General features: G+C 36.3%; 852 protein-coding genes, 19 tRNA genes, 9 rRNA genes, 2 other RNA genes and 6 pseudogenes (1 of these 888 cut by a window edge). 538 read left to right on the top strand and 350 right to left on the bottom strand.

Translation table 11 applies throughout. The features are described 5' to 3' along the window. Nucleotides 1-28 precede the first annotated feature (28 nt). Genes ruvC through ppnP form a run of 3 tightly spaced genes read left to right on the top strand, consistent with a single transcriptional unit; the run spans nucleotide 29 to nucleotide 2,149 of the window. Nucleotides 29-511, top strand: a complete 483-nt coding sequence (ruvC, locus tag FJR03_RS11505) for a crossover junction endodeoxyribonuclease RuvC (RefSeq protein ID WP_193114820.1) — start codon at nucleotides 29-31, stop codon at nucleotides 509-511. Then, nucleotides 511-1,803, top strand: a complete 1,293-nt coding sequence (locus tag FJR03_RS11500; protein ID WP_193113639.1) for an APC family permease — start codon at nucleotides 511-513, stop codon at nucleotides 1,801-1,803. Before ruvC ends, FJR03_RS11500 begins: the two co-directional genes overlap by 1 nt. Before the next feature lie 31 nt (nucleotides 1,804-1,834). Continuing rightward, the gene (gene ppnP / locus FJR03_RS11495; RefSeq protein ID WP_193113638.1) at nucleotides 1,835-2,149 is read left to right on the top strand and encodes a pyrimidine/purine nucleoside phosphorylase; all 315 of its coding nucleotides are present in this window, start codon (nucleotides 1,835-1,837) and stop codon (nucleotides 2,147-2,149) included. On the opposite strand, the gene trxC is transcribed toward ppnP, so the two are convergent. The 5 genes from trxC to purB all read right to left on the bottom strand — a co-directional run bounded on the left by trxC (nucleotide 2,150) and on the right by purB (nucleotide 7,561). Continuing rightward, on the bottom strand, nucleotides 2,150-2,575 hold the full coding sequence (trxC, locus tag FJR03_RS11490) for a thioredoxin TrxC (RefSeq protein WP_193113637.1): 426 nt from the start codon (nucleotides 2,573-2,575) through the stop codon (nucleotides 2,150-2,152). An 11-nt stretch (nucleotides 2,576-2,586) separates the two neighbouring features. After that, nucleotides 2,587-2,970: a flagellar assembly protein FliW gene (fliW, locus tag FJR03_RS11485; RefSeq protein ID WP_193113636.1), complete on the bottom strand. Its 384-nt coding sequence runs from the start codon at nucleotides 2,968-2,970 to the stop codon at nucleotides 2,587-2,589. A gap of 9 nt (nucleotides 2,971-2,979) precedes the next feature. Beyond that, nucleotides 2,980-3,345, bottom strand: a complete 366-nt coding sequence (locus FJR03_RS11480) for a hypothetical protein (RefSeq protein ID WP_193113635.1) — start codon at nucleotides 3,343-3,345, stop codon at nucleotides 2,980-2,982. 1 nt (nucleotide 3,346) lies between these two features. Then, nucleotides 3,347-5,713, bottom strand: coding sequence for a ribonucleoside-diphosphate reductase subunit alpha (locus FJR03_RS11475; protein ID WP_193113634.1), 2,367 nt, complete (start codon nucleotides 5,711-5,713; stop codon nucleotides 3,347-3,349). Nucleotides 5,714-6,223: 510 nt separating this feature from the next. Next, nucleotides 6,224-7,561, bottom strand: coding sequence for an adenylosuccinate lyase (gene purB / locus FJR03_RS11470; RefSeq protein WP_193113633.1), 1,338 nt, complete (start codon nucleotides 7,559-7,561; stop codon nucleotides 6,224-6,226). A 65-nt stretch (nucleotides 7,562-7,626) separates the two neighbouring features. Here purB and FJR03_RS11465 point away from each other — a divergent pair, with 65 nt between their 5' ends. Further along, a complete protein-coding gene (locus FJR03_RS11465; protein ID WP_226962130.1) occupies nucleotides 7,627-8,556 on the top strand; it encodes an RluA family pseudouridine synthase in 930 nt (309 codons plus the stop codon). A gap of 355 nt (nucleotides 8,557-8,911) precedes the next feature. Here the strand turns inward: FJR03_RS11465 and FJR03_RS11460 are convergent, their stop codons facing one another. The 5 genes from FJR03_RS11460 to hisF all read right to left on the bottom strand — a co-directional run bounded on the left by FJR03_RS11460 (nucleotide 8,912) and on the right by hisF (nucleotide 12,303). Beyond that, the gene (locus tag FJR03_RS11460; RefSeq protein ID WP_226962129.1) at nucleotides 8,912-9,148 is read right to left on the bottom strand and encodes a hypothetical protein; all 237 of its coding nucleotides are present in this window, start codon (nucleotides 9,146-9,148) and stop codon (nucleotides 8,912-8,914) included. A gap of 155 nt (nucleotides 9,149-9,303) precedes the next feature. Next, a complete protein-coding gene (gene rlmN, locus FJR03_RS11455; protein ID WP_193113631.1) occupies nucleotides 9,304-10,377 on the bottom strand; it encodes a dual-specificity RNA methyltransferase RlmN in 1,074 nt (357 codons plus the stop codon). Further along, nucleotides 10,374-10,916 (bottom strand): phosphorylase family protein, encoded by a 543-nt coding sequence (locus tag FJR03_RS11450; protein WP_193113630.1) that lies wholly within the window; start codon nucleotides 10,914-10,916, stop codon nucleotides 10,374-10,376. The genes rlmN and FJR03_RS11450 overlap by 4 nt, the downstream gene beginning before the upstream one ends. Beyond that, nucleotides 10,913-11,542, bottom strand: a complete 630-nt coding sequence (locus FJR03_RS11445; RefSeq protein WP_226962128.1) for an NAD(P)H-dependent oxidoreductase — start codon at nucleotides 11,540-11,542, stop codon at nucleotides 10,913-10,915. Before FJR03_RS11445 ends, FJR03_RS11450 begins: the two co-directional genes overlap by 4 nt. Nucleotides 11,543-11,544: 2 nt before the next feature. Then, complete coding sequence (gene hisF / locus FJR03_RS11440) at nucleotides 11,545-12,303, bottom strand: imidazole glycerol phosphate synthase subunit HisF (protein ID WP_193113629.1); 759 nt, start codon at nucleotides 12,301-12,303, stop codon at nucleotides 11,545-11,547. A 232-nt stretch (nucleotides 12,304-12,535) separates the two neighbouring features. Here hisF and FJR03_RS11435 point away from each other — a divergent pair, with 232 nt between their 5' ends. The 3 genes from FJR03_RS11435 (at nucleotide 12,536) to FJR03_RS11425 (ending at nucleotide 15,883) form a co-directional block, all read left to right on the top strand. After that, nucleotides 12,536-13,006, top strand: coding sequence for a CZB domain-containing protein (locus FJR03_RS11435; RefSeq protein ID WP_193113628.1), 471 nt, complete (start codon nucleotides 12,536-12,538; stop codon nucleotides 13,004-13,006). Nucleotides 13,007-13,067: 61 nt separating this feature from the next. After that, on the top strand, nucleotides 13,068-13,847 hold the full coding sequence (gene rsmA / locus FJR03_RS11430) for a 16S rRNA (adenine(1518)-N(6)/adenine(1519)-N(6))-dimethyltransferase RsmA (protein WP_193113627.1): 780 nt from the start codon (nucleotides 13,068-13,070) through the stop codon (nucleotides 13,845-13,847). Between the two features lie 92 nt (nucleotides 13,848-13,939). Next, complete coding sequence (locus FJR03_RS11425; protein WP_193113626.1) at nucleotides 13,940-15,883, top strand: ribonuclease J; 1,944 nt, start codon at nucleotides 13,940-13,942, stop codon at nucleotides 15,881-15,883. 31 nt (nucleotides 15,884-15,914) lie between these two features. Here FJR03_RS11425 and FJR03_RS11420 read toward each other — a convergent pair whose 3' ends face one another. The 4 genes from FJR03_RS11420 to FJR03_RS11405 are packed head-to-tail and all read right to left on the bottom strand — an operon-like array spanning nucleotide 15,915 to nucleotide 18,584. Continuing rightward, nucleotides 15,915-16,358 (bottom strand): hypothetical protein, encoded by a 444-nt coding sequence (locus FJR03_RS11420; protein WP_193113625.1) that lies wholly within the window; start codon nucleotides 16,356-16,358, stop codon nucleotides 15,915-15,917. Beyond that, nucleotides 16,351-16,827: a hypothetical protein gene (locus tag FJR03_RS11415; protein WP_193113624.1), complete on the bottom strand. Its 477-nt coding sequence runs from the start codon at nucleotides 16,825-16,827 to the stop codon at nucleotides 16,351-16,353. The genes FJR03_RS11420 and FJR03_RS11415 overlap by 8 nt, the downstream gene beginning before the upstream one ends. Beyond that, the gene (locus FJR03_RS11410; RefSeq protein WP_193113623.1) at nucleotides 16,824-17,345 is read right to left on the bottom strand and encodes an FMN-binding protein; all 522 of its coding nucleotides are present in this window, start codon (nucleotides 17,343-17,345) and stop codon (nucleotides 16,824-16,826) included. Before FJR03_RS11410 ends, FJR03_RS11415 begins: the two co-directional genes overlap by 4 nt. Before the next feature lie 9 nt (nucleotides 17,346-17,354). Next, nucleotides 17,355-18,584 carry a coiled-coil domain-containing protein gene (locus FJR03_RS11405; RefSeq protein ID WP_193113622.1) on the bottom strand — a complete coding sequence of 410 codons (1,230 nt, stop codon included), beginning with the start codon at nucleotides 18,582-18,584 and terminating at the stop codon, nucleotides 17,355-17,357. Nucleotides 18,585-18,761: 177 nt separating this feature from the next. On the opposite strand from FJR03_RS11405, the gene folE reads away from it, so the two are divergent. Together folE and fliI are read left to right on the top strand one after the other, a co-directional pair. After that, nucleotides 18,762-19,346, top strand: a complete 585-nt coding sequence (gene folE, locus FJR03_RS11400) for a GTP cyclohydrolase I FolE (protein ID WP_193113621.1) — start codon at nucleotides 18,762-18,764, stop codon at nucleotides 19,344-19,346. A 3-nt stretch (nucleotides 19,347-19,349) separates the two neighbouring features. Further along, complete coding sequence (gene fliI / locus FJR03_RS11395; protein WP_193113620.1) at nucleotides 19,350-20,654, top strand: flagellar protein export ATPase FliI; 1,305 nt, start codon at nucleotides 19,350-19,352, stop codon at nucleotides 20,652-20,654. Here the strand turns inward: fliI and FJR03_RS11390 are convergent, their stop codons facing one another. Genes FJR03_RS11390 through pyrG form a run of 4 tightly spaced genes read right to left on the bottom strand, consistent with a single transcriptional unit; the run spans nucleotide 20,655 to nucleotide 27,419 of the window. Continuing rightward, nucleotides 20,655-22,793, bottom strand: a complete 2,139-nt coding sequence (locus tag FJR03_RS11390) for a WD40 repeat domain-containing protein (protein WP_193113619.1) — start codon at nucleotides 22,791-22,793, stop codon at nucleotides 20,655-20,657. Nucleotides 22,794-22,797: 4 nt separating this feature from the next. After that, the gene (locus tag FJR03_RS11385; protein WP_193113618.1) at nucleotides 22,798-24,207 is read right to left on the bottom strand and encodes an NAD(P)/FAD-dependent oxidoreductase; all 1,410 of its coding nucleotides are present in this window, start codon (nucleotides 24,205-24,207) and stop codon (nucleotides 22,798-22,800) included. Nucleotides 24,208-24,223: 16 nt separating this feature from the next. Continuing rightward, a complete protein-coding gene (gene recJ, locus FJR03_RS11380; protein ID WP_193113617.1) occupies nucleotides 24,224-25,822 on the bottom strand; it encodes a single-stranded-DNA-specific exonuclease RecJ in 1,599 nt (532 codons plus the stop codon). Next, the gene (gene pyrG, locus FJR03_RS11375; RefSeq protein WP_193113616.1) at nucleotides 25,800-27,419 is read right to left on the bottom strand and encodes a CTP synthase; all 1,620 of its coding nucleotides are present in this window, start codon (nucleotides 27,417-27,419) and stop codon (nucleotides 25,800-25,802) included. The genes recJ and pyrG overlap by 23 nt, the downstream gene beginning before the upstream one ends. 76 nt (nucleotides 27,420-27,495) lie before the next feature. On the opposite strand from pyrG, the gene FJR03_RS11370 reads away from it, so the two are divergent. Both FJR03_RS11370 and FJR03_RS11365 read left to right on the top strand, forming a co-directional pair. Next, nucleotides 27,496-29,127, top strand: coding sequence for a cation:proton antiporter domain-containing protein (locus tag FJR03_RS11370; RefSeq protein ID WP_193113615.1), 1,632 nt, complete (start codon nucleotides 27,496-27,498; stop codon nucleotides 29,125-29,127). Nucleotides 29,128-29,183: 56 nt separating this feature from the next. Next, a complete protein-coding gene (locus tag FJR03_RS11365; RefSeq protein ID WP_193113614.1) occupies nucleotides 29,184-29,996 on the top strand; it encodes a flagellin N-terminal helical domain-containing protein in 813 nt (270 codons plus the stop codon). 6 nt (nucleotides 29,997-30,002) lie between these two features. Here the strand turns inward: FJR03_RS11365 and pyrE are convergent, their stop codons facing one another. The 3 genes from pyrE to secG all read right to left on the bottom strand — a co-directional run bounded on the left by pyrE (nucleotide 30,003) and on the right by secG (nucleotide 31,611). After that, nucleotides 30,003-30,611, bottom strand: a complete 609-nt coding sequence (gene pyrE, locus FJR03_RS11360) for an orotate phosphoribosyltransferase (RefSeq protein WP_193113613.1) — start codon at nucleotides 30,609-30,611, stop codon at nucleotides 30,003-30,005. A gap of 115 nt (nucleotides 30,612-30,726) precedes the next feature. Beyond that, a complete protein-coding gene (gene frr, locus FJR03_RS11355; RefSeq protein ID WP_193113612.1) occupies nucleotides 30,727-31,284 on the bottom strand; it encodes a ribosome recycling factor in 558 nt (185 codons plus the stop codon). Nucleotides 31,285-31,296: 12 nt separating this feature from the next. Next, entirely contained in the window at nucleotides 31,297-31,611 is a 315-nt protein-coding gene (secG, locus tag FJR03_RS11350) for a preprotein translocase subunit SecG (protein ID WP_193113611.1), read from the bottom strand. Nucleotides 31,612-31,788: 177 nt separating this feature from the next. Between secG and glgP the strand changes: the two genes are divergently transcribed. From glgP to FJR03_RS11285, 13 genes are all read left to right on the top strand, one after another. Beyond that, nucleotides 31,789-33,453: an alpha-glucan family phosphorylase gene (gene glgP, locus FJR03_RS11345; RefSeq protein ID WP_193113610.1), complete on the top strand. Its 1,665-nt coding sequence runs from the start codon at nucleotides 31,789-31,791 to the stop codon at nucleotides 33,451-33,453. Continuing rightward, nucleotides 33,454-35,958 carry a sugar phosphate nucleotidyltransferase gene (locus FJR03_RS11340; RefSeq protein WP_193113609.1) on the top strand — a complete coding sequence of 835 codons (2,505 nt, stop codon included), beginning with the start codon at nucleotides 33,454-33,456 and terminating at the stop codon, nucleotides 35,956-35,958. Between the two features lie 9 nt (nucleotides 35,959-35,967). Further along, nucleotides 35,968-37,989 (top strand): glycoside hydrolase family 57 protein, encoded by a 2,022-nt coding sequence (locus FJR03_RS11335; protein WP_193113608.1) that lies wholly within the window; start codon nucleotides 35,968-35,970, stop codon nucleotides 37,987-37,989. An 8-nt stretch (nucleotides 37,990-37,997) separates the two neighbouring features. Beyond that, nucleotides 37,998-39,992 (top strand): alpha-amylase/4-alpha-glucanotransferase domain-containing protein, encoded by a 1,995-nt coding sequence (locus tag FJR03_RS11330; RefSeq protein WP_193113607.1) that lies wholly within the window; start codon nucleotides 37,998-38,000, stop codon nucleotides 39,990-39,992. Beyond that, nucleotides 39,985-41,007: a galactose-1-phosphate uridylyltransferase gene (gene galT / locus FJR03_RS11325; protein WP_193113606.1), complete on the top strand. Its 1,023-nt coding sequence runs from the start codon at nucleotides 39,985-39,987 to the stop codon at nucleotides 41,005-41,007. The genes FJR03_RS11330 and galT overlap by 8 nt, the downstream gene beginning before the upstream one ends. Further along, nucleotides 41,004-42,395, top strand: a complete 1,392-nt coding sequence (locus FJR03_RS11320) for a glycogen synthase (protein WP_193113605.1) — start codon at nucleotides 41,004-41,006, stop codon at nucleotides 42,393-42,395. The genes galT and FJR03_RS11320 overlap by 4 nt, the downstream gene beginning before the upstream one ends. Continuing rightward, nucleotides 42,392-43,231, top strand: coding sequence for an ROK family protein (locus FJR03_RS11315; RefSeq protein WP_193113604.1), 840 nt, complete (start codon nucleotides 42,392-42,394; stop codon nucleotides 43,229-43,231). The genes FJR03_RS11320 and FJR03_RS11315 overlap by 4 nt, the downstream gene beginning before the upstream one ends. A gap of 88 nt (nucleotides 43,232-43,319) precedes the next feature. Beyond that, a complete protein-coding gene (gene glgA, locus FJR03_RS11310; RefSeq protein ID WP_193113603.1) occupies nucleotides 43,320-44,798 on the top strand; it encodes a glycogen synthase GlgA in 1,479 nt (492 codons plus the stop codon). Further along, nucleotides 44,795-46,717, top strand: a complete 1,923-nt coding sequence (gene glgB / locus FJR03_RS11305) for a 1,4-alpha-glucan branching protein GlgB (protein WP_193113602.1) — start codon at nucleotides 44,795-44,797, stop codon at nucleotides 46,715-46,717. The genes glgA and glgB overlap by 4 nt, the downstream gene beginning before the upstream one ends. Nucleotides 46,718-46,778: 61 nt before the next feature. Then, a complete protein-coding gene (locus FJR03_RS11300) occupies nucleotides 46,779-47,726 on the top strand; it encodes a metal ABC transporter substrate-binding protein (protein WP_193113601.1) in 948 nt (315 codons plus the stop codon). Next, nucleotides 47,717-48,487, top strand: a complete 771-nt coding sequence (locus FJR03_RS11295; protein ID WP_347402108.1) for a metal ABC transporter ATP-binding protein — start codon at nucleotides 47,717-47,719, stop codon at nucleotides 48,485-48,487. Before FJR03_RS11300 ends, FJR03_RS11295 begins: the two co-directional genes overlap by 10 nt. A gap of 9 nt (nucleotides 48,488-48,496) precedes the next feature. Continuing rightward, on the top strand, nucleotides 48,497-49,294 hold the full coding sequence (locus tag FJR03_RS11290; protein ID WP_193113600.1) for a metal ABC transporter permease: 798 nt from the start codon (nucleotides 48,497-48,499) through the stop codon (nucleotides 49,292-49,294). Continuing rightward, the gene (locus FJR03_RS11285; RefSeq protein WP_193113599.1) at nucleotides 49,291-49,974 is read left to right on the top strand and encodes a methyltransferase domain-containing protein; all 684 of its coding nucleotides are present in this window, start codon (nucleotides 49,291-49,293) and stop codon (nucleotides 49,972-49,974) included. The genes FJR03_RS11290 and FJR03_RS11285 overlap by 4 nt, the downstream gene beginning before the upstream one ends. On the opposite strand, the gene FJR03_RS11280 is transcribed toward FJR03_RS11285, so the two are convergent. Both FJR03_RS11280 and FJR03_RS11275 read right to left on the bottom strand, forming a co-directional pair. Next, nucleotides 49,965-50,339, bottom strand: a complete 375-nt coding sequence (locus FJR03_RS11280) for a thiamine-phosphate pyrophosphorylase (RefSeq protein ID WP_193113598.1) — start codon at nucleotides 50,337-50,339, stop codon at nucleotides 49,965-49,967. The genes FJR03_RS11285 and FJR03_RS11280 overlap by 10 nt on opposite strands. Nucleotides 50,340-50,367: 28 nt before the next feature. Further along, a complete protein-coding gene (locus tag FJR03_RS11275; RefSeq protein WP_193113597.1) occupies nucleotides 50,368-51,069 on the bottom strand; it encodes a Bax inhibitor-1/YccA family protein in 702 nt (233 codons plus the stop codon). 447 nt (nucleotides 51,070-51,516) lie between these two features. On the opposite strand from FJR03_RS11275, the gene FJR03_RS11270 reads away from it, so the two are divergent. From FJR03_RS11270 to FJR03_RS11250, 5 genes are all read left to right on the top strand, one after another. Beyond that, nucleotides 51,517-53,034, top strand: a 16S ribosomal RNA gene (locus tag FJR03_RS11270). A gap of 129 nt (nucleotides 53,035-53,163) precedes the next feature. Beyond that, nucleotides 53,164-53,240 (top strand) — tRNA-Ile (locus tag FJR03_RS11265). 171 nt (nucleotides 53,241-53,411) lie between these two features. After that, a 23S ribosomal RNA gene (locus FJR03_RS11260) occupies nucleotides 53,412-56,298 on the top strand. Nucleotides 56,299-56,448: 150 nt separating this feature from the next. Beyond that, a 5S ribosomal RNA gene (gene rrf, locus FJR03_RS11255) occupies nucleotides 56,449-56,564 on the top strand. The 16S, 23S and 5S rRNA genes sit together here with 1 tRNA gene alongside, the layout of an rRNA operon. Before the next feature lie 471 nt (nucleotides 56,565-57,035). Next, nucleotides 57,036-58,262 carry an OmpP1/FadL family transporter gene (locus FJR03_RS11250; protein ID WP_193113596.1) on the top strand — a complete coding sequence of 409 codons (1,227 nt, stop codon included), beginning with the start codon at nucleotides 57,036-57,038 and terminating at the stop codon, nucleotides 58,260-58,262. Between the two features lie 236 nt (nucleotides 58,263-58,498). On the opposite strand, the gene purM is transcribed toward FJR03_RS11250, so the two are convergent. Together purM and FJR03_RS11240 are read right to left on the bottom strand one after the other, a co-directional pair. Then, nucleotides 58,499-59,497: a phosphoribosylformylglycinamidine cyclo-ligase gene (purM, locus tag FJR03_RS11245; protein ID WP_193113595.1), complete on the bottom strand. Its 999-nt coding sequence runs from the start codon at nucleotides 59,495-59,497 to the stop codon at nucleotides 58,499-58,501. A gap of 2 nt (nucleotides 59,498-59,499) precedes the next feature. Continuing rightward, the gene (locus tag FJR03_RS11240) at nucleotides 59,500-59,697 is read right to left on the bottom strand and encodes a YgaP family membrane protein (protein WP_193113594.1); all 198 of its coding nucleotides are present in this window, start codon (nucleotides 59,695-59,697) and stop codon (nucleotides 59,500-59,502) included. Nucleotides 59,698-59,884: 187 nt separating this feature from the next. Here FJR03_RS11240 and FJR03_RS11235 point away from each other — a divergent pair, with 187 nt between their 5' ends. The 3 genes from FJR03_RS11235 to dapF are packed head-to-tail and all read left to right on the top strand — an operon-like array spanning nucleotide 59,885 to nucleotide 61,808. Continuing rightward, the gene (locus FJR03_RS11235) at nucleotides 59,885-60,436 is read left to right on the top strand and encodes a spermine/spermidine synthase domain-containing protein (RefSeq protein ID WP_193113593.1); all 552 of its coding nucleotides are present in this window, start codon (nucleotides 59,885-59,887) and stop codon (nucleotides 60,434-60,436) included. Then, the gene (gene coaE / locus FJR03_RS11230) at nucleotides 60,436-61,035 is read left to right on the top strand and encodes a dephospho-CoA kinase (RefSeq protein WP_193113592.1); all 600 of its coding nucleotides are present in this window, start codon (nucleotides 60,436-60,438) and stop codon (nucleotides 61,033-61,035) included. Before FJR03_RS11235 ends, coaE begins: the two co-directional genes overlap by 1 nt. Before the next feature lie 11 nt (nucleotides 61,036-61,046). Continuing rightward, nucleotides 61,047-61,808 (top strand): diaminopimelate epimerase, encoded by a 762-nt coding sequence (dapF, locus tag FJR03_RS11225; RefSeq protein ID WP_193113591.1) that lies wholly within the window; start codon nucleotides 61,047-61,049, stop codon nucleotides 61,806-61,808. 27 nt (nucleotides 61,809-61,835) lie between these two features. On the opposite strand, the gene prfA is transcribed toward dapF, so the two are convergent. Together prfA and rpsT are read right to left on the bottom strand one after the other, a co-directional pair. Further along, on the bottom strand, nucleotides 61,836-62,903 hold the full coding sequence (prfA, locus tag FJR03_RS11220) for a peptide chain release factor 1 (protein WP_193113590.1): 1,068 nt from the start codon (nucleotides 62,901-62,903) through the stop codon (nucleotides 61,836-61,838). 12 nt (nucleotides 62,904-62,915) lie between these two features. Continuing rightward, nucleotides 62,916-63,176 (bottom strand): 30S ribosomal protein S20, encoded by a 261-nt coding sequence (gene rpsT, locus FJR03_RS11215; protein ID WP_193113589.1) that lies wholly within the window; start codon nucleotides 63,174-63,176, stop codon nucleotides 62,916-62,918. 197 nt (nucleotides 63,177-63,373) lie between these two features. On the opposite strand from rpsT, the gene glmM reads away from it, so the two are divergent. From glmM to def, 6 genes are all read left to right on the top strand, one after another. Then, the gene (gene glmM / locus FJR03_RS11210; protein WP_193113588.1) at nucleotides 63,374-64,714 is read left to right on the top strand and encodes a phosphoglucosamine mutase; all 1,341 of its coding nucleotides are present in this window, start codon (nucleotides 63,374-63,376) and stop codon (nucleotides 64,712-64,714) included. 10 nt (nucleotides 64,715-64,724) lie between these two features. Next, the gene (gene lspA, locus FJR03_RS11205; protein WP_430739137.1) at nucleotides 64,725-65,165 is read left to right on the top strand and encodes a signal peptidase II; all 441 of its coding nucleotides are present in this window, start codon (nucleotides 64,725-64,727) and stop codon (nucleotides 65,163-65,165) included. 63 nt (nucleotides 65,166-65,228) lie between these two features. Continuing rightward, the gene (gene tig / locus FJR03_RS11200; RefSeq protein WP_193113586.1) at nucleotides 65,229-66,527 is read left to right on the top strand and encodes a trigger factor; all 1,299 of its coding nucleotides are present in this window, start codon (nucleotides 65,229-65,231) and stop codon (nucleotides 66,525-66,527) included. Nucleotide 66,528: 1 nt separating this feature from the next. Next, entirely contained in the window at nucleotides 66,529-67,119 is a 591-nt protein-coding gene (gene clpP / locus FJR03_RS11195; protein WP_193113585.1) for an ATP-dependent Clp endopeptidase proteolytic subunit ClpP, read from the top strand. Between the two features lie 9 nt (nucleotides 67,120-67,128). Then, on the top strand, nucleotides 67,129-68,184 hold the full coding sequence (locus tag FJR03_RS11190) for a GGDEF domain-containing protein (protein ID WP_193113584.1): 1,056 nt from the start codon (nucleotides 67,129-67,131) through the stop codon (nucleotides 68,182-68,184). 7 nt (nucleotides 68,185-68,191) lie between these two features. Beyond that, nucleotides 68,192-68,713 carry a peptide deformylase gene (gene def, locus FJR03_RS11185; RefSeq protein WP_193113583.1) on the top strand — a complete coding sequence of 174 codons (522 nt, stop codon included), beginning with the start codon at nucleotides 68,192-68,194 and terminating at the stop codon, nucleotides 68,711-68,713. Between the two features lie 8 nt (nucleotides 68,714-68,721). Here def and FJR03_RS11180 read toward each other — a convergent pair whose 3' ends face one another. Further along, nucleotides 68,722-69,444 carry a 2OG-Fe(II) oxygenase gene (locus FJR03_RS11180; protein WP_193113582.1) on the bottom strand — a complete coding sequence of 241 codons (723 nt, stop codon included), beginning with the start codon at nucleotides 69,442-69,444 and terminating at the stop codon, nucleotides 68,722-68,724. Nucleotides 69,445-69,583: 139 nt separating this feature from the next. Between FJR03_RS11180 and FJR03_RS11175 the strand changes: the two genes are divergently transcribed. The 3 genes from FJR03_RS11175 to FJR03_RS11165 are packed head-to-tail and all read left to right on the top strand — an operon-like array spanning nucleotide 69,584 to nucleotide 72,168. Beyond that, nucleotides 69,584-71,092 carry a YifB family Mg chelatase-like AAA ATPase gene (locus tag FJR03_RS11175; RefSeq protein ID WP_193113581.1) on the top strand — a complete coding sequence of 503 codons (1,509 nt, stop codon included), beginning with the start codon at nucleotides 69,584-69,586 and terminating at the stop codon, nucleotides 71,090-71,092. A gap of 13 nt (nucleotides 71,093-71,105) precedes the next feature. Next, nucleotides 71,106-71,522, top strand: a complete 417-nt coding sequence (locus tag FJR03_RS11170) for a secondary thiamine-phosphate synthase enzyme YjbQ (protein ID WP_193113580.1) — start codon at nucleotides 71,106-71,108, stop codon at nucleotides 71,520-71,522. A 1-nt stretch (nucleotide 71,523) separates the two neighbouring features. Continuing rightward, nucleotides 71,524-72,168: an HAD family hydrolase gene (locus tag FJR03_RS11165; protein WP_193113579.1), complete on the top strand. Its 645-nt coding sequence runs from the start codon at nucleotides 71,524-71,526 to the stop codon at nucleotides 72,166-72,168. Nucleotides 72,169-72,172: 4 nt separating this feature from the next. On the opposite strand, the gene metH is transcribed toward FJR03_RS11165, so the two are convergent. After that, nucleotides 72,173-75,655 carry a methionine synthase gene (gene metH, locus FJR03_RS11160; protein WP_193113578.1) on the bottom strand — a complete coding sequence of 1,161 codons (3,483 nt, stop codon included), beginning with the start codon at nucleotides 75,653-75,655 and terminating at the stop codon, nucleotides 72,173-72,175. Nucleotides 75,656-75,813: 158 nt separating this feature from the next. Between metH and FJR03_RS11155 the strand changes: the two genes are divergently transcribed. The 11 genes from FJR03_RS11155 to aroC all read left to right on the top strand — a co-directional run bounded on the left by FJR03_RS11155 (nucleotide 75,814) and on the right by aroC (nucleotide 88,802). After that, a complete protein-coding gene (locus FJR03_RS11155) occupies nucleotides 75,814-76,872 on the top strand; it encodes a hypothetical protein (protein WP_193113577.1) in 1,059 nt (352 codons plus the stop codon). Between the two features lie 17 nt (nucleotides 76,873-76,889). Beyond that, nucleotides 76,890-78,071 carry a PorV/PorQ family protein gene (locus tag FJR03_RS11150; protein ID WP_193113576.1) on the top strand — a complete coding sequence of 394 codons (1,182 nt, stop codon included), beginning with the start codon at nucleotides 76,890-76,892 and terminating at the stop codon, nucleotides 78,069-78,071. 156 nt (nucleotides 78,072-78,227) lie between these two features. After that, nucleotides 78,228-78,863 (top strand): recombinase family protein, encoded by a 636-nt coding sequence (locus FJR03_RS11145; RefSeq protein ID WP_193113575.1) that lies wholly within the window; start codon nucleotides 78,228-78,230, stop codon nucleotides 78,861-78,863. A gap of 36 nt (nucleotides 78,864-78,899) precedes the next feature. Continuing rightward, entirely contained in the window at nucleotides 78,900-80,339 is a 1,440-nt protein-coding gene (gene ccoG / locus FJR03_RS11140) for a cytochrome c oxidase accessory protein CcoG (protein ID WP_193113574.1), read from the top strand. A gap of 58 nt (nucleotides 80,340-80,397) precedes the next feature. Beyond that, the gene (locus FJR03_RS11135) at nucleotides 80,398-83,928 is read left to right on the top strand and encodes a DUF748 domain-containing protein (RefSeq protein WP_193113573.1); all 3,531 of its coding nucleotides are present in this window, start codon (nucleotides 80,398-80,400) and stop codon (nucleotides 83,926-83,928) included. A 51-nt stretch (nucleotides 83,929-83,979) separates the two neighbouring features. Further along, on the top strand, nucleotides 83,980-85,047 hold the full coding sequence (locus FJR03_RS11130; protein WP_193113572.1) for a YeiH family protein: 1,068 nt from the start codon (nucleotides 83,980-83,982) through the stop codon (nucleotides 85,045-85,047). A gap of 76 nt (nucleotides 85,048-85,123) precedes the next feature. Beyond that, entirely contained in the window at nucleotides 85,124-85,588 is a 465-nt protein-coding gene (locus tag FJR03_RS11125; RefSeq protein WP_193113571.1) for a hypothetical protein, read from the top strand. Nucleotides 85,589-85,590: 2 nt separating this feature from the next. Then, on the top strand, nucleotides 85,591-86,637 hold the full coding sequence (locus FJR03_RS11120) for a tetratricopeptide repeat protein (RefSeq protein ID WP_193113570.1): 1,047 nt from the start codon (nucleotides 85,591-85,593) through the stop codon (nucleotides 86,635-86,637). Beyond that, nucleotides 86,612-87,037: a ribonuclease HI gene (gene rnhA / locus FJR03_RS11115; RefSeq protein ID WP_193113569.1), complete on the top strand. Its 426-nt coding sequence runs from the start codon at nucleotides 86,612-86,614 to the stop codon at nucleotides 87,035-87,037. Before FJR03_RS11120 ends, rnhA begins: the two co-directional genes overlap by 26 nt. Nucleotides 87,038-87,047: 10 nt before the next feature. Next, entirely contained in the window at nucleotides 87,048-87,728 is a 681-nt protein-coding gene (rnc, locus tag FJR03_RS11110; RefSeq protein ID WP_193113568.1) for a ribonuclease III, read from the top strand. Beyond that, entirely contained in the window at nucleotides 87,729-88,802 is a 1,074-nt protein-coding gene (aroC, locus tag FJR03_RS11105) for a chorismate synthase (RefSeq protein ID WP_193113567.1), read from the top strand. A 12-nt stretch (nucleotides 88,803-88,814) separates the two neighbouring features. Here the strand turns inward: aroC and FJR03_RS11100 are convergent, their stop codons facing one another. The 17 genes and pseudogenes from FJR03_RS11100 to FJR03_RS11025 form a co-directional block, all read right to left on the bottom strand. After that, nucleotides 88,815-89,564: a DUF4395 domain-containing protein gene (locus tag FJR03_RS11100; RefSeq protein ID WP_193113566.1), complete on the bottom strand. Its 750-nt coding sequence runs from the start codon at nucleotides 89,562-89,564 to the stop codon at nucleotides 88,815-88,817. A gap of 104 nt (nucleotides 89,565-89,668) precedes the next feature. Beyond that, on the bottom strand, nucleotides 89,669-90,100 hold the full coding sequence (locus FJR03_RS11095) for an MOSC domain-containing protein (protein WP_193113565.1): 432 nt from the start codon (nucleotides 90,098-90,100) through the stop codon (nucleotides 89,669-89,671). Then, nucleotides 90,097-90,624, bottom strand: coding sequence for a thioredoxin family protein (locus tag FJR03_RS11090; RefSeq protein ID WP_193113564.1), 528 nt, complete (start codon nucleotides 90,622-90,624; stop codon nucleotides 90,097-90,099). The genes FJR03_RS11095 and FJR03_RS11090 overlap by 4 nt, the downstream gene beginning before the upstream one ends. Nucleotides 90,625-90,704: 80 nt before the next feature. Continuing rightward, on the bottom strand, nucleotides 90,705-91,019 hold the full coding sequence (soxZ, locus tag FJR03_RS11085) for a thiosulfate oxidation carrier complex protein SoxZ (protein WP_193113563.1): 315 nt from the start codon (nucleotides 91,017-91,019) through the stop codon (nucleotides 90,705-90,707). 48 nt (nucleotides 91,020-91,067) lie between these two features. Further along, nucleotides 91,068-91,547 carry a thiosulfate oxidation carrier protein SoxY gene (locus tag FJR03_RS11080; RefSeq protein ID WP_193113562.1) on the bottom strand — a complete coding sequence of 160 codons (480 nt, stop codon included), beginning with the start codon at nucleotides 91,545-91,547 and terminating at the stop codon, nucleotides 91,068-91,070. A 21-nt stretch (nucleotides 91,548-91,568) separates the two neighbouring features. Continuing rightward, a complete protein-coding gene (locus FJR03_RS11075; protein ID WP_193113561.1) occupies nucleotides 91,569-92,693 on the bottom strand; it encodes a c-type cytochrome in 1,125 nt (374 codons plus the stop codon). Further along, entirely contained in the window at nucleotides 92,693-94,093 is a 1,401-nt protein-coding gene (soxC, locus tag FJR03_RS11070; RefSeq protein ID WP_193113560.1) for a sulfite dehydrogenase, read from the bottom strand. The genes FJR03_RS11075 and soxC overlap by 1 nt, the downstream gene beginning before the upstream one ends. Nucleotides 94,094-94,334: 241 nt before the next feature. Then, nucleotides 94,335-94,604 (bottom strand): hypothetical protein, encoded by a 270-nt coding sequence (locus FJR03_RS11065; RefSeq protein ID WP_193113559.1) that lies wholly within the window; start codon nucleotides 94,602-94,604, stop codon nucleotides 94,335-94,337. Further along, on the bottom strand, nucleotides 94,601-94,735 hold the full coding sequence (locus FJR03_RS11770) for a hypothetical protein (protein WP_255524248.1): 135 nt from the start codon (nucleotides 94,733-94,735) through the stop codon (nucleotides 94,601-94,603). Before FJR03_RS11770 ends, FJR03_RS11065 begins: the two co-directional genes overlap by 4 nt. A gap of 196 nt (nucleotides 94,736-94,931) precedes the next feature. After that, nucleotides 94,932-95,324, bottom strand: a pseudogene (locus FJR03_RS11060) (DUF2231 domain-containing protein); the annotation flags it as partial. Between the two features lie 86 nt (nucleotides 95,325-95,410). Continuing rightward, a complete protein-coding gene (locus FJR03_RS11055) occupies nucleotides 95,411-96,406 on the bottom strand; it encodes a DUF6781 family protein (RefSeq protein ID WP_193113557.1) in 996 nt (331 codons plus the stop codon). A gap of 9 nt (nucleotides 96,407-96,415) precedes the next feature. Then, the gene (locus tag FJR03_RS11050; protein ID WP_193113556.1) at nucleotides 96,416-96,691 is read right to left on the bottom strand and encodes an HP0495 family protein; all 276 of its coding nucleotides are present in this window, start codon (nucleotides 96,689-96,691) and stop codon (nucleotides 96,416-96,418) included. Beyond that, complete coding sequence (gene moaC / locus FJR03_RS11045; protein WP_193113555.1) at nucleotides 96,672-97,142, bottom strand: cyclic pyranopterin monophosphate synthase MoaC; 471 nt, start codon at nucleotides 97,140-97,142, stop codon at nucleotides 96,672-96,674. Before moaC ends, FJR03_RS11050 begins: the two co-directional genes overlap by 20 nt. A gap of 26 nt (nucleotides 97,143-97,168) precedes the next feature. Next, nucleotides 97,169-97,753, bottom strand: a complete 585-nt coding sequence (gene mobA, locus FJR03_RS11040; protein WP_193113554.1) for a molybdenum cofactor guanylyltransferase MobA — start codon at nucleotides 97,751-97,753, stop codon at nucleotides 97,169-97,171. After that, nucleotides 97,754-98,968, bottom strand: coding sequence for an OmpA family protein (locus FJR03_RS11035; protein ID WP_193113553.1), 1,215 nt, complete (start codon nucleotides 98,966-98,968; stop codon nucleotides 97,754-97,756). Nucleotides 98,969-99,050: 82 nt separating this feature from the next. Then, entirely contained in the window at nucleotides 99,051-100,310 is a 1,260-nt protein-coding gene (locus FJR03_RS11030; RefSeq protein ID WP_193113552.1) for a 3-isopropylmalate dehydratase large subunit, read from the bottom strand. A gap of 190 nt (nucleotides 100,311-100,500) precedes the next feature. Beyond that, nucleotides 100,501-101,007, bottom strand: coding sequence for a hypothetical protein (locus FJR03_RS11025; protein WP_193113551.1), 507 nt, complete (start codon nucleotides 101,005-101,007; stop codon nucleotides 100,501-100,503). 162 nt (nucleotides 101,008-101,169) lie between these two features. Between FJR03_RS11025 and FJR03_RS11020 the strand changes: the two genes are divergently transcribed. From FJR03_RS11020 to FJR03_RS11010, 3 genes are read left to right on the top strand one after another with little or no spacing between them, the layout of a single operon-like run. Continuing rightward, nucleotides 101,170-102,387 (top strand): NifS family cysteine desulfurase, encoded by a 1,218-nt coding sequence (locus tag FJR03_RS11020; protein ID WP_193113550.1) that lies wholly within the window; start codon nucleotides 101,170-101,172, stop codon nucleotides 102,385-102,387. Between the two features lie 32 nt (nucleotides 102,388-102,419). Continuing rightward, the gene (locus tag FJR03_RS11015) at nucleotides 102,420-103,400 is read left to right on the top strand and encodes an iron-sulfur cluster assembly scaffold protein (RefSeq protein WP_193113549.1); all 981 of its coding nucleotides are present in this window, start codon (nucleotides 102,420-102,422) and stop codon (nucleotides 103,398-103,400) included. A 55-nt stretch (nucleotides 103,401-103,455) separates the two neighbouring features. Beyond that, on the top strand, nucleotides 103,456-104,340 hold the full coding sequence (locus tag FJR03_RS11010) for an HpcH/HpaI aldolase/citrate lyase family protein (protein WP_193113548.1): 885 nt from the start codon (nucleotides 103,456-103,458) through the stop codon (nucleotides 104,338-104,340). Here the strand turns inward: FJR03_RS11010 and FJR03_RS11005 are convergent. Next, nucleotides 104,327-105,463: a sensor histidine kinase gene (locus FJR03_RS11005; RefSeq protein ID WP_193113547.1), complete on the bottom strand. Its 1,137-nt coding sequence runs from the start codon at nucleotides 105,461-105,463 to the stop codon at nucleotides 104,327-104,329. The genes FJR03_RS11010 and FJR03_RS11005 overlap by 14 nt on opposite strands. Further along, entirely contained in the window at nucleotides 105,456-106,109 is a 654-nt protein-coding gene (locus FJR03_RS11000) for a response regulator transcription factor (RefSeq protein ID WP_193113546.1), read from the bottom strand. The genes FJR03_RS11005 and FJR03_RS11000 overlap by 8 nt, the downstream gene beginning before the upstream one ends. 99 nt (nucleotides 106,110-106,208) lie before the next feature. Between FJR03_RS11000 and FJR03_RS10995 the strand changes: the two genes are divergently transcribed. The 3 genes from FJR03_RS10995 to FJR03_RS10985 all read left to right on the top strand — a co-directional run bounded on the left by FJR03_RS10995 (nucleotide 106,209) and on the right by FJR03_RS10985 (nucleotide 109,103). Then, nucleotides 106,209-107,441 (top strand): EAL and HDOD domain-containing protein, encoded by a 1,233-nt coding sequence (locus tag FJR03_RS10995; protein WP_193113545.1) that lies wholly within the window; start codon nucleotides 106,209-106,211, stop codon nucleotides 107,439-107,441. Further along, on the top strand, nucleotides 107,431-108,789 hold the full coding sequence (gene dbpA, locus FJR03_RS10990) for an ATP-dependent RNA helicase DbpA (RefSeq protein WP_193113544.1): 1,359 nt from the start codon (nucleotides 107,431-107,433) through the stop codon (nucleotides 108,787-108,789). The genes FJR03_RS10995 and dbpA overlap by 11 nt, the downstream gene beginning before the upstream one ends. Before the next feature lie 104 nt (nucleotides 108,790-108,893). Beyond that, nucleotides 108,894-109,103: a hypothetical protein gene (locus tag FJR03_RS10985; RefSeq protein WP_193113543.1), complete on the top strand. Its 210-nt coding sequence runs from the start codon at nucleotides 108,894-108,896 to the stop codon at nucleotides 109,101-109,103. A gap of 10 nt (nucleotides 109,104-109,113) precedes the next feature. Here FJR03_RS10985 and FJR03_RS10980 read toward each other — a convergent pair whose 3' ends face one another. The 4 genes from FJR03_RS10980 to FJR03_RS10965 form a co-directional block, all read right to left on the bottom strand. Continuing rightward, entirely contained in the window at nucleotides 109,114-109,893 is a 780-nt protein-coding gene (locus FJR03_RS10980) for a CheR family methyltransferase (protein ID WP_193113542.1), read from the bottom strand. Then, nucleotides 109,893-110,474: a CheB methylesterase domain-containing protein gene (locus tag FJR03_RS10975; protein ID WP_193113541.1), complete on the bottom strand. Its 582-nt coding sequence runs from the start codon at nucleotides 110,472-110,474 to the stop codon at nucleotides 109,893-109,895. Before FJR03_RS10975 ends, FJR03_RS10980 begins: the two co-directional genes overlap by 1 nt. Next, nucleotides 110,455-112,098 (bottom strand): methyl-accepting chemotaxis protein, encoded by a 1,644-nt coding sequence (locus tag FJR03_RS10970; RefSeq protein ID WP_193113540.1) that lies wholly within the window; start codon nucleotides 112,096-112,098, stop codon nucleotides 110,455-110,457. The genes FJR03_RS10975 and FJR03_RS10970 overlap by 20 nt, the downstream gene beginning before the upstream one ends. Nucleotides 112,099-112,178: 80 nt before the next feature. Then, complete coding sequence (locus tag FJR03_RS10965) at nucleotides 112,179-112,730, bottom strand: RBBP9/YdeN family alpha/beta hydrolase (RefSeq protein ID WP_193113539.1); 552 nt, start codon at nucleotides 112,728-112,730, stop codon at nucleotides 112,179-112,181. Nucleotides 112,731-112,811: 81 nt separating this feature from the next. Here FJR03_RS10965 and FJR03_RS10960 point away from each other — a divergent pair, with 81 nt between their 5' ends. The 17 genes from FJR03_RS10960 (at nucleotide 112,812) to FJR03_RS10880 (ending at nucleotide 128,278) form a co-directional block, all read left to right on the top strand. After that, the gene (locus tag FJR03_RS10960) at nucleotides 112,812-113,111 is read left to right on the top strand and encodes an HvfA family oxazolone/thioamide-modified RiPP metallophore (RefSeq protein WP_193113538.1); all 300 of its coding nucleotides are present in this window, start codon (nucleotides 112,812-112,814) and stop codon (nucleotides 113,109-113,111) included. 24 nt (nucleotides 113,112-113,135) lie between these two features. Continuing rightward, entirely contained in the window at nucleotides 113,136-113,576 is a 441-nt protein-coding gene (locus FJR03_RS10955; protein WP_193113537.1) for an HvfX family Cu-binding RiPP maturation protein, read from the top strand. Nucleotides 113,577-113,578: 2 nt separating this feature from the next. Continuing rightward, a complete protein-coding gene (locus FJR03_RS10950) occupies nucleotides 113,579-115,273 on the top strand; it encodes an FMN-binding glutamate synthase family protein (protein ID WP_193113536.1) in 1,695 nt (564 codons plus the stop codon). Between the two features lie 51 nt (nucleotides 115,274-115,324). After that, entirely contained in the window at nucleotides 115,325-115,813 is a 489-nt protein-coding gene (locus tag FJR03_RS10945; protein ID WP_193113535.1) for a gluconate 2-dehydrogenase subunit 3 family protein, read from the top strand. Further along, nucleotides 115,813-117,465, top strand: a complete 1,653-nt coding sequence (locus FJR03_RS10940) for a GMC family oxidoreductase (protein ID WP_226962126.1) — start codon at nucleotides 115,813-115,815, stop codon at nucleotides 117,463-117,465. The genes FJR03_RS10945 and FJR03_RS10940 overlap by 1 nt, the downstream gene beginning before the upstream one ends. Continuing rightward, complete coding sequence (locus FJR03_RS10935) at nucleotides 117,462-117,749, top strand: heavy-metal-associated domain-containing protein (protein WP_193113534.1); 288 nt, start codon at nucleotides 117,462-117,464, stop codon at nucleotides 117,747-117,749. Before FJR03_RS10940 ends, FJR03_RS10935 begins: the two co-directional genes overlap by 4 nt. Before the next feature lie 203 nt (nucleotides 117,750-117,952). Beyond that, a complete protein-coding gene (locus FJR03_RS10930) occupies nucleotides 117,953-118,351 on the top strand; it encodes a prepilin peptidase (protein WP_193113533.1) in 399 nt (132 codons plus the stop codon). Next, the gene (locus FJR03_RS10925) at nucleotides 118,348-118,629 is read left to right on the top strand and encodes a hypothetical protein (protein ID WP_193113532.1); all 282 of its coding nucleotides are present in this window, start codon (nucleotides 118,348-118,350) and stop codon (nucleotides 118,627-118,629) included. The genes FJR03_RS10930 and FJR03_RS10925 overlap by 4 nt, the downstream gene beginning before the upstream one ends. Before the next feature lie 14 nt (nucleotides 118,630-118,643). Then, complete coding sequence (locus FJR03_RS10920; RefSeq protein ID WP_193113531.1) at nucleotides 118,644-120,413, top strand: hypothetical protein; 1,770 nt, start codon at nucleotides 118,644-118,646, stop codon at nucleotides 120,411-120,413. A 2-nt stretch (nucleotides 120,414-120,415) separates the two neighbouring features. Continuing rightward, nucleotides 120,416-121,609, top strand: a complete 1,194-nt coding sequence (locus FJR03_RS10915; protein ID WP_193113530.1) for a CpaE/TadZ family protein — start codon at nucleotides 120,416-120,418, stop codon at nucleotides 121,607-121,609. After that, the gene (locus tag FJR03_RS10910; RefSeq protein ID WP_193113529.1) at nucleotides 121,600-123,168 is read left to right on the top strand and encodes a TadA family conjugal transfer-associated ATPase; all 1,569 of its coding nucleotides are present in this window, start codon (nucleotides 121,600-121,602) and stop codon (nucleotides 123,166-123,168) included. Before FJR03_RS10915 ends, FJR03_RS10910 begins: the two co-directional genes overlap by 10 nt. An 83-nt stretch (nucleotides 123,169-123,251) precedes the next feature. Then, the gene (locus tag FJR03_RS10905) at nucleotides 123,252-124,097 is read left to right on the top strand and encodes a type II secretion system F family protein (RefSeq protein WP_193113528.1); all 846 of its coding nucleotides are present in this window, start codon (nucleotides 123,252-123,254) and stop codon (nucleotides 124,095-124,097) included. Further along, nucleotides 124,094-124,933 (top strand): type II secretion system F family protein, encoded by an 840-nt coding sequence (locus FJR03_RS10900; RefSeq protein ID WP_193113527.1) that lies wholly within the window; start codon nucleotides 124,094-124,096, stop codon nucleotides 124,931-124,933. The genes FJR03_RS10905 and FJR03_RS10900 overlap by 4 nt, the downstream gene beginning before the upstream one ends. A 13-nt stretch (nucleotides 124,934-124,946) precedes the next feature. Continuing rightward, nucleotides 124,947-125,834 carry an SAF domain-containing protein gene (locus tag FJR03_RS10895; protein ID WP_193113526.1) on the top strand — a complete coding sequence of 296 codons (888 nt, stop codon included), beginning with the start codon at nucleotides 124,947-124,949 and terminating at the stop codon, nucleotides 125,832-125,834. Continuing rightward, nucleotides 125,806-126,258 carry a hypothetical protein gene (locus FJR03_RS10890; RefSeq protein ID WP_193113525.1) on the top strand — a complete coding sequence of 151 codons (453 nt, stop codon included), beginning with the start codon at nucleotides 125,806-125,808 and terminating at the stop codon, nucleotides 126,256-126,258. Before FJR03_RS10895 ends, FJR03_RS10890 begins: the two co-directional genes overlap by 29 nt. A 12-nt stretch (nucleotides 126,259-126,270) precedes the next feature. Beyond that, on the top strand, nucleotides 126,271-127,977 hold the full coding sequence (locus FJR03_RS10885) for a pilus assembly protein N-terminal domain-containing protein (protein ID WP_193113524.1): 1,707 nt from the start codon (nucleotides 126,271-126,273) through the stop codon (nucleotides 127,975-127,977). Between the two features lie 106 nt (nucleotides 127,978-128,083). Continuing rightward, a complete protein-coding gene (locus tag FJR03_RS10880) occupies nucleotides 128,084-128,278 on the top strand; it encodes a hypothetical protein (RefSeq protein WP_193113523.1) in 195 nt (64 codons plus the stop codon). Nucleotides 128,279-128,309: 31 nt separating this feature from the next. On the opposite strand, the gene gltX is transcribed toward FJR03_RS10880, so the two are convergent. Beyond that, a complete protein-coding gene (gltX, locus tag FJR03_RS10875) occupies nucleotides 128,310-129,695 on the bottom strand; it encodes a glutamate--tRNA ligase (RefSeq protein ID WP_193113522.1) in 1,386 nt (461 codons plus the stop codon). A gap of 93 nt (nucleotides 129,696-129,788) precedes the next feature. On the opposite strand from gltX, the gene FJR03_RS10870 reads away from it, so the two are divergent. Further along, on the top strand, nucleotides 129,789-130,631 hold the full coding sequence (locus FJR03_RS10870; RefSeq protein ID WP_193113521.1) for a peptidylprolyl isomerase: 843 nt from the start codon (nucleotides 129,789-129,791) through the stop codon (nucleotides 130,629-130,631). Continuing rightward, a complete protein-coding gene (locus FJR03_RS10865; RefSeq protein ID WP_193113520.1) occupies nucleotides 130,621-131,064 on the top strand; it encodes a deoxycytidylate deaminase in 444 nt (147 codons plus the stop codon). The genes FJR03_RS10870 and FJR03_RS10865 overlap by 11 nt, the downstream gene beginning before the upstream one ends. A 6-nt stretch (nucleotides 131,065-131,070) precedes the next feature. Here the strand turns inward: FJR03_RS10865 and FJR03_RS10860 are convergent, their stop codons facing one another. Next, on the bottom strand, nucleotides 131,071-132,024 hold the full coding sequence (locus FJR03_RS10860) for an NAD(P)-binding domain-containing protein (protein WP_193113519.1): 954 nt from the start codon (nucleotides 132,022-132,024) through the stop codon (nucleotides 131,071-131,073). A gap of 70 nt (nucleotides 132,025-132,094) precedes the next feature. After that, nucleotides 132,095-132,445, bottom strand: a complete 351-nt coding sequence (arsC, locus tag FJR03_RS10855; RefSeq protein WP_193113518.1) for an arsenate reductase (glutaredoxin) — start codon at nucleotides 132,443-132,445, stop codon at nucleotides 132,095-132,097. A gap of 91 nt (nucleotides 132,446-132,536) precedes the next feature. On the opposite strand from arsC, the gene FJR03_RS10850 reads away from it, so the two are divergent. Then, nucleotides 132,537-133,043 (top strand): GAF domain-containing protein, encoded by a 507-nt coding sequence (locus FJR03_RS10850; RefSeq protein WP_193113517.1) that lies wholly within the window; start codon nucleotides 132,537-132,539, stop codon nucleotides 133,041-133,043. Further along, entirely contained in the window at nucleotides 133,036-133,524 is a 489-nt protein-coding gene (locus FJR03_RS10845) for a GAF domain-containing protein (RefSeq protein ID WP_193113516.1), read from the top strand. The genes FJR03_RS10850 and FJR03_RS10845 overlap by 8 nt, the downstream gene beginning before the upstream one ends. Here the strand turns inward: FJR03_RS10845 and FJR03_RS10840 are convergent. Genes FJR03_RS10840 through FJR03_RS10810 form a run of 7 tightly spaced genes read right to left on the bottom strand, consistent with a single transcriptional unit; the run spans nucleotide 133,507 to nucleotide 140,796 of the window. Beyond that, complete coding sequence (locus FJR03_RS10840; RefSeq protein WP_193113515.1) at nucleotides 133,507-134,490, bottom strand: lytic murein transglycosylase; 984 nt, start codon at nucleotides 134,488-134,490, stop codon at nucleotides 133,507-133,509. The two genes, FJR03_RS10845 and FJR03_RS10840, sit on opposite strands and share 18 nt — an antisense overlap. Further along, nucleotides 134,465-135,136, bottom strand: coding sequence for an N-acetylmuramate alpha-1-phosphate uridylyltransferase MurU (murU, locus tag FJR03_RS10835; RefSeq protein WP_193113514.1), 672 nt, complete (start codon nucleotides 135,134-135,136; stop codon nucleotides 134,465-134,467). The genes FJR03_RS10840 and murU overlap by 26 nt, the downstream gene beginning before the upstream one ends. Further along, a complete protein-coding gene (locus FJR03_RS10830) occupies nucleotides 135,133-136,068 on the bottom strand; it encodes an aminoglycoside phosphotransferase family protein (RefSeq protein WP_193113513.1) in 936 nt (311 codons plus the stop codon). Before FJR03_RS10830 ends, murU begins: the two co-directional genes overlap by 4 nt. Beyond that, nucleotides 136,059-137,135, bottom strand: a complete 1,077-nt coding sequence (locus FJR03_RS10825; protein ID WP_193113512.1) for an anhydro-N-acetylmuramic acid kinase — start codon at nucleotides 137,133-137,135, stop codon at nucleotides 136,059-136,061. The genes FJR03_RS10830 and FJR03_RS10825 overlap by 10 nt, the downstream gene beginning before the upstream one ends. Then, a complete protein-coding gene (locus FJR03_RS10820) occupies nucleotides 137,128-138,600 on the bottom strand; it encodes a sodium:solute symporter (RefSeq protein ID WP_193113511.1) in 1,473 nt (490 codons plus the stop codon). The genes FJR03_RS10825 and FJR03_RS10820 overlap by 8 nt, the downstream gene beginning before the upstream one ends. Continuing rightward, complete coding sequence (locus tag FJR03_RS10815; RefSeq protein ID WP_226962125.1) at nucleotides 138,593-140,272, bottom strand: glycoside hydrolase family 3 N-terminal domain-containing protein; 1,680 nt, start codon at nucleotides 140,270-140,272, stop codon at nucleotides 138,593-138,595. The genes FJR03_RS10820 and FJR03_RS10815 overlap by 8 nt, the downstream gene beginning before the upstream one ends. Continuing rightward, a complete protein-coding gene (locus FJR03_RS10810) occupies nucleotides 140,269-140,796 on the bottom strand; it encodes a nucleoside phosphorylase-I family protein (RefSeq protein ID WP_193113510.1) in 528 nt (175 codons plus the stop codon). Before FJR03_RS10810 ends, FJR03_RS10815 begins: the two co-directional genes overlap by 4 nt. Before the next feature lie 60 nt (nucleotides 140,797-140,856). Here FJR03_RS10810 and ffs point away from each other — a divergent pair. The 3 genes and pseudogenes from ffs to FJR03_RS11910 all read left to right on the top strand — a co-directional run. Next, an RNA gene (gene ffs / locus FJR03_RS10805) (signal recognition particle sRNA small type) lies at nucleotides 140,857-140,954 on the top strand. 223 nt (nucleotides 140,955-141,177) lie between these two features. Then, nucleotides 141,178-141,696, top strand: coding sequence for a PAS domain-containing protein (locus tag FJR03_RS10800; protein WP_193113509.1), 519 nt, complete (start codon nucleotides 141,178-141,180; stop codon nucleotides 141,694-141,696). A gap of 608 nt (nucleotides 141,697-142,304) precedes the next feature. Then, a pseudogene (locus FJR03_RS11910) lies at nucleotides 142,305-142,985 on the top strand (methyl-accepting chemotaxis protein); the annotation flags it as partial. Nucleotides 142,986-142,992: 7 nt separating this feature from the next. Here FJR03_RS11910 and FJR03_RS10790 read toward each other — a convergent pair. Continuing rightward, nucleotides 142,993-143,220 (bottom strand): hypothetical protein, encoded by a 228-nt coding sequence (locus FJR03_RS10790; protein ID WP_193113507.1) that lies wholly within the window; start codon nucleotides 143,218-143,220, stop codon nucleotides 142,993-142,995. A gap of 84 nt (nucleotides 143,221-143,304) precedes the next feature. On the opposite strand from FJR03_RS10790, the gene rpmI reads away from it, so the two are divergent. The 11 genes from rpmI (at nucleotide 143,305) to FJR03_RS10735 (ending at nucleotide 153,779) form a co-directional block, all read left to right on the top strand. Further along, nucleotides 143,305-143,496 carry a 50S ribosomal protein L35 gene (gene rpmI / locus FJR03_RS10785; RefSeq protein WP_193113506.1) on the top strand — a complete coding sequence of 64 codons (192 nt, stop codon included), beginning with the start codon at nucleotides 143,305-143,307 and terminating at the stop codon, nucleotides 143,494-143,496. 106 nt (nucleotides 143,497-143,602) lie between these two features. After that, nucleotides 143,603-143,959 (top strand): 50S ribosomal protein L20, encoded by a 357-nt coding sequence (rplT, locus tag FJR03_RS10780; RefSeq protein WP_193113505.1) that lies wholly within the window; start codon nucleotides 143,603-143,605, stop codon nucleotides 143,957-143,959. Nucleotides 143,960-144,130: 171 nt separating this feature from the next. Continuing rightward, entirely contained in the window at nucleotides 144,131-145,003 is an 873-nt protein-coding gene (locus FJR03_RS10775) for a GGDEF domain-containing protein (RefSeq protein WP_193113504.1), read from the top strand. A 2-nt stretch (nucleotides 145,004-145,005) separates the two neighbouring features. Further along, nucleotides 145,006-145,929 carry an FAD:protein FMN transferase gene (locus FJR03_RS10770; protein WP_226962124.1) on the top strand — a complete coding sequence of 308 codons (924 nt, stop codon included), beginning with the start codon at nucleotides 145,006-145,008 and terminating at the stop codon, nucleotides 145,927-145,929. Nucleotides 145,930-146,167: 238 nt separating this feature from the next. After that, complete coding sequence (locus FJR03_RS10765; RefSeq protein WP_193113503.1) at nucleotides 146,168-147,547, top strand: imelysin family protein; 1,380 nt, start codon at nucleotides 146,168-146,170, stop codon at nucleotides 147,545-147,547. Between the two features lie 11 nt (nucleotides 147,548-147,558). After that, complete coding sequence (locus FJR03_RS10760) at nucleotides 147,559-148,917, top strand: di-heme oxidoredictase family protein (RefSeq protein WP_193113502.1); 1,359 nt, start codon at nucleotides 147,559-147,561, stop codon at nucleotides 148,915-148,917. Beyond that, entirely contained in the window at nucleotides 148,917-149,990 is a 1,074-nt protein-coding gene (locus FJR03_RS10755) for an imelysin family protein (protein ID WP_193113501.1), read from the top strand. Before FJR03_RS10760 ends, FJR03_RS10755 begins: the two co-directional genes overlap by 1 nt. 3 nt (nucleotides 149,991-149,993) lie before the next feature. Continuing rightward, nucleotides 149,994-150,890: a sterol desaturase family protein gene (locus tag FJR03_RS10750; protein WP_193113500.1), complete on the top strand. Its 897-nt coding sequence runs from the start codon at nucleotides 149,994-149,996 to the stop codon at nucleotides 150,888-150,890. Next, on the top strand, nucleotides 150,871-152,196 hold the full coding sequence (locus FJR03_RS10745) for a hypothetical protein (RefSeq protein ID WP_193113499.1): 1,326 nt from the start codon (nucleotides 150,871-150,873) through the stop codon (nucleotides 152,194-152,196). Before FJR03_RS10750 ends, FJR03_RS10745 begins: the two co-directional genes overlap by 20 nt. A 9-nt stretch (nucleotides 152,197-152,205) precedes the next feature. Next, nucleotides 152,206-153,441 (top strand): cytochrome-c peroxidase, encoded by a 1,236-nt coding sequence (locus tag FJR03_RS10740; protein ID WP_193113498.1) that lies wholly within the window; start codon nucleotides 152,206-152,208, stop codon nucleotides 153,439-153,441. 14 nt (nucleotides 153,442-153,455) lie between these two features. Further along, nucleotides 153,456-153,779, top strand: coding sequence for a transcriptional repressor (locus FJR03_RS10735; protein WP_193113497.1), 324 nt, complete (start codon nucleotides 153,456-153,458; stop codon nucleotides 153,777-153,779). Nucleotides 153,780-154,181: 402 nt separating this feature from the next. Here FJR03_RS10735 and FJR03_RS10730 read toward each other — a convergent pair whose 3' ends face one another. Next, complete coding sequence (locus tag FJR03_RS10730) at nucleotides 154,182-154,904, bottom strand: EAL domain-containing protein (RefSeq protein ID WP_193113496.1); 723 nt, start codon at nucleotides 154,902-154,904, stop codon at nucleotides 154,182-154,184. Between the two features lie 275 nt (nucleotides 154,905-155,179). On the opposite strand from FJR03_RS10730, the gene FJR03_RS10725 reads away from it, so the two are divergent. The 10 genes from FJR03_RS10725 (at nucleotide 155,180) to FJR03_RS10680 (ending at nucleotide 170,355) form a co-directional block, all read left to right on the top strand. Then, nucleotides 155,180-155,941 (top strand): outer membrane lipoprotein-sorting protein, encoded by a 762-nt coding sequence (locus tag FJR03_RS10725; protein WP_193113495.1) that lies wholly within the window; start codon nucleotides 155,180-155,182, stop codon nucleotides 155,939-155,941. 8 nt (nucleotides 155,942-155,949) lie between these two features. Beyond that, nucleotides 155,950-157,530 carry a hypothetical protein gene (locus FJR03_RS10720; protein ID WP_193113494.1) on the top strand — a complete coding sequence of 527 codons (1,581 nt, stop codon included), beginning with the start codon at nucleotides 155,950-155,952 and terminating at the stop codon, nucleotides 157,528-157,530. Further along, nucleotides 157,531-159,837 (top strand): efflux RND transporter permease subunit, encoded by a 2,307-nt coding sequence (locus FJR03_RS10715; protein ID WP_193113493.1) that lies wholly within the window; start codon nucleotides 157,531-157,533, stop codon nucleotides 159,835-159,837. Continuing rightward, nucleotides 159,834-161,999 (top strand): GNAT family N-acyltransferase, encoded by a 2,166-nt coding sequence (locus FJR03_RS10710; RefSeq protein ID WP_193113492.1) that lies wholly within the window; start codon nucleotides 159,834-159,836, stop codon nucleotides 161,997-161,999. Before FJR03_RS10715 ends, FJR03_RS10710 begins: the two co-directional genes overlap by 4 nt. 127 nt (nucleotides 162,000-162,126) lie before the next feature. After that, nucleotides 162,127-164,112 (top strand): DUF805 domain-containing protein, encoded by a 1,986-nt coding sequence (locus FJR03_RS10705; protein ID WP_193113491.1) that lies wholly within the window; start codon nucleotides 162,127-162,129, stop codon nucleotides 164,110-164,112. A 192-nt stretch (nucleotides 164,113-164,304) separates the two neighbouring features. Further along, nucleotides 164,305-165,489, top strand: a complete 1,185-nt coding sequence (locus tag FJR03_RS10700; protein ID WP_193113490.1) for a TolC family protein — start codon at nucleotides 164,305-164,307, stop codon at nucleotides 165,487-165,489. Further along, on the top strand, nucleotides 165,486-166,655 hold the full coding sequence (locus tag FJR03_RS10695) for an efflux RND transporter periplasmic adaptor subunit (protein WP_193113489.1): 1,170 nt from the start codon (nucleotides 165,486-165,488) through the stop codon (nucleotides 166,653-166,655). Before FJR03_RS10700 ends, FJR03_RS10695 begins: the two co-directional genes overlap by 4 nt. A gap of 2 nt (nucleotides 166,656-166,657) precedes the next feature. Continuing rightward, entirely contained in the window at nucleotides 166,658-167,380 is a 723-nt protein-coding gene (locus FJR03_RS10690) for an ABC transporter ATP-binding protein (RefSeq protein ID WP_283949391.1), read from the top strand. Continuing rightward, entirely contained in the window at nucleotides 167,370-168,584 is a 1,215-nt protein-coding gene (locus FJR03_RS10685) for an ABC transporter permease (RefSeq protein WP_193113487.1), read from the top strand. Before FJR03_RS10690 ends, FJR03_RS10685 begins: the two co-directional genes overlap by 11 nt. Before the next feature lies 1 nt (nucleotide 168,585). Further along, on the top strand, nucleotides 168,586-170,355 hold the full coding sequence (locus FJR03_RS10680) for an ABC transporter ATP-binding protein (RefSeq protein ID WP_193113486.1): 1,770 nt from the start codon (nucleotides 168,586-168,588) through the stop codon (nucleotides 170,353-170,355). Here FJR03_RS10680 and FJR03_RS10675 read toward each other — a convergent pair. After that, a complete protein-coding gene (locus FJR03_RS10675) occupies nucleotides 170,347-170,730 on the bottom strand; it encodes a bacteriohemerythrin (RefSeq protein WP_193113485.1) in 384 nt (127 codons plus the stop codon). The two genes, FJR03_RS10680 and FJR03_RS10675, sit on opposite strands and share 9 nt — an antisense overlap. A 96-nt stretch (nucleotides 170,731-170,826) precedes the next feature. Between FJR03_RS10675 and FJR03_RS10670 the strand changes: the two genes are divergently transcribed. The 3 genes from FJR03_RS10670 to FJR03_RS10660 are packed head-to-tail and all read left to right on the top strand — an operon-like array spanning nucleotide 170,827 to nucleotide 172,208. After that, on the top strand, nucleotides 170,827-171,069 hold the full coding sequence (locus tag FJR03_RS10670; RefSeq protein WP_193113484.1) for a hypothetical protein: 243 nt from the start codon (nucleotides 170,827-170,829) through the stop codon (nucleotides 171,067-171,069). Beyond that, a complete protein-coding gene (locus tag FJR03_RS10665) occupies nucleotides 171,069-171,380 on the top strand; it encodes a YqfO family protein (RefSeq protein WP_193113483.1) in 312 nt (103 codons plus the stop codon). The genes FJR03_RS10670 and FJR03_RS10665 overlap by 1 nt, the downstream gene beginning before the upstream one ends. A gap of 3 nt (nucleotides 171,381-171,383) precedes the next feature. Beyond that, nucleotides 171,384-172,208: a D-hexose-6-phosphate mutarotase gene (locus FJR03_RS10660; RefSeq protein ID WP_193113482.1), complete on the top strand. Its 825-nt coding sequence runs from the start codon at nucleotides 171,384-171,386 to the stop codon at nucleotides 172,206-172,208. On the opposite strand, the gene FJR03_RS10655 is transcribed toward FJR03_RS10660, so the two are convergent. Then, the gene (locus FJR03_RS10655) at nucleotides 172,189-173,694 is read right to left on the bottom strand and encodes a response regulator transcription factor (protein WP_193113481.1); all 1,506 of its coding nucleotides are present in this window, start codon (nucleotides 173,692-173,694) and stop codon (nucleotides 172,189-172,191) included. The two genes, FJR03_RS10660 and FJR03_RS10655, sit on opposite strands and share 20 nt — an antisense overlap. Before the next feature lie 129 nt (nucleotides 173,695-173,823). Between FJR03_RS10655 and FJR03_RS10650 the strand changes: the two genes are divergently transcribed. From FJR03_RS10650 to FJR03_RS10635, 4 genes are read left to right on the top strand one after another with little or no spacing between them, the layout of a single operon-like run. Next, on the top strand, nucleotides 173,824-175,608 hold the full coding sequence (locus FJR03_RS10650) for a CHASE domain-containing protein (RefSeq protein ID WP_193113480.1): 1,785 nt from the start codon (nucleotides 173,824-173,826) through the stop codon (nucleotides 175,606-175,608). A gap of 24 nt (nucleotides 175,609-175,632) precedes the next feature. Further along, nucleotides 175,633-175,857 carry a hypothetical protein gene (locus FJR03_RS10645; protein WP_193113479.1) on the top strand — a complete coding sequence of 75 codons (225 nt, stop codon included), beginning with the start codon at nucleotides 175,633-175,635 and terminating at the stop codon, nucleotides 175,855-175,857. 6 nt (nucleotides 175,858-175,863) lie between these two features. Next, the gene (locus tag FJR03_RS10640) at nucleotides 175,864-176,358 is read left to right on the top strand and encodes a SixA phosphatase family protein (RefSeq protein ID WP_193113478.1); all 495 of its coding nucleotides are present in this window, start codon (nucleotides 175,864-175,866) and stop codon (nucleotides 176,356-176,358) included. Further along, on the top strand, nucleotides 176,351-177,154 hold the full coding sequence (locus tag FJR03_RS10635) for a spherulation-specific family 4 protein (RefSeq protein WP_193113477.1): 804 nt from the start codon (nucleotides 176,351-176,353) through the stop codon (nucleotides 177,152-177,154). Before FJR03_RS10640 ends, FJR03_RS10635 begins: the two co-directional genes overlap by 8 nt. On the opposite strand, the gene FJR03_RS10630 is transcribed toward FJR03_RS10635, so the two are convergent. Then, nucleotides 177,151-178,356, bottom strand: coding sequence for a DUF2920 family protein (locus FJR03_RS10630; RefSeq protein ID WP_193113476.1), 1,206 nt, complete (start codon nucleotides 178,354-178,356; stop codon nucleotides 177,151-177,153). The genes FJR03_RS10635 and FJR03_RS10630 overlap by 4 nt on opposite strands. 114 nt (nucleotides 178,357-178,470) lie before the next feature. Here FJR03_RS10630 and FJR03_RS10625 point away from each other — a divergent pair, with 114 nt between their 5' ends. The 3 genes from FJR03_RS10625 to FJR03_RS10615 all read left to right on the top strand — a co-directional run bounded on the left by FJR03_RS10625 (nucleotide 178,471) and on the right by FJR03_RS10615 (nucleotide 179,996). Then, nucleotides 178,471-178,929 carry an FKBP-type peptidyl-prolyl cis-trans isomerase gene (locus FJR03_RS10625; protein ID WP_193113475.1) on the top strand — a complete coding sequence of 153 codons (459 nt, stop codon included), beginning with the start codon at nucleotides 178,471-178,473 and terminating at the stop codon, nucleotides 178,927-178,929. Then, a complete protein-coding gene (locus tag FJR03_RS10620) occupies nucleotides 178,898-179,761 on the top strand; it encodes a YitT family protein (protein ID WP_226962123.1) in 864 nt (287 codons plus the stop codon). The genes FJR03_RS10625 and FJR03_RS10620 overlap by 32 nt, the downstream gene beginning before the upstream one ends. A 94-nt stretch (nucleotides 179,762-179,855) precedes the next feature. Then, entirely contained in the window at nucleotides 179,856-179,996 is a 141-nt protein-coding gene (locus FJR03_RS10615) for a hypothetical protein (RefSeq protein WP_193113474.1), read from the top strand. Nucleotides 179,997-180,029: 33 nt separating this feature from the next. Here FJR03_RS10615 and FJR03_RS10610 read toward each other — a convergent pair whose 3' ends face one another. The 3 genes from FJR03_RS10610 to FJR03_RS10600 form a co-directional block, all read right to left on the bottom strand. Continuing rightward, nucleotides 180,030-181,007, bottom strand: coding sequence for a sensor domain-containing diguanylate cyclase (locus FJR03_RS10610; RefSeq protein WP_193113473.1), 978 nt, complete (start codon nucleotides 181,005-181,007; stop codon nucleotides 180,030-180,032). 227 nt (nucleotides 181,008-181,234) lie between these two features. After that, nucleotides 181,235-181,834, bottom strand: coding sequence for a YeeE/YedE thiosulfate transporter family protein (locus FJR03_RS10605; protein WP_193113472.1), 600 nt, complete (start codon nucleotides 181,832-181,834; stop codon nucleotides 181,235-181,237). Next, on the bottom strand, nucleotides 181,831-182,343 hold the full coding sequence (locus FJR03_RS10600; RefSeq protein ID WP_193113471.1) for a YeeE/YedE thiosulfate transporter family protein: 513 nt from the start codon (nucleotides 182,341-182,343) through the stop codon (nucleotides 181,831-181,833). Before FJR03_RS10600 ends, FJR03_RS10605 begins: the two co-directional genes overlap by 4 nt. A gap of 141 nt (nucleotides 182,344-182,484) precedes the next feature. On the opposite strand from FJR03_RS10600, the gene FJR03_RS10595 reads away from it, so the two are divergent. From FJR03_RS10595 to FJR03_RS10555, 9 genes are all read left to right on the top strand, one after another. Then, nucleotides 182,485-185,028 (top strand): cation-translocating P-type ATPase, encoded by a 2,544-nt coding sequence (locus tag FJR03_RS10595; protein WP_226962122.1) that lies wholly within the window; start codon nucleotides 182,485-182,487, stop codon nucleotides 185,026-185,028. A 302-nt stretch (nucleotides 185,029-185,330) separates the two neighbouring features. Further along, the gene (locus FJR03_RS10590; RefSeq protein ID WP_193113470.1) at nucleotides 185,331-185,858 is read left to right on the top strand and encodes a hypothetical protein; all 528 of its coding nucleotides are present in this window, start codon (nucleotides 185,331-185,333) and stop codon (nucleotides 185,856-185,858) included. Next, on the top strand, nucleotides 185,845-186,495 hold the full coding sequence (locus FJR03_RS10585; RefSeq protein ID WP_193113469.1) for a hypothetical protein: 651 nt from the start codon (nucleotides 185,845-185,847) through the stop codon (nucleotides 186,493-186,495). Before FJR03_RS10590 ends, FJR03_RS10585 begins: the two co-directional genes overlap by 14 nt. A 12-nt stretch (nucleotides 186,496-186,507) precedes the next feature. After that, the gene (locus tag FJR03_RS10580) at nucleotides 186,508-186,804 is read left to right on the top strand and encodes a hypothetical protein (RefSeq protein WP_193113468.1); all 297 of its coding nucleotides are present in this window, start codon (nucleotides 186,508-186,510) and stop codon (nucleotides 186,802-186,804) included. Nucleotides 186,805-186,823: 19 nt separating this feature from the next. Next, nucleotides 186,824-187,756, top strand: coding sequence for a hypothetical protein (locus FJR03_RS10575; protein WP_193113467.1), 933 nt, complete (start codon nucleotides 186,824-186,826; stop codon nucleotides 187,754-187,756). Nucleotides 187,757-187,856: 100 nt separating this feature from the next. Further along, nucleotides 187,857-188,585 carry a hypothetical protein gene (locus tag FJR03_RS10570; protein ID WP_193113466.1) on the top strand — a complete coding sequence of 243 codons (729 nt, stop codon included), beginning with the start codon at nucleotides 187,857-187,859 and terminating at the stop codon, nucleotides 188,583-188,585. 442 nt (nucleotides 188,586-189,027) lie between these two features. Further along, nucleotides 189,028-190,341: a hypothetical protein gene (locus tag FJR03_RS10565; RefSeq protein WP_226962121.1), complete on the top strand. Its 1,314-nt coding sequence runs from the start codon at nucleotides 189,028-189,030 to the stop codon at nucleotides 190,339-190,341. Nucleotides 190,342-190,351: 10 nt separating this feature from the next. Next, on the top strand, nucleotides 190,352-190,669 hold the full coding sequence (locus FJR03_RS10560; protein ID WP_193113465.1) for a helix-turn-helix transcriptional regulator: 318 nt from the start codon (nucleotides 190,352-190,354) through the stop codon (nucleotides 190,667-190,669). Continuing rightward, on the top strand, nucleotides 190,599-191,672 hold the full coding sequence (locus FJR03_RS10555) for a tyrosine-type recombinase/integrase (protein WP_193113464.1): 1,074 nt from the start codon (nucleotides 190,599-190,601) through the stop codon (nucleotides 191,670-191,672). Before FJR03_RS10560 ends, FJR03_RS10555 begins: the two co-directional genes overlap by 71 nt. Nucleotides 191,673-191,779: 107 nt before the next feature. On the opposite strand, the gene FJR03_RS10550 is transcribed toward FJR03_RS10555, so the two are convergent. From FJR03_RS10550 to FJR03_RS10530, 5 genes are all read right to left on the bottom strand, one after another. Continuing rightward, nucleotides 191,780-191,854: transfer RNA gene (locus FJR03_RS10550), tRNA-Asn, on the bottom strand. 20 nt (nucleotides 191,855-191,874) lie between these two features. Continuing rightward, nucleotides 191,875-191,963, bottom strand: a tRNA-Ser gene (locus FJR03_RS10545). A 29-nt stretch (nucleotides 191,964-191,992) separates the two neighbouring features. Beyond that, a tRNA-Cys gene (locus FJR03_RS10540) sits at nucleotides 191,993-192,066 on the bottom strand. 16 nt (nucleotides 192,067-192,082) lie between these two features. Next, nucleotides 192,083-192,169: transfer RNA gene (locus FJR03_RS10535), tRNA-Leu, on the bottom strand. Between the two features lie 33 nt (nucleotides 192,170-192,202). Further along, nucleotides 192,203-192,277: transfer RNA gene (locus tag FJR03_RS10530), tRNA-Gly, on the bottom strand. A gap of 144 nt (nucleotides 192,278-192,421) precedes the next feature. Here FJR03_RS10530 and ilvD point away from each other — a divergent pair. The 4 genes from ilvD to FJR03_RS10510 all read left to right on the top strand — a co-directional run bounded on the left by ilvD (nucleotide 192,422) and on the right by FJR03_RS10510 (nucleotide 198,697). Further along, complete coding sequence (ilvD, locus tag FJR03_RS10525) at nucleotides 192,422-194,110, top strand: dihydroxy-acid dehydratase (RefSeq protein ID WP_193113463.1); 1,689 nt, start codon at nucleotides 192,422-192,424, stop codon at nucleotides 194,108-194,110. Nucleotides 194,111-194,122: 12 nt separating this feature from the next. Then, complete coding sequence (gene thrS, locus FJR03_RS10520; RefSeq protein ID WP_193113462.1) at nucleotides 194,123-195,931, top strand: threonine--tRNA ligase; 1,809 nt, start codon at nucleotides 194,123-194,125, stop codon at nucleotides 195,929-195,931. A gap of 23 nt (nucleotides 195,932-195,954) precedes the next feature. Then, a complete protein-coding gene (gene infC / locus FJR03_RS10515; RefSeq protein ID WP_193114810.1) occupies nucleotides 195,955-196,449 on the top strand; it encodes a translation initiation factor IF-3 in 495 nt (164 codons plus the stop codon). Between the two features lie 118 nt (nucleotides 196,450-196,567). Then, nucleotides 196,568-198,697: a methyl-accepting chemotaxis protein gene (locus FJR03_RS10510; protein WP_193113461.1), complete on the top strand. Its 2,130-nt coding sequence runs from the start codon at nucleotides 196,568-196,570 to the stop codon at nucleotides 198,695-198,697. Nucleotides 198,698-198,727: 30 nt separating this feature from the next. On the opposite strand, the pseudogene FJR03_RS11905 reads toward FJR03_RS10510, so the two are convergent. Then, nucleotides 198,728-199,432 (bottom strand): annotated as a pseudogene (locus tag FJR03_RS11905) (methyl-accepting chemotaxis protein); the annotation flags it as partial. Between the two features lie 738 nt (nucleotides 199,433-200,170). Continuing rightward, a complete protein-coding gene (locus FJR03_RS10500) occupies nucleotides 200,171-201,499 on the bottom strand; it encodes an MFS transporter (protein WP_193113459.1) in 1,329 nt (442 codons plus the stop codon). 65 nt (nucleotides 201,500-201,564) lie between these two features. Between FJR03_RS10500 and rdgB the strand changes: the two genes are divergently transcribed. Next, entirely contained in the window at nucleotides 201,565-202,152 is a 588-nt protein-coding gene (gene rdgB, locus FJR03_RS10495) for an RdgB/HAM1 family non-canonical purine NTP pyrophosphatase (protein WP_193113458.1), read from the top strand. A gap of 122 nt (nucleotides 202,153-202,274) precedes the next feature. Here the strand turns inward: rdgB and FJR03_RS10490 are convergent, their stop codons facing one another. Next, nucleotides 202,275-203,042, bottom strand: a complete 768-nt coding sequence (locus tag FJR03_RS10490) for an undecaprenyl-diphosphate phosphatase (RefSeq protein WP_193113457.1) — start codon at nucleotides 203,040-203,042, stop codon at nucleotides 202,275-202,277. 96 nt (nucleotides 203,043-203,138) lie between these two features. Here FJR03_RS10490 and FJR03_RS10485 point away from each other — a divergent pair, with 96 nt between their 5' ends. The 16 genes from FJR03_RS10485 (at nucleotide 203,139) to FJR03_RS10410 (ending at nucleotide 219,260) form a co-directional block, all read left to right on the top strand. Next, nucleotides 203,139-204,251 (top strand): pyridoxal-phosphate-dependent aminotransferase family protein, encoded by a 1,113-nt coding sequence (locus FJR03_RS10485; protein ID WP_193113456.1) that lies wholly within the window; start codon nucleotides 203,139-203,141, stop codon nucleotides 204,249-204,251. Further along, nucleotides 204,251-205,105 carry an ATP phosphoribosyltransferase regulatory subunit gene (locus FJR03_RS10480; protein WP_193113455.1) on the top strand — a complete coding sequence of 285 codons (855 nt, stop codon included), beginning with the start codon at nucleotides 204,251-204,253 and terminating at the stop codon, nucleotides 205,103-205,105. The genes FJR03_RS10485 and FJR03_RS10480 overlap by 1 nt, the downstream gene beginning before the upstream one ends. Beyond that, complete coding sequence (locus FJR03_RS10475) at nucleotides 205,102-206,355, top strand: adenylosuccinate synthase (RefSeq protein ID WP_193114809.1); 1,254 nt, start codon at nucleotides 205,102-205,104, stop codon at nucleotides 206,353-206,355. Before FJR03_RS10480 ends, FJR03_RS10475 begins: the two co-directional genes overlap by 4 nt. Before the next feature lie 10 nt (nucleotides 206,356-206,365). Next, nucleotides 206,366-206,791: a flagellar export protein FliJ gene (locus FJR03_RS10470; RefSeq protein ID WP_193113454.1), complete on the top strand. Its 426-nt coding sequence runs from the start codon at nucleotides 206,366-206,368 to the stop codon at nucleotides 206,789-206,791. Further along, the gene (locus FJR03_RS10465; RefSeq protein ID WP_193113453.1) at nucleotides 206,791-207,300 is read left to right on the top strand and encodes a MotE family protein; all 510 of its coding nucleotides are present in this window, start codon (nucleotides 206,791-206,793) and stop codon (nucleotides 207,298-207,300) included. Before FJR03_RS10470 ends, FJR03_RS10465 begins: the two co-directional genes overlap by 1 nt. A gap of 62 nt (nucleotides 207,301-207,362) precedes the next feature. After that, nucleotides 207,363-207,914, top strand: a complete 552-nt coding sequence (locus FJR03_RS10460) for a DUF507 family protein (RefSeq protein WP_193113452.1) — start codon at nucleotides 207,363-207,365, stop codon at nucleotides 207,912-207,914. Nucleotides 207,915-207,917: 3 nt separating this feature from the next. Next, nucleotides 207,918-209,054: a glutamine-hydrolyzing carbamoyl-phosphate synthase small subunit gene (gene carA / locus FJR03_RS10455; protein ID WP_193113451.1), complete on the top strand. Its 1,137-nt coding sequence runs from the start codon at nucleotides 207,918-207,920 to the stop codon at nucleotides 209,052-209,054. A gap of 209 nt (nucleotides 209,055-209,263) precedes the next feature. Next, nucleotides 209,264-210,742, top strand: coding sequence for a cytochrome-c oxidase, cbb3-type subunit I (gene ccoN, locus FJR03_RS10450; protein WP_193113450.1), 1,479 nt, complete (start codon nucleotides 209,264-209,266; stop codon nucleotides 210,740-210,742). Between the two features lie 18 nt (nucleotides 210,743-210,760). After that, nucleotides 210,761-211,450, top strand: a complete 690-nt coding sequence (gene ccoO, locus FJR03_RS10445) for a cytochrome-c oxidase, cbb3-type subunit II (protein WP_193113449.1) — start codon at nucleotides 210,761-210,763, stop codon at nucleotides 211,448-211,450. Between the two features lie 10 nt (nucleotides 211,451-211,460). Beyond that, a complete protein-coding gene (locus tag FJR03_RS10440; RefSeq protein WP_193113448.1) occupies nucleotides 211,461-211,664 on the top strand; it encodes a cytochrome c oxidase, cbb3-type, CcoQ subunit in 204 nt (67 codons plus the stop codon). Nucleotides 211,665-211,673: 9 nt separating this feature from the next. Beyond that, complete coding sequence (locus tag FJR03_RS10435) at nucleotides 211,674-212,621, top strand: c-type cytochrome (protein ID WP_193113447.1); 948 nt, start codon at nucleotides 211,674-211,676, stop codon at nucleotides 212,619-212,621. Nucleotide 212,622: 1 nt separating this feature from the next. Continuing rightward, nucleotides 212,623-212,877: a DUF4006 family protein gene (locus tag FJR03_RS10430; protein ID WP_193113446.1), complete on the top strand. Its 255-nt coding sequence runs from the start codon at nucleotides 212,623-212,625 to the stop codon at nucleotides 212,875-212,877. 114 nt (nucleotides 212,878-212,991) lie between these two features. Further along, nucleotides 212,992-213,702, top strand: coding sequence for a 3-dehydroquinate dehydratase (locus FJR03_RS10425; protein ID WP_193113445.1), 711 nt, complete (start codon nucleotides 212,992-212,994; stop codon nucleotides 213,700-213,702). Further along, nucleotides 213,686-214,195: a FixH family protein gene (locus FJR03_RS10420; protein WP_193113444.1), complete on the top strand. Its 510-nt coding sequence runs from the start codon at nucleotides 213,686-213,688 to the stop codon at nucleotides 214,193-214,195. Before FJR03_RS10425 ends, FJR03_RS10420 begins: the two co-directional genes overlap by 17 nt. Nucleotides 214,196-214,197: 2 nt before the next feature. After that, entirely contained in the window at nucleotides 214,198-216,543 is a 2,346-nt protein-coding gene (locus FJR03_RS10415) for a PD-(D/E)XK nuclease family protein (RefSeq protein WP_193113443.1), read from the top strand. A 2-nt stretch (nucleotides 216,544-216,545) separates the two neighbouring features. Beyond that, nucleotides 216,546-219,260: a RecB-like helicase gene (locus FJR03_RS10410; RefSeq protein WP_193113442.1), complete on the top strand. Its 2,715-nt coding sequence runs from the start codon at nucleotides 216,546-216,548 to the stop codon at nucleotides 219,258-219,260. On the opposite strand, the gene FJR03_RS10405 is transcribed toward FJR03_RS10410, so the two are convergent. From FJR03_RS10405 to FJR03_RS10390, 4 genes are read right to left on the bottom strand one after another with little or no spacing between them, the layout of a single operon-like run. After that, nucleotides 219,257-220,108 carry an ABC transporter ATP-binding protein gene (locus FJR03_RS10405; protein ID WP_193113441.1) on the bottom strand — a complete coding sequence of 284 codons (852 nt, stop codon included), beginning with the start codon at nucleotides 220,106-220,108 and terminating at the stop codon, nucleotides 219,257-219,259. The genes FJR03_RS10410 and FJR03_RS10405 overlap by 4 nt on opposite strands. Continuing rightward, a complete protein-coding gene (gene modB / locus FJR03_RS10400; RefSeq protein WP_193113440.1) occupies nucleotides 220,108-220,800 on the bottom strand; it encodes a molybdate ABC transporter permease subunit in 693 nt (230 codons plus the stop codon). Before modB ends, FJR03_RS10405 begins: the two co-directional genes overlap by 1 nt. A 3-nt stretch (nucleotides 220,801-220,803) precedes the next feature. Beyond that, a complete protein-coding gene (locus FJR03_RS10395; protein ID WP_193113439.1) occupies nucleotides 220,804-221,199 on the bottom strand; it encodes a TOBE domain-containing protein in 396 nt (131 codons plus the stop codon). Between the two features lie 10 nt (nucleotides 221,200-221,209). Further along, nucleotides 221,210-222,664 (bottom strand): OprD family outer membrane porin, encoded by a 1,455-nt coding sequence (locus tag FJR03_RS10390; RefSeq protein WP_193113438.1) that lies wholly within the window; start codon nucleotides 222,662-222,664, stop codon nucleotides 221,210-221,212. Between the two features lie 251 nt (nucleotides 222,665-222,915). Between FJR03_RS10390 and rplM the strand changes: the two genes are divergently transcribed. The 18 genes from rplM (at nucleotide 222,916) to proB (ending at nucleotide 238,570) form a co-directional block, all read left to right on the top strand. Beyond that, the gene (gene rplM / locus FJR03_RS10385; protein ID WP_193113437.1) at nucleotides 222,916-223,338 is read left to right on the top strand and encodes a 50S ribosomal protein L13; all 423 of its coding nucleotides are present in this window, start codon (nucleotides 222,916-222,918) and stop codon (nucleotides 223,336-223,338) included. Nucleotides 223,339-223,349: 11 nt separating this feature from the next. Beyond that, a complete protein-coding gene (rpsI, locus tag FJR03_RS10380) occupies nucleotides 223,350-223,742 on the top strand; it encodes a 30S ribosomal protein S9 (RefSeq protein WP_193113436.1) in 393 nt (130 codons plus the stop codon). A gap of 102 nt (nucleotides 223,743-223,844) precedes the next feature. Continuing rightward, on the top strand, nucleotides 223,845-225,341 hold the full coding sequence (locus FJR03_RS10375; protein ID WP_193113435.1) for a peptide-binding protein: 1,497 nt from the start codon (nucleotides 223,845-223,847) through the stop codon (nucleotides 225,339-225,341). Between the two features lie 58 nt (nucleotides 225,342-225,399). Beyond that, nucleotides 225,400-226,770 carry an OprD family outer membrane porin gene (locus FJR03_RS10370; protein WP_193113434.1) on the top strand — a complete coding sequence of 457 codons (1,371 nt, stop codon included), beginning with the start codon at nucleotides 225,400-225,402 and terminating at the stop codon, nucleotides 226,768-226,770. After that, nucleotides 226,770-227,420, top strand: coding sequence for an HAD family hydrolase (locus tag FJR03_RS10365; RefSeq protein WP_193113433.1), 651 nt, complete (start codon nucleotides 226,770-226,772; stop codon nucleotides 227,418-227,420). Before FJR03_RS10370 ends, FJR03_RS10365 begins: the two co-directional genes overlap by 1 nt. Before the next feature lie 116 nt (nucleotides 227,421-227,536). After that, nucleotides 227,537-228,094 carry a pyruvate flavodoxin oxidoreductase subunit gamma gene (locus FJR03_RS10360; RefSeq protein ID WP_193113432.1) on the top strand — a complete coding sequence of 186 codons (558 nt, stop codon included), beginning with the start codon at nucleotides 227,537-227,539 and terminating at the stop codon, nucleotides 228,092-228,094. Between the two features lie 10 nt (nucleotides 228,095-228,104). Continuing rightward, the gene (locus FJR03_RS10355) at nucleotides 228,105-228,500 is read left to right on the top strand and encodes a 4Fe-4S dicluster-binding protein (RefSeq protein ID WP_193113431.1); all 396 of its coding nucleotides are present in this window, start codon (nucleotides 228,105-228,107) and stop codon (nucleotides 228,498-228,500) included. Beyond that, nucleotides 228,501-229,724 (top strand): 2-oxoacid:ferredoxin oxidoreductase subunit alpha, encoded by a 1,224-nt coding sequence (locus tag FJR03_RS10350; RefSeq protein WP_193113430.1) that lies wholly within the window; start codon nucleotides 228,501-228,503, stop codon nucleotides 229,722-229,724. Between the two features lie 9 nt (nucleotides 229,725-229,733). Further along, nucleotides 229,734-230,690: a thiamine pyrophosphate-dependent enzyme gene (locus FJR03_RS10345; RefSeq protein ID WP_193113429.1), complete on the top strand. Its 957-nt coding sequence runs from the start codon at nucleotides 229,734-229,736 to the stop codon at nucleotides 230,688-230,690. 199 nt (nucleotides 230,691-230,889) lie between these two features. Then, complete coding sequence (gene amrA / locus FJR03_RS10340; RefSeq protein ID WP_193113428.1) at nucleotides 230,890-231,462, top strand: AmmeMemoRadiSam system protein A; 573 nt, start codon at nucleotides 230,890-230,892, stop codon at nucleotides 231,460-231,462. After that, nucleotides 231,443-232,432, top strand: a complete 990-nt coding sequence (amrS, locus tag FJR03_RS10335) for an AmmeMemoRadiSam system radical SAM enzyme (protein WP_193113427.1) — start codon at nucleotides 231,443-231,445, stop codon at nucleotides 232,430-232,432. Before amrA ends, amrS begins: the two co-directional genes overlap by 20 nt. Then, a complete protein-coding gene (amrB, locus tag FJR03_RS10330; RefSeq protein ID WP_193113426.1) occupies nucleotides 232,429-233,214 on the top strand; it encodes an AmmeMemoRadiSam system protein B in 786 nt (261 codons plus the stop codon). The genes amrS and amrB overlap by 4 nt, the downstream gene beginning before the upstream one ends. A gap of 69 nt (nucleotides 233,215-233,283) precedes the next feature. Then, nucleotides 233,284-233,793 carry an S-ribosylhomocysteine lyase gene (luxS, locus tag FJR03_RS10325; protein ID WP_193113425.1) on the top strand — a complete coding sequence of 170 codons (510 nt, stop codon included), beginning with the start codon at nucleotides 233,284-233,286 and terminating at the stop codon, nucleotides 233,791-233,793. Continuing rightward, complete coding sequence (locus tag FJR03_RS10320; protein ID WP_193113424.1) at nucleotides 233,794-234,096, top strand: hypothetical protein; 303 nt, start codon at nucleotides 233,794-233,796, stop codon at nucleotides 234,094-234,096. A gap of 11 nt (nucleotides 234,097-234,107) precedes the next feature. Further along, nucleotides 234,108-234,599, top strand: coding sequence for a hypothetical protein (locus tag FJR03_RS10315; protein ID WP_226962120.1), 492 nt, complete (start codon nucleotides 234,108-234,110; stop codon nucleotides 234,597-234,599). Nucleotides 234,600-234,807: 208 nt separating this feature from the next. Beyond that, on the top strand, nucleotides 234,808-236,991 hold the full coding sequence (locus FJR03_RS10310) for a diguanylate cyclase (protein WP_193113423.1): 2,184 nt from the start codon (nucleotides 234,808-234,810) through the stop codon (nucleotides 236,989-236,991). Between the two features lie 76 nt (nucleotides 236,992-237,067). After that, the gene (locus FJR03_RS10305) at nucleotides 237,068-237,748 is read left to right on the top strand and encodes an outer membrane protein OmpK (protein WP_193113422.1); all 681 of its coding nucleotides are present in this window, start codon (nucleotides 237,068-237,070) and stop codon (nucleotides 237,746-237,748) included. Between the two features lie 60 nt (nucleotides 237,749-237,808). Beyond that, on the top strand, nucleotides 237,809-238,570 hold the full coding sequence (gene proB, locus FJR03_RS10300; RefSeq protein WP_193113421.1) for a glutamate 5-kinase: 762 nt from the start codon (nucleotides 237,809-237,811) through the stop codon (nucleotides 238,568-238,570). Between the two features lie 18 nt (nucleotides 238,571-238,588). On the opposite strand, the gene FJR03_RS10295 is transcribed toward proB, so the two are convergent. After that, on the bottom strand, nucleotides 238,589-239,062 hold the full coding sequence (locus FJR03_RS10295) for a hypothetical protein (protein WP_193113420.1): 474 nt from the start codon (nucleotides 239,060-239,062) through the stop codon (nucleotides 238,589-238,591). Nucleotides 239,063-239,183: 121 nt separating this feature from the next. Here FJR03_RS10295 and FJR03_RS10290 point away from each other — a divergent pair, with 121 nt between their 5' ends. Both FJR03_RS10290 and FJR03_RS10285 read left to right on the top strand, forming a co-directional pair. Then, on the top strand, nucleotides 239,184-239,936 hold the full coding sequence (locus tag FJR03_RS10290; protein WP_193113419.1) for a tRNA (5-methylaminomethyl-2-thiouridine)(34)-methyltransferase MnmD: 753 nt from the start codon (nucleotides 239,184-239,186) through the stop codon (nucleotides 239,934-239,936). Further along, nucleotides 239,937-240,839, top strand: coding sequence for a hypothetical protein (locus FJR03_RS10285; RefSeq protein ID WP_193113418.1), 903 nt, complete (start codon nucleotides 239,937-239,939; stop codon nucleotides 240,837-240,839). Here the strand turns inward: FJR03_RS10285 and recQ are convergent. The 4 genes from recQ to FJR03_RS10265 form a co-directional block, all read right to left on the bottom strand. Then, the gene (gene recQ / locus FJR03_RS10280) at nucleotides 240,836-242,608 is read right to left on the bottom strand and encodes a DNA helicase RecQ (RefSeq protein WP_193113417.1); all 1,773 of its coding nucleotides are present in this window, start codon (nucleotides 242,606-242,608) and stop codon (nucleotides 240,836-240,838) included. The genes FJR03_RS10285 and recQ overlap by 4 nt on opposite strands. Beyond that, nucleotides 242,609-243,226 carry a riboflavin synthase gene (ribE, locus tag FJR03_RS10275; RefSeq protein ID WP_193113416.1) on the bottom strand — a complete coding sequence of 206 codons (618 nt, stop codon included), beginning with the start codon at nucleotides 243,224-243,226 and terminating at the stop codon, nucleotides 242,609-242,611. Between the two features lie 132 nt (nucleotides 243,227-243,358). Beyond that, the gene (locus FJR03_RS10270) at nucleotides 243,359-244,045 is read right to left on the bottom strand and encodes a tetratricopeptide repeat protein (protein ID WP_193113415.1); all 687 of its coding nucleotides are present in this window, start codon (nucleotides 244,043-244,045) and stop codon (nucleotides 243,359-243,361) included. Beyond that, on the bottom strand, nucleotides 244,042-244,248 hold the full coding sequence (locus FJR03_RS10265; RefSeq protein WP_193113414.1) for a hypothetical protein: 207 nt from the start codon (nucleotides 244,246-244,248) through the stop codon (nucleotides 244,042-244,044). Before FJR03_RS10265 ends, FJR03_RS10270 begins: the two co-directional genes overlap by 4 nt. Before the next feature lie 153 nt (nucleotides 244,249-244,401). On the opposite strand from FJR03_RS10265, the gene mnmG reads away from it, so the two are divergent. From mnmG to FJR03_RS10250, 3 genes and pseudogenes are all read left to right on the top strand, one after another. After that, the gene (gene mnmG, locus FJR03_RS10260) at nucleotides 244,402-246,276 is read left to right on the top strand and encodes a tRNA uridine-5-carboxymethylaminomethyl(34) synthesis enzyme MnmG (protein WP_193113413.1); all 1,875 of its coding nucleotides are present in this window, start codon (nucleotides 244,402-244,404) and stop codon (nucleotides 246,274-246,276) included. Nucleotides 246,277-246,340: 64 nt separating this feature from the next. Further along, nucleotides 246,341-247,090 (top strand): annotated as a pseudogene (locus FJR03_RS10255) (RHS repeat-associated core domain-containing protein); the annotation flags it as partial. Then, a complete protein-coding gene (locus FJR03_RS10250) occupies nucleotides 247,087-247,536 on the top strand; it encodes a hypothetical protein (protein WP_193113411.1) in 450 nt (149 codons plus the stop codon). The pseudogene FJR03_RS10255 and the gene FJR03_RS10250, both read left to right, overlap by 4 nt. Nucleotides 247,537-247,827: 291 nt before the next feature. Here the strand turns inward: FJR03_RS10250 and FJR03_RS10245 are convergent, their stop codons facing one another. The 3 genes from FJR03_RS10245 to FJR03_RS10235 all read right to left on the bottom strand — a co-directional run bounded on the left by FJR03_RS10245 (nucleotide 247,828) and on the right by FJR03_RS10235 (nucleotide 250,709). After that, nucleotides 247,828-249,417: a methyl-accepting chemotaxis protein gene (locus tag FJR03_RS10245; RefSeq protein ID WP_193113410.1), complete on the bottom strand. Its 1,590-nt coding sequence runs from the start codon at nucleotides 249,415-249,417 to the stop codon at nucleotides 247,828-247,830. Nucleotides 249,418-249,489: 72 nt separating this feature from the next. Further along, nucleotides 249,490-249,990: an RNA 2',3'-cyclic phosphodiesterase gene (gene thpR / locus FJR03_RS10240; RefSeq protein WP_193113409.1), complete on the bottom strand. Its 501-nt coding sequence runs from the start codon at nucleotides 249,988-249,990 to the stop codon at nucleotides 249,490-249,492. Continuing rightward, nucleotides 249,987-250,709: a helix-turn-helix domain-containing protein gene (locus FJR03_RS10235; protein WP_193113408.1), complete on the bottom strand. Its 723-nt coding sequence runs from the start codon at nucleotides 250,707-250,709 to the stop codon at nucleotides 249,987-249,989. The genes thpR and FJR03_RS10235 overlap by 4 nt, the downstream gene beginning before the upstream one ends. Before the next feature lie 308 nt (nucleotides 250,710-251,017). Between FJR03_RS10235 and FJR03_RS10230 the strand changes: the two genes are divergently transcribed. The 4 genes from FJR03_RS10230 to FJR03_RS10215 all read left to right on the top strand — a co-directional run bounded on the left by FJR03_RS10230 (nucleotide 251,018) and on the right by FJR03_RS10215 (nucleotide 253,707). Next, entirely contained in the window at nucleotides 251,018-251,401 is a 384-nt protein-coding gene (locus tag FJR03_RS10230) for a PAS domain-containing protein (protein ID WP_193113407.1), read from the top strand. Between the two features lie 11 nt (nucleotides 251,402-251,412). Continuing rightward, on the top strand, nucleotides 251,413-252,528 hold the full coding sequence (locus tag FJR03_RS11815; RefSeq protein WP_193113406.1) for a methyl-accepting chemotaxis protein: 1,116 nt from the start codon (nucleotides 251,413-251,415) through the stop codon (nucleotides 252,526-252,528). Between the two features lie 36 nt (nucleotides 252,529-252,564). Continuing rightward, nucleotides 252,565-253,179 (top strand): fumarylacetoacetate hydrolase family protein, encoded by a 615-nt coding sequence (locus FJR03_RS10220; RefSeq protein WP_193113405.1) that lies wholly within the window; start codon nucleotides 252,565-252,567, stop codon nucleotides 253,177-253,179. A gap of 78 nt (nucleotides 253,180-253,257) precedes the next feature. Continuing rightward, entirely contained in the window at nucleotides 253,258-253,707 is a 450-nt protein-coding gene (locus FJR03_RS10215; protein WP_193113404.1) for a hypothetical protein, read from the top strand. Here FJR03_RS10215 and FJR03_RS10210 read toward each other — a convergent pair. Next, a complete protein-coding gene (locus FJR03_RS10210) occupies nucleotides 253,699-254,409 on the bottom strand; it encodes an SDR family NAD(P)-dependent oxidoreductase (protein WP_193113403.1) in 711 nt (236 codons plus the stop codon). The two genes, FJR03_RS10215 and FJR03_RS10210, sit on opposite strands and share 9 nt — an antisense overlap. 60 nt (nucleotides 254,410-254,469) lie before the next feature. Here FJR03_RS10210 and FJR03_RS10205 point away from each other — a divergent pair, with 60 nt between their 5' ends. Next, nucleotides 254,470-254,907: a MarR family winged helix-turn-helix transcriptional regulator gene (locus FJR03_RS10205; protein WP_193113402.1), complete on the top strand. Its 438-nt coding sequence runs from the start codon at nucleotides 254,470-254,472 to the stop codon at nucleotides 254,905-254,907. 7 nt (nucleotides 254,908-254,914) lie between these two features. On the opposite strand, the gene FJR03_RS10200 is transcribed toward FJR03_RS10205, so the two are convergent. Next, nucleotides 254,915-255,934, bottom strand: a complete 1,020-nt coding sequence (locus tag FJR03_RS10200; RefSeq protein WP_193113401.1) for an aldo/keto reductase — start codon at nucleotides 255,932-255,934, stop codon at nucleotides 254,915-254,917. 85 nt (nucleotides 255,935-256,019) lie between these two features. On the opposite strand from FJR03_RS10200, the gene FJR03_RS10195 reads away from it, so the two are divergent. From FJR03_RS10195 to FJR03_RS10185, 3 genes are all read left to right on the top strand, one after another. Then, entirely contained in the window at nucleotides 256,020-256,619 is a 600-nt protein-coding gene (locus FJR03_RS10195) for a hypothetical protein (RefSeq protein WP_193113400.1), read from the top strand. 90 nt (nucleotides 256,620-256,709) lie between these two features. Beyond that, on the top strand, nucleotides 256,710-257,519 hold the full coding sequence (locus tag FJR03_RS10190) for a GNAT family N-acetyltransferase (RefSeq protein ID WP_193113399.1): 810 nt from the start codon (nucleotides 256,710-256,712) through the stop codon (nucleotides 257,517-257,519). Continuing rightward, entirely contained in the window at nucleotides 257,512-258,159 is a 648-nt protein-coding gene (locus tag FJR03_RS10185; protein ID WP_193113398.1) for a uracil-DNA glycosylase family protein, read from the top strand. The genes FJR03_RS10190 and FJR03_RS10185 overlap by 8 nt, the downstream gene beginning before the upstream one ends. Here the strand turns inward: FJR03_RS10185 and FJR03_RS10180 are convergent. Further along, a complete protein-coding gene (locus tag FJR03_RS10180) occupies nucleotides 258,156-258,470 on the bottom strand; it encodes a DUF4282 domain-containing protein (protein ID WP_193113397.1) in 315 nt (104 codons plus the stop codon). The two genes, FJR03_RS10185 and FJR03_RS10180, sit on opposite strands and share 4 nt — an antisense overlap. 2 nt (nucleotides 258,471-258,472) lie before the next feature. Then, nucleotides 258,473-258,949 (bottom strand): hypothetical protein, encoded by a 477-nt coding sequence (locus FJR03_RS10175; RefSeq protein ID WP_193113396.1) that lies wholly within the window; start codon nucleotides 258,947-258,949, stop codon nucleotides 258,473-258,475. A gap of 115 nt (nucleotides 258,950-259,064) precedes the next feature. On the opposite strand from FJR03_RS10175, the gene FJR03_RS10170 reads away from it, so the two are divergent. Genes FJR03_RS10170 through FJR03_RS10150 form a run of 5 tightly spaced genes read left to right on the top strand, consistent with a single transcriptional unit; the run spans nucleotide 259,065 to nucleotide 262,093 of the window. After that, a complete protein-coding gene (locus FJR03_RS10170; protein ID WP_193113395.1) occupies nucleotides 259,065-259,802 on the top strand; it encodes a methyltransferase family protein in 738 nt (245 codons plus the stop codon). 34 nt (nucleotides 259,803-259,836) lie between these two features. Next, on the top strand, nucleotides 259,837-260,373 hold the full coding sequence (locus FJR03_RS10165) for a YbhB/YbcL family Raf kinase inhibitor-like protein (protein ID WP_193113394.1): 537 nt from the start codon (nucleotides 259,837-259,839) through the stop codon (nucleotides 260,371-260,373). 52 nt (nucleotides 260,374-260,425) lie between these two features. After that, nucleotides 260,426-260,713, top strand: a complete 288-nt coding sequence (locus FJR03_RS10160) for a helix-hairpin-helix domain-containing protein (RefSeq protein ID WP_193113393.1) — start codon at nucleotides 260,426-260,428, stop codon at nucleotides 260,711-260,713. Between the two features lie 58 nt (nucleotides 260,714-260,771). Beyond that, a complete protein-coding gene (locus FJR03_RS10155) occupies nucleotides 260,772-261,518 on the top strand; it encodes a TIGR01458 family HAD-type hydrolase (RefSeq protein WP_193113392.1) in 747 nt (248 codons plus the stop codon). Nucleotides 261,519-261,532: 14 nt separating this feature from the next. Beyond that, the gene (locus FJR03_RS10150) at nucleotides 261,533-262,093 is read left to right on the top strand and encodes a YqiA/YcfP family alpha/beta fold hydrolase (RefSeq protein ID WP_193113391.1); all 561 of its coding nucleotides are present in this window, start codon (nucleotides 261,533-261,535) and stop codon (nucleotides 262,091-262,093) included. 4 nt (nucleotides 262,094-262,097) lie between these two features. On the opposite strand, the gene FJR03_RS10145 is transcribed toward FJR03_RS10150, so the two are convergent. The 6 genes from FJR03_RS10145 to FJR03_RS10120 form a co-directional block, all read right to left on the bottom strand. After that, nucleotides 262,098-263,177, bottom strand: coding sequence for a M48 family metallopeptidase (locus tag FJR03_RS10145; protein ID WP_193113390.1), 1,080 nt, complete (start codon nucleotides 263,175-263,177; stop codon nucleotides 262,098-262,100). A 4-nt stretch (nucleotides 263,178-263,181) separates the two neighbouring features. Beyond that, entirely contained in the window at nucleotides 263,182-264,342 is a 1,161-nt protein-coding gene (locus FJR03_RS10140) for a YjgN family protein (protein ID WP_193113389.1), read from the bottom strand. Nucleotides 264,343-264,405: 63 nt separating this feature from the next. After that, nucleotides 264,406-265,461 carry a sensor histidine kinase gene (locus tag FJR03_RS10135; protein ID WP_193113388.1) on the bottom strand — a complete coding sequence of 352 codons (1,056 nt, stop codon included), beginning with the start codon at nucleotides 265,459-265,461 and terminating at the stop codon, nucleotides 264,406-264,408. Beyond that, complete coding sequence (locus FJR03_RS10130; RefSeq protein WP_193113387.1) at nucleotides 265,448-266,086, bottom strand: response regulator transcription factor; 639 nt, start codon at nucleotides 266,084-266,086, stop codon at nucleotides 265,448-265,450. The genes FJR03_RS10135 and FJR03_RS10130 overlap by 14 nt, the downstream gene beginning before the upstream one ends. Before the next feature lie 10 nt (nucleotides 266,087-266,096). Beyond that, nucleotides 266,097-266,918, bottom strand: a complete 822-nt coding sequence (locus FJR03_RS10125; protein ID WP_193113386.1) for a porin family protein — start codon at nucleotides 266,916-266,918, stop codon at nucleotides 266,097-266,099. A 54-nt stretch (nucleotides 266,919-266,972) separates the two neighbouring features. Continuing rightward, a complete protein-coding gene (locus tag FJR03_RS10120) occupies nucleotides 266,973-267,374 on the bottom strand; it encodes a hypothetical protein (RefSeq protein WP_193113385.1) in 402 nt (133 codons plus the stop codon). A 161-nt stretch (nucleotides 267,375-267,535) separates the two neighbouring features. Here FJR03_RS10120 and FJR03_RS10115 point away from each other — a divergent pair, with 161 nt between their 5' ends. From FJR03_RS10115 to FJR03_RS10025, 19 genes are all read left to right on the top strand, one after another. Next, nucleotides 267,536-268,420 (top strand): AraC family transcriptional regulator, encoded by an 885-nt coding sequence (locus tag FJR03_RS10115; protein WP_193113384.1) that lies wholly within the window; start codon nucleotides 267,536-267,538, stop codon nucleotides 268,418-268,420. Nucleotides 268,421-268,477: 57 nt separating this feature from the next. Further along, on the top strand, nucleotides 268,478-269,272 hold the full coding sequence (locus tag FJR03_RS10110; RefSeq protein ID WP_193113383.1) for a hypothetical protein: 795 nt from the start codon (nucleotides 268,478-268,480) through the stop codon (nucleotides 269,270-269,272). Nucleotides 269,273-269,334: 62 nt separating this feature from the next. Continuing rightward, a complete protein-coding gene (petA, locus tag FJR03_RS10105; protein WP_193113382.1) occupies nucleotides 269,335-269,859 on the top strand; it encodes a ubiquinol-cytochrome c reductase iron-sulfur subunit in 525 nt (174 codons plus the stop codon). Between the two features lie 14 nt (nucleotides 269,860-269,873). Then, nucleotides 269,874-271,088 carry a cytochrome b gene (locus tag FJR03_RS10100; RefSeq protein WP_193113381.1) on the top strand — a complete coding sequence of 405 codons (1,215 nt, stop codon included), beginning with the start codon at nucleotides 269,874-269,876 and terminating at the stop codon, nucleotides 271,086-271,088. Between the two features lie 9 nt (nucleotides 271,089-271,097). Next, nucleotides 271,098-272,042 (top strand): c-type cytochrome, encoded by a 945-nt coding sequence (locus FJR03_RS10095; protein ID WP_193113380.1) that lies wholly within the window; start codon nucleotides 271,098-271,100, stop codon nucleotides 272,040-272,042. A gap of 223 nt (nucleotides 272,043-272,265) precedes the next feature. Beyond that, complete coding sequence (locus FJR03_RS10090) at nucleotides 272,266-272,733, top strand: RDD family protein (protein ID WP_193113379.1); 468 nt, start codon at nucleotides 272,266-272,268, stop codon at nucleotides 272,731-272,733. A gap of 24 nt (nucleotides 272,734-272,757) precedes the next feature. Then, complete coding sequence (gene moaA, locus FJR03_RS10085) at nucleotides 272,758-273,723, top strand: GTP 3',8-cyclase MoaA (protein ID WP_193113378.1); 966 nt, start codon at nucleotides 272,758-272,760, stop codon at nucleotides 273,721-273,723. Further along, nucleotides 273,723-274,481 (top strand): 7-carboxy-7-deazaguanine synthase QueE, encoded by a 759-nt coding sequence (locus FJR03_RS10080; RefSeq protein ID WP_193113377.1) that lies wholly within the window; start codon nucleotides 273,723-273,725, stop codon nucleotides 274,479-274,481. Before moaA ends, FJR03_RS10080 begins: the two co-directional genes overlap by 1 nt. Before the next feature lie 101 nt (nucleotides 274,482-274,582). Beyond that, entirely contained in the window at nucleotides 274,583-275,164 is a 582-nt protein-coding gene (locus tag FJR03_RS10075; RefSeq protein WP_193113376.1) for a 6-pyruvoyl trahydropterin synthase family protein, read from the top strand. Then, a complete protein-coding gene (locus tag FJR03_RS10070) occupies nucleotides 275,164-275,580 on the top strand; it encodes a hypothetical protein (protein WP_193113375.1) in 417 nt (138 codons plus the stop codon). The genes FJR03_RS10075 and FJR03_RS10070 overlap by 1 nt, the downstream gene beginning before the upstream one ends. Then, nucleotides 275,577-276,248, top strand: coding sequence for a 16S rRNA (uracil(1498)-N(3))-methyltransferase (locus tag FJR03_RS10065; RefSeq protein WP_226962118.1), 672 nt, complete (start codon nucleotides 275,577-275,579; stop codon nucleotides 276,246-276,248). The genes FJR03_RS10070 and FJR03_RS10065 overlap by 4 nt, the downstream gene beginning before the upstream one ends. 106 nt (nucleotides 276,249-276,354) lie before the next feature. Next, complete coding sequence (gene rpmE, locus FJR03_RS10060) at nucleotides 276,355-276,555, top strand: 50S ribosomal protein L31 (RefSeq protein ID WP_193113373.1); 201 nt, start codon at nucleotides 276,355-276,357, stop codon at nucleotides 276,553-276,555. A 13-nt stretch (nucleotides 276,556-276,568) separates the two neighbouring features. Further along, entirely contained in the window at nucleotides 276,569-277,384 is an 816-nt protein-coding gene (gene rsmI, locus FJR03_RS10055; protein WP_193113372.1) for a 16S rRNA (cytidine(1402)-2'-O)-methyltransferase, read from the top strand. A gap of 62 nt (nucleotides 277,385-277,446) precedes the next feature. Beyond that, nucleotides 277,447-278,130, top strand: a complete 684-nt coding sequence (gene rlmB, locus FJR03_RS10050; RefSeq protein ID WP_193113371.1) for a 23S rRNA (guanosine(2251)-2'-O)-methyltransferase RlmB — start codon at nucleotides 277,447-277,449, stop codon at nucleotides 278,128-278,130. Next, nucleotides 278,123-278,914 carry a hypothetical protein gene (locus FJR03_RS10045; protein WP_193113370.1) on the top strand — a complete coding sequence of 264 codons (792 nt, stop codon included), beginning with the start codon at nucleotides 278,123-278,125 and terminating at the stop codon, nucleotides 278,912-278,914. Before rlmB ends, FJR03_RS10045 begins: the two co-directional genes overlap by 8 nt. Beyond that, the gene (locus tag FJR03_RS10040) at nucleotides 278,908-279,762 is read left to right on the top strand and encodes a hypothetical protein (protein ID WP_193113369.1); all 855 of its coding nucleotides are present in this window, start codon (nucleotides 278,908-278,910) and stop codon (nucleotides 279,760-279,762) included. The genes FJR03_RS10045 and FJR03_RS10040 overlap by 7 nt, the downstream gene beginning before the upstream one ends. A gap of 52 nt (nucleotides 279,763-279,814) precedes the next feature. Further along, the gene (locus tag FJR03_RS10035; RefSeq protein WP_193113368.1) at nucleotides 279,815-281,041 is read left to right on the top strand and encodes an LL-diaminopimelate aminotransferase; all 1,227 of its coding nucleotides are present in this window, start codon (nucleotides 279,815-279,817) and stop codon (nucleotides 281,039-281,041) included. After that, the gene (locus FJR03_RS10030; RefSeq protein ID WP_193113367.1) at nucleotides 281,038-282,300 is read left to right on the top strand and encodes a homoserine dehydrogenase; all 1,263 of its coding nucleotides are present in this window, start codon (nucleotides 281,038-281,040) and stop codon (nucleotides 282,298-282,300) included. The genes FJR03_RS10035 and FJR03_RS10030 overlap by 4 nt, the downstream gene beginning before the upstream one ends. A gap of 7 nt (nucleotides 282,301-282,307) precedes the next feature. Then, on the top strand, nucleotides 282,308-283,042 hold the full coding sequence (locus tag FJR03_RS10025) for an SDR family NAD(P)-dependent oxidoreductase (RefSeq protein WP_193113366.1): 735 nt from the start codon (nucleotides 282,308-282,310) through the stop codon (nucleotides 283,040-283,042). Here FJR03_RS10025 and FJR03_RS10020 read toward each other — a convergent pair whose 3' ends face one another. Continuing rightward, entirely contained in the window at nucleotides 283,043-283,510 is a 468-nt protein-coding gene (locus FJR03_RS10020) for a DsrE family protein (protein ID WP_193113365.1), read from the bottom strand. Between the two features lie 9 nt (nucleotides 283,511-283,519). Further along, on the bottom strand, nucleotides 283,520-284,434 hold the full coding sequence (locus FJR03_RS10015) for a DUF302 domain-containing protein (RefSeq protein ID WP_193113364.1): 915 nt from the start codon (nucleotides 284,432-284,434) through the stop codon (nucleotides 283,520-283,522). Nucleotides 284,435-284,711: 277 nt separating this feature from the next. Here FJR03_RS10015 and FJR03_RS10010 point away from each other — a divergent pair, with 277 nt between their 5' ends. Beyond that, nucleotides 284,712-285,575 carry a potassium channel family protein gene (locus tag FJR03_RS10010; protein WP_193113363.1) on the top strand — a complete coding sequence of 288 codons (864 nt, stop codon included), beginning with the start codon at nucleotides 284,712-284,714 and terminating at the stop codon, nucleotides 285,573-285,575. A 178-nt stretch (nucleotides 285,576-285,753) separates the two neighbouring features. On the opposite strand, the gene FJR03_RS10005 is transcribed toward FJR03_RS10010, so the two are convergent. From FJR03_RS10005 to FJR03_RS09950, 12 genes are all read right to left on the bottom strand, one after another. Continuing rightward, nucleotides 285,754-286,188: a DsrE family protein gene (locus FJR03_RS10005; protein ID WP_193113362.1), complete on the bottom strand. Its 435-nt coding sequence runs from the start codon at nucleotides 286,186-286,188 to the stop codon at nucleotides 285,754-285,756. Next, on the bottom strand, nucleotides 286,185-286,568 hold the full coding sequence (locus FJR03_RS10000) for a thioredoxin family protein (protein ID WP_226962117.1): 384 nt from the start codon (nucleotides 286,566-286,568) through the stop codon (nucleotides 286,185-286,187). The genes FJR03_RS10005 and FJR03_RS10000 overlap by 4 nt, the downstream gene beginning before the upstream one ends. After that, nucleotides 286,556-287,464 (bottom strand): MBL fold metallo-hydrolase, encoded by a 909-nt coding sequence (locus FJR03_RS09995; protein WP_193113361.1) that lies wholly within the window; start codon nucleotides 287,462-287,464, stop codon nucleotides 286,556-286,558. The genes FJR03_RS10000 and FJR03_RS09995 overlap by 13 nt, the downstream gene beginning before the upstream one ends. Nucleotides 287,465-287,476: 12 nt before the next feature. Beyond that, nucleotides 287,477-288,979: an OprD family outer membrane porin gene (locus FJR03_RS09990; RefSeq protein ID WP_226962116.1), complete on the bottom strand. Its 1,503-nt coding sequence runs from the start codon at nucleotides 288,977-288,979 to the stop codon at nucleotides 287,477-287,479. A gap of 69 nt (nucleotides 288,980-289,048) precedes the next feature. Then, nucleotides 289,049-290,812, bottom strand: coding sequence for a thiosulfohydrolase SoxB (soxB, locus tag FJR03_RS09985; protein ID WP_193113360.1), 1,764 nt, complete (start codon nucleotides 290,810-290,812; stop codon nucleotides 289,049-289,051). Between the two features lie 9 nt (nucleotides 290,813-290,821). After that, the gene (soxA, locus tag FJR03_RS09980; protein ID WP_193113359.1) at nucleotides 290,822-291,592 is read right to left on the bottom strand and encodes a sulfur oxidation c-type cytochrome SoxA; all 771 of its coding nucleotides are present in this window, start codon (nucleotides 291,590-291,592) and stop codon (nucleotides 290,822-290,824) included. A gap of 4 nt (nucleotides 291,593-291,596) precedes the next feature. Next, complete coding sequence (gene soxZ / locus FJR03_RS09975; RefSeq protein WP_193113358.1) at nucleotides 291,597-291,932, bottom strand: thiosulfate oxidation carrier complex protein SoxZ; 336 nt, start codon at nucleotides 291,930-291,932, stop codon at nucleotides 291,597-291,599. A 50-nt stretch (nucleotides 291,933-291,982) separates the two neighbouring features. After that, nucleotides 291,983-292,450: a thiosulfate oxidation carrier protein SoxY gene (gene soxY / locus FJR03_RS09970; protein ID WP_193113357.1), complete on the bottom strand. Its 468-nt coding sequence runs from the start codon at nucleotides 292,448-292,450 to the stop codon at nucleotides 291,983-291,985. Nucleotides 292,451-292,462: 12 nt separating this feature from the next. Next, on the bottom strand, nucleotides 292,463-292,990 hold the full coding sequence (gene soxX / locus FJR03_RS09965) for a sulfur oxidation c-type cytochrome SoxX (RefSeq protein WP_193113356.1): 528 nt from the start codon (nucleotides 292,988-292,990) through the stop codon (nucleotides 292,463-292,465). Nucleotides 292,991-293,053: 63 nt separating this feature from the next. Further along, nucleotides 293,054-294,217, bottom strand: a complete 1,164-nt coding sequence (locus FJR03_RS09960) for a sensor histidine kinase (RefSeq protein ID WP_193113355.1) — start codon at nucleotides 294,215-294,217, stop codon at nucleotides 293,054-293,056. Further along, nucleotides 294,207-294,860, bottom strand: a complete 654-nt coding sequence (locus FJR03_RS09955; RefSeq protein WP_193113354.1) for a response regulator transcription factor — start codon at nucleotides 294,858-294,860, stop codon at nucleotides 294,207-294,209. Before FJR03_RS09955 ends, FJR03_RS09960 begins: the two co-directional genes overlap by 11 nt. Beyond that, nucleotides 294,857-295,951, bottom strand: coding sequence for a cache domain-containing protein (locus tag FJR03_RS09950; protein ID WP_193113353.1), 1,095 nt, complete (start codon nucleotides 295,949-295,951; stop codon nucleotides 294,857-294,859). Before FJR03_RS09950 ends, FJR03_RS09955 begins: the two co-directional genes overlap by 4 nt. A 276-nt stretch (nucleotides 295,952-296,227) precedes the next feature. On the opposite strand from FJR03_RS09950, the gene FJR03_RS09945 reads away from it, so the two are divergent. After that, nucleotides 296,228-298,297 carry a molybdopterin oxidoreductase family protein gene (locus FJR03_RS09945; protein WP_193113352.1) on the top strand — a complete coding sequence of 690 codons (2,070 nt, stop codon included), beginning with the start codon at nucleotides 296,228-296,230 and terminating at the stop codon, nucleotides 298,295-298,297. A 3-nt stretch (nucleotides 298,298-298,300) separates the two neighbouring features. Here the strand turns inward: FJR03_RS09945 and FJR03_RS09940 are convergent, their stop codons facing one another. After that, the gene (locus FJR03_RS09940; RefSeq protein ID WP_193113351.1) at nucleotides 298,301-298,537 is read right to left on the bottom strand and encodes a hypothetical protein; all 237 of its coding nucleotides are present in this window, start codon (nucleotides 298,535-298,537) and stop codon (nucleotides 298,301-298,303) included. A gap of 141 nt (nucleotides 298,538-298,678) precedes the next feature. Here FJR03_RS09940 and FJR03_RS09935 point away from each other — a divergent pair, with 141 nt between their 5' ends. The 3 genes from FJR03_RS09935 to FJR03_RS09925 all read left to right on the top strand — a co-directional run bounded on the left by FJR03_RS09935 (nucleotide 298,679) and on the right by FJR03_RS09925 (nucleotide 300,924). Next, nucleotides 298,679-299,008: a YraN family protein gene (locus FJR03_RS09935; protein WP_193113350.1), complete on the top strand. Its 330-nt coding sequence runs from the start codon at nucleotides 298,679-298,681 to the stop codon at nucleotides 299,006-299,008. Nucleotides 299,009-299,062: 54 nt separating this feature from the next. Continuing rightward, entirely contained in the window at nucleotides 299,063-299,446 is a 384-nt protein-coding gene (locus FJR03_RS09930) for a cytochrome C (RefSeq protein WP_193113349.1), read from the top strand. A gap of 62 nt (nucleotides 299,447-299,508) precedes the next feature. Continuing rightward, complete coding sequence (locus tag FJR03_RS09925) at nucleotides 299,509-300,924, top strand: aldehyde dehydrogenase family protein (RefSeq protein ID WP_193113348.1); 1,416 nt, start codon at nucleotides 299,509-299,511, stop codon at nucleotides 300,922-300,924. Here FJR03_RS09925 and FJR03_RS09920 read toward each other — a convergent pair. Beyond that, a complete protein-coding gene (locus FJR03_RS09920) occupies nucleotides 300,921-302,729 on the bottom strand; it encodes a flagellar assembly protein A (protein WP_193113347.1) in 1,809 nt (602 codons plus the stop codon). The two genes, FJR03_RS09925 and FJR03_RS09920, sit on opposite strands and share 4 nt — an antisense overlap. Before the next feature lie 42 nt (nucleotides 302,730-302,771). Here FJR03_RS09920 and FJR03_RS09915 point away from each other — a divergent pair, with 42 nt between their 5' ends. The 14 genes from FJR03_RS09915 to FJR03_RS09850 are packed head-to-tail and all read left to right on the top strand — an operon-like array spanning nucleotide 302,772 to nucleotide 317,915. After that, the gene (locus FJR03_RS09915) at nucleotides 302,772-303,218 is read left to right on the top strand and encodes a 2-thiouracil desulfurase family protein (RefSeq protein ID WP_193113346.1); all 447 of its coding nucleotides are present in this window, start codon (nucleotides 302,772-302,774) and stop codon (nucleotides 303,216-303,218) included. 36 nt (nucleotides 303,219-303,254) lie between these two features. Continuing rightward, on the top strand, nucleotides 303,255-305,804 hold the full coding sequence (gene alaS, locus FJR03_RS09910) for an alanine--tRNA ligase (RefSeq protein WP_193114805.1): 2,550 nt from the start codon (nucleotides 303,255-303,257) through the stop codon (nucleotides 305,802-305,804). Further along, nucleotides 305,804-306,337 carry a hypothetical protein gene (locus FJR03_RS09905; RefSeq protein WP_193113345.1) on the top strand — a complete coding sequence of 178 codons (534 nt, stop codon included), beginning with the start codon at nucleotides 305,804-305,806 and terminating at the stop codon, nucleotides 306,335-306,337. The genes alaS and FJR03_RS09905 overlap by 1 nt, the downstream gene beginning before the upstream one ends. Next, nucleotides 306,327-306,875 (top strand): septum formation inhibitor Maf, encoded by a 549-nt coding sequence (gene maf / locus FJR03_RS09900; RefSeq protein ID WP_193113344.1) that lies wholly within the window; start codon nucleotides 306,327-306,329, stop codon nucleotides 306,873-306,875. Before FJR03_RS09905 ends, maf begins: the two co-directional genes overlap by 11 nt. Next, nucleotides 306,876-308,693 carry a sensor domain-containing diguanylate cyclase gene (locus FJR03_RS09895; protein ID WP_193113343.1) on the top strand — a complete coding sequence of 606 codons (1,818 nt, stop codon included), beginning with the start codon at nucleotides 306,876-306,878 and terminating at the stop codon, nucleotides 308,691-308,693. It abuts the gene before it with no gap. Beyond that, complete coding sequence (locus FJR03_RS09890) at nucleotides 308,690-309,796, top strand: aminotransferase class I/II-fold pyridoxal phosphate-dependent enzyme (protein ID WP_193113342.1); 1,107 nt, start codon at nucleotides 308,690-308,692, stop codon at nucleotides 309,794-309,796. The genes FJR03_RS09895 and FJR03_RS09890 overlap by 4 nt, the downstream gene beginning before the upstream one ends. Continuing rightward, nucleotides 309,786-310,475 carry an ATP-binding cassette domain-containing protein gene (locus FJR03_RS09885; RefSeq protein ID WP_193113341.1) on the top strand — a complete coding sequence of 230 codons (690 nt, stop codon included), beginning with the start codon at nucleotides 309,786-309,788 and terminating at the stop codon, nucleotides 310,473-310,475. Before FJR03_RS09890 ends, FJR03_RS09885 begins: the two co-directional genes overlap by 11 nt. Then, nucleotides 310,472-312,478: a penicillin-binding protein 1A gene (locus FJR03_RS09880; RefSeq protein ID WP_193113340.1), complete on the top strand. Its 2,007-nt coding sequence runs from the start codon at nucleotides 310,472-310,474 to the stop codon at nucleotides 312,476-312,478. Before FJR03_RS09885 ends, FJR03_RS09880 begins: the two co-directional genes overlap by 4 nt. Continuing rightward, the gene (locus FJR03_RS09875) at nucleotides 312,475-312,957 is read left to right on the top strand and encodes a hypothetical protein (protein WP_193113339.1); all 483 of its coding nucleotides are present in this window, start codon (nucleotides 312,475-312,477) and stop codon (nucleotides 312,955-312,957) included. The genes FJR03_RS09880 and FJR03_RS09875 overlap by 4 nt, the downstream gene beginning before the upstream one ends. 1 nt (nucleotide 312,958) lies before the next feature. Next, complete coding sequence (locus tag FJR03_RS09870) at nucleotides 312,959-313,684, top strand: outer membrane lipoprotein-sorting protein (RefSeq protein ID WP_193113338.1); 726 nt, start codon at nucleotides 312,959-312,961, stop codon at nucleotides 313,682-313,684. 18 nt (nucleotides 313,685-313,702) lie between these two features. After that, on the top strand, nucleotides 313,703-314,923 hold the full coding sequence (locus FJR03_RS09865) for an ABC transporter permease (RefSeq protein WP_193113337.1): 1,221 nt from the start codon (nucleotides 313,703-313,705) through the stop codon (nucleotides 314,921-314,923). After that, nucleotides 314,916-316,127: an ABC transporter permease gene (locus tag FJR03_RS09860; RefSeq protein WP_193113336.1), complete on the top strand. Its 1,212-nt coding sequence runs from the start codon at nucleotides 314,916-314,918 to the stop codon at nucleotides 316,125-316,127. The genes FJR03_RS09865 and FJR03_RS09860 overlap by 8 nt, the downstream gene beginning before the upstream one ends. Beyond that, nucleotides 316,124-316,795 carry an ABC transporter ATP-binding protein gene (locus FJR03_RS09855; RefSeq protein WP_193113335.1) on the top strand — a complete coding sequence of 224 codons (672 nt, stop codon included), beginning with the start codon at nucleotides 316,124-316,126 and terminating at the stop codon, nucleotides 316,793-316,795. Before FJR03_RS09860 ends, FJR03_RS09855 begins: the two co-directional genes overlap by 4 nt. Then, a complete protein-coding gene (locus tag FJR03_RS09850) occupies nucleotides 316,788-317,915 on the top strand; it encodes a hypothetical protein (RefSeq protein ID WP_193114804.1) in 1,128 nt (375 codons plus the stop codon). Before FJR03_RS09855 ends, FJR03_RS09850 begins: the two co-directional genes overlap by 8 nt. Before the next feature lie 34 nt (nucleotides 317,916-317,949). Here the strand turns inward: FJR03_RS09850 and leuA are convergent, their stop codons facing one another. Beyond that, nucleotides 317,950-319,611 (bottom strand): 2-isopropylmalate synthase, encoded by a 1,662-nt coding sequence (gene leuA / locus FJR03_RS09845; RefSeq protein ID WP_193113334.1) that lies wholly within the window; start codon nucleotides 319,609-319,611, stop codon nucleotides 317,950-317,952. Between the two features lie 222 nt (nucleotides 319,612-319,833). Between leuA and FJR03_RS09840 the strand changes: the two genes are divergently transcribed. Beyond that, a complete protein-coding gene (locus FJR03_RS09840) occupies nucleotides 319,834-320,175 on the top strand; it encodes a DUF4190 domain-containing protein (protein WP_193113333.1) in 342 nt (113 codons plus the stop codon). Nucleotides 320,176-320,184: 9 nt separating this feature from the next. Here the strand turns inward: FJR03_RS09840 and FJR03_RS09835 are convergent, their stop codons facing one another. From FJR03_RS09835 to pstS, 11 genes are all read right to left on the bottom strand, one after another. Next, nucleotides 320,185-321,153, bottom strand: coding sequence for a sensor histidine kinase (locus tag FJR03_RS09835; RefSeq protein ID WP_193113332.1), 969 nt, complete (start codon nucleotides 321,151-321,153; stop codon nucleotides 320,185-320,187). A gap of 95 nt (nucleotides 321,154-321,248) precedes the next feature. Further along, nucleotides 321,249-322,679 (bottom strand): type I glutamate--ammonia ligase, encoded by a 1,431-nt coding sequence (glnA, locus tag FJR03_RS09830; protein WP_193113331.1) that lies wholly within the window; start codon nucleotides 322,677-322,679, stop codon nucleotides 321,249-321,251. Nucleotides 322,680-322,785: 106 nt separating this feature from the next. Then, nucleotides 322,786-324,543, bottom strand: a complete 1,758-nt coding sequence (locus FJR03_RS09825; RefSeq protein WP_226962115.1) for a GGDEF domain-containing protein — start codon at nucleotides 324,541-324,543, stop codon at nucleotides 322,786-322,788. Beyond that, nucleotides 324,524-326,248 carry a bifunctional ornithine lipid synthase OlsF gene (gene olsF / locus FJR03_RS09820; RefSeq protein WP_193113330.1) on the bottom strand — a complete coding sequence of 575 codons (1,725 nt, stop codon included), beginning with the start codon at nucleotides 326,246-326,248 and terminating at the stop codon, nucleotides 324,524-324,526. The genes FJR03_RS09825 and olsF overlap by 20 nt, the downstream gene beginning before the upstream one ends. Further along, nucleotides 326,248-326,478, bottom strand: a complete 231-nt coding sequence (locus FJR03_RS09815) for a hypothetical protein (protein ID WP_193113329.1) — start codon at nucleotides 326,476-326,478, stop codon at nucleotides 326,248-326,250. The genes olsF and FJR03_RS09815 overlap by 1 nt, the downstream gene beginning before the upstream one ends. A gap of 69 nt (nucleotides 326,479-326,547) precedes the next feature. Then, a complete protein-coding gene (locus FJR03_RS09810; protein WP_193113328.1) occupies nucleotides 326,548-327,930 on the bottom strand; it encodes a sensor histidine kinase in 1,383 nt (460 codons plus the stop codon). Between the two features lie 14 nt (nucleotides 327,931-327,944). Continuing rightward, entirely contained in the window at nucleotides 327,945-328,610 is a 666-nt protein-coding gene (locus FJR03_RS09805) for a PhoU domain-containing protein (protein ID WP_193113327.1), read from the bottom strand. Between the two features lie 9 nt (nucleotides 328,611-328,619). Continuing rightward, complete coding sequence (gene pstB, locus FJR03_RS09800) at nucleotides 328,620-329,402, bottom strand: phosphate ABC transporter ATP-binding protein PstB (RefSeq protein WP_193113326.1); 783 nt, start codon at nucleotides 329,400-329,402, stop codon at nucleotides 328,620-328,622. Between the two features lie 11 nt (nucleotides 329,403-329,413). Then, entirely contained in the window at nucleotides 329,414-330,217 is an 804-nt protein-coding gene (pstA, locus tag FJR03_RS09795; RefSeq protein WP_193113325.1) for a phosphate ABC transporter permease PstA, read from the bottom strand. Further along, on the bottom strand, nucleotides 330,217-331,191 hold the full coding sequence (pstC, locus tag FJR03_RS09790) for a phosphate ABC transporter permease subunit PstC (RefSeq protein WP_193113324.1): 975 nt from the start codon (nucleotides 331,189-331,191) through the stop codon (nucleotides 330,217-330,219). Before pstC ends, pstA begins: the two co-directional genes overlap by 1 nt. Nucleotides 331,192-331,289: 98 nt before the next feature. Continuing rightward, the gene (gene pstS, locus FJR03_RS09785; protein ID WP_193113323.1) at nucleotides 331,290-332,294 is read right to left on the bottom strand and encodes a phosphate ABC transporter substrate-binding protein PstS; all 1,005 of its coding nucleotides are present in this window, start codon (nucleotides 332,292-332,294) and stop codon (nucleotides 331,290-331,292) included. Between the two features lie 154 nt (nucleotides 332,295-332,448). On the opposite strand from pstS, the gene FJR03_RS09780 reads away from it, so the two are divergent. Then, on the top strand, nucleotides 332,449-333,639 hold the full coding sequence (locus tag FJR03_RS09780; protein WP_193113322.1) for a putative porin: 1,191 nt from the start codon (nucleotides 332,449-332,451) through the stop codon (nucleotides 333,637-333,639). Nucleotides 333,640-333,725: 86 nt separating this feature from the next. On the opposite strand, the gene FJR03_RS09775 is transcribed toward FJR03_RS09780, so the two are convergent. The 9 genes from FJR03_RS09775 to FJR03_RS09735 all read right to left on the bottom strand — a co-directional run bounded on the left by FJR03_RS09775 (nucleotide 333,726) and on the right by FJR03_RS09735 (nucleotide 345,870). Then, entirely contained in the window at nucleotides 333,726-334,409 is a 684-nt protein-coding gene (locus FJR03_RS09775) for a response regulator transcription factor (RefSeq protein ID WP_226962114.1), read from the bottom strand. Between the two features lie 91 nt (nucleotides 334,410-334,500). Beyond that, entirely contained in the window at nucleotides 334,501-337,623 is a 3,123-nt protein-coding gene (locus FJR03_RS09770; protein WP_193113321.1) for a carboxypeptidase-like regulatory domain-containing protein, read from the bottom strand. 1 nt (nucleotide 337,624) lies between these two features. After that, a complete protein-coding gene (locus FJR03_RS09765; RefSeq protein ID WP_193113320.1) occupies nucleotides 337,625-338,890 on the bottom strand; it encodes a tetratricopeptide repeat protein in 1,266 nt (421 codons plus the stop codon). Between the two features lie 7 nt (nucleotides 338,891-338,897). Continuing rightward, nucleotides 338,898-339,533, bottom strand: coding sequence for an energy transducer TonB (locus tag FJR03_RS09760; protein ID WP_193113319.1), 636 nt, complete (start codon nucleotides 339,531-339,533; stop codon nucleotides 338,898-338,900). Between the two features lie 5 nt (nucleotides 339,534-339,538). Next, entirely contained in the window at nucleotides 339,539-339,946 is a 408-nt protein-coding gene (locus FJR03_RS09755; RefSeq protein WP_193113318.1) for an ExbD/TolR family protein, read from the bottom strand. Next, nucleotides 339,943-340,563 (bottom strand): MotA/TolQ/ExbB proton channel family protein, encoded by a 621-nt coding sequence (locus tag FJR03_RS09750; protein WP_193113317.1) that lies wholly within the window; start codon nucleotides 340,561-340,563, stop codon nucleotides 339,943-339,945. The genes FJR03_RS09755 and FJR03_RS09750 overlap by 4 nt, the downstream gene beginning before the upstream one ends. Continuing rightward, a complete protein-coding gene (locus FJR03_RS09745; RefSeq protein ID WP_193113316.1) occupies nucleotides 340,563-341,876 on the bottom strand; it encodes a MotA/TolQ/ExbB proton channel family protein in 1,314 nt (437 codons plus the stop codon). Before FJR03_RS09745 ends, FJR03_RS09750 begins: the two co-directional genes overlap by 1 nt. After that, nucleotides 341,876-342,652, bottom strand: coding sequence for a DUF3450 family protein (locus tag FJR03_RS09740; protein WP_193113315.1), 777 nt, complete (start codon nucleotides 342,650-342,652; stop codon nucleotides 341,876-341,878). The genes FJR03_RS09745 and FJR03_RS09740 overlap by 1 nt, the downstream gene beginning before the upstream one ends. A 140-nt stretch (nucleotides 342,653-342,792) precedes the next feature. Then, a complete protein-coding gene (locus tag FJR03_RS09735; protein WP_193113314.1) occupies nucleotides 342,793-345,870 on the bottom strand; it encodes a beta strand repeat-containing protein in 3,078 nt (1,025 codons plus the stop codon). Nucleotides 345,871-346,036: 166 nt separating this feature from the next. Here FJR03_RS09735 and FJR03_RS09730 point away from each other — a divergent pair, with 166 nt between their 5' ends. The 7 genes from FJR03_RS09730 (at nucleotide 346,037) to FJR03_RS09700 (ending at nucleotide 351,824) form a co-directional block, all read left to right on the top strand. Next, entirely contained in the window at nucleotides 346,037-346,957 is a 921-nt protein-coding gene (locus FJR03_RS09730; RefSeq protein WP_193113313.1) for a branched-chain amino acid transaminase, read from the top strand. Between the two features lie 153 nt (nucleotides 346,958-347,110). Further along, nucleotides 347,111-348,205: an SPFH domain-containing protein gene (locus tag FJR03_RS09725; RefSeq protein WP_193114801.1), complete on the top strand. Its 1,095-nt coding sequence runs from the start codon at nucleotides 347,111-347,113 to the stop codon at nucleotides 348,203-348,205. Nucleotides 348,206-348,207: 2 nt separating this feature from the next. Beyond that, nucleotides 348,208-348,891, top strand: a complete 684-nt coding sequence (hisIE, locus tag FJR03_RS09720) for a bifunctional phosphoribosyl-AMP cyclohydrolase/phosphoribosyl-ATP diphosphatase HisIE (protein WP_193113312.1) — start codon at nucleotides 348,208-348,210, stop codon at nucleotides 348,889-348,891. A 5-nt stretch (nucleotides 348,892-348,896) separates the two neighbouring features. Beyond that, entirely contained in the window at nucleotides 348,897-349,412 is a 516-nt protein-coding gene (locus FJR03_RS09715) for a DUF2393 domain-containing protein (RefSeq protein ID WP_193113311.1), read from the top strand. Continuing rightward, the gene (locus FJR03_RS09710) at nucleotides 349,409-349,957 is read left to right on the top strand and encodes a DUF2393 family protein (RefSeq protein ID WP_193113310.1); all 549 of its coding nucleotides are present in this window, start codon (nucleotides 349,409-349,411) and stop codon (nucleotides 349,955-349,957) included. Before FJR03_RS09715 ends, FJR03_RS09710 begins: the two co-directional genes overlap by 4 nt. Before the next feature lie 9 nt (nucleotides 349,958-349,966). Then, entirely contained in the window at nucleotides 349,967-350,614 is a 648-nt protein-coding gene (locus FJR03_RS09705) for a response regulator transcription factor (protein WP_193113309.1), read from the top strand. Further along, nucleotides 350,607-351,824 carry a HAMP domain-containing histidine kinase gene (locus FJR03_RS09700; RefSeq protein ID WP_193113308.1) on the top strand — a complete coding sequence of 406 codons (1,218 nt, stop codon included), beginning with the start codon at nucleotides 350,607-350,609 and terminating at the stop codon, nucleotides 351,822-351,824. The genes FJR03_RS09705 and FJR03_RS09700 overlap by 8 nt, the downstream gene beginning before the upstream one ends. A 9-nt stretch (nucleotides 351,825-351,833) precedes the next feature. On the opposite strand, the gene FJR03_RS09695 is transcribed toward FJR03_RS09700, so the two are convergent. The 3 genes from FJR03_RS09695 to purF all read right to left on the bottom strand — a co-directional run bounded on the left by FJR03_RS09695 (nucleotide 351,834) and on the right by purF (nucleotide 357,098). Next, on the bottom strand, nucleotides 351,834-354,587 hold the full coding sequence (locus FJR03_RS09695) for a multiheme c-type cytochrome (protein ID WP_193113307.1): 2,754 nt from the start codon (nucleotides 354,585-354,587) through the stop codon (nucleotides 351,834-351,836). Nucleotides 354,588-354,777: 190 nt separating this feature from the next. Continuing rightward, nucleotides 354,778-355,743 (bottom strand): tRNA modification radical SAM protein MnmL/YtqA, encoded by a 966-nt coding sequence (gene mnmL, locus FJR03_RS09690; RefSeq protein ID WP_193113306.1) that lies wholly within the window; start codon nucleotides 355,741-355,743, stop codon nucleotides 354,778-354,780. Further along, the gene (gene purF, locus FJR03_RS09685) at nucleotides 355,743-357,098 is read right to left on the bottom strand and encodes an amidophosphoribosyltransferase (RefSeq protein ID WP_193113305.1); all 1,356 of its coding nucleotides are present in this window, start codon (nucleotides 357,096-357,098) and stop codon (nucleotides 355,743-355,745) included. Before purF ends, mnmL begins: the two co-directional genes overlap by 1 nt. A gap of 171 nt (nucleotides 357,099-357,269) precedes the next feature. Here purF and FJR03_RS09680 point away from each other — a divergent pair, with 171 nt between their 5' ends. Beyond that, nucleotides 357,270-358,073, top strand: a complete 804-nt coding sequence (locus FJR03_RS09680) for a J domain-containing protein (protein ID WP_193113304.1) — start codon at nucleotides 357,270-357,272, stop codon at nucleotides 358,071-358,073. Here the strand turns inward: FJR03_RS09680 and FJR03_RS09675 are convergent. Both FJR03_RS09675 and FJR03_RS09670 read right to left on the bottom strand, forming a co-directional pair. Beyond that, nucleotides 358,066-358,944: a DUF234 domain-containing protein gene (locus FJR03_RS09675; RefSeq protein WP_226962113.1), complete on the bottom strand. Its 879-nt coding sequence runs from the start codon at nucleotides 358,942-358,944 to the stop codon at nucleotides 358,066-358,068. The two genes, FJR03_RS09680 and FJR03_RS09675, sit on opposite strands and share 8 nt — an antisense overlap. A gap of 83 nt (nucleotides 358,945-359,027) precedes the next feature. Next, entirely contained in the window at nucleotides 359,028-360,299 is a 1,272-nt protein-coding gene (locus FJR03_RS09670) for a Y-family DNA polymerase (protein ID WP_193113302.1), read from the bottom strand. 102 nt (nucleotides 360,300-360,401) lie between these two features. Here FJR03_RS09670 and FJR03_RS09665 point away from each other — a divergent pair, with 102 nt between their 5' ends. The 24 genes from FJR03_RS09665 (at nucleotide 360,402) to FJR03_RS09550 (ending at nucleotide 390,079) form a co-directional block, all read left to right on the top strand. Continuing rightward, complete coding sequence (locus FJR03_RS09665) at nucleotides 360,402-360,869, top strand: hypothetical protein (protein WP_193113301.1); 468 nt, start codon at nucleotides 360,402-360,404, stop codon at nucleotides 360,867-360,869. Next, nucleotides 360,869-361,753 (top strand): deoxyribonuclease IV, encoded by an 885-nt coding sequence (gene nfo, locus FJR03_RS09660; RefSeq protein ID WP_193113300.1) that lies wholly within the window; start codon nucleotides 360,869-360,871, stop codon nucleotides 361,751-361,753. The genes FJR03_RS09665 and nfo overlap by 1 nt, the downstream gene beginning before the upstream one ends. Before the next feature lie 51 nt (nucleotides 361,754-361,804). Continuing rightward, nucleotides 361,805-362,989 carry an OmpP1/FadL family transporter gene (locus tag FJR03_RS09655; RefSeq protein ID WP_193113299.1) on the top strand — a complete coding sequence of 395 codons (1,185 nt, stop codon included), beginning with the start codon at nucleotides 361,805-361,807 and terminating at the stop codon, nucleotides 362,987-362,989. 8 nt (nucleotides 362,990-362,997) lie between these two features. After that, the gene (locus tag FJR03_RS09650; RefSeq protein ID WP_193113298.1) at nucleotides 362,998-364,734 is read left to right on the top strand and encodes an ATP-binding protein; all 1,737 of its coding nucleotides are present in this window, start codon (nucleotides 362,998-363,000) and stop codon (nucleotides 364,732-364,734) included. 74 nt (nucleotides 364,735-364,808) lie between these two features. Next, nucleotides 364,809-365,429, top strand: coding sequence for a Crp/Fnr family transcriptional regulator (locus tag FJR03_RS09645; protein ID WP_193113297.1), 621 nt, complete (start codon nucleotides 364,809-364,811; stop codon nucleotides 365,427-365,429). A 71-nt stretch (nucleotides 365,430-365,500) separates the two neighbouring features. Then, nucleotides 365,501-367,885: an efflux RND transporter permease subunit gene (locus tag FJR03_RS09640; protein WP_193113296.1), complete on the top strand. Its 2,385-nt coding sequence runs from the start codon at nucleotides 365,501-365,503 to the stop codon at nucleotides 367,883-367,885. Continuing rightward, nucleotides 367,882-368,664, top strand: coding sequence for an outer membrane lipoprotein-sorting protein (locus FJR03_RS09635; protein ID WP_193113295.1), 783 nt, complete (start codon nucleotides 367,882-367,884; stop codon nucleotides 368,662-368,664). The genes FJR03_RS09640 and FJR03_RS09635 overlap by 4 nt, the downstream gene beginning before the upstream one ends. Continuing rightward, nucleotides 368,665-369,954, top strand: a complete 1,290-nt coding sequence (locus FJR03_RS09630) for a DUF1302 family protein (protein WP_193113294.1) — start codon at nucleotides 368,665-368,667, stop codon at nucleotides 369,952-369,954. Nucleotides 369,955-370,218: 264 nt separating this feature from the next. Further along, on the top strand, nucleotides 370,219-370,608 hold the full coding sequence (locus tag FJR03_RS09625; protein ID WP_193113293.1) for an NAD(P)H-quinone oxidoreductase subunit 3: 390 nt from the start codon (nucleotides 370,219-370,221) through the stop codon (nucleotides 370,606-370,608). Next, nucleotides 370,590-371,099: a NuoB/complex I 20 kDa subunit family protein gene (locus FJR03_RS09620; protein WP_193113292.1), complete on the top strand. Its 510-nt coding sequence runs from the start codon at nucleotides 370,590-370,592 to the stop codon at nucleotides 371,097-371,099. Before FJR03_RS09625 ends, FJR03_RS09620 begins: the two co-directional genes overlap by 19 nt. Then, complete coding sequence (locus tag FJR03_RS09615; protein WP_193113291.1) at nucleotides 371,099-371,905, top strand: NADH-quinone oxidoreductase subunit C; 807 nt, start codon at nucleotides 371,099-371,101, stop codon at nucleotides 371,903-371,905. The genes FJR03_RS09620 and FJR03_RS09615 overlap by 1 nt, the downstream gene beginning before the upstream one ends. A gap of 12 nt (nucleotides 371,906-371,917) precedes the next feature. Further along, complete coding sequence (gene nuoD, locus FJR03_RS09610; RefSeq protein WP_193113290.1) at nucleotides 371,918-373,159, top strand: NADH dehydrogenase (quinone) subunit D; 1,242 nt, start codon at nucleotides 371,918-371,920, stop codon at nucleotides 373,157-373,159. Then, nucleotides 373,159-373,386, top strand: a complete 228-nt coding sequence (locus FJR03_RS09605) for an NADH-ubiquinone oxidoreductase subunit E family protein (protein WP_193113289.1) — start codon at nucleotides 373,159-373,161, stop codon at nucleotides 373,384-373,386. The genes nuoD and FJR03_RS09605 overlap by 1 nt, the downstream gene beginning before the upstream one ends. 9 nt (nucleotides 373,387-373,395) lie before the next feature. After that, nucleotides 373,396-375,432: an FAD-dependent oxidoreductase gene (locus FJR03_RS09600; protein WP_193113288.1), complete on the top strand. Its 2,037-nt coding sequence runs from the start codon at nucleotides 373,396-373,398 to the stop codon at nucleotides 375,430-375,432. 9 nt (nucleotides 375,433-375,441) lie between these two features. Beyond that, nucleotides 375,442-377,685: an NADH-quinone oxidoreductase subunit G gene (locus FJR03_RS09595; protein WP_193113287.1), complete on the top strand. Its 2,244-nt coding sequence runs from the start codon at nucleotides 375,442-375,444 to the stop codon at nucleotides 377,683-377,685. Continuing rightward, on the top strand, nucleotides 377,682-380,180 hold the full coding sequence (locus FJR03_RS09590) for an NADH-quinone oxidoreductase subunit G (RefSeq protein ID WP_193113286.1): 2,499 nt from the start codon (nucleotides 377,682-377,684) through the stop codon (nucleotides 380,178-380,180). The genes FJR03_RS09595 and FJR03_RS09590 overlap by 4 nt, the downstream gene beginning before the upstream one ends. Before the next feature lie 3 nt (nucleotides 380,181-380,183). Beyond that, on the top strand, nucleotides 380,184-381,173 hold the full coding sequence (gene nuoH, locus FJR03_RS09585; protein WP_193113285.1) for an NADH-quinone oxidoreductase subunit NuoH: 990 nt from the start codon (nucleotides 380,184-380,186) through the stop codon (nucleotides 381,171-381,173). Nucleotides 381,174-381,184: 11 nt separating this feature from the next. Beyond that, entirely contained in the window at nucleotides 381,185-381,802 is a 618-nt protein-coding gene (gene nuoI / locus FJR03_RS09580; protein WP_193113284.1) for an NADH-quinone oxidoreductase subunit NuoI, read from the top strand. Nucleotides 381,803-381,814: 12 nt separating this feature from the next. Continuing rightward, on the top strand, nucleotides 381,815-382,384 hold the full coding sequence (locus FJR03_RS09575; protein WP_193113283.1) for an NADH-quinone oxidoreductase subunit J: 570 nt from the start codon (nucleotides 381,815-381,817) through the stop codon (nucleotides 382,382-382,384). Further along, nucleotides 382,381-382,689: an NADH-quinone oxidoreductase subunit NuoK gene (gene nuoK, locus FJR03_RS09570; protein ID WP_193113282.1), complete on the top strand. Its 309-nt coding sequence runs from the start codon at nucleotides 382,381-382,383 to the stop codon at nucleotides 382,687-382,689. The genes FJR03_RS09575 and nuoK overlap by 4 nt, the downstream gene beginning before the upstream one ends. A gap of 3 nt (nucleotides 382,690-382,692) precedes the next feature. Beyond that, nucleotides 382,693-384,615, top strand: a complete 1,923-nt coding sequence (gene nuoL / locus FJR03_RS09565) for an NADH-quinone oxidoreductase subunit L (protein WP_193113281.1) — start codon at nucleotides 382,693-382,695, stop codon at nucleotides 384,613-384,615. 1 nt (nucleotide 384,616) lies between these two features. Continuing rightward, nucleotides 384,617-386,179, top strand: a complete 1,563-nt coding sequence (locus FJR03_RS09560) for an NADH-quinone oxidoreductase subunit M (RefSeq protein WP_193113280.1) — start codon at nucleotides 384,617-384,619, stop codon at nucleotides 386,177-386,179. After that, a complete protein-coding gene (nuoN, locus tag FJR03_RS09555; RefSeq protein ID WP_193113279.1) occupies nucleotides 386,179-387,690 on the top strand; it encodes an NADH-quinone oxidoreductase subunit NuoN in 1,512 nt (503 codons plus the stop codon). The genes FJR03_RS09560 and nuoN overlap by 1 nt, the downstream gene beginning before the upstream one ends. A gap of 34 nt (nucleotides 387,691-387,724) precedes the next feature. Next, nucleotides 387,725-390,079: a tetratricopeptide repeat protein gene (locus FJR03_RS09550; protein WP_193113278.1), complete on the top strand. Its 2,355-nt coding sequence runs from the start codon at nucleotides 387,725-387,727 to the stop codon at nucleotides 390,077-390,079. Nucleotides 390,080-390,089: 10 nt separating this feature from the next. Here FJR03_RS09550 and dapB read toward each other — a convergent pair whose 3' ends face one another. From dapB to trxA, 4 genes are read right to left on the bottom strand one after another with little or no spacing between them, the layout of a single operon-like run. Next, entirely contained in the window at nucleotides 390,090-390,860 is a 771-nt protein-coding gene (gene dapB / locus FJR03_RS09545) for a 4-hydroxy-tetrahydrodipicolinate reductase (protein WP_193113277.1), read from the bottom strand. A gap of 48 nt (nucleotides 390,861-390,908) precedes the next feature. Continuing rightward, the gene (gene trxB, locus FJR03_RS09540) at nucleotides 390,909-391,847 is read right to left on the bottom strand and encodes a thioredoxin-disulfide reductase (protein WP_193114800.1); all 939 of its coding nucleotides are present in this window, start codon (nucleotides 391,845-391,847) and stop codon (nucleotides 390,909-390,911) included. A 14-nt stretch (nucleotides 391,848-391,861) separates the two neighbouring features. Further along, on the bottom strand, nucleotides 391,862-392,362 hold the full coding sequence (locus tag FJR03_RS09535; protein WP_193113276.1) for a hypothetical protein: 501 nt from the start codon (nucleotides 392,360-392,362) through the stop codon (nucleotides 391,862-391,864). 3 nt (nucleotides 392,363-392,365) lie between these two features. Continuing rightward, a complete protein-coding gene (trxA, locus tag FJR03_RS09530; RefSeq protein WP_193113275.1) occupies nucleotides 392,366-392,683 on the bottom strand; it encodes a thioredoxin in 318 nt (105 codons plus the stop codon). A gap of 247 nt (nucleotides 392,684-392,930) precedes the next feature. On the opposite strand from trxA, the gene FJR03_RS09525 reads away from it, so the two are divergent. After that, complete coding sequence (locus tag FJR03_RS09525) at nucleotides 392,931-393,374, top strand: globin domain-containing protein (RefSeq protein ID WP_193113274.1); 444 nt, start codon at nucleotides 392,931-392,933, stop codon at nucleotides 393,372-393,374. Here FJR03_RS09525 and FJR03_RS09520 read toward each other — a convergent pair. Next, nucleotides 393,371-394,150 (bottom strand): histidinol-phosphatase HisJ family protein, encoded by a 780-nt coding sequence (locus tag FJR03_RS09520; protein WP_193113273.1) that lies wholly within the window; start codon nucleotides 394,148-394,150, stop codon nucleotides 393,371-393,373. The genes FJR03_RS09525 and FJR03_RS09520 overlap by 4 nt on opposite strands. Before the next feature lie 71 nt (nucleotides 394,151-394,221). Between FJR03_RS09520 and FJR03_RS09515 the strand changes: the two genes are divergently transcribed. Continuing rightward, the gene (locus FJR03_RS09515) at nucleotides 394,222-394,902 is read left to right on the top strand and encodes a chemotaxis protein (protein ID WP_193113272.1); all 681 of its coding nucleotides are present in this window, start codon (nucleotides 394,222-394,224) and stop codon (nucleotides 394,900-394,902) included. Continuing rightward, nucleotides 394,899-396,191 (top strand): peptidase U32 family protein, encoded by a 1,293-nt coding sequence (locus FJR03_RS09510; RefSeq protein ID WP_193113271.1) that lies wholly within the window; start codon nucleotides 394,899-394,901, stop codon nucleotides 396,189-396,191. The genes FJR03_RS09515 and FJR03_RS09510 overlap by 4 nt, the downstream gene beginning before the upstream one ends. 7 nt (nucleotides 396,192-396,198) lie before the next feature. Here FJR03_RS09510 and FJR03_RS09505 read toward each other — a convergent pair whose 3' ends face one another. Next, on the bottom strand, nucleotides 396,199-398,427 hold the full coding sequence (locus FJR03_RS09505; protein ID WP_193113270.1) for a sensor domain-containing phosphodiesterase: 2,229 nt from the start codon (nucleotides 398,425-398,427) through the stop codon (nucleotides 396,199-396,201). 100 nt (nucleotides 398,428-398,527) lie between these two features. Here FJR03_RS09505 and purE point away from each other — a divergent pair, with 100 nt between their 5' ends. The 6 genes from purE to recG all read left to right on the top strand — a co-directional run bounded on the left by purE (nucleotide 398,528) and on the right by recG (nucleotide 403,998). Continuing rightward, nucleotides 398,528-399,025 (top strand): 5-(carboxyamino)imidazole ribonucleotide mutase, encoded by a 498-nt coding sequence (purE, locus tag FJR03_RS09500; RefSeq protein ID WP_193113269.1) that lies wholly within the window; start codon nucleotides 398,528-398,530, stop codon nucleotides 399,023-399,025. Nucleotides 399,026-399,047: 22 nt separating this feature from the next. Further along, nucleotides 399,048-399,521 carry a DUF3972 domain-containing protein gene (locus FJR03_RS09495; protein ID WP_193113268.1) on the top strand — a complete coding sequence of 158 codons (474 nt, stop codon included), beginning with the start codon at nucleotides 399,048-399,050 and terminating at the stop codon, nucleotides 399,519-399,521. Beyond that, on the top strand, nucleotides 399,521-400,378 hold the full coding sequence (locus FJR03_RS09490) for a damage-control phosphatase ARMT1 family protein (protein WP_193113267.1): 858 nt from the start codon (nucleotides 399,521-399,523) through the stop codon (nucleotides 400,376-400,378). The genes FJR03_RS09495 and FJR03_RS09490 overlap by 1 nt, the downstream gene beginning before the upstream one ends. A gap of 8 nt (nucleotides 400,379-400,386) precedes the next feature. Next, nucleotides 400,387-401,184: a hypothetical protein gene (locus FJR03_RS09485; protein WP_193113266.1), complete on the top strand. Its 798-nt coding sequence runs from the start codon at nucleotides 400,387-400,389 to the stop codon at nucleotides 401,182-401,184. Between the two features lie 63 nt (nucleotides 401,185-401,247). Beyond that, the gene (gene glyQ, locus FJR03_RS09480; RefSeq protein WP_193113265.1) at nucleotides 401,248-402,132 is read left to right on the top strand and encodes a glycine--tRNA ligase subunit alpha; all 885 of its coding nucleotides are present in this window, start codon (nucleotides 401,248-401,250) and stop codon (nucleotides 402,130-402,132) included. Between the two features lie 81 nt (nucleotides 402,133-402,213). Further along, nucleotides 402,214-403,998 (top strand): ATP-dependent DNA helicase RecG, encoded by a 1,785-nt coding sequence (recG, locus tag FJR03_RS09475; protein ID WP_193113264.1) that lies wholly within the window; start codon nucleotides 402,214-402,216, stop codon nucleotides 403,996-403,998. On the opposite strand, the gene hpf is transcribed toward recG, so the two are convergent. The 5 genes from hpf to FJR03_RS09450 are packed head-to-tail and all read right to left on the bottom strand — an operon-like array spanning nucleotide 403,990 to nucleotide 410,233. Then, nucleotides 403,990-404,523, bottom strand: coding sequence for a ribosome hibernation-promoting factor, HPF/YfiA family (gene hpf, locus FJR03_RS09470; RefSeq protein WP_193113263.1), 534 nt, complete (start codon nucleotides 404,521-404,523; stop codon nucleotides 403,990-403,992). The two genes, recG and hpf, sit on opposite strands and share 9 nt — an antisense overlap. 58 nt (nucleotides 404,524-404,581) lie before the next feature. Beyond that, nucleotides 404,582-405,049 carry a hypothetical protein gene (locus FJR03_RS09465; protein ID WP_193113262.1) on the bottom strand — a complete coding sequence of 156 codons (468 nt, stop codon included), beginning with the start codon at nucleotides 405,047-405,049 and terminating at the stop codon, nucleotides 404,582-404,584. Next, complete coding sequence (locus tag FJR03_RS09460) at nucleotides 405,025-405,930, bottom strand: type II secretion system protein (RefSeq protein WP_193113261.1); 906 nt, start codon at nucleotides 405,928-405,930, stop codon at nucleotides 405,025-405,027. The genes FJR03_RS09465 and FJR03_RS09460 overlap by 25 nt, the downstream gene beginning before the upstream one ends. Then, nucleotides 405,930-406,526 (bottom strand): type II secretion system protein, encoded by a 597-nt coding sequence (locus tag FJR03_RS09455; RefSeq protein WP_226962204.1) that lies wholly within the window; start codon nucleotides 406,524-406,526, stop codon nucleotides 405,930-405,932. Before FJR03_RS09455 ends, FJR03_RS09460 begins: the two co-directional genes overlap by 1 nt. Nucleotides 406,527-406,528: 2 nt before the next feature. After that, entirely contained in the window at nucleotides 406,529-410,233 is a 3,705-nt protein-coding gene (locus tag FJR03_RS09450) for an InlB B-repeat-containing protein (protein ID WP_193113259.1), read from the bottom strand. A gap of 167 nt (nucleotides 410,234-410,400) precedes the next feature. On the opposite strand from FJR03_RS09450, the gene FJR03_RS09445 reads away from it, so the two are divergent. Both FJR03_RS09445 and lon read left to right on the top strand, forming a co-directional pair. Beyond that, a complete protein-coding gene (locus tag FJR03_RS09445; RefSeq protein ID WP_193113258.1) occupies nucleotides 410,401-411,138 on the top strand; it encodes an outer membrane protein assembly factor BamD in 738 nt (245 codons plus the stop codon). A 12-nt stretch (nucleotides 411,139-411,150) separates the two neighbouring features. Next, complete coding sequence (lon, locus tag FJR03_RS09440; protein ID WP_193113257.1) at nucleotides 411,151-413,568, top strand: endopeptidase La; 2,418 nt, start codon at nucleotides 411,151-411,153, stop codon at nucleotides 413,566-413,568. Between the two features lie 22 nt (nucleotides 413,569-413,590). Here the strand turns inward: lon and FJR03_RS09435 are convergent, their stop codons facing one another. The 6 genes from FJR03_RS09435 to FJR03_RS09410 all read right to left on the bottom strand — a co-directional run bounded on the left by FJR03_RS09435 (nucleotide 413,591) and on the right by FJR03_RS09410 (nucleotide 421,507). After that, nucleotides 413,591-413,968, bottom strand: coding sequence for a response regulator (locus tag FJR03_RS09435; RefSeq protein ID WP_193113256.1), 378 nt, complete (start codon nucleotides 413,966-413,968; stop codon nucleotides 413,591-413,593). Between the two features lie 11 nt (nucleotides 413,969-413,979). Continuing rightward, nucleotides 413,980-417,111: a hybrid sensor histidine kinase/response regulator gene (locus tag FJR03_RS09430; RefSeq protein ID WP_193113255.1), complete on the bottom strand. Its 3,132-nt coding sequence runs from the start codon at nucleotides 417,109-417,111 to the stop codon at nucleotides 413,980-413,982. Between the two features lie 3 nt (nucleotides 417,112-417,114). Next, entirely contained in the window at nucleotides 417,115-418,773 is a 1,659-nt protein-coding gene (locus FJR03_RS09425; RefSeq protein ID WP_193113254.1) for an Hpt domain-containing protein, read from the bottom strand. Between the two features lie 2 nt (nucleotides 418,774-418,775). Continuing rightward, entirely contained in the window at nucleotides 418,776-419,198 is a 423-nt protein-coding gene (locus FJR03_RS09420; protein ID WP_193113253.1) for a PAS domain-containing protein, read from the bottom strand. 70 nt (nucleotides 419,199-419,268) lie between these two features. Then, the gene (gene uvrC / locus FJR03_RS09415; RefSeq protein ID WP_193113252.1) at nucleotides 419,269-421,068 is read right to left on the bottom strand and encodes an excinuclease ABC subunit UvrC; all 1,800 of its coding nucleotides are present in this window, start codon (nucleotides 421,066-421,068) and stop codon (nucleotides 419,269-419,271) included. After that, nucleotides 421,058-421,507: a hypothetical protein gene (locus FJR03_RS09410; protein WP_193113251.1), complete on the bottom strand. Its 450-nt coding sequence runs from the start codon at nucleotides 421,505-421,507 to the stop codon at nucleotides 421,058-421,060. The genes uvrC and FJR03_RS09410 overlap by 11 nt, the downstream gene beginning before the upstream one ends. A 21-nt stretch (nucleotides 421,508-421,528) precedes the next feature. Between FJR03_RS09410 and FJR03_RS11765 the strand changes: the two genes are divergently transcribed. The 13 genes and pseudogenes from FJR03_RS11765 to FJR03_RS09350 all read left to right on the top strand — a co-directional run bounded on the left by FJR03_RS11765 (nucleotide 421,529) and on the right by FJR03_RS09350 (nucleotide 437,752). Next, entirely contained in the window at nucleotides 421,529-421,657 is a 129-nt protein-coding gene (locus tag FJR03_RS11765) for a hypothetical protein (RefSeq protein WP_255524247.1), read from the top strand. Continuing rightward, nucleotides 421,658-423,109: an L-aspartate oxidase gene (gene nadB, locus FJR03_RS09405; protein WP_193113250.1), complete on the top strand. Its 1,452-nt coding sequence runs from the start codon at nucleotides 421,658-421,660 to the stop codon at nucleotides 423,107-423,109. It begins immediately after the preceding gene. Next, nucleotides 423,110-424,461: pseudogene (gene nhaD, locus FJR03_RS09400) on the top strand (sodium:proton antiporter NhaD). Between the two features lie 243 nt (nucleotides 424,462-424,704). Beyond that, nucleotides 424,705-426,255: a glutamine-hydrolyzing GMP synthase gene (guaA, locus tag FJR03_RS09395; RefSeq protein WP_193113249.1), complete on the top strand. Its 1,551-nt coding sequence runs from the start codon at nucleotides 424,705-424,707 to the stop codon at nucleotides 426,253-426,255. A 16-nt stretch (nucleotides 426,256-426,271) separates the two neighbouring features. After that, nucleotides 426,272-426,907, top strand: coding sequence for a uroporphyrinogen-III synthase (locus FJR03_RS09390; RefSeq protein ID WP_193113248.1), 636 nt, complete (start codon nucleotides 426,272-426,274; stop codon nucleotides 426,905-426,907). A gap of 320 nt (nucleotides 426,908-427,227) precedes the next feature. Next, nucleotides 427,228-428,493, top strand: a complete 1,266-nt coding sequence (purD, locus tag FJR03_RS09385; protein WP_193113247.1) for a phosphoribosylamine--glycine ligase — start codon at nucleotides 427,228-427,230, stop codon at nucleotides 428,491-428,493. Nucleotides 428,494-428,502: 9 nt separating this feature from the next. Then, nucleotides 428,503-428,952 (top strand): RDD family protein, encoded by a 450-nt coding sequence (locus FJR03_RS09380; protein WP_193113246.1) that lies wholly within the window; start codon nucleotides 428,503-428,505, stop codon nucleotides 428,950-428,952. Further along, nucleotides 428,945-431,122: an LPS-assembly protein LptD gene (locus FJR03_RS09375; RefSeq protein WP_193113245.1), complete on the top strand. Its 2,178-nt coding sequence runs from the start codon at nucleotides 428,945-428,947 to the stop codon at nucleotides 431,120-431,122. Before FJR03_RS09380 ends, FJR03_RS09375 begins: the two co-directional genes overlap by 8 nt. A 1-nt stretch (nucleotide 431,123) precedes the next feature. Next, nucleotides 431,124-431,780: a phosphoribosyltransferase gene (locus FJR03_RS09370; protein WP_193113244.1), complete on the top strand. Its 657-nt coding sequence runs from the start codon at nucleotides 431,124-431,126 to the stop codon at nucleotides 431,778-431,780. Nucleotides 431,781-431,990: 210 nt separating this feature from the next. Further along, a complete protein-coding gene (locus FJR03_RS09365; protein ID WP_193113243.1) occupies nucleotides 431,991-434,165 on the top strand; it encodes a polyribonucleotide nucleotidyltransferase in 2,175 nt (724 codons plus the stop codon). A gap of 331 nt (nucleotides 434,166-434,496) precedes the next feature. Continuing rightward, nucleotides 434,497-437,130 carry an HD domain-containing phosphohydrolase gene (locus FJR03_RS09360; protein ID WP_193113242.1) on the top strand — a complete coding sequence of 878 codons (2,634 nt, stop codon included), beginning with the start codon at nucleotides 434,497-434,499 and terminating at the stop codon, nucleotides 437,128-437,130. Nucleotides 437,131-437,284: 154 nt separating this feature from the next. Next, a complete protein-coding gene (locus FJR03_RS09355; protein WP_193113241.1) occupies nucleotides 437,285-437,599 on the top strand; it encodes a F0F1 ATP synthase subunit C in 315 nt (104 codons plus the stop codon). A 69-nt stretch (nucleotides 437,600-437,668) separates the two neighbouring features. Continuing rightward, nucleotides 437,669-437,752, top strand: a tRNA-Leu gene (locus tag FJR03_RS09350). 27 nt (nucleotides 437,753-437,779) lie between these two features. On the opposite strand, the gene FJR03_RS09345 is transcribed toward FJR03_RS09350, so the two are convergent. The 5 genes from FJR03_RS09345 to FJR03_RS09325 form a co-directional block, all read right to left on the bottom strand. Beyond that, nucleotides 437,780-438,334: an outer membrane protein gene (locus FJR03_RS09345; RefSeq protein WP_193113240.1), complete on the bottom strand. Its 555-nt coding sequence runs from the start codon at nucleotides 438,332-438,334 to the stop codon at nucleotides 437,780-437,782. A 72-nt stretch (nucleotides 438,335-438,406) separates the two neighbouring features. After that, nucleotides 438,407-438,793, bottom strand: coding sequence for a NifB/NifX family molybdenum-iron cluster-binding protein (locus FJR03_RS09340; protein ID WP_193113239.1), 387 nt, complete (start codon nucleotides 438,791-438,793; stop codon nucleotides 438,407-438,409). A 116-nt stretch (nucleotides 438,794-438,909) separates the two neighbouring features. Beyond that, nucleotides 438,910-440,043 carry a cytochrome d ubiquinol oxidase subunit II gene (gene cydB / locus FJR03_RS09335; RefSeq protein ID WP_193113238.1) on the bottom strand — a complete coding sequence of 378 codons (1,134 nt, stop codon included), beginning with the start codon at nucleotides 440,041-440,043 and terminating at the stop codon, nucleotides 438,910-438,912. Between the two features lies 1 nt (nucleotide 440,044). Continuing rightward, complete coding sequence (locus FJR03_RS09330; protein ID WP_193113237.1) at nucleotides 440,045-441,571, bottom strand: cytochrome ubiquinol oxidase subunit I; 1,527 nt, start codon at nucleotides 441,569-441,571, stop codon at nucleotides 440,045-440,047. 1 nt (nucleotide 441,572) lies between these two features. After that, nucleotides 441,573-441,782: a DUF4492 domain-containing protein gene (locus FJR03_RS09325; RefSeq protein ID WP_193113236.1), complete on the bottom strand. Its 210-nt coding sequence runs from the start codon at nucleotides 441,780-441,782 to the stop codon at nucleotides 441,573-441,575. A gap of 106 nt (nucleotides 441,783-441,888) precedes the next feature. Here FJR03_RS09325 and FJR03_RS09320 point away from each other — a divergent pair, with 106 nt between their 5' ends. From FJR03_RS09320 to FJR03_RS09300, 5 genes are all read left to right on the top strand, one after another. Beyond that, nucleotides 441,889-442,470, top strand: a complete 582-nt coding sequence (locus tag FJR03_RS09320; protein ID WP_193113235.1) for a DUF134 domain-containing protein — start codon at nucleotides 441,889-441,891, stop codon at nucleotides 442,468-442,470. Between the two features lie 138 nt (nucleotides 442,471-442,608). Then, entirely contained in the window at nucleotides 442,609-445,002 is a 2,394-nt protein-coding gene (locus tag FJR03_RS09315) for a bifunctional diguanylate cyclase/phosphodiesterase (RefSeq protein WP_193113234.1), read from the top strand. 55 nt (nucleotides 445,003-445,057) lie between these two features. Further along, nucleotides 445,058-445,639: a heme NO-binding domain-containing protein gene (locus FJR03_RS09310; protein ID WP_193113233.1), complete on the top strand. Its 582-nt coding sequence runs from the start codon at nucleotides 445,058-445,060 to the stop codon at nucleotides 445,637-445,639. Beyond that, nucleotides 445,632-446,747, top strand: a complete 1,116-nt coding sequence (locus FJR03_RS09305) for an HD domain-containing phosphohydrolase (protein WP_193113232.1) — start codon at nucleotides 445,632-445,634, stop codon at nucleotides 446,745-446,747. Before FJR03_RS09310 ends, FJR03_RS09305 begins: the two co-directional genes overlap by 8 nt. Nucleotide 446,748: 1 nt before the next feature. Beyond that, nucleotides 446,749-449,049, top strand: a complete 2,301-nt coding sequence (locus FJR03_RS09300; RefSeq protein ID WP_193113231.1) for a diguanylate cyclase — start codon at nucleotides 446,749-446,751, stop codon at nucleotides 449,047-449,049. A 59-nt stretch (nucleotides 449,050-449,108) separates the two neighbouring features. On the opposite strand, the gene FJR03_RS09295 is transcribed toward FJR03_RS09300, so the two are convergent. After that, a complete protein-coding gene (locus tag FJR03_RS09295; RefSeq protein WP_193113230.1) occupies nucleotides 449,109-449,366 on the bottom strand; it encodes a hypothetical protein in 258 nt (85 codons plus the stop codon). Between the two features lie 114 nt (nucleotides 449,367-449,480). Between FJR03_RS09295 and FJR03_RS09290 the strand changes: the two genes are divergently transcribed. The 4 genes from FJR03_RS09290 to FJR03_RS09275 are packed head-to-tail and all read left to right on the top strand — an operon-like array spanning nucleotide 449,481 to nucleotide 451,887. Further along, nucleotides 449,481-449,933, top strand: coding sequence for a low molecular weight protein-tyrosine-phosphatase (locus FJR03_RS09290; protein ID WP_193113229.1), 453 nt, complete (start codon nucleotides 449,481-449,483; stop codon nucleotides 449,931-449,933). Between the two features lie 4 nt (nucleotides 449,934-449,937). Further along, nucleotides 449,938-450,861 (top strand): cysteine synthase A, encoded by a 924-nt coding sequence (gene cysK / locus FJR03_RS09285; protein ID WP_193113228.1) that lies wholly within the window; start codon nucleotides 449,938-449,940, stop codon nucleotides 450,859-450,861. Next, the gene (locus FJR03_RS09280; protein ID WP_193113227.1) at nucleotides 450,854-451,432 is read left to right on the top strand and encodes an aminotransferase class IV family protein; all 579 of its coding nucleotides are present in this window, start codon (nucleotides 450,854-450,856) and stop codon (nucleotides 451,430-451,432) included. Before cysK ends, FJR03_RS09280 begins: the two co-directional genes overlap by 8 nt. A 35-nt stretch (nucleotides 451,433-451,467) precedes the next feature. Then, nucleotides 451,468-451,887, top strand: coding sequence for a hypothetical protein (locus FJR03_RS09275; protein ID WP_347402102.1), 420 nt, complete (start codon nucleotides 451,468-451,470; stop codon nucleotides 451,885-451,887). 118 nt (nucleotides 451,888-452,005) lie between these two features. Here the strand turns inward: FJR03_RS09275 and FJR03_RS09270 are convergent, their stop codons facing one another. Beyond that, nucleotides 452,006-452,908, bottom strand: coding sequence for a LysR family transcriptional regulator (locus FJR03_RS09270; protein WP_193113225.1), 903 nt, complete (start codon nucleotides 452,906-452,908; stop codon nucleotides 452,006-452,008). Between the two features lie 125 nt (nucleotides 452,909-453,033). Here FJR03_RS09270 and FJR03_RS09265 point away from each other — a divergent pair, with 125 nt between their 5' ends. The 25 genes from FJR03_RS09265 (at nucleotide 453,034) to FJR03_RS09145 (ending at nucleotide 473,940) form a co-directional block, all read left to right on the top strand. Continuing rightward, the gene (locus FJR03_RS09265) at nucleotides 453,034-455,082 is read left to right on the top strand and encodes an ATP-dependent helicase (protein WP_193113224.1); all 2,049 of its coding nucleotides are present in this window, start codon (nucleotides 453,034-453,036) and stop codon (nucleotides 455,080-455,082) included. Then, on the top strand, nucleotides 455,079-455,900 hold the full coding sequence (gene truB / locus FJR03_RS09260) for a tRNA pseudouridine(55) synthase TruB (protein WP_193113223.1): 822 nt from the start codon (nucleotides 455,079-455,081) through the stop codon (nucleotides 455,898-455,900). The genes FJR03_RS09265 and truB overlap by 4 nt, the downstream gene beginning before the upstream one ends. Continuing rightward, nucleotides 455,894-456,124 carry a carbon storage regulator CsrA gene (gene csrA, locus FJR03_RS09255; protein WP_193113222.1) on the top strand — a complete coding sequence of 77 codons (231 nt, stop codon included), beginning with the start codon at nucleotides 455,894-455,896 and terminating at the stop codon, nucleotides 456,122-456,124. The genes truB and csrA overlap by 7 nt, the downstream gene beginning before the upstream one ends. 2 nt (nucleotides 456,125-456,126) lie before the next feature. Next, nucleotides 456,127-456,933, top strand: a complete 807-nt coding sequence (locus FJR03_RS09250) for a 4-(cytidine 5'-diphospho)-2-C-methyl-D-erythritol kinase (protein WP_193113221.1) — start codon at nucleotides 456,127-456,129, stop codon at nucleotides 456,931-456,933. After that, nucleotides 456,933-457,385 carry an SsrA-binding protein SmpB gene (gene smpB / locus FJR03_RS09245; protein ID WP_193113220.1) on the top strand — a complete coding sequence of 151 codons (453 nt, stop codon included), beginning with the start codon at nucleotides 456,933-456,935 and terminating at the stop codon, nucleotides 457,383-457,385. The genes FJR03_RS09250 and smpB overlap by 1 nt, the downstream gene beginning before the upstream one ends. Then, complete coding sequence (gene pgp3, locus FJR03_RS09240; protein WP_193113219.1) at nucleotides 457,385-458,254, top strand: peptidoglycan metallopeptidase Pgp3; 870 nt, start codon at nucleotides 457,385-457,387, stop codon at nucleotides 458,252-458,254. The genes smpB and pgp3 overlap by 1 nt, the downstream gene beginning before the upstream one ends. Beyond that, nucleotides 458,251-458,814, top strand: coding sequence for a tetratricopeptide repeat protein (locus FJR03_RS09235; RefSeq protein ID WP_193113218.1), 564 nt, complete (start codon nucleotides 458,251-458,253; stop codon nucleotides 458,812-458,814). Before pgp3 ends, FJR03_RS09235 begins: the two co-directional genes overlap by 4 nt. Further along, nucleotides 458,811-459,533 (top strand): Nif3-like dinuclear metal center hexameric protein, encoded by a 723-nt coding sequence (locus FJR03_RS09230; RefSeq protein WP_193113217.1) that lies wholly within the window; start codon nucleotides 458,811-458,813, stop codon nucleotides 459,531-459,533. Before FJR03_RS09235 ends, FJR03_RS09230 begins: the two co-directional genes overlap by 4 nt. A gap of 48 nt (nucleotides 459,534-459,581) precedes the next feature. Beyond that, nucleotides 459,582-460,295: a zinc ribbon domain-containing protein gene (locus FJR03_RS09225; RefSeq protein ID WP_193113216.1), complete on the top strand. Its 714-nt coding sequence runs from the start codon at nucleotides 459,582-459,584 to the stop codon at nucleotides 460,293-460,295. Between the two features lie 3 nt (nucleotides 460,296-460,298). Further along, nucleotides 460,299-461,474: a lipid IV(A) 3-deoxy-D-manno-octulosonic acid transferase gene (waaA, locus tag FJR03_RS09220; RefSeq protein ID WP_193113215.1), complete on the top strand. Its 1,176-nt coding sequence runs from the start codon at nucleotides 460,299-460,301 to the stop codon at nucleotides 461,472-461,474. Continuing rightward, nucleotides 461,464-462,198 (top strand): RluA family pseudouridine synthase, encoded by a 735-nt coding sequence (locus tag FJR03_RS09215; RefSeq protein WP_193113214.1) that lies wholly within the window; start codon nucleotides 461,464-461,466, stop codon nucleotides 462,196-462,198. The genes waaA and FJR03_RS09215 overlap by 11 nt, the downstream gene beginning before the upstream one ends. Beyond that, nucleotides 462,191-463,153 (top strand): DUF429 domain-containing protein, encoded by a 963-nt coding sequence (locus FJR03_RS11845; protein WP_193113213.1) that lies wholly within the window; start codon nucleotides 462,191-462,193, stop codon nucleotides 463,151-463,153. The genes FJR03_RS09215 and FJR03_RS11845 overlap by 8 nt, the downstream gene beginning before the upstream one ends. Further along, nucleotides 463,128-463,580 carry a YaiI/YqxD family protein gene (locus FJR03_RS09205; RefSeq protein ID WP_193113212.1) on the top strand — a complete coding sequence of 151 codons (453 nt, stop codon included), beginning with the start codon at nucleotides 463,128-463,130 and terminating at the stop codon, nucleotides 463,578-463,580. The genes FJR03_RS11845 and FJR03_RS09205 overlap by 26 nt, the downstream gene beginning before the upstream one ends. Next, complete coding sequence (locus tag FJR03_RS09200) at nucleotides 463,577-464,089, top strand: YgjP-like metallopeptidase domain-containing protein (protein WP_193113211.1); 513 nt, start codon at nucleotides 463,577-463,579, stop codon at nucleotides 464,087-464,089. The genes FJR03_RS09205 and FJR03_RS09200 overlap by 4 nt, the downstream gene beginning before the upstream one ends. Before the next feature lie 149 nt (nucleotides 464,090-464,238). Beyond that, nucleotides 464,239-465,594 (top strand): signal recognition particle protein, encoded by a 1,356-nt coding sequence (ffh, locus tag FJR03_RS09195; RefSeq protein ID WP_193113210.1) that lies wholly within the window; start codon nucleotides 464,239-464,241, stop codon nucleotides 465,592-465,594. A 262-nt stretch (nucleotides 465,595-465,856) separates the two neighbouring features. Beyond that, nucleotides 465,857-466,084 carry a 30S ribosomal protein S16 gene (gene rpsP, locus FJR03_RS09190; protein WP_193113209.1) on the top strand — a complete coding sequence of 76 codons (228 nt, stop codon included), beginning with the start codon at nucleotides 465,857-465,859 and terminating at the stop codon, nucleotides 466,082-466,084. A 2-nt stretch (nucleotides 466,085-466,086) separates the two neighbouring features. After that, nucleotides 466,087-466,326 carry a KH domain-containing protein gene (locus FJR03_RS09185; RefSeq protein ID WP_193113208.1) on the top strand — a complete coding sequence of 80 codons (240 nt, stop codon included), beginning with the start codon at nucleotides 466,087-466,089 and terminating at the stop codon, nucleotides 466,324-466,326. Then, nucleotides 466,319-466,849 carry a ribosome maturation factor RimM gene (gene rimM, locus FJR03_RS09180; RefSeq protein WP_226962112.1) on the top strand — a complete coding sequence of 177 codons (531 nt, stop codon included), beginning with the start codon at nucleotides 466,319-466,321 and terminating at the stop codon, nucleotides 466,847-466,849. The genes FJR03_RS09185 and rimM overlap by 8 nt, the downstream gene beginning before the upstream one ends. Further along, nucleotides 466,849-467,553 carry a tRNA (guanosine(37)-N1)-methyltransferase TrmD gene (gene trmD / locus FJR03_RS09175; RefSeq protein WP_193113206.1) on the top strand — a complete coding sequence of 235 codons (705 nt, stop codon included), beginning with the start codon at nucleotides 466,849-466,851 and terminating at the stop codon, nucleotides 467,551-467,553. Before rimM ends, trmD begins: the two co-directional genes overlap by 1 nt. Beyond that, nucleotides 467,543-467,902 carry a 50S ribosomal protein L19 gene (gene rplS / locus FJR03_RS09170; RefSeq protein WP_193113205.1) on the top strand — a complete coding sequence of 120 codons (360 nt, stop codon included), beginning with the start codon at nucleotides 467,543-467,545 and terminating at the stop codon, nucleotides 467,900-467,902. The genes trmD and rplS overlap by 11 nt, the downstream gene beginning before the upstream one ends. Nucleotides 467,903-468,754: 852 nt before the next feature. Further along, a 16S ribosomal RNA gene (locus FJR03_RS09165) occupies nucleotides 468,755-470,273 on the top strand. 122 nt (nucleotides 470,274-470,395) lie between these two features. Continuing rightward, nucleotides 470,396-470,471, top strand: a tRNA-Ala gene (locus tag FJR03_RS09160). 163 nt (nucleotides 470,472-470,634) lie between these two features. Further along, nucleotides 470,635-473,521 (top strand): 23S ribosomal RNA (locus FJR03_RS09155). 150 nt (nucleotides 473,522-473,671) lie between these two features. Then, a 5S ribosomal RNA gene (gene rrf, locus FJR03_RS09150) occupies nucleotides 473,672-473,787 on the top strand. 76 nt (nucleotides 473,788-473,863) lie between these two features. Continuing rightward, nucleotides 473,864-473,940, top strand: a tRNA-Thr gene (locus tag FJR03_RS09145). A gap of 7 nt (nucleotides 473,941-473,947) precedes the next feature. Here FJR03_RS09145 and aat read toward each other — a convergent pair. Genes aat through FJR03_RS09125 form a run of 4 tightly spaced genes read right to left on the bottom strand, consistent with a single transcriptional unit; the run spans nucleotide 473,948 to nucleotide 478,355 of the window. Then, nucleotides 473,948-474,625 carry a leucyl/phenylalanyl-tRNA--protein transferase gene (gene aat, locus FJR03_RS09140; RefSeq protein WP_193113204.1) on the bottom strand — a complete coding sequence of 226 codons (678 nt, stop codon included), beginning with the start codon at nucleotides 474,623-474,625 and terminating at the stop codon, nucleotides 473,948-473,950. Further along, entirely contained in the window at nucleotides 474,609-476,810 is a 2,202-nt protein-coding gene (clpA, locus tag FJR03_RS09135) for an ATP-dependent Clp protease ATP-binding subunit ClpA (protein ID WP_193113203.1), read from the bottom strand. The genes aat and clpA overlap by 17 nt, the downstream gene beginning before the upstream one ends. A gap of 3 nt (nucleotides 476,811-476,813) precedes the next feature. After that, entirely contained in the window at nucleotides 476,814-477,113 is a 300-nt protein-coding gene (gene clpS, locus FJR03_RS09130; protein WP_193113202.1) for an ATP-dependent Clp protease adapter ClpS, read from the bottom strand. Between the two features lie 6 nt (nucleotides 477,114-477,119). Then, nucleotides 477,120-478,355 (bottom strand): aminotransferase class I/II-fold pyridoxal phosphate-dependent enzyme, encoded by a 1,236-nt coding sequence (locus FJR03_RS09125; protein ID WP_193113201.1) that lies wholly within the window; start codon nucleotides 478,353-478,355, stop codon nucleotides 477,120-477,122. A 124-nt stretch (nucleotides 478,356-478,479) separates the two neighbouring features. Here FJR03_RS09125 and FJR03_RS09120 point away from each other — a divergent pair, with 124 nt between their 5' ends. From FJR03_RS09120 to FJR03_RS09095, 6 genes are all read left to right on the top strand, one after another. Beyond that, a complete protein-coding gene (locus tag FJR03_RS09120) occupies nucleotides 478,480-478,707 on the top strand; it encodes a hypothetical protein (protein ID WP_193113200.1) in 228 nt (75 codons plus the stop codon). Nucleotides 478,708-478,713: 6 nt separating this feature from the next. Continuing rightward, nucleotides 478,714-478,932 carry a hypothetical protein gene (locus tag FJR03_RS09115; protein ID WP_193113199.1) on the top strand — a complete coding sequence of 73 codons (219 nt, stop codon included), beginning with the start codon at nucleotides 478,714-478,716 and terminating at the stop codon, nucleotides 478,930-478,932. Nucleotides 478,933-478,994: 62 nt separating this feature from the next. Next, nucleotides 478,995-479,071, top strand: a tRNA-Arg gene (locus tag FJR03_RS09110). 141 nt (nucleotides 479,072-479,212) lie between these two features. Next, nucleotides 479,213-479,602: a hypothetical protein gene (locus FJR03_RS09105; RefSeq protein ID WP_193113198.1), complete on the top strand. Its 390-nt coding sequence runs from the start codon at nucleotides 479,213-479,215 to the stop codon at nucleotides 479,600-479,602. Nucleotides 479,603-479,779: 177 nt separating this feature from the next. Beyond that, nucleotides 479,780-480,748 (top strand): YuxH family protein, encoded by a 969-nt coding sequence (locus tag FJR03_RS09100; protein ID WP_193113197.1) that lies wholly within the window; start codon nucleotides 479,780-479,782, stop codon nucleotides 480,746-480,748. Between the two features lie 49 nt (nucleotides 480,749-480,797). Then, nucleotides 480,798-481,691 carry an esterase-like activity of phytase family protein gene (locus FJR03_RS09095; protein WP_193113196.1) on the top strand — a complete coding sequence of 298 codons (894 nt, stop codon included), beginning with the start codon at nucleotides 480,798-480,800 and terminating at the stop codon, nucleotides 481,689-481,691. Between the two features lie 6 nt (nucleotides 481,692-481,697). On the opposite strand, the gene trpA is transcribed toward FJR03_RS09095, so the two are convergent. Together trpA and FJR03_RS09085 are read right to left on the bottom strand one after the other, a co-directional pair. Further along, nucleotides 481,698-482,438: a tryptophan synthase subunit alpha gene (gene trpA, locus FJR03_RS09090; RefSeq protein WP_193113195.1), complete on the bottom strand. Its 741-nt coding sequence runs from the start codon at nucleotides 482,436-482,438 to the stop codon at nucleotides 481,698-481,700. A 2-nt stretch (nucleotides 482,439-482,440) separates the two neighbouring features. Next, nucleotides 482,441-482,842, bottom strand: a complete 402-nt coding sequence (locus FJR03_RS09085) for an Hpt domain-containing protein (protein WP_193113194.1) — start codon at nucleotides 482,840-482,842, stop codon at nucleotides 482,441-482,443. A gap of 79 nt (nucleotides 482,843-482,921) precedes the next feature. On the opposite strand from FJR03_RS09085, the gene panB reads away from it, so the two are divergent. The 3 genes from panB to FJR03_RS09070 all read left to right on the top strand — a co-directional run bounded on the left by panB (nucleotide 482,922) and on the right by FJR03_RS09070 (nucleotide 485,898). Further along, nucleotides 482,922-483,713 (top strand): 3-methyl-2-oxobutanoate hydroxymethyltransferase, encoded by a 792-nt coding sequence (gene panB, locus FJR03_RS09080; protein ID WP_193113193.1) that lies wholly within the window; start codon nucleotides 482,922-482,924, stop codon nucleotides 483,711-483,713. An 18-nt stretch (nucleotides 483,714-483,731) separates the two neighbouring features. Then, nucleotides 483,732-484,745 (top strand): Holliday junction branch migration DNA helicase RuvB, encoded by a 1,014-nt coding sequence (gene ruvB / locus FJR03_RS09075; protein ID WP_193113192.1) that lies wholly within the window; start codon nucleotides 483,732-483,734, stop codon nucleotides 484,743-484,745. 91 nt (nucleotides 484,746-484,836) lie between these two features. Continuing rightward, nucleotides 484,837-485,898 (top strand): AI-2E family transporter, encoded by a 1,062-nt coding sequence (locus FJR03_RS09070; RefSeq protein ID WP_193113191.1) that lies wholly within the window; start codon nucleotides 484,837-484,839, stop codon nucleotides 485,896-485,898. On the opposite strand, the gene FJR03_RS09065 is transcribed toward FJR03_RS09070, so the two are convergent. Both FJR03_RS09065 and waaC read right to left on the bottom strand, forming a co-directional pair. Further along, nucleotides 485,895-486,791: a lipid A biosynthesis lauroyl acyltransferase gene (locus tag FJR03_RS09065; RefSeq protein ID WP_193113190.1), complete on the bottom strand. Its 897-nt coding sequence runs from the start codon at nucleotides 486,789-486,791 to the stop codon at nucleotides 485,895-485,897. The two genes, FJR03_RS09070 and FJR03_RS09065, sit on opposite strands and share 4 nt — an antisense overlap. Next, entirely contained in the window at nucleotides 486,779-487,780 is a 1,002-nt protein-coding gene (gene waaC / locus FJR03_RS09060; RefSeq protein ID WP_193113189.1) for a lipopolysaccharide heptosyltransferase I, read from the bottom strand. The genes FJR03_RS09065 and waaC overlap by 13 nt, the downstream gene beginning before the upstream one ends. An 82-nt stretch (nucleotides 487,781-487,862) precedes the next feature. On the opposite strand from waaC, the gene FJR03_RS09055 reads away from it, so the two are divergent. The 7 genes from FJR03_RS09055 (at nucleotide 487,863) to FJR03_RS09025 (ending at nucleotide 494,079) form a co-directional block, all read left to right on the top strand. Continuing rightward, a complete protein-coding gene (locus FJR03_RS09055; protein ID WP_193113188.1) occupies nucleotides 487,863-488,768 on the top strand; it encodes a PDC sensor domain-containing protein in 906 nt (301 codons plus the stop codon). Between the two features lie 7 nt (nucleotides 488,769-488,775). Beyond that, nucleotides 488,776-489,387, top strand: a complete 612-nt coding sequence (gene hisH, locus FJR03_RS09050) for an imidazole glycerol phosphate synthase subunit HisH (protein WP_193113187.1) — start codon at nucleotides 488,776-488,778, stop codon at nucleotides 489,385-489,387. Nucleotides 489,388-489,510: 123 nt separating this feature from the next. Continuing rightward, on the top strand, nucleotides 489,511-490,221 hold the full coding sequence (gene hisA / locus FJR03_RS09045; RefSeq protein ID WP_193113186.1) for a 1-(5-phosphoribosyl)-5-[(5-phosphoribosylamino)methylideneamino]imidazole-4-carboxamide isomerase: 711 nt from the start codon (nucleotides 489,511-489,513) through the stop codon (nucleotides 490,219-490,221). A 69-nt stretch (nucleotides 490,222-490,290) separates the two neighbouring features. After that, a complete protein-coding gene (locus tag FJR03_RS09040) occupies nucleotides 490,291-490,665 on the top strand; it encodes a chemotaxis response regulator CheY (RefSeq protein WP_193113185.1) in 375 nt (124 codons plus the stop codon). Beyond that, a complete protein-coding gene (locus FJR03_RS09035) occupies nucleotides 490,665-491,492 on the top strand; it encodes a 50S ribosomal protein L11 methyltransferase (protein ID WP_193113184.1) in 828 nt (275 codons plus the stop codon). The genes FJR03_RS09040 and FJR03_RS09035 overlap by 1 nt, the downstream gene beginning before the upstream one ends. Before the next feature lie 3 nt (nucleotides 491,493-491,495). After that, nucleotides 491,496-493,457: an ATP-dependent zinc metalloprotease FtsH gene (gene ftsH / locus FJR03_RS09030; RefSeq protein ID WP_193113183.1), complete on the top strand. Its 1,962-nt coding sequence runs from the start codon at nucleotides 491,496-491,498 to the stop codon at nucleotides 493,455-493,457. Continuing rightward, nucleotides 493,447-494,079 carry a phosphatidylserine decarboxylase gene (locus FJR03_RS09025; protein WP_193113182.1) on the top strand — a complete coding sequence of 211 codons (633 nt, stop codon included), beginning with the start codon at nucleotides 493,447-493,449 and terminating at the stop codon, nucleotides 494,077-494,079. The genes ftsH and FJR03_RS09025 overlap by 11 nt, the downstream gene beginning before the upstream one ends. Here FJR03_RS09025 and FJR03_RS09020 read toward each other — a convergent pair. The 3 genes from FJR03_RS09020 to FJR03_RS09010 all read right to left on the bottom strand — a co-directional run bounded on the left by FJR03_RS09020 (nucleotide 494,067) and on the right by FJR03_RS09010 (nucleotide 498,745). After that, a complete protein-coding gene (locus FJR03_RS09020) occupies nucleotides 494,067-496,403 on the bottom strand; it encodes a tetratricopeptide repeat protein (protein ID WP_193113181.1) in 2,337 nt (778 codons plus the stop codon). The two genes, FJR03_RS09025 and FJR03_RS09020, sit on opposite strands and share 13 nt — an antisense overlap. Before the next feature lie 155 nt (nucleotides 496,404-496,558). Beyond that, nucleotides 496,559-497,809, bottom strand: a complete 1,251-nt coding sequence (serS, locus tag FJR03_RS09015) for a serine--tRNA ligase (RefSeq protein WP_193113180.1) — start codon at nucleotides 497,807-497,809, stop codon at nucleotides 496,559-496,561. A 24-nt stretch (nucleotides 497,810-497,833) separates the two neighbouring features. After that, on the bottom strand, nucleotides 497,834-498,745 hold the full coding sequence (locus tag FJR03_RS09010) for a methylenetetrahydrofolate reductase (protein ID WP_193113179.1): 912 nt from the start codon (nucleotides 498,743-498,745) through the stop codon (nucleotides 497,834-497,836). Between the two features lie 21 nt (nucleotides 498,746-498,766). Between FJR03_RS09010 and serB the strand changes: the two genes are divergently transcribed. Then, nucleotides 498,767-499,423, top strand: coding sequence for a phosphoserine phosphatase SerB (gene serB / locus FJR03_RS09005; protein ID WP_226962201.1), 657 nt, complete (start codon nucleotides 498,767-498,769; stop codon nucleotides 499,421-499,423). After that, nucleotides 499,423-499,746 carry a hypothetical protein gene (locus tag FJR03_RS09000; protein ID WP_193113177.1) on the top strand — a complete coding sequence of 108 codons (324 nt, stop codon included), beginning with the start codon at nucleotides 499,423-499,425 and terminating at the stop codon, nucleotides 499,744-499,746. Before serB ends, FJR03_RS09000 begins: the two co-directional genes overlap by 1 nt. A 25-nt stretch (nucleotides 499,747-499,771) precedes the next feature. Here the strand turns inward: FJR03_RS09000 and FJR03_RS08995 are convergent, their stop codons facing one another. From FJR03_RS08995 to rpsF, 4 genes are all read right to left on the bottom strand, one after another. After that, nucleotides 499,772-501,481, bottom strand: coding sequence for an OmpA family protein (locus FJR03_RS08995; protein ID WP_193113176.1), 1,710 nt, complete (start codon nucleotides 501,479-501,481; stop codon nucleotides 499,772-499,774). Nucleotides 501,482-501,575: 94 nt separating this feature from the next. Continuing rightward, entirely contained in the window at nucleotides 501,576-501,839 is a 264-nt protein-coding gene (gene rpsR, locus FJR03_RS08990; RefSeq protein ID WP_193113175.1) for a 30S ribosomal protein S18, read from the bottom strand. A 27-nt stretch (nucleotides 501,840-501,866) separates the two neighbouring features. Next, nucleotides 501,867-502,469 carry a single-stranded DNA-binding protein gene (locus FJR03_RS08985; protein ID WP_193113174.1) on the bottom strand — a complete coding sequence of 201 codons (603 nt, stop codon included), beginning with the start codon at nucleotides 502,467-502,469 and terminating at the stop codon, nucleotides 501,867-501,869. 14 nt (nucleotides 502,470-502,483) lie between these two features. After that, on the bottom strand, nucleotides 502,484-502,870 hold the full coding sequence (gene rpsF / locus FJR03_RS08980; protein ID WP_193113173.1) for a 30S ribosomal protein S6: 387 nt from the start codon (nucleotides 502,868-502,870) through the stop codon (nucleotides 502,484-502,486). A 237-nt stretch (nucleotides 502,871-503,107) separates the two neighbouring features. Between rpsF and FJR03_RS08975 the strand changes: the two genes are divergently transcribed. The 5 genes from FJR03_RS08975 (at nucleotide 503,108) to FJR03_RS08955 (ending at nucleotide 508,794) form a co-directional block, all read left to right on the top strand. Then, nucleotides 503,108-504,109, top strand: a complete 1,002-nt coding sequence (locus FJR03_RS08975; RefSeq protein WP_193113172.1) for a divergent polysaccharide deacetylase family protein — start codon at nucleotides 503,108-503,110, stop codon at nucleotides 504,107-504,109. 2 nt (nucleotides 504,110-504,111) lie between these two features. Next, nucleotides 504,112-504,894: a DNA-processing protein DprA gene (locus FJR03_RS08970; RefSeq protein WP_193113171.1), complete on the top strand. Its 783-nt coding sequence runs from the start codon at nucleotides 504,112-504,114 to the stop codon at nucleotides 504,892-504,894. Nucleotides 504,895-504,981: 87 nt separating this feature from the next. Next, the gene (locus FJR03_RS08965; protein WP_193113170.1) at nucleotides 504,982-505,812 is read left to right on the top strand and encodes a PhnD/SsuA/transferrin family substrate-binding protein; all 831 of its coding nucleotides are present in this window, start codon (nucleotides 504,982-504,984) and stop codon (nucleotides 505,810-505,812) included. Next, nucleotides 505,809-508,109 (top strand): sensor domain-containing diguanylate cyclase, encoded by a 2,301-nt coding sequence (locus tag FJR03_RS08960; protein ID WP_193113169.1) that lies wholly within the window; start codon nucleotides 505,809-505,811, stop codon nucleotides 508,107-508,109. The genes FJR03_RS08965 and FJR03_RS08960 overlap by 4 nt, the downstream gene beginning before the upstream one ends. A gap of 121 nt (nucleotides 508,110-508,230) precedes the next feature. Further along, complete coding sequence (locus FJR03_RS08955; protein WP_193113168.1) at nucleotides 508,231-508,794, top strand: porin family protein; 564 nt, start codon at nucleotides 508,231-508,233, stop codon at nucleotides 508,792-508,794. Between the two features lie 117 nt (nucleotides 508,795-508,911). On the opposite strand, the gene FJR03_RS08950 is transcribed toward FJR03_RS08955, so the two are convergent. Together FJR03_RS08950 and FJR03_RS08945 are read right to left on the bottom strand one after the other, a co-directional pair. After that, nucleotides 508,912-511,173 carry a putative bifunctional diguanylate cyclase/phosphodiesterase gene (locus tag FJR03_RS08950; protein ID WP_193113167.1) on the bottom strand — a complete coding sequence of 754 codons (2,262 nt, stop codon included), beginning with the start codon at nucleotides 511,171-511,173 and terminating at the stop codon, nucleotides 508,912-508,914. 18 nt (nucleotides 511,174-511,191) lie between these two features. Continuing rightward, entirely contained in the window at nucleotides 511,192-513,345 is a 2,154-nt protein-coding gene (locus FJR03_RS08945) for a DctP family TRAP transporter solute-binding subunit (protein ID WP_193113166.1), read from the bottom strand. A gap of 87 nt (nucleotides 513,346-513,432) precedes the next feature. Between FJR03_RS08945 and uvrB the strand changes: the two genes are divergently transcribed. Both uvrB and FJR03_RS08935 read left to right on the top strand, forming a co-directional pair. After that, complete coding sequence (uvrB, locus tag FJR03_RS08940; protein ID WP_193113165.1) at nucleotides 513,433-515,415, top strand: excinuclease ABC subunit UvrB; 1,983 nt, start codon at nucleotides 513,433-513,435, stop codon at nucleotides 515,413-515,415. Between the two features lie 135 nt (nucleotides 515,416-515,550). Then, nucleotides 515,551-516,108, top strand: coding sequence for a DedA family protein (locus tag FJR03_RS08935; RefSeq protein ID WP_193113164.1), 558 nt, complete (start codon nucleotides 515,551-515,553; stop codon nucleotides 516,106-516,108). 20 nt (nucleotides 516,109-516,128) lie between these two features. Here the strand turns inward: FJR03_RS08935 and pckA are convergent, their stop codons facing one another. Continuing rightward, nucleotides 516,129-517,712, bottom strand: coding sequence for a phosphoenolpyruvate carboxykinase (ATP) (pckA, locus tag FJR03_RS08930; protein WP_193113163.1), 1,584 nt, complete (start codon nucleotides 517,710-517,712; stop codon nucleotides 516,129-516,131). A 208-nt stretch (nucleotides 517,713-517,920) separates the two neighbouring features. On the opposite strand from pckA, the gene FJR03_RS08925 reads away from it, so the two are divergent. Then, nucleotides 517,921-517,995 (top strand) — tRNA-Val (locus FJR03_RS08925). Nucleotides 517,996-518,037: 42 nt separating this feature from the next. Here FJR03_RS08925 and FJR03_RS08920 read toward each other — a convergent pair. After that, the gene (locus FJR03_RS08920; RefSeq protein ID WP_193113162.1) at nucleotides 518,038-519,402 is read right to left on the bottom strand and encodes a methyltransferase domain-containing protein; all 1,365 of its coding nucleotides are present in this window, start codon (nucleotides 519,400-519,402) and stop codon (nucleotides 518,038-518,040) included. A 174-nt stretch (nucleotides 519,403-519,576) separates the two neighbouring features. Here FJR03_RS08920 and FJR03_RS08915 point away from each other — a divergent pair, with 174 nt between their 5' ends. The 6 genes from FJR03_RS08915 to FJR03_RS08890 are packed head-to-tail and all read left to right on the top strand — an operon-like array spanning nucleotide 519,577 to nucleotide 528,358. Then, entirely contained in the window at nucleotides 519,577-520,167 is a 591-nt protein-coding gene (locus FJR03_RS08915; RefSeq protein WP_193113161.1) for a TetR/AcrR family transcriptional regulator, read from the top strand. An 11-nt stretch (nucleotides 520,168-520,178) separates the two neighbouring features. Further along, nucleotides 520,179-522,530: a TolC family protein gene (locus FJR03_RS08910; RefSeq protein WP_193113160.1), complete on the top strand. Its 2,352-nt coding sequence runs from the start codon at nucleotides 520,179-520,181 to the stop codon at nucleotides 522,528-522,530. Then, nucleotides 522,527-523,525, top strand: a complete 999-nt coding sequence (locus FJR03_RS08905) for an HlyD family secretion protein (protein WP_193113159.1) — start codon at nucleotides 522,527-522,529, stop codon at nucleotides 523,523-523,525. Before FJR03_RS08910 ends, FJR03_RS08905 begins: the two co-directional genes overlap by 4 nt. Next, nucleotides 523,522-526,242: a ribosome-associated ATPase/putative transporter RbbA gene (gene rbbA / locus FJR03_RS08900; RefSeq protein ID WP_193113158.1), complete on the top strand. Its 2,721-nt coding sequence runs from the start codon at nucleotides 523,522-523,524 to the stop codon at nucleotides 526,240-526,242. The genes FJR03_RS08905 and rbbA overlap by 4 nt, the downstream gene beginning before the upstream one ends. Next, entirely contained in the window at nucleotides 526,242-527,366 is a 1,125-nt protein-coding gene (locus tag FJR03_RS08895) for an ABC transporter permease (protein ID WP_193113157.1), read from the top strand. The genes rbbA and FJR03_RS08895 overlap by 1 nt, the downstream gene beginning before the upstream one ends. Before the next feature lie 38 nt (nucleotides 527,367-527,404). Further along, the gene (locus FJR03_RS08890) at nucleotides 527,405-528,358 is read left to right on the top strand and encodes a lipid A deacylase LpxR family protein (protein WP_193113156.1); all 954 of its coding nucleotides are present in this window, start codon (nucleotides 527,405-527,407) and stop codon (nucleotides 528,356-528,358) included. A 23-nt stretch (nucleotides 528,359-528,381) separates the two neighbouring features. On the opposite strand, the gene FJR03_RS08885 is transcribed toward FJR03_RS08890, so the two are convergent. Both FJR03_RS08885 and FJR03_RS08880 read right to left on the bottom strand, forming a co-directional pair. Further along, nucleotides 528,382-529,119: a DUF4395 domain-containing protein gene (locus FJR03_RS08885; protein WP_193113155.1), complete on the bottom strand. Its 738-nt coding sequence runs from the start codon at nucleotides 529,117-529,119 to the stop codon at nucleotides 528,382-528,384. Between the two features lie 23 nt (nucleotides 529,120-529,142). After that, on the bottom strand, nucleotides 529,143-530,342 hold the full coding sequence (locus FJR03_RS08880) for an OmpP1/FadL family transporter (protein ID WP_193113154.1): 1,200 nt from the start codon (nucleotides 530,340-530,342) through the stop codon (nucleotides 529,143-529,145). A 114-nt stretch (nucleotides 530,343-530,456) separates the two neighbouring features. On the opposite strand from FJR03_RS08880, the gene FJR03_RS08875 reads away from it, so the two are divergent. Beyond that, nucleotides 530,457-531,332: an AraC family transcriptional regulator gene (locus FJR03_RS08875; RefSeq protein ID WP_193113153.1), complete on the top strand. Its 876-nt coding sequence runs from the start codon at nucleotides 530,457-530,459 to the stop codon at nucleotides 531,330-531,332. Nucleotides 531,333-531,372: 40 nt separating this feature from the next. Here the strand turns inward: FJR03_RS08875 and FJR03_RS08870 are convergent, their stop codons facing one another. Further along, a complete protein-coding gene (locus tag FJR03_RS08870) occupies nucleotides 531,373-531,945 on the bottom strand; it encodes a cytochrome b/b6 domain-containing protein (protein WP_193113152.1) in 573 nt (190 codons plus the stop codon). 261 nt (nucleotides 531,946-532,206) lie between these two features. On the opposite strand from FJR03_RS08870, the gene FJR03_RS08865 reads away from it, so the two are divergent. Next, nucleotides 532,207-533,475 carry a sensor domain-containing diguanylate cyclase gene (locus FJR03_RS08865; RefSeq protein WP_193113151.1) on the top strand — a complete coding sequence of 423 codons (1,269 nt, stop codon included), beginning with the start codon at nucleotides 532,207-532,209 and terminating at the stop codon, nucleotides 533,473-533,475. Between the two features lies 1 nt (nucleotide 533,476). Here FJR03_RS08865 and FJR03_RS08860 read toward each other — a convergent pair whose 3' ends face one another. Next, on the bottom strand, nucleotides 533,477-534,157 hold the full coding sequence (locus FJR03_RS08860) for a c-type cytochrome (protein WP_193113150.1): 681 nt from the start codon (nucleotides 534,155-534,157) through the stop codon (nucleotides 533,477-533,479). A gap of 201 nt (nucleotides 534,158-534,358) precedes the next feature. Here FJR03_RS08860 and FJR03_RS08855 point away from each other — a divergent pair, with 201 nt between their 5' ends. Genes FJR03_RS08855 through FJR03_RS08845 form a run of 3 tightly spaced genes read left to right on the top strand, consistent with a single transcriptional unit; the run spans nucleotide 534,359 to nucleotide 535,870 of the window. Continuing rightward, entirely contained in the window at nucleotides 534,359-534,700 is a 342-nt protein-coding gene (locus tag FJR03_RS08855) for a DsrE family protein (RefSeq protein ID WP_193113149.1), read from the top strand. 28 nt (nucleotides 534,701-534,728) lie between these two features. Beyond that, nucleotides 534,729-535,649: an A/G-specific adenine glycosylase gene (locus FJR03_RS08850; protein WP_226962200.1), complete on the top strand. Its 921-nt coding sequence runs from the start codon at nucleotides 534,729-534,731 to the stop codon at nucleotides 535,647-535,649. Beyond that, nucleotides 535,646-535,870 (top strand): DUF2798 domain-containing protein, encoded by a 225-nt coding sequence (locus FJR03_RS08845; RefSeq protein WP_193113147.1) that lies wholly within the window; start codon nucleotides 535,646-535,648, stop codon nucleotides 535,868-535,870. Before FJR03_RS08850 ends, FJR03_RS08845 begins: the two co-directional genes overlap by 4 nt. A 4-nt stretch (nucleotides 535,871-535,874) precedes the next feature. Here FJR03_RS08845 and FJR03_RS08840 read toward each other — a convergent pair whose 3' ends face one another. The 5 genes from FJR03_RS08840 to FJR03_RS08820 form a co-directional block, all read right to left on the bottom strand. After that, entirely contained in the window at nucleotides 535,875-536,969 is a 1,095-nt protein-coding gene (locus FJR03_RS08840; protein WP_193113146.1) for an ABC transporter permease, read from the bottom strand. Beyond that, the gene (locus FJR03_RS08835; RefSeq protein ID WP_193113145.1) at nucleotides 536,966-538,057 is read right to left on the bottom strand and encodes an ABC transporter permease; all 1,092 of its coding nucleotides are present in this window, start codon (nucleotides 538,055-538,057) and stop codon (nucleotides 536,966-536,968) included. The genes FJR03_RS08840 and FJR03_RS08835 overlap by 4 nt, the downstream gene beginning before the upstream one ends. Next, entirely contained in the window at nucleotides 538,054-539,760 is a 1,707-nt protein-coding gene (locus FJR03_RS08830) for an ATP-binding cassette domain-containing protein (RefSeq protein WP_193113144.1), read from the bottom strand. The genes FJR03_RS08835 and FJR03_RS08830 overlap by 4 nt, the downstream gene beginning before the upstream one ends. A gap of 8 nt (nucleotides 539,761-539,768) precedes the next feature. Then, the gene (locus FJR03_RS08825) at nucleotides 539,769-540,737 is read right to left on the bottom strand and encodes an HlyD family secretion protein (RefSeq protein WP_193113143.1); all 969 of its coding nucleotides are present in this window, start codon (nucleotides 540,735-540,737) and stop codon (nucleotides 539,769-539,771) included. 76 nt (nucleotides 540,738-540,813) lie between these two features. Further along, nucleotides 540,814-541,101 (bottom strand): type II toxin-antitoxin system HicB family antitoxin, encoded by a 288-nt coding sequence (locus tag FJR03_RS08820; RefSeq protein ID WP_193113142.1) that lies wholly within the window; start codon nucleotides 541,099-541,101, stop codon nucleotides 540,814-540,816. 98 nt (nucleotides 541,102-541,199) lie between these two features. Here FJR03_RS08820 and FJR03_RS08815 point away from each other — a divergent pair, with 98 nt between their 5' ends. Next, entirely contained in the window at nucleotides 541,200-541,550 is a 351-nt protein-coding gene (locus FJR03_RS08815) for a DUF3147 family protein (RefSeq protein ID WP_193113141.1), read from the top strand. On the opposite strand, the gene FJR03_RS08810 is transcribed toward FJR03_RS08815, so the two are convergent. From FJR03_RS08810 to ssrA, 19 genes are all read right to left on the bottom strand, one after another. Further along, nucleotides 541,545-542,096 carry a protein-methionine-sulfoxide reductase heme-binding subunit MsrQ gene (locus FJR03_RS08810; RefSeq protein ID WP_226962111.1) on the bottom strand — a complete coding sequence of 184 codons (552 nt, stop codon included), beginning with the start codon at nucleotides 542,094-542,096 and terminating at the stop codon, nucleotides 541,545-541,547. The two genes, FJR03_RS08815 and FJR03_RS08810, sit on opposite strands and share 6 nt — an antisense overlap. Beyond that, nucleotides 542,093-543,049: a protein-methionine-sulfoxide reductase catalytic subunit MsrP gene (msrP, locus tag FJR03_RS08805; RefSeq protein WP_193113140.1), complete on the bottom strand. Its 957-nt coding sequence runs from the start codon at nucleotides 543,047-543,049 to the stop codon at nucleotides 542,093-542,095. Before msrP ends, FJR03_RS08810 begins: the two co-directional genes overlap by 4 nt. A 143-nt stretch (nucleotides 543,050-543,192) precedes the next feature. Next, on the bottom strand, nucleotides 543,193-544,041 hold the full coding sequence (locus tag FJR03_RS08800) for a TraB/GumN family protein (RefSeq protein ID WP_193113139.1): 849 nt from the start codon (nucleotides 544,039-544,041) through the stop codon (nucleotides 543,193-543,195). 227 nt (nucleotides 544,042-544,268) lie between these two features. Continuing rightward, nucleotides 544,269-544,511 carry a winged helix-turn-helix domain-containing protein gene (locus FJR03_RS08795; protein ID WP_193113138.1) on the bottom strand — a complete coding sequence of 81 codons (243 nt, stop codon included), beginning with the start codon at nucleotides 544,509-544,511 and terminating at the stop codon, nucleotides 544,269-544,271. 55 nt (nucleotides 544,512-544,566) lie between these two features. Further along, nucleotides 544,567-545,577, bottom strand: coding sequence for a DNA adenine methylase (locus FJR03_RS08790; RefSeq protein ID WP_193113137.1), 1,011 nt, complete (start codon nucleotides 545,575-545,577; stop codon nucleotides 544,567-544,569). Continuing rightward, nucleotides 545,574-545,792, bottom strand: coding sequence for a helix-turn-helix domain-containing protein (locus tag FJR03_RS08785; RefSeq protein WP_226962110.1), 219 nt, complete (start codon nucleotides 545,790-545,792; stop codon nucleotides 545,574-545,576). The genes FJR03_RS08790 and FJR03_RS08785 overlap by 4 nt, the downstream gene beginning before the upstream one ends. Nucleotides 545,793-545,850: 58 nt before the next feature. After that, a complete protein-coding gene (locus tag FJR03_RS08780; protein WP_193113136.1) occupies nucleotides 545,851-547,104 on the bottom strand; it encodes a hypothetical protein in 1,254 nt (417 codons plus the stop codon). Further along, a complete protein-coding gene (locus FJR03_RS08775; RefSeq protein WP_193113135.1) occupies nucleotides 547,101-547,724 on the bottom strand; it encodes a hypothetical protein in 624 nt (207 codons plus the stop codon). Before FJR03_RS08775 ends, FJR03_RS08780 begins: the two co-directional genes overlap by 4 nt. A 20-nt stretch (nucleotides 547,725-547,744) precedes the next feature. After that, nucleotides 547,745-548,878, bottom strand: a complete 1,134-nt coding sequence (locus FJR03_RS08770) for a PDDEXK family nuclease (RefSeq protein WP_226962109.1) — start codon at nucleotides 548,876-548,878, stop codon at nucleotides 547,745-547,747. Beyond that, nucleotides 548,875-549,678 carry a DNA methyltransferase gene (locus FJR03_RS08765; protein ID WP_193113134.1) on the bottom strand — a complete coding sequence of 268 codons (804 nt, stop codon included), beginning with the start codon at nucleotides 549,676-549,678 and terminating at the stop codon, nucleotides 548,875-548,877. The genes FJR03_RS08770 and FJR03_RS08765 overlap by 4 nt, the downstream gene beginning before the upstream one ends. A gap of 220 nt (nucleotides 549,679-549,898) precedes the next feature. Beyond that, nucleotides 549,899-550,201, bottom strand: coding sequence for a hypothetical protein (locus tag FJR03_RS08760; RefSeq protein WP_193113133.1), 303 nt, complete (start codon nucleotides 550,199-550,201; stop codon nucleotides 549,899-549,901). An 11-nt stretch (nucleotides 550,202-550,212) separates the two neighbouring features. Then, entirely contained in the window at nucleotides 550,213-550,605 is a 393-nt protein-coding gene (locus FJR03_RS08755) for a terminase small subunit (RefSeq protein WP_193113132.1), read from the bottom strand. A gap of 15 nt (nucleotides 550,606-550,620) precedes the next feature. Then, nucleotides 550,621-551,148, bottom strand: a complete 528-nt coding sequence (locus tag FJR03_RS08750) for a hypothetical protein (RefSeq protein WP_193113131.1) — start codon at nucleotides 551,146-551,148, stop codon at nucleotides 550,621-550,623. Nucleotides 551,149-551,201: 53 nt separating this feature from the next. Continuing rightward, a complete protein-coding gene (locus tag FJR03_RS08745) occupies nucleotides 551,202-551,552 on the bottom strand; it encodes a hypothetical protein (RefSeq protein WP_193113130.1) in 351 nt (116 codons plus the stop codon). 281 nt (nucleotides 551,553-551,833) lie between these two features. Beyond that, complete coding sequence (locus FJR03_RS08740; RefSeq protein ID WP_193113129.1) at nucleotides 551,834-552,589, bottom strand: hypothetical protein; 756 nt, start codon at nucleotides 552,587-552,589, stop codon at nucleotides 551,834-551,836. 221 nt (nucleotides 552,590-552,810) lie between these two features. Then, nucleotides 552,811-553,023, bottom strand: coding sequence for a helix-turn-helix transcriptional regulator (locus FJR03_RS08735; RefSeq protein ID WP_193113128.1), 213 nt, complete (start codon nucleotides 553,021-553,023; stop codon nucleotides 552,811-552,813). 121 nt (nucleotides 553,024-553,144) lie between these two features. Then, nucleotides 553,145-553,621 carry a hypothetical protein gene (locus FJR03_RS08730; RefSeq protein WP_193113127.1) on the bottom strand — a complete coding sequence of 159 codons (477 nt, stop codon included), beginning with the start codon at nucleotides 553,619-553,621 and terminating at the stop codon, nucleotides 553,145-553,147. Continuing rightward, nucleotides 553,614-554,855 carry a tyrosine-type recombinase/integrase gene (locus tag FJR03_RS08725; RefSeq protein WP_193113126.1) on the bottom strand — a complete coding sequence of 414 codons (1,242 nt, stop codon included), beginning with the start codon at nucleotides 554,853-554,855 and terminating at the stop codon, nucleotides 553,614-553,616. The genes FJR03_RS08730 and FJR03_RS08725 overlap by 8 nt, the downstream gene beginning before the upstream one ends. Before the next feature lie 170 nt (nucleotides 554,856-555,025). Continuing rightward, nucleotides 555,026-555,401, bottom strand: a transfer-messenger RNA (tmRNA) gene (gene ssrA / locus FJR03_RS08720). A 173-nt stretch (nucleotides 555,402-555,574) separates the two neighbouring features. On the opposite strand from ssrA, the gene FJR03_RS08715 reads away from it, so the two are divergent. Then, nucleotides 555,575-556,039 carry a cupin domain-containing protein gene (locus tag FJR03_RS08715; protein ID WP_193113125.1) on the top strand — a complete coding sequence of 155 codons (465 nt, stop codon included), beginning with the start codon at nucleotides 555,575-555,577 and terminating at the stop codon, nucleotides 556,037-556,039. A 37-nt stretch (nucleotides 556,040-556,076) separates the two neighbouring features. On the opposite strand, the gene FJR03_RS08710 is transcribed toward FJR03_RS08715, so the two are convergent. The 5 genes from FJR03_RS08710 to mraY all read right to left on the bottom strand — a co-directional run bounded on the left by FJR03_RS08710 (nucleotide 556,077) and on the right by mraY (nucleotide 558,506). After that, nucleotides 556,077-556,152, bottom strand: a tRNA-Phe gene (locus FJR03_RS08710). A 24-nt stretch (nucleotides 556,153-556,176) separates the two neighbouring features. Further along, nucleotides 556,177-556,252 (bottom strand) — tRNA-Phe (locus FJR03_RS08705). A gap of 45 nt (nucleotides 556,253-556,297) precedes the next feature. Continuing rightward, nucleotides 556,298-556,897, bottom strand: a complete 600-nt coding sequence (locus tag FJR03_RS08700; RefSeq protein ID WP_193113124.1) for a trimeric intracellular cation channel family protein — start codon at nucleotides 556,895-556,897, stop codon at nucleotides 556,298-556,300. Continuing rightward, on the bottom strand, nucleotides 556,885-557,448 hold the full coding sequence (gene purN / locus FJR03_RS08695) for a phosphoribosylglycinamide formyltransferase (protein WP_193113123.1): 564 nt from the start codon (nucleotides 557,446-557,448) through the stop codon (nucleotides 556,885-556,887). The genes FJR03_RS08700 and purN overlap by 13 nt, the downstream gene beginning before the upstream one ends. Beyond that, nucleotides 557,445-558,506, bottom strand: coding sequence for a phospho-N-acetylmuramoyl-pentapeptide-transferase (gene mraY, locus FJR03_RS08690; RefSeq protein WP_193113122.1), 1,062 nt, complete (start codon nucleotides 558,504-558,506; stop codon nucleotides 557,445-557,447). Before mraY ends, purN begins: the two co-directional genes overlap by 4 nt. A gap of 83 nt (nucleotides 558,507-558,589) precedes the next feature. On the opposite strand from mraY, the gene gpmI reads away from it, so the two are divergent. The 5 genes from gpmI to accA all read left to right on the top strand — a co-directional run bounded on the left by gpmI (nucleotide 558,590) and on the right by accA (nucleotide 563,500). Continuing rightward, nucleotides 558,590-560,065 carry a 2,3-bisphosphoglycerate-independent phosphoglycerate mutase gene (gene gpmI, locus FJR03_RS08685; protein ID WP_193113121.1) on the top strand — a complete coding sequence of 492 codons (1,476 nt, stop codon included), beginning with the start codon at nucleotides 558,590-558,592 and terminating at the stop codon, nucleotides 560,063-560,065. A 104-nt stretch (nucleotides 560,066-560,169) separates the two neighbouring features. Next, nucleotides 560,170-560,916: a 3-oxoacyl-ACP reductase FabG gene (fabG, locus tag FJR03_RS08680; protein ID WP_193113120.1), complete on the top strand. Its 747-nt coding sequence runs from the start codon at nucleotides 560,170-560,172 to the stop codon at nucleotides 560,914-560,916. A 63-nt stretch (nucleotides 560,917-560,979) separates the two neighbouring features. Next, a complete protein-coding gene (acpP, locus tag FJR03_RS08675) occupies nucleotides 560,980-561,210 on the top strand; it encodes an acyl carrier protein (protein WP_193113119.1) in 231 nt (76 codons plus the stop codon). 120 nt (nucleotides 561,211-561,330) lie between these two features. Beyond that, nucleotides 561,331-562,548 carry a beta-ketoacyl-ACP synthase II gene (locus tag FJR03_RS08670; protein WP_193113118.1) on the top strand — a complete coding sequence of 406 codons (1,218 nt, stop codon included), beginning with the start codon at nucleotides 561,331-561,333 and terminating at the stop codon, nucleotides 562,546-562,548. A 16-nt stretch (nucleotides 562,549-562,564) separates the two neighbouring features. Continuing rightward, a complete protein-coding gene (gene accA, locus FJR03_RS08665; RefSeq protein WP_193113117.1) occupies nucleotides 562,565-563,500 on the top strand; it encodes an acetyl-CoA carboxylase carboxyl transferase subunit alpha in 936 nt (311 codons plus the stop codon). Nucleotides 563,501-563,507: 7 nt separating this feature from the next. Here the strand turns inward: accA and FJR03_RS08660 are convergent, their stop codons facing one another. The 5 genes from FJR03_RS08660 to FJR03_RS08640 are packed head-to-tail and all read right to left on the bottom strand — an operon-like array spanning nucleotide 563,508 to nucleotide 567,779. Then, a complete protein-coding gene (locus tag FJR03_RS08660; RefSeq protein WP_193113116.1) occupies nucleotides 563,508-564,302 on the bottom strand; it encodes a 3'-5' exonuclease in 795 nt (264 codons plus the stop codon). Continuing rightward, entirely contained in the window at nucleotides 564,289-564,876 is a 588-nt protein-coding gene (locus FJR03_RS08655) for a phosphoribosylanthranilate isomerase (RefSeq protein WP_193114796.1), read from the bottom strand. The genes FJR03_RS08660 and FJR03_RS08655 overlap by 14 nt, the downstream gene beginning before the upstream one ends. Before the next feature lie 18 nt (nucleotides 564,877-564,894). Further along, nucleotides 564,895-565,536, bottom strand: coding sequence for a ribulose-phosphate 3-epimerase (rpe, locus tag FJR03_RS08650; protein WP_193114795.1), 642 nt, complete (start codon nucleotides 565,534-565,536; stop codon nucleotides 564,895-564,897). A 51-nt stretch (nucleotides 565,537-565,587) separates the two neighbouring features. Then, the gene (locus FJR03_RS08645) at nucleotides 565,588-566,982 is read right to left on the bottom strand and encodes a chemotaxis protein CheX (RefSeq protein ID WP_193113115.1); all 1,395 of its coding nucleotides are present in this window, start codon (nucleotides 566,980-566,982) and stop codon (nucleotides 565,588-565,590) included. Beyond that, nucleotides 566,982-567,779: an HDOD domain-containing protein gene (locus FJR03_RS08640; RefSeq protein WP_193113114.1), complete on the bottom strand. Its 798-nt coding sequence runs from the start codon at nucleotides 567,777-567,779 to the stop codon at nucleotides 566,982-566,984. Before FJR03_RS08640 ends, FJR03_RS08645 begins: the two co-directional genes overlap by 1 nt. Nucleotides 567,780-567,938: 159 nt before the next feature. Between FJR03_RS08640 and rpmB the strand changes: the two genes are divergently transcribed. Genes rpmB through argJ form a run of 3 tightly spaced genes read left to right on the top strand, consistent with a single transcriptional unit; the run spans nucleotide 567,939 to nucleotide 570,444 of the window. Then, entirely contained in the window at nucleotides 567,939-568,127 is a 189-nt protein-coding gene (gene rpmB, locus FJR03_RS08635; RefSeq protein ID WP_013326380.1) for a 50S ribosomal protein L28, read from the top strand. Between the two features lie 15 nt (nucleotides 568,128-568,142). Beyond that, the gene (locus tag FJR03_RS08630; protein WP_193113113.1) at nucleotides 568,143-569,273 is read left to right on the top strand and encodes a potassium channel family protein; all 1,131 of its coding nucleotides are present in this window, start codon (nucleotides 568,143-568,145) and stop codon (nucleotides 569,271-569,273) included. Further along, on the top strand, nucleotides 569,266-570,444 hold the full coding sequence (argJ, locus tag FJR03_RS08625) for a bifunctional glutamate N-acetyltransferase/amino-acid acetyltransferase ArgJ (protein WP_193113112.1): 1,179 nt from the start codon (nucleotides 569,266-569,268) through the stop codon (nucleotides 570,442-570,444). Before FJR03_RS08630 ends, argJ begins: the two co-directional genes overlap by 8 nt. Nucleotides 570,445-570,493: 49 nt before the next feature. Here argJ and FJR03_RS08620 read toward each other — a convergent pair whose 3' ends face one another. After that, nucleotides 570,494-570,637, bottom strand: a complete 144-nt coding sequence (locus FJR03_RS08620) for a hypothetical protein (protein ID WP_193113111.1) — start codon at nucleotides 570,635-570,637, stop codon at nucleotides 570,494-570,496. A gap of 168 nt (nucleotides 570,638-570,805) precedes the next feature. On the opposite strand from FJR03_RS08620, the gene FJR03_RS08615 reads away from it, so the two are divergent. The 4 genes from FJR03_RS08615 to FJR03_RS08600 are packed head-to-tail and all read left to right on the top strand — an operon-like array spanning nucleotide 570,806 to nucleotide 574,548. Next, nucleotides 570,806-571,942, top strand: coding sequence for a hypothetical protein (locus FJR03_RS08615; protein ID WP_193113110.1), 1,137 nt, complete (start codon nucleotides 570,806-570,808; stop codon nucleotides 571,940-571,942). 37 nt (nucleotides 571,943-571,979) lie between these two features. Then, entirely contained in the window at nucleotides 571,980-572,252 is a 273-nt protein-coding gene (locus tag FJR03_RS08610; protein WP_193113109.1) for a hypothetical protein, read from the top strand. A gap of 57 nt (nucleotides 572,253-572,309) precedes the next feature. Next, a complete protein-coding gene (locus FJR03_RS08605) occupies nucleotides 572,310-572,969 on the top strand; it encodes a carbonic anhydrase (protein WP_193113108.1) in 660 nt (219 codons plus the stop codon). Further along, the gene (locus FJR03_RS08600; protein ID WP_193113107.1) at nucleotides 572,956-574,548 is read left to right on the top strand and encodes a SulP family inorganic anion transporter; all 1,593 of its coding nucleotides are present in this window, start codon (nucleotides 572,956-572,958) and stop codon (nucleotides 574,546-574,548) included. The genes FJR03_RS08605 and FJR03_RS08600 overlap by 14 nt, the downstream gene beginning before the upstream one ends. On the opposite strand, the gene FJR03_RS08595 is transcribed toward FJR03_RS08600, so the two are convergent. Genes FJR03_RS08595 through FJR03_RS08585 form a run of 3 tightly spaced genes read right to left on the bottom strand, consistent with a single transcriptional unit; the run spans nucleotide 574,545 to nucleotide 578,465 of the window. Beyond that, nucleotides 574,545-575,078: a gamma carbonic anhydrase family protein gene (locus FJR03_RS08595; RefSeq protein WP_193113106.1), complete on the bottom strand. Its 534-nt coding sequence runs from the start codon at nucleotides 575,076-575,078 to the stop codon at nucleotides 574,545-574,547. The two genes, FJR03_RS08600 and FJR03_RS08595, sit on opposite strands and share 4 nt — an antisense overlap. 15 nt (nucleotides 575,079-575,093) lie before the next feature. Then, a complete protein-coding gene (locus FJR03_RS08590; protein WP_193113105.1) occupies nucleotides 575,094-577,187 on the bottom strand; it encodes an RNA degradosome polyphosphate kinase in 2,094 nt (697 codons plus the stop codon). A 54-nt stretch (nucleotides 577,188-577,241) separates the two neighbouring features. Then, a complete protein-coding gene (locus tag FJR03_RS08585; protein ID WP_193113104.1) occupies nucleotides 577,242-578,465 on the bottom strand; it encodes an apolipoprotein N-acyltransferase in 1,224 nt (407 codons plus the stop codon). A gap of 85 nt (nucleotides 578,466-578,550) precedes the next feature. Here FJR03_RS08585 and yajC point away from each other — a divergent pair, with 85 nt between their 5' ends. The 14 genes from yajC to FJR03_RS08515 are packed head-to-tail and all read left to right on the top strand — an operon-like array spanning nucleotide 578,551 to nucleotide 593,409. Continuing rightward, complete coding sequence (gene yajC, locus FJR03_RS08580) at nucleotides 578,551-578,817, top strand: preprotein translocase subunit YajC (protein ID WP_193113103.1); 267 nt, start codon at nucleotides 578,551-578,553, stop codon at nucleotides 578,815-578,817. Further along, nucleotides 578,807-580,375, top strand: coding sequence for a protein translocase subunit SecD (secD, locus tag FJR03_RS08575; protein ID WP_193113102.1), 1,569 nt, complete (start codon nucleotides 578,807-578,809; stop codon nucleotides 580,373-580,375). The genes yajC and secD overlap by 11 nt, the downstream gene beginning before the upstream one ends. Beyond that, nucleotides 580,375-581,346, top strand: a complete 972-nt coding sequence (gene secF, locus FJR03_RS08570) for a protein translocase subunit SecF (RefSeq protein ID WP_193113101.1) — start codon at nucleotides 580,375-580,377, stop codon at nucleotides 581,344-581,346. The genes secD and secF overlap by 1 nt, the downstream gene beginning before the upstream one ends. A gap of 17 nt (nucleotides 581,347-581,363) precedes the next feature. Further along, nucleotides 581,364-581,702: a DUF6394 family protein gene (locus tag FJR03_RS08565; protein WP_193113100.1), complete on the top strand. Its 339-nt coding sequence runs from the start codon at nucleotides 581,364-581,366 to the stop codon at nucleotides 581,700-581,702. An 11-nt stretch (nucleotides 581,703-581,713) separates the two neighbouring features. After that, nucleotides 581,714-584,167 carry a leucine--tRNA ligase gene (leuS, locus tag FJR03_RS08560; protein ID WP_193113099.1) on the top strand — a complete coding sequence of 818 codons (2,454 nt, stop codon included), beginning with the start codon at nucleotides 581,714-581,716 and terminating at the stop codon, nucleotides 584,165-584,167. A 4-nt stretch (nucleotides 584,168-584,171) separates the two neighbouring features. Further along, a complete protein-coding gene (locus FJR03_RS08555) occupies nucleotides 584,172-584,687 on the top strand; it encodes a hypothetical protein (RefSeq protein WP_193113098.1) in 516 nt (171 codons plus the stop codon). Nucleotides 584,688-584,696: 9 nt separating this feature from the next. Continuing rightward, nucleotides 584,697-586,241, top strand: a complete 1,545-nt coding sequence (locus FJR03_RS08550; RefSeq protein ID WP_193113097.1) for a GGDEF domain-containing protein — start codon at nucleotides 584,697-584,699, stop codon at nucleotides 586,239-586,241. Beyond that, nucleotides 586,241-587,386 (top strand): bifunctional folylpolyglutamate synthase/dihydrofolate synthase, encoded by a 1,146-nt coding sequence (locus FJR03_RS08545; RefSeq protein WP_347402100.1) that lies wholly within the window; start codon nucleotides 586,241-586,243, stop codon nucleotides 587,384-587,386. The genes FJR03_RS08550 and FJR03_RS08545 overlap by 1 nt, the downstream gene beginning before the upstream one ends. Further along, nucleotides 587,379-588,320: a M23 family metallopeptidase gene (locus FJR03_RS08540; RefSeq protein WP_193113096.1), complete on the top strand. Its 942-nt coding sequence runs from the start codon at nucleotides 587,379-587,381 to the stop codon at nucleotides 588,318-588,320. Before FJR03_RS08545 ends, FJR03_RS08540 begins: the two co-directional genes overlap by 8 nt. After that, the gene (locus FJR03_RS08535; RefSeq protein WP_193113095.1) at nucleotides 588,236-588,607 is read left to right on the top strand and encodes a bactofilin family protein; all 372 of its coding nucleotides are present in this window, start codon (nucleotides 588,236-588,238) and stop codon (nucleotides 588,605-588,607) included. The genes FJR03_RS08540 and FJR03_RS08535 overlap by 85 nt, the downstream gene beginning before the upstream one ends. Next, nucleotides 588,591-591,572 carry a transcription-repair coupling factor gene (mfd, locus tag FJR03_RS08530; RefSeq protein ID WP_193113094.1) on the top strand — a complete coding sequence of 994 codons (2,982 nt, stop codon included), beginning with the start codon at nucleotides 588,591-588,593 and terminating at the stop codon, nucleotides 591,570-591,572. The genes FJR03_RS08535 and mfd overlap by 17 nt, the downstream gene beginning before the upstream one ends. Nucleotides 591,573-591,574: 2 nt before the next feature. After that, nucleotides 591,575-592,384, top strand: coding sequence for a TIGR00282 family metallophosphoesterase (locus FJR03_RS08525; RefSeq protein WP_193113093.1), 810 nt, complete (start codon nucleotides 591,575-591,577; stop codon nucleotides 592,382-592,384). Nucleotides 592,385-592,393: 9 nt separating this feature from the next. Beyond that, complete coding sequence (locus FJR03_RS08520) at nucleotides 592,394-593,068, top strand: response regulator transcription factor (RefSeq protein ID WP_193113092.1); 675 nt, start codon at nucleotides 592,394-592,396, stop codon at nucleotides 593,066-593,068. Beyond that, on the top strand, nucleotides 593,062-593,409 hold the full coding sequence (locus FJR03_RS08515; RefSeq protein WP_193113091.1) for a hypothetical protein: 348 nt from the start codon (nucleotides 593,062-593,064) through the stop codon (nucleotides 593,407-593,409). Before FJR03_RS08520 ends, FJR03_RS08515 begins: the two co-directional genes overlap by 7 nt. On the opposite strand, the gene FJR03_RS08510 is transcribed toward FJR03_RS08515, so the two are convergent. The 19 genes from FJR03_RS08510 to FJR03_RS08420 all read right to left on the bottom strand — a co-directional run bounded on the left by FJR03_RS08510 (nucleotide 593,410) and on the right by FJR03_RS08420 (nucleotide 614,987). Next, complete coding sequence (locus FJR03_RS08510; protein ID WP_193113090.1) at nucleotides 593,410-595,251, bottom strand: DNA polymerase III subunit gamma/tau; 1,842 nt, start codon at nucleotides 595,249-595,251, stop codon at nucleotides 593,410-593,412. 68 nt (nucleotides 595,252-595,319) lie between these two features. Continuing rightward, entirely contained in the window at nucleotides 595,320-596,519 is a 1,200-nt protein-coding gene (gene murD / locus FJR03_RS08505; RefSeq protein ID WP_193113089.1) for a UDP-N-acetylmuramoyl-L-alanine--D-glutamate ligase, read from the bottom strand. Then, on the bottom strand, nucleotides 596,516-597,259 hold the full coding sequence (gene murI / locus FJR03_RS08500; RefSeq protein ID WP_193113088.1) for a glutamate racemase: 744 nt from the start codon (nucleotides 597,257-597,259) through the stop codon (nucleotides 596,516-596,518). The genes murD and murI overlap by 4 nt, the downstream gene beginning before the upstream one ends. An 11-nt stretch (nucleotides 597,260-597,270) precedes the next feature. Beyond that, nucleotides 597,271-598,617, bottom strand: a complete 1,347-nt coding sequence (rho, locus tag FJR03_RS08495; protein ID WP_193113087.1) for a transcription termination factor Rho — start codon at nucleotides 598,615-598,617, stop codon at nucleotides 597,271-597,273. A 106-nt stretch (nucleotides 598,618-598,723) separates the two neighbouring features. After that, on the bottom strand, nucleotides 598,724-599,824 hold the full coding sequence (locus FJR03_RS11810; protein WP_283949390.1) for a methyl-accepting chemotaxis protein: 1,101 nt from the start codon (nucleotides 599,822-599,824) through the stop codon (nucleotides 598,724-598,726). Between the two features lie 32 nt (nucleotides 599,825-599,856). After that, a complete protein-coding gene (locus FJR03_RS08485) occupies nucleotides 599,857-600,657 on the bottom strand; it encodes a class I SAM-dependent methyltransferase (RefSeq protein ID WP_193113086.1) in 801 nt (266 codons plus the stop codon). Nucleotides 600,658-600,674: 17 nt separating this feature from the next. Next, on the bottom strand, nucleotides 600,675-600,881 hold the full coding sequence (locus tag FJR03_RS08480) for a molybdopterin biosynthesis protein MoeB (protein ID WP_193113085.1): 207 nt from the start codon (nucleotides 600,879-600,881) through the stop codon (nucleotides 600,675-600,677). 2 nt (nucleotides 600,882-600,883) lie between these two features. Then, on the bottom strand, nucleotides 600,884-601,615 hold the full coding sequence (locus FJR03_RS08475) for a hypothetical protein (protein WP_193113084.1): 732 nt from the start codon (nucleotides 601,613-601,615) through the stop codon (nucleotides 600,884-600,886). Between the two features lie 11 nt (nucleotides 601,616-601,626). Then, complete coding sequence (locus tag FJR03_RS08470) at nucleotides 601,627-603,597, bottom strand: TonB-dependent receptor plug domain-containing protein (protein ID WP_193113083.1); 1,971 nt, start codon at nucleotides 603,595-603,597, stop codon at nucleotides 601,627-601,629. Nucleotides 603,598-603,609: 12 nt separating this feature from the next. Then, a complete protein-coding gene (locus FJR03_RS08465; RefSeq protein WP_193113082.1) occupies nucleotides 603,610-604,581 on the bottom strand; it encodes an LLM class flavin-dependent oxidoreductase in 972 nt (323 codons plus the stop codon). Next, a complete protein-coding gene (locus FJR03_RS08460) occupies nucleotides 604,578-605,183 on the bottom strand; it encodes a globin domain-containing protein (protein ID WP_193113081.1) in 606 nt (201 codons plus the stop codon). The genes FJR03_RS08465 and FJR03_RS08460 overlap by 4 nt, the downstream gene beginning before the upstream one ends. A 31-nt stretch (nucleotides 605,184-605,214) precedes the next feature. Further along, nucleotides 605,215-607,248, bottom strand: coding sequence for a TonB-dependent receptor plug domain-containing protein (locus tag FJR03_RS08455; protein WP_193113080.1), 2,034 nt, complete (start codon nucleotides 607,246-607,248; stop codon nucleotides 605,215-605,217). Between the two features lie 41 nt (nucleotides 607,249-607,289). Further along, a complete protein-coding gene (locus FJR03_RS08450; protein WP_193113079.1) occupies nucleotides 607,290-608,264 on the bottom strand; it encodes an ABC transporter substrate-binding protein in 975 nt (324 codons plus the stop codon). Beyond that, complete coding sequence (locus FJR03_RS08445) at nucleotides 608,264-609,052, bottom strand: ABC transporter ATP-binding protein (protein WP_193113078.1); 789 nt, start codon at nucleotides 609,050-609,052, stop codon at nucleotides 608,264-608,266. Before FJR03_RS08445 ends, FJR03_RS08450 begins: the two co-directional genes overlap by 1 nt. After that, entirely contained in the window at nucleotides 609,043-610,071 is a 1,029-nt protein-coding gene (locus FJR03_RS08440; RefSeq protein ID WP_193113077.1) for a FecCD family ABC transporter permease, read from the bottom strand. Before FJR03_RS08440 ends, FJR03_RS08445 begins: the two co-directional genes overlap by 10 nt. 8 nt (nucleotides 610,072-610,079) lie before the next feature. Next, complete coding sequence (locus FJR03_RS08435) at nucleotides 610,080-612,314, bottom strand: TonB-dependent receptor (RefSeq protein WP_193113076.1); 2,235 nt, start codon at nucleotides 612,312-612,314, stop codon at nucleotides 610,080-610,082. Further along, nucleotides 612,311-613,333, bottom strand: a complete 1,023-nt coding sequence (locus FJR03_RS08430; RefSeq protein ID WP_193113075.1) for an ABC transporter substrate-binding protein — start codon at nucleotides 613,331-613,333, stop codon at nucleotides 612,311-612,313. Before FJR03_RS08430 ends, FJR03_RS08435 begins: the two co-directional genes overlap by 4 nt. 11 nt (nucleotides 613,334-613,344) lie before the next feature. After that, nucleotides 613,345-613,956 (bottom strand): energy transducer TonB, encoded by a 612-nt coding sequence (locus FJR03_RS08425; RefSeq protein WP_193113074.1) that lies wholly within the window; start codon nucleotides 613,954-613,956, stop codon nucleotides 613,345-613,347. Between the two features lie 254 nt (nucleotides 613,957-614,210). Beyond that, entirely contained in the window at nucleotides 614,211-614,987 is a 777-nt protein-coding gene (locus FJR03_RS08420; RefSeq protein ID WP_193113073.1) for a TOBE domain-containing protein, read from the bottom strand. Nucleotides 614,988-615,049: 62 nt separating this feature from the next. On the opposite strand from FJR03_RS08420, the gene surE reads away from it, so the two are divergent. From surE to FJR03_RS08345, 15 genes are read left to right on the top strand one after another with little or no spacing between them, the layout of a single operon-like run. Beyond that, nucleotides 615,050-615,838: a 5'/3'-nucleotidase SurE gene (gene surE / locus FJR03_RS08415; RefSeq protein ID WP_193113072.1), complete on the top strand. Its 789-nt coding sequence runs from the start codon at nucleotides 615,050-615,052 to the stop codon at nucleotides 615,836-615,838. After that, nucleotides 615,831-616,472 (top strand): tRNA threonylcarbamoyladenosine dehydratase, encoded by a 642-nt coding sequence (locus tag FJR03_RS08410; RefSeq protein ID WP_193113071.1) that lies wholly within the window; start codon nucleotides 615,831-615,833, stop codon nucleotides 616,470-616,472. The genes surE and FJR03_RS08410 overlap by 8 nt, the downstream gene beginning before the upstream one ends. Further along, complete coding sequence (locus FJR03_RS08405; RefSeq protein ID WP_193113070.1) at nucleotides 616,472-616,852, top strand: hypothetical protein; 381 nt, start codon at nucleotides 616,472-616,474, stop codon at nucleotides 616,850-616,852. The genes FJR03_RS08410 and FJR03_RS08405 overlap by 1 nt, the downstream gene beginning before the upstream one ends. Then, nucleotides 616,836-617,084, top strand: coding sequence for a thiamine biosynthesis protein ThiF (locus FJR03_RS08400; protein ID WP_193113069.1), 249 nt, complete (start codon nucleotides 616,836-616,838; stop codon nucleotides 617,082-617,084). Before FJR03_RS08405 ends, FJR03_RS08400 begins: the two co-directional genes overlap by 17 nt. A gap of 56 nt (nucleotides 617,085-617,140) precedes the next feature. After that, the gene (gene greA / locus FJR03_RS08395; RefSeq protein ID WP_193113068.1) at nucleotides 617,141-617,638 is read left to right on the top strand and encodes a transcription elongation factor GreA; all 498 of its coding nucleotides are present in this window, start codon (nucleotides 617,141-617,143) and stop codon (nucleotides 617,636-617,638) included. Further along, nucleotides 617,625-618,629: an N-acetyl-gamma-glutamyl-phosphate reductase gene (argC, locus tag FJR03_RS08390; protein ID WP_193113067.1), complete on the top strand. Its 1,005-nt coding sequence runs from the start codon at nucleotides 617,625-617,627 to the stop codon at nucleotides 618,627-618,629. The genes greA and argC overlap by 14 nt, the downstream gene beginning before the upstream one ends. Continuing rightward, the gene (locus FJR03_RS08385) at nucleotides 618,619-619,356 is read left to right on the top strand and encodes a UDP-2,3-diacylglucosamine diphosphatase (RefSeq protein ID WP_193113066.1); all 738 of its coding nucleotides are present in this window, start codon (nucleotides 618,619-618,621) and stop codon (nucleotides 619,354-619,356) included. Before argC ends, FJR03_RS08385 begins: the two co-directional genes overlap by 11 nt. A gap of 3 nt (nucleotides 619,357-619,359) precedes the next feature. Beyond that, the gene (locus FJR03_RS08380; protein WP_193113065.1) at nucleotides 619,360-620,298 is read left to right on the top strand and encodes a chemotaxis protein CheV; all 939 of its coding nucleotides are present in this window, start codon (nucleotides 619,360-619,362) and stop codon (nucleotides 620,296-620,298) included. An 11-nt stretch (nucleotides 620,299-620,309) separates the two neighbouring features. Then, entirely contained in the window at nucleotides 620,310-622,727 is a 2,418-nt protein-coding gene (locus tag FJR03_RS08375; protein WP_193113064.1) for a hybrid sensor histidine kinase/response regulator, read from the top strand. Then, nucleotides 622,727-623,221 carry a chemotaxis protein CheW gene (locus tag FJR03_RS08370; RefSeq protein WP_193113063.1) on the top strand — a complete coding sequence of 165 codons (495 nt, stop codon included), beginning with the start codon at nucleotides 622,727-622,729 and terminating at the stop codon, nucleotides 623,219-623,221. Before FJR03_RS08375 ends, FJR03_RS08370 begins: the two co-directional genes overlap by 1 nt. Before the next feature lie 11 nt (nucleotides 623,222-623,232). Then, nucleotides 623,233-624,351 (top strand): ABC transporter permease, encoded by a 1,119-nt coding sequence (locus tag FJR03_RS08365; protein ID WP_193113062.1) that lies wholly within the window; start codon nucleotides 623,233-623,235, stop codon nucleotides 624,349-624,351. After that, a complete protein-coding gene (locus tag FJR03_RS08360) occupies nucleotides 624,351-625,085 on the top strand; it encodes an ABC transporter ATP-binding protein (protein WP_193113061.1) in 735 nt (244 codons plus the stop codon). Before FJR03_RS08365 ends, FJR03_RS08360 begins: the two co-directional genes overlap by 1 nt. After that, nucleotides 625,082-626,023 carry an MlaD family protein gene (locus tag FJR03_RS08355; protein WP_226962108.1) on the top strand — a complete coding sequence of 314 codons (942 nt, stop codon included), beginning with the start codon at nucleotides 625,082-625,084 and terminating at the stop codon, nucleotides 626,021-626,023. Before FJR03_RS08360 ends, FJR03_RS08355 begins: the two co-directional genes overlap by 4 nt. Before the next feature lies 1 nt (nucleotide 626,024). Beyond that, entirely contained in the window at nucleotides 626,025-626,618 is a 594-nt protein-coding gene (locus FJR03_RS08350) for an ABC-type transport auxiliary lipoprotein family protein (protein WP_193113060.1), read from the top strand. Further along, nucleotides 626,615-627,892: an aminopeptidase P N-terminal domain-containing protein gene (locus tag FJR03_RS08345; protein ID WP_193113059.1), complete on the top strand. Its 1,278-nt coding sequence runs from the start codon at nucleotides 626,615-626,617 to the stop codon at nucleotides 627,890-627,892. Before FJR03_RS08350 ends, FJR03_RS08345 begins: the two co-directional genes overlap by 4 nt. On the opposite strand, the gene FJR03_RS08340 is transcribed toward FJR03_RS08345, so the two are convergent. Then, entirely contained in the window at nucleotides 627,882-628,580 is a 699-nt protein-coding gene (locus FJR03_RS08340) for a DUF4386 domain-containing protein (protein WP_193113058.1), read from the bottom strand. The two genes, FJR03_RS08345 and FJR03_RS08340, sit on opposite strands and share 11 nt — an antisense overlap. A gap of 28 nt (nucleotides 628,581-628,608) precedes the next feature. Then, nucleotides 628,609-629,043 carry a hypothetical protein gene (locus FJR03_RS08335; RefSeq protein ID WP_193113057.1) on the bottom strand — a complete coding sequence of 145 codons (435 nt, stop codon included), beginning with the start codon at nucleotides 629,041-629,043 and terminating at the stop codon, nucleotides 628,609-628,611. An 87-nt stretch (nucleotides 629,044-629,130) separates the two neighbouring features. Here FJR03_RS08335 and FJR03_RS08330 point away from each other — a divergent pair, with 87 nt between their 5' ends. After that, complete coding sequence (locus tag FJR03_RS08330) at nucleotides 629,131-630,372, top strand: diguanylate cyclase (RefSeq protein WP_193113056.1); 1,242 nt, start codon at nucleotides 629,131-629,133, stop codon at nucleotides 630,370-630,372. Between the two features lie 2 nt (nucleotides 630,373-630,374). Beyond that, a complete protein-coding gene (locus FJR03_RS08325; protein WP_193113055.1) occupies nucleotides 630,375-632,054 on the top strand; it encodes a Na/Pi cotransporter family protein in 1,680 nt (559 codons plus the stop codon). Here FJR03_RS08325 and FJR03_RS08320 read toward each other — a convergent pair. The 4 genes from FJR03_RS08320 to FJR03_RS08305 are packed head-to-tail and all read right to left on the bottom strand — an operon-like array spanning nucleotide 632,051 to nucleotide 635,018. Next, nucleotides 632,051-632,392: a translation initiation factor gene (locus tag FJR03_RS08320; RefSeq protein WP_193113054.1), complete on the bottom strand. Its 342-nt coding sequence runs from the start codon at nucleotides 632,390-632,392 to the stop codon at nucleotides 632,051-632,053. The two genes, FJR03_RS08325 and FJR03_RS08320, sit on opposite strands and share 4 nt — an antisense overlap. Before the next feature lies 1 nt (nucleotide 632,393). Then, nucleotides 632,394-633,251 carry a DUF5718 family protein gene (locus FJR03_RS08315; protein ID WP_226962107.1) on the bottom strand — a complete coding sequence of 286 codons (858 nt, stop codon included), beginning with the start codon at nucleotides 633,249-633,251 and terminating at the stop codon, nucleotides 632,394-632,396. After that, nucleotides 633,251-634,855 carry an ABC-F family ATP-binding cassette domain-containing protein gene (locus FJR03_RS08310; protein ID WP_193113053.1) on the bottom strand — a complete coding sequence of 535 codons (1,605 nt, stop codon included), beginning with the start codon at nucleotides 634,853-634,855 and terminating at the stop codon, nucleotides 633,251-633,253. The genes FJR03_RS08315 and FJR03_RS08310 overlap by 1 nt, the downstream gene beginning before the upstream one ends. A gap of 25 nt (nucleotides 634,856-634,880) precedes the next feature. Beyond that, on the bottom strand, nucleotides 634,881-635,018 hold the full coding sequence (locus FJR03_RS08305; protein WP_193113052.1) for a lipoprotein: 138 nt from the start codon (nucleotides 635,016-635,018) through the stop codon (nucleotides 634,881-634,883). A 52-nt stretch (nucleotides 635,019-635,070) separates the two neighbouring features. Between FJR03_RS08305 and FJR03_RS08300 the strand changes: the two genes are divergently transcribed. Then, a complete protein-coding gene (locus FJR03_RS08300; protein WP_193113051.1) occupies nucleotides 635,071-635,487 on the top strand; it encodes a GNAT family N-acetyltransferase in 417 nt (138 codons plus the stop codon). Nucleotides 635,488-635,493: 6 nt separating this feature from the next. On the opposite strand, the gene FJR03_RS08295 is transcribed toward FJR03_RS08300, so the two are convergent. Next, nucleotides 635,494-635,928 carry a YchJ family protein gene (locus FJR03_RS08295; protein WP_193113050.1) on the bottom strand — a complete coding sequence of 145 codons (435 nt, stop codon included), beginning with the start codon at nucleotides 635,926-635,928 and terminating at the stop codon, nucleotides 635,494-635,496. 156 nt (nucleotides 635,929-636,084) lie between these two features. Between FJR03_RS08295 and pta the strand changes: the two genes are divergently transcribed. Then, nucleotides 636,085-638,178, top strand: coding sequence for a phosphate acetyltransferase (gene pta / locus FJR03_RS08290; protein WP_193113049.1), 2,094 nt, complete (start codon nucleotides 636,085-636,087; stop codon nucleotides 638,176-638,178). Beyond that, on the top strand, nucleotides 638,159-639,199 hold the full coding sequence (locus FJR03_RS08285; RefSeq protein ID WP_193113048.1) for an acetate kinase: 1,041 nt from the start codon (nucleotides 638,159-638,161) through the stop codon (nucleotides 639,197-639,199). Before pta ends, FJR03_RS08285 begins: the two co-directional genes overlap by 20 nt. A gap of 28 nt (nucleotides 639,200-639,227) precedes the next feature. Here FJR03_RS08285 and FJR03_RS08280 read toward each other — a convergent pair whose 3' ends face one another. The 3 genes from FJR03_RS08280 to FJR03_RS08270 form a co-directional block, all read right to left on the bottom strand. Then, entirely contained in the window at nucleotides 639,228-639,446 is a 219-nt protein-coding gene (locus FJR03_RS08280; RefSeq protein ID WP_193113047.1) for a cold-shock protein, read from the bottom strand. Between the two features lie 143 nt (nucleotides 639,447-639,589). After that, on the bottom strand, nucleotides 639,590-640,276 hold the full coding sequence (locus FJR03_RS08275) for a response regulator (RefSeq protein ID WP_193113046.1): 687 nt from the start codon (nucleotides 640,274-640,276) through the stop codon (nucleotides 639,590-639,592). A 2-nt stretch (nucleotides 640,277-640,278) separates the two neighbouring features. Then, nucleotides 640,279-642,099 (bottom strand): 7TM diverse intracellular signaling domain-containing protein, encoded by a 1,821-nt coding sequence (locus tag FJR03_RS08270; RefSeq protein ID WP_193113045.1) that lies wholly within the window; start codon nucleotides 642,097-642,099, stop codon nucleotides 640,279-640,281. A 105-nt stretch (nucleotides 642,100-642,204) separates the two neighbouring features. Here FJR03_RS08270 and FJR03_RS08265 point away from each other — a divergent pair, with 105 nt between their 5' ends. From FJR03_RS08265 to FJR03_RS08165, 21 genes are all read left to right on the top strand, one after another. Continuing rightward, nucleotides 642,205-646,473, top strand: a complete 4,269-nt coding sequence (locus tag FJR03_RS08265) for an Ig-like domain-containing protein (RefSeq protein ID WP_193113044.1) — start codon at nucleotides 642,205-642,207, stop codon at nucleotides 646,471-646,473. A 134-nt stretch (nucleotides 646,474-646,607) separates the two neighbouring features. Next, the gene (gspG, locus tag FJR03_RS08260; RefSeq protein ID WP_193113043.1) at nucleotides 646,608-646,997 is read left to right on the top strand and encodes a type II secretion system major pseudopilin GspG; all 390 of its coding nucleotides are present in this window, start codon (nucleotides 646,608-646,610) and stop codon (nucleotides 646,995-646,997) included. A gap of 3 nt (nucleotides 646,998-647,000) precedes the next feature. Next, entirely contained in the window at nucleotides 647,001-647,483 is a 483-nt protein-coding gene (locus tag FJR03_RS08255; RefSeq protein WP_193113042.1) for a prepilin-type N-terminal cleavage/methylation domain-containing protein, read from the top strand. After that, nucleotides 647,483-648,697, top strand: coding sequence for a type II secretion system F family protein (locus tag FJR03_RS08250; protein WP_193113041.1), 1,215 nt, complete (start codon nucleotides 647,483-647,485; stop codon nucleotides 648,695-648,697). Before FJR03_RS08255 ends, FJR03_RS08250 begins: the two co-directional genes overlap by 1 nt. Beyond that, nucleotides 648,698-649,624, top strand: coding sequence for a hypothetical protein (locus tag FJR03_RS08245; RefSeq protein ID WP_193113040.1), 927 nt, complete (start codon nucleotides 648,698-648,700; stop codon nucleotides 649,622-649,624). Further along, nucleotides 649,608-650,543: a hypothetical protein gene (locus FJR03_RS08240; RefSeq protein WP_193113039.1), complete on the top strand. Its 936-nt coding sequence runs from the start codon at nucleotides 649,608-649,610 to the stop codon at nucleotides 650,541-650,543. Before FJR03_RS08245 ends, FJR03_RS08240 begins: the two co-directional genes overlap by 17 nt. Next, complete coding sequence (locus FJR03_RS08235; protein ID WP_193113038.1) at nucleotides 650,540-650,947, top strand: hypothetical protein; 408 nt, start codon at nucleotides 650,540-650,542, stop codon at nucleotides 650,945-650,947. The genes FJR03_RS08240 and FJR03_RS08235 overlap by 4 nt, the downstream gene beginning before the upstream one ends. Then, on the top strand, nucleotides 650,941-651,474 hold the full coding sequence (locus FJR03_RS08230; protein ID WP_193113037.1) for a hypothetical protein: 534 nt from the start codon (nucleotides 650,941-650,943) through the stop codon (nucleotides 651,472-651,474). Before FJR03_RS08235 ends, FJR03_RS08230 begins: the two co-directional genes overlap by 7 nt. Beyond that, nucleotides 651,458-652,258, top strand: a complete 801-nt coding sequence (locus FJR03_RS08225; RefSeq protein WP_193113036.1) for a hypothetical protein — start codon at nucleotides 651,458-651,460, stop codon at nucleotides 652,256-652,258. Before FJR03_RS08230 ends, FJR03_RS08225 begins: the two co-directional genes overlap by 17 nt. Further along, nucleotides 652,245-654,083 carry a secretin N-terminal domain-containing protein gene (locus FJR03_RS08220; protein WP_193113035.1) on the top strand — a complete coding sequence of 613 codons (1,839 nt, stop codon included), beginning with the start codon at nucleotides 652,245-652,247 and terminating at the stop codon, nucleotides 654,081-654,083. The genes FJR03_RS08225 and FJR03_RS08220 overlap by 14 nt, the downstream gene beginning before the upstream one ends. Beyond that, nucleotides 654,070-655,590 carry a GspE/PulE family protein gene (locus FJR03_RS08215; RefSeq protein WP_193113034.1) on the top strand — a complete coding sequence of 507 codons (1,521 nt, stop codon included), beginning with the start codon at nucleotides 654,070-654,072 and terminating at the stop codon, nucleotides 655,588-655,590. The genes FJR03_RS08220 and FJR03_RS08215 overlap by 14 nt, the downstream gene beginning before the upstream one ends. Next, a complete protein-coding gene (locus FJR03_RS08210; RefSeq protein ID WP_193113033.1) occupies nucleotides 655,583-655,981 on the top strand; it encodes a type II secretion system protein in 399 nt (132 codons plus the stop codon). Before FJR03_RS08215 ends, FJR03_RS08210 begins: the two co-directional genes overlap by 8 nt. Then, nucleotides 655,978-656,481, top strand: a complete 504-nt coding sequence (locus FJR03_RS08205; protein WP_193113032.1) for a prepilin-type N-terminal cleavage/methylation domain-containing protein — start codon at nucleotides 655,978-655,980, stop codon at nucleotides 656,479-656,481. Before FJR03_RS08210 ends, FJR03_RS08205 begins: the two co-directional genes overlap by 4 nt. 38 nt (nucleotides 656,482-656,519) lie before the next feature. Then, on the top strand, nucleotides 656,520-657,878 hold the full coding sequence (locus tag FJR03_RS08200) for a phosphomannomutase/phosphoglucomutase (RefSeq protein WP_193113031.1): 1,359 nt from the start codon (nucleotides 656,520-656,522) through the stop codon (nucleotides 657,876-657,878). Nucleotides 657,879-657,950: 72 nt separating this feature from the next. Further along, nucleotides 657,951-658,289 carry a hypothetical protein gene (locus tag FJR03_RS08195; RefSeq protein WP_193113030.1) on the top strand — a complete coding sequence of 113 codons (339 nt, stop codon included), beginning with the start codon at nucleotides 657,951-657,953 and terminating at the stop codon, nucleotides 658,287-658,289. 46 nt (nucleotides 658,290-658,335) lie between these two features. Then, nucleotides 658,336-659,343, top strand: coding sequence for a dihydroorotase (pyrC, locus tag FJR03_RS08190; protein WP_193113029.1), 1,008 nt, complete (start codon nucleotides 658,336-658,338; stop codon nucleotides 659,341-659,343). Next, a complete protein-coding gene (locus tag FJR03_RS08185) occupies nucleotides 659,333-659,989 on the top strand; it encodes a response regulator transcription factor (RefSeq protein ID WP_193113028.1) in 657 nt (218 codons plus the stop codon). Before pyrC ends, FJR03_RS08185 begins: the two co-directional genes overlap by 11 nt. Then, nucleotides 659,979-660,800, top strand: a complete 822-nt coding sequence (locus FJR03_RS08180; RefSeq protein WP_193113027.1) for a sensor histidine kinase — start codon at nucleotides 659,979-659,981, stop codon at nucleotides 660,798-660,800. The genes FJR03_RS08185 and FJR03_RS08180 overlap by 11 nt, the downstream gene beginning before the upstream one ends. A gap of 15 nt (nucleotides 660,801-660,815) precedes the next feature. Beyond that, the gene (gene exbB, locus FJR03_RS08175; RefSeq protein ID WP_193113026.1) at nucleotides 660,816-661,268 is read left to right on the top strand and encodes a TonB-system energizer ExbB; all 453 of its coding nucleotides are present in this window, start codon (nucleotides 660,816-660,818) and stop codon (nucleotides 661,266-661,268) included. A 1-nt stretch (nucleotide 661,269) separates the two neighbouring features. Next, complete coding sequence (gene exbD, locus FJR03_RS08170) at nucleotides 661,270-661,665, top strand: TonB system transport protein ExbD (RefSeq protein WP_193113025.1); 396 nt, start codon at nucleotides 661,270-661,272, stop codon at nucleotides 661,663-661,665. 7 nt (nucleotides 661,666-661,672) lie between these two features. Next, the gene (locus tag FJR03_RS08165; RefSeq protein WP_193113024.1) at nucleotides 661,673-663,184 is read left to right on the top strand and encodes a hypothetical protein; all 1,512 of its coding nucleotides are present in this window, start codon (nucleotides 661,673-661,675) and stop codon (nucleotides 663,182-663,184) included. Here the strand turns inward: FJR03_RS08165 and FJR03_RS08160 are convergent. Genes FJR03_RS08160 through FJR03_RS08150 form a run of 3 tightly spaced genes read right to left on the bottom strand, consistent with a single transcriptional unit; the run spans nucleotide 663,159 to nucleotide 665,733 of the window. Then, a complete protein-coding gene (locus FJR03_RS08160) occupies nucleotides 663,159-663,410 on the bottom strand; it encodes a hypothetical protein (RefSeq protein ID WP_193113023.1) in 252 nt (83 codons plus the stop codon). The two genes, FJR03_RS08165 and FJR03_RS08160, sit on opposite strands and share 26 nt — an antisense overlap. Further along, on the bottom strand, nucleotides 663,407-663,958 hold the full coding sequence (locus FJR03_RS08155) for a YceI family protein (protein WP_193113022.1): 552 nt from the start codon (nucleotides 663,956-663,958) through the stop codon (nucleotides 663,407-663,409). The genes FJR03_RS08160 and FJR03_RS08155 overlap by 4 nt, the downstream gene beginning before the upstream one ends. A 47-nt stretch (nucleotides 663,959-664,005) precedes the next feature. After that, complete coding sequence (locus FJR03_RS08150) at nucleotides 664,006-665,733, bottom strand: sensor domain-containing diguanylate cyclase (protein ID WP_193113021.1); 1,728 nt, start codon at nucleotides 665,731-665,733, stop codon at nucleotides 664,006-664,008. Nucleotides 665,734-665,826: 93 nt separating this feature from the next. Between FJR03_RS08150 and FJR03_RS08145 the strand changes: the two genes are divergently transcribed. Continuing rightward, the gene (locus FJR03_RS08145) at nucleotides 665,827-667,116 is read left to right on the top strand and encodes a GGDEF domain-containing protein (RefSeq protein WP_193113020.1); all 1,290 of its coding nucleotides are present in this window, start codon (nucleotides 665,827-665,829) and stop codon (nucleotides 667,114-667,116) included. Between the two features lie 8 nt (nucleotides 667,117-667,124). Here the strand turns inward: FJR03_RS08145 and FJR03_RS08140 are convergent, their stop codons facing one another. From FJR03_RS08140 to groES, 4 genes are all read right to left on the bottom strand, one after another. After that, on the bottom strand, nucleotides 667,125-667,847 hold the full coding sequence (locus tag FJR03_RS08140) for a glutamine amidotransferase (RefSeq protein ID WP_193113019.1): 723 nt from the start codon (nucleotides 667,845-667,847) through the stop codon (nucleotides 667,125-667,127). Between the two features lie 81 nt (nucleotides 667,848-667,928). Next, the gene (locus tag FJR03_RS08135) at nucleotides 667,929-668,594 is read right to left on the bottom strand and encodes a nitroreductase (protein WP_193113018.1); all 666 of its coding nucleotides are present in this window, start codon (nucleotides 668,592-668,594) and stop codon (nucleotides 667,929-667,931) included. Nucleotides 668,595-668,745: 151 nt separating this feature from the next. Then, nucleotides 668,746-670,386: a chaperonin GroEL gene (gene groL, locus FJR03_RS08130; protein ID WP_193113017.1), complete on the bottom strand. Its 1,641-nt coding sequence runs from the start codon at nucleotides 670,384-670,386 to the stop codon at nucleotides 668,746-668,748. Nucleotides 670,387-670,421: 35 nt separating this feature from the next. Next, nucleotides 670,422-670,682 carry a co-chaperone GroES gene (gene groES, locus FJR03_RS08125; protein ID WP_193113016.1) on the bottom strand — a complete coding sequence of 87 codons (261 nt, stop codon included), beginning with the start codon at nucleotides 670,680-670,682 and terminating at the stop codon, nucleotides 670,422-670,424. A 231-nt stretch (nucleotides 670,683-670,913) separates the two neighbouring features. Between groES and FJR03_RS08120 the strand changes: the two genes are divergently transcribed. The 3 genes from FJR03_RS08120 to FJR03_RS08110 all read left to right on the top strand — a co-directional run bounded on the left by FJR03_RS08120 (nucleotide 670,914) and on the right by FJR03_RS08110 (nucleotide 672,075). Beyond that, a tRNA-Met gene (locus tag FJR03_RS08120) sits at nucleotides 670,914-670,990 on the top strand. 25 nt (nucleotides 670,991-671,015) lie between these two features. Continuing rightward, nucleotides 671,016-671,090, top strand: a tRNA-Asn gene (locus FJR03_RS08115). 172 nt (nucleotides 671,091-671,262) lie between these two features. Then, entirely contained in the window at nucleotides 671,263-672,075 is an 813-nt protein-coding gene (locus FJR03_RS08110) for a hypothetical protein (RefSeq protein WP_193113015.1), read from the top strand. On the opposite strand, the gene FJR03_RS08105 is transcribed toward FJR03_RS08110, so the two are convergent. Next, on the bottom strand, nucleotides 672,072-672,395 hold the full coding sequence (locus FJR03_RS08105; RefSeq protein WP_193113014.1) for a hypothetical protein: 324 nt from the start codon (nucleotides 672,393-672,395) through the stop codon (nucleotides 672,072-672,074). The genes FJR03_RS08110 and FJR03_RS08105 overlap by 4 nt on opposite strands. 162 nt (nucleotides 672,396-672,557) lie before the next feature. Between FJR03_RS08105 and FJR03_RS08100 the strand changes: the two genes are divergently transcribed. The 3 genes from FJR03_RS08100 to FJR03_RS08090 all read left to right on the top strand — a co-directional run bounded on the left by FJR03_RS08100 (nucleotide 672,558) and on the right by FJR03_RS08090 (nucleotide 674,365). Further along, entirely contained in the window at nucleotides 672,558-672,827 is a 270-nt protein-coding gene (locus FJR03_RS08100) for a hypothetical protein (protein ID WP_193113013.1), read from the top strand. Between the two features lie 62 nt (nucleotides 672,828-672,889). Continuing rightward, nucleotides 672,890-673,471: a hypothetical protein gene (locus FJR03_RS08095; RefSeq protein WP_193113012.1), complete on the top strand. Its 582-nt coding sequence runs from the start codon at nucleotides 672,890-672,892 to the stop codon at nucleotides 673,469-673,471. 21 nt (nucleotides 673,472-673,492) lie between these two features. Beyond that, the gene (locus FJR03_RS08090) at nucleotides 673,493-674,365 is read left to right on the top strand and encodes a PDC sensor domain-containing protein (RefSeq protein WP_226962106.1); all 873 of its coding nucleotides are present in this window, start codon (nucleotides 673,493-673,495) and stop codon (nucleotides 674,363-674,365) included. Nucleotides 674,366-674,384: 19 nt separating this feature from the next. Here FJR03_RS08090 and FJR03_RS08085 read toward each other — a convergent pair whose 3' ends face one another. Genes FJR03_RS08085 through gyrA form a run of 8 tightly spaced genes read right to left on the bottom strand, consistent with a single transcriptional unit; the run spans nucleotide 674,385 to nucleotide 682,581 of the window. Further along, nucleotides 674,385-675,275, bottom strand: coding sequence for a radical SAM protein (locus FJR03_RS08085; RefSeq protein ID WP_430739136.1), 891 nt, complete (start codon nucleotides 675,273-675,275; stop codon nucleotides 674,385-674,387). A gap of 37 nt (nucleotides 675,276-675,312) precedes the next feature. After that, nucleotides 675,313-676,347, bottom strand: coding sequence for a uroporphyrinogen decarboxylase (hemE, locus tag FJR03_RS08080; RefSeq protein WP_193113010.1), 1,035 nt, complete (start codon nucleotides 676,345-676,347; stop codon nucleotides 675,313-675,315). A 50-nt stretch (nucleotides 676,348-676,397) separates the two neighbouring features. Next, the gene (locus tag FJR03_RS08075; protein WP_193113009.1) at nucleotides 676,398-676,913 is read right to left on the bottom strand and encodes a YqhA family protein; all 516 of its coding nucleotides are present in this window, start codon (nucleotides 676,911-676,913) and stop codon (nucleotides 676,398-676,400) included. Nucleotides 676,914-676,915: 2 nt separating this feature from the next. Beyond that, the gene (locus FJR03_RS08070) at nucleotides 676,916-677,944 is read right to left on the bottom strand and encodes an aspartate-semialdehyde dehydrogenase (protein ID WP_193113008.1); all 1,029 of its coding nucleotides are present in this window, start codon (nucleotides 677,942-677,944) and stop codon (nucleotides 676,916-676,918) included. 8 nt (nucleotides 677,945-677,952) lie between these two features. Continuing rightward, nucleotides 677,953-679,095, bottom strand: a complete 1,143-nt coding sequence (locus tag FJR03_RS08065) for a sigma-54-dependent transcriptional regulator (RefSeq protein WP_193113007.1) — start codon at nucleotides 679,093-679,095, stop codon at nucleotides 677,953-677,955. Between the two features lie 20 nt (nucleotides 679,096-679,115). After that, a complete protein-coding gene (locus tag FJR03_RS08060) occupies nucleotides 679,116-679,523 on the bottom strand; it encodes a hypothetical protein (RefSeq protein ID WP_193113006.1) in 408 nt (135 codons plus the stop codon). Continuing rightward, nucleotides 679,472-680,035: an LPP20 family lipoprotein gene (locus FJR03_RS08055; RefSeq protein ID WP_193113005.1), complete on the bottom strand. Its 564-nt coding sequence runs from the start codon at nucleotides 680,033-680,035 to the stop codon at nucleotides 679,472-679,474. Before FJR03_RS08055 ends, FJR03_RS08060 begins: the two co-directional genes overlap by 52 nt. A 59-nt stretch (nucleotides 680,036-680,094) precedes the next feature. Then, a complete protein-coding gene (gene gyrA / locus FJR03_RS08050; protein ID WP_193113004.1) occupies nucleotides 680,095-682,581 on the bottom strand; it encodes a DNA gyrase subunit A in 2,487 nt (828 codons plus the stop codon). Nucleotides 682,582-682,779: 198 nt separating this feature from the next. Between gyrA and FJR03_RS08045 the strand changes: the two genes are divergently transcribed. The 4 genes from FJR03_RS08045 to FJR03_RS08030 all read left to right on the top strand — a co-directional run bounded on the left by FJR03_RS08045 (nucleotide 682,780) and on the right by FJR03_RS08030 (nucleotide 686,570). Next, nucleotides 682,780-684,084, top strand: coding sequence for an ammonium transporter (locus FJR03_RS08045; protein ID WP_193113003.1), 1,305 nt, complete (start codon nucleotides 682,780-682,782; stop codon nucleotides 684,082-684,084). A gap of 93 nt (nucleotides 684,085-684,177) precedes the next feature. Beyond that, complete coding sequence (locus FJR03_RS08040; RefSeq protein ID WP_193113002.1) at nucleotides 684,178-684,516, top strand: P-II family nitrogen regulator; 339 nt, start codon at nucleotides 684,178-684,180, stop codon at nucleotides 684,514-684,516. 124 nt (nucleotides 684,517-684,640) lie between these two features. Continuing rightward, nucleotides 684,641-685,816, top strand: coding sequence for an ammonium transporter (locus FJR03_RS08035; protein WP_193113001.1), 1,176 nt, complete (start codon nucleotides 684,641-684,643; stop codon nucleotides 685,814-685,816). Nucleotides 685,817-685,880: 64 nt separating this feature from the next. Beyond that, complete coding sequence (locus FJR03_RS08030) at nucleotides 685,881-686,570, top strand: energy transducer TonB (RefSeq protein ID WP_193113000.1); 690 nt, start codon at nucleotides 685,881-685,883, stop codon at nucleotides 686,568-686,570. 8 nt (nucleotides 686,571-686,578) lie between these two features. On the opposite strand, the gene FJR03_RS08025 is transcribed toward FJR03_RS08030, so the two are convergent. The 3 genes from FJR03_RS08025 to FJR03_RS08015 all read right to left on the bottom strand — a co-directional run bounded on the left by FJR03_RS08025 (nucleotide 686,579) and on the right by FJR03_RS08015 (nucleotide 686,859). Next, nucleotides 686,579-686,653 (bottom strand) — tRNA-Glu (locus tag FJR03_RS08025). Nucleotides 686,654-686,693: 40 nt separating this feature from the next. After that, nucleotides 686,694-686,768, bottom strand: a tRNA-Glu gene (locus FJR03_RS08020). Between the two features lie 15 nt (nucleotides 686,769-686,783). Then, nucleotides 686,784-686,859, bottom strand: a tRNA-Lys gene (locus FJR03_RS08015). Nucleotides 686,860-686,978: 119 nt separating this feature from the next. On the opposite strand from FJR03_RS08015, the gene FJR03_RS08010 reads away from it, so the two are divergent. The 11 genes from FJR03_RS08010 to FJR03_RS07960 are packed head-to-tail and all read left to right on the top strand — an operon-like array spanning nucleotide 686,979 to nucleotide 698,906. After that, nucleotides 686,979-687,908 (top strand): VWA domain-containing protein, encoded by a 930-nt coding sequence (locus tag FJR03_RS08010; RefSeq protein WP_193112999.1) that lies wholly within the window; start codon nucleotides 686,979-686,981, stop codon nucleotides 687,906-687,908. Next, nucleotides 687,905-689,350: a vWA domain-containing protein gene (locus FJR03_RS08005; RefSeq protein WP_193112998.1), complete on the top strand. Its 1,446-nt coding sequence runs from the start codon at nucleotides 687,905-687,907 to the stop codon at nucleotides 689,348-689,350. Before FJR03_RS08010 ends, FJR03_RS08005 begins: the two co-directional genes overlap by 4 nt. After that, the gene (locus tag FJR03_RS08000) at nucleotides 689,331-690,434 is read left to right on the top strand and encodes a BatD family protein (RefSeq protein WP_193112997.1); all 1,104 of its coding nucleotides are present in this window, start codon (nucleotides 689,331-689,333) and stop codon (nucleotides 690,432-690,434) included. The genes FJR03_RS08005 and FJR03_RS08000 overlap by 20 nt, the downstream gene beginning before the upstream one ends. Before the next feature lie 38 nt (nucleotides 690,435-690,472). Then, the gene (locus FJR03_RS07995; RefSeq protein WP_193112996.1) at nucleotides 690,473-691,471 is read left to right on the top strand and encodes a CsgG/HfaB family protein; all 999 of its coding nucleotides are present in this window, start codon (nucleotides 690,473-690,475) and stop codon (nucleotides 691,469-691,471) included. Continuing rightward, nucleotides 691,468-692,460 (top strand): LPP20 family lipoprotein, encoded by a 993-nt coding sequence (locus tag FJR03_RS07990; protein WP_193112995.1) that lies wholly within the window; start codon nucleotides 691,468-691,470, stop codon nucleotides 692,458-692,460. The genes FJR03_RS07995 and FJR03_RS07990 overlap by 4 nt, the downstream gene beginning before the upstream one ends. Nucleotides 692,461-692,520: 60 nt before the next feature. Beyond that, on the top strand, nucleotides 692,521-693,468 hold the full coding sequence (locus FJR03_RS07985) for an AAA family ATPase (protein WP_193112994.1): 948 nt from the start codon (nucleotides 692,521-692,523) through the stop codon (nucleotides 693,466-693,468). An 11-nt stretch (nucleotides 693,469-693,479) separates the two neighbouring features. Next, nucleotides 693,480-694,310: a DUF58 domain-containing protein gene (locus tag FJR03_RS07980; protein ID WP_226962105.1), complete on the top strand. Its 831-nt coding sequence runs from the start codon at nucleotides 693,480-693,482 to the stop codon at nucleotides 694,308-694,310. A gap of 2 nt (nucleotides 694,311-694,312) precedes the next feature. After that, nucleotides 694,313-694,723, top strand: coding sequence for a hypothetical protein (locus FJR03_RS07975; protein ID WP_193114789.1), 411 nt, complete (start codon nucleotides 694,313-694,315; stop codon nucleotides 694,721-694,723). Then, on the top strand, nucleotides 694,716-695,645 hold the full coding sequence (locus FJR03_RS07970; protein ID WP_193112993.1) for a vWA domain-containing protein: 930 nt from the start codon (nucleotides 694,716-694,718) through the stop codon (nucleotides 695,643-695,645). The genes FJR03_RS07975 and FJR03_RS07970 overlap by 8 nt, the downstream gene beginning before the upstream one ends. Next, a complete protein-coding gene (locus FJR03_RS07965) occupies nucleotides 695,645-697,483 on the top strand; it encodes a vWA domain-containing protein (RefSeq protein WP_193112992.1) in 1,839 nt (612 codons plus the stop codon). The genes FJR03_RS07970 and FJR03_RS07965 overlap by 1 nt, the downstream gene beginning before the upstream one ends. Next, nucleotides 697,467-698,906 carry a BatD family protein gene (locus FJR03_RS07960; RefSeq protein ID WP_193112991.1) on the top strand — a complete coding sequence of 480 codons (1,440 nt, stop codon included), beginning with the start codon at nucleotides 697,467-697,469 and terminating at the stop codon, nucleotides 698,904-698,906. The genes FJR03_RS07965 and FJR03_RS07960 overlap by 17 nt, the downstream gene beginning before the upstream one ends. Here FJR03_RS07960 and FJR03_RS07955 read toward each other — a convergent pair. Continuing rightward, nucleotides 698,899-699,729 (bottom strand): prephenate dehydrogenase, encoded by an 831-nt coding sequence (locus FJR03_RS07955; RefSeq protein ID WP_193112990.1) that lies wholly within the window; start codon nucleotides 699,727-699,729, stop codon nucleotides 698,899-698,901. The two genes, FJR03_RS07960 and FJR03_RS07955, sit on opposite strands and share 8 nt — an antisense overlap. Before the next feature lie 105 nt (nucleotides 699,730-699,834). Between FJR03_RS07955 and bamA the strand changes: the two genes are divergently transcribed. Beyond that, entirely contained in the window at nucleotides 699,835-702,093 is a 2,259-nt protein-coding gene (bamA, locus tag FJR03_RS07950; protein WP_193112989.1) for an outer membrane protein assembly factor BamA, read from the top strand. Here bamA and FJR03_RS07945 read toward each other — a convergent pair. From FJR03_RS07945 to plsY, 6 genes are all read right to left on the bottom strand, one after another. Beyond that, the gene (locus FJR03_RS07945; RefSeq protein ID WP_193112988.1) at nucleotides 702,090-703,556 is read right to left on the bottom strand and encodes a Ppx/GppA phosphatase family protein; all 1,467 of its coding nucleotides are present in this window, start codon (nucleotides 703,554-703,556) and stop codon (nucleotides 702,090-702,092) included. The two genes, bamA and FJR03_RS07945, sit on opposite strands and share 4 nt — an antisense overlap. Before the next feature lie 5 nt (nucleotides 703,557-703,561). Beyond that, nucleotides 703,562-703,813, bottom strand: a complete 252-nt coding sequence (locus FJR03_RS07940) for a YfhL family 4Fe-4S dicluster ferredoxin (RefSeq protein WP_193112987.1) — start codon at nucleotides 703,811-703,813, stop codon at nucleotides 703,562-703,564. Between the two features lie 82 nt (nucleotides 703,814-703,895). Beyond that, nucleotides 703,896-705,191 (bottom strand): sensor histidine kinase, encoded by a 1,296-nt coding sequence (locus FJR03_RS07935; RefSeq protein ID WP_193112986.1) that lies wholly within the window; start codon nucleotides 705,189-705,191, stop codon nucleotides 703,896-703,898. A 42-nt stretch (nucleotides 705,192-705,233) separates the two neighbouring features. Further along, nucleotides 705,234-705,908 (bottom strand): homeostatic response regulator transcription factor HsrA, encoded by a 675-nt coding sequence (hsrA, locus tag FJR03_RS07930; RefSeq protein ID WP_193112985.1) that lies wholly within the window; start codon nucleotides 705,906-705,908, stop codon nucleotides 705,234-705,236. Between the two features lie 102 nt (nucleotides 705,909-706,010). Beyond that, nucleotides 706,011-706,340: a dihydroneopterin aldolase gene (locus FJR03_RS07925; RefSeq protein ID WP_193112984.1), complete on the bottom strand. Its 330-nt coding sequence runs from the start codon at nucleotides 706,338-706,340 to the stop codon at nucleotides 706,011-706,013. A 1-nt stretch (nucleotide 706,341) separates the two neighbouring features. Next, nucleotides 706,342-706,956, bottom strand: a complete 615-nt coding sequence (gene plsY / locus FJR03_RS07920) for a glycerol-3-phosphate 1-O-acyltransferase PlsY (RefSeq protein WP_193112983.1) — start codon at nucleotides 706,954-706,956, stop codon at nucleotides 706,342-706,344. A 94-nt stretch (nucleotides 706,957-707,050) separates the two neighbouring features. Here plsY and nadA point away from each other — a divergent pair, with 94 nt between their 5' ends. Genes nadA through xseA form a run of 15 tightly spaced genes read left to right on the top strand, consistent with a single transcriptional unit; the run spans nucleotide 707,051 to nucleotide 720,892 of the window. Then, nucleotides 707,051-708,049 carry a quinolinate synthase NadA gene (gene nadA / locus FJR03_RS07915; protein ID WP_193112982.1) on the top strand — a complete coding sequence of 333 codons (999 nt, stop codon included), beginning with the start codon at nucleotides 707,051-707,053 and terminating at the stop codon, nucleotides 708,047-708,049. Beyond that, complete coding sequence (gene nadC, locus FJR03_RS07910) at nucleotides 708,046-708,861, top strand: carboxylating nicotinate-nucleotide diphosphorylase (protein ID WP_193112981.1); 816 nt, start codon at nucleotides 708,046-708,048, stop codon at nucleotides 708,859-708,861. The genes nadA and nadC overlap by 4 nt, the downstream gene beginning before the upstream one ends. A gap of 20 nt (nucleotides 708,862-708,881) precedes the next feature. Continuing rightward, entirely contained in the window at nucleotides 708,882-709,934 is a 1,053-nt protein-coding gene (gene flhB / locus FJR03_RS07905; RefSeq protein WP_193112980.1) for a flagellar biosynthesis protein FlhB, read from the top strand. 31 nt (nucleotides 709,935-709,965) lie between these two features. Then, the gene (locus tag FJR03_RS07900) at nucleotides 709,966-710,631 is read left to right on the top strand and encodes a hypothetical protein (RefSeq protein ID WP_193112979.1); all 666 of its coding nucleotides are present in this window, start codon (nucleotides 709,966-709,968) and stop codon (nucleotides 710,629-710,631) included. Then, a complete protein-coding gene (pgp6, locus tag FJR03_RS07895; RefSeq protein WP_488349768.1) occupies nucleotides 710,628-711,992 on the top strand; it encodes a peptidoglycan metallopeptidase Pgp6 in 1,365 nt (454 codons plus the stop codon). The genes FJR03_RS07900 and pgp6 overlap by 4 nt, the downstream gene beginning before the upstream one ends. An 8-nt stretch (nucleotides 711,993-712,000) precedes the next feature. Further along, a complete protein-coding gene (gene lpxC, locus FJR03_RS07890) occupies nucleotides 712,001-712,885 on the top strand; it encodes a UDP-3-O-acyl-N-acetylglucosamine deacetylase (protein WP_193112977.1) in 885 nt (294 codons plus the stop codon). After that, nucleotides 712,878-713,336, top strand: a complete 459-nt coding sequence (locus FJR03_RS07885; protein ID WP_193112976.1) for a hypothetical protein — start codon at nucleotides 712,878-712,880, stop codon at nucleotides 713,334-713,336. The genes lpxC and FJR03_RS07885 overlap by 8 nt, the downstream gene beginning before the upstream one ends. Nucleotides 713,337-713,349: 13 nt before the next feature. Then, nucleotides 713,350-714,231: a homoserine kinase gene (thrB, locus tag FJR03_RS07880; protein ID WP_193112975.1), complete on the top strand. Its 882-nt coding sequence runs from the start codon at nucleotides 713,350-713,352 to the stop codon at nucleotides 714,229-714,231. A gap of 60 nt (nucleotides 714,232-714,291) precedes the next feature. Then, on the top strand, nucleotides 714,292-714,516 hold the full coding sequence (locus FJR03_RS07875) for a hypothetical protein (RefSeq protein ID WP_226962104.1): 225 nt from the start codon (nucleotides 714,292-714,294) through the stop codon (nucleotides 714,514-714,516). Beyond that, nucleotides 714,509-717,076, top strand: coding sequence for a translation initiation factor IF-2 (infB, locus tag FJR03_RS07870; protein ID WP_193112974.1), 2,568 nt, complete (start codon nucleotides 714,509-714,511; stop codon nucleotides 717,074-717,076). Before FJR03_RS07875 ends, infB begins: the two co-directional genes overlap by 8 nt. 3 nt (nucleotides 717,077-717,079) lie before the next feature. After that, nucleotides 717,080-717,445, top strand: coding sequence for a 30S ribosome-binding factor RbfA (rbfA, locus tag FJR03_RS07865; RefSeq protein ID WP_193112973.1), 366 nt, complete (start codon nucleotides 717,080-717,082; stop codon nucleotides 717,443-717,445). Then, nucleotides 717,445-717,897 (top strand): LSm family protein, encoded by a 453-nt coding sequence (locus tag FJR03_RS07860; RefSeq protein ID WP_193112972.1) that lies wholly within the window; start codon nucleotides 717,445-717,447, stop codon nucleotides 717,895-717,897. The genes rbfA and FJR03_RS07860 overlap by 1 nt, the downstream gene beginning before the upstream one ends. Further along, entirely contained in the window at nucleotides 717,888-718,901 is a 1,014-nt protein-coding gene (gene ribD / locus FJR03_RS07855; RefSeq protein ID WP_193112971.1) for a bifunctional diaminohydroxyphosphoribosylaminopyrimidine deaminase/5-amino-6-(5-phosphoribosylamino)uracil reductase RibD, read from the top strand. The genes FJR03_RS07860 and ribD overlap by 10 nt, the downstream gene beginning before the upstream one ends. A gap of 20 nt (nucleotides 718,902-718,921) precedes the next feature. Beyond that, nucleotides 718,922-719,632 carry a bifunctional demethylmenaquinone methyltransferase/2-methoxy-6-polyprenyl-1,4-benzoquinol methylase UbiE gene (ubiE, locus tag FJR03_RS07850; protein WP_193112970.1) on the top strand — a complete coding sequence of 237 codons (711 nt, stop codon included), beginning with the start codon at nucleotides 718,922-718,924 and terminating at the stop codon, nucleotides 719,630-719,632. 9 nt (nucleotides 719,633-719,641) lie between these two features. Then, on the top strand, nucleotides 719,642-720,892 hold the full coding sequence (gene xseA, locus FJR03_RS07845) for an exodeoxyribonuclease VII large subunit (RefSeq protein ID WP_193112969.1): 1,251 nt from the start codon (nucleotides 719,642-719,644) through the stop codon (nucleotides 720,890-720,892). 12 nt (nucleotides 720,893-720,904) lie between these two features. Here the strand turns inward: xseA and sppA are convergent, their stop codons facing one another. Both sppA and mqnF read right to left on the bottom strand, forming a co-directional pair. Beyond that, nucleotides 720,905-721,774, bottom strand: a complete 870-nt coding sequence (gene sppA / locus FJR03_RS07840) for a signal peptide peptidase SppA (protein ID WP_193112968.1) — start codon at nucleotides 721,772-721,774, stop codon at nucleotides 720,905-720,907. Beyond that, nucleotides 721,774-722,997 carry an aminofutalosine deaminase family hydrolase gene (mqnF, locus tag FJR03_RS07835; protein WP_193112967.1) on the bottom strand — a complete coding sequence of 408 codons (1,224 nt, stop codon included), beginning with the start codon at nucleotides 722,995-722,997 and terminating at the stop codon, nucleotides 721,774-721,776. Before mqnF ends, sppA begins: the two co-directional genes overlap by 1 nt. Before the next feature lie 74 nt (nucleotides 722,998-723,071). On the opposite strand from mqnF, the gene FJR03_RS07830 reads away from it, so the two are divergent. The 15 genes and pseudogenes from FJR03_RS07830 (at nucleotide 723,072) to FJR03_RS07760 (ending at nucleotide 738,888) form a co-directional block, all read left to right on the top strand. Further along, entirely contained in the window at nucleotides 723,072-723,404 is a 333-nt protein-coding gene (locus FJR03_RS07830) for a hypothetical protein (RefSeq protein WP_226962103.1), read from the top strand. Between the two features lie 68 nt (nucleotides 723,405-723,472). Further along, complete coding sequence (aroQ, locus tag FJR03_RS07825) at nucleotides 723,473-723,952, top strand: type II 3-dehydroquinate dehydratase (RefSeq protein WP_193112966.1); 480 nt, start codon at nucleotides 723,473-723,475, stop codon at nucleotides 723,950-723,952. 3 nt (nucleotides 723,953-723,955) lie between these two features. Next, nucleotides 723,956-724,444, top strand: coding sequence for a 2-amino-4-hydroxy-6-hydroxymethyldihydropteridine diphosphokinase (gene folK, locus FJR03_RS07820; protein ID WP_193112965.1), 489 nt, complete (start codon nucleotides 723,956-723,958; stop codon nucleotides 724,442-724,444). After that, nucleotides 724,441-725,717: pseudogene (gene flhF, locus FJR03_RS07815) on the top strand (flagellar biosynthesis GTPase FlhF). The gene folK and the pseudogene flhF overlap by 4 nt, the downstream one beginning before the upstream one ends. Then, nucleotides 725,714-726,589 carry a MinD/ParA family protein gene (locus tag FJR03_RS07810; protein ID WP_283949389.1) on the top strand — a complete coding sequence of 292 codons (876 nt, stop codon included), beginning with the start codon at nucleotides 725,714-725,716 and terminating at the stop codon, nucleotides 726,587-726,589. The pseudogene flhF and the gene FJR03_RS07810 overlap by 4 nt, the downstream one beginning before the upstream one ends. Before the next feature lie 20 nt (nucleotides 726,590-726,609). Then, a complete protein-coding gene (locus FJR03_RS07805) occupies nucleotides 726,610-726,945 on the top strand; it encodes a hypothetical protein (protein ID WP_193112964.1) in 336 nt (111 codons plus the stop codon). Next, the gene (locus FJR03_RS07800) at nucleotides 726,942-727,628 is read left to right on the top strand and encodes an RNA polymerase sigma factor FliA (protein WP_193112963.1); all 687 of its coding nucleotides are present in this window, start codon (nucleotides 726,942-726,944) and stop codon (nucleotides 727,626-727,628) included. Before FJR03_RS07805 ends, FJR03_RS07800 begins: the two co-directional genes overlap by 4 nt. Nucleotide 727,629: 1 nt before the next feature. Then, entirely contained in the window at nucleotides 727,630-728,748 is a 1,119-nt protein-coding gene (gene fliM / locus FJR03_RS07795) for a flagellar motor switch protein FliM (protein WP_193112962.1), read from the top strand. Then, complete coding sequence (gene fliY, locus FJR03_RS07790; protein WP_193112961.1) at nucleotides 728,749-729,633, top strand: flagellar motor switch protein FliY; 885 nt, start codon at nucleotides 728,749-728,751, stop codon at nucleotides 729,631-729,633. A gap of 66 nt (nucleotides 729,634-729,699) precedes the next feature. After that, complete coding sequence (mnmA, locus tag FJR03_RS07785) at nucleotides 729,700-730,725, top strand: tRNA 2-thiouridine(34) synthase MnmA (protein ID WP_193112960.1); 1,026 nt, start codon at nucleotides 729,700-729,702, stop codon at nucleotides 730,723-730,725. Between the two features lie 287 nt (nucleotides 730,726-731,012). After that, a 16S ribosomal RNA gene (locus FJR03_RS07780) occupies nucleotides 731,013-732,531 on the top strand. 129 nt (nucleotides 732,532-732,660) lie between these two features. After that, nucleotides 732,661-732,737: transfer RNA gene (locus tag FJR03_RS07775), tRNA-Ile, on the top strand. Between the two features lie 171 nt (nucleotides 732,738-732,908). Further along, a 23S ribosomal RNA gene (locus FJR03_RS07770) occupies nucleotides 732,909-735,797 on the top strand. Nucleotides 735,798-735,947: 150 nt separating this feature from the next. Then, nucleotides 735,948-736,063, top strand: a 5S ribosomal RNA gene (gene rrf / locus FJR03_RS07765). A 227-nt stretch (nucleotides 736,064-736,290) separates the two neighbouring features. Further along, nucleotides 736,291-738,888: a chemotaxis protein CheW gene (locus FJR03_RS07760; protein ID WP_193112959.1), complete on the top strand. Its 2,598-nt coding sequence runs from the start codon at nucleotides 736,291-736,293 to the stop codon at nucleotides 738,886-738,888. 33 nt (nucleotides 738,889-738,921) lie between these two features. Here FJR03_RS07760 and FJR03_RS11755 read toward each other — a convergent pair whose 3' ends face one another. Further along, a complete protein-coding gene (locus tag FJR03_RS11755; protein WP_283949388.1) occupies nucleotides 738,922-740,970 on the bottom strand; it encodes a methyl-accepting chemotaxis protein in 2,049 nt (682 codons plus the stop codon). Between the two features lie 214 nt (nucleotides 740,971-741,184). Here FJR03_RS11755 and FJR03_RS07750 point away from each other — a divergent pair, with 214 nt between their 5' ends. Next, the gene (locus FJR03_RS07750; RefSeq protein WP_193112958.1) at nucleotides 741,185-744,229 is read left to right on the top strand and encodes a MutS-related protein; all 3,045 of its coding nucleotides are present in this window, start codon (nucleotides 741,185-741,187) and stop codon (nucleotides 744,227-744,229) included. A gap of 2 nt (nucleotides 744,230-744,231) precedes the next feature. Here FJR03_RS07750 and FJR03_RS07745 read toward each other — a convergent pair whose 3' ends face one another. Then, nucleotides 744,232-744,675 carry a GatB/YqeY domain-containing protein gene (locus FJR03_RS07745; protein ID WP_193112957.1) on the bottom strand — a complete coding sequence of 148 codons (444 nt, stop codon included), beginning with the start codon at nucleotides 744,673-744,675 and terminating at the stop codon, nucleotides 744,232-744,234. Between the two features lie 72 nt (nucleotides 744,676-744,747). Here FJR03_RS07745 and flgH point away from each other — a divergent pair, with 72 nt between their 5' ends. Genes flgH through FJR03_RS07725 form a run of 4 tightly spaced genes read left to right on the top strand, consistent with a single transcriptional unit; the run spans nucleotide 744,748 to nucleotide 749,429 of the window. Then, on the top strand, nucleotides 744,748-745,470 hold the full coding sequence (gene flgH / locus FJR03_RS07740) for a flagellar basal body L-ring protein FlgH (RefSeq protein WP_193112956.1): 723 nt from the start codon (nucleotides 744,748-744,750) through the stop codon (nucleotides 745,468-745,470). A 16-nt stretch (nucleotides 745,471-745,486) separates the two neighbouring features. Then, the gene (locus tag FJR03_RS07735; RefSeq protein ID WP_226962102.1) at nucleotides 745,487-746,863 is read left to right on the top strand and encodes a hypothetical protein; all 1,377 of its coding nucleotides are present in this window, start codon (nucleotides 745,487-745,489) and stop codon (nucleotides 746,861-746,863) included. A gap of 1 nt (nucleotide 746,864) precedes the next feature. Then, entirely contained in the window at nucleotides 746,865-748,163 is a 1,299-nt protein-coding gene (locus FJR03_RS07730; protein ID WP_193112955.1) for a PAS domain-containing sensor histidine kinase, read from the top strand. A 24-nt stretch (nucleotides 748,164-748,187) separates the two neighbouring features. Continuing rightward, complete coding sequence (locus FJR03_RS07725) at nucleotides 748,188-749,429, top strand: EAL domain-containing protein (RefSeq protein ID WP_193112954.1); 1,242 nt, start codon at nucleotides 748,188-748,190, stop codon at nucleotides 749,427-749,429. 10 nt (nucleotides 749,430-749,439) lie between these two features. Here FJR03_RS07725 and FJR03_RS07720 read toward each other — a convergent pair whose 3' ends face one another. Genes FJR03_RS07720 through FJR03_RS07710 form a run of 3 tightly spaced genes read right to left on the bottom strand, consistent with a single transcriptional unit; the run spans nucleotide 749,440 to nucleotide 755,556 of the window. Then, nucleotides 749,440-750,978 (bottom strand): SulP family inorganic anion transporter, encoded by a 1,539-nt coding sequence (locus FJR03_RS07720; protein ID WP_193112953.1) that lies wholly within the window; start codon nucleotides 750,976-750,978, stop codon nucleotides 749,440-749,442. Nucleotides 750,979-751,019: 41 nt separating this feature from the next. Further along, nucleotides 751,020-752,879: a diguanylate cyclase domain-containing protein gene (locus FJR03_RS07715; protein ID WP_193112952.1), complete on the bottom strand. Its 1,860-nt coding sequence runs from the start codon at nucleotides 752,877-752,879 to the stop codon at nucleotides 751,020-751,022. 52 nt (nucleotides 752,880-752,931) lie between these two features. Further along, nucleotides 752,932-755,556, bottom strand: a complete 2,625-nt coding sequence (locus FJR03_RS07710) for a valine--tRNA ligase (protein ID WP_193112951.1) — start codon at nucleotides 755,554-755,556, stop codon at nucleotides 752,932-752,934. A gap of 180 nt (nucleotides 755,557-755,736) precedes the next feature. On the opposite strand from FJR03_RS07710, the gene FJR03_RS07705 reads away from it, so the two are divergent. Then, nucleotides 755,737-756,879: a GGDEF domain-containing protein gene (locus FJR03_RS07705; protein ID WP_193112950.1), complete on the top strand. Its 1,143-nt coding sequence runs from the start codon at nucleotides 755,737-755,739 to the stop codon at nucleotides 756,877-756,879. A gap of 23 nt (nucleotides 756,880-756,902) precedes the next feature. Next, nucleotides 756,903-758,987 (top strand): ATP-dependent helicase, encoded by a 2,085-nt coding sequence (locus tag FJR03_RS07700; protein WP_193112949.1) that lies wholly within the window; start codon nucleotides 756,903-756,905, stop codon nucleotides 758,985-758,987. On the opposite strand, the gene FJR03_RS07695 is transcribed toward FJR03_RS07700, so the two are convergent. The 9 genes from FJR03_RS07695 to FJR03_RS07655 are packed head-to-tail and all read right to left on the bottom strand — an operon-like array spanning nucleotide 758,984 to nucleotide 767,981. Beyond that, nucleotides 758,984-759,778, bottom strand: coding sequence for an EI24 domain-containing protein (locus FJR03_RS07695; protein WP_193112948.1), 795 nt, complete (start codon nucleotides 759,776-759,778; stop codon nucleotides 758,984-758,986). The genes FJR03_RS07700 and FJR03_RS07695 overlap by 4 nt on opposite strands. Further along, nucleotides 759,771-760,733 (bottom strand): DUF3137 domain-containing protein, encoded by a 963-nt coding sequence (locus FJR03_RS07690; RefSeq protein WP_193112947.1) that lies wholly within the window; start codon nucleotides 760,731-760,733, stop codon nucleotides 759,771-759,773. Before FJR03_RS07690 ends, FJR03_RS07695 begins: the two co-directional genes overlap by 8 nt. Beyond that, nucleotides 760,734-761,291 carry a LemA family protein gene (locus FJR03_RS07685; RefSeq protein WP_193112946.1) on the bottom strand — a complete coding sequence of 186 codons (558 nt, stop codon included), beginning with the start codon at nucleotides 761,289-761,291 and terminating at the stop codon, nucleotides 760,734-760,736. Nucleotides 761,292-761,318: 27 nt separating this feature from the next. After that, nucleotides 761,319-762,506, bottom strand: a complete 1,188-nt coding sequence (locus tag FJR03_RS07680) for a BaiN/RdsA family NAD(P)/FAD-dependent oxidoreductase (protein WP_193112945.1) — start codon at nucleotides 762,504-762,506, stop codon at nucleotides 761,319-761,321. After that, on the bottom strand, nucleotides 762,507-764,708 hold the full coding sequence (locus tag FJR03_RS07675; protein ID WP_226962101.1) for an endonuclease MutS2: 2,202 nt from the start codon (nucleotides 764,706-764,708) through the stop codon (nucleotides 762,507-762,509). It abuts the gene before it with no gap. Then, complete coding sequence (locus FJR03_RS07670) at nucleotides 764,699-765,025, bottom strand: hypothetical protein (protein ID WP_193112944.1); 327 nt, start codon at nucleotides 765,023-765,025, stop codon at nucleotides 764,699-764,701. Before FJR03_RS07670 ends, FJR03_RS07675 begins: the two co-directional genes overlap by 10 nt. Further along, a complete protein-coding gene (gene murC, locus FJR03_RS07665) occupies nucleotides 765,026-766,342 on the bottom strand; it encodes a UDP-N-acetylmuramate--L-alanine ligase (RefSeq protein ID WP_193112943.1) in 1,317 nt (438 codons plus the stop codon). Nucleotides 766,343-766,360: 18 nt separating this feature from the next. Next, the gene (locus FJR03_RS07660; RefSeq protein ID WP_193112942.1) at nucleotides 766,361-766,849 is read right to left on the bottom strand and encodes a hypothetical protein; all 489 of its coding nucleotides are present in this window, start codon (nucleotides 766,847-766,849) and stop codon (nucleotides 766,361-766,363) included. Then, nucleotides 766,842-767,981 carry a succinyldiaminopimelate transaminase gene (locus tag FJR03_RS07655; protein ID WP_193112941.1) on the bottom strand — a complete coding sequence of 380 codons (1,140 nt, stop codon included), beginning with the start codon at nucleotides 767,979-767,981 and terminating at the stop codon, nucleotides 766,842-766,844. Before FJR03_RS07655 ends, FJR03_RS07660 begins: the two co-directional genes overlap by 8 nt. Nucleotides 767,982-768,027: 46 nt before the next feature. Here FJR03_RS07655 and FJR03_RS07650 point away from each other — a divergent pair, with 46 nt between their 5' ends. From FJR03_RS07650 to thiS, 3 genes are all read left to right on the top strand, one after another. After that, the gene (locus FJR03_RS07650) at nucleotides 768,028-768,888 is read left to right on the top strand and encodes a hypothetical protein (RefSeq protein ID WP_193112940.1); all 861 of its coding nucleotides are present in this window, start codon (nucleotides 768,028-768,030) and stop codon (nucleotides 768,886-768,888) included. Nucleotides 768,889-768,910: 22 nt separating this feature from the next. Beyond that, nucleotides 768,911-769,456, top strand: a complete 546-nt coding sequence (locus tag FJR03_RS11840) for a c-type cytochrome (RefSeq protein WP_347402099.1) — start codon at nucleotides 768,911-768,913, stop codon at nucleotides 769,454-769,456. Between the two features lie 71 nt (nucleotides 769,457-769,527). Then, complete coding sequence (gene thiS, locus FJR03_RS07640) at nucleotides 769,528-769,728, top strand: sulfur carrier protein ThiS (protein WP_193112939.1); 201 nt, start codon at nucleotides 769,528-769,530, stop codon at nucleotides 769,726-769,728. Here the strand turns inward: thiS and acpS are convergent. The 9 genes from acpS to FJR03_RS07595 all read right to left on the bottom strand — a co-directional run bounded on the left by acpS (nucleotide 769,696) and on the right by FJR03_RS07595 (nucleotide 776,109). Continuing rightward, nucleotides 769,696-770,073 carry a holo-ACP synthase gene (acpS, locus tag FJR03_RS07635; RefSeq protein WP_193112938.1) on the bottom strand — a complete coding sequence of 126 codons (378 nt, stop codon included), beginning with the start codon at nucleotides 770,071-770,073 and terminating at the stop codon, nucleotides 769,696-769,698. The two genes, thiS and acpS, sit on opposite strands and share 33 nt — an antisense overlap. A gap of 62 nt (nucleotides 770,074-770,135) precedes the next feature. After that, on the bottom strand, nucleotides 770,136-770,708 hold the full coding sequence (locus FJR03_RS07630; protein ID WP_193112937.1) for a PAS domain S-box protein: 573 nt from the start codon (nucleotides 770,706-770,708) through the stop codon (nucleotides 770,136-770,138). Nucleotides 770,709-770,794: 86 nt separating this feature from the next. After that, nucleotides 770,795-771,364, bottom strand: coding sequence for a PAS domain-containing protein (locus tag FJR03_RS07625; protein WP_193112936.1), 570 nt, complete (start codon nucleotides 771,362-771,364; stop codon nucleotides 770,795-770,797). A 263-nt stretch (nucleotides 771,365-771,627) separates the two neighbouring features. Next, nucleotides 771,628-772,170, bottom strand: coding sequence for a flagellar basal body-associated protein FliL (fliL, locus tag FJR03_RS07620; protein WP_193112935.1), 543 nt, complete (start codon nucleotides 772,168-772,170; stop codon nucleotides 771,628-771,630). A 70-nt stretch (nucleotides 772,171-772,240) separates the two neighbouring features. Beyond that, a complete protein-coding gene (locus FJR03_RS07615; protein WP_193112934.1) occupies nucleotides 772,241-772,879 on the bottom strand; it encodes a carbonic anhydrase in 639 nt (212 codons plus the stop codon). A gap of 20 nt (nucleotides 772,880-772,899) precedes the next feature. After that, complete coding sequence (locus FJR03_RS07610) at nucleotides 772,900-773,160, bottom strand: hypothetical protein (protein WP_193112933.1); 261 nt, start codon at nucleotides 773,158-773,160, stop codon at nucleotides 772,900-772,902. A 75-nt stretch (nucleotides 773,161-773,235) separates the two neighbouring features. After that, a complete protein-coding gene (gene radA / locus FJR03_RS07605; protein WP_193112932.1) occupies nucleotides 773,236-774,582 on the bottom strand; it encodes a DNA repair protein RadA in 1,347 nt (448 codons plus the stop codon). 90 nt (nucleotides 774,583-774,672) lie between these two features. Beyond that, nucleotides 774,673-775,554, bottom strand: coding sequence for a signal recognition particle-docking protein FtsY (gene ftsY, locus FJR03_RS07600; protein WP_193112931.1), 882 nt, complete (start codon nucleotides 775,552-775,554; stop codon nucleotides 774,673-774,675). After that, complete coding sequence (locus FJR03_RS07595) at nucleotides 775,555-776,109, bottom strand: TlpA family protein disulfide reductase (RefSeq protein ID WP_193112930.1); 555 nt, start codon at nucleotides 776,107-776,109, stop codon at nucleotides 775,555-775,557. A gap of 309 nt (nucleotides 776,110-776,418) precedes the next feature. Here FJR03_RS07595 and FJR03_RS07590 point away from each other — a divergent pair, with 309 nt between their 5' ends. Together FJR03_RS07590 and rny are read left to right on the top strand one after the other, a co-directional pair. Beyond that, complete coding sequence (locus FJR03_RS07590) at nucleotides 776,419-777,012, top strand: 5-formyltetrahydrofolate cyclo-ligase (RefSeq protein ID WP_226962100.1); 594 nt, start codon at nucleotides 776,419-776,421, stop codon at nucleotides 777,010-777,012. Nucleotides 777,013-777,014: 2 nt separating this feature from the next. Next, complete coding sequence (gene rny / locus FJR03_RS07585; RefSeq protein WP_193112929.1) at nucleotides 777,015-778,583, top strand: ribonuclease Y; 1,569 nt, start codon at nucleotides 777,015-777,017, stop codon at nucleotides 778,581-778,583. Nucleotides 778,584-778,598: 15 nt separating this feature from the next. Here the strand turns inward: rny and FJR03_RS07580 are convergent, their stop codons facing one another. Beyond that, entirely contained in the window at nucleotides 778,599-779,165 is a 567-nt protein-coding gene (locus FJR03_RS07580; protein WP_193112928.1) for a Tll0287-like domain-containing protein, read from the bottom strand. A 109-nt stretch (nucleotides 779,166-779,274) separates the two neighbouring features. Here FJR03_RS07580 and FJR03_RS07575 point away from each other — a divergent pair, with 109 nt between their 5' ends. The 3 genes from FJR03_RS07575 to FJR03_RS07565 all read left to right on the top strand — a co-directional run bounded on the left by FJR03_RS07575 (nucleotide 779,275) and on the right by FJR03_RS07565 (nucleotide 781,338). Next, on the top strand, nucleotides 779,275-779,976 hold the full coding sequence (locus FJR03_RS07575) for a F0F1 ATP synthase subunit A (protein WP_193112927.1): 702 nt from the start codon (nucleotides 779,275-779,277) through the stop codon (nucleotides 779,974-779,976). Nucleotides 779,977-779,987: 11 nt separating this feature from the next. Continuing rightward, on the top strand, nucleotides 779,988-780,245 hold the full coding sequence (locus tag FJR03_RS07570; RefSeq protein WP_193112926.1) for a hypothetical protein: 258 nt from the start codon (nucleotides 779,988-779,990) through the stop codon (nucleotides 780,243-780,245). A 400-nt stretch (nucleotides 780,246-780,645) separates the two neighbouring features. Next, entirely contained in the window at nucleotides 780,646-781,338 is a 693-nt protein-coding gene (locus FJR03_RS07565; protein WP_193112925.1) for a TorF family putative porin, read from the top strand. 145 nt (nucleotides 781,339-781,483) lie between these two features. Here the strand turns inward: FJR03_RS07565 and FJR03_RS07560 are convergent, their stop codons facing one another. After that, nucleotides 781,484-782,098, bottom strand: coding sequence for a protein-L-isoaspartate O-methyltransferase family protein (locus FJR03_RS07560; RefSeq protein ID WP_193112924.1), 615 nt, complete (start codon nucleotides 782,096-782,098; stop codon nucleotides 781,484-781,486). Nucleotides 782,099-782,221: 123 nt separating this feature from the next. On the opposite strand from FJR03_RS07560, the gene gatB reads away from it, so the two are divergent. The 15 genes from gatB (at nucleotide 782,222) to FJR03_RS07485 (ending at nucleotide 795,857) form a co-directional block, all read left to right on the top strand. Next, entirely contained in the window at nucleotides 782,222-783,649 is a 1,428-nt protein-coding gene (gene gatB / locus FJR03_RS07555) for an Asp-tRNA(Asn)/Glu-tRNA(Gln) amidotransferase subunit GatB (RefSeq protein ID WP_193112923.1), read from the top strand. Further along, a complete protein-coding gene (locus FJR03_RS07550) occupies nucleotides 783,649-785,232 on the top strand; it encodes an ion transporter (RefSeq protein ID WP_193112922.1) in 1,584 nt (527 codons plus the stop codon). The genes gatB and FJR03_RS07550 overlap by 1 nt, the downstream gene beginning before the upstream one ends. Beyond that, entirely contained in the window at nucleotides 785,222-785,923 is a 702-nt protein-coding gene (locus tag FJR03_RS07545) for an NAD-binding protein (protein WP_193112921.1), read from the top strand. The genes FJR03_RS07550 and FJR03_RS07545 overlap by 11 nt, the downstream gene beginning before the upstream one ends. Further along, nucleotides 785,911-786,801, top strand: a complete 891-nt coding sequence (locus tag FJR03_RS07540) for an NAD(P)H-dependent glycerol-3-phosphate dehydrogenase (protein ID WP_193112920.1) — start codon at nucleotides 785,911-785,913, stop codon at nucleotides 786,799-786,801. Before FJR03_RS07545 ends, FJR03_RS07540 begins: the two co-directional genes overlap by 13 nt. A 14-nt stretch (nucleotides 786,802-786,815) precedes the next feature. Further along, nucleotides 786,816-787,718 (top strand): cation diffusion facilitator family transporter, encoded by a 903-nt coding sequence (locus tag FJR03_RS07535; protein ID WP_193112919.1) that lies wholly within the window; start codon nucleotides 786,816-786,818, stop codon nucleotides 787,716-787,718. 62 nt (nucleotides 787,719-787,780) lie between these two features. Beyond that, a complete protein-coding gene (locus FJR03_RS07530) occupies nucleotides 787,781-789,142 on the top strand; it encodes an SLC13 family permease (protein WP_193112918.1) in 1,362 nt (453 codons plus the stop codon). Nucleotides 789,143-789,183: 41 nt separating this feature from the next. Then, nucleotides 789,184-789,477 (top strand): Dabb family protein, encoded by a 294-nt coding sequence (locus FJR03_RS07525; protein WP_193112917.1) that lies wholly within the window; start codon nucleotides 789,184-789,186, stop codon nucleotides 789,475-789,477. Nucleotides 789,478-789,595: 118 nt separating this feature from the next. Continuing rightward, nucleotides 789,596-789,799, top strand: coding sequence for a hypothetical protein (locus FJR03_RS07520; RefSeq protein WP_193112916.1), 204 nt, complete (start codon nucleotides 789,596-789,598; stop codon nucleotides 789,797-789,799). A 12-nt stretch (nucleotides 789,800-789,811) separates the two neighbouring features. Then, nucleotides 789,812-791,071, top strand: coding sequence for a M48 family metallopeptidase (locus tag FJR03_RS07515; RefSeq protein WP_193112915.1), 1,260 nt, complete (start codon nucleotides 789,812-789,814; stop codon nucleotides 791,069-791,071). Then, nucleotides 791,053-791,883, top strand: coding sequence for a peptide chain release factor N(5)-glutamine methyltransferase (gene prmC, locus FJR03_RS07510; RefSeq protein ID WP_193112914.1), 831 nt, complete (start codon nucleotides 791,053-791,055; stop codon nucleotides 791,881-791,883). Before FJR03_RS07515 ends, prmC begins: the two co-directional genes overlap by 19 nt. After that, a complete protein-coding gene (locus FJR03_RS07505; RefSeq protein ID WP_226962099.1) occupies nucleotides 791,880-792,362 on the top strand; it encodes a DUF4149 domain-containing protein in 483 nt (160 codons plus the stop codon). Before prmC ends, FJR03_RS07505 begins: the two co-directional genes overlap by 4 nt. 58 nt (nucleotides 792,363-792,420) lie before the next feature. After that, nucleotides 792,421-793,086 carry a nitrous oxide reductase accessory protein NosL gene (locus FJR03_RS07500; protein ID WP_193112913.1) on the top strand — a complete coding sequence of 222 codons (666 nt, stop codon included), beginning with the start codon at nucleotides 792,421-792,423 and terminating at the stop codon, nucleotides 793,084-793,086. Beyond that, entirely contained in the window at nucleotides 793,079-794,248 is a 1,170-nt protein-coding gene (locus FJR03_RS07495) for an ABC transporter permease (RefSeq protein ID WP_193112912.1), read from the top strand. Before FJR03_RS07500 ends, FJR03_RS07495 begins: the two co-directional genes overlap by 8 nt. Next, a complete protein-coding gene (locus tag FJR03_RS07490; protein ID WP_193112911.1) occupies nucleotides 794,245-794,901 on the top strand; it encodes an ABC transporter ATP-binding protein in 657 nt (218 codons plus the stop codon). The genes FJR03_RS07495 and FJR03_RS07490 overlap by 4 nt, the downstream gene beginning before the upstream one ends. Beyond that, nucleotides 794,898-795,857 carry a hypothetical protein gene (locus tag FJR03_RS07485; protein ID WP_193112910.1) on the top strand — a complete coding sequence of 320 codons (960 nt, stop codon included), beginning with the start codon at nucleotides 794,898-794,900 and terminating at the stop codon, nucleotides 795,855-795,857. The genes FJR03_RS07490 and FJR03_RS07485 overlap by 4 nt, the downstream gene beginning before the upstream one ends. Here FJR03_RS07485 and FJR03_RS07480 read toward each other — a convergent pair. From FJR03_RS07480 to FJR03_RS07465, 4 genes are read right to left on the bottom strand one after another with little or no spacing between them, the layout of a single operon-like run. Next, nucleotides 795,854-796,129 carry a J domain-containing protein gene (locus FJR03_RS07480; RefSeq protein WP_193112909.1) on the bottom strand — a complete coding sequence of 92 codons (276 nt, stop codon included), beginning with the start codon at nucleotides 796,127-796,129 and terminating at the stop codon, nucleotides 795,854-795,856. The genes FJR03_RS07485 and FJR03_RS07480 overlap by 4 nt on opposite strands. Before the next feature lie 30 nt (nucleotides 796,130-796,159). After that, entirely contained in the window at nucleotides 796,160-797,284 is a 1,125-nt protein-coding gene (gene ftsZ, locus FJR03_RS07475) for a cell division protein FtsZ (RefSeq protein WP_193112908.1), read from the bottom strand. Between the two features lie 12 nt (nucleotides 797,285-797,296). After that, complete coding sequence (gene ftsA, locus FJR03_RS07470) at nucleotides 797,297-798,655, bottom strand: cell division protein FtsA (RefSeq protein ID WP_193112907.1); 1,359 nt, start codon at nucleotides 798,653-798,655, stop codon at nucleotides 797,297-797,299. Between the two features lies 1 nt (nucleotide 798,656). Next, nucleotides 798,657-800,111 (bottom strand): peptidylprolyl isomerase, encoded by a 1,455-nt coding sequence (locus FJR03_RS07465; protein ID WP_226962098.1) that lies wholly within the window; start codon nucleotides 800,109-800,111, stop codon nucleotides 798,657-798,659. Nucleotides 800,112-800,249: 138 nt separating this feature from the next. On the opposite strand from FJR03_RS07465, the gene FJR03_RS07460 reads away from it, so the two are divergent. Then, nucleotides 800,250-801,545, top strand: coding sequence for an adenosylmethionine--8-amino-7-oxononanoate transaminase (locus FJR03_RS07460; RefSeq protein ID WP_193112905.1), 1,296 nt, complete (start codon nucleotides 800,250-800,252; stop codon nucleotides 801,543-801,545). Here the strand turns inward: FJR03_RS07460 and FJR03_RS07455 are convergent. Both FJR03_RS07455 and dnaJ read right to left on the bottom strand, forming a co-directional pair. After that, complete coding sequence (locus tag FJR03_RS07455) at nucleotides 801,542-802,135, bottom strand: class II aldolase and adducin N-terminal domain-containing protein (RefSeq protein WP_193112904.1); 594 nt, start codon at nucleotides 802,133-802,135, stop codon at nucleotides 801,542-801,544. The genes FJR03_RS07460 and FJR03_RS07455 overlap by 4 nt on opposite strands. A 53-nt stretch (nucleotides 802,136-802,188) precedes the next feature. Continuing rightward, on the bottom strand, nucleotides 802,189-803,313 hold the full coding sequence (gene dnaJ, locus FJR03_RS07450; protein ID WP_193112903.1) for a molecular chaperone DnaJ: 1,125 nt from the start codon (nucleotides 803,311-803,313) through the stop codon (nucleotides 802,189-802,191). Between the two features lie 185 nt (nucleotides 803,314-803,498). On the opposite strand from dnaJ, the gene mltA reads away from it, so the two are divergent. Genes mltA through FJR03_RS07435 form a run of 3 tightly spaced genes read left to right on the top strand, consistent with a single transcriptional unit; the run spans nucleotide 803,499 to nucleotide 805,966 of the window. After that, on the top strand, nucleotides 803,499-804,584 hold the full coding sequence (gene mltA, locus FJR03_RS07445; protein WP_193112902.1) for a murein transglycosylase A: 1,086 nt from the start codon (nucleotides 803,499-803,501) through the stop codon (nucleotides 804,582-804,584). After that, nucleotides 804,577-805,146 carry a recombination mediator RecR gene (gene recR, locus FJR03_RS07440; protein WP_193112901.1) on the top strand — a complete coding sequence of 190 codons (570 nt, stop codon included), beginning with the start codon at nucleotides 804,577-804,579 and terminating at the stop codon, nucleotides 805,144-805,146. The genes mltA and recR overlap by 8 nt, the downstream gene beginning before the upstream one ends. Before the next feature lies 1 nt (nucleotide 805,147). Beyond that, nucleotides 805,148-805,966, top strand: a complete 819-nt coding sequence (locus tag FJR03_RS07435) for a phospholipase A (protein ID WP_193112900.1) — start codon at nucleotides 805,148-805,150, stop codon at nucleotides 805,964-805,966. A gap of 1 nt (nucleotide 805,967) precedes the next feature. Here FJR03_RS07435 and FJR03_RS07430 read toward each other — a convergent pair whose 3' ends face one another. The 5 genes from FJR03_RS07430 to FJR03_RS07410 form a co-directional block, all read right to left on the bottom strand. Beyond that, nucleotides 805,968-806,759 carry a shikimate dehydrogenase gene (locus FJR03_RS07430; protein WP_193112899.1) on the bottom strand — a complete coding sequence of 264 codons (792 nt, stop codon included), beginning with the start codon at nucleotides 806,757-806,759 and terminating at the stop codon, nucleotides 805,968-805,970. Beyond that, nucleotides 806,759-808,168, bottom strand: coding sequence for an anthranilate synthase component I family protein (locus tag FJR03_RS07425; protein ID WP_193112898.1), 1,410 nt, complete (start codon nucleotides 808,166-808,168; stop codon nucleotides 806,759-806,761). The genes FJR03_RS07430 and FJR03_RS07425 overlap by 1 nt, the downstream gene beginning before the upstream one ends. 17 nt (nucleotides 808,169-808,185) lie before the next feature. After that, nucleotides 808,186-808,866: an SPOR domain-containing protein gene (locus FJR03_RS07420; RefSeq protein ID WP_193112897.1), complete on the bottom strand. Its 681-nt coding sequence runs from the start codon at nucleotides 808,864-808,866 to the stop codon at nucleotides 808,186-808,188. Between the two features lie 76 nt (nucleotides 808,867-808,942). Beyond that, nucleotides 808,943-809,485, bottom strand: a complete 543-nt coding sequence (locus tag FJR03_RS07415) for a DUF1882 domain-containing protein (RefSeq protein ID WP_193112896.1) — start codon at nucleotides 809,483-809,485, stop codon at nucleotides 808,943-808,945. A 13-nt stretch (nucleotides 809,486-809,498) separates the two neighbouring features. Beyond that, the gene (locus FJR03_RS07410; protein ID WP_193112895.1) at nucleotides 809,499-810,746 is read right to left on the bottom strand and encodes a serine hydroxymethyltransferase; all 1,248 of its coding nucleotides are present in this window, start codon (nucleotides 810,744-810,746) and stop codon (nucleotides 809,499-809,501) included. Nucleotides 810,747-810,896: 150 nt separating this feature from the next. On the opposite strand from FJR03_RS07410, the gene FJR03_RS07405 reads away from it, so the two are divergent. Then, nucleotides 810,897-811,466: a DUF302 domain-containing protein gene (locus tag FJR03_RS07405; RefSeq protein WP_193112894.1), complete on the top strand. Its 570-nt coding sequence runs from the start codon at nucleotides 810,897-810,899 to the stop codon at nucleotides 811,464-811,466. 70 nt (nucleotides 811,467-811,536) lie between these two features. Here FJR03_RS07405 and FJR03_RS07400 read toward each other — a convergent pair whose 3' ends face one another. The 6 genes from FJR03_RS07400 to FJR03_RS07375 form a co-directional block, all read right to left on the bottom strand. Further along, nucleotides 811,537-811,992: a hypothetical protein gene (locus FJR03_RS07400; protein ID WP_193112893.1), complete on the bottom strand. Its 456-nt coding sequence runs from the start codon at nucleotides 811,990-811,992 to the stop codon at nucleotides 811,537-811,539. After that, nucleotides 811,992-812,531 carry a DUF2202 domain-containing protein gene (locus FJR03_RS07395; protein ID WP_193112892.1) on the bottom strand — a complete coding sequence of 180 codons (540 nt, stop codon included), beginning with the start codon at nucleotides 812,529-812,531 and terminating at the stop codon, nucleotides 811,992-811,994. Before FJR03_RS07395 ends, FJR03_RS07400 begins: the two co-directional genes overlap by 1 nt. A 152-nt stretch (nucleotides 812,532-812,683) precedes the next feature. After that, entirely contained in the window at nucleotides 812,684-814,201 is a 1,518-nt protein-coding gene (gene lysS / locus FJR03_RS07390) for a lysine--tRNA ligase (RefSeq protein WP_193112891.1), read from the bottom strand. A 15-nt stretch (nucleotides 814,202-814,216) separates the two neighbouring features. Further along, on the bottom strand, nucleotides 814,217-814,705 hold the full coding sequence (locus FJR03_RS07385) for a Fur family transcriptional regulator (RefSeq protein ID WP_193112890.1): 489 nt from the start codon (nucleotides 814,703-814,705) through the stop codon (nucleotides 814,217-814,219). A 2-nt stretch (nucleotides 814,706-814,707) separates the two neighbouring features. Continuing rightward, entirely contained in the window at nucleotides 814,708-815,358 is a 651-nt protein-coding gene (locus FJR03_RS07380) for a CvpA family protein (RefSeq protein ID WP_193112889.1), read from the bottom strand. Between the two features lies 1 nt (nucleotide 815,359). Then, nucleotides 815,360-816,277 carry a GGDEF domain-containing protein gene (locus tag FJR03_RS07375; RefSeq protein ID WP_193112888.1) on the bottom strand — a complete coding sequence of 306 codons (918 nt, stop codon included), beginning with the start codon at nucleotides 816,275-816,277 and terminating at the stop codon, nucleotides 815,360-815,362. 156 nt (nucleotides 816,278-816,433) lie between these two features. Between FJR03_RS07375 and FJR03_RS07370 the strand changes: the two genes are divergently transcribed. Further along, entirely contained in the window at nucleotides 816,434-817,783 is a 1,350-nt protein-coding gene (locus tag FJR03_RS07370) for a class II 3-deoxy-7-phosphoheptulonate synthase (protein ID WP_193112887.1), read from the top strand. 21 nt (nucleotides 817,784-817,804) lie between these two features. On the opposite strand, the gene FJR03_RS07365 is transcribed toward FJR03_RS07370, so the two are convergent. Genes FJR03_RS07365 through FJR03_RS07350 form a run of 4 tightly spaced genes read right to left on the bottom strand, consistent with a single transcriptional unit; the run spans nucleotide 817,805 to nucleotide 822,371 of the window. Continuing rightward, on the bottom strand, nucleotides 817,805-819,220 hold the full coding sequence (locus tag FJR03_RS07365) for a DASS family sodium-coupled anion symporter (protein WP_193112886.1): 1,416 nt from the start codon (nucleotides 819,218-819,220) through the stop codon (nucleotides 817,805-817,807). Beyond that, nucleotides 819,207-821,162 (bottom strand): ribosomal protection-like ABC-F family protein, encoded by a 1,956-nt coding sequence (gene abc-f / locus FJR03_RS07360; protein WP_193112885.1) that lies wholly within the window; start codon nucleotides 821,160-821,162, stop codon nucleotides 819,207-819,209. Before abc-f ends, FJR03_RS07365 begins: the two co-directional genes overlap by 14 nt. Nucleotides 821,163-821,172: 10 nt before the next feature. Next, entirely contained in the window at nucleotides 821,173-822,057 is an 885-nt protein-coding gene (locus tag FJR03_RS07355) for a DUF808 domain-containing protein (protein WP_193112884.1), read from the bottom strand. Then, complete coding sequence (locus tag FJR03_RS07350) at nucleotides 822,054-822,371, bottom strand: hypothetical protein (RefSeq protein ID WP_193112883.1); 318 nt, start codon at nucleotides 822,369-822,371, stop codon at nucleotides 822,054-822,056. The genes FJR03_RS07355 and FJR03_RS07350 overlap by 4 nt, the downstream gene beginning before the upstream one ends. Before the next feature lie 139 nt (nucleotides 822,372-822,510). Here FJR03_RS07350 and htpG point away from each other — a divergent pair, with 139 nt between their 5' ends. Both htpG and FJR03_RS07340 read left to right on the top strand, forming a co-directional pair. Next, the gene (gene htpG, locus FJR03_RS07345) at nucleotides 822,511-824,403 is read left to right on the top strand and encodes a molecular chaperone HtpG (protein ID WP_193112882.1); all 1,893 of its coding nucleotides are present in this window, start codon (nucleotides 822,511-822,513) and stop codon (nucleotides 824,401-824,403) included. A 103-nt stretch (nucleotides 824,404-824,506) separates the two neighbouring features. Then, nucleotides 824,507-825,016 carry a hypothetical protein gene (locus FJR03_RS07340; RefSeq protein WP_226962097.1) on the top strand — a complete coding sequence of 170 codons (510 nt, stop codon included), beginning with the start codon at nucleotides 824,507-824,509 and terminating at the stop codon, nucleotides 825,014-825,016. A 3-nt stretch (nucleotides 825,017-825,019) separates the two neighbouring features. Here the strand turns inward: FJR03_RS07340 and FJR03_RS07335 are convergent, their stop codons facing one another. Further along, nucleotides 825,020-825,190, bottom strand: coding sequence for a hypothetical protein (locus FJR03_RS07335; RefSeq protein WP_193112880.1), 171 nt, complete (start codon nucleotides 825,188-825,190; stop codon nucleotides 825,020-825,022). Between the two features lie 19 nt (nucleotides 825,191-825,209). Here FJR03_RS07335 and FJR03_RS07330 point away from each other — a divergent pair, with 19 nt between their 5' ends. Next, the gene (locus tag FJR03_RS07330) at nucleotides 825,210-825,695 is read left to right on the top strand and encodes a hypothetical protein (RefSeq protein ID WP_193112879.1); all 486 of its coding nucleotides are present in this window, start codon (nucleotides 825,210-825,212) and stop codon (nucleotides 825,693-825,695) included. 11 nt (nucleotides 825,696-825,706) lie between these two features. Here FJR03_RS07330 and FJR03_RS07325 read toward each other — a convergent pair whose 3' ends face one another. Next, nucleotides 825,707-825,985: a hypothetical protein gene (locus FJR03_RS07325; protein ID WP_226962096.1), complete on the bottom strand. Its 279-nt coding sequence runs from the start codon at nucleotides 825,983-825,985 to the stop codon at nucleotides 825,707-825,709. Nucleotides 825,986-826,203: 218 nt separating this feature from the next. Between FJR03_RS07325 and FJR03_RS07320 the strand changes: the two genes are divergently transcribed. The 3 genes from FJR03_RS07320 to FJR03_RS07310 are packed head-to-tail and all read left to right on the top strand — an operon-like array spanning nucleotide 826,204 to nucleotide 829,578. Further along, a complete protein-coding gene (locus FJR03_RS07320; protein ID WP_193112877.1) occupies nucleotides 826,204-826,437 on the top strand; it encodes an OadG family protein in 234 nt (77 codons plus the stop codon). A gap of 8 nt (nucleotides 826,438-826,445) precedes the next feature. Beyond that, complete coding sequence (locus FJR03_RS07315) at nucleotides 826,446-828,245, top strand: biotin/lipoyl-containing protein (RefSeq protein ID WP_193112876.1); 1,800 nt, start codon at nucleotides 826,446-826,448, stop codon at nucleotides 828,243-828,245. A 4-nt stretch (nucleotides 828,246-828,249) separates the two neighbouring features. After that, a complete protein-coding gene (locus tag FJR03_RS07310; protein ID WP_193112875.1) occupies nucleotides 828,250-829,578 on the top strand; it encodes a sodium ion-translocating decarboxylase subunit beta in 1,329 nt (442 codons plus the stop codon). A gap of 64 nt (nucleotides 829,579-829,642) precedes the next feature. On the opposite strand, the gene FJR03_RS07305 is transcribed toward FJR03_RS07310, so the two are convergent. Continuing rightward, nucleotides 829,643-830,590, bottom strand: a complete 948-nt coding sequence (locus tag FJR03_RS07305) for a chemotaxis protein (RefSeq protein ID WP_193112874.1) — start codon at nucleotides 830,588-830,590, stop codon at nucleotides 829,643-829,645. A gap of 113 nt (nucleotides 830,591-830,703) precedes the next feature. Between FJR03_RS07305 and FJR03_RS07300 the strand changes: the two genes are divergently transcribed. From FJR03_RS07300 to cysQ, 6 genes are read left to right on the top strand one after another with little or no spacing between them, the layout of a single operon-like run. Next, entirely contained in the window at nucleotides 830,704-831,501 is a 798-nt protein-coding gene (locus FJR03_RS07300; RefSeq protein WP_193112873.1) for an HlyD family secretion protein, read from the top strand. 1 nt (nucleotide 831,502) lies between these two features. Continuing rightward, nucleotides 831,503-833,245, top strand: coding sequence for a molybdopterin-dependent oxidoreductase (locus tag FJR03_RS07295; RefSeq protein ID WP_193112872.1), 1,743 nt, complete (start codon nucleotides 831,503-831,505; stop codon nucleotides 833,243-833,245). 31 nt (nucleotides 833,246-833,276) lie between these two features. After that, complete coding sequence (locus FJR03_RS07290) at nucleotides 833,277-834,458, top strand: aspartate aminotransferase family protein (protein WP_193112871.1); 1,182 nt, start codon at nucleotides 833,277-833,279, stop codon at nucleotides 834,456-834,458. Beyond that, nucleotides 834,415-835,644, top strand: coding sequence for a TolC family protein (locus tag FJR03_RS07285; protein ID WP_193112870.1), 1,230 nt, complete (start codon nucleotides 834,415-834,417; stop codon nucleotides 835,642-835,644). Before FJR03_RS07290 ends, FJR03_RS07285 begins: the two co-directional genes overlap by 44 nt. Next, nucleotides 835,645-836,637 (top strand): SAM-dependent methyltransferase, encoded by a 993-nt coding sequence (locus FJR03_RS07280; RefSeq protein WP_193112869.1) that lies wholly within the window; start codon nucleotides 835,645-835,647, stop codon nucleotides 836,635-836,637. Next, a complete protein-coding gene (cysQ, locus tag FJR03_RS07275) occupies nucleotides 836,630-837,385 on the top strand; it encodes a 3'(2'),5'-bisphosphate nucleotidase CysQ (RefSeq protein ID WP_193112868.1) in 756 nt (251 codons plus the stop codon). The genes FJR03_RS07280 and cysQ overlap by 8 nt, the downstream gene beginning before the upstream one ends. 13 nt (nucleotides 837,386-837,398) lie before the next feature. On the opposite strand, the gene FJR03_RS07270 is transcribed toward cysQ, so the two are convergent. From FJR03_RS07270 to gatC, 4 genes are all read right to left on the bottom strand, one after another. Then, nucleotides 837,399-838,622, bottom strand: a complete 1,224-nt coding sequence (locus tag FJR03_RS07270) for an HD-GYP domain-containing protein (protein ID WP_193112867.1) — start codon at nucleotides 838,620-838,622, stop codon at nucleotides 837,399-837,401. A 104-nt stretch (nucleotides 838,623-838,726) separates the two neighbouring features. Further along, nucleotides 838,727-839,830: a type IV pilus twitching motility protein PilT gene (locus tag FJR03_RS07265; protein ID WP_193112866.1), complete on the bottom strand. Its 1,104-nt coding sequence runs from the start codon at nucleotides 839,828-839,830 to the stop codon at nucleotides 838,727-838,729. Next, complete coding sequence (locus FJR03_RS07260; protein WP_193112865.1) at nucleotides 839,827-840,168, bottom strand: arsenate reductase family protein; 342 nt, start codon at nucleotides 840,166-840,168, stop codon at nucleotides 839,827-839,829. Before FJR03_RS07260 ends, FJR03_RS07265 begins: the two co-directional genes overlap by 4 nt. Nucleotides 840,169-840,170: 2 nt before the next feature. Beyond that, nucleotides 840,171-840,461: an Asp-tRNA(Asn)/Glu-tRNA(Gln) amidotransferase subunit GatC gene (gene gatC, locus FJR03_RS07255; protein ID WP_193112864.1), complete on the bottom strand. Its 291-nt coding sequence runs from the start codon at nucleotides 840,459-840,461 to the stop codon at nucleotides 840,171-840,173. Nucleotides 840,462-840,589: 128 nt separating this feature from the next. Here gatC and FJR03_RS07250 point away from each other — a divergent pair, with 128 nt between their 5' ends. The 4 genes from FJR03_RS07250 to FJR03_RS07235 are packed head-to-tail and all read left to right on the top strand — an operon-like array spanning nucleotide 840,590 to nucleotide 844,138. Next, complete coding sequence (locus FJR03_RS07250) at nucleotides 840,590-841,186, top strand: hypothetical protein (protein WP_193112863.1); 597 nt, start codon at nucleotides 840,590-840,592, stop codon at nucleotides 841,184-841,186. A gap of 1 nt (nucleotide 841,187) precedes the next feature. Continuing rightward, a complete protein-coding gene (locus FJR03_RS07245; protein ID WP_193112862.1) occupies nucleotides 841,188-842,183 on the top strand; it encodes a hypothetical protein in 996 nt (331 codons plus the stop codon). Continuing rightward, nucleotides 842,184-843,011: a tyrosine-type recombinase/integrase gene (locus FJR03_RS07240; RefSeq protein ID WP_193112861.1), complete on the top strand. Its 828-nt coding sequence runs from the start codon at nucleotides 842,184-842,186 to the stop codon at nucleotides 843,009-843,011. Beyond that, nucleotides 843,008-844,138: an MFS transporter gene (locus FJR03_RS07235; RefSeq protein ID WP_193112860.1), complete on the top strand. Its 1,131-nt coding sequence runs from the start codon at nucleotides 843,008-843,010 to the stop codon at nucleotides 844,136-844,138. Before FJR03_RS07240 ends, FJR03_RS07235 begins: the two co-directional genes overlap by 4 nt. A gap of 49 nt (nucleotides 844,139-844,187) precedes the next feature. Here FJR03_RS07235 and FJR03_RS07230 read toward each other — a convergent pair whose 3' ends face one another. Continuing rightward, the gene (locus FJR03_RS07230; RefSeq protein ID WP_193112859.1) at nucleotides 844,188-845,462 is read right to left on the bottom strand and encodes a DEAD/DEAH box helicase; all 1,275 of its coding nucleotides are present in this window, start codon (nucleotides 845,460-845,462) and stop codon (nucleotides 844,188-844,190) included. A 127-nt stretch (nucleotides 845,463-845,589) separates the two neighbouring features. Between FJR03_RS07230 and FJR03_RS07225 the strand changes: the two genes are divergently transcribed. The 4 genes from FJR03_RS07225 to polA all read left to right on the top strand — a co-directional run bounded on the left by FJR03_RS07225 (nucleotide 845,590) and on the right by polA (nucleotide 850,420). Then, the gene (locus FJR03_RS07225; protein ID WP_193112858.1) at nucleotides 845,590-846,093 is read left to right on the top strand and encodes a hypothetical protein; all 504 of its coding nucleotides are present in this window, start codon (nucleotides 845,590-845,592) and stop codon (nucleotides 846,091-846,093) included. Continuing rightward, on the top strand, nucleotides 846,094-846,801 hold the full coding sequence (locus tag FJR03_RS07220) for a sulfite exporter TauE/SafE family protein (RefSeq protein WP_193112857.1): 708 nt from the start codon (nucleotides 846,094-846,096) through the stop codon (nucleotides 846,799-846,801). A gap of 70 nt (nucleotides 846,802-846,871) precedes the next feature. Next, nucleotides 846,872-847,696, top strand: a complete 825-nt coding sequence (locus tag FJR03_RS07215) for an HDOD domain-containing protein (protein ID WP_193112856.1) — start codon at nucleotides 846,872-846,874, stop codon at nucleotides 847,694-847,696. Between the two features lie 6 nt (nucleotides 847,697-847,702). Next, nucleotides 847,703-850,420, top strand: coding sequence for a DNA polymerase I (gene polA, locus FJR03_RS07210; RefSeq protein ID WP_193112855.1), 2,718 nt, complete (start codon nucleotides 847,703-847,705; stop codon nucleotides 850,418-850,420). A gap of 25 nt (nucleotides 850,421-850,445) precedes the next feature. Here polA and FJR03_RS07205 read toward each other — a convergent pair whose 3' ends face one another. The 3 genes from FJR03_RS07205 to fliK form a co-directional block, all read right to left on the bottom strand. Beyond that, a complete protein-coding gene (locus FJR03_RS07205) occupies nucleotides 850,446-852,614 on the bottom strand; it encodes a sensor domain-containing diguanylate cyclase (RefSeq protein WP_193112854.1) in 2,169 nt (722 codons plus the stop codon). A gap of 117 nt (nucleotides 852,615-852,731) precedes the next feature. After that, a complete protein-coding gene (locus FJR03_RS07200; RefSeq protein ID WP_193112853.1) occupies nucleotides 852,732-852,980 on the bottom strand; it encodes an EscU/YscU/HrcU family type III secretion system export apparatus switch protein in 249 nt (82 codons plus the stop codon). Beyond that, on the bottom strand, nucleotides 852,977-853,909 hold the full coding sequence (fliK, locus tag FJR03_RS07195; RefSeq protein WP_193112852.1) for a flagellar hook-length control protein FliK: 933 nt from the start codon (nucleotides 853,907-853,909) through the stop codon (nucleotides 852,977-852,979). The genes FJR03_RS07200 and fliK overlap by 4 nt, the downstream gene beginning before the upstream one ends. Before the next feature lie 70 nt (nucleotides 853,910-853,979). On the opposite strand from fliK, the gene FJR03_RS07190 reads away from it, so the two are divergent. Both FJR03_RS07190 and FJR03_RS07185 read left to right on the top strand, forming a co-directional pair. After that, nucleotides 853,980-854,408 carry a hypothetical protein gene (locus tag FJR03_RS07190; protein ID WP_193112851.1) on the top strand — a complete coding sequence of 143 codons (429 nt, stop codon included), beginning with the start codon at nucleotides 853,980-853,982 and terminating at the stop codon, nucleotides 854,406-854,408. Further along, nucleotides 854,409-854,960, top strand: coding sequence for a thiamine phosphate synthase (locus FJR03_RS07185; protein ID WP_193112850.1), 552 nt, complete (start codon nucleotides 854,409-854,411; stop codon nucleotides 854,958-854,960). Nucleotide 854,961: 1 nt separating this feature from the next. Here the strand turns inward: FJR03_RS07185 and FJR03_RS07180 are convergent, their stop codons facing one another. Next, nucleotides 854,962-855,411, bottom strand: a complete 450-nt coding sequence (locus FJR03_RS07180) for a rhodanese-like domain-containing protein (protein ID WP_193112849.1) — start codon at nucleotides 855,409-855,411, stop codon at nucleotides 854,962-854,964. Between the two features lie 119 nt (nucleotides 855,412-855,530). Between FJR03_RS07180 and FJR03_RS07175 the strand changes: the two genes are divergently transcribed. Continuing rightward, nucleotides 855,531-856,856: a cation:proton antiporter gene (locus FJR03_RS07175; RefSeq protein ID WP_193112848.1), complete on the top strand. Its 1,326-nt coding sequence runs from the start codon at nucleotides 855,531-855,533 to the stop codon at nucleotides 856,854-856,856. A gap of 1 nt (nucleotide 856,857) precedes the next feature. Here the strand turns inward: FJR03_RS07175 and FJR03_RS07170 are convergent, their stop codons facing one another. Beyond that, entirely contained in the window at nucleotides 856,858-858,099 is a 1,242-nt protein-coding gene (locus FJR03_RS07170; RefSeq protein ID WP_193112847.1) for a BaiN/RdsA family NAD(P)/FAD-dependent oxidoreductase, read from the bottom strand. A gap of 26 nt (nucleotides 858,100-858,125) precedes the next feature. Between FJR03_RS07170 and FJR03_RS07165 the strand changes: the two genes are divergently transcribed. From FJR03_RS07165 to FJR03_RS07140, 6 genes are all read left to right on the top strand, one after another. Next, a complete protein-coding gene (locus FJR03_RS07165; protein WP_193112846.1) occupies nucleotides 858,126-858,785 on the top strand; it encodes a tRNA-uridine aminocarboxypropyltransferase in 660 nt (219 codons plus the stop codon). 70 nt (nucleotides 858,786-858,855) lie between these two features. Beyond that, nucleotides 858,856-859,602 carry a carbonic anhydrase gene (locus tag FJR03_RS07160; protein WP_193112845.1) on the top strand — a complete coding sequence of 249 codons (747 nt, stop codon included), beginning with the start codon at nucleotides 858,856-858,858 and terminating at the stop codon, nucleotides 859,600-859,602. Nucleotides 859,603-859,756: 154 nt separating this feature from the next. Further along, nucleotides 859,757-861,952: a TonB-dependent receptor gene (locus FJR03_RS07155; protein ID WP_193112844.1), complete on the top strand. Its 2,196-nt coding sequence runs from the start codon at nucleotides 859,757-859,759 to the stop codon at nucleotides 861,950-861,952. A 20-nt stretch (nucleotides 861,953-861,972) separates the two neighbouring features. Then, complete coding sequence (locus tag FJR03_RS07150) at nucleotides 861,973-863,400, top strand: 4Fe-4S binding protein (protein ID WP_193112843.1); 1,428 nt, start codon at nucleotides 861,973-861,975, stop codon at nucleotides 863,398-863,400. Between the two features lie 13 nt (nucleotides 863,401-863,413). Further along, on the top strand, nucleotides 863,414-866,497 hold the full coding sequence (locus FJR03_RS07145; protein ID WP_193112842.1) for an efflux RND transporter permease subunit: 3,084 nt from the start codon (nucleotides 863,414-863,416) through the stop codon (nucleotides 866,495-866,497). Beyond that, entirely contained in the window at nucleotides 866,490-867,227 is a 738-nt protein-coding gene (locus FJR03_RS07140) for an energy transducer TonB (RefSeq protein ID WP_193112841.1), read from the top strand. Before FJR03_RS07145 ends, FJR03_RS07140 begins: the two co-directional genes overlap by 8 nt. A gap of 53 nt (nucleotides 867,228-867,280) precedes the next feature. On the opposite strand, the gene FJR03_RS07135 is transcribed toward FJR03_RS07140, so the two are convergent. The 3 genes from FJR03_RS07135 to pgsA are packed head-to-tail and all read right to left on the bottom strand — an operon-like array spanning nucleotide 867,281 to nucleotide 869,569. Further along, nucleotides 867,281-867,955 (bottom strand): YggS family pyridoxal phosphate-dependent enzyme, encoded by a 675-nt coding sequence (locus FJR03_RS07135; protein ID WP_193112840.1) that lies wholly within the window; start codon nucleotides 867,953-867,955, stop codon nucleotides 867,281-867,283. Nucleotides 867,956-867,965: 10 nt separating this feature from the next. Then, the gene (gene rseP, locus FJR03_RS07130; protein ID WP_193112839.1) at nucleotides 867,966-869,018 is read right to left on the bottom strand and encodes an RIP metalloprotease RseP; all 1,053 of its coding nucleotides are present in this window, start codon (nucleotides 869,016-869,018) and stop codon (nucleotides 867,966-867,968) included. Further along, nucleotides 869,018-869,569 carry a CDP-diacylglycerol--glycerol-3-phosphate 3-phosphatidyltransferase gene (gene pgsA, locus FJR03_RS07125; protein WP_193112838.1) on the bottom strand — a complete coding sequence of 184 codons (552 nt, stop codon included), beginning with the start codon at nucleotides 869,567-869,569 and terminating at the stop codon, nucleotides 869,018-869,020. Before pgsA ends, rseP begins: the two co-directional genes overlap by 1 nt. 80 nt (nucleotides 869,570-869,649) lie before the next feature. Between pgsA and FJR03_RS07120 the strand changes: the two genes are divergently transcribed. The 5 genes from FJR03_RS07120 to FJR03_RS07100 are packed head-to-tail and all read left to right on the top strand — an operon-like array spanning nucleotide 869,650 to nucleotide 873,650. Continuing rightward, nucleotides 869,650-870,276 carry a class I SAM-dependent methyltransferase gene (locus FJR03_RS07120; RefSeq protein WP_193112837.1) on the top strand — a complete coding sequence of 209 codons (627 nt, stop codon included), beginning with the start codon at nucleotides 869,650-869,652 and terminating at the stop codon, nucleotides 870,274-870,276. A 30-nt stretch (nucleotides 870,277-870,306) separates the two neighbouring features. After that, complete coding sequence (locus tag FJR03_RS07115) at nucleotides 870,307-870,579, top strand: hypothetical protein (RefSeq protein ID WP_193112836.1); 273 nt, start codon at nucleotides 870,307-870,309, stop codon at nucleotides 870,577-870,579. 51 nt (nucleotides 870,580-870,630) lie between these two features. Further along, nucleotides 870,631-872,010 carry a TonB-dependent receptor gene (locus tag FJR03_RS07110; RefSeq protein ID WP_193112835.1) on the top strand — a complete coding sequence of 460 codons (1,380 nt, stop codon included), beginning with the start codon at nucleotides 870,631-870,633 and terminating at the stop codon, nucleotides 872,008-872,010. Nucleotides 872,011-872,019: 9 nt separating this feature from the next. Then, nucleotides 872,020-872,901, top strand: a complete 882-nt coding sequence (locus FJR03_RS07105; RefSeq protein WP_193112834.1) for a metal ABC transporter substrate-binding protein — start codon at nucleotides 872,020-872,022, stop codon at nucleotides 872,899-872,901. Further along, nucleotides 872,892-873,650, top strand: coding sequence for a metal ABC transporter permease (locus FJR03_RS07100; RefSeq protein WP_193112833.1), 759 nt, complete (start codon nucleotides 872,892-872,894; stop codon nucleotides 873,648-873,650). Before FJR03_RS07105 ends, FJR03_RS07100 begins: the two co-directional genes overlap by 10 nt. 24 nt (nucleotides 873,651-873,674) lie before the next feature. Here FJR03_RS07100 and FJR03_RS07095 read toward each other — a convergent pair whose 3' ends face one another. The 4 genes from FJR03_RS07095 to FJR03_RS07080 form a co-directional block, all read right to left on the bottom strand. Then, entirely contained in the window at nucleotides 873,675-874,451 is a 777-nt protein-coding gene (locus tag FJR03_RS07095; protein ID WP_193112832.1) for an enoyl-ACP reductase, read from the bottom strand. Between the two features lie 2 nt (nucleotides 874,452-874,453). Beyond that, complete coding sequence (gene dapA, locus FJR03_RS07090; RefSeq protein ID WP_193112831.1) at nucleotides 874,454-875,347, bottom strand: 4-hydroxy-tetrahydrodipicolinate synthase; 894 nt, start codon at nucleotides 875,345-875,347, stop codon at nucleotides 874,454-874,456. A gap of 47 nt (nucleotides 875,348-875,394) precedes the next feature. Next, nucleotides 875,395-876,645, bottom strand: coding sequence for a M16 family metallopeptidase (locus FJR03_RS07085; protein WP_193114779.1), 1,251 nt, complete (start codon nucleotides 876,643-876,645; stop codon nucleotides 875,395-875,397). A 104-nt stretch (nucleotides 876,646-876,749) separates the two neighbouring features. Then, nucleotides 876,750-877,766 carry the 3' portion of a quinone-dependent dihydroorotate dehydrogenase gene (locus FJR03_RS07080; protein ID WP_193112830.1) on the bottom strand. The gene runs 42 nt beyond the window's last position, so only the last 1,017 of its 1,059 coding nucleotides appear in the window; the start codon falls outside the window, past its right edge — the gene reads right to left on this strand; its stop codon occupies nucleotides 876,750-876,752.

Genomic DNA, 877,766 nt, shown 5'->3' with positions numbered 1-877,766 from the left:
TTAGGGTATAATTCATTTTATGAACAAAATAAACATACTTGGCATAGATCCCGGGACAAGAAACATGGGATATGCGATAATTTCACTTGAAAATCATAAAATATCTTTAGTTGAAGCGGGACTTATCAAGATGAAAGCTGAAGATCTGCAGTTTCAGATCCCGCAAATGGTTGAAGGGGTTGAGCAGCTTTTTGCAAAGTACACGATCAATGAAGTTGCGATGGAGGATATCTTCTACGCACACAACCCTTCAACGACGATCAAGCTTGCACAGTTCCGCGGTGCTATTATGTTAAAGCTGCTTCAGGAGTTTGGACAGTTTCACGAATATACAGCCTTGCAGGTGAAAAAAGCACTTACAGGGAAAGGGAAGGCTTCAAAAGAGCAAGTATCTTTTATGGTAAAGCGTCTTTTAGGGATAAAAAAAGAGATCAAACCTCTTGATATCTCCGATGCAATGGCAGTTGCAATAACACATTCACAGAGGGTACGATTTAAAAAGGAAAAGTGATGAGGAGTATTGGACTAGCGGGTGCTGTTTCAATCGGAATCGGCGGTATGGTCGGCGGCGGTATTTTTGCTGTTTTGGGTGAAGCTGTTTCTCTAGCGCACAGTGCAACAATGTTGGCATTTTTATTTGCGGGTATAGTTGCTCTTCTTACAGCGTACTCTTATGCAAAACTTTCCGTTTATTTTCAAAGCGAGGGTGGGACGGTTAGTTTTATAGATAACTCCTTTGGACACAACCTGCTCTCAGGATCTACTAACCTGATGTTATGGTTTTCCTATCTTATTACCATCTCACTTTATGCCGTGGCCTTTGGATCATACGGAGAAACTTTTTTTTCACATCCAAGTGAATACTTACGACATATACTTATAAGCACGGCGATTATTCTTCCAGCCCTTATTAATCTTATCAGTGCCTCTTTTGTCAGCAAGTCGGAAACTATGATTGTAGGAATCAAGGTTGTGCTGTTAGTAGTTATTATTATCAGCGGGATCCCCTATATTGATACTTTACGTTTAGATATTACTCCAGAGCTTACTTCAGGTGCAAGTCTTATGGGGGTTGCAGTATCGGGAATGATCATATTTGTAGCGTATGAGGGGTTTGAATTGATCGCAAACGCTGCACAAGAGATCAAAGAACCAAATAAAAACCTGCCGCGGGCTTTTTTTATCTCGGTAATGTTAGTGATAGTGTTATATGTTTTAATAGCGATTATTAGTGTAGGAAATGTTCCTGAATCAAAGTTGTTGGAAGCTAAAGATTATGCACTTGCTATTGCTGCAAAACCGGCTCTTGGGCACGTTGGTTTTACCCTTGTAGCGATCGCTGCACTTTTAGCTACCTTTTCAGCGATCAATGCAACGATCTACGGCAATGCACGTTTGAGTTATATTGTCGCAATGGATGGTGAACTGCCAAAGTTTTTTACAAAAGAGAAAAACGAGATCCCTTTTATGGGAGTTATGGCTATATTGGGATTGAGTCTATTTCTTGCAAATACGATCGATCTAAGTGAAATAGCGATTATCGGAAGTGCAAGCTTTTTGTTGATATTTTTTATAGTTAATCTGAGTGCTTACAAAGTAAGAGATAAGATAGGTGCAAATAAGTATGTTTTATCAGCCTCTATTGTTTTAACATTTTTGGCCCTTTGTGTCCTGTTGTTTCACACATATCTCTCAAATGTACGATCATTGATAATTTTTATGGTTTTTATCGCCGTTTCTGTATTGTTTGAATATTTTTATGGAAAGTTTGTAAGGGGACATATTTTTCACCGAAAATATTAAAATTTTGATATCATTTTAAAAAAGGATTGATATGTCAAAATTTGAAAACGTAACATTAGTAAAAGAAGCTAATATCTATGATGGAGGAAAAGTATCAAGCAGAACAGTTGAGTTTGCTGACGGTACTAGAAAAACTCTTGGTGTTATGCTTCCAGGTGAATATACTTTCAATACTGCAGAAGCAGAGATTATGGAGATGATGAGTGGTGAATTAGAAGTTAAACTTCCAGGTGAAGATTGGAAAACGCTAAATACACCGGAAACTTTCAATGTTCCAGCAAATTCAGCATTTGATCTTAAGATCAAAACTGTAACAGACTACTGCTGCTCTTATATCGCAGAATAATTAGTCCGTATATTTATTTATCAGTTGCACAAGATTCTCTTTTGGGAGTGCACCTGATACCCTCTCTTTTTCTACACCGTTTTTAAACACTATGAGTGTAGGAATACTTCTGATCCCAAATCTAGCTCCCAGGTTTTGTTCATCTTCCGTATTTACTTTTGCAAATACCGCTTTAAGAGGAAAACTTTCAGCAGCTGCGCTAAAGTTTGGAGCCATCATTTTACACGGTCCACACCAAGGTGCCCAGAAGTCTACAATTATCGGAAGATCACTGTTTACGATCAGCTCATCAAAGTTTGTGTTAGTGAGATCAATTGGTTTTGTATCAAGGAGGGAGTTTTTACACTTCCCACAATTTGCTTTTTTATAAGAATCTTTCTTTGGAACATTGTTCACACTTAAACAGTGAGGACATACTACTTTCATAATACTCTCCTTTAGCTTTTAAATGATTCTATACTTTCTGCTATGTCATAGTTTGGATATTTTTTAGGATCTAATATAGCTTGTGCTAGATAGTTGTTATCGTGGTTAATAATAAGAGGTGCTAAAAAATTGATCGTTGATTTTTCAAGCGGTTTTTGAATGATCAAGATGTTATAAACACTAACTGTAGAGCTTTCAGTTATGTCTAAAAGCGCTTTTACATCTGCAGGTAGATCAAAGGCATACTCTCTAAGTAAGTTTGGTTTCACAAGTGTAAAAGATACATTTTCATCATTCACATCTACCATTGTTGAAAACAACTCGTCTATCTCTTTAATCTCTACGTTACGTAGATTATCGAAACCGTATAAAGTACCTGTGACTTGATAACTCATTTGTATCCTTTAAAATTGTCCCTCTTGATATTTAAGAGTATTGGAAATTAGATATAAAGATGAACTCTTTATGGTTGAAATATTATAGCACTCTCCAATACCAAATGCAAATTTATTCTCTTCGTAAATGATGCTTGCACCATTTTCCATATCTATAAAATTTAACTGATTATCTTCTACAAGATTTGCAGCTTCCACTTCACTAAATAGTAACTCAATCGTGATCCAGTCAAACGCTCTAGCTTTATCTTGCGTTGCTAGAACCACTTTGATCTCAAAAGGGTTTATTACCTCTACTGAACGTAACTCTGCCCCTTTAAAATTCTCAAATCTCTCTAGAAATTCTGTGAGTCCTGTTTGTGTTAGTGGTTTCATCTTATTGACACCCTACACATTCCATAGAACGGTCTTCAACATCGTTTTTCACTTCAGGTGATTGACTTCTTAGGTAGTATGTCGATTTTAGACCTAACTTCCATGCTAACATATAGATCTCGTTTAAGTATTTACCGCTTGCTTTATCTAGAGTGATAAAGATGTTAAGCGATTGCCCTTGATCGATCCATTTTTGTCTGATCGCAGCAGCTTTAATTAAAACTGTTTGATTCAGATCGTATGCCGGCGTATAGTAAGCCCAAGTCTCAGGTGAGAGTTTCGGTACAACTACAGGGATAAGTCCGCTTAAGTTCTCTTCAAACCATTTACGTTTAAATACAGGCTCAATTGCTTGTGTAGTACCTGTAAGAATCGAAATAGAACTTGTAGGTGCTACAGCCATTAGATAACCGTTTCTCATCCCTTGAGATTTAACTTTAGTTCTTAGCTCATCCCACTCATACGATGAAGCAAATAGTCCACCACGGTCAACTAAGTTGAGTACATCTGCATTTGCATGATCTTGAGGGAAGATCCCTTGAGACCATTTACTTCCTTCAAATTCCGGATATGAACCTTTTTCAACTGCAAGATCAGATGAAGCAGAGATAGCGTTATAACAAACAGCCTCCATAACTTCATCTACTTTATCGAAGTGTTGCTGGCTTCCCCACTCTATGCCGGCTTCTGCTAACATTTGTGCTTCACCCATAACACCAAGACCGATTGAGCGGCTTCTCATGTTAGTACGTTTTACTTTCTCAACAGGATAAAAGTTAAGATCGATAACGTTATCAAGAGCACGGATAGCAACCGGTACGATTCTATCGATATCCTCTTTTGTATGGATACGTGAAAGGTTGATTGATGCCAAGTTACAAACAGCTGTTGCACCGTCAACTTTCTCTTTTTCAACAACAAAGATCTCTTTACCGTTTAAAGTATCCAGAGCAGTTACTTTTTTCGCAGGTTTTTCTATGCCGCTGTCAACTTTGATGATCTCATCCTCTTCATAACTTTCATATGAACCATCTTCGTAGATAAACTTGATCTTATAGTGGTTTGGTTGAGTATTTTGGAAGATCTCCGTACAAAGGTTAGAACTTCTGATAATTCCGTAATGATCATTCGGATTAGCACGGTTAGCGTTATCTTTAAAACAAAGGAAAGGAGATCCTGTTTCAAAATAAGATGTAAGGATCTTTTTCCAAAGATCTTTTGCTTTTACTTTCTCTTTGATAATACTCTCATCACGCTCTAATTCCATATAACGTTTTTCAAACGCTTCACCGTGAAGCTCTGTTAACTCTCTTGTATCGTATGGGTCAAAGAGTGTCCAAATCGCATCTTCTTGTACACGTTTCATAAAGAGATCGTTTAACCAAAGTGCAGGGAAAAGGTCGTGAGCACGACGACGCTCTTCACCAGAGTTTTTCTTAAGATCTAAAAAGTCTCCTACATCTATATGCCAAGGTTCAAGGTAAACGGCTATAGCACCTTTTCTTGTTCCTAGCTGATCAACTGCAATAGCGATGTCATTTGTGATCTTTAAAAACGGAACCGTTCCCCCTGCTGCATTTTTATGTCCATCAATATATGAACCCATTGAACGAACTTGTGTCCAGTCCCAACCGATACCGCCACCAAATTTAGAAAGCATAGCCATCTCTTGGTAAGCATCAAAGATACCTTCAATATTATCCGGTGTTGATCCGATATAACAAGAGCTTAGTTGGTGTCTTGTAGTTCTGGCATTTGAAAGTGTAGGTGTAGCCATCATAACTTCAAATTTTGAGATCATGTCGTAAAACTTAATAGCCCACTCTTGACGATTTTCTTCACGTTGTGCTAAGAACATCGCAATTGCCATAAACATATGTTGAGGGAGTTCAATAGGACTAGAGTTTCTGTCTTTGATTAGATATCTATCGTAAAGAGTTTTTACACCAAGGTAGTTAAACTGGAGATCGCGTTCAGGTTTAATATGTTTCTCTAACTCTTCAAGATCATACATATCTCTTAAGCCCAGAAGGATACGACCCTCTTTCTCACCACGCTCAAAATATTTCTCTAGTGAACAGTATCCTGTAAAACCGTTTACTTCATGATATAAGTTATAAAGAAAAAGACGTGCCGCAACAAATGTCCAGTTTGGAGCATCGATGTCGATCTTATCTACGGCAGTTTTTATTAGTGTTTCTTGAATCTCTTTAGAAGTTACCCCATCACGGAAATGGAGTTGCGCATCAACCTCAAGCTCACTTTGACTAACCCCTGCTAATCCTTTCACGGCTGCTGAAGTATATTTTTGTATTTTTGTTACATCTAATGGTTCTGTTCTACCATTTCTTTTTATAACTGTTATCATAAAACTGTCCTACTTTTGATTGTGATTTTTTCGTAAATAATCGAAAAATTATTTACGAAAAAACTACTTTAAATAAAGTTGATTTTATCCACTGTAAACTTTAAAATAAATGAATTTTTGACTAAATTTAGACATATAATTTGAGGTAATATTTCAGATTATGTGTAACTTCTTTTTGATAAAAATTAGTGATTATTTTTTGTGTAATTGTAGCTGTGATATTGATAGTATTTTTAGGAAAGTTGTATATGTTTTGTGCAATTAGGAATTTAGAGCAAAGTTGTTATTGTGATTACATAAAGCGTTATTATTATAGTTTTGCGGGCTAAAATTTGAACTAAAAGAAAATTGACATTTAGATTACCAAAAATTCTTTTACTATAGTTCTACGGGTTACAGATTTTCGTAAGAAAATCCGTACTCCTGTGAACTATACGCTTTAAGTACTAAAAACTCATTTATTGTAGTTTTTCAGGCTAAATGTTTTAAAAAAACATTTGCTCTTACAAACTACGAGTTTTTAGCAAAAACCCTATTAAAGATAGCGTCTACGTTTTTAGTGTAGTAATCGTAGTTAAAACACTCACGAATTTGTTCTTCGCTTAGTTTACTTCTCAGTTCATCATCTGCTAAAAGATGGTTAAGGTATAAAGACTCACCTTTTTCATTAAGTGTAGGTTTACCTTGCTGAATCTCTTCCCAAACCTTCATAGCATTTCTTTGAACGATTTTGTAAGCGTCTTCACGGCTTACACCTTGTAGTGGAAGTTCAAGAAGTACACGTTGTGAGAAAACAAGTCCACCAGTTAGGTTTAGGTTTTTCATCATATTCTCAGGCATAACAGTTAGGTTAGCTATAACAGAGTTCATACGGTGAAGCATGAAATCACATGTAATGAATGCATCCGGTAACCAGAAACGCTCAGTTGAAGAGTGAGAGATATCTCTTTCGTGCCAAAGGGCTACATTTTCCATTGCAGGTGTAGCATATGCTCTGATCATACGTGCAAGACCTGTAATGTTTTCAGTAAGGATTGGATTACGTTTGTGAGGCATTGCAGATGAACCTTTTTGTCCTTTTGCAAAATACTCTTCCGCTTCATATACTTCTGTTCTTTGTAAGTGACGAACTTGAACAGCAAATTTCTCAACTGAAGAAGCTAACAATGCTAAAGCAGTTGCAAGTCTTGCATATCTGTCACGGTGAATAACTTGGTTTGAACAAGGCTCAGGTTTTAAACCTAACTCTTCCATTGCTAACTCTTCTAGCTCTAGCGGTGCGTGAGCAAAGTTACCCATAGCTCCAGAGATTTGACCAACAGAGATAACTTCCATAGTCTCTTCTAAGTTTTTAAGATGGCGTGCAACTTCATCGTACCATACTGCTAATGTAAGACCGAATGTAATAGGCTCACCGTGAATACCGTGAGAACGTCCAACCATTAAAGTAAATTTGTGTTCTTCAGCACGTTTTTTGATAGACTCCATTAACATCTTTACATCTTCAATGATAATAGTTAAAGAATCTCTCATTTGTAATGCTACACCAGTATCAACTGCATCTGAAGATGTCATACCGTAGTGGAACCATCTTGATTCATCACCAAGTGATTCTGAAACAGATGTATTAAACGCAATAAGGTCATGTTTTGTTACCGCTTCAATCTCTTCAATTCTCTCAACTGAGAATGTTGCATTTTTTACAATTTTATCTGCGTCTTCTTGAGGAATCTTACCAAGTTTTGCCCAAGCTTTTACAGCTGCTTTTTCAACTTCTAGCCATGCAGCATATCTTGCATGTTGAGTCCAATGTTTACTCATCTCTTCACGAGCATATCTTTCTACCATTATATAACCCTTGTTTTTATGTTATTATTCGCATAATTTAAGTACAAAATTGTACATTATATATAATGAAAAAGGGATTAAACTTGCCATTTGTGATCGATAAGTTTTTTATAGAGAAAAAGCAAAGATTGTTTTTATACATTATTAAAGAGTTGGGCTATACACAAAAAGAGGCTCAACGTTTGATCGCAAAAGGGAGAGTACTTCAAAACAGTGAAGTAATTACTAAAGCAGGACAAGAGGTTCAAGGTGAAATTGAGTTTATCCATTTCGAGCCAACCACAAAAGGATTAAAACCTACGTATATAGAAAAAGAGTTTGTCGTATTTGATAAACCAAGCGGAGTTCTTATCCATCCCCAAAATAGACATACGCCCTACTCTTTGATCGATGAACTAAAATACCAATACGGAAAAGATGCAAACATCACTCACCGTATCGATCAAGAAACAAGCGGCCTTGTACTTTGCGCTACAAACAAAACTAGCGAGAGAGATATTAAAATAATGTTTCAGGAAAGAGATATGCAAAAAACATATCTAGCAATGGTTCACGGTGAATTTAAAGATGAGTTAGTAGTAGAAGCTCCACTACTTAGAGCCGAGGATGAGTCAGCAATTGTAAGAATGGTTGTAAAAGTTGATGAAAGAGGTAAAGCTTCCAAAACATCATTTAAGCCTTTAAAGTATTTTCCTGAATTAGATATGACACTTGTAGAGTGTAAACCACATACAGGAAGACAACATCAAATACGTGTGCATTTGTTTCACGTGAAACATCCGATCGTAGGTGATCCAATTTACGGACAAAAAGAGGAAGATATAGTTCGCTTTTTAGATAAAGAACTTTCTCAAGAGGAAAGAATAAAATTAAGCGGTGCTTCTAGATTATTATTGCATGCAGATCAGTTGGAGTTTGAACTTTATAATAATGTGTATAAAATCAAAAGTGATGTTGATTTTGAAAAAGTTTCACTCCAATTATTATCTATGTGAATAACTTTTATACTAACTCCCCTATTTATACACATATTTTATGTGAAAAAAACCATTACTCCTCAAAAAGCCCAAAAAATAGGGCTTTAAGCTATCTTTTATTTAATCAATTAAGCTCATATTTATATAAAAAAACTCTTAAATTTTGAAAGAATTTAAAAATATTTGAAATGTGATATAAAATTTAATTCACATATTAGAACAATGTGTGAATAATACACACTTATAAATTTTTTTTATACTTTTTGCTTATTTTAAGTATGGAAAGTTGGAAAGTTAAAATAGATTTTTTTAAGATTAGTAGGGTATTATTACATTCATAGACGACCTCCCTGGTGTGTTGGTCGTCTCTTCTTTATACTTCGTTATATCTTTTGATAATTTTCTTCACGCGAGAACGTAAACTTTTTATTGCATCTGTACTTGTTTTTCCATCTGCTGTAAGGTTTTCAAATGCATCACCTAGTTGAGCTTTAGCAATCCAACCTATTTTTGCATGGTATTTAATACCAACAAAACGAACATCACCAAAATGTCCCTTACAAAGTTTGTATACCTCTTTGATTCTATCTGCATCTGTTTTCTGTGCCATCATTGTCTCCTTTTAGTTTAATCATCTTTTGTTGCAGCATATAAAAAGCCACCGACACCGACAGCAAAGACTATAACTACAACAACAACTTCAAATATATCAACTCCAGTAAAATCACCCATTATAGACCTTATAAATTATATTTTAAATGAAAATTATAACTCTTTTTCTGTTTTCTCTTTTAGTTGACCACAGGCTGCACTAATATCTATCCCTTTTGAGTCTCTAATTGTAGATAAAAGGCCGTGTTTTATGAGATACTCTTGAAAGTTATGCATATCTTCATAGCTAGGACGCTTATAAGGAGTTCCAGGATAAGGATTAAAGTAGATAAGGTTTACCTTCGCTTTTATCCCTGAAAGGAGTTTAACAAGCTTCTTAGCACTCTCTAAGTCATCATTTTTGTCTTTAATAACAAGATACTCAAACATAACACGTTTTCTTGTATCTATTGGAAAGCGTTTTACCGCTTCAATAATAGAGTTAATGTTATGCGCTTTGTTCATTGGAATAAGCTCTGTACGAAGCTCATCATCAACTGCATGAAGTGAGATTGCAATGTGAACACCTAGATCCATCTTTCCTAATGCATCTATTTTGTTACTCAGGCCACTTGTACTAACAGTTTGGCGTTTTCCTGAGATTGCTAATCCCTCTTCCTCTTTAAATATCTCTATCGCTTTTGCTAAGTTATCGAGGTTATCAAGAGGTTCACCCATACCCATATATACTATATTGATTTTACGGTTATGTTTGTGGTTATTATCGCGTTTAAGATTCACTACCTGAGCTATAATCTCTCCGGCTGTGAGATCTCTTGTAAAACCACCTTTTGCTGTTAGACAAAAAGTACACCCTACTTTACATCCAACTTGTGTAGAGACACATATAGTATATTTTGCTTCTTGGATAAGTTTGCCATCTTCGTAGATATCGTCTTTCATTTTCAGCCAAACAGCTTCTACTGTTTTGCCGTCCTGTAGTTCAAAAAGATATTTTATAGTCCCGTCACTAGATTCCTCTTTACGAATAATCTTCATAGGATTGATCACATATGTTTGTGAGAGCTCCTCTTTTAAGTTTTTAGGAATATTCTTCATCTCTTCAAAATTTTGGGCATACTGATGATATAACCACCCGTAGATCTGTTTAGCTCGAAATGAGGGTTTTACTTTTTGACTTAACTCTTTTAATGTAAAGTCATAGAGTGAAGGTTTTATGTTAGTCATCTTTTTGTTAGTTCCTTGATGCGTTTAGAAGTATGTTCTTCTAAAAGTTTTTTCGCTTTTTCATGGTTTTTTATAAAGTCGTTATGAGCATTTTCGTCAGTATAGTTTGTTACACAAAAAACACCGCCTGCAGGAATATTAAACTCTTTTGCTATTTGAAGTACAGAGAAAAACTCCATGTTTTCAATACCGATGCCGTATTTTAAAAATTTAGCAGTTTTCTCTTTACACGTACTAATGTAGTTTGAACTGTTTACGATAACATCTTTTACCTCTTGTGTGTTAGTTGAAACTACATTATCAAGTGGTGTATAGGCACAGTTATCTAAAAATGCCAGTTCAATATTTGCAGCGGTTTTACTCTCTACAATATCAAAGATCTCAGCATCTCCATAGCTTCCTGCAGTTCCTATAAAGAGTAAAAATTCAGGTTTATCAAACAAACAGAGTCTTGTAAGATTCATAGCCGTTTCGATAAGCCCTACTCCCATAGGTGTAGCAAAATCGAAAGTCTCGTTATTACCGGCGCATATTATCATTTAATATACTCGCAAATCTCTTCTAATGGAAGTCTGTGTTTTGTCGGCTGTTCATGTTCTCTGTATCCAAAGGCACATACTAAAGAGACTTCCTCTTCATCTGCATTAATCTTTAAAACTTTTTCAAGGTTCTCTTTCTCGAATCCTTCGATCGGGCATGAGTCTATTTTCAAAAGTGCAGCTGATGTGATTATAGAACTAAAGAGAATATAGGCTTGTCTTGTTCCCCATTCATAAATATCATCAGATTTAAGTGATTTGTGAAAGTTTGCATACACTTCCATATATTTGTCTTGTGCTTCTTGAGGTAATCCTCTCTCGGCAAATTTTGCTTTTGTCCACTCACTATATGGTTTAAGCTCTTTAGTTTTTGTTTTGAATACAACCAAGTGTGAACATGAGTCGATCTGGTTTTGGTTCCAGCAAAATGGTTTGAGCTCTTTTTTTAAATCATCGTTAGTAATAACTGTTAGTCTTACGCCCTCCATTCCAAAAGATGTTGGAGAGAGTCTTGCAGTTTCTAGAATAAAGTTAAAATCTTCATCTGTTATCTTTTTAGTATGATCAAATAGTTTACAAGCATGGCGAAAATTGTATGCCTCTAAAAGTGTCTCTTTAATATTCATTGTTACAACCTTACTGGAATGTTATTCTCATGTAAATAATGTTTGAGATCCATTATATCGATCTCTTTATAGTGGAAGATACTAGCAGCAAGTGCAGCATCTGCTCCTGCATTGAATGCATCTTTTATATGCTCCATAGTCCCTGCTCCGCCACTTGCAATAACAGGTACGTTTACAGCTTCAGAGATAGCTTGAGTAATGTTAAGCTCAAAACCCGCTTTTGTACCGTCAGCATCCATAGATGTAAGGAGAATCTCTCCACTTCCACGCTCTACAGCTTCTTTAGCCCATTCAATTGCATCGATTCCTGTATCTACTCTGCCCCCGTTTAGGTAAACATTATATCTGTCTCCAGTTTTTTTTACGTCTATTGCAGTAACTATACATTGACTACCAAATCTTTTTGCACCTTCATCGATCAGTTCAGGACGTTTGATAGCAGCTGAGTTTACACTTACTTTGTCACATCCTACATTTAAAAGTTTGTAGATGTCGTCAAGTTTACGGATCCCACCGCCGACAGTTAAAGGGATAAAGATCTCACGGGCTACCTCTGCTACAATATCCACGATTGTATCTCTGTTATCTGAAGAAGCTGTAATATCTAAAAATGTGATCTCATCAGCACCCTCTTCATTATAACGGCGAGCAACCTCTACAGGATCACCGGCATCTTTTAAACCTACAAAGTTTACACCTTTAACAACACGACCATCTTTTACATCCAGACAAGGGATAATTCTTTTAGCAAAATAATTCATATTGATATTATATCTTTTTTAGCTGTAAAGATGTTTACATTAAATGTCGAAATTATGCTCCTTAAAAACTTTCATGACATTTCTGTGTTTCACGTGAAACATTTGATAATAATAATATTTTTTCACAAAATATATAAACTTGTGATATTTTTTCTAAAATTTAGAAATCTTTAAATATAAAGTTAATATAATAAATTTTAATATTATAACAATATCTTCAGTAGGAAATATTATGAAAAAAGAAGAGGTGTTAGAACATTTAAGAGCTGCTAAATCTGCGCACATTAAATGGGTTCAAAAAGCAAAGCTATTAATTAATGGTGTTGATATACAAGAGAGTTCAATACCGGTTGATTCTACAGAGTGTAATTTTGGAAAATGGTTTTATAGTGACGGTCAGGTTTTAAACTCGTTATCGAACAACCCTTTGGAGTGTATGCAAGGGATAGAAAAACTACATTTTGAATTGCATGATCAATATTTGAAGATCTTTAATATATATTTTTCAAATGAGAAAAAAACAGGTTTTTTTGCTAAGCTTTTCGGCTTTACGAGAAAAAGTATATCTGATGCGGAACTACAGCTTTCTGAGACCTATTATAAGGAGTTAGAGGAGATCTCAAAAAAACTTTTAGATGAGATCAACAGACTTGAACGTCGTTTAATTGCTATTCCTGCAGAGAAGATTGAACAACTAGTGTAAAAAGGGGAATTTTATAACCTTATTACCTTACTATAAGGAATAATGTTATAAACTCTTACTTATGAATACACATAATGTTGTGGCTAAGAAGAAATTTGGACAGAATTTCCTGCAAGACCAAGAAGTTTTACGAAAAATCGTCGAAGCGATGCCCAAAAATGATAATAAAATTGTTGAAATTGGGCCTGGCTTAGGTGATTTAACTAAATTTTTAGTTGATGTCAAAAGTGTAGAAGCTTTTGAGGTAGATACCGATTTATGTAAACTGTTACAAAGTAAATTTGAAGAAGAGATCAATACCAAGCGACTCCATATAAATTGTGGAGATGTTTTAGAAGCTTGGCAGAGTGAGCTTATCAATGAGCCGTATGATTTAGTGGCAAACCTGCCCTATTATATAGCGACAAACATTATCCTCAAAGCCCTTGCAGATCCAATGTGTAAAAATATACTTGTAATGGTACAGCTTGAAGTAGCAGAAAAATTTTGTGCTAATGAAGGTGAAAAAGTTTTTGGTTCTTTGGGTGTAATAACTCAAAGTGTAGGAAATGCTAGAATCATAGTAAAAGTTCCCCCAACAGCTTTCGATCCTCAGCCTAAAGTTGATTCTGCCGTTTTTCTTATACAAAAACAAAGAGACAGATCAGATAAGGATTTCGAGGAACTGCTTAGAGTTGCATTTACGCAGCCTCGCAAAACTTTGATGAAAAATCTCTCTGCAAAATATGAAAAACAAAGACTTCAAGAGGCTTTTAACGACTTAGAGCTTTTATCGACTATCAGGCCTCATCAAGTTTCAACTAAGGACTATCACCAACTCTATAAAAAAATTAAAAATTAAAGAAAACACTGAAAACTTCTTTTTATTCGGGCTAAATTTTCAATAGTGAAAATTTGCTCCTCATAAAAGTTTTCAGCATGAAAGGAGTTTGGATGGCAGAAGAGAATCAAGAGGTAAAACAACAAAAACCTCAGACAGATCGTAAACCAAATAATAATAGAAGAAATAACAATAATCGTAGACAAAATACTTCTAATAAATCAGGTGATGAAAAAAATACAAAACCTTCATCAAATAACAATAGAAATAGAAACAGAGGTGGCTCAAGAGGGCGTAGAAACGCTACTGTTGTAGATGAAAACCTTAAATCTTTCGTAACAAAAAATCAAGAATCTCATAAACAAAGACTTAATCCTCACTATAAACTAGATCTTAACTCAAAAGCGAAAGTACGTATCACTCCGCTTGGTGGTTTAGGTGAAATCGGTGGAAATATTGCTGTTTTTGAGACTGAAAACGAAGCAATATTAATTGACGTAGGGATGAGTTTCCCTGATGAAGAGATGCACGGTGTAGATATCTTAATTCCTGATTTTTCATATCTTAAAGAGATTAAGCATAAGATCGTAGCGGTAATCATTACTCACGCTCACGAAGATCACATCGGTGCTATGCCGTATCTTTATAAAGAGATGCAATTCCCTATTTACGGGACACCGTTACCACTGGCAATGATTGGAAACAAATTTGATGAGCACCATTTAAAAGATTGCAGAAAATATTTTAACCCGATCGAAAAACGTCAAGTGTACAAAATTGGAAATGACTTTGAAATCGAGTGGATGCATATGACTCACTCTATCATTGACTCTTCGTCGTTAGCGATCACGACTGAAGCGGGGACTATTATCCACACGGGTGACTTTAAAATCGATCATACTCCGGTTGATGGATATCCGGCAGACTTACACCGTTTGGCACATTATGGAGACAAAGGTGTACTTTGTTTATTAAGTGACTCTACAAATTCACATAACCCGGTTCCAACACCATCAGAGCTGAGTGTTGCACCTGCATTAGATCGTGTGTTTTCAAAAGCTGAAGGAAGAGTACTTCTTTCAACGTTCAGTTCAAACATTCACCGTGTATATCAAGCTATCCAGTACGGTATCAAATATGGACGTAAAGTATGTGTTATCGGACGTAGTATGGAGAGAAATATAGAGATTGCAATGCAGTACGACTATATTCGTTTTCCTAAAAACATCTTCGTTGATGCGGAAGAGGTTTCTCGTATGAACGATAAAGATGTGTTAATTGTGACAACAGGTTCTCAGGGTGAGGCAAACTCAGCTCTGTTTAGAATGAGTATCGGTGAGCACAGACATATTAAGATCAAGCCTACTGACTTAATAGTTCTTTCTTCTCGTGCAATTCCAGGGAATGAGGGAAGTATCTCAAATATGATGAACTTTATTCAAAGATGTGGTGCAAAAGTTGCGATGGATAGAGATATTCACGTCTCCGGTCACGCTTCAATTGAAGAGCAAAAACTTATGCTTCGCCTTGTAAATCCTAAGTTCTTCTTACCTGTTCACGGTGAGTATAACCACGTTATGAAGCACAAAGAGACGGCTGTAATGTGTGGAGTTCCTGAAAGAAATATTCTTCTTATGACAGACGGTGAGCAGATTGAGGTTGCACCGAAATATATGAGAAAAGTAAAAACTGTTAAAACAGGTAAAACTTACATCGATAACCAAAACAATCTTCAGATTGAAGATGATATCGTAATCGATCGTCAAAAACTTGCTAACGAGGGTGTTGTAATGCTTGTTGTTGAAGTAAGCGAGCAAGACGGCAAAATGATTAACAAACCGAAAGTTACATCATTTGGTTTAGTAGCTGACAAAAAAGACAAAGCGTTTGCTAAAGAGATGGAAGATGTGATCGAACACTTCTTAATCAATATGAAGCCGGGGCTTACAAGCAACCATAAAGCTTTTGAAGCAGACTTGCGTCAAGCGGTACGTAAACATATCTATAGAAGAATGAAAAAGTATCCACTTATCGTTCCACATACATTTATCCACTAAAAATTTTATAAGTGCATTTTTATGCACTTATTTAATCCTCTAAAATACTCTTAAATAACCAAAAAAATATTAATGGAATCAATGCCATATAGAATACAAATGAGATAAGCTTGAGATAGCTGAAATATTCTGAAATATTGATGATCAAAAACGGTGAAAAAATTTCTAATGTTTGTGTAGTCAGTAAAATGTAGATTACTGAAAAAGTGTAGCGCTTTTTTTTATAAGATGTGAAGATCAAGAAGTGAATAAGTACAAAACTTAAAACACCAAAAGCAAATATATGAGGTAAAATAAGTTTGAGAATGCCTTCATTACTCTTTTGCAACAACAGTTCACCATCCCCCAGATAATAATGTGTAATACTAGTAGGATCAAAACCTATTTTATGTGCAAAAAGCATAAGTGCACTAACTAACAAAAGTAAAACAAAACAAGAAAAATAGAATATAGAGTATTTGTAAGCACTATGCAAAATAGAGCCTTTTAAGAGATAGTACAGAGATTAAAAGGGCTAGAGTGTGCCAAGACCAAAAAGCAAAAAGAAAACCGTAAATAAAAAAATTGTGATGGTAAAAATAGCTCAGAGGTAAAAAGATCAAAGATAATAATGCACTGATCATAAAACTATTGAGTAGCCATAAAAAAATTTTACGAGTAGCGAATAGACGGATAAAAATAGTACTTAGAAGAAAGACGACAAACATTGTAAAAAATATTTCCGTATGCCAAAACTCTAAAAATACTGCATAGTCAATCGGATCAAGATACTCTTCGGCATTGCCGTAAAGTGTGTTTTTTACGGCTTCAAAAAAGATCCCAAAACCAGAGTATTTAACAAAAAAGTCAGCTACTAAATAGAGAAGAAAAAAGGATAATAATAAGCCTAAAATAGGCTTCATTACTGGGTCTTCCCTAAGATCTTTTACAAGAGTAAATTTCACTTTTGAGCCTTTAAAACAAGGTTATATATCTGCATTGCAACGTTGGCACTTTCAGTAATACTTCTGGCACTAAGAGTAGCACCGGTAATTGTAGAGATATTTTTTGGAATGTTTAGGTGTTGCGTCGTATTTGTATTTGTAAACTGTTTTTTCCATGTATCGTTAGGCATATATTCTAAAGGTTCATTAAATGCGACAACTTCAATTGACTCTAGAACATCTTGTGCATTTATTGTATAGAGATATACACCGTTTTTTGAGCGGATCTTGTTGGAAAGTAAAATAGCATAAGCAATGTGCTCTGAACCTTTAGAGACTTTGTAAGTACGTACTATAGAGGAGTTGAGCTTTGTTTGTGCAGCTTTTTGAACTGCCTGTTTTTGTGCTCTTTTTAGAATAATATTTTTTTCTGTAATTGTTGTATCACTACCAAAATTACTTTTTAGTACCTCTTGTGGTGAGAGTAGCATCCCCGCACTAAGTTGTAGTGCGGATAAAAATAGGATGAGAAGTTTCATAACGATTCCTTAGAAGATAAATCCTAATGAGATGCTTGTTGTATCGCTGTCGCCGAAACCGCCTTTTTGCATAGCATGATCGAATTTTACTACAACTTGTTCATGTGGGAAGTAGTTAAGACCCACAGTTGTGATCTTTGTACTTTCATTACCTGTCCCGTCTGCAAGCTTATCTTGTGGAGATAACTGCTCATATTGTACAAAAAGGGGAAGCATATCGCTAGAGTTTGTTAATGAGAGTATATCAAAACTTGCATTTAGGTATCCTCCATAAGCACTTTCTACCGCCGTTGCATTAATATCCTCTGCATCTGAACGATCTACTTGAGAATATACCCCATATAGTCTAAATCCACTTTGTTTGTAGTCTAAATGAAGATCTGCGATCGTAGTTCTAGAACTTGTTTCATCACCCGAAGGGGCATTATATACAGAAGCTCCGACAAGTAAACCGTTTATACCTGTATAATCCATTCTTGCCACAAAACCAAGGTTCGGATCTGTTTGTTTAAAAGAACCGCCGCGTCCGTCACGTATCCAGCTTTTTCCATCCGCTTCTGTTTTTAGAGCACTGATTGCTGCAAGTTTGTATGAAAGGTTGTCTGTAATCTGTCCATAAACCATTACCCCGCTGTCATGCCATGTAGAAGGGATAATATATTTTTCACTCTGTGGTCTTTGTACGGTTGTAAAAAGTGTCGGTTCGTGTCTTTCATTGATAAGTCCCATTGGCACAAGCATATGACCGGCACGGATATTTGCATAGTCATTGATCAAGAAATCAAGATACATAAACTCTACTACTACGTAACCGCTATTTGTATTATCGTCTTCTGCACCACCGTGTTCAAACTCTAATTCAGCGTTTAAAATAATGTTATCTGAAAACCTGTATCCTACATAGGGAACAAATCTATATACATCTAGTAATGATTTTCCATCCTCTTTATTGTAAGCATAGAACATCTCTCCATACCCACCGATACTAAGAGGTGATTTTGAGTAATATACTTTAGATGCAGCACTTGCAAGTCCACTGTAAGATTGTGTAGTATCGACAACATTAAATCCTACACCTGTTTTAAGCGAACTTGTTTCATCGGCAAGTGTCTGAGTTATCTCTCTTAGTTCTTGGATCTCTGCTTTTAAAGCTTCGATATCCTGATTTGTATCTGCAAAAGTAGTTGTTGTTAGTAAAGAAAGAGCTACTAACGATAAAGCTTTTTTAGAAAGTTTCATTTTATTTCCTTATATGAATATGATATTTGTTATCATAATTGATGTTAGAATAATTACATTAATTATCTTAATAATATATTAATTCAATAATCATTATCATTATTGAAGATATCTTTTTAAGTTTGAATGGTGCAAATGTAGTATAATTACGAACATAAATATTTAAAGGTACAAGTTTTGTCAGACAACAAAAATACAGAATTTGAAAATGCAGTAAAAATGATGATGCAGCATGTTGGTGAAGATCCGACAAGAGAGGGGCTTTTAGATACTCCTAAACGTGTTAGAAAAGCGTATGAGTTTATCTATGGCGGATATAAAGAAGATCCGAAAGAGATCCTTTCAAAAGCACTTTTTACAAGTAGTAATGATGAGATGGTACTTGTAAAAGATATAGAGTTTTATTCTACATGTGAACACCATCTTTTGCCTATTATCGGGCGTGTTCATGTTGCATATATTCCTGATGGAAAAGTGGTCGGTCTTTCAAAGATCCCTCGTGTTGTAAATGTTTTTGCACGCCGTATGCAGATTCAAGAGCAGTTAACTGAACAGATCGCAGATGCTATTATGGATACTATTGAGCCAAAAGGTGTAGCTGTTGTTGTTCAGGCTCGTCATATGTGTATGGAGATGAGAGGGGTTGAGAAGATAAACTCTACAACTACATCTTCAGCACTTCGCGGTTTGTTTAAAAAAGATGACAAAACAAGAGCGGAATTTTTCTCACTTATAAATTCTCCAGCGGGAAGCAGATTTTAAGATATGGCCCTATCGTCACTAAGAGAGAAACTTGCCAAGAAAAACTACTCGGTAGCTTTTGGTGAGGTTGAAAAGATCAATGCAACCGTCATCATCGCCAAGGGTTTAAATGTAAGTATTAGTGATATGGTAAAAATCGTCTCCAATGAAACAGCTCAAGAGACCGTAGGTATGGTTACAGAAGTTGACGGTTCATTTTTTTATATTACGCCGTTTAGCTTCGTAGAGGGGTTTCGCTCTGGTGATCGTGTCTTTTTAGACTCTACAGGGCTAAATATTCCCGTAGGTGATGCACTTTTGGGACGCGTAGTTGATCCGTTTATGCGTCCGATTGACGGAAAAGGTCCTATAGAGAGTGCAAAGCTCTCTCCAATTATCAAAGCTCCAATCCCTGCGATGAAGCGTGGAATGATCGATGAAGTGTTTGGCGTAGGGGTTAAAAGTATTGACGGGCTATTAACGTGTGGAAAAGGGCAAAAGCTGGGGATCTTTGCGGGAAGCGGTGTAGGTAAATCAACTTTAATGGGGATGATTGTCCGCGGTGCGGATGCTCCGATCAAAGTGGTAGCCCTGATTGGTGAGCGTGGACGTGAGGTTCCCGAATTTATAGAAAAAAATCTCGGTGGGGATCTGACTAATACGGTGATCATTGTTGCAACAAGTGATGATTCTCCCCTTATGAGAAAGTATGGTGCGTTTGCAGCGATGAGTGTAGCTGAGCATTTTAAAGATAAAAACCAGGATGTGCTTTTTATTATGGACTCGGTAACACGTTTTGCAATGGCACAGCGTGAGATTGGACTAGCTCTTGGTGAGCCTCCAACCTCAAAAGGGTATCCGCCGTCATCATTGACACTTTTACCGCAACTTATGGAGCGTGCAGGAAAAGAGGAGGGCAAAGGGAGTATTACAGCTTTCTTTACTGTTTTAATTGAGGGTGATGATATGAGTGATCCAATCGCCGATCAGTCCCGTTCTATCTTAGACGGACACATAGTGCTCTCAAGGGAGATGACGGACTTTGGGATCTACCCGCCTGTGCACATTTTAAACTCTGCTTCACGTGTAATGAACGACATTATCAGCCAAGAGCATTTCAAGGCTGCTATGAAGTTTCGCCGTATGTATACCCTTTTAAAAGAGAATGAAACATTGATCCGTATCGGTGCTTATAATAAGGGGACTGATCCGGAACTCGATGAAGCTATTGATAAAAAAGAATCAATGCAGCGCTTTATAGCACAAGGTGCAATGTTCAAAGTGAGTTTTGAAGAGGCCGTAACCGAACTCACAGGGATTATGGGCTGATTATCTTTTATACTCTCCAATTATAACTTCCGAATTCAGCCACGCCTCTCGCTCTTTAAAAATATCGTCACTGTTTGTAAGAGCGAGTTTATTGTTAGAGAGCTTTTCGTAAGTATTCATCAGTGTTTTTATCTCGGTATCAAGTCCAAATATATCTATATATGAGTAGATGATAGCTTCTGTTTGTGTAAAGGTGCGTTTGGCAAGCAATATTTTTATTTTTGTTTGAAAACTAAGACGGATAATATCTCCCATTTTTGCAGCTCTTGTTTTAAGGGTTATAAGCTCTCCCAGATTTTCCTTGATCCCTTTGAGATCCCCTTTTAATGCCAAGTTTTCACATTTGTCCATCAGTTTTTGCCAATGTTTCTCGAGCATACCGGCCAGTTCGAGCTGATCGAGCTGCTTTGCTTTATCGATCGTTTCATAACAGCTAAGAAAGTCATTTTGTTCGTAATATTGTAAAAACTTCTTGGCATGACTAGCAAGTATATAGAGCTCTTTTAGGGGCTCTTTTATATCTTGAATATATTGGAGTTGTTGAATTTTCTCGATCGCTTTATCTACTTTTGAGCGAAAAATATCCTCTTTAATAGTTTGAAGCTGGAGTTGTAGCTCTTTTAAAAGCTCCTGGTATTGTCCCAGTTGTTTAAAGTTTTCATTCTTTTTGATTAGCAGGGCAATGTTTTGATAGTTTTTTGCCTGAATTGCTCGTAAAAAGTGGAGAAAATCTTTGTTTTGTTTTAGCAGAAGTTTCACAAGCGCTTTTTTAGAGTTTACACTTGCATAGATTGAGAGGGTATCGTGTGCAAGATCATCTCTGCCGAGTCTGATCTGTTTTTGAGCAAATGAAAATGCCTCTTTAAAACCACTCTCCATTGTTGTATAGGGATGAGTCTGTTTCAAAGCTGGATATTTTTCCACCATAGCGTAGGCTATATGGTATTTTTTCTCCAATACAAGCGTTTGAAACTTTTGATACTGTTCAAACGAATTAAAGATAAGGTTGAGATCATTTTTTTTACTCTCTATCTTTTTAAAAGGCTCAAGAAGCTCGATAGCTTCACGTTTTTTTGATGCTGTAAATGCATCGATCGCTTTTGTATAGAGCTGTTTGTAGATCTTTTCAAGTTGATCGTATTCAGGAGTAGTGTAGAGTATAGGGTTATTTTCTAATAACTTATAAGCATCTTCAAGATTATTATGTAAGATCAGCTCTCTAAGCATATGTGCTGTGGGAAGTGTAATCTTTTCAACATGGTTATTTTCTAAAACAACAAAAATAGTATTTTCAATAAGTTCTACAAATTTTAGATCAAGCTCAAATTTGAAAAGTTCATTGGAGATAACTTTTTGTTGAACAAGGTCAAGCAGGGAAATTTTATTTGATTCCCCGATAATTAAAGCATATTTCTCCCCTGTAATAGGGATAATCTGCGTAATATTGCCAATAGGAGAGTTGATGGTTTTTATACTTTTGTATTTGTTTAGATCGTGAAAGTAGATATTTCCATCAACACTCGCAGAGATTAAAAGTTCATCGGTAATAAACTTTAATACATTCACCCGTACACGTGCTGTTTGTATTGTTTGTTTGTGTGTTAGTGAATGAAGCTTAATGATTGTAATAGCCCCGCCGTATCCGCTGCATGCAATATATTTATCATTTGAGTCGATCGCACCTACATAGTTTTTTTCAACTACTTTTTTCCCTATGGTGTTGTTAAAAGGGAAAGAACAAAGTCTAGAAAGGCTTGATTTACCGTCATATCTATACTGTACTACACGGCCGTTTTTGGTCCCTGTAATAAGATAAGGGGAGTTTTGTATAAAATGAAGAGTTGTAATATCTCCGGCATAGCTGATGATCGTTTGTAAAACTTCTTTTGTCTTTGTATTGATGATATAGATAGTTTTACCATTTGCAATAGCGACAAGATTATCAGTTTTATGAAAACTGATAGCGGTTGTCTGTGTTGAGAGATATTCCGTCGTTATACTTCTTAGAGGCTTACATGTCAAACTAGAAAACGATTTTACAGTTTTATGTTGTAGTGCATATATAATTTCATCGTTATTTAGCGCACTAAATGCGATTATATTACTGCGCGTACGCAGACACTCCTCTTGTATGATCATCTACCTAGAATCTGCCTGTAAGCATAAGATATTTGTACATCGGTTTTAACATATACAGATCAAAAGCCCACCAGATCCATCTCGGCTTTTCAAAGTCAAGTGGAAATGTAGGAGCAGGCCCTTTGTAATTAAATTCAGCCATAATAATTTTACCGTACTGAGTTTTTAAAGGGCACACCGTATAGCCGTCAAATTTTGCCTTGAGATTTTCATTTTTCATAACCGAAATAAGATTTTCAACTAACACAGGGCCGTGGTGTCTTGCACTTCCACCTGTTTTTCCCATAGGGATCCCGCATACATCGCCGATTCCGAAGATATTTTTATAACGTTTGTGTTGGAGTGAGTATTGATCAACTTCCAGCCAGCCCATATTGTCAAGCAAATTTGAGTCTTTGAGTGAATCAACAGGACTCATAGGGGGTGTAATGTGAATAAAGTCATAATCTATTACAACTTCATCAGCTCTTGAAACTTTTTCATAGATCTCGAAATCTTCATCATATACCTCCTCTTCATAGGCATGGATAAAGGTTGCTTTTTTGTTTTTCACATCTATTGACTGTAAGTGGTGCTGAAATCTATTCTCTATTTTGTCATATCTCTTTTGTGTTTTGTGAAGCTCTTGATCTATCTTTGGAAGATGAAAGAGCGATTTTAATCCGGTTGCAAAGGTATACTCGGCACTAAGTCCCGCTTCTTTGAGGTAATCGGCGCTAAGATAAAGCATTTTTTGAGGCGCTCCGCCACATTTTATAGGGGAGCTTGGTTGTGTGTAAAGCACTTTTGGTTTTTTCGTTTTTGCAGCAGTTTTAAGATCGTTAAACCAATCCCAAGTGATTGTAGCACCCTGGGCAGTTCCGTATTCAAGATCATTAAGATAAACGCTAGATATCCCGTTAGTACCTATATCCTCTTTTTTTAATCCCTTGATCTCTTCATAGTTAGACTGAATCCCTGTGGCAACAATGAGATAGTCGTATCCTATTTTTTCTCCCGATCGCAAAGTTACACTGTTATTATCCGGATTAAATTTACTCACTTCATCTTTAATCCAGTTAACTTTATCTGTATCGATATAGTCGTTGTTATCTAAGAAAATATCTTCTATTTCCATCTCTCCAGAAGCAACAAAAACCTGAGCGGGTTGATAGATATGCACCTCGTTTGGAGCAATAATAGTGATATCAGGGTTTTTAATAGCACGCTGCAAGCGAGAAAGTGCCATAATAGCGCCACTTCCTCCACCTACAATCACTATTTTTCCTTCAACATCTTCTGAAGCTTCGAGCTGTGTAGTTGCACTGCTTGAGAGCAAAACAGAAGCTGCGACAGGGGAGAGACCGATAAGTTTTAGGGCATCACGACGGGAGAGTTTATTTGACATCTTTACACCTTGTACTGTTTTTTTCATTATACAGCGGCTACACTTAATAGATCTTTTTGAGTAATAGTTGTGTAGATACCCTTCCGTTAAACTCATTTTTTGCGATCGTATAGCTGCAAGAGATTCTTCGATCTGATGGCATTTTGTAAACAGTTCTAAAAGCGATAAGCTCTATTGTTTTTCTTTGGTGTGGGTATTGACGTACCTCTATTTTTGAATGCGATTTGTCGGCACCTAAAAGTTTGATGCTCACCACTTCTGCATCTTCAAGTAAAAACGATGGACGGGCATTCGCTTCACCGAAAGGTTCAAAAGTATCGAGTAATGTGAGGATCTCGTTATCGATCTCATCAGTTTCAAGTACTCCGCTAAGTGATTCTTTAGGGATAAAATCCTCTTTAGGAATTGATTCGGCACTTTTGTTTATTGCATCTCTAAAGAGCTCAATATTTTCACATTTTAGTCCTAATCCTGCCGCCATTTTATGCCCACCGAATTTAGTTAACAAGTGTTCATTTTTCTTGATAAGCTCGTAAATATTGACCTCGCCGACACTTCTGGCACTTCCTTTTGCATCTTCACCGTGCATGCTTAGTACTATGGCAGGTTTGGAGTATTTATCAACTAAACGTGAAGCAACAATCCCTACAACACCTTCATGCCAGCCCTCTCCGGCTACAACAATCACTTTGTCATTTTCATTCACCTGAGTAAAAGCAGTCTGTGTAGTTTGTGCTTCTGTTTCTTTTCTAAGTTCGTTGAGTTTTCCAAGAAGTTCAAACTGATGATAGGCTTTGTTTGTATCTTTAGCCGTATAAAATTCAAGTGCAATAGAGGCATCTTCAAGCCTTCCTGCAGAGTTTAGGCGAGGGGCTATCATAAACCCTATATCTTCAGAGTTGATTTGTGACTTGTTGAGAAAGTCTCGTATGATGATCGAAGCTGGACGCTGAGAATACATCATATACTTCAGTCCCTCTTTTACAAGAGTTCGGTTTATATCGATCAAAGGCATCACATCGGCAATAATGGCAATCGCCAGAATATCTAAGAACTGTTTCATATCGATCCCAAGACCTAGTTCTTTTTTCACAAGTGCAAGTACGAGCCATGCAACCTGAGCACCACAGATCTCTTTAAAAGGGTAGTTACACTCTTTGAGTTTCGGATCAACGATCGCATAAGCATCCGGTAGATTATCTGAGGGTGTATGGTGATCGGTGATGATAAGATCAATCCCTCTTTGCTTACAAATATCTGCCGCTTCAACGGCTGTAATACCGTTATCTACGGTAAGTACGAGATCCGCATCAATTCTCTCTAGAATTTTAGGACTTACCCCGTAACCATCGTTAAATCTGTTTGGAATAATAGCTTCAAGCGGGTAGGGGATCTGTCTGAAAAAATCGACCATAATGGCAGTAGAACTCACTCCGTCAACATCATAATCACCAACTAACACTATTTTTTGGTTTGTTAGTATCGCTTGGGCTATTCTTTTTGCGGCTTTTTCGCCGTTATGAAGCAGGGCAGGATTTGGAATATGTGAAAGTTTTTTATCGGCTCCGTCAAACCTGCTTGAGAGCAGGTTGTAGAGCGCTTTTTTTGTAAGAGGTTGCTTATTCAGATTTAAGTGCTGCATCAACAAACGCTAAAATTGAAGGGTTTGGTGTTTGAAGACGAGATGTGAATTCCGGATGGAATTGTACACCTAGGAACCATGGGTGATCTTTTACTTCAACAGCTTCGATCAGACCGTTTGATTCACCAGTTACGATCATACCTGCAGCTTCAAGCTGATCTCTGTATGTCGGATTTGCTTCATATCTATGGCGATGTCTCTCAAAAATTGTTTTGTCACCGTTATATGCTTCTCTTAGAAGTGAACCCTCTTTTGTATCACATGGGTATTCACCAAGGCGAAGTGTACCACCCATAGGTGATTGGTGTGTGCGAAGTTGTGTATCACCGCTTTGATCTAAGAAGTTATCGATTAGATAGATCATAGGATATGGAGTATTTTCATCAAACTCAACCGAGTTAGCTCCCTCTAAACCTAAAACGTTACGTGCATATTCAACTAATGTAAGTTGCATACCAAGACAGATTCCAAGGTATGGTACTTTGTTTACACGAGCGTATTCGATTGCCTGGATTTTACCTTCAACACCACGGCTACCGAAACCTCCTGCAACTAGAACACCGTCACAGTCAGCTAAAAGTGCTTCAGCACCTTTTTCTTCGATCTCTTCTGAATCAACCCAGCAGATCTCAACACGGCTGTCAAGATGTGCACCTGCATGGATAAGTGCTTCAGTAAGTGACTTGTACGACTCTTTAAGTGCAAGATACTTTCCAACAAAACCGATAACAACTTTCCCTTTTGGTTGAACAATCTTCTTAACAAGATTATCCCACTCTTCCATATCAGGTTCTAGCTCACCGAGATCTAACTCTTTTGCGATCGGTTTTAAAATGTTTTGTCTTAAAAAGCTCATTGGAACATCATAAATGGATGCCGCATCAAGCGCTTCAACAACACTGTCGTTACTTACATCACAACTCATAGCAAGTTTTTTCTTGAAAGTTTTCGGTAATGCATTTTCACATCTAGCAATTACCATCTGCGGTGTAATACCGATACGGCGAAGCTCTTGAACAGAGTGTTGTGTCGGTTTTGACTTTAATTCACCTGCAGCTTTAATGAATGGAATAAGTGTTACGTGAATAAAGAAAGTACCCGCTACTTCATCGTCATGTTTCATTTGGCGAATAGCTTCCATAAACGGTAAACCTTCAATATCACCAACTGTCCCACCAAGTTCTACTACAAGGATGTCATGCCCTTCACCTGCAGCTTTGATACGGTTAACGATCTCTCCAACGATATGTGGAATAACCTGAATAGTTTGCCCTAAGTATCCACCTGCACGTTCACGCTCAATTACGCTTGAGTATACTTGTCCTGTTGTGAAGTTTGAAGTTTTAAGATACGATGTATCTAAAAATCTTTCATAGTTTCCGATATCTAAGTCGGTTTCAGCTCCGTCTTTTGTTACAAAAACCTCTCCATGCTCTAACGGTGACATAGTACCAGGGTCAACATTGATATATGGATCTATTTTTAACATACCCACTTTTTTACCAGAGTGCTTTAAAAGTGTACCAATACTCGCTGCTGTGATCCCCTTACCAAGAGAACTTAAAACCCCACCGGTAACAAAAATGTATTTAGTCATCTAAAAATCTCCACATATTTATAAATATAAATGCGATTATATAATATAATCACTTATTAAATTATGAAAGTTTGCAATGGAAAACACACTTCTTTATATTATTATGGCTTTAGGGATATCTATTGTCGTTAATATATTTCTAAAAAAGATCGGAATATCACAGATCATAGGGTATATCATAACGGGTACGATCATCGTATACGCATTTGATTTAAGGGACGCAAGTCATTCACACGAATTGGAACTTGTTGGTGAATTTGGAATCGTATTTTTGATGTTTACGATTGGGCTAGAGATCTCTTTGGCGAAGATGAACAGCATGAGAAAAGAGATCTTCGGCAACGGTATTTTACAGGTTGGGATCACCTCGGCAGTTTTTTATGCGATAGGGCATTATCTATTTGAGCTTGATTCTGTATCATCACTGATGATCGCACTTGCATTTTCTCTCTCTTCAACCGCAGTTGTTTTGAGCTATTTAAAAAGTTCAAAAGAGATTCACAGACCTTACGGGCAAAAGGCAACGGGAATTTTGATTTTCCAAGATATTGCTGTAATCCCGATCTTAATTCTAATCGGTTTTTTAACTACTGAAGGGGATCAGAGTGTAGGGACAATTTTATGGCATACGTTTAGCAGTGCCGTAATTGTTGTGGGACTTTTATTTATTGTCGGAAAAAGAGTCGTATCATGGCTGTTGCATTTCTCGGCTTCTTCAGAACTTGACGAGCTTTTTATGGGAAGTGTACTTTTTATAGTTATCGGTGCATCGTTATTTGCTGCATTTATGGGCTTTACATATTCACTCGGTGCTTTTGTTGTGGGGATGATTATTGCTGAAACAAAGTATCACCATAAAGTTGAAGCTGATATTGCACCTTTTAAAGATCTTTTGCTTGGGACTTTCTTTATCACGGTTGGGATGAAGATCGACATCGAATTCTTCTTTGGACATGTGGGTACGATTGTTTTATTGTTTGCACTTGTTTTTATTTTGAAGAGTATCATCACTTTTGTTGTCGTAAAACTCTCTTCAAGCAGCTCTAAATCATTAAAAACCGCTCTTTCACTCTCACAAGTAGGTGAATTCTCTTTTGTAATTTTTGCACTTGCTACAAGCGGTGGATTGCTTGATGAGCAGCTATCAATGTTCTTGGTTTTAATCGTTATCTTCTCTATGATGATTACACCGTTTTTTATCTCTAAGATCAGTCCATTTGTAAACAGATTTATCAGGGAAAAAGTTGTACAAACAGATTTCTCTACAATTGCAGGAAAAGAGAATCATGTTATTGTTTGTGGATATGGTGTAGTGGGTAAGTTTGTTGCCGAAGAGCTTGAGAAAATCGGAGCAAGCTTTATTGTTATTGATAACTCTAACAAAAACGTTATTAAGGCTTTAAAGCATGGCAGAGAAGCTTATTTGGGGGATGCGTCTAAAACAAGTATATTAGATGCGATTAACATAGATAAGGCGGCTGCAATCATTATTACACTTGATAATGTAGAGAAAAAATATAATATTTGTGAAGCGGTACTGGCACACTCAAAAGATGCTAATGTTATTGTAAAAGTTACATCTCTGCAAGAACAGGCTAAGTTGGCAATGTTACCGATTACATCGATTGTTGATGGAAAAGTGGAAGTAGCACGTGTATTAGTTGAGAGAATGGTAAGTTGTCAATTAAAAAGTTTAAAACACTCTTAATAGTAAAGTGTTAGAATAGTAAAAGAAGGATATTATCTTCAAAGAAAGGATCTGTTATGGGTTTTAAAATAAATACAAATGTCTCGTCCTTATATACAAATCTTTCAACACAGAACAGTCAAAAAGCCTTAGATAGAACGTTAGCTATGTTGGCATCTGGGGATGCATTGGCAAATGCTGCAAATGATGCAGCAGGATTAGCTATCTCTGATGGACTCTCTGCACAGGTATCTGGGTATGGTCAAGCTATGATGAATATCAATGATGGGATTGGATTAGTACAAACTGCGGATGGTGCTGTACAAGGATTAAATGATAATTTAAATAGAATTAGAACATTGACTCTGCAAGCATCAAATGGAACATTAAATGACAGTGATAGGGCAATTATTCAAAAAGAGATAGATGGCGTTTTAAAATCTATGGATAGTATTGTTCAGGGAACATCATTCAATGGAAAAAATCTTTTAGACGGTTCAGAATCACTTACTTTACAGATAGGTGCTAATAGTGGTGAAACACAAAGGTTAAATATTCCAGATATGAGTACTGCAAATTTAGTTGGAAGCATCGATGTTACAACAGTTACAGGAAGATCGAATGCACTTGATAGCATTGATAGTGCTATGGAGCAGATCAATTCTACTCAGGCTACAATTGGAGCTTCTCAAAATCAACTTGAATCAACGTTTAGAAATATATCACAGTCACAGATTAATATAGCATCAGCAGAATCGCAGATAAGAGATGTTGATTTTGCGAAAGAGAGTATGAATTTTTCACAACAAAATATTATGACCCAAGCGGGTTCATTTGCTCAAGCGCAAGCGAATACATCACTTGCTAGTGTTATGCGCTTGCTCAAATAAAGAGGTTTAGTTGCCTCTTGAACCTGGTTTGATAGCTTCAGAACCATCTTTACATAATGGACAATCTTCAGGTGAATACATCTCAAAAGTAAAATCAGCTAATGCGAAAAATGGGATATCTTGTGGAAGTTTACAGTTTGGTTTTGTTTCAACATCACTGTTTTCTCTATGACAAAAACCACGGTTAGCTAGTGCTGCTACACCTACGATCTCACCGCCAAGCTCTTTTACAACAGCTGCAGCTTCCATAGCAGAACCACCAGTTGTGATGATATCTTCACACATAAGTACCTTTTCACCTTTACTTACTTCAAAACCGCGACGTATAGACATCTCACCGTTTACACGCTCAGCAAAGATATATCTTACATCCAAAGCCTGTGCTAAAGCATAACCGGCAATAAGACCGCCAAGAGCAGGTGCACACACAGTATCTATCTCTAAACCGCTTGCTTTGATTTGTTTTGCCAATTCAGTTGCTAAAAGTGTTGCAGTTTTAGGATCTTCTAAAACTTTTGCAGATTGTAAGTAGTATTGGGAATGATTTCCAGAACTAAGTTTGAAGTGCCCCTCTAAAAGAGCGTTTGCATCCATGTAGATTTTTTTGATATCCATTGATTGTTCCTTGAGTGTTAGTAAGGTTTTTATAAGAGCACCAAGGGTGCGAGGGCTCTCTACTGAAGAGAACCAAGCGTTAGCGTAGTAAAAGGAGTTATTTCCTTTTACGTGATTAAACTTTTAGTATTTCTGCTTCTTTATCTTTTAAAATATTGTCGATCTCTGCAATATATTTGTCTGTTAGTTTTTGAATATTGTCTTGAGCAGATTTAGAATCATCTTGTGTGATCTCTTTATCTTTTTCAAGTTTTTTTACTTTATCGTTAGCATCACGTCTGTCGTTTCTTACTGAAACTTTCGCTTTTTCACCCATACCTTTCATCTGTTTAACAGTCTCTTGTCTTTGATCAACTGTCATTGGAGGGAAGAAAAGTTTAATTTGGTCACCGTCATTGTTTGGGTTTACACCGATATTTGCAGCAGCAATTGCAGTTTCAATATCACCTAAAAGGTTTTTCTCCCAAGGGTTAACTACGATAGTAGTTGCATCAGTTGCGATCACTGAACCAACTTGATCAAGTGGAGTCGGAGTACCGTAATAGTCCACTTTTACATTATCTAAAACAGCAGTGTTTACTTTACCTGTTCTTAGTGTTTTAAACTCTTTTAGCATATGCTCTATGCTAGCTTTCATTTTTTGTTCACAAGTGTCAAAAATTTCGTTTACCATTATGTACCCTCCTTATTTTGTAGTGTTTGTTTCAACTTTTACTGCCGGTGCAGTTACCGCAGTGTTTTCAACTATCTCATCAACTACTGAAGACTCTGAAGCTTTTGAATACATGTAACCCAAAGCGATCGTGTTTACAACAAATAAAAAACCGATAAGAAAAGTTGTTTTTGCCAAGAAACTGTTTGGACCTTTTGCACCAAAAACAGACTCGTTTGAACCGCTATATGCACCAAGACCTATGCTTGAGCTTTTTTGTAATAAAACTGCAATAGTTAAGATAATCACTAAAACAATTTGTACGATAAGTAAAAGACTGGTTGTCATATCATATTTTCCTAAATAAAAAGTGGTGAATTATATCTAAAAAAAGCTGTATTATCAAATAACTCTTTTTTTACAGTTTATAAAAAACTAAGATTAGATACTATAAACTCATATAACACAATAAAAAACACTTTTTGTATTGTTATATAAACTTTTACAAAAGATAAAGGGCTTTGCATGAAACTGCATTCCTACGATATAAACAAGAACTATAAAACAAGTGTTGCTTACTTCTCTATGGAGTTCGCTGTTGACCAGGCTTTAAAAATCTATTCTGGAGGTCTCGGCTTTTTAGCCGGCTCTCATATGCGAAGTGCATATGACCTCAAACAAAATATCGTAGGGATAGGAATATTATGGAGTTTCGGCTACTACGATCAGGGAAGAAATGAAGACAGGACATTGAAACCCAATTATTTAAGAAAGTTCTACTACTTTTTAGAAGAGCTTGAACAAAAAGTTACTGTCCGAATAGAAAACAGTGATGTTGTTATAAAAGCCTTTTTACTCCATCCCGAAGTTTTCGGAACCGCACCTATCCTTTTACTCTCCACTGACATTGACGAAAACGATTACCTCTCAAGAACTATTACCCATAAACTTTACGACTCCAATGAACGAACACGTATAGCACAGGAGATTGTTCTAGGAATCGGGGGACTTAAGGTTCTTGAAGCTATGAACAGAAAGGTGGATGTCTACCATATGAACGAAGGGCACTCCCTTCCGCTTGTCTATGAGTTACATTCACGTTTAAAAGATACACAAAAAGTAAAAGAGCATGTAGTCTTTACAACCCATACTCCAGAAGCAGCAGGAAATGAAACACACAGGGTTGATTTTTTAGAAGAGATGGGGTTTTTCAGTTCACTGACAAAAGAGGAGGTAGCTTCACTTTGCAGTTGCCATAAAGAGAAACTTAACCTCACAGTAGAAGCTTTGAGAAATTCTAAACGTTCCAATGCCGTTTCAAAAATCCATAAAAAAGTTGCACAACATATGTGGAAAGAGGTTCCAGACAGCTGTGAAATTATCTCAATTACCAATGCCCAAAATAAAAAATACTGGACCGATAAGACGCTTATACGTGCCCTTGATGAGCATGAAGATTATGAACTCCAAGCGCGAAAAAAACACCTGAAAAAAATTCTTTTTGACGAAGTTGCCAACCAGTCAGGAAAGATGTTTGATCCCGATATATTTACGATTGTATGGGCAAGACGTTTTGCAGAATATAAAAGACCGGGGCTTTTAAAGTATGACCTTAGAAGATTTGAAAAGCTGCTTGCAAATACGCAAATGCCGGTTCAAATTATATGGGCGGGCAAACCTTACCCGACAGATAGCGGAGCTGTGAGTCTTTTTAATGATCTTATTTATATGAGTCACAGATATAAAAATATCGCCGTATTGATAGGGTATGAGCTCAGTCTTTCAAGACTCCTGAAACAGGGCAGTGATCTTTGGCTGAATACTCCGCGTATTACAAGAGAGGCAAGCGGTACAAGTGGAATGAGTGCCAGTATGAACGGCTCTATCCATTTTTCGATCGATGATGGATGGCATCCGGAATTTGCAAGGGATCGAAGAAATGCTTTTACTATCCCGCCAGTTGACCACCTTTTAGGTCACGATGAACAAGACAGGATAGATAACAAAAATATGATGGATATTTTAGAGCAAAAGATTCTCCCTACATACTATGAAAATCCAAAAAAATGGACAAAAATTATGAAAAATGCGATGACTGAAATCGATTTGGAATTTGATTCTACCAGAATGGCCAAAGAGTATTATGAATTGCTCTATGAATATAAAATAGAAGAGGGAGGGAAGGACTAGATGAAAGCTGTTGTGATGGCCGGAGGGTTTGGTACAAGGATTCAACCTTTGACAAACTCCAAACCAAAACCGATGCTGCCAATAATGAATAAACCGATGATGGAGCATACGATGATGATGCTCAAAGAGATCGGCATAACAGAATTTATCGTACTGCTCTATTTTAAACCTGAGATTATAAAAGACTACTTTAAAGACGGAAGTGACTTTGGGATCAAGATCACCTATGTACTTCCTGATGATGATTACGGAACGGCGGGAGCTGTTAAACTTGCTCAAGAGCATATAGGTGATGAAAACTTTATTGTAATCAGCGGCGATCTTGTTACAGATTTTGATTTTAAAAACCTTTTTGCTTTCCATAAAGAGAAAAACTCAAAACTCTCCATAGGCTTAACCTCTGTAGATAACCCTTTGCAATTTGGAGTGGTGATTGTCAATGAAGAGGGTGTAATTGAAAAGTTTTTGGAAAAACCGAGCTGGGGTGAGGTGTTTAGTGATACTATCAATACTGGAATCTATGTGATTGAACCGGAGATTTTGGAGTATATACCGAAAAACGAGAACTTCGATTTTGGAAAGGATCTATTTCCGTTATTGATGCAGCAAAAGGTTGATCTTATGGGATGTAACCTAAGTGGCTACTGGAGAGATGTTGGAAATCCGGAGAGTTATCGCGAAGTGTATGAAGATATTTTGGCTCACCATGTCGATTTTCTGCTTGACGGACACAAACAGCTATTTCCAGACGGTGTGTTGTATTCGGAAAAACCGTATAGTTTGGATCCATCCATCGAGATTACTGGGACGGTTGTTTTAGGTAAAAAAGTGACTCTTAACAACGGTGTCAAGCTCTATAACAGCGTAATATCAGATAATGTTGTGATCGATGCGGATTCTAAAATCAGGAACAGTGTGATCTGGGAAAATGTTTTTATAGGTAAAAAAACAAAACTCGATAACGCAGTAATTTGTAACAACAATACTATCGGCAAAAATGTCAGTGTAAAAGCGGGACTTATTTTGGCCGAGGGGTGTGAGATTGGAGAGTTAAGCTCTTTTGAACGTGATATTACGGTCTGGCCGGATAAAAAGATCGAGGCAGCTTCTATAGTGAGCCACAATATAGTGTTAGGAAGCAGATACAAAAACTCGATTTTTGAAAATGGAAGCGTAATCGGTACAAGTAACGTAGAGCTCTCTTGTGAGATGGCGACAAAACTTGCCGAAGCGTTTGCTTCGCAATTACCTGTGGGTTCAACGGTACTTGTGGGACGGGATGATGATAAAAATTCACGTATGCTTAAACGCGCTTTTTTAGGAGGATTGCTCTCAGCCGGTGTACATGTACATGATTTAAAAAGCATACCGCAGCCACTGCTGCGCTATACCTTGGCAAATAGTTCAAAATATGTAGGGGGTGCTCAGTTTAAACGCTGTATTAATGATCCTCGTAATTCCGAGATCACACTTTTTGACGAGCATGCTGTACGTATAAATACTTCAGCGGCAAAGGTGATAGAAAAGGCATTTTTTATCGAGAAGTTCAGACGCGTTGAACATGCGAGTATCGGTGAGATATTTGAGAGTAATTATTGTGAAGAGTGTTTAGATTATAAGAACAGTATTGAGAAGTGTTTAGATCAGGTGGGTATCCGACAAAGTAATCTGAGAATAGCCGTTGACCTTATGCATGGAAATTCCGCAAAAGTTTTTCCTACAATTTTAAATGAATTGGGAATAGAAAATATAGTTCTCAACTCCTACTATGATGAGCAAAAGCTTTCAAATTTCGTCGTAATGAAAAAACGCTCGACGGAGAATATTTCAAAAATTGTGCAAAGTTTAGGGCATGATATGGGGGTATTGATAGCTCCAAATGCTCAAATAATTACGTTAGTTACTGATCTGGGTGAGGTGTTAAACAAGATCAAGTCACTTCATTGTGTATTATATCTTCTAAGTATCACTACAAAACCGGATGAGAAAAAGAAAGTATTTTTACCCACTTGGGCACCCGATGTACTGGAGTTTGACAACTTAATTATAGAGAGGGGAAAATATACCGACTTTACGGTAGAACAGTTAAAGCGATACGATTTTATAGCTACGGTTGATGGAAACTATACCTTTAGTGAGTTTAACTATACTCGTGATGCTCTTTATTCAACATTAAAAATTCTTGAACTTCTTACTGTCAGCGGTTTAAAACTCTCCGAAGTAGCAAAAGAGATCGATTATTTTTATTACAAAACAACAAAAGTGGAGTGCCCTCAATCTTTAAAAGCGAAGATGATGAGAAAATTTTTAGAGAGTGCCAAAGGGAAAAAGTCTTCCCATTTAGACGGGGTGAAGATCTGGGAGAACGAGACAGACTGGATCCTTATGATTCCAAACCAATACGGAGAGTATTTAAATCTTTATATTCAGGCTAAAGATGATGTTGCCGGTGAGAATCTCTTTAAGCAGTATAAAGAAAAAATGGCGCAGTGGATCGCCCAATAGGACAGAGCAATGAAGTTGAGTTTTTTATGGCATATGCATCAGCCTGATTATACAGATGCAAGCGGTGTAATGCAGTTGCCTTGGGTATTTTTGCATGCTATAAAAGATTATTACGATATGCCTTGGATAGTAGAGGGTAAAGAGGGGCTTAAAGCAACTTTTAATATCACCCCTTCACTTATAAAACAGTTGCAGCTTTATGCAAACGATCTAAGCAAAAACGATAAGTTCTTAACTCTTTTACGAGACGACACGGCAAAACTGCAAGATGAAGAGAAGGCTTGGATCGTAAAAATATGTAAAAGCTCCAACTACGAGACAATGATTAAACCGTTTAAGCGATATAAAGAGCTTTTTGCTCAGTATGACTATAACCGTTGTGAACTGATAGAACTTGAGGTTTTGTTTATTTTGTCGTGGTGCGGGAATTATTTGCGTCAAAACAGCAGTGTTGTACAAGAGTTGTTAGAAAAAGAAAGAGACTATAACGAGTATGATAAAAAACATCTCTTAGATGAGTTACAAAATTTTATGAGAGGAATTTTTGACTATTTTAAAGAGCTGGCTGCCAAAGGTTCAATCAGCTTTTCTACAACACCGCTAAATCATCCTATCTTACCTTTACTTCTTGATATGAATAATGCTTTAGATGCCCATCCCATGACAAACATTCCAAAAAACCATATTTCTCTAGAGGAGGATGCTCGTTTACAGGTCCAAAGGGCACAAGAGATCTTTGAGGATGTTTTTGGTTTTAAACCAAGCGGTTTCTGGCCGGCTGAGGGGGCAGTAGATCAAAAAAGTGTAGCGCTTTATAACTCTCAAAGTGTAGGCTGGATCGCAACAGATGAGGCGATACTTTTTAAATCTTTAAACAAAACAGACAAAGAGCTGCTTTATTATCCTTATATATATAACGGGATGAGGATCTGTTTTAGGGATCACTATCTAAGTGATCTTATCGGTTTTACCTATCGTCATAAAAATGCCGAGAGCGCGGCCGTAGATTTTATTAAAGAGTTGCAAAAAATAGAGTCTAAAAACAGCGATCCGCTTGTCTGTGTTATTTTAGACGGGGAAAATGCTTGGGAGTTTTATAAAGCAAACGGATACGAATTCTTTCAAAGCCTCTATACAAAACTGCAATCTCTTTCATGGTGCCAAACCCTGACGATGGATGAGGTGTGTCAGCTTCCTGCGAAAAAACTTGAACATTTAGCTCCCGGAAGTTGGATACATGGCGAGTTTAATACCTGGGTAGGGGGTAGTGAAAAAACAAGAGGCTGGGAGCTTCTTTTTATGACAAAGCAGGATTATGAGCACCATAAAGAGCAGCTTGAGCCCAAGAAACAAGAGTTGATAACACAGCACTTTTTAGCAGCGGAGTGTTCAGATTGGTTTTGGTGGTACGGTGATGATCATTTTAGTGAGTTTGAAGAGGAGTTTGATGAACTATTTAGAAATCATTTGATTACTATTTATAACCTTTTAGAGATAGCACCCCCTGCAGATCTGTATATACCGATTACACAGCATAAAAGTACACAAAACTTTTGGTTACATCCAAAATCTGATATCTCCCCGATGATCAACGGCAAACGTGATTCATTCTTTGAATGGATAGGTTGCGGGGTAGTGGATGAAACAAAAGTGTTCTCTACAATGGATATGGCAAGGGGTCCGATAAATAAGATCTTTTACGGACAAGATAAAAAGAAACTTTACTTTTCTTTTGAAGCGGATATGGAAAGCTTATGTGAAAACGATAGTTTAGAAATTATTCTTGAACCGGGCAATATTCACGGAAAAATCACACTGCCCAACGAGACGATTGTTATTGATGAGGTGGAGATTTTCAGCGTGTGTGATGAGCTTTTAGAGATGAGTATTACAAAAGAGAATCTGGATTCAAACGAGATCCTAATCCGTTTTGAGATTGAAAAAGATGGAAAAGTGGTGCAGATATTACCGAGTTTTGGGGAGTTGAAAATTAATCTTTACGATGATTATTCCCACGAGTGGTTTGTATAGGTAAAAAGATGGAAAAAGTTACTTTACTTTTTGGCGTACATATGCACCAACCGGTAGATAATTTCAGCGAGTGTATAGCAGAGGCTGTAGCGAAAAGTTATAAACCTTTTTTTGACGTGATGATGCGTTATCCGGAGTTTAAATTCTCTTTGCATTGCAGCGGATGGCTCCTTAACGAGATTAGGAAAAAATACCCTGAACTTTTTAACGTGATGAAACTACTTACACAAAAAGGTTCCATCGAGTGGTTGACAGCGGGATACTATGAACCGGTACTCAGTGCTATTCCCTCAAACGATCGCATAGCACAAGTGAAAAAGTTAAACAGGTTTTTAAAAAAACATTTTGGAGTTCGTCCAAAAGGGCTTTGGCTCACTGAGCGAGTATGGGAGAGTACTTTGATTCCAGACCTTGTACAATGTGGAATTGAGTATGTAGTAGTGGATGACTACCACTTTTTAAGCAGCGGATTTCCGGCTAAGAAGCTTGACGGGTATTATACAACCGAAGAGGGTGGAGCTAAGTGTGCACTGTTTCCTATCTCCAAGCCGCTTCGCTACGATCTTCCTTTTTCTAACGTTGAAAAAGCGATAGAGAGTGTACTCGGATATAGAAACAGAGATGGTTCAGCTGCTGTTTTTTTCGATGATGCAGAGAAGTTTGGACTGTGGCCTAACACTTTTGAATGGGTGTACGAGCAGGGTTGGCTTGAGAAGTTTGTACGTTTAGTATTGGACGAACAGTTAATTGTAACGCAACACTATAAAGAGTATATGCAAGAGCATCACTCTTTGGGGATTGCTTATCTTAATAACACCTCTTACTTTGAGATGGGTGAGTGGAGTTTAAATAATGAGGATGCAAAAGAGTTGCATGCCCTGCAAAAGTATCTTGGTCAAGAGTATATGGAGAAAAAAGGGATAGCATTTGTAAAAGGGGGGATATGGAAAAACTTTTTTGTGAAATATCCCGAGAGCAATTATTTGCACAAACGGATGTTATGGCTTAGCAAACAAAGTGAGAGTTTCTCCAAGGTACAAAAAGAGGCTCTGTATAAACTTCAAACAAACGATGTCTTTTGGCATGGTGTATTCGGCGGGATCTACTTGCCGAACTTACGAGATAATGCCTACAGATATCTTTTAGAGATTGAAAGAGGATTTGAGCGTAAAGAGAAGGAGTTTTTAGATATCGATCAAGATGGATATGAAGAACTCAAAGTAAGAACAGATGAACTCTCTTTGGTATTCTCCTTAAAAGAGGGGGGAACCCTTATGGAGTTTGGCTCTTTTGAAACACTTTTTAACTGGCAAAACACTCTGATGAGAAAAGAGGAGAGTTACCATTTTCAGCCCGAACTTTTAGAAGAGACAAAAGAGCTTGAGTCGATCCACGATGGGATGGTTATGGATGAGCTGCTTAAAAAAGAGCTTGTGTTTGACTCTATCCCTAGGTACTCTTTTATCGATTGTTTTTCAAAAAAACCTTTCGTATTAGAGCATTTGAGAGAGGGCTCTCAAGAGATTAAAAGAGTGCAAAGTGCTGCTGAATGTAAGTTACAAAAGGGTAATATATTGTTTTTTACACAAGGGAGTGTTTTTGAGCATGCAAATGTGCAGATAGAAAAGAGATACAGAGTCAAAGATAAAGCACTTCATCTCGATCTGCAGCTCTTTAGTGAGTTAGAAGATCGGCTCTATTATGCTTTAGAGTTTAACCTTCATTTCGCTCATCTCTCGACACTTACACTTAACGGGGAAAAAATAGCTGAAGGGTTCAGTCAAAAAAATTGCAGGGAGATAGCATTGTATGATGATTTTACAAACAAATCAGTGCGTTTACAAAGTCAGCAGGAGTGTGATGTGCATGCATATATAGCAAGCAGTATTGCAAAAAGCGAAAGCGGATACGATAAAACACCCCAGCAACTAACACTTTTTTGTAGCTTCTCTATGGAACAAAAACTAGATTTACATATAAGCTTGGAGATATGCGATGTCTGAGATAAGACACGATAGAATTGCTAATCAGTATGTGATCATAGCTCCTGAAAGGCTTCGAAGACCAAATAGTGTAACAGCTTCAAAATCTCTTGAAACTCCACAAAGTAATTGCCCTTTTTGTGAAGGTAACGAGCATCTTACTCCCGCAGAGATCTTTGCATTGCGTAAAAACGAGCCAAATATGTCAGGTTGGAAGACTCGTGTTGTACCAAATCTCTATAAAGCGGTACAGATAGAAGCGAGTGAGAGCTCAAAGCGTGACGGAATGTTTGAGTCAGTTCCGGGACTTGGAGCCCATGAGATTGTTATAGATAATCCTTGCCACTCTTGTAATATGGAAGACCTAGATGAGAACGATGTGCAAAACTGGATAAAAACAATAGTAACGAGAATGGAAGACCTTCAAAAAGATAAGCGCTTGGTTTATATAAGTGTATTTAAAAATGTAGGCAAAGATGCGGGTGCTACGCAGCAGCATCCACATACTCAAATTATTGCTTTGCCGGTGATGCCAAAAGATGCGATCTATTTTTTGAGCAGAAATATGCTTTATTATCAAAGACACGGCAGAGGGATAGTTGAAGATATTTTGCATAATGAGATCTTGTTTAAAAAACGACTTATTACACAGACACAAAATTTTGTTGCTTTTTGTCCTTTTGCAAGCAGTTATCCTTTTGAGGTGATGATCTCTCCCGTGAACAATATCATCTCACTGCATAAAGCCACTAAAAAAGAGTTGGAGGAGCTGGGAGTTTTAGTAAAATCGATATTTGCAAAACTCTCAAAACAGCTGGGTTCTTTTGATTATAATTTGGCCTTTATGCAGGCACCTCTCAATCAAAACTTTGAAAACGAAAGCTATATGGCACTTTTAGAACAAAATTTCCGTTTTACTTTGCGAATAATTCCTAGGATCTATAATATAGGAGGCTTTGAGCTCTCAAGCGGTATGGCTATTAACTGTATGGAGCCAGAAGAGTGTGCAAGGCTACTGCGAGGGGAGGAGCTATGAGGGTATTATTTGCTGCGAGTGAGATGCTACCTTATGTGAAAACGGGGGGACTTGCAGATGTTGCAGATGCACTTCCAAGAGCACTGAAAAAATATACAGATATCTCTGTCGTGCTCCCTTTGTATGGTTTTTTAGAGCTGCAGAACCTAGAAAAAGTTGAGGATTTTGAACTTGAACTGGGCGGAATTTCGTATAGTATTGAAGTCTATTTTACTCTGCAAGAGGGGTTGGGTGTTTATTTTATAAAAGCGCCCCTTTTAAGTACTACGCAGCACCTTTATGGTTATAACGATATTGATTATGCAAACAACGATCTGCGTTTTGGGATCTTTAGTGCAAGCATTGTAGAGTTGGCTGTAAGACTAAAGATTGATCTTCTTCATCTCAATGACTGGCATACTGCTTTAGCAGCTCTTTTCATAGAGCAAAGATCATTAGCGATAAAAACCGTTTTTACTATCCATAATCTTGCTTATCAGGGAATATTTTCACAAGAGTCGTGTGAACGCCTTGGGATAGAGCCTAGTTACTTTAATATGGATGCTTTAGAATTTTATGGACAGCTCAACTCTATGAAAGGGGGGATCGCATACTCCGATGCCGTGACAACGGTCAGCCCCAGTTATGCACAAGAGATCCTCACCGGCGAATTTGGCTGTGGCTTGGATGGATTTTTAAGCTACCATAGTGATAAGTTAAGCGGTATATTAAACGGAATCAATACGGAAGTTTTTGACCCTGCAAGCGATCCTCATCTTCAAGAGTGTTACGACAGCACTACATTAGAGAACAAGTATAAAAACAAAGTTGCATTTTTAAAAACAACCAAACTTAAAGATCCGAGAAAAACTCTGTTTGTAGTACTCTCAAGATTAGTGGAGCAAAAAGGGATCGAACTTTTGATAAAAGTGCTTCCTGAGATGTTGGAAAAAAAGATCAATGTTTTTGTTCTCGGAGAGGGGAAAGAGCTTTATACTAACAAACTTAATGCTCTGTCTTCTAAGCACGCAAACCTTGAATTTCAAAACGTTTACGATGAGGTACTTTCCCATAAAGCATACGCTGCGGCAGATTTTTTTGTAATGCCCTCTTTGTTTGAGCCTTGCGGTTTAGCACAGATGATAGCTATGCGATACGGAGCTATCCCCATTGTCCATGCAACAGGTGGCTTAAAAGACAGTGTCCATGAAAAGAAAAATGGATGTGGCAGAGGAATTGTGTTTGAAAAGTTTACGAAAAAAGAGTTTTCCAAGGCGATAGAGCGGGCTTTTAAACTTAAAAAAGATACAGAGGCTTTTAGGGAGTCGGTGGTTTTTAATATGGAGTGCGATTTCTCTTTTGAGAGAGGCGCAAAGAGCTATATGAAGCTGTATGAGAGTTTGTTTTGAAGCTGTGTATAGATGCCGGAGGGACATATTTCCGTTACGCTCTTTATAATGGGGAGCAAGAGCTAGACACAGGGAGTGAAAAGTGCAACGGTATTGGTTTTATATCTTGGATCGAAAAGCTGCTGCAAAGATATAAAGTTGTAAAAACAATAGCCGTAGGGTATGCAGGACAGGTAAAAGATGGAATAATTCTTGGCGCTCCAAATATAGAAGTGACAGAGCCAAATATTAAAAACTATTTTCAAAGCAGATACGATGTGGAGTTTTTGATACAAAACGATCTCTCCTGTGCCGTTTTGGCAGAAGCAAAATATTTCCAGACAGAGGAGATCTGTGCACTCTATGTAGGGAGCGGTCTTGGACTGGGGGTTATTACTAACGGAAGTTTATTAGAGGGGTATAACGCGTTAGCTGGAGAGATTGGACATATCCCTTATAAAAAAGCCCCCTTTTTCTGCGGTTGCGGTAAAGACAACTGTATAGAGCTTTTTGCTTCGGGATCGGGGCTTAAAAAGTTTAAACGTTATTTGCAAATTGATGAAGCCCTTACACTTCAAGAACTTAGAGATTCTACACTTACAGAGCACAATGAGCTTTATAAAGAGTTTGAAGAGGCTCTTTTAGATGCAGTTGGAGTGGTGATAACTCTTTTTAATCCTGAAGTTTTAGTTTTAGGGGGAGGGATCGTTGCAGACGATGAAACTATTTTTGAAACGGTTTTAGCACGCTATAGAGAGTTTAGTATGCTACAAAGTACACAAGGGCTTCGTATTGTTAAAACAAAACTACAAAACGCAGTGCTGCAAGGTGCATCGCTTTTAAAGGAGTTAAAATGACTCCTTCTTGCCATAAGGCAGAGCTTTAGTGACTGAATATAATCTGGACTTTGTTCGGATTATATGAGATTTATTAGTAGGAGAATCTATGAAACGAAAACTAAAAATCCTTTTTGCCGCTTCAGAAGCGGTTCCTTTTGCAAAAACGGGCGGTTTGGCAGATGTAGCGGGGGCTCTTCCAAAAGCTATCGAGAAGCTTGGGCATGAGATCATCCTTGTACTGCCTAGATATTACAAGATCGATAAAGAAAATCTTACAAAATTAGAAACACCGCTTGGGGTACCGATGGGAAGTATAGGTGAGCTGTGGGCTGCAGTTTACACAACTACTTTGCCACAAAGTGGTGTGCAGGTTTATTTTATCGATCATGAAAACTATTTCGGTAGAGCCGGATTTTACGAGGAGGATAACCGCTCATACAAAGATAACGGTGAGCGTTTTGTTTTCTTTTCAAAAGCGGCATTGCAGTTGTGTAAGATGCTTCATTTTACTCCCGATATTATCCACGCTAACGATTGGCATACTGCACTGTTGCCTATTTTAGCCAAAACCCGTTTTGTACATGATTTTGCCCATGCCAAAACAGTGTTTACGATTCACAATATGCAGCATCAGGGTGTTTTTCACAAAGGGCTGATGGATCTTTTAGAGATTGGCTGGGAGCATTTCAATGCACATGAGTTTGAAAGTTTTAATCATCTCAATATGCTAAAAGGGGGTATAATGCATGCCGATGCAGTAACTACCGTCTCAAAACGTTATGCCAGAGAGATCCAGACAGCGGAGTTTGGTTTTGGACTAGATGGACATCTTTGGGCTCATAGAGAGAAAATTTTTGGGATTTTAAATGGTGTGGATTATGATGAATGGAATCCTTCAAAAGACACTTATATAGCGCAAACTTTCGACCGCGATCAGATGAAGGGAAAAAGAGCGTGTAAACGTGCAATCCAAAAGCACTTTAATTTAGAACAGCGTGATGATGTTCCACTTATAGGCTTTGTCGGCCGTTTTGCAGAACAAAAAGGGATAGGACTTATTTCAAGTGCTATTAACGGAATTTTGGACAATGATCTGCAGATCGTAATGCTTGGAACCGGTGAGAAGTGGGCGGAAGGTTTTTTCTCGGATGTTGCACACCATAGAGGTAATTTCGGTTTGCATGTCGGATACAGTGAAGCTCTTGCACATCAAATAGAAGCGGGATGTGATATGTTTTTAATGCCTTCTCTCTTTGAGCCTTGCGGGCTGAACCAGATCTACAGTTTGCGCTACGGTACTTTGCCGATAGTACGTGCAACGGGAGGGCTTGACGATACTATAGTGAATTTCGATGAACATCATCGCCACGGTAACGGTTTTAAGTTTTACGATGCCACTTCCGAAGCACTATACTATACTGTTTTATGGGCTATGAGTATATATTACAATGACAAAGAGGCCTTTTTAGATATGCAACGACGTGCTATGAGCGAACATTTTAGCTGGGATGATGCGGCAAAGGATTACGAAGCGGTCTATCGCTACATTTTAGACCCTGCAAATAATGAGAGACCAAAGCAATGAACTATGAATCTTTTTACGATGTAACTCTTTTTAGCGAGTTTGATATCTACCTTTTTAAAGAGGGTACACATACAAAACTCTATGAGCATCTAGGTGCACACCCTTATGTAAGAAACGGTCAAGAGGGTGTTTACTTTGCTGTGTGGGCACCGAGTGCAAAGGGAATTTCTTTAATAGCCGATTTTAATAATTTCAATAATCAAACCCATCCGTTAAAGATGCGCCAAGACGGTTCCGGGATCTGGGAAGTGTTTGTTAGTGATGTTAGTATTGAAACACTTTACAAATACTATGTAGATTCAGATAATGAACAGGTAAGTAAAGAAAAAGCAGATCCTTTTGCATTTTATGCCGAAGTTGCTCCGAAATCCGCATCAAAAGTTTGGAATCTTAATGTTTTTTCTTGGGATGATGATGCATGGATGAAAAAACGTAAAAAACACAACTCCCATAAAGCACCCATAAGTATCTATGAGATCCATCTGGGTTCATGGAGAAGAAAAGTTGAAGAGGACAACCGTTTTTTAAATTATACGGAAGCTGCGAATGAACTTGCACACTATATTAAAGAACTAGGTTTTACCCATGTGGAACTGCTGCCGATTACTGAATACCCTTTTGAAGGTTCATGGGGGTATCAGGTAACTGGTTATTTTGCACCCACTGCCAGATACGGTACACCTGAGCAGTTTAAAGAGTTTGTAAATATTATGCACAATCACGATATCGGAGTAATTTTAGACTGGGTCCCTTCCCACTTTGTAACTGACGGGCACGGGCTGATTACTTTTGACGGTACGTGTTTGTATGAACATCACGATCCAAGAAAAGGGTACCATCCGGAATGGGGAAGTGCGATTTTCAACTACGATCGAAATGAAGTACGCGCATTTCTGGTAAGTTCTGCAATGTTTTGGCTTGATAAATACCATCTTGACGGCATACGAGTCGATGCTGTCGCTTCTATGCTTTATCTTAACTATGCAAGAGAGGATGGGGAGTGGCTGCCAAATGAGGACGGCGGTAACATAAACAAGGGTGCCGTAGAGTTTTTACGCCATCTCAATATCAGTGCATACGCAGAGCATAAAGATATTATGATGTTTGCCGAGGAGTCTACAAACTATCCGATGGTAAGCGGTGCTGTGAGTGACGGGGGACTTGGGTTTGGATATAAATGGAATATGGGATGGATGCACGACATTCTCAAATATATGAAAAATGATCCAATTAACAGACAACATCACCATAAAAACCTCACTTTCAGTTTTGTCTATATGTATAACGAAAACTATGTTTTGCCTCTGAGTCACGATGAAGTTGTGCATATGAAAGGTTCTTTGATCAATAAGATGCCCGGAGAGTATCACAAAAAATTTGCAAATCTTCGAGCACTTTACAGTCTGATGTATGCGCATCCCGGGAAAAAACTTCTATTTATGGGTGGAGAGTTCGCCCAGTTTGCAGAGTGGAATTTCTCACAAAGTCTTGATTGGCATCTTTTAGAGAATGAAAATCATTCAGGGGTGAAAAAACTTATATATACGCTCAATACCCTTTATAAAAAAGAGCCCGCACTTTATAAAAACGATGTAGAGAGTAACGGTTTTGAATGGATCGATGAGAACGATTACAGGGCAAACGTTATTGCATTTATACGTAAGGGCAATATAAAAGAGAAACCGTTGATTATCGTATGTAATTTTTCCGATAAAGCACATATAGGATATATGCTGGGAATGCCAAAACGTGGAGAATATAAAGAGATCTTTAACTCTGAGGATAAATCTTTTGGAGGGAGTGGAAGCTTGAATAAAGATGTTTTAAAAACGACTCCAAAAAGTTATCATGGAAGAAAAAATATGATCAGCCTTAATTTAGCGCCGCTAAGCGTACTCTATTTACAAAAAATGTCGTAGAAATCTGACACGAAAAATAAAAGAGGGTATAATTGCATTATAATTTATATAAGGATGTAAAGTGAAAAATTTGAAGATAGTTTTAGCGCTACTTTCCCTCATAGTAGTTGTTCTAATCCTAACAACAGGCTCAAAGGAACAAAAGCTTTCTTCAAAACCGCTTGTGGCAACAAGTAACTTTGCTATCTATGACCTTACAAAAAATATCGGTGGTGATAAAATAGAGTTGATCAATATTTTACCTTTTGGGGTAGATCCGCATAGTTTTGAGCCTACTCCAAAGATTGTTGCCAAACTTGAAAAAAGTAAGCTTTTTCTTTATAGCGGTGATGTTTTGGAACCATGGACCCAGCATCTTGCCTCTGAGGTACATAAACTTGATATGAGTAAGTATGTTACTCTTAAAACTTTAGAAGATGATGAGGATGAGGAACACGGTGAAGATCATGAGGAGCATGAACATCATCACCACCATCATGGAGCATACGATCCCCATTATTGGCTTGATATTGAGAATATGAAACAACTTTCTCTTGTAGTAACTGAACAGCTTAGTAAGATAGACCCAAAAAACAAACATTTTTTTGAAAAAAATAAAGAGCAGTATATTCAGCAATTAGATCAACTTGACGGTTTATATAAACAACAATTACTTGAATGTAAGCTAGATACAATTATTGTGACTCATAATGCATTTTCTTATTTAGCTGAGAGATACGGCTTTAAAGTTGAATCTTTAACAGGGCTTTCAACAGAAGCACAGCCGAGTGCAGAGGATGTAAAACATTTACTTCAGGAAATAAAAGAGAAAAATATACAGATTATATTTTTTGAAAATTTTGCCAACAATAAAAATATTCAAACAATTGCTGATGATACGGGTATAAAGATCGATAGTTTACAACCGCTTGGGAATATAACGGGGGAAGAGATGACTCTTAAACTGGACTATATTGATATTATGAAGATAAATTTAGACAAAATTGCTGAGGCTATGCAGTGCCGTTAAAGTTTAAAGTTCCTATTTTTGATGTAAAAAATCTCTGTTTTGAGGTTATGGACCAAAAGATACTCAGTAATATCAGTTTTCATATTTTTAGCGGGGAATATATTGCTATTATAGGACCAAACGGTGGCGGAAAAACGACACTTATCCGTACATTGCTTGGGCTAGAAAAAGCAACATCCGGAACTATCAAGATATTTGGAAAAGAGCAAAAAAAATTTAAAGAGTGGTACAAGATCGGGTATGTGCCTCAACGTGCATCGCTGGTTGATCAAAATTTTCCTGCTACGGTTGAAGATATTGTAAAGATGGGAAGAGTTGCCAAGAGAAAACTTTTTTCAAGAACATCTTTAGAAGATATACAAGCGGTGGAAGATGCAATGGATAAGATGGATATTACACATCTAAAAGACAAGATGGTGGGTACTCTTTCAGGTGGTCAGCGTCAGCGTGTGATGATTGCACGTGCTTTGGCTTCTTCTCCAAAGATTTTAATTCTTGATGAACCAAATACAGGTGTAGATGTAAAGTCGCAACAAAGATTTTACGAGCTTTTACGTAAGTTAAATAAAGAGGATGGAATCACTATTTTGTTTATTACACACGACATCGGGGTGATCGCAGATGATATTGCAAGACTTTTTACGATCAACCAAAAAGCGACAATCTGCAATAACCCTAAAGAAGCGCTTTCTTGTGAAGAGATGAGTGAACTTTACGGGATCGATGCCCATCTGATTCATATGCATAAGCATGAGCATTAGGATATTAATATGTTAGAGATGTTTGATTATGATTTTATGCAGCGTGCTTTTATAGCAGGGATATTTATAGCTATTTTAGCCTCTATAGGTGGAACATTTGTAGTCCTTAAACGCTATTCACTTATTAGTGAGACTTTGGCTCATTCTGCTTTAGTCGGTGTTGCTGTAGGTTTGGTAGCAGGATATAATCCAATGTGGGTAGCGGTAGTAGTTGCTGTAATGTTTGCATGGCTTATAGAGTATCTTAGAAGTTCGTTTTCTTTGTATTCCGATGCAATACTCTCAATTATACTCTCAGGGGCTCTGGCGTTGTCTGTGATTATAGTTTCTGTCGGCGGTTCATTTAACAATTCTTTATTTTCCTATCTTTTTGGTTCGATTTTAGCGGTTACGACTGAAGACCTTTATACAATCCTTATCTTTGGGGCAATAGCACTGAGTTTCTTACTGCTGTTTGCAAAAGAGCTTTATTTTATAGCTTATGATGAAGAGGTAGCAAAAACAAGCGGACTAAAAGTAAAACTGTTAAACTTTTTACTTGTAAGTGTAGTTGCTATTATTATTGCCCTATCTATTCGGGTTGTGGGAAGTCTACTGATCGGTGCTTTGATGGTGATTCCTGCAGTATCGGCTTTACAATACAGAGTAGGATTTAAACAGACGCTTCTGCTTGCACTGTTTTTTGCGATCTTTAGTGTTGTGTTAGGTATGGTAGTCTCTTATCACTTCTCACTCCCTTCAGGTGCTACTATAGTACTGAGTATTATTTTACTCTTTGTTATCTCATTGGTGCTCAATAGAAAATGAGAATAGATTCAGAATTTTCAAAATATGCTGCCCATTATGGGAGCTATAATGTTATTCAAGAAAAAGTGGCTGTAAAACTGCTTTCCCATGTGAATAACAAGCCGAAAAATATTTTAGATCTGGGATGTGGTCACGGTGCCCTCGTAGAGAAGATAGATTGGGAATATAATCGTTTTGTAGGTGTTGATTTTGCAAAAGGGATGCTGGAATTGCATCCGAAATCCAAAATAATAGAGTGTATATATGGTGATTTTAATGATGATGGACTCTATAAAACACTAAAACAATACAATTTTGACTATGTACTATCCTCTTCAGCATTGCAATGGGCACAAGATCTAGAGAAGGTCTTTAGTAATATTAAAAGTTTGGATACGCAGATCTCTTTAGCTATCTTTACATCCGGAACTTTTGAAACACTTCATAAAACAGCATCATTAGAACCATTGCTGCTTTCAAAAGATGAAATATACACAATACAGAAAAAATATTTTGATGTGAATTTTGAAGTTGTAAATTATCGTCTTGAATTCGAAAATACAAGGGAGATGTTTCGATATATAAAAAAGAGTGGTGTCAGCGGCTCTAGAAATGCCCTCTCGTTTAAAGAAACGAAAAAGCTGATGGATGAGTACCCATTAAACTATTTAGAGTTTGAGGTGGCTTATATCTACTCTTGAGTTAGAAGGATCTCTTTTTCGAGATCGTATAACTCATAGCGAATATGTTTAAACTTTTCACTTTCACTAATACTTTCAAGCTTATATAACTCCTCTAACACCCTTGATGATTCCTGTGCACGCTTTAGATTAGCAATAATAATCCCTTCTAAATTATCACGTGTCTGTTCACTTGTAGTAGATGGACGTAGTACATCATTGATACTGTCACGATACTGAAGTAACTCTTTTGTATTATCAGTTACAGCCTGATGACGAAGCGATTTGAGTTTTGAAGAAAGTGTTTTATTATTCTCTTTGTAGCGAAGTATATCCTCAACAACACGGATACCCTCTTTAAGACGATTGAGGTTGGCATCTATCACCCGAAAAAGTTCGGGCGATAAATTGGTATTAGTCTTCACTTCCGAAGATACCAAATAGCTGCAGTAATGCAGTAAAGATATTTAAGAAGTCAAGATAAAGTGCAATAGCACCGTCAATTGGTGTTTCATATGCACCTTGCATAATGTTTTGAGTATCATAAATAACTAAGATACTAAACAGTATAACAACAGCTCCACTTAACATTACGTGAAGCATTGGGTTGCCTAAAAAGATATTTAAGATAGAAAAACCGATGATCACTAAAAGAGCAATCATTAAAGGTTTCCCGTACCCTGTAAAATCTTTTGTAGTTTTAACAGCATAGAAGCTCATTGCTCCAAATACAACAGAAGTCATAGCGAATGCATTACCAATAATTGTCGCACCGCCGTTAAGTCCTAAAGTGTGTGAAAGTAAAGGTGCTAACATAAGACCTGTCATAAAAACAAAGCCAAACATTACAACTAAATTGATACCTGGTTTATGTTTAACAAAATGTAAACCAATTAATAGACCAATTTCTAAAATGAAAAGAGGCCAAAACATTGCATGTATTGCACCAGCTAATGGGATACCAACATATGCACCAACAGCACCGGCCATCATAGATGCAGCAAATAGTTTATAAGTCTCTTTTACAAAAGATACTATCTGCGCTTCACTACGATGAGCACTTCCATAAGCGTAAGTATTATGCTCTCTAGCATAGTCACGATCGTAAAGTCCCATATTTATTCCTTTATATACGAAATATGAATTTAAAAAGAATTTTATAGCGAAAAGGTAAACAGGTAGCAACATAGATGTTAATATCTATACATTATAATATAAGATGGTATTTATAGATATTATTATTACTATTTTATATAGATTGAAATTCTAAAAGAAACAAATTTGCAAATTTATTTCCAATTCCCCAAATAGTTAAGCTTCTTCTAAGTATACTTCTCCTATAATTCCCGTCCACAAACGATGAGAGGCCATCGAAAGAGGGTCAGAGGTACTTCGAGTTGAAGCTACTGATTAACGTTTGAGATCATTGAAAACTAAGCAAGCGAGAGCTTGAGATAATAACTAATAATACAACAACCGTCTATTAACTTTTAATAGGTTAGTAGATAACTTTAAGATAAAGCCAATGATTTTTAAATCTTGGGCTAAAGATTAAACAATTCAATTATGGAGAGTTTGATCCTGGCTCAGAATGAACGCTGGCGGCGTGCTTAACACATGCAAGTCGAACGGTAACAGAGGAAGCTTGCTTCCTGCTGACGAGTGGCGCACGGGTGAGTAATATATAGGTAATGTGCCCCTTAGACCGGGATAGCCACTGGAAACGGTGATTAATACTGGATACTCCTTCTTTTCATAAGTTAAGAAGGGAAATGTTTTTTCGCTAAGGGATCGGCCTATATCCTATCAGCTAGTTGGTGAGGTAACGGCTCACCAAGGCAATGACGGGTAGCGGGTTTGAGAGGATGATCCGCCACACTGGTACTGAGACACGGACCAGACTCCTACGGGAGGCAGCAGTGAGGAATATTGCACAATGGGGGAAACCCTGATGCAGCAACGCCGCGTGGAGGATGACGCATTTCGGTGTGTAAACTCCTTTTATATGTCAAGAAAATGACGGTAGCATATGAATAAGCACCGGCTAACTCCGTGCCAGCAGCCGCGGTAATACGGAGGGTGCAAGCGTTATTCGGAATCACTGGGCGTAAAGGACGCGTAGGCGGGTTATCAAGTCAGGTGTGAAATCCTACAGCTTAACTGTAGAACTGCACTTGAAACTGGTAGCCTAGAGTATGGAAGGGGCAGATGGAATTAGTGGTGTAGGGGTAAAATCCGTAGATATCACTAGGAATACCGAAAGCGAAGGCGATCTGCTGGGACATTACTGACGCTAAGGCGTGAAAGCGTGGGGAGCAAACAGGATTAGATACCCTGGTAGTCCACGCCCTAAACGATGAACACTAGTCGTCGGGGTACTAGTTACTTCGGTGATGCACTTAACAGATTAAGTGTTCCGCCTGGGGAGTACGGTCGCAAGATTAAAACTCAAAGGAATAGACGGGGACCCGCACAAGTGGTGGAGCATGTGGTTTAATTCGAAGATACGCGAAGAACCTTACCTGGCCTTGACATTGATAGAACACACTAGAGATAGAGTGGTGCCCTTCGGGAGCTTGAAAACAGGTGCTGCACGGCTGTCGTCAGCTCGTGTCGTGAGATGTTGGGTTAAGTCCCGCAACGAGCGCAACCCTCGTCCTTAGTTGCCAGCAGTTCGGCTGGGCACTCTAAGGAGACTGCCTTCGCAAGGAGGAGGAAGGTGAGGACGACGTCAAGTCATCATGGCCCTTACGGCCAGGGCTACACACGTGCTACAATGGGGCGTACAGAGAGTTGCGATACCGCGAGGTGGAGCTAATCTCATAAAGCGTCTCTCAGTTCGGATTGTTCTCTGCAACTCGAGAGCATGAAGCTGGAATCACTAGTAATCGTAGATCAGCAATGCTACGGTGAATACGTTCCCGGGTCTTGTACTCACCGCCCGTCACACCATGGGAGTTGATTTCACCCGAAATCGGGAAGCTAACCTTCGGGAGGCTACCGCTTACGGTGGAATTAGCGACTGGGGTGAAGTCGTAACAAGGTAACCGTAGGAGAACCTGCGGTTGGATCACCTCCTTTCTAGAGTAAAGAGCAATCATTCGTTTGATTGGCTCACTAAAGAATCTCACGATTCAACAAAGTATTATTTCTTGTCTCTTCTTGCTTAGTTTTCAGTGATCTAAGTTCATTAGAATTACAAGTGTACAAGGGCCTATAGCTCAGCTGGTTAGAGTGCACCCCTGATAAGGGTGAGGTCCCAGGTTCAAGTCCTGGTAGGCCCACCATTTTTGTAAAAAATCAAATATAAGCTTTCAAATGAGAGTTTATATTTGGTTTTTAAACCAAAACGATCATTAAATTAACATTGTTAAAGTCAACAACTAAATAACTACAATTACAAGGACTACTGAGTTTAGTGTAGAGATACATTAAATAAGGTAGTGAAGCGAATTAGAATAAAAGATATTAAGGGCCATAGGTGGATGCCTAGGCTGGTAGAGGCGATGAAGGACGTACTAGGCTGCGAAAAGCCTCGGGGAGCTGCCAAGAAGCTTTGATCCGGGGATTTCCGAATGGGGCAACCCAGCATGGAGTGATTCATGTTACCCTACGGGGGGGCGAACTCAGGGAAGTGAAACATCTCAGTACCTGAAGGAAGAGAAATCAAACGAGATTCCGAAAGTAGCGGCGAGCGAAATTGGATTAGGGCGCTTAGTGATAGCATATTTGTTAGCCGAACACTCTGGAAAGTGTGAACATAGAGGGTGATATTCCCGTAAGCGAAAACATTTATGTGGTACTAGACTAAGGAACGAGTAGGTCGGGACACGTGTTATCTTGACTGAATATGGGGGGACCACCCTCCAACCCTAAATACTACTACCAGACCGATAGTGAACAAGTACCGTGAGGGAAAGGTGAAAAGGACTGCGGTGAGCAGAGTGAAATAGAACCTGAAACCTATGGCTTACAATCATTCGGAGCACTATTTTAATGTGTGACGGACTGCCTTTTGCATAATGAGCCTGCGAGTTGTGGTATCTGGCAAGGTTAATCGAACGAGAAGCCGTAGCGAAAGCGAGTCTTAATAGGGCGACATAGTCAGATGCTGCAGACCCGAAACTGAGTGATCTATCCATGAGCAGGTTGAAGCTGGTGTAAGAGCCAGTGGAGGACCGAACCCATTGACGTTGAAAAGTCACGGGATGACTTGTGGATAGGGGTGAAAGGCCAATCAAACTCAGTGATAGCTGGTTCTCTCCGAAATATATTTAGGTATAGCCTCGAGCATTAGCATGTAGGGGTAGAGCACTGACAGGGCTAGGGCTGCTTACCGCGGTACCAAACCCTATCAAACTCCGAATACTACATGTGTAACCTCGGGAGTCAGGCGTAGGGTGATAAAATCCTATGTCGAGAGGGGAACAACCCAGACTAACAGCTAAGGTCCCAAAGTTTTATCTAAGTGGAAAAGGATGTGGAGTTGCTGTGACAACCAGGAGGTTGGCTTAGAAGCAGCCATCCTTTAAAGAAAGCGTAACAGCTCACTGGTCTAGCGATTCTGCGCCGAAAATATAACGGGGCTAAGATAAACACCGAAGCTTTAGATTCATAGTTTACTATGAGTGGTAGGAGAGCGTTCCATTCAGCGTTGAAGGTATACCGGTAAGGAGTACTGGAGCGGATGGAAGTGAGCATGCAGGCATGAGTAGCGAGAAAAGAAGTGAGAATCTTCTTCGCCGAAAACCCAAGGTTTCCTACGCGATGCTCGTCATCGTAGGGTTAGTCGGGACCTAAGTCGAGTCCGAAAGGGGTAGACGATGGCAAATCGGTTAATATTCCGATACCGACATTATATCGTTTGAGTGATGGGGGGACGCATAGAGTTAGACGAGGTCACTGATGGAATAGTGGCTCGAAGGGTGTAGGATGATAAGTAGGCAAATCCGCTTATCACGAATCCGAGACCTGACAGGCTGAACAATCTCTTCGGAGAGCGTTTAGAATCGTCGATACTGTCGTGCCGAGAAAAGCCTCTAAACGAGATATAATGTTGCCCGTACCGTAAACCGACACAGGTGGGTGAGATGAGTATTCTAAGGCGCGTGGATGAACCCTTGTTAAGGAACTCTGCAAACTAGCACCGTATCTTCGGTATAAGGTGTGCCCTATTTGTTAAGAGATTTACTCTCTGAAGCATTGATGGGTCGCAGCAAAGAGTCCCTCCCGACTGTTTACCAAAAACACAGCACTCTGCTAACACGTAAGTGGATGTATAGGGTGTGACGCCTGCCCGGTGCTCGAAGGTTAAAAGGATGCGTTAGCTTTGCGAAGCGTTGAATTGAAGCCCGAGTAAACGGCGGCCGTAACTATAACGGTCCTAAGGTAGCGAAATTCCTTGTCGGTTAAATACCGACCTGCATGAATGGCGTAACGAGATGGGAGCTGTCTCAACAAGGGATCCAGTGAAATTGTAGTGGAGGTGAAAATTCCTCCTACCCGCGGAAAGACGGAAAGACCCCGTGCACCTTTACTATAGCTTGACACTGCTATTGGGATATTCATGTGCAGGATAGGTGGGAGCCATTGATTCATAGTCGCCAGATTATGATGAGGCATCCTTGAGATACCACCCTTGAATATTCTGATAGCTAACTCCGTACGGTTATCCCGTGCGAGGACAATGTCTGGTGGGTAGTTTGACTGGGGCGGTCGCCTCCTAAAAAGTAACGGAGGCTTACAAAGTTCGGTTCAGAAGGGTTGGAAATCCTTCGTAGAGTATAATGGCATAAACCGGACTGACTGTGAGACATACATGTCGAGCAGAGTCGAAAGACGGTCATAGTGATCCGGTGGTTCTGTGTGGAAGGGCCATCGCTCAAAGGATAAAAGGTACGCCGGGGATAACAGGCTGATCTCCCCAAGAGCTCACATCGACGGGGAGGTTTGGCACCTCGATGTCGGCTCATCGCATCCTGGGGCTGGAGCAGGTCCCAAGGGTATGGCTGTTCGCCATTTAAAGCGGTACGCGAGCTGGGTTCAGAACGTCGTGAGACAGTTCGGTCCCTATCTTCCGTGGGCGTAGGATTGTTGAGGAGAGCTGACCCTAGTACGAGAGGACCGGGTTGGACGAACCACTGGTGCACCAGTTGTCCTGCCAAGGGCATAGCTGGGTAGCTACGTTCGGATGTGATAACCGCTGAAAGCATCTAAGCGGGAAGCCAACTCCAAGATGAACAATCCCTGAAGTACGCTTGAAGACTACAAGCTTGATAGGCTGGATGTGTACGCGAAGTAATTCGTTTAGCTGACCAGTACTAATAGTACGTTTGTCTTTTTTCATTAAAAGCTTCACTACCTTATTTAGTGTATATCATTAAATGAAGTAATCCTTGAGTTGTTTAGTTGACTTTAACTTTTTTAATCTTCTTATCTATGATCTTAAAGGTCAACTGTAAGAGTATCAAACAATACTTTTACACTTGATCTTGTCTAGGTGGCTATAGAGAGAGGGAAACGCCTGGCCCCATTCCGAACCCAGAAGCTAAGCCTCTCATCGCTGATAATACTGCATCTTTCAGGTGTGGGAATGTAGGTCGCTGCCTAGTTCGGATCAATTATCCATTCTAATCTATCTTATCAATCCATTTTTTACTTAATCACTAACTATTTATATACTTACTTTTACCCTTTTACTTCTATTATTTTTGTCTCTTTGATTATTTTTATTATATTTTGGTCTATAATTAGGGTATATATATGTTTTTTGTGATAATAATGTTACAAAAATGCACATTATTAAAAAATTATCACAAATTTATATTATAAGTAACTGTTTTATTTTTTTGATAAATTCTATAAAATTGTTTAATATCTATCCTTTTTTACTACTAATAATAATATATCATTATACAAATCTATAATATTTCAAATATTTAGCTGTTTTAATAACTATTAATATAATATTTTTTTATACTTATATTCTTTCTATTAAGGTTGAGTTAAAATTTTATCACATATAATGACTGCAATCGAAACAAACTCTTGTTTCTATATTTAAAAGCTCTTAAGGGGAGAAAATGAAAAAAACAATCAAATTAGCAGTAGTAGCTGCTTTAGCTCTAGGTGCAACATCTGCATTCGCAACAAACGGTTCTGCTTTAATCGGTGTGGGAGCAAAAGCTCGTGGTATGGCTGGTACTGGTATAGGTATGACTCATGGTGCTGAATCAGCTCTAGTGAATCCTGCTTTAATTACTTCTGTTAAAGGTACTGAAGTTTCATTTGGTGGTACATTATTTATGCCAGATGTTAAAAATACAAATGATATGACAGGTCTTGGTGGTACGACTGCTACAAATACAAGTGCAGCTGATATGAATGTTATTCCTTCAGTTTCTATAGCATCAAAAGTTACAGATAACTTTTATATGGGTGTAGGTATTTGGGGTACTGCTGGTATGGGTACAGATTATCGTGATGCTGATGCTGCAACAGATACTCAATTACAAATGGTTACAAACCTTCAACTTATGCAATTTGGTCTTCCATTAGCATACAAAATGGATAGTTTTAGCGTAGCAGTTACTCCAATTTTACAATATGGTGCTTTAGATATTAACTATAATTTTGGTGGTAATACTGGAATGGGGATTGCCCAAGATTTAGCATTTGGTTATAATCTTGGTTTATCTTACGAAATGTCTGGTTTAACTGTTGGTGCTGTATATAAATCTCAAATCGATATGCAATACAAAGGGTTTGATGCTGTAGTTACTCCTTTTACAGGTGGTGCTGGATACACTAATGATAAATTGTCAACTCCTGCAGAGATTGGTATTGGTGCATCTTACGCAATGGGTGAACATACTGTAGCAATCGATTATAAACAAATCAAATGGTCATCATGTAAAGGTTATGAAGATTTTGAATGGGATGATCAAAATGTAATTGCAATTGGTTATGAATATGCTACAAATTCTTGGGCTTTAAGAGCTGGTTATAATTATGCATCTAGTCCAATTAGTGAACAAACTTATGCTGGTGCTAATTCAGCTAATTTAGCTGCAGGTGTTGTTAACACATTTAATCTTTTAGGTTTCCCTGCAATTGTTGAATCTCATTATGCAATCGGTGCTACATATAATGTAAGTGAAGTTACTTCTTTAGACTTAGGATTAACTTATGCTCCAGAAGTAACAAATACATACGAAAACTTTAATGCTGCATTTGGTGGTGGTGCTGGTGACATGACAGTTAAACATAGCCAAACTGGTGTAAGTGCACAAGTTAACTTCGCTTTCTAATATTAGCTAGCAAAAAGAAATTCTCCTTTCTTTATCTGTCACCCTTTTGGGTGACACTCTTTTCTCTTTTCAATTGAAAACAAAATCAATCATAATAAATAAAATAGTAATAAGAACTTAGATGAGATATAGTAGATATATTTTAGATCGATAAAAGTATTTGAATGGAATTAATAGTTAGAGTAGGAAAAGGAAATAGGGAGTTAGAAAAACCTTTTAAAAGGCTTTTCTATTGATTATACGAGTTTAGCTTCTCTTGGGCCCTCTTTGATCTCACCTACAAGGTAAGAACCAGGAGCTGTAGCTAAAACTTTATCAACGTTAGATTCTTCAACAACAAGTATCATACCTACACCCATATTGAATGCTCTAAACATCTCATTGCGTGCAACGTGCTCACTCATTAGCTCAAAGATTGGAAGAACTTTGACAGCGTCTTCTTTTACTTCTGCCATTAAGTTCTCAGGAAGTACACGTGGAAGGTTTTCTACGATTCCACCGCCTGTGATGTGTGCCATAGCAACGATCTCGTTTTTAAGCGCTTTAAATGTTTTTACATAGATGTTTGTCGGAGTTAAAAGAGTCTCGATTAACGGTTTACCATTGAAATCATCTTCAAATTTCATTCCCATTTTCTCAAACAGTACTTTTCTAGCTAAGCTGAATCCATTTGAGTGTAATCCTGAAGATGGAAGAGCGATAAGTTTATGTCCTGCTTTTACAAGACTTACTCTATCCATTTCAGACTTCTCAGCTACACCAACTGCAAAACCGGCTAGGTCATAATCGTCTTCAGAGTACATACCAGGCATTTCAGCAGTTTCACCACCGATTAATGCACATTCGCTTTGTTTACAACCCTCAGCAATACCTGCTACAACGTTTGTAGCGATTTCAACATCAAGTTTACCTGTAGCATAGTAATCTAGGAAAAATGAAGGTGTACCGAAATTACAGATAAGGTCATTTACACACATAGCAACTAAGTCAATACCTACAGTATTATGAATACCGCTGTCAATTGCTAATTTTAGCTTTGTACCTACACCGTCAGTCGCTGCAAGCATTACAGGCTCATTAAACCCTTTAGGTAGTTCAAATGCACCTGCAAATGAACCAATACCACCCATTACACCTTCAACTCTAGTAGCTTTTACTAATGGTTTAATATTCTCAACAAAGCTGTTTCCAGCATCTATATCTACACCTGCGTCTTTATAAGAAATTTGGCTCATAATTAATCCTGCTTATCTTGTGGTAAATCACATTTTTTTGTAACGATACAAAGGGGACAAAAGTTTGTAAGTCCAGCAAGTAATGGAATAACACCTAGGTAGAACCATGCATTATCTAAAATAACACCTGTAATAATCAGTGCAAGTCCAACAACTATACGAAACACTCTACAAAATTTTCTAACTTTGTTTAAGTCCATTTTATACCTTTAGCTTAAATATTTTGTAATTATATCAATATTAAGTAAAATTAATCCAAAAGTAGATAAAATCGCGGTGGGTTTAAAGGACTTATAATCTTAACTTAAAACGGGGACGAATCCTCCCTGCGGTCTGAGCCCCTTGTTTAAGCTAAGCTTATAAGTCTATTTTGAAGGAAAATATATAATGAATACAAAAGAATTTATTTACAACGAAATGATGGTACATGTACCATTATGTACACATAAAGATCCAAAGAAAGTACTGATTATTAGTGATAATGCAAGCGGTATGATTGGTGAAATCGAGAAACATGACGGGATTGATTGTGATGTAATCTCTGCAAATATTAATCTTTTAAGAGATGTTGCAGATAACGCTTACGATGTTGTTATCTCAGAACTTGATAGCGACGCTGCTGTTTTAGCACACTATAACCGTGTTTTAAACGAAGAGGGTTTACTTGTAACAAAACATCCGTCTTTAGATGATGTAGATGCTAACAAGCAAATGATGGAGATTTTAGGGAAATATGCAAAAATCATTATGCCATACAACTTAGGTAACTGTGAAACTGCATTACTTGCTTCAAAAGCGTACCATCCAACGGCAGACATTATCTTACATCGTGCAGATATGTTAGATAATTTAAATTATTATAATTCTGATGTTCATCCGGCAGCATTTGCTATGGGTAACTATATCCGTAAAGAATATTTAGGAATTATTAAAAACTAATGGCATTCGAATATGCCATTGCGTTAACTGGTGGTATTGCAACAGGTAAAAGCACTGTTGCTTCTTTGCTCGCTTTAAACGGCATGAGGGTTATTGATGCCGATACCATTTCACACAAGATACTTGATGCGTCATCCCAGTGGGTCAAAGAGACTTTCGGTGAAGAGTATGTTAAAGGTGTAAATAAAGTTGATCGTCCAAAGTTGGGTGCTTATATTTTTGCAACACCTGAGGCAAAACAAAAACTTGAAGAGTTTCTACATCCAAAGATCAAAGCTGAGATAGAAAAACAGAGTGAAAAACAGGATAGTTTTAAGTTCCCGTATCTGATCGATATTCCCCTCTTTTTTGAAAATAATAACTACGATATAAAAGATAGTGTCGTAGTATATACTCCGAGTGACTTACAACTAGAGCGTTTTATGAAACGTAATGGGTATAGTGAAGAGGAATCACGAAGAAGAATAGCTTCGCAACTTCCGATCGAAGAGAAGAAAAAACGTGCTACTTGGGTGATTGATAATTCAAAAGATCTTAAACATCTGCAAAACGAAGTGGAACTTTTTGTAGAGAAGATTAAAAAGATATACAATAAATAGGAGAGGAACCAATGCGTATAGCTAAATATAGTGCAAATGGAAACGATTTTGTAATCTTTCATGATGATTCTAAAAAAGAGCGTAATGAACTTGCTCGTGAGTTATGCCATCGTCAAGACGGGATTGGTGCTGATGGTTTGATCGTAGTAGTACCTCATGAAAAATATGATTTCGAATGGGAGTTTTACAACTCAGACGGAAGTCATGCAGATATGTGTGGAAACGGAAGCCGTGCATGTGCACACTATGCTTACAATAATGATTTAGCTCCACAAAAAATGAGTTTTTTAACAGGTGCAGGTGTAATCAATGCTGAAGTAAGCGATAATAGTCCAAAAGAGGGGATGGTTTTAAGTGAGCTTACACCTCCTGAGATTATTGATCAAGCAATAGAGTATAATGGAAAAACTTGGTGGCTGATTAATACAGGTGTACCCCACTTAATATGCCTGCAAGATGATGTAGAAGAGTTTGATATTGAAGAAGCTAGAGAGCTTAGATTTATTTATAATGCAAATGTAAATATTTGTAGTGTTACTGAAGATGGAAATTTAAATGTTCGTACATATGAACGCGGTGTTGAAGATGAAACTTTAGCTTGCGGTACAGGCATGTCTGCGTGTTTTTATAGAGCTTATTTGGAAGAAAAAGTACAAAACAACATTGAAGTGTATCCTACAAGTAAAGATACTTTATATCTTGGATATAATGGACAAACAATTACGTTTAAAGGTAGAGTTAAAAAGACGTTTGAAACGGATTGGGAAATTTAAATTCGTAAGAATGTGAAGAGCTGAGGCTTAAAGCCCAGCCGCTTCAACAATTTTAGCTTGAGTATCTGCGATTAGCGGATCGATAATCTCATCAAAAAGACCACCACCCATAATCTCATTTAATCTATAAAGCGTTAAGTTAATTCTATGATCACTTATACGGTTTTGAGGATAGTTGTATGTACGAATACGACCACTTCTGTCACCTGTCCCCACTTGTGCAGCACGCTCAGCTGCATTTTCAGATTGTTGTGCCTGCATCTCTAACTCATAAAGTCTAGACTTCAATACTTTCATAGCCTTTTCTTTATTTTTATGCTGAGATTTTTGGTCTTGGTTGGTTACTACTATACCACTTGGTAAGTGAGTGATACGTACAGCAGAGTCTGTAGTATTTACAGATTGACCACCACAACCACTTGAACGCATAACATCGATTTTAAGATCATTTTCATTGATCTGAATCTCAACATCATCAACTTCAGGCATAATTGCTACTGTAATTGCCGATGTATGTACACGACCCTGTGATTCTGTTGCCGGAACACGTTGAACACGGTGTGTTCCACCTTCATACTTCAATCTACTATAAACCTGCTCACCTTTAATAAGTGCAACAACCTCTTTGTATCCACCTGCTTCAGAAGCAGATGTATTCATTATCTCGATCTTCCAACCTTTAAGTTCGGCGTAACGAGTATATGCATCAAACATATCTCCAACAAAGATAGCAGCTTCATCACCACCGGCTCCGGCACGAAGCTCTATAATAATATTTCTATCATCATTTGGATCTTTTGGAAGCATAAGCATTTTGATCTCTTCTTCTAAAACAGGTACTTGAGGTTCTAACTCTTTGAGCTCCTCTTTAGCCATTTCAGCCATTTCAGGATCTGCCAGCATCTCTTTAGAATCTGCAATCTCTTGAACAAGTGCTTGATACTCTTTTGCTTTTTCTACGATTGGTAAAAGTGAAGATTGTTCTTTTGAAAGTTCTGTCATCTTTTTGATGTCAGAAGTGATATCAGGTGAACTTAGCAATTTGCTAAGTTCATCATAGCGATTGATAAACGGAGTAAGTTTATCTGCTAACATGTGGAGTTAGCCTTATATAGCGTTTACAGCTTTGTGTAGACGGCTTACTTTTCTAGCAGCAGTTTCTTTTTTAAGAATACCTTTGCTTACAAATTTGTGAATTTGTTGGTTAGCTACTTTTAATGCAGCAGCAGCTTCTTCTTTGTTCCCTGCATCGATTGCAGCACGAACATCTTTAACGATATTTTTAAGACGAGTTCTGTAGAAACGATTACGTTCAGCACGAACGATAGTTTGGCGAATTCTCTTAACTGATGACTTGTGATTTGCCATTTGTTTTATCCTTCTTGGGAATTTAAGTGCGAAATTTTACCTTAAAAATAATTAAAATTAAGTTAAGTGGTGTTAAAATATCTATCTTTACAGAAAACAGGGATTTTAAAATTGAAAAAATTATGTTTTTTAAACTTTGAAATCTAACAAACTAACAGATATAATGATAAAAAAGTATTAAAACTAGGATAAAAACGATGGAATTATTTGGAACGGATGGTGTACGTGGTGAGGCTGGCGGCTTTTTAAGTGCTCAGGTAGCGATGCGTGTTGCAATGGCAGCAGGTATCTACTTAAAAGAGAAATCGGTTACAAATAAGATCTTAGTTGGAAAAGATACACGTAAAAGCGGATATATGATCGAAAATGCGATCGTATGTGGATTAACAGCTATCGGATACGATGTTATCCAAATTGGTCCAATGCCGACACCTGCTATTGCCTTTATTACAGAGAATATGCGCTGTGATGCCGGAATTATGATCTCTGCTTCTCACAATTCATTTGAAGACAACGGTATTAAATTTTTTGATGCCCACGGAGATAAGTTTCCCTCTGAAGTAGAACAAAAAATTGAAGATATATATTTTAACGATGAAAAGATACAAGAAGCTCAGGTTACCGGAAAAGAGATAGGAAAAGCAAAAAGAATAGATGATGTCGTTGGTCGTTATATTGTTCAACTTAAAAACTCTTTTCCTGTAGAGTTGACATTGCAGGGGATGAGAATCGTTCTTGATGCTGCTAACGGTGCAGCATATAAAGTTGGGCCGACGGTACTTGAAGAATTAGGTGCTGAAGTTGTTGTATTACATAATGAACCAAACGGCTATAACATCAATGAAGATTGTGGAGCTTTACATACAAAAGATCTAAAATATAATGTAGTTAAATACAGAGCTGATCTTGGAATAGCTTTAGACGGTGATGCAGACAGACTTGTAATAGTTGATGAAGAGGGTGAAACAGTTGACGGTGATCAATTACTCGGTGCATTAGGACTTTTTTTACATGAAAAATCGTGTTTAAAAGGAGGAGGTATTGTTGCAACTGTTATGAGTAACGGTGCTTTGGATAATTTTATGCAGGAGCATGGCCTTAAACTATTACGCTCAAACGTTGGCGATAAAAATGTTTTAGAGATTATGAAAAAAGAGGGGATCAACTTCGGTGGCGAGCAAAGCGGTCATGTAATAATGAACGATTTTGCCAAGACGGGAGACGGTCTTGTTTCAGCACTTCAGGTACTTGCACTTATCCTTTCAAAAGGGAAAAAAGCATCAGAAGTGTTACGTCCGTTTGATCTTCATCCACAAAAACTTGTAAATCTGAATGTTAAAGAGAAAAAGCCTTTAGACCAGATCGAGGGATTAGAGAAGCTGTTAAAAGATTTAGAGGGTGAGAATATTCGTCATCTTATCAGATACAGCGGTACGGAAAATAAATTACGTCTCTTATTAGAGGCAAGTGATGCGAAATTAATGGAGAAAAGAATGGATGAACTTGCAGCATTCTTTCAAAAAGCGTTAAATGGATAAAAACTTGCAAATAAGATTATGGGCTATACTCCTTTTTAGTATTGCGGGAGTATTTATAGTTGACCAAAATATAAAAACTCTTTTTGTAGAAGGTTTTCGTTACTATACAGAGTGTATAGATTTTATTTTGGTATACAACAAAGGTGTAGCGTTTTCAATGTTTGCATCACTGGGTGAATATCTCAAATATATTCAGCTGGTTTTGGTACTAGGTGTTTTTGGATATATCATCTATCTCAAAAAACTATGTTACGCTTTTCCTACGGGAATTATTATCGGTGGAGCGCTCTCAAATATCTATGATCGTTTTATTCACGGCGGTGTAGTTGATATGGTTTATTGGCACTGCGGATTTGATTTTGCCGTATTTAACTTTGCGGATGTAGTGATAGATATAGGGGTCTTATGGCTCTTGATATTAAACCTTAAAACGCATTTGTGTAAAAATTAATCGTAATAAAAGTACATTTTTGGTATGATTGCCTAAAATTATATAATAGTGCAAAGGAAATTGATGGATATCAAATCAAACAAAATTAACGGTGCTAATGCTGAAATCACGGCAACTATCTCTACTGATGAGGTAAGTGCAAACGTTGAGAAAATAGCAAAGCAATTATCTAAAACTGCTAACGTTCAAGGTTTTAGAAAAGGGAAAGTACCTGTAGCAGTTATCAAACAACAGTATGGACAAAAACTTGTAGAAGATGCAGAGTCTGAGTCTTTACGTCAAGTACTTAACCAAGGTTTAGATGAGCTAGGTATTAAAAATGAAGAGCTTATCGGTGAGCCAACAATTTCAAAATTTGACAAGTCTGACGATAAAATCGAAGTAGCGATCAAAATTGCTACACGTCCAGCTATCGAACTTGGTGATGTTGACGCTTGTACACCTGATTTCAAAAAACCAGAAATCAAAGATAAAGACGTTACAGCTAGAATCAAAGAACTTGCAGAAGGTCAAGCACCTTTAGAGAGTGTAAAACGTAACCGTAAAATGAAAGAGGGTGATACTGCTGTTATCGATTTTGAAGGTTTCCTTGATGGTGAAGCTTTTGATGGCGGTGCTGCACAAGGTCACGAACTATTACTTGGTAGCGGTCAATTTATTCCAGGTTTTGAAGATCAACTTATCGGTGTTAAACGTGATGAAGAAGTTGAAATTAACGTAACTTTCCCAGAAAACTACGGTTCAGATAAACTTGCTGGTAAACCTGTAATGTTCAAAGTAAAAGTAAACGACATTAAAGTAAAAGGTGAAGTTGAAATTGATGATGAACTAGCAAAAAAATTCCTTCCGGGTGATGAAGAAGCTAATTTAGAAAAACTGACTTCAGAAGTTAAAAAAGCTATGGAGCAAGAAGAGTTAGGAAAACTTTACAATGAAGAGTTAAAACCGAAACTTTTAGAAAAACTTGTTGATTCTTTAAACTTCGATCTTCCTGATTTCGTTGTTGAGCAAGAGATCGATATGGCTGTAAACAAAAAAGCTAGAGAGATGAGCGAAGATGAGATCAATGAACTTCGTGAAAATGCTGATAAATTAAAAGAGTTACGTGAAACTTTCCGTGATGAAGCTGCAAGAAGTGTAAAAGCTACATTTATTATCGATGCTTTAGCACAAGATATGGGTGTTTCTGTAAATGAGCAAGAGTTAATGCAAACTATCTACTTCGAAGCTATGCAAATGGGTCAAGATCCACAAAAAGTATATGAGCAATATAAAGAAGCTGGATACCTACCTGCAGTACAAATGTCAATGGTAGAAGATAGAGTTTTAACAACTTTATTAAATAAAAAAATAGAAGAGTAATATGAGCTACATACCATATGTAATAGAAAAAACCGGTCGTGGAGAGAGAAGTTATGATATCTATTCACGTCTTTTAAAAGATAGAATCGTTATGTTAAGCGGTGAAGTAAACGATGCCGTTTCTTCAACAATTGTAGCGCAACTACTTTTTTTAGAGGCTGAAGATCCGGAAAAAGATATCTATTTTTATATCAATTCACCGGGTGGTGTTGTTACTGCTGGTATGGCTATATATGATACTATGAATTATATCCGCCCAAATGTAGTAACAATCTGTATAGGTCAAGCTGCATCAATGGGTGCTTTTTTACTTAGTTCTGGTGAAAAAGGGAAGCGTTATGCTCTTCCTCATGCTAGAATTATGATCCATCAACCTCTTGGCGGTGCTCAAGGTCAGGCTACTGATATTGAGATCCAAGCTAAAGAGATTTTACGTATGAAAAAAGAGTTAAATGAGATTTTAGCCAAAAATACAGGGCAAAAAATCACAACTGTTGAAAAAGATACTGATCGCGATAACTTTATGAGTGCCGAAGAAGCAAAAGAGTATGGTATGATCGATGAAGTATTGACTAAGAGTGAGAGAGAATAGGGGGATACTATGTCAGGCACACTGAGAAAAAGAGCTAGAAGAAATCTAGACGAACCTGAAGAAGCTAAAACTGAGGAGATGCCTACAGTAGAACCTTTCGATATTGATAATCCGTCAAGTGATGTTGAGATCTATGCAAAAGAGGTCTTAGCATCATTAATTGCGGATAATCTGCCACCGACACCAAATAACTTTTCACTCTATTTCGACAGACTTTTAGAAGATAAAAGTGAAAATCTCAGACGTCAGATACATTCTATGTTAGAACTAGAAGAGAGTAATGATGATGAAAACACTATCGCTTTAGAACAAAATCTGAAGCAGGGATTTTTATCTATTAAAAGTATTCTTGGAGTGACTGCCAATTTATACAAAAATATGGCTCTTATGAATAAGATACTTGAGAAAAGAAAAGATGAACTTTCAGCTAGCCCTGATGCCAAAGAAGCACTTAGTGTAATAGGTGTATTAGAGGGTGATGTTTCAAAGCTTAACTCTATTCTAAAAACTCAAAGTTCTAAGATGAAAGATATCTACGATGAGACGGCAACAATTGTTAAAACCGTAGAGAATGAAACTATTTTTGATAACAAGTTTGGTGTGTACAATAAACGTTATCTATTAACTAAAATAGAGCAAGAGATTAGTCTGATTTCAGAGTTTAAACATAAAAGTTCTCTGATGATGATTGAACTAGACGGTACTTTGAAAAAAAGTGTTAAAAATGAGAAAGCAATTGTCCTTATGACTAGAACGATTGCAAGATTATTATTAAAAACTTCTAGACGTAGTGATATTGTTTCTCATTACGGCGGCGGAGTATTCTCTATGCTTTTAAAACATACAGACCTAGATAATGCAAAACGTGCAGCTATCCGTTTAAGTGAACTGGTATCTAATTCCAACTTCTTCTTAGCGGATCGTGAGATTCAGTTGAAAATATCTATAGGTATTACAAATATAGATAGCAACTACTCTGTTGAAGAGATTGTTGTTTCGGCGTTAGACGGAATACAAAAAGCATATGAAGATAAAAAGACTGACTACGCTGTCTCTTTAAGATAGGGAAAAAATGAATTTAACTATTGTTGAATATCCAGATAAAAGACTACGTGAAAAATCGAAAGAGGTTAACTCTTTTGATGAAACACTTCATAAACTTTTAGATGCAATGTATCCTATGATGATCGAAACAAACGGGATAGGATTAGCTGCTATTCAAGTTGCACATCCTGTTCGAGTATTGATTTTGAATATTCCTGATGAAGAGGGAAATCAGCCGGATGAAAACCTTATCGAGATTATCAATCCGGTAGTGATCGAAAAAGATGGTGAAACTACTTATCAAGAGGGGTGTTTAAGCGTTCCTCAGTTTTATGAAGATGTAAAACGTCATGAAACGATAAAGATTAACTATCAAGACCGCCACGGCAATACTCAATCATTAGAGGCTGACGGACTTTTAGCAATTGCTATTCAGCATGAGATGGATCACTTAGAGGGGATACTCTTTATAGATAAACTCTCATACTCCAGACGTAAAAAGTTTGAAAAAGAGTATAAAAAAATACAAAAAGAGCGTAAAGGGAAATAGTTTCTCTTTTAGTTCAAAATGGCATTATGCCATTGAACAAGCGTAAGTCTATATCCTGCTTCCACCTCTTTTACTTCATGTGAAAAGTATGGATTACTTGGAAATATAATAATATCTCCGGCATCTGCTTTAAATTCTATCGTTTTACCATCTTTATTTTTTAAAAAATTAAATATTAGTTCACCACCTTTAAAAGAGTGTTTATTATCGGGATTATCACTATAAGATGTCGCAAACAAAACAGTTGTCATTTTACGTTCAGGTGCTACGGGATGGTAAGCTATAATGTTTTTATTTTCATCGATAATAGCATTTGAATCATCAGCATGTTGCACATAAAAGCCCCCTTTTTTATACTCTAAAGCTTGTATCTCAGTAGAGAGAGTGATGGCGATGTTAAAATACTCCTCTATTTGTGACTGATACTCTTGAAATCTTGTATGGTAAAGTTCATTTAGATATTCACTGATAGCATAGATTTTTGTATCACGATACTTTTTGACAACTTTTGCCTCAACTACACCCAAAATAACTTCAGACTTTACTTTCGCAGTTTCAGCATCATCATCATGGTAAATATCATCTACAAAAAGAGGCAGTTCGTGAGGTTTGAGAAAGTTTTTTATTACTAAAAACGGTAATGGCTTATAAGGACTAGGAAGAAATGCAGTTGGAATATCCAGCTCAAATATATGTTTATCTAAAAAGATATTTTCACTAATTTGGATCAATTAAACCCTCTATGTATAAAGTTACGCATATTACACCTTTTTTTACAACAAAGCAATAGTAAAATATTTCATTTTGCAATAAAACTAAAAAGGGTGGTATGAAGTTGTTAAGATAGTTGAAATTTTCAAAGGTTTTGAGATGAAAAAGATATCTTGCGCAACGTTAGAGGGAATAGAGGCTAGAGTTGTTGATGTTGAGTGTACACTTACAAAAGGACTTCCCTCTTTTTCAATTGTAGGACTTGCTTCCACTGCAATAACAGAGGCAAAAGAGCGAATAAAGTCCGCACTTTTAAGTAACGAGTATAAGTTTCCCCCAAAGAGGATAACCTTTTTACTAGCCCCCTCGGAGATGAATAAATCGGGTAGTCATTTTGATCTCTCAATGGCACTATTAATTCTTCTAAATGATGCAGAGGAAGATTTTCATGACTGGTTTGTATTTGGGGAGCTTGGACTTGACGGGAGCGTAAAGGAAAATATTCAACTCTATCCCCTCATACTCTCTCTGGCAAATCAAAATCTGATTCAAAAAGCTATAGTCCCTAAAGAGGCTTTAGATAAACTCCAAAAAATTCCTAACGTTACTTTTTTTGGAGTAGAGAGTTTAAATGAAGCGGTGGCACTTTTAAAAGAGCAGGAGAATCTTACATTTGAGAATCAAAGCAATGAGCTTCCCTATCCAAACTTTGAGATAGACAAAGAGAAGTTTTACTATATAAAAGAGTATAAAGAGGATTTTTATGACGTAAAAGGGCAGGAGGTAGCAAAACGTGCTTCGATCATTGCAGCGGCAGGGTTTCACAATATCATTTTAGAGGGGAGCCCTGGATGCGGGAAAAGTATGATTGCAAACCGGCTTAGATATATATTGCCGGCTCTCAAAAATTCCGAAATCTTGGAAATTGCAAAACTTGATGTACTTGAGGGTGATGAACCAACATTCAAACCCCATAGAGGTTTTAAAAATCCTCATCACTCATCCACATCGGCAAGCATCTTTGGGGGAGGGAGTCATAAGGCGAAGATAGGTGAAGTTGGCCTTGCACATAATGGAATTCTTTTCTTTGATGAACTACCCCATTTTTCGAAAAATGTTTTAGAGTCCTTACGGGAACCGATGCAAGATGGGAAGATAAGAATATCACGCGTAAATTCAAAAGTGAACTATCCGGCAAACTTTTTATTTGTTGGGGCTATGAATCCTTGTCCATGTGGTAATCTGCTAGATGCTAAAAAAGAGTGTCGTTGTAATGAGTTAGATATTCAAAGGTATAAAAACCGTTTGAGTGATCCTTTCTTAGATCGTGTAGATATAAATGTAGTTATGCAAAATGTGGCAGCTAATGATCAACCTTCGTACAGTTCAAAAGAGATGCATAAAATGGTTTTGGAGGCACAGATTTTTGCAAAACAAAGGGGTCAAAAAAGTTTTAACGGAAAGATGAGCGATGAAGAGATCGAGCAGTTTTGCAAGATGGAGGAGGAGGTAAAGCCTATCTTAGATATGGCTATAAATCGTTTTAGTCTCAGTTTTAGAAGTATTAAAAAGATACAGAAAGTTGCACGAACAATTGCAGACTTGGAACAATCAACTTTAATAACAAAAGAGCACATGTTAGAGGCTTTGAGTTATAGGAGAAGATAGAGTATAATTTTGGATGTCTATTTTTCAAAAAACAATAAAAATTTCACCAAAACCAAGAGGGTTTCACCTGATCACAAAAGAGATAGAAGATACTCTTTCTTCATTTCCCGATGCAAGTCAAGGGATATTACATATATTTTTAAAACACACATCCGCTTCACTTAGTATCAATGAAAATGCAGATCCGTCTGTAAGAGAGGATATGGAGGCATTTTTCTGTGATACGGTTGATGATAAATCGTACTATATTCATACGTATGAGGGTGCGGATGATATACCTGCGCATATAAAAAGTTCTCTGCTAGGAAATTCACTCAATATTCCTATTACAGATGGCAAGATGAACCTGGGAATTTGGCAGGGAGTTTATTTGGGTGAGCATAGAGATCATGGAGGAGGTCGAACTTTGGTTCTGACAATGCAATATTAAGATGAAAAAATATATATTATTTGATAATGACGGTGTTTTAATAGAAACAGAAATGTGGTACTTTGAAGCAAGTAAGAGAGCTTTAAAAGAGTTCTTTGATCTCGAACTTACTTTTGAGCGCTATATGGAGATTATGGCCAAAGGACAGCGTGCTTGGGTTATAGCTGAAGAGATAGGGATAAGTGAAGATGAGATCGTAAAGGCCCGGGAAAAAAGAGATGAGTATTATCAAGAGCATATAAAAACAAAAGAGATAGCTATAGAGGGAGTTTTAGATACTCTTAAAGAGCTGAGCAAAAACTATAGAATGGGAATTGTTACCACTTCAAGAAGAGTGGATTTCGAGCTTGCTCATAGTGGACGGGGGATAACAGAGTTTATGGATTTTGTTTTATGTGTAGAGGATTATCCGCGAGCAAAACCACATCCCGATCCATATCTAAAAGGGATGGAACTCTTCGGTGCGACAAAAGAGGAGTGTATCATTGTTGAGGATTCAAAACGTGGGCTCTCTTCAGCTGTAAACGCTTCTATCGAGTGTGTTATAGTGCACAATGAGTTTACTAGAACACACGATTTTTCAGATGCTAGCTACAAAATTAACAAGTTCTCTGAGTTGCAGGAACTTTTAAATTCTATAGCCTAAGAGGCTATATATTGTAATAAGTCGCATTAGGGTGATATACAACTAATGCACTTGTTGATTGTTCAGGGTGGATCTGGAATGTCTCACTGAGCTCTATTCCGAACTCTTCAGGTTTGAGTAGATTAAATAGTGGACGGTTAAGTTCCAGATCAGGACATGCAGGATAGCCGAATGAATAACGTGAGCCTTGATATTTGTTCATTTGAACATCAGCAAGTGTAGCACCTTCATTCTCCGCAATGTTTAGATCGAGTCTAATCTGTTTGTGTGCGATTTCAGCTAATGCTTCTGCAAGCTCAACGCCAAGTCCGTGAACCTGATAATACTCTGTATAATCACCGCGATCGTAGATCTCTTTCTCAATAGCACTTAGTTTTGCTCCTGCACTTACACAAGTCATAGCAATTACATCGTGACGATCTGAATGGAAAAAGTCACTAAGGGCACGGTGTGGTTGTTTACTTTGACGAGGGAAAGTGAGTATCTCTTCAGCACGTCCCATTACATGCTCAAGCGGTTCACGATTGATCTGATCTTCGCTGTTGTATCCTTCTGATTCATCAAAGATAAGCAGAGAGTTGTCATCGCTTCTACATGGCCAGTAACCGTAAAGGATAGTCGGCTCAAACAGTTTCTCATCCAGGAATCTTTGTTTGAGTTTTTCATACGCAGGCCATACAACTTCCTCAAGCTGTTTCTCATACGCCTCTTTGCTCATTCCCTTGGCGTTATAACCCCATCTTTGTTTGAAAAGTATTTTATGGTTGATCCATTCAAAAGCCATCTCAACTTGTTGTTGCGTAAGTTTGATCTCGCGTCTTCCCCAAAACGGTGGTGTCGGTACAGTTACATTTCGATCAGGCATTTTGAGTTCAGCAAATGGAGGAATCACTACCTCTTTTTTCTCTTTGTGTTCTATCTCAGGAGCATCAGGGTGTAAGTTTGTGTCAAAGTTTCCAGCTTCAATACGGCTCATTGCCGTTACACCGTCAAATGCATCTTTACAGTAGAAGATCGGCCCGTCATAGATAGGACGGCAGAAATCATCGATAAAGCTACGAGTCAGTGCTGCTCCACCTAAAAGGATAGGGATCTTAATGCCGCGGCGTTGCAACTCTTCAAGATTCTCTTTCATCACTTGTGTAGATTTTACAAGTAGACCACTCATACCAAGAGCTGAAATATGTCCCGCTTCCATCTCTTTGATAAACTCTTCAAGTTCCACTTTAATACCAAGATTTTTCACTTTATAACCGTTGTTCGAGAGGATGATATCTACAAGGTTTTTACCAACATCGTGAACATCCCCTTTTACCGTTCCGAGTGCTAAAGTTGTATCTACACTCTTTTCAACTTTTGGCAAGTAAGGGTTGAGGTGATCAACAGTCTTTTTCATAGTCTCAGCTGATTGAAGTACAAACGGAAGCTGCATCTGACCCGAACCGAATAGTTCACCGACTACTTTCATAGCATCGATGAGAATCTCATTTACGATCACTTCTGGCTTAATCTTATGGCGAGCCTCTTCCACAAGAGGGATCATACGCTCTTTATCGCCGTCCATTAGAAGTTTTTTGATCTTCTCTTCATCACTCATAGCAAGATATTCTGCATCTTCAGCTTCAGAATCAACCGCTTCTTTAGTACTAAAGTGTTCTATGAACTTAAAGAGCGGTTCCTCTCCGCGGTTAAAGATAAGGTTGTCACAAATTTCTTGATCTTCAGCAGAGATTTTGTTGATCGGGATAATGTGTTTTACATTAATAATTACCGATGTAAGTCCCGCTTCTATACAGTGGTGTAAAAACATCGAGTTGAGATATGGTCTCGCATCTTTATCTAGTCCGAACGAGATGTTTGAAAGCCCGAGTGTTGTTCCAACTTCAGGGTGACGTTTTTGAAATTCTCGAATAGCTTCGATCGTATTAATACCTGCATCAACGTATTCCTCATCACCACTACCAAGTGTAAATGTAAGAAGGTCAAATACCAGATCTTCAGGATTGATGCCATGCTTCTGAGTTGCTAGTTGATAGATACGCTCAGCAACTTCAAGTTTACGCTCAGTAGTTTTTGCCATACCAACTTCATCAATTACAAGACATACTAATGACGCTCCAAATTTTTTCGCCAAAGAACATACAGCATCAAACTTCTCGATCCCATCTTCAAGGTTTACAGAGTTGATGATAGGTTTTCCACCAATGTTTTTTAGTGCAATCTCTAATGCAGGTAATTGTGTTGAATCGGGCATTAGTGGGATAGAGATCTTTTGTGAATAAAGACCCATAACTTCGTTCATATCTTTTGTTTCATCACGTCCGGCAAAACCGACTGAAACATCAAGTAGATGAGCTCCGGCACGAACCTGTTGTTGACCAACACTTAGTGTTCCCTCATAATCCTCATCTAAAAGAAGTTCACGGAACGCTTTTGAACCTGTAGCATTACTACGCTCACCGATAAGCAGCGGAGCTGGGTCTTGTTTGATAGCAACCGTGTTAAACAGAGATGCCAAAGATGTCGGTTGTTTTCCTGTTGGAGCTTTTGGTTGTATCTCACTTACACGATCTACAAGTGCACGGATATGCTGTGGAGTAGTACCACAACATCCACCTAAAAAGCTTACACCGTCATACTGTAAAAAGTTTTCCTGTTTATCTGCAAATTCGTCAGGTCCCATTGGGTAGTATGTGTAGCCTCCACGGTTTTGCGGTAGACCTGCATTAGCGTGCACACTAATAGGTTTACCCCAAAGTTCACTTAAAGTTTTTACATGCTTTTCAACCTGATCAGGCCCAGTTCCACAGTTAAAACCGAGTGAGATGATATCAAAAGGCTCTAAGATGGCTGCAATTGTACTTGCATCAGTACCTATAAGCATAGTACCGCTAAGCTCGATCGTAACTGAGACCATAATAGGGACCTCTACGTCACGTTGTCTGCACGCCTCTTGACAGGCGTGAAGTGCCGCTTTGATCTGAAGAGGATCTTGAGCAGTTTCTAGTAAAAAGATATCTGCTCCACCATCGATAAGTCCTAAACAAAATTCAGTATAACCTGCATACATCTCATCATAAGTGATATGCCCGAGTGATGGTAGTTTTGTTCCCGGACCAATTGAACCTAAACAAAATCTCGGTTGTTCAGGTGTCGAGAACTCTTCACATTTTGCTTTTACAAGTGCAGCTCCTGCCTTTGTGAGCTCATAAGCACGATCGGAGATACCGTATTCATCTAAAACCCATGCGAAAGAGCCAAAAGTGTTCGTAGTAATTAGGTCAGCTCCGGCTGTAAGGTAAGCGTTAAAAATATCGTTCATCACTTCAGGTGCAGTAACGTTTAAAAGTTCGTTACACCCTTCATTGCCTTCCCAAGCCTCTTGTGGGATTTGCTCGTCACGTTGTTGGAGTTGTGTACCCATTGCCCCGTCAATAATTAATGGGCGTTTTTTGATTGTTTCTAAGATGTATTGTTTTGTTGTCATATCTGCTGTATCTTCTATGAAATATTTTTTCTTATTCTATCTAAAAGGAACATAAAGATCTCTTTGCCAACTTATTGTCTGATATTTTTAAGAAATAGCTTGTAATCAAAATGTATTCAAAAATGATATAATCTGCGAAAATTTTTATAGGAGATTCTATGTATAAACAGATTATTTCTGCGTCAGTACTAACAGCTTCTTTACTATTTTCCGGTTGTGGAAATGATGAAACAAGTTGTCGTATAGATGTACAACAGGCTATTGACGAGGGTGATTTTACTACAGCTATAACTAAATTAGAGGGGGAGTGCTCGACTACTTTTAGTGATAGTGACAAATATTTTTATTTAGCATCTGCATATATGGGGCAATCAGGATTTGGTGTAAGTGATGCTGTGAGTATGGTTGTTACAGCAAGTGATAGTACAGGGGATACATTTTCAGCTTTTATGCAAAGTGTTAATGACAATAAAAGTGTAAATGCTTTACCGTTATTAGATAAATCTGCAGGCTATTTTCTTATGTCAATCGATCCAAACGCAACTATAGCAGATTGTACGAATGTTGTTCTAGATAGAACACAACGTGAAGAGAATGCATGTCTATATGTTGGTTTCAATCAAGCGATCACTACTGCTACAAGTGTGACATACTTGACAACTGATGTAGATAGCCTTGTAGCATCTATAGATGGTACTGGTACAACACCGGATGATATGAAGGCAAGTTTAGATGCTATTGCTTGGGCTACAAGTAGTGTACTTCCAAATGGTTCAACTATTACTCCAAGTGATGTAAATATCAGCGGTACAGTTTATAAACATTTAGAGGTTCTTCAAAACGGTAAAACTTTCTATCGTTTAGCAAGCAGTATATCTCCCGATGCTACAAACGGTTCTACAGTTGTAACTAGCGGGTATTGCGATGTAAACGGAAGTACAACTCCATGTGAGGGTATTGAAGATGTAGATGGTTCTATTTATGATGCAAATCTATCTTTAGCTTGTTATGCATGTCCGGTTGATTTTGGTGACGGTGATACAAAAGATATGACACAACTGTTAGTAGATGCACTAAACGGTGGTACAGATGCAATTTCAAGTGTAATAGATGATGCAGATATCCAACAAAGTATCGATGAATTTAAAACAGATATGAATGTTAGTGCAGATGCAAATGTAACAATTCAAGATATTTTAGACTACCTAAACCAGTAAATTTTGGAGAATAGAGAATGAAAAAAATAATATCACTAGCTTTACTAACAGCTGCAACAGGTGTATATGCAGATATCTCAACACAAGAGTTTTTATATAAAGACCCAAGAATTGTAGGTGCAGGTTCTGCAAATACTGCAGTGGGTGGGTACTCTACGGCAGTTTTTTACAATCCGGCAGGTTTAATCAACATCAAAAAAAGTCACGGTGTTGAGGTAGAACTTTTAGGTCTAACGGCTTCTGCTTCAAGCGGTATAAAAGATTTTATAGATGATCTCGATGAAGCGAATACAGATCAAGAGGTACTCGATGTAGCAAAGAAGTACTCTGGAGATGCATTTCATGCCAACGTATCTAACTACAGTTCTGTTTCATACCATACAGAAGATGATTTAGCATTTAGTATAGGGCTTTTAGGTGCAGCTGATCTTAATCTAATTCCACATGCAAACAGTGGAGCAAACGGTGTTTTAGAGACACACTCAAGAGCATACGGCGGTGTTGTTTTAGGTGCGGCACAAAAGTTTGATGATGTTTTGCCTGGGAATCTTACTATAGGTGTAGGTGTTAAGTATATTACACAATACTCTTATGAAGCAGGATTAGATGCGGGTGAGATCTCATCACATAATGATGACCTTGAAACATATATACGAGATACTTATGAAGAGGAAAACTCAGGATTTGGTGTAGATATAGGTTTGTTATATGCTCCAAAAATAAGTGACGCTATTGACAGTTTAAATACTAGCATTGGTTTTAGTGTTATGAATATCGGTAACTTGGATTTTGATGCTTATGGTGCACAACCGATGACGTGTAATGCAGGTCTTGCAATTGCACCAGAAGTTCCATTTACTGATATGTTTAAACTTTCAGTTGACTATGTTGATATTTTCAATGCGCAACAAGCACGTGCAATTGATACTGTAGGCGGTGTTACAACATATAAAAATATCGATGCAAATTATGAATTGATGCAACATTTAAGAGCTGGTGCAACTATTGGACTTATCGATAACTCTTGGTTTATGATGACATTAAACGGAGGGCTTTATCAAGGTGCATACACGGCAGGTATAGATATGCAACTAGCAGTATTAAAACTGCAAGCAGCAACATACCAAGAGCAACTTGGTGCTACAATCGGTCAGTTAGAAGATCGCAGATACGTAGTAGGTCTTGGTATCGGTTGGTAATTAAGAGGGATTTCCCCTCTTAAACCCCTATTTTTCCCCTTCTCATCATCCTAAAAAAATAAAAATGACGAAAAAACATATATAATTATTGACTTTTTGCATCAGAAGCTGATATAATGACGATGAAAATCAAATTTATGTGGAGTTAATTCGCTAATGATACTTGCTTATATTAGACCGGAGAAAAACTTTGATGCTGTTCATGAGCAGTTGCAGCTTATAAATTCGTATGCTTTAACTAATGGTTTAGTTATTGACGATGAATTTATAGATTACACTTCTCAAAACAAGCGTTTGGATGAACGTCAAGAAGTGACACACTATTTCCAGTCCCAATCTGGCTCTACTTTACTTGTTAGTGATATTTGGGTTTTAACAACAAATATGGAAGATCTTATTCAGATGTTTTCATGTTTATTGCGTAACGACTTTAATGTTCACTTTATCAAGCAAAATGTTATAATGTCCAAAGAGAGTAGTGCGATGTTGGTACTTGGTCTTATGGATCACCTAAGACAAAAGCTTAAAGAGGAGTCAAAGCGTTCTATCGGTAGACCTAAAGGGAGTAAATCTAGTTCGAAGTTTGATGTTTACATAAATGAGATTGTTAAATATATACAAGATGGTAAAAGTGTAAGTGAAATAGCACGATTACTAGGGGTTAGCAGAAGCTCATTGAAAGATTACGTCGAATCACGTGAACTTAAACAAGTAGCTTTTGGTTCATTACTACCAAAAGCCCCGGAAAATGCAGAAGAACAAATTATAAATACAATCGTATGCCCAGAATAGCTGAGATTATACGAGATTAAATTTTAGGAGAATTGTATGAGTCAAGAAACAGAAAAAAAGGACTTTAAGATACCTTCACCATGGAGATATAAGCGTTATTACGTATTTCTTTTAGCAACAATAGTATCTTTAGTGATCCCTTGGATATCGGTAGATGGAAACCACTTATTTTTATTAAGCTTCGATAAGATGAAGTTACACCTTGCATTTATTCAGTTTGATATGCAAGAACTTTATTTAATGCCATTTTTACTAATGTTACTGTTTATCAGTATCTTTGGTATGACGGTTGTAGGTGGTCGTGTGTTTTGTGGATGGTTATGTCCGCAGACTATCTTTAGAGTTGTGTATCGTGACTTAATTGAGACAAAACTTTTAGGGCTTAGAAAACGTATTGCAAATAAACAGCAAGAGCCTGATATGTCTAAACCTGAGAATAAAGTGAAGAAGGTTATAGCTATTCTAATCTGGTCTGTTTTAGCACTTATTGCAGGTGCAGACTTTATGTGGTACTTTGTTCCGCCGGAAGATTTCTTTAACTATTTAAACAACCCTGCTGAACATGGTGTAATGATCGGTTTTGTCATCGGTGTAGCACTGTTCTTAATTTACGATATCGTATTTATGAAAGAGAACTTCTGTGTATATGTTTGTCCTTATTCTCGTGTACAATCAGTTTTATATGATGAGCATACGGTTATGGCACTTTATGATGAACACCGTGGTGGTCATATTTATGACGAAGAGGGAAATAAAGGTTTTACAAAACAAAAAGAGCTTCAAAAAGTTGAAGAGCATGCTGAGTGTACAACTTGTGAGAAGTGTGTAACTGTTTGTCCTACACATATCGATATCCGTAAAGGTCTGCAGTTAGAGTGTATCAACTGTCTAGAATGTGTAGATGCTTGTACGACTGTTATGGGTAAACTTGGTAAGCCGTCTCTTGTAACTTGGTCAAGTGATTATGAGATCGTAGATCGTAAAGGGAAAACTCAGTTCTTCCGTCCTAAAGTTTTAGCATACGGTGCGATCTTAATCGTTATTACTATTATTTTAGGTTTAATGAGTACTACAAAAGAGCATATGCTTTTAAATATCAATAAAGAGACTCAAGCATATAGTATTGCTAAAAAGCAGGATAAATATACTGTAGAAAACTCATATACATTCTTGGTACAAAATACTCAAAGAGAGAAAATGAAGTACTATTTTGATGTAGTGATGCCTGAGGGTTATAATGGTAAAATTGAGGTTGTAAGACCGTTAAAACCGTTTAATGTAACTCCGGATAAAATTAAGAAAAAAATCGTAATACTAAGAGCTGTAGGTGATCTTGGAAAAAGTGATGTTCAAGATACGATCATCCCTATTAAGATTCATGCTTATGCATTAGATAAAGATGGAAAACCAAGTCAAAAAATTTCTGTTTTCAGAAATTCAACTTTTATCTATCCTAGTAAAAACCAGTTAAAGTAATTCACTTTTAACATCAAATAAGCTATACTCCACATATATACGGTATGTGGAGTATACGATGAAAACAATCAAAAAATATCTTCTTTATAGTGCCCTTGTTTACGCTGTTATAGGCTTTTTAATCCTTCCGTTTGTTGTCAAATCCCAACTCCCAAAATTAATTGAACAAAATACACATACAAAAGCTTCTATAGACTTTGTCTACATTAATCCTTTTTTATTTAAGGCAAAAATTAACGGTCTTAAACTTTACGATCTAAAAGAGAAACCTCTTTTGACTATAGATTCACTCTTTGTCGATATTGATCTGTATTCTTTAATTTACGGTGCTTTTAATATTGCAAAATTAGAGATCAGCGAACCAAATATTTATATTGTAAACAATGCAGATAAAACGATTAATCTATTAAATATTATCAAGAGTACACAAAACGAGCCGACACAAGAGGTAAAAGAGGATACTAATAGCACTGCTCCTAGGATCATAATCAAAGAGCTTGATATAGATGATGCACAAATTCATTATGCTGATTTTACACGAAGTGAGCCTTTTTATTTCACGTTTGATCGAATAGACCTAGGTTTGAAAAATATAGATACGAATGACTTTCATAGCAGTAACGGTCTCTTTGCTTTTTATTCAAATTTGGGTGATGGTGCATTTTTAAGAATCAATACCAAAATTGACGGCTTCAAACCGTTAGCATTACACGGGCATATAGATTTCAAAGCGAACCAGCTCTATACGGAGTGGACTTATGTAAAAGATATGTTGAATTTTGAGGTGGCTGACGGAAAAGCATCATTCAATGCCGATTTTAGCGTTAACTTAGATAAATTAGATGAGACAAAAGTTGAGAATGTAAATCTTGCAATTAATAAGTTAAGAATAAAACCAAAAGATAAGTCAGAAGATATTATTAACCTGCAAAATTTTCAAGTGAGTAATGTTGATCTTTTACCGATGAAGCAACAGCTTCATATTGGAGGGGTCTCACTAAACTCTTTACATCTTAATGTAAATAGATTTAAAAACGGTGAGATAGATCTGCAAAAATATTTTGTTATTGAGTCGACAAATGAGCAAAACCAAACAAAAACTGAGTCAGAGCCATGGAGTGTAGTTGTCGATAATGTAGATTTAAAGAAAATCTCTACAACATTTAGAGATTATACTGTCGAGAAGAGTGTTACAAGTAAGGTAAGAGACCTAAATCTGAGTGCTAAAGATATTCACCTGAACTCTTCAAAGCCGTTTCCTTATCAATTTTCTACTTTAATAAACGAGAAAAGTTCATGTAATATCGGCGGTAAAATTATTCAACAACCACTTGATATCTCTTCACATATAGTGTGTAAAGATTTTGATGTTACCCATTACAACCCTTATATCGATCAAGCTGCACGTAGCTCATTGAAGCGATACAATATTGTACTCGATTCACTCCTTACAAGTTTGGATCTAAATCTTTTTGTTTACGATCAAAACGGAACTTTCAATCTGAAACTGGATGATTCCAAAGTTGCATTCAATGATTTTAAATTGAAAAAAAGAACTACTAAAGAGAGTCTATTAAAGTTTAATATTTTTACTTTTGAAGGAGTTGATTTTGATTTAGTAAAAGAGGATGTGGCAATTGGCAAAATCAACTTAGAGGGATTCAACCCTTATCTAAGAAGATATAAAAACGGAAAACTTAACATTGAAAACATTGTTGTCCCAAAACCTGCTCCAAAAACCGCAAAAAAAGAGAGTGGCAAAAGCAATTTTCATCTTAATGTTAAAGAGTTTAAAGTTGCTGATGGAAGAGTTGACTTTTATGACAGAATGTTGGAGCAAAGATCAAAACAAACTATCTCAAACATTAATATTTCCGTTTTTAATATTGACAGTAATAAAAACAGCTGGTTAAGATATAAAACCTCTATGAGAGTAAATAGAGGAGGGAGGGTATATGCAGATGGAAAACTGCGCCACACTCCTTTAAAACAATCTGGAAAATTTAATATTAGAAATATTTCGATCGCAGATATAAATCCTTATCTCAATGAATCTGCATATGTGAAAATTGAAGACGGAAAATTGGCGTTAAGCGGAAAAACAAGCTATGCAAAATCGAAAAAGAATCCTGACCTTAGTGTGAAAGGAAAACTGGCTGTTAGTTCCCTGTTTATTAATAATACATTAGATAATAATTTACTTTTTTCACTCAATAAACTTGATGTGAAAGATTTTACTTATGAACTCTCTCCTGACAGACTCTATGTGGATGAAGTTGATGTTAACTCTTTTTATGTGGATGCTTTTGTAGATGAAAATAAAACACTCAACTTTGCAAAACTAAGTAAAAAGGAAGATACAAACGAAACTAAAGAGACGAAAAAAGGTGAACCTTTAGATATAAAAATTGTTAAGGTGAACGTATCAAACGGAAGTGCTAAATTTGCAGATTTTTCTATACCTATCAAATTTCAAACAGATATTCATGATCTAAACGGCGTGATCTATGTACTCTCTTCTAAACCGGGGGAAACAAGTTATATAAATTTACTCGGCGAAGTAGATAAATACGGTTCTACTACACTTATCGGAAGTATAGATACGGCAACTCCAAAACTCTATACAGACCTTGATTTTAACTTTAAAAATTTAGAGTTGAACTCCTTAAGCGGTTACAGTGCGACATTTGCAGGATATAAGATCGATTCGGGGAAACTCTATCTTGATCTGGGGTATAAGATCCTGAACTCTGAACTTCAAGGGAAAAATAATTTAGTGATTAACAAGATTATACTCGGTGATGAGATCGAGGATGAAAACGTGACACATCTACCGCTTGGTTTTGTGATCGGGCTACTTGAGGATAACGAGGGGATAATTGATCTCAATTTACCAGTAGAGGGTAATGTTGACGCACCTGACTTTAAATATGGTACAGTTATCTGGAAAGCATTTACAAACCTTGTAACAAAGGCGGTGACGGCACCGTTTGCACTCCTTGGTTCTATGATGGGAATTGAAGGTGAAGAGTTGTCGTATATAGAGTTTGAAAATGGAAAAACAGTGATTACTCCTTCTCAAAGAGAGAAGCTGGACAATATCGTAAAAATGATGGAAAAACGTCCTAAAATTAACTTAGGGATCTCTGCAACTTACGATAAAGAAGCGGATCTCTTTGCGTTAAAAAGAGAAAAATTAATAGCGATCGTAGTTGAAGAAAGCGGTATAAAAAACATTAATGAAAGAGAAAATGCTTTAACAATTGATCTTTTAGAGGATATTTATGCAGATCTCCGTGATGATGACGGAGATGAAAAGCTGATGGAAAAACTTGAAAAAGAGTATAAGGGTGAAGAGCTCGAGAGAGTATATCAAAAAGAGTTGTTGGCATTGGATATTGAGATTCAGGAAGTGACTCAGGCAGAACTTGAAACACTTGCAAAAAATAGACAGCTTGTAATTGAAAACTATTTAATTAAAGAGAAACTTTTAAGCCCCCAAAGAGTGACAAATTTAGAGTTAAAACCGTTAGAAGATAGTGAAAACGGTGTTGTAAAAAATGCTTTAGAAATAAAAGTAAATGATTAGTATTAGTTGTTTTTGTTATAATTGCGCCTTAAAATAAAATAAGGGTAAATTATGGCTTTTTCAAAAGAAAATAGAAAAGGTACAATCTCTGGAATTATATTTGTTGCTATCTTCGCAGCGGCAGCAACTATGATTGCAGACATTGCTGCTGTAAAAGCTTTAGGTATATCTCCACTGGTAATCGGTATCGTTTTAGGTATATTCTATGCAAACACTTTACACAATCATGTTCCAAGTGCTTGGGGAACTGGTATAACATTCTCTGGGAAAAAAATTCTTCGTTTTGCGATCGTATTTTACGGTTTTAGAATTACATTCCAGGAGATTATGGATGTAGGTATGAGTGGTTTTATGGTATCACTAATCATGCTTGCAACGACTTTTATTCTTGGTTCGTACCTTGGATATAAAATCTTTAAAATGGATAAAGAAACATCAATGCTTACAGCTTCTGGTGCTTCTGTTTGTGGTGCTGCGGCAGTTCTTGCTACAGAGCCTGTACTTAAAGCTGAAGGACATAAAACGGCAGTTGCGGTTTCTATGGTTGTACTTTTCGGTACTATCTCAATGTTTTTGTATCCGGTATTATACGCGGCAGTTATTGAACCGGCAACTGGCTTTTTACATATGACTCCTCAAGAGTTCGGTATCTATGTTGGTGGTACTATCCATGAAGTTGCACAAGTTGTTGCGGTGCCTGCTTCTATCCAAGGAACTCCAACTGATATGGCAAACTCAGCGGTAATTGTAAAAATGACTCGTGTTATTATGATCGCACCAATGCTTATTCTTTTAGGAATCTACCTTTCAATGGAAGCAAAAAAATCTGGTTCTGCTGCAGGTGGTGTAAAACTTGTTATACCTTGGTTTGCTGTTTACTTTATCGGTATGGCAGGGTTTAACTCACTTCAGTTAGTACCGGCTGATGTTGTTAGTGTTATTAACGAGATCGATACATTCTTACTTACTATGGCAATGACTGCTTTAGGTATGGGGACAATTTTCTCTAAATTTAAAGGTTTAGGTTTAGCACCACTTTATACAGCGGGTGCAATGTTCCTATGGTTGGTAATCGGTGGTTTCATCGTTACTAAACTTGTAGTAGCAACATTTTCATAATAGTGAAAATCCCTTTTAATAAATCTATTTGATAAAAGAGTATATAATCTAATAAATAGATTTTAAAAGGGAATATATGTCAGCTTTACCAGATACGCTTAACTCTTTTTGGCTTTGGCGCGAAGTTTACGGTAAGCTCGGCATCTCTAATCCGGCATATAAGTACTGGAAAAATTCTGCAACTTTAAAACTTAACAATAAATATGTTTTTATTCAAAAAAATACACTTCCCGAAAAACATCAACATGTAGAAGAGATATTAACAGACCTTTCAGGGTACCTTCCTATTAAGTATGCATCAGATCAACTTCATGTAAATGAACACTTGTTCTTAACCGATAAAATGAAGCTTCATAAGGAATTTGAGTATAAATTTGTTGAAGATGTAAAGTTTGTAAATATCAAGAAATTTTTTAAAGAAAACGGTATTTTTGTTCCCAAAAATGCTCTTATTCAACTTGGACGTACAAAAGATCTGGAGATTACTCCCGAGTGTACTTTTTATAACCTCAAAAATGATTATGGGATTGTGGTGTATTAAGAATGGGTAGTTTTTTTATAGAGTTTCGTGATCCGCTTTTCTCTATTATTATTTTCTTTTCCATTGTTTTTGTTATCACGTTTATCTCTTACTGGTGGGGAAGATATAAACGAAAAGAGGATAACAAAGATATAGACCGCTTTTTAAAACAGTTTAAAACACTCCCTTCAAAAAATGAACTCAAAGTGTTGATCTCAAGCGGTGAGCTTTCTGAGAAATCGTGGCTTTTACTCGCAAACTCTTTTTATAAAAACGGTGATTATGAAAAAGCTATAGAGATCTATAATGAAATCCTGGAAGTAAATAAGGGTGCAAATACTAAAGAAACAATGTTTTTACTTGGTAAAACATATTTCAGGGCCGGTTTTCTAGAGCGTTCAAAACAGATCTTTTTAGAGATTTTAAAAAAATATCCCCGCACCCCCGAAGCGTTAAAGTATCTTTTACTTGTTTATGAACATATGAGAGATTATAAGTCGGCTATGGATGTGTTAGAACCATTAGATGAGTTAGAGGAGGATATCTCTTTAGATAGTGAATATCTCAATGCTCTTATGATTTTAAACAATGCAAAGATGGATGGTGAAACTAAAGCGCAAAAACTGCTAGAGATTTATAATCAAAATCACAATTTAATTTATATGATTTTTGAGTATCTGTTTCGTGTAAATCCTCAACTGGCTTGGGAAAATTTAGATCATTCAAAAGTTGATGTTTTAGTACCGGTATTATGGAATTTACGTAGTAAAGACCTTAATTTAGATATAATTTCAAAAAGTGGTTATTTAAGAGAACTTTATAGTGCACGGGGTGATATAAGTTTAGCAAAATCAAGTTCTATATTTGAATTTGATATACTTATTAAACTTGAAAAAAAAGCGAATGCAACACTTGGATTTGAATATGTCTGTTCAAGTTGTAAGGGGACGTATCCTTTTGCTTTTAATCGTTGCAGTGCTTGCCATGCAATAGATAGTGCAACTATAGAGATCTCGCTTAGCCGTGATTATATGAGGGAGTTTGGTGAAGAAAGTAACTCTTTTCAGTGATGGAAGTGCTTTAGGTAATCCTGGACCTGGTGGTTTTGGAGCAATTCTTCGTTATGGTGATAAAGAAAAAGAGATCGTAGGAAGCGAAGAACATACTACTAACAATAGAATGGAACTTCGAGGTGTTATAGAAGGCTTAAAAGCTCTAAAACAACCTTGTGATGTTGAAATCGTGAGTGATTCATCCTATGTGGTTAAAGGGATCAATGAATGGTTAGACAACTGGGTTAAACGGAACTTTAAAAAGGTAAAAAACCCTGATTTGTGGCAAGAGTATATTGAGGTTTCAAAGCCACATAAGATTAATGCTCATTGGGTTCGGGGACATGATGGGCATATAGAAAACGAGAGATGTGACAAACTAGCTCGTGATGCTGCCGAAGCAGTGAAAAATTTATAATGAGGATATTATGCACAAGAAAATAGATACGTTAGAGAAAAAGTTAGGGTATGAGTTTAAAGATAAAAATCTCATTATCGAAGCGCTGACACATAAAAGCTATAAACAGCCCTACGATAATGAGCGTTTAGAGTTTCTGGGTGATGCTGTACTTGATCTTGTGGTAGGGGAGTATCTTTTTAGAAAGTTTAGAAATTCTGATGAGGGAAAACTCTCAAAGATTCGTGCTTCACTTGTAAATGAAACAGGTTTTGATAAATTAGCCCGTGCTTTAAGACTGGGTGACTACATTCTTTTATCGAATGCAGAAGACAATAACGGCGGAAGAGAAAAGTCATCGCTTTTATCAAATGCTTTTGAAGCGATAATGGGTGCGATTTATCTTGAAGCAGGATTAGAAAAAGTGCAGGAGATCTCTATAAAATTGATTGAAGAGAATCATGAAGAGATCTCTTTAGATTCTCTTTTTAGAGATTTTAAAACAACTCTGCAAGAACTTACTCAAGCACGTTTTGGAATAACACCTGAGTATAAAGTACTAGCTTCTCGCGGACCTGATCATAAAAAAGAGTTTGAAGTTGGTGTATACATTGAAGATAAAGAGTATGCAAGAGCTATCGGAAAAAGCAAAAAGATAGCTCAGCAGGAAGCGGCAAAGCTGGCAGTAGAGATGTTAAAGAAGGAAAAATAATTGAATAGTTTTGGTCAAAAATTAAGATTTTCAACATTTGGTGAATCCCACGGGACGGCACTTGGATGTGTGCTTGATGGTGTACCTGCAGGTTTAGAGATCGATGAAGCATTTATACAAAATGAACTCGACCGCAGAAAGCCGGGAAAAAGTGAATTTGAAACGGCAAGAAAAGAGGCTGATAAGGTAGAGATACTCAGCGGTGTATTTGAAGGAAAAAGTACAGGTACGCCTATTGCAATGGTGATTTATAATACAAACCAAAAGTCAAAAGACTATTCAAATATTAAAGATGTGTTTCGCCCTGGACATGCAGATTTTACATACTTTCATAAATATGGACTAAGAGATTACCGCGGCGGCGGAAGAAGTTCTGCAAGAGAAACAGCTGCTCGTGTAGCTGCAGGTGCAATTGCAAAACTGATGCTTAAAGAGCTTGATGTTGAAGTGTTAAGTGGTATTAGTGAAGTTGCAGGGATAAAAGCTGAGAAATTTAATTATGCAGGTGTAAAGGATAGTATTATTTATGCACTTGATTCTGATGTAGAACAGGCACAAAAAGATGCAATTTTAGAAGCTAAGAAGAGACATGATTCTGTTGGCGGTGTTAGCCGTGTTGTTGTTAAAAATGCACCTATTGGATTAGGACAACCACTTTATTATAAATTAGATGGTGTTTTAGCTGATGCTATGATGGGTATAAACGCCGTAAAAGCTGTTGAGATAGGTGATGGGTGTTTGAGTGCTAAAACGCTAGGCTCGCAAAACAATGACCAAATACGTGCTAATGGATTTGAGTCAAATCACTCAGGTGGAATTCTTGGCGGGATCAGTAACGGTGATGATATTGTACTTAACGTGTACTTTAAACCAACACCGTCTATCTTTCAAGAACAACATACTATCACTACGACTAATGAGGAGGTAGACTTCTCTTTAAAAGGGCGTCATGATCCTTGTGTAGCTATTCGTGGAACTATTGTTTGTGAGGCTATGGCTGCTCTTGTAATTGCAGATATGGTACTTTTAAATATGGGTTCAAAGATGGACGGAGTTGTAAAGTATTATAAATAGGGATAAGAGGAATTATTCCTCTTCATCCTCATCATCTCCAAATTCCGCTGCCATCTCAGCTTCATAAGCTGCATCTTTTTGTGCTTGGAGCTGTGCATCTGTCAGTACTGCTTCATGGAGAAACTCTCCGAAGAATGTTTTAGGTTCAGTATATGCAAGGAAAAGATATATTCCTACCGTTAAACCAATAGCAGTCGCAGCTGCCACAATCTTTTGCATAAGATTAAACGTTTGTATAGGCTCTTTTTTACGAACCTCACATACTCCTCCTGGGCAATAGTGAGGATCCTCTTTTTTGATATATTTGTATAACATACATCCTAAACATATTGAAAAAGCACTTTCAAAAAACATTAAAGTTGCACATAGTACACAAATTAAAACTTTGTAAAAAGTAATATCCCAATTAAGCACAAACCAATAGATCATAGGAAATGAGATTAACCAGCCAATTGCCCATGCAAAACGCTTTTGTGCTGCACCTACATACTCTGGCTTTTGATTTTGTACAAAAAACCTTGCAAGTAGTAAAGATGGTGCATAATTCGGTTTTGTAATTCTAAGTAGAAATTCAAACCATAAAAATGCAATATATACTCTCGCTACAATGATGTGATTAAATCCTATACCGATAAAGATAACCATGATTCCCAGGGTACCAAGTATACCTGCTGCAGCTCTTGCTTCTCTTTCGTTAATAACTCTTACATCATATCCGGGAACTTCTTCCCCATACTTATTTAAAAAATTTGATAAGTTCAAAAATCTCCTTTTATTATTTCAATATGCAGTTTACAATGATTTCAATTGTGTTATTTTGAAGAAATGTAACATTTTTTTGATATAAATAAAATTAATTAATAGAGTTAGATTTCTACAGTATCACCAATCTTGATTGAGGATTTTCCGCTTATTACTTTTGCAAAGATACCACGATCATTTTTTAATATTTTTGGTAGTTTTGAACTTACTGTAGATAACCCTTTACATAAGGTACAGTTTTGTGTAATTTCTAAAATGGTATCACCTATTTTTAAAGTTTGACCGGGAACTAATGCATAAGGGTTTGTATCAATAAGGATATTTTCACCTAAAAGCCCATATTCTATCTCTACACCGTTCTCTTTAGCTAAGTTATAGCTGTCTATAGATGTAATTAGAATAGCTCGCATTAAATCTTTTTTATAAAATTTATCCTCTACTACACCATCATTATCAACTGTAATAGTTTCAGGAGTTAATCTTGTCTTTTGCTCATCATCAGATGTAACAAATAGTTTTAAAACTTTTCCACTCATAGTTTTTGTCTCTTATCTATTTGTTCACCGTTATTCTCTTCAACAAAACCAATTTTCTTTTTATACTCATCTATGCTCATTGTTTTAAATGCGCCTGTTTTCATATACTTTAATATTATAAGAAAATCTTTCTCTTCGATATAACCGATACTACCGTGATCAAGCTCACCTGAATTACTGAAAAACAATACAGAAGGGTAGAAGTTATAACCGATGTTTTCAGCAAATGCTTTTGCTGTTGTTTGTTCATGATCATATATAACAATATCTTCTTTATGTGAAACGTTAATTATAATAAAAGTGAAATTATCTTTGATATACTGATCTACATCATCATCATCAAGAGTAAACTCCTCAAGTCTTTCACAGTATGGACAACCTGTTTTATGAAGATATACAAGAGGGTTTTTCCCACTTTTTTTAGATGCAAGAACAGCTTTATCAATATCAATTATTTCTGCTGAGAGTTGAGTTACTGACAATATAAAAATATATAAAATACTTAGTAATGATTTTTTTAACATAAAATTAAACCTTGTGGAATTTGGAAGCTTTATTAGGGAAGAGAGTAGGTTTCCCCAAGAGGGGGAATTTTAGGATAAAATTATTTAATTTTACCTTTACCTTTAAGAGTGTTACCTTTACGATCAACAGCAACCATCTCAAGAGCGTCACCTTTAGCACCGATACCTTTAAGGTCGAATTTAAAGATAGGGTTTTTAGATAAGAACTGAGAAGTTGACATATCCATTACAGTTTCACCGTTGATTGTAGCAGAGATATGAGTAATGAAGTTAGCATTTTCTCTATCACCAGTTTTTTTCTCAGCCATGTTATATGTAGACATTTCGTGTTTAGCCATTGCTTTAACAGAAACTACACCGCCTTTTAATTTTGCTTTTACTTTAATTGCTGACATATTTATTCCTTATATTTTTTCTTTTTTAAATCAATATATGAAAAGGGATTAACCTTCACATCCACCAAGAGCAACATCTAGAGTTTGTTTAGCAGCATAAAGTTTACCGTCAGTACCTTCAGCTACGATAGTAATAGTACCAGATTTAGCCATTTTAATTTTGATTGAGTAGTTCATTGCATCATATTTAGATACAGTGTATACACATACAGCAGCTTCTGGGTTAGCATCTTGGAATACTGCTACAGTTTTAGCAGGAACAGATACTGAAAAATCAACTGGAATTGCACCACCGTTAGATGCAACAGCTTTTTTAGGGCTATCAGATGGAACTTTAGCAGCTGTTAATTTAACATTGCTCATAGTTAAATCTTTTTTACCATACATTGCCATGATAGCATCATCAACAGTGTGTGCAGTCCATACAGCTGGTTTTGATTTTCTGAAATCCTCAGCTCTTACGCTTGCAGGTACAACAGCTAAAGCTAATGCACCTAAAGTCATACTTAAAAATTGTCTTCTTTCCATAATCTTTCCTTTAATTGAGATTTATTTGCTTTGGTTAACTATATAGTCAACTACAAGTTTGAATTCTTTATCACTTAGTGATGAACCACCTTTAGCTGGCATACCAGCATCTGTACCGTTTAGACCATTTTTATAAACAGCATCCATACCTTTAGCTAGTAATGGAGCCCATGCACCTTTATCACCAGGAGCTGGAGCTGCACCAGTGTCATGACACATTGCACAAGCTTCTGTATAAGCAGTTTTTGCATCAAAAGAAGAACTTCCTTCTTCAGCTGGTAAATCTCTAACAGCTGACATTGGTGGATGGAAGTCACTGATACCAACAGTAATCTCAGCTACATGAACAGTCGGTTCTTGACAGTTAGTCATACAACGTTCACTTCTTTTTACTTTTACAGCACCAAAGTTATCTGGATTTGCATAGTAAGCACGTACATTTTCTGGACCTTGTGGACCATCGATTACAGGTTCATAAACGTCTTTAGCAGGCATTTTGATTTTTAAGAAGTTTTCACGATTTAAAACGTAATCTTCATCTACAGGTACACCGTCAATTTCCATCTCATTAACATTCAATACATATGCTACTAAAGCGTATACTTCATCGTCTGTTAAAGTGTCAGTTGCTGGGTGTGGCATTGCATCTTTAATGTACCACCACATTGTACTAGCTTGTGCCCAATAGCTTCCGAAGAATCTTGATGGACCATCAGTATCTGGTTTTAGTCTTTGACGAGTTAAAGTTTCGTACATTGCGTATGCATTACCTTTAGAAAGTGCTGGATAACCACCACCACCTGAACCAAAGTCACCGTGACACATTACACATTTTGCTTCGTAAACTTCTTCACCTTCTTCAACAGTACCTTCACCTTCTGGTAAACCTGTTCCATCTGGCATTACATCTGAATTCCAAGCATTGTACTCGTCTTCTGTTGGTACACGACCATTATTAATAGTCATGTCGTGAGCTGTAGTATTTACATGGTAAGGACCAGTTTTACCGTTTGCTATTGGATAGTATACACCACCATCCATACCATGTTTAACTGGTGCAGAAGTTTCCATACATCCAGAGAAACCAAATGATACTAATGCAGCTACAGAAGCTGATACTAATAACTTATTACTAATTTTTATCATTACGCTTCTCCTTTTTTCTCAATTACAACATTACCGTCTTTGTCACGAGTAAGTTCTGAACGGATTTGAACGTGAGTTACTGTTCCGTCTTTTTCAACTTTCCAAGTTTCAACAGCATTTCTGTGGTAAACCGCTTCAACACCAACTTTAGTCAGCTCTTGATCAATTGTTGGTTGGATATAACCAGCATCATCAGTAGCACGTGAAGTAAGTAATAGTTCTTCACCTTTTTTGTATTTATGCATATAGCTAAAACGTGTCCAACATTTAGGTAATACAAGACCTTTTAGTTCAGCTTCAACGTAGTTTTTACCACCGTCAAATGAGATATCAACACCAGTGATTGTACCCATACCTGACCATGCAAGACCTTCGATCTCTACAATATCACCATCTTTTAGGTTTGACCAGTCAATTTCTGGTGATGGAGAAGTTACAGTTGAGTTAACTTCATTTGCATAAGTGTGTTGCATAATATGACCGTTTGGTTTAAGAACAGTATATTTAGAAGTTTCTTCTTTACAGTACCATGGCTCACTAGCGAAGTCTAATCTTCTTAACCATTTAACACATAAGTTACCTTCCCAACCTGGAACAAGTAAACGAATTGGGTAACCTTGCTCTGGACGAAGAGCCTCACCATTTTGTCCCCAAACGATCATAGCATCGTCAAGAACTTTTTCCATAGGGATTGTTCTACCCATTTTAGATGAGTCGCCACCCTCTGCAAGCATCCATAAAGCTTCTGGTTTTACCCCAAGGTCTTTTAAGATATCTTTGATGTAAACACCAGTCCACTCAGCACAAGACATAAAACCTTTAGAGAATTGTAAAGAGTTATATTGTGGTCCTCTCCACTCTTGTCCACCATTAGCCGGACATTCGATGAAGTGTGTACGAGTTACACTTGGATATCTTTTTAATTCTTCCATAGTTAATACTAAAGGTTTTTCCACTAAACCTGTAATCATTAATCTATGCTCATTAGGATCGATGTGTGCAACACCACCGTGACAACGAGAGAAGAATAATCCATTTGGAGTAATAATTCCCATTGATTCTTGAATAGGTGTTACTGCAATTGAAGCTCTAAAGTTACCAGATGCTAGTAGCTTAGTATATCTTCTAGTTACATTGTGCTCATATTTTGAAGGCATTCCGTAAAGGTTTTTAGTAACAGGATCTCCCCATTTTGTAGCCCACTCTGGTGTTCCAAGAATAGCTTCTTCACCATTTCCACCAGCATGTTCATTCGCCATAGCATTAGACGATAGTAGCGAAGTACCAGCTATTGCAGTACCAGCCATAGCAGCTGTTTTTCTGAAAAAGTCTCTTCTGCCAATACTTTTTTCAGTACTGTTAGATAAATTATCTATGTTTTCTTGAGATTTTTTATCCACATTTTCTCCTTTGTTAAATTGTTTATTACATATTTTAAGTTAATAATGTACTCCGAATTTCGAACAGGTATTATGCCATTTTATACTTAATTATAAATTTTAGCAAAACTAATTATACTGCATTTGTGAAAATTATGTGATAATAGGGTGATTTTGTTGGAAATAGTGTTACAATATGAAACACTTTTTGTGTAAAAAAAAATTAATATAAGAATGAGTCATTTTTATTATAAGAATTATGTTATATTTTTATGATTCCTAGTATGACAAAAGTGTTTTTCTGTTTATTGTGATAAAAAGGGATACGAAAACCCTCATGTTCTACATCTTTTATGTTTTCATCATCGAAAAGTTTTGATTGTTTATACTTCTTATCTTTAGTAGGGATGTTTAACAATATAGTATCTAGATACATCTTAAACCCTTTTACGGAGTTAGGATCGTTTTGTATCATTTCTTCGAGAATCTCTTTCATCTGATCTTCAAAAACTTGCGTAACTAATATATTCATTTATTTATCTTTTCTGTAAGCCAAGCTGAGGACTCCTTCATGTATTGAAGGAGATCCTTTGTTGTTTGCTCACCGGCTTCATATTGTTTAAAAGCCTCTTTGATTTTCTCAATTTGAGCATTTGCATCCATGAGTTAGTTATTCCTCATCCTCAGATTCTTCATCATCTGATTTACAACCAATTTTTGCACAAGTTTCTTCAGAGATTGTAGTTATTTTTTCTTTTACTAAAGTAGTTACTTCTTCTACATCTTCAGCCATCTCTAGCTCGTCACTAGAAACAAATTTTTCAAGTTGAGTCATTTGGAATGGTTGACCGTGTTCATAAACGATTTCACCACCGTGCTTCCCTTGGATAAATGTTACAGCCATAACTACGACAGTTAAAATAACACCGAATGCTTGTAGGCCAAACTTACGTAGTTGGCAACCCGCTATCTGAATAAGAGCAACTATAGACATTGCGATTGCTAAATAAAGACCTAGCTCTTTATGTTCAAGTAGCTCATGTTTTCCTGCTTCGCTAAGAAAATTGAAAATTTTTGGACCAGCTTCACTTCCCGTATACCATACACCTACCATTGCGATAGCTGCAAATAGAGCTGTACGTGCTGAAATTTTTGACATAGTTTCTGATTTGCTTACTAGATATGCAAGACCGAAGACTGATGCAACTACTGGTAGTACCATAGCGAAATGTGCCGTTGCCGGGTGTAACATCATAATGAATTCCTTTATTATAAAATTATCACATTATATTGAAGTTTTTTGAAATTCAGCTTTATTCTAACATAAAAAATTGTAATTTAACTCTTCTTTTTATCAATTGCGTCTTTAGCTGTTTTTATGGCACTTCCAAGTGCAAATTTTGCAGTTTCAAATGCTTGTTTACCCATTCTTTTTGCTTCTTGCGCTTTTTGCGAATGTATAGCAGAATCAGCTTTTTTAACAGCAAGTTTTGCAAAGTTTGCAAATTTATTTTTCATCACTTCAGCTGTCTCTTTAGAAACTGTAAGCAGTTCTTCAAGGTCATATTTCATCTCTTTATTAATATCAAGAAGAATTTTGTGAACTACAGATGAGCTTTGTGAAGCCTGGTTTATTACAACTTGAGAGAAGATAGTATCTGTCTGATTAAGATCTTCCATAATAGTATCATAGTCTTCGATCAAGATATGTTTTGCTTCCATAGGCATATACGCTAAACGTTTTTTAAATCTATGGATTGATTTAATAAGACCTGAACGCATCCCTTTTGTTGTCGCACTTAAAATCTCTTGTGCTTTATTTGGTTCAGCTTCAGCGACATCTATTGCAATCGCAAGGATAGTTGAGAGGATCTTTCTGATACGGATAGTATTGAGTGAACCCTCTTTGATAGATTCAAAAGTGATTTCTTTAATTGTCTCGATCAAATACTCTTTAAAATCACTGTCACGCTCTTTTTCAAGAGCTGTAATAATGGCTGATTCTACTATTTCACTTAAAATTTCGTAGAGGTCAATTGATTGGAGTTTTACTTGATGGAGCTTAGTAAAAGCAGATGGAGAGTTTTGTAGTTTCTCTTCTATAGCATTGAAAACTTCATATTTCTTCTCTTGAATCTCTTCAGACTTTTTTTCTATAGAACGTTCAAGTTCCTCTTTCTTCTTTAAAAGGGTTTCGAGTTCGTTTTCAATATCGGAGATTTGGTTATTGATAATCTGAGTAGTAAGTGTTTCAATTTTTTGCGTATCAACACTCTCTAGATCAAGGCCTCCAAAAAAACTATCTACATCTTTTTGTAATTTACTATTTTCCATCATATACTCCTATAACACCATTTTTATATTTTGATGTTGTTTTAAAGCATCATATATAAATTGTCTATCATCTTCATTGTGTACTAACAAATCAAGATTCATACTTACATACTTTCCGGTTTTTGAGTTGTTTGAGTGAGTCAGTTTATGTTCTCTTTCAAGTAAAACATCCCTCACTGCTTGTTCAAGTGCAGCTTTTTCAGTTGCTATCACTTTATAACACCAAGAGCAAGGGTATGTAAGCTCTAGCTTTTCACCTTTTAGTCTATCGTTTAAAGTCTCCACTTTTTCCTCCTGATTTTGCTTCAAGTTGTACGTTACGGATGATCATCCCTTTATCGATCGCTTTTACCATATCGTAGATTGTTAAAAGTCCAACAGATGTCCCTGTCAAGGCTTCCATCTCAACACCCGTTTGTCCTTTGAGTTTTGCTGTAACTGTCAGTTTAAATCCAGGAAGCTCAGGTAACTCGTCTACATCACAGTTGATACCACTAAGGTTTAGAGGATGACACATTGGGATAAGGTCACTTGTTTTTTTAACACCCATAATTGAAGCGATCACTGCAGTTTGTAGAACCGGACCCTTTTTTGTCGTTTCATTTACGATGGCATCGTATGCCTCTTGACTCATCTCTATTATACCGCTTGCAACAGCTACGCGTGTCGTTTCGTCCTTGTCACTTACATCGACCATCTTTGGTCTTTGATTTTCATCTAAATGCGTTAAGTTCATATTTTAGTTCTTTACTTTTTTCACTATTATATCAAAGAGGTGTTAATAATTTCCAATCCTTTTTGATATTCCTCTTTATTGTTAAGGTTTAAAAATTTGTTTTGATCTGTAAAGTCGACAAGTTTTGTATTGGAATTTTTTAGTAGGTATCCGAGTTTATGGATATTGTTTTTCTCCATATCAATAAAAGCCTTGAGCAAAGAGCGGTGATAGATACCGCAAAGAGGCTGCATTTTACCCTCTAGTGTAGCGATTGTCGCATCATTTGTATCTTGGTCATGTTCAAGGAGGGTTTGGATGATTATCTCATCTATAAAAGGGGTGTCTACACTGATTGCAAAAAAACTCTCTGCATCTAATAGAGAAAAACTTGAGATAAAACCGGTAGTTGGTGCGAAGAGTTCTTGATGCTGATCTTCTATAAAATTTGCATCAAAATTAAACTTCTCTTTTGTTTTTGTAGAGATATAAACATTGCAAAAGAGTTTTGAGAGTTTATTATATAAGTATTGTGTTAGGGTAGGTGAAGGGCCAAATGGAAGAAGTGCTTTATCTTCTCCCATTCGTGAACTTTTACCGCCTGCAAAGATGACGCATGGAATAACAAACATTTAGTGTCTAGTCAGCTGTGCTTCGATTCTTCTGTTTTGCGAACGACCTTCAGCAGTTTTATTGTCGGCAACAGGTTTCTCTTCGCCCATTCCCTCTGAAGTTAATTGCTTAGGATCAACACCTTTTGCTATAAGTGCTTGCACTACTGCATTTGCTCTTTTTTCTGAGAGTTTTTTGTTATATGCAGCGGCACCGCGATCATCAGTATGTCCAACTATGTGTGCACTGTAGTTTGTGTATGTCGTTAAGAATTTTGCATATTGATCAAGAAGTGCAGATGAGGACTCTTTAATAGTTGAAGAGTTTGTTGCAAAATTGATGTTTAGTGTTACCTCTTTAGGACAACCTTCATCATTTACATCAGCGCCTAATGGTGTATTTGGACAAATATCTTTGGCATTTACAACACCGTCTTTATCAGTATCGATATCACACCCATTTTCGTCAACTTTTACACCTAGTTTTGTTTTTGGACATTGATCTTTTGAATCGACTATGCCATCATTATCACTGTCAACTTCACAGCCGTTTGTATCTACTGTAACATTGGCAGGAGATGCCGGACACTGATCTTTGGAGTTTAAAACACCGTCGTTGTCATCATCACCGTCAACTGGTTCAGGAGTGACAACTGGTTCTTCTTTCACAACTTCTTGTTTTGGTTCCTCTTTTGGTTGTGGCTGAGTTGAATCACCAAATGCAAAGGTTAAGCCAACCATAGCTATCAAGTTACTGTCAAAGTGACCTGCATTTTGGTTTGCATATTTTGCAAGATAAATAGCTTCTGCTTTTAAAGCTAAGTTTTCACTGAAGAAGTATTTCGCACCTGCACCTGCATCTAGAAAAAAGCCGTCTTGATTTGCTTCAGTTTCATTACCTACATTTTCAATACCGATACCTGCTTTTGCAAAGGGTACAAAGTTATTTATTGTATCAAAGGTATAAACACCGTTAAATGCACCACGAGTGATAGATGAGTCACCACTGGCTTCATATTTCGCTTTCGGTGAATAAAGAATAGAAAATTCAGGAGAGATTTTTGAGTTAGGTGAATTGAACTGTATTTCTAAGCCACCTAAAAAGTGTCCATTGTTTTTAATGTCAATGTTGCCCTCCGTCAGATCGTATCCGATCATTGGAGAGATTTCATATTGTTTTTGTTCTGCTAGCAGTACACTAGAAACTAAGGCTGAAAGTAATAGAAACTTCTTCATCTGAACCCCTTTAAATAAGTTTAATAACATAGTTAAACTCGATAGTATGATAAAGTTTAGTCTCATTTACCTTATAGTTTTATTATCTAGGATCTGTAATATATCCTGTGATCGCAGAAGCTGCTGCTACCGCAGAGTTTGCTAAATATACTTTTGAACTTCTAGAGCCCATACGCCCAACGAAGTTTCTATTTGTTGTAGAGATTGCAACTTCGCCGTCTCCTAGGATACCCATGTAACCACCAAGACATGCACCACAAGTTGGATTACTCACAACACCGCCTGCATCTACAATTATATCAATATATCCAAGTTTTGTAGCTTCACGTAAGATCTTTTGTGTACCAGGAGTAACGATAAGTCTTACATCTTCATGTACTTTTTTACCCTCTAAGATCTCAGCTGCAACTTTTAAATCTGCTAAACGACCATTTGTACATGAACCGATAAATGCTTGATCAACTTTGATTTTATCAGCTACCGCTTGAACAACAGAGTGACCGTTTGACGGTAAGAACGGGTATGCAATAACAGGATCAAGTTTATCAACTTCAATGTTAAGTTCCATACAATATGTTGCATCCGCATCGCTTTGGTGGATTTTCGGCGCGCGAGCTAAATCTTTGTCTGCTAAAAATTCTGCAGTGATCTCATCATGCGCAACGATACCACTTTTTGCACCAGCTTCGATAGCCATGTTACACATAGAGAATCTGTCATCCATGCTTAAGTGAGGAATAGTTGAACCAGTGAACTCTAAAGTTTTGTAAAGTGCACCGTCAACACCGATCATTCTGATGATCTCTAGGATGATATCTTTACCCGTAGTATATTGCCCAGGTTTTCCGCTTAGGTTTACTTTGATAGTTTCAGGAACTTTGAACCAGTTACCGCCTGTGATCATAGCAAATGCAAGGTCAGTTGAACCCATACCAGTTGAGAATGCTCCAAGAGCACCGTGTGTACAAGTGTGTGAATCGGCACCGATAATTACATCACCAGGAACTACAAGACCTTTTTCAGGTAAAAGTGCATGCTCGATTCCCATATCTTTTTCATCAAAAAAGTTTTTAAGTTTATGTTTTTTAGCGAAATCACGAGATATTCTTGCTTGGTTAGCTGAAGCGATATCTTTTGCAGGGATGAAGTGATCAAGTACGATTGAGAATCCATCAGGATTTGCTAGTTTTTCTGCACCGCTATCTTCAAAAGCTTTGATAGAGATAGGTGTAGTGATGTCATTTCCGATAACCATGTCGATTGGTGAGCGAACGATTTCGCCTGCGTATACCTCTTTACCAACATGTTCAGAAAATATTTTTTCAGTTATGGTTTGTCCCATAGTTTATTCCTTAATTTTATTGTATAAAATGAAGGAAACCTTGTATTTTATTTGACACGATATAAGGAAATAATTCCTTTATCTACGTTAACACTAGGTTTTCTTCAGCAGAAAGCTCATCGCATTAGTGCGATTTTGGTTTTGAAAATAATTTCGCGATTATAACATAAGAGGTTTAAACACAGATGATTTAGCTTTCATATTTAATAGCTTTTTTAGTAAACTCCGTTGAACAAAAAAAGATTGCTAAAAAGATAGGATTGAATTTTACGAGATCATTATCAAAATCTATCGTGTCAAAAACACCAAAACTAAAGCCACCACCATCTTTTGGATTTTGCGGTGTGACAACAAATTCGATTGGTTTGAGTGTCTTAATAAGGTTTATAACCTTTTTTTTCTTTTTTTGACTTGGTTCATCTAAAAGGTTAAATTCTCTGTTTTGTGATTCTCTATGTAAAACCAAGATCTTATCAAGCAGATCAAGTTTGTCTTTAAAAATCACTTTATTCCATTTAATTAGAGAGTTATTTGAAGCGATTTGCATTTTTGTACTGCTTAGTGGCAGTGCCTTATTTCTTATTGCTTCTATTAAAGAGAGTAGATAGTTTATACCCCCAACATTCTCGGCAGCCTTTTTCATAAAGATGCTGACTACTATTTTTGTATCATCATTGAGGTTATTAAAATTACACATGGCGAAATTATATGCTGTTTTAATTCTTAAGTCAAATCGGGTGTAAGTTTTACTTAAGCTATTCATAACCATAAAGCTATTATGATGTCAACACTAAAAGAGGACAAAAATTGTCTTATTTAAAAAGAATGAAAATCATTCTTAATATTAAGAGGTAAAATAATGCAAGTATATTTAGACAACAATGCTACTACAATGTGTGATCCAAAAGTTGTAGAAGCGATGTTACCATTCTTTTCTGAGCAGTATGGTAACCCAAACTCACTTCATAAATTTGGTTCATCTACGCATCCGGCACTAATGAATGCAATCAATCAAACATATAAAGCGATCAATGCAAGTGATAATGATGATATCGTATTTACATCATGTGCAACAGAATCAAATAACTGGGTTTTACAATCTGTATGGATTGATCACGTATTAAATGGTGATAAAAACCACATCGTAACGACTGAAGTTGAGCACCCGTCGATTCTTTCTACATGTAAATTTTTAGAGGAACAAGGTGTAAAAGTTACATATCTCCCGGTAAATGAAGAGGGTGTGGTTGAAGCACATACTGTAAAATCGTTCATTACTGACAAAACTGCTTTAGTTTCGGTTATGTGGGCATCAAACGAAACAGGTATGATCAACCCTATTAAAGAGATCGGTGAAATTTGTAAAGAGAAGGGTGTGTTATTTCATACAGACGGTGTACAGGCTGTTGGTAAGATTCCGGTTGATTTACAAGATGTACATGTAGACTTTTTATCGTTTTCTGCACATAAATTCCATGGACCAAAAGGGATTGGTGGATTATATATTAAAGATTCACAAGAGTTATCTCCGTTAATGCACGGTGGTGAACAAATGGGTGGACGCCGCTCAGGTACTTTAAATGTTCCGTATATCATCGGTATGGGAAAAGCTTTAGAGCTTGCTACTGAAAATATCGAAGAGACAATGGCTAAAATCCGTGCTAAACGTGATCGCTTGGAAGATGCACTTTTAGAGTTAAGCGATACATTTACAGTTGGTAATAGAGACAACCGTACACCAAACACTATCTTGATATCTATTAAAGGTGTTGAGGGTGAAGGTATGCTTTGGGATCTAAATAACGGTGAGATTGGAGCTTCAACTGGTTCTGCATGTGCATCGGAAGACCTAGAAGCAAATACTGTTATGCTGGCGATTGGAGCTGACAATGAACTTGCTCACACAGGTATCCGTTTATCTCTTTCAAGATTTACGACTGATGCTGAGGTTGATTATGTGATTTCACATTTCAAAAATGCAGTTGCAAGACTTAGAGGTATTTCAAGTTCATTTGCTAAACAAGCACCGACAAAAGGTGGAGAAGTTCAAGAGTGTGAACTTCATCATCACCATTAAAAATTATAAGAATTAAATAATAGGAGAAAATTATGGCTAAGGCTGATATGTTAGGCGAGTCTCTTTGGGACGCGTATTCAAATAAAGTAACGACATTAATGAACAATCCTCAACACCAAGGGGAGATCTTTGAAGCAGATGCAGAGTCACGCGGGAACAAACTTATTGTTGCTGACTTCGGTGCGGAATCTTGTGGTGATGCTGTACGTTTATACTGGGAGATCGATCCAGCGACTGATAAGATTATAGATTCTAAATTTAAATCTTTCGGTTGTGGTACTGCGATCGCTTCATCTGATGTAATGACTGAGCTTTGTATCGGTAAAACTGTACAAGAAGCTGTAAAAATTACAAATATCGATGTTGAGATGGCTCTTCGTGACGATCCGGAAACTCCGGCAGTTCCACCACAAAAGATGCACTGTTCGGTTATGGCTTACGATGTTATCAAAAAAGCTGCAGGACTTTATCTAGGTGTTGATGCAGAGAGTTTTGAAGAGGAGATCATTGTTTGTGAATGTGCACGTGTATCTCTAAATACTCTTAAAGAGGTTATCAAGCTAAACGACCTTAAAACTGTTGAAGAGATCACTGACTATACAAAAGCGGGTGGATTCTGTAAATCTTGTATTAAGCCTGGTGGACACGAAGCTATGGATTACTATTTAGTAGATATCTTAGCAGATACTCGTAAAGAGATGGATGAAGAAAAAATGAAAGCTGCTGCTGATGCTCAAGCTATGGGCGGCGGTAAATTTGAAGAGATGACATTAGTACAACAGATCAAAGCTGTTGATGCTATCATCGATGAGAATGTTCGTCAATTCCTAATTATGGACGGTGGAGATATGGAGATTATCGATATCAAAAAAGCTGATCCGTATATTGATATCTATATCCGTTACCTTGGTGCATGTAGCGGTTGTGCTTCAAGTGCTACTGGTACACTATATGCGATTGAAAGTACTCTTAAAGAGAAACTTTCAGATAAAATCCGCGTATTACCTATCTAATCTCACTTATACCATTTTACTTGACACTTTTTTAGTGTCATAGTAAAATGTTTTTATGAATCAAACAATCAACTATCTTAAACTTGGTGGGACGCTGTTTATCCCCGCTTCACACAAAAACCTTAATGAAATTCTTTATCATAATAAATATCCTGAATTAAAGTCATTAGTGGTTGATTTTGAAGATGGACTTGAGCAAGCAGAGCTTTCAAGTGCGTATAAAATAGTTAAGAGTCTACTTGATAAACGTCAAAGCAAATCTCTCTATCTTTTTCTACGTCCTAAAGATCAAAACCATCTAAAAGAGCTTTTGAAAATCTCTAGTATTGACACTGTTGATGGCTTTATATTGCCAAAGTTTTCACTAACAAATGCACAAGAGTATTTGGAACTGCTAGAGGGTACAAACTTTTACATAATGCCTAGTATAGAGGGAAAAGAGCTCTTTGATAGTGAAAAATTACAGTGTTTGAAAAAGCTATTGATAACAAACAAACAGAAGATTTTGTTAGTAAGATTCGGCCTTGAAGATATGTTGCGACAACTTGCGATGAGAAGAGGGTGTGATGAGTCTATATTTGATTTTAGTGTAACGAATGTTGTGCTTGGAAACTTCCTCTCTATTTTTAAAAGTGAAGGTTTTGCGATCAGCGGTGGAGTTTACCCTTGTTTTAAAGATGAAGAGGGTTTTAAAAAAGATGTTTTACGTGATCTAAAAGAGGGACTTTTCTCTAAAACCATTATTCACCCTAACCAAATAGCAGTTGTAAATGAACTCTATAAAGTAAATGAATCTGAATATAAAGAGGCTAGAGAGATGCAAGAGAGAACACAAGTAGTCTTTAATCAAAACGGAAAAATGGCAGAAAAACATACAATGCTCGGTTATTCTGAGCTAGTATTACAAAGAGCAGAGATATACGGTATTAAAAATAGATAGTTATTTTAGTCCCGATTCCAACTTTTGAATCGATCTCAATTTTGTAGTTATACTCTTGTGCAATTTGTTTGACAATACTAAGTCCTATCCCAAATCCTCCACCATAAGATGAAGCTCTTACATATCTTGTAAAAATAGTTTTTAATTTCTCTTTCTCAATACCAATTCCATTATCTTCTATAGACATATACTCAGGAGTCGTAGTAACGGTAATAGTCCCATTTTGGTGTGAATATTTGATTGCGTTTCCAAGTAGGTTACTGATAAGCATTTTTGCTTTAGTTGGTGCAATTGTAATTGGAACTGCTTGCAGGTTTGTTATGATTGAAAGGTGTTTTTTCTTACGAAGTTCTTTTACATACTCTATCTGCTCTTGAATAATATTCGAAAAGTTGATAGTCTCATCAGACTCTTTTGTATCAAAACTAACATAAGAAAGGGTTGCATAGATATCATGAAGTTGTTTAGTACTTATAGAGAGGTTATTTAGAATTTTTTCATCGTAAGTTTGTTTTTGTTTTAGTCGTGAGAGTGACATCATAAGCGCTGTAATAGGGGTATTAAGTTCATGTGTAGTGTCTTTTACAAACTCCTCTATCTCTTGCATCTTATCTTTAATAGGTTTTAAAAATATGTAGGAGAGAAATACTGCAATCATAATAATTAAAATTGCAGTAATGACAACTGCATAGGCTATTTTATTTTTTATTTTGGCAATATTTTTGAAATATTCATCACTTTGAACAATAATGTATTCAATCCCAAGATGCCCTCCTGATCTTTTTGAAACGAGTGTAAACATCATATCATTCATATAAAAATCTTTAGAAAAATCAACCTTTTGAATAAGCATACCGTCAATTACACCTTTTTCTTTATCTAGCAGAGCTACAGCTTCTTTGTCAAAATGTTTTAACTCAAACTTTTTATTGTTCATTGCAGCATGAATTATCTCTGAACTTACTACATCTGCAATATGGTTCATTCTGTAAAAGTTGGTACTCTTCTCCATAGCTACTTGAGATGTATAGAACCAGTATGCAGTGAGTGATAAAAAGATAAAAGAGCTGATAAGATAGAGTGCAAGAAATGAATAAAACGATTTTTTTGTAATCCTATTCATAGATATACCCTTCTGAACGAACAGTTTTTATCTTCTCTTTTCCGATAATGTTTCTAATGTCCCGAATATGCGATCGTAGTGTCGCTTCACTTGGTAAAGAATCATAGTCCCAGATATTTTGAATAAGTTCATTATTTGAAATAATGCGTGTTTTATTTTTTAAAAAATACTCAAGTATCAATGTATTCTTATGCCCTAGAGAGACAGTTTTATTGTCTGTTTCAATGGTTTTCATTTTTGGATTAAAAGTGATACCTGAAGAGAGTTCTATAAGCTCTTTTTGATCAAGATTGAAGATCCGTTTTAAATTTAAAATTCTTGCTTGTAGTTCGTCAAGTTCAAATGGTTTTTTTATATAGTCGTGTGCACCAGCTTCAAATGCTTGTGTAAGGTGTTCTGTATCTTTATATGCCGTGATGAAAATAGTGGGTGTTGTATAACTAAACTCCCGTAACTCTTGTAATAGTTTAAGACCGTTTTTCCCTACGACATTAATATCAAAGATAAATAAATCATAACTGTTTTTATCAAGTAGTGTATATACTTCATCTGAATGATAGGCATGGTTTATAGTGTAGAACTCACTTAGATAATCAACCAGAATATCTGCTAAAACAGGGTCATCTTCCATTACAAGTATATGCATTATTTTTGGTCCTCTAAGACCTATTTTAGCAGAACTAAAAAAATATAAAAAGGTATTTGTGCTATACTTATATTACGAAGAGTAAGGATGAATAAAATTATGGAACATGTATATTTAGCGAGACAAGTAATTTTAAGAGAAGATGCATCTTTATTTGCATACGAAGTGTTGTACAGGGACTCAAAAAAAAGAAGTGGAGTAACTGATGACAGATATGCCAGCTCTGCAGTTATCAGTAGCATCTTAAACCGTTTTGGGACAAAAGAGATTTTAAAAGGGAAGCGGGCTTTTATTAAGATAGATGAAAAGTTTTTACTCAGTGACCTGATTTTTACAATCCCTAATGAGTTTTTTATCTTTTCTTTATTTGATGATATTGAGATGGATGAAAGAATTGTTGAGAGAATGGAACAACTACACCATAAAGGTTATGCCCTTGGTATATCCGATACTGTTTTAAATATCCATACATTTGAAAAATACAATGTCGTGCACCATTGTATCTCCTACTTCAAACTCGACTTTTCACAAGAACTAGATAAAAATGCAGAGTCTATGATAGAGAACCTAAAAAGATCAAATATAGAAGTGATCGGTGCAAAAATAGATACTCAAGAGAAGTTTGAGTTAGCGAAAAAACTAGGATGTGACTATTTTCAGGGGTATTATTTTGCAAAACCGAAAATACTTGAAAATGAAAAATTTGAAGCATCACGTGCTAATGTCTTACACCTTTATAATCTGTTGATGCAGGAGACTAACATTGATGAGCTAACAAACGAGTTTGAAAAGAATCCTGAAATCTCTGTTCAGCTATTGCAGTTTATTAATTCGGGTGCATTCTTTTTTATGAAACCGATATCGAGCATTCACCATGTAATTACCTTGCTTGGACGTGTAAAGTTGGCACAATGGCTGATGCTTATGATCTATTCAAAATCTGTATCAAATAAAAATGAACATACCCCTTTAATGGAGATGATTCAAACAAGAGCCGTAATGATGGAGAAGGTATTAAAAATAATAAAACCTGATAGTGGTTCTAATATGCTGGGAGAGGCTTATTTTGTAGGTGTACTCTCTTTGATTAACGTAGTACTCGGAGGAGATTTAGAAGAGTTGTTGAAAAATCTACATATATCTCAAGAGGTAAGAGATGCAATTTTAGAGGGTAAAGGTCTTTTAGGTGATATCTTTCAATTGGTAAAAGATGTTGAAGCGTTTAATGTGGAGGGGATCATTATTTTTGAAACAAAATATCATTTAGACCCTCAAAGTATAAAAGTAGCGTTAGCAGACTGTATAGAAATTGAGAAAAAACTTGCAAAATAGGGAAAAATTTTCATCTGTAAATCTATCTAAAAAGATGGTGGAGAACTTACAAAAGCTCGGATATGAGTATATGACTGAGATCCAGGCACAAAGTATAGGTCCAATTCTTGAAAAACAGGATGTATTGGCTAAGGCAAAGACTGGAAGCGGTAAAACAGCTGCTTTTGGAATAGGTGTACTATCCCATATTGATGTAAAGCGTTTTCGCGTCCAGTCTTTAATCCTTTGTCCAACGAGGGAGCTTGCACAACAAGTTGCAAAAGAGCTTAGAAATCTTGCTAAGTTTCAACATAATATTAAAATTCTGACACTTATCGGTGGTGAATCTTTTGGAAAACAACTAGGTAGCCTGGCACATCACGCACACATTGTCGTAGGGACACCGGGAAGGGTGTTAAAACATCTAAATAAAGGGAGTTTATCTCTTGATGAGCTGAACAGTTTTGTCCTTGATGAGGCCGATCGAATGCTCGACATGGGGTTTATTGAAGAGATCGACGGAGTAGTTTCATATATCCCGCAAAAGGTACAAACACTTCTTTTCTCGGCAACATATGATGATGAGATTTTAGAGATCAGTAAAAAATATCAAGTAGATCCTCTCTCTATTACAACCGAAGAACAAGAGGTGAAAAATGAGATTGAAGAGGTATTTGTACAAACAGCTAACAAACAAAACACGCTTTTAAAAGTGTTAGCGCACTATAAACCAAAAAATGCCATCGTCTTTGTTAACACTAAAATAGAATCTGATGAACTAGCAGAATTTTTACAGGAGAATCATATTGATGCTCTCTCCTTGCACGGTGATCTTGAACAATATGACAGGATAGATACTCTTGTACAGTTTAGTAATCACTCTTGCCGTGTACTTATTGCTACAGATGTTGCTTCCAGAGGGCTTGATATTAAAGAGCTTGCTATGGTTGTTAATTATGATATGGCAAATACAAAAGAGATCTATACACATAGAATAGGACGAACGGCCAGAGCCGGAATGAAAGGCTTGGCTGTAAGTTTATGCAATGATACTGCAGAGCTTTTTGATGAAGATTCAAATGAGCTTTTAGAAGATCAAGATTTTCAAAGTGACGAAAACTTTACTATGTATGCAAAATACAAAACGCTTGTGATCGAAGGCGGGAAGAAAGATAAACTTCGTGCAGGTGATATTTTAGGTGCTTTAACAGCCGATAAATCTATTAGTGGAAGTGCTATTGGAAAGATAGATATATATGATAGACAGGCATATGTAGCCATTGAAACTAATTTGATAGACAAAGCATGTAAAAAATTAAATAATGACAAGATCAAGGCAAAAAAATTCTCAGTTTGGATCCTTGATTAACAACTGATAGAAGGGGAAAAGTAAAGTTTCGAAATAGATAAACTTGAAAAAACATTTTTAATAGTGCTATAATAGAAAAGATAGAAACTATTAAGGAGGATGTTATGCAAGTAAAACAATACCTTTTTCAATCCCCTTATTCTAGTCCTGTACAGTTTGGTAGAGTTGACCCTTCAACGAAAGACTCATCACAGGGAGATACAAAACTTTTAAACTCTACGAATGAAACAGCGAATAAGGCACAAGCTTTTCAGGCTACACAAACAAAAGAGGTTACCCCTACCGTGAGTGGAAAGTTAGACGTTTACGCGTAAAGATCAACTTTTAAAAAAGATCTGCATGTCCAAAGAAGATCTTTTTGCTTTGATCTTTTTGCATTGAGCGGAGCACTTCAACTGCTTTTTGTTTTGTATCTGCATCAAAATAGATCAGCATATTGCGTGAAAAAATATAGTCAAACTTTTCTAAACTTTTGAATCTTTCTTCAAAAATATTAAAAATATGAAACTCTACAAGTTGTTTGATGTCGCTTTTTAACTGGAAGCTCTCCCCCTCTTGTATAAAGTAACGTTGTTGCAGCTCTTCAGATAAATTTCTTACATTGCGTTCTCTGTAATTTGCCTTTTTTGCTCTGTCAATCGCATCAGAGTTAATATCTATTCCAATGATTTTAAATTTGTTGCTTGCTACTCCCGATTCTAAAAGTGCTATAGCAATTGAATAGCTTTCCTCTCCCGTAGCACATGGTGCACATAAGATTCTGACAGGATGACTCTCTTGTTTTATAAGGGAGACCAGTTCAGCTATCTGGTTAAACTCTCTATAGAAAAATGTTTCATTGGTAGTGAGTCGGTTAATAAGTTCCTGTTTAAGAACTTTATCCTGAGATATCTTGTTTAATAGCTCTTTATAGGAATATATATTGTTGTTTTGACAAAAACTTTTAGCTTTTGAGTTAAGAATAGAGATCTGCTTGTCAAAAGTAACACCGGTAAGTTCTTTAAAGTATTCTGCTACGATTGTAACATCAGAAAAATCTTCTTTATGCTCTTGATATACAGGTGTTTCAGTTTGTGTCTTTTTAGGAAATAACCAACTTAACATTATCTCTCTCCAAAAATTTGTATAGCCTCAATAATTTTATCAAGATCCAGGACATTTATATTTACAACAGACTCTTTCGCCCGAGCAGGAATCCCATAGACTATAGCTGTTTTTTCACTCTCAGCTATACACTTAACACCATGCTGGGCAAGGAGTTGACATCCCTGTACACCGTCATCTCCAATCCCTGTTAATAAAATAGGAAGAAGTTTATGTGTAGCGGTAATCTCACTTGCCGAACTGAAAAGATGATTGATTTCAGGGTTAAAGTGTGCCTTTTCTGAATGCACTACCTGGAACTTTAAACCGTTTGAATCTTTCAATATGCTTGAATTGTTTGTGGCTATATATATGCACCCTTGCATAAGTGTTTGTCCATCTTCACACAGCATAATCTTATGGTTTGTTTTGAGTGAAAGTCTTTTGACAAAACTTGGAAGAAACTCTTCACCCATATGTTGTGCAATGACAATACTAAAGGGTAGGGGTTCTTCCAAAGAGGATAGGATTTTTTCTATATGCGCAGGACCTCCAGTAGAGGCCCCTATTAGCACAATTTTATTATGTTCTAAAAACTTCAAGCTTACTGTTTAACTCTTCTGTCATTGAATTAAGATGTTCAGCAGCTGCTGCAATCTCTTCAACATTTCTTGCATTGGTACTTGAGATCTCATTAATAGAAGATACTTTCGTCGCAATAGCATCTACGCTTTTTCCTGTCGCTTCAAAATCAGATACTGTAGAATCTGTTGCTTGAACTGCCAGTTGTACAATCTCAACACTTTCATTGATCTTATCTTCAACTTCTGAAGCTGCAATTGCTAAGGCCTGAATCTCTTGAGAGTTCTCACTCATTTGCGTACTTGCATCTATAATAGACTGTACAATAACATTTATAGTAGCGTTGATCTCTACCAGTGATTTTTGTGTACGCTCTGCAAGTTGTCTAACTTCATCGGCAACTACTGCAAAACCACGTCCATGCTCCCCTGCACGAGCCGCTTCAATGGCAGCATTGAGTGCTAGCAGGTTTGTCTGATCTGCGATATCACTAATTACTTCAAGTACAGATTTTACTTGATTTGCATCGCTAGAGAGTGTGTTCATTCTATCTGAGAGTTCTATCTCTGTTTGTGCAGTTTGCTGTACTTTTGCATTCATAGATCTTACATCGTTGCTTGCAGATGTTAAGTTCTTATTTGCACGAATGATCTCTTTTTTACTCTCAACTGCATCGGAGATAGATAGTTGAATCTCATCACGGATTTTTTCAGCTGTATCGTTTGCCTCTTGTGTAACCGTTACAGATTTTTCAACATTGTTCCCTACTCCTAATGCAGTTGTTGAAAGCTCATGTGCAATCGAAGCATTTTCATTTGAAGAGCGCTTCGTATTATCTATAAGTGCATGAAGCTCTTTTGTGAAAGTATTGAATCCGGTTGCAATCTCATTTATCTCTTGCGGTGCATTCGTATCAACTTTAAGAGTAAGATCATGGTTCTGTGCAATTTGCAGCATCGCTGATTTAAACTTTTCCAACGGTTTTTTTAGTCCAACCATAATGATAAAATAAGCGATGGCTATACTGACAAGAATAGAAATAATTAGTATAGTACTCATTAATGTAGATGAATTCTCCAGTGCTGCTATTGATGATTCAGATAGCTTTTGTGTCCCCGCTAATCCTGCTTTATTCACTTTTTCAACAGAATCTAATGCAGCTAGAGCATACATAGTCGCTTTTTTATTAAGAGCTGAGATCTCTGCATTTTTATCGATCTCTAGTTCGCTATTTTCATTTTGTTTATATAGCTTTTCAAGTCCATCACTTACTTGTTGATAAGCAGCAAGTTTCGCCTCAACATCCGGCAGTTCTTTTTTAAGAGCTTTTAAACGAGGGTATTGCATAGCATGTGCTTTTAATGCTTCTATCTCTTTAAAAATTGTTTCAAAACTTCTGTCGAATTGTGCTTTGCTTGCAATATCCCCAGCACCTAATTTAATCATACTGATTCTTGCTTTTGCAAAATCTCTTTCTAGTAAACTTGCTAGTGCTACTTCCTGAATATAGGCATCATTCAGAACTTTTGAATTAGAAGTGGCATTTGCCATATTATTGATGGCAACGATACCCATCATAATCATAGCTGCTAAGATCAACGTGAAACCTAAACTTATTTGTTTACTCAGGCTTAGTGAAAACATTAATAATTCCCTTTTATTTTTAGATGTGAGATTTTACATTATCACTATTAAATCTTATTGAATAGTGATAGTGAAAGGTATTAGAACGTTTCTTTAATTTTTTCTTGAACGTCTTCTAAAATCCATTCCCATTTCCCAAAATTACTATGGGTATTAATATGTCCCGCATTATGAAGCACTATAGTTCTTACATCGAGCTCTTTTTGTAATGTTTCCGCTTCTTCTATTTTCATATAGGGGTCATTTGTAGAATAGATGAGTGTTGTATCTTCTGCATAAAGTTTGTTTGGAACGCTAACGGGAAAAAACTCTTGAAGCTCTTGAATTTCACAGTTTAAACTAGGGGGTGCAACGAGGTAGAGATGTTTTACCGTAGATGTAAGGCCTTGATTACATAAATGAAACCATAAAGTATTTGCTAAAGAGTGACAAATTACAATATCAGGCTTGAACTCTTTTATAGCTTGAAGTGCTTCTATTCTCCATTTTTCAAGTTTAGGTGCATCGAAATCGCTGAATTTTAAAAAGTTTACACATCCGTACTCTTTTGCTATTTCACTTGCCAACCAGCTTTGCCAGTGGGGAAAGTCACTTCCGCCCCATCCATGTAAAAGTAATACTTTTTTATACACATCAAACCTTTTATATAATCTACACAAATCCTACACACAAAAATTATACAATGTTTTTAACTTAATACAAAAGGATACAAAATGAAAAGAGTAGGATTAATGAGTTTAGTCGCTTCGGCAATGTTATTTGTAGCGTTTGGTGCTACTACATTAAGTGCGGAAAATGGCATGGGAAAATGTGGTAACGGTAACATGGAAAAAAGGGAAATGAAGCGTGACGGTAAATGCGGTAACAGTAATATGATGAAGCGTGATGGCAAATGTGGTAACGGTAACGGGATGATGGACAACAGAGAGATGAAGCGTGACGGCAAATGCGGTGCGAAGAAAAAAGAGTCTAAAAAAAGTATGAAATGCGGTGCAGGAAAATGTGGATCGTAACACCTGCACTTTGAGGAGTAGATTATGCTTATCAAAGATGTATACCTTGAATTTTCGAGACTTGCTGAATATCTCAAGTCTCTGTCATTATTGTTCGCAAGGTTGATACTTGCATACGGTTTTTATGAACCGGCTATGATGAAGTGGAGTGATATCTCGGCCGTTGCTGAATGGTTTGGTACTATTGGGATACCAATGCCCACATTAAATGCTTATATGGCAGCAACTACTGAGATAACAGGAGTTGTCTTGTTAACATTGGGACTCTTTACAAGAGCTATTTCGATACCGTTAATTGTTATTATGATCGTAGCTATCATTACAGTGCATCTGCCACATGGTTTTAGTGCAGGAGATAATGGTTTTGAGATTCCTCTTTATTATATGTTGTTTTTATTTATCTTTTTATCCCATGGAGGTGGAAAATTTTCATTGGATAACATGATTTTCGGAGATAAAAATTAATTATGGAAGCGTTATTAGAGTTTACTCATAAGATAGGAGCTGTTGAGTTTCCTATCTTGATGTTTTTATTAAAAGCATTTTTAGTGCTTTTTATAATAATATCTATTGTTTTATTTGTGTATGACAGATATATACAAAGGGAAGATCAACTATTGATTAACTATCCTCTTATAGGTAGGTTGCGTTATATTTTTTATGCTTTACGTGATCCAATGCGCCAATATTTCGGTGATGAAAAATTTTACGATTCATTCGATAAAGTGAAATGGGTTTACAATGCCGCAGAGGGGAAACCTGTTTATACATCATTTTCCCCTTCACAACCAATAAAAAACACAAAATTCGGGATAAAGAATGCAAATATTGTCTTGGATAGTGATGAGGTACAAAAAGATTTTAGTGTTACATTTGGCAGGGGATTGAAACACCCTTTTACAACGCGCTCAATTTTTGGTCGTAGTGCCATGAGTGACGGTGCTATCTCTCCGGAGGGGACACGAGCATTTGCAAAAGGGGCATACATCGGTGGATTTCCGATAAATACGGGAGAGGGAAGTTTAACATCCAACTTTTTGTATACCCATAAATTTACTAGAGAGTGCAAGTTTTTTGAAACATTTGAAGGGACTTTTTTTGCAAAATCTGTGTATATAGTGGTGAAATATATGATCAATCACGCTTTAGCGCAGAAAGTTTATAAACATCTAGTTGTTTATTCACAAGCACCGGATAGTTATCTTTTTGACAAAGAGGAACTTGTTTTTTACAGAGTAAACTGGAATGCTGAATTTGAAGCGTTTCCAAAAGAGGTCCCAGACGATATCCCCGATATTATTTTTCAAATGGGAAGCGGACTCTACGGCGTACGAGACCAAGATAAAAACTTTTCTAAACAAAGATATCAAAAAACAATGAGTTTCTGTCGTATGACAGAGATTAAAATAGCACAAGGAGCCAAACAAACGGGAGGTAAATTGCTTGCAACCAAAGTGAGCCCGGAAATTGCATATTATAGGGGTGTAGAGCCGTATAAAGATCTTTTTTCTCCGAATCAATTTCCCTTTGCCCACACAATAGAAGAGTTATTCACATTTATAGGATATTTAAAAAGTTTATCTAATAAACCGGTAGGGATTAAGATTGTAGTATCAAGTCAGGAAGATTTTGAAGTGTATGTGAAACTGATTCAGAAAAATATTGAGGATAAAACACAAAACTATCCAGACTTTATAACTATTGACGGTAAAGAGGGTGGTAGCGGAGCAGCACCTTTAGAGATGATGCTTAATGTAGGTATGGGGATTGTAGAAGCTTTAGAGTTGGCAGATAAAACTTTACATGAGTATGGAGTAAGAGAGCAAGTAAAGTTGATTGCCAGTGAAAAAGTTTTAACACCTGATGATGCAGTGATATTATTTGCTATGGGAGCTGATTATGTTGCAATAGCACGGGCATTTATGATGAGTGCAGGATGCATACGTGCAAGGGAATGTTCAGGTGCAAACGGCAGAGACTGTCCTGTTGGCTTAGCTACTCAGAACAAACGAAAAAGAGCATCATTTTTAGTAGAAAAAAAAGCACATAATATTGCAAATTATCATGCACAATTAGTGCACGGTGTACGTTCACTTTTAGCAATAATAGGGCTAAAAAATATAGAACATTTGGATAAAAGTCATTTGATGTTTAAAAGATAAAAGTAAGTAAAAGAGAATGTAATTATATAAAAAAGGTATATAATAATTGATATGAATAATTCAAGAAGAAAGTTTTTACAATACGGCTTTTTAAGCTCTTCGGTTTTTTTGTTTAACGGATGTACTCTTTTTGGCGTTACTACACCCTATGCAACGATTAAAGTACTCCAAAACGATCTTGTGCCACAGGCTGAAGAGTTAGAGATCCATGTGATCTCATATATGCATATTGTCTTCAAGCATAAAAGAATCGCAAAAAGCGATAAAGAGTTTTTAAAAAACGGTGTGAAATGGTTGAATGAAGAATCGATCAAATCTTATCACAAAGAGTATGTAAAACTTGCAAAACATCAACGTGAATCTTTATTGCAGAGCATTGCAAAAACTTCGTGGGGTGAAAGTTTTCTGTATGATATTATGAATTACACCTTTGAAGCGATGTTAGGTGACCCGATCTACGGCGGAAATAATAAACAAGCCGGTTGGAAATGGTTAGAGTTTCAAGGTGGCATCCCCCGTCCAAAAAAGGTGTATATCTGATGTATGATATTTGTATAGTCGGAAGTGGAGCCGGTGGTGCTCCGATCGCGTATGAGCTCTCACGTGCAGGGTATAAAGTTATTGTACTTGAAAAGGGTGAGTACTACAGTGAAAAAGATTTCAATAAAGATGAATTGGCCGTATCGAGACGGGAGATGTTTACACCGCCGCTAAGTGAACAAAAACATATCATTAATGAATATAAAGATGGGCAGTATAATCGTTATGACGGGGCTGAATATAACTGGAATTTTTGGAACGGTTCTTTGGTTGGAGGCTCTTCTAACTTAATGAGTGGTTATTTTCATAGACTCAAACCGCAAGATTTTAAACTGCTCTCAACTTATGGTGCAATAGAGGGTGCAAATATTGTCGACTGGCCCATATCGTATGAAGAGTTAGAGCCTTACTATGACAAAGTGGAAAAAGTTATAGGGGTGAGCGGTAGAGTGGTTGCACATAAGTTTCAAGAGCAGCGGACAACTCCGCAGTTTCCATTTCCAGATCTGAAAACAAACGGTGCCGTAAAATGGTTTGATCGTGCGTGTGATGCTTTAGGTTACACCTCTATCCCGACACCTCGCGCTATCCTTTCTCAAGATTCCTTAGAGCGCAACAGCTGTTACTATTCAAACTTTTGCGGAAGTTATGGATGTGCCAGCGGAGCAAAGGGGAGTGCAAGGGCTGCACTGCTGCAGAAATGTGATGCAAAGATAGTTACAGATGCTTTTGTGTATCGCTTGGAGAGTGATGGGAAGAGGGTGAATAAAGCGTACTATAAAACAAAACACAATATTACCCACGTGGTAAATGCGAAGATATTTGTATTGGCAGCTCAAGCGATCGAGACATCAAGATTGCTACTCAACTCAAAAGATAAGTACTTTCCACACGGTTTGGCCAATAACAATAACCAAGTTGGAAAAAATCTTATCTTCTCTGCCGGTGGGATGGGAAGCGGACGCTTTATTTTTGAAAAGCTTTCAAAACAACAGCAACAAGAGTTGATGGAGGTTGGAGTCTTTTTTAACAGAAGTCTGCAAGACTGGTATGAGTATAAAGAGGGTGAAAAGTTGTATAAAGGGGGGACGATCGACTTTTTATTTGAACATCAAAATATTATATCCCGTGTCAATCAAGAAGTGTATGATGACAAGGGTAATCTAATGTGGGGTGAGGCCTTGATGGAGAAAATCCATAAAAGACTCACAACCTCCCGTGTTTTGACATTTGAAGTTTTTAACGACTGGTTGCCTACCGACAGATGTTTTGTAGATGTTGATAAAGAGGAGAAAGATAAATACGGTATGCCCGTAGGTGTTATCAATCTTTATGGACATAAACAGGATATAGAAGTGGGTGAGTTTTTGGCAAAAAAAGCCCTCAACGTTTTAGAAAAGATGGGCGCCGTTGAGATAGAGTATAACATCTCAAGTGCTCCGCCGCCTAACTTAGTTGCCGGAGGATGTAGATTTGGAGATGACCCGAACACCTCGGTTCTTGATCGCAACTGTAAGGCCCATGAACTAGAAAATCTTTATGTAAGCGATGCGAGTTTTATGCCGACAGGGGGAAGCGTACCTTATACATGGACCATTTATGCAAACTCTTTTCGAGTGGCGGAGCAAATTAAAAAGGAGATGAAAAAATGAAACAAACGTTTCAAGTTGAAAATGTAAAGTGTGGTGGATGTGCAAACACACTCATAACAAAATTAAAAGAGGATTTCGGTGAAGTTGAGGTAAATCTTGATGTATTGCCAAGAGAGATAAGTTTAGATATTAAAGATGAAAATATTGAAACGTTAAGAACGGCATTAAAAAAGCTTGGATATCCAATGAGTGATGAAAAACTTAGTTTTATTGACAGTAATGCTACCAAAGCAAAAAGTTTTGTATCTTGTGCAGTCGGAAAGTTCGAATTAAAAAATAAATAAGTATTTATTATATATAATCGAATAGATAATTGATGAATAAAATAACAAAAAATTATCATTTTTTTTAATTTGTGTAAAATAACAAAAAAAGTTAGATAATAATACCTTATTTAAGTTGATTTCAATTTAAGTTAAGGTTCCCTCTCCTATAATCACATTTATATCACAAAATATTATAAAACTTTAATTTTAATTGGAGTCTCTTGCTATTAAGTTTTTTTATATTTATTGCAAGCATTGTCTCCTATATTGATTATAAAAAAAGATTGATACCGGATAAGATTATTATTCCTGCAATACTATTTATTGGTTTATTAAAGTGGAGTAATGAGACTCTGGTAATGACGGACTTCATAGCCGTAGGGTTAGTAGTTTTTATCTTTATAATACCGATACTCTTTGGTATGGTTTTTGGTGGTGGAGATATAAGGTTTGGTGCTTTTTGCGCACTATTTTTGGGCTTAGAACAAGTTGGTGTTTTTATAGCACTCTCAGGAGTGATACACCTATTAATTTTAGCTTTGTTACATAGAAAATCGTTTGCCTTTGCACCGGCAATGAGTTTGGCAGCACTTAGTGCATATATGATAGGGATTTTATGAGAAACGCTTCGGCAGCATTAGTACCATTGTTGATCGCTGTGATGGCTATATTTTGGTTTATAGCTTTTATGGGGGGTGCAAATGAAAACCTTCATGATGTAAATGATGCCACAAATTTACAGCATCTTCAAGAGAAACTTTTGATATCTGCTGTCCGTTATAGACATAAAGTTGAATCTGAAGCAAAAGAGCAGGGACTTACTTTAAGTGAAGATGAGATCAATCAAAAAGTTGATGCCTATATTGAATATATTATGGTTTCAAATAACATAGAATAAAGGGGAGAGTGAAGTTGAAAATAAAAGCGATAATATTGTCAATGATAGTTTTAGGTACAACTTTGTTAGCAGAGAAAACAGATACAACTGTGACATTTGGAAATGAAACTTATTTTGGGGAAGATAAGTATGGGAACAGTTTGTATGATCAAGAAGTTTCTATAAAAACAACAAATTTTAAAGTAAAACATTTTTGGACAAAATTCTCATGGAATGGTTCCGGTTCTGAAGAAACAAATTTTGATCTAATTGCTACTTCTGGAAAAGTACGTGTAAATGTAGAGAGTAGTTATGCATGTGAAGATGGGGGACTTGATTCTCAGGGGTGTTCGGGACAAAAACCTTTCTTGATCAATCAAGGTATTTTAAATAATCCCGATATGCAGTTAGACGGTATAGGTAACCCACTTCCAACAGGAGAATATAGAATCCCTTTTGATGCTGCTTTAAACTATAACTCAACAAATAATGATGCATTTTATGCACTAGATGTATTTAGAGATGGAAAATATTATAGTGAAGGTACTGCAGAAGATGCTGCAAGTGAAAAGCCAACAACATTTTTTGGATACCTTGTATCGATGTTTACCAGTTTTTTCTCAAAAGATATTAATACATATACGACAGGAAGTGAGTCTCCAGAGCAAAGAAACAGATATATAGCAAATATCACTTTTGGACATCAAAAAGAGTATCTTCTTGAAAAAGAGAGTGCTGTTTATACAAATGAAATAAATACAGCAGATAGTACAAAACGTGTTTCATTACTTGATTATAACTCTCAGATTATAGAAGAGACAACAGGATGTAACGGATTGTTTTTTAGTTACGATCCTGACTCTTTAACATGTAAAGGGATCAGCTTTTTTGGTCTTTCAATGTTTATGCCATTCATTAATAATGAGACAAACATCAAAGTAAAGTCTGATTCAGTTGTAGAAGATACGGAAACAACTCTCTTAACACTTGCAGGCAACTTGGATGGGCATAACTATCTTAGTGAGAAAACACAATTAGATGCTACTAGTGGAAAGACAACGGTAGTATCTGAACTTTTTAAACCAATTACATTTATGGCAAGTTCTATGTTCAGGTTTTTCTTTGGGGAAGAATCTAACAATATTACTGAAATGGTTTCAGCCGAATTTGATTTTATAAATCCGATGCCCCTTACATTTATAGAGACAAATGGTATAAAGGTAACAGATTTTAAACATTTTTCTTTACTAGGCCTAGAAAGTATTTACGGAACGGAAGTGGAATCATGTACTGTGCAGTCAAGTGGTAGTTTTTTTATCATGTCATGGCCGTCAGGCAAACAAACTTTTACAAAAGGTATAGAGACAAATACAGAGTTTGATATGGATGACGGTGGTTTTTTCAGTAGCTTTTTTGGCAGTAGTGGAAGTGATGCTTATTCGGAACTAAATGTAACGACAAAAACTGTTTGGTTTAGTACACATGACATTGTAAATGTATCTACAGACGATTGGCTTGACTGGTGTAAGCGTAATCAAGGGGAGCAGAAAAAAGGTCTTTTCGAGACTATTTTTAATGCCTTTACAAGTTTTACAAGCTTTTTACAAGGAACGAGTGAGGGTGGAGAGACATATGATGCACAACTAGACAACCTCTTAAGCGATGAAGGATACAGCGTATATGAGTATAAAGAAAAAGTGCATAAAGGCTTGATTTTACATCTTAAAGAGGTAGAAGGATTTTCTCCTGGCTCAGCAGGGACAACATCAACATATAAATTATTAGATATTAAAAGAGGCGAGTAAAGATGGTTATAGCATATGTTTCACCAAATCATGAGGAGTGTTGTTTTGATCTCCAGGATGAATATACAGAACTGCAAAACTTTCCAAATATTGAAGAATTTATAAGCTTCTATGCAGCTAATAGAAATCGTGATATTGTTTTACTATACAAAGTGGAAAATTTAGAAGATATCCAAGCTCTTGAGACTATGAACTTTTCAAACAATGTATATATGATTGTTATTGGGAAAGATGATGTTGCTTTCTCATTATTAGCCGGAAAACTAGGTGTAGATATTTATCTTAATTATGAACAGATAGATTCTGATGATATTATTCAATATATTACAAATTCCCAGAATGTAATTAAACAAAGAAAGGGGAACAGTAATGTTTCTGTCTTTACAGGTATCAATGGTGGTGTAGGAACAACAACGATTACTATGAATCTTGCAAAAACGATAGCAGATGAGCATTTAGATAAAAATGTATTGTTTTTGGATTTTACAGATACAAAAGCTATCTCAAATCTTTTTTTTGATGTTATTCAACCCTCTAAAACTATCATAGATATTGCTAGTACACAGAGTCTTGATGTAGATGAACTTTATAATCATGGTCTGATCAAATTGAGCAATAATCTTTTTTTTGTTCCTGGTATTCAAAAACATACAGATAAAGAGGAGTTTGGACGCACTGAAAATATTCAAGTATTTCTGAACTTTATTATGCAGATTAAAGAGCTTTTTGATTTTATTTTAATCGATGTAGGTGTGTTTAAAGACCAAGATTTGGAGATTGATATTCAAGAGTTGGCAGATGATATTTTTGTAATTACAGAGTTTAATATACCATCGATGTCAATACTTAAAACATATATAGATATTATTGACCGAAGCGGTTGGTATAACAAAGCGCATATTATTGCAAATCGTGCTGATGCTTATGGAAGTGTAACGCACGAAGAGGCTAAAAAGATTTTATCAAAAGGGTTAAAACATAACTTTGAGATAGCACATTCACTTCCTAATGATGCACTTCATTTAAGAGAGTGTTGGAATGAAGCAAAGTTAGTGTGTGACGTATATCCTGAAGCACCTTTTATGGAAGGGCTCAGAGTGATGATCAATAAATTTTTTATCTTTGATAGAGAAGTAACACAGATAGAAAAAGTGCATAACAAATCTATTTTTTCAAGGGTTAAAGAGTGGCTTTAAGAGAAAAAATAAGAGGCTTTTCAAACGCTTTAGAGAGTGATGTTGAAGCAAAAGTTCCAGAAGAAGATATAGTTGTTGATGACTTGTCATGTACAAGTTTTTGTTTTCCGCTTTTATATAGAGATGAACAATATTATGAGCTTGCTTGCCATATATATGATAGATTTATAGAGAAGTTAAATGTAAAAGCTGAACTTACAGAGAAAATGGTACGAGAAGTTGTTTTAAAGCATATCAGTGAGTTTAGTATCCCAAAAACATCTTTAAAGGGTGAGATTGCAGACTTTTTAATTGATAATCTTTTGTATTATGGACCAATTACAACAATCGCACGTTTAGCTGGTAATGGTTTAAATGATATTATTGTTAATACAAAAGACTATATAGATGTGATTTATGAAGGACAGACACTTACGACACCGTTTCGTTTTAGAAGTGAAGAGGATTTAAGGAAAATCATCTCCCGTATGCTCAATGAGTCAAATAGAAAAGTTGATGAATCCTCTCCTATTGCTTCAGCAAAACTTCCAGATGGTTCCCGTATAGAGATACAAATTCCACCAATTGCAGCAAATATTGATAAAGATGGTAATCCGGGTTCTTACGTAACTGTAAGAAAGTTTCGTGAAATCCCTTTATTGTTTGAGAGTTTGATAGATTCTCATATGATTGATCTTAAAATGGCATACTTTTTGATCAAAGCGGTTAAAGGGAAACTAAATATTGTAGTTTCGGGCGGGACATCAAGCGGTAAGACCACTTTTTTAAATGCAGTTACGCGTTTTATTGATGAGAGAGATCAGCTTTTAACTATTGAAGATACAAAAGAGATGAAGCCGCAGTTACCATGCCACTCTATCCGTTCTTTTGAAGCACGTCCCGAAAACGAAGAGGGTGCAGGTGCAGTTACTATTGAAACCCTTTTACGTACAGCACTCCGTTCAAGTCCAAGGAGAATCATTGTTGGAGAGTGTCGTGGACCAGAGATTGTAACAATGCTCAATGCAATGAATACTGGACATCCGGGTTCAATGACTACAATTCACGCAGATGATACTAAAGAAGCTATTGTAAGGATAGAGAATATGTTTCTTGAAGCTCGTCCTACGGCAAATATGAATTTTGTTCGTTCACAAATTATCTCTGCAGTTGATCTAATTGTTCAGATTGTCCGTTTCCCGGATGGAAGAAGACGTATAGTTAAAATATCAGAACCTGAGAAAAGGGTTGAAGATAACGGTGTTGTGTCAATGCTTGATGTATTTGAATTTTCTCGTGTGATTAACAATGATAATCCAATGGATTCTTCCGGAAACTTTAAAGTCGTTTCTGCTTCAACAAGAGCTGTAAATAAGATGCTGCAACATGGTGTAGTACTTGAAAATCGTATTTTTGATAATGATTTTGTTGTGACGAAAGAGATGATTATCAAAGAGTTAAAAGATTTTCATCCAAGTAGAATGTGTGGTTGGAAAACCAATTATATGAATGAGATTGTTCAAGCATCATTTGGTGGTACAAAAAATATTTTAGAAAGATGGCCAAACCTGCAATCATGAGTTACATAGAAATATTTGCTTTATTGGTTTTAAGTGCTAGCGGTACCATGTTACTGTATATCTTTTATACACAGTACCAAAGAATGATGCATTTAAATTATGTCAAAGATGTTGTTTTTTCTAAAGATTCTGAAGTTGAGGCTTTATTGAATGCAGCAAAAGAGAAAAATGATAAACAGTCATTATGGGCAAAATTACGTGCATACCTTTTTTTGGGTGGTATAAAAATATCTATAGAGTTATTTTTAATTTTTGTACTGATGTTTATAGTAATAGTAGATTTTTTACTTGTTTTATTTTTACAACATTGGTCAGGATTTATTATAGGTACACCAATCGCATTATTACTCACATATATGTTTCTTAAAATGGTTATAAGACGTAGAAAAAAAGAGTTTAACAGAGCTTTAGCTGTAGCTATTTCAGTTCTTGTAAAGATGATGAAAAACGGTATAGGTTTTGAGCAGGCGCTTTTTAAGTCAATTTCTGTTTCAAGTTCAAAGCTTTTAAAAGAGGTATTTCAAGATTTTTTTCAAGAAAAAAATACAGTAGGTGAAGTACAAGCTTTTGAAAATATGTATAAACATGTTGATTCAAAAGAGTTAAAGATCTTTGCACTTGCCATCAAAATTGGTAGAGAAAGTGGTGGTCAGTTCTCAAATACATTGGCTAAGGTTGAAGAGACGATAAGTTACAGAAAAAAGATGCAAGATAAAGTTGATGTTTTAACAAGGGAAGGGAACTTTGGTTCTTATGTAGTAGTGGGTATTGCAATTCTTTTATATTTTATATTAAACGGTAATTTTGATGGAAAAATTCATCAGTACTTTATGGAATCAGAATTTGGAAGATTTCAATTGCTAGGAATCATGATATGGGTCTTTTTAGGGATGCTTGCTAATAGTTTTATTACAAAGGTAGATAAATGATAGGGGGACTTGCATTAGCTTTGTTGTTTGTATCGATCCTGGTTATCGGCTTTGGAATTTTTTGGCTGATCAAGATCAGATATAAACACTATAAGCTTATAGAATATATTTTTCAGTTGGATAATGCAAATTCTGTAATGAATAAAGTGGAAAACAGTAAAAAGGCTGAATTTAAAGTAAAACTGACTCGTGCAGGACTTACAAGAAAAGAGTTTAATGAGATTTTAATAGCTTCAGTTTTAGCAGGGGCTTCAATTATTGCGCTCCCGTTTATTTTAGATATGGGACAACTATTTACTATTTTGCTTGTAATTATAGGTATGGGAATAATGGGTCTAGCTCCTTTTTTATATATAGATGAACAGATGAAAGCAAGAATCAAAAGAATCGATAACGATCTTGCTGTTTTTATTGATCTGCTAATTATTATCTTAGAAGGTGGTGGGGGACTTAATAATGCCATAGATAAGGTTACAAGTGATGCGACGGAAGTTTTAGGTAAGGATCTTATTGAGGAATCTAAAATCTTTAAATATGAGTTTATTACTTATGGAAATGAAGTAGCATGTAGAAACCTTGCTTCTAGAACAGGTTCTGAAGCGATAGCGTCAATTGCCGGTTTTATGCGTCTATCTGAAGAAACAGGTATCGGTGTAAAGTCAGTTTTTGAAAATCAGGCCGTTGAAATTAAACAAAATGAGATCTTAGGTATTGAAAAAAAAGCAGCAACGATGAATATAAACATCACATTTATTATGTTTCTATTTATTTTACCTGCAGTGATAGCAATGGTTGCATTTCCGATGGCTGCAGATGTGTTGATGCCGGGATTTTAATAAAAGGGGAATTATGAAAAATAAACAGATGAGAATGGTGGTACTAATTTTAATTGGTTTAGTACTTTTTACAACATCACTTGCTTTATTGATGTACTCAAAGCAGAGTGCACTTGAAAATCAAGTGAACAAAGTAAAGTTTGTTGAAATATTTGTTACAACAAGAGATATTCAAAAAGGGGAACTTTTAAGTGCAAATACTATTAAAAAAGCAAAGTTACCTCAAGAGTATCTTGTAGGGATGCCCTTAACGGCAAGTGAAATTATAGGAAGATATGCAGTTGTAGATATATTCAAAAATGAGCCGATCCGTGAGCAGAAAATAGCACTCGTCAAACCGCAAGAACAAAACAGTAGTGTAGTGATAAAAAGTAAAGTACAACAAGAGAAACCTGAGTTAAAAGATGAAGTATTTGATACTGTTTCAATTCCAATATCTGTTTTTAAAAATATAGATACATCACTTAGAAAAGGGGATAAGATAGATATTGTTTCTGTCGAAAATACTCAAAAGGGTCGTGAAATCGATTTTAAAACAAAATATATTGCTCTAAATATTACTATAGACTCTTTTGTAGCTAATGGAAAAATGACAAACAGTTATCTCTCATCATATGTGGAAGGTAAACCTGTATTTGCACAAAATATTATTTTAGAGATCTCTCCAAAAGATATAAAAAACTTTTTAATGCTTTACTATAAAACACAAGCACTTAACGGTAACCGAGTTTATAATACAAAAGGTAATAGTGGACACCTATGGATTGTAAAGTGTTCTAAAGTACAAGATGAAGATATCCAAAAGAAAAAAGAGAAGATGTTGGCAGATTATGTTGCTACAGTAAAGCAAAGAAGAGCTATAAAACGTTTAGATGAGGCAAGTATCTCTTATGAACAATAAACGTTTATTTAGAAACGGTAGTTTAGGATTACCGCAAATTATGGCGACACTTTTAGTTGTGTTGCCGACTTTAGCTTTTATTGTAGTAATTTTACTTGATTATTGGTCGGCTATGCAAGCAGATTATAAACTTAAATTGATTGCAAATCTTACATCTGATTTTTTGATATCAAGAGAAGATTTACGAGATTTTAGTGATAGTGCAGATTATGACAACTATTTAACTAGAGTCAATTCACTCTGTCCAAATCAAACAAATATAACTTTTCCTACACCAGTAAATGCTGCTAACAGTGGGGAGATAGATGTAACAGTGCAATACACATATACTGGAACATATTTAAAAAATAAAACTATAACAACGCAGATGAATACATATTCATATGTTGACCAAAATGGATCTGTAGTTATTACATGTGAATAAGGGGAAAATGGAATGAAGAAAATTTTAGCGTTAGTGTTTTTAGCGATAAGTATGCAACTTTACGCAAATGATTTGGTTGTATTTGATAATGAATATAATATAGTGCCATTGCATAAAACTATAAAAAAAGTAGTTGTCGGTAATAAAGATATGATTAATGTCTCTTTACTCAAAGGTGAAGGCTCTAGTAGATTTTTAAAGATATTTGGTAAAGAAACAGGGACAACATCTATACTGTTAGTTTATAGAGACGGCAGCATGCAAAATTATCATGTATATGTGAACAAAAACTTAGGGTACATACAAAAGATGGTTAACTTTATTGAACCTAGTTTGAGGCTTAATAAAGTAGGGGACGGCTCAACAGTAATGACTGGAACTTTTAAAGATCCTCACAATAAAAACAGAGTTTACAAGCTTCTTGAAAATGCAGGAGTCGATCTTAACACAACAATGGATCTGACAGAGACAAATAAAGTAAATAAAATGATTAGAACTAAGCTTTATTTGGTTGAGATTAACAATAAAAAAGCAAGAGATCTTGGTGGAGTGACAGGACTGGACTTTTTTAGTAAACATAGTGGATTATCTATAAATTCAGCAGCAAGCAATTGGGCAACTTTTAGTGGATGGCTTTTAGATGAGACTGGAAGATTTACTGCTTCAACTGGAACATCTGTAACAGGGATGTTGAACTTTTTGGAAGAGAAGGGGATAGGTAAAATTTTAGATGATACCGTGCTAATCTCAACCGAAGATAAAAATGCTTCGTTTCGTGTAGGTGGTGAAGTATATATACCTGTAGGGATGACGCAAAATGCAGGATATGCACCAACAATCAATGTAGCGGAAAGAGAATACGGTTTGACATTGGTATTAAATACAAAGTTTATGGAAAAAGATGGCTATATGTATATCGATGTAGACATTAAAGATAGTGAATTCGATACAAATAAAGAGCATGATGTACAGCTGGGGGACAATATATTCGTACCCTCCTTTGTAAGTAAAAACATTAAGACAAATGTTGTTGTTAAATCTGGACAAGTGATTGCACTTGGAGGACGACTCCATTCAGAGGATGTTGATCAAGAAGAGAAACTTCCACTTCTTGGAGATATTCCTGTAGTTGGAGACTTTTTTACCCATTCGGTAAAAAGTACTCAAGGGAATGATCTTCTTTTCTTCTTAGTCCCTGAAATAGTTGACGCAAACGAAAATGTAGATGACAGACGATACTATAGAGATTTTACAAACAATAGTACTAAACTGCACGATACACTTTTAGATATGGATAGCACTATAGAAGTTCAAAAAGAACCTTTGGCAGTTAAAAACGATACTGTTGTAATACAACAGCCTGTAATTGTAGAGGAGCAAAATACAACTATAAACGATGAGGTTATACCCGTAATTGAAGAGGAGGAAAAAGAAGCTGTTTCAGAGGATATTATTGAAGTTTCCGAAGAGGAGAATAAAAAAGTAGAGGAAACTGGTATATATGAAGTGAATATCGAAAACATTTATGTACGTGATAATCCCTCAACGACAGACTCTCAAAAAGTCTCAGTTTGGAAAGCGGGACATAAATTTAAAGTGGGCGATGAAAAGCTAATAGATGGGATTGAATGGTTAAAGATCGATGAAGATTGTTTGACAGAGTGTGAGAAGTTAGAAAATAGTTTATGGATCTCAAAAAAATACACAAATAAATTATAATAAAATATAATAATAAAACTAAGCAAATTCTATTTGTATATTATAATTTTTTGTGATACAATAATCACAATATTGTCATAATATTATCACAAAAAAAGGAGTAGACTTGAAAAAGATTTTCAAGCGTTTAAAGTCTCAAAAAGGGATGAGTGGAGTTTTAGTTGCATTACTTTTAGTTGTAGTGGGTGTTGGCTTAGTAGCAGGGTTAAATACATATTTAGATACTAGAAAAAGTGATATTCAAACAGCTGCAGATGCATCATTTACTAGTGCCGGTGTTACACCAACAGCTGTTCCATAAACAATTATAAGAGAGTTTTTACTCTCTTATTTTACAAAGAGTCTAAAAAGCTCTCTATCCTTTTTAAACTTTCCTCTTTTCCAATCACAGACATAATCACATCAAGACCAGGTCCACCCATTTTCCCAAGCATAGCTATACGTAATGGTTGCCCGATTTTACCAAAACCGATCTCCATCTCGTTTACTACAGCTTCTATTAGGTGATGATACTCTGTAGGCATGTGGATACCTTCAGCCGCGATAAGTTTAGCTTTGAAGTTCTCGATAATTGCAGAAGTATCTGCTTTTACAGCTTTTTTCATAGCTTTTTCATCGTAACTTGTAGGAGTCGCAATGATCTCTTTTGCTTGTTCACTTAACTCTTGAAGTGTTTTCGCACGCTCTTTAAGTGCATCGAGTAAGATCTCTTTTTTATCGTGAGATGTGAGTACGAGCTCGTAGTCATGTAACAGTTCTACAAGAGTTTCGTTACTCGTGTTTTTGATATAGTGAGAGTTTAGCCAGTCTAATTTTTCAGTATTGTAGATCGAAGCTGATTTATTGATATCTTTTGGATCAAAAAGCTCCATCATCTCTTCCATTGAGAAGATCTCCTGATCTCCATGACTCCATCCAAGACGTACTAAAAAGTTCAGCAGTGCTTCAGGAGTGTAACCCATCTCTTTGTAAGCCATAACATCGGTTGCACCGTCACGTTTAGAGAGTTTTTTCCCTTGTGAATTGTGTATCATAGGCACATGATAAAACTTCGGAATATCAAACCCAAGAGCCTCATACACTACGATCTGTTTTGGAGTATTTGAGAGGTGATCATCTCCGCGGATAACTTCGTTGATCCCCATTAAAGCATCATCAACAGCTACAACAAAGTTATATGTAGGGCTTCCATCAGATCTAGCAATAATGAAGTCATCTAAGATATCTTCCGCTTGAAAAGTGATATCCCCTTTTACACCGTCACGCACTATGATCTCACCTGTAATAGGAGCTTTAATACGGATAACCGGCTCAACACCCTCAGGAGGAGTCCCTTCAAAGTCACGGTATCTACCGTCATACTTTGCACGCTCTTTATTTGCCATTTGTGTTTCACGAAGCTCTTCTAGCTCCTCTTTAGTCATATAACACTTGTAGGCTTTTCCCTCTTCAAGGAGTTGCTCGATGTATTTTGCGTAGATATCGTCACGTTTACTTTGGTATGTTACCTCTCCATCAGCAACAAGCCCTAACCAGTTAAATGCTTTGAGGATCGCTTCCGTCGCTTCTTCAGAATTTCTAGCTTTATCTGTATCTTCAATACGTAAAACAAATTTTCCACCGTTTTTTCTTGCCCATAAGTAAGAAAAAAGTGCAGTTCTCAAACCACCAATGTGTAAGTATCCTGTAGGACTTGGAGCAAAACGAGTAACAACCATTTCTAAACCCTTTTATTTTTAAGTGCGTAATTTTAGGCTATTGTTGGTTAAAAATGGGTAAAATAACTCTCAATTTTAAATATATGGGTACTCATGAGAAAGATTTTATTTATTTTATTATTTGCAAGTTTTATAGAAGCGAAAGTATATGACGGTGTAGCGGTAGTTGTGAAAAATGAAGCTATCACTTTAGAAGATATAAAAAAAGAGATGAAAACTTCCCATACTGATGTAAAACAAGCGACAGATGTATTGATACGTCAAAAACTTGAAGCAGCTGAAATTGAGGAGAGAAAAATTGTAGTTTCTTCTTCAGAAGTGTATGATGATATTAAGCAGATGGCCTCAAGAAACAATATGAGCATCAGTGATTTTTATAATGCGGTAAGAGAAGCTAACGGACTAAGCTCTACAGAATTAAAAGAGAAGGTAAAACAAAAGCTTTTATCGCAAAAACTTTACAGTGCTATCGCTTATGCTTCAATGGATGAACCGAGCGATGAGGAGATCAATGAATATTATGAACTTCACAAAGAGGAATTTTCCCATCCTGCATCTTTTACGGTTGTGATCTATGATGCACAAAGTAAAGAGTTACTACAGGAAAAAGTTGATAATCCTATGTTTTACTCACCTGAGATTGCAACGAACGAACAGGTATTACCATATGAGAGAATTTCCCCTGAATTATCTTCGCTATTAAGCAGAACTCCTCTACACACTTTTACACCTGTTGTTCCAAACGGTAAAGGGGGCTTTATGAGTTTCTACATTAAGTCTGTAGAGTCTGCAAAAACAGCAGGAATCGCAAGTGTAAAGAACCAGATCATCAATGCAATTATGGCGGGGAAAAGGGAAGTTGTATTAAACGACTATTTCGCAAGGTTACGCGACAATGCGGATATTAACATCATTAGGATGCCTGATGATCAGTGATAAAAGTTTTATAAATATTGCAGTAGAGATAGCAAATGCTTCAAAGTGTGTTTCAAAACAAGTTGGAGCAGTGATCGTAAAAGACGGCAGAATCCTCAGCACGGGTTACAACGGTACACCTGCAGGATATATCAACTGTTGTGAACACTGGGAAAATGAATATACTTCTGATCATCATGAATGGAGTAAAACATACGAGATCCATGCTGAGATGAACGCAATTATCTGGGCAGCTAGAAAAGGGATCTCTATTGAAGGTGCAACTATCTATGTAACGCTTGAGCCTTGTAGTGAATGTAGTAAAAACCTTATCGCTTCAGGGATTAAAAGAATAGTGTATCTCAAACCGTATGAGCATACACACTCAGAAGTTATCTCTAAGTTTATACGGGATAACGGAGTGATTATAGAGAGATTAAAAGTAGAGCAGTAGCTATACTTAGCACTCTCTGTTTTGGATATGACAAGCGATTGCATATCCGTGGTTAAGCCCTAGTGCAATACTTCCTCCACTCTCTTGAGTGATGTCACCTGCAACAAAAAGACCCTCTATATTTGTTTCGTAATAATCATTGTGAACAGGTTTTCCATCCTCTTCTTGAATTCCTGAACTTGATAAAAAAGCACTTGGTGTTGTACCGCCGATAGCATAAATAACTCTGTCATATATATCTGTCGTTTCATCGCAGAAAAGCACTTTTACTTTACCGTTTTCATCTTCAAGTCCATCAATGTCGATGCCAAGGAGGGGATTGACCTCTTTGTGCATGATCGCATTTGAGATATCCCTTTGGTTTGTAGGGTTTGCACGTCTGAATGTCTCACGTCTATAGCAGATCGTAACATCGTTTTTAGCGCTTAGATCAACTGCATATTCAACAGCACTGTCTCCACCGCCAACTACCAAGATCTTTTCATTTTCACTACATTCATCTGTTGTATAGTTGATTTTTTTTCTGATACTTGGAGGAATTTTGTAAGATGGTTTGTTCGGTTTTCCCATACGTCCGATAGTTACCACTACATATTTTGCTTTGATACTGCTTCCGGCCATAAACACTTCAAAGTACCCATCCTCTTTTTTGATAGACTGTACCTCTACCTGAGTTTGGAGCTCAACCGAATGATTATCTAGGATCTCGTCAAAGAAATCTAAAGTAGATTCTTTAGTCCCGTCTATAAAGTAGATGTTTCCGTCAAGTTCAACTTTTTGCCCTTTCCATTCAACATCGACACGTTTGTTATCTTTGTAATATTTTCTGATTGTAGAGTTGTGTTTGATATCTTTTTCAAGTAAAACGATATCACGAATCCCTTGTAGGTAACTTTCAACAGCAGTCGCAATCCCAGCAGGCCCAGCTCCCACTATTGCTAAATTGTAGATTTTATCCATGCAACTCTCCTAGAAAAATTTTAGTTCTAGAAAAGTGTAGCATAATTATCGGTTAATCAAAACAATAGAATTATGAAAGAAGTTCAAGTGCTTTTTCAGGTGGTCTTGCGATCACTGCTTTGTCATTTTTTATCACAATAGGGCGTTCGATGAGCTTTGGATTTGCAACCATAGCATCGATCAGCTTCTCTTCATTGTTCTCGTCTTTTAGATCTAATTCTTTGTAGATATCCTCTTTTGTACGCATCATCTCTCTTGCAGAAACTCCTAACATAGAGAGTATGTTTTTAATCTCATCTTTTGTCGGTGTCTCTTCTAAATATTTTACAATCTCTTTTTCACATCCGTTTTCCTCTACAAGTGAAAGTGCTTGACGAGATTTTGAACATCGAGGATTGTGCCAAATTGTTATTTTCCCCATAATTATTCCTTTTTTTTATTGTAATTTTACACTATAATATTTATAGACTTCTAAATGGAAGTCTATAACAAAAGAAAGAGAGGCTTTTGCGATGAAGTACGTAACTAGATCACAAAAATTAGCTGAGTTTGCAAAAGAGCTGCTAGATAAAAAATCGTTAGAGCAAGGGCTTCCCCATATTGCAAAATATGTAAAAGAGGTAGTGGGGGCTGAGAGATGCTCTATTTTTATCTATAATGCCGCAAAAAATGAATTATGGACAACACTTGCTGATGGGATTGAGAAGATCAATATTCCATCAAACAAAGGGATTGTAGGCTATACGATCAAAGTGAAAAAACCTGTCATTACAAACGATGCTTATTCCCATCCTGAATTTTTAACTGAGATAGATGAACAAACAGGATATAAAACAAATAATATTGTAACAGCACCTATTTTTAATTCACAAAGGGATATTATCGGTGTACTGGAGCTGTTAAATAAAGCAGATGATTTTGATAATGATGATGTTCGTTTTATGATCTTTTTTGCACACTATGTAAGTGGTTTTATTGAGTTATTAAATACATACAAAGATGAGGAAGTTGATGAATAAGTTTAATGAAATAGCGGCATTTGGAAAAGAGTTAGTCAAAGTAGAAAATATTGAGGATAGTTTAGAACTAATTGCTAAAGAAGCTAAAGAGATTGTAAATGCTGATCGTTGTTCTATTTTTATAGTAGATGAATCTGAAAATATTTTATGGACAAAACTCAGTGATGGAATCGGAGGGCGTATTGTTCTCTCTTTAAATTCGGGGATTGTGGGTGATACTTATCTAAAAAAAGAGGCGCAACTTGTTAATAACCCTTATGAAGACCCTAGATTTTTACCCAATATCGATAAAAAGAGCGGTTATACAACTAAAAATATGATCACTATCCCTATCTTTAATTCAAAAAGGGAGATTATGGGGATCATGCAGCTGCTTAATAAAAGCCGTTTTGATTTCGATGAAAACGATTTGGAAGTACTTACATTTTTTGCAAACTATATAAGCGGTACTTTGGAGTTAGTTTTACTTTCTGAGAAGTAAGGCTGCATCGTGTGCAAGTCGGATTACACCGATTGCATAGTTCGATGAGTTGTTATAGCGCATAACTTTTTTCATATACCCTTTGAGGTAGTCGAGTTGCGGCTTATTCTTTGTGAAACATCTGTATGGTGCACCTGTCTTTGTGTTTTTCTCATATACAAACGAAGTGTTTTTATAATCAAACTCATACTGATACCACTCTTGTTCGATCGTTGGAATATCTCTCATCTTTTCCCAGTCGATCGGAGTATCAAATCCCGCTTTTTTATGTAAAAATTTTGCAACAGAAACGATAGCATCATCCATATTTGTGAGATCGGGGATAGTGTTTTTATATGACTGCGCATAGATAAAGCTGTTTGGCATAAACTGAGGGATCCCTACAGCCCCAGCATAAGAGCTTGGAAGATTACACTCTTCAGGTTGTATATTGTCTTTATAGCAATACTCTATAATCTTTGCCATATTTGTTTTCCCCATTTTCAGCAGCCATTTTTCACGGGGAGTTTTTGGATTTGGCAGACGTGTAACTATAGTATTAAAAACAATGAAGGCATCATGAGTGGGTTGAATTTTACCAAGCTTTGTCTCTTTAAGTAAAATGGCGGCAATTATCTCTTTGTTTACCCCGTACTTTGTCTCTGCATAGTGATATGCTTCTTGATGTTTTTTGAGGTTTTCAACCATCTTTGGGACATGAGATACAAGCACATTGTTTGCTTTTTTTTCGTTTTGTTTATGGTACTTAATGTATTTTGGTTTAAGATATTTCCAGCTAATCTCATCAAACTTTTGTGTTTTAAAATAAGAGAGGAGAAATCTGTTTGCATAATCGTAGCTTACCCCGTGTTTTACAACCTGTTTACAAACGTCGCTATGGTGCTCGTTTTGAAATGTACAGTTTGTATATTGCTTTGCAAAAAGCGTTGTTGCTGTAATGCTAAGAAGTAGTAGTAAGTATCTCATTTATCTCTTCCAACCTTTGGGGTGTCCCGATATCTTTAAATAGTCCCTTAAAAATCTCCCCACTTACTGCTTTTTGATCTATAAGTTGACGAAGCAGCGGTGCAAGCGGTGATTTTTCTAGCTTAACAGTATTAAATATCATAGGATTATAGTAAGCTATACCTGAAAATGTCCACAACTCACTTGAGTGGTTTACAACTAAAGAGTTCTCTAAGCCAAAATCCCCTTTTTCATTGTGTGGAGGGTTTGGTACTAAAACAAGATGGGCAAGTTTATTTTGCAGATCAAATGCAGGATCAAATTCATAGTCGCAAAACACGTCACCGTTTACCACCAAAAAAGGCTTATCTCCTAAAAAAGAGAGCGCTTTTTTGATCCCCCCTGCAGTTTCAAGTGCACCGCTTGTTTGCTCGTCAGAGTAGTAGAGTTTAACACCCCAACACTCTCCGTTACCTAAAGCTTCCGGTATTTGCTGCCCAAGATGGGCGATATTGATCACAATCTCTTTAAAACCGTTTTTTGCCAATTTCTCTATATGCCATACAATAAGCTCTTTGCCGCCCACTTTAAGTAAAGGTTTTGGCGTAGTATCGGTAAGGGGACGCATCCGTTCTCCACGTCCGGCTGCAAGTATCATTGCTTTCATGCAAAGCTCTTTAAAAAGGCAGCCAACTCTTTTGTCTCATCATATCTTGAAGCGGTCTCAAGCACATAAGAGAGGGTAAGTGGGATATCTTTTAAATAGCCCTCTTTATTGTCTCGAAGGTGCAAGCGTGAAAAGATCCCAAGCACTTTTATATGGCGTTGCAAGCCCATAAAATCAAACCATTTTAAAAACTCTTCATCTTCCACCTCAAGTCCGAGTCGATCGCGGAAATAGAGTACCAACTGCTCAACTTTTTCTCTCTCAAAAGAGATATAGCAATCTTTTAAAAGTGACACAAGATCGTAGGTGATAGCACCGCTCATCCCGTCTTGATAGTCGATAATGCCAAGTGAGCCGTCAGCTTTTACCATAATGTTACGAGAGTGAAAGTCACGATGTACAAAACTCTCTTGCGGTTGGGAGAGAACGATTTCTGAGATGCGTTCAAGTGCTTGTTTGAGCATCTGTTTGTTTTCTCTAGAGAGGTTAAGAGAGAGTTTTTTTTCCAGATACCACTCCTGCATCAGATCCATCTCAAAATGTAAAAACTCTTTATCATAAAGGGGAAGCTGCGTTGTATCTGCACCTTGCATCTTGATAATCTCATCGATCGCTTTTTTATAGAAGCTCTCAAAGTTTTCTTCATTTAACAGATCTAAAAGATTGGTATCTCCGAAATCTTCGAGTATAAGGTACCCATATTCCAAATCTTGGTGAAAAATTTTTGGGGCTTTGACATCTACATCTAAAAGTTTTTGGCTTACCAGTAAAAAAGGGTGAAGCGATTCTTTCTCAAGTGAGGCATCCATCAAGATATAACTCTCATCATCTTTAGTTAAACGGTAGTAGCTTCGAAAGCTAGCATCGGCTGAGGCTACTTCGAGTTTGAAATCTTTATATGGAGTGGTTTGTAAAAATTGTTCTATTTGCATGTTAAAACACCTAAAATGGAGTCTTTTTTCGCTCCTGTTATCTCTTTTAATTGTACCGTTTCTTTATTTATTCTCTTATAAGCGAGCCAGGCAAAGATCATCGCTTCTAAAAAATCACTGTCAATTCCATACTCGTTGGTAGTTTTAACAGCTATGTGGCTTAGTTGTGCAATGCGCTCGCAAAGATAGCTGTTTTTTGCACCACCGCCGCAAATGATAATCTCTTCAACACCTTTTAGATCTTGTACAATTGTTTGTGCAGTGAGTTCTGTAAGAGTAGCTTGGATATCGGCATCGCTGAGCTCTTGAAAATCTTGTAGTTGTTTTTTTAGCCATGTAGGATTAAAATATTCCCTGCCCGTGCTTTTTGGTGCTTTTTTCGCAAAATAGGGATCGTTTAACATCTGTGCTAAAAGTTCTACATTTACAGTGCCGCTTTTTGCAAAAGAGCCGTTTTGATCGTAGTTTTTCCCTTGAGTTGTGAAGATCCAGTGATCAAGAAGTACATTGCCGCATCCGGAATCCCAGCCGAGATAACGATCACCTAAGAGGGTGACGTTTGCCATCCCTCCGATATTTACAACGGCTATATTTTTATAGAGTCTGTCAAAAACAAATTGATGAAAAGCTGGGGCAAACGGAGCGCCTTGTCCGCCGTTAGCAACATCTTTTGATCGGAAGTCGTTTACGACATCTATGTTTGTTTGAGCCGCTACTACACTGGCAGAACCTAATTGCATCGAAAAAGGGTGTTTAGAGTTTGGTTCATGCCAAAGCGTTTGTCCGTGTAGACCAATCGCCGTCACTTCATTTGTATCTATTTGGTATTGCGTGATGAAAGCATTGATATTTGAGGCAAACATATCTCCCAGTTTTACATCGAGTTCACCAATCTTTTTGAGTGTAGTTTGCTCATCTATCATTTGGAGTACCTCTTGTTTGAGTGCACTGTGGTAAGGGTATTCATTTGCATGAAGCAGTGTGCAGCACGAGTTATCAATATCACACAGTACTATATCGATTCCATCCAGACTCGTACCACTCATTACCCCTATATATTTAGCCATTTTCAGCTCCTGTCATCATAATAAGAAAAGCGATAAGCGTTCCAACTGCTATCTGCCAGTCATACCCTATGGAAAATCCTAAAGCTGAAGTTTGCAGAAGCAGTACCGTTAAAAAACCGCCAAAAAGTGCAAAAGGGACAAGCTTTGCACTCCCCCTTTTTGTAAAGATAGCAGAAAAATAAACCCCTAAAAGTCCTGTATAAGCAAATGCCATTACACCTAACGCAAAAGCGATAAGTGAAACTTCGAGATAGCGTTGCCAAAAGTAGCTGATAACTGCCATTGAAAAGAGTGCAAGTGCAAAGAGTAATACTCCCGTTCTTGAAGCTTTTAAAAAGTGTCTCTCATCTGTAGAGGGCTCTTTTTTTAGTTTGTAGGGTTTGTAGATATCCTCAATAGCAACGGAACTCATAGCTCCTAAAACCGAGTTTGTCGATGAGAGTGCGGCGGCAATTGCACCAACCGTTATAAAGCCACGCAGACCTTCTGGCATCTCGTTTAAGATGTAGTACATAAAGATTGTGATCTTCTCATCACCGAAACTTTGCACTATCTCATTGTTTTGGTAGTGTAAAAAGAGCAGGGCACCGATCCCTAAAAACAGTAGCACGATAGGGATTGTAAAAAGGATCGAGAGGATAAGTGAGCGTTGTGCTTCTTTTGTATCTTTACACGAAAGTACCCTTTGACTCATATCTTGATCGAGTCCAAATGCTGCAATATTTAAAAGCAGCCATCCACCAAGGAGACCGTAGATGCTAAACTTTCCGTCTATAGAGGTCTCGATTATTTGTAGTTTTCCAAGTGACTGAAGTGTTGTATAGATATCTTCAACTTGCAAGGAAGTGTAGAGGTAGTAAAAAACGACAGCGCCGGCACTCACATAAACAACACTCTGGATAATGTCGCTGTAGATGACCGACTTCACTCCTCCGAAATAGGTGTATATAAGTGCTCCAAAAAGCAGTAGCGAGATAGCAAAAACCATATGTAAAAAGGAGATATCTAAAAACAGAATCATACTCACAGCAAGAGCGGCGATGTAGAGGCGTGCACCGCTGGCAAGTACCCGTCCGACTAAAAACATAACTCCCGCTTGTCGTTTTGAGTTTTCTCCGTAGCGTTTTTCCAAAAGTTCATAAACGGTAAGGGCTTTGATCGCATAAAATTTAGGAACAAACACATACGCTACAAACAACACCGCCAAAAGTGAGGAGATATAAAATCCTATAAGGGTAAAGTTGTTTTTATAGGCAAACTCCGGGACACCTAAAAAGGTTGCGGCTGATTGAGTAGTAGCTACGATCGAGATCGCAGCGGCTAATGCGGGAATTGAATTGGCTGAGGTGAAGTACTCTTTTGTTGAACTGATTTTTATTTTTGAGAAGAAGTACGAACTTAATGCCAGGATAACAAGATAGGTTGCAAATATAGCCCAGTCAAGTGAAGAAAAAGCACTATTCATAATGGGATTTCAGCCCTAAATCTTTTACGTTTGAGTGTACGTCGTTCATAAATTTATCGCCAGGATCAGCTTTTTTAGTTCTGTATCCTTTATCACGTTCGAGCCAAAGAGGTGTATCTTCAAACTCTCTATATTCATGATGACCGATAAGGTAGTCAATTGTAGGATATTTTGTTCTGAGGTAACGTACCAGTTCAATGTTTGCTTTTAACTGTGCAGGAGTAAGATCCTCTTTTTTGTTTCCTTCACCGCCCACATTCTCAACACCAATCGTTGTATAGTTAAGACCTATCACGTGTCTTGCCATATAGTTGTCGGGCATGAGTTGGTAGATAGTTCCGTTTCGATCAACTAAAAAGTGGGACGAGACATTTAAAAGCGAAGCGTTGGCAATATCTTTTCGATCTGTAAGCAACTCTTCTGGGTAAAGACGTTTAAAAGAATCTTCAAGACCCATTACAGCCGTCCAGTGCAGAACTATCATCTTTGGAGTTATTTTTATGTTCTCTACATCTTTATTGTAGTGTTGTTTAATATACTGTTTTGTCAGCTCAATTCGGTGAGGTGTAAAAACTATCGGTTTTTGAACGATTTTTTGTTTTGTATGAAGTGCTTCGATCCTGTTGTTGGCTTCAACAATACGCTTAAGAGGGATATGTTGTTCTTTTACCTCTGTAAAGATAGTCTCAATTATCTCCTCAGGAGTATTTGATCCTAACTGGTTTCCGAAGAGAACCATATCGACACCTGAGTTGATCGCAAGAGTCAGAGTCTCTTTTAAAGAGTAGTGCTCAGCAATAGCTTTCATCTGTAGATCATCACTAATTATTACACCACGAAAGCCGAGTTGTTCACGTAAAAGCTTTGTATTTACATTATGTGAAAGTGTTGCGGGGTAAGCGGGATCAAGATGTTTATTAAATACGTGTGCGGTCATAATAAGATCAATCTTGTTTTGAGCAATAAGCTGTTTATATGGTTCAAGCTCGATTTCACTCCAGGTATCGCTAATATCAACAAACCCTTTATGGGAATCCTCTAAAGATGAACCATGTCCCGGAAAATGTTTTAAAACACTTAAAACACCAGCTTTATTTTGCTCCTCTATCATGATAGAGGCATAGCACACCACCTCTTTGGGAGTTTTTCCGTATGAGCGCTCCAGTCCTGCTATCACTTTGTTATTTGGATTGAGTGAGAGATCAACTACCGGTGCAAAGTTGAGATCTATCCCATTTTCTTGGAGCATTTGTGCTTGTTTTTTATAAAAGATACGGCTTTCAGCTAAAGAGAGCGTTGCAACCTCTTTCGCTGAGGGTGCCTTGTAAAAACCTTGACTCTCTTTTAGGCGTGCAACTTTTCCACCCTCTTGATCAATAGAGATAAAAAGAGGTTGCGTAGCATTTTCTTGAAGTGTTTTTGTAAGTTCTTGAAGTTGTTTTGGATCAATGATATTTTTTGTTTTACTTGGCTCTTTGAGGTTTTTATCAAAAAGGATTACCCCACCCATCGGATAGTCTTTGAGGTCTTGGATGATTGTGGAATTTTGCTCGAGTCTGTCCCCTTCAAATCCAACAATAAGCATCCTTGCAATCAGTTGTTTTAATTGTGAATCGTTAATCTCCGCTTGAAGAGGTAAGAGAAAGAGTAAAAAAGTTAGTAGTAGTTTCAAAAGAGCTCCATATTTTCCAGTTGTTTAAAGATAAGCGATTTTACCATATCTTTATTAAGCGTGTGGGGTTCATAATGGTCGCTTACTACTTTGTAGAGCGCAAAATTTTTAATAGCAGGGTTGTGAATAACAGCATCGTAAAAGCCGTAACTCTCCATATCTACCGCTTCAAAACCTCCACCGTGTATCTCCTGATCGACACAGGTAAGGGTAATACCCTCATCAAAACTGTATGTTATCTCTTGATGAGTAATCGAGCCAACTTTTAAAAGTTCCCCTATATTATGGTTTTGATTCGCACCGCAAACACCGATATTTATATAGATGTCATCATCTGTAATGTCATAATAGTTGATAAGGGTTTGTGTGGCAAAGCGAGCATTCTCTATACCGATGTTACTTACAATTAGTTTCATCTGATCGTTAAAGAAAAGGGTGTAGTTTTTAAGTGTTGATTTTTTGAGTTTGTACTTGTCGACAAAAGCTTGTGCTTCACTTTTTAGCGCTGTAATTATATAAATCATGGTTTATTATACAAAAATTTTTTGTTGTTTACATTTTTTAGGGTATAATTCCGGCGCTCTTCTTTAGACCTGTGCAATGGGTTTACGAGACAATGTGTCAGGGTGGGAACACAGCAGCACACCTTGTACTCCTATGTGCCGCAGGGATCTGGGGAGGGGCACCTTCATTAAAAAACTTCCAAAATAACAACTTACTAATACAATCAACAAAACCTAAAAAGAGTAAATATAATTTTAGCCCTTCTATGTGCAGACTATTTATTTTTCTTATACTAAAAGTAACAATCTTAAACAATAAAACATCTTTTTTTAGAAATATTCTTATTATTTATTTCATTACAATATAATGAACAAATTTTGAGAAAATAAAGGTTTATATGTATGAAAAATGTAACTCCTACAAATCATGAACTTATTATGGATGAAGATGATTTTATTGTCTCTAAAACTGATCTAAAGGGACAAATTACCTATTGTAATGAGATCTTTATGCAGTTGTCAAAGCTTAGTGAAGCACAGTTGCTTGGGCAACCGCATAACATCATCAGGCACCCTGATATGCCCCGTTTAATTTTTAAGTTGTTATGGGAACGTGTACAAAATCAAAAAGAGATTTTTGCGTATGTAAAAAACCTTTCAGCAGATGGAAGTTACTACTGGGTGTATGCAAATGTAACGGCATCTGTAGATGAAAACCATAATATCATCGGATATTATTCAGTAAGAAGAAAGCCAAATGAGAAAAATCTTGGTGTTGTGATCGAGCTTTACAAAACTCTTTTGCAAGAGGAGCAAAGGGGTGGTATAGAAGCTTCTTCAGAGTATTTGACAAACCTTCTGAATGAACGCGGTGTTTCATATGATGAGTTTATTAATACAATTCAAAATGGGAGTCTCTAATGTTTGGTTCAGATCACAATACAATTAAAGTAGATAAACAACTATTTGAAAAACTTCTTAGCGTCGTTAAAGATGCAGCAAACGGTAGGTTGGACAGCAGGATAACGGGTATTGACAAATCAGATCCTCTTGGAGAAGCTGCATGGTCTATTAATAATATGCTTGATCAAACAGAAGCATTTATGAGGGAGACAAAAACTTCGATAGATGCTGCTAATGAAGGTTTAGAACATAGAAATGTAGACCCGCACGGTTTAAAAGGTGCTTTTAAACAAAATGCGCATTTAGTAGCTCAGGGAGTTGAAGGGGTAATACTCGGACACAATGCAAAGGTAAAAGGGGAACTTGGAACTCGTTTTAGTGAACTTGGAGGTGGAATGCAAGAGAGTCTTCACAAGATTCAAAATGCGATGGAGACGAGTTTACAAAATATTCGAAAAGTTGCTGACTCCTCACAGTTGATGGCTGATGAAGCTAAAGGAAGTTTAAATCTAATTGATGAGCTAAGTGTCAAAATTGAACATTTAGCTAACCTTATTATCAGCAGTACTGAAGCGATAGAAACCCTTTCAGCACAAACAAACGATATCACTTCCGTTTTAGACCTTATCAAAGATATTGCAGATCAGACAAATCTGCTTGCACTCAATGCTGCAATTGAAGCAGCCCGTGCAGGTGAACATGGACGCGGATTTGCGGTAGTTGCCGATGAAGTTAGAAAGTTGGCAGAGCGTACACAGCGTGCAACTGCCGAGATCTCAGTGACAACAAAATCACTGCAGCAGGAAGCGGATGGAATTAACGAGATCTCAAAAGAGATTGAAACTATCGCCGTTGAATCAAATGAGGGGATTCAAGAGCTGAAAACAACATTGGAAGATGTAAACAAAAATGCTGATAGTAATGCAAAAATTGCTTCTTTTATTAAAAGTTCTAACCGTGTAACAACAATTAAGATAAATCATATCGTGTATAAAAATGCTGCATATTCATCGGTGTTAAATGAGAAAATGAATGACCTCATGGAGAGTCAGCATGATAGTTGTAGTTTCTCTAAGTGGTACTATGGACGCGGTAAAGATGATTACTCACATACAAACTCTTACGCAAAACTTGAAGAGCCGCATATTAATATTCATAAGGATATTCTAAAAAATGTTGAATTTATCAAAAATCATTCAGTAATGAAACATAAAGATAAAGTTATTGAATATTTTGCCGAGATGGAAGAATCGAGTAATAAATTGTTTGCATTACTTGATAAAATGGTTGAGGAGAGATATGAGTAATTTTAAACTACTCCTCTCTGTATTTGGAAATGCCACACGGTTGGTTTGGTGTGGGTGGATTGTCTCGTAGATATTCCAAGTCTTCCAATGTCTGTGTTAAAACTTTTTTTTGTTGTAAAATAGGCAGCATAAGATTATCTTTTTCATTGAGGGGTATATCCCAATCCAGCAGTATTTTCTCTACCTCTTCATCAAGCTCTTTGAGCGCTTTTTTTATATGGTTAATTGAATTCATATACAAAGTATAACAAAAATTTAGAAAAAATTTGGTATAATTCGCGTTCCGAAATATAGCGGAAATTTTACAAAGGAGCCATCGATGCCAAAAATGAAATCGGTAAAAGGTGCTGTTAAGCGCTTTAAAGTTAAGAAAAATGGTCAAATTAAACGTGGTACTGCGTTTAGAAGCCACATCTTAACAAAACAAGATGCACAAACTCGTCGTGAGCAAAATACTCCTAAAGTAGTTGCTAAAGTTGACGAAAAAAACATTAAGGCTATGATTAACTAATTTTAGTTGATTTAACATATCTCCAACATAATGGTTGGGCAAGTCCACCAAAGTAGTGGCACCTTGACTGCATAAGTAGCTGGGTAAAGAAATATAAGGAAATAATATGCCAAGAGTAAAAACTGGTGTTGTTCGTAGAAGAAGACACAAAAAAATATTAAAATTAGCAAAAGGTTTCTATAGTGGTCGTCGTAAACACTTTAGAAAAGCTAAGGAACAATTAGAACGTTCAATGATGTATGCGTTCCGTGACCGTAAGCAAAAGAAACGTGAATTCCGTAAATTATGGATCATCCGTATCAATGCTGCATGTCGTTTAAACGGTATGAACTACTCAACTTTCATGAACGGGCTTAAAAAATCTGGCATCGAGCTTGACCGTAAAATTCTTGCTGATATGGCTATGAATGATGCTGCTGCTTTCACAAAAGTAGTAGAAGCTTCTAAAGCTGCACTAGCATAATCATACACTAAACCCACTTTTTGGGTTTAGTACTTTTTCCCTCTTATTTAAATTTTCCACTTTTTATTTTAATACGATTATTCTCTTTCCTTAAACTGTATTAATATTTTAATTTCTTATATAAAATATAGAAAAGTATGGGTTTTAAGCTATGAAATGTCATAATATTACATGATAAATAATTCAACATTTTTAACTACTATTGATATTATTCCAAACCCTTTGATAGTCACTAATGGGGAAAAAATTCTGCTTTCAAATAAAAGTTTTTTAGATTTCTTAGGCCTTGAATCATTAGAACAGCTTCAAACACTTTGTAAATGTGTCTGTCATCTTTTTATAGAATATGACGGCTTTTTTTCACTAAAAGATCTTAAAGATGGTGAGTTGTGGGTAGACTATATCTACAGACAGAAAGAGGGTGTAAAAGTATCTATGGTTAGCAACCAGGGTGAAGGAAAAGCTTTTGAAGTTTCTGTGGGAAAACTAGAAGAGTATGAAAAAACGTATGTAGTTATTTTTACAGATATCACTTCACTTGAGAGTGAAAGAAAGATTCTGGAAAAACTTGCTTATAAAGATCCCTTAACAGATATCTATAATAGACAGATATTTAACACTATGCTCAAACAGGCTTATACTGACAAGCATAAAAATGGGGAAAGACTTTCAATTATTTTATTAGATATTGATCATTTTAAACAGGTTAATGACAACTATGGTCATGATGTCGGAGACAAAGTACTTATCGAGTTTACAAAGCTTATAAACCAACACATCAGAAGCAGTGATATATTTGCACGATGGGGTGGGGAAGAGTTTATTATCCTTCTTCCAAAAGCGGATATCGATGCAGCTTATCGCAAGGCTGAAGAGCTGCGCCTGCTTGTTGAAAACTTTGAAGATCCGTATCTGCCGAAAATTACTATTAGTCTGGGGGTTTCGGAGATTTTGGATGGCGATAAAGAAAGAAGCTGTTTCAAAAGAGCCGATAAAGCTTTATATAAAGCTAAAGAGACACGAAATAAAGCGGTAAAACTTTAAAATTGAAACTACTTAGTCTGCTTCTTTTTCTCTTTTGTGTTGTTTTGTCTGCACAAACCCGTACACAAGTGCATATGGGTACACTGGTAAGTATCACTTTAGACGATCATGAAGAGCTGATTAATGAGGGTTTTAAGATTATCCGTGAAGTTGATTATGCACTCTCCTCTTACAAGCCTGAAGGGGATATTTATAAACTCAATCATCAGCATCTTGTAAAACTACACCCTTTCACTTATGAGGCCTTAAAACTCTCACAACAGTATTATCACTCTACCCACGGCTATTTCGATATAACAATAGGTTCGATCACAAAAGGCCTTTACCGTTTCGGAGAAAACAGAGAGTTCATCCCCCATCCACAACTATTAAAAAGTGCAAAAGTTGGATTTTCCGGTTTGAAATTTAATCGGGAGAGTGCACAGATAAATAAAGGGATAAAGATAGACCTCGGCGGTATGGGAAAAGGGTTCGGTGTCCAAAAGGCAACACAGTTTTTTATAAATAAGGGCGTGAAAAAAGCGATAGTGGCTGCAAGCGGTGATATCCGTTGCATCGGGAGTTGCAAAGTGGGTGTGCAGAATCCTTTTAGCGAGGAGCAACTATTTGAGATTGAAACAAAAAAGCCCGTTAGCGGGATTACGACAAGCGGGAACTACCGTCGCTATGTAGGTTCAAAAAAGAGTAACCACCTTATAAGTCCATATCTTCGTCAAAGTGAAAAAACTTTTGCCTCTATTACCTTGATCTCTGATCTTAGCAGCAGTGATCTTGATGCTTACGCAACAGCTGTATCGGTTATGCCTTATGCACTAGCAAAACAGTTTTTAGATGAAAAACCTCTGGGATATATCTTAATTACTACAGATAGAGATCTCTTCATTAGCAAAAACTTTGAAGAATATGCAACGATCATTAAACAATGATACTGCGTAGTTTTAAGAGTAACAAGATATAAAAACTCTACATCTATACTGTTCCCCTAAATGATATTTCCAATAAAATAACACCTACCAAGCTAAATTTATCTTCTATTTAAGCATATAAAACAGCAAAATTCCATTAATACTTAACTTTATATTAATAACGATTATCAATATAAAGATTGTGAAAGTTTGATTTTGATAGTATTTCGATAATCAATATCAATATCAAGGAAATAAGATGAAATTGGAGAAAAAAATTGTAGGGAGTTTAGCTCTTGTAAGTGCCTTATCTTTTGTTGGATGTGGCGGTGGAGGATCTGACTCTTCAGATACAGGTGCATCAGCAATAAGTGCGGCAGAGAAAAAAGAGGTACTGACAACATATGCAGATATTGCTCTCGCAAACTATACGGATGCTTTAAATGATGCGATCGCATTACAGAGTGCTATAGATACGTTCAAGGCAAGTCCGACGGAAGAAAATTTGGCTACTGCAAAAACAGCATGGCTTAGTGCTCGTGAATCATACGGAACAACAGAGATTTTCCGTCTATCAAACGGTCCGGTTGACGCAGAAGAGGGCTGGGTATTAACTCTTTACGGTGCACCAGAGGGGCAGATGAATGCATGGCCTCTGGATGAGAATATGATTGATTATACAACTGATGCGGACGGAAACGAAACAAGCGGAAATATTATCGATACGGCAGGAGTATTTACACCAAGCGGAAGTGAAGCAAGCTCTGTAGATGTAACAAACATTACAAAAGAGGCACTAGCTGCGTTAAATGAAAACGGTGGAGATGCAAACGTTGCAACCGGATACCATGCGATTGAGTTTTTACTTTGGGGACAAGACCAGGATTATAATTCTTTTGTAGACGACACGATCACAAACGGTGCTTTAGCAGCAGGTGAGCGTCCATTAACTGACTTTACATCAGCTGCAAATGCAGATCGTCGTCTTGATTATCTTGATGCAGCAAGTGATCTTTTAGTAGAGGACCTTAACAATACACTTGCTGCATGGGTAAGTTCTGAGACAAACTGTACAACAGGTGTAGGGTGTTACCGCGGGGCACTTTTAGGTGAGTTAAGCGGTGATGATGCAGCCAAAAATATAGCTGCCGATGATGCACTTAGAGATATTTTTGCAGGGATGGGTGTATTTATAAAATCTGAACTGGCAAACGAGCGTATGGCAGTTGCGGTGTATACACCGAGTGAAGAGGATGAACATTCATGTTTCTCAGATAATACACACAGAGATATTGCAACAAACTATCAAGGTTTTGTAAATGTATTAAAAGGGGTGTACAAAGGGAGTTCTCAAGGGACAAGCTTCTACTCGAAACTAAGTGCAGAAGATAAGTCAAGCATCGATCAGCTGATAGCTAGTATAGATACAAGAGTAGGGACTATCGACAGTGTTGCAAAAAGTGCTTACCACTTTGATTATCAGATCAAAAACGGTAACTCAAACCAAGATAATGTGAAATACGCACACTACGATATGCGTGATCTTGGGGATAAAATGGTGGATGTTGCAGGTAGATTCGGTATTACGTTAAGTGAAGATGACGTAACTGACTCTGAAGAGACAGACGTAACAAAATAAAGAATAGAACCATGCCGAGAGTGACAACCACCTTAACACTAACCGGATTTTTATTTGCAGCTTGTAGCAGCGACAGAGCAACACAAGATACAACTGCAATTTATACACAAGATAAAAGCAAGCATGTTTTTACTAAAGCGGTAAAACTCTCCCATGAGGATGAGGATTACCGTATCCTTGGAAAAAGTTTCTTTAAAATCCCGTGGGTGGAAGCACCCTCGGCAACTACGGCTCGTGACGGTTTAGGACCTCTGTTTTCAGCAAACACTTGTATACATTGCCATCCGCATAACGGTGCAGGGATAGCCCTTGATAAAGATGGAAATATTCACAGATCGTTAGTGATGCGTCTCTCGATTCCATCGGAAAAAAAGCTTAATAATGACTTGATGTTGAGAAACGGTTTTATTCCAGAACCCACTTATGGAGGGCAACTCAGTTTTAACGGAGTGAGCGATGTAAAGTATGAGGGAAGTGTAGCACTCTCTTATGTAGAGAGAAAAGGAGCTTTTGAAGACGGTGAGACCTATACACTCCATGAGCCTCATTATGAGCTAAAAAACTTGCAATACGGAGCAATACAGCAGGATGCTAACGTTGCACCGCACATCGCCCTTGCTCTTATCGGACTCGGTGCTATTGAAGATATTGCGGTCGAAGAGATCCTAAAAAATGAAGATATTGATGATAAAGATAAAGACGGGATCTCCGGCAAGGCTAACTGGGTATATAACCCTGAGACAAATACAACTGCACTTGGACGCTTTACATGGAAAGCAGCCTCGGCTACCGTAAAACACCAGAGTGCAAATGCAGCTCATAACGATATGGGGCTCTCAAACCCACTCTATCCAAGTGATAACTGCACGGATAAACAAGAGGAGTGTTTAAAAGCTCCAAAAGGGCGTGGAGGGTTTGACCTTCCGATGGAAAGGCTTGATGCGATCACTTACTATCTCAAAACACTTAAAATCCCTGCTCAGAGAAGAATCGGTGGTTTTGAAAAGGGCCAAGAGCTCTTTGATGAGCTTGGATGTGTGAAGTGTCATGTAGATAGTTTTACTACAGAAAAAGGGGTTGAGATTCACCCTTACAGCGATTTTTTACTCCATGATATGGGTGAGAGACTTGGTGATGGGCACACTATTTTTAAAGCCGAAGCAAATGAGTTCCGTACACCGCCACTTTGGGGGATTGGTTTATATGAAAAGGTCTCAGGTGAATTGAATCTTTTACACGACGGACGTGCAAAGAGTATCTCTGAGGCTATTTTATGGCATGGAGGTGAGGCACAGGCTCAAAAAGAGGCTTTTAGACAGCTAGATAAAAAACAAAGAGAGACTCTTTTAGAGTTTTTAAAAGGAATATAATGAAGTTACGATTGAAAATAATAAGTGTACTCGCATTGATATTGTTTTTCATCGGATGTAACGGTGATAATGCGTATGACGGTGAAAACGGGCTAAAGAGCGGAGAGTTCACTTCAGATATAGAGAGCTCACTGAGTTTTATATATGCACTTTTACAAGAAGATGCAAACCAGACATATACGCAAGCCCAAGAACTTGCAGTATTACTTGAGGATGTGAATAACTCTGTAGCAGATTTGCAAAATGCCCAAGAGAAGTTTCTTGAACTTGTAAGTAGTTATAAAAAAGTTGAAGCACTTTATGTAGCTGACGAGTATGAAAATATTATGCAAGACCCTCCCCGTTATTTAGAGTATTTTCACTCTATAACAAACAGTGAACTTGTGGCTGAACTTGATCTGATCTTATCAGGCAGTGATCCTATTGCCGATGCACTTGCCGTGAAAAACTTATATAGAAGTATAACGGCACTTGAATACATACTTTTTGGCGTTAATGAAGAACAAACTACGCTCTTGGCAAGTTTCGATGAAAGACGCACACAAGCAGCTATCATTATGGCACAAAATATTGCAGCTAATCTGCAAACTATCAATGAGTTTTATGAGCAAAACAGTGCATTTTTAGAAGATAGCGATAGCGCTATCAGTGTAGTTGTTAACCAGCTTGTAGATTCGGCATATAAAACAAAAGAGTGGCGTGTGGGTGACGGTGCCGGTTTTACTCTAAAGTATAAAGATAACCCCGATGCAGCAAGGCTCGAGTACTATAACAGCAGATACTCTCTAGAGGCAATAGACTCTATTTTAGCAGCACATCAGGAGCTTATGGACTCAGGGTTTAAGGAGCTTGCTATCATAGGGGGTGCAACGAGCGAAGCTGAGGCAATCGAGAGTAAGCTTGTTGAACTTCGCACTATATGTGCGGGTATAGAGGGCTCTTTGAGTGATAGTTTAACAGATGAGAAGGTCTATACCCTTTATGTTGATCTCAATGCATTGCAAAACAACTATACGGCACTTATCAATGCACTCAATTTTACACAAGACATTATTGAAGCAGACGGTGACTAAAAGATGGAGTATCTTGGAGTTGAGTACTTTTTTTCTGCCTCACAGAGAATCTATTGGCTTTACCTGTTAAGTGCTCTTTTGATCTCGGTTATCTATATACGTTTTAATCCCGAGATAAAAAGCTACTTTACAAAAGGGGTATTACTGCACCATTGTGCAAAACTTGACTACGGTTATTTTGTAGTTGTGAGTGCAATAAAAATAGGGTTGATTTTACCTTTCATACTCTCTTCAAAAGATATTTCACTCCAGACGGTGTTTCTTTTACAGGAGCAGTTTGGTTATATCCACTTCAGTGTTGAAAAACTCTGGGTAGTGATCGGATATACGCTGAGTGTTTTTCTTGTAAATGATTTTACACGTTACTGGCTTCACCGTTTTATGCATGAGTCCCCTTTGCTTTGGAAGTTTCACAGGGTGCATCACTCAGCCGAAGTGTTAAACCCGCTTACTTTTTACCGTGTCCATCCGGTGGAAAATATCCTTTTTGGACTGCGTTACGCTCTTGGTGTAGGGGCAGTTACGGGGATATTTATCTACTTTTTCGGTGCAAATATAGGTGTAGTGGAGATAGCAGGAATGAATGCGATCACATTTATTTTCGGGATGGCGGGGAGTAATTTGCGTCACTCTCACATTCCGCTTCGTTACGGAGTTTTAGAGAGAGTTGTGATCTCACCTTTTTTACATCAGCTGCATCATGCAAAAAAAAGTATGAACACAAACTATGGGAGTGTTTTGAGTATCTGGGATCAGATGTTTAAAACATATTACGTCACACAATCTACTTCGAAACTGGTTTTCGGCGCGGATGTAAAACATACAACGGTTTTAGAAGTTTTATATGAGCCGTTTGTATCAATTTTAAATGGAGAAAAATATGAAAAAAATATTGCTTAGTTTAGGTGTATGTAACGCCTTGGTATATGGAGCTACAAACGAAGAGTTAGCAAAAGAGTTAGAGTTATTAAAACAAGAGATCAAGCAGATAAAAAGTGAGCAGAGCGCTACAAATGAATCTATATTGAATGAGTTAAGTGCACTGAACTACAAAGATGTACAAGAGTATGAAAGTTTTAGTGCTATGGGTGGTGCGGCATCGAAAGTTTATTTTTCACAGGATGGTTTGAGTATAGGGGGATATGGAGAGTATAAATATACCAAGTACAACGATTTTAAAAACTATTCAAGTGATACGGCAAACGAAACCCGTAATAAAGGTGAGTTTAACATTGTTCGTTTTGTACCTTACATCGGTTACAAATTTAACGACTACATTATTATGAATACGGAGATAGAGTTTGAAGACGGAGGGGCTAGAAGCGACAATACTAAAAACTACAAGTATGCAATCGTAGAGTTCTCATACTTAGATTTTTTACTTGATCCGAGTTTCAACATTCGTGTAGGGCATATACTTACACCGATGGGGCTTACAAATCTGAACCATGAACCGACATCGTTTTTAACAGCGGATCGTCCGGTAGTTGAGACACTTATTATCCCTTCAACTTGGCATACAAACGGTGTACTTGCACATGGAACGATTGACAACTTTGAATATTATGCAGGTGTAGTTACATCTCCCGATGCAGGAAGTTTTACAGAAGGGACTTTTATACAGCAGGGACGTTTAGGAGCTCGTCAGTTTACGGATGATTTTTCATTTGTAACGCGTCTTTCTTATGATCTTAGCAGTGGAGTAAATATCGGAGGTTCATTTCTTTACGGAACTTCTGGTATTGCAGAGGAGACAAAGCCTGGGACTACGACAGGACACACGGGTGATGCGGATGTAACAATCACAATGGCTGAGATACATGCCTCTTATAAAAAGAACGGTTTTGATATTCAGGCCCTTGCAAGTTACGGAGCTTTAGGGGGAGATTACGAACAACTGCCAAATACGGGTATCTCAAACCGTGTAAACGGACAGTATATCACTTTAGGGTATGACATCTTTAATCTTTTTAAACTGCCGGGAGAGTTTTACCTTGTAGGTGAAATTGAGCGTCTTGATATGGATGCATCTTCAAAAACACAATATGTAGATAACAATCGCTTTTTCGAATATACGGGAGGCTTTGCTTACTATCCCGATCCGCGTGTAGTACTTAAAACAAACTATAAGGTGAGAGACTACGGAGTTGATGCAAAACTTGCCGATGAAAACTCTTTTGCTTTATCTTTAGGGTTTATTTTCTAAGGAAATATGATGAAGTATTCTGTAGTTTTATTAAGCGCGGCAACGTTTGTACTTAGCGGTTGCGGCGGGGGCGGCGGTGAGCAGATACCCGCTCAGCAAAGCATCACAAAAGAGGAGTTGGGCGCGCAACTCTTTTTTGATCAAAACCTCTCATTAAACCGCGGGACATCTTGTGCAACGTGTCACGATCCAGAGCATGGATTTGTAGATGCGCGTTTTGCAGAGGATGGTGTTGATCAAAGTATCTTTGTTCACGGAGCATTCTCCGTGGGTGATGACGGGCTAAGTCTTGGAGGGCGCAATGCCCCGACAGCTGCGTATGCACAGTTTTCTCCTGAGTTTTCACAGCAAAACGGTGTATATATCGGGGGACAGTTTCACGACGGTCGTGCAGCAACATTGAAAGTTCAGGCCGGGGGGCCGCCGCTTGACGGTGCGGAGATGATGATGAGCGATAAGAGTGCGGTAATCGATCGCATCAAGGAGAATACGCAATATTTAGAGGCGTTTGAAACACTGTACGGTGCAGATATTTTCGATGATGTGAATAGCTCTTATGAGGCGATGCGTGAGGCGATCGGGAAGTTTGAAAAAACGGAGCTGTTTGCACCGTTTGATTCCAAGTACGATCGCTTTTTGGAGTGTAAGGAAAACGGCGGACTTACAAGTGAGTGTTATGAAGCTGATAACTGGAGCGATGCCGAGATACTCGGGTACTCCCTTTTCTTCTCGGAGAACAATACAAACTGCGCTCTGTGTCATACACTGAACTCTCAAAGCGAAGCTTCCAAGCATGAGCTTTTTACCAACTATGAGTTTGAAAACATAGGCACGCCTAGAAATGTTACAGCGATGGAGAGACGTGCAGAGTTAGGACTTCAAGATGCAAATGCAACCTTTTTAGGACTTGGAGGAACTGTGAATGACCCTGCTCATTATGGAAAAACAAAGGTACCGACTCTTAGAAATGTGGCAATCACTGCACCATATATGAGTAACGGAGTATTTCAAAATTTGCGTACAGTACTGGAGTTTTACGATCATATGGCAGGACAGGGAGATCATCCGATAAATCCGGAAACATTTGAACCTTGGGATGCAAATGATTACAATGCAACGATCAACCATGAAAAGCTGAGCGATACAAAGGCATTAAGTGATGAGAAGATACGTGCTCTTGAAGCATTCTTAAGAACTCTGACAGATAAACGTTACGAGCATCTTTTAGAACCGTTGGCACCTTAAAAGGAGAAAAATAGATGTTATATATCAGTGCTAAAGGGCGAGCTAGTTTAACAAAATTTAGAACTTCTATCTATGACCATATCAAGAAAAACAGACTGCGCTACTCCGATCAACGTGAGCGTGTACTGAAAATTTTACATGCGCAAAGTTATCCGGTGAGTATAGAGTTTATCTCTAAAAAACTTAAAGAGGAGAGAGTAGGTGCAGGGTATGCAACAGTTTCAAGACACATAAAGTTTTTTGAAGAGCTTGATCTGCTTATTACGGTAAATAAAATACCTAAAGGGTATCTGCTGAAAAAAGATGTAGATTGTGATGAAGTTGAGGTGTTACAATAGATAAAGTGAGAAAAGATTTGCATACCTTGTATGAGAGGTATGCAAATAGCCTTGAATTTTTTGAATTTTATTAACTAAATTTTGACTATGTATTTTAGGAGAAATAGCCGCGTTTATAACTGATTTGGCATCTATTTGATGTTTCTGAGCAAAACAACCTTCATAAAAATAGATGCCATGACATAAAAATCTTCATGTATGTCACTCTTGTATTTATCATTAGTTTTTTAATATATATAACCTCCTTTTTTAAGTTGTTACAATAAAGTTTTATTTAGCAAGGTTTGCCACTAAGTTTTACAATGTTTTTTTTATTTTCTATTTCAAACATTTTCTTTCCTTATTGATAATTGATATCAAAATTGTAACGAAAGAAAGCTTAAATAGAATTGATATTCATTATCAATTAATATCTTGATGCCATTTTTTGATAAACTGATCTTGAAAATAGTACCCTTGAATCAGATCAACTCCCAGCTCTTTGGCGATCTCAAGATCCTCTTTTGTCTCTATCCCTTCGAGCAGACTCAAACGTTTTGAGCTTCTTACATAGTTTACAATCCCTTTGGCTACATCTATGTAGGCATAATCTTTTTTGATCTTATTGATCACGTCAAGATCAAGCTTGATAGTTTTTGCCCTGTGAAACAAAGAGGTAAAAAAGAGTGTGTTAGGTTTTAAAAAATCATCGTAGGCATAAGAGATGTTGTGTTGGTCCATCCAACCCATAAACTCCTCTATAAGAGGCAAATTGTGATCGTGCGAGTTCTCTATGATCTCCAGTTCTATATCTGCGTGTGTCGTAAAAAGGCGTACCCAGTACTCTACATGATCGTTGTTTAAAACTACGTGGGGATCAAGATTGAGAAATAGTCTGTATCCTTTGGGACGATTATCGAGTTGAAAACGTTTTAGTATCGATTCAAAATGGAAAAACGTTTCCGTATCGTCATGGATCGCATTAAAGAACTGATCGGGAGGTACATTTTTGTTTTCATGACGAAAACGGCTTAAAGCTTCATAGCCGTAAATCTCCATTGTATCAAGAGATATAATAGGCTCATAAGCAGCTCCGTAACTCTCATTTAAGATGATAGAAAGGGGGAGCGTGAGGTTTGTTTTCATAGGTAACTCCTTAGTATTTTGATAATTGATATCATAATACTAGCCCTTTATACCTTTAAAATATATTATAATGATAATTACTATCAAATATAAAAGAGTTATCAAGAGACGATATAAGAAACATTATTAGGGATTATAATATAAGAAAAAATAATGTCAAAAAGGAAACATATCACAAAGTTATCATAATTTTTTCTAATTTTTGATACTAATTAAGTTTCATACAATTTTCATGATGATACCATTGACTCACTTTTTAATAGGGGATGTTTTTTATGGTGAAAAAACTGATAGTTTTAGGTATGTTGTCGATTAATGTATTGGCTATAAGCAACTTGGATGTAGCTAAAAAGAGTGAAGCTGCAATGAGTGGATTTAAAGACTCATCTTCTGAGATGACTATGACTTTAATCAATGCAAGTGCTCAAAAGCGTGAGCGCAAAATGAAGATGATCGTACTTGAAAACGATTCGGGGGACAAGTCTTTGATGACTTTCCTTTCACCTGCCGATGTCAAAGGGACGAAGTTCTTAAACTATGAACACGTAAATAAAGATGACGATCAGTGGCTCTATCTCCCGGCTCTTAAACGTGTGAAGCGTATAGCATCCAAGAGTAAATCGGGCTCATTTATGGGGAGTGAATTTTCCTATGAGGACTTAAGCTCTTTTAGTATCGATAAGTTTATCTTTAAGGGGGACGCAAAGCTCGTTACACTTGATGGGAAAAAGATGTATGAGGTGCAGAGAAAACCTAAAAGTAAATACTCAGGCTATACAAAGCAGGTCTCATGGGTTGATCCAAAAACGTTTCTTATCAAAAAAGTTGACTATTACGATCGAAAGCATGAGCTTTTAAAAACTGCACTTTTTGAAAACTATAAAAAGATATCGGGTGTGTGGAGAGTCGGAAAAATGACTATGATCAACCACCAAAACGATAAAAAGACACTGTTAGTTTGGAAAAACGAGAAGATTAAAACAGGGCTCAAGCCAAGAGACTTTCATAAACGCGTTCTTAAGAACAATCGCCTATAAGAGTTTTTATGCGTATTTTAGTTCTATTTTTATTGATCATTACGGCTTTGGCTGCAAAAGATAAAGAGACTTGTTATTCGGTGCAGCTTCTGAGTTACGTACCGCAAAAAAGCTCTTATGAGTTTGAAGCAGATAAATATCCTAACAGTTGTAAACTGTTTGAATTTTCCCATGTCAATGCAGTGAGATGTGGCTGTTTTGAAAAATACGGCGAGGCGAAAAAAGAGCAAAAGGTTTTTCAAAAAAAGTTTAAACAGTCTATGGTTGTTACAACCTACAAGTACCGTTTTGCACCGAAGAGATCGATTGCTGCCGCTATAGAGAAACAAGAGACAGAGGCAGATCTTAACGCTACGAAAGAGGATGAAGCAGAAGAGTTCCCGGAACTTGAGCAGGGCTCATTTTTAGATGATATGACGTTTCAAGGGCATGTGAATTTAGCAGCGCAAACATATATCACAAGACCTTCAGGGAAACATGCAAATAACTATACCGCCTCGGCGGAACTTGAAGCGGCGTACAATAAAGAGAGTTTCAAGGCATTTATGAAACTGCGCGGACAACAAGATTATTATGATCTAAAAGCAAGTGAGGCACATAACGATAGAAGTTACCTTCGCGTAAAAGAGTTATACGCTGCATACGATTTTGAAAATTCACAACTTTTTTTCGGGAAAAATATCAGGTTCTGGGGTGCTTTGGAGGTCAAAAATATTACAGACGTCTTTAATCTTAGAGATTTCCGCTCCGATCCGACTGAAAATGACAAAATGGGTTCTTGGAATATGGCATATACATACTACAGCGACGATGCCGAGATTTCTGCGATCGTAAAGTTTTACGAAGAGAATAGAGCTATGCCTGCATATCCGTATGTATATTACCCTTTTACAAATCAGCTGATTACGTATGAGAGTGATCTGCAAACTACAAAATCTCAAAACAGCCCGAGTATCTACTTTAAATACTCAGGAAGCGGGGATGGTGAGTATGCACTAGATTATTCGATCATTTTTGAACACGGGTATGATTCTCAGCGTTTTTACAATGCTCCGGTTGCACCTGAGTACAAGGTGTATGAGAATGCTTACTATGTGAATAAGTTTATAACATATAACACTCTTGTGGTTGACTCTACTTTGTATAAACTTGAAGCGGTGTATGCGGATGTTTTGGATCAGGAGCTGATCTCTGATTATTATCATCTTGGACTAGGTGTTGAGCACACGTTCACGCAGGTTTATAAAGAGGCGGATCTGGGAGTTTTAGCGGAGTACTACAGATACGGTACCCTGCAGAGTGATACCTACACTGATATAGAACTTTTTGAAGTGTTTCAAAACGATCTTTTTATTGGTGCAAGATACAGTTTTAACGAAGGAAACGATGCAAGTATTGTAGGCGGAGCTATCTTTGACCTTGAGTATGACGAGCAGGTCTACTACATAAAATATGAGAGCAGAATCAACGATATTTTTAAACTCCATCTCGATTACCGTCAGAGTGAGCCATCAGATACTTACGAAACAGCTCTTAAACGTATGGGGAAACAAAAGCGTATGAGTGTGAAAGCGGGGTACTATTTTTAGATGAAGCGCTTTGTCGAAAATATTATCAGGTTCCGTTGGTGGATTGTTATTCTCATACCTCTTTTAACGATTATACTCGGCTATCAGCTTAAAAACGTACAGTTTGACGGTTCGTACCGCATCTGGTTTGGAAAAGACTCTGAAGCTCTGCAAAAGTTTGACAAGTTTCGCTCGGTTTTTGGAAACGATGACTCGATTGTAATTATTTTAGAAGATGAAAAGGGTATCTTTAACAAAAAGGCCTTGGCTTCTATTGAGAGACTGACACAGATGCTTTGGGAGACCCGTTTTATTGCCCGTGTAGATTCACTTACAAACTATCAGTATATCCATAAAGATCAAGAGTATCCAGACGAGATTGTGATCGAGAATTTTATTGAAGATCTCGATCTCCTGTCTTTGCAGCAGCTCCAAGAGAAAAAGGGTATAGCCCTTAAAGAGGATATGCTTCTTGGAAAACTGATAAACGGTGATGCTACGACAACAATGATTGTGGGGCGCCTGACACCTAAAGCAAGCCAGTATTTCGGTTCTTCAAAGATTATCTACGATTTAGTAAGCGGTTATGTAGAAGAGGAGAGTGAAAAAACAGGTTTTCATTTCCGTTTGGCAGGCGGTCCGCCGCTTAATGCCACTTTTAGTTCACTCGGCAAACACGATGCGACAACATATACCCCTTTAGCAATTCTTATTGCGATGATCCTTTTATGGGTTATATTTAAACGTATCTCAGGGGTACTTTTAAGTATAGCGGTTGTTGTTTTTACATTTGTGACAGTTCTCTCTATCCAGATACTGCTTGGGTTTAAACTTAATAACTTTACGGCAAATATGCCTATATTTATCATAGCAATCGGGATAGCCGATGCGATGCACCTTTACTGGATATATTTACTGGGGCGACGTCAAAAGCTAGATAATGAAGAGGCTATATTTTATACTCTAGAGAAAAACTTTTTACCAACTTTTTTAACATCAATCACAACTGCCATTGGTTTTGGCTCTTTGGCGATTTCAGAGATCGTACCCATAAAAACTTTAGGGATAGCGACTGCAAATGCCGCACTTTTAGCGTTTGTGATTACGATATTTTTTGTCCCTGCAGTTCTAGCTATCATTAACCCGAAAGTAAAAGTGAAAAAGGTTACAAAAAAAGAGAAAAAACTGGGAAGTTTTGCCCAAAACTATGCGAGATTTATCCGTAGATACGATCTGCAGATTTTAACAATTACTCTTTTTATATTTGTCCTTATAGGTGTGGGAATCTCCCAGCTGAGAGTTGATTCCAATACGATCAGATATTTACGTGACGATGTGGTTTTCAAACAAACGATCCATTTTATAGAGGAAAAACTTACAGGTCCTATGGCATATGAGATCGTGGTAGATTCTAAAAAGAAAGACGGGATCAAAGACCCCGTATTTATGAAAAAAGTTGAGCAGTTTTCAAATGAGTTTCAAAAAAGATATGCTGATGTAAGACATATCTCTTCACTGGTTGATGTGGTAAAGAAGTTTAATGATGTGATGCAGGGGAGTAAACAGATTCCAAACAATCAAAACCTGATCGCACAGTACCTACTTCTGTATTCACTCTCATTGCCGCAAGGGATGGAGATAAATGACAAGATGGATGTAGATGAACAGCGTCTGCGTGTGACCGCTTCTTTAAACGTAGTGGATACTTCGCTTGACTTGGAGATGATAAGATGGGCAGAGGAGTGGTGGAAAAACACACCATACTCTGCAGAGGTAAACGGGCAGACGGCGATGTTCGCACATATGCAGCATGATGTAACCGCTACGCTTGTGGAGTCTATTGTTTTAGCGATCGCGGTTGTCTCGTTTGTAATGCTGCTAATATTTAGAAATATCCGTATGATTCCGCTTTTTATCATCCCAAATGTCTTACCTATTGTACTTGTTATAGGAGTGATGGGCTGGCTTGGGATGAGCATAGATATTGGAGTGGCAATCTCAGGTGCCATTATCATCGGTGTGGCGGTAGATGATACTATCCATTTTCTTATAAAGTACAAAGAGGCCAGAGAAAAAGGGATGGATTTTCTAGGTGCACTTGCTTATACGATTGAGTTTGCCGGTTTGGCAATTGTGTTTACGACGATAGTGCTGAGTCTGGCATTTGCTATTTTTAGTCTTTCGCAGTTTATGCCAAATGTTAATTTTGGAATTATTACCGCCATTGCCCTTGTGATTGCAGTGGTAGTAGATCTTGTGATGCTGCCGGCAATTTTAAGCAGATATGATGGGAAAAAGAGAAGTTTTTTGTGTGAGGTGAAACAATGATAATGGATGTACAAAGATTGGTTGATGTAAACCTTTCAAAACAGATGAAAACGTTACCGAGTTGGGCGAGAAAATTAACTATAAGTAGTTTGCAAAAACTGTTTTGTGAGAAGCGTTTAAACGAGATAGACAGAGGCAAAGAGCATCTAAGGGGTCTTGATTTTACAGACAATCTTTTAGATGGGCTTGGGATCACCTATACTGCCAAGCCTCAAGAGTTGAAAAATATCCCTGCAACGGGTAGGCTTTTAGTGATTGCAAACCATCCTACAGGGATGCAGGATTCGTTTTCACTAGTACAGCTGATCGCAAATGCCAGAGAGAACAAAACGGTAAAACTGCTTATCAACTCTATGATGTACGAGATCTCAAAAGGGTTTGGCTGGGGGATTCCGGTTGACGTTACAGGGGGAATTACAAAAGGGAGTTTAAAAGCTATTCACGAAGCGCTAGAGAATGAGGAGGCCGTGATCATTTTTCCCGCGGGATATGTGAACCGTTTTTCATTTGTAAAAGGGCTTAAAGATGATGACTGGAAAGCAAGCTTTTTTAAAATCGCACAAAAAACAAAAACACCTATACTTCCAATCAAAATTAAAGGGAGAAACTCATTCCCTTTTTATCTTGCTTCACTTCTTTTGCCGAATAAAATATCGGCTCTGCTACTGATGAAAGAGTTTGTAAATGCTTCAAAACAAAAGCCGCTTTGTTTTACGATCGGAAAGGTGATCCCGCCTGAGTCGTTTGCAAATAAAGAGGTGACTGTAGATGAGTATGTAAAGATGTTTTATCAGCACCTCTATACACTGGAGAGTAATAAAGGGGATATCTTAAAAACAGAGATCACAATAGGGGCTCCGAAAAATAAAAAGATGCTCAAAGACGAGGTACAAAGAGCGGAGTATCTAGGAGATACTGCTGACGGCAAGTCTATTATTTTAGCAGATGCGAAAAATTCCCCATTTCTTTTACGTGAGCTTGGACGTGTGCGTGAGATCTCATTTCGTGCGATTGGCGGAGGAACGGGACTCTCACACGACAACGATCTCTACGATGAATACTACAAACATCTGATCCTTTGGGACAACGATGAGCTGGAGATTGTGGGTGCATATAGAATCGGTGAGTGTGAAGATATTATCAAAGACAAAGGTCGTGCCGGGCTTTACACATACAATCTTTGTACATTCAGTGAGGATTTTCAAGAGTATTGCGGCAATTCAGTAGAACTGGGACGCAGCTTTGTGCAGCCCAAATATTGGAGTACGAGAGCGTTAGATAATCTTTGGCAGGGAGTGGGCGCGTATCTCGCACACAATCCAAAGATAAAACATACTTACGGTACGGTAACGATCAATGCAGATACTCCAAAAAAAGCGGTAGCGGCACTTGTTTATTTTTACTCAAAACACTTTGCCTGTACAAGTCATATGATGGAGGCAAAAAATCCTTATGTGATGTCGGATGAGGATAAAGAGGAGTTTGACGAACTTTTTAAAGAACTCTCATATAAAGACGGGTTTACAGTGCTCAAAAAGTATCTTAAAGATCTCGGTACATCTGTCCCTACACTTTTTAAACAATATACGGAACTTTATGAAGAGGGGGCTGTACGCTTTTTTGATTTTAGTGTAAACGAAGGGCTTTTCGGTGTGGTTGAGGGGTTTATTATCGCAGATAATTCCCGTATGAAAAAAGAGAAAAGAAAGCGTTACATTGAGAACTATGAGAAGCTGAAAGTGACAGACCGTCTGACGGGTCTGTATAACAAAAGTTATTTTTATGAGAAGATGGAAATGGTAGTGAAGTATCAGAGAAAAACAGATACAAATTTTGCCTTTGTTATGTTGGAACTTTGCGGTGTGGAAGTGGATGATGCCACGGTTGTAAAAGTTGCAAAAACACTGCAAAAACTCTTAAGAGACGATGACCTTATTATTAAATGGGATAAGAAAAAGTATGCACTGGTTTTGAAAAATGTATCTAAAGATGATTTAGAGATAATCATAAGCAAGTTACAGTCATCGATTAAAACAGCGTCAAATTATGCTACGACATTTTATAAAGAGAAAGAGAATATTGAAGATACGGTTGTTCGTGTGGAACATGAGTTGTATAGCAAACAAGCCCTTAATGAAGGACTTATCGTTAAAGCTTCGTAGCCAGACGAAAAAAAAGTTAATAAAAGTAACATAATAATTTTTTATAAAAAGTTTTTCAATAATCAGGGGTAAGTCTATGGCTTTTTTTTGTAAATTATCATAATTTTATTTTATACATAGGGAAAATATGAAGGGAAACATATTATTTTACGATGCAGAGAAGCTGCAGGGGGTAATCAGCGGTGAGGATGGTAAGCGTTATACGTTTACAAAAGAGGATGTTAGCGGTGACGGAGCATTAAATCAGGGGCAAGAGGTAGACTTTTTAAGTGAAGACGGAGAGAGTGCACAAGATGTATATCTGCTAAATGCAACGACTCCAAAGGTAGAGAATGTTCATATCTCAAACGGTCCGGCTACTGAGTATGTGTTATGTAAACCGGGGGGACTTTTTTCAGCGAAAGGGTGTTATACACGTGCACAGTGGTGGAAAGTATTTGTATCACTAATCGCTCTAAGTATAGCATTGTGGATGATGGAGTACTTCTTTGTCATTAAAGGTATGGCGGATATGGCTACAAATGTGCTCAATGGAGATGCAGCTTCAGAGATCTCACGCCGTGTAGATAAGAAAATAGGTCTGGGGATGGTTATCTCAGTAATATTTACTATCTCATGGTTTGTAATGTTCTGGGTAAGTTTAGTAACTTCTATTAAACGTTTTCACGATGCAAATCTCTCTGGTTGGATGTGGTTGCTTAACTTCATCCCTTTTGTCGGTCCTATTATTGTGTTTATCATTAATGGTTTTGTAGGGACTAAACCGCTTGGTAACATGTATTGTGTAGCAAAAAATGCGCATGGTATGCCTATTGTAAAAGGTTCTCCTGAGGCAGAAGCTCTTGAAAACGTAGAGGCGCAGCAGACAGAGATGAAAGAGAAGATTAAGCAGGAAAAAGCAAATAAGCCTCCGATGTCGGCTAAGACAAAGAAAAAGATTGCAATAGGTGTAGGTGTGTTCTTAGCTGCAGCTATACCTGCTATCTATTTTGCATTTTTTATGCACTATACACATACGGTTACTGAATCAAACGGTGCAAAAACTTCTATAGAGTATAAAAGTTATGTTTCATATATGACCGACAAGGTTAAAGACGGTGCAATGCTGGAGTGGTATCCCGATGGCAAACCTAAGCTTGAAGCTCATTATAAAGATGACCTAAAAGACGGTGTTTTTAAGAGATGGACTCAAGAGGGTGTATTAATATCTGAAGAAAATTATAAACTAGATAGAAAAGATGGAGTTTTTAAATTCTTTGAGCGTAATGGGAAGCTTAATCATGAAGAGAACTATAAAAATGGGCAAAAAGACGGTGCCTTTAAATACTATAGCAGTTATACTGGAAAGCTTGTAAGAGAAGAAAACTATAAAGATGACAAAAGAGATGGTGTCTTTAAAAGCTGGAACTCTAAAGGAGAACTGGAAAATGAAGAGCATTATAAAAATGGTTTAAAAGACGGTATTTTCAAAAAGTACAGAAATGGCAAGTCTTATCGTGAAGAGAACTATAAAAATGGACAAAAAGATGGTGCATTTAAAGTTTGGAGTTATTATGACGGCTATTTAGAGCGTGAAGAGCATTATAAAAATGGGAAAAAAGACGGCGTTTTTAAAAGATATAACCGTGATGGTAGTGCATCTTCGGAGGAAAATTATAAAGATGGTAAAAGAGACGGTGCATTTAAAAGCTGGAGCAGTAAAGGTCTGCTGAGATACGAAAATAACTACTCTATGGGCAAGAAACACGGTGTACAAAAATCTTATGATTACTCTTCGGGACGACAAACTCGTGAAGAAAACTATAAAAACGGTGATAAAGACGGTGTATTTAAAAGCTGGAACTATAAAGGGGTATTAGTCCATGAAAAAAATTACTCTAACAATCAACCAGACGGTGTGCAAAAATATTATGATTCTTCTACCGGGAAATTAAAGAACTTAGAAACATATAGCTACGGCAAACGTAGTGGACTCTATCAACGTTGGTACCGTGGTAAAAAAGTAGAAGAGGGTAAATACTCTTACGGTAAAAAAGACGGCTACTGGAAATACTGGGATTCTAGAGGCAGACTTACAAAAAGATACTACAGTTTAGGAAGATTGATCCGCTAAATGAGTCATTCCGTCAATCTTTGACGGAGTACTCATAATCTCTATTTTAAAAATCAAACAAACATTTTTTAGCTGCTTATTTACATTTATACCCAAAAATATTGGTTACAATACTTTTAGATAAACAAAATAGATTTTTTTAAAAGTGAGAAACAAGTGGGGTATAAACCATTATTTTTAAACCTTTTTCTTTTGAGTATAAGCACTTTTGTAACTTTATCTCATGCCGAAGATGTAGCACTGACGGCGGATAAAAGTACGATATTAGAGCAAAAGAAAAAAAGCATAGAAGCGGGAGCAGAGGTACAGCGTTACGAATGGCTCTCACCTCTTAATCTCTCTGCATCGCATACACAGCAGTACTCAGATAAAACAAATACAAGAAGCGGACTCTCTCAACTCTCGGCTTCATTTTCACAAAACCTTTTTCGCTCGGGCGGGATCTACTATACGATCAAGTATGCTAATGACAAGTACAATTACGATGCCCTTTCACTAGAGCAACAACATAAAAATTACCAAAAAGAGATCATCCTATCGGCATTACGCATTAAAAAGTATGAACTCCAGCTAAAACAGAGTGAATATTTGGTTGAAAACAAAAAGATTACACTCTTTTTAAAACAGACACAGTACGAACTTGGCGATATCGACATCACCCTCTTAAACGATGCATTGATGGAGAAAAATACCGAACAGACAAACTACGTACTTTTGCAAGAGACACTTGCAAATGAGCAGTTGGAGTTGCAAAAATACACCGAAGCAGCGGTAGACTCAATCTCTCTGCCGACATTTTCATTGATCGATGAGGAAACCTACACCAAAAACAACTACAATATTGCCATGGCAAAACAACAAAACAGCGTCACTTACGACAGCTATAGAAAAGGGATGGCTGAGTATCTTCCCTCTTTGAAATTAAATGCTCAAGCAACCTACACAAGTTATGACAGCGGTGCCGTTGTTTTAAATCAAAACGGTACACTCTACAGTGCAGGCTTAGTGCTAAATATTCCGCTTGATTACAACACTTTTGCAGCAAAAGAGGAGATGTATACCTCTTTTTTAGAGCAAAAAGCACAAACAAACGATACCCAAAGAGAAGAGCTTTTGGAGTATAAAAAAACACTTCTGAGCATCAAGCGCTATCAAGATGTCAACAAAATTTTACAAGAGAACTTAGAACTCTATACGAAGTTGAAAAAGATTACGCAAAAAGCTTTTGAAACAGGGTATAAAACAGGATACGATGTGCAGATTTTAGAAAACTCTATCAACTCTGCAAAACTGGAGATAGAGATAAACAAAATAAATATACAACTCTCCCTTGCTACATTACATTTTGCACTAAGAGATACAAAGGAACAATTATGAAAGAGCAGTCATTAGAAGAGACTATAGGTGTGCATAAAACAAAAAAATCGCAATGGAAACGCTGGCTTATATGGTTAGGTTTAATAGTTGTTATTGGGGCAGTTGCAGGGATGAAGTTTATGCCTGAACAAAAACGCATCGAATACAAAACAGAAGCAGCAAAATCTAGAGATATTGTGATTACCGTTTCGGCAACGGGTAATCTGGAGCCTACTAATACAGTTGATGTGGGTATTGAGGTTTCAGGAACGATTACAGAAGTGTATGTTGACTTTAACGATCATGTAAAAAAAGGGGAGGTTCTAGCCAAAATCGATACTACTAAACTAGAATCAAAGGTGAGAAACTCAAAAGCGGCATTAGCGGTTGCAAAAGCAGATCTTGAAAACACAAAAGTTTCACTTCATAATGCAAAAGTGGAGTATGAGCGTGCACAATCATTATTTAAATCAACGGGAGGTAACTACCCTTCAAGCAAAGAGATGGATGCAACAAAAACTACCTATGATCTTGCAAGTGCAAGTTATACCGGGAAAAAAGCGCTGGTATTACAAGCTGAAGCAAACTTGCAGTCAAATGAAGATGATCTGCGTAAAGCGGTTGTACACTCACCGCTTGAGGGGATTATCTTGGATCGCAGCATAGATGTTGGACAAAGCGTTGTTGCCTCTATGCAGGTTCCGGTACTTTTTACGATCGCAGAAAATCTGGCAAAGATGGAGCTTTCTGTAAGTGTCGATGAAGCAGATATCGGCCAGGTACAAAAAGGGCAGAGCGTGACGTTTAGCGTTGATGCCTACCCGAAAAAAACTTTTAGCGGTACGATCACCAAAGTGCAGTTTAACTCGGAGATAGTTGACGGGGTTGTAACGTACAATGCGATTGTGGCGGTAAATAATGACAATCTGCTTTTACGACCGGGGATGACGGCAACTGCACAAATAAAAACGCAGGAGCTTAAACAGGTACTTACTATCCCTAATGCGGCACTAAGATATGCTCCAAAATCGGAAACTATGGAGAATACTAAGGGGGAGAGAGTTTGGAGTTTAGAAAACGGTAAACCTAAAGCACAAGATGTAGTGTTAGGGGAAAGTGACGGTGTCTATACAATTGTTAAAAGCGGATTGGCAAAAGATACACAAGTGATCATAGGTAGTAAATAGTTATGTCCGAGAAAAAAAATCCCCCATTGATTGAGTTTAGAAAAGTTAAAAAAGTGTACGGTAGCGGAGAAGCTACTGCATATGCACTCAAAGGGATTGACTTAGCGATTGAGAAAGGGGAGTTTGTAGCGATCATGGGACCGAGCGGTTCGGGAAAATCGACTATGATGAACATCATAGGTTCTTTAGATGTTCCAAGCAGCGGAGAGTATCTGTTTGAGGGTGCCGATGTCGGAAGTTTAGATAAAGACCAGCTCGCTCTTTTAAGACGCTATTATCTGGGATTTGTTTTTCAAGGGTTTAATCTTTTGGCAAAAACGACAGCTCTGGAAAATGTTGAACTCCCTCTGATCTATAAAGGGATCAAACCCCAAGAGCGTAAAAAGATGGCTTTAGAGGCGTTGGAGAAAGTGGGCATAGCTCAGGTATGGGAACATACTCCAGGAGAGCTCTCAGGTGGACAGCAACAGCGTGTGGCAATTGCAAGAGCGATAGTGACAAACCCTAAAATACTTTTAGCCGATGAGCCGACGGGGAACTTGGATACGGCAAGAAGTATAGAGATAATGGAGCTGTTGCAAAAGTTTAATAAAGAGCAGGGGATTACCGTTATCATGGTAACACATGAAGAGGATATGGCAAGTTTTGCACAGAGAATTATCCATTTTAAAGATGGTTTGATCGAAAACATAAAGTTAAATGGAAAGGGTAAAGATGTTCATTAATGCCTTATTGCTTGCCATAAAAGAGATCAGAAGAAATTTACTGCGCTCATTCCTAACGGTGCTTGGAATTGTGATCGGTGTTGCTTCGGTTATTGCCATGGTGATTTTAGGGGATGGGACAACTGCACATATTACACAAAACATCTCTAAACTCGGAAGCAATATGTTGACATTAACTCCGGGAGCTGAACGAAGAGGTCCGGCATCTGCAGGGATTACTACAAAACCTTTTAATATAGATGATATTGCCGTGCTCCAAAGGGAGACAACCTACATCAGTGCGGTTGCCCCTTCAACTGCTGCAAGTTTAACGGCCGTTTACGGAAATGAAAACCATACGACGGCGGTATACGGTACAAACAACGACTATTTTACGATCCGTGACTGGACCATAGATAAAGGGAGAACATTTACCGAGCAAGAACTTAGCAGTGGAAAAGCCGTGTGTGTAATAGGACATACGGTTCAAGAGGAGTTATTTGGACAGCAAAACCCGATCAATAAAAATATACGTTTGGAAAAATTCTCGTGTCAGGTGATAGGTACTTTGGAGTCTAAAGGGGCTGCGGGTATGCGTGGAATGGACCAAGACGACTTTATAGCGGTTCCGATCAGGATGTTCCAGCGCCGAATAAGCGGGAGCAGAGATATCAGTGCAATTTTGCTTTCGTTTAAAAAAGATGCAAATATAGAAGAAGCAAAAAAAGAGGTCACACTCATTACGCGTGAGATCAGACGTATCCGTAAAGGGATGGATGATGATTTTCATGTTCACGATATGCGTGACATCATAAAAACGATGACATCTACGACGAAAATGTTAACCTATCTGCTTGGCTCTGTTGCAGCTATTAGTTTACTCGTAGGCGGAATCGGGATTATGAATATTATGCTGGTCTCGGTTACCGAGCGTACCCGAGAGATTGGTATCCGTCTTGCAATAGGTGCGATGGAGCGAGAAGTATTGCTGCAGTTTTTGGTAGAATCAATTGTGCTTTCATCTTTGGGCGGACTGATAGGGATTATTATCGGTTTAGCAATTGCTCTTGGAGCGACAAACTATTTTGATATACCTTTTATTATCAATACAACGGTGATTATCGTTGCTTTTATATTTTCTATGTTTGTGGGGATATTTTTTGGATATTTCCCTGCAAAAAAAGCGGCAAAAATGAATCCTATAGATGCACTAAGGCATGAATAATATGGAGAAAGAACCAATATCTTTAAAGTATCTTTTTAAACTGGTTTTACAGAAAAAAAGAGCCCTTGTCTGGGGACAGATAATCACTTTTATAACGATACTTATAAGTGTCCCTATCCCTTTGATGCTCCCTGTTATGGTCGATGAGGTGCTCTTGGATAAACCGGCTCAGATAGTTTCGACAATCGATCAGCTTTTTGGAGCCGGAAATGCTTTTTATTACATAGCACTTGTAACTTTTGCGGTGGTATTTTTACGCTTTATCTATTTCATCTTTACGGTTGTGATCACAAAAATCTTTACCAAGATCGCAAAATATGTCACGTTTGAAGTGCGAAAAAAGGTGATCGAGCATCTAAAAATCACCTCTATGAACGAGTACGAAACGATTGGAAGCGGCGCAATTACCGCAAATCTCATCACCGATGTAAATACGTTAGATAGTTTCATTATGACAAGTGCCAGCCGTTTTGTCGCTTCGGTTTTGACAATGATAGCGGTGGGGATTGTGATGATAGCGATCGATCCTGTTCTTGGACTTTTGATACTCTTGATTCAGCCCTTGATTATGTTTATCTCCAAAAAGATGGTCAAACGTGTGGGTGTGCTCAAAAAAGAGGAGAACGAATCTATTGAGCGTTTTCAGGAGGATATCGGGGAATCTTTAGAGCTGTTTGGACAGATCAAAGCGAGTAACAAAGAGAACTACTTTTTTTCAAAAGCTATAACACAAGCAGAGGATATTCAGAAAACCTCCAATGAATACGGTTATAAAAGTGTAGCTTTTGAAAAACTTTCTTACACGATATTTCTAATCTTTTTTGAGCTTTTACGGGCAAGCGGACTTTTACTCGTGGCGTACAGTGATCTGAGCATCGGGATGATGTTTGCAATGTTTGGCTACATCTGGTTTATTATGACACCGGTGCAGGATATCCTTTCTATGCAGTACTCCTACTCCTCGGCTACAGCTGCTATCAAACGACTCAACCGAGTGCTTGGTTTAAAAACGGAAGCTAGCGGAGCAGAACAACTCTCTACAGAGAGACTTGATCTGAAACTCTCCCATGTGAACTTTTCTTACAACAAAGAAAAAAGGGTGCTTGAAGATATCTCTTTAGAGATCCCAAGCGGTGCAAAAGTAGCTTTTATCGGTGCGAGCGGGAGCGGAAAAACAACACTGGCTCAGATCATCTCGGGCTTTTATGAAAAAGAGAGCGGGAGTTATCAGTGTAACGGTGTAGAGATAGAAGATATTGACAAGCATTCACTTCGAGAGAAGATATTTTTAGTATTGCAGATGCCCATACTTTTTAATGCGACTTTGCGTTTTAACATTACGATGGGGGATGAGAGTATAAGCGATGAAGAGATAGCAAGAGCACTCGAGATCGCACAACTAAGCAAGATGTTGGAGGGGATGCCAAAAGGGCTTGAAACGATTGTAGGGCATCATGGTATTCGTCTCTCAGGCGGGCAGCGTCAGCGTCTAAGCATTGCCCGTATGATCATAGCCGATCCAAGTGTAGTGATCTTTGATGAATCCACTTCTGCACTTGACGTTCACACCGAAGCAAAACTTTACGCGACACTTACACCGCTTTTAAAAGATAAAACCGTTATTACGATCGCCCATCGTCTGAGTACCGTTAAAAATGCAGATATGATCTATGTCCTTGAAAACGGAAAAATCGTCCAGCAAGGGACTCATAAAGAGTTAGAAGAGGAGGAGGGACACTATATGGAGTTCTTAAAAAGGCAGTTACTGTAACTCTATATTCCTCTCTTTTAAAAACATTGCAAATTGGGAATCTATATTTATGACGTGGCGTTTAAACTTGTCATAGGCGTAGTCATTGATGTATGATTTTCCAAACATAGGCATTTTTTGCGCCTGTGCATAAAAGTATTCCATCTCGCCCAGCAGGTTTTTGTGCTCCTCTTTGTGTTCCGTTTTTGCGTAAAATTCATACTTATCCATCAGTTTCTCTTCAAAACTAAAATGCTCCCTGGTGTGTTCTATAAGCTCTGAAAACAAAGGTAAGAACTGCTTTGAAGTACAAGACTTTATAAGAGAGAGTATTTGTAAAAACTCATCGTGTTTTTCATCCATAGCCGGTATGTTTATATGTAGCTCGTCTTTCATTGCATTCTCTTTTTATTTTACGGAGTTGCAAGTATTATGCCGCCAAGAGATGGTAAAATATCGTAATGAAAATCTCAAACGGAGAGTTAGTAGAGAATGAAAGAGATAAAACTGAGTGTAGATGAACAAAATGTTGAAATCGTTATGACAATACTAAATAGTTTAAAAGCGGGGCTAATTGAGAAGATAGAGCTAGACGGTACGGTGACAAAAACAAGACCGACACAGTACCAGCCTAAACTAAAAGCGGTAGATGAAAAAGACTCGGGACCAAATGATAAAACCGGAAAATACGCTTCACCTGCGGCTTTTAAAGCAAGACTTAACAAGAGAAAATAATGTATAAACTCAACTTTTTCGTCCCCGAAGCTGATAAAGAGAGGGTAAAAGAGGCTCTTTTTGCACTAGGTGTCGGAAGATACGAGAACTATGAGTGTTGTTCGTGGGAGACTCTAGGACAGGGACAGTTTAAGCCTATAGAGCAGGCGAATCCTGCCATAGGTGAGCTTGATAAACTTGAAGTACTGCCTGAGTATAAAGTGGAGATGATCTGCAAAGATGAGCTGATAAAAGAGGCTGTAAAAACGCTCAAAGAGGTACACCTTTACGAAGAGGTAGCGTACGAAGTTTTTAAGATGGCGGAGTTTTAAAAGATGATAAAAAAGCTTCAAAACGGGTTTGAATATGTAGAGATAAGTAATAAAGCTGCAATTGCTAAAATAGCTTTGCAGGGTGCACATCTTTTTCACTATGAGCGCAGCAGTGAGATACCTTTACTGTGGCTGAGTGATGCAAGTAAATTTGAATTAGGAACTGCTATCCGCGGAGGGGTGCCGATCTGCTGGCCCTCTTTTGGAAATAACAATCCTAAACTTCCGCAACACGGGTTTGCCAGAACGGTAATGTGGCAACTAGGTGAGATTCAAGAGCTTGATGAAGATACTACACAACTTAGATTCTCTTTGGAAGATTCAAAAGAGAGTAGAGAGTTATGGGATTATAAATTTTTGGTAGAGCTTACGATCAGAGTTGGAAAAACACTTGAGATGGAGTTAAAAACTACAAACTGTGACAATGTTCCTTTTACAATCACTCAAGCGCTTCATACATATTTTAATGTATCGGCGATCGAAGATGTCACTATAGAAGGACTAGAGGGTAAAAAATACCTTGATGCACTTACTCTGCAACACCATACACAAGTGGATGAGATACGATTTTCTCAAGAGGTGGATCGTGTCTATCAGGGTGTGGAAGATACGATTATTTTAAAAGATGCCAACCGCGAGATAGAGCTTAAAAACAGCGGTTCTAAGAGTGTAGTTGTGTGGAATCCGTGGATCGACAAGTGTGCAAGAATGAGCGGTATGAAACCGGATGCCTATAAAGAGTTTGTATGTATAGAGAGTGCAAATGCGTATGAGGATAAGCGCGAGATCTTACCAAATAAGAGTCATACTATACACCTAAGTGTTTAAACTCACGTATAAGAGCCATTTGCCTGCTGGCAAGATAGTCTTTGAGTTGATGGAGATTGTGCTTAGTGAGCTCATACATTGTTATAAGATAATAGTTTTTCCCGTTTTCATCAATTCTGTAAACATTTGAATCTGTTGTTATGGAGATGAGTCTGCCGTTAAGGTTAAGGTTAAATGAGATTTTAAGTTCAGTCCCAACTACGAGCCCTGCAGGTAGAGCATCGATCGCAATTTTTACGGAGACTTCCGAAATATCTACAATTCTGGTTTTTCCTTCAAATTTGATGTTTTTATAAAAGATCGTACAGCTATGGTTCTCTTCAGGCTCTAGACGGATATACTGTCTATCTGCTACTTCTTGAAGCGCAAAACTCATCTTTCCTATAGTGACAGATTGGCTGTCCATATCAACCTGTTTGATATCACGGCAGATGACACTCTTTGGAAACACCTCAGAAGATATAGTCAGATATTTTGATAATTGTATGATTTTAAGTTGTGGATAGGGCATTTTAAGTACCACTTCATCATCTGTAATTTTTGCAATTACAGCAGAATTGACAATTGTAAGCCCTTTATAGAAGTTGTGAATTTTAAGTTCTGAAGAGTTGTTTTGAACTACACGCATTAAGGAGGTAATCGACTCTGTGTCTTTTGCAAGACTGTCTCTTCTTGTTGCATCACTGTCAAATAGAGACATAAGATTGAGTTCTGTGACATCATCAAAAGAGAGAACAAAATGCCCCTCCTTTTCAGGTACGGCCCTTGCCTTGAGTATAAGGTGGCGGCTTTCGTTTTCATGGTTTTTTATTTTTGTATGAAAAAGTTTTCCCGGATTTTCTTTAACTACATCGTACCATTTTTCTGTCGGCGTAGAGTATAAAAACTCTTTATGCTCTTGAAAAAGATCGCCAATATCCGGGTATTTCTTTTCAAAATCCTCAAGGTCCTCAACCCCGAAAAATTCAGAAAAGCGTTGGTTACAAAGTATGAACTCCTCATCATGCATCATTAAAACTATATTGTTTTGATAATTCAAAATAGTACTCAGCTGGTTAGCAAAAAGACATCTGTTTTCCTGATCGTGAATAGCTTTTAGTGCAGAGTAGATACCGTTAAGAAGCTCAGGAACTTTTGCAGGTTTTTGCAGGTAGCGAAACACTCCAAGATTGATAGCTAAATGAAGATACTCCTTCTCATCATAGGCTGATAAGATAATTACCTTACAGTCGGGATCTGCTGTCATCACTTTTTTTATTAATTTAAAGCCGTTGGTTTTAGGCATATTAATATCGGTTATAAGAATTTTAGGCTGATACTCCAAAAATTTTTTATAACCCTCTTCACCGTCTTCAGCCAGTATAATATTTTCGAAAACTCTTCCTAGCAGCTTTTCCATATTATGACGAAGTCCAGCATTGTCTTCAACATAAAGTAAACTTATATCACCGGTCAGTTTTTTTATTGCTAAAAGTTCTTCTTTCATGGAACAATCATACTTATTTTCTCTTCATAGAATTCTTAAACGGCTTCTATATTATAAATATTTGTTATATTTTTAGTATTATGGATTATTATGCTAGAATCTATATAGTTAATATTCAAGGTTATTTTCATGGTTCAATGTATAAAGTTCCTGTTTAGACTTCTAAATAAATATTTTACATATAGTGGTGTAAGTGTTTTTCTTGTTTTTTTACTCTCTTTAGCGTTATCTATAGTGATATGGCTTTATTCGAAAAGCTACTATGACAACCTTGCAGATGAGAGGTTTGAGAGAAGAATATCGGAGAGTTTAGAAAATCTGGAAGATAAGATCTATCTTTATGAAAATATACTGCACAGCGGAATAGGTTTTTTTCAGGGAAGTGATAACGTATCTGCTAAAGAGTGGCATGACTTTGTAGATGCATTGGCAATAAAAAAACGCAATTACGGTATGCAGGGTATCGGGTATGCAGTAATGCTGAAACCTTATGAAGTAGAAGCTATTGAGACAAAGATGCAAAAAGAGGGGATTGATTCATTTTCACTGAAACCAAAAGGGGAAAGGGAAATATATAGCGCTATTTTGTATCTTGAACCTTTGGATAAACGAAACAAAGAAGCTATAGGGTATGATATGTTTTCAGAACCGACTAGAAGAGCGGCGATGGAGATAGCAAGAGATACCGGATTGCCTGCAATCAGCAAAAAAGTAACATTGGTTCAAGAGATAGATTCCGATGTTCAGGCTGGTATGCTGATGTATCTTCCACTTTATAAAAAAGGGACGAAGCCAAAGACGGTAGAGGAGCGTAGAAAACTGCTTAAAGGTTTTGTCTATAGTCCATTTCGTATGAATGACCTTATAAGTACACTTGATGTGAAAAGATCCGCTTTAGAGATGAAAATTTACGATGGTGAAGAGATGACGGATCAGCACCTGTTATATGATTCATTTACTTCCTATGCTAAAAAAGCAAAGTATAGTACGGTGAAAAAGTTTCAAGTGAACAATCTTACATGGAATGTATATTTTGCAAGTACAAAAGAGTTTGATGATGCAACAACAAGTCCATATCCTCTGCTTATAACACTTGTGGGATTGATTGCAAACTTTTTATTATTATTAATCATCTTGGCACTTTTTAAGAGTTTAAAAAACTTAAAAACTCAAACGCAAAAAACAAAAGAGCAAACATCGTATATGCTGCATCAGTCAAGAATGGCACAGATGGGAGAGATGATCAATATGATTGCACACCAGTGGCGCCAACCGCTCTCTTCTATCTCCACTATTTCAGGGACATTGACCATAGATATAGAACTTGATAATTATGAGAAGAAGTTTTTTCTCGAACAGCTTCAGTCGATAGATAACTTATCGCAGCATCTCTCTTCAACGATCAATGATTTTAGAGATTTTTTTAAGGACAAAAAACAGAAGCAATTAGCTACGGCTCATCAGATTGTTGATGAAACACTGCAGATTATCGGGAGCTCTTTTGAGTCTAAAAACATCGAAGTGATAACTGAAGGGGATCACAATATTAGTATATATACTTATGTAAATGAGATTAAACAGGTATTATTAAACATACTTAAAAATGCGGAAGATGCTTTACTAGAGAAAAGAGATGGAGATTTTAAAATATGGATATTATGGTATCAGATAGGAGAGAATGTTACAATAAGTATTGAAGACAATGCTGGAGGGATTCCTGATAAAATAATGAAAAAGATATTTGAGCCTTACTTTAGTACAAAACATGATAATAACGGTACGGGACTCGGACTTTATATGTCAAAGACGATTGTTGAGGAACATTGTAACGGAACCCTCAGTGTGACCAATACAGAACGTGGGGCAAATTTTACAATAGAGATTCCTACGGCAACTGATGAAATTGATAATTAGAGATAAAAGAAGGAGAGTAATATTATGGCTTTTAGGGTAACTACACAAGGGGAACTGCATAATTTAGACATTGTAGCTGGACAACAGTATCAGATACGCTATATAAATAAAGACTACTACAATGGGGAAGAGACTATAGAGGAGGGAATGGGTACGGCTATAATAACCGATGGCAATATCTATTTTAGTGTTGTTGATCCTTACGGGATGGATAAACTCGTAATGCAGGTGCAAGTTATACAGAGGTAAAAAATTATGAAAACAGTTCTTTTGATTAGACATGCAAAATCAAGCTGGAAAGACCTGTTATTAGCTGATTTTGACAGACCCCTTAACAAAAGGGGAAAACGGGATGCGCCTGTGATGGCACGCTACCTAAAAACACAAAAGATTGCGATCGAGAAAATATTTTCCTCATCTGCTAAAAGAGCGAGAAAAACGGCTGAGATTTTTAGTGAAGAGTTGCAAAGCAAAGTTGTTTTTTGCGATCAACTTTATGCTACATCAAGTGAAGAGCTTTTAGCCTTTATCAACGAACAACTCAAACAATACGATTCAATTGCCATCGTTTCACACAATCCCGAACTTACAGAACTTAGTAACTACATCAGCGATCAATATATCGATAATATCCCGACATCGGCGTATGTTGTTTTAACGTGTAATGATGAGATACTGAAAAAGAAAAACTGTAAGCTTGTAGATTTTGTATATCCAAAGAGAAAAGATATAAGGATGCATGATGAATAGAGCTAGGATATTTCTCATTGGTGTTATGATGCTCTTCATATTAAGTGGTTGTAATACGGACAGTACAAGTGAAACAGAGGTTGGTGTAAAAAAGATGTTGGTTCCGTTATACTCCTACCCTTCATTAAATGATAGTTGGGAACGTTTAATAGCGCTGAAACAAAAGACAAACAATCTTGAAATAGTAGCCATAGTAAACCAGTCTAACGGAGATTTTACACAACCTAGTACAAGTTATATAAACGGGATCGATGCTTTACACAAAGCGGGGATACAGGTAGTTGGATATATATATACAGATTACACGCAGCGTCCTGTAGTTGAGGTGAAACAAAATATAGATGCATGGACAGAGTTCTATAAAACTTACGGGTTAGAAGGGTTCTTTTTTGATGAGGCATCACGTAATGAGGAGGATTTTGCATACTATCAAGAGATAACGCAGTATGCCGAGAGTAAAGGATTGCAATTTAATATCTTAAATCCAGGGACAAGTGTAGACCCTATCTATATGGAGGGAGATATCGCATCTGTGGTTCTTATTCGGGAGACTACATATGAAAAGGTTGTGTATAAAACAAATCTGAACCAACCCACTGAACATACAAAAAAAGCGATAGTGCTTTATAGTTCAGATGAAGAGAATATTGCACAAAAAGTATGTGCCTATGCACTTGAGCATGATTTTGATTATGTTTATGCAACAGACCATGGAACTACAGACGATCGATGGGCAGAACTGTCAAGCTATGTTGATGAGTTAGCTGTTTTAATCTCAAAAGGGTGTAGAGATTAAGAAGCGGATGTAATCCTTGCACTTATATTGTTCTCACTAAATCTAAACTCATAGGTATTGTTTTCTGATGTAGTATAAGAGATGATTGATTGATTACATAAATCAGTTTTACCGGAATTTATATTCTCTGTTAATAAAGAAGGCAGAGTGTTTCTCAAAATCTCTTTATTAGATGCCCCCATGGCGTGGTCGAGGTTTTTAATAAGTTTGCCGTCAATCTGATCTTCACTTTCAATTGTCATAAACGTATAGTGAGTACCATATTCTTTTAAATGGTTTACGTATTCTAGTTTATCATCATAAGGTGCTATATATTGGTCATATTTTGAATGGTACGATATGTATGATGTTTTTGAATTGTAAGTCTTTAACTGTTCATTTAGATGAGACTGGTTTGTTAAATCTCTTATCTCATAAGCAGAGTTTGAAAAGTGGTTTTTAGATTGAGGGTCTTTTGTCCAGTGTGTAAGTGTATAGGATGATAATATAAAGTTTGAATATTTAGTTTTTAGTTCCGATCTAGTGATATCGTGCTCTTTACCTACAATATACTTTAGAGGTGGTTTTACATAACAAGAGTTGTCAATGATAAAATCAAAAGTATTTGGAGCCAATTTGGCTAACAGGTTTGCAATATAGCCACCGTGAGAACTCCCCATAGCTATAATAGGTGAGTGTTCTATAAGCTCCCCATAGCCTGAAGATTTTAAATCATATAAAACTGTTAATATATCAATCGCTTGTAATATACCGAAGTTTTGGTACTCGTTTTTAGCTGGATAAAGTGTAGCAGTAATGATCTCTTCATTATCTTTTGGAAGTGAACGGTTCAGTGCTAAGAGAATAGATTTTACACTGAGATCGTTTTCATCTAAGACCACATTATATTTTTTGATAATATCAATAAGTCTTATTCCGTCTTTTTCGTCAAAACTGATAATTGCACCGTTTGTCGGTCTTGAAAAGATAGCATGGTATTCTACAAAAACTGAGAGTAGTCCATACTCTTCCGTAATATGTGTTAAAAGCTTTTTCTGATACTCCACACTTGCATCTTCACCAAACCCTGGAATAAGAAATATAATACCGTTATGCTTGTTGTCTGCTTTATAGGAGATATGGTAGGTTAATTTACTTTCTCTTTTTATATTTAGTTCAAAATCATCATGTCCTTCAATTTGAACTGTTTTGAATTCTACCATGTCACTCTCCCGGTTATTTTATTTGGTAATCATACTATGATTTTAGAGTATTCCGCAACTTCTTTGTGGTAAACTTTCAAAAATTGTCATGAAAATTTAAATAAAGAAGTTAATATGGAAAAAATTACGAAAAACACACTTGTATCTCTCTCGTTAAAGCTGGAAGATGAGAAAGGAAATCTCATAGATGAAAGCGATGAGCTGATGTATCTTCACGGCGGCTATAATCAAATATTTCCAAAACTTGAAGCTGAACTTGAAGGAAAAAAAGTGGGTGATACTTTTGAACTTCTACTTGCCCCTGCGGAAGCTTTCGGTGAATATGACGAATCTTTAGTTGCAAAAGAATCGCTTCAAGACCTTCCTGAAGATGTTACGGTTGGAATGGAGTTAGAGGGCGAAAATGAAGCGATCGCATGGGTTGTTGAGAGCATAGAGGATGAATATGCAGTACTTAATGCAAACCATGAATTAGCAGGAATCACTCTTAAAGCATCAGGTGAAATTTTAGAGATGGAACACCTTTCAGATGAGGGTGTAGATGAGATTCTCAAGATGGAACATGAACACTAATTTAAATAAAGAACTCAAACGCTACTTGATGATTTTAATCGGCGGGGTAGTACTCGCCGCGGGTGTAAGTTTTTTCCTTGTACCCAATAAAATCACTTCCGGAGGGACACCCGGAATGGCGATTTTAATAAACTATTTTACGGGTCTTTCTGTAGGGACAATTATGTTGGCTATCAATATCCCTATGGTTCTTATGAGTATGAAGTTTATAGGGCGCGGTTATGCCTTTAGAACCATTTTTGCCATTGTCGTTATAGCAATGGCGGCAGACCTTTTCATAGAGGAGTTAAAGTTCCCTGCTTTAACACAAGAACCTCTTTTAGGGGCGATATTCGGAGGATTGCTCATCGGTATTGGTCTCGGCTTTATAATCTCTTCGAGTGCTTCACCCGGTGGGCCTTCTATTATTGCGAGTTTTATTGCACGTAAGACACATTTTAAAGAGGGTGATCTCATCATTATGCTCGATGCTTTAATCGTGCTTGCTGCAGGATTTGTATTTCCGACACTGGACAGTATGCTTTGGAGTTTGTTAGGGGTGTACTTAACGAGTCGAGGACTCAATGTGATCATCTCCGGCCGACCTTCTAAAAAACTGATCCATATCTCTTCAAATAATGCCGAGGAGTTAAAAACACAGCTTGTACATAAACTAGGGCATGAGGGTGGAGTGGTTATTGAAGGCTCAACACTCCACAGCGGAAATGAAAGAGGGCTGCTAATGCTCATTGTCGATAACAGTAAAGTAAGAGCAGTTCATCAGATCGTTGAAGCTGCAGATCCTACGGGTGTAGTTGTTGTTATGGAAGCATCAGAATTGATGGGGATATAAAGAGAAAAATTTTCCTTTTTGACATCAGAATTTTTTATGCTTAAAATTCCTATTTTGGTGATATAATTTCTGTAAAAAATATACGAGGAAAAAGATGCCTAGAACAAGAAAGTGGTCTATTTGTGAGAACAACACTCAATGGGGTGTTGGACAAAAGAAAAACAAGCCTAAAAAAAGTAAATGGTCTGTTTGTGATCAAGGTAACAAATGGAGTATCGGCAAAAAGAAAGATTAATACTTTTAGAGTAATCTTTTTATAACAGAGTTTCTATGAAGAGACTCTGTTTCTTCCTAAATGTTTCGATTGATACATTTTTTCATCAATCCGTTTTAATAAGCTCTGCAGAGATTCCCCTTTATTGTACTGGGCAACTCCCAAACTAATTGTTATCTGTTTTACACCTTTGAAATGATGAGAAGCAACAGCGTCTTTTATCCTTTGGGCAACTTCTAGCGTATCGGATAGATTGGAGTATGGTAATAAAATAAGAAACTCTTCACCACCGTAACGTCCTATCTTGTCAATCTCTCGAATTCCCTGGCTTATAATTTTTGTAGTTTCTTTTAATACATAGTCCCCTATATCATGACCAAAATTATCGTTTACATCTTTAAAATGGTCATAGTCATACATAATGAGTGATAAAGGCTCCTCTTTACGTTTAATACGACGCATCTCCTCTTTAATCTGTTTCATGATAGAGTAGCGGTTGTAAACCCCTGTCAAAATATCTGTAGTTGCAAGTTTTTCAAACTCAAGTTGCTTTTGCTGAAGTTCTTTTTCTGCATTGATTCTATCGGTGATATCTTCCAGAATCCCCTCTATCCATAGTAGGTTGCCTGAACTGTCATGGACAGCATGGTCTGCTACTCTAATAAAGCGTTCTTTACCGGTGATAGGATGGATAAATGACATCATTGTAAGATCACTTTGTTGTTTGCCCGTATAATAGGCTTCGAGACTTTTTGCACCCACTTCTATGGAGTCGCCAGTCCACTCCAACATATTGTCAAAATTTTTTCCTAGAACATCTTGAGGGGGAACTCCGAGAATGTTTTCCATGTTTTTACTAAAATAGACAAAATTAAACTCTGCATCCATACGGTATGCAAAAAAGTTTTCCCCTAAATCTTCAACAATAGATTTATATTTCTCTTTCGCTTCAATAAGCTTTTGCTGCTGTTTACGAAATCTTAGATAGATAAAAATGATTAAAAAAACTAAAACCAGAATAATATAGAACATTTCTCTTCCCATTGTTATTAGAAAACATTATATCGAAAATAACCGGGAAGAGATGCTAATTATCCTACTTTGTGCATAGGGTGTTTGTAAGGAGAGGGATTGAGGGCTTTATAGAGTAAACCCCCTAGTGCTAAGAGAGCAACAACTATTATAATTATCTTTTTTAACATAAAAAAACTCCTTAAATATATCACTTAGAAGATTATAACAAATTGTTGCCTTATAAACTATTTGTTCTCTTTAAAATCTGCAGGGTCTTTGTACTCTATAGTTGGTAAAAAGTAAGCAGTTAATAAAAGGATAGCACTAAAAACAGGTACTATTACAAAAGAGTAGTCCGAGAAAAAGTCTATTACCTGAGGTGCTCCAAGATAAGGTCCCATAAACTCTTTTATATACGGATAAAGAAGTGTAAATACAGCTCCTCCCGTCATACCTCCGAGAACTCCTACAAAAGCATCGACTCTTCCCTCAGATACCGAAACAAAAAAAGCAGAGGGACATTTCCCCAGAATAACCAAACCGATTCCAAAAATAATGGCACCGACAATAAGTCCTGTCAGATAAATAGGTTTGATCGAGAAAGTGGCATAACCGTTTTGTACTAAAAAGTAAAACCCTATACTGGAAAGCGCTACAGTTGTCATTGCCATACGAGGAACTAAAGTATCTTCAAAGATCATAAATCCGGCCATTTTCTCAAACTTGTCAAGTCTTGAGTATAAAATAATGGCTCCGAAAATAAACCCTATAAAAAGCACAAGCCAAACAGAACCGTGGTTGTCGTTTGCAACTATATCAAACATCTCTATAACTCTGTCTATCATTTTTTACACACCTTTTTCTTATAAAAAAATCTTCCCGTTATTACACCGGTACCGAGTGCAAATATTGCAAAGATAATCCCGCTTATAGCTAACTGGCTCCCTCCTGAGAGTATATGTCCGGCATTACATCCCCCTGCAAGTCTAGCGCCGAAAACAAGTAAAAAACCTGCTATAAAGCTCCAGAACATACGTGACTTTACAGAAGAGTTTTTTCTCTCTTTCCATAGTGTCGGTATATAGCTGATATGAAATGTTTTTGTAATAAATATAGAGGTAAAAAGTCCTCCGAAAAATACACCGATCAGCATAACACCTTCCCAAGCTCCCGATTTTTCTATCTCGGCAGTATAGATGTAGCTATCTGCATCGAGTCCAAAAAGTACGCTTGAGAGGTAAGCCATACCCGTTGAAGCGCCTATAGGGCGATTGGCACCTATCTCTGAAAAACTAAAAAAGAACAGCAAACTCATAGCTATTCCGCCAATCCACCATGGTATCTGTCTAGGCATTGTAACTCCTAATATAGTTATTTTGTAAAGTGTAAAGTTTCACTTAACGTTTTTGAATTATATATGAATATGCTTAAGGCAGAATAAACAGGTTGATGAGAGAAAAATATGCTACACTGATATATATCTAATAAATTATAAATGCAGGAAGAGAGCATGATTATTCCAGAGCATCCTTATAGTGAAGCTGTTGAATTGTTGGCTAAGAAGATGGAAACATCAAAAAAAGGGCTCAGCCACTCGGCTGTTGAGAAAAATCTTTCTATCTATGGTTTCAATGAGATTAAAGAAAAAAAACATAATCTTTTTACACTTTTTCTAGCACAGTTTAAAAGTCCGTTAGTGTATGTACTGGTAGTTGCTACAATACTCTCTCTTTTTTTAGGAAAAATACACGAAGGATTGCTTATCCTTCTTATTATTCTAATCAATTCCTTGATAGGATTTTGGCAGGAGGTCAAAGCACTCTCATCGATCAAAGCGCTTCAAAAACTGACAGAAAATAAAACCCAGGTTAAACGTGATAGTGAAATATTTACTATTTCATCTTCACAGCTTGTACCCGGAGATGTAATCATCTTGACTGAAGGTGATATTGTACCTGCAGATATACGTCTTTTTAATACTAACGGACTGGTTATTGATGAATCGATACTTACAGGGGAGTCGGTACCTGTACAAAAAGATGCAAACCTAACATTACCCCAAGAAACACTTCCCTATGAACTCGACAATATGGCACTCTCCGGAACAACGGTTATCAAAGGTAAAGCAGAAGGTTTTGTCGTATTTACCGGACAACAAACCTATTTGGCATCTATTTCAAGCAAAGCTGAAGAGGAGCCTAGAGAAACACCATTGCATAAAGCACTGGAAGTTTTTATTAAAAAACACATGGTTGTTGTATCAATTATGATTCTTATCATTGCTACACTTTCTTTTTTTGAAGGTAGAGAGATTGTAGAAATTATTTATCTCATCATCGCTTTGCTGGTTGCTTCTGTACCGGAAGGTTTACCTATTGTTATTACTTTGGTTCTTACCATAGGGGCTATGGCGATGAGCATTAGAAAAGTGTATATACGTCATTTGCCCTCTGTTGAAACCTTAGGGAGCACGACGGTTATCGCTTCTGACAAGACGGGTACTATCACACAGGGAAAACTGGAAGTAAACGATGTCTTTTATCTTCATGAGACATTTTCACAAACTGTTTCCGCACTCGCCAATGAATCGGTAGAAGGGAAAGGGGATCCTGTGGATACTGCACTCGCTCTGTGGGTTGGTAAAGAGTATGAGAGTATTAGAGAAAAATACCCACGTATCAACCTCTATCCTTTTGATACCAAGTATAGATTGATGGCAAGTTCACATATGATTAAAAAAGAGCATAAGCTTTTTGTTAAAGGTGCTTTTGAATCACTTAAACAGTTTGCCACCAATGAGGATGATTTTAAAGTTCTTGAAAAAGAACACGATAAGTTGGCATCTAATGGTTTAAGAGTTATTGCACTCGGTATGGGGGAACATACAACAGATGATATCAATCAATGGGAAATTGAGATCGTAGGTCTAGTGGGCTTTTTGGATCCTCCAAAAGAGGGTGTTTTAGAGGCTGTGCAAACGGCACAAAAAGCCGGTATCAAACTGATGATGATCACAGGTGACAATGCTCTGACTGCTGCGGCTGTTGCAAAATCTGTCAACATCTACAAAGAGGGCGATCTGGTTGTTAGTGGAAAAGAACTCAACGAAATGGATGATGATACACTGGCAAAAACAGTGTCAAAGGTAACCGTTTGGGCGAGGGTGCTCCCTGAGCATAAATACCGTATCGTTAAGATGTTGCAAAAAAAGGGAGAGATAGTTGCCGTAACAGGAGATGGTGTAAATGATGTTCCTGCACTAAGAAGTGCCGATTTAGGGATAGCTATGGGAGAGGGAACTGATGCAGCAAAATCTACTGCAAATATGGTGCTGGCCGACAATAATCTCTCAGTAATTGTTGAGGCCATTAAAGAGGGACGTTCCATTGCAAACAATATCCGAAAAACGATTTATTTTTTACTTTCTACATCGTTGGATGAAGTGTTCCTTATCACTGCTGCTATTTTAATGTCGTTACCTTTACCACTCTATCCTATACAGATTTTGTGGATCAATCTCGTTGCCAACAGTGCTTTGGATAAAACATTTCCTTTCTTAAAAGATGAAGAGGATGTGATGAATAGGGTTCCAAATAAATTACATGAGCAGTTTTTAGATAAAGTCCAGCTTCTTCGTGTATTTTATGTTGTTTTGGTCATTAGTATTGGTTCTCTCTTTCTGTATGCCTGGATGTTAGAACACTCCACAAAAGAAAGTGCAATCTCTACACTTTTTACGGCCTTTGTCATTGCTACATGGATCAACGGTTTGCAATCTTTAAAAGAGCATGAACCGTTTTTAAAAAATATTAAAAAATCACTACAGATTAATCCATATATATTTTATGGCATAGGTATAGGGTTTGCACTGCAGCTGTTTGCAATCTATCTACTCTCAGATCTTTTTCATACGCTTCCATTAAATGAAGAATCTCTGACGATGATCGGATTATTGGCACTATGGATATTTAGCATGATCGAGATCCGGAAATGGGGTGAATATTTATGGTGCCAATTCAAGTTTAAAAGTGAAAAATGATCGTATATATTGGCACAAAAAGGAGATATTTAGCTACTTCACAGATGCTTGTTAAGTTTTAAAGTCTATATTTTAGGGATTCATAAAAGAAGTGGCTCCGGATACTGGAGGGCCTAAAATAAACTAAAAAGCCCTAAAATAGCCACTTTAAATTCTCTCTTCTATCAATAAAAGCTACCAAAAGACACTACTCTAGCTACCAAGTAGCTGAAAAATCTATTATTAGCCTACGATATAGAATTTTTTTGTACAATATTATTTAATCTTAATTATTTTTTTAATTTAAAAGGAAGTATTACTGAATGTTGCAAAATCATATCAATGAAGAGCGTATAAGGGAGATACTCAATTACCGTTTACTAAATGGGCCCAAAAATATAAAAAAACATCTTTATTCTCTGTTTGGAGGAGAACATCAAGTTTATTTTGTAAAAACTCAACACCTTTTAGGTGTATTTTTATTATCGCAAAAAGAATATGAAAGAATTGAAATCTACTCTCAACAAAACTTCATTCCTTTCCCAGCTTTATATACAACTATAAAAAGCAGACCTGCAATATTTAGATTAGAGAATACTCGTAATGCTTACATTAAGTCTAATCATCTGAAAAATTCAATCGGGCTGTCTATTGGTGAAGATTGTACAATTATTTTAGAGAATCATCATCAGTCTATTACAACTAAAGAGCTAGGCTTAGTTGAATATAATATTAATTTAGGCTTTATAATATCCTACGGTAAAGAAATTGACGATTATAATGCTTATGAATATCTTGATGAATTAATTGCATATACAATAAAAGTATGGAGAGAAAATGAGTTTAAGTAAATTAGCACAAGAGCTAAAGGACTTAATGGAAGAAAATCGACATAACGAAGTTGAAGCACGAGAATACTTACAATATGCAAAAGATTTATTTGCACATGAAACACCGAATGAATTTTATGATTTCGTGACAGAATATCCTACCACCAATGGTGATATAGATTTAATTGTTCCTTGCTCGCTAGAAGATGATGCTGGAAATGTACGAAGAGTTGTATATATCTGGGAAGTAAAGTCACCACAAACAGTAGTGTATATATTTGATAACAAAAATAGAGTAAAACCTTCAAAAGAGCTAACTAAGGCAGAAAACCAACTACTACATTATTGTGAAGAATGTAAACAAAATCAACAGTTTAGGACTGAGTTTTCAATTATTGATCCTGAAGATGTTAAGCTTGGTGGTATATTAATAGGACAGAAGGAAACACTTGTAAAGGATAGTCGTTACTCAAGTTTAGAACAAAAATCTCTCTTTAACAAAGCTAATGGTTATAGACAAAAACATTTTTATAGAGCTTCTGCAATTAAATTTTTAACTTGGGATAAGGTTCTAAACCAAATTAATAGTACGACAATTGAAGCAATAGATGTCGAGCCAATTAGTCCGATTAGTTTAAGTGATACAGAAGAACAATAAAGGCCTTTAGATATGAGTCATATTTTTGAAAATGTTACATTAAGCCTAAAAGATATAATTCATTATAGAAACATTGTAATAGATACCGTGGGTTCAAAATGGCTGAATAAAAAAATTCAACAAGAAAAACAAAAGAGAGAAAAAGACTCTAAGGAATCCTCTAATAGAAAACATATGTACTTATTTAGGAAAACTCCTCATCCATTAGTACAATGGGCTATTGAATTTGAAAAATGGAAAGAAGAATCTTTAAAAACAAAGAAGATAGTTCTTACAGAATCAATTTTAAAAATATTCATTACTTGGTAGTTCCTTAGAAAAAGTCAGAATGTTAAATGGCTTTGATAAAATTATTAATCGTCTTAAAATGCAAGAAGAATTCTACTCATCAGCATGGGAAGTTGAAGTAGCTTCTTTTTACCTCAATAAAGGTTATCAAGTAGAATTTATTGAAGAGGGTAAAGATAAATCTCCAGATTTGAAAATTACTACCGACGAGAATAAAACATTTTGGGCAGAATGTAAATGTAGAGATATATATACAGAACGTGATAAAAAAATAAATAAATTTTGGGATGATTTAGAGTCAGCCTTGTTAAGAAACTTAGGTCCAAATAAAATTAATGCTTTTATAATTATTAAATCTTTAAGAGACCCTGAGGCAAAAGAATTAGATACATTAAAAACATTTCTCTTTACCTGTATAAATAGTGCGTGTAAATCTATAAAAAAGATACATTCATTTATTGAACCTATAACAAAAAACTATGAAATAGCTATAACTATTTTATCTCAGCCTGATGAAGAAATTACATCATCTAGTTTAACTTTCAATCTTTCTGAAAAATTAGATCGCATGAAACATTCTTGTGATTTTCAAATAAATCAAAATAATAAACCAATTATAAAAAACCCTATATTTATTGGCTTCAAAAATGTAAAAGAATCTGACAAAGTCTCTGGCATAATAGACGGATTTAAAAAAGCTGTCAAACAATTACCAGAAGAAGGACCTGGTGTTGTTTGGATTAAAGTACCAGATAATGCATGGAATGATAATTTAGAAAAATCATTTTTAGAAGCTGAAGCACTTTTAAAATCAAAATTTACCAAAGGACAAAATACTAGAGTAAATGTTGTCCATTTATTGACTAGACTAATTCACAAGATTGAGAATGAAGAAAATAATGGTCTTTCCTACAAACCACTTGTACTTAGTGTAGAGAATAAGAATCCTAAAGTAAATTTTTTAGAGAATTAGTCATAACTACTAAGTTTGTGTATTCCTCCCAAAAACTAGACCGATTATAATTTAATTATCTTGCTAAAATAACTGTGAACTTTATAAAAAAGGAATAAACATGAAACAAAATTCTAGTCTTTTTAACTACACAAAAGAACTCGTTAAAAGCTTGGAATCATATAGTATAAATTATAAATATAAGTCAATTTATCCACTTTTTCAGCATCTAGTCTTACCATTCATCTTTATACTTAAAGAATATGGAAATATTTCCCAACCTTTTGGAAAATGGTTTATATATATTATGATTTTTATAATGATTATAGGAGTATTAATAAATCCTATTCTAGGGAATTTAATTGATCCAGGAATGTCCATAAATATTGCAATTTTTTTAGCCTTTTTTTTAGTTCTTTTTTCATTGCCTAGTACGTACTCACACTTTAATGTTCAAACGGATGGAATTAACTTTATTGTAAATAACTTGAAAGTCAATATACATGATATTAAGACAGCTGAATTAATTGAAAAAAATCTAGAGAAAATGTTTACAAAAGTTCAATCAAGGATTTCACTTTATCGATGGTTATTAGGTCTTTCTTGGACAATATATGTTTTTTTTATTAATAAAAGTTTCCAAATTTCTTTAAAATCTCAAGAGGTTAATATAGATGCTTTAGTACAAGAAATTATTAATACTTCTACTTCATTTTTACTTTTTTCATTATTCATAATATTTCTTATTCAAAGTTATAAAATGGCTTCAGAAACTCTATTTAAAACTATAGAATTTGGAATCATAGAATTCAAATATCAGTTATTAATTAAAGATAATGAAAATAAATAGTTGAAATATCTCCAATAAAGTTGACAATCAATTATTCTAAAATCTATTTTTAAAACCACGTCATGACCATTGCAAGTAAATTCTCTGAAAGCATCTTATTTTGGTACATACAGAGAAGTCACATGCAACTATTGTGCGACTATCTTAGTTTTTGACATACTTCCACCATCATTAATGAATTGAATAGAGTCCTTAGAACTCGTATTGTATTTGCAAATTAATATGCTTTTTCAAAGGGCCGTAGCTTTAGCGTAGGTCTACCAACGAGCATAAACATATAGATATCTACTAAAACATTCACACGAGGCGGTAGTTACGAGCAATTAGTAGCGGAGTTGTGGCTTTGCCACTTCGAGCGTAGATTGCGTTAACTACCTTTTTTGTTGGGGTGTCTAGTAACACCCCCTTCTAAACCTCAAAGAGGTTGTTAGGTAAGAAAAGATTGAAAGACGTAGAGACACAAGAGTTAGGTAGTACTCCTAAAACTATCAGCGGTATAGATACACTTTACTACTTCTATGAAACTAATGAACAGTATGATGATTTATACTTGGATATATTAGACCAGTACGAGGAAAGTAAAGCAAGATTTGAAAAAAGAGATTTAAAGTATGAGAACAAAGATATAAATGTACTCATCAATAAACAAACTTTTTTTTTCAATGGAAAGGCACAAGGTTTTTATTGGTTCACACACATTGATAGTTATTTCACTATAGGCTTCAAAGACTATAGAAAAAATCGAGGTTTAAATGATATCCAAGTCCAGTTAGATGCAAGAGGGATTTATTTTCTAGGTATCAAGTTTTTAATCCAATATATAGATGCTATCTTAGTTGATTATATTACAGGTCATAAACCAATTACTAGAGCCGATTTAAATATCTTTGTGCAAAGTGATTTATCATGGATAGATAAAACAATGTTTGTAACTCGTAAACGTAAATATGAAACACTTATCAAAGAGCGTGCAAATAAACATAAATTAGAGACTTTGTATATAGGCAAACGTCCTTTTCTATTAAGACTCTATGATAAACGAGCTGAACTTAAAAAGTCAAAGAAAAAAGATATGATGTATAACCACTTCATCACTTATGGATTTGATAGAACTAATGATATATATAACATAGAATTTGAGATGCATAGAGACTACCTAAAGACATTTAAGATAGATACTGTAGATGATTTACTCTCTGGTGCTGAAGCATTGTTCAAAGACTGTTTAAACGGTATCCGTATGGTTGATTTATCCTCTATTACAGATAACACTAAAGAGATGAAAAATAAACATAGAGCTAAGACTCATCCATTATGGGAACATCTTGAAAAAAGTTACACATTAAAAGAGTTCTACGAGATTCAAGCACCTATAGAGCGTATTAAAAGAAAGAGCTATAAATATACAATTGTTGAAGCGATTAAAGACACTATCGCAGTGGCTAGAAAGTTTCATATACATGGCGGTGTAATTGATGAGATGTTCTTCAAAGAGGTGCTAGATGAGTTTAAAAAGAATCATATCAACTCTATAAAAGATAAACAAGGTGTCAAACTCGTTTATGAAAATGTAACTACTCAAATAAATCCAAGAGATTTAGATGATTTAGAGTTGCAAAAATATATTCTCAAACTCAAAGAGGATTTAGATAGTCCAAGTGATTTAGATATACAAGTACTCATTAAAAAGTATGAGAACGCTTATATTGAATTAAGAACTCGTGGATTAGATAATCCTTGTGAGTATCCATTTTAAAGGATAGATGATGAATGTAGATTTTTCATTACTTGAACTGCTCCCCGAGATAAAGCAGTTATTAGTTAAATCCAGTTCACCCTACTTATCTAAAAAAGAGTTATGTGACTACCTAAAAGTAAGTCTTAGTTTTATCAAACAGAAGCTTTATAATGGAGAGTTTCAACTTGATAAACATTACTTTAAGATAGGAGAGTCTAAAATTCTATTTGATAGATTAGAGATAGATAAGTGGGTACGGGCGAAAGGAACCAGCGATGGCAAGCTTTTACGCCAAAAACAACAAACTCTATCTAAGTATATATCACAAAGAACAAAGGATTATTAAACCTACTGGTCTTGATGATAATGCTAAAAATCGAAAATTAGTGAAGAATGATTTACTTCCTAATGTGTTATTTCAAATACAAACTGGTCAAATTGATATATCTCCAAAAGGTGAAGTAAAGACGGTTAAAGATTATGCAGAACTCTTTTTAAAATCAAAGAGAGTTCTTGTAAAAGAATCTACTTATATCAGGTATGAATCTATAATCAATAATCAGATATTACCCACCTTTGGAAAAAGAGCAATTGATTCTATAAAACTATCAGAGATAAAAAGATGGTTTAATTATTGGATTGAAGAGAGAAGCAGTGCAACTGCAATCTATATAGCCAACACATTTAGTGCAATCTTTCAAGAAGCATTTTATGATGAAGCTATAGAGAAGAATCCATTCCAATATATTAAACGTCCTAAGAAAGTGCAAGGTGAAGCACAACCCTTTGAAAAGGAAGTGATGCTTCAAATAATACAAAGTGCTAGTGGTTGGTTTCAAAACTTCCTAGCACTCTCTTTTTTTACAGGTCTTAGAACTGGTGAAGCAGTAGCACTAAAGTGGAGTGATGTAGATTTTAACTCCCAAGAGCTAGAAGTGAAACGCTCACGCAGATATGGAAAAGATATAACTCCTAAAACTCAAAAGAGTGTAAGGACTGTTCCAATATTTGATGAACTGCTTCCTTATCTTGAATCTCAAAGGGAACTCACAAAAGATAGTGAAAGTGAGTATGTATTCCTAACTAGATTAGGCACACCTTTTAATGATGGCAATAGAATCAGAGATTTTCACTGGAAGAAACTACTTAAAGAATTGAAATTACCTTATCAAAGGTTATATGATACTAGAAGTACATTTGCAACAATGATGTTAAGCAGTGGTAAGTTTAGTATAAATCAAGTTGCTCAAATGATGGGACATACAAATATTGAAATGCTTATCCATAAGTACAATAAATTCATTCCATCAGAAGTTAAAAAAATAGATAAATCAATTGGGATTTTATAAAAAGTATTATTGAAAAAGGTAATACGAGAAAAATATTTTAGCTACCATATAGCTACCAAGGAAATTAAAGGCTCTGAAAGTTCGTATTTTAGGGGTTACTAAAGAAGTGGCTCCGGATACTGGATTCGAACCAGTGGCCAAGTGATTAACAGTCACCTACTCTACCGCTGAGCTAATCCGGAATGTAAAATTATTTGTTGAATGGTGGACCCTCTGGGATTCGAACCCAGGGAGGTATGACCCTCGCCGGTTTTCAAGACCGGTGCTTTCGACCAACTCAGCCAAAGATCCACGTATGTTTGAAAGATTATTATTAAAACTGGAGGTGCCACCCAGACTCGAACTGGGGATAGCAGCTTTGCAGGCTGCGGCCTTACCACTTGGCGATGGCACCAGCTCAATAACAACAATGGTGCCCGGGGCCGGACTCGAACCGGCACAGTATTGCTACCGGGGGATTTTAAGTCCCCTGCGTCTACCAATTTCGCCACCCGGGCATGTTGTGAGTGAATTCACAGTTTAACAATAAATGGAGCGGGAAACGAGGTTCGAACTCGCGACCCCAACCTTGGCAAGGTTGTGCTCTACCACTGAGCTATTCCCGCAATTTTTTTACGCACTATTTGTTAGTGGAGTGGAATTATATCTTCTTTTTTTTTGTTTGTAAAGGGTTTTTAGAAAAAAATTTAAAAAAAGTGAAAAAAGATGGTATAATCCCGTTTATACAAACTATATATATAGGGATTTTTATGAGAAGTGATACTATCAAAAAGGGGTTTGATAAAGCTCCACACCGTTCACTACTTCGTGCAACGGGTTTAAAAGATGAAGATTTCGATAAACCGTTTATCGGAGTTGCAAACAGTTTTATAGATATTATTCCAGGACACTTCTTCCTACAAGAGTATGGCCGTATCGTTAAAGAGGCTATACGTGAGGCTGGTGGTGTTCCTTTTGAATTTAACACCATCGGTGTTGACGACGGGATCGCAATGGGACACGATGGTATGTTATATTCATTACCGTCTCGTGAACTGATCGCAGATTCAATCGAAACAGTTATGAATGCTCATAAGTTAGATGCAATGATCTGTATTCCTAACTGTGACAAAATTGTTCCGGGTATGATCATGGGAGCACTTCGTGTAAACGTTCCGACAGTATTTGTTTCTGGTGGCCCTATGAAAGCTGGACACAAAAAAGACGGAACTCCGATCGACTTAGCAACAGCGTTTGAAGCAGTTGGAAAGTTCAATGACGGAAAAATGAGCGAAGAGGAACTTTACGAGATCGAGTGTGAAGCTTGTCCATCAGGTGGTAGTTGTTCAGGTATGTTTACTGCAAACTCTATGAACACATTATCTGAAGCTATGGGTATTGCACTTCCTGGTAACGGAACAATACTCGCGATGACTCCTGAGAGAATCGAACTTGTAAAACAAGCGGCTAAACGTGTTGTTGAGATGGCTAAAGCAAACGATCCGAAGTACAACCTTAGAAATGTACTGAATGAAAAAGCTATCCATAATGCATTTGTTGTAGATATGGCTATGGGTGGAAGTTCAAATACGGTTCTTCACCTTTTAGCGATTGCAAAAGAGGCTGAAGTTGAGTTTGATATCACTAAGATTAATGAGATCAGCCAAAAAGTAGCACACATTGCAAAAATTTCACCATCATTATCAACTGTACATATGGATGATATCAACAAAGCGGGTGGTGTAAATGCCGTTATGAAAGAGGTAAGTCGCCGTGGTGATGACCTTTTATTCCTTGATAACCCGACTGTAACTGGTGAAACTTTAGGTGAGAGAATTAAAGATGCGGAGATCAAAGATACTTCGATCATTCACACAAATGAAAACGCTTACTCTCAAGTTGGTGGTCTTTCAATTTTATTTGGTAACTTGGCAGAAGAGGGTGCGGTTGTAAAAACAGCAGGAATTGCACCAAGTATGCGTCAATTCAAAGGGAAAGCTATCTGTTTCAACTCTCAGCCTGAAGCTATTACGGGAATTATGTCTCATAAAGTAAAAGCTGGTGATGTTGTAGTTATCCGTTACGAAGGACCAAAAGGTGGACCAGGTATGCAAGAGATGCTGGCACCAACTTCACTTATTATGGGTATGGGACTTGGTGAGTCTGTTGCATTAATTACAGACGGAAGATTCTCTGGTGCTACTCGCGGTGCTTCAATCGGTCACGTTTCTCCGGAAGCTGCTGAAGGTGGTCTAATCGCTTTAATTGAAGATGGTGATGAGATCGAGATCGATGTGGATACTCATAAATTACAACTTAATGTAGATTATGAAGTGTTAGAGCAAAGAAGACTTCACTTCAAACCGTACAAAAATGAAGTAAAATCAAAATGGCTAAAAAGATATCAACTGTTAGTATCAAATGCAGCAAACGGTGCTGTTTTAAAAACTGAACTTTAGAAAGGGAAAAAATTGAACGCAATAGCAATAAAACACAATGACGAAATCATAGATTTGCAAACTGCTAAAGAGAAAGGTTTTGAGGGTGAGCAAATTCACCTTGATAACTCTGAAGACTCTTTAGAGGTACTTCGTCATTCAACAGCACACCTTATGGCTCAAGCTATCAAGTCACTTTATCCAGATGCTGAGTTTTACGTAGGTCCTGTTGTAAAAGAGGGATTTTACTACGACTTTAAAACATCTGAAGAGATTGGTGAAGGTGATCTAAAAAAGATTGAGAAACAGATGCTCTCTTTCGCAAAGAAAAAATTTGAGATCGAAAAGTATTCTATTACTAAAGAGGAAGCTCGTACAAAGTTCGCAGACGATCATCTAAAACAAGCAGTACTAGATATGATCCCAAGTGATGAAGTATCTATCTACAAACAAGGTGAATTCGAAGACCTTTGTCGTGGACCACACTTACCGAACATCGGTTTAATTAGAAACTTTAAACTGACAAAGATCTCTGGTGCTTACCTTGGGGGAGATTCTAAAAATGAGATGTTAACTCGTATCTACGGGATCGCATTTGCAGATAAAGAGTCTTTAAAAGCACACATGGATATGATCGCAGAAGCTGAAAAGCGTGATCACCGTAAAGTTGGTGGAGAGATGAAACTTTTCACATTCCGTGAGGAAGTTGGAGCAGGTTTTCCGATCTGGTTACCGGCTGGTGGACGTCTTCGTGCAAGACTAGAATCACTACTATTTAAAGCACACCGTAAACGTGGGTATGAGCCTGTTCGTGGTCCGGAGATGTTAAGAAGTGATCTATGGATGACATCTGGACACTACCAAAACTACGGTGAAAATATGTACTTTACAAACATCGACGAGATCGAGTTTGGTGTAAAACCTATGAACTGTGTAGGTCACATTAAAGTATATGAAGAAGATTTACACTCTTACCGTGATCTTCCACTGAAGTTTTTCGAGTACGGAGTAGTTCACCGTCACGAAATGACAGGTGCACTTCACGGGCTTTTCCGTGTACGTGAGTTCACTCAAGATGATGCACATATCTTCTGTACATCTGATCAGATTGAAGAGCAGATCATTGAAGTTGTTGACTTTGTTGATAAGATCATGTCAACTTTCGATTTTGATTATAAGATGATGATCTCAACAAAACCTGAAAAAGCTGTTGGTGACGATGCTGTTTGGGAAACTGCGGAAAATGCACTTAAAACTGCAATGGAGAAAAACTCTCTTCCATACTCTCTAGATGAGGGTGGTGGAGCTTTCTACGGTCCTAAGATCGATATTAAGATCACGGATGCTATCGGACGTGAGTGGCAATGTGGTACTGTTCAACTTGACTTTAACCTTCCTGCACGTTTTGAGCTGGAGTATAACGGTGAAGGAAATGAGAAGATCCAACCGGTTATGATCCACCGTGCAATCCTTGGTTCTTTTGAAAGATTTATCGGTATTTTAACTGAACATTATGCGGGTGAATTCCCAATGTTCATTGCTCCTACACAGGTTGCAATCGTTCCTGTAGCAGAGACGCATAAAGATTATGCTAAGGTTTTATCAGATAAACTTATTGATATAAATGCCGATAGTGAGATATATGGTAAGAATGATTCTTTAAACAAAAGAATCAGAACAGCGGAAAAAACGCGTGTACCTATGATCGTAGTTATCGGTGATGAAGAGATAGAAAACAAAACAGTTTCTATTCGTGATAGACGTACGAGAGAGCAGTACAGCTTGAGTGAGGAAGAGTTCCTTCAACTGATTCAAACTAAAATTAATGAGGTAAATTTTTGAGTAAAAAGACAGACCGTGTCATAATGAACGACGATATTCGCGTTCCTGAAGTAAGATGTAACTTAGATGGTGGAGAATCTTTAGGGATTATCTCTACAGATGAAGCAATGGATAAAGCAAATGAGTTAGGATTAGACTTAGTACTAATCGCTCCTCAGGCAAAACCACCGGTTGCTAAGATTATGGACTATGGTAAATTCAAATACCAAGAAGAGAAAAAACTGAAGGAACAACGTAAAAACCAAGTGAAAATCGTTGTTAAAGAGATCAAGCTTTCTGTAAAAATTGCCGAAAATGATGTTACTTATAAAGTAAAGCATGCTAGAGAATTTTTAGAAAAAGGGTATCACGTAAAATTTAGAGTATTTCTAAAAGGGCGTGAAATGGCTCACCCTGAAGCTGCTAAAGAGGTTCTTGAACAAGTGTGGCCAATGGTTGAAGATATAGCAACTATGGAAAAACCACCTAAGTTTGAAGGACGCTACTACAATATGTACGTAGTACCTAATAAAAAATAATATTTAGACTACAAAAGTAGGGGAAAACTCCTCTGCTTTCTTCCACTTTTTATTCTTATTTTACAAAATTGTTGTATCCTCTAATATTAACTACCATAATGTGTAAGGAGATTTAATTATGATTAATATAAAGTCATGGTCAATCAGTAAAAAGATACATATTCCACTTATTTTTTCTATGTTTGTCGGAACAATGATTATCATTGTAAATTTTTTTTATTCTATGGCAGATTTAGAAAAAGATGTGTACAGTAATGAATCAAAGGCATTAAGAACTCTTTTTGATGAGGCACTTGATACAAAAAAAGATATTGGAATTACCAATGCCATTAACATTTCTCAAAACTATAGTGTTGTTAAAGCTTTAGAAAACAATGATAGAACAATAGCAATACGAGGTTTAGAAGATTTTTCTAAAGAGTTTAAAAAAAATACAAACTATAAAAATATTAAAGTACATGTACATGATGCAAATTTACATAGTTTTTTACGTTCATGGAAGCCTGAAAAGTATGGTGATGATCTAAGTGGTTTTAGAGAGACTATAAAAAGTGTTAAAGCAAAAAAAGAGCCTCTTGTAGCTATAGAACTAGGGCGTGCAGGGCTTGTGCTACGTGGGTTATCTCCAATTATAAACGGTGAAAAATATTTAGGTTCTGTAGAGTTTATGCAGGGTTTAAATTCTATTGTACGTTCTGCAAAGAAAAATTATGGTTACGATATAGCAATCGTGATGAAAAATGAGTACCTTTCAGTTGCAAGCTCTTTAAAAAATGCAAAAAAAGTTGGAGACTATACACTCGCTGTAAATGAGAAAAATATTGATCCTGCATACCTTTTAGATCTGGAAAATGTTGATCTTACGGGAGATGAAGCATTTACAATTACTGAAAATTACTTTGTAATCTCAAAACCGATTCAGGATTTTTCCGGAAATACAGTCGCATACGCTTTGATTGGTGAGAATGTAGCAAATGTAAATAAGGTGATTTCACAGTCTAAAGATTCTTTATTGAGACAAGTCTATATTATTTTAGTTATTGATATTTTAATTTTACTCTTTTTAATAATGGTGATCAAAAGATCTGTTACAGACCCTATAAAGCATTTAGATGTTGTAGCGAGTGAATTGGCACAAGGTGATGCTGACTTTTCAAAACGTTTACCGGTAAACAGCAGTGATGAGCTTGGACATGCAAGTCAAAGTTTTAATGCTTTTATTGATAAAGTTGAGAAACTGGCAGAAGAAGCGCAAATGAAAGCACAAGAAGCTGATCATAAAGCGCAAGAGGTTATAGAAATTATGGATAAAAGTCAACTCAATGTTGATTTAGCTCACAAAATGATTAAAGGCTCTGTAGATAATTCAAACAATTTACGAACGAGCTTACAAAACAACATAGGTGCAATTAAAGAGGTAAATACTCTTAATGATGATAATTCGGAAGTTATCGCAGATGTGACATCAACAACTGATGAAGTTATAGATACGATTGCAAATATTACAGAGATGATTGGGCATACAAGGGAATCGTCTGAGCAGTTGACCACAAATGTTCAAGAGATTTCGGCTGTAACGGCTCTTATTAAAGATATTTCAGACCAAACAAACTTACTTGCACTTAATGCAGCAATTGAAGCTGCACGTGCAGGGGAACATGGTCGTGGTTTTGCAGTTGTAGCCGACGAGGTTAGAAAACTTGCAGAACGTACTCAAAAAGCAACGGCGGAGGTTGAAGTAAATATCAATATCCTTAAACAAAATTCTGTAACTATGGAAGAGAACAGTGAGAAGATTCAAGGGTATGCAGATTCGTCACAGGAAAAACTAGACCAGTTTAGAGATATCCTGGCAAAACTGATAGAGAATGCAAATACTATTAAAGATGAAAACAATATTGTTGAACAAGAGCTGCTGCTTAGTTCAATGAAACTTGATCATATCATTGTGAAAAATAACGGATATGACGCTATTTTTCAACGTAAACCTTCAGATTCTATAACAGATCACACTATGTGTAATTTAGGAAAATGGTATGGTAATGAGGGAAAAAATACATTTGGAAAAAATAAAAACTTTATTCAGATAGAGCAACCGCACCGTGCAATTCACGAAAATATTAAAGAGGTTATGAACCTACTTAAAGATAAAGATGTGGATAATGAAAAAGTTAAAAAGCTATTTGCAGAGATGGAAGGTGCTTCTTCTGAATTGTTTAAACTTCTAGATACGCTTCACAGAGGATAAACAGAGCCTACTAGCTCTGTTTGCATATTGTTATTGCTGAAGATTTTTATCGAGCATCTCTTCCATTAGCTTATATAGTTTCGCACTATTATCTTCTATATTTTTAAAGTTTTCAATAACTTCATCTTTATTTTCAAGTACTTTATTGTCAGGATATACATACGATATATTTTTATCAACCAAGCGGTGAATCTCTTTATGTGGGATATCGATAGCACGATATGAATCAGTGTGCCCAAATTTTTCTTGTGCAAATCCCTGATACCACTTACCAAGTGAACAAGATGTCGGTGAAGGAAACTCTGCTTTTCTTTCTCTTCTAAATACAGAAGAGTAAGCGTTTGATTTATATATAGTATGATCTATTTTAGCAAGAATAACATAAACCATGCTCTCCAAGTTAGATGCATATGTAGAGGCAGTTTTTGCATCATTTTTAAAGCCGTTAAGAATAGATGTAAAGTTATCGATAGTTTCACTTGATACTTTCGTTGTCTCTATCATAGAAGTTGAACCCTCTTGGAGGTCTGAAGCATCTTGTTGGAACGTTTGAATAGATATAGATATCTCACTTGTAGCTTTTTGTGTACGTTCAGCCAGTTGACGTACTTCATCAGCTACAACTGCAAATCCACGACCATGTTCACCTGCACGTGCAGCTTCAATCGCAGCATTAAGTGCAAGAAGGTTTGTTTGATCTGCAATATCTTTAATAAGGTCAACTATAGAGTTGATATCTGAAGTTTTTTGATTGAGTTCATCTATCTTTTGTGATGAATCATGAACACCTTGTATCAAGCTGTGAAGATTGTTACTTACATCATTTATAGCTACATTGCTCGCTTCAACAGAGTCTTCTGTAAGCTTACTTACTTCTACAATCTTGTCAAGACTTTGAAGTGATTTGGATAAGTCACCTTGAAGTAAAACCAACTCACCTACAACACCTTGACCTATATTTGAGATATGGGCATTGAGCTCTGAGTTCTCAATGTGAGTAGTATCGGCTTTCATATTTGCAATTGCTTGATTTGTAATATTGACATTTTCAAGAAATTGCCCTTTGAAGTTTTGTTCATCTATATGCGGATAAGATGCTTTTGAACTTGCTTGGGTAATAGATGCCGATACAGAAGTTACAAACAGGTTAAGTTGTTTAGAAAGGGAGTTGAATTTTTTACGTAACTCTTCAAGTTCCCCACCATCGTTATAATCTTCAATATTTTTGTTTAGTACCCCAGATTCAGTATCTGACATGGCACTACTGAAGAGTCTTATGTTTGACTGGACTTTTCTTATATTGATAAACATAAACCACGCTAGAGCAAAGTTTGCTATGTTGACAACGCGTAGTACATCAAAACCATAATGATAGATCTCTATTACCAGTGCAACGGTAAAAATTGCAAGAGAGATTATATTGGCATATTGAATTTTTGTTAACGATGAGACATTGGGCATCTTGATCCTTTTTTAGTTATTTGATATTTTTGCTTTTAAATCATCTTCACTTAGCTGTTCTTGGTGATACTTCACAACTACTACTTTTTCTGTTTCATTTATAAACCATTCAGCGATATGTTCACTCTCTAAACTTTCCAGTTTATCAAAGTCCACTTCATTTTCAGGTGTGATAAGGTGAGAATATTTAATAGGGTTTTTCATTTTAATCATAGTGAAAAGAAACCATACAAGACCGATAGCCCCAATTGTCATCCCTAGAGTCTCGCGAGAACTTACATCCAGGTAAAGTCCTGCAAACGTACCGCCGATAAATGTCATAAAATATGCAGCCGAGTTAGAGATACCAAGTGCTGCACCCTTTTGGTGTACTTTTGCAAATTTTGAGATCATTGACTGAACTAAAGGTTCCATCATATTAAATGCTATAAAGAACATAATAACAGCAGCTACAAAAACAGAGCTTGAAGTTGTAAGTCCCATCATTAAAAATGAAGCTGTAAAAAGAACGATACTTACCATAAAGATCTGTTTAGGAATATTTCTCTTTTCCCCAAAAACAGCAGCAGGCCCCATTGCTAAAATACCTGCGATCATTGCCGGAACATATACCATCCAAAGCTCACTCTTCTCCCAATTAAAACCATACTCAGGCTTTGTTAAAAATACAGGGATAATAACAAACGCAGCAGTCATTAGACCTTTTTGCATAGCATTGATAATGATCATACCAAGAAGGTTCGGATCTTTTATAATATCTGCTGTTTTTGCATCTTTGTGGTAGATGTGCTTGATCTTCGGAGGTGTCGGTACCTTTGTAAATAAGATTACGATCGAGATAACAGCTAAAACGGCAGTTATTAAAAAGATTGTGTCGATTCCGAAACTTGATGCAAGAACTGGTCCAAGAGCCATAGCAGCAGCAAAACTCATAGCGATAAATCCACCCATGATAGCCATGGCATGCCCGCGAGTTTTCTCCTCTACAAGGTCAGCAATCATCGCAGTAACAACAGCACCGATAGCACCTGCACCTTGTAAGAAACGTCCAAGCATAAGCATATAGATATCATCTGAATATGCACAGATAAGTGAACCGATTAAAAAGATAAGCAGACCAAAAAGAATAGTTGGCTTTCTTCCTATCTTGTCACTCATAGAACCAAACGGTACTTGAAAAATAGCCTGTGTTAAAGCGTAACCCCCAACAATAACACCAACTAAAAACGGAGTAGCACCTTCTAAATCAAGTGCATAAACAGAAAGTACGGGAAGTACTAAAAATAACCCTAGAAATCTTAAGAATAAGATTGATGAAAGCGGTAAGACTTTTTTAAACATTCTTGAAACCCTTTATAGTATAATTCTGCAATTATAGTTATTATTTATAAACGTAAGGAAAAGATTTGAAACTAGTATTGGCAACATCGAATAAAGGGAAAGTAAGAGAGATAAGAGAGTTATGTAAAGCTTACGAAGTTGTTCCTTATACAGATCTAATAGAGGCGTTTGAGATCGTTGAAGATGCAGATACGTTTAAAGACAATGCACTTATAAAAGCAAGAGCGGTATATGAGGCTTTAGGTGATGAAGATGTAGTTGTGATCGCAGATGACAGCGGCATTAGCGTAGATGTACTGGGCGGTGCCCCTGGTATCTACAGTGCGAGATATGCAGGTGAAAATGCAAGTGATAAAGAGAACCTTTATAAACTGATCGAGGATATTAAGGCAAAGGGTGTAACATCATCACCTGCTCACTATACGGCTGCGATTGCAATCGTGACGAAAAACAAAGAAAAAACCGTGCATGGCTGGATGTATGGAACTGCAATAACTGAAGCAATAGGTGACGGCGGTTTTGGATACGATCCTATGTTTATACCTGAAGGGTTTGATAAAACTTTGGGGCAGTTAGATGATGATATAAAAAAAGAGTTGTCTCATCGCTCTAAAGCATTAAGACTAGCGAGAGTAGTGTTGCAAACTTTATAAAAATCTGCAACCTACTTTTTGAAAAGATTTTTCTATTTTTTCTAATAATGAATGTAAACGAGCGTTACATTTTTTAAGTCTTTGCATAAGATCCTCCTATGTATATCAGAGAATCAGCAAAATTAGTTCCAAAGCAGTAAAACAACTCCAAAAATAATTCTATAGACTCCAAATGCTACGAAGGTAAAACGTTCTAAAAACTTTAAAAAGAGTTTGATTGTAAGATAAGCTACAAAAAAAGAAACTACAAACCCGACAGCCAAAACTTCCAGATTTTCCGATGAAAACTCATGATAGTGTTTAAGCAGATCATAAAAAGTTACTGCACTCATAACCGGAAATGCAAGCAAAAAACTAAACTCAGCCGAAGCTTTGCGGCTAAGACCTACAAGCAAAGCACCTATGATTGTAGAACCGGCACGGCTTGTTCCGGGAATAAGTGCAAATACCTGAGCTACTCCGATCCACATCGCTTTTTTAAGAGGTACTTTTTCCACATCTTCTATAAGGTTTGTCTCTTGAGGTATGTAAAATTTCTCAACTATTAAGAAGATAATACCGCCGATAATAAACATTGTTGCTACGACATTTACACTAAAGAGCTCTTTGATCTGGTGGGAAAAAAGAAATCCTACCGTTCCGATAGGGATAAATGCTAAAAACACTTTTGTCCAAAGATCTATTTTTTTAATTGTAAATTTTTCTTTATAGTTGAAAACAACTGCGAGAATTGCGGCAAATTGAATGATCACTTCGTATGCTTTTGTAACATTTGTCTGATCGATTCCAAGAAGGTCACTGGCAACTATAAGATGCCCTGTTGAGGAGATAGGTAAAAACTCCGTGAACCCCTCTATAATACCCATTATTATTGATTGAAATATATCCATGACCGTAATTCTATCATAGACTAATTATAATTTTAAACTTATTTGGATATAATTCGAGGTTTTATTTGTAAACACTCAAAATGTAGGAAAATATATATGTTACTTTTTACACCTGGACCGACTCCGGTACCACAAAATGTTAGAAATGCTATGGCTGAGGAGACAATCCATCACCGTACACCTGAGTTTGAAGCTATTTTTGAAAAAACTCGTAAACATCTTTTTAACTTATTTAAAACTGATGAGGTTGTAATGATCTCTTCAAGTGGTACAGGTGTTATGGAAGCTGCAGTTATCAACCTGTGTCATAACACTTTACTTAACGTAAACTCTGGAAAATTCGGTGAGCGTTTTGGAAAGATTGCCGTTGCTCACGGTTTAAAGCAAGTTGAGATTAAAAACGAATGGGATACACCTGTAAGTGTTGACGCTATCGTTGAAGCAATCAAGCAAAATCCTGATATTGATGCAATCGCAGTACAAATCAGTGAATCTGCAGGTGGTCTTCGTCATCCTGTTGAAGAATTAGCTGCTGCTGTGAAAGCTGTAAATCCAAACATTATGATTATTGCAGACGGTATTACTGCTGTAGGTGTTGAGCCGATTGACGTAACAAATATCGATGCTATTTTAGCGGGAAGCCAAAAAGCATTAATGCTTCCTCCTGGACTTGCTATTATTGGTCTTTCAAACGCTGCAATTGAGAAAATTGGAAGCGGTAAAGGATACTACCTAAATTTAGCAAGCGAGATTAAAAAACAACGTGAAAATACGACTGCTTATACAGCTGCTACAACTTTAATCATCGGTCTTTTAAAGATTTTAGAGATGATTGAAGAAGAGGGTGGTATTGAAGCACTTTATGAAAAAACTGCTGTTCGCGCTGAAGCTGTAAAAGCTGCAATGGAAGCACTTGGATTGCATGTATATCCAAAATCACCGGCGAAGTCTATGACTACGATCGATGATGAAAACGCAAACGAAATTAGAAATATTCTGAAAAAAGAGATGCAAGTAAATGTTGCGGGTGGACAAGATCACCTTAAAGGTAAAATCTTTAGAATTAACCAAATGGGGCTTATTAATGATTACGAGATGAGCTGGGTTGTTAATGCAGTAGAACTAGCACTTGACAAACTAGGTCGTCGTAAATACGATGGAACGGCAAACAAAATTTTTAACGAAGTAACATTTAAGCTAGGTAAGTAATGATTTTAGAACACGAGATACCAAACGGTTCAAAGCTTTATTTTGGTCAATCTGCAAAGATAAAACGTCATATCGAAAAAGTAGCGAGTGACATTTTAGATGCAAAAGAGTATGAAGAGATAGTTACACCTGTTTTTTCATATCATCAGCATCAGTCGATCGCAGATGAGAGAGAACTGATTCGTCTTAATGATGAAAAAAACAATGCACTTTCTCTTCGTGCCGATTCAACTATTGATGTTGTACGTATTATTGAGAAAAGACTTGGGAGCAATACGACTCAGAAGAAATGGTTTTACATTCAACCTGTATTTACATACCCTACAACTGAGCAGTATCAGGTGGGTGTTGAGTATATGGGTGAGAAAAATCTTGCTTCAGTACTCAATATTGCAACAGAGATTTTTGAAAAGCTGGAAGTAAAACCGCTTGTACAGATCTCAAATATGAAAATTGCCAAAATAATCAATGGAATGTTTGATGAACTATCTATAGATGACTTCAGACATATCAATATAGATAAGTTCTTATCGCTTGGTGTTGAGTGGTTAAATAAATTAGTGTACTTACAACATGTAGAGCAGATCGATGAAGTGATTGAAATCGTTCCTGAGCCAATTAAAGTGGAACTCGAAAAGATGAAAGCACTTTGTAAAGATATGCAATATGCACATACAGTGTTAGCACCGATGTACTATGCGAAAATGCTTTATTATGATGAACTGTTCTTTAGAGCAATCGTAAATAATGAAGTGTATGCTCGTGGTGGAAGATATAAAAATGAAGATCTGACTTCTGTAGGTTTTGCAATCTATACAGATACAATTTGTGAAGAATTAAGTAAAGGGAAATAATGAAAGCTGATGTTATTGTAGGAATACAATGGGGAGATGAAGGAAAAGGGAAGATAGTTGATAAACTTGCTCTTGAATACGATATGGTATGTAGAAGTCAAGGTGGTCATAATGCCGGTCATACTATCTGGGTTGACGGTGTAAAATATGCACTTCACCTTATTCCATCTGGTGTACTAAATCCGAAAGCTATTAATGTAGTTGGTAACGGTGTAGTACTTTCTCCTGAGTCTATTATCAAAGAGATGGAGCAATTTGAGAATTTGGAAGGGCGTCTGTTTATCTCTGATAAAGCACATCTGAACCTTTCATACCATGCTTTAATTGATCAAGCAAAAGAGCGTCTTAAAGGTGATAAAGCGATCGGTACTACTGGAAAAGGGATCGGGCCATCTTACTCTGACAAGATCAACCGCATCGGTCACCGTGTTGGTGAACTGCTTAACCCTGAAGCATTATGTACAAAAATTTTAGACTATTTTGAGCAAAATAAACCTATTTTCGATGTTATGGACGTTAAAGCTCCAGCTCGTGCAGAGCTTTTAGCTGAACTAAACGGTTTTAAAGAGAATTTAGCACCATTTATTACAGATACTACACAGATGGTATGGAAAGCACTTGATGAAGAGAATAAAAGAGTTCTATTAGAGGGTGCTCAAGGAACTATGCTTGACATTGATCACGGTACATATCCATATGTAACTTCAAGTTCAACTGTAAGTGCGGGTGCATGTACAGGTCTTGGGATCAATCCCAAAGATATCGGTAAAGTAACTGGTATCGTAAAAGCTTATTGTACACGTGTAGGAAACGGACCGTTCCCATCTGAAGATTTAGGTGATGATGGAAAACGTCTTGGTGAGCAAGGGCATGAGTTTGGAACAACAACAGGTCGTGCAAGACGTTGTGGTTGGTTTGATGCAGTTGCAACAAGATACGCTTCACGTTTAAACGGCTGTGATGAATTAGCACTTATGAAGCTTGATGTACTTGACGGTTTCGATGAAGTAAAAGTGTGTGTAGCATACGAATATAATGGAAAAGAGATCGACTATGTTCCTGGAGATCTTGAAAACGTAACACCAATCTATAAAACATTTACAGGCTGGAGTAACTCTGTAGGTGCTAGAAAATTTGAAGACCTGCCGGCTTCTGCTCAAGAGTATGTAAAAGTGATCGAAGAGGTTACAAAAACAAAAGTTGGTATAATATCGACATCACCGGAAAGAGATGATACAATAATCTTATAAGGAATTTGCTATGCGGACACGATACAGCTCTTTAGTTAGTGTGAAAAAAAACATTATGCAAAAGAGTGAACGTGTTCTTCAAGCAAAAAATGCTGCACTTCACAATGCCAAAGAAGCATTACAAAACTCTTTGGATGCACTTAACGAAATACAACCCCCTCAAAATGGAATTATTGCCGATTTTCTTTCAAATAGAGCACTTTTAGATTCAGGTCGTTCTGTAATTCATCACAATGAAGGATGGGTGGTTTTTGCCCAAAGAGAGGTAGAAGAGGCGAAAGAACAACTTAAACGTGATATGATAGAATATGAAAAATATCAATATCTGGAGCTTCAAGAGATAGAAGCTATCAAGAAAAAAGAGAAAATTAAAGAAGCTAAAGAGTTAGATGAGGTGGCGCTCATGACATTTATGAAAAAAGAAAGGTCAGCATAGTGAGATTTTTATTAGTTTTATCGATCTGTTATACATTTATTTTTGGACTTGAAACAAGTGACAGACTTTTTGAATGTACAGAGATATTTAAACAAAGAAAAAGTGAACTCCTTGTTGAACTAGAACGTATCGATGAACAAAAACAAGCTCTCCAATCTCTCAAAACGGCAACAGAAGCATTATTAAAAGAGAAAGAAACAAAACTGAATCAACAAGAAGAGGAAGTGAACAACAGACTTGATGAGATCAAAAAAAGAGAAGAAAACATAAAAACAATGCTCGATCGTAACGAGAAAGCATTAGCTGAATTAAAATCTATAAAACTGGGAAAAGTTTCCCAAACATTTGCAAAAATGAAACCTGCTGCTGCTGCAAATATCTTGTCAGATATGCAAAAGAGTGAAGCGGTAAAAATCCTGCAATCTTTAAAACCTCAAATTCTTGGAAAAATACTTAGTAAAATGGAAGCAAAAAAAGCTTCGGAATTAACACAACTTTTAGCCGAATAATCAAATTTTTACCTAACTTATTGTAAAATTTCTAAATTTATTAAAATAAGTAGGTCATTCATATGAAAATATCACTAAAAACTATCCCCCATATATCGAATAAAATAGCAATTGATCTAAATAGAAGTGGTGTTGTGACTATGACTAAAGGACTTGAAGCTGTAGCGAACGAAGCTCAAAAAGTGTTTGAAACAAATGTGAAACAAGAGATGGCACTTGAAGAGAAAGTGAATGAGATGATCGACGCTAACGAGGAAGAGATTGAGTTCATGTTAGCAGATGAGCGTCAACTCTTTTTCATGATCAAGAAAAAACTTGCACCTGAATTTGGTGTTATTTTAGATTATGATGAAAGATTTTCAGATATTTCACATAAGATTTTAGATGAACTTTATGAAGAGGATCTAATCCATTTTGATGTATCGGAAAATCGTATAAAAAATATAATTTACAACTCAATCACATCGTTTATTGCAGATACGTCAGAGATTCAAGATGCAGTAATGGATAAGATTCGTTCATATAAACGTAAATTTATCCCGGGGACTGATGAGTTTGAGATTTTATATGAAAAACTTTACAAAGAAGAACTTTTAAAAAGAGGTATGGAGTAAAAAATGGCAGAATTAAAAAAAGTATATATCTATCTTGAGAACGGAACATACCTTGAAGCAAAGAGTTTCGGTGCTTCAAAAACAGAAGTAGGTGAGATTGTATTCAATACTTCTATGACAGGATATCAAGAGATCATGTCTGACCCTTCATACGCAGGTCAGTTTGTGACATTTACAATGCCTGAGATTGGAAACGTTGGTGTTAACGATCAAGATATGGAAAGTTTAAAAGCTCATGCAAAAGGGATGTTAGTACGTAAGTATCAGCCAAGATATTCTAACTTCCGTGCTGAAGATTCTCTCTCAAATTTCTTAGAAAAACACAATGTTATGGGAATCTGTGATATCGATACAAGATATTTAACAAAAATGTTAAGAGCTGAGGGTGCAATGATGATGATTGCATCTACTGAAATTAGCGATAAAGATGAGCTGAAAAAAGTTTTAGAGAACTCTCCTCGTATCGAAGATGTAAACTATATTGAGCAGGTAAGTACAAAAGAAGCGTATCAACACACTACAAGTACTTATGCCGCTAGAGAGTTTAAATACGATGATGCACCGCAAGAGCAAGCAAAAATTGCTGTTATTGACTTCGGTGTAAAAAGAAACATTCTAAACGAGATTGTTTCAGCAGGTATCGGTGTTGAAGTTATCCCTAACGATTTTATAGCAGAAGATCTAATTGAAAAATATAACTCTAAACTTATTGACGGTGTGTTCTTATCAAACGGACCTGGAGATCCTCTAGTACTGAAAAAAGAGCAGGAACAAATCAAAAAACTGATTGCTGCTAAAGTTCCAATGTTTGGTATCTGTTTAGGGCATCAGCTTCTATCTATTTCACATGGATATGATACATTTAAGCTTAAGTTTGGTCACCATGGCGGTAACCATCCTGTGAAAAATGAAAAAACTGGTTTTGTTGAGATTACGGCACAGAACCATAATTACAATGTCCCTGATAACATTACTGAGATTGCAGAGGTTACACATACAAACCTTTTTGATGGAACTATTGAAGGTCTAAAATATAAAGATGAGCCAATCTTCTCTGTACAGCATCACCCGGAGTCTAGTCCTGGGCCAAAAGAGAGCCGTTACATCTTCTCAGAATTTCTTTCACTCATTAAAAGATAAGTTTTATTAAAAAAACTTATCTCCCCTCTAAAAATTAATTATAGCTTAATCATTTATAAAATTTCTAAAGTAAACAAAAAGTTAATAAATTGTTACAAAAATGTTAACTTTAAGATAATTTAAACATTTGTATTGTTAATATACATGTGTTAATTGGCTTAATTTTTTAAAATTAAGCTTAATTGCTTTGAATCTTAAGGAGGCTATATATGGAGAATCGTCCATTAGAGTACGACTATACGGTTGCAAAGATGTTTATGCTTACTACAGTTCTTTTAGGATTTGTAGGGATGCTCATCGGTGTAATTTTAGCATTTGAACTTGCTTTTCCTAGTATTAATACTATTTTAGGAAGTGGTTTAGCTGAATACACTAACTTTAGTCGTCTTCGTCCACTGCACACTGATGCAGTTATTTTCGGGTTTACATTAAGTGGTATTTTCGCTACTTGGTATTATGTTGGTCAACGTGTACTTAAAGTATCAATGGGAGAATCTAAATTCTTAATGGCTATTGGTAAACTACACTTTTGGTTATACCTATTAGTAGTTGTTGCTGTTGTAGTATCACTATTTGCTGGTGTAACAACTTCTAAAGAGTATGCTGAATTTGAATGGCCGATTGATATCGCTGTTGTTGTTGTATGGGTACTTTTCGGTATGAGTATTTTCGGTCTTATCGGTATTCGTCGTGAGAAGAGTTTATATATCTCTATCTGGTACTACATTGCTACTTTCTTAGGTATAGCTATGCTTTATCTATTTAACAACATGGAAGTTCCAACTTACTTTGCTTCTGGTGGTATCGGTGCTTGGTATCACTCTGTATCTATGTATGCTGGTACAAATGATGCGTTAGTACAATGGTGGTATGGACACAATGCAGTTGCATTCGGTTTCACAGTACCTATCGTTGCGATGATCTACTACTTCTTACCAAAAGAATCTGGTCAAGCGGTTTATTCTTATAAACTTTCTTTACTTTCTTTCTGGGGTTTAATGTTCGTATATTTATGGGCTGGTGGTCACCACTTATTATATTCAACAGTTCCAGACTGGATGCAAACTATGGGTTCAATTTTCTCAGTAGTTCTTATTCTTCCATCTTGGGGTTCTGCTATCAATATGCTTCTTACAATGAAGGGTGAGTGGCAACAAGTTGCAGCGTCTCCGTTAATTAAGTTTATGGTTCTTGGTTCTACATTCTATATGTTCTCAACTTTAGAAGGTCCGATTCAAGCGATTAAATCTGTTAATGCTATTGCACACTTTACTGACTGGATCGTTGGTCACGTTCATGATGGTGTTCTTGGATGGGTTGGATTTATGATTATGGCTGCGCTATATCATATGGCTCCACGTGTATTTAAACGTGAGATCTACTCTAAAAAGTTAATGGCTGCTCAATTCTGGATCCAAACTTTAGGTGTTGTTTTATACTTCACTTCTATGTGGATTGCAGGTATCACTCAAGGTATGATGTGGCGTGCTCACGATCAATTCGGTAACTTAGCTTACTCATTTATTGATACGGTAACTGTTTTACATCCATACTACACTATCCGTGGTGTTGGTGGTTTATTATACTTAATCGGTTTCGTAATGTTTGCTTATAACATCTACAAAACTATGTCTGCTCGTCAAGTTGAAGAGACTGAGCTTAAAAACGCTTCGCCTATGGGCGCTTAAGAGAGGGAGGATTATATTATGTTTCATTGGTTAGAAAAACACCCGTTCTTATTCTCTGTAGGTGTATTCGTTGTAATCGCTTTCGCTGGTTTGATCGAAATCGTTCCAAACTTTGCACAAGCATCTCGTCCTGTAGTTGGTACAGCTCCATATTCTACTTTAGAATTAGCTGGTCGCCACGTATACATTAAAAATAGTTGTAATGCTTGTCACTCACAACTTATTCGTCCGTTTAAAGCTGAGACTGACCGTTACGGTCACTACTCTTTAAGTGGTGAGTACGCATATGACCGTCCATTCCTTTGGGGTTCTAAAAGAACTGGTCCGGATTTAATGCGTGTTGGTAACTATAGAACAACTGACTGGCATGAACACCATATGAAAAACCCTGAAGAGGTTGTTCCTAAGTCAATCATGCCTGCATACCCATGGATGTTTGAAAATACTGTAGATATCGATACTGTTTATGCTGAGCAATTAACAGTTTCTAAAGTATTCTCTGTTCCTTATAACAAAGCAGTTCCAACTAAAGACGGTTCTGTAACTGTTAAAATGGGTAAAGATTTAGAAGATGCAAAAGCAATGGCTTTAGAAGAAGCAAAAATTGTTGCAGCTGATATGAAAGATCCAAGAGTTAAAGCAGCGGTTGAAGCTGGTGAGATTCCAGAGATCGTTGCATTAATTGCATATTTAAATAGTTTAAAATAAAGGGTTTGGTGTGGATATTACTGAAATTCAAGGTTATGCTTACTTTTTCTTTACAGTATTTTTAGTAGTAGGTCTGTATGGATATATATACCATCTCTACAAAAATAAAAAAGATGAGTCGGGTACTGATTACGAAGACTACAGTAATATGGCACTCAATGATGATATAGATGACACTCCAGTGAAATCTGTATCTGATAAAAAAGATAAATAGGAGAGATATATGAATAAGCTAACGCTTGGGGGAATTATCTTTGCTGCTCTTATGTTATTACTAACATACCTATCTGTTGGTGGTTCTAAGGGTGGATTAAATGATGATATCGTCAACATGCTTGCTGCTGCTGGTGCAGTTGCACTTGTAATAATTACAGTATTTGTTGTTATTAAGTATGTTCGCCAAATGCAAACTGATACTGCTACAGGTGAGCTAGCAGAAGAGTCTTGGGATGATATCGGTGAATACAAAAACCCAGTTCCAATGGGTTGGGCTATTATGTTCATGGGAACTATCATTTGGGGTATGTGGTATTTTGTAGCTGGTTATCCAGTAAACGCATACTCTCAAATCGGTGAGTACAATGAAGATGTAAAAGCACACCAAGATAAGTTTGAAAAGAAATATGCAGATATTAAAGGTAACGAACTTATCAAAATGGGTGAATCTGTATTTATTGCAGAATGTAAAGTTTGTCACGGTGTAGACGGTAAAGGTTTAGACGGTAAAGCTGCTAACCTACACGAAAGAATTTCTGCTGAAAATGTAAAACACGTAATTGAAAACGGTTCTGCATACGGATTACTAGGCGAAGGTTCTATGATGCCAAATCGTGATGGTCTATTTAACGCTAACACTAATGCAAACATTACTGATGCAGAGATTGAAGCTGTTTCAAACTATGTAGCTAACGGTATGCAAGGTGAAGGTGCTGACGTTTTTGCTGGTACTTGTGCAATGTGTCACGGTGCTGATGGTAAAGGTGTTGAATATATGGGACCAAACATCGCTGTATTTGATTCTGCTTTAGTTGTTAATGTTTTAGCTCATGGTAAAAAAGGTGCTATCGGTGCTATGCCATCATTTGCTAGATTAAATGAAAAACAAAGAGAAGCTGCAGCTGCTTACATTAGTGCAGGATTACCTGATACTGATGATTTAGAAGGAGAATAACATGAATGAAAATAGAAGTGTTTTCGCTCTTGACGGTGTAACTGGTATGTTGATTGCAACTGTACTACTTCTTAGCATTTTAGGTTTTTTAACTTACAATGCTATTGTTGTACAAAATGCAAACTCAAATAACTTTTACGAAATTAAAAATGAAACTGCAATTGGATCAGGTATCGGCTTCGGTACACAAGCTGATGGTACACCTCACGTAACATCAAAAGCTGAAGACCATGTCGTACCAGTTGAAGTTAAATAGGAAAAGGGGTAAAGAATGGAAAAAGTAATTTCATGGAGCCTTGTTGTAATGGCTGCGTACACACTTTATGCTGTTGTAACTCCTAACCATTTATATATTGGCTAGGAAGATTCATTGAGAATTTTAGCAAGAGGGCTTTTTGCCCTCGTCCTCACAATTTTATTTCAATCACAACTTTTTGCAGAATATTTATATAAAGATGAGATAGTTCATCGTGAACCATTTACAAAAGATATAGAACTTCTGGGATCTGAACTTTATGCAAAAACAGGTATTTCACTTAAGCTTGTAATGTTGAAAGAGCTACCTGATAATCAAGATATGTATAAGTATGAGCAAGAACTACTTGCGACATTTAAAGAACCTACAGTTTTACTGATGTTTTCGGAGATGGATGCACAGGTTGATATTCAAGTTAACGATAACACTTTATATAAGTATTTTCATAGAGATCAGGTACTTAGTCCTGTTTCATCTGCTGTACAGGCATTTTTAATTGCTGTAGTATATGCAGACAGCTGGGAAAGTTTTAATAAGCTGCGTAAAGACTATGGCGGGACTATTTTACCTCTTTTAGCGGGAAAAGCTAAAAATGAGCAGATCGTTGGGAAATATGCGGCATCTATGTACAATGGTTACTTAGATATTGCGCATCAGATCGCAACATCTAAAGAGGTGAAATTAGAAAATGACCCTGGTGATGCAAATCAAGAGACACTGTTCTGGGTAAAAGTGTTTTTCTACGGTTTTGTTTTGTATGGTATAGTTCTATATATTAGAAAAAAAATAGAATTAAGAAGGCTAAAAAATGAGCAAGCAGAGTAGCGGTAAAATCTGGCCGTATATATTAGGTGGCTCAATTACTCTAGTTTTCGGAATGTGTGTAGCAACTATTATGGTTACAAGTAAGGCAGACATTCAAGAAAGCAATGCATATATGAGCAAATATCAAGAAGCTGATGCAAGAGCAAATGAGTTTATCAACGCACAGATCAATTTTGATAAAAAATACAATATTGAATATATAACTGAAAGTATTGGTGTTGAAAAACCGCAAATAAAATATAAAATTACAGATAAAAGCGGTAATTTAATAGATAATGCGGAAATTATTATAGATATCTCTCGTCCGGAGACTGAAAAGTTCAATCAGCTTTTAGATGTTTTTACGGTAAAAGAGGGTGTATATACATTTGAAGGTGCTACATTTCCAAAAGTTGGTGTGTGGAACATCATTGCTCGTGTGCAAGTTGGAGATGATTATAGATTTTACAACTTAAAAGCAGATACTCGAATAAAAGAGGTATTTGAATTTTAACTATGGATAATAGTACCGTAGTTTTTTCTTCTTCTCGTGCTATTAGGCACGAGCAACTTAAAAACAAAAATCAAACACTTTTTCTCCCTGACTATATAACTATGAGTGAGTTTATCTCAAAGTTATGTGTCGTTTCGGGATATAAATATATTGACGATGACAGTCGTATATTATTACTTTTACAGGCTTCCGATTTTGAAGGATTCTCAAAACTCCAAATTGAGCGTAACTTTTTTACCTTTACAAAAAACAGTTCTTATATATTTAAATTTTTTGAGGAGCTCAGTGCAGAGCTATATGACATCAAAAAACTGCGTGATGCCGACTTGTATGCAGAGTATGAGGAGCATATCACTATCTTAGAAGAGCTTTATAGACGTTATGAGCTTTTGTGTGATGAGCAGAAAGTACTAGATAAGATCTTTTTACCGAAACTTTACAAGTTTAATGCTAGCTATTTAAAAGGTAAAAAGAGCATAACTATAAACCTTGACGGATACCTTACAAATTTTGAGCTTGAACTCTTGAAGCAGGTCGCATTATTAACAGAGTTAAAGATAAAGTTTTTCGCCAGCCCTTTCAATACCAAAATGCAAGAACAGTTTAGAGAGTTAGAGTTTGAACTTGAAGTAGGGTATGAATACCTTTTAAACCTCTCAAACAAAGAGATACTCTCACAAACTAAGATTGAAAAGATAGATGCAATCTCTTGCGAGAGTTTCAGTGAAGATATCTTACAGATCGCATTTATTCAAAAGAGGGTGTACGACTTTATACAAAAGGGATATGAAGCTGAGAAGATAGCTGTAATTCTTCCAAATGAATCAAAAGCGGAGCTGCTCAAAAGTTTCGATCGCAAAGGGAATTTCAACTTTGCAATGGGGACATCTTTTAGAAACTCTCAGATTTATACCCTCTTAGATGCAAATATAAAAGCGTTAGAGCAAGATTCACAAGAGAACATACATAGAAGTAAAAGATTCGGTAAAGAGCTCTCAGAGATAATTATAGAGATGTATGGGGCACGTGATAACTTTGCAGTGCTTGAAGAGTGTTTCTATAAGCTGCGTGAGTTTATAACAGATAAGACGGAACTAAAGATCTACGACAAAGAGCTTTACACCTTTTTAAAAGTACTCCCTTTTATGAAAAACATGGGCTCAAAGTCTATTTTGAACCTTTTTATGCAACGCCTTGGCAAAACAACTATAGATGACGTACGCGGTGGTAAGATAACCGTAATGGGTGTATTGGAAAGCCGTGGAGTTTCTTTTGATGCAGTTGTGATCGTTGACTTTAACGAGGGGAACGTTCCGAAAAAAAGTGACAAAGATATGTTCTTAAATACTAGCATCAGGGAAAAGGCATCACTTCCAACTATGTCTGATCGGGAAAACCTCCAGAAACATTACTATAATATGCTCCTTATCAACTCCAAAGAGGTTGCTATCTCTTATGTAAATGCAAGTGATACAAATCCGAGCCGCTTTTTAAAACAGTTAGGGATAAAAGAGAAGAAACATTACGATGAACATAGTTATGCACAGTTGCTTTTTAATAAACGTACAGCCCCTTTAATAGAGTCAAAACCATTTACCGTGCCATATAGTTTCCACGGGCAAAAACTCTCAAATACGAAGCTTAAAACATATCTGACGTGTAAGAAGAAGTTTTATCTAAACTATATGCTCAAACTCCAAGATCACAAGATTCCAAAAGATATCCCCGAAGAGTATGAGATCGGAGAACACGTTCACAGAGCATTATGCAATCTCTATACAAAAAAAGATCATTATTTAGATGTTCAGGAGTTGCAACGTGATCTTGAAAAAGAGCTCGATAACGTGTGTGAGGATAGTGAGTTTATTCGTTACCAGATCGCACTGCAAAAAAGGGTACTCCGAAAGTTTTGTGAAGTGGAGATAGAACGTTTTAAACAGGGGCAATATGTGTTTAAAACGGAAGAGCCACTTGAGCTTGAATATGACGGGCTTATCCTTAGCGGTGTGCTTGACAGAGTGGACCAGAGCGAAGAGGGTATGAGTGTACTTGACTATAAAACAGGTTCCTACACACTTTACAATAAAAACAACGTCACCGAAGCAACGGATTTCCAACTGGAGTTCTACTATCTTTTAGCAACAAAACTCGGACGTGTAAAACAGTGTGCCTTTTACGATCTCAAAGAGGGTAAAGTGGTGGATGAACTCTTTTTAGAGCAGAAGATTGCACTTTTACAGTCCCATATCCAAGACCTTTTACTTGTTGAAGATATAGAAGTCAAAGAGTGTGAAGATCCAAAAGCGTGTCAATATTGTGCTTATAAAATTTTGTGTGGTAGGGAGTAGGGATGAGTAATTTCATAAACAATCTAGCCTACGAAGCGAGTGCGGGAAGCGGTAAAACTTTTATGCTTGTCGTGCGTTACCTCTCTTTACTTTTCAAAGGGGCTGAGGCTTCTAAAATCTTGGCACTTACCTTTACAAACAAAGCGGCATCGGAGATGAGTGAGCGTATTGTTGAGACTCTCGAAGAGCTTGAAAACAGAGGTGAACTTGCAGAGATCGCAAAAGTTACCGGTTTTTCCAAAGAGTATCTTTTAGAGCATCGAACACAGATCTTAAAAGAGTTTTTAAGTGCAAATACCAAGATTATGACGATCGATAGTTTTTTCACTCACATACTTCGTAAGTTCTCTTTATACGCTTCATTGATGCCGGATTTTACAACAGCCTCTGCACAACATGAACACAAACTGATGAGCCGTTTTCTGTCTGAAGTAAGCGTTGCGAATAAAAGAAATGTCTTAATCGATCTAAGTCTTGAGTCGAAAAAAAGAGTGAGTGATATCTTTACCCTTTTAAACCAGTTTTATGAGAAAAAAGAGGAACTTTCAAACTTCTCTTATACAAAGAGCTTTGACAAAAGCTATGAGGCTAAAGCACTTGAAGCATTAGAAAATATTCAAAAGATCGTTGCGGGATGTAAAGGTGCTTCGGCTACTTTGCAAAAAGCGGTTAACGTGGATGGCTTTGAAGCACTAATTAGCACCACTTGGGTGTATCAGGAGACTTTAGAGTACTGGGTATTTAAAAAGTGTTATATCCCTGAAATGGATAGCAATCTGCAGGTGATCCAAGAGGCTATACAGGAGTATTTTCACCAGAGGGAGCAGAACTTCTTTTACGCTTTAAACGAGCTGGTAGAGCTCTATAAAAAATCGAAAAAAGCGCTCTATATAGATGACAGTGAACTAAGTTTTTCAGATGTAACGCTGTTAGTATATGAGATTTTACACCGTTTAGATGACAGCGAGTTTTTATACTTCAGACTTGATTCTACGATCACACATATGCTCCTTGATGAGTTTCAAGATACAAGTATCATTCAGTATGAGATCTTAAAACCGCTTATCAACGAGATCACATCGGGAACGGGTGTTTCAGAAGAGGGAAGTTTTTTCTTTGTAGGGGATGTAAAACAGTCTATCTACCGATTCCGCGGGGGAGTTTCAGCGCTCTTTGGGGAAGTGGCAAAACAAAACGCCACTCAGGTGGATAAACTTCGTACAAATTACCGTTCACAAAAAGAGGTTGTAGAGTTTGTTAACAACACTTTTATTAAGAAGATAAAAAACTATACCCCACAACTTGTACGCGATGAAGCTGTTGGCGGTTATGTCTCGATCAAAACTAACGATGAGGTTTTAGAAGAAGTTTTAGAACAGGTACAAAACCTTTTAGCACTCGGTGCTGATCGTGACGAGATCGCAATTCTTTGTGCAACCAACGGTGACGGGGAGGCGGTGAAAAACCTTCTTGACGGTAATGGGATAGATGTTGTAACCGAGACAACGACAAAGCTTATCAATCAACGCAGTGTGAAAGCTGTTTTGGAGTACTTGAAGTATCTTTATTTCGGAGAAGAGCTTTACAGACATAACTTTTTTACCCTGATATCACGAGAGCTTGAACCGATCGAGAGAGTTGATTTTAACAGAGTGAACCTCCTTGATGTTATTAAAAACGTTATAGACAGATATGAGCTCTTTGAAAACGATTTTCACCTGCTTCGTTTTATGTCTGCTGTGCAAAATTACCAAGATATAGAAGCGCTTCTGTTTGAGTATGAGCGTTTAGATGTCTCGGCAGCTGCAAGTGACATCAGCGGTGTAAGGGTGCTTACTATTCACAAGTCAAAAGGTTTGGAGTATGAGCACGTGATCGTGATGGACAGACTCAAAAAAGCACCACCATCTCGTGATAGCATCATCTACAAATATGATGGTATCAACTTACAGAGTATCTACCTGAGAATAAGCGGCAGAGACAAGATAGATCTTGATTATGCAGAAGCACTTGCGCGTGAGAAAGCTTTGATCGAAGAGGATAGTTTAAATGCCCTTTATGTTGCTTTTACAAGAGCGCGTGAAAACCTCTTTATCGTGAAAAAAACTAAAGATTCGCTCTTTGATCTTTTAGAGTTGCAAGATGGCTCTTTCGGTGAACTTCACTGTGAGGTAAAAGAGAAGAAGAAACAGGTGCAATACGGGGAGTTTCACTATAAAGATCTTTATTACGGTACACAGGCAGAGATTCTCGCGTTAGAAGAGGAAAAAGAGGAGGACCTGGCAAACATCAACTTCGGACTTGCCACGCACTATACACTTGAGATGATGGACTCTTTTGATGAGGTGGCAATTGAAGGCGCTTTAGATATGTGTGCGAATAAGTTTGGATTTGCTTTAGAAGAGGGTGAGTTTAGTGAGCTCGAAAGACGGGTTAACGCACTTGTACAAAATAGAGAATTTTTAGATCTTGTTGATGGAGTGCATTACAAAGAGAAAGGGATTAAGTATAAAAACAATCTCCGCTATATTGATCTCCTTGTGAAAAAAGAGGACTCGTGGGTAATCATCGACTACAAAACGGGTGAACAGTTTGAAGATGAGTACAAAAAACAGGTAAAAGGGTATATGAGAGCTGTGAGCGAGATCACCAACGAAAAAGTTGAAGGGTACCTGTGTTACCTCTTAGGTAACGGAATCAAGCTCAAAAAAGTCTAAGCTTTTATGATCGGTGTAAATGCTTTTGTACTTACGTTGATCGCTTGACCGATGGTGAGGTTTTTTATCTCCTCATCACTTACAACAACCTCTACAAGTTGTTGTCCGATCGAGATAATGGCAATGTTTATGACATCTACTTTTATGATGTCTAAAAGCTCCCCGTCAAATGAGAACTTTGCACTTCCTGTAGTTTTAAGGAGTATCTCTTTTGGTGAGCCGTCATTTATAACTTTCCCCTCATTTAAAACAATCACCCGTGATGAGAGTCGATAGATCTCACTTGGATCGTGACTTACCATAATGGTTGTGATATTGAACTCTTTATGAAGTGTCAGTATCTCGTTTTGCAGTTTTGTCCTCATAGCGGGATCAAGTGCCGAAAGGGGCTCATCAAGAAGTAGAATCTTCGGTCTGTTCATAAGAGAACGGCAAAGGGCCACGCGTTGTTTCTGTCCGCCGCTAAGCTTATGTGGAAGTCTGTTTTTAAGTTCGGTAAGTTCTGTGACTTCTAAAAGATGCTCTGCAAGGGTTTTGTCTTTGTTTACAAAGAGAAGGTTTTCCTCTACACTCATATTTTCAAAGAGGGCATAGTCTTGAAATACAAATCCAATCTCTCTTTGCTGCGGAGCAAGGTTGTTTTTACGATCGAGCCAGATTTTCTCATCTACTGAAATCTCACCGCTTGCTTGTTCAAGTCCTGCAAGGATTCTAAGCAGTGTAGTTTTTCCGCTTCCGCTTTTTCCGCTTAGGGCTACAAACTCACCCTGTTTAATGTGAAGTTTTACATCAAGGTTCATATCTCCTGACGCACCTTGAAGTTGTTTTGTTATATCTATATTTACCATTAATGAATACCGATCTTATTTTGATATCTGCGATTGAAAATGTAGACACTTAAAAGGACACAGAAACTAATAAACACCATAATAGCCGAATAGATATGCGCCATTGAATAGTCCATAATCTCTACCATCTCGTAGATAGCAACAGATGCAACTTTAGTCTCACCCGGAATACTTCCCCCAACCATTAGAACCACACCAAACTCCCCTACAGTATGTGCAAAAGTAACGATAACAGCAGTAAGTAGTGCCGGCTTGATATTTGGCAGAGCTACTCGTAAAAGGGTTACAGTTTTACTTTTTCCCGCTATATAGCTAGCTTCAATCATGTTTTTATTAAGAGATTCAAATCCCCCTTGAAGAGGTTGCACCATAAACGGCAGAGAGTAAAAAGCACTGGCAACCACTAAACCGGTAAAAGAGAAAACAAGTTTAATGTCGAAAACATCCTCAAAAAATGCACCGATAGGTGAATTGTGTGAGAGTGCTACAAGTATATAAAATCCCAGTACTGAAGGTGGCAGTACTATTGGTAAGGCAGTCAAACTCTCTAAAAAAGGTTTGAATTTTGAACGTGTTTGTGAAAGATACCAGGCAAAGGGTAAAGAGATTATAAACAGTACCAGTGTAGTAATAGCTGCAAGTTTAAAAGAGAGTATAAAAGGCTCTAGATCAAGCTCATATAATAGGTTCATATTTTATAGTACCGATGAGATAGATAAATCACTTTCGTTAATTAGTGCAATTATCTCATCTCCTTCTTGTAAATTCATCTGTTTTGCTTTGTGAGTTGTCATTAGTGTCTCAAACTGGTAGTCAAAAAAATCAAGTTTCACACTTGTTAAAATTTCTCCAAACTCAATAGATGAGATTTGAGACGGTAATTGATTTGAGATGCTTATCTCTTCTGTACACTCTTTTGTTAAAGTTACATTTGATGGTTTGACGCAGAGTTTTACATCTGCACCAACCTCCACTTCATCGCTTAACTCTAAAGAGATCATAGATAGATTGTGCCCTTGAAACGTTAGTTTAACAAGGTGTAAACTCTGTACCGATTGTATATCTATGATCGTTGCGATGAAGTCACTCATAACTGTTCCTTTAAAAAGTGTAGTTAAACTCTAATCTTGAGTCTATACTATCTGTTTGTGCATCAGCGTCTTGAATATATTGTTTATAACCAAAACGTACACGATATTGAAATTCAGGATAGTTTTCTAGGTTTTTGACATATCCCGCATAGTAATACATATAATCATCACTCGAAGTTTTTGCATGATCACCATTTACATAAAGTATAGATGTTTGGATGAAACCATCTTTATAAACACCTGTTTTATTATCACCTTTAACTAGCTCAATTCTATAACTTTTAGTATTTGCTGTCCAGTTATAGATCGCCATACTTCTTGTATATCCTGCAGTTGGGAATCCTCTCCATGGAGTTACTAGATCTGCTTTGTCTAAAATATTTGAATATCCCAGATTGATTTTATAATCGTCAAATTTTGTAACAACTTTTGCAGCAATCATTTGTGCATCTAAAGAGTTTGCGTCTTTATAGCCAGTTGGAGTTCCATCTAAAGCAGCACCACCAACTGCACCTGCTCCATTGTCAAACTGCTGGATATATCTTACACCGGGATTGATCGAAAAAGTTCCCATATCTATTTTATAGTTTAACTCACCCATCGCTTGAGATAAAAGTTCAGGTACTATATATCCTGCAAAATTTATTTGTAGATTTTCAATAGAGTTGTTTTGCGCATCGAGTACAATTAACGGAGCTGTAGTTGATTTTCCCGCATCTCTAAGTGCTGTATATGTTAAACCCTGATGCATACCAGAATCATCATTACCAGTATATTGGGGGCTTTGAGCACTTGATGCATTTGCATCACCATACATAAGTACTGAGTGAAAATTTTTATGATCTCTTAACTTTTGTTTTGTCAAGTATGCCAGTTTAACTTTTGTGTCTTGAAGATCTTTAGACTCTAGAACAATACCTTCAAAAGTATTTGGAATCATTTTCGTATCATTTGATTTTGTATAGAATGTTTCAACAATCTGGCGACCTAAAATCAGTTTTGTTTTTGAATATTTGTATGAGATATTTGCCTGTGCAAAAGTATAAAGAGATTTTGAACCTGTATTTACGTAGTCAAATCTGCTAAGCAAATCTTTTCTGCCTCCAAGATTACTCACAGTTTCTGCACTATCGTTAAAAAATGCATAAGTTCCATAAGAACCAATCGTAAAGTCAAAACCGTTATAGTTTGCACTTTTATAAACTAAACTTGCACCGACACCACTTACAAGAAAATCTTTATTTGGTTTAGAATCATCGTACCAAAAATAAAAGTTATTGTTTCTTAGTCTTCCGTAGAAATTTCCCTCTTTAAACATATCTTTAATACTGTTTACATCTTTTTGTTTCTCAAAATAAATCATTTGACCATTTGATTTAATCGCAGATTTTGGTGTCTCTGCTATAAGTGCAGGTGTACTTAAAAAACCACAAGCAATAGATAAAAAAGCATACTTTTTAAGCATAATATTACTTTCCTTTAATTTTATATAATATAATTGATTCTCGATTATACAAAAGTTCTACTGAAAAAAACATTATGTCTTTTAGTATATAACGATAGTTTTGTTCAGTTTATGGTAAAATTTCAAAACAAACTTTCACAACGAACTTATTAACAGTTCTTAAAATCTTATAATTAACTTAAATTAAGTAATTTATAAGTTTATAATTGTATACTTCCACCACTTAAAATATAAACTTGAAAGGTTCAAGAATGAAATTTACTAAAATTGCTTCTGCTGAACAGATCGATCAAAAATGGGTTTTGATTGATGCAGAGGGTAAAACATTCGGTCGTTTAATCAGTGAAGTGGCAACAACTCTTCGTGGTAAAAACAAACCATGTTATACTCCAAATATCGACTGTGGTGACTACGTAGTTATCATCAATGCTTCTAAAGTAAAATTTAACGGTTTAGGTAAAATCGCTAATAAAGAGTACCACTCTCACTCTGGTTACTTCGGTAGTACAAAAAGTGTTAAAATGACTGAGCTTTTAGAGAAAAACCCTGAGAAACTATACAAATTAGCTACTCGTGGTATGCTTCCTAAAACTAAGCTTGGTGCAAAAATGCTTAAAAAATTAAAAGTATATGCAGGTGACCAACATCCTCACACTGCACAAATTGCTAAGTAAGGACTCATATAATGGCAGAAAAAATTTATGCAACTGGTCGTCGTAAAAGCTCAATCGCTAAAGTTTGGTTAACTCCAGGTAGCGGTAAAATTACTGTAAATGGTCTTTCTTTAGACGCATTTTTAGGTGGTCTTGAAGCGAAAAAACTTCGTGTTAAACAACCACTAAACATTACTAAACAAGATGGTGCTGTAGATATCGTTGCTACTACTTTAGGTGGTGGTTTCGGTGGTCAAGCTGACGCTCTTCGCCACGGTATTTCTCGTGCATTAGTAAAATTTAACCCAGAGTTAAAAGCTATCCTTAAACCTGAAGGTATGATGACTCGTGATTCACGTGTTGTTGAACGTAAGAAACCAGGTAAAAGAAAAGCACGTCGTTCTCGTCAGTTCTCAAAACGTTAATCGTTTCTTCGAGAAAACTTTTCTTACAACTTATCCAGAGTTTTTCTCTGGATATTCTCTCTTTCTATTTTTCCTTTTAAATTTTTTGTATATAATGCCCCAATGAAATTTCTAATAATATTTATTTTTACATTCAATCTTATAGCATCAACATTGCATCTTGCAACTTCGGCAAACCCTTCAAGACTAAACCCTTTGCTTGCAACTGATTCCAGCTCGGGAGAGATCGCGGGATTTATCTTTAACGGTCTTTTAAAATATGACAAAGACAATAAAAATATCATCGGAGATTTGGCTCAAAACTACTACTTTAAAGATGATAAAACTTTAGTGTTTGAGTTGCGAAAAGGTGTAAAGTGGCATGATGGAGAAACCTTCAGTGCAAAAGATGTACTTTTTACGTACAAAACTCTGATATCGGACAAAATCTCTTCTCCTTACAGTTCTGGATTTCGCTTTGTAGATGATGTGAAAATTATTGATGACTATACGGTTGAAGTAAGTTATAAAAAACCTTATTTTAAAGCATTAGAGACTTGGATGATGGGGATTATCCCCGAACATATTTTAAAAAATGAAAAAAATATGATGAGTTCCAAGTTTAATACAAATCCGATTGGGACAGGGGCTTATAAACTTGAAAAATTAGAGTTCTCAAAAGATATCGAACTTACAGCATTTGACGAGTATTTTGAAGGGAGAGCAAAGATCGACAAAATTGCTTTTCATGTGATCGCAGATTCTATGACAAGTTTTCTGATGTTAAAATCTTCTAAGCTCGATCTCGGTTCACTTGAACCTATGGCGTATGAAAGACAGTTAAATAAAGAGTTTTTCAATAACTTCAATATTTATGAAAAAATTTCACTCTCATATACTTATCTCGGATTTAATTTACGAGAGGAAAAGTTTCAAAATCCGGATGTAAGAGAAGCTCTCTCTTTAGCAATAGATAGACAAGAGTTGGTAGATATTCTTTTTTTTAAACATGCTAAGGTTTGTACGGGACCGTTTTTACCGGGAAGTGCAGCTTTTAATCCGGATGTAAAAGCACCGAAGCAAGATATACAAAAAGCAAAGCATCTACTTAAAAAAGCAGGGTATGATGAAAACAACCCTTTTACTTTTGAGATAGTAACTTCAAACTCGAGTAAGATTAGACCATACGCGGCAGAGATTCTGCAACACCAATTAGCACAGGCAGGAGTTATCGTAAAGCTCAGAGTAATGGAGTGGCAGGCATTTTTAAATACAGTAGTATTCCCACATAAGTTTGATGCCGTACTTCTTGGCTGGGGACTCTCCCCTACACCTGATCCGTACATGTTCTGGCATAGTGATAACGATAAAACAGGTGGATTTAACCTTGTAGGATATAAAAATAAAAAGATAGATAAGATGATCGAAGAGTCACAGGCTATGGTTGACCGAAAAGCATTGGCAAAAGTGTGGCAAGAGATGTCCTCGATCATAACTAATGACAATCCCTATCTCTTTTTATATATTCCAAACTCAATAACTGCCGTCAATAAAGATATAAAAAATATTGAACCTGCCCTTAGCGGAATATGGCATAATTATATCCGATGGGAAAAATAAGAATTTTTTAATCATAATTTCACTAAAATCGCCGCTTTTGAATCATATAGGGGAAATAATGAATAAAAAATTACTAGGAAGTTTACTGGTTGCGGGGAGCTTATTAACTGCGAATGAAGTAAACAGTGTAGAGAAGATGTTTACAGAGGGGAATGTAAACGCAAACGTAAAATACTACTACATCCAAACAGATAAAGATACATCTACTTCAAGTACATCAGCCAATGCCAACTCACTTGGTGGGCAACTAACATATGAAACGGCACAGTTAAAAGGGTTTAGTGCCAAAGTTACATTTATGACAACGAATGGTTTTTTTCTTAATAATGATGTAACAAAAGTAGATACTTCTATTCTTGGGAAAGATAACGGTACATATTACAGTGATCCTAACAGAGCAGATGATTCTTTCTCAGTGCTTGGTGAAGCGTATATTAAATACACATACGACAATTTAGCATTCACATTTGGTAGAGAAGTGATGCACTCTCCACTGGTAGATGCTAAAGAGGTAAGAATGCTTCCATCTGCTGTTGAAGGTGCATTTGTAGATTATAAAGTGAATGATGAGATTGCCCTCGGCTTTTCTTACTTAGATAAATTTAAACAAAGAACGTCTGACAGATTTACAAAAATTATTGAGCATGCATTAGGTGCAGATACAGTGGCAGTCACAGGTTCTGATAACGGGAATGTTTATATGCTTGACGGTGTATTTAAAACAGATAAGTTTGAGGTAAGAGCATACGAGTATTATGCTACTGACTTTATGAATTCAATCTACTTAGATGCAAAAATTACGCAGAAGTTTGACAATGTTGCAACAACATTGGCTGCACAGTATATTAATCAGTTTAGTGTTGGAAGTGCCGATGATTTTTTTGCAGCAAATGAAACTTATTCAGATGGCAAAATAGCAGATGGAAAAATAAATGTAAATGCTTTTGCGATCAAAGCAACTGCGAAAATTGACGAGTCTGCATTTACACTTGCTTATTCAAATGTTTTAAGAGATGAAGGTTCTCACGATTCTTTAGTATTACCGTGGGACGGTACTCCGCTTTTTACAAACATGATCACGTCAAACGATCTTTTCCAGTCTATTTACGGTTCGGCTCTTAATGCAGACAGTGTATATATCGGTGGTTCACAAGGGGTTAAACTTGCATATGCACAAGGTTTTGACTTTACTGGCTATAAAGGATTTTCAACGACTCTTTCATTTTTAAATACTACAAATTCAAGAGCAGGATTTGATAAAGACCAAAGAGATTACAATGTAGTGCTTGGATATAAATACGACAAACATTTTTCTATAGCACTAAAAGGTATCTGGGTAGAAAATAACAGCGGTATCTTAAAAGACGGAAATATGAAAGAACAAATTAAACTGGCGCAATACAGAGTGATTGCAAACTACAAATTCTAATGATTATCCTTTTCGATTTAGACGGTACCCTAATAGACTCGACTGAGGCTATTTTAGAAGGGTTCCACCACTCATTTGACTCTCATAACCATCCCCATCCAAGCGACGAAGAGATAAAAATATTGATTGGACACCCTTTAGACGTAATGTTTAGTGATCTTGGTGTAGCACAGGAAAGGGTTTGGGATTTTGTTGACACTTACAAAGAACATTACAGAAAAATTTCAACACTAAAGACTGAACTTTTACCGCAGGCAAGAGAAGCTGTGGAGCTGGCAAGTCAGTTTGCAGAGCTCGGTATTGTTACTACAAAGACAGGAAAATATTCTCAAGTGCTGATGGAGCATTTCGGAATCATGGAAAAGTTTCAAGTTTTAATAGGGCGTGAACACGTTGAAAATCCAAAACCTCATGCAGAACCGATACAAAAAGCTTTAGAATCTTTCTCAAATATTCAACAAAAAAATATTTGGATGATAGGGGATACTGAACTAGATCTAATAAGTGCTCAAAACGCTTCGGTTAATTCAATAGGCGTTTTAAGCGGATATGGGGTAAAAAATACTCTAGAAAAACACACTAAAACCATTTTTAACAACGCGTATGAGGCGATTAAATACCTAAAGAGTGTAAAAGAAACACACAATTAACTTGTAAAGTAATCTATATTATATTATCAAGCTATATTTAAGTGCATCTTTTCTAAAATACTAACATCTAAAAGTATAGAGAAAATCACATTTCTCGAAAAGATTAAGGAGAATTTATGCTAGAAATCAGATGGCATAGTCGTGCTGGTCAAGGTGCCGTTACAGGTGCTAAAGGTTTAGCGGACGTAATTTCTACAACTGGTAAGCATGTACAAGCATTTGCATTCTATGGTTCAGCTAAGCGTGGTGCTGCAATGACTGCGTACAACCGTGTTGACGATGAGATGATTATGAATCATGAAAAATATATGGAACCTGATTATGTTTTCGTGATAGACCCAGCATTAGTTTACACATCTGATGTGACTATTAACCACAAAGATACAACAAAATATATTATTACAACTCACATGACTACAGAAGAGTTAAAAAAGTCTCAGCCAAAGCTAGCAGATAAAGAAGTTTATACTGTTGATTGTATTAAGATTGCACAAGAGACTATCGGTCGTCCTATTCCAAATACGCCGATGCTAGGTGCTTTCATGAAAATTTCTGGTATGTATGACATTGAATTCTTCAAAGAAAGTATGCAAAGAATTCTTGCAAAACTACCACAAAAAATTATCGATGCAAATATGGTCGCTATTCAGCGTGCATATGACGAAGTAAAGTAAGGAGCGTATAATGGCAAATACAGGTTGGAATGAATTTGAAATAGGAGCTATGTTACGTTCTTTTGACGGTGGTATTGATGATATCGCCGGAACATTACAAGAGGATCGTAATTATTCTCAAAACAACTCTTTCTCTGCATCTGTTGCAGACTGGAGAATTGAAAAACCGGTTTTCAACAAAGACTATTGTATCGATTGTCAATTTTGTTGGATCTACTGCCCGGATATCTCTATTATTTCTAGAGATAAAAAAATGGTTGGTGTAGATATGGACCACTGTAAAGGTTGTGGTATATGTGTTGAGGTTTGTCCAACAAACCCTAAATCACTTTTAATGTTCCCAGAGCACGCAGACGAAGAGACTGAGATTGCTAGATGGCCAGAGAAAGAAACTAAGGAGAAATAGATGGCATTTGATAAAATGGAATTAAGAGACATTGAAGTATGGGATGGAAACTTCGCTGCTGCTCAAGCAATGAGACAATGTCAAATCGATGTTGTTGCTGCGTATCCTATTACTCCTTCTACTCCAATTGTTGAAGGGTATGCAAAATTCTTAGCGGATAACTACGTTGAGGGTGAATTTGTTATGGTTGAATCTGAACATGCAGCTATGTCTGGATGTATCGGTGCTGCAGCTGCGGGTGGTCGTGTTGCTACTGCAACATCTTCTCAAGGTTTTGCACTAATGGTAGAGACTTTATACCAAGCGTCTGGTATGCGTTTACCAATCGTTTTAAATGTTGTTAACCGTGCACTTGCTGCTCCGCTTAACGTAAACGGTGACCACTCAGATATGTACCTTGGTCGTGATTCTGGTTGGATTCAATTTGATGCTTACTGCCCACAAGATGCTTATGATTTAAACTTCATTGCATTTAAAGTTGCAGAAGATCATGATGTAAGATTACCGGCTATGGTTCACCAAGACGGTTTCATGACTTCACATACTGCACAAGGTGTAAAAACTTTAACTGATGATCAAGGGTATAACTTTGTAGGTGACTTTAAACCTATGAATGATATGCTTGACTTTGAACATCCTGTAACACACGGTGTACAAACAGAGGAAGATTGGCACTTTGAGCATAAAGCTCGTCAACACAATGACCTTATGACTAAAGTACTTCCAAAAATTCAAACTGCATTTGATGAGTTTGAAAAATTAAGTGGTCGTAAATACAACATCGTTGAAGAGTACGATATGGCTGATGCTGATGTAGCAGTTGTATGTATGGGTACTTCAGTTGAGACTGCTCGTGAAGTTGCAACTGAGATGAGAGCAAAAGGTATCAAAGCTGGTGTTGTTGGTATCCGTGTTATTCGTCCATTCCCATTTGAGCAAATTAAAGCGGCACTTAAAGATGTGAAAGCTATTGCAGCGTTAGACCGTTCATCTCCAAATGGTGCTCCAGGTATGTTATTTAACGAAATTGCAGGTGCATTATTCAACACAGATACAAAAGCATTACTTTCTGGTTATGTATATGGTCTTGGTGGTCGTGACTTAACAAAAGCACATTTAACTGATCTATTTACTGAACTTCAGGCAAATGTTGATGCTGGTAAAGTTACAACTCCATTACAACAGTTTATCGGTGTTCGTGGACCGAAACTATCATTTTTATAGGACATTATCATGAGTGAAATGAAAAAAATTAAAAACTTAAAAGAGTTCTCAACTTCAGCGGATAGATTTGAAGGTGCTAACCTTCTTTGTCCTGGTTGTGCTCACTCTATCATCGTTCGTGAAGTTTTAAATGCTACAAACGATGACTTAGTACTTTCAGCTTCAACGGGATGTCTTGAAGTTTGTACGGCAGTTTACCCATATACTTCATGGGATGCTTCTTGGATCCATATCGGTTTTGAGAATGGTTCAACTGCAGTTGCTGGTGCTGAAGCTATGCATAAAGCACTTGCTCGTAAAGGTAGACTAAAACAACCTGATCGTAATCCTAAATTCGTATCTTTCGCGGGTGACGGTGCTTCTTACGATATCGGTTTCCAATGGATCTCTGGTTGTATGGAACGTGGTCATAACATCATGCACGTTGTTTTAGATAACGAAGTTTACGCAAATACAGGTGGTCAACGTTCATCATCTACACCAATTGGTTCAAGTTCTACGACAGCTCCAGCTGGACGCGTATCTTACGGTGAAAAACAAAACAAAAAAGATATGGTTTCAATCATGGCTTCTCATGGTATCCCATACTCTGCACAAGTTGCTCCAAATAAATGGAAAGACATGGTTAAGAAAATCCAACACGGTTTCGCAGTAGATGGACCGGTATTTATCAATGCTGTTTCACCTTGTACAACTGAGTGGAAATTCGATCCAAAAGATACTATGTACTTAAGTGATTTATCAACTGACTCATTAGTATTCCCACTATATGAGATCATTGACGGACATGAGTTAAACATCACTTACCGTCCTAAAAATGTTGTACCTGTTGAAGAGTACTTAGCGGCTCAAGGTCGTTTCAAACACCTTTTCAAAGATGAGTACAAACACCTTATCAAAGAGTGGCAAGATAGAGTAGATGCTAACTGGGCGTACTTAAACCGCCGTGAAGAAGCTCGCGTTTAATAGCGAAGCTTTAGCTTTCACGCATCTTGCACCAGATGAGAGAATGGCAGGCTATTAGCCTAGCCTTATCTCTCCTCAGGCACAATCTATATAAAATCTAAAACTTCTTAGGTTTTCTTCCAAAACTTTATAAAATTTTCTTTTTTTCAACTTTTGTATTATAATATAACAATAGCTCCGAATGTAATGGAGGATTTTTATGCTAGATACAATTTTATTGCGTATCGCCAAAAGTGCGATCATATCTCGTTTGGATCCCAGTTATAGCTTTGATGAAGAGGCTGTAGTTAGTGAGTATCCTTATTTAAAAAAAGATGGTGCCTGTTTTGTAACGCTCCATTACGATAAACAGCTGCGTGGATGTATAGGCTCGATCATAGCCCATCGTAGTCTTGTTGACGATATAATTCAAAATGCACTTTCAGCTGCTTTTAGCGATCCGAGATTTTCCCCTTTAAGAGCAAGTGAACTTGATGCATTAGATATAGAAGTCTCCGTTTTAACTCCCCCTGAAATTATTGAATACACTGATTATGATGATTTACTCTCAAAAATAGAACCCCATAAAGATGGTCTGATTCTTCAAGGTGGAGGTTATCAAGGAACATTTTTACCTCAGGTGTGGGATGATATTCCAAGAGTTGAACAGTTTTTAGAACATCTGTCATATAAAGCAGGTGGGAACCCTTCAATATACCAGCAACATCCGACAATGTATAGATATCACGTTGATGCAATAGAGGAGAGATACGATGCAATATTATCGTTATAAAGATGACCATTCAATCACCTGTGTTTTATGCAAACATTACTGTACGTTAAAAGAGAACAAAAACGGTATTTGTGGGATAAACTATAACATCAATGGTGAGCTTGTAAATGCTACATATGGACACCCTAGTGCATTGCATGTTGACCCAATAGAGAAAAAACCGCTATACCATTTTTTACCCGGAAGCAGATCTTTATCGCTTGGAACGGTCGGATGTAATTTCCGATGTCCGTTTTGTCAAAATTATGATATCTCTCAAACAACACAAATCAATGAAGCTGTAAATTACTCTCCCGAGGAGATAGTTGCACTTGCATTAGAGCATAATACAGAGAGTATAAGCTATACATACAACGAACCTACTATCTGGTACCCTTATGCAAAAGATATCGGTGTATTGGCAAAAGAAAAAGGTTTAAAAAACGTATTTGTTTCAAGTGGATATGAATCGCATGAAGTTTTGGAAGATATGAAGAGTTGGGTTGATGCTGCAAATATTGATCTTAAAAGTTTTTCACACGATTATTATAAAAAGGTACTAAAAACAAATCTAGATGGAGTTTTAGAGTCATTAGTTGAATTTGCTAAAAGTGATATATGGCTGGAGATCACCACTCTTTTAATTCCCGGTGTAAATGATAGTGAGGAAGAGATAAACAAGATGGCAGAGTTTATCTCTTCTAAATTAGGTACTGAAATCCCTTGGCATTTCAGCGCATTTCATCCTGATTATAAGATGTTAGATACACCAAGTACTCCGATCGAAACACTTGAAAAAGCAAGAGATATAGCATATAAGTATGGGATAAAGTATGTATATCTAGGTAATGTAATAACTGATGGTTCAACATATTGTCCGGCATGTGAAGCAAAAGTTGTGCAAAGAGATGGATATTTTGCAGAAATCGTGGGATTGAAAGACTCTAAATGTACAAGTTGTGGGGAAAAAATAGAGGGAGTTTGGCAATGAACAGAGAGATGAGTGTCAACGGCAGTTTTTATCCGGCAAGTGCAGATGATATCCAAAAATATTTTGAGTATTTTACCAAGGTCTACGATGATAATTATACTTTGCCAAATACCAAAACTCGTGCAGTAATAGTGCCGCATGCAGGATATGTATTTTCCGGATATACTGCAAATATAGCACACAGAATGCTGGAACATTCGGGGATAAAAAGATTTGTAGTAATTGGCCCGTCTCACAGAGTCGCTTTTCACGGTGTAAGTATCTGCCCGTATGAAAAGTATGATACGCCGTTTGGCAGTATAGAGAGTGATCAAGAGATCGTAAAAATGTTACAAGAACAGTTGCAACTCTCATTTTTCCCTCAGGCACATCATGAGCATTCAACAGAGGTACAGTTTCCGTTTTTAAAATATTATATACCGGACATTAAACTTGTTGAACTGGTTTATTCCAGTGCTTACTCCGATACTATTTCAGGGATTATAGATTTTCTTTTACAACAGCAAGATATAGGGATTATTATAAGTACGGATCTAAGTCATTTTTATACTCTTAAAGAGGCGAATACTCTTGATGAGATATGTGTAGAGGCTATAGAGAATCTAGATATTACAAAACTGCATCAAGGGTGTGAAGCGTGTGGTATGATAGGTGTAGAAGGGATGATCAAAAGTGCAAAAAAATCTGGTCTGCATGGACATATATTGGATTATAGAACAAGTGCGGAGATGAGTCATGACGAGCAAAGCGTAGTTGGATATGTTAGTGCTTATTTTGAATAATTAATTTCAAAGATCAGAAATATAAATCTAAAACTCGGTAGAATACAAAAAAAATTAGGAGACTACTATATGCCTTTACTTGACTCTTTTACAGTTGATCATACAATTATGCCTGCCCCTGCAGTTCGTCGTGCAAAAGGGATGAAAACACCAGCAGGAGATAAAATTACGGTTTTCGATCTTCGTTTTTATAAACCGAATGTTGATAAGATGGACGGAAAAGGGCTTCATACATTAGAGCACCTTTTTGCAGGTTTTATGCGTGATCATTTAAACTCTAAAAAAGTGGAGATTATCGATATCTCTCCAATGGGTTGTAGAACAGGTTTTTATATGTCTGTTATTGGGACTCCATCAGAGAAAAAAGTTGCAAAAGCATGGAGAGAGTCTATGGAAGATGTATTGAATGTTAAATCTGAAAAAGATATTCCGGAACTCAATGTTTATCAATGTGGTACTTATAAGATGCATTCACTTAAAAATGCAAAGAAAATTGCTGCTGATGTATTAAGCCATAAAATCGGTGTAATGGATAATGAGAAGTTAAAACTAAACCTTAAAAAAGTAGGGAAAAAGTAGATGTATGTTTTAGTTCCTATGGATAGTGAAGATGTTCAAGAAGCTTCACTTGTAAAAGTAGCAGATGCAAAAGTTTGGGCACAGATACTAATAGAAGAGGGTGAAGTAGTAGAGATACTTCACGCCGATGAATTCGATAAGTTTGAGAATCTTTCAGAAGCAGTTGTCCTAATAAATGATTTTGAGAACCCTATGCCGTTTTTAGAGTACAACATGATGCCTCTTGTTGCACATACTCAAAGAAGTATAGACGATATTGTTGAAGCTTATCTTTTCCGTGAACTTCACGATATGGCGGTTTAAAGGTTAGGTTGATGGAACTCGAACAGTTTCTAGAACTATTTAATCCGCTGCCGGGTAACTGCTATATGCAGGTTACCACAGAGCCTGATGAAACGACAAAGGCTCTCGCATCTCTTATGAAAAATGTAAACGGCGAACTACGTGTTGTTTACTATACGGAAGATCAAGAGTTGTTTGATAACTTGGATGTTGAAAAGAAGCAACAGGTAGATAGTTTTGCAAAACCTTTTCGAGCTTTGCCCCGTGATCACGATATGATAATCTTCAAAGATATTTTCAATCAACACTTACGACCCGAGCAGATACTTAAAACTGCCTATACAACCCTAGCAAATGCTGCACATATTATTATTATGGAGAAAAAAGGGACAATGGCTATCGAAGAGACTATAGAGTTACTTGATAAGTTTGAATTTCGTTCACCTAACTATATTGAAAACGTTGTTGAAGGGTATGACCTTGTAATGGCTAAGAAGCTTCATATGTGGGGTAATGGATTATAAAATTTTTTAATTTTATATATGATAGAATTGTTAGACATTAATACAAAGAGAATATATGAACTTCTTCAAGAACACCAAAAATTCTTACATCTTATTTTTTAAAATTTTGGGTTCAATTCTCACTATTTCACTCTTTATATATTCAATTTTTCTTTACAATTCCTATCTCTCAATAGTTCGCGAAACTGATAACCTTCTTGATACAGTTTTGCAACAAAAATCAAAAAACATTACAGCTATGCTTGAACACGTTGAGATGGACCTTGACTTTATGGTTGAGTACGTAGAGACTAAAATTAAAAATGATGATCCGCAATTACTTCAAAAAGTGGAGACCAATTTTTTCCTATTTGCAAAAAATCATTACCATTACCAACAGGTAAGATTCTTGGACCTCGATGGTAAAGAGTTGGTACGTGTTGATAGAATTAAAAACCAAATACTTAGAAAAAAAGACCTGCAAGATAAAAGTTCAAGATATTATTATTTAGAAGCAACAAAGTTAAAAAAGGATGAGATCTATGTTTCGCCACTAGATTTGAATATTGAATACGGTGAAATTGAAGTACCGTATCGTCCAATGCTTCGCTTTGCTGAACCTGTTTTTGTCAATGGTGTAAAAAAAGGGTATATTGTAGTTAACTACAGTGCACAAAAGTTTTTAGAAGAGATCTCAAAATCGGATAAACATATAAACAATATACTGCTCAATAAAGATGGTTATTATCTTGTAGGACTGGATAAAAACAAAGAATTTGGTTTTATGTTCAAGAGGAGTGAAGATAGATTCTCAAGCGAGTATCCAAGTAAATGGAATAAAATTTTAGAAGCTCAAGATAATGTAGTGGAGTTTGACAATAAATATGCGCATTACCTTCTATATGATCCTGTAAGTGTTATTAACCCTAATAGATCGATTGCAAGTGACAGGCAGTGGTATCTGATCGCATATCATACATATGAAGGGATATTCGATGAGTTATGTGAGGTATTTAAATTAAACCTTATTTTTTTAATACCAATCTTATTTATTGAAACTTTTATATCTTTTATTTTAATGCGATTAAAGATGAGGGATATAAAAGCACAAGAGTCTATTCTGACACATCAGGAAAAGATTGAAAACTTAGTGGATGAACAAAGAGATCTATTGTCATTGTTTGACATCGGTGACTCTACATTATTCAAATGGTGTAATAATGAGGCATGGAGTGTTGCCTATGTATCTAAAAATGTTGAAAAGATGCTTGAGTATACGAAAGAAGATTTCTCCAGTAATAGAGTAACTTATTTGGACTGTATTTATAAAGATGATTACAATAGGGTAGCCAAAGAAGTTGAAAATGCAGAACACGATAAGCTTGATTTCTTTACACACGAACCGTATCGTATAGTGACCAAATCTGGTGAGATTAAATGGGTTGTAGATTATACAGTGGTAAAAAAAGATGAGACAGGGAATATTGAGTACTTTATAGGGTATATATCTGATATTACGCAGATAGTCAATGCTCAGCAAGAGATGCAGCATAAACTTCAGGGTGTTATTGATACTCAAAACTCTATAGTAATATTAACTGACAGTAAAAAGCTTAAGTTTGCAAATAAAACATTTTTAGAGTTTTTCGGCTATGACAGTATGGAGGATTTCCTAAAAAAATATAATTGTATATGTGACAGATTTATAGAACAGGATAGCTTCTTCCACTTAGGTAAGGTGAAAGATGAGGATGAGGCAAACTGGATTGAAAGTCTCTTAAACCTTAGCGGACGTCAGAGAGTAGTGTCAATGTTGAATTACAGTGTCGAACCACATGCTTTTGCTGTTTCAATAAACAATTTCGGTGAGAATGAATATATTGTGAACTTCATCGATATTACCGATAGTATGGTAGAAAAACTTGAATTGAAAAAAGAAGCAAATATTGATGAATTGACACAGCTTTATAACAGAATCTATTTCAATAAAAATATAGAAAATATTTTACAAGTAAATAAAAAACATGAGTTTAAAACGGGGATAATCTTTTTCGATATAGATCACTTTAAAAATGTGAACGATACTTACGGTCATGATATCGGAGACGAAGTTTTGCAAACAGTTGCCAAGCTTGTAAAAAAACATACGCGCATGGATGACAAAGTTATAAGATGGGGTGGTGAGGAGTTTATAGTAGTAAGTGCTGTAGAACATGCAGACTCATTAGCTCAGATAGCAGAACATTTAAGAATTGCAGTTGAAGAAAATCATTTTAATAAAGTTGGTTCGATTACCTGTAGTTTCGGTTGTCAAATGTATGATGAGGGGAATGATATTTTAGAGACAATTAAAAAAGCTGATGAGAAACTATATTGTGCCAAAGAGAGTGGTAGAAATAAAGTAATCTTATAATCTTTTATTATCTTGTTTTTAGCAACTTATCTCTATAATGATTTATATTTAGAGATTCCTCTTTTAAGGTGCATAAATGAAAAAATTGATACTAGTTGTTCTTCTTTTCTCTTTTGAGCTTTTTGCTTTCTCCACATCAAACGTGCAGTTGATGTATGGAACTTTTAACGGTAACAGTTATGTATTTGATACGAAAAACGGCGGTAAAACTACAATCACCTTAGAGCATTTCAGTGCTTTTGAATATGGGGATGTTTATGCGTTTTTGGATTATTGTATTGCCGATGACAGATTTAAGTACCATGACGATAAAACAAACGAATATGGGGAATTGTCACCGAGACTAGATCTAGGAGCTCTTACATCTTCAGATCTAAGCTTTTTATTTGTAAAAAAAGTGTTTGCCGCATTTCAATACAATACCGATTTTCATGACTATAAAGCTTATCTATACGGTATAGGAACAGCTTTAGATGTTTACGGATTTGATTATTTCAATGCAAATCTCTACCAAAAAGATCAGGTACACGGCGATAATGTATATCAGGTGACGCTCTCATATCAGACAAAAAGTTTTTTTGAGCTTTTTTATATCAACGGTTTTACCGACTACACAGAGAAAAACCTGTTGAGTCAGAATCAATTCCTTCACCCTTTTGGCGATAATCTCTCAGGTGGTGTGGAGTGGCATTATTATACGCAAGATACAGATATTACATCAAATGTCTTTCAAGTGATGCTTAAGTACAAGTGGTAAACTTTACTTCACCCTAAGTTTGATATGTTATATTGAAGGAAATTTTGGAAAGGATTGTATTTGAAACGGATAGTATTTAAAGTTGGAAGTAGTGTTTTAACAAATAGGGATGAAGTAGCGAAAGAGAGGATGTTAAACCTTGTAGCTTTGATCGCAGAAGCGAGAAAAAATTATGAAGTTATTTTGGTTACTTCAGGTGCAGTTGCTTCTGGATACACAGCACTAAAGCTCGATAGAAAAAAAGCGGTTAGCAAAAGAGTCTTGGCATCGGTTGGTCAGCCTATACTTATGCACAGTTACAAGAACAAGTTTGATATTTTCAATGTAGATATTGCACAGATACTCTTAACAGAAGAGGATTTTGACTCTCGAGTACATACAAAAATTTTTCAAGATATTATAGACAGTGCATTATCTAATGGTATTTTACCGATCGTAAATGAAAACGATATCTCAACTATTCCAGACCAGCTTTTTGGAGATAATGACCAACTTTCAGCACACGTTGCACACTATACAAATTCAGATGCACTCATTATCCTTAGTGATATCCAAGGGTATTATGATGCAAATCCAAAAACGAATCCTGATGCAAAGATCTTAAAAGAAGTTAACCAGATTAAAGACTCGGAACTTGAACAAGAACACTCTCCAAACAATGAGTTTGCTACAGGAGGGATTGTAACAAAGTTAAAAGCTGCAAAATATATTATGGATAAAGGTCGTAGTATGTTTTTATGTAGTGGGTTTGATCTTAGTGCGGCAAGAGATTTTCTCTTTAATGAAGAGTATGAAAGTGGAACTCTATTTCAAAGGAAATAGAGTCGAGCACTTGATAAATTATTCTTGAGTAGCAGTTACAGTTGCTGGAGCAGGCTCAGCAGCAGATGTATTAACAGATGTTGAAACACCAGAAATAAGAATACTTTTCTTTACATTGCTGATATGTACCCAAAAACCGATTAAACCAACTAGAGCAATTACCCAAAGAACAGGAACGAAGATTGATGCGATAGTACCACCGTACCATATCCATCCCCAAACATTGCTATACATTTTGATCTCAGTAAACGATAAGTTTTTTTCAGCTACAAATGCTTGAAACTGCGTGTTTAACTTAAGAAGTGTAACCGGAATAGCAACTAAAGACCAAAATGGGATTAATTGCGTCCAAATCCATACCCCGCTTGTGTTATTCATAGGATTTGAAGTAGTCATTGCTTTCGCAAATGAACTTTGTGAAAGTAAGAATAAGATTGTTATAATCAGATTGATTACAAAGAAAATAGCCATTGCACCTAATAAAGCTTCCATATAGAGAACCCCTTTTTATGTTAAAATTACAAGTCTATATTATAAAAACTAATCTTATTGTTTTATTAATATTAAAGAACAATAGATAATAATTTTATTAATGGGTAGGAATAGGTAGGAAATGGATAAATTTAATGATGATAATCATCACCTTGTTTTAAGTGAAGATGGAAGTTATACCGCATATTCCAAGGAGTATGATGAACACTACCACTCCACTAAAGACGGAGCACTCAAAGAGAGTTTTAAAAAGCATATTATTCCCGCCTTTGAGCTTTTAAAAGAGAAAAAAGAGCTCCATATCTTAGATATCTGTTTCGGGCTTGGATTCAACACTTTGGTAACACTTTTATACCATCAACAAAACAATTTACAATCAAAACTTTTTATCTATTCTCCGGAGCTCGACAAAGAGCTTGTACACTCTTTAAAAAACTTTACCTATCCGGAAGAGTTTGAGCCTTTTAAAGAGATCATTTTAGCTTTAAGTGAAACCGGAAAGTATGAAGATGAAAACTATTCTATAGAGGTGTTTTTAGGAGATGCCCGAGAGTATGTGAAAAAGTTTGAAAACAGATTTGACATAGTATATCAAGATGCTTTTAGTCCATCGACAAATCCTATCCTTTGGACACAGGAGTATTTTGCCGATATTGCAAAAGCGATGAAGAAAGATGGTGTCTTAACTACCTATTCAATGGCTTTAAAAACACGTTTAGCTCTTTACAGAAACGGTTTTAATATCTATATAAACAGCGGTGAAGATTTTAGGGATGCTACACTTGCCTCTTTATCCGAGCTAAAAGGGTACGAAAAAGTGGATATGGAGCATAAAATCAAATGCAATCCGGATGTTGAACCTTTAAGAGACTAGATGAAATCTTTTTTAGCTTTTTTCTTACTTATTACTTTATCATTTAGTGCTGAGATAGAAGTACAAGATGTAAGTAAAGCTAATATCAATTCTATTTTGATCTTCTCTTCACAAGAGGGACTTAACTCGGGAATATACCACTTTAACAAAAAAGGGATCTCCTTGCACACTTATCATCTACCTTTAAAATACCATTTCCCTTCAAATACAAACTGGAACTACTTTATAAACGGGGACCTTAGTTTTAGTCGGGCATATGTGAGTGAACATGCCGTAGAACCTATCACAACAGAGATAGCTAAAGATACAAGTATAGAGACCTATATAGGCGGTATAGGCGGAGGTGTAAGATATACTTACACAGAGGGTTTGAGCAGCACTTTTGGTTTTGAAGTGTTATGGTCTCGTACAGGAGTAAAACTTGGTCAGATAGATGTCGAACAAACTGTAAAGAATCTGCTCGATAATAACTTCAATAACCATATAACGTATAAGTTTAAATCGACTCTAGATTATTACAGTGTTGTTAATGACTTTAAAATTTATGCAGATCTGCAGTATAGATTGTATGAGACGAAAACCGACTTCTCTTTTGACCAATTGAGTGACTTTAGAAGTGAGTCTTCAGTAATAAGCATCTCTACAGGTTTTGAAACGCCGAGGCTTGTTAATTTCGGTACAAATTACCTTACACTTGAGGGGCGTGTTCATGAACACTTTTTATTTGGTACGGTAGCAAATACTACGGCAGTAAACCGCTATACAAGTATGAGCAGTACCCTTTATTTGTATGTGCCGGAGCACCTAAAATATATTGAAAGGTTTTTTATAGAGGTGAGTTCTTCCCAATCTGAGGCCTTGGAAGCGTACAATATCGGTATTGGGTTTAGTGTGAATTTTTAGGAGTTGATTATATCTAAAAACTCTTCACCGTACTGGGTATATTTTTTAAGTCCGATTCCGTTTATCTCCAACATCTCCTCTTTATTTGTCGGCATCTCATTTGCCAGATGTTTTAAAGTTTTGTCACTGAAGATGAGATAAGCAGGAAGTTCAAGTTCATCGGCTAACTCTTTTCTTTTTTCTCGAAGTTTTTCAAACAATTCTCGATCGTAGTCAAACTCCTCTTCTATTTTCTTCGCTTTTTGTTTTTCAAGCACATTGAGTCGTGAGGCTTTAATAGTCACTAATTGGCGTGATTTGAGTACAGCTACTGCATCGTTTGTAAGTTTGAGCGCCTGAAACTCTCCAAGTGTAAGGATTCCAAGCTCTAAAAGGCGCTCCACGATCACAAACCACTCTTTTTTGCTGAGGTGTGAGCCGATGCCGTAAACCGAGAGTTTATCCGCTTTATTGGCTAAAAGCTTCTGCTCTGTTGAGCCGCGAAGCACATCGATGATGTAGTTCTTTCCAAATGTTTGTTCTGTTTTATAGATACAGCTAAGAAGCATTTGCGCTTCTTTTGTTATGTCACGGCTCTCATCATCATTCAAACAGTTTTCACATCGATCGCTGCACTCTTCAATCTTGTCTTCAAAGTAGGAAGCTAGTTGTTGGTGGAAACAAAGCTCGCTTGTTGCGTATTTGTAGATAGTATCTATCTTTTCGGCGAGATGTTCTTTATATCTCTCATCTGTTATCTCATCGAGGTAGCGTTTATGTTGCATAATGTCACCGGCATTAAACAGCAGTAATACTTCAGAGTTTTCACCGTCACGTCCCGCACGTCCAATCTCCTGATAGTAGTTCTCCAGAGATTTCGGCAGACTCATATGCACCACAAAGCGGATGTCGGCTTTATCGATTCCCATTCCAAATGCAATAGTTGCTACCATGATATTGACACGGTCGTTGACAAAGAGTTTAAAGTTCTGCTCTCGTATATGTTGCGGCAATCCTGCGTGGTATGGGAGAGTCTTGTATCCGGCCTGGTTGAGCTGGCTGCTTAGATCTTCCGCTTTTTTTCTGGAACTTACATAGATGATTCCCGATTCATTCTCATGGTTGAGAAGAAAGTTTTTCAGCTGAGCCTGTCCATTTGAGATTCGTCGCTGAGCCGAAATAAAAAGGTTTTTACGAAAGATCTTCCCTTTGAGCAGCAGCGGATTTTGGAGTTGCAGTTCTCTTAAAATATCCTCTGTTACATGGTTGGTTGAGGTAGCTGTAAAAGCCGCAATTGTAGTAGAGGGAAAGTTGTTTTTTAACTGTCCTAAAGAGCGGTAATCATCACGAAATTCATGCCCCCACTGCGAGATACAATGCGCTTCATCGATCACGAAAAAGTTGATGTTGATATTTCGCAGGATCTCTAAAGTGTGTGGATTATTCAGTCTCTCAGGTGAAAGATATAAAAACTTTAACTTATTGGCATAGAGATCGCGAATAGTCTCTTCAATCTCTTCAAAATTTTGAGCTGATGAAAACATAGCGGCAGGGATATCTTGTGCTTGAAGTGAAGCGACCTGATCTTGCATAAGTGCGATTAGCGGTGATATAACAATCGTTACACCGTTCATCATCATAGTCGGGAGCTGATAGACTAAACTTTTTCCCCCGCCTGTTGGAAGGATCATAAGGAGATCGCGACCATTTAGAATAGCATCTACGCCTTCCTCTTGCAGCTCTCTGAAGCTGTTATGCCCAAAGAACTCTTTTAAAACCTGTTGCTTCATCTAGTAAAGTGCAGTTATGGAATCAACCTTATCCCAAGTAAGATCGTGAGCTGAGGTTTGGTATTTCATGATGTGGGCTATATAGCGTGCAAACATATCGGTCTCAACATTTACACGTGAGCCTTTTTTATAGTTTTTAAAGAGTGTCTCTTTCATCGTATGTGGAATGATAGTCAGACGAAATGAATCAGCAAAAACTTCATTGATCGTAAGGCTTACACCATCGATCGTGATCGAGCCTTTTGGAACGATGTAGGGGATAAACTTTTTGTCGAGTTTGATGAAAACATCGTAAGAGTTACCGTTGTCTTTTACTTCAGAAACTTCTCCGATCGTATCGACATGCCCTTGAACAATATGCCCTTCAAAGCGATCACCCATCTGCATTGCAGGTTCTATATGTACTTCATTTTTGTAGTTCTCAATTGCCAGAAGTTTTTGGCTTTCCGGGCTTAGTTCTACACAAAAACCGTCATGAGAAGTTTCAATTACCGTTAAACAAGCCCCGTTGATTGCAATAGAATCTCCAAGTCCGGCTTTATGTTTTGCATGGATGCACAGCTTGCTTCCTACAAAACTTTTAACAGTTGCAACTTCTCGAATGAGTCCTGTGAACATGTGAACACCTTTTGATTTATTTTATTTATGGATTGTGTAAATAGTATTTCGGTGAGTTTTTTTGAAGGTTTTTTGCAAGGCTCAGACCAACGGGAGGATTCGTCCTTGCTAAAAATCTTCGGAAAAACGGTATTAAAAAACTATTTTACCATCCTCCTGCAGACCTTTGATGATCTCTTTGGCACGTTCATGCCCTTTGTAAGCAGCTTTACGACAATAATCAAGCGCTTTATCATGATCTTGTTCACAGCCGATCCCTTGATCGTAAAGCAGACCCAGATTATAAAGCCCTTGTGCTAAACCACCCTCAGCAGCGCGTGAGAAACAGATGAAACATCTTGCATCGTCTTGCATAACACCCTGACCGTCTTTATAAAGTGAACCAAGATTGTTAAATGCTTCAAGGTGTCCACGTTTTGCCGCTTCCTCATACCAAAAAGCCGCTTCTGAATAGTTCTGAACACATCCAAGACCACGCTCTAACATAAGTGCAGTTTCATACTGTGCTTGAGGAACTTCACGAATTGCCGCTTCCATAAAAAGTTCGTGTGCTTTAAACTGATCGTGCTCAACACCGCCTAAACCGTTGGCATACAAAATACCGAGATTAAAAAGTCCGTATGGTTGTTTTGCATCTGCTGCTTTTGTGTAGTACTCAAGTGCTTTAGTATCGTTTTGTTCACACCCTTGCCCCATTTGGTACATATACCCGAGTGAAGCTTGTGCGTTTGGATCGCCTTGTTCTGCTAAATCAGTATATAGTTTAAATGCTGTTTCGTAATCTTTTGCATTATAAGCGTTGTGTGCGTTTTGTATCATTTTTTTTCATTCTCTGTTCGTATATTTTGTCTAAAGGTTGTTTGATTCCCTTTAGCATTTGCTTTTGCTTTTCTAATTTTTTCTAGCAGGTTCTCTTTTGTTTCTAGTCTGTTGTCTCTTAGCTCAAACTCTGTCATACCGTCAATTTCGGCATCATATTCTAGAATTTCCGGTTTATAATCTTTAAATAAATCATCACTCATCTTAAAAACCCTAATTAGTTTAGTATTTATTATGCAAATGATACTTAAAAATGATAAAATTCCATTTAAAGTTTTTGGTTGGAGAAAACTTTTATCTAAATCATTTGATTATGAAACGCTTTAGATAGAAGTTCAACCGTTATGAGGTGAAAAATGGAATATGATGTAATCGTTGTCGGTGGTGGTCACGCAGGTATAGAAGCTGCATTTGCCGCTGCTCGTATGGGAAATAAAACTTTAATGGTTTCGATGTTAGCTGAAAATGTTGGAGCTACTTCGTGTAACCCTGCTGTTGGCGGGCTTGCAAAAGGACACTTGGTTCGTGAACTAGATGCTCTTGGTGGTGAGATGGGACTTATCACTGATGAAGCGGGTATTCAGTTTCGTATTTTAAACCAGACAAAGGGTCCTGCAGTTCGTGGTAGCCGTGCGCAGATCGATATGGATAGATACCGTGTAATCGCTAGAAACAAAGTACTTCACGAGCCAAACTTAGACCTTGTTCAAGAGACGGCTGAGTCTTTAATTATCGAAGATAACGAAGTTAAAGGTGTAGTGACTCAGCTTTTTAATGAGTACCGTGCGAAAAAAGTGATTATCACTTCGGGAACTTTCTTAAACGGTGTGATCCACATCGGTGAGACGAAACAGGTTGGCGGACGTTTTGGAGAAAATGCATCTGTTGGTTTAAGTGCATCGCTAAAAGAAGCGGGTCTTACTATGGACAGACTAAAAACGGGAACTTGTGCGAGAATCGACAGCTCAACGATCGACTTTTCGGTAATGGAAGAACAAGGCGGGGATGAACTTCCAAACCCTTTCTCTTTTAGAACAGATCGCGAAGAGTTTAGACGTACGAAAAAACAACTTCCATGTTTCATCGCTTATACAAATGAAGAGACACACAACATCATTGAGTCAAACTTCTACCGTGCACCGCTGTTTACAGGTCAGATCGAGGGTGTAGGTCCTAGATACTGTCCATCGATTGAAGATAAGATCAATCGTTTCCGTGATAAAGATCGTCACCACCTTTTCATAGAACCGCAAACTGCTGACAATACGGAAGTATATGTAAACGGTATGAGTACATCTCTTCCGCCTGATGTACAGCGTGACATGATCCACTCAGTTAAAGGGATGGAAAATGCGAAGATCGTACGTTACGGGTATGCAATCGAATACGACTTTGTTGATCCAAGAGAGTTAAAGCACTCGTTAGAGACGAAAAAGATCAAAGGTCTTTTCTTAGCGGGTCAGATCAATGGTACAACTGGATATGAAGAAGCAGCAGCTCAAGGGATGATGGCAGGTATCAATGCTGCACTATCTATTCAAGGAAAAGAACCTCTGGTACTTCGTCGTGATGAAGCATACATCGGTGTTTTAATTGATGACCTTGTAACTAAGGGTACTAAAGAACCGTACAGAATGTTTACGTCTCGTGCAGAGTACAGACTTCTTTTACGTGAAGAGAGTGCAGACACAAGACTCTCTCACTACGGGCATGAGTTAGGTCTTTTAGATGATGAAACATATGCAAAAGTACAAAAGAAAGATCAAGAGATCAAAGAGGGGTACAAGCTTTTAGAAGAGACTCGTTTTACTCCAAACAAAGAGTTTAATGCACTTCTAGACTCTATGGGTGAAGATCCGATTAAAGATGTATCAACGGCACAACAACTTGTAGCGCGTAAAAGCTTCGACATCGAAAAGATGATCAAAATCGTTCCTGAACTTGATAAGTATGACGAGTATATCAAAGAGGAGATCTTAGTAGAGGGGAAATATGCCCGCTATATCGAGAAACAGAGTGAAGAGATCGAGAAGATGAAAAAATATCTGAAGATTAAGATTCCTGAGAACTTTGACTTTACAAAAGTAAGCGGTTTAAGCAAAGAGATCCAGGAGAAACTTGCAACGTTCAATCCGCCTACACTTCAAGCTGCAATGAACATCAGTGGGATAACACCTGCGGCTATCGAAATACTTCACATCTACATTAAAATGGAAGCTAAAAAACAATAAAGTGGGAGAGTAGCCTACTCTCCTAAAATGTTTTAGGCTTTATCACATCTGAAAATACAACACACAAGGAACACTTACAAAAGTAGTAACTCCAACAAACACCATAGAGTATATACTCAACCCATTAGGTCAAAGAGTAGCTAAAAAAGTAGATGGCACCATAACAGAGAAATACCTTTGGGCAGATCTAACAACACTACTAGCAACATTAGATGCAAACAACAACATAATCCAAAGATATAACTATACAGATAGTAGAGTTCCAACATCAATGACTCAAGATGGAGAAACTTACTACTTACACTATGATCAAGTAGGAACCCTAAAAGCTATCTCAGATACAAACCATAACATAGTAAAAGAGATAACATACGACACTTATGGTAATATACTCCAAGACTCAAATCCAAGTTTAACAATACCATTTGGATTTGCAGGTGGATTACAAGACCCACACACAAACTTAGTACACTTCGGTTATAGAGAGTACGATCCACAAACTGGTAAATGGACTACTAAAGACCCGATAGACTTTAATGGTGGGGATAGTAATCTTTATGGGTATGTGTTAGGGGATACGGTTAATTTGGTTGATCCTGAGGGGTTAAGTATTTGGCCATGGGGTGATAACGATTCGAGTGGAAAAACTTGTGATACAAATACAACAAATGATAAAAAAACTTTTGAAGATTGTTATAATGAATTACAAGCAGCAAAAGCTAGATGTACACTTACAAATAATGGTTTAAATGGTTATATGTGTCACAAACAAGCAGAATTAAAATTTCAGAACTGTTCAAAAGGAAAATATTGAAAACTAAAATTTTATTAATAATTATTTTGTTACTTATAGGTCTTAATATTTATACAATTGTTTTGTATGAACAAGCACAAAAAGAGGTTGCTTGTTATACTCAAAAATACAAAAATGCATCCAATGGAGTGAAAAGTATGTTTCAAATGAGGGCTTTAACAAGTTTAGAAAATTTAATTTTACTTTTTGATAAACCAGAAAATTTAAAATTAATTTTACATGCAGATTCAAGTATTTATCTTGAAGCATTGGGCAATAAAGATTATTCTATTTATAAACCTATTGAACATAATAGTACAATTTGTAATTCTTGGACTAAAGAAACAAAAAAACAATATAAAGACACATACTTAGAAATTACACAACTCAAAGATTTTAATGCTAGTCATGAATCTATGTTAAAAGGACTAGATATAGTAAATAATATTTGTTTAGAAGAAAAATAAAGATTATTTTTTCACTCGTCCCCAACGTCCCCGTTGGGGATACATATAGATTAGTTGTTTCTCAAGCAGTTAGATAAGTAAATATTTACGCATTATCAATCTTTTTCAAACTATTATCGTTCTTTGTTTTACATATCTTTACAGAGAAGGTGAGACCTTTTATGGTATAACTCCTTATATTAGGCAATAAAATATAAAAAAATAATTATCAAACTTTATTGTATCTTACAATGGAAGCTAAAAAACAATAAAGTGGGAGAGTAGTTATTCTCCTCCTCTCCTAAAATGTTTTTAGGCTTTATCGCATCTGAAAAAGTCTAGTTTTTCCTCAAGAGTGATCGCATCATGGGAAAGGTTGTCTGATATGTCAGAAACTGTTTTGACCTCTGTACGATTATCTTTCGACATATCTGCCATTTGTGAAACTTTTTCTATGATATCTCTGATCTGTTTTGTCATCGCTTCTGTATTTTGAAGGCTTTGTTGACTTACATCTACATTGACTACAAGTGAATTCATTGCCGTATCTATACGTTTTTCAATCTCTTCGCTTCTTTGTGAAAGAGTTCCTATGTCTTTTGCGTTTGATACCATCATCTCCGAAGCATCTGAAATTGCTTGAATTACTATACTAATGGTTGCATTGATCTCGCTTAAACTTTTTTGTGTACGTTCTGCAAGTTTTCTTACCTCGTCTGCAACTACGGCAAATCCACGTCCGTGTTCACCGGCACGTGCTGCTTCGATCGCTGCATTGAGTGCCAGTAAATTTGTCTGATCTGCTATGTCAGAGATGATGGATAACACTTCGTTAATACTTTTTGCATCAGAAGTAAGCTGATCGAAATGGCTACTGAGTTGAGAGCTTAGTTCTGTTGAGACTTGAACATCTGTTGCTATATGTTCGGCAATTTCCCGTACACTTGTAAGTTCTTCTTGCGTCTCTTTAGATGTATTTAAAGAATCAACAGCAAGACGTATGGTCTCATCTAATGATGAAGCTATGTTGGATGCGGTTGTATTCGTATCGATTGCTAAAGTATCTGATTTATTGAGCTGTTCTGTAAGTGTGTGAGCTGCATTTTTTAGAGTGTTTGTAAGACCTACAGTCTCTTTTGTTATATGTTTTGTACCTGCAATCGTGTCTTGAATTTTTTCTATAAAACGGTTAAGGAAATTGCTTGCGATCCCTATCTCATCATATTTATTTTGAATCGGAAGACGTTTTGTAAGATCCCCTTCCCCATCGGCGAGATCGTGAGATACCTCACTGAGTCTGTCTATAGGCTTGAGAATAGTGATACCCGTAGAGTAGTTAATCGCGATCAAAATTCCTACGAGTATTGAACCAAGAATAGAGAACCATAGAAAGAAAGTGTTTTTTAGATCGTCGTAGTAGTCAGCTTTGTTAACACCTGGAATGACCCACATACCCCATTCGGGAAGATAGCGATACCCTACAATCTTCTCCTGACCTGTTGTTGCTGAGACATACTCAAAAATGCCCCCTTTTTTATCGTTTCTGATATGATCAACATAATCTTCACCTTTGAGTGATTTTCCCTCTTTTTTCGGATGTATTATAAGTTTCCCTTGTGCATCTATCATATACACGTAACCGCTTTTCCCAATACTAATGTTATGTATGGCATCTTTAAAGTTTTTGTGTTTATAGGCTTCGGAATCGAGTTGTGATATATGATGCACCATTTGCTCTAGCGAATCGGCTATAGTATTGATGTCATTTTTCATGATCGTTTTGATCGAACCCATAGCAATAAAATAAGCAACAGTGACACTTATAAAGATAGCTATGATGGAGGCAAAGAGATTGAAGATATATTTGCCTTTAATGGTTTTAAGAGACTTGATAAGAAACATTTGTACTTCCTTTTATGGGGTTTTTATATTAAGTATTTTTACATAAGAATGTTGCATTTAAGTTGCGGCCATTTAAAAACTTTGAAGCGAGGTATATACGGCACCGCCTGGATGGCGTATCTCACTTTGCATTAACTCGGGTGTTGTTGCAACGCTACCGAGTTCTTCATCTTTATAATTATCAATCATCTCTTTAAATCCCTTTATATCTGTAATACTTTTTATTCTCATAAGGGTGACATGAGGTATAAACTCTTTTGTCTGTGGCAGCGAGAACTCATTAGAGATAGCTTCGCTCAAACTAGTAAGTCCCTTCACTTCGCTTTTTATATATAATATTTTATTTTTTTCAAAATAGCCCAAACCTGATAACTGTAGCTCCGGCACAGGAGTAATTAACGATGGCAGCTTTTCAAGCAGTTCTTCCAGAGTGAATTTATCTCCAAAATAGTTGATCGTAATGTGAAGATTATCACCCGGTACCCATTTCCCTTTAATAAGCTTCGAGAAGTCGGATTGTATCTTTTCATAGTCATTAAGTTTTGCTTTTAAAGCTAAAAATAGAGGCTTCATTCAGATTCTTTTTTTAGTTTCAACATCAAGGTATGGAGTTCAGTTATATCTTTTTGAATCCCCAAAAAGTATTTGAGTTCTAAAGTGTGTTTATCGAAAATAGGGGATATTTGCACTTCATTATAGATCAGGTTGCCATTTTTATGATAGTTACGTAAAACGGCAACTACTTCCTGTTGATTTCTAAGAGCTTCTTTTATCTCATCTCGAGCACTTTGATCTCTGTCATCACCCTGTAAAAACCTACAGTTTTTTCCTATAACCTCTTCAGGAGAGTATCCAAACATACTCGCAAAAGCTTCATTTACGTAAATAATTGGATTATCGGGTTGGTTTGGATCAGTAATGGTAATACCGTTTTTCGCTTGATCGAGAATATCTAAAAGGTACTCTTGGAAATCGGGAGTCGGTTCCCGATACTTTTCCAAAGAGTAAAATCCCCCATAGTGATTGATTATATTAAGACAAGGTAGTTTATTTCTTAAATTACTAATAAGAGAACGGATAGTTTTATTTGTAAACTCTTTCGAATCATCTTTAAATACAAAGTCGAATATCTCTATATCTTTAAGAGGTTTGCCTCTATAGTAAATGAATAACTTTAAACAACGTGTTTTATTTTCAGATAGAGGTATTACTGCACGATCAAGGTAAACGACCTCCTCATGCGGATCCCAATAACAGTTTTGAGCAAGTTTTATAAAGTTTCTTTCTTTCATATAGTGATTGTAACACAAAAGTTTCCAAAAGTGTCCAAGAAGTGTCTATCACTTTTTTGTTATAGATAAAATAGTAACCAATACTACTCAAAATCCCTAAAATATAGGGGTTTTTGTTTAATCGTTTTTTATTGATAAATTCTTTGGAACAAATTTTTCAATAGATCCTTTATAATGCTCAAAATATTATTTTCTGTGTGCTAACTGAATATAACAATGAGTTTCTTTCTCTTGATCCGGATCAAGAATTTTCGAAGAAAAAATTGTTAATCTGTAAACTTTGACACAAAACAGGGTAAGGAGTATAAGTGGGTGAATATGTATTGAAGCGTGATGATTTTTTAGTTTCCCAGACAGATGAAAAAGGGATCATCTTATTTGCGAATGATGACTTTTGTAAGATAGCCGGGTACACAATTGATGAACTTATGGGTAAAAACCATAACATTGTTCGACATCCAGATATGCCAAAGGCTGCTTTTAAAGATCTATGGGCAACTGTAAAACGGGGAGAGGTGTGGACAGGTTATGTGAAAAACAGAACAAAAGAGGGCGGTTTCTACTGGGTTTTTGCGACTGTCTATCCAATGAAAGATCCCCTAACAAAAGAGGTACGTTATATGTCTTGTAGAAGAAAACCCTCAGAAGCAGAGATAGAAGCTGCCGAAAAACTTTATAAGACACTAAATTAAGGATTTCAAATATGAATAATATGCAAAAAAATATAGCAATCACAGTAATGTTTGTACTTACCTTAACCTCTTTGTTCCTTGTTGAGTCAAACATTATTCAAGCACTCTTAACAGTTGTAACTTTTCTTGTAGTTGTGGTGCTCTATTGGCGGAGAGGGAATGCTTCAAAAGATCTACTCGAAAGCAAACGTTTAGAGTTATTAGAGTTGATGGAGTTTAAAAGAAACCAGGTTGATATTAATGAAAATACAACGCATAAAGCGGAACAAAATTTCAATAAAATAATAAAAAGATATCAAAGTATGGTTCTTGACGATACAAGGGTTGCAGGAGAGATGGTTTTACTTGCCGATAAAGTTGCAAAAGGGCATTATTCATGCCGTATAGATGCAGATACGGATACGCCGTATGTACATGTACTTAGAAATAGTATGAATAATATGCTCGATGCTTCAGAGAAAAATTTAGATAACGCTATATATACACTAAAACAGTTTTCACAGGGGAGTTTTCAGGCTCGCAGTGAAGTAAATGTAGAAGCAAAAATGGCAGAGCTTTTAAACAATGTGAACTCTTTGGGGGAAGCTCTGGAGAGTATGCAGCAGAAAAATGAGGATTCTAACAAACAGATTATAGAATCGGCAAACACTTTAAACAGTACGATCGAAAACATTACAAATACAACTATAGTTGACTTTAAAAACATGATCCATGATATTGTAGAGAGAATTCATAATGTTTCTCAAAAAGAGAATGAGATGGTGGGTGCCCTGCAGGAACTCGTGCAAAACGCAAATGAAACAAAAGTGATTTTAGAGACTATAGGTGATATTGCAGAGCAGACAAATTTACTTGCATTAAACGCTGCAATTGAAGCTGCACGTGCAGGTGAACACGGTAGAGGTTTTGCGGTTGTTGCCGATGAGGTGAGAAAACTTGCAGAGCGTACACAAAAAAGTTTAGCCGAGACTACGGCAACTACAAATGTTCTTATTCAGTCAATTTCTGATAGTTCAGATTCTTTAAATAAAAACGCTGATGATGTGAACAGTATCTCTGATGATATTAACGGTGTTAGCAATAAAATGGATGAGATTATCGATATTTTGAATAAATTGAATGATTAAAAACAGAGAGTTTTCAAATTGTTGTAAAATAACTTTATGAAAACAATAAAATTTGAAAACAAAGAGATAACTCCAAGCAAGATAGTCTGCATAGGGCGTAATTATGTAGAGCATATTTATGAGCTTGGTAATGAGATTCCTGAGTCTATGGTGGTTTTTAACAAGCCCCATTCAGCCCTTTCAAAAGAGTTATATTATTTTAGTGAAGAGACCCGTTTTGAAGGTGAGATCTGTTTTTTGATCGAAAGTAAGCAAATTGCAGGGATTGGATTTGGACTTGACCTTACAAAGGCAGATATTCAAAACAAGATGAAAGAAAAAGGTTTGCCGTGGGAGCGTGCAAAAGCGTTTGACGGCTCGGCTGTTCTTGGGCATTTTGTAGAGTTTAGAGGAGACGTGAAACAGCTTCGTTTTGAACTTTTTATAAATAATGAACTGCGTCAGGAAGCAACATATGATCTGATGATTTACAAACCCGATGTAATGATCGAAGAGATTGAGAGCTTTATGTCTTTAGAGGATGGGGACGTAATCATGAGCGGGACTCCCAAAGGGGTTGGAAACTATAAAGTGGGCGACGTTTTTAAAGGTGTAGTTTATTATAAAAATGAGGTCTTGGTTGAGTCTTTTTGGAGAGTGAAAACTCTTTAAATTTATAAGGGCATTTATATTTCGTTATCTTTGATTCATTAAACTTGTTGGATACTTTTTGAAAAAGGATAACAAGCAATGAATAAAAAAATAATAATATTTACAGTACTACTAACAAATATCACTTTTGCTTACGCTCTTCCTGTAGAGGTTAGAGAAGTAAGTACAACTTCCGAGAGTAGAAAAAACTCTGAAACTTTAGCAAGTATGAGTGTGGAAGCACTTCATGCAAGAGGTTTGGAAAAAAATGCTGCACAACAGAAAGTTGTAAACTCTTTAAAACACGATGAAGTTCTAAGCCATAAAATGGCGCAAAATATACTCAAGCACTTTGATGAGATAGAGCATCATAATATTGTTTCATATATCTCTGATGCTGCTCTGTTTGGAAAGAGTGTAGATCTTAGCTCTTATGAAACGCTTATCTCCCTTGTCCAGAAAACTACAAAGGTAGTTTTAGAACAAGAGAGTTTAGAGAAGCTTGAAAAGATCTCTTTTGAAAATAAAGGACTTGTAAAACTATCCTAGATATTGAGCAAATTGCTGCTCAACACTTTTTGGATCGTGAGTAAGACCCTCTTTAATCATTTTGGCAAACTCATCAGGGTAGATCTCATCTTGATCTGCTGCAAGTGCCAAGATAATCTCCTGCGCGATAGACTCAGGTGATGCTTTTGGCATACCTTCATCCGGTGTCATCTTTGTATCTATCGGACCAGGCAATACTTCAAGTACTGTAACTTTTTTTGAGTTCATATGCGCTCTAAGTGCTTGTGTTAGTGAATGCAGAGCACTTTTAGAAGCAGAGTAGAATCCCATAAGAGGAAAGTTACATAGTGCTAAAATAGAAGTGATGTTTACAATAGCACCGTTCTCATTAATCTTGTCAGCTAAAAGCTGTGTTATTTTTAACGTTCCTTGTACATTGATCGTAAAGTCTGTATAACAATCTTCAAAAATTGTTTTGCCGCTGTTCACACCTGCATTGTTTATAAGCAGATCAAGCTTTTCAATAGATGCTAAGTTTGTCTCAAGCATAGTATGATCTGAAAGGTCTAGTTGAAGCAGTTCGATTTTGTCAGATAAGTTCTCTAAAACTTTAGCGTTTTGAAGATCTCTTACCCCACAATAGATCTTTTCTATGTTGTTATTGAGTAAAGCTTTTACAATAGCTAAACCCAATCCTCCGTTTGCACCTGTTACTAAGGCTGTTTTATTTGTTAAATTCATTTTATTTCTCTCTTTGATATTTCGTGTTAAGCTTCGAAAGTATAGAATAAAATATAAATTATGTCAACTAGGTTTACAATGTCTTTATGCTTTTTATCATTAGAAACAGGAAAAATTTTTAACAAAGTGATCATGCAAAGATTACAGGAAAAGGGGTTTGAGGGGCTGAGTGAGGCTCTTATCATCCTTTTCCCATATATCGATCAGGCGAAGAAGATCTCAAGTTCAGAACTCTCACGCCAAGTGGGTTACTCGAGACAGGCGATGCACAAAAATATTAAAAAGCTTGAGGAGCTTGGGTATATTACTCTGACATTAGAGAACCAAAAAGAGAAGATGATTGCTTTTACTCCTAAAAGTGAAGCATTGATGCAAGAGGCAAATGGTATCATTGAAGCGATTGAAAATGACTTGAGTGAACTGATAGGCAAAGAGGAACTCGAAGCCTATAAAAACAATCAGGCAAAAATCTATGCCAGATTGCATTCTTTGTTATAAAAAGAGATTACCCCATAGGGTAAAGAATCTCATTGTGTACCGCATCACACGCTGCAAGAATCTCATCGCTTAATACCACATCCATCGCATCTAGTGCAGGGTCTATCTGCTCAGGTGTCGTTGCACCGATGATCGTAGATGCTACAAAGTCAAATTGTTTCGACCATGCCGTTGCAAGAGTTACAGGGTGAATACCAAAGTCACTTGCAATTTTTAGATACTTTTGTGTTGAAGCAAGCGTCTTGTCATTTAAAAAACGGTTAGCCATAGTTCTGAGCCTTGCATTTGGAGACTTGACATAGTTTGCAAACCTTCCGTGAACATCCCCGCCTTGATTGTATTTTCCACTTAACACTCCTCCTGCAAGAGGTGAATACGGTAAAAGTGAGATCTGCTCTTTACGTGCAACGGTTGCAAGCTCATCCAAGAAACGGCGGTTTAAAAGTGAAAAGTTATTTTGGATCGACTGAAATCTTGCATACCCTTTGTGCTCAGAGGTCATAAGTGCTTTTGTCGTACCGTAAGCGGTATCGTTCGATGTTCCTATGTAGCGAACTTTTCCAGCTGTTACAAGACGATCAAATGCTTTTAGACTCTCTTCAATCGGCACAACAGTATCGGGCCAGTGCATTTGGTAAAGATCGATGTAATCTGTTCCGAGTCTTTTTAAACTTCCCTCGATTCCACGTTCAATATGAAAACTGTCAATTGCTGTGAGTCCGTGACGAACGGGCGGGGTATACCAGCCGTTCGCAGCCCCTGCAACCTTTGAGGCAAGTATAACGCTCTCACGCGGTTTAGTTTTGAGCCAGCGTCCGACAATCTCCTCTGTAAGACCTGCTAGTTTTGCATTTGGCGGGATAGGATAAAGTTCTGCAGTATCAAAAAAGTTTACGCCTCGATCATACGCTTTATCCATGATCTCAAAGGCTACTTTTTCATCGGGTGTTTGAGTACCGAAAGTCATGGTACCCATACATATAGGACTTACTCTTAGACCGCTTTTCCCAATATATCTATATTCCATTATTATTTTCCTTTGGATATTTTTTATTTTTTGATTATTATATCAAATATAGTACGTTAGAAACAGTTACTAAGAAAGGGCGTATATGCACATCAAATATATTGGACCAAAACCGTTGATCTCTCATACGGGGATCACTTTTGATAGAAACAAAGAGGATAAATTTGTATATTTAAATATTGCAGTACAGTTTATCAAAGCGATAGATCATGAATATTATGAGGATAGGAAATATATTTATAACATGAGCAGTCCCCGTTTATCTAACGATCAGCTTGAAGATGAGATCAAAAAATGTTGTAAAAATTATCAGCAGTTGGTAGATCATCAGGAACACTGTATTGAAGATGAGGTGCATGAGGAGCTTGAGCGTGCACGTGAAAACCTGACACTGAACTCTATTGAAAGGGAAGTGCTTGAAAACAATATCCGTATAATGCACGATTACCTTATACAACGCTCGATTAATAAGGCGGTATATTACTGTGTTATAGAGAGATTGGCGGAGCTTGTAAAAAAAGATAATCTTGACTATATCGTAGCTCCGATGTTTGAAACTTTTGTCCATGTATTGCACTCTGTAGAAGGGGTACTTGCTGAACAAAAATTTCCAATAGATACAAACTTGGAGATTTTCGAAGAGAACTCACAGCTGTTTGTTAAACTAGATATTATCAATCATTGATAAATATGAAAAAGTCTTTATTAACAAATGTGAATGACATTCTAGAAAGGATTGGGCTAGAATATTTCTCAAAAAGAAAAAAGGCTACCTATGAAACTTAAGAATGTTTATGAAACACAATTTTGTAAAGTAGAGTATCTTAAAGAGTATAATGGAGTGTTTTGTATTTGGCAAGGATTTTGTCAGGGAGATGAATATAAAAAACCTTTGGAGTTTGGACTAAAACTGCTTGAAGAGTATAGTGCAGATACCTGGATTACAGATACTGCAAAGGGGTTTGAAAATACTACAGAGGATACTACGTGGTTAATAGAGGAGTTTATTCCGAAAGTTCAGAAAACTACTTGTGAGCGAATAATCTTTTTGATCGATAAACAAAGCCCTTTACAAGATGAAATAAAAGCTCAAGAGAAGATTTTATCGCAATATTTTGAAGTACAACTGCTTAGTAAACTCTCAGAATACGAAAGAAGATGGAAGTATGAGATTGACGATGTAGATTTTCATGAGCTTTCATATCTGTATAAAATAGCACCGCTTGGTGAGAAAAAGCCTGATGATTTAAAAACTGTTTTTTCAAATAGCCGTTATAAATGTTTTTTGTATGAAAACGGTATGCTTATAGCAGTAGGCCGAGCACTTGCCGATGGAATTGATGCCTCATATATCTGTGATGTAGCAGTCGATCCTGAGTATCAAGGTAATGGACTTGGAAAAGCTGTGGTAAATAAACTGCTAAAATTGAGTCAAGGGCATAAGAAAATTATTTTATATGCTTATCCGGGGAAGGAACCTTTTTATACAAGACTTGGATTTGCCAAAATGAATACGGCAATGGCTATTTTTGAAAATCAAGCTCAGGCTGTGGAGTGCGGATTGGTGAGTAGAGCTGATGTATAAAAAGATGTCAAAAGTTTACAGAAAAAGTGAGCTCCACACATTCTGCCATGCTAAACACCCCTATGAGCCTTTTAACATTGCAGAGGCAAAAACGCTGATCGTGGGTAATACCCCTCCTGCTCGTTTTGCAAAAAAAGAGTTGCAAGAGGGTGATGTAGATTGGTACTATGGCAGTCGTTACAATGCCTTTTGGAATATACTACAGCAGAGTTGTGAATGTGAACAGCCGTTAAGCACAAAAGAAAAGAGACAAAACTTTTTTTTGGAAAATGAGATCGGGATTTTTGATACGATCGATGAGTGCAGCCGTGCAAAAGGGTGTGGGGCTAGTGACGGTGATCTTTATAACATTGTCCTAATCGATGTTTTAACATTGTTAAAACAGAATAAACACAAAACACTTCGACTTTTTTTCTCAGGCAGGTTTGTAGCCGAGCTTTTTCAAAAAGCGACAATGTCAAAGTTTGATCTGCGTTCAAGAGAGATGCAGCAGATTGAGCTAGACAATAAAATACTTGAACTCACCATACTCTACTCCCCTTCACCATCTTGGGCAAGAGGTTTGCCTGAGGTAATTAGAAAAGACCCGAAGAAAAATGAGATACGTCTAGATCAGTATAGGCATATTTGTAAATGTTAACCAGCGACATTGTAGAGTGCATCACGAATCTGCATATAGGCGATCAGAAACTCAAACAACATTCTCCAAAATAGTTCCATAAACAGAAATAAAATGGCAAAAACTAGCACGTATTTAGTTTTTTGAGTAGGAGTTAAAATATTCCAAAGTTTCTCTTTCCCTGTTTCATATATGAGTTGTATTATCTCAAATTTTTTTACAAACCAGCTTGTAAAATACCATATGCCAAAAGGGAGGGTTACTGCACCCATGTAGTAAAAAAAGATGAGTGCTTCGGTACTTATAAAGCTTTTAAATATTAAAAAGTCCATTTTTAGTTATCTTCATCGGGGCGGTAAGGACTTTCGTGTCTAGCAGCTTTAAAGCCGTAGTTTACAAAAGCATGGAGCGTTTCATCATGGCGTTTTATCAGTTCACAAATCTTCTCATCATCTGCAGTGAGTGTCACTTTGATCCCGTCATCAAGCATAGTAGAGTTCATTTGTATCTGCTCTCTGTGATCAAACAGCTCAATAAAGAGTGGGTCCCATGAACGAATAGCTCGATTGCTATCAAACCTTTTTTTCATCCCCATGGCATGCTCTTGGAGTATTTTTATGAGCTTCTCATCTTTAGAGGGGATTCGGGTAATTGTCTCGATCCCATTTTCTAGTTCTGTGGTTGTGCGCTCTATCTCTGTATGACGCTCTAAAAGTTCATGATAAAGTTTTTCGTCTGCTAAATGTGCAGCATCTCTACCGCCTCTGCCTCTTTGAAAAACTTTTGCTTTTTTAAATTTTGTAAAATCCACTGCCACTCCTTTTTACAAGCAATCATTGTAGTGCAAGAGTGATTAAAAGCCTATAAACTTGTTACACTTAGTGTGTTATTATTGTAAGTGAATAGTATATTTAAAAGGTGGTTGTTTGAAACGATATTTACTTTTTGGTTTTTCTATATTTAGCTATCTTTTTTCAATAGCAACCTTGTCTCTTTTGATCTTATGGGTCTATCCATGGGGTTTTCTTCCTCACTATATAGATATTGGTATTGATGCATCTGTATGGTATGCAGTAATGTTCGATGTCGGACTGTTGCTTTTGTTTGGATTGCAACATTCATTAATGGCGAGAGATTTTTTCAAAGAAAAGATTCTGGCAAAGTTTCCTCACTCTTTTCAAACATCACTTTATGGGGTGGCTTCGGCAATTTGTCTGTATTTACTCATCTATTTTTGGCACCCTATAGATACTTTGATCTGGGATTTTAACGATGGTTTTTTCTTTTGGTTTTTGACGGCTATTTATCTGTTTGGATGGTTTTTTGCTTTCATATCTACCTTTTTGATCGATCATTTTGAGCTTTTCGGACTCCATCAGGGGTATAGGGTTTTTAAATCTATTCCCGAACCAGAGAGCTGTTTTCAAACAAAGTTTTTTTATAAATATGTCCGCCATCCCGTACAGCTTGGAACACTCATAGGGCTTTGGGCAACTCCGAGCATGAGTTTCGGGCATCTTTTAATGAGTATCGGCTTTACTGTTTATGCCGTCATAGGGCTTTATCTAGAAGAGAAAAGTTTAGTGAAAACCTTTGGAAATGAGTATAGGGATTACCAGGAAAAGGTACCTTTTTTGATCCCGTTTACAAAACCTCATAGTTAAATTTGTATACAATAAATAAATATAAGGAGTTACGATGAAAAAAATTATCTTAATGCTACTAGTGAGTGTTTCTATGGCATTTGCAGAGGGATTTACACTTAATAGCGATGAGTTTAGCGGACAGTTGGGTAATGCACAGGTTTTTAACGGTTTTGGATGTACGGGAAAAAATATTTCCCCGTCACTAAATTGGGAAAATGCCCCTAAAGGGACAAAAAGTTTTGCGATCATGATGTATGACAAGGATGCTCCAACAGGCAGCGGATGGTGGCACTGGATCGTTGTGGACATCCCTAAAGATGTAACAACTTTAAAACAAAACAGCGGTAATGTAGCTTTAGATCTTATGCCAAAAGGTGCACTGCAAACAAAAACAGATTACGGTGTAAGCGGTTTTGGCGGTGCGTGTCCCCCTGTAGGTCACGGTTCTCATCAGTATGTAATTACGCTATATGCTTTAGATGTAGATACGCTGGGAGTTAAAGCAGATGCATCACCTGCGCTTGTGGGATATATGGTAAATGCACATACAATAGCAAAAGCTTCTGTTGTAGCGTATTTCAGCCGTTAAAATAAAAATGGAAGAGCTTATAGAGAAGTACTTATAATATTATGGAGTCGGCATGAACCCTGTAAAAGTCGTCAGAGAAGAAACAAAAAAATTAACCGATTTGCCCAATATCGGTGCTTCAATTGCCAAAGATCTTGAATTTATCGGTATAAAAACTCCAGACGATCTTAAAGGAAAAGACCCGAAGAAGCTATATGATCTTTTGTGTGAACAAAAAGCTTCCAGACAAGATCCGTGCGTACTCGATGTCTTTATGTCGATCACAGACTTTATGGAGGGTGCCGAGCCGAAAGTGTGGTGGGCATACACCGATAAGCGAAAAAAAAGATGGAAATTCTAAGATCCAACAACTTGTTAATATATTAGAATAAAAGATATTTCTCTATAAAAGGGAGAAGATGTTAGCAGAAAATATAAAAGCAGTTTTATGCGATATCGGCGGGGTATTATATGTCGGTAATGAGTCGATTGAGGGTGCCATTGAAGCCGTGAAAAGGATAAAACAGAACTATCCGATCCGCTTTCTTACAAATACTACACAAAAAACAGGTCCTCAGGTTGTAGAAAAACTGCGCGGACTTGGGTTTGAAATAGATACGGAAGATGTAATAACGGCACTCGATATGACGAAGATGTTTTTAGAAGAGCAAAAAAGTAATGCTGACTTTCTTCTTACCGACAACGTAACGGGATTTTTTGACTCACTGAAAAACTACGAGAAAAAATATGTAGTAGTCGGCGACGCCCAACACAACTTCAGCTATGAAAATCTAAACCATGCTTTTCGTACCCTGCTTAAAGGGGCAAAGCTTGTAGCGGTGGCAAACAATCGTTATTTTAAAGACAGTGACAATGAACTGAGTATGGATGCTGGGTGTTTTGTGAGTGCTTTGGAGTATGCCAGCGGGCAAAAAGCAGAGGTGTTAGGCAAGCCGTCGAAAGAGTTTTATGAACTTGCCTGCCAATCTTTAGGGGTAAATCCGTCTGAATGTATAATGATAGGCGATGACATCGAGGGTGATATACACGGTGCACAAAATGCGGGCTTGCAAGCGGCACTAGTAAAAACTGGAAAGTTTCATAAGTTAGATCTGCAAAAAGGTATAATTCCTGATCTGATTTTAGATTCGATAGCAAGTTTATAAAAGGATTGAGACGAATGATTTTGTATATTCACGGTTTTGGAAGTAGCGGGCAGGGCGGTAAGTCCAAATTGTTTCGGGAGTATTTTAAAACTCAAGGTGTAAAGTTCTTGGCACCTTCACTCTCGTTTATCCCGGAACTTGCCATCTCAACTTTAGAAGAGCTCATAGAGGTGTGCAAAGATGAAGAGATCACTTTAATGGGCTCATCACTCGGCGGCTACTATGCTATTTATCTGAGTGAAAAGTACAACCTCAAAGCAGTTCTTATTAACCCTTCGATTAAGCCGTATGTGACACTTAAAAAAGTGCTGGGTAACAATGCCAGCTTTTATAACGGCAACTGTTCGTTTAGCTGGGACGAAGAACAGGTTGAGAGTTTGAAAAAATTCAGCGTAGATGTGAACAACAAGGAGAACTATTTTCTTCTGGCAAGAAAAGGGGATGAGGTGTTGGACTATAAAGAGGCTGAACAAAAACTAAAAGGTGCAAAGATGATCATCGAAGATGGCGGTGATCACGGCTTTTTAGATATTGACAGACATTTTGAAACTATTTTGGAGTTTATAAAAGAGTAGAGGGTTACTTACACTCTGTAAGACCCTCTTTATAGCAGTCGCTGTAGCGTTTTGCTATCTCTATCCTCTCTTTTGTTTGTGGGTGTGTTGAGATATATTGGCTCAATTGATCCTCTTTAGTGTCTTTCATTCTTGATGTAAGATAGCAGTTCATTCTCTTCATAATGGTTGCAAAGGCGATAGGATCCATATGGTTTTTAAGCATCAGATCAAAAGCAAAGCGATCGGCATCGCTTTCATGCTCCCGTGAATATTGCAGATTTACAAGCATTGAACCAAGTCCCACTCCCATATCTGCAAAGCCGTTAAGATCACCCAATGCGACCATTACGCTCACAGAGATAAAAGTACCTTCGATCAGCATCTTGAGAGAATCTCTATGTACGATATGACCAACCTCATGGTAGATGATAGAATCAAGCTCCTCGTCACTGCTGCATAACTCGACAAATTTATCGGTAAGTATAATCTCGCCCGATGGTAGAGCCATCGCATTTGGAAGGGAAAGGTTTCTGTCTTGTAAAAGGCGGAAATTGAGATGGTAGTTGAAGTGCTCTTTTTCAGGCAGATTCGGTAGCAGTTTATCTCTGAAACGTTTACGGATATCTTTTTGTTGTGCTAAAGAGAGTTTTGAGGGTTTAAAAAGGTACTTATCAAGTGCATCCATTGTATGCTTGCTTAAAAGTTCATTTGTCTTTAGCGGCAGGGCGTAAGCTATTTTCTCGCTAAAGTAGGGAATCCCTTTATCTACAAACAGATAAATACTGACGATAAGAACTACAATGGAGATAAATACAGAATGAAGTTTTGATTCTAGTGAGTGTAAAAAGCGGTTTGCTTTTTTGTGTTTCGTAAAAAGGGTATCTATTAGATCGTGCTGATCGCAGGTAAATACAGAGTCGTCTTTAAGACTGATTCTTCTTGTTATATTTCCCAGTCTGTCATCGAGTTTTAACTCTTCAAGTAATCCGCTACAGTGTACCTTTTCATCTACAATAAGTGTGTAGTTTTTTACATCTGTTTGCAAGATAGCACCATGTTGTGCAGCGCTATCTTTTGCATACCAGTAACCCTTAAGTTGCATCGCTCTAGAAACCTAAGCCTACATCGACATCAAATGCATCACCTATCTGATCTCCGAGTGAAGATGTTTGTGTTTGGTTCTCTGAGATATATTTATCAAACCCTTTGGTAGTATCTACATAAGTGTTAGCAAGAACTATCTTTGCAACTCTTACTTTCGCCCAAGGCGCTCCAAATCCCAAAGTAAGAAGGATAAGAAAAAAGTTTGAAACAGTTACCCACATAAACGGTAAAGCTTTGAGTGTCGATGAAAAACCGATATTCTCATCAAGAAGCGTGTTTTTATAGATATATTCACGGTTTAGGGCAAATGAGTATGCCATTGTCGCAACCATTACAAGGATCATCCCTCCGTAAATGGCACCGATTAAAGCTACAATAATTCCAGAGTTTTGCGGGTCACCATTTTGTTGCATACTCGCAGAGATCTCCTGCATAGTCTCTGCACCTATAAATGTTGCACTGATGATACCGACAATTACAAAAAGTGCAATGGTAAGTGCAAGGCCTATACCCAAAGTTTTTGCACTGATTTTCATAAACTCTTTGAGCTCAATAGTAGTGGAAAATTTTCCTTGTCCGTAACTCGCGTTGTTTATGTAAAACTCCGAATTTCTTTTTTTCAAAAATGCGATCGCGTAGATCATAAAAAAGAAAACACCTACAAGCCCTATAAGCCCAATAGCTACATGAAGTGCAAACAATAAACCAACCGCAAACATTACAAAAATAAAACCTATATACATCCCCATAGGATAGAGTAAAAAGTTCAAATAAGCATCTGAAAAGTTCTTCTCAAAACTAAAACGTACATTTGAGAAGCTTGTCATTTTAAGATTGAACATCATACTTTTAACGATCACCCATGGGATTATGACAAACAGACCAAGAAGAAATAAAGCTGCAGCAGGTGGAAAAAATTCTGTAAAGATAACATAGATTATGAAAAGTACAAGTGCTATAAGATAGCTGAAAAAGAGTTGTTTTCCTACTGCATGGTATTCGAAATTACGATCTTCTAAAACAGAGTTTCCGTAGAAGTATCTGTTTCGTCTTACTTTTGCCCAAGGGTAGTAAAGCCCTAATGTAAGGACGATAAGTACAAGATTTACTATCCATATTTTGAAGTACTCAAAGCCGCTTCCTTGAAATTTTAAGGGTTTCATATTGCTCTCCTAAAACGTTTTTCATCTTTGAGTGTAGCATAAAAATATTTAATTTTGTTTTTATTAATTATTATTCACAAGCAGTTTTGTTAAATTGAGCCTGAATGTTGAGCCTTTATTGAGCTCACTCTCTATCTCGATCTCTATACCTAACTCTTGGGATAATTTATTGACAATATGTAGACCTATTCCTATCCCTCTTTCGTGCTCTTTATAAAATCTGTCAAAGATTTTATCGGGGTTTTTGATCCCTTTGCCTGTATCTTTGAAGATTAAAACTCCTTTTTCATAAGAAACAAATACCTCTCCGTTTTCTTTATTGTATTTCGCTGCATTTGAGAGGAGATTGTCTACTATTCTGACAAAAGAGTTCTTGTGGGTATTGAGCTGTTGGGGTGAGAGGGTGGTGTGAAAACGGATTGTCGTAAAATTGCTTTCAACCATTGCTACTCTCTCCTCTACAACCTCTTTTAAGTCAAAAACCTCTTTTTGGCTGGAGTGACTTTTAAGATAAGCGCGCAGATTTGCCTGAAGGTTTAAAATGTTTTGTACCGCATTCTCTATACGTGTAATCTTCTTTGACTCGCCAAACTCGCTTTTTAACATAGATGTATTGAGTCTGAGTGTTGAGAGGGGTGTATTAAAGTCATGGAGTATATCTTTAACAAACTCCTCTGTAAGTTTGAGAGCATCCCTTAGTGGTGCCAAGGTATAAAAAGCAAAGAGAAGAGAGAGTAACAGTACTATTATGACTACGAAGAAAAACTCCACTAAAAGTTTTTTTTCTAAAGTTTCAAGTTCTTTTTCATATTCACTTTTTTGCAGATAAATTTTCAGAGCATTTTTTTGTGATCCCGGGATGAGGAAGTAGGAGCTGAGCTTATCACCTTCTTTATGGAGTTTATAGAGCTGTTCCTCTTTGAGCGGTGCAAAATCAAACTGGTATTTTGTACATTGAAGATTGAAACTGCACACCTTCATCTCAGACAAAATAGTCTCATCAAGTGCGGTGATATCTTTTTTGTATTCAAAGAAAAAAAGTGTGCCAAGGAGGGTTGTGATTGAAAGAAAAAAGAGTAAAAAACTTCTAATAAGTGCTTTGAGTTCAACTTTTTTCAACTATGTATCCTACCCCGCGAATATTTTTTATAGCTAAGCCCGTCGTTTGTTTGAGTTTGTTTAACGCCACTCTTAAAGCCGTATCGGATGGATGTGTCAGCTGATCGAGTAGGATCGTTTTATCAAGTACTGAGCCTATGTTGTGCATAAAGAGATCACATAATCTCTCCTGAACCTCACCTAGTTGTACAATTGTATCATCTTTGTAAAGTGTTTTCGTATCGGGGAAAAATTTTAGGTTTTTGTAGGAGATAGCTTTAGTAGTTTGTGCAAGTTTTGCTTTGACTCTTATAAGCAGCTCTTCGGGGAAAAACGGCTTTTTCAGATAATCATCCGCTCCTATCTCAAAAGCTTTTGAGATAGAGTTTAGATCAATCATTGCACTGATAAATATAGTCGGTGTAGTATCGTCTGCATTGCGTAAACTTTCTAGCAATTCAAGTCCGTTCATATCTGGGACATTGATATCGAAGACATAGAGCTCATACTTGTTATCATAACTGGCATCGATCGCATCGTTGCCGTTATGAACAAGCTCAACACTGTATCCGTTCTCCTCAAGCAGTTCGGCAAGGGTAGATGCCAGTTCTCTGTCATCTTCAAGGAGCAGTATATTTTTTTTCATAATCTTTAGCCTAAAAAAAGTATCCCAGTTTTACAGCAAGATAGCTTTGACTAGCACTCTCACTAATCCCGTATGCATACGAAAAAGTTGAGAACCAGTTTTTGTCTATACTGTAGTATCCATAGAGTGATGCAGTTTTAATATCTTCTGCACCCACATAGATACTGTCACTTGTATTATATGCACCACTTAGGTATAACTTACTTGTAATATTATATCCAACACCGGCACTGTAACCGTTTGTATCTTGGTATTTTACATTGAGTGTACCGTCATTGTAATCATCATCGTTGATCATTGTATATGTATAGCCGCCAAAAAGATTATATTTATCGACCTTATAGCTGAAGTTAATACCTGCCGTGTAGTCTGTGTTGTTATTGTTTAATGATGTATCGTAAGTCGGCAGTATAACTCCGGCTGAGAATCGGATCGTAAGTGGAGATGTCGGTACTACCTGATATGCTGCACCTATAAACGAATCGTTCAATCCACTCTCGCTATAACCGTCAGCTTGTGTTGTAAATAAAGATGTCGAAGCTTGCAGTGAAAAGTTTTTATAGTAGTAATCTGCTTGAAAAGTAGTTGCAAGAGTGTCTGTTTTATTTATAGTAGTATAGTCTGAATTTGTGTAGCTGAGTCCAACTATAACATCATAGTGGTAATCGGGAATAACAGAGCTTTTTGTACAGCCGTTGATATCTACAAGATCTGTAAAAGGTGTATTTGGACATTTGTCTTTAGCATCATTTACCCCATCCATATCGGAATCAAGTGCATAGAGGCCACTTGTTAAAAATAATAATAGAGATAATGAGAATATTTTTTTCAATTTTGCTCCTTTTGAGTAGGTCGCCCAAAGGCGACTCTGTTTGGTTGCATAGACTTAACGGCCACTCATCATATTTGTAGGATTACTTGTTGGCGTCATGTTTTGAGGCATTTGTTGGCGGAACTGATTTCCAATACGGTTTTGATTCATGTTTTGAATTTTTAACATCTCCTGAGCTTGTTGCATCTGCATCTCTTGTTGTGCATCTGTTTGTTCTTCAGAGTTTGTACGCATTCTTTGTTGTAGTTGTGAGAGTGCTTCTTCTCTTTGTTCTTGATTCATGTTTGCAATACGTAACTTAAACTGGTTCATAAGTCTTACACGCTCTTGCTGGGGTGCTGTTTGAATCTCTGTAATTTGCTCATCAATCGTAGTAGTGTCATCTACTACAACATCTTCTGCGAAACTTAATGTTAAACCACCTAGCAAAGCTAGAGTTAATAGTGTCTTTTTCATCTGTGACTCCTTGTTTTGATGGTGGTAGTATGACACAGATATGTTAGCAAAGTGTTAGCAGATCCTCACTTTGTGTAACGAGTTTATCCTCTCGCATCATTTTGTTCTAAAATTATCTGTTTTTGTTCTCTTTGTTACTCTTTATTGTTAGAATAGTTCCCATGAAGAGAGAAACGCTTGAGCAGAAGATAAAAATTACCAACAATATAATGTTTTACATCTATACAAATATAGATACAGATATAAACATGGACGAACTTGCAAAAAATTATGGCATCAGCAAGTTCTATATGCATAAAATATTTAAAGAGGTGTTTGATCGAAACATTTATGAGACGATCAAGTCGATCCGTTTACAAAAAGCTTCGAACCTTCTTCTTACAAACAGATATTCGACAATATCTGAAGTGGCAAATGCATGTGGGTACTCTTCTCAAACCTCATTTATACGTGCATTTAAAGAGCGTTTTTCAATGACACCGAAAGTTTGGAGGAAGGGTGGTTATCTGGAATATTCAAATGAAATTGTCGATCACTCGCTAAAGATTAGAAACTCCGTAATCACTCTGGATAACTTTGATCACCTTGAACCTCAAATAGTAAAGATGCCGGAGATGCAGGCATACTATATACGTCATCGCGGATACAATGATGCGATCCGTCAGACCTGGCAGAAGATCCAGACATGGATATATACAAACCAGCTTGAAGAACATCAACAGATAAGTCTGTTTCACGACAACCCTTCTATTACACCCCTTGAAGATTGTCAGTATGTTGCTTGTGTAGTAGATAATGAAAATAAAGTACTGGAAAATAACAGATTACCGAAATTTACCATAGCAAGCGGTGTGTATGCAAAGTTTACTTTAGAGGGTGCTTGTGGGGACCTGCTACGTTTTATTCAGTGGCTCTATCTCGAATGGCTACCGAGAAACGAATATGAAACAACTACAAAACCCCCTTATGCAATCTATAGACAAAATAAGTATCTTACAGAAGATGGAAACTTTGACTTAGATTTTTACCTCTCTATAAAATATTAGATTAAACTTCAAAGTGTAATATTTCGTATCTATATATAATGGAAGCGAGATAGAAAAATGAAGACGTATTATTATGTGCATACGGGTCATAGAATAGGACTCGATAGATTCCGTAGAGCTGCTGCTGTGCTGAGTTGCCTAGATAAAGATATTACACTTTTATGCAGTGACTTTAGAATAGCACAGGAAGCAAGACACTTCGGAATCGATAAAGCTGTGGGAATCGATGTTGTCAGAAACATAGCCAATATCGCGCAAAAAGGTGACCAGCTAATACTAGACTCGGCAGAAGTTAATCCTATTATGCTTGAAGATATGAAAAATTTCTTTTCTAAACTCTATGTCATGGAGAATGATGAGATAGTTATTGCCGATAAATATTTCGAACAAAAAGAAAAATCGGTAAAAATCTCTTATTTTTTCGGAGATGACGATTATGAGAAAGATTTGATGAAACAGCTAAGTTTCGTTAAAGATCTAAATCCACATCTGCAACTTGGGTACTACTATTTCTTAGATTATGAAGATGAATTACAAGCAACTTTTGAAAACTGTTTTGAGTTTGAAGACTACGACGATATGATCATGCAAAGTGAGATCCTCATCACTGCTTCTCCACAAGCGGTGTTAGAGTCATTAGCTGCGGGTGGAAAGCCTGTTTATATACAAAGAGCCGATTACACGCAAGATTTTAATGAGAAGTTTCAAGAGCTAAATATACCAATCGTAATAGGGTATGATAAAAACAAGTTAAATGAGACGATTAATCACATAAATGAGATAAATTATGGTAAAATCGCTTCCGATTGCAACAAGTTTGCAGGTTTTCTAAAAGAAAACTTAATTTTATAAATAATTAAAACTTATTTGGTATATAATAAGATTTGAAAATTCACAAGAAAGTGAGCGAAAATATGAAAGATAGTAGCCGTAGAGGTTTTATGGGAAAAGCATTCGGTGCTGTTGCGGGAGTTGGCGCTGTTGCATCACTTTATGCAATGAAAAAAAGTTGGGATCCGCTTCCGAGTGTAAAAGCAGCCGGTTTTACAACACTTGATATGTCGGCATATAAAGAGAATGAGCTAGTAACTGAAAAATGGCGTGGGAAGCCTATTTTTGTTTTAAAATATACGGCAGATATGCTAGCAAAATTAACAGAGCAACAAAAAGCTCGTAGTATTATGATCAATGGAGAAGGGTACTTAGTAAACTTAGGTCTTTGTACACACCTTGGTTGTATCCCAAGTTACAATCCAGATGATAAATCTTTCCTTTGTGCATGTCACGGTGGTACGTATGATTATACAGGTGATGTTACAAAAGCTCCACCACCACGTGGTCTTGACATTCCTCCATTTAAAGTAGAAGGAAACACACTTGTACTTGGTGAAGAAGGACCAGAGTATAAAAATATGAAAGCCAATGGCGTAACGCTGTAATTTAAGGGGAGAAAATGGCACATTTTGAAAAAGCAAAAAGCCTACACGACTGGTTAAACCAACGTTTAGCAGTAGATGCTGTACGTCGTGTAATGGCTACGGAGTATTGGATTCCGAAAAATATTAACTTTTTATGGGCAATGGGGATGATCCTTGCAGTAACTTTCGGTTTACTGTTAGTATCTGGAATCTTCTTGCTTATGTATTATCAACCAAATGTTGCAACAGCATTTGATAGTGTTAACTACACTATTATGAAAGAGGTTGAGTTTGGCTGGTTATGGAGACACATTCACGGTGTAGCAGCGTCAGTAGTATTCCTTATTATATATATTCACATGTTTACAGGTATTTACTACGGTTCTTACAAGAAGGGTCGTGAGATGATCTGGATCTCTGGTATGTTATTGTTCGTAACTTTCTCAGCTGAGGCATTCTCTGGATATATGCTTCCATGGGGACAAATGTCTTACTGGGCTGGTATGGTTATTACTAACTTATTTGCCGGTGGTTCACTACATGCTGATGGTTTAGTTGAATGGATTCGTGGGGATTATGTACCTGCACAAGCGTTCTTAAACCGTTTCTTCATGTTACATGTACTTTTATTACCTTTAGCAATTTTAGCGCTTATCGGTTTACACTTTGCTGCACTTCGTATCCCTCACGTAAACAACCAAGACGGTGAAGAGATCGACTTTGAAGCTGAAGCTGCAAAATATAAAGCTGGTGATAAAGCTGGTTCAAAAGTTATCGCATTTGCTAACGACTTTATGTCTAAAGATATGATGGTAGTTGGAATCTATTTAGTATTCTTCTTTTACTTAGTATTCTACCATTATGGTTTTGCAATGGACCCTGTAAACTTTGACCCTGCTGACGGATTAAAAACTCCGGCACACATCTACCCAGAGTGGTATTTCTTATGGTCATATGAGATTTTACGTCCGTTCCCAACTGACCCTGGTCTAATTGCGTTTGGTTTTGCACAGGTTATTTTCTTCTTATTACCGTTCTTAGATAGAAGTCCAAATGCTGTTCCTGCAAGTCGTAGAGGATTGTTTAATGTTTGGTTCTGGGTAATGCTAGTAGATATGATCGTACTTACTGCAATGGGTAAACTACCGCCTGAGGGTATCTTTAGTACTATTGGTTTAGTTGCGGCAATCACATTTATTGTATTATGGATTTTACTACCGTTTATTACAAAAAAAGAGAAAGAGTTATAGGAGAATATGATGAAAGAACTTAAAATATTAGCAGTTGTAGTATTCTTTACTCTTGTAACTTACTACTTAGTTGAACCGTTCGCACACTCTCAAATGCATAAGCATATCGAGAGTGAAGGGTTTGCATATGAAGATTTAGCAGATGTAAACTTAACGGATGCAAACGTAACAAACGGGCAAGAGCTTGTAATGGGTGCAGGTGCATGTCTTGGATGTCACTCTATGGAAGTAGCTGGTATGCCGGCTCCTATGGATCCTGTAACTGCAGCTCAGAGTTATGGTGTAAATCCACCTGACTTATCAAATGCCGGTGCTGTATATGATGCGAAATTCCTTGCAGACTTAATTAAAAATCCTGCTCATGCTTTAATGGTTGAGCATAAATTTGATGCTGAAAAAGGGCAAATGCACCCAATGGTACCATTCTATGGAGCTGGTGGTGATTTAGATAAAGAAGTAGCTGATATGGTTGCATATTTACAATCTGTAGCAGTGAAAAAAGAGGAACTTACTTCTGAACAAGCATATGAGTTAGCTTGTGGTAGATGTCATGCTAACCACTATGCAGAGTGGACACAGCTTGGTAATAAACCTGCATTCAAAAAAGAGCAAGAAGAGTTAAAATACAAATCAGATGTACTTGATTATCAAGACAGCTTAAAAGCATACATGGGTAAATTACCACCTGATTTAAGTATCTATATCCGTTCTCGTGGTGCTCACTACATTGAAACATTTGTAGAGAACCCACAAAACTACTTAAAAGGTACTGCAATGCCACGCGTTGGTGTAAACGAACACGCTATGGAAAAAGTGATTGAGTATCTTGAAGATTCTGGTGATGCAAAACGTGCTGAGAGAGAAGAGGTTGGTAAAAATGTAATGATCTATATCATTATCTTTGCAATCTTTGCTATTCTTTGGAAAAAAGCTATCTGGAGAGACCTTCACTAATTTTAATAGCAAAATGAGCTAAGCTCATCTTGCTTCGCTTGAACCGCTCAGGTCACTAAAGATAGTCTGTAAAGTGAAGTAATTCACTTTACTTCGCTTGCGCCGCTGTGGCGACTAAAGCTTTGTCCCTATCGGTGCAAGAAACCTCCCTCTAATATAACTTCATTTTAAATTTTAAAATCGACTTTACATTCTACAAGTTAGCTTTTGCTATAATGCGCGCATGAGATTTAGAGATCTAAAAAAACAGAAAAAAAATCAGCAAAATAAACAAGAAAAAAAACAACTTCTTTATGCAAAATACTCAGATAAGGTAAAAGCATTAATCGTTGATATGTTTATGATCTATGCACCTATACTCTATTTTATAGCGTATGTTGTAATGGGTTCAAAAGAGGAGTTTCAAGCTTCTCAATTGGCACCTTTTATCGCTGTATCGATCTATGGTGTGATCTATGCAATACTTATTGCAAAGTTTGGTCAAACTCCGGGGAAAAAAGCATATTTGATTAAAGTTGTTGATGATAAAACACAAAAAAATATCTCTTTTTTTAGAGCTGTTTGTAGATTTATAATGTTTTTATTCTCTGCAACAATCCTTTTAGGATTATTAACTCCTTTTTATAGAAAAGATCGAAAAGCACTGCATGATATAGTGTGTGGTACAATCGAAATAGAAGTTAAGCAATAAATATATTATTTTAGGACAAATTAAATGCTAGTAGATAGCTATGACAGAGTAGTTGATTATATCCGTGTATCGGTTACTGAAAGATGTAATTTCAGATGTAACTACTGTATGCCGGAAAAACCCTTTTCATGGGTACCAAAAGAAAACCTTTTAACGTTTGAAGAGCTGTTTGAGTTCTTGCGTGTAGCGATAGATGAAGGTGTAAAAAAGATCCGTATCACAGGTGGTGAACCGCTTTTACGTGAGGATCTGGATAAATTTATCAAGATGATCTATGACTATAAACCTGACATAGACTTGGCGATGACAACCAATGCCTTTTTACTTAAAGGGGCTGCACAAAAACTAAAAGACGCAGGACTTAAACGTATCAATGTAAGTATTGATTCACTTAAACCTGAAGTGGCGCAAAAGATAGCACAAAAAGATGTACTGCAAAACGTACTTGACGGTGTTGATGAAGCGTTAAAAGTGGGGCTAAAAGTAAAAGTAAACATGGTGCCGATGAAAGGGATCAATTCTGATGAGATTTTAGATTTATTAGAGTATTGTAAAGATCGTAACATGACGATCCGTTTCATTGAGTATATGGAAAACAAACATGCCCAAGAAGATATTCAAGGTTTAAAATCTCCAGAACTGTTGAGTATTATCAAAGAAAAATACAGTTTTGAAGATGAAGGGTTTGACGGTCATTCACCATCACACTATTATAAACTTGAAGATGGGTATGAGTTTGGAATAATAGAACCGTATGAAGATGACTTTTGTAAAAAGTGTAACCGTATCCGTTTAACTGCTGAAGGGCATTTGATCCCTTGTCTTTATTTTGATGAAGCGATGAGCATTGCAGAGTTTGTAAAGCGTGGAGATATTAAAGGCGCTGCCCTTGTTCTTAAAGAGGTTGTAAAAAACAAACCTGAGAAAAACCGCTGGGGTGGTGAGGATGATGAAGTTTCAACTCGCGCATTTTATGAGACGGGTGGATAATGTTATACCTCGTTGAACATTTTTACTCCATCCAAGGGGAGGGTCGCTATCTTGGTACTCCGAGCCTTTTTTTCCGTTTTGGCGGATGCAACATGAAATGTGAAGGATTTGGATGCAGGGAAATTGCCGAAGATGGTGCAGAGGTTTTAGGGTGTGATACTGTTTACGCCGTAAACAAAGAACACTTCTCCCACGCTTGGATCGAGATAGATTCAGCACAGCAACTTTTAAACATATTTGATCTTTATGATTTGCCCACTGGTGTCGATGTAGTACTCACAGGTGGTGAGCCTTTGATCTATGCAAATGATGAAATATTTGTAGAGTTTTTGGAAAAAATGGTAGCAAACAATCATCGTATTACATTTGAAACAAATGGAACGATAGCGGTTGATTTTGAAAAATACCCGGTTTACAAAAAGTGTGTATTTGCACTCTCTGTCAAGTTGGAAAACTCTGCTGAACCACTCTCTAAAAGGGTGCGTGGCGGTGTTATTAACTCAATTGCTACAAATGCAAAAGATGCTTTTTTTAAGTTCTCTATCGATGAAGACTCGATCAATATGGCTTTAGATGATGAGATAGAACAAATAACTGAACATGCTCCTCAAACAGATGTGTATTGTATGCCTTTGGGTGGAAATAAAGCAGATGTAGAGAAAAATACTCTTGCCTTAATTGAGTACTGTAAAAATAAAGGTTATAATTTTAGTGATAGGCTGCACATCCGTATATGGGATGAAAATAAGGGTGTGTAGTTTTAACTGCTTTATCACTTTATTAAGAAGAGCAAATCCTCCCTTCGGTCTGAGTCCTCTTAATAAAGCGCTAAAGCATTGAATTTAGAAGGTGTAAAAGAATGATTATCCGTAAACTATTCAAATTTGAAAACGCACATATTGTTCGCGGATGTTCAAGTGTGAAATGCCGCTCTTCTGTTCACGGACACTCTTATAAGGTTGAAGTTTTATTTGAATCAAACTATCTGGACAATGGTCAGATGGTATATGATTTTGGTCTAATGAAACAAAACATAAAAGATCTTGTTGAGTCGTTTGATCATGCGATCACTTTATGGAGCGGTGATAATCCTGAGTATATAGCTGATATGAAAAAACACTCCGATCGTTGGGTGGAACTTCCTGTATCTCCTTCAGCTGAACAGTTTTCGCGTGTTATTTTTTTTCTTATAGATAAATTGTTTGGACTTACAAAAACAAAAAACGGTGAAAAAAAGGTGCAGCTTCACAGTGTAATCGTTCATGAAACAGATACAGGATATGCTCAAGCATTTCGAGAAGATGTATACAATCAACAAATGGGTATAATAGAACTAGAGAAAATTGCGTTTTCAGACGCAGTAGTTGAAAGTTTTAACGATACTGCTTTATTTGAAAAATTAAAAGATGGTGAAGAGTTTATAAATCCGGAGTCTGTATAATGGAACAAATGTACTCAATGGGGGTCAACCTCCACTCTATTGGAATTTTACTACTTATTTTTGCAATTGTTGTAAATATTGTACTTTTGTATCAAGCGGATGATTCTGCGAAATATAAACGTTTACGTTCAGTTTTTCTACTACCGTTTAATTCGATGCTCGTAGCTGCTGCAATCTTCACAGGTAGCATTATGATGGCTACGAAGCATCTCGATTTTACGTTAGAAAATATCCTTATGATTATTGTGGCTATTACCTTAATTGTTAAAGAGGTGAGACGTTCAAAAGCTTTAAAACACGTAGATGATGACGAGTTTATCGACTTTGTAGTTTATAAACAGTTTGCCTATAAAATCCTGTATTTTGAATTTTTCATCGTCGTTGCAATCTCAATATGGATGTGGTTTTTCTCATGATTTTTATATATGAAGAAAATGCAGGTAAAGAGCGTTTTACGATCAAGGGTGAGTTACACAAGTATCTTGTAAAAGTGCGTCGTCACAAAGAGGGTGATACGCTTGGATTTAGAAGAAAAGAGGCTCCAGAGATGCTTTACCTCTATAAAGTGGTTTCTGTCGATCCAAGATCGCTTGAAGTAGCATATCTCGGCGAAGAGATAAATGAGGTCAAGGCGAAAAAAGAGTTGCATATTGGCTGGTGTGTGATTGATTCTAAATCAGTTGAGAAGGTACTTCCAAGTTTAAATGAGATAGGGGTTGAGAAGATCACTTTTATCTACTGCAATCGAAGCCAAAAAAACTTCAAGGCTGATTTTAAACGTTATGAGCGAATCATAGAAGCTTCCAATCAACAGTGTGGCAGAAGTGATTTTATGGAGTTTGCAACGGCAAAAAACCTTCAAGAGTTTTTGAGTGAAAATCCCGATACGAAAGTGTTCGATTTTTGTGACAATGTTCTAGAGGATGATGCTGATATTTCAACGGTACTTATCGGCTGTGAAGGTGGTTTTTCTCCAGAGGAGCGTGAGTTCTTAAGCGGTTATGATGTGTTTAGACTCGACACCCCGCTGGTATTGCGTTCTGAGAGTGCAGCTCTTGCCGTAGCTTCAAAGATACTATTGTAATATTTTACATTTTTTGGTATAATCCCATTTCCAAAAATCCGCCCCCATACGGATTTAAAAAATATATCACTATTCGTACTTTGACGAATGGTAAAAGGCAAATTAGATGAAAAAAGATCTTCACCCGAATTTAGTAGACTGTACAGTTACTTGTGCTTGTGGTAACAGCTTTGTTACAAAATCTCAAAAAGATGAGATGAGAATTGATATCTGTAATGAATGTCACCCATTCTTCACAGGTTCTGAGCGTAACGTAGATACTGCTGGTCGTATCGAAAAATTCAACGCAAAATACAGCAAAAAATAATCAAGAAAATATTTTGCTTACACTTGTTCCAACTCCGATTGGGAACATTGGCGACATATCACTTAGAGCTATAGAAGCTTTAAGTGAAGCCGACATCCTTCTTTGTGAAGACACTCGCGTCACAAAAAAACTTATCCATATTTTAAAAGAGCGTTACAATACTCAGTTTGAAAAAACACAAGAGTTTATCTCTTTACATTCCCATAATGAACAATCTTTTGTTGAAAAGCTAGAAAAATCTTTTTTTGAGCAAAATGTTGTTTACGTAAGTGATGCCGGGATGCCAGGTATCAGCGATCCAGGACAGGTTCTTGTAGATTACTGTATAAAAAATGGTATTGAGTATGATATTTTACCGGGTGCAAATGCAGTTTTAACTGCTTTTGTAGCGAGCGGATTTGTTGAGACACAGATGCTTTTTTTAGGTTTCTTGGATCATAAAGGTGCATCACGTGAAGCAGGTTTAAATGAAGCACTGCACAACGGTTATACGACGATTTTATATGAATCACCCCACAGAATAGAAAAACTCTTAAAAGAGATCGCAAAAAGCGAACCAGCAAGAGAGCTTTTTATAGCCAAAGAGCTGAGTAAAAAGTTCCAAAAATATCTTCGCGGCACTGCTGATGAGATCCTAAAAACATTAGACGGGAATTTTAAAGGGGAATGGGTTGTCGTGATCAAAGCAGGAGAGAAACAAAACAGCTCTGCTATTACACAAAATGACATCCTTGCTCTAGACCTACCGAAAAAAGCACAGGCGAAGTTAATAGCCAAAATTACGGGTGAAAACACGAAAGCTTGCTATCAAAGATTGATGCAACTCTAACTTCTGACGCTAAAAGCCTTAAATATTAACATTAATTAAAAAAATTTTGCTAAAATGTCCCCATGTTAATTTATGCAAAGCAACCAATATACTATCTTATTGATAATTATCCACAAAAGATTAAAACACTTTATCTTGCACGTGAGCTTGATAAAAAAGAGTATTCACGACTTATGAAGATGGGATTCGAGATCAAAAGAATCCCGAATGAAGCTGCCGTAAAGATGAGCAAAAATGCAAACCATCAAGGCTTTTTGGCTGAAGTGGAAGATTATCAACTTCATGATTTTAAAACATTTCTTGATAAAGATTTTATTGTTGTTTTAGCAGGACTTACCGATATCGGTAATATAGGTTCAATTATACGCAGTGCCTATGCTCTTGGTGTTGATGCTATAGTTGCCTGTGGAGTAAAAAAACTTCCAATTGAACCAATATTAAGAACTAGTACGGGTGCATTAGTTGATATCCCTTTTGCAATTGAGCATAATATTCATAATGTACTTAACGATTTAAAAATGTCCGGTTTTAGCACTTATGGTGCAGATATGGGTGGAATTGACATTCGCGATGCCAAGATAACTAAAAAAAGAGTATTGGTTCTTGGCAGCGAAGGGGAAGGGCTCAGCGCTAGAGTCTCTTCAAAACTCGATAACGTTGTAAGTATTAAGATGTCACACGACTTTGATTCTTTAAATGTAAGTGTGGCAGGTGCTATTTTAATGGATAGGATGAGATATGAGTGAAGGTTTAGAAAAGTTACAAGCGATAGGTGCCCAAGCGATTTATGAAAAAACCCATATTCCCGTAGGACATGTTCAAGCTATATTACATGAGAGTTATGACGGCCTCAATAAGATCCAGTTTACAGGCTTTATATCAATATTAGAACGTGAATACAATCTTGATCTGAACTCTGTTAAACTAAAAGGGATAGCTTACTTTGACGGTGAAAAAGAGGTTCACGAAGATGAAAGTATCTTTGTTAAAGTGCAGCCTAAACGAAGTTATAAAGCACTCTATATTATTATCGCTGTTATAGTTTTTCTAGTATTTTTATTTACATTTTACGCTGATTCAAAAGAGGTAGCAGAACCTGTTGTTAATGAGAATGAAATTATCCAAAAAGTTAAAGAAAAAGTTGTCGATGAAGTAAACAATTCAGATGTACAAGAGAGTAACGAAAGTGTTGTTGAAACAAATACTACAGTAGTTGTAGAAGAAACAGTGCCGCAAGAAGAGGTTGTAGAAAAATCTTTTGTAATAAAGACACACAGAAAACTTTGGATAGGGTATATAGAACTAGATACAAACAAAAAACATCAAACAGTTTTTAAAAAAGAGTTTAACCTTGATCCAAATAGAGACTGGCTTATCACTCTGGGACACGGGTATGTAGACTTTGAAATTAACGGTCAAGAGTATACTTACAAATCTGAAAAAGGTCTCAAATTTGTTTATAAAGAGGGTGAATTTAAACCTATAACGCTTGAAGAATTCAAAAGATTTAACAGAGGATATGTATGGTAAAAAAATTTCTTTTAGTTCTTCTTTTTTTAGGGAGTTTATATGCCCAAGAGACAGAAGATACAAATGTTACTACACCTGCAGAGCTTTTAAGTGCAAAAATACAAGGATTTGTATCTGAAGAGACTTATAAACAAAATCTAGACTTTATCAATGCTGTATTTGATCCAAAAAGTGCATATTTTAAAAACGACAGGGTTGATTCGGTAAAAGTGATCCAGACATTACAAGATAACGGTTTGTTAAACCTGTTTTTCGATACACCTCAAGAGATAAGACTCAACTTTAGAACAAATGGTTCTCCAATCTTTTTTGTGAAAATTATCGGTGATACTTTAAGCTCTTTAGGCTACTACAAATATGTGACTATCGCTTCTACAAGAGATGCTTCTGAATTTATATGGAGTATCAATCTTACATCTGAGTATGCGACAGATCCATTACTATTACAAAAAGAGTTAAAGAAAAAACTGTGTGAAATTGTAGATATTCAAAGAGATAATGCAAAAGAGTGGTCTTATCTTATAGATATTTCACATGCAAAATTAAATGTAGAACAATTAGAAGACTCTAAACAATCTGTACGAAAACGTTCATTATATGAGCATTGGTTTGATGTTTCAAAGATAAAAACACTAGATGTACAAAGCAGTTCTAGAAACCATTGGTATCCTTATATAGCATACTATGACAGCTCTTTACACCTTTTAAAAGTGATCAAAAAAGAGACTATATACAAGGGACTTTATTTAGAGATTCCAAAAAATGCAACATATATGAAAATTTCAGATCTTTATACTTTAAAAAATATCAAAGATGAATTGATCTTTTACCCAAAAGGCTCAAGATAATTCTAAACAAATTTTGCTAAAATATCGTCAATATTTTTAGAGGGCAATTAAAATGTTTGACGAGTTTAAATTTAATAGAGTTGAGAGACTTCCTAAGTATGTGTTTGCTGAGGTAAACGAGATAAAAATGGCAGAGCGCCGTGCAGGAAAAGATGTAATTGACTTTTCTATGGGAAACCCTGACGGTGACACGCCTGAACACATCCGTGAAAAGCTGGTAGAATCAGCCCAAAAAACTAAAACACACGGATACTCTACATCAAAAGGTATTCCTAAACTACTTCAAGCTATTGCAGACTGGTATGAAAGAAGATACGACTGTAAACTTGACCCTGAGACTGAATGTGTAGCTACTATGGGTTCAAAAGAGGGATATGCTCACCTTACGTATGCGATTACAAATCCAGGTGATGTAGCAGTTGTTCCGGATCCTACATATCCAATCCATGAGTACTCTTTTATTTTAGCGGGTGGAAATGTTATTAAGTTCGGAATCGAATTTGACGAAAAATATCGTTTGGATGAGGATAAGTTTTTTGAGAACTTAGAAAAAGTTTTCAAAGAGAGTTCTCCAAAACCAAAATTTGTGCTTGTAAACTTCCCGCATAATCCATCTACTGCAACAGTTACACCGGAGTTTTATGAAAGACTTGTAGCTATGGCAAAAGAGAGAAGATTTTACGTAATCTCTGATATCGCATATGGAGATATCACTTTTGACGGTTATAAAACACCTTCAATTATGAGTGTACCTGGCGCAAAAGATGTAGCGGTTGAGTCTTTTACTTTAAGTAAATCGTATAACATGGCTGGATGGCGTGTAGGTTTCTTTGTTGGAAATAAAAAACTTATCGGTGCATTACAAAAAATTAAATCGTGGTTAGATTACGGTATGTTTACACCGATCCAAGTAGCTGCGACTGTAGCACTAAACGGTGAACAGCAGTGTGTAAGAGATATCACTGAAAAATACAACCACCGTCAAGAAGTACTTATAGAAGCGTTTGAGCGTGCAGGATGGCATATAGAGAAAAATGAAGCAAGTATGTTCTCTTGGGCAAAAATTCCTGATTGTGCTGCTCATTTAGGTTCTTTAGAATTTTCAAAACGTTTACTTGTTGAAGCGGGCGTAGCGGTAGCTCCAGGGATCGGTTTTGGAGAATACGGTGAAGGGTATGTGCGTATTGCACTTATTGAAAATGACAACCGTATTCGCCAGGCAGCAAAAAATATCAAAACATTTTTAAAACAGTTTGACGGATGTAAGGATAATAAGTGATTAAAGTTGGAATCATAGGTGTTGGAACAGTAGGGACTAGCGTTGCAAATATCTTAAAAGATAATGCAGATGTGATCTCTGCTCGTGCAGGGCGTGACATTGTTGTAAAAAGCGGTGTTGTTAAAAACCTTGCAAAAGATAGAGGTTTAGATATCACTTTAACAGATAATGTTGATGATATCTTGAATGACGACGAGATCGATGTAGTTGTTGAGCTAATGGGTGGGGTTGAAGAGCCGTTTGATGTTGTAAAACGTGCTCTTAAATCAGGCAAAGCGGTAGTAACTGCAAACAAAGCACTTTTAGCGTACCACAGATACGAACTTCAAGAGATAGCACAAGATTTACCTTTTGAATATGAAGCGAGTGTTGCGGGCGGTATTCCAATCATTAATGCACTTCGTGACGGTCTTTCAGCAAACCATATTGAGTCTATGATGGGTATCATGAACGGTACTTGTAACTATATGATGACTAAGATGACAAATGAGGGTGTTGACTATGATGCGATCCTTAAAGAGTCTCAAGATTTAGGATATGCTGAAGCTGATCCAAGTTTTGATGTAGGCGGATATGATGCTGCTCATAAACTGCTTATTCTTGCTTCTATTGCATACGGAATCGATGCAAAACCTGAAGATATTTTGATCGAGGGTATTGAGAACGTAACTCAGGATGATATCTCTTTTGCTAAAGAGTTTGGTTATGCGATCAAGCTTCTTGGAATTGCGAAGAAAACAGGAAGTGAAGTTGAATTACGTGTACATGCTTGTCTAATTAAAAAAGATGAAATGATCGCAAAAATCGACGGTGTTATGAATGGTATCTCTGTTGTTGGTGATAAAGTTGGCGAGACGCTTTACTACGGACCGGGAGCTGGCGGCGATGCTACGGCTTCAGCGGTAGTTGCAAATATCATCGATATCGCAAGAAGTGGAAAATCAACACCGATGCTTGGATTTGATCGTCCAATGGAGGGTGATACGTTAACTCTTAAACCTGTAGAGCAGATTGAGTCAAAATATTATCTTCGTATTAATGTTAGTGACAAGGCTGGTGTACTTGCTCGTGTTACGAAACTATTTGAAGACAACAATATCTCAATCGAGACTATTTTACAACGCCCTGCAGATAATATCTCTGCAAACCTGCTTATTTCAACACATGTTGCGGTTGAAAAAGATGTACAAAAGATGATCAAAGATCTTGAAGCACAAGAGTTTGTACATGCACAGCCTGTAATGATCAGGATAGTATAACTTCAAGATGAAAATCTTAATTACTGGTGCAAGTTCGGGTCTTGGTGCAGAACTTGCGTTTCAGTACGCTTCAAAAGAGAATGAGCTTATCCTCTTAGCTCGAAGAGAAGAGAAATTAAAAACCTTACAAGAAAAACTTATCCCTTTATGTAAAGATGTTCAAATTATAGTTGCTGATGTGACAAAGTTTGAAGAGTTGCAAGAGAAGTTAACAGTAATAGAATCTTTAGATATGGTTATTTTAAACGCGGGTATTTCACTTGGACATTCCCATACTCAGACACCTACAATAGAAGAGTTTAAAAAACTTTATGATGTAAATGTTTTAGCAAATCATGCTATCCTAGAAGTATTATTGCCTATTTTTACAAAACAGCAATCAGGCAAGATAGTATTTATCTCTTCGCTGGCATCTTTATTCTCTATGCCGAGTTCTAAGGTATATTCCTCATCAAAACGGGCTTTAAATGCTTATGCTGAAGGATTGCGCTATAAGTATGCTCCGATGGGGATAAAGGTGATTAATATTTTGCCTGGCTTTATAAAAAGTGAACTTACCGATAAAAATGATTTTCATATGCCGTTTTTACTTGAGACGAAAGAGGGTGTAGCAAGGATTAAAAAAGCAATCGATAAAAATAAAATCTTTTATGCTTTTCCGCTTAGATTTTATTTTCTTATTCGACTGCTGAATTTGCTGCCAAACTTTTTGACAGCTAAAATTGTGCAAAAACTGAGTTAGTTATTTTGCAACAGGAATATATGCATATCCCTCATTTTGTTTGTCGATTAGACCTATTGTAGAGTTTGGAACAATCTTTACAAATTTATAAAGATCTTCTTGTGCAATTTTATTATTTTTTCTTCCAACATCACACATATAGATCTCAACATTATATGTATCTACGAGAGAAGTAAGTCTTTTTTCATACTCTGGTTGTTTGGCTACAAGAGCTTCTTCTTTTTTGTAAGATGTATTTTGTAAATTTTTTACAAAAAGTTTGTAAGCATCTCCGTGGATTACGATAGCAACTTCAAGCTCTTCAAATCTATTTTCGAAATAGAGTTTATGGTGAGGGATTCCAGAGAGGATCTTCTTTTCAAAAACTTGAAGGTCCCCGCTTGTAAAATCGATCACAACTTTTTTTGTATCTGAAGCAGCAGATAAGAACGAAACGAAAGCAAAAAGTAAAACAATGATCTTTTTCATTTTTTCAACCTATTCTGTAATATCTTTCAAAATTTGTTCAAAATCTTGTTGTGCTTTCATAAGCTCTTGATGTGCAGCATCGTCTGTTACGTGTGCACTGCTTAACCAGTTGTAAACAGCAGGGAATCCCATAACAATTTTATCATCACCTTTTTTCTTGTACAACATTGTAGTACAAGGAGCAAACGCAGCAGCTTCGGGACGAGTTTTTGCAACTGTATAGATTACAGGAAGTTTACAAATAGAGTATGATTCGTAAAAATCAAACGGAGAATCTGCATTTTCATCTAAGACTCCAAGTTCATAATCAAGTGTTGCCGGAACGATAAAACCTTTTGGAGCAAAATTGCTCTCTAAAGACATCTTGATCTCCTCTTTTGCATCATCAAAGTCATCAGCATCGTCAAGTTCATACTCATAAGCACTTACAAGGTTTCTGCTCTCTTTAAGAGAATCTTCGCTCAAAGTTTGTTTTGCATTCGGCAATGCTTCTTTAATTGTTTTGATAGTTTTTGCTTCAAGAGTTTTTAAAAGCTCGTTATTTTCAATACCTATAATTTTTGCCTGTGCCTCTGATGTCAAGATACTTACATGTAATGTATCTTCACCGTTTGCCTGATAGATCCCAACACCCATTGGGATAAACACACCGGCATTTGCATTTATACGTAAAAGTTTATCTGCAAGTTTAGGCTCAACTACCGTCATAAGATTGAAAATCTTAAAGTCACTCTTTTGAAACTGTTTTTTAAACGGTCCCGTCATATCGTTGTTAAGAGTTACCGTAAAACCGTTCTTTACAAAGCTCTTCTCAATTACTTTAGGAGTCAGTGCTCCAGACTTATTATCTACACTAAAAAGGTGTAGATCCCCTTGTGCCATAAGTGCGATCGCACTTAGCAGTAAGACAACTATCTTTTTCATTGTTTATCCTTTTAATTGTTAGGGAAAGTGTAACGATTGAGTGTAAAATTAATGTAAAACTATAAACTCTTGTTTTTATTCCTAAACTCTTGAAAGTTTTAGAGAATTTAAACTTTTGATTTTTTGAACATTTTTGGAACACGGAAAGCTTTTAATTGCCAACTGTGTTCCAAATGTAAGAGATTTTTGATTTAATAAATTTCTAGTATATTGAAGACATTCCATTCTGCTTAGATTTTATTATATAATTTTGTTAATAATCAGAAGGTTTTTATTTATGAATTTTTATATTTCTCCAAGAAATACAGGTATTTTATATCTTGTATTGATTGTATTATTCAGTGTAATTTATTGGTGTTTTCCAAAGTTTTGGATAGAACCCTTATCCTTTATAGAAAGTTTATATTTTAGTATAGTTACTATTACAACTTTAGGTTATGGTGATATCACCCCTAAAACTGATATGGCTCGGGCTTTGACTGCATTAGAATCTTTAGCAGGAATTTTTATTATTGGTATTTTTCTGAATTCACTTGCACATGTTTATGCAGAAAAGCAAAATGAGTTACTTAAAAAACAGGAAAATGAGCAATGGAGACCTGCTAGATTACTCGTTGCAAGAAATTTATGTAGATTTCATCAAACATTGTTTAATGCATTACGTTATGTAGTTCAGCACGATTATAATGTTGATTTGAATGGACATGGCTTTCCAAAAAACTTTTCCCAACGTCAGGCAAATGCATGGGGTAAATCAGTGTTTATTAAACCTTTAGATAATGATTATGAAGAATTAAAAAAGTTAGTTGAATACAATAATGTTGCATTAGACTCAAATATACAACCAAAAGTTATTTCTTATATTGTAAATGCAAAGGATATTATTAATACCTGTAAGTTTGTAACAGATGCTTATAGTGATAATCAAAATGGACGATGGGTAGGGAGTTATAATTATTCAGGAACAGATGAAATGGAAAAAATTTACTTTGAAATGTTAGAGATGTTTCCAGAGATAACACAATTAGAAAAATCTAGTGTATCAATACTATCTTCTAAAGAACTTATGGAACTTGTGAAGTCTTCAAATGAAAATAGTGATTTTTTAGATCTTCGAATTATTAGTAATGAACAGTTTTAGACATGAAGCCTTTTCAGTTAAGATTGTGTTGACAATATCCTGATACTACATAATCAATGTATCAAAAATAGTAGGTTTTGGAACAAAACTATAAATCATGGAAAATCTTCACTGGGTTTACCAGTTTGAGGAAAGAGAGTAAGAGTTTAAATGATATCTTGATATCATTTAAAGCAGATTAAGGGACGATGTATATCCACCCCTCTTTTACACGTTCTGTTATTTCGACAATGCCCGCTGTTACAATCTCAACATCATCTATTAACTCCTCTTTTTTTATCTGTTTTGTTTTCATTGTGTTTTCACACGCTACAAACTCAACGTCGTATTGTTGTAGTGCATCGATACGTACAGCAATATCTTTCTCTTTTTTGAGTAAAGCTCTGAGTCCATGATAGTAAGCAACTATTCTCATATGTACTTTTTCCGGACCATAATATTTCAAAACATTGTTGGCAGAACTCAGTACATGATGAATGGTTTCATCATCCCCTCTGTTTATTGAAAAGATGATTTGTCTAGGTTCCATGATCGAAGGTGCCGGCTCTGCAAAGATTGTATCTGCATAACTAAACACATTTAATAATAGAAGAAGAAAAACAGTTCGTATCATTTGATCCCCTTTGTTAAATCTTTAAAGTCTTGTATATTCCAAGAACCTGGAATTTTTTTTATTATTTTACCTTGCCCATCCAAAAAAAAGAATGTAGGGGTAAAAGTTACTTCTTGATCGATGGGCATGGTATCTGTATCGAGATTAATTTTTACAGGTATAAATCTTTGTGTAAGCCATTTTGCCATCGCATCGTCTTGAAATACTTTTTTTTCCATATCAATGCAGTAGTGACAATCTGTTCTCATTACATCAAGCATAATAGGCTGATGTGTCTGTTTTTGGATCTTTAGTGCTTGGTTGTAGCTCACCCACTCCATAGCTTCTAATGAAGCACTAAGAAGTACTAAAGAGACAAAGAGTTTGTTTATTGTTCCCATTCTAAAGTCCTATATGCTGTTTCAACATTTTGTCTATGGAGCACGTCATACATTGCAATATCTTTGAATTTTTTCATCACAATAGCATTGATCGCATCATCAATTTCCATACCTTCATCAAGAGCATTTTCTAACTCCTCTTTGAGTGTTACGAGATACTCATATGTTATGTCTATGGAGTGTTTACTTACAAGTGAGCCGTGCCCACCTATAATATAAGTGTAATCTCCCTCTTTCATTTTTGAGAGCTCTTCGATCCAACGATTGATGTTACCGTCACGAAGTGAAGGCACTCTGTCGTTAAATACAAGGTCACCTGCAAAAAGAGCAGATTTGCTTGGGATGTAAACTAAAAGGTCACTACTTGAGTGAGCTTTGTCGTGTACACGGGAAAAAAGTACTTTTTGTTTGTTAATAGTAAGTGTTTGTTTATCATCTACAAAAAGATTTGGAAACTCCTGCGTAGTGTTTTCATATGCTTCTTTTGTTACACTTCTTTGCATTCTTGTTACTTCAACTTTTGCTTCGTTTTTAAACTGAGCTGAGCCGATAATATCAATTCCTAGTTTTTTATAGTAACCGTTTCCTAACCAATGGTCATCATGTGCATGTGTATTGATCACATAAGCAATAGGCTGATTCTTGATCTTTTTCATTACACTATATGCTTCTTTTGCATAGTTATATGTAGGTCCGCTGTCAATAACAAGGTAACTCTCACCCATGTCAACAAAACAAGAGTTTACCATGTTACCGTTGTTATCTTTGTTTATTGCCTGCGGTGCACCAAAAAAGCAGTAGATATCACTACTGACTTTTTGGGGTTGAATTTTATATTCAAAAGCAAGGAGTAGGGGGATGAAAAATAAATTTAGCACCACAAGCAATAATTTCATAATATATCCTTTTTAGAACAGGTAGTTTAACTCAAAACGGTATTCGTTGTAAGAGTCTTTATCAACACCATCTGATTGACGAGCATCTGCACTTACTAAACCAACACGCACTTTTGCTTGAAGTTCAGGAGTAAACTGCTCAATAAAATCCATATGGATGATATTGCTATCAGCTTGTACACCGGCAGCTTGTTTTGCTTCATCAAAGTTTTGCATTGCATAACGAACCATTGCACTAAAGCCCGGAACCATTTTCGCTTTACCGAAGTCATATTTTACTTCTGCAGCAGTTGTTTTAGTATTTGCATACCAGTTGTATTGTGCCATTGCACGAGTATATCCGCCAGTCGGGAATCCACGCCATGGAGCTACGATATCCGCTGCATCTTCAACAGCAGAGTAAGCGATTTGCGCTTTTAAAGCACCTTTTTTAAGTACTAAACGAGCCATAGCAAGTGAAGAGTCAAGTGTATATCTCTCTTTATATCCTAAGTTGTCCGCAGGTGTTTTATCAATTGCAAGGGTACCTTTTAGTGTAGCACCACCAACTTCTCCACCGCCGTTATCAAACTGCTTCATGTAACGTACACCCGGAGTTAAAGAGTAACCGCTACCTAGATCAACTTTATAGTTTAATTCACCAGTAAGTGAAGAAACAACACCCGGAACACTTCCGTATGTTACATCAACTTGTAAGTTTTCAACAGATTTATTTTGTAGGTCTACTACGATAAGATCGTGATTAGTATCTTCACCTGCAGCTAAAAAGTTTGCATGGCTTAAACCTTTATGTACAGCAGAGTCATCATTTCCGTTCCAGCTTGATTTTGCATCAGTAGCACTTCCCGTATCGAATGTAATTACATCATGTGCAGTTGTATGATCACGAAGTTTTTGTGTTAGGAAATAAGCACCGCGAACTCTTGTTTGTGGAAGATCTTTATTTGTCACTACTAGACCGTCAAATGTATTTGGAACCATTTTTGTATCATTTGATTTTGTTAAAAACGATTCAAAAATTTGACGACCAACTTTAACAGAAGTTTTAGATACATCATATTGTAAATACGCTTGTCCTAATACAGCCATTGAGTAATCATCACCAATAAATGCATTATGACGGCTGAATGTATCTTTACCTGCTTTGATTGTACCTAGATCATCATGAGCTGTGTGGATAAGGTTAGTTGAAAAGTACATACCGGCAGTAGCACTTAGACCTTCATAAGAAGCAGTTTTATAGATTAAACTACCACCTAGACCTGAAGCTTTATTATCCTTGTTAGAAGTCTCATCGTTTTTCCAATCCCAATAAAAAGAGTTTGAACGTAAACGACCGTAGAACACACCATCAGCTAAAGCATCAACAATGTTGTCAGCTTTTCCTGGAAGTACATTGTATACCTCCATCATGTTCCCTTTTAACTGACGTTTTGGTTTTGCATCATCCGCTGAAGCAGTTACAAACGCACCACAAGTTAATGCAGCAATTAAACTCATCTTTACAAATTTCATATTATAATCCCCTTGTTGTTTTTCTTTAAACACAAATGAAAGTGGCAGCTGCAACTGCCGCTTTCACACCTAGCCTCTAGAGCCTTTTGTAGGACATCCGCAGTTATAATCTACGAGTGTTACATTCCCCTCATTACTAACATCAACCACTTTTTGACGTTTTACATAATCTCTTACAACGTCGTATACAGGTCTGATCTTATCTTTACGTAAATTGGCTCCGGCATTTTGTAAGTTCCCTCCCCATGAAGAAACTACATAAGTTTTTTCCAGATCTATCGGTTTACCTCCTACTTTAAGATTAGAGATTCTTTGTCCCGCTTTATTTGCTACTGCAATACTGTAAGTAACACCGCCAAGACGACTCATATCTCCACCTTGTTGGTAAAGAGGATTCGCATTAAAAACATTATCTGCAATATCTTCTAGTAATGTAGCGATTTTTGAACCTTTTAACTCAAATGTATAAACATTTGGGTACGTGATACCACACATCTCGTAAACATTTTCCATTAAAATGTCATCACCCGCTAAAACAGTTGTTCCCCATCTGTAACCAGGTGTAAATGAGATGTCACATTTCATTTCATCCATGATCGCATCATTGATGAGTTGATCAAATGTTGAGAAGAAAGTATCTCTTTTATAAAGGATGTTTTTTGTCTGACCTAGAACTTCATTGAACTCTGCATCAAATGGTGCATATAGTTCATCAATTAGTTTTACACCCTCTGGATCAGCTGGTATCATATTTGATGCAATTGGTACAAGTTTATATTCATATCCATGAACTTTACCGTCTTTGGCATCAATATCTAAACGTCCTACATATTTCCCGTGGCTTCCTGCAATAACGATTACAGTACCGTCAATAGTGATCGGTTTTGGTGAAGGGTCATGTGTATGTCCACTTAAGATGAAGTCAATACCGTGAACTTTACGAGCTACCTCTTGATCAACGCTGAATCCGTCGTGTGAAAGTACAACTACACAATCAACTTTATGCTCGTCTCTTAATTCATCCACATACTCTTGAAGTGTGTCAAGTCTTAAACCGAAACTCCAGCCTTGTGTAAACTCTTTAGGGTTTGCAGTTGAAGTGAACGGGAACGACTGACCTATAATACCGATCTTAGCACCACCACGCTCTTCGATCGTATATGGTTCGAAAATTAGCTCTTCATACTCATCAGAGAACGGATCGTCTCCAATAATATTTTGAGAAACGAATTTCGCATCAAGTTGTTCGATCAGCTTTTTAACTTGCTCTTTACCGTAAGTAAATTCCCAGTGACCAACCATTACATCAACACCAAGATAGTTTTGTGCTTTTACGATCGCTTCACCATCAGTTTTTAGTGCAACACCAGTCCCTTGCCATGTATCACCCGAGTCTAAAAATAAAACATTTTCATTTCCACGCTCAGCACGTACACGATCAAGGTATGTTTTCATATGTGCAACACCACCCATTTTTCCAAACTTTTTAGCCAGTGCTTCAAAGTCGATATGAGTGTCAAAATATGCATCTAAAGAACTTGGTTCAAGTCCGTAATGATTTGCAAATGCTTCACCGCATAGAAACCCTGGAGTTCCCACAAGATTAGGAGCTGAGATCAAAGTTGACGGCTCTCTCCAGTAAAGCGGTTTTAAGTGGGCATGCAGGTCACACATATGTAAAAGTGTTACATTCCCTTTTGCTTTAAAATCATAGATATCTTTTAACGATATCTGATTAGGTGTTTTTAATGCTGAGGTTGTACAACCCGCAGCAACTGCACCAAGGCCAAAAATGGCTGCAATGTGCATAAAATCTCTTCTAGATATTTCCATTTTTTACCTCTATCTTTTTAAACCTGGAATAGCGATTTCACTATTCTTAGCTTTATCTGTAAGATATACTTCTAGTGCTACCATCTCTTTAGAACCAAGAGGGATAACTTTAAGAAGTGCATTATTCATACATCCTTGAAAACGGCGTTGAAGCGTTCTTAAAGATGATTTTGTCATTCTGTATGCAGGCCATGTAGCTGCTGCTGCATTTCCCGGGTAACCAAGTTCCGGTAATGGTTGCGTTCTTAAAACAGTACCGATCATGTCAGGAGAGTGACAGCTAAGACATGATAATCCTCTTCCACCTCTTGGAGTCTCAAACGTTTTCTTTCCAAGTGCATATGCCTCTTTCATTTGAGGGTTTGCATTTACGTCAATGTTAATCTTTTCACCGTTAGCAATAGACTTTACATATGCTAAGACAGAAAACATCTCTGCACTTTTAAGTGTATAAGGTTTTTTACCTTGATCGTGCATCATCGCTTGCACTACTTGATCAAGTCCAACAACCATGTCAAGTTTTTTAATATAACGAGGGAATCCTGCGATATATGATGGAAGATTATCTTCGCTTACACCAAGATATTTTGCAAGTGCAGCATCGCCGCCTAACTCTTCTATATAACTTTCACCGTCTGCAACCATAATGTCTGCAGGGTTGTTTTCTGACATCTCTGCATACATTGCGCGGTCTGCATCGCTCATTGCAAACTGTTCACCACCAAAAGATAATGAAGAGAGCATTGCAATACTAAGAGCTATTTTAATACCTGTTTTCATCTGATTATCCTTTTGGCTTAATCTTTTTGCTTGTTTCGTGAACTTCACCAGTGTTGTCTGTATATGTAATAGTAAGTTTACCTTTACCGTTAATTTTCATGTATGTTGTAAATACAGGATTAACTGAAAGTGATTCCCAAACTGTCATATTTGTGATCTCTTTACCGTTGTAAACAAATTTTACACTGTTAATATATTTAGCAGGGATGATCTCTTTTGTTTTTTTATCTTTTCCCATACCTGTATCCATTGGGTGCATTACCATGAAACTAACTTTAACTACTTCACCGTCTTTATATCTTTTCGGTTTAATTTTAATGAGTGATTTTCTTTCTGCCATTTTCTTTTCCTCTTTTTTTATCTTTTGAAATTATGTATATATGGTTAGAATCAACCACAACCACCGATAGTAACTTTTACATTTTGTGAAGCTATAAGAAACTCACCGTTACTAAGTTCTATTACAGCAACAACATCTTGAGTACCGCCTAGTTTGATACGAGTAGAGAACATTGCTTTTCCGTTTGCAGGTGTTAAGTTAACATCGATACAACGAGAATTTCCGTTTTTAGTATTTAAAATATGGATACTTTTTACATAGTCACTTTCAGTCATAGGAGACTCAACATTTACAGTTACAGGAACAACAGCTCCATTTTCCGCAATTTCAGGAACTTTTAGCGATACTTTACTTGATTTTGTCGGCGTTTTTCCACCTGTGATAGCATTAACCGCTGTTTCGTAACTCATTTTATTTGGACTTACAGGTTGTGCATCTGCTGCAAAACTCATTACCGGCATTACTGCCGCAACTGCTGTTACACTTCCTAATTTTTTAAAAAAATCTCTTCTTTGCATGTTTATTACCCTTTATTTTTTTTCTGCAACAATATATGAAGTAATGTCACATATTTCTTGTTCTGTGAATAACTTTGTTGTTAAGTTAATTGTCATATGAGTATTTGGATTATCAATTCTTGCATCAGCAATTTTCTGATAAACAAATTGTGCATCTCTTGCACCTGTATCCATAATGTACTCTTTGTACTTTGTTAAATCAGGACCAATATTGCCGGCACCTTTAGCTCCCTCAATGTTATGGCAAGCTACACAGTTTCCATACTGTTTTGGCGAACCGTCAGCATTTTTTTTACTGAGACCTTTTGGTGGTGTTTTTTTAGCTTTTTTTCCATTGAGATTATGGAAAATATACTCACCTCTAGCAATTGCATCTGCATCAGTAGTTATACAACCCTTAGGCATTGTGTAAGCTTTTGCAGGTGCGAGTAAATCATTTTGTATCATTTTACTTGCATCAGGATGTTCAATAACTTTGCTATAGTTTCCAGCAAAAAGTGAAGCTCCGACAAGTAATGAAGTGATTACTGCTTTATTCATTCTTGTTCCTCCTATATATTTTCGAGGACAAGTTTAACTAGCGAATGTAAAATGAATGTAAAATTATAAATTTTTATGTAAGTTAGATGGAAAGATGTATCTAAAAAGGCTTCCCTTCTTCGGTGTAGAGGTGATTTGAAGCTCTATGTTTTCTTCATTGATAATAGATTTTACTATGTTTAATCCTATTCCGAAACCGCCTTTATTGTTGTTTTCTCTATAGTATCTGCTGAATATTTTCTCAACTTTTTCTATGCCGACACCATGATCTTCAAATTCAAGAACAGGTTCCCCGTCTCTCATATAAAGTCGTATCTCAATAGTCGAGTTGTCATAAGAATACTTGATAGCATTGGAGATATTATTGTCGATGAGTCTTTGGAGTTGCTTGTCATTCAAATGAAGAGTTCCGCAATTCTCTAAATTAGAATTGATTTTTATATCTTTCATCGCAGCTACTTCTGAAAAGTATTCTATTCGCTCTTCTAAAAACTCTTTGATATTTATATCTTGTTTTTCATAGTAGAGCCGTTCATGTTTGATAAGATAGTCCATATCGTTATAAATATTTGAGAGTACTTTTGTTGCAGCTTTCATTCTGCGTAAGTATTTGTTTGGTTCATATTTTCTATTGTATAGATCGATATTGACGTTTATAATGGCAAGAGGGGTATTGATCTCATGCATAGAGTCTTTGATAAAGGTATCGAGTTGCTTATTGAGTCTTTGAAAAGGTTTTGCAAAAGTTTTTAAGAAAAATATACTTGAGATAAAAATCAAGATAACTATACTTGTAAGAATTAACAGTACTTTCTCATACACGGGTGCAAAAGAGATTGTATTATGCAAAACGAGATAATGCGCTCCAAAATATCTCTCTTTTGGAAGTTTTACGATCAGGTATGCTTCCTCATTGTTTAAATAGTAGCCCTTTTTAAAATAGGGTATCGGTTTTTTAATAAGGGTAAATATAGGCTGAAAGTTTTCACCGTATAAACCGGAATCGAAAGTTTTAAAGCGAGGATATTCAAAATAATCATCGGCTTGATCGTACTCCTGCATCGCTTGAATAACAAGTAAAGATTTCTTTTTCAGAGAAAGCTCATTCTGGATAGAATAGATGTTTTTCATGTATATAGTATAGTAAACAAGCGGGGCAAGTAAAATTACAGCTACAAGCGTTGTGTAGATGAGTGCGTATTTTGCCGAATATTTATTATCGTTCAATGATATATCCTAATCCACGTCTATTTTGCAAAATATCGAGTGGAAGTTTCTTTTTGAGGTTGTTTAGTTGTACCCTAATGGTTGCAGGTTCGACATACTCTCCCCATACTGCATCTTGAAACATCTGTGTAGAGACAACGGCATTTTTATTTTTGATTAGTACCTCAAGAAGATCTTTTTCCGTTTTACGTAAAACGATCTCTTCCCCTTTATATGTGAGTTTTGCCGTTTTTAAATTGTAGACGAGCTCAGGTCCTAACTCTATAATCGAGCTTTTATTTTGCAGGTAGGATGCTAAGGCTTGCTCAATGCGGAGTTCCAGCTCCTCTAGATCAAACGGTTTTCGAATATAGTCACAACAACCGCGTCTATAGCCCTCTTTTAAGTCGTCTATATCTGTCATCGATGTTAAGAAAATGGCCGGAATGTTGATATTTTCATCTTTTAGTTTTTTAAGGAGTTCAAATCCGTTGATCGAAGGGACATTGACATCTAAAAGTAATATGTCATAACTTTTATCGTATATAGCATAATAGGCATCATTCCCATCTGTAAAACCATCTACGTTATATCCAATATCACGTAAAAACTCCTCTATACTAATGCGAAGTGAATATTCATCTTCTAAAAGTAAAATGTTCATTTTATTTTCCCATCTATTTTTTTAATAGTTCTTCTGTTTAACATCATCTGTATCAATTCATCTTTGGAGTATTTGTCAAATTTATCATACGCTTCATCAAAGAAGATAGCCCTGTCTTCTCTGTCAATTACATCTTGAAGTTGCATAAGAGAGTTAGCAGAGTAATTTTGGTAACTGTTGTCTTGATAGTTTTCCTGTCTCACTACATCATATAAATTACTTCGGGTAATGTTAATGAGAAAGGAGATATCATCTTCAGGATTTCTAAAATATTCCAGATATTTCTCCGGTAAAACAAAAACAAAGCCCCCTATCGTTTGTCCGTTACCATCTTTCATATTTTCATAAAAGATGTAGCTGTTATCTTTATATACAACACCACTTAGTTTCAGCTCTTTAAAGTCGATTTTTTTGAGTGTTTGGATATGTGCATAATTATAGTTTCTATTGGAGAGAATATAATCTCCGATTGTCAAGTTTTCCATCATAAGTACGGCTGAATCTGCATGTTTGATATCTAGAAAAACATAGAGGTCTACACCGATACTGCTAAAAAAGTTTGTAATTTTTTTAAAAAAAGAGATAGCTTCTACATATCCTATAAACTCTTCATCTTTGTAGACGGGAACAGTTGCTTTAATTCCTAGACGTCGTCCAACCTCTATGGAAGTTCTGGGTGTATCATGGGTATCAAAATATTTTAAATCGGTTCTGTAATCACCAATAGGCATCCCTGCATATACATCATCCCATGAGCGTGCAAATATGTTTAAATCTTTTGTGATCACTTGCGCTCTGATTATAGAACCTGTGTTTTTTTGTATAGTGTGGGCAATATCGGAGATAATCTGGTATCCAAAATCTTCATCATCATTTTCAAGGCTGTCAATTAAAGTATGGTCTTTTGAAAGCATTAGTGCAACGCGTAAATCTTCCATCTTTTGTGTTTTTAATTGTGTCTGAAGAGTAAGACGCATCTGATCCATAATTTTATAGATCTTTTGCTCTTTTACTTCTTGTTTATAATAAAAGAAGATTGTAATTGTAATGAAAATGATTAGGGTAAAAAGTATTATAAAAATTTTTTGCATTTCATAATTGTATCACTAAACCTTATAAAAGTATAATAAAAAAGTGATATCCTTAGAAAATCATTATGTCAGATGTACTTTTATTTTTTTTAGATGTGGCTTTAAGTCAAAGGATTGTAAACTTTCCTTGCGAAATTGCCTCAAAATTTTAGCTTCGAAATATTATATCTTTATTTTACAGGACAAATCCTCCCTTGGATCACGAGCCTGCAAAACAAAGATATAATATTTCTACTGTGAAATAGACAAAATGCTTAAAAAGTTTTGGAGAGAATGATGGAAAACATTGAAACAATAGACAGCGTATGTACATACTGCGGTGTAGGGTGTGATATAGCAGCAAATGTAGATACAAAAGAGAATAAGATCGTAAAGATCTTCGCTCATCCTGACGGTGTGGTTTCTCAAGGGAAGCTGTGTATAAAAGGGAAGTACGGATATGACTTTGTGGATGCCGAAGACAGATTAAGAATTCCACGTATTCGTAAAAGCTTTTTAGAAAAAAATCCTTCGATCAAAGAGGCGGTTGCTGCTTCACTGACTGATTTAGACGATACTTGGTATGAGACAGACTTAGATAGTGCTACAACAGCTTGTGCTATGAAGTTAAAAGAGCTTCAAGAGACGTACGGAAGAAAATCTGTTGCATCTATCGGGGGTGCTAGAACTTCGTGTGAATCTTCATACCTTTTCCAAAAATTTACACGTCATACACTCAACTCTCCACACGTAGATAACTGTGCACGTGTATGTCACTCTCCGTCATTAAAAGGGATGCGTGCAACAATCGGTGAAGGTGCGGCGACGAATCCGTACAACGATATCTATAATGTTGAATTTATGGTTGTAATCGGTTCAAATACGACTGAAGCCCATCCTATTATCTCAAACCGTATTTTAGACGTAGCACGTGAGCACGACAACCTGGCTGTATTTGACGTGCGTGAAATTAAGCTGCACCGTTTTGCAAAATACAAGGCTATTATCCCACACGAAGCAAACTTGATGGTTTTAAATATGCTTGCATATACGATCATCGATGAGGATCTGTATGATGAGAGTTTTATTGCTGATCGTACAAAAGATTTCTTAGAGTTTAAAGAGAAAATTTTAAACGATCCATACGCAAAACCTGAGTTCTTTGAGCAGATCGAAGGGTATGAGCATATGGGTAAAATGATCCGTAAAGTGGCTCGTGAATATGCACTGAAAAAATCTATGATCTTCTGGGGTCTCGGAATCACTGAACACCTTGACGGCTCATACGCGGTAATGGCGATCACACACTTAGCACTTATGACGGGTAATGTGGGTAAAAGCGGTGCTGGTCTTATGCCTTTACGCGGACAAAACAATGTTCAGGGGACTTGTGATATGGGTATGCTTCCATATTACGATCCTGATTATCAAGAGCCAAAAGAGGTAGGTTTAATGACTCCTCAGCTTGTTGATGAGATGTTAGAGGGACGCCTGAAAGCTGTTTTAAACATCGGTGAGGATTTAACGCATATCCATCCAAATCTAAACAAGATAGATAAAGCGTTTAACGAATTGGAACTTCTTTTTGTTCAAGAGCTGTTTATGACAGATGTGGCAAATCGTGCAGACATTGTAGTGGGTGTAAAATCTGCATATGAGAAAACGGGTGTATATGTAAATGCTATGCGTCGTTTACACCTTTCACAACCGCTTGTAAAATCTGATCTTCCTGATGACTGGGAAGTTTTACAGATCCTTGATAACAAAATGGGCGGTTCTGCAAACTACGAAACTTCTCAAGATGTTTGGGATGAGGTGCGTGAAGTTGCGTACAGACGTTTTAGCGGAGCAGATTATCATAGACTTGAAAAACACCGTAAACGTGGACTACAATGGCCTGTTCATACAGAAGATACTCCGATCTTGCATCAACTAGATTTTAGAACACCAGACGGTTACGGATATTTCAAATACAAACAGTATGAACCGCGTAACATGGTAGAAGAGATACTGAGTAAAAAACTTAGCGGTTTTTATCTGACAACGGGAAGAACTTTAGCACACTATAACAATGCGGCACAAACAAAACGTTCTGAAAAATTAAATGACAGATATGATGAAGATATTTTACTTGTAAGTGAAGCAGATGCTGAACATTTTACGACAGAGAAAGTGATCCTAAAAAGTGAATTTGGTGAATCTACACCGCTTACTGTAAAGATTACCGACAAGATCAAACCAAATACGCTGTTTGTAACGTTCCATCATGCAAAATCAAAGATAAACAATCTCTTTGGTGATGCAAGAGATGAGCTGATACTCACAGCTGCATTTAAGTCGATCAAAGTCGATGTAATAAAGTGCTAAAAGTTATTTACCACTTTTAAAATGATAATGTTTCCAGTCAAGATGATTGGAAACATCTAACTTCTCCTCTTCAAACCATCCGGCAAAATTATTATCTGCACATACACCAACTTGATGGTGCAGTTTTTTAAAACTATTAACCTTCTCCTCTCTCGGTTCAAAATCACTTGTAGCATGGCAACGCATACAGTTGGCATCATCCATTAACTCTTGTGGATGTTCATCGCCATGAAGTTCCATACAAAACAGGATAAGATATAATAGAGTGTAGGATTTGAAGTAATTCATAACAATCCTCCATCTCAAATAATTTTAGTATAGATCCAATTTACAATGATTTGACTTAAGTTTTTAGATTAGATATGGGAGTTTCAACTTACTATGAGTAGAGAAAAAGGTAATCTGGCAGAGGATAAAGCAGCCGTTTTTCTGGAAGAAACAGGGTATGCAATAGTAGAGAGAAACTTTTACAGCCGTTTTGGTGAAATTGATATTATTGTGACAAAAGATCAGGTACTTCATTTTGTAGAAGTAAAAAGCGGGGACGACTATGAGAGTGCAATTGCCAACATCACTCCGACAAAACTCTCCCGTATTATAAAAACAGCAGATGTGTATATGAAAAAGCATGCTTTGGATTGTGATTACACTTTTGATGCACTTGTTGTAACGTCGGATGAAGTAGTATTAGTTGAAAATATAACTTTATAGAGTTTTAATTATTAAAGTAGTAACATTTAGAAAAGTTATTATTAAGGATATCGTATGAAAAAACTTATGTTGGCATTGGCTTTCACTTCTGTAGCAGCTTTTGCAGCTGACACCACTATTACTGCAACAATGCAATTGATGGATAGAGGTATGCAACAGGTACAAAGAGGGTTTATGTATAACTCAAAAAGTGAGATTTTAAAAGGTATAGATACTCTGAAAAATTCTGATGCTATATTTAAAACAGTTGATGTAACAACATTTATTCCTAATAACAAAAAGGTACGTGTTACACAAAATATTACAAACAATCTTAGCGAAGATCTAGAAGTACTAAGAAAAGCTATAGAAAACAACGAATTTACTACGGCAACTGAGAAATACGGAAAAGTTCTTAATGATTGTGTAGCTTGCCATACTGTAATTAGAGGCTGGTAAAAAGTTTTTCATTTAATTCAAAGATGGTATAATTTACCCATTATACTTTTACGGAGAATTAGATGGAAGCAAAGATATTTTTCGGCTCGCAAGCCGCTACGAAAGATACGTTTAATGAACGAAAATCACCATACAACGGTGAAGTGGTTTCTAAATCTCCGATATGTGATGCCGGAGATGCCACTAAAGCACTAGATATTGCTCAAGAAGCAGCAAAGGGTACAAAACTCTCAACCCTTTCTCAAAGATGTAACTGGCTTTTGGATGTTGTATCGAAACTCAAAGAGACAAAAGAAGATATTGCAAAAACGATTACAGATGAAGTTGGAAAACCTATAGCATTTGCTCGTGTAGAAGTGGATAGATGTATAGAAACGCTGACACTATCGGCTGAAACAATGCGTACAATGCACGGTGAGACAATCAATACAGATGCAATGCCAAGCGGAAAAAAGACACTCGCACTTTTTCGTCGTGAGCCAGCAGGTGTAGTTGTCGCAATTACACCTTTTAACTTTCCTCTTAACCTGGTAGCACATAAACTTGGACCTGCACTTGTTGCGGGAAATGCGGTAGTACTTAAACCTACACCTGAAGCACCCCTTACTGCATATAAGTTTGCAAAACTTTTTATTGAGAGTGAATATGCGATCAAAGATGCTTTAAGTGTTGTTTATGGCGATGCAGAGGTTGGAAGTGCACTTATCACTTCTGATATCCCACGTGTTATAAGTTTTACGGGAAGTGTACCTGTAGGAAATATTATCACTAAAAATGCAGGTATTAAAAAAGTAGGCCTTGAGCTTGGCGGAAATGCAGCGACGTTTATAGAAAAAACAGCTGATTTAAAACTTGCAGCCCAGCGTTGTGCACTCGGTGCATTTGTAAATTCAGGGCAGGTGTGTATCTCCTTACAGAGAATTTATGTAGATGATGCAGTGTATGATGAATTTGCAGCGCTGATGGCTGAGGAGACGAAAAAACTCAAAGTTGGCTCTCCATATGAGGATGAAACATTTATGGGACCGCTTATAGATGATGATGCTTGTGAGAGAGCAATGAATTGGGTAGAGTCTGCTATAGAAGAGGGAGCTCAACCTATGTTGCCTCCACATCGTGAAGGACGACTTTTTTATCCTTGTGTAATGACTGAAGTTCATGATGATATGGCGATAGTATGTGAAGAGGTGTTTGCTCCAATCGTATCACTTGTACGTGTGAACGGTTTTGATGATGCGCTTCCACGTATGAACAACTCTCCATACGGATTACAGTTCTCTGTATTTACTAACGATCTAAGCATTACAAACCGTGCTATTGATGAATTAGATGCAGGTGGAATAGTGATCAACGATATGCCGACACTTCGTTTTGATATTCAGCCGTACGGCGGTGTAAAACTAAGTGGTGTTGGACGTGAAGGTCCAAGATTTGCGATCGAAGAGATGACGGAGATAAAATCTATCGTGATCGCTTAAGGAGTAGTTTTTATTACCCTGTTATTTCGCTCATCAAGTTTGAGTGAAATAACTTCAACTTGCCCTTGCGGCATAAATACAAGTTCCTTCCCATCGTCAGGGTTTACAAATATTACTTTTATATGGCCGTCATAAAGTGACTTGGTTCTAATCTCAGCGTGAAGATCCTGTTCTAGTAATTTTTCAAGTTCGGCTTCCATCTGTTTTATGGACTCTTCTCTCTCTTTGAATTGCTCTTCTCTCTCTTTGAACTCTTGAGATTTCCTTTTATACTCTCGAACACGAATTAGATCTTGTTTTGTCGGTGCTTTACCAGTTGATTGTGCTACAAGTATACGTTTTTGAAACGTTTTTATTCTGTCTATCTCTTGGGCGTGTTCTGCAATCTCTTTATGTAAAGCATCAAAATCCTCTTGATACTTTTGCTGTTTGTCTTTAATAGCTTTAGTCAAATCCTCTTTCTCTTGATGATACGCCTGAACTTTATCGGGATTAATCATTAAAATGTTGTTTGAACCTCTGATACTTTTTATCTCTATCAGTTCGGAAGCTATGATTTTTGCATTGGAAACAAGTTCATCAATATATATTTTCGGGGCAGCCAGCTCTCCACCGACAACTTTTTTCACATGGATAGATTTGTGAGCCGTTATTTTTCCCGTTTCCAATATTTCGATTTCGGCATGACTGGCCGTAAGATCTCCTCTGTGGAGTTTGATATTGGCTTTGTTCTCAACTGTAAACGTTGCTCTTTTGTGTGTTTGTGCATCAATGTTTATGCTCTGGGCAGCTACATTTACGTTTGAACCTATACTCCCGTCGACATTGAGATCTTTTACATCAACTTTTAATCCCTCTCCGATTGCATCTTCATATGCTTCTTTATTGTGCTTTATCTCAACACTGATCTCATCTTTTAGATCTTTTGCATCCAGATGTCCCGTTGATTTATAGTCAGCCCCTTCAAGTTTTAGCGTTTTAGATATTTTCAGCGTTTTGTCGTCATATTCAACAAAACCGTCTTCGTTTGCATAAAACTCCATAAATTTATCATTTTCTTTGAGAATAACACTCTCATCCATCTCTGGTATATTGAAGTTCTGCGCTAGCTTTTCGGGGATATATTTACCCTCACAAGAGCGTCCGCCACTACCGTTTAGAGGTTTTTTATAACGGAGTACCAATTCCCCCTTTTTGACTCCGTCTATATAGTTTCTTTGCTCATCTTGTTGATATGATAAATAGATCTTTTGTACTTCTCCGTCATCACCGTCAGTCGGTTCAATCCCTCTTGCGACAACAAATTTTATATCTTTTGGCAGTTTTTTACCGTAAGGGAGAATCTTAATCAATTTTTGTAATTGTGTCTCTAGATCTTCTTCAAAAATATTTATTAAAAACCCTGTAGCAAGTTTTTTGTGCTGAATTTGTGCTAAAAGTTTTTCATAAAGTTTTTCATCTTTGTTAAAGATACTTCCCGCTTTTATAATTGCTATCACTTTTGTTTTTTGTTTATTTGCAGCAAGTGTTATCTTATAAGAATTTATATCTAGGTCAGAAGGGGATATTTTAATATCGTAGCGTTGATAAATCCTTGCATCTTTATCAAGTAAAATCTCTTCATCTATCTCGGCAGGATTTTCTATAAGGAGATCATCTTTAATATCTTTACGTCGAATAAGCGTTTCATACTTTTCAAGTGTAAAGTCAATATCTTTTATGCTAATATTTTTTTGTTGGGTATAGTTACTGAGAGTTTTCGGTATCGATACTGTCTTTTTAGTAAAAGGTGCAAAAGAAATCATTTCAAGATAATAGCGAAAAAAAACTGTAATTTAGGTGTGTATATGAGAAAAAAAGTGATTATATCGGCGTGTTTGTTGGGAGAATATTGCCGTTATGACGGAAAAACGAAAAAATATGCTGAGTTGTTGGAGTATTTTAAAGAGTATGAGATTATCCCTTTTTGTCCAGAAGCACCACTTTTTGGAACGCCGAGAGAGCGGATCAATGTGATGCTTATTGATGGAGAAAAAAGGATCATAACCGATGAGACCAACAAGGATGTGACACAACTTCTAAAAGATGAAATACTCTCGTTTATCGAGAAAAATCAAGAGGCTGATGCGATCGTTTTAAAATCAAAATCTCCCTCTTGCGGATACAAAACAACCCCTATTTTAGATCCAAAAAAAGAGATTCTAAAGTATGAAAACGGGATCGCTGCAGACTTATTTCAAAGCCATTATAAAGCCCTAAAAATCAAAGATGAGCTGAATTTTAGCGATTTTTAGATATAATCGCACAATTTTATAAGAAGAGATATATTGATGGATATTAGAGAAGAGTTTCTTAAGTTTTTTGAATCGAAACAACACGAAAGAGTAGCTTCTGGACCGCTGGTTCCAGATGATGCTACTTTGCTATTTAACAATGCCGGAATGGTCCCTTTTAAGTCTATCTTTACAGGGGAAGTTCCAGTACCACAAAACCCTCGTGCAACGTCATGTCAAACATGTATCCGTGCGGGTGGAAAACACAATGACTTGGAAAATGTTGGACACACTGCACGTCACCACACGTTTTTTGAGATGCTGGGGAATTTTAGTTTTGGTGATTATTTTAAAGAGGAAGTTATCGCTTACTCATGGGAATTTATTACTGAAGTTTTAGAACTGCCGATCGAGAAGTTATGGGTAACTGTTCACGAGAGCGATGATGAAGCGGAAGCTATTTGGCAAAAGTATGTAGCAAAAGATCGCATTATGCGTCTTGGCGATGCCGATAACTTTTGGCAGATGGGTGATACGGGACCGTGTGGACCGTGTAGTGAGATCTTTTACGATCAAGGTGAAGAACACTTCAATGGCCCTGAAGATTACATGGGCGGTGACGGTGACAGATTTTTAGAGATCTGGAACTTGGTATTTATGCAGTATGAGCGTTCAGCTGACGGTACTATGAACCCGCTTCCTAAACCGTCTATCGATACTGGTATGGGTCTAGAGCGTGTAGTTGCTATTAAAGAGGGGGCTCTGTCTAACTACGGTTCAAGTCTGTTTATGCCGATCATCCGTAAAGTTGAAGAGCTAATAGGCAAAGAGTATGAGTATGCAACTGGTGCTAGTTATCGTGTAATTGCTGATCACATCAGAACTACTGTGTTCTTACTTGCTCAAGGGACAAACTTTTCAAACGAAGGGCGCGGTTATGTACTTCGTCGTATCTTGCGCCGTGCTGTAAGACACGGATACCTTCTTGGTTTTAGAAAACCGTTTATGTACAAGATCGTAGATACATTGGTATCGATTATGAAGTCTCAGTATGAGTATCTTGGACAAAAAGCGGAAGTTATAAAAGAGCAGATCGAACTTGAAGAAGCAAGATTCTTTAAAACTATCGAAAGTGGAATTGCACTGTTTGAAAAAGAGCTTGAAACTACAAAAGATGTATTCTCAGGTGAGGTTGCATTTAAACTTTACGACACTTTCGGTTTCCCGTTAGACTTAACGGAAGATATGCTTCGTGAAAAAGGTCTCTCTTTAGATACTGAAAAATTTGAAGCACTTATGACTGAGCAAAAGCAACGTGCAAAAGCTGCTTGGAAAGGTAGCGGTGACGAAGCTGTTCACGGTGATTTTAAAGCATTACTTGAAGAGTTCGGTGAGAATGTTTTTGTAGGATATGACTTTACTGAACACTCGGGTGAAGTAAAAGCACTTTTAAATGATGAGTTTAAACGTGTAGATACTCTTAAAGCTGGTGAAAAAGGTTGGGTATATCTTGACATTACACCATTTTATGCTGAAAGCGGCGGACAGTGCGGTGACAGCGGTGAGCTTGAAGGGTTTGCAAAAGTACTAGATACGAAAAAATTCTTTGGTCTTAACCTGTCTCAAGTTGAAGTTACAAAAGAGTTAAGTGTAGGTAATGTTGTAGATGCACAGGTAGATATCTCAAGAAACGAGATCATAAAACACCACTCGGCAACTCACTTACTTCATGCAGTACTTTATGATGTACTTGGTGAGCATATCTCTCAAGCCGGTTCACTTAACGAAGCAAACCGTTTACGTTTTGACTTCTCACATCCAAAAGCTCTAAGTAGTGAAGAGTTAACTGAGATTGAACAACGTGTTAACGCACTTATCTCTCGTGCAATTGTAAGAAAAACAGAAGTTCTACCGATAGAAGAAGCACTAAAATCTGGTGCAAAAAGCCAGTTCGGTGAGAAATACGGTGATGAAGTAAGAGTTGTAAGTTTTGATAGTTCAAGTATCGAGTTCTGTGGTGGTGTTCACGTTGACAACACTGCAAACATTGGAAGCTTTATCATCACAAAAGAGAGCGGTGTAAGTGCGGGTGTTAGACGTATTGAAGCTGTGTGTGGAAAAGCTGCGTATGACTATTTCTGTGAGCAAAGAGCTCTTCTTAAACAAGTAGAAACTGAAGTAAAAAATCTTGACGTGATTGCAGGTATTAACAGACTTAAAGCAAATATCGATGAGCTAAAAGTTGAAGTAAAAGAGGCGTTAGAGTCTGCAAAAGTTGAGATCAAGGCAAATGAGATTAACGGTGTAGCGGTTGTAGTTGAAGAGCTTCCAAGCGGTGATATCAAAGAGAAAATTGATGAACTGAAAAACGAAAATGAAAAACTAGCTGCAATGCTTTTCCAAGTAAAAGGGGATAAAGTACTGATCGCTGCAGGTGTAAAAGGTTGCGATGCCAAAGCGGGTGACTGGATCAAAAAAATAGCACCGATTTTAGGCGGTGGCGGCGGCGGCCGTCCAGACTTTGCTCAAGCGGGTGGAAAAGATAAAACAAAACTTCCTGAAGCGAAAGAGGAATCTTTAGCATTTATTACAGAGGTATTAAGTTAATGAAAGATGGAATGATAGCACTCTTTGCAGAGTATAAGACAATTATTATTTTCTTGCACATTATAAGTGCTGTTGTATGGGTTGGCGGAATGATCGCTATGCGATATGCTGCACACAACTCTTTTATGGAGTTAGAGCCGGCTCAAAGACTACCGAGAGTTGCACATGCATTAAAAAGATTATTTGCAATCGTTTCTCCGTTTGTGTTTATCTTGATTATCACTGCCGTAATTATGGCGGTTGGTTTGGGTTTCCGCGCTGCAGCTGTTGATGCAAACGGAAATGTGATCGATGATTATGCAATGTATATCTATAACCTTGTTCATGTAAAAGAGGTTATCTGGATGGTAATGGGTGCAAACCTTCTAGCTATGATTTTAAGACGTAACAAAGCACAGAAACTTTTAGATGCAGGTGACACTGCCGGTGCAAAAAAAGCATTAGAGCTTATCGGAAAGTATATGGTTCCGTTAAATATTATCTTAGGAGTTATCGCTATATTCTTAGGAGTTACTCTTAGAAATGCGTATTAGACTTGCTTCTTCATCTCCTACTCGGGCCCTTTTACTGCAAAATGCAGGGATAGACTTTATCCAGGAGAGTGTAGAGTTTGATGAAGATAGCATAATCGCAACCTCTCCAAAAAACTTCGTATATCAGGCAACACTTGGAAAGTACGAAACTAATCTCAAGAGTTTTGGGATTGAAGAGTATCCACTCTTAGTTGCCGATACCGTTGTTACTTCACAAAACCAAATCCTTCGAAAAGCAAAATGTATAGATGATGCTCGTAATATTTTAATGACACAAAGCGGAAATATTACCAGTATTATCACTTGTATGATCTACCATTCACAAAAAGTAAAGATAGTAGATATCTCTCAAACCGATTATATCTTTGATGAGTTTGACCATGACGCTTTAGAAAGTTATTTACAAAGCGGTGAGTGGCGTGGAAAAGCGGGCGGATGTATGGTAGAAGGTTTTTGCAAATCTTACATTAAAGAGGTACGCGGCTATGAAAGTACTGCTATGGGGCTTAGTGTAGAAGTACTCAAGAGGTTTATGTAGATGAGCATTTTTAATAATCGTAAAATCTATATATTCTTAGCAAGTTTCATCTCTATTTTGATGGTAGCTTCTTATTACTATTTTGATTTTGTAAATGCAAAAAAATATGAGATGCAAGAGGAGAACTATAAGCACCAAGCTACAGATATGCATTCACGTGTAGCCCAGATGATTTTTGAGAAACAAAAAGCGACTATTGCAATTGCTTTAGTACTTTCTCAGGACCAACGCTTAATAGATGAGATAAAAAACAGAAGAGTTCATAGAAACTACTATAAAGCATTAGTAAAAAAACTAAAACAAGATACAGAGTATAAAAATATATGGATCAATATAATAGATAAAAATTTAAACTCCGTGTACAGAAGTTGGACGAATAAACGGGGAGATAGTGTAAAAAATGTAAGAACGGACCTCGCCGAAGTTATAAAAACAAAAAAAGTTCTTTATACAATCAGTTCGGGTAAGTTTGCCGTTGCAATTAAAGCGATGGTTCCGATAATGGAATCAAATCGTGTGATTGGGGTGTTGGAGCTGATATCGCATTTTAACTCTATAGAAAAAGGGCTTAAAAAATCTCAAATAGATTCTGTCGTTATGCTCAATAAAGAACATACGCAAAAATTACAGCATCCATTTACGGAAACTTTTTTGGAAGGGTATTATATTGCAAACTTTGATGTCCCGAAAGATAAGCTTGCATACTTGCAGCAAGAGGGGATAGAGAATTATTTTTCCACTGGATATAAGATCGAAAACGGTTATATAATTGTCTCATACCCTTTAACTGGTTTTAAGGGTGATACTCTCGGTTACTATATAATGTTTAAAAAGCTGACAGATATATCTACAGATAATGAAGAGTTTTTTATTTTTAAATGGGTAGCAGTAGGGTTTATTATTATCCTTATATTGGCAGGTATGGTGAATCTTGTACTGTTTTATCTTTTAGCACGCCAAAAATCGTATATAAAAAATATTATAGATTCTTCGACAAATATAGTAATCATAAACGATAAAGAGAAAATAATAGATGTGAATAAAACATTTTTTAAGTACTTTTCCAAAGAGAGTAGTATTGAAGAGTTTAAAGATAGACATGGATGTATCTGTGAACTTTTCGTACATGAAGATGGGTATATAACAAGATATATTGATGGTGAGTTATGGATAGATTACATTTTACATAATCCGGACAAACCAAATAAGGTAAAAATAATTTATGATAATCAGAGTTACTATTTTAGCGTGGGTGTAGCACTCGTCTCTGAAGAGAAAGGGTATTACAGTGCTATTTTCTCCGATGTTACAAATGAAGAGATGTATAAAAAAGAACTCGAAACATTAACCATTACAGATTCACTGACAAATATCGGAAACAGACGTTACTATAAAATAAAAATTGAAGAGACTATTACACTTGCAAAACGTTATAAGTTCCCGATAGCGGTTATTATGATAGATATAGATCATTTTAAACGCGTTAACGATAAACACGGTCACGGTGTGGGTGACAGTGTTTTAGTAGAGTATACTAAGTTAATATCTACTATGATTAGAGAGGCTGATATCTTTTGTAGAATGGGCGGTGAAGAATTTCTTATCATTGTTCCGTATGCAGATTTACAAAAAGGTGCTAAATTAGCTGAAAAAATAAGAAAAAAAGTAGCTGATCATAAAGTGGTTTTACCGATTACAATGAGTTTTGGTGTGACAGAATATATTCAAGGTGAAGATTCTGAACACCTTTTAAGTAGAGCCGATGAAGCACTGTATGAAGCAAAAGCAAACGGCAGAAATCAAGTAGTAACCAGATGAATTTTTACAGCAACGAGCTCAAAGCGTTAAAAAAATCGGGACGTTTTCGTACACGCGAAGTTTTAAACTATAAGATAAAAGATTTTGCTTCAAACGATTATCTTGGTCTGGCTCACAATAAGGAGTTGCACCGTAAAACTGTAGATGTATTAAATGACTTAGACGTACACAGTTCAAAAGCTTCTTTATTAGTAAACGGTTACCATCAGATACATAAAGATTTTGAGGATGAACTATGCCGCATTAACGGTTTTGAGGCAGGGGTTGTTTTAGGCAGCGGTTTTAATGCCAATATCGCTTTGATTGAGTCTTTAGTACGTAAGGGTGATAAACTTTTTATGGATGAGTTGTATCACGCCTCAGGTGTACTTGCTACAAATCTTGAGCATGTCGATGTGACTTTTTTTAAACACAACGACATGGATGAGTTGGAAACTCTACTCAAAAACTCAAAGGGTAAAAGAAACATTGTGGCAGTTGAGGGGATCTACTCTATGGACGGTGATCTTTGTCCTAAAGAGGTTTTTTCACTCTGTGATCAATATGAAGCTATTTTGATAGTAGACGAGGCACACAGCAGCGGTGTTGTAGGGAAAAAACTTATGGGTGTATATGATCTTTACAACATCGAGATCAAACCAAATCATATAAAGATGGGGACACTCGGCAAAGCATACGGAAGTTTCGGTGCCTATATCTTGTCCTCTGCTCATATTAACGAGTATCTTATAAACCGTGCAAAGCCTATTATCTATGCTACCTCTTTATCTTTGTACGATACATTGCTCGGACATAATGCGCTGAAATATATTATAGAAAACAAAGAGAGTTTAAAAGAGGAGATTGCAAAAAGACAAGCGATTGTAAAAAAAGAGCTGGGTTTAGAGATCGATGGATTAATTGCACCGATAGTGATCGGGGATAACCGTAAGGTGATTGAGATTAAAAACAAACTTTTTGAGCAGGGGTACAGCATAGGTGCTATTCGCCAGCCCACAGTTGCTAGTGCAATTTTAAGGGTGATTACACGTTTGGGTGAGAGTTGTGAAGACCTTACTAAAGTTGCCCAAATGATCAATCAAGAGGTGCATCTTGAAGATTAATCAGCTTGAGATAAAACACAAGGGTGATACTTTAGTAGATATTGCATTTGAGGTGAAGAGCTCTTTAGCCCTTGTGGGACAAAGCGGAAGCGGAAAAAGTTTAACACTCAAATCGCTTTTAGATATGCTGCCTGAGTCTATGGAGTTAAACATAAAAGTTGACAGTGCTATTAAACTCGGACGCAACGGGGATGTGAGTTTAGTTGTACAAAACCCTTTTACGGCTCTCTCTCCGCTGACAAAAATAAAAAAACAGTTTTTTGTCTCCAGAGAGAGAATTGAGCAGCTTTTTGAAGAGTTGGGACTGGAACTTGCACTGCTTGATAGATATCCTCCCGAACTTTCAGGTGGGCAACTTCAAAGGGTTGTAATAGCTATAGCGATAAGTCAAAAACCGAAGCTTTTACTCCTTGATGAACCGACAACTGCACTCGATCCGCAGACAAGAATCAATATTATTGAGCTTTTAAAAGAGCTACAAAAAAAAGAGGGTTTTAAGATGCTCTTTGTAACACACGACATAGCTTCGGCAGAGTCTCTTTGTGAGGATATCTGTGTGATCAAGTTGGGGAAGTTAGTTGAATGTGGTACAATGGCTAGTATAATTAACGATCCTCAAAATGAATATACAAAAACATTAATTGAAGCAAATTTTGCAAATAGGAAATATAGAGAATGATAAAAAAAATAATAATTACACTTTTTATTTTAGGATTATTATCACCATTTATGGTGTTTGGATACTTTTATATCAAGTTTGATTACGACGTTTCCGAATTAGTTGATTATAAACCTTCAGTAACTACACGTATTTACGATAAAGACGGTGAAAAAATAGCAAACATTTTTGATGAAAAACACCGTTATTATGCATCTTTCGATGAGATTCCACCTCGTGTAGTTGAGGCTTTGGTAGCGATAGAAGATACAACTTTTTTTGAACATCCCGGAATTAATATCGATGCAATTTTTCGTGCAGCACTTAAAGTGATCAAGGCGGGGCATGCCGTCGAGGGTGCAAGTACGATCACTCAGCAGCTGGTAAAAAATGTCCTTTTAACACGTGAGAAAAAACTCTCTCGTAAGATCAAAGAGGCTATCTATGCGATCAAGATAGAAAAGGTTCTGACAAAAGAGCAAATTTTAGAGCGCTATTTAAACGAGATCTATTACGGGCATGGATATTACGGAATTAAAACGGCAGCTGACGGTTATTTTCATAAAAAACTAAATGAGTTGACACTCAAAGAGGTAGCTATACTCGTAGGGCTTCCTAAAGCACCTTCGGCATATGCACCTACGAAAAACTATGAGATCTCTATGGGTCGTGCAAACAGAGTTATTAACAGAATGCATGTTCTTGGCTGGATCGATGATACTGCATATGAGAAAGCGTTAGCAGAAAACCCAAAAGTGTATGATGATACATTGACACAAAACAAAGCACCTTTTATTGTTGACGAGGTAGCTAGAAGAATGTATGCGATGGGGATTAAAGATTTTAAAACAGGCGGTTATGAGATCTATACTTCAATTGATCTGAAACTTCAAGAAGCAGCAAGAGAATCATTAAAATATGCCTATGATAGATTTTTAACAAGGGTTGAAAACTATAAAGAGAAAGAGGAAAAAAATATTAAAGCTCTTTTAGAGTACGATCCTGAGATTTTACTTGCAAAAGATATTAATATAAGTAAAGTAAACGGTGCTATTGTTTCAATAGAACCAAGCAGCGGAGATGTTTTAGCTATGGTTGGCTCGGTTGATTACAGAGTCTCTTCATACAACCGTGCAACACAAGGGAAACGTCAACCGGGTTCAGCATTTAAACCTTTTATCTATCAGGTTGCTATAAATCTCGGATACTCGGGAGCAACAGAGTTAGTTGATATTGCCAAAACGTATGACTATGAAAAAGATGGCGAAGAGATGAAGTGGCAGCCAAAAAACTATGAAAAAAATTATAAAGGGTTAATCCCACTTAGAGAAGCATTGATCCACTCAAGAAACCTTGCAACTATTAATCTTGTAAATGACATAGGTTTACCGCAGTTGATAAGAGAGTTAAAAAAGTTTAATATCAAACATCTTCCAAACGATCTATCTATTTCACTTGGGACAATGTCGGTATCACCGCTTGAACTTGCAAAATACTATACATCTTTTTCAAATTACGGGACACAGGTGCAAACACACCTAATCAGTTCTATCTATAAAGATGAAAAGAAGATCTATCAAAAAGAGGACCAAAGAGAAGAGATCTCACCTGCCTCGCAGGCGTTTATTATGACAACTATTTTACGTGACGTTGTAAAGCGTGGTACAGGTAGGGGTGCAAGAGTCAGAGGAATCGAATTGGCCGGAAAAACGGGGACAACAAACTCTAATGTTGATGGGTGGTTTGCTGGATATTCTCCAACTATTGAGACAATCGTATGGTTTGGAAATGATGATAATACACCTATGTACAGAAGAGAAACAGGGGGTAGGATAGCTGCTCCTGCGTTCTCACACTTTTATCGTGAAGTTTTAAAAATATATCCGCAAATTAAAAGAGAGTTTGATATTCCTGAAGGTGTTCGTGAAGTAACTATTGACGGTGAAAAAGAGTACTTCAGTGATATCTCAAAACCACCAAAAGCAGAAGTTCATTCTGATGCTACAGAGGAGTTATTATTTTGATAAGAGTTCTAGTTTTATTTTCATTATTGGCTACATTGGTAAGCGGGGATGTCTTTACAAAAGGAAAGACCAATCTGAACTTCTTAGTAGGTTCGGGAGATACCTATAACCGCAGCTACGGAATAGTAGGTGTGGGTGCGGAGTATTGTGTTGTAGATAATCTTGCCGTGGGTGTGAACTACAGAGCATGGCTTGGTGCAGAACCAACGTTTAATGAACTCTCTTTACGTACAGATTATTATATTTCACTCGATAGAAAGTTAAGACCGTACCTCGGAGCTTTTGTAAAAGAAACTTTTATAAACAGCTCAGTATACGATGATTTCACATCATACGGTTTTAGGGGAGGGTTAAGTGTTATAACAAGCAAAAACACTTACATCTCATTTGGATATACTGTAGAGTATTATGACACTTGTGAGCCTTCTGAACAGTGTTACAGAAAATATCCCGAGCTAACGGTAGGGCTCTCTTTTTAAGATGAAACATCTACTGTTTCTAAGCCTTTCGTTCTTTTTCTTGTTTGGCGACGAAGCAGCAGATATTGTTAAAAAACTCGATGAAAATCTTAGAGGAAGCACTATCTATATAGAGCTGACTATGAAGGTGGTTTCATCGGGACATGAAAGGGTGATCAAGTTAGAAAACTATTCGCAAGGAAGTGAAAAAAGTTTTGTAAAGATCACTTACCCGCCCCGCGATCGAGGGATCACTTTTTTAAGCTTAGATAATCAGATGTGGCAGTATGTCCCTAAAATCGAGAGGGTTATAAAAATACCACCCTCTATGATGCTGCAAAAGTGGATGGGGAGCGATATCAGTAATGACGATATCGTAAAACAAAGCTCCCTTGTTGAAGATTATAAGCCTAAGATCATCAACAAAAAAGAGAATATCGTGACCCTTCAACTTACTCCGAAAGAGGATGCAGCGGTTGTTTGGGGAAAGATAGACCTGCAGATCGATCTCAATACCTACACTTCCCAAAAAGATACCTACTACGATGAAGATGGCAAAATAGTCCGTTTTTTTATCTATAAAGATGTGAAAAAGTACGGCAAATATTACATCCCTTTGTATTGGCGCGTAGAGCCTTATGAGAAAAAGGGGCAATACACAGAGATTACGCTTCAAAAAGTAGAATATGATCTAGATATTCCGCACGAATATTTTCAGAAAAGTGCACTTAAGAGATTTTCTAGATAAAGAGAGTATACTGTTTCTATGTTCACTTTAGCACTTAAAAACATCTTCTATTATAAAGCTCGCTCAATCACTACCTTTATACTTACCTTTATCTCTACACTTCTTTTTATCGTCTATGTATCTATGATGGACGGTTCACACAACTCTATGCTTGAAAACTCACTCAAAATCTATACCTCGGCTATAGAGATCTATAAAAAAGGGTATCGTGACGAGGGTGGCTATGAGTATTATCTTGAAAATGTTGATACGTACAAAAACAAGATAAAAACAATAGAGGGGATTAAAAATATTGCCGCAAGATATGAGACGTACGGTCTGCTTTCCTATAAAGACAACTCGAGTGCCTCTTTGGTTGTTGGGATAGAACCTGAGGCTGAAGCAGATATCTCTACACTTAAAGAGGCTTTGCTCAAAGGGAGTTATCTAGAAGAAAATAGCGGAAAATGTGTCTATATGGGTGTCGATCTTGTGAAAAAGCTCTCTCTTGGTCTTGGAAATGAGTTCTCATTTATAGGTGGTGCGAGTGACGGCTCTTTTGCCGCAGATATCTTTGAGTTGTGCGGTGTGTTTAAAACAGGGATGAATGAGTTTGATGCAGGGGCATCGTTTATCTCTAAAAAATATCTCGATGATTTGATGTATTCGAAAAATAAGGCCTCATATATTGTAGTAAGCGTAAAAGATTTAGAGCAGGTTGATGTTATAAATCAAGAGATTACTGCACGCCTAAACAATGGGAACTTAGAATCGCTTACATGGAAAACATTGATGGATACGATGGTCGAGGCTATGGAGGTTGACTCAATCTTTGGATATATCTCTTTGGCACTTTTTATGGTGGTTATCTTCTTTGTAATTATGATCTACGGTTTTATCAATGTGAGTGCTAGAATAAAAGAGATAGGCGTTCTACGCTCAATAGGAGTCTCAAAAAAAGCGCTTTTTAAACTGCTAAGTTATGAGATAGTGATTCTTACTCTTGCGGCACTTGTTTTTGCCGTACCTATTGCAACATATATCACCTACTATTATTCACTCCATCCGATTGTGATCGAGGGGATTGCGGAGATGTATAAAGATTATGGGGTAGTATCGGATGAGATCCCTTTTAACTTTGATCTATTTACTGTTGCCTGGAATAGTGCTGTTATTTTTCTTTTAAACTATATCAGTATTTTTTACCCATATATCTATGTAAATCTTTTTACTCCGCTTGAAGCGAGCCGTCATGTATAAATTGCTTGCAAAACTTGCCTGGAAAAACTCTTTTTTACGACTTTCTCGTACATTCTTACTTATTATGATGATATCTGTGAGTATGAGTATGATGCTCTCGATCCAAGCCTTGTATGACGGGATGGCAGAGAATATGCTTGATAAAAATAGACGCTCATACAGCGGGGATGTGAGTATCTTCGCTAAAGGGTATCTGATCGACAAAGAGATCAAAGATATCATTAGTGATGCAGATACGATGACAAAGGATTTAAAAGGGAATCCCGCTGTTACTTCCGTGATAGGAAGGGTAAATGTTCAAGGGTTGTTATCTACTGCGAGGAAATCTTCATTTATTACATTGGTAGGGATTGATTTAGAGGATGAAAAACAGTTCGGTCAGTTTGAACAGTTTTTAAAAAGCGGAGAGCTGAGTGTTGAGAAAAACTCTGCAATTATCGGATTGGAACTTGCCAAAAAACTGAAAGTAAAAATTGGTTCAAAAGTTGTCTTCTCAACACAGGATATTCACGGTGAAATTATCTCAGTCGCTTACAAGATCAAAGCGATTGTACAAACTACAAATATAGCCCTTGATGCAAAAGGGATGTTTGTAGATAAAACAAGGCTGCAAAAACTGCTAGGACTCCAAAGCAATCAGGTCTCACAAATATCTGTAATGCTCTCCGATGAAAAAGTAACAAAGGAGATTCAAAACAGATACAGAGAGTATGATGTAAAAAGTTTTATGGAACTCCAGCCGATGATGCAACAGATGCAAGATATAATGTATATCTTTAATTCAATCACTTTTATGATTGTCATGAGTGTTGTTTTTGTAGGAATCTTCGGGGTAATGTATGTCTCTATACTCGATCGCATACGTGAGTTTGGGATTATGATGAGTGTTGGGTATCATTATAAATATGTACGTTTGCAGGTTATTCTTGAAGCGGTAATAGTTGGATTTTTAGGTTATGTTGTCGGTGCGGTTTTAGGATACGGGATGCTTCTGTATCTACAATACTACGGGCTTGATTTTACCTCTTTTTCAGATGCTTTGGAGATGTGGGGATATGAGTCTGTGATATACGGAACAATCAAGGTGAGCTATTTTACAACGACCTTTGTCGCTATTGTCTTGGCCTCGTTACTGAGTGTAGTGATACCACTAAGAAAATTGAAAAAGTTGAGTCTTGTAGATATCATAAAGGTTGAAAAATGATCAAAATTACAAATCTTCATAAGTACTTTTACAAAGGTGAGCCGCGAGAGGTACATGCCTTAAACGATGTTGAACTTGTAATTGAAGATGGAGAGTTTACCCTTTTAAATGGACCTTCCGGATGCGGAAAATCAACCTTGCTCAATCTGATAGGTGCCCTTGATGATCTAAGCGAAGGTGAGATCTATTTTGATGATGATGAGGTAAGCTCACTGGGCGAAGAAGACAAAACTACTCTAAGGTTGGAGCAAATCGGTTTTGTTTTTCAGGCGTATAATCTTATCCCGGTTCTCAATGTGAAAGAAAATATCGCTTTTATAATGCGTTTGCGAGGTTTTGAAGAGAGTTTTATAGAGAATCGTGTTACAGAGCTTGCAAAACTTTTAGATATCACAGACAAGCTTGAATACCTTCCAAATAATTTAAGCGGCGGGGAGCAGCAACGTGTAGCCGTTGCCCGTGCCGTGGCTACAAAGCCTAAGATAATTTTAGCGGATGAACCTACGGCAAATCTCGATTCTATAAACTCGAAAATTTTGATCGATATGATGAAAGAGTTAAATGAAAAAGAGGGGCTAACCATCATCTTTGCATCACACGACGAGATGGTAAAAGAGAATGTACGAAGAGTGATCAATATGTATGACGGAGAGATAGTTGATGGTTAAGGTTTTAGCTCTTGTTATCTTGCTTATACCCTATACACTTTTTGCAGAGCTTGAACTCAAAACGCAAAACACAAATATCACCCTGCTGCAAAACTACAATGACAAAAATCAAACAAAAGAGTACCTCTATAACTACGACAGATTGCGTTTTACTTTGGACTGGAAAGACAACGGCTATTTCTCTACCGTAATCGCAGACGGGATCAACTATTACGGCAACAAGTATGTAGAGTCTGAACTCTTTGAGTATCAAAAAACCCTTAGAAGCGATACCCCCTTTAAAACACAAACCTCTTTTATGGACTATAACGGCGGAAGTACCTATGCCAAAGTTTACAGAGCTTACGGCGGATATGAAGATGAGGTAAACAGAGTTGTAGTGGGATTGCAGAGTATCACTATGGGGGTAGGTCGCATCTGGAACCCTACCAATTTGTACAACCCTAAAAATATCTATGCACTTGAGAGTGATGAAACTTACGGTGTAGTAGGTGTATTATATACAAGGTATCTTGATGATACATCACATCTAAGCGCTATTGTTTCTCAAAATGAAGCGGATAAGTTTCGCTATGCTATGCGCTATCAGGGTTTTTTGGAAGTAGCTGATTTTGCACTCGATGCGATCTATAGTGATGAGACCAAAATGATAGGGTATGAGGTTGATGGAAGTTTAGAGAGTTCAGGGGTAGGGGTGCGCAGTGAGGGCGCTTACATCGAGAGTAACAATACAAGGTTTTTTCAAGGACTTGTTGGAGCTGATTACGGTTTTGAAGAGGGGCTTACTTTGGTTGTAGAAGCACTCTACAGCTCTAAAACGTTTACGGCTAAGGAGATATCTGAAAATTTAGATTCGGAGATATTGCCTAACTTGGTTTCATCCCCTTTATATGTAGCACTCTCACTCTCTTCCCCTCTAACTATCTATCTCGATGCATCTTTTATCTATATTGAGAGTTTTGGTGGTGAACAAAGTCGTTTTCTTTCACCGCAGCTTACTTATACGCTCAATGACTATAATAGTTTTACCTTAGGAGTTATGGTCAATGATGTTGAAAATAAGAAAAAGTATAACGGAGATTCGAGCACACTCTATTTTCGCTGGGATTTAGCGTTTTAAAAAAGAGATGCCTAAGAGGGTGACCTCTTAGGACTTAGTTTGAGTAAGTTCTATTTAGTGCACAGAAAAGTGCTTTAACTGTAGCGATTGTGATATCGTTATCTCTTCCAACTCCAAAACAAGAGAATTTTTCTGCTGTTTTGAGCTCTATATATGCTACAGCTTTTGCAGAGCTTTTATCTCCGCAAGAGTGCTCAGAGTAAGATTTTATACTAAACTCATTTTTGTACTCTTTCATAAGTGCATCTTTACAAGCATCGATTGGACCGTTGCCAGTACCTTCAGATGTGATCTCTTTGCCGTTGTACTCATATGTTAAAGTGCATGTTGCAACTTTATTTTTTGTAGTTGAGCTAAAATCGATAAACTTGATATGTTGATCAAGTTCAAAATACTCAGCTTTAAATACACCGTAGATCTCTTCACTAGTAAGCTCACGCCCCTCTACATCACTAAGCATTTGTACAGCACGTCCGATCTCCGGATGCATCGATTTTGGCAACTGGTAACCGTAGTTTTGTTCCAAGATATATGCAACACCACCTTTACCTGATTGTGAGTTGATACGGATGATCGACTCATACGTACGACCTACATCGGCAGGATCGATTGGCAAGTACGGAACTTCCCAGAAAGGCTGCTCTTTTGCCTGCTGATATGCAAGACCTTTGTTAATCGCATCTTGGTGTGAACCAGAGAATGCAGTATATACAAGGTCTCCTACATACGGATGTCTTGGGTGTGTCGGTAACTCTGTTACACGCTCTACTACCTCTACAACTTCATTTACATCTGAGAAGTCAAGACCGCTGTCAACACCTTGAGTTGTCATGTTTAGTGCAAGTGTGATGATATCCACGTTACCTGTACGCTCACCATTGCTTAACAACGTTCCCTCAACTCTGTCAGCTCCCGCTAAAAGTGCAAGTTCTGTTGCCGCGATAGATGTTCCTCTATCGTTGTGAGTATGTGTAGAGATAAGGATATGCTCACGATTATCTAAATGTCTGCTCATCCACTCTATTTGATCTGCATAGATGTTTGGTGTAGCCATCTCAACCGTTGCCGGTAAGTTGATGATTACAGGACGCTCTGCACTTATTCCCCAACGAGCAGTTACTGCATTTGAGATTTTTGCAGCAAACTCTAACTCAGTTCCTGTGAAACTCTCTGGAGAGTACTCTAAAAAGATTTTCCCGTCGTGCTGTGCTTCATATTTTTTTACTAAATCAACACCTTCAAGTGCTAGTTCAATGATCTCTTCTTGAGATTTACCGAAAACGATCTTTCTTTGTGCGATCGAAGTTGAGTTGTAAAGATGTACAGTCGCTTTTTTTACACCTTGTAATGCTTCAAAAGTTTTTGCTATAAGATGCTCTCTAGCTTGTACTAGCACTTGGATAGTTACATCGTCAGGGATCAAGTTGTCATCTACCAACTTGCGTAAAAAGTCAAATTCAACTTTCGATGCAGATGGAAAACCTACTTCGATCTCCTTAAATCCAAGTTTGAGTAAGAGTGTAAAAAGTTCAAGTTTTTTCTCCATGTTCATCGGGTTAATAAGCGCTTGATTACCGTCACGTAAATCTACACTACACCAGATTGGAGCTTTTGTAATAGTATTGTCAGGCCATTGTCTATTTGGCAAGTCTATTTTTGGATATGGCTGGTATTTGCCACTTGGAATATGTTTCATCAGAAACCCTTTTAACTTGAAATTTTTAATAAGACACTCTTACACACCTTATTAATTTTGGAATTATATCAAAATTATGGTTATAAAAAGTTTGTGTGAGCTGGGATAGTTTGTTTTAAACAAGTTGTTATAAGGTTTTAGAAGAAGGGGAATCTTTTTGATATTAAGAAGAGAATAATAGAAGAATAGTAAAATATATTAATTCGTATTAAAGGGAAAAAGATGGAACAAACAAATCAAAATGTAGTTGTAGTACAAACTTCCGGAATGGCTATTGCCAGTATGATTCTTGGAATAGTTGGATTATTCTTTTTCGGCTCTTTATTAGCGGTTATTTTTGGTCATATTGCAAGATCAAAAATCAAACATAGCAATGGTACGTTAAGTGGGGACGGTCTTGCACTTACAGGGCTAATTACAGGTTACATCGGATTAATCTTTACAATACTGATCTTACTTGCTGTTGCTCTTCCAAAATTTGCACAGGTAAAACATGAGGCTGAAATGGCTCAACAGTTACAAAAGAGTAAAAGTATGAGTTCTCCTTCTGAAAGTGAATATTAAAAGAGAAAATTATACATTATTTACATTTGGAATTTTCAGTTGAAAGATAGCACCGTCATTGCCATTCTTAACACTTAAAAGGCCACCTAGTTTTTGGGCTATTTGGGTACTCATATAAAGACCTATGCCGGTCCCTTTGCCCTCAGGTTTTGTAGTGATTTCAGGTTTGAAAATATCTTTGATGATGTGTTCTGGAATGCCACCTGCATTGTCGGAGATCTCTAAGTAGGTACACTGCTCGTCTTTCATAAAGTCTATAGCAATTTTACGGTTTTGGATCTCTCTTTCGTTGAAAGCATCTTTTGCATTGTTTACAATATTTAAAATAAGGTGTTTAAACTCATTTTCATTTCCGTAAATAAGTACTTCATGTTCTGGAACTATAGAGATCTCAATGTTGTTTTTTAAAAACTCATCTTTTACCAGAAGTGCTACACTCTGAGTTGAGCGTTTAAGTCCGAACGTTTCATTTTTCTCTTTTGTACGGAAGAAGTTTCTAAATTCACTGAGGGTTGTGATCATGTGATCTATCTGTACCTGCATATCTTCACGCATCTGTTTGATAGAATCAAGTGTAAGTTCTTCTGCTTCATAATCCATAACAAGAAGATCTCCCATCATTGAAAGGGCATTGAGAGGTTGTTTCCATTGATGGGCTACTGCATCCATCATCTCACCCATTGCAGCCATTTTTGCCTGTTGTTCAAATCTTTTTTGATTTTGTTTGCTTTTTTGTACTTCATCTTTAATGCGTTGTTCGAGATCTTTGTTGAGTTTATCAAGTTCATCTTGACGTGCATTGTAACGTTCTAAAAAGATTTCCAGTAAGATATCCAAGTCGGCACGGTGGGTGGAGTGAGCACTTTTTTTGACAGCTTCTAAAAGTTCTGTGGTATTTAAATGGGCGTACTCACCTTTAGGGTTCTTGCGTCGTTTTATAACAATGTCATTTTCTGGATTAAATGGATTGTTTTTCATACATAAATTATAACCAAATTTTATTTGAAATTAAAAGTAAAAAAGAGAAAAAGAAGAGGGTAAATTTACACCCAAGAGGTGTAAATTTTAAAGAACTAGCACTGGTAAGTTGTTTTGAACTCGTATGCTGTTGGACGACCTTCATCTGGCCATACTTGACGCTCGAATTGGTAGTGTTGGAAAGCGTCAATAAAGTCTTTAGTAAATACTGGTTTTAAGAAATCGTTATCAGCGATTAAACCTTCAAGTGCTTCACGTAAAGTGTGTGGCATTTGAACGATACCTTTTTCACGAATTTCATCTAAAGAAAGTTCGAATAAATCGATATCCATTGGACCAGTTGGGATAGTTTTGTTTTTGATACCGTCAAGACCAGCCATCATCATTGCAGCGAATGCAAGGTATGGACAAGCAGTTGAATCCGGGAATCTCATCTCGATACGAGTAGCTTTTTCACCTGCACCGTATGGGATACGACAAGCAGCTGAACGGTTTTGAGAAGAGTAAGTTAAGATACTTGGCGCTTCGAAACCTGGTAAAAGTCTTTTGTATGAGTTTGTTGAAGCATTTGTAAATGCAGCAACTGCAGCAGCATGTTTAAAGATACCACCAGCATAGTGTAAAGCCATTTCAGAAAGGTTACCGTACTCACCCTCTTTGTAGAATAAGTTTTTACCATCTTTCCATAGAGATTGGTGAACGTGCATACCGTTACCGTTGTCACCAAATAATGGTTTTGGCATGAATGTAGCAGTTTTACCGTTAAGGTGAGCGATCATTTTTACAACGTATTTATATTTTTGAACGTTGTCAGCTGCACCGATAATGTCAGAGAAAACAATACCGATTTCACCTTGACCTTGAGCAACTTCGTGGTGACCAAGAACAACTTCTAAACCAACTTGCTCTAGAACTTGCATCATTTCAGCACGAAGATCTACCATAGAGTCAGTTGGAGCTACCGGGAAGTAACCACCTTTAGTCCCTGGACGGTGACCAGTGTTGTACATATCTTCATAAGCAGTACCTGAGTTCCATTCACCCTCTTCAGTGTCAATTTTGTAACCAGCTTCATTGATATTGTCAACAAATTTAACATCATCAAAAATGAAGAATTCATTTTCCGGTCCGAAGTAAGCAGCATCAGCAATACCAAGCTCATCAGCGTGTTGTAATGCTTTTTTAGCGATTGAACGTGGACATTTTTCATATAATTGTCCTTTGTAGATGTCGTAAACATCACAAAATACGATGATAGTTGGATCAGCAGTAAACGGATCTAAGAAAGCAGTTGGTACATCTACTTTAAGAAGCATATCTGACTTGTTAATTGGCTGCCAAGCTTCAATTGATGAACCGTCAAACGGAAGACCGTTTTCTAATAATTCAGCACTTACTGCAGAATAGCGGTAAGAAATATGGTGCCATGCACCTTTAATGTCTGTAAATCTGAAGTCTACAAACTGAACATCGTTTTCTTCACAAAAAGTGAAAAATTCTTCTACACTGTTAACGAATTTTCCCATAAATTCTCTCCTAAATTTTTCTTTTGTTAGTATATCGAAATTTTTTTTCGAGTACTACTTTTTATTGATTAAAATTTAATCAATATGGTCTAAAAGGCTCATTTTCCTAGAGTAAAGAGCTTGCAACAATTTTTGTTTTATCACTTTTTGCAAGCTTTTTTTGCTTTGATAAGATGTTATTTATATGGTTGGAAAATTGAGATGTATCGACATTATTTACATACAAAAGAGATGCACTAACGGTTAATAATTCAAATTTTTTTTGCAATCCGTCTCTATCTGAAGCGATAATATATCCCCTCTCTCTATCCTCTTGCGAGTAAAATGTTTTTGCTTGATTTTCAAACTCTTCAATTAGGTTTCTTATCTGTTGGTATCCATCCGTTTCATCTTGGGATGAGACAAAAAAATCATCTCCTCCGATGTGACCTTTAAAGTATTCCTGAGGGAGATGTTTATGTAAAATATCTGCAAAAAGTTGGATAATGCGATCACCGTTTCTAAAGCCGTATTTATCGTTGTATGCCTTGAAGTTATCGAGATCGAAATAACAAAAAAGATACTTTTTATCGCATGAGATCGTTGCAATTGTTTTCTCGACAATTCTGTTTCCCGGCATTTTTGTCAGTGGATTTTGATCACGAGCGGCAATCAGGTTTTCTTCATGCATCAGTTTAATAATGTCGCTTGCAGATAAAAAACCAAGGTATTTTGCATTTTGTGTGATAATAATTCCGTTGGTATCCCCGTTTTTAGAGTAGAGCTCAATGATCGTTGAGATATCGCTTCTTACATCTGTTGAAGGGCATTTGGCAATGAAGTTTTTGAGTTTTGAGGTCTCTTTGTTTTCATTGAGTAAAAGGGACATTCCATAGGGTGAATAGAGATAATCTTTGATCTGTGATTCGTAAAATATACCAACCGGTTCATTGTTGTTATTTATAACCGGTACCATAGGAGTATTATTGTTCTCTTTGAAATAATCAACAACTTTATGCATAGAAGATTTAGACCTTAACGGCTCTATTTTATCAAGATATTTTAAAAGATTATTCCCTTTGCGTTTACGTTTATCCTCTTTAATTATGTCAATAACATGGTGATACTTTTTCTGTATCTCATTCACATCAACTGTCGGTTTTTGGACAAAATAACCTTGTACGAAATTGCACCCTATCTCTTTACAGGTAAGGTACTCTTCAGCTGTTTCAACACCCTCTGCAATTACTTTAATACCGAGCTCAATAGCAAGATGGGTAATGCTTTTTACCATCTGCTTTTTCTTTGTGTCTTTGTCGATATTTTGGAGAAAATATCTATCTATTTTTATAATATCCGGAGTAGAATCAAAAAGAAGCTTATATCCTGCATACCCAACTCCAAAGTCATCTATGGCTATACAGAAGTTTGCATTTTTATAATGCTGCAGTGTTCTTTCCATTCCTGATTTGTCAGATATCTCATGTCTCTCAGAGATCTCAAAACAGATAGTCTCCTGTTTTATATTGAGATCTTTTAAAATCTCGCTTGTGTTACCAGGTGCAAAGTTATGCATCTCAAAGAGTCTGTTGTCAAGATTGTAAAAAAGTTTCAAGTTTTCAAAGTTTTTTATTTTACTGAACTTTTTGAGTGCTTTTCGTCTGAGAGCCAAGTCAAAACCATAAAGAAGATTTTCTTTATATACCATATCGAAAACTTCAAAAATCGACTTACATCCGATATCTCTAAAATTTCTCAGTAGTGCTTCAACTGCGTATATCTTTCCTGTATGTATATTGACAATCGGTTGAAACGCTATGTCTAATAATTCTATTTTTTTCTTTAAATCATCAGGTAAATTGCATTCAGGACTCTTGTGTTGCAAAGTATCTTTCCTTTTGTTTTTTCTTTATTTTGTCTATAGATACAACAATAAAACTATCGATACAATCTGAGAAATCCGGGTCGATATTGTACGCACAAAATCTTATTCCGCCATCTTCACACAATTCACTGTATTGTTTATAAAGTGTAGGTACGCTTGCACCTATACTGCTAAGTGAATTTTTTAAAGCTTTGAAATTTTCTTTATACTCATCAGAGGAAAATTCAGATTTCAGTTTTTTAGTAAGATCTTTATCGCTTTTAAAATTGTAAGGGATTTTCGATGTTACTAAATGCTCTTTATCTCCAAAGTTTTTATCGTAAAAATAGAGGATCATATCTTTTGCGATCTTCGGTAAAGAGGCACTTAAAGTGACGGGACCATACATATAACGAATCTGCGGATTGTTTTTAAGGTATGCTCCGATTCCGTACCAAAGATAGTCTAATGCACGACTTCCCCAATATTTAGGCTGTACAAAACTTCTCCCCAACTCTATTGCATCGTCAAGGTAAGGATAAAAACTATCGTTGTAATTAAAAAGTGTAGAAGTATACAATGCATCAACTCCGAGTGTTTGTATAATATTTGAGCACTCTGCAATTCTATAGGCACCTACTATTTCGAGATCTTCATCATCCCATAAGATAATATGTTTGTAGTATCTGTCGTATTTGTCTATATCTCTTTTTTTGTTGATCCCTTCACCAACTTTTCTAAAAGAGATCTCTCGAAGGCGGCCGATTTCATTGATTACAATGGAGTTTTTATCTTCACTTGAGTAGAGATAGATAAACTTTCCGTCCTTCGTTTTTCCCAAAAGCTGTGAATTTTTTAATTCTTTTTTTATCGCTTTTGTATCTTCGGGATGGGCTATCGCTTTTTGTGTCTGAAAATAGTGTTTTTTAGATTTCAAACCATAAAGGTGTTTTTTGTAAAGATCGATAAGTTGAGATTGCTCGATCCCTTTTGGCATGATGTTTTCAGATGGGATTAACTCCCCTATAACCATCTCTATAGTGTTGTTCTTTTGTTTAAACATCTCGTTTGGCAGCAGAGCCGTTGAGAGTTTTTTGTTGAGCGTAGAGATGGAATAAAAAGTTTTTGAGTTTTTTCCGCCGATATAGATAGGTAAAATAGGGGAGTGAGATCTATGGGCAAATTTTAAAAACCCTTTTTTCCATTTTTTGTCTTTGATTCCCGTAGGTGTGGCACGGCTTACTTCGCCCGATGGGAAGATAATAATCACGCCCTCATTTTCAAGCGTTTCATACACTTTTGCAATAGATTCTTTTTTCTGTTTGGCTGTGAAGACATCAATGTTGATTAGGATCGGTTTAATGTTCTCAAAGATCTCTAGAAAATCGTTTGCGATCACTTTAATGTCTTTACGCACTTTAGAGACGAGTTTGATAAGTGAAAGCGCATCAAGTGCTCCTAAAGGGTGATTTGCAATGATTACGACTCTCCCACTTGAAGGGATGTTTTCTATCTCGTTATCGTTAACAAAAAATTTGAAGTTAAAGTATTCTAAAACTTCATCGATAAACTCGTAACTTCCAAGGTGAGTGTTTTTTTTCATAAATTTATTGATCTCATCTTGGTGGATAAGTGAATCTGCAAATTTTGTGACAGCCGATTTAAGCAGTTTTGAGTTTTTGAGTTTAGGGTATTTTTTGAGTATAGTTTGCTCTACGTCTAACATTAGGCAATCCTCTGGATAGATACATACCAGTCTTCGTTGAAGTATCTTACTTTGTCGATAAGTCTGATGTATATTTTGTCATCTGTAAGTTCTAAGTTTTTAATATATTCCTCTGGAACATCGAGCTCTTCAAAAAGATGCTCTTCAATAACACCGAGGCTAAGTTCCTCTTGGGCGTATCCTAAGTATTCGAGTTTGTCTGTTTTGATGCTAAACTCACGCATTTTCATTTTATTTCCTATAAATAAAGTATAGGAAGAATAATAAACTAGCTAGATTACATGGGGATTACGGAAAGATTACGAAAAGTAGATACTAAAAGTTGAACCTTCGTTCTCTTTACTTTTAATTTTCAGTTTAAAGTTATGGAGTTTGATAATTGTATCTACTAAAAATAGACCTAGTCCCAAAGAGTTGTTCCAAGTATTTTTATGGACACGATAAAATTTATCGGTAATGTTTTGAAGATCTTTTTCATTGATACCGATTCCTGTATCGATGAACTCAATATGTTGTTTGTCGAAATTGATTATAACTTCATCTTCTGAGTATTTGATACCGTTTTCTATAAGATTGGAGAAGACAATACTCAGCATTGTTTTATCTGCCGTGATCTCAATATCGCGAGCACCGTTAATAAGCACTTCGCGTCCTGAATAGTTGATCTTAATGTTTTCTGCACAATCTTCTACCAGCTCGTAAAGATTGAAAGTGCTTACCTTCAATGACTGCTGTTTTGAATCAAGTTTTAATGATAGGCGCAGGGTGTCGATCAGTTCACTTAGTTTTATACCGTTATTATGGATCTTTGTTAAAAATTTTTGTCTGATGTTTGGATTGATATCTTGATCTTCAAGAAGTGTTTGCGAGTAACCGTTTACTATGGCGATCGGATTTTTAAACTCATGCGATATTGCTGAGATGATATCATCTTTTTGTTTGTTAAGCTCTTTGAGCTTGTTTGTGTATTTTGACTTTTTCTTCTCTTGTTTTACAATGATTTGCGCTACTTTGGTCAGTAGGTTTGTAATAAGTGCAAACTCTTGAGAATACTCAGACTTGATAAATGTAGACTTCTGTTTTTTTGTCAGAGACTTTAAAAAAGAGATGATGTTGCTAACCTCTTTTTCAACCTGAGAATTGATTTTGTAGGTAATAAAAAATATAGCAAGAAAAAAGAGTGTGAGTACCGAGAAAATTTTTAAGCCTAGTTGGAACATCTTCTCTTCAATCCCTTCAAGTTCGAGTGCTAAACGTATGTATAAGATCTTCCCTTCGATAGTGTATTTCTTTACTACATAGATGAGATCAAGTTTTAGTGTTTCTGAGTGTCTTTTTTTGTATCCGTAACTGTTTTTATCCGCCTGAAGCACTTCATCACGGTAACGGTGGTTTTCCATCTTTGTTTTATCTTTATGCGATTCGGCAATAACTACACCATTTGCATCAATAATAGTTGTACGGATATGAAGTTGTTGTTTCACTTTTTGTGCAAGCAGATCGAGATTTGTATCGTTGTCGATCTGAAGCGCTATAAGTTCAATGTCTTGCAGAAGTGATTTTTTAGAGCCCTCGATATAAAAGTCGTACTCCCAAAAGTAGACAATCGTACCTACGATAAAAAAGAGAGCAAAAAAGAGTGCTAAAAATTTTCTAAGTACTATTTGATGAAATTTCAGCACTCTTTCTCCTTAGTTTATGAAGCTTGTAATTCGCCGCCTAGGTTTGCATAAAGCAATAAGCTTGCCATAGAGATAGCACGCCCTGCGACTTTTTCACTTTTTCTTAATGCTCTAAGCATTCTATGGTATTTTTCAAACTCACCACTTTGCATATCTGCTTTTTTAATGAGATTTTTCTCGATCATAGAGTAGAGATCATCAGTTTTGTTCTCTTCTATAAGAACCTCTTCATATCTTTCTCTTAGTTCATCGGCATCAACACAGTTGATCATACTTACGGCGATTTTTACCGCTCTAACTGTAGAGTTTTGCATAGGGATAGCATACTCGTTGATAGTCTCCTCACCTAAGTCGTCACATACATCGGTAAAACCTCTAATGAAGCTTCTTGTGTTTGCACATGCGCGAGAAAGCTCATTTGTGATTTTAAAGTAAGCTACAACTTGTCTTAAGTCTCTTGCCTCAGGTGTGTAAAGTGCCAAGATTTTAATGATCGAGTTATCGATATCGTTCATTTTTGAAGATATGTTTTTAATGTAAGAACGTGCCTCATTAAATTTATCTACATCACATGTAATTATAGCATCAACTATAACCTCGTTTGCTTTAACAAGATCGTTTCCAATATTTGTGAGTTTCTCTTGAACTTCACTTACACTTGTTCTAAAAGTTTGTAACATTTTCTCTCCTTATCCAAAACGACCAGTAATATAGTCTTCAGTTTGTTTTTCCGCAGGGTTTAAGAATATAGTCTCTGTTTTGTCATATTCTATCAAATCACCAAGATACATAAATGCAGTATAGTCACTAATACGGCTGGCTTGCTGCATGTTGTGTGTAACGATCGCAATACTTACTTCGTTTTTAAGCTCTACGATCAGCTCTTCGATTGCGCCTGTAGAGATTGGATCAAGTGCAGATGTCGGTTCGTCAAAAAGCAGTACTTCAGGTTTTACGGCAACCGCACGTGCAATACAAAGACGTTGCTGCTGACCTCCTGAGAGACCCATCGCAGATTTATCAAGTCTGTCGCTTACCTCTTTCCAGAGTGCTGAGCCTTTAAGAGCTACTTCCACACGATCTGCTAATTCAGTTTTATTTTTAATACCTGCAATTTTTAATCCGTAAGCTACGTTATCGAAGATACTCATAGGAAACGGTGTCGGTTTTTGAAAAATCATTCCAACTTGTTGGCGAAGTTTAATGAACTCGTTCTCTTTTTTGATATCTAGGATATTGTTGTACTTTCCTGTTTCAAGATCAAGCAGTTCAATTTTACCGTCATATCTGTTTCCAGGATAAAGATCGTGAATTCTGTTCATAGAACGAAGCAGTGTAGACTTTCCACAACCACTCGGTCCGATAAGTGCAGTAATCTTGTTTTTCTCGATCGGAAGGTTAATGTTTTTGAGTGATGGATGATCAACTCCAGGGTAAGTAAAAGAGAACTTTTTAATTTTCATAATTGACATAGAACGTATCCTTATTTTTTGTTTCTTGTGATATATCTACCACTTAAGTTAATGATTAAAACTAAAACCGTCAGTATAAACGAAGCTGCCCACGCAAGGTCGCGGCTAGACTCTTCAGGCTCATTTGCAAGGTCGTAAATACTTACCGTTAGAGACGGAAAACTCTCACTTAGATTCAGTGTGAAGTAGTTTGAAGTCTCCGATGTGAAAAGCAGCGGTGCTGTCTCACCGATAATACGTGCGAATGCAAGTAATATACCTGTCATGATACCTACTTTTGCCGCTTTTATTACAATGTCGATAATAACTTTGTATTTACTAGCACCAAGTGCAATTCCCGCTTCACGAAGTTCACGGGGTACCAGGCTGAGCATTGAGTCTGTTGTATTGATAACAACAGGTATCATCATAATTGCTAAAGCGATTGAACCTGCATATCCGCTTGTCCCACCAGTTGGTACAACAACTACTGCGTACACAAAAGCACCGATTACGATTGATGGTGCAGACATCATAATGTCACTTAGGTCACGGATAAACGAAGCGTATTTTCCACGCCCGTACTCCTGGATGTAAATACCTGCCGTCATCCCGATAGGGATACCGATGAGTGAAGCAAGGCCTGCAAGTATCAACTGCCCAATGATAAGGTTTCTTAGACCTCCCTCAACCAAGTCGTTTAGAAAGAGGCTAAAGTGAAATGAACTCAGACCTTTTAAGAAAAGAGTTGTCAAAATCCACGCTAAAAATGCAAGCCCGATCAATGCTGAGAGGATTGAGAGTGCTAAAAAGATTTTATTTAGAACTAGTCTCATTATTTAGCCTTTTTCAAAAAGTAAAATTTAGCCAGTGAGATTACACCGAAACTGATAACAAATAGGATAAGTGCTAAGTAAAAAAGAGCACTCTCACCTAAACCGCTTGCTTCACCAAAGTTGTTTGCCATTGCAACTGGAATCGAGATTGTAGGATCGTTGATAGCATCAGGAAGACTGAAGATCGAACCGATAAGAAATGCTACCGCCATTGTCTCACCAAGTGCACGACCGAGTGCCAAGATGATTGAACCGATGATTCCTACTTTTGAATAAGGGAAGATGATATCTTTAATCACTTCAAATTTTGTAGCTCCAAGAGCGTAAGCCGATTCTTTTAAAACATTCGGTGTCGTATTCATACTATCACGTGTGATCGCTGCCATAAACGGTAAAACCATAACTCCTAGAACAAGACCTGCCGTAAGGAGTGAAACCTGGTAACCACCCACTAGATCAGCTACGATCGGAGCAAAATAATAAAGTCCCCACATACCGAAAATGATAGATGGAATAGCAGCTAAAAGTTCAATAGCAATTCCCACTACGTGAGAGATGTTCTTAGGTGCTATTTCAGATAAGAATACTGCAATTCCCATCGCTATCGGAAGGGCAAAAGCTAGTGCTATGAGAGTCGATAAAAGTGTACCTACAATTGGGATAAGTCCACCGTAGATAGTTTTTGAATCTACTTCATCATCAAGCATCATATCATCTTCATCTATAAGCATCATGTCGTCTTCATCTTCGATCATTACATCATCTTCATCGATTATCTCGTCTGAAACCGTATCGTTTAGAGGTGCTTGATCTAAAACTACCTCTGTATTCCAGTCAGGATTGATAATAAATCCTAAACCAAACTCGTCGATAGCCGGTTTTGCAGCATTAAATAAAGTGATAAAGATCCCAATAAGTATGATAAGAACTAAAGAAGCACTACCAAGTGAGAGCTTTTGAAAAATTTTTTCCATTTAAGAACCCTAGAATAATTTACGCGAATTATATTGAAGCAATATTACAAGATGGTTACAAAGTGTTTTGAAGAGAAGGGGGGGGAGGGGCAAAGGTATTATTTAATACCTTTTTTTGCCCAGTAAGTATTGATTTTTTCTGTTAATGTTGCCGGTAATGGAACAAAACCTAAGCTTTTTGCGATCTCTTGACCATTTTCATATGACCAGTTATAAAATGCCGTAACTTTTTTGTTCATCTCAGGCTTTTCTGCAGGAACTAAGATGAAAGTTGCCGCTACCATCGGATAAGACTCAGCACCTGAAGGATCTGCGATCACCGCATAGAAATCTTTTGCAGGGTTTAGGTCTGCTTTTGCAGCTGCAATTTGGAAATATTTAAGTTCTGGTTTGATGTAGTTCCCAGCTTTGTTTTCTACAGTTGCCATTGTAATACCGTTGTTTTTAGCATCAGCATAGTCGATGTATCCAACTGAGAATGGAGTTTGTTTTAGAAGTGCAGCTACACCTGAGTTTGTTTTACCACCGATGTGTTGCTCACCAGGCCAGTTAAGTGACTTTTTAGCTCCAAAGTTTCTTCTCCACTCTTTAGAAACTTTTGAAAGGTAGTATGTAAAGTTATATGTAGTACCACTACCGTCTGCACGGTGTACGAAAGTTACTTTTTTATGTGGTAATTTAACACCTTTATTTGCAGATGCGATCACTTGATCATCCCAGTACGCAACTTTACCGCTAGCAATTGCTACGATTGCACTACGGCTAAGTTGTAGGTTTTTAACTCCAGGAAGATTGTAACCCATAGTGATTGCACCAACCACACCAGGGAACTGATAAAGTCTGTTTTGCTTTAAAACTTTTGGAGAAAGAGGCTTATCTGTTCCGGCAAAATCAACTGCACGTTCTTTTGCATCTTTGATCCCTTTAGATGAACCCTTTTTAATATAGTCTACTTTAATACCAGTATCCTTATTATATGCTTTTAACCATTTTTGGTATACACTGTACGGAAAAGATGCACCGCTTCCTTTAATGATTTCACTAGCACTTAAAGAACCTGCCAGAAGTGTTGTTGCAAGAGCAATTTTAGCTATTTTAGTCATCTTGAATAACCTTTTTATTTTGTTAAGATGCGGAAGTATAAAATAGTTAGGTTACAGAAGGATTACATAAAAAAGATATGTCTCCAGATTGTAATCATATTGTAATAAAGATGTAATAAACTTCGTTCAACAATTTAAAAAAGGAAGAAAACAAATGAAAAAAGTTGTTTTATCAAGCTTAGCTGCTTTAGCAATAGGTTCAGTTGCTGCAAATGCAACTCCAAATCCAGAGCTCGTATCAAAAAGTGTTTCTGAGGCTACAGGGATTGAACATGATATTCTTGAAAGAATTCATTTCAAAGGTGATTTAAGATTAAGATATGAAAGTAAAGAAACTTACTATAACGATGGAACAGAAAGTCTAAAATATCTTAATAGATATAGAATCAGATTAATATCAGCTGTTGATTTAACTGACAAACTTACATTTGAAGCTGGTATGAGAAGTGGATATGCAAATCCAACGTCTGGTAACCAAACATTTGAAACTGATAAAGCTTTAAGTGATTACATGTGGCAATCACTAAGATTTAATATCTTGGATGTAACATATAAAGATGGTGATCATACGGCAAAAATTGGAAGACACCCATATATGATCTATAGACCAATTAAATCACAGCTTATTTGGGATAATGATTTATCATTCAATGGTATAAGTTATAACTATGAGAATGATGCTCGTATCATTAACCTAGGTGCTAACCAACCAACGTATGCTGAAAGAGTGAATGCAAGAGATAATGTTAATCTATTCTTTGCACAATATGTAGAGAAAATGAAGGTAAACGATAATGCTAAATTAAATTTAGGTGCAGCTCTTTATTACTACGATGGTTTAAAAGGTAATACTGCTATGTATTATCCAGAAAAAGGTGGTAAACCAATGGGTAATACATTTGTAACAGATGGCTCTGGAGCTGATGTATATGAAAATGATTTCCATATTGTAGAAGGATTTGGAGAGCTTAAATTTAAAGATGTATTTGGTAAACCATTAGCTCTTGCTGCTGGAGTGGCATATAATGTTGCAGCTAGTAATAAAAATTTTGGGTATGATTTAGCTTTTCAAGTAGGTAAAGCAAAAAATATTCATGATTGGCAAGTGAAGTATTCTTATACTGATATTCAAGCAGATGCGGTACTTGGTGATCATAGTGACTCTGATAATTTCGGTGGTGGTTCTGCTGCTAAAGGACATGCAATTAGAGCAAAATATAAATTTGGTAAAAACACATACCTTGCTGGAACATTCTTTTACAATTACCTTTTTTCAGGTAAAACTCCTGGCAAACTAGGTGCAGATTATGAGCGTGTACAGTTAGACGCTATCATCAAATTCTAATACACAAATTTCAAAATTTCATTTCTCCTTTTTACAAGAAGCAAAGTTTAGAACTTTGCTTTATTGTAAATCAAAAAAATAATCTATTAATTTATCATATATCCAATACCGCGGATAGTTTTTATGTAGTTTTTCTCTCCAAGAGGATCAATCTTCTCTTTTAATCTTTTAATCGCAACATTAACGGTCTTTTTATTTGTAGACTCTGCATCGTTCCAAACATTTTTGAGTAAAAAATCTCTGTCTAATACTTTCCCACGATTGAGAATCATAAGTTTCAGTAGAGCAGTTTCGAGTTTTGTAAGGTTTACATCTACACCGTCTATAATTGCTTTTTGAATATTGAGATCAAGTTGTATATCTTTATACTCTATATTTTCAATATTCTCTTTTGTTTGTGGATTTTGACGTTTAAGAACGGCATTGATGCGAAGTTTTAATTCTTCTATATCAAAAGGTTTTACTACATAGTCATCCGCACCTTTGATAAATCCCTCTTTGATATCTTCTTGAGAGTTTTTTCCGCTTAAGAAGATTACAGGAGTATTGATGTTTTTATTACGTAACATCTCGACATAAAAACTTCCTTCAATATCGGGAAGTCCTCTATCCATTATAATCAAGTCGATTCTTTCTTCGTTTAAAACATCTCGAACATGTTTTGTATTTAACATACCGATAACATCATAACCGTCATTTAAGAGGTTGTACTCAAGGAGTTCAAGAATATCTTGATCATCATCAACAATAAGTATCTGTTTGTTCTTCAAACTAAGCCTTTAGAGTTTTCTAATTTATCTTTATTATATATCTCAATGGTTACAAAAATATTACGTTGTAATCATTGAGAATGCTTGTTTTTTAATACTTGTACGACAGAGCAAAGCTGTAAAATCTACCAACTTTAAAACGGTTAGTTACGTGTGATTTGTCACCTTGATACCAGATAGTTTCTTCATTAAGAAGATTTTTTAGTTTGAGTTTAGCACTTAAACCATACCCGAAGTTTTCTATCCAAACAAAGTCTAAAACAGCTGCAGGCTGTTCGTAATAGTCAGGGTACTTATCTGTTGCATCAACCATACCTACTTTTCTGATACGATCACCCATCTTATTGTAAGAGAGTGTAGCACTTCTACGTTTTGTGTCATAACCAAGTGCTACATTGAGTACAGTTGGCGATAAACCTTGCAGTTCTCTATGGTTGTTAGTATAGAGTTGCTCTTGATCTGCTGTTAAAGTAACATCAGATTTCGTGTATGAAAAGTTTCCAAAAAGATAAAAGTCTTTTAAAGATCTAGAGATAAGATCTAAACTTTTTCTCCCGTCAAATTCAATACCGTAAAGTACTGCATTATCAGCATTTGCATACCCGTATCTAGGTAAAGAAGATGAAGGTAACATTACATCTTCAATTGGGTTTTCAAGATACTTGTAAAATGTCCCGATACCGATGTTTTCCGTATCTGAAAAATAGTGACTGAATTTCAGATCGTAACTTGTAATATCAGTATTTACAAGATCAGGATTCCCCTCTACAGTCGCTACATCATAAGGGTGGAAGTATTGAGCTTCCGTAAACTCTCTTAAATCAGGCACGATATATGTTTGTGAATAAGCAAAGTTTAGTATATTTTGCTTATCAAAAGAGTATTTGATATTGGCACTTGGTAGTAGTTGTGCATATTCAAAAGTCTCAGCTTTTCTGTAAATAGGTGTAAATATATTTTCATCATTTGTATATGAGTATACAGTTTGTGAATAGTCTACACTTCTTGCACCGATTAGAATTTCAAGGTTCTTAAGAGGTTTTAGCATCACTTTACCGTAATATGCGATCTCTTCAACCTCTGCATCATACCAGTATGCCGGCTGGAAAGAGATATCTAGTCTAAATGTACCGTCATAGTTTCTGATTCTCTCATCATATATTGTATCGATATCAGCAGTTAGTGGATCTGTAAAATCAGATGTCAGTTTCTGCATTTGGAATTTGTTATATCTTGATTCACGAGTCTTAGAGTTTTGTGCAACTCCCACCTCAAGATATTCACCTTCGTTAAAGAGTTCAAACTCAGTATTGTTCTTTAGATAGTATGCAGTTTGTTTATCGTCAACCGTCATATTTAAAAAGATGTTCGGTGAATATCTGTCAAGATACGGCTCGTCGAATATTTGGAAAGCATTCCCTTTAAGGTATGCGTATTTATAATTTGAAGGCTGGTCAAGGAATGCTTGTGCTTTTTCTGCTCCAAAAGTAAACTTGTTCTCACTGTTGAAAACTTTGTAGTTTAGATGACCGTTAATCTGATCGGCATCAAGAGTTCTCTCTTCCCAGTTTAAATCGTATCTAATTTTCCAGTCATCATCAGAGTTTGCTATACCATCAGAAACCTTTGTAAGTTTTTCTGAGATCTTACTATAGAGTTTTGTATATTTTATACTAAATGCATCTGCATAGTCGTATTCTATATTTGCAATTAGTGCATTTGTAAAAGTATCCATTGAACGGTAAGTTATACCATATTGTCTCGGATCATCTTTTAGTGTATCTGTAGCCTGGTTGTACTCATATTTAAAGTACTCTTCATCTCTAGATGTATGTTTTTGTCCATACGCATAGTTTGCAAAAAATGATAAGTTGTGCTGATCGGCAATCTCTGCCGTGTATGCACCCTCAACTTCAAGTTTCCCACCGTAAGGAAGTTTGTCTTTAAAGGTACTAAAAAGTCTGTTTGTAATAGCTTTTTGGTATATCTCTTGATTTGCAGAATCAAAAGTTGGTATCCCTTCTCCAACTACAAGTTTTGAGTCGTTTAGAATTTGTGCCGGAATTTGTCTATATCCATCATCTTTACCCATCCAGTCAGTTGCACTTCCTTCGTAAGTTGTACGCTCTTTACCAGTGTAAGAGTTTGCTCTTACCTCTGTAGTAACTTTAAGGTAGTTCTCTTTAGGTTTACTTTTTGTACGAATATCTACATACCCACCACCAAAACTTGCAGGGATATCTGCCGTAGCACTTTTTTGTACTTTCATCGAACCGATTACGGCTGATGGGAAAATATCTAAAGGTACAGTTCTTCTTTGCGGATCCGGTGAAGGAAGTGGAAGTGAGTTCATCTCAACATTTGAATAACGTCCACCAAGACCTCTAACATAAACGTCTGTCCCATCAACTAAAGTAACACCCGTTACACGTTTAATAGCACCCGCTGCATCACTATCACCTTGTTTAGAGATTTGCTCTGCACCGATAATGTTTGTAACCGCAGCCGCTTCTTTCTCTTCAGCTAAGATGCTGGCAATACTTCCTTGTACCTGTGGTGCAAGTACAATAAACTCTTCTAACTCCATACTTGCCGGAGTCATAGAGACAGCTTTATGAATTGTTTGATCTTTTTTTACTACAAGATCAGTAAGTGTTAGAGATGAGTATTCAGAGTGGATCATTGAAACACTAACATTGCGATCAGCCGGGATCTGTAAGCTGAATTTTCCATCTTTATCAGTTTTGGCTTCTGCACTGCTTCCTTTAAGAAATACTCTTACGTTTGGAATCGGTTTTGATGTCTCTGAAGAGGTAATAACACCTTCAAGGGTACCGAATATTGTAGCTTTTTCAAGTTCTACGCTGTCTCCGATAGGTGAATCGATATCGATTTGTGCCAGAGATGCTTCCCCTGTAAAAGTTGCAATAACTTGAGTGTCTCTTGATTCTTTAATAGTGATTGAACGTCTAACATAACCAAGGCTCTTACCTTGTCCATCTTTAGCAAAGATCTCTATCTTGTGTTTGCCCGTATCTAAAATGATCTCGGCAACACCGTCTTCGTCTGTCAAGTGGTGATCCACACCATCCACTAGAACTTCGTTATTTTGCAGTGGTGTATCGTTAAAAAACACAAATATTGAAGCACTCCCTGTTGAGTCTGCAAATATTGTTGATACAAATAGGGTAAAGAATAAAATTATTTTTTTCATATTAGAGACACTCCAGCGTATTGTTTGTACATTTTTCTATGTTTTTTCTGATAACCGTTGCTTTTAAAAACAGTTCATTATCAGAGATATATTTAAGTTGCTCTTCAGAACTAAAATAATCCCCTACCATGTAGTAAGCATAAGCAAGCGTATATCTTATGTTCTCATCTTTGAGCATGTTATATCTCTCTAACGCACGTTTGAGACCGATTATTTTTCTATACTCTTCAGAGTTCAGATAGATCGCTATTTTTTGTTTTAGTTTTGCTTGTTTATTTGGATTTTGTGCATTAAGATATAAAGCATGCGTAGTATTTCCCGCACGTTTATTGATCTCTACGGCATCGTTGAGATATTTTTTATCATTGTATGCACTTTGATCAAAAAGGTGAGCACTTGCATGTTTGTAATCTTTTTTCAGATACATATGACCAAGTAATATAGTGATCTCCGAGTTCTTTGGAAACTTCATTTTTGCTTCTTCTAGAAAACGTATAGCTTGATCTATCTCATTTGCTCCAATCAACATCTGTGCAGTAGCTACATACTCTTTAGCTGATACACCGATCTTGTCCATATACTCTTTTGCAGTATCTATAGCCGCTTGGTAGAGTTTAAGCTCGGCAAAATAGTAGAATTTTTGTTTTAAAAGTTTGTACTCTTTTGGAAATTTTTTAAACCCTTTATTTAAACTTTCTACAGCTTTGTCATGCTCACTCAGTTTCCAATGACAGTCTGCTCTTAAAGTGTATAGTGATGGTTTATTACTTCCCTTTTCACCTGCATTATCAAGTGATTTGATAGTATTTTTATAATCTTTTAACTGGTAATACTCTTTTGCAAGATGCATATAAAGATCAGAAATGTTTTCTTTTCTAATCTTTTGTGGATCAAAACTTTTTTTCTTTTGCTCACCAGTATCGCTTGAGATCTCAAAAAGATACTTTTTTTGTGTATAGCTTTTAGGCTCTTTAAATGTTTTTACTTTTGTAGCTTCAATAGCTTGAGTAAACATTGTTACCGCCTGTTTATGCAGATTCTGTTTTGATGCAAGTACTCCGCTTACAGTGTAGAACTTTGCAGCATCAAATGTCGGTGCTTTTTTGTTAACGGCATCAAGCTCTTCTTGTGCTTTTTTAAATTTATCGTCATAGATCATTAGTGATGCTAAAGAGATATGATCAACATTGTCTTCAGTGTTTGCAGCTAAAGATGATGCAGACAACAATAAAACCAATGCTATGTTATAAACTTTTTTTCTCATCATAAAGATCCTATTTAAAACTAATTTTTTGTTTAACCCATATTTTTACAGGTTTGAGTTTGTATTTTGCCGGACTAAAGCGCCATCCGTTTACCGCATTTAAAGCAGCAGAATCAAAGACACCTGAAGGTTTAGAATCAAGAATCTTGGCAATCTCTACAGAACCGTCTTTTCCTACAAGGATATTGACAATAACATACCCTTTGATACCGTTTTGTAAAGCCTCACGAGGATACTCCAGCGGCGGACGTGAAACAACTTTCGGTTTTACATCAACAGTGTTTTCATTCATGATTGCATCATCATTGATATCTTTGAGTAACTCTGTTGCATCTGCAAAACTCTCTTGGTTTACGAACTCCGGTATATCCATAGAAACTCCGCCAAGCAGCGAGTTCATATTTGGTAGTGGAGCTTTAGGCTGAGCCTTTTTCGGTTTCGGTTTCGGTTTTGGCTTAGGTTTTGTCACCTGCTTTTGTGTTTTTGCAGCATGGATCTGTCTAAACTCTTTTTTTACTACCGGTTCTTTCTCTTTTACACTCTTGTTGAATGAAACAACTAATACGATCATTAGTGCTCCCCCAAGGAGCATAAAAAAGAATGCAGATGCAGAGTTACCTTTCGTTGAATAGAACTTTTTTGACATAATCTTTATTGTCCCATCTCTTTAGTCGTAGATACAGCTACATCTTTAGCGCCACTCATACGACACTCATCAACCACATCTATTAAGCTTTTTACAGGGATATCTGAATCAGTAATTACAAGTACAGATTTTTCTGTTGAAGTTCTCAGAAGATCTCTTAGTTTGCTTTGGATAGCCCATACTTTGATTGGCTGATTGTCAATAAATACTTCTCCTGAGTTATCGATATATACACGAATAACTTTTGTTGAAGCTAAACTTGCAGAAGCCGCTGAAGGACGGTTTAAATCAAGTTTCATATCTTTTACGAATGTTGTTGTAACCATAAAAAATATTAACAATATAAAAACCATATCGATCAATGGAGAAACGTCAACAGTATCTACATTTTGTTGTTTTTGTCTAAATCTCATTCTTTATCCTTTGTACTTATAATGTCTGCTATTTGTTCAAACTCCAAGATATATTTTTCCTCTTTTTTATCAAGAACTTTCCCTAGTAATAATCCAGGTACAGCGACAACAAGTCCAAGCTCAGTTGTAAAAAGAGCTTTTGAAATACCGCCAGCGATACTGTCCCCTTGAGAAAACATTGAACTTGATTGTAGGGCATCAAAAGTCTCTATCATCCCTACAACAGTTCCAAGCAGTCCGACAAGCGGTGCTAAAACAACGATAGTTTTCACTAAAGTTGAGTACTGTGATATCATTACACTATATGGAAAAAGTGCATCGTATATGAATTCTCTTGGCTTTGTTGTTCCTATTTGTTTTGCTTGTTCTGCAGCGTTTAATGCATCTGCAACGGCATAGTCCAAGATACCGACATATACTTTTTTATCACCTCTATCAAGGTGTTTTTGGATAAGTCTTCTGATATTCCCTTTAGTACCACGTTTAAGTGTTAAATATCTAAATCCTAATCCATACCATAGGGCTAAGTTTAGAAAAAACAAAACCCACATGATCACTCCACCGGCATTCATAAAGTGGATAAACTGATTCCAATAGAGTATAAGTTCCTGTAACATTATCTTGCTTTTTTATTCTCAAAAATGTTTACGATATGAAGTGCACTGTGTTCCATAGAATCTTTGATACTTTGTGCCCAACCGCTTACTAAGTTTCCAAGTAGAAGTAAAGGGATTGCTACTACTAGACCAAGCATTGTTGTAACAAGTGCTTCTGAGATACCGCCTGAAAGTAGTTTAGGATCACCAGTACCGTGTTCAGTAATGATGTCGAAAGTCGCAATCATACCTGTAACAGTTCCAAGTAAACCAAGTAACGGAGCTACAGCTGCAAGAACTAAAACAAAACTACCAAATTTGTCTATATTGCTGCTTTCGTTTAGAATATTCTCTGTAACGATATCTTCAATATGGTCTCTCTCTTTATTGATGTTTCTAAGTGTCGCTTTAATAACACGAGCAGTTGCACCTTTAAAGCTCTTAATAGCTTCTAAAGCACTTTGAGCATCAGATGTTTCAACTTTTTCCACTACAATTGATGTGATTTTTTTCACGTTTGAACCTGCATTGAAAAGAAGGATAACTCTTACAACGATAAGTAATAGACCTAAAACACCAAGAGCTAAAATGATGTATCCGATTGTTCCACCACCTTCGATAGTCTCTTCTAAAGTTTTCTCTTTTTTATACTCTACATCTTTGTCAAGGTTTTCATAGATAAAAACTTTTGTATTTTTTCTGATTTTGTTGTTGTTGTTGAAAGCTGCAGCATCTTCACTTGCATTTTCATTCCAGATTTTGTATTCACCGTTTCCTGCCGGAGCTAATGCACCAGCTACACTGTTTGTAATACCGTAAGCTGCAACATTACCAACTTTAATAATTGTTCCTTGTGTAGTTGTCCCGTCAGTCAGGTAAAATTTTCCCTCTGTTTTTTCTACAGAAGAGAGTTTGTTATAAAGTTTAGCAGTATCGTTAAATGCTTTTGTCATAACAGCTAATACATTTGCATCTTTAGAATCATCAACAGCTATGTTGTATTCGTTCAGTAAAGATTTCGCTTGTAAAACTACACTTGAAGAGATCTCTTTGTTTGATTTTTTATCTTCAAGCATTTGAGAAGATTTTTCTATCTGTTTATTAAGCTCATCAGAATTGTTTGAAAGTGATACAAGAGAGTTTTGAAGTTGATTCACTTTTGCTTTTGTCTTTGAAAGCTCTTTTTGCTGAGATGTTTGTTCACTCTTAAGTCTTTTTTGTAACTCATTTTTTTCTGCTTTTAAGAATGCATACTCTTTTTTGTAAGCATCAAGTAACTCATCAGCATGTAGCGTGTTTAATAATAGTAAAAATAGTAACGGTAAAAATTTCATTAGTTACTCCCTTGTAAAATAAAAGCGTTTGGTAATTCAAAGAACCCAGTTCTTATCTGTTTTTGTAGAGCATCAAATAGTGCAACAATTTTTTCTTTATCTTTTGGATCTGTAACAAGCTTGTATTCATATCCGTTATCTGTTTTGATCGCATATCCAAGTTCATCTGTAGGTGTTGAGAAAAAGAGTGCTACAGAACCGATTTTTGCAATTTTTGCTAGAGTATTTTTTCCTTTAAGAGTAATCTCTTGTTTGAATAACCCTATCTCTTTTGTAACTCTGATAGCATCATCGTAACTTGCCCAAACAAGAGCTAATGCTTTTTCAGCAGTGATTAGATTTTCATCTAAATCAGATTTGATTTTATGGAGTTCCGCTATTCTGTGGTCAACCATAAAAGGGATACCCTCTTTAATAGAACCTTCTAACAATGTTATAGCTTCTGTAATTAAAGGCTTAATCTCAGTATTTGTAGATGAAGTTTCTTTGATCTTAGTTCTGATCTCTTGTAACTTTCCTTTAGCCAGTTTAATAGATGTTTCTTTTCTATTGATTTGTGCTTCTGTATCTGTGATTTGCATCGATAGAGATTTCATCTCATCACTATATCTTTGTTTATTCTCTTTGATTTGAGTGTATAAACCTTCAACATCACCTCTTAGTTTTACGATCGAGTTTACTAACTCATCATGATCGGATGCCGCAGAGAGTGAAGATGAAACTATACTTAGCGATAGTAGCAATGAAGGCAAAACCTTTGTTTGATTTAGGAACATTTCTTCTCCATATGTTATGTAATTTTGCGAAAGTGTAACAGTAGAAGATTTTAATTTGGATACAGTTTGGTGACAGTTTGGTTACAAGAAAAAAGAAAGAAAGATATTAGGGGAGATAAAGATATCTCACCTAATTTAAATTATTGAGATTCAAACTTAGTTTTAATCTCAGCAGCAGAATCTCCAACAAACACTGGGTCAAGTGTTGTATAGATTGTAGTGTTTTGGAATGATGTGTTGTTTGCATCAAATACACCTGCAGAGTAGATAACTCCGTAACCATTAGCTACGTCAGTAGTGATAGTAACATTATTGAAGTGACCACCGATACCGTCATTTTTAAAGTAGATAGCACCCTCTTTAGCAGAGTTAGTTACATTGATGTTAAGACCATCGAAAGTAGCAGCAGTGTTACCAGACATTTCAATACCTGCATTACCAGTAGATTGGTTAATAGTTAAGTTAGTAACTGTACCGCTATAACCGTCATCGATATCGAATTGATCATCTGTACATTCAGAAACAGTTGAGTTAGAAACATTAACAGTACCACCCCAGATTTCGATACAGTCATCATCTGATTTGTTAACATTGATATGGTCAATTGTAGTACCAGAACCAACACCAACTAAAGAGAGACCGTTAAGTTCTTTGTTTTCTTCAATAGTGATACCAGAGTTTAAGATATCAACATAAGTTAAAGTACCAGAGTTATCAGCAGCTATACCAGTACCAGGTACAAATGTAGGATCAACTTCGTAAGGTTGTACTTGAGCATCCATAGCAGCATTACCGATAATTACTAAAGAACCCCATTGACCAACAGCAGCAGGTGCTCCATCATAAGCAGTCTCAGAAGTGAATACAATGTGCTTGTCTGCAGTACCTGCGGCTTCAATTTTAGAACCTTTATCAATTACTAACCAAGAAGATGCAGCACCAGTTCCAGCTTGACCGATTACAGTAGTGCCTGGCTCGATTGTAAGTGTAGCACCGTTGTTAACTACAACTTTACCAGCTAGTTTGTAAACATTATTAGCTGTCCAAGTTGTATCAGTTGTAATCTCTCCAGATACTGCAATTTTCGGTTTTACAGCAGTACTGTTGTTTGTACCGTTAGCGAATGCATCTTCAAGACCAGTGATAGTAGTATTGTTATCACCTGTAACTACAGTAGCTAATGAAGTATAGATAGTTGTGTTGTCAACTGAAGTATTTGCAGCATCAAATGCACCAGCAGAGTGGATAACACCGTAACCGTTATCTACATCGTATCTGATAGTAGTGTTGTTAAAGTGACCACCGATACCGTCATTTTTAAAGTAGATAGCACCCTCTTTAGCAGAGTTAGTTACATTGATGTTAAGACCATCGAAAGTAGCAGCAGTGTTACCAGACATTTCAATACCTGCATTACCAGTAGATTGGTTAATAGTTAAGTTAGTAACTGTACCGCTATAACCGTCATCGATATCGAATTGATCATCTGTACATTCAGAAACAGTTGAGTTAGAAACATTAACAGTACCACCCCAGATTTCGATACAGTCATCATCTGATTTGTTAACATTGATATGGTCAATTGTAGTACCAGAACCAACACCAACTAAAGAGAGACCGTTAAGTTCTTTGTTTTCTTCAATAGTGATACCAGAGTTTAAGATATCAACATAAGTTAAAGTACCAGAGTTATCAGCAGCTATACCAGTACCAGGTACAAATGTAGGATCAACTTCGTAAGGTTGTACTTGAGCATCCATAGCAGCATTACCGATGATCACTAAAGAACCCCATTGACCAACAGCAGCAGGTGCTCCGTCATAAGCAGTCTCAGAAGTGAATACAATGTGCTTGTCTGCAGTACCTGCGGCTTCAATTTTAGAACCTTTATCAATTACTAACCAAGAAGATGCAGCACCAGTTCCAGCTTGACCGATTACAGTAGTGCCTGGCTCGATTGTAAGTGTAGCACCGTTGTTAACTACAACTTTACCAGCTAGTTTGTAAACATTATTAGCTGTCCAAGTTGTATCAGTTGTAATCTCTCCAGATACTGCAATTTTCGGTTTTACAGCGATTGTGTTTGTTATTGCCGTAATTGTATTATTTGTACCGTTAGCGAATGCATCTTCAAGACCAGTGATAGTAGTATTGTTATCACCTGTAACTACAGTAGCTAATGAAGTATAGATAGTTGTGTTGTCAACTGAAGTATTTGCAGCATCAAATGCACCAGCAGAGTGGATAACACCGTAACCGTTATCTACATCGTATCTGATAGTAGTGTTGTTAAAGTGACCACCGATACCGTCATTTTTAAAGTAGATAGCACCCTCTTTAGCAGAGTTAGTTACATTGATGTTAAGACCATCGAAAGTAGCAGCAGTGTTACCAGACATTTCAATACCTGCATTACCAGTAGATTGGTTGATCGTTAAGTTAGTAACTGTACCGCTATAACCGTCATCGATATCGAATTGATCATCTGTACATTCAGAAACAGTTGCATTTGAAACATTAACAGTACCACCCCAGATTTCGATACAGTCATCATCTGATTTGTTAACATTGATATGGTCAATTGTAGTACCAGAACCAACACCAACTAAAGAGAGACCGTTAAGTTCTTTGTTTTCTTCAATAGTGATACCAGAGTTTAAGATATCAACATAAGTTAAAGTACCAGAGTTATCGTCAGCTACACCAGTACCAGGCACGAAAGATGTATCAACTTCGTAAGGTTGTACTTGAGCATCCATAGCAGCATTACCGATGATCACTAAAGAACCCCATTGACCAACAGCATCAGCACCACCATCATAAGCAGTCTCAGAAGTGAATACAATGTGATTATCAACTGTACCTGCAGCTTCAATTTTAGAACCTTTATCAATTATTAACCAAGAAGATGCAGCACCAGTTCCAGCTACACCGATAATAGTAGTACCAGGATCAATTGTAAGTGTAGCACCATTGTTAACTACAACTCTACCGTTTAGTCTATAAACATTATCAGCAGTCCAATGTGTATCTACTGAAATTTCTCCTGATACATCTACTTTAATAGAAGTAGTAGGAGTAGGATCTGTAACGATTGGATCTGTAACAGTTGGTGTTGTTGTAGGTGTAGTAGAACTTCCTCCACCACCACAAGCTGTAAAAGATACAAGTAGTGTAGCAGTAAGTACACTAGGGATGATTTTTTTCATAAGGCTCATAATTTTGTTTCTCCAGTAAAAAATTTGCATAATTATAAAATTTGAATATTACCTGAGAGTTTCGCACCGATTACAATATGGCAACAATTAAATAAGCAGATTAATAAAATATAAACACCTTTTTCGGTAAAATCATAACAATTATAATTTACTTGGAGATAATTAAATGGACGCAGCCAAATATATCTGGATGAATGGCGAATTTGTAGCATGGGATAATGCAAAAACACACGTACTTTCACACACACTTCACTATGGAAATGGTGTTATTGAGGGGACTAAGGCATACAAAACAGACAAAGGGTATGCTATTTTTCGTTTAAATGATCATACAAAAAGATTAAAAGAATCTGCAAAAATGACTTTAATGGATATTCCATATTCTGTTGAAGAGATGAATCAAGCGCAGATTGAACTACTTAGAAAAAATGAGTTTACAGGCGATAATGTTTACATCAGACCATTTGCTTTCTTAGGTTACGGTGTAATGGGTGTGTACCATAAAAATGCTCCTGTTGAGACTGTAATGGCAGCTTGGGAATGGGGTGCATATCTTGGTGAAGAGGGTTTAAGAAAAGGTATTAAACTTAAAATCGCTTCAATGACAAGACCTGGAAACACTTCAAATATGGGTAAAGCAAAAGCTACTGCAAACTATCTTAATTCACAAATGGCAAAATATGAAGCTATCGATTGTGGATATGATGAAGCACTTTTACTAGATGATCAAGGATATGTTGCAGAAGCAAGCGGCGCATCATTTTTTATGATTAAAGACGGCGAGATTGTTACACCGCCAAGTGACAATGCTTTAGCATCTATTACACAAAAAACTGTAATTGAAGTTGCACAAGATATGGGATATAAAGTAAGTCGTCGCCGTATCACTCGTGAAGAGGTATATATTGCAGATGAAGCATTCTTAACTGGAACTGCTGCAGAGATTACACCTGTTGCACAAGTAGATGCTAGAATTATAGGTTGTGGTTCTCGTGGAGAGATTACGGAGAAACTTCAAAGTACATATTTTGACATTGTTTTCGGACGTAATGCAAAATATGAGCATTATTTGACTTATATCGATTAAAAAGTTATAGCTCAAGAGCTAACTTTAGTGACCCAAGCGGTCTTAGCGTAGATGGCGGAATTATTTTCGACATCGCAATAATAGATGGAGGGTTTCCTTCATTTTATGGAATAAAATTAAGGAATAAATTTTATGAAAGAAGAGAGTATTAAAATGGCCTCGGATATGAACGATTATTTTAACAAGAAAAAAAGTGAAAGCAGTTTTCAAAAAAAATCATCAAATACAGGTGGTGGAAACAATGGACCAAAAGGTCCTCAAATGCCAAATATAGATTTTAATTTTGGCGGAGGAAAAGCTGGACTATTATACTTTATTATTGCTATCGTTATTGTTCTTGTTCTTGCAAAACCTTTTACAATTATTGAAGAGGGGCAAAGAGGGATCTTAAGTACAAACGGTAAGTATGAAGATCAAGCACTTTTACCAGGACTTCATTTCATCATCCCTGTTATTCAAAAAGTATATCTTGTAGATACTAAAGTACGTGTGATTAACTACGCTACTAAAGTTGAGATGAGTGCTAATAATTCAGGAATTTTAACAAAACCTGCGATTACAGTTCTTGATAAACGTGGTCTGCCTGTAAGCATTGAGTTAACTGTTCAGTATCGTCTAAACTCTCAACTAGCAGCACAAACAATCTCTAACTGGGGATTTAGCTGGGAAGACAAGATTATTAATCCCGTTGTTCGTGATGTTGTTCGTAATGTAGTTGGTAAATATGAAGCGGAACTTTTACCTAGAGAGAGAAATACAATCGCTCGTGCAATTGACGCAGGAATCAGAGAAAACATTGAAGGTTTAGAGAACTCACCTGCAATTTTACAGTCAGTACAACTTCGTGAAATTGTTTTACCTCAAAAAGTAAAAGATCAAATCGAGCGTGTACAAGTTGCTAAACAAGAAGTGGAACGTGCGCAACAAGAAGTAGAACGTGCAAAACAAGATGCATTAAAACGTGCTGCAGAAGCACAAGGTGTGGCTGAAAAAGCTCGTATTGAAGCACAAGGTAAAGCAGATGCTGTAACAATCGAAGCAAAAGCAAAAGCAAAAGCGAATGATTTAATTTCAAAATCATTAACAACAAAGCTTTTACAGCTTGAACAGATGAAAGTACAGGCAAAATTTAATGAAGCTCTTCAAACAAATAAAGATGCAAAAATATTCTTAACACCTGGTGGCTCAACTCCAAATATCTGGGTTGATATGAAAAACCCTCAAAAACGAACATCTGCGGCTCAGTAAAGATGGAAGAGATTTTAAACAGAGTAGATTGGGAGAAGCAAGATCTTCTTCCTGTTATTGTGCAAGAAGTTTCAACAAACGAAGTGCTTATGATGGCATATATGGATAAAGAAGCACTTGGTCTCTCTCTGGAGACAAACATTGCACATTACTATTCTAGAAGTAAGCAACGTATTTGGAAAAAGGGTGAGAGTAGCGGGCATATCCAAACTATCCACTCTTTTAATCTTGATTGTGACAACGATACTCTTTTAATAAAAGTTACACAAGAGGGTGTAGCGTGTCATACTGGAAGAAAATCTTGCTTTTTCACAGAGCTAAAAACTGGTGAGACTACAAGTGAAGTTGAAGTTGATACAACTGCAGCATACGGTGTAATTGATACTCTATATCATACGATTCAAGAGCGTAAAAATGCAGATCCAAGTGAATCTTGGACGGCAAAACTTTTACACAAAGGTGAAAATACAATTCTTAAAAAAGTTGTAGAGGAAGCCGGAGAGTATTGTTTTGCACATAAAGACAATGATGAAGAGGAGATGGTATATGAGGCGGCTGATCTGACATATCATATGTTAGTTGCACTTGCCAGTAAAAACATCTCACCTGACCGTATCAAGCAAGAGCTTGCCCGTAGATTTGGGATGAGCGGAATTGCCGAGAAAAATTCAAGGGACGATAAGTAGGTATAATGCAAGGAAGTAAGTTTAAGAGTTTCATTGATGGACTGATTACACAGGACTATATTCTCTTTGGAACTGTTTTACTCACCTTCTTACTTCTAATTATCCTAGCAATTATTTTACGAAACCGATTAAAAACTGCAGTGACTTTAGTTTTTTTAGCATTTTGTATTTTTATAATCGGTCCTACTTACGGATATATACAACTCCATAAATATCTTTTTAAAAATAAAGTCGAATTGATAAGTCAAAAAAAACTTAGTTTTGTAGAAGCAGTTGTTGTAAAAGGGAAAATTACAAATTTGTCCGAAAGAGACTTCTCTCAGTGTAAGATCGTTGCATCTGCATATAAAGTTAGTGGGAATAAATATAGAAATTATATCTATGAATTAAAGCCTTTTAAAAAAATGTCGATAACTAAAGATAATATTTCAAAAGGTGAGACACAAGAATTTAAAATGATTGTAGAGCCTTTTAGATACCAAAAAAATTATAATATTTCTTTAGAGGCTGATTGTAAATGACTGCATTTAACTACGTACACTATATAACTTTTTTTGTAATATTTATCCTTTTTGTAGTTGGAGTGTATAAATCTTTCCAACAAAAAAAAGCTTCTTTAAAAACTTCCATGCTATTTACTACAGTCCTTGTGAGTGTATTCTTAGCTGTTTTTAGTGTCTTTGTTGTTGATAAATATACAAAGTCGGCAAAACTCTATAAAGTAAAAAATAAACGTCTACTGAGTGTTGAAAAAATTGTTTATAGCGGTATTGTAAAAAATACCGGAAATTTCCCGATCAAAAAAGTTACAATAGAGATTAAGCTCGTAAATCAAGGGCATGCTACAGGGAATGTAAAAGGGGGCAACTTTTACAAATCTACAGGTTTTTTCGAATTTTTTAATGAAGGTCTTGGAATTGAGAAAGATAAACCTCAAACTATTATAAAAAGATTTGTAATTGCAAGAGATATGAAAGCCGGAAAGGCAGAATCTTTTAGAGTCTATTTTGACTATCCTCCATATTTTAGAAGCGCAGCAGACTATATCTCTATTGAAGCTCATTAGGATTTAACCATGCGAATTTTAATGTTAGAAGATGATCTCGTTCTAGCAAAACTGGTAAGTTCGTTTTTATTACTCCATTTTAGAGTAGATACTGTCCATACAATAGAGGAAGCTAAGGCATACATAGCACAGTTTAATTATGATGTTGTACTCCTTGATCGTAATATTAACGGTGTAGATATAGGTCTTGAACTTATAGAGACTATTAAAAAAAAGAGTGTAATGACGAGCATTATTGTGATTAGTGCTTATGATAGTATAGGCGATAAAATTAAAGGGTTGAATTTAGGGGCTGATGATTACCTTGACAAACCTTTTGACAATGATGAACTTCTCGCACGTATTCATGTACAGGGGAGAAAAAATCAACCACTACCTGAAGTTTGCATAGATGGCTTAACATGTAATACTGTTGAAAAAACATTACTTTATGAAGGGGAGACAATCTCGCTTTCAAAAAAAGAGAACAATCTTTTTTTCTATTTACTCCAAAAAAGAGGCTCTATAATCTCAAAAGATGAACTTCTAGATGCCCTTTATATCAACCCTCATGAAATATCTTCAAATACTCTTGACGTAACTATCCGAAATATCCGAAAGAAATTACCTATAGCTTTGATTAAAACAATTAAGACAAGGGGATATACTATTGAATAAATACTCTTTACAAACGATACTTTTAATTTATATGAGCGCAACGGTTATTTTAATAACACTGGTTTTAGGTTCATTTATCATTTCTGATCACAGACGTTCATTGGAACAAAATTTACTCTATAAAATGCATATAATCGCACATTACATAGTGGAGTCGAAACTCTATACAAAATCTTCTAAAAATTTTAAAACAGAGTATATTGCAACGGAAAAAAATTTTCATCCTGAGAGTTTTGATACATTGGAAGATCTAGAAGTCTCTTATGTTGATAATGTTCCTCAAAATTTGCCTTTATTAAGTCTTGTAGAGATACTTCCTAACAATAAATATGTAGTACTTATTGCAAATGAAGATGGGCTAAACAAAGAAGTTCATACATTGATACTACAGTTTGGAATAGGTTTGTTGTTTTTATTACTGTTTGCAATTACAATATTCCATTTATTGTTAAAAAAACTTCTCTATCCATTAAAGTGTTTGGTATCTTATTGTCATGCAGGTGCTCAAAAACGAGATAGTTTAGAGATATGTTCGGGGAGTTATGAACTCAATGCACTTAAAGATGCGATCTTAAATCTTCAGCAAAAAAATCAACTCTTATGTAAAGAGAAACAGGATATTTTTAAAGAGGCAGCTCATGAGATCAAAACACCTATATCTATTTTAAAAGCAAGGCTTGATCTGTTTTCAAAAAGCGATATGGATAAAGAGGAGTTTTTAGATGAGAGTAATAATGACATCAATACTATCAGTAATAAACTAAGAGAACTTATCTTTTTAAAAGCGATCGAGTGGGATATACAGCAAGAAAAAGAGTTTGTCCCGATGCAAAATCAATGTAGTATGATGCAGGAACTTTTTAAGCCCATCTTGGCAAAAAAAGAGCTTCATATGATCTCAAACCTTCAAGAAGATTTTTCACTCTATATTCACAAAGAAGCTATTGGAAGAGTAATGCAGGCTATATTTGAAAATATTTTTATGCATACGAAAAACGGAACAACAATCAACACCTATGTAGATGCTAAAAAACATCAACTAAAAATCGTCAATGAGATAGATAATAAAAGTGATGAATTACTTTTTAGTTCCCACATTGGAACAAAGCTTATTAAAAGACTTGCAGATAAGTTGGAGTATACATACGATGCGTATGAAAAAGATGGATTGTTTTATACGATAATCACTTTTGAAGGGCAGGAGAGGTAGTTACGGAGATTACTCCGTAACTGTATCGCTAAATACTTCTGTAACCAGAAGTTTTTTGCTATCGCTTAATGCTTGGTCTAACCAACCATCTGCACCTGTTAAGAATTTACCGTTCGCACCTTTTTGCATATAGTAAACTTTGTATGTCGTTGATATGCCTGCTTTTCCAGAGATATCATATGTAAGTGTATATGTCTCAGTTTCATTCGGGCTTAAACGAGTATCGTTTGCTACCATATTTGAATCAAATCCAGGACGTACAACAAACACACTATCTGTAGAAGTATTATTGTCTAAGTCATATTTCTTACCAGTTTCATGTCCATAGATACGTGTAAAGTTTGTAGTATCACTGCTGTCAATGATTGCTGCATTAAATACATCCCCGCTTGTAACTCCGTTAGAGATAGTTTGGTTTGTAAGTGTTGCATCAGTTCCTGTAATTGTAACTGTTTGTGCAGTGAATTTTTGACTTGAAACAGCACTACCGTTAAGGTCAGCTACTTTTCCAGGGAAATCTAAAGTATCACTACCGTTTAGATTTACAGATACAGAACTAGCAGCACTGCTGTGAAGTGTTTTACCTGTAAGTGTTGCAACACTGTTTGTAATATCTCCAAATGTTGATGTACCTGTAGCGCTTACAACCGGCAGCATAGTTCCATTTTCATCTGTAACAATGATACGGCTTAATGTTCTTCTCATTGGATGCGCACCAGGGAACATATGTGCAGTTTTATTTGTTATAGTTGCAGTAACTGTCAGTGTTGTACCATCATTTGATGTAGTTAAAGTTGCATCAAAACCGCTTTTAATTTTTGCTACGGCTGCTGCTTTATCCCCGCCTGTTTTACTTGCACCTAAGAATGCATGAGAGTTTAACCATCCGCTAGCAACCGGATTGTCGGTACCGAATCCTTCACTGTCATCAGCATAGAAGTGTGAAGTAAGTAATGTTTTGTCTGTAAAGAGTTTATCTGGACTTGCCCATTGGTGTAGTACTGTACCTTCAATACGTTCCATATGACATTTTTGACACTTAGGTGAACTCATCGTATCATCTACGTTGTTATCAGTTCCCGTTGTTACTGCATTCCATGTAGAACATAGTTCCATAAATTGTCCGGCACCATCTTCACCGCTTGGTACTGCTGCACCTGCACTTCTTTGGTGACATGAAAGACATAATGCTTTTCCATTATTTCCAAAGTGATTGTTTGTAGCATAATTAAAATCAGGATGAACTTGAGCAGTTCTATTTGTCTCATCAGTACTGTTTTCATTTCTAAGACCAGTTACACCAAACGGTCCGTAGAACGGTCCACCAGTATAATGTACTTTACCATCTGTACCATTTAGATCTTTACTAGCCATTGTGTAGCGTCCATCAGCAGATTTTCCTACATCATAATCATTAACATTTTTTGGAGTTGCTGCAGTATTTGAATACTTTTCAGGTCCCCAAAGTCTAAAGAATTTGTTCATATCAGGATCTGTTGCATCCACATTGTAGTTAAGAGTTGTTCCAGCAGCTGCCTTGATCCCTCCAACAGGTCCCACACGTATATCATTTTTTAATGTATAGCTGTCTGGGTCTTGAGTTAGTCCCATCATTCTTGGAGTTTCCATACTATGACAAAATGCACAGTTGATACCTTCACGGTTTGCCGCATGACCTATTTGGAATGTTGCTTTATAAACTTTATTTACAACACTGTTGGCTGCAATTACCGAAATTTGACCGCTAGGATCTGATGCTTCATGCTCTACTTTTAAAGCTGCAAGTTCAGTAGAACTAATATTTGTTGCATCTGCAATCTGAGTTAGTGTTACCTCTACATCTCCTGCATAATAAGCTGCTGGAGCATGACATTTAATACAAGTTTGTGCAGCACCTTTAAATACAGTTTCAGTGTACTCTTTAGTACCTGTTGGATTTGTATTGAGTTTAGCGATATGTGTACGTAAGAAGTCTTGGAATTTACTTTGGAAAATTGGGTCTGTCCAAGATTTTCCGTGCATTGAGCCTTTCCATGTATCGTAGAGTTCATTATGACAGTTTTGACATTTGTTATCTGCACTGTCAAATAATGTATGCCCGTAACCTGTACCTGTATGGTATTCTGCAGCTGCAGCACTCGATAAAGCTTCTCTCGTTTCACCTTTATAATCAGTATATAAAATTTTTGCATCTGGTTCTGCTGCTAATGTAGCTGCCAAATGGGTACGAGCTTCTTCTATTGTTTTGATCTGTGTCTGATTTAAATCGTTTGCCTGAAGTTTTGTTTGCAGTTCATTTGCACCTATTAAGTGTGTCGCATTTACTTCAAGTGAAGTGATGCTGTTTTCAGTTGCCCACTCTTGAACTGCTGTACGTGTTTGACTGGTAACAGATATACCGTTTGTCGGATCTCCATCTTCATCAATTGACTGAAGAAATGTAATAACAGCATCATCATTTTCAATAATCTTTTTACCGTTTGCAAGATTAGCTGAAGAGATGTTTCTAAGTGTAAGTTCACCTAATCGTAAAGTTACACTTTCACCCGTATTAAACTTAAATGAACCATCATTTCCCGTATAGCCTTGGTAACCACCGGAAGTATTGTAGTCCACTCCGACTACTGCCGAGTCTAAATAATACCCAGTTAAAGACGGTGTAGTACTAGTAGTGTTAGTCGTATCACCGTCTGAACCACAACCACTGAATCCACTTACAAGAAGTGTTGCAAGTGCTATAGAACCTAAAGTTGCATACTTCATATATTCCCCTTTTGTATTTTATAGAATAGAATCTAACAGGAATTAGTATATAAAATCAAAATGAAAAAATTATGAAAAAGTATTATTTTTTGTAATAGATTGAAAATTAGTAAAGGTTTTTTAGAATTAAAAAAAGTTATGTTTCTGTAAGTAACAGAAGAAAGATAAAGTATTAGTATTTTAAATATTACTAATACTTAAGTCCTATCTTTTTAAGGGCTGCATTTATGTGTCGAACTTGTTCGTTTTTATCACGGCACCACTCAGGTGCGATCAGCGAATTATCATCGATTCCTGCCGTAATTCTTTGAACATTAATGTTTGCAGGTTTCATCTCTATCGCTTTTATAAGTGTATCGAGGTAGAGTTCCTCTGTAATTGGTGTAAACTCTCCACGTCCATATTCATTTGCCAAAGCGGTTCTTTTTACAACATAAAGGGGATGATATTTTACAGAGTCAATTCCCCACTCATACGCTTGTTTCGCAGTCTCTAACATCATCTCCTGTGTCTCATCAGGAAGACCGAAGATTAAATGCCCGCATACATTTAATCCAGCTTTTTTAGACTTTAATATCCACTCTTTTACATTTGCACTGTCATGTCCGCGGTTGATGCGATCGAGTGTTTTATCGTAAATAGATTGAATACCGAACTCTATCCATATCTCTTTTTCACGTGCAAGTTCAGATAAATATTCTAAGGTCTCATCAGTAATAGAATCACTTCTTGTACCGATGCTAAGCCCCACTACATTAGGGAATGTAAGCGCTTTATCATAGAGTGCTTTGAGTGTTTCAAAAGGTGCATAAGTATTTGTAAAAGATTGAAAATATACTAAGAATTTTTCAGCACCGTACTCTTTTGCCTGTCTTGCAGAGATCGCTTGAAATTGTTGTTCAAGTTGCAGGAGTTGTTTCTCTAAGAAAGGGTTCTCTTTAGAATCGAGATTTAGATGAAACCCTTTGAGCTCTTGTACCTGATCGGTACTTGCACTAAAAGAGTCATTTTCACAAAAGGTACACCCACCTTTTGCTACTGTTCCATCTATATTTGGGCATGTAAAACCCGAGATGTTTATACCAACTTTATAAACTTTGCAGCCAAATTTATCTTTGAGATAGCTGCCAAATGTATAGATTTGTTTTAAAGACATTAAACGATGTAGTTACCCGTAAAACATGCTGTACAATATGTATCTTCTTTTGCATTTACACTACGAAGTAAAGCTGCTTCGTCAAGATATGCTAAAGAATCAGCTTCGATATATTTACAGATCTCTTCTACGCTCATATTTGCAGCAATCAGTTTGTCTTTATCCGGTGTATCAACACCGTAGAAACAAGGATCAGTTGTCGGTGGAGAAGAGATACGCATATGAACTTCGGCAGCACCTGCTTCTTTTAACATTCTTACGATTCTTCTTGAAGTTGTTCCACGCACAATTGAGTCATCGATAACGATAACTTTTTTACCTTTTATAACTTCAGGCATAGGTGAAAGTTTCATTTTTACTTTAAGATCACGCATCTCTTGAGTAGGTTCAATAAATGTACGACCGATGTAGTGGTTTCTCATAATACCCATTTCGTAAGGGATTCCACTCTCTTGAGCATATCCGATAGCTGCAGGTACACCACCGTCTGGAACAGGTATAACAACATCAGCCTCTACAGGCTCTATTCTTGCTAACTCTTTCCCCATATCTTTTCTTGTTTGGTAAACTGACTGACCAAATACACTTGAATCTGGACGAGCAAAATATACATACTCAAAGATACAGTGTTTAGGAGTTGGTTCGAAAACTTTAATACTTTGTGGAGCTTTCCCATCTTCAAATACTAAAAGTTCACCCGGTTCTACATCACGGATAAAAGTTGCACCTACAAGATCAAACGCACAAGTTTCACTTGCTACGATATATCCTCCGTTTGCAAGACGACCAAGGCTTAAAGGACGAAAACCGTGGCGATCACGCATTGCGAACATTTTTGTACGACTTAAAAATACAAGTGAAAATGCACCTTCGATTCTTTGTACCGCATCAATAATACGATCAAGAAGTTTTTCTTGTGAACTTTTTGCAATCAGGTGGATAAGGTTTTCAGTATCCATAAATGTTTGAAAAATTGCACCTTTTTCAATAAGCTGGTTTCTAACAGCTTCTGCATTTGTAAGGTTACCGTTGTGTACGATTGCCATCTCTCCAAGATCGTATCTTGCAAAAACAGGTTGCGCATCAAGGATAGAATCATCCCCGGCAGTTGAATATCTTGTGTGACCTATAGCACTTGTTCCTTTGAGAGTTTCTAAGTTCTTTTCGTTAAAAACTTTCATTACTAAACCACGGTCTTTGATGGTATGAACTTTAGTACCATCAGCTGAACTTATTCCAGCGGCTTCTTGACCACGGTGTTGAAGAGAATGGAGCGAGAAGTAAGCAAGTTTTGAAGCTTCTTCATGACCAAAGATCCCAACTACTGCACATTTTTCATTCATATTTTCGAGCAAGATAGAGTCCTTATATATATCTACTTAAATTAATGTCGTAATTATACTCAAAAAAACTATAAAGAAGATGAAAGTTCTCGTCGATACTTTCTTAATCGAAGAGAAGTTTAAGATACAAATTGGAACTGTTCTTGCTTTTTAATAGCTATCAAACAAAAGAGGTAGGAGAGAATGGATATAGTATTACGCAATAACCTTATTCTTATTACTACAGGGTTTGATACCCTAAATACATCCTGGATGAGGGAGTTCTTGAACCATCATACACGTGGTATGCTGTTTTTGCCAAAAGCGGTATTGGTATTTAGAAACGAATCTTTAAAAGAGATTCGGGAAGAGTTCTTACATAAACTCAGTGCCCATCATGCACAGGTACACGATTTTAATCATCAGTTTTTTCTCCGTTCTATGTTAAAGTTCGGTTCGCAGCCGATTAAGATTGAACTAGATAAAATGCAAGAGCCTGAGAATGTTAAAGTAAATCTTTACGCATACGATAAAAACACGGTTTTAATCTCTTTAGAAAAGCCGAATTCATGGGTAACTAACTATATGCGCTCACAACTTGAAGTGTATGTTGAACGGGGAACCGATGTATCTCTCGTTGTCGATGTCAGTGATTACAAGGCAAAATCGAGACTTGAACGTGCACTCAATAAACGACATATCTTACATTATCAGATCCAATATACCTTCGATAACAAGTTTATGTCAAAACTCTATAGTGATTTTGCAAGTTACAGTTTCGGTGACCTTGTTAAAGAGGATGAACTAGAGAGTAAAAAGCAGTTCTATACTATTTTAGAGTGTCCTGTAGGTGCAAGTCAGGATGCCTTGAAGAAAAGTTATAAAAAACTTACAAAAGTATACCATCCAGATAAGATCTTTCATGAAGAGCCCCATATGGTTGAACACTATACAAACAAATTCCAATTGCTTCAAGAAGCGTATGAAGCATTGAAAATCGTCAGCTAAAAAGGTGAGGTAGGGCACACTCTTTAGAGTTACTTTTTACAAGTGCTTTAAAATCATCACTTGTATAAAGCCCAAGTTCAGCTCCCTGCATAGCCTCAAGCTCCTTAGAAAATCCCCGTTTTGAAAACAGAACGATCTGGGTAGGTGTGAGATTTAATTTTTCACACTTGTCTCGAATTTTATGGAGTTCTTTTTTATTTACTTTATGGTTTGTCCATTTACATTCACCAACATAAATTCTGCCATTTTTTGTCACAGTTAAGATATCTATCTCAACATTTGCATCCCAGTAACTCCCGGAACTGATAATGTGAGCATCTCTTAGATTATAGTTAAGTAGAAGTTCTGAAAGTTCTTCATAAACTAAGCTTGTATAGGAGTTGTGTTTTTGTTCAAATTCATCGAGTACTTTGTCAAAGTTTCCCTCTTTTATTGCTCTGATATTGGGGCTTATAAAATAGAACCAAAAACGTACAAACGGATAGGTAAAAAAGACTTTGTGAGAGATTCTGTGCCTCGCATCTGCACGTTTGAGCTTGGCATTGGGTGAGTCTTCCCTTGGGTGTTTTTCACGGGAATATTCCATCTCAATCAACCCTTTCTCTTGGAGATAGTTGATTGCAGCACCGCCGTTACTGTTGTTAAGTCCTGCTCTGTTAAAAGCGGAAAAGATTCTACGATCACCAACTGCTAGAGAGCGAAGAAGTCTTTTATACTCTTTGTTTCCGAGCGTAAACTCTTCGATCCTTTCATGCAGTGATTCAAAGTTTTCTAAAACTAATGTGACGATAAGCTCTTTGAGATCTTTTGTTGTATCTATTTGCCAGTCCAGTCCTCCAAAAACTGAAAAGTAAGATATCTGTGTCTCCATATCATCAGGATAATTTTTAAAATAAAATGAGCGAAATTGCTCTAACAGCCTCAAATTTGTCATGGGATATTGTAGCATAAGTTTTACATTTCACTGCCCAATTTTATAGCATCGAGACCATATTTTTCTCGGAGTATTTGAGAATGTTTAGTGAGTTGTTCCATCTTCTGATCATCGTAAAAGCTTAGCAGTGAGAGCTCTTTTTTTGAGTGTTTTGTAAAACTTCCTGCTTGAATGCTCAGGCGAATCACTCGCAATCTTTTTTGGGTATCTGCTTCATTAAACAGCTCTACACAGATACGATCAAACTTTTTATCTGTAAACACTTCTGCCATGGAAAGGCTCGCACGAGTTTTTTTGTTAAGTTCATAGGCGATCGAGAGGTGAAACACGGTAGGGATAACATTTAGTTTCATAATAGCAAAACTGAGATGTCTTGCCAAGATATGGATTCGTCTTCGCAACTCCTCTCTATCAAACAACGGCTCGATCGTCCTTGAAATCCCGATCGATTTTCTCTCCCTTTTAGTTTGAATAGGGGCATCACTCTCTCCGTTGACGCGTCTGTAAAGCTCTTTTGCATAAGGTCCCCAGGATTCCAAGGTACCTCTTCTGGCACGTAACTCCCCAAGCGTGTGGATCTGCACTCCGTGGAGTTTTTCACGCATGCTTCTTCCTACCCCTGCAAAATCCTCTACCTTTATGGGGTTTACAAACTGATCAAAATCCCAAGGGTAGATCGTTTTTGAACCGAAAGGTTTTGCATAGGTAGTTGCGGTTTTTGCAATATATCTGGTTTTTGCAGCACCTATCGAGACGGGAAGTTTTATATCTTTTTTTATCTCATGACGCAGGTTGTCTATAAACTGGGGGATATCTTCATCTTCGATCCATCCATCGAGATCTCCGTAAAACTCATCAATACTTGCTTGCTCGATCAGCGGGATTTTGAGGTTGAGATACTCATGCAGTTTATTTGAAAGCTCCTGATACAAACTCATATTGGGTGCTTTGATGATCAGATGCGGACAGAGTTGCAGAGCATCTTCTATGCGCATTGCAGTTTTTACACCGTATGCCCGTGCTTCATAACTTGATGTTGTAAGTATGCCGCGAATCTTTCCGTCACTGTCACGAAAGCTGTCAAGATCGTCATCTTTCTCCTCATACGCTTTAAAAAATGTCGGGACAAAACTTCCGCTGTTGTCAAAGTTTACGGTTTGGTTTTTAGCACTTTGATCAAAGATTTTCGTATCACTGCGTCCACCGATTGCAACAGCTTTATGTTCAAGGGAGGGATCGATAGTTCGCAGAGCACTTACAAAAAAGCAATCTATATCTATATGTATTTTCATAGATAGGATTTTATGAAAAAAAAAGGGTAGTTTTTTGTTTTATGTCAATTTGCAAAAATTTTACTATAATTTGGAAAAATTTCTTTGGAAGTACACTATTTTATGAAATATCTACTTATATTTTTAGTTCTTTTTTTCAGTGCCTGTAGTGTGAAACAGCTTGAGAAAAGTTCTAAGATGGTTGTTTTTAAAACGAAAAATATCCGCTTCTCAGATCTTGGCTATATAGGTGAGGGAAAAGAGAGCGTAGAGATTGATCTTTATGTTGTGGGTAAAGCGTTTAAAAAGATCTCTATAGACGGTATGATATGTATTGAAGGGGAAGGGTGTATGAGAAAATCCTCTTTTAATGAGGAATATCTCTCATCATCATACCCGGACGATCTCCTAAAAAATGTTTTTTTAGGGAAGCCGATTTTTGAGCAAAAGAACTTGCTTAGAACAGATATAGGTTTTGTACAAATTATTCAGAGCAACGGTGTAGATATTGTATATAAAGTAGAACTAAATGAAATCTATTTCAAAGACAGAAAAAACAAAATACTTATAAGAATAAAGGATGTAAAGTAATGGCGAAATTTGTAGGGGCACACACAAGTGCAAGCGGCGGAGTTTACAATGCGATCACAAATGCACAGGAGATAGGGGCAAAAGCGTTTGCACTTTTTACGAAAAATCAAAAAAGATGGGACGCAAAACCTTTTGATGCTAAAACACTGGACAAGTGGTTTGAAACTTTAGAAGCTTCAGGAATACAGCCAAAACATATACTTCCTCACGATTCATATTTGATAAACCTCGGACACCCTGAAGAGGAGAAACTGCAAAAAAGCCGTACGGCATTTATCGATGAACTGCAGCGTTGTGAAATTCTTGGACTAGATCGTTTGAACTTCCACCCGGGAAGCCACCTTGTAAAACTTTCTGCAAAAGAGAAAAAAGACCCCCAGCGTGTAGCTGAAGTAGAGAATGAGTGTTTAGATGTGATCGCTGAATCTATCAACATTGCACTTGACAAAACAAGTGGAGTAAAAGCGGTGATCGAAAACACGGCAGGACAGGGGACAAATTTAGGATACAAGTTTGAACACTTAGCGCGCATTATCGATAAAGTTGAAGACAAGTCTCGTGTTGGTGTGTGTATTGATACTTGTCATATGTTTACAGCCGGGTACGACATTCGAACTCGCGAAGCGTACGATAAAACATGGGGTGATTTTGACAGGATAGTAGGAAGAGAGTATTTAAGCGGTATGCACATTAACGATTCTAAGCCGCCGCTTGGAAGCCGCGTTGACAGACACCACTCTTTAGGTCTTGGAGAGATCGGACTTGATGCTTTCAAATTTATAATGAATGATGAGAGAATGGATGACATTCCTCTTGTTCTTGAAACTATAGATGAATCTATTTGGAAAGACGAGATCGCACTTTTATACTCATTTGTTGATTAAGGTTAATTGCTGTACTATAAGTCAAAACAATACAAAAAGGACTATAGCTAGATGAGAAAAGCGGGATTATTATCAATTATTACGGCAACGGCGCTTATGGCAAGTGGGTATAAAATACCTGAAACTTCTTCAAATGCAGTAGCATTAGGGGCTGCAACTATTGCACATAACCATGAGAACGCTGATGCGTCATATTATAATCCTGCAAAGATGGTGTTTATGAAAGACACAAATCATCTTGAAGTCAATCTTATGTATATTGGATTGGACAAAATAAAGTATGAAGGTACAGTTAGTGGAGCCGGTCCATCGACTTGGAATTTAGAATCTGAAAAAGAGGATTTTTTAGTACCTTCTTTGCATTATGTTTCTCCAAAACTTGGTGATAACGGGGCAAGGATCGGTGTGAGCGTTGTTGTTCCCGGAGGACTCTCTAAAAGATGGCAGAGTGTCCCTGCAAATAATTTTGCAGAGGAGTTTAGTTTAGAGATCGTTGAGATTAATCCTACTGTAGCATTTCAGGTAACTGATAAGTTGGGATTTGCTTTTGGTTTTAGAGTTATAGATACCAAAGGTGTAGTTAACAATGCATATTATGATATGGAAGGTGATAGTACAGATTATGGATATAATCTTGCATTAGCTTATCAGCCTACATCAGATTTAGAGTTAGGTTTAACATATCGTTCAAATATAAATCTAAATGTTAACGGAACTACAACAAAAGTGCTTGCGGGTAATAATGGTGGTGTAGATGTGAGTGTGCCTTTGCCGGCAGCTTTGAGTGTTGCAGCTGCATATACATTGCCAAGTGATACAACAATTGAAGTTGTGTATGAAAAAACTTTCTGGTCTGCTTATAACTCTTTAGATTTTAGTTTTGAAGATCCTACTGCTAATATTGCCCTTGGAAATTCGATAGAAAAAGATTGGAAAGATACAAACGCTTTTCGTTTAGGCGTTACACAAGAGTTAACTGATTTAACTATAATGGCAGGTTTAGTAATAGACCAAACATCAGCTCCTGAAAGAACAGTAGGTTTTGAACTCCCAGGTACAGATACAAGGTCGGTAGCCTTAGGGGGAAGATATAAAATAAACGAAACTTTTGATTTTGGAGTTTCGGCACTTTATTCTGTGCATAAAAGCAGAACCGTACAAAATGACACCCTTGACGGTGAATTTACCGAGGGGAATGTTTTACTTGTTTCAGCAGGACTGGGATATAAATTTTAAGGATATTTTTGAAAATACTAGCAGACTTTTTAAATACACAAGATGTAGAAAAGAGTGGGATATATATACATCTCAAATGTAGTGTAGAGGAAGCAAAAATGCTTCGTTACATAGTAAAAAAATATGTTGAGGGGCAAGACGATGTTTTGGTTTTTCAACTTTTACAAGATCTCTACACACATACAAATTATGAATATTTGGACAACTTGCAGTCTGTCAAAAACTTACTGGAACTAGGATGGCTGCACCAACAAAGTTTTACTCCGATAAAGATCGCAGACGTTACACCTCTAGAGTTGTTAAACGGTGCAGTAGGTCTTACATCATCATTTTTTAAATTGCTACAAGACGGCTCGCTTGATCTTGACCTTCCGGAAGTAAAACCTTATGCTGATCACTTAGAATATCTACAGGATCAGTTTTTTAGAATCGAGTTGTATCAAAAGATGAGTGTGATCCGTCAAAATGTACATGAACACTCTGTAGGGATCGACAGGTTGCAAAATAAACTGCAGCTTTTAGAAAAAAGGATAGAGGAGAGGGTAGCTCAAACAGATGAAGAGCTGGTTCTTGACCGCTTTTTTAAACAAAAGAAGATGAATAACCATGAACAGGTTATTTTCATTGCTCTGCTTCGTGAAGAGTACAGCTCTACAGATATTTCACTTCGTGAGATGAATACACTTATTGATCTTATATCATTAGATGAGTATGAGCGTATTAAGAACCGTTCACTTTTAGAGGATGGGTCAAACCTGATTGAGAACAACATTATCGATTATGAAGAGATGCTCAATCCTTTCGGTGGAATTTCACGTGCATTCTACATTGTTGATGAGGTACTTCAAAGTATTATCCATCCGCAAAAAACGAAAAAAGTAACTCGTCTAAAGCTCAATGCTTTGATCGAAGAGCAGGATATTTTCGAGCTTGTTGAACCAGATACATCACTCGAAGATGTTGTATTAAATCTCAAAACAAGAGAAACTTTAGAGAACTTGATGAAACAGGTCGATAAAGAGGTTGTAGCCCGTTTAGTAAAATGGGGTATTAAAAATAAAAAGTCGGGAATAGATGCACGTATAATTTTCTACGGAGCGGCAGGAACCGGAAAAACTATGACAGCATACTCTTTGGCAAAATCGCTTAAACGTCAAGTGTTAGCGTTTGATTGTTCTAAGATCCTCTCTATGTATGTGGGTGAGAGTGAAAAAAATGTGCGTAAAATTTTCGATACTTTTTATGAGCTTACTGAAAAAACAAAAACAGAACCTATATTGCTTTTAAATGAAGCAGACCAGTTTTTAGGAGCACGTAGCAGCGGAAATATTACAGGTTCCGATCAGATGCATAATCAGATGCAAAATATCTTTTTAGAGCAGATCGAGAACTTTAGAGGGATGCTTATTGCAACGACAAACTTACTCGAAAATATAGATGTGGCATTCTCAAGAAGATTTAACTACAAGATCGAGTTTAAAAAGCCTGACTTTGAACAACGTATTGAGTTATGGGAGAAGATGCTACCGGCAGAAGCACCGTATGAAGAGGATTTTGATAAAACAAAACTTGCAGAGTATTCGTTAACGGGCGGACAGATCAATCTTATTATCAAAAATACGGCTTATAAAGTGGCGGTAAAAGATGAACCTATCTTTTTAATGCAAGACTTTATCTCTGAGATAGATCGTGAGAAAAGCGGTAGTTTTGACAGTGAAAAATCTATGGGCTTTTTAAACAAGTAACAATATATCAACATATGTTGATATATTTGTTTTTTTTAGATAAACTTTTATATCGTTAGGATGCGGGGTGTTGTTTGGAGAAAAAGTCGGAAGCTTCATTTGCAAAATATAAAGAGTTTATTCAAAGATATATCTCTGTAAATATTTTAGAGTGGAAGATATTTACTTCAAAACTTTCAATTAAAAAGTTTAAAAAAAATGAAACTATCCTCTATCAAGGGGATGTTTGTAAAGAGCTTTATTTCATCAATAGCGGATTGGTAAGGGCTTACATCTTAGATGAAAGCGGTAAAGACTTTACATGGACTATCTATTTTAATGACCAAAATTCCCATGTGACTAATCTGTTTGTTGTTGATTATCAAAGTTTTGTTGAACAAAAACCTGCAACTATTTACATAGAAGCTTTAGAAGATACGGAACTGGTTTGTGTCTCTTTCAAAGATGTGCAGTTTTTGTATAAAAACTTTAAGAAGTGGGAACGCTTTGGACGTATGATGTCTGAAGCTGCATACAGCTATCTGCACAAACAAACTATTGAGCGTCAGTGTAAAAGTGCCGATGAGAGATTTTTAGTGTTTGTACAAGAGTCACCACATCTTTTAGAAAAAGTTCCACAGTACCATATTGCTACTCTTCTTGGAATTACCCCGCAACATCTAAGCCGACTGAAAAAGAGAATTAACATAAGTTAATGATAAAAGTTTTGGAATTAAGTAAAATATTACAAAATAAAATAGTAGATTAAATTAGATAAGGAGAAAAAGTGCATCATAAACTAGAAAAGATGCTTGGAAAATTTGGAGAGTTTATAGGGAAACACCCTTTTATAGTGTTGTTATTCTCATTACTGGTTATAGCTTTTCCAATCTCAAATATTCCAAAGATCACGATGGATACATCAACAGAGGGGTTTTTACATAAAGAAGACCCGATGCTTATCAAATATGAAGCTTTTAAAGAGCAGTTTGGCAGGGATGAGAGAATATTAATTGCTATAGAAAACGAAAAAGTGTTTTCTGTAGAGTTTCTGACAAAACTTAAAAAACTTCATAAAGATCTCGAAGATAATGTCCCATACCTCGATGAAGTAACTTCGCTTGTAAATGTTAGAAATACAAGAGGTGAGGCTGATCAGCTGATCGTTGAAGACTTACTCGAAAACTTTCCCAAAACACAAGCTGATGCCGATAAAATAAAAACGATTGCTATGGCAAATGAATTCTATAAAGATCTGCTTTTGTCGCATGACGGAAAAATTACAACGATCATGATCGAAACAAAAGCATTTGTCTCTGATGAGAAAGAGAATATAGATGATATGTTCAGTGAATTTGATGAAGCCCCTGCACAAGATGTGGTAAAAACACCTTTAACAGATACACAAAATGCCGAGATCGTACGCAAAGTTAGAGATATTGTAGAGAAATATTCCGATGATGATTTTAAGATCTACTACGCTGGATCTGCTAGTGTAATGGATGCTCTGAAATCTATGATGAAAGAGGATATGCAGAAGTTTACACGTGTCACGATTTTAATCATTTTAGTATTTCTGTTTTTAATTTTCAGACGTGTAAGTGCAACATTTTATCCCCTTATTGTAATCATCTTATCACTTTTAACAACGGTTGGTTCGATGGCATATTTCGGTGTAGCATTTAAACTTCCTACTCAGATAGTCCCTTCGCTTTTAATTGCGGTAAGTGTCGGAGCTACGGTTCATGTACTCTCAATCTTTTTTGACAACTTTAATGCGACTAAAGATAAAAAGGGTGCAATCGCTTTTACGCTGGAGCACTCGGGTCTTGCTATTGCAATGACGGGTCTTACAACTGCTGTAGGGATTGCATCTTTTGCAGGAAGTGAAGTTGCCCCTATTGCCGATATGGGTAAATTTGCTTCACTAGGTGTACTTATATCGCTCTTTTTAACTCTTACGCTTTTACCGGCACTTTTAATGATTACGCCAATGAAGCCAAAAGAGATTAAAGAGAATCACTGGCTAGACAACGTAATGAGAAGGTTTGCATACTTTCCGACACACCATCCAAAATCTGTTGTAGTTGTCAGTTTGTCGTTAGTAATTCTCTCAATTGTTTTGGCTACAAATATAAAACTTTCACACTACCCTTTAGAGTGGTTTCCAAAAGATGATCCAAATTATGTTGGTACACACTATATTGATGACAACTTGAACGGTTCGCTGACAGTAGAAGTAGTAGTTGATACGAAAGAGCAAAACGGCTGGCAGAATCCGAAGAGACTGCAAACACTGGATAACCTGAATAAAGAGCTTGCAGAGTATGATGATGGCAAAACATATATAGGGAAAGTGGTTTCATTAGATACAATCGTAAAAGAGAGCAATAAAGCACTTCATGAAAACAATGAGTCATTTTATACGATTCCATCAGATCAAGCTTTACTCTCTCAAGAACTGCTGCTCTTTGAAAACAGTGGTAGTGATGATCTTGAAGATGTTGTGGATTCCCAGTTCTCTAAACTTAGAGTTACCGTGAAGGTACCTTGGGTTGATTCTATAGAGAGTGAAGATATGCTTGCTCATGTTCAGAAAAGATTTGAAGAGACTTTTAAAGAGGAAGAGGTTACGGTGACGGGAATTATCCCTATCTTGGTACATACCTTTACACAGGCGATCCGCTCATCTGTTGAGAGTTATATTATCGCTTTTACTTTGATTGCAATTCTTATGATGTTTATTATGGGTAATGTTCGTCTAGGTATTATCAGTATGATACCAAATTTATCACCTGTAATTGTAGGGCTTAGTTTAATGTACATCTACCATATCCCGCTTGATATGTTTACGCTTTTAATCGGTTCGATCGCAATTGGTCTTGCAGTGGATGATACAATTCACTTTATGCACAACTTCAAACGTTACTATCTTAGAAGCGGTGATGCTGTAGTTGCAGTTGAGAACACTTTTTTTACAACGGGTAAAGCGTTAGTGATCACTACAATAGTACTCTCTTTAGGGTTCTATGCGTATATGTTTGGAAATATGGAGAGTGTACAAAACTTTGGATTTTTAACGGGAAGTGTTATTATCTTAGCACTTATTGCCGACTTACTGTTGGCTCCGGCACTGATGGTTCTAATCGCAAAAAGAGGATGGATAAAATGATTAAAAAGATATGTTTAGTTACGTTATTGGGATTTGGCTCTCTAGCCATTGCAAATGAAGCAAGAGATATTGCACAAGGTGTTTATGATAGAGATGACGGAAAAACTATCATTCAAGATATGAAGATGATACTTATCGATAAAAATTCCAATCAAAGAATTCGTGAGATCAAAACATTTGGAAAAGATTTCGGCAAAGATGATTATAGAATTATGTTTTTTAAATCTCCTGCAGATGTAAAAGATACTGCATTTTTAACGTACGATTATGATGATGCAAGTAAAGATGACGATCAGTGGCTCTATCTTCCGGCACTTAAAAAGGTAAAAAGAATCCCTACGAGTGATAAAAGTTCAAGTTTTATGGGAAGTGATTTCTCATACTACGACATGACAAAAAGAAGCGTAGATGATTATACATACAAGATTCTAAAACATACAAAGGTTCGCGGACATGATACAACGATGCTTGAATCACTCCCTGTAAATGAGGATGTGATCGAAGAGTCAGGTTATGTGAAAACTATAGGCTTGGTAAGAGAAGATATAGATATGGTAGTTCGCTCGATCGGTTTTATGAAAAACGGGGACAGAAAATATCTTGATATTACAAAGATGCATAAACAAAATGGTGTCTGGGTAGTTGATGAGATGGTGATGACAACGAAGCAGGGAAAAGCCACTGTTCATAAAACAATTTTACAGTTTGAAAACATTCAAGTAAACAAACCGATCAATGATGATGTGTTTAGTACAAGAAGACTTGAAAAAGGGCTCTAGTTGTTAACCCGTTTATTCTTTGTATCTTTACTCGTAACTACATTGGCTGTAGCAGATGATGTTGATGCTTTTATGGATGGTTTTGATGAAGAACCTCTTAGTACGGTAGTACAGCCTCAAAAAGAGGAGGCTAAATTCTCCTTATCAAACTACGGCATTGAAGGAAAGTTCAAACAGGAGTTTGCCTACAGTTATCAGAATAATGCCCCTCACGACAGGTTTTCATCTCTACGAACCTCTTTGTTTCTCGAGTATAACCGAGACCTTTGGAAGAGCTTTAAATTTAAAATCAACGGAAATGGATTTTACGATCTTTCTTACAAAATGAAAGGTGAAGAGGAGTTTACAAAAGAGGAGCTAAATGCTCTGCAAAGTGAAGTGGAACTTTTTGATGCTTATATTCAAGGCTCAATCACCGATGACTTAGATATAAAACTTGGACGCCAAGTGATAGTATGGGGGAAAAGTGATACTATCCGTGTAGTTGATGTTTTAAATCCTCTTGACAACCGTCGTCCCGGTATGGTAGATATTGAAGACCTTCGTCTCAGCTCTGCGATGGCAAAGTTTGATTACTATTATAAGAACTGGGATATTGCACCGATTGTTATACTTGAACAGCGTGAAGATAAAAATCCCCCGTACGGAGGTGATTTTAATCCTTCACCAATCAAACAGCCACTACAGAAAAAGCCAAACGACGTAACGTATGCTTTAAATATCTCTGGAGAGTTTACAGGGTTTGATCTTGACTTTTACTACGCACATGTATATCCTAACTTTGAATTTTATCCAAGAACAGATGTTAATATTGAAAATAAGATAGATATGTACGGTGCTGCTATCGCCTATGTTTACGGAAGTTTACTCCTTAAAGGGGAAGCAGCATATATGCAAAATTATGAGTTTTTGCAAACCGGAGATGAAAAGTTTGATAGGCTTGATATGCTGCTTGGGTTTGAATACAACGGTATTGCAGACACTACACTCAGTCTCGATATCGCCAACAAACGCTTCGTTAATACAAATGAGTTTAAAAAAGATAACTATCAGGGCGCGTTTAGAGTTACAAGTGACTTTAAAAATGCGACAGTGCATCTTAACTATTTAGTAAGTGCTTTTGGAGATACTTTTAGTGACGGTGGCTATCAAAGAGCCTGGATAGTTTATGATGCTTCAGATAGTATCAAAACTACGTTTGGTGTAGTTGATTATCTTAAAGGAAATAGCTTTTTTGATGCCATAAGTGATAACGATATGCTTTTTTATGATATTTCATACAGTTTTTAGCAGGTTTTTCACAAAAGTATTACAAAATTACACATTATCTTTCCCCTTATTTTTTCCAGTGTTGCAAATAGTGACATTGGAAATTTCTTTTTTTCATAAAAACTTTTTTTAATACTCTTTTTGATATAGTGCAGTAACTGTTTTTTCTAACTCTAAAGAGCATTTTGTTTTTATAACATAGAGTGTTTTTAGAAGTTGGAAAACAAATATATAAACAAGAGTTACATTCTTAGGGGTAACTTCTTATTTAAAAAGGTAGGTTATATGGAGCATATTAGTACTGCAAATCCGTATTTTGGGGTATTTGTACTTTTTGTTATAACATTTGGTGCTTTTATTGCAACGACTACAATCGCAAGACTTGCGAGTCGTGCTTTAGCTGCTAAAGACACTGAAAAAATCAAACTTTCAGTTTATGAATGTGGACCTGAGGTAACGAAACAACCAAATAGAGTTTCACCTCAGTTTTATCTATTTGCACTTTTATTTTTACTATTTGATGTAGAGATAGTATTTATGTTTCCTTGGGCAGTAGATTTTAAAGTACTTGGATGGTTTGGATTTGCTGAGATGATTATGTTCATCCTATTATTAGCAATCGGTTTTGTATATGCATGGAAAAAAGGAGCGCTAGAATGGCACAACATAAAGTAAACTATACACAAGACGGTGGATTACCGGTAGCACTTACATCAATTGACAAAGTGGTAAACTGGGGTCGCTCGAACTCACTTTGGGCATTGACTTATGGTCTTGCTTGTTGTGGTATCGAGATGATGGCTTCTGGTGCATCTCGTTTTGACTTTGACCGTTACGGTACGATCTTCCGTGCATCTCCACGTCAGGCTGATGTTATGATCGTAGCAGGTACACTTACAAAAAAACACGCTGAGTTCATTAAACGTCTTTATGATCAAATGACAGAGCCTAGATGGGTTATCTCTATGGGTTCATGTGCAAATACAGGTGGTATGTTCAACACTTATGCAACTGTTCAAGGTTGTGACCGTATCATCCCTGTTGATCTATATCTTCCAGGTTGTGCGCCTCGTCCTGAAACACTTCAGTACGGTGTGATGTTATTACAACAAAAGATCCGTGAGCAAAAAGCGGGTAAAGCACAAAAAGCTAAAAGGTTAATGTAATGAGAGCATATACACCAAAAGATGATGTACAAGCAAAAGCATATTACACAGACAGATATTATGTAGCACCGCAGGTTCCTAAAACTCCTGTTGAAGATGATGCAGTATTTGCAGCTGATCTTGCAGCTATCAAAGCGAAGTTTGAAGTAAGTGATGCATATATTCAAGTTGAACAAATGGTTGTTTACATTCAGCCTCAAGATATTTACGGTGTACTTGAACTTATGAAAGACGAGTTAGAATATACTCAACTTTCAGAGTTAAGTGCGATCGATTGGTTAGCAAAAGACGGTACTTTTGAGATCTTCTACCAAATGCTTTCTATGACAAAACGTAAACGTATCCGTATCAAGTATTTCATTAAAGAGGGTCAAGCTGTTGATTCTGTTGAAAAACTTTTCCGTTCAGCTGACTGGTCTGAGCGTGAAATGTACGATATGTTCGGTATCGAAGCAAATGGACACCCATTTATGAAGCGTATCCTTATGCCTTATGACTGGCAAGGTTTCCCACTTCGTAAAACATACCCGCTTGAAGGTGATGAGTTCGCTGCATGGTATGAAGTTGATAAAATTTACGGAAAAGAAGCACGCGATATTATCGGGCCTGAAATTCGTGACACTGCAAGAATCGACAGATACGATTCTGAGCGTTTCGCACGTCTTGGTTTTGAAGTTCCAAAAGGTACTGAAATCACTGACGATATGGAAAGAACTGTTCAAAACTACCAAGAAGAGGGTGGTGTTTTCATGATCAAAAAATATACAAAAGAGTCATCAAAAGTTATTGATGATCCGCAAAGATAGGGTGGTATAAATATGGCACAAGTAAAAAACAGATTAACACCGTTTTTTGAAAATATTACATTTGACAGAGAAGATAATGAGCTTATCTTAAACTTCGGTCCACAGCACCCGTCTGCTCACGGACAGTTAAGACTTATGCTTCACCTTCAACAAGAGCAAATTACAAAAGCACATCCAGATGTTGGATACCTTCACCGTGGTATGGAGAAGATGGCTGAAAATATGATCTATAATGAGTTTATGCCTACTACTGACCGTATGGATTATATCGCTTCATCTTCAAACAACTATGGTTTTGCACTTGCAGTTGAAAAACTGGTTGGACTTGAAGTTCCACGTCGTGCAAAAGTAATTAGAATGATGCTTTTAGAGATCAACCGTCTTATGTCTCACCTTTTCTGGTTAGCGACAACGGCTCTTGATATCGGTGCGATGACTATCTTCTTATTTGCATTCCGTGAAAGAGAATACCTAATGGATATTATCGAAGGATACTGTGGTGCTCGTTTAACACACGCTGCTATTCGTATCGGTGGAGTTCCTTTAGATATCCAAGATGATTTCTTAAGCCAACTAAGAACTTTCTTAGACAAGCTTCCACAAAACATCAAAGATTACGAAGATCTATTAGATTCTAACCGTATCTGGAGAATGAGAATGGAAGATGTTGGTGTAATCTCAACAGAGATGGCACTTTCTTGGGGTTGTACAGGTCCAATGCTAAGAGCTTCTGGCGTAGCATGGGATATCCGTAAAGAGGAGCCGTATGAGCTTTACGATGAAGTAGAGTTTAACGTACCGTTCTCTGACAAAGGTGATAACTTCGCGCGTTATAGAATCTATATGGAAGAGATGAGAGAATCTGCGAAGATCCTTTATCAAACAATAGAGATGTATGAGAGATGTGTGAAAGAGGGACAAACTGAGTTAATGGCTCATGCGCCTAAATATATCTCAGCTCCTAAGCTGGATATCATGACTCAAAACTACTCTTTAATGCAACACTTTGTACTTGTAACACAAGGTATGAGACCACCTGTAGGTGAAGTATACATTCCAACTGAATCTCCAAAAGGTGAACTTGGATACTACATCAATTCTCAAGGTGGACCATACCCGTACAGACTTAAATTACGTGCGCCTTCATTCTGGCATACAGGAATTTTAACTGACCTTTTACCTGGTCACTATATTCCGGATGTTGTTTCAATTATTGGTACAACAAATATCGTATTTGGTGAGGTAGATAGATAATGAAAAGATATGATCTAAGACATTTAAAAGATAATTTTGAACCTCGTATGAAAGAGATTTTAGGTGAAACTCACAAGCCAAGTGAGACACTTATTTTTCTTTTTGAAATTGGCGACTTTACACCTGTACAAAGAAGTGCAGACTTAGTAAAAGAGTGTGGTTGGGAGTTATACAACTCACTAAAATTCAACGAAGTTGACTGGACTATCGTTGTTAAAAAAGATTAGGAATTTGTTTTGAGCAAAGTATATTTTTCTACTTGGAATGGTGAACTGGTAAATAATGTCGGTAAACCTCAAGAAGAGTGGGAAGAATCAGCTTATAACCTGCCGGCACAGTATGACGATCATAGATCTTCACGTGCATTCATCGGTTGGGACGGTGTTACACTTTTTGACGAAGATGTAGATGTTATCCGTCTTGCTATGGAGTATGCTGCGCAGTACCAAGAGTACTCTGAAGCATGTGGACGTTGTGCACCGGGACGTTGGGGTGGACGTATCTTATACGATCAACTTGACAAAATTGCTCGCGGTGAGGGTGAAGTAGCTGATTTAGACCACTTAAAAGAGATCGGAAAAAGTATGCAGATCACATCTAAATGTGAGATTGGTAAAACAGTTCCAAATCCAATTTTAGATCTGATGACACACTTTGAAGATACTTTCCTTGAGTGTATTAACGAGAAGAAGCCATCAAAACATTACAATGCAGATGCTAGTTATATCGCAAAAATCACAGCACCGTGTACAGACGCATGTCCTGCACACGTTGATATCCCTGGATATATCGAAGGTGTAAGAGATTTACGTTTTGATGATTCACTTGAAGCAACTCGTCAAACTATGCCATTAGCTCACACTTGTGGTCGTGTATGTCCACACCCTTGTGAGGATGCATGTCGTAGAACAAACCTTGATGAGCCTATCTCGATCATGGCACTTAAACGTCTTGGTGCTGATTATGAGACTGATCATGGTTATGATTTCTTCCACCCTATGGAGAAAAAAGCTCCTACAGGGAAGAAAATTGCAGTTATCGGTGCAGGACCGGCTGGTCTTACAACTGCTTACTATACAGCTGCTGAAGGTATTGAAGTTGATTGTTATGAAGAGCTTCCGGTTCTTGGTGGTGAGGTAACTGTTGGTGTACCTGAGTATCGTATGCCTTGGGATAAGTACCAAGAAGATATCGAATGTGTTCGTGATATGGGTGTAAACTTTATCACTAACCGTAAGATTACAGCTGATGATATGCGTCAATTCGAAAAAGATTACGATGCAGTTATGGTAGCAACGGGTACTCGTATCTCTAAAAAAGTTCGTTGTGATAACGAGCGTGAAGAGATTAAAGGTTACTGGGGAGCGATTGATTTCCTTGACTGGGTAAACCTTTATGAGAAGTTTGACATTAAAACACCAAAAGAGGTACAAGAGAAGCAGATGCTTCCAACTGATCACGTAGACCTTACTGGTAAAACAGTAGTGTGTGTAGGTGGTGGTTTTACATCTATGGACGTTGTACGTTGTTCAATCCGTGCAGGTGCGAAAAAAGTGTACATGGTTTATCGTCGTGATGAGAAAACTATTATCCGTAATACTACGTATGAAGAGTATCATGAAGCTGTTGAAGAGGGTGTAGAATTCCTATTCCACTCTGCGGTAAACAAAATTACAACTGATGAAAATGATGTTTTAACAGAGTTATTAGTTGATAAATTTGAATTAGTACCGGATCCTGACGGTGGTCGTCCTAACTTAGAAAAAATTGAGGGTGCATCATATACTATTGAAGCAGATTATTTAATCCCTGCGGTTTCTCAATCGGCTGATCTTGATCTTCTTCCTGAAGAGTGGGATATCGAGATGACATCATGGGCAACTATCAAAACAAACGGTAAAGACTATATGACATCACGTAAAGGTATTTTTGCTTCAGGTGACTGTGAGTATGGTCCAATGACTATCGTTAATGCAGTAGGGCAGGCTAAACGTGCAGCTTCTGTAATGTCTAGATATGTAGAAGATGGCGAAATCACTTTAACAGATGAAGAGATCATGGAAGATCACTTAATGAAGTTAAAAGTGTATGACAAAAATGAAAAAATCACAGGTTGGCTTCCGGGACTTCCTCGTGAACAAGCAGAAGTACTTGATGTTGATGTAAGAAAAGATAACAATAAAGAGGTAAATCTTGGATTTACTCAAGACCAGGCTTTAACTGAAGCTGAGCGTTGTATGCGTTGTTATTATATCGCTATGGTACAGGCATAAGGGGGCTGGATGAGTAAAACAATTAATTTTAAAATCGACGGTCAACTTGTAGAAGCGCAAAAAGGTGAGACTATTTTACAGGCAGCTCGCAAAGCAGGGATCTATATCCCTACTATGTGTTATATCTCTAAAACATCACCTTGTGCATCTTGCCGTATCTGTTCTGTAGAGGTTGAAGGGGTTGAGGGTTTCGTACTTTCATGTAATACTCCTCCAACTGAAGGTATTGAGGTAAAAACAAACTCTAAAGAGCTTGAGCAAGAGCGTGTAAACATCATGAAACTTTATGATGTAAACCACCCGTTAGAGTGTGGTGTATGTGATAAGTCAGGTGAGTGTGATCTGCAAAACATGACTTTAGAGTTTGGAGTTGATTCTCAAAGCTTCTCTGCACGTGAGCAACATAAGACTGTGAAAAACTGGGGACTTATCTCTTATGATCCGGCTTTATGTATCATGTGTGAAAAGTGTACACACGTTTGTAATGAGTCAATCGGTGATGATGCAATTGACGTTTATTTTGGTGGATACAGCTCAACTATTATCCCTAAAAACTCTGAAACATTAGACTGTACATATTGTGGTGAGTGTATTGCAGTTTGTCCGGTTGGGGCACTTGTAAGCACTGACTTTAAATACAAAGCAAATGCATGGGAACTTTCACGTGTACCATCAACTTGTGCACACTGTTCAGCAGGGTGTTCATTAGAGTATGAAGTAAAACACACTGGTCTAAACGGTGACGATGCTATCCATAGAGTAAAAAACAATTTTGAATTTACTTCATTATGTGGAGCTGGGCGTTTCGGATTTGATTTTAACAATGAACAAAAAAGTGATGAAGCTGCATTCAACAAGGCTGTAGAGGCTGTAAAAAGTGCAGGTGCTATCCGTTTTAGTTCTATGATTACAAATGAAGAGGCGTACATTTTACAAAAGTTAAAAGAGACACTTGGTCTAAAACTTTTCAATGAAGATGCAAAACAATATGCTGACTTTATGAAAGCATACAGCTCTGTAAGCGGTAAATTACACCACAGCGGTTCATTAGATGCTATTAAACAAGCTGAGGCTGTAATTGTACTTGGTTCAAGAATAGCAACTGATAATCCGGGTGTAAGATATGCACTAACAACTGCATCTCGTCACAACGGTGCAAAAATTGTATATGCACACCCGATCGAAGATGCATTATTACAAAACACAGTTACACAGTTTATGAAATATGAAGCGGGTTCTGAAGAGGGTGTACTTGCACTTATCGCTAATGAGCTTTTAGAAAATGTTGATGTTGATGAAGATACAAAAGCATTTTTAGATAATTTAGACCTTGGGAACCTGTCTGCAGAGAGCAATGTAGGTGACGATGAGCTGAAATTTATGAAAAAATCTTTTGCTCGTGCAAAAAATAACGTACTTGTAATCGGTAGTGATGTTTTAGCACATGAGCGTGCAGAGAATATTGCAAAATTAGCAGCAACTATTGAAAAATATACAAATTTCTCACTTGTAGTAGTTCCATCTGAAGTGAATACTACTGGTGTAAGCATGATCTGTGATTTAGATGCTGATGAGAACATTGCTAATGTAGTTGGTTATAACGAACAAGGTGACTTTATTATCTCATCTTTAGGCTCTGCTGATTTAGCAGTACCTGCACTTAACCAACAAGAAGGATCTGTTGTAAGTATTGACAATAGAGTATTACCTTTAAACGTTGCATTAGGTTTTGAAGGTTATACACTTAATGACATTGCAAACGCTTTAGGTTTAGAAGCGAAGAATACGATCGACTATACGAAAGAGTTAGCAAATATTACAGGCTTTAAAGCTGTAGAGTTTGATGACTTAGAAAACTTCCTAAGCCCGTTAGGTGACGACATAAGAGGTTACCTTTTAGATGAAGTTGAAGTTGAAGCAACAGCAAAACTGGAAGATGTAGAGGAGTTACCGGAGTATAACGGTACTATTATCTATAACGCTAATCCTGTTTTACAGTTTAACAACTATACAAACAAAACAACACAATTACCAAAAGATGATGCATTAAGAGGTTCACAACAGTTCGCAACAGCTGCAAGAATCTCTGATGGTGACAAAGTTACGATCACATTTGGTTCAAAAACATTAACAAGAACTTTTAAACTTGATAGTGAGTTAAAAGGAACTATTGCACTTAACCCTGTATTTGATACAGAAACAATGAGTGCATATAGATTCGCAAAATCCAAGATAGAAAGAGTGGTATCATGAGTAAAATCAGTATAAATATTGATGGTCGTGAGATTGAGACGCAAGAGGGTGAGTATATACTCAACGCTGCTCGTGCGAACGATATTTTTATACCGGCAATATGTTATCTAACGAGATGTTCTCCAACTCTAGCTTGTCGTATTTGTCTTGTTGAAGCTGATGGGAAACAAGTATATGCTTGTAACGCTAAAGCAAAAGATGGGATGAATATCACAACTACGACTGAAAACATTGAAAAAGAGCGCCGTGCAATTATGGAAGTTTACGATGTAAACCATCCATTACAGTGTGGTGTTTGTGATCAGTCGGGTGAGTGTGAACTGCAAAACTATACTTTAGAGATTGAAGTAGATTCTCAAAGCTATGCGATCAAAGATGTAGATAGAAGTGCTCATGACTGGGGACACTTACACTACGATCCGGGCTTATGTATCGTTTGTGAAAGATGTGTAACTGCATGTAAAGATATGATCGGTGACAACTCTTTAAAAACTATTGCTCGCGGTGCTGAAGGTATCGATGCAGAGTTTAAAGAGACAATGCCGAAAGATGCTTATGCAATGTGGAACAAGTTAAACAAATCGGTTATCGGTTTAACTAACGGTACTGATGAACTTGATTGTACATCTTGTGGTGAGTGTGCAGCTGTATGTCCTGTTGGAGCGCTCGTTGATACTCACTTTATGTACAAATCAAATGCATGGGAATTAAAACAAGTTCCTGCAACTTGTGGTCACTGTTCTGCGGGATGTCAGATCTCTTATGATGTAAAACACACAAGCTTACATGATGATACTGAAAAGATCTATCGTGTAATGAATGAGTGGAACTATGTATCTCTCTGTGGTGCAGGTCGTTATGGTTTTGATTATCAAAATGCAACTGCAACAAAAGATGAAGCAGCATTTGCAAAGACGATAGAAGCTTTCAAAAAAGCAGATACTATCAAGTTTACATCTACGATCACAAATGAAGAGGCATACCTGCTTCAATCTATGAAGGAAAAATTTGGTTACAAACTTGTTAATGATGAAGCAAAAGCGTTCCAAGCTTTCTTAAAAGATTACTCTGAAGTAAGTGGAACATCATTATATGGTGCTGATTTAAAAGTAACAATGGATTCAAACTTTATCGTTTCTGTTGGTTCAGCACTAAAAGCAGATAATCCAAATGCAAGATATGCACTCAATAACTCTTTAACTGTAAATAAAGGTGCGGGACTTTATTTCCACCCTGTTAAAGATCCTATTATTGAAGGTCTTGGTAAGTCTATTATGACGGTTGAACATGCTCCACTTCAAGAAGAGATTGCACTTTATTTAGTACTTGATCTATTTGGTGATAAAGCAGCAATGCCAAGCGATATTACTGAGTACTTAGCATCTTTCCATTCTGAAAAAACTATTACGGTTGAAGAGACAATTAAAGAAAAAGTTGTAGAGATCGTAAAAGAGATGAAAGTTAATGAAGAGACAGGTGAAGAGGAAGAAGTAGAAGTAGAAAAATCTAAGATGGTACCTAAGAAAGTTTCTAAAGAGGTTACTGTTGATGAAAACAAACTATTAGAACTTCTTGGTGCTGATGATAAATTTATGGAAAATTTAGAGAAAAACCTAAAGAAAAAAGAGACTTTTGCACTTATGGTTGGACCTGATCTTTATACGCATCCAAACTCTAGAAATCTAGCGAGACTTGTTGCACTTATTGAGAAATACTCTAAATTTGAAGTAACAATGATTCCTGCACTTACAAATAGTTTAGGTGTAAGCTTAATTTGTGAACTTGATGATACAGCCGGTTCTTATACTATCGGTTACAACGTAAAAGGTGACTACACACTTTCAGCTTTAGGTGACGGTGATCTAGATATGCCGGCTATGAATCAGCAAGAGGGTACATTAACATCTATCAATAAACGTGTTAACCCTACAAATGCAGCAGTATCATACAACGGTTATGAGTTAAATGATATCGCTAATGCACTTGAACTTAACTCTGAAAAAACTGTAGAGCATGTAATTAACTACACTGTAAAACTTCCTGTTGAAAAAGGGTTTAAAGCAGTTGAATTTGATACTCTTCCAAACCATTATGAAAATGACGGAACAGAGGTAAGAGGTTACGTGTTAGAAAATGTAGCAGTTACTCCAACTGGCGATGAAACTGTTGCTAAATTCAGCGAGGACAAGTTAGAAGGTAGTATAATTTACCTTGCTAATCCGGTAAGACAATTTAATGATTTTACTAACAAAGCTACTGAACTTGATGAAGTAAGCGGTGTATATATGTCTGAAGAGTTCTTATCTAATTCAGACTTTAATGAGGGTGATACAGTTAAAGTTAAAACTAATAAAGGGGAGCTTACAGCTGCTGTAGTTAGTGATAACAAAATCTCAGGTTCAATAGTAGTTCTTCCTACTTTTGATTCAAAATTAAATTCAGAGGCTTTATTTGACGGTTATCGTTTTAATTCAGCTTCGATAGAAAAGGTGTAGTGTATGGATAGCGCATATTTAATAGAAACGATAATTAAAGTTGTTGTAATTTTACTAGTGTTTTCAGCATTAGCTGGTATTGGTACATACTTCGAAAGAAAGATATTAGCATTTATGCAACGCCGTCTTGGACCTATGAATGTTGGTCCATACGGTCTATTGCAAGTTGCAGCGGATGGTATTAAACTTTTTACAAAAGAGGATATTATCCCAACTGGCGTTGTTGCAAAAATCTTTAAAATAGCTCCGGTAATTACAGCGGCTACTGCATTTATGGCTGCAGCTGCTATTCCATTTTTACCGTCTTTTACAATTGCTGGATATGAAGTTCATCCGATTGTTTCAGATATCAATATCGGTATCTTATACATCTTAGGTATTATGGCTGTTGGTCTATACGGACCGCTTCTTGGTGGTATGGCTTCAGCAAATAAGTTTTCACTTATCTCTGCTGCTCGTACGGCTGCTGTGTTTATCTCTTATGAGGTTGTAACAGGTTTATCTATTTTAGCTCCAATTATGATGGTTGGTTCACTTTCATTAATTGATTTTAATGAATACCAAGCAGGTGGAATTTCAGAGTGGATCGTTTGGTCACAGCCTGTAGCATTTGTACTTTTCTGGATTGCAGCTTTTGCTGAAACTGGTCGTACACCGTTCCACTTAATTGCAAATGATCACGAAATTATTGATGGTTTCGGTACTGAGTACTCTGGTATGAGATGGGGTCTTTTCTTCATCGGTGAATATGCAAATATGTTCTTTATCTCATTTGTTATCCCTCTTATCTTCTTAGGTGGATACGGTGACGGTAGTTTACTAGGAGCTCTTGGTTTACTTGCTAAAGTTGCATTCTTTTTCTTCTTCTTCCTGTGGACTAGAGCTGCATGGCCAGATGTAAGACCGGATCAACTTATGTGGTTATGTTGGAAAGTGCTTATGCCAATCGCAGTGATTAATGTTGTAATCACTGGTTTTGTGATGATGTTTTAAGGGGATATGGGATGAATATGGAACCATTTAATGATAGAAATGTAGCAGAAGGTGGCTACTATTTAGTAGATATTGAAGATTATCCCACAACTCCTTGGGGTAAGTTCAAGCGTGTAGCAAAAAGAACTTTTAAAGGGGAGCTTTTTGTAGGTCTTTGGGTTGTACTTCGTGAGATGTTCAAAGCTGACATTCACACTGTACAATATCCGGCTGAAAAGATGCCAATCGGTCCAAGATACCGTGCAGTTCATGAAATGAAGCGTCTTTGGGAAAGTGATGCTGAGAGATGTATCGGTTGTGGTCTTTGTGAAAAGATCTGTATCTCTAACTGTATCCGTATGGAGACAAGATACGATGAGAACCAAAGAAAAGAGGTTGGAGAGTATTCAATCAACTTAGGTCGTTGTATCTTCTGTGGTTATTGTGCAGAGGTTTGTCCTGAGCTTGCTATTACACACGGTGGTGAGTATGAGAATGCAAGTGACCAGAGAGAGCATTTCATCCTTTATGATGATATGTTAACACCGATAGACACTATGAAAGCGAAAGCTCAACAAGAGTTTGAAGGTTTCGGTGCTATTACACCACATGAAGATGAGCGTGTTAAGAAAACACCTCTAGCATATTAAGGAGTTTGGATTATGTTTGAAGCGGTAGCGTTTTACTTGTTTGCATTTTTAACAATTGCGATGTTCTTTATCACGGTAACGACATCTCAAGCGTTATATGCATTAACTGCATTAGCAGCGGGAATGATTTTTATATCGGCATTTTTCTTTATCCTTGGTGCTGATTTCTTAGGTGCGATACAAATTATCGTTTATACAGGTGCTGTAATGGCTCTTTACGCGTTTGGTATGATGTTCTTTGATACTACACGTGAAGTTAAAGAGAAGCAGGGGAATAAATATATCATCGTTGGTATGGCTACATTGGCAGCTATTTTAGTTGTTGCAATTTTTGCAGCTCCAATTGTGTCTGACAATATGATGGCTTTTGCTCCGGTACTTGATAATGTTGGAAATACACAACAAGTCGGTGTTGTATTATTTACAAAATATCTTATCCCGTTTGAAGTAGCTGCTGTAATGCTTTTAGTAGCTATGATTGCAGGTATTATCTTAGCTGGTAAGAAAATGGATCTTTCATTGACATTAATGGATGCTGATGAGATTCGTGAATATGAAGAAAATAAAAAGGTGCTTTCATGATGGAAATAGGTTTAAATCACTATCTTGTTCTATCTACAATTCTATTCGCTATTGGTTTAGTGGGTGTAATGAAAAGAAAGAACCTGTTACTACTGTTTTTCGCAACTGAGATTTTACTAAACTCTGTAAATATTGCTTTTGCTGCGATTTCACATTACTATGCTGACTTAACTGGTCAGATGTTTGCATTTTTTGTTATTGCTATTGCTGCTTCAGAAGTTGCAGTTGGTCTTGGTCTTTTAATTGTATGGCACAAACGTCATAACAATGTTGACTTAGAAACTATGGCAAGTATGAGGGGATAAAATATGGAAAAATATTTATACATTGCACTTTTTGCACCACTAGTAAGTTCTTTGTTCTCAGCGCTTTTTACAGCGACACCAAAGAAAACTTTTACTGGTATTGTAGGAAGTTTACTAATATTTACATCATTTGTAAGTAGTTCTATTCTTTTAGCTCACATACTTGGTGGTGGTGAGCCGGTACATGTAGAGATGATGACATGGATGGCTACGGGTGATCTTTACATTCCGTTTGGTTTTGTTGTAGATGAAGTATCTGTAACTATGATGATGGTTGTAACACTTGTTTCAACAATTGTACATATCTACTCTATCGGGTATATGGACCACGATGCAGGTTTTAACAGATTCTTCGCTTGGTTATCTGCTTTCGTATTCTCTATGATGGTTCTTGTAATGAGTGACAACTTCGCTGGTCTTTTCATCGGTTGGGAAGGTGTTGGTCTTTGTTCATGGGGACTAATCGGATTCTGGTACCACAAAGAGATCGCAACTTGGGCAGCAAACGAAGCGTTCATTATGAACCGTATCGCTGACCTTGGTATGTTAATCGGTATCTTCTTAGTATACTGGAACACAGGTACACTTCAATATAGCGAAGCGTTCGCTGCAATGGCTAACTTAGATACAGCTACACTTGTATGGATTGGTATCTTCTTATTTATCGGTGCTATGGGTAAATCAGCTCAGTTCCCATTACATACATGGCTTGCAGATGCAATGGAAGGTCCAACTCCTGTTTCGGCTCTTATCCACGCGGCAACAATGGTAACGGCTGGTGTATATTTAGTTATCCGTTCAAACGAGCTTTATGACTTAATTCCAAATGTTGGATTATTCATCGCTTCGCTTGGTGCATTTGTTGCAATTTTTGCAGCATCTATGGCACTTGTTAACCGTGATATGAAAAGAATTATTGCTTACTCTACACTTTCACAGTTAGGGTATATGTTCGCAGCAGCTGGTCTTGGTGCATACTGGGTAGCACTTTTCCACCTTATGGCTCACGCATTCTTTAAAGCACTATTATTCTTAGGTGCTGGTAATGTTATGCACGCAATGCACGACGAACTTGATCCGTTTAAAATGGGTGGACTTAAAAAGGTTATGAAGTGGACATTCATTATGATGACTCTTGCTTCAGTAGCGTTAGCTGGTATCTTCCCACTTGCTGGATTCTTCTCAAAAGATTTAATCTTAGAAGCGGCATTTGTTGAACACCATTACATTATCTATTCAGTGTTATTAATCACTGCAGGTTTAACAGCGTTCTATTCATTTAGACTAGTAGCTCTTATCTTCCACGGTGAAGAGCGCTACAAACTATTTGGTATTCACCCACATGAAGCATATAAATTTATGCTTGTTGCAATGAGTCCATTACTTTTATTAGCGATCATCGCAGGTTCATTAAAACTATCATATTTTGAGATGGTAACTGGTTTATTACCGGCAATTGAATACCATATTCACCATCCTGTAGTTTATTGGGTAATGACAATAGGTACACAAGTATTTGTTATTTTAGCGGTACTTTTTGCTTATAAAAAATATGCATCTTGGAAAACAGTTCCAGATGGTTCAAGTAAAATGGAACAAAGTTTTGTATACAAAGTGTTATACAACCAATACTATATTCCACATGCTTTTGAAAAATTTATAGTAGAGCCGTATAGAGAGATCTCAGAACTATTCTGGAAAAAAGTTGATCTTAAAATTGTTGATGCAACAGTTGACGGTATTGCTGGAATTCTTTATGGTACAGGTGAGAAAACTAGAGGTATGCAAAGTGGAAATCTTTCTACGATGTTAAAATGGATGGTAGGTGGTACTGTAGTACTACTATCTTTAGCTGTAGTTTTTGGATTAGCAGTTAGATATATTGATGAGATTAAAGCTATCTTATCAGGTTTAGGAGTAATGTAAGATGATAGATCATATTTTATCAATTTTAATTTTCTTTCCAGCATTAGCGGGTATTTTAGGGTTCATGATCCAAAAAGAGAGTATCCGTGCTTTTGGTGTGAGTGTTTCTATTGTAGAGTTTGCACTTTCACTATGGCTATGGTTTGCATTTGACGGCAATGTTTCTGGTATGCAATTTATGGAGCAGTTACCTTTAGTACCTGCATATGGTATTAACTATATTTTAGGTGTTGATGGTATCTCTTTATTTATTATCATCTTAGCTTCATTCTTTACAATGATTGGTATAGCATCACTTACTGATACTCCAAATGTTAAGAACATGATCATTACATTACTGTTCTTACAGATGACTATGATTGGTGTTTTCGCAGCTCTTGATGCAATCGTATTCTACGTGTTCTGGGAACTTTCACTTGTACCAATGGTATATATCATTGGTGCATGGGGTGGTCCACTTCGTGTTTACGCGTCAATTAAATTCTTCCTGTATACATTTGCAGGTTCACTTGTAATGCTTGTAGGTATGCTTTTCATGGCATTTTTCTACTACCAAGCTACTGGTGTATGGAGTTTTGCTCTACTTGACTGGTATAGACTTATCTTACCGGAAACATTCCAACTTTGGTTATTTGCAGCATTCTTTATCGGTTTTGCAATCAAGGTTCCAATGTTCCCATTCCATACATGGTTACCATATGCTCACGGTCAAGCACCGACTATCGGTTCTGTTATCCTTGCAGCTATTTTACTTAAGATGGGTACATATGCGTTTATCCGTTTTTCATTACCACTGTTCCCGGATGCATCAGCATTCTTTATGGTGCCAATAGCAATTATTGCTATCATCATGATTATCTATACAGCGATGGTTGCATATGCTCAAGAAGATATTAAACAAGTTGTTGCTTACTCTTCAATTTCACACATGGGTGTTATCATCCTTGGTACTTTTGCATTAAACGTTGAAGGTATCTCTGGTTCTATTTTCTTAATGATTGCACACGGTGTTGTTTCAGGTGCACTGTTCTTACTTGTTGGTGTTATCTATGACAGACGTCATACTAAGATGATGAGTGAGTTTGGTGGTTTAGCGAATGTTATGCCTAGATATGCAACTATCTTTGGAATCATGTTAATGGCTTCTGTTGGTATGCCACTTACTATCAACTTCGTTGGTGAGTTCTTAAGTTTACTTGGATTCTATCAACAATCACATATGTTGACACTACTTGCTGGTACTGCGATTATCGTTGGTGCTATCTATATGTTATCAGCATACAAAAAAATGTTCTTTGGTAATGAGATTAAAGAGGAGAATAAAAATCTTCCAGATGTAAATAAACGTGAACTTATTGCATTAATCCCATTATCTGTTATCACAATCTGGTTAGGTGTATATCCAAAACCTGTATTAGAGCCGATTGATAATTCTGTAAAAGCAATTGTTCAATTAATGCATAACAAATCACAAACTGATTTAGCAAAAGAGAGAATCCCTAATCTTGTTGAATCAAAAGAGATAGTTATTGCTGCAAAATCTTCTATTAAGGAGGTACATTAATGTTATCACCAATAAATATCCCTGTAGAGTCGTTAAACTTAATGACTCTAGCACCAATGTTAATACCTATCATTGGAGCACTATTAATTTTAGTTGTTGATCTATTTAAAGGTGGTCTTCATAAAAGTTTATATGTAGTACTTTCTTTATTATTCTTAGGAATGGATTTTATCGCACTTGTAGATTCAAGTGAGATCTTTACTCAAAGTGGTGTCACTATGGGTGTGTTTGATTTAATGCTTATCGATGGACTTGCGATACTTTCTCAGTTTATTATTGTTTTAGCGTCTATGCTGTTTATTCCATTAGCATTAACACACAAGCGTTTCCACGAGTTCTCATACCCCGAGTTCTTCGCATTGTTCCTGTTTATGATCGGTGGATTCCAGTTTATGGTTTCGTCTGATAATTTAATCCTTATCTTTGTAGGTTTAGAAACATCATCTTTAGCGCTTTATACAATGATCGCTATGCACAACCGTGACAAATCTTTTGAAGCGGCAGTTAAGTACTTTACTATGGGTGCCTTAGCAGCTGGTTTTTACAGTTTCGGTGCGATGGTATTTTATGCACTTACTGGTTCAGTTGAGATCAATAAAATTGCTTTAGTATTAGCAAACAACAACTATGCAGATATCGGTTACGTACTTGTAGCTGTAGTGTTTATGTTAGCTTCTTTTGGTTTCAAACTTTCACTTGTACCGTTTCATACATGGGCACCTGACGTTTATGAAGGTAGTTCTGCAGCAATGGCTGGATATATGTCAATCGTACCAAAAATTGCAGCATTTGTTGTAACAATGAGACTTTTTGAATTCCTAGTTCACAGTGATATCGTTTGGTTAGAAGTTATTCTTTACATCTTTGTTGTTGTAACAATGACTATCTCTAACCTTTGGGCACTTGTACAAACAGATGTGAAACGTATGCTTGCATACTCTTCAATCTCTCATGCTGGTTTTGTAATGGCAGCTATCCTAATCGGAACAACTCAAGCAAATACTGCATTGTTCTTATACTGGGTACTGTTCTCATTCGTAAACCTTGGTTCATTCTCAATGTTATGGATCTCAAGACAAAAACATCTACGTGAGCATCAGATGTCTGATCACTCATTTGATAAATTTGCGGGTATGATCAAAACTGCACCTATTAGTGCACTTATCATGGCACTGTTTATGTTAAGTTTAGCAGGTATTCCACCGTTTGCACTGTTCTGGGGTAAACTATATATGATCTCTTCTGCAGTAACAAGCGGATACACGATCTTAGCACTTATAATGGCTCTTAACTCTGCGATCGCAGGTTACTACTATTTAAAACTAATTGTATATATGTTCATGAAAGAACCAGTTATCGATAATGATGGTGGTCAGCTATATGTAGCAAATGCTACAAAACCGTTAAATACTATCATTGGTATAGCAGTACTAGGAACAATTTTTGCTTTCTTAGCTGTAAATCCGTTGTTAGAGTTTATTTCGGCTTTTGTATACAACAGTGGTTATTAATAGATAATAATTTCAATAAAAAAGGGGAAGAGATTTGTTTAAATGGATACTCTTAACCCTTATACCTATCTTCTCTTTTGCACTTGAGATCTCGATTGACAGTGCAAAAGACAACTTCATAAAATACTCTACTTTACATCTTAATGACCAAAGCAAATTTACTTGTAAAGCTTTACAAAATGAATTTGAGGAAACAAAAGAGATTGTGTGTGCATTTTCAAAAAGATCGTCTAAAGATGTCAAACATCTAGAAGATGAGTTTTTTAAAGTGAATACTTTTATACAAAACGGTACTTTTTTTCTCTCAATAAAACCAAAACATAAGATGAAGCTCTATGCAAATATATTTGATCTGACAGAAGAGAGTACACTTTTTACTGCAGAAGTTTCGTTAAGCAACAGCTGGATAGTGATAGGGTATAAAGAAAAATTTCCATTGGTAAAAAAAGATCAACGCTCAGATTTAGCTATTAATTTCCCTTTTTATATGGAGCAGGACAAATTGCCTTATGTAGGTAGTTTGGATATTAAAGGAAATCCTGTTTCGATCAAAAGAGTAGAGGATGTATCTGAATATATTAAAGTAAAAGAATATTTTGAACAAAAAGACTATGAAAGATGTTTAGATATTACAAATGATATACTCAAAAAATATCCAAATACACTTTTTAAAGCTGAACTGCTTTACTACAAAATTAAAATCTATGCAAAATTAAAAGATTATGACAATGTTATAGCAAATGCAAAAATCTTTTTACGTGAGTATTCGGCAGATGAAAATGTTGCCGAAGTGCTCTCATTAATTGCACATGGGTATTCGAAAATAGGGTTAAGTTCCGATTCCGATTATTTCTTTGATAGATTATTCAGTGAACATGCCGGAAATAAATATGCGCAATACGGATTTATCTATAAAGGGGAAGCGCTAGAGGAGTCAGGCGGTGCTTCACAAGCTGAAAAATTTTACAAAAGAGCTTTATATGAAACAAAAGATGTAGACGTAGCAGTAGATGCTGCATATCATCTTTCCAACTTAGTATTTCAAGAATCACCTAAAGAATCAAGTAAATATCTAGATAAGATCTTAAAAGTAAAACCAGAGTTTTTTAAAGAGGATTTAAAAGCTTCTCTTGAGCTTGTTAAAGAGTTATTTGAAGCAGGGGAATATCAGAGTGCTGCAGATATAGATTCTGCTTTATTTGATGCAATTAATCCTACTTATGATGAGTATGAAGAGGTGCTGGCTCATAAAGGGCTATATCTAGCACACACAACTGAAAAAAGAGCAGCATTAGATGCTCTTAACAGTTATATGAAGAAGTTCCCAGATGGTGATTATCTGCGTGAAGTTGAATTAGCAAAAGATCAACTTTTCTTTGATGTAGACGATATGAACAGCAGTGTAAAACTAGCTGAGTTTAATAAACTGATTGAAGAATACCAAAACGATTCGATTGGTTCAAAAGCATTGTATGAAAAAGCAAAACTATTAAACACTTTAGGCAAATATGCTCAGGTTCTAAACTTGAAATCAAAACTCTTAGCATTAGACCAAACAACATATACTGAAGTACCTTCTGTTATAGAAACAGCAGCTATCGGGGCGATGCAGGAGTCGTTAGAGAAGAAAAACTGTGAAGAGGTTCTTATAATATCTAGTGAACATAACGTTACACTCTCAAGCAAATGGGATGACAGTGTGTATGAGTGTGCTATGATAGGTGGCGATTATCAGTTAGCAAAAAAGATGACTGTTAAAAATATTGATACTAAAGATGCCAAAGAGAAAGAGAAATGGCTTTTTAGATATATTAAAGTAGATTTTGCCACAGGAAATTATCTCGATGTTCTCCAAGCTGCAAAAGATTTAACGGCACTTATAGAGCTTGATAATGATAAAAAATATTTAGAAGTGTATAGAATCCTTTTTGACACATATAATCGTTTAGAAAAACAAGATCAGATGATTGATGCGATCGTAAAAGTTGAAGAAGTTTTTAAAGATAGTTATAAGGATATAGACAGATATGCAAATATGGTTGCCGTAGGTGTTGCAAAAAAAGATGACAATATGGTTATTAAATACGGTAAAAAAATATATGATTTGCAAAAACGTACATCATCACATGCACAAACGCCTTATATAGAGTTTTCTCTATACCAGGCATACATGAATAAAGATAACTATGAAAATGCCTTAGAGGTAATTAAATCTTTAGATGATGTAAAACTCTCAACAAGCGATAGAGCACGTCAAAAATATTTACTGGGAAGTGTCTATAGTAAGTTATGGAAAGATAGTGAAGCTCAAAAAGCGTATGATGAGGCTATCGCCGCAGATAAGAACTCTGCTTGGGCGAAGTTAGCACAAAGTGCTAAAAATATTTAGAGTTAGATTTTTAGTTTAACTCTAAACAATCAGAAATAGAATAAAGTCCCGCTTCTTTATCTGCAAGCCATTTTCCTGCACGAATAGCACCTTTAGAGAAAGTGTTTCTACTTGTTGCAGTGTGGTTAAGTTCTATAAACTCACCGTCATTATAAAAACCTACAGTATGACGACCTACGATATCACCGCCGCGAAGTGCCATAACAGCGATTTCATCACTTGATCTTTCACCGATATTACCGTCACGTCCGCTTACACGTACTTTATCTATATCAAGGTTACGACCTGCAGCTGCTGATTCGCTAAGTGTTAGTGCAGTACCACTTGGTGCATCTTTTTTATGTCTGTGGTGCATCTCTACGATCTCGATATCAAACCCCTCTAAAGTTTTTGAAGCTTGATATACAAGTTTATTTAAGAGTGCTACACCCAGACTCATGTTTGTAGCGTATAAAACAGGCATAACTTCGCTCGCCTGTTTTAAAAGATTTAGTTGGTGTGTATTTAAACCAGTTGTACCAATAACAAGAGGTCTTGGTGTTTTTACAGCTTCTTCTAGTAAACTCTCACAAGCTTCCGGGAGTGAAAAGTCTATTACTATGTCACAACCGTTTAAAAACGTGTGCATATCAGATGTAACTAGAACAGAAGGGTCTATAGTAAAGTCTAAAGAGTTACGTACATATACGCTGCTTACACTCATCCCCTGAGTCGATTTTAAATCCTCGATTAAGAGTTTTCCTACACGACCGCTTGCCCCAAATACGCCAACTTTTATCATCTATTATCCTTTATCTTATGAAAAAACTTTTTGAAATAGTAGCATCTCTTAGTTTAAAAGTTCATCAACATAACTAATTGCACTTAGTGCTGCAACTGCACCGTCACCTGCTGCACTTACAACTTGTTTTGGAGCTTCAACACGCATGTCACCTGTTGCAAAAAGTCCAGGAACAGAAGTCTTCATGCTTAAGTTAACCATTACTTGTCCCTGCTCATTTACGTCACAAAGGAAACTTCCATCCTCTTGGATAAGTACTTGGTTATTTACATCGTTACCTACAAACGTAAATACACCCGGTACTTCAATCTCTCTTGTCTCTCCGTTAGTATTGATAACACGCACTCCTGTTACACCCATAGCATCACCGTAAACTTCATCAGGTGTAGAGTTTACTACAAGTTCGATGTTCTCAGTATTTTCTACACGTTTAACAGTGTTGGGTGCCGCACGGAAAGTATCACGTCTATGGATAAGATATACTTTTGCACATATTTTTGCCAGATAAAGTGCTTCTTCTAAAGCAGTATCACCACCACCGATAACAGCTACCTCTTTTCCTTTATAGAAAAAACCATCACAAGTTGCACATGTACTTACACCTTTACCGAAAAACTCATCTTCACCTTTAAAACCTGCACGTCTTGGAGAAGAACCAGTTCCTACGATAACAGAGTGTGCTTGATCGCTAGAGCCATCACCTTTGTGGATTGTAAAAACATCACCCTCTTTAGTAATACGAGTAACCTCTACCATGTCATGTTTTAGACCAAATTTTTGACATTGTTCAGGCCACGGCATCATAAGATCCATACCAGTAATTTCACCTGTAACACCAGGATAGTTTTCAATTTCAGAACTTTGGGTAATTTGCCCGCCAGGCATCCCTTTTTCATACATAGTTACGTTTTCTAATCCGCCGCGAGTTGTATAAAGTCCTGCTGTAAGACCTGCCGGTCCACCACCAACAATAGCACAATCAAGTATCATTTAAAATCCTTCTATAATGTTTTTATTTTGTTTGAAATCTCATCTAAATTATCGAGTTTGTGTATCATACTATCTTGTTTATAAAGAAAATCTTTTTGTTTCTTTATAAAAAAAATAGATGGTATTTCGTAAATATTAAAGCGCTGAATAAACTTTAAACTTGTTGCAGTTCCTGAATGTAAAAATGTTGTATTTTTGGTGTTTGGAGCAATATCGTTGTAATAATCTATGGCTATTACAGGGAGCTCAGTTTTTAAGTTTGAGAGCTTTTCTGTAGTATTTTTTTGTTTTGAAGAGTAAAAAATTACAAGATACTTATCCTCTTTAGGAATAAAGAGATCCTGCTTTTCGTAAAAGACCCAATCTTTGAAGTTTATAAATTTATATTCTGAAAATTTGTAGTTAAAATAAGCAAAGGCACCGGCTATCATAGCAGCACCGAAAAAAGAAGCCAGCAGTGTTGAGAGAGAAAAAAGAGATGTACCCTTTTTTCTTTCCCTTTTTTCTTGCATCTATTATAAAAGAGAGTTAAGTTTATCAGCGAACGCTTGTTTAGAAGCAGCACCAACCATTTGCTCAACCATCTCACCATCTTTGAAGAAAAGAATAGTTGGAATAGAACGAATACCGAATTTAACAGCAATGTCTTGCTCTTCATCAGTATTTACTTTACAAATTTTAGCTTTTCCGTCAAACTCTTCAGCTAATTCTTCGATGATTGGAGCAATCATACGACATGGACCACACCATGGAGCCCAAAAGTCTACTAATGTAACACCTTCTGCTACTGTTGATTCAAAATCTGCACCTGTTAATTCAATATATTTACCCATTCGGATTTCCTTTTTTACATTTATTGTATGTAAGTATTATACAAAGGGAAATATTAAAGCTAACTTTATATCTCCACAACATATTTCTTTTTAGAATTTTGTTAATAATATGGGCAAATAAAGGTACTTTTATGTGAGAAGATTTGTTATACAATAAGTAAATATTGTAAGTTTCTTGATTGAAATCAAGTAATAATAAATATAAATTTGTATAATTTATGCAATATCAACGAAAAAAGGGTAAATTGTGGATTTACAAATTACTGATGGAGAGATAGGTGTTAGACCACCTGTTGCAAAGCCCCATCCCGGTTTTTTACATGAAGTAGGTGAAGAGCGATTTAAGAAACTTGTATATGATCACTATGAAGCTATTAAAACAAGTGATATCGCATTTTTATTTCCAGTTTTTGATGATGAAGATTTTGAAGAGGCAAAAGAACACGCTTTCGCATTTCTAGTCGAAATCAGCGGTGGACCTGATTACTTCACACAAACAAGAGGTCAACATCAAATGGTTGGGCGTCATGCTCCGTTTCGTATAGATGAACATGCCAGAAAGTCATGGTTAGCACTCTATAAACCACTTTTAGAAGCATTGGTGGATGAGGGAATTACGCCTGAATATATAGAGTCTTTTTGGAATTATCTCGATATATTTTCGATGTGGTTAGTAAATACGAAGAGCTAAAATTTTAAAAATTTTCGCTCTCTGTTTTCATAATAGGCACACTCGTTATATCCAACGTCACGTGCAAGTTTAATAACTTGATCGTTATAAAGGTTCACTTGCTCAGGTTTATGGGCATCTGAACAAAATGTAATTGGGATCCCTAGTTTAAATGCTGCTTGAAGTAACTCTTTGGAGGGGTACGCTTCACCGATCGGTTTTCTATATCCCGCAACATTAATCTCCAAAGTCATATCAGCTTCTTTAATAGCAAGCAGTGCATTTTTTGCAATCTCTACAATATCTTTATTGGGCATAAATTTAAACACCTTTATAAGATCGAGATGTCCTACAATATCAAACAGTTTTGTTTTAGCCATTTTTTCAATTGCTAAAAAATATTTTTTCCAAATTTCATCAATATCTTCATGTTCGTATTGACCTATAAACTCAGGGTTGTCAAATCCCCATTCATCAATAAAATGAACAGAACCGATCAGGTAATCAACATCTGCATTTAGTACTCTTTTATCCATATGCCCTTCAAGGTAATCAACCTCATATCCAAGCAGAATCTTTATCTGATCTTTATATCTTTTTTTGGCATCTAAAACATCTGCTTCATAACAGCTCATCTCTTCAAAGCTCATACGATATTTAGGATCAAAATCCATTGGTGCATGATCGGCAAAACCAAACACTTTCGTGCCTGCTTTAACAGCTTCTAATATATACTCATCAATCTTCCCCTCTGCATGATTACATAGGGGTGTATGGTTGTGTAAATCAACGATCATGTGTGCCTTTTATTATTTATTTTATGTTATTATAGTGTTAATTAATAAATTATTCAATTTTGGAGATCTTGATGACTCAAGAAGAACTAGATGCATTGATGGGTGGCGATCTTGACCTAGATAGTGTTGAAGATGAAGAAGTGGCACAAAATGATGAAGTTGAACTAGAAAAAGATACTTCAAATGAACCAGAAATGGAAGGTAAAGTTCCACCAAAATGGGGACCTCCTGCAACTAATGAAAATAAGGTAGTGCATCAACTCGATGATGTTACAAAAGAGTCTGAAGAGAAAGCATCAGAGATCTTTGATATTATAGAAAATATTAGCAATGACCTTATGGATAAAGAAACTGAGCTTGGTAATATTGTAGAGATATTAGAATCAAATGTCACGCTTTTTACGACATTGAGTGAAAAGTTTCCGGATGTAAGTACATTTCAAACACAACTTGAAAAAAATGAGAATGCTTTAGCAGAAGCAGAATCTGTAGTAGAGATGTTACAAAATTCAGGTGATTCGATCATGAACGTAATGGATATTATGCAGTATCAAGATATTCATCGTCAAAAAATTGAACGTGTTATTAATGTGATGAGAACATTATCTCATTATATGAATTCACTATTTGAATCACAAGTAGAAGACACTGCCCGTGTCTCTTCCGCAAAACATATTGAGGGTGATGAAAACGATGAACTTGCTTCAACAGAAGATATAGAAGCATTATTAGAACAATTTGGACAGGCATGAATAAAGTAGAATTATTATCTCCGGCAGGTACGCTGGAAAAGTTAAAAATTGCTCTGGATTTTGGAGCAGATGCGGTATATGGAGGAGTAAGTCACTTCTCTTTACGTATTAGAAGCGGTAAAGAATTTAGTTATGAAGATTTTGAAGAGGGGATCAAGTATGCCCATGAGAGAGGAAAAAAAGTATATGCTACGATCAACGGTTTCCCTTTTAACTCTCAATTAAATCTCTTAAAAAAACATATTGAAAAAATAGCAGCGATGGGGCCTGATGCGATTATTGTAGCAACTCCAGGTGTTTTAAAATTAGCACATGAGATTGCACCGGATATGCCGTTGCACCTTTCAACACAAGCCAATGTAATGAATGTTCTAGATGCGAAAGTGTATGCGGATATGGGTGCTACTCGTATTATTACAGCTCGTGAAATCTCTTTAAAAGATTTAAAAGAGATCAAAAAAGAGCTGCCTGAGCTTGAACTTGAAGTGTTTGTTCACGGAAGTATGTGTTTTGCATACAGTGGAAGATGTCTGATCTCGACACTTCAAAGCGGGCGTGTTCCAAATCGTGGAAGTTGTGCAAATGACTGCCGTTTCCCTTATGAAATGTATGCAGCAAATCCTGAAACAGGAACTCTTTTTAAACTTGAAGAGGATGAGGGTATCGGTACATATATTATGAATTCAAAAGACCTGAATCTCGGTTCGCACATTAAAGAGATTCTTGACAGCGGTGTAGTTGACAGTGTAAAGATCGAAGGTCGTACAAAAACATCTTATTATGCGGCAGTTACAGCTAAAGCATATAGAATGGCTATTGATGATTATTATGAAGGGAAAGAGGATATTGCTAAGTATCAGTATGAGCTAGAATCTTTACAAAACCGCGGTTATACAGATGCTTATCTTATCTCTCGTCCGTTTGAGAAGCATGATACGCAAAGTTTAGATTTTACTATGCAGCTTGGTACTCATCAGGTAACAGGTGAATCTACGGAAGACGGCGAGTATTACATGTGTAAATATAAAACACTTCCGGGAGATGAACTTGAAGTTGTTATGCCATTAGGTGAAACAATAGAGTTTGTTGAAAACGAGTTTGGTAAAACATATGAAAAAGATGGACGTGTCTATATGAGTTTTGCAAAACTTCAGGCACAAAACGGAAAAATTTGGGAGAGTGTTCATAGCGGTAATATTAACCCTATAAAACTTCCTACAAAGTTCCCGCCGTTTACATTCTTTAGAATACCTTCACATCCTGATATGGGAACGTATCCGAAAAAGTAGAGAATCTCTACTTTTTACCTTTAAGGTATTTCTCTTCAAACTCATCAACTACAAGAGGTTTTGAATAGTAATATCCTTGAACTTCATCACAACCGTTTTCTTCTAAATATTTTAATTGTTCCTGAGTTTCAACACCCTCTGCAATTGTTTGTAGACCTAGACTGTTTGCCATATTGATAATAGCATTGACTATCGCTTTATCTTCAGGGTCTATAGTAATATCACGAACAAAAGACTGATCAATTTTAAGTTTATAGGCCTTGAATTTTTTAAGATAACTCAGGCTTGAATAACCTGTTCCAAAGTCATCTATAGAAATTTTAATACCTAGGCTGTGAAGCTGGTTTATAATATTGATCGCAGTTTCAGGATTACTCATAATAGCACTCTCTGTGAGTTCTATCTCCAAATAGTTTGCAGGAAGAGCGCTTTCATCTAAAAGTTGAATAATATTATGTTGTAAATTTGCTTGATTAAACTGTACAGCTGATAAATTTACTGATATACTAACATCATGAAGACCTTTTGTTTGCCAGTTTTTTAGCTGTTGCACAGCAGTTTTCATCACCCAGTCCCCTATTGACAAGATAAGACCGCTACTCTCTGCTATAGGGATAAACTCAGAAGGAGGTACACTACCAAATACCGGATGTTCCCATCTTAAAAGTGCTTCCATCCCAACCAGTTTATGTGTAGTTAATGAGATCTGCGGTTGATAAACAACATAGAGTTCATTATGTGCGATTGCATTATGTAGTGCATTTGTTAAAAGTAAATTTCTTTTAGTTTGCATCTGCATCTCTTGTGTAAAGAAAGAGTAGTTGTTTTTCCCATTATATTTTGTACGATACATAGCAGTATCTGCATTTTTATAAAGGGTTTCTTTATCGACACCGTCATTAGGATATATGGAGATACCCATAGAAACAGTAACTGTTAGTTCATTTTGTTCAATAGTAAAAGGCTGATAAACAGTAAAGAGTAATTTTTCTGCCATCTTTTGTGCCTGTTTTGCATCTGTAATCGGTAGAAGAATTATAAACTCGTCTCCACCGAGTCTTGCTATAGTATCCTCATCTCTTAAGAAACCAAGAACTCTTTTAGAAAACTCTATAAGGAGTTTATCTCCAACATTATGTCCGAGTGTATCATTGATATCTTTGAAGTTGTCAATATCTAAAAATATTAAAGCAAAGTTCCAGTGATTTTTTCTTGATAGAGCGATGTTGTATTCTATTTTAGATTCAAGTTTTGCTCTATTAGGAAGTCCCGTTAAGGCATCATAGTTTGCCATATATAAGACACGTTCTTCAGAGTGTTTTTGTTCCGTGATATCATCATACAGACCAATGATTCCCATCACTTCACCCTGTGCATCGAAAAGTGGAAGTTTTGAAGTTCGCAACCAGATTGTATCTCCGTTTGGAGTAGTTTGGGGTTCTTCAAAAAATAGTTTTGATTTTTTTGAGTTTATCACTTTAAGATCATCAGTATTATAGAGGTTTGCTTGATCTTTCCATGGCATTTGGTGATCGTTTTTTCCAATTATTTCATCAGAAGAACTCTTTCCTGCATCTTTTGCAAAAGCGGTATTACACCCTAAGTAAGTTAAGTTTTTGTCTTTCCAAAAAATTCTTGTCGGAAGAGAGTTTATAATTGAAGAGAGAAGTGTATAGGATTCTTTGAGTGCATTTTCTGCTTGTGATCTTGCTGCTTCACTTTCAAAAGCATTAAGAGCATGTGTAATATTAGATGTCATTTTTAAAAGAAGCTCTTGTGTCTTTTGATCAAAGGCATTAAGAGTATCGGAATAAAGATTAAGAGTTCCGATAAGCTTATGAGCTGTACCAATAGGGAGTGCAGCAGATGATTTCCAGTGAAACTTACGTGCTCTTGCATGCCAAGGGGTTGTATGGGGATCGTTTAGAAAATCTTGACACCAATAAGGTTCTTTTTGTTTATAGGCAATTCCACTTGGTCCATTTCCTAAAATATCATCCTCTATTTTTATAGATATATCTTTAATATATTGAGTGCCTACACCGCAGTATGATACTGGTTTAAGTTGAGAATTTTCATCAACTAATCCGATCCATGCCATACTGATATGATTGATTGTAAGAATATCTTGACAAATTTGGGAAAATAATTCAGATATATTTTTTACATTATTGATAGTGTCATTACATAGGGATAATGCACTGTATAGCTCGATAATCTGCTCTTTTTCTTCCATTGTTTATCTTTACCTTAATTTAAATCGTCGCTATTATATCAAACTCTATTAAAAAACAATTTGATATAATTTCGCTGTAAAAATAAGTAAGGATAAAAGTATGAAATTTGTTTCTATAGTTATAGGTTCAAAAAGTGATTATGAAGTAATGAAGTCGTGTTCTGACACATTAGAGGCTTTCGGTGTAAACTATGAGATGATTATTTCATCTGCTCACAGATCTCCTGAGAGAACTAAAGAGTATATAGTTGAAGCTGAGAAAAAAGGTGCACAAGTTTTTATTGCAGCAGCAGGTATGGCAGCACATTTAGCGGGTGTTTTATCTTCTAAAACAGTAAAACCTATTATCGGTGTACCTATGTCTGGATCTGCTTTAAGTGGGATCGATGCACTTTTATCTACTGTTCAGATGCCAGCTGGAATGCCAGTTGCTACTGTAGCTATAGGTAAAGCCGGAGCTATTAACTCGGCATATTTAGCAATGCAAATTTTAGCGCTAGATAATGAAGAGTTAGCTATCAAATTACAAGAAGATAGAATCGCAAAAGCAAAAAAAGTTGAGATGGATTCACAAGAGATAGAAACTATCATTAGCTAATTATAAAATGCGGGAGTAGACAATGCAGTGGATGCGTGATGAAGAGTATAGCAAACTAACAGGACTTGAGCTTAGTGCGATCGAGGATCTGATCGAGCGTGGAAAACTAAGTGTTAAAGTTGAAGATGGTGTGCGTTATATAGACCCGTCAAAAGGTGCCACTGATGTTGTCGTTCCTGCAAAACTACAGGAATTATCACAAAGAAATACCCATGAAATGGTAGTTCAACCGGAATTTGTTGAAAAAACTATAGGGACAATTATAAATCTTCATGAGAAAGTTCTTGATGCCAAAGATGAGACGATTGAGTCCATCAAAACGGAAAATGAATTTTTAAGAGAAGCGTTAGCTTCACTGCAAGAACTTTATGATGAAGATAGAAAAACTATCCATACACTTCAAGAACAACTCAAACTCTCTCAACAAGAGGTTGAGTTTATGAGAAGAAAATATAAACTGATGTGGAACAAAGCGATAGATGAGCATACTTCATAATGAAAATAGATGAGGCATGTGTCGGTTGTATAATCAACCAAAGTTTTAAAGTAGCTAATGCAATTAGAGCTAATCAAATACTTTCAAACCAACTTACTTCAACTGTTGAAAAGATGAGTGAAAACTTCTCTTTTGAACAAACCCCTCCAGAAATTGCAGCCGATGTATATGAAGAAATGGCACTAATTGCAAATAAGTATGATCTTTATGATGAGGTAAAAGAACACTCTACACAAAAAGCACTCTCTTTCATCCCCTTACTTAAAGAGAGACTCTCCCAAAGTGACAATAAACTTTTAACAGCTACAAAAATAGCAGTAGCGGGTAATGTTATTGACCTTGCTGCCGAGGTTGAATTTGATCTGCATGAAGAGCTGGAAAACATTTTTCACATAGATTTTGCCCATAACGATTTTGAATCATTTGCTGAGCAAGTGGAAAAAGCAGAAAATATAGTTGTTATAGGTGACAATGTGGGTGAACATATTTTTGATCATCTTTTTATCCAAACCCTTCAAGAACTTTATCCTAAAAAAGAGTTTTCATATATGGTACGTGGTAATCCTATCATAAATGATGTTACAATTAAAGAAGCTAAAGAGGCTGGATTTGATACACTATGTAACTTAGTAGACAGTGGTGTAAACACACCTGGATTTATGTATGAAAGAGCGAGTGAAGAAGCAAAAAAACTTTTTGACAATGCCGATCTTGTGATTAGCAAAGGGATGGGCAATTACGAATGTATGAGCCCAGCAAAAAGAGAAAATATCTGTTTCTTACTTAAAGTAAAATGTAATGTCGTAGCATCTTCTTTAGGCAAAGAGATAGGTGATATTATCTGTAAGTTGACATAAGGATTCTTATGAAAAATTTAGTTTTAAAAATGACAACGTTAGCGCTTTTGTCTGCAAATTTATATGCAGGAAATGGAACTTTTTCGATCTCGCTAGTTAATATGGAGCTGGATTATACTGAAACTGATGTTTATGGAAATTTTGCAGATAGTGAAAATTCAAACTCTATTTTAGGCTTTGAACTTGGATACGGTCTTGACCTATCATGCAGTAACTATGGATGTTCAAATTTAGAGTTTAATTTTTCTGGACTTACTGGTAATAGTAATTATGACGGTTTTAAAATTAAGACTGGAGAACCATATCAAGGGACAACTTTTAATATTTTATATGATTTTAGCGTTGATTATACAATGAAAAAAGAGTTTTCAGCTATAGATTTAATATATGGAGCGGGGGCAGGGTATCATGCATGGTATAGAGAGCTCTCAAGTATTCAAAACGAACTATATAGTTGGTTCTATATAACACCGATTGTAGGTGTTTCAAAAGAGCTTATAGATAATTTTAATATTGGAGTAATTGCAAAATATAAATATGGAATTGCTCCAACAATGATTGCGAATAGTATCAGTGATGAGTTTAAACTGGGAAGTGCCAATACATTTGAATTAAGTATCCCTGTAGAGTACAGTTATACTGATGAAGTAAACTTTTTTATAGAATACATCTATTCAAGACAGGTGATTAAGAGATCGAATTTTCTCAGTGGATACATAGATGGAGATTATTATGAAAATATTTATGAGCCTGATAGCAGAACAAATGATAAATATATAAAGATTGGCGCTTCGATCAAATACTAACTTTATAAATTAAAAAGCGACTCTATAGTATACTTTCGCAATTAATTTTGAGGTGATAAACGAATGATTACATTTAGCGAAATGTTATTAAAACTACAAGAATTTTGGATGAAAGAGGGTTGTAACATTGTTCAACCTTACGATATCCCTGCTGGGGCTGGAACTTTTCACCCTGCTACTTTTCTTCGATCACTAGATTCAACACCGTGGGCTACTGCATATGTAGCACCTTCACGTCGTCCGACTGACGGTAGATACGGCGAAAACCCAAATCGTCTTGGCTCATACTATCAGTTTCAAGCGATTATAAAACCATCACCGGATAATATCCAAGAGTTATACCTAAAATCGTTAGAGTACTTAGGTCTTGATGTATCTAAACATGATATCCGTTTTATTGAAGATAACTGGGAATCTCCGACACTTGGTGCATGGGGACTTGGATGGGAAGTTTGGTTAAACGGTATGGAAGTTACACAGTTTACTTACTTCCAACAAGTTGGTGGTATTGAGTGTAAACCGGTAACTGCAGAGATTACATACGGAACTGAGCGTCTTGCTATGTATCTTCAAGGTGTTGACACTGTTTTTGATATTGTATGGAATATCGATAAAGACGGTAACAAAACATATTATAAAGATGTACATAAAGAGAGTGAAGTAGAATTTTCGAAATATCACTTTGAAGTAGCAGATACTGCTATGCTTTTTGATGAGTTCAATGCAAAAAGTGCAGAGTGTCTAAGAACACTTGAAGCAGGACTTCCGTTACCTGCATATGATCTGTGTATGATGGCTTCACACGTATTTAACGTTCTTGATGCAAGAAAAGCTATCTCGCAAACTGAGAGACAAAACTACATCTTAAAAATTCGTGAACTTTCTCGTGGATGTGCGGAACTTTACAAAGCACAAGAAGAGGAAAGAAATAAAAGAGTAAACGGATAATATATTGCATTTTGCAATCTTTTGTCCTTTCTAATAAAACTTTTGATATAGTTTTTCCCATATAGCTAAAAAGAGACGGGGATGGAACTTTCAAAAGATCAAGAGGCCAAATTTAAAAAACTGGGTATCAACTCTTTATTGGAGTTGGCACTTAACGTTCCTCATTCTTACGAAGACTATCGTATAAACTCCACTTTAGACCCTGGCAAAGCACAAGTTATAGATGCTACGATCGAGTCTGTATATCGTGCACCAAATTCACTTCAAATCACTTTTTTTGCACATAACTTTGGACATAGTGTTCAAGGTGTGATGTTTAAGCCTAAACCGTATATGATGCATGCCTTCAGTGTTGGCAGCAGAGAGTTTTTTTACGGTCTTATAGATTGTAAAATGGGGCATTGCTCTATGAGTATGCCAAAGAAGATTACCCAGATTGGGAAGATTACTCCAAAATATAAAACAGCTTTGAGAAATGATGTAATGGGCCGGCTTGCAGCAGAACTGCTTACAAAAGAAAATCTACTCATAGAGGGGCTTAAAGAGAGTGTAATTGATGAAGTATTGCAACTTCACTTCCCCCTAGAACTGCCACAAAAAGAGTTAAGTGAACAAAGTGTACGTGCACTGAAATATCTGGAGCTTTTTATATACCTTGCACAACTAACAAAAAAAAGAAGATACTTTCAGACACAGATCTCTAAAGAGAGTGATTATAGACCCTGGGCACAAAAACTCCCTTTTGAACTTACACCTGAACAAGAAAATGCTATTAAAGATATTCAAAACGATTTCTCTAAAGATGTAGCTGCAAGACGTATGGTTGTCGGTGATGTTGGTAGTGGTAAAACAATGGTAATTCTTGCGAGTGCCTATATGATGATGCCTTATAAAAGCATTTTGATGGCACCCACTACGATACTTGCAAACCAACTTTATGAAGAGGCTCAGAAGTTTTTGGACATGAAGTGTGTACTTGTTACAAACAAGACGAAAAAGACGGATCTGAGTGAATATGACTTTATTATCGGTACGCATGCACTGCTCTATCGAGAGTTGCCCGAAGCGGGAGTTGTGATGGTAGATGAACAGCACCGTTTTGGTACTGCTCAGAGAAATATGTTGGAGAAGCTGGTGAGTTCAGGGGAGAAAAAGCCACACTATCTACAGTTTTCGGCAACACCAATTCCAAGAACGCAGGCGATGATCGAAGCGGCTCATATTGATGTGAGTTTGATCACTTCTACACCTTATAAAAAAGATATAGACTCTAAAGTAATCCACAAGAGTGACTTTAAAGATTTACTAGAACATATTAAAAATGAAATAGCGCAAAATAATCAAATACTGCTTGTATATCCATTGGTGGAGCAGAGTGAAGCTTTAGAGTATCAAAGTATAGATGAAGCTCGATCGTATTGGGAAAAAAACTTTGAGAATGTATATGTGACCCATGGAAAAGATAAAGAGAAAGAGCATGTTTTACTAGATTTCAGAGAGCGTGGTGATATTTTAATTGCTACAACGGTTGTAGAAGTGGGTATATCTTTACCAAGGCTAACTACTGTTGTCATTGTAGGTGCTGAGAGATTAGGGCTTTCAACACTACATCAATTACGTGGTCGTGTTAGTCGGACAGGTTTAAAAGGGTATTGTTATTTATATACAAACCAAAAAGAGTCTAAAAGGTTAGAGGAGTTTGTAAAAACTACAAATGGATTTGATATAGCAAATTTAGATTTACGTTATAGAAAAAGCGGGGATCTGTTAAAAGGGATAAATCAAAGCGGAAGCCAGTTTAAATATTTTGACTTCGCACTTGATGAGGATATTGTTTCTGAAGTGAAAAATGACCTATTAATATAGACCGAATTTACCGTCGTTTCTTTTGTAAAGAACACGAGTTTTATCTTCGTTGTCGATGAAGATATCAAACATTTTTCCAGACTCTTTTAGGTCATTTAAAACATCTTCAACTTCACGCGGTTTGTAAAGGTCAAGTTCTACAGGAACTATTTCATCTTCTAGTTCAGCTGCTACTTCTTTAACATCTACATCTTCAGATTTGATCTCGTTTAAACCAGTTTTATGGTGATCAACTTCTTTATCATGTAGGCGGCGAAGTGCTTTTTCTGCACGCTCTAAAGCGATGTCAATTGCAGCATGAAGGTCGCCGTCATTTTGACTAATAACAATAGTATGTTTTTGAGGAAGATTTAAAACAAATTCAACATTAAAGTGCTCTTTCCCTTTTTTATGTTGAGAACTTGCAACTGCGTTTGCAGAGATAATGTCCATATTATATTTTTTTAGAGCATCAATAGAGCTTCTCATATGATCTTTGATAGTGTCAGTAAGTTCTAAGCCTCTACCAGTTAAAGAGATATTCATACTATAATCCTTTTTTATTGAATTATAGCATTTATAAGTTTAGAAATAACCAATAATCTTAGAGTTTTTGGATAGTTCTTCTAAAGTATCTTATTGGTTCTGTAGTTAAGTTTTCATCACTTAGTGTAACGGTAATATCCATCATTACAGAACCGTTTTGTTCAGTAGTTGTAACTGGTGTCGTTTGAGTATAGATATTACATCCAGCAGGTCCGGAATTGTTGGTATATATATACTGCATAGTTACATTTGCATCATACTGAATTTCTGTGCTATTACCAAAGGTTACGTCATAGTTATTAGAACAGCCATATTTAGCAATGTCTAAAAGTGCAAGTTCTGCCGCACTTTTTGCATAGATAGATGCCTGCTCATACAGATAAATATCTGTCGTTGTTTTAGTAGTTTGCGAAATTAGTTTTAAAGACAAGGCTCCAATGGTACCAAGCGCAACCATAATGATAATTGCCATAATCATTGCCAGGCCGTTTCTATGTTTATTTAAAATATTGTTTTTTCTTTGCATATTGAGTATTCCTCTACGAGATCTGACTTTGTACACACTTGAATTTGTACAACAGAACCTAGTGCTCTAAATCTAAATGAACTAACATCTTCCATAAGTATTCTTGGAGTACCGTCAGTATATTTTTCACCTTCCCATGGCTGATAATCGTACCAAAGTGTGAGAGTACCTGTTTTATTTGTATCATCATAATTGTTTATACCAACTGCATAAGCAGTCCATGCAAGCTGATAGTTTTCATATACATCAATACCACTTAGGTTATTATCATCATTAGTATCTCCATTTCTTGGGATAAGTTCATAAATGTTCGTACCTGCTTTTATAGGGTGCATCGTATGGTTTTGGTCTGTAAATTTTATTGCAGGACGCTGCCAACCATAACCTGTAAGTACATTTGTATTTGAACCGGGAAAATATATAGCAGCATCTGTTAAATCAGAATTACCATCAGAAAGTGTATCTATTAAGGCATCTATGGCTGTTGTATTTGTTTCTGGAGTTATAAGCAGGGTTGCATTTGAGTCATCAAGGTCAATTATACCACTCCATAAAGGTTGTGTTTGCCCTCTGAAGCCTTCAATATCAGTTGCCACCCATTCAAGTATATTATAATCGTCACTATTAGCAGTAGACAATGAGGTAAAGTTAGTATCATCTGCACTTTGTCTTGCAATGATTGAGTCTTTAATTCTATATTGTAAACGTCCTCCAACTATTTCTACTGCATTTTGACTTTTTTCTTGAAGAGAACTGTTGACACTATTGTATATAAAGTTATTATATATTTGAGCAAGAAGCTCTATACCAAATTTTGCAAGTATACCCATCACTACGATGACAAATATTAGTTCTAACATTGTAAAAGCATTTTTTTTCATTAGAACATCCTTTTCTTATATGGTTCAACTTCACCGATATTTGCTATTTGTGATTTTAATCTAGTTACCACATTACCGTCAGGATCTGTAATAGTAACTGTAACAGTTTTGATATCATTATTTTGAGTAACGCTTAAAGCACTATTATAATTTGTTTTATATCCAGAAGCATCACTTGTTTGAGTGAAAGCAGTATGAGGTGTATGTACAAGGTCATTCAGATTATAAGCATCACCACCACTAGTATTGGCTGCAGTAGTAGTAAGATCATCTAAGCATCGTCTGTGAAACGGTTGATTGATATGACCGGGACGCAATTTTGTAGTAGTATTACAATCGTCACCAATATCTATAACTCTTGATAATGCACTAAAATTTGAATCTTGCATGGAGTTTTCATCCCAGTATACGCTTGTTGAACCCATTAACTCTGCAGAAGCTGCAAATATAGCTTCCTGTGCAAGGTTGTTTTCTACATTCTTTTCAGATACCTGCATAAAAGTAGGTAAGGATAAAACAACTATACTAATAATTACAATAGCAAAGATCAGTTCAATCATTGTAAAAGCAGATCTTTTTGTGATAGAGTGTGTCATTGTTACCAATTTATTCTCCTATTTGCTTTTTTTCCGGCTTCTACATTTGTCGTAGAATTAGTTTCATGCTCCCCACTCCAATCTCCGGCTTTATTGAATTCTGCTTGAAATTCATTCACAGTTGCATTTTCATCATCTGGATTGTAAATAAGCCAATTTGAAGTATTCATATCCATAGTTGTTTGATATGGATATCCGAAATAGGCGTCATAGCTTAAATCAACTTTACTTGGATTTGTTGTAGTGTTTAAGTTAGATGTAGTTACATGTGTATAGTCTTTTTCACTTACATTAGTGATGTTACCTTCGTTTGAGGTGTTATGTAGAGTATTTCGGTACCATCTTATATCGTCGGTATGTGAACTACTCGGTAAAGATGAGAGGTTACAGCCTATGTCATAACAATATATTTCATAAAAAAGATTTGCCGTATAAGGGCTGTCATCTGGGACTATATATCTTTGTTTTGCAGCATGGCTTCTTCCATAATAATGATGGATAACCTGACCTATTTCATTGGTGTCTTTATTTATATCTGTATATTTATTATTAATTAAATCTGCACTGAATAAATTTAGCGTGTTATTCATATCGAAACGGGTATAGTTAATATCTTCAGGGTTTACAGCACGGCTGATATTACGATCAAAGTTAAGATTGGTTCTAAGAGATAGTTGACCGTTTTGTGCTTTTCTCCAATATTCAGCTGGTATTGTCTCAATCGGAGTTCCTGTAAGATTACCTTCAGCTATGACAGAGTTATTTATATCAGGATAAGTATTATCAAAAGCCACGATAATAGCACCGGTTGCATTTAAATCGTGAATACGATATCTAAAAGGAAGTAAAGTAGAAGTTGTCGCACTTTTACCAATACCGAAAAGTGTATCTTGTGCATAACATGCAAAACCGCTGGCATTTATTTCACCTGTATAGTTTGATAGGTTACTATCATTGTAACCTTGAGCAGATATATTGGTATCTAGGTGAACAGATACACTTTCGTTGTTCTCAATATTTGCCATATAAACAAAATTTTTCCCTTGTGTATCTGTAAGACCGACAGATAAAATATTGTTTGTAACAGTGAATTTATAAGGGTGTGTAGTCATATTATAATCGTTATAAACTACATCAGTTTGAAGGTTTATATGATGAGAAGAGATAGTACAACCATTTAACGAAGGAGAACCTTGTACTTGGACGATAGAACTATTTAGTGTACAGTCAAAGTCAGGGTTAGCCTTAAAATGATCCCCTGTGTGATGAGCCTGAAATGATTCATTGCTGTCTACACTTGTCCAAGTAGTATCATTAAAGCCAAATGTATATCTACCAACTTGATTAATTGAAGCATTTAGATCTGCTGCACCATTTGAAAAATAAACAGGAGTAGTATGGTCTGAAGTATCGTTACAGAAAACTGTAGAGGCCGGATTCCACTCAAAAACTGCAGGTGCAGGATATGTCGTGTACCCTGGAGATGATTCATTGTCAATATGGTTTGTAGCATTTATCTCAAGATTGTAGTTATAACCGGCAGCAAGGCTAAGTTCAGGAGCTGATGCATCTATGGAACCTGAGTGACTTAGTGTTGTTATATCTGTTTGTAATGCAGGATTAGACTGGTTTTGATCTTTAAGGTGCATCATAAATGCTTCCGGTCTGATCGCAAAGTTGTCTCTTGAACATACGTAAGACTTACCATGTAAACACTCTAAACATGCTTGTAAATGTTTATAACTAATCCCTGTATTACCGGCATTACCACATGCAACGGCAACCCGGATTGTTGGTTGTAAATTATCAGAATTTCCAACAGGTGATAGTACTTCATCTACACACGTTCCGATATCTTGAACCACTTCTGGGAAGTTATTGATAACATACTTATTCCCAGCTTCTGTATATTGTAAAAGTTCATCATCAGCTGCACCATAATAACTTATACGGTATGCAGCATTTTTACTGGCAACTTTATAAAAATCTTCCGGAGTAAGGGTCTTTTCTTTATTAGGATTTTCATTTATTGCTTCTTCTAAAAGATCATAATTAACTAGGAGACTACTTATATTAGTATCGTAGTTGTTACCACCTCCAAATCTTATCCATATTCTATCTGTAAGTGAACGACCCTCTGTTTCATCTTGACAAGCAATATTGATATCTACTTCAGATGTATCTATGATCTCAACACCTACCATAGTGGCAACTTCAGATGCTTGTGTGAAGTCACTACCTAATGCATAAGAGGCAATGTTGAACTCTTCAAACCTTTTTGTTGTTTGTGTTGGAAGATTATAGTAGTTTTGAAAAGTAGCAAGATTTGATAAAACATTGAATCTCCCCCAAAATGGTGCATAAATAGTATCAAGACCTCCGCCACATTGTGCTATTTCATGTCCTAAACGGCCGGTTGTTCCAGAGATTGTGAGATTCATATCAAGTGCTTCGTCAATTGTATCTGTTGTTTGCGGTGTTAATAAAAACTGTGCAAAAAAGTATTGATTCACTTCCGTAGGTGTACTTTTATAAATGGTAGATGGTCCTGAATAACTGAGATCACTTGATGGATCTTGGATATTTAAAGACATTGAAGGAATAGTCGTATTGTAATCATCCGCTACGTTTTTAATATAAACAGTCACCGAAATGTTTTCATCTGTAGCAAAGTTACCCGATATGCTCGGAGGATTTGTTGTAGGTAAATTTGTATTGTCACCTTGTCTGTAATAGTAGCCGTAACAAGTACTAGGCCAGGCATTATCTGAAAGGACTGTTATTAATACATTTTCTTCTAGTGAATCTGTACCATTAGTTGCAGTATAGTAATAAAGATGTTCACCTACACTAATAGCATTGTATGTAAAACTACCATCTGCTTGGATGCCAGGTAGATTGGAATTAGTTGTGTCAATATAGATATTGGTTGAATTATTGTCGTTGGATAAAACATTAGCATGGAGTGTATCTCCTACTTCAACGATGTAGGAGTCATTAACTGTTTCTATATTGGGAACATAATCTATAATGATAGAGTATTCTTTATTGTTATTGATACTCTCTACCTCAAGTACTAAGCTATCTCCAGCATCCATGGTATATGGTCCCTTAGTAGTATCAGTATTAGCTGAAAGAGCGAAGGACTCACTGAAGGTGTCAATAGTTTGGTTAATATCTATAGCAGAATCTGACCAGTAATAAATTTGCACACTACCGCCAACATCGTGATTAGTGTATTGAAAGGCATAGCATCTATCATCTAATGGACCTTCCCCTATTATAGTTGGATTTGTCTCATCTATATAAATTGGGGTCGCACCATTAGCACAAGTTACAGGGGTAGGAGGTGTCGTGGAAGTGTTTGAATCCCATTTTGCATAAAGTGTTATCTCAGTTGTACCAAATGTAAATGTATCGCCAGGTTGATAGGTGATTCCTGAACCATTCGCAGTTGTATTCCAACCGCCAAACTCATAACCTGTTTTTGTTAATCCATTATCATCATAAACAGTTACGGTATTACCGTTATTATATGTAACAGTAGGAGGTACGGTTCCAGTTCCACCGTTAGCATCGTAAATAAGACTTTGGGCTGCGTAACTATTTGATGACAGAGCTAATAATAGGCTAAAGAGGAAAAAAACATTAGTTATAAAACTATGACTAGACTTCGTAATTCTATGAAAATGAGTATGATTATCCATCTTATTATCCTTTAATAGCTAGTACACTTGCTTAATTTTAAATTGTCTAACTTTATCACTTAAGTATAGCTTAAATAGTTTTAAAATAATATAATTCCCTATCTTTAAACACTATTATATATCTTTTGGATAAAATAACAATACTAATTATTAAATAGGAATATTTTATGCAAAATCGATTGAACCTTTTCTTTTTCTTTATAAGTACACTGCTGTTGTTTAGTGGATGTTCTAAAGATGTTGAGGAGTATAACAAGCCGGCTATTTACTGGTATGGTAAGATAATCAGTTCTATATCGGATGGAAATATAGATAAAGCGGATGATTATTATTCATCACTTCAAGGTGAACATATTGGTTCCCCTTTATTACCGGAAGCAACAATGATACTTGCAATTGCTCATATGTATGAGGAGGAGTATCTTTTAAGCGAACATTTTTTAGATGAGTATATAAAACGATATGCGAATGAAAATGAGAGAGAATTTGCAGAGTTTTTAAAGATAAAAGCGAAATATCTTTCATTGCCAAACCCAAGACGTGATCAGGTTCTTATTAACGATGCAATCAAAGCTGCTGAAGCGTTTAAGAGAAATTATCCTACTTCTGATTATTATGCATTGGTAGATTCAATGCTTACAAAACTGTATCTTTCAGAAGCTGCTTTAAATGAAACGATTGCTTCTTTATATGACAGGGTAGATAAATATAAGTCTGCACAGTACTATAGAGATATTAAACCTGAACCTTGGATCAATTGGGAAGAGATCGATAAAGCGAACAGCCCTTGGTATAGAGAGTGGTTTGAAGGTGATGGAACTGCAAGTTGGTACGGTTTTATGATACCTGAAACGCAAAGTGTTGTTTCAAGAAATTCTATACAAGACAATAATTCTACGAAATAAGGATGGTTAGATATGAAACTAAGTAATTACGGAGAATTTCCTGCTGATATTCCTGTTATCGCAGAGGATGATATTTTTTTATATCCATTTATGATATCTCCACTTTTTTTAAATGATGAAAAAAATATAAATGCTGCTACAAAAGCGATAGAAGATAACTCTTTAGTGATTGTTTGTCCAACAAAACCGGGACATGACGGGGAGAGAGAATACGCCTCTCTTTATGATGCGGGTGTAGTTGGTTCTATTATGAGAAAAGTTTCTTTGCCTGACGGGCGTGTAAAAGTACTTTTTCAAGGTTTAGCACGCGCTAAAATGTTGGAGAAGGTTTCAGATGAACCTTTAATAGCTCATGTTGATGTTATCCCATCTGTTGAGGTAAACAGCTTAAAAATAGATGCTATATTAGAGGTTGTTCGTGAAAAAGTACGTACACTTTCAGGGGTTAGTAACTATTTCCCACCGGATCTTCTGCGTACGATCGAAGAAAACCACGATCATAATCGTATAATCGATCTTATCTGTTCAACTGTAAAGTTAAAAAAAGAGCAGGCATATAAACTCTTTATAGAAACAGATACGGAGAAAAGATTTTTAGATTTAATTGATTATCTTATTGATGAGATTGAAGCAAATAAACTGCAAAAAGAGATCCGTTCTAAAGTACATACTCACATTGAAAAAGTAAACAAAGAGTACTTTTTAAAAGAGCAGTTAAAACAGATCCAAAAAGAGCTCGGAACCGATACTGCACGTGATGAAGAGATCGAAGAGTATCGTAAAAAGCTCGAATCGAAAAAATCAAAGATGTCGGAAGATGCTTATAAAGAGGTAAGTAAACAGCTTGAACGTTTTTCAAGAATGCATCCGGATTCTTCAGATGCATCTATGACGCAAACATATCTTGACTGGGTATTGGAGATCCCTTTTGGTTCTATAAGTAAGAAATCTTTAGATATTAACAAGGTTGAAGATCAGCTCAATAAAGATCACTACTCTTTAGAAAAACCGAAAGAGAGAATTGTTGAGTATTTTGCAGTAAAAGAGTTACTTGAACTGCGTGGTATAAAGCAGACAAAATCAGCAGGAGCTATTCTCTGTTTTTCAGGACCTCCGGGTGTAGGTAAAACTTCTTTGGCAAACTCTATCGCTTCAGCACTCAAGCGTCCACTCGTTCGTATCGCTTTAGGCGGTTTGGAAGATGTAAATGAACTTCGCGGACATAGACGTACATATGTGGGTGCTATGCCGGGACGTATTGTTCAAGGTTTAATTGATGCAAAGAAGATGAATCCTGTAATTGTACTTGATGAGATCGACAAAGTTACACGTAACGGTCGCGGTGATCCAACAGCGGCACTTTTAGAGATTTTAGATCCTGAACAAAACAGTGAGTTCCGTGATTATTATACAAACTTTAATATTGATCTTTCAAACGTAATTTTTATTGCAACGGCAAATGATGTTGGACGTATCCCGAAACCTCTTTTTGACAGAATGGAGTTTATTACGGTTAGTTCATATACACCTCAAGAGAAGTATGAGATCGCAAAAAGATATCTTATTCCGCAAGAGTTGAAAAAGCATGGACTCAAAAAATCTGAGCTAACTATTTCAAAACCTGCGTTAAAAGAGTTAATTCATAGTTATACACGTGAAGCTGGTGTACGTAACCTACGTCGTAGAGTTGCACAGATGAGTAGAAAAGCGGCTCTTATGATGCTCAAAAATAGTAAGCTCTCTAAGATCTCGGTAAGTGTTAAAAACTTGAATGAGTTCTTTGATAAAAGTGTATTTGAAATCGAAAAAACAGACAAGGTGCCTGTTATAGGTGTGGTAAACGGTTTAGCATGGACAGCTGTAGGTGGAGATGTTTTAAAAATAGAATCTATCCGTATTAAAGGGAAGGGGACCATGCAGCTAACTGGAAGTCTTGGTGATGTAATGAAAGAATCTGCACGTATAGCTTTTAGTGTAGTTAAAACATTAATAGATACAAGAAAACTTAAAATTTCTGCAGAGAATATCCCTGTAACGTTTAAGGAGAAAGAGGATGGAATTAAAATAGATCCGAGTGAAGTATATAAGCGCTATGACCTTCATGTCCATGTTCCAGATGGTGCTACTCCAAAAGACGGTCCAAGTGCAGGTATTGCTATGGTAAGTGTTATCGCTTCTATACTAAGTTCTGCAAAGATTCGTTCAGATGTTGCAATGACAGGTGAAGTTTCTTTAAACGGTGATGTTTTACCGATAGGTGGTTTAAGAGAAAAACTTATTGCTGCACATAAAGCAGATATGACAAAAGTATTAATACCACAAAAGAATTATGAAAGAGACCTTGATGAAATACCTCAAGAGGTTAAAGATGCTATGGAAATTATTGGGGTGAAAAGAATAGACGAGGTGTTAAAACAAGTTCTTGTATAGAACTTGTTTTATTATAAAAATACTAAACGATTACAGTCTCCATTTTGGCGAGTAATTCATCGTTTCTAATTGGCTTCATTAAAAATCCATTTGCTCCAGCTTCTAATGCTTCAGCTTTTTTAGTCTCATCCGTTGTTAATACAATGATAGGAAGTTGACGAAGAGAGTCATCAGCACGTACAACTTTAAGCATTTCAATTCCACCCATAATAGGCATGATAATATCTAATAAAATTAAGTCGATATCATTACGCCCTTTGAGCTCACCGATAGCATCTGAACCATTTTTAGCTTCAATTACCTCTTTTACATTTCCTGTTTTTAAAAGCATAGACTTTAATAATTTTAAGTTAATCATATCATCATCTACGGCAAGTACTACTAAATCTTTTTGTGTCATTATCTTTTCCTCTACATATATTTTTCTAATAAAGTTTTTAATTTATCTTTATTAACTGAATCTTCAAAAACAAGTACATCAGTATCTGTATGATCTTTTACTGCATTTTGGAAGAAAGTATCAGCTAAAATCACTTTATATTTATATGTATCTAGTTTTTCATTAAGCACATCCTCTGTATTAGCAGTATCATATTCAAATGAAAGATCTGTTAATATTTTTGCAAACAGTTTTGTATTGAACTTACTATAGTTTGCAATGAGTACGTCAGCATCATATGCCACAACCTCTTCAGGAGTAGTTGTCTCTTCGATCTCCGGAACTTCTTGAATCTCTTCAACTTCAGCTACTTCAACTACAGGCTCTTCTACAATAGGTTCTTCAACAGTTTCACTACTGTTTTCTTGAGCGTCTGTAATCTCTTCTTCATAAACAATATAATCAGCCAAGAAGTGATTCAGTAAAGTTACAATTTCTGCACGTACTAAAGGTTTTGTCGTATACTCATCTAATCCTGCTTCAAGGAATCTTTCACGATCTCCTTTAAGCGCATTAGCAGTTAAAGCCAAGATAGGGACATGAGGTTGGTTATAAACCTCTTCGTATTCTAAAATCTCTTTTGTTGCTTCCATACCATCTAGGAAAGGCATCTGAATATCCATAAAGATTAAATCGTAGTTTCCATCTTTACGTTTTTGGAATGCTTCAAGACCGTTTGATGCAATATCGATAGTTAAACCTAAATCTTCTAATGTTCTTTTAATCAGTTTTTGATTGATGATATTATCTTCCGCAACTAATACATTTGCATTGAATTTTGCAGATTCTGCATTATATTTTTTACGATTTACTTTTTTAGACTTTTTAGCACTAAAGTTTGAACTGCTAAAGTTTTCAAGTGTAAGTTTTAACTTAGTATTATTTAGAGGCTCATAGAGTGTTTTAAATATATCTAGCCCCATTGAGTCTATTTGTCTCATATAGTACGATTTAGTTAAGAGAATTAACTCTTCTGGCATAGAACTAAATGCATTTAAATCATTTTCATTCGTATAGTCATAGTCTACAAAAAGAAGATCGTAACTTACCTGTCTTTGTAATGTTTCAAGTTCGCCAAGGTCTTTAAACAGTGTATAGCTAACACCGTAAAAGTCAAGATATTCACGTAAGTATCTATCTTGAGTTTTTTGTTTATGTGCAGATTCAAGTACAAGAGCATTGATACTTGAGAAAGCACCTTTTGATGAGTCTTGTGTTGGTTCAACTTCTTCAAAATCAACTGTAAAGAAGAATGTAGTACCTTCACCAGGTTCACTATGAAGATCAAGCTGACCACCCATAAGTTCGATAAATCTTGATGAAATTGTAAGTCCAAGCCCAGTACCACCGTATTTACGTGTAATTGAAGTATCGGCTTGAGAGAACGCTTCAAAGATTCTTGCTTTTTGTTCACTAGTTACACCGATACCGCTATCTTGGATCTCAAATCTTATACGTGTGATCCCTTCTTGAGGCGCTTCAAGTTTTCTAATATCAACATTGATAGCACCTGAACTGCTTGTAAATTTAACGGCATTTGAAAGAAGGTTAATAATAACCTCTTTAATTTTAGTTGGATCCCCTTTGATTGGAGTTTCAAGATCAGGATCGATAAAACATCCAAGGTTGATATGTTTTTCACTTGCACGAACGGCATATACTTCAACAGCACTTTCAAACTCTTCAATAGGGTTGAAAACAATATCTTCGATCTCAAGTTTGTTAGATTCGATTTTAGATAAGTCAAGAATATTATTGATAATTTCAAGTAAATTTTCTGATGATTTTTCAATAATCTCAACGAACTCTTGTTGCTCCTCTTTAAGACCAGTATCTTTAAGAAGCTCTGTAAATCCAACAATACCGTTAAGCGGTGTACGGATCTCGTGAGACATATTTGCCAAGAACATAGATTTCGCTTCACTGGCTTCTTGCGCCATCTCTTTATCTAGTCTAGTCTGTTCAATAATTTTTTCAAGAAGGTTATATGCCTCTGTTGTACCTCTTGCAGTATCAAGATTGATACTTTCAGCATCATGTTCTGTTGCATCTTCCGCAACACGAATAAGAATCTCTTCAAGATTTTTGATGTTTTTAGCAATCTCATTTGAGAGTAAGTATCCTAAAATACCAAGAATAATAGAAACAAGCCAAACAGTGAGCGTAATTGTAAGAAATTGAAGAGCATCTGTTTTTACTTGAACAGCTCTATTATCCATTGCACTTAAAACTTTTTCTTGTGCTTGAGATAAAAGATTTGTTTTCTCAGAGAGCATTGCAAACCAGATACCTGGATTTGTTTCATATTCACCAGCTGCTGCAGAGATCATAACTGAAGCTCTTTCAGTATTAATATCATCAAAAAGTTCTAATGCATCTTCATCAACAAAAATTTCATCCAGTTCTTGGATAAGCTTTTCATCTCTTAATGTATCGTAATTGATAGCATCTGCTTTAGAAACAAGGTGAATCCATCTATTTACTTCCTCTTCATCTAACTCTGTAGAACGTGCAATTGCAAAAGAGATAAAGTCTCTTTCTGCTGCCGTAAACTCATTTGCTCTTACTAATGTAAGGTATTTGAATGAGTAATCATTGATTTGAGAGTCTAGCTGATCTTCAGTAATCTCTTCAAGTTGTTTGATTGCAATATTTTGTGCAGTACCATAAACTTTTTCATACACATCAGTAAAGTTCGTTTTTTGTTCATCAACCAAATGACGTGTTGCTACAATTTTTTTGATCGCATCTTCAAGTTCTTTTGACTCTTTTTTTAAGGCTAGAGAATGCTCTTTTTCAGCCTGTGTATTGATATGTTTGAAGTATAGTTTTGCTTGATCGTCAACTATTTTTCTTTGCTTGATAAGAGACTTTAATGTATTTGGAGAAGAGTTTCCAAGATACATTACAGTCATACCTCTTTCACGAGATATGTTGTTAACAAGGGTATTTAACTCTCTATTTGCAGAAAGCCTGTCTTGCAGTTGTTGCGCAGCTTTATAATTTTCATACGAATCATAAACGAAGTAACTCGTAATAGAAAATAGAATAATAATAGGCAGTAATGAAATTAATCTAAGTCTATTTTTAAGTCCTAGTTGCATCTGTTAATCCTCTGTAGAGATTTGTTGTAAAAGTTCTTCAACTTTAGTTAAGGCAATAGATATCTCATCTGTCGAATCAGAATCTAAAAGCTGTTGGAGTTCATTGGATAATTCTGAGAATCTAATATTGTCACTCATACTTTTAAGTTGGCGAAGCTGTCCTTTAGCAATGTCAAGATCTGAATTTTGTATGCCGTTTTTGATATTCGCTAAAATCTCTTTTGATTCACCGCTGAAATCATCAAGCAGTTCGTTAAAACTTTCACTATCTAGTCCTATCTCTTGCGCTATTGAATCTTTGTCAAAAGCTTTACTTGATATTGGTTCATCTAAAGACAATGGCTCATCAAGTTCAACTTCAAGTTTATCAGCATCGAGATCATTATCAAACTCGATCGGCATATCATCCTGAGCCACAAAATTGTCATCTGCTAGTTCAGGGATTTCAATCTGCTCCGGTACATCAGCATCTGCTATTGTTATCTCTTCATCAGCAATTGATATCTCCTCAGGTGTTTCAAAAGAGTCGTTAGGTTCATCTTTAAAATCAAGAATAAGCTCTTCATCCTCTACAGCAGGTTCATCTAGATTTATCTCCTCCCCTGCAAGTTTTGCGATAATAATATAGAAAATATCAAGGTTTCTTTTAATTATACTAAGGTCAGAAGTTGTATTTACCGTCGTTAAAACTTCAAGAGCATCTTCGATACGAAGGTTTGCTGCAACTCCTTTTAATTTATGAGAAAGAATTTTTACATTATCAATATCACCTTCGTCTAAAGCATTGTATAAATTAGGTTTAAACTCTTTTGCTTGATTAATAAAGTCTTCAATAAATTCTTCAATTAGGTCTAACGGTAATCCTAATTCATCAGATGCTATTTGTGGATTATAAACATAATCACTATGAATTGCTTTTTCAAGTTCTGGGTCTAACTCTTTATGTTTTGCTCTTTGAGTAGCAGCAGGTTGTTCAATAATCTCTGGAACTGTTTCCTCAACTAGCGATGGTTCAGGAGTTTCAATTATATCTTCAGGTGCAGGAGCTTCTTCTTTCGGTGCTAACTCAGGATGAAGGTCAAATGCTTCATCTACAACATCATCAACACTTAAGTCACCTACATCTAAAGGCTTATGATGTTCTTCATGAGCAGGTGTTGTCTCCTCGATAGCATGAGTATCATACTCATCTTCTAAAACCTCTTCAGTGACAGGAGTTTGAGGTTTTGTCGGTGTTGTAACAGTTTCAAAATGGATAGGCTCAATTTCAGCAGCTGCTGGAGATGGATGTTTTTCAAGTAGATCACCAGATACTGTACTTTTTTCTGTATCTGTAAGAACTCTTAGGTGATTAAGGTTAACAAGGTAACCTTTTTCGACAGGATTATCTGCAAGGTAACATGTAGCTATACTTACATCTGCTTTAAAAAGATTGCCTTTGGCATTGATAATAACCTTAGGTTGCTCAGTAGAGTCGGCACAGGCAATATAATCGATCCAGTGCACATGTTGGAAATTATGTACATATCCAGGTGTTTTTACAAAAAGATCAGCAAAGTCTGCAGCTTCAGACCTTAATTGTGCTAAGTCTTCAACTCCTAAGGTTTTTAAGTCTTTTTCATCGATTCCGATAAACTCTTTTTTATAATTATATATCAGCATTATTACCCCTTATTCTCTACTGCTTCTAACATTTTTTGATAAGCTTCTTCAGTATCCACTATATCTTTTCTTGATGCGGCGCGCCTTGCAGCGATATAACCGGTGATTTTATCATCGTTATCTTTTATAGGTAAGACTTCTGAATCTACCCAGTAGTATCTACCATCTTTTCTTAGGTTTTTTACAATACCGTTCCATGCTTGACCACCTTGAATCGTACTCCACATTTTTTCAAATGCAGCTGCGGGCATATCAGGGTGTCGAATGATGTTATGAGGCTGGCCTATAAGCTCTTCTACGCTATAACCAGAAACTTCACAAAATGCTTTGTTTGCATAAGTGATAATACCTTTTTCATCTGTTTGACTTACTATCACCAAGTCTTCAAACATGTACTCTTCATCAGTAGGAGTAACTTTTTCCATCTCTAAACCTTATAGTTAGCAAAAATTTTAGAATTGTCACAAATATATCATAAGGAAATAAAAATAAAACTTATTTATAAAGTAATTTGATGTTTTTTGCATCTTTTTTGTTCAAAATTGTCGTTAAATCCTCTACAGAAGCACTTTTTATATTTTCAAAAGTTCCGAAATGATTGAGCAATTTTTGGATTTTTGCGGCTGAAATCCCGTGTAAGCTTAAGAGTTTACTCTCTTGATCAAGTTTAAGTTTTGTTTTCTTGTGAAATGTGATCGCCGAGCGGTGTGCTTCATCTCTTAAGTTTTGAATCCATTGAAGTCTTTTATCAGATTCTTGCAGTCTAAAGGTTTCCTCTTTTGTATAGATAATATCTTTTGCTTTCCCTTTTGCACGGTGTGCTTTTGCATCAATTTTCTCTTTTGATATTGCGATCACATCAATATTTACACCGTTAGATTCTAAAATATCGAGTGCTAACTTTAAAAGTGTAGAACCACCATCGAGCACCCAAAGATCAGGTGCCGGATTTTTAGCAAAACTTTCAACTCTTCTTGTAAGTGTCTCTCTCATTTGAGCATATTCATCTTTTGCTTCGAGATGGTAAGTTCTGTACGATTTTTTATCAAATTTGCCGTTTTCATAGACAACCATAGCCCCAACTGTAGCCATGCCTGCCATATGAGAGTTGTCAAAAATCTCCACTCTGTTGGGGGTTCTCTCTAGGCTGCACAACTCTTGTACCTCTTGAAGAATTTTTTCGTTTTTACTGTTTTGTTTTTTGAGTAGCTCTTTTGCATTTAAAAGTGCTAGGGCAATAAGATCTTTTTTCTTCCCGCGTTGTGGAATTGAGATAGAGGCTTTTTTCTCAAAAACTTCACTAAGGTGTTCTTCGATCAACTCTTTGTCTTCAAACTCCATATTGAGAAGAATAGGAGCTACTATTGGGGGTTTTTCATCTTTATAAAAGTCTACTAAAGCTTGCGTGAAAATTTCATTTGCATCAAATCCTTCAGAAAGATTAATGTAGTCATGGGAAGAGGAGATTATTTTTCCGTTTCTCATAAAGATCTTTACAAGCACTGCACGTAGTTCAGTATGTTCTACAACGAAAATATCATAGTTGTCATTATTTGCAAAATCTATTTCGGAATTGATTTCCGATCGGGAGATTTTATCTATCGTATCTCGAAGTTCTGCCGCTTCTTCAAAACGAAGCTCTTCTGCATAAAATTCCATTTTCTCTTGCAGTTTTTTGATTAAAAGCTTTTTGTTTTTTATAAGCGAAACTGCAAGATCAACCTCTTCTTGGTAACGCTCTTTTGAAATTGGAAGTTCACAGGGGCCCAGACATTTGTCTATCTGGTAATAAAGACACAACTTTTTTGAACGTAGGCACCCCTTTTTTTGTACAAGTTTAGCGATATTATAGACTGAGTTTAAAATATCTCTGGCACCTACGGAATAGGGACCGAAGTAGGTGATATCTTTGGAGTTGATTATTTTTCTTGTTATATCGAGTCTAGGATATTTTTCAGAGTTGTCGAGATATATATATGGATATGTTTTATCATCGCGTAGAAGAATATTGTATTTTGGATGGAGCTGTTTGATCAAAGAGTTTTCCAAGATCAATGCATCATGCTCAGAATTTACCACTATATACTCTAGTGAAACCGTTTGATGCAACATCTTGGTGATTCTAACAGAGAGTGTCGAGTTAGGGCGTAGTTCTGGGGTAAAGTGCCAATAACTTTTTACCCTGTTTGCAAGGTTTTTTGCTTTTCCAACATATAAAAGTCTGCCATTTTTATCGAAATATTGGTAGATCCCGGGAGATGTTGGGAGTTGCTTGATCGTAGTTTTAAGATCCATTTTTCTCTTTTATGATGTCAAAAATAGATTTGACAAGTTTGTTTAGTCTTTCATCTTGTATATCTACTGAAATATCTCCGCTTGCTCTCTCCGGATATTGTGGTGCTGTTTCTTTTTGTAACGGTTTTGAAGGTTTAAAACTTGGTGTATGTGTTACGAAAGCTCTTATATCATTGATAGAAAGCTCCTTACACTCTTCCGGAGTAACAAACTTTAAAGCGCTTTTAATAGATTGTATATTATTATCAAACTCTTGTTTAGCCCCAGGATGGTTTAGCACAAAAAAAAGTGTTTGATTTTTTATGTAGGCAAATTTTACCATCTTTTGAAGTGGTAGATTAAAGAGCGACTGTATCTTTTTTATGCAATGAAAATGAGATAGTTTAGAAAACTGAGGTTGATTTTGAATAATTTTTATAATATCAGTAGCATTTTTCATGTGCTAATTATAACAAGCTTTTTGTTAAGTATGAGTGGATGTGGTTATAAAGCACCCCCATATTACGAAAAAGCAACTCCTCAAAGTGATGAGAATGTCGAATTCCACATGCAAGAGAAAAAATTTGATAATAATGAGAGTTGTAACTAAATGTATAAATATGATGTAATAATAGTTGGTGCGGGAGTTGCAGGACTTTATGCCGCTATGAAATTACCAGAAGATAAAAAAGTTTTAATTATTAATAAAAGGGAAACTTTTAAGTGTAACACTTTTTACGCACAAGGGGGGATTGCTTTAGCAAGGGATAAAGAGGATATCCCCTCTCATATACAAGATACGTTAGCAGCAGGTGATGGTCTTTGCGATGAAGAAGCGGTAAAAGTTTTAAGTGAACATTCGATCGAGGCAATTGATGACTTAGTCAATAACGGTTTTGAATTTGATAAAGATAATGAGGGACATATTCTCTACACTAAAGAGGCTGCGCACTCTTGTGAGAGAATTGTTCATGCAGGCGGTGATGCGACCGGAAGGTATCTGCATTTCTTTTTACTTTCACAAAACAAACATGCAATGCTCAGTGATGCGCGTGTAGTTGATCTTTTGATTAAAGAGAATAAATGTTACGGTGTAACGGTACTTGATCATAGAGAAACAAAAAATATCTATGCAGATAATGTAATTATTGCAAGTGGTGGAGTTGGTTCTCTTTATGAGTACCATACAAATGCACCGTGTATCAGTGCAGATATGCAAGGGCTTTGTGTTATGAAAGGGATAGCACTTGATAGAATGGAGATGTTACAGTTTCACCCAACGGTGTTTGTAAACTCTTCAAATGCTCAAAAGATGCTTCTAACAGAAGCTCTTCGTGGTGAGGGTGCGACTATTACCGACGAAAACGGAAAGCGTTTTTTATTTGAATATGATGAACGTGGAGAACTCGCATCTCGTGATATTGTTAGTAAATCTATCTATCTGTACAGAAAGAAAACGGGTCTGAATATTTATCTTAATTTTGATAACTTCAGTGAAGAGTATTTTGCTCACAGGTTCCCAAATATTTATAAAAATATGCGTGCTTTAGGATTTAAAGTTCCAGAGCAAAGAGTACCTATTTCACCGGCATTCCATTATGCAATCGGCGGTATAAAAACAGACTTAAAAGGCAGGGTTCCAAACATTGAAGGGCTTTATGCTATCGGAGAAGTAGCTTCAACAAGAGTTCATGGTGCAAACAGACTTGCATCAAACTCTTTACTTGAAGGTTTAGTCTTTGCAAAAATAGCGGTTGATGATATTTTAGAAAACGATAACTTTAGCGATCAGATCACAGAGTTTGCTATTGAAGATGAAGTGATGAGCTATAAAGATGATAAAGCGAAAAAGAATCAGCTTCGTAAGATTATGTGGGAAAATGTCTCAATAATTCGTACAAAGAGGGGCTTAACTGATGCTTTAGAGACAATTAATGCTCTTTTAAATGAAAAAATTGGTAAACTTTTACAATTTCGTTTACTGACGGCTCGGGAGATTGTACTCTCAGCGTTAAATAGAACAGAATCGATAGGTGTACACACCATACAAGAGGAGAATTAGATGGAAAACAGTTCGGTGGTTGAAACTACTGCAAACGCAGTTGCCCACGCGGCAACAGATGTGAACTTAGCTACAACATGGGTAGGTTGGTTAAGTTTAATAGTATTTGTCGTAGCATATTATTTTATTGCTGCAGAGGAAAAATTTGAGGTAAATAAAGCAAAACCTGCACTTTTTGCCGGTACATTTATGTTTATGTTAGTTGGGATCTATTTTGCGATCAATGGAATGGATCCAAGTGGTTTACATGATGAACTAGAGACTCTAATTTTAGAAATTGCAGAGATTTTCTTCTTCTTACTTGTTGCAATGACATTTATTGAGACTTTGATCGAACGCGGTGTATTCGATCTCATGAAATACAAGCTTGTTTCAAAAGGGTATACATACAAAAAACTATTTTGGTTAACTGGTCTTTTAGCATTCTTCATCTCTCCTGTTGCAGATAACTTAACAACTGCTCTTATCCTATCAACTGTACTTTTTACAATTGATAAGAAAAATCTTTCATTCCTTGTACCTGGTGCTATCAACATCGTTGTTGCGGCAAATGCAGGTGGTGCATGGTCTCCGTTTGGGGATATCACGACGCTAATGGCTTGGACTGCTGGAAAAGGTGAATTTATAGATTTCTTATACTTATTCCCGGCTTCTGTACTTGGTTGGGGTGTAACAGCATTTTTACTTTCTATGTCAGTTCCAGAGGGGCAACCTCCGTTTGATGCAACTACAGAGACAAAACCACAAGTTTTAGACGGTGGTCACGGTGTTGTTTATCTTGGTGTAGCTACTATTACAATCGCTGTTTTAGGACACCAGTTTTTCCATTTCCCAGCAATGTGGGGTATGATGTTTGGTTTGGCAATTCTTAAAATGTACTCAGTATTTCTTACAAAAAGAGGAAGACAAAGTTTTAATATTTTTTGTAAATATGCAAAAAGTAGAGAACGATACACTTCTTTTCTTCTTTGGTATTCTTTCAGCAGTTGGTGCTTTACATTTCTTAGGATTCTTACACTACATCCACGATCTTTATGAGATGGTTGGTGCAACAGCGGCAAATATTGGTGTTGGATTTATTTCAGCAATTGTAGATAACGTACCTGTTATGAGTGCTATCTTAAAATCATCTCCGACTATGGGACTTGACCAGTGGTTACTTGTGACACTTACAGCGTATCGGTGGTAGTTTAATCTCTTTTGGTTCTGCTGCAGGTGTTGGTGTAATGGGTAGACTACACGGAATTTATACATTCGGTGCACATATGAAACATGCTTGGACAATCTTAGTTGGTTATATTGTTTCAATGATTGTTTGGTATGTACAGTTTCAGGTTCTAGGACTTTATTAAGCCCCAAGCGTCAACGTAGGGAATGATTTTCTTTGAAAATAGTTCACCGTAGTTGACAATAGAGCTTGGGGTTCTCCTTGGACCTCAACTCTCTATTTTAAGTACCTCTTGCTCTGTTTTCAGCTCCAGTGAACTTTTTCTTTGAAAAAAATCCTTGCGCTGAAGCAAGAGGCATCACCAAATCAAATCTTAATCTTTTTTATAGTATCCTTTCACAATTAATTATCTCTTAAAGGCATTTAAATGACAAATGTTAGCATTATTGTATTGGATTTTGGTTCTCAATACACACAACTTATTGCTCGCCGTCTTCGTGAAGATCAAATCTATTGTGAAATTCTTCCTTATCATACAAAAGTAGAAGATATCAAAGCAAAAAATCCTAAAGGTGTTATCCTTTCAGGTGGTCCATCTTCAGTTTATAACAAAGATGCTTATGAAGTAGACCAAGGCGTATATGAAATGGGTATCCCGGTTCTTGGTATCTGTTACGGTATGCAAAGAATTGCAGTTGACTTTGGCGGAAGTGTTATCCGTTCTGATCACCATGAATATGGAAAAGCAGAATTAAATATTAACAACTATGAAACAAATGCTTCAAAACTTTTTGCTGATTGTGACAATGAACGTATTGTATGGATGTCTCACTCTGATAGAGTTGATGAAATTCCAGCTGGATTTGAAGTGATTGCAACTTCAGCAAACTCTCCATTTGCAGCGATTGCAAATGAAGAAAAAAATGTATATGCTATGCAGTTTCACCCAGAAGTTCAACACTCTGAAGAGGGTTATTTAATGCTTCGTAACTTCGCAAAGAAGATTTGTGGTGTTGATGAGAAGTGGAAAATGGAACACTTCTTAAAAGAGCAAATCAGAATCATCAAAGAAAAAGTTGGTGACGGTAAAGTTCTTTGTGGTCTTAGCGGTGGGGTTGATAGCTCTGTTGTTGCTGCAATGCTTTATGAAGCAATTGGTGACCAATTGATTCCTGTATTTGTTGACAATGGGCTTTTACGTAAAGGTGAGCGTGAACAAGTTGAGCAGATTTTCAAAGTAAACTTGAAAGCTCCTTTAGTTGTTGCAGATGCAGCTGATCTATTTTTAGGTCGCCTTGCCGGTATCTCTGACCCTGAGCAAAAACGTAAAATTATTGGACATACTTTCATCGAAGTATTTGAGCAAGAAGCAAAAAAGCATGATGGTATTAAATTCCTTGCACAAGGGACACTTTATCCGGATGTTATCGAATCTATCTCAGTAAACGGTCCATCTGAAGTTATTAAATCACACCACAATGTTGGTGGTCTTCCTGACTGGATGGATTTTGAACTGATCGAGCCTTTACGTGAACTTTTCAAAGATGAAGTTCGTAAAATCGGTTTAGAATTAGGTCTTCCAGAATCAATGATTAACCGTCATCCATTCCCTGGTCCAGGTCTTGCAATCCGTATTATGGGTGATGTTAACCAAGCTGATCTTGATCTTCTTCGTGAAGCTGACGTAATTATGCTAGATGAGTTAAAAGCTAGTGGGTATTACACAAGAACTTGGCAAGCATTTACAGTTTTACTAAACGTAAAATCTGTTGGTGTTATGGGTGATAACAGAACTTATGACAACACTGTATGTGTACGTGTAGTTGAAGCAGTTGACGGTATGACGGCAACTTTTGCACACCTGCCACATGATTTACTTGAAAGAATTTCAAGAAGAATTATCAACGAAGTTGATGGAATTAATAGAGTTGTATATGACATCTCTTCAAAACCACCAGCAACAATCGAGTGGGAGTAAGCCATAGGCTTCTCTCATGTCTAAAAACATCTATCTTTTTTCTACCTCTTCTTATTCGGATACTATACATATCAACTCTTTAGATACAACTTTTTTTAAACCTGAAATCGACTTTTCACAATACGACTATCTCATTGTAACCTCAAAGCAGATCGCAAAGGCATTGCAGCAGTATGATAAAGCATCATATATAGATATACCTGCTTTGTGTGTATCAGCACAGAGTGCAAAAAGTTTTGAGTCAATAGGTGGAAAAGTACTTCAAATAGGTGCAGGGTATGGTGATAACCTATCCAAGATTATTCAAACATATCCAAAAGAGAAAAGTTGGTTGTACCTTAGAGCAAAAGAGGTGGCATCAAGTTTTGTTGAAGAGACTAAATCTGAAGGATATATGATAGATGAAGCTATTGTATATGAAACAGCTTGTTCAAATGAGATTCAAAAATCAGAGCCAGAAAATGATGCTATTTTGATTTTTACATCTCCATCAAGCGTAAAGTGTTTTTTAGAAAATCATTCACTATATAAGACGCAAAAAATTATAGTTATCGGAAAAACTACAGCAAAAGCTTTACCTCCTCGAGTAGAGTTTATAATCTCCCAAGAGACGACGATTGCCTCTTGTGTAAAAATAGCAAAAAAACTCTAGTTTCAAAGAAAAATCAACTAATATCTAGTATAATATTATTAATAGTCTGGATGGCTCGTGCCAGCACATATATGAGGGTTCTACATATTCATATTGTGAACCTGGTAGATCTGTTGTGTGCCGGTGGTTTCGTTTGAGGTATGTTAACTCTGCCGAGAAATTGCCGCCTAAAACGGGTCTCCCTTCACACAATTTCGGCTTTCTAGAACCAAAGCCATTAGTGTGACGGCCATCTGGGCTACTATTGTAAGAAAAATATTTTGAAAAATATACTGAGTTCAAGAGAGTTGGATTTAGTATATTTTTTAGTGGAGATGTGAATGAAAATTTTGATTTTGGGTTCTGGTGGTCGTGAGTATTCTATAGGTTTGGCAATTGATAATGAAAATGCCGGACATGAACTGTTCTTCCAACCTGGTAACGGTGCAACGGATAAACTTGGTACAAACATTGATATCAAAGATTATCACGAGCTAGCTGCTTGGGCAAAAGAGAATGAAGTAGAATTGACAATTGTTGGACCTGAAGCTCCACTTGTTGACGGTGTTGTAGATATTTTTAAAGAAAACGGTTTAACTATTTTTGGACCTAGCAAAGAAGCTGCACAGCTAGAGGGTTCAAAAGTTTATATGAAAAACTTTTTAGCAAAATATAATATCCCTACTGCACGTTATATCGAAAGTGATTCGATCGAAGAACTTTACAAATTTACGGACACTTTAAGTACACCTATCGTTGTTAAAGCAGACGGTCTTTGTGGTGGAAAAGGTGTAATTATCGCTCAGTCTCATGATGAAGCTAAAAAGACTATCGGTGAGATGCTAAGTGGTAAAGCATTTGGTGATGCTGGTAAAAAAGTTATTGTTGAAGAGTTCTTAGATGGATATGAGCTTTCAATGTTTGCGGTATGTGACGGTGATGATTATATTTTACTTCCTGCTGCACAAGACCATAAGCGTGTCGGTGATGGTGATACTGGCCCAAATACAGGTGGAATGGGTGCATATGCTCCAACACCGCTTGTTGACGAAACTCTTTATCAAAAAGTAAAAGACAGAATTATTCGCCCGACACTTGATGGTATGAAAGCTGAAGGTGCTCCGTTTGAAGGTGTACTTTTCATCGGGATTATGGTTGTAAACGGTGAGCCGATTACACTAGAATTTAATGTACGTTTTGGAGATCCTGAGTGTGAGATCCTTATGCCTCTTATGACTTCAAGTGTGAGTGATATGTTCTATAAAGCTGCAACAAACCGTTTAGGTGAGATCGAAGTAAGTTTCTCTAAACAATATGCAGTAGGTATTGTAATGGCAAGTGAAAATTATCCGTATGGAAGCTCAACTCCGGCAGAGATTATTTTAGATGATGTACACCATGAAGATATTGAAAAATATACACATATCTCTTTTGCAGGTGTATCTAAAGAGGATGACAAACTTTATGCAACAGGTGGAAGAGTTTTACTTTGTATAGGTCTAGGTGATTCGATCAAAGAGGCACGTGACAGAGCATACCTAAGATGTGGTCAGGTACATTTTGCCGGGAAAAAATTTAGAACAGATATCGCATACCAAGCGTTATAGGAAACAGTCTTGAGTGAAGAGATAGAGAGTATATTACATCGTGAAGGTTTAACGTTAGCCGACACAAAAAAAAGAGCAATGGCTTTTTTCATAGATGAGATGTTACTCTCTTTTTTACTTATTATAGCGTTGTACGATAATTTTGCAGCAGCTACAACGATTGAAGAGTGGATCAATACGACAAATCAGTTCGTTTTAGAATTTATGATGATGAAGATAGTCTATCAGGCATTTTTCGTAATGCAATACGGTGCAACTATCGGTAAGCTTGTGATGAAAATTAAAGTGATAGAGATTAGAACACTTGATAATCCAAATGTTCTTAGCTCACTTAATCGTGCTATTTTCAGAGTGATTAGTGAGATGTTTTTGTACCTTGGATTTTTATGGGGTATGATGGATCCGGCACGCCAGACATGGCATGATAAAACTGCAAAAACTTTGGTTATAGATGCTTAAAACTTTCCTACTTCTTACACTTTTACTATCTTCGGTTTATGCTACATCGAAGGTTGAAGTGTATGCTTCACAGATGGATACAAACGGTTCTGTAGTATTTGCCGATAATGGTGTTACTGTTATATATCAAGACTATTTTTTAACGGCAAAAAGAGCGATATATAACAGAGATACTTCTGATTTGGAATTGTTTGATGATATTAAAGTAAACTATCAAGGGAATTATAAACTTCTTGGAGAATATGCAAGGCTTAACTTAGCAAAAAAACAAAAAGAGTTTAAGCCGTTTTATATGCTTGATACCTCTTCTGAAGTATGGATGAGTGGTAAAAGCGGTTATGCACAAGATTATGATATTGATGTAGAGAGTGGAATTGTAAGTGGGTGTAATCCAATAGATCCGCTTTGGAAAATGGCTTTTAGTTCATCAGATTATGATGCCAAGACTAAATGGCTGAACCTTTATAATGCAAGGTTCTATTTTTATGATATCCCTATATTTTATACCCCTTATTTTGGCTATTCTTTAGATACAACAAGACGAACAGGTTTATTAATGCCTTCTCTTGGACTCTCTTCAACAGAAGGGTTCTATTATGAACAACCTATATATATTGCAGAGCAGAATTGGTGGGACTTAGAACTAAAGCCGCAAATACGTACAAATAGAGGAAACGGGATCTATTCAAAATTTCGTTTTGTTGATTCTCCTGTCTCTAAAGGTTCGATCAATATAGGATATTTTAAAGAGTATGATTCTTATCTAAATTCAAGTCTTATTAGTTTAAAAAACAGTGAGCACTACGGTATTAATTTGATGTATGAAAATAGTGATGTACTTAACCAGTGGTTTGGTACAGATCTATCAGGTCAATCTGGACTTTACGTTGATACGAGTCATATGAATGATGTTGAGTATATAAATCTCTCTTCAAACAGTGCACAATCTCAGGTGACATCAAATCAGGTATTATCAAGAATCAATGCTTTTTATAACACGGATGATAACTATATTGCTACCTATTTTAAGTATTACCAAGATTTGGAACAAGAAACAAATGCAAATGTACTACAGCAGCTACCGACTCTGCATTACCATTATTATCTAGATACATTTTTAAAAGACCATCTTCTTTACTCTTTAGATGTACAAAGTAAAAATATCTATAGACAGATAGATACGAGTGTTGTGCAAACTGATGTTAATTTACCAATCACTTTACAAACAGATCTTTTTGATGAGTATTTGAATGTTGCATATAAAGCAAATCTTTATATGCAACATTCTGCATTTAGGGGCTCTACAAGTGTACTACCTAATTATGAATATCAAGATGGATACTTTTTAAGAAATTATCATACACTCAGTGTTTCTACGCAACTAACAAAAGCATTTGATGATTTTATACATGTTATGGGCTTTTCTGCCAGATATAACAGATTTGATCAAAGTGCTCAGACAGGGTATTATGATGAAGTTGCAGATTTTTGTTCTCTAGAGGAAAATCAAAATGATCCAAGATGTGAATTTTATAATATAAACGCAGTTGATGATGAAGCGTACTTGGATTTTACACAATATTTTTTCGATAGCTCAGCAAATGAATTTCTTTACCATAGACTTTCTCAAAAACTTTCATATGAAACAGGGAAAGATAAATTAGGTGAACTTGAGAATGAATTAGACTATAAATTGAGTAAGCATCTTTCTTTTTATAACAATATGTTTTATAATTACCAACAGCACCGTTTTACAAAGGTTTTTAATTCTATAACGTATAATAATTACGGACTGAAATTAGACTTGTCACATCTTTTTAAGTATGATATTGCAAAGGTAAATACTTCAGAGGATCCTTTTACAAAGTATTTAACATCATCGTTAGAGTATGATTATAATTCACATTACAGTTTTTCTGCAATATACAATTATGATATTGAACTCAAACAGATAAAAACTGCATCAGCAGGCTTTATGTATAAAAAGAGATGTTGGGATTTTGGTGTAAAATATAGTGAAAATGTTCGACCTATCCTAAATGCAAACGGTGATGCGTCTTCAATTAAAGACAGATATGTGTTTATTAGTGTAGTGTTAAAACCGTTTATGAAGCCGGACCCAAATAATGCCTTGATAGAGTACAAGTTAGAAGAGCAAGTGAGTAATTAAGATGAAACAGTATAAAGAGATATTACAAAACAGACAAGATGCCGCTAAAAAACTGACAGAAGTTATCCCTATGGATAAGCTCAAAGATGAACAATGGGAATTGATCGCAGTATCCCACGGTGGTTTGGAGTTAAGTACACATATTAAAGGAAGGCTAAAAAACAGAATTGATATTCTCTTTTTAGAACCTATTATGGCACCGAATAATCCTGAATGTGAAGTGGCACGTGTAAGTGAAACGGAAGAAATTGTAATTCAGGAAAATTTGATCGAGTCTTTTGAAATTAAACTTGATTATGTTTACGGTGAAGCACATAGAAAGCATGAAGAAGGTATACTTAGCAATATATATAAGTTTCGAAAAGGGCGCCCTTTTGCCTCAATGAAAGATAAGGTTGTTCTTCTCATTGATGAGGGAAGTGAAACCGGTACAAAGTTTATGACAGCTTTAAAGACGGTTTTAGCACAATCTCCAAAAGCAGTTTATATAGCTGTCCCTGTAATCCCAAGTGATGTACTTGAAACTTTGGAAGTTTTTGTAGATGATATATTTTTTCTTCATGACATTGATGACTATGTGGAAACGAGTCTTTATTATAAAAAATTAGACAAAATAGATGACGAAACTGTAGAAAAAATTTTAGAAGAAAATAAGTAGGGCTCTTTCATCACCTCTGATACTCATCAGAGGGCTAAAAAAAGTTAAAGTTGTGTAAAAAAAGTATTTTTATGCAAGGTTGATTTTTTTTAACCCTCCCTTCGGGTAAATTATACAAGAGTATATTTTAATATGTAAAGAAGATTTACCGTGATTATAAATTTGTATAATTTACTGAAGAATATTTAGAGGGTACAAAAAAGGTCTAAAATGAAATACGATGTAAACGTAGAGTTAAAAAACAAAATAGAAGAGTATAGTTTTAACGATGTAGCACGTCAAGCTAACGGTGCTGCTTGGTTAAAATCTGGAGATACTGTAATACTGGCAACAGTTGTTATTGAAGAGAATGAAACGGTAAGTGAAGACTTTTTACCACTTACAGTACAATATATAGAAAAAACGTATGCAGCGGGAAAAATCCCTGGAGGCTTTTTTAAACGTGAAGCAAAACCAAGTGATTTTGAAACACTTACTTCAAGAATTGTAGATAGAAGTTTACGCCCTCTATTTCCAAAAGGGTTTGGACATCCGACACAAATTACGATTATGGTATTTAGTGTAGATAAAGAGGCAGATCTACAAGTATTGGCACTTAATGCTGCATCAGCTGCTTTATATGTTTCAGATATCGATATCAATAGAAGTGTAAGTGCTGTTCGTGCTGCTAAAATTGATGGTGAATTAGTTTTAAATCCAACACTTTCACAGTTAAATAACTCAACGCTAGATCTTTACCTTTCAGGGACAAAAGAGGATCTTTTAATGATCGAGATGCGTTCAATCGGTAGTGAAAATGTAGAAGTTGAGCCTAGCATTGAGCCAATGCTTGATCCTATCAATGCAGGTATGGGCGGTGTTGTGATCGATACACACCTTTCAAATGCTCTTGCAGAAGATGAACTGATCGAGATCCTTGGTAAAACTCAAGAGGTTTTATTTGAGGCAAACAGTAAGTATGAAGAGAGTTTTGCATCATTTCAAAAAGAGGCGATGCCATTACAGTTAAATGTTAACCCGCTTAATGAAGAGATGGTAAGTTATGTAGAGCAAAACCATATGACGGACATTAAAGATGCTATGAATCAAATGGCAAAATCTGAACGTTCTTCAGCTCTTAGAAACTTAAGAAAATCTATTTTAGAAGCAAAAGAGGATTGGGATGAGTCAGAGTTAAAAGCTGCGATTGAAAATGTGAAAAAACTCCAAGTTCGTTCTCAAATTTTAAATGAGAAAGTACGTGCTGACGGAAGAGCTTTAAATGAAGTAAGACCAATTACGATCGATACAAACGTACTTCCGGCTGCACATTCATCTTGTCTGTTTACACGTGGACAAACACAGGCTCTTGTAGTACTTACTTTAGGTGGGCCAAAAGATGCGCAAATGTTTGAAACATTAACAGATGAAGGTACACAAAACGAAAACTTTATGGTGCATTATAACTTCCCAGGTTTCTCTGTTGGTGAAGCAAGCCCAATCATGGGAACAAAGCGTCGTGAACTTGGGCACGGTAACTTAGCTAAACGTGCTCTAGAGCCGATCGTAGATACTGATGGAAAGACTATCCGTTTAGTTTCTGAGATCCTGGAGTCAAACGGTTCAAGTTCAATGGCTACTGTATGTGGTGGATATATGGCACTTAAAGCTGCTGATATCGATACTTCAGATACTATTGCCGGAATTGCGATGGGTATGGTAAGTGAAGGTGACAAGTATGCTATTCTTTCAGATATTATGGGACTTGAAGATCACGACGGTGATATGGACTTTAAAGTAACGGGTTCAAAAGACGGAATCACTGCTATGCAGATGGATATAAAACTTGGTGGTATCTCACTGGAAGTTTTAAAAGAGGCACTTTACCAAGCAAAAGAGGGTCGTACTCACATTATCGACATTATGCTTGAAGCTCAAAGCAAAATCGAGTTTAATGACGGTGTACTTCCAACAACTGATTTCTTCCATATCGATCCTAGTTTTATCGGTGAGATTATTGGTCAGGCAGGAAAAACTATTCGTGAAATTATTGAGAAGTTTGAAGTTGCTATCGATATAGATAAAAAAGAGGGTAAAGTTAAAATTACAGGTACAAACAAAGCCGGTATTGAAGGTGCAAAAGAGCATATCAACTCTATCGTGTCAAAACCGAAAGTTGCAAAAATTAAGTACGAAGTTGGTGACAAATATGAAGGTACTGTAAAACGTATAGTTGATTTTGGTGCTTTTGTTGAGCTTCCAGATGGTACAGACGGGCTTCTTCATATCTCTAAAATCTCTAAAAACAGAGTAGAGAATGTAAGAGATGTATTAAATGAAGGTGACAAAGTAACGGTAGAGATTATTGAGTTTAAAGGTAATAAGATCTCTTTATCTATGGTATAACTTTTAAAACCTATATGGTTTAACTACTTTTACTCAAATATCTTTTTTAGTCCAACTTTTTGTTGGACTGATCTTTACTCAATTACACAACTATATATGGAATAATAGATGTATATTTTAATTGAGAAAGAATCTTCATGGCTTATAAAGACCTATTTATAGGCTGTATTTACTCAATTTACAACTTATTAGATATAGATTTAAAATTTAAAAAATAAGAATAGTGCATTGTTTTTAAGCTAAAAAAAAGAGAATGTGCTATGATTTGTATGATAAAATAATTAAATTTCAAAGATTCTGAATAAAAAGTTAAAATTAAAGCGGAGTTTTAATGAAGCAAATCAATTATGAATATACTAATAAAGATGATTTAGAACAGTTTGTTGTCAATAATATTCAAGTTAGTAATCAAAAGAAGATATTGATACAACTTTTCAGTTCAAATACACTTTATATGGAAGTTTTAAAAATAAAAAACGAACTTCAAACTTTATTAGAGGGTGCTTCTATCATTACTACTACAACGGCAGGTATAGTACATGATGGAAAAATCTCCGATAATAAAATAGTTTTATCATTTTCTATTTTTGAGAATTCGAGTATTAAAGCTACAGGTTATTATAACAGTAGTACTGAAGAGATTATCAATGATTTAAAAGTAAATTATCTCACAAATGACACGAAGTTACTAATTGCTTTTGCAAACACATTTAAAATTGATGCATCTGATATACTTCAAAGATTTGCCCAAGAGAATCCAAATTTAGTTGTTGTCGGCGGTAATGCAGGTGATGATTTTAAGTTCCATTCTAATTATATTAGCGCTAATGATAATGACGATAGTGATATAGTTTTTGCCATTATAGACTCTAAAGTACTTCAAGTAAAGGCAGATTACTTATTTAATTGGGAAACGATCGGTAAAGAGATGCTTGTAACAAAAGCAAACGGCCCGACAGTTTATGAACTCGATCATCTACCCGTCATTGATATTTTTGAGAGATATCTAGGTAAAACTGTTCGAGATAACTTACTCAAACACGGTTCTCAATTCCCATTAGTACTTAATATGGGAGACACTGAAGTAGCAAGAGCTCTTGTAGCTTTTAATTATGAAGAGGGAAGTATCACTTTTGCAGGTAATATTCCCGAAGGTCAACATGTTCGATTCGGTTTTGCAGACCTTGGTACGATAGAGCATAAAAACATTGAACATTTAAAGATACACAACGAGAAAGTGAATGAAGCGACTTTTGTTTATACCTGTGGTGCAAGACGTCAAATGCTTGGGAATTTTTTAAATAAAGAGATACAAACGCTTAACTCTATTGGAACTAGTTCAGGTTTTATAACATACGGTGAGTTTTTTCATAATAGCACTAGCTGCGATAACAATCTTTTAAATATTACTACTACATACGTTACCTTGAATGAAAATGTAGAGAAAGCTAATACCTTAGATATGAATATAACAGAGGAAGAGGTAAGTGATGAAGAGGTACGTTTATCTGCTTTAACAACTTTGATTAAAGAGACGAGTAAAGATCTTGATGAAAATATTCATTATTTGGAGCAATTTAAAAATGCAGTGGCATCTGCATCAATTTTCTCAACTACAGACAGCTCTGGAAAAATTACTGATGTAAATAAAAACTTTGAAAAGATTTCAGGGTATACACGCGATGAATTAGTTGGAAAAGCACATAATATTGTAAGGCATCCCGATACAGATTCTAAACTTTTCAAAAATATGTGGGAAACTATTCAGTCAGGAAAAATATGGAAGGGACTAGTTAAAAATAGAACGAAGCAGGGATCTGACTATTGGGTTGTTTCTGAAGTAGCACCTATTTACTATAAAGATGGAAGTTTTAGAGAATATATAGGTATTAGAAATGATGTAACTAAACTCGAAGCTGTAAAACAGATTTTACAAAATGAAGTATTGTCTTCAAGAGAAAATCTAGAAGAGAACCTTTATTACTTTAAACAATATGAAGATGCGATTAACTTATCAACTGCGGTATTAAGAACAGATGTAAATAATAATATTAAATATGTAAACGATAAGTTTCTTAAACTTAGTAAATATAATAGAGAAGAACTTGTTGGTAAAAACTGTGGAGATATTAGACATAAAAAACATCAGGATGAAGGTTTATGTGATCAGATACTCTATCGCTTGAAGAATAAAGAAACAGTAAAGGAAATTATTACAAATATCGCAAAAGATAAAAGTGAGTTTATAACTAAGACACTATTCTATCCTATTAAAAATAAAAGTGGTGAAATTGTAGAGTTTATTCAAGTGATGTTTGATGTCACTGATATCTATAGACTTAATGCTGAGATCGTAAGCACTCAAAAAGAGGTAGTGGAGAAGATGGGTGCTATTGGTGAAACCAGAAGTAAGGAAACGGGAGACCATGTTCAAAGGGTAGCTGAGTACTCTTATTTGTTAGCAAAATATTATGGTTTAAGTGAAGAGGAAGCTGTATTATTAAAACAAGCAAGTCCAATGCACGATATCGGAAAGGTTGGTATACCGGATAGCATCTTAAACAAGCCTGGTAAATTAACAGACGAAGAGTATGAGATAATGAAAACACATGCAGAGATAGGCTATGAGATGCTCAAACACTCTGAAAGAGATATTCTTAAAGCCTCTGCAATGGTAGCATATACACATCATGAAAAATGGAACGGAACAGGTTATCCGCAAGGCACAAAAGGGAGTGATATCCATATTTTCGGTCGTATCACTGCTGTTGCCGATGTATTTGATGCTTTAGGACATGACAGAGTTTATAAAAAAGCGTGGGAATTAGAAAAAATACTAGATCTTTTTAAAGAGGAGAAAGGGAAACATTTTGATCCCGATTTAATTGATCTCTTTTTTGAAAATTTAGACAGTTTTTTAGATGTGAAAAATAGATTTGATGCAAAGTTAGTAGCAGAAAAATAAAAATTTAGCAGTATAAGTTTTTATTTAGCACTTCTCTTGTAAAATTGCGCTATCAATTTCTAGTAGGGAAATCTAGGCATTTATGTTTAGGTTGCTTCATCTTATGATGAGGTTACGCTATCCGAACGGATTGTAAAACTTTTAAGGATATATTATGAAAAAAATTCTTTTTCTTTTAGTAGCATTTTCTGCTGCACTTTTAGCTAACGAGGGTGAAGTTGCTAACCAAACTCTTAAAGCTTACTCTATGATCGCTGCTGGTCTAGGTCTTGGTTTAGCTGCACTTGGTGGTGCTATCGGTATGGGTCACACTGCTGCTGCAACTATCGCTGGTACTGCACGTAACCCAGGTCTAGGTGCTAAACTTATGACTACAATGTTCATCGCTTTAGCAATGATCGAAGCGCAAGTTATTTATGCACTAGTTGTTGCATTAATCGCTCTTTACGCTAACCCATTTTTAGGTTAATCTTTAACGATTATCTAAAAGTACCTCTCAAAGCCTAACTCTTTTTGAGTTGGGCTTTTTTTCTTTAATGCGATCGTGGTGGAACGGTAGACACGCTATCTTGAGGGGGTAGTGCCCTAGGGTGTGAGGGTTCAAATCCCTCCGATCGCACCATTAAACTTCTACAATATTTATTTTAAATCAAAAATTGAAATTAAAACCTATAAACCAATTGCGAAAATTATCAACTTTAAAGTCGGCATCATACCCTGATTCACGATATGTTTCATTCATTGTAGATTTTATAAATCTATATCCCGCTTCAAGAGAAAAGTATGAGTTTATCTCATAATTAAGACCGGCCTGAACACCATACATTGCTCCATCTATATTAAAATCATAATTATCGAGATCATATCTTCCGTATCCAAGTATTACCCCTGCAAACGGTTTGAGTGGATTCTCTCCAATTAGATAATCGTATTCTAGACACAACATTCCAAACTTTGCATCTTCTGCATTGATATTATGATAAAGCACTGCCGCTCTGTGATTGTCGTTGAAATAGTGACCAATCTTTAATGTTTGTGAACCACCATCATCATTGCTCGATTCATTGATCCCGAGGCCTATTGATGTAGCTGTATATTTCGCTGTAGTATTTCCTATATCCAATCCAATGTAATTGTGTTCTGCAGCATTTGCATTGATGAAGAGGAGAGTAGAGAGGGTAGTGATTGTAATAAGCTTTTTCATATTGACTCCTTCAAAGACACTATAGAGTATATTATACACATATAATCTATAGTAATCGTCTAAAAAAGTTGTTTAATGATGGTGTGAATGATCATGAGAGTGATCGTGTTTACCCTCTTCAAGATATTGTGTCATGTTTGTGCTATCAACTTTTACAAGTTCTTCGTTTTGTAGATTAGAGAGTAAATCTTGCAGCAAGATTCTCTCATCACCACCGTAGAAACACTCTATATTTGCCTTTTGCAGAAGCATAAAAGGGTTTGCACCCATATGATGAAAGAGTATAGTATCTACACCTTTTGCAATCATATTATCAACTACTACACGACCGCTTTGCGTTTCGTTCTTTTCAATTGAGATATTGCCATCTCTATCTACATATGCAAACCATTTTGCTTTGCCAAAGAGCGGGCTTAGTGCCGGATTTTCATTGTTCGTTTTTACGGGAATTGCGATCATGACTCTTTCTCCTCAAATTTTAAAACATTTTTTACACTAAACTTCCAACCTAAATATATTACGATCGGCCAAAGACTCAGCCAACCCAATTCTGCTAAATATTCCATTATAGACTCCTAGTAGTTGTGAGCATCTGGTGCTTCAATCTCTTCTTTTGTAATTTTTACTCTGTCCATCGAATACCATGCATAAGCGATATACGCTAAAACAAACGGTACCATCAATGAAGCATAACTCATAGCCATCAGCGTGTAGTGACTCCCTGATGAATTAACAATTGTTAAACTGCTTTGCAGATCTGTTAGTGAAGGATAATACGCCGTATTGTTATAACCTACATTGAGTAAAACAGCTGTAACAGTAACAACTATTCCGACACCTGCAGTTCTGATACAACAAGTAAATCCGTACACAACGGCAACAAATACGGCGATCACAACCATAGCTACACCCACAATAAACATACCGAGAACTATAGGCATCTCAAGGAAGTTGTTCAGGTACTTGTATTGCTCCAATACAACAACTCCGTTAGGATCCACTGAGTAACCGTCTTTTAAAAGTAGCCAAGCAGTAAATCCTACGAAAAATACCAGGAAGATCGGCATATTGAACTTAATTGAACTCACCGCTCTCTCACGAATTGGCTGATGGTCAATGTTGTTTAAAAAGTAAAGTGCGCCTGAGATCTTTGTTAAAAATACTAAAGCAAAACCTAACAGATAGTTATAAGGGTTTGCAAGTGCTTCAAGACCTCTAAGAGGATTGTCCCAAAGAACAAAGTTATTGTCGTTTAGGTGAAACTCTGCACCGCTGAAAAATGTAGAGATCGCAACACCGAGCAAAAATACCCCAAGGCTCCCGTTTATTTTTAAAAAACTCTCATAAACTTTTTGTCCTAAAAAGTTGTTTGGCTTTGTTCTGTACTCATAGCTAACCGCCTGGATAATAAAACAAAACAAAATAGCCAGCCATACCCAGTATGCACCGCCGAAACTAGTTGAGTAAAAGAGCGGAAAAGCTGCAAAAAGAGCCCCTCCAAAAAGTACGAGGGTTGTAAATCCAAGTTCCCATTTACGGCCGATCGAGTTAATGAGCATCGTCTTTTCAGTTTCATTCTCCGAGAGTGTATCGATCAGAGTTTGTCCGCCCTGGACAAACATAATAAATACAAAAAGTCCACCAAGAAGCGAAACGATGAACCACCAGTATTGTTGTAATGTTAAAAGTTCTAAATCTCCAAAACCCATCTTAGTGTCCTCCATCCGGTCCGATTTTAATCTGTTTGAGCATAATTTTTATCTCAGCTACTAGCAGAAGTGTAAATAAAAATGCAAACATCCAAAAGCTTATCTGTATATTTGTTGTCGCTATTTGAGTTGCGGCAATATTTACAGGCATTAAATCCTGAATAGCCCATGGCTGACGACCAACTTCCGCTACAATCCATCCCGCTTCAGCCGCAATGTATCCAAGAGGGATAGAGAGTACTGCTGATTTTAAAATTAGTGTATATCGTGAGATATCCTTTTTAGTTGAGAGGTACAGAAGTACACTAAAGAGTACTAAGAACCAGCCGCCGAGAGAGACCATAATATGAAATGCGTAAAATGTAAGCCCAATCGGCGGTACTACATCTTCAGCTGTTTTAATATGCCCGTAACCGAAATATTTCATATCTTGATCAAGGATCTGTTTTGCTTCAAGTGCTTTTTGCTCATCGTTTGCTTTTTTTGCCTCTTTGTAATCTTCTAAAGCCGCAACCGCAATTTTACCTCGAACCATCTTCTCCTCTACGCTCATAATTCCGCGCTCTTTGTTCCCATATACAAGATCGTTTAGTCCCGGTACAAAGGCATCAATATCATGATATCCAAGTAGCGAAAGCGCATACGGAGCTTCAAGTTCAAAAATGTAAGGCTCTGCATCATTTGTTAAAGTTTTTTCAGGATTTAACATACCAACTGCAACGATTCCAGCTTCAGTTCTTCCCTCATACAACCCTTCCATAGCTGCAAGCTTTACAGGTTGGTGTTGGGCTACCTGGTGTGCAGACTCGTCACCGCTAAGTGTTAAAAAGAGAGATGTGATCAGGCCAAACGTAGCACCTATGATCATAGACCTTTTAGCAAAAAGTACATCTCTTTTTTTCAGAAGGTAGTATGCACTGATTCCTACAACAAAAAGGGCTGCGATAACATAACCGCTTCCGATCGTATGTAAAAATTTAGAGATCGCAACAGGTGAGAAAAGCACGTCCCAGAAGTTTGTCATCTCGTTTCTAACAGTGTCGGGATTAAAAGTCATCCCTACAGGGTATTGCATCCAGCCGTTTGCTACAAGAATCCAAAGAGCTGAGAGGTTTGAACCAATTGCTACAAGCCATGTTGAAAGGAGGTGAAATTTTTTACCCACTTTGTTCCAGCCGAAAAACATAACAGCAAAGAAAGTGGACTCCATAAAAAAGGCGAGTATCCCTTCAACTGCAAGAGGTGCACCAAAAATGTCACCGACAAACCAAGAGTAGTTTGCCCAGTTTGTACCAAATTCAAACTCCATGATAAGTCCCGTAGCTACACCTATAGCAAAGTTGATAGCAAAAAGTGTCATCCAAAACTGTGTGATTTTTTTCCATTCAGATGAGCCTGTTTTTACATATATAGTCTCCATAATGGCAACTATAAATCCAAGCCCAAGTGTAAGTGGAACAAATAAAAAGTGATAGATTGCAGTTAGAGCGAACTGAGCTCTAGACCAATCAACTAAATGTTCTTCCATCTTATTCTCCTATTAAGTTGTTATATACGAAATTAATTTTCGTATCTTCTGTTTTATACTCTGTATTTAACGATCTATCGTGAATAAAGTAGTTTAAAAACAGGAAAATCACAGCTAACTTCAAGAAGATTATCTTCCATAAAGTCTTCCCTGTTTTCATGTTTTTAAAGCCGTCCAGATAAAACATATAAATAGATTTTATATTATTCATAACTAATCCTTAATGAACATATGTCCAAATTATGCCATCATTATGAACATATGTCAAGAAAATTTAAATTAACATCTGCTAAGATTGTAATATTAAAGGGTAAATTATGGCAAGAACAAAGAGTAATCGCAATTTAAATTTTAAACCTCAGTATAAAAAATTTGTCCCCGAAGGTGTAAAGCCTGATGGAAAAGTCACTTTGCTGCATGAGGAGATCGAAGCAATATATCTGATGGATCTTATAGGATTGTATCAAGAGGAAGCTGCTAAAAAAATGGAGATCTCACGTCCGACATTTACAAGAATTTTAAAAAATGCTCGCTATAAACTCTCTTTGGGAATAGTAAGTGGATATAAAATAGAGATAGAGGATGATAAAGATGAGATAATTGTGGCTATCTGTATGGAGAATGAGGATAATTTTGAGAAGATCTCACCGATGGAGCAATACATCTTTGTCTATAAAATGACACAAGATAAGGTTTCTTTTATAAAAAAACTAGAGAATCCCGTATATAGTGATAAAAAGAAGTTGGCAATAGTTCTGCCGAAACTATTTTTAGAACACAACGTCAATCTTTTTGTAAGCTCACAAATAGGGGAGGGGTTGAAAAATTCTTTAATTTCAAAAGGGATTAAACCTATGATTGTAAAAAAGATGACCTCTTTAGAAACACTCTTACAATAATAATGGGTTTTAGAGACTATATTGTGATAATAATGTGATTTTATAGTAATATAATTAACGCTTTTTATGAATAACATTATATAATATCTATATAAAAATGGGAAGAAATTTTTATTAAACAGGGTAAGGAAACGAGTAATGCGCACGAAACTGAAAGATTATTTTTCTTTTATAAACAGCGATTTTTTCAATTTGGGACCGATGGTTTCATTTGTGTGGAAAAATGACAGCAACTGGACTATCGAAACTGTTTCCGGGAATATAAAAGAAAATTTTCATTACGATCCTCAAGAGTTCTTAGAGAGAAACCTTGTGTATGTAGAGTTAGTGCATAAAGATGATATAAAGCGTGTCAAAAATGAAGTAAAATCTGCTTGTAAAAATGGAAAGAACTCTTTTACTCATGAGCCTTACAGAATAAAAAATGGAGTGGGTGAGTATAGATGGGTTCAAGACACGACAACAATTTTCTATGATGAAGATGAGAATATTACCCACTTTATAGGCTATCTTATTGATATTACCGAGAGTGAAAAGAATCTTACCAGGGCGATTGAAAATGAGGAGAAACTTCAGGCAGCTCAAGCTTTGGCAAATCTTGGAAACTGGGACTATGATGTAGCTAACGATAAACTCTTTTGGTCAGATGAGGTATATAAACTTTTTGAATTAGATAAAGAGAGTACTACCCCTTCGTATGAGTTGTTTTTAAATGCGGTACATCCAGATGACCGTAAACTAGTTGATCAAGTGTATGCAAACTCCTTAGAGAAAAAAAAGAGATACCTTGTTCAACACAGACTATTGATGAAAGACAATAGGGTCAAGTATGTTGAAGAAACAGGGGAACATTATTATGATAAGGATGGCAATGCGACCAAGACTGTCGGTACAATTCAAGATATTACACATCAAAAAGAGGTTGAGATTGAGTTAGAAAAAACACTCTCCCTTTTTAGAAGTCATAAACTTGCTATGGATGAATCAAGTATCGTTAGTAAGTCGGATCGCACTGGAAATATTACCTATGTAAATGACAAATTTTGTAAAGTTACCGGATATACGAGAACTGAAGTATTGGGGCGTCCGCATAGTATTTTAAGACATCCCGATAATCCAAAATCACTTTTTCGCGATCTCTGGAAAACGATTGAAGCGAAAAAAGTGTGGAAACAAACGCTTAAAAATAAAGATAAATTCGGAGAAGATTATTGGGTAGATATTGTTATTTTGCCGATTTTGGATGAAGAGAATAATATCATTGAGTATATTGCGGTAAGACATGATGTTACAAAAATGATTGAGCAGCAAAAACAACTTGACGAGATGTTAAATACGGATCTTTTAACAGGTCTTGGAAGTAGATACAAACTTGTAAATGACATACATGAAAGTACACAAGGTGCTTTAGCTATTTTAAATATAGACAACTTCTCACAAATAAATGATTTTTACGGTCATGAAGTTGGAGATTATGTGATTAAGGAGTTTGGTCAGAAGATGGGTAGCTGCAAGTGTGACTTAGAGCTTCAAGTGTACCATCTTCAAGGTGATGAATATGTAATATTTCATCCGCAGATTGAAGCAAAAGTCTTTAACAATGCATTAATGGCTTTAAGAGAGGAGATCTCAAAAGTACAGATAGATATAGATGGGGAGTTAATTACTTTTAACTTCTCTATGTCAATCTCATATGAACCTAAAGAGAAACTTCTAACAACGGCAGATATGGCACTTAGAATTGCAAAAAGACACAATAAAGATATTGTGACGTATCATGACGATATCTCGCTAAACGATGAATATAAAAACAATATCAAATGGACAAAGAAAATAAAAGAGGCGATAGCAAACAATAATATTGTCCCTGTTTTTCAGCCAATTGTTAATAATGAAAACAGAGAATGGGAAAAGTATGAGTGTTTGGTAAGACTCAAAGATAACGGGCAGTTGATATCACCGTTTTTCTTTTTGGATATTGCTAAGAAGACAAAACACTACATAGAGATTACACAGATTATGATCGAGAAATCGTTTGAGGTTTTTAAGAAAAAAGATGTAGAGTTCTCACTTAATTTGACAATAGAAGATATCTTAAATGAGGAGATTAGAAACTTTATTTGTAAAATGTTAGAAACTTACGGTATCGGTGAACGTGTTGTTTTTGAAATCGTAGAATCGGAATCGATAGAAAACTTTGATGAGGTTTTAGAGTTTATCCATAATGTAAAAAAACATGGATGTAAAATAGCCATTGATGACTTTGGAACAGGATACAGTAACTTTGAATACCTGATGCGTTTAAAAACAGACTATATTAAAATAGACGGTTCGCTAATTAAAGATATTGATACCAATACAGATGCAGAGCTTGTAGTCTCTACTATTATAGATTTTGCTAAAAAAATGGAGATTAAGACAATTGCCGAGTTTGTTGAGAATGAAGAGATCCTTACAAAAGTAAAAGAGCTGGGAATTGATTATTCTCAAGGATATCACTGTAGTAAGCCATTAAGTACAATTCCTAAGTAGTTTTACAAGGGCATATTTGTATAATTTGAAAAAGATAAGATGATAATAAAAAAAGATGCGTGGAATAATATTTAGAACATATATAGACTTTATAAAAGATAAGTTTGGATACATAACGTTAGATGAGATTTTAAACGAAAAGGAATATCCAAATCATGGTGGTTTTTCTGCTGCTGCAAACTATAGCAGTAAGTGTCTTTTTTCACTTATTGACAGTTCCACAAGACTTTTTGACAACTCAAGAGAACAGGTTATAGAAGCATTTGGAGAGTATGCATTCGCTTATCTTTTAAATAGATTTAAACACTCCTACAAAGGGGCAAATACCCCTTTGCATCTCAATAACCCTTACGATTTTCTAGAAAAGTTGAACATAATCCATTTTAATGAACTTAAAAAGTTATATCCGGATGCTAAATTCCCTAAGTTTTTTATTGAACGAAAATCGGATGAAGAGATCATTATTGAATATGCCAGTCCTAGAAACCTTCCCGGTTTTGTATACGGTTTAATGCGCGGGTGTTTAAAATATTTTAACGATTCTTCAAGGTTAACGATGAAGCAGACAGACCGTTATAGAGTTATAAATAACACAGAGTGTCCCGTATATATCTTTGAGGTAAAAAACAATGCATAATCTCCCTAAGGAAGTTCTGCTTAGAATGTTGGAGCGTGAGCGTTTAGCGAGAGAGGAAACGGAACACATTTTAGAGCGTACTACACTGGAGTTATATCATACTAATCAACAACTTCAAAGCTATCTCAACGATAATGAACTTTTGCTCCGTCAATATAAAGATGCTGTTGATGTGGGGACGATTATCTCAAAAACAGATGAAAAAGGGATTATTGTTTATGTTAATGAACAGTTTTGTAAGATTAGCGGTTACACGAAAGAGGAGCTTTTAGGTAAACCTCATAAAATTGTAAGACATGAAGATATGCCTTCCCATCTATATAAAGAGATGTGGGATACGCTCAAGCAGAAAAAAACATGGCAGGGGATCTTAAAAAATAGAAAAAAAGATGGGCAGACTTACATTGTTCAAGCGACGATCAAGCCTATACTTGATTCTTATGACAATATAGTCGAATATATAGCAATCCGTCAAGATATTACGGAGATATATAATCTTCAAGACGAGATTATTGAAACGCAGCGTGAGATACTTGAGCGAATGGGGGAACTGGCTGAAAGCCGTTCACAAGAGACAGGTTACCATGTAAAGCGTGTTGCTGAATACTCTGCACTACTGGCAAAACTATATGGGCTTGAAGAGGAGGAGATAGAACTTCTTCGTATGGCCTCTCCAATGCATGATATAGGAAAAATTGCGATCTCCGATGCTATTTTACTCAAACCCGGCAAGTTAACTGAAGAAGAGTTCGATATAATGAAAACGCATGCAACAAAAGGGCATACACTTTTTATAAACTCTAAACGTGAACTTTTAAAAGCGGCAGCGATAGTTGCACATGAACACCATGAAAAGTATGACGGTAGCGGATATCCAAGAGGATTAAAAGGGGAAAATATCCATATCTACGGACGTATTACTGCTATAGCGGATGTATTTGATGCACTGGGTTCTGAGAGGGTATATAAAAAAGCGTGGGAAGATGATAAAATATTTCAACTTTTTAAAGATGAAAGGGGTAAGCAGTTTGACCCTAAGCTAGTAGATTTGTTTTTTGAACATTTAGAGCAGTTTTTAGCTATTAGAAACGAACTTCGAGAGAAATAAGATGAGAAAACTTGTACATATATTGATAGCGTTATTACTCTCTGTTAGTGTTGCTTCTGCGAAAGACTTTAAGAAAGTATCTCTGCAATTGCAATGGAAGTATCAGTTTCAATTTGCCGGTTATATTATAGCAAAAGAGAAAGGCTTTTATAAAAAAGCGGGGCTTGATGTAGAGCTCAAAGAATGGAAACCCGGAATCCATATGGAAGATGATGTGATTCAAAGTAAAAGTGAGTATGCTACTTGTCGAGCAACTTCATTAATAGATATCTCAAACGGTAAGAAGATTGTATACCTAGCATCAATGTTCCAATCAAGTCCTCTTGTATTATTAGCAAATAAAAGCTCCGATATAAAGAGTATCCAGGATTTTAAAAATAAAAGAATCATGGCAACAAAAGATATAGATATATCACTGTTTTCTATGATGTTTTCTCAAGGGATTATGCCTAAGGATGTAAAAGTGATACAACCATCGTTTAATCCCGAAGATCTTTTAAACGGTAAAACAGACCTTATAGCTGCTTATATCTCAAATGAGGTTTATGTTTTTAAATCTTTAGGGGGAAAACCGCTTATATTTAATCCAAAAGATTATGGCTTTGACTTTTACAGTGACCTTCTTATTACAAGTCAGGAGTATATAGAGGATAACCCTCAAGAAGTAAAGCGTTTTCGAGCTGCATCATTGCAAGGGTGGAAATATGCTTTTGAACATATAGATGAAACAGTAGATGTTATTTATAATAAATACAATTCTTTGCATAAGACAAAAGAAGCTTTACTTTATGAAGCGGAGGAGTTGAAAAAATTAGCTTATTATACAACAGATACACTAGGTACTATCGAGAAGCAGAAACTACAAAGAATTTATGATGTTTATAAACTTTTAGGATTAGTGAAAAAAGAGATAAATCTTCGTGGAGCACTATATAGTGATTATGCTTTAGATACAGAATTAACAACAAAAGAAAAAGAGTATTTAGCTAAGCATCAAGAGATCACTATGTGTATCGATCCTAATTGGATGCCTTTTGAACATTTCAATGAAGATGGAAAATATGAAGGGATGACGGCAGATTATTTTCAAGCATTTTCAAAAACGCTTGCAACAAACTTTAGAGTGATCCCGACGAATACTTGGACCCAATCGATTGAGTTTGCTAAAGAACGTAAATGTGATATCTTCTCTCTTGCTATGGAAACGCCAAAAAGAAAAGAGTATATGAACTTTACATCGCCGTATTTAGTGATACCTTTAGTTGTAGCAACAAAGTTGGAAGTACCTTTTGTAAGTGATATCAAAGATTTAGAAAAGAAAAAAATCGGTATATGTAAGGGTTACGCTTTTGCTGAACTTTTAAAGATTAAATATCCATCTTTGAATATAGTAGAAGTTGAAGATATTGATGACGGACTCAAACGGGTAAGTGATGGAGAACTGTTTGGTTATATAGGTACACTTGCAAGTATTGGTTACAAATTACAAAATAACTATATTGGTAAACTAAAAATTACCGGAAAAATTGAGGAATCTTGGACACTTGGTATAGGTGTACGTAATGACGATCCATTATTATTGAGTGTTTTACAAAAAGCTGTCAATAGCCTTTCTCAAGAAGAAAATAGAAATATTTTTAATAAATGGATCTCAATAAAGTATGATCAAGAAGTAGATTATAAGATCCTATGGAAAGTGATTGCATTTTTTAGTTTTATATTTGTAGTAGGATATCTTTTGTATAGAAAACAACAATGCTTAAAAGAGAGTCTACAAGAAGCAAATGACAAACTTGAAGCGGCATATGAAGAGTTACAGGAAATTGCGATTACAGATAAACTTACACAGCTTTATAACCGTACAAGACTCGACCAGGCACTTGAAGAGGAAAAAAACAGAGCTGATCGTTATGGGACACATTTCGGTGTTATGATTTTAGATATCGATCATTTTAAACAAATAAATGATACTTACGGACACCATGTAGGTGATAAGGTATTAGAAGAGTTGGCAGTTATCTTAAAAGAGAATTCAAGAGAGAGTGACGTAGTTGGACGATGGGGTGGTGAAGAGTTCTTAATTATCGTACCTGAACTAAACAGTGAGTCTTTAAAGCAGTTTGCACACAACTTAAAAGATAAGGTTGAACAACATCTCTTTGTAAAAAAATATAAACTCACTATCAGTATAGGATTGACGCGCTATCATGAAAATGAATCTATAGAGACTACACTTATAAGAGCAGATGAAGCTCTTTATATCTCTAAAAACAGTGGTAGAAACCTAGTTAGCAGTAAGTGATCTAATGAGATCATAGACACAGTTTTTAAAGGGCACTGTAAAGAGTGTTGAGAGCTTTCTTAGATCTCGTCGTTATTCCAGGCTTCGACTGCTTGCGGAAGGTTTTCAAAACCGTCCATCTTCCCTATAATAAACACTTCGTCAAACACATAACAAGTAACTCTCGTATTTGGTTCAAGTAAAAATACTGCATATTCCTCGTGCGATTTTGCATTAGTTGAGAGAACTCTCATTCCATCCACCGTATCACCAACTTCCACAATCGTATCGTATTCTACATCAACAAGTTTTTTACCGTCACTATAATATGTCGCCATTTAGACCTCTTTCATAACCTCTGAATTTTCTTCAGTAAACTATGCAAGCTTATACCCTGCATTAGATAACTGTCCACTTTTTTAGTATAATAATATCAAAAAATAGGTAATTGTATGAATTCAATTATATTTGTGTGTTTAGGAAATATTTGCCGTTCACCTTTAGCTGAAGGAATTGCTAGAAAAATAGCAGAGGAAAAGAACTTGAATATAAATATTGACTCTGCAGGAACAGGTGACTGGCACCTTGGTGAAGCACCTTGTGAAAACTCGGTAAAGGTGGCACGACAAAACGATGTAGATATCTCATCATACCGTGCAAGAAAAGTGACAAAAAGGGATTTTGAAGATTTTGATCTTGTTGTAGCACTCGATGATAGTAACTATAATGACTTACAAAAACTCGGAGCTAAAAATCTTGTAAAACTGGGAGAGTTTGGTTATGATGGCGCAGATGTGCCCGATCCATACTTTTTTAACGGTTTTGAAGGTTTTTTAGAAGTCTATAAGATGGTAGATATTTGTGTCAATAACATTTTTAAGATAAAATTTGAGGATAAGGACTAAGAAGATGAAAATAGCAAATAACATTACGGAACTGGTAGGAAATACTCCACTTGTAAGAATCAATACGGCATCAGAACTCTCAGGTGCTAACATTGTAGGTAAATGTGAGTTTATGAACCCTACAAGTTCTGTAAAAGATAGAATCGGAATGAATATGATTCGCCGTGGGATTGAAAGTGGTGTTATTAAAGATGATACTACGATTATAGAACCGACAAGTGGAAACACGGGGATCGCACTTGCAGCAAATTGTGCAGCATTAGGACTAAAATTAATTCTTACTATGCCTGATTCTATGAGTATAGAGCGTCGTAACCTTTTAAAAGCATTGGGAGCTGAACTTGTTTTAACGCCAGCTGCAAAAGGGATGAAAGGCTCAATTGCAAAAGCTGAAGAGTTAAAAGCCCTTACACACAACTCTATCATTTTACAACAGTTTCAAAACCCGACAAACCCTGAGATTCATACACTTACAACGGCTCGTGAAATTTTAGCCGATACTGACGGAGAGTTAGATGCATTTGTAGCGGGTGTCGGTACAGGTGGAACTATTACGGGGACTTCAAAAGTTTTAAAAGAGGAGGTACAAAATATAGCTATTTTTGCCGTAGAACCTGAAGCAAGTGCTATCCTTTCGGGCGAAGCACCATCTCCACACAAGATTCAAGGGATAGGTGCCGGTTTTGTACCTGATATCTTAGATACATCTGTATACGGTGAAGTGATAAAAGTAAGTAATGAAGATGCTCTTGAAACGGCTAGAATGCTTGCAAAAAAAGAGGGTCTTTTAGTTGGGATCTCAAGCGGTGCAAATGTATATGCGGCAATGCAAGTTGGTAAGCGTCCCGAATTCCAAGGAAAAACTATTGTAACTATTCTTTGTGATACGGGAGAGAGATACCTCTCAACAGAGCTTTTTAGTGAATAAACGATACCTTGAAACCATAAAGATTCTTGACCGAAAAGTTTATAATTTAGACTATCATCAAGCTCGAGTTGATCGAACAATAGGGGAGGGAAAACTAGATTTATACTCCCTTATTAAACCCGAAGAAAGCGGTTTATTACGATGCCGAATCCTTTACGATGAAGATAATGCCTCAGTCGAATATATCCCTTATACAAAACGTGAGATAAAAAAGCTCAAATTAGTTTTTGATGATACAATCGAGTATAGTAAAAAGTGTGAAGATAGAGAAGATATCAACAAATTGTTTGAGCAAAGAGAAGAGTGTGATGATATTTTGATTGTTAAAGATGGGCTTGTAACAGATACCTCTATTGCTAATATCGCTTTTTTTGACGGAGATATCTGGCTGACTCCAAAACTACCTTTACTCGAAGGTACCATGCGTGCGAAATTACTTGAAGAAAAAAAAATATTTGCTACATATATCTCATATAAAGATATTTTGAAATTTCAAAAAATAGCTCTCATGAATGCTATGATAGATTTTGATATAATTACGTCAGATAATTTAGAGGATATAATTTGTTAGATAACTTGATACAAGATAAAGATTTTACGAACTTGATGAAAAAAAATATACAAGAGTTGATTGTTCTATTTTTTGAAAAAGAGCAAAACTTTGGGATTCTATGTAAAATTGAAGATGTCAGTTTTAATCCTCCTCTACCTGAAGAGATTAGTGCTGAGTTCCGCCCCTTAACACTCTTTTTCCTTGCTGGATATACATTTGAGAGTGCAAGGATAGAAGAAAACTATCTGATGTTTGAAGCGGGTTTTGGAAGTGAAAACTTTGGAAGTGTTGTCAGTGTACCTCTGCTGAGTATTTTACAAATTATTATAGATGAAACACCGGTATTTATCAATCTTGCTATTGAAACGGAAAAAACTCAGGAAGTGAAAACTGAAGAGGTTGATGAAGAGGGATTAGAGAACTCAATGGCTACATTTTTATCGAATCCAGAAAATTCAAAATTTATAAAATAAATTTTAGAATTTTCTAGTAGTGGAAACTCCCATAACGAGCAAACTTTTGTAAAAAGTTTAGCCGGAATGGAAAAGAGTTTCACTCTGCGAACAGGTGAATTCTCTTAGAAAATTAAACTTATACTCTATGAAGAGATAAAAGATAGTTTACAACGTTGTCAACAAAGGCATCGTGTTTTCTCTCTTTTGAATACGCGATGTAAAACTCTCTTGTGATTTTATGATTTTTTAGACGCCCTTCAAAAAGAGTCCCTTTTTCAAGTTCATTTTTTATTACGTGTCTTGACATGATAGATACTATCGGTCTTTCTGCATTTTTATCAGCATTCATAATAGTCTCTTTAATAGCAGTAGGGCTTCCGAGAACTCCCAAAACATTGAAGTTATTACACTGAACACCCATCTCTTCAAATACTTCACTCGTAAGTCTTCTTGTATGAGATTCTTCGTTTCTACAGATCCAGTCAAACTCTAGAAGATCATCAGCACTTAGATGCTTTTTAATAGGTTGGTTTGAAAATACAACAAGTTCGTCTTCAACCCATTCTCTATAGATGATACCATCTTTAAATACAGGTGATTCGATCAATGCAACATCAATTTTTTTATCTTCAAGTTGCTCAATGATATTACAAGAGAGATCAACGTTCATAAATACTTCGTTATCAATTCTCTTTTTAATCTCACCAAGATAGTTTGGAAGGATGTAGTTACCGATTGCAAAAGATGCACCCATAACAAATGTAAACTCTTTGTTAATGATCTTTAAAAGATCTTTTTCAGAATTTTGAATAGCTTTTTCTAATCTTTGAGCAATTCTATAGAGATCTTCACCCTCTTTTGTTAGAATAATTCCATTCTTTTTTCTGTCAACAATTTTAGTATCTAAGTAGTCTTCAATAAATTTAATTTGTTGTGTAACGGCAGGTTGAGAGATACCTAGTTTAGCCGATGCTTTAGAAAAACTTTTCTCTTTGATAACCATTAAAAAAGTTTGTAATTTTGCAAAATCTCTTAACATAATAATTCCTATAAGTAATAATAATATTAAAATTATAACTCATTATTATAATTATTGCAATAGTTTTGTAATAATTTTAGCTTTTTTTGTTATAATATTTTTAATTTATAGTTATAGTGGATAAAATGGAAAAGATATTTGAACGATTAAACGAATCGCAAAGTGCTGCTGTTAAACAAACAGAAGGTCCTGTTCTGATTTTAGCAGGTGCAGGAAGCGGAAAAACTACGACAATTGTTTCACGTTTAGCGTATTTGATACAAGCTGTAGGTATTCCTGCATCAAATACACTTACACTGACATTTACAAACAAAGCTGCCCGTGAGATGAAAGAGCGTTCAATGGCAATGATACAAAATGCCGCATATCCACCACTACTTTGTACATTTCATAAATTCGGTCTATTATTTCTGAAGTTTAATATCCATCTTTTAGGCCGTCAAAACAATTTTGTGGTAATCGATACAGATGATAAAAAGCGTATCATTAAAAAAATAAATTCAGATATTCCTACTCCGCTTATAGCTTCTGAGATCTCAAGATATAAAAACTCTTTAATGACGTCGGATGATGCATACAAGCAAGCAGAACTATTTAACTACAAACAGATTGCAGAGGTTTATGGAGAGTATGAAAAATATCTCCATGAAAACAATCTTGTAGATTTTGATGACTTAATAGCACTGACATATAAACTTTTAGAGGAGAATAAAGAGTTGGCAGAAGCTACAAGTCAGAAGTATCAGTATATTATGATCGATGAGTATCAAGATACAAATGAACTGCAACTAAAACTTTTACAAAAACTTTGTATGACACATAATAATATCTGTGTAGTTGGAGATGATGACCAGTCGATCTACGGTTGGCGTGGTGCACATATTAGAAATATTATGGAGTTTGATGAAGATTTTGAAGGGACAAATGTTTTTAAACTTCAAGAGAACTACCGTTCACGTTCACCTATATTAAAAGTTGCAAATGCTCTTATAGAACATAACCGTTCACGTCTTGGCAAAGAGTTAATAGCAACTCGTGGAGAGGGGGAAGAGGTCTCAACTCTTAACTCTCAGGATGAAAATGAAGAAGCAAGAAAAGTTGCTGCTGCGATCCAGAAGCTTTTGGATGCAGGGGTAAAAGCAAATGAGATAGCTATCTTGTATCGTGTGAATGTACTTTCACGTTCGATCGAAGAAGGGCTGAACCGTGCACGTATAGCTTATAAAGTTGTCGGTGGTGTACGTTTTTATGATCGTGCTGAGATTAAAGACCTTATCTCATATATCCGTGTGATTACAAATCATCATGACGATTTCTCATTTAAGCGTATAGCAAATAAGCCAAAACGCGGTCTTGGAAAGGCGAGTTTAGATAAGATAGAACTCGCAGCACACCAAAAGGGAACTTCAATCTACGAGTATATTAAAACGGCTGAATTAGAAGAGCTTGTTGCACTTGTGAAGAAGAAAAATGCAAATACCCTCAAAGAGTTTATAACAAATCTTGAAAATGTAGCAGCAGTTGCTAAAAATGCTACTTACGAGTTTGTAGAGGTGCTAGAAGATACTTTTCATCTCAAAGATATTTATGCTGGAATGCCTGACGCTCAAGAACGCATACTCAATATGGATGAGTTCTATGCACTCTTTAGAGACTTTGTGAAAAACCACCCTGAGACCTCTTTAGACGAGTTCTTAAACGAGTTAACGCTTCAAAGCGATCAAGATGAAGTTGAAGGTGATTCAATCTATATGATGAGTATTCATGCTTCAAAAGGTCTGGAGTTTGAACATGTGTTTGTGATCGGTATGGAAGAGGGATTTTTACCGCTTGTAGGTGACGGAAGTGATTTAGAAGAGGAGCGTCGTTTAGGATATGTTGCTTTTACACGTGCAAAAGAGACACTGACACTCTCTCATGCAGGAAGCAGATTCTATAAGGGTCGAAGAAGCGACTTAGCGAAGAGTAGGTTTTTTAATGAAGCAGGACTTTGCGAGGGCTCACTGAAGGTAGAAAAGAATACGGCCTATAAAAAAGGTGATCTTGTTCGCCATAAGATCTTTGGAACAGGGCGTGTGCTTGGGGTAAGTAAATCTGGTCGTGAATTTAAACTCAACATCAATTTTGCAGGAAGCAAAAGGGAGATCCTTGCATCTTTCGTAGAGAAACTATGAATCGTTTATTTGTAGCGTATAAACCGGCGGGAATCGGTTCAAACCTTTTTCTCTCGAAACTCAAAAGAAAATATCAAGTAAAAAAAGCAGGCTTCTCCGGAACTTTAGATCCTTTTGCAAAAGGTGTATTGGTAATTGGTTTTGGTTCTCATACCAAACTGTTTCGTTTTTTAAACAAAACTCCAAAAACGTACCGTGCAACTCTTTGGCTGGGAGCAAAAAGTGATTCATTGGATACTGAGATGATCGAAGATGTTAAAATGTTAAAAGAGTTTCAACAAGAGGATATCTTGGCAGCCGTAAAATCGTTAGAGGGTGAGCTAGAATATGAGCCCCCTATCTTTAGTGCAAAAAAGATAGACGGACAGCGCGCGTATGATCTGGCACGTGCAGGTAAAGAGGTCGTTTTAAATAAAATACACTCAACAATTTATGAGATGAAACTGCTTCACTACTGCCATCCCTTTGTTACCTTTGAGGCTACGGTAAGTGAAGGGACTTATATCCGTTCACTCGGCCTTTTGATTGCAAAGAAGCTTGGGCTGGAAGCTGGAAGTTTGAGTGCGTTAGAAAGATTGTGCGAAGGGCAGTTTGTTTATGAGGATGAGAAAGCACTTGATATTAAAAGCTCACTCAATATACCTCAAAACTATTACCTTGGTGATCAAGAGAATGTGAAGTTTGGAAGAGTTCTTGCTTTAGATGATCTAAAGGTGCAGGAAGAGGGTACGTATTTCCTTGATAATGGAGATAATATCTCAATCATAACTATAGCAGATGGCGCAGTAACATATGAATTAGGGAGAATTGCATGTTAGTATTAGCAAGAAAAGTGGATGAATCGATCGTGATCGGAGACAATATAGTCGTAAAAGTTGTTGCTGTTGAAAACGGAGTGGTAAAACTCGGCATTGATGCTCCAAAAGATGTTGCAATACTAAGAGACGAATTAGCTCGTGAAGTAGCCCTTAGTAATAAAGCCGCTTTACATAAAAGTGATGAAGATGAACTCAAATCTTTAGGAAAACTCCTAGGAAAATAGAGATGAAAAAATATAAAGCGTATGCTAAAGTAAATATTTTTCTAAAAATTACAGGCAAAAGAGATAACTACCATGAGATCATCTCTCGCTTTATGCGTGTGGATAATCTTTATGATGAGCTCTCTTTTGTTTCAAAGTCAGAACTCGATGCAAAAATGAATGAGTTTAAGATTATAGGTGACTTTGATTGTGAAGTGTCACAAAATACGATCTATAAAGCATACGTAGCACTTAAAGAGTATACAAAATCAGCTTCGCTCGAAAAGCTGATGCAGACCCATGCTATTAAAGTAGAGAAAAATATCCCAGCTTTTGCAGGTTTAGGTGGTGGCAGCAGTGATGCCGCAACATACTTAAAGATGTGTAACGGTGTCTTAGACTTAGGTCTGAGTTTGAATGAGTTAGCAACTATAGGATTAAAGGTTGGTGCAGACGTGCCGTTTTTTATTTATGGATATGACAGTGCAAATGTAGGCGGTATCGGTGAGATTGTTGAGCCTTTTGAGGAGGAGTTACTCAAATTTGATGTGTATACTCCCGATGTAAAGATCTCTACACCTAAGGTATATACAGCTTATAGAGAAAATTTTTACGAACCAGTAGACGGGTTTCGTGCACAAGAGTTAAAAGAGTTAAACTCTAAAGATGTTTTAAAGAGCCTAAGTGCAACAGAGGCAAATGACCTGTTTGCTCCGGCACTTCAAGAGTACCCACAATTAAAAAAACATTATAGACAAGGCTATTTTTTCAGCGGTAGCGGAAGCAGCTTTTTTAAAGTACAAGAAGTAAATTCAGGAGAAGAAAAGTAATGGGCGAGACGATCGCAAAAAACAAAAAAGCGTATCATGACTATTTTATCGAGGAAAAGTTTGAAGCGGGACTTGTTCTATCGGGCAGTGAAGTAAAAGGTATTCGTGCCGGGCGAGTGAATTTAAAAGACAGCTTTATACGTTTTGTAAAAAATGAAGCGTTTTTATTTAATGCCCATATAGGAAGACTTGATACTACGCACCATTTTTACGGACATGAGGAGCGTGGAACTCGTAAGCTTCTGTTACATAAAAAAGAGTTGGCGAAACTCCAAAAAGCGATTGAGCGTGAAGGTTATACTATAGTGCCTTTGCAGCTTTACTTTAATGCTAAAAATATTGTTAAAATACAGATAGCACTTGCAAAAGGGAAACAGCTTCACGATAAGCGTCACGATCTTAAAGCCAAAGATCAAAAAAGAGATATCGCTCGTGCTATGAAGGATTATTAATGCGTATATTACTGCTTTTAACATTTGTTTTTATTAATCTGTTTGCTATCCAGGTACGTAGTATTGATAACGAGGTTGAAAACGGTAAGACGGCACTTATAACTTTTTCAAAGCAAGATGGAATCAAATATGAAAACATTACGTTTGGAAAGAAAAAGTTTCCTATTGTCAATTCACCTGTAGACAAAGAGTGTTGTTTTGCTCTTTTGCCTGTGAGTTACTATGAAAAGGCAGAGTCGAAAGAGTTTTATGTAAACTATCTTCAAGGGAAAGAGGAAGAATCAACCCTTCTTTTTCTAGATGTGAGAACGGGTATATATAAACATGAAGAGATTCATGTAGACAGCTCAAAAGTAAATCCAAAATCAAAACAGGTACAAGCAAGAATCTCCAAAGAGTACAATAAGGCAATGCAGATCTATAACACCGTGACACCGAAGCTTTATATTACGAAGCCTTTTGATATGCCTCTAGAGAGTAAAATAACATCGGATTTTGGAAAAGCGAGAGTTTATAACGGTTCACTCAAAGGGTATCACAGCGGAACAGATTTTCGTGCAAAAGTTGGCACACCTATTAAAGCAAGTAATGACGGTAAAGTTGCACTAGTAGCAAAAAGATTTTATTCAGGCGGTACTGTACTTATCGATCATGGTTATGGGATATACACTTGTTACTTTCATATGAGTAAGTTTGATGTGAAAGAGGGACAACTGGTACAAAAAGGGCAGGTGATAGGTTTAAGTGGGGAAAGTGGCAGAGTTACTGGGCCTCATCTTCACTTTTCAGCACGCATTAACGGTGTACAAGTAGATCCTCTGCAAATGATTTCACTACTCAATACACAAATTTTAAAGGATAACAATTGACTTTTTTTCAACTATTGATGCTCGGAGCTTCGGCATTTTTTGCATTTAAAATTTACGAACATATTCAAACACTTAAAGATATCGATGAAGATAGCGATCAAAGAGAAACAGACAGGATAGAATCTCTCCTTTCTCAAGGCGACCGTGAGATGCAAAACGGTGATTTTCAAAAAGCGCTTGCTATCTACAGCGAGGCTAATTACAAATTGCCGAACAATGCAGAGATACTATTTAAAATAGGGTACGCTTTAATGCAGCAAGAGAGAGTTGACGAGGCAATAGAGTATTATCAAGATACACTAAAATTAGATGATAACTCTCCTGCTATCCATCAGGCACTCGCTTCTGCATACAGAACACAAGGTAACTTTGAAAAAGCAAAATATCATCTTGATTCATCATTACTTATTAACGACAAAAATCCTATCACTTACTACAACTACGGAAACCTCCTTGTAGATATGGAAGAGTTTGAAGATGCAAAAGAGATGTATCAACAAGCGTTAGAGTTAGACAGTGATTTTAAAGAGGCAAGAGAGGAGCTGGAAAAGATATCATGAAAGTTTTAGAAATTTACGACTTTTTAAATGAACTCTCACCATTTGAACTTCAAGAATCTTGGGATAACTCAGGGCTTTTAGTAGGGGATTTCAATCACGACATAAAAACAGTAGCACTTAGCATAGACGTTGATGAAGCACTGATCGATTCACTCGAAGAAAACACTCTGCTTATTACCCATCATCCGATCATATTTGGAGGATTAAAACAGCTCGAATTTAGTAAATACCCTGCAAACCTAATCCAAAAGATGATCCAAAAGAACATCTCAAATATAGCGATGCATACAAACTTCGACCAGACTCATCTTAACGAATATGTGGCGACTGAAATTTTAGGATATGAGATCAAAGAAAAAGATGGCTTTGTAGCATATTTAGAAGTGAATGAAGATTTTGATACATTCGCGAAAAAAATATCTTCTGCGTTAGGATTGAAGTTTGCAAAATGTGTAAAATGTTCAGATGAGGTAAAAACGGCAGCTCTCACAACCGGTTCGGGATGTTCACTGATGAGAAGTTTACGTGCAGATTGTTTTTTAACAGGTGATGTCAAATATCATGATGCAATGGAAGCAAAAAGTATAAATTTATCTCTGATCGACATTGGACATTATGAAAGTGAACACTTTTTTGCAGAAATTTTAGCGAAACATTTGAAAAATTTAGGTTTAAAAGTTATAATTGCGTCATCAGAAAATCCATTTACATATATTTAAGTATGTTTTTAGAAAAAATGGTAGAAGTAAAACTCCTAAAGGACCCCAATGAATAAGCACCTTAAACAACTTATCGATCTTTCAATAGTGGACAAAGAGATCGATGCGTTTGAGCCTCAGATAGAAGAAGCTAACTATATGTACGATGCTGCACTTGCAAAAACTAGCAGTATCGAATCTGATATTGAAAACCTAACAAATGAAATTAAAGAGGAAGAAGTAAAAAAATCAAAAAATGAACTTCACCTCGCTGAACTTTCAGCAAAACTTGAAGAGAATGCTAAAAAAGCTGCTGAAGTAAAAACTGAACGTGAAATGAAATCACTCCAACTAGAAGAGGAGATTGCAAAAGAGCAAATCACTTTCGCAAATGAAGAAATTGAGCGTTTAGAAAAAATTATTGAACTTAAAAAAGAGCAGATCGAATCGTCTAAAGTAACTTTAGAAGAGTTAAATGCTTCTTTAGAGAGTGTAAAAGCTGAAGTTGATGAAAAGCTTGCAAAAATCAATGCTGATCGTCAAGAAGTTTTCAAGAAAAAAGAAAAACTACTTTCAGAGATAAACCAAAAAGGTTTAGCTTTCTATCAAAAAATTCGTCGTTGGGCAAAAAATACAACTGTAGTTCCTGTTGAAGAGCAAGCTTGTATGGGTTGTCATATGGTGATTGGAGATAAAGTATACTCTGACGTAATTCGTGGAGAAGATATCACTACATGTCCACACTGTGGTCGTATCCTTTACGTGAAAGCTAGCGAAGAGTAGGCTTTGCCGTTTACTCTTATTTACTACATCTTAGGTGTAGTGCTATATATTATAGCGCTACCACTTCTTTTTGTTTTAACATTTAAATACAAATACAAAGAATCTATTCCAGCCCGTTTTTTTCTTTTTAAAAATCCCCGTTTTAACTCAAATGATAAAATTTGGTTTCATGTATGTTCCCTTGGTGAGGCAAGAGCATTAAAACCTATTTTAAAAGAGTTGGATGAAGAGGTGTGTATCACTACGATTACACACACGGGTCAAGAGGAAGCTAAAAAATATAGGGCAGAGGTAAGATATTTACCTTATGAGATATTTTTACCGTTTTGGATAAAAAAACAAAAAGTTTTAGTGGTTTTAGAAGCTGAGTTTTGGTACCTGTTATTTGTAATTGCATTTAATAAGGGTGCAAAAATAATTCTTTTAAACGGAAGAATTTCAGATAAAAGTGTAAAAAGTTATCTACAGTTTGCTTGGTTTTATAAAAAGATGCTTTCACGCGTAGAGATTATCTATGCACAAAGCGAGGTAGATAAAAACAGATTTTTGGCTTTAGGTGCTAACAACATAGAAGTAATAGGCAATATAAAACTTGCAGGTGAGATAACGAGTACTAAAGAGTATACTAAACCGAAATGTGAAGTTATAGTAGGAGGAAGTACTCATCCTACAGAAGAGGAAAGCATACTAGAAGCATTTGTTGAGTATCGTAAAACAAATGAGGCAAAGCTTATTATTGTTCCTCGTCATCCTGAACGCTTTGATAGTGTATACAAACTGATGGAAGAGCAAGCACAAAAGCATGGTTTTTCTTTAGAGAGATTTTCTGAGACACAAAATTTTAGTAGTGATATGATCCTAGTCGATAAGATGGGGGAGTTAAATAACATCTATGCTGTAAGTGATATTGCCATTTTAGGTGGTGCATTTAGAACAGATGTAGGTGGACATAATCCTCTTGAACCGGCACATTTTGGGTGTAAAATCATTACCGGAAAACATTTTTTTCATCAAAAAGAGCTTTTTAAATATGTACATCATGTACAGTATGTAGAGAGTGATGAAATTTTAAAAGCACTTCAAAATGCAAGTGAGCTTCCCCCTTCAATGGTTGAAGAGAAGATAGATTTGCAAAAAGTTATAGACAAAATAAAGGAAATAAAAAACGATGGCAACTGAAAAAGCATATAAACTCGTAGCACAGCAAGAGGGGATCTCAAATTCTCAAGCCAAGTCAATGATTGATCGCGGACTTGTTTATGTTGGAAATAAAAAAGTTATGATTGCTCGTGGTGAGATTGATGTTAAAACAATTTTTCGTATAGAGAAAGTTGAAAAGCCGAAAATAATCTTTGAAAATGATGATATTGTGGTTGTTGATAAACCGGCTTATGTAAACTCTGATGAGTTAGAGCGTCAGTTTAAAGGAGCAAGACTGCTTCATAGACTTGACCGTGAAACAAGTGGTGTATTGATGCTTGTAAAAAATGAAGAGTTTCGTGAAAAAGCGATTAAAGAATTTGCACAAGACAAAGTATATAAAGAGTATATTGCTTGGTTAGAAGGAACTTTAGCTGAACCTGTAACAGTAGATAAACCGATTGTTACGCAAAAGAAAAACAATAAAGCATACTCAAACGTTTCAGGAAAAGGAAAACCTGCAATTACAGAGTTTTATCCTGAAGCGGTAAGTGCAAAAAAAACAAAAGCAAAAGTTATTATCCATCATGGACGTACACACCAGATCCGTGTCCATGCCAGATATATTGAACATCCAATTATCGGTGATGAGCAATACGGCGGTCGTCGTGCAAAAAGAGTAATGCTGCACGCTCATAAAGTGAAACTTCTTGGTATGGAGTTTGTATCTCCTGAACCTAAGGCTTTTATTCACTTTGAATAGTATCTATGTGGGGATAGACCTCGCCTGGGGAGAGAAAAATCTCTCCGGATTTTGTGTCGCAAAGCCTCAAGGAAAAAAACTTAAAATTATAGAGCTTAAGCTTCTAAAGTCAATTGATGAAATAATTCAAGCAATCTTACAATATAAAGATCATAAAATTTATGTTGGTGTAGATGCCCCACTCGTTGTTCCAAATGAAACCGGGAACCGAGAGATCGAAAAAAACTTTAATAAAGATTTTGCAAAGTACAAAATCTCAATGCTTCCTGCAAATAAAAAACTCCTTAGTAAATACTCTCCAAAAATTAGAAGCATAGAACTTTTTGAAAAGCTAAGCAAAGAGGGATTTCAAAGAGATTTCAAACACAATAAGGTTATCTTCGAAGTCTATACTCACTCTACCATAGCAATGTGTTTTCATAACCACGAAATACTTCCTTATAAAAGAAAAAAAGGGCGAAGCAGTGAGTTTATTAAAGAGCAGCTGAATATCTATAAAAAATACCTTTTCAAAGAGTTTCATAGCCATCCTCTTTTAAAACAAGATGTTGCAGAGTTAAAAGGGCAGAGCGTTAAAGACTATGAGGATATGCTGGATTCGCTCACTTGTAGTTATGCTATGTGGTATTGTCAGTACAATGATGCTAAGTTTTATCAAGTAGACAATGTCGATACATTTGTTACACCTATTAGTAAATGGAAAGTGTATATGTTAAGATGCAGTGATGACACTCTGTATACAGGTGTAGCAACCGATCTAGAGCGTAGGCTGCATGAGCACAACAATTCAGCCAAGGGTGCAAAATATACAAGGGTAAGACGACCTGTGGAGCTTGTTTACTATGAAAATTGTGACGACAGGGTAGATGCTACAAAACGGGAATATGCGATCAAGCAACTAAGCCGACAAGAAAAACTGGAGTTGATTGATGTTCAAAATATATGTAGACGGTGATGCTTTTCCAAATCTGCTGAAACCTATACTTTTAAAGCAGATCGAGCGTTTAAAGATTGAAACTATTGTTGTTGCAAATAAAAAGATAAATATAGGTAAGTCAAATCTTGTTGAGTATATGATCGTAGATGTAGGAGCAGATGAAGCTGACAATAAAATTGTAGAGATGTTAGAAGAAGGAGACTTGGTGATCACAGCAGATATTCCTTTAGCAGACAGAACAATCTCCAAAAATGCTCATGCAATAGATCATAGAGGGGAACTGTATAGTGTCGATAATATTAAGCAGTATCTAGCAATGAGAAATTTGATGGAGAAGATTCGTGAGAGTGGGGAAATAACAAAAGGGCCTAAGCCATTTTCCAGTAAAGATGCCGAACTTTTTGCAAACCAGATCAATGCCTTTTTAACGAAAGCTACAAAATGAAAAAACTAAAATATATAAACCATTATCCCCAAGCTATTCAACAGCAGGTACAAAAACTTATAGATGCAAACAAATTGGAGAGCTATTTAACGAGTAAGTACCCAATAGCTCATAGCTATAAAAACGATAAGGCCTTGTTTTCATATGTGCAAGAGATGAAAAACGAGTATATGAAAAAAACAGCTCCACTTTCTAAAGCAGTATATGATGGAAAAATCAATGTTATACATAATGCTTTGGGGACACACCATTTTATATCTCGTGTACAAGGCTCAAAACTCAAAGCAAAGAATGAGATACGTGTATCATCACTGTTTAAAAATGCACCCCAAGAGTTTTTACAAATGATAGTTGTTCATGAACTTGCTCATTTTAAAGAAAAAGAGCACAATAAGGCTTTTTACAAACTATGTGAACATATGTTTCAAGAGTACCATCAAGTGGAATTTGATCTAAGACTTTACCTTACACAAATAGATTTAAACGGGAAAATAACCTCTTGGAATTAATAAGCAAAGAAAAAGCACTCCTTTGCTATAATCCCCGAAAATTTTGTGAGAATTCTTGTTATATAATATCTGCAACGACAAATCCTCCCTCTGGTCTGAGCGTTACATATATCATATAACAAGAATTTTTTTATGTATGAAGGAATACAATGTTTGGTACTTTAACAGATAGTTTTACAAGCGCAATAAAAAAGATCCGTTTTCATGATGATGAAAAAGCATTATCTAAAGCATTAAACGAGCTGAAAAAAAGTTTACTAAAAGCGGATGTAAATCATAAAGTTGTAAAAGAGTTAATCACTAAAGTTGAATACCGTACAAAAGATAAAGGGATTGGAAAAGATCAGTTCCTTGAAGCACTTCGCGAGACGTTAACAGATCTTCTTGAAGTTGGCGGCAATAAAGGGTTTGTATTTGCACCGAATCCTCCGACAGTAATCTTAATGACTGGTTTACAGGGTTCTGGTAAAACAACAACTACCGGTAAACTTGCAAACTATCTTAAAAATAAAAAGAAAAAAGTTTTAATTGTTGCAGCTGACTTACAGCGTTTAGCAGCGGTTGAGCAGTTACGCCAGATCACAACACAGATCGAAGTTGAACTTTACGAAGATGAAGCGACTAAAAACCCTGTAGAAGTTGTAAAATCAGCATTAGAATATGCAAACTCTAAAATCTACGATGTAGTACTGATAGATACGGCTGGACGTTTAGCTATTGATGACGAGCTTATGGAAGAGCTTGAAAATGTTAAAAAAGTAGCTTCTCCTGATGAGATCTTTTACGTAGCAGATTCTTTAACTGGTCAAGATGCAGTAAGAACGGCAACTACATTTAAAGAGAAGATAGGTATTGACGGTGTTATCCTTTCAAAATACGACGGTGATTCTAAAGGTGGGGTAGCACTTGGACTTTCATCACAAGTAGAAGTACCTCTAAGATTTATCGGTCTTGGTGAGAAAATGGAAGACTTGGAAGTTTTCTTACCTGAACGTATTGTTAACCGTTTAATGGGTCTTGGAGATATTGAAGGACTTGCGGAGAAAACTGCAAATGTTATCGATGAGAAACAAGCAAAAAAATTAACGAAAAAGATCCAAAAAGGGAAGTTTAACTTCAATGACTTTTTAGAGCAGATGGAATCTATGAAAAAAATGGGTTCTATGAGTTCTATCATGGGGATGATTCCAGGTATGGGTGGAATGAGTAAAGCTATCAAAGATTTTGATTTTGATAACTCCTCTGAATTAAAAAATATAAAAGCAATGGTTAGTTCGATGACTCTTAAAGAGAGAGAAGACCCTGACCTGTTAAATAACTCAAGAAAACAAAGAATTGCTAACGGTTGTGGACTTACAGTTGTTGAAGTGAACCGTATGATAAAGCAATTTAAAAATGCCGGGAAAATGGCTAAGAAGTTTTCTGGTAAAAACGGTATGAAACAGCTCCAGTCTATGATGGGACAAATGGGTGGCCCCGGCGGTTTAGGCGGAATACCTAGATAATATAATACTGGAATTTGCTATTTATAAATTATTTGGCTATAATTCCAGTTCAAAAAATTTTCTTAAACAATACCTCTGTGATAAGAAAATTTGTAACCTATATACTGGTTAAATGTGTACATCCAACTATAGAGATGTTTAAGAGGGAAGATACTTATTTCTTTAGATATAAAGAACCTACAATAAAACTTCCCCTTTTAAATACTTTTATACTTGCACAGATTTAACCAGTAATAGGTAAAAATAAAACACAGGAAAACAAATGACAGTAATTAGACTTACTCGTATGGGAAGAAAGAAAAGACCATTTTACCGTATCGCGGTAACTGACAGCCGTAAACGTAGAGATGGTGGTTGGATCGAGTTAATTGGACACTACAATCCAATGAACGAAGAGAAAACTCTAGTAGTTGATAACGAAAGATTAGATTACTGGTTAAGCGTTGGTGCTAAAATGAGTGATCGCGTTAAAAAGATTACTGGTAGATAATCATGATAGCTGATTTTGTCGCACAATTTGCGAAACTTATAGCTTCACATCCTGAAAATGTAAGAGTTGAAGTAATTGAAGGCGACGAAGTAACAGAGATAGTTCTTTATGCAAACCAAGCAGATATCGGTAAACTTATCGGTAAAAGCGGAAAGATGATAGGGGCTATTAAAACTGTTATCTCTGGCTGTAAAGCTAAAGATGGTGTGAGTTACAGAATAAATGTCGAACCAATTGAATAAAAAACTACTACATATCGCAACTATAGGTAAAACTGTAGGTATTAAAGGTGATATGAAGTTACATATCCAAAGTGACTTTCCTGAACAGTTTGTATCAGGAGCAAGTTTTTTTATCAATAAGAATGACAAAATTGTTCTTAGTGACGTAAATTTAGAGAAGGGTCTTGTTAAGATTAACAATATTAGCAATCCCGAAGATGCAAAAAAGTTTACAAACGCAAAACTTTATACAACTTATGAAGATACTAGAAAAAATTGTCATCTTGAAGATGGTGAGTATTTTTGGTTTGATTTAGAAGATTGTAAAGTTTTCGAAGATGGAAAGCTTTTAGGTAAAGTGTACGAAGTACAGCGTCTAAATATTACAAACTATTTAGTAGTTGACACTGATGAGTCATTGGTAAAAGAGGGACGTTCAAAAAGGTTTTTAATCCCTTTTATAGAACCGTTTAAAAAAGATGTGGATATAGATAACAAAAAAATCACTGTAAGTGGTGGGATTGATATCTTAGAAGCTTCATAATGACTTTTACTTTTGTAACCCTTTTTTCAAATTTGATTGAGGGTTATTTCGGTGACTCAATTTTAAAAAGAGCGATCGAAAAGGGACTTTTAGATATTGAGTATCTAAACCCTAGAGATTACTCAAAAAATAAACATCTTAAAGTAGATGATACTGCAGTTGGTGGTGGAGCAGGGATGGTAATGAATCCTCAACCACTTTACGACTGTTTAGAGGATCTGCAAAAAAAAGATGAAGATGTTCATATTGTGTTTTTAACTCCGGTTGCAAAACCTTTTACGCAAAACGATGCGAAAAGACTTGCGAAAAAATCACATGTAGCGTTTGTGAGTGGACGCTATGAAGGGATTGACGAGAGGGTTATTGAGAAATACGCTGATGAAGTTTTTAGTATAGGTGATTACATACTGACCGGAGGTGAACTTGCCTCAATGGTTATATGTGATGCTACTGCTAGAAATGTTGAAGGCGTGCTTGGGAATAGTGAATCACTTGAAGTTGAAAGCTTTGAGACTGAATTACTAGAAGCACCAAGTTTCTCAAAACCGCAGACATATGAGCAAATAAGTGTTCCATCAGAATACTTAAAGGGAAATCATAGTAAAATTCGCTCACTAAAATTCGCCTTGTCTGAAGCTAAGACTAAATTTTTCAGACCTGAGCAGCTGTTAAAGCATAAAACAAGGAAATCTTATGAGAAATAAGTACATAGAAAACTTTGAAAAAGCACAAATCGCTGACAAAAACATTCCAGATTTTCGTGCTGGTGATACTGTTCGTCTAGCAGTAACTATTAAAGAGGGAGACAAAACTCGTGTTCAAAATTACGAGGGTGTTTGTATCGCAAGACGTGGTCAAGGTACAGGTGAAACTGTAACTGTACGTAAAATTGGTGCTAACGGTGTTGGTATTGAGAGAATTTTCCCAATCTACACTGATTCTATCAATGAAATCACAGTTATTCGTCGCGGTCGTGTTCGTCGTGCGAAACTTTTCTACTTACGTAACCTAGCTGGTAAAGCTGCACGTATTAAAGAGCTTAGAAGAAAATAATTCTTCTAAGTTCCCACTTCTTTTAATTTTTTAACCTACATTTTAAATCATCAAAATTCAAATCAACTTTATCTCTAGAATTTAACAAACTAATTTTTTAGAAAATAGTTTCCTTTATTTTATCTATACTAATATAGAAATATATAAATCATATGAAAAGTTTGTCTAATGTAATAAGAAAGACTATGAATTATTGATCTTCTTTTCTCATATATCTTTTGTACTCATTAATCTATATATAAGAATTATAATTATTGAACATATATATAGTTTGGTTTTAACATAGTAGAAAATCTATATTGAACTTACTTCAATTTTATATATACTAGTATTTATATAGTGATTATTTATATGAATCTATATAAATAAGTAAATTGTTTTAGAATTGAACAAATATAACACTTAATAAGTAAGTTGAAAAATTCATTTTCAGTTCATGAAAATAGTACTACAATATAAACTTCCAACATTTATTGTGACAGTGAATAGAAAATCACAATATTAATAATTGTTGAGAAATAGGGCTTTAAAAGAGTTGTTTCTGAGAAGAAAATTACTTTTTTTAGAAAAAAAACAAAAAGTGAAAAAGTTTTCCATATATTAAGAAAACTATAAGGAATATTCTCCTATAATTCCCGTCCACAAACGATGAGAGGCCATCGAAAGAGGGTCAGAGGTACTTCGAGTTGAAGCTACTGATTAACGTTTGAGATCATTGAAAACTAAGCAAGCGAGAGCTTGAGATAATAACTAATAATACAACAACCGTCTATTAACTTTTAATAGGTTAGTAGATAACTTTAAGATAAAGCCAATGATTTTTAAATCTTGGGCTAAAGATTAAACAATTCAATTATGGAGAGTTTGATCCTGGCTCAGAATGAACGCTGGCGGCGTGCTTAACACATGCAAGTCGAACGGTAACAGAGGAAGCTTGCTTCCTGCTGACGAGTGGCGCACGGGTGAGTAATATATAGGTAATGTGCCCCTTAGACCGGGATAGCCACTGGAAACGGTGATTAATACTGGATACTCCTTCTTTTCATAAGTTAAGAAGGGAAATGTTTTTTCGCTAAGGGATCGGCCTATATCCTATCAGCTAGTTGGTGAGGTAACGGCTCACCAAGGCAATGACGGGTAGCGGGTTTGAGAGGATGATCCGCCACACTGGTACTGAGACACGGACCAGACTCCTACGGGAGGCAGCAGTGAGGAATATTGCACAATGGGGGAAACCCTGATGCAGCAACGCCGCGTGGAGGATGACGCATTTCGGTGTGTAAACTCCTTTTATATGTCAAGAAAATGACGGTAGCATATGAATAAGCACCGGCTAACTCCGTGCCAGCAGCCGCGGTAATACGGAGGGTGCAAGCGTTATTCGGAATCACTGGGCGTAAAGGACGCGTAGGCGGGTTATCAAGTCAGGTGTGAAATCCTACAGCTTAACTGTAGAACTGCACTTGAAACTGGTAGCCTAGAGTATGGAAGGGGCAGATGGAATTAGTGGTGTAGGGGTAAAATCCGTAGATATCACTAGGAATACCGAAAGCGAAGGCGATCTGCTGGGACATTACTGACGCTAAGGCGTGAAAGCGTGGGGAGCAAACAGGATTAGATACCCTGGTAGTCCACGCCCTAAACGATGAACACTAGTCGTCGGGGTACTAGTTACTTCGGTGATGCACTTAACAGATTAAGTGTTCCGCCTGGGGAGTACGGTCGCAAGATTAAAACTCAAAGGAATAGACGGGGACCCGCACAAGTGGTGGAGCATGTGGTTTAATTCGAAGATACGCGAAGAACCTTACCTGGCCTTGACATTGATAGAACACACTAGAGATAGAGTGGTGCCCTTCGGGGAGCTTGAAAACAGGTGCTGCACGGCTGTCGTCAGCTCGTGTCGTGAGATGTTGGGTTAAGTCCCGCAACGAGCGCAACCCTCGTCCTTAGTTGCCAGCAGTTCGGCTGGGCACTCTAAGGAGACTGCCTTCGCAAGGAGGAGGAAGGTGAGGACGACGTCAAGTCATCATGGCCCTTACGGCCAGGGCTACACACGTGCTACAATGGGGCGTACAGAGAGTTGCGATACCGCGAGGTGGAGCTAATCTCATAAAGCGTCTCTCAGTTCGGATTGTTCTCTGCAACTCGAGAGCATGAAGCTGGAATCACTAGTAATCGTAGATCAGCAATGCTACGGTGAATACGTTCCCGGGTCTTGTACTCACCGCCCGTCACACCATGGGAGTTGATTTCACCCGAAATCGGGAAGCTAACCTTCGGGAGGCTACCGCTTACGGTGGAATTAGCGACTGGGGTGAAGTCGTAACAAGGTAACCGTAGGAGAACCTGCGGTTGGATCACCTCCTTTCTAGAGTAAAGCGATATGATTCGTTTCATAGTCGCAAATAAGTTCTCACGAACTAAAAAAGTATTATTTCTTGTCTCTTCTTGCTTAGTTTTCAGTGATCTGAGATCATTGATATTATTGATGGGGGGTTAGCTCAGCTGGGAGAGCGACTGCCTTGCACGCAGTAGGTCAGCGGTTCGATCCCGCTACTCTCCACCATTATTTACGTTTAATACAAGTTTTTATCTAAAGATTTGTATTAGACGTAAGTCTAAGTTCATTAAATTAACATTGTTAAAGTCAACAACTAAATAACTACAATTACAAGGACTACTGAGTTTAGTGTAGAGATACATTAAATAAGGTAGTGAAGCGAATTAGAATAAAAGATATTAAGGGCCATAGGTGGATGCCTAGGCTGGTAGAGGCGATGAAGGACGTACTAGGCTGCGAAAAGCCTCGGGGAGCTGCCAAGAAGCTTTGATCCGGGGATTTCCGAATGGGGCAACCCAGCATGGAGTGATTCATGTTACCCTACGGGGGGCGAACTCAGGGAAGTGAAACATCTCAGTACCTGAAGGAAGAGAAATCAAACGAGATTCCGAAAGTAGCGGCGAGCGAAATTGGATTAGGGCGCTTAGTGATAGCATATTTGTTAGCCGAACACTCTGGAAAGTGTGAACATAGAGGGTGATATTCCCGTAAGCGAAAACATTTATGTGGTACTAGACTAAGGAACGAGTAGGTCGGGACACGTGTTATCTTGACTGAATATGGGGGGACCACCCTCCAACCCTAAATACTACTACCAGACCGATAGTGAACAAGTACCGTGAGGGAAAGGTGAAAAGGACTGCGGTGAGCAGAGTGAAATAGAACCTGAAACCTATGGCTTACAATCATTCGGAGCACTATTTTAATGTGTGACGGACTGCCTTTTGCATAATGAGCCTGCGAGTTGTGGTATCTGGCAAGGTTAATCGAACGAGAAGCCGTAGCGAAAGCGAGTCTTAATAGGGCGACATAGTCAGATGCTGCAGACCCGAAACTGAGTGATCTATCCATGAGCAGGTTGAAGCTGGTGTAAGAGCCAGTGGAGGACCGAACCCATTGACGTTGAAAAGTCACGGGATGACTTGTGGATAGGGGTGAAAGGCCAATCAAACTCAGTGATAGCTGGTTCTCTCCGAAATATATTTAGGTATAGCCTCGAGCATTAGCATGTAGGGGTAGAGCACTGACAGGGCTAGGGCTGCTTACCGCGGTACCAAACCCTATCAAACTCCGAATACTACATGTGTAACCTCGGGAGTCAGGCGTAGGGTGATAAAATCCTATGTCGAGAGGGGAACAACCCAGACTAACAGCTAAGGTCCCAAAGTTTTATCTAAGTGGAAAAGGATGTGGAGTTGCTGTGACAACCAGGAGGTTGGCTTAGAAGCAGCCATCCTTTAAAGAAAGCGTAACAGCTCACTGGTCTAGCGATTCTGCGCCGAAAATATAACGGGGCTAAGATAAACACCGAAGCTTTAGATTCATAGTTTACTATGAGTGGTAGGAGAGCGTTCCATTCAGCGTTGAAGGTATACCGGTAAGGAGTACTGGAGCGGATGGAAGTGAGCATGCAGGCATGAGTAGCGAGAAAAGAAGTGAGAATCTTCTTCGCCGAAAACCCAAGGTTTCCTACGCGATGCTCGTCATCGTAGGGTTAGTCGGGACCTAAGTCGAGTCCGAAAGGGGTAGACGATGGCAAATCGGTTAATATTCCGATACCGACATTATATCGTTTGAGTGATGGGGGGACGCATAGAGTTAGACGAGGTCACTGATGGAATAGTGGCTCGAAGGGTGTAGGATGATAAGTAGGCAAATCCGCTTATCACGAATCCGAGACCTGACAGGCTGAACAATCTCTTCGGAGAGCGTTTAGAATCGTCGATACTGTCGTGCCGAGAAAAGCCTCTAAACGAGATATAATGTTGCCCGTACCGTAAACCGACACAGGTGGGTGAGATGAGTATTCTAAGGCGCGTGGATGAACCCTTGTTAAGGAACTCTGCAAACTAGCACCGTATCTTCGGTATAAGGTGTGCCCTATTTGTTAAGAGATTTACTCTCTGAAGCATTGATGGGTCGCAGCAAAGAGTCCCTCCCGACTGTTTACCAAAAACACAGCACTCTGCTAACACGTAAGTGGATGTATAGGGTGTGACGCCTGCCCGGTGCTCGAAGGTTAAAAGGATGCGTTAGCTTTGCGAAGCGTTGAATTGAAGCCCGAGTAAACGGCGGCCGTAACTATAACGGTCCTAAGGTAGCGAAATTCCTTGTCGGTTAAATACCGACCTGCATGAATGGCGTAACGAGATGGGAGCTGTCTCAACAAGGGATCCAGTGAAATTGTAGTGGAGGTGAAAATTCCTCCTACCCGCGGAAAGACGGAAAGACCCCGTGCACCTTTACTATAGCTTGACACTGCTATTGGGATATTCATGTGCAGGATAGGTGGGAGCCATTGATTCATAGTCGCCAGATTATGATGAGGCATCCTTGAGATACCACCCTTGAATATTCTGATAGCTAACTCCGTACGGTTATCCCGTGCGAGGACAATGTCTGGTGGGTAGTTTGACTGGGGCGGTCGCCTCCTAAAAAGTAACGGAGGCTTACAAAGTTCGGTTCAGAAGGGTTGGAAATCCTTCGTAGAGTATAATGGCATAAACCGGACTGACTGTGAGACATACATGTCGAGCAGAGTCGAAAGACGGTCATAGTGATCCGGTGGTTCTGTGTGGAAGGGCCATCGCTCAAAGGATAAAAGGTACGCCGGGGATAACAGGCTGATCTCCCCCAAGAGCTCACATCGACGGGGAGGTTTGGCACCTCGATGTCGGCTCATCGCATCCTGGGGCTGGAGCAGGTCCCAAGGGTATGGCTGTTCGCCATTTAAAGCGGTACGCGAGCTGGGTTCAGAACGTCGTGAGACAGTTCGGTCCCTATCTTCCGTGGGCGTAGGATTGTTGAGGAGAGCTGACCCTAGTACGAGAGGACCGGGTTGGACGAACCACTGGTGCACCAGTTGTCCTGCCAAGGGCATAGCTGGGTAGCTACGTTCGGATGTGATAACCGCTGAAAGCATCTAAGCGGGAAGCCAACTCCAAGATGAACAATCCCTGAAGTACGCTTGAAGACTACAAGCTTGATAGGCTGGATGTGTACGCGAAGTAATTCGTTTAGCTGACCAGTACTAATAGTACGTTTGTCTTTTTTCATTAAAAGCTTCACTACCTTATTTAGTGTATATCATTAAATGAAGTAATCCTTGAGTTGTTTAGTTGACTTTAACTTTTTTAATCTTCTTATCTATGATCTTAAAGGTCAACTGTAAGAGTATCAAACAATACTTTTACACTTGATCTTGTCTAGGTGGCTATAGAGAGAGGGAAACGCCTGGCCCCATTCCGAACCCAGAAGCTAAGCCTCTCATCGCTGATAATACTGCATCTTTCAGGTGTGGGAATGTAGGTCGCTGCCTAGTTAACAGATCAATTTTTCAATTCTATCATTCAATTGTTTATGAAAATTTTGCAATAGGATAGTAGTCTTCAAAAACTGCCGACATAGCTCAGTTGGCTAGAGCAGCTGATTTGTAATCAGCAGGCCCGGGGTTCAAATCCTCGTGTCGGCACCACTAAAATTTATTCTATTATTTCCCATTTATTATTTACATTTTCAAAAGCAGATTGTTCTAACCTATAAAGAAAATAATCTCTCGCAACCTCTTTAGCACCTAAACTTTTTAGATGATTTGTTGGAACTTGACAGTCTATAAAATCAAATTCCCATTTTTTTAGATGTTGAATAAGTGTAGCATACGCAGCTTTTGAAGCATCACTCATATGAGCGAACATAGATTCTCCGCAAAAGACTTTACCGACTACAACTCCGTATAATCCGCCGACTAACTCTCCGTTATAATAACTTTCAATAGAATGGGCAAATCCCATATGATGAAGTTCGGTATATGCTTCTACAACGTCATTATTGATCCAGGTACCCATCTGATCTCTTCTTGGAGTTGAAGCGCATTTAAGCATCACTTCACGAAAGTTAGAATCGAACTTATAGGTAAACTTTTTCATACTTTTTTTGAGTGACTTTGAAAGTTTAAAATCGTCAAGCTCCATCATAAGTCTAGGATCCGGTGACCACCATAAAATTGGATCGCCATGAGAGTACCAGGGAAATATACCGTTTTGGTAGGCACGAAGTAGTCTAGAAGGGTTTAGATCGCCACCCCAAGCCAAAATACCATCTTCATTGGTATCTCTTGGATTTGGGAATGTTAGAGAGAACTTATTAAGCTCCGGTATCATTTGTCTCTAATTCTCTAAAAGAAAGTTCTAAACTATCAGCACTAGATGTTACATCTACATAGCCACCATTTTTGAGTTTTCCAAAGAGTATCTCATTGCTGAGTTTATTTGTAATATTATCTTGAATATATCTTTTAAGCGGTCTTGCACCCATCTCTTTAGAATAAGCAGATTTTGCAATGAATTTTTTTCCATCATCATCAAGCGATACAACAATTTTTTTCTTTTTAAGTTCACTGTTTAAGTCATCTATAAATTTTTCAACAATTCCTTCAACAATCTCTTGTGAAAGCTGATTAAACTCTACTATGGCATCTAGTCTATTTCTAAACTCCGGAGCAAAGAAAGATTTTAACTCCTCATCTTTTGAGAGTGAATCATCTTTATTAAAGCCCATAACTGCTCTTGAGCTTGCAGTAATGTTTGAAGTCATAATAAGTACTACATTTTGGAAGTTTGCTTTATAGCCATTATTATCAGTCAATGTAGCACTATCCATTATTTGAAGTAAAATATTTACAAGATCGGGATGAGCTTTTTCTATCTCATCAAGTAACAGTACACAGTAAGGATGTTTTTTAATAGCTTCTGTAAGTAGTCCCCCTTGCTCATACCCTACATAACCGGGAGGTGCACCAACTAAACGTGAAAGTGCATGCTTCTCCATATATTCACTCATATCAAATTTTTCAAAGTGGATACCGAGTGTTTGGCTCAGAGCAAGTGCTAGTTCAGTTTTACCTACACCTGTAGGACCTGAAAATAAAAATGATGCTATAGGTTTATTTTCAGGTGTTAGTCCCGCTTTAGAGATTTTAATCGCTTGGGCTACAACATCAACTGCTTTATCCTGACCGATAACTCTCTGTTTGAGTTTATCTTCGAAATCTTCTAAAAGCTTGATATCGTCATTTGTAACCTGTCCGTTTGAAATACCAACTATTTTCGAGATAGTATTTTGTATATCTTTCGCGTTTACTTTTGCTTTATGAGACTTTTTAAGGTGGAATGACGCTGCTGTTTCATCGATGAGATCAATTGCCTTATCGGGTAAGAATCTGTCTGTAATGTATCTTTTTGAAAGATCTACAGCCGTTTTTAATGCTTTATTTGTGTATTCAACATTATGGTGTTGCTCATACTTCTTTTTTAGACCTTTTAAGATACGATAACTTATCTCAACTGATGGTTCATCAACATCAACTTTAGTAAATCTGCGGCTTAATGCTTTGTCTTTTTCAAAGCCGTTTCTATATTCTGCAAAAGTAGTAGCACCCATACATTTGATCTCACCTGAAGCCAGAGCAGGTTTGAGCTGATTTGCTGCGTCCATAGTACCGCTTGTACTACCTGCACCTATAAGTGTATGTATCTCATCGATAAAAAGGATCGCATTTGGTTTTGTTTTAAGTTCATCCATAACAGCCTTGAGACGTTTTTCAAAATCACCTCTGTATTTTGTTCCTGCAAGTAAAGCACCAAGATCGAGTGCATAAAGTTGTGAGCCTTTGAGAAGTTCCGGAACTGTGTCTGCTGCAATGTTTAGTGCGAGACCTTCAGCTATTGCAGTTTTACCGACACCGGGTTCACCTACTAAGATAGGATTGTTCTTTTTACGTCTACATAAGATCTGTGTAACGCGTCTAATCTCATCATCGCGACCGATAACTGGATCAATTTTTCCCTCTTTTGCTTTTTGGATGAGATTGATAGAGTATTTTTCTAATGCCGATTCTTTATCTTCCTGAATATCTTCTTTGATATCTGTATGGGAGATCATCTCTAAAATATCGAGTCTAGAGATTTGATAATGCTCTAACAGCATATATGCAAAACTGTTCTCCTCCTCGTATAAAGCAGCAATAAGATCACCTACATCGGCACTCATCTGTCCAGCTGATTGGATATGGCGTACCATTTTGTCGATCAAGCGTGAAAGGGCAACACTTTCATACGGCTCTTGATGTACATTTTCGGGAAGTCTTTCAATATTGTCTTTAATGTAATTTGCCAGAGCAGTTTTCATTTGAAGAACATCGCCACCACATGCTTCGATGATATAAGCCCCCTCCGATGAAGAAAGAAGAAGATAAAATACATGTTCAATTGTTAAGTACTCGTGGCGTGATTCTTTTGCGAACAGTATAGACTTTTGAAAGATATCGTTTAAAGTAGGGCTTATCATGGCTTACTCCTCTTCCATAGTAGCTTTTAAAGGAAAACCGTTGTCTTTAGCTTTAGTGACTACTTGCATCACTTTTGTCTCTGCAATTTCATGTGTGTAAACACCGCAAAGACCTCTCTCTTTTTTGTGTACCTCTAACATAATATCTTGTGCCTCTTCATAACTTTTACGAAAGATATTCATTAGCACGTCAATTACGAAATCCATAGTAGTATAGTCGTCATTTAAAAGATAAACTTTATATTTTTTAGGATACTTTAGTTTTAAATCGTGCGAAACTTCATGTATAGTATCTGTTGCCATTTTTACTTACCTTGCTGCGTTTAAAAAATCTTCAATAATATCTTGTGGATTTTCTAGTCCGATAGAGACACGAATAAGTCCATCAGTTATACCTAGAAATTCTCTCTCTTGCTCATTAAAATCACTATAGATTGTAGATGCCATATGAAGAGCAAGTGTTCTGCTGTCTCCGATATTTGCTGTTATAGTTGCAAGTTTTGTTCTATTGAGAAACTGGTATGCTTTTTCTTTTGAACCCATATCGATTGTTAGCAATGTTCCGCAACCGTTTGAAAAGTCACTTTTGTAACGTTCATGATGAGGATGAGACTCTAAACACGGATGGTTGATATCAAGTCCATTCTTGCTTAACTCTTTTGCAATAACCTCTACACTGTTGACAACTCTCGGCATTCTAAGAGCTAAAGTTTCCAGTCCTAACATTGTTTGGTACGATGCTTGTGCATTTGCACTCATGCCGAAATCTCTCAGTGCTCTTTTTTTAGCATTTGGTACAAGTGCCATTTTCCCGGCACCTTTAATAAATTTCGCCATAAAAGGGTATCTTTCAGATTTAAATTTGTCATCCCCTTCATTAATTGGACGAAAAACTGCACATCCGCCAAGTGCCGAGGCATTTCCCGAAATGATTTTTGTTGTTGAATATACGACAATGTCTGCACCCAGCTCTAACGGCTTAATACTAAGAGGGGTTATAGTGTTGTCAACAATTAGAGCGATACCCGCATCATTTGCGATCTGAGCGATCGCTTTGATATCCGGCAATCTCATATTCGGATTACCGACACTCTCTAAAAAGATAATTTTAGTATTTTGTGTAATTGCTGCTTTGATAGCATCAAGCTCATCTACATCGAAAAAGTTTGTTTTGATTCCAAACCTTGCAGTAGTCTCACTGAAAAATGAGTATGTTCCACCAAACAGACCGCCTACGCTGATAACTTCATCGCCGCTGGAGAGTAAGCTCATAACGCTTAAACTGATAGCACCCATTCCTGAACTTGTAGCAACTGCACCGACTCCGCCATCCATCATTGCCATTAATGACTCTAGTTTTGCACTTGTTGGGTTACCGACACGAGAATATAGAGGTTTTTTAACACTACCGTTAAATATACCTTCTGCTGTCTCACAATCACCGTATGCAAATGATGCTGAAGAAGTTATTGTTGGAGAGATAGCACCTTCTTTAGAACCTACCTCTTGAACAAACTGAGTACAATATTTTTCAAAGTTATCCATCTTAATTTATACCTAATTCTTAATTTGATAAATTATATCCAATTTGATATAAAAAATATCCTATTGTATTGAATTATGATAGAATTACAAGAATATAAACGAGAAATAAATTTTAGGATTGCAGATGGAAGAAAAAACTTCTTTAGATGTTTTAAGTGAGAAGGTTTCAGAGATTTTACAACAGTTATACGATTTAAAAGGTGAGAATGAAATTCTTAGAAATGAACTGGTAACTTTAAAGGCTGAAAAAGAGATCAAAGATCAAGAGATCGAAAAGTTAACAGAGTTAAATTTACAAAAAGATCAAGAGATAGAAGAGATCGTAAATAAAATTGAAAGCATATTGGACTAAATTTTAATGAGTAAAAAGTTAGGCTTGCATATTGGCGGAAGAAGATTTGACGTAGATGTTGATGATGATTTTGCCAAGTTTTTACAGTCACAGATGGAAAGAGATTTCAACTATGATGGGAATAATGATGCAAAGACAATGCTACAAGCTTATGTAAGACAAGCTTATGAACTTTACACACAAAATAAAAAAATAGATGAAATTATGGAGAAAATCAATAAATAGCCTTTTGTTTTAGAAAACTATAAGCTTAAGGTGCTATAATTTCACCCTCCTTAAACGGATGTGCGCTCGTAGCTCAGCTGGATAGAGCACCGGTTTGCGGTACCGGCGGTCAGGAGTTCGAATCTCTTCGGGCGCACCATTAACTTTCTTTAATAAACTTCAAAATATAATTAATAATCATTTTTCATTTTATCAACAATTAGCACACGCTTATAGTACAGTTACAAGCGGTCATCTGTTTGACCAAAATTTATATCACCGTAGAGAATAGGTTATAAATATGAGAATATTTACTTTACAGTCACCGGCAGGTGGTTTTTTAGATGAAGATTTACATCACTTTAACAAAAAGTTTGATGATTGGTGCGTTCAGTGCGAGACTTTAGAAGATGCTATGAAACTGGCAGAGACTCTTAAGAAAAGAGAAAGTGTCGAGGTCGTTGAAATTACACCATTGAGTTATCCGCAATATTTTTTCCCAACGCTTCAGGGAAATATCCATGCGACACGTGAAATAGGGGATAAGATTATTTGTATTGTTGAACCGTATATGGGTTCAAGTTTTCGCATAGCAGTTTGCGATCTAAAAACAAAGAAAGTAAGACTTACAAACACAAAATATAAAAGTGTTCTCAGTGTTGAAGGTGCATTTGCTAATTTTACTGAGTAAAATTATGTTATCAGGGGTTTAAACCTCCTTTGACACACCATTAATTTATATCAAAACAACTCACATATAAAAGTCAACTAATAACTTTCAAGACATGCCAACTATTTTTTTAGCACATTAAGTATTTTTATATGTTAAAATTTTCACAGATTATAAATATAGTAGGATCAAAGAATTATGAATCTTATAACTATAGGGCGTCAGCCAATGACTGACCATAATGGAAATATTCAGGCGTATGAATGGTTCTTTAGACAAAGTGAACAAAAAAATACGGCTGTAGCGACAAGTCATTTAATTATGACACTTATTAATCAAGCGGGTATGGAAGCTACAATGGAAGCAGATACTATTTTTTTAAATATAGATATCCGTTTTTTGGCTACAGGATTAGTTCAAACACTGCCGAAGCAGAAGTTTGTGTTTGACATCCCTTATTCTGTTGCTCTACGTCATCAAGATCTAGAGATGATCTCTTATTTGCATAAAGAGGGTTATAGATTCGCATTAGATAATATTACCATTGAAGATGGATGGCAGGAAAAAATACGATCTGTACTTTCTATGATTGAATTTTTAAAGATTGATATGTCAAATGTTACAACTTCTGAGTGTATACAACTTTCCCCTTATAAACATTCACATAAACTCATAGCACATAAACTTGAAAACGATAAACAACTGCAACTTGCAAAACAATTTGGTTTTGAATTGTGCCAAGGGTATTATATCTCTGAGCCTGAATTAAAAACATATGAAAGTCTTCCTATTTTAAAGCGTTCAATTTATGAATTATACAAACTAATTCAAGCAGATGTTTCAATAAATCAGTTAGCTGATTTTTTTAGAGACCATATTGATATAGCTTTAACACTTTTACAGTTCTTTTCGAATCTAAAAATTGAATATGAAAAGGAGATAACATCATTTTGTGATGTCTTAAATGCTATTGGAAGAAAACAGTTGAGGGACTGGAGTTTGATGTTGGTATACTCTAAAATCGGCATGGATGACTCTGAAGAGGTAGATAGTTATTATCAACGTTTAAAAGAAAAAAGAGCTCGTTTTGCAGTTGAATTGGAAGATGGGCCATGTGATGAAAAAGATTTTCTTGCTTTGATGAAAGTTTATATGGAAGTTATCTAATCAGATATATCTAAATATATACAAACTTCAAAAACGATATAATTACAATATGAAATTTTTAATTATTCTCTTTTTACTCTTAAGTAATTTATTTGCATATACAATCTGTCCAAATGGAGAACAAGAGTGTCAAATAGGAAAGATCCATATATTAGATACAAAAAAACTCTCTTCTTTCGATGATAAACTCAGTGAATTTTCAGCACTCGTTTTAAAAGAAAATACTCTTTACTGCTTGAGTGATAAAGGGAGACTGCTTCATTTTGACTTTTCAATAAAAGAGAAAAAGATTGCAAGGTTTAAATATAAACAGAGCTATTCATTAAAAGATAAAAAAGGTAAAAAACTCTCTAAAAACTTCCGAGATGCAGAGGGGATGGATATATACGGAAAAGGTGTAGCTATCTCTTTTGAGGGAAGAAACAGAGTTGAACTGTATGACCTTTATGGAAATCGTTATAAATCGATTAAGCTTAATAAAAAGCTACGAAAAAACGATAATTATGAGAGTACAAACAAAGGTTTAGAATCTGTAGCTTATAGTCCTTTATATGGAATTATTACTGCTCCAGAAGCACCTTTGAAAAAGAAAAAGAAACATAGAATTTATTCGAGAGATTTTACTTGGAAGTTTGATGCAGAAGGGTTTATCACTGATATCAAGTTTATAGATACTCACTATATTATAGTATTGATGCGGGATTTTAATATCTTTACGAGATCTAGAACTACACAGATCTTAAAACTTGATCTTTCAAGTTGTATAGATTCTACATGTAACGCGGAATCATTAGCAAAAATAAGTTCTCAAGATGGATGGAAAATAGATAATTTTGAGGGGATTGAAAAGGTGGATAAAGACACTTACCTTATGGTAAGTGACGATAATGACAGTTTATTTCAAAATACACTTTTAGTGTTGTTTGAAATAGTAAAAGGGTAAAGCTTTTTAACTGTTGATTTTATCTTTGATCTCTCTTGCAAGATCAGAACATCTGTGGATCTTTTCATTGAATGAAAGAGAGTCTTGAAGTAAGATATTGATAAATGCACTTCCGACAATTACACCATCAGCACCTTTTACTTTCTCTTTTGCCGTTTTTTCATTTACACCAAAACCTACATAAACAGGAGTTTGTGTAAACTCCTTAATCGTAGCTAAAAATGGTTGAAGATCTTCGCTTACACCCGAACCTGTGATCCCAGTATAGGCAACCATATAGATAAATTTTTGTGCATCGCTTACAACCTCTTTGATACGCTCAGGCGTATCTGTAGGGGCTACAAAACTGATATTTGCAAGGTTGTTTGCATCAAATAGATTTTTATATCTTAGTGCTTCTTCGTGAGGAAGATCGGGAATGATTAAACCGTTGACACCAAGCTCTTGTGCTTTTGGAAGAAGCAGATCCATATTTTGCTGATAAAAACTATTAAAATAACCCATCCATAAAGTATCCACCGCAGGTGCAACTGCACGTGAGATCTCAAGTAAGTCTTTAAATTTGAATCCGAGTGATAAGGCTTTATGGTTTGCCGCTTCAATCGCCGGTCCGTCTGCAACAGGATCTGAAAACGGAACACCTAATTCAAGTGTATCTACACCGTTTTCCCCTAATGCAAGTGCTAAATCAATCGTAAAGTTTTTTTCTGGATACCCAGAAGTTATATATGCTACTAAGTCTTTCAAAGTTATTTGTCCGTATCTGGAATTTTTAATAAAGAGAATTTTATTTTAGAGAGCTCATTATCGAGCTTGAGATCATCTTGCCATGCTGCAAACATATCACTTACTTCAAGAAGCCAGTTAATCGTTTCTTCATTTATAGGAGGTTCTTTTTCACGTAACTCTTCTAGCTCTGATTCGACAAATGCAGCAAGTTTTGACATAGGCTCAATTTTTAAATAGCTTGAAGCAGATTTGATATTGTGAAATACGCGAAAAAGTTCACTAATGCTTCTTTTGTACATATTTTCTTTGCCAAGGTCTATAACCATCACTTCCATACTATCGATCATCATAGAGTAGTGATCCAGAAACTCATCGACTATTTCAAAATCAAAATTGGCATCTAAATCACTTCTTATACCCATTAAATAATTCTCCTGTATTGTTCAAATTATAGCAATTTTTGGTTAAAATAGCATTATTAATGCCAAAAGGGTTTTTTCAATGGGTAAAAAATTAACTATATCTTCTATAAAAAAGCAAAAGGGTGTAAAACCGTTAGTGATGATCACTGCATATGATGCGCTTTTTGCGAAACTTTTTGAGAATAGTGCAGATATGATTTTAGTAGGTGATAGTTTAAATATGAGCTTTGCAGGCAAATCTGATACGATCAGTGCTACGCTTGATCAGATGATCTACCATACAAATGCAGTTTGTAACGGTGCAAAAGATACTTTTGTCGTATGTGATATGCCGTTTGGTACATATTTAAATAAAAAAGAAGCTCTTAAAAATGCTACAAAAGTATTTCAAAATACTCCAGCAGATTGTGTAAAGATCGAGGGTGGGAAAGATAAAGCCGAAGTTATTAAACACCTTACAACAAACGGGATCGCCGTATGTGGTCATATAGGGCTTTTACCTCAGTCTGTAAGAAGCGAGGGCGGTTACAAAGTTAAAGGCAAATCCGAAGAGGAAAAAGAGCAGCTTTTAAAAGATGCAAAAGCGGTTGAAAAAGCGGGTGCCTTTTGTATGGTGATCGAAGGGACTAAAGCTGATGTTGCCAAAGAGATTGCAGAGTCTGTTTCTATCCCGGTAATAGGTATTGGAGCAGGGGCTGATGTGGACGGACAGGTTCTTGTATTCTCAGATATGTTAGGTTTCTTTGAGGAATTCACTCCGAAATTTGTAAAAAAATATCTTGACGGTGCCACATTGGTAAAAGATGCTGTTGCTCAATATGCCGATGAGGTGGAGAAAAAAGAGTTTCCAAAAGAGGAACATACTTATTAATGAAGAAGAGTTGCTAAGATGGAACGTGTAGTAGAGATCGAGACATTTAATGCTGAAGAGGAAAGTTCTGAAGTAACCTTGCGTCCTGATGCATGGAGTGAATATATCGGCCAGGATCAGATCAAAAAAAATCTCGGTGTATTTATAGAAGCGAGTAAAAAACGTCAAGAAGCGCTTGACCATGTACTTTTTTTCGGCCCTCCCGGTTTAGGAAAAACAACACTTGCTCTTATAATTGCCAATGAGATGCAGAGCAACATCAAAGTTACGGCCGCACCTATGATCGAAAAAAGCGGTGATTTGGCTGCAATACTTACAAATCTGGAAGAGGGTGATATCTTATTTATTGATGAGATCCACAGACTCTCCCCTGCAGTTGAAGAGATACTTTACTCTTCTATGGAAGATTATCGCATTGATATTATCATAGGAAGCGGTCCTGCTGCACAAACGGTAAAGATTGATCTGCCTCGTTTTACTTTAATTGGTGCGACAACACGTGCGGGGATGCTTTCAAATCCACTACGTGATAGATTTGGAATGAACTTCCGTATGAATTTTTATACTCCGGAAGAATTGGCACAAATTGTTGCACAAGCTTCAAGAAAACTCGACAAAGAGATTGTCCATGAATCTGCATTAGAGATCGCAAAAAGAAGTCGTGGGACTCCGCGTATCGCCTTAAGACTACTACGTCGTGTAAGAGATTTTGCCGATGTTGCAGATGAAAGTATTATTACGTTTGATACAACTCAGTATGCACTGAATGAACTAGGGATCAATTCACACGGATTTGATGAGATGGATATAAAACTCTTAAATCTATTGGTTAGCTCAAAAGGAAAACCAATGGGGCTCAGTACAATTGCGGCAGCTCTTAGTGAAGATGAAGGGACTGTTGAAGATGTACTTGAACCCTACTTGATCGCAAACGGATACTTGGAGAGAACAGCAAAAGGAAGACGTGCTACTCGTGCAACTTTTGATGTTCTTAATATGGATTATGTAAATTCTGACGGGACTCTGTTTTGAAATACGAAAAAAGAATTCTTGCCGTAAGGCAAAGCTTTAGTGAGAGGAATTTTGCAAAGAATTCATTTCTTTGTAAAAGGAGAGAGATATAGTGAAACCACAATATTTTATAGCAATACTATTTGCAACGGCACTATACTGGATGTATCTGTTATATGCACCGTATCTGATGGCTATTACGATCGCTGCACTTTTAGCAATTTCAACATCCAATATTCAAAACTATCTGGAAAAACATCTTCACTCTAAGCTTGCAGCTTCTTTTGTTTCCAGTTTATTGCTTGCTGCGCTCTTTTTTGCACCTTTAGGGTATTTTTTAACAACTTTGACTCTGCAGTTAAATTCACTCGAAGCTGATACTATTAAGAGAGTAGAAATATATATATCAAATATGATTGACAACCCACCTAGCTATCTGCTTTTTTTTAAACCTTATTTTGCAGACAGTTTAAAAGATTTAGATGTAAATGCTTTAACGGCAGGAGCCATAAAGTTCGCAGGAAAAGTGGGTACAATCTCAGCAGGATTTTTGAAAAATGCTTTTTTAGTGATCGTATTTTACTTTTTTGCACAATATAACGGTTCAACGATTGTTTCATTTTTAAAACGTGTAGTACAGATGTCTTCAGAAGACGGGACTTTACTTTCACGTGAACTCTCGTCAGTTATGAGTGTTGTATTTTACTCGATCATTACTACGGCAATGTTCGAGGGTGCTTTATTTGGTTTAGCTATCTCTTATATAGGTTATAATGGTCTTTTATTTGGGATTATGTACGGTTTTGCATCACTTATCCCTGTAGTGGGCGGTATTCTAATGTGGTTACCGTTTATGTTATATGAATTCTCAATCGGAAACAGTACAAATGCTTGGTTTATAGCGATCTATTCAATTGTTATGATCTCAATTATTGCCGATACATTTATAAAACCTATCATCATTAAAGAGATCAATAAAAAGCTTTTAAACGATGATGATGCGAAGCTCAATGAATTGGTAATTTTCTTTGCAATTATCGCTGGACTGACAACATTCGGTTTTTGGGGAATGATACTCGGACCTGCAATTACTGCATTTTTCTTGACTATTTTAAAACTATTTGAGGCAAGAACTGCGGAGTGTGAACGAAAACAAATTGTCGTAGAGGACTAGTTTTTTTCGTATATCTCCGGATAATCCCCTTTAAATCTTCTATGAAGCCAGAACCAAAACTTCGGTTCTTTTGTAATTACGGAAGTGAGCCAGTCAGCTTGAAGTTGTGTGGCTTTTTGAATATCTGCAGCTTCATTATCTGTCTTTTCAACCGGGATCTCATCGTATAATGTAAGTGTGAAATTCTCTTCATCATCAGTATGAATAACTCCTGGGATCACAGCAGCATCAAATTTACGCGCTAAAAATGCTGGAGTTGAAGTTTGACGAATATCTTTTCCAAAAAACTTTACCATTACACCCTCTTTAGGGTTAATATTTGTATCTATTAATAAAGCGGGAGCATACCCTTTTTTAAGATATTTCACTAAAGGTCGAACCACGTTAGTTTTTTCTAAAGAGATATTTCCAAAATGATCGCGTGATTCTAAAAGCCACTCTTGGTATGTTTGATTTTTCATCTTTTTGTATACCGGTAAAATAGGGCTTATAAGTCCACCTATACTATTTCCTGCAAGCTCCCATGAAGAGTAGTGAGGTGTAATATAAACTATTGGTCTGTTCTCTTTTTTTGCTTTTTCTACAACTTCCAAATTCTCAATTTTTACGCGCTTTTTCAGTTCATCCAGACTCATGTGACGAATCTCCATAACATGTAAAAAGTTTAGGGCAAGATTTTTAAAAGCATACTTTGTTATAGATACTTTTTCTTCATCAGAGAGTTTATCTCCAAATATAAAGTCAAGGTTTTGAAAAGAGACCTCTCTGTATCTTTTTGAGAAAAGATATCCTAAAAAAGCTAAAGAGAAGAAAAACTTTTTTCTTATAAAATGGGGTAGAAGCATTAAAAGTTTTTCAAAAAGAAGAAACATGTAATAACCTAGCTTTTGCATAAAAGATCCTTTGCTGTTTGAACAATATCCTCATAAGGGATATCTTTAATGGAGAAATCATCTTTGTTAATTTTTAGAATATCTACTTCAGAAGATGACTTAATCCCTATATTCTTAGGAGTTTCATATATCATACGCTTTGTTGTCGGCCCTAGAAGTGTGATCGAGGGGATATTCTGCGCCCAAGCAATATGTGTTGGACCGGTATCGTTTCCAATTAGAAGATCAACATTTGAGATAAAAGAGATAAGCTCATCAAGCTGCATTTTTGGAGCGAGTGTTGCATGCTCGGTATGTTCACAAATCCACTCGGCTTCACTTTTTTCTTGTTCATTCCCCCAGATAATATAGACCTGTTCTTGTAAACTATCACATACTTTTGCAACAAGCTCTTTTGGATAGATTTTCGAAGGCCATGAAGCACCGATCACAAAAGCGATATTTTTTTTATCTTTCATCAGTGTGTAGTCGCTTGTGATAGGAAAAACAGCTTTTTTCTCTAAAAGCATAGTGTCTGTGATCGAAAAATCAAGTGCATCTGCTACAACAAAACAGTTTCTTTTTACAACATTATGCTCGTAAGGGATATCTGAAGTTGTTTTATAAAAAAGAGAGGCTAAAGATTCTCTAGTAGAGTATTTGTTAAAGCCGTGAGTTTTTTTTGAAACTATTCTTGCAACAACTGCAGACTTGATAAGGCCTTGCATATCTATAACAAGATCATACTCAGGGAGTGAGCGGAGTTTTGAGATTAATGCTTTGAGTTTTGAGAAGCTTTTTTCTTTTTTAATTTCTTTGATATTAACGGTGTGAACCATGTTAATCTCAGGATTATTTTTTAAAATAGGAGCAAAAACCTCTTCGGTAATCCAGTCAATCTCAACATCAGGATAAAATTGTTTAATAAATTGTAATACTACAGCACTGTTGACAATATCTCCAAGAGCAGAAAGTCTAACAATAGCTATTTTTTTTATTTCTTGTTTCATTAATGTAATTATAGCTAAAGTAATAAAGTTGTTAAGTTCAATTTGCTATAATAATTCCATAAATTTTAAGGAGTCGAACTTAATGGTACCTATAGATATTCAAAGGTTTTCCGAAAGTCGTACAAAAGCAAGAGCTTATTTTTGTTATCTTTTTTCAAAAAATATTCCAAATAGACTTCCATCAATCACACAAGAGATGATTATGCCTCGCCTGCTAAAGATTAAAGCAGAACTTGAAAAATGTGAGGGGGTATATCTACTTGATTCTAAAGGTGTACAGGTCTCTCCTTCATACACGGCAGATAAAACTATTGAGGATGATATAGGAAAAATTCGTGCGCATCGTGCATATTATTATCGTGCAGTAAGAGAAGAGAGATGTACAATTACCGACCCGTATCCATCACTTATTACAGGTGACCTGACGGTAACTGCTTCAGCACCTATTTTTTGTGAAAACGGTGATCTTAAGTATGTAGCATGTTTAGATATGCCTCTTGGCGAGGTATTAAATCTTGCACAACTCACAAAGTTTGATACAGGTTTTAGTAACTTTTTTAAATATGCATACGGGACGTTTTCATTTGCACTTTTAGCTGTTGCAATACTCCTGTTCTTAAAAGGGGTACAGAGTTTCTTTATACATGAGATCACACCTGCTAGTTTTGATATTAAGCATGTATTTGAGGCGACAATTTTACTTACACTTTCCCTGGCCATATTTGACCTCTCCAAAACCTTGATAGAAGAGGAGATACTCGGTCGGCATAAGGAGCATAATATCTCCGGACCGCATAAAACGATGGTACGGTTTTTAGGTTCAATCATCATTGCACTCTCTATTGAAGCATTGATGTTGGTATTTAAGTTTGCGATTACTGATCCGGATAAGTTGCAGTATGCGATGTTCATTGTCGGAGGAGTAGGCTTCTTACTTATGAGTTTGGCAGTGTATATAAAATTTACAAAATTAAAGATAGACGAATAGAGATTTAATGATAGCGATAGTTGATTATAATATGGGAAATCTGGCAAGTGTACAGAATGCATTTGCTAAGTTAGGAAAAGATACGGTTGTTGAGAGCGATCCTGCAAAGTTTAAAGATTACGATAAGTTGATTCTTCCGGGTGTAGGTGCATTTGGTGATGCTATGGAGCATCTTCGTGAGCGTAATATGATTGAACCGATTAAAGAATTTGCGGCAAGCGGGAAGCCTATGCTTGGTATTTGTTTAGGGATGCAGCTTCTTTTTGAAAGTAGTGAAGAGTTTGGTGCACATGAAGGACTTGGGCTTATCAAAGGGAAAGTAACAAGGTTTGACGAGTCAAAGTTTGAAGAAAAGCTCAAAGTTCCACATATGGGCTGGAACAGAATGTTCACAAAAGAGCATCCGTTGTTCAACGGACTTGACGATATGCATTACCTCTATTTCGTACATACATATCATGTGAATTGTGATGATGAAAACGACATAATCGGAAGAACAAACTACGGCTATGAATTTACATCTGCAGTGGCACACAATAACGTAATGGGAATTCAGCCACACCCAGAAAAAAGCCATACAAACGGCTTAAAAATATTAGAAAATTTTATCTCGCTATAGTTTTGTACGCTGTTGGAAGTGAATTCCACCAGCTACGTTAACACTGGGTTCTCTTCAGCAGAGGGCTCACGCCACTAGTGGCTTTTTAAATAATTAATATATGTAGAAGGAAAATAAACAAAGATGACTTTATATCCAGCGATAGACTTAAAAGACGGACAGGCGGTAAGACTTACAAAAGGGCTTATGGACAGCGCTAAAATATACTCAAATGAGCCATGGGAACTTGTAAAAAAGTTTGAAGAGATGGGTGCTGAATGGGTTCACCTGGTTGACCTTAACGGTGCGTTTGCGGGGGAGCCTAAAAATTTAGAGCAGATTAAAAAAATTCGTGCAAACTGTAATGTAAAACTGGAACTCGGCGGTGGAATTCGTGATGAAGCTACAATCCAAAATATGTTAGAGATTGGAATCGATAGAATCATTTTAGGTTCTATTGCGGTAAAAAATCCTCAATTTGTAAGAGATATGGCAGCAAAATATCCGATAGCTGTAGGTATTGATGCAATTGACGGTTATGTTGCAGTTGAAGGATGGGGTGAGGTTTCATCTATGAAAGCAACTGACTTGGCACGTGAATTTGCCAATGCGGGTGTTGAAGCTATTATTTGTACAGATGTTGGTAAAGACGGGACACTTAGCGGTGTAAATGTTGAGTTTACACTTGATATTGCTCGTGCAAGTGGAGTTAGTACAATTGCCAGCGGCGGTGTTAAAGATGAGGATGATATTAAGGCCCTTATAGATACTAAAGAAGTAGATGGAGTAATTATTGGAAAGGCATACTATGAGGGGACTTTAGACCTGCCTAAAATGTTTAAATTACTTGATTAATAGTAAAACAATAAAAATTTCGATATTATTACCGAAATTAATTTGCAAATTATATAAAAAGGATTTCGCTTGAAATTACTTGTTGTTGATGATAGCTCTACAATGCGTCGTATTATTAAAAATACTTTAGCTCGTTTAGGATACAAGGATGTACTAGAAGGTGCTGATGGTGTTGAGGGTTGGGAACAAATGGATTCAAACCCGGATATTGAGATGTTAATTACTGACTGGAATATGCCTGAGATGAATGGACTTGAACTTGTAAAAAAAGTTCGTGCAGATGCACGTTTTACAGATCTTCCGATCATTATGGTTACTACAGAAGGTGGTAAAGCAGAGGTTATTACAGCTTTAAAAGCGGGTGTTAATAACTATATTGTAAAACCGTTTACACCACAAGTTTTAAAAGAGAAGCTTGGTGCAGTTATGGGTATCGCTGATTAATGCAAGAGCATTATTATGAACTCACTGTAAAAGTTTCCTCTCATCATTCACTGTTTTCAGATTTTTTATCCGATACACTTCCTGTCGGTTTTGAAGAGACTGAAGATGGATTTATTATTAGAAGTGAAGATGATTTAGAAACTATCGCTTGGGGATTGGAACAGTTTCGTGAAGCACTACAAAAAGCTTTAGGTGTTACAATAGAGTTAGAGACTACACAAAAAAAGCTCCAAAACAATGATTGGGTTCAAATGTATAGAGACAGCATTGAACCACTAGCAATAGAAAAATTTTACATCCATCCTACATGGAGTGAAGACAATCCAGATTTAATAAATATTGTAATAGATCCTGCATTAGCATTTGGTACGGGACATCACCCGACAACAGCTTCAGTACTCAAAGCAATATCGAAATATGTAAAAGCTGATGATAGTGTTTTAGATGTGGGATGTGGTAGCGGTATACTCTCTTTAGCTGCAATGAAGCTGGGTGCAAGTGTAGATGCTTGTGATACTGATGGGGTATCTGTAAAAAACTCTCTGGAAAATGCACAACTGAATAATTTAACATTTGATAAAATCTGGGAAGGTTCGTGTACAAATTTAGAGAAGAAATATGATGTTGTTGTAGCAAACATAGTTGCAGATGTTTTAATATTCTTAGCAAATGATTTGAAAAAAGCTTTAAAAGATGATGGTATATTGATATTATCAGGTATATTAGATAAGTATGAGGATAAAGTTTTAAAATCGTATTCTGATTGTGAGATTGTAGACAAGATCTATCAAGATGAATGGGTGAGTTTAGTAGTAAAAAAGAGATAAATAATGGCAGACAAACAAGATAATAATAAAAACAATAACTTTTTTAATCAAAATCCCCTTATAACATTTGCAATATTTTCAGTTGCGGTGATTTTGATATTTAAAATGATGATAGGCGAAGATGGTGGTTCATCTTCAACACTAGGCGGTAGTGCGAAAGTAAAACAGGTAAGTTACTCTGAACTAAAAGCTCTAGTGGAAAATAAAGAATTAAGTAATGTTGAGATTGGACAAAGTTATATCCGTGCTAAATCAACTGACGGTGCTACACTATATACTACAAGAGTAATTCCTGAAGATAATGGACTTGTAGAGCTTTTAGATAAAAATAAGATAGAGTATACAGGTTTTAGCGAATCAAACTGGTTTACAGAGATGTTTGGATGGTTATTCCCATTTTTACTAATACTCGGTATCTGGATGTTTTTTGCTTCAAGAATGCAAAAGTCTATGGGTGGCGGTATGCTTGGGATGGGTGCCAACAAAAAGATGGTAAACTCTGAAAAACCTAGTACTAAGTTTGATGATGTAGCCGGTGTTCAAGAAGCAAAAGAGGAAGTTCAAGAGATAGTTGACTTCTTAAAATACCCGGGTCGTTATGTTGAGATCGGTGCTAAGATCCCTAAAGGGGTATTATTAGTTGGTTCTCCTGGTACGGGTAAGACACTATTAGCAAAAGCGGTAGCAGGTGAAGCTGAAGTGCCTTTTTTCTCAGTAAGCGGTTCTAGTTTTATTGAGATGTTTGTGGGTGTTGGTGCTGCACGTGTACGTGACCTGTTTGAACAAGCAAAAAAAGATGCACCTTCGATCATCTTTATCGATGAGATCGATGCTATCGGTAAGAGTCGTGCTGCCGGCGGTGTAATGGGTGGAAATGATGAACGTGAACAAACACTTAATCAACTTCTTGCTGAGATGGATGGATTTGGTACAGACACACCTGTAATTATTTTAGCTGCAACAAACAGACCTGAAATTTTAGATCAGGCACTTCTTCGTCCCGGACGTTTTGACAGACAAGTTCTTGTTGATAAACCTGACTTTGAAGGGCGTATTCAGATCCTAAAAGTACATGTTAAAGATGTAAAAATGGATGATGATGTTGATCTTGAAGAGGTTGCTCGTTTAACTGCAGGGTTAGCTGGTGCTGATTTGGCAAATGTAGTAAATGAAGCGGCACTTTTAGCTGGACGTAAAAGTCAAAAAACGGTAAAACAGCAAGACCTTTTTGAATCCGTTGAAAGAGCGTTAGCAGGTCTGGCAAAAAAATCACGCCGTATCAATCCAAAAGAGAAAAAAATAGTAGCGTACCATGAAAGTGGACATGCTCTTTTAGCTGAGACTACAGAGGGTGCGAAAAAAGTATCTAAGGTATCTATCGTACCTCGTGGACTTGCAGCTCTTGGATATACACTTAATAAGCCTGAAGAGGACAAGTTTATGATGCAACGTCATGAACTATGGGCAGAGGTTGATGTTCTTCTCGGTGGACGTGCAGCTGAACAAGTGTTCTTAGGTGAAATTTCAACAGGTGCTGGAAACGACTTAGAACGTGCAACTGACATTATTAAGTCTATGGTACAAACGTACGGTATGACTGAGATTGCTGGTCTTATGGTACTTGAAAAATCTCGTCAGTCATTCTTAGGGCCAACTGGACAAAGTGCTAGAGAATACAGTGACAAGATGGCTGAAGATATGGATACTTTCATTAAAGAATCTTTACAAGAGCGTTACGAAGCTGTAATTGCTCGTTTAGAAGAATATCGCGAAGCGATAGAAGATATGGTATCATTACTCTATAAGAAAGAGAACATCACAGGTGATGATGTTCGTCAAATAATTAAAGATTTTGAAGAAAGAGCAGGAATAGAGTCTAAACTTGTTGAAGAAGTTGAAGGGATAGAAGAGGAACTTAAAGAGGATGCTTCTATGAGTGACAAAGAGCAGAAAGATGAACAATAATCTCTTAATCATTGCAAAATATTCTTTTAGTTATGTGGGTTATTCTGCATTAGCTTTTATCATATTTTATATGTTTGGTTTTGAGTTTTTAGCAACATTCGCTTTTTTTGTAACTCTCTTTTTTGTATATATTTTTAGAAATCCGGAGAGAGAGTTACAAATCTTCGATAAAAGTAGTATTATTGCTCCGTGTGACGGTGTTGTAAGTGCTATAGAAGAGATAGAAAACGGTATATATAGATATAAAGTAGAGATTGAATCTACTTTTACAGATGTAGGACTTTTACGTGCGCCAATGAATGGAAAAGTTGAAAAACTTGCACTTATAAAAGGGACAAAATCTCCAAAGTCTTCTAAACTTTTTTCTGATCTTAACGAGTCTTTATCTCTTGAGATTGTAAATGATAAAGAAGAAAGTATAAAAGTGGTTCATAGCTTAAAACAATCACCTGTTCCTATCTTTTGTGACCTGCATGACGAGCAGGAGGTTATTAAGTCTATGAGATATGGTTTTGCTACAAACTGTGTAACAACTATTTATCTTCCTTCGAATGTTCGATTAAATCTAAACATTACTGACAGAGTAAAAGCATCTGAGAGTTTAATAGCTTACTTCTCTTGATGCTGTTTCTCAAACAATAACTTCTGCGTATCTATACCAAAGTCAAAATAGTTCGATCTATAGTTATTTGAATTTATCCCAGATAGTTGGATAATAGCAGCTTCATAGTTCCTCGCTTCGAGATATAGAAGTGCAAGGGCTAATCTACTTTCATAAAATGATCTATTTTTTATCTTTGCAAGCTCTAAAAGGGCAATAGCATTACTATGGTGCCCTGCAGCAGTCGATGCAACAGCCCCAAGATAGAGTGTATATGCATCTGTTACTTTTCTTTCATCAATAAGGTGGTTATATAAAGAGTACGACTCTTCAAACTGTTTATCATAGAGTGATGCGAGTGCAAGAGTATTTTCAATCTCTAACGTATAACTGTCTGAAGTAGCCAGTTTCTCTTTGAGTTGTTGACGAAGATAGTAGAGTTTACCTGTTAAAAGATTTGTTTGAATATAGAGATATCTTGTAATGTACGGACCGTAGTAAAGATCATTATAGTCAAAACTTTGATCTTTGAGATAACTGATAATCTCTTTCGCATATTTTACATCATCATAGTTATGGAAATGGGTATCCATATACATAATATGTGGGAGAATATCGTTTGGTAATAAAGATACAAGTTCTGATGTCGCAGCATTTGCAACATCATAGTTTTTAGTGTGTGTAGCAATGATCGCATTAAGTACAAGATATAAAGGTCTTTTTTTATCACTTACCTGAAACCAGTCAGCAGCTAAAAGATAGTTGTTCTCTGAGATAGCCAGAAGTGTTTTATAAAGTTCTTTCTCTTCACCGTCATTTTCCATATGGATAGAATCAGAAAGGATAGAACGGAGTTTTAGATATTTATTGTTAGTGAGTTGTGCTGTAAATACTGCATAAAGACCCGCTAAAAAGTTTTTTGAATCAAGATAGTATGAGCGTAAAAAATGTTCATGTGCTTTGTTTAGATTCCCCAGCTGAGCATATGTTAATCCCAGGTTATATTGAAGTATTGAGTGTTTTGGCTGGATAGTAACTAGTTTTTGAAAATCTTCATTTGCCTCACGGAGTTGTAGGTTCAATGCTTTTTTAATAGCAATGGTCATCCCTTTATTTACATTTGATGATGAGGAACTTTTTTTAAGATACTCTTGAGCCGATTTAATATTGTCTATAAAAGTGTTTGCATTCCCTTTACGGATATAGCTAATTGTTTGATCGGCATTAAACATTTTATAGGGTGAATAGTAAAATATTTTTTGATAATCGATGTTTTTTGATTTAAGAGTGACATTTCTATATGTTTTTTGAGCCTCTTTAGGATCAAAGAGTGACTCTTTTAAGTTTACTATAACGGGGTAGGGTTTTGTTATCTCATCCGGAAACTTGTCAGAAGCTTTTTTTAACGTTATAGTTGCTTTTTCGACTTGTCCCGCTTTTAGTAGTGTAAATGCCATTGCCAGTCTTGAGCGAAGTACCTCTTTTTCAGCTAAGAGAGATGCTTCAAAATGTTTCACTGCTAAATTAACATCACCGACTCTTGCATAAAGTAAGCCTAATGAGAAGTCATTAATATCATCTGTATTTATCTCGATAGCATCAATAGCATCATAGTTGTTTTCATAAAGTGCATTTATTTTTGCTTTTAGATTGTTCTGGATTATCGGATAAGTTTGTGTTGTACCATTATTTAAACTATTTAGTGCTGAAAGATAGTCACGTTTATAGTAGTTGATCAGAGTGTAATAGTATGAGTAAAGAGGTGAGTTGATTTCATACGGGAGATAAGCATATGCTAAATCAATATAGTATGAAAAACTCTCTTTGTCTTTGAGATATAAAGAACAAACAGCAGCATTAATAGCACTTACACACCTTTTCTCATCATTCTCTATTGCTTTTTGAAAGGTATCTAATGCAAGTTTATATTGTTTATCTTTGAGTTGTGCTACCCCTAAGTTATACATAGAGATTGCTTGGGAATATTGTGCAATTTTTTGATAAAGTGAAAGTGCTTTGAGTTTATCACCGTTTGAATAGAGATAGTTTGCTTTTGCAATCATTTTTTCGAGTTTACTAGGCTCAACTTTTATCTCTTGGGGAGTTTTGAGTTTTTCCTCTAATACTGATTGGCTTGTGAGTGTAGTTAACTCTTCATCAGAAGAACTAGAAAACATAATTACAGCTAAAATCAAAGTGATTAAAATAACTGCTATTGATATAAAGATTATAAGTTTTTTGTTTGAAGTATCATCGGTATCATCTTGAACTTCATGATCGGATGCATCTTTGATTGCATCCATATCCTCAATGATAATTATCTCTTCTTCTTGTTCGTTAGCCATAGGTACCTAGTTTTTGAAATTATAACACAACAAGCAATTTTAATACCATAGATATAAACAAATTTCTGATGGAATAAATTTTAATGAAGAGCAAATAAAATAAGGAAAGAGAGAGTAAGCAGAAATTCCTGCTTACTTATTCAAAGAATATATACTTACATCCCTAAGTAAGGGTGTAGAGCTTGAGGAATTTTGATACTTCCGTCTTCTTCTTGAAAGTTTTCCATAATAGCTACAAGTGTACGTCCAACTGCTAAAGAAGAACCGTTAAGCGTATGAACCATATCATTTTTCTTACCGTTTTTAAAACGGATTTTTGCACGACGTGCTTGGAACTCTCTTGTGTTTGAGATAGAAGAGATTTCACGGTAAGTATTTTGCCCAGGTAACCAAACTTCGATATCTGTAGTATGTGCAGCACCGAAACCAAGGTCACCTGTACATAAGTTTACCAGACGATGAGGCAATTCTAATGCCGTTAAAAGATCAGATGCACACGCTACCATCTCATCAAAAACTTTTTCACTCTCCTCAGGGTGTGTGATCGCAACAAGTTCAACTTTATGGAATTGGTGTTGACGAATCATACCGCGAGTATCACGACCTGCCGCTCCTGCTTCTTTTCTAAAACAAGATGTATAAGCTGTCATCTTTTTAGGAAGCTCTTGTTCCGTTAAGATCTCATCTTGGTAGAGGTTAGTAACAGGTACTTCAGCAGTCGGGATAAGGAAAAGCTCAGGGTCTTCTACTTTGTAAAGATCATCTTCAAACTTAGGAAGCTGACCAGTTCCCTCTAAAGCATCTCTGTTAACAAGTGCAGGTACACTTACTTCATCAAAGCCGCGTCCGCGGTTAAAGTCAAGCATAAAGTTGATAAGTGCACGCTCTAATCTTGCACCCATACCAAATTGAACACTAAAACGGCTAGTCGCCAGTTTTACACCACGCTCAAAGTCGATCCAGCCGTTTGTCTCAGCTAGTTCCCAGTGTTCTTTTGGCGTAAAAGTAAACTCACGAGGTGTAAGTACTTTTTTAAGTTCAACATTATCCTCTTCATCAGCACCGTCTGGTACATTGTCATCAGGCATATTAGGAATAGCCATAGCAAGAGACTCTAACTCCTCTTGTTTTACACGCTGTACTTCGATAGCTTCTGCAACTTTTACTTTATTCTCATCAACACGAGCTTTTAGTTCAGAGATATCTTTTCCTTCGCGTTTATATACACCAAACTCTTTACTCATAGCATTTTGTGCAGCTTGTAGCGCTTCAAAGTTTTTCTTAGCTTCTTTTAACTCTTCATTTTTTGCTTTTAATGTTTCTAAAAGTGCTTCATCAACACCTTTTCTTAATAGTTTTCTTTTTACTTCTTCAAAATCTTTTTGTAATAGTTTTAAATCAATCATTATATACCTTTATTTTCTTAGTTGTTATGTAAGCAATTCTTTTGCTATTTGAAATTGGTTTGCAGTCATCAAGTGGATTTTTGGATGAAGTTCCTGAAGATCGTCTACAAGCTTTTTACTCAAGTCAAAACCTACTTTATACTCCTCTTCTGAACCGCCTTTACTAGCTTTACGAAGTTTTTCGATCCAGCAGTCAGGTACGTTAATACCAGGAACGTGTGCTGAAAGAAACTGTGCAGTACGCAGTTTTGTAATAGGAAAAACTCCCATAATAAGTTCAGCACTTTTATTTTCAGAACAACACTCTTTATTGGCATCCTCTTTTAACTCTAAAAGCTGTTTTGCATTTTCAATATCATACACAGGCTGCGTTATGATTCCAATCGCACCGTGTTTGATCTTCTTTTGCATCTTTTTTTGTAGCGTTTTAGGATTTTTTGCATAAGAATTTACAACCGCAAACGGATAGATCGGTTGAGGCTCTATATTGAAAGGTTTTCCTGAGTAGTCCATTCCAGAGTTAAAAGCACTGATGATATCTAATAGTAACGTACTGTCACCCTCAAATACACCTTTTGTGTTTGGCTGATCTGAAATAGTTGCAGGATCACCAGTAAGTGCTAAGATAGCTCTAATATCAAACTCATTAGCACCTAAAAGGTCAGACTGTAATGCTATTTTATTACGATCACGCATACTCATAGTTGCTATTACAGGCTTGTTAAATCTCTCTTGAAGCAGTTTTGCACCAAAAAGAGCATTAAATTTAAGTTTTGCCAGAGGATTGTCCGTTGTAGAGAATCCATCTACGAGTTTATCTAAACCAAGCTCTTCAATTTTATCTATCGTCGGAGAAAACTGGGCATTATGTCCGGGTGTTGTCTCTAAAGTTAAATATTTGCCGTTTTTTAGTTTATCTGTCAGTTTTTCAAACAAAAAAAGTCCTATTTCGCTATAATTTCGAAATTATATAATAAACAGAGGAAATTTATGCTAAAACTTGCAGTATTTGACTTTGATTCTACCTTAATGGACGGTGAAACGATCGATTTTTTTGCCGATGAGTTAGGGATAGGTGAACAAGTAGCGCAAATTACAGAAGAAGCAATGAGCGGAAGACTCGACTTTTTCGAATCACTTCAACAACGGGTAGGGCTTTTAAAAGGGCTTGACTTCTCAGTTGTTGAAAAGATTGCACACAACTTGCCTTATATGCCCGGAGCAGTTGAGACAATCGCTGAACTGAAAAAAAGAGGGATGACTGTTGTATGTTTCTCAGGCGGTTTCAGAACGGCAACTAGTTATGCTAAAGATATCTTAGGGTACGATGCAGACTTCTCAAATGCCCTCCATGTAAAAGATGGTAAACTTACTGGACTTGTAGGTGGGGATATGATGTTTAACTTCTCAAAAGGTGATATGCTGGTACGCCTGCAAAACATCTTAGGTGTAAGTGAAGAAGAAACTCTAGTGTGTGGTGACGGAGCAAACGATTTAAGTATGTTCGCTCATGCAGGAACACGTGTAGCATTTTGTGGTAGAGAAATCTTAAAAAAAGAAGCCAACATCATCGTAGATGAAAAAGACTTAACAAAAATTTTGGAGCATATATAGTGTTAGAAAAAACAGTGTGGAGACAGTACCACCAAGAAAACAACTTTAGAGAAAAGTTAGCAGAATTTACAAGATTGGATATTATCGATTTAATCGACGACGATAAAGCACTTTATGCAGTGCTAAAATCGAAATTGACAAAAAAAGAATTAAAACTTTTTGCTATGGATACGGCAGGTATCAATGATGAAAATATTAAAGCGGAGTTTGAATATACAGATGACGACTTAGAAAAAGCAAAGTTCAAACTCTATAAAAAACTCAAGCAGGATAAAACAAGACTTGCTTTCCGTCAAAGTAATTTTGACGAATTTAGTGAATAATTTTAGACTCTTTTGAGTCTAAAATCTACTTTGTAATTACCTTAAAACTTACCCTTCTCGATAATTTTTTATCTTCAATATTATTAAAAATCTCTTTCTTAGAAGAACTAAAACCGCTTCCTACAATTATTTTACTTAGCCATTTTTGTGTACTTAGATCTTGTGAACGAAACAGTGTTGAAAAAACTGAATAAGCACGTTGCATTGAGAGCTTTTCATTTTTAAGATACCTATTTGTATAAGGTTCTTTTGCCCACTCACTTGAAGTATGTCCGTTGATCTGAAGTTGCTCTATAGACTCGTGGTGTTTCATAAGGAAAGGGATAAGTTTTTTTCCGAAAGAGACGAGGAATTTTTTCTGTGCAGATGTTAGCTTGTAAACACCTACTTGAAAAAATAAACTCTTATCAAGCAGCTCTATATTGAGATCTTGAGTTATGTGTATCTGTTTATTACGAATCTCTTGTGCATAAAGTTCACGAAGTTTAGTGTAAAGAGATTTGGAATTGAACTGTACTTTCGTAACTGTAGTATCTTTATTTAACTTTGTAATCCACATATTCGCTTCTTGTGAATTATTATCTGTATGGATACCAGCTGCTGCAACTTGAGAGTTGTTTAGAATTACGAGTGATGTAAACATATCATAATTATCTCCACCGTAATGCTCTTGTCTGAGCATTGCTAGGTTTGAGTCTAACAGCATTGCCAATGCATCTGTATTGAAGGCATCTTTAACATACCCTACACCCATGATACTCCCATCTGAAAACTCTTTTATATCATTAAGACCGCTTGGATATGTTGTAAATATTTTTTTATCAAGTAAGACATTTTTATAGAGATCAAACTTGATCAGGCGAATATGTTCTTGTTGGAGTGCATTGTACTCCACTAAAGAGACAAGGAAGTTGTTATCACGAAGTTTAAGTATTCTTTTTGGAGTGAGCAAATCATCAGATTTATATTGTTTGAGCCAAAGTTTATTTCCATTTTCGGTAATCCTCATTAACGTGGCATCTGTATGTTGGTTATAAGATGTAGTACTGACAACTACAAAACTGCCATCGGCTGCTTCTACGGCATCTATACCTTTATCATCATCTTTTGTACCGAATTTTTTGCTCCATTGCATATATCCGTTTTTTGAAAATCTTGTTAGAAATATATCACTTACTCCAAGGCCTGTTTCAAACATATTGTCGCTCGTATCCCTTGTCGTAAAAGATGAACCCACTGCCAATACTCCACCATCGCTTAAAAGCACTAACTTATTCATACGATCGTAGTTTTTTGTACCGAATATTTTTGTAAATACAACATTTGCTTTTGCATCGAGTCTTACAACGATTAGTTCACCGTCTAAAGTGTAGCCACCTACAAAATAGCCATCATCAGGTGTTTTAACAAGTGCTACAGCTTTATTAAATCGAGAGAGCTTTGCAATTTTTGAGAGTACAATGTTTGCTTGATCATCCACTTGAATAAGATGCATCTGCATTCCGTATTGGCCTGAAACACTGGCAAGGTATTCAAAGGGATCAGAGTATGTTTTAGATTGGCGTGTTGTTTGTTTATTTTGATTTGAAAAACCGATAGCAGAGATTGTTCTGTCGTAGTTTTGAGTAATATCTAAGAGTGCTGCATCAAATGGTTTATGAATAATAATAGAATAGTTTTTTTGTTGTGCAAACAGGGATATAAAAAGTAGGAAGGGTAAAAGGAAATGTCTCATATGCTCACTTTTTAAAAAAGTAAAAGCAAAAAATATTCCTAGTTGGAAGTTTGAGAGCTAAAAGACCTCAAAAATGAGGCCTTTTTTCATTTGACTATTTTAAATTTTCAAATGGGTTAGTTACAACTGCTTTACGAGTTACAGTGTATGGTACTAATGCAGCTGCACGAGCACGTTTGATCACAGTTGAGATCATGTCTTGGTGACGTTTACAGTTACCTGTTAAACGACGTGGCATGATTTTATATCTCTCTGAAAGAGAAAAACGTAAATTTGCTACATCTTTATAATCGATGAAGTCAACTTTTGCTTCACAATATTTACAATATCTTTTTTTGTATTTTCTTTTTTCTGACATGTTATTACCTTTTTTATCTATTTTTTTCTAAAATGGAATTTCATCTTCATCTATATCTATTTCAGGTATAGAGTTGCTACTAGGCATCTCTCTACTTTGTTGAGCCGCAGCTTGTTGTTGAGAGTAGCCTTGATTTTGTTGACCATAGTTTTGAGCAGGTTGTTGTTGCCCGTAACTTGGCTGTTGTTGCATCTGAGGTGCTTGGTATGATTGCGGTTGCCCTTGTGCAGGTGCTCCATAATCGTTACCACCAAAGTTCTGTCCCATATCTTGATTCATTCCAGGTGTACCTGTTGCAGGATTAGTACCTTTAGAATCAAGCATTTGCATAGACTCAACTATAACAGAATGTTTAGATCTTTTTTGTCCATTTTGGTCAACCCATTGTTCAAAGCTTAATCTTCCCTCCACTAGGATTTTACTCCCTTTACGAAGGTACTGGTTTGCGATCTCTCCGCTTCTTCCGAAGAAAGTAATATCTACAAAACATACTTCCTCTTTTCTTTCACCGTTACTTGTGAATTTACGAGTTGTAGCGATTGCAGATTTTGCAATTGAACTACCACCCTGAGAGTATCTAAGTTCGATATCGCGCGTTAAGTTTCCAACCAAGATTATTTTATTGAACATCAGTTTTCCTTAAATTATTCAGCAGCTTCTTCTGCAGCAGCTGGTGCTTCTTCTTTAGCAACTGGAGCTGTTTTTGCTTTTGCAACAAGTGCGTCCCATGCTTTAACTTCAGCATTTTTTTCGTACTTGATAGTAACGAAACGAAGGATTTCCTCGTTAATACGGAAACGTCTTTCAATTTCAGCAATTGCAGATGGTTCTACTGAATAGTAGATTACATGGTAATAACCACGTTCATTTTTAGCGATTGGGTAAGCAAGTTTTCTCATTCCCATTGCATCTGTAGCAGCGATTTCACCACCGTTTGAAGTGATTACTTCTTCGATAGCAGCGATGCTAGCTTGAATCTCTTCAGCAGTTAATGTAGGTTTTACGATTACTAGGTTTTCGTATTTTCTCATATCGTATGATCTCCTCTTGGTATTGCCTATCTCTAGGCTTTTGTTTCCCTTTCGGATCTAAATATAGTGTCAGTTAGTGACATTACAAAGAGAAAGGAACTCGGAATTATATCTAAGTTTTTCTTAAAGACAACATATACTATACAGATTAGTTTTATGTCAATTTGTCATGGTTTTTTATGATTTAATTTTTTTAGGATATAGTTTCAAAAAACAAGACAGATAAAGTTTATAAATATGGCAAGAAAAAGAAAAAAGAAAACATCAAACAGTTCAAAAGCACTTACTTACGTAGCTTGGTTTTTAGCTATCGTTGCGTTGATGCTGAGTTCTATGGTAGCCGGATATTATTTCGGTTTTAACGAAGGTAAAGAGGAGATCAACACTCTTGTTAAAAAAGAGCAGAAAAAGCAAAAAGAGTTACTCAAAAAACTTGAAAAAACAGCTAAAATTGAAAAACAGGATGTGACAAAAAGATTACAGGAAGTTTTGAAAAAAGAGTCCAAATCATACACATCGGCTTCACATGAAATAGAAGATACGACACTTGTGAATCCTCCAAAGAAAACACCTGAAAAAAGGGTAGTGACTACGAATAAACCTGAGTTGACGATTATAATTGATGATGTGAGTACAGCTTCTCAGGTACGTGCTATAAAATCGCTGAAAATACCGCTTACTATGTCTTTTTTACCACCGAGCTCGGCACGTCCAAACTCTGCAAAACTGGCTGAAAAAGAGAGTGGGTATATGGTGCACCTACCGATGGAAGCACAACATTTCTCTAAAGAGGAACCTTATACTTTACGTGTCCATGATTCACAACAAGAGATCTATAAAAGGGTACAAGATATAAAACACTTATTTCCAAAAGTTGAGTATATCAATAACCACACCGGAAGTAAGTTTACTTCAAATGAAGTCGCTATGAACAGACTCTTTTTTGCATTTCAAAAGTTAAATCTGCACTTTGTCGACAGTAGAACAACTGCAGAGACTCAGGCACCGAAAGTTTCAAAAAATTACGGGGTGAGATATGTAGCCCGAGATGTTTTTTTAGATCATCATATGGAAAAAGAGTATGTTAAAGAGCAGATCAAAAAAGCGGTAAAGTTTGCGAAAACGCATGGCAAAGCTATAGCAATCGGGCATCCGCATAAAAATACATTACAAGCTTTAGCTGAATCAAAAGCATTGCTTCAAAGTGTCCATTTAGTCAAAATCGGTGAAATCTACTAGTTATGATTAAAAGGATAGATTTTCAGATAGACAGCTTAAAAGCTATGAAAAAATATCCTGAAAATCTTTACTATAAAGGTAATGTTGAACTATTACAATCAAAAATGATATCGGTTGTAGGGAGCCGAAAACCGAACCAATATGCACGGAATCTTACACAGGAACTTTGTTCAAAATTAGCTTTAAGAGATATAAAAATAGTCAGTGGCGGAGCGATAGGGATAGATGCTATTGCACATAAAAGTGCAGGGGCTGCAAATACTATTATGGTGGCTGGAACGGGTTTAGATGTTAGATATCCTGCAGTAAATAAAAACTTGATTCAAGAGATAGAGAATAAAGGTTTAGTGTTAAGCCAGTTTGCAGAGGGTGAACCCTCCAGACGTTATACCTTCCCTTTAAGAAACGAATTGATTGTCGCACTCAGTGATATCTTAATCGTAGCATATGCAGACCTAAACAGCGGGACAATGAGAAGTGTAGAATATGCACTAAAAATGCAAAAAGAGGTCTATGTATTTCCCCATAGAATAGGGGAAAGTGCAGGGAGCTCCAAGTTGCTTCAAGAGGGGAATGCAAAACTAATTTACGATATAGATGAGTTTGCACAACAGTTTGGAACAATAGAAAAAAATGAAATTGATAAAGATGAGTTTTTATTGTTTTGTAAAACAAATCCAAGTTATGAAGAGGCTATGAAAAAAGATGCTTCAAAACTTTTTGAATATGAACTTCTTGGTAAAATAGAGGTAAAAGATTCAAAGGTTTATATTAAACATTTATAAAAATTAAGATAAATTTATTAGATTCAATTAAGATTCACTTATATATTTTTTAGTTACAATCAAATTATTTTGATAAAAGTAGGTAAAATGAGCCTTGTTAAAAGAGTAGTGCTTCTTATGATTGTATTGTCGACTTCACTTTTAGCAACTCAGAAAAGGGATATTAACTTTACCCCTTTACCTATGAAAAATGAGCAAAAAACTATTCAGGGTTTTGTACCTTTTATAGAGTACCTGCAACAACATACTTCACTGACAATAAATTTTAATTATCAGCATAACTATAGTGATATTTTAAAGGGCTTTATTGAGGGGAAAATAGATATCGCTTACCTTGGACCATTACCGTATGCAGTTTTAAAGTCAAAATATCCTGAAATTGAACCGCTTGTAACCTTTAAACAAAAAGATGGAAAAAGTTTTTACAGATGTGTACTCTCTAAGTTTAGTGAAGATCAAATAGATTTTGAGAAGAAAATAACAGTTGCACTGACACAACCGCTTTCAACCTGTGGTTACTATGCTACAAACAAATTACTGAAAGATAAACTTGGAATAGCATTGGAAAAACAATCGTATGCTTACACCATGTCCCATACTAATGCATTGTTAGGAGTTATGAGAGAAGAGTTTATGATTGCCGGTGCAACAGAAGATATAGCTAAACAGTATGAATCACTTGGTATGGAGATTATAGCAGAGAGTGAACTATTTCCTGGATTTGCAATAGTCGTAAACAAAAAAACACTTTCATCTGAGCAGATTGCAAAGATTAGAGAGATACTTTTAAATATTCCAAAAACAACTTATGAAAAATGGGACCCAAGTTTAAAGTACGGTGTAGTTCCTGCAGATGTAAATCTCTACAATAGTTTAAATATAGATTGCGATATACCGCAAGAGGGGAATATGGAATGATCAAAAAAATCACTTTCAGCTTGATCATTTTTATCATATTTGTATATTTTTTACTTGAATATTTAGAGAATAAGAAAAAAGTAGCAATAGCAGATTATAACCATCATGCCCTTCTAACGACAAAAGCTACATATAACGGTGTTATAAATACTTATGAAGTTGCAGGTCAAAAAGATTTTAACTTCCTTTTACATAATGACAGGGCTATGAGTCTGCTCCACAGTTTTAAAAACTCTAAAAGTGAAAAAGAAAGAAATCTTTTACGGGGGAAACTTTACAGAGCTTTATACAAGTCGTATGATGTAATGAAAAGTATGGATGTACGTCAGTTTCATTTACATACGATCGATGGAAAAAGTTTATTGCGTATGAATATGCCTTGTGAAAACGGCGACTCTATTATAGATTTAAGAAAGTCCATTCAAATTGTAAATCGTGAACATAAACAAGTGATAGGGTTTGAAGGGGGAAGACTCTTTTCAGGTTATAGATATGTCTTCCCTATAATTGATAAAGGTGAATATCTGGGAAGTGCTGAATTCTCAATCGCTTTTGAAGGGATAGAGGCAAAACTGAGCAAACTGTTGCCAAATTCTGTTTTTGCACTGATAGTAACAAAGCATGAGAGTTACGATAAAGTATTTCAATGGCATAGAGGATTGATCTCGGTATCGGATTTTGATAAAAACTATTATATAGAGAATCCCAAAGTGTCGGCTATTACAAAACGAAATTCAGAGAATAAACTTGTAACACGACTAACAGAATTAGTAAAAAAATCCCCACATTTTTATGAGCAATTACAACAACATAAAGATTTTTCCATATATATTGTAGAGAAGGGTAAAGGGTATGCTGTAAACTTTATAAGCTTTATAAATACAGATCAAAAACATGCCGGATATCTGATCTCGTTTAACTTACAAAACGAGATTCTAGATATACAAAAAGATTATTGTAGTTATAAACTGATGGCATTTGTAATAAGTGCAGTGGTGTTTATATTGCTATTTATAATCTTATATCAAATCGAAAAACTACGTAAAAACAGGTATAAACTCCAAGCAATAAACGACTCTTTCTATCATGCTCAAAAAATTGCTCATTTCGGTTCTTTGTCATACGATCATAAAAAACAAAAGTTTTATTTAACGGATGAAGTGTATAAGATCCTCGGTATTTCAGCTGATAGTTTTACCCCTTCATATAAAGCGTTTTTATCGTTAGTGCATCCTGATGATCGAAAAAAAGTACATCAAGCATATAGAAACTCTTTTGAAAATAAAACTATCTATGAGATAAATCATCGCATTTTACAAAAAGATGGATCTATCCGTTTTGTAGAAGAACATGGAAGTCATGAACTAGATAGTAATGGAGAGATAATTAAAACTTTTGGAAGTCTTTATGATATTACCGAACAGATAGCAGCGTATGAGAATCTAGAAAGGTTTATAGATCTGCAAAGTTCAATAGTTATTTTGACAGATGGCAAACAATTTAAGTTTGCAAATAAAAGTTTTTACCATTTTTTTGGATTTGAAGATCTCAAAGCATTTAAAGAACAATATGACTGTATTTGTGAACGTTTTATAGAACATGATGGTTTTTTCTCTTTAGAAGATGTCAAAGAGGATGAAGATCATTGGATAGAGAGTCTCTTAAACCTTTCAAAAAGACAAAGAATAGTTTCTATGTTAGACAGTACAGCAACTCCTCATGCTTTTAGTGTTTCAATAAATAAGTATAACAATGAAAATTATGTTGTGGAGTTTAATGATATCAGTGATTCTATGCTGGAAAAACTTCAGCTTGAAAGACAACTCAATCGTGATCAACTTACAAGTGCACATAATCGTGTTTATTTTGAAACGAATATAAAAAATATAATGAAATTAAATGAAGATAATAATGCAAACACTGGAATAGTATTTTTTGATATTGATCATTTTAAACAGATCAACGACACTTACGGACATGATGTGGGTGATGATGTTTTAATCGCTTTAGTTCAAGTTGTAAAAGAGCAAACGCGTAACTATGACCATCTTATACGCTGGGGTGGTGAAGAGTTTATTATAATAACACGAGTAGAGTCTAAAGAGAGTCTGCAACAAATGACGGAACATATCAGAGTAAAAATTCAAAATCATTATTTTAAAGATATCTCATCTCTTACATGTAGTTTTGGTCTGGCTATACATAAAGAGGGTGAAAATATTAAACAGACTATTACAAGGGCTGATGAAAAGCTTTATGAAGCAAAAGAAAATGGAAGAAATCAGGTCCGTATATAAACTTTTAGAACAATTATAAACTATAAAAATAACAAAAATAGATAACTTTTTAAACAAAAATAGTAAAGAGTTAAATTTTTAATTACTCTATAATCTCATTAAAATATAGAAGGATTATGGAATGGTTAAAAAAATACTGCTTGCTTCATCTGCATTTGCAATTTGTGCATCAACAATTATGGCAGAAGAGCATCATCATGCTAAATCAGGTGAATTTTATCTGGTAGCAAAAGCTTTATATACTACAGGTGAGACTCTAAAAGAGGGTACAGATGTCACACTTGAGGGGAAAGCAGGTCGTGGTATAGGTATCGATATCGGTTATACATTACCGTATCACTTTGCTATTGAATTAGATACATCATATAGTAGAAACAATGTAACTGAAGATGACGGTGTTGAAATTGTAGATGCAGTTGCCAAATATTGGACATATGCAGCAGATGTTACATATACATATCCTGTAACACATTCTATCGGTATTATGGGAAAAATCGGATACGAATTTGAACATGAAAAAATTGATGAGCTTGGTGTTAATCTAAACGATAACGGTATGGTATACGGTGGAGGTATCGAATACCACATTAATGAGCATTATGAAGCATTAGTAGAGTATGAAGGCAGTACTATCGATTCTGTTCGCGGGTCAAGTGTATATGCAGGGATTAAATATATTTTCTAATTTTGATATAAACGCGCCTATTGAGATATAAAATTTCAATAGGCAATCATTTAATGCTGATAGTACTTTGAACTATCTTTAGATGTTTGTCCAGTCTATTGATAGTTCAAAATAGTATCAGCTCTTTGTTAACTCTTTTGTCAGTGTTAAAACATCTAAAGGTTTATAATAGAAATAACCTTGTGCCTCGACACATCCGTTTTTCACTAAAAATTCTGCTTGCTCTTTTGTTTCCACACCCTCAGCAATAACTTCAAGATTTAAACTGTTAGCAATAGAGATAATCGCTCTTGTTAATTCCCTATCATCTTTATCAACAAGTGCATCCATAACAAAAGATTGATCAATCTTTAGCTTGTCTATCGGCAGTCTTTTAATATAAGAGAGAGAAGAGTGCCCTGTTCCAAAGTCGTCTATGGCAAGCCTTATCCCTATATCTTTAAGTTGTTGAAGCATAAAAATAGCTTGTTTAGGATTTTTCATAACCTGTGTTTCAGTTACTTCAAACATCAAGTTGTCAGTAGATATTTTTGCATTTTTGATAGTGGTTTTAACAAACTCTATAAAGTCTTCATGGTTGAGTTGTATCATTGAAAGGTTTATAGATAAAACACCTACATCGAGACCAAGATCGATCCATTTTTGAAATTGTTTCATAGCATCTTGCATAACTTGTCTGTCTATTTCTACAATAAGACCTGTATCTTCAGCTAACGGGATAAACTTTCCAGGAGGTACTAAACCTGTTTGTGGATGATTCCACCTTACTAATGCTTCCATCCCGATAATTTTGTTATCGTTAATATTTACCTGTGGTTGAAAATAAACCTCAAACTCTCTGTTTACGATCGCTTCTCTTAGTTGCGTTTCTAAAGTGATACGTTCATACGCTTTTTCCGTCATATCGTTTGTATAGAACTGATAGGTATTTCTCCCTCTGTCTTTTGCTTTATACATTGCTGCATCAGCATTTTTTAGCAACTCTTCGGGAGTTTTCCCATGTAAAGGATACATAGCTATACCGATACTACATGTAACATAAAATTGACGATGTGCGATAATAAACGGTTTTCTAAAGAGTTCCATAATCTTTTGCAGGATTTGTATAATGTCGTTTTCACTATGCAGCTCATTAAGCAGAACCGTAAACTCATCACCTCCCATACGTGCCACCGAATCGTTTCCTCTTAAAACACTCTCGATATATTCACCTACAATGATTAATAACTTATCGCCAAAATCATGCCCGAAAGAATCATTTATCTCTTTAAAGTGATCGAGATCGATAAAAAGCACTGCAAACTTTTCTTTGCTACGCAGTGTATTTTTGATACTTTGTTGGAGTCTGTCAAGAAATAGAAGTCTGTTGGGCAGGTCTGTTAATGCATCGTACTGTGCTTGATGTTGTAGGAGGATTGAACGCTCATCAAAAGCTTTTGCAAGCTCTTCAAGTTCATCATTAGTTCCAAGAGGACTGCATAAAACTTCACTTTTATTATCGGAGTTTTTTACTCTGTGAAATAGTGTAAGAATAGGATCTGTAATACCGTTTGCCAACATATTCGATAAAATCATCCCAATTGAGATAAACACTACACCAAGTAGTAAAAGTTTTAAAAATATATCTTGTAGAGGGGCCATATAGATTTTTTTAGGCAGGCCTATCTCTAGAATAACATTTAATTGCTCTAAATACGAACCGTTCTCTACAGTATGTAAAGATGAATGGTAAGTTATATCTTTGTAAAAATTTGATGAAAAAATATTTATATTATCATGAAAGAGTTTTATATAGATATCATCGTTATTTGTTAAGGCTCTTTGTGCAACATGACCCATTTTAAAGACAACTATGGCTGCCCCTTGAGTTGTGTTATAGTATTCGATCGGTGCAATGATAACGAGTTTATCATCACCTTTTTCAATATAGTAAGATACTTTGCCAAGTGCAAGAGCTGCCCGAAGTCTCGGAGACTGATTGTAAAGAGGTATATTTTTTTGCGTTTGAAAAATTGCTCTGCCGTCAAAGTCGACTATATTTAAATAGAGGACATCTTTACCCTCCATAAAGTTATCTACCAAAGGGGGAAGGTATGCTTTTCTTCCGTTTTTATCTATGAGAGAGTTTACTATTAGTTCATTCTTTGTTAAAAGAACAGTATTGTCAATTAGATAACCTATCCTTTGATCAAGCTTTCCGTAAACAGAGTGGGCTCTTGTTTTTAAAAGTGCATCCATTTGCGCACTCATGTGGGAGTTTACAATAAAGAGTACGAGTAATGTAATAGAAAAAAGAGCAAAAGCAATAAGAGCACTAATAAGTACTACCACTCTTACTTTGATACTTTTAAATGCTAACGACCTTAGTATAAAATCCATATCTAATAACTCTTTCTTTTATTTGTCTGTAATTGGTACAAGATGACCCTCTTTATTATATCTGGCCATATAGTAATCTCTACCGTCTAAAGCATCATGATCTTCTGTGCTAAATGCCGGCGTATAGTTTTTTATTACCCCTTGATAATTCGGTAAATTTTCAAGTGCGTTTTTTATTTTTGTTTTATCTAGTGAACCAGCTTTTTCAATAGCAAGTGCCAAAAGATAAACTACGTCATAAGCTTGGGCAACACCCGTTGATGATTTTATCTCTTTAGCTTTTTCTACTGAATATTTAGTTCTGTATCTATCTAAAAGATGTTTCCCTTTTACATTTAGTTTGTTATCAAAAGAGAAGGTCTGAAAAATGCTTAAATCTAACTCTTTTATAGTCTCTTCATTCTTTTTGAAAAAATCCCCACTGGTAATACCCCAATGTGAAATGATAGGTAAACTTTTTTTACGGTTTTTGACCCCCTCAAGTATTTTTGAAGCTTCAATAGGGTTCGCCACCATAATAACACAATCTGCATCTGAATTTACGATTTCAGTAATCTCTTTATCAAAACTGTTTTGTCCACGATTGAAAACAACTTCAGCAGCTTCTGTAATATTGCGCTTTTTAAAATATTGTTTCATCAGTTTTAAATTGTTTCGACCCCAGACAGAATTGACTACAATTATAGCAGGCTTATTATATTTTTTTAGTGTGTATTTTGCAAGAAAATTAGCCACAATATTATCATTTGCCGATACACGAAAAATATAATTGTCTTTGTAACCGTTGTTTACAAGTCCTGCCGTAGCGGCCCATGGGATCAAATAAGGTATTTTTAGTTTTTGTATAGTCTCGATCTCTGCTGAGATAACAGGGCCGTGAACACCTCCGATAATTGCCGCAAGGTGTTTATTTTCAGCAAACTCTTGAATATTTTGAACCCCTTTACTGGCAATAGCTCTATGGTCTTTGACAATAACTTCTAAGTGTCTTCCAAGCAGACCACCCTTTTTATTGATCTCCTCAACCGCTATCTCAGCACCGCGTTTTATAGCTAAGCCGGCAACTTTGGAGTCCGCAGATACATCAGTATCTATCCCTATTAAGATGTGGTTTTCATGATTTAGATGAGAACCATATTTATTGTAGAGAAGCTCTTTGGTTTTTGAGATGATATCTGAACCGATAATATCTTCAAACTCTTCAGCAATATGGGCTGTTTTTTTAGCAAATCTTTGACGTTCTTGAGCACTTATTTGATGGATTTGCACACCACTTTGTTCAATTATGTCTAAAAGTTTCGCTTCACGTCTTTGTGTCTCTTCTCTCTCCCAAGGAGTTACATCTTTTGCGCTCTCTAGAAGAATCATTTGAATATTTTGCGGGAGTTTGTTGAATGTTTTCTCACTAAAAGAGAGGACATATCCAAGATAAGCGTGCTCGCTTAAAGTAAGATCTGACTGTTCTTCATGAAATCCCATACTTACAATAGCTATTAAAGGATTTTCCTGCCCGTCTACAACTTTATCGTGGAGTGCTTGTTTTGTAGAGTGAAAGTCTATAGGAACAGGCTCGGCACCAAAGGATCTGAACTGTTCCATGATGATTCGGCTTTTCATAACACGAATTTTTTTATCTTTAAAATCCTCTACAGAGCGTAGGGGTTCATTTGCCGTGAAGTGTTTAAAACCGTTTTCCCAGAAAGCAACACCGATAAGACCGATAGGTTTTAGACGATTAAGAATCATCTGTCCGGGTTCACCGTCTAACATATCATAAACATCCTGGCGTGACGGAAAATAAAACGGAAGATCTGCATACTGCATAGAAGGTACCGCTACACTCATCTTTGCCGTAGGTGTTAAAATGATATCTATATCACCCTCTCTTGCCATCTCTACCATTTGATGGTCATTTCCTAATTGTTGAGAAGGGAATATATCGATAATTACATGAGAATTTGTCTTTTGTTTTACCTCTTGTGCAAATTTTACAGCAGCTTCATGCATAGCGCTGTCTACGGGAATATTATGTCCAAACTTTAGATGTATTACATCAGTTTTAGTGGAGTTTTCTATTGTAGTTGGTGCAGTATCTTTACCCAGCGGCATGAAAACCCATACCAGAAAAATAGTTGTTAGGAGTAAGATAAAAAGGATACTGAGTTTTTTCATTATTAATCACTTCATAAGATATAAAGGTAAATTATATACAAAAAGACTTAAAATATTTATTGTCCCCAATTAGTTATAATTCCACCTATGAAAAAAGAACCTAATTTTACAGTAGCATCACCATATCAACCAGCCGGAGATCAGCCTCAGGCGATCGAGAAGTTAGCTAATTCGATTTTAGCAGGGAACCAGTACCAAACACTAGTAGGTGTAACGGGAAGTGGAAAAACCCATACAATGGCTAGAATCATCGAAAAAGTAAAACGCCCGACGATCATTATGACCCATAATAAAACTTTGGCGGCACAGCTTTATTCTGAATTTCGTCAGTTTTTTCCAAACAATCATGTTGAGTATTTTGTATCTTACTACGATTATTATCAACCTGAAGCGTATATCCCCCGTCAAGATCTTTTTATTGAAAAAGATAGTGCGATCAATGATGAGCTTGAGCGTCTTCGTTTAAGTTCTACGGCAAATCTTCTTTCATATGATGATGTTATTGTAATTGCTTCAGTTTCTGCAAACTATGGTTTGGGAGATCCCGAAGAGTATATGACTATGGTACAAGCGATCGAAGTAGGGGATGAGATCAATCAAAAACAACTGTTGCTTCGTTTGGTAGAGATGGGTTACTCTCGTAACGACTCATACTTTGACAGCGGGCATATTCGTGTAAACGGTGAGTCTATTGACGTGTATCCTCCGTACTTTGAACAAGAAGCGATCCGCATTGAGTTTTTTGGAGATGAGATCGAAGCTATCTATACGTTTGACGTGATTGATAACAAAAAACTCGAAGAGCATAAAAGTTTTACGATCTATGCAACAAGCCAGTTCAGTGTTTCTCAAGACAAAATGGCGCTAGCTATTAAAAGAATTGAAGAGGAGCTTGATGAGAGGCTTGAATATTTTCAAAAAGAGGGAAAACTTGTTGAATACCAGCGTTTAAAACAACGTGTTGAGTTTGATCTTGAGATGCTTGAGACTACGGGTATGTGTAAAGGGATCGAGAACTATTCAAGACTTTTAACAAATAAAAAACCGGGTGAAGCACCTTTTACATTGCTAGATTATTTTGAGGTAAATCACAAAGATTATCTTGTGATCGTGGATGAATCACACGTTTCACTTCCTCAGTACAGAGGGATGTATGCAGGGGACAGGGCTAGAAAAGAGGTGCTAGTAGAGTATGGTTTTAGACTTCCTTCAGCACTAGATAACCGTCCTCTGAAACTTGACGAGTATATTCACAAAGCGCCGCACTATCTTTTTGTTTCAGCGACACCGAATGAGTATGAACTAGAGCGATCTGCTGTAAAAGCGGAACAGATTATTCGTCCGACTGGACTCTTAGATCCTATCGTTGAGGTAAAACCATCAGATAACCAGGTGGAAGATATTCACGATGAGATCAAAAAAATCATCGAAAAAGATGAGCGTATACTTGTTACGGTTCTTACGAAAAAGATGGCTGAAGCACTTACAAAATATCTTGCAGACCTTGGAATAAAGGTACAGTATATGCACTCGGATATAGATACGATCGAGCGTAACCAGATCATCCGATCATTGCGTCTTGGAGAGTTTGATGTACTAATAGGTATCAACTTGCTTCGTGAAGGTTTAGACCTGCCTGAAGTGAGTTTAGTAGCTATATTAGATGCAGATAAAGAGGGCTTTTTACGAAGCGAAACAGCATTAATTCAAACGATCGGGCGTGCAGCAAGAAATGAAAACGGAAGAGTTATCCTTTATGCCAACAAGGTCACGGGCTCAATGCAGCGCGCAATGGATACAACAGCATACAGACGTGAGATACAGGAGCAGTTTAACAAAGAGCATGGCATCACTCCAAAAACAACAAAAAGAACACTCGATGAAAACTTGAAGATTGAAGATGGCGGCGGATTGTATCAAAAACATAAAAAAATGGATAAAATGCCTGCTAGCGAGAAAAAAGCAGTGGTAAAAGAGTTGTCATTGAAAATGAAACAGGCTGCAAAAGAGTTAAACTTTGAAGAAGCTGCACGTCTTCGTGATGAGATCGCAAAAATAAAACAGCTGTAAGTCTTTATAGCGGCATAGAGTTATTTTATAAGAGGACAAATCCTCCCTATGGTCTGAGCCTCTTAGAAAACAACTCTATACTGAACTAGAATAATAGAAAACAGATTAAAAAATTAATAATAGGAATATTTACAAATGGAAGAAACATTTAGCTCTTTAGCTACATACGGATATATAGCACTATTTTTATACTCACTTGGCGGTGGTTTTGTAGGACTGATCGCTGCAGGAGTTCTTAGTTACATGGGAAAAATGGACTTAGCTACTTCAATGGCAGTTGCTTTTATGGGTAATATGCTTGGGGATGTACTTCTTTTTTGGCTGACTAGAAATCAAAAACATATGATGATGGAGGGGCTTAGAAAACATAGACGAAAGCTGGCACTTTCTCATATGATGATGAAGAAACACGGGGACTGGGTTATATTTATTCAAAAATATATCTATGGACTTAAAACGATTATTCCGATCGCAATTGCATTAACAAAGTATGACTTTAAAAAGTTTGCATTTCTTAACTTTTTTGCGGCAGCTATATGGGCACTTGTATTTGGACTTGCAAGTTACTTTTTTGGAGCACCGCTTAAAGCATTTGCACTCTATATATCTGAAAATAAATGGTTGGCACCGGTGATTGTTTTTACGATCGGGGGGTTAATTTGGATCTATTTAACAAAGGCTACTAAAAAGTAGTCTTTGTTATTAGAAGTGTTTTATTTTATTTTCGGTCCAGCTGCAGAGTAGTCGAATTCGCTGTCTTCAGTCTGATATTTGTGGAAGTTTTCTACGAACATATTTGCAAGAGTATTTCTTGTTTTATTGAACTCTTCCGTATCTTTCCAAGCATTTTTCGGATTTAATACGCTCGGTTTGATTTCACCTAAAGTTTTAGGAATATTTAAACCAAACACCTCAGTAGTTTCAAATTCACAGTTGTTGATTGAACCGTCTAAGATAGAGTTGATACATTCACGAGTATCTTTGATGCTCATACGTTTACCAGTACCGTATTTTCCACCAGTCCATCCAGTGTTAACAAGGTAAACATTTACACCGTGTTTATCGATTTTTTCACCTAAAAGTTTTGCATAAACTGTTGGGTGAAGTGGTAAGAAAGCTTCTCCGAAACATGCAGAGAATGTTGCTACCGGCTCAGTAATACCACGCTCAGTTCCTGCAACTTTTGCAGTATAACCACTTAAGAAGTAGTACATTGCTTGTTCACGAGTAAGTTTAGATACCGGAGGAAGTACACCAAATGCATCTGCAGTTAAGAAGATGATGTTTTTCGGGTGACCTGCCATAAGATCTTGTTTGTGATTTGGAATGTGTTCAATAGGGTAAGATACACGAGTATTTTCAGTTTTTGAACCGTCATCATAATCAACTTCACCATCATCATTTGTTACAACGTTTTCTAAAAGAGCGTCTTTTTTGATCGCGCTGTAGATTTCAGGTTCACTTTTTGGATCAAGGTTGATAACTTTCGCATAACATCCACCTTCGAAGTTAAATACCCCGTGATTGTCCCAACCATGCTCGTCATCACCGATAAGTGCGCGGTTTGGATCTGTTGAAAGTGTAGTTTTTCCTGTTCCTGAAAGTCCGAAGAATAGTGCAGTGTCACCATCTTTTCCAACATTCGCAGAACAGTGCATAGAAAGTTTACCCTCTAATGGTAACCAGTAGTTCATCATAGAGAAGATACCTTTTTTCATCTCTCCACCGTAGTATGTACCACCAATAATTGCTATGTTTCTTTCAACATCGAACATAACGAAAACTTCTGAGTTAAGTCCGTGTTCTTTCCATTTGTCATTTACTGTTTTACAAGCGTTAAGTACTGTAAAGTCAGATTTGAAAACTTCAAGTTCAGCAGAAGTTGGGCGGATAAACATGTTTTTTACAAAGTGAGATTGCCATGCGATTTCTGATACGAAACGTACAGAACGCTTAGAAGCTGGAGATGAGCCACAGAAAACATCTGTAACATATAAGTCTTTATTTGAAAGTTGTTCACAAGCAACTTCATAAAGCTCTTCAAAAATATCTTGAGATACGGGTTTATTTACATCGCCCCACGCGATATATTTGTTTGATGGATCGCGTTCGACAAAGTATTTATCCATTGGGCTACGTCCAGTGAAAATACCTGTGTCGACTGCGGTCGCACCTTGGTTGGTTGCTTCCACTTCATGATTGGCCAGCTCATGTTTATGAAGCTCGTCATAGCTTAAGTTGTGAAAGACTTGACCAATACTTTTTAGTCCTAAATCTTCTAATTCTTTAATGTCCATTTTTTACCTTCGGGGTATTTTAAAAAATTGATACCTGTATCTTAGTATCATCTAAGAGGTGAAATTATACAACTTCTATACCTAAATTAAAAGTAAAATGTTGAGAATATTCCAATATTTTACAAAATTCGCCCCGCTATAAAACTTTTTTTAACTATCCAAATTAATTTAAGATTTTTTGGATAAAATTCTATTCTCTTTTTTAAGTGGTCGCGTAACTCAGTGGTAGAGTGCTTCCTTGACATGGAAGTGGTCGTTGGTTCAAGTCCAATCGTGACCACCATTTATATCTTATCCTTATCCTAAAATAATTATATATTTTATTTTAAATATCTGACTTTATAAAGAATGCACAATATTTTTGTTCTGTATTTTTTGGTGTAATATGGATGAACTCTTCACTTTTAACCAAACTCAAACCTTTTGGCAGTTCATTTTTGATAATATCGCTGCTATATTGTGCTGTTTTTAAACCGGCACACTCTGTTTCTCCGTTTATTGCAAAAGTATTTATGATTGCAATACCGTCAGGCAGTAAACTTTCTTTTAAAGCTTCAAAATATTTTTTTCTGTCTGAAGGGTTTAGTAAAAAGTGAAACATAGCTCTATCGTGCCATACTTTAAACTTTTGTTTCGGTTTAAAGTTGAGAATATCTGAACAGTTAAAAGTAGGGATCTCTGCATTCTCACCAAGTCTTTTTTTGACAGTCTCCAATGGTTCTGCAGCCGCATCAAGTAAAGAGATGTTCTTATATGCCTCTGCGATCAAGTTATCAACAAGTAAAGAAGCTCCACAGCCAACATCTATAATAGGATCATCTTTAGATGCATATTGTTGAATCTGTTCAAGCGATCTGCTTGGGTGTGTTTGGTGCCATAGTACCTGTGTATAATCTCTTGTATTAAAAAAATTATTCCAGTAATCTTTTCGTACTTCATCTAGAGGTTTTTTGATGGCTCTGAAGAGGGCACCTTGTGTAGTCTCTGCTGTTGTGTAATGTGTTAAGCCCTTAAACTCAATATTTTCAAAACCGGCTTGCTTCATTATGTTTATAAGTTCATCTTTACGTAATGTTCCGGCGACACAGTTCGCCCAATCCTCTTGTTCTGAAGAGCAGCAGGCAGTTGCTTGTTCGGAACAACACTCACTTGAGCTTTTTGTGATATCGATCATATCTGCAAACATCAACCTTCCATTAGGTTTTAGTATTCTGTGAATCTCAGCAAAGACACTCTCTTTACAAGCCGTTAAATTAATCGCTCCATTTGAGATCACAACATCTATGCTGTTTTCTTCAAGACCGGTATCATCAAAGCTAGATTCTTTTACAATTACATTTGTAAGTCCGGCAAGTTCAGCGTGATATTTCGCTTTTTCAACCATCTTAGGAGTTATGTCTATGCCGATTGCCTGACCTTTATCTCCAACTTTTAATGCACTTACGAGTAAATCAACACCTGCACCGCATCCAAGATCAACAACACTCTCTCCTTCTTGAATCTCACCCAGAGAAAAAGGATTACCCACTGCGGCACAATACTCCCATACTTCAGAAGGAAGTTTCTCAATCCATTCTTGTTTATAACGATGAGCCTTGGCATTTTCAAGGCCTTTATCCCATCCAAAATCTTTTTGTGGATTATTTGCCAGTTCTGTATAGAGGGTAATTATTTGTGTTGTATCTGCCATTTAAGGGTACTCCATATATGATGCTAAAAATTTAAATAAGATCGCAATTATAGTATAAACCAGATATTTGTCTTCGAAAACTCTAAATATTTTTAATATTGTATTTAGAATGAATTAAGTTCATTTTATGAATTGCTGCACTACAATGAGTGGAATGTTCCAAAGGAAAATAGTATGAGTTTAAAAAAGAAAGTTCAAGAGCTCAAAAGAGACTTAATACTTGAAGAGGCATCAAAACTCTTCCAAAATGAGGGTTATGAAAATATGAAAGTAGCAGAGCTGGCCTCAAATGTCGGTGTGTCAGTTGGCTCTATCTACACAATTTTCGGTTCAAAAGAGAACCTTTACAACAACTATATATTGAATCAAATTGATTACTATCTTGAGATACTGGAGAATGAAATAAAAGATGTAAACGATCCGTATGAAAAACTTCAAATACTGACAAACATAAAATTTCAAGCATTTATGTCTCATAAAAATGTACTTCATCTAGGTGTAAATCATCCGCTGTTTTACATAAATACTTACAACATTACCGATGAAGATGATGTTATGATGCATGTATATAAATTTATTAGCGAAAATATAATGGAGCCTTTAAGAGAAAAAGTAAAAACTTCTAAAACTTCATTGGAAATGACCCTGTTGTATGATAGTATTAGTACTGCAATGGTGAAATACTGGGTTATTGTAAATGATGATTTGCTCCAAAAAAGCGATGAGCTGGTGGAGAGTTTTTTATTACTGGTTGAGAACAGATGAAAGGGAGAGTTATGGATAAGATGAAACTACTTTTATTAACAGTTTTCGCAACTATCAGCTTATGGGGTGCACCACAATCTGCAGAAGTAGATGTTGCTATTGTAATGGATGCACAAACTTCTCAGTATCAAAATATCAAAGATGAACTCTCAACAGAACTCAAAGTGATGACACAAAGTGAATTTAAAATTCATTTTTTAAACCCTTTAGTTATTGACTGGTCGACTTCTCAAGCTCATGCGGCATTAGAGAGATTACAAAACGATCCAAAGGTTGATATGATCATTACGATAGGTCTGGTCTCTGCAAATACTGCTTTTAAAAAAACAAAACTTAAAAAACCAACTTTTGCACCTTATCTATTACATTTCGAACAACAATCTCAAACTACTAAAGCAAATATGAACTATCTTGCTTTTGGAACCCCTTTTGATGTTGCACTTAATGACTTTTTAAATGTTGTAAGTTTTAAAAATATGACCCTTATCGTAGATGAAAAACTCTCATCTTCACTTCCTAATGCAATGGAGAGTTTGAAAAGATCTACTTTAAACAGAGGGATTAATTTCCATGTTGTTGTAAGCGGTTCTAAAAACCTGCTTGAACAAATACCTGCTGATACTCAGGCCGTTATGCTTACACCGCTTCCATCTTTAAGTAGTGGATCGAAACAAAAGCTAATAGACACTTTAGTGCAGAAACGTCTTCCAAGTTACTCTTTAGGAGATGACCTAAATGTTTATGACGGGGTTATGATGTCATCGGTATCGACTGAAAATACATCTAGAAGGATTAGACAGTTAGCACTAAATATTCAAGCCGTATTGCGAGGTGAAGAAGCGCAACAATTGCCTACAAAATTTGAAGACAAACACCAACTTCTGATCAATTTAAATACTACAAATAAAATTGGTGTCTATCCCTCTTTTGAACTTCTTAATAAAGCAAAAGTGATAGGGGATGGCGAAGTGATAGAAGGGAAGGCACTGAGTTTAAGCGATGTTGCCAAACTGGCAATAAAAAACAATCTTTATATTATTGCAGGAGAACTTGGAATAAAACAGGAAGATGAAAACATCAAAGAGGTTCGCTCCGTCTTACTCCCTCAAATTAGAGGTAGTCTCTCATATACACAGCAAAACAGTGATAATGTATATGTAAAAAACGGTTTTTATGCCGAGAAAAGTTCAATGGGTGCTATTAAAGTTCATCAGGTTCTTTTTTCAGAAAAAGCTTTGGCTGCTTTAGAGATACAAAAAAAAGTAAAAGCTGCCACTGTAGCACAGCAGCGTACATTAGAGATGGATGTTGTGGAACAAGCTACAACAATGTTTTTAAATATACTCATTGCACAGACACAATTGAAAGTAGAAAAAGAGAATCTAAAACTGACCAAGTCCAATCTAGAGATGGCACAAGCTCGTGTAGATGCAGGAACCTCTGATCTTTCCGATCTTTATCATTGGGAGAGTAGAATCGCTACTTCAAAACAGCGTGTACTTCAGGAAAAAGCGGGTGTAGAACAGGCGAAAGATGCACTTAATTTGATTTTAAACCGTCCTATAACACAGAGAATAAAAACTACGCCTGCTACATTAGAAGATCCGGCGTTACTTATCAGCAATAAAGAACTCCTCTCTTTGATCTCAAATGAAAATGAACTAAAGCGTATAAATGATTATATTGTTCAAGAGGGGTTAAAAAATGCATCGGAGTTGCAGATGTACAACGGGTACATAGCTGCTCAAAAGCGTAAGCTGACATCGGATCGTAGAACGTACTTCTCACCAGATGTTGAGTTTGTGGGAGAGGTATCGAGAGTTTTTGATGAACAACGTAACCCTGCATCAGGTTTTAGTTTGGAAGATCAAACCAATTGGAGTGCAAGTGTTGTCCTTTCACTCCCTTTATACGAGGGGAGTGCTAGAGGTGCCCGTTCATCACATTCTCAGCTTAAATTGCAGCAATTGCAACTCTCAAAAGAGCAAGAGGAAAACTCAATAGAGCAACAGATCCGTTACGATCTCCATACTATCCGCTCTAGTTATCCCTCTATCGAACTGACACAACAAGCAGCAAAAGCGGCCAAAAAAAGTTTTGAGCTTGTGCAAAACAACTATGCAAAAGGGACTCGTTCTATGACCGATCTGCTTGTAGCCCAAAATGAAACCCTTTTGGCTGATCAAAGATCTGCAAGTGCCATCTATAAGTTTCTAACAGATCTGATGAACTTGCAAAGAGATATGGGAAGGTTTGACTTTTTTATGGATGAATCTGAGCGTAAATCGTTTACAAAAGAGTTTTTCTCAACTTTAGAAAATTCACATAACCAATCACACAAAACATCAAAGGCAAAAGAATGAATAAAACTGTTTTAAAAAAGGTTCTCTTCGGAGTTTTAGTTGTTGGCGCTTTCATCATATATTACATGATGGAAAACTTAAATTCAAATCAGCTGAGTGATGCCTTTGCATCAGGAAACGGGCGCCTTGAGATGACGGAAGTTGATATAGCTACGAAGTATCCGGGACGGGTAAAAGATGTATTGGTGCAAGAGGGTGAGATAGTTTCAAAAGGTCAGTTAATGGCTAAACTTGATACCAAAGAGTTAGAGGCAAGGTTAAAACAAACAGAAGCGATGGTGCAGCAGGCTATTCAGCAAAAAGAGTATTCAAAAGCAATAGTAGCTCAACGCAAAAGCGAATTGTCTCTTGCACAAAAGAATTTAGAACGTTCAAAATCACTCTATGTAAATAAAAATATTTCTTTAGTACAGCTGCAACAAGATGAAACAAGACTCAAAAGTGCAAAAGCAGCTCTAGCAGCTGCAAAAGCTCAGGTTGTCAGTGCCGAGGCTTCAATAGAAGCGGCAAAGGCGCAAGTAGAGACTATAAAAGTCAATATTGAAGAGTGTAGTTTATATGCTCCGATCAACGCTAGGGTGTTATATAAACTAGTTGAACCGGGTGAGATTGTCGGCAGCGGTACAAAACTATATACTCTTTTAGATGTAACTGATACATTTATGACAATATTTCTACCTACTGCTGATGCAGGACGTGTGGCAATAGGGAGTGAAGCACGTATTATGATCGATGCATTGCCAAACAAGCCGATACCCGCTTTTGTATCTTTTGTTTCTCCTGAGGCACAGTTTACTCCAAAGGAGATTGAAACTGATAAGGAGCGTGCAAAACTTATGTTCCGCATAAAAGTAAAGGTTGATCCAAAAATTATAAAAGATGGTTTTAAAAGTGCCAAAAGCGGTCTTCCGGGTGTTGCTTATGTGCGTTTAGAGAGTTCAACGCCGTGGCCACTATATCTTGAAGTTACAGAGAATAATAAAACTGCTCCATGAAACCGGTTGTCCATATAGAAAACCTTTCTCATCACTATGGTAATACGATAGCGGTAGATAATGTAAGTTTAGATATACCCTCAGGATGTATGGTTGGTTTTATAGGCCCTGACGGTGTGGGTAAATCAAGTGTACTTGCATTGCTCTCAGGGGTTCGTAAACTGCAAAAAGGTTCTATCGAAGTACTTGATCATAATATTGATTTGCAAAATGACAGAAATGCTATAGGGCCACGCATTGCATTTATGCCTCAAGGTTTAGGCAAAAACCTTTATATGTCACTCTCAGTTGAAGAGAACATCGATTTTTTCGGCCGTCTGTTTGGTCAAAGCAAGGCTGAGAGAAAAGCAAGAATTACAGAACTATTAGCCAGTACGGGGCTGACTCCCTTTAGAGATCGTCCGGCAGGAAAATTATCTGGAGGGATGAAACAAAAACTGGGACTTTGTTGTGCCCTGATTCACGATCCAGAACTTTTAATACTTGATGAGCCGACAACGGGTGTAGACCCGCTCTCCAGACGTCAGTTTTGGGAGCTTGTTGAGAGAATTCGAAAAAGACGTGAAGGGATGAGTGTCATTATTGCAACGGCTTATATGGAAGAGGCTGAGCGCTTTGACTGGCTTGTTGCGATGGATGAGGGTAAAATTCTCTCTACGGGAACACCTAAAGAACTTCTCTTACAAACGAAAACTACCAATCTTGATGAAGCATTTATCGCTTTACTTCCTGAAGCAAAACGACAAGGGCATGAACTTTTACAAATTCCTCCACGCAGAGTTCAAGAAGATGAAACTAAAGCTATCGTTGCCAAAGGTTTGACTATGCGTTTTGGCGACTTTACTGCTGTTGATGATGTAAGTTTCTCTATTGAACGTGGTGAAATTTTTGGATTTTTAGGTTCAAACGGTTGTGGGAAAACAACAACTATGAAGATGTTAACGGGGTTATTAACCCCTTCTAGCGGAGAATCATGGCTATTTGAACAACCGACAGATGCTCAGGATATGGCTACGAGAAATCAAGTAGGCTATATGACGCAATCTTTTTCTCTTTATAGTGAGCTAACAGTAGTTCAGAACCTTATGCTCCATGCAAGATTGTTTCACATTCCAAAAGAGAAGATTAAAAAGCGTATTGATGAGATGATAGAGCGTTTTGATTTAGAGCATTACAAAGACTCTTTAACGGCTGATCTTCCTTTAGGAATCCGTCAGCGCCTCTCTTTAGCTGTAGCGGTTGTACACCATCCTAAAATGCTTATACTTGACGAACCGACTTCCGGAGTTGACCCGATATCTAGGGATCGTTTCTGGGAGCTGCTGATAGACCTCTCTCGTAATGACGGTGTAACTATATTTGTCTCAACTCACTTTATGAATGAGGGTGAGCGCTGTGACAGAATATCACTGATGCATGAGGGGCGTGTACTTGCAAGTGATACACCTGAAGCACTAACAAAACAACGAAATAAAGAAACACTTGAAGAAGCATTTATCGAGTATTTGGAAGAAGCAAGCGGAGTTAAGGGAGAAAAAGAGAGTGAAGCTGAAGTGGTAGAGTTTGAACAGTCAAAACAACCGAACCGTTTTTTTAGCCCGCTGCGTCTTTTTGGTTACAGCTATCGTGAAACACTAGAACTTTTGCGTGATCCGATACGCCTTATGTTCGCTTCATTAGGTACAATTTTACTTATGCTCACTTTGGGATATGGGATCACAATGGATGTAGAGGATCTGCGTTTTGCAGTGCTCGATCAAGATCGCACACCTCAAAGCCGTGACTATATTCAAAACCTTTCAGGATCCAGATATTTTCTCGAACAATCCCCTATCTATTCCCAAGATGAACTTGAACAGCGTATGCGAAGTGGAAAGATTGCCGTTGCCCTTGAGATACCGCCCGGTTTTGGGCGTAATTTGAAACAGGGACGAGATGTTGAGATCGGTGTATGGATCGATGGAGCTATGCCTTTTAGGGCAGAGACTATTAAAGGGTATATAAGCGGGATGCATTATAACTATATACTTTCATTAGCTCGTCAAACTCTAGGATATACTCCAAGCTTGTCTGCTGCAAATATCGAAATGCGTTACCGTTATAACCAAGACTTTAAAAGTATCTATGCAATGGTTCCGGCCGTTATTCCGATGTTACTGGTTTTTATACCTTCTATTTTAATGGCACTGAGTATTGTACGTGAAAAAGAGCTCGGCTCCATTACCAACTTCTATGCAACTCCTGTGACCCGCTTTGAGTTTTTACTCGGGAAGCAGCTTCCATATATCGTGATCAGTATGATAGGTTTTTTAGGACTGATTCTTTTTGCAATATTTCTTTTTGGAGTGCCGCTAAAAGGGAGCTTGACAACTCTTATTGTTGGAGCACTGCTTTTTGTTACCACTACAACGGGGATGGGACTGTTAATATCTGCTTTTGCCAGAACACAGATTGCAGCGATTGCCGGGACAGCCATACTTACACTTTTACCGACAATCAGTTTTTCAGGATTAAAAGACCCCGTGAGTTCCTTAGAAGGGGTAGGGGCTTTTATCGGGGAGATATTCCCGGCAACATTTTTTATTAATATCAGTCGGGGTGTTTTTAGTAAGGCCTTGGAGTTCAAAGATTTAACCCATGACTTGATGGGATTAACTGCAGCCGTGATCGTAATTACGCTGCTTAGTGCAATGGCACTGAAAAAACAGGAACAGTAATGAAAAAAAGGCTATTAAACATATGGTATTTAGGTCTCAAAGAGCTTCAAAGTCTTTGGCAGGATAAAGTTATGTTGTTTTTGATCATATATTCATTTTCTCTAGGTATTTACATAGGTGCAACCTCTGCAAGTTCAGAGTTAAACAAAGTGCCTATTGCCTTTGTAGATGAAGATCGTTCACCTCTTTCAGCCCGTCTAATGAAAGCTTTTCATGAACCTGAGTTTCTCCCTCCAGCTGTTATCGATGCGGACGAGATCGATAAAAATATGGATGAGGGGATTTATACTTTTGTTATAACTATCCCGCCATCTTTTGAAAAAGAGCTTTTACAGGGGAAACACCCGACTGTGCAAGTTAATATTGATGCGACACGGATGTCTCAGGCGGGAATCGGAGCCGGGTATATCCAACAGATGATCAATGATGAACTCAATATCTTTTTAAACGGTTATAAAACAAGTGCATCATTGCCGATCAACTTGGTAACGAGAATAAAGTTCAATCCTACACTCGATAGTCTGTGGTTTGGAAGTGTAATGAAACTAATTGAGCAGATCTCAATGCTCTCAATCATACTCTCAGGTGCGGCACTAATCCGTGAACGGGAACATGGAACACTCGAACACCTATTGGTTATGCCGCTTAGTGCTACAGAGATAATGCTCTCTAAAGTATGGTCTATGGGGCTGGTAGTTGTTATGTCATCAGCACTTTCTTTATTTCTACTCATTAAGGGGATATTGGCAGTTCCTATTATAGGTTCGGAGTGGCTGTTCTTATTTGGTGCATTGTTAATGCTTTTTGCTACTACCTCAATGGGGATCTTTATGGGGACTGTTGCTAGAACAATGCCGCAACTTGGACTTATTGTTATCTTAACAATCTTACCGCTGCAAGTACTCTCAGGAAGTGTTACCCCTTTTGACAGTATGCCTGAAGGGATTCAGGATGTGATGCTTTTAATGCCTACAAGTCATTTTGTAAGTATGGCTCAAGCTGTTTTATACCGAGGAGCAGGTATTGATGTTGTATGGCCTGAGCTTTTAGCTATTGTTGCTATCGGTATGCTATTTTTCCTTATCTCTTTGGCAATTTTTCGTAAAAGTTTAGCGAGCGAATAGTGATACAAAAGTTTTTATTTTTTAGTTTGATGATTTTCTTGCCGTTATATGGCGATAGTTTATATATTTTGCATGATAACGATTTACCTTTTAATTCAGACGATCATTATACAAGCGGTGTACAGATTGGTTGGATAAGTGAGGGCTATAGCGGTGAGTTAAACGATAGCTTTACTCAAAGCTACATACAATCTTTAAGCAGCATTGTAGAGCTTGTCGGTGTCTCTTTTTCTGAGCGTAAACGTGCAGGAAGTATTAGTGTACAAGGGATGATGATCACTCCAAATGATCTAGAAAGAACAGATGCCATATATGATGATGTACCTTATATGGGGACATTAAGCGGTGCTTTTTCACTTTTATCATGGGATAGTGATGATTTTGATGAATACCGTTTTACAATAGGCGTAGCAGGACCAAATTCAGGAGCCGAGCAATTACAAAAAACTGTTCACAAGATAACAGGTTCGATCGATCCAAAAGGGTGGGACAATCAAATCGGAACGAGAATTATTATGCAGCTGGAATACGTGCATGGGATCAAACAATATACAGGAAACTTTGGAGATTCAAAACGTTTTGAATGGTTCAATAGCTATTATGCCGATGTCGGGAGTTTTTATTGTGGAGCGGGAGTGGGCAGTTCAGTCCGATATGGAGAGAATATGCCCTTGAATTTTAAAAGTTCAAGCGGATTGTTAAGCAGTTCAAAAAGCGATATGGTTGAACTTGAGCATAAAAACAGTTCTTTGGGATGGGATGTTCATGGGGGAGTTCATTTGAATTTCGTAGGCTATCTTTATCTTTATGAAGAGAGTAAGCGACTCGGATACAGTTTTGACAGACCCAATATATTGCCGGTATTAAATGCAGGAGTAAGTGTTTATCTTAAAAATTTTACGGCATCGTTAGATTTTTTCCCGTCTAGATCGACTGTTGCCAATCCTACATCGACAAGTTTTGCCAGAATAAATTTATCCTGGCAGTTTTGAGTAAGAAAAAAGGGATGTTTTGACTAGAAATCATCCCCAAATTCTAACTCCATCTCTTTTTGATATGCTTCATCTTTCTCTTTTTGCAGTTGTGTCTCTGTTAAAACCGCTTCATGGAGAAATTCACCGAAGAATGTTTTAGATTCCGTATTGGCTAAAAACAGATATATCCCTATAGTAAGTCCTGCTAAAGTTACTATTGTCATCAATTGCTGCGTTGTATTGAAAGTTTGAATAGGCTCTTTTATACGCATTTCACAAACACCGCCGGGACAATATTTTGGATCTTCTTTTATAACGGCTTTGTAGATCATACAACCGACACATATAGAAAAAGCACTTTCCATAAATGTTAAGGCAAGACAAAGTACACAAATTAAAACTTTGTAAAAACTGATATCCCAGTTTAGAACAAACCAGTAGGCCATTGGAAAAGCCATAAACCAACCGAGTGTCCATGCAAAACGTTTTTGCATAGCACCTACATACTCAGGTTTTTGGTTTTGGACAACAACTCTTCCCAAGAGCAGAGAAGGGGAGTAGTTTGGATTGATAACCCTTGCTAAGAAATCAAACCACATAAATGCTAAATACACTTTTGCCACTATTATATGATTGAATCCGATTCCGACAAAGATAACGATCATCCCAAGCAGGAAAAGTATCCCTGCCGAGGCTCTTGCTTCTCTTTCGTTTACTACTCTTATATCGTATCCGGGGACTTTCTCCCCGTATTCCCATAAAAAACTTTTTAAATTCATAACATCTCCTTTTTAGATGAGATTTAAAATGTGAAATTGGCCTGAAGAGTTATACTTGATTGGCTGTGTTTTGAGCCTATTTCAAATGGACCGTTTGTATCTGCAGATGTGAAGTTTTCTTCAACTTCAGGTGCATAAACAAATGCGGCATCGAATGAAAATTTCTCATTGAAAGCATAAGTACCACCTACAGTGTAATGTTGTTCAATAGTTGCAGGGAATCCTAAAAGGTTGAACATATTTAATGCAGCCCCACCGTTTACCATCCAGTCTAGTTCATCAATAGGATTTTTTGCATAGTTATACCCTAAACGTACCTGCCAGTCTGTAGATGCATATTGATACCCAAGAACATAAACATTCTGATCTTCCCAACCAAAGTTTTCATACCCTTTAGCATCGCTCCAAAGGATACGTTTGTAATCAAATGCAACAGTATGGGCATTAAAGTTATAAGATATACCTGCGCCATATTCAGCAGGCTGTTCAAGTTGTTGCGGGATTCCCGTAACTCCAAATGAGTCAAAAGGAGCAGTTGCATTTGTCAGTTGATCGTTATAGTCCATCTCAATTGCCGATTTATATACCGCACCAAGAGTAAGACCTGATACACCTAAGTTAGCAAAATCGTAAGCTGCACCTACAGAGTAACCAAAAGCGATATCTTGAGCGAAACCTGCACCTACGTTTGAGCCGCTATTTTGATAGTTGATATCGAGTGCACCGTATTGCATAATTCCTGTCACACCCAGACTCAGACCGTTATATTTGTATGCTACGGGGATACCAAACTGCATTAACTGTAAGTTTGTTACCATCTGCATTGTAGTTCCTGTTGTATCGTTACGATAGTCAGTACCCATTCCGGCAGTCCCCCAAATACCTATTCCGATATAAAGGTTTTCATCAATTTTAGATGCTATAGATACTTCAGGAATTACATTTAGATCTGCATCGCTTTGTTGATATCCTGCTCCCGCATTATAAGAAACATCAGGCATAAAAACTGTTCCCCCAAAAGAGATTTCAGTTGATTTTATAGAAGTGATCATTGCCGGATTTGCCAGTCCAGACTCTGCTCCATGACTCATACCGATACCTATACCACCCATTCCTCGTGATTTTGCACCAAGACCGATGAGGTTGTCACCGTTTGTTGCGTATAGAGCAGTCGTTCCTAAAATTATTGTTGCCACTATTGATTGTTTTATTGCTTTATTCATCTATTCTCCTTATGAAATTAAAATTATTTTTTGAATAATAGTGTATAATTTAAAGAAAATGAATGGGTAATTCTCTATATTATTTGCCTATTTGTATCAATTTGAGGATTTTTTATGAAGGAAACACTGATTCAGGAGTTACTTGAAAAGTATCGATTTGAAAATAAACAGGGGTTTAAACGCACTTTTTTGGATGAGGTTAAATTATTTCAGATTAATCATCACGAACAGGGTAAACCGTTACTTTATAAAAGAGGAATCATTTTAATAGCAAGCGGGCAAAAGAGAGGCTATATAGATAACCAGCAAGTAACACTTGGAAGTGAACACTACGTTATCATTGCTGCGGTACAACCTTTTGAATGTGAAACCTTTGTATTTGACAGGGTAATTAAAGGGCTCTATATAGATCTTGATATGCAAAGACTACAAAGAATTACCGCTTTGCTTGATGAAATCCCAAAGAGTAAAACTAAGAAGATGCCTCAAAATGTAGTTACTGGTGATATGAATAGTGAGCTTGACTTAGCTTTTAACAGCTTGATGAAAAGCTTGCTTGATCCTCAAGATACAAGAGTATTGGGTGAGCATATTTTAGATGAAATTTACTACAGAATTATTCAAAGTGAGGCGGGACAACATTTAGTGGAGTTATGTAGTAAAAATACTCAGTTTTCCAGAATATCAAACATTGTAGATGATATACAAGATCGTCTTGAAGAAACCATTAGCATTGATGAATTAGCACGAAAAACAGGGATGAGTAAAGCCAATTTTCATAGAAAGTTCAAAGAGATTTTTAATGACTCTCCGATTCAATATATAAAAAAAGTCAAACTAAATAAAGCAAGACAGTACATTTTATTTGAAAAGATGAAAGTTGTCGATGCGGCATATAAAGTAGGGTATGAAAGTCCTGCTCAGTTTAGCCGTGAGTTTAAAAGTCAATTTGGATTTCCGCCATCTGAGCTGAAGAAAATTGTTTTATAAACACGGCTATATTAACTAGGAGATACAAAGAATATACTTTTTACGATTTCTCTCCGTTTATCATTGTAGAGACTAACCCTTTTTCATCACGAGTTTCTGCCACTATCACACCAGCAATATGTAAAGGAACAAAATAAAGGATTATGTTATAAACAAGTTCATGTATCTCTTTAATTGAACCTGCAAACTCTTTTGTAAGTTCCAACTCTTTATAAAAGTGAATTGCAAGACCGCTTATAGTCATAAAAAATAGTGTTACATAGACTATATAGTAAGATGTCTTAACAGCTTTTTTATGTGTAGTTAAAGAGTTAAAGCTCTCTTTTTCACTTTTGTCCATAAAATAGAGATAGATTCTATAGAGAACTAAAAATGCCAGAGCATATCCAAGTATGATATGCCACTCCCACATACCTGCACGTATCGCTTTTGCAAGTACTTTTGCCTGTTCTGCTGTTATCTCTACATTGATCTCTGCAAGTTTTGTCATTAAGATTTCAGAGTTTGTTCTCCAACTTAAAAAAGTTTTTCTTAACAAAACCGTACCTAATAAACCAAGAACTACGATAGCGTTTAACCAGTGCCAGATTCTAAATTGTAAAGTGTATTTCATAAGAACTCCTATTAATTTATTGTACCTAATTATTACCGATTTTTTTCAACATAATTAGTTGTTTTTATCAAATATATTATTTCTAAATATGATGATTAAAATAAAAATAGCTATAAAATTAAACAATTATGTGAACTTATTATATGCAATAGGTGTTATAATGGATATATTATTAGGTTTTAATGGATAGGTGAATATAATAAGGTATTAAAATATCTGTATTTATACTCTGATACACGTAAAAGATAAAGTGAAGAATAGATGGAACAGCTTACCTCATTATTGAATGTAGTGGATGAAAAATCTTTATATGAAGTTTTTGAAGCCTCTTTTGATTCTGTAGTAGTAACAGATGCTAATTGGGATAAGGGTATTCAAATTCTCTATGTAAATAAAACATTTTGTGAAGCAACAGGTTATACAAAAGAGGAAGTTCTTGGAAAAAATCCAAAAATGTTTCAAGGGCCGGAATCAAATTATGAAGTTTTACAAGAACTCAAAGAGAAGTTGAAAAAAGGGGAGAAGTTTGTAGGACAAACAGTCAACTACAAGAAAAACAGAGCCCCTTATTATGTAAAATGGTCCATAACTCCTTTAAAAAATAAAGAACAAGTAGTAGTAGGTTATGTCTCTTTTCAAAGAATTACAGATAAAAAGGGACTAGAACTAAAACACGAAAAACTTTTAAGCTCGATCGTAGATATCTCTAATAACCTGATTTTAGTAACTGATCTAGAAGGTTTTATAGTTTACATAAACAACTCTTTTAGTGAAAAGTTAGGATACAAAAAAGAGGAATTGATTGGAAGACACTCCAGAGTTTTAAAGTCTCATGAACAAGATAAAGATTTTTATGCAAAGATGTGGCATTCTATTTTGACTAAAGGTAGGTTTAGTGATGTATTTGTTAGTAGAAAAAAAGACGGTTCACTCTTTTATGATAAAAAAGATATCAGTACAATTGTTGATGATATGGGAAATCCTATCTATTACGTGAGTATCAGTCAAGATATTACTGAGCAGATGGAGAAAGAGAAACAGCTCCAAACTCAAGCTTTTAAAGACACACTGACAAAACTTTACAATAGAAGAAAGTATAATGATGTGATCGAAGAGAAACTTTCCGCTTATCATCACAACGGGGATATTTTCTCTTTAATCTTGATCGATATCGACCACTTTAAAAAGATTAACGATACACATGGACATGATGTTGGAGACGCTATCTTAAAAGATTTGGCGAAGTTTTTAAAAAGCAATATTCGAAGTGATGATCTTATATTTCGATGGGGTGGAGAAGAGTTTGTGATGATTGTTAATAAACCTAGTGGATCAGCTTTTTTACTTGCTGAAAAACTAAGGGCGGCAATCAGTGAAACACCACTTGCATATATGAAGATAACGGCTAGTTTCGGTGTCGCTGAGATCACTCACGATATGGATGCTCAAACCTTATTTAATTCGGCAGATAAAGCCTTGTATCTGGCAAAAGAGAGTGGTAGAAATCAGGTGAAAGTTCACAAAAAATAGATTACTTTTTTAATGAGCGATAGATAAACTTACTAAGATCTTGAAGCTCCTTATCGCTCAGGTTTGTATATGGAGGCATTTTATTGCCGCCGTTGCGTATAGCTGTTTTGAGCTTTTGTTCATCGTTTTTATATTTGTCTGCAATCTTTTTAAATGAGGGACCCATCAAATCTTTTTCAACTCTATGACACCCTAAACAGTTATTTTTGATGGCGATTTTTTCCCCTTGAGTCATCGCATTGTATTTTCTTAAAACACGTTGCTCTTTTTCAAGATTTTCCTGTGTGAAATGTTCAAACATATAAACGGCGATCGCTTCTAATTCATCTTCACTCACTAAACCTTTTTGTGAAGGCATAAGTCCGTAACTCTTTAGACTCTCTTTATCACAGAAAGCTTTTGAAATACTCGGATAGAGGGCATAATCTTTTACAAACTCAATAGCTTTTGGAACTCTTTGGCTTTCTACATTAATCTCTGTAAAGTTTCTTACATGAAAAACTACAGCCATCATCGGCGGTGCTTTCTCATCTTCAAAAGTTTTTGGCGGCAAGTCTATATTATGACAGCTGCTGCATTTCTCTTTTAAAAGTTTTTCACCGTCAAGATTTTTGCTTTGATGGTGTTCGTTGCAGGCGGTAAATGTAAGAAGAGTGCCTAAAAGTAAAAGTTTGAAGTACATCTATCTATCCTAAGTTGTTTTTAAATTATATCTTATGTTTATTATAAATACAATAAATAATATAATTCTATTATGAACTGGTTGTTTTTATCATAAAATAACCTATAGAAACACCTTGCAATATGGTGATTATACTCAATAGTTTCTTGTTATCAAGTATTATAATTTTTTGATATAATTTCGCCAATTGTGAGGAATATGATGAAAGATAAACTGCTTATCGTTATAAGTACCGACAATGTCGATACCATTATTAAATTTCCGTTACTCTATGGAAGTGTTTCTATGCCTAGAGAATACTGGAAGCATGTTCATGTTATGTTCTGGGGCGCATCTATTGTCCCTGCTAAAAATAATAGTTTTGTTCGCGAAAAAGTCTTAGAGATGCAAAAAGAGAATGTGGAGTTCAGTTCATGCATTTTGTGTACGGAAGAGTATGAAGGGATTGAGCTATTAGAAGAGATAGGGATCAAGGTTCGTCATACAGGTGAGTTTTTAACTGAAGCGTTGAAAAATAGCGAATGGGCAGTTTTAAATATCTAGTCTTTAAAGGATAGAAAGATTGCATAATGTGCAAAACAAACTCTTAGAATGGTATGAAAAAGAGGGCAGACACTCTTTACTCTGGAGAAATACCACAGATATATACCATATTTACCTCAGTGAGATAATGCTGCAACAGACTCAGGTAAACCGTGTTGAGCAGGAATACTATCCACGATTTTTAGAAAAATTTCCCACCCTTGAAAAACTGGCAGATTCACCGCTTGATGAGGTATTTGCTTGTTGGAGCGGGTTAGGATACTACTCTCGTGCAAGAAATCTGCACGCTACCGCTCAAACTGTCCAAAATTCTCTGCCGTCTGATCTCAAAGAGCTGCTTAAACTTCCCGGAATAGGAAAATACACCGCAAGTGCGATCTGTAGTTTCGGATATAAACAGAGTGTCCCTGTTGTGGATACAAATATCGCACGGGTGCTCAAACGATTTTTTGCACTTTTAGATGTAAAAGAGGCCGTGATCTGGGAAAAGGCAGAAGAACTCTTAAATCATCAAGCTCCACGTGAACATAACCTTGCACTCATGGACCTTGGTTCAATGGTCTGTCTGCCGAAAAATCCAAAGTGTGACGAGTGCCCGCTCTTTGATGAATGTGAAGGGAAAAATGAACCTGAACTCTATACCGAGACTAAGAAAAAAGAGTATGAATCATTAGAGCTGTTTTACGCTTTGTTGGTAAAAGATGGTAAGATCGCACTCAAACTTTCCCACGGTCCTATGTATAAAAATATGCTTGAACTCCCAAGTGTTGAACCGGTTGAAGAGAACTTGATCGGAGTATTTAAACACTCTTATACAAAATACCGTTTAAGTGTACATCTTTATACTACAGAAGATATACAAGATGAGGTTGAGTGGTTTGAGCTCGATAAAATAGAGAGTGCACCTATCTCGTCACTTACAAAAAAAGCATTAAGGTTTATAAAATGATTTCAGCAAAATATTTACAGTATGTACAAACATTTTTACTCTCAGGATTTATGAGTTTTATAATGTCGGGTGCTATTAGTTTTATCAATCTCGGATTGGTAGATAACTTCATCTCTATTTGGATAAATGCATGGCTTGTCGCTTATGCGATCGCTTTTCCTACAATTTTAGTGGTCTTTCCATTCGCTAGAAATTTAGCAATGAAAATAGCCTCAAAGTAAGCGCTTATCTTGAGCGTTTGCGAAAAAACATCATCGCAATTAACATAAAAACTATTCCAAGCCCAATCATAGGCAGTAACAGCGGAATCGTTTCCTCCCAAGAGATATCTTTCAAAAATACCCCTTTAATTAAAACCAGATAGTACTTAAGCGGAAAAAGTGCCGAAAATGATTGTAGCCATGAGGGCATATTCTCAACAGGTGTTGCAAATCCGGAGATCAAAAATGACGGTAGTAGTACTACAAATGAGCCGAGAATTGCTTGTTGTTGTGTATTTGAGATTGAAGATATAAGCAGTCCCACTCCCGACATAGAAAATAAAAACACAACTACACCGATATAAAGCATAGATAAAGAACCGACAAAAGGAACATCAAATATAAATACTGCAGCAAAGAGGATAAGTGTAGACTCCAAAGTACTTATAAAAAGAGCAGGGAGCAGTTTTCCAAGGAGAATCTCATGAGAGCGAAGCGGCGAGACTAACACCTGATCAAATGTTCCAAGTTCTCTTTCTCTCGCTATAGAAAGGGATGTTAGCAGCATTGCCACCACCATTGTAACAGAGCCGAAAAGGTTTGGAACAATCCACCAAAAGTTATTGAGATTCTGGTTGTATAAAAAGTGGCTTTGCAGTTTAATAGGAAGCTCTTTTTGTTGTAAACTCGTAGCGTAATTGTTGATGATGTTTGTAAGATACCCCTCTGCTATCTGCGCCGTATTTGAATGACGCCCGTCAAAAATGATTCCTATCTTTGCATCGGCAAAATGTAAATCTTTTCCAAATCCTTGGGGGATAATAATCGTAGCTAAAATCTTTTCTCGATCTATAAGCGTTTCAAACTCCTTTTTCGTCTCTACCCGTTTGAGTGTCTCTATATAAGAAGAGGCTTTTAGGTGTTGGATCAGCTGTAGACTTGCAGGTGTAGCGTCTTTATCCATTACAGCTAAATTAATATGTTTAACCTCTAAGGTTGCGGCAAAAGCAAATATGAAAACTTGAATAAGGGGCGGTACGATCACAACAACAAGACTTTTTTTATCATTCTTGATTGCTAAAAACTCTTTTTTTATTAGTGCAAGCAGTCGTCGAATCATTCCAACCCTTTTTTACTTTTTTTCATAACAATTATAAAGACAAATACCCCTACAAGCGTCATTGCAAAAATATCTTTGAGAAAAAGTGAGGGGATGTTCCCTACTAAAAAGATAGTCTGCAAAGACTCTACAAAGTAGCGTGCGGGAAAGATGTATGTAACTAGTTGCAGCCAGTAGGGCATATTTGCGATCTCAAATAAAAATCCTGAGAGTAAAAATGCGGGAAGAAAACCGATTATAAGTGAGACCTGTGCAGCTACAAACTGGTTTTTAGCGAGAGTTGAGATCAGCAGTCCGATGTTAAGAGAAGGGAAAAGGTAAAATGCCCCAAGTACAAAAAGGAGAAAGATATTCCCCTCAAACGGGACTTCATACCAATAGTAGGCTACTACAAAACAAAGCAACATGGAACCAAGTCCCAAAATGAAGTAAGGAAGGAGTTTACCAACGATAATCTCTGCCATAGAAACAGGTGTCGCCATCAACGCTTCCATAGTCCCGCGTTCCCACTCTCTTGCAATTACCAAAGCGGTAAGCAAAGTTCCGATAAGCGTCATAATAACTGCGATCGAGCCAGGAAGTAAAAAATAACGGCTAGAAGTTTCCGGATTAAACCAGTACCTTGGTTTGATCTCAATTGGGAGTTTTGCAACGATCCCCTCTTCAACAGACCAGTTTTGAATGATCCCAGAGGTGTATTTTTGGAGTAGTCCTGCAGTATTTGGATCGCTTGCATCTACAAGGAGTTGGAATTTGTACTCGTTGTTAAGCCCGAAATCTTCATCTATTATAAGCAGGCCTTTAAGATGATTTGTTTCAATCTCTTTAAGCAGTTTCTCTTCGTTATATGCAAAAGTGGTTTTAAAAAAAGGTGAGGCTGCAAACTTTTGAAGCAGGGTATGGGAGCTGAGTGTTGCACTTTTATTGATGATCCCAAAAGGGAGTTTTTTTGCATCGAGTGAAACAGCATACCCCATTAAAAACAAAAGGATCAAAGGGAGTATGAAAGCGATAAGTATCGCACTTGGATCGCGAATGATCTGAAAACTCTCTTTTACCAAAAGTGCGCTTAGTCTGCGGAGTTTCATACCACTTCCCTTGTCTCATACCTCTCGATCAGCTCTATAAAAGCCTCCTCCATTGTGGCATTTTCGGAGACTTGGTATTTGAGCTCATCGGGAGTTCCCACGGCGATAGCTTTGCCTTTATAGATAAGCATTATCCGATCGCAGTATTGCGCTTCATCCATAAAGTGGGTCGTGACCATAACGGAGATCCCTTTTTTTATGAGCCCGTTAATGTGTGTCCAAAACTCTTTACGTGTGATCGGATCGACACCACTTGTGGGTTCATCCAAAAATAATACAGAGGGTTCGTGCATCAAAGCACACGAGAGTGCCAGACGTTGTTTGAGTCCAAGGGGAAGCAGTTCCGTTTTTGTATTTAAGTGAGGTGTAAAATCAAAAGTCTCTACGATCGCATCTATCTTCTTTTTTCTCTCCGAGCGAGAAAGTCCGTAAACACCTGCAAAAAACTCTAAGTTGTCTTTGACGCTGAGTGTTTGGTAGAGAGAGAATTTTTGTGCCATATATCCTATCTGTTCCCTTGCATTTGTGTTTGTAAGGTAAAGATTTTCACCCATGACCGCAGCAGTGCCTTTTGTTGGTGTAAGCAAACCGCACAGCATCTTGAAAGTGGTTGATTTTCCCGCACCGTTTGGTCCTAAAAATCCAAAGATCTCCCCTGCACCGATAGAAAAGTCAATATCATCGGTGGCGGTAAAATCACCGAACTTTTTTGTTAGATTCTTTGCCTCGATCAGCTTCGCATCTGTTGATTGTTTTTGCTGCATCTGCCCGGCGAGTAAAGAGGTGGCGATCGTTTTTACACCCAGCATCTTTATAAATGCATCTTCAAAAGTCGGTTCTGTTATTTTTGCAGTTGCTTTTAGATCGGCTTGTTGGAGGTATGAATGCGGGAAAGGGGTGTCTGGCATAAGATTTACACGGATAGATTCCCCCACTAAAACAGCATCCATAACAGAAGGTGATTCTAAAAGTTTGGAGAGCAAAGAGCGTTTTTCAATACTTATATTTTCAACAAGATAGACCTCATTTTCGATCGGTTTTTTCATAAGCTCAGGTGTTCCGTGATAGAGCATAGAACCTTCACTGAGTAAAATGATCTCATCACACTGATCAGCTTCATCAAGATAAGATGTACTCCAAAGTACGGCGACTTCATCATCTAAAAGGGTTTGAACCAGTTTCCATAAAGCACGTCTTGAGATTGGATCGACCCCTACGCTCGGTTCATCTAAAAGAAGCAGTTTCGGTTTTTTGATGAGTGCACATGCAAGCCCGAGTTTTTGTTTCATTCCACCTGAGAGGTCACCTGCTTTTCTACTTCTAAAAGGCTTGAGTTCAGTAAACTCTAAAAGCTCTTCTATCCTCTCTTTTTGGGAAGGGATATCCTGCAGGTTTGCATAAAGACTGAGATTTTCATCAATGCTCAGCTCCTCATACAAACCAAAACGCTGAGGCATATAGCCGATATCTTCTAAGAAATCATCTTTTGCAGAGGGGAGAGAAGTGCCTAGAACCTCCAAAGAACCCTCGGAGAACTCTAAAAGTCCCGCTATTAGTCGTATGAGTGTTGATTTGCCTGCGCCGTCAGGTCCTACTACTCCGGTAATTTTTCCAGACTCTATGGAAAAACTGAGCTCTTTGAGTGCAGGAGTATCTTGAACTTGAAAAGTTTTAGAAAGATTTTGCGCAGTGACAAGTTTCATAGAGTCTCTTATAATCTTTTGATTGTTACAGGAAGGCCTTGTTTCAACTGAGCCGTAGGGTTTGTAATGATAACGCGAAATCTATAGACAAGATCGGGGCGTAACTGCGGTGTTTCGATATTTTTCGGGGTAAACTCGGCAATTGGTGAGATAAACCCAACATACCCCTCATAAGGTTCATCTCTTGCGTCACTGTATACCAGCATCTTTTGTCCCTGTTTGATCGCTCCAAGCTCTGCTTCACTAATGTAGGCACGTACCCAGTACTCATTTTGCAGCGCTATCTCTAAGATAGTTTGAGCTGCAACTATAACGGAGTTTGGTTCTACATATCGGCTAAGAACTGTACCGTCTGTTGGTGCGTAGATCGTTGACTCTTTGAGATTGTACTCTAGTGTCTTTTTTTGAAGTTTGAGTGCTGCTATCTTTTTCTCTTGGGCTAAAATATCCTCTTTTTGGTAGCCGTTTTGCAGCAGTTTGTATGAGCTTGCGGCTTTGTTATATGCAGCTTGTGCTTTTTCATAGGCTGTTTTTGTTTGAATATATGTCTGTTCAGCTGTTGTTTTTGTCTTATAGAGTTGTTTTTGACGTGTGTATGTGTCTTTTGCCCCGTCAAGAAGCGCTTTGGCTTCTTGCATAGCTGCTTTTGCCTGCGCGATGTCCTCTTTTCTATAGCCTGATTGGAGTTTATTTAGTATGCTTGTTTCACTCTCGATCTGGGCTTGGAGTTGTTCGATCGCATAGAGCAGGGGTGTCGTGTCAAGCGTTGCTAAAACATCCCCTTTAGAGAATTGTTCCCCTTCATCTTTTGGAACTGTTTTGATCGTACCTAAAAAGCGAAATGAGAGCTTCTGTGTACGGTTTTCGATGTTTCCGTAAAAAGTGGATTGTTGCTCCGAAGAGTCTGAATTGTTTTGATAAACATACAATCCAAATGCACTCAAAACAATTACCAGAAGTAGAACAATTTTCTTCATTGTAAGCCTTAAAATTTGTCTGTTTTTTATTATAGCACTTTAAAGAAACGGACAAAGAGGTTTGAAAAAAGTTCTATTATGATAAGAGCTTTGCACCGTATGAATTATAACCTTCATCCTCTACATCTACAATGTATTTTGAAGCGTTTAAAGGGAGCCCCAACTTGTTTAGAACTTCATCTGTAAAATACTCAAGTGTATTTGCTCTTGGAAGCTCCTCATCTTCAAGACATAACTCGACAGCATCTAGAACTGCTTCACATGCCTCTTCTTCTGTGTCGTCTGAAGCTATACATCCTGAAATGTCTGGAACAACAGCCGTAAATTCATCTTCGTCTTGAAAAACAAATGCAACATATTTCAAAATATTTCCTTTTTTATTTCGCATTATGCACATAAAATGCTTTGATCACAATAAGGTTGTGTATAATTCTTACAAGATAGAAAATAGAGAGAAAAATAATGACGTATTATATAGTTAAATTACTTATCACGACGGTGCTGATCGTACTTATATCTGAAATAGGAAAAAGATACTCTTTAGCGGGTGCATTACTAGCTGCCATACCTTTGGTCTCGATCCTCGCTATGATTTGGATGTATGTCGATACGGGAAGTTCAAGCAGTGCAGTAGAGTTTTCCCAAAGAATAGTATGGCTCATAGCACCATCTATGACCCTATTTATAGCATTTCCAATCCTTATAAAAAAAGGTGTTGGATTTCCTCTGAGTATGTTGATTGCAACTACACTAACGATAGCAGCGTATTACAGTGTGATTTATGTAGTTGGGAAGTTTGGGATTGAATTATAACTTTATCAGATTTGTTCTCTGAAGTATCTTCAATACTACTATAATCCCCATTATAAAAAGGTAACCAAATTGTTCAAGACTAAGTGCCTTTTGCGCCATAATAAAGTGTATAGTCACTAGTATGATGGCTATATATATCACTTTATGATATTTGTAAAACTTGGAAAATAGTTTTTTAAGTGATGTAATGGCCATAAAAAGTAATATGAAAAATGCACTCATACCCAGATATATAAAAGGCTTATCTAAAGTCTCTTGAATGGCAAACTCTAAATCAAGCTCCATATCCAATATTATAAAATTCAGCATATGCAGTAAAGCGTAAAAAAAACTAAAAAGTCCGACAGTTCGGCGATATTTGATAAAGTTGACAATCTTTTTAACTAAAGAGATAGTAGTTGTGGCATATAAAAGGGTGATAGCTGTTGCCCCTGTTACAGTATAGATATATTTAATCGGATCATCTACTTCTACTATGAAGAGCATATATAATAAAAAGAGCAGAGGGGATAAGAGCAGGGTTATTAAAACAGAGTGTTTATTCAAAACTCTTTCCTAAGGTCCATATCTTTATACAGATCAGCCACCTCTTTTTCATAGCCGTTAAACATAAGTGTATCTTGTTTGAAAAATTTACCTAAAAGGCGTTCACGTTTTTGTGACCAGCGAGGGTGGTCTACATCTGGATTGACATTGGCATAGAAGCCGTATTCATAAGGTGCAGCTTTGCGCCATGTATTTAAGGGCATAGTATCTGTAAAAGTGATCTTTACGATTGATTTTATACTTTTAAAACCGTATTTCCATGGTGTTATAAGTCTAATGGGTGCACCATTTTGGGGTGGTAGTGTATGCCCATAAAGCCCTACAGCTATAATAGCCAAAGGATTCATCGCCTCATCCATCCTCAGACCTTCAACATATGGGTAGTCAATCGATCCTAAGCCATATCTTTGACTAGGGAACTGTTTAGGATCATAAAGGGTTTCAAAGCGTATATATTTTGCATTTGAGAGGGGTTTTGCATATTTTATCAGTTCTGAGAGTTCAAAACCGATCCATGGGACTACCATAGACCAGCCTTCAACACATCTAAATCTATAGATTCGCTCCTCAAGAGCAAACTTTTTTAGCAGTTTCTCCATATCTAGAATAAATGGTTTTTCGACAAGTCCGTCAACAGATATCTGCCATGGTTCAGATCTAAAATTTTTGGCTTTTTCTTTAACTGCTTTTTTACTTGTGGTGAATTCATAGAAGTTATTGTAGGAGGTGATTTGCTCATAAGAGTTTGGAGTGAGATTGTTTTGGTTTAAATCTTTTGTGTAGTGCAGGTTTGGCAAGGGTGTAAACTCTTTGGCAGCAAGTTCCATCACCGCAGAAGTACTTACAGCAAGGGCAGCGCCTAGTTTTAAGAACTTTCTTCTGTCGTTAAAGAACTTTTCATCAGTAACAAAACTCTCTTTTAATTCCCAGCTTTTTCTTTTTATATAGTTCATGAAGTATCCTTTTTTGCACTATACACCTCATATGTTATGCTTTTTCTTTATAAGGTTTATTTATAAAGTGATGTTAAGAGCTAAAGCTTAGAAAAAATCAAGTTCTGTGTTTGTAATTGTAAATGCGTTGAGGTTGAAGGATATTAAAGTTTAGTAACTTTATACCCCTCTTTTTTTAAAGCTTGCAGTAATCCATCAGGACCTACTAAATGACCTGCACCAACTAAGATAAACTCTGTCTTTTCTGTTGTGAGGTAATGTTTGATCTGTGGAAGCCAAGCGATATTTCTTTTGACGATTAGGTCGTTGTAAAGTTGCCTAGACTGTTTTTTAAGATCTAAAATGAAAAAATCTGAGAGCTCTTTCTCTTTTCCATTTTTCCAAAACTGAACAATTTTTGTAAACATAGTATCGAGCTCTTTTATATCGCTTAGTGTCTGGAGTACAAAATCATCTTCGTCATCCCCGCCAATATTTGCGATCATACCTACTTGCTCTTCAAGTGTTTCAAAATATTCACTCTTTTTTTTATCTGCTACAGCTTTTTGATAATAGTAGCGGTCTACACCATCTTGGGTAGCTCCTAATTCCATATATCGCATTTGCATCAATGCCAAGGCGACCATAGAGGCTTTCATCTGTTGCATATTTTGAAGACTTATATTATTGTCTTGGCAATACTCTTCTAATCTTTTATAAGTTGTTTCTTGAAGATGTTGTTTGAGTGTCGAGCCATCGTTGTAAAGCATTGATTGCATCATAAACTCTTGAAAACTTGGATCTTCCAGTCTGTCTATTTGAGTTTCAAATACAAGAACTTCTGAGCGTTTATAAGCGCTTTCAAACTCTTTAGGGAGAGGAAAATCAGCAGGACGCAATAGATGTATAGTACCACCGAGGTATAGAGTAGAATCACCTTTTTGTACTTTCCAAACAAAAGAATCTGCAAATAAGGAAATAGTTATAAGGAATAAAATAGATATAACTCTCATTAGAAGCCTTTAAAAAATAAAAAATTGTATTTTTCTGTTGTATATTGTAATAATAGCGTGAAGATATGTTTTTATCAAGAAGTTGTTTAAAAAGGAGGTTTTGAAACATTGGTGGAGCTGTGCGGAATTAAATAATATCTATAACAGGTGTATAAGTATGTATTTATATTTATATACACACAATGTTACACACAAATAATAAAGTTTAATTGTCTAATAAAGGAAAATTAAATTTTTAAAGATTTTGGTAACCATTTTTTTCCTACTTGAATATACTCATCATTCCCAATTTTTTTTCTATAATTGAACATGCTATGTAAACTGTTCCAAGGAGTTTTTCCTGAATTATTTGTTTTCTTATCTAAACCAAGTTTAACAGCTATATCCCAAATTTCTTTCACACCGAGGGGCCTTTTTTCTTTTTTAAAGACATCAGCAATTAGATCCCAATTAGTATAACTACCTTTCATTGAATTCCTTTGATTATTAATTTTGTTCAATTATAGCATGTTAAACTTTTATAGTTTAAAGTTCTTTCTTAATTAGTACGTGTAAGTATTCAAAAGTACTATTAGCTTTATGATTTCTATTTTCCGTTTTATCAGCTTTAAATCGTTGATATTCTTTTTTAATCAATTTATACTCACCATAATTTTCCATTATCTCACGAGTCGTGTCTTCACTCATTAAACCCTCATTATTGTAACTAAGAAAAATATATTTAAAATTTGCATTTTTTATAAGTTCATTGAAACTTTCTGCTACATCTTTTTTACTACAATATTGAGAACGGAAGTATTCTCTCATTCCAGTTTTACCTTTTGGTGTAAAATTATCATACTTTGTTATTGTATTTAACAAGTGATAGTTTGCGCCGTATTGTCTTTGATTGTATGGAGGATCTAAATATAATATATCCCCTGAAATTTTTTGAATTAAAGTATTACTATCTTCTTTATGAACAACATGCTTATTTGAAGAAAGATCAAAGTTTGCACTTTCAAGTGCCAATTCTTTTAAGGCAGACTTTTTTAACTTTTTTAAAAAAGCTCCATATACCGATGCAGTATTTGCGACCTTATCAGCACTTTCAAGTAAAGAAGCTAATAAAAAATAATACATATTTTCATTTATTTTTTTATCAGTCTTCCACTTTTCTATTTGAAGTCGTATAGTATCTATTTTTTTACCATTATAATCACTAAAATACTGTCGTTCACTACCACTTCCCATACAATAGTTATTATATATAAACCCATCTTCAATAAGAGGCAAGTTATTTAACTGAATAATATATTCTTCTGCTTGCTCAAGAGTAGATGAATTTTGTATATAATTCCTATTTAATATATAACTATAATCTTCAATATCATTACTAATTACTTGTTTAACATCGTTTTTGAAAGTTCTTCCTACTATGCCTGTGCCAGCAAATAAATCACAAAAAACTTTTTGACTAAGATCGTCCCCAACAACATTTTTTACTTCTTCTTCTATCCAAGAAGATAATTTTAATTTAGATCCTATATAGTTCACTCTATGTTTTCCTTAGTATCTTTGATTATTGATAGAGGACTAACTTCAAAAAAATCAGACAGTTTTCTAACATTACTTTTTATTGGATCAAAATCATCGCTTAAAATATTAGATAATTGATTTTTAGACATTCCCAATAATTCAGCTAATTCAGATTGTGTTTTAATCTGTTTTTTTGCCATCAGTTCTTTAATTTTAAATTTATCAATATTCAAATTATACCTTTATTTAATTAGAAATACAAATATTTTATTAACTTTGTACAATTATTTTTTAAACCATTCTGAATCCAAGTTTGTTTCCTGATGAATACCCAGGCCATCCAAATTCAAATTTTGCGTTTTTAAAGAAACTTTTTTGGAATCTCATGGTTTTAGTGTTTATATCTACATTCACCTGTAATAATGCCACTTGCTTAGCTATACAGTTCAATGATTCTTTCAATTTAGGGTCGTTATTAAGAGTGTATTTTATAGCCTCTCCTAAAGGAGAAATCACTAATCTTTCTTGATCTTGTATATTGAATTTTGTAGGTTGAGAATATTCTTTCCACCAATCAGATAATAATTCTTTAAGTTCTTCAATAGTTTTGCTATTACTCCAATTTTTGATATATTCTAAGTCAATAAGTTCAATTGGTTTTTTTAGAATTGTAGCTAAATCTTCAATCATTTTCGTCTGTAAATATTGATGTATTATAACCATTTGTTCCTTTGCACTATTTTTATTTACGATTTGAATAATCTGATATATAGGCTCTTCAGATATTTTTTTTGAATGCTTTCTTGTTCTTCGGTTTAAAGCATCTATAAGATTTTGAAGAAGAACTTTACCACCTTTACCTGATTTAACAGAAATAGGATAGTTTATTGAAACTTTTTCAGCATAAAAATCTATCAATTTTTCATTTGAATTCTTTGGAAATATTACTTTACTAAAATTTGAATTTTTCATAATCCATATTGCAGCTAAAATCTCTCCAAAGTCTTTCGATATAACTTTTAAGTCTTCGGTTGTAAATGTTAAAATAGGATCAATTTTAATAATATCTTTTTTTTGAGAAGCAAGGTTTAAAAGTCTTATTAACTCTGTAGCGACACATTTATCATATTTTAATTGAACTTTTTTTGTTACATCAGCTATTAATTCATCTATTGTATATGTTTTAGCAGTAACGTTTAATTTATCTGGGCTTAAATCTTTTGTAGCGAATAACGTACTTCCTGTTTTGGAATTTTCAACTTCATTATTAACCCAATATAACTGAGTGTTTTTAGGGATAGAATCTATTTGAACTGTATTTTCCAAAATATAAGTTGGACTTTTTGATGAACAGCTATGATCTGATTCTTTTACCATTATGTTAAGTGGTTTAAAATATTTTTGGTAGTCTGTTAAACTGCCTGACAACTTAAATCTTATATGATAGCAATGGCGTCCACTATTAGTTTTAATTACACCTTGCATATCATTGTGTTTTGTAATATATGCTTTTAGTAATTGATTTTCTTTTGACTTTTCAATCATAATACTCCTTCATTTTGAATCCAAATAATATCTGACAAGACTTCTCCATTTCCAAAGTTGAAGACTTCTAAATTCTTTATATTGAAATCTTGAACATATTGTTCAATTGCTTGTTTTAATAGCGATATTTCTGCTTTCATTTTCCAGTGTTGATGATTTTTATCATATAGGACAATAAAAAGACGGTTTTCCAAGTGCTTTCGTCCTTGTTGGCTTTGATTGTCATATAGCCATTGAATCAATTCTCTTTTGTTGTTAAGTGCATATTCAATATCTTTATTAAAACCTTTTGGAAAAATTGATGTTTTATGATCAAAGGGAATATCATTTATTCTAAAATCAATAAGTTTGTCATATATATTTTTATTTGCTTCGACATTTTCATGTGAACAAAAAATATCTTCAACACCCATTGCACTCCAATAGTTATACCATCTGTTTAAAGCATAATTTCTAAGACCTTCACTAAGGTGTTGTGTTTTTTCTAAAAGTTTTGAAACACTGTAAGTTTTATAGATAAAATTTGTTTGTTGGTCCCAGCTATTATCTTGCTTTTTCCCCCAACTATAACCATAAGGTAGCCTATTCTTTAATTCTTTTTCTAATCTTTCTAAATCCATATTTATTTCACATCTTGTATTTAATATATAACTTCAACAAAGTTAATATTATTTGTAATAATGTCAAATTCAACATATCGGAGTTGTAAATTATTTCGTCGATTGAAAGTATTAAATTCAGCCACTAGATTTAAATAATTTTGACTTGTTTTATTAGAAATTTTTCTTGATATAATCATTGGTTCCAAATCTGAAGGTCTATTAGGTAAATAGTATTGTTGAATCCAATCGACATATCTTTGAAGTTGTGTCGTAATTGATAAGTAAGCTTCTGTGGATTTTAACTCTATTGGAATACAAACTCTATTTGTATTTCTTACTGTAGACAACATAATGTCAATTCTTTGCATTCCTACACCACAAGATACTTCATTCCCAATCCATTCAATTTGTTCATTAGAAAAAGGTGTTATATTTTCTAAGTTTTGTAGTATATAAGCTTGTAGATGTATTTCAAATTGTAGGTTTCTTGAATATTTATTTATAAGTCGTGGTAAAAGATTAATATTGCTTTGACGACCCGTATATCTGTTTTGTTGAGTACAGGATTCAATTTTCTGAGATTGAGTATTAAAAGTAAAGTAGTTCCCAGTTAATACATTTCTATTATTTTTATTGCGAATAAGTTGTTTTATCCTATCAAATTCATAAATAGTAATCATTGTATTTCCACGATTACCTTTCAGTTTTCTATAAATTAAACTCCAAAGCATTTGATTTGGAGATTGAATACTCGATATTTCATCCAGAGCTTCCCACTCTGTAACTCCATCAGCATATACATCATCAGCTTGAAGTAAAATTCTAAAAGTCAAAGATTTTTGTAATTCATTCTTTAAGAACTGTTGGGAGTCATTATTATCTATAAATCCTCTTCTCTCTATTACTTTAAAAATTCCATAAAATTTACCTTCATAGATTCCCATTTGATAATTCTGCTGTAGATAAAAAAGAACATAATCATTAACTCTAATTCTATTTATGTCAGCGATCATTCCAACTAAATTATTTTCACTTTGAGCATGTAAAGTTGTAGTGCTGACATTGTTAAAATCTATTACCTTGTTACCTGCTCCTGTCCCTGCAAACAGATATTCTAAGTGATACTTAAATGTATTGTAATCTACTATAAATACGTGCGCTGTTGCCATCATTTAACCTTTTTAAAAACAAAAATATATTCATGCTTAAAAATATAGTAATCACTGTTTAAAGCTCTATATCTCCAAATACCACCACTTCCTTGTTTGCCTCTATTACCTTCAATGTTTTTTACAATAGTTCCTTTTAGTTTTACATTAAAGTTTTTTTGTATCATATCCATACAGTAGAACCCAAGAGGAATTACTTCGCTATTTTTATAAACATCGCCAATTACAACTGCAAAATATCTGTCATTTTCTAAATATTGTAAAAAATTTGTACATATATTTTTAAATTTTTTTAGAAATAGTTCAACATCATCAATTTGCGATAAATCATTGTGATTGTCTGTAAATTTTACAATGTCCATATAGGGAGGATGCATTAAGACAAATTGAACTTTTTCACTTTGGTGAAACTGTTGAGATGCTAAGTTTATATGTTTTTCTATAAGTTTATTGTTCAGTGAATTTGCATTCTCAATGTAATAATCAGGATATGTCGTTAATCCATCTTTCATAGAACTATGAACATAGTCAATCATATTTTGATTTATATCAAATCCAATATATTTTCTATGAAGGCGTTCACATTCAAATAATGTAGTACCACTCCCCATAAAAGGTTCTAAAATAGTTTCTTTTTCTTTTGTATAGCGTCTAATTAATTCATTCGGTATCTGTGGTACAAAATTGCCATGGTAAATATTTTTATGTTTACCAGATTTATCTCTTTCATTAATTATCCAAAGACTGTCTGTATTAATGTCAATCTTTTTCCATTCTTTTAAATTTAGGTCATTATATTTCATTGTCCATATTTTAGCTGTTTTTTCCCATAATAAAAAGTCTATTTGAATGTTATTTTTATTGTTCAAATTGAAGTTCGATTAATTCCCATTCATCTTTTTTTACTTTTTTCACTTTACCTCTAAAGTTTCTCGTTTACTAGCCATATTACAATCTCTTATTTAATCATTTAACGATATTAAATCACATGTAAACATAGATATAAGTAAAATCAATGTTTGCTTACAGAGCCTCTTTAATATATTCTTGAACGCGTAATAAAGATGTACATGCTTGCATAACATTTTTGTCCATCATCTCATTAGTAGCTTGTAAGCCTCTTGTAATTAGCTCTAATGTAGCTAGAAATTCACTTAGATAAGTTGCATCATCGATAAGACAAGAATATTTGTCTTTTAGAGTTTCTAGTATCAAGTAAGCACCTGCAAACATGTCATTTTCATGTCGATCTGATGCAATGGATAAGTTATTGATAACATCATCAATTATTCCAAAAATCATTGGATCATGTGTCACTATTGTCATTTTTTCTCCTTTTAACCTATATCACCCTCTAGTTCAGGTGGTAATGTAACCGTAATTTTAATTGGCTTATCATCTTCTTCTGGAGTGATGAGCATGTTGGTAAGTCCTGAAGATTTAAAAATAATTTCCGATGCTCGAAGCTTTTCTTTATTATCCCCATTGATTAAGATATTTTCCAGCTCCTCTGTAGCTAGGACACTTAGCTTTTTAAATTTTTCAGAGAAGTAGTATTTTTCAGCTTCCTTTATAGCAGTTTTAATTTTAGAGTCATTTAACAAGCTATAAGATTTTTTTTCTGCAAAAATAGGACTGTATCCAGCTTGTAACGCTGATTTTTTGGCATTACGTGTGACTACATATACTTCTACAAAATCTTGTTGCATTTTCGTAAGTGCTTTATTCATAGTCCTACTCTTAACCTACTGATTCCCTAGTAATTTATGATAAATTTCTACTTTTTTATCAATAAGGCTTTGGAGTTCAGTGAGTTTAGTTTGTGTAATAAAAATATCCTCTTTAGGATTGTCTAGCTCACTTTGATTAAGTTTACGGGGAAATATGCTTCCATCAATGATTATGCTACCTGATGGTTCTAAATTATTTAGTTTTTCAATCATAGTATTCCCGTTAAGATGTTTATTCTGAATACTGATAGGAATATCCATATTATGTTCTTGAAGTAAAGCTTCTAATTGAGGTAGGAATTTAGTCCATTTATTCTTAGCAGTTTTATACGCTTTTAGAGATTTATTTACATTCTCTTGTTTTTGTTTCAAATGAGAGATTTGTCTTTCAAGTATAGATACTAAGTCTCTATACGCTTCGTAGAGTGTTTCAATATCTACTTTATTATATTTTTCTTGTATCTGCTGTCTAGTATTCGCTTCAATTGCTTCCATAGCATTCTGCGGTCTATGTTCAATATAACTATAATCTAGTTCGTACATTTTTGTCTCCTATGTCTTTTTAATTTGTAGATGAATATTGATTTTTAGTTTAGTTATTCATGCAGTACCTCCTGAATAGTTTTTAGCTCTATTATTACTTCTTCAAGCTCTAAAGAGAGCATTGGAATTGCTCTAAGTTCACAACTTTCATAGTAGATAGGTTCTAAATCCAAATAAATGATGGGTATTGCATATTCAAGGTCTTTTATGTCAATCGGTTCTAATTCTTCATTAATTACTCTTGTATTGTAATCTACTGGAATAAAGCTATCAATATTTCTCTTTTTAACTTTCAAAAAAAACCTCCTTTTTTGTTGTCTATTTTTGTCTATGCAAGCAACATAAAAACACTTTGAAACTTCGTGTTCACCGATTAATTCATTAGATTTGTTTTCAATAGACATTTTAGTCTCGATAGACAATCCAATAGACAATTTCATTTATTGATTTTCGTCTTTCTCTTTTATAGTCATCATCACTTCTACATCTTTCTTGCAGACATAGATTTTTCCCCCTGAGACTGGGCAAACTGACGACAACTTACGCTCTCTGACTAACTGTCTTATCCTCTCTTGGGATAAGTTGGTTATTCTGCTTGCAACATAAGTGTCTATAAAATCTTGATTCTTTATTGTTAACATGACTTAACTCCTAGCCTATATTTGTCCATGAAGCAATTTTTTGACTAAAACGTATCATTACTTGCCTTGATGTCTATTCGTTTGTTGTTAGCTAAGTTTGATACTGTTGATAAAAGATTGATAGGCTGTTGTTTTTTTTGAAGATGATAGTAATAGTCGTATGCTGTCTTCGCATCTTCAATGTTTAATAGATAGATATGATCTTTTCCGTTATGAAAATGTAGATGACGTTTTAATTTTCCATCTTTCTTGATGACTCTATCTATTTTTACTTCATCAAATAAAATTCCATCTGATCTAGTTGGATGACCGAGTACATCTTTTGGAGATTCTAGGACTGTAGTTCCATCAGGTATATGTTCTCGATTTCCTTTAAGTAACACTGTATCGCTTTTATATGATTTAGAGTCCCTAGGGGTTATTCTTTTTAGTTTTTTCTCTAAGGGTTTATTCTCATGTGTTTCATTTGGTGTTTCAAAAGGTGTTTCACTTACACTTGATTTGATACTTATTTTAGGGGATATAAGTGTTTCATTTAGTGTTTCATTTAGTGTTTCAGAATTCCATGAGTTTTTGAATTGTTCAGCCTCATACTTAAATTCTTGAAGTCTTCTGTGTACTTTAGATCTGCTTTCCCATCCCCATTTTGATTTATAACTATTGATTGAACGCACTTGCTCAGTTTGAAAGTCAGCCATAAAATCTACAAATGCATCACTATCAGAGTAGGGTTTTGTAAGAAATTTTCTAAAGGCTTTCATTGGTATTTTTGTATATTTATAACCATTTCGTTCACCCATGAAAGGACTCCCTTAAGACACATAGATTTATACTATTTTGCTGATATTTGAGTGAACCCTGAGGAAAAGGATTTTGAGGCTTAAATTGAGGTAGGGGAGTATGAAGCCGAATTATAGATGAAAATTCAGGGCTCAAGCAAATATCAGATTGAGTATAAAAATGTGTGTAACTATGGAAATAGATCATTTAGAACTCTTTGTATAAGTTTATTATTGTTCTTCTATTGTCCATCAAAGTTCTTTTTTAACTCTTGACCACTATCTAAAGAATCAATAAAGGCATCTAGCCATGACTCTTTCCATACTGCCATACGTGTGGATAATTTAATGGGACGGGGAAGTATGCCTTGTTCCATATAACGATAAATTACTGGTATACTCATATTTCCCAGCTTTTCTTGTACGTCTGGCAATCTTAATAGTCTGTCTGCCATGTTTAACTCCTTAGAACTATAGAGAACTATAGATATTTTTTATAAGGAAATTAAAGCAAAAAAAAGCTCTAATAGCTGAATTTATTTTCCATAAATTTAATGGAAAGATGAATTCTATGATCTATGCTTGTAGATTTTTTTTATGATAATCAGTCAATTCTATAATGATTTGTTTAGCTTTAGTTTTCGTATATCCAGCATTTATAAGTTCAGATAACCATTTATTTTTATTTTGTACATTATGTTTATTAAGAGAGATTGCTTTATAGTGAATTATGTCTTCTATTTTTTCCAATGCAAGCAGTATATCTTCATCGTAATAATTATTAAATTCTCTAAGTGTCTGGAGGGCATTTATATATGGAGTCTTGAATTGCTCCTTATCATGAATTACTCTATAGTTCCCGATAGCAATATGTGCTATATGGTTAGAAATCATGGATGAAACAAAAAATAGAGTAGACAATTTTTTACAATTTTTGTCTGTCATATATTCGTTTAGATATTCAGGAACATTATGAAATGTTAAAAATTCATCTAAACTCATATGGTCATAATCAGGTGAACCTTGAAAGTTATTGATATAATCCTTATCCATTTTTCACCTCCTCAAGATAGTCGCTCCACCACTGCATAAGTTCCTTACGATCTTGTAAGTATTCTGAACGGTTGTAAGCTTGAGAAACTGAGTTACCTACACTATGAGCTAATTGTTTTTCAATTACTTCATGTTTAAAAGTTCCTTGCTCATGTGCTATGGTTGAAAACATTGCACGGAAACTATGAGGTACAAATTCCTCTTTACTGTAGCCCATACGACGAAATGCACCAATTAAAGTGTTATCTGAAAGCGGGGCAGTTTTGTAACGATATGACGGAAAAACATATTGCTCTTGACCTGTAAATGTGTGTATCTCTTTAAGAAGCGTGAATACTTGATCTGATAGTGGAATTAAAAACTCTTCTTTGGTTTTCATCTTGGAAGCTGGAATACGCCATAAACGATCGTTAAAGTCGATTTCATTCCACTCAGCATGACGAATGTTTGATGAACGTAGGAAAACATGAGGCAATACTTGTAAAGCCATTTTTGTAGAGTAATCACCTTGATATGACTCAATAGCTAAAAGTAAACCTTTGATACCTTTACGATCTGTAATTGTTGGATAGTGTTTTTTTGTTTTAGCACCTATAAGTTCACCGATACTGATCGATGCTGTAGGAGAAAATTCGACATCATATTTTCTTCTAGCTATGATAGTTTTGTAGATCTTACTAATTGCATAAAAAAGTTTATATGCACTATCATGTGCTCCTCGTTCTTCTACCCGTTCCACAATATCCATAATCTGGTTTGGTGTGATTTCTGCTACTTCTAAACTACCAATAAAAGGGTAAACATCATTTTCAAAAGCTCTATAGGTACGTTTGTAATGTACTTCAGTAATCTCTCCTCTCTCAAAACGAGAGTTTAGAATTTCATTGGCAACAAATTCAAAAGAGTGTGTAGTTTTTCTTTCTATAGCTTCTTTAATAGCTTTCTTTTGATGTTTAACGTCCTTTCGTACTTGAGAAGGATCATTTCCCTCGGCTACAATAGTTCGAGCCTCAAGTGTCTTTCTACGTGCATCAGCTAAACTAACATCAGGATACTTTCCCATAGAAAGCATTTTTTGTTTTCCATCTATCCTATAACGAAAACGCCATAGCTTTGATCCATTGGGATGCACTTGTAAAGTTAAACCTTTACCATCTGAAATACTATAAGTAGCATTTTCAGGCTTTGCTGATTTGACCGCTTTATCATTAAGTTTATTTTCTGCTCTTATCATGTGTGTAACTCCAATTAAAAGAGAGTAGAATTTATTCTCTACACACAATAATACTCTCATTTTTCAGAGAAGTAAAGAGAAGTATAGATAACTATGGAAATTGAAAAATGTTTTAAGTATCGATATTTATGGGTTTTTTGAATGTTTTTTGAATATATGAGAATTTTTGTTGGTGGAGCTGTGCGGAATCGAACCGCAGTCCGAAACTCAGCTACTCCTAACGTCTACATGCTTAGAGAAGTTGTTTAATTTAATCCTGCTTCACACAACTTGCAAAGCTACACAAGACGAGCCTCGGAGGTTCTTCTTGAGCTGAGACAGACCCAAGATATATCTACATAAGGGTTATACTTCGAATCCTGCCTATCTAGAGTCAACAGGTGAAGCAGCCCGCCTCTTGCGAGGGGTTAAAAACTTAAGCTACTGCTAAAGCTGGGCGATAATTTGTATTGTTTGCGTTTATTCGCAGATGAGCCGCGTAACGGAAGTGCTCAGTCCGACATGCAGTTAAAAGCTACCAAATCCCGTCGAAACCAGGTCAGCCCCATAATTGTAGAACTATGTTTAGATAGTATTTTGAAATTATATCGAAAGTTTGTTAAATTGGTTTTATTAATTTTCATACACCTTAATCTTTTTTAGTATATCCCATAGTTAATTTTTGTTAAGTATATAGAGTTCTATAATGATCTCTTATGATTCCATTTAAAGGAGACAAGATGTTTAAGATAGATAACCTTATTGTAATTACTCTCATTACAATGGTATTTTCAACATTTAGTTTTGCTGAGGAGAACAGTGCAGTTGCTTTAGCATATAAACATGACAGTTCAGAGCTCCAATGGGGACCTTGTCCGGCATTTCTTGGAAAGGAGTGTAAAATTGCAGTCTTACAAGGCGACCCTGCAAAAAAGAATACAGATGTTTTCTTTAAAGTACCTGCGGAATATGATATACCGTATCATTGGCATACATCTGCAGAGCGTATGGTACTTGTATCTGGAACAATGACTGTGAAGTATGATAATCAAAATGAGGAAGTACTAACAACAGGAACATATGCTTATGGACCATCAAAACATCCACATCGTGCGTATTGTGAAAAAGGTGAGTCTTGTGTTTTATTTATCGCTTTTGAAGAACCTATTGACGCTTTTGAAATAATGAAGTCTACTCAAGATTAATTGGTGATAAAAAGTTGTAAAATAAAAGTTGAAAGGATGGTGGCCAATCTCGGAATCGAACCAAGGACACAGTGATTTTCAGTCACTTGCTCTACCGACTGAGCTAATTGGCCATTGTTGTAAAGACTTAAAAGAAGTGGTGGCCTGTCTCGGAATCGAACCAAGGACACAGTGATTTTCAGTCACTTGCTCTACCGACTGAGCTAACAGGCCGTCTTTTAAGGCTGAAAGTATATCTATTGTGTTCTGAAAGTTAGCTTATATTAGAGGGATTGACCACTTTTTATAAAAAGCAACCAGTCGAAGCGTTAAAAAGAGAAAAAATAGTGCAGTGGTTGTTACCAGATTTAGCAGTGAAAACATCTCTAAAAGATATACGCTAAGTGCTATAAGTATGGCGATCGTACCGTAAAAACCTGTTTTTAGCACAAAAGGGATCTCATTAATGATTACGTCCCTTGCGATCCCTCCGCCCACGGCAGTGATAAATGAAGTTGCGATCACGCCTGTAAGATTGAAATCTGCTTCCAAACCTATAATAGCTCCCGATATACTAAACGATACAAGCCCTATGGAATCACTCAGTATAAAGAGCGGTTTGTTCTCAATAGAGTTGCGTTTGTGGTATTGAAATATGATAAGTCCCAACATCACAAGCAAGATAGTGAGTGCCGGATAGGTATGGGTAAATGTAAAAGGGGGACGATCTACGATCACATCACGAATTACACCGCCGCCGAGGGCTGTTAAAAATGTTGAGATAAGTATGCCGAGAAGATCGAGCCTGTTTTTCACACCGACAAAAAAACCACTCATTGCAAAAGCGATAATACCGATATATTCACTTATCTCAAACATGTCTCTAAAGCTTCCACAATAGCTTGTTTTTCCAGCTCTTTAACACGAGCTTCTAATGAAATTGGAGTTTCATCTTTTGTTAAGAGAAGCTCTTTTTGGAGAATAATCTTCCCTTCATCATACTCTTCATTTACAAAATGAATACTCACGCCGCTTTTTGTTTCACTGTTTGCGATCACTGCTTCATGAACAAATCTTCCATACATCCCAGAACCACCGTATTTTGGTAAAAGGGAAGGGTGAGAGTTGATAATATTAAAATCTCTTGTCAGTGCAGATGATAGTTTTTTCATATACCCTGACAAGACGATCATATCGATCTCATTTTCAGAACAGAGATCGTAAATACTTTGATCAGGATCGTTTACTGTTTTTGCATTTATTAGATGGTTTTTAAGAGCTAGTTTTTGTGCTTTTTTTAAAACATTTGCATCTGTATTGTTTGAGATAACCAAAGAGATGGCTGCATCAAGTTTATTCTCTTGTATAGCCTCGTAGATCGGGTCTAAGTTACTCCCGTTGTGTGAGGCTAGTATGGCAATTTTTGTCATCTGATTTTAAGTGTAATTAGTGCAAGAATATTTGAGAGGATGGCTATGATCCAAAAACGAACAATGATCTTGTTTTCAGCCCAGTTTTTCATCTCGAAATGGTGGTGGATAGGTGCCATTAAAAAGACTCTTTTATTTCTGAGTTTATAGCTTCCAACCTGTAAGATAACAGAGAGTGTCTCGATAACGAAAATAGAACCGATAAGAAGCAGTAAAATCTCACTTTTTGAGATAACTGCAAGGTAGCCTAAAAATGCACCGATTGTAAGTGAACCGCTGTCCCCCATAAACACTTCTGCCGGATGGCAGTTGTACCATAAAAAGCCTGCAAGTGCACCTATAAGCGCACTTGCTACAATGCTTACTTCACCGACAGGGATGTTTGGAATTAAAAGATATTCACTGATTACTGCATTACCAGTTGCATAAAGGATAATAGCAAAAGAGCTTAGTGCCGCAATCGATGGAACGGTAGCAAGACCGTCAAGACCGTCAGTCAGATTAACCGCATTTGATGTTGCAACAATTACCAATACCCATAAAGCTAGTGCAAAAACACCCATATCAAAGAGGGGTGATTTAACAAAAGGCACATAAAAATCTGTATTAAATCCTGCGAAGAAACAGAGATATGCAGCGATAATTAAAGCAGAAGTTATTTGTAAAACAAGTTTTGTACGCGCTTTGAGTCCTGCCAAGTTCTCGCTTTTTTTGATCTTTGCAAAGTCATCCTGAAAACCTATAAGTGAGAAAAGCAGAAGTGTAAGGATAGCACCCAGAGCAAAAAGGTTCTCAAAGTTAATAGTTAAAAGCGATGCAAATACTGTAGCACCAATGAAAACAATACCACCCATTGTAGGTGTTTTGGCTTTTTCCTGATGTCGGTCCGGAGCCCACTCGTTGATTGGTTGAACACTAGATGTTTTCTGTGCCCATTTAATAAACTTAGGCATTAAAAAAAGAGTAAATAAAAGAGCGATAAAGAACGCTATACCTGCACGGATAGTGATATATCCGAGAATATTTATGTCTAAAAATTGGTGTAAATAATAAATCAATATTTGTCCTGTTTAAGCTTTGTTTGTAAAAATGAAAGGGTATTATAGTATAATACGTTAAATTTTTATAGCTAGGAATAAAATTGAGTAAAAAAGCAGTTTTAGTGATTACAGATGGGATTGGCTACTGTGCAAAAACAGAGAGTAATGCATTTTATCACGCAAATAAACCTACATATGACAAACTTTTTGAAAACACTCCCCACTCTTTAATCGATACGTTTGGGTTAAGTGTTGGTTTACCTGAAGGTCAGATGGGGAACTCTGAAGTTGGACATATGACTATCGGAAGCGGAAGAATTTTATACCAAGATTTGGTAAAGATCTCTTTGGCTTTAGAAGAACAAACTTTAGAGCACAACGAAGAGTTGGTAAATCTTCTTGGAACTTCTAACAGATTACATTTAATAGGGCTTATGAGTGACGGTGGTGTACACTCTCATATCGATCACTTTATGGGAATAGCAGATATTGCGGCTAAAGCAGGGAAAAAAGTATTTTTACACCTTATTACAGACGGTAGAGACGTATCTCCTACATCGGCAAATAAATATCTTAAAATCGTGAATGAACATCTGAACGATAATATCTCTATCGCAACTATCTCTGGACGTTTTTACTCAATGGACAGAGATAACAGATGGGAAAGAGTTAAGCGCGGATACGATGCAATCGTACATGCTGAACCGAAAACTTCAATGAACCCTGAAGCGTATGTTGGACACTCGTACTCATTAGGTGAAACAGATGAGTTTATGGAACCGACTGCTTTTGAAGGTTACGAAGGTATGGAAGAGGGTGATGCTGTTCTTACTATCAACTTTAGAAGTGATAGAATGCGTGAAATGGTAACTGCTCTTGCTTCAAATGAGTTTAGCGAATTTGAAAGAAAAGCTATCAATATTAATCTAGCTACGATTACAGAATATGATAAAAGTTTTACTTATCCTGTACTTTTCAAAAAAGAAGCACCGAAAAATACTTTGGCAGAAGTGATTAGTAACAATAACCTTCGTCAACTACATACGGCAGAAACAGAAAAATATGCACACGTGACATTTTTCCTAAACGGTGGAATCGATGAACCGTACGCAAACGAAACTCGTGTCTTAATTCCATCACCAAACGTAAAAACGTATGATATGAAACCTGAGATGAGCGCACGTGAAGTGGGTGAAGCAGTTCTCAAAGCAATGGATGAAGAGTACGACTTTATCGTAGTAAACTTTGCAAACGGTGACATGGTTGGACATACGGGAGATTTCGATGCTGCTGTTAAAGCTGTTGAAGCAGTTGATGCTGAACTTGGCAAAATCTTTACAAAAGCAAAAGATAAAGAGTATGCATTTGTACTGACATCTGATCATGGAAACTGTGAAGAGATGAAAGATGATGAAGGAAATATTCTTACAAACCACACAGTTGGAAAAGTTTGGTGTTTCGTTGAAGCAGAAGGTGTAAGTAAAGTTGAATCTGGCGGTTTAAATAACATCGCACCGACTGTTTTAAAACTGATGGAGCTTGAAGTTCCGGCAGAGATGGACCATTCACTAGTTTAAGCAACTAGTTGCGTGAGCTCACTGCTGAAGTGAACATAGCGTTGGCGTAGATGGCGGAATTACTTCCGACATCGTAAATTAAATGAAAAGGGAGAATAATTTTAATGAAATTTAGTGGAAAAAATGTATTAGTTACAGGTTCAAGTCGTGGAATCGGTGCTGAAGTTGCAAAAACTTTAGCAGGTTTCGGTTTAAAAGTATGGGTAAACTACAGAAGCGGCGCTGAAGCAGCTGATAAAGTAAAAGAAGAGATCGAAGCAGCAGGCGGTTCTGCAGCAGTTATCGGTTTTGACGTAAGTGATGAAGCTGCATTTACTGATGCTATTAAAACTATTATCGATAGCGACGGAGAACTTTCATACTTAGTAAACAATGCAGGTATTACAAACGATAAACTTGCACTTCGTATGAAAACAGAAGATTTTATGTCTGTAATCAATGCAAACCTAACATCTTGTTTTATCGGATGTCGTGAATTTTTCAAAGGGGCTAGAAAGAAAAAATTCGGTTCAGTTGTAAATATCGCTTCAATCGTGGGTGAAACTGGAAATGCAGGTCAAACAAACTACTCTGCAAGTAAAGGTGGAGTTATTGCTATGACAAAATCATTCGCATTAGAAGCTGCAACAAGCGGAATTAGATATAACACTGTTACTCCTGGTTTCATCTCAACTGAAATGACAGAAGTTTTAAGTGACGATGTAAAAGCAGCACTTAATGAAAAAATTCCAATGCAGAGAATGGGTGAAGCTAGAGAAATCGCTGAATCTGTGGCATTTTTACTATCTGATCACGCATCGTACATTACGGGTGAAACGCTGAAAGTTAACGGCGGAATGAATATGGCATAAATCTTTATCTAAGATATTTATGATATAATTACGAGATTTTAAAACTTAAATATAGGAGCTATAATGGCACTTTTAGATGATATTAAAGAAGTAGTAGTTGAACAACTAAGCGTAAGCGCTGATGAAGTTAAAGAGGACGCAAAATTCGTTGAAGATTTAGGTGCTGATAGCCTTGACGTTGTTGAACTAGTAATGGCTCTAGAAGAGAAATTCGATATCGAAATTCCAGATGATGAAGCTGAAAAAATTCAAACTGTTGCTGATGTAGTTGCTTACATTGAGAGCAAAAACTAAGAAAAATTAGTTTTTATTATAAAAGGGTTTGCCCCTTTTATAAAAATTTGAAGTATTTTTACCAATTAATTTTTATAGTTAGTTTATAAAAATATTTAATTTATATTACGGAGATATTTAATGAGAAGAGTGGTAGTAACTGGGTTAGGTATGATTAACTCTGTTGGAAATGACAAAGAGAGTTCATTTAAAGCAATTTGTGATGGTGCATGTGGTATTGACACTATTACTATTTTTGACCCGGAAAACTTTTCTGTAAAAATTGCAGGTGAAGTAAAAGATTTTGATCCATCAACTGTTATGCCTCCAAAAGAGGTGAAAAAAGCTGATAGATTTATTCACTTTGGTTTAAAAGCTGCTGCTGAAGCTATGGAAGATGCGGCATTCGGTGATGATATTGATAAAACAAGATTCGGTATTTCAGCTGGTAGTGGTATCGGTGGTCTTCCATCAATCGAGAAAAACTCTGTAATTTTAGAGACACGTGGTGCTAGAAGAATTTCTCCGTTCTTTATCCCTGGAGCACTTGTAAACATGCTTGGTGGATTCGTTTCTATTGAACACGGCGTTCAAGGTCCTAACCTTTCTTCTGTAACTGCTTGTGCAGCTGGTACTCACGCAGTAAGTGAAGCTTGTAAAACTATTATGTGTAACGGTGCTGACAGAATGTTAGTTGTTTCAGCTGAGTCTGCAATTACTGGTGTAGGTGTTGGTGGATTTGCTGCTATGAAAGCACTTTCAACTAGAAATGACGATCCAAAACATGCTTCTCGTCCGTTTGATGCCGGTCGTGACGGTTTCGTAATGGGTGAAGGTGCTGCTGCTCTTATTCTTGAAGAGTATGATATGGCAGTCGCTCGTGGTGCTAAAATTTATGGTGAGATTATCGGGTTTGGTGAAAGTGGAGATGCTAACCACATTACTACTCCAAGTCTTGATGGTCCGGCACGTGCTATGAAAGCAGCATACGAGATGGCTGGTCGTCCAAAAGTTGACTATGTAAATGCACACGGTACTTCAACACCGATCAACGATAAAAACGAAACTGCAGCTGTTAAAGAGCTTCTTGGCGGAAAAGAAAATTGTCCTCCAATGAGTTCAATTAAAGGGCAAATCGGTCACTGTTTAGGTGCTGCAGGTGGTATTGAAGCAGTTACATGTTTAATGGCTATGAGAGATGGTATTATCCCTCCAACTATTAACTATGAAACACCGGATGAAAACTGTGATTTAGATTACGTTACTGAAGGTGCAAGAAAAGCTGAACTAAATGTAGTTATGTCTAACTCTTTTGGATTTGGTGGAACGAACGGCGTTCTTATCTTCAAAAAGATATAAACGATAAGGAAATAATGTGGCAACATACTTAGACTTTGAACACAAAATCAAGTTCATTCAAGAGGATATCATCTCTGCACAAGTTCGTCATGACTATGCAGCAGTTGAAAAGTTACAGGCAAATCTAGAGAGTGAAGTTGAAAAAATTTATGGGAATCTTACTGATTTTCAAAAATTACAACTAGCTCGTCACCTAGATCGCCCATATGCACTTGATTATATTAATTTAATTGTAAGAGATAAGTATGAGATCCACGGGGATAGACACTTCCGTGATGACGCTGCAATTATCTGTTATATGGGGTACATCGGTGACGAAAAAGTTATGGTTATCGGTGAACAAAAAGGGCGTGGTACAAAAAACAAGTTAAAACGTAACTTTGGTATGCCACACCCTGAAGGGTATCGTAAAGCTTTACGTGCTGCAAAACTAGCTGAAAAATTCGGTATGCCTATCGTAATGCTAGTAGACACTCCGGGTGCATATCCAGGAATTGGAGCAGAAGAACGTAACCAGTCTGAAGCAATCGCTAGAAACCTTTTAGAATTTGCTGAATTAAAAGTACCTACTATCTCTATCGTAATCGGTGAAGGTGGTTCGGGTGGTGCTCTTGCAATTGGTGTTGCAGATAAATTTGCTATGATGCGTTACTCTGTATTTAGCGTTATCTCACCAGAGGGTTGTTCGGCAATTTTATGGAACGATCCTGCAAAAGTTGAAGCTGCAACAAATGCTATGAAAATTATTGCTGCAGACCTTAAAGAGCTTGATTTAATCGATGATATTATTAATGAACCTTTAATCGGTGCTCACCGTGAAAAAGAAGCGGCTGCAACAGCAATCGCTGATTATGTTCTAGAGTCTCTTAAAGATTTAAAATCTATGAGTGAAGAAGAGCGTATGGAAGCTCGTTACAATAAACTTGTAAAACCGGGTGCTTTCGCAGAGTAATTTAAAATTACTCCTCTTTTTTAGCCAAAGGGTCAAACTTCGGACGTTTGAGCCTTTTAGCTTCTTTCGAAAAATTTATCAAATCTTCCACATTTTTTATATTTTCATCCAGTTTCTCTAACGATAATAAAAATAGTCCGTATGTAGTGAGGACATCGCTCATAGCTCTATGGTGCTGTGCATTTGGATTGAGGTTAAGGGAATCATTTAAATATGAGAGAGCGTATCTATATGAAACGATTGTTCTTTCTGCAAGTGCTAGTGAGCAGAGTGAACGGTTCAGTAGTGGTGGCAGTCCTATCTTCTCCATACTCTTAGAGATAAACATATAATCAAACTTTACGTCATGTGCTACAAATATAGCATCACCTAAAAAGATACGAAACTCTTCTAAAACTTTGTGAAGTTGTGGAGCATCTTTTGTATCTTCTGCTTTTATCCCTGTGATTTCAGTGATTGCAGGGTTGATCTGCTCTACATATACCAAAGATTCAAACTTGTCTATGATTTTATTGTTTAGCACTTTTACAGCTGCTATTTCAATTATTTGATGTTTCTCAATTTTAGAACCGTTTGTCTCAATATCTACGATACAAAACTCCGCTTCCTCAATAGGTATGAAACGTGTGTCAAAGTAGAAATATCCTTCATGCTTTACAATGTTCAAACCTTGGAGTTTAAAAAGCTCTAGTGATGTATCTAGCTCATCGTTAAGTTGATCTTTTAATGTTTTAAGAGATAAACCTCTTGTTGAGAGTCTTGAGATACTTTTATCGTCAAGACAGATATTATGTCGTAGCATTTTTGATAAACTCTTTCACTTTATTTGGATCTTTTTTACCATGGCTAATTTCAACACCACTGCTAACATCTACCCCATAAAAACCGTACTTTTTGAGTGATGCTACATTGTCTGGATCAAGTCCTCCGGCAAGGATAATCTTAGAACAGTCAACTCCATCAAACCATTCTATATTAATTCTTTTTCCTGCGCCGCCATACGCTTCACAGTATGCATCAACAAGTCTGTATTCTTCAGAAAACTGAGATATATCCTCTTTATTTTTAGCTCGAACAACTTTAATATGAGGAATTTCTAACTGTGCACAAAAATCTTCATCTACTTCGAAATGAAGTTGGGCAAGTGTAGCGCCAACTTTTTTACAAGTATCATTTACTTCTTTTGGTGAAACATTTACAAAAAGTGCTACTTTTTCTACAAAAGGGGGAAGTTGCTTAATAATCTCTTGTGCCTGTGTGATTGTGAGATATCTTGGAGATTTTTCATAAAATACAAAACCAAGAGCATTCGCTCCGGCTTCGATCGCATTCATTGCATCTTCAACTGAAGTTATTCCACAGATTTTTGTACGCATTGCCATAATCGGAAACTTTTAAACTTGTAAACTCTTGATAGCTTCAGCTCTGTTTTCATGTTTAAACACATAGCTTCCTGCAACAACAACATCTACACCTGCATCTTTTAGTGTCTGTACATTTTTATCACTTACACCGCCGTCAACTTCGATCAGACAGTTAGGATTGATACGATCACGCATCTCTTTTAGACGTGCAGCTTTTGGAATAACAGTATCGATAAAGCTTTGTCCGCCAAATCCAGGGTTTACACTCATAAGTAAAACCATATCTAAGTCTTGTAATAAAAATTCGATAGATTCAGGTGGTGTATGAGGGTTTAAAACAATAGCAGGTTTAATCCCGTAACTTCTGATCTTTTGAATAAGTCTGTGAGGGTGTTTCTCCTCTTCGATATGAAAAGAGATATACTCAGGTTTTAAAGGAGCAAACAGCTCAACAAAAAAAGTATTGTTCTCTACCATTAAGTGAACATCAAGTGGTTTCGTCGCAGCTTTTGCAACAGCCTCTACAACAACAGGGCCGATTGTTAGGTTTGGAACAAAATGTCCATCCATTACATCAACGTGAACTAGGTCACAACCACCTTCACAAATCTCTTGCACGTCACGAGCGAGATTACCAAAATCGGCAGACAAAATACTTGGAGCTACTTGCATCATTATAAAATCCATATTAATAAGTTACGAAATTATAGATGAAAATAGCTTTTATCTTGTTAAGAAAAATAAAAACCTGTCATTACTAAAGGCGAGATCAACTTCTACGGCACTTCTTCCTTGTGTAATTTCTAGGAGTGAATCAATATCCGGATAGGTTCTAGGTAATGTAATATCTACACTGATATTCTCATCAGCAAGTAAAGTTTTAATCTTACCGCCTACAATATTTACAAGTTCTGCAAGTGTATCTAAGATAAGTTCTTTATCGTGGGTCTCTTCGCCGATAAGAAGCTCACAAGCTTTTTGTGCAATACTCAGAGGAAATACTAAGATTACCATTCCGTCTATATCTCCGTAAAATCCGATAGAACTTGCAACTTTACCCTGTTTCTCTTTGATAATAATTTTGTCAACTTTGGCATTTTTTTTCACTGCTTGCGCATTTGTCATCATCTCAATAGTTGCAACGGATGCATCAATGAAGTTTGGCAGTTCGCTAACTACTTGTTTAGTAAGGGCACGTTTATTTTTTGTAGCAGCTGCACTACTTGCACCCAGATCGTTTAATAACTCTTTGTTTTGTAAAATATCATCCATCTGATTAAAAAACATGATACCTGCATCTTCAAGTGTCTCTTTAAACTCTTTTGGAGTTTTATCAAAAGTCATTCCCACAAAACAGATAGTAGCATTAAACTCAGCTGCTGAAGAAGCGAGTTTAGAGAAAAAGTTTAGGGCATGAATATTCATACTGACAACTTTATAGGCATCAAATATAAAGAGTCTAAACCCAATTTGCAGAGAGTTATTATGGTAGGCTATATTAAAGGTAGTCCCGATCTCTGCATCTAAAAATGAACTTACCGTATAGATGATGGCATTACCGGTAACACGAGTTGCGACCTTTTGTCCCATCTGTCCGAGATATGTATTTTCAATAATAAGATCGTAAGAATCTTTTGCTTTAGATTTTTCATCAAACTCCTCTTGCGTTTGTGCAATTATCGGGTTATGCCCATTGTCGTGGAGTTCTATAGCCATAGCTGCACGTTGTGATTTATCGTCACTAAAAAGAAGTACATTCTTTTGTTGATTTCTAAAGCTAGAGGTCAATAGTTCGGCAATTTCTAGTGTTTGAAAGAGTGAAAAGTTTAGACCGTCGGAATAAAACTTCATTATCGCTTCATATTTTTTAGGATCATAGTCACAAAAACCTACCATACTTTGGTTTTCACTTCTTACTTTTTGAAACATTTTTACAAAAGCGTCTAAACCGTTTCTATTAAAAAAGATCACTTTTTTTAGCGATACTAAAACCATCTCTACATTTAATTTTAGTGTAGCCTCAATATCTTCTACACTCAGTAGAGAAGTTACTGCATTCCCGTCTAAAAAACCTTGGGGATGGAATACTCCTATCCCGTTTTTTACAACTGCTCTCATTATTGTACATCCATTAAAGTAATAAAGTCGGGATAGATATCTTCAACAAAGTCGATCTGAAAGTCGACGAAATCATTGAGTGTGGCTTCTATAAATTCCGGTTTAGATAAAGTGTAAAATAGAAGCAGATGCATCCATTTACCAAGTAGGTTGATCTGTTCATCTTCTGAAGGTTTAACTCCCGATGCACATTGGACAATATTTGAAGTAACTTCATCCATCTCCCATTTTTTTGCGATCTCTTCACAAATATCGAAAAGATCCATCTTACATAATCTCTCTAAAATAGTGTTGTAATCTATCGCGTTTGCACTTCTTAAAAGATTTACATCATCTAACTTTTCCCCAAAAAGTGCATCTGCAACGATAATACTTGCAGGAAGCAGAGTGATTGCAGATTCAATATCTTTATTTTCAATATTGAGGTGTTTTAAAATCTTTTGCCAGTTTGTAGTAAGTATTGCCTGGAGTTCGTAAAAAGTGTGTGAGTTGAGTTTAAAAAGTGACCATTTTGCAGGGCTGAGTAAACTTATCATATAGTTATATACAGCTTGTTGGGAACCTGATAGCCCTAAAATACCAAAGATTTGAGATATGTCTTTTACCTCTTGTCTAAAGCCATAGATAGGTTTGTTGACAATATTTTTGAGATAACTGCTCATTGCTGCATCTTGAGATGCTACTTTAGCCGCTTTGCTTAATTCCCCTTGATTAAGAATAGCTACCGTTTGTTTTAAAACCTGAGGAGACGGGGGGATCTTCTCTATGAAATTATCTATTTGTGTTTTAGTAATCAACTTATCTACTTTTTATTTTGTAATTGGCTTAATTCTAGCTATAATTACATAAAAGAATTATAAATCGCTATTAGAGCGTTAGAATTATTTCGCTTAAGTTGAAGTTTTGCTTTAATTTGGTATAATTCGCAACTTTAAATATCATTCAAGGATACTGAAATGGCAAGAAGATGTGCTATCAGCGGCAAAGGGCCGATGAGTGGAAACAATGTTTCTCACGCAAAAAACAGAACTAAGCGTCGTTTTTTATTAAACCTAAGAACAGTGCGTATCACATTAGAAGATGGTACAACGAAAAAGATTAAGATTTCTGCAAGAGAATTACGCACACTTAAGAAAAATTCGTAGTTTTAGGAATATAGTTTGAATCTTTTAGAAAGGATTCGTAAATTCCTAAATTGGGAGATTGCTCCCAAACCCGACTCAAAACTTCTTCCGGAAGTTTACCCTCACCTAAAAGCATTTCGTTTACCCCTAATTTTAACCGTAGTAGTGATGCTAATCGGAACTATAGGTTACGTACTTATAGATGATTTTCCAATCATTGATGCGATATATCAAACAGCTGTTACATTTACCACAGTAGGTTTTGGAGAGATCCGTCCTATATCTGATGCAGGTAGAATTTTTACGATCAATCTGATCATTGCAGGATTTGCAGTATTTTCAAGTGCGATCGGTATTTTAGTTTCAGAACTAAACAAGGGGCATATAGTAGCTATACTCAAGGAGCGAAGAATGTTGTATAAAATCGCAAGATTGAAGAAACATTTTGTTGTGTGTTACCATAACGATTATACGATCGAAGTAACCAAACAGTTACGTAAAAATCATATACCGTTTGTAGTAATAGACCCAAGACCTGAAATCCATGAATGGGCATTAGAGTATAAATATCCCCATTTCTTACAGGCTGAACCGCATGCAGAGTTGTCGATGTTAAAAGCGCATTTAGCTTCTGCTAAAGGTATGATCACACTATCTGATTCTATTGCGGATAATATTGCTCTAATTGCATCTGTAAGATTGTTTGAAAAAGAACACTTTTTACCTCGTCCATATTATGTTATCTCTGCAGCTGAATCTATGAGTGATGTAGAAAAGCTGAAAAAACTGGGTTCTGATACGGTTGTTAGTCCTACAAAATTGACAGCTCAAAGGGTCTCTGCAATGGCAGCAAGACCTGATATGGAGAACCTTTTAGAAGAGTTTCTTTATAAAACAGATAATCCAATTGATATGCAAGAGATCGAGGTACCGAAGTACTCATGGGCAGTTCTAAAAAAGCTTAAAGAGACACATATAAGACAGATCGCAAACACATCTGTTGTAGGTATTACGAAAAAAGACGGAAAGTTTGTCGCAATGCCAAAAGGTGATGTTTTAGTTACAAGTGAATGTAGACTTTTAGTAATTGGAACACAAGCAGGTATTCGAACAACAAGAGACATTTTAAGAAAAAGATTGAAGCCTAAGGAGCTGAAGTTTGTATAAATTAGAGAAAATAGAGGGCGGTGTTTGTGCCGCTAACGGTTTTTATGCAGATGGTATTAGTGCCGGTTTAAAAGCAAACAATGCTAAAGACATGGCATTTATTTATGCAGATACAATGTGTGAAATTGCATCAACTTTTACAACAAATAAGATGGCAGCTGCACCTATTAAACATTTTAAGTCAAAGGGTGACTTTAAAACAAACTTTGTACTTATTAACTCGAAAAATGCCAATGCTATGACAGGTGATGCCGGTGTTGATGATATTGAAGAGGTTCTTTCTCACTTACCTAGCAAAGCTGTAAATCCTGTAATGAGTTCAACGGGTGTTATCGGTGTAAGATTACCGAAAGAGAAGCTTATCAACGGTTTAGCTCAGTTTGACCTTACACAACAAAATCCGACAAGTGCTGCTCAAGCTATTATGACAACGGACAGCTTTAAAAAAGAGATTGCATTTCAAGTGACACTACGTGACGGTAGCTCGTTTAACATCGGTGCTATGGCAAAAGGGGCAGGGATGATCAACCCTGCAATGGCTACAATGTTGTGTTTTATCACGACTGATGCAGATGTTGCAAACGCTACAATGCAAAAGATACTTGATCGTGTAGTTATAACTACATTTAATGCTGCTTCAGTTGATGGTGATACATCTACAAACGATACTGTAATGCTCCTTTCTAACTCTAAAAGCGGTGCTTACGATGAGGAAGCATTTGAGGATGCACTGCATCAGATCATGGAGTTTATGGCAAAGCAGATGGTAAAAGATGGTGAGGGTGCTACAAAACTCGTAACCTATAAAGTAACGGGTGCAAAAGATGACCGTGAAGCTGAAGTGGTTGCAAAAGCGCTTTCAAATTCATTACTTGTAAAAACTGCGCTTTATGGGGAAGATCCAAACTGGGGGCGTATCGCTTCAACAGTCGGTGCAAGCGGAGCAGAAGCAAAAGAGGAAACATTGACAATCTCTTTTGACGATGTATGTGTATATGAAAAAGGGAAGCTTTATTTTGATGCCGAGATGGAAAAAGTTGCGGCAGCAGTGATGAAAAAAGATGAGTTCACAATCTCTTGCGATTTAGGTTTAGGTTCAGGCGAATTTACAGCATTCGGCTGTGATCTTGGATATGAATACGTTAAAATTAACGCAGATTACAGAACTTAATAATCGTTTATGAGTTGAGGAGTAGAGTTATTCCTCACTCACTAACGCCTTATTTCTTTTTAGACTTTTTTTCAGCTTTCTCTTTTTTCTTGTAATCTTTAATGTTCTTTTTTATATCTTGTTTCAGCTCTTTTTTGAGCAGGTTTTTCAATTCTTTTTTAAGGAATTTTTTCACTTTCTTTTTATCTATCATAACGTCCCCTTTGAGTAATGTTATATATATGATAGTTCAAGATAACTTAGGTAATTATAAAAGTCATAGTGAGGCAGAAGGATGATATAATATTAGTAACGATTATCATAATTGATATTTAAGGTTAAATGTGTAAAATTTCAACCATAAAGTAAAAAAGGTTTTTTAATGAAAAGTATAAAAAAAGTATTTATTGTTTTAGCTCTTTTTAGCGCTGTTACTCAATTGAGTGCCACAACAATATTTGCACGTCAATACAATACAAACTGTAACACTTGTCACGTTGCACTTCCACCAATGCTAAACAGTACAGGAAAAGAGTTTTTACGAAACGGTATGCGTTTTTCTCAAAGCGATACAACAACATTACAAAAAGTACTCAGTGATGAAGAGAGTGTAGTACCTGTTGGTATCTTTTTAGGTGTGATGAATAAAAATGGTGAGGTTACCCGTTCAACGCCAAAAGGGGAGATGAAAAAAGAGAATGAGGTGAATAATCCGATTATGACACTTCTTTCATCTGGTTCTTTGAGTAAAAATTTCTCCATGTTTGCAGGGGCTAGGTTTGCATATATTTACTCAACACCAACTGCGAATGAGAGAGAGTTAAAACTGATACGAGAGAAGATATATATACAGTACAATCAAACAAAAACACATCTGATGCGAGCAGGGGTATTACTACCGTATCCAGATTCTTCTGAGAATTCAGGTTTATCTGATATGCCTGATCTTTATATCTCTCCAATTGATAGAGGGAATCTAAAACCGATATACGGGGCTGAATACTCTTACATGAATAACAGTGGTTTTACTTTTTCAGTACTTGGAGGAGTTGTTGGAAAACTAAATAATGAAAACTCCCTTATGGGAAGTATAGAGTATGAATATGACCTGTTAAGCATCTCTGCCATTGTAAATAAGATTTGGGCAACACAAAGTGATTCTGAGATTGCAACATATTCACCGTCAGAGATTATACTTGGAGAGAGGCTCTCTGTTATGGTACCTCTTGAGCTTGATTTAGAATATGGATATGTAAATGTTACAGGGGTATATGAGAACAATGACAGAGTAGCTAATGAAGACTATTATGGTCTGGAAACTTCTATCAATGCACCTGTATTTGAAAATGGACAAGTACGATTAATATACACCGTTGATAACGAACAAGAAAAAGGGTACGCTTTGAAATATTCACATCTATTTTTTGAACATATCTTTTTGAATGCAAATTATGTAAAAGTAAAAGCTACTGCAAGTGAGTTTGAAACAGTTGGTGTTGGGCTTAGTCTGATATATTAGAATCTGTTTATTTACTATTTAGAGATAAAATTTCTCCATGAAATTTCTGCTTTTAGTCTTTGTTTTCATCACTTCTGTTACTTTTAGTTCTGTGGCATTTGCAGAAGATCCGAGTACACACATCACTACCTCTATAGAGGAGTGTGAACTCAGCGAAGAGATACAGATAAGTGATGACAGAGATGATCTGGCATGTGCAAAAATTGACTATAAAACTGTTTGTATACAGGATATATGTACAAATCATCCACAACTCGATCTTTATAAAGAGTTGCTCTCACCCCCTCATTTAAAACCGCCAATCGTTTAATATACCTCAATTTTAACCAATTTTATACTAGAAAAATACTAATTAAGGAATATTATAATGATCAAAAAAAGTGGATTATTAGACGGTAATGAGATCTTTGTGAACAGTTATTTTAAAAAACACTCTGAAGAGTTACTCGATCTTGTTAAAAATGGACAAAATCCCAAAGCTTTATTTATAGGATGTGCAGATTCTCGGGTTATACCAAACCTGATTACACAAACTGCACCAGGTGAACTTTTTGTACTGAGAAATGTAGGGAACTTTGTAGCACCCTATAAGCCCGATGAGGAGTTTCACTCAACAGCAACAGGGATAGAGTATGCTGTTAATGCTTTAAATGTTTCAGAAATAATTATCTGCGGACATACCCATTGCGGTGCTATCGCTTCGTTATACTCGGAACTTGACGACGACTCGTTTATTCATACAAAAAAATGGCTGACACTTGGAGAGAAACCAAAAGCACTTGCAAAACTCGCACTTGGAAAAGATGCTTCTAAAGAGGAGTTGCTGCGTTTGACTGAAAAACTCTCTGTGATTTCACAAATTGAAAACCTCTTAACTTATCCATATATCAAAGAGGGTGTTGCAAATGAAACTATCCATATTCATGGATGGATGTACGATATTCAAACAGGGGCTATTGAGTACTACGATCCAGATGAACATGCATTTAAATCACTTATAAAAGAGGGTGATAATGTTGCAGTTTAATCATTTTCGCGGTGACCTTTTTGGAGGATTGACTGCAGCTATTGTAGCACTGCCTCTTGCTCTAGCGTTTGGAGTGGGTTCAGGTATGGGGGCTATTGCAGGATTATACGGGGCAATAGCACTTGGAATATTTGCGGCACTTTTTGGCGGAACAAAAACACAGATCAGTGGACCGACAGGGCCTATGACGGTAGTTGCTGCAACGGTGATCGCTGCACAAATTGCCCATTTTGGAACATTGGAAGCAGCCCTTCCTTCAATTTTAGCAACCTTTATCCTTGCCGGATTATTGCAGATCTTTATGGGTGTTATCCGTATAGGGACCTATATTAAGTATATGCCATATCCTGTGATCTCAGGTTTTATGAGCGGTATCGGTGTGATCATAATTATTTTACAAATTTTTCCTTTTGCCGGACTCGAAGCTCCAAAAGGGATCATAGAAACGTTAAAATCTTTAGATCAGGTTTTTACAGGATTTAACCCTGCGGCTGTTTTTTTAGCACTTGGGACAATAGCTACGATCTACCTGTTTCCAAAGGTAACCAAAGCGGTGCCTTCAACGCTTGTAGCGCTGATACTTTTTACCCTTGTAGCTTATTTCTTAGAGTTGGATGTAGCGGTAATCGGTGAGATCCCAACGGGATTGCCTACACTTCATTTAGACTCCTTGGTACCGACAAACTGGCACGATCCGATGCTTATTGTTGTTTCAGCAATTACTTTGTCTGCTTTAGGTGCGATCGACTCTTTACTTACGTCTGTTGTTGCGGACAATATGACAAAAACGCAACACCAATCAAATAAAGAACTCATCGGACAGGGAATCGGTAACTCTATAGCCGGTCTTATAGGAGGACTTCCTGGTGCAGGTGCGACTATGCGTACGGTTGTAAATATCAATTCCGGAGGAAAAACAAAGCTCTCAGGATTTGTTCACGGTGTTATACTACTTCTGGTTTTAATAGGTGCAGGAGTGTATGCGAAAGTGATTCCACTTAGTGTTCTTGCCGGAATTTTGATCACTGTAGGGATAGGGATTATAGACTATAAAGGTTTAAAAGATATCCGCTATATTCCACGTTCTGATGCAGTTATTATGATTGTAGTGCTTCTTTTAACTGTTTTAGTAGATCTTTTACAAGCGGTTGCTGCAGGAATGGTAATGGCCTCATTGTGGTTTATGAAGCAGATGAGTGAAAATGCTCATGCAAACGCAAAAGGGAAATTGCATACTCCAAGTTGTGAGGAGATGGGTAAAAAAGTGTATATGCAACATTTTGAAGGGCCTATATTTTTCGGTTTTACATTTGGATTTAAAGAGATAGTTCGTGAGATGCCGGAGGTTGAAGCAGTTGTTTTTAATATGCTTGATGTCCCGTACATCGATCAAAGTGGACTTTATGTGATGGAGGAGACGATAATCTCTTTAAGACAAAAAGGGATAGATGTCTATTTCTTTGGGATGCAGACACAACCAAAAGATATGTTTGAAAAAGTAAAACTAATCCCTAACCTTGTCGAAAAAGAGAATCTTTATGACGATTTTACAGCGTTTAGCAAAGCTGTAAAGATTTAGTTGTATTCGTTCTTAAAAGAAACGTAACGTTTAGCCGATGCGTAAAGCTCGGCTACCTCTTCATCTGTAAGTTCACGTACAACTTTTGCAGGACTACCCATAATTAAGCTTCTTGGTGGAAATTTTTTCCCTTTAGTAACTAAGCTTCCTGCACCTACGATGCTCTCTTTTCCGATTACGGCATTATCAAGTATAGTTGCACTCATTCCGATGAGACATGCATCTTCGATTTTACAGCCGTGAAGCATTACGCGGTGCCCGATTGTTACATCGTTTCCTATGATAGTTGGACTTCCATCCCCCTTTTTATATCTGTCTTCACCTTTATGGTGTGTAACATGGATCATAGAACAGTCCTGAACACTTGTTCTGTCTCCGATTTTGATGTAGTGCACATCGCCTCTTATTACCGTTCCAAACCAGATAGAACAATCTTCACCTATCTCAACATCTCCGATCACATCAGCTGATGGTGCAGTCCATGTATTCTTACCAATTTTAGGTTCATAATCTTTAAATTTATGTATCATTTTCTTTTACTCTTTTTAACTTTCTATAAATAATCTCTCAACTAAATGTTGAATATTTGTGGATGATTCTTTTCTTGTCGCTTTCGTGATCTTGTTCACATACTCTTCTAGGAGTTTATGGCTGTTGATCGAGCGCTCATCCGCTTTTACTTTTGTATATGTCCCATCGCTTTGAAGCTCATGTGCCAGAACGTTATCTGAGCATTGGAGGTTTAAGATCTGAATGATTTTTTTCTTTGCATTTTCATCTTTAACAGCCGTTAAAAGCTCAATACGTCTTACAAGGTTTCTCGGCATCCAGTCAGCACTTGAGATATACACTTGCGATGCATCGTTTTTAAAGTAAAATGTACGTGCATGTTCAAGATATTTCCCAAGTATTGAGATAACTCTGATGTTTTCACTAACACCTTCAATCCCAGGTTTAAGACAACAGATCCCGCGAACAATAAGATCAACTTTTACACCCGCCTGACTCGCTTTGTAGAGTGCACGGATCACATCGTCATCAACGAGTGAATTGATCTTTGCGATAATACGTCCGTTTTCACCTTGACGCGTTTCATTGTGGATAAGTGAAAGGATCTTCGGCTTGATCTGTGATGGGGCCATATAGAGTTCGTTAAGCTTCCCTTTTTTACTAAAACCTGTTAGGAAGTGAAAAAAACGTGTCAGATCGTTTGTCACCACATCTTTACTTGTCATATAACTCATATCTGTATAGATTTTAGCAGTTGAAGGGTTGTAGTTTCCAGTCCCTAAGTGCGCGTACTGTTTTAGTCTGCCGTTAATTCTGCGAGTTACAAGAGCAGCTTTTGCGTGAACTTTTAAGCCCTTGATACCGTAGATAACATGTGCACCCGATTTCTCTAATGCTTTTGCCCAGATAAGGTTGTTCTCTTCATCGAAACGTGCTTTTAGCTCAACCATAACCGTTACCTGTTTACCGCTTTCACTCGCATCCATTAACGCTTTTACAATTGGCGAGTTTTGCCCTGAGCGGTAAAGTGTCATCTTGATCGATACTACATCAGGGTCTTTTGCAGCAGTTTGAATCAGTTTTACGATCGGCTCAAAACTCTCGTACGGATGGTACATAAAGATATCTTGTTTATCTAGTACACCGAAGATGTTTTCATTACCGTCTAAAGGCGGTAAGTTTTTCGGTTTAAACGACGGTGATAAGAGATGTGCGTAATCTTTATTGCCCACTATTTGCCACAGACTTGAGAGGTTCAGGTCTGTATGGAAAGTGTAGATATCGTCTTTATAGATATTTGCATGACGGTTAAAGAAGTTAATGATCTCGCTGTCTGCATTACTTCCAACCTCAAGACGAACCATCTCCCCTTTTCTACGAAGCTTCAGACCCTCTTCAAGGATCTCCATAAAATCGTCAGCTTCCTCCTCCTCGATCTCGATATCTGCATTTCTCGTTACACGAAACGATGCATATTTCATCAGTTTGTATCCAGGAAAAAGCTCATCGATATGTTGCTCAACAACACTCTCGATAGGTATATAGATACCGTTTCCAAGCTCTACGTATCTGTTTAAAACACGAGGTACACGTACAATCCCAAAACGCTCAATACTCAAGTTTTCGGTATCTTGAAGTTTTACGATCAAACCGAAACTGAGGTTGTTTAGGTGTGGGAAAGGGTGTGTCGCATCAACGGCAATAGGGATAATAACAGGATAGATATTTTCTTGAAAGTACTGATTTACTTTATGTTTATCCTGATTGTTAAGCTCATTATAGCTTTTTACACTGATCCCCTCATTTTCAAGCTTTTTAAAAATCTCGGTTCTACAGTGTTCTACAACCTGCTGTTCTTGGTGAAGATAGGTTCTTATCTCTCTTAGTTGTTGCAGGGGCGTGAGTCTGTCTGCACCTGAGACGATGATCCCCGCAGAGAAAAGTTTTTTCAGTCCCGCTACACGGATCATATAAAATTCATCTAAATTTGTTCCGTAGATAGCAAGAAATTTTAAACGCTCTAAAAGTGGTAAGCTATCGTCTTGTACCTGTTTGAGAACTCTTGTATTAAATTGTAACCACGAGAGTTCGCGGTTATTATAAAAATTTGGATTTTTTAAGTTTAACATACAATCTAGCCCTATTAAGTATAGTTTTTATGTATTATATCTTAACTTACATTTCTATTTTATTACACCGCTCCCTTTATAGTTGGCAGAGTGGTAAATCGTAACGCCGTATTTGCGTGCATAGTACTTCATAAGTAGGCGTTGGAGTGTCGGTTCAATTGAGGGTGCGAACCAGGCATTGTTACTTATCGCTACCATAAAGTCGAATTCCCCCTGGTAAAGGGCATCGCATGTGGCTTCGTAACAGATCGCATTTCTTATCTTAGTTTTGTTGATTGTAAAGTCGGTCGGTTGCTCAGCTGTTACAAAGTCGCTTGCCCCTTGGAAAAATGTGTCGTTTACAAACTCTTTCATAAAAGAGGGGAGTGGAATATACTCCCCAAAAGGTACAAGGACAATCTTTTTAGCTACCTGATATTCACCCTCTTTAAACATATAGGTTACATTGTAATGTTTTCCCTCTTCAACTAAAAGTGCCCCCGCTATGATGGTAATATCATATGATATTTTTTTGAGCTCTGAGAGGAGTTTTGGGCTTTTATTCATAAATAAGGGAAATACAGATTCCGGAAGCACTACAACTTCATACCCCTCATATTTTGCCTGAGTAATCTCTTTAAATATCATCTCCACGGTAGGGTAAAGATTTTTTTGTTGCCATTTATCCTCTTGTTTTACATCTGTTTGTACCAGTTTAATGCTCAGGGGGATATTCTTTTGCGGCGGGTAACCGAAATTTATAGCAAATACCAATAATACTAAAGGGTAGTATTTGTATTTAGGGTAATGTTTGTATGCATAAAGTGTAGAAGCCAGGGCGAGTAAAACAAAACCAAACTGGTATTTATATACGCCTATAAAGCTGTCTATAAAAAGGAGTTCTGGTTTAAACCAGTTCCAGTCAAACGGTTCGAGAAAACTAAGACCAAAGAGAAGCGCTGCGCGTATGAAAGGGTTGGTTGTAAAGTACATAGGTAAAAAGAGCAGCAGGTAAAGCACTCCAAATCCCAAAGTAACGATCGGAGTCATAAAACCTACACCCTGGTACTCGAAACTGTACCCGATCCAGTAAAACCAGAGTATCCCTATAGTAAAGCCGGCAACCAAGACGGAGCGTTTAGGAATATATAAAACACTCCCTATCGCAACTAAACCAAGGAAGGTGTTTAAAAGTTTATTTTCCAGTCCAAAATCGCTTAAGTAGATAAATGTACTGAAAAAAAGAGCACTCACTAAACCAAATAAAATATCTTTTGTTCTTTTTGTTATTTTGTTCATAGTGAAATTTTACACAATTTTACTAAGATATTAGTATTGTTTTTGTATAATCTCTCAATTTTATTTAAATAAGGAAGTTTAAGGTATGGAATTAATCTCTCAATTATTACCGTTTGTATTTCTAATCGCAATTATGTACTTTGTGATTATTCGTCCACAGCAAAAAGAAGTGAAAGCTAAAAAAGAGATGATCGAGTCATTGAAAAAAGGTGATAAAGTTATCACTAACGGTGGTTTTATCGTAGTTGTTCACAAAGTTGAAGAAAACTTTTTTAGTGTTGAGATGAATAAAGACACAGTGGTGAAAATCACAAAAGACTCTATTGCAAAGAAGTATGAGGATGAAGCTTAATTATCGTATCGTAATCTTCGCTTTAGCAATCACTTTCGGGGTAGTTTTTTCTATCCCGTCACTGCTTCAAACTGAAGGTGGTAAAAAAATTACACTAGGTCTTGATCTTCAAGGTGGTCTTCATATGCTTCTTGGCGTTAAAACAGAAGAAGCTACAAAATCTCGTATAAAATCTATAACAGCAAGTATTAAACATTTCTCTGAACGTAACGACATTTTAATTGATGGACTTACTTTTGATGAGGGTACTATAAAATTTGAAGTTTTAGATAGTGATGAGATCGCAAAGGTTCAAGAGTATCTTAAAGAGATAGATGGTGCAGTAGTATCTTTAAATAACCAGATTATTTCAGTAAGCCTATCTCCTGAAGAGATCGAAAAGACAAAAAAACTGGCTATCGATCAAGCTATTGAGACTATCAGAAACAGACTTGATCAGTTTGGTTTATCTGAACCGGTTGTTGCAAAACAGGGTGAAGAGAAGATCTTAGTTGAACTTGCAGGGATTAAAACACAAGAGGAAGAGCAACGTGCTCGTGAACTTATCTCTCGTGCTGCAAAGCTTGAACTTATGGCTGTTGATGAGGACAGAGCTGCTCGTGTTTACAATATGAGCGCTAGTGATGCGGCTGCTTACGGTGATGTGATCTTAGAAGATGCAAAAAATCCGGAAGTTAAATATCTCGTTCGTGAGATCCCTATCCTTGATGGTGGAATGCTGACAAACGCGAATGTAGGGTTTGACCAAAACAATCGTCCTGTAATCAACTTTAAGCTTAATGCTGAGGGTGCAGAGATCTTTGGTGACTTTACAGGTAAAAGCGTAGGGAAGCGTCTTGCAATCGTACTTGATGGAAAAGTGTACTCAGCTCCAAATATCAATGAGAGAATCGGTGGCGGTTCTGGACAGATTTCAGGAAACTATACGGTTCTTGAAGCAAAAGACTTAGCAATCGCTCTAAGAAGTGGTGCATTACTTGCCCCAATTTATCTAATGGAGAAACGTTCAGTTGGACCAAGCCTTGGAGCTGATTCTATTAAAGCTTCATTGATCGCACTTATCGGCGGTTTTGTTTTAGTAATTATCTTTATGGTGATCTACTACCGTGCGGCAGGCGTTATTGCAAACATTGCACTTATTGCAAACCTCTTTTTACTTTTAGCGGTAATGAGTCTATTTGGTGCGACATTGACACTTCCAGGTATGGCGGGTATTGTTTTAACTGTCGGTATGGCGGTTGATGCCAATGTTATTATCTCTGAGCGTATCCGTGAACTTATCCGTGAGGGTAAATCTATGCACAAAGCTATTGAAGACGGTTATGCAAATGCTATGAGTGCCATCTTAGATGCAAACATCACGACGCTTATCGCTTCGGTAGTTCTGTATGCATACGGAACGGGTGCTATTAAAGGTTTTGCGATCACTATGAGTATCGGTATTTTAGCTTCTATGCTAACTGCTATTTTGGGTACACATGGAATCTATCAGATGTTAGAGAGTAAAATGATGAAAAGCAAAAACTATAAGTTTTGGTTTGGGATTAAGGGGCAATAATGGAATTTTTTAAATATACAAGACCATTTAACTTTATGGGCAAATCAAAATTTGCTGCAGTTATCTCGATCGTATTGATTTTAGCTTCGTATGCATTACTTGCTACAAAAGGTTTAAACTACGGTGTTGATTTTGCCGGCGGTACAATTGTTCAAGTAAAATACGACACAACTGCACCGATTGACGAGATGCGTAAAAAGCTTGAAGGCAACGAAGTGTTTGCAAACGCTTCTATCACTGAATTTGGTTCACCTGATGAGGTTGTAATCCGTCTGAAAACTACAACAGGAAGTGTGACGACAGATATCGGTGATCTTACTCGTGAGGCTCTAAAAGGGACTGGAAACTATGAAGTACGCCGTGTAGATATCGTTGGCCCTAAAGTTGGTAATGAACTTAGAGAAAAAGGGATCATGGCGATGCTACTTGCTATTGCCGGGATCTTAATCTATGTAGCATTTAGATTTGAATGGCGTTTTGCGGTTGCTTCTATCTTCGCATTGATTCATGACGTTTCAATCGCTCTTGGAGCAGTAAGCCTTTCTGGAATTGATGTAAACCTTGATGTTTTAGCAGCATTGCTTACACTTCTTGGATACTCGCTTAACGACACAATTATCGTCTTTGACCGTATCCGTGAAGGGATTGAAACAAGTAAGAAAACAGTACTTGCTGAGATTATCAATGAGTCTGTTACAAGAACATTGGCACGTACGACACTAACGTCACTTACGACTTTCTTTGTTGTACTGACTCTATTCTTATTTGGCGGTGAGATTATTCACCCATTTGCATTTACCTTATTAGTAGGTATAATTGTAGGTACATACTCATCTATCTTTGTTGCTTCTCCGGTATTGATGTGGTTTGGCTTTAGCGTTCAAAACTATCATGAGAAGTTGGCACAAAAAGCAAAAAGAGAAGCTGAGAAAAACAGAATGCGCGAGCAATTCGAATCTGGTGTGATGTAAAAAAAAGGAGACTATAGATGGATTGGGGTAAAGTAGTATACGTATTTTTTTCGTTAATGAGTTTAACGTCAATTGCGGGGTTTTTATATGAGAACACTGCAGTTTCACTGTTTATTGCGGCAAGTTTAAACCTTGTTTCAACAATTTTAAAAATCGGAGTGAGAAACCTACTTTCTGCAGAGCTTCTTGCATCTTCATTAGTAGCTGATTTACACCTTATACCGGCGTTTATCTTTTTAGTAATTGTCGGTGATGACACGTGGGCTATTGCACTTGCAATCGGTGCACTTATCGCAAACGTATTTTCTATGGGACTTGTGTATATTGAGAGTTCCAAAACACACGAAGAATATTAGGAGAATTTTAATTGGAATACAACGCTAAAAGTATTGAGCAAAAATGGCAAAACTATTGGAGAGAGAACGATAGTTTCGAGCCGAGTGAAGATTTCACAAAAGAGAAAAAATATATCCTTTCAATGTTCCCGTTCCCAAGTGGACGTTTACATATGGGACATGTAAGAAACTACTCTATTAGTGATGCTTTTGCACGTTATCACAGACAGCAAGGGAAAAACGTTCTTCACCCAATCGGATTTGACAGTTTTGGTATGCCTGCTGAAAATGCAGCTATCAAAAATAATGCAAACCCTAAAACTTGGACATACGACAATATCGATTACATGAAAAATGAGTTTTATTCACTCGGTTTTTCATTTTCTAAAAAACGTGAACTTGCAACTTCAGATGAACTTTATACGAAGTTTGAGCAAGCGTTCATTATCGATATGTATGAAAAAGGTCTTCTTTACCGTGAAAAAGGGATGCTAAACTGGTGTCCTCACGATCAAACTGTTCTTGCAAACGAGCAGGTAGTTGATGGATGTTGTTGGAGATGTGACACACCGATCGTAAAAAAAGATATGAATCAGTACTATTTTAAGATCACGGCATACGCTGATGAACTTTTAGCTGATCTTAAAAAGCTTGAGGGTGGCTGGCCGAAACAAGTTCTTACAATGCAGGAGAACTGGATAGGAAAATCTAACGGACTTGCGTTTGATCTATTCTTTGATGATGAATCAAAAGCTAAGTTAAACGGTGAATTTGAGAGCTTTGATGTTTTTACTACAAGACCTGATACTATTTACGGTGTAAGCTATACGGCACTGGCACCTGAGCATAAAATTGTTTCATATATGATCGAGAACAAACTTTTAAGCGATGAGAAAATTGCTGCGATCGAAGAGATGATCAATGCTTCAAACATAGACAGACAAAAAGAGAAAGCTGGTCTTTCACTTGATCTAAACGTTGTACATCCTCTAACTGGAAAGAAAATTCCTGTATGGATCGCAAACTTTGTTTTAATGGATTATGGTTCAGGTGCGGTTATGGCAGTACCAGCTCACGATGATCGTGACTATGAGTTTGCTACAAAATACGGCTTAGAGATTAATGCTGTTATTAAACCTTTTGAAGGCGAGTTAGAGTTAGATAAAAAAGCTTACACTGAAGTTGGTGAACTTTTTAACTCTGCAGAGTTTGACGGGTTGAATTCAAAAGAGTCTCAGGCAAAAATCATTGAGCATTTTGAAGCAAAAAATATCGGTAAAAAGACAACAAATTACAAGTTAAAAGACTGGGGTGTTTCACGTCAGAGATACTGGGGTGCACCTATTCCATTCATTCACTGTGACGATTGTGGTTTGGTGATGGAAGATAAAGCTAACCTTCCTGTTGCACTTCCTGAAGATGTTGAGATCACGGGTGAGGGTAACCCACTAGAGAAGCATCCGACGTGGAAACATTGTAAATGTCCAAAATGTGGAAAAGATGCAGTTCGTGAAACAGATACAATGGATACTTTCGTTGAGTCTAGCTGGTATTTCTTACGTTTCTGTGCATCTGAGTTAAACTGGGAAAAAGAAGCATTCTCGGCAGATCAGATCAAGTACTGGATGGGAGTTGATCATTACATCGGTGGTATCGAACACGCAATTTTACACCTTTTATATGCAAGATTTTTTACGAAAGTTTTCCGTGATTTAGGATACTTAGAGTTTGATGAACCGTTTGACAGACTACTTACTCAAGGGATGGTGCTTAAAGATGGTGCAAAAATGTCAAAATCTAAAGGTAACACGGTAGATCCAGATGAGCTGATCGCAAAATATGGAGCTGATACTGCAAGACTTTTCATCCTTTTTGCAGCACCGCCGACTCAAGAGTTAGAGTGGAACGACAGCGGGGTAGAGGGTGCGTTTAGATTTATTAAACGTTTTTACGAGAGATCAACAAACGTAGTAGCAACTGATACTATCCCGTCAATCGATCATGCGAGCCTTTCTAAAGAGGAAAAATTCGCACGTAAAAAAGTGTACGAGGCATTAAAACGTTCGGAAGAAGTTTATAACGAAAGATACACTTTTAACACTATGATCGCAGGTGTTATGGAAGCTATGAATGCTTTAAATGCACAAGAAAATTCTGATGTTTGGACGGAAGCTTACTGGATCTTTACATCTATTTTAGAGCCTGTAATTCCTCACACTAGTTGGGAGATTTCAGAGAAGTTCTTTAACCTGAATAACCTAAACGTACAAACAGTACTTGAAGAGGTATTTGTTGAAGACAGCATTACACTCGGTGTATCTGTAAACGGTAAAAACCGTGGAGAGATCGAAGTGGCAAAAGATGCAAGCAAAGAAGATATGCTCTTAGCCGCAAAAGAGGTTGTTGCTAAATGGCTAGAAGGTAAAGAGATCGTAAAAGAGATCGTAGTACCTAATAAGCTGGTAAATATTGTAATTAAAGGCTAAGTGTTTGAAAAAGTATTTGCTCTATTTAAGTATATTGTCACTATTTGTTCTGGGCTTAAATAGTTGTGGATACAAACCTAGCTCAAAATTTTCCCGTAGTGTGACGGGTGAAAAAATCTCCACAAGTGTAGAGATCTCAATGGTTGATCCCGAAAATACTGTGGTTATTAAAGATGCAGTAGATGCTGCCGTTGTGTCAGTATTTCATGCATCTTTAGTTGACAGAAAGTATGCCGATTCACATTTAACTATTAGAATGTCTGCACCTACATATACTCCGGTACAGTACAACAGTGACGGTTATGTTATTGCTTACCGTGCAAAGGTAAAACTCTTTATTACGAGAGAGACACAAAACGAAAGAAAAAAATATACATCTTACGGTACATACGATTTTAGTGTAGAACCAAATGCTATCATTACCGATCAAGAAAGATTTAACGCTATTAAATTGAGTGCTTCTAAAGCTATTACAGGCTTTATCGCAAAAGTTTCCGCAGAGGGATCTCTTAAAAAATAGGGAGAAGTGATGACAATACAAACGATCATAAACAATACGATCAAACGTTTGAAAGATGAAGGGAAACTTTTAACTCCCGATCATTACACTGAGGCTTTTTGTAAAGAAGCGAAAAAAGCAAATATGAGTATTGAAGATTGTGCCCATCTTGCAAGATACAAAGAGATGCTCAATAAAGAGCTGCAAAAAGATCTTCAAAACTACCGTCTTAATACTATGAATGAGTTTGTAAGGTTTTTAATCTCTAAGATAAACAGAACAAACAAAACATTATGTGCAGACACTTTAGAAGCGCAAACTCACCTGAGTAAAAGAATTTTACAAGTTATTGAGGTTTTACATAATAAAGAAGCAAGTGAGCTCGCACATAAAACTATCGATATGATGGAAAATGCTCCAAAGCCTGAACAACTTGATAACTACAGACAACGTTGGGTGAATTTTATCACTACTTATGACGATACTTTTTTACAAAAACTCAAATATCTCGGAGAACTTGATACCACTGATCTTAGAAAGTCAATAGAGAGTTTAAGGGAGCTTGATGCGAGTGTTCAAAATAGTGACGTTGATTTTGAAAAAATCTCCAAACTTCTTGTAGCGTCATTTGTACCTTCCATCGCATCAAGTGTAAACGACACGATAGCAGGGCTTAGCAATAGAATTATCTCCAATCCTGCACTTTTGGAAAATAGTGATATCGCTTCTGAGATTAAATCTGCAATTGCTCTTAGAATTGCTCTGGATAAAGAGAGTGTTAAAGAGATGATCGAATCTATTGACGGGGTTTTAGATAAACTCTCTATCCGTTTAATCGATATGATTGAAAAATCGGACAACTCAAATAATGAGATCCAGACAATTAAAAAAGAGTTAGAGTCTTACAACGAAAAAACAATCACTAACTTTACATTGGCACATAAAAAACTTTTTACGATCGCTGTGGCTTTGGAGAAAAATACCGCTACACTCAGTAGTGAACTCAAATCACACAATAGAAGTGTTTTGGAGATGAGCCAAAAGATCAAAGAGCTTGAAGACGAGCTTGAAAACGTAAAAAAAGAATCGAAAGAGGATTTTTTAACAAAACTCTATAACAAAAGAGCTTTAGATGAGTTCTTGGAGCTTAAAGAGGGTGAGTTTAAAAGGTATATGAGAAACTTTAGCATTGTTATGTTTGACCTTGACCACTTTAAGCAGGTTAATGATAACTTTGGGCATGAAGCGGGTGATGCAGTGCTGGGAGCCTTTGGAAAGATACTGAAAAAAGAGTGCAGAAACGTAGATATCATTGGGCGTTACGGCGGTGAAGAGTTTATGGCTATTTTAGGCGATACAGATCTAGAAGGTAGTGTGATCTTTGCCAACAAGGTACGTGAACATGTCGCAAGATCGAAGTTTATGTACAAGGGTGAGCGTATTGAAGTAACTGTGAGTGCGGGTGCTGCAGAGAGAAAAGATTATGTCTCTTTAAAAGATACGATAAACGATGCAGATAAACTTTTATATCTTGCTAAGAAAAACGGAAGAGACAGAGTGGAGTCAAAACAATAGTGTTACAACAGTTTTTAGAATCAAAACCGCTATATTATACAGAGATAGACTATACGCGTATGCCACGTGCCTACAAGTCTATAAAAGAGCAGGTAAAAATCCCTAAAATTATCCATTTAATCGGAACTAACGGAAAAGGGACAACGGGGCGTTTTTTAGCTACGGCTTTACATAAAAGCGGTAAAAAAGTTCTCCATTATACATCGCCCCATATTTTAAAGTTTAACGAGCGTATTTGGATTGAGGGACAAGATATAAGTGACGAGTATTTAGATTCACTGCATATAAAGCTCCAAAAGCTTCTAGATAAAGAGTTTATAGATACTCTGAGCTATTTCGAATACACAACGTTCCTTGCTCTTTTAGCTGCATCAGATTGTGAATATCTGGTGCTTGAAGCGGGTCTTGGCGGTGAGCATGATGCAACATCAGTATTTCCAAATATTTTAACCCTTGTAACTCCGATCGATAAAGATCATGAAGCTTTTTTGGGAAATACAATAAACTCTATCGCTACAACTAAATTAAAAGCGGTACAAACGAAAGCTATTTTGGCTAAACAGAAACATACTGAGGTGTATGATGTCGCAAGGAAGCTCGCATGTGAGAACTGCTTTGAAGTGAAAAAAGTTGAAGATTATATAACCTCAGAAGATAAAGAGAAGATCGACTCCTTTGCCAAAGAGAATAACTTAGCAAGCTACTTGGTTGATAATCTCTCTTTAAGTATCGCTGCGTTAAAAGAGCTTGGAATCGAGTACAATGTAAATCACTTTAAAAACGGAAAGCTTTTTGGAAGACTCACACGCTTAGCAGATAATATTTTGGTTGACGTGGGGCATAATGCTTTAGCTGCAGAATCTATTGCAAAAAGTTTAAAAGGTTCAAAATATACTTTAGTGTATAATAGCTACAAAGATAAAGATTACAGAAATATTTTAGAGATTTTAAAACCGATAATTCAAGAGGTATTGCTCATTGATGTTGATGATCAAAGAATTGAAGAAAAAGAAAAAATAGAAGCTGTCTTAGAAACTTTTACAATCCCATATAAAAAATTTGAAACACTCGAGAGTGAACGTTCATATCTTGTATTTGGTTCATTTAGCGTAGTGGAGGCATTTTTAAAGGTGTATCGTGAATAAACATTTTACTATAACGATTCATGACGATAACGGTGTACGACAATTTAATCTTCATAAATTTGTAAAAAAAGCGCTCTATTATGCAGCGATTTTTTTACTGACATTGGCGATGATTGCAGTAGCTACAATCTTATATCTAAACAGTGCAGTTGACTCGATGCAGATGAAAAAAGATGGAATTGAAAAGGCATATAAAGAGTTAGAGGTGCAAAACTCTGAACTTTTATCGAGTATGCAAGAGACACAAAAGTCTTTACATGTAAAAAAGCAGGAGTTAGAAGAGCTCTCTGATTCACTTACAGAGATTGAGCAGATGATAGGGCTTAAACCTATTAATGAAGAGAGTTTAGAAGAGAGGGTAAGTTTGGCAAAACTTAGCTCTTCACAACGCTTAACACTGTTAAATCTTCTCCCTAGCGGTTCACCGATTGAATATAAAGGGATTACAAGTAAGTATGGCTATAGAATCCATCCAACTTTAAACAGAAAAGAGTTTCACAGGGGAACTGACCTAAAAGCACCAATGAATACAGCAATTTATGCAACTGCTGATGGAGTTGTAGAGTGGGCAGGTATGCATAAAAGCAGTGGCTATGGAAGGCTTATTATTCTTGAACATGTGTATGGATTTAAGTCTTACTTCGGACATTTAAATAAAATTGTGATAAAATCCGGTCAATTTGTAAAAAAAGGGCAATTAATCGGCTATACTGGCAACTCAGGTATGAGTAACGGTCCCCATTTACATTATGAGATTCGTTTTATACACAGGGTTTTAAATCCATACTATTTTATTAAATGGACACAACAAAACTACAACGAAATTTTTGATAAGGAGAAAAAAGTTCCATGGCAATCTTTAATAACAGCGACGTCCCGGATAACATATCAACCGATTCTAACACAACCATCATCACAACTGGCGCAAAAATAAAAGGGGAGTTAGAACTCTCTTGCAATCTATATATAGATGGTATTTTAGAAGGTAATATAAACTCAACAAAAGAAGTAAATGTTGGGAAAAACGGTCACATAAAAGGTGAAATAGTTACCGAAAGACTTGTTGTTCAAGGATTTGTTGAAGGCACTATTGATGCACAAAGAGTTGAGATTAAAGCTGCAGGACATGTAAGCGGTGAGATCAAGTCAAGTGAATTAGTGATTGAAGCTAAGGGAATTTTTGAAGGAAACTCGATCATAAAAAATGACGCAACTATATAACTATTTTAAAACTTCTAAGGGTGATTTAGAAGTTTTAGTCTGTGAAGACCTCAAAGAATCACATGAGTTAGAGAGTGTAGCAAAGTTCTTTAATCAAGATGTGTTAGTCTTCCCGGATTTTCGTGCCGCACGTGGTGATGATCTGCGTTCTTACAAAGAGGAGCTCCAAGAGCTTTTAAATAAGCTGCGACTCTATTACGGTGCGAAAAAAAAGCCTCTTGTTATCTCTCCGCTTAAAACTTTACTATTTGAACTTCCTAAAGCAGAGTATTTAGACTCTTTAAAACTTGAGTTCGGCGGTGAAATAGATCTGAATTCATTTAAAGAGACGATGCTGCATTGGGGCTATACCTTTGTAGATATGGTGCAGGTTGAAGGGGAGATCTCTCACCGTGGAGATATTCTCGATATATTCATCCCCTCTACAAGCAATCCTATCAGAATTTCTCTTTTTGATGTCGAAATTGAACAGATAAAAGAGTTTGATCTTGATACTCAGAGAACTACAGGGGAGGAGTTAGATTCTATAGAGGTTAGCAGTGCCTTTTTTGCCCTTGATGAACAAAAGTTCAATGAGCTAAACGAGAAGATTGAAAACAGCGAGTATGATGCGCTCTCTCGTGATATAGCTTCACTTGGTTTTTGGCATCTTGATGAGATGGCTGAGAACTTTTTAGAAAATAAAAAAGTGAAACTCTCACGTAACTTAGATGACCTGCTTAAAGATGCTTACGGTATTAACAATCCGACTATCTCCAGAGCATGTTTTGAGCTTGAGCTCTTAGAAGAAAACGATGATATAAAAGAACTTGTAGTTGCCGATGTGACACAACTGCTAAAAGTTCATAAAGAGAAAAAGATCACTATTATCGCGGCAAACAAAGCAACGATCAAACAAGCAGGGATTTACGATACAACAAACATAAATATTGTTGAAGCGCCTTATATATTAAATGTAATTACACCTGATGAGGTGGTAATATCTCTAAACAAACCTGATAAAAAGCGCCGTCGCCGTAAAAGCTCTATTTTACTTGATGACCTAAAAGCGGGTGATTATGTAGTTCATGAAGAGTACGGTGTAGGTATCTTTGAGAAGATCGAACAAGCAGAAATACTTGGCGGTGTAAAAGATTTTGTCGTAATCAAGTATGTGGGTGATGACAAGATCCTTTTACCTGTTGAGAACTTGGATTACATTGACCGCTACATTGCAAGCGGTGGGGGTGTTCCGGTACTCGATCGTCTTGGTAAAGGAAGTTTCGGAAAACTCAAAGAGAAAGTTCGTAAACGTCTTTTAGAGATTGCAGGTCAGATTGTAAATATTGCTGCAGCTCGTGCCCTTATTAAAGCACCGAAAATCTCAATAGATCAAAAAACCTTAAAAGAGTTTCAAGCACTCAGCGGATTTGAATATACAGATGATCAAACGCAGTCAATCAATGAGATTATCTCACAGATGTCAAGCGGAAAAATCATGGATAGACTTTTAAGCGGGGATGTAGGTTTTGGGAAAACGGAAGTCGCACTCAATACTATCTATGCTGCGTATAAGTCAGGATATCAATCGGCTTTTATTGTTCCGACTACACTACTTTCTTCACAGCACTTTAGAAGTTTGGATGAACGTTTTCATGATCTTGGAATCCGTTATGCAAAGCTTGACCGTTTTGTATCTACAAAAGATAAAAACAACATCATCAAAGCGCTTGCAAGCGGTGACCTTGACTGTGTAGTGGGTACACATGCACTTTTTGGTTTAGAGTTTAAAAGCCTAGGTGTGGTAATTGTAGATGAGGAACACAAGTTCGGTGTAAAACAAAAAGAGAAGATTAAAGAGCTGTACCATAATGTGCATATGCTCTCTATGTCTGCAACTCCAATTCCAAGATCGCTTAATCAGGCGCTGAGTTCGATCAAAACTATGTCTCAGCTCTTAACGCCTCCGAGTGAGCGTCAGGGTGTCCGTACCTTTGTTAAAGAGTATGACGAGAAGCTGATCAAAGAGGTAATACTTCGTGAGCTTCGCCGTGGTGGACAGGTGTTTTACGTTCATAACTCGATTGATCATATGCCGATCAAGATGGGTGAGATTAAAGCGATTTTACCTGACCTTCGTATATTGATGTTGCACTCAAAAATTTCGGCAGTTCAGACCGAAAAGGAACTACTGAAGTTTGAAGCGGGCGAGTACGATATGATGATCGCCACTTCAATTATTGAGAGTGGTATCCATATGCCTAGAGTAAATACGATCATTGTTGATGGTGCTGATCGTTTCGGTATAGCAGATCTGCACCAGCTTCGCGGACGTGTAGGGCGTGGGCATATTGAAGGGTTTGCTTACTTTATCGTAGAGAACAAAGAGAAGCTTACAGATGAGGCGAAAAAACGTCTCTTAGCACTAGAGTCTAACTCATTCCTAGGAAGCGGTTCAGTACTGGCTCACCACGATTTAGAGATTCGTGGGGGCGGAAACTTGGTTGGTGATGCACAAAGCGGACATATTAAAAATATCGGTTACTCTCTCTATCTTAGAATGTTGGAAGATGCTATTAAAGAACTGAGCAATACGGTTGACGATAAGAAAATGAAAGTGGATATCAAGCTTACAATCTCTGCGTATCTTTCAGAAGATATTGTTCAAGAAGACCGTCTTCGTCTTGATATCTACAGACGTCTGTCACAGTGTGAAGAGGCTGTTGAGATCTATGAGATCGAAGAGGAACTTATAGATAGATTCGGAGAGCTTGATATCCCAACGAAACAGTTTATAGAGATGATGGTTATCAAACTTTTAGCATTAGAGAAAAAGATAAAAACTATTATGAATTACGGGCAAAATATTACGTTTACATATCTAAACGATTCTAAAGAAACGATCAAATCTGATTCTAAAGATGATGACGACATAATTAAAGCGACACTCTTTTATTTAAGAAACAATAAACCAAAGGTATTATAAAAATGAAAATAGCATTTATCGGAGATATCATCGGACGCCCGGGGCGTGATATGATTCAAAAACACCTGCCGAAAATAAAAGAGGAGTACGGTGTTGATTTTGTTATAGCAAACTATGAAAATGCTTCTCACGGGTTTGGCCTAACGACTAAAAACTGTGGAGAGTTATTCTCTTTCGGTGTAGATGTTATGACGGGCGGAAACCATACTTGGGATAAAAAAGATATTCTTCCATTACTTGAAGAGGATAATCTGCTTCGTCCAGATAACTATCCTGAAGGTGTTGTAGGGACTGGATGTGGAGTGTATGATGTCAGTGGAGAGAAACTTGCAGTATTAAACATTATGGGTCACTATGGTATGCCGTATGTCGATAATGCATTTCGCTGTGCACAAAAAAGAGTTGAAGAGCTGCACGATAAAGGTATTAAAAATATCTTTGTAGATTTTCATGCCGAAGCTACAAGTGAAAAACGTGCCATGATGATGTTGCTTCAAGGCAAAGTAAGTGGTATAATTGGGACACATACACATGTAAGCAGTGATGATTTTCAGATCGCAAACAATACGGCATATTTGACGGATATGGGTCTGACAGGATGTCGTGACAATGTGATAGGAATGGATGCTAAACAACCTTTAAAGCAGTTTCTAACAGGTTTAAAAGGGCATTTTGATATACCGAAAAAGTGTAAAAAGATTTTACAAATTGCGATTATGGATCTTAATGACGGAAAGTGTATAGAGGCTTTCAAACTGAAAGTTTTTGATAATGGCAATGTGATCAAAACAGATGCGTGGATCGAAGAATAAAGGAAAGTAATGTCTGCAAATATTGTTATCGTTGAAGATGAAGAAGATTTATTAGAACTCTTAGAATACACTCTGCAAAAAGAGGGATATGAGACGATAGGCTTCTTAAATACAAAAACAGTTGCACAAATCCTTGAGGAAGAGGAGATCGATCTTCTGATCATGGATAGAAACCTTCCTGGAGTGGAGGGGAGTGAATTTGTTGAAGAACTTCGATATGACGGTATAGACGTGCCTGTAATCTTTTTAAGTGCAAAAGATAAAGATGAGGATGTTGAAGAGGGGTTTGTACGCGGAGGGGATGATTACCTGACAAAACCTTTCAATATGAAAGAGCTTCTTTTACGTGTAAAATCAATCCTCAAACGTACATCGAAAAAAGTATCGGAAGGGAAACTCTCATACAGAGATATGGTTCTTGATAAGAGTACTAGAGAGTTGAAGGTTGACGGGAAAAACGTTGAGGTTACAAAACTGGAGTTTGATCTTTTATGTGAGTTTATTACAAACAAAAACTCTGTACTTGATCGAGATTATCTTCTTGAAAACGTATGGCAGGATTCTCAAAACTATCAGTACAAAACGGTTAATGTTGCGATTAATAGACTTAAAGAGAAGATAGATCCGGATAAAACAAAAGATTACATCCAAACGGTTCGCGGAGTAGGTTACAAACTATGTTAAGTATCAAAAATAGAATCTATATGCACTTTTTTATTATCGTAAGTGCTATATTTATTATTATTGGACTTATTTTAAAATACACGCTTGTAGATACAGAGCTGCCGAAAGATTTTTGGTTCTCATACTTTGAACTTGTTTTTATTTTGTATGTGGTGAGTTACTATATACTTAAAAAGTTTGTCTTTAAACTCGATAAAGATATAAATGCACTTATCAAATATCTCGAAGAGTTAAACGACAAAAACTACGATGCTCATCTTGAGATTCACCACAATTTGGAGTTCTTAAAAATCTCACTCCTTTTAAAAAACCTTGTGAAAAGACTATATAAGAAGAAGTAGTTAAATCTTCGACTGAATAGTCACTTTCTTCGCTTCAAAAAGTTCTATTGCTTTTTGTACCATCGGCTCTTGCGTAATGTCCGTGCCGTTTACTTCATCTTGGCGTGAAGGCTCATCACAGTTTGTCACACAACTTGCACTTCCACCCATCTCTATATCTGCAGTTGTTGAACCGCTTTGCGGTGCTTCTTGGTATGCAGCCTCTTGCATCGGAGGTGGAGTTTGTATAGTTTGTTGTTGTGCTTCATTAGCCTGGAACTCTTGACGAGGAGCCTCTTGTGGTTCAGGAGCTTCTTGAACCTGTGGAGCAGGTTCTTCTTTAACTTCCTCTACCGGTTTGCTACAGGCTATCCCCTTGATTTGAGTTTCAAAACTAAACGTTTCACGCACAAGTTGTTTGATTACCGAGTAGCCGTGCTTGAGAAGTTTTTTACACTCTTCATTTGCACAACTTTCCCAAGTAAGTACATTGTCCTCGTAAGATATAAAGGTGATGTTCTTTTTAAAACATTCTCCAAGCTCGTAATTGCGATCGGCAATAGCAGCTACAAGTGTGTCAAACTGTTCTTGATGTGGATTTACCACGGCAGCAGGTGCTGGTTCCTCTACTATCTCTTCTTGTACGGTTTGCGGCTCTTGAATTTCTTGTTGCGGAGCTTGTGGTTCCTCTTGTATATGTTGTTGTACTTGCGGTTGCGGCTGTTCTACTTGAGTAGCCATTTCAGGTGTAGTGCTTTGCATTTTAATGCTTGCAAGTGAGATATTCTCTTTTGGAACCTCTTTTTCAAATGACTCGATCATCTGATCGATCTCTTGGATTTTTAACGCTTCGATCATTTTAAAGAAGATCATAGAAAGTACAAAAGAACCATCTGCATTAATGCTAAAGAGGTACTTTGATTCACTTAAAATTCTAAAAAATCTGTCAAGTACAAGTGTTGAGAAAAGAGCATCATGATTGTACATCTTCTCTTTTAGGTATGCGATCAGCTCATCAACAACCATCTCACTGTCATAATCTTCAAGAACTTTTGTAAGCTCTACAAGTTTTGCATAGTCTTTCGTAAAAACTGCATTGAAAAGCTGTGCGATAAATTGAGGATCAACAAGGCCGAGCATATCTGTAACTGTTGGGATATCTACATGGCTTTTAGAGTAGATGATAGCTTGATCAAGAAGTGTAAGAGTATCACGAAGTGAACCGCTTCCACTGCGGGCTAAAATCTCTAAAGCATCGTGCTCATAGGCAATACCTTCTAAGTTCAAGATATGTACAAGGTGTTCTGTAATCTTGTTTGTCGCAATGCTTTTAAAACGGAAGTGTTGCGTACGGCTTAAAATAGTTGCCGGAAGCTTTAGCGGGTCAGTTGTTGCCAAAATGAATTTTACATATTCTGGTGGCTCTTCAAGTGTTTTTAGAAGGGCGTTAAATGCCTCTTTTGTCAGCATATGCACTTCATCGATAATAAAAATTTTATAACGCGCTACGGCAGGGCGGTATTTTGTCTGCTCGATCAGATCACGGATATCATCGATCTTACGGCTTGAAGCCCCATCCATCTCAATGATGTCCATATGGCGGTTTTCAATAGCCATGGTACAGTTTTCACAGTTGCCGCAAGGGTGATGAGAAACTCCCTGCTCACAGATAAGTGCTTTTGCAAAGATACGTGCAGTTGAAGTTTTACCGCTTCCTCTTAGACCTGAGAAAAGGTATGCGTGTGAAAGGCGGTTTGAGTCGAGTGCGAGTGAGAGGGTTTGGGCAATCGTATCTTGCCCGATAAGCTCGTCAAAGTTCTTTGGACGATATTTTCTCGCTAATACTTCAGATGTTTCTTTCACACTTTTCTCCGCTTTTATAGATAGAGAGATTTTAGCATTTAAAGTGTTAAAAGAAGATTATTGAAGTGTTATAGTTTAGCGACGCTTTCTTTAAATAAATTTCCGCGGTGAGCATAAGATTGAAACTCATCTAAACTTGCTGCAGCAGGGGAAAGTAGGGCTACTTGGTCTTTTTGCAGTGCTTGATCTATAGCACTTACCGCATCTACCAAATCTCTACATTTATGCGATGGAATATTGTATTTTTGTGCAAGTGTCATAAGTTTATCTTTGTTTGAACCGATTGCATAAACTTTAAGATTTTTCCCCTGTAAAAATTCAAAAAGTTCACTAAGATCTACACCTTTGTCATCACCGCCTAAAATAAGGTGGATAAACTGATCTTCATAGCGTTTTACAGCTGCAATCGTAGCATCTAAGTTTGTCGCTTTTGTATCGTTTACCCAGAGGCGTTTATGGGCATCGTAAAATTCTTCCTGGCGATGTGGATCGAGCACAAACGAGTTGATCTTGTCATACTCTATACGATCAAAAAGCACTTTGTCAACCGCCATCGCCAAAAGAGCATCCATTAAGAATGCCCCTTTGAAGTTTACTCTCTCTTTATCAATGCCGAATTTCTCAGCCAGATCGGCTTCGTTTTTATATGTGATGATATTTGCCGCACTTGCGTACTCTTTATAAGCTTCCGGGATAATAGCCGTAGAGCCTTTCTTCATCATTTTTAGAGGCTTGAGTTTTGCATCTATGTACTCTTGCATGCTTCCGTGCCAAGAGAGATGATCAGGGCTAAGAGGTAGAAGTATGTAGATATTTGGTGTAGCTTCATTTGTGTAGTGCATAGTAAAAGAGCTAGTTTCAAGTATCCAGATCGGAGCTTTTGTATCAAGCGAGCCAAGCGGTGTACCGATGTTTCCGCCAGCTACACTTTTTTTGTCCTCTAAAAGATGCTGTGTCATCTGTGTAGTTGTTGTTTTACCGTTTGTTCCGCTGATCCAAATTTTTAGATTCATCACATCTTTGAAGTAGTCGTATTCGCTGATAAGATTTTTTGCACTCTTTATGAGCGGATGGTGCGGAGGCATTCCCGGTGAAGGGATCTCTAAGTCAGAAAAGTCGGGATTAAATTCGCTTGATGGGCGGATGAGACGTTTCTCCTCATCAAAGTAAGGTTCTTTTACATTATCATCATAAAAGATAGAGTTTTTTATTTGCAGCCCTAAGGGTTTTGTGGTTACACCGTAACCAAAGAGAGAGACTCTTTTCATAGTTCCAGCCATTTATTTGCAATTTTTCTAAGTGCTTCAGGATTTTCCGATGCAAAAAATTTGAGTGTCGGCTCAGGATATTTTTTGCTTAGATCAAATCTTTGATTTAAGTATTCTACGATCGCATCACCTGAGTGGATAAGTTTCGTATTTTCACCGAAATGGTTTTGCAGTTCCTCTGCGATAAGTGGAAAGTGTGTACAGCCGAGGATCAAAGCATCGGGAGATGATACATCTTTAAAATAGTGTTTCATTGTCTCGGCTAAAATAGTGCTGTTGTTTAGTTCCTCTTCAACGATAGGTACAAACAGAGGTGTTGCAAGTGAGTTGATGTTTGTATAGGAGAGGTTTGTTAAGCCGTTTTCATATGCTTTTGAGTTCACAGTCGCTTTTGTTCCTAAAACTAAAACATTTGCGTCTTTGTTTTCAAGTATGTTTGCACAAGCTAGTACGCCAGCTTCAACTACACCGATAACGGGACAAGATGCTGTTTCGTTCATCTCGTTTAAAGCATAAGCACTGACTGTATTACAAGCTACTACGATCATATCTAGATCGAAGTTTTTGAACATCTCAACCGCTTCGATTCCGTAGCGGATAATAGTGTTTTTATCTTTTGAACCGTAAGGGACACGAGCCGTATCGCCATAGTATACGATCTCTTCAAAAAGTTGGTGTTTAAGCAGCGATTTTACAACCGTTAGTCCACCAATACCACTGTCAAATACACCAACTTTCATACTCTTTGTCCTTACTTATCTGTATTCATACTCTCTAAAAACTCAGCATTTGTCTCTTTTTTACCCATAGTTGTGTAGATAAATTTAAGAGCTTCAACCTCATTATCTTGTTTATGAAGCATTTGGCGAAGGATAAATACTTTTTGTAAAGTATCTTTACCGATAAGAAGATCATCTTTACGAGTACCAGATTTAAGGATGTCGATTGCTGGGAAGATACGTCTGTCTGCAATTTTTCTATCAAGAACAACTTCACTATTACCAGTACCTTTGAACTCTTCGAAGATAACTTCATCCATACGGCTTCCAGTGTCAATCAGGGCTGTTGCAACGATCGTTAAACTTCCGCCGTTTTCGATGTTACGAGCAGCACCGAAGAATCTTTTTGGTTTATGTAAAGCATTTGCGTCTACACCACCAGAAAGTACTTTACCACTTGAAGGTGTAACAGTATTGTATGCACGAGCAAGACGAGTGATTGAGTCAAGGAGTATTACTACGTCACGACCAAGCTCAACGCGACGTTTAGCTTTTTCGATTACCATCTCTGCAACTTTAACATGGTTTTTTGCAGGCATATCGAAAGTTGAACTATATACTTCACCTTTAACGCTACGCTCCATATCAGTTACCTCTTCAGGTCTCTCATCAACTAGAAGTACCATTAGGTCAACTTCTGCATGGTTTGCAGTGATACCGTGAGCAATCTCTTTTAAAAGTTCCGTTTTACCTGAACGTGGAGGTGCAACGATAAGACTTCTTTGCCCTTTACCGATCGGAGCAAAAAGGTCCATCATACGACCTGTAAAACCTTTTTCTTTGTACTCAAGTTTTAATTGTTCTTGCGGGTAAAGAGGAGTTAAGTTGTCAAAAAGTGGACGTTTTTTAGATTCTTCCGGTGGAAGTGAGTTTACAGCTTCTATTTTAATAAGTGCGTAGTATCTTTCTTGATCTTTTGGAGGACGAACCTGACCAGTTACTACGTCTCCGTTTCTTAATGCAAAACGGCGGATTTGTGTGTTTGATACGTAAGCATCATTGATTGATTCGTTAAAAGATTTATCAATAGAACGGATGAAACCGTATCCATCTTGCATAATCTCGAGTATTCCACTAAAGAGGATATATCCCCCTTGAGCAGTTTGTGCTTTTAAGATCTCAAAAATAACATCCTGACGTTTAAGTTCATTTGGATGTTCAACACCAAGTTCCGTAGCGAGTGTTACTAAGTCTTCAATACTTTTAGTACGTAACTCTTCAACACTAGAACCGCTTACAGGAGTATGTGTTCTTTTTGAATTATTAGTTTTGTTATTTGTTTTTGTTTTACGGGGTTGTGATTGAGTGTTTTCGCTCATGAAAAGTCTACCTTGATTTTTTGGGATTGTTATGTGAGAAAGATTTAAGATAAGAAGCGTATCTTTTATTTAATGGTGTAATTTTACAATATTACAGCATCTAAAGTCAAGTTTTTAAGTTTGCGATGCCGTCAACGACACTTGAGATCTCTACTTTCGCTTCACTTAAAGTTTTTTGCGTACGCTCTGCGAGTTTTCTTACTTCATCAGCTACTACGGCAAATCCGCGTCCGTGCTCACCGGCACGTGCAGCTTCGATAGCGGCATTAAGAGCTAAGAGATTTGTCTGTTCTGCAATGTCGGCAATAGTATCTAAAATTGAATTGATATCTTGGCTCTGATGTTGCACGTTTATTAGTCTTTCATCAAATGCCGCATTTTCTTGATCTAAGTTTTCTTGTTGTGTTTTGTAGTTTTCAAGATCATAAACTATACTCTCTTTTTCTTCTTGAAGTGCTTGGAGTTGAGTATTCATCTCCTCTATCTGAGTTTCAAGTGTACTTTTTTCTTGAGAAAATTGTTGCTTTAGCTCTTCTAGTTTTTTGTTAAAAGAACTTTCCGCGGAATTGAGCTTACTTTTTTGGTTTTCCAGTTCAGAAATATATGAAGAGTTACTGTTTTGAAGTTCGTTAATACGTGCTTCAAGTTGTTGGTTCTCTTTTGCAAGCTCTTGTGCTAAAAGGTTCTCTTTTACTTGGACTTCTTTTGGGGCTTTGTTTTTTGAACTAAATACAAAGGCTGTGATAAAACCTATCATTAAAGAGATAATGGAAGCAATAACTGCATCGAGCCAAGAGTTCTCTTTTATCATTTTATCTTTGTAAACAATTTTCTCTTTATAAACCACTTTTTCATTTTGAGTGTTTTGGTCTTGAATAAGCTTCTTTGCATCTTCATTGATCTTTATATAAAGTTCTTTGATCTCGTTAAGTTTCGTGCTCTCTATTTTGTTTTCCAGGTTTGAAAGGTTGCTGAGTGTTTTGATGCGTATATCTTCTAACGAGTTAACTTTTGTCTCATCAACGCTGAGTGCCGAAGTGATCTTGTCGTGTGTTGAGAGGATGAGATAGTATAAAGAGACTTTCTCTTCTGTACTTAAACTCGGTGAAATGGCGTCTATTTTTGTATTGAGTGTTTTATAGTTCTCCTCAATCTCTGAAGAAAAAAGGCTTGCTGTAAATAAAAGTATAAATAGTATATTTTTCATACCTTATGATACAGCAAATTTTATACCAGTTTTTAGAGTTCCAGAGGGGTTGTCTTCCAGCTTATAAATGCCCATGAAAAAGGTTTGGGATGTTTTTGTTCTTTAGCGATAAAGTGCTCATAGTACTCTTTTGCTTTTTCCTCTTCAGCTTCCGTAAGAGAGCCGAAACTCCAACGGAGAGATTCGACAAAGCTCTCTTTTGTATAGCTTTTTATACTCCCTTTAGTTGCAATATAGTCGATCTTTGCAAGATACTGTTTTGTGTAAAGAATAAGGGGAATATACCAATAATCCGGTTTTTGCACAATCGGCTTTTGAATATAGTTGACAATATCCATATCAACATAGCTCCCGCCAACTTTATATGTCAGATAACATGCTTTTTTTGCAATATAGCTCATCTTAAAGAGAGCACTTTGCATATCACTCACCTCCATGCTTCGTGAAGCAACGGCAATATCGATGTCTGGTAAAAACGACCAGTCGTCATCCCATCCTATATGATAGGTAGAAATATTCTCTATTCCCTCTTTTTTTGCATATTTTTCAAGCTCTTCAAGCATAGATTTAGAAAAATCGATCGCTATGACGTGTTTTGCTTTTTTTGCCAGAGGAATAGCTAAAGTACCTGGGCCACATCCGATATCTAAGATCACATCATTTGGGTCTATCTCCATTTTCGAGATAAACTCGTCGACATACGCCGACTTTTGCATAGAGGGGGCTAACTCTTTTGACTTTTTATCCCATTCATTATGATCTTTTCCTTTAAAGATGGTGCTTTTTTTATGATTAACATACATCTGAGCAAAATCTATCGGTTCTAAAAACATTTTTTATCCTTTTAAATTTATATATTCTCTGCATTTTTTATGACACAGATAAAACTTTCACGTGTCCATTTTCTGTAGGTACAGTTGTAACACGACCTTGCTATATTGCTTGAGTGCTCATTCTCATCACTGTCGAGTAAAAAACTGTGACATCTCGTCGCCATTAGAAGAGCATTGCATTGATCATCTTTTCCATAAAGAAAGTTATTGTTACTATCAAACATTTTCAATACTCCAAAATCTGTTTTCTGCTGAGGGGTTTATAAAAGTTGTTCTCCTCTTCTAGAAGAAGCACACATTTGTGGTCTATACATACACCCTTTAAAAACTCTTTTGTATAAATAGGGTATGAGGGATTTACTTTTTTACCGTTGATAAGTAGAATCTCATCAAAATGTTCGAGAGCTTCAATGTCATCATAGGTAGAGAACTCCTGACCTATATCTATACGACCTTTCATAGCACCGTCGTTTCCTGATATTCTTAGCGCTACACCTGCCAGTGCTCCTACAACTCCTTGGTCATTCTCTTTGAGGGAGAGTAGGAATATTTTGTGTTTTTGGGCTGTTATATATGCTTGATGGGGTGTCATAAGAGTATTTTTTGTCTTGACACCGTACTCGATAAGATCCTCTTTGCTCACAATATCTTTATATTGACATATACAGAGTGCTGGAGCTGATGAAGGTGCTGATTGTTTTGTAAGGTGTGCTATAGCATATACTTTAAACTCTTCAAGCTCGACAGGGTTAAACTCAGCGCTAAAACACATAGAACTGTTGTGTGAAGTGTAGGGCACTCTATGATCTAGCAGGAGTTGATGCCTTGTAACAGGTGTGGTTTTAATATTTTTTGCATCAAGATGTGCTCGAAGCTCTTCACATATCTCACCTGTTGAGGTGAAATATGCTATCTCGTCTGTATCATCTATCGCGATATATGTTTGAGACCTTTGCATCGTAACAACTTTTAAAATTTATAATCCAACGATGCGAAATATTCGCGTCCGGCCATTGGGTATGCCATATCGTAGCGGATAAGTTCATCGGTTAAGTTTTTAACACCGATTTGCGCCTGTAGATTTTTTGTCGGTTGGTAGATAGCTTTAAGATCAAAAGTGAGCATATAAGGGTTGATAACGTACGATTTATCCAGTTTTTGCTCATATGCACCTTGTCTATATTTTGTGTTTGCATAGAGTGAGAAACCTTCAACAAGTTCTTTTTGAATAAATGCAAACACTTGATTTTCAGGAACATCGACAAGTTTCACATCTGCATCCGTTGTGTTTTTAATTTTGAGATATGTGTAGTTCCCTCCAACTTCCAGAGTGTCGTATTTATAACGAAGTTCAATCTCGGCACCGATATGATCAAACGTACCTATATTTTGGTTTTGATTTAAAGAGGTATTTTGATCCCATACGACACTTTGAATCGTGTCTTTTACCTTTGTATAAAAAGTGTTTACCTGAGCAAAATATTTATCCTCTTTTTTTGTATAGCTAAGTTCATAATGGATCGATTTCTCATCTTTTAGATCAGGGTTTGGTACTGCCGTTCCCAGTCTTCTTGAGTATCTGTCTTTCATAGAAGGCATATATGTTTTAGAAGCGGCACTCAGGCGTACTTTTGAAGTTTTGTCTATCTTATAAATGAGTGCCAGTTCCGGATTTAAACTACTTTGTGTCGTTTTTTCCAACATATCCTGATAGTCGGTATTTGTGTCATATATTTGATCACCGCTTCTTTGATCGTAACTTAACGCACCTAAAATTTGGAAGTTTGAATTGATATCGTAAGTGTCTTCAAGCCCTAAAGATATCGTATGATCGGCATATTTCTCTTCTAAAGTTTCAGAAGAGTCTGTTTTTGAAATATCGTAAGCTCTATGCACATCTTTTTTATAGTTTGCTGCAGCTGTGAAAATATTGTTGTCGTTTTGTACTACATACTCCAAACGTGCACCGTAACTGTAGTCGTCATATCTACTTTTCCACGCCCATTTCTGCGATAAAGTGGTAAAAGTATTGTCATCGTAAGAGTATAAAGAGTTTTCACTTGTATCGTAGTAGGCAAGGGCTTTTATGTAGCTTGTATCAAAGTTTTTCTGTCCAACTATAGAGATAGTCTCTTTGTTCCAGTAGGGCCAGTCCCAGTTTTTGTTTTTTGCAAAGTCCGTATCTGTTACAGGAGGCTGTTGCTTTTGTCCTTTTTGGTTTGCGTAAGTAATCGCTACTTCACTTTTATCATCTGCAATGTAGCCAACTTTTAAACTTACTTTTTTGTCTTCGTTTTCACTTCTTAAGCGATCCCCTGCAGGTTGTGTTGGTGTTGCTTCATACTCATCGCTTATTCGGAAATGATCTTGTTTAGAATAAGAGGCACTCAGCTGTGCATAAAAGTTTTGTTGTTTTGTTCCTACATTAACGTTCTCTATATGTCTGGCCATTTTCATTTGAGAATCAAAAACAATAGTCCCTTTCACATTCCCTTCAAGCTCCTTTGTCGGTTTTTTCGAAACGATGTTTACGACACCGCCCATAGTATTACCGCCGAAAACAACCGAAGAATACCCTTTAGAGATATCAATTTCACCGATATCACCCGTTAAAAAACGGCCGTAGTCAAAGTTCCCGTCATAAGGTACATAGACAGGGATACCATCTATGAAAACACCGATACGGCGAGAGTCAAAACCCCTGATGTAGAGTGTTGACTCTCCACGTCCACCTTGTATATCCTGATTAATACCGCTAACATTGTCAAGCGCTTCATTTACACTGAAAGAATCGTGCTTAGATATTGTATCTGAAGAGATTTTTTCCTCAAAAACATTCACATCGTCAATAGTGCTTTTTACACTTACCTGACCCAATTCAAAACTATCTGCCATCGCAATAGATGTTAATGCAGATAATAATAAAACCTTTTTTTTCATTTTTTCTCCTTTTTATTTAATATATGGTTGAATCTCTTTATGAAAGAGTTTTAAAGTTGTTCTTATTCGTCTTGCATCGACAGATGCAGGTTTTAAAACTAAATGTAAATTTTTTATCCTCCTCTTAATTTCTAAAATTTGAGCTTTACACTCATGTACATTACCGACAACGGCACAGCTCATAAATTTTTTTGCATCAAAAAACTGGTACCTTTGATCGAGCAGGGCAGTGTAATTTGCTTGATTGAAGCTGGGTTGTTCTTTAAAAGCATTCAAAGAGCGCATCGACTTTATAAAATGATCTGTTGCCACAACTGCATTTTCATACGCTTCAACTGAATTATGTGAGGTATAAAATACACGCATAAGTACCACTTCGGGCTCTAGACCTGAGAGTTGTTTATAGTATGCAACCGCTTCTTCACACTCTTCAATCGTCGCCCCTTGGGAGAACATAAGCCCATAGTTGTTTTTTGCTGCAAACTCTATGCTCTCTTTAGAGGAAAAAGTGGCGATATAAAACGGGATTTTTGATTGGATCGGTTTTGGGTAAAACTCCTCTTTTTTATAGAGTGTTTCATCAATCTCTTTAACATTGTTAAAGAGTCTTACTCGAAGTTCCTCGGAACTTGCCTGAAAGTTTTTAAGATCAAGTGCAAAACCCCCTTTTGCAAACCCTGCATTTACTCTCCCTGTACTTAAGTTATCTAGAGTAGATATCTCTTCTGCAAGTCTTAGCGGATGGTAAAACGGAGCTAAGAAAGCTGCACTTCCTATACGGATCTTAGAGGTCTTGGCAGCTACATATGTCATCATCAACGACGGATTTGGAATTACGCTAAAAGAGTTGAAATGGTGTTCGGCAAACCACACTTCATCAAATCCAAGAGATTCTGCATAAACGGCTAGTTCCACATCGTTTAAGATCGCTATGTGAGGATTTTTATGATAGTTTTCAGTAAGTAAAAAAACTCCCAGTTTCATACATTGACCTGTAGCAGTTCTGTTTTTACATCATGCCAGTGGTGGCGTTTGATCGCATTTGTATTTGTACGACGGTTTATCATACGGATTGAAAGGGGTTCGATCCAGTTCCAAAACTCCTCTAAATGCTCTTTTGGAAACTTTAGCTCTTTTAGTGTTTTTTTATACATCGCAAGCCAGATCTCTCTGTCGTTTTCATTGATGGGTATCTTAAAGTGGCGCTGTCTAAGATGAGGATCTCCATGTTGAGAAGTAAAGACTGCTCCACCTCCGAGTGCTTCGACAAAGAAGTCTACACTTCTATCTATCACTAGCTTTAACGCTTCTGGATGTTGAGGAAAAAGTGTTTTTATATTTGTTTTGAGCAGTAGATGGTGATGGTGTTCTACCATCTTTCTGATATACTCGGCACCTAATGTTTTAAAAATCTTATTTGAAGGAAAAGGTACGCTTGGGTATATGATGTCAATCATCGCATCTACAACACGTATCTCATCACCGCCGAAACGGGGCTGAGGTTTCTCTTTTATCTCATTATTTAGCTGCGTAAAGGAGATAACCCTCCCGCTATGACAGCTGTTTTGTTCTTCTGTTTTATTCATTGAAGTTTTCCTTTCCTTGGATTTTTTCGGTTTAAAATTTAAGAGTTACTTCTAACCCGAGTGTACGGCCTCGATCAAAGTAGTAACCTGTTGTATATTTTGTTGCGTAATGGTTGTTTGTAAGGTTACGTCCGTAGAGTTTTGCAGTAGTCGGTACTCCGTAATAATTAAACTCTTTTACAACATTGGCATCAAAACGTGTATAGTCACCTAAGTCTGCATTTGAGAGTCCCATAGGGCTTTTAGAACTTGTATAGTTACTTACCTGTTTCCCTGAAATATTAAAGAGGTAATCCTCCCATCTGTGTGAGAGCAGGGCAGTAAAAGTATCTTCAGGCACTACAACTCCCACTTCATCCGTTACACCTGCAAAATCTTGAGTCTCTTTAGAGAGGATTCTTGTCCATGAAAACTTGTAGTTGGTCGTCTTGGCAATTTTCCCTTTGAGTGTAAGTTCGAGCCCTTTTGTATGAGAATTTACCTGTTGGTAGTAGTAATACTCCTCTCCGTCAACAATGTATGTATTTGATGTGGCACGTTTTTCATTCTCTACTTTTGTGTCAAAATATGTAATGAGAGAGTTAAATGAGCGGGTAAACTTTGAATCGAGTGAGATCTCATAACGTGTTTGTTTTTCAGGATCGAGTTTGCTTCCGTCTTGCGTCTCTAATGTAAAGTCACCTGAAACCCCTTGGTCCCCGTAAAAGTAACGTGCACTTAAAGTTTGTGAATCTAAGATGTTATAAACGGCACCAACTGTGATGATTGACGCTGGTGCTAAATCTACACCGTTGTTTGCATCAGGATTAGCTAAAGCTTCCGATTTTGCCGCTGTAGAGTTTTTTATGTGTTTTTGATCCCATCTGTATCCTGCATCAACCACCAAGTCACCGTCAAATAAACTTTGTTCTACCGAAGCCGATGCACCTTTAATAGATGTATCGTATTTAACATACGGATTAAATAGATCAGAACCAAATCCGTCACTCTCAACATATTGTCCGCCAAACTGAAGTTTTGTATCTCCAAATGTAGCGTTGTGTCTTAAGCTGTATGATTGTGTTTTCTCTTCATAGTTACGTGTTGAAGCTGCAGGCAATACAAAGTTTTCATTATGCTCCAGCTGTTCATATTGTGTATGTGCAAGAGAAAAAAGTGTCACTTGTCCTTCGCTCCAAACCATACTCCCGTCAACTGAAAGAAGAGTCGTCTTGAGCGGATCGTAATACCATTTTGCATTATCGAGAGTACCGTCAAGTTTCACACCCCTTTGCATCTCTAAAGTACCTATATCTTTGTAGGCCATAAAGTTCAGGTTAAATTTTCCGTTACTGAGTCCACCGTTTACCATACCCGATGTACTCTCAGTCCCGTCAAACCAAGTCTCTTTACTTCTTCGATCGAAACGTGAAACCATCGCACCTATATATCCATTCCATGAATCACTGCTTCCAAAACGTGTCCCGGTGTACAGCGACTGGCCGTTTGCATAAGGCTGACTTACAGCTTTTTCAAAAAAAGCGCTTAAGATCCCCTCGGTCTTTTTAGGTTGTTTTGTACGGATAATGATATATCCGATATTTACACCCGAACCACTGTTAGAAGCACCGACATTTATAGATGGAGCGATTGAAAGAGCTGTAGCACTTCTTACAATTTGGATCTCCTCAATAGCGATGAGTGGAAATTTGTAAAGCATACGGCTAGCTGCGGGAGGAAGAATCGCCCCGTCTATAATATAGGTGATATTACTGCTACCGCGCATTTTTAGATCATATGGGCTACGGCGTCCATGATAACTTAGATCCATCCCCGTTGCTTTATTTAAAAGATCAATTACATCTTTTGGATTATAGGCTTCAATATCTTTTTGTGCAAGAACCTCTGTGCCTGCTTTTGTACTTTTTTGAATTTTGTATAAGTTTGTCGGACTCTCTAATTGAAGATCGCCTCTATGATCTGCATCAGAGTTTACATCGATTGTCTCTAGAATAGTTTCTGCAGCAGTAAGTGAAGTTGTTGTAAGTAACAATGCTGTTACAAGACTAAAATATGTTTTTTTCATTAAAATACCCCTTTGTATATTTGTTGATATAACGATTTGTTTTAAAAATTTGAACCTTTAAAAAAAAGTTTCATAAACTTTTTCTCTTCCTCTTTGAGTGAAATATCCAAAACATTCGGATAAAATGTATGAATAAGCCATCGAATCCCCATTAAACGCATGAATGACGGTGGACGAGTTATATAGTTAAAAGGTTTTGACGGTACGAGATATACCTCTTTGTTTTTTACAGCTTTGAGTGAAGCAAACCTTTTGTCTCTGTAGATATTTGTATAGAACTGCGGTTCCATAACTATAAAGAGATCAGGTTTGGATAAGAGTACTGTCTCTAAAGAGATCTGCTCCATCCCGTAGTTTGAACTCATTTTACAATCAAGGGCATTTTTTGACCCAGTATATAAAAAAGGTTCAAGGTGAAATGAGCCCGGGCACTCACTGCGAAGACCATCAATACTCTCGGCAAAGTAGAAAGTTTTTTGCTTTTGTTGTTGCAGCTTACTTTGGAGTGAGTCTATCAGTGATAGTGTTTGTTTTGTGTACTCGATCAGCTCTTTTGCTCTTTGTGTATTGCCGCTGAGTTCCCCATAGAGTTTGAACTGTCCTATAAGATCGGAGATTGTATTGTTTTTTATAAACAAAACGGGGATCCCCAAAACTTCAAGTTTTTTAAGGATCTTATCTGCTCCTGTCATTCCACCCCATACGATAATAACATCAGGTTTTGCAGCCGCTAAGAGTTCAAGGTTAGGAGATTTTCCCTGACCGAAGAACCCACCCACTACGGGTTTTGTATAGGCACTTCCAACATATGGTTTTTGCTCTTCGCTAAATGGAGTGTTCAGAGCTGCTAAAAGATCTGGATCAAATGCCAGAACACTCATAGAAAGGGGCGGTGAGGCTGCATAGATTTTAGTTATTTTATCGGGAACATTTACACTTCGTCCATAATGATCAACAATCACTTTGGCTTGCAGATGCAGTGATAAAAATATAGCTATCAGTAGTAAAAGTTTCATTATATACCTTTTGAGAAGCTCGGTACACACAACGGGTTGTTGTTATGGTGTACAATTTCTGCTTCTATATTGTAAAGATTATTGATCATCTCAGGTGTGATCACCTCTGTCGGTGAACCGCTAGAGAGAATCTTTCCATCTTTCATACTCACTACACGAGAAGAGACCATCATCGCATGATCAGGATAGTGGGTGGTTTTTAGGAATGTATACCCCTCTTGCGCGAGGCTGTTTATCATCTGTAGCAAACGGATTTGATTCCCGTAATCAAGACCAGAAACCGGTTCATCCATAATGAAAGTTTTTGCTTCCTGGGTCAGTGCACGGGCAAGTAGAACCATCTGTTTTTGCCCGCCGCTGAGCTGTCCAAAAGGTTTGTTTTGCAGATCCGCAATACCGATTTTCTCCAAGGCTATTTTTGCCATGGCAATATCATGTTTGCTAGGAGATGCAAATAGTCCCATTTTAAAAACTCTTCCCATAACTACCATATCGAGTACTGAATAGTTAAACGGGACATTATGATACTGAGGAATATACGCTATTTGCGATGCTATCTCATTTTGTTTATAAGATTTTATATCTTTGTCGTGTAGTAAGATCTCCCCTTGATCCTTTTTCAGCAGACCTAAAATAAGGCGTATAAGTGTACTTTTTCCACATCCGTTTTTCCCTAACAAAGAGACAACTTCACCTTGATGCAGTTCAAAATCAAGTCCGTGAAGCACTTTGTATTTCGGATAGGAAAAGTGGAGATTTTTTACTTCTATGATAGGTTTTAGTTCCATGCTGCCCTCGCATTCTTTAGTACAATAATAAAAATAGGTATACCGATAAGTGATGTAAGTATCCCGATGGGGATCTCAACACTCATTGCCAGACGGGAAACAGAGTCGGCCAGAAGCAAAAACAGCCCGCCAAATATAGCTGAGAGAGGAAGTAATAGAGCGTGTGAAGGACCAATCGCCATACGTATAATATGTGGGATGATAAGCCCTATCCAGCCGATAATTCCCGCCATAACAACACTAAGTGAACTAGCAAGTGTCGCGAGTACTATAGCTAATATCTTTATCATCTTTACATTCACACCCAGTGCTTTTGCTTCCTCGTCCCCAAGGCTTAAAATATCGAAATATTTCCCCATAAGTACCATAGAAAAGATACTGATAAGCATCGGAATTGCTACAAGCACTACTCCGTCGAGTTCAGCCATAGATAAACTCCCCATTAGCCAGTAAACAATAGCGGGCAGGGTAGAGTAAGGATCTGCAACATATTTGATAACTGATAAAAAAGCGGTAAAGAGTGAGCCGCTAATAACCCCGCCGAGAACCAGCATAATGCTTGATCGGGAGTTGTTGACCATAGAGCCTATCAGCACTGAGAAAGCCACAGCGATAAACCCGAAAGTAAAAGCAAGTATTTGAATAAAAAACCACTCCTCAGTGAGTAACATTCCAAGTGCTGCTCCAAAAGATGCCCCCGCTAACACACCTAAAATTCCCGGTGAAACAAGAGGGTTGACAAACATCGCCTGAAATACTGCTCCTGAGGTTGCCAATGATGCACCGATAAGGATTGCTAAAAGGATACGGGGAAGGCGAATCTCTAAAATAATATTGTCCAAAAGGGTAATAGTGTCCGCTTCAAGTGTAGTGTCCATGCCGAAAACCTTATAGTTTATATAGCTTTGGAAAGTACTAAGCTCAATTGGATATTGCCCCCATAACAGCAAGAGAGTTGCTGTTATAAGTAAAAGTGTCAGCCCTAAAAAAATAAACTTGCCGTTATGTACGTGTGTCATTTAAAGCCTTAGTATTTTAGATTTAAACTTGCATACATTCCAAAAGGTGCACCTGTCTGATATGTACTGCTAGTTGAGTCAGCTGCAAGTGCATTATCGGCTGCAATGATTGTCGAGATATATTTTTGGTTTGTTAAGTTTGTTGCCGTTAGTCTAAAAAGTGTATTTTTAGAGCCGAACATTTTTGGTGCTTTGTAGGCAACATCTAGATCAACGAGTGTAAAGGCATCGATTTTTTCAGTATTTGCCGCATCACCGTATCTGCTAGACGTGTATCTCACACTTGGTGTAAATGTCCAGTCTTTGAGAGTATAAGAGAGTGCTCCTTTCGCCATAAACTCAGGTGCATCAGGAAGCTGGTTCCCTTTAATATCTGTCGTCTCTGTCGCAGAAGCTTGGAAATCCTCTGTAAAGTAGTATCTGTTGTATGAAAGTGAAGCGATAAACTCTAAACTCTCTGTAATTACACCGTTAGCTGCAAACTCAGCACCATATCCGAGTGCTTTACCCACATTCGCTGGATAGTTTACTCCGTTTGCATAGATATTTGCCTGTTTATTGTTTACAAAAGATACAAACACACTAGGGTTTAGTGTAACTGCTCCTGTTTGTACACGAGCTCCAAGATCGATGTTGTCAGATGTTTCTAGTTCTAAGTCATCCCATAAAGACTGGAGTGTAATCCCTTGTACGACAAAAGCTGCTCTGTTACTTGCATATGTCGGGAAAAGATTCACATCAAATCCGTATGTTCTAGAGTAGTCTACATAGATTGTATCTGTAGAGCTAAGATCATATGAGAGATAAAGTGCAGGGATAAAAGTGTTAAATTTCTTTTCACCTACACTTGCCCATGAATCGAGTGTAGCTTGTGTAAGTGCAACATCATGATCCATACTTGTAGCACTTGTAGTACCGGTATAGCTATCGATTGAAGCAAGGGTAAATGTCTGGTATTGAAGCCCTACGCTGTAGTGAATCTTATCGAGATCACCGCTAAGTTCAACAAACGGTGCCTGAAGTGTATGGTATGAAGTATCAGCTAAGATACCATACCCTTTATATGAAAGATCCCCGTTGCCGTCTACAACATATTTTTTCTGATCTGTCGGAGGTCCGGGAGGAAGTTGTTTGTGGTACCAGTATCCTACTTTTGCATTTACGGCGTCACCGAAACTATGATCATACGATGCGATTGCACCATAAAGATCATGCTCCATCTGCCAGTTCATAACCATAGGTGTAGAGTTTTTTGTTTTACTGAACCAGTATTGTCCTTTGTCTGTTTTATAGTAAGGTTTTAAGACGATAGTATCATCTTTACCGGCTTTATATGTAAGATCTGCTACTACGGCAGTTGTATAAAACTCTTGTTTGTTCCAGTCATAATAGTTGTTTGATGCCGTAGTCGGTTTTGTAGTGGCAAAATCTTTTGAGAAATAAGTGTCTAGATCTTTTGCCTCGGCATAACTTAAACTTGCATAGTTATGGTGCTCGTCAATATTTCTAATCACATAAAGCTCTGATGAAAATCTCTCATTTGGTTTATAAGAGAGCCCCAACATCCCGTTAAACCTTTGTTGATCACCTTCCCCTTTAGTTTTGTCGTTTTTTAGAGCAGACACTGAACCAAATACACGCAGATCACCCATAGCCCCACTATCGAAACGTACAAAAGTTTTACTAAAGTTATTGCTCCCGAGTGATTGTGAAAGGTGAGCACCCGCTTTGTTTTTTGCTTTTAGGATATTGAGATCTATTTTTCCGATCAAAGATGAAAATCCTAAGTTTTTATTAACACTGAGGTACCCTTTATGCAGATCTACAGATGAGATGTTTTCAAGATCAACCATCTGTTTTCCCCCACCTGGATTACTTGAGATTGGAGTTCCGTTGATGAGATAAACTCCACCGGGACCTGTTTGACTTTTAGCACGGATACGGATCGGATCGTGATATGCTGGTTCGTTTGAACCTGTTTGATCAACAGGTGTAAAGTTTACAGATGGTGAAAACTGAATAACCGTGTAAGGGTTCATATTCGCTTGAGTTGAAAGTGTAGATAAACTTTTTTGTGTAAAGGTTTGTTTATTCTGTTTTGAACCTTGCTTTTCATCTGAAAGATAGAGGCCGTTTTCCTCCTCCTCTATGTTGGAATTAACAACAATTTTTTCAACACTTAGCGGTGTTGCATGTAAAGCGGTAATCGCGACAAGCGATAATAGTGGTAGTTTTAACTTCATTTTTGATTTTCTCCTAATATAGTCTGAATTTGTTTGTCTGTGATTTCTACTTGTAAAAACAGTTTGTAAAAATCTTTAATACGTTTGTTGAGGTCTATGTTATACACCCCTGGATGAAAAGTGTTCGCAAGCCACTCTATGCCGATAATTCTCATAAATGAGGGTGGACGATCTATCCAGTTAAAAGGTGTATTTGGTACTAGATAAACACGTTTGTTTTTAACTGCATCTAAGTTGTTAAAAAGTTCATTGTGAAACAGGTTTTTATAAACCATACGGTTTTGTGCGATGATCACTTCTGGATTATATTTGTAAAGTGTTTCGATATTGATCTGTTCGAGCCCTTTAAGGTTACTTTGTTTGCACTTGTGTACATTTTCACCTCCTGCAAAGTTCATCGCTTCTACATGAAATGACTTGTCACACTCTGTTTGTAATCCGTCATTACCTTCTGCATAGTAATATCTAGTGGTTTTGACCCCTTCTAGTTTGCTTTTGATCTCATCTATACTCTTTTGTGCATAAGTACTTAAGAGTTTTCCTCTTTTTTGTTCATCGATAGTATCAGCAGTTACTTTGATGGCACGGGGTATATCTTCGATCTCTCTAAAAGGGACCGTAAAAGTTGGGAACTTTGAACGTTTAATAGACTTTTGAACCGTTGCAACCATCATATCATCAGCCCAAACTAAAATAAGATCGGGACGGCTAATAAGAAGTGTTTCAAGGTTGATGCCAGCTCCTGTAGAGTGGAAAGTTCCAATGACAGGTAGAGATAAAAAATATGGGTCTAGATACTCTTTTGTCGCAAAGTTATTTGGGTTTTTTGCTTTAAAGTTAAGTCCTACCATTTTCTTTGGATTAAGTGCATAGATAAGGTAGTTCATAGGTGGTGAAGAACCAAATACTTTTGTAACCTTATCGGGTGTTTGTACTCGCTTATGATAAAAATCTTCTATAGTTTTTGCCTGTAGAGAGACAGCCAATAGAAATACCATCAGAGGTATAAAAAAATTCATTTAAATTTCCTTTATGAGTGTTGGAGTGAAAATGCAATAGGAATTTTCAAATCAACTTTTTGATTTATGTGAGGAAACTCTCCGTCTAGTGACGACACTGTATGAAGAGCTCTTTTATCCAATACAGAGCTATCGCTGCTTTGAACGAGTTGTAGGTTTGAGACTTCTCCGGTTGTGGAAAGAGAAAAGGAAACAACTACAACCCCTTCGAGGTGCAATCTCTTGGCAATTGCGGGGTATTTAAGAGCATTTTGGATTAAAGAACGGATAAGCGCTAACTCACTTTTCCCTATGTTTCTCTTGGCATGATCTTTCATAGGGCGTTTCTGTTCGGACAAAGGAGAATTCTGCGGTGTTAGTATTTTCCGCTCTTCAATCTTTTGCTCTGTATCGGGAATTTGAGGCGTAAACGCCTCAGCAGGAACAACAGCTTGTTTTGGTTGCTCCTGCTGAAGAGTTTTTTTCTCTATGGGTTTTGTAACAACTTTTTGAATCTTTTTAGGTTTTTGTTTTATTATCTTTTTCTGTATGGGAACACTTTTAGGCTTGGTTTTTACAATCTCCTTTTTAGGTTGTACTGTCTGATATGAAGATAAAGAAACAACTGTTGTACTCTCTTTCACACTCTCTTTTGGCTGAATAAGATGTACCGATGCCAGCTTTATAGTGAGTGCAAGCAGTAGTAGATGTAAAAATAACGATATAAAAAAAGCTTTCAGTTTTAAATATTTATTTTGTTGTATATTATATGATATAACGCTAGTTAAAGAGAGAGTACTCATATTTAAACTGTCCTTTTTTTGTTTTTTATCATTATGTTTTTTTAGATATAGCGAATTGTAGAGAAAGAAACCTTAAACTTTTATTTAGTGAAAAATTATGATCCTATGATTATATTTGAGTAGTCTATCAATGCATAAGCGTTTGCATTGAGTTGTAATTTCTCCGCTTCTGCGTTAGGAAGTAAAGAGATAAGGGAGTATTTTTCATTAATTTGTAAAGAGACTTCACTGTGTGTATCGTTACTGATGAGTGATTCAACTTTTCCTTCAATTATGTTTACATTAGCCTGAGCTTTCGGTTTGTTGGCAGTGATCTCAATATCGCTTGATTTTATAATTGCATATACTTCAGCGCCAACGCTTAGGTGCATATTATCGGCAGATTTGGCTGTAATAGAAGAGTGTAGCACTCCACCGCCGCTAATCTCCATAGAGATAATTGCATTGATTTTGTTTATAGTAATTTGTGTAATTGTTGAAAGGAGCTGATTTCTTGCACTTGTTGTTAAAAAGTGACGGTTTAAAATCTGTGCCAGATGTTCCGGATTATCTCCAGCTTCCGAGAATCTGTTGATAAATTGACGGTGAAGTTCATTGAGCTTTTTATAGGTATTGATTAGCTCATAGGCATAATCGGTGAGTTTTGTTCCACCGCCCCCTTTACCGCCGATAGTTCTGTTTATGATAGGATGGTCTGCAAGTTCATTCATAGAATTTATGCGTTCCCACGCAGCTTTGTAGCTCATTTTCATCTCTTTTGCAGCTGCATTAATAGAACCTGTTTGTGCGATTTTTTCTAAGAGTTCAATTCTTCCCGAACCTAAAAAACTTTTATCATCTTTTGTCAGCCAGAATCTTCCATCAATTTTCATATACACAAACCTTTTATCAATTATATTCGAGAATTTTACCATATTGTCTGTAAAATATGTTTATGAAAAAAAGAACTACAATATTAGTAACAAACGATGATGGATATGAAGCAAAAGGTTTGCTCGCGTTGGCGAGTACTTTAAAAACGCTAGAGGATGTAGAAGTGGTAGTGGTTGCTCCGGCAAATGAAAAGTCGGCGTGTGGGCATTCACTGACACTGGTAAGACCGTTACGTTTTATCTCTGTTGAGGATGATTTTTATAAACTTGATGATGGGACACCTACAGATTGTGTCTATCTTTCACTAAGCACGATGTTTGAAGAGAAGAAGCCCGATCTTGTGATAAGCGGTATCAACCGCGGCTCAAACATGGGTGAGGACATAACTTATTCTGGAACAGCTGCCGGAGCAATGGAGGGGGTACTTCACGGAATTCCTTCGATTGCTATTTCTCAGGTGATGGATTTTACGAATCCTGACGGTGATTTCTCTTTAGCACAAAAAACTATTAAAAGTCTAGTTGAAAAAATATTAGCAGGGAAATATCCTCTGCCTGATCGTGAATTTTTAAATATCAACATCCCGCCTGATGTTGATGAGGCTGAGATAAAGGTAACCTATGCAGGATACAGACATTATGAAAACGATTCCCACGTTCATAGAAACCCACGTGGAGAAGAGTACCATTGGTTAGGTTTGCATCCGCTTTCATTTTCACCTAGAAAAGGGGTGGACGTGATGAGTGACTTTGAAGCGATTGAGCAAGGGTATGTTTCAATTACACCTATTATGCTTGACCTTAGTGCTTATAAAAGTATGAATAGCTTACAAGAGTGGATCAATGGCTAGATATACAAGGACAAGGCTTCTTTTTGGAAACGATTTTGAGAGATTGCAAAATGGAAAAATCATTCTACTTGGTGTCGGAGGGGTAGGCAGTTTTTGTTTAGATTGTTTGTATAGAAACGGCATTACTGATATTACGATCGTAGATTTTGATACTTACGATCAAACAAACCAGAACCGTCAAATGTGGTCGGAACTCCACGAACATGAAATAAAAGTGGAAGCTCTTAAAGAGCATTATCCTGAGATTAAAATCATTCATAAAAGAATTGATGAGGAGTGGGTAAAGAACTTCAATTTTGATGAGTATGACTTAGTTTTGGATGCGATCGATGACACAAAAGCAAAACTCGCTCTTGCACAAAAGTGTTACAAGAAACTGATCTCTTCATTTGGAAGTGCGAAAAGGGTTGACCCTACAAAAGTACAGGTTGCAGATATCTGGAAAAGTTACGGAGATAAGTTCGGCTCAAAGATCCGTTATGAACTCCGAAAAAGAAAGTTCTCTAAAAAATATAAGGTGATCTTTTCATCTGAAGAAGCGCAGATAAAAGAGAAGGGCAGCTTTATGGGTGTAACTGCTACTTTTGGTCTTACGATGTGTGCAGAAGCTATTAAAATGTTAAGGAAAAAATAGTGTTTGATTTTATGGATAGTGATTGGTTTACTATAGGATTGGAGATAGTTTTTTTACTTTTGATCTCTTATGACGTGAAACGTTACAGAGAGACGAAAAAAGGGGAGTTCCTCGTTAACATCGTGATCACTATAGGTTTTGCAATCTGGACGCTGTATCCATACTACAACTCTTACTTTGGATGGGAGGATTCTCAAAAAGAGAAGATGTTGTCAGTGTGTGAGAATGATGCGAATAAAACAGTATGTATCTGTATAGATGAAAAAGTTTTTAAAGAGTACACACATCAAGATTATATGGCAGTTGACAAGAACTCTTCAGAGTATTTAGAGTTTATGAAAGAGGCTAAAGAGGATTGTATGGATGATGGATGGTTTTAATCTAGATTCTCCTCTTGTATGTGAAGGGATTATAGGTGATGGTTGCGGCGGCGGAAGGATCTTCTTTATAGAGGATCTAAAACTGCAAGTGTATGATCCTTTTACCAAAGAGAGCAGGGTACTTTTAAATGACCTAGAGTGTGTGAAGAGGATCAGTAAATCTGGCTGTATAATCACTATAGAAGAGCAAACAAAAACTATAGAGTTTGATCTCTCTACTTTAAAAAGTTAATTTTGCTATAATTATGGGAAGAATCAATAAAAGTATTATTTAGGAAAAGATAAGATATGAGTAATGTAGAACCTATGACAATTTTCGGCTATGAAAAATTACAAGCTGAAGTAAAAGATCTTAAAGAGGTAAAGCGCCCAGGTGTTGTAAAAGCGATCGAAGAAGCGCTAGAACACGGTGACCTAAAAGAAAATGCTGAGTATCATGCAGCAAAAGAGATGCAAAAAAATATCGATAACCGTTTAGCGGAACTGCAAGAGCTTTTAGGAAATGCACAGATCGTAGATCCTAGCGAGCTTGAACATGCGAAAGTGAGTTTCGGTTCAACTGTTATTATGACAAACTTAGATACTGACGAAGAGGTGACATATACTATCGTTGGCGGTGCTGAAAGCAACCCGGACATGGGGCTTATCTCATTTAATTCTCCGCTTGCTAAACAACTTCTTGGAAAAGAGGAGGGGGATGATGTAAAAGTTCGTCTTCCTGGCGGTGAAATGGAATTTGAGATCGATGAAGTAAAATATCAGGAGATTGTTTTTGACTCACATTAATGTAGGAGTGATCGGAGCAAGCGGCTATACAGGTTTAGAACTTGTAAAAATGCTTGTAAAACATCCAAATTTTAAACTTACATACCTTGCAAACTCTGAGGGTGAAACTACTGCAGATGAACTGCATCCTTCACTTAAAGGAGTATGTGACTTAGAGGTGCAAAAAGCAAGTGTTACTCAAGCAAGTAATGAATGTGAACTTGTATTTTTGGCGTTACCTCACAAAACGGCTATGGCGTATGTAAAACCGTTGATCGCAAACGGTGTTAAAGTGGTGGACCTTTCAGCGGATTATCGTCTCCCTTTATATACATATGAAGCGTTTTACACAGAACATACTGATGTTGCAAACTTAGAACACAGTGTATACGGACTTCCTGAGCTTTTCCGCCAAGAGCTAAAATCTGCAAAGCTAGTAGCAAATCCTGGATGTTTTCCGACGTCGGCAATTTTAGGGCTACTGCCTTTTATGAAGTATCGTGTAGAGCATACTCCGATTATTGTAGATGCAAAAACGGGTGTGAGCGGAGCAGGAAAAAAACTGAGTGAGACGACACACTTTGTCAATGTAAACGACAATCTATTTGCATATAATCCTTTAATGCATCGTCATGCACCGGAGATTGCAGATAAACTCGGTGTAGACTTTGAAGAGGTGAACTTTGTACCACATTTAGTGCCTCTTACTCGTGGTATGATCAGCTCTATTTACATTCAGGTAGAGGGTGATTTTGATGAAGAAGCAGTGTTAGAAGAGTACTATAAAGATGCTCCTCACGTGCGTATCTCAAAGGTGCCTACAACTATGAAAGATGTAGCTGGCACAAACTTCTGTGATATATATGCAAAAAGAAAAGGGAATATGCTCTTTATCTCTTCTGCAATTGACAACTTAATGCGTGGGGCTTCATCTCAGGCGATTGTTAATGCAAATATTATGATGGGTCTTGCTGAAGATGCGGGGATTCCAGATATAGCGTATGTCCCGTAACCTAGAGATCAAAGAGGGTGCATTTGTTATCTCAGATGCACACTACTCTGCTACACGTCCTGAGCTTTTAGAATTTATAAAGGCTATCCATTCCAAAGAACTCTCTCCAACGCAACTTATATTGATGGGTGATATTTTTGACGCTCTTTTTGGCTCAATTGAATATACCTATAAAGATAACACTGAGATGATTACACTCTTAAAAGAGATAGCTAATGAGATCGAGGTTATTTATCTTGAGGGGAACCACGATTTTAATCTTCAAGCGGTATTTGACAATATTAAAATCTATCCAATTCAAAAACAGCCCGTTTTAGCAGCCTGCCAAGATAAAAAAGTATATCTGGCGCATGGAGATTTCGATGCTCCGCTCGGATATCAGCTTTATACAGCTCTTATTAGAAACCGAGTAGTACTAAAAATACTAAAACCGATTGACAACTTTTTTAACCATTTTATTTTAAATTTTGTCGATCAACATTTGATGAAGAAAGATGATTGTAAAGAGCTAGGGTGGTTTGATGATTTTATAAGAAATCGTTTTAAAAACCGATTTGAATGTGACTACTTTATAGAGGGGCATTTTCATCAAAATAAAACGTTGCAACTTGACGGGTTTAGCTATGTTAATTTAGCCGCTTTTGCTTGCAATCAAAGATATTTTATTGTAAAATCTTTGCAAAATAATACAATATTGGAAGAGAAACAATTTTCCAAAGGGATTTAAAATATGGATGATAACTCCTTAAAAATAGGCTCTAATGAGATGGAGCTTGTTGACTTCCGTATCTTCAAAGAGGAAAACGGAGAGATTTATGAGGGTATATACGGGATTAATGTCTCTAAAGTTAGAGAGATTATCAAGGTACCTTCTTTAACAGAATTACCGGGAACACCAGAGTTTATCGAAGGAATCTTCGACCTTCGTGAAGTTGTAATACCTGTTGTAAATCTTGCGAAATGGATGGGTATCAAAGAACCGGAAAATATCCATCAAAGTTCAAGAGTAATTATTACAGAGTTCAATAATGTACTTATCGGCTTTATTGTGCACGATGCAAAAAGAATTAGAAGAATATCTTGGAGCAATATTGAACCGGCAACTTTTATAAGTTCGGCTAGCGGTTTAGACGGTAATAAGATTACTGGTGTTACAAAAATTGAAGATGACAACGTTCTACTTATTTTAGACTTAGAGAGTGTAGTACAAGAGCTGGGACTTTATGAACCTGACACTGAGATACAAGTAAAAAGTTTAGAGCACTTTAAGGGGATCGCTATGGTTCTTGATGACAGTGCAACAGCTAGAAAAATTGTTACAGATGCCTTAGAAAAAATGGGCTTTGACGTCATCGGTGCAGTTGACGGTGAAGAGGGACTTAATAAACTAGAAGAACTTTACAAAAACTACGGTGATAATTTAGAAGAACATTTAAAGATTATTATTTCAGATGTGGAGATGCCTAAAATGGACGGTTTCCACTTTGCTGCAAAAGCAAAAGAAGATGTTAGATTTAACCAAATCCCGATTGTATTTAACTCATCAATCAGTGATCACTTTAGTGAGAACAGAGGTCTGGATGCCGGAGGGGAAGCTTACTTAGTGAAGTTCCAAGCCGGAGAATTTTATGAACAAGTAGCACGCGTAGTACGTGCACATATGAAGTAGGAGTATAAAATATGGATGAATTTCAAGAGATACTGCAAGACTTTTTAGTCGAGTCGTTTGAACTTGTTGAAAAGTTAGATGAGGATTTGGTTGAGTTAGAATCTAATCCTGAAGACTTAGACCTTTTAAACGGAATTTTCCGTGTAGCACATACTGTTAAAGGTGCATCTTCTTTCTTAAATTTCGATATTTTGACACATCTTACTCACCATATGGAAGATGTTCTAAACAAAGCAAGACACGGCGAACTTGTAATTACTCCTGATATTATGGATGTTATTTTAGAGTCAGTTGATTTAATGAAACAACTGCTTGAGCAGATCCGTGATACAAGTGAAGACGGAGGAATTGATGTTTCTGCATGTGTTTCAAGACTTGATAAAGTAAGCGGCGGTACGGGAGAAGTAGAGACTCCTGTAGCAGAAGCTCCAGCACAAGAAGCACCTCAAGAGGTGGAAGAGGTTGAAGAGACAACATCAGACGATGACGAAGATGAGCTCGATTATGAAAATATGTCACCGGAAGAGGTTGAAGCTGAGATCGAGAGACTTTTAAATCAGCGTCAAGAAGAGGATAAGAAAAAACGTGAAGCAAAAATTGCTGCGGGTGAAAGTGTTCCTTCTCTAGAGCCGGATGCACAACCTGATGAAGAGTTTGCAGAGGAGCCAAAAGAGGAAACTCCTCCTCCGCCACCGCCTCCGACAGCTCCAACACCTCCAAAAGCAGCCGCTTCTAGCGGTGGAGATTCAGAACCAAAAGCAGCTGCACCTGCTAGAAAAGCACCTGCTGCAGTTGAGCAGACTATTCGTGTAGATGTTAAAAGACTTGACCACTTGATGAACCTTATCGGTGAACTTGTACTTGCGAAAAACAGACTTATTAAGATTAACGACGATGTTGAAGAGCGTTATGAAGGTGAAGAGTTCTTAGAGGAGCTTAACCAAGTTGTATCTATCGTATCTCTTGTAACAACTGACTTACAGATCGCTGTTATGAAAACACGTATGCTTCCTGTTGGAAAAGTGTTTAACAAGTTCCCGAGAATGATTCGTGACTTATCTCGTGAACTAAACAAAAAGATAGAACTTGTAATTTCTGGTGAAGATACAGAGCTTGATAAATCTATCGTTGAAGAGATAGGGGATCCATTAGTACACATTATCCGTAACTCTTGTGACCACGGTATTGAAGCACCTGCTGATCGTGTTGCAAAAGGGAAAGAGGAAACTGGTACGATTATGTTAAAAGCGTACAATGAAGGGAATCAGATCGTTATTCAAATTGATGATGACGGTAAAGGTCTCGATGCTGAAATGTTAAAAGCAAAATCGCTTGAAAAAGGGATCATAACAGAAAAAGAAGCTGAGACTATGAGCGATAAAGAGGCTTTTGGGCTTATCTTTAAACCTGGTTTCTCAACAGCTGCGCAGGTAACGAATGTATCGGGTCGTGGAGTTGGTATGGATGTTGTAAAAACAAACATCGAAAAACTCAACGGTATTATCGATATAGACAGCGAGATCGGAAAAGGGACTTCAATGAAGTTAAAGATCCCTTTAACACTTGCTATTATTCAAGCACTATTAGTTGGTGTTCAAGAAGAACATTATGCGATTCCACTAGCTTCGGTTTTAGAGACTGTTAGAATTTCGACTGATGAGATCTATACGGTTGAGGGTAAAAGCGTTATGAGACTTCGTGACGATGTTTTATCGCTTGTTCACATCGGTGATATTTTCGAAGTTGAGAGAATTTTAGACAGCAGCGAACACGCTTATGTTGTTGTTTTAGGACTTGGAACAAGTAAGCTTGGACTTATCGTAGATACTTTAGTAGGGCAAGAGGAGATCGTTATTAAATCTCTTGGAGAGTACCTCAAAGGTATTGACGGAATTGCTGGAGCTACAATTAGAGGTGACGGTGGCGTTACACTTATCGTTGATGTTGTAGCACTTATGGAGATGGCTAAAGATGTAAAGGCTACGGCTTTAACTGAAGCAGCTCAAGCGGGAAGTGCGGCAAATGAGAAAAACTCTGCAAGTGACTATACTGTTATGATTGTGGATGATTCAAAAACAGATAGAGCTATTATGAGAAAAGCATTAGAGCCGATGGGTATCACTCTTGTAGAAGCTGCTGATGGACAAGAAGCACTTAACATCTTAAAATCGGGTGATCATAACTTTGATGCTATGCTTGTTGATATCGAGATGCCTAGAATGGACGGATACTCTTTAGCAAGCGAGATCAAAAAGTACAATAGATATAAAAACTTACCACTGATCGCGGTAACATCACGTACTGGTAAATCTGATCGTATGCGCGGTGTTGAGTCTGGAATGGTTGAGTATATTACAAAACCTTACTCTTCTGACTACCTAGCAAGCGTAGTACAAAGAAACATTAACTTTAAATCGGAGTTCTTATAATGGCTGATAAACTAAAAGATATTCTAAATAAACAGTCTCAACAACAAGATAACGTTGTTGGGCAACTTGATGATGTTGTACAGTTGGTTGGCTTTATGATAGGTGATGAAGAGTACGCGGTGCCTATATTATCGATCCAAGAGATTATTAAGCCATTTACTTGGACGAGAGTTCCTCAAGTTCCTAAGTACGTACTGGGTGTATTTAATCTCCGCGGTGCGGTAATCCCTTTAATAGACCTACGTACAAAGTTTGGTCTTCCAGCTAAAAAGCATGGAGAAGATACACGTTTTATCGTAATGCGTTACGGTGATGATGTAGCAGGATTTGTAATTGACAGATTAACAATGGCAATACGCATTAAAAAAGAGAACATAGGACCGGCACCAGATACTATCAATGATGAAGAGACTATCATCGACGGTGTTGGAAAACAAGAAGATAAAATTATTACTCTTTTAAAAGTAAACAAGCTATTAGAGAGAGATTTTTAAAGTTACATTTGATGGAAACTTCTCTACAGGTTGAACTCCATGGCAGTAAGTTACTACTAAAGTTTTTAGGAGAACTTACTGTATATAACCTCTCTAACCTTGAAAAGAAAATAGATAGGTTGGACCTTTCAAAGTTTACTCAAGTAGATTTTGATCTACTCCATTTAGATTATATTGATAGTGCAGTAGCACTTTTTATCGATCAGATTCTGCAAAAATTAGAAAATCAAAATACCTCTTATCAGCTACAACTACAAAATGAGACAATACAAGCTACTTTAAACTTGGTGAAATCAAAACGCCTTGAGATAAAAAAAGAGTTCACCCCTAGAAAAACAACAGTTTATGAACGTCTCGGGAAACGAGGCTATCATTACTATACCTCTCTTTTAAATTTTGTAAGTTTTTTAGGAAAAGTGTTCGTATCATTTATGTTGTATCTGAAAAAACCTCATAAGATTCGCTATAAAGAGATATTTTTTGAGATCAATGAAAGCGGTGTAAAAGCAGTGATGATTATCGCACTGACAAGCTTTCTTGTCGGGCTTGTTGTTGCATATCAGGCGGCATACCAGCTAAAGATATATGGTGGAAATATATTTATAGTCGATATGCTGGGAATCTCTATTTTAAGAGAACTAGCCCCTTTAATTACGGCAATAGTTATAGCGGGACGTAGTGGATCGGCATACACGGCACAAATTGGTGCTATGAAGATAACTCAAGAGATCGATGCTATGAGAACTATGGGGTTTGAGCCTTTTGCATTTTTAGTTTTGCCCCGTATTATAGCTTTGAGTATAGCTATGCCGCTGCTTATTTTTGTTGCGGATATGATGGGGATGCTCGGCGGTGTGCTTGTTGCGAGTCTGGACCTTAAAATTACAATGGAACTTTTTTTAGAGAGGTTTCATGAAGTGATCGCTGCGAAACATTTTTTTGTCGGAATTTTTAAGGGACCATTCTTTGCCTTTTTAATAGCTTCAATTGCAATCTATAGAGGTCTGATCGTAAAAGATGATACGCAAAGTATAGGGTTTAATACTACAAAGAGTGTTGTAGAGGCGATTTTTGCAGTAATTGTATGTGATGCTATATTCTCTATAGCTTTTACAAATCTGGGGATATAATGAAGTTGATTGAAGTAAAAGATCTTACAACTGTTTTTGGTGAAAAGATTGTTCATTACGGTATCAACTTAAGTGTGAATGAGGGGGAGATCTACGGTATAGTAGGTCCCAGTGGATGCGGAAAGACAACCCTGCTGCGTGAGATAGTGATGTTACAGGAGTTTCATAACGGTTCTATTGAGGTTCTGGGTAAAAAGATAGAAAATCTCTCATCCAAAGAGATACTTGCACTAAAACGTCAGTGGGGTGTTTTGTTTCAATTCGGTGCGCTCTTCTCCTCTTTAACTGTAGCGGAAAATATAGCACTGCCTCTTGTTGAATATACATCGTTATCTAAAAAGATGATAGATGATATTGTACGTTTTAAGATAAGGCTTGTTGGCTTAAAGCCTGAAGACGGTGAACTTTATCCCTCGCAAATAAGCGGAGGAATGAGGAAAAAAGCTGGTCTTGCACGTGCACTCGCACTTGATCCGAAGCTGCTGTTTCTAGACGAGCCTACAAGTGGACTTGACCCGGTTTCGGCAAGGGAGTTTGACAATTTGATCTTGGATTTAAGAAAGATGTTAAACCTGACTATTGTAATGGTTTCTCACGATTTGCGTTCAATTTACGATACTTTAGATAAAATAGCTATAATTGATAATAAGAAAATTGCTTTTGAAGGTTCTCTTGATGAGATGGACTCTGTTGAGAACCAATTTGTAAAAACATTTTTTAAAGAGAAACTATGAACAATAAAGTAAACTATACACTTATTGGTTTTGTTGTCTTACTTGCTTTTATCACGTTGGCGAGTTTTTCGTACTGGATGCTAAAACCTTCCCATGAAGATGAGATAAAACGTTACGTGATCTATTTTAATGAATCGGTGTTTGGTTTGAATCTGGACGCCCCTGTAAAGTTTCGCGGCATTAGTGTCGGAAAAGTCTCCAATCTTCGAATTAATCCACATAACTCTGAACAGGTAGAGGTTCAGGTGGCTATTTTAAAAGATACTCCAATCAAAGACAATATAGTTGCAGTACTCACGGCACAAGGTATTACAGGGCTGACATATGTAAACTTGACTGTTGGTAATGAATATGAGAGAAAGATAGTGGAGATTGACGGTGATGATTACCATGTGATAGCTACAGCACCCTCAATTTTCCAAAACCTTCAAAAGTCATGGGGAAATGTATCGGAACATATGACGGCAACCTTGTTTCAAACAGAGAAACTTTTAAAAGATGAAAATCAAGAGAAGTTTATGAAACTGGTATCATCAACTACACGAACTATTGATAAAATAGGTGATGCGTTAGATGAAAAAACAATAGCCAATTTTCAAAGTGCTATGAAAAACTTGGATATAGCAATCCAGAAGATTGAAGGGCTTGCAGATCATACGGTTAAATGGGAAGACAATGTTTCTAAAGCATTATATTCTATCAAGCATAGCTATAACAAAATTGACGGTACGATGACAGAGTTTAAAAAGGCTCTTGCAAGCGGAGATTTTAATTTTAAAGAGATATCTTCAGAAGTTGTTCCAAATATGAACAATGCTTTACTGCAGTTACAAGAGACGATGATACAGTTAGATAACTCTTTAAAACAATATGATAGAAGTCCATCAGATATTATATTTAAACGTGAAGAGATAAAAAAAGCTCCGGGGGAGAGATAAAATGAGAATAGTTCTTTTAGCTATAACGGTTTTTTTACTGAGTGGATGTAGTGTAACATACCCTTCAATGACAGACTATAGAATCGATCCTGAAGTTGAACTTCCAGTAGATCAAAACAGATGTAAAAAACACTCTATAAAAATCTCACCCGTATTTTCAAATGTATCTTTAAGTTCTACAACTATGCGTTATAGTGTGGGGCGTTATAAAGAGTACTCATATACACAGTCAGCTTGGGCAGATACTCCAAATAGGGTTATTGCAAATAAACTTGTAAATGTCTTGGATGAAGCGGGATTATTTGACGGTGTGTATGGATATAAGTCTTCTAAAAAAGGTGACTTAGTTCTAGAGATGAGTATCAATGAGTTTATTCAGTCGTTTAATGCAGCTGAAGATAGCTCTGAAGCGAAGATAGATATCTCTTTTAATCTTGTAGAGAGAAAAAGCGGGAAGCTAATAGCTTCGAAGAGTTTTTATAAAGTTATGAAAACGAAAACGGCTGATGCCGAGGGTGGTGTGGAAGCACTCAATATTTTATTAGGAAAAGTTTTGGAAGATACAGTTGTTTGGTTAAGTGGAAGTGATAGATGATTCAAGAGAAAGAGTATAGAAAAAGAAGAGAAAGATTTGGAAAGAAACTAGAAAAAAATTCTTTGGCAATAGTGACATCGGCTGAACAAAAAGTGCGTTCAAACGATACGGAATTTCCATATAGACAAGATAGTAATTTTTATTATTTAACAGGTTTTAAAGAGGACAACAGTGTCTTGGTCTTTGTCAAAGAGCAAGAGGAGGCAAAAACCTATCTTTTTGTTATGAAAAAAGATCCGACTCTTGAACTTTGGACAGGAAAACGACTGGGAGCTAAAAAAGCTAAAGAGATTTTCAGTGTTGATGATGTGTTTGAGATAGATCAGCTTGATGGAAAACTCAAAGAGTTCGCAACTGCAAAAAATACTTTGTATTATGATTTTAAAATCGAAGCTGAGTGTATTAAAAAATATAAAAAACTCTCAAATACGATCAGAGATGTTAAAGATGCCGCAAAGATTGCAGAAGAGATGAGATTGATAAAGTCAGCAGCTGAAATTGGACTTATAAGAAAAGCACTCTCAATTACAAAGCAAGCACACCACAAAGCGATGAAGATGAGTAGCAGATGCTCTTTTGAGTATGAGCTTCAGGCGGAAATGGAATATATCTTCAAAAAAAATGGTGCCTACAGCGATGCATATACTTCGATCGTAGCTTCAGGGGATAATGCCAATACTCTGCACTATATAAATAATGACCAACCTTTAAACAAAGGTGATCTGATCTTAATAGATGCAGGGTGTGAATATGAGTACTATTCAAGTGATATAACTAGAACAATCCCTGTAAGCGGTAAGTTTACAAAACCGCAAAAAGAGTTGTATCAGATGGTCCTGGATGTTGAGAAAAAAATTATATCTATGATCAAGCCGACACTCCTTCGAAGCGAATTGCAAAATGAAGCTGAAAAAATGTTGTGTGAGGGGATGGTTAAACTCGGTATCTTAAAAGGGAGTGTGAAAAAGCTCCTCAAAGACAAAGCTCATAAAAAATATTTTCCACACGGAATAGGGCACTATATGGGACTTGATGTACACGATCAAAATCCATATAAAGATAAAAACAATAAAGAGATACCACTCAAAGCGGGAATGGTTTTAACGATAGAACCCGGCATATATTTGCCTAAAGAGGATACGAAAATTCCAAAAAAATATCGTGGAATAGGGATAAGAATAGAGGATGATATCTTAGTAACAAAAACGGGATATGAGAACCTCTCAAAAGATGTTAAAAAAGAGATCGAAGAGATAGAGACACTTAATCGTTAAGTGTCTGAAAATTTTTTTGGTATCTCTCGTTTAGAAAAAGGAGCCAAAGAGCAAAACTTGTCTCTGCGATGAAAGGGATTAAGTATGCTACTTCGATAAAAGAGAGGAACGCTGGAAATAAGAAGTGGATAAAACTGCCTGCTAGATATACAAGTGAAGCTAAAATAAGTCCATAGCCGAGTATCTTCGGCAAATTGAATGAACGCAGAATAAGAACTCCGATAATCCCATTTGATACCGAAAAAAATATCAAACCTAAATCATAACCGTATGAATGAATATCCAAAAAAAGCCTCATTAAATAAGTTGTCTGTGTTATTGGTAGTGCATTGTTAAGTACTATAACAGAGGCAAAATAGGAAAATAAGAGAGCAATAGTTACTATGATAGCATGTACAACTCTATACACTAAAGCATTTAAAGATAAGAGTTGATTTACGGGTTGAAACAGTTTATAGAAGATAACGGCTAATGCCACATCACTTAAGAGCATCACTAAGTCGAGTACAAAGCCTAAATGGTAGAGTGGTAAAGATGTTGTTATGTTTTTGAGAGTCGATACAGAACTTTCATAGTCGATTATAGGAGCTCTTACAAACAGCTCACTCGATATGCCACAGATAATTATTATAAGATATAAAACTCCAGCTATTTTTGAGAGTTTTATATAGTCTGTTGTTTGTGCCATGTGAACTCCAAGAACTAACTACAAGAGTTTATGAATTGTAAGAGTAACTCCATCCAGTTAGGTTTTTGATTTTTGCTTCGGCAAACTCATTTGAATCTGCTAAAAAGTCTATAACATGCATAGGTGTATGAGGCACACTTGCTCTGTCTTGTTGTTTAAACAGTGGCATTGGCATTGGTGTATCCTGTGCGTTCGATATTGCAAACCCTACTGCTGTTAACTGGCTCAATACTTCTGTCGGATTTGTGATCTTATAGTCACTGCAAAACTTATCTAATACAGGTTGTTTTACTTCATCCGGTAGTGCTTCGGGTGTATTTAAAAAGATTGTGAAATGAATAGGTGTAGCTCTGTATTTCTCAGGGGCAGGTGTCGCCATAATGATATACTCTACATTTTTTAAGTGTTCTTGAATCTCAAAAGTATCTAAATATTTATCTGCTCTTATTGATTTTGCTTCCATAGTTTTATCTTCTTATTTTTTGTAAATTATAATATTTAATGGCACAAAATATGCTTAATATTTAGCTCTAGATGATAAGGAGCCACAGTGAAATTTATAGAAGCTTTGAAACTTAAAAGCAAACTGTTTTTTCTTTTCGTTTTTATCACGATAGGACTAATATTTGTGGGAATCGTAGGTGCTAGTTATATTAGTGCCATGAAAAGAAATGTGGACTCTTTATATTTTGGTTCATTAGTCCCCGTTACTGAACTGCATGAGATTGTACAAACATATCACGGCGGAATATCAGCCCCTCTTCATAAAGTGAGCAGAGCAGAGATATCTCGCTCACAAACAATGCGAGAGCTTGAAAAATCATTAGAGCATATAGAGCAAAAATGGAAGAGCTATTCGCAACATTACAAACATACCGAAGAACTCGACTATATTGAATATGTAGATATGGAACTAAGAAGCGCTAACAGGGCCTTTAAAACAACATTGGAGTATTTAAAAAAAGGTGGAAAGCCGGAGAATATTGCACTAAACAGAGTTGAAGAAAAGGTATCTAACCTTCATTCAATAATTAAAAAACTTATCAATTACGAGATTGAAGTCGCTCAGTTTGAACGCAAAAAATTTCTTAACAAGTATGAAGATATAGCCTTTAATATCGGGCTTACTCTTGTTATTGTGATCTTAGCTGTACTGCTTATTACTATGTATGTTTTTAGAAGTATTCAAGAGGACCATACAAAACTTCACGCAATCGCAAAAAAGTTAAAACAGGTAAATAAAAAACTTGAAAATGCATCTTTTACCGATAGTTTGACAAACTTATACAACAGAAGATATTTTAATCATATCTATGAGCGTGAGCTCAAACGTGCAAAAAGACATAAGAACTACATTACATTTATGATGCTGGATATTGATTTTTTTAAACAGTATAATGATACATACGGACATGTTGAAGGAGATTATGCACTTAAAAGTGTCGCTAAGGTTTTAAAAGATACACTCAGACGTCCGAGTGATTATGTATTTCGTCTCGGCGGTGAAGAGTTTGGAGTCTTGTTTAGTGAGACAAATGAGTCTGACAGTGCAAATCTTGCAAGAAAATTATGTCAGGTAGTAAAACAGAGAGAAATAAAACATGAGCAATCTGATGCAGATGAATTTGTAACTATTTCTATCGGAGTAGTTTGTTGTATAGCAGATGAAGCTTTAGATGATGAGGTTTTGATCTCTCGTGCAGATGAGATGCTTTATAAGGCAAAAGAGAATGGGCGTGACGGATACCAGATCACGACAGATGTAAGTTTAATGAAAGTGGTTAGCGCGTAAAGATGTATGATATTATAGTAGCACTTAGCGGACTTGGAATGTTCCTTTTTGGTATGGGATATATGGAGTTAGCCCTCAAAGAGTTTGCGGGAATCAAATTTAAAAGATGGCTAAAACACTCTACCCAGACAAATATAAAAGCTATTTTTACGGGTGGTATTGCTACTGCACTTTTACAAAGTTCCTCTGTAGTCACACTGATGACACTCTCTTTTGTAAGTGCATCACTTATAAGTTTAGAGGGTGCGATAGGGATTATATTTGGTGCAAATATGGGGACAACAGCAACAGCTTGGCTGGTGGCAATTTTAGGGTTTAAAGTAAAGATAGAGGTGTTTGCCTTACCTATGATAGGAGTTGGCGGGATTGTCCTGATGTTTGCACGACATTATAAATTGATAGCAACTGCTAAAATCTTTGTCGGATTCGGACTCTTATTTATGGGTCTGGATATCTTAAAAACGGCTATTGAAGGATTTGCTGTAGGGATTGATCTTGCCTCATATAAAAGCTTCCCTCTTATTGCATTTTTAGCATTAGGAATGGTGATCACTGCACTTATTCAGTCCAGTTCGGCGGCAACGGCTATTATTTTGAGTGCTTTAAGTACCAACATCCTTACATTTGAGATGGCGGCAGCTATGGCAATAGGGACAAATATAGGGACAACGGCAACGGCAATACTCGGTGCTATCGGTGGTGTCTCCTTTAAAAAACGGGTAGCTGCAGCACATCTTCTTTTTAATATTATCACGGCTATTATCGCTTTTATATTTTTATCGCAACTCAGTTATTTTATCTTAGATATTCTCCAGTTTAAAAATGATCCTGTAACTGCACTCGCACTCTTTCATACGATCTTTAATGTGTTAGGGGTATTACTGTTAAGCCCTTTTATAGATAAAATAGCAAACTTTTTAAATAAGCTTTTTATTGTTCGACATGAGGTTGCAACAAAATATATTCATATGGTAGAGCCAAGTGTAGCAGAGAGTGCTTTGATCGCAACGAGAAATGAGATCGCACACCTTTTTATGAAATGTATTAAGTTCACATTCTTTCTTATTAATGTAAAACCGAGTGAGGTACTTAAAACTGATAAAACAGCTTATCAGATAATTAATGATGCGACGCAAGAGTATGACTATGATTACAATAGTAAATATGAAAAGCTTAAAATCATAGAGTTTGAAACAATAAAGTATCTTAATAAAATCAGTGAACTTGTACTTACTGAAAAACAAACAGGCGCTTTAGACACACTTTATAGCTCTTTAAGAGAGTCTGTATATGGTGCAAGAACCATAAAAGATATAAAGCATAATATTGACCAGTTTACACAAAGTGATGATCAAAAGACACTTTACTATTTTAATTTGATCAGAGAGAATCTGATTAAAGCGATTCAAAATGCCCTATTATTTGAAAATAAGGAGATATCACACGAAACTATTATGAGAAATCATGAGGAGATTCTCAAAGAGAATAAAAGTTTTGTCAATAAAGTTACAAGAAATTTTGAGAAAGAGGGGCTTGATGAAAAAATGGTTGTTGCTTTTCTAAACTCTAACCGTTCAGTTCTGCTCGCAATTAACTCATTTATTGATGCTGCAAAAGTTCTAGAACTTGTATTTGAGATTGAGGTGAAAGAGGAGGAGCAAACCGAGGCACAAGAGAGTTAGTGTTTTGGTTTAAAGTTATACCCCGCGTCTACTAAGAGGGGACGAAGTTTCTCTTTTAACTCCCCTTGAAACTCCATAAATCCATCTTTAAAAGCTCCGCCGCAGCCGAGCTTTTTCTTCAGTTTTTTAAGAAGTTCGGCAGATGCAGATTTATCCAGCTGGAATTCACCGACCAAAGTAACGACTTTTCCGCGGCGTTTCTCTTTAGAGAAAAAAAGTTGGTGTTTTTGAGGTTCCAGCACTCCCTTTTTAGAAGTGTTTTTCTTCTCTTGTACCTCAGACCAGCCATCATCGATATCTGCACCGATGAAAAGGTCTAACTTTTTTCCTCTTGACATTTTATTGTGTCACTTTTTCAGCTAACACGCTCATAATTGCAGGATCGTACTTGTTGTTTTTTACAGCTTCCACAACTTCTACAGCGGAGAGCTTAGTGTTGTTGTATACAACTACTACAACTTCATCCTCAGGTTTTAAAAATGTAGTCTCACCATACTCTGTATAACGCGTAGCACCGATACTCACAAGTAGTTTTGTAGGATTACCACAAGCATTGATGTACTCTTTGATAGGCTCTAATGGACCAAACTCTTTTTGTGTATTGATCTGGTTTTTGATCCAGTCAGTTAACTTTGAGTAAAAGTAGCTGTAGCCGTTTAGTTCTACATCTTCACCGTAAGCATGCACTTCACCATCACGTCTTAAAAAACTAGCAATTGAGAAGTTATCCATAATACCACCCTCGGCAAATTTATCAATTGCAAAAAGGTTATCGCTTACACCTTTAGAGTTAGCACCCCAGTTTTTTTTGTCACTTATCTTTGAAGCACCCGCTACACGGATAGAGCAGTCATTATATGCACCAAAGTGTGTAGGTGTGATCGATTTGATCGCATCACCCTCATATTCTAACTCACAAACAAGTCCAACCTCAGGTTCAGCTTGAACATTTACATCCTCTTTTGGAAGAGTAATTGTGTCACTTGATAGAGGGTATGTGTAGAGCATCTCTTTCGGTTTATAGTTTAAACTCTCAGATGCAGTTTTATCACAAGGAAGGTAGAAAGGAAACATCCCTTTTGGAGCTGCTTCATCTTCTGTGATTACATCTTTGAAGTCTTCGAGTTCACCTGCTTGTGCAAGGTGAAGAGCAAAGTTTCCGGCAATACCTAAACCTAAAAACTCTTTATACTCCATTATTTCTGAGCCTCTTTCATTGCAGCAAACTCTTCGTAAGTACCTTCAAAGTCAGTATATGTACCATCATCGTGAAGCTCGATAATACGAGTAGCAAATGCATCAAGTAACTCACGGTCATGAGATACACAGATAACGTTTCCGTTAAATTCGTGTAGTGCTTCACCAAGTGCTACGATCGCTTCAAGGTCAAGGTGGTTGGTAGGCTCATCGAGTAGTAAGAAGTTTCCACCCTCTAGCATCATTTTTGAAAGCATCATACGGTGTTTTTCCCCACCTGAGATAGATACTACAGATTTCTCTTGCTGTTCACCGTTAAAAAGCATACGTCCAAGACAGTTTCTGATCTCAGCGATGTCACGTTTTGGATCAAATGCACGTAACCAGTCGTAAAGTGTTCCGTCACCTTCAATGATATCTGCAGTATCTTGCGGGAAGTACGAGTTCTCAATTGTAGCACCCCATTGGATCTCACCGCTAGTACTTGGTTTCATCTCTTCCATTAGGATCTTCATAAGTGTAGTTTTACCCACACCGTTTCCACCGATAAGTGCGATTTTCTCACCTGGATTTACTTTAAAAGATACGTTTCTAAGTACTTCGTTGTCTCCGTAAGAGTGAGATACGTCGATTACGTTTAGTGCTTCATCACCCATTACACGTTTTGCTTTGAAAACGATAGAAGGGTCACGACGTGAAGATGGTTTAATATCCTCGATCTCAAGTTTCTCAAGTTGTTTTTGTCTTGATGTTGCTTGTTTTGCTTTTGAAGCATTTGCAGAGAAACGGCGAACGAAAGCTTCAAGCTGCTCTTTCTCTTTTTGTTTTTTTGCATTATCAAGTTCCATCTGTTTTGCTAAAACGTTTGCTGCAATGTACCAGTCATCATAGTTACCGGTAAATTCACGGATCTTTTGGAAGTCAACATCTAAGATATTCGTTACAACTGCATTTAAGAAGTGTCTATCGTGTGAAATTACAACCATAGTACCTTCGTGACGCTGAAGCTCATGCTCTAACCAGCTGATAGTCTCGATGTCAAGGTTATTCGTAGGCTCATCTAGGAATAAAACATCAGGTTTCGGGTATAAAACTTGTGCAAGAAGAACTTTGAATTTATCGGCATTATCAAGTGTAGACATAAGTTCGTTGTGCTGTTCAGCAGGGATACCAACATTTTCTAAGATTTTAGCGATATTTACATCGTATTCATACGTTGGATCTTCCTCTACACAGATAGTTTCTAACTCTGCAAGACGATTATTTACTGCATCGTCTTCAAAGTCACCCGTCATGTAGATCTCTTCTTTTTCTTTGATCGCATCGTAAAGTCTTTTGTTACCGTATAAAACAGCATCCATAATAGTGTAATCTTCAAATGCATACTGGTTTTGCCCAAGAACACCCACTTTATTTGATTTAGGGATGATCACTTCCCCTTCATACTCGTTGATTTGTCCAGATAAAATTTTTAGAAAAGTTGTTTTTCCGGCACCGTTAGCACCGATAAGTCCGTAACGTTTATTACGGTCCAGTTTTAGATTGATGTCTTGAAATAGAACTCTATTTCCGTATCTCATTGTAAGATTTTGTACAGTTACCATTATTTAATTGCCTATTCGTTGGAGTTTAGTTTGAATTGTCTTTTGAACCATTAAAAGCATTGCTAACATCGTTTGTAATACTATTTACACCTTCATTGAACTCTTTTGCCGAGCATCCGGATAAAAGAAAAAGTGTAAGGATAGAAAAAATGATATGTTTCATAGTTTGCCTTTAAATTTTTCGCAATTATATCAAAATAGTGTAAAATACCCCAATGCAAATACGTGAACTTACACTAAAAGAATTAGATACGGCATGGGAAGTTGTCGGCCAACTGCGAGTCTCCTTGGATTATAAAGAGTTTGAGGACTTAATCTATGAGATGCGTGATATTAATTATACGATGATCGGTATCTTTGAAAGAGATAAACTTATCACCTATGCAGGGGTGGCTGTAAGTACAAATCTATATCACAGACGTCATCTTTTTGTATATGAACTTGTAACCGACGAAGCGTTTCGATCGCAGGGTTACGGGGTGATGATGCTAGATTATCTAAAAGATTATGCAAAGATGGGTGCTTGTGAAAATCTTGTACTCTCCAGCGGAATAGAAAAGGAAGATGCACACCGTTTTTACGAGAAAAACGGTTTTTCGAAAAAAAGTTTTGTGTTTGTAAAACCTATTTAACTTTGTCTACGCGCAACACTTTTTATATTTTTTTCCGCTTCCGCACGGACAGTTTTCATTACGTTCCACTTTAGAGTTATAAAGCTCTCCGTCTTTATATTTCCAGATCCCGTCCTCTTGGATAAAGTTACTTTTTTCATGCAGTACTTGGATCCCATTTTGATCGCGGTAGTAAGCTTTAAACTCTACCGTTGTGGGTGTTACATCTAAAACATCAAGTTTTAACCACTCTACAGAGTTTGAAAACTCTTCGATCAAAGCGACATCTTCATTAAACTGGTTCTCTTTTACGGCAGAGTAAACAAGGTACTCACCATTTGCTTGAACATAGGCAGAGTAACGGCTTCTCATCAACTCTTCGGCAGTCGCAGGGATTTTTTGTTTTGTAATTATCGGCTCACAACATTCACTAAAATCTTTTTCATTTCCACATATACACATAAATTTTCCGTTTTTAGATAGAATTATACAATAATAGCGTTTTGAAAGAGCGTCTTTAAAGTAGTTTTCTTCGGGACAAATCCTCCCGTTGGTCTGAGCCCTACGAAAATTTCTTTAAAGACTTTCGTCAAACTAGTGAGCGCGTGGGAGAGCGGAATGCAAATAAAATCACTCTATATAGCTTCAAATGAAAAAAATGTAGGTTCCCTGTTTATCTCAATGGGTATGATGGAACTTTTAAAACGTAAGCTACATCGAGTAGCCTTTTTCAGACCTGTAATCTACGATCAAAACTGTGAAGACTATAACACTCAGTTTATACTTGAACGCTATAAACTAGATATGAAGTATGAGCAGTGTATCGGTTTTCCTATCTCATATGTGGAAGAGATGCTCTCGCAAAAAAAAGAGAAAGAGTTACTTAACCAACTGATTGAGAAGTTTAAAGAGTTAGAGAAAAGTTATGACTTTGTTCTTTGTGAGGGGATTAACAGAGATGCTTTAAGTGCTACGATAGCGTATGATCTTAATATGGAACTTGCTAAAAATTTCGGTTCAGGGTATATCAATATTATCGGGGCAAAAGATAAAGAGGTAAAAGATGTTTATGAAGACCTTTTAATTGAAAATGAGCATATAAGCTTAGCTTCTAACCATTTTGCAACTTTCATTAACCGAGTCTCTAAAGAGAAGTCACAGGAGTTAAAATCACTTTTACAAAAGAGTGACTATACCACTTTTATAGTTGAGGAGAACTCTGAACTCAGCCTCTCAACAATTGAGGACTTGATCGAAGGTTTGGATGCAAAAGAGGTGTTTGTATCAGAGCATGATTACAATAGAACTTTTAAAGAGGTGCGTGTTGCAGCACTCTCTTTAGATAATTTTTTAGAGCATATTCAAGAGGATGACCTCATTATCGTTCCTGCAGATCGTTCAGATATTATACTTGGGCTTCTAGGGGCACTTCATTCATCGGCATATCCAAATATCAGCGGGATAGTATTTCCATTTAATATGTCGATCCATCCAAATATAGAAAAACTGATTGACGGTTTGAAAAGTTTTAAGGTTCCTATTCTCTCAGTTGAAACAGATAGTTATAATACTGCGAAAAACATTATTAAGCTTCATCCGCGTGTACGGGTTAATTCAGAGCGTAAAATTGCTCTAGCGTTGGGTGAGTTTTATAAAAGCGTAGATGTTGAGCTGATCGAGGAGAAGATATCGCATAGTTTTAGTGATATTATGACACCGCAGATGTTTGAGTATAAACTTTTTGCAATGGCACGTGCAGATAAAAAAACAATAGTACTGCCGGAGAGTGAAGATGAAAGGGTACTACGTGCAGCTGAGATCATACTTCGCCGGGATGTTGCAGATATTATCTTGCTTGGAGATAAAGATGAGGTGCGACATAGATATTTAAGGCTTGGGCTTGACCTCTCAAAAGCACAGATTATCGATCATAGAGATTCTGAACTCTTGGATGGTTTTGTAGAAAAGTTTTATGAGATGAGAAAAGAAAAAGGGTTAACACTTCAAGCTTCAAGAGATGCGATGATCCATGCAAACTATTTTGCAACTATGATGGTTGAATGCGGGATCGCCGATGGGATGGTTAGCGGTGCAGTCCATTCAACAGCCGATACTATGCGACCGGCACTACAGATCATAAAAACAGCAAAAGAGATCTCTATCGTCTCTTCGGTTTTTTTGATGTGTTTTGAAACAAAAGTTTTAGTCTATGGTGATTGTGCGATCAACCAGGAACCAGACAGTAAAAATTTAGCCGACATCGCAATCGCTTCTGCAAAAACGGCAAAACTTTTCGATATTGAACCGAAAGTGGCAATGCTCTCATATTCAACGGGCAATAGCGGCTGGGGTGAAGATGTAGACAAAGTAAAAGAGGCTACAAAACTGGTAAAAGAGAAAGCCCCTGATCTGTTTGTAGAAGGGCCTATTCAATACGATGCCGCAATTAATAAAGATGTAGCACGAAAAAAACTTCCAAACTCGAAAGTAGCAGGGGAGGCGAGTGTGTTTATCTTCCCTGATCTAAATACCGGGAATAACACCTATAAAGCGGTGCAAAGAAGTAGCGGGGCGGTAGCTATTGGACCGATTATCCAAGGTCTTAAAAAGCCTGTAAATGATCTAAGCCGCGGGTGTTTGGTAGCTGATATAGTAAATACGATCGCAATAACGGCGATACAAGCGGGGCAAAATGAAAATAGCAGTTGTTAACTCTGGGAGTTCCTCTTTAAAGTTTAAACTCTTAAAATTTCCCCAAGGAACAGTTTTAGAGGAAAAACTTGTTGAGCATATAGGTGAAGAGCATTCAGATATAAAAGATCACCATCAGGCATTAGAGGCATTGGCGATCGACTTTAGTGAGATAGATGTAATCGGACACAGGGTTGTTCACGGCGGTGAGAAGTTTCATAGTACGGTTTTAATTGATAATGAAGTGATTAGAACGATCCGAGAGCTTATCCCTTTAGCACCTCTTCACAATCCTGCAAACTTGGAGGGGATAGAGGTGATGCAAAAGTTTGCTCCAAATATTCCTCAAGTAGCAGTGTTTGATACCGCATTTCACTCTAGTTTGCAAAAAGAGGCCTATATGTATGCACTGCCGTATGAGATGTATGAAAAAAATCATATCAGACGTTACGGCTTTCACGGTACTTCGCATAGTTATCTTTTAAAAGAGGCTGCAAAACTTTTAAACAAAGAACCTGAAAAGACAAGCCTTATCTCACTCCACCTAGGAAACGGTGAGAGTATTTGTGCTATTCAAAACGGTAAAAGTGTAGATATCTCTATGGGATTTACTCCACTAGAGGGTTTAATGATGGGGAGTCGCAGCGGTGATCTTGATGCGGAGATCGTATTATATATGCAAAAGTCTCTAAATTTGAGTGTTGAGGAAGTAGATACCATCTTAAATAAAAAGTCGGGACTGATTGGAGTTTGCGGGGAGAATGATATTCGGACAATTTTAGAGCGTAATGATGAGCGTGCAAAACTTGCGATTAAAATGATGGTGAGACGAATCCATAAGTATATAGGGGCTTATTTCATGTTGCTTGACACAGAGGTGGATGCTATTGTCTTTAGCGGCGGTATAGGTGAAAATTCTCAAGTGATACGGGATAAGATCTTAGATAAAGCAATATTGAAAAATTTAAAAAGTTTTGTAATAAAAACAGATGAAGAGCTTGAGATAGCTCGTGAATGTTATCAGATTGTAAAGAAGGTGTAGGGAAAAATTTCCCTACTTTGTATAAAGATTATACAGCTGTTACGTTCTCAGCTTGAGGACCTTTTTGTCCCTCACCGATTTCGAAAGTAACTTTTTGCCCCTCTTGAAGAGAAACTCTACCACCATTTGGATTGTTTACTTGACGGAAGTGTACAAATACATCACTACCACCATTGTCTTGTTGAATGAAACCATAACCTTTTTCCTCGTTGAACCATTTAACTGATCCGTTTACTAATTCTGCCATAAAGCAACCTTGTTTAAAAATTTCGTGTCAAAATATTGGAGAGTCTTTAGGTTGGTTCACACGGGTAGAGCAAAATCACACTAAAGATGAAATGTATCCTCATCTTTCACTTAAATATGCATTGTATCTAAAAAATTTAGAATTTATGATGAATTTTGCATAGAGAGTCGAATTCCATATGCTCGTTGTGTCTCAATGAAATCATATCCAAGCTGAGAACGGAGTCTGTAAACCAATGTTCTTAGAGAAGATTCACTAGGAGGATTGTCTTTATAAAGTTCATCTTCTATTATCTCAAATGGAATATATTCCCCTTTTGCTTCAATAAGTAGTTTTAAAAGTTGAAGTTTTTTCCCATTTATTTTTACCCGTTGACCATTATGGGTCAGTATATCGTGCTCTCGATCAAAAATATAGTTGTTTGGAAGTGTTAAAAGATTTTCTTTTGATGTTTGTAGAGGTTTTCTTTTTAAAGCCGCAAGTTTCAGTAAAGCAAAAAGCTCTCTTTCATTTAGAGGCTTTGCCAAATAGCCTAAAGGCTGAGTCTCTATCGCTTTATTGATAGTCTGATCATCTGTATAGGCTGTGAGGTAAATGACTGGAATTTTTTCGTTAAGTTGTTTATAGAAGTCAACACCGTCTATTTTATCATTGAGATGTATATCCATAATGAGCAGGTTAATTTCACTGTGTTGTTTTAATAGTGAAAAAGCATCTTCAAAATTTGTGGCATTATCAACAACATGAAACCCCGCTTCTTTGAGTTGGAGAGATAAGTTTAAAGCAAGAATACTTTCATCCTCGATGATAAGAATGTTTAAACCTTTCATATTTAACTTTCCTCTTTCCACTTAATTATTGTTTTTGTTCCGTTATCTACTTGTACATCTATTGTACCACGGAGTTGCTTTTGAGTTAATGTATCTACTATCGTCAATCCAAGTGACGGAGTTTTCTTTAGATCGTACCCTTTACCATTATCTTCTACAGACATGTAAATATAGTGATCTTTTTTGTAGGTACGTACAAGAATTGTCCCTTCATTGTTAAAAGCGTATTTAAAGGAGTTTGTAATAAGTTCATTTAAAATCAATCCGCAATAGATAGAGTCCTTTACTGGTATATTGTATTTAATGTCGTAAAGAATATTTACATGGAGTTTAAAATGTATCTTGATATTCTTGATAATGTTTTGAAAATATAGTTCTGTATTGATCATGGAATGATCATCTGATAAGTGCAAAAGTTCATAGAGTTTTGCAAAAGAGTTGATTCTATTACAAGTAACAGTAAGTTCATTTTTAGTACTTTTAACAGTTGTCTTATGGATCTGCAATTGTAAAAGTGAAATTACCATTGCAAGATTGTTTTTTACTCGGTGTTGCAACTCTTTATAGAGTAGGTCTTTTTCCTCCAAAGAGGTTTTGAGATCATGAGTCTGTTTCTCTACAAGTGTTTGAAGACGTTTTTGTTCATCTTGTTGCAACTCTATAAGTTTTTGGTTAAGGGTGTCTTTTTGAAGATGTAAACGTCTTATACGATAAGCAAGTGCTATTGAGAAGGTAAAGGCTTCTAGTGAAAAGGCAACTTCGTTTATATATCTGAAGTGTTCAAATATATTATAACCACCTAGAGACTGTATGACCGAGAAGATGAGAGAGATGATTACGAATGTCCACCCTATAAGGTAGATAGATGCTTCTTTTGTCCCATTTTTTAGAGCATAGAATCCTGACAATACCATTAAAAATCCTAACGGGAAAAAAATTAACATTACATTTAGATCAAATAAAAAATTATCAAAACTCAATAGAGCAATAATAGGAAGCCCATAGAGATAAGTTTTTAAAAATAGATGTGTCTTTTTAAATCTTTCTGTATGTAAAAATTCCATCGTAAAAAGGAGCATCGGTAAAACAAGTATAACAATGTAGCACATCGTCGCTTTTGTGACAAACTCTGAAATAGCATTGGAAAAAAGGTAGAGCTGAGCAACTCCGAGATAGATTGACTCAAAGAAAATTACTGCTGTGAGATATAGGATATAGTACAAGTAAACTATATCTCTGGTAAAGATGAAGAGCATAAGGTTGTAAAGCAAAAGAGTTACAATGATTGTAAAAAAAGTAATCATATAGAACTTCTGTGTATAGCTATGCTCTACAAAATCAGTTTTATTCCATAAAATAATTTTTGCTACAAATGTTGAAATTTTACAATGCCCCTTAATGAAGTATGTTTTCTCTTCAAAAGGTTGCAAGGTGATTTCAAAAGTAGGATTGAGAGAGTCTCTTGAATCCCTATGATGAAACATCCCATCTTTAATAGTTTTATCACCGTCAATAAACAGGAGATCTTCGGTTTCTGAATTAGCATATTCTATGATTTTTGTTAGTGGTTTATCTGTCTTGTTTTTGAGAGTAAACTTGATCCAAAGAGCAGTATCTGGAACTATACCAAGGTTAATTACCTTCTGATTATTTATTTGAAACTTTTTAGTTAGAACTTCTTCTTTTTCAAGACTGTTTGTATGATCGAGAAAAATAGAACTGTGTTCAAGTAATGAAACATTTGATGTTGTATCGTCTATATCATATGCACTAAGCGATAAACTAAAAAGAAGAATAATAAGTAGTTTTAATGTTACGTTCATAAGCAGATCTTAACATTTTTCAAAAAATAACAAAAATGTGACGATAAATGTGACATAGGGTTAGTATACTACACAATAGATTTTAATCTAAAAAAGGGAGAAATAATGAAACACTTTTTTCTAAAAACATCTATGATGTCTTTAGGTACGGCAGTTGTACTTGGGATGACTGGATGTAGTGGCGGAGGCAGTAGTGACAGTACTACTACACTCACTAGTATAAGTGGTGGAGCAGTTGATGGTTATCTTCAAGGAGCTACTGTTTTTGTAGATAGTACGGCTGATGGAGAACAAAATGCTACAGAACAAGCAACTATTACAGATACAAACGGTGACTTTACTTTAACAGGTACAATTACAAATGGTACTAAAATCTATGCATACGGTGGTATAGATAGAAGTACTGGGAAACCGTTTGAAGGGAGACTTTCTGCGATTTATCAAGGAAAAACACCTATCCTTTCACCTTTAAGTACATATGTTACTGCAATGGTTGCTAAGGGTGTGGATATTGATACAGCTAAAACAAAAGTAGCTGCAAACTTTGGTCTTTCAGCTGAAGATGTTGATAAGGATCCGATGACAGAACCTACAGTTTTCTTAGCTGCACAAAAAGTACAAAAGACAGTTGAAGTAGTTGCTGCTGCAACTGGTGAAAGTGACTTTAACAAGGCTTATGAAGATGTATTTGCTTCGCTTGCAAGCGTGACAGATGAAAATACAAGTAGTGGTGACTTTAATGCAACTGTTTTAGTACAGAAAGTGGCGACAGATAAAAGCGTTGCTATTGATACAAGTGTTGAAACATTTTTAGAAACATATGTCGCTAAAGTTGATGAGATAGCTGAGCAAAATGCTACAACAGATACACTTGACGGTATTGGTGATGTTTTAGACACTTATACAGAAGTAGTAGAATCAGCAATTGAAAATAATGACACTACGGCAATTGCAGACTATACAACGGTAATTGAAAACTTAGATGCAAACGATACTGTTACACAGATCGAAGATGGGACATATACAGACCCAATTGCAGATGCACTAGATGCAATACAAGATGCTTTTGATAACAATATCAGCTATTTAGGAGCTAATACAGCAAATAATAATATTATAGTAGATTTAAATCTTACAGATCCTGCTACATTAACAGATGTAAACCTTACTTGGTCATCAGACAATGCAGCTGTGGATGCTACAACAGGTGTTATAACAAGAACTGATACGATAGATGTAAATGTAGCTTTAAAAGCGACTGTTTCTAAAGTTGCAAGTGATGCAAACAGTACTGTAGTTACAAAAAATCAAACATATAACTTAGTGGTTAAAAGAAATGAGTATGCACCGGTTGCATTAGATTCAGTAGCTACTACTAATGAAGATAATGCAGTAGAAATACCATTAAGTTTTAGTGATCAAAATCAAGATATTTTAGCAGTTCAGATTACAACACAACCTAGTCATGGTGTTGCGATATATGCTAATGGAAGTATTACATATACTCCAGAGGTAAACTTTAACGGTACAGATAGTTTAGTATATACTGTAACAGATACTACAGGTCTTGCTGCCACTGCTAATGTAAATATCACTGTAAATGCAGTAAATGATGCTCCAACAGTTCTAAATGATACAGATAGCGTTACCACAGGTGCTTCTGTTACTATCGACGTATTGGCGAATGATACAGATGTAGATAGTGATACATTGAGTATAACTGCTGTTACTGTAGGAAATTATGGAACAGCTACAATTAATGGAGGAACTATAGATTATGTAGCAGGCTTAGTTGCAGGTACAGATACATTAACATATACAGTTAGTGACGGCAGTGTAGATGTTAATGGTACAGTTACTATTACTGTGTTAAGTACTCCAGTCGATCCAATTGATCCAGGTGACACGCCAACAGCTATTACTTTTACAGATGGTATGGAGTTCTCTAACTTTGATGTATGGGAGGATTATGATAAAACAGTTGTTGAGTTAAGAACTCACAGTTTAAATAGTGGTACATTTACTGAAAATGCTTATGAATTAAACACGACAACAGGTGTTTTTGAGGCTAGTACAAAAGCTAACAGTGATTATGTTCTAGGTGCAAACGGCTGGACAACAGAATCGTTTAAAACTTATACGCTTACTAACGGTGTGATTACATTTGAAAATGGTATGGCTGTACAAATTGCAGCAGAGTACGATCTGGCAAATCCAACAGCTGAAGGTGCTGCACTGATTTCTGAGATCAATGCTCAAGTTCCGGGTGAAGATAATGTGACATTTAATGCTGGTGCAAAAGCATATGTTTTAGCATTTAAACCTACAACTGATCTTTATGAATTATGGGATGCTCCAACAGTACAAGAACAAGATCCTGTAACATTTAACTGGTATTCAACGGATGTGACATTTACTACTTTATATGCTTATATGCAGTCTGTAAATTCACCGTCTGGTGTTTTTAATGAACTTACAGGAGAATTTACTGGTGTTGATTTTGAAAGAAATACAGCTTCAACACAATGTAATATGTTCCATAACTGTCCGGTAATTGATTCTACTGGAACAGAGTTCAGTAGTGTAGTTTCTGGAATGACAGGGAATTTAGTTGTTACAGATCATACAGTAATTGATGGACCTTATCCGCAAACAAAAGTTGGTACATGGGAAGCAAAAACTGTTAATGGTATGTTACTAATAACTTATAAACCTGATATTGGCAGTGAAAGTTATTTTGGTTGGGAAGATAACTTAATTGCTGTTGCGGACGGTGCTGTACGTAAAGGTCAGTATCAAGCAGCTGCAACAGAGTTTAAAATAGATACGGAACAAGCGGAATTTAATGATGTAGCAGTAAATGATATCAAAGCTGCTATTGCAACATTTATTGCAAATGGCGGTACTATTGATCCTACACCAACACAACTTACAGCAGTTGATGATTCTATAACTACTCAGCCCGATACACCTATTACATACAATGTACTGGCAAACGATTTTGGCGGTGAAGGAATTTTATCTATAACTAATGCGACAGACGGTCAAAACGGTACAGTTACATGGACGAGTGATAGTGTAGAGTACACTCCTAATGCGGGATATGAAGGGAGTGATAGCTTTACATACACTATAACTGACGGTTTCACAGAAGCTACAGCGACTGTAAATGTAAACATCTCAACAAATAATCCTCCGGTTGCAAATAATGCTGCATTTACAATGTTAGTAGGTGAGACTATTTCTGGAAATATTGGTGCAGTTGATCCTGAAGGTGCTACTGTTACATACAGTGTTTCTGCTATCAACGATCCAAGTCAAGTTTTTGGTCCAAACACAATACTCTCTTCTGATGGTAATTTTACGATCGAAACAGTACAAGAGGGGAATGCAACTATAACGGTAACAATGAGTGACGGTGATGTTAATTCAACAGTGACATACAGTGTTTTTGTAGAAGCTTCAATGAATAGTGACTCTCTTTATGGGATGAGTGAAGCATCTCAAAATTTAACTTCAACAGAGTTTGATACATATGCAGCGTCTCCGCAAACTTTCCCTGCAGATACTCCACTATATAGTTTTTGGGGAGTTAATACTGATGAAAACGGTACAGCTACACTTGAGTATGATTATTTAGAGTTTAAAACAGACGGTACATTTGTAAATCCTGATGGTAATGGTACTCATGATAGCCAATGGAATAGTACTATGACAGTTAGCATGGAAGGTACTCCTGTTGCAAAAGCTGTTGTAGTAAATGAGAATATGAGTGCAACTGAGATCGCAAGTGAGATCACAGAATTAGGTGAACTTGGTATTACTTTACCGACAGGTTCAGTTGTTTCTAAAGTAGCTGTACTTATGTTAAACGATGAGTACGATATTTGGGGACCGGTAGAAGCGTATGTAGATGGAGTAACTCCTGTAACTGCTTTAGCAGAGATGTTTGGCAATTATACAGCAGCGTATAATCGTGAAAACTATAAACGCCAATTGATGTTCGCTCAAGGTGAACAGTTTAGTGATGGAAATGGAACTATAGTGGAAGTTGATATGACAAGTGTCTATATGGGACTTAGTATGGAACCGACTGTTATTAATCCAAGTGCAGGAACTTGGACGGCAACAACGTATACAGATAATAATGGAACTACAGTTGATATGATCCTTATGACAGTTGATGATACTTTAGTTGGAGCTTATAATAAAAATCCAATTTTAGTAGCTCCAGGTATTGTACTTGAAGATGGTACAACTACATCACGTATATATCAAGGTAGTTATACTCCTGCAAATACTGGTTTTGTAGAGTATTACTTTAATGATACAGCTGCACAAGAGATAGTAAGTAATTTTAACGCTACTCACTAAATTCTTCTTTTATTTCGTATGCCCTAGCGGCATACGAAAACTTCCTAAAATCTTATAAATGATTGTAATTTTCATGTAATCTTCATGTAATTTTTATATAATAGTATTTCAAACAATATTTCAAAAGGTTTTTTATGAAAAGAAATGCGTTCTCTTTAATAGAACTGATGATCGTTATCGTAATCCTTGGACTGTTAGCGGCGATGGTTATGCCGAGTCTTACAGGTAAGGGTGAAGAAGCGAAACGTGACCTTGTATGTGTACAGATGAAAAGTATCTATAACGGTGCACTTGATATGTACAAGATTAAAAATAGTGTGTACCCTTCAACACAAGAGGGCTTAAAACTACTTACAAAAGACGATAAGTATTTTAAAGACGCTAAGATGCCTAAAGATTCTTGGGGGCAAGAGTTTATCTACATCAACAACGACGGTAAAGTAGAACTTATCTCTCTAGGTGCTGATAAAAAAGAGGGTGGTAAAGATGAAGCTGCCGACATTAAACTAAGTGAGTGTAAATAAGTTTTGAAAAAAGCTTTTTCACTTATTGAGTTAATGATAGTAATAGTTATCATCGGGGTTGTCTATACCCTTGTGATAACAAAACTTCATAGTGTAAATGAAGAGCAAGAGAAGCTGAGTTTAAAAAATCTGAAAAGTTATATGTATAAACAGATCAAAGACGGTAACTCTTCGAAGCTTGTCTGTGAGGATGATTGTTCTGTATGTACTCTTTATATAGATCAAGAGAAACGAGCAGAAATCGAAGAACTGATCGATGATTCTATAGAAGTTTATAGATATAGCTATTCAGAAGGTTTAGTACAACAAAGATTTAAAGGGTGTTTTGAGTTTGAAGTTGCCAGAGACGGCATTTCTGACCAGTATATAGTTGCCTTTAAAGATAAAGTATATGATTATAGTGAGTACTTTAAGGGTGTAAAAGTTTACGATACTTTGCAAGAGTGTGTAGATGAAAAAGAGCAGTTAATACAAGAAGTGAAGTGATGATTTTTAAATATAAAGGTATAGATAAAACGGGAAAAAATGTCACTGACAGAGTTGAAGCTGCAACTCTTGAAGAGGTGAAGGCAAAGCTCAAAGCGACGGGAATTATCTACAGCGATATAAAAGAGGATTCACTTCCGTTTTATGAGAAGTTTAAAATTAAAAAGCGTTATAAGATCTCCTCTAAAGAGTTGGCGCTTCTTGCTCGTGAACTCTCTATGTATATCCGTTCAGGTATGAGTATTGTCTCGGCTTTGAAAATTGTTCAAACACATTACGCTAAAAATAAAAAAATAAAGCTTTTTTTAACAACGGTAAATACACATCTAGATGAAGGGGAAAACTTCTACAGTGCCCTCTCTTCTCAGGATGTGGTAGAACTTCCGGAGTTTTTTGTAGAGTCTATCCGTGTAAGTGAAGACGGTGGAATTCTAGATGAGGTACTTATGGAACTGTCCCGCTTTTTAAAAGAGCAGGATAAAATAGCAAAAGAGATTAAAGGTGCTTTTGCTTATCCGTCGTTTATGATCATTATCTCTTTGGTGATGATCGCCTTTATGCTTACCTATGTAGTACCGCAAATTACGGGGATTTTTGAGAGTATGGACCAAGAACTTCCAACCCCTACAAAAGTAGTCATAGGGCTTGGAGATTTCTTTAGTGAAAATTTTCAAATGATTTTGGCATTGATTTTTATCTTTACGGCACTTTTTGTTACTCTAAAAAAGAAGATATACAGTTTTGCCTACTTTGTGGACAAACTTTTACTAAAAGTCCCCCTTTTTGGTACGATTATTTTAAAAAGTGAGCTTGCACGTTTCTCTTACATCGCTTCACTCTTGACACGTTCGGGTGTTGTTTTTGTTCAAACAATCAATATGAGTGCAAATATTTTGAGTAATAAAGTGATCAAAGAGTTGTTTATAGATGCAAGTAAAAAAGTGGTTGAGGGTAAACTGCTTTCCCATGCACTTTACAATGCGAACGTACAACTTGATGATGCTTTTGTACAGGCGATTGCTCTTGGTGAAGAGACATCAGAAATTGAGAGTGTTTTAACAAATGTCTCAGAGCTTTATTTTGAAGAGAACCGTGATAAGATCTCTCTTCTTTTAACGCTGCTTGAACCTGCTTTAATGCTTTTTGTAGGCGGAAGTATCGGTTTTATCGTAGCGGCGATGCTATTACCAATTTTTTCAATGAGTATTCAATAGATGCAGAAAAAAAGAGGGATAGCACTTCTTATTACGGTAATGTTTGTAATTATCATTACGGTGGCAGTGGGTTATACTTTAAAGCAGATCAATAACTCTTCAAAGTATGTGGAAAAAGAGAAAAGTCTCTATCAGGACCATATCTTTGTAGATGATGTTATATCCCTTTTAAACGGTTCTGAGCAATTGAAAAGTATAGTTGACAATAAATCTGCAGAGGAGTTGTATGTTTTCTTAGCGGGGATAGAGAGTGGTATACCGTTAAACAACAACGGTACCCACTTGATAGTCTATATTACAAGTGGACGTTCAACTTTTGCGATCAACTTTATGGATCGTATACAAGAAGAGTTTTTATATGAGTACCTTACTAGATACAATGTAAGAGGGGAATATATAGAACTTCTTAAAGATGTTATGAAAGAACCGAAAGAGGGGATTTATTACAATACTACTATTTTTGAGGAGGACCCGACACTCTTTCGAGGTTCTATTGCTTCTATGAAACATCTTAAAAAGATTAACAGGTTTTATAAAAGAGAGTATCAGGATGACTCAATTGATGCGATCAATTTTACAAACCTTTTTAATTTTTCGACAGACAGAAACACAACTACAGAGAGAAATGTAACTATAGATCTGAATTATGCTACATCTGAAGTGTGGGAGTTAATAACAGGAGCAACGCCTGAAAGAGCGAAATTTTTAAGCTCACAAGAGGTGGTATACAGTTCTAAAGAGGAGCTTTATAAAGGGTTGTCATTAGGTGAAGAGGAGAAAAACAGAATTAATAAATTTCCTACAGATACCTTTGTTCCGTATTTGTTTATAAAAATGGATATAATAAGAGAAAACATTACTTCACATATAAGTTTTGAATACGATATGAAAAATAAGAAAGGGTATAACTTTGTTTACGAAATTTAAAACAACCAGCAGTGTTGTTTTTTTAGATCCCCACAGTGAGAAAGCACCGGAGATTGCTGGTGGTACAAAAGTAGATATAGTCCTTTCTCCGTCACTTTACTGGGTGAAAAAACTAAGTCTACCCGTAAAATACGCCAGAGATGCTAAAAAACTGTTACCGTCACTTTTTGAGGATAATCTCCCAGAAGGAAACTACAGTTATGTAGTGTTTAAAGAGGGGGAAGAGTTTTTAGCATTTGCGTATGAAGATAAAAAGATCATTGAAGAGATAGGGAAGAAAAATATTTCTATCTCAAGCATTAACAATGTATATTTTGCACAAACGGAACTATTAGAATTATTGCCGTGTAAAATAAATGAAAAAGAGGTAATGGTTGTTGATAATGAGATAGTGTTTATAGCTCCGAGAGTTTGGAATGAAACGGCAGAAGAGCTTTCATTAGATTCTTTGAAACTCTCAAAAAAAACTATCAAACTACAACAGTTTTCACATATTATCGACAATAGCAGTTTGTATAAAGTAGCTGTATTAATTGGTATGTTTATTATCCTTTTAGGAATTGAAAACTTTATAACGATGCAAAAGATCGAGAGTGTAAACATACAAAAAGAGAAACTCTTTGAAGAGTATAAACTCTATCCCACTATGATGCAAAACCGTTCTGTGCTTCAGGAGTATGAAACAACTTTTGAAAAACAAACGAAACTGCGTGAGCTTATTGCAGAATTTTTAAAACTCAAACTTGAAAAAGAGCAGAAGATTACAGATATTGCATATAAAAATAAAATGTTAAGTGTAAAGATATCTGGCTTAGATACGGCTGCTAGTAAAAAAGTGCTGCAAAGTCTGCAAAGTTATAAAGCGGCTCTCAGCTCTTCATTTAAGGGGAAAACTTTTGAGATAAAGGTGAAACTATGAATCAAGTGAATCCTTTACATATCGGTGCACTCCTTTTAACTGTTTTACTCTTTTTATTTTTTAAATTAAGTACATTTAAAGAGGAACTTCTTGAGGCAAAACTGCAGTATCAAGAGAGCAAAAAAGTGGCTGTAAAGCTAAATGCTCTTGAAGATGTGTACGGCGATCAAAAGAAGATAAAAAGTTCAATTGAGAGGATCTTAAGACAGCCCTCACTAAAGTCTGCAAATATCATTAAAAAAGTAACAAAAGATTCGATCAAAATAAGTGCAAAAACTATGAATGCCGATGCCCTGAACTCTTTGATGGGAAAAGTGTTAAACGGTTCTTACAACATTTCACTGCTTGAGATTAAAAAACTGGGCGATGATACGGTAAGCTTGGAGATGGAGATAAAATGGTAAAAAAATTATCACTGTTTTTTGGATATTTTCTAGTGTTTGTTTTAGCATTGATCGCATTTACACCTAAACAAAGTGTGTACTATTTTCTAGAACAGGAACTTGGGGCATTTGATGTTGTAATCTCCGGGGAAAAAGTGCAAGATAAGTTTTTTACCTTGGAGATCGATAATGCGCATCTGTTTGCACAGGGGATTGAAACAGCAGAAATAGCAACAACAAAAATAACTTTACTCGGTGTGTATAACTCGATCGATGTAAGCGGAATCAATCTGGCTTCAATTGTAGAGAACTTTGCCCCTAAAAAGGTGGAAAAGCTTTCTGTAAACTACTCAATTATAAACCCGCTGAATGTGAGTATATCTGCAAACGGCGGATTTGGTGAACTTGAAGGGGAGTTTAGTATTTTAGAGCAAAGTTTATCTTTAGTGTTAAAACCATCAAAACTGATGCTTTCAAAATATCGTACCTCTTTACGAGAGTTTAAAAAAGATCAAAATGGGGAGTATAAATATGTTAAAGCTCTCTAATTCGAAACTTTTAAAGGTAGTTACAAAGCTTTTAGTGCTTGTTCTTCTTGCAAAACTCTTTAGTTTGGCTATTTGGTGGTATCTTCCAAGCAGCGGGATAGATAATGAGGAGAGCGGCTCATATACACAAAGCTATAAGAGAATAGACTTTAAAAACATGCTTGAGCGCTCAAAGGTTGTGGTTACACAAGAGCCTCAAAGTAGCGTTTCTACAAGTATTAGTACCATCGTTTTAAAAGGGCTTTACGGAAAAGGTAAAAAAGGTTTTGCGATCGTTGCTAAAAAAGCACAGAAGGATAAAACTTCAGTTATCTCTGTCGGAGAAGTGTATGCAGGGTATAGATTAAAAACTATCGGTACCTTTAGTGTTATCTTTGAGAAGATGGGTAAAGAGTATAGTGTGAGTCTCGATAGTGACAAAAAACTGCAACCAAAGGAGTTTGTAAAAAAAGAGAGTGCTGCAAATACAACTCATGAAGTGCAAAAAACAGATATTACCTACTATACGAAAAATCCAACTAAGTTGTGGAGTGATATTGCGATCAATGAAGTGTTTGAGGGTAAAAAGATTACCGGCTTTCGAGTAGATAAAGTAAAACCAAACTCAAAAATAGCCGAGTTGGGACTTCAAAAAGGTGACATAATGATTCGGGCAAACAATGTAGAACTTACCTCTTATAAGGCGGCAATGGACCTTTATAAGAAGATAGATAGCATAGATGTTTTAGAATTAACAGTACTTAGAAACAATCAAGAAAAGGAAATCATATATGAAATTCGTTAAAGTTTTTTTAATTACACTATTTTTAATTACTAGTTTAAATGCAAGAGAGAAGGTAAATGTTAACTTCTCCAATGTCAAAATTGATGATTTTATCGAATTGGTTTCAAAGATTACACATAAAAATATTCTTGTAACGCAACAAGTAAACGGGACAGTGAACTTTATAAGTTCAACACCTATTTATGATGATGAATTGATCGAGTTGCTGGTTGATGTTCTGGAGTCTAAAGGTTTTACACTTGTTCAAAAAGGTTCAAGATATGAAGTGATTCGTGCAACAGATGCAGCAAAAAGCAATGTACCCGTAATCGGAAAAAATAAAAAGCTTTACGGTGCAACTATGGTAACTCAGGCTATCGTGGTAAAAGGTGAAAATGTTGACGTAATAGCGGCAAAAGTAAGATACCTGATCTCAAAAACTGCCAAACTGATGACAATGAAAGAGACAAATACACTCTTAGTTACAGACTATCCGAAAAATATTGAAACAATCAAAAAAGTTATAAAAGATCTTAGTAGTAATGTTGAGAATATTGTAAAGATTATATATCTCAAAAATACAGAGGCAAAGAAACTCAACCTGAAACTTTCAGAGATCCAAAAATCGATTTTCAACCAACAAGTTGTTTCTGAACAGGTAACAATAGTCGTTGATGAAAATATCAATGGCTTGGTACTTGTCGGAGAGGCAAAAAATGTAAATAAACTTGCCGAGATTGTCGCTAAACTTGATATAGAGTCGAACATTAACAATACTGTAAAGATATTTCAGCTTAAAAACTCAGATGCACAGGCAGTTCTGAAAACGATTACAGATATTATCGCAAAACAAACTTTTAAAGACCCTGCAATGAAACCGAACGTTTCTGCAAGTGACGAGATTAACTCTATTGTTGTGATCGGAGATCCTTTGGTAATTAAAGGGATTCAGAAAATTATTGAAGAGCTTGATAAAGAGAAGTTTCAGGTCTATGTACAGGCAAAAATTGTAGAGATCAATAAAAATAAAAGTCAGGATATCGGTGTTAAGTACGGTTTTGCAGCGGGAGATATCTCATCTTCTGGATTATATGCTATGAGTGCAAACTTTGGTTCGGCTGATCTTACAAATACAGCTACTGGTGTTGTTGCAGATTCTCTAGGAACAACTATTGGAACACTTTCTCAATCTGCTTTAGCTCTTGGTGCAACATTAGACTTTTTACAACAAAACGGTGCTGGACAATCAATTTCTAATCCATCTATACTTTGTGTAAATAATAAAGAATCATCTATTTATGTAGGTAAAACAATCTCTATTTCGACAGGTTCTGTTACAACAAGTGCAGGAATTGGCGGTACTACAAGTAGTTATAAACGTGAAGATGTCGGTTTAACTTTAAAAATTAAACCTCGCGTCTCTTCAAACGATAAAGTGACACTTGATGTAGAAGCAGTTTTAGAAAATGTACTTGATGACGGACTTGATGCAAGCGGGCAAACTGTTCGTCAACCTGTTACTTCAAAACAAGAGGTGAAAACACAAGCAATTTTACGCCATGGTGAGAGTATTATTATTGGTGGACTTGTAAAAACTTATTCAGATAAAACAGTTACAAAGGTACCGCTTTTAGGAGATATTCCTCTAATAGGAAAACTTTTTACTTCAACATCTGATGCAGAAGAGGAAGATAACTTGGTTGTAATCCTGACACCTTATGTGATCGATAAAAGTGAAGAGCTATCTCAATTACAAAAAGATCTCGGTGTGCTTTCAAAAATTCAGGAGAAGTACAATCAAGATATATTTAAACAGATAGAAGAGAAAAACAATGCTAAACATTGAAGCGCTCCATAATCTGCACCTTGAACCTCTTGAAATTGAGGAGTTAGATACAAATTTATCTGTTAAAAACTATCTGCTTTTTAGTGAGTATGCAGAAGAAGTAGCTGCATTTACTTCAAAGCGTTATCTTGTTGAAGCAAGTAACTACTATACGAAGCTTGAACAAGAGTATCCGTTATATATGTTGGATGAGGATTCTTTTGACAGACTCTACAACCGCTTTTTAGAACTAAGAACTGATAAAGAGATCGAGACAATGAAAGGGGACAGACAAGAGGAGGTTGATGAGGAAGATGAACTCTCTTTAACAGACTTTTTAAGAACATCTACAGATATCTTAACAAGTGAAGAGTCAGCACCTATTATCAAGTTTGTAAACGCTCTGTTTTATCAGGCGGTAAAAAAACGTGCATCAGATATCCATATTGAGGTGCACGAAAACAAAGGTGAAGTGCGTTTCCGTATAGACGGGATGTTGACAAAAAATGCCGATCTCGACAAAAAGATAGTCAATCTCATTGTGAGTCGTATTAAAGTTATTTCAAACCTTGATATCTCTGAAAAAAGAATCCCTCAAGACGGTCGTACACAGATCAAGATTGCTGGGGAAGTTTTAGATATTCGTGTCTCTATTCTACCAACTTTTTACGGTGAACGTGTTGTTATGAGGCTTCTGATGCAAAGTTCGCAAATCCCGGACATTAGTGAGCTTGGATTTAACGACTCAATGATAAGTGATGTAAAAAAACTGCTTCGCTCATCACATGGAATTATCTTGGTAACGGGACCGACAGGGAGTGGTAAGACAACATCACTTCACTCATTCTTACGTGAAGTGGAAGAGCCGCATAAAAACCTTATAACAGTTGAAGATCCTGTCGAATATAAAAGTGATAATATCTCACAAATTCAAGTAAATGAGAAGGTTGGGCTTACATTTGCTTCGGCACTTCGATCTATTCTTCGTCAAGATCCTGATGTTATTATGATCGGGGAGATTCGTGATGAGGAGACTGCTACGATCGCAGTTCGTGCAGCACTCACGGGACACTTGGTTTTTTCAACTCTGCATACAAACTCGGCAGCAGCAACAATATCGAGACTTGCAGATATGAATATAGAACCGTTTTTAATCTCATCTTCACTTTTAGGGATCTTGGCACAGAGACTTGTGCGTGTACTTTGTCCTCATTGTAAAGAGGAAGATGAACTAGCTGAGAATTTTAGCGAGGATTATGACCTTCCTCGTGATGCGAAGATCTATAAATCTTGCGGATGTAAAGAGTGTAACTATACAGGTTATGCGGGGCGTCGCTCTATCGGTGAACTTTTAATCATGAACGACAATGTAAAAGATTTGCTCAAAACTACTACAGATGAACATACGATCAAAACGGCACTTGAAGCAGACGGGCTTAAAACGATCGCAAAACAGCTCCGCATGATGTTAATAAACGGTGAAACTTCACTTGATGAAGCTATTCGTATCGGTATAGGGCATGGCTAAACAACGCAGCGCTTTTACCTTGATTGAAGTGATGGTGGCAGTGATGATTGTCAGTGTCGTGATCGCTGCAATACTGCAAGTAAGGGGTGATGCAAACAACAAGCTCTTATGGCTGCAACAATCGATTAAAGAGACGCAATACAACTCTTTTTTACTCGGAACTTCTGAGAAATACGGTTTTGAAAAAAGCAGTATCTCACTCAAAGAGTTTGTAGATGATTTTGAGCTTGAGAGTGATCTCAGACGTGAACTAAAAGCTGTAAAAGTAAAAATTTCATACGATGAAATTGATGATTTTGAGACCCCTACAGGAAGTGTTTTAGAGATCGGAAAAACAAAGCTGGAGTCTAAAAACTTTTCAGCTTCAATGATACGGGTGAAGATCCAATGAGAAAAGCCTTTACACTTATTGAGTTAATGATCTCCATCGTAATACTCTCTATAATTATGGTGTTTTTATATAAAAGTTATGCCGAATTAAACGGGCAGAATAAAATCTATAAAGAAGCTACAGATAAAATTGAAAAAATAGAGAGTATTAAACAAACAATTTTTTTAGACCTTTCTATGAGTTTTCAAGAAACAATCGTGATTTTGCCGCAAGATAAGAAAATAGATATCCTCTTTTTTCAATCTTCGCACTCTATTCACGATCGTATCAATCCCTATATAGGATATATAGTTCAAGATAAAAAACTTTATAGAATAGAATCTTTACAGGTTTTAAAAGCATATCCGTTAGATAGTCGTATTGACTTCGATATTGATTATTTGGGTAAAGTTAATAATTTTAGAATTTATCCTAGTCAAAAAGAGGATAGTTTATACCTGGTAGATGTCTCTTTGAAAGATTTGGAGCGGATTTTAATGAAGATAAAATCTTTTTCTTAGTATTATAAATAAATAAAAATTAACTATTGGAGAGTGTTTTGAGCATCTATAGAGAGTACGATATACGCGGAATTTACGAAAAAGAACTGAATGAAAACAGTGTTACAAAAATCGGTTTTGCATTGGCTTCGAAAATCGATGGTGAATATGTAGCGGTAGGATATGATGCAAGAAGTCACTCGCCTATTTTATTTGAATACCTTGTAGCCGGTCTTAATGCCGGCGGCAAAAAAGTTTTAGATATGGGACTTGTTCCAACACCTGTAAACTATTTTACAAATTATCAGGAGTGGGATGGTGTTACACCTTCAGCTTCTGTAATGATAACAGGCTCACACAATCCAAGTGAATACAACGGATTTAAAATTACGATCGATAAAGCTCCGTTTTTTGGGGAAGATATCTATGCACTTGGGCGCGAATGTGAAGCGATGGGTGATGTTGCCAAAGCAGAGCGTCAAGTTGTAAAAATTGATGCAAAAAACAGATATATAGACTATATTGTAGAGCAGTTTAAACATCTTAAAGGGATGGATACCAAGATCGTTTACGACTGTGGAAACGGTGTAGCAGGTATTGTCCTTCCTGAGATTTTTGAGCGCCTGCAGTTAAATACAAAAGGATTGTATGTAGATCCGGATGGTACGTTCCCAAACCATCACCCAGACCCTTCTGTTGAGAAAAACCTAAATGATGTAAAAGCACTTTTAGAAAAAGAGGGTGATATCGCTTTTGCTTACGATGGTGATGCGGACAGAATTGCAGTACTGACTCATAAAAATAATATAAAAGGGGATATGATGGCCCTTTTATACTCAATGAAGATGGAGAACCCGACAGTAGTAGGTGAGGTAAAATGTTCACAGGTGATGTATGACGAGCTTGAGCGCCGTGGCGGAAAAACTGTTATGTACAAAACAGGACATTCAAACTTAAAAGTGAAGATGAAAGAGGTGAATGCCGACCTTGCATGTGAAGTGAGCGGACACGTGTTTTTCAAAAACAGATATTTCGGATATGACGATGCGATCTACGCAACGTTTAGAATGTTAGAACTGCTTCAAGATGGAATAGATTTAGATGCAGAGCTGGCAAAACTTCCTGAAGTGTATTCGACTGAAGAGATTAAAGTTGAGACAACAGAAGCAGAGAAGTTTAAAATTATGGACAAAATTAAAGAACTGCTGCAAAACCCTCCGGCATCTTTTCCAACTATCAAAGATATTATAGATGTTGACGGTGTAAGAATCAACTTTGAAAACGGTTGGGGACTTGTACGTGCATCCAATACAACACCGGTACTTGTTACACGTTTTGAATCTACTTCAAAAGCTGATGCTGCACTTTATGAAGCATCAATGAATGCTCTTATTAAAGAAGCAAAAGAGTTGTTATAATCAAATGGTATAATAAACATAATTTAAAACTATTTAGATAGAATATCTTTAAATAATTGAAGGATCTTCTAAATGGTTTATATAACACTCTTTTTACTCTTTTTCTATCTAAAAATAGCACGTGTACATACAAAACAGGAAAAAGTTACGCTGCTTTTCGTTTCACAACACACACTTATAGCACTTAGTGCCCTAGCTACACTTTATTATGGTTTTATAACAGAGCCTTGGTACTTTTTAATTCCTGCTATGTGGTTTTTCTTTATTATTGCAGCACTTATGGTTACGGCAATGATGGTGGGAATCTTTATAGATGGTATAGCTTTAGTTGGATTAAGTAGAATCTATAGATTTTTACCGTTATTAACATTGGTTATTGTAACACTTTCTACATCTTTATGGGTTGTTTAACAAGCGATTTGTTATAATCTCGTATATAAATAATTTAAGGATATCAATGAAAACTCATACACTTTTAATGCCGCTAGATATGCACCTCCATCTTCGTGATGGTGTAATGCTTGAAAACATCGCTCCACTTTCAGCATACAGTTTTAGTGGTGCTATCGTGATGCCAAACCTCGTTCCACCGGTTACTACGAAAGAGGATGTAATCGCTTATAAAGAGCGTATAATGGCTGCAGTTCCAAATGATTACTTTGAGCCTTATATGACACTTTTTTATCAAAACTATACAAGAGAGTTTTTAGAAGATGTAGCTGAGGAGATCACTGCGATAAAACTTTATCCGGCAGGTATCACTACAAACTCTGAAGGTGGTGTAAGTTCATTTGATATAGAGGAGATGAGAGAAACACTCGAAGCTATGAGTTCAATGGGTATCCCTTTATGTGTACACGGTGAAACTGACGGTTTTGTTATGGACCGTGAAGCTGAATTTATGTCTATTTATGAGCTTTTAGCACAAAACTTTCCTGATCTAAAAATAATTATGGAACACATCACGACAAAAGCTGCTGTTGAGATGTTAGATAAATATCCTAATCTTTATGCAACAATCACAGTACATCACCTTTTAATAACACTTGATGATGTAGTTGGCGGTATGATGCAGCCACACCTTTTCTGTAAACCGATCGCAAAACGCCCTGAAGATTTAGATGCACTTTTAAATGTAGCACTGGATGCACATCCAAAAGTTATGTTTGGAAGTGATTCAGCACCGCATCCACAACATAAAAAAGAATCTTGTGGTTGTGCAGCAGGTGTATTTACGGCACCAATAGCTCTACAACTGCTTTGTGAAATCTTCGATCAGTACGGAAAACTTGAGAATTTACAAGCTTTCGTAAGTGACAATGCACAAAGTATTTATGGAATTTGTCCGGAATTTAAAGAGGTTACTTTAGAGCAGAGACCATTTGTTATCCCTGAAACATATTCCGGTGTAGTACCGATGTATGCCGGTCAGGCTATCAACTGGGCTATTGAGAATGTCGAATAACATTTTACTTCTAGAAGATGATCCTCTTTTTGGGGAGACTCTTGTAGATATGCTTGAGGATGAGGATTTTAACGTTAGTTTATATCCAAACGGTCAAGCAGCTCTCGATGCTACATTTACAGAGAAGTTCGATCTGTATGTTTTAGATATAAACGTTCCTTTGATCGATGGTGTTACATTACTTAAAGAGCTTCGTGAAGCAGAGGATGAAACACCGGCTATTTTTGTAACATCTCATAAAGAGAAAGAGATGATGCAAAAAGGGTTTTTAAACGGCGGGGATGACTATATTGTAAAACCGTTTGACAATGATGAGTTGATCTTGCGCGTAAATGCATTGCTAAGACGATTTAAACAAAAAGAGAAAGTTTGTAAATGCGGTCTTTGTATAGACAATACACGAAAAGTGATCAGCTATAACTCAGAGGAGTTGGAACTTTCAAAACGGGAATTTGAAGTACTCTCATTGTTAATCAAACATGCTAACAGTGTGGTTTCAAAAGAGATGATACTTGATGAATTGTATAATCTGAGTCAAAGTGGTAGTGAAGGTGCAATCAGGGTTTATATTAACCGTATAAAACAGTTACTTCCTGAACATAACTTAGAAAATGTCAGGGGAATAGGGTACAAGCTTGTTTGTTAACTTAAGAATCAGTATTTTTGTATTTTATTTTTTAACCGTAATAGCTTTTTTAGCAATTTCGTACTATTTTTTAGATGTACTTGGTGTAAGTAACTTTTACATATACAGTATAGTTTTGCTGTGTATCATTATCTTGTCGGGGATCTTTATTTCCAAACTTGCCATTGACCCGCTAGCAGAATATGTAACAAACCTTCAAAATCTTTCAAAAGAAACATTGCATGAACTCAATCTCCCTATAAGTACGATCATGACAAATACACAAATGATAAAAAAAAATCTTGAAGATGAAAAAGCACTCAAAAGAATTGGAAGAATTGAATCTGCATGTGACATGTTAAAGCAAAGATATAATGAGCTTGATTATCTGATCAAGATGCAGTCAAAACAAAATGTTAAAGAGATGATAGAATTAAGTGACCTCGTACGAGAGCGTATCACATTTTTAGAAAGAATCTATCCAAATAAAAACTTTAATTTAAATCTAGAAAACCTCTCTATAGAGATAGATAGAGTAGGGCTTTCAAAGGTGATTGACAATTTAATTGATAATGGGGTAAAATACTCACAGAAATCACAAGATATAGATATAAATCTACAGAAAAAAACACTCACAATTCAAGATTACGGTATTGGGATGGATGAAGTTGAGTTACTTCAAATTTATGATAATTTTTATCAATCCAATAAACATATGCAAGGTTTTGGTATAGGGCTTTCAATGGTAAAGCGGTTTTGTGATGAAAATAAGATAGAATTGAGTGTAACATCAAAGCCGACTCAAGGTACAAAAGTATCTTTAGAATTTTAAAAATTTAGGAATATTATGGAAACAACAAACTTAATGGCTTATGCAGAACAAGCGATAGATTACGGAGTAATGGGTACTTTAATACTGATGAGTGTTGTAACTCTTTGGTTATTTATAGAAAGAATGATGTTTTATAAAACGGTAAGAGTTGAAGAGTATAAGCATAGAGATGAATTAGAGATGGATCTGACAAACAATATCAATGTAATTAGTGCTATCGGTGCAAATGCTCCGTATATCGGTCTTCTTGGAACGGTTCTTGGAATTATGCTAACATTTTACACATTGGGTGATGCCGGTGCAGTAGATGCAAAGAAAATCATGACAGGACTAGCACTCGCACTGAAAGCAACTGCTATGGGACTTATTGTAGCTATTCCTGCAATTGTGACATATACTATTGCTTTGAGAAAAGTTGAAAAGATTTTAACAAGATACGATATTGCCACAGAGCAACAAGAGGCGTAAGATGTCTAAGTGCAGAAAAACACAAAAGAGGTTTGATCAGATAAACGTTATTCCGTTTATCGATATCATGCTTGTACTGTTGGTGATGGTTTTAACAACCGCTACATTTATCAAACAAGGTATTATCCCTGTTAATCTTCCTGAAGCTTCTTCATCTGAGAAAAAAGAGGAGAAAAAAGAGGTTACGGTTTATGTTAATGCCAAGGGTGAGATGTTCTTTGAAAAAGAGAAGGTAGACCTTGCCACTTTAGAGCAAAAAATAGCAGCAATCTCAAAAGAGCAAACGGTAATTCTTAGAAGTGACAAAGAGTCTAGATTTCAAGATTTTGTGAGTGTAATGGACATTTTAAAGAAACTGGGTCACGAGCAGTTATATATAGTAACGAAAAACGACTAGAAGAGATATGTTGAAGTTATGTTATATTTATAATGAAGATATTTCATCAAAGCATTATAACTCTTTGTCGGAAAACTTCGAAATAATAAGTGTCGATCTAGATACAACTGAAGAGATCCCATCAACAGAGCTCTATATTCTTGACCTTAAACATATAACTAAAGAGTTGTCTCTGCTGCTTAAAAACTCTCTAGACAAAGAGTTGCACAAGCTGATCTATTTCAATGTACCACAAAAGTACACACTACTCCATTTTCAGCTTGCTTTGTTATTGCAATGTAAGTCTATAATAACGGAGAAGCAAGATACACAAAAAATTGTACATAGAGTAAAAGATGAATATTATGAGCATATTGCCAAGCAACATAATCAACCGCAAGAAGAGTGTGATCAGACATTAGAAACAAGACTTGGATTTATCGAGCTTCTTAAAGATAAGTTTCTCTCTAAGACTAAACAGCTTGGGCTGATAACAATAGCACTGAAAACTATTGATGAAACACAGCTTAAAGTAGTTATAAACGAGATAAATACCGTACTCAATACAAGTATACAATTAGCACAGTACAATGGTCATTTCTATCTTGCTTTACATGAAGGTCTGGAGTTTGACAACCTGCAGCAAAAAGCAAAAGAACTCAATATCCATCTTAATGAACTTGCATCTTTACACAACATCGTACTTTCACATGAGGTATATGCCATTGATCTTGACGGGATGGAGTTTGATTCTATTTTAGAGATGCTCATAGATCTTGAGAAAAATAAACTCTCTAATGACCTTAAACTAAACTCTCAAGTCTGTTTTATTGAAAATATGGCTGAACATCAAAGTGATGAGTATATTTTACGACAGATGCTCAATGCTATGAAGTTTAATAAAGTCGATATAAAGCTGCTCAATATCTATAAAGGGCTTGTGATTAACTCTAAAGCATCTGTTGTTAAAGTTGATGACAGGTTTATACAATTGGAATTGCAAAAACTGCAAATTGAAGCTACCTCTATACAAAAAATGACAACTATAGAGATACCGGGCTACTCACAAACTATAGAAGCTTCGTTGAAGCATATCAGTTTTCAAAAAGGGGTAGCTACGTTTGAACACTTTACACTTATGAAAACAGGTGTCAATGCACGTAAGCACGGCCGTGTAACATGTGAGAGAACAACAAACATTAATATATCGGCAGAGGGGACATCGCTTAAGGGTGTTATATTAGACCTCTCTTTAGTCTCTGTCGCTATAAAATTGCCATATACAAAGACGCTTGATAGATTATATGAAAAAGATGTTGTGCTGACATTTGAGTTGAGCCTGCAGAAAAATAAGATAGTAAATACTATTGTAAGAAAAGCATCGGTGCAAAGAATATTTGTAGACGAGCAGCAGAAAGCAGCAAAATTAATTTGCGACTTTCATGAGGACCATAACAATGAGCATCTCATCTCAGAGTATATTTTTCAAAGACAAAAAAGTATTGTAAAAGAGATTAAAATGCTTTCTCTAAAAGCTTAAACTTCGGTTTAAACTCCTCTTTTGTCTCCTCTTGTTGATCAGTGAGTGTTTCGCTTTGCGTAGCACTCTGATTGTAATCAAAAACTTTTTTTTCTATTGTTGTTTCTTCTATAAAAAGTTCACTGGCAATGAAGAATAAAACCATAATAACTACTATACTGACATAAAGCAGTATGTAGTTTTTTATGTGTCCGCTATCAAACGGATTTGTTTTAAAATCTATCATTTACAATTAGTGTTGATCGTAAACTCTAGATCAACATCTTGCCAAGTTTTTCCTTTGTGTAGCTCATAACATGCTTTTGTAATCGCTTCAAGTGATGGAAGCATTTTAAAATCGCCAAGATCAATTGTACCGTTTAATTTCATACTTTCAGTAGTTGAAGTTAAGCTCATAGGAACCACTTTTTTAGTGCCGTTCATAGAGATCTCTACATCTGCAGTTTTACCGTTTACCTTTAAAACTTTTGCATCAATAGCTTTTACCCCTTGAACATGGAAAAAGCTTTTAACAAGTTTAGCATCACGTCCCTCATTGTTAGAGTTTACATCTGCTGTCACGATATGAACATTACTAGATAGCAGTAGTTCGTTTTGCGAGCTTGATGGCTGAGAATTTAACGTGATATTGTCAAATGTCCCTTTAACACCAACTTTTGCAGGTGTCTTAAAAGCAGTCCACTGTAGAGTGTTAGAATCTGCATTGTATTTACAAGTAGCACTAAAGAGAGATGTTGATAATCCCAGTGCTAGAATTAGTAATGTTTTTTTCATAAATTTCTCCAAAATTTTTGGGGTATTGTAACATAACAACAATTGAATCATTCAAATGAAACTTGATTTTTCCCATTATTTTTTGATTTGTAAAGAAAAGTATCTGCACGTTTGTAGATCGAATCTTCAGTGTCATTTGGTTCAACTTCGGTTAAACCTATACTGACAGTGATTTGATGATCTTTAATAACTGAAAGTTTATTGGAAACCATAACTAAAAGGTTCTGTGCAAATTTTTCCGCTTTATCCAATCCCGTATTCTCTAGAAGTAGAATAAATTCCTCTCCACCAATTCTAAAAAAGTAGTCATTTTTTCGTATATTTCTTTGTATGAGCTTTGTTAACTCTATGAGGACAATATCTCCCATTCTGTGACCGTACGTATCGTTGATAGCTTTAAAGTCGTCTATATCAAAGATGATCATACTAAATGGTGTTTTGTACCGTTCGTAAAGAGAAAGAAGACCTACAATTTTCTCTCTATAGGCTCTGATATTTTTTGCTTTTGTTAAGTAGTCTGTTACAACTAGTCTCTCTAACTCTTTTTTTGCATCTTCAAGCTCTTGTGTACGCTCTTCAACTGCTAGTTTTAACTCCTCTTCATTTTTGTTTTTTTCTACTAAAAGTTCTGCTTGGATCTTGATCTTTTCTTGAGAAATAGTTCTGTATTTATTTGCAAGAATAAGAGTAAAAAAGATAATCTCTATAAAAGAACCCAGTACGAAAAGGTGACGATTTAAAAAGTTATACTCTAAAAAGGCGTTAAAAGTAAGGACCATAAGTGTCATCATCGCTGAATAGATAATAAGTGCGATCAGATAATATTTCGCTCCTACATATCCTCTTCTATAGGTTTGAATTGTAGCATAGAAAAGAGTAGCGAAGAAGAAGATCGAAAAGATATTAAATACTAAAGTAGTATAAGGTACATTATTCCAAATAAGCAGAGCAAACAATAAAAACAAGCCTATACAGAATTGAAAAAACTTATGGACAATTTGTAAGTGTTCTTTGAGCTGTAAGAATGTGTCTGAGAACATAATTAGCGTTACTAAAACAAATGTTCCGACAACATGTAGCCCTTCATTCCAGCCGTTAAACCCAAAAAGAAGATAAAAACCGCTCTGCATAGCACTAAAAATAATAAATACAAAGGTATAAGCTACATAGTAAAGATATACTCTCTCTTTAGTGAGAAAAAAGCTATAAAGATTCAGTATAAAGATACTGAGTAAACTAAATGCGAAGATAAGATAGATATCTAGGGCTTCAAAAGTTGATTCGCTAAAGTAATGTTCCTGAGAACATAGCTGAAACTCTCCAAGTTGCCCGGCAATAGTTTCCCCTTGAATATATATGGTTTGTGTAGTACCTGAAGGGATATGGAGTCTGAAGATAGGATAAACTGACTTAAAACTGCGCTGATTAAGCGGAATATCTAAACCGTTCTTATCTACATGCCATTTATTGTTTTTGTATTGATACAGGTTAAATGACTTCCATAAAACTTCACTAAAAGTTAAAAGGAACTCTTCTTGGCTAGAGTTGTTTTCAAGCACAATTTTAAACCAGGTTGTACCGTCTAAGTAACCAAATGTAAAATTGTTTGTTGTCTTTTTAAACTCTTTTTCCTGCAAGTCTGTGACTTCAAGAGTATTTGATTGATCGTAAAAATATTCGATCTCAAAATCTTTATAACAATCTTTCTCATTGATAAAAGAGATTTGTGCTGACAGTGAAATAAAGAAAAAAAATAATAGAATTAATACTCTCATAATGAACTATTATAACTAAAAATTATTTAAACTAAAACGTATAATATTTAATTAAAAAAACTTTTGATAAAGTAGTAAATATAAGGGAGATAAATGGGTAAATTTAAATTACTAAAAGAGTTAACAGTCTATATTGATGAGGCTTTTGAAGATTTTTACAACACCATGTTGCACGATGTAAGGCTGGGAGTTTTTTTTGAGAGTGATGAGCAGGTAATTACATTAATTGAAACACAAAAAAAGCATTTTTCAGCTTCTCTGAGTTTAGATATAGAGGTGTTAAAACAAAATTATATAAAGTTGGGGGAGTTTCACTACGATCTGCGCATTCCATATATAGATTTTATGAAAGGAACAGATATTTTAGAGGAACACTTTCTGTTAAATGCCCAAAAGTGTAAAAGTACCAAAAAGTTAATGGGTGAGATATTTGAGTATTTTAAAATAATGAAAGCTTTTACAGCTAAAGGCTACCTCAATAGAATGTTAAGTGAAGATAAGCGAGATTTAGAAACGTTTTTTGAACAGGTGATTGTAGATACAAACACATATCTTCCAAAGAAATTAATCTTAAGAAAAATTCAATGGCTCAAAGAACTACTTAACAGTATAGAACTAAATGAAGATTTCAATATAGAATCTAGAGACGGCTTTTTGATCAAGGAGTGGTTAGATGAGATGGAGTTTTTAACCCTAGAAAAAAGAACATTTTTTGAGGAGCTTGAACAACGTATTTATCTCAATACACAAAACCTTTTCTATTTTCTACATAGAGGAGAATACTTGGAGATCCTCCCACTCTATTCATCATTATTGAATGTGTATAAGTTAACGCTTATGATGAATAATGCTGTGACGATTGAATATGCCAACAAAGTGATCGAGGATATGCAGCTCGATTCATTAACGCAGCTTTTTAGAAAAGATATTTTTCAAGAGTTACTTAAAAAAGAGATAGCGTTAGTTCAAAGGGAAGAAAACTATAAAATTAGTATTGCATACATTGACCTAGATAACTTTAAAATGGTAAATGACTCTTTTGGGCACTATAGCGGTGACAAAGTTATTGAAAAGATGGGTGAGTCTATGAGAAACAATATACGTGCTTCTGATATGGGCTTTAGAATAGGTGGAGACGAATTCGCACTCATCTTGAAAAATGCTACAAAAGAGGAAGCGAAAAACGTCTGTGAAAAAATAAAAGCAGATTTCTCTTCTTACCAGTTCATATTTAACGATGAGGTCTCTTTTAGTGTAAGTGTAAGTGTAGGTATAAGTGAGTTCTCAACTCAAGAAAAAATAGAGATAGAAGATATTTTAAAAGATGTCGATACTAAACTTTATCTGGCAAAACATAAAGGGAAAAATCAAGTCTGTATTTAGATACTTTACTATTTTAAAGAATTTTGAGTAATTTTCTCGAAGTTCTTTAAAATCTTGCTACTAACATCACAACTACTTAAACCGTTTAATAATTTATCTATGTTGAAGCCTAATTTTTTTAGATCATCTTCTTGGTTGAGGATATACTCTTTCATAATATTGATATCAAATTCCGGGTGAAACTGTACGCCCCAGATATTTGTTTTAAATCTTACTATTTGATGGTTTTCTTTTTTATTTTTTGCTAACCTCTTTGCATTATAAGGAAGTTTTACTACCGTTTGATAGTGTGTTTCGTATGCGTAAAACTTTTTTGGAAGAGCTTTTAATATTGGGTCATGGTTATGTTTTTGAAGGGTATTTATTTTTACTACACCTATCTCTTTCCCGTTTTTGTTAAAATCGCTTTTTCCCCCTAATGCCTTTGCTATAAGTTGGTGTCCATAGCAAATACCTAAAAGAGGGATATCTCTTTTTGAGATTTTTTTTATGTATTGCTCAAGTTGTATACTCCAAGGGAGTTCATGTGTTACCATAGAGTGTGAACCGGTGATAATGAATCCTGTTGCACTCTTTAAATTTGGTAGTTTTTCATTCTTTAGAATGTTGATAGTTTTTATTCTGTTTTTTGACTTTTTTAAAAATCTTGATATCCATGAATCAAAATCATTGTATTTTTGTTTTGTTTGTGGAAAAGTCTCTCCCACTTTTAAAATGTATAGATATTTCATAAAAATATTATATTGAAACACAGAGTTTTAGATATCTCTTTTTTGTACCTTTTTTAACCAATGCTATGAATATTTTAGCTCTTATTCATAAAATGTTGTAAACTCTTCTAGCGGTATTCTCTCAGTTTTAAAACTGTTGACCGATGCATCTTTATCTTCATATCCTAAGGCAATTCCGCACAATAAAGTTTTATCTTTATCAATACCAAGCTCATCTCTTACAATTAAAGGAAATTCTGCCAGTGATGCCATTGGACAGCTTCCTAAGCCTAACTCTGTTGCTACCAGCATCACTGATTGTAAAAAGATACCATAATCTAAATATGAGCCTTTTTCTAAAACAGAATCAATGAAAAAGTAAAGAACCACAGGGGCTCCAAAAGCTTTGTAGTTTTTTCTCCACTGTTGAAGCTGTTTTTCTTTATCCTCTTTTTTGATACCTAATGTCTTATACAGTAGAAGCCCCATATCTTTACGTCTGCTTTTATAAGGTTCCCTCCACTCTAAAGGGTAGTATTGATAATCCATAACCTCTTTACGGTTGTTATCAAATGCTTCTAACATCTTGTTTTCTAGAGCAGTTTTCTTTTTCCCGCTTACTACGCAAACATTATAAGGTTGCATATTTACACCTGAAGGTGATAATTTGGCAGATTCTAAAATTTGAATAATTTTTTCTTTTTCGACATCTTTATTCAAAAATGCTCTAACAGATTTTCTTTGTTTTAATATCTCTATTACACTCAAAACATTGCCTTTAGTATTAGTTTATTAATTATATAAAATTGATGTAGCATAAAGATAGCATAAAACAGAGTTAGAAAAAAGGTGGGAAGAAAAAAACACCGTACCAAGGAAGGTACGGCAGATAGATAGGATTTGTAGTCTGTTAGGAGACTTACATCATCCCTGGCATACCCATTTGTGGAGGCATTCCGGCATTTACGTCAGGACCTGCTACTTCCTCTTTTGGGATTTCAAAGATAGCCGCTTCAGTTGTAAGAAGTAGTGAAGCTGCAGAAGTTGCGTTTGTAAGAGCTACACGTTCTACTTTTAGAGGGTCAATGATACCAGCTTCAAACATATCTACATATTCACCAGTTGCAGCATTGAAACCTAAGTTTTCGTTGTCTGAGTTCTCGATCGTATTTACTACAACACCTGCATCATAACCAGCATTGATAGAGATCTGTTTTACAGGAGCTTTTACAGCTCTTAAGATGATCTCTGCACCAATTTTTTGGTCACCTTCAAGATCAAGGCTTACTTTAGCAGCAGCACGCACAAGAGCCGCTCCACCACCGATAACGATACCTTCTTCAACAGCAGCTTTTGTAGCACTAAGTGCATCGTCAACTCTGTCTTTTTTCTCTTTCATCTCAGTCTCAGTTGCAGCACCAACTTTAATAACTGCTACACCGCCTGCAAGTTTCGCAAGACGCTCTTGAAGTTTCTCTTTGTCGTATTCACTTGTAGTGTTTTCAATAAGTGTTCTGATCTCTGTAATTCTAGCAGCTACTGCATCTTGAGCACCGGCACCGTTTACGATAACAGTGTTGTCTTTGTCAATTACTACACGAGCAGCTTGACCAAGCATATTGATATTTGTACCTTCAAGTGTAAGACCAGTCTCTTCAGAGATTACAGTACCGGCAGTTAATATAGCAATATCTTGAAGCATTGCTTTTCTTCTGTCACCGAATCCCGGAGCTTTTACAGCAGAGATATTAAGAACACCGCGAAGTTTGTTTACAACTAGAGTTGAAAGTGCTTCACCCTCTACATCTTCAGCGATGATAAGAAGTGGACGGTTTGTTTTTTGAACTTGCTCTAGTACCGGTAAAAGATCTTTTAACGATGTGATCTTGCTGTCAACTAGTAAGATCCAAGGGTTTTCAATCTCAGCTGTCATCTTCTCAGTGTTTGTGATGAAGTATGGAGAAAGGTAACCACGGTCAAACTGCATACCCTCAACAACATCTAACTCATCAACTATACCTTTAGCTTCCTCAACAGTGATAACACCGTCTTGACCAACTTTTTCCATAGCTTCTGCGATCATGTCACCGATCTCTTTGTCAGAGTTTGCAGAAATTGTAGCTACTTGTGCGATTTCGCTTTTATCTTTAATTGTTTTAGAGCTCTCTTTTAGTTTCTCTAAAATTGCTTCACACGCTTTGTCCATACCGCGTTTTACTTCAACAGGATTTGCACCGGCAGTAATGTTTCTAAGACCCTCTTTAAAAATAGAGTTTGCTAAAACTGTTGCAGTTGTAGTACCGTCACCCGCTTCATCGGCAGTATTGCTAGATACCTCTTTAACAAGTTGTGCACCCATATCTTCTAGTTTATCACTTAGTTCAATTTCACGAGCAACTGAAACACCGTCTTTAGTGATTACAGGACTTCCGTAAGATTTTTGAATAAGTACGTTACGACCACGTGGTCCCATAGTTACTTTAACTGCATCTGTTAGTTTTTCAACACCGCGAGCTAAAGCATTTCTTGCATTATCTGAAAAAATTATCTCTTTTGCCATTATGTATCCTTTATAGATTTATATAGTTATAAAAATTATGAAATTACACCTAGAACATCAGCAAGTTCTAGTACGATGTAGTCTTGCCCTTCAAGAGCGATTTGCGTACCTGAGTATTTACCGTATACTACTGTATCGCCAACATTTACATTTGTGATCTCTTCACTGATAGCGATCACTTCAGCACGATTTGGTTTCTCTTTTGCATTGTCGGGTATAATGATACCGCTAGCTGTAGTGTTTGATTCCTCAACACTCTTAACAAGAATTCTTTCACCTAGTGGTTTGAAGTTCATAATAACCTCCTGAATAATTTTTAAAATAATGTGTTTTATAAACGGTGAGAATATTACAAAAAAATTGTAAAAATGTCAATACACTCTTAGTCACTTTGACTAAAGTTTATTTAGTTTAAAAAAATAAATATACTTGGTTATTTTCAATAATAGCTAAAAATGTAAAAAAATTTGTTCGTTTTAGAAAACTCTAAGATGAAGTTGCATATAATTCCAGCCTCTTAAGAAGATGTCAAGGTAGCTCAGCTGGTTAGAGCGCTGGTCTCATAAGCCGGAGGTCGAGAGTTCAAGTCTCTCTCTTGACACCATTTTTCTTAAGAATCTTTCAAATATTCCGGATTAGCTCAGCGGTAGAGTAGGTGACTGTTAATCACTTGGCCACTGGTTCGAATCCAGTATCCGGAGCCACTTCTTTTAAAATCCCTAAAATACTTACTTTCAAACTTTATAAGCAGCTAATAGTGTCTGTTTTGTACCAATATTCCATTATGAATTATGTTAAATTCTTTTCTTCACAATAACTCCACAATTATTTTTTATACTCGTCCTAATCAAAAATAATGAATAAAAAGGAATGGGTATGAAAACTATAGTTTTAGTGAGTTTAGTCATTGTTTTCAGTTTTTTCAGCGGGTGTGGAAGCGGGGGAAGTACATCTACATTTTCAAAATATTCTCCGACTCAAATATTTGACAAAAAAGTATATACATTTTATATGTTCGCAGATTATAGTTCTGAACTAAATAAAAGCTATCTAAAATTCATCCCTTCTAGCAGCGGATATTATTCCATACATATAGGGACAGAAGATTTTCAAGATTTAGATATAGTACTCTTTAGTGATGAAGAGTTTACTCAGTTTATAACAGCAAAAGATTCAACATCATTGTATGGAGAGAGATTAAACTATAATCTAAAAGCAAATCAGACCTATTATATTATGATAGAAAACTATTCTAATATGTCAGATGTAACTTATTCTTTGTTGGTGACTCCCTCTATCGATAATGGTTTCTATACTAAAACTACACCTATGCAAATACAGTTAACAAGTTCTGATGAGTTTACTCTGTTAAGTTATATAGGATATGACTCACCCTTATATGCATATGATGCAGCTCAAGATAAACATTATATTCACGTATCATCACAAGTCTATGCTACGCTTTATCTGAAAACTTTTATTGCACAAAACGAGCAGGACTTGGATATTAAAGTGTTTTCAGACCCTAATTATTCTCAGCTAATTTATGAAAGCAGTGCAGCTAGTACTACACAAGAGAGCATGCAGATTGACTTTCAAGCCAATACAGAATATTTTATAGAGATACAAAATTTTACAAATGATAGTGAAAGCAGTTTTGTACTGAGTTTAGATAAATATGATTTTTAAACTGTTTCAATATCAACCAGTTCAACACGTTCACACTCTTTTTTGAATAGTTTTCTATTTCTAGCATCCTCTTCGGCTAAAATAAGCAGATCTGCAAAGTCGTTTTTCGATACTTCAAATGTGTGAATCGTTCTTTGCGTTTCTATTTTAATTGTAGCATCATTTTTTGCAAGTACATCAAGGTTCCTTCCACCTTTTACGTACTCCGATTTTATCACCTTAAGTACTTTCTCGTTTTGCAGAAGCTCACTCAGAGATACTTCTTTATAGATATCTGATTCACATAATACTTTGTAACTAACCACTATATTTCCGTCCATTATTTGATTTTACCTTTATACTTATTTTTAGTAGGGTAATTGTATGAAAAACAAAAATGATATTTTAATAATATTTCAAATAGCAATATTTTTGGCATTAAATACTCTTTTGAAATATCATGCTATAATTTTCAGATACAGCTTATAGGTAAGGGGATCAAAGTGATAGTAAAGAAAATGAAGCAGCTTATAAAGTATGCTATTGAGCTCGATATAGATTATCTAGAAACTTTTCTTGGATATGAAGGTGATAATGTTTTGAAGATCACTACAAGAAACAAAGAGACATTAGAAGCTATGGAAGAGTTTTTAAAAAATATCGATCTTGAATACAAAACAGACTTTGATATCTCTGCAGGTACGAGTGGCGGGCATGTAATATACATAGGTGTTGAGGACCCGAGTTTAATTAAATTGAAAAAAGACCATTAATATAGTTAAAAATTTACTGCTTAAAAAATAATCTATCTAAAGAACAAAAAAAAATCATTTCGGTGTATAATGCAGAAAATCTTAATAAAGGATTTAGCGTGAATACAAAAGAAAAGAACATGTGCAGACTTTATAAAGCGCGTACTGCACATTTAAAATGGGTAAATAGCGTTAAGTTGCTTGTATCAGGTGTTAGTGTAGATAAAAAACACTTAACACCACTCGCTCAAGATTCAGAGTTAGGGCAATGGTTTTATAATGAAGCAAAACAATTTGCACAGTTCAATAGTAAAAATGTTTTAGAAGAGATGGAAGAGTTATTAGATGAAATGTATAATATTTACGCAAAAATTTATTCTATCTATTTCGCAAAAGAACAAGGAAAATTAAAAGCTTTTTTAGGATTTAAATCAACTGCTAGTAAATATGAAGTGGAACTTGCTTCACGCTGTTATGAAGACCTTATTGAACTATCTGACCAATTTAAAAACAAATTTGGAGTTTTAGAGAGACAGCTATTAGCACTAGGAGATCCAAAACATGAAATGGTGCGTGTATTTGAACAAGAAGAGGAAGAACGTTTAAAACAAAGTGCACTAGAAGAAGAGGGTGATGATTATTATCATGGACCACGATCGCATTAAGACAAGAAAGGTATAAAGGTTATGATGCAAGAGTTTATGGAGACATACAATAATAATGTCAACGAAATAGAGAAGTTTTTATCTGAAACTATACATAATTTGGGAGAGTTATCCACAAGAGAAGAAAAAAGTTTTGATAACCTTTTTAAGGTTTTTCCATCTTTAGAGTTAGTGTATGTATGTGATAAAGACACATTATTACAGATATCAGATAATATTTACAGAGATAAAGTAAGCTCTTTACCAAAAGGTAGAGACAGAAGCTACTTAATGCAAAAAATAAAGTTTAACAATAGCGATATATCTATTAGTAAACCATACATCAGCAGTGCTACAGGAAAAACATGTGTTACAGTTGTAAAAGAGGAAGATAACAAAGTTTATTTTATGGACTTCACGGTAAGTGCTTTACTTGAAAGATTAGGGCTTATTGAGCTTCATAGAGAGTTCAACCTAATAAGTAAAGGTTTTTACTTTGTTACGGCAAATTTAATGATTTTGTTAGCTGTTTTTACGCTGGGATACAGTATTTATGAACTTGGACACTCACTATTTTTCAAAGAGGGTGGTATCTCAATTGAGTCTATTTTCAAACCTATTATTGCATTAACTTTGGGGCTTGCAATTTTTGACTTATCTAAAACTATTTTAGAACAAGAGGTTGTTTTTAAAAGTTACTCTAAAAACTCCAAACTAGAGTATAAGGTGTTTACAAAGTTCTCTATTACAATTATTATCGCCTTATTGATTGAAGCATTGATGGTTGTATTTAAAATAGCATTACATGATTATTCTCAAATGTTGTATGCCGTGTATCTTATCGGTGGAGTTTCGATACTTGTCTTATCGTTAGGATTATTTATATTCTTTACAAGAAAAGTATCAAGAGAGTAGAAAAGAGTCAACCTCTTTTCTATTTAATCTTTTTTCTATGAGAGTTTTCACTTGGTATAAAAAACTCTAAGTTATCGAGTTTTTTTACTAAAATCTGCTTTGTCTCTACAAGCTGAAGCAGTCTTTTTTTACTATCATCATCAAATAACAGCTCTATATCCTGCATTGTCAAAGGGCGTTTATCAAGCGTATTTAATATATCTTCATTGCTATAGTATGTATTATTTGCTTCTGCATGTATACGTGAAGCTATATGAATAGGCAGAGAAGAGTCAAAGAGTTGAGAAAGCTCATAAAGCTCTTTATAGCTAATGCCGCTTACAGGATAAGCAGGCGGTCTGTCAATAGTACCGAGATCGATTCTGGCAGCATTAACCAAAAGAAGTACTTCGTTGAGTTTTTCTACTTCTTCTTTTGTATCGTTTAAGCCGAGTACGAATAAAATTTCGATGAAGAGTTTCCCTTTATACTCTTTAGAAAACTGTTCTACTCTCGAGACAATATCTTCTACATTTATATCGTGATGCGGTCTGTCTATCTTTTTAAAGATTGCAGGTGTAACGGCATCCAAAGAGAGTTTTACTTGATCGAGCTTGAGTAATGACTCATATACTTTTTCATTGGTAAGCATTGCACTGTTTGTTAAAATAAGTGTCTGAGTACTACCTTTGATTTTATTAATCTCATCGATCAGTTTATCTAGGTGAGGGTAAAGTGTAGGCTCTCCATTCGCAGTTAAAGTAATGACATCTATCTTATCGTGCAAATGTTTTTTGAGTTCAGAGATAATCTCTTCTATGCTTATAGTTTCAGATTGATGATCTACAGTTGCCGCTGGGGCTAGTTCACAATATAAACAGTCAAAATTGCATTGCTTATGGGAAGGGGAGAGGTCTATGCCCAAACTCATGCCGAAACGGCGAGAGTTGATTGGACCGAAGATTATATTATTTTTTTCCACTGACTCTGTGACACTCATTGATGAAGTGCTTAGCATTCTCTACAGGAACATCAGGAAGGATACCATGTCCAAGATTGAAAATATGGCGTTTACCTTGCATAGTTTCTTGAATAACTTCTACACATTTTGTTGTTGCTTCTTTTGAATAAAGACGACACGGTTCCATATTTCCTTGAAGAACATACTTATCACCTAAACGTTCTTTTGCAAACTTCATTGGTGTTGACCAGTCCACACCAAATACATCAAAGTTACCATATACTTTGTCTAAGAATGCAGGAATACCTTTAGGGAAAAGAATAACTGGAATATGTGGATATTTCTCTTTTAAATATTCGGAGATTTCAACCATATATTTCCAAGAGAACTCATCGTACATACCAGGCTCAATTGCAGCTGCCCAGCTATCAAATACTTGAACAACATCAACGCCCGCTTCGATCTGTTTTTCCATATAGATTTTTACAACATCAGTAACTTTTCTAAGGATTTTATGTAATAGATCAGGGTTTGAATACATCATCTTTTTACAGATATTGTATGTTTTTGTCCCTTGACCTTCGATCATATACGTAGCAAGTGTCCAAGGAGCACCCGTAAAACCGATGAGGGCCTTGTCATCAGCTAATTTTTGCTTGATAAGTTCAATAGTTTCATAAACATAAGTAAGTTTAGATGCAGCTTCTTCTCCACCGATTAGTCTGTCTAAGTCAGCTTCAGATTTGATTGGATCAGAAAATTTAGGACCTTCACCTTTTACAAACGATAAATCCATCCCCATTTCGTCAGGGATAACAAGAATATCGCTAAATAAAATTGCAGCATCAACATCTAAGATATCAACCGGTTGTAGTGTAACTTCACATGCCATCTCAGGATTATGACAAAGGTTTAAGAAGTTTCCTGCTTTAGCTCTTACTTCCATATATTCCGGTAGATAACGACCCGCTTGTCTCATCATCCAAACAGGTGTATAAGGTGTTTCTTTTCCAAAACATGCATCTACAAATATCTTACTCATTTTTTTCCTTGTGTATAAATCAAATTCAATTTCTATTAGTATTTTTAATACTAATGATGATGCCCAACTTTACTTAAAAAGTATAAACCAACAGCAACAGCAGTGATAGAAAGGGCTAAATATAAAAGTTCTAGTGGTGATTGGTAACTTGCAAGACCAACTTTTTGGAAAAATCCAACTACTAAAACCATTACGATAACTTTTGAGATCTTATCTTTTAATTGATCAAGGGAGTGGATTGATAGAATCTTATTCTCTTCATCGTCACCTTCTCTTGCTACATCAATATCCGAGATAAACAGTTCATAAATACCAAAAGAAAATAGTAGCATCACAACACCGATCAGATAAAGATCAACTGCACCGATAATACCACCCACTACCAGTTCATGGAAATGTTCAGGGTGATGGTGGTTTACATATGTGTCTATAACGAGTTTAAGTGTCTCATAAATGTCAAATGAAGCAACAGCAAATAAAACAATTGCACCTAAAAGACCAAAAATAACGGCTAAAAGTACAATGAATCTTGAACCCCATAAACCGCTTTCAAATAACTTTTCCATAATTATGCCTCTTGCATCTCTATAAATTTTTGTGCAATTCTTACTGCATTTGTCGCAGCACCTACTCTTAAGTTGTCAGCAACAACAAACATATGTAACATATTGTTTGAATAGTTGTCTTCTCTGATACGTCCAACAAAAGTTTCATTACGGTCAATACAATCTTTTGGCATTGGATATACAGCAGCATTAGGATCATCTAAGATAACGATGTTTGGAGCTTTTGAAAGAATCTCTCTAGCTTCGGTAGCATTTACTTCAGAGTCAAAAGTAAGTGTTAATGCTTCAGAGTGACCACGAAGAACCGGTACACGAACACAAGTAGCACTTAATGCTATCTCTTTGTGCATAATCTTAGTTGTTTCGTTAACCATTTTCATCTCTTCTTTTGTATAACCGTTATCCATAAATTTATCAATTTGCGGGATTACGTTTAAAGCGATTTGTTGGTTAAATGCTTTATGCTCACTCTCGTCAAGTTTAAATGCAAAGAAGTCTTGCATCTGTTGAACTAACTCTTCCATAGCAGATTTTCCTGCACCGCTTGTCGCTTGGTAAGTTGATACATCCACACGAACAAGATCATACGCTTCATCAAGAGGTTTGAGTGCTTGAACCATTTGAATAGTTGAACAGTTAGGATTTGCAATGATCCCTGTTTCTTCCCATTTTGCAATATCTTCAGGATTTACTTCTGGAACAACTAAAGGAACTTTAGGATCCATTCTAAAATGAGATGTATTATCGATCACAACAGCACCAGCTTTAACAGCTGCAGGAGCAAATGCTTCGCTTACACTTCCTCCTGCACTAAAAATTGCGATCTCTATTTCTTCTTGTTCAAAGATCTCATTTGTTAACTCTTTAATTACAAGATCTTGACCATTAAACTCAACAGTTTTTCCTGCACTTCTACTACTCGCTAGTGGAACTAGTTTGTTTAGTGGAAAATCGATCTCCTCTAAGATTCTTAATACCTCTTCACCAACAGCACCGTTGGCACCAACTACCGCTAAATTGAATTTTCTCATAAAGTCTCCTACTTTCTTGTATCTAAATATAAATCTTCTTTTTGAATTTCATCTGTTTCACTAAGTATAACAGCTCTCTCTATTACAGAGATCAGCTCACGGATATTTCCTGGCCAATTATACTCTAACAACTCATTTTTTGCCTCTTTTGAAAATGTTTTATTTTCAAATCCATATTTATTACAGTTTTTTTCACATGTAATCTCTGCAATGCTAAGTATCTCATCTTTACGTTCTCGTAAAGGTGGAATATTTAGTGGAATCGTATTTAATCTATAATATAAATCTTCTCTAAACTCTCCAGCCTTGATTTTTTCATCTAGGTTTGCATTCGTTGCAGAAACTACTCGAATGTCTATTTTTATAGGTTTTGATGAACCAAGACGGCGTACCTCTTTCTCTTGTAGAGCACGAAGCAGTTTTGCTTGAACTCCGTAAGGCATCTCTCCAATCTCATCTAAAAACAGTGTCCCGCCGTTAGCAAGTTCAAATTGTCCCGCTTTTGCTTCAAAAGCATCGGTAAAAGCACCTTTTTCAAAACCAAATAATTCACTCTCTATGAGGTTTTCAGGAATTGCAGCCATATTGATCGCTACAAAAGGCTTTTTAGCTCTTTGTGAATTTTTATGCACATAAGAAGCAAATACCTCTTTTCCTACACCACTCTCACCTAGAAGTAAAATACTTGCATCTGTTTTACTCGCTTTATCGGCAAGTTTCAAAATATTTTTAAGTGCTTCTGAGTCTCCTAAAAAGTCACTTGTATCTTTTTTAGTTTTTTTCGAAGCAGTTTTTTTAACATTTTGAACTTTTTCTTCCCGTTTAATAGCTGCCACTAGAGTGTCTACATCAAATGGTTTAAGTAAAAAGTCTTTTACACCTAACTGAATAGATTCAATAGCACGAGATAAGGTTGCATTTCCGGTCATAATAATAACTTCAAATTTTCCGCCTAGTTCTTTTACAAATTCTATGCCATCCATTCCCGGCATATTGATATCTGTTATAACTAGATCAAAGCTATCATCTAAGCCTTTGAGTGCATCTTTGGCATTTTTAAAGGTTTTTATTTCAAACTCTTTAAATTCACCCATAGCAATCTCTAGCGATTTTCTCATATTGATATCATCTTCAACTATTGCTATCTTCACGAAAGGTCCTATTTTACGAGCTATTTTAAAGGCGTAATTTTAACAGAATTATCATTAAAATCGACTTTGAAACATGTTGTTTTTAGTGTAAGTACTGTTGTAGAAGAGTTTTGAAAGTTTATTGTTTTCTCATTATGCTCTACTTGTAAACCAAGTTTATGTAGATAGTTTACAAACTCTTGTCTGTTTTTTTCGATCACTGTTTTTAGTTTTTCTGAATTGTGGGGATCTAAAAAGATACTCTTTTGAGGTATACCTGTGCATTGTTGCATAGCGGGAGATATGTCAAGATGCTCATTATATAAAAGCGCATCTTTAACAACATATCTGTAAGAGATTAGGTATTCACCCGCATATAAGCTAAGTGAACTAAAGATTAATGCGCAAATTGAGAATAAGATAGAGCGATCTCCATCTCTACTTCGCATAGTCCCTCTTTAAAGTTTGTTTCAACGATATTTGCATTTTTAACCATTGCTTGAACAGATGTTCTTACAGTTGAACGTTTTACCATCATATTTTTAATCAAGTCTTGACCATCAACACGAACACCTTTTACTTTCTCAGCAATTAGTCTGTATGCATCAGCAACAGCTGCACGTTTCGCAAGTGCATAAGCTTGAGCAGGTGAAGCAGTATTTAAAGGTGCTACACCTTGTCCTACAACACTGATAATTAGTTCTTTATTAGCTTCTAAAACAGGCTCGTTATCTACAACTTCAGCAGTCTCTACTTCTTCTGTTTTTTCTTCAGGTTTAGTAACCTCTTGAACAGATGCAGATTGTTGCTCTACCGTAGGGTAGTTTACATTGATTACTGTTTCATTAGGTACAGTAATTACTTTTGTAGAGTCTTGAGCTTGAGATTTTGTCATAATCTCTGTTTCAGCTGCAAAAGCATTTAAACTAAGTAAAGTAAGTAATACTAAAGAGTATTTCATAAAATATCCTTATTGAAGAGACAGGCTCTTCAGAGTTATTGTAAGGGTTTAAGCAAGAACTATTCCAAGTCTAGTGTTGCTTCACCTTCAGTGTTTTCATCATCCTCTTCATCTTCTTCTTTTTTCGGACAACGAGAGATGCTTGCTACATCGTCACCTTTTACTATATATACACCAGAAGTGTTACGGCTTGATTTTGAAATTGTTTGCATATCTACACGGATCATTTTACCGGCTTTTGTAAGTGCCATCATATCCATGCTCTCATCAACCATTAAGATACCAACAACATTTTTACCTGTTTTTGCGGTCATTTTCATAGCGATTACACCTGAACCACCACGGTTTGTCAGACGATATTCACCAGCATCAGTACGTTTACCAATACCTTTTTCACTTACAATGAGTATCTCTTGTTCATCGCTTGAGATGATATTTGCATCAACAACTTCATCACCTGCATGTTTAAACTTGATACCTCTAACACCACGTGTACTTCTACCTTGTTCACGAGTTTTCTCAATTTCAAATTTAATACATTGTGCCATTTTTGTTACGATGAAAAGGTATTTAGTTTCTGGCTCAGCAATTTTAGCTGTGATTAGTGAATCATCATCATCAAGTACAATTGCTCTTACACCGTTACTTCTGATATTGCTAAATTCACTTAAGTTTGTACGTTTAACAACACCGTTTTGTGTAAAGAATACAAGTGATTTCTCTTCACTGAAATCAGTTGTTGGGATAATCGACTGTATTTTCTCATCTTGTACTAATTGAAGCAGGTTTACAACTGCCTTACCTTTTGCTGTACGTGTGCCTTCTGGGATTTTATAAACTTTTAACCAGTGAAGCTGTCCGCGATCTGTTACAAATAATAATGTATCGTGTGTGTTACATGTAAAGAATCGCTCAATAAAGTCATCTTCATATGTAGTTACAGCAGTTTTACCTTTACCGCCGCGTTTTTGTTTCTCGTAGTTCGCTAAAGGTACACGTTTAATGTAACCTCTGTGAGTAATAGTTACAACCATTGGCTCATTTGGAATTAAGTCTTCGATGTCGATATCGTCATAATCGTCTTCAACATCTGTTTTTCTTTTTCCAGAATATGTTTCTAAAATCTCATCAAACTCTTCATCGATAATACCGTGAAGTACTTCTTCACTTTTTAAGATAGACTCTAGGTATTCGATCAGTTTCATTAACTCTTGAAGTTCGTTCTCGATTTTTTCGATCTCTAAACCAGTTAAACGACCAAGTCTCATAGCAACGATACTTGCTGCTTGGATTTCAGAGAAGTCAAATTCGCTTACTAGGTTCTCTTTTGCAAGCTCTTCAGTTTTTGATGCACGGATAACACGAATAACATCATCAATGATATCGATCGCTTTTTTCAGACCCTCTAAGATGTGTGCACGAGCTTTTGCTTTTTCAAGATCAAAGATAGTACGACGGATAATAATTGTTTTACGGTGATTGATAAAGTGTTTTAAAATATCAATTAAACCAAAGATACGAGGCTCTTGATTTAATATAGATAGCATAATAATACCAAACGTTACTTGCATAGCTGTTTGTTTGAAAAGGTTGTTAAGAACAATTTCACTCATCGCATCTTTTTTAAGCTCAATTACAACACGCATACCGTCACGGTCTGACTCATCACGAATTTCACTTACACCGTCGATCAGCTTATCTTTTACCAGATTTGCAACATTTTCAATTAAACGTGCTTTATTTACTTGGTATGGAAGCTCATCAATAATAATGATCTCTTTTTTACCTTTTTGCTCAATATGTGTTTTTGCACGAATTTTGATACGTCCACGACCACTTTCATATGCTTCTATAATACCTTTTTTACCGAAAATGATACCACCCGTTGGAAAATCAGGTGCCGGGATATATTCCATAAGCTCAGTTAATGAAATATTTGGATTTGCTAAAACTGCTTTAAGTGCATTCATCACTTCAGTTGGGTTATGTGGAGGTATATTGGTAGCCATACCAACTGCGATACCGCTTGAACCATTAATTAATAGGTTTGGAACACGTGTAGGCATTACATCCGGTTCTTTTGTTGTAGCATCGTAGTTATCGATCATGTTTACAGTGTTTTTATCAAGATCTTTTAAAAGTTCTCCTGCATATTTTGTCATACGTGCTTCCGTATAACGCATTGCTGCTGCAGAGTCACCATCAACTGAACCGAAGTTTCCTTGTCCGTCGACAAGTTCCATTCTCATTGAGAAGTCTTGAGCCATACGAACAAGCGCATCGTAAACTGCTGTATCACCGTGCGGGTGGTACTGACCGATTACATCCCCGACGATACGTGCAGATTTTTTGTATTTTGAACCAAAAGATAGGTTTAGTTTATCCATAGCATATAGTATACGTCTATGAACCGGTTTTAAACCATCTCTAACATCTGGTAACGCACGACCGACGATAACACTCATTGAATAGTCAAGATAACTGTTTTGAAGTGTCTCTTCAATATTTATAGTCTGTATCTCTTCGTTATTTAGCAAATCACCCATATAACACCCTAATATAAAAATTAAATTTGGTAGATGATACCTAAAACTCTCTTAAGATAATGTTTAAACCATAAAAAAACTCGCTAATTTATATCATGTATATAGTAATGTTTTTGTTGATTAAAAATTAGGCAATTAGTTGAACACTAGATGAGAAGTTTATATTATAATTTGAGCAGATTATTCAAAAGGATTAACATGAAGAAATGGCTAGTAGCGATGTTGTTCGCATTACCGACTTTGGCGTTAGCGGAAGATGCGCCTACACTAGATACAGGTGATACAGCGTGGATGATGGTATCAGCTGCATTAGTATTACTAATGACGCCGGCAGGGTTGGCGCTTTTTTATGCAGGTATGACAAGAAGTAAGAATGTGCTTAATACTTATGCAATGGTATTAGGAGCATTTGCAGTTGCTTTTATCGCATGGATAGCAGCAGGTTATTCAATGGCATTCGGTGACGGTGGAAGCCTTCAAACATTTATCGGTGGATTTGGTAACGCATTCTTAAGCGGTATTAACTGGAATGACTTAAGTGGTACATATCCAACTTATGTATTTGTTGTATTCCAAGGTACTTTTGCAGCTATTACTGTAGCTATTGCTTCTGGTTCAGTTATTGAGAGAATCAAGTTTTCAACATGGATCGTATTTGTTGCAATCTGGACAATTGTAGTATATGCTCCAATTACACACATGGTATGGGGTGGAGACGGTGCCTTATTATTTGATGCAGGTGCATTAGATTTCGCAGGTGGTACAGTTGTACACATGAATGGTGGTTTAGCTGGTTTAGTATTAGCTTACCTAGTAGGTAAACGTAACGGTTATCCAAAAATTGCAATGAAACCAATGTCAGTAATGTTAACAGCACTAGGTGCAGCATTATTATGGTTTGGTTGGTATGGATTCAACGGTGGTTCTGCATTCGGTGCTAACGAAATCGCTGGTCTTGCTTACTTAACAACTACATTAGCTACTGCATTTGCTGCAATGGTATGGGTAGGATTAGAGTGGATGGTATTCAAAAAACCAACACTATTAGGTGCTGCTTCAGGTGTTGTAGCAGGTTTAGTTGCAATTACTCCAGCTGCTGGATTCGTTGATGTAACTGGTGCATTCATCGTAGGTGGTGTAGGTTCAGTTGTAGGTTTCTTCGGTGTAGCTGTACTTAAAAAGAAACTTGGTTATGATGATTCTTTAGATGCATTTGGTATCCACTTCTTAGCAGGTCTATGGGGTGCATTAGCAACAGGTTTATTAGCTCTAAACGACCAAGACTTACTATGGGATGGTCCACTAAAAGCTGCAGGTGACAGAATGGGTCAATTTATGGTTCAAGTTGAATCTGTAGTAGTAGTTGGTATCTTCACTTTAGTTGGTACTGTTATCGTTTACTATATCGCAGCTGCAATCACTGGTGGTGGTAGAGTTGATGATGAAACTGAACAACTTGGTCTTGATGAAGCTGTTCATGGCGAAAAAGTATTAAACATATAAAGTAGTTGATTTAAACCATAAAAGTGGTTACAATTTTAAAATCGAAATGAAGAGCTAAAAAGCTCTTCGAAGAAATGAATGGAGTTTTTAGATATGAAAAGAGTAGAAGCGGTTATCAAACCATTTAAGTTAGAAGATGTAAAGGATGCACTTGCAGAGATCGGCGTAACAGGTATGACTGTAAGTGAAGTAAAAGGTTACGGTCGTCAAAAAGGGCACTCTGAGCTTTACCGTGGTGCTGAGTATGTTGTAGATTTCTTACCAAAAATCAAAATGGATATGGTTGTATCTGACGAGATGGTTGATCAAACAGTAAGTACAATTGTAGAAGCTGCTCGTACTGGTAAAATCGGTGACGGTAAAATCTTCGTAAGCGATGTAGATAAAATTATCAGAATCCGTACAGGTGAAGAAGATAACGAAGCTATATAGTTATCTTTCATAAACCCCATTGCATATGCTTTTGCATATGCAAAAAACCTTCCGTTAAAAATTATTTAATTAAAAAAAAATCTTCTTTTTGTTACACTTACCCAATTATTTAAAAAGGGTATATATGTCAGAACTTGATCTAAAGTATGTTTTAGATACTTTCTTCGCACTTTTCTCAATGGTTTTAATCATTTTTATGGTTCCTGGATTCGCAATGCTTGAGGCTGGACTAGTTAGAACTAAAAATGTTTCTTCTGTACTTACTGTAAATACAATGATATATGCAGTAGCTTCATTAATGTTCCTTCTTATAGGTTATACGGTGGCATTTGGCTCATGGGAAAACACATCTATGAGTATATGGGCGGCATTTTTATTTCAAATGGCATTTGTTGGAAAAACAGTAAATATTATGAGCGGCGGTGTTAGTGAGAGAGTTCGTATCATTCCTCTTATGTTCTTTACGGTAGTGATGGGTGGTTTCATTTATCCGTTTATCGTAAATATCTCTTGGGGAGCTGATTTCCTTGCAGATACTATGTTTGATATCAATATGTACGATTTGGCAGGTTCTACTGTAATTCACTCAACAGGTGGCTGGGCATTATTAGCTGCTATTATGATTATGGGACCTCGTAAAGGAAGATATAAAGACGGGAAGATAAAAGTTATTCCTGCATCAAATATTCCGTTGGTTGTTCTTGGTGCATTACTGCTTTGGATCGGATGGTTTGGATTTAACGGTGGAAGTGTAGGTTCAATTTCAAGTGTTGAAAATGCTGATACTGTTGCAAAAACAATTATGAATACAAATACAGCAGGACTCGCAGGTGCGTTGATGGCCGGAATCCTTATGTATATCAGATATAGACTTTTAGATATTACAATGATTTTAAATGGTGCTCTTGGCGGACTTGTTGCAGTAACTGCAGGACCGGATCTTTATGATATGTATACACCTATTTTAATCGGTGCAATCGGCGGTGCATTAGTTGTATTTGCAGTTCCAATGTTTGATAGATTAAGACTTGATGATCCAGTTGGTGCACTTTCAGTTCACCTTGTAAATGGAATCTGGGGAACTTTGGCTGTTGGATTGTTTGTTGAAAAAATATCTTTCCTTGAGCAATTAAAAGGTGTTGCGGAAGTCGGTGTTATAGTTTTTGTTGTTTCATTTATAGTTTTATTTATTATCAATAAAATTGTCAGATTCAGAGCTGACGATGAGGCACAAATTGAAGGACTCGATGTTCAAGAAGTGGGTGTGGAAGCGTACCCTGAATTTAAACGTGCTATATAATTAAAAGTTCTTGCGATATTCTAACTCTTTTCTCATATCACTGTTGATACATATAGTATTGGCAGTGGTATTATTTTTCTCCTATAAAACTCTTACACAATCTCAACAAACAGAACATCCTTGTGCATGTTGTAGTACAAAAATCAATTTAAATACCGTAAAAGCAATTAAAAAAGTTGAAACACCTGTTGAAAAAAAAGAGGCAGCTCAAAAAACAGTTAAAAAGAAAGAGTCGAGAGAAGTAGAAAAAGTTGTTAAGAAAACAGAACAAAAGAGAGAAACAGAGGTTGTTAAAGAGATACTAGAGCCTAAGAAAGTAGAAGAGGCTGAAAAAACCGAAGAGGTTCAAAATAACCCGGTAGTTGCTCAACTAGATAAAAACATTACACAACCTACTCAGAGTGTTCAAGAAGAGCTTCCAGATACCCATTGTACAACAGAAGTTGTTGTAGAGAAAAAAGTGATAAATAAAGAGGATGATTATATCTCTTTACATCTGGATAAAATAGTCTCATTATTAAAAGAAAACCTATACTATCCTAGACGTGCTAGAAAACAAGGTTTGGAGGGGATAGTAAAGATAAAGTTTACACTTTCAACAACAGGAGATATTTCTAATATTGAAGTTTTAAATAGTGATTATGAGATACTCTCACGTGCCGCTAGAGAAACGATAGAAAGCTTAAATAAAAAACTGCCTAAACCTGATGAAGAACTGACGTTAACAATACCTATAGATTATGATTTAAAATAGTAAGAAGATGGTGACCCCACGGAGACTCGAACTCCGGTAACATGGATGAAAACCATGGATCCTAACCGCTAGACGATGGGGCCAAATGCCGTATATATTATAAATGATTAAAAGTAATTAAGATGGTGACCCCACGGAGACTCGAACTCCGGTAACATGGATGAAAACCATGGATCCTAACCGCTAGACGATGGGGCCAAAATGTTAAGTAAATGGTGTCCCGTGATGGATTCGAACCATCGGCCACATCATTAAAAGTGACGTGCTCTACCAGCTGAGCTAACGAGACATTTTGTTTCTCTCATTTAAGAGGCTGGAATTATAGACAAAATGAAATTATATGTCAAGGGTTTTTAGAAAAAAATATTAATTTTTTTAAAAAAGGTTGTTTTCGCTAAAATATCACCAATGAATTACTATGATTTTGAATATCCATATCTAATATTTTTATTGTTACCGATACTTTGGTGTTTATACAGATGTAAAGAGCATATAAAACAAAGATACTTTGTCCATCTGCACCTTTTAAGTTCAGGGAGAAGATATCTTAAAGTTGAGTCTATTTTAAAAGTGCTTATCTTTATCCTTTTGCTTATAACTTTAACCTCACCCATTCAGGTGGACAAAACAAATCCCAACAACAGATTTGGAAAAGATATTGTTTTGGCACTTGATGGAAGCGGTTCAATGAATGCAAGCGGCTTTTTAAAAGATGACGAAGCGTTCGATCAAGCGTTTAAAGACTCTTTGCATGTAAGCAGATTTGATTTGAGTAAGTATCTTGCTAAAGAGTTTATAAAAAAACGTCTTAACGATAATGTAGGGGTAGTGCTTTATGGAGATTTTGCTTTTATCGCTTCACCTATTACCTATGAGAAAAATGTTGTAGTAGAGATGTTAGAGTATCTCACACAAGGGATGGCAGGACAAAATACAGCTATAGGTGAAGCTATAGCTATAAGTGTTCGGGCCTTTAAACATTCAAAAGCAAAAAACAAAGTGATTATCCTTTTAAGTGACGGGGAGCATAATAGCGGAAGAGTCTCGCCAAAAGATGGGGTGGCGCTTGCGATAGAGCAAAATATAAAGATATATACTATAGCAATCGGAGAGGCTGATTCTGCTTTAATGAAACATATAGCACAGGAGAGCGGAGGGGAGTTCTTCTCGGCTAAAAATGCTACGGAACTCCAAACTATATATGAAGAGATCGATGCATTGGAATCGTCAAAAATCAAATCTAGCCAGTACAAGATAAAAAACTATCTTTATCAGAGTGTATTGCTGATCGCAATTGCTTTGCTTCTGTACTTGATATTTCGGGAGAGTAAACGATGAGTTTTTTAAGTCCTGAATATTTTTGGCTTTTACTGTTTCTTATTGCAGCTTTAGTAAAAAATGATTTAAAGTTTTCAAGTTTTAGAATGCTTAGTTATCTGCTCTCTTTTGTTTTACTGGTAATAGCATTGGCTCGTCCTGTAATAGAACAAAAACCTATTAAATCAGAAGAGTTGCTCAGTGATGTTGTTTTAGGAATTGATCTTTCATACTCTATGCACTCGGATGATATCAAGCCGACACGTCTGAAATTTGCAAAGCAACAATTGGAGCAACTAGTAAAAAGTGAGCAAAAAAGCCGTTTCGGAGTACTGGGATTTACCACTAATGCTATTATCCTTTCACCGCTAACTGGTGATAGCGAATTATTGTTACATCTTTTTAGCTCACTAGATGAGAATATGATCCTTACAAAAGGGAGCTCGATACTACCAGCATTAAAACTTGCAAGAAAGATCTCAAGTGCAAAAAAAGTGAGTGTCGTTCTCTTTAGTGACGGAGGGGATCAAAAAGATTTTACAAAAGAGATACAATTTGCCAAAGAGAACAATTTAATAGTAAATCTATTTATGAGTGCTACAAGTTTTGGAGGTACCCTTAAAACAAAGGATGGCTCATTGCTTCAAGATGAAAACGGAGAGATCGTAGTTAGTCGTGAAAACGGTGAAATAGAGGCCTTAAGCAGTGCAACGGGCGGTGTCTATACAAAAGAGCTCTCTGCTATCAAAGATGCGTTGAGTAATCAAAGAGATGAGAACATTATGCAGGAAAATACGATCGTACAAAACAGAGAGTTGTATTACTATTTTGTAGCAGTCGCTTTGATACTGTTTTTAGTGGGGAATACCACACTGAAAAAGTATATCCTTCCTCTTTTATTAGTTGTTGGTATTGAGATGCAAGCGAGTGTTTTAGATTTTGCAAAAAATGAAAACTATCTCGCCTTTTCTCGAGGAATAAGTAACTATCAAGCTGGAAAATATGAAGAGGCAATAGGGGATTTTTCACTGGTACGATCTAATAAAGCAGATATAAAAGCGATCGTGTACTACAATAAAGGAAATTGTTTTGTCCGTTTAAAACAGTTTTCTAAGGCGAGAGTGGAGTATTTGAAGTCTTTGGCATTGGAGTATTCAAGAGAAGCTGATGAAAATCTTCAGCATATTAAGGGTGTCCCTGATAATACCGAGATGAGTACGGGGATGCAAAAATCGAAAAAAAATAAAGAGCTTGCAAGTGAGAGAAAAAATTCGCAAAATGCTCAAAGCGGAGGTGCTTCAAATATGAAAATAGAAACCTCTTCAAGCGGTGCCGGAGGGGGAGGTAAAAAGATAAAGTCTTCCCTTGCAAAAATGGATTTGGGCACTTCCAAATCTAAACTGAGTTCAACACAATATGAATTGATCAATAAAAGGGGTGTTAGTGAAAAAAAACCTTGGTAGAGTACTTATACTCTTTTTTCTGTTAAGTGCTGTCTTGCAAGCAAGTACATATACGTGGAATTTGGAACTGAATAAAAAAAACGTTGTAACCAATGAAGCGGTTTATTTTAAGTATGAATGTGTGTTTAGCGATAAATCAGAGTTGTATGTGATAGAGTTTAATCCGGTAACAGAGAATGAACAATATGCGATCAAGCTTTTAAGCGAACAAGAAAATATCGTTGATAACCATAGGGTAAATAGTTTTGAATTTGTCTTGTATGTAAAAAAAGGTGGAAAGTTCTCCCTTAATCTTGAAGCTAAAATGAAAAAAACAAACAAGGACTCGATAGAAAACACTGTTCTAGGGCGTGACAATGCTGTTTACGAAGAGTATTCAATTAAAAAAGAACAACTACAAGCTATTGAGCTTAATGTGGAGGATGTCAACAAAACAATTGTAGGAAATTTCTCTTTGCAAACGAAACAAAGTGAGCAAAAATTAACAGCTTATGAGCCGTATCACTTAGAGATAATAGTTCAAGGAGAGGGTGACCTTTATAAAATAAAGCCGTACGAGTTTATGATAAAGGGTGTTAAAGTATTTACAGAGGAGCCTCAATTAGAGGTAAAGCTTACAAAAGAGGGGTACAAAGGCATATGGAGTCAGAAATTTGCTTTTGTATCCCAAAACGATTTTGTGATCCCAAAGGTTTCCCTTGAATACTTTGATATTAACGAACATAATGTGAAAATCTTAAATAGTGAGCAATTGGAGATCACAGTTAAAAAAGCTGCTTTTACTAAAAGTGAGCTTTTAGATGAAGTAGACGAGAAAAAGTTTTCTTTCAAGATAGAGTATCTTTATTATCTTTTAACCTTTATAGCAGGATTTTTAGTTGCAAAGATCAAGATTAAACGAGATAAAAAAGAGGGAAAAAAAGAATCTCATTTATGTGAAAAAATATCACAGATCAAAAGCTTAAAAGAGCTGAATGTCGTTTTAGTATTAGAAGATGAAAAGCGATATAAAGAGATAATTGAGAAGATAGAGACAAATCAATTCAAAGATGTCTCAGAAGTGAAAAAATTAATATGTGGTTAAACTATTTTTAACTAAAATGATTCAACAAAGGGGCTTATATGAAAAAAACATTATGGGGTGTTGCACTACTCGCAATATTTTTTAGTGGATGTGCACAAAAAGTGGGCATCTCTGCATTAGAACCTGCCGAAGTTGACAGAATTTCACAAACAAAAAAGGTAACGGTAACATATTTTGAAAACGACCGAGTAGGGTTGTCTGATAAAGTTGAAGCAAAACTAGCAGGTTTTAGACTTGATAGAAAAAAATATTTTACAATAGTAAGTCGAAAAGATTTTAACGATATTATTAGAGAACAAAAACTGCAAAACAGCGGTTTGGTAAATCCAAAAGATGCTGTAAAAATAGGAAATATTATTGGAGCACAGGCGATTATATCTGGTAGAGTAAGTACGCCGACACTTCAGGATAGCCGTTTTTATGAGAAACGTGTGAAATGTGCAGATTTAAAGTGTAAAGAGCTTGTTTATTATAATGTTCGATGTACAAAAAGGGTATCGAGTCTCTCGGCCGATATGAGAATCATTGATGTTACAAAAGGCGACATTATCTATGCAGATACATTAACAAGATCGATGACGAACAAACATTGTAGCGATGACTCCAGAGTATTACCTTCTAGAGAGATGTCTGGACAGTCATTGGCAAATGAGATAGCAAATTCGTTTACATATAAATTAACACCTCATTATAAACGTTTTAACGTGGTACTTTTAGAAGAACCGGATATTGAATATACTGATAGAGAAGAGAAACTTTTAGAGGTCTCTTTAGAGTATATTGAGCAAGGAAGAATGGATAAAGCAGAGCAGCTTTTGACACAACTTATAGACTCTACTAACCAGAAAAGTTATGTACCTTTTTATAACTTGGGAGTTATAAAAGAAGCACAGGGGAACTATAAAGAGGCAAAAGAGTATTACGGTTATGCAGACAATTTAATGATCGAACCTGTACAAGAGATCAACAAAGCAATTGTAAGAATAGATACTCTAATAGAAAAACGTAAACGAGGAATGGAGCAGATAAACAGATGAGAACTATCTTTTTTCTACCTCTTATTTTAGTTTTTATTCTTGGTGGGTGTGGTGCTACAAAAGAGCCTAAGATTGTTATAAAACAAGAGCTTCCTGGATGGTATCAAAATCCTCCTCTTTCAAACAGTGCAACCCTGTATGCAATCGGCGAAGGGAAAAATAAAGAAGAGGCAATAGCAAATGCTTTAAATTACATGGCTTCAACTTTGAGTATCTCGATCTCGTCAAGCTACAATGCAAAAACAACAGTAAGAGAAGGAAGTGTTAGTTCTCATGAAGGTGTGTACAAGTCAGATATATCTTCAGATGTTAAAAAGATAAGAATCAGTAACTATGAAGTGATTCAGGCAAAAAGTTTAGGCTTTAGAAAATACGCAGTGTTAATAAAGTCGGATAAACAAAAACTCTTTAGCAGTTTAAAACATGAGATAGACCAGAAAGTTGCACTTGTAAAGGCAAATGAAAAAAATCTGGATGATGATGCACTCGGTAAGTTCCTGTTTTACAAAAAGCTCAACAAAGAGTTAGAGAATTTACCACATACTTTAGTTGTGATGAAAGAGTTAAATAGCCGTTTTGATTCGGAAGTTTATCTGCAAACACTAAAGAGTGTAGATAAAAAATATAGATATTATCAGTCAAATATTAGTTTCTCGGTAGTATCAAATTTGGCAAATCTAAAAGCACCAATAGCAAAAGCATTAAGCAAACGAAATTTTAAAGTGAATGCTGCAAGTTCAAAGATGCACTACAAAATCTCTATAAACACTTCTGTGACAAAGGCAAATGCATATGGCTTTACTTTAGCCAGAGCAGAACTTCGTATAGTTACAAGCAACTATAAAGGTGCAAATGTAGCATCAAATGTGTTCCATTTAGTTGGGCAATCTTCACAAGGATATGATGTGGCAATCCAAGATTTAGTGAGACAATTGAATGATAAAATTCAAAAAGATGGTCTAGATAAAGTATTAAATATCAATATTTAGAAATTATTTACCTCAAACGATTATACTTACAGTACTTTATATAAATTAGGTAGGGTAGGTATGATAAGTAAGATTGAAGAAGTTAAAAAAGAGGTTGCAAAAGTTGTAGTCGGTCAAGAGAAGATGATCGACTCTCTTTTAATAGCACTTTTATGTGAGGGACATATCCTAATTGAAGGTGTACCCGGTCTTGCAAAGACAACAACTGTAAACGCACTCTCAAAAGCTCTAGGTTTAGACTTTAAACGTGCACAGTTTACCCCAGACTTATTACCGTCAGATATCTTGGGTGCTGAGATATACGATCCGCAAAACAATCAGTTTAAAATTAAAAAAGGTCCAATCTTTACAAACCTTTTACTAGCAGATGAGATCAACCGTGCTCCGGCAAAAGTACAGTCGGCTCTTTTAGAAGTGATGCAAGAGAAACAGGTGACAATCGGTGATACATCATTTAAACTAGATCTGCCGTTTTTTGTAATGGCTACACAAAACCCTGTTGAACAAGAGGGTGTGTATCAGCTTCCAGAAGCACAGTTAGACAGATTTATGCTAAAACTCATTGTTGGATACAACACAAAAGAGGAAGAACTGGAGATTGCAAGACGTATCTCGGCAGGAAATTTTGAGACTATTGAAGCTGTACTGAACAAAGATGATATTGGCGAGATCAAACAAGCTATTAAGAATATTCATGTAGACGAAGAGGTTGAGAAGTATATGATTGAGCTTATCTCTGCTACAAGAAATCCTGAAGAGTACGGACTTGAAGAGATCAAAGACTTTATCCAGTTTGGTGCCTCTCCTCGTGTGAGTATCGATATGTTTAAAGCTGTAAAAGCGATGGCATTTATGCGTGGGAAAGATTATGTAACACCTGTAGATGTAGCCTACATAGTAAAAGAGTTGATGAGACACCGTATCGTTTTAACATATGAAGCGGAAGCTGACGGTGTAACAACGGATGAAATTATCCAAAAAGTTCTTGAGATAGTTCCTATTCCATAAGGGGTCATACGTTGTCTAAACTACAAAAGATCTTAGTAAAAGCTCGACGTCAAGTTTTCTCTGAGATGGTCGGAAACAATCCCTCTATTTTTCAAGGGGAGGGGTATGATTTTATAGAGCTGCGAGAGTATATGGCCGGAGATGATATTCGTCATATAGACTGGAACATTACAGCCAAAATGCAGCGTCCCTATATCAAGATCTTTCGTGAGGAACGTGAGCTTAATGTTGTTGTGGCAACAATGCTCAATGGAAGTATTCACTTCGGTTCAAAGCGTTTTAAACAGGATGTTATTGCAGAACTCGTAGCACTTTTGAGCTTTTCCGTTATTAAGAATGGGGATCTTTTAACTAACTATAACTTTAGCGACAGACTGATCTCACATCTCAAACCGAGTAAAAAAGTGTTTCAGGTACAACGTACAGTTGAAGAGATCTTGGAGTTTGATCCTTTAAATCAAAAGGCGGATTATAATAATCTTGCAGAGACTCTATTTAAACGGATAAAAAGAAAGTCTTTGATTATTGTAATTGGAGATTTTTTTGAGATTCCCGATTTTCGAGTACTCGCTAAAAAACATGAGGTTGTAGCGATTATTGTACGCGATCATTTAGAGGAGAAACCACCTGAAATGGGATTTGCTTCTTTAGTTGATCCAGAAAGCGGAGCTGTGCTTGAAGGTGACTTCAATAAAGCAAGTGTCAATGAATATGCAAAAAAAGTACACGCTCATGACAGAAAGCTGTATGAGGCGCTTAGAAAACAACAAATTCGTTTTACAAAAATCTATACAGATGACAGTGTTGGTGTAGCACTTAGACGTGTTTTTGAGGGGAGATAGTGATGGATAAACTAGACAATACTTATGATATACCGCTTCACGATATAAAACCCCTGATCGAGGTTCAAGAGTACTCTTTGTACTATTTTATTGCCATTATTACAGTTGCTACGATTATTTTACTGGGGATACTTTACCTTCTTTACAGATATCTTCGAGACAGAAAAAAATACAATGAAAGAAAAGAACATTTTACAATCTTGGAAGCATTGGATTTTGAGCAAACAAAACAAGCGGCATATGACCTTACACACTATGGCGCAACATTTAAAGATGATACGCCAAGACACCTCAAACACTATGAACTTATGGTGGAGAAGTTAGAGCCTTATAAGTATAAAAAGAGTGTTGAACCTTTTGATGGTGAAACTTTACGGCAGATTGATGTTTATAAGGGGATGTTAGATGTTTGACGGCATCTATTTTGAATTTCCCAAGATCGCATTTGTGATCTTTTTTTACATAGCGTGTGAGACACTGTGTAAAATGAGATTACCCTCTATATATTTTCCCCATTCCGCACAGTTTGTAAAAAATTCCATAGCCAGTTCAAAACTTCTGTTTTTACTCAAATGGCTGGGGATTGTAATGATGGTGTTGGCTTTGATGTCACCTGTAAAGGACGAGCCCTATGAGTTAAAACCTAAAGAAGGGTACGAGATAGCACTTATTTTAGATGCTTCTGAGTCTATGGCTCAGCGTGGATTTGATATGTTAAACCCGGGTGCTAGCCGTTTTGATATTGTAAAAAATATTGTAAGTGATTTTATTCAAAAAAGGGAGAACGATAATATGGGGCTTGTGGTCTTTGGGCAGTACTCTTTTATCGCTTCACCGCTTACCTACGATAAAAATATTCTCTCCTCACTGGTTATGCAGCTTCATGAAGGGATTGCCGGAAAATATACGGCTCTTTATGAGGGGCTGGCACAAGGGGTACACCTTTTAAAAGAGAGTGGTTCCAAAACAAAAATAGCGATTCTTTTAACGGATGGATACTCAACGGCAGGGGTAGATAGGATCCCGTTAGACGTAGCACTCGATATGGCTAAAAAAGAGGGGATTAAAGTGTATCCGATCGGCGTAGGTGCACCAAATGAATATAACCGTGCAGTGCTTAGTAAAATTGCACAAGATACAGGTGGTGTGGCATATGGAGCCTCAAACGCTTCACAGCTCAAAGAGATCTATGAGAAGATCGATAAGCTGGAGAAGTCAGAGATAAAAAATGAGACTTTTACCTATAAACAGTACTACTACTTTTATCCTCTTTTTGTCGCACTTTTATCGTTAATGATGTATGTATATTTAAGAAATAAACGGGGAGGTATGTGATGAGCTTTTTACATCCGGAGTTTTTATACTATATGCTCCCACCCGTATTTATACTCTTTGCTCTTTTACTCACACAACGAGAGTCACAGGCAACTTTCTTCTCTGAACACGTGATGCAAAAACTGCGTGTGAGTGCAAATACATTGACATTAAGAGCCCGAAATGCACTCTTTTTTTTAATGGCTGTTTTTATGGTAATTGCATTGGCAGCTCCTGTAATAAAAGAGGGTGAGATAGAGATTCAGGCAAAAAGTGCAGATATTATTTTGGCTTTAGATATATCTGACTCTATGCTTGCTGAAGATCTCTACCCTAACAGATTAAAACTTGCAAAACACAAAGCATTGGAGTTGTTGAAATTAGCTCCTAATGAGCGTGTGAGTGTGATTGCATATGCGAAAAATTCCTATCTTGTCTCTCCGCTTAGCTTTGATCACAGTGCGGTCTCTTTTTTACTCGATAAGCTCGATACCGATTCAATAACAGAGAAGGGAACGAGTCTTCTTTCCATGCTGGAAGTTGTTAAAAACAATATAGAGAGCGATAAGAAAAAGTATCTGTTGGTTTTTAGTGACGGTGGTGACAAAGAGGATTTCTCAGAGGAGATAGAGTTTGCAAAAGAGAACAATATTGTTGTGTTTGTGATCGGTGTTGCAACACCTCAAGGTGCTCCTATTAGAGAGAAAAACGGGGGGTTTATTAAACAAAACGGTGATATTGTGATCTCAAAACTAAATAGTACTATCTCAGAACTGGCAGTTAAAACCGGAGGGGTATATATTCAGAGTGTGAACTCCGATCAAGATATTAAAAAGATGGTTAGCGAGATCGAGTCTATTGCAAAGAAAAAAGAGTTGAAATCGAAAAAGATTGAGAAGTATATACCGTTGTTTTACTATCCGTTAGGTTTGGCAATGATTATTTTTCTGATCGCAACATCTTCTATGAGTAAACGAAAACATGTTGAAGTGCCTGCAACTATCTTGTTAGCATTGACACTTTTTGGAAGTACAAACCTTAAAGCGGGAATACTCGATTTTAAAGATCTTAGCGATGCTAAAAGTGCGTATGAAAATAAAGAGTATAAAAAAGCCGAGGGACTTTATAAAAATTATGCGACAACTCATAAAGATGATGCAAGTTACTATAACAGTGCAAATGCCCTCTATAAACAAAAAGAGTACAAAAAGGCGATCGAGCAGTATAAAAAAGCACATTTTATAGATGATGATTCAGAAGCGAAAAAATATGGAAACATCGGGAACTCTTATGCAAAAATTGGGGATGAAAAAAGTTTACAAAGTGCGATAGATGCATATAAAAATTCTTTAAAACTAAAAGAAGATAAAGATATAGAAGAAAACCTTGAAGCGGTTAAAAAAGCTCTAGAGAAGAAAAAGCAACAGCAGCAAGATCAGAAGAATCAGGACCAAAAGCAAAACCAAGATCAAAACGATCAAAAAGAGGAGAAAAAGGATCCGGAGCAGCAGAAAAAAGAGCAAAACGATCAGCAACAAAATCAGGGTGACGGTAAAGAGAAACAGCAAAATAAAAAGCAAGATGAAAAACAAAAATCTCAGCAAGAAAAGCAGGAAGAGAACAAAAAAGAGAATGAGCAAAAGAAACAAAATGAGTCTAAAGAACAAAAACAGGAGAATAAAGAGGAAAAATTAGATCCTCAAAACTCCAGTGCCGCTCAAGCCCATAAGCAAGATATGATGAGTGATGCCGAAGAGAAAAAATGGCTTAAAGCCCTGAATAATAAACAGAAAACATTTTTATACCAACTAAATCAAGATCAAAAAATCCAAAGGAGTGAAGATGAAAAGCCTTGGTAAAATATCTATATTATTTTTATTTTTAGTAAGTAGTTTATACGGAGGTGTGAGTGCAAGTATCTCTCCGAGAGTTGCAACTATCGGTGATATGGTGACTTATTCTTTAAAAGTGGACGGTTCTGATGCTACGCAACCCTCTATCTATCAACTTTGCGGACATAACATTATCTCAAGCGGTTCGAGAACAAATATTGAAATGATAGGAACTGACTATAAAAAGACATATACATACGTATATCAGTTTATAGCACAGAAGAGCTGTACGATCGATCCTGTTGAGGTGGATCTTGATGGAAAAATAGTAAAATCAAACAGTGTAAAGCTCGAAGTGAGAAAACAAAGTGCACAAGTAGGGCAGGATTTCCTTTTAGAATATAATGTTTCTAAAATGGATCCCTATGTTGGGGAGAGTATTACACTGACGTTATTACTCAAACAAAAGCAGAGTGCTTCTCTGGTAGACAGTAAATTTTTACCATCAGACTTTAAAGGTTTGTGGAAAAAAAGTGAATCTAAACCAAGCAGAAGTGAGGATGGTGAGTATATACTCACAAAAGTGAAATATATTCTTACTCCTCAAAGAGAAGGGAACATTACGATCTCTGCTGCACAATTACGAGTTGCTTCAAGGGTAAACTCACAAGGATGGAGTCCGACGTTTATGCCACAGGTGCAATGGAAGAGTTATTTTTCTAATGAGATCACTTTAGATGTAAAACCTTTGCCACATGATGCAAAGCTAATAGGGGACTTTACTCTTAATGCAAGTGTAGATAAAACAAGTGTCAATCCAAATGAAGCTGTCAATGTAGTTGTAAAAGTAGAGGGAAGTGGAAACCTGGAGGATATCGAGAGCTTTAAACCTCATATAGACGGTGTGAATATTTTTGATGAAAAGAGTGAAATTCAAGATGATATTTTGACACAAAAATTGGTATTTGTAGGTGACCATGATTTTACGATCAAACCTTTTGAACTGACGTTTTTCGATACAAAAACAAAAGAACTTAAAACTATACAGACACAGCCTATAGATATTAAAGTCCACGGTTCGACACAAAAACCGCAACAGCCGCTCACTATTAAAAAAGATCAGCAGATAGAAGAAAAACCATTTTCTACACAAAATGAAGCTACAACAAAAACAGATTATCTCTCTGTCGCTCTGGCATTTATTTTCGGTGTCTTAGTAGGTATAATCGTTATGATCTTAAAAGTACAGAAGTTTTCAACAAATGAAAAGCAAAGGTTCTCTTTAAAAGATGAAAAACTACTTCTTGTAAAACTGTTACCGTATAAAGATGGTGACAAAGAGGTAAGAGAGATTGTAGAGATTTTAGAGAAAAACCTTTACTCTTCGGAAAAAGAGCAGGTTGATAAGGTGAAAATAAAAGAGATTGTAAAAAAATACGGTATCAGTTAAAGATATCGTATAGTTTATTCCCATCTGACATCTCTTTATGTACAGCATCCCATTCGTCATTTTCGATAGCTGTTTTCATATTTGAGAGTTCATTTTCAAAAAGTTCAATCGCTTCTAAAATATTTGTTTTGTTTTGTTTGAAGATATCTTCCCACATATTTGGAGAACTTTTTGCCAAACGGCTCATAGAACGAAATCCACCTGCAGCAAGTGCTAAAATATTGTGTTTATTTTCTTGTTTCATTACCGTATTTGCCAATGAATAAGAGATAGCATGCGGCATATGTGAGATAAAAGCAGCATGGCGATCATGTTCATGTGCTTTCATAAAGATTTTTTTCATATTGAGTGATTTAAAGATCTTTTTTGCTTGAATACATTGTAATTCACCGCTATCTTCTAAATTACAAAGAACTACTACTTTTTCCTCATAAAGACCTTCAATAGCAGCTTGCGGGCCAAAGTTTTCAGTTCCCGTCATTGGGTGTGCCGCTACAAAGTTTTTGCGTATCTCCTGTGGTACCGAAGTTACAATTTTCTCTTTTGTACTTCCAAGATCAATAATAGTTGTTGTCTCACTTACATCTTTAAGATTTTCAAGAGCAGCTATAACACCATTTACCGGAATAGCTAAGAAAATTACATCCGCTTTTTTTACCTGCTCAAATGAAACTATCTCATGTACTAAATTAAGTTCTAAAGCTGTAATTTGATGGTTCTCATTATGATCGTAACCAACAACACTCTCTACAAAGTCTAATTTTTGTAGACTTAAAGCTAAAGAACCACCCATTAAACCAAGGCCGATTATTGCAATATTCATATTTAAATTCTTTATCTTTCTATTTTTTGCCAAATTATACAGAATTTACTTAATATTAACCTCAAAAGGGGTAAAATCTACTCCAATTTTAAGTATGGAATTTTAATGAAAATATTTTTATCGGTTTTATTTTTAGTTTTTACATCTAGTTTGGCTGCTGAGGTTGTGAACTCTATCAAGTTTCATGGTATGGTACATATCTCTGAGAGTGTGGCACTTCGTATGTTAGATTTTGACAAGGGCGACGAGATAGATGTTGAGATGGTTGACAAGTCGATAAAAACTTTCTTCGATCAAGGTTACTTCAATGATGTATGGACAGAGTTTGAAGATGGTGAGTTGAATTATTATTTCAAAGAGAAAGCGATCATCTCTCAGGTTGAACTCAAAGGTTATAAAGAAAATGACGATGAGTTTAAAGACGGTGTAATCCAGCTAAAAAAAGGGACACTATATGATGAGAAGAAGATCGAAGCTGCTAAAAAACGTATAGTTGAAGCGATTGCGCAAGAGGGGAAAATTGACTCTGTTGTAGAAGTGGAAACAACTTATTTAGAAAACGGAAGTATCAAGATCACTTTTTTAGTAAATGAGGGTGAAGAGATCATTATTGATACTTTAAAGTATAGCGGTGTATATGGTTTAGACAGTGATGATTTTGATGAAGTTATTGCAAATAAAGAACACCAGTTCATGGGATGGTTCTGGGGTCGTAATGATGGAAAGATGTCTCTTCGCGATTTAGAGTACGATAACCTTAGAATACGTGACTATTATATGCAGCATGGTTATCTTGATTCAAAAGTTGATGAACCGTTTGTTAGAGTGAATTTTGACAGTTATAAAGCAGATATGTCTTACCAGATTGTTGAAGGTGAGCAGTATACAATTTCAAAAGTTTCTATCTATCAAGTAAAGCATGTTATTGAAGATGAGAAGATAGAAGAGCTCTTAGAGTTAAAAGCGGATGAAGTGTTTAACATTAAAACTTTTAGAGAAGATGCTGAGAAGATCAAAACACTTATTGCCGATCAATCATATGCTTTTGTTCAAGTTGTACCTGATTTGAGAAAAAACAAAGAGGATAATACTGTAGAGGTTGTATTTAAAATCAATCCGGGTGAAAAAGTAAAGATAAGAAACGTAACGATCTCTGGAAACTCAAGAACACTTGATCGTATAATCCGTCGTGAACTTTATCTTGGACCTGGAGATATGTACTCTTTAACAGATTTAAAAGATTCAAGAAATGCAATAGGACGACTGGGATACTTCGATAGTAATACGATCGAAGAAAAAAGAGTTGATAATCAAACTATGGACCTTGTTGTAAAAGTAAAAGAGGCTCCAACAGGTAATATTCAAGTTGGTGGTGGATATGGTTCTTACGGTGGACTTCTTGTAAGTGTTGGCGTAAGTGACAGAAATATTTGGGGAAGTGGTATCAATGTAGGTGTTAAAGCTGAAAAATCACAAACAAATAAAAATATTTCATTTAATATTTCAAATCCTAGACTTAATGATAGCGACTTTTCAGGAAACTTTTCAGTTTTTCACTCTTCTTATGATTACAATGATTACTCTGTAACAACAGATGGTGCTTCAGTTGGAATTGGGCATAGATTTTCTAGATATATCAGTGGATATTTAGGGTATGGATTCTCTAAAAACTCATATACGTTCTCATCTGACTTTAACACATCTCAATACCCAAGTTACTATTTTGAAGAGTATGCAAAATCGGGTGTAACTGTGAGTGTTAAATGGGATAATACAGATGATTATTACCTCCCTAGAACAGGTTTTGAACTTTCACAAAGTTTTGAGAAAACCGGTATAGGTTCAGATGCAAACTACTTAAAATCTAGAACGAACTTTTCTGCTTACAAAGGTTTAGACGAATGGGTAGGATTTGATGCAATTTTTAGATATAAGGCGAGATTTTATAATATCTTTGATACCGGGTATGTACCTTTAGCTGAGAAGTTTTATATGGGTGGTATCGGTAGTGTAAGGGGATATGAATCTTACTCACTCTCTCCAACAATAGCTGATGCTACTGGGACTGACGGTATAAGAAGAATTGGTGGTACACAAACTTTCTCAAACTCTTTAGAGGTGAGTTTCCCACTTGTACCAAAAGCTAAAATGCGTCTTGTTACATACATAGACTGGGGATTTATTAGTGAAAGTGTTACAGATACGACACTTTTAGATAACGATATCTCTCGTGCAGGTTACGGTGCAGGTATTGAATGGTTTAGCCCGGTTGGACCAATTCAGTTAATGTTTGCAAAAGCGATTAACCCGCAAGACGGTGATAAAACGCAAACATTCGAATTTACGATGGGACAAAGATTTTAAGAGTTAAATATAACTCTAAAATCTTTTAAACATTGTAGTTTTTCTACACTATCTTTTGCAAGATAAAGATTACTGCTACTTTTTACTTCTAAAACTCCATCATTAAACGAAAGCTCAAAGTCTATGTTTCTAGGTCTGTGACTCAGAAGAATAATACTCATAGAGAGAAGAAAGCTTAACGAGTTTACTGTCTCTTCATTTGGTAAAAGGATTTGATATTTATCAATGTGCGATTGTGCAGGAAGTTTGTTCTTTGCATATTTCATCAGTGTTGATATAAGTGTAATATCTTGATGTGTAAAGCCATACTCTAGCGCTGTCTGAGCGATGTAATAACTATGCTTATTTTGTGAATAAAAGTGAATATTACTTCCCGTAGGGTATAACTTTGCCGCAATAGAGAGTCTTTCTCTATAAACTTGATCTATATTAAAATAACTGTGCGTAAGATCAAATAGTTGTTTTGACAGTTTAGTAAGATTATTTGAAAACTCTTTATCACTAAGATGTGCATCAAGTATGTATCTTACAGAAGTGTTATAGTTGGCAGGAAATTGATGTTTCGATGAACGAAGCAGATCGGCTAAGTAAACACCTTCTCTAACACCTACACCACTTGTAATAATGTCTGTAATAGCAAACTTTTTCAGCAGCATCTTTAAGATAAGTGCTCCGGGCTTTATAACATCAAATCTGTTTGACTTTATAAAGAGTCCTTCTAGCTCTATGTCGTTAGCATTTAATATTTTATTGATGTACTCTTTAAAAACCGGTTGCTCATAGGCAAATGCATGAAGTTTATTAAGAGGGTATGCTTGTGATTTTTGAATAGCTGAAGAGATCGCTCTAAACGTTCCACCGATTCCAACTAAACCAGATATCTCTTTTGTCGGAATTTTATTTAGCTCTTTATTTATATACTCTTTTGCACCGTCAATATCATTTGTATCAAAGAATAACTCTTTAAGGCGTACAGTACCGAGTTTAAGTGATTGTGTATGAGAGACATTATGTGCATCTATAAAAGCGATCTCGGTAGAACCACCGCCTATATCTATGCTCATGGCATTATGTTGCTCGGGTAAAAGATTTGCACAGGCAATAGCTCCGAAATAAGCTTCTTTTTCACCCGAAATCACTTTAATATTAAGGCGCAGTTTTTGTCTGACTTTTTGGATAAAATCTTGTTTATTTGGAGCATCACGAAGTGCAGAAGTAGCTACACATAACACTTTCTTTGTTTTGAAAGAATCTGAGATTTTTAAAAAGTTTTCAAGTGCATCAAATGTTCTTTGCATTGGAGTCTCTTGCAATACTCCATCATGCTTGTAAGCATTTTCCGATATTCTAACTTTAGATTTCTCTTCGTGTAATAGGTGGAACGCAAAGCGTGAAGTTTTTTCATAGATAACCATTCTAACTGAGTTAGAACCGATATCTATCACGGAAACGCGCTTTGCCAAGTTGACTACTCTTCTAAGTCTAAGTTTTTATATTTGAATTTTAATTCAGCAATTGTTTCAACATTATCCGGGTCCGGAACAATACAATCAACAGGACATACAGAGATACATGCAGGTTCATCATAAACACCAACACACTCAGTACATCTGTCCGGATCGATGAAGTAGATTGGATCACCTTCTTCTATAGCCATTGTCGGACATTCTTCACGACAAGCATCACATGCAATACATTCATCATTAATTAATAATGCCATATTCAAAAACCTTATAGTATATTAGTTTGTTTTACGTGTCCGATTTATAACAAAATAAACCTTTAGTAAATTTGAAAGCGATCTATTTTTGAGGAATTATACAAGATAATTGAGAATTGAGTTGTAATGTAGCTTTTGTACCATCAACCCCGTCATCTCTGTTTTCTAGCTTGATTTTGGCACCTAAAGCATCGGCAGCACTTTTTGCTAAAAAGAGACCAAGTCCTACACCGCTTTTGTTCCCTTGTCTTTTAAACGGTGCAAAAAGATCAACGCTTTCATCAATTCCACACCCTTCATCAATAACTTCGATTAAAAGTCCGTAATCATCCTGAGAACTTCTTAAAATCACCTTTTTCTCTTGAGGTGTAAACTTTAGAGCATTTTGTAAAAAGTTTTGAATGATTTGGTTTAATAGACCAACCTGCAGTGTCGCCATAAATACATCTGGGGCAAAGTTTATTTCTAACCTTTTGCCTTCGTTTTCTGCTAGAAGTTGAAAATCATTTGCTTTTTGCTTGAGAAGTTCAATCACGTCTACCTCTTGAGGCTGATCAAGCTGTGCACCCTCCTGACGTCCGATATTTAAGATATTTGATACAATCACATTCATCTCGTCAATCGTTTTATTGGTAGTATTAATAGCCTCTATATACTCCTCGGCAGAGCGTTTTTTAATTAACGTTACCTGGTTTTTAAGCTTGATAACCGCAAGGGGAGTTTTTAACTCATGAGCAGTTCCTATAAAGAGTTCTTTTTGGTACTTTACAAAGTTTTGAATCCTTGCAATAAGGTGGTTGATCGTACCTGCAAGTGGGGCAAACTCTTGTGGAATCTCATCCATTTGAATAGGCTTCATAAGATGTTCATTCATATTGGCCAGATCTTGACTCAGTTTTTTAATAGGTGAAGCCAACATTTTTGAAAGAGCAATTGCATATAAGATAACAAGTAAAAAGCCTGCTATGTTGATGATGAAGATGTAATTCACAATCTTTTTAAGGAGCTTTTTTGTCGGAGATACATCTTTGACAAGTTTCAGGTAAACATTTTGTTTTGTATCAAAAGGGTAGATGAGTGTTAAATAAGTTTTATTACCTGAAGTTTTTTCGTATACATCGATCTGATCTGTAGGGGAGATGAGAGAGATAACCTCAATATTTAGAGATAAAAAGCTGTCTGGAAGTTCACCGAAATCATATACCGCTTTGTAGTTAGAGATATTTTGCGCATAATGGATAAGTTCGTCTCTTTTTTCATCATAGATAGATTTTTCAATATAAAAGTATAAAAGTGATGAAAATATTAATATGAGTGAGGCAGAGGAGATTAACAGTTGAACTAAGAAGTTCTTTCTTATACTCTGTTGTCGTGACATGTGTGATAATCCCCTAAGATTTTTAGGAGATTATACCATTATTTAGCTTACTTCTTTTGGAAAACAGAAACGGTATCCGCGGCGGCGAACAGTTTCTATTGTAGTAATGCTTAAAGGTTTATCCATCTTTTGACGGATTTGGTTGATAGCAACTTCAATTACATTTGGAGTTACAAGTTCCGGCTCTTCCCAGATAGCATCTAAAAGTTGCTCTTTAGATACGATTTGATCACGGTGACGAGCTAGGTGAGTAAGTACTTCAAAAGGTTTCCCTTTTAATTCAATCTCAGTCTCTTTGTAAGTGATCTTTTCCTCTTCAGGATTGATTGTTAAATCTTCGATTTCGATGATATTGCTTCCACCAAAACGAAGTCTTGCTTCTAAACGAGCAATTAATACTTCAAAATCAAACGGTTTTCTGATATAGTCATCAGCACCGGCACGAAGTGCTTCGATTTCACTTTCATTGTCATCTCTAGCAGAAAGTACAACAACAACTGTTTTTGGTGTGTTTGCTTTGATATCGCCAATGATATCTACAGAGTTACCATCCGGAAGCATCCAGTCCATAAGAACTAAATCGTAGTTACGGATGTCAAGGTAGTATTCACCATCTTTTAAAGTTTCAACAACATCACTTTGGTAACCAAACTCTTTTAGTCCCTCAGCAAGCATCTTATTTAATGTTACTTCATCTTCTATAATAAGAATACGCATTAATTATTTCCTATGAGTTAAATATTTGTGCGGAATAATAGCATAATTTTAGGTAACTTTAAAGTTTTTTTCAATTTTTTTTAATGAAAAGTGAAGTTTTATTTAAGATTTGAAATGAAATGAGTCTTCTACACTTACCACGCAATCGGGTAAAATAGAGGGTTTTGTGATTTTTAGCTTAAGGGTGTCGATAGTTGGAAAATTTTCTTGTAAATTTTTAGAAATTTTATCAATTGCATCTTCTAAAAGAAGAAATTTTTCATTTATCATAGTTTTTTTGATATTTGAAGCAACATCAGCGTAGTTAATAAACTCCTTTTGGAAGTCGTATTCCAGTTCGAGATTAACTATAACATCTTGAGGAGTTGCTCTTTCAAAATCTAAGATCCCTATGATACATTGGAATCTTAAATCTTCAACATAGATCTTCAACTTAGATCACCCGTTTCTCTTCACCTTTTACGAGGCGAACAATATTTGGAATGTGTTTATAAAACAGAATAAATACTATAAAAACAACAGGTGCATGTGCAATGTCGGGATGGATAAAGAAGCTTGCGATCAACATAGCTAAAACACCCGTTAAAGAAGATACAGATGAGATACGCACAGTTTTTGCCATAACTACCCATACAACAAGAGCTATAATCGTTTCAATAGGAAGCATAAACATCATTACACCCATTCCTGTTGCGATCCCTTTACCACCTTCAAGTCCCAAGTACGGTGAAAAACAGTGTCCGATTACGGCTAACACTGCGATAGCCCACATTGTTGCTTCACTCACTCCTGCAAAATATCCAACAGCAAGAACTGCTACCCCTTTAATTGCATCAAGCGCTAAAGTGGCAGCTCCGAGTTTTTTTGCCAGTGAAGGGTTTGTCTCTTTTACAACACGTAAAACATTTGTTGCTCCGATACTTTTACTCCCTGCTGATTTTACATCAACACCTGCAAAAGCTTTTGCTAAAAGTAAACCAAAAGGGATACCTCCAACTAAATATGCAGTAATATAAAACTGTACGTTTATGTTAAATAAGAAATCCATATATAACCTTAAATTTTTTAATGGGCGTATTTTACACTTATTATGCTAAATAAATTTTGATATAATTACAACACTATTAATTTGAGGATATTTTTTGAAATTAAGTAACGAAGAATTAAAACAAGAGATACAACGATTAAAGGACAAACTGAGTGTTACGGTTGTCGCACACTTTTATCAACGTGATGAAGTGTTCGAAATTGCCGACATTACAGGAGACTCACTTGAGCTTGCTATGAGAACTCAAGCTGACGATGCAGAGTTTGTACTCTTTTGTGGTGTTGGTTTTATGGGACAGAGTGTAAAAGTTTTAAGTCCTGAAAAACGTGTTGTAATGCCAAAGATAGCGTGTTGTGCAATGGCTAGAATGATCGATTCACTTTATTATGATGAATCTGTAAAGTTTTTAAACGATAACGGAATTGCAAGTGAAAATATCTTGCCAATTACATATATCAACTCTAACGCTGATGTTAAAGCAAAAGTTGGTGAGATGGGTGGTATGGTATGTACAAGCTCTAATGCTAAAAAGATTATTACTACTGCATTAAAAGAGGGTAAAAAGATCTTATTTGTTCCGGATCGTTGTTTAGGACAAAACATTGCAAACCAAATGGGACTAAAATCTATGGTTATTGGTCAAGGTGGTGATCCTAAAGAGGCAGATATTATCTGTTATGACGGTTTTTGTTCGGTACATCAGCTTTTCACGGTTGAAGATATAGAGTTTTATAGAAAAAAATACCCGGGAATTAAAATAGCTACACACCCAGAGTGTGATCCTGCTATTTGTGATGCGAGTGATTTTGTGGGTTCAACTTCACAACTTATCAAATATATCACTGAACTTCCTGAGGAACAAAAAGTGGCAGTGGGAACAGAGTTCAACATGGTAAACCGTTTACGTCCGAAAAATACATATATTTTAAGTTCAACGAAACCTGAGTGTCCTACAATGAACGAGACAACTTTAGAAGATGTTTACTTGACTCTGAAATCTATCGAAGACGGTGCACCTATCAATGAGATCGAAGTTGATGAATCGACTCAAAAATGGGCAAAAATTGCGTTAGAAAGAATGTTGGCATTATGATTAAAGAGTTTGTAAAAGCAGCACTTGCTGAAGATGTAGGGCGTGGTGATCTTTATGCTTTAGTTGAAGAGAGTGTACCTACAAAAGCGGATATCATTGCAAAATGTGACGGTGTTTTCGCAGGGGCTACATACATAAATGCTTTAGCTAAAGAGGAAAACCTTGAAGTTATTTGGGGTAAAAAAGATGGTGAAACATTTGTTAAGGGTGATGTGATTGCAATCATTAACGGTTCATCTCACGATGTTTTAAAAACAGAAAGAACACTACTTGATCTTGCGCTTCATGCAAGCTCTATTGCAACTCTTACAAGAAAATATGCAGATATTATTGCACCATACGGTGTAAAACTTTTAGATACTCGTAAAACTCGCCCGATGCTTCGTGTATTTGAGAAATATGCGACAAGATGCGGAGGGGCTACAAACCACAGAATGGGGCTTGATGACTCTTTAATGATTAAAGATACGCATTTAAAAACTATCGAGAATCTCTCAGAATATATTGCAAAAGCAAGAAAAGTGATCCCGTTTACTGCAAAGATTGAAGTGGAAGCTGAAACACTGGAGATCGCAAAAATGGCTTTTGAAGCACAAGCAGATATTGTAATGTGTGACAATATGACTCCCGAGCAGGTAAAAGAGGTTGTAGAGTATCGTGATGCAAATCATCCATACATTCTAATTGAAGCAAGTGGTAATATTTCACTTAAAACTATCGAATCTTATGCAAAAACTGGTGTTGATGCTATAAGTTCCGGTTCACTTATCCATCAGGCAAACTGGATAGACCTTTCTATGAAAATCTCTTAATAAAGCAGAAGTGGGTTTAGATGGCTGACGATCAAGAAAAGACTGAAGAACCCACCGCCAAGAAGATTGAGGATGCCCGAAAAGAGGGGAATGTTCCAAAATCTCAAGATGCTTCAGGTGTTATCACTTTATTTGTAGCTATCTTAGCTACATTGATGCTTTTCCCCTTTATCTCAAAACATATGATATTACTTTTTCAGTACTACTTTTCGCTAGTTGGTACACCTGTCGATAAATTATTTGTTATGGATATCGTATTGGTGACAATTCGGGAAGTGCTACTTATGATGATGCCTCTTGCTATTGCAGTTGCTATCGCGGGTATTATTGCAGCATTCGCACAATTCGGCTTTTTATTTACAACAAAAGCTATTGTTCCGGATCTTAAAAAGATAGACCCTATTAAGGGTACAAAGAATCTTTTTTCCCTTAAAAAACTGATAGAGGGAATCAAGATTACCTTTAAGTCTTTTACCACTTTGGGTGTGGGCTTTGTTTTTTTCTTTTACTTTATTTTAGAGTTGCCGACAGTTGCACTTTTTGGATTAGATCAGCAGCTTTATTGGCTAAAAGATAAGATGATAATTATCTCTCTTGTGATGCTTTTGATTATCTTTATTTTTGCTATCATCGATCTTATTATTGTCAGAAAACAATATTTTGACGGACTTAAAATGTCTAAGCAAGAGGTTAAGGATGAGATGAAGAATATGGAGGGGGATCCTCTTGTTAAGTCAAAAATAAGACAGATACAGATGGAAACAGCACGTCGTAGAATGATGGCGGAAGTTCCTCAAGCTGATGTGGTTATTACCAATCCGACACACTACGCAGTTGCTATCAAGTACGATCAGGAAAAATTCAGTGCACCGATAGTTGTTGCCAAAGGGGTAGACAATATTGCACAGCAGATCAAAAAAATTGCACGGGAAAATGATGTACATATTGTACAAAATCCACCGCTTGCTCGTAGTTTATATAGTGACGTGGAGATCGATAAACCGATTCCTGAAGCTCTATTTGCTGCTGTCGCAGAAGTTCTTGCATATGTTTACAAGATGAATAAAAGATAGGCTATAATTTCACTTAAAAAGTAGCAGACTCTTGATTGAACTTAGTAAGATAAAAGAAAGTAAACATATTGTTCTTATTAGTGATAATAAGTCATTTTCGTTGGCTAATGTACTTTACTCATACATACTTACTCTCCATAAGAAAGTATCTTTGGTAGTAGATGAAGAGCTTGATAGAAAGTTTGCTTTTTTACCATGGTTTGGTAAAGTACGAAAACAAGTACCCAGCTCTTGTGATCTTGAGATAAAAATCTCTTTAGATACATTAGGAGTTTATGAAGAGTTTCAGTCGGAATCGATTAAGATTAATGCCAAAATGGCAACCGCTTTTTATAGTTCACTTCTTATTGAAGATGAAATAAAGAGTGTTTTATGTGAATCTAAAAAGCTTTCGGTACTCAGTGAACTGATTGTACTTGGAGCAGACTGCCAATTATGTTACCGTTTTCTAAGAGAAAGCAGAAGTTTGGCACTTTTTAGAATGAGAGCCGAAATGTTTGCTAATTTTCTTTTAAAAGAAGATGGTACTTTAGCAGAGGTGTACATTGATGATGAGATACTTAAAAAAAGCGGTGCAAGTTTAGAGGATGCTTTTTTTATCTCTAAAGAGCTTTTAGAGATAGTACATGTAGATAGAGTTGTTCTGATTAAGCAGGATGAAAACAAAGTAATAAAAGAGATAAAGGGATACAATTGAGAAAAAAAAATAATTCGTCGTTCGTAACACTATTTTTAATGATGGCACTAATAGGTGGAGGTTTATATATTTACTTTTCATCTACATTTGAAAGAGTTGCACCTGAGGTTACTTTAAAAACTAACGGTTTTTGGAATTTAAAAGAGCCTTTAAACCTGACAATTAGTGATACTAGTGGAATTAAATCTTACAAAATCTCTATGAAAACTTCTAAAGGGATGAAACAGCTGCAATATGAACAACTGATCACTCCAATGAATTCGCTTGAACTCTCGATTGAACCTCCAAGAGGTATGTATGCTTTAAAAGATAAGCAAATAGAGATTATCGTAGAAGCAAACGATACTAGTAAGTGGAATATGTTAAACGGTAATACGGCATTAAAACTCTATAAACTTACTATCGACAAAAAAAGACCTAATGTTAGTATTATTAACAATTCATATAAGATCTCTCGTGGTGGTTCTGCACTTGTTATCTTTAGTGTAAAAGATGAGAATCTTGAAGATTTTTATGTACTTGGAAACAATAATAAAAAGTTTAAAGCACAACCTTTTTATAAAGAGGGTTACTACATAGCTCTTTTAGCATGGCCTGTAATAGACAGAGGCTTTAAAGCAACGGTAATAGCAAAAGACAGTGCAGGAAATGTAGCTAAGTCTTATGTACCATTATACCTCAAAGAGAAGACATATAAGGTTTCAAAAATTAATCTTTCAGACAAGTTTTTAAAAGGGAAAATTTACGATTTAGCTGAAGAGTTTGAAGAGACACAAGGTGTTGACGGTTCATTAGAGCAGTTTAAACTGATTAATGAGGATGTACGTGCTAAAAATGAGAAGTTAATCCATGAGATCACTTCTAAAGTTTCAGATGAGATGATTAGTGACTTTAAAATGAAAAAGATCTATCCTCTGAAAAATGGACAAGTTGTTGCTCATTTCGGTGATCACAGAAAATATTACTATGACAATGAGTTTGTAAGTGAAGCGTATCATATGGGACTTGATCTGGCAAGTTATGCAATGGCTCCTATTAAGACACAAAATGGTGGTGATGTAGTATTTACGGACTATAATGGATTATACGGAAATATGCCTATTATTTCACACGGCTTAGGACTTTATACTCTTTATGGACACTGTTCTAGTGTTGATGTAAGTATGGGTGAACATGTACCGGCAAACTCTAAAATTGCAAACACTGGTAAAAGCGGATATGCAATGGGTGATCACCTTCACTTCGGTGTATTGGTTCAAGGGATCGAAGTTCGTCCGCAGGAGTGGATGGATTCACAGTGGATAAAATTAAATATAAGTGATATAATTAAAGAATCTAAAAAAATTATAGATCAAAGATAGAGGCTGATATGTATCAAACAACTATAAAAAAGAGTGTTGAACTCGTAGGAATTGGACTGCACAAAGGTTCACCGGTTAAATTAAGACTAGAACCCTTAGAAGCAGAAAGTGGCATTGTCTTTTATCGAAGCGATGTAGATGTTTCAATTCCACTGGTACCTGAGAATGTTGTAGATACAAAGATGGCTACGGTTATAGGGAAAGATGGATATGTAATCTCTACAATTGAGCATCTTCTCTCAGCTGTGTATGCCTACGGTATTGATAACTTAAGAGTTGTTGTAGATGCCGATGAAGTACCGGTAATGGACGGAAGCAGTGCAAGTTACTGTATGCTTTTAGATGAAGCAGAAGTTGTTGAGCTTGATAAGCCTAAACGTATTATGAGAATCAAAAAAGAGATAGAAATAAAAGAGGGTGATAAGTATGTAAAACTCTCACCTGCAAAAGATCTCAGTTACGATTTCACGATCAAGTTTCCACATCCGGTAATTCAAGAACAAGCATATGTATTAAAGTTTACAAAACAATCATACAAAGAAGAGATTTCTCGTGCTAGAACTTTCGGATTTTTACATGAAGTACAATACCTTCGTTCAAAAGGTCTGGCACTTGGCGGTAGTTTGGAAAATGCTGTTGTACTAGATGAAAAAAAGATTCTAAATCCGGAAGGTCTGCGTTATGATGATGAGTTTGTACGTCATAAAATCTTAGATGCTATCGGAGATATGAGTTTAATAGGTATGAATTTTATAGGAAACTATGAAGCGTTTGCCGGAAGTCATGATCTTAACCACAAACTGACATTAGAGCTATTGAAAGACCCTGAAAACTATGAAGTTATTGAGCTTGTAGGTGAAGAGTTAAGAGAGTTAGAAAAAGCATATGCGTAAAAAAGTTGATGTTGTTTGTATCACTTTAACTTCACCGATAATGATTGGAATTTATGAAGAACAAAAACTGATCGAAGTGATCGAATCTGAGGAAAAAAGTTCAGATATTCTTCCTGAAATTTTTGAAGATATTTTACAAAAATATGATCTTAACGCACTGTTTTATGTTAACGGACCGGGAAGTTTTATGGCAATTAAAGTAGCATATATCTTCTTAAAATCGTTAAGTGTGTTAAAAGATATACCGCTGTTTGCAAGAGATGCTTTTTATTTTAATAATAATGAACCTATAAAAGCGATAGGAAAGCTATTTTTTGTTAAAATGCAAGATGATATAAAAACAGAAAAATTAGAAACAGTACCGGTGGCGAGTTTTAAACTCCCCGATCTACTCGAGTATAAAGATTTTAGTAAGGAAACAGCACCGCTATACAAAATAGCTGCCGTTTAATAGGGAAGTATTAGTGATAATTAGTGTACCAGCTACATCTGCAAATTTAGGACCGGGATTTGATTCTTTAGGTCTGGCAGTTGATTTAAGAAATAGAGTTGAATTTCATCCGTCAAAGTTTTTTAGTGTGAGTATCAAGGGTGAAGGTGAGAACAATGCAAGATTAAAAGGGAATAACCTTTTTGTAAGTATTTTTAATGAACATTACTCAAGATTGACAAAGAAAAAGCAAAACTTTAAGTTTACCTTTTATAACTCTATCCCTATGTCTAGAGGATTGGGAAGTTCGTCAGCAGTAATTGTAAGTGCTATTGCATCTGCACATGAAGCTGCAAACATTAGAGTTTCAAAGCGTCGTATTTTAAATCATGCACTTGTTTATGAACCACATCCGGATAACATTACACCTGCTGTAATGGGTGGTTTTAATGTTGCAACGATTGAGAAAAATAAAGTATTCTCTCAAAAGAAACATCTGCCGGATTACCTCAAAGCGGTAGTAGTTATTCCAAACAAGCAGATGAATACATCAAAATCTCGTACAATTCTGCCAAAATCATACTCTAAAGAGAATGCTGTTTATAACCTGTCTCATACTGCTTTAACAGTTGCTGCATTTTTCAATGAAGATTGGGAGATGTTAAAGCTTGCAGCTCAGGATAGATTCCATCAAAAAGCGAGAATGAAAACTTTACCGGAACTTTTCTCGGTACAAAAAGTTGCGTATGAAAGTGGTGCATTAATGAGTACATTATCTGGAAGTGGAAGTACGTTCTTCTCACTTGCATATGATGATGATGCAGCGATGATTGCAAACCGTTTAAAGCAAAAATTTCCGGAATTTGCAGTTAAAATTTTAGATTTTGATAATAGCGGTTTAATAATCGAAAGATAAACAGTAAAGATCAAGTATTATTTGGGTATAATGGCGAAAAATTTTTATAGACCAACGAGAATGTGTGTAGCTTGTAGAGATAAGCATACACAGGAAAATCTTTTAAGACTTAGATGTATTGATGGAGAATTATCTGCATTTAGCGGAGTTGGAAGAAGTTTTTATTTTTGTAAAGTTTGTCTAGATGATGAAAAAAAGATTGCCAAAGCGCTGATGCGACAGTGTCGTAGTGGTAAAAAAGATGAACTTATGAGTAAATTAAAGGAGATTGTCATTAATGAGTGAAAAAGTTAGAGTACACGAAATTGCTAAAGAATTGGGGATTACTTCTAAAGATGTTTTAGAAAAAGCCAATAAGATGGGAATAGATGTTAAATCTGCACAAAGTGTTGTAACAATGGAACAAGCAGAAGGTTTAGCAAACTATATCATGAATGGTGAACCATCGGAAGAACAAGCAAAACCTGAGAAAAAAACAAAAGCAAAAACAGAAGATAAAAAAGAATCAACTCCTAAAAAAGAAGAACCAAAAGCAAAAATTGACAACTCTACAACTTCAGAGGCTAAAGAAGAGCCTGCAAAAGCAGCAAAGTCAGAAGAGGTTAAAGAAGAAAAACCTTCGGAAAATAAAACAGCTGAAATTACTCCTAGAATCAAACCGGTTGTAAAAAAATCTGGTTTAAAAATCGTTAAAAAGAAAAAACAACCTAAAGAGGAAGTTTTTGAAGCACCGAAAAAGCAAGAGGCAGTTGTTTCTTCTTACGGAAAAATGAGTGAAGAAGCTCTTAAAGAGTTAGCACAAAAGAAGAAAAATAAAGAAAAGACAGCTCCTGTATCTAAAAAAGATCAAGGTACTAAGCTAGATATTTTCGGTGGATCTATGGCTGATGTTTCTATTGATATGGATGACCAAGTTGTTTTACTTGACCTGAATGCTACTGAAAGACAAGCTATTGAGCCTGAAGAGCCTAGAAAGCCAAAACAACCAAAACCAATCGGAAGAAATGCAAATAAAAAGCAAGCTCCAAGAACAAGAAAAGTTTCTCGTGATAAACGTAAAAAATATACAAAAGAGAAACCTAGCGAAGAGGTTGTAACACACGTAGAGATCCCTGAAGATATCCGTGTATACGAATTCGCAGAAAAATTAAAACGCCCAATGAGTGACATTATCAAAGTTCTTTTCGATCTTGGTATGATGATGACGAAAAATGACTTCTTAGGTGCTGATGAGATTGAGATATTATCTGAAGAATTCGGTGTTGAAGTTACTATTATCGATCCAAAAGATGAATTTAACTATGTTGAAGAAGCAGAGTCTCAAGAAGAAGAGGGTGAAGAACGTCCACCGATTATTACAATTATGGGACACGTTGACCACGGTAAAACATCACTTCTTGATGCAATTAGAAAAGCAAAAGTTACTGAAGATGAAGCTGGTGGAATTACACAGCATATCGGTGCATATACAATTAACCAACACGGTAGAGAAATTACGTTTATCGATACTCCGGGTCACGCAGCATTTAGCTCTATGCGTCAAAGAGGTACTGATATTACGGATATTATCATTATCGTAGTTGCAGCAGATGACGGTGTAAAACCACAAACTGAAGAGGTTATTAAAATTGCTAAAGATTCTGGTGCACCAATTATCGTAGCACTAAATAAGATGGATAAAGAAACAGCAAACCCTGACCTTGTAAAAGGGCAAATGGCTGAGCGTGGTATCTCTCCTGTTGATTGGGGTGGAGATATAGAATTTGTTCCACTTTCTGCAAAAACAGGTATGGGACTTGACGATCTTCTTGAAAATATCCTTTTAACAGCAGATATTTTAGAACTTAAAGCAAGTCCTGATGCAAATGCAAAAGCAGCGGTAGTTGAGTCTTCACTTGAAAAAGGTCGTGGTCCGGTTGCTACTGTAATTGTTCAAAATGGTACACTTAAAGTTGGTGACAATGTTGTATGTGGAAAAGCACATGGTCGTGTTAAAGCACTTATTAACGAAAACTCAAAACAGATTAAATCTGTTCCACCATCACATACTGCAGTTGTAGTAGGTCTTAATGAAGTACCTGCTGCAGGTGAGATTATGATGGCTATGAAAAACGATAAAGAAGCGAAAGAGTACGCTCAAAAACGTTATGAGTACGATAGACATAAAGAGTTAAGTAAATCTACGAAATCTACTTTAGAAGATATGACAAGCATGATCGCAGAGGGACGTCTTAAATCTCTTAAAGTTGTACTTAAAACAGATGTTCACGGTTCACTTGAAGCTATCAAATCTTCATTATCAGAACTTAGAAATGAAGAGGTTAAAATCGACATTATCTCTAGCGGTGTAGGTGGAATTACTGAAAATGACGTTGAACTAGTTGGAAACTCTGAAAATTGTGTACTTCTTGGATTTAACGTTCGTCCTACTGGTTCAGTTAAAGCGTTAGCGAAACAAAGAAATGTAGATATTAGAACATACTCTATTATCTATCAATTACTTGATGACATGACTGGAATGCTGACAGGTATGATGGCACCGAAATTTACTGAGGAAAATACAGGTCAAGCTGAAGTTCGTGACGTATTTAAATCACCTAAAGGTATGGTTGCAGGATGTGTAGTTGAAGACGGTAAACTGATTCGTGGTGGACTTGTTCGTGTTATCCGCGAAGGTGTTGTTGCATTTGAGGGTGAACTTGTAAGTCTTAGAAGATTCAAAGATGATGTTGAAGAGGTTGGTAACGGTTACGAGTGTGGTGTTATTATCTCTAACTACGAAGATGTACAAGTTGGCGATGTAATCGAAACATTCAAAAAAGTTGAGCAAAAAGTAAGCCTGTAAATAATGACTGAAGCACAGATCAAACTTAAACGTACGGAGTCGGTTCTTGAAGAACTGATCCCTGAAGCGCTTTCACAACTTAACGATGGACGTTTACATGAGTTGAGCGTAACAGCTGTGAAGTGTTCACGTGGTAGAAGTGATGCGAAAGTATATGTAGATCCTTCATATTTCAATGAAGAAGAAAAAAAAGTTTTACTAAAGCAACTTAAAAAAGCAAGACCCATTATTGAAGATTATTGTATGAAAGATCAGGGTTGGTTTAAATCTCCAAAACTTGCTTTTGAATTTGATGAACATCTTAAAAAAACACAAACAATCGAAGAGTTATTTAAAAAAATAGCAAAAGATACAAAAGAGGAAGAGTAATGAGCTTACAAAACGATATAGAATCTTTAGTAAAATCTGTTGGATTAGAGCTGTATGATACTTCAGTTGTATCTGAATTTGGTGAAACTATCTATAGAGTAGCTGTAATCTCTCCTGAATTTGAAGATGATAAAAGAAAAGGTGTAACGATGGATGAGTGTGTTGAACTAACACATCTTATCTCACCTCTTTTAGATGTTACACCACCGGTTTCAGGTGAGTACAGACTTGAAGTTGGTTCTCCTGGTTTAGAAAGAAAACTGACTACTTTAGACCATTTTACAAAATCAGTAAATGAAAACATTGCTTTTACGACAATGGAAAATGAAAAAATAAAAGCAAAACTCGTAAATGTTGATGGTTCTAAACTCATATTTGAAAATGAAGATGGAACTACAGAGATTGAGTTTAACGACATTAGAAAAGCTAAAACTTACTTTGAATGGAAATAGATCATAACTTTTATATGAACCTAGCCTTGCAAGAGGCTTGGAAATATCAAGTTCTTACCTATCCAAATCCTGCAGTAGGATGCTGTGTAGTTGGAAAACATGGTGAAATTTTAGCGGTTGAAGCTCATCATAAAGCAGGTGAGCCACACGCTGAAGTTAACGCGCTTCAAAAAGCCTACTATCAACTCACAAACAATTCAGAAATCTTAGAATTATTTACTTCACATGATATTCATACCTTTTTAATCAAAAACCATAATAATCTTTTTAACGAGTGTAGTGTCTATACAACTCTTGAACCATGCTCACATGTAGGTAAAACTCCCTCTTGTGCAAACTTACTAAGTAGCTTAGGTGTAAAAAAAGTATATGTCGGTGCAAATGACTTCAATGAAGAAGCTGCACAAGGCAATGAGATACTTCAAAACAATAACATTGAAGTTGAGACACAGGTTTTAGAAAAAGAGTGTAGTGATCTACTCTTACCGTTTAAAAACTACATTAAGGGTAGATTTGTATTTTTCAAATGGGCACAAAGACTAAACGGTACTTTCGATCAAGGCTCGATCTCTTCAGCAGAATCGAAAAAACAGGTGCATTTAATGCGAGATAAATGCGATCTTCTAATCATTGGCGGCAATACCGTAAGAATAGATAGACCGACACTTGATGCACGTTTGGTAAACGGTAAAGCACCTGATGTTTTAATAATTTCTCGAGAAAAAGAGTTTGATAAAAATATTCCTCTTTTTGGTATTGAAAACAGAAAAGTTTTTATAGCAGATAATTTTGATGTGATGAAACACTATAAAAATATTATGATAGAGGGTGGTGATATACTCTATGAATTAACAAAAGATTTTGTAGACCTTTATCTGTGTTATTTAGCACCTAAAATTGGTGGTGAGCGAGCATTTAAAAATATTGATGATGAGTTAGAGATTTTAAATGCAGATAAAGCGGGCGAAGATATAATTATGTGGATGAAAAAAGCTCAGAAATAGAGAGTAAGGAAAAATTTTAGATGGAAAAACAAGAAAAAATTGTTTCAATGTTTGATGATATTGCATCAACTTACGATACTGCTAATCGTGTGATGAGCATGGGGGTAGATATTGCTTGGAGAAAAAAAGCTTGTGATTTAGCGTATGGCTATCTTGGTAAAAAAGAGATTGACAGAATTATCGATGTTGCCTGTGGAACAGGTGATATGATGGGTCATTGGCAAAAACAAGCAACAAAAGCAGATATCAAGATCGATGAAATTGTAGGTGTTGATCCATCAAACGGTATGGTTGACGTAGCACGTAAAAAATTTCCTGATTTTCATTACCACATCTCTAAGGCGACAGAGATCCCTTTAGAAGATAATAAAGCAGATATTGTTAGTATCACTTACGGAATCCGTAACGTTGTCGAGCGTCAAGAAGCTTTTTATGAGTTTAACAGAGTTTTAAAGCAGGGTGGGCTTGTTGTAATTTTAGAGTTTATGAAACAAGAGAAAAAAACTTTAAAAGATAAAATTAGAGACTTTTACATGCATAAAATTTTACCTTACGTAGGCGGTGCGATCTCTAAGAATTTGGAAGCGTATACATACCTTCCTGATTCTATTGAGAATTTTGTAACAATCGATGGGATGCGTTCTGAGCTTGAAAAAGCTGGTTTTGAGATGCTTTATACACAAAGTTTCTCTATGGATATCTCTACACTCTTCATAGCGAGAAAAAAGTAGTTCTTTAGTATGCAAACATTATCTGTATCCGCACTTAATGAGCAGATAAAACACCTTTTAGAAACCAGTTTTGAAAGAGTTTTTGTTGAAGGGGAACTCTCACGTATCACTTTTCATAACTCAGGACATATTTACTTCACTTTAAAAGATAAAGATTCTGCTATCAGCTGTGTTATGTTTCGAGGCAACGCTACAAAACTGAAGTTTCGCCTTGAAGAGGGGCTAAATGTTTTAGTGGACGGAGCAATATCAGTATATAAACCGCGCGGTTCTTATCAGATAAACTGTTTTATGATTGAACCCTCCGGGCAGGGTGCGTTAGCATTAGCCTATGAGCAGTTAAAACAAAAGCTCTCTTCTCAGGGATATTTTGACCCACAAATAAAGAAACCACTTCCAAAGTTTCCATCTAAGATAGCACTTATCACATCTGCAACGGGTGCAGCCCTTCAAGATATGCTTCGTGTAGCAAATAAACGCTATAGAAATATTTCACTTGATATTTACGATGTACTTGTTCAGGGTGAGGGTGCGGCATTTGATATATCTAATGCAATTAAAAAAGCCGACTTAGTGAACTATGATGTAATAGTAGTTGGACGCGGGGGTGGAAGTATAGAAGATCTTTGGGCGTTTAATGAAGAGATCGTAGCAGATGCTATATTTCATGCAACTACACCAATTGTATCTGCAGTAGGGCATGAGATAGATTATCTTATCTCAGATTTTGTAGCTGATGTTCGTGCTGCAACGCCGAGTGCCGCTATGGAGATTATTTTACCCGATAACAATGAACTCTATCAATATATAGATTCGCTCTCAGATCAGTTCACCCATTCAATATCGCAAAAACTTTTTAATAAAACTCAGGAGCTGCAGCATCTGCAAAAATCGTTTGCGCAACATTCGGTGGATAGAAAACTTTTACAGCATAAAGAGAGTATTAAAACGTTGCAAGAGAGCTTTAATCAATCTATGAGTTATAAACTCCAAAAATTCTCATTAGAGCTTAAAAATCTTCAAGAGAGATATCCTCAAGCAATTGATAATCGCATAAACTCTTTTAAAGAACAGGTACGTAATCTAGAAAAGATGTTGGAATCAAATCATCCGAAACTAAAACGTAAAAAAGGGTTTGCTCAGATATCACAGGCACATAAAGTGATCGATCTTAACTCTTTAGAAATAGATGAAACGTTTGAAGCACAAAGTGATGAAGTAGTTATATCAGCGAAAGTTTTACAAAAAAGAGAAATTTAGGAAGAAAACCCCTTATTTTAGGGTAATCTCCGGAAAGTATGTATAGAGAGTTACTGCTGCTGAAGCTGAAAGTTTTTTCATAAGTTTTTCAAACTTATCCTCTTTATTCCAAATTGCCTCTTTTACACCGCTGAGTTTTACAAGCTCATCTTTTGCATCTATCTCAACACCCAGTGCGTCAATAAGTCCCACCTCTTTTGCCTGAGAAGCTGTAAAGATATGTGCATTGGCATATATGTCTCTTTTTTCTATTTTAAGCCCTCTGGCATCAGCTACATCTTTTGAAAACATATCGTAAGTATCTTGTATCACTTTATTGAGCTCATTTACTTCATAGTCTGTCCAAGGTCTGTCTGATGTCCCCACTTGCTTATATTTACCCGCTTTTACAACCTGTGATTTGATACCTATTTTATCCATCAGTTCGCTCATATCAGCACCCTGCATAATAACACCGATACTTCCTACCATACTCCCTGGATTTGAGATGATTTTATCAGCCCAGATACTTGCGTAATAACTCCCGCTTGCAATTGTCCCTTTTGCATAAACAACTACCGGTTTTTTAGCAGTCGCACGTTTTATAGCATAAGCGATCTCGATGGAAGGGGAAACTGCACCACCTGGTGAATCTACACAAAGTAATATACCTTTTATATTGTTGTTTTTTGCAGCTTCATCAATTTTTTCAACAACTTCGCTAGCATCAAATATAGGTCCTACAAGATTGATTTTTTGTAGATTGTTATTAAAAACTTGATTGTTTTCAGTCGGTGCAAACAGTAAAAACAGTATTAAAACAAAAACACTTGCTTTGAAGTGCTCTTGAATGAACTTAATCGGCATAGTTATCGGTAAAAAAACCTTTTTTAAAAATTCCATTATATCTCCCCTTTTTCAAGTTTACCGTTGATAAACACTTTAGATATGTTGTAATGGTGTAGTATAAGATGAACTGCTAGCTCCTCATTCAGTTCACTATCTAGATCAATTACAATCATATCGGCATTTTTCCCCTCTACAATTTCACCTGTATTTAGTCCTAGAGCATCTGCCGCATTTTTAGTTGCTGCAACTATTAATTGCTCGGCAAAATCATTCAAAGGTGCATTCGCATGGCTAAATAAAGAGATTTTCATCTCTTCAAAGAGGTCGAGTTTGTAGTTTGAGCTAAGACCGTCAGTTGCTATAACCCATGGAATTCCGTGCTCATTTAACTCTTTTATATTAAGTATACCGTTACCGAGTAATCTGTTTGAGATAGGGCAGTGGATAATTGTATGGTTTGCATCTTTTATAGTTTGTAGCTCTTGCTCATTTGATTTTACAACATGTGTAAGGAGTGTAGGTGTCTGGTTAAAATGTTCTAAGAACTCTTTTGAGTCACTTACATTATGCTCTTGTTTGAGAAACTTTTGAAAAAATTCACTGAAGTCGCCTTTACTTTCATCAAGCCAGTTACGTTCAGCTTCACTCTCCATGAAATGAGCTGTGAGTTTAAGGTCTTCATTTTTTACGATCTCTAATGCTTTTTTGATAAGAATAGGATGTACGGAATATGGGGAATGGATTGCAACTGCAGGGATGAAACCATCTCTTTTTACAGTTTTACTCGCATCGAGTCTGGCTAAAAAGTCACCAAAAAGAGCATCAGCCATAGCAGCTTGTGAACCGATTAGCTCATTGAAAAATACAACGTTTTGTTTTGCATTTGCACACGCTTCAAGATCCATAGCATGAGAACTGATTGCACCAAATGTAGTGATCCCCCGATCGAGCATTGCATCGATCGCTTTTTGCATACACTCTTGTCCACAGCCGTTGATCAATTCATCACGGTTCTCGATTACACTGTAAAGCCAGTTGATAAAATCACCGTAGCTTAACTGTGTTTTATTCGCTGAAAACTCTATATGTACGTGGCTGTTGATAAGTCCCGGCATAATTAAAGAATTTTTTGCAAGTTGTGTGACTTGAGCATCAGGGAATTTTGCTTTTAATTCTTCCAAAGGTGCTATTTTTTCAATTTTTTTATCATATGCTATTGAAAGGTTTTTAAGCAATTTATTAGGTGTTAAGATGTAATTTGGTGATATAATATTCATATTATTAGTACTTTGTATATAAATTTAAGTAGAATTATACACTTTTTATTAAACAACTACAAAAGGGAAACATTATGATTAAGTGCCATTTGAAGTATGAAAACCTTGAGGCTGAATTAACAGAATTGGAAGATGTTTTAAAAAATAGCCTGCAAAATGAAGTTTTAACTATTAAACAGCTAAATAAGGGTTCAGAGAAATATAATTACGTAAATGAAAACGTAAGAAATATAGAAGATGCTGAGTATGTGATATTCTCTACCTATATGAATGAAAACTATCATGAATCGGAGCAGTTCTTATTCTTAGATAAAAAAGGAAAAATTGTTGCTACGATCTCAGGACGTGAGATGGACCTTTACGATATGATCAAGGATTGCGAGAACTTAGTTGAAACTAAATTTTAATATGTTGTGATTTTTTTAATCTTTTTTTCGCTAGAATAAATCTTTAAATATAATAGTGAAGGTTAGAAATGAAAATAGTAGTTATTCAGGGTCCAAATCTAAATATGTTAGGTGTACGTGAACAGCAAATTTACGGGCCGATGAAACTAGAACAGATCCATGCTCAGATGAAAGATGTAGCAACACAAAACGGTGTTGAAATTGAATTTTTTCAAAGCAATTTAGAGGGTGAGATCGTAGATAAAATTCAAGAGTGTTACGGTGAAGCACACGGTATTATTATCAATGCTGCAGCATATACACATACATCGATCGCAATTCGTGATGCAATCTCAGCAGTGAATATCCCTACGATCGAGGTACACATCTCAAATATCCATAGACGTGAAGATTTCCGTCAAACAAACATGATAGCTCCTGTATGTGCATCATCTATCGTTGGTTTTGGCCCATTTGGTTACCACTTAGCAATGATGGGAATGTTACAAATTATGAATGAGATTAAAGCGGCACAAGCGGCACAACAACAAGCTCAGCAACAAGCATAATATATGTACTTAAAACGCAAGATAAATGAACAGTTACTCTCTTTTCATAGCTTGCGTTTTCCCTTGTTTAAAAAGATAAGGTCATCACACAGATATGAAGCTGTTGTAGGTATAGGCGGGAATGTAGGCGATGTAAAACGTAGGTTTGAACATCTTTATGTCGCATTTGGTAGAGATAAAAGAGTTGAACTCTTTAAAACTTCATTGATTTTAAAAAATCCTCCTTTCGGTTATGAGAATCAGGATGATTTTTTAAACGCAATAATGGTGTTTAAAACTTCGATGCAACCAAAAGAGTTTTTACGATATCTCTTACGAGTCGAGAAAAGATTTGGAAGAAAAAGAAGCTTTGCAAATGCTCCAAGGACGTTAGATTTGGATATAATTTTTTTTGACAATCGAAATATTAATACAAAAGATTTACAGATACCACATCCACATTGGTATAAAAGAGAGAGTGTAGTGATCCCATTGATAGGTGCAAAAATATGAAGATGCTTACATTTACTGGAAAATCACCATCAGAAGCCTTAAAAAGAGCAAAGATGGAGATCGGTGATGAAGGTATGCTTATAGAAACTAGAGAGCTTCGAAAAAAGGCTTTAGGGCGTGATGGACTATACGAGATCGTTATAGGGATCGATGACGATATGATCCCGTCGAGTTACAACAAACCTAAAAAGCCTTTAAGTTCTCAACAACCTTTAAAAGAGGAATCTAAAGATGTACTTTTTGATATCTCGAGTGCAGCTGAGCAGATTTCTAAAATATCGCAAGTAACAGATCCTTTTAGTGCTTATGAGAAAAAAGCAGATATTCAAGTACCTGTAGTTGAGCCTTTAGAGTTAAAAGAGATAAAGTCTGAGATCAATAAGCTTACCGATAAGGTAAAGATCATCCAAAATATGTTTTGGGATGAAAAATCACCAGACCTTTCAAACAGTATACCACCGGAATTTGCAGAAAATTTACCGTTTAGCAAGTCAAAGCGGGATGAATAAAGAGCATTTAGATATGTTGATGCAGGTAACTTTAGAGCATATGCCTTTAAAAATGAGAGAGAACTCTGCAACGGTAAAACGCTATTTTCAAACTATTTTACGTAAAATGGTTCCGATTCGAATGGAATCTATGCCTTCAATCGGAACTAAAAAAGTGATGATGCTAGTTGGGCCTACAGGGGTTGGTAAAACAACTTCGATCGCAAAACTGGCAGCAAGATACTCTTTTTTATTAGAGAAAAAATATAAAGTTGGTTTAGTTGTTTTTAGATACTTATAGAATAGGTGCAGTTGAACAACTGATGCAATATGCGAGAATGATGAAACTCGGTATTGAAACGGTTGTTGATCCTCCGGAGTTTTCTTCAGCATTGGATTCACTGAAATATTGTGATTGTATCTTGATCGATACTATGGGTTCTAGCCCTTATGATAAAGGGAAAATAGAGAAGATCTATGAGTGTTTAAATGCAAATAAGACAAATTATGAAGTTGATGTTGTACTTGTTATGCCGAGTAGTATTAAGTATGAAGACTTAAAAGTGACATATGATAATTTTTCATCACTCGGTGTCGATACACTTATGTTTACTAAACTGGATGAAACAAGAGGCTTTGGAAATATTTTTTCACTAGCATATGAAACAAAAAAACCTATCAGTTACTTTTCTGTTGGACAAGAGGTCCCTGAAGACCTTGTAACAGCTTCAAGTGACTTTTTAGTTGAGTGTTTATTACATGGATTCAATAGGAGTAAGGCATGATGGGACATCAAGCTGAGAAATTGGAAGAGTTAGTTTCATCAAACGCTGCTAAAAAATCTAAAAAGACACGTTTTATTGCCGTGACAAGTGGAAAGGGTGGGGTTGGTAAAAGTACGATCAGCTCAAATCTTGCATATACTTTGGCGCAAAAAGGTTTAAACGTTGGGATCTTTGATGCAGATATTGGTCTGGCAAACCTTGATGTAATGTTTAATGTGAAGATCAAAAAAAACATTTTACATGTATTAAAAGGTGAAGCGAGTGTATCTGATATTTTAATACCCATTACTCGAAATCTGATTTTAATTCCTGGTGAGAGTGGTGATGAGATCTTAAAGTATTCAGACAGTGCACTTTTTAAGCGCTTTATGGAAGAGGCACAAGTACTTGATAAACTTGATGTGATGATTATTGACACAGGTGCAGGGATAGGGGAACATATTCAGATGTTTTTGAATGCAGCTGATGATGTGATAGTAGTTACTGTCCCAGATCCTGCAGCAATTACGGATGCTTATGCAACGATTAAGACAATAGCAACACTCAGAGATGATGTTAATATGATTATGAATCAAGTGAAGAGCGAAAAAGAAGCAGTTGGAGTTTTTGAAAAGATCAAAAAGGTTGCCAGTGTAAACATCGGTGGGAATTTAAACTTGCAATTACTTGGAAAAATCAATAGTGATATAAAAGTTTCATCGGCGGTGAAACAAAGAGGATTATTCTCGGTATTGTATCCATCTTCGCAAGCCACGAAAGATATAGAGCTGATTGTTCAAAAGATTATTTCAAAGCTGGAACGAAATATGCTGGTTAAATCGACTGAAAGTGGTTTAAGTGGTCTTTTCAAGCGTTTAATGGATCACTTTTAAAAAAAAAGTGTGGAGTAGTGATGTTAGGTGAAAATTTTGTATATTTTTTTACTGTTCAAGGTTTTTTTGTAGGTATTATTTTTGGTATATTAAAATCTTTTGATGCAGCAGGATTATTAACATACACTTTTTTTATCACTATCTTTTTTTATCTGTTTTCACATGTTATAGTTGCACTCTATTATAAAACAATAAGTGTCAAAGCATATAACTTTCCAAAAGATGATCACGAAAAAGAGCTAGATATCTTTGTAAAAGAGATCAATAAGCGTGAAAAGCTTATCGATTCAGCATGTAGACTTACTGATTATGCAGTGAAAATGAATTCAGAAGATGTTACAGGGCAAAAACTATGATACAAAATGCTTATGCTCAAGATCTAAAACATAAAGAAGATGAACTGGCAATTCAATATTTGCCTGCTGTAAAAGCGATGGCGTTTCGACTCAAAGAGAGATTGCCAAGTTCAATAGACTTCTCCGATCTAGCAGCTATAGGTACTGAAGAGTTGATTAAACTTGCTCGTAGATACGATGATAGTTTAAACGATAATTTCTGGGGTTATGCAAAAAAAAGAGTATATGGAGCTATGCTTGATTATCTAAGAAGTTTAGATGTTTTAAGCCGCTCAAACAGAAAACTTGTAAAAGCGATTGACCATGCTACAGAAGAGTATAGACTTACACACGATGAAGAACCGACAGATGTAGAACTAGCTGCAATCTTAGATGAAGATGTAGAGAAAGTTCATGAAGCACGAGTAGCTTCCGATATTTATACTGTAATGCCACTTCATGATCAACTTCAGGTTGGTGATGAAGGTGCAGCACTTGCACAGATCGAAAAAGAGGAACTTATAGATGTGATCAAAAATGTACTCTCTAACTATAAAGAGAGAGAACAGATGATTATTCAGCTCTATTATTTTGAAGAGTTGACACTTAAAGAGATAAGTGAAATCTTAGATATAACAGAGTCAAGAATTTCTCAAATTCACAAATCTGTTTTACAAAAAATTAAAGAGAGTATAGGAGCGTAGTATGGCAGATATACTTTCCCAAGAAGAGATTGACGCACTATTAGACGTTGTAGAAGATGAAGGTGATGATGTCCTTGAATCGGGTGAAGAGAATTTAATCCCGCAAAGACAAGTTACACTTTATGACTTCAAGCGTCCAAACAGGGTTTCAAAAGAGCAGTTACGTGCATTTCGAGGTGTCCATGATAAAATGGCCAGAAGTTTGGCTTCGCAAATTTCATCTATTATGAGAAGTATTGTTGAGATACAACTTCACTCTGTTGATCAGATGACATATGGTGAGTTCTTAATGTCATTACCAAATCCTACGAGTTTTAATGTTTTCTCAATGAAGCCTTTAGAGGGAAGCGGTGTTATAGAGATAAATCCTTCGATCGCTTTTCCTATGCTAGACAGACTTTTAGGTGGAAAGGGTGAACCGTTTGATTCAACAAGAGAGTTTTCAGATATTGAACTCTCTTTATTTGAGACAATTTTACGTGTAATGATGGCTACACTCAAAGAAGCATGGGGACCAGTTATGGATGTTTATCCTACGATTGAGTCAAAAGAGTCAAGTCCAAATGTTGTTCAAATTGTTGCCCAAAATGAGATTGTTGTAATGGTGGTAATGGAGATCATTATCGGACATAGTTCAGGTATGATGAATATCTGTTATCCGGTTATCTCATTAGAACCTGTGTTACCTAAACTTGCTTCTCGTGATCTGATGCTTAATGAAACGAGCTCTAAAAAGTCAAGAAATACAGAATTAAAAGTACTCCTTGGTGGTGCAAAGGTTAATGTTGAAGCAAATCTGGGTAATGCTGATCTTACAATGAGTGAGATTTTAGACTTAAAAGTTGGAGATGTCTTAAGACTCTCAAGTCCTGCAGATGATGTGGTGACTGTTTCGGTAGATGGAAAAGACAGATTCCGCGGAGAGATAGGACTTCGAAGATTTAGAAAGTCTATTAATGTACTAGAAATTATCGAAACAGAAAAAGATGAGGTGAAATATGCACTTGAAAATCTTGAGAAACAAAGACACGATAAAATTTCAGGAGTAAGAGACATTATTCATGAAGATGAAGATGAATTTGAAACAATAGAAAATGATGAAAAGAATAAAGGGGAATAGATGAGTGACTTTATAAAACTATTTGAAAGTGAAACAGTTGGTACTATAGAAGCACTAGTTGGTGTAGCACCATCTATTGAATTAAAAGAGGAACAAGAGCTTAGTATAATTTCAAATATCGTACCACCGATTGTACTTGTAAAGTTAAAAATTAGTGGAGATGTTGATGCAGATGCTATGGTAGCACTTCCACCAAACTTAGCAGCATCACTTTCAGATATGATGATGGGTGAAGAGGCAAGTGATAGAGAAGATGTGACTGAAGATGATATGGATGCTGCAAAGGAGATAGTGTCTAATATTTTTGGTGCAATAGGTAATACACTTTCCGCACAAAAAGAGTTACCTGTATTATCTTTTAGTGTGGATAATATTGAGCTTATAGGTGAAACTGAAGAGGTAAGTCTTGAGCAATATAGCAAGATGTATGTCTATAAACTAAGTCTAGATTCCCTAAATTCATTATTGATGTTCATTATAGATGAAAAACTTAATTCAAAACTCTATGGTTCTGATGATGAGATCCCTTCTTTAGAATTAGATGAACCTGAAGCTGCACCTGTAAGTGTAACAACATCAACACCTTGTAATGAGAATAAAGTAAAACTATCTGAAGATGAAATAAACAACATAGGATTGATCTTAGATGTTAAATTACCGGTAAAAGTAAGAATCGGTAAAAAAAGAATGTTATTGAAAGATGTTTTAAATATGGATATAGGTTCTGTTATTGAACTTAACCAATTAGCAAATGACCCTTTAGAGATTTTAGTTGATAATCATGTAATTGCTGAGGGGGAAGTTGTTATTGTTGATGGTAACTTTGGTGTACAAATTACATCTATAGGTAGTAAGAAAGAAAGACTTAATAAGTTAAAAGAATAAACTCCCCATTATTTTAATTCGTTATAATTACAAAATTGTGACTATAAAGAGTTAAGGTATTAAATAATGAAAAAAGTTTTAGTTGGTATGAGTGGAGGTGTAGACTCTACTATTACAACACTGTTATTAAAAGAAGAGGGTTATGAAGTAGAAGGAGTTTATATGAAACTCCACTCAAAACCCGGTTATCATGAAATCCACTTGGCACGTGCTCAAAAAGCAGCAGACTTTGTGGGTGTTAAACTCCATGTCTTAGATCTCCAAGATACATTCAAAGAAAAAGTATTCCAACCATTTATAGATACATATGCTGATGGAAAAACTCCAAATCCATGTGCTTTATGTAATAGAAATCTTAAATTTGGTGCAATGGTTGATTTTGCTGATGAGATAGGAGCAGACTATGTTGCTACAGGTCATTACATAAAGACAGATGGTGAATATTTATATGCTGCTGATGATGATACAAAAGATCAAAGTTATTTTCTATTCTATATAAATAAAGATATTTTGCCAAGATTAAAATTTCCATTAGGGGAAAGAAAGAAAAGTGATATCAAAGAATTGGCTGCTTCTATTAAAGGTTTAGAGTCATTTGCATCACAGGCAGAATCAAGTGAAATATGTTTTGTTGAAACTACATATACAGATGTACTTAAAAACTACGTTCAAGTAGATCAGCCGGGTGAAGTTATAGATAAAGATGGAAATGTAGTGGGTGAGCATAAAGGCTATATGCATTATACTATAGGTAAGCGTAGAGGATTTACAGTAAACGGTGCTCATGAACCACACTTTGTAACTAAGATTATTCCTGAGAAAAATCAAATAGTAGTAGGAAAGCGTGAAGAACTTGCTTGTAATAAAGTAGTGTTAAATAATCTGAACTTTTTTAATGATGAAAAAGAGTTCAAATCAACTGTTAAATTAAGATATAGAACAAAAGCAGTAGATTGTGATGTAAAAATAGAAGATGAAAAAGCGTATGTAACACTGGAAGAGGGTGTATTTGGTGTTGCTGTGGGGCAGGCTGCAGTCTTTTATGAGGGTGATAAACTCATAGGTGGAGGATGGATTATAGAAGCAAATTAACAAATTTGCAAATTTATTTCCAATTCCCCAAATAGTTAAGCTTCTTCTAAGTATACTTCTCCTATAATTCCCGTCCACAAACGATGAGAGGCCATCGAAAGAGGGTCAGAAGTACTTCGAGTTGAAGCTACTGATTAACGTTTGAGATCATTGAAAACTAAGCAAGCGAGAGCTTGAGATAATAACTAATAATACAACAACCGTCTATTAACTTTTAATAGGTTAGTAGATAACTTTAAGATAAAGCCAATGATTTTTAAATCTTGGGCTAAAGATTAAACAATTCAATTATGGAGAGTTTGATCCTGGCTCAGAATGAACGCTGGCGGCGTGCTTAACACATGCAAGTCGAACGGTAACAGAGGAAGCTTGCTTCCTGCTGACGAGTGGCGCACGGGTGAGTAATATATAGGTAATGTGCCCCTTAGACCGGGATAGCCACTGGAAACGGTGATTAATACTGGATACTCCTTCTTTTCATAAGTTAAGAAGGGAAATGTTTTTTCGCTAAGGGATCGGCCTATATCCTATCAGCTAGTTGGTGAGGTAACGGCTCACCAAGGCAATGACGGGTAGCGGGTTTGAGAGGATGATCCGCCACACTGGTACTGAGACACGGACCAGACTCCTACGGGAGGCAGCAGTGAGGAATATTGCACAATGGGGGAAACCCTGATGCAGCAACGCCGCGTGGAGGATGACGCATTTCGGTGTGTAAACTCCTTTTATATGTCAAGAAAATGACGGTAGCATATGAATAAGCACCGGCTAACTCCGTGCCAGCAGCCGCGGTAATACGGAGGGTGCAAGCGTTATTCGGAATCACTGGGCGTAAAGGACGCGTAGGCGGGTTATCAAGTCAGGTGTGAAATCCTACAGCTTAACTGTAGAACTGCACTTGAAACTGGTAGCCTAGAGTATGGAAGGGGCAGATGGAATTAGTGGTGTAGGGGTAAAATCCGTAGATATCACTAGGAATACCGAAAGCGAAGGCGATCTGCTGGGACATTACTGACGCTAAGGCGTGAAAGCGTGGGGAGCAAACAGGATTAGATACCCTGGTAGTCCACGCCCTAAACGATGAACACTAGTCGTCGGGGTACTAGTTACTTCGGTGATGCACTTAACAGATTAAGTGTTCCGCCTGGGGAGTACGGTCGCAAGATTAAAACTCAAAGGAATAGACGGGGACCCGCACAAGTGGTGGAGCATGTGGTTTAATTCGAAGATACGCGAAGAACCTTACCTGGCCTTGACATTGATAGAACACACTAGAGATAGAGTGGTGCCCTTCGGGGAGCTTGAAAACAGGTGCTGCACGGCTGTCGTCAGCTCGTGTCGTGAGATGTTGGGTTAAGTCCCGCAACGAGCGCAACCCTCGTCCTTAGTTGCCAGCAGTTCGGCTGGGCACTCTAAGGAGACTGCCTTCGCAAGGAGGAGGAAGGTGAGGACGACGTCAAGTCATCATGGCCCTTACGGCCAGGGCTACACACGTGCTACAATGGGGCGTACAGAGAGTTGCGATACCGCGAGGTGGAGCTAATCTCATAAAGCGTCTCTCAGTTCGGATTGTTCTCTGCAACTCGAGAGCATGAAGCTGGAATCACTAGTAATCGTAGATCAGCAATGCTACGGTGAATACGTTCCCGGGTCTTGTACTCACCGCCCGTCACACCATGGGAGTTGATTTCACCCGAAATCGGGAAGCTAACCTTCGGGAGGCTACCGCTTACGGTGGAATTAGCGACTGGGGTGAAGTCGTAACAAGGTAACCGTAGGAGAACCTGCGGTTGGATCACCTCCTTTCTAGAGTAAAGAGCAATCATTCGTTTGATTGGCTCACTAAAGAATCTCACGATTCAACAAAGTATTATTTCTTGTCTCTTCTTGCTTAGTTTTCAGTGATCTAAGTTCATTAGAATTACAAGTGTACAAGGGCCTATAGCTCAGCTGGTTAGAGTGCACCCCTGATAAGGGTGAGGTCCCAGGTTCAAGTCCTGGTAGGCCCACCATTTTTGTAAAAAATCAAATATAAGCTTTCAAATGAGAGTTTATATTTGGTTTTTAAACCAAAACGATCATTAAATTAACATTGTTAAAGTCAACAACTAAATAACTACAATTACAAGGACTACTGAGTTTAGTGTAGAGATACATTAAATAAGGTAGTGAAGCGAATTAGAATAAAAGATATTAAGGGCCATAGGTGGATGCCTAGGCTGGTAGAGGCGATGAAGGACGTACTAGGCTGCGAAAAGCCTCGGGGAGCTGCCAAGAAGCTTTGATCCGGGGATTTCCGAATGGGGCAACCCAGCATGGAGTGATTCATGTTACCCTACGGGGGGCGAACTCAGGGAAGTGAAACATCTCAGTACCTGAAGGAAGAGAAATCAAACGAGATTCCGAAAGTAGCGGCGAGCGAAATTGGATTAGGGCGCTTAGTGATAGCATATTTGTTAGCCGAACACTCTGGAAAGTGTGAACATAGAGGGTGATATTCCCGTAAGCGAAAACATTTATGTGGTACTAGACTAAGGAACGAGTAGGTCGGGACACGTGTTATCTTGACTGAATATGGGGGGACCACCCTCCAACCCTAAATACTACTACCAGACCATAGATGTGAACAAGTACCGTGAGGGAAAGGTGAAAAGGACTGCGGTGAGCAGAGTGAAATAGAACCTGAAACCTATGGCTTACAATCATTCGGAGCACTATTTTAATGTGTGACGGACTGCCTTTTGCATAATGAGCCTGCGAGTTGTGGTATCTGGCAAGGTTAATCGAACGAGAAGCCGTAGCGAAAGCGAGTCTTAATAGGGCGACATAGTCAGATGCTGCAGACCCGAAACTGAGTGATCTATCCATGAGCAGGTTGAAGCTGGTGTAAGAGCCAGTGGAGGACCGAACCCATTGACGTTGAAAAGTCACGGGATGACTTGTGGATAGGGGTGAAAGGCCAATCAAACTCAGTGATAGCTGGTTCTCTCCGAAATATATTTAGGTATAGCCTCGAGCATTAGCATGTAGGGGTAGAGCACTGACAGGGCTAGGGCTGCTTACCGCGGTACCAAACCCTATCAAACTCCGAATACTACATGTGTAACCTCGGGAGTCAGGCGTAGGGTGATAAAATCCTATGTCGAGAGGGGAACAACCCAGACTAACAGCTAAGGTCCCAAAGTTTTATCTAAGTGGAAAAGGATGTGGAGTTGCTGTGACAACCAGGAGGTTGGCTTAGAAGCAGCCATCCTTTAAAGAAGGCGTAACAGCTCACTGGTCTAGCGATTCTGCGCCGAAAATATAACGGGGCTAAGATAAACACCGAAGCTTTAGATTCATAGTTTACTATGAGTGGTAGGAGAGCGTTCCATTCAGCGTTGAAGGTATACCGGTAAGGAGTACTGGAGCGGATGGAAGTGAGCATGCAGGCATGAGTAGCGAGAAAAGAAGTGAGAATCTTCTTCGCCGAAAACCCAAGGTTTCCTACGCGATGCTCGTCATCGTAGGGTTAGTCGGGACCTAAGTCGAGTCCGAAAGGGGTAGACGATGGCAAATCGGTTAATATTCCGATACCGACATTATATCGTTTGAGTGATGGGGGGACGCATAGAGTTAGACGAGGTCACTGATGGAATAGTGGCTCGAAGGGTGTAGGATGATAAGTAGGCAAATCCGCTTATCACGAATCCGAGACCTGACAGGCTGAACAATCTCTTCGGAGAGCGTTTAGAATCGTCGATACTGTCGTGCCGAGAAAAGCCTCTAAACGAGATATAATGTTGCCCGTACCGTAAACCGACACAGGTGGGTGAGATGAGTATTCTAAGGCGCGTGGATGAACCCTTGTTAAGGAACTCTGCAAACTAGCACCGTATCTTCGGTATAAGGTGTGCCCTATTTGTTAAGAGATTTACTCTCTGAAGCATTGATGGGTCGCAGCAAAGAGTCCCTCCCGACTGTTTACCAAAAACACAGCACTCTGCTAACACGTAAGTGGATGTATAGGGTGTGACGCCTGCCCGGTGCTCGAAGGTTAAAAGGATGCGTTAGCTTTGCGAAGCGTTGAATTGAAGCCCGAGTAAACGGCGGCCGTAACTATAACGGTCCTAAGGTAGCGAAATTCCTTGTCGGTTAAATACCGACCTGCATGAATGGCGTAACGAGATGGGAGCTGTCTCAACAAGGGATCCAGTGAAATTGTAGTGGAGGTGAAAATTCCTCCTACCCGCGGAAAGACGGAAAGACCCCGTGCACCTTTACTATAGCTTGACACTGCTATTGGGATATTCATGTGCAGGATAGGTGGGAGCCATTGATTCATAGTCGCCAGATTATGATGAGGCATCCTTGAGATACCACCCTTGAATATTCTGATAGCTAACTCCGTACGGTTATCCCGTGCGAGGACAATGTCTGGTGGGTAGTTTGACTGGGGCGGTCGCCTCCTAAAAAGTAACGGAGGCTTACAAAGTTCGGTTCAGAAGGGTTGGAAATCCTTCGTAGAGTATAATGGCATAAACCGGACTGACTGTGAGACATACATGTCGAGCAGAGTCGAAAGACGGTCATAGTGATCCGGTGGTTCTGTGTGGAAGGGCCATCGCTCAAAGGATAAAAGGTACGCCGGGGATAACAGGCTGATCTCCCCCAAGAGCTCACATCGACGGGGAGGTTTGGCACCTCGATGTCGGCTCATCGCATCCTGGGGCTGGAGCAGGTCCCAAGGGTATGGCTGTTCGCCATTTAAAGCGGTACGCGAGCTGGGTTCAGAACGTCGTGAGACAGTTCGGTCCCTATCTTCCGTGGGCGTAGGATTGTTGAGGAGAGCTGACCCTAGTACGAGAGGACCGGGTTGGACGAACCACTGGTGCACCAGTTGTCCTGCCAAGGGCATAGCTGGGTAGCTACGTTCGGATGTGATAACCGCTGAAAGCATCTAAGCGGGAAGCCAACTCCAAGATGAACAATCCCTGAAGTACGCTTGAAGACTACAAGCTTGATAGGCTGGATGTGTACGCGAAGTAATTCGTTTAGCTGACCAGTACTAATAGTACGTTTGTCTTTTTTCATTAAAAGCTTCACTACCTTATTTAGTGTATATCATTAAATGAAGTAATCCTTGAGTTGTTTAGTTGACTTTAACTTTTTTAATCTTCTTATCTATGATCTTAAAGGTCAACTGTAAGAGTATCAAACAATACTTTTACACTTGATCTTGTCTAGGTGGCTATAGAGAGAGGGAAACGCCTGGCCCCATTCCGAACCCAGAAGCTAAGCCTCTCATCGCTGATAATACTGCATCTTTCAGGTGTGGGAATGTAGGTCGCTGCCTAGTTAACAGATCAATTATCCAATCTAATCTATCTTCACCTTTTTTATTATTTACAACTTATCTACTTAATTTTACTATTTACTTTTTACCCTTTTACTACTATGGTTTTTAATCTAATTACTTACAATTTTGTCTTCTATATACAATTTTGTATAAAATTTAATCAAAATTATGCCTTTTAAGGTTTATTAATTGTATAGAATTTGATTACTTTTTTGAGGAATTATACGATGAAACAAGTAAGCTATAAATACAATAATATATCTAAAGATGTTCTACCATATATAAGACATATGGAACAGGTTGAAGATAATCGTGAAAGATTACACGAGCTAAGTAATCACTGGAATACACTTTCTCTACTAAGCCAGTTAGGTGATGCCGGCGTAAATATGAGTAGAATTAAAAATAATTTTACTGAACTTTCTTTCGAGCTAATTAATCATTTGGCTATTGAGTTATTAAATAAAAATATTGATGAGATGGACTTTAAAGCTCAAGTTGCTGTTGACATTATGATCAGAAATTTATTTGAGAGAACAGCAGATATCGGCTTTTTAGCTACAGATGATGATATACGAGCATTTCTTCTTAAAAATGATACAAAATACTCTACACATTACAATGATGATTTAGAGATCATCAAAGAGCGTTTCAAAGAGTATGTGAAAAAATATAGTGTCTATTTTGATATTGTTTTAATGAGTCCAAAAGGGGAGATATTAGCTAATCTTGATGATGAGTTAACACTTTCAAAATCAAAAGACTCAATTATTGATGAAGTATTAAATACCAGCGGTGAGTATGTAGAGACATTTAAATATCATGACTTTTTACCAAAAGAAAAAAAATCTCTTGTTTATTCTTACAAGGTGACCAAAAGTAATGAAGAGGGTTCTGAAATAATAGGTATTTTATCTTTATGTTTTAAATTTCAAGATGAGATGAAACAGATCTTTAGTAATTTAATTAATAAAGATAAAAAAGAGGCTATCTTATTACTTGACCATGAAGGTACTGTAATCGCTACAAGCGATAAATATCAGATTCCATTAGGTGCTGAGTTAGAGATCGTATTAAATGATAACTATAAGCTTATCTCATTCGGTGGCGTAGATTATATCTGTAAAAGCAATAAAACAACAGGATATCAAGGTTTCTTTGGTTTAGAGTGGTATGGACATGTAATGATTCCTATATCACATGCTTTTGCTCAAGAGGATGAAGAATCATTTGAAATTAGTGAAGAGTTATTGCTTTCAATTTTACAAAATGGTAAACAGTTTAGTGAAGCTTTGAAAAATATTCCAAAACAGGCTAATAGTATTCAAAAGAGTCTTAATCGAGCTATTTGGAATGGAACGATTAATCAAGGAAGTACAACTTCAAATAAACAGTTCTCTAAAGCTTTAATGTTAGAGATTCGTCAAACGGGGCAAGATACAAAATCTATTATTGGTTCATCTATTGCGAACCTTACGAAAACTATTATTCTTGGTGACAGTGTTTTTTATGCTGATCTTATTGTAGATATCATGGACAGAAACTTATATGAAAGAGCAAATGACTGTAGATGGTGGGCATTAACGTCTGATTTTCAAAAGATTTTAGCTAAAGATTCAATAGGTATGGATGATGTTCTTAGAATGAATGAGATCTTAGAGTATATAAATGACTTATATACTGTATACACAAATATATTTATTTATGATAAACATGGATATATTAAAGCAACTTCAAATCCTGATGAGCGTCATCTTCTAGGAAAACGTGTAAGTAAAAATTTTGTTACACAGACTTTAGGCTTGAGCGATTCTTCAAAATATGCTGTAAGTGATTTTGAAGCAAGTGAATATTATGACAATAAACATACATATATTTACAATGCAGCTATCAAGAATGAAGAGAATGTTGTTGGTGGTATAGGACTTGTATTTGATTCAGAAGTTCAATTTAAAAACATGATTCAAGAATCACTTCCGAAAAATGTAGACGGTACGACTAAAAATGGTGTTTTTGCAACGTTGGCTACAAAAAATATGCAGATAATTTCATCTACAAATGAAAAGCATCAAATCGGTCAGTATTTAGATATAGATAGTTCTTATTTTAATCTTCAATCGGGAGAGTCAACTAGTGAGATTATTATCTATGATGATAAATATTATGCTTTAGGTGTAAAATGTTCAAAAGGATATAGAGAGTATAAAAGTGTTCAAGATGATTATGTAAATGATGTATACTCATTCTTTTTCTCTTATATTTGTGACAAAAGTGAAGCTGTATATAAAAAAGATGATAACTTCTCTCCTAAGACGGATGTTGTATTCGAGAAGGGAAGTAAATCTATAGATATAGCAACATTTATGATCGCAAATCAATGGTTAGGGATCGATACAAAACATGTAGTTGAAACTGTAAGTGCTACAGAGTTAAAAACAACTATTAAAATAGATAAAGATCATCACTTTAAAGGGACGGTTATCTATAATGAAAAGGCTGTAATGGTTATTGATATTCAGAAATTCTTACAAGAAAAAGATGTTGAAGAGTATCAGGAGATTGTTATTATAAAATACGGAGAGCATGATACATATATGGGTATACTTGTAAACTCTTTAGGGATTATTGCAGAGGTTGCGGATGATAATGTAAATCAGTTACATAATGAAATTATAGGTGCGGGAACATTGATCGATAGTTTAGTATTTCCAAGCGGTGATAACCCAGGAAAAGATGTTCTATCTATCTTATCGTTAGATAAAATAATGACAGAGTTAATAAGTCCTGAATATAGTAAGCTTATACATAAACAGGTTATGCGTTAAAAGATGGGTTTAAAACCCATCTAAATAGTTTTCTTAAGTATGAAATCTTTCTAGTTTGTTGTGGAGTTCATCCGTCATTGCATTGAGATGTTCTGCAGCAGCTGCTATCTCCTCTACATTACGTGCGTTTTGAGCAGATATCTCATTGATCTGTGTAACACTGTTTACAATTGCTTCTACACTTTTACCTGTATGTTCGAAGTCATTTACTGTTTTATCACTTGCTTCAACGGCATGGTTTACAATAGATACACTCATATTGATTTTCTCTTCAACGTCTGATGCAACATTTGATAATGCTTGAATCTCATCAGAATTGATACTCATCTGTCCACTTACATCGTTAATTGATTGTACGATGATATTGATAGTCGCATTGATATCTGTAAGGGATTTTTGTGTACGCTCTGCCAGTTTACGAACTTCATCGGCAACTACTGCAAAACCACGACCGTGTTCACCTGCACGTGCAGCTTCAATAGCGGCATTTAATGCAAGTAAATTTGTTTGATCAGCTATGTCTGAGATAACTTCGAGTACAACTTTTACTTCATTAGCATCGTTTGAAAGTGTGCTCATTTTTTCTGCCAGTTCAATTTCTGTTTGTGCACTTTTTTGTACATTTGTTGTAAGGGTAATGATCTCATCACGTGCATCTTTCAAGTTGTCGTTTGCTTTGATAATATCTTGCTTACTCTCTTGAGCATCTGCGATAGAGAGTGTAATCTCATTTTGAATATCTGTAGCTTGTGTTGTTGCTTCGTTGATTACAGTAACAGATTTTTCAACATTTTCTCCAACACCGAGAGCTGTAGTTGAAAGTTCATGTGATATAGATGCATTTTCAGAAGAACCCTGTTTTGATGTTTCTATAAGATCACGTAATTCGTTTAAAAGATGGTTGAAACTTTTCCCCATTAATGAAAGTTCTTGAGGTGTATTTGTATCTACTTTGATTGTTAAGTCATGATTTTTACCTATTTGTAAAAGTACATCTTTAAAACGTTCTATCGGTCTAATAATACTAATATTGATCATAATAAAAGCGATGATTACAATGATAACAAGTACGGTCAGAGAAGAGATAATAATATTATTTCTTAGTCTATTTGGTGCTTCTAGTACTTCAGCTTCATCTATCTCAGATAAGATTGCCCATGAAAAATCTTGCCCTACATTAATAGATGTAAAAGAAGATAGTACAGGATTACCATTATAGTCTATGATAACTTTAGTATCTGTGTGTCCCGATAAAGCTGAATGAGAAGCTTCCGTATCTACAGAACCGATAGAAGGGTTTGCAAAAGATGCAATCAGTGTATGGTTTTTCGGATCTAAATAACTGTCACTACGCATAAGTTTATCAGCCCCTACAAGATAATCCTCTTGAGTTTTTCCATACCCTTGGCGATATTTCATAATTCTGTTGATTGATTTATCACTGATTTGAAATACTAAAACAGCCTCTATATTGTTATTTACATCCATAATTGGAGTAGCTAAGAACATCGCAGGTTCATTATTACTAGGGGCATATGGTTCCATATCTACGAATGTAGGACGTTTATTCTCTAGTGCAGCCATGTATGCTCTAGCCAGACCGCTTTCTTTTAGTTTCCCGTGAATAAGGTTTTCCCCAAAGTCTGCTTCTTTAGCAACTGTATACATAACATGACCGTGATCAGGACAGATGATAAATAGATCATAGTAATTATATGTTTTGATGTAATCAAGGAAGTATCGTTCAGATTCTTTAATAACTCTTTGTACGGCAGGATCTTGAACAGGAAATTTTTCTTTATCCTCTACGTCTAGCATTTCAGTTACAAATATTAAGTCATTTACCATATTATGAATCTCTTCAGAGCTTGCTAAGAGTGTAATGTCTTTGATTTTTCTGTCAAAAAACGTTTCTATTCTACTTTTTTTAATATCTCTTACCATTGTTAGCTGATCATAGCTCTTTTTCATAAGAGTTGATTTTGAATCGTTTACAGAAATATATGTTGTTATTAGTGCTAATGTAATGAGTGACGAGAGCACTAATAAAATAATTTGCATTTTAACTGACAAATTTTTCATATGTTTGAAGCCTTTTGTGAAATTTTTTCGGAGTATAATAGAATAACTCTTAAGGTTTATTTATCGTTGTTACCTTGTAACCTTTTCGTAATAATAATCGCAATTTTACTTTGGTAACATAGCAAACTATCAGTTTTCACTGTGTTTTCTATCAAAATTTATAGAAATTTCATTTATGGTATAATTTCCCAAAATTGTTGACAAAAAGAGATAAATGGACTCATCTAGCTTCGAACAGATACTTAATGACAAGAACAAACTTTTAACCCAAACTTATTTTGAACTTCAAGAGCTTTTTGAAGAAAAATATGGACGTGATACAGTCGTTTTTATGGAGATCGGTACCTTTTTTGAGGTGTATGAAGTTAACAACGATGAGATGCAGATCGGTAAAGCAAAAGAGATCGCAGAGCTCTTAAATATTCAACTTACAAAAAAGAATAAAAATATCGTCGAAAACTCTGAAAAGAATCCCCTCTTAGCAGGGGTTCCTGCTGTTAGTTTTGAGCGCTATCTTAACCGTTTAATTCAAGAGCAAAAGTATACTATTATTGTCGTAAAACAAAAGGGTAACCCACCTAAGATTAGCCGCTACATCTCACAAATAATCTCACCGGGGACCAACTTTGATCATATTGTCGATAATGACGATAACTACATCGTCTCAATTTTGGTAGATAAATATAAAGATATGTATAGCGTGGGATATGCTGCAATCGATGTGACAACGGGTAAGACATTCTTGTATGAAACACACTCAACAAGCGAAGACCCTTTTTATGCCCTTGATGAGATCTTTAACCTTTTAAATGTCTACAGAACAAGTGAAGTTGTTGTGACATTTTTAGAAGGTGTCGAGAGTCAAAAGCATGTTATGCAGTATCTCGAAATTCCTGAACATTACCATTACTCTGTAAACAATAAACGTCTTAAGGTTGAATACCAAAACGATCTATTTAAAGAGGTGTATCAGATCCAGTCACTTCTCTCTCCGATCGAGCATCTTGATCTTGAACGTAATCCTATAATTACAGAGTCTTTAGCGATTCTTATCGACTTTGTGATTGAGCATGACTACTACATAGTTCAAAAGATGTCTATGCCTCGCATAATTGATAATCGCCGTTTTATGTATCTTGGAAATAATGCTTTAGAGCAGATGGGGATCATCTCAAAAGATAAAAAAGAGTTCACACTTTTAAAGATGCTTGATCGAAGTTCAACTGCGATCGGTCGCCGTTTATTAAAAGAGAGACTTCTAAACCCTATTATGGAAAAAGAGGAGTTGGAACGCCGATACAATCTGATCGAGCGAGTAAGTTCCCATACACGTTTTTTAGATGAGATAATGCGCGGAGTATATGACCTTGAACGTCTTGCACGTCGTTTAAATCTCGGACGTTTACATCCATTTGAGATGAATCATATCTACGATTCTATGATCAGTGTCAAAGAGTTGATGCAGTATGTAAAAAGACATAAGATCCAAAAAACTCCGTTTCATGAGAGTGAAGTTGAAGAGTTTTTACGTGATATTACGAAGACTATCGATCTTGATGTTTCACGCCGTTTTACAAATGCAACGGTAGATGAGAACTTTTTAATGGAAGGGGTTGATGAGAGTATCGATACCCTTACAAAAGAGAACTCCGTCATGATGATTGCGTTTGATGACATTATGAAAAAGATTGAGGTCTTACTTGAAAATGCCAATGCAACCTCTTCAAGCAAGCTGGTGACTTTGGGACTCTTAGAGAAAGAGGGGTATTATATCTCGATCAGTAAAAACCGTTTTTCTCTGATCGAGAGCGAGTTTAAAAAAGATCCTGAATTCAGTAAGTTTGATATAAAAAAACTGACAAACAATGTCAAGATTACATCAAGTTTTACTGATGATCTTTCCGATCGAATTATGAAAAACCGCCGCAAGATCGTAGCACTTGTAAAAGAGAAATATGTACAGGTGCAAACGGTGTTTGAGAGACGTTATGCACTCCTGTTTGAGAGAGTGATTTCATATGTAGCTGATCTTGACGTTGGGGTGAGTTCATCTAAGATAGCAAGTGAGTATAACCACTCCCGTCCTATGATTGTAGATGTAAAAGATGATGAGAACTTTATGCAGATTATGCAGCTCCGTCATCCTCTCATTGAGATTCAAGAGCGCAGCGGATTGTATGTCCCAAATGATATAGTGATGGGAAATCGTGACTACATGGACTTGCCGCATCCAAAAACGGTGATGCTTGATGTAGAGGTGCATGATGGGCATGAGATCAACGGTGTACTTCTGTACGGGATTAACTCCAGTGGTAAAAGTTCACTTATGAAGAGTGTTGGTATTGCAGTACTTATGGCGCAAGCAGGATTCTTTGTAAGTGCTTCTGTTATGAAGTTCAGTATTTTTGATTCTATCTTTACACGTATCGTTTCAAAAGACAACCTTGCAAAAGGGCTTTCAACATTCGCAGTTGAGATGCTTGAGTTAAAAAACATATTTAACCGCGCAAGTGTCCGCTCAATCGTTCTTGGAGATGAGATCAGCCATGGAACAGAGACACTTTCAGGTGTTGCGATCGTAGCGAGTGCTATTAAGAAACTCGCTGATACACGATGTCTTTTTGTTTTTGCAACACACCTGCATCAACTCTCAACAATGCCGGAGATTACAAACATAAACAATGTAGTTGACTTGCATCTGAGTGTTGAATATGATGAAGAGAGTGATAAACTTCTTTTCAATCGTGTACTCCAAGCGGGAAGCGGAAGCAGTATCTATGGTCTGGAGTTTGCGAAATCACTTCATATGGACAAAGAGTTTTTGGATATGGCAAACAATATCAGAAAACGACTAGCAAACGATTTTGATGAGCTTGAACTTCTGGTGAAAAAGAAAAAGTCGAAGTACAACAAAGATCTTTACGTGACAAAATGTGTGATTTGTGGGGCAGTAGCTGATGATGTGCATCACATTACACATAAATCACTAGCGGATTCGGCAGGCTTTATTGGGCACTTTCACAAAGATCATAAACACAATTTGATTCCACTGTGTAAAGAGCACCATAATCAGATCCATGATGGAAAGATAAAAGTGGATGGTTTTGTAATGACTTCAAACGGTTTGGAACTGCAGTATGAAGAGCAACTTTCTAAGCCGAAACAGCAAAAGGTTGAAGAACCGGAAATTAATGAAAATGTTGAGGTGAAAGGGGAAGAAGAGGAGCAATCTTCAAAGATACTCCTCGATGATTGGTAGGATTAAGCTAAAAGAGTTTTAACACACTCGTTAATTCTTTTTCCGTCAGCTTTTCCTGCGAATTCTTTGCTTGCAGCTCCCATCACTTTACCCATATCTTTCATAGACTCTGCGCCTACGTTCGCGATGATTGCTTTTAGTGCAGTGCTTAACTCATCGTCAGTTAATTGTTTTGGTAAGTACGGCTCGTATACTGCGATCTCTTCAAGCTCTTTTTCCATTAAGTCTTCACGATCTGCTTCTTTGTATTGTGCAGCTGAGTCATTTCTGCTTTTGATCTGTTTTTGAATAATTTTTATAATATCATCATCACTTAACTCTTTTCTTTCATCAACTTCAATCTGTTTAAATGCTGATGTAAGGAGGCGAAGCGCATCTCTTTTTTTAACATCTTTTGCTTTCATCGCTTCTTTTAAATCTTGGTTTATTGTTTCTCTAAGTGACATAATTACTACCTTTTTTGTGGAACTAAATTTGCTAGAATTATAGCTAAATCAAAATAAGTTTGGAACATTTTTATGAAAAGAACAACTCTGACACTCTATATACTTTTTTCTGCACTCTTTTTTAGCGGTTGTACGGCGAATCTCACAGAGCCTGAAATCGATTTTGAACCACCGAAATATGTTGAGCAAATGCCGCCTAAAGAGGATAAACAGGACTTTATATCAACAGGTAGTATCTTCGGACAGGGGGAGAACCCACTTTTTTCAGATCATAAAGCGATGCATGTGAATGATATTGTCACAGTTGTAATTACTGAAACTGCACAAAGTTCATCTACAGGTTCAAAACAACTGAGTGAAACAGATTCTATGGCACTGGGTGGCGGAACATTTACACCGGGTGCAAATGCGAATGGGACAGTTACAGGTTTAGCTAACAGAGTAAATGGTTTGACAGATATCGGTTTTAGTGGAGGATCTACAAGTTCTTTCCAAGGACAAGGCTCTGCAACTAAAGATGCTAGCTTTACGACCACAGTTTCTGCTAGAATAGTAAAAGTATTAAGTAACGGCAACTATTTTATTAGTGGCAAACGTGAGATCTTGGTGGATGAACAAAAACAGATAATTCAAATCAGCGGTGTAATTCGTCCATACGATATAGATCAAACAAATACTATTAATTCAACTCAGATGAGTGATGCCAAGATTCTTTATAAAACAGAGGGGGATGTTGATCGTGCAGGTAACAGAGGATGGGGTTCTAAAATTATTCAATCGGTTTGGCCTTTTTAGTTTACTGGTAGTTTTTTTGCCGTTAGGCATATATGCTCAAAGTTTTGCAGACTTTAAACGTACTCAGGTGAGTTCGTTTGAGTCTTTCAAAGATGAAAAAGACAGTGAATTTAATAACTATCTAAAAGAGCAATGGCAAGAGTATGAAGCATTTGTATCTCCCAAACTCTACGAGAAACCAAAACCTAAAAATATAGAAGAGGTTCAAGAGGTTAAAACAAAAGAGATTGGCCCTAGAATAGATATTGTTATTGAAAAAGCCCCCGATATAAACATAACAAAAGTCACACCTCTTAAGCAGGTAAAAAAAGATCTTCAATTTGACTTTTTCGGTACACCACTTGGATTTAATATTGATCACAATATAAAAGATGCCCGCTTTTACCCGAAAAACCAAAACGGTATTATTAGTTTTTTCGGTGCTCTTGCTTCTAGCGATTACGATAATTTAATTCATAGTATTGAAAAGATATTTAATGAGATGCAACTGAACGACTGGGGTGTATATCAACTTATTACCAAACTTTCAAAACAGATCTATGCAAAGCCTGATGAAGAGAAATTGTTTCGATGGTTCTTATTAAATAAACTCTCTTATGATGTAAAAGTAGGCTTAGTAAGAAGTCATGTAGTACTGTTAGAAAATACTCAGCAGGTTGTTTATTCGACTCCTCGATATAAAATAGATGGTGTATATTATTATGCGGTTGACCATTATAACAACAAAGAGAGACTGGGGCGTTTGTATACGTACGATAAAAAGTACCCCGATGCAGACAAAAAATTTGATTTTAGTATGGGGAAAACTCCTAAGTTAGTAGAAAATATTCAAGATAAAAAATTATCTTTTAGAAATCAGGGAAATACAATAAGTTTGGATCTTAAAATCAATAAAAACCTTATCGATTTTATGGGGACTTATCCGCAAGTGGACTATGATGTTTATTTTAACGCAGCACTTGATGATGCACTTTATAATCAATTGGCAAAAGAGCTGAAAAAAGAAATCAACGGGAAAAAAGCCTCTTACGGACTAAACTTTGTATTGCGATTTGTTCAAAAATCGTTTCAATATCAACGTGATGATGAACAGTTTGGAAAAGATAAAGTGATGTTTGCCGAAGAGACACTTTTTTATGATCGCTCTGATTGTGAAGATAGAGCTATACTGTTTGCAAAACTAGTGAAAAAACTGTTTAACTACGGTGTAGTAGGTGTAAAATATAAAGATCACATGAGTACCGCTTTAGCAGTCCCTGTCAGTGGTGACAGTGTAAAAGTGGGTGCAAAAAGATATGTGGTTGCAGATCCTACTTACATTAATGCAAATATGGGAAAGAGTATGCCAAAATATAGAAATATTCAGCCGGAATCTTTTATAAGGCTCAAGTAGCATGAAAAAAAATATAAATAAAAGGGAACATGTGCACAATCAAATAAAAAAACATTCTACAGAGCTCTTGGAACTATTAACACTTCATTTACCCGATATGTTGTGGATTAAAGAGAAGAATGGAAAATATATCTATGCCAACAAAGCGATTTGTGACGGACTCTTAATGGCTGAAAGTACCGATGAGGTAGTTGGTAAAGATGATGTGTTTTTTGCACTCAGAGAGCGTGAAAAACATAAAGAGAATCCACAATGGCATACTTTTGGAGAACTCTGCTTTAATAGTGATGTAACAGTAATAGAGAACAATAAACCTATGCGTTTTGAAGAGTATGGGAATGTAAAAGGGAAGATGCTTTATCTTGAAGTTTTTAAAGCTCCTTTTTACGACAGACACGGAAATATTATAGGAACGGTCGGTGCTGGACGTGATATTACCGAGTTGAAAAATACGCAAAAAAGTCTTGAAGAAAACTTACAACTTTTAGAGCAGCAAAGAAAAGAGCTTGAGCTTTTTAATGAAAAGCTTGAAGAAAAAGTGAAGTACGAAGTAGAAAAGCAACAAAGTCAGGAAAAGATGATGCTGCACCAGTCACGTCAGGCTGCTATGGGTGAGATGCTTGAGTCCATTGCCCATCAATGGAGACAACCGCTAAACATTATGGGATTAGCAATTGCAAATATTGAAACACAGCTGGCCGTCAGCGATATAGATAAAGATGAACTCTCAAAAAAACTTGAAGCTATAGCCTACAACATCAGCTATCTATCGGATACTATAGATGATTTTAGAAACTTTTTAAATCCGGCGGCTGATGATTATGAGGTCTTCTTTACACCGAATAAAAGTATTCTTGAGATATTAAGAATTTTAGAAGCACAGTTAAAAAACTGTAAGATTAAAATAGAGACAAGTTTTACAGAAGAAGAGTTTTATTTTAAAGGTGTTGAAAATGAGTTTAAGCAGATTCTTTTTATCCTTATAAACAACTCTATAGATGCTATTAAAAAGTTAATAGCAGATAAAACAATAAATGAAGGTTTGATAACTATCGCTTTAGAAGATAAAGAGAATCATGGGATAGTTAAAGTAATGGACAATGGTGGCGGAGTCGATAAAGAGATACAAGAGAAGATCTTTGAACCTTACTTTACTACTAAACATAAATCTTCAGGAACGGGAATAGGGTTATATATAGCAAAAAATATTATAGAAACACGGATGCATGGAAATATCAACTTTTTCCCTGTAGAAGGTGGAAGTTGTTTCTCTATAGAGCTGCCGATTCATAAAGTTTAAAACATTTTTTGCTATGATACAGGGATGAAATTAGAACTTGAAAATAAACAGTGTGATTGCTATATAGATAAACTAACAGGGCTACAGAACAGGTTGGCTTTGTTGGAGTATATAAAAACAAGTAAAACATACACACTTTTTATTTTAGATATTGACAACTTTTCAAATATCAATAGTACATATGGGTATTTGATTGGTGATGAAGTTCTTGTAAATATAACAAACTATTTGAAAAAGTTAAAACCCTCATACGGTGAAATTTTTCGATTTGACGGTGACCAATTTGTTTTTTTAACAAACAAGACTTTACTGAAAATAGAGATGGAAGAGCTTGCACAATCTGTGATCTCATTTTTTAATGAGATCGAGGTGTATAACGATGAGCTTGTTTCTATAAAAGTGTTTTTTAGCATCGGTATCTATACCGGACACGGTTTTAATCTTTTAAACTATGCAAATCTGGCACTCAATGATGCCCGTAGATACAAAAAAAACTCATATAAACTTTTTGATATCACTTCGACATATATTAAAAGTCAACTGCAAAACATTGACTGGATAAGTAATGTACGCAAATATATAGAGGAGGAAAAGTTCGTTCTTTTTTTCCAGCCGATCTACGATCATAAGCTTAACAAAGTTACGAAATACGAGGCTCTTATTCGAATTGCATACGGTTCATCATTTATTACTCCCGATAACTTTTTGCATGCCTGTAAAGTTACAGGAATACTAGAACTTATTACACGTTTTGTAATCACTACATCTTTTAAAAAGTTTTCTCAAACAGACTATTCATTCTCTATCAATATTACATCAGACGATATTAATTTAGGGTATTTAGAAAAGTTGCTATTAAAACGTTGTGAAGAGTACAATATAGAGCCATCAAGAGTTATTTTAGAGATTCTAGAAGATATTAGCACTTTGACAGAGACGCATATGCTTGAACAAATCAATTCGCTAAGAGCAAAGGGATTTCAAATTGCACTGGATGACTTTGGTGTTGAAAACTCAAACTTTGCAAGGCTGGTTGATTTTAAACCGGACTATATTAAGATAGACGGTGTATTTATTAAAGATTTGGTCGAGGATGAAAAAAGTCAGATAGTTGTAAAAACCATTGTTGATTTTTGTAAGTTATGCGATATTGATATAGTAGCTGAATATGTTCACAGTGAAGCGGTAATGGAAAAAGTTAAAGAGTACGGAATTGAGTTTTCACAAGGTTATTTTATAGGAGAGCCAAAACAAGAGCTTTTATAAGACTCTTGAATTAGTAGTTGATCGCAACTTTGTATGTCGGATCATCCTCTTCATAAGTACAGTGAGGTCCTGCTTTTTTGAGGATCTTTTTACAGTCTGCACTCAGGTGTCTAAGAAGTAGATTTTTCCCTGCATCTTCATATTTTTTTACAATACTGTCAATAGCTTCAACCCCTGAAAAGTCAAGTACACGAGCATTTTTAAAGTCAATTACAACTTTTGGAGGATCTTGATCGATCGTAAAGTTGTCTGAAAATGTTGTAGCACTTCCGAAGAATAAAGGACCCTCTAAAGAGTAAACTTTTGTACCATCCTCTTCAACAGATGTTTTAGCCCAGATGCGAGCATGTTTCCATGCAAATACAAGTGCAGAGATAATAACACCGGCGATCACGGCTATTGCTAAATCTTCAACAACAGTAATAACAGTAACAGCCAGCATAACTAAAAGATCCTCTTTTGGCATATGTTTAAAGTGTGAGAAGCTTGACCACTCAAACGTCCCTATACTTACCATAAACATAATACCTACAAGTACACCAACCGGAATAACATTAAGCACATCTGTTAAAGAGATAACGAGAATTAAAAGACCAACTGCAGCAGTAAAAGATGAAAGACGACCAAGCCCTCCTGAAGTGTAGTTGATAATAGATTGTCCAATCATAGCACATCCGGCCATACCGCCGAAGAATCCACATGCCATATTCCCTGTTCCCAGTGCTATACACTCTTGGTTTCCACTACCGCGTTCACCACTCATCTCATCAAGAACCGCTAAAGTTAAAAGTGATTCGATTAGTCCTACTAGTGCCATAATGATCGCATAAGGGAGTACCATAATAATAGCATCTAGACTAAATAGAGTTTCGGGGATAATAAGATGAGGTAGTTGCCCTTGAAATTCTGAGAGGTTTGCAAGGCTACCGACTGTTAGAGTCTCGATTTGAGCAAAATATACTACAAGTGTCAGTGCTACAATCGCAATAAGTCCTGAGGGGATCGCTTTCGTGTATTTCGGCAAGATATACATGATAAGCATAGTTGTAAATACAATGGCATACATCGCCATCCCTTGACCCTCAAAAAACTTAAACTGTGCCATTGCGATAACGATCGCTAAGCCGTTTACAAAACCGTAAAGTGCAGGTTGAGGAACAAGACGAATAAACTTTCCTAACTTAAACACACCTACTAACACCTGGATAGCTCCTGCTAGTATAGTTGCTAAGAGAACATAGTTAAGCATCTGCATATAGAGCTCGTCTCCACTGAGTCCCAAACCTTTAAGCATAGAGTTTGTTTCTAAAACCAAGCCTATGATAACAACGGCAACACTTCCTGTTGCTCCAGAGATCATACCCGGTTTTCCACCAATAACTGCAGTGATTAAACCTAGGATAAACGCCGTATATAAACCAACGATTGGGCTAACTTCCGCGATAAAACTAAAAGCGATAGCTTCGGGGACAAGTGCTACGGCTACTACTAAACCTGAGAGGATGTCATTTTTGATGTTGTGTGATGTGTATTTTCTTATGTCGAACAAGTGCTTCCCTACAAAATTTGAAGTACGGAATTATAGCAAATTTACTCTTGAAAAATTACAAACCTGTTTTTACCGCTATTTTTTGCTTCATACATGGCAATATCTGCATCTTTAATGATCTGATCCTCATTATCTAGATCATCAATAGGGAAAAATCTAACCCCTACACTTAAACCTATATTTATACTGTTGCCCTCTATTATAATTTCATGATTGAGTTGCGTTAAAATTTTATTTGTTACTTTTGTTACAACAGCATTAACATCTTGATGACTACTGTCTATATCTAGTAAAACGATTGCAAATTCATCACCGCTTATTCTTGCAACAATATCGCACTCTCTTATATAGCTTTGGATTGAAGTAGCCACATGTTGTAATAGTTTGTCTCCTATATGATGACCAAATGTATCATTTACATATTTAAAGTTATCAAGGTCTAAAAATAAAAACGCATTTTTAAAGCCATGTCGTTTTGATCTGTTGATTTCCTCTCTCATTCTTTTAAGTAGATGTTTTCTGTTTATCAATTCTGTTAAAGAGTCATGGCTTGCCTGATAGAGTGCCTCTTGTTGCGCTTTTCGTAGTTCAGTAATATCGAATAGATGCCCGATATAGTTTTTAGTTTCACCCTTTTTGTTTCTTATAGAAGAGATAGACAAACGTTGCGTATAGATGGCACCGTCTTTTCTTTTGTTTAGAACTTCTCCACTCCACGAACCAGTTTTATCTAAACTCCCCCACATCGCTTTATATAAAGAAGCCGGATTTTTTCCCGATTTTAAAATACTTGTTTTCTCTCCAATCGCTTCTTCTGCAGAGTAGCCGGTAATACGTTCAAATCCTTTATTCACTTTTATGATTTTAGTATTTTTATCAGTTATAACTATCCCTTCATAAGCATCAAGTGCACGAGAAGAGAGTTCCAGATCTTCTGTATCCTCTTCATGTTTTTGGAACAGTTTATGAATAATATAAATAAAGTAGAATGCAGAGAAAATAGAGATAAACCAAAATATCATAGCAATATTGAGATTACGAAGAGTATCATCATAATTAGCATTCAGGTTCTTGGTAAAATGGTTTAAAATCTCTTTTGAAACTTGGTTGTAACTATCAATATTGTTTGTAGTGATTTCAAACCATTGTTGAGCATCCTCTTTAGTGAGTTGATGTTGTTGATAAAGTTTACGGAATCTTTGTAACTCTTTAATCTCTTGTTTATCGATAGATTTTTTATAGCGACCAAGAGAGGTGCTGTTTGCATATAAATGGAGGTTTTCTATCTTGTTAGTTTGGTCTTGTTGTAAGAATGGGAGTTTCTCTTTACATATTGGTTCTAGTTTCCCGGAGGTGAGATCATTGTATACACAGGCACGCTCCAGGCCGGCACTCTCTTTCAGAAGTTCCAAGTTTATTAAAAACAGAGCATCATATCGATTTTTATCGAATTTTGGTAAAAGATACTTTGTCATATTTATCATATGGTTATTGATATTGGTATAAAAATTAAGTACCTCTTCAAAGGAGATATTTTGTTGTAGAACTTTTTTTCTTGTTACATATATTTGATGGAGATCTAGGTTAAGGTGGTAGTTAAACTTTTCTAAGTCTGCTATTGCTTTATCACTCTCTTTATGGGTGATTATAAGAGTCTGTCGGAGTATCTTTGGATCTTTAGATTGAATAAAGCCGACGGAGAGACCTCTTTCTATCTGAAGGTTGTGTATAACATCTATAATTTTATGAACAAGGATAATATTTTGTTTTTGGTATTTTATAGCTTCAGTATTTGCATTTGAAAGATTTAAATAAAAGTATGTGAAATATACTATTGAGATAGCAGGAATTAGGAAAATAATGAAAATTTTAAATTTAAAAGTTCTAATATCTAGCATCATGCTAGATATTATATCACAAAAAAACAAAAACTCCCAAGATGTATTTTATCTGTTATTGAAGGGACTGTAACTGCTCTGTTACTTTTGCTTTTTTATCCTCAGCTTCTGCTAATGCCTGACGATTTTTTGCCAGTACATCTTCTGGTGCATTTGCTACGAAACGCTCGTTATTTAACATACCGTTTAATTTCCCGATCTCTTTATCAAGTTTTTCAGCTTGTTTTGTAAGTTTGTTAATGATCGGAGTGAGATCGATGCTGTCAGTCGGGATGAAAGTTTCACATTTGTCAGAGATATCGCTTACACCGTTTTCGATTTTTGCATCTGTAAATTCAACAGTTTCAACTTTTGCCAGTTTTGCAATGAACGGAAGCATCATCTCTTTATCTTCATCACTTACATTGTCAACTTTAACAAAAGCTTTTTCAATTTTTTGGTTTGCCATATCAACTAAAACTTTAGCACGACGGATAGATACAATCGCATCCATAATGATTCCAAAAGTCTCTTCCTCTTTACGCTGTTTTGTTTTGAACGGATACTTTTTGATCATAATTGAGTCAGAATCTTCTAAAGATGTACCGCTTAGTTCATGGTAAAGATGCTCAGTGATAAACGGCATAAATGGATGTAATAACTTCATTGCCTCTTTAAAGATAGCACCAAGTTCTACGATCGAAGATTTATCAGCTTTACTTAGCTCAATACCCCAGTCACAGAACTCATTCCAGATAAATCTATAAAGTGTAGTTGCCGCATCGTTGAACTTGTACTCATCTAACTGTGCACGAACCTCTTTAGTCGCAACATTAAGACGTGAAACCATATACTTACCAAGCGGAGTATCCATACAGAATCCTCCAAGGTCCGGGAATGTATCTACATTCATTTGTAAGAATTTCGTAGCGTTGTAAAGTTTGTTCGTGAAGTTACGGTTAAGTTCAAGTTTCTCTTCACTCATACGGATATCACGCCCTTGCGCAGCTGAAATAGCTAGTGTAAAACGTAAAATGTCAGCTGAGTATTTGTTTACCATATCAAGAGGATCAATTACGTTTCCTTTTGATTTTGACATTTTTTGACCGTGCTCATCACGAACAAGAGCATGAAGGTAGATATCTTTAAACGGCAGTTCACCCATAAAGTTTTCACCCATCATCATCATTCTAGCTACCCAGAAGAAAAGGATGTCAAAACCAGTGATAAGAAGTGCATTTGGATAGAACTCTTTTAAGTCGTCCGATTTGAATAGTTTATCCATCTCGGAATCACCGTTCCCCCAACCAAGTGTTGAGAAAGGCCATAAAGCAGAAGAGAACCAAGTGTCCAGAACATCCGGATCTTGAGTGATGTTTTTAGATGCACATTTTGGACAAGCCCCAGGTGCATCTTCTTGAGATGCAAACTCGTGATCACAATCATCACAGTAAAATACAGGAATCTGATGTCCCCACCAAAGTTGACGAGAGATACACCAGTCACGTAAATCACCCATCCAAGAGTTGTAAGAATTGATCCAGTGCGGCGGGAAGAATTTTGCTTCACCGTCGTTTGTCTTTTTAATAGACTCGGCAGCTACCTCTTTACGAACAAACCATTGTTTAGAGATATAAGGCTCAACTACGTTTTTACATCTGTAACAGTGACCCACTTGGTGTTTGTGATCTTCTACTTTGATGATAAAACCTTCCTCTTCAAGACGTTTTACGATCACATTACGAGATTCAAGACGCTCTAATCCTTGGAACTCTCCAGCGTACTCGTTTAAAATACCTTTTTCATCAAATACAGTAATGAACTCTAAGTCGTGACGCTTTCCAACTTCGTAGTCGTTTTGGTCATGAGCTGGTGTAACTTTTACCACACCAGTTCCAAACTCCATATCAACGTGATCATCAGCAATAATTGCAACTTCACGATCAAGTAATGGAAGTTTTACTTTTTTACCGATTAAATCTTTATAGCGCTCATCTTCAGGGTGAACCATTACCGCAGTATCCCCGAAATATGTCTCAGGACGAGTAGTTGCTACTTCAACAAAACCGCTGCCATCAGCAAACGGATATTTGATATGGTAAAACTTACCGTCGTGATCTTCGTATTCAACCTCGATATCAGAAAGGGCACCGTCGTGTGTACACCAGTTAACCATATAGTTACCGCGTACAATTAAACCTTGGTTGTATAGGTGAACGAAAGCCTCTTTTACAGATTTTTGAAGACCGTCATCCATAGTAAAACGCTCACGCTTCCATGCAGGAGATACACCCATTTTACGAAGCTGAGTCGTCATAATTCCGGCAGATTCCTCTTTCCATTTCCAAGCACGCTCTAAAAATGCTTCACGCCCGATCTCCTCTTTTGTAGTACCTTCAGCTAAAAGTTGTTTCTCTACAACGTTTTGCGTAGCGATTCCGGCATGGTCAGTTCCCGGCTGCCAAAGAGTTTTAAAACCATCCATACGTTTATAACGAGTGATGATATCTTGAAGTGTAAAAGTTAAAGCGTGACCGATATGAAGACGCCCCGTGACATTCGGAGGTGGCATCATGATAGCAAAGTTTTTGCCATCTTCTTGGATCTCTTTGTTCCCATCTATCTCAAAGTATCCGCGATCTTCCCACGTTTTGTAGTATTTGTTTTCAATCTCTTGAGGATTATACTTATTGTCTGACATCTTCTAACCTTAAAATTGTTTAATAAATTTCGCGATTATATCTAAAATGTGGTGAGGATTTGCTTATAGCTAGTAAATTGAATACTCTAAAATGAATAAACATTGAAAACAAAAAGCTCTAAAGTTGCTACACAGAGGAAAAATTGGCTATAATAGAACTAACTAAGGATATAAAAAATTATGATATTACAAAGTGGAAATTTATACAATCAAATATTATGTTCAAATATGAAATTTAGTGAATATTCATCTGATATGCGTAAGGTAGTATTGATCAATATTTTACTTATTATCAGTGGTACTATTCTTTTATTGTTTGCAATATATAACGTTTTTGTCCACAGTGATAACGCTCTGTTTATTATAGACTTTACAGCATTTTTAATTACCATATATATCTTTTACGATCTTCGTAAATCCCACAATGTACAAAGAGCTTCCAATATCACGACAAGTTCGATTTTCATAATGATGTTGGCAATTGTATATTTTGGAAAAGGGCATGACTTTACCTTGGTATGGACGGTATTTTTCCCTATGTTTGCGATCTTTATCAACGGTACAACAAAAGGGCTGGGGATTACGATACTGTTTTATGCACTTACTTTTTTGCTTACTTATCAGGGTATTGACAAATGGCAGGGTGGAATGTGGAATGAGGCAAGTTATGCACGTTTTGTAGTTGCCAGTGTAGGGATAAGTATCATTGTTTATTTTTTCGAAGTGAGTTTTGATAAAGCGTATAAAATGCTAGAAGAGATACGTAAAAAAGAGAAACAGTATATTCAAACACTTGAGCAGTGTTCTATCACAGATCCATTAACCAGAGTATACAACAGAAGACATCTTACAGTTCAGTTTGATAAGCTCTTTGAAAAAGCAAAAAAACACAACAGCTATTTTGCACTTTACATTTTTGATATAGATTACTTTAAACAGTACAATGATACATTTGGTCATATAGCGGGTGATAATGCTTTACAAAAAGTGACGCAAACATTAACAAAAGAGGTTTTTAAAAGAGATGTGGACCATCTTTTTAGACTCGGTGGAGAGGAGTTCTGCGGGTTGATTTTGGCAGATGAACCTCAGAAAGTAGAATATATTTTAGAAAAAGCGAGAACGACGATAGAGTCGTTGGGATTAGAACATCCGAAAAACCCTCACAAAGTATTAACAGCTTCATTTGGAGTATGTGTTATTCATGATTTTAAAGAGAAAGACTTTGATAAAATGTATAAAATTGCAGACGATACTCTATATGATGCAAAAGAGAAAGGGAGAAACTGCATAGTGGGAGCAGATAAAATTAGCACACTTTAAAAGTTAACGGGTATAATGCCGAAATGCCTTTATCTAGACTAAACGAACAGCAATATGAAGCTGCAACATCTCAACATTCCAAAAATCTTATTATCGCTTCAGCAGGGACGGGAAAAACCTCTACGATCGTAGGTCGAATCGCCCATCTTTTAAATAGTGGCGTAGAACCAAATGAGATTTTACTCCTTACTTTTACCAATAAAGCAGCAGCTGAGATGGTTAGCCGTGTTGCCGAATTTTTTGGAACCGGCGTTGCTTCAAAAATTGATGCAGGGACGTTTCATGCTGTGAGTTATAGATGGTTAAAGAAAAAAGATAAGCGTGTTGTTTTAAAACAGCAACGTGAATTAAAAACACTGTTTCGATCGGTGTTTGAAAAACGATCATTCGGGCATATAGATGCCGAAGTTCAGGCATACGGCGGAAACTATCTGTATGACCTTTACTCATTTTATCAAAATACGGAACTCTCTAACGATTTTGAAAAATGGATAAAAGAGAACTATCCTGAACATGAACTTTTTGCCATGATATATGCGGATGTTGTTGATGAATTTGAAAAACTCAAACGTGAGTACGGTTTTCTAAACTTTAACGATCTCCTTTTAGATTTTCGTGCAATGTGTAAAGATCATCATCTCGGATATAAAGAGGTTCTTGTTGATGAGTACCAAGATACGAATGCGCTTCAGGGGACTTTGATAGATGCAATGAATCCGCCCTCACTATTTTGTGTAGGGGATTACGATCAAAGTATCTATGCATTTAACGGAGCCGATATTACGATCATCGGTTCATTTACAAAAAAATATCCCGATGCAGTTGTCCATACGTTGACAAAAAATTACCGCTCAACCGTGCCAATTTTGTCTTTGGCAAATAAGGTGATCGAGCATAACGAGAGAATATACCCGAAGAAACTCGAAGTTACGCGAAGAGACGTAGATACAGCTCCAAAACTTTTGGCATACGATGAGTTGTTTGATCAGTATCACGGTGTAGCAGACATGATCTCCAAAACACAGACACCCCGTGAAGATATAGCGGTTATTTTTAGAAATAACTCTTCAGCTGATGGGATTGAGGTAGCGCTTCGTGAGCTTGATATCCCTTGTAAACGTAAAGGTGGGACAAGCTTTTTTGACTCTCGTGAGGTAAAAGCGGTACTTGACTTGTATACACTTCTTGTAAATGAGTCGGATATGATGGCTTTTATCCATATATTTGAATTTGCACGCGGGATCGGAAGTGCGATGGCAAAAGAGATCTATATAGCACTGAAAAACCTGGGGCAGGGGAGTATGTTTTACGGTCTCTATGCACCGGACGAGTCTATGAAAAATCCTTTTGAAAAAAGAAAACTCAACCACCAACTCGGACTTTTTGACGACTTCTTGGAACTAGGAGCTGTAGGTAAATATGCAAAGCTCGGTTTTGAAGCAAAGTTTATGAAAAATCCCGTGCTTAAGCACCCGAAACTCACAAAAGAATCGGCAACTTTTTTACATAACTTTTATCTGCTTTTCCGCGATCTAAAAGGGATAAAACAGCCAAAAACGATAGTTCGTAAAATAGCAGCTTCGGATTTTTTTAAATATATTGCCGATCTGCTCTCAACAAAACGTGCTACACTAAAAGACGGTAATATTGACGAGAAACAAAAACAGGAATCCCTTGTTAGAATAGAGAGAAAGATGAAACTGCTTCAGGAGCTCTCACATCCTTACAATGAACATGAGCGTTTTTTAAATGCAATGATCCTCGGTTCATCTGACCTTTCACAAGGGGAGGGGGTGAATCTCTTAAGTGTACACGCTTCAAAAGGGTTGGAATATAAAGAGGTGTATGTAGTTGACCTTATGGATGGACGTTTTCCAAATAGAAAACTGATGGTACGAGGCGGAAGTCTGGATGAGGAGAGACGTCTGTTTTATGTAGCGGTCACACGTGCAAAAGATGTCTTATATCTCAGTTATGCAAAATATGACAAGATTAAAAAGCAAAACTTCTTACCATCGCAGTTTGTATATGAAGCGGGACTGGTTCCTAAAGATGAAGGGTATCGTGAGATGGTGCAAAAAGAGATGGATAAAGAGGAGGAAGATTAGCGCTGTTGTGCTAATCTCATCTTTCTTACTTCTAAAAAGTAGCTGTGCCCCAGATAGATCACGTAAAATACCGTAGCAAAAAAGATCACAAACGGGATGAGTGAGACAAGATAGAGTATCAATGTTTTCAATCTTAATGTACCTCCGTGAAAAATCTTAATCTTAATCGCTTCCTCTTTTGTACATATATTTGACGATACATCATATATGATCATCTTGTGGAAAAAGTAATACAGTGGAAAATTAAACGCGATGATGTTGAGTACAGGAATAAAATATAAAGGGATACATACAACAAAAAGTATGATCATAATAACAGCCCACTTTATCGCTAAAAAAATCCCCTCTAAAAGATTAGAATGGCCAATCATTGCAATATCTTGGTAGTGTCTTTTGTGTAGCTCTTTTAAGATCATATGGGTCATAAAACCGATAACTATCAGTGCTACAAAAATAGAGAAATAGAGCATTAAAATAGAGCCGATAGTGTAAACTAGAAATGTAGCTATCCATGATGTGATTGCACTGCTCATTAAAAATTTTATAACAGCAGTATTTTCTAAAGTTGCCGTAAAACTATCTGTGTGCGGTACTCCATTTTGGACAGTTGTCTGGGTTGATTCTACATGCATAGTTGAATCAAGCTGATCAAGTCCGATCCCTGCTAGTACAAAAAATAAAATATATAAAATTAACATACTCAGTACAAAAGGAAGGATAGAGTATTTGATCATTTTTGAGGTAAAAAGATCCTTTATACTTAGCGTTAATATACCTGTTTCGTTATCCATGTTTACTCCAAAGTTTTTGATTTAGTTTTAACTCCTCTACGATCCCAATCGAGAGATGTAAAGTTTTAATATACTCCATTGCTATTTTATAGTCTAAAAGTGAATTAAATATAGAGGGCTCAAAGAGATCTTTATTATACTCAATTGCCATATAGATATTTCTTCCACGGAAAGAGACATAAACGGGATGACCCGAGTGTTTTCTGTAGTGCAGAATCTTCTCCATTAATGTATGAGTAAGTATATATCTTGCTTCAATCTGATCACTTCCATATACTACAAACTCTTTTTCAAATTCCGGAGAGTCCATCTTTACCAGATCTCCGCTTCTTGAAAAGTTGTTTGCTTGTAGGAAAGAACCTACAAGGTCACCGAAAGTACTTTGTGCCGTGTCAGGGAGTACGACTGTTTTGCCGTTAAAATTTTTGTGAAAATCACTGATAATGAACAAACCTTTAAAGATTGTCGAGTAAGAGCGTCTCCCTTTGGAATCACGATGCTCTTTTTCAGCATGAACATCGGAAAAGGTAAGATCAACGCCGTCTATCTTCCCTTTAACAAGATCATTCCCTGAGTAACGATCGGGAGAGGGAAATAAAAAGGAGCGATTAAAGTACTCCGAAGCGACATGAAGATCAGGGATGTAGCGAAAAGAGTTGTCAATCTCTTCAATAAGGGGTCTGATCACTTTCTCTTTAAAATGGTTCCGGTAATCTGAGATTAAAAATCTGTATACTATCCCTCCGAGTGCTACATAACCCACAAGAGAAAAAATGATAAACTCTATATTCATATACTCGAATAGGGAGAAAAAAAGCAGGGCGGCAATAAGGGTATAAATAACACCTATTGTAATGACACGCTTTTTTACTTTTTTGCGATCTTGTTCCAGATCTTTTAATGTAGGGTGGAGTTTTTTATAATAAAAGTCTGTTAATTCACTGACACTTTTCATCTATGAGTTAAACAGCTCTTTTACATTTACATTTTCTCTTTGAGTATCTGGAATCTCAAATACCTCTTTTCTTGTATAACTCATTGCACTTGCCATAAAGTTCGTCGGAATCATCTCAATAGCATTATTATAATCAGTTACTGCTTGGTTGTAAGCACGACGAGCTGCCGAGATCTGCTCTTCTACTTCATTTAAACTATGTTGGAGATGCATAACATTTGTATTTGCTTTTAATTCAGGATAGTTCTCAACCGCTACCATGATAGAACCGAGTGCCGAAGTAACTTTGGCATCAAGGTGGATCTTATTTTCATCCGAAATATTTGGTTTATTGGCTTCAGCGCGGAGTTTTGTGACTTCTTGGAGGATTGATTTTTCATGTTCCATATATTTGCCTACAGAGGCAACGAGGTTAGGGATGAGGTCATAACGTTTTTTGAGTTGTGTATCTATACTTGCAAAGATATTTTCAACTTGATTCTTCTTTGAAACGAGAGAGTTGTACATAAGTACTAAAATAATCCCTATAACTATCGCAATAATAACTGGAGTTGACATACCAAGTCCTTTAGAAGTTTTAAATTATTATATCTTATTTTTTATAATATGTTGCGAAGCTGTATAAGCACTACTCCATGCAAAGGCGAAGTTGTATCCGCCTCGACGCCCTACAACGTCTAGAACTTCCCCGATAAAGTAGATGTTATTCTCTTTTTTAGATTGGAATGTTTTTTCATCGATCTCTGAAGTATCAACTCCTCCACCGCTTACTTCGGCATGACGGAAACCGTGTGTATCACTCACTTCAAATTTCCAGTTTAGAATCTGGTTCGCGATTTTTTTAGAGAGTTTTGTGTCTAATGTAGTTGTTTGCGGCACAATGTGAAGAGATTCCAGTACACCGTTTACAATCTTTGTCGGTAACAACCCAAGCAAGATATCAAAGATGGTAAGCTCAGAATTTGTCTTTGCAACCTTTTGTATATGATTCGAGAGTTTTTGGGCATTAAAGTTTGGAAGCAAATTAACAGCAATATCTACAGCTTGGTAATTTAAAAGTGATTCACTTGCCATTTGTGAGATGTCGAGTATTGCAAAACCGGAAACCCCATAGTTTGTAAAAAGGATATCTCCGGCAATCGTATTCTCTTTCATACCGTTAATGTAAAGTGATACTTCTCCGTCTACTTTAGCTCCAGCCATCTTTTTTGCCAGGTTGGAGTTTAGTTCAAGTTGTACTAAAGAGGGGTAGGTTGGGATAATTTTATGTCCTAACTCCTCGGCAAATTTATATCCGTCACTACATCCCCCAAGATGTGATGCCGCCTCGCTTCCCGTTGCAACAACTACTGCATCATAATTCTCTTTTAGTTTTAAAAGTGAATCTATCTTTGTATCGGTAATTATCTTTACTCCGAGGTTTTGAGCTGTTTGAATAAATGTATTGGCAACTGATTTTGCTTCATTACTAAGGGGATATGCACGACCGTCTTCTAAAACATTTAGCAGCAGTCCAAGAGAGTTTACAGATTTCTCAAAATGCTCAAAGCCAAAGTTTTTTAGTGCATACTCGACAAATGTAGGGTTTTGGGAGAAAAAGTCTGTTGAATTTAGAGAATTGTTTGAGATGTTACAGCGACCGTTTCCAGAGACTAGAATCTTTTTTGCAGGTTTTGTGTTTTGCTCGTAGAGATCTACGGCAACACCGTTTTTTGCACACTCGATCGCACAAAAAAGTCCCGATGCTCCAGCCCCTATAATAGCAATTTTCATCTAAAGCGTTACTATCTTTGCTCCAAAGCCACCCATATGTGCAGGAGCATCCTCAAATTTTTTCACTCTTGGATGGTGTTTTAAAAACTCTTTTACGGCATGGGAAAGTTTCCCTGTCCCAATTCCGTGATAGACTATTACTTCATCCCAACCGTTTACAAGTGCATCGTTTAAAAACTTGTCTAACACTTCACACGCTTCATCCCCTCGCATACCGTGAAGATCGCACTTAAGACCCGCTTTTTTCTCTACATTTACACGTATATCGGTTTTTGGTTTTTGTTTTACGATCTTCGTAGGTTTTAAGTGTTTTGTTTTGACACGCACTTTCATACCGTTAATATCGATCGTAGCGTCATTTTTTCCTTTCATAGAGACAATTACACCGCTTTGTGAATGATATTTTACTTCATTACCCACTTTAAACTCTATATCACGAGGGATCTCAGCTTTTTGCTCATGAGGCAGCTTTTTATTTGCTTTATTCATCGCACGGTGAATCTCTTTTATATCTCCGCCGCGAGCCGCTTTTTTGGCTTCATTGATCGCCTCTTCATAGCTTTGTTTTAGGAGTGCTTCTTGTTTTTGAAGCTCAAGATTTAATGCTTCTCTTTGCTCTTTTAAAGCTCGCTCTTTTTTTTCGAGTTCGTTAAGCTTTTCATCGACCTGTTGATGTTTTTGCTTTAGTTCACGCTCCAGCTCAGAACCGCGCTCGATTAAAAGGGAGAGTTTCTCAGAGTTATCACCGTAAACTTTTTTTGCCTCATCAACTAAACGGTGAGCAATACCGTAACGACTTGCCGTCTCAAAAGCGTAACTTTTTCCTATAATACCTTGCATAAACTCGTATGTCGGTCTGCGTTGATCTTCATCATAAATAGCTGCAAGAAGCTCCACATCCTCACGGTCAGCCATAAGTGCTGCAAGACGTTTATGGTGGGTTGTTACTACAACTTTTTGGCCTTTTTTGATTAGATCATCAAGTATCACTTTAAACAGAGCTGCTGCTTCGTCACTATCTGTTCCAAGCTCGATCTCATCGATACCGATAAGAGCCTGTTTTTTTGTAAATATTTGTGAGAATTGCTGCATACGCCCGGCAAATGTAGAGATGTCGTTTTTCACGTTTTGCGGGTCATCTATAATCGCTTCTAGATCTTTAAAGTTTCCTATCTCACTCTTTGTCTCGTTGAGCTTCATCGGAATAATATATTTCGCCATAAATGCCGAAGCGAGTATAGATTTTAAAAGCATAGTTTTACCACCGGCATTTACCCCGGTAATCATCAGTATGTTTTTAGAGAAATCCACATTAATAGGTTTCGCGTGTTGCAGAGCCGGATGGATAAAATCTTTTAAAACAATGTTTTTATGGTTTTTGCTTTTGATGATCTGAAGATCTTTACTACGTGCAAATAAAACACGTGCTTGATAGTTGTCGAACTTTGAGAACTCTTTGTCAATATAGTTTATAAACGGTAAAAGTTCCGAGAGCTTTTGTGAGAACTCTTTTGCATAGGCGTAAAAAAGAGCTTCACGTTCTTGTTCTATATATCTTATCTTCTCTTTTGTTTTTAAGATAATATCAGGTGCTACATAGAAAAAACCACCCGTACTTCTTCCCACTACGGCACCTTTAAGTACATGATTAAAACCGCCGCGAACAAGTAAACACTCTTCATTGTTAATAAAGTGTACCTGTGTATCGACCAAGTATCCTGAAATTTTTGAACTACCCATCAAACGTTTGAGTGAAGCACTAATTTCGCCTTTATGTTCTTTGATTCTTTGGCCGAGTCCAAACAGGGTTTCGTCAAGATTTTCCTCAAAATTACCTTGAAAATCAAAATATTTTTCAACCTCTAAGAACTTCTCAGGGATCTCAATCTTCTCGATCCATTCTCCAATGATACAGTCCAGCTTTTTATTACGAAAGTAGCGAAAATAGCGTACAACTTTCACAAGTTCGAAAATCTGTTCAAAGTTCAGCACACCATGCTTTTTAAGATGGTTCTTAATCGAGAAAAAATCAATCACTTTAGGCGGGGCATTAAACTCTATTTTGTCAAGTGCTTTAATGTAGCGGTAATGGAGCTCTTGATCACCCTCTATATATAAAGAGTCTTCTCTTGAGAAGAAACTCCTAAACTGTGAAATGTGGGAGTCGAGGTCTAGCTGTGTAAGTATTTTGTCTATTTGCACTCAGAGGCACCGATAACTTGTAGATGGTATGGAGTGTTTTTCTTTCCGACAAAACTGTTTGTCCCGCTTAGATCAAAGTTTGTACTGTTTATCTCAATATTACCACATTGAATAGTTTGACCCTGTCTATACTTTTGTACTATTGCCAGAACTTTTTCTTGTTCATGTGCTACATAAGTGTTGTACATAATAGCACCGGAAATAAATACAGCAAATATCCCTGCTACTATAAGCTTTTGAGAACGTGTAAGTTCCGTAAAGTAGTGTAGTGATAAAAAAAGTAATCCTACAATTATTAAACCGAATATATACGCCACTTATGCAATCCCTCTTATCTGGTATGTAATATCACCCGCTCCAAAACCGATAATAAGACCGTTATCAAGAGTTTTAAGCTCCTCTTGACCTCTGACAATGGTGATTTTATTGTCTGCTCGTTGAAGTTTATCTGCAAGAGTTAGATTGTAATGTTTGAATTTTTCGGCAAAGTCGATATCGCGAGGTGTTTCACCGGCAGCCCACACAGGGAGGATAATAAGCTCCTCTGCACCTTCAAAACATTTAATGAATTCATCGAGATTATCGATCGTACGTGAGTATTTATGCGGTTGCCAAATAGCGGTAATTTTTTCAAATCCTTTAAGTTCAGCATACTCTTTTACAGACTGGAAAGTCGCTTTGATCTCTGTTGGATGATGTCCATAGTCATCAATGATTACGCTGTTGTTCTCTTTACCAACGATATCGAAACGTTTTTTGATCCCTTTAAAGTTTAATAGGTTTTGTCTGATAGTTTCAATATCCATAGATTCATTTGCAGCTAAAATAGCAAGTGCAGCATCAATAGCAATATGTTTTCCAAAGCCCCATACATCAAAACTTCCAAGATCTTTGAGTGTAAATCTTGTATGTGGTTCATCGTTGATTAAAACAAACTCTATTTTTGTAATATCTTCACTTGGATAGAGCCAAGTTGCATCGTTAAACTCATCTTTGAGTGTTGCAAGAAATGGGTCCTCAGCATTGAGCACTTTATGAGGAGCTTTTCTAATAAATGTTTTATATGAGTCGTAAAATCTATCGTAGTTATAGTCGTAATATTCCATATGCTCAGGTTCGGCATTGATTACGATTGAGCAGTAAGGATTTGAGTTTATAAAACTTCCGTCACTCTCATCTGCTTCAAAGATCATAAGATCGTTTGTTTCATCGTAACGAACGTTTGAACCAAATGCTTTTGATTCGGCACCGATGATAGCAGAACCCTCCATAATGGCTGTTAGTATTGCCGTAGTTGTACTTTTACCGTGTGCACCTGCTACAGAATATACTTTTTTGTCATCAAGGATTTTAAGGAGTGCTTCACGACGTGCTAAAACTTCAATCCCTTTTTCTTTTGCTGCAATTACTTCCGGATTGTCAGGGCGGATAATAGCTGAGTGGATAACTAAATCTTGATCATCTATAGCATCAGCGTTATGTGGAACACTTACAGTGATACCCATATCACGAAGTTTTTTTGTGATTACAGTATCTTTTATATCTGAACCACTAACCTCATGCCCTTTATAATGCATATATTGAGCAAGTCCAGAGATTCCTATACCGCCAATACCTATAAAATGTATCTTCATTTAGCTATCTCCTACTCTTTACGCATTATCGAGCAACTTTTGTGCCTCTTTTTGAAACTCGCTAATATAGAAAGTTCCCGAGCGTTGCGTTGATTCAATATCGGCAATTTTATCTAAAAAGTTATCTATGTTTAGGTTTTCATCTGCTGAAATTTGATGCAGTTTCATCGCTTTTGAAAACTTTTCATCATTTGTTAAACCGCTTAATACTTCAAATAGTGCCGAAGCATCTTTGTTTTTTCCGGCATGGTAATGCTCGATCGCATATTCATAAAGGGCACGAGCTGTTGCAAAGTCCTGAACTTCACTCATATCCATCTGTCTATGAGCCTCAAGCGTATTTGTAAGCTTCTCAAGTGCCAAGTCTAGAATATTCGCATAAAACCCTTGAAGTCCATCATCATTTAAAAGTTCATGAGCTTCTGATTCTAAAACATATAGTGAAGCGATATCACCGTTTTCTTGGGCTTTTAATACTTTCTCTTTTAACTTGTTCACTTTACTCACCTAAACACTCCTTGATTCTATTTAATGCATCTCTTGTTTTTTCTTCATTTTCAACTAAAGCAATTCTGACATATCCAACACCAGGGTTCTCTCCATTAAAGTTTTCACGTGCTAAAAACTCGCCCGGCAGAACTTTAACGTTGTACTTTTCAAACAGTTTTTTTGTAAACTCTAAGGCATTGTCAACTTTGAGCCAGATGTAAAAAGTTGCCTCAGGAATCTCAGTACCGAGTATCTCTTTTGCGATTACAAAATTATTTTTATAGATCTCTCTTGAAGCACTTACATGCTCCTCATCACTCCAAGCTGTCGCTGCAGCATATTGAAGTGGAAGAGGGGATGCACACCCTACATATGTACGGTACTTCATATACTCTTTTAGTATCTCTTTGTCACCCGCAATAAAACCGCTTCTAAGACCCGGTGCAGATGAGCGTTTTGAGATCGAATTGATAACAAGTACATTTTTAAAGCTGTCATTTCCTGCAAGCTTTGAAGCTTCAAGTATTGATGGAACTTTTTTATCTGTGTAGATCTCTGAATAACATTCATCATTCATCAAAACAAAATCATGTTTCAAAGCCAGTTTAACCCACTGCGCCATCTCTTCTACAGAGAGCATCGAATTTGTCGGGTTATTTGGAAAGTTCAAAATAACCAAGTCACAAGTTGCAAGTTTCTCTTCATCGATCTCCGGTTTGAAGTTATTATCCGCATTTAAGTTAAGATGGATAACTTTTGAGTTTGTAGCGATCGCAGCACCCTCATAGATCTGGTAAAAAGGGTTTGTATAGGCCATCACACTTTCACTCTTGTCTGAGAGTAAAAATTGAGGAAAGTTAAATAATACCTCACGTGTTCCAAAAGTAGGGATTAGTTCACTATTGTCTATCTCTACATCAAATCTAGATTTAACAAAGCCGCGGATTGCATCTCTTAAAACTTCTTCTCCACCTGTTTTTGGGTATTTTTTAAGAAGATATGCATTGTTTGCCAGAGACTCTTGGATAAATTCAGGAGTGTCAAATTGTGGCTCACCAATAGTGAGTACTGATGGTTCGTAATCTGCATTTGGTATAATGTTTTGTAGTAAATCGTTAAGTTTTTCAAATGGATATGGTTCAAAATTCATAGTGGAATTATATCTAAAAATTATTTACATATCGATAAGGATTACAGTGAAAATATTTATCTCTTTTATTATCATTTTTTTATTATTGGTCAGTGTAGGGATAGAGATAGACAAACAAGCTTTAGAGCTTCAAGATGAAGCATTTAAGCGTGCAATGATTACGTTTGGAATCGCAAAAAGCTTGAATGCTCTAATATCTTTCATTCAAGGAACGGAACTCTCTTTAACTCCAGCAGGACTTGGACTCACTTTAAGTGTAGGTGAGATTTTAGATCCTTTAAACGATATGGTGGAAAGATTTTCATGGGTGATGCTGCTTGCATCTATATCTTTGGGAATTCAAAAGTTTTTACTAATCATTAGCGGCAAACTTTTTTTACAAACAATCTTTATTTTGAGTGGAATAATTGCTTTAATAATGATTTGGTATAAACAACTTTATCAAAGCAGATTTTTTTCTTATAGTTTGAAGATATTTATATTGTTGCTGTTTTTCCGTTTTGGAGCGATTGCTTTTATATATCTGTCTCAGTTTACCTATACAACTATTTTGGAACAGGAATATACACAATCACTGCAAATTGTAGAAAATACGAAAACTGAGCTTGAAGAGTATCAACATAAAAGTACTAGTGAGGTACAGAAAAGCGATGAGAATTTTTTTAGTAGTTTGAAAAAAAGCTATAGCAGTTCCTTAGAGAGTATAAATGTCTCTAAACAATTAGAAGCAATAGAGGAGAGTTCAAATAAAGCTTTTAACAACATCGTAGTTTTAATTACTGTCTTTGTAGTTGAGTCTATTCTTCTACCGCTGTTATATTTATGGCTTGTAGTTCATAGTATAAAGTTTGTATTTAGAAGCGAGTTAAAGTTTGATACATTGAAAAATATGTATAATGAAATTTAATGAATTAAACAAAGGATTGAAAATGAAAATAGTTTTATCGGCAGTGTTGGCAATGTTCTTAGTAGCTTGTAGTGATGACAAGCCAGTGCAAGAGAGTACGCAAACAAGTGTAAAAGAGGAAACTAAAGTTGTAGAGGCACCAAAAGCTCCAGAGGTAAAAGAGACAACGGTTAAAGTTGAAGAGCCTAAAAAAGTGGAACCAAAGCCTGTAGAACCAAAACCGGAACCTGTAAAGGTTGAAGAGCCTAAAGTAGTTACAACAACAAAAACTGAAGTTTCAAAAGTGGTTGAAGAGACGAAAGTAGAAGTTGTAGCAGTTACTAAAAAGATAGACGGTGGGGCTTTATTTGGAAAATGTGTAGCATGTCACGGTCAAAACGGTGAAAAAGCGGCACTTGGAAAATCACAAATTATCAAAGGGTGGAGTAGCGCAAAAGTGATGGAAGCATTCCACGGTTATAAAGCAGGTACGTACGGTGGTGCTATGAAAGGTGTTATGAAATCACAAATAGCAAACTTCAGCGAAGAAGAACTAAAAGCATTGGCAGAGCATATCTCAAAACTCTAAAATAGTTTTGAGATTTGATAAAAGTTTCAATTTTAAAAGGTACAATTTCTAAAAAATTATGTGAGTGGTCAATGAAATTAATTATAAATGGAAATGAAAAAGAGTTTAGCAACAATAAAACACTTTTAGAGGTTTTAAAGGAGCTCTCTTTGGAAGATAAAGTTATGGCAGCTGCAGTAAATATGGAGATTGTTAAACAAGATGCATGGGATAAGTGCAGACTTAATGACGGTGATAAGTTAGAACTGCTTGATTTTGTCGGTGGTGGTTGAAACTTTTATTGAAACGGCTGCTATTGCATACTCTCCGTCATGTGTAATAGAGAGTGCTGCATCAACTATTTTAAATTGTTCTACAAGCTTCTTTGATAAAGAGAGTTTAGGAGCACCTTTTTCATCTTTATAAATTTTTATATCAAAAAAGGAGCACTCTGCTCCTATCCCCGTTCCTAAAGCTTTTGAAACTGCTTCTTTTGTAGCCCAAAAACCAGCTGCAGTCTTATAGTTTTTAACCAGTGCTTTTTCATCATCAGATAAAAATCGTGAAAGTGCTTTATCTCCAAATTTCTCGATCATCTGCTGCATACGTGAAGTATTAATTAAATCTATCCCTATCATTCAATACATCTTTATAATTTTTATCTGTATTTTACCCTATTTATAAAGAAGTTTTGAGGGAATTAATAAATAAACATTTTTTTCATACCGTGTAAAAACTTCATCACTACACCTTCATGATTGACAATCTCTTCCATATATTGATCGTATGTTTTTTTCTCTTTTTCTAAAAATTCACGAAGATATTGTTCAGACTCTTTTATCCCTTGAGTAGTTTCAATTTCAAGGAGTTTTTTATAGAGTGGAGTGACCACCTCTACAGCGTTATGCGGTGCTGCTTTTCTAATTGCAAGATATCCTTCTGCAGTTTTATGAATAGGATGGTGTTTTATTTCAAAAAGTGTAGTTACCCAGTAATATCTGCCGTCTTTTGATCTGTTTTTTACTACGGCTAAAATGTTTTGTTCTTTTTTTAGCCTTTCCCACATAAGTTTGAAGATGATTTTTGGCATATCTGGGTGGCGAATAATGTTATGTTCAGAACCAAGCAGTTCTTTTTCACTATATCCGCTAATCTCTTGAAAATAGGTGTTGCAATACCTAATATTTCCTTTGAGATCTGTACGGCTGAGAATGGGTTTCATCTCATCTAACTTGATCTCTTTTTCTTTTTCTATGTAATATTGTTCATACATATAACTCTCCATCATTCATTTAATTGGATAATTATACATCAATAAAAATAGTAAAAGTGATTAAAAAATATTCATAGATTGTTGGATTACGTAAACATTTTACTCATCCCCTCAAAAAATTTAGCAATAAAGCCTTTATAGTTAACAAGGTCTTTCATATAAGTATCGTAGTCTTTATTTTGTTCCCGTAAAAAATTATAGAGATAATCTTCTGAAGCACTAACTCCCTCATTATTTTCAATCTCAACAAGTTTTTGATATAAAGGTATGACGGCTTCAACTGCTTTTTTTGGTGCTGCTTTTCTAAGTGCTAAGTAACCTTCTGGTGCTTTAGTAAAAGGGTGGTATTTGGTTTCAAAAAGAGTAGTAACCCAATAATAGTCTCCGCTTTTTGAAAGATTTTTAACAACAGCGAGTATATCTTGTTGTTGTTTTAAGCGTTCCCACATAAGTTTGAATATCACTTTAGGCATATCCGGGTGACGAATAATGTTATGCGGAGCACCTATTAATTCATTTTCACTGTATCCACTTATCTCTTGGAAATATTTATTACAGTATTTTATTGTACCTTTAAGATCTGTACGACTGAGGATAGGTTTGATATCACTAAGCTTGATCTCTTTTGAATTTTGAAGATCTTGTTGTTTTTTCATCTCTTTTCTCCTTGTCTTATTGATAGCACTAATATTACTTTATGTAATATAACATTAAATTATTATAATAGTCGGTAAAATTAAGACTAAATACATCATTTTCTCCTTATTTAACAAAAATAACAAAAAAATGTGATAAGAATAGGTTTTAAATAAGATATTGATAGTTATTGTGATATTTATAGTGAAATAAAAAAGGTGGATAAAAAAAGCCCCAAAGTTATTGGGGCAAGAGAGTGGTAAAATATAAGATAAAAAAGGATTTACTGAATAACAAACTCAGTAAAATAGATCCCCTTAATTCTACCGTCTGAGATCATTGAGTTTAGTGTATCCATAATTTGCATAGAAAGTTTGTTCTTCCCTTTTTTTGATGATACTTCTTCAAGCGTTTTTGAAGATAGAATTCTAATGATTCTATCGCGAAGAACTGCTGATTTTGCATCAAGTTCTAAACTTAACTCTTCACCTTCAAGTTCTAAAGATATTGTTGTCTTTAAAAATCTTCTTCCTGAATCACTTTTTAGATTAACCGTAAATGTATCAAGAGGGTATAATATCCCTATTTCATTCAAAGATCTAGAATCTTCTTCCATATTGTAACCACTAGTTCTCTTAGTAGTTTGTTTGACTTTTTCTTGTTTTGCAGGAGTTGATGAGATAGCCTCTTCATCATCGCTACCTATAAATAAAAATGCAATTGCACCGAGTATGATAATTAGTACTAAAACGATGATGATAATAATCATCAACATATTACTCGATTTTTTCCCTTGAGATTCTTCCTCTTTTACTTCTTCAGCCACGCTTCATCCTTGAATTGATCTTTTTGTTGTTAGTATATCGAATTTTATGAAAAAAAATAAAATTTTACTCTTAAGAGAGTTCATTAAGCGGTAAAAATTCGTAAGTATCTGCATTATAGTACTCAATTTTACCTGTTTCGATATCGTAACACCATCCATGTATATGTAAATCCCCATCTTCAAATCTTTGTTTGACGGCAGGGTATGTGAGAATATTTTCTATCTGATTGATTACAGATAATTTCTCTGTAAGTCTTAGCAACTCTTCACGTGGTGCATTTACACCCAAACTTAGAATAGCTGCTTTTTTTGCACTTTCGCCAAGCTCTAACCATTTTTTAGTATGGATAAGTGAAGTGTCATCAGGAACCGGTTCGTACAGATGTTTACAAGCACCACAATGTGTATGCCCGCAAATAATAATCTCTTGTACTTTTAAAGCACTTACTGCATATTCAATCCCAGAAGCCGTTGCATGAAAATCTTCATCTTCTTTAAATGGAGGGACAAAGTTTCCTACGTTTCTAAGTACAAAAAGATCTCCTGGATTTGTTTGCAACATAAGATCGGGAATAACTCTAGAATCGGAACAGCCTATAAAAAGTGCTTTTGGTTTTTGCCCCTTAACAAGTTCTAATAATGACTCTTTATTTTTTTTAAAATAAGTACGAAATAGCTTGTTACCTTGGGCATATTGTTCAAGATTCATAATGAAACAGCTTTCTTAAATTAGTTACATTCTTTAATATCTAGTGAACAAAGAATATCTTCAAATATACCACCCGCTTCGCGACATACATCATCATGATATTCTACTACTAGTACTTCTTTACCGTTTGAAACTTTTGTTGTATACATCTCCGGTTTCATATTGTGTTTTTCAATAACACCGTTTAAACATTTAGTAACTTTTTGTTTCTCATCTTCAGACTCATAAGCTAATGATAATCTTGAAAATCTCTCTTCACTTCTAACTTCTGCATCGATCATATTGTTCTACCTTGAATTATAAGTTTAAAAATTATACATATATTATGCATAATATCTACTTTTTTATTGTTTAAATCAGTACCATTGTAACAATTTTGTTACTTCATCCACTATATATGTTTTCAATGCAGTTTTTTCCAGAGGTTTTTTAGGAATCAGTGCTTTTGTGATGTTTTGCATTTTTGCCTCTTTTAGTCTGTTATCCAGACCATATACCTCCCTAACATCACCGACTAGTGAAACTTCACCTATAAAAATAGTTTCTTTAGAGATAGCACGATCGCGAAAACTACTAATGATTGCTGCAAGTATTGCCAAGTCCGCTGCAGTCTCAGTAATTTTAATTCCTCCCGTAATATTGATAAAAACATCATAACCAGAAAGAGGCATCTCTAGTTTACGCTCCAGAAGGGCTAAGAGCATATTGAGCCTGTTATTGTCAAAACCGGTTGCCTGACGCTTAGAATTAGGGGTATGAGATTCTGAGACTAAAGCCTGAACTTCAAGTATAATAGGGCGGCTTCCTTCCATAATTACAGTGAGTGCAGAACCGGCTTGAGTAGAGTTTCTGTTAAAAAATCTCGATGCAATATCGGTAGCACTGATAAGTCCATCCCCTCGCATCTCAAAGACACCAATCTCACTTGTTGCACCAAAACGGTTTTTAAATCCTCTGAGTATTCTCAGCTCTTGAGAAGAATCACCCTCAAAATATAAAACAGTATCAACCATATGCTCAAGTACCCTTGGACCTGCGATCGAACCCTCTTTTGTGATATGACCAATGATAAAAGTAGCTATATCTTGCTCTTTTGCAATACGCATAAGTTCAAATGTGATCTGTCTTACTTGTGTAACACTTCCCGGAGCCGATGAGATATTTTCGGAATAGATAGTCTGGATCGAGTCAATAATGAGAAAGTCGTATTTTCTCTCTTGAAGTTCCACTAAGATCTGTTCAAGTCTTATCTCACTTAAAAGATATAACGTATCGTGGTTTGATTTAAGCCTGTTAGCTCTAATCTTAATCTGAGATGCCGATTCTTCCCCTGAAACATAAAGAACATTTTTACCTGTTGATGCAATATTAGAGCCAACTTTGAGGAGTAGCGTAGATTTACCGACACCTGGGCTTCCACCAATAAGTGTAAGACTGCCAGGTACGATTCCTCCACCTAAAACATTATCAAGCTCAACATCAAGTGAAGAGAAACGTGTGATCTCATCTTCAATGACGTTGTTGATACTAATAGCTTTTGCACTTTTTGCAGATGAGGACTTTGTTTGTTTGATCACCTCTTGTTGCTGCGGATTGAGTTCTATAAAACTATCCCAAGCTCCACAGTTAGTACATTTTCCCATCCATTTTGGTGTAGTCATACCACAATGTTGACACTCAAATAATGTTTTTGCTTTTGCCATGCTCAATTAGCCTTTTGTAAAGTTGTCTGTAATTGTATAAGAAAAAAGTGTGAAGGAGTGGAAATATGACAGAATGTCATATTCCTTTATTTATGCCTCTTCATCAATGAAGATAGCATCAAGTAAACCGTCGACAAATTCATATTTGTCAAACGGTGTAAGGTCATCCGGTTGTTCACCAGTTCCCACATATAAAATAGGAAGTTCAAGTGCATAAGCAATAGAGAAGATACTTCCCCCTTTAGCAGTTCCGTCAAGTTTAGTGATGATAATACCGTCAATACCGACCATCTCATTAAAAGCTTTTGCCTGATTGATCGCAGAGTTTCCTTGTGTACCGTCTATAATAAGGAGAGTTCTATGTGGAGCACCACTGTGTGCTTTATCACAGATTCTATTGATCTTTTTTAGTTCGTTCGCAAGGTTTGTTTGGGTATGCAATCTCCCCGCAGTATCGATGATAACATGATCATACCCTTTAGATTTTGCTGAATCGATTGTATCGTATGCAACAGCAGAAGGATCATGCCCTTGTTTTGATGAGATTATCGGAATATCTAATCTTTTTGCCCATAAAGTAAGTTGCTCAATTGCAGCAGCACGGAATGTATCTCCTGCACCCAGCATAACTTTTTTACCTTCATTCTTATATCTTTGAGCAAGTTTAGAGATTGTAGTTGTCTTTCCTGCACCGTTTACACCAACTATAAGTTCTACAAACGGAGCTGTATATTCAGGCTCTTTGTACTCAGTGTAAGCAAGTGTAGCTAAAAGTTTAGATCTGAGTATCTCACGAGTTATTTTTTCCTGATAGGTCTGCTCCATTATGATCTCTACAAGATCGTACTCTACATCCGCTTCAAGCAGGATATCTTCAATCTCATCTTTTGTAAATGTAATTTTCTTTTTCGGAGCAACAGATTTTATAGCCTCCGCTGTTTTATTAAGAGATTTTTTTATAAAGCCAAACATCTATTTTCCTAACGCTCTAAGAATATCACTTTCAATAAACTCCTCTTCAGTAGCCCCTTGATAGTAGTTAATTAGTTTGCCATCTTTATACATCGCCATAAGAGGGATACCGAAGTTTCTTCCAATATTGAGACTTGTCGCAACTGCATTGATAATGCGGCGGTTGTCACTTGAAGTTGAAAGTGCATATGTCGCATCATATTGTTTTCTAAAATCTAGTAGTTTTGTAGCGTTGATATCATCTTCAACAGATATTCCGATAATGTTTAGGTTGTCTTTGTACTTTTCTTGCAGTTTTGAAAGGTGAGAAGCTTCAGCTTGACAAGGTGGACACCAAGTTGCGAAGATATCCAGGATGATGATTTTCTCTTTTTGAGAATTTAAAACAAAACCTTCGTTAGCTTTTTTGATAACAAATTCTTGACCAGATATCTCTTTTAATACAAATTCATTTGTTGATAAAAGTGCATTGGCATCGTTTTCATCTTGTGAACTACAAGCAGTAAATAATAGTCCGACAATTAGAGATAATGAATAAATTGATTTTTTTAACATAAATTTTTGCCTCTATTTTGTAAAATAAGCGAAATTATATCTATAGACTTCTTTTATAACTATAAAAAGATATGAGAAGAGATAAAAAGAGGTAAGATTGTGCAAAATAAATTTTTCAGCCTAACCGAAGTTAAGGTGAAATAATTTTTTTGTGCAAGACTGCCTCTTTTTATTTTTCCCAAAGGGCAAAAAGATAAGCTTCTTTACTCTGCGTTAGATATTCTCAATCGTAGCTTCAGCTACGATTGAGAATATCTGCCTTGATTAAATTGTTTCTCTTTTTGCTCATACTTTATATAGTTGTAAAAGATGTCTGAAAGACTTTATATGACTCTTACAAAAGAAACTTTTAGAAAAAATTCTATTGAAAAAATTCAAAACCTCCATACCTATAATAAAGTGTATAGAGATGCATTGCTAGAACAAAAGCTGCTGAGATTACTAAAGAAATACAAACATAGAAATATCTTGGTTTATCATCCGTTACCATTTGAAGCAGATATAAGAAAAAGTATTACAAAAATGAGACGAAAATTGAATGTTTACGTGCCATTTATGGAAGGCGAAAGTTTTAAGATGGTACCATTTAGATTGCCGCTTAAGAAAAAAAAATTTGGAATTTTTGAAGCTGGCGATACAATAAGAAATATAAAAAAAATAGATATTGCAATTGTTCCAAGTATCGGTGTTGATGGAGATTTAAAAAGAATAGGCTTTGGCAAAGGGATGTATGATCGCTTCTTTGCGAAATTAAAGAAAAAACCATATACTATTTTTGTGCAGCCAGTGCTGTGTTATACAAGAGAGAGTATCTGTGATAGTTATGATGTTGAAGCAGATGTTTTGATCACCCCGACAGCGGAGATATTTAAAGGGCACATTGCAATAAAAAAAGGGAATTAAAGATGTTAAATGAGATACTACTAGGCGGTGGAACAGCCATCGTAAGTGGAGTTATCGGATTTTTCATCTCTAAAAAACTTACTAGTGCAAACTTTGAAGTATATACGGAGCAGGCTCGAGCGAAAGCAAATGCTATTGAGAATGAAGCGCAGACTTTATTGGAGCGTGCAAGACTCCGAGCTCGTGAAGTTGAATTAGATGCGCAAAAAGCATTTGATAGTGCAAAAGACAGAGCTCGTGCAGACTTTGCTCAAAGGGAAGAGCAAGTGCGTAAAATGGAGACTGATTTTAAGCACTATAAAAAAATTGAAGAACAAAAACTTCAAAATGAAACAAGACATATTAAAGCACAAAAAGTAAATTTAGAGAGAAATGAAAAATCTTTAGCTTCATTAAAAAAGAGATATGAAGAAAAAATAGATGATGCCCTCCATGCGATAGAACACTCTGCCGGGATGACGCAAGAGGAAGCACAAAAAGTACTACTAGATAATATAGAAGCAAAAGCAAGGGGTGAGATCTCCCATATAGTACGAAAGTATGAAAATAAAGCGAAAGAGGAAGCTCAAAGAAAAGCTAACTATATACTTGCTCAAGCTACAAGCCGTTTTGCAGGAGAGTTTGCTTCAGAGAGACTCACAAACTTAGTTCATTTAGACAATGATGAGCTAAAAGGGCGCATTATCGGTAAAGAGGGGCGAAACATTAAAGCGCTTGAGACTTTACTTGGTGTTGATATTATTATAGACGATACACCAAATGCGATCTTGGTAAGTAGTTTTAACCTTTATAGACGTGCAATAGCTACAAAAACTTTACAGCTGTTGATCGAAGACGGAAGAATTCAGCCTGCACGTATAGAAGAGATTTTTGAGAAAGTTTCAAATGAGTTTGAAGAGAGAATCTTAAATGAGGGTGAAGAGGTTGTAGCTGAACTGGATGTGGGTGTAATGCATCCGGATCTTATGAAACTTATCGGACGCTTGCGATACAGAGCTTCGTATGGACAAAATGCACTTGCCCATACACTGGAGGTTGCAAACTTAGCAGGTGTGATGGCTGCAGAGATGGGCGGTGATCCGCGTCTAGCAAAGCGTGCAGGTTTACTCCATGATATTGGAAAAGCTTTAACTCATGATCATGATGGGAACCATGTTGATCTCGGTGCAGAAGTGTGTAGAAGATACAATGAAGATGCAGTAGTTATTAATGCTATATATGCACACCATGATCAAGAGGAGATCAAATCGATCGAGTGTGGTGCCGTTTGTGCAGCTGATGCACTCTCAGCAGCGCGCCCTGGTGCGAGACGTGAAGTTTTAGAAAGTTTCTTAAAACGTGTAACAGAGATTGAAGATATCGCTTCAGCACATACCGGTGTAAAACAAGCATATGCAATTAATGCAGGTCGTGAAGTGAGAGTAATAGTAAATGCGACGCTTGTAAATGATGACGAGTCTATCTTAATTGCTAGAGAGATAGCATCTGAAATTGAAAGCAGGGTGCAGTATCCGGGTGAAATTAAAGTGAATGTTATTCGTGAGAGCAGGGCTGTAGAGTATGCAAAATAGCATACTCTTTTAAAACTATTTTTTTACCGTAGTAACAATAGCTCCTCTTAAATCCCCCATCTTATAATGGATAGCCTTATCTTCAGGATATCTGTTTGAGATCTCTGTTTTTAGTTTATTATCTTGTATATCACCGTGACATTTTAAACACACAGGGTTTGTAATTACTAATGGTTTATAAAATTTATATGTACCTTTTCCCACTTGTTTAATAATATGTTTTGGAAGACTTTTATCGCTTTTTTGTTCTTTTTGAAGTTCTTCTAAAACTTTTGCCTCATCATCAGTAGGCATATTCATAGGGTTTCTTGTTTTAAGGGTAATACGTCTTACGCTTACACCTTCTGGAAGTTTTTTATTTACATCCCCAGTTAAATTTTGAGCCTCTTGTGTACAGAAATCAAGTGCTTCGATTGCTCCACCGTGTTTCATATGCATTTTCATATTCTTTCCAAGTGTTTGTAAAAGTAGTTTTGTGCTGGATTCCCCTTTTTGAGTAACATCTTTCAGGGTAGCTGAATCGCTTGCAAATAGTGTAAAAGTACTTAGAGTTATTAATGTAAGTGAACTAATTAATTTCATTGTTTTCTCCATAAATTTAAAAATTGTCATACAAATTGTACCAAACTTATAATAATTTAATCCTAGTTTGAGTAAAATCGCATAATTATTTTAATCATGGAGTGTTTCGATGCCTGAATTATTTACATTCATAGGTTCTATATTTGGTGTTTCTCATCATGCTGACCCTGAGACTTATAAATTAGTAGTTTATACAGCTCACATGTTACTTTCTGCTGTAATTGCAATTGTTTTAGCAAAAGTAGCAATGTCAAATCTACAATTGGTACCAAAAGGTACTCAAAACGTTATGGAAGCGTACATCGGTGGTGTATTAAAAATGGGAACTGATGTTATGGGTAAGGAAAATGCTTCTCGTTACCTTCCTTTAGTAGCAACTATCGGTTTATTCGTTGGTATCGCTAACCTTATTGGTGTTATTCCAGGATTTGAAGCTCCGACAGCATTTTTAGAGATGCCTTTAACATTAGCGCTTGTTGTATTTGTATATTATAACTTTGAAGGTATCCGTCGTCAAGGTGTTATTAAATACTTCAAACACTTTTTAGGTCCTGTTTGGTGGTTATATTGGTTAATGTTCCCAATTGAGATCGTATCACACTTTTCTCGTTTAGTTTCACTTTCTTTCCGTCTTTTCGGTAACGTAAAAGGGGATGATATGTTCTTAATGGTAATCTTAATGCTTGCTCCTTGGTTACTTCCAATGATCCCATATGCATTATTAACTTTTATGGCATTCCTACAAGCATTCATCTTTATGATGCTTACATATGTATACCTTGGTGGTGCAGTAGCTACTGAGGAACACTAAAAACCTCCAAAATGCAAAAAGACGCTTTTGAAAGAATCATAAGCTTCTTGCTTGGAGCATCTTGGGGAATTATCCTCCTAGGTGCTCTTGCACTTTTTTCCCTCTTATTTAACTTCGGTTTTACAATAGCTTTTTTATTTACACTTCTTTATATAATAGTTTCTCTTTTCCTGGTTCTTGTTTTAGATGCATTACTTGTAAATAAACAACGATTGAAAGAAGCAAAAAAACAGACTGAACTTTTAGAAAAACTACTGGAAAAAAAGTAAAATTTTGTATTGATTAAAATTTAATCATAAAAGTGTTACATCAATTTTATTTTTATATTATAATTTTTCCATCCTAAGATTCAAGGATACAATGAAAAACTAGTAAGTTAAGTTAGCATTCTTAAATAAGAAGAGATGTAAGTTCTAATCCTTAACTCCCCTTATTACTAGTTTCTATATTTTTTAAACCTTTCCCCTCCTAAGACTAAGTCACCTTATGTTAATAGATATACATAAGGTGGCTAAGATTCCCCAACAAGCACTACAATTTTGTCATAAAATACAAAATTGTATTAACTATGCATAAAACACACCATTGATTAAAAATTAATCATTTTTTTGAATATAAAATGTAAAACTTCTTGTATCATACTGCATATCAAATGAAAAAGGATTACAAATGAAATTAATTAAGTTGAGTTTAGCAGCGGCATTAGCAGCAACTATGACAATGGCAAGTGATATTACTTCAGAGATAGGTGTAAGTGCAAATGTAGCAATGACAAGTAACTATATGTGGCGTGGTATGACACAAACTCATGATGCTCCAGCAATTCAAGGTGGGTTTGATTTAGATTATAAAGGTTTTTATGTAGGGACATGGGGTTCTAATGTTGCAGGTGGTGATCAAGGTTATTATGGTGATGCAAGTATGGAACTAGACCTTTATGCTGGTTATAGTTCTGAATTCGCTGGAATTGGTTATGATATAGGTTTCCTTCAATTCTGCTATCCAAGAAGTACAGATGAATCTGGATGGGGTGAGGCTTACTTAGGTCTTTCTTATGACATGGAAGTTGTATCTGTAGGTGCAAAATACAGCTATGCTATTGATACAATGGATAATGGATGGGATGACCAATATAACTTATTAGAGCTTTCTGCAAGTGTTCTATTACCTTACGATATGGCACTTGACGGAACATATGGGTTTTATGAAAATGTTGGTGATTATTATTATGTAGGTTTAACAAAATCTATTAAAAGTTATGACTTTACATTGGCATATACAGGTCTTACTGATAGTTCAGTTGGTTCAGTTGAAGTTTCCACAGAAGATAAAGCAACATTTACTATTGGTACTAGTTTCTAAGTTTAATTTTCAAAGATTCAAAGTAAATAAACACAAATTTCAATATATTCTCCCCCCCTTCTGTTCTATGCTCCTAAAGGGCATAGAACATTTCCCAAAACAAATTATGGTTTTGTGCCTATTTACATGAAATGTACAGAGTATCCTAACTATATATCAAAGGTACAAATACAAAGCCGTAGTGTTCAATTATCTTTAATGTGTCATCTTCTCTTTTCGTTATCTCAAAAATCGAATTTTTCACAGGTATAACAAGTTTTCCTCCCGGTTTTAACTGATCTGTCAGCTTAGCTGGAAACTTTTGGGCCGAAGCTGAAACTAAGATCCTGTCAAACTTTTTCCCCTCAATACCAAGCCTATCTGTCGCTTTTAAAATCGTTGCATTATTAAAATGGTATTTATCCAGATTGTTTGAGCCAAATTTTACAAGTTCATCAACTCTCTCTAGTCCCGTTACAGAACCCTCTGGACCTGCTATATGTGCAAGCATTGCCGTTGTCCAGCCTGAACCGCTTCCTATATCTAAAATTGAGTTGCCTTGTTTAGGAGACAACATCTCAAGCATCATGGCAACGGTTGTTGGCTGAGATATGGTTTGGGAGTTGCCTATGGAGAGAGGAAAGTCTTCATAGGTAGCATAAGAGTTATAATCTCTTACAAAATCAGATCTGTCTATATCTAGAAATGCCTTTATAATCTCAGGGGAGTGCAAGGCATTTGTATTAATCAGATGATTTACTAAATCTTTTTGTGAATCCATAATTATTATTATACTCAATAGTATAAGATTTTTAAAATCTGCTTGCACAAGCTCTTTTAGCAGATTTAAAAGATAATTTAGTTATTATAAAACACTTATAATTTTTTACTCCCAAGGAACATTATGTTTGAAGTCGTTATCGGACTAGAGGTCCATGTACAGTTAAACACTAAAACAAAACTTTTTTGCTCGTGCCCTACGAGTTTTAATCATAAACAAAATACAAATACTTGTCCAACATGTTTAGCTCTTCCTGGCGCTTTACCGGTACTTAACAAAGAAGTTTTACACAAATCTATTATGCTTGGAACTGCAGTTGATGCAACAATAAATAAAACTTCATATTTTGATAGAAAATCATACTTTTATCCCGATTCTCCGTCTGCTTATCAAATTACTCAATTATATACGCCTATAGTTGAACATGGAGAACTTACAATCGATTTTGAAGACGGTTCAAATAAAACTATCAGAATTAACCGTGCACATATTGAAGCGGATGCAGGGAAAAATATCCATGACGGTGATATCTCAAAAGTTGACTTGAACCGTGCTGGTACACCGCTTTTGGAGATCGTAAGTGAACCGGATATGAGAAGTGCTGAAGAAGCGGTACTTTACCTGAAAAAACTACACTCAATTTTACGTTACATCGATATCTCAGATGCAAATATGCAAGAGGGTTCTTTTAGATGTGACGTAAACGTTTCGATCCGTCCAAAGGGTGATCAAAAACTTTATACTCGTGTAGAGATTAAAAACATTAACTCGTTTAAATTTATCCAAAAAGCGATAGAAGTTGAAGTTGTACGTCAGATCGAAGCTTGGGAAGACGGTGTGTATGAAAATGAGATCGTTCAAGAAACTCGTCTGTTTGATCAGGTAAAATCGGAAACTCGTTCTATGCGTGGTAAAGAGGAAGCGGCTGACTACAGATACTTCCCTGAACCTGATCTTCTTAAATGTGAAGTAACAGATGCAATGATGGAGGAGTTTACGAAAATCCCTGAACTTCCAGATGCAAAAAAAGAGCGTTTTATGAATGAGTATAAAATTAGTGAATACAATGCTTCTGTTATTACATCTGAAATAGAGATGGCACATTTCTTTGAAACTATGATGGCGATAGATGGTGTAAGTGGAAAAACTGCAACTTCACTTTTAACAGTTGAATTACTAGCTCGTCTAAAAGGTGAATTTAATATCTCTAACTCACCTGTTAATGCAGATAAGCTTGGAATGATCGCAAAACGCATAGACGACCAAACTATCTCTGGTAAAGCTGCAAAAGAGGTACTTGATTACCTTATGGAAAATGATGAAGATGTTGATGCTGCGATTGAGAAGCTTGGACTCAAACAAGTAACAGACACTGGAGCTATTGAAGCTATCTGTGATGAGATTATCGGTGCAAACCAAGATAAAGTAGAACAGTATAAATCTGGAAAAGACAAACTTTTCGGTTTCTTTGTAGGACAGGTTATGAAAGCAAGTAAAGGGAGTGCAAATCCTCAAGCAGTAAATGAGATCTTAAAACAAAAGCTGAGTTAATGCAATACTTTAATCGTCTTTTAGTAAATTTTGCATATTTTTTAAACTCTTCTGATGCTTATCAGAGAAAAAGACGATTTTTTTATAATTTACTTGAAAATGATGATTACAAGTATAAAAAGTACTTTGATCTTTTTATGATGATACTTATCTTTTCAAGTGTATCTATCCTCATTTATGAAGTAAAAAGAGATATTCACGATTATTTGAATATCTTTAATTCCTACATAATATCGTTTATCTTTTTTGTAGAGTATGTATTGAGACTCTGGATCCACAGTAGTATCTCCAAGGTTATCATTAACCAGGATGAGTACAGCGATCTTTTAGGGCGTGATTTTAGTTTATTATATGTAGTCAACAAAGTTTTTAAAGATAAGATGGAATATGTTTTATCGCTAAAAGCTATTATAGACCTTTTAGCGATTATTCCATTTTTCCACGAGCTGAGATTACTTCGTATCTTTATCTTATTTAGAGTATTTAAACTTTTTAGATATGCGAAAAGTTTCAGTACATTTGCATCGGTTTTAGCAACAAAACGTTTTGAGTTTTTTACCTTGGCGATGTTTGCGGCTATCGTTATATTTGTCTCTTCTGTGCTTATCTATGTAATGGAAGCAAATAACCCTTCCTCTCCGATCGATACACTCTATGAAGCATTTTACTGGTCGATTGTGACCATATCTACCGTTGGATATGGAGATGTGGTTGCCGTCTCTCCGGAAGGGCAGTTTGTTGCAATTATAGTTATACTTTCAGGGATCTCTGTTTTAGCATTTACAACATCACTTTTTGTTTCTGCATTTACAGAAAAACTTGAAGATATTAAAGAGGCAAAAGTAATTCAAGACGTCTCTAAAGAGAATGAAACATACATTATATGCGGGTATGAAAGTATTGCCAAAGAGGTTGCGAAAAAGCTGATAAATTCAAAGTTTAATGTCTTGGTTTTAGATGAAGTGATAGAAAGGGTTGAAGATGCAAAAAGGGATGGGCTTCAGGCTTTAAACTACGATCCGGGACAGGTGGAGAGTTATAAAAAACTCAATATCAATCTCTCAACACAAGTTAAAGCGATTTTATGTTTAAAAGAGGATGATGTTGAAAATGTCTATACGGCATTAACGGTCCGCTCAATTGATAAAAATGTAAAAATTATGTCCCTTCTCATGAATAGTGCAAATAGAAGTAAACTAATCTTTTCAGGAGTAGATGAAATCTTACATGACAAAGAACTTGTAGGACTTGTAGCACGTGAATACGTAGGACAGCCGGTTGCTTTTGAAGCTATCCACGCAATTCGTGCAGAGGATTCAAACATTAAAATTGAAGAGATCACTATTACTCAAAGGATTGTGGAAAATATATCAAAAGTGGGTGAGCTTGAAAATGTCGATTTTAGAGTTGTACTTTTAGGTATTCATAAAAGAGAGACAAAACGGTTCTATTTTAATCCAATAGATGAGACATTGCTAGAAGTTGGGGATGTATTATTTGTAATAGGAAACTATATATTTATACGTGAGTTTACAAAACATCTGATGGTAAAATCATCAAAAAAGGCATTTGATGGAAAATAGCAGTGTATTAATTTTTGGAAACAATGAGTATGGGTTAGAAATTGCTAAAAATGTAGAACATAAGTACTCAAATATTACAATTTTCGGTCTTGATGAGAATGAGGGTGATACTAACGATTTTCAATTTGAAAGATTTGACCTAAGTGATCACTGGGACGAGTTGCGGCAAAAGCATGATATGGATAACTCTATTATATTTTGTGCTTTAAAAGATGAAGCTCAAAATATATTTTTAACGATATCTTTACGCTCAGCCTTTGCTGATACTACCATCATAGCTTTGGCAAAAAATAATGAAGACTCAAACAAACTCCATATGGCCGGGGCTACAAAAGTTATTCCAATTGTTGAGACTACGGCAAACATCATTACAGATATGTTAAAGAAACCGATCGTAACACAAGTGCTGCACGGGATACTTTATGAAGACAGTGATCTACGTCTTATTCAGGTCGAGGTGCATAATGCAGAGTGTTTCGGCGGAGAGTATCCTGCGGATATCAACTGGAGTCGCGATCACGGTGTTTTAGTGCTTTCAATTATCCATCAAGACGGGACGCATGAGTTTATATACTCTTCAAAAGCAAAACACAATGAGATTACAAACGGCGATATTTTTGTTGTTGTAGGGTATGAGCAAGATATTCAAGAATTTAAAAAATTTATAGGTGAAGAAAAATGCAAAAGATAGCAGTTATAGGAGCTGGAAAATGGGGAAGTGCTTTAGCATACGCACTTTCACAAAAAAATGAGGTTGTGATCACTTCAAGAACTAAAAGGGAACTGGAAAATTTTGTTACTCTTGAAGAAGCTTTGAGCTGTGAATATCTGATTATGGCTATTCCGGTACAGCAGATCTCAACATGGCTCAAAGAGCATTTTACTTTTAGTGGACAAAAAGTTTTAGTAGTAGCTAAAGGGATTGAAGCAAGTACGGGAAAGTTTTTAAATGAGATCTACAATGAGTATGTGCCACAGGAAAATATTGCATTTTTAACTGGACCTTCATTTGCAGCTGAAGTGATTCAAGCATTGCCGACTGCATTAGTGGTTAATAGTAAAAACAAAGAATTAGCGTTAGAGTTTGCAGATATGTTCCCTGATTTTATCAAAGGGTATACCTCTGATGATGTTATAGGTTCAGAGATCGCAGGAGCTTATAAAAATGTAATCGCTATTGCAGCGGGAATATGTGAAGGTTTAAAACTTGGTAATAATGCGGCCGCAGCACTTACATCTCGCGGACTTGTAGAAATTGCACGTTTTGGAAAACAATTCGGAGCACAGGCTGATACATTTATTGGCCTTAGCGGAGCAGGGGACCTGTTTTTGACGGCATCTTCAACTATGAGTAGAAACTTCCGTGTCGGACTTGGGCTAGCCGCAGGGAAATCTCAGGAAAAGATCTTAGAAGAGCTAGGTGAGGTAGCAGAAGGGATAGGGACTGCCTATGCACTTCACGATATTGCCATAAAACATGAGTTGTATCTCCCAATTGCAAAAGAGGTATATGAGATGCTGGAGGGAAAAAGTCCTCAGGAGTCGTTAAAAGATCTACTCTCTAAATAAGAGGTTTATATACTATGAGTCATGAACATCATCACGAAGTTAAAAATTACAATCTTGCTTTTGGAGTAGGGATAGCTCTTAATATTATTTTTGTGATTATAGAGGTCATCTATGGCATAGCTGCAGATTCACTTGCCTTAATTTCTGATGCGGGACATAACTTTAGTGATGTTCTTAGTCTACTCCTTGCCTGGGGTGCGAGTGTTTTAGCTACTAAATCTGCAACGTTTAACAGAACTTACGGATTTAGAAAAGTAACAATTTTTGCTTCATTAATTAGTGCACTTTTGCTCTTTTTTGCATTGGGTTCTATCGCTATTGAAGCTCTGCAAAGGTTTAGAGAACCGACATCGGTAGAGAGCTTGACTGTCATTGTTGTGGCATTAATCGGATTTTTTATAAACACAGCTACGGCACTTTTATTTTTAAAAGGTCAAGAGAGTGATTTAAATATTCGGGCGGCATTTTTACATATGGCAGCTGATGCAGCGGTATCTCTTGGAGTGGCTTTTGTCGGTATAGTGCTTATGTTTACAAACTGGAACTGGTTAGATCCGCTTGTGAGCTTAATTATTGTCAGTGTGATTTTAATAGGGACATGGGGTTTGTTGCGCGATTCTGTTTTCTATGCTTTGGATTTTGTTCCAAGAGATATCGATACTCAGGGGATTGAACAGTTCTTTTTAGAAAATGAGAGGGTAGAGTCTATACATGATCTTCATATATGGGCGTTAAGTACTACTGAGATAGCATTGACTGTTCATCTGGTTGTAAATGATGAGCATCTGGACAATAGCTTTTTACATGAATTGGACCAACAACTCCATGATCGTTTCAAAATTGAACATGCAACGATACAAATCGAATCATCTATAGACAAATCTTTGTGCGAGCCCAAAAGTAGATGTGAATTTTAAAAGTTTTGTATACAATTGTAAATTAAAATTTTGGACAAAAGTTTAAAAAAGAGGGATAATATTTGGAAGAGAGCAATAAAGTATTTCAAAAGGTTTTCATAGCCGGTTTAATCGGTGCTATTGTATATTTTTTTGGAACACAGTTTTTTACTTTACAACAAAGTTTTTTGATTGGAATCGTAGCTTTTTTAGTGACACTATGGACAAATGAAGCACTCCCTTTGGGTGTAGTTTCTCTGATGCCTATTATATTATTTCCGGCATTTGGAATCATCTCGACAAAAGAGACTACGATCAACTATGCACATCCTATCATCTACCTTTTTCTAGGTGGATTTTTACTGGCTATTGCGGTGGAAAAAACAAAGTTACATATACGTATAACTGATAAGATTTTAAATATTTTTCCAGCAACTCCACGGGCGATGATACTTTCCCTTGCACTTACTTCGGGACTTCTGAGTTCAATTTTATCCAACACGACTACTACTTTACTCCTAATAACTATAGCATTGTTTATTACTGACAATACGCAACTAAAATTGCGCTTTGCACTTGCTATTGCATATGGAGCAAACATAGGTGGAATTCTAACACCAATCGGGACACCTCCGAACTTAATATTACTTGGAATTATGGAGAGTCATAAGATGGAAGCTATCCCGTTTTTTCAGTGGATGGTGATGGTAGCTCCTTTATGTCTGGTTATGATAGTAGCTATGAGTTGGTTGCTAGGTCTTGGTTTAAAAGATGTGGAGATCTCCAGAGAAGCGGTAGTTGATAAGTTGACGGTCGATCAGAAAAAAGTGACATATGTTTTACTTGCTTTAATCACTTTACTTATTTTTAATGCACCTATAAAGCCGTACTGGGATGGTTTGGGACTGAGTGAAAGTGGAATATTACTCGGGTTTGGACTATTGATGTTTCTTCCTCCGTTTAATATTTTAGAGTGGCTAGAAGATCACAATAAAATCCCTTATGCGATCATTATGTTGTTTGGGGCAGGATTCTCAATTGCAAAGGCGTTTGTTGAAACAGGTTTAGCCGATGAGATAGCTACCTATCTTTTAGATATGACGGCATTGCCACCATTGATCTTACTTTTTAGTATCGCTTTTATGATTACATTTTCTACGGAGATTACATCAAATACTGCATTGATCTCTATTATGTTACCGGTGATATATTCGGTTTCAGAACAAGCGGGGATAAATACGACACTTTTTATGATGGTTGCGACTTTATGTGCATCGTACGCATTTATGCTTCCAATTGCCACTCCTCCAAATGCGATCGCAATGAGTAGCGGAGCTGTTCGTGTAAAAGATATGATTCGTTACGGAATTGTACTTAATTTACTTGGTATATTTTTTATTGTGATGATAGCAGAGTATTTTTGGAAAGGTGTTTTTTTTAATTAAAAACGTGATAGAATCCAAAAAAAATTTAGAAGGAAAAAAAGATGATCGTTCATATAGTTATGTTTAAATTCAAAGAGGAAAACAAGGCATTAAACCTTGCTAAAGTACAAAATAAATTAGAAAATTTAGAAGTTTTAATAGATGAATTAAAAAGTATGGAAGTTGGAATCAACTTTACAGAAGCAGATCGTGCAATGGATCTTTCACTTTACTCAACTTTTGAGAGTGTAGAAGACTTGCAAGCATATGCAGTGCACCCGGAGCATCTTAAAGTTGTAGAGTTTATAAAAGAGGTAACTTTAGAGTCTAAAGTAGTAGATTATATCTTAGAATAGGTCTGACGTAAAAATAAAATAAAAAAAAGACTTAAGACGTCGGTTTAGTTTGAAACAGTTTATCCTTTTTTTAAGTTTGTGTGTTACTATATCATAGAATTTAATAAAAGGAATTATTATGAACAATCCGTCAAGCGAACCGACATTAGAAACTATTAGTGATTATGACACTCTAAAGGGTGAAAAGAAAAAAATCGTATGGGCGGTAGTTATTGCCGGCCTTATCATAGGCTCTGCATATGTTATTGCATCAAAAATATTTACAAATGCTGAAGACAATATTCAAGTTGAGCAAAAAATAAAATCAATACCGGTTAAATAAGAAGGTAAATTAATGTTAACAATTATCATTGGGGTATATAGTCTGTATGTCCTCCTCTCAATATATACAAGTGTAATGCAGATAGGTTATGTAAACCTGGCAAAAAGAAAAGAGGCTGTACTATTATCTCCTAGTGAGTTCTTAAAAGCGGGAAATTATTCTGTTAAAAAAGAGAAGCTTTCTATTTTAAACACATTTCTTGAGTTTCTTCTATTTTTAGGCTGGATCTCTTTTGGTATACAGTTTTTAGAGGGTCAGTTTTATTTTTTCCAGGATGAAGCGATAAAAAACATAGCGATCGTAATGGGCTTTATCCTTATTAACTATATCGTTGCACTCCCTTTTAACTATTATGAAAAGTTTGTACTCGATCAAGAGTTTGGATTTAATAAATCAACAAAAGCACAATGGATTAAAGATACTGCGATCTCATTCGTTATGACACTTCTTTTAGGCTCTTTAGTTGTATGGGGTGTATATTTTATCCTTAGCAGTTTTGAGCTTTGGTGGCTATGGAGCTTTGTATTTATATTTGCCATAATTATTTTGGTAAATATGCTCTATCCGACATTCCGTGCAATGTTTTTTGATAAATTAACACCGCTTAAAGATGAAAAACTAGATGCCGAGATCAAGAGATTAATGGATGAAACAGGTTTTGTAAGTTCAGGTGTTTTTGTAAGTGATGCTTCAAAACGTGATGCCAGATTAAATGCCTATTTTGGCGGTTTTGGAAAAGCGAAAAGGGTAGTGCTTTTTGATACTCTTTTAGAAAAGCTTTCAACAAGAGAACTTTTAGCGGTACTTGGGCATGAACTTGGACATTTCGCACACGGTGACGTATATAAAAATATCGGTATGTTGGGAGTAATTCTCTTTGCAATGTTCGCTCTTTTTGGAAACCTTCCTGAGAGTTTATATTTGGAACTAGGTTTATCTCAACAGCCTTATGTCGTTATGATCCTTTTTATGTTGGTGATGCCTGTACTTGGATTTATTATGATGCCTGTGATGGGATTTATAAGTCGTAAATATGAATATGCAGCCGATGAGATGGGAAGTAAGCTTGGCGGAAACGGCGGTGAGATAGAACTGGCAAATGCGTTAGTGAAACTTGTAGCCGAAAATAAGAGTTTTCCGTTGTCGCATCCGATCTATATCTTTTTTCACTATACGCATCCGCCTGTGATTGAGAGATTAAAAGTACTCGGAATGGATATTAAAGGTGTTGATAAAAGTTCATTAGAGGGAAAATGCGAAGCAAATATATAGTCAAAGAACTCCTTAAAGATATAAGTGCTCAATTAGCAGATATTGAGCGCTCACAAAGAGAAGCACAGCTGCTTTTGATGTTTTATCTTGATAAAGATGAACTTTGGCTTATCACCAATCAAAACTCTGAAGTTGAGATCGGTGATGATTTTTTTACTTTGGTTGAACGCCGTGCTAAAAATGAACCTCTTGAATATATTACAAACAGGGTCAGTTTTTACTCTGAAGAGTTTTATGTAGATGAGGGAGCTTTGATCCCAAGACCTGAGACGGAACTTCTGATCGATGAAGTGAAAAACCGTGTACCAGCTGACTCTAATTTTCAATTTGTTGAGGTTGGAGTAGGGAGCGGTATCATCTCTATTATTCTGGCACTTCATTTTAAAAATGCAAAATTTATAGCGGTAGATATCTCCCCTAAAGCTTTGGAAGTTACGAAGAAGAATCTTGAAAAGTTTGGTCTGCAAGATAGAGTTGAATTACGTTTAGGTTCACTTCTTGATCATGTAGATGAAGAGATCGATTATCTTGTTTCAAATCCACCCTATATTGCCAATGATGCACCACTTGAATCAAACCTTTCATATGAGCCTCAAAATGCACTTTTCGGTGGTGAAATCGGCGATGAGATTATTCAAGAACTTCTTGATGAAGTCTTAAAACGAAAAATTAAGTTTTTTAGTTGTGAGATGGGTTATGATCAAAAAGATAAAATACAGAATTATTTGAAAAACAAATATTACATAAGTTTAGATTTTTATAAAGACCTCAGTGAATTTGACAGAGGTTTTACCTTAAGGGCAATACAATGATCAAAAGAAATATATTTTTAGATTTTAGTTATTTATTAGTTATAGCTGCAAGTTTCGGCGGCGTTTTAGCACTTGGTGCAATAGTGGCACCTGTAGTATTCCATACAGATACAATGCTGGTGGGGATATTTTTAGACAATTACAATGCGGGAATAATTATGGGTGAGATTTTTCGCAGATTCTCTTACTGGATCTACTTTTTAGCTGCTTATGTATTTGTTTATGAAGCACTAATGTATAAGCAGGGACAACGTGATAACATTGCACTTATCAGCTGCTTTTTAACTATTGCGACAGCATTAATGTTCTCAGCCGTATATTCACCGAAAATTTTAGCTATGCAGGCATTAGGCACTGAAGCGACACAAAGTGATACATTTCAAAACATCCATATAGCAAGTGAAATTGACTTTAAAATTTTAGCGGTTTCTCTACTGGTACTCTTTATCCGCCGTTTGATGTTGCTACGTATCTCTTAACAGATTTTTAACACTTTTTCGATAGAATCTTTTTACCTTAAATACAGAGGCTAAAAAGATGCTATTTCTTAAAATTTTTATTCTATTTTTACTCTCAACTACACTTTATTCATATCCAAACTATTCAACTGCGATCAAAGAGAAAAAGATCTATCCTATGGGGAAAAAGATCTATGCTTCAAGATGTCGGCAGATAGATGTAAACCACTATAGCTCTTACGAGTCTTTACTCAAAGATATAGATGAAAAATCTTTATGCAAAAAATTAAATCCGAAACATCTCGAAGCTCTCTCTTTATATCTCTGGGATCTGCAACGCAGTGACGTACAAGAGAAACATTACGGTAAATTAATTGTATCTCATGAAGATAAGTGCCCGGTTTGCGGAATGTTTTTATATAAGTATCCTACTTGGATCTCAAAGATTCAGTACAATAATAAATCGTACTTTTTCGATGGAATTAAAGATCTTTTCAAATACTACTTTGAACATCAAAAAAACATACAAGAGATTTTAGTACAGGATTATTACACACAAAAAACGCTAGAGGCAAGAGAATCTTATTTTGTAATTGGCAGTGATGTATATGGACCGATGGGGAATGAGTTTATCGCTTTTGAAACACTCAAATCTGCAGAGAAGTTTATGGTTGATCATAAGGGGAAGAAGATACTTAAATTTGATGAAATTACTGAAGATACGGTGTATGATTTAGATGATTAGTTTTAACTCCCAGCTCTTTGTGTATGCTCTACATACGCTTTTTCGTTTTTTTACCAAAAACCTTTTTATAGTTATTGTTTATACACTCCTTGTGATGTTGCTCTCCTCTTTGTTTTTGATACAAACAAGCATCAAACAACAGGTTGATAAAGTTACGGCCCAACATCCAGATATCGTACTGCAAAATCAAAAAGCGCAAAGATATACAACCATAGATGATACAAATCTCAATAAAATATATGAGATCTACGGTGTAAACGATGTACTGGCTCGCGTATACGGGGAGTATGAATATAAACAAGCTAACCTTAGTTTCAAGATAGTGGGCGTTGATATATTTGAAACACAAAAAGAGCCATATCTTGAAAAGTTACTCAAAGAAGATGAATTAAGAATAGGGGAGATGTTCCTCTCACAAGATTTAGCTAACCTTTTTGAAAAGAATTACTACAAAGATGAGTTTAATTTTTTACAACCCTCTTTAAAAGTTAAAAAGATGGTTATCGCTCAAAGCTTTAAGAGTGATGCTATAGATAAAAGATATCTGGCAGTGATGAATAAAGATGATGCTAAAGTGATCTTTGGATATAAAGCAAACGAATTTACAGATATTGCTATATATCTTTCAAACCAAAACGAACTCATAAACGTGATTGCACAACTGCAACAACTCTATCCAAATGCAAAAGTAGTTACAAAAGAGGATGAACAGACAAAAGTTGAGATGCTGTTTGATTATGACAGCGGGATATTTATCACTCTGTTTATCATCTCTATTTTTACCTTTTTTATGATCGTATATGACAAAACAAACAGTGTAAGCAGCAGTGAAAAAAGGGAGATCGGGATACTTAAAGCTTTAGGATGGAGAGTTGAAGATATTTTGCGTGTGAAGATATATGAAGCAAGCATTATCTCAATCTTCTCGTATATTTTTGGTGTGGTTTTGGCTTTTGCATATCTTTACTTTTTTGATGGCTACTACTTAAGAGATATCTTTTTAAATATAGCAGGGGTAGAGCAGATAGACTCTTTAGACTTAAGAGTAGATCTGCAACCTTTAGCTATCGTATTTTTCCTAAGTGTCCCTGTATATATTGCCGCAACTATTATTCCGTCGTGGAAGATAGCAACACAGGATGCTGATGAGGTGATGAGATGATCCAGTTAATTGATATTAATAAATCGTACAAAGATAAAATTGCTCTCAAAGATATAAACCTCTCATTTAAAGAGGGTGAGCTAATTGTTCTTAAAGGGGTAAGTGGCAGCGGTAAGACAACCATCCTCTCTTTAATCTCGGCACTTTTAAAACCGACAAGCGGTGAAGTAATAGTAGATGGAAAAAAGCTTGCCAAAATTGCGGACCATTTTGCAAGTGAATTTCGCCGTGACAATATAGGGTTTATTTTTCAGAGATACAATCTTATTCCAAATATGAGTGTGGCTGAAAATATTCTTCTTCCTCTGCGACCGTTAAACCTTTCAAAAAAGGAGTTGCAAACAAGGCTGGAGAGGTTGCTGGATATGTATAAACTCCAAGAGTATAAAGATAATTATTCCCAAAACCTCTCAGGCGGACAGCAGCAGCGTGTAGCGATTGCAAGAGCTATTGTAAACAACCCGAAAATAATTTTGGCGGATGAGCCTACATCAAATCTGGATAGAGAACTCTCTTTAGAGTTTATTGAGCAGATTAAGGCCCTTAAAAGTGAAAACAAAACAATTATTATCGCTACGCACGATCCGCTCTTTTTTGAACTTGATTTTGTCGATCGCATTATAGAGATCGAAAATGGACAACTAAAAGCATGAGTTTAACACCTGAAGTTTTAAGTATATATATCGTTGATATACTATTTTTGTTTTTTGCTTCACTCGCTTTTTATCTGAGTCTAAAAATTACACTGAACTACGATCGAAATAAAAATACACAGCAGCAGTATGAGCTTGAGAAAAAAAGCTACTTAGCAGCGACAATTATCAAGTTTATTTTCTTTATTAAGATCCCTATGTTTGTCTTTTTTGTCTTTACTCTTGATAAGATCTCAAACATCTTAGTAGGTGCTATGTGTGCAGCCGGAGTTGTCAATGCAACTGAGTACGGCGTGCCGTTACTAATACTAAAAATGTTAAATCTTTATATATTTGCGTTTTGGATCACACTCAATAGTGAAGATATGAAGTATGAAGAGCAAAAATATTTCCGTGTTAAATTTTTACTTTTTATCGTTGCTTTTGTACTACTGTTGATTGAGATTATTACAGAGATTGTGATGTTCTCAAATATAGATATAAACAGTGTTGTAGATTGTTGTGGTGTTATCTTTTCAGTTACAGATACCACATATATCTCCGAGATATTATCAAAAGATATCTTCTTAGTAGCTCTTTTTTATGGAAATTTTCTCCTCTTAACCCTCTTTTTCTTTTTGAAACAAAGGGTGCTTTACGGGGTATTGAATCTTCTGTTTGTGATTATATCTCTATTATCGCTTATAGCGTTTTTTGGTACCTATATATATGAGCTTCCGACACACCATTGTCCGTTTTGTTTATTGCAAAAAGATTATGGTTATATTGGCTATTTTTTATATATCTTTTTATTTTACGGAACATATTACGGTCTCTCTCTTGCATTCTTAGAATACGAGAGCAAAGAGTTGAAAAGAAGGTTTAATCTCTCACTGCTATTTAACTTAATATATCTTATTTTAGTGAGTTATTTTGTGGTTGGTTATTATTTTAAAAACGGGGTATGGCTCTCTTAATTATTATTAGGGCCGAATTTATCATTCCACCACTCTTGTGGAGTGTATGTAGCTGCTTTTATGCTCTCTTCATCAAACGGATACTCAAAACTGTCGCAATAGTTCATAATAGTCTCATACGCTTCATTTATCTGCATACTCATCTGTGTAGCACGTTCAGGATTCTCTTTATGTTTATCTGGATGCCATTTTTTCATAAGGAGTTTGTATTTTTGTTTTATCTCTTTAAGGGAGGATTTTTCACGAAGACCAAGGAGTGATTTGGCCTTCATAAGTTTTTCAAAGGAGGAGTTCAAGAGTAATTAGTCTTGTTGTTTTCTCATATACGCAGGAATGTCCAGGTAGTCACCGTCTAGCTCTCCACCTACAACCATACGAGGGCTCATTTTTACTTTTGGAGTGATTGGTTCCTGAGCTTCAAAGTCTGTATTGTTTGTTAATACTTCCTCTTCCTCTTTATCAAAACCAGTTGCAACAATAGTAATTCTTACATAGTTTTCCGGAAGATCTGCATCTGTTGAAGTTCCCCAGATAACATCTGCTTCATCGTGAGCACTTTCGTGTACAACTTCCATAGCTTCAGACATATCGATAAACGAGAAGTCAGGGTGGATTTTAAAGTGTACAAGTACACCCATTGCACCATTGATAGACATATTGTCAAGTAACGGAGACTCGATAGCCGCTTTGATAGCTTCATAAGCAGCATTTTCACCTTCATGCTCACCAACACCCATAAGTGCCATACCTCTATGACTCATTACAGTTTGTAGATCGGCAAAGTCAAGGTTGATGTCGTTATCACCGCTTGATAAAATAACACCAGATGTACCGCTTACAGCTTGTGCTAAAACGCTATCTACGATCTTGAAGCTCTCTTTTAGACCAAGTCTTCTGTCGATGATAGATAAAAGTTTATCGTTTGGAATAACTACAATAGAGTCACTCTCTTTTTTGAGCTCTTCTAAACCTGCATCTGCAAGTTGTAGTCTTTTCTTCCCTTCAAATTTGAAAGGTTTTGTAACTACAGAAATAGTAAGTGCACCTACCTCTTTTGCGATCTGAGCAACAACAGGTGCAGCACCTGTACCAGTACCACCGCCAAGACCAGCAGAGATAAATACGATATCAGCACCCTCTAAAGCGTTTCTAATATCATCATAGTTCTCTAATGCAGAATCACGACCAACTTGTGGTTTCATACCTGCACCAAGACCTTTAGTTAGGTTCGCACCGATTTGGATCTTTGTTGCAGATGTGTTTTCGTTAAGTACTTGCGCATCCGTGTTTACAAGCATCATCTCGATGCCACCCACACCTTCATTTAGCATATGACCGATCATGTTGCCGCCACCGCCGCCGACACCTACAGCAATAATTCTTGCACCGCTTGGGTTTTGTACCTCTTCAACTATAAATGGTTCCATTATCTCACTCCTTTAAAATAACTGTGTAGCCCAGTTCCAAAATTTGCTAACAACACTAGGTTCATCACTCTTTTTCTCTTTTGACGCCTCAAGGTTAACCATCTTAGTAGTTTCCTCTTCCTGTTCAGCTACAGGTACACTCTCTTGCATTGATTGATTAAAATCAACTTTTACATTAGATGTAGGTTCCTCATTTGAGTGACGAACTCTTTTGTTTACATCTATCTCATACGGTGTGTACGGAGTGGCTGAGAACATTATAAGACCCACTGCACTTGCATATTCCGGTTCTAATAGTCCTTCAAATAGACCATCCATCTCCATAGGTTTTGCTAAACGTACAGGAACAGAGCCAAACGTAGCGATAGCAAGGTCACGAATCCCTTCCATTTTTGAAAAACCGCCTGTTAGAACTACTCCAGCACCAATCTGGTCTTTTAATCTACTGTTTTCGATAAACTGAGCAAGAATCATTAACGTCTCTTCAACTCTTGCAAAAACAACGTTGTGTACAACTTCTAAAGAGACTTCATGTGTAGTACTCTCATCACCGATAATCGGTAACTCTATAAGATCGTTACTTGGAGTTAAAAGTGAACCAAAATCCAGTTTTACTTTATCTGCAGCATTAAGCGGTGTATGAAGTGCCATAGATAAATCACTTGTAACATGTTTTGAACCAACACCGAGATATTCGTTATATCTGATCGCATTACCTGAATAGATAGCTATGTTACTTGTCTCAGCACCCATGTCAATAACTGCTGCTCCAAGCTCTTTTTCATCTTCATTCAATACGGCAATCGCTGAAGCGTATGAGTTAAGAACAATATTTTCAACTTCAACACCCGCACCGCGAACCGCTTTTTTCAGGTTGTTCAGGTTTGATTTTTGAGTAGTGATAATATGTGTTTCAACTTCAAGACGAGAAGCATTCATCCCAAGCGGATCTTCTATAAAGTCTTGATCATCAACTTTAAAGTTATATGGAAGTGCATGAAGAACTTCATATTCATTAGGGATGTTTGCATTGTAAAGTGAAGTGTGCATAACACGTTTAATCTCATCAAAACTAATCTCTTTTGACTGGATATTTACAATCCCGTTTGAGTTTAAGCTTTTTGTATATGCACCAGATATTGAAACTATAGCACTTGTAGCAGTTGAACCAGATACACGTTTTGCATCTTCAACGGCTGTTTTAATACTGCGAGCTGCAAGTTCAATATTTACAATACTTCCCTTTTTTAGCCCTTGCGCTTTTGTGGTACCGGCACCTGTGATAGTTATAGAGTTGTCATCTGCTATATCAGCAGTAATTGCACAAATCTTTGTCGAGCCAATATCTATGGCTAAAACATTTCTACTCAATTTAGAGTCCTTGAATAAATATCTCAGTTTTGTATCTATTTTGTAGAGTTTTAATCAACCCTTCACTAAAGATACTAGTTTTTAATCTCGCTACCACATTAGCTTGATCATCATTGGAATTTTCAAGCAACTTTTGTTCCAATATGTTATAGAGAACAATTTTTCCACTCTGTAAAGTGATAAAACTACGTTTTTTGTCTGACGTGAAAAGTTTTTGTAAAAATTCAGCGCTCTCCATATCGTTTAACGAAGGTAGTTTACCAACTGACTCCATTGTTAAGAATTCAGATGTTTGCCCTTTGAAAACAGCAACTGAATTGTTGGCTAACTCTAAAATCTTCTCTTTTTTCTTTTGTTCAATAAAGAAAGGTAAAACTTTTGATTTTGCTTCAGCAAATGTTTTTGGTGTAGCAGGATTTACTTTTACCAGTTCAAAACTATAATATACACCATCTACGTTAACAGGTTTGATAAACGGCTTTGTCATCGCTGTTTCTGAGAGTTTTTGTAACACTTCTGCATTAAACGGGTTTTTCTTACTTGAAACTACAGCCTCATTAATAGTAACCGTTTTGTCAAGTTTTCCGTTTTTGTAATCAACAAAAGCTCTAAGTGCCGCTTTTTTTGTTGCTGCTGCATTTAACTCTGATACAACTGCCTCTTTTGCTTCTTCAAGTGCAAGGATTTTTCCGTCATTATCTTTAAAATGGTTTTTATTATCTTGGTAATGATCAGCAATTGTCACATCATCATATGTAGCAGTGATGTTTTCTTGCTTGATAAATTTTACTTCATAACTTACTTCATTCATAAAGTTATTTTGCATCGTTTGCCAAAAAGCTTTTAAATCTTCATCTCTGATCTCTATGTTGATATCTTCAGCCGATAATACTTTGTACTCGATCTTGTCTGAGATGCTTAGTAGGGTATCTAAGATCTTTGCTTCGTTTTTACTTGTTTTTACATTTAGTAAAGAGATCGTTTTTTGAATAAGAAGTTGTTTTCTTAACTCTTGCTCGTACTCTGCAATACTTAATCTGTTTTGAGAGAGTACTTGTTTATATACTTCTTTATCAAATACACCGTTATTGAAGAAGTTGTTGTCTTGTTTGAGTTGATCGTAAAGCTCTTGATCACTGATGCTAAGATTATATGATTTTGCCAGGTTTACTAAAAGTGCTTGTTGTACAAGTTGTTGCAACGCTTGTTGCTGCAGTCCAAACTGTTTTGCTCTCTCTTCGTCAAAATTACCTTGGAACATTTGTGCATATTGCTGATAAAGTCTTGAGTAAGACTTTTGCAGTTCACCCATACTGATCTCAACTTCACCAACTTTTGCAACTGCTCCGGCTTTATCACCGTAGTTATATTGACCCCATCCAACAAAACCTGCACCTACAAATGCGATAGTTGAGATCCAGATAGTAATTATAAGCCACTTTTTGTGTCTTTGCATCCATGTAATCATAAAAAATATATCCTCTTGGTGTAATTTGCGATATTTTATGTAATTTAGCCTTTAAACTTGATAAAGAAACGATACAAAGATATAATCTTGCCAAAAAAGTATTAGAGATTATGAAAGAGGTAGATTATGAAGAACCAAGAATTGAAAAATAGAGACCTAGAAGTACTGTGGCATCCGTGTACGCAGATGAAAGATCATGAGACTTTACCTCTCATACCTATAAAAAAAGCTTATGGAGTATACTTAGAAGATTTTGAAGAAAATAAGTATATTGATGCTGTTAGTTCATGGTGGGTAAATATCTTTGGACATACAAATAAGTATATAAATTCTAAAATAAAAGAGCAGCTTGATACTTTGGAGCATGTTATACTTGCCGGTTTTACACACGAACAGGTGATTACATTATCTGAGAGACTTGTTAAGATAACACCAAAAGGACTAGATAAATGTTTTTATGCAGACAACGGTTCATCGGCAGTAGAAGTTGCTTTAAAGATGAGTTATCATGCAAATTTAAATGATGGAAAAAACAAACCGCTTTTCGTATCACTAACAAACTCGTATCATGGGGAGACGATAGGTGCACTAAGTGTTGGAGATGTTGAACTTTATAAAGATACATACAAGCCGCTTTTAATTCAGTCTATTCAAACACCCGTGCCGAAAGATATGTCGGTTGAAGCTGCACAAGAAGCGGCAGATGCATTTGAAAAACTGTGTCAGGAAAGGGCTGATGAGATAAGTGCTATTATATTAGAACCTCTTATACAAGGGGCTGGGTATATGCATATGTATCATCCAGAATTTTTAGTGCTTGTCCGTGATATTTGTAACCGTTACGATGTTCACTTTATCGCTGATGAAGTTATGGTTGGATTTGGTAGAACGGGGGAGTTGTTTGCCTGTGATGTTGCTGGTATATCACCTGATTTTATAGTACTTTCAAAAGGGTTAACTGGTGGATACTTACCTTTATCTGCAGTACTTACATCTAATGAAATCTATATGAAGTTTTATTGTGACTATAATGAATACAAAGCATTTTTACATTCCCATTCCTATACAGGAAATGCACTTGCTTGTGCAGCTGCCAATGCAACACTGGATATTTTTGAAAATGAAAATATAATTGAGAAAAACAGAGTGTTAAGCGAGCATATGTCAAGACGTTTGCAGGAGTTTAAAGCTCTTGAAAATGTTGAGAGTATAAGACAAACTGGTATGGTTTGTGCCGTTGAGTTAAAAGGGTACTCTTCAGAAGACAGAATAGGGCTTAAAGTATATGATTACGGTTTGAAAAACGGTGTATTGCTTCGTCCTTTAGGACATATAGTTTATTTTATGCCTCCGTATATCCTAAGTGAAGAGGAATGCGATAAGATGTTCGATATAGCACTAGAGGCTGTTAAGTCACTCTAGTTAAGTTCTAAATCGATACTATTATTAGTATCGAGCATTAATAACCTACAACTTTTTTCCAAGATGGCAAGTTTTTTTGCCATCTCATGGACATCTCTATTGTAAGCATAAACTCCGTATCCGCGAATAATCATAATATTGGTCTTATTTGTTTGAAAATAGTAAGGGATCTCACTTCTTGCACGATCGTACCAATCATCAAACTGTTTTGGATCGTAAATTTCAATATTTCCGAGGACTTTGTGTCCAAAATAATCTTTTGGAGAGATTACGTTGTGGTATAGTGAATATGCCGTGGTAAATTGCGGCATAGAGAAACAGATAAACTTTGCATCAGATATTTTTGAGTAGATATTTTGATGGATATCTGCATCAATACTTGCTTGGTGCCATCTGTAATCTTTTTTAAAATAGAGCTCGATCAAGGAATTTTCGTCAAGATCATCAAAAACAGCCTCTTTTGTATTTATTAAAAAACGCCCCGATTCGGTTTTTGCCGAAAGGGAACCGTGGTAGATTCCAAAGAAATCTTTTCTAAACATAGAAAGCGATAAAGAAGAGAGCTTTTTTTTAAGATGATCTTTGTTCATTATTAGACCTTTTTTTTAACTTCTAAGATACTTTGCTAAACTATACAAAAGCTCTACTTAAACCAACTTTTCATTTTATCGATTACTGAATCGAGTACACCCTCATGTGGTTTTGATTCAACACCGAAAGATTCTTGAAGTTTGTTTAGTAATTCTAGTTGTTCCTCATTTAGTTTGTTTGGATACTGGAGGTTCACAACGGCAATTAGATTCCCTTTACCGTGTCCGTGAACATCCTCTATACCTTCACCTCTAAATGTATATCTTTGTTTGTCGCGAGTACCGTATTCAAGTTTTAGTTCCAGTTCACCTGTAAGTGAAGGGATTGTCAGTGTATCACCTTTAATTGCCTGAGTGAAAAACACTGGGATCTCAATATAAACATCGTTATCATCACGGATAAAATGTTTGTCAGGTTGTACATCAAAAGTTACATAGAGGTCACCGCGGTTTCCTCTTTTTCCAATGTTTCCTTTTCCTGAAACTCTAAGGCGATTTCCAGTATCGATCCCTGCAGGAATTTTTATACTTACACTCTCTTTGATAGTTTTATAACCATCCCCTTTACATGTTGAACATTTTTCAGCTGCTGATGTACCTGTTCCGTTACAGTGTGGACAAGTTTGAGAGAAAGTCATAAAACCTTGTTTCATAAACACTTGACCTTGCCCGTCACAGTGTGGACAAGTTGAAAGTTTCCCATCTTTTGCACCTGTACCGTTACAGTCGTTACATGCATCTTTATAAGAGTAGTTGATCTCTTTTTCACAACCAAAGACAGCTTCTTGGAACGTAATTCTCATATCTACATTCATATCAAGCGGATATTTTTCCATATCGGCCGGATTTCTTCTGCGAGAGCGGCCGCCTCCGCCAAACCCGCTAAACATCTCTTCAAAGATAGCACCGAGATCGTCAAAGCCTCCAGATGAACGTGAGCCACCACCCATCCCTTGGAGACCTTCTTTACCATATCTGTCATAGATACTTCTTTGCTGCTCATCGCTTAAACACTGATATGCCTCATTACAAAGCTTGAACATTTTTTCCGCTTCCGCATCGTCGGGATTTTTATCGGGATGGTACTTTTTTGCCATCTTTCTATAAGCTTTTTTGATCTCTGCCTTATCTGCAGTTTGTGATATTTCTAAAATCTCATAATAGCTTAACTCTTCCATTCTTTTCCTATCATTTCTGTTTTTATATCAACTAGAAAAGTTATAAGTGAAACGCCCAGACCGCAGGAAGGATTTGTCGTTGAATCTATAACTTCTCTAGTTGTAAGTTTAATTTTGTTCGAATTATATCGTTTTTTCCTAACTTTAAATTGATACTAAAGTTGCATAACTATATAATCCATTTTATGAAGAGAACTATAGTTTTAATTTTTATTGCAACACTTTTTTTGGGATGTTCACAAAAAAATCTCAAACAAGAGACTAAAATAATGCAAAAGAGTAATTATTCCGCATTACCGGAGAGTTTTAAAGATGAAGATTTTCAAAATGTTTTAGAACTTTTTCAAGAAAATTGTCAGTCAAAAAGAACATTGAAAATTTATCCGGGATTATGTGAAAAATCTTTAGATGTTGAGGACCCCAAAACATTTATACTGCAAAACTTTCAACCATATCAACTAAATAATGAAAAAGGAGAGGGGTTATTAACAGGGTACTATTTAGCTAGTATTAATGCCTCACTGGAAAAAACAGATATCTATAAATATCCTGTATATAAAACACCTGTAGATTTAGTAAGTGTTAATCTCTCAGAAATCTATCCTGAATTAAAACATTACAGACTTCGAGGTCGTTTGGTTGATGGAAAAGTGATCCCATACTATAGCAGAGCAGAAGCTGAAAATATAGAAGCTCCCGTACTTTGTTACTGTGACTCAAAGGTAGACAAGTTCTTTTTAGAGATTCAAGGCTCTGGAAAAGTGTATCTTGATGACAACACTACTATGTATATAGGCTACGATAACCAAAATGGTCGTAAATATAAAGCTATTGGGCGATATTTAGTCGCTCAGGGTGAGATGAGAATAGAAGATGTATCTATGCAAAGTATAAGAGCTTGGCTGGAAGCTCATCCCAAACGGATAGATGAGGTATTAAACTATAACGACTCAATGGTGTTTTTTAGAAAAAAAGCAAAAGGAGCATATGGGGCACTTGGTTTAAAACTCACTCCGATGCGCTCTGTTGCTGTTGATCGCAAATATATAAAACTGGGATCTATGCTATACTTAGATGCTGATTTAGAGGATCGAAAAATCAGCAAAATTGTGTTTGCACAAGACACAGGCGGGGCTATTAAAGGGAGTGTAAGAGCTGACTTTTTTACAGGATTCGGTAAAGAGGCTGAAGAGCTTGCCGGCAAATTAAAAGCACCGCTGAAATTATGGGTATTTTTACCAAAAGAAGAGAATAAAGAGAGAGATGAATAGTTCATTAGATAAATTTAACCGCTTAGTTGATGCTCTACAGGAGTTACCTACTATTGGAAAAAAGTCAGCAACACGACTTGCATATTTTATGATTATGAACGATACATATGCCGGGATGAAGATAGCCCATGCAATCGAAGACGCTTTGGGGTCTTTGAAGAAATGTAGAGTTTGCGGCGGTATGAGTGAAGATGAGATCTGTCATATCTGCTCAGACGAAAACCGTGACACTACTTTACTTTGTATGGTTGAAAATGCAAAAGATATTTTATTGTTGGAAGAGAACGGTCTGTTTGAAGGGAAATACTTTGTATTGGAGAGTTTAGAAGAGTTAAGTGTCTCTCATCTTGAAGATATAGTAAAAAATGGGGTAGAGGAGATCTTGTTTGCCCTTACACCTTCTATTGCCAATGATGCAGTGATCTTATATATTGAAGACAAACTCAGTCAATATAATGTTCATTTTTCCAGAATTGCACAAGGTGTTCCAACTGGAGTAAGTTTAGAAAATATCGATCTTCTATCTTTAACAAGAGCCTTGGAAGACAGGGTAAGGGTGTAAAATGAAATATTTGCTCGCTTTACTTCTTGTTTGTCATACTCTTTTAGCAGAAGATAAGCTAAAAGATGAACAATGGTTTAGCGGGTCTGATTTAGAAGCATACAAAGTGAACTATATTTGTCCTCTTTCTTACAGAGACAAGAGTTACACATCTTTTGTAAAAGATACAGATTATAAACATGCTGAGGTTGAAGTGCAGATCAGTATTAAATATAATGTTGTAAACAATATATTTGGTTGGGGCGGGAAATATTATCTCTCATATTCTCAACATGCATTTTGGCAGCTTTATACAACTTCAAAACCTTTTCGTGAAAACATATACGATCCGGAAATATTCGCACGTTATGATCTAAAGAGCTTAAATGTAGAGCATCTGGAGAGGTTACAACTCGGATATGAACATCAATCTAACGGAAATCCGGACACTACCTATACGACAGTAGACGGGGAAGCAATAGGTAATATTTCAAGAGGGATCAATACTCTTTATGCAACTGTAGGCTTAGTACATGGAAATCTACACACAGATTTAAAAGTTTGGTATCCTATTTTTTCATTAGATGACAACCCTGATATTATGGATTATATTGGCTATACGGGAATAGGGATAAAGTATTTTGCAGATGATCAAGTCTTCTCAATAGATGCAAGAGGGAATTTAGCGACAAAAAAAGGCTCAGTTGAAGCAGCTTATTCATATCCTGTAGGACGGGCGGTGAATCTTTATTTTAAAGCTTTTAGCGGCTATACAGAGACTCTTATTGACTATAAAAATCATGTCAACAAGTTCTCTATAGGATTTAGTTTTTCAAGATAGCCTAGTAAAGAAAGCTTTTTTGCATCTGCTCTTTAATATCCTCTTTTTTGAGGGTGTAGTTTGTAAAGAGCTCATTAGCAAGCACCCCTTGTCCTAAAAGCATATCTGCACCATCTTTAAAAGGGATGTTTTTCTCTTGAGCTAATCGTAAAAAAGGTGTTAGTTTTCCGTAGATAGCATCAGCTGCATAACGTGTATGGCTAAGGATATCTTCGATCATCTCTTGTGGAGCAGGAAGGTTCTCATCTGATAAGCCTGCACTTGTAGTGTTTACTACGAGGTCAAACTCTGATATTTGAAAATCATCCCAGCTATAAACTTTACATCCGATAGATTGAAAGAACTCAAGACGTCCTGCAGAACGGTTTAAAACACTCACTTCTAAACCTTCATCCAAAAACTTCATACTAAGTGCTTTTGCAGTACCTCCTGCACCGATAATAAGTACTTTTTTGACATCTTTAAACTCTTCAATGCTAAACATAAAACCATCAGCATCGGTATTGTAGCCGATCAGCTTGCCGTTTTCATTGATCAAAGTATTTACAACACCCACCTTTTGTGCAAAGCCTCTTACTTCATCACAAGCTTCAAACGCTGCTTCTTTATGTGGCACGGTTACATTGGCACCGCTTAGTTTTAGGTTGAAAAAAGTTTCTTTGAGTTTACTGCCCTCTAGCAGATGGGTGCGTGTATAACACCCTTTGTAGTTTAAATTTTTAAAAACAGTGTTGTGCATTAAAGGGCTTCGTGAGTGGGAAACCGGATTACCGAATATAGAAAAAAGCTGCATTAGTTTTTATCTAAGTCCTCTAAAGAGTGGATAAGTGCTCCGAGTTTATTTTTTACTTCAAGATATTCTAACTCATCAACACTATCAGCAACAACACCTGCACCAGCTTGTAGTACAACTTTTTCAGGTTTTACAAGGGCAGTTCTGATTGTAATAGCACTATCCATATTACCGTCAAATCCAAAGTATCCAATGCTACCGCTGTAAAAACCGCGTTTAAGCCCTTCATACTCGGCAATTAGCTCCATTGCGCGAATTTTTGGAGCTCCCGTCATTGTTCCAGCTGTAAATGTAGCCATAAAAAGATCAAACATATCTTTATCTTCTTGAAGCTCGGCTACAACATCAGAAACAATATGCATAACATGAGAATAGCGTTCTATATGCATCATGTTTTCAACTTTTACGCTTCCGGTTTTTGCAACACGACCAACGTCATTACGTCCGAGATCAATAAGCATAAGGTGTTCAGCAAGCTCTTTAGGGTCAGCTAAGAGCTCCTCTTCAAGCTCTTTGTCACGCTCTTTAGTCTTACCGCGTTTTCTTGTACCTGCAATAGGGCGGAGTAATAATTCACCTTCATCAAGTCTTACCATAACTTCTGGTGAAGAACCTACAATACTAAAATCTTCGTACTCCATTAAAAACATATATGGAGATGGATTTTTTGCACGTAAAATACGGTAGAAACTAAACGGATCAACTTTTATGTTTCTTGTAAAACGGTTTGTCATAAGGATCTGAAACACATCACCAGATTTAATCATCTCTTTTGATTTTGCGATCATCTCAAAGAACTCTTCTTTTGTATGTGCAAAGCTTCCTTTATCCTCACCGATATTATAAATAGGATGCTTATAATCATACGTTGCTTTGAGATTTTCTTCAATTGCTTCAAATTGGTTTGCATACTCCTCTAAAGTAGAAAGAAGTGTAATCTTGTTATTTTTGTGAGAATAAACAAGTATCATTTTCGGTAAAATCAGATCAAGATCGGGAGTATCTAATTCATCATCTAAGTTGTCCATATAAGGCTTTAACACAGGTTCAAACACTTTCACCATATCGTAACCGATATAACCAATAAAGCCGTCAACATAACCGATGTTAAGTTCTCTTGCCATCTCTTTATAAACAGAAGTGTCTATTTTTTTATAATAGTTTTTTAAAAATGTAAACGGATTTTCATCTTTTATATGTTTAGTACCGTTTTGATCAGTATAAACAGTTTGATTATCGATATACTGTAATCTTTCTCTAGCACCTATACATATAAAGCTGTAGTTACCTTCACTTTGACTGGCACTTTCAAATAGATATGTAATCTCACCCTCAAAAAATTCTTTTATCTTTGAATAGACAGCTATGGGTGCTAGCTGATCTAATGTAAATTGTTTATTGTGTATCAATTTTGAGCCTGTAAAAATTATTTTAATTTAACTAAAAATGCACCTGGTTCAACTTTTGAACGTAGTACACGTCTAGCATCTCTAGCTTCTTGTTCTGTTGAAAAAGGTCCAACTAGAACTTTGTTTAGAGTTTTGTTATTTACTCTTACCTTATGGTACATATATTGGTAACCAAGTTTTGTAATAGATTGTAAAAATTTCTGATTTGGTTCAAATTTTGTAAATGAACCAACTTGAATATAATATGATGTTGTACTTACAGCTTTTTGTGTAACAGGTTTTGGAGTAGGTTTTACTACAGTTTTTGTCACTTTAGGCTCTTCAACAGGTTTTGGTTGAGGCTGTACAACTTCTTCTTTAGATTCCTCTTTTAACTTCTGTGCGATTTTATCTAGATCTGCATCATCTACACTATCATCTTCAATAACTTCAACTTCTTCAAAAAGAGGTTCATCATTTTTAGTCGTTTGTTCAGAAATACTTTCTGTATCTTGTTCAACAATATTTTGTTGTGGTTTGGGTGGTATAACACTCTGAGGTGCACCGTTGATGTTATCTGAACCGCATGATTTCATAATTGTTACAACAGCAATAAGTATAATACCTAGTGTTGCAATAGCCAACACCATTTTTTTACTAGAACCTGAAGATGAGTTCTTATTTAAAACGATATCACTTAGTTCATTGTTTTCATTCATAGTTTTACCTCAGTAGTTATTTGATGGATTTATAATACCAAAAATAGGATAAATAAACAACTGTATGACAGATGTACTACATATGCTTTGACCAAGAAGCACCACGCTCTTTTGCATATACTTCATATGGTAAAGTTAAAATGTTGTATTCATCGGGCATATCATTGTTTGGAAACATACGCCATTGTTTTGGTTGTTTTGCAGCTAACTTCATACTTAACATTTTTCCAAGTTGAATAGCCTCTTGTAAAGTAGTATGTCCTTTATGGATATAAACATGAAGATGACCTTCTGTCTTTGTTTTGTATGCAGTGAAGTTTATGAAGCCTTCTTCACGAAGAAGAAGTTGTGTTTTGTGGTAAAAGCGCTCCGGATCTCTGCCGTTGTAATCAATTACTATGTTTTCCACTTTATTGTGTTTGTTTACAAGTGAGTGGGCAACTGTAATTTCACCTTTTAGGTGTTTATTGATCACTGATTGAGAGAGCATCTCATTTACTTTTTCAAATTTGTTGTAAAAAGTACGACCTTTAAAGTTGATTTTATCCACTACTGTATCTCTTTTGATCCAGTAGTGGTCTGTTACCATTTTTATAAGCTTGAGATCCATTGCAGTCATAATATATACCTGACTAGTACGTTGACTGGTTATATATTACGAAGTTTTGTGCTAATTCTTTTAACTCTGCTTTTACTTGTGCTTGAAGTTCAGTGTTGTTAATATCATCTAAAACATCAGCCATTTTATTTGCAATTAGTTCGAACTCTTTCTCTTTCATACCACGAGATGTAAGAGCAGGTGAACCTACACGGATACCTGAAGTAACGAATGGACTTCTTGTTTCACCAGGAACAGTGTTTTTGTTTACTGTAATACCGGCATTACCAAGTGCAGCATCTGCATCTTTACCGCTGAAGTCTTTGTTTAAGAAGCTTACAAGTACTAAGTGGTTGTCAGTTCCGCCACTTACTACGTCGTATCCACGTTTGATTAGAACATCTGCAAGTACAGCAGCATTTTTCTTCACTTGTTTAGCGTATTCTTTCCATTCATCAGAAAGATTGTGTTTGAAACCAACAGCTTTAGCAGCGATAACATGAACAAGCGGTCCACCTTGAAGACCCGGGAAGATTGCAGAGTTAACTTTCTTAGCAATATCTTCATCATTTGTCATGATCATACCACCACGTGGTCCTGCAAGAGTTTTATGAGTAGTTGTTGTTACAACATCTGCATATGGGAATGGGCTAGGGTGCTCACCAGCAGCTACAAGACCTGCGATGTGTGCAATGTCAGCGAAAAGAATAGCACCAACTTCATCAGCGATTTCACGGAATTTTTTAAAGTCGATTTCACGAGCGTAAGCAGACGCACCACATACGATGATCTTAGGCTGAGTAATTTTAGCGATATCCATAACTCTGTCGTAGTTGATTCTACCGTCAAGTTCTACACCATAAGTGAAAGATTGGTAGTTTTTCCCAGAAAAGCTTGGTTTTGAACCGTGAGTTAAGTGTCCACCGTGGCTAAGGTCCATACCAAGGATTTTATCACCAGCTTTTAAAAGTGCTGCATATACTGCACCGTTTGCCTGGCTTCCTGCGTGTGGTTGTACGTTTGCATAGTTACAACCGAAAAGTTTACAAGCTCTGTCGATCGCTAATTGCTCAACACCGTCAGCATATTCACATCCGCCGTAATATCTTTTTGCCGGATATCCTTCAGCATATTTGTTTGTAAAAACGCTTCCCATAGCTTCCATAACAGCCGGAAGTGTAAAGTTTTCAGATGCGATCATCTCTAAGTGATCAGTTTGTCTTTCAAGCTCTTGCTCACATAAGTTATATACTTCTTCATCAAACTCTTTTAAAAAGCTCATACTTTAAAATTCCTCATTTCATAAAATTGGCAAGATTATACTAAAAATATCATAATAGAGTTCTGAATGTAAGGAAGATAATTGGAGATTAATTTTTATAAAGGTTAAAATGTGATACGATCCTTCCCCAAAATAAACAAAGGATAGTAAATGATCAAAAACTTCTTAGCATTTATAGGTGCTGTTGTTATTGTAGCTGCGATTGGATTATATGCAACTTTCGGTTCAAAAGTGAGTGCATTAGATGAAAAGGCAATGCCTGCTTTTATGGAAATGTTTGATAACATTTTAACAAATGGTGATCCAGCTCGTGCAATGATGAAAACATGGAAAGTTCAAGATGGTATTACTGGTGATGAAGTAAAAGAATCAATTGAAGCACTTACTGAAGAGTACAATATGAGACTTACTGGTTACGTAAAAATGTATACAAAAGAGGATGCTGGACCAGATGAAGTTAAAGAAGCAAGAATTTTCTCTTTATGTAATCTAACTACTGCAAAAGTATTCTTAAATTATTCACAATGGTATGGTGGTTTTATGCCATGTAGAATTATGTATATCCAATATGGAGACGGACATGCAAATCTAATCAGTATGGATATGACATTGGCAATTCATGGTGGTAAACCACTTCCTCCTGAAATGTTAGAAGCTGCTCTTAAAGTAAAAGAAGCAATGGAGATGGTTCCAGAACGTGCTGCAAAAGGTGATTTCTAAGGAAATCATCTTTCATCAGAAAATTTTAGACTTCTAATAGAGTTCAAACTTATAAATCTTTTTTAACTTACTATCTTTTTAAATTTCGTCCTGCAAGATAGTCAAGTATCCATACCTGTTGAATTTTTCTAAAGTAGAGTTGTTTCTTTTTTGAGTTCTCTGTAAATCTTACTGCAACTCGATCAGAACCTAAGTTAAGTTCACTTTTAATAATTATAGTTCTTTTCCCTCTGTTTTGTAACTTTTTTTTAACACCATTTTCAACAATCCTTTTTGCTTCAGGACTAGTTTTGTACAGCTTTAAATTTTTATGGAACTCTTTATTTTGAAATGCTAAAGAGAGTGCATACACTTGAATGTCCGTGTCATATGATTGAGGTGTCATTATCTGTTTAAGAGCTGATATATCACCCTCACTGATAGCATCATAATAAGATTGTAAAGTATTTGATGGCGTTTGGAGATTTACTTCACTTGCAAGTAAGTTACCCACAAGTAAAATAAAAGATAAAAGTACTTTTTTCACTATTTGTTGTTGTATACATCGATTGCAGCACGGAATCCATCTAAATGACTTAAAGAACCCGCTTTTAAGTTTTCATACACATTTACTACATCTGTTGGCATACCTTCTTCAGCATGTTCAAGATCATCGATATCTGTAATTTCAATATATTCACCAACCATTAATGCGCTAAGCTCAGATTGTGTTCCTTGTGCAATTAAAGTATCATAAAGTTCTTGTAAAACTGGAACCTCAAATTCACCAACATTACTTTCATCAATTGCTGATGTATCAGCCCCATAAGTATCACATAAAGCTTCAGCTTGATCAATATGCTCTTGCTCAGATAATTGAATATTTGCAAAAACAGTTTGGTTTGAATACATATTGCCTAAAGTGATGTAAGTATCACGAGCAACTTTTTCCTCTTGATAGATAAATACTAAAGTATCTAACTGCTCATCTGTTAATGTTGTTGAGGTTGTAACTGTTTTTCCTTTAGCTACCAGAGCTGTTGTTAAAAGTGCTGTTGTTAATCCTGCAATTGCCAATTTCTTCATACTTATATTCCCTTGTGTTAAGTTGTGAAAGTATTATAAAAATTTATAATGAAAAAATCATGAAAAAGATGAAATTGGAGTATGTTTGTCAAAACAATTACTACATATGGGAAGAAATTGTAGTAATTGTTAAGGAAGATTTATGAAAAAGTTTATTCGTTTTCATCTTCTTCATGGATTTCGTTGTGTAGAGGTTTCATAGCCGGGAACAGTAATACGTCACGAATACTATGCTCATTTGTAAGAAGCATTACAAGTCTGTCAATACCTATACCTTGACCTGCAGTCGGTGCCATACCGTAGCTGAGTGCTTCAACAAAGTCGCTATCCATTTCATGCGCTTCATCATCACCGCTGTCTTTGGCAGCCATTTGCCCTTCAAAACGCTCTAGTTGGTCAACTGGATCATTAAGCTCACTAAATGCATTTGCTATTTCACGACCTGCAATGAAAAGCTCAAATCTTTCAGTAATTTCAGGGTTTTCATCATTTCTACGAGCAAGTGGAGAGATCTCTACAGGATATTCAGTAATAAATGTCGGATCAATTAGTTTCTCTTCAACAAACTCGTCAAAAAGTTCACCTTGAAGTTGACCAAGATTCATAGCTGCATTTGCTTCTAGACCTTTTGATTGTAAATACTCTAAGATTTTCTCTTTGTCATATACGATCTCTTCAGGAACGCCACCAATCTCTGAAAGAGATTTAATTAAAGGGATCTCTGTAAAGTTGTCAAAGTTTACTTCCATATCACCGTACGGTAAAATAGTAGGAAGGTTTAGGTGATCGAAAAGATAGTGAAAATACTCTTTTGTGATCTCGATTAAATCTTTATATGTTTTATACGCCCAGTAAAATTCGATCGAAGTAAACTCAGGGTTATGTGTAGCATCCATCCCCTCATTTCTAAAGTTTCTGTTGATCTCAAAAACAGCTTCAAATCCACCGACGATAAGTCTTTTTAGGTAAAGTTCCGGTGCAATTCTCAGGTATCTGTCGATTCCAAGAGCGTTGTGGTGTGTTACAAACGGCTTAGCATTTGCCCCGCCTGCGATTGGGTGCATCATTGGTGTTTCAACTTCTAAGAAACCTTTATCTTCAAAGAATCTTCTTGTAAGAGAGATCACCTGCGAACGGATTTGAAATGTACGTCTTACTTCAGAGTTCATAATCAGGTCAAGATATCTTTTTCTATATCTGATCTCTTTATCAGTAATACCGTGGAATTTTTCAGGTAGCGGAGAGATAGCTTTTGTTAAAAGTTTAAGCTCATCTACATGTAAAGAAAGTTCCCCTTTACCAGTAACGAACGGATAACCTCCAACTTCGATAATATCACCAACTTCAATGTTTTTCTTAAAAGTTTCATTGTAGAAACCTTCAGGAAGATTATCTCTGGCAATATACACTTGAAGCATACCGCTTTCATCTTCGATCTTAGCAAAACTTGCTTTACCCATAATACGTAGAAGTTTGATACGACCACTTACAATGTAGTGGCGCTTTTCATCACGTTTTTCCTCTTTATCGAAAATATCTTGGTTAACGTTAATATATTTATTAATTGTAGTATTTCTTTTTGAATCGTTCGAATATGGATTGAAACCAGATTCCTTTAAAACTTTTGCTTTTTGGATTCTTTGTTGTATGAATTTATTATCAAAAATCAAAAAACTATTCCTTTCTTAGTTAGATTTATTTTTTTCTTGGCATGCTTTACAAACACCGTAGATCTGCATAGAGTGATCAAGCATTTTAAATCCCAGCTCATCCGTGATCTTGTGTTGACGTTTCTCTATCTCTTCATCTACAAACTCAGTAATATCTCCACACACTGTACAGATAAGATGGTCGTGATGATCTTTTGCACCAAGTTCATATTTTTTCCCTTGTGCACCGAAAGATAAAGAAGTTACAATATTAGAGTCTTCCAAAAGAGATAGTGTACGATAAACCGTTGCGATTCCCGTTTTTAGTTCCGGGTATTTTTCCTGTATGATTCTATGTAACTCTTCAGGTGTAAGGTGCTCATCCGAGTTATACAAAGTTTCTAAAATCACTTCACGTTGGATTGTAAACTTGAGGTTGTTTTTCTTAATTAAAGATTTAAAATCATCAAGGAGCTGGTTGTACTCTATTGTTCTATCATTAAAGTTAGTTGTTATTTCTGACATGACTAATTCTCTTTTGTTAGATTGGTTTCATTTGTTAGATTCGTTTCAATTGTTGCATTGATTTCACTAATGTTTTTCTCTATAGAATCCTGAATCATCTCTTGTGCTGTCTCTTCTACAGTTTGTGTAACTGCATCGATGTTCTCTTGAACTTGTGCAACTTCTTCAACAGGATCGATCTTCATAATAAAACTACCTGTAGAAACAAAAACAGGATATAAAATACTATTACTCATTACAGAGTCCAAAGTTGGCTTTAATGACTTGATGTTACTTATAGCAAATGCGATAACGGCACCGATTAGGAAAAACTTACTTGCACCGAAAAGAAATCCCAGTATTTTATCTAAACCGCCAAGTCCACTTAATCTGCTTAATTTATGAAATACCATTCCTGTTAAGATCATAAGTACCCAAAATAGAGCTAAAGAGACTAAAAAGCCTGTAAAGCTGATAGCTGAAGGGTTTGTGAATTTAAAGATCATATCACTCAGGTATTGACCAACATCATCACCGATTCTAGAAGCGATAAAGATACCCCCGATGATCCCGATAAGTCCGAAAACCTCTTTGAAAAAACCGTTAATAATCCCTTTTAATCCTAATAGAAGGATGATTACACCTGCAACAATATCAAAATAATTTAATTCCATTTTACTTTTTTTCCACGTTCATTTGATTTTTACCATTACTTTTCGATCTGTATAAAGCTTTGTCTGCTCTTTCTACAAGATCTTCCATAGTATCACCGTTATGGTATTGTGTAGTTCCGATACTAACTGTTACTTGCAGAGTAGTACCTTTGTAAATAAGTTTGTTTGAACTAATAAGTTTTAATACTCTTTCAGAGATATTTAAACAGTCTTCATGATCTATTCTATTTAGAATAATAACAAACTCTTCCCCTCCGTATCTGAAGATTTTATCTCCGTCACGTAAAGTTTTCTTTAGTAGGTTTGCAAGAAAGATAAGTACTTTATCACCTGCAACATGACCGTAAGTGTCATTGATATTTTTGAAGTCGTCTATATCAAGAATAAGGAAGTGCATTTCATGAGTAATTTCTCCCTTGTCACATATCTGGTTTACATAAGAGTTCAATGCACGTCTATTGAAAACTTTTGTAAGAGGATCGAGTTGGGAACTCTCTTCGAGATTTTTTATTTTATCTTGCAAACTATTTATGACATTATTAGCTTTTTCTATTTCATGTGTCATATGTTGATGTATCTCATCAAATTTTGCAGTGATTGTTTGAATATCTACAAGTGAGCTTTTCTTATATTCTTCTAGGCTTGCCTGATGTTGTTCCGTGAGATCTAGAAATTTGTCACTTGTCTCCTGGTATGATGATATCCCTTGTTCTGCGATGATCTTATATGCATTGGTAAAAGCTTCTTTCGCATGTTCTACCGTATCCATATCATTTTCATGGATCGACTGGATAGTGAGTGCTGAATCTTGAAGATATTCAGCAATTTGATCTTTCGTAGGATGCTCTTGCGCATCAATATTGTCGAGAAGATCATTACAAAGCTGTGTAACAAGGGACTTTAGATCATCTTTTTTCAATTAAGGAACTCCATCAATTTTATAAAAGGGATTATACAAAAAATAACCATAAATAAAACTTTTATATAAAAGATAGCTAAAAAAAGATAGAACTCATACTGATTTTAACTATTATTAGATAGAATTGCGAAAAATAATATGTTTAAGGTTATGATTATGAGTATTTGGACCCCATCTAGCTGGAGAGAAAAACCAATTTTACAACAACCGACTTATCCTGATCAAGGGAAGTTGAATGATGTTTTAGCTGAATTAAAAAACTATCCGCCGTTAGTGTTCGCTGGAGAGGTTCGTTCATTAAAAGAGCAACTTGCAAATGTTGCAAACGGGAAAGCATTTTTACTACAGGGTGGTGATTGTGCTGAAAGTTTTAGTGAATTTCATGCAGATAACATTCGTGATACTTTTAAAGCATTAATGCAGATGGCAGTTGTAATGACTTACGCAGGTGGACTTCCTGTTGTTAAAGTTGGACGTTTAGGTGGACAGTTTGCAAAACCTAGATCAAGCGATACGGAAACTATAGACGGTGTTACACTAGACTCATATCGTGGAGATATTATTAACTCTGTTGATTTTAATTCAACTGCTCGTGTACCGGATCCTGAGCGTATGATCAAAGCATACAACCAAGCTACATCTACACAAAATTTACTTCGTGCATTTGCATCGGGTGGTTTAGCAGATCTACATCAAGTTCATAAATGGACTTTAGACTTTGCTCATCAAGGTGACGTGACGCAAAAGTATGAAAAGCTTGCTGATGATATTCAACAATCACTTAAGTTTATGGAAGCATGTGGTATTACATCTAAAACATATAGAACTTTACGTGAAACAGATTTCTATACATCTCATGAAGCGTTATTACTTCCTTATGAAGAGGCGTTTACAAGACAAGACTCAATCACTGGTGACTGGTACAATGTAGCTGCTCATATGGTTTGGATCGGTGATAGAACTCGTCAACTTGATGGTGCTCATGTTGAATATATGAAAGGTATTCATAACCCTATCGGTATTAAAGCTGGACCATCTATGGACCCTGAAGATTTAGTACGTCTTGCAAATGCAGTAAACCCTGAAAATGAAGCAGGTCGTCTAAATATCATCGTTCGAATGGGTGCAAATAAAGTAGCTGAAGGTTTACCGTCACTTATCCGTGCTGTTGAGAAAGAGGGCTTAAATGTAGTTTGGTCATGTGATCCAATGCATGGAAACACAATCAAGTCTTCAAACAACTATAAAACTCGTCCGGTTGATGATATCTTAACTGAGATGAAACAGTTCTTCCAAGTTCATAAATCTGAAGGTACTCATGCAGGTGGTGTTCACTTAGAGATGACTGGTAAAAATGTAACTGAATGTATCGGTGGTGTATTTACAGTAACGGAAGAGGATTTAAGCTCACGTTACCACACACATTGTGACCCACGTCTAAATGCTGATCAATCTTTAGAACTTGCATTCCTAATCGCAGATTCTTTAAAAGAAGCACAAAAGTAGAGAGAGCTTTTCTCTACTTTATTAAATCACTGAAATAATCCAAAAACTTCCAACAGTTAGGTAGATAAAGCTATTTAACAGCGTAATTACTCCACCGTATTTATAAACCTCTTTAGATTCAATATATCCAGAACCGAGATAGATAACATTTGCGGAAGACCCTTGCGGTGTGATCATAGCATTGAAATTTGTCGCAAATAAAAGCATTAATGCTAAGAGCTCAGCAGGTACACCTGTCTCAACACCTACACCTAAAAAGACCGAAAAGAGTGCCAACATCTGTGCTGTTTGAGATACGAAAAAGTAGTGGATAGCTACATATGAGAGTACAAGTATGATGTAGATCATTTGCCAAGAATAACCAACTACAAATTCAGATATATGAGCCCCTAGCCAAGACATAAAACCTAAATGGTTTAACTCAGAACTCATAGAGTATAAAATGGCAAACCATACGAGTGTTCCTAAGGCTCGACCCTCTTGGGCCAAATCTTCTAAAGTAAAAATATTTGTAATCATGATAGCAGCCAAGCCTAAAAAAGCGATGGCTGTTTTATCAAAGCCAAATGCAGGGGAAAGTACCCATAATGTGACCATTGCAATAAATGTAAAGCCCATAATATATTCGTTTTTGTGCACAGGCCCCATATGCTCAAGCTCTCTCTCAGCAATTTGCGGTGCATCTGGTGTCTCTTTTATCTCAGGTGGAAATATTTTAAACAGAACCCATGGAATTGCAATGAATGCTAGGAGAGTTGGAAGTGATGCAGCTAATGCCCATGAACCGTAGCTAATGTTTATTCCAAACTCCTCAGCCATTTTTACTCCCGCGGGATTTGCTGCCATCGCCGTGAGCCACATCGCTGATGAGATTGTAATTCCGGCCATTGATGTCATCATCAAATAAGCTCCCAGTTTTTTTCTTGTTCCATCAGCCACTTTAGAACCGCTGTCTGCTGCAAGAGCATTTACGATCGGAAACAATACACCACTACGCGCCGTATTACTTGGAAAAGCAGGGGCAATGAACATATCTGCTGCGATCATAGAGTATCCCAGTCCTAAAGAGGATTTGCCAAATTTTTTGATAATTAAAAATGCTATTCTTTTCCCAAGACCAGATTTAATAACCCCGCGTGCGATCAAAAAAGCGACGATGATTAAAAGGATAAAACTTTGGGAAAATCCGCTGTAGGCTTCTTTTGCGGAAAGTGTAGAGGTTAGTATGCTAAAGCTTACTCCTATAATAGAAGCTGTAAAGATAGGAAAAGCTTCTATAATAACTGCAAAAATTACCGAGATAAATATAGCAAAAAGATGCCAGGCCTGGAGTGTAAGCCCATCCGGAGTAGGAGTAAACCATAACAAAATGCCGACTATAAAAATGGCAAGTTGTTTTAGGTGAAGTATTTTATTTTTTGTTTTATGATGTCCCATTTTCAATAGCCTCTAGTTTTTCCTCTATATTTAAAAGTTCTTCCACTTTCTGCTCATAAAGAGCTTCGATCTCTTCAAGCTCTTTTGCTAAAACAGAGATACCGATTTTCTCATAACACTCAGGATCGGCTAAACAGTTGTTTTTCTCTTCGATAGTGTTCTCAAGCTCTTCGATCTCTTGAGGGAGTTTTTCTAGGGCAATTTTCTCTTTATATGTAAGTTTGACCGGTTTTGGTTTCTCTTTTACATTCTCTTTAGGCTTCTCTTGTTCAATAACAGCCTCTTTTTCCATCTCATCAAGTTCATGTAACTCTTTTTCAAGTTCTAAGTATTCACTGTAGTCCTGGTAAGATTCTTCAATCGTTTGATCTTTTTTGAATATAAAAAGTTTTTTCGCGATCTTATCAACAAAATATCTATCGTGACTTACCAGTATTACGGCTCCTGGAAAGTTTGTAAGCTGCTCTTCTAGGATATTTATAGTCGGGATATCTAGATCATTTGTAGGCTCATCTAGGATCAGGATATCTACTTTTTTTGTAAAAAGCAGAGCAAGTGCTACACGGTTTTTCTCTCCACCGCTAAGCACCCCTATCTTTTTATCTAAAAATTCACGAGGGAAAAGGAAGTTCTTAAGATAGCCGTATACATGAAGATCTTTTCCCTGCACACTTACACGGTCACCACCATGTGGACAGAATGTCTCGATCAGGTTTTTATCATCATCCAACATCTCACGGTGTTGATCGAAATATCCGATAGTAAATTCACCTTGTTTGATCTTTCCAGATGTTGGTTTAATACGCCCGAGAAGTGTTTTTAAAAGAGTAGATTTTCCACTTCCGTTTGGTCCAACGATTGCGATTACGTCTTTTTGGAGGATTCTTGTTGAGAAGTCGTGCAGTAACTCTTTATCACCAAGTTTCAGATGGAGGTCTTCGATCTCAAAAAGCATCTTTTGTTTGTTGATACTTTTGTCACGGTTGAAGTGTTTCGCTTCACGTTGCAACTCCATTGACATTTTTCTGATTTTTGAAGGATTGTTTTTTGCAGCTTCACGCAACTCCATGAGACGCTCCTTACGCCCTTCATTTCTTTTTAAACGTGCTCTAACACCGCGTGAATACCATTCATTTTCACGTTTGAGCAAGGAGAGTAGGGTCTCATGCTGTTTTTGGAGGTTTTGTAGATAAAGCTCTTTTTGTTGCAGGTAGTCGCTATATCCACCCTTATATTCACGTAATGCACAATCTTCAACTTCGATAGATTTTGTTGCAACTCTATCAATAAAGTAACGGTCGTGGGAGATAAATACAAGTGTAAATTTTTCTTTTAAAAGGAGCTCCTCCAAGAACTCAACCATATAGACGTCAAGGTGGTTGGTCGGCTCATCGAGTAAAAGGACATCTGGTTTTTGTAAAAGTAAAGAGGCAAGGGCTACACGTCTTTGCTCCCCACCACTTAAGAGTGCTATTGGTTTGTCTTCATAACGTTTGAGATCGAAGTGCTGGATGATACGCTCGATCTTATCATCCAAGTTCCATGCAGAGTGGTGTTCGATGTAGTTGGAAAGTTTCTCATGCTCACGTAAGAGTGTTTTGTTTTCAAAATCTTCAGCCAAAAGATTTGTCAGTTCATTGTAACGATCTTTTGCAGCATTGATCTCTTTAAGACCCGCTTCAACAGCTTCTCGAACATTGTGTCCCTCTTCAAAAACGGGGCGCTGATCGAGCATTTTTACTTCGATATCGTTTTGGATAATACGTTTACCCTCATCGGCATCGAGTGTGCCGTTTACGATCTTCATCAAGGTAGATTTTCCACTTCCGTTTTTACCGATGATAACGATACGTTCGCCCTCATCAACGTGAAAGTCGATCTCTACAAGGATCTTTTGTGCAGAGTAGTGTTTTGAAATGTTTTGTAAGTCTATTAATGCCATAAAATTGTTCTTATTTTTTTGTCGGAATTATAACTTTTTTTAGCTGTAAGAACACTTTTTCAAATCCTACAACAACAGCTCCTAGAACAAGTCCTATAAGTAGCTCGGCTACGATCGATGGAAGAAAATCGAAAAACTGATGAACCTGATGGATATTATGCATATAGATCCCACCTGCAACTAAAAGCATTGCCAGCGTTCCGATCACCGTAAGTGCTTTGATCACTTTTGGAAGTGAGCGGACAAGTAATAAACCGATGTTTTTGAGAAATAGTTTATCCTCTCCAGCTCTTTCTATAAGATGAAAACCAAAATCATCCATACGTACAATAAGTGTTACTATCCCATATACACCGATAGTTGCTAAAAAAGCTACTACACTTACGGCAATTATCTGAGTAGTAAGTGTTTCGTTTAAAACTACACCGAGTGCCATAATTACAATCTCAATCGAGAGGATAAAATCTGTTTTAATTGCAGACTTTATTTTCTCTTTTTCTATATAGAGTATCTCATCTTCTGTAAGTTGGAGATCCGGGTTTTCATGTTTATGTTGTTTGTGGGGAAGTATCCATTCAAGTATCTTCTCCGCACCCTCATAAGCTAAATAAGCACCACCAAGCATTAAAATCGGAATAATCGCCCAAGAGGCAAAGTAACTAAGTAAAAAAGCAAGGGGCAAGATGATGAGTTTATTGATAAAAGAGCCTTTTGTGATTGCCCAAAGTACGGGTATCTCACGTGAAGCTGCAAAGTTAGAAGCTTTTTGGGCATTAACAGCCAGATCATCACCTAGGATTCCTGCCGTTTTTTTTGTAGCTACTTTTGTCATAGAAGCTGCGTCGTCTAAAAGAGTTGCAATGTCGTCAAAAACGGCAAAAAATCCACCTGTCATTGTTTGACCTCCTCCGGGTAACAAAATTGCTTAGCAGTGTACCAAGTAGCTATTCCTTGATCGTTGTAGTTATATTCTCTTTGTTTAACGGGGATAGAATCGTTTCGTAGTTTTGAACGGATAATACCTATAATAACAAAACCTAAAAAGAGTGTCAAAACGGCTATAAACCATCCGTAAATATACCAAACTACAGCACTTATAGGGTAAATGCTAAACTGTAAAAAAATTCTAATAAGAAGCGCAATTAACTTGCATTTTTTTGTCAACAAAACCGGTGTAGGTTCCATCATATCTATAAAGTTTACATTCATGAGTGAATTATATCCTAAAAAATTAATTTTTATGAGACTAAATAAAGTTTAGTTTATTTGACTAAAGTTTATTGATATGATTTGCATTCATTAACGAAATTTTGATAGAATTACTCAAATTTAAAAAAAAGGAAGTCAAATGGCAACACATAAGTTTCAAACTGAAGCAAATCAAATACTACATTTAATGATACATTCACTCTATTCAAATAAAGAGATTTTTTTACGTGAGCTTATCTCAAATGCATCAGATGCACTAGACAAACTTAATATGCTCCATTTAACAGATGATAAATATAAAACTATAAACTTTAATCCTCGTATCGACCTACTACCGAACAAAGATGAAAAAACATTAACAATTATAGACAGCGGTATTGGTATGAACGAAGAGGACCTAATGAACAACTTAGGTACAATCGCAAAATCAGGTACAAAAGCATTCTTAGAGTCTTTAAGTGGTGATCAAAAAGAGGATTCTCAACTGATCGGACAATTTGGTGTAGGTTTCTATGCTGCATTTATGGTAGCAGGAAAAGTTGAGGTTACTACAAAAAAAGCAGGTGAAGAGAAAGCTTACAAATGGGTAAGTAACGGTGACGGTGAATTTGACATCGAAGAAACAACTAAAGAGGGTCACGGTACAGAGATTAAACTTTTCCTAAACGATGATGAAACAGAATTTACTGAAACTTTTAGACTTGAATCTTTAATCAAGAAATATTCTAACCATATCCCATTTGCAATTTTTATGGATAAAGAGGAAACTATTCCGGCAAAAACTGATGATGAAGGCAACGAAACAGAGCCTGCAAAAACTGAAGTAAAAAATGAGCAGATCAATAAAGCAAATGCACTTTGGAGCATTGCAAAATCTGAAGTAAGTGACGAAGAGTACAAAGATTTCTACCAAACGATTGCACACTCTAGCGAAGAGCCGTTAACATGGATGCACAATAAAGCTGAAGGTGCTATTGAATACACTACACTTTTCTATATCCCAAGCAAAGCACCGATGGATATCTTCAGAGTTGATTATCAATCAGGGATCAAGCTTTACATTAACCGTGTATTTATTACAGATGATGAAAAAGAGCTTATGCCGACATACTTAAGATTTTTACGCGGTGTGATTGACTCAAAAGATTTACCTCTAAATGTATCTCGTGAGATCTTACAAAGCAATGCTGTAATGGCAAAAATTAAAAATGCATCTGTGAAAAAAGTACTTTCTGAACTTGCTAAGATGATGAAAAAGTCTCCTGAGAAATACGATACTTTCTATAAAGAATTTGGAAACGTTCTTAAAGAGGGACTTTATAATGACTTCGCAAACCGTGAGAAGATTTTAGAACTATTAAAATTCAATACACTTAACTCTGAAGAGCAAACTACGATCGAAGAGTTTGTAAAATCTGTTGATGAAGAGAAAAAAGAGATCTATTACATCACTGGTAAATCATCTCTAGATATGCTCAAAAAATCTCCTGTATTAGAGAAGTTTAAAGCGAAAAATATCGACGTTCTTGTACTTAATGAAGAGGTAGATACTATCATATTCCCAATGGTTACGGAATATAAAGAGTACAAACTTGTAAATGTTACAGATGCGAAGCTAGAAGAGAGTGAAGAGGAGCAAAAAGCAAAAGAGGAGCTTTCAAAAGAGTTTGAAGGTTTTACAACAGAGATCAAAGATATGTTAGGTGAAGAGGTAAAATCTGTAGAAGTAGCACCTGAACTTGTTGAATCTGCAGTTGCGATCAAAGCAGATAAAGAAGACCCTGCATATATGATGGCACAAATGATGAAACAGATGGGTCAGGGTGGTGATGTAGAAGAACCGGCTCCAATCTTACAGGTAAACCCTAACCATGAGCTTATCAAAAAATTAAAAGACTCTGCTGATCAAAATCTGATAGCAGATGCTGCACATGTACTTCTTGATCAAGCTAAACTATTTGATGGTCAAGAGTTAAAAGATACTGCTGATTTTGTTACAAGACTTAACAGAATTATCACAAAAGCATTATAAAAAAGTGTTAAATGAGTGTTTTTGTAGCACTCTAACACTATATTAAATAACATTTTCTAGCAAAAAAGATAACTTAATATAAAAATATGTTATCTTTTTGTTAATGTTAGAGAAACTTGAATATTATATTACAAACATACATGAAACCGATCCTATCACACTATCAGAACAAGCAGAGATACTATGTCACGAACTGTTTGTATTTGAACTTTCACATTTAGATATAGAAAACTATGCATACAATCCTGCTGCAGCTGTAGAAGAGCTAGGTCTCGATCAAGAGTTGGTAGAACAACTTGTGGAAGATTATGTGGAGCAAGTGACAAAATCTGTTGTACAGTTTGAACTATATTTAAAAAAACTCCAAGACTCTAAAGCACATCAAGAAGAGCTGGATTATACCCCGTTTAGAGAACTGGCACATAAAAATCTAGGTGTCGCAAGAAACCTTCGTATCCACGATGCACAAGTATTACTGTATGAATTAATGAAAAAAGATGATTTAGATTATCTTCTAACGTGTTTAGAAGCTTTAAAATATTGTGCAATTAAATTAAAACCAAAGCGTGCATACGATACGCTGCGACTTATGGAAGTGAAAAGTAGCTTATAAAATTTATCTGTCTCGCAGAGATTGGGAAATTTGTTCGAGCTTTCCTTCAGGTTTTTTAATAATAACCACTTCATTATCTTTAGTTGGAAGAGCAAAAGCAAGTATGATGAAAATAAACGAAAAAAGTATACCGCTAAGTAAGCTAAGAATCAATTTTAATTTAAAATCACTCATAAATATCCTAAAAATTTGGTTGTTTATTATACCATTATTTGCCCTTGATGCAAAAGAACCTACTATGATGATGGTAAAAAGAGGTATAAACAACTCTCTGCAGGAGTTTCAAATTGCTCCGTATTACTCTTTTGTATGTAAACCTTACGGTGTTGTTACTCTTGATGAAGTATTAAATTCGAAAGAGACTGACAAAGAGTGTAAAAACACACTCCAGAAGTTTTACATTCAAAACCCAAGACTTTACAACCTATATCGCCGCTATTTAAAAAGGAAATCTTTTTATCATGTAGAGTATTTAGACAAAAGTTGTCTTGTCCATGCAAAAGGGGAGCTTACATTTTCAGAAATTTTATTGCAAAATGGGATTGCATTAATAGATAAAGGGTTTAAAGATGAAATCTATAATGCGAGGTTTAAATCAGCACAAAAAAGTGCTGAAACCTGGAAAAGGGGAATGTTTTCCGATCAGAAAGTACTTAGCTGTATGAAGCGTTTTTATTAAATTGTTTTCTTCTATTTGTGTGTTAAATAGATCCAGAACTCTTTGTGTGTGTGCCCTTTATTTAAAAAGAAAAATTGTAAAATTGCTACACGATAGAGTGTAACAAGCATTTTTGCATAAGGGATAAAAAGGCTTAAGCTCACAAGGATAGATTGTTCCTTGTCACCTTTTGATTCAATCATCTCTTTCATACCGATATTTTTGCTTAAGTAAAGTCCAAAAAGAATTGAAAATAAAAAGTTTAAAATCAGTCCAAAAATCATATATGCTATAAAATCTTGTTCATACATACCTGCAATCATATTTACTATATCCTGTTAAAAATTTATTTGTTTATATATTATTGAAAGTGTATCTAAAAGATCTTTATGAATATTTTAGATTTTTTTATTGAATGAAAAAGTAACATCAAATTGATGTTTTTAAAACTAATAAAGGATTAAAAACTTTATTTAAACATCTTTTTACTATACTACAGCGGACAAATTATGGATAAAGGTAAAATTTTATGGAAACTAACCTTGTAATAGAGGGGATTAAGTTTATGTTTTTAGGGATGGGGACAGTGTTTGCATTCTTAGTTATTCTAATAATAGCTATGAATCTTATGTCTTCAGTGATACATAAATTTTTCCCTGAACCACAAGCAAGTGCTGATGTATCAAATACAGCAAAGCAACAAGACAATAAAAAAGTGATTGCGGCTATTACAGCAGCTATAAAATACCATAGAGAAGGGTAAGGATTATAATGGCTAAGAAATTTATAGACATAATGGATACAACTTTTAGAGACGGTTTCCAATCAGTATTTGGTGGTCGTGTTCTAATGGATGATTTTTTTCCAGCAGTAGAAGCAGCGAAAACAGCTGGCATTACGCACTACGAATTTGGGGGTGGAGCTAGATTTCAATCTTTATACTTCTATTTAAGAGAAGATGCTTTTGAAATGATGGATAAATTCCGTAAAATTGTTGGACCTGATGCAAACTTACAAACGCTTGCACGTGGTGTAAATACGGTAATGCTAGATACAGGTTCTAAAGACCTTATCGATCTACATGCAAAAATGTTTAAAAAACACGGTGCGACTACAATTCGTAACTTTGATGCATTAAATGATGTTGAGAACTTAAAATATTCAGCTGAGAGAATTACTCATCATGGTCTAAAACATGAAGCAGTTGTAACTATGATGGACTTACCACCGGGTTGTCACGGTGCTCATACTGTTGAGTTTTATGAGAAAACTCTTCGTGATATTTTAGATAGCGGTATCCCATACGATAGTATCTGTTTTAAAGATGCATCTGGTACATCTAACCCGCAAAAAGTTTTTGAAACTATTCAAATGGCAAGAAAACTTCTTCCAGATGATACACATATCCGTTTACATACACATGAAACTGCCGGTGTTTCTGTAGCTGCATATATGGCTGCTCTTGAAGCTGGTGTTGATGGTATTGATTTAGCTGCTTCACCTGTTAGTGGTGGAACAAGTCAACCTGATATGTTAACTATGTTACATGCTACAAAAGGTATGGATTTCGATCTTGGTGGTTTAGATATCGGTAAGATTTTAACATATGAAAAAGAGTTACAAGGGTGTCTAGAAGATTATTTCGTACCACCTGAAGCTACAATGGTATCACCAATTATTCCATTTTCACCAATGCCGGGTGGTGCACTTACTGCAAACACTCAAATGATGCGTGATAATGACATTATGGATAAATTCCCAGAAGTTATTGCTGCAATGCAAGAGGTTGTTGAGAAAGGTGGTTACGGTACATCTGTAACTCCAGTTTCACAATTTTACTTCCAACAAGCATTAAACAACGTAATGCAAGGTCCATGGAAAGCAATCGCTCCAGGATACGGAAGAATGGTACTTGGTTACTTCGGTAAAACTCCGGTAGAACCAGATCCGGAAATTGTAAAAATTGCTTCTGAAAAATTAGGACTTGAGCCTACAACTGAAAAAGCACTTGATTTAGCTGATGCTGATCCTGCAAAATCTTTAGAGAGCTGGATTAATGTTCTTAAAGAAGAAGATATTGAAATTACTGAAGAAAATATTTTTATTGCAGCAGCATGTCAAGAAAAAGGTATCGCTTTCTTAAAAGGTGAAGGTGAACTAAACGTTAGAAAAATATCTCAAATGAAAGAAGATTGTAAAGAGGGGAATAAAGAGATGAGTGGAAACTATACAGTAGTTGTAGATGGTCAAAAATTTAGTGTACAAGTAGCAGAAGGTAATGCTGATATTCAAGTAACTGCAGTAAACGGTGAAAGTGCAGCTCCAGCGGCAGCAGCTCCAGCAGCAGCTTCAGGTGAGGGTGAGCCGATTAAAGCACTTCTTCCTGGTAACGTTTGGAAAATCGTTGCTAATCCGGGTCAAAGTGTAAATGAAGGTGATGTAATCATGATCCTAGAATCTATGAAAATGGAGATTGATGTTGTTGCACCTCGTGGTGGTGTAATCAAATCTATCAACGTTGCTACAAATGACAAAGTAGTTGAAGGTCAAATCGTAGCAAACATAGGGTAATGGTATGAAAAATATTGTACTTAAACTTCTAGCTTTTACAATGCTATTTGCTTTTAGCACTACTGCTATCGCATCTGAGCATGGAGCAGCAGCAAGTAATACTTCTGCACATCAAGAGGAGACTTATGAGTCAAAACCTTTTGGTGAAATGGTTACGGGATTTTTAAAGTCAACAGGTATTGTTGCTTTAGTTAATCCAAATCCAGATGAGCTGAGTGCTACTGGTGAAAAGATGAGTGATTTTCATAAAGGTCTTGGTCGTGTTATCATGATCTTAGTAGTGTTCTTACTGTTTTGGTTAGCAATTGCTAAAGGGTTTGAACCATTACTACTTTTACCAATTGCATTTGGTGGTCTACTGGCGAACATCCCTGTTGCAGGTATTGCTGGTGAACACGGATTCCTAGGTGTTATCTATCATATGGGTCTATCAAATGAGATGTTCCCAATAATCATCTTTATGGGTGTTGGTGCGATGACTGACTTCGGTCCACTTTTATCAAACCCTAAGACAGCTCTACTTGGTGGTGCTGCACAGTTTGGTATCTTTGGAACACTCGTTGGTGCAGTTGTTTTAGCAGATATGGGTCTTGTTGATTTCACTATTAAACAAGCATCAGCTATCTCTATTATTGGTGGAGCAGATGGTCCGACATCAATCTTTATTGCTACAAAACTTTCACCTGAACTTTTAGGTGCGATTGCAGTTGCTTCATACTCTTATATGGCTATGGTACCTATTATCCAGCCTCCGATTATGAAAGCGTTAACAACTGAAAAAGAGCGTAAGATTAAGATGACGACTTTACGTCATGTATCTCGTTTAGAGAAACTAGTGTTCCCGGTTTTAGTTTTAGTTCTTGCTATTTTAGTTTTACCAGAATCTACACCACTAATCGGTGCGTTTATGTTTGGTAACTTCTTAAAAGAATCAGGTGTTGTTGAGCGTTTAAATGATACATTACAAAATGCTCTTATCAACATTACAACTATTTTCTTAGGTCTTGGTGTTGGTTCTAAACTAGCAGCTGATCAGTTCTTAGTACCTGAAACTATGTTTATTATGGGTCTTGGTATTGTTGCATTCTCTGTAGGTACTGCAGCTGGTGTTATCATGGCTAAGATTATGAACCTTTTCCCTGGACATAAGATCAACCCACTTATCGGTTCGGCGGGAGTATCAGCAGTTCCAATGGCGGCTCGTGTATCAAATAAAGTTGGTATGGAGTATGACAGAACTAATATGCTTCTAATGCATGCAATGGGTCCAAATGTTGCAGGTGTTATCGGTTCAGCTGTTGCTGCCGGTGTTTTAATCTCACTATTTCAATAATAGTTGAGATTAAAGAAAAGATGCGATTACGCATCTTTTCCTCTTTTCTTTCTTTTTAATTAAATTATTCTTTCGTTATTAATGATGCAATCATCGGTATGATATTATGACTTTTCGTTTTATCTACAAAACCGTCAGCACCTAAATCTTCTGCTTCACGTTTATTGTTCTCTCCAGTCATAGAACTATTAACAATGATAGGAATCTCGTTTGTAAGAGGGTTTGATTTTAAAAGTTTCGTTACGGTAAAACCAGACATTTCAGGCATCTCAATATCTGTAATAACTGCAGCAATTTTTTTAATTCCTGCATCATCTAAACTATCTAGATGTTCAACAAGTTTTTTCCCGTTATCAAAAAGTATCATATCAATATGGGCATTTTGAAAAATCTGTATCAAATGTTTCTGTGCAGTTTTTGAATCTTCTGCAACAAGTACAGTTCCTTCTCTCAGTTTTTGAGGTAAAACGATATCTTTTAGCATTGCTGTATCTTTATCTATATCTACAAGTGCTTGAGGAATAACATCAGCTAAAAGTTTTTCATAGTCAAGTACCAAACAAAGACTGCCATCTTCGAGTCTTGTGTCATTGATCACAACACCGTCATCTTTAAGACGGTAACTATCAGGCGCATGCATCTCATTCCAGTTTTTCTTAATAACTCTGTATGCATACATAATGCGTAAACCGATAATAACTCCATTGAAGTCACAGATAAGAATATCAGATTTTTCTACTTCCTCTTTTGAGAGATTCACACCCAACCATTTTGGCAGATTTAGTAGAGGGATCTGTAACCCACGTAAGATAATAGTGCCTTCGAGTAGTGGATGAGAAGAAGGAATTTGCGTCAAAAAATGATTTTTTGATTCTACAACCTCTCTCGTTTTAAATACATTGATTGCATAGTACGCCGAATCTTCACTCTCGCTTATTCTAAAGACAAGGAGTTGTAATTCATTGTTCTTGGCAAGATTTGTAGCGGCATCAACTTTATCCAAAAAAGCCATTCATTTCCCCATTTATTAAAGATGGATAAATAGTACCAAAATAAATATGAAATATGCTTGAATTAACAATCTCATGTTAAAATTAGTTTAGTTTTTACGAAGGATAAAAAGATATGAAATTACTTTCATTATTACTATTTTTAACTACATTAGCATACTCTCAAGTTTATTATTCAAAGGTAGAACCTTATGAGATGAGAACAATTAGTTCAAACGTGTCCGGTGAGGTATTGGATATAGCCGAGAATATGGTGGGAAAAAAATTAACTACGAAGATATATATTAAAATAGACGATGCTTTAGACAAAGATGAGTTAAAAGATGTAAATGAGAAGATCACTTATATTAAAGATACGATTAAAGTGAATCAGGAAATTTTAGAAAACCTCAATCTATCGTTAGAAAAAAAAGAGTTGAACTATAAAAAAGTTGCCGCATTAAAGATAAAGTCTAAAATTGAAAAAGACAACGAATTTTATAATCTAGTGACAAGTAGGAACTTGGCTCTATCGACAAAAAAAGAGATCAATAATCTTAATATTCAACTAGCAGACTTAAAGTTACGCAAAAAGCAGCTGGAAAAAACTATAGAAGATAAAAATTTACGTAACAAAGGGTTAATACTTTATTCAATCGATGTAAAGGTTGGGCAAGTTGTTTCACCGGGGATGGCACTGGCAAAAATTGCAGATACATCTAAAGGTTTACTTAGTATCTATGTCACGGAAGATGAACTTAGAAGTTTAAAAGAGAAAGTAGTTTATATTGACGGCAAGAAAACGGATTATAAACCAACAAGAGTATTATCTATTGCCGATGAGAAAAATATCTCTAAATATTTAGTACAGATTGTAATTAATCCTCCAAAGATTTTTTCTAAACTCGTAAAAATAGAATTGAAAGAGAAGTAATATGACAGAATATACGGCGTGTCCACTCGATTGTTATGATGCATGTGAAGTGGTTTACAAAGATGGTACTTTAAAAGGTACAGCAAATGGACATACACAAGGGTTTTTATGTCCGCATCTAAACCATTATGAAAATTTTGAACGTATCAGTGCACCGAGATATAAAGGTGAGGTAATTAGTTTAGACAAAGCGTTAAAGAAGTTAAAAGAGATTATTGAACAAACTCCAAAACATCAAATGCTCCATTACAAGGGGCATGGAAACTTTGGTTTAATGCAAGATGTAACAGATCATTTTTTTGCCTCAAATGATAATATCTTGACTGATGGAAGTTTATGTGACGGTGCGGGTGAAGCCGGTATACTTGAAGGGCGCGGTAGTAATAAAAATATGCCTTATTCTGAGATCGAAAAATCTGATGTTATTATCTTTTGGGGAAGAAACCCTCATGTGACATCTTCACATCTTTTACCGCTTATAAAAGATAAGAAAATTATTGTTATTGATCCTGTAAAAACACAGATTGCAAAAACGGCAGATTATCATGTACAGCTCAAGCCCCATACTGATCTCTATTTTGCTATGCTTTTAACTCGTTTTTTACATATAGAGGGCTCTTTGGATGAAGAGTATCTACAAGAATACGCAAGTGAATTTGAAGATTATTACGAACTGACACAAGGTATTCGTATTAAAGCAACGCTTGATACTATGGGATTGTCTCTTGGTGATATCGGAGCAGTTTTAGAACTTGTAAAAGATCAAAAAGTGGCAATTGTCTGTGGCGTAGGGATTCAAAAGTATTCCGATGGTGCAGATATAATGCGTGCAATAGATGCATTTGCCGTTACTCTAGGTCTTTTTGGAAAAGAGGGTTCTGGTGTAGCATATCTGGGAGATTCAAAAGAGGGGATTGAGAGTCCTTTTAATACGAAATCAAAAAAAGTTTCAAAAGTAAATACCCCTTTTGATGAGTTTGAATCGGTTTTTATTCAAGGGGCGAATCCTCTTGCACAGATGCCTGACACTATACGTGTACAAAACAGTATCTACCATACAAAAAATGTTGTTTATTTCGGGCTTTATGAAAATGAAACAAGTGAAAGAGCAGACCTTGTAATCCCTGCAAAAACATTTTTGGAAAAAGATGATGTTCGTGCTTCGTATGGACATAATACGCTTTCAGTAATGAATAAACAAATAGAGAGTGAAATTGGGATCAGCGAGTATGAGTTGGCAAAATATTTGTGTGATGCTTTTGGAATAGATTTAAAAAGCGAACAGGAATATTTAGAACATTTTAAAAGTTTCGGCGTAGTGAAAATCAATGGAGTTTTTGAAGTGGAAAACAGAGAACATATCTCTTATCAAGAGGGGTTTGATACCGATGATGGAGAGTTTTTATTTCTTGAAGAGTTTGATGTTTTACAAGATATACCGGAAGGGAATTTTCATCTTATAACACCAAAAAGCGCTCAGAGCCTAAACTCCCAATTTAACAGAGAAAACTATGTGTATCTTAACAGCTCACACCAAATAAATGATGGGGAACGTGTGAAAATTATTTCTAAAAACGGTGAAGTGGTTTTAGAGGTTAAAAACTCAGAAGATCTTAGAGATGATACTGTTTTGATCTACAGCGGAACACCAGGTGTGAATAATCTTACATCTTCAAGGCACTCTATTGAAGGTAAAAGTGCTATTTTTCAAGAAAATACGGTTTCAATCGTAAGAGATTTTTAGTTATAATCTTATAAAAATTATTGGATAAATTATGGATATACAACAATTAGATAAAAAATATGTTTTACCGACATATGCAAGAGCAGATGTTGAGTTCGTTAGTGGTAAAAATGCAAGACTTACAGATGCTAATGGTAAAGAGTATATAGACTTTACTTCAGGTATCGCAGTTGTGAGTGTGGGGCACGGTAATGAAAGACTGACAAATGCTCTATGTGAGCAAACAAAAAAACTGATACATATGTCAAACCTATACTATACTGCACCGCAGGCACTTGCTGCTAAAAAAATAGTTGAAGCCAGCGGTTATGATATGAAATGTTTCTTTGGAAACAGTGGTGCAGAAGCAAATGAAGGTGCCATTAAGATCGCTAGAAAATACGGTGAAAAAGATGGTGTTCCAAAACGTTATAAAATTATTACACTTGATCACTCATTTCACGGAAGAACGATCACCACAGTAAAAGCAACAGGGCAAGAGTCTATGCATAACTATTTTGGACCGTTCCCTGACGGTTTTGTGTATGCAAAAGATATCGATGAAGTGGAATCTTTACTTGATGATCATACTGTAGCGGTTATGATCGAACTGGTTCAAGGTGAGGGTGGTGTACAACCTCAGGATAAACAAAAAGTTCAAGAGCTGGTAAAGTTGTTACAATCTAAAGATATTTTAGTTATCGTTGATGAAGTACAAACAGGTGTATATAGAACAGGGAAGTTCTTAGCATCAAATCTGTATGAGATAGAACCTGATATCATTTCATTAGCAAAAGGTGTCGGCGGCGGTGTACCTGTCGGTGTTGTGATGACAAGTAAAAAAGATATTTTTAGTCCCGGTGATCACGGATCAACTTTTGGCGGAAACTTTTTAAGTACGACTGCTGTTTGTGAAGTGCTTGATATTTTAAATGAATATGATGCAAGCGGTGCTCTCTCAGATGGAATAGCATATTTTGATGCTGCATTAGAAAAGTTTTACAATAACCATACAAACTTATTTACTGCAAAAGTAGGACTTGGAATGATGTGTGGTCTACGCGTTAAAGATTCTGAGACGTTGTCTGCAATCATTAAAAATGCTCAGGAAAACGGTGTAATGGTCCTTAAAGCAGGACGTAATACACTAAGATTTTTACCACCCCTCACTATCACGAAAGAGGAAATAGATGAAGGCTTTAAAGCTCTTGAATCTGCTGTTAGTAAGCTCTAGCTTACTGGCAAATGAAAATAACACCTCTTTAGATACTTATCTTTCTGATCTTAAACAGAAGCAGTTTGAATATGATTATGAAAAAAATGATCAAGAAAGTTCAAAATTGCGTGATACTTGGATAGCACCAATACAACTAAATTATAGTTATTCTAAGAGTAATCCCAATGTAGTAGAACAGACAAATCAATCGGCTACAATAAAGATGAATCAACCGATTTTTCAAAGCGGTGGTATTTATTATGGGATCAGATATGCCAATGCAATGAGGTTGTATAACGATTATACGATTGATGTTGCAAAACGAAAAATGATTAAAGATACTATCTCTATTTTAATGCAGCTGAAAAAATCGGATTTTCAAGAACAACGTCAAGTATTGCAGATCAAAAATGCAGATATAAACCTTGAACAAAGACGAGAAGAGTACTTAAGCGGAAGACTCGATTCTGGTTTTTTAGATGATGCTATTATTCAAAGAAATGTTGTAAAGCAGGCACTTTTTGATATTCAAAATGCAAAAGAGACATTGGTAACACAATTTCAGGTACTGAGTGATCTTGATTATAAAAAAGCTTCTATTCCACACTTAGAACTTATAAAAGAGGATGAGTTTTTAAAAAATAACATTGTTATAAAACAGACTCAGTCTCAGATCGAAAAAGACAGATACTATAAAAATGTGACTATTGCCAAGTATCTTCCAAAGGTAAACTTTACAGCCGGATATACATGGCAAAAAAGTGAAGGACAGCAGTTCTTTATAGCTGGAGTTTTAAGAGATAGTTCCCGAGAAATCAATTATTATGATTACGGTGTTAGTGCATCGATGCCCCTTGACATTAATATGTTTAACGATATTGAATCAATCAAGCTCGATTATCTAAAGTCTCAAGTGATTCAGGAAGATAAAAAAAGAGAACTTACAAACCTTTTTGAACAGGTTTTACATAACATAGATAATTTAGATAAAAAGGTCTCTTTGAGTAAAGAAAATATTGATCTGTATGGGAAACTTTTAGAAGATACTCAAGCACTATATGAAGCGGGCTATAAAACTGAGTATGATGTAGAGAATCTGCAAAACTCTTTAGAGATTCAAAAAATAGATGCAAAAATATATGAGATTGATAAACAATTAGAACTATTGACACTCTATGAGATGTATGTAAATAATGGAGAGTAGATGAAATTTAGCGAGTATATGGGTGAGTGGCTTTACGGTAAAGAAGGTTACTATGCTACGTATAAAAATATTGGTAAAGAGGGTGACTTTTACACGGCTGTCAGTGCAAGTAAGTTTTTTGGCGGAACGATAGCTAAACACATTATCTCTTTAGTTGATGAAGGCTTTTTAGATAAAGATGGTGTAGTGTGTGAGATAGGTGCACACCACGGTTACTTTTTAGCAGATGTATGTGAGTTCTTATATACACTTAGACCAGAACTTCTTTTAAGTTTACGCTTTGTTATTATTGAGCGTTTTGATGATCTTCAGAGACAACAAAGGGACTATTTTGCTGAGAGCTTCGGTGATGTAGTTCAGTTAACACACCATAAATCTTTAAGTGAGATGGAAGTAAAAAGTGCTTTTTTTATTGCCAATGAGATCTTTGATGCGTTCCCTTGTGAACTCTACTTTAAAGGGCATACTGCGCGTGTAGAGGGGCATCAGATCAATTTTGATGTTGAAGATGAATGGGTAAGTGAAAAAGCAAAGAAATATCATAAAGAAAAAGGTGAGATTGCAGTCGGCTATGAAGAGTTTGCCAAAGAGATGGCTCTCTCAGCTGAGCGTTTTGAATTTATGAGTTTTGATTACGGAGAGTTGCAGGCACGCCCTGATTTTTCACTTCGAATCTATGCAAAACATGAGGTGTATCCATTCTTTGAAGATGATCTAGACAGAGAGGTACTTTTTGGAACTTCAGATATCACTTACGATGTAACTTTTGAACATGTAAAAGATGCATATGAAGAGGCTGGTGTGAAGTTTATAACATGTGTCCCTCAAATGGTTGCCCTTGTTGATATGGGAATTTTAGAACTATTAGAGATGTTACAAGAAAATGCAGATGAGAAGATCTATAAACAAGAGCTTGAAAAAGTTAAAATGCTGATTATGCCAAATTTAATGGGTGAGAGATTTAAGATGATTAAGTTTAGGAAAAATGCTTAGTTCTATAGATATAGAAGCAATTAAAGCACTGGCTTTAGAAGCAGGGGAAGCTATTATGAAGATCTATGTGCAAGATTTTGCCATAGAGTATAAAGAGGATAACTCTCCACTTACTGAAGCTGATCTCAAAGCAAACGAGATCATTTGCTCCACATTAGAAAAACTCTACCCCAATATACCGATAATGAGTGAAGAGACTCAGGATGCTCCTTATAGTGTAAGAAAAAACTGGGATTATTACTGGTGTATAGACCCTATAGACGGTACCAAGGAATTTATAAAGAAAAATGGTGAATTTACCGTGAATATTGCACTCATTCACAAAGACACACCTGTTTTAGGTGTTGTATATGCACCTGTAAAAGAGGAACTTTATTGGGCAGTAAAAGATCAAGGGGCTTTTAAAAACGGTATAAAACTTCCACTAAAAATTAACCACAATCCGGAAGATAAACTTCTGGTTTTAACTTCAAGATCACACCTTACACAAGAGACAAAAGATTTCATAGCAAGTTTCGATACAAAAAAGATAGAACAAAAAGCTGTTGGAAGCTCACTCAAATTATGTATGATAGCAGCCGGTGAAGCTGACATCTATCCAAAATTAGGACCGACTAGCGAATGGGATACGGCTGCAGCCGATGCTATACTGCGAGAAGCCGGAAAAATGGTATATCAGTTCGACTTAACAAAGCCTCTTGTATATAATAAAGAAGAGCTTTTAAACCCTTGGTTTATTGTTAAATAGTGCAATAGTATTATTAGATTTCATACTCTATCATAGCTTTTTCATAACAGATATCCAGATTGTTTGCCATCAGGTCTGTAATTCTGTAATCTAGTTTACCTGCTTCGGTCATTGAAGTAACTATTTTTAATGCCTCTTCTTTAGTTAATCCTTCACGATAGGGTCTGTTTTGTATAAGAGCCTGATAGATATCGGCGGTTGTAATAATACGCGCTTCGATAGGGATATCTTTTGCTTCAAAATTGTAAGGATATCCTTGCGAATCTAAGGTTTCATGGTGCATAGATGCCAGATAAGCTATCTCTTTAAAACCTTGTACTCTGCGTAAAATAATATAAGAATCAAATCCATGTCGATTCATTTTAAGACGTTCATTGTAGTCAAGTTTTGCGGGTTTATTTAAAATTGCATCATCTACACGAAGTTTTCCCAGATCATGTAATAAGCCTGCTATCTCTATTTTTTCACAAACTTCTAAGGAAAGATTCATCTCTTCAGCCAGATAACGTGCAAGGTTGCTTACACTTACAGAGTGTGAAGAGGTAAATTCACTTTTTGCATCTACAACGGCAGCAAACATCAATGCAAGCTTTTTTACTTCTGCAAAGGAGAATGTATGTTCAATCCCTTTTTCGATCCACTCTACAAAATACTCATCCAGTGCATCCTCTTCAAAATAAAACCAAAATGATGAGCGCTGAGATACATGTAAAAAGATCTCTACAAGTTCAGGAGAGAACATTGAACCGCTGTATTTTTGAATAGTTTCTTGAATTGTTTGAATTGAGAAGACTTCAGAGTCTTTTTGCTGAGCATTTAAAGCATCAACCCTGTCAACCATATATATAAGATTTGTAATATACTTTTCTTCTTCTGAAAGAGAATCCGGCATTCTATTCCAGTGGGTATGATGATAACGTATTAAGGTTGCATACTTTTCATAAATATCTACACTTTTTAAAAGTTCTTCTCCGCGCTTTGCATGTACTTGAGAATTGTCCCAGTCGAGTTCAGTTACAAGGTGTGAATGCACGTCTGTAGAGGAAACACCGCAGTCATGGAGCATAGATGCACAGATAACATCATCTATTTTTTCTTGCGGCCAGTGTAGCTCTTTTAAAATTTCCGCTGCCATGTAGGCAACTCTTTTGCCGTGAAAAGTATCATCAATACCTACAAAATCCAAAGCAGTTGAGAGTGAATACGTCACTTCTCTTAAGTTTAATTGGTAGTTCATAGGACTATTGTATCTCGTATAAACTTAATGGTAAATAAGAAAAATTTATAGGGATAGAGTTATGAAACTCTAACGAGTTTCATAAGAAAAAAGGAGGGAAGTTATTAGAGGTTCGCAATAACCTTCATTAACTCATCAGGTCTGTTTGAGTTTTTCAGTGCATTCTCTTTAGAGATAGTTTTTTTCTGTAAGAGTTCAAGCAGCTGTTGTGTCTGAGTTGTCATAGCAGTTTCCCCTTGGTTTAACTGCATTTGTGAATAGATTTGGTGTACTTTATCTTCGCGGATAAGGTTAGAAATGGCAGGATTAGAGATCATAACCTCTTGTGTAGCAACTTTACCGCCACCAACTCTTGGAATAAGTGTTTGAGAAATAACGGCAACTAGTGATGATGCAAGTTGCGCACGTACTTGAGCCTGTTCCTCACCATCGAAAACGTCGATGATACGGTTGATTGTTCCTGGTGCAGAGTTTGTATGGAGTGTACCAAAAACCAAGTGACCAGTTTCCGCGGCTGTTAGAGCTGCACCGATCGTTTCAGCATCCCTCATCTCCCCGATGAGGATAACATCCGGGTCTTGACGAAGAGCGTACTTCAGTGCTGTAGCAAACGATCTTGTACAGCTACCAACATCCCTTTGTGAAAAGAGAGATTTAATGTTTGTGTGAACAAACTCAACCGGGTCTTCAATTGTAATGATGTGACGTCTTTCATTGAGATTAATCTCATGTAGCATTGACGCAAGTGTAGTTGATTTACCTGAACCAGTAGGACCTGTTACAAGAATAAGCCCTTTCTCTTTTTTAACGAGTTCTTTGAAAATTGGTGGATTTCCATACTCTTCAAGTGTCGGAATCTCAATAGGAATCATACGGAATGCACAACCTATACCGTAAATAGTACGGTAGTAGTTCGCACGAAAACGCCCGATATCTTTAAGTTCAAAAGAGAAGTCAAGTTCGTTGTTCTCTTCAAAATCTTTTTTCTGTTTGTCTTCTATAAGAGAATATGCCATCTCTTCAATGTCAGTATCACTTAGAACAGGAAGGTTAAGTGCTCTTAACTCCTTATCTATCCTAATCTGCGGTTCACTTCCAACAACTAGGTGTAAGTCTGATGACTTAAACGCCATAACACTTTTTAAAAGTTTTTTAATATCTAACTTTTTACCTGCTTGTGCACTTTGACTTTGTAACTCTTCACTCATAGAAAACTCCTTTTATAATTTTCTTCGTTAAAACCAACAATTACTTCATCGTTAAACTCAACCACCGGTCGTTTAATAAGAAGGTTCTCTTTACACAACCACTCTTTTTGTCCGGCTTCATCGAGGTTAAGTTCTTTGAGCTTTAAGTTTCTGTATGTAGTACTTCTTGAATTAAAAAGTTCTTTCATACTCACTTTTTTGAGCCATTCATCTATCTTTTGGCATGGTAATTTTTCTGTTTTAAAGTCGTATAACTCATATGCAAGATCGTTCTTTTTAAAAAACGATAAAGCTTTTTTTACACTATCACAATTTTTTATACCATAGACTCTGATCATGACTACTCGATAATTTTAGGTACTATAAAGAAATGTTCAGATGCATCTGGTGCATGACGCAGTATATCATCATTTACATTAGTATCGCAAGATGGTAAATCTTCTCTTAATGGAGTTGCATTGTCGTTCATAGCAAAAGTTGAGTCGATTCCAGCCGTATCTAACTCACTGAGATTATCAACAAAACTTACGATTTCAGACAACTGCTCTACGATTTCAGCACGTTTATCCTCTGCAACTTTTAAATAAGATAATTTTTCTAATCTGCTTAATAATTTATCATCAACTTGCATTAAATTTCCTGACTTATATAATTTTCTTAAATTTTAACATAGAAAACTTAATTTATTTGAACTTGTTTGAGAAAAGTTTAACAAACTATGCGATAATATTCTATACTTTCGAAATAAAGGGATGATTTTTGAGCTTAAAAGATAACATTGACATGGTTAAAGAGGAACTGAACTCTGAAGAGAAGTTCTTTGAAAAAGCTGTCGTAACGGAAAAGTTTGTAAAGAAATATAAAAAACCGCTTATAGGTTCTGTAATCGCTATAGTTTTAATAGTAGCTGCTGATATCGCTTATGATGTAAATAAACAAAATACTATAACTGCTGCAAATGAGACATTAAAAGAACTGCAGGCAGGCAGTTTTGACACTGCAACAGTTGCAAGACTTCAATCACTAAGTTCTGAACTCCATGACGTATGGGCTTATTCTCAAGCAGTAGCAAACGAGAGTGCAGAAGAATTTTCAAAATTAACAGACTCAAAAGCATTACTTATCGGAGACCTTTCAACATACGAAGCTGCACAACTTAAAGGTGATAAAAAGCTCTTAGAAAAATATGCGAAACAAAAAGATGTTATCTATAAAGAGTTAGCATTGGTAGAATTGGCATTAATCGCTATGAATGAAGGCAAAATTGATGAAGCTCATGCAAACTTAAGTATGATCTCATCAGATTCACCTTTAGCAAATGTTGCAAAATCATTAATGCACTACGGAGTTAAATAGTTTGAAAAACTATATATTTTTTACTCTAACAGCTTTAACGATCGTCTTTAGTGGATGTAGTACAAAAGAGGTTTTTGAGCCGAAATCTGTAGAAGCTGATTGGGATAAAGAGAGCAGTATAGAATCTGACCTAGTAGATAGAGCTTACAATGTTGCACTTTTAGATAACGGCAAGGTTCTCGATAAAGATGGTGTTAAAGATATTACGATCGATGAAGATAAAAGACTTATCTCAGAGAGTGACGGTTGGATCATCTCTGCATCAATTGACGGAAATGTTAGTATAGTATCTATAGCAGATAGCAATATTACAAAAAATATTGATCTTAAAAATACAATTGCAGCAGCGAGTATAAAAGATAATATTTTAGCAGTACTTTTTGCAAACAACGATATGGCTCTGTATGATATTAATACTAAAGCATTGGTATTAAAAGAGCAGGGTTCTAAATCTTTAGCAGTTGATATGAAGATAGTAAACCCTTACTTTATGAAAGATCTTGTTATCTTCTCAACACTTGACGGTAAGATAGTTATCATCAATGCTACGGTGAAAAAACGTTTACGTACAGTGATCGTATCATCTCAAGATAAATTTAATAATATTATCTATTTTAATATGATTGATAATAAAATTATCGCAGCTACAGGTACAAAAATCCTTTCACTTGCACAAAAAGAGATACGCCAAAAGTATGAGATCAGAAGTATTATAGATGACGATAAGATGCTTTATATAGCAACAAAGCAGGGTGATGTTATCTCTTTAACTCCTGAGCTTGAGGTTGTTAATAAAACCAAGTTCCCGTTTGCACATATTCTTGGAATGGTAAGTGATGAAGAAAAGATATATCTTCTTGAAAAAGAGGAGTATCTTATAGAAATTGACAAAAAAACTTTTGAATATAAAATATATGAAAGTGACTTTAGTGACGGATTCGTTTTTGTAGGCGATAAAGTTTTTTATGTGGATGATACAAAAATATCAATTAAATAGATGTCTAAGGAACTCGAAGCTTTTTTAGAATATATCCTTGTCACCAAAACACTCTCAAAAAAGAGTGTTGAGGCATACAAGGGTGATCTTCTGCAACTTGAAGAGAAGTTCCAAAAGCCCCTTATCTCTTTAGATACCCCAACAATTCTCTCTCTTCTCTCAGAATATAAAAACAAACGTACACTCAATCGTAAACTCTCTTCAATCAACGCCTTTTTTGATTTCTGTTATAAAGAGGAGTTTTTAGCGGAAAAAACAAAGATCAAGTCGGCAAAAATTCCAAAACTGCTTCCAAAGTTTTTATCATATGAAGCGATACAAAGTGGACTTTCAATGATTGACAGATCTACTTGGATAGGAAAAAGGGATTATGCTTTGATCCTTTTTTTATATGCAAGCGGAGCAAGGATAAGTGAATGTTTGGAACTCTCTTTAGGGGATATTGACGGGGAGTGGCTCTACATCCGCCATGCCAAAGGGCAAAAGGAGAGAATTGTCCCTTTAGCTCAAGTTGCCAAAGATGCGATCGATGAGTATCTTGGAGAATTACCTTTTGAGAAAGATTTTATATGGTGCAACTATAAAGGTGGCAAACTGAGCCGAATCTCTGCTTTTAAAATTACACAAAAATATTTGGGCGTATCACCCCACGTGCTGCGACACTCCTATGCAACCTCTTTAATACGAGGTGGAGCCGATATTAGAGTTGTTCAAGAACTTCTCGGACACTCCTCACTGTTAACGACACAGATCTATACACATATTCAAAAACAAGATCTTAAAGATACAGTCGATGTATGTCATCCGATGGCAAAAGAGAATTTATGAATAAAATTAAGATACAAATATCCTTACTGTTGATAGCAACTCTCGGTGTTATGTCCGGTATTACAGTAGTCTCATCCTTACCGTTAATCGCGCATAAATTTTCTAATATAGAACATATAGAGTTTCTATCAAAATTGATGCTTACGATTCCCTCGATGATGATAGCTCTTTTTGCTCCCTTTGCAGGACATATTGTAGACAGATTTGGTCGGCTTAAGCCTCTATATGGAGGAATTATACTTTTTATAATAGGGGGAAGTTCCGGATTTTATCTGCATGATTTTTATGTGATTCTTATAGGTCGTGCACTTCTTGGAATTGCCGTTGCCCTCATAATGACTAGTTCAACGGCACTGATTGGAGATTATTTTAATGAAGAGTTGCGACATAAGTTTATGGCAAAGCAGGGGATGGCTGTAGCCCTTGGCGGGATAGTTTTTATCTCTTTAGGGGGATTGCTGGCACAAATACATTGGTCGTATCCTTTTGCGATCTACTTGCTCCCTATACTCTTTTTCCCATTACTTTTAAGTTCACTTTATGAGCCGAAAAAACACTCTGAGCTTGATGAAGATCTCAATGTATCGACAAAACTTTTTCCAGTGTATTTGACGGCATTTTTTGTGATGGTTCTATTTTATATGCTTCCGACACAATTACCGTACTTGATAGTAAATACCTTGGGAGGCAAACCGCAGACGGTAGGATTTGTGATAGCAACAGCTATGATCTTTAATGCTCTTACCTCTATACAGTATGCAAAGATCAAAGCAAAATTTTCCTATATCCAGATCTATATGGCGACATTTATACTTTTTGGTACGGGTGTATTTATCGTCTCAGAGGCGAAGAGTATTACAGAACTCTTTTTTGCTACCGCTCCACTGGGGATGGCTTTTGGACTTTTACTTGTCAATACCAGTGCCTGGTTTCTCTCTCAAGTGCCGCCGCATAAAAGGGGAAAAGCTTCAGGGATGTTAACGTCGAGTTTTTTTCTGGGACAATTTTCCTCACCCTTGTTGTTTGAACCGATAGTATTGGCTTACGGGATACAAGGACTCTTTTTTATAGTATCGCTTGTATCTTTTTTTACAGCTTTTGTATTGTTTGTAAAGAGCTATAAATAAGCTCATTTTTTAGTTGAGGTAAAAGTGATTAATCTTTCTCTAGAAAGTTTTAAGATCTAGAACGGGAACGGTTTCTTGAATTAGACCGATTAGACCGAGGCTTATTTTGCGCGGGTTTTGCTTTCTTTTGAGAGTTGTTGCGAGAACCGCGCCCTCCGCCCATATTTATAGGTTCTGCTTTTATAGATGGATCTGGTTTAAAACCTTTTAACCACACTTTAGGGATATCTTTTTTGATAAGCTTCTCAATGTTCTTCAAGAATTCATCTTCGTCTACACACACCAGTGAAACAGCTTCACCCTCGTTTCCAGCACGTCCGGTACGTCCAATTCGGTGTACATAATCTTCACTGACATTAGGCAGTTCAAAGTTTACTACATGGGGAAGCTGATCGATGTCGATCCCGCGTGCTGCGATGTCAGTTGCCACTAAAACTCTTACATCACCTTTTTTAAAGTCAGCGAGTGCTTTGGTTCTTGCATTTTGACTTTTGTTTCCGTGAATTGCCACAGCTGAAATCCCGTCTTTTTCCAACTGTCCACACAGTTTATTTGCTCCGTGTTTTGTTCTTGTAAATACAAGTACCTGCTTCCAATCCCCTTCAGTGATGAGGTGTGTTAAAAGCTCACGTTTACGTGCTTTGTCAACGTGATAAACAGCTTGTTTAACGATCTCGCTTGAAGTATTTCTTCTTGCTACTTCTATAAGAGTTGGAGACTTTAGCAAGCTCTCTGAAAGTTTTTTTATAGCATCTGAGTAAGTTGCCGAAAAGAGTAGGTTTTGTCTCTCTTTTGGCAGGAGTTTCATGATTTTTTTTATGTCGTTGATAAACCCCATATCTAACATTCTATCCGCTTCATCAAGGATGAAAAAGTCAACTTTTGAAAGTTTGATCGTCCCCTGAGAAATATGGTCTAAGAGTCTTCCCGGAGTAGCTACAACAATATCTACCCCTTTTTTCAATTGTGTGATCTGAGGGTTTATCTTTACCCCTCCAAATATTACTGTAGATTTAAATGGGAGATGTTTGCCGTAAAGAGACACACTCTCGCCAACTTGTGCAGCCAATTCACGTGTGGGAGTCAGTATAAGTGCACGTACCTCGTGCTTATGTTTTGTTGGTTTTGCACGGGAAAGGAGTTCGAGTAAAGGGAGTGTAAACCCCGCTGTTTTACCTGTACCCGTTTGGGCACCTGCTAATATATCTTTTTTCTCTAATACTACAGGTATAGCTTTTTCCTGTATCGGTGTAGCTTTTGTATAGCCTTGTTCTTTTATCGCTTTTAATAAAGGTGCTGATAGACCCAGTTCTTTAAATGTCAACTTATTTTATCCTAGTTGTTAATATGATTCATAATAGCATAATAAACTGCGAGTAATGGCAGGGATTTAAACTAATATGTTTTAGTGACTAAAAAGCTTATTAAGATTATCCAAGTATAATACATACATGAAAAAAATAGCACCGATTTTAATAGTCTTAGTTTTTGTGATAGTAATAGTATCTATATTCCTTTCTTTAGGGAAAACACAACATATGGTGGTGATAAAAGAGGGAAACCTCAAACAACTTCCTTTAAAAATAGAATTGCATAAATATCAAGACAGTTATTGCGGGATGATTATAGATGAGCTCTCTTATGCATCTCAGGTGGTGGCAAAAGATGGTAAAACTTGGTTTTTTCATGATCACGGAGATTTCGTTTTATGGCTTGAAAACAAACCGTTTAAAGATGAGGTGAAAATCTGGGTGATGAGTAGAGATACAAATAAGTGGATCGATGCAAAAGAAGCATATTATTCACGAAATGAGATCACACCTATGGGATTTGGTTTTGGTGCGTATGAACAAAAAAAAGAACATTTAGTAACTTATGGAGAGATGAAACTTTTTACACTTCGCGGTGAAACGATGCTAGATCCAAAAATAAGAAAAATTTTAACGGACAAATAAGTGGATACAGTTAATATTATAGCGATCATAAGCATAGCGTTTTTAGGATCTTTTGGGCATTGTATAGGTATGTGCGGAGGAATAGTTCTTGCCTATTCAAGTATTAAAATTGAGCCGCAAAGCTCAAAAGTTTCAAAGAGTGTAGCGCATCTGCTTTACAGTCTTGGAAGAGTGTTTACATACACACTCTTAGGTGCTGTTTTTGGAGCACTCGGCGGCGTTGTGACATTTTCAAATAGTGCAAACGGTGCTTTGCTTGTTGTTGCCGGAGTTGTGATGATCTTGGCCGGCTTGTCACTTATGGGGAAAATTAAATTTTTAACAGTGATTGAACATACTTTCTCCTCATCTAAACTTTATAAAGAGAGTTTTCGCTCTATTTTAAACTCCAAATCAAACTTTAGTTTTTTTGTTCTTGGAATGCTTAACGGACTGCTTCCATGCGGTTTTGTATACTTTTTTGCGATCACTGCGGCATCAACAGCAAGTCCGTTGTATGGAGCATTAGTGATGTTTATTTTTGGAATAAGTACAATTCCGGCAATGTTTGGACTTGGATTTTTGTCCTCAATGGCAAGTGCAACAAACTTTAGAAATATGATGATGAGTTTATCGAGTGTAGCAGTTATCCTCTATGGCGGTTTTACAATTTACAATGGATATGAGTATATTACAGATCCTTTAAAAACGGTACAACAGTGTCATTAGGTGTAGATAATTAAATTTAGAATTCGCTATAATAAAAAATAAAATAATTAAAAAAAAAGGTATTAGAGATATGAAAAGCTCAATTGTAGAGAGTATTAAATCCCTTCCTCCACTTTCTAAAACTATTGCAGATATAGATAGAGTGTTTGCAGATAAAGAAGCTGGAGTTTCTGATCTTACTAAGGTGATTGAACATGACCCGATGATTGTAGCTAACCTTTTAAAAACGGCAAACTCACCTCTTTACGGCTTCGGTAGGGAGATTAAAAATGTCGGTCAGGCAGTTTCGCTTTTTGGAATGAGTATGACAAGGACTATCGCCCTTGGTAATGCCTTAAGAAAACTGCTCAATGTCGATATGCAACCATACGGTATTACAAGTGAGAGATTTGCAGAGATCTCTTCTTTGCAAGCAACCATGATGAATAGATGGTACGGCAAGATCGATAAGAAAAAAGCGGAAAAATTGTACCTCGCAGCTTTTTTACAGGAGACTGGAAAAATTCTTATTGCAAGTGACGTAATCAAAGAAGATGAAGATGTAAGTTTCAAATCTGAAATTGAGATGTCAAATAATCTGGCACAAGTTGAAAAGTCGTATGTGGGTGTAACGAGTGCCGAAGTTACGGCTGAGGTGTTTGAACACTGGGGCTTTGACAAAGAGTTTGTAGAGATGATCCGTTTTGCCGATGAACCTGCATCTGCGCCAGATGAGGTTAAAGAGTATGCAATGGCGTTGCATATTGTAAAAACTGCTTTACCTATCAATAAACCTTTGTCTGAACAAGCCATCAACTTTGCACTTCGTAAAGCAAGAGATGCAGGGTATAACCATGAAGCTATAGAAGATGCTATTGACGATATGTTAGATATTATCGAAGAAGAAGGGTTATAAACTTTCATGTCTAAAGTAGTTACAGTTATAGATACATTCGGCTTCTTTTTTAGAAGCTTTTACGCACTTCCGCAGCACTTAAAAACAAAAGATGGTTTTCCGACAGGACTTTTAACAGGATTTACAAACTTTATCTCTACATTGCAAAAAGATCACGATAGTGACTATATTATTTTTGCTGTTGATTCTAAAGGGGATACTTTTAGAAACGAGATAGATGAAAACTATAAAGCAAATCGTCAAGCTCCACCGCCTGAACTTACAATGCAGCTCCCTGTTGCTATTGAGTGGATCAATAAAATGGGTTATAAAACTCTTGGTCTTACCGGTTTTGAAGCGGATGATATGATAGCCACTGTTGTAAAGTTTGCAAAAGATAAAGGGTATAAAGTTCGTGTAGTTTCACACGATAAAGACCTTTATCAGCTTATAGATGATGATAATGTCACTATCGTCGATGCTATTAAAAGAAAAAGCGTTAATGAAGAAGCTTGTTATGAAAAGTACGGTGTAACTCCAAAACAGTTTATCGATTATCAGTCTATTTTAGGTGACAGTGCCGATAACGTTCCAGGTGTAAAAGGGATAGGAAAAGTTGGGGCTGAGAAGCTTTTAAAAGAATATGGAACTTTAGATAATATCTATGCTCATATAGACGAGATAAAAGGTGCAAATCAAAAGAAGCTTATAGCTTCAAAAGATCAGGCTTATATGTCAAAACAACTTGTAACGCTTCGTGACGATGCGTTTGATACGCTTGATTTTGAAGAGTACAAGATGGATGTTGAAAACCCGTTTTTAAATATCTATGATGAACTTGTTCAGTATGAACAAAATGCTATACTTCGAACACTTCATGCCAAAAATATGGTAAGTGATGAGCAAAAAGAGAAAGCTGTTCAAAAAGCAAATGAAGAGATAGCAGAAGATCATAGTGCAGAGGAGTTTAAAACAACTCTAATCACAGATAAGAAAACGCTTGATGATGTGATCGCAAAGTTAGAAGAATTGACTATCGTAGCTTTCGATACAGAGACTACGGGGCTTGATTATGAAAACGATAAGCTTGTAGGGTTCTCATTTTGTTTTAATGAAGATGAAGCGTATTATGTACCGTTTGGACATTTTTATCTGGGTGTTGGTGAGCAGATCAGTGAAGATGATGCAAAGGATGCAATTAAAAAGATTTTTAACTCTTTAATAGTTGGGCATAACATCAAGTTTGATCTTCACTTTCTTAACAAGTTTGTAGGGGAAGAGTTAAGTGTATACAGCGACAGTATGATACTCGCGTGGCTTATCAATCCTGAAGCGGCACTCTCTCTCGATAAACTCTCGGAAAAACTTTTAAACCATAAAATGATTGCGTTTAAAGATACGGTGAAAAAAGGGGAGACATTTGCATCGGTAGAGCTGGAGCAAGCATGTAAATATGCGGCTGAAGATGCATATATCACTTTTAAACTCTATAACCTTTTCTTACAAAAACTAGAATTGCAAAATGCTGATCATCTTATAGATGAAGCAGATGATATAGAGATCCCGTTTTTACAAACACTTTTAAAAATGGAAGAAACAGGTATTGCCGTTGATACAGCTTTCTTAGAGAAGTTTTTAACAGAGGTACAAGCCAATATTCAAACACTGACACAAGAGATATATACACTTGCAGGCGGAGAGTTCAATATTAACTCTACAAAGCAGTTAGGTGTAGTACTTTTTGAAACGTTAGGATTACCTGTAGGAAAGAAAACTAAGACTGGGTACTCTACAGACGAAAAGGTTCTTAGCTCACTCAAAGATTCTCATGAGATCATACCGAAGCTTTTAGAGTATCGTGAAGTATATAAACTTTACTCTACTTATATTGAACCGTTATTAAAATTAGCACGTGAGAGCGAAGATAGCCGTATCCATACATCTTTTGTACAAACGGGAACGGCAACAGGGAGACTTAGTTCTAAAAATCCTAACTTGCAAAATATTCCTACACGTACACCGCTTGGAGCAAAGATCCGTCAAGCATTTGTAGCACCAAAAGGGAAAAAACTTATAGGGATAGATTACTCGCAGATTGAATTGCGTCTGCTAGCACACTTTTCTGGGGATCCTGTACTTGTTGATGCTTTTAATCATAATAAAGATATCCACCTGCAAACTGCCATCGTTTTATTTGGCGAGGAGGAAGCTGCCCAAAAAAGAGGTATTGCCAAAACTGTAAACTTTGGACTTCTATATGGAATGGGACAGAAAAAACTCTCAGATACGTTGGGAATTACGACAAAAGAGGCAAAGGCGATTATAGAGAAGTACTTTGAATCATTTCCAACTGTAAAAACTTATTTTAGATCAATTGTAGACGGCTCTAAAGAGAAAGGCTACATAGAGACACTGCTTCGTAGAAGAAGATATTTTGACTATGAAAATGCGACACCTATGTTTAAAGCCGCTTATGAGCGTGAGAGTGTAAACAGTGTTTTTCAAGGGAGTGCGAGTGATCTGATTAAGCTTTCAATGAATAAAATTATTAAAACGATTGAAAAAGAGAACTTGGGCGCTAAAATGTTGCTACAGATTCACGATGAACTTATCTTTGAAGTGGATGAAGCAGTTTCAGATGAGCTTGGGAAAAAATTTCAGTCTATAATGGAGGATATTTATAAGTTAAATATCCCGTTAAAAGCCTCACTTAATATCGGTGACAACTGGAGCCAACTAAAATAATAAGAGGCAAGGGAGATTGAGAAGTTTATTTCTCAATCGGCTGAGGTGAAGGCTCACTAAAGAGGTAGCCTTGAGAGAACTCGATATCAAGTTCTTCAAGTTTTTCCTGAATCGATTGAGAATGTACAAACTCTGCGATAACAGGAATATTTGCATTTTTAGCAAAAAAGCTTATAGCTCTTGTTATCTCGTAACTTTTCGGATCGGTGTCAATATTTTTAATATATCGTGCATCTATTTTCAAGAAGTCTATATCCATATCTAAAATTCTTTCAAAGTTAGAATATTCTGAACCAAAATCATCTATGGCGATTTTAAATCCGCACTCTTTTAAACTTTTTAACTGATCTATATGGTTGATTTTTCCTGTTGCACTAATACCTTCTAAAACCTCCAAAACAATTCTATTTGGCTTGATATTGTAGTGTTTTACTTTTTCCAGAAGAAAAATTTTTAAGTAGTGTTGGTTTAAATCCTCTTCCGTAATATTTATAGAAAAGGTGTAGTCGTTTTGTGCCATCTCATAAAAACTTTTATCTATAATAGCTTTAGTGATCTCTAACAACAAGCCCGAGAGTTTTGCCGCTTCTAAAAAGGCGATAGGGGAGATAACTTTATCAAAGTCCTCAATTCTAGCAAGTACTTCAAATTTGATGATTTTTCCTGTTCTATTGTTTCTGATTCCCTGATAATATGGAACTATTCGATCCTCAAGAAGTGCAGAGTGTAAGAGTCTGTTTGATTCAAAGAAATTCTCTTTATTTTGATCATTTAGAGCAACATCATCTTTATGGTTGTATATAAAAAGGTTGTTCTTCCCGTTTTGTTTCGCTTTTTTCAAAGCTATTGCAGCATCACGTAAAACATTTTTATCAACATAAACACCGCCATAGGTAAAAGAGATGTTAAAGGTAAGATCTTTCACCATAATAGTAGAGCCGTAAAAATATTTTTGAATTTCGCTAACTACCTTTTTTATGTCAATATCTGTTTCGTATAACAGAGCAAACTCATCGGAATTAATTCTAAATGTATGGTGCTTGCCAAAATTGTTTTTTAAAACTTCTGCTACATCTTGTAAAATAGCATCACCAATCTCGTATCCGTAAGCGGTATTGATATAAGAGAAGTTATTGATATTGAGTAAAATCAATGTTACAGGATTTTTATAAGACTCTAACATATGCTCAAGTTTTGATTTGTTTTTCAATCCTGTCAAAGAATCAATAAATGCCATCTCTTCGATCTGTATTTTTGCCTGTTTAAGTTCTGTTAAATTTGTAAAAATTCCAAGATAGTTTTTTTTATGATGCGGTAACTCTAAAACACTAATGCTTAACCATTGAGTGATCTCTTTTCCTTCAGCATTAACATTTACGATCTCTCCTGCCCATTTCGAAGTCTCATTTAAACTTTTCCACATCTCATCGTAAAAATTTTTGGATTGTTTACGAGAGGATAAGAAACTTGGATTTTTTCCTATAATATCTCTTTCATCATATTTATAAATATCTTTAAAGGCTTGGTTTACTTCGATAATAGTATTGTGTTCATCGGTAATTACAATCCCTTCAGAAGCATTTTGTGTAGCTAACGAAAAGAGTTTTAGTTTTTGATCTTTTTTGATATTTTTTAGGACAATGCTAATAATCTTAGCACCAGTTTCTAATAATTTTTTATGAAAATTTGAAGGGGAACGCTGTTCAAAAGATGAAAGAGCAAACGTAGCAATAGGTTGAGCATTTTCATCTTTTACAGGCATGGACCAACAAGCACATAGGTTAAAATCGTGTGCGAGTTCTCTTAAGTCAAGCCATCTTTCATCTTCAAATGTATCTACGACATATTGTGCTTCATTTTGAAAGATTGCATTGCCGCAAGAACCGGCACCTTTTCCAGGCTTTAATTTTTCCAATGCTTTATGACCGGCTTCTGGTACGGAAGGAGCAGATAAAACACTAAGAGAATTGCTTTTTGGATCCAAAAGCATAATAGAAGCAACAGCATTAGGAAGAAGCTTTTCAGCCAATCGACATAAAGTGTTTAGTACAACGTCACTCTCTTCATTATCGGCAACCATGCCAAGAATATTACTTTGGATGCTAATAATCTTATCGTACTCTTTTTGTGTAATAGGGACTTCATCAAGTTCTAACAATTCTAAGTTTTTGCACGAGTTTTGTTCACTTGACATAAGATATACCTATCACCTTTTTGTGTTAATTGTAACATACAATTATATAAATTGGTACTCTTATGTTGCTTTTTTTTTGTTCAAGGGAAAATTTGATACTTTTAGTATTAAAAAAACTTATTTAGTATGTTTATAGATAAAACTGAAGACCTCGGCAATAGCTTTATACATTTCAGGTGGTACTTCGTGATCAAGTTCCACATTTGAAAGTAGTTCAATCAGGTTTTCATCCTGCTTTATCGGAATGTCATTCTCTTTTGCAATCTCTAGAATTTTTTGCGCAGTTTTCCCTTCACCTTTGGCTGTTACTCTTGGTGCTGAGTCTTTGGATGCATCGTATTTGAGTGCTGCTGCTTTTGTTTTCATACTTTTGCCTCAAAACCGAGATTTACCGCATCTATATCTGAAGCATATTGTGTCTGATTTGGGTCTAAAAATCGAATCTCTTTAATTAAGAGTCCAGTTGTGTTAAGCTGCTCTTTTAACTCTTTCATCTCCGATTGCAGAAGTTGTTTTAACTCCTGATTTTGTGTAGATATATTTACATTAAGGTACTTCTTCTCAAAAAGCCCCAGCCTTACACGCAATTCACCATATTTTTTAAGATTGAGCTCTATATCGCAAAAGAAAGCATTATTCTTATCTTTTTTAATAGTGAAATTACCATCCTCAAGAGCATTAAACTCATAAGGTATATACATGGCAGCGCCGTTTGAAAGGTGTGATACCAGTTGATAGTAGTCTATTTGCAGGGAAAGTTTATCTACAATATTAAGCAGTTGTGTTTTGTTTGGCAAAAGAGAACTTTCCAGCTCCTGTTTTGTTTTAAGGAGTGCGGCTTTAAAATCGTTTGAGAGAAGCTCCTGAATTTTGGCATCTTTAGGATTGAGATTTTTGAGTTTCGATTCTAAAAATATTCCCGAATTTTCCAGTTTTGCTTTGAGTACCTTATCATCTATATTTTTTATATCTGAGAGCATACTTTTAAGATGTTTTTCGATCGGAAGGTTTTGTTTCTCATTCTCTAAAGAGCCGAGGAGCTCTTTAATGGTAGTTTTTATATTTCCCAGCTCTTTGAGGGTAGGATTGTTTTTAAGTAGCTCCAAGAGTTTTTGGTTTTGAAGCTCATTGGTTGCAGACTCTTTAAAAATTGTATTTAAAATGGAGGAGAGATCTTTTGCTTTGCTTAGCAGTGCACTCTCACTTGGGGCGATATCTTTTAAAACTTGTGCCAAAGCTTTGTTTGTTGACGGTAGTACAATATTTTGCAGTTTATTTGAGTCTAATTTGATCATTGTTTAAAGTTTATTCTAAATTTACAAAAAATTCCCTTATAATTACAAAAATAAAACGTAAGGGTTGCTAATGAATAACAATATAGAAAAAGCTTTAGAGATTTGGCATAAGCGCTATGAGGATGAAGAGCATCAATATAGTGAATTTGAACCCTCTGATATAGAGTATTTTATAGGGTGTATGTTATATAACCATTTTAACTTTTCAAAAGCGGTTCCTACAATGAAGACAATTGATTTAAGTTACGATTTTCTCTCAACGTGTGGTGATGCAGAGTATGAAGAGGTAAAAAAGCTGATCGAAGATATTAAGTTCGAAAATGAAAAAGAAGCGGTAGATTTTTTACTCAAGTTTATCCAGGAATCACGCTCGAAATATACTCCGTCTGAATTATATCTGCTCAATAGACTGCTTAACCATGTAACTTTGCTCTTAGAGAGATATGAAAACGATCAAGAACCGAGTCAAGTAAATTTCCAGACTTTAAAATTTAAGTAGATGAAAAAATATCTTATCACTTCACCGGAGTTTTATACACAAGAGAGTGAAACTTTCGCTGAGAAACTAGAGGCACAGATACAAAAACATCAGCCCGATTTTTTACTTTATCGAGATAAAGAGAATGCAAACTATGCCGAGCTTGCAAAAACTTTTATAGCAGTTTGTAAAGAACATCAAGGTGTAAAGTGTTTTCTCCATCAAGACCCTCTTTTAGCACACCAATTAGATGCCGGGGGTGTACATCTAAATTCTACGCAGTTTGACAAGATTGCAAAAGCGAAAGAGTTGGGACTTGAAGTGATTGTAAGTACACATACGCATGATGAGGTGAACGAGGTTCAAAGCTTAGGGGCTGATTATGTCACTTACAGCCCGATCTTTCCATCTCCAAACAAAGGGATACCAAAAGGGATCGAAGATCTGAAGTTGATTGTAAAGAGTTTAAATATTAAGATCTTTGCATTGGGCGGCATTGTAGATAAGGTGCAGATAAAAGCTGTGGAAGATGCAAAAGCTTTTGGCTTCGCATCTATACGCTATTTTTTCTAAACTAGGCTAAAGAGAGTTCGCCTAGATAGCTGTGGATCGTATTTCCTTTTGCAAGCCAGTGTAAGATCCCTCCGCTTAAATTTTTCACATTTGTAAAGCCGAGTTTTTGCAGCTGATATGCAGCGAGTGCTCCGCGGGGACCTTTGAGACAGTATGTAACGATCTGGGCATCTTGTCCAAACTGTTTTGCAATTTTTTCAATTGCCATAAACTCCAGTTTTCCTCTTGGAATTGTAAGTACCGTATGAGCGTTAATATATCCTGAACTAAACTCTTCCGGCTCTCTTACATCGATAAGAATGATATCTTTTGAAATATCGTAAAGCTCTTCCACATCAATGTTTACTACATGTCGGGAAGCTTCTTCGATCACGGCTTTTAGGTGATCAGATAAAAATATCTCATCACACCTTTTTGCATATTCTTCAAGTTTAGTATTTAAGTTTCTCATTACGGCTCCTATAGTTGTTAAGTGGAGGTAGGATAGCACATTTTTTCTAAAACTCTTTTTGACTTCAATATTTTCCTCAGATATAATAAGAGATACACTAATATCTAATGGAGTTGTAAATGGGACACGAACTTTGGAGTTATTCGGCGATCATACTTTTCTTTGTTGTGATTGCAAAAATAGTGTCCCAAAAAACCTCTACGATTGATGTGATTTGGCTTATTATCTTTGGCTCGCTTGGAGTCAATTTAGGAATACTCCCCACACATAATGAGATCCTCGAAGCAATAGGGGACTGGGGGATCATATTTATTATGTTTGCCCTTGGTTTTGATGAGGATCTCAACCATTTTATAGAGGGACTCAAAAGAAGTTTCGGAATAGCGGTAATCGGTGCAATCTTTCCGTTTTTAGCAGGGTATTATACGGCCGGGTTATTTGGTTACGGGTTTAATACGCAGATGATCTGGGGACTGACTATGACAGCCACTGCTGTGAGCTTGACCATGGTTTCACTCCGAGAACAAGGATTACATAAAACTACCGCATCAACTGCTATTATGAGTGCGGCAGTTGTAGATGATATACTCTCCCTTATCGGGCTCTCTATTATGATACCGATCGCTGTAAGTACTACGGGTGAGAATGGTTCGATGATAGAGTTTAACGAACTTTCCATTATCATCGCAAAAGTGCTCGCTTTTTTTGCGATCATCAGTTTTATAGGGCTGGTACTTTTTCCTGATTCTATCACTAAAGAAAGAGATAAGAAATATAGTGCATTGTTTCATGTTATCGTAAAAGTGAGACAATATTTAGGTATTAGAAAACTACTTATGGCTTATAGCGGAAAGTTTACACCTTTGGTGATGATCTTTACCGCTTTTGTTTTTGGAGCACTAGCAGACAGGTTTGGGTTTCACCCTGCGATAGGGGCTTATTTTGCAGGGTTGTTTTTACGTGAAGAGTATTTTATGATCAAAGTGGATAATCAACTGCGTTCCCACAGGAAAGACAGTGAGTTTGTGATCAATCATCTTGCCTATACTATCTTTGGACCTATCTTTTTTGTAGAGCTCGGAAGTAAACTAATCCTTGATATGGAACTGCTAACCGAGGTTTTTCCTATAGTTTTTGTACTTTTTTTTGCGGTCTTTATACTTCAGGTTCTCTCGGCTGCTCTTGCCGCAAGGTTTACCGGAAAGTATGAATGGTATCAAAGTGTGATGATTGGTCTTGGGATGCTCGGACGAGCTGAACTTGCCTTTATCGTAATCGATATCGCTTATGTGGATGAGAAGATCATCGACATTGAACAGTTCGATATTTTAATCTTTACGATCTTTTTATTAAACATTGCAGTTCCACTTGCGATTAAGAGATGGGAACCTTACTATATGGGGACAAAGAGACTCGAACTCTTTGGTATAAAACTTTCCAAATAATTTAGTTTTTGAGTTGCCCTGCAAGATAACCGCTTGCAAAACTCCACTGGAGATTATAACCGCCGCAGGGACCGTCAAGGTTCATAATCTCACCACAAAAATACAACCCTTGAACTAGCTTGCTTTGCATAGTTTTTGGCTCTATCTGTTTGAGGCTGATCCCTCCACGTGTAATCATAGCCATTTTAAACCCGTCGTGTCCCGTAACCGTCATTGGTGTCCAGGCCAGAAGTTTTATGAGGTGATCCCGTTTTTGCCCCTCTATTTTATTGTATTTTAGATCGGGCTCAATTGTTGCAAGTTTACACAACTCTTCAGAGAGGGGCAGTGGCAGTAGGGTATGTACAAGCTCTACAATGGTTTTGTCAGGATCCTCTTGGGAGATTTTTTTGAGATGTTCACGAATCTGCTCCTCATTTTTTCCTTTTGTAAGGTTAAGGAGAATTGGAACTTCATCATACTTCTTAAGCAGCGGTGTTACCTCTCTGGCAAAATCAAGTACGACCGGACCGCGGATCCCCTCTTTAGTAAAGATAAGATCCCCTTTTGCCCGCAGTTTTTTGTGTTTTTTAATATCAACACGAAGTTCCACTTTAGGTATGGTGTCAGCTCGACAGTTTGCCTGCCACTTCTCTTTTGTTTTAAGAGGCATCATAGCTGGGGAGAGGTCTGTGACTTTATGTCCTAACTCTTCAACTAATATATAACCGTCTCCCTCAGCACCTAAAGCAGGATATCCCAGTCCTCCCGTTGCCAAGATCACATTGGCAGTTTTATAGATGGCATCTTGTGTTTTAATCCCTGAGATATGTTCTCCCTCAAGCAAAAGTCTTTCAACCCTTTGCTCACATTTGATCTCAACATCTAGACGTGTCAGTTCATTTTCAAAAGCATCGATGATTGTCTGGGATGAATGTGAGGTTGGAAATATTCTAAAGCCGTCAGGAGCATGGGTCTCAACCCCGATTCCTTTTAAAAATTCTACTAAATCATTATGATCAAAACCATTTAAAGCATCCTGCATAAAACGCCCATCTCGTCCGAAACGGGACATAAACTCTTCATTGGAAAGTGTATTTGTAAGGTTACAGCGACCTCCGCCTGTCGCTTTTAGTTTTGAGGCTATTTTTGAGAGTTTTTCAAGTACTAAGACTTTTTTCCCTTCCCGAGCTGCGACTACAGCCCCAATAAGTCCGGCTGCACCGCTACCAACTACTACCAAATCATACATATCATCATTCATAAGTTTATTTTACTATAATTCCACTTATGAAATGTACATATTACGGCGATAGAGAAAAATGTTATAAGTGTTACAGACCGAAGAGTTCCTGTATGTGTAAGTATTGTGAGAAGTTAGATACAGATACGAAGTTTGTAATACTTATGCACCCAAAAGAGTTTAAAAAAGTAAAAAACAATACGGGACACTTTACCCATCAGAGTTTGACAAACTCAGAACTTTTTGTGGGAATAGATTTTTCTAATAACAACCGTATAAACGAGATAATCGCTACTCATGAGAGCTATATTCTTTTTCCTTCAGAAGATGCGATCAATTTAAGTGAAACAAATCCGAAACATTCAGAGAAGCCGCTTGCTATATTTATAATAGATTCTACATGGGCATGTACAAAAAAGATCTTTACATTAAGCGAGAATCTTAAAAACCTGCAGCATATGAGTTTTACAACGACGAAAACTTCACAGTATGAGATTAAAATACAGCCGGATGAAGCATACCTCTCAACGATAGAATCAACACAGGTGGTTCTTGAAGCACTAAATGATTGGAAGATAGAAGAGTTTTCTAAAGAGAGTTTAGAGAGGTTTACAACTCCGTTTTTAAAGATGATTGAGTATCAAAAAGAGCTTATTGCTAATCCAAAAAGTCACGCCGTGCGATTTAAAAGATACACAAACAGCTAATTTAAAGATTATCAAATTTATATCACATTATAATATATATACTTAATAACATAAGAAAAAAAGGAAATATATGAAACTGGCTTCATTTTTAGGGAGTTTACTAGTTGCTTCATCTTTATTTGCTGGAGTTCATCATGCACATTGGGGATATATGGGGGAAGAGGATCCTACACACTGGGGTGATCTTGATCCGGAGTATGCAGAGTGTAAACTTGGCGGTTCTCAATCTCCGATCGATATTACTGCAGAAAATACGATCAAAACTGTTGGGTTAGAGCCTATTAAGTTTGACTATAAAACTTCTGCCGTTTCAGTTATTAACAACGGTCATACGGTTCAGGTAAATATAGCAGATGGAAGTACGATCGCAGTTGACGGTAAAGTGTTTGAGTTAAAACAGTTCCATTTCCATTCACCGAGTGAAAACCATATAGATGGAAAAGCTTTCCCTTTAGAAGCTCACTTTGTTCATGCTGCAAAAGATGGTTCTTTAGCAGTTGTTGCAGTAATGTTTAAAGATGGTAAGGATAATCCAATTATTAACAAAGTTTGGAAAAAAATGCCGCATAAAACGGGTGAAAAGGCAACTTGTAAACTTCCTGCTAAAATGATCAACGAGATGTTACCGGCAGATAAAACTTATTATAGATTTGACGGTTCTCTGACAACTCCTCCGTGTAGTGAGGGAGTAAGATGGTTTGTTATGAAACATTACTCTGAAGTTTCAGCTGAAGAGGTAAATGAGTTTATGGAGACTATGCATCATCCAAATAACAGACCTATCCAGCCTACAAACGCTAGAAAAGTTCTTCAATAATCTTCAAACAAATAATAGGGTTTTTCCCTGTTATTTAAAATAACATAAATAGTTATATAATATTTTAAAATATACTTAATTAATACAATTAATACTAATGTAACACTTTTTTGTTAAATTTCTTAAAATTTTTAATTAAAAGGGAAATTTAGGTATGAAAAAGTTTATACAATTATCTGCTATATGTGCTTTAGCTATAAATTTATCAGCGACTGATTTGGGGACAATTAAAGTTGAGTCTTCAACAATTGATGATAAGTTTGATACAAAAAAGACAGAGGTTTCTTCAACAGCTACAATCAATGGCGAGGTAGTGGATACATCTCATACAGAAAACTTACAACAATTATTACAGACAATACCTGGTATCACTACAGAAGTTTCTACAGGGGATTCAATAAAAATACATATAAGAGGTTTAGAAAACCAAATGTATATGGGAGAAAAACCGGGAGTAGCAGTCGTTATAGACGGTGTACCGGTATTTGAAAGAACTGGAAAAGTGAACATTGATCTTGATAACATCGAAAGTATTAAAGTGATCAAGGGTGGTGCTTCTTATCTATTTGGTGATGATGCACTTTCAGGTGCGGTAATAATTACTACGAAAAAAGGGGCAAAATACAATCATAATTACGGTGCTTTTGAAGTTGGAAGCTATGGTTATCAAAAAATGGTGGCAAGAACAGGGTATGCAAATGATAATTTGAGTTTTCATATTCAGGCAAGCCAAAGAAAGGCTGACGGTTACCATGAAGATTCAGATTATGAAGCGGATTATGTAAACGGTAAATTGCAATATTATATTGATGATACATCGGATATCACTTTAGGTGTAGAGTATTCACAAAGAAATAAAGATTCCCACGGTACTGTTGGAGGTGAAACTGAAGCTCAGACAAATCCGGAATCTATCTACACGGGTGATCAGGACAGTAGAGACTATACACGTAAATACGATGTTGAACTTTTAAAAACATTCTTAACATATTCAAAAGATTTTGACGGTGGAGCAAACCTTTTAGTAAACGGATACGTTTATACAGATACGACAAATTTTATTTCATCACCGCAAACAAAAGATTCTACAGGTGCATATGATGCTACTTTGGATGATGAAGATTATGTTTATGATAACCATTATGAACAGATTCAAAAAGGGATCAAAAGTGAATATAGAGATTCTTTTAAAGACTCAGCTGCATTACTAGGTTTGGACCTTCGTGCCAATGAATACAAAAATAGAGTGACTTATAGAGCTGCACAAGCTTTTAATACGAGAGATGAAAATGGTACAAAAATTACTATCCCAGACTATTTTCAACCAGGTGATTTTAAAAGTGACAATACAACTGATGAAAATGTATATGCCCTTTATGGTGAGTACAAGTATGCTTTAACGAAAGATTTAAGCGCTACTGCCAATCTACGTTACGATCATATTAAACTTGATTATACGGATTCAATGTCTAATAATCTTACTAAAAATTTCAATGTATACTCTTATAGACTAGGAATGAACTATCAAGTAGATCCCAAAACGACACTTTTTGTGAACTATTCGACAGGGTTCCGTGCACCGACAATTTCTCAACTTTTTGCAGGTGATGTAAGTACATGGGGATCGACACTAAATAATCCGGATTTAAAACCTGAAGAATCTTTTAACTATGAAATCGGTACTAGGATATTACTGAATAATGTAAAGTATGAAGCATCTGTTTTTCAGTTAGATAGAAAAGACTTTATTATGAAAACTTCAGGGAATTACGGTGACACTGATACAACTGATATGTGGGATAATATCGGTGGAGCAAGACACAGAGGTTTAGAACTTTCAGCAATAGGAGACCTTGCAAAATCATTAAAGTTTAACCTTGCATATACATATTTAGATGCTAAATATACAGATTATAAAAACTTTGGAATTACAATGGGTGCTGGTACATGGACCACTCCTGCTCCAGTTTATACTTATGATGTAACAGGTAATACTATCCCAAGAACATCAAAACATACTGTTAACCTTAGAATAGATTATCAAGCAACAAAAGAGTTGTCGTATATGGTTGAAGTAAACGGAAAATCTAGTTATTACGCAGACGATTTAAACCAATTAAAAATCGATGGCTACCAAACAATGAATTTAATGGCGACATACAATAAAAAAATAGCAATGTTTGATACAAGCTTTTTCTTTAGAGTAGATAACTTTTTTGATAAACAATACTATAACTCTGCAAGATCAAGCAGTGATCGTAATGAAGATGGTGTATTTGATAAAGAGGATCTTTCAATCACTGTAAATCAGGGAAGAACTTTAACTGCAGGTCTATCTGCTAAGTTTTAATAAATCAGGAGAACAAGAAGATGGTTGAATATGTACAAAGAGATAAGAATGATTTGTTGAAATATAAAATTACAGCATTTCTTTTTAAAAACCAGAGCTTTTTAATGGCTTTAAGAGTATTGATCGCAGTGGTGTTTTTTTATGCGATCTACTATGGATATGCCCATCCTGGAAAAGAAAATATTTTTACATCAGCAGTATTTTGGGGAGTGTTTTGGGCTTTATTTATGGTTGTAACGCTTCCTACTTTAGGTCGTGTATTTTGCGGTGTTTGCCCACACGGTTTTATAGGTAAGTATATAACAAAGTACGGTTTACAAAAGAAGATGCCAAAATGGATGCAAAATAGATATATAGGCATCGCTATTTTAATGATTGGTTGGTGGGGTGTGTACTATGCATATCCGGGATTATTTCGCAGTCCGCTTGGTACAGCTGTAATGTTTACTGTGATGACTCTGTTAGCTTTTGGACTCTATTTTGTTTATAGAGATATGAGTTATTGTAAATCTGTTTGTCCTATTGGAGTACTAAGCCGTGCGTATTCGAAGATGTCGTTTACTTGGATCGGAACATATAAAGATGAGTGTAGTTCTTGTAAAACTTTTGATTGTGCAAGTGTATGTGACCAGAATCTAAAACCTTTTACTTTTGACAAACGTAACTCTATGACCGATTGTACACTTTGTATGGATTGTACAAGTGCATGTGAAGCAGTGGCTTTTAAAGTAAAAAAACCTTCATTTTCACTTTTTGGCAAGTTCCAGAGTATGCCGGCTGAGATCTGGGCATACCTATTGATTTTGGCAGCTATTCCTATAACGATGTCTTTTCATCATGGGATCAACAGATCAAATGCAGCAGATGATATGATCTGGAGTAAAACGGCACACTTTTTTGAACAATATATCAATTTCGGTTCTATGGATGCAGTTGGGTTATTCTCATTTGTCTATGCCGTTGTATTTTCAGTAGCAGCAGCACTTATTGGGATGTTCATTGCCTCAAAAGTGTTACAAAAAGATTTTAAAACAACATTTTACGATCTCGGATACTCTTATGCTCCGCTGTTTATTATCGGTTCAATTGCACATACCCTAGAGAGTTTTTTCACTCGCGGTTCTGCAAAAATTGCCGAAGGATTTGCTCAGGGGTTAGGAATAACTTTAGATGTTGCACCATTAGCAAGCCGAGGTGACAGTTGGCTACATATTTTTGGAGCACTGAAGTGGATTGCGATTGTTTGGGCATTAGTAATTTTATATAAAAGATTGGCCAAAATTGATGCAACTAAAATGAAAAAGATGGTAGCATTCCCTTTTGCAGCATCATTGATCATATTTTTTCTTTCTGTAAATATTTACAGAGGATATGTGTTCAAAACTTACGGAGTTGCTAAACACTCTCATCATGCAATGCAACACAAAACAGTAAACAGTAAAGGGTAGGGCCACATAGCAAATGTTTGAAAGATTTTTAAAGTTTTTTCTAGATAACTACAAAATGAATTACACTTTATTTTTTCTAATCTTTGCTTTGGGTATCTTTGCCTATACGAAAATTCCAAAAGAGATAGCACCAACTATTGAACCTGAGACATTAACGATCCACGGAGTTTATCAAGGGGCTTCCGTTGATGCACTTAACAACATGGCAGTCTCGGAAATTGAAGCGGAGATCAATAATGTCGTAGGTGTGAGCAACATCACCTCTATCATCTCCCCGGGACAGTTTGTAATCACGTTAGAACTAGAAGAGGGCATTCACAAACAGGATGTGCAAAAAGATGTAGAAGATACGATCGCAACAATTGAGAGTACACTTCCAAGTGATATGGAACTGCCAACTGTTCGAAGTATGATCCATTCAAAGAGTTTGATGCATATTGCCATCTTATCTTCTGAACTCTCCCGTGATGAGCTCAAAGCACTTGCTAAAAATCTTAAAATAAAGCTCTTAAATATTCAAAATATCTCCGAGGTGAGGATATTTGGAGATTCAGATCTTTATTATGAGATACTTATAGATGAAAACAAACTCGGTGCATACGGTCTTGGACTTGAGGATGTTGTAAAAGCTTTTTCGGAACTCTCATATATCTTTCCGCTCGGTAAGATCGATAATGCAAAAGAGCAGTTCTACCTTTCAATAAAAAATCAGGAACAAGTAGCGCATGATCTTGAAAAAACGATTATTAGTATCGGTGATAAACAGGTAAATATCAGCGATATCGCCACAATCTCAAAAAAGTATGAAGATGCCTCAACACTTGCAAGTATGGATGCACAAAACTCTATCTCTTTAGCAGTATCTCAAAATCCTATCGGCGATGCACTGACAATCTCTAACGAGATCAAAAAGCTGATCGACACTACCCATTTAAAAGGGGCTGAGATAGAGATCAGAATGGATCGTTCTGTTGTTATAAAAGACAGGCTGAACATTGTTATCTCTAACATCCTTTTTGGAATTTTGTTGATAATGTTAATGATCTCAGTACTTATAAATATCCGTATCGCTTTTATTATCGCTTTGGGGATACCTACTTCATTTGTGATCGGAGCAATTTATTTTTACTTTACACCCTACAGCATTAATGTCAATTCGCTTATCGGGGTTTTAATAGCAATCGGTATCATCGTTGATGATGCGATCGTGGTGAGTGAAAATATCCAGCAGTATATAGAGAAAGGGTATAGTGTAAAAGAAGCGGCACTTCTTGGAACAAAAGAGATGGCAAAGCCGGTAACTATTGCATCGCTTACGACGTTGTTCTCTTTTATTCCACTGCTGATGCTCAGCGGGAGAATAGGGGAGATTATTCAGCTGATTCCGATCGCATTCTCAGCCCTTGTGATTGCCTCTTTGATCGAGTCTTTTGTGTTTCTTCCAATCCACGCTTCTCATACACTTTCAAAAGATGTTAAAACTTTATCGTGGGAGAGGGTACAACACTTTTATCAAAAATGTTTGGAGTTTCTTCTTGTCTATCAAAAAACATTTATAACGGTATTTCTTATTGTCGTACCGCTTTTGATTTTTGCAGGGGTGAAAAACTCAAGGTTTCAGATGTTTCAGCCTTTTGATACCTCTTTGGTAAACATTACATTTAAAGCGCAACCTACTACGACACTTGAAGAATCCTTGGCAATAGTCCAAGAGTTAGAAAGAGATATACTAACCCAAAAAGAGAGATTTTTTGTAAAGCATGTCAGTTCAACGGCAGGGTATAGAAGAAGTGCAACCGGTGATCGTGAGATGTACCCTTATGTTGGATATCTGACGTTGGAGCTTTATAAACTCAAACCTTTAAACTTTATGGATAAGTATATTACCCCTTATTTGAGTTTTTACTACGACAGTAGTGAGAGAATTAGGGATAAATCATCACAGGAGATCTCACGTGAACTGCGTCAATGGCTTGTGGCAGAGGGGCTAGAGAAGAAATACCATCTAAGCAGTTTAACGGTTATTGAAAAGCAGATGGATCATGTTAAAGCAGATATCCGTATAGGTGTTGTAAGTGACGATCATCAAAAAGCACTCGCAGCAGTCAGAGAACTTGAAGATGCCCTCTCAAAAATAGATGGGATTAAGTATTACGGTGATAATGTTAAAGTTGGTATAGATGAGATTAAACTCCACCTTAACAGCTATGCACGTGAACTTGGAATTACGAAAAAATATCTTGGAGATTATATAGCGAATCTCTACCTTTCAAAAAAGATAGGGACAATTTTTGACGGTAAAGAGCTGCTGGATTTAAAGATCAAGTCTATTAACTACAAAAACGATCTGCAAAAGTTCAAAGACCTTGAAATATATGTACAAGATAGATATATCAAGCTCAGCGATCTGTGTAGTTTTGAAAAAGTGGAATCGTTAGAACAGCTTGTAAAAGAGGATGGAGAGACAAACTTCTATGTATTTGCCAATGTGAACCCTTCTATAGTAACATCTTCGGAAGTATTGGAAAAAATAGCACCGACATTGCAGAAACTTCAAAATACAGATGGTGTATCGTTGCGTTTTAAAGGGGAACAGGAACAACAGGCAACCCTTAAAACGGAACTAGTCTTTGCCTCACTTTTTGCCGTCGTATTGATATTTATCTCGATTCTGTATCTTTTTAACTCTTTTAGAGATACGTTGATCGTACTCTCTGTTATACCGTTTTCATTCCTGGGTGTATATGCGGGGCATTACATTATGGGGCTCAATATTTCACTGCCGTCATTGATCGGAGCATTGGGACTCTCAGGTGTTATTGTAAATGACGGGATCATTATGATGGCTACTTTGATTAAAGCTCATAAAAAAGAGGATATCTTTACACTCGCAGCAACAAGGTTCCGTCCGATCGTACTTACATCGGTGACAACACTGGTGGGATTGTCATCACTTATGTTTTTTGCAACGGCACAAGCGGTAGCATTTCAGCCTTTAGCTGTAAGTTTGGGATTTGGTTTATTATGGGGGACTATACTCAATCTTTTTTATCTGCCGGTTCTTTTTAATTATGTAAGCGGAGGAAAGTATGAATAGATATATCTCCTCGTTTGCAATGACTATCGTTATATATACATCTTTGGTTGCTTCTATAATATATATGGCAGAAAAACAGTATGAAGCCTCAGAATCAAAAGAGAGCATTGATAATACAAAAATAGTTGTTGTCTCCCTTATGAGAGAACATCCGTGTACCGAGCAAAAACAGCTAAAAAAGGTTGAAAAAAAGCCTAAAAAAGAAGTTCAAAAAAAAGTAGTAAAAAAGGAAAAGCTAAAACCAAAAGTAGAGCAAAAAGCGGTAGTTGAAAAGATTGTACAAAAAGAGGTTGTAAAAGAGAAAATTATTGAAAAAGAGGTAATTATTGAAGAGATAGTTGCCGAAGTTGAAGAAGAGGTTGTAGAACAGCAGGTTGAAGATATAAAAGCACAAGAGGAAGAAGAGCTTCGGGAACAAAAGCTTCAAGAGATGCTTGCAGCAAAACAAAAAGAATTGGACTCTTTTACACTACAGCTGGTTCAAAAAATAAATGAAAATAAACGTTATCCTCTCTCAGCAAGAAGACGCGGTGTTGAAGGTGATGTAGATGTGAAGTTTATTGTCTTGGCAGACGGCGGTGTTTCTGCAATTAAAGTGATTGCAGGAAAAAGTATTTTTAAAAAGGCAACTATTCAAGCGATCGAAGAGAGTTTTCCACTCAATGTAGAAAAGTCGTTGATAGACTTTCCTAAAGAGTTCAATATTAAACTTGCATATACGCTCAAATAATGTTTATTTGTCAAACAAGTGCTTCTAGAGACTTAAGATGTAAAGAAAAGTCTTTATTTGTTAAACATCACAGAGCCGAGGCGTACCATATTTGAACCACATTCAATTGCAAGTTCAAAATCACCGCTCATCCCCATTGAACAGATTTTAGCGTCCGGAATTTGTTTGAAAATTTCGTGAGTTGTTTCAAAACTTTTCTTGATAACTGCTTTGTCGTTAGTATGTGCACCAATACTCATTACACCTTTTAGGTGGATATTTGGACATTCTGTTTCGATTTGTTTATAGATAGCTAGAGCATCTTCAGGCATTACACCGTGTTTAGAATCCTCTTTTGCAGAGTTTATCTGCAGTAGACAATCCATAGTTGTTTCTTTAGCTGCAAGCTTTTTATTCAGCTCTATTGCCAGCTCTAGTGAATCAAGCCCTTGAAATAATGAAGGTGCTAGATCGATGAGGTTATTGATCTTGTTTTTTTGCAGGTTCCCTATGAAGTGCCACTCTAAAGGCAGTTCTTCAAGCTCTGTAGTTTTTACTTTTAAGTCTTGTACTTTGTTTTCCCCAAATGCACGCTGTCCAATCTCGTAAAGTTTTTCTATCTCATCACTTGTAGAGTATTTACTTACTGCTACGATCTTTACAATATGATGGTCATCCACTTTAAGACGTGCTGTTTCAACACGTCTGATCACATTGTCTATATAAATTTTGTATTCTGTTTGGTCCATATATATCCTCCTAGTTTGCTAATCTGTTTATATCGTTATAAAGACCTAATCCCATAAGTCCAAAAAGTATCACCCATCCGGCAATAGTAAGGTTTATCATTACACGCTCACTCACTTCACGGCGGAAGATCATCTCATAGAGATTAAACATAATGTGTCCACCGTCAAGTGCCGGGATCGGAAGTAAGTTTAATACCCCTAAGTTTACCGAAATTAGTGCCGTAAAGAAAAAGAGACTAACCCAGCCAACCTCACTTGCATTTGAAGTAAGTTGTACAATGCTTATTACACCGCCGAGTTGATCAGCCGGAACCTCTCCGAAGATCAGCTTTTTTACCCCTGTGAAAATGACAGTACTAGCAAAAACAGTTTGATCATAAGCATATTCGAAAGTTCCGAAAAAGCTTAACTCTTTAGGGTGTGTAACACCAGCTGCAGAGATACCTATCATTTTTCTTTTTACGTTTTCACCGTACATGTTTTGTGTATCATTAAGCTCAGGTGTTAAAAGGATTTGGTGAAGATAGTTTTCACGTTTTACCTCTAATTGTAAGCTCCCTTTTGAGTCTGCGATAAGTTCAGCCATTTTATTCCAGCTGTTTATCTTCTCACCGTTAATTGAGATGATCTCATCTTTTTCTTGTAGTCCCGCTTTCATTGCCGGTGAGTCTTTTACAACTGTACCGATTACCGGTGAAAGCTCTTGCGGGCCGCTGAGACCGATCGCAAAGTAAAGTACAAACGCAAGAACAAAGTTTGCCAAAGGTCCTGCAAAGAGGATAAAGATCTTTTGCAGCGGTGTTTTTGAGTTGTAGCTGTCGGGATCGTACGATTTTTTAGAAGGGTCCATATCATCTTGACCTTTCATACGAACATAACCACCAAGAGGAATAAGAGCAATACTCCACTCAGTCCCCCATTTTTTGATAGTAGCTACACGTTTACCAAAACCGATGCTAAATACCTCTACATAAACACCCATTAAACGAGCGGCTGCGTAGTGGCCGAGTTCATGGAAGAAAATTAAAGCAGAAAGAACGAGTAGTGATACAAAGATACCCATTATATTTCATCTCCTAAAAGTGCTTTTCTAAAGCCCCAAATATATTCAAGTCCCGAATACACAGTTAAAAATACCGCGAACCATAAAAGCAGGTCACCGTAAGGCCAGTGCATAAGTAAAAAACCGATCGCAATCATCTGTGCTACCGTTTTTACTTTTCCTGCCCAACTTGCTTTTACGCTAAGACCTTCACTTACTGCAATCGTTCTAACACCGGTGATAAAAAGTTCACGAACAATGATGATATAGATAGCCCATCCTGAAGCACTTCCTTCGATCATAAGGCCTAAAAAGGCCGCAAGTGTCAGCATCTTGTCAGCTAATGGATCGAGGATCGCTCCGAGCATTGTCATCTGATTCCACTCTCTGGCGATATAGCCGTCAAAAAAGTCCGTAACACTTGCAAGAACAAACAGCAATGAGGCAAAATAGTAATTCCAAGTGATGTCGTAACCGTTATCCGTAAAGATCTGCGGGTTTAAAATTACCCAGAACATTAACGGTGCAAGTACTATTCTGATCGAGGCTAAAAAATTTGGTAGATTAAGCAAAAAATTCCTTCATTTATAAAAGTTAACGCGATTTTATCTTATGTATGCTTATCTATGGTTGATATGATACAATTAGCCTTATGAATCAAACATGCAGACTTTGTGGAACGCAAGCACAATTTTTCCATCAAGATAAACAAAAGTACTTTAGATGTCCAACGTGTAAAGCTATCTTCACTGAACAAGAAGACCTACCGAATGAAAGTAGTGAAAAAGAGCGTTATGAACTTCACGATACCGAGATAGATGAGGGATATAAAAAATTTGTCTCTCCGATTACCTCCCATGTTATCAAGGAGTTTTCAAAAGAGGACAAGGGGCTTGATTTTGGCTCGGGACGTTCACGTGTTATCTCTAAAGTGCTTGAAGAACACGGTTTTAGCATAGAGAGTTATGATCCTTTTTTCTCAAATAAACCGCAGCTTTTAGAGCAAAAATATCACTATATCACTTCATGTGAGGTGATTGAACATTTTTATGAACCGGGTAAAGAATTTGAACGTATAAAATCGATGTTACAAGAGGGTGGAAAACTTTATTTGATGACAGAACTTTATAACGATTCTATAGATTTTGCTTCGTGGTACTATAAAAATGACCCCACACATGTGTTTTTTTATACAAAGGAAACATTTGAATGGATTAAACAACATTACAAGTTTTCAAAGTTGATAATTGAAAAAAGATTAATTGTGTTTTCTAATTAAATCTTTAATAACTATCCATTATAATTCCAAATGCGAAATTTTTTATCAAAATATGTTGGAATTGTACTTTTCATAGCAACAATGATGGGTTCTTTTCACCATCATCATGACGCTCAGCAACACAATGACTGTCAAGTGTGTACTGTACAATCTACAATTTTTGATGCCGATACACCTGAAAAAAGTGTGTACTTATCTGAACTGGATATTTTTCATGAAGGTATCGTAACACCGCTTTTTTCTTTACATAGTAATCAACTTATCTCAAATGTAAATCCTCGCGCACCTCCAAAAATCTCTTAATATTCAACATATAAACAAACTATTATCGAAAAAAATATTAAGAGGATATTTATGTACAAAAAATTAACATATTTATCGCTATTTGCATCATTGTCATTATTTGCAAATAGTGAAATCGAGGATCTTAAACTTAGAATAGATTCTTTAGAAGCAATTATTCAACAACAACAGCAGCAACAAGAAGATACGAAAATTAGAAACTCTCTTATGGGAAGTTTAAACAGCTTTTCTCAAAGCAGTTATATGCCCGATCTATCATTGATTGTAGATACAAGTTATGTAAACCGCTCAATGAAAGATGAAGAGTTAACACACTTAGAGATCCCGGGAGTTGCACACGGTATTATGGGAAGCCATTCTCACGGTGAACACTCACATGCCCCGTATAATGCATCAAACGGTTTTAATCTTAACTATGCAGAAGTAGCAATGGAGAGTGTAGTAGACCCGTACTTTAGAACTATGGCTGTTTTCCACTTAACAGAAGATGGTTTTGAGATCGAAGAAGCTTACGGCGAGACTACATCTTTAGGGTACGGACTTAAAGCAAAAATCGGTAAATTCCGTTCAGACTTTGGACGTATTAACGAACAACACCAGCACGTTCAGGATTTTTCAGATATGCCTTTAGTATATATGGCTTTTCTTGGAGAACACGGGATCAATGATATCGGTGCGCAAGTGCAGTGGACATTGCCGACAGATACTTATGTAATGGTTGGAGTTGAAGCTCTTCAAGGGAAGAACCCTTCAATGTACGGTACAGATGCCATTATACCTGAAGGTGCTGAAGAAGTGGCAGTAGCATCTCCTTCACAACCCAACCTTTTAGTAGGGTATATCAAGAGTTCATTTGACCTCGGAAATACAACATTTCTTTACGGCGGTTCAATCGCATACGGAGACAGTCATATAAACCATTTAGACGATGAAGAGGGGCCACATGCATTTGTAGCTGATAGTTATCTATATGGTGTAGATCTTACTGTAAAACACTATTTTGATTCATACTCTTACCTTACATTTCAAGGGGAGTATCTTTATCGTGATATGGATGGAAGTAAGTATGAATATCCTACGGATGGTAACGGTACGATAACGGATTATACTACCTTTGATGTTACACCGACAGTAAAAAAACAAAGTGGTTACTATGCACAGCTGGTTTATGCTTACAACCAAAACTGGCGTGCAGGTTTTAGATATGATGCAATTAATAAAAATGAGATTAATGGACAGACTACATTGCCTCAAAATTTTGACAGATACTCTGCAATGATTGACTACACTACAAGCGAATTTGCAAGAATAAGACTACAATACAACCGTAACAATGCAATGTTTAATGAAGATGGTGAAAGACAACATATTGACACTGTAATTCTTCAACTTAATTTAGCGATCGGCGCACACGGCGCACACAACTTCTAGGAGCAGAGGATGAGAAAAATATTATTATTAACTTTATTGGCAAGCGTATCACTCTTTGCAAAGGTAAATGTTGTAACAACATATGCATACTTAGGTGAGATCGTAAAAGAGGTAGGTGGTGAGAATGTTAAAGTAGATGTATTGGCTGATCCTACGTTTGATCCACACTTTGTAGTACCAAAACCATCTCTTATTACAAAACTTCGCAAAGCTGATCTGCTTGTTGTAAACGGCGGGCAGCTAGAGATAGGTTGGTTGCCGCCACTTCTTCGCGGTGCACAAAACAGAGAGCTTAATGTCGGTGCAAAAGGGTTTTTAGATGTAAGTGGTGTTATTACAATGCTGAACAAACCTGCAGTAGTTTCTCGTGCTTTAGGAGATGTTCACCCAGATGGTAATCCTCACTTTGCACTTGACCCGCATAATGTAGGGATCATTGCAAAACTTATTAGTAGAAAACTTGCATTATTAGACAGCTCAAACAGTGTTGTTTATGAGCAAAATCTTGCAGCATTTTTAGCGGACTGGAATCAATATCTAAAAGAGTACGATGCAAAAATGGCAAAGTGTGAAGGGACGAAAGTTGTTCAGTATCACGACCTTTTTACATACTTTCTAAAAAGATATAAGTTTGATCTTTATGGAAATATTGAACCTCTTCCTGGGATCACTCCAAGTTCAAAAAATACACTAAAAACTATTAATCTTGTAAAAGAGAAAGAGGTAAAAACGATTCTTCAGGATGTATATCATGAGAAGAAAACTGCTAAATTTATAGCGGAAAAAACGGGTGCGGAAGTTGTAATTATCCCACACGATGTTGGTAGTGTTGAAGGGACTGATACACTTAAGAGTTTTTACAATACGATTGAAATGAGATTATGCAGATAATAGAGATTTTTTGGCCGGCATTTATGCTGGCTTTTTTACTTGTTTACATCCATGCTGTTTTCGGTGTAGAGATCATTCGCAGAGGTGTAATCTTTACAGACCTTGCGATCGGACAGATTGCAGCTATCGGGATGGCGTTGAGTGTTGCATTTTTAGATGGTGCATACCAAACACTACTAGTGTTAAGTTTCGCTATCTTTGCAGCACTTATCATTGCTTGGGCAAGTAAAAATATCAAGAATGTAGAAGCCTTTATAGGGCTTTTATATGCCCTTGGTATCTCTTCTATTATGATTATTCTTTCAAAAAGTGCTGAGGGGATGGAGATCTTCTCCAAACTCAGCGCTGCAGATATACTCTTTACATCACAAGAGGACTTTTACAAAAGTTTAGCACTCTATATACCAATCTCTATAGTTATGTTTATACTTTATCCTAAAATGAAAGGGTTTTTAAAAGAGATGACATTTTTTGTAATGCTTGCTTTGACTGTTACATCATCAGTACAGGTTGCAGGAGTTCTCGTTGTATTTGCTCTTTTAATTGCTCCGGCATATATAGGTTTAGTTCAAAACAGATTTTCCCCATTGGTTGTAGCCTGGTTTATGGGAACAGTTGCAATAATCGCTGCCATGATAGGTTCATACAGTTTTGATCTTCCTACGGGATACAGCATTATATTTGTTATGGTAATTGTTTCGTTGGGATTTGTAATGTTAAATGATAAAAAAGAGAAAGTAGAGGAGTAGAAGGTTATAAAACCTTACTACTTTTTATTGGAACGTAGTCCCACCATCGATGATAAGTGTATGACCTGTAATCCATCCAGCTTCATCGCTACATAAGAATTTACAAGCACCGCTTAAATCTTCCGGGAATCCCATTCTATTTAATGGACTTCTTCTTTCAGTTTCCGCACGTACTTCATCGTAGTTAGGGAAAGCTCTTAGTGCATCAGTATCGATTGGTCCACCGCTTACTGCATTTACACGAATGTTTTTATCACCAAGCTCAGCAGCAGCATATCTAACCATCGCTTCAACAGCAGCTTTATTCGCACCGTGACCTGCATAGTTTGGTGTATAGATTAAGTTACCAGTTGAACTCATAGAGATGATGCTTCCACCGCCAGCTTGCTCAATTCTTTTTGCAGCTTCTTGAGTTCCAACAACAAACGCATCTACCGTAGCAGTCCAGATGTTATTCAGACCTTTTGGTTTTAGTCTCATAAATGGACCGAAACCGCCAACAACAGCACGACCGGAAATGATGGCATTAGAGATAAAAAAGTTTAAAGAATCAAAATCTTGATCAAACTCTTTAAAAACATCTTTATAAGTTTCAGGCTCTAAGATGTTTAGCTTGTAGGCACGAGATTTTACACCGAATCTTGATTCAATATCAGCTACCATCTCATTTGCAGTATCTGCACTTGAAGCATATGTAAATGCAACATTTGCACCAGCTTCAGCAAACTTGTAAACGATTGCTTTACCGATACCGCGAGTACCACCACTAATAAAAAGAGTTTTACCTTTAAAATCTGCCATTCTTACATTCCTTTGATATCGTAATTTTTCATTACTTCTTCGATTTTTTTCATATTTTCAACACTTGGAGCAACAAGTGGAAGTCTGTACTCTAAAGTATCTAAAAGCCCAGCAATATACATAGCTGCTTTTACCGGAATAGGATTAGCTTCACAAAACATAACACTATTTAGAGGATATAGTTTATCATTTATTGCCTTAGCCCCAGCAAAATCACCGCTAAGAGCAAGTCTTACAAGCTCTGATTTTAGGTCAGGCATTAGGTTTGATGTTACAGATGTAATACCAGCCCCACCGTTTGCAAGAATTGGATAATCAATAGCATCATCACCTGAGAATACTTTAAAGTCAGGTCTTTGTGAAAGAAGAGCAGTTGTACGCTCTAAGCTTCCTGTTGCTTCTTTAATTCCGTAAATATTGTTAACATCGTCAAAAAGTCTGATTGCTGTTTCAGGTAGAATATCAACACCAGTACGTCCAGGAACGTTATATAACATAAAAGGAAGTTCAGGAACTGCCTCTGCAATCGCTTTATAGTGTTGGTATAGACCCTCTTGTGAAGGTTTGTTGTAGTAAGGACTTACTGAAAAGATAGCATCAACACCACATTTTTGTGCGTATTTTGCAGTTTCAATTGCTTCATGAGTAGCATTACTTCCTGCACCTGCAAGAACTTTTGTACCAGTACCTTTACAAACTTCTACAGCGATCTCTATACAACGAATATCTTCGTCATGTGTAAGAGTAGCACTCTCTCCGGTAGTACCTACCGGACAAACTGCATCCATACCGTTTTTGATTTGTCTTTTGATTAGATCAGCATATTTTTGCTCATCCAGTTTCCCATTTTTAAATGGTGTAATTAGTGCGGTTGAAGAACCAGTAACTATGTCCATATAATTTACCCTCTTTAAAATTATGTGCAATTATAGCTAAAAAAGTTTTACTTTTTCAGAATAACCGTTGTTGATTTGTTGAAATTAAAGTATTTATTTGCAATTTTTTGTACTTGCTTCGGTGTTATTTTATTTACAGCTTCCTCGTAGTTCATAAGCGGTGTTGTATCTCCGCGAACAAGGTAACTACCGTAAAGATTTGCAACGCTTGTTGCACTCTCAAGTGAATAGATAAAGTCAGATTTTGTATTGATCTTCACTTTTTCAAGCTCTTTTTTAGATACCTTTTCCTCTTTAAGAAGATTGATCTGTTTGATCAGCTCTTTTTCTACAGTTTTTGCTTTTACACCAGGGTTACAAGTAGCCATAAAGATAAACAGACCCGGATCTGTGTTTTCCATATTGTACGCATATACAGAGTTTACAAGACGTTGTTTATTCACAAGCTCTTTGTAAAGGCGTGAGCTTTTTCCCGAGTAAAGAATCTCAGAGATTACACTAAGTGTTACTTGATCTTCACTTTTAAAATCAGGAATATGGAAAGTGATAGCGATCATCTCCACTTCACTCTCTTTATGGATAGTAACTCTTTTAGCACCGTCTTGTTCAGGTTCTACAAATTTTACTTCAGGGATATCTGCACTGTTTTTGATCTCTCCGAAAGCTTTTTGTGCCTCATTAAACACTTTTTTAGGCTCAATATCACCTGTTACAACTAAAATGGCATTTTGCGGCTGGTAATATGTTTTGTGAAAATCTCTAATATCTTCGATCGTCCATGTACGGATGTCATTCATAAAGCCGATAGGTGTCCAGTGGTACGGATGGTATATATATGCATTGTTAAAGAGCTTGAAGTAAAGGTATCCCAGAGGATTGTTATCTGTTCTCCAACGACGCTCTTCTGTTACAACATCACGCTCAGGTTGGAACTCCTCATCTTTTAAAGTAAGGTTTTGCATCAGTTCAGCATAAAGCTCAATAGATTTTTTCATATTGTCTGAACTTGATTTGATGTAGTAGTGTGTATAGTCAAAGCTTGTAGAAGCGTTGTTCACCCCACCGATGCTTTTTACCTCTTTGTCAAACTCTCCCGCTTGAAGGTTCTTACTTGATTTGAAGTTCATATGCTCTAGCATATGAGCAATTCCAGTTTTACCCATAATCTCGTTACGGCTACCAACTTTATAAAAAATGTCTGTACTTACTACATTTGTGTCGTTTTCCATAGGAACAACTACAATCTGCAGCCCGTTTTCCAAGGTTTTTGTTTTATATGCCGGGAGTGTATCTCCCATTTTTACTGTTTTCATTCTACTCATATCACTCTCTTTGTCAGTTGTTACGTTGTTTGAAGAAAAAATTATAGTTGCCGATACTGCTAAAACAGCTAAGCTTTTGATCATTTTCTATCTGCTCCGATAGCTTCTGTAATGTTGTTATATCCGTCAGCTTTTAGCAGTTCAATAAGTCCTTTATTTATATTCATAATAAGATCCGGACCGTGGAAAATCATAGCACTGTATACTTGTACTAAAGATGCACCCGCTTTGATTCTTCTATATGCTTCTTCTGCAGAGTCTATCCCACCAACTGAGATAAGTGTAGTTTTACCATATAACTCTTTTGCTATTGCTTCAAAAATTTCGAAACTTTTTTGCTTTAAGACTGCACCGCTAAGTCCACCGATATCTTTAGGATTTTTTACCAGTGAATAATCGATTGTAGTATTTGTAGCGATGATACCGTCAGCACCTTTTTCAACTGCAAGTTTTGTAAGTGCCACAGCATCCTCTTTTGTCATATCTGGAGCAATTTTTAGTAAAATCGGCATATCTGTCAGTGCTTTAGCTTCTTTGAAAAGTTCAGTGATAAACTCTTCATTTTGCAGATCACGAAGACCCGGTGTGTTAGGTGAAGAGATATTAATTACAAAATAATCTCCAAGACCATTAAACGCTTTAATAAGATGTGTATAGTCACTTATTGCTTCATTTTCAGGAGTTACTTTGTTCTTCCCGATATTGATCCCGATAGGTGTAGAGAAAGGGTAACGCTCTTTTAATCTTTGAACCACTTTGTAAGCACCGTCATTATTAAATCCCATTGCATTTTGGATAGTTTCCTCTTCAACATGACGGAACATACGAGGTTTTGGATTACCCGGTTGTGGCTTTGGTGTTACGGTTCCAATTTCAGTAAAGCCGAATCCCAGTGTTTGAATACCTCTGATCATTGTAGCATTCTTATCAAAACCAGCCCCGAGACCTATCGGATTTAAAAAAGTTCTTCCAAAAAGTTCTTGGTTTAAGATCTCGTCATTGATAAAATGAGATTCTAAAAATGAGTTAAACGGCAGTTGCGAAATGTTTGGAAGTCTGAGTACAAATTCAGCTATATGGTGCGCATTTTCAGGCTG

Source organism: Sulfurimonas marina (assembly GCF_014905095.1).
GTDB classification, from domain to species: domain Bacteria; phylum Campylobacterota; class Campylobacteria; order Campylobacterales; family Sulfurimonadaceae; genus Sulfurimonas; species Sulfurimonas marina.
This window is presented reverse-complemented; position numbering and strand designations above follow the sequence as displayed.

Coding starts and splice junctions, on each gene's coding strand:
- FJR03_RS07760 (WP_193112959.1), top strand. CDS start 736,291: ATGAAACAAGTAAGCTATAAATACAATAATATATCTAAAGATGTTCTA.
- FJR03_RS11330 (WP_193113607.1), top strand. CDS start 37,998: ATGGAAAAAGTTACTTTACTTTTTGGCGTACATATGCACCAACCGGTA.
- FJR03_RS07265 (WP_193112866.1), bottom strand. CDS start 839,830: ATGAGTGAAGAGTTACAAAGTCAAAGTGCACAAGCAGGTAAAAAGTTA.
- thiS (WP_193112939.1), top strand. CDS start 769,528: ATGAAATTAATTATAAATGGAAATGAAAAAGAGTTTAGCAACAATAAA.
- FJR03_RS07810 (WP_283949389.1), top strand. CDS start 725,714: ATGATGGGACATCAAGCTGAGAAATTGGAAGAGTTAGTTTCATCAAAC.
- coaE (WP_193113592.1), top strand. CDS start 60,436: ATGGCATTCGAATATGCCATTGCGTTAACTGGTGGTATTGCAACAGGT.
- FJR03_RS08430 (WP_193113075.1), bottom strand. CDS start 613,333: ATGAATTTTTTTATACCTCTGATGGTATTTCTATTGGCTGTCTCTCTA.
- FJR03_RS08035 (WP_193113001.1), top strand. CDS start 684,641: ATGTCAGAACTTGATCTAAAGTATGTTTTAGATACTTTCTTCGCACTT.
- FJR03_RS07750 (WP_193112958.1), top strand. CDS start 741,185: ATGGACTCATCTAGCTTCGAACAGATACTTAATGACAAGAACAAACTT.
- FJR03_RS08380 (WP_193113065.1), top strand. CDS start 619,360: ATGGATGATAACTCCTTAAAAATAGGCTCTAATGAGATGGAGCTTGTT.
- FJR03_RS07420 (WP_193112897.1), bottom strand. CDS start 808,866: ATGAATGAAAACAATGAACTAAGTGATATCGTTTTAAATAAGAACTCA.
- FJR03_RS11075 (WP_193113561.1), bottom strand. CDS start 92,693: ATGATAAAAATTAGTAATAAGTTATTAGTATCAGCTTCTGTAGCTGCA.
- aat (WP_193113204.1), bottom strand. CDS start 474,625: ATGATACCGGAGCTTAATAAGTTCTCTCTAACATTCCCAAATCCAAGA.
- FJR03_RS11410 (WP_193113623.1), bottom strand. CDS start 17,345: ATGAAACTTCTCATCCTATTTTTATCCGCACTACAACTTAGTGCGGGG.
- FJR03_RS08795 (WP_193113138.1), bottom strand. CDS start 544,511: ATGAAAGGTAGTTATACTAATTGGGATCTAATTGCTGATGTCTTTAAA.
- FJR03_RS08780 (WP_193113136.1), bottom strand. CDS start 547,104: ATGATTGAAAAGTCAAAAGAAAATCAATTACTAAAAGCATATATTACA.
- ccoN (WP_193113450.1), top strand. CDS start 209,264: ATGGAGAATCGTCCATTAGAGTACGACTATACGGTTGCAAAGATGTTT.
- gatC (WP_193112864.1), bottom strand. CDS start 840,461: ATGCAAGTTGATGATAAATTATTAAGCAGATTAGAAAAATTATCTTAT.
- bamA (WP_193112989.1), top strand. CDS start 699,835: ATGAAAATATTTTTATCGGTTTTATTTTTAGTTTTTACATCTAGTTTG.
- FJR03_RS07705 (WP_193112950.1), top strand. CDS start 755,737: ATGATATTACAAAGTGGAAATTTATACAATCAAATATTATGTTCAAAT.
- FJR03_RS09225 (WP_193113216.1), top strand. CDS start 459,582: ATGAATAAGCACCTTAAACAACTTATCGATCTTTCAATAGTGGACAAA.
- FJR03_RS08365 (WP_193113062.1), top strand. CDS start 623,233: ATGGAAACTTCTCTACAGGTTGAACTCCATGGCAGTAAGTTACTACTA.
- FJR03_RS09035 (WP_193113184.1), top strand. CDS start 490,665: ATGCAAGAGCATTATTATGAACTCACTGTAAAAGTTTCCTCTCATCAT.
- secG (WP_193113611.1), bottom strand. CDS start 31,611: ATGACAACCAGTCTTTTACTTATCGTACAAATTGTTTTAGTGATTATC.
- FJR03_RS10870 (WP_193113521.1), top strand. CDS start 129,789: ATGAGAAAGATTTTATTTATTTTATTATTTGCAAGTTTTATAGAAGCG.
- FJR03_RS08150 (WP_193113021.1), bottom strand. CDS start 665,733: ATGAGAGTATTAATTCTATTATTTTTTTTCTTTATTTCACTGTCAGCA.
- FJR03_RS07875 (WP_226962104.1), top strand. CDS start 714,292: ATGTGTGTAGCTTGTAGAGATAAGCATACACAGGAAAATCTTTTAAGA.
- FJR03_RS07680 (WP_193112945.1), bottom strand. CDS start 762,506: ATGAAAATTGCTATTATAGGGGCTGGAGCATCGGGACTTTTTTGTGCG.
- FJR03_RS08620 (WP_193113111.1), bottom strand. CDS start 570,637: ATGATAGATAAAAAGAAAGTGAAAAAATTCCTTAAAAAAGAATTGAAA.
- infB (WP_193112974.1), top strand. CDS start 714,509: ATGAGTGAAAAAGTTAGAGTACACGAAATTGCTAAAGAATTGGGGATT.
- FJR03_RS09410 (WP_193113251.1), bottom strand. CDS start 421,507: ATGAAAAATGCTACTGATATTATAAAAATTATTCAAAATCAACCTCAG.
- pckA (WP_193113163.1), bottom strand. CDS start 517,712: ATGGACATTAAAGAATTAGAAGATTTAGGACTAAAAAGTATTGGTCAA.
- FJR03_RS08985 (WP_193113174.1), bottom strand. CDS start 502,469: ATGTTCAATAAAATAATCTTGGTTGGAAACTTAACGCGCGATATCGAA.
- FJR03_RS10100 (WP_193113381.1), top strand. CDS start 269,874: ATGGCACATTTTGAAAAAGCAAAAAGCCTACACGACTGGTTAAACCAA.
- FJR03_RS07990 (WP_193112995.1), top strand. CDS start 691,468: ATGAGAACTATCTTTTTTCTACCTCTTATTTTAGTTTTTATTCTTGGT.
- FJR03_RS09025 (WP_193113182.1), top strand. CDS start 493,447: ATGAACAATAATCTCTTAATCATTGCAAAATATTCTTTTAGTTATGTG.
- FJR03_RS09310 (WP_193113233.1), top strand. CDS start 445,058: ATGCGTGGAATAATATTTAGAACATATATAGACTTTATAAAAGATAAG.
- FJR03_RS08660 (WP_193113116.1), bottom strand. CDS start 564,302: ATGCTACGACATAATATCTGTCTTGACGATAAAAGTATCTCAAGACTC.
- FJR03_RS08040 (WP_193113002.1), top strand. CDS start 684,178: ATGAAAAGAGTAGAAGCGGTTATCAAACCATTTAAGTTAGAAGATGTA.
- FJR03_RS07325 (WP_226962096.1), bottom strand. CDS start 825,985: ATGTATGAACAAGATTTTATAGCATATATGATTTTTGGACTGATTTTA.
- FJR03_RS09920 (WP_193113347.1), bottom strand. CDS start 302,729: ATGATTTCTTTTGCACCTTTTACTAAAAAGACAGTATCGATACCGAAA.
- rplS (WP_193113205.1), top strand. CDS start 467,543: ATGAGAAATAAGTACATAGAAAACTTTGAAAAAGCACAAATCGCTGAC.
- FJR03_RS07370 (WP_193112887.1), top strand. CDS start 816,434: ATGAGTATTTGGACCCCATCTAGCTGGAGAGAAAAACCAATTTTACAA.
- FJR03_RS10485 (WP_193113456.1), top strand. CDS start 203,139: ATGTTACTTTTTACACCTGGACCGACTCCGGTACCACAAAATGTTAGA.
- FJR03_RS10620 (WP_226962123.1), top strand. CDS start 178,898: ATGAGATTCTCAAGATGGAACATGAACACTAATTTAAATAAAGAACTC.
- serS (WP_193113180.1), bottom strand. CDS start 497,809: ATGATTGATTTAAAACTATTACAAAAAGATTTTGAAGAAGTAAAAAGA.
- purB (WP_193113633.1), bottom strand. CDS start 7,561: ATGGTAGAAAGATATGCTCGTGAAGAGATGAGTAAACATTGGACTCAA.
- exbD (WP_193113025.1), top strand. CDS start 661,270: ATGTCTAAGTGCAGAAAAACACAAAAGAGGTTTGATCAGATAAACGTT.
- FJR03_RS11810 (WP_283949390.1), bottom strand. CDS start 599,824: ATGAAAAATATACTATTTATACTTTTATTTACAGCAAGCCTTTTTTCT.
- FJR03_RS10625 (WP_193113475.1), top strand. CDS start 178,471: ATGGAAAAAATTACGAAAAACACACTTGTATCTCTCTCGTTAAAGCTG.
- FJR03_RS10710 (WP_193113492.1), top strand. CDS start 159,834: ATGATAATGGATGTACAAAGATTGGTTGATGTAAACCTTTCAAAACAG.
- FJR03_RS07560 (WP_193112924.1), bottom strand. CDS start 782,098: ATGGATTCACAAAAAGATTTAGTAAATCATCTGATTAATACAAATGCC.
- FJR03_RS10200 (WP_193113401.1), bottom strand. CDS start 255,934: ATGGAATATAGATATATTGGGAAAAGCGGTCTAAGAGTAAGTCCTATA.
- aroQ (WP_193112966.1), top strand. CDS start 723,473: ATGAAAATAGTAGTTATTCAGGGTCCAAATCTAAATATGTTAGGTGTA.
- FJR03_RS09315 (WP_193113234.1), top strand. CDS start 442,609: ATGCGCACGAAACTGAAAGATTATTTTTCTTTTATAAACAGCGATTTT.
- FJR03_RS07655 (WP_193112941.1), bottom strand. CDS start 767,981: ATGAATTTTGAACCATATCCATTTGAAAAACTTAACGATTTACTACAA.
- FJR03_RS08960 (WP_193113169.1), top strand. CDS start 505,809: ATGATCAAAAAAATCACTTTCAGCTTGATCATTTTTATCATATTTGTA.
- plsY (WP_193112983.1), bottom strand. CDS start 706,956: ATGGATTTCTTATTTAACATAAACGTACAGTTTTATATTACTGCATAT.
- FJR03_RS07725 (WP_193112954.1), top strand. CDS start 748,188: ATGAAATTAGAACTTGAAAATAAACAGTGTGATTGCTATATAGATAAA.
- galT (WP_193113606.1), top strand. CDS start 39,985: ATGTCTGAGATAAGACACGATAGAATTGCTAATCAGTATGTGATCATA.
- FJR03_RS07280 (WP_193112869.1), top strand. CDS start 835,645: ATGAAATTTAGCGAGTATATGGGTGAGTGGCTTTACGGTAAAGAAGGT.
- FJR03_RS10295 (WP_193113420.1), bottom strand. CDS start 239,062: ATGGAAGCTTTATTAGGTGCAATGGCTATTTTCTTTGTAATCAATCTG.
- FJR03_RS07630 (WP_193112937.1), bottom strand. CDS start 770,708: ATGTATGAACAATATTACATAGAAAAAGAAAAAGAGATCAAGTTAGAT.
- FJR03_RS09365 (WP_193113243.1), top strand. CDS start 431,991: ATGAAATACGATGTAAACGTAGAGTTAAAAAACAAAATAGAAGAGTAT.
- glnA (WP_193113331.1), bottom strand. CDS start 322,679: ATGGGAAAATTCGTTAACAGTGTAGAAGAATTTTTCACTTTTTGTGAA.
- FJR03_RS08375 (WP_193113064.1), top strand. CDS start 620,310: ATGGATGAATTTCAAGAGATACTGCAAGACTTTTTAGTCGAGTCGTTT.
- thpR (WP_193113409.1), bottom strand. CDS start 249,990: ATGAAGCCTCTATTTTTAGCTTTAAAAGCAAAACTTAATGACTATGAA.
- FJR03_RS07500 (WP_193112913.1), top strand. CDS start 792,421: ATGCTATTTCTTAAAATTTTTATTCTATTTTTACTCTCAACTACACTT.
- glgB (WP_193113602.1), top strand. CDS start 44,795: ATGAACTATGAATCTTTTTACGATGTAACTCTTTTTAGCGAGTTTGAT.
- FJR03_RS10165 (WP_193113394.1), top strand. CDS start 259,837: ATGAAAAAAATTATCTTAATGCTACTAGTGAGTGTTTCTATGGCATTT.
- FJR03_RS11435 (WP_193113628.1), top strand. CDS start 12,536: ATGAAAAAAGAAGAGGTGTTAGAACATTTAAGAGCTGCTAAATCTGCG.
- FJR03_RS08655 (WP_193114796.1), bottom strand. CDS start 564,876: ATGCGTACAAAAATCTGTGGAATAACTTCAGTTGAAGATGCAATGAAT.
- FJR03_RS10435 (WP_193113447.1), top strand. CDS start 211,674: ATGAATAAGCTAACGCTTGGGGGAATTATCTTTGCTGCTCTTATGTTA.
- FJR03_RS07960 (WP_193112991.1), top strand. CDS start 697,467: ATGAAAAGCCTTGGTAAAATATCTATATTATTTTTATTTTTAGTAAGT.
- FJR03_RS08700 (WP_193113124.1), bottom strand. CDS start 556,897: ATGTTTGAGATAAGTGAATATATCGGTATTATCGCTTTTGCAATGAGT.
- FJR03_RS11335 (WP_193113608.1), top strand. CDS start 35,968: ATGAAGTTGAGTTTTTTATGGCATATGCATCAGCCTGATTATACAGAT.
- FJR03_RS07340 (WP_226962097.1), top strand. CDS start 824,507: ATGTTAGAGAAACTTGAATATTATATTACAAACATACATGAAACCGAT.
- pgp3 (WP_193113219.1), top strand. CDS start 457,385: ATGCGTATATTACTGCTTTTAACATTTGTTTTTATTAATCTGTTTGCT.
- FJR03_RS10080 (WP_193113377.1), top strand. CDS start 273,723: ATGTTATACCTCGTTGAACATTTTTACTCCATCCAAGGGGAGGGTCGC.
- FJR03_RS11755 (WP_283949388.1), bottom strand. CDS start 740,970: ATGAAAAATTTGTCAGTTAAAATGCAAATTATTTTATTAGTGCTCTCG.
- FJR03_RS07885 (WP_193112976.1), top strand. CDS start 712,878: ATGCGTAAAAAAGTTGATGTTGTTTGTATCACTTTAACTTCACCGATA.
- truB (WP_193113223.1), top strand. CDS start 455,079: ATGAATCGTTTATTTGTAGCGTATAAACCGGCGGGAATCGGTTCAAAC.
- FJR03_RS07135 (WP_193112840.1), bottom strand. CDS start 867,955: ATGGACCAAACAGAATACAAAATTTATATAGACAATGTGATCAGACGT.
- flgH (WP_193112956.1), top strand. CDS start 744,748: ATGAAAAGAACAACTCTGACACTCTATATACTTTTTTCTGCACTCTTT.
- FJR03_RS07495 (WP_193112912.1), top strand. CDS start 793,079: ATGATTAGTTTTAACTCCCAGCTCTTTGTGTATGCTCTACATACGCTT.
- FJR03_RS10895 (WP_193113526.1), top strand. CDS start 124,947: ATGAAAAATAAACAGATGAGAATGGTGGTACTAATTTTAATTGGTTTA.
- radA (WP_193112932.1), bottom strand. CDS start 774,582: ATGGCAAAAGCAAAAACATTATTTGAGTGTCAACATTGTGGTATGACT.
- FJR03_RS11480 (WP_193113635.1), bottom strand. CDS start 3,345: ATGAAACCACTAACACAAACAGGACTCACAGAATTTCTAGAGAGATTT.
- nuoD (WP_193113290.1), top strand. CDS start 371,918: ATGGCACAAGTAAAAAACAGATTAACACCGTTTTTTGAAAATATTACA.
- FJR03_RS07295 (WP_193112872.1), top strand. CDS start 831,503: ATGACAGAATATACGGCGTGTCCACTCGATTGTTATGATGCATGTGAA.
- FJR03_RS10760 (WP_193113502.1), top strand. CDS start 147,559: ATGCCGAGAGTGACAACCACCTTAACACTAACCGGATTTTTATTTGCA.
- FJR03_RS08825 (WP_193113143.1), bottom strand. CDS start 540,737: ATGAAGAAAATTGTTCTACTTCTGGTAATTGTTTTGAGTGCATTTGGA.
- olsF (WP_193113330.1), bottom strand. CDS start 326,248: ATGTTAGACGTAGAGCAAACTATACTCAAAAAATACCCTAAACTCAAA.
- FJR03_RS10955 (WP_193113537.1), top strand. CDS start 113,136: ATGCTTATCAAAGATGTATACCTTGAATTTTCGAGACTTGCTGAATAT.
- clpS (WP_193113202.1), bottom strand. CDS start 477,113: ATGGCAACAGATACTATACATGAAGTTTCGCACGATTTAAAACTAAAG.
- acpS (WP_193112938.1), bottom strand. CDS start 770,073: ATGATAGGGATAGATTTAATTAATACTTCACGTATGCAGCAGATGATC.
- FJR03_RS10345 (WP_193113429.1), top strand. CDS start 229,734: ATGAGTGAAATGAAAAAAATTAAAAACTTAAAAGAGTTCTCAACTTCA.
- trxA (WP_193113275.1), bottom strand. CDS start 392,683: ATGGGTAAATATATTGAATTAACAGGTGCAGATTTTGAATCAACAGTA.
- FJR03_RS10775 (WP_193113504.1), top strand. CDS start 144,131: ATGATAAATAATTCAACATTTTTAACTACTATTGATATTATTCCAAAC.
- FJR03_RS07105 (WP_193112834.1), top strand. CDS start 872,020: ATGAGAAAAATATTATTATTAACTTTATTGGCAAGCGTATCACTCTTT.
- trmD (WP_193113206.1), top strand. CDS start 466,849: ATGACTTTTACTTTTGTAACCCTTTTTTCAAATTTGATTGAGGGTTAT.
- rho (WP_193113087.1), bottom strand. CDS start 598,617: ATGAGCGAAAACACTCAATCACAACCCCGTAAAACAAAAACAAATAAC.
- FJR03_RS08760 (WP_193113133.1), bottom strand. CDS start 550,201: ATGACAATAGTGACACATGATCCAATGATTTTTGGAATAATTGATGAT.
- FJR03_RS09750 (WP_193113317.1), bottom strand. CDS start 340,563: ATGTTACAGGAACTTATACTCTATTGGAATCAGTTTATCCACTTTATG.
- murU (WP_193113514.1), bottom strand. CDS start 135,136: ATGAAAGCAATGATACTTGCAGCCGGACGTGGAGAACGGATGCGTCCC.
- FJR03_RS08220 (WP_193113035.1), top strand. CDS start 652,245: ATGAAATTCGTTAAAGTTTTTTTAATTACACTATTTTTAATTACTAGT.
- FJR03_RS08585 (WP_193113104.1), bottom strand. CDS start 578,465: ATGAACAAAATAACAAAAAGAACAAAAGATATTTTATTTGGTTTAGTG.
- FJR03_RS11120 (WP_193113570.1), top strand. CDS start 85,591: ATGGGTAGTTTTTTTATAGAGTTTCGTGATCCGCTTTTCTCTATTATT.
- FJR03_RS08855 (WP_193113149.1), top strand. CDS start 534,359: ATGAAAGATAAACTGCTTATCGTTATAAGTACCGACAATGTCGATACC.
- FJR03_RS09950 (WP_193113353.1), bottom strand. CDS start 295,951: ATGCAAAAAATTTTTATAATACTTTTTACCCTAATCATTTTCATTACA.
- moaA (WP_193113378.1), top strand. CDS start 272,758: ATGCTAGTAGATAGCTATGACAGAGTAGTTGATTATATCCGTGTATCG.
- pta (WP_193113049.1), top strand. CDS start 636,085: ATGCAAATAAAATCACTCTATATAGCTTCAAATGAAAAAAATGTAGGT.
- FJR03_RS08845 (WP_193113147.1), top strand. CDS start 535,646: ATGATTTCAGCAAAATATTTACAGTATGTACAAACATTTTTACTCTCA.
- rpsI (WP_193113436.1), top strand. CDS start 223,350: ATGGCAGAAAAAATTTATGCAACTGGTCGTCGTAAAAGCTCAATCGCT.
- FJR03_RS08455 (WP_193113080.1), bottom strand. CDS start 607,248: ATGAAAAAAACATATTTTAGTCTTGTAACAGCATTGTTACTTACAACA.
- FJR03_RS08970 (WP_193113171.1), top strand. CDS start 504,112: ATGATTAAAAGGATAGATTTTCAGATAGACAGCTTAAAAGCTATGAAA.
- FJR03_RS10370 (WP_193113434.1), top strand. CDS start 225,400: ATGAATAAAAAATTACTAGGAAGTTTACTGGTTGCGGGGAGCTTATTA.
- FJR03_RS09740 (WP_193113315.1), bottom strand. CDS start 342,652: ATGTTCCTAAATCAAACAAAGGTTTTGCCTTCATTGCTACTATCGCTA.
- FJR03_RS10480 (WP_193113455.1), top strand. CDS start 204,251: ATGATTTTAGAACACGAGATACCAAACGGTTCAAAGCTTTATTTTGGT.
- panB (WP_193113193.1), top strand. CDS start 482,922: ATGGGTAAAAAATTAACTATATCTTCTATAAAAAAGCAAAAGGGTGTA.
- FJR03_RS10690 (WP_283949391.1), top strand. CDS start 166,658: ATGTCCGAGAAAAAAAATCCCCCATTGATTGAGTTTAGAAAAGTTAAA.
- FJR03_RS10945 (WP_193113535.1), top strand. CDS start 115,325: ATGAATAATTCAAGAAGAAAGTTTTTACAATACGGCTTTTTAAGCTCT.
- uvrB (WP_193113165.1), top strand. CDS start 513,433: ATGAAAAAAGAACCTAATTTTACAGTAGCATCACCATATCAACCAGCC.
- FJR03_RS08895 (WP_193113157.1), top strand. CDS start 526,242: ATGAAAAAAAGGCTATTAAACATATGGTATTTAGGTCTCAAAGAGCTT.
- FJR03_RS08485 (WP_193113086.1), bottom strand. CDS start 600,657: ATGTTTTTAGAACCGATAGATTTTGCTCAGATGTATGTTAATCATAAA.
- FJR03_RS10915 (WP_193113530.1), top strand. CDS start 120,416: ATGGTTATAGCATATGTTTCACCAAATCATGAGGAGTGTTGTTTTGAT.
- FJR03_RS10490 (WP_193113457.1), bottom strand. CDS start 203,042: ATGGATATATTTCAATCAATAATAATGGGTATTATAGAGGGGTTCACG.
- FJR03_RS08315 (WP_226962107.1), bottom strand. CDS start 633,251: ATGGAGTATAAAGAGTTTTTAGGTTTAGGTATTGCCGGAAACTTTGCT.
- FJR03_RS09880 (WP_193113340.1), top strand. CDS start 310,472: ATGATAAAAAAAATAATAATTACACTTTTTATTTTAGGATTATTATCA.
- hpf (WP_193113263.1), bottom strand. CDS start 404,523: ATGAATATCTCTTTAACTGGTAGAGGCTTAGAACTTACTGACACTATC.
- FJR03_RS10555 (WP_193113464.1), top strand. CDS start 190,599: ATGGCAAGCTTTTACGCCAAAAACAACAAACTCTATCTAAGTATATAT.
- FJR03_RS09905 (WP_193113345.1), top strand. CDS start 305,804: ATGAAAGATGGAATGATAGCACTCTTTGCAGAGTATAAGACAATTATT.
- rseP (WP_193112839.1), bottom strand. CDS start 869,018: ATGGGTATCTTTGTATCACTACTCGTTCTTTCTGCTTTAATTTTCTTC.
- FJR03_RS10610 (WP_193113473.1), bottom strand. CDS start 181,007: ATGTTCTATATTATTCTGGTTTTAGTTTTTTTAATCATTTTTATCTAT.
- ftsZ (WP_193112908.1), bottom strand. CDS start 797,284: ATGGAACCATTTATAGTTGAAGAGGTACAAAACCCAAGCGGTGCAAGA.
- FJR03_RS10810 (WP_193113510.1), bottom strand. CDS start 140,796: ATGATTTATATAATTACAGCGCTAAAAAGTGAAGCACAAGCTTTTGTC.
- rpsF (WP_193113173.1), bottom strand. CDS start 502,870: ATGAGAAAATACGAAAACCTAGTAATCGTAAAACCTACATTAACTGCT.
- hisH (WP_193113187.1), top strand. CDS start 488,776: ATGATAGCGATAGTTGATTATAATATGGGAAATCTGGCAAGTGTACAG.
- FJR03_RS10650 (WP_193113480.1), top strand. CDS start 173,824: ATGGTTCAATGTATAAAGTTCCTGTTTAGACTTCTAAATAAATATTTT.
- FJR03_RS09270 (WP_193113225.1), bottom strand. CDS start 452,908: ATGTTAAGAGATTTTGCAAAATTACAAACTTTTTTAATGGTTATCAAA.
- FJR03_RS07165 (WP_193112846.1), top strand. CDS start 858,126: ATGAAATGTACATATTACGGCGATAGAGAAAAATGTTATAAGTGTTAC.
- FJR03_RS08800 (WP_193113139.1), bottom strand. CDS start 544,041: ATGAGAGTTATATCTATTTTATTCCTTATAACTATTTCCTTATTTGCA.
- FJR03_RS10735 (WP_193113497.1), top strand. CDS start 153,456: ATGTTATATATCAGTGCTAAAGGGCGAGCTAGTTTAACAAAATTTAGA.
- FJR03_RS09430 (WP_193113255.1), bottom strand. CDS start 417,111: ATGCAACTAGGACTTAAAAATAGACTTAGATTAATTTCATTACTGCCT.
- FJR03_RS09185 (WP_193113208.1), top strand. CDS start 466,087: ATGATAGCTGATTTTGTCGCACAATTTGCGAAACTTATAGCTTCACAT.
- FJR03_RS07490 (WP_193112911.1), top strand. CDS start 794,245: ATGATCCAGTTAATTGATATTAATAAATCGTACAAAGATAAAATTGCT.
- FJR03_RS07520 (WP_193112916.1), top strand. CDS start 789,596: ATGAACAATCCGTCAAGCGAACCGACATTAGAAACTATTAGTGATTAT.
- FJR03_RS10605 (WP_193113472.1), bottom strand. CDS start 181,834: ATGATAGACAGAGTTATAGAGATGTTTGATATAGTTGCAAACGACAAC.
- FJR03_RS08975 (WP_193113172.1), top strand. CDS start 503,108: ATGGCAAGAAAAAGAAAAAAGAAAACATCAAACAGTTCAAAAGCACTT.
- FJR03_RS10350 (WP_193113430.1), top strand. CDS start 228,501: ATGGCATTTGATAAAATGGAATTAAGAGACATTGAAGTATGGGATGGA.
- FJR03_RS10680 (WP_193113486.1), top strand. CDS start 168,586: ATGGAGAAAGAACCAATATCTTTAAAGTATCTTTTTAAACTGGTTTTA.
- FJR03_RS10890 (WP_193113525.1), top strand. CDS start 125,806: ATGAGGCAAGTATCTCTTATGAACAATAAACGTTTATTTAGAAACGGT.
- FJR03_RS11000 (WP_193113546.1), bottom strand. CDS start 106,109: ATGCATATACTTGTAATGGAAGATGACCCTGTTTTAGCAGATATTCTG.
- FJR03_RS08860 (WP_193113150.1), bottom strand. CDS start 534,157: ATGTACTTCAAACTTTTACTTTTAGGCACTCTTCTTACATTTACCGCC.
- FJR03_RS07580 (WP_193112928.1), bottom strand. CDS start 779,165: ATGAAATTAATTAGTTCACTTACATTAATAACTCTAAGTACTTTTACA.
- FJR03_RS11090 (WP_193113564.1), bottom strand. CDS start 90,624: ATGTTAAAAAAATCATTACTAAGTATTTTATATATTTTTATATTGTCA.
- FJR03_RS10115 (WP_193113384.1), top strand. CDS start 267,536: ATGAAGAGAGAAACGCTTGAGCAGAAGATAAAAATTACCAACAATATA.
- FJR03_RS10410 (WP_193113442.1), top strand. CDS start 216,546: ATGAGTAATTTCATAAACAATCTAGCCTACGAAGCGAGTGCGGGAAGC.
- FJR03_RS07935 (WP_193112986.1), bottom strand. CDS start 705,191: ATGTCACGACAACAGAGTATAAGAAAGAACTTCTTAGTTCAACTGTTA.
- FJR03_RS09340 (WP_193113239.1), bottom strand. CDS start 438,793: ATGATCGCAATTCCCGTAAAAACGAACAATGAAAATCCGGCACTAAGC.
- FJR03_RS11015 (WP_193113549.1), top strand. CDS start 102,420: ATGGCTAAGGCTGATATGTTAGGCGAGTCTCTTTGGGACGCGTATTCA.
- FJR03_RS08915 (WP_193113161.1), top strand. CDS start 519,577: ATGAGTTTAAAAAAGAAAGTTCAAGAGCTCAAAAGAGACTTAATACTT.
- FJR03_RS09595 (WP_193113287.1), top strand. CDS start 375,442: ATGAGTAAAACAATTAATTTTAAAATCGACGGTCAACTTGTAGAAGCG.
- recJ (WP_193113617.1), bottom strand. CDS start 25,822: ATGCAGCACTTAAATCTGAATAAGCAACCTCTTACAAAAAAAGCGCTC.
- FJR03_RS08735 (WP_193113128.1), bottom strand. CDS start 553,023: ATGGCAGACAGACTATTAAGATTGCCAGACGTACAAGAAAAGCTGGGA.
- soxZ (WP_193113563.1), bottom strand. CDS start 91,019: ATGTCAGCAATTAAAGTAAAAGCAAAATTAAAAGGCGGTGTAGTTTCT.
- FJR03_RS10040 (WP_193113369.1), top strand. CDS start 278,908: ATGGTAAAAAAATTTCTTTTAGTTCTTCTTTTTTTAGGGAGTTTATAT.
- FJR03_RS10245 (WP_193113410.1), bottom strand. CDS start 249,417: ATGTTTCTTATCAAGTCTCTTAAAACCATTAAAGGCAAATATATCTTC.
- FJR03_RS09105 (WP_193113198.1), top strand. CDS start 479,213: ATGAGAATATTTACTTTACAGTCACCGGCAGGTGGTTTTTTAGATGAA.
- groL (WP_193113017.1), bottom strand. CDS start 670,386: ATGGCAAAAGAGATAATTTTTTCAGATAATGCAAGAAATGCTTTAGCT.
- FJR03_RS09560 (WP_193113280.1), top strand. CDS start 384,617: ATGATAGATCATATTTTATCAATTTTAATTTTCTTTCCAGCATTAGCG.
- murD (WP_193113089.1), bottom strand. CDS start 596,519: ATGAAAAGAGTCTCTCTCTTTGGTTACGGTGTAACCACAAAACCCTTA.
- FJR03_RS10265 (WP_193113414.1), bottom strand. CDS start 244,248: ATGAGTGATGATTTATTTAAAGATTATAAACCGGAAATTCTAGAATAT.
- FJR03_RS10070 (WP_193113375.1), top strand. CDS start 275,164: ATGGAACAAATGTACTCAATGGGGGTCAACCTCCACTCTATTGGAATT.
- FJR03_RS10025 (WP_193113366.1), top strand. CDS start 282,308: ATGAAAATCTTAATTACTGGTGCAAGTTCGGGTCTTGGTGCAGAACTT.
- FJR03_RS08045 (WP_193113003.1), top strand. CDS start 682,780: ATGAAGAAATGGCTAGTAGCGATGTTGTTCGCATTACCGACTTTGGCG.
- FJR03_RS09250 (WP_193113221.1), top strand. CDS start 456,127: ATGAAAAAATATAAAGCGTATGCTAAAGTAAATATTTTTCTAAAAATT.
- FJR03_RS07180 (WP_193112849.1), bottom strand. CDS start 855,411: ATGAGAAACTTAAATACTAAACTTGAAGAATATGCAAAAAGGTGTGAT.
- abc-f (WP_193112885.1), bottom strand. CDS start 821,162: ATGGCATTAATAGACTTACAAAACATTTCAAAACACTACTCTGCACAA.
- prmC (WP_193112914.1), top strand. CDS start 791,053: ATGCGAAGCAAATATATAGTCAAAGAACTCCTTAAAGATATAAGTGCT.
- FJR03_RS11450 (WP_193113630.1), bottom strand. CDS start 10,916: ATGATAATATGCGCCGGTAATAACGAGACTTTCGATTTTGCTACACCT.
- FJR03_RS11275 (WP_193113597.1), bottom strand. CDS start 51,069: ATGGGACTTTACGATCGTGACTATGCTAGAGAGCATAATACTTACGCT.
- greA (WP_193113068.1), top strand. CDS start 617,141: ATGAGTAATGTAGAACCTATGACAATTTTCGGCTATGAAAAATTACAA.
- amrS (WP_193113427.1), top strand. CDS start 231,443: ATGCAATATTATCGTTATAAAGATGACCATTCAATCACCTGTGTTTTA.
- acpP (WP_193113119.1), top strand. CDS start 560,980: ATGGCACTTTTAGATGATATTAAAGAAGTAGTAGTTGAACAACTAAGC.
- FJR03_RS07480 (WP_193112909.1), bottom strand. CDS start 796,129: ATGAAGGCCAAATCACTCCTTGGTCTTCGTGAAAAATCCTCCCTTAAA.
- FJR03_RS09215 (WP_193113214.1), top strand. CDS start 461,464: ATGGCAACTGAAAAAGCATATAAACTCGTAGCACAGCAAGAGGGGATC.
- soxB (WP_193113360.1), bottom strand. CDS start 290,812: ATGGAAATATCTAGAAGAGATTTTATGCACATTGCAGCCATTTTTGGC.
- FJR03_RS11035 (WP_193113553.1), bottom strand. CDS start 98,968: ATGAAGAAGTTTCTATTACTTTCAGCCTTAGTTTCTAGTGTACTGCTA.
- FJR03_RS11250 (WP_193113596.1), top strand. CDS start 57,036: ATGAAAAAAACAATCAAATTAGCAGTAGTAGCTGCTTTAGCTCTAGGT.
- FJR03_RS09065 (WP_193113190.1), bottom strand. CDS start 486,791: ATGCAAAAGCTAGGTTATTACATGTTTCTTCTTTTTGAAAAACTTTTA.
- pstS (WP_193113323.1), bottom strand. CDS start 332,294: ATGACTAAAATAGCTAAAATTGCTCTTGCAACAACACTTCTGGCAGGT.
- FJR03_RS10470 (WP_193113454.1), top strand. CDS start 206,366: ATGCGGACACGATACAGCTCTTTAGTTAGTGTGAAAAAAAACATTATG.
- FJR03_RS09505 (WP_193113270.1), bottom strand. CDS start 398,427: ATGGAAGAAAAAGAGCAGATTATCGAGCTATACAGTGCATTATCCCTA.
- gltX (WP_193113522.1), bottom strand. CDS start 129,695: ATGGTTGTTACTCGTTTTGCTCCAAGTCCTACAGGATACTTACACATT.
- FJR03_RS08750 (WP_193113131.1), bottom strand. CDS start 551,148: ATGTACGAACTAGATTATAGTTATATTGAACATAGACCGCAGAATGCT.
- FJR03_RS10560 (WP_193113465.1), top strand. CDS start 190,352: ATGAATGTAGATTTTTCATTACTTGAACTGCTCCCCGAGATAAAGCAG.
- nuoK (WP_193113282.1), top strand. CDS start 382,381: ATGATGGAAATAGGTTTAAATCACTATCTTGTTCTATCTACAATTCTA.
- nfo (WP_193113300.1), top strand. CDS start 360,869: ATGGCGAAATTTGTAGGGGCACACACAAGTGCAAGCGGCGGAGTTTAC.
- msrP (WP_193113140.1), bottom strand. CDS start 543,049: ATGAACTATATAAAAAGAAAAAGCTGGGAATTAAAAGAGAGTTTTGTT.
- FJR03_RS08280 (WP_193113047.1), bottom strand. CDS start 639,446: ATGGCAGAATTAGTAAACGGATCAGTTAAATGGTTCAACGAGGAAAAA.
- FJR03_RS08450 (WP_193113079.1), bottom strand. CDS start 608,264: ATGAAACTTTTACTACTGATAGCTATATTTTTATCACTGCATCTGCAA.
- FJR03_RS08480 (WP_193113085.1), bottom strand. CDS start 600,881: ATGTTTGATAGTAACAATAACTTTCTTTATGGAAAAGATGATCAATGC.
- glyQ (WP_193113265.1), top strand. CDS start 401,248: ATGATTACATTTAGCGAAATGTTATTAAAACTACAAGAATTTTGGATG.
- FJR03_RS10355 (WP_193113431.1), top strand. CDS start 228,105: ATGGCAAATACAGGTTGGAATGAATTTGAAATAGGAGCTATGTTACGT.
- FJR03_RS09635 (WP_193113295.1), top strand. CDS start 367,882: ATGATTAAAAAGATATGTTTAGTTACGTTATTGGGATTTGGCTCTCTA.
- FJR03_RS07190 (WP_193112851.1), top strand. CDS start 853,980: ATGAATAACAATATAGAAAAAGCTTTAGAGATTTGGCATAAGCGCTAT.
- FJR03_RS07625 (WP_193112936.1), bottom strand. CDS start 771,364: ATGAAAAAACAACAAGATCTTCAAAATTCAAAAGAGATCAAGCTTAGT.
- FJR03_RS09535 (WP_193113276.1), bottom strand. CDS start 392,362: ATGCAAGAAAAAAGGGAAAGAAAAAAGGGTACATCTCTTTTTTCTCTC.
- FJR03_RS11285 (WP_193113599.1), top strand. CDS start 49,291: ATGAGAATAGATTCAGAATTTTCAAAATATGCTGCCCATTATGGGAGC.
- FJR03_RS08310 (WP_193113053.1), bottom strand. CDS start 634,855: ATGGTAACTGTACAAAATCTTACAATGAGATACGGAAATAGAGTTCTA.
- FJR03_RS08085 (WP_430739136.1), bottom strand. CDS start 675,275: ATGAGTTTGGGCATAGACCTCTCCCCTTCCCATAAGCAATGCAATTTT.
- FJR03_RS08090 (WP_226962106.1), top strand. CDS start 673,493: ATGATGCAAGAGTTTATGGAGACATACAATAATAATGTCAACGAAATA.
- FJR03_RS08715 (WP_193113125.1), top strand. CDS start 555,575: ATGTTTAAGATAGATAACCTTATTGTAATTACTCTCATTACAATGGTA.
- FJR03_RS11320 (WP_193113605.1), top strand. CDS start 41,004: ATGAGGGTATTATTTGCTGCGAGTGAGATGCTACCTTATGTGAAAACG.
- FJR03_RS08295 (WP_193113050.1), bottom strand. CDS start 635,928: ATGTGTATATGTGGAAATGAAAAAGATTTTAGTGAATGTTGTGAGCCG.
- FJR03_RS09120 (WP_193113200.1), top strand. CDS start 478,480: ATGGAAGAAAAAACTTCTTTAGATGTTTTAAGTGAGAAGGTTTCAGAG.
- lon (WP_193113257.1), top strand. CDS start 411,151: ATGAAACTAAGTAATTACGGAGAATTTCCTGCTGATATTCCTGTTATC.
- xseA (WP_193112969.1), top strand. CDS start 719,642: ATGCAAACATTATCTGTATCCGCACTTAATGAGCAGATAAAACACCTT.
- ppnP (WP_193113638.1), top strand. CDS start 1,835: ATGTCAAAATTTGAAAACGTAACATTAGTAAAAGAAGCTAATATCTAT.
- FJR03_RS09675 (WP_226962113.1), bottom strand. CDS start 358,944: ATGGAGACACAGATATCTTACTTTTCAGTTTTTGGAGGACTGGACTGG.
- FJR03_RS10430 (WP_193113446.1), top strand. CDS start 212,623: ATGAATGAAAATAGAAGTGTTTTCGCTCTTGACGGTGTAACTGGTATG.
- FJR03_RS10315 (WP_226962120.1), top strand. CDS start 234,108: ATGGAACTCGAACAGTTTCTAGAACTATTTAATCCGCTGCCGGGTAAC.
- FJR03_RS09095 (WP_193113196.1), top strand. CDS start 480,798: ATGAAATTTTTAATTATTCTCTTTTTACTCTTAAGTAATTTATTTGCA.
- FJR03_RS09760 (WP_193113319.1), bottom strand. CDS start 339,533: ATGTCAAAAAAGTTCTATTCAACGAAAGGTAACTCTGCATCTGCATTC.
- nuoN (WP_193113279.1), top strand. CDS start 386,179: ATGTTATCACCAATAAATATCCCTGTAGAGTCGTTAAACTTAATGACT.
- FJR03_RS10825 (WP_193113512.1), bottom strand. CDS start 137,135: ATGGCTAAATATATAGGGGTAATGAGTGGTACGAGTCTGGATGGAATC.
- FJR03_RS07405 (WP_193112894.1), top strand. CDS start 810,897: ATGATCAAAAACTTCTTAGCATTTATAGGTGCTGTTGTTATTGTAGCT.
- FJR03_RS08830 (WP_193113144.1), bottom strand. CDS start 539,760: ATGAAACTTGTCACTGCGCAAAATCTTTCTAAAACTTTTCAAGTTCAA.
- FJR03_RS10985 (WP_193113543.1), top strand. CDS start 108,894: ATGCAAGTAAAACAATACCTTTTTCAATCCCCTTATTCTAGTCCTGTA.
- FJR03_RS07435 (WP_193112900.1), top strand. CDS start 805,148: ATGAAATATTTGCTCGCTTTACTTCTTGTTTGTCATACTCTTTTAGCA.
- FJR03_RS10155 (WP_193113392.1), top strand. CDS start 260,772: ATGTTAGCAGAAAATATAAAAGCAGTTTTATGCGATATCGGCGGGGTA.
- infC (WP_193114810.1), top strand. CDS start 195,955: ATGAACGACGATATTCGCGTTCCTGAAGTAAGATGTAACTTAGATGGT.
- arsC (WP_193113518.1), bottom strand. CDS start 132,445: ATGGGGAAAATAACAATTTGGCACAATCCTCGATGTTCAAAATCTCGT.
- clpP (WP_193113585.1), top strand. CDS start 66,529: ATGAGCTACATACCATATGTAATAGAAAAAACCGGTCGTGGAGAGAGA.
- FJR03_RS08250 (WP_193113041.1), top strand. CDS start 647,483: ATGATTTTTAAATATAAAGGTATAGATAAAACGGGAAAAAATGTCACT.
- FJR03_RS09680 (WP_193113304.1), top strand. CDS start 357,270: ATGGATATAGTATTACGCAATAACCTTATTCTTATTACTACAGGGTTT.
- FJR03_RS08995 (WP_193113176.1), bottom strand. CDS start 501,481: ATGAGACATTTCCTTTTACCCTTCCTACTTTTTATATCCCTGTTTGCA.
- nuoH (WP_193113285.1), top strand. CDS start 380,184: ATGGATAGCGCATATTTAATAGAAACGATAATTAAAGTTGTTGTAATT.
- FJR03_RS08865 (WP_193113151.1), top strand. CDS start 532,207: ATGGAACAGCTTACCTCATTATTGAATGTAGTGGATGAAAAATCTTTA.
- FJR03_RS10645 (WP_193113479.1), top strand. CDS start 175,633: ATGGCTTTTAGGGTAACTACACAAGGGGAACTGCATAATTTAGACATT.
- FJR03_RS08725 (WP_193113126.1), bottom strand. CDS start 554,855: ATGATAAGAGCAGAAAATAAACTTAATGATAAAGCGGTCAAATCAGCA.
- FJR03_RS10865 (WP_193113520.1), top strand. CDS start 130,621: ATGATCAGTGATAAAAGTTTTATAAATATTGCAGTAGAGATAGCAAAT.
- FJR03_RS08920 (WP_193113162.1), bottom strand. CDS start 519,402: ATGGCAGATACAACACAAATAATTACCCTCTATACAGAACTGGCAAAT.
- rpsP (WP_193113209.1), top strand. CDS start 465,857: ATGACAGTAATTAGACTTACTCGTATGGGAAGAAAGAAAAGACCATTT.
- FJR03_RS07205 (WP_193112854.1), bottom strand. CDS start 852,614: ATGTCAAGTGAACAAAACTCGTGCAAAAACTTAGAATTGTTAGAACTT.
- FJR03_RS07260 (WP_193112865.1), bottom strand. CDS start 840,168: ATGATCAGAGTCTATGGTATAAAAAATTGTGATAGTGTAAAAAAAGCT.
- FJR03_RS09765 (WP_193113320.1), bottom strand. CDS start 338,890: ATGATGAGAAAAAAAGTTTATAACATAGCATTGGTTTTATTGTTGTCT.
- FJR03_RS09745 (WP_193113316.1), bottom strand. CDS start 341,876: ATGAAATTTTTACCGTTACTATTTTTACTATTATTAAACACGCTACAT.
- FJR03_RS10270 (WP_193113415.1), bottom strand. CDS start 244,045: ATGATACAAAACGCACACAACGCTTATAATGCAAAAGATTACGAAACA.
- FJR03_RS09665 (WP_193113301.1), top strand. CDS start 360,402: ATGAAATATCTACTTATATTTTTAGTTCTTTTTTTCAGTGCCTGTAGT.
- FJR03_RS11235 (WP_193113593.1), top strand. CDS start 59,885: ATGAATACAAAAGAATTTATTTACAACGAAATGATGGTACATGTACCA.
- FJR03_RS09200 (WP_193113211.1), top strand. CDS start 463,577: ATGAAAAAACTAAAATATATAAACCATTATCCCCAAGCTATTCAACAG.
- FJR03_RS10365 (WP_193113433.1), top strand. CDS start 226,770: ATGATTATCCTTTTCGATTTAGACGGTACCCTAATAGACTCGACTGAG.
- FJR03_RS11145 (WP_193113575.1), top strand. CDS start 78,228: ATGATACTTGCTTATATTAGACCGGAGAAAAACTTTGATGCTGTTCAT.
- FJR03_RS09205 (WP_193113212.1), top strand. CDS start 463,128: ATGTTCAAAATATATGTAGACGGTGATGCTTTTCCAAATCTGCTGAAA.
- prfA (WP_193113590.1), bottom strand. CDS start 62,903: ATGTTAGCAGATAAACTTACTCCGTTTATCAATCGCTATGATGAACTT.
- FJR03_RS08935 (WP_193113164.1), top strand. CDS start 515,551: ATGGAAGAAACATTTAGCTCTTTAGCTACATACGGATATATAGCACTA.
- hemE (WP_193113010.1), bottom strand. CDS start 676,347: ATGAGTAAGATATTTGTAGATGCATGTTTTGGAAAAGAAACACCTTAT.
- FJR03_RS10935 (WP_193113534.1), top strand. CDS start 117,462: ATGAAACAAACGTTTCAAGTTGAAAATGTAAAGTGTGGTGGATGTGCA.
- FJR03_RS11425 (WP_193113626.1), top strand. CDS start 13,940: ATGGCAGAAGAGAATCAAGAGGTAAAACAACAAAAACCTCAGACAGAT.
- fliM (WP_193112962.1), top strand. CDS start 727,630: ATGGCAGATATACTTTCCCAAGAAGAGATTGACGCACTATTAGACGTT.
- FJR03_RS08340 (WP_193113058.1), bottom strand. CDS start 628,580: ATGGCACAAACAACAGACTATATAAAACTCTCAAAAATAGCTGGAGTT.
- FJR03_RS08945 (WP_193113166.1), bottom strand. CDS start 513,345: ATGAAAAAACTCAGTATCCTTTTTATCTTACTCCTAACAACTATTTTT.
- pstA (WP_193113325.1), bottom strand. CDS start 330,217: ATGAGACTAGTTCTAAATAAAATCTTTTTAGCACTCTCAATCCTCTCA.
- FJR03_RS10145 (WP_193113390.1), bottom strand. CDS start 263,177: ATGCAACTTAAGGGTTACTGGTATGCAAAAGATAGCGCTGCACAACAT.
- FJR03_RS09625 (WP_193113293.1), top strand. CDS start 370,219: ATGGAGCATATTAGTACTGCAAATCCGTATTTTGGGGTATTTGTACTT.
- soxY (WP_193113357.1), bottom strand. CDS start 292,450: ATGCAAAGAAGAGATTTTTTTAAAAAATTAGGAAGTGTAACAGCAGTT.
- FJR03_RS11465 (WP_226962130.1), top strand. CDS start 7,627: ATGAAAAAGGGATTAAACTTGCCATTTGTGATCGATAAGTTTTTTATA.
- FJR03_RS07730 (WP_193112955.1), top strand. CDS start 746,865: ATGAAAAAAAATATAAATAAAAGGGAACATGTGCACAATCAAATAAAA.
- FJR03_RS08325 (WP_193113055.1), top strand. CDS start 630,375: ATGTATGATATTATAGTAGCACTTAGCGGACTTGGAATGTTCCTTTTT.
- soxA (WP_193113359.1), bottom strand. CDS start 291,592: ATGAAAACAGGTATTAAAATAGCTCTTAGTATTGCAATGCTCTCTTCA.
- FJR03_RS08160 (WP_193113023.1), bottom strand. CDS start 663,410: ATGATAGATTTTAAAACAAATCCGTTTGATAGCGGACACATAAAAAAC.
- FJR03_RS09710 (WP_193113310.1), top strand. CDS start 349,409: ATGACTGCATTTAACTACGTACACTATATAACTTTTTTTGTAATATTT.
- FJR03_RS08440 (WP_193113077.1), bottom strand. CDS start 610,071: ATGACACACGTACATAACGGCAAGTTTATTTTTTTAGGGCTGACACTT.
- FJR03_RS09275 (WP_347402102.1), top strand. CDS start 451,468: ATGAAAAAAAATATACAAGAGTTGATTGTTCTATTTTTTGAAAAAGAG.
- FJR03_RS07200 (WP_193112853.1), bottom strand. CDS start 852,980: ATGAAAACAAAAGCAGCAGCACTCAAATACGATGCATCCAAAGACTCA.
- FJR03_RS09930 (WP_193113349.1), top strand. CDS start 299,063: ATGAAAAAACTTATGTTGGCATTGGCTTTCACTTCTGTAGCAGCTTTT.
- FJR03_RS10185 (WP_193113398.1), top strand. CDS start 257,512: ATGTATAAAAAGATGTCAAAAGTTTACAGAAAAAGTGAGCTCCACACA.
- FJR03_RS07140 (WP_193112841.1), top strand. CDS start 866,490: ATGAATAGATATATCTCCTCGTTTGCAATGACTATCGTTATATATACA.
- FJR03_RS10730 (WP_193113496.1), bottom strand. CDS start 154,904: ATGAAAACAAACCTCACGCTCCCCCTTTCTATCATCTTAAATGAGAGT.
- frr (WP_193113612.1), bottom strand. CDS start 31,284: ATGGTAAACGAAATTTTTGACACTTGTGAACAAAAAATGAAAGCTAGC.
- FJR03_RS07110 (WP_193112835.1), top strand. CDS start 870,631: ATGTACAAAAAATTAACATATTTATCGCTATTTGCATCATTGTCATTA.
- FJR03_RS10500 (WP_193113459.1), bottom strand. CDS start 201,499: ATGTTTAAAAAAGTCTTACCGCTTTCATCAATCTTATTCTTAAGATTT.
- ribE (WP_193113416.1), bottom strand. CDS start 243,226: ATGTTCACAGGACTCATTCGAGAAGTTGCAACTGTTAAAAGTTTTGTA.
- FJR03_RS07145 (WP_193112842.1), top strand. CDS start 863,414: ATGTTTGAAAGATTTTTAAAGTTTTTTCTAGATAACTACAAAATGAAT.
- FJR03_RS08110 (WP_193113015.1), top strand. CDS start 671,263: ATGAAAACTATAGTTTTAGTGAGTTTAGTCATTGTTTTCAGTTTTTTC.
- FJR03_RS08410 (WP_193113071.1), top strand. CDS start 615,831: ATGGCTAGATATACAAGGACAAGGCTTCTTTTTGGAAACGATTTTGAG.
- FJR03_RS09670 (WP_193113302.1), bottom strand. CDS start 360,299: ATGAAAATACATATAGATATAGATTGCTTTTTTGTAAGTGCTCTGCGA.
- FJR03_RS10765 (WP_193113503.1), top strand. CDS start 146,168: ATGAAATTGGAGAAAAAAATTGTAGGGAGTTTAGCTCTTGTAAGTGCC.
- petA (WP_193113382.1), top strand. CDS start 269,335: ATGAAAGATAGTAGCCGTAGAGGTTTTATGGGAAAAGCATTCGGTGCT.
- FJR03_RS10110 (WP_193113383.1), top strand. CDS start 268,478: ATGAAGACGTATTATTATGTGCATACGGGTCATAGAATAGGACTCGAT.
- sppA (WP_193112968.1), bottom strand. CDS start 721,774: ATGGAATTTTTAAAAAAGGTTTTTTTACCGATAACTATGCCGATTAAG.
- fliY (WP_193112961.1), top strand. CDS start 728,749: ATGAGTGACTTTATAAAACTATTTGAAAGTGAAACAGTTGGTACTATA.
- FJR03_RS09325 (WP_193113236.1), bottom strand. CDS start 441,782: ATGAATAATATAAAATCTATTTATATGTTTTATCTGGACGGCTTTAAA.
- FJR03_RS09085 (WP_193113194.1), bottom strand. CDS start 482,842: ATGGGTATAAGAAGTGATTTAGATGCCAATTTTGATTTTGAAATAGTC.
- FJR03_RS08745 (WP_193113130.1), bottom strand. CDS start 551,552: ATGTCTATTGAAAACAAATCTAATGAATTAATCGGTGAACACGAAGTT.
- FJR03_RS10020 (WP_193113365.1), bottom strand. CDS start 283,510: ATGAAAAAGATCATTGTTTTACTTTTTGCTTTCGTTTCGTTCTTATCT.
- FJR03_RS09725 (WP_193114801.1), top strand. CDS start 347,111: ATGGCCTCGGATATGAACGATTATTTTAACAAGAAAAAAAGTGAAAGC.
- FJR03_RS10670 (WP_193113484.1), top strand. CDS start 170,827: ATGAAAGAGATAAAACTGAGTGTAGATGAACAAAATGTTGAAATCGTT.
- FJR03_RS11130 (WP_193113572.1), top strand. CDS start 83,980: ATGGCTTTTTCAAAAGAAAATAGAAAAGGTACAATCTCTGGAATTATA.
- FJR03_RS08070 (WP_193113008.1), bottom strand. CDS start 677,944: ATGAGAAAATTCAATTTAGCGGTAGTTGGTGCCAACGGTGCTGTTGGT.
- lpxC (WP_193112977.1), top strand. CDS start 712,001: ATGTATCAAACAACTATAAAAAAGAGTGTTGAACTCGTAGGAATTGGA.
- FJR03_RS07455 (WP_193112904.1), bottom strand. CDS start 802,135: ATGAACAAAGATCATCTTAAAAAAAAGCTCTCTTCTTTATCGCTTTCT.
- FJR03_RS10595 (WP_226962122.1), top strand. CDS start 182,485: ATGCAGGAAGAGAGCATGATTATTCCAGAGCATCCTTATAGTGAAGCT.
- FJR03_RS10740 (WP_193113498.1), top strand. CDS start 152,206: ATGAAGTATTCTGTAGTTTTATTAAGCGCGGCAACGTTTGTACTTAGC.
- FJR03_RS08600 (WP_193113107.1), top strand. CDS start 572,956: ATGTTGCAGTTTAATCATTTTCGCGGTGACCTTTTTGGAGGATTGACT.
- FJR03_RS08400 (WP_193113069.1), top strand. CDS start 616,836: ATGATGGATGGTTTTAATCTAGATTCTCCTCTTGTATGTGAAGGGATT.
- FJR03_RS09945 (WP_193113352.1), top strand. CDS start 296,228: ATGGAAAACATTGAAACAATAGACAGCGTATGTACATACTGCGGTGTA.
- FJR03_RS11020 (WP_193113550.1), top strand. CDS start 101,170: ATGCAAGTATATTTAGACAACAATGCTACTACAATGTGTGATCCAAAA.
- FJR03_RS09390 (WP_193113248.1), top strand. CDS start 426,272: ATGTCTAAAAACATCTATCTTTTTTCTACCTCTTCTTATTCGGATACT.
- moaC (WP_193113555.1), bottom strand. CDS start 97,142: ATGAACTTAACGCATTTAGATGAAAATCAAAGACCAAAGATGGTCGAT.
- FJR03_RS10570 (WP_193113466.1), top strand. CDS start 187,857: ATGAAACAAAATTCTAGTCTTTTTAACTACACAAAAGAACTCGTTAAA.
- FJR03_RS08155 (WP_193113022.1), bottom strand. CDS start 663,958: ATGAAAAAAACATTACTAATTCTAGCACTGGGATTATCAACATCTCTC.
- FJR03_RS10950 (WP_193113536.1), top strand. CDS start 113,579: ATGGAAGCGTTATTAGAGTTTACTCATAAGATAGGAGCTGTTGAGTTT.
- FJR03_RS08910 (WP_193113160.1), top strand. CDS start 520,179: ATGGATAAGATGAAACTACTTTTATTAACAGTTTTCGCAACTATCAGC.
- pyrC (WP_193113029.1), top strand. CDS start 658,336: ATGAAAACTCATACACTTTTAATGCCGCTAGATATGCACCTCCATCTT.
- FJR03_RS08420 (WP_193113073.1), bottom strand. CDS start 614,987: ATGAAAATTGATGGAAGATTCTGGCTGACAAAAGATGATAAAAGTTTT.
- FJR03_RS07385 (WP_193112890.1), bottom strand. CDS start 814,705: ATGTCAGAAATAACAACTAACTTTAATGATAGAACAATAGAGTACAAC.
- FJR03_RS10190 (WP_193113399.1), top strand. CDS start 256,710: ATGAAACTTAAGAATGTTTATGAAACACAATTTTGTAAAGTAGAGTAT.
- rpmI (WP_193113506.1), top strand. CDS start 143,305: ATGCCAAAAATGAAATCGGTAAAAGGTGCTGTTAAGCGCTTTAAAGTT.
- rlmB (WP_193113371.1), top strand. CDS start 277,447: ATGTTAATTTATGCAAAGCAACCAATATACTATCTTATTGATAATTAT.
- FJR03_RS10130 (WP_193113387.1), bottom strand. CDS start 266,086: ATGAAAAAAAATATACTGCTCCTTGAAGATGACAGAGAACTGGCATCT.
- FJR03_RS10015 (WP_193113364.1), bottom strand. CDS start 284,434: ATGAAAAAGATAGTTGTCTTACTGCTAAGTGCGATCGCACTTATGGCA.
- FJR03_RS08185 (WP_193113028.1), top strand. CDS start 659,333: ATGTCGAATAACATTTTACTTCTAGAAGATGATCCTCTTTTTGGGGAG.
- FJR03_RS09230 (WP_193113217.1), top strand. CDS start 458,811: ATGAAAGTTTTAGAAATTTACGACTTTTTAAATGAACTCTCACCATTT.
- FJR03_RS11170 (WP_193113580.1), top strand. CDS start 71,106: ATGTCTATTTTTCAAAAAACAATAAAAATTTCACCAAAACCAAGAGGG.
- rny (WP_193112929.1), top strand. CDS start 777,015: ATGTTAAATGAGATACTACTAGGCGGTGGAACAGCCATCGTAAGTGGA.
- FJR03_RS09925 (WP_193113348.1), top strand. CDS start 299,509: ATGGAAGCAAAGATATTTTTCGGCTCGCAAGCCGCTACGAAAGATACG.
- FJR03_RS07410 (WP_193112895.1), bottom strand. CDS start 810,746: ATGAGCTTTTTAAAAGAGTTTGATGAAGAAGTATATAACTTATGTGAG.
- FJR03_RS09360 (WP_193113242.1), top strand. CDS start 434,497: ATGAAGCAAATCAATTATGAATATACTAATAAAGATGATTTAGAACAG.
- nadB (WP_193113250.1), top strand. CDS start 421,658: ATGTATAAATATGATGTAATAATAGTTGGTGCGGGAGTTGCAGGACTT.
- FJR03_RS10395 (WP_193113439.1), bottom strand. CDS start 221,199: ATGAGTGACTTCATCGCAACGATCATAGATATACAATCGGTACAGAGT.
- FJR03_RS10415 (WP_193113443.1), top strand. CDS start 214,198: ATGGATAATAGTACCGTAGTTTTTTCTTCTTCTCGTGCTATTAGGCAC.
- FJR03_RS08470 (WP_193113083.1), bottom strand. CDS start 603,597: ATGAAAAAAAAGGTTTTATTATTATCTGCATTAACATCTATTGCGATG.
- FJR03_RS07415 (WP_193112896.1), bottom strand. CDS start 809,485: ATGACTGCAATGGATCTCAAGCTTATAAAAATGGTAACAGACCACTAC.
- FJR03_RS11080 (WP_193113562.1), bottom strand. CDS start 91,547: ATGGAAAGAAGACAATTTTTAAGTATGACTTTAGGTGCATTAGCTTTA.
- surE (WP_193113072.1), top strand. CDS start 615,050: ATGAAAAAAAGAACTACAATATTAGTAACAAACGATGATGGATATGAA.
- purD (WP_193113247.1), top strand. CDS start 427,228: ATGAAAATTTTGATTTTGGGTTCTGGTGGTCGTGAGTATTCTATAGGT.
- FJR03_RS10675 (WP_193113485.1), bottom strand. CDS start 170,730: ATGAAAGACGAGCTACATATAAACATACCGGCTATGGATGAAAAACAC.
- FJR03_RS09835 (WP_193113332.1), bottom strand. CDS start 321,153: ATGAAAAACAATCCATTTAATCCAGAAAATGACATTGTTATAAAACGA.
- FJR03_RS10220 (WP_193113405.1), top strand. CDS start 252,565: ATGAAAACAATAAAATTTGAAAACAAAGAGATAACTCCAAGCAAGATA.
- FJR03_RS08270 (WP_193113045.1), bottom strand. CDS start 642,099: ATGAACGTAACATTAAAACTACTTATTATTCTTCTTTTTAGTTTATCG.
- secD (WP_193113102.1), top strand. CDS start 578,807: ATGAAGCTTAATTATCGTATCGTAATCTTCGCTTTAGCAATCACTTTC.
- FJR03_RS09125 (WP_193113201.1), bottom strand. CDS start 478,355: ATGGATAACTTTGAAAAATATTGTACTCAGTTTGTTCAAGAGGTAGGT.
- FJR03_RS11150 (WP_193113576.1), top strand. CDS start 76,890: ATGAAAAAAATAATATCACTAGCTTTACTAACAGCTGCAACAGGTGTA.
- glmM (WP_193113588.1), top strand. CDS start 63,374: ATGGAATTATTTGGAACGGATGGTGTACGTGGTGAGGCTGGCGGCTTT.
- FJR03_RS11445 (WP_226962128.1), bottom strand. CDS start 11,542: ATGAATATTAAAGAGACACTTTTAGAGGCATACAATTTTCGCCATGCT.
- FJR03_RS09655 (WP_193113299.1), top strand. CDS start 361,805: ATGAGAAAAGCGGGATTATTATCAATTATTACGGCAACGGCGCTTATG.
- FJR03_RS08205 (WP_193113032.1), top strand. CDS start 655,978: ATGAGAAAAGCCTTTACACTTATTGAGTTAATGATCTCCATCGTAATA.
- FJR03_RS07240 (WP_193112861.1), top strand. CDS start 842,184: ATGTCTAAGGAACTCGAAGCTTTTTTAGAATATATCCTTGTCACCAAA.
- cysK (WP_193113228.1), top strand. CDS start 449,938: ATGAAAATAGCAAATAACATTACGGAACTGGTAGGAAATACTCCACTT.
- pstB (WP_193113326.1), bottom strand. CDS start 329,402: ATGTCAATTATGAAAATTAAAAAGTTCTCTTTTACTTACCCTGGAGTT.
- FJR03_RS11385 (WP_193113618.1), bottom strand. CDS start 24,207: ATGAAAAAAACAGTACAAGGTGTAAAGATGTCAAATAAACTCTCCCGT.
- FJR03_RS11010 (WP_193113548.1), top strand. CDS start 103,456: ATGAATCAAACAATCAACTATCTTAAACTTGGTGGGACGCTGTTTATC.
- FJR03_RS11290 (WP_193113600.1), top strand. CDS start 48,497: ATGTTAGAGATGTTTGATTATGATTTTATGCAGCGTGCTTTTATAGCA.
- FJR03_RS09055 (WP_193113188.1), top strand. CDS start 487,863: ATGGTACCTATAGATATTCAAAGGTTTTCCGAAAGTCGTACAAAAGCA.
- FJR03_RS11500 (WP_193113639.1), top strand. CDS start 511: ATGAGGAGTATTGGACTAGCGGGTGCTGTTTCAATCGGAATCGGCGGT.
- FJR03_RS09590 (WP_193113286.1), top strand. CDS start 377,682: ATGAGTAAAATCAGTATAAATATTGATGGTCGTGAGATTGAGACGCAA.
- rnc (WP_193113568.1), top strand. CDS start 87,048: ATGCACAAGAAAATAGATACGTTAGAGAAAAAGTTAGGGTATGAGTTT.
- def (WP_193113583.1), top strand. CDS start 68,192: ATGAATTTAACTATTGTTGAATATCCAGATAAAAGACTACGTGAAAAA.
- FJR03_RS07690 (WP_193112947.1), bottom strand. CDS start 760,733: ATGAAAAGTGTCAGTGAATTAACAGACTTTTATTATAAAAAACTCCAC.
- FJR03_RS08475 (WP_193113084.1), bottom strand. CDS start 601,615: ATGCAAAGGTCTCAAACATATATCGCGATAGATGATACAGACGAGATA.
- FJR03_RS07955 (WP_193112990.1), bottom strand. CDS start 699,729: ATGAATATTGCAATAATCGGCCTTGGTTTAATGGGTGGTTCTTTAGCT.
- FJR03_RS09615 (WP_193113291.1), top strand. CDS start 371,099: ATGAGAGCATATACACCAAAAGATGATGTACAAGCAAAAGCATATTAC.
- FJR03_RS09320 (WP_193113235.1), top strand. CDS start 441,889: ATGGCAAGAACAAAGAGTAATCGCAATTTAAATTTTAAACCTCAGTAT.
- FJR03_RS08815 (WP_193113141.1), top strand. CDS start 541,200: ATGACGTATTATATAGTTAAATTACTTATCACGACGGTGCTGATCGTA.
- FJR03_RS08075 (WP_193113009.1), bottom strand. CDS start 676,913: ATGGAAAAGTTATTTGAAAGCGGTTTATGGGGTTCAAGATTCATTGTA.
- FJR03_RS07545 (WP_193112921.1), top strand. CDS start 785,222: ATGGAAAATAGCAGTGTATTAATTTTTGGAAACAATGAGTATGGGTTA.
- FJR03_RS09695 (WP_193113307.1), bottom strand. CDS start 354,587: ATGAAGTATGCAACTTTAGGTTCTATAGCACTTGCAACACTTCTTGTA.
- FJR03_RS10580 (WP_193113468.1), top strand. CDS start 186,508: ATGAGTCATATTTTTGAAAATGTTACATTAAGCCTAAAAGATATAATT.
- dnaJ (WP_193112903.1), bottom strand. CDS start 803,313: ATGGAAGAGTTAAGCTATTATGAGATTTTAGAAATATCACAAACTGCA.
- FJR03_RS07540 (WP_193112920.1), top strand. CDS start 785,911: ATGCAAAAGATAGCAGTTATAGGAGCTGGAAAATGGGGAAGTGCTTTA.
- FJR03_RS09895 (WP_193113343.1), top strand. CDS start 306,876: ATGAGCATTTTTAATAATCGTAAAATCTATATATTCTTAGCAAGTTTC.
- fliK (WP_193112852.1), bottom strand. CDS start 853,909: ATGATCAAATTAGACTCAAATAAACTGCAAAATATTGTACTACCGTCA.
- FJR03_RS11165 (WP_193113579.1), top strand. CDS start 71,524: ATGAAAAAATATATATTATTTGATAATGACGGTGTTTTAATAGAAACA.
- FJR03_RS11125 (WP_193113571.1), top strand. CDS start 85,124: ATGTCAGCTTTACCAGATACGCTTAACTCTTTTTGGCTTTGGCGCGAA.
- FJR03_RS10705 (WP_193113491.1), top strand. CDS start 162,127: ATGAAGGGAAACATATTATTTTACGATGCAGAGAAGCTGCAGGGGGTA.
- FJR03_RS08445 (WP_193113078.1), bottom strand. CDS start 609,052: ATGGAACTAAAACCTATCATAGAAGTAAAAAATCTCCACTTTTCCTAT.
- FJR03_RS10210 (WP_193113403.1), bottom strand. CDS start 254,409: ATGAATTTAACAAATAAAACAGCCTTAGTAACAGGTGCAAACGGAGGA.
- FJR03_RS11065 (WP_193113559.1), bottom strand. CDS start 94,604: ATGAATATATTAGTTACGCAAGTTTTTGAAGATCAGATGAAAGAGATT.
- hisIE (WP_193113312.1), top strand. CDS start 348,208: ATGGAAGAGATTTTAAACAGAGTAGATTGGGAGAAGCAAGATCTTCTT.
- rbfA (WP_193112973.1), top strand. CDS start 717,080: ATGACTGAAGCACAGATCAAACTTAAACGTACGGAGTCGGTTCTTGAA.
- FJR03_RS09755 (WP_193113318.1), bottom strand. CDS start 339,946: ATGAGATTTAGACAAAAACAACAAAATGTAGATACTGTTGACGTTTCT.
- FJR03_RS10695 (WP_193113489.1), top strand. CDS start 165,486: ATGAAAGAGCAGTCATTAGAAGAGACTATAGGTGTGCATAAAACAAAA.
- FJR03_RS08370 (WP_193113063.1), top strand. CDS start 622,727: ATGGCTGATAAACTAAAAGATATTCTAAATAAACAGTCTCAACAACAA.
- FJR03_RS08520 (WP_193113092.1), top strand. CDS start 592,394: ATGTCTGCAAATATTGTTATCGTTGAAGATGAAGAAGATTTATTAGAA.
- FJR03_RS10790 (WP_193113507.1), bottom strand. CDS start 143,220: ATGAATTCAATTAACCATATAAAAAAAGCGCTCAAAGAGCTTGATGAA.
- soxX (WP_193113356.1), bottom strand. CDS start 292,990: ATGAATAAAGCAGTAATCACTTCATTACTTGTCGGAGCTTCACTTTTT.
- FJR03_RS08005 (WP_193112998.1), top strand. CDS start 687,905: ATGAGTTTTTTAAGTCCTGAATATTTTTGGCTTTTACTGTTTCTTATT.
- mqnF (WP_193112967.1), bottom strand. CDS start 722,997: ATGAATATTATATCACCAAATTACATCTTAACACCTAATAAATTGCTT.
- FJR03_RS10590 (WP_193113470.1), top strand. CDS start 185,331: ATGTTGCAAAATCATATCAATGAAGAGCGTATAAGGGAGATACTCAAT.
- ftsY (WP_193112931.1), bottom strand. CDS start 775,554: ATGTTTGGCTTTATAAAAAAATCTCTTAATAAAACAGCGGAGGCTATA.
- FJR03_RS11370 (WP_193113615.1), top strand. CDS start 27,496: ATGGAAAACACACTTCTTTATATTATTATGGCTTTAGGGATATCTATT.
- FJR03_RS10925 (WP_193113532.1), top strand. CDS start 118,348: ATGAGAAACGCTTCGGCAGCATTAGTACCATTGTTGATCGCTGTGATG.
- FJR03_RS08060 (WP_193113006.1), bottom strand. CDS start 679,523: ATGCGAAGTAGAGATGGAGATCGCTCTATCTTATTCTCAATTTGCGCA.
- FJR03_RS07380 (WP_193112889.1), bottom strand. CDS start 815,358: ATGGAATTAAATTATTTTGATATTGTTGCAGGTGTAATCATCCTTCTA.
- FJR03_RS09515 (WP_193113272.1), top strand. CDS start 394,222: ATGACTCAAGAAGAACTAGATGCATTGATGGGTGGCGATCTTGACCTA.
- FJR03_RS10725 (WP_193113495.1), top strand. CDS start 155,180: ATGGTGAAAAAACTGATAGTTTTAGGTATGTTGTCGATTAATGTATTG.
- FJR03_RS09020 (WP_193113181.1), bottom strand. CDS start 496,403: ATGGCTAACGAACAAGAAGAAGAGATAATTATCATTGAGGATATGGAT.
- FJR03_RS10140 (WP_193113389.1), bottom strand. CDS start 264,342: ATGAAACCCTTAAAATTTCAAGGAAGCGGCTTTGAGTACTTCAAAATA.
- FJR03_RS08955 (WP_193113168.1), top strand. CDS start 508,231: ATGGTTAAAAAAATACTGCTTGCTTCATCTGCATTTGCAATTTGTGCA.
- FJR03_RS09715 (WP_193113311.1), top strand. CDS start 348,897: ATGCAAGGAAGTAAGTTTAAGAGTTTCATTGATGGACTGATTACACAG.
- FJR03_RS10885 (WP_193113524.1), top strand. CDS start 126,271: ATGAAGAAAATTTTAGCGTTAGTGTTTTTAGCGATAAGTATGCAACTT.
- FJR03_RS08140 (WP_193113019.1), bottom strand. CDS start 667,847: ATGAAATATCTATACATTTTAAAAGTGGGAGAGACTTTTCCACAAACA.
- FJR03_RS08210 (WP_193113033.1), top strand. CDS start 655,583: ATGGCTAAACAACGCAGCGCTTTTACCTTGATTGAAGTGATGGTGGCA.
- FJR03_RS11175 (WP_193113581.1), top strand. CDS start 69,584: ATGAAAAAGATATCTTGCGCAACGTTAGAGGGAATAGAGGCTAGAGTT.
- FJR03_RS07085 (WP_193114779.1), bottom strand. CDS start 876,645: ATGGGAGATACACTCCCGGCATATAAAACAAAAACCTTGGAAAACGGG.
- FJR03_RS10160 (WP_193113393.1), top strand. CDS start 260,426: ATGAACCCTGTAAAAGTCGTCAGAGAAGAAACAAAAAAATTAACCGAT.
- FJR03_RS07595 (WP_193112930.1), bottom strand. CDS start 776,109: ATGTTAAAAAAATCAATTTATTCATTATCTCTAATTGTCGGACTATTA.
- FJR03_RS10615 (WP_193113474.1), top strand. CDS start 179,856: ATGCCTAGAACAAGAAAGTGGTCTATTTGTGAGAACAACACTCAATGG.
- FJR03_RS11095 (WP_193113565.1), bottom strand. CDS start 90,100: ATGAGTGGAAAAGTTTTAAAACTATTTGTTACATCTGATGATGAGCAA.
- FJR03_RS09935 (WP_193113350.1), top strand. CDS start 298,679: ATGAGTAGAGAAAAAGGTAATCTGGCAGAGGATAAAGCAGCCGTTTTT.
- FJR03_RS10995 (WP_193113545.1), top strand. CDS start 106,209: ATGGAACATGTATATTTAGCGAGACAAGTAATTTTAAGAGAAGATGCA.
- FJR03_RS07395 (WP_193112892.1), bottom strand. CDS start 812,531: ATGAAGAAATTGGCAATTGCAGGATTAACAACAGCACTTTTAACAACA.
- FJR03_RS08905 (WP_193113159.1), top strand. CDS start 522,527: ATGAATAAAACTGTTTTAAAAAAGGTTCTCTTCGGAGTTTTAGTTGTT.
- FJR03_RS08730 (WP_193113127.1), bottom strand. CDS start 553,621: ATGGATAAGGATTATATCAATAACTTTCAAGGTTCACCTGATTATGAC.
- FJR03_RS10960 (WP_193113538.1), top strand. CDS start 112,812: ATGAAAAGAGTAGGATTAATGAGTTTAGTCGCTTCGGCAATGTTATTT.
- FJR03_RS09445 (WP_193113258.1), top strand. CDS start 410,401: ATGCAAAATCGATTGAACCTTTTCTTTTTCTTTATAAGTACACTGCTG.
- FJR03_RS07710 (WP_193112951.1), bottom strand. CDS start 755,556: ATGTCAGACAATAAGTATAATCCTCAAGAGATTGAAAACAAATACTAC.
- ribD (WP_193112971.1), top strand. CDS start 717,888: ATGGAAATAGATCATAACTTTTATATGAACCTAGCCTTGCAAGAGGCT.
- FJR03_RS08055 (WP_193113005.1), bottom strand. CDS start 680,035: ATGAAATACTCTTTAGTATTACTTACTTTACTTAGTTTAAATGCTTTT.
- rlmN (WP_193113631.1), bottom strand. CDS start 10,377: ATGACTAACATAAAACCTTCACTCTATGACTTTACATTAAAAGAGTTA.
- FJR03_RS09345 (WP_193113240.1), bottom strand. CDS start 438,334: ATGAAAAAGCTTATTACAATCACTACCCTCTCTACTCTCCTCTTCATC.
- FJR03_RS10850 (WP_193113517.1), top strand. CDS start 132,537: ATGAAGTACGTAACTAGATCACAAAAATTAGCTGAGTTTGCAAAAGAG.
- FJR03_RS10665 (WP_193113483.1), top strand. CDS start 171,069: ATGTATAAACTCAACTTTTTCGTCCCCGAAGCTGATAAAGAGAGGGTA.
- FJR03_RS09300 (WP_193113231.1), top strand. CDS start 446,749: ATGAGAAAACTTGTACATATATTGATAGCGTTATTACTCTCTGTTAGT.
- uvrC (WP_193113252.1), bottom strand. CDS start 421,068: ATGGATCTTAAAACTACGATCAAGCAACTCCCAACATCTCCCGGGATC.
- FJR03_RS08615 (WP_193113110.1), top strand. CDS start 570,806: ATGAAAAGTATAAAAAAAGTATTTATTGTTTTAGCTCTTTTTAGCGCT.
- soxZ (WP_193113358.1), bottom strand. CDS start 291,932: ATGGCAGAAAGAAAATCACTCATTAAAATTAAACCGAAAAGATATAAA.
- FJR03_RS10840 (WP_193113515.1), bottom strand. CDS start 134,490: ATGAGATACTTACTACTACTTCTTAGCATTACAGCAACAACGCTTTTT.
- FJR03_RS07565 (WP_193112925.1), top strand. CDS start 780,646: ATGAAATTAATTAAGTTGAGTTTAGCAGCGGCATTAGCAGCAACTATG.
- FJR03_RS08105 (WP_193113014.1), bottom strand. CDS start 672,395: ATGGACGGAAATATAGTGGTTAGTTACAAAGTATTATGTGAATCAGAT.
- FJR03_RS09870 (WP_193113338.1), top strand. CDS start 312,959: ATGAAACATCTACTGTTTCTAAGCCTTTCGTTCTTTTTCTTGTTTGGC.
- FJR03_RS07355 (WP_193112884.1), bottom strand. CDS start 822,057: ATGACAGGTGGATTTTTTGCCGTTTTTGACGACATTGCAACTCTTTTA.
- FJR03_RS09730 (WP_193113313.1), top strand. CDS start 346,037: ATGGACGCAGCCAAATATATCTGGATGAATGGCGAATTTGTAGCATGG.
- FJR03_RS09435 (WP_193113256.1), bottom strand. CDS start 413,968: ATGACACAAAAAGATTTAGTAGTACTTGCCGTAGATGATGATATGATT.
- FJR03_RS08465 (WP_193113082.1), bottom strand. CDS start 604,581: ATGAAACTGGGAGTTTTTTTACTTACTGAAAACTATCATAAAAATCCT.
- recR (WP_193112901.1), top strand. CDS start 804,577: ATGAATAGTTCATTAGATAAATTTAACCGCTTAGTTGATGCTCTACAG.
- flhB (WP_193112980.1), top strand. CDS start 708,882: ATGGCTGACGATCAAGAAAAGACTGAAGAACCCACCGCCAAGAAGATT.
- amrB (WP_193113426.1), top strand. CDS start 232,429: ATGAACAGAGAGATGAGTGTCAACGGCAGTTTTTATCCGGCAAGTGCA.
- leuA (WP_193113334.1), bottom strand. CDS start 319,611: ATGAAACATATTCCAAGTGGCAAATACCAGCCATATCCAAAAATAGAC.
- FJR03_RS08875 (WP_193113153.1), top strand. CDS start 530,457: ATGAAGGAAACACTGATTCAGGAGTTACTTGAAAAGTATCGATTTGAA.
- FJR03_RS09735 (WP_193113314.1), bottom strand. CDS start 345,870: ATGAGCCTTATGAAAAAAATCATCCCTAGTGTACTTACTGCTACACTA.
- nuoI (WP_193113284.1), top strand. CDS start 381,185: ATGAATATGGAACCATTTAATGATAGAAATGTAGCAGAAGGTGGCTAC.
- FJR03_RS10005 (WP_193113362.1), bottom strand. CDS start 286,188: ATGATACGAACTGTTTTTCTTCTTCTATTATTAAATGTGTTTAGTTAT.
- FJR03_RS09890 (WP_193113342.1), top strand. CDS start 308,690: ATGAATTTTTACAGCAACGAGCTCAAAGCGTTAAAAAAATCGGGACGT.
- FJR03_RS09485 (WP_193113266.1), top strand. CDS start 400,387: ATGAAAAATTTAGTTTTAAAAATGACAACGTTAGCGCTTTTGTCTGCA.
- FJR03_RS09495 (WP_193113268.1), top strand. CDS start 399,048: ATGCAGTGGATGCGTGATGAAGAGTATAGCAAACTAACAGGACTTGAG.
- FJR03_RS08740 (WP_193113129.1), bottom strand. CDS start 552,589: ATGGGTGAACGAAATGGTTATAAATATACAAAAATACCAATGAAAGCC.
- FJR03_RS10065 (WP_226962118.1), top strand. CDS start 275,577: ATGATTTTTATATATGAAGAAAATGCAGGTAAAGAGCGTTTTACGATC.
- rpe (WP_193114795.1), bottom strand. CDS start 565,536: ATGCAAGTAGCTCCAAGTATTTTGTCTGCCGATTTTGGTAATCTCGCT.
- FJR03_RS11365 (WP_193113614.1), top strand. CDS start 29,184: ATGGGTTTTAAAATAAATACAAATGTCTCGTCCTTATATACAAATCTT.
- pyrG (WP_193113616.1), bottom strand. CDS start 27,419: ATGACTAAATACATTTTTGTTACCGGTGGGGTTTTAAGTTCTCTTGGT.
- FJR03_RS07115 (WP_193112836.1), top strand. CDS start 870,307: ATGCGAAATTTTTTATCAAAATATGTTGGAATTGTACTTTTCATAGCA.
- FJR03_RS07335 (WP_193112880.1), bottom strand. CDS start 825,190: ATGAGTGATTTTAAATTAAAATTGATTCTTAGCTTACTTAGCGGTATA.
- smpB (WP_193113220.1), top strand. CDS start 456,933: ATGGGCGAGACGATCGCAAAAAACAAAAAAGCGTATCATGACTATTTT.
- ccoG (WP_193113574.1), top strand. CDS start 78,900: ATGAGTCAAGAAACAGAAAAAAAGGACTTTAAGATACCTTCACCATGG.
- FJR03_RS10600 (WP_193113471.1), bottom strand. CDS start 182,343: ATGCCTAGACAGATACCATGGTGGATTGGCGGAATAGCTATGAGTTTG.
- FJR03_RS08535 (WP_193113095.1), top strand. CDS start 588,236: ATGGCAATCTTTAATAACAGCGACGTCCCGGATAACATATCAACCGAT.
- recQ (WP_193113417.1), bottom strand. CDS start 242,608: ATGAAGCAACAGGTTTTAAAAGAGTTCTTTGGGCATAACAGCTTCAGA.
- FJR03_RS07505 (WP_226962099.1), top strand. CDS start 791,880: ATGATCAAAAGAAATATATTTTTAGATTTTAGTTATTTATTAGTTATA.
- FJR03_RS09575 (WP_193113283.1), top strand. CDS start 381,815: ATGTTTGAAGCGGTAGCGTTTTACTTGTTTGCATTTTTAACAATTGCG.
- FJR03_RS08645 (WP_193113115.1), bottom strand. CDS start 566,982: ATGAGAGCAGTTGTAAAAAACGGGATAGGAGTATTCCATCCCCAAGGT.
- FJR03_RS08460 (WP_193113081.1), bottom strand. CDS start 605,183: ATGAATAAAACAGAAGAACAAAACAGCTGTCATAGCGGGAGGGTTATC.
- FJR03_RS09330 (WP_193113237.1), bottom strand. CDS start 441,571: ATGGAAGAACATTTAGTTGATTGGTCTAGAGCTCAGTTCGCTCTAACT.
- FJR03_RS07985 (WP_193112994.1), top strand. CDS start 692,521: ATGATAAGTAAGATTGAAGAAGTTAAAAAAGAGGTTGCAAAAGTTGTA.
- FJR03_RS08515 (WP_193113091.1), top strand. CDS start 593,062: ATGTTAAGTATCAAAAATAGAATCTATATGCACTTTTTTATTATCGTA.
- FJR03_RS10390 (WP_193113438.1), bottom strand. CDS start 222,664: ATGCTTAAAAAGTATGCTTTTTTATCTATTGCTTGTGGTTTTTTAAGT.
- purN (WP_193113123.1), bottom strand. CDS start 557,448: ATGACAAAAATTGCCATACTAGCCTCACACAACGGGAGTAACTTAGAC.
- FJR03_RS10970 (WP_193113540.1), bottom strand. CDS start 112,098: ATGTTTTCACTAAGCCTGAGTAAACAAATAAGTTTAGGTTTCACGTTG.
- dapB (WP_193113277.1), bottom strand. CDS start 390,860: ATGATAAAAGTTGGCGTATTTGGGGCAAGCGGTCGTGTAGGAAAACTC.
- FJR03_RS08670 (WP_193113118.1), top strand. CDS start 561,331: ATGAGAAGAGTGGTAGTAACTGGGTTAGGTATGATTAACTCTGTTGGA.
- FJR03_RS09705 (WP_193113309.1), top strand. CDS start 349,967: ATGCGAATTTTAATGTTAGAAGATGATCTCGTTCTAGCAAAACTGGTA.
- yajC (WP_193113103.1), top strand. CDS start 578,551: ATGGAATTAATCTCTCAATTATTACCGTTTGTATTTCTAATCGCAATT.
- FJR03_RS10010 (WP_193113363.1), top strand. CDS start 284,712: ATGAATTTTTATATTTCTCCAAGAAATACAGGTATTTTATATCTTGTA.
- FJR03_RS09450 (WP_193113259.1), bottom strand. CDS start 410,233: ATGGATAATCATACTCATTTTCATAGAATTACGAAGTCTAGTCATAGT.
- FJR03_RS08285 (WP_193113048.1), top strand. CDS start 638,159: ATGAAAATAGCAGTTGTTAACTCTGGGAGTTCCTCTTTAAAGTTTAAA.
- FJR03_RS09375 (WP_193113245.1), top strand. CDS start 428,945: ATGCTTAAAACTTTCCTACTTCTTACACTTTTACTATCTTCGGTTTAT.
- FJR03_RS10460 (WP_193113452.1), top strand. CDS start 207,363: ATGAAAATATCACTAAAAACTATCCCCCATATATCGAATAAAATAGCA.
- FJR03_RS07550 (WP_193112922.1), top strand. CDS start 783,649: ATGCAATACTTTAATCGTCTTTTAGTAAATTTTGCATATTTTTTAAAC.
- FJR03_RS07485 (WP_193112910.1), top strand. CDS start 794,898: ATGAGTTTAACACCTGAAGTTTTAAGTATATATATCGTTGATATACTA.
- rpmB (WP_013326380.1), top strand. CDS start 567,939: ATGGCAAGAAGATGTGCTATCAGCGGCAAAGGGCCGATGAGTGGAAAC.
- FJR03_RS07685 (WP_193112946.1), bottom strand. CDS start 761,291: ATGTCAACTCCAGTTATTATTGCGATAGTTATAGGGATTATTTTAGTA.
- FJR03_RS08230 (WP_193113037.1), top strand. CDS start 650,941: ATGGTAAAAAAATTATCACTGTTTTTTGGATATTTTCTAGTGTTTGTT.
- FJR03_RS09355 (WP_193113241.1), top strand. CDS start 437,285: ATGAAAAAAATTCTTTTTCTTTTAGTAGCATTTTCTGCTGCACTTTTA.
- FJR03_RS08840 (WP_193113146.1), bottom strand. CDS start 536,969: ATGATTCGACGACTGCTTGCACTAATAAAAAAAGAGTTTTTAGCAATC.
- tig (WP_193113586.1), top strand. CDS start 65,229: ATGGATATCAAATCAAACAAAATTAACGGTGCTAATGCTGAAATCACG.
- FJR03_RS08300 (WP_193113051.1), top strand. CDS start 635,071: ATGCAAATACGTGAACTTACACTAAAAGAATTAGATACGGCATGGGAA.
- FJR03_RS07515 (WP_193112915.1), top strand. CDS start 789,812: ATGTTAACAATTATCATTGGGGTATATAGTCTGTATGTCCTCCTCTCA.
- pyrE (WP_193113613.1), bottom strand. CDS start 30,611: ATGGATATCAAAAAAATCTACATGGATGCAAACGCTCTTTTAGAGGGG.
- alaS (WP_193114805.1), top strand. CDS start 303,255: ATGGATATTAGAGAAGAGTTTCTTAAGTTTTTTGAATCGAAACAACAC.
- FJR03_RS09420 (WP_193113253.1), bottom strand. CDS start 419,198: ATGGAAAAAGTTACTCCTACTGATGAAGAGTACATGTTTGAAGACTTG.
- FJR03_RS09915 (WP_193113346.1), top strand. CDS start 302,772: ATGAGAAAAAAAGTGATTATATCGGCGTGTTTGTTGGGAGAATATTGC.
- FJR03_RS10095 (WP_193113380.1), top strand. CDS start 271,098: ATGAAAGAACTTAAAATATTAGCAGTTGTAGTATTCTTTACTCTTGTA.
- FJR03_RS07805 (WP_193112964.1), top strand. CDS start 726,610: ATGTTAGGTGAAAATTTTGTATATTTTTTTACTGTTCAAGGTTTTTTT.
- mfd (WP_193113094.1), top strand. CDS start 588,591: ATGACGCAACTATATAACTATTTTAAAACTTCTAAGGGTGATTTAGAA.
- FJR03_RS07270 (WP_193112867.1), bottom strand. CDS start 838,622: ATGAACTACCAATTAAACTTAAGAGAAGTGACGTATTCACTCTCAACT.
- rpmE (WP_193113373.1), top strand. CDS start 276,355: ATGAAAAAAGATCTTCACCCGAATTTAGTAGACTGTACAGTTACTTGT.
- FJR03_RS10640 (WP_193113478.1), top strand. CDS start 175,864: ATGAAAACAGTTCTTTTGATTAGACATGCAAAATCAAGCTGGAAAGAC.
- FJR03_RS11405 (WP_193113622.1), bottom strand. CDS start 18,584: ATGAAACTTTCTAAAAAAGCTTTATCGTTAGTAGCTCTTTCTTTACTA.
- FJR03_RS07120 (WP_193112837.1), top strand. CDS start 869,650: ATGAATCAAACATGCAGACTTTGTGGAACGCAAGCACAATTTTTCCAT.
- metH (WP_193113578.1), bottom strand. CDS start 75,655: ATGACAACAAAACAATACATCTTAGAAACAATCAAAAAACGCCCATTA.
- FJR03_RS07285 (WP_193112870.1), top strand. CDS start 834,415: ATGAAGGCTTTAAAGCTCTTGAATCTGCTGTTAGTAAGCTCTAGCTTA.
- exbB (WP_193113026.1), top strand. CDS start 660,816: ATGGAAACAACAAACTTAATGGCTTATGCAGAACAAGCGATAGATTAC.
- FJR03_RS07940 (WP_193112987.1), bottom strand. CDS start 703,813: ATGGCATTATTAATTAATGATGAATGTATTGCATGTGATGCTTGTCGT.
- dapF (WP_193113591.1), top strand. CDS start 61,047: ATGCGTATAGCTAAATATAGTGCAAATGGAAACGATTTTGTAATCTTT.
- FJR03_RS09115 (WP_193113199.1), top strand. CDS start 478,714: ATGAGTAAAAAGTTAGGCTTGCATATTGGCGGAAGAAGATTTGACGTA.
- FJR03_RS10000 (WP_226962117.1), bottom strand. CDS start 286,568: ATGGGAACAATAAACAAACTCTTTGTCTCTTTAGTACTTCTTAGTGCT.
- FJR03_RS07320 (WP_193112877.1), top strand. CDS start 826,204: ATGGAAACTAACCTTGTAATAGAGGGGATTAAGTTTATGTTTTTAGGG.
- FJR03_RS10150 (WP_193113391.1), top strand. CDS start 261,533: ATGATTTTGTATATTCACGGTTTTGGAAGTAGCGGGCAGGGCGGTAAG.
- FJR03_RS08550 (WP_193113097.1), top strand. CDS start 584,697: ATGACAATACAAACGATCATAAACAATACGATCAAACGTTTGAAAGAT.
- hisF (WP_193113629.1), bottom strand. CDS start 12,303: ATGAATTATTTTGCTAAAAGAATTATCCCTTGTCTGGATGTAAAAGAT.
- gatB (WP_193112923.1), top strand. CDS start 782,222: ATGTTTGAAGTCGTTATCGGACTAGAGGTCCATGTACAGTTAAACACT.
- ccoO (WP_193113449.1), top strand. CDS start 210,761: ATGTTTCATTGGTTAGAAAAACACCCGTTCTTATTCTCTGTAGGTGTA.
- FJR03_RS11030 (WP_193113552.1), bottom strand. CDS start 100,310: ATGGGACAAACCATAACTGAAAAAATATTTTCTGAACATGTTGGTAAA.
- FJR03_RS11460 (WP_226962129.1), bottom strand. CDS start 9,148: ATGGCACAGAAAACAGATGCAGATAGAATCAAAGAGGTATACAAACTT.
- FJR03_RS10420 (WP_193113444.1), top strand. CDS start 213,686: ATGAGCAAGCAGAGTAGCGGTAAAATCTGGCCGTATATATTAGGTGGC.
- FJR03_RS10585 (WP_193113469.1), top strand. CDS start 185,845: ATGAGTTTAAGTAAATTAGCACAAGAGCTAAAGGACTTAATGGAAGAA.
- FJR03_RS09455 (WP_226962204.1), bottom strand. CDS start 406,526: ATGACACACTCTATCACAAAAAGATCTGCTTTTACAATGATTGAACTG.
- FJR03_RS10290 (WP_193113419.1), top strand. CDS start 239,184: ATGGATAAATTTAATGATGATAATCATCACCTTGTTTTAAGTGAAGAT.
- FJR03_RS08335 (WP_193113057.1), bottom strand. CDS start 629,043: ATGGAAGCAAAATCAATAAGAGCAGATAAATATTTAGATACTTTTGAG.
- FJR03_RS11475 (WP_193113634.1), bottom strand. CDS start 5,713: ATGATAACAGTTATAAAAAGAAATGGTAGAACAGAACCATTAGATGTA.
- FJR03_RS09620 (WP_193113292.1), top strand. CDS start 370,590: ATGGCACAACATAAAGTAAACTATACACAAGACGGTGGATTACCGGTA.
- FJR03_RS08320 (WP_193113054.1), bottom strand. CDS start 632,392: ATGTCAAGAGGAAAAAAGTTAGACCTTTTCATCGGTGCAGATATCGAT.
- FJR03_RS07465 (WP_226962098.1), bottom strand. CDS start 800,111: ATGCAAAGACACAAAAAGTGGCTTATAATTACTATCTGGATCTCAACT.
- FJR03_RS08265 (WP_193113044.1), top strand. CDS start 642,205: ATGAAACACTTTTTTCTAAAAACATCTATGATGTCTTTAGGTACGGCA.
- FJR03_RS09860 (WP_193113336.1), top strand. CDS start 314,916: ATGTATAAATTGCTTGCAAAACTTGCCTGGAAAAACTCTTTTTTACGA.
- fabG (WP_193113120.1), top strand. CDS start 560,170: ATGAAATTTAGTGGAAAAAATGTATTAGTTACAGGTTCAAGTCGTGGA.
- FJR03_RS10375 (WP_193113435.1), top strand. CDS start 223,845: ATGAAATTTCTAATAATATTTATTTTTACATTCAATCTTATAGCATCA.
- FJR03_RS08145 (WP_193113020.1), top strand. CDS start 665,827: ATGGGTAAATTTAAATTACTAAAAGAGTTAACAGTCTATATTGATGAG.
- FJR03_RS08590 (WP_193113105.1), bottom strand. CDS start 577,187: ATGTTAAACTTAAAAAATCCAAATTTTTATAATAACCGCGAACTCTCG.
- FJR03_RS07225 (WP_193112858.1), top strand. CDS start 845,590: ATGAAAAAAATAGCACCGATTTTAATAGTCTTAGTTTTTGTGATAGTA.
- FJR03_RS07170 (WP_193112847.1), bottom strand. CDS start 858,099: ATGAATGATGATATGTATGATTTGGTAGTAGTTGGTAGCGGTGCAGCC.
- FJR03_RS09780 (WP_193113322.1), top strand. CDS start 332,449: ATGAAAAAAGTTGTTTTATCAAGCTTAGCTGCTTTAGCAATAGGTTCA.
- FJR03_RS09510 (WP_193113271.1), top strand. CDS start 394,899: ATGAATAAAGTAGAATTATTATCTCCGGCAGGTACGCTGGAAAAGTTA.
- FJR03_RS09940 (WP_193113351.1), bottom strand. CDS start 298,537: ATGGAACTTCATGGCGATGAACATCCACAAGAGTTAATGGATGATGCC.
- gyrA (WP_193113004.1), bottom strand. CDS start 682,581: ATGGGTGATTTGCTAAATAACGAAGAGATACAGACTATAAATATTGAA.
- rsmA (WP_193113627.1), top strand. CDS start 13,068: ATGAATACACATAATGTTGTGGCTAAGAAGAAATTTGGACAGAATTTC.
- FJR03_RS07570 (WP_193112926.1), top strand. CDS start 779,988: ATGCAAAAAGACGCTTTTGAAAGAATCATAAGCTTCTTGCTTGGAGCA.
- FJR03_RS11390 (WP_193113619.1), bottom strand. CDS start 22,793: ATGATCATACAAGAGGAGTGTCTGCGTACGCGCAGTAATATAATCGCA.
- FJR03_RS07305 (WP_193112874.1), bottom strand. CDS start 830,590: ATGGCTTTTTTGGATAAAGTTGATGCCGCTACAAATCTTGCCAAGAAC.
- gspG (WP_193113043.1), top strand. CDS start 646,608: ATGAAAAGAAATGCGTTCTCTTTAATAGAACTGATGATCGTTATCGTA.
- FJR03_RS07970 (WP_193112993.1), top strand. CDS start 694,716: ATGTTTGACGGCATCTATTTTGAATTTCCCAAGATCGCATTTGTGATC.
- FJR03_RS09465 (WP_193113262.1), bottom strand. CDS start 405,049: ATGCAAAGAAAAAACAATATTTTAAATAAACATAGAAACGGCCTGGCA.
- rplM (WP_193113437.1), top strand. CDS start 222,916: ATGAAATTTACTAAAATTGCTTCTGCTGAACAGATCGATCAAAAATGG.
- clpA (WP_193113203.1), bottom strand. CDS start 476,810: ATGATAAGCCCTACTTTAAACGATATCTTTCAAAAGTCTATACTGTTC.
- FJR03_RS07290 (WP_193112871.1), top strand. CDS start 833,277: ATGGATATACAACAATTAGATAAAAAATATGTTTTACCGACATATGCA.
- FJR03_RS08605 (WP_193113108.1), top strand. CDS start 572,310: ATGATCAAAAAAAGTGGATTATTAGACGGTAATGAGATCTTTGTGAAC.
- maf (WP_193113344.1), top strand. CDS start 306,327: ATGCGTATTAGACTTGCTTCTTCATCTCCTACTCGGGCCCTTTTACTG.
- FJR03_RS08770 (WP_226962109.1), bottom strand. CDS start 548,878: ATGATGGCAACAGCGCACGTATTTATAGTAGATTACAATACATTTAAG.
- FJR03_RS10685 (WP_193113487.1), top strand. CDS start 167,370: ATGTTCATTAATGCCTTATTGCTTGCCATAAAAGAGATCAGAAGAAAT.
- mnmA (WP_193112960.1), top strand. CDS start 729,700: ATGAAAAAAGTTTTAGTTGGTATGAGTGGAGGTGTAGACTCTACTATT.
- FJR03_RS08275 (WP_193113046.1), bottom strand. CDS start 640,276: ATGAAAGGTTTAAACATTCTTATCATCGAGGATGAAAGTATTCTTGCT.
- cydB (WP_193113238.1), bottom strand. CDS start 440,043: ATGGGTTTTGGAGATTTAGAACTTTTAACATTACAACAATACTGGTGG.
- FJR03_RS08870 (WP_193113152.1), bottom strand. CDS start 531,945: ATGAAATACACTTTACAATTTAGAATCTGGCACTGGTTAAACGCTATC.
- FJR03_RS07830 (WP_226962103.1), top strand. CDS start 723,072: ATGATTAAGTGCCATTTGAAGTATGAAAACCTTGAGGCTGAATTAACA.
- rpsT (WP_193113589.1), bottom strand. CDS start 63,176: ATGGCAAATCACAAGTCATCAGTTAAGAGAATTCGCCAAACTATCGTT.
- FJR03_RS08345 (WP_193113059.1), top strand. CDS start 626,615: ATGATTCAAGAGAAAGAGTATAGAAAAAGAAGAGAAAGATTTGGAAAG.
- FJR03_RS09805 (WP_193113327.1), bottom strand. CDS start 328,610: ATGTTACAAACTTTTAGAACAAGTGTAAGTGAAGTTCAAGAGAAACTC.
- FJR03_RS10360 (WP_193113432.1), top strand. CDS start 227,537: ATGCTAGAAATCAGATGGCATAGTCGTGCTGGTCAAGGTGCCGTTACA.
- FJR03_RS08595 (WP_193113106.1), bottom strand. CDS start 575,078: ATGATACATAAATTTAAAGATTATGAACCTAAAATTGGTAAGAATACA.
- hsrA (WP_193112985.1), bottom strand. CDS start 705,908: ATGCGTATTCTTATTATAGAAGATGAAGTAACATTAAATAAGATGCTT.
- ffh (WP_193113210.1), top strand. CDS start 464,239: ATGTTTGGTACTTTAACAGATAGTTTTACAAGCGCAATAAAAAAGATC.
- FJR03_RS11770 (WP_255524248.1), bottom strand. CDS start 94,735: ATGGATGCAAATGCTCAAATTGAGAAAATCAAAGAGGCTTTTAAACAA.
- purE (WP_193113269.1), top strand. CDS start 398,528: ATGAAATTTGTTTCTATAGTTATAGGTTCAAAAAGTGATTATGAAGTA.
- FJR03_RS10755 (WP_193113501.1), top strand. CDS start 148,917: ATGAAGTTACGATTGAAAATAATAAGTGTACTCGCATTGATATTGTTT.
- FJR03_RS10900 (WP_193113527.1), top strand. CDS start 124,094: ATGATAGGGGGACTTGCATTAGCTTTGTTGTTTGTATCGATCCTGGTT.
- FJR03_RS07185 (WP_193112850.1), top strand. CDS start 854,409: ATGAAAAAATATCTTATCACTTCACCGGAGTTTTATACACAAGAGAGT.
- ftsH (WP_193113183.1), top strand. CDS start 491,496: ATGGCAGACAAACAAGATAATAATAAAAACAATAACTTTTTTAATCAA.
- FJR03_RS10090 (WP_193113379.1), top strand. CDS start 272,266: ATGAGATTTAGAGATCTAAAAAAACAGAAAAAAAATCAGCAAAATAAA.
- luxS (WP_193113425.1), top strand. CDS start 233,284: ATGCCTTTACTTGACTCTTTTACAGTTGATCATACAATTATGCCTGCC.
- hisA (WP_193113186.1), top strand. CDS start 489,511: ATGACTTTATATCCAGCGATAGACTTAAAAGACGGACAGGCGGTAAGA.
- FJR03_RS07610 (WP_193112933.1), bottom strand. CDS start 773,160: ATGATCGATGCAGAAGTTAGAAGTGAAGAGAGATTTTCAAGATTATCA.
- FJR03_RS07300 (WP_193112873.1), top strand. CDS start 830,704: ATGAAATTACTTTCATTATTACTATTTTTAACTACATTAGCATACTCT.
- FJR03_RS08215 (WP_193113034.1), top strand. CDS start 654,070: ATGCTAAACATTGAAGCGCTCCATAATCTGCACCTTGAACCTCTTGAA.
- FJR03_RS10195 (WP_193113400.1), top strand. CDS start 256,020: ATGCACATCAAATATATTGGACCAAAACCGTTGATCTCTCATACGGGG.
- FJR03_RS10820 (WP_193113511.1), bottom strand. CDS start 138,600: ATGAATAGTGCTTTTTCTTCACTTGACTGGGCTATATTTGCAACCTAT.
- FJR03_RS08565 (WP_193113100.1), top strand. CDS start 581,364: ATGGATTGGGGTAAAGTAGTATACGTATTTTTTTCGTTAATGAGTTTA.
- FJR03_RS10980 (WP_193113542.1), bottom strand. CDS start 109,893: ATGTTAAGTTGGTTATTTCCTAAAAAGACACAAACTGAAACACCTGTA.
- mnmL (WP_193113306.1), bottom strand. CDS start 355,743: ATGTCTTTAAAACAAATCTATACATTTGGCAGCTATCTCAAAGATAAA.
- FJR03_RS09955 (WP_193113354.1), bottom strand. CDS start 294,860: ATGAACATTTTACTTTTAGAAGATGAATATTCACTTCGCATTAGTATA.
- FJR03_RS10845 (WP_193113516.1), top strand. CDS start 133,036: ATGAATAAGTTTAATGAAATAGCGGCATTTGGAAAAGAGTTAGTCAAA.
- nuoL (WP_193113281.1), top strand. CDS start 382,693: ATGGAAAAATATTTATACATTGCACTTTTTGCACCACTAGTAAGTTCT.
- FJR03_RS08435 (WP_193113076.1), bottom strand. CDS start 612,314: ATGAAGTTAAAACTACCACTATTATCGCTTGTCGCGATTACCGCTTTA.
- FJR03_RS07235 (WP_193112860.1), top strand. CDS start 843,008: ATGAATAAAATTAAGATACAAATATCCTTACTGTTGATAGCAACTCTC.
- FJR03_RS07745 (WP_193112957.1), bottom strand. CDS start 744,675: ATGTCACTTAGAGAAACAATAAACCAAGATTTAAAAGAAGCGATGAAA.
- FJR03_RS08245 (WP_193113040.1), top strand. CDS start 648,698: ATGCAGAAAAAAAGAGGGATAGCACTTCTTATTACGGTAATGTTTGTA.
- folK (WP_193112965.1), top strand. CDS start 723,956: ATGTACTTAAAACGCAAGATAAATGAACAGTTACTCTCTTTTCATAGC.
- FJR03_RS09295 (WP_193113230.1), bottom strand. CDS start 449,366: ATGGCGACATATTATAGTGACGGTAAAAAACTTGTTGATGTAGAATAC.
- polA (WP_193112855.1), top strand. CDS start 847,703: ATGTCTAAAGTAGTTACAGTTATAGATACATTCGGCTTCTTTTTTAGA.
- FJR03_RS11055 (WP_193113557.1), bottom strand. CDS start 96,406: ATGGAAAATAGTAAATTACAAAAAGATGTAGATAGTTTTTTTGGAGGC.
- FJR03_RS09265 (WP_193113224.1), top strand. CDS start 453,034: ATGGAAAAGATATTTGAACGATTAAACGAATCGCAAAGTGCTGCTGTT.
- FJR03_RS08765 (WP_193113134.1), bottom strand. CDS start 549,678: ATGAAATATAATGACCTAAATTTAAAAGAATGGAAAAAGATTGACATT.
- FJR03_RS07695 (WP_193112948.1), bottom strand. CDS start 759,778: ATGGATAACGAAACAGGTATATTAACGCTAAGTATAAAGGATCTTTTT.
- FJR03_RS10120 (WP_193113385.1), bottom strand. CDS start 267,374: ATGAAAAAGACACTATTAACTCTAGCTTTGCTAGGTGGTTTAACATTA.
- FJR03_RS07995 (WP_193112996.1), top strand. CDS start 690,473: ATGAAAAAAACATTATGGGGTGTTGCACTACTCGCAATATTTTTTAGT.
- FJR03_RS08385 (WP_193113066.1), top strand. CDS start 618,619: ATGTCCCGTAACCTAGAGATCAAAGAGGGTGCATTTGTTATCTCAGAT.
- FJR03_RS10630 (WP_193113476.1), bottom strand. CDS start 178,356: ATGGTAGAATTCAAAACAGTTCAAATTGAAGGACATGATGATTTTGAA.
- murI (WP_193113088.1), bottom strand. CDS start 597,259: ATGAAAGTTGGTGTATTTGACAGTGGTATTGGTGGACTAACGGTTGTA.
- FJR03_RS09370 (WP_193113244.1), top strand. CDS start 431,124: ATGAAACAGTATAAAGAGATATTACAAAACAGACAAGATGCCGCTAAA.
- FJR03_RS11840 (WP_347402099.1), top strand. CDS start 768,911: ATGAAAATAGTTTTATCGGCAGTGTTGGCAATGTTCTTAGTAGCTTGT.
- FJR03_RS10285 (WP_193113418.1), top strand. CDS start 239,937: ATGAAATCTTTTTTAGCTTTTTTCTTACTTATTACTTTATCATTTAGT.
- cysQ (WP_193112868.1), top strand. CDS start 836,630: ATGCTTAGTTCTATAGATATAGAAGCAATTAAAGCACTGGCTTTAGAA.
- FJR03_RS09290 (WP_193113229.1), top strand. CDS start 449,481: ATGAATTCAATTATATTTGTGTGTTTAGGAAATATTTGCCGTTCACCT.
- FJR03_RS10635 (WP_193113477.1), top strand. CDS start 176,351: ATGAATAGAGCTAGGATATTTCTCATTGGTGTTATGATGCTCTTCATA.
- fliI (WP_193113620.1), top strand. CDS start 19,350: ATGGCCCTATCGTCACTAAGAGAGAAACTTGCCAAGAAAAACTACTCG.
- recG (WP_193113264.1), top strand. CDS start 402,214: ATGGAACTTTCAAAAGATCAAGAGGCCAAATTTAAAAAACTGGGTATC.
- FJR03_RS08950 (WP_193113167.1), bottom strand. CDS start 511,173: ATGGATTTTATACTAAGGTCGTTAGCATTTAAAAGTATCAAAGTAAGA.
- FJR03_RS10715 (WP_193113493.1), top strand. CDS start 157,531: ATGAAGCGCTTTGTCGAAAATATTATCAGGTTCCGTTGGTGGATTGTT.
- FJR03_RS10215 (WP_193113404.1), top strand. CDS start 253,258: ATGAATAAAAAAATAATAATATTTACAGTACTACTAACAAATATCACT.
- FJR03_RS10655 (WP_193113481.1), bottom strand. CDS start 173,694: ATGAAAGAAGAACTTTTAGCAATAAAAAAACTGACCGGTGATATAAGT.
- ilvD (WP_193113463.1), top strand. CDS start 192,422: ATGAGAAGTGATACTATCAAAAAGGGGTTTGATAAAGCTCCACACCGT.
- FJR03_RS07965 (WP_193112992.1), top strand. CDS start 695,645: ATGAGCTTTTTACATCCGGAGTTTTTATACTATATGCTCCCACCCGTA.
- FJR03_RS11240 (WP_193113594.1), bottom strand. CDS start 59,697: ATGGACTTAAACAAAGTTAGAAAATTTTGTAGAGTGTTTCGTATAGTT.
- FJR03_RS09490 (WP_193113267.1), top strand. CDS start 399,521: ATGAAAATAGATGAGGCATGTGTCGGTTGTATAATCAACCAAAGTTTT.
- htpG (WP_193112882.1), top strand. CDS start 822,511: ATGGCAACACATAAGTTTCAAACTGAAGCAAATCAAATACTACATTTA.
- FJR03_RS07525 (WP_193112917.1), top strand. CDS start 789,184: ATGATCGTTCATATAGTTATGTTTAAATTCAAAGAGGAAAACAAGGCA.
- FJR03_RS09840 (WP_193113333.1), top strand. CDS start 319,834: ATGGAACAAACAAATCAAAATGTAGTTGTAGTACAAACTTCCGGAATG.
- rpsR (WP_193113175.1), bottom strand. CDS start 501,839: ATGTCAGAAAAAAGAAAATACAAAAAAAGATATTGTAAATATTGTGAA.
- FJR03_RS07315 (WP_193112876.1), top strand. CDS start 826,446: ATGGCTAAGAAATTTATAGACATAATGGATACAACTTTTAGAGACGGT.
- mnmG (WP_193113413.1), top strand. CDS start 244,402: ATGGAATATGATGTAATCGTTGTCGGTGGTGGTCACGCAGGTATAGAA.
- FJR03_RS07715 (WP_193112952.1), bottom strand. CDS start 752,879: ATGATGCTAGATATTAGAACTTTTAAATTTAAAATTTTCATTATTTTC.
- glgA (WP_193113603.1), top strand. CDS start 43,320: ATGAAACGAAAACTAAAAATCCTTTTTGCCGCTTCAGAAGCGGTTCCT.
- trxC (WP_193113637.1), bottom strand. CDS start 2,575: ATGAAAGTAGTATGTCCTCACTGTTTAAGTGTGAACAATGTTCCAAAG.
- FJR03_RS11340 (WP_193113609.1), top strand. CDS start 33,454: ATGAAAGCTGTTGTGATGGCCGGAGGGTTTGGTACAAGGATTCAACCT.
- FJR03_RS08195 (WP_193113030.1), top strand. CDS start 657,951: ATGGTTTATATAACACTCTTTTTACTCTTTTTCTATCTAAAAATAGCA.
- FJR03_RS08010 (WP_193112999.1), top strand. CDS start 686,979: ATGAATTACTATGATTTTGAATATCCATATCTAATATTTTTATTGTTA.
- FJR03_RS07160 (WP_193112845.1), top strand. CDS start 858,856: ATGAAACTGGCTTCATTTTTAGGGAGTTTACTAGTTGCTTCATCTTTA.
- FJR03_RS09865 (WP_193113337.1), top strand. CDS start 313,703: ATGTTCACTTTAGCACTTAAAAACATCTTCTATTATAAAGCTCGCTCA.
- FJR03_RS08525 (WP_193113093.1), top strand. CDS start 591,575: ATGAAAATAGCATTTATCGGAGATATCATCGGACGCCCGGGGCGTGAT.
- FJR03_RS08965 (WP_193113170.1), top strand. CDS start 504,982: ATGAGCCTTGTTAAAAGAGTAGTGCTTCTTATGATTGTATTGTCGACT.
- dapA (WP_193112831.1), bottom strand. CDS start 875,347: ATGGACATAGTTACTGGTTCTTCAACCGCACTAATTACACCATTTAAA.
- FJR03_RS07095 (WP_193112832.1), bottom strand. CDS start 874,451: ATGGCAGATTTTAAAGGTAAAACTCTTTTTATTAGTGGTGGTACTCGC.
- ubiE (WP_193112970.1), top strand. CDS start 718,922: ATGGAAAAACAAGAAAAAATTGTTTCAATGTTTGATGATATTGCATCA.
- FJR03_RS10075 (WP_193113376.1), top strand. CDS start 274,583: ATGATTATCCGTAAACTATTCAAATTTGAAAACGCACATATTGTTCGC.
- guaA (WP_193113249.1), top strand. CDS start 424,705: ATGACAAATGTTAGCATTATTGTATTGGATTTTGGTTCTCAATACACA.
- FJR03_RS10745 (WP_193113499.1), top strand. CDS start 150,871: ATGAAAAAAATATTGCTTAGTTTAGGTGTATGTAACGCCTTGGTATAT.
- FJR03_RS07310 (WP_193112875.1), top strand. CDS start 828,250: ATGAAAAATATTGTACTTAAACTTCTAGCTTTTACAATGCTATTTGCT.
- FJR03_RS09605 (WP_193113289.1), top strand. CDS start 373,159: ATGAAAAGATATGATCTAAGACATTTAAAAGATAATTTTGAACCTCGT.
- FJR03_RS07590 (WP_226962100.1), top strand. CDS start 776,419: ATGTCTGAAAGACTTTATATGACTCTTACAAAAGAAACTTTTAGAAAA.
- FJR03_RS07575 (WP_193112927.1), top strand. CDS start 779,275: ATGCCTGAATTATTTACATTCATAGGTTCTATATTTGGTGTTTCTCAT.
- FJR03_RS11155 (WP_193113577.1), top strand. CDS start 75,814: ATGTATAAACAGATTATTTCTGCGTCAGTACTAACAGCTTCTTTACTA.
- FJR03_RS10320 (WP_193113424.1), top strand. CDS start 233,794: ATGTATGTTTTAGTTCCTATGGATAGTGAAGATGTTCAAGAAGCTTCA.
- FJR03_RS08355 (WP_226962108.1), top strand. CDS start 625,082: ATGAACAATAAAGTAAACTATACACTTATTGGTTTTGTTGTCTTACTT.
- FJR03_RS08350 (WP_193113060.1), top strand. CDS start 626,025: ATGAGAATAGTTCTTTTAGCTATAACGGTTTTTTTACTGAGTGGATGT.
- FJR03_RS07155 (WP_193112844.1), top strand. CDS start 859,757: ATGAAAAAGTTTATACAATTATCTGCTATATGTGCTTTAGCTATAAAT.
- FJR03_RS08885 (WP_193113155.1), bottom strand. CDS start 529,119: ATGAATTTAAAAAGTTTTTTATGGGAATACGGGGAGAAAGTCCCCGGA.
- FJR03_RS09990 (WP_226962116.1), bottom strand. CDS start 288,979: ATGAAATTTGTAAAGATGAGTTTAATTGCTGCATTAACTTGTGGTGCG.
- FJR03_RS07800 (WP_193112963.1), top strand. CDS start 726,942: ATGATACAAAATGCTTATGCTCAAGATCTAAAACATAAAGAAGATGAA.
- FJR03_RS10750 (WP_193113500.1), top strand. CDS start 149,994: ATGGAGTATCTTGGAGTTGAGTACTTTTTTTCTGCCTCACAGAGAATC.
- FJR03_RS10180 (WP_193113397.1), bottom strand. CDS start 258,470: ATGGACTTTTTAATATTTAAAAGCTTTATAAGTACCGAAGCACTCATC.
- FJR03_RS10720 (WP_193113494.1), top strand. CDS start 155,950: ATGCGTATTTTAGTTCTATTTTTATTGATCATTACGGCTTTGGCTGCA.
- mltA (WP_193112902.1), top strand. CDS start 803,499: ATGAAGAGAACTATAGTTTTAATTTTTATTGCAACACTTTTTTTGGGA.
- nadC (WP_193112981.1), top strand. CDS start 708,046: ATGATTAAAGAGTTTGTAAAAGCAGCACTTGCTGAAGATGTAGGGCGT.
- FJR03_RS10800 (WP_193113509.1), top strand. CDS start 141,178: ATGAAAAATGTAACTCCTACAAATCATGAACTTATTATGGATGAAGAT.
- FJR03_RS10205 (WP_193113402.1), top strand. CDS start 254,470: ATGTCAACTAGGTTTACAATGTCTTTATGCTTTTTATCATTAGAAACA.
- FJR03_RS10405 (WP_193113441.1), bottom strand. CDS start 220,108: ATGGTAAATATAGATATAACAAAACAACTTCAAGGTGCGTCAGGAGAT.
- FJR03_RS10235 (WP_193113408.1), bottom strand. CDS start 250,709: ATGAAAGAAAGAAACTTTATAAAACTTGCTCAAAACTGTTATTGGGAT.
- carA (WP_193113451.1), top strand. CDS start 207,918: ATGGCAGAATTAAAAAAAGTATATATCTATCTTGAGAACGGAACATAC.
- FJR03_RS11025 (WP_193113551.1), bottom strand. CDS start 101,007: ATGTGTAATTTTAATAACCTCAATGATGATACAAAAATAGTAGTCAGC.
- FJR03_RS07350 (WP_193112883.1), bottom strand. CDS start 822,371: ATGAATGTAAACTTTATAGATATGATGGAACCTACACCGGTTTTGTTG.
- FJR03_RS07430 (WP_193112899.1), bottom strand. CDS start 806,759: ATGCAGCTTTTTTCTATATTCGGTAATCCGGTTTCCCACTCACGAAGC.
- FJR03_RS10905 (WP_193113528.1), top strand. CDS start 123,252: ATGATGCATTTAAATTATGTCAAAGATGTTGTTTTTTCTAAAGATTCT.
- FJR03_RS08360 (WP_193113061.1), top strand. CDS start 624,351: ATGAAGTTGATTGAAGTAAAAGATCTTACAACTGTTTTTGGTGAAAAG.
- FJR03_RS07100 (WP_193112833.1), top strand. CDS start 872,892: ATGCAGATAATAGAGATTTTTTGGCCGGCATTTATGCTGGCTTTTTTA.
- FJR03_RS09520 (WP_193113273.1), bottom strand. CDS start 394,150: ATGATCGTTGATTTACACAACCATACACCCCTATGTAATCATGCAGAG.
- FJR03_RS08755 (WP_193113132.1), bottom strand. CDS start 550,605: ATGAATAAAGCACTTACGAAAATGCAACAAGATTTTGTAGAAGTATAT.
- FJR03_RS08880 (WP_193113154.1), bottom strand. CDS start 530,342: ATGAATAAAGCAATAAAACAATCAATAGTGGCAACAATAATTTTAGGA.
- FJR03_RS07615 (WP_193112934.1), bottom strand. CDS start 772,879: ATGAATCTTGAACAATATGCCCAAGGTAACAAGCTATTTCGTACTTAT.
- glgP (WP_193113610.1), top strand. CDS start 31,789: ATGAAACTGCATTCCTACGATATAAACAAGAACTATAAAACAAGTGTT.
- FJR03_RS11135 (WP_193113573.1), top strand. CDS start 80,398: ATGAAAACAATCAAAAAATATCTTCTTTATAGTGCCCTTGTTTACGCT.
- FJR03_RS09425 (WP_193113254.1), bottom strand. CDS start 418,773: ATGCTGATATATAATTATAAAAAAGAGTTTATCGGAATCGATGAAAAA.
- FJR03_RS07535 (WP_193112919.1), top strand. CDS start 786,816: ATGAGTCATGAACATCATCACGAAGTTAAAAATTACAATCTTGCTTTT.
- FJR03_RS07975 (WP_193114789.1), top strand. CDS start 694,313: ATGGATAAACTAGACAATACTTATGATATACCGCTTCACGATATAAAA.
- csrA (WP_193113222.1), top strand. CDS start 455,894: ATGTTAGTATTAGCAAGAAAAGTGGATGAATCGATCGTGATCGGAGAC.
- rplT (WP_193113505.1), top strand. CDS start 143,603: ATGCCAAGAGTAAAAACTGGTGTTGTTCGTAGAAGAAGACACAAAAAA.
- FJR03_RS07175 (WP_193112848.1), top strand. CDS start 855,531: ATGGGACACGAACTTTGGAGTTATTCGGCGATCATACTTTTCTTTGTT.
- FJR03_RS08305 (WP_193113052.1), bottom strand. CDS start 635,018: ATGAAACATATCATTTTTTCTATCCTTACACTTTTTCTTTTATCCGGA.
- purM (WP_193113595.1), bottom strand. CDS start 59,497: ATGAGCCAAATTTCTTATAAAGACGCAGGTGTAGATATAGATGCTGGA.
- FJR03_RS07860 (WP_193112972.1), top strand. CDS start 717,445: ATGAGCTTACAAAACGATATAGAATCTTTAGTAAAATCTGTTGGATTA.
- FJR03_RS07460 (WP_193112905.1), top strand. CDS start 800,250: ATGAAGAACCAAGAATTGAAAAATAGAGACCTAGAAGTACTGTGGCAT.
- FJR03_RS10305 (WP_193113422.1), top strand. CDS start 237,068: ATGAAAAAATTGATACTAGTTGTTCTTCTTTTCTCTTTTGAGCTTTTT.
- groES (WP_193113016.1), bottom strand. CDS start 670,682: ATGAACTTCAAACCACTAGGTGAAAGAATTCTTGTTAAGAGTGTTGAG.
- modB (WP_193113440.1), bottom strand. CDS start 220,800: ATGAACCTATTATATGAGCTTGATCTAGAGCCTTTTATACTCTCTTTT.
- FJR03_RS08775 (WP_193113135.1), bottom strand. CDS start 547,724: ATGGATTTAGAAAGATTAGAAAAAGAATTAAAGAATAGGCTACCTTAT.
- FJR03_RS08610 (WP_193113109.1), top strand. CDS start 571,980: ATGAAATTTCTGCTTTTAGTCTTTGTTTTCATCACTTCTGTTACTTTT.
- FJR03_RS11005 (WP_193113547.1), bottom strand. CDS start 105,463: ATGAATAGGATTACAAAAAAATCGTTTTATTCATTTCTTGCACTCTAT.
- FJR03_RS09100 (WP_193113197.1), top strand. CDS start 479,780: ATGAATCTTATAACTATAGGGCGTCAGCCAATGACTGACCATAATGGA.
- FJR03_RS08835 (WP_193113145.1), bottom strand. CDS start 538,057: ATGAAACTCCGCAGACTAAGCGCACTTTTGGTAAAAGAGAGTTTTCAG.
- murC (WP_193112943.1), bottom strand. CDS start 766,342: ATGAAGATACATTTTATAGGTATTGGCGGTATAGGAATCTCTGGACTT.
- ruvB (WP_193113192.1), top strand. CDS start 483,732: ATGGAACGTGTAGTAGAGATCGAGACATTTAATGCTGAAGAGGAAAGT.
- secF (WP_193113101.1), top strand. CDS start 580,375: ATGGAATTTTTTAAATATACAAGACCATTTAACTTTATGGGCAAATCA.
- FJR03_RS07150 (WP_193112843.1), top strand. CDS start 861,973: ATGGTTGAATATGTACAAAGAGATAAGAATGATTTGTTGAAATATAAA.
- pstC (WP_193113324.1), bottom strand. CDS start 331,191: ATGGAAAAAATTTTTCAAAAGCTCTCACTTGGTAGTGCTTCTTTAGTT.
- FJR03_RS09855 (WP_193113335.1), top strand. CDS start 316,124: ATGATCAAAATTACAAATCTTCATAAGTACTTTTACAAAGGTGAGCCG.
- FJR03_RS10940 (WP_226962126.1), top strand. CDS start 115,813: ATGTATGATATTTGTATAGTCGGAAGTGGAGCCGGTGGTGCTCCGATC.
- FJR03_RS09850 (WP_193114804.1), top strand. CDS start 316,788: ATGGTTAAGGTTTTAGCTCTTGTTATCTTGCTTATACCCTATACACTT.
- FJR03_RS10575 (WP_193113467.1), top strand. CDS start 186,824: ATGTTAAATGGCTTTGATAAAATTATTAATCGTCTTAAAATGCAAGAA.
- waaC (WP_193113189.1), bottom strand. CDS start 487,780: ATGAAACAAGAAATAAAAAAAATAGCTATTGTTAGACTTTCTGCTCTT.
- FJR03_RS09305 (WP_193113232.1), top strand. CDS start 445,632: ATGCATAATCTCCCTAAGGAAGTTCTGCTTAGAATGTTGGAGCGTGAG.
- FJR03_RS10035 (WP_193113368.1), top strand. CDS start 279,815: ATGTTTGACGAGTTTAAATTTAATAGAGTTGAGAGACTTCCTAAGTAT.
- rbbA (WP_193113158.1), top strand. CDS start 523,522: ATGAAACCGGTTGTCCATATAGAAAACCTTTCTCATCACTATGGTAAT.
- FJR03_RS07700 (WP_193112949.1), top strand. CDS start 756,903: ATGCCTTTATCTAGACTAAACGAACAGCAATATGAAGCTGCAACATCT.
- FJR03_RS09815 (WP_193113329.1), bottom strand. CDS start 326,478: ATGAAAATGCGTGAGTTTAGCATCAAAACAGACAAACTCGAATACTTA.
- FJR03_RS11815 (WP_193113406.1), top strand. CDS start 251,413: ATGAATAATATGCAAAAAAATATAGCAATCACAGTAATGTTTGTACTT.
- FJR03_RS10860 (WP_193113519.1), bottom strand. CDS start 132,024: ATGGATAAAATCTACAATTTAGCAATAGTGGGAGCTGGGCCTGCTGGG.
- FJR03_RS10510 (WP_193113461.1), top strand. CDS start 196,568: ATGATTAATATAAAGTCATGGTCAATCAGTAAAAAGATACATATTCCA.
- FJR03_RS08225 (WP_193113036.1), top strand. CDS start 651,458: ATGTTAAAGCTCTCTAATTCGAAACTTTTAAAGGTAGTTACAAAGCTT.
- mobA (WP_193113554.1), bottom strand. CDS start 97,753: ATGTTTGTTATTCCATGCGTCATCTTTGCAGGCGGTAAAAGTTCACGA.
- fliW (WP_193113636.1), bottom strand. CDS start 2,970: ATGAGTTATCAAGTCACAGGTACTTTATACGGTTTCGATAATCTACGT.
- FJR03_RS10660 (WP_193113482.1), top strand. CDS start 171,384: ATGATAAAAAAGCTTCAAAACGGGTTTGAATATGTAGAGATAAGTAAT.
- FJR03_RS11190 (WP_193113584.1), top strand. CDS start 67,129: ATGTCAGGCACACTGAGAAAAAGAGCTAGAAGAAATCTAGACGAACCT.
- FJR03_RS09995 (WP_193113361.1), bottom strand. CDS start 287,464: ATGAAATTATTGCTTGTGGTGCTAAATTTATTTTTCATCCCCCTACTC.
- amrA (WP_193113428.1), top strand. CDS start 230,890: ATGCTAGATACAATTTTATTGCGTATCGCCAAAAGTGCGATCATATCT.
- FJR03_RS10045 (WP_193113370.1), top strand. CDS start 278,123: ATGAGTGAAGGTTTAGAAAAGTTACAAGCGATAGGTGCCCAAGCGATT.
- FJR03_RS08235 (WP_193113038.1), top strand. CDS start 650,540: ATGAATCAAGTGAATCCTTTACATATCGGTGCACTCCTTTTAACTGTT.
- FJR03_RS07365 (WP_193112886.1), bottom strand. CDS start 819,220: ATGGGACATCATAAAACAAAAAATAAAATACTTCACCTAAAACAACTT.
- FJR03_RS10830 (WP_193113513.1), bottom strand. CDS start 136,068: ATGCAAATAGAACAATTTTTACAAACCACTCCATATAAAGATTTCAAA.
- FJR03_RS09460 (WP_193113261.1), bottom strand. CDS start 405,930: ATGAAAAAAAATGCTTTTACAATGTTAGAACTAATATTTGTCATCGTA.
- FJR03_RS08165 (WP_193113024.1), top strand. CDS start 661,673: ATGTTGAAGTTATGTTATATTTATAATGAAGATATTTCATCAAAGCAT.
- FJR03_RS07215 (WP_193112856.1), top strand. CDS start 846,872: ATGAAAAGCTCAATTGTAGAGAGTATTAAATCCCTTCCTCCACTTTCT.
- FJR03_RS09770 (WP_193113321.1), bottom strand. CDS start 337,623: ATGAAAAAAATAATTTTATTCTTTACCCTATTTGTATCAACAATATTT.